The 877732-nt window shown below is 70.5% G+C and carries 922 protein-coding genes, 6 tRNA genes, 1 other RNA gene, 11 pseudogenes and 3 riboswitches (2 of these 943 cut by a window edge); of the genes and pseudogenes, 439 read left to right on the top strand and 501 right to left on the bottom strand.

Features of this window, described 5'->3' with window-relative positions:
• The 14 genes from P8627_RS07490 to P8627_RS07425 all read right to left on the bottom strand — a co-directional run.
• Window positions 1–425: the 5' portion of a hypothetical protein gene (locus P8627_RS07490; RefSeq protein ID WP_279967145.1), read on the bottom strand. 199 nt of this gene lie to the left of the window's left edge; the window shows 425 of its 624 coding nt (coding positions 1–425); it begins with the start codon at window positions 423–425; the stop codon falls past the left edge of the window.
• Between the two features lie 397 nt (window positions 426–822).
• Entirely contained in the window at window positions 823–2217 is a 1395-nt protein-coding gene (lpdA, locus tag P8627_RS07485; RefSeq protein ID WP_279967144.1) for a dihydrolipoyl dehydrogenase, read from the bottom strand.
• Window positions 2218–2287: 70 nt separating this feature from the next.
• Window positions 2288–2683: an MAPEG family protein gene (locus P8627_RS07480; protein ID WP_279967143.1), complete on the bottom strand. Its 396-nt coding sequence runs from the start codon at window positions 2681–2683 to the stop codon at window positions 2288–2290.
• Window positions 2684–2687: 4 nt separating this feature from the next.
• Window positions 2688–2864, bottom strand: coding sequence for a hypothetical protein (locus tag P8627_RS07475; RefSeq protein WP_279967142.1), 177 nt, complete (start codon window positions 2862–2864; stop codon window positions 2688–2690).
• Window positions 2861–3490, bottom strand: coding sequence for a hypothetical protein (locus P8627_RS07470; RefSeq protein WP_279967141.1), 630 nt, complete (start codon window positions 3488–3490; stop codon window positions 2861–2863). Before P8627_RS07470 ends, P8627_RS07475 begins: the two co-directional genes overlap by 4 nt.
• Window positions 3491–5062, bottom strand: a complete 1572-nt coding sequence (gene odhB, locus P8627_RS07465; protein WP_279967140.1) for a 2-oxoglutarate dehydrogenase complex dihydrolipoyllysine-residue succinyltransferase — start codon at window positions 5060–5062, stop codon at window positions 3491–3493.
• A 4-nt stretch (window positions 5063–5066) separates the two neighbouring features.
• Window positions 5067–8036, bottom strand: coding sequence for a 2-oxoglutarate dehydrogenase E1 component (locus P8627_RS07460; protein WP_279967139.1), 2970 nt, complete (start codon window positions 8034–8036; stop codon window positions 5067–5069).
• Between the two features lie 136 nt (window positions 8037–8172).
• Window positions 8173–8742, bottom strand: a complete 570-nt coding sequence (locus P8627_RS07455) for a hypothetical protein (protein WP_279967138.1) — start codon at window positions 8740–8742, stop codon at window positions 8173–8175.
• Between the two features lie 14 nt (window positions 8743–8756).
• Window positions 8757–9644 carry a succinate--CoA ligase subunit alpha gene (gene sucD / locus P8627_RS07450; RefSeq protein WP_279967136.1) on the bottom strand — a complete coding sequence of 296 codons (888 nt, stop codon included), beginning with the start codon at window positions 9642–9644 and terminating at the stop codon, window positions 8757–8759.
• A gap of 19 nt (window positions 9645–9663) precedes the next feature.
• Window positions 9664–10245, bottom strand: coding sequence for a hypothetical protein (locus tag P8627_RS07445; RefSeq protein WP_279967135.1), 582 nt, complete (start codon window positions 10243–10245; stop codon window positions 9664–9666).
• Complete coding sequence (locus P8627_RS07440; protein ID WP_279967134.1) at window positions 10242–10646, bottom strand: succinyl-CoA synthetase subunit beta; 405 nt, start codon at window positions 10644–10646, stop codon at window positions 10242–10244. Before P8627_RS07440 ends, P8627_RS07445 begins: the two co-directional genes overlap by 4 nt.
• Window positions 10647–10921: 275 nt before the next feature.
• Window positions 10922–12115, bottom strand: coding sequence for an ADP-forming succinate--CoA ligase subunit beta (gene sucC / locus P8627_RS07435; RefSeq protein WP_279967133.1), 1194 nt, complete (start codon window positions 12113–12115; stop codon window positions 10922–10924).
• Between the two features lie 234 nt (window positions 12116–12349).
• Window positions 12350–13312 carry a malate dehydrogenase gene (gene mdh, locus P8627_RS07430; RefSeq protein WP_279967132.1) on the bottom strand — a complete coding sequence of 321 codons (963 nt, stop codon included), beginning with the start codon at window positions 13310–13312 and terminating at the stop codon, window positions 12350–12352.
• Window positions 13313–13444: 132 nt separating this feature from the next.
• Window positions 13445–13774: a hypothetical protein gene (locus tag P8627_RS07425; RefSeq protein WP_279967131.1), complete on the bottom strand. Its 330-nt coding sequence runs from the start codon at window positions 13772–13774 to the stop codon at window positions 13445–13447.
• A 265-nt stretch (window positions 13775–14039) separates the two neighbouring features.
• Between P8627_RS07425 and P8627_RS07420 the strand changes: the two genes are divergently transcribed.
• The 5 genes from P8627_RS07420 to P8627_RS07400 all read left to right on the top strand — a co-directional run bounded on the left by P8627_RS07420 (window position 14040) and on the right by P8627_RS07400 (window position 17442).
• Window positions 14040–14897 carry an HpcH/HpaI aldolase/citrate lyase family protein gene (locus tag P8627_RS07420; protein WP_279967130.1) on the top strand — a complete coding sequence of 286 codons (858 nt, stop codon included), beginning with the start codon at window positions 14040–14042 and terminating at the stop codon, window positions 14895–14897.
• Window positions 14898–14900: 3 nt separating this feature from the next.
• Window positions 14901–15455, top strand: a complete 555-nt coding sequence (locus tag P8627_RS07415; protein ID WP_279967129.1) for an NnrU family protein — start codon at window positions 14901–14903, stop codon at window positions 15453–15455.
• 4 nt (window positions 15456–15459) lie between these two features.
• Complete coding sequence (locus tag P8627_RS07410; protein ID WP_279967128.1) at window positions 15460–15666, top strand: DUF1737 domain-containing protein; 207 nt, start codon at window positions 15460–15462, stop codon at window positions 15664–15666.
• A complete protein-coding gene (locus P8627_RS07405) occupies window positions 15663–16688 on the top strand; it encodes a MaoC family dehydratase (RefSeq protein ID WP_279967127.1) in 1026 nt (341 codons plus the stop codon). The genes P8627_RS07410 and P8627_RS07405 overlap by 4 nt, the downstream gene beginning before the upstream one ends.
• A gap of 139 nt (window positions 16689–16827) precedes the next feature.
• On the top strand, window positions 16828–17442 hold the full coding sequence (locus P8627_RS07400; protein WP_279967126.1) for a DUF4344 domain-containing metallopeptidase: 615 nt from the start codon (window positions 16828–16830) through the stop codon (window positions 17440–17442).
• Window positions 17443–17499: 57 nt separating this feature from the next.
• On the opposite strand, the gene P8627_RS07395 is transcribed toward P8627_RS07400, so the two are convergent.
• Window positions 17500–17844, bottom strand: a complete 345-nt coding sequence (locus tag P8627_RS07395; protein WP_279967125.1) for a DUF3140 domain-containing protein — start codon at window positions 17842–17844, stop codon at window positions 17500–17502.
• A gap of 208 nt (window positions 17845–18052) precedes the next feature.
• On the opposite strand from P8627_RS07395, the gene sdhC reads away from it, so the two are divergent.
• From sdhC to P8627_RS07355, 8 genes are read left to right on the top strand one after another with little or no spacing between them, the layout of a single operon-like run.
• A complete protein-coding gene (gene sdhC / locus P8627_RS07390; RefSeq protein WP_279967124.1) occupies window positions 18053–18436 on the top strand; it encodes a succinate dehydrogenase, cytochrome b556 subunit in 384 nt (127 codons plus the stop codon).
• A gap of 12 nt (window positions 18437–18448) precedes the next feature.
• Window positions 18449–18835, top strand: coding sequence for a succinate dehydrogenase, hydrophobic membrane anchor protein (locus P8627_RS07385; RefSeq protein WP_279967123.1), 387 nt, complete (start codon window positions 18449–18451; stop codon window positions 18833–18835).
• Window positions 18836–18851: 16 nt separating this feature from the next.
• Complete coding sequence (gene sdhA / locus P8627_RS07380; RefSeq protein WP_279967121.1) at window positions 18852–20663, top strand: succinate dehydrogenase flavoprotein subunit; 1812 nt, start codon at window positions 18852–18854, stop codon at window positions 20661–20663.
• 10 nt (window positions 20664–20673) lie between these two features.
• Entirely contained in the window at window positions 20674–20880 is a 207-nt protein-coding gene (locus tag P8627_RS07375) for a hypothetical protein (protein ID WP_279967120.1), read from the top strand.
• Window positions 20877–21098 (top strand): hypothetical protein, encoded by a 222-nt coding sequence (locus tag P8627_RS07370; protein WP_279967119.1) that lies wholly within the window; start codon window positions 20877–20879, stop codon window positions 21096–21098. Before P8627_RS07375 ends, P8627_RS07370 begins: the two co-directional genes overlap by 4 nt.
• On the top strand, window positions 21098–21895 hold the full coding sequence (locus tag P8627_RS07365; RefSeq protein ID WP_279967118.1) for a sulfotransferase family protein: 798 nt from the start codon (window positions 21098–21100) through the stop codon (window positions 21893–21895). Before P8627_RS07370 ends, P8627_RS07365 begins: the two co-directional genes overlap by 1 nt.
• A complete protein-coding gene (locus P8627_RS07360) occupies window positions 21885–22202 on the top strand; it encodes a hypothetical protein (protein ID WP_279967117.1) in 318 nt (105 codons plus the stop codon). Before P8627_RS07365 ends, P8627_RS07360 begins: the two co-directional genes overlap by 11 nt.
• Before the next feature lie 12 nt (window positions 22203–22214).
• Window positions 22215–22994, top strand: coding sequence for a succinate dehydrogenase iron-sulfur subunit (locus P8627_RS07355; protein WP_279967116.1), 780 nt, complete (start codon window positions 22215–22217; stop codon window positions 22992–22994).
• Between the two features lie 81 nt (window positions 22995–23075).
• Here the strand turns inward: P8627_RS07355 and P8627_RS07350 are convergent, their stop codons facing one another.
• Entirely contained in the window at window positions 23076–23252 is a 177-nt protein-coding gene (locus P8627_RS07350; protein WP_279967115.1) for a hypothetical protein, read from the bottom strand.
• A gap of 247 nt (window positions 23253–23499) precedes the next feature.
• On the opposite strand from P8627_RS07350, the gene P8627_RS07345 reads away from it, so the two are divergent.
• Window positions 23500–24675 carry a type III PLP-dependent enzyme gene (locus P8627_RS07345; protein WP_279967113.1) on the top strand — a complete coding sequence of 392 codons (1176 nt, stop codon included), beginning with the start codon at window positions 23500–23502 and terminating at the stop codon, window positions 24673–24675.
• Between the two features lie 62 nt (window positions 24676–24737).
• Here P8627_RS07345 and deoD read toward each other — a convergent pair whose 3' ends face one another.
• The 3 genes from deoD to P8627_RS07330 all read right to left on the bottom strand — a co-directional run bounded on the left by deoD (window position 24738) and on the right by P8627_RS07330 (window position 27880).
• Complete coding sequence (gene deoD / locus P8627_RS07340; RefSeq protein ID WP_279967112.1) at window positions 24738–25442, bottom strand: purine-nucleoside phosphorylase; 705 nt, start codon at window positions 25440–25442, stop codon at window positions 24738–24740.
• A 65-nt stretch (window positions 25443–25507) separates the two neighbouring features.
• A complete protein-coding gene (locus P8627_RS07335; RefSeq protein ID WP_279967111.1) occupies window positions 25508–25852 on the bottom strand; it encodes an H-NS histone family protein in 345 nt (114 codons plus the stop codon).
• A 66-nt stretch (window positions 25853–25918) separates the two neighbouring features.
• Window positions 25919–27880, bottom strand: coding sequence for a protein meaA (locus P8627_RS07330; protein WP_279967110.1), 1962 nt, complete (start codon window positions 27878–27880; stop codon window positions 25919–25921).
• 132 nt (window positions 27881–28012) lie between these two features.
• Here P8627_RS07330 and P8627_RS07325 point away from each other — a divergent pair, with 132 nt between their 5' ends.
• From P8627_RS07325 to P8627_RS07300, 6 genes are all read left to right on the top strand, one after another.
• Window positions 28013–29377, top strand: a complete 1365-nt coding sequence (locus tag P8627_RS07325) for a 1-acyl-sn-glycerol-3-phosphate acyltransferase (protein ID WP_279967109.1) — start codon at window positions 28013–28015, stop codon at window positions 29375–29377.
• 109 nt (window positions 29378–29486) lie between these two features.
• A complete protein-coding gene (ccrA, locus tag P8627_RS07320; RefSeq protein ID WP_279967107.1) occupies window positions 29487–30779 on the top strand; it encodes a crotonyl-CoA carboxylase/reductase in 1293 nt (430 codons plus the stop codon).
• A gap of 341 nt (window positions 30780–31120) precedes the next feature.
• Window positions 31121–31831: a helix-turn-helix transcriptional regulator gene (locus tag P8627_RS07315; RefSeq protein ID WP_279967105.1), complete on the top strand. Its 711-nt coding sequence runs from the start codon at window positions 31121–31123 to the stop codon at window positions 31829–31831.
• A 101-nt stretch (window positions 31832–31932) separates the two neighbouring features.
• Entirely contained in the window at window positions 31933–32559 is a 627-nt protein-coding gene (locus P8627_RS07310; protein ID WP_279967104.1) for an acyl-homoserine-lactone synthase, read from the top strand.
• 18 nt (window positions 32560–32577) lie between these two features.
• On the top strand, window positions 32578–34110 hold the full coding sequence (locus tag P8627_RS07305; protein WP_279967103.1) for an ATP-dependent DNA helicase: 1533 nt from the start codon (window positions 32578–32580) through the stop codon (window positions 34108–34110).
• Window positions 34107–34832: an SDR family oxidoreductase gene (locus P8627_RS07300; protein WP_279967102.1), complete on the top strand. Its 726-nt coding sequence runs from the start codon at window positions 34107–34109 to the stop codon at window positions 34830–34832. Before P8627_RS07305 ends, P8627_RS07300 begins: the two co-directional genes overlap by 4 nt.
• Before the next feature lie 35 nt (window positions 34833–34867).
• Here the strand turns inward: P8627_RS07300 and P8627_RS07295 are convergent, their stop codons facing one another.
• Both P8627_RS07295 and P8627_RS07290 read right to left on the bottom strand, forming a co-directional pair.
• On the bottom strand, window positions 34868–35626 hold the full coding sequence (locus P8627_RS07295) for a TIGR02186 family protein (RefSeq protein ID WP_279967101.1): 759 nt from the start codon (window positions 35624–35626) through the stop codon (window positions 34868–34870).
• On the bottom strand, window positions 35626–36546 hold the full coding sequence (locus P8627_RS07290; RefSeq protein WP_279967099.1) for a sulfite exporter TauE/SafE family protein: 921 nt from the start codon (window positions 36544–36546) through the stop codon (window positions 35626–35628). Before P8627_RS07290 ends, P8627_RS07295 begins: the two co-directional genes overlap by 1 nt.
• Window positions 36547–36670: 124 nt before the next feature.
• Between P8627_RS07290 and P8627_RS07285 the strand changes: the two genes are divergently transcribed.
• Window positions 36671–38236, top strand: coding sequence for a GMC family oxidoreductase (locus P8627_RS07285; RefSeq protein ID WP_279967097.1), 1566 nt, complete (start codon window positions 36671–36673; stop codon window positions 38234–38236).
• Between the two features lie 109 nt (window positions 38237–38345).
• On the opposite strand, the gene P8627_RS07280 is transcribed toward P8627_RS07285, so the two are convergent.
• From P8627_RS07280 to P8627_RS07220, 13 genes are all read right to left on the bottom strand, one after another.
• Window positions 38346–39140 carry a purine-nucleoside phosphorylase gene (locus P8627_RS07280; protein WP_279967096.1) on the bottom strand — a complete coding sequence of 265 codons (795 nt, stop codon included), beginning with the start codon at window positions 39138–39140 and terminating at the stop codon, window positions 38346–38348.
• On the bottom strand, window positions 39124–40089 hold the full coding sequence (locus tag P8627_RS07275; protein WP_279967094.1) for an ABC transporter permease: 966 nt from the start codon (window positions 40087–40089) through the stop codon (window positions 39124–39126). Before P8627_RS07275 ends, P8627_RS07280 begins: the two co-directional genes overlap by 17 nt.
• Window position 40090: 1 nt before the next feature.
• Window positions 40091–40711 carry a LysE family translocator gene (locus P8627_RS07270; RefSeq protein WP_279967093.1) on the bottom strand — a complete coding sequence of 207 codons (621 nt, stop codon included), beginning with the start codon at window positions 40709–40711 and terminating at the stop codon, window positions 40091–40093.
• 90 nt (window positions 40712–40801) lie between these two features.
• Entirely contained in the window at window positions 40802–41962 is a 1161-nt protein-coding gene (locus P8627_RS07265) for an ABC transporter permease (protein ID WP_279967092.1), read from the bottom strand.
• Window positions 41959–43509, bottom strand: coding sequence for an ABC transporter ATP-binding protein (locus P8627_RS07260; protein ID WP_279967091.1), 1551 nt, complete (start codon window positions 43507–43509; stop codon window positions 41959–41961). The genes P8627_RS07265 and P8627_RS07260 overlap by 4 nt, the downstream gene beginning before the upstream one ends.
• A 351-nt stretch (window positions 43510–43860) precedes the next feature.
• Window positions 43861–44223 (bottom strand): hypothetical protein, encoded by a 363-nt coding sequence (locus P8627_RS07255; protein ID WP_279967090.1) that lies wholly within the window; start codon window positions 44221–44223, stop codon window positions 43861–43863.
• Window positions 44224–44225: 2 nt separating this feature from the next.
• Window positions 44226–45236, bottom strand: coding sequence for a BMP family lipoprotein (locus P8627_RS07250; RefSeq protein WP_279967089.1), 1011 nt, complete (start codon window positions 45234–45236; stop codon window positions 44226–44228).
• Window positions 45237–45368: 132 nt separating this feature from the next.
• On the bottom strand, window positions 45369–45785 hold the full coding sequence (locus P8627_RS07245) for a GNAT family N-acetyltransferase (RefSeq protein WP_279967088.1): 417 nt from the start codon (window positions 45783–45785) through the stop codon (window positions 45369–45371).
• Window positions 45782–46405: a tRNA (adenosine(37)-N6)-threonylcarbamoyltransferase complex dimerization subunit type 1 TsaB gene (gene tsaB / locus P8627_RS07240; protein ID WP_279967087.1), complete on the bottom strand. Its 624-nt coding sequence runs from the start codon at window positions 46403–46405 to the stop codon at window positions 45782–45784. Before tsaB ends, P8627_RS07245 begins: the two co-directional genes overlap by 4 nt.
• Before the next feature lie 2 nt (window positions 46406–46407).
• Window positions 46408–46968, bottom strand: coding sequence for a NifU family protein (locus tag P8627_RS07235; RefSeq protein ID WP_279967086.1), 561 nt, complete (start codon window positions 46966–46968; stop codon window positions 46408–46410).
• 81 nt (window positions 46969–47049) lie between these two features.
• Window positions 47050–47505 carry a universal stress protein gene (locus P8627_RS07230; RefSeq protein WP_279967085.1) on the bottom strand — a complete coding sequence of 152 codons (456 nt, stop codon included), beginning with the start codon at window positions 47503–47505 and terminating at the stop codon, window positions 47050–47052.
• Window positions 47506–47586: 81 nt separating this feature from the next.
• Window positions 47587–48678, bottom strand: coding sequence for a hypothetical protein (locus P8627_RS07225; protein WP_279967084.1), 1092 nt, complete (start codon window positions 48676–48678; stop codon window positions 47587–47589).
• Window positions 48657–49520, bottom strand: coding sequence for a branched-chain amino acid aminotransferase (locus P8627_RS07220; protein WP_279967083.1), 864 nt, complete (start codon window positions 49518–49520; stop codon window positions 48657–48659). Before P8627_RS07220 ends, P8627_RS07225 begins: the two co-directional genes overlap by 22 nt.
• 98 nt (window positions 49521–49618) lie before the next feature.
• Between P8627_RS07220 and P8627_RS07215 the strand changes: the two genes are divergently transcribed.
• The gene (locus P8627_RS07215; protein ID WP_279967082.1) at window positions 49619–50077 is read left to right on the top strand and encodes a pyridoxamine 5'-phosphate oxidase family protein; all 459 of its coding nucleotides are present in this window, start codon (window positions 49619–49621) and stop codon (window positions 50075–50077) included.
• Window positions 50074–50565, top strand: a complete 492-nt coding sequence (locus P8627_RS07210) for a YdcF family protein (protein ID WP_279967080.1) — start codon at window positions 50074–50076, stop codon at window positions 50563–50565. Before P8627_RS07215 ends, P8627_RS07210 begins: the two co-directional genes overlap by 4 nt.
• Here P8627_RS07210 and P8627_RS07205 read toward each other — a convergent pair.
• From P8627_RS07205 to P8627_RS07195, 3 genes are all read right to left on the bottom strand, one after another.
• A complete protein-coding gene (locus P8627_RS07205) occupies window positions 50537–52834 on the bottom strand; it encodes a glycosyl hydrolase family 28-related protein (protein ID WP_279967079.1) in 2298 nt (765 codons plus the stop codon). The genes P8627_RS07210 and P8627_RS07205 overlap by 29 nt on opposite strands.
• Window positions 52835–52988: 154 nt before the next feature.
• The gene (locus tag P8627_RS07200) at window positions 52989–53381 is read right to left on the bottom strand and encodes a DUF4864 domain-containing protein (RefSeq protein WP_279967078.1); all 393 of its coding nucleotides are present in this window, start codon (window positions 53379–53381) and stop codon (window positions 52989–52991) included.
• 54 nt (window positions 53382–53435) lie between these two features.
• Complete coding sequence (locus P8627_RS07195) at window positions 53436–55010, bottom strand: lysine--tRNA ligase (RefSeq protein ID WP_279967077.1); 1575 nt, start codon at window positions 55008–55010, stop codon at window positions 53436–53438.
• An 85-nt stretch (window positions 55011–55095) separates the two neighbouring features.
• Here P8627_RS07195 and P8627_RS07190 point away from each other — a divergent pair, with 85 nt between their 5' ends.
• Window positions 55096–55512, top strand: coding sequence for a tellurite resistance TerB family protein (locus P8627_RS07190; RefSeq protein ID WP_279967076.1), 417 nt, complete (start codon window positions 55096–55098; stop codon window positions 55510–55512).
• A 13-nt stretch (window positions 55513–55525) separates the two neighbouring features.
• Here the strand turns inward: P8627_RS07190 and P8627_RS07185 are convergent, their stop codons facing one another.
• Complete coding sequence (locus P8627_RS07185; RefSeq protein ID WP_279967075.1) at window positions 55526–55687, bottom strand: hypothetical protein; 162 nt, start codon at window positions 55685–55687, stop codon at window positions 55526–55528.
• 125 nt (window positions 55688–55812) lie between these two features.
• Between P8627_RS07185 and P8627_RS07180 the strand changes: the two genes are divergently transcribed.
• On the top strand, window positions 55813–56715 hold the full coding sequence (locus P8627_RS07180) for a LysR family transcriptional regulator (RefSeq protein WP_279967074.1): 903 nt from the start codon (window positions 55813–55815) through the stop codon (window positions 56713–56715).
• Between the two features lie 4 nt (window positions 56716–56719).
• Here P8627_RS07180 and trpS read toward each other — a convergent pair whose 3' ends face one another.
• Window positions 56720–57733, bottom strand: coding sequence for a tryptophan--tRNA ligase (gene trpS / locus P8627_RS07175; RefSeq protein ID WP_279967073.1), 1014 nt, complete (start codon window positions 57731–57733; stop codon window positions 56720–56722).
• 79 nt (window positions 57734–57812) lie between these two features.
• Between trpS and P8627_RS07170 the strand changes: the two genes are divergently transcribed.
• On the top strand, window positions 57813–58508 hold the full coding sequence (locus P8627_RS07170; RefSeq protein WP_279967071.1) for a rhomboid family intramembrane serine protease: 696 nt from the start codon (window positions 57813–57815) through the stop codon (window positions 58506–58508).
• Here the strand turns inward: P8627_RS07170 and murJ are convergent.
• The 5 genes from murJ to P8627_RS07145 all read right to left on the bottom strand — a co-directional run bounded on the left by murJ (window position 58499) and on the right by P8627_RS07145 (window position 65224).
• Entirely contained in the window at window positions 58499–60076 is a 1578-nt protein-coding gene (murJ, locus tag P8627_RS07165; RefSeq protein ID WP_279967070.1) for a murein biosynthesis integral membrane protein MurJ, read from the bottom strand. The two genes, P8627_RS07170 and murJ, sit on opposite strands and share 10 nt — an antisense overlap.
• A gap of 479 nt (window positions 60077–60555) precedes the next feature.
• A complete protein-coding gene (locus P8627_RS07160) occupies window positions 60556–60816 on the bottom strand; it encodes a hypothetical protein (RefSeq protein ID WP_279967068.1) in 261 nt (86 codons plus the stop codon).
• The gene (locus P8627_RS07155) at window positions 60785–61258 is read right to left on the bottom strand and encodes a hypothetical protein (RefSeq protein WP_279967066.1); all 474 of its coding nucleotides are present in this window, start codon (window positions 61256–61258) and stop codon (window positions 60785–60787) included. The genes P8627_RS07160 and P8627_RS07155 overlap by 32 nt, the downstream gene beginning before the upstream one ends.
• Window positions 61255–63912 carry a [protein-PII] uridylyltransferase gene (locus tag P8627_RS07150; protein WP_279967065.1) on the bottom strand — a complete coding sequence of 886 codons (2658 nt, stop codon included), beginning with the start codon at window positions 63910–63912 and terminating at the stop codon, window positions 61255–61257. The genes P8627_RS07155 and P8627_RS07150 overlap by 4 nt, the downstream gene beginning before the upstream one ends.
• 112 nt (window positions 63913–64024) lie before the next feature.
• Window positions 64025–65224, bottom strand: a complete 1200-nt coding sequence (locus P8627_RS07145; protein ID WP_279967064.1) for a penicillin-binding protein activator — start codon at window positions 65222–65224, stop codon at window positions 64025–64027.
• A gap of 116 nt (window positions 65225–65340) precedes the next feature.
• Between P8627_RS07145 and rsmI the strand changes: the two genes are divergently transcribed.
• The 3 genes from rsmI (at window position 65341) to gshB (ending at window position 67646) form a co-directional block, all read left to right on the top strand.
• Window positions 65341–66195, top strand: coding sequence for a 16S rRNA (cytidine(1402)-2'-O)-methyltransferase (rsmI, locus tag P8627_RS07140; protein WP_279967062.1), 855 nt, complete (start codon window positions 65341–65343; stop codon window positions 66193–66195).
• Window positions 66192–66545, top strand: a complete 354-nt coding sequence (locus P8627_RS07135; RefSeq protein WP_279967060.1) for a YraN family protein — start codon at window positions 66192–66194, stop codon at window positions 66543–66545. Before rsmI ends, P8627_RS07135 begins: the two co-directional genes overlap by 4 nt.
• 147 nt (window positions 66546–66692) lie before the next feature.
• Window positions 66693–67646 (top strand): glutathione synthase, encoded by a 954-nt coding sequence (gshB, locus tag P8627_RS07130; RefSeq protein WP_279967058.1) that lies wholly within the window; start codon window positions 66693–66695, stop codon window positions 67644–67646.
• A 124-nt stretch (window positions 67647–67770) separates the two neighbouring features.
• Here the strand turns inward: gshB and P8627_RS07125 are convergent, their stop codons facing one another.
• The 4 genes from P8627_RS07125 to cobU are packed head-to-tail and all read right to left on the bottom strand — an operon-like array spanning window position 67771 to window position 71306.
• Window positions 67771–69279: a YifB family Mg chelatase-like AAA ATPase gene (locus P8627_RS07125; RefSeq protein ID WP_279967056.1), complete on the bottom strand. Its 1509-nt coding sequence runs from the start codon at window positions 69277–69279 to the stop codon at window positions 67771–67773.
• Between the two features lie 46 nt (window positions 69280–69325).
• The gene (locus P8627_RS07120; RefSeq protein ID WP_279967054.1) at window positions 69326–70195 is read right to left on the bottom strand and encodes a glutathione S-transferase; all 870 of its coding nucleotides are present in this window, start codon (window positions 70193–70195) and stop codon (window positions 69326–69328) included.
• A gap of 41 nt (window positions 70196–70236) precedes the next feature.
• The gene (locus tag P8627_RS07115) at window positions 70237–70794 is read right to left on the bottom strand and encodes a histidine phosphatase family protein (RefSeq protein ID WP_279967053.1); all 558 of its coding nucleotides are present in this window, start codon (window positions 70792–70794) and stop codon (window positions 70237–70239) included.
• A complete protein-coding gene (cobU, locus tag P8627_RS07110; RefSeq protein ID WP_279967051.1) occupies window positions 70791–71306 on the bottom strand; it encodes a bifunctional adenosylcobinamide kinase/adenosylcobinamide-phosphate guanylyltransferase in 516 nt (171 codons plus the stop codon). The genes P8627_RS07115 and cobU overlap by 4 nt, the downstream gene beginning before the upstream one ends.
• A 100-nt stretch (window positions 71307–71406) precedes the next feature.
• Here cobU and P8627_RS07105 point away from each other — a divergent pair, with 100 nt between their 5' ends.
• From P8627_RS07105 to P8627_RS07055, 11 genes are all read left to right on the top strand, one after another.
• Window positions 71407–72285: an RNA polymerase factor sigma-32 gene (locus P8627_RS07105; protein ID WP_279967050.1), complete on the top strand. Its 879-nt coding sequence runs from the start codon at window positions 71407–71409 to the stop codon at window positions 72283–72285.
• Window positions 72282–73022 (top strand): ChaN family lipoprotein, encoded by a 741-nt coding sequence (locus tag P8627_RS07100; protein ID WP_279967048.1) that lies wholly within the window; start codon window positions 72282–72284, stop codon window positions 73020–73022. Before P8627_RS07105 ends, P8627_RS07100 begins: the two co-directional genes overlap by 4 nt.
• 43 nt (window positions 73023–73065) lie before the next feature.
• A complete protein-coding gene (coaBC, locus tag P8627_RS07095) occupies window positions 73066–74256 on the top strand; it encodes a bifunctional phosphopantothenoylcysteine decarboxylase/phosphopantothenate--cysteine ligase CoaBC (protein WP_279967047.1) in 1191 nt (396 codons plus the stop codon).
• Window positions 74253–74720 (top strand): dUTP diphosphatase, encoded by a 468-nt coding sequence (gene dut / locus P8627_RS07090; protein WP_279967046.1) that lies wholly within the window; start codon window positions 74253–74255, stop codon window positions 74718–74720. The genes coaBC and dut overlap by 4 nt, the downstream gene beginning before the upstream one ends.
• Window positions 74717–75772: a HesA/MoeB/ThiF family protein gene (locus P8627_RS07085; protein WP_279967045.1), complete on the top strand. Its 1056-nt coding sequence runs from the start codon at window positions 74717–74719 to the stop codon at window positions 75770–75772. The genes dut and P8627_RS07085 overlap by 4 nt, the downstream gene beginning before the upstream one ends.
• Before the next feature lie 58 nt (window positions 75773–75830).
• Window positions 75831–76373, top strand: a complete 543-nt coding sequence (locus tag P8627_RS07080) for an HD domain-containing protein (protein WP_279967044.1) — start codon at window positions 75831–75833, stop codon at window positions 76371–76373.
• 58 nt (window positions 76374–76431) lie between these two features.
• Complete coding sequence (locus tag P8627_RS07075) at window positions 76432–77217, top strand: transporter substrate-binding domain-containing protein (RefSeq protein ID WP_279967040.1); 786 nt, start codon at window positions 76432–76434, stop codon at window positions 77215–77217.
• Between the two features lie 91 nt (window positions 77218–77308).
• Window positions 77309–78082 carry an amino acid ABC transporter permease gene (locus P8627_RS07070; protein ID WP_279967039.1) on the top strand — a complete coding sequence of 258 codons (774 nt, stop codon included), beginning with the start codon at window positions 77309–77311 and terminating at the stop codon, window positions 78080–78082.
• A 114-nt stretch (window positions 78083–78196) separates the two neighbouring features.
• Window positions 78197–78748 (top strand): GbsR/MarR family transcriptional regulator, encoded by a 552-nt coding sequence (locus P8627_RS07065; protein WP_279967038.1) that lies wholly within the window; start codon window positions 78197–78199, stop codon window positions 78746–78748.
• The gene (locus P8627_RS07060; RefSeq protein WP_279967037.1) at window positions 78745–80181 is read left to right on the top strand and encodes a cytochrome ubiquinol oxidase subunit I; all 1437 of its coding nucleotides are present in this window, start codon (window positions 78745–78747) and stop codon (window positions 80179–80181) included. The genes P8627_RS07065 and P8627_RS07060 overlap by 4 nt, the downstream gene beginning before the upstream one ends.
• 4 nt (window positions 80182–80185) lie before the next feature.
• Window positions 80186–81205 (top strand): cytochrome d ubiquinol oxidase subunit II, encoded by a 1020-nt coding sequence (locus P8627_RS07055; protein WP_279967036.1) that lies wholly within the window; start codon window positions 80186–80188, stop codon window positions 81203–81205.
• Window positions 81206–81238: 33 nt separating this feature from the next.
• On the opposite strand, the gene P8627_RS07050 is transcribed toward P8627_RS07055, so the two are convergent.
• The 18 genes from P8627_RS07050 to P8627_RS06965 all read right to left on the bottom strand — a co-directional run bounded on the left by P8627_RS07050 (window position 81239) and on the right by P8627_RS06965 (window position 91723).
• Window positions 81239–82048: a division plane positioning ATPase MipZ gene (locus P8627_RS07050; protein WP_279967035.1), complete on the bottom strand. Its 810-nt coding sequence runs from the start codon at window positions 82046–82048 to the stop codon at window positions 81239–81241.
• 161 nt (window positions 82049–82209) lie between these two features.
• Window positions 82210–82431 (bottom strand): 50S ribosomal protein L31, encoded by a 222-nt coding sequence (gene rpmE / locus P8627_RS07045; RefSeq protein WP_279967034.1) that lies wholly within the window; start codon window positions 82429–82431, stop codon window positions 82210–82212.
• On the bottom strand, window positions 82431–82814 hold the full coding sequence (gene rplS, locus P8627_RS07040; RefSeq protein WP_279967033.1) for a 50S ribosomal protein L19: 384 nt from the start codon (window positions 82812–82814) through the stop codon (window positions 82431–82433). The genes rpmE and rplS overlap by 1 nt, the downstream gene beginning before the upstream one ends.
• A 219-nt stretch (window positions 82815–83033) precedes the next feature.
• Window positions 83034–83810, bottom strand: coding sequence for a tRNA (guanosine(37)-N1)-methyltransferase TrmD (gene trmD, locus P8627_RS07035; RefSeq protein ID WP_279967032.1), 777 nt, complete (start codon window positions 83808–83810; stop codon window positions 83034–83036).
• A 38-nt stretch (window positions 83811–83848) separates the two neighbouring features.
• Window positions 83849–84010 carry a DUF1328 family protein gene (locus P8627_RS07030; RefSeq protein ID WP_279967031.1) on the bottom strand — a complete coding sequence of 54 codons (162 nt, stop codon included), beginning with the start codon at window positions 84008–84010 and terminating at the stop codon, window positions 83849–83851.
• A gap of 48 nt (window positions 84011–84058) precedes the next feature.
• Window positions 84059–84598, bottom strand: a complete 540-nt coding sequence (gene rimM / locus P8627_RS07025; RefSeq protein ID WP_279967030.1) for a ribosome maturation factor RimM — start codon at window positions 84596–84598, stop codon at window positions 84059–84061.
• Window positions 84595–84867 carry a hypothetical protein gene (locus tag P8627_RS07020; protein WP_279967029.1) on the bottom strand — a complete coding sequence of 91 codons (273 nt, stop codon included), beginning with the start codon at window positions 84865–84867 and terminating at the stop codon, window positions 84595–84597. The genes rimM and P8627_RS07020 overlap by 4 nt, the downstream gene beginning before the upstream one ends.
• Window positions 84868–84924: 57 nt before the next feature.
• Window positions 84925–85365 (bottom strand): 30S ribosomal protein S16, encoded by a 441-nt coding sequence (gene rpsP / locus P8627_RS07015; protein ID WP_279967028.1) that lies wholly within the window; start codon window positions 85363–85365, stop codon window positions 84925–84927.
• Between the two features lie 30 nt (window positions 85366–85395).
• Window positions 85396–85692, bottom strand: coding sequence for a chorismate mutase (locus P8627_RS07010; RefSeq protein ID WP_279967027.1), 297 nt, complete (start codon window positions 85690–85692; stop codon window positions 85396–85398).
• Window positions 85693–85779: 87 nt separating this feature from the next.
• The gene (locus P8627_RS07005; RefSeq protein WP_279967025.1) at window positions 85780–86382 is read right to left on the bottom strand and encodes a GNAT family N-acetyltransferase; all 603 of its coding nucleotides are present in this window, start codon (window positions 86380–86382) and stop codon (window positions 85780–85782) included.
• Entirely contained in the window at window positions 86379–86894 is a 516-nt protein-coding gene (locus P8627_RS07000; RefSeq protein WP_279967024.1) for a GNAT family N-acetyltransferase, read from the bottom strand. The genes P8627_RS07005 and P8627_RS07000 overlap by 4 nt, the downstream gene beginning before the upstream one ends.
• 121 nt (window positions 86895–87015) lie before the next feature.
• Window positions 87016–87531, bottom strand: a complete 516-nt coding sequence (locus P8627_RS06995; RefSeq protein ID WP_279967023.1) for a GNAT family N-acetyltransferase — start codon at window positions 87529–87531, stop codon at window positions 87016–87018.
• Window positions 87528–88088 (bottom strand): GNAT family N-acetyltransferase, encoded by a 561-nt coding sequence (locus tag P8627_RS06990; protein WP_279967022.1) that lies wholly within the window; start codon window positions 88086–88088, stop codon window positions 87528–87530. Before P8627_RS06990 ends, P8627_RS06995 begins: the two co-directional genes overlap by 4 nt.
• 49 nt (window positions 88089–88137) lie before the next feature.
• Window positions 88138–88470, bottom strand: coding sequence for an NIPSNAP family protein (locus P8627_RS06985; protein ID WP_279967020.1), 333 nt, complete (start codon window positions 88468–88470; stop codon window positions 88138–88140).
• Entirely contained in the window at window positions 88467–88862 is a 396-nt protein-coding gene (locus tag P8627_RS06980; RefSeq protein ID WP_279967019.1) for a GNAT family N-acetyltransferase, read from the bottom strand. Before P8627_RS06980 ends, P8627_RS06985 begins: the two co-directional genes overlap by 4 nt.
• On the bottom strand, window positions 88859–90343 hold the full coding sequence (gene ffh, locus P8627_RS06975) for a signal recognition particle protein (protein ID WP_279967018.1): 1485 nt from the start codon (window positions 90341–90343) through the stop codon (window positions 88859–88861). Before ffh ends, P8627_RS06980 begins: the two co-directional genes overlap by 4 nt.
• A gap of 184 nt (window positions 90344–90527) precedes the next feature.
• Window positions 90528–91019 carry a hypothetical protein gene (locus P8627_RS06970; protein ID WP_279967016.1) on the bottom strand — a complete coding sequence of 164 codons (492 nt, stop codon included), beginning with the start codon at window positions 91017–91019 and terminating at the stop codon, window positions 90528–90530.
• A gap of 122 nt (window positions 91020–91141) precedes the next feature.
• A complete protein-coding gene (locus P8627_RS06965; RefSeq protein WP_279967015.1) occupies window positions 91142–91723 on the bottom strand; it encodes an FMN-dependent NADH-azoreductase in 582 nt (193 codons plus the stop codon).
• Window positions 91724–91847: 124 nt separating this feature from the next.
• Here P8627_RS06965 and P8627_RS06960 point away from each other — a divergent pair, with 124 nt between their 5' ends.
• A complete protein-coding gene (locus tag P8627_RS06960; RefSeq protein WP_279967014.1) occupies window positions 91848–92735 on the top strand; it encodes a LysR family transcriptional regulator in 888 nt (295 codons plus the stop codon).
• Between the two features lie 182 nt (window positions 92736–92917).
• Here the strand turns inward: P8627_RS06960 and P8627_RS06955 are convergent, their stop codons facing one another.
• Window positions 92918–94078 carry an ROK family transcriptional regulator gene (locus tag P8627_RS06955; RefSeq protein WP_279967012.1) on the bottom strand — a complete coding sequence of 387 codons (1161 nt, stop codon included), beginning with the start codon at window positions 94076–94078 and terminating at the stop codon, window positions 92918–92920.
• A 124-nt stretch (window positions 94079–94202) separates the two neighbouring features.
• On the opposite strand from P8627_RS06955, the gene P8627_RS06950 reads away from it, so the two are divergent.
• The 4 genes from P8627_RS06950 (at window position 94203) to P8627_RS06935 (ending at window position 97780) form a co-directional block, all read left to right on the top strand.
• Entirely contained in the window at window positions 94203–95222 is a 1020-nt protein-coding gene (locus P8627_RS06950; protein WP_279967011.1) for a sugar ABC transporter substrate-binding protein, read from the top strand.
• A gap of 139 nt (window positions 95223–95361) precedes the next feature.
• Window positions 95362–96423, top strand: coding sequence for an ABC transporter permease (locus P8627_RS06945; RefSeq protein WP_279967010.1), 1062 nt, complete (start codon window positions 95362–95364; stop codon window positions 96421–96423).
• Window positions 96420–97193: an ATP-binding cassette domain-containing protein gene (locus P8627_RS06940; protein ID WP_279967009.1), complete on the top strand. Its 774-nt coding sequence runs from the start codon at window positions 96420–96422 to the stop codon at window positions 97191–97193. Before P8627_RS06945 ends, P8627_RS06940 begins: the two co-directional genes overlap by 4 nt.
• Window positions 97190–97780 carry an AAA family ATPase gene (locus P8627_RS06935; protein WP_279967008.1) on the top strand — a complete coding sequence of 197 codons (591 nt, stop codon included), beginning with the start codon at window positions 97190–97192 and terminating at the stop codon, window positions 97778–97780. The genes P8627_RS06940 and P8627_RS06935 overlap by 4 nt, the downstream gene beginning before the upstream one ends.
• 78 nt (window positions 97781–97858) lie before the next feature.
• Here P8627_RS06935 and P8627_RS06930 read toward each other — a convergent pair whose 3' ends face one another.
• Window positions 97859–99115, bottom strand: coding sequence for a urate hydroxylase PuuD (locus tag P8627_RS06930; protein WP_279967007.1), 1257 nt, complete (start codon window positions 99113–99115; stop codon window positions 97859–97861).
• A 95-nt stretch (window positions 99116–99210) separates the two neighbouring features.
• Between P8627_RS06930 and P8627_RS06925 the strand changes: the two genes are divergently transcribed.
• Window positions 99211–100116 (top strand): LysR family transcriptional regulator, encoded by a 906-nt coding sequence (locus tag P8627_RS06925; protein WP_279967006.1) that lies wholly within the window; start codon window positions 99211–99213, stop codon window positions 100114–100116.
• Between the two features lie 97 nt (window positions 100117–100213).
• Here P8627_RS06925 and uraH read toward each other — a convergent pair whose 3' ends face one another.
• Complete coding sequence (gene uraH / locus P8627_RS06920; protein WP_279967004.1) at window positions 100214–100567, bottom strand: hydroxyisourate hydrolase; 354 nt, start codon at window positions 100565–100567, stop codon at window positions 100214–100216.
• Between the two features lie 146 nt (window positions 100568–100713).
• On the opposite strand from uraH, the gene puuE reads away from it, so the two are divergent.
• From puuE to P8627_RS06905, 3 genes are read left to right on the top strand one after another with little or no spacing between them, the layout of a single operon-like run.
• Window positions 100714–102111 carry an allantoinase PuuE gene (gene puuE / locus P8627_RS06915; protein ID WP_279967003.1) on the top strand — a complete coding sequence of 466 codons (1398 nt, stop codon included), beginning with the start codon at window positions 100714–100716 and terminating at the stop codon, window positions 102109–102111.
• Window positions 102108–102596, top strand: coding sequence for an ureidoglycolate lyase (locus P8627_RS06910; protein ID WP_279967002.1), 489 nt, complete (start codon window positions 102108–102110; stop codon window positions 102594–102596). Before puuE ends, P8627_RS06910 begins: the two co-directional genes overlap by 4 nt.
• A gap of 54 nt (window positions 102597–102650) precedes the next feature.
• The gene (locus tag P8627_RS06905) at window positions 102651–104105 is read left to right on the top strand and encodes a uracil-xanthine permease family protein (protein WP_279967001.1); all 1455 of its coding nucleotides are present in this window, start codon (window positions 102651–102653) and stop codon (window positions 104103–104105) included.
• Between the two features lie 250 nt (window positions 104106–104355).
• Here P8627_RS06905 and P8627_RS06900 read toward each other — a convergent pair whose 3' ends face one another.
• From P8627_RS06900 to P8627_RS06835, 14 genes are all read right to left on the bottom strand, one after another.
• The gene (locus tag P8627_RS06900; RefSeq protein WP_279967000.1) at window positions 104356–105180 is read right to left on the bottom strand and encodes a bifunctional allantoicase/(S)-ureidoglycine aminohydrolase; all 825 of its coding nucleotides are present in this window, start codon (window positions 105178–105180) and stop codon (window positions 104356–104358) included.
• A gap of 100 nt (window positions 105181–105280) precedes the next feature.
• Window positions 105281–108415 (bottom strand): efflux RND transporter permease subunit, encoded by a 3135-nt coding sequence (locus P8627_RS06895; RefSeq protein ID WP_279966998.1) that lies wholly within the window; start codon window positions 108413–108415, stop codon window positions 105281–105283.
• The gene (locus P8627_RS06890) at window positions 108412–109605 is read right to left on the bottom strand and encodes an efflux RND transporter periplasmic adaptor subunit (RefSeq protein ID WP_279966997.1); all 1194 of its coding nucleotides are present in this window, start codon (window positions 109603–109605) and stop codon (window positions 108412–108414) included. The genes P8627_RS06895 and P8627_RS06890 overlap by 4 nt, the downstream gene beginning before the upstream one ends.
• Window position 109606: 1 nt before the next feature.
• Window positions 109607–110080, bottom strand: a complete 474-nt coding sequence (locus tag P8627_RS06885) for a PRC-barrel domain-containing protein (protein WP_279966995.1) — start codon at window positions 110078–110080, stop codon at window positions 109607–109609.
• 71 nt (window positions 110081–110151) lie between these two features.
• The gene (gene ureG, locus P8627_RS06880) at window positions 110152–110763 is read right to left on the bottom strand and encodes an urease accessory protein UreG (RefSeq protein ID WP_279966993.1); all 612 of its coding nucleotides are present in this window, start codon (window positions 110761–110763) and stop codon (window positions 110152–110154) included.
• A gap of 91 nt (window positions 110764–110854) precedes the next feature.
• Window positions 110855–111496, bottom strand: coding sequence for an urease accessory protein UreF (locus tag P8627_RS06875; RefSeq protein ID WP_279966992.1), 642 nt, complete (start codon window positions 111494–111496; stop codon window positions 110855–110857).
• Window positions 111486–111983, bottom strand: coding sequence for an urease accessory protein UreE (locus P8627_RS06870; RefSeq protein ID WP_279966991.1), 498 nt, complete (start codon window positions 111981–111983; stop codon window positions 111486–111488). Before P8627_RS06870 ends, P8627_RS06875 begins: the two co-directional genes overlap by 11 nt.
• A complete protein-coding gene (ureC, locus tag P8627_RS06865; RefSeq protein WP_279966989.1) occupies window positions 111980–113689 on the bottom strand; it encodes an urease subunit alpha in 1710 nt (569 codons plus the stop codon). The genes P8627_RS06870 and ureC overlap by 4 nt, the downstream gene beginning before the upstream one ends.
• Before the next feature lie 10 nt (window positions 113690–113699).
• A complete protein-coding gene (locus tag P8627_RS06860) occupies window positions 113700–114179 on the bottom strand; it encodes a GFA family protein (protein ID WP_279966987.1) in 480 nt (159 codons plus the stop codon).
• Window positions 114169–114582 (bottom strand): carboxymuconolactone decarboxylase family protein, encoded by a 414-nt coding sequence (locus tag P8627_RS06855; RefSeq protein WP_279966986.1) that lies wholly within the window; start codon window positions 114580–114582, stop codon window positions 114169–114171. The genes P8627_RS06860 and P8627_RS06855 overlap by 11 nt, the downstream gene beginning before the upstream one ends.
• Window positions 114582–115403 carry a cyclase family protein gene (locus P8627_RS06850; RefSeq protein WP_279966984.1) on the bottom strand — a complete coding sequence of 274 codons (822 nt, stop codon included), beginning with the start codon at window positions 115401–115403 and terminating at the stop codon, window positions 114582–114584. The genes P8627_RS06855 and P8627_RS06850 overlap by 1 nt, the downstream gene beginning before the upstream one ends.
• 18 nt (window positions 115404–115421) lie before the next feature.
• The gene (locus tag P8627_RS06845) at window positions 115422–115733 is read right to left on the bottom strand and encodes an urease subunit beta (RefSeq protein ID WP_279966982.1); all 312 of its coding nucleotides are present in this window, start codon (window positions 115731–115733) and stop codon (window positions 115422–115424) included.
• An 11-nt stretch (window positions 115734–115744) separates the two neighbouring features.
• Complete coding sequence (locus tag P8627_RS06840) at window positions 115745–116047, bottom strand: urease subunit gamma (RefSeq protein ID WP_279966980.1); 303 nt, start codon at window positions 116045–116047, stop codon at window positions 115745–115747.
• A 3-nt stretch (window positions 116048–116050) separates the two neighbouring features.
• Window positions 116051–116779, bottom strand: a complete 729-nt coding sequence (locus P8627_RS06835; RefSeq protein WP_279966978.1) for an urease accessory protein UreD — start codon at window positions 116777–116779, stop codon at window positions 116051–116053.
• Window positions 116780–117076: 297 nt separating this feature from the next.
• Between P8627_RS06835 and P8627_RS06830 the strand changes: the two genes are divergently transcribed.
• Window positions 117077–119545 carry a heavy metal translocating P-type ATPase gene (locus P8627_RS06830; protein ID WP_279966976.1) on the top strand — a complete coding sequence of 823 codons (2469 nt, stop codon included), beginning with the start codon at window positions 117077–117079 and terminating at the stop codon, window positions 119543–119545.
• A gap of 5 nt (window positions 119546–119550) precedes the next feature.
• Window positions 119551–119958, top strand: coding sequence for a Cu(I)-responsive transcriptional regulator (cueR, locus tag P8627_RS06825; protein WP_279966974.1), 408 nt, complete (start codon window positions 119551–119553; stop codon window positions 119956–119958).
• 87 nt (window positions 119959–120045) lie between these two features.
• Here cueR and P8627_RS06820 read toward each other — a convergent pair whose 3' ends face one another.
• Window positions 120046–122313 (bottom strand): adenosylcobalamin-dependent ribonucleoside-diphosphate reductase, encoded by a 2268-nt coding sequence (locus P8627_RS06820; protein WP_279966972.1) that lies wholly within the window; start codon window positions 122311–122313, stop codon window positions 120046–120048.
• Window positions 122314–122392: 79 nt separating this feature from the next.
• Between P8627_RS06820 and P8627_RS06815 the strand changes: the two genes are divergently transcribed.
• The 3 genes from P8627_RS06815 (at window position 122393) to P8627_RS06805 (ending at window position 126091) form a co-directional block, all read left to right on the top strand.
• Complete coding sequence (locus tag P8627_RS06815) at window positions 122393–122818, top strand: DUF1489 family protein (protein ID WP_279966970.1); 426 nt, start codon at window positions 122393–122395, stop codon at window positions 122816–122818.
• A gap of 302 nt (window positions 122819–123120) precedes the next feature.
• Window positions 123121–125619, top strand: a complete 2499-nt coding sequence (locus tag P8627_RS06810) for a GcvT family protein (RefSeq protein WP_279966968.1) — start codon at window positions 123121–123123, stop codon at window positions 125617–125619.
• A complete protein-coding gene (locus P8627_RS06805; RefSeq protein WP_279966966.1) occupies window positions 125612–126091 on the top strand; it encodes a hypothetical protein in 480 nt (159 codons plus the stop codon). The genes P8627_RS06810 and P8627_RS06805 overlap by 8 nt, the downstream gene beginning before the upstream one ends.
• On the opposite strand, the gene P8627_RS06800 is transcribed toward P8627_RS06805, so the two are convergent.
• Window positions 126088–127065, bottom strand: coding sequence for a DUF2125 domain-containing protein (locus P8627_RS06800; protein ID WP_279966965.1), 978 nt, complete (start codon window positions 127063–127065; stop codon window positions 126088–126090). The two genes, P8627_RS06805 and P8627_RS06800, sit on opposite strands and share 4 nt — an antisense overlap.
• Before the next feature lie 68 nt (window positions 127066–127133).
• On the opposite strand from P8627_RS06800, the gene P8627_RS06795 reads away from it, so the two are divergent.
• From P8627_RS06795 to P8627_RS06785, 3 genes are all read left to right on the top strand, one after another.
• Window positions 127134–127682, top strand: coding sequence for a gamma-glutamylcyclotransferase (locus tag P8627_RS06795; protein WP_279966963.1), 549 nt, complete (start codon window positions 127134–127136; stop codon window positions 127680–127682).
• Window positions 127683–127773: 91 nt separating this feature from the next.
• Window positions 127774–128973 (top strand): biopolymer transporter ExbB, encoded by a 1200-nt coding sequence (locus P8627_RS06790; protein ID WP_279966961.1) that lies wholly within the window; start codon window positions 127774–127776, stop codon window positions 128971–128973.
• Between the two features lies 1 nt (window position 128974).
• Window positions 128975–130870, top strand: coding sequence for a peptidoglycan -binding protein (locus tag P8627_RS06785; protein WP_279966959.1), 1896 nt, complete (start codon window positions 128975–128977; stop codon window positions 130868–130870).
• A 16-nt stretch (window positions 130871–130886) separates the two neighbouring features.
• Here the strand turns inward: P8627_RS06785 and P8627_RS06780 are convergent, their stop codons facing one another.
• From P8627_RS06780 to P8627_RS06760, 5 genes are all read right to left on the bottom strand, one after another.
• On the bottom strand, window positions 130887–131738 hold the full coding sequence (locus P8627_RS06780; RefSeq protein ID WP_279966958.1) for an extensin-like domain-containing protein: 852 nt from the start codon (window positions 131736–131738) through the stop codon (window positions 130887–130889).
• On the bottom strand, window positions 131735–132664 hold the full coding sequence (locus P8627_RS06775) for a prephenate/arogenate dehydrogenase family protein (RefSeq protein WP_279966957.1): 930 nt from the start codon (window positions 132662–132664) through the stop codon (window positions 131735–131737). Before P8627_RS06775 ends, P8627_RS06780 begins: the two co-directional genes overlap by 4 nt.
• Window positions 132649–133731: a histidinol-phosphate transaminase gene (gene hisC, locus P8627_RS06770; protein WP_279966955.1), complete on the bottom strand. Its 1083-nt coding sequence runs from the start codon at window positions 133729–133731 to the stop codon at window positions 132649–132651. The genes P8627_RS06775 and hisC overlap by 16 nt, the downstream gene beginning before the upstream one ends.
• Before the next feature lie 118 nt (window positions 133732–133849).
• Window positions 133850–136039, bottom strand: coding sequence for a primosomal protein N' (locus tag P8627_RS06765; protein WP_279966954.1), 2190 nt, complete (start codon window positions 136037–136039; stop codon window positions 133850–133852).
• Between the two features lie 44 nt (window positions 136040–136083).
• Window positions 136084–136707, bottom strand: a complete 624-nt coding sequence (locus P8627_RS06760; protein WP_279966953.1) for a LysE family translocator — start codon at window positions 136705–136707, stop codon at window positions 136084–136086.
• 63 nt (window positions 136708–136770) lie between these two features.
• Here P8627_RS06760 and fsa point away from each other — a divergent pair, with 63 nt between their 5' ends.
• The 3 genes from fsa to P8627_RS06745 all read left to right on the top strand — a co-directional run bounded on the left by fsa (window position 136771) and on the right by P8627_RS06745 (window position 139167).
• Entirely contained in the window at window positions 136771–137424 is a 654-nt protein-coding gene (gene fsa, locus P8627_RS06755) for a fructose-6-phosphate aldolase (RefSeq protein WP_279966951.1), read from the top strand.
• A 109-nt stretch (window positions 137425–137533) separates the two neighbouring features.
• Entirely contained in the window at window positions 137534–138232 is a 699-nt protein-coding gene (locus tag P8627_RS06750) for a DUF484 family protein (protein WP_279966949.1), read from the top strand.
• A gap of 8 nt (window positions 138233–138240) precedes the next feature.
• Entirely contained in the window at window positions 138241–139167 is a 927-nt protein-coding gene (locus tag P8627_RS06745; protein ID WP_279966947.1) for a tyrosine recombinase XerC, read from the top strand.
• Window positions 139168–139226: 59 nt separating this feature from the next.
• Here the strand turns inward: P8627_RS06745 and P8627_RS06740 are convergent, their stop codons facing one another.
• Together P8627_RS06740 and P8627_RS06735 are read right to left on the bottom strand one after the other, a co-directional pair.
• Window positions 139227–139571 (bottom strand): RidA family protein, encoded by a 345-nt coding sequence (locus P8627_RS06740; protein ID WP_279966945.1) that lies wholly within the window; start codon window positions 139569–139571, stop codon window positions 139227–139229.
• A 2-nt stretch (window positions 139572–139573) separates the two neighbouring features.
• The gene (locus P8627_RS06735) at window positions 139574–140311 is read right to left on the bottom strand and encodes an SDR family NAD(P)-dependent oxidoreductase (RefSeq protein WP_279966944.1); all 738 of its coding nucleotides are present in this window, start codon (window positions 140309–140311) and stop codon (window positions 139574–139576) included.
• 67 nt (window positions 140312–140378) lie between these two features.
• On the opposite strand from P8627_RS06735, the gene P8627_RS06730 reads away from it, so the two are divergent.
• On the top strand, window positions 140379–140762 hold the full coding sequence (locus tag P8627_RS06730; RefSeq protein WP_279966943.1) for a rhodanese-like domain-containing protein: 384 nt from the start codon (window positions 140379–140381) through the stop codon (window positions 140760–140762).
• Between the two features lie 4 nt (window positions 140763–140766).
• On the opposite strand, the gene P8627_RS06725 is transcribed toward P8627_RS06730, so the two are convergent.
• The 3 genes from P8627_RS06725 to gloB form a co-directional block, all read right to left on the bottom strand.
• Window positions 140767–141684, bottom strand: coding sequence for a M23 family metallopeptidase (locus tag P8627_RS06725; protein ID WP_279966942.1), 918 nt, complete (start codon window positions 141682–141684; stop codon window positions 140767–140769).
• Window positions 141685–142028: 344 nt separating this feature from the next.
• Entirely contained in the window at window positions 142029–144359 is a 2331-nt protein-coding gene (clpA, locus tag P8627_RS06720) for an ATP-dependent Clp protease ATP-binding subunit ClpA (RefSeq protein ID WP_279966941.1), read from the bottom strand.
• Window positions 144360–144505: 146 nt separating this feature from the next.
• Complete coding sequence (gloB, locus tag P8627_RS06715; protein WP_347882295.1) at window positions 144506–145261, bottom strand: hydroxyacylglutathione hydrolase; 756 nt, start codon at window positions 145259–145261, stop codon at window positions 144506–144508.
• Window positions 145262–145319: 58 nt separating this feature from the next.
• Between gloB and P8627_RS06710 the strand changes: the two genes are divergently transcribed.
• Entirely contained in the window at window positions 145320–146084 is a 765-nt protein-coding gene (locus P8627_RS06710) for a class I SAM-dependent methyltransferase (RefSeq protein ID WP_279966940.1), read from the top strand.
• On the opposite strand, the gene P8627_RS06705 is transcribed toward P8627_RS06710, so the two are convergent.
• On the bottom strand, window positions 146081–146503 hold the full coding sequence (locus tag P8627_RS06705; RefSeq protein WP_279966939.1) for a CBU_0592 family membrane protein: 423 nt from the start codon (window positions 146501–146503) through the stop codon (window positions 146081–146083). The genes P8627_RS06710 and P8627_RS06705 overlap by 4 nt on opposite strands.
• Window positions 146504–146813: 310 nt before the next feature.
• On the opposite strand from P8627_RS06705, the gene P8627_RS06700 reads away from it, so the two are divergent.
• The 8 genes from P8627_RS06700 (at window position 146814) to P8627_RS06665 (ending at window position 154545) form a co-directional block, all read left to right on the top strand.
• Entirely contained in the window at window positions 146814–147380 is a 567-nt protein-coding gene (locus P8627_RS06700) for a F0F1 ATP synthase subunit delta (RefSeq protein ID WP_279966938.1), read from the top strand.
• Window positions 147380–148918, top strand: coding sequence for a F0F1 ATP synthase subunit alpha (atpA, locus tag P8627_RS06695; RefSeq protein ID WP_279966937.1), 1539 nt, complete (start codon window positions 147380–147382; stop codon window positions 148916–148918). Before P8627_RS06700 ends, atpA begins: the two co-directional genes overlap by 1 nt.
• Before the next feature lie 9 nt (window positions 148919–148927).
• On the top strand, window positions 148928–149800 hold the full coding sequence (locus tag P8627_RS06690; protein ID WP_279966936.1) for a F0F1 ATP synthase subunit gamma: 873 nt from the start codon (window positions 148928–148930) through the stop codon (window positions 149798–149800).
• A gap of 20 nt (window positions 149801–149820) precedes the next feature.
• Complete coding sequence (gene atpD, locus P8627_RS06685; protein ID WP_279966935.1) at window positions 149821–151245, top strand: F0F1 ATP synthase subunit beta; 1425 nt, start codon at window positions 149821–149823, stop codon at window positions 151243–151245.
• A gap of 3 nt (window positions 151246–151248) precedes the next feature.
• A complete protein-coding gene (locus tag P8627_RS06680; protein WP_279966934.1) occupies window positions 151249–151671 on the top strand; it encodes a F0F1 ATP synthase subunit epsilon in 423 nt (140 codons plus the stop codon).
• Between the two features lie 139 nt (window positions 151672–151810).
• On the top strand, window positions 151811–152164 hold the full coding sequence (locus P8627_RS06675; protein ID WP_347882294.1) for an H-type lectin domain-containing protein: 354 nt from the start codon (window positions 151811–151813) through the stop codon (window positions 152162–152164).
• Window positions 152165–152227: 63 nt separating this feature from the next.
• The gene (locus P8627_RS06670; protein ID WP_279966933.1) at window positions 152228–153568 is read left to right on the top strand and encodes an aminotransferase class III-fold pyridoxal phosphate-dependent enzyme; all 1341 of its coding nucleotides are present in this window, start codon (window positions 152228–152230) and stop codon (window positions 153566–153568) included.
• Window positions 153565–154545: a type I glyceraldehyde-3-phosphate dehydrogenase gene (locus P8627_RS06665; protein ID WP_279966932.1), complete on the top strand. Its 981-nt coding sequence runs from the start codon at window positions 153565–153567 to the stop codon at window positions 154543–154545. The genes P8627_RS06670 and P8627_RS06665 overlap by 4 nt, the downstream gene beginning before the upstream one ends.
• Before the next feature lie 8 nt (window positions 154546–154553).
• Here P8627_RS06665 and P8627_RS06660 read toward each other — a convergent pair whose 3' ends face one another.
• The 9 genes from P8627_RS06660 to P8627_RS06620 form a co-directional block, all read right to left on the bottom strand.
• Window positions 154554–156446: a beta-galactosidase gene (locus P8627_RS06660; RefSeq protein WP_279966931.1), complete on the bottom strand. Its 1893-nt coding sequence runs from the start codon at window positions 156444–156446 to the stop codon at window positions 154554–154556.
• Window positions 156443–157309: an SMP-30/gluconolactonase/LRE family protein gene (locus tag P8627_RS06655; RefSeq protein WP_279966930.1), complete on the bottom strand. Its 867-nt coding sequence runs from the start codon at window positions 157307–157309 to the stop codon at window positions 156443–156445. The genes P8627_RS06660 and P8627_RS06655 overlap by 4 nt, the downstream gene beginning before the upstream one ends.
• Entirely contained in the window at window positions 157306–157926 is a 621-nt protein-coding gene (locus P8627_RS06650) for a 2-dehydro-3-deoxy-6-phosphogalactonate aldolase (RefSeq protein ID WP_279966929.1), read from the bottom strand. Before P8627_RS06650 ends, P8627_RS06655 begins: the two co-directional genes overlap by 4 nt.
• Window positions 157923–158804, bottom strand: coding sequence for a 2-dehydro-3-deoxygalactonokinase (locus P8627_RS06645; RefSeq protein ID WP_279966928.1), 882 nt, complete (start codon window positions 158802–158804; stop codon window positions 157923–157925). Before P8627_RS06645 ends, P8627_RS06650 begins: the two co-directional genes overlap by 4 nt.
• Window positions 158801–159571: an SDR family NAD(P)-dependent oxidoreductase gene (locus tag P8627_RS06640; protein WP_279966927.1), complete on the bottom strand. Its 771-nt coding sequence runs from the start codon at window positions 159569–159571 to the stop codon at window positions 158801–158803. Before P8627_RS06640 ends, P8627_RS06645 begins: the two co-directional genes overlap by 4 nt.
• An 88-nt stretch (window positions 159572–159659) precedes the next feature.
• The gene (locus P8627_RS06635; RefSeq protein WP_279966926.1) at window positions 159660–160508 is read right to left on the bottom strand and encodes a carbohydrate ABC transporter permease; all 849 of its coding nucleotides are present in this window, start codon (window positions 160506–160508) and stop codon (window positions 159660–159662) included.
• 4 nt (window positions 160509–160512) lie between these two features.
• On the bottom strand, window positions 160513–160851 hold the full coding sequence (locus P8627_RS06630) for an MmcQ/YjbR family DNA-binding protein (RefSeq protein ID WP_347882293.1): 339 nt from the start codon (window positions 160849–160851) through the stop codon (window positions 160513–160515).
• A gap of 52 nt (window positions 160852–160903) precedes the next feature.
• On the bottom strand, window positions 160904–161851 hold the full coding sequence (locus P8627_RS06625) for a carbohydrate ABC transporter permease (RefSeq protein WP_279966925.1): 948 nt from the start codon (window positions 161849–161851) through the stop codon (window positions 160904–160906).
• 98 nt (window positions 161852–161949) lie between these two features.
• The gene (locus P8627_RS06620) at window positions 161950–163203 is read right to left on the bottom strand and encodes an ABC transporter substrate-binding protein (RefSeq protein ID WP_279966924.1); all 1254 of its coding nucleotides are present in this window, start codon (window positions 163201–163203) and stop codon (window positions 161950–161952) included.
• A 118-nt stretch (window positions 163204–163321) separates the two neighbouring features.
• Between P8627_RS06620 and P8627_RS06615 the strand changes: the two genes are divergently transcribed.
• Together P8627_RS06615 and P8627_RS06610 are read left to right on the top strand one after the other, a co-directional pair.
• Window positions 163322–164110: an IclR family transcriptional regulator gene (locus P8627_RS06615; protein WP_279967417.1), complete on the top strand. Its 789-nt coding sequence runs from the start codon at window positions 163322–163324 to the stop codon at window positions 164108–164110.
• 2 nt (window positions 164111–164112) lie between these two features.
• On the top strand, window positions 164113–165168 hold the full coding sequence (locus P8627_RS06610) for an ABC transporter ATP-binding protein (protein ID WP_279966923.1): 1056 nt from the start codon (window positions 164113–164115) through the stop codon (window positions 165166–165168).
• A gap of 10 nt (window positions 165169–165178) precedes the next feature.
• Here the strand turns inward: P8627_RS06610 and P8627_RS06605 are convergent, their stop codons facing one another.
• On the bottom strand, window positions 165179–165838 hold the full coding sequence (locus P8627_RS06605; protein WP_279966922.1) for an outer membrane protein: 660 nt from the start codon (window positions 165836–165838) through the stop codon (window positions 165179–165181).
• Between the two features lie 214 nt (window positions 165839–166052).
• On the opposite strand from P8627_RS06605, the gene P8627_RS06600 reads away from it, so the two are divergent.
• From P8627_RS06600 to P8627_RS06590, 3 genes are read left to right on the top strand one after another with little or no spacing between them, the layout of a single operon-like run.
• On the top strand, window positions 166053–166637 hold the full coding sequence (locus P8627_RS06600; RefSeq protein ID WP_279966921.1) for a TRAP transporter small permease: 585 nt from the start codon (window positions 166053–166055) through the stop codon (window positions 166635–166637).
• Complete coding sequence (locus P8627_RS06595) at window positions 166638–167927, top strand: TRAP transporter large permease (RefSeq protein ID WP_279966920.1); 1290 nt, start codon at window positions 166638–166640, stop codon at window positions 167925–167927. It begins immediately after the preceding gene.
• A gap of 26 nt (window positions 167928–167953) precedes the next feature.
• Complete coding sequence (locus P8627_RS06590; RefSeq protein ID WP_279966919.1) at window positions 167954–169021, top strand: TRAP transporter substrate-binding protein; 1068 nt, start codon at window positions 167954–167956, stop codon at window positions 169019–169021.
• 58 nt (window positions 169022–169079) lie between these two features.
• On the opposite strand, the gene P8627_RS06585 is transcribed toward P8627_RS06590, so the two are convergent.
• Entirely contained in the window at window positions 169080–170411 is a 1332-nt protein-coding gene (locus tag P8627_RS06585; protein ID WP_279966918.1) for a potassium transporter TrkG, read from the bottom strand.
• Window positions 170412–170424: 13 nt separating this feature from the next.
• Window positions 170425–170820: a tetratricopeptide repeat protein gene (locus P8627_RS06580; RefSeq protein ID WP_407932978.1), complete on the bottom strand. Its 396-nt coding sequence runs from the start codon at window positions 170818–170820 to the stop codon at window positions 170425–170427.
• A 90-nt stretch (window positions 170821–170910) separates the two neighbouring features.
• On the opposite strand from P8627_RS06580, the gene P8627_RS06575 reads away from it, so the two are divergent.
• From P8627_RS06575 to P8627_RS06540, 8 genes are read left to right on the top strand one after another with little or no spacing between them, the layout of a single operon-like run.
• Entirely contained in the window at window positions 170911–172206 is a 1296-nt protein-coding gene (locus P8627_RS06575) for a cytochrome-c peroxidase (RefSeq protein ID WP_279966916.1), read from the top strand.
• Window positions 172203–173045 carry a PfkB family carbohydrate kinase gene (locus P8627_RS06570; protein ID WP_279966915.1) on the top strand — a complete coding sequence of 281 codons (843 nt, stop codon included), beginning with the start codon at window positions 172203–172205 and terminating at the stop codon, window positions 173043–173045. Before P8627_RS06575 ends, P8627_RS06570 begins: the two co-directional genes overlap by 4 nt.
• Complete coding sequence (locus P8627_RS06565) at window positions 173042–174073, top strand: tagatose 1,6-diphosphate aldolase (RefSeq protein WP_279966914.1); 1032 nt, start codon at window positions 173042–173044, stop codon at window positions 174071–174073. The genes P8627_RS06570 and P8627_RS06565 overlap by 4 nt, the downstream gene beginning before the upstream one ends.
• Window positions 174073–175410 (top strand): hypothetical protein, encoded by a 1338-nt coding sequence (locus P8627_RS06560; protein ID WP_279966913.1) that lies wholly within the window; start codon window positions 174073–174075, stop codon window positions 175408–175410. Before P8627_RS06565 ends, P8627_RS06560 begins: the two co-directional genes overlap by 1 nt.
• Entirely contained in the window at window positions 175407–176501 is a 1095-nt protein-coding gene (locus tag P8627_RS06555; protein ID WP_279966911.1) for a Gfo/Idh/MocA family protein, read from the top strand. The genes P8627_RS06560 and P8627_RS06555 overlap by 4 nt, the downstream gene beginning before the upstream one ends.
• 3 nt (window positions 176502–176504) lie before the next feature.
• The gene (locus P8627_RS06550; protein ID WP_279966909.1) at window positions 176505–177413 is read left to right on the top strand and encodes a hydroxyacid dehydrogenase; all 909 of its coding nucleotides are present in this window, start codon (window positions 176505–176507) and stop codon (window positions 177411–177413) included.
• Window positions 177410–178366 carry an aldose epimerase family protein gene (locus P8627_RS06545; protein WP_279966908.1) on the top strand — a complete coding sequence of 319 codons (957 nt, stop codon included), beginning with the start codon at window positions 177410–177412 and terminating at the stop codon, window positions 178364–178366. Before P8627_RS06550 ends, P8627_RS06545 begins: the two co-directional genes overlap by 4 nt.
• Before the next feature lie 4 nt (window positions 178367–178370).
• Window positions 178371–179816 carry an NAD-dependent succinate-semialdehyde dehydrogenase gene (locus tag P8627_RS06540; protein ID WP_279966907.1) on the top strand — a complete coding sequence of 482 codons (1446 nt, stop codon included), beginning with the start codon at window positions 178371–178373 and terminating at the stop codon, window positions 179814–179816.
• Window positions 179817–179874: 58 nt separating this feature from the next.
• Here the strand turns inward: P8627_RS06540 and P8627_RS06535 are convergent, their stop codons facing one another.
• The 4 genes and pseudogenes from P8627_RS06535 to P8627_RS06520 all read right to left on the bottom strand — a co-directional run bounded on the left by P8627_RS06535 (window position 179875) and on the right by P8627_RS06520 (window position 182504).
• Window positions 179875–180777 carry a 2-hydroxyacid dehydrogenase gene (locus P8627_RS06535; RefSeq protein WP_279967416.1) on the bottom strand — a complete coding sequence of 301 codons (903 nt, stop codon included), beginning with the start codon at window positions 180775–180777 and terminating at the stop codon, window positions 179875–179877.
• 55 nt (window positions 180778–180832) lie between these two features.
• Window positions 180833–181159: pseudogene (locus tag P8627_RS06530) on the bottom strand (tRNA-binding protein); the annotation flags it as partial.
• Window positions 181156–181947: a pyrroline-5-carboxylate reductase gene (gene proC / locus P8627_RS06525; protein WP_279966905.1), complete on the bottom strand. Its 792-nt coding sequence runs from the start codon at window positions 181945–181947 to the stop codon at window positions 181156–181158. The gene proC and the pseudogene P8627_RS06530, both read right to left, overlap by 4 nt.
• 50 nt (window positions 181948–181997) lie before the next feature.
• A complete protein-coding gene (locus P8627_RS06520; RefSeq protein WP_279966903.1) occupies window positions 181998–182504 on the bottom strand; it encodes a type III secretion system chaperone family protein in 507 nt (168 codons plus the stop codon).
• Window positions 182505–182715: 211 nt separating this feature from the next.
• Here P8627_RS06520 and P8627_RS06515 point away from each other — a divergent pair, with 211 nt between their 5' ends.
• The 3 genes and pseudogenes from P8627_RS06515 to P8627_RS06505 form a co-directional block, all read left to right on the top strand.
• Window positions 182716–183357, top strand: a complete 642-nt coding sequence (locus P8627_RS06515; protein WP_279966902.1) for a DUF3047 domain-containing protein — start codon at window positions 182716–182718, stop codon at window positions 183355–183357.
• Window positions 183358–183424: 67 nt separating this feature from the next.
• A complete protein-coding gene (locus P8627_RS06510) occupies window positions 183425–184186 on the top strand; it encodes an SDR family NAD(P)-dependent oxidoreductase (RefSeq protein ID WP_279966901.1) in 762 nt (253 codons plus the stop codon).
• Window positions 184183–184593, top strand: a pseudogene (locus P8627_RS06505) (GNAT family N-acetyltransferase); the annotation flags it as partial. The gene P8627_RS06510 and the pseudogene P8627_RS06505, both read left to right, overlap by 4 nt.
• Window positions 184594–184858: 265 nt before the next feature.
• Here the strand turns inward: P8627_RS06505 and P8627_RS06500 are convergent.
• Entirely contained in the window at window positions 184859–185557 is a 699-nt protein-coding gene (locus P8627_RS06500; RefSeq protein ID WP_279966900.1) for a response regulator, read from the bottom strand.
• 137 nt (window positions 185558–185694) lie between these two features.
• On the opposite strand from P8627_RS06500, the gene mce reads away from it, so the two are divergent.
• Window positions 185695–186099, top strand: coding sequence for a methylmalonyl-CoA epimerase (gene mce / locus P8627_RS06495; RefSeq protein ID WP_279966899.1), 405 nt, complete (start codon window positions 185695–185697; stop codon window positions 186097–186099).
• The gene (locus tag P8627_RS06490; protein WP_279966898.1) at window positions 186099–186374 is read left to right on the top strand and encodes a DUF1467 family protein; all 276 of its coding nucleotides are present in this window, start codon (window positions 186099–186101) and stop codon (window positions 186372–186374) included. Before mce ends, P8627_RS06490 begins: the two co-directional genes overlap by 1 nt.
• On the opposite strand, the gene P8627_RS06485 is transcribed toward P8627_RS06490, so the two are convergent.
• The 5 genes from P8627_RS06485 to tldD all read right to left on the bottom strand — a co-directional run bounded on the left by P8627_RS06485 (window position 186375) and on the right by tldD (window position 193631).
• The gene (locus P8627_RS06485) at window positions 186375–187070 is read right to left on the bottom strand and encodes an EI24 domain-containing protein (protein ID WP_279966897.1); all 696 of its coding nucleotides are present in this window, start codon (window positions 187068–187070) and stop codon (window positions 186375–186377) included.
• On the bottom strand, window positions 187067–187651 hold the full coding sequence (locus tag P8627_RS06480) for a nitroreductase family protein (protein ID WP_279966896.1): 585 nt from the start codon (window positions 187649–187651) through the stop codon (window positions 187067–187069). The genes P8627_RS06485 and P8627_RS06480 overlap by 4 nt, the downstream gene beginning before the upstream one ends.
• Window positions 187652–187740: 89 nt before the next feature.
• Window positions 187741–190380, bottom strand: a complete 2640-nt coding sequence (topA, locus tag P8627_RS06475; RefSeq protein WP_279966895.1) for a type I DNA topoisomerase — start codon at window positions 190378–190380, stop codon at window positions 187741–187743.
• A 490-nt stretch (window positions 190381–190870) separates the two neighbouring features.
• Window positions 190871–192058 (bottom strand): DNA-processing protein DprA, encoded by a 1188-nt coding sequence (gene dprA / locus P8627_RS06470; protein ID WP_279966894.1) that lies wholly within the window; start codon window positions 192056–192058, stop codon window positions 190871–190873.
• 151 nt (window positions 192059–192209) lie between these two features.
• Window positions 192210–193631: a metalloprotease TldD gene (gene tldD, locus P8627_RS06465; protein WP_279966893.1), complete on the bottom strand. Its 1422-nt coding sequence runs from the start codon at window positions 193629–193631 to the stop codon at window positions 192210–192212.
• 253 nt (window positions 193632–193884) lie between these two features.
• Here tldD and coxB point away from each other — a divergent pair, with 253 nt between their 5' ends.
• The 11 genes from coxB (at window position 193885) to P8627_RS06410 (ending at window position 203631) form a co-directional block, all read left to right on the top strand.
• Window positions 193885–194766 (top strand): cytochrome c oxidase subunit II, encoded by an 882-nt coding sequence (gene coxB / locus P8627_RS06460; RefSeq protein ID WP_279966892.1) that lies wholly within the window; start codon window positions 193885–193887, stop codon window positions 194764–194766.
• Between the two features lie 4 nt (window positions 194767–194770).
• Window positions 194771–195712 (top strand): heme o synthase, encoded by a 942-nt coding sequence (gene cyoE / locus P8627_RS06455; RefSeq protein WP_279966891.1) that lies wholly within the window; start codon window positions 194771–194773, stop codon window positions 195710–195712.
• The gene (locus P8627_RS06450; protein ID WP_347882292.1) at window positions 195712–195900 is read left to right on the top strand and encodes a hypothetical protein; all 189 of its coding nucleotides are present in this window, start codon (window positions 195712–195714) and stop codon (window positions 195898–195900) included. The genes cyoE and P8627_RS06450 overlap by 1 nt, the downstream gene beginning before the upstream one ends.
• Window positions 195897–196502, top strand: a complete 606-nt coding sequence (locus P8627_RS06445) for a cytochrome c oxidase assembly protein (RefSeq protein ID WP_279966889.1) — start codon at window positions 195897–195899, stop codon at window positions 196500–196502. The genes P8627_RS06450 and P8627_RS06445 overlap by 4 nt, the downstream gene beginning before the upstream one ends.
• A gap of 11 nt (window positions 196503–196513) precedes the next feature.
• Complete coding sequence (locus P8627_RS06440; RefSeq protein WP_279966888.1) at window positions 196514–197314, top strand: cytochrome c oxidase subunit 3; 801 nt, start codon at window positions 196514–196516, stop codon at window positions 197312–197314.
• Window positions 197315–197390: 76 nt separating this feature from the next.
• On the top strand, window positions 197391–198056 hold the full coding sequence (locus P8627_RS06435) for an SURF1 family protein (protein ID WP_279966887.1): 666 nt from the start codon (window positions 197391–197393) through the stop codon (window positions 198054–198056).
• Between the two features lie 14 nt (window positions 198057–198070).
• Entirely contained in the window at window positions 198071–199459 is a 1389-nt protein-coding gene (thrC, locus tag P8627_RS06430; RefSeq protein WP_279966886.1) for a threonine synthase, read from the top strand.
• Window positions 199456–200715: a M16 family metallopeptidase gene (locus P8627_RS06425; RefSeq protein ID WP_279966885.1), complete on the top strand. Its 1260-nt coding sequence runs from the start codon at window positions 199456–199458 to the stop codon at window positions 200713–200715. Before thrC ends, P8627_RS06425 begins: the two co-directional genes overlap by 4 nt.
• Window positions 200715–201299, top strand: a complete 585-nt coding sequence (locus P8627_RS06420; RefSeq protein ID WP_279966884.1) for a GNAT family N-acetyltransferase — start codon at window positions 200715–200717, stop codon at window positions 201297–201299. The genes P8627_RS06425 and P8627_RS06420 overlap by 1 nt, the downstream gene beginning before the upstream one ends.
• An 83-nt stretch (window positions 201300–201382) precedes the next feature.
• Complete coding sequence (locus P8627_RS06415) at window positions 201383–202207, top strand: MBL fold metallo-hydrolase (protein WP_279966883.1); 825 nt, start codon at window positions 201383–201385, stop codon at window positions 202205–202207.
• Window positions 202207–203631, top strand: a complete 1425-nt coding sequence (locus P8627_RS06410; RefSeq protein ID WP_279966882.1) for an FAD-binding oxidoreductase — start codon at window positions 202207–202209, stop codon at window positions 203629–203631. Before P8627_RS06415 ends, P8627_RS06410 begins: the two co-directional genes overlap by 1 nt.
• Before the next feature lie 342 nt (window positions 203632–203973).
• Here the strand turns inward: P8627_RS06410 and P8627_RS06405 are convergent, their stop codons facing one another.
• From P8627_RS06405 to P8627_RS06395, 3 genes are read right to left on the bottom strand one after another with little or no spacing between them, the layout of a single operon-like run.
• Window positions 203974–204510 (bottom strand): adenine phosphoribosyltransferase, encoded by a 537-nt coding sequence (locus tag P8627_RS06405; RefSeq protein ID WP_279966880.1) that lies wholly within the window; start codon window positions 204508–204510, stop codon window positions 203974–203976.
• Between the two features lie 3 nt (window positions 204511–204513).
• On the bottom strand, window positions 204514–205197 hold the full coding sequence (locus tag P8627_RS06400) for a DUF2927 domain-containing protein (protein WP_279966879.1): 684 nt from the start codon (window positions 205195–205197) through the stop codon (window positions 204514–204516).
• The gene (locus tag P8627_RS06395) at window positions 205194–206057 is read right to left on the bottom strand and encodes an S-methyl-5'-thioadenosine phosphorylase (RefSeq protein ID WP_279966878.1); all 864 of its coding nucleotides are present in this window, start codon (window positions 206055–206057) and stop codon (window positions 205194–205196) included. Before P8627_RS06395 ends, P8627_RS06400 begins: the two co-directional genes overlap by 4 nt.
• Window positions 206058–206181: 124 nt before the next feature.
• Between P8627_RS06395 and P8627_RS06390 the strand changes: the two genes are divergently transcribed.
• Together P8627_RS06390 and P8627_RS06385 are read left to right on the top strand one after the other, a co-directional pair.
• Entirely contained in the window at window positions 206182–207777 is a 1596-nt protein-coding gene (locus P8627_RS06390) for a SulP family inorganic anion transporter (protein ID WP_279966877.1), read from the top strand.
• Window positions 207778–207959: 182 nt separating this feature from the next.
• Entirely contained in the window at window positions 207960–208214 is a 255-nt protein-coding gene (locus P8627_RS06385) for a peptidase (RefSeq protein ID WP_279966876.1), read from the top strand.
• A 40-nt stretch (window positions 208215–208254) separates the two neighbouring features.
• Here P8627_RS06385 and P8627_RS06380 read toward each other — a convergent pair whose 3' ends face one another.
• A complete protein-coding gene (locus P8627_RS06380) occupies window positions 208255–208701 on the bottom strand; it encodes a cupin domain-containing protein (protein WP_279966875.1) in 447 nt (148 codons plus the stop codon).
• A gap of 55 nt (window positions 208702–208756) precedes the next feature.
• Window positions 208757–209359, bottom strand: a complete 603-nt coding sequence (locus P8627_RS06375) for a flavin reductase family protein (protein ID WP_279966874.1) — start codon at window positions 209357–209359, stop codon at window positions 208757–208759.
• Between the two features lie 82 nt (window positions 209360–209441).
• Between P8627_RS06375 and P8627_RS06370 the strand changes: the two genes are divergently transcribed.
• From P8627_RS06370 to P8627_RS06360, 3 genes are all read left to right on the top strand, one after another.
• Complete coding sequence (locus P8627_RS06370) at window positions 209442–209912, top strand: GNAT family N-acetyltransferase (protein ID WP_279966873.1); 471 nt, start codon at window positions 209442–209444, stop codon at window positions 209910–209912.
• A gap of 42 nt (window positions 209913–209954) precedes the next feature.
• Window positions 209955–210710: an EcsC family protein gene (locus P8627_RS06365; RefSeq protein WP_279966871.1), complete on the top strand. Its 756-nt coding sequence runs from the start codon at window positions 209955–209957 to the stop codon at window positions 210708–210710.
• 65 nt (window positions 210711–210775) lie between these two features.
• The gene (locus P8627_RS06360; protein ID WP_279966870.1) at window positions 210776–211456 is read left to right on the top strand and encodes an SDR family oxidoreductase; all 681 of its coding nucleotides are present in this window, start codon (window positions 210776–210778) and stop codon (window positions 211454–211456) included.
• A 6-nt stretch (window positions 211457–211462) separates the two neighbouring features.
• On the opposite strand, the pseudogene P8627_RS06355 reads toward P8627_RS06360, so the two are convergent.
• Window positions 211463–211744 (bottom strand): annotated as a pseudogene (locus tag P8627_RS06355) (DUF4440 domain-containing protein); the annotation flags it as partial.
• Between the two features lie 99 nt (window positions 211745–211843).
• Window positions 211844–212170, bottom strand: a pseudogene (locus P8627_RS06350) (ArsR/SmtB family transcription factor); the annotation flags it as partial.
• A 205-nt stretch (window positions 212171–212375) separates the two neighbouring features.
• On the opposite strand from P8627_RS06350, the gene P8627_RS06345 reads away from it, so the two are divergent.
• The 6 genes from P8627_RS06345 (at window position 212376) to P8627_RS06320 (ending at window position 215895) form a co-directional block, all read left to right on the top strand.
• Window positions 212376–212729 carry an AtpZ/AtpI family protein gene (locus tag P8627_RS06345; protein ID WP_279966868.1) on the top strand — a complete coding sequence of 118 codons (354 nt, stop codon included), beginning with the start codon at window positions 212376–212378 and terminating at the stop codon, window positions 212727–212729.
• Entirely contained in the window at window positions 212722–213477 is a 756-nt protein-coding gene (locus tag P8627_RS06340; protein WP_279966867.1) for a F0F1 ATP synthase subunit A, read from the top strand. The genes P8627_RS06345 and P8627_RS06340 overlap by 8 nt, the downstream gene beginning before the upstream one ends.
• 73 nt (window positions 213478–213550) lie before the next feature.
• Window positions 213551–213790 (top strand): F0F1 ATP synthase subunit C, encoded by a 240-nt coding sequence (locus P8627_RS06335; protein WP_279966866.1) that lies wholly within the window; start codon window positions 213551–213553, stop codon window positions 213788–213790.
• 79 nt (window positions 213791–213869) lie between these two features.
• Complete coding sequence (locus P8627_RS06330) at window positions 213870–214430, top strand: F0F1 ATP synthase subunit B' (RefSeq protein WP_279966865.1); 561 nt, start codon at window positions 213870–213872, stop codon at window positions 214428–214430.
• 3 nt (window positions 214431–214433) lie between these two features.
• A complete protein-coding gene (locus P8627_RS06325) occupies window positions 214434–214985 on the top strand; it encodes a F0F1 ATP synthase subunit B (protein WP_279966864.1) in 552 nt (183 codons plus the stop codon).
• Between the two features lie 103 nt (window positions 214986–215088).
• Complete coding sequence (locus tag P8627_RS06320) at window positions 215089–215895, top strand: alpha/beta hydrolase (protein ID WP_279966862.1); 807 nt, start codon at window positions 215089–215091, stop codon at window positions 215893–215895.
• Window positions 215896–215905: 10 nt separating this feature from the next.
• Here P8627_RS06320 and hrpB read toward each other — a convergent pair whose 3' ends face one another.
• On the bottom strand, window positions 215906–218248 hold the full coding sequence (gene hrpB / locus P8627_RS06315) for an ATP-dependent helicase HrpB (protein ID WP_279966861.1): 2343 nt from the start codon (window positions 218246–218248) through the stop codon (window positions 215906–215908).
• On the bottom strand, window positions 218245–218949 hold the full coding sequence (locus tag P8627_RS06310; RefSeq protein ID WP_279966860.1) for a DUF3108 domain-containing protein: 705 nt from the start codon (window positions 218947–218949) through the stop codon (window positions 218245–218247). Before P8627_RS06310 ends, hrpB begins: the two co-directional genes overlap by 4 nt.
• Before the next feature lie 74 nt (window positions 218950–219023).
• On the opposite strand from P8627_RS06310, the gene meaB reads away from it, so the two are divergent.
• Both meaB and rpmB read left to right on the top strand, forming a co-directional pair.
• Entirely contained in the window at window positions 219024–220004 is a 981-nt protein-coding gene (meaB, locus tag P8627_RS06305; protein WP_279966859.1) for a methylmalonyl Co-A mutase-associated GTPase MeaB, read from the top strand.
• Between the two features lie 94 nt (window positions 220005–220098).
• Window positions 220099–220401, top strand: coding sequence for a 50S ribosomal protein L28 (rpmB, locus tag P8627_RS06300; RefSeq protein ID WP_279966858.1), 303 nt, complete (start codon window positions 220099–220101; stop codon window positions 220399–220401).
• Between the two features lie 95 nt (window positions 220402–220496).
• Here the strand turns inward: rpmB and P8627_RS06295 are convergent, their stop codons facing one another.
• Window positions 220497–221174 carry an NAD-dependent deacylase gene (locus P8627_RS06295; RefSeq protein WP_279966856.1) on the bottom strand — a complete coding sequence of 226 codons (678 nt, stop codon included), beginning with the start codon at window positions 221172–221174 and terminating at the stop codon, window positions 220497–220499.
• A gap of 103 nt (window positions 221175–221277) precedes the next feature.
• Here P8627_RS06295 and P8627_RS06290 point away from each other — a divergent pair, with 103 nt between their 5' ends.
• Window positions 221278–221970, top strand: a complete 693-nt coding sequence (locus P8627_RS06290; RefSeq protein ID WP_279966855.1) for a metalloprotease — start codon at window positions 221278–221280, stop codon at window positions 221968–221970.
• A gap of 19 nt (window positions 221971–221989) precedes the next feature.
• Here the strand turns inward: P8627_RS06290 and P8627_RS06285 are convergent, their stop codons facing one another.
• From P8627_RS06285 to P8627_RS06260, 6 genes are all read right to left on the bottom strand, one after another.
• Window positions 221990–222337 (bottom strand): hypothetical protein, encoded by a 348-nt coding sequence (locus P8627_RS06285; protein ID WP_279966853.1) that lies wholly within the window; start codon window positions 222335–222337, stop codon window positions 221990–221992.
• A 106-nt stretch (window positions 222338–222443) separates the two neighbouring features.
• Window positions 222444–223730: a DEAD/DEAH box helicase gene (locus tag P8627_RS06280; protein WP_279966851.1), complete on the bottom strand. Its 1287-nt coding sequence runs from the start codon at window positions 223728–223730 to the stop codon at window positions 222444–222446.
• A gap of 245 nt (window positions 223731–223975) precedes the next feature.
• On the bottom strand, window positions 223976–225649 hold the full coding sequence (locus P8627_RS06275; protein ID WP_279966850.1) for an EamA family transporter: 1674 nt from the start codon (window positions 225647–225649) through the stop codon (window positions 223976–223978).
• Window positions 225650–225773: 124 nt separating this feature from the next.
• On the bottom strand, window positions 225774–226817 hold the full coding sequence (locus P8627_RS06270) for a succinylglutamate desuccinylase/aspartoacylase family protein (protein WP_279966849.1): 1044 nt from the start codon (window positions 226815–226817) through the stop codon (window positions 225774–225776).
• Entirely contained in the window at window positions 226817–227722 is a 906-nt protein-coding gene (rimK, locus tag P8627_RS06265) for a 30S ribosomal protein S6--L-glutamate ligase (RefSeq protein ID WP_279966848.1), read from the bottom strand. The genes P8627_RS06270 and rimK overlap by 1 nt, the downstream gene beginning before the upstream one ends.
• The gene (locus P8627_RS06260) at window positions 227719–228168 is read right to left on the bottom strand and encodes an ATP-dependent zinc protease family protein (RefSeq protein WP_279966846.1); all 450 of its coding nucleotides are present in this window, start codon (window positions 228166–228168) and stop codon (window positions 227719–227721) included. Before P8627_RS06260 ends, rimK begins: the two co-directional genes overlap by 4 nt.
• Window positions 228169–228328: 160 nt before the next feature.
• On the opposite strand from P8627_RS06260, the gene lepA reads away from it, so the two are divergent.
• Window positions 228329–230128, top strand: coding sequence for a translation elongation factor 4 (lepA, locus tag P8627_RS06255; protein ID WP_279966845.1), 1800 nt, complete (start codon window positions 228329–228331; stop codon window positions 230126–230128).
• 18 nt (window positions 230129–230146) lie between these two features.
• Here the strand turns inward: lepA and P8627_RS06250 are convergent, their stop codons facing one another.
• From P8627_RS06250 to P8627_RS06230, 5 genes are all read right to left on the bottom strand, one after another.
• Window positions 230147–231079: an RNA-binding domain-containing protein gene (locus tag P8627_RS06250; protein ID WP_279966844.1), complete on the bottom strand. Its 933-nt coding sequence runs from the start codon at window positions 231077–231079 to the stop codon at window positions 230147–230149.
• A gap of 584 nt (window positions 231080–231663) precedes the next feature.
• Window positions 231664–232353, bottom strand: a complete 690-nt coding sequence (locus P8627_RS06245) for a DUF6639 family protein (RefSeq protein WP_279966843.1) — start codon at window positions 232351–232353, stop codon at window positions 231664–231666.
• A gap of 146 nt (window positions 232354–232499) precedes the next feature.
• Entirely contained in the window at window positions 232500–232769 is a 270-nt protein-coding gene (locus P8627_RS06240) for a PepSY domain-containing protein (protein ID WP_279966842.1), read from the bottom strand.
• Window positions 232770–233049: 280 nt separating this feature from the next.
• Window positions 233050–233166 (bottom strand): EcnA/B family entericidin, encoded by a 117-nt coding sequence (locus P8627_RS06235; protein ID WP_279966840.1) that lies wholly within the window; start codon window positions 233164–233166, stop codon window positions 233050–233052.
• Window positions 233167–233188: 22 nt separating this feature from the next.
• Complete coding sequence (locus P8627_RS06230) at window positions 233189–233329, bottom strand: hypothetical protein (RefSeq protein ID WP_279966838.1); 141 nt, start codon at window positions 233327–233329, stop codon at window positions 233189–233191.
• A 135-nt stretch (window positions 233330–233464) separates the two neighbouring features.
• Here P8627_RS06230 and P8627_RS06225 point away from each other — a divergent pair, with 135 nt between their 5' ends.
• A complete protein-coding gene (locus tag P8627_RS06225) occupies window positions 233465–233779 on the top strand; it encodes a TraR/DksA family transcriptional regulator (protein WP_279966837.1) in 315 nt (104 codons plus the stop codon).
• A 13-nt stretch (window positions 233780–233792) separates the two neighbouring features.
• Here the strand turns inward: P8627_RS06225 and P8627_RS06220 are convergent, their stop codons facing one another.
• On the bottom strand, window positions 233793–234170 hold the full coding sequence (locus tag P8627_RS06220) for a hypothetical protein (RefSeq protein WP_279966836.1): 378 nt from the start codon (window positions 234168–234170) through the stop codon (window positions 233793–233795).
• Entirely contained in the window at window positions 234167–234727 is a 561-nt protein-coding gene (locus tag P8627_RS06215; protein WP_279966835.1) for a hypothetical protein, read from the bottom strand. Before P8627_RS06215 ends, P8627_RS06220 begins: the two co-directional genes overlap by 4 nt.
• Before the next feature lie 241 nt (window positions 234728–234968).
• On the opposite strand from P8627_RS06215, the gene P8627_RS06210 reads away from it, so the two are divergent.
• A complete protein-coding gene (locus P8627_RS06210) occupies window positions 234969–235451 on the top strand; it encodes a pyridoxamine 5'-phosphate oxidase family protein (protein WP_279966833.1) in 483 nt (160 codons plus the stop codon).
• A 44-nt stretch (window positions 235452–235495) separates the two neighbouring features.
• Here P8627_RS06210 and P8627_RS06205 read toward each other — a convergent pair whose 3' ends face one another.
• Entirely contained in the window at window positions 235496–235915 is a 420-nt protein-coding gene (locus P8627_RS06205) for a VOC family protein (protein WP_279966832.1), read from the bottom strand.
• A 74-nt stretch (window positions 235916–235989) separates the two neighbouring features.
• On the opposite strand from P8627_RS06205, the gene P8627_RS06200 reads away from it, so the two are divergent.
• Window positions 235990–238008, top strand: a complete 2019-nt coding sequence (locus tag P8627_RS06200) for a M3 family metallopeptidase (protein WP_279966831.1) — start codon at window positions 235990–235992, stop codon at window positions 238006–238008.
• On the top strand, window positions 238008–238733 hold the full coding sequence (locus P8627_RS06195; protein WP_279966830.1) for a sulfotransferase family 2 domain-containing protein: 726 nt from the start codon (window positions 238008–238010) through the stop codon (window positions 238731–238733). Before P8627_RS06200 ends, P8627_RS06195 begins: the two co-directional genes overlap by 1 nt.
• On the opposite strand, the gene P8627_RS06190 is transcribed toward P8627_RS06195, so the two are convergent.
• Window positions 238726–239463, bottom strand: coding sequence for a glycosyltransferase family 2 protein (locus tag P8627_RS06190; RefSeq protein WP_279966829.1), 738 nt, complete (start codon window positions 239461–239463; stop codon window positions 238726–238728). The two genes, P8627_RS06195 and P8627_RS06190, sit on opposite strands and share 8 nt — an antisense overlap.
• Window positions 239464–239534: 71 nt before the next feature.
• Window positions 239535–240026, bottom strand: coding sequence for an SH3 domain-containing protein (locus P8627_RS06185; protein WP_279966827.1), 492 nt, complete (start codon window positions 240024–240026; stop codon window positions 239535–239537).
• Window positions 240027–240129: 103 nt separating this feature from the next.
• On the opposite strand from P8627_RS06185, the gene P8627_RS06180 reads away from it, so the two are divergent.
• Window positions 240130–241116, top strand: a complete 987-nt coding sequence (locus tag P8627_RS06180) for a 2-hydroxyacid dehydrogenase (RefSeq protein WP_279966826.1) — start codon at window positions 240130–240132, stop codon at window positions 241114–241116.
• Between the two features lie 45 nt (window positions 241117–241161).
• On the opposite strand, the gene P8627_RS06175 is transcribed toward P8627_RS06180, so the two are convergent.
• Window positions 241162–241980 carry a sulfotransferase family protein gene (locus P8627_RS06175; protein WP_279966825.1) on the bottom strand — a complete coding sequence of 273 codons (819 nt, stop codon included), beginning with the start codon at window positions 241978–241980 and terminating at the stop codon, window positions 241162–241164.
• A 115-nt stretch (window positions 241981–242095) separates the two neighbouring features.
• Between P8627_RS06175 and P8627_RS06170 the strand changes: the two genes are divergently transcribed.
• The 9 genes from P8627_RS06170 to cobJ all read left to right on the top strand — a co-directional run bounded on the left by P8627_RS06170 (window position 242096) and on the right by cobJ (window position 251037).
• Window positions 242096–243673 carry a DUF5928 domain-containing protein gene (locus tag P8627_RS06170; RefSeq protein WP_279966824.1) on the top strand — a complete coding sequence of 526 codons (1578 nt, stop codon included), beginning with the start codon at window positions 242096–242098 and terminating at the stop codon, window positions 243671–243673.
• A 74-nt stretch (window positions 243674–243747) separates the two neighbouring features.
• Window positions 243748–244131, top strand: coding sequence for an HIT domain-containing protein (locus P8627_RS06165; RefSeq protein WP_279967413.1), 384 nt, complete (start codon window positions 243748–243750; stop codon window positions 244129–244131).
• 94 nt (window positions 244132–244225) lie between these two features.
• Window positions 244226–245011 carry a DUF3750 domain-containing protein gene (locus P8627_RS06160; RefSeq protein ID WP_279966823.1) on the top strand — a complete coding sequence of 262 codons (786 nt, stop codon included), beginning with the start codon at window positions 244226–244228 and terminating at the stop codon, window positions 245009–245011.
• Between the two features lie 186 nt (window positions 245012–245197).
• Window positions 245198–245413 (top strand): DUF6732 family protein, encoded by a 216-nt coding sequence (locus P8627_RS06155; RefSeq protein WP_279966821.1) that lies wholly within the window; start codon window positions 245198–245200, stop codon window positions 245411–245413.
• The gene (locus P8627_RS06150) at window positions 245410–246618 is read left to right on the top strand and encodes a sirohydrochlorin chelatase (RefSeq protein WP_279966819.1); all 1209 of its coding nucleotides are present in this window, start codon (window positions 245410–245412) and stop codon (window positions 246616–246618) included. The genes P8627_RS06155 and P8627_RS06150 overlap by 4 nt, the downstream gene beginning before the upstream one ends.
• Window positions 246619–246723: 105 nt before the next feature.
• The gene (locus P8627_RS06145; protein ID WP_279966818.1) at window positions 246724–247353 is read left to right on the top strand and encodes a precorrin-8X methylmutase; all 630 of its coding nucleotides are present in this window, start codon (window positions 246724–246726) and stop codon (window positions 247351–247353) included.
• Window positions 247350–248552, top strand: coding sequence for a precorrin-6y C5,15-methyltransferase (decarboxylating) subunit CbiE (cbiE, locus tag P8627_RS06140; RefSeq protein ID WP_279966816.1), 1203 nt, complete (start codon window positions 247350–247352; stop codon window positions 248550–248552). The genes P8627_RS06145 and cbiE overlap by 4 nt, the downstream gene beginning before the upstream one ends.
• Entirely contained in the window at window positions 248549–249250 is a 702-nt protein-coding gene (cobI, locus tag P8627_RS06135; protein WP_279966815.1) for a precorrin-2 C(20)-methyltransferase, read from the top strand. The genes cbiE and cobI overlap by 4 nt, the downstream gene beginning before the upstream one ends.
• Window positions 249241–251037, top strand: a complete 1797-nt coding sequence (gene cobJ / locus P8627_RS06130) for a precorrin-3B C(17)-methyltransferase (RefSeq protein ID WP_279966813.1) — start codon at window positions 249241–249243, stop codon at window positions 251035–251037. Before cobI ends, cobJ begins: the two co-directional genes overlap by 10 nt.
• A gap of 23 nt (window positions 251038–251060) precedes the next feature.
• On the opposite strand, the gene P8627_RS06125 is transcribed toward cobJ, so the two are convergent.
• Complete coding sequence (locus P8627_RS06125) at window positions 251061–251501, bottom strand: SgcJ/EcaC family oxidoreductase (RefSeq protein ID WP_279966812.1); 441 nt, start codon at window positions 251499–251501, stop codon at window positions 251061–251063.
• Window positions 251502–251518: 17 nt separating this feature from the next.
• On the opposite strand from P8627_RS06125, the gene cobM reads away from it, so the two are divergent.
• Both cobM and P8627_RS06115 read left to right on the top strand, forming a co-directional pair.
• Window positions 251519–252286, top strand: a complete 768-nt coding sequence (gene cobM / locus P8627_RS06120) for a precorrin-4 C(11)-methyltransferase (protein WP_279966811.1) — start codon at window positions 251519–251521, stop codon at window positions 252284–252286.
• A gap of 110 nt (window positions 252287–252396) precedes the next feature.
• Window positions 252397–252762 carry a hypothetical protein gene (locus P8627_RS06115; RefSeq protein WP_279966809.1) on the top strand — a complete coding sequence of 122 codons (366 nt, stop codon included), beginning with the start codon at window positions 252397–252399 and terminating at the stop codon, window positions 252760–252762.
• Window positions 252763–252771: 9 nt separating this feature from the next.
• Here the strand turns inward: P8627_RS06115 and P8627_RS06110 are convergent, their stop codons facing one another.
• The gene (locus tag P8627_RS06110; protein ID WP_279966808.1) at window positions 252772–253572 is read right to left on the bottom strand and encodes a M15 family metallopeptidase; all 801 of its coding nucleotides are present in this window, start codon (window positions 253570–253572) and stop codon (window positions 252772–252774) included.
• Window positions 253573–253640: 68 nt separating this feature from the next.
• Between P8627_RS06110 and P8627_RS06105 the strand changes: the two genes are divergently transcribed.
• Window positions 253641–254492: a D-amino-acid transaminase gene (locus P8627_RS06105; protein ID WP_279966807.1), complete on the top strand. Its 852-nt coding sequence runs from the start codon at window positions 253641–253643 to the stop codon at window positions 254490–254492.
• A 13-nt stretch (window positions 254493–254505) separates the two neighbouring features.
• Here P8627_RS06105 and P8627_RS06100 read toward each other — a convergent pair whose 3' ends face one another.
• The 4 genes from P8627_RS06100 to P8627_RS06085 form a co-directional block, all read right to left on the bottom strand.
• A complete protein-coding gene (locus tag P8627_RS06100; RefSeq protein WP_279966806.1) occupies window positions 254506–254781 on the bottom strand; it encodes a hypothetical protein in 276 nt (91 codons plus the stop codon).
• A complete protein-coding gene (locus P8627_RS06095) occupies window positions 254778–255053 on the bottom strand; it encodes a hypothetical protein (protein WP_279966804.1) in 276 nt (91 codons plus the stop codon). Before P8627_RS06095 ends, P8627_RS06100 begins: the two co-directional genes overlap by 4 nt.
• 83 nt (window positions 255054–255136) lie before the next feature.
• Window positions 255137–255457, bottom strand: coding sequence for a DUF1244 domain-containing protein (locus P8627_RS06090; RefSeq protein WP_279967412.1), 321 nt, complete (start codon window positions 255455–255457; stop codon window positions 255137–255139).
• Window positions 255453–256202, bottom strand: a complete 750-nt coding sequence (locus tag P8627_RS06085) for an N-formylglutamate amidohydrolase (protein WP_279966803.1) — start codon at window positions 256200–256202, stop codon at window positions 255453–255455. The genes P8627_RS06090 and P8627_RS06085 overlap by 5 nt, the downstream gene beginning before the upstream one ends.
• A gap of 218 nt (window positions 256203–256420) precedes the next feature.
• Between P8627_RS06085 and pyk the strand changes: the two genes are divergently transcribed.
• Window positions 256421–257866, top strand: coding sequence for a pyruvate kinase (pyk, locus tag P8627_RS06080; RefSeq protein ID WP_279966801.1), 1446 nt, complete (start codon window positions 256421–256423; stop codon window positions 257864–257866).
• A gap of 1 nt (window position 257867) precedes the next feature.
• Window positions 257868–258179, top strand: a complete 312-nt coding sequence (locus tag P8627_RS06075) for a hypothetical protein (protein ID WP_279966799.1) — start codon at window positions 257868–257870, stop codon at window positions 258177–258179.
• Window positions 258180–258195: 16 nt separating this feature from the next.
• Here the strand turns inward: P8627_RS06075 and P8627_RS06070 are convergent, their stop codons facing one another.
• Complete coding sequence (locus tag P8627_RS06070; protein WP_279966797.1) at window positions 258196–258807, bottom strand: peptide-methionine (R)-S-oxide reductase; 612 nt, start codon at window positions 258805–258807, stop codon at window positions 258196–258198.
• 184 nt (window positions 258808–258991) lie between these two features.
• On the opposite strand from P8627_RS06070, the gene rpmI reads away from it, so the two are divergent.
• From rpmI to P8627_RS06045, 5 genes are all read left to right on the top strand, one after another.
• Window positions 258992–259192 (top strand): 50S ribosomal protein L35, encoded by a 201-nt coding sequence (gene rpmI / locus P8627_RS06065; RefSeq protein WP_279966795.1) that lies wholly within the window; start codon window positions 258992–258994, stop codon window positions 259190–259192.
• 16 nt (window positions 259193–259208) lie between these two features.
• Complete coding sequence (gene rplT / locus P8627_RS06060) at window positions 259209–259568, top strand: 50S ribosomal protein L20 (protein ID WP_279966794.1); 360 nt, start codon at window positions 259209–259211, stop codon at window positions 259566–259568.
• Window positions 259569–259674: 106 nt separating this feature from the next.
• Entirely contained in the window at window positions 259675–260343 is a 669-nt protein-coding gene (locus tag P8627_RS06055; protein ID WP_279966792.1) for an SGNH/GDSL hydrolase family protein, read from the top strand.
• A 136-nt stretch (window positions 260344–260479) separates the two neighbouring features.
• The gene (pheS, locus tag P8627_RS06050) at window positions 260480–261544 is read left to right on the top strand and encodes a phenylalanine--tRNA ligase subunit alpha (RefSeq protein ID WP_279966790.1); all 1065 of its coding nucleotides are present in this window, start codon (window positions 260480–260482) and stop codon (window positions 261542–261544) included.
• A gap of 209 nt (window positions 261545–261753) precedes the next feature.
• Window positions 261754–262035, top strand: a complete 282-nt coding sequence (locus tag P8627_RS06045; RefSeq protein WP_279966789.1) for a hypothetical protein — start codon at window positions 261754–261756, stop codon at window positions 262033–262035.
• Here the strand turns inward: P8627_RS06045 and P8627_RS06040 are convergent.
• The 11 genes from P8627_RS06040 to P8627_RS05990 all read right to left on the bottom strand — a co-directional run bounded on the left by P8627_RS06040 (window position 261993) and on the right by P8627_RS05990 (window position 277270).
• Complete coding sequence (locus P8627_RS06040; protein ID WP_407932977.1) at window positions 261993–263267, bottom strand: lytic murein transglycosylase; 1275 nt, start codon at window positions 263265–263267, stop codon at window positions 261993–261995. The genes P8627_RS06045 and P8627_RS06040 overlap by 43 nt on opposite strands.
• An 84-nt stretch (window positions 263268–263351) precedes the next feature.
• Entirely contained in the window at window positions 263352–265613 is a 2262-nt protein-coding gene (rnr, locus tag P8627_RS06035; protein WP_279966785.1) for a ribonuclease R, read from the bottom strand.
• A gap of 191 nt (window positions 265614–265804) precedes the next feature.
• Complete coding sequence (locus P8627_RS06030; protein WP_279966783.1) at window positions 265805–266839, bottom strand: DNA recombination protein RmuC; 1035 nt, start codon at window positions 266837–266839, stop codon at window positions 265805–265807.
• Complete coding sequence (mutL, locus tag P8627_RS06025; protein WP_279966782.1) at window positions 266836–268608, bottom strand: DNA mismatch repair endonuclease MutL; 1773 nt, start codon at window positions 268606–268608, stop codon at window positions 266836–266838. Before mutL ends, P8627_RS06030 begins: the two co-directional genes overlap by 4 nt.
• A 107-nt stretch (window positions 268609–268715) precedes the next feature.
• Window positions 268716–270035 carry a M16 family metallopeptidase gene (locus tag P8627_RS06020; RefSeq protein ID WP_279966781.1) on the bottom strand — a complete coding sequence of 440 codons (1320 nt, stop codon included), beginning with the start codon at window positions 270033–270035 and terminating at the stop codon, window positions 268716–268718.
• Window positions 270032–271393, bottom strand: a complete 1362-nt coding sequence (locus tag P8627_RS06015) for a M16 family metallopeptidase (RefSeq protein WP_279966779.1) — start codon at window positions 271391–271393, stop codon at window positions 270032–270034. The genes P8627_RS06020 and P8627_RS06015 overlap by 4 nt, the downstream gene beginning before the upstream one ends.
• A gap of 148 nt (window positions 271394–271541) precedes the next feature.
• The gene (locus tag P8627_RS06010; RefSeq protein WP_279966777.1) at window positions 271542–272054 is read right to left on the bottom strand and encodes a DUF3035 domain-containing protein; all 513 of its coding nucleotides are present in this window, start codon (window positions 272052–272054) and stop codon (window positions 271542–271544) included.
• Window positions 272055–272112: 58 nt separating this feature from the next.
• Window positions 272113–272604 (bottom strand): signal peptidase II, encoded by a 492-nt coding sequence (gene lspA, locus P8627_RS06005; protein ID WP_279966776.1) that lies wholly within the window; start codon window positions 272602–272604, stop codon window positions 272113–272115.
• Entirely contained in the window at window positions 272604–274178 is a 1575-nt protein-coding gene (purH, locus tag P8627_RS06000; RefSeq protein ID WP_279966775.1) for a bifunctional phosphoribosylaminoimidazolecarboxamide formyltransferase/IMP cyclohydrolase, read from the bottom strand. The genes lspA and purH overlap by 1 nt, the downstream gene beginning before the upstream one ends.
• Before the next feature lie 33 nt (window positions 274179–274211).
• Window positions 274212–275936: a heparinase II/III family protein gene (locus tag P8627_RS05995; RefSeq protein WP_279966774.1), complete on the bottom strand. Its 1725-nt coding sequence runs from the start codon at window positions 275934–275936 to the stop codon at window positions 274212–274214.
• Between the two features lie 74 nt (window positions 275937–276010).
• Entirely contained in the window at window positions 276011–277270 is a 1260-nt protein-coding gene (locus P8627_RS05990; RefSeq protein ID WP_279966772.1) for an RsmB/NOP family class I SAM-dependent RNA methyltransferase, read from the bottom strand.
• Window positions 277271–277337: 67 nt separating this feature from the next.
• Here P8627_RS05990 and P8627_RS05985 point away from each other — a divergent pair, with 67 nt between their 5' ends.
• Entirely contained in the window at window positions 277338–277628 is a 291-nt protein-coding gene (locus tag P8627_RS05985) for a DUF1674 domain-containing protein (RefSeq protein WP_279966770.1), read from the top strand.
• A gap of 13 nt (window positions 277629–277641) precedes the next feature.
• Here P8627_RS05985 and P8627_RS05980 read toward each other — a convergent pair whose 3' ends face one another.
• Together P8627_RS05980 and dapB are read right to left on the bottom strand one after the other, a co-directional pair.
• A complete protein-coding gene (locus P8627_RS05980; RefSeq protein WP_279966768.1) occupies window positions 277642–277983 on the bottom strand; it encodes a dihydrodipicolinate reductase in 342 nt (113 codons plus the stop codon).
• Window positions 277984–278053: 70 nt separating this feature from the next.
• Window positions 278054–278872, bottom strand: coding sequence for a 4-hydroxy-tetrahydrodipicolinate reductase (dapB, locus tag P8627_RS05975; protein ID WP_279966767.1), 819 nt, complete (start codon window positions 278870–278872; stop codon window positions 278054–278056).
• Between the two features lie 140 nt (window positions 278873–279012).
• Here dapB and rbfA point away from each other — a divergent pair, with 140 nt between their 5' ends.
• The 6 genes from rbfA to P8627_RS05945 all read left to right on the top strand — a co-directional run bounded on the left by rbfA (window position 279013) and on the right by P8627_RS05945 (window position 283136).
• Window positions 279013–279426: a 30S ribosome-binding factor RbfA gene (gene rbfA / locus P8627_RS05970; RefSeq protein WP_279966765.1), complete on the top strand. Its 414-nt coding sequence runs from the start codon at window positions 279013–279015 to the stop codon at window positions 279424–279426.
• Window positions 279423–280145: a phosphodiester glycosidase family protein gene (locus tag P8627_RS05965; protein ID WP_279966763.1), complete on the top strand. Its 723-nt coding sequence runs from the start codon at window positions 279423–279425 to the stop codon at window positions 280143–280145. The genes rbfA and P8627_RS05965 overlap by 4 nt, the downstream gene beginning before the upstream one ends.
• A gap of 1 nt (window position 280146) precedes the next feature.
• Window positions 280147–281046: a tRNA pseudouridine(55) synthase TruB gene (gene truB, locus P8627_RS05960; RefSeq protein ID WP_279966761.1), complete on the top strand. Its 900-nt coding sequence runs from the start codon at window positions 280147–280149 to the stop codon at window positions 281044–281046.
• Between the two features lie 161 nt (window positions 281047–281207).
• Complete coding sequence (locus P8627_RS05955) at window positions 281208–281684, top strand: hypothetical protein (protein ID WP_279966759.1); 477 nt, start codon at window positions 281208–281210, stop codon at window positions 281682–281684.
• 52 nt (window positions 281685–281736) lie between these two features.
• The gene (locus P8627_RS05950; protein WP_279966757.1) at window positions 281737–282264 is read left to right on the top strand and encodes a DUF1643 domain-containing protein; all 528 of its coding nucleotides are present in this window, start codon (window positions 281737–281739) and stop codon (window positions 282262–282264) included.
• Window positions 282252–283136, top strand: a complete 885-nt coding sequence (locus P8627_RS05945; RefSeq protein ID WP_279966756.1) for an alpha/beta hydrolase — start codon at window positions 282252–282254, stop codon at window positions 283134–283136. Before P8627_RS05950 ends, P8627_RS05945 begins: the two co-directional genes overlap by 13 nt.
• A gap of 18 nt (window positions 283137–283154) precedes the next feature.
• Here the strand turns inward: P8627_RS05945 and P8627_RS05940 are convergent, their stop codons facing one another.
• The gene (locus P8627_RS05940; RefSeq protein ID WP_279966755.1) at window positions 283155–284135 is read right to left on the bottom strand and encodes a calcium-binding protein; all 981 of its coding nucleotides are present in this window, start codon (window positions 284133–284135) and stop codon (window positions 283155–283157) included.
• A gap of 216 nt (window positions 284136–284351) precedes the next feature.
• On the opposite strand from P8627_RS05940, the gene rpsO reads away from it, so the two are divergent.
• Window positions 284352–284621, top strand: coding sequence for a 30S ribosomal protein S15 (gene rpsO, locus P8627_RS05935; RefSeq protein ID WP_279966754.1), 270 nt, complete (start codon window positions 284352–284354; stop codon window positions 284619–284621).
• A gap of 60 nt (window positions 284622–284681) precedes the next feature.
• Here rpsO and P8627_RS05930 read toward each other — a convergent pair whose 3' ends face one another.
• Window positions 284682–285275, bottom strand: coding sequence for an NAD(P)H-dependent oxidoreductase (locus tag P8627_RS05930; protein WP_279966753.1), 594 nt, complete (start codon window positions 285273–285275; stop codon window positions 284682–284684).
• A 103-nt stretch (window positions 285276–285378) separates the two neighbouring features.
• Here P8627_RS05930 and P8627_RS05925 point away from each other — a divergent pair, with 103 nt between their 5' ends.
• From P8627_RS05925 to P8627_RS05915, 3 genes are all read left to right on the top strand, one after another.
• On the top strand, window positions 285379–285951 hold the full coding sequence (locus P8627_RS05925) for a TetR/AcrR family transcriptional regulator (protein WP_279966751.1): 573 nt from the start codon (window positions 285379–285381) through the stop codon (window positions 285949–285951).
• A gap of 166 nt (window positions 285952–286117) precedes the next feature.
• A complete protein-coding gene (gene pnp / locus P8627_RS05920) occupies window positions 286118–288250 on the top strand; it encodes a polyribonucleotide nucleotidyltransferase (RefSeq protein ID WP_279966739.1) in 2133 nt (710 codons plus the stop codon).
• 301 nt (window positions 288251–288551) lie between these two features.
• Entirely contained in the window at window positions 288552–289001 is a 450-nt protein-coding gene (locus P8627_RS05915) for a YtoQ family protein (RefSeq protein WP_279966737.1), read from the top strand.
• A gap of 2 nt (window positions 289002–289003) precedes the next feature.
• On the opposite strand, the gene P8627_RS05910 is transcribed toward P8627_RS05915, so the two are convergent.
• Window positions 289004–289129: a hypothetical protein gene (locus P8627_RS05910; protein WP_279966735.1), complete on the bottom strand. Its 126-nt coding sequence runs from the start codon at window positions 289127–289129 to the stop codon at window positions 289004–289006.
• A complete protein-coding gene (locus tag P8627_RS05905) occupies window positions 289129–289830 on the bottom strand; it encodes a glutathione S-transferase family protein (protein ID WP_279966734.1) in 702 nt (233 codons plus the stop codon). The genes P8627_RS05910 and P8627_RS05905 overlap by 1 nt, the downstream gene beginning before the upstream one ends.
• Before the next feature lie 153 nt (window positions 289831–289983).
• On the opposite strand from P8627_RS05905, the gene mscL reads away from it, so the two are divergent.
• Entirely contained in the window at window positions 289984–290421 is a 438-nt protein-coding gene (mscL, locus tag P8627_RS05900; RefSeq protein ID WP_279966733.1) for a large conductance mechanosensitive channel protein MscL, read from the top strand.
• A gap of 43 nt (window positions 290422–290464) precedes the next feature.
• Here mscL and ald read toward each other — a convergent pair whose 3' ends face one another.
• Window positions 290465–291583, bottom strand: coding sequence for an alanine dehydrogenase (gene ald, locus P8627_RS05895; RefSeq protein ID WP_279966731.1), 1119 nt, complete (start codon window positions 291581–291583; stop codon window positions 290465–290467).
• A 135-nt stretch (window positions 291584–291718) separates the two neighbouring features.
• Here ald and P8627_RS05890 point away from each other — a divergent pair.
• A pseudogene (locus P8627_RS05890) lies at window positions 291719–292190 on the top strand (Lrp/AsnC family transcriptional regulator).
• A gap of 9 nt (window positions 292191–292199) precedes the next feature.
• Here P8627_RS05890 and P8627_RS05885 read toward each other — a convergent pair.
• Complete coding sequence (locus P8627_RS05885; RefSeq protein ID WP_279966730.1) at window positions 292200–292520, bottom strand: AzlD domain-containing protein; 321 nt, start codon at window positions 292518–292520, stop codon at window positions 292200–292202.
• Complete coding sequence (locus tag P8627_RS05880; protein WP_279966728.1) at window positions 292517–293203, bottom strand: AzlC family ABC transporter permease; 687 nt, start codon at window positions 293201–293203, stop codon at window positions 292517–292519. Before P8627_RS05880 ends, P8627_RS05885 begins: the two co-directional genes overlap by 4 nt.
• 64 nt (window positions 293204–293267) lie before the next feature.
• Here P8627_RS05880 and P8627_RS05875 point away from each other — a divergent pair, with 64 nt between their 5' ends.
• The 4 genes from P8627_RS05875 to P8627_RS05860 are packed head-to-tail and all read left to right on the top strand — an operon-like array spanning window position 293268 to window position 297260.
• The gene (locus P8627_RS05875; protein WP_279966727.1) at window positions 293268–294107 is read left to right on the top strand and encodes a formate dehydrogenase accessory sulfurtransferase FdhD; all 840 of its coding nucleotides are present in this window, start codon (window positions 293268–293270) and stop codon (window positions 294105–294107) included.
• Window positions 294104–294709, top strand: coding sequence for a molybdenum cofactor guanylyltransferase MobA (mobA, locus tag P8627_RS05870; protein WP_279966726.1), 606 nt, complete (start codon window positions 294104–294106; stop codon window positions 294707–294709). Before P8627_RS05875 ends, mobA begins: the two co-directional genes overlap by 4 nt.
• Window positions 294700–295200, top strand: coding sequence for a molybdopterin-guanine dinucleotide biosynthesis protein B (gene mobB, locus P8627_RS05865; RefSeq protein ID WP_279966725.1), 501 nt, complete (start codon window positions 294700–294702; stop codon window positions 295198–295200). Before mobA ends, mobB begins: the two co-directional genes overlap by 10 nt.
• A complete protein-coding gene (locus P8627_RS05860; RefSeq protein ID WP_279966723.1) occupies window positions 295197–297260 on the top strand; it encodes a molybdopterin-binding protein in 2064 nt (687 codons plus the stop codon). Before mobB ends, P8627_RS05860 begins: the two co-directional genes overlap by 4 nt.
• Window positions 297261–297264: 4 nt before the next feature.
• Here P8627_RS05860 and P8627_RS05855 read toward each other — a convergent pair whose 3' ends face one another.
• Both P8627_RS05855 and irrA read right to left on the bottom strand, forming a co-directional pair.
• Complete coding sequence (locus P8627_RS05855; protein WP_279966721.1) at window positions 297265–298152, bottom strand: NAD(P)-dependent oxidoreductase; 888 nt, start codon at window positions 298150–298152, stop codon at window positions 297265–297267.
• Window positions 298153–298255: 103 nt separating this feature from the next.
• Window positions 298256–298675: an iron response transcriptional regulator IrrA gene (irrA, locus tag P8627_RS05850; protein WP_407932976.1), complete on the bottom strand. Its 420-nt coding sequence runs from the start codon at window positions 298673–298675 to the stop codon at window positions 298256–298258.
• A gap of 126 nt (window positions 298676–298801) precedes the next feature.
• Here irrA and fabA point away from each other — a divergent pair, with 126 nt between their 5' ends.
• From fabA to P8627_RS05815, 7 genes are all read left to right on the top strand, one after another.
• Window positions 298802–299311, top strand: coding sequence for a bifunctional 3-hydroxydecanoyl-ACP dehydratase/trans-2-decenoyl-ACP isomerase (gene fabA / locus P8627_RS05845; RefSeq protein ID WP_279966719.1), 510 nt, complete (start codon window positions 298802–298804; stop codon window positions 299309–299311).
• A 30-nt stretch (window positions 299312–299341) separates the two neighbouring features.
• Window positions 299342–300571, top strand: a complete 1230-nt coding sequence (fabB, locus tag P8627_RS05840; RefSeq protein WP_279967410.1) for a beta-ketoacyl-ACP synthase I — start codon at window positions 299342–299344, stop codon at window positions 300569–300571.
• A 9-nt stretch (window positions 300572–300580) separates the two neighbouring features.
• The gene (locus P8627_RS05835; RefSeq protein ID WP_279967409.1) at window positions 300581–301357 is read left to right on the top strand and encodes an enoyl-ACP reductase FabI; all 777 of its coding nucleotides are present in this window, start codon (window positions 300581–300583) and stop codon (window positions 301355–301357) included.
• Between the two features lie 169 nt (window positions 301358–301526).
• A complete protein-coding gene (locus tag P8627_RS05830) occupies window positions 301527–301961 on the top strand; it encodes a hypothetical protein (RefSeq protein ID WP_279966718.1) in 435 nt (144 codons plus the stop codon).
• A gap of 48 nt (window positions 301962–302009) precedes the next feature.
• A complete protein-coding gene (locus P8627_RS05825) occupies window positions 302010–302690 on the top strand; it encodes a haloacid dehalogenase type II (protein ID WP_279966717.1) in 681 nt (226 codons plus the stop codon).
• 1 nt (window position 302691) lies between these two features.
• Complete coding sequence (locus tag P8627_RS05820) at window positions 302692–303525, top strand: alpha/beta fold hydrolase (RefSeq protein WP_279966716.1); 834 nt, start codon at window positions 302692–302694, stop codon at window positions 303523–303525.
• Window positions 303507–304454, top strand: a complete 948-nt coding sequence (locus P8627_RS05815) for a threonine ammonia-lyase (protein ID WP_279966715.1) — start codon at window positions 303507–303509, stop codon at window positions 304452–304454. The genes P8627_RS05820 and P8627_RS05815 overlap by 19 nt, the downstream gene beginning before the upstream one ends.
• On the opposite strand, the gene P8627_RS05810 is transcribed toward P8627_RS05815, so the two are convergent.
• Genes P8627_RS05810 through pobA form a run of 4 tightly spaced genes read right to left on the bottom strand, consistent with a single transcriptional unit; the run spans window position 304451 to window position 308956 of the window.
• Window positions 304451–305686: a TCR/Tet family MFS transporter gene (locus P8627_RS05810; RefSeq protein ID WP_279966714.1), complete on the bottom strand. Its 1236-nt coding sequence runs from the start codon at window positions 305684–305686 to the stop codon at window positions 304451–304453. The two genes, P8627_RS05815 and P8627_RS05810, sit on opposite strands and share 4 nt — an antisense overlap.
• A gap of 47 nt (window positions 305687–305733) precedes the next feature.
• Window positions 305734–307026: a lyase family protein gene (locus tag P8627_RS05805; RefSeq protein ID WP_279966713.1), complete on the bottom strand. Its 1293-nt coding sequence runs from the start codon at window positions 307024–307026 to the stop codon at window positions 305734–305736.
• Window positions 307023–307796, bottom strand: coding sequence for a 3-oxoadipate enol-lactonase (gene pcaD, locus P8627_RS05800; RefSeq protein WP_279966712.1), 774 nt, complete (start codon window positions 307794–307796; stop codon window positions 307023–307025). Before pcaD ends, P8627_RS05805 begins: the two co-directional genes overlap by 4 nt.
• Complete coding sequence (pobA, locus tag P8627_RS05795; protein WP_279966711.1) at window positions 307793–308956, bottom strand: 4-hydroxybenzoate 3-monooxygenase; 1164 nt, start codon at window positions 308954–308956, stop codon at window positions 307793–307795. Before pobA ends, pcaD begins: the two co-directional genes overlap by 4 nt.
• Window positions 308957–309077: 121 nt before the next feature.
• Between pobA and P8627_RS05790 the strand changes: the two genes are divergently transcribed.
• Window positions 309078–310148, top strand: a complete 1071-nt coding sequence (locus tag P8627_RS05790; protein ID WP_279966710.1) for an alcohol dehydrogenase catalytic domain-containing protein — start codon at window positions 309078–309080, stop codon at window positions 310146–310148.
• Window positions 310145–311362, top strand: a complete 1218-nt coding sequence (locus tag P8627_RS05785; protein ID WP_279966709.1) for a mandelate racemase/muconate lactonizing enzyme family protein — start codon at window positions 310145–310147, stop codon at window positions 311360–311362. Before P8627_RS05790 ends, P8627_RS05785 begins: the two co-directional genes overlap by 4 nt.
• A 64-nt stretch (window positions 311363–311426) precedes the next feature.
• On the opposite strand, the gene P8627_RS05780 is transcribed toward P8627_RS05785, so the two are convergent.
• The gene (locus P8627_RS05780) at window positions 311427–312962 is read right to left on the bottom strand and encodes a DEAD/DEAH box helicase (protein ID WP_279966708.1); all 1536 of its coding nucleotides are present in this window, start codon (window positions 312960–312962) and stop codon (window positions 311427–311429) included.
• Window positions 312963–313209: 247 nt separating this feature from the next.
• On the opposite strand from P8627_RS05780, the gene P8627_RS05775 reads away from it, so the two are divergent.
• Window positions 313210–313635, top strand: coding sequence for an OsmC family protein (locus tag P8627_RS05775; RefSeq protein ID WP_279966707.1), 426 nt, complete (start codon window positions 313210–313212; stop codon window positions 313633–313635).
• 36 nt (window positions 313636–313671) lie between these two features.
• Here the strand turns inward: P8627_RS05775 and P8627_RS05770 are convergent, their stop codons facing one another.
• The 5 genes from P8627_RS05770 to P8627_RS05750 all read right to left on the bottom strand — a co-directional run bounded on the left by P8627_RS05770 (window position 313672) and on the right by P8627_RS05750 (window position 317499).
• The gene (locus tag P8627_RS05770) at window positions 313672–314265 is read right to left on the bottom strand and encodes an exopolysaccharide biosynthesis protein (RefSeq protein WP_279966706.1); all 594 of its coding nucleotides are present in this window, start codon (window positions 314263–314265) and stop codon (window positions 313672–313674) included.
• A gap of 85 nt (window positions 314266–314350) precedes the next feature.
• Entirely contained in the window at window positions 314351–314965 is a 615-nt protein-coding gene (locus P8627_RS05765) for a hypothetical protein (RefSeq protein ID WP_279966705.1), read from the bottom strand.
• Window positions 314966–314972: 7 nt separating this feature from the next.
• Entirely contained in the window at window positions 314973–315404 is a 432-nt protein-coding gene (locus tag P8627_RS05760) for a hypothetical protein (protein WP_279966704.1), read from the bottom strand.
• 110 nt (window positions 315405–315514) lie between these two features.
• A complete protein-coding gene (locus tag P8627_RS05755; RefSeq protein ID WP_279966703.1) occupies window positions 315515–315880 on the bottom strand; it encodes a hypothetical protein in 366 nt (121 codons plus the stop codon).
• On the bottom strand, window positions 315877–317499 hold the full coding sequence (locus P8627_RS05750) for a peptide chain release factor 3 (RefSeq protein ID WP_279966702.1): 1623 nt from the start codon (window positions 317497–317499) through the stop codon (window positions 315877–315879). The genes P8627_RS05755 and P8627_RS05750 overlap by 4 nt, the downstream gene beginning before the upstream one ends.
• A 125-nt stretch (window positions 317500–317624) precedes the next feature.
• On the opposite strand from P8627_RS05750, the gene aac(6') reads away from it, so the two are divergent.
• Window positions 317625–318080: an aminoglycoside 6'-N-acetyltransferase gene (aac(6'), locus tag P8627_RS05745; protein WP_279966701.1), complete on the top strand. Its 456-nt coding sequence runs from the start codon at window positions 317625–317627 to the stop codon at window positions 318078–318080.
• A 37-nt stretch (window positions 318081–318117) separates the two neighbouring features.
• On the opposite strand, the gene P8627_RS05740 is transcribed toward aac(6'), so the two are convergent.
• From P8627_RS05740 to clpS, 3 genes are read right to left on the bottom strand one after another with little or no spacing between them, the layout of a single operon-like run.
• Complete coding sequence (locus P8627_RS05740; RefSeq protein WP_279966700.1) at window positions 318118–318927, bottom strand: SDR family NAD(P)-dependent oxidoreductase; 810 nt, start codon at window positions 318925–318927, stop codon at window positions 318118–318120.
• Window positions 318924–319916 carry a class I SAM-dependent methyltransferase gene (locus tag P8627_RS05735; RefSeq protein WP_279966699.1) on the bottom strand — a complete coding sequence of 331 codons (993 nt, stop codon included), beginning with the start codon at window positions 319914–319916 and terminating at the stop codon, window positions 318924–318926. The genes P8627_RS05740 and P8627_RS05735 overlap by 4 nt, the downstream gene beginning before the upstream one ends.
• A 13-nt stretch (window positions 319917–319929) precedes the next feature.
• Window positions 319930–320274 (bottom strand): ATP-dependent Clp protease adapter ClpS, encoded by a 345-nt coding sequence (clpS, locus tag P8627_RS05730; RefSeq protein ID WP_279966698.1) that lies wholly within the window; start codon window positions 320272–320274, stop codon window positions 319930–319932.
• A gap of 75 nt (window positions 320275–320349) precedes the next feature.
• Between clpS and P8627_RS05725 the strand changes: the two genes are divergently transcribed.
• A complete protein-coding gene (locus P8627_RS05725) occupies window positions 320350–321045 on the top strand; it encodes an HAD family hydrolase (protein ID WP_279966697.1) in 696 nt (231 codons plus the stop codon).
• 70 nt (window positions 321046–321115) lie between these two features.
• Window positions 321116–321658: a hypothetical protein gene (locus P8627_RS05720; protein ID WP_279966696.1), complete on the top strand. Its 543-nt coding sequence runs from the start codon at window positions 321116–321118 to the stop codon at window positions 321656–321658.
• 4 nt (window positions 321659–321662) lie between these two features.
• Here P8627_RS05720 and serS read toward each other — a convergent pair whose 3' ends face one another.
• On the bottom strand, window positions 321663–322955 hold the full coding sequence (gene serS, locus P8627_RS05715; RefSeq protein ID WP_279966695.1) for a serine--tRNA ligase: 1293 nt from the start codon (window positions 322953–322955) through the stop codon (window positions 321663–321665).
• A 160-nt stretch (window positions 322956–323115) separates the two neighbouring features.
• On the opposite strand from serS, the gene yajC reads away from it, so the two are divergent.
• Genes yajC through P8627_RS05695 form a run of 4 tightly spaced genes read left to right on the top strand, consistent with a single transcriptional unit; the run spans window position 323116 to window position 326822 of the window.
• Window positions 323116–323436 (top strand): preprotein translocase subunit YajC, encoded by a 321-nt coding sequence (gene yajC / locus P8627_RS05710; RefSeq protein ID WP_279966694.1) that lies wholly within the window; start codon window positions 323116–323118, stop codon window positions 323434–323436.
• Window positions 323437–323439: 3 nt separating this feature from the next.
• A complete protein-coding gene (secD, locus tag P8627_RS05705) occupies window positions 323440–325104 on the top strand; it encodes a protein translocase subunit SecD (protein ID WP_279966693.1) in 1665 nt (554 codons plus the stop codon).
• A 1-nt stretch (window position 325105) separates the two neighbouring features.
• On the top strand, window positions 325106–326071 hold the full coding sequence (gene secF, locus P8627_RS05700) for a protein translocase subunit SecF (protein ID WP_279966692.1): 966 nt from the start codon (window positions 325106–325108) through the stop codon (window positions 326069–326071).
• A 4-nt stretch (window positions 326072–326075) separates the two neighbouring features.
• Complete coding sequence (locus tag P8627_RS05695; protein ID WP_279966691.1) at window positions 326076–326822, top strand: TSUP family transporter; 747 nt, start codon at window positions 326076–326078, stop codon at window positions 326820–326822.
• A 37-nt stretch (window positions 326823–326859) separates the two neighbouring features.
• Here the strand turns inward: P8627_RS05695 and P8627_RS05690 are convergent, their stop codons facing one another.
• Complete coding sequence (locus P8627_RS05690) at window positions 326860–327363, bottom strand: hypothetical protein (protein WP_279966690.1); 504 nt, start codon at window positions 327361–327363, stop codon at window positions 326860–326862.
• Window positions 327364–327537: 174 nt separating this feature from the next.
• Here P8627_RS05690 and P8627_RS05685 point away from each other — a divergent pair, with 174 nt between their 5' ends.
• A complete protein-coding gene (locus tag P8627_RS05685; protein WP_279966689.1) occupies window positions 327538–327894 on the top strand; it encodes an Mth938-like domain-containing protein in 357 nt (118 codons plus the stop codon).
• 3 nt (window positions 327895–327897) lie between these two features.
• On the opposite strand, the gene P8627_RS05680 is transcribed toward P8627_RS05685, so the two are convergent.
• The 3 genes from P8627_RS05680 to P8627_RS05670 form a co-directional block, all read right to left on the bottom strand.
• Window positions 327898–328395 (bottom strand): Flp family type IVb pilin, encoded by a 498-nt coding sequence (locus P8627_RS05680; RefSeq protein WP_279967545.1) that lies wholly within the window; start codon window positions 328393–328395, stop codon window positions 327898–327900.
• Between the two features lie 77 nt (window positions 328396–328472).
• Entirely contained in the window at window positions 328473–328946 is a 474-nt protein-coding gene (locus tag P8627_RS05675; protein ID WP_279966688.1) for a Flp family type IVb pilin, read from the bottom strand.
• Window positions 328947–329032: 86 nt separating this feature from the next.
• A complete protein-coding gene (locus tag P8627_RS05670; protein WP_279966687.1) occupies window positions 329033–329467 on the bottom strand; it encodes a VOC family protein in 435 nt (144 codons plus the stop codon).
• 142 nt (window positions 329468–329609) lie between these two features.
• On the opposite strand from P8627_RS05670, the gene thyX reads away from it, so the two are divergent.
• Together thyX and P8627_RS05660 are read left to right on the top strand one after the other, a co-directional pair.
• Window positions 329610–330512, top strand: coding sequence for an FAD-dependent thymidylate synthase (gene thyX / locus P8627_RS05665; protein WP_279966686.1), 903 nt, complete (start codon window positions 329610–329612; stop codon window positions 330510–330512).
• Window positions 330505–331104, top strand: coding sequence for a DUF6338 family protein (locus P8627_RS05660; protein ID WP_279966685.1), 600 nt, complete (start codon window positions 330505–330507; stop codon window positions 331102–331104). Before thyX ends, P8627_RS05660 begins: the two co-directional genes overlap by 8 nt.
• Window positions 331105–331872: 768 nt before the next feature.
• Here the strand turns inward: P8627_RS05660 and P8627_RS05655 are convergent.
• The 3 genes from P8627_RS05655 to P8627_RS05645 are packed head-to-tail and all read right to left on the bottom strand — an operon-like array spanning window position 331873 to window position 335202.
• A complete protein-coding gene (locus P8627_RS05655) occupies window positions 331873–333168 on the bottom strand; it encodes an NAD(P)/FAD-dependent oxidoreductase (protein ID WP_279966684.1) in 1296 nt (431 codons plus the stop codon).
• Window positions 333165–334520 carry a glutamine synthetase family protein gene (locus P8627_RS05650; RefSeq protein ID WP_279966683.1) on the bottom strand — a complete coding sequence of 452 codons (1356 nt, stop codon included), beginning with the start codon at window positions 334518–334520 and terminating at the stop codon, window positions 333165–333167. The genes P8627_RS05655 and P8627_RS05650 overlap by 4 nt, the downstream gene beginning before the upstream one ends.
• Window positions 334513–335202 carry a type 1 glutamine amidotransferase gene (locus P8627_RS05645; protein ID WP_279966682.1) on the bottom strand — a complete coding sequence of 230 codons (690 nt, stop codon included), beginning with the start codon at window positions 335200–335202 and terminating at the stop codon, window positions 334513–334515. Before P8627_RS05645 ends, P8627_RS05650 begins: the two co-directional genes overlap by 8 nt.
• An 88-nt stretch (window positions 335203–335290) precedes the next feature.
• Here P8627_RS05645 and P8627_RS05640 point away from each other — a divergent pair, with 88 nt between their 5' ends.
• Window positions 335291–335725: a CAP domain-containing protein gene (locus P8627_RS05640; protein ID WP_279966681.1), complete on the top strand. Its 435-nt coding sequence runs from the start codon at window positions 335291–335293 to the stop codon at window positions 335723–335725.
• Between the two features lie 4 nt (window positions 335726–335729).
• Here the strand turns inward: P8627_RS05640 and P8627_RS05635 are convergent, their stop codons facing one another.
• The 12 genes from P8627_RS05635 to P8627_RS05580 all read right to left on the bottom strand — a co-directional run bounded on the left by P8627_RS05635 (window position 335730) and on the right by P8627_RS05580 (window position 345169).
• On the bottom strand, window positions 335730–336566 hold the full coding sequence (locus tag P8627_RS05635) for an EamA family transporter (RefSeq protein ID WP_279966679.1): 837 nt from the start codon (window positions 336564–336566) through the stop codon (window positions 335730–335732).
• Entirely contained in the window at window positions 336563–337912 is a 1350-nt protein-coding gene (locus tag P8627_RS05630; RefSeq protein WP_279966677.1) for a glutamine synthetase family protein, read from the bottom strand. The genes P8627_RS05635 and P8627_RS05630 overlap by 4 nt, the downstream gene beginning before the upstream one ends.
• Window positions 337909–338715, bottom strand: coding sequence for an ABC transporter permease (locus tag P8627_RS05625; protein WP_279966676.1), 807 nt, complete (start codon window positions 338713–338715; stop codon window positions 337909–337911). Before P8627_RS05625 ends, P8627_RS05630 begins: the two co-directional genes overlap by 4 nt.
• Window positions 338712–339614: an ABC transporter permease gene (locus P8627_RS05620; protein ID WP_279966675.1), complete on the bottom strand. Its 903-nt coding sequence runs from the start codon at window positions 339612–339614 to the stop codon at window positions 338712–338714. The genes P8627_RS05625 and P8627_RS05620 overlap by 4 nt, the downstream gene beginning before the upstream one ends.
• Complete coding sequence (locus tag P8627_RS05615) at window positions 339614–340432, bottom strand: alpha/beta fold hydrolase (RefSeq protein WP_279966674.1); 819 nt, start codon at window positions 340430–340432, stop codon at window positions 339614–339616. Before P8627_RS05615 ends, P8627_RS05620 begins: the two co-directional genes overlap by 1 nt.
• 39 nt (window positions 340433–340471) lie before the next feature.
• Window positions 340472–341209, bottom strand: coding sequence for a transporter substrate-binding domain-containing protein (locus tag P8627_RS05610; RefSeq protein ID WP_279966673.1), 738 nt, complete (start codon window positions 341207–341209; stop codon window positions 340472–340474).
• A 56-nt stretch (window positions 341210–341265) separates the two neighbouring features.
• Entirely contained in the window at window positions 341266–342042 is a 777-nt protein-coding gene (locus P8627_RS05605; RefSeq protein WP_279966672.1) for an ABC transporter ATP-binding protein, read from the bottom strand.
• Between the two features lie 171 nt (window positions 342043–342213).
• Window positions 342214–342900: a PhnD/SsuA/transferrin family substrate-binding protein gene (locus tag P8627_RS05600; RefSeq protein WP_279966670.1), complete on the bottom strand. Its 687-nt coding sequence runs from the start codon at window positions 342898–342900 to the stop codon at window positions 342214–342216.
• Window positions 342893–343552, bottom strand: a complete 660-nt coding sequence (locus P8627_RS05595; protein ID WP_279966669.1) for an FkbM family methyltransferase — start codon at window positions 343550–343552, stop codon at window positions 342893–342895. Before P8627_RS05595 ends, P8627_RS05600 begins: the two co-directional genes overlap by 8 nt.
• Window positions 343553–343634: 82 nt before the next feature.
• Complete coding sequence (locus P8627_RS05590; RefSeq protein ID WP_279966668.1) at window positions 343635–344072, bottom strand: tellurite resistance TerB family protein; 438 nt, start codon at window positions 344070–344072, stop codon at window positions 343635–343637.
• Window positions 344073–344094: 22 nt separating this feature from the next.
• Complete coding sequence (locus P8627_RS05585; protein WP_279966667.1) at window positions 344095–344388, bottom strand: DUF1330 domain-containing protein; 294 nt, start codon at window positions 344386–344388, stop codon at window positions 344095–344097.
• Window position 344389: 1 nt separating this feature from the next.
• Complete coding sequence (locus tag P8627_RS05580) at window positions 344390–345169, bottom strand: 23S rRNA (adenine(2030)-N(6))-methyltransferase RlmJ (RefSeq protein ID WP_279966666.1); 780 nt, start codon at window positions 345167–345169, stop codon at window positions 344390–344392.
• A 151-nt stretch (window positions 345170–345320) separates the two neighbouring features.
• Between P8627_RS05580 and P8627_RS05575 the strand changes: the two genes are divergently transcribed.
• Complete coding sequence (locus P8627_RS05575; RefSeq protein ID WP_279966665.1) at window positions 345321–346118, top strand: MipA/OmpV family protein; 798 nt, start codon at window positions 345321–345323, stop codon at window positions 346116–346118.
• Between the two features lie 336 nt (window positions 346119–346454).
• Here P8627_RS05575 and P8627_RS05570 read toward each other — a convergent pair whose 3' ends face one another.
• From P8627_RS05570 to secG, 3 genes are all read right to left on the bottom strand, one after another.
• Window positions 346455–346631, bottom strand: coding sequence for a CsbD family protein (locus P8627_RS05570; RefSeq protein WP_279966664.1), 177 nt, complete (start codon window positions 346629–346631; stop codon window positions 346455–346457).
• Between the two features lie 64 nt (window positions 346632–346695).
• Window positions 346696–348339, bottom strand: coding sequence for a CTP synthase (locus P8627_RS05565; RefSeq protein ID WP_279966663.1), 1644 nt, complete (start codon window positions 348337–348339; stop codon window positions 346696–346698).
• A 160-nt stretch (window positions 348340–348499) separates the two neighbouring features.
• On the bottom strand, window positions 348500–348850 hold the full coding sequence (gene secG / locus P8627_RS05560; protein WP_279966662.1) for a preprotein translocase subunit SecG: 351 nt from the start codon (window positions 348848–348850) through the stop codon (window positions 348500–348502).
• Window positions 348851–348984: 134 nt separating this feature from the next.
• Here secG and P8627_RS05555 point away from each other — a divergent pair, with 134 nt between their 5' ends.
• From P8627_RS05555 to P8627_RS05545, 3 genes and pseudogenes are all read left to right on the top strand, one after another.
• Window positions 348985–349299, top strand: coding sequence for a hypothetical protein (locus P8627_RS05555; RefSeq protein ID WP_279966661.1), 315 nt, complete (start codon window positions 348985–348987; stop codon window positions 349297–349299).
• Between the two features lie 98 nt (window positions 349300–349397).
• Window positions 349398–350693, top strand: coding sequence for an adenylosuccinate synthase (locus tag P8627_RS05550; RefSeq protein ID WP_279966660.1), 1296 nt, complete (start codon window positions 349398–349400; stop codon window positions 350691–350693).
• Window position 350694: 1 nt separating this feature from the next.
• Window positions 350695–350931, top strand: a pseudogene (locus P8627_RS05545) (DUF2842 domain-containing protein); the annotation flags it as partial.
• 401 nt (window positions 350932–351332) lie between these two features.
• Here P8627_RS05545 and P8627_RS05540 read toward each other — a convergent pair.
• Complete coding sequence (locus P8627_RS05540; protein WP_279966659.1) at window positions 351333–353795, bottom strand: midas domain-containing protein; 2463 nt, start codon at window positions 353793–353795, stop codon at window positions 351333–351335.
• Window positions 353796–353965: 170 nt separating this feature from the next.
• Here P8627_RS05540 and P8627_RS05535 point away from each other — a divergent pair, with 170 nt between their 5' ends.
• The 6 genes from P8627_RS05535 (at window position 353966) to P8627_RS05510 (ending at window position 360922) form a co-directional block, all read left to right on the top strand.
• Window positions 353966–354607 (top strand): thiamine diphosphokinase, encoded by a 642-nt coding sequence (locus P8627_RS05535; RefSeq protein WP_279966658.1) that lies wholly within the window; start codon window positions 353966–353968, stop codon window positions 354605–354607.
• Window positions 354608–354639: 32 nt separating this feature from the next.
• The gene (gene rpiA, locus P8627_RS05530; protein ID WP_279966657.1) at window positions 354640–355428 is read left to right on the top strand and encodes a ribose-5-phosphate isomerase RpiA; all 789 of its coding nucleotides are present in this window, start codon (window positions 354640–354642) and stop codon (window positions 355426–355428) included.
• Between the two features lie 109 nt (window positions 355429–355537).
• The gene (gene gorA, locus P8627_RS05525) at window positions 355538–356896 is read left to right on the top strand and encodes a glutathione-disulfide reductase (protein ID WP_279966656.1); all 1359 of its coding nucleotides are present in this window, start codon (window positions 355538–355540) and stop codon (window positions 356894–356896) included.
• A 69-nt stretch (window positions 356897–356965) separates the two neighbouring features.
• The gene (hflK, locus tag P8627_RS05520; RefSeq protein WP_279966654.1) at window positions 356966–358141 is read left to right on the top strand and encodes an FtsH protease activity modulator HflK; all 1176 of its coding nucleotides are present in this window, start codon (window positions 356966–356968) and stop codon (window positions 358139–358141) included.
• Window positions 358141–359187 carry a protease modulator HflC gene (hflC, locus tag P8627_RS05515; RefSeq protein ID WP_279966653.1) on the top strand — a complete coding sequence of 349 codons (1047 nt, stop codon included), beginning with the start codon at window positions 358141–358143 and terminating at the stop codon, window positions 359185–359187. Before hflK ends, hflC begins: the two co-directional genes overlap by 1 nt.
• A 331-nt stretch (window positions 359188–359518) precedes the next feature.
• Complete coding sequence (locus tag P8627_RS05510; protein WP_279967407.1) at window positions 359519–360922, top strand: DegQ family serine endoprotease; 1404 nt, start codon at window positions 359519–359521, stop codon at window positions 360920–360922.
• A gap of 62 nt (window positions 360923–360984) precedes the next feature.
• Here the strand turns inward: P8627_RS05510 and P8627_RS05505 are convergent, their stop codons facing one another.
• Genes P8627_RS05505 through P8627_RS05495 form a run of 3 tightly spaced genes read right to left on the bottom strand, consistent with a single transcriptional unit; the run spans window position 360985 to window position 362726 of the window.
• Window positions 360985–361443, bottom strand: a complete 459-nt coding sequence (locus tag P8627_RS05505) for a DUF2267 domain-containing protein (RefSeq protein WP_279966652.1) — start codon at window positions 361441–361443, stop codon at window positions 360985–360987.
• A 54-nt stretch (window positions 361444–361497) separates the two neighbouring features.
• Complete coding sequence (locus tag P8627_RS05500) at window positions 361498–362232, bottom strand: heparan-alpha-glucosaminide N-acetyltransferase (protein WP_279966651.1); 735 nt, start codon at window positions 362230–362232, stop codon at window positions 361498–361500.
• Window positions 362229–362726 carry a peptidoglycan-binding domain-containing protein gene (locus P8627_RS05495; protein ID WP_279966650.1) on the bottom strand — a complete coding sequence of 166 codons (498 nt, stop codon included), beginning with the start codon at window positions 362724–362726 and terminating at the stop codon, window positions 362229–362231. Before P8627_RS05495 ends, P8627_RS05500 begins: the two co-directional genes overlap by 4 nt.
• A 187-nt stretch (window positions 362727–362913) precedes the next feature.
• Here P8627_RS05495 and P8627_RS05490 point away from each other — a divergent pair, with 187 nt between their 5' ends.
• Genes P8627_RS05490 through P8627_RS05480 form a run of 3 tightly spaced genes read left to right on the top strand, consistent with a single transcriptional unit; the run spans window position 362914 to window position 364399 of the window.
• Complete coding sequence (locus P8627_RS05490) at window positions 362914–363237, top strand: 2Fe-2S iron-sulfur cluster-binding protein (RefSeq protein ID WP_279966649.1); 324 nt, start codon at window positions 362914–362916, stop codon at window positions 363235–363237.
• On the top strand, window positions 363237–364019 hold the full coding sequence (locus P8627_RS05485) for an FG-GAP repeat domain-containing protein (protein ID WP_279966648.1): 783 nt from the start codon (window positions 363237–363239) through the stop codon (window positions 364017–364019). Before P8627_RS05490 ends, P8627_RS05485 begins: the two co-directional genes overlap by 1 nt.
• Window positions 364007–364399, top strand: a complete 393-nt coding sequence (locus P8627_RS05480) for a hypothetical protein (protein WP_279966647.1) — start codon at window positions 364007–364009, stop codon at window positions 364397–364399. The genes P8627_RS05485 and P8627_RS05480 overlap by 13 nt, the downstream gene beginning before the upstream one ends.
• Window positions 364400–364438: 39 nt before the next feature.
• Here the strand turns inward: P8627_RS05480 and purD are convergent, their stop codons facing one another.
• Complete coding sequence (gene purD, locus P8627_RS05475) at window positions 364439–365695, bottom strand: phosphoribosylamine--glycine ligase (protein WP_279966646.1); 1257 nt, start codon at window positions 365693–365695, stop codon at window positions 364439–364441.
• A 69-nt stretch (window positions 365696–365764) separates the two neighbouring features.
• On the opposite strand from purD, the gene P8627_RS05470 reads away from it, so the two are divergent.
• From P8627_RS05470 to xseA, 3 genes are all read left to right on the top strand, one after another.
• Entirely contained in the window at window positions 365765–366415 is a 651-nt protein-coding gene (locus tag P8627_RS05470) for a glycine-rich domain-containing protein (protein WP_279966645.1), read from the top strand.
• A gap of 52 nt (window positions 366416–366467) precedes the next feature.
• On the top strand, window positions 366468–366665 hold the full coding sequence (locus tag P8627_RS05465) for a hypothetical protein (RefSeq protein ID WP_279966644.1): 198 nt from the start codon (window positions 366468–366470) through the stop codon (window positions 366663–366665).
• Between the two features lie 79 nt (window positions 366666–366744).
• Window positions 366745–368307: an exodeoxyribonuclease VII large subunit gene (gene xseA, locus P8627_RS05460; RefSeq protein ID WP_279966643.1), complete on the top strand. Its 1563-nt coding sequence runs from the start codon at window positions 366745–366747 to the stop codon at window positions 368305–368307.
• A gap of 3 nt (window positions 368308–368310) precedes the next feature.
• Here xseA and P8627_RS05455 read toward each other — a convergent pair whose 3' ends face one another.
• Entirely contained in the window at window positions 368311–368709 is a 399-nt protein-coding gene (locus tag P8627_RS05455) for a hypothetical protein (RefSeq protein ID WP_279966641.1), read from the bottom strand.
• 123 nt (window positions 368710–368832) lie between these two features.
• Between P8627_RS05455 and P8627_RS05450 the strand changes: the two genes are divergently transcribed.
• A complete protein-coding gene (locus P8627_RS05450; RefSeq protein WP_279966640.1) occupies window positions 368833–369612 on the top strand; it encodes a methyltransferase domain-containing protein in 780 nt (259 codons plus the stop codon).
• A 128-nt stretch (window positions 369613–369740) separates the two neighbouring features.
• The gene (locus P8627_RS05445; protein ID WP_279966639.1) at window positions 369741–371444 is read left to right on the top strand and encodes an NAD(P)H-dependent oxidoreductase subunit E; all 1704 of its coding nucleotides are present in this window, start codon (window positions 369741–369743) and stop codon (window positions 371442–371444) included.
• Between the two features lie 16 nt (window positions 371445–371460).
• Here the strand turns inward: P8627_RS05445 and P8627_RS05440 are convergent, their stop codons facing one another.
• On the bottom strand, window positions 371461–372342 hold the full coding sequence (locus P8627_RS05440) for a lytic transglycosylase domain-containing protein (RefSeq protein WP_279966638.1): 882 nt from the start codon (window positions 372340–372342) through the stop codon (window positions 371461–371463).
• A 90-nt stretch (window positions 372343–372432) separates the two neighbouring features.
• Between P8627_RS05440 and ftsY the strand changes: the two genes are divergently transcribed.
• Both ftsY and P8627_RS05430 read left to right on the top strand, forming a co-directional pair.
• A complete protein-coding gene (gene ftsY, locus P8627_RS05435) occupies window positions 372433–373641 on the top strand; it encodes a signal recognition particle-docking protein FtsY (RefSeq protein WP_279966637.1) in 1209 nt (402 codons plus the stop codon).
• Window positions 373638–374096: a hypothetical protein gene (locus P8627_RS05430; RefSeq protein WP_279966636.1), complete on the top strand. Its 459-nt coding sequence runs from the start codon at window positions 373638–373640 to the stop codon at window positions 374094–374096. The genes ftsY and P8627_RS05430 overlap by 4 nt, the downstream gene beginning before the upstream one ends.
• Here the strand turns inward: P8627_RS05430 and P8627_RS05425 are convergent.
• Window positions 374093–374596 carry an MgtC/SapB family protein gene (locus P8627_RS05425; RefSeq protein ID WP_279966635.1) on the bottom strand — a complete coding sequence of 168 codons (504 nt, stop codon included), beginning with the start codon at window positions 374594–374596 and terminating at the stop codon, window positions 374093–374095. The genes P8627_RS05430 and P8627_RS05425 overlap by 4 nt on opposite strands.
• 66 nt (window positions 374597–374662) lie before the next feature.
• Here P8627_RS05425 and P8627_RS05420 point away from each other — a divergent pair, with 66 nt between their 5' ends.
• A complete protein-coding gene (locus P8627_RS05420; RefSeq protein ID WP_279967406.1) occupies window positions 374663–375553 on the top strand; it encodes an EamA family transporter in 891 nt (296 codons plus the stop codon).
• Between the two features lie 130 nt (window positions 375554–375683).
• On the top strand, window positions 375684–376283 hold the full coding sequence (locus P8627_RS05415; protein WP_279966634.1) for an inner membrane-spanning protein YciB: 600 nt from the start codon (window positions 375684–375686) through the stop codon (window positions 376281–376283).
• A 3-nt stretch (window positions 376284–376286) separates the two neighbouring features.
• Here P8627_RS05415 and P8627_RS05410 read toward each other — a convergent pair whose 3' ends face one another.
• The gene (locus P8627_RS05410; protein ID WP_279966633.1) at window positions 376287–377711 is read right to left on the bottom strand and encodes a pseudouridine synthase; all 1425 of its coding nucleotides are present in this window, start codon (window positions 377709–377711) and stop codon (window positions 376287–376289) included.
• Window positions 377712–377788: 77 nt separating this feature from the next.
• Between P8627_RS05410 and P8627_RS05405 the strand changes: the two genes are divergently transcribed.
• A complete protein-coding gene (locus tag P8627_RS05405) occupies window positions 377789–378232 on the top strand; it encodes a nucleoside deaminase (protein ID WP_279966632.1) in 444 nt (147 codons plus the stop codon).
• On the opposite strand, the gene P8627_RS05400 is transcribed toward P8627_RS05405, so the two are convergent.
• The 5 genes from P8627_RS05400 to P8627_RS05380 all read right to left on the bottom strand — a co-directional run bounded on the left by P8627_RS05400 (window position 378229) and on the right by P8627_RS05380 (window position 381069).
• Window positions 378229–378597: a hypothetical protein gene (locus tag P8627_RS05400; RefSeq protein WP_279966631.1), complete on the bottom strand. Its 369-nt coding sequence runs from the start codon at window positions 378595–378597 to the stop codon at window positions 378229–378231. The genes P8627_RS05405 and P8627_RS05400 overlap by 4 nt on opposite strands.
• Window positions 378598–378669: 72 nt before the next feature.
• Window positions 378670–379653, bottom strand: a complete 984-nt coding sequence (locus P8627_RS05395) for a P1 family peptidase (RefSeq protein WP_279966630.1) — start codon at window positions 379651–379653, stop codon at window positions 378670–378672.
• Window positions 379650–379973 (bottom strand): hypothetical protein, encoded by a 324-nt coding sequence (locus P8627_RS05390; protein ID WP_279966629.1) that lies wholly within the window; start codon window positions 379971–379973, stop codon window positions 379650–379652. The genes P8627_RS05395 and P8627_RS05390 overlap by 4 nt, the downstream gene beginning before the upstream one ends.
• Window positions 379970–380317: a cupin domain-containing protein gene (locus P8627_RS05385; protein ID WP_279966628.1), complete on the bottom strand. Its 348-nt coding sequence runs from the start codon at window positions 380315–380317 to the stop codon at window positions 379970–379972. The genes P8627_RS05390 and P8627_RS05385 overlap by 4 nt, the downstream gene beginning before the upstream one ends.
• A gap of 11 nt (window positions 380318–380328) precedes the next feature.
• Window positions 380329–381069: an SDR family oxidoreductase gene (locus tag P8627_RS05380; protein WP_279966627.1), complete on the bottom strand. Its 741-nt coding sequence runs from the start codon at window positions 381067–381069 to the stop codon at window positions 380329–380331.
• Between the two features lie 106 nt (window positions 381070–381175).
• On the opposite strand from P8627_RS05380, the gene P8627_RS05375 reads away from it, so the two are divergent.
• Window positions 381176–381547 carry a nuclear transport factor 2 family protein gene (locus P8627_RS05375; protein WP_279966626.1) on the top strand — a complete coding sequence of 124 codons (372 nt, stop codon included), beginning with the start codon at window positions 381176–381178 and terminating at the stop codon, window positions 381545–381547.
• Window positions 381548–381587: 40 nt separating this feature from the next.
• Here the strand turns inward: P8627_RS05375 and P8627_RS05370 are convergent, their stop codons facing one another.
• From P8627_RS05370 to P8627_RS05345, 6 genes are all read right to left on the bottom strand, one after another.
• Window positions 381588–383030: an aldehyde dehydrogenase family protein gene (locus P8627_RS05370; RefSeq protein ID WP_279966625.1), complete on the bottom strand. Its 1443-nt coding sequence runs from the start codon at window positions 383028–383030 to the stop codon at window positions 381588–381590.
• A 101-nt stretch (window positions 383031–383131) separates the two neighbouring features.
• Window positions 383132–384679, bottom strand: a complete 1548-nt coding sequence (locus P8627_RS05365) for an ABC transporter ATP-binding protein (protein ID WP_279966624.1) — start codon at window positions 384677–384679, stop codon at window positions 383132–383134.
• A 37-nt stretch (window positions 384680–384716) separates the two neighbouring features.
• Window positions 384717–385532, bottom strand: coding sequence for an ABC transporter permease (locus tag P8627_RS05360; RefSeq protein WP_279966623.1), 816 nt, complete (start codon window positions 385530–385532; stop codon window positions 384717–384719).
• Window positions 385529–386467 carry an ABC transporter permease gene (locus tag P8627_RS05355; RefSeq protein ID WP_279966622.1) on the bottom strand — a complete coding sequence of 313 codons (939 nt, stop codon included), beginning with the start codon at window positions 386465–386467 and terminating at the stop codon, window positions 385529–385531. The genes P8627_RS05360 and P8627_RS05355 overlap by 4 nt, the downstream gene beginning before the upstream one ends.
• Window positions 386468–386867: 400 nt before the next feature.
• Complete coding sequence (locus tag P8627_RS05350) at window positions 386868–389441, bottom strand: ABC transporter permease (RefSeq protein WP_407932971.1); 2574 nt, start codon at window positions 389439–389441, stop codon at window positions 386868–386870.
• A complete protein-coding gene (locus tag P8627_RS05345; protein WP_279966621.1) occupies window positions 389438–390127 on the bottom strand; it encodes an ABC transporter ATP-binding protein in 690 nt (229 codons plus the stop codon). Before P8627_RS05345 ends, P8627_RS05350 begins: the two co-directional genes overlap by 4 nt.
• Between P8627_RS05345 and P8627_RS05340 the strand changes: the two genes are divergently transcribed.
• Window positions 390126–390818 carry an arylesterase gene (locus tag P8627_RS05340; protein WP_407932970.1) on the top strand — a complete coding sequence of 231 codons (693 nt, stop codon included), beginning with the start codon at window positions 390126–390128 and terminating at the stop codon, window positions 390816–390818. The two genes, P8627_RS05345 and P8627_RS05340, sit on opposite strands and share 2 nt — an antisense overlap.
• Window positions 390819–390975: 157 nt before the next feature.
• Here P8627_RS05340 and P8627_RS05335 read toward each other — a convergent pair whose 3' ends face one another.
• Complete coding sequence (locus P8627_RS05335) at window positions 390976–391314, bottom strand: hypothetical protein (protein ID WP_279966619.1); 339 nt, start codon at window positions 391312–391314, stop codon at window positions 390976–390978.
• A gap of 314 nt (window positions 391315–391628) precedes the next feature.
• On the opposite strand from P8627_RS05335, the pseudogene glpK reads away from it, so the two are divergent.
• A pseudogene (gene glpK, locus P8627_RS05330) lies at window positions 391629–393105 on the top strand (glycerol kinase GlpK).
• Window positions 393106–393138: 33 nt separating this feature from the next.
• On the opposite strand, the gene P8627_RS05325 reads toward glpK, so the two are convergent.
• Window positions 393139–394125 (bottom strand): NAD(P)H-quinone oxidoreductase, encoded by a 987-nt coding sequence (locus tag P8627_RS05325; RefSeq protein ID WP_279966618.1) that lies wholly within the window; start codon window positions 394123–394125, stop codon window positions 393139–393141.
• A 69-nt stretch (window positions 394126–394194) separates the two neighbouring features.
• Complete coding sequence (locus tag P8627_RS05320; RefSeq protein WP_279966617.1) at window positions 394195–394890, bottom strand: COQ9 family protein; 696 nt, start codon at window positions 394888–394890, stop codon at window positions 394195–394197.
• A 110-nt stretch (window positions 394891–395000) separates the two neighbouring features.
• On the opposite strand from P8627_RS05320, the gene rpsU reads away from it, so the two are divergent.
• The gene (gene rpsU, locus P8627_RS05315; RefSeq protein WP_279966616.1) at window positions 395001–395207 is read left to right on the top strand and encodes a 30S ribosomal protein S21; all 207 of its coding nucleotides are present in this window, start codon (window positions 395001–395003) and stop codon (window positions 395205–395207) included.
• 80 nt (window positions 395208–395287) lie between these two features.
• On the opposite strand, the gene P8627_RS05310 is transcribed toward rpsU, so the two are convergent.
• The 6 genes from P8627_RS05310 to P8627_RS05285 all read right to left on the bottom strand — a co-directional run bounded on the left by P8627_RS05310 (window position 395288) and on the right by P8627_RS05285 (window position 401105).
• Window positions 395288–396745, bottom strand: a complete 1458-nt coding sequence (locus P8627_RS05310; RefSeq protein WP_279966615.1) for a hypothetical protein — start codon at window positions 396743–396745, stop codon at window positions 395288–395290.
• Window positions 396746–396866: 121 nt separating this feature from the next.
• Window positions 396867–397523, bottom strand: coding sequence for a hypothetical protein (locus P8627_RS05305; protein WP_279966614.1), 657 nt, complete (start codon window positions 397521–397523; stop codon window positions 396867–396869).
• Between the two features lie 4 nt (window positions 397524–397527).
• Window positions 397528–397665, bottom strand: coding sequence for an aa3-type cytochrome c oxidase subunit IV (locus P8627_RS05300; RefSeq protein WP_279966613.1), 138 nt, complete (start codon window positions 397663–397665; stop codon window positions 397528–397530).
• 58 nt (window positions 397666–397723) lie between these two features.
• The gene (locus P8627_RS05295) at window positions 397724–398263 is read right to left on the bottom strand and encodes a DUF6173 family protein (protein WP_279966612.1); all 540 of its coding nucleotides are present in this window, start codon (window positions 398261–398263) and stop codon (window positions 397724–397726) included.
• Window positions 398264–398306: 43 nt separating this feature from the next.
• Window positions 398307–399359 carry an MBL fold metallo-hydrolase gene (locus P8627_RS05290; RefSeq protein WP_279966611.1) on the bottom strand — a complete coding sequence of 351 codons (1053 nt, stop codon included), beginning with the start codon at window positions 399357–399359 and terminating at the stop codon, window positions 398307–398309.
• A 75-nt stretch (window positions 399360–399434) separates the two neighbouring features.
• Entirely contained in the window at window positions 399435–401105 is a 1671-nt protein-coding gene (locus tag P8627_RS05285) for an acyl-CoA dehydrogenase (RefSeq protein WP_279966610.1), read from the bottom strand.
• Window positions 401106–401181: 76 nt separating this feature from the next.
• On the opposite strand from P8627_RS05285, the gene P8627_RS05280 reads away from it, so the two are divergent.
• The 3 genes from P8627_RS05280 to P8627_RS05270 all read left to right on the top strand — a co-directional run bounded on the left by P8627_RS05280 (window position 401182) and on the right by P8627_RS05270 (window position 403259).
• Window positions 401182–402129: an L-threonylcarbamoyladenylate synthase gene (locus P8627_RS05280; protein WP_279966609.1), complete on the top strand. Its 948-nt coding sequence runs from the start codon at window positions 401182–401184 to the stop codon at window positions 402127–402129.
• Between the two features lie 73 nt (window positions 402130–402202).
• Complete coding sequence (locus P8627_RS05275; RefSeq protein ID WP_279966608.1) at window positions 402203–402997, top strand: protein-disulfide reductase DsbD domain-containing protein; 795 nt, start codon at window positions 402203–402205, stop codon at window positions 402995–402997.
• Between the two features lie 115 nt (window positions 402998–403112).
• Window positions 403113–403259 (top strand): hypothetical protein, encoded by a 147-nt coding sequence (locus tag P8627_RS05270; RefSeq protein WP_279966606.1) that lies wholly within the window; start codon window positions 403113–403115, stop codon window positions 403257–403259.
• Window positions 403260–403333: 74 nt separating this feature from the next.
• Here the strand turns inward: P8627_RS05270 and P8627_RS05265 are convergent, their stop codons facing one another.
• The 6 genes from P8627_RS05265 to P8627_RS05240 form a co-directional block, all read right to left on the bottom strand.
• The gene (locus tag P8627_RS05265) at window positions 403334–403795 is read right to left on the bottom strand and encodes an NUDIX hydrolase (RefSeq protein WP_279966605.1); all 462 of its coding nucleotides are present in this window, start codon (window positions 403793–403795) and stop codon (window positions 403334–403336) included.
• 124 nt (window positions 403796–403919) lie between these two features.
• Complete coding sequence (gene gph / locus P8627_RS05260; protein WP_279966604.1) at window positions 403920–404564, bottom strand: phosphoglycolate phosphatase; 645 nt, start codon at window positions 404562–404564, stop codon at window positions 403920–403922.
• Window positions 404565–404604: 40 nt separating this feature from the next.
• Window positions 404605–406839: a xanthine dehydrogenase family protein molybdopterin-binding subunit gene (locus P8627_RS05255; protein WP_279966603.1), complete on the bottom strand. Its 2235-nt coding sequence runs from the start codon at window positions 406837–406839 to the stop codon at window positions 404605–404607.
• Entirely contained in the window at window positions 406839–407297 is a 459-nt protein-coding gene (locus tag P8627_RS05250; protein WP_279966601.1) for a (2Fe-2S)-binding protein, read from the bottom strand. Before P8627_RS05250 ends, P8627_RS05255 begins: the two co-directional genes overlap by 1 nt.
• Before the next feature lie 85 nt (window positions 407298–407382).
• Window positions 407383–408402, bottom strand: a complete 1020-nt coding sequence (locus P8627_RS05245) for an aldo/keto reductase (protein WP_279966600.1) — start codon at window positions 408400–408402, stop codon at window positions 407383–407385.
• Window positions 408403–408495: 93 nt separating this feature from the next.
• A complete protein-coding gene (locus tag P8627_RS05240; protein WP_279966599.1) occupies window positions 408496–409791 on the bottom strand; it encodes a serine hydroxymethyltransferase in 1296 nt (431 codons plus the stop codon).
• Between the two features lie 99 nt (window positions 409792–409890).
• Here P8627_RS05240 and P8627_RS05235 point away from each other — a divergent pair, with 99 nt between their 5' ends.
• Window positions 409891–410703, top strand: a complete 813-nt coding sequence (locus tag P8627_RS05235) for a LysR family transcriptional regulator (RefSeq protein ID WP_279966598.1) — start codon at window positions 409891–409893, stop codon at window positions 410701–410703.
• On the opposite strand, the gene P8627_RS05230 is transcribed toward P8627_RS05235, so the two are convergent.
• Window positions 410700–411809: a cystathionine gamma-lyase gene (locus tag P8627_RS05230; RefSeq protein WP_279966596.1), complete on the bottom strand. Its 1110-nt coding sequence runs from the start codon at window positions 411807–411809 to the stop codon at window positions 410700–410702. The two genes, P8627_RS05235 and P8627_RS05230, sit on opposite strands and share 4 nt — an antisense overlap.
• Window positions 411810–411936: 127 nt before the next feature.
• On the opposite strand from P8627_RS05230, the gene P8627_RS05225 reads away from it, so the two are divergent.
• Window positions 411937–412569 (top strand): SGNH/GDSL hydrolase family protein, encoded by a 633-nt coding sequence (locus tag P8627_RS05225; protein WP_279966594.1) that lies wholly within the window; start codon window positions 411937–411939, stop codon window positions 412567–412569.
• Between the two features lie 17 nt (window positions 412570–412586).
• Here the strand turns inward: P8627_RS05225 and P8627_RS05220 are convergent, their stop codons facing one another.
• Window positions 412587–412979: a c-type cytochrome gene (locus tag P8627_RS05220; protein ID WP_279966592.1), complete on the bottom strand. Its 393-nt coding sequence runs from the start codon at window positions 412977–412979 to the stop codon at window positions 412587–412589.
• Window positions 412980–413121: 142 nt separating this feature from the next.
• On the opposite strand from P8627_RS05220, the gene P8627_RS05215 reads away from it, so the two are divergent.
• Together P8627_RS05215 and P8627_RS05210 are read left to right on the top strand one after the other, a co-directional pair.
• Entirely contained in the window at window positions 413122–413568 is a 447-nt protein-coding gene (locus tag P8627_RS05215) for an RbsD/FucU family protein (protein ID WP_279966590.1), read from the top strand.
• Window positions 413561–414478, top strand: coding sequence for a ribokinase (locus P8627_RS05210; RefSeq protein WP_279966588.1), 918 nt, complete (start codon window positions 413561–413563; stop codon window positions 414476–414478). The genes P8627_RS05215 and P8627_RS05210 overlap by 8 nt, the downstream gene beginning before the upstream one ends.
• Before the next feature lie 273 nt (window positions 414479–414751).
• Here the strand turns inward: P8627_RS05210 and P8627_RS05205 are convergent, their stop codons facing one another.
• The 10 genes from P8627_RS05205 to glpD all read right to left on the bottom strand — a co-directional run bounded on the left by P8627_RS05205 (window position 414752) and on the right by glpD (window position 426755).
• Entirely contained in the window at window positions 414752–416062 is a 1311-nt protein-coding gene (locus P8627_RS05205) for an HlyD family type I secretion periplasmic adaptor subunit (RefSeq protein WP_279966587.1), read from the bottom strand.
• Entirely contained in the window at window positions 416059–417789 is a 1731-nt protein-coding gene (locus P8627_RS05200) for a type I secretion system permease/ATPase (protein ID WP_279966586.1), read from the bottom strand. The genes P8627_RS05205 and P8627_RS05200 overlap by 4 nt, the downstream gene beginning before the upstream one ends.
• An 89-nt stretch (window positions 417790–417878) precedes the next feature.
• Window positions 417879–419033, bottom strand: a complete 1155-nt coding sequence (locus tag P8627_RS05195) for an iron-containing alcohol dehydrogenase (RefSeq protein ID WP_407932969.1) — start codon at window positions 419031–419033, stop codon at window positions 417879–417881.
• 55 nt (window positions 419034–419088) lie between these two features.
• Window positions 419089–420816 carry an ABC transporter substrate-binding protein gene (locus tag P8627_RS05190; RefSeq protein ID WP_279966585.1) on the bottom strand — a complete coding sequence of 576 codons (1728 nt, stop codon included), beginning with the start codon at window positions 420814–420816 and terminating at the stop codon, window positions 419089–419091.
• Between the two features lie 79 nt (window positions 420817–420895).
• The gene (locus P8627_RS05185) at window positions 420896–421171 is read right to left on the bottom strand and encodes a DUF2160 domain-containing protein (RefSeq protein ID WP_279966584.1); all 276 of its coding nucleotides are present in this window, start codon (window positions 421169–421171) and stop codon (window positions 420896–420898) included.
• Window positions 421172–421210: 39 nt separating this feature from the next.
• Window positions 421211–422104, bottom strand: coding sequence for a carbohydrate ABC transporter permease (locus P8627_RS05180; protein WP_279966583.1), 894 nt, complete (start codon window positions 422102–422104; stop codon window positions 421211–421213).
• Window positions 422101–422976 (bottom strand): carbohydrate ABC transporter permease, encoded by an 876-nt coding sequence (locus P8627_RS05175; RefSeq protein WP_279966582.1) that lies wholly within the window; start codon window positions 422974–422976, stop codon window positions 422101–422103. Before P8627_RS05175 ends, P8627_RS05180 begins: the two co-directional genes overlap by 4 nt.
• Window positions 422976–424070: an ABC transporter ATP-binding protein gene (locus P8627_RS05170; RefSeq protein ID WP_279966581.1), complete on the bottom strand. Its 1095-nt coding sequence runs from the start codon at window positions 424068–424070 to the stop codon at window positions 422976–422978. The genes P8627_RS05175 and P8627_RS05170 overlap by 1 nt, the downstream gene beginning before the upstream one ends.
• Window positions 424070–425155, bottom strand: coding sequence for an ABC transporter ATP-binding protein (locus tag P8627_RS05165; protein ID WP_279966580.1), 1086 nt, complete (start codon window positions 425153–425155; stop codon window positions 424070–424072). The genes P8627_RS05170 and P8627_RS05165 overlap by 1 nt, the downstream gene beginning before the upstream one ends.
• A gap of 13 nt (window positions 425156–425168) precedes the next feature.
• A complete protein-coding gene (gene glpD, locus P8627_RS05160; RefSeq protein ID WP_279966579.1) occupies window positions 425169–426755 on the bottom strand; it encodes a glycerol-3-phosphate dehydrogenase in 1587 nt (528 codons plus the stop codon).
• 164 nt (window positions 426756–426919) lie between these two features.
• Between glpD and P8627_RS05155 the strand changes: the two genes are divergently transcribed.
• On the top strand, window positions 426920–427705 hold the full coding sequence (locus tag P8627_RS05155) for a DeoR/GlpR family DNA-binding transcription regulator (RefSeq protein ID WP_279966578.1): 786 nt from the start codon (window positions 426920–426922) through the stop codon (window positions 427703–427705).
• Window positions 427706–427768: 63 nt separating this feature from the next.
• On the opposite strand, the gene P8627_RS05150 is transcribed toward P8627_RS05155, so the two are convergent.
• Window positions 427769–428197 carry an organic hydroperoxide resistance protein gene (locus P8627_RS05150; protein WP_279966577.1) on the bottom strand — a complete coding sequence of 143 codons (429 nt, stop codon included), beginning with the start codon at window positions 428195–428197 and terminating at the stop codon, window positions 427769–427771.
• 104 nt (window positions 428198–428301) lie between these two features.
• On the opposite strand from P8627_RS05150, the gene P8627_RS05145 reads away from it, so the two are divergent.
• The 9 genes from P8627_RS05145 to P8627_RS05105 all read left to right on the top strand — a co-directional run bounded on the left by P8627_RS05145 (window position 428302) and on the right by P8627_RS05105 (window position 435331).
• Complete coding sequence (locus P8627_RS05145; protein ID WP_279966576.1) at window positions 428302–428733, top strand: MarR family winged helix-turn-helix transcriptional regulator; 432 nt, start codon at window positions 428302–428304, stop codon at window positions 428731–428733.
• Window positions 428734–428797: 64 nt separating this feature from the next.
• Window positions 428798–429271: a hypothetical protein gene (locus P8627_RS05140; RefSeq protein WP_279966575.1), complete on the top strand. Its 474-nt coding sequence runs from the start codon at window positions 428798–428800 to the stop codon at window positions 429269–429271.
• Entirely contained in the window at window positions 429268–429933 is a 666-nt protein-coding gene (locus P8627_RS05135; protein WP_279966574.1) for a hypothetical protein, read from the top strand. The genes P8627_RS05140 and P8627_RS05135 overlap by 4 nt, the downstream gene beginning before the upstream one ends.
• Window positions 429934–430009: 76 nt before the next feature.
• Window positions 430010–430192, top strand: coding sequence for a hypothetical protein (locus P8627_RS05130; protein WP_279966573.1), 183 nt, complete (start codon window positions 430010–430012; stop codon window positions 430190–430192).
• A gap of 43 nt (window positions 430193–430235) precedes the next feature.
• On the top strand, window positions 430236–431606 hold the full coding sequence (locus P8627_RS05125) for an ABC1 kinase family protein (RefSeq protein WP_279966572.1): 1371 nt from the start codon (window positions 430236–430238) through the stop codon (window positions 431604–431606).
• A gap of 20 nt (window positions 431607–431626) precedes the next feature.
• Entirely contained in the window at window positions 431627–432457 is an 831-nt protein-coding gene (locus P8627_RS05120; RefSeq protein WP_279966571.1) for a methyltransferase family protein, read from the top strand.
• A complete protein-coding gene (ubiG, locus tag P8627_RS05115) occupies window positions 432450–433166 on the top strand; it encodes a bifunctional 2-polyprenyl-6-hydroxyphenol methylase/3-demethylubiquinol 3-O-methyltransferase UbiG (protein WP_279966569.1) in 717 nt (238 codons plus the stop codon). Before P8627_RS05120 ends, ubiG begins: the two co-directional genes overlap by 8 nt.
• Window positions 433166–433561 (top strand): DUF4149 domain-containing protein, encoded by a 396-nt coding sequence (locus P8627_RS05110; RefSeq protein WP_279966568.1) that lies wholly within the window; start codon window positions 433166–433168, stop codon window positions 433559–433561. Before ubiG ends, P8627_RS05110 begins: the two co-directional genes overlap by 1 nt.
• A gap of 174 nt (window positions 433562–433735) precedes the next feature.
• A complete protein-coding gene (locus P8627_RS05105; RefSeq protein ID WP_279966567.1) occupies window positions 433736–435331 on the top strand; it encodes an FMN-binding glutamate synthase family protein in 1596 nt (531 codons plus the stop codon).
• 30 nt (window positions 435332–435361) lie between these two features.
• Here P8627_RS05105 and P8627_RS05100 read toward each other — a convergent pair whose 3' ends face one another.
• Window positions 435362–436177 (bottom strand): sulfotransferase family protein, encoded by an 816-nt coding sequence (locus P8627_RS05100; RefSeq protein ID WP_279966566.1) that lies wholly within the window; start codon window positions 436175–436177, stop codon window positions 435362–435364.
• Window positions 436178–436299: 122 nt separating this feature from the next.
• Here P8627_RS05100 and P8627_RS05095 point away from each other — a divergent pair, with 122 nt between their 5' ends.
• Window positions 436300–437376, top strand: coding sequence for a glycosyltransferase family 4 protein (locus P8627_RS05095; RefSeq protein WP_279966565.1), 1077 nt, complete (start codon window positions 436300–436302; stop codon window positions 437374–437376).
• 354 nt (window positions 437377–437730) lie between these two features.
• Here the strand turns inward: P8627_RS05095 and P8627_RS05090 are convergent, their stop codons facing one another.
• The 5 genes from P8627_RS05090 to P8627_RS05070 all read right to left on the bottom strand — a co-directional run bounded on the left by P8627_RS05090 (window position 437731) and on the right by P8627_RS05070 (window position 443739).
• Window positions 437731–439812, bottom strand: a complete 2082-nt coding sequence (locus P8627_RS05090) for an alpha-galactosidase (protein WP_279966564.1) — start codon at window positions 439810–439812, stop codon at window positions 437731–437733.
• 130 nt (window positions 439813–439942) lie between these two features.
• On the bottom strand, window positions 439943–441676 hold the full coding sequence (locus tag P8627_RS05085; RefSeq protein WP_279966563.1) for a SulP family inorganic anion transporter: 1734 nt from the start codon (window positions 441674–441676) through the stop codon (window positions 439943–439945).
• 169 nt (window positions 441677–441845) lie between these two features.
• The gene (locus P8627_RS05080; protein WP_407932975.1) at window positions 441846–442895 is read right to left on the bottom strand and encodes a YeeE/YedE family protein; all 1050 of its coding nucleotides are present in this window, start codon (window positions 442893–442895) and stop codon (window positions 441846–441848) included.
• A gap of 30 nt (window positions 442896–442925) precedes the next feature.
• Entirely contained in the window at window positions 442926–443282 is a 357-nt protein-coding gene (locus P8627_RS05075; RefSeq protein ID WP_279966561.1) for an ArsR/SmtB family transcription factor, read from the bottom strand.
• A gap of 64 nt (window positions 443283–443346) precedes the next feature.
• Window positions 443347–443739, bottom strand: coding sequence for a hypothetical protein (locus P8627_RS05070; RefSeq protein WP_279966560.1), 393 nt, complete (start codon window positions 443737–443739; stop codon window positions 443347–443349).
• Between the two features lie 50 nt (window positions 443740–443789).
• On the opposite strand from P8627_RS05070, the gene P8627_RS05065 reads away from it, so the two are divergent.
• The 14 genes from P8627_RS05065 (at window position 443790) to hemA (ending at window position 455463) form a co-directional block, all read left to right on the top strand.
• Complete coding sequence (locus tag P8627_RS05065) at window positions 443790–444521, top strand: cytochrome c biogenesis CcdA family protein (protein ID WP_279966559.1); 732 nt, start codon at window positions 443790–443792, stop codon at window positions 444519–444521.
• A 14-nt stretch (window positions 444522–444535) separates the two neighbouring features.
• Window positions 444536–445087 carry a thioredoxin family protein gene (locus P8627_RS05060; protein WP_279966558.1) on the top strand — a complete coding sequence of 184 codons (552 nt, stop codon included), beginning with the start codon at window positions 444536–444538 and terminating at the stop codon, window positions 445085–445087.
• Between the two features lie 95 nt (window positions 445088–445182).
• On the top strand, window positions 445183–445662 hold the full coding sequence (gene soxX, locus P8627_RS05055; protein WP_279966557.1) for a sulfur oxidation c-type cytochrome SoxX: 480 nt from the start codon (window positions 445183–445185) through the stop codon (window positions 445660–445662).
• 1 nt (window position 445663) lies between these two features.
• Window positions 445664–446089: a thiosulfate oxidation carrier protein SoxY gene (gene soxY / locus P8627_RS05050; protein ID WP_279966556.1), complete on the top strand. Its 426-nt coding sequence runs from the start codon at window positions 445664–445666 to the stop codon at window positions 446087–446089.
• A 23-nt stretch (window positions 446090–446112) separates the two neighbouring features.
• Window positions 446113–446442 (top strand): thiosulfate oxidation carrier complex protein SoxZ, encoded by a 330-nt coding sequence (soxZ, locus tag P8627_RS05045; protein WP_279966555.1) that lies wholly within the window; start codon window positions 446113–446115, stop codon window positions 446440–446442.
• 66 nt (window positions 446443–446508) lie between these two features.
• Window positions 446509–447354, top strand: a complete 846-nt coding sequence (gene soxA / locus P8627_RS05040) for a sulfur oxidation c-type cytochrome SoxA (RefSeq protein WP_279966553.1) — start codon at window positions 446509–446511, stop codon at window positions 447352–447354.
• Between the two features lie 88 nt (window positions 447355–447442).
• The gene (soxB, locus tag P8627_RS05035) at window positions 447443–449137 is read left to right on the top strand and encodes a thiosulfohydrolase SoxB (protein WP_279966551.1); all 1695 of its coding nucleotides are present in this window, start codon (window positions 447443–447445) and stop codon (window positions 449135–449137) included.
• Between the two features lie 16 nt (window positions 449138–449153).
• The gene (locus P8627_RS05030; RefSeq protein WP_279966550.1) at window positions 449154–449591 is read left to right on the top strand and encodes a DsrE family protein; all 438 of its coding nucleotides are present in this window, start codon (window positions 449154–449156) and stop codon (window positions 449589–449591) included.
• Window positions 449578–450852 (top strand): sulfite dehydrogenase, encoded by a 1275-nt coding sequence (gene soxC / locus P8627_RS05025; RefSeq protein WP_279966549.1) that lies wholly within the window; start codon window positions 449578–449580, stop codon window positions 450850–450852. The genes P8627_RS05030 and soxC overlap by 14 nt, the downstream gene beginning before the upstream one ends.
• Complete coding sequence (locus tag P8627_RS05020) at window positions 450836–452140, top strand: c-type cytochrome (protein WP_279966548.1); 1305 nt, start codon at window positions 450836–450838, stop codon at window positions 452138–452140. The genes soxC and P8627_RS05020 overlap by 17 nt, the downstream gene beginning before the upstream one ends.
• Window positions 452137–452448, top strand: coding sequence for a c-type cytochrome (locus P8627_RS05015; protein ID WP_279966547.1), 312 nt, complete (start codon window positions 452137–452139; stop codon window positions 452446–452448). Before P8627_RS05020 ends, P8627_RS05015 begins: the two co-directional genes overlap by 4 nt.
• Before the next feature lie 37 nt (window positions 452449–452485).
• Window positions 452486–453751, top strand: a complete 1266-nt coding sequence (locus tag P8627_RS05010) for an FCSD flavin-binding domain-containing protein (RefSeq protein WP_407932974.1) — start codon at window positions 452486–452488, stop codon at window positions 453749–453751.
• A 57-nt stretch (window positions 453752–453808) separates the two neighbouring features.
• Window positions 453809–454243 carry a DUF302 domain-containing protein gene (locus P8627_RS05005; protein ID WP_279966544.1) on the top strand — a complete coding sequence of 145 codons (435 nt, stop codon included), beginning with the start codon at window positions 453809–453811 and terminating at the stop codon, window positions 454241–454243.
• A gap of 2 nt (window positions 454244–454245) precedes the next feature.
• Window positions 454246–455463, top strand: coding sequence for a 5-aminolevulinate synthase (hemA, locus tag P8627_RS05000; protein WP_279966543.1), 1218 nt, complete (start codon window positions 454246–454248; stop codon window positions 455461–455463).
• Between the two features lie 11 nt (window positions 455464–455474).
• On the opposite strand, the gene P8627_RS04995 is transcribed toward hemA, so the two are convergent.
• The 10 genes from P8627_RS04995 to P8627_RS04950 all read right to left on the bottom strand — a co-directional run bounded on the left by P8627_RS04995 (window position 455475) and on the right by P8627_RS04950 (window position 466870).
• Window positions 455475–456362, bottom strand: a complete 888-nt coding sequence (locus P8627_RS04995) for an MBL fold metallo-hydrolase (RefSeq protein ID WP_279966541.1) — start codon at window positions 456360–456362, stop codon at window positions 455475–455477.
• A gap of 77 nt (window positions 456363–456439) precedes the next feature.
• Window positions 456440–457168, bottom strand: coding sequence for an SDR family oxidoreductase (locus tag P8627_RS04990; protein WP_279966539.1), 729 nt, complete (start codon window positions 457166–457168; stop codon window positions 456440–456442).
• Between the two features lie 10 nt (window positions 457169–457178).
• Complete coding sequence (locus P8627_RS04985) at window positions 457179–458078, bottom strand: 2-oxo acid dehydrogenase subunit E2 (RefSeq protein ID WP_279966538.1); 900 nt, start codon at window positions 458076–458078, stop codon at window positions 457179–457181.
• Entirely contained in the window at window positions 458072–459529 is a 1458-nt protein-coding gene (locus P8627_RS04980) for an NAD-dependent succinate-semialdehyde dehydrogenase (protein ID WP_279966536.1), read from the bottom strand. The genes P8627_RS04985 and P8627_RS04980 overlap by 7 nt, the downstream gene beginning before the upstream one ends.
• 8 nt (window positions 459530–459537) lie before the next feature.
• The gene (locus tag P8627_RS04975; protein WP_279966534.1) at window positions 459538–460860 is read right to left on the bottom strand and encodes a biotin/lipoyl-containing protein; all 1323 of its coding nucleotides are present in this window, start codon (window positions 460858–460860) and stop codon (window positions 459538–459540) included.
• Window positions 460850–461845, bottom strand: a complete 996-nt coding sequence (locus P8627_RS04970) for an alpha-ketoacid dehydrogenase subunit beta (RefSeq protein WP_279966533.1) — start codon at window positions 461843–461845, stop codon at window positions 460850–460852. The genes P8627_RS04975 and P8627_RS04970 overlap by 11 nt, the downstream gene beginning before the upstream one ends.
• A 10-nt stretch (window positions 461846–461855) precedes the next feature.
• Window positions 461856–462851 (bottom strand): thiamine pyrophosphate-dependent dehydrogenase E1 component subunit alpha, encoded by a 996-nt coding sequence (locus P8627_RS04965; RefSeq protein ID WP_279966532.1) that lies wholly within the window; start codon window positions 462849–462851, stop codon window positions 461856–461858.
• A 61-nt stretch (window positions 462852–462912) separates the two neighbouring features.
• Entirely contained in the window at window positions 462913–464220 is a 1308-nt protein-coding gene (locus P8627_RS04960) for a M24 family metallopeptidase (protein WP_279966531.1), read from the bottom strand.
• Between the two features lie 51 nt (window positions 464221–464271).
• The gene (locus P8627_RS04955; RefSeq protein ID WP_279966530.1) at window positions 464272–465078 is read right to left on the bottom strand and encodes an SDR family NAD(P)-dependent oxidoreductase; all 807 of its coding nucleotides are present in this window, start codon (window positions 465076–465078) and stop codon (window positions 464272–464274) included.
• A gap of 19 nt (window positions 465079–465097) precedes the next feature.
• On the bottom strand, window positions 465098–466870 hold the full coding sequence (locus P8627_RS04950) for an ABC transporter substrate-binding protein (RefSeq protein ID WP_407932968.1): 1773 nt from the start codon (window positions 466868–466870) through the stop codon (window positions 465098–465100).
• Between the two features lie 257 nt (window positions 466871–467127).
• Between P8627_RS04950 and P8627_RS04945 the strand changes: the two genes are divergently transcribed.
• The 5 genes from P8627_RS04945 (at window position 467128) to P8627_RS04925 (ending at window position 472541) form a co-directional block, all read left to right on the top strand.
• The gene (locus tag P8627_RS04945; RefSeq protein ID WP_279966529.1) at window positions 467128–468090 is read left to right on the top strand and encodes a sugar ABC transporter substrate-binding protein; all 963 of its coding nucleotides are present in this window, start codon (window positions 467128–467130) and stop codon (window positions 468088–468090) included.
• Between the two features lie 75 nt (window positions 468091–468165).
• Window positions 468166–468963, top strand: a complete 798-nt coding sequence (locus P8627_RS04940; RefSeq protein WP_279966528.1) for an SDR family oxidoreductase — start codon at window positions 468166–468168, stop codon at window positions 468961–468963.
• 158 nt (window positions 468964–469121) lie between these two features.
• Window positions 469122–470021, top strand: coding sequence for an ABC transporter permease (locus P8627_RS04935; RefSeq protein ID WP_279967402.1), 900 nt, complete (start codon window positions 469122–469124; stop codon window positions 470019–470021).
• Window positions 470022–470037: 16 nt separating this feature from the next.
• Window positions 470038–471039 (top strand): ABC transporter permease, encoded by a 1002-nt coding sequence (locus tag P8627_RS04930; protein ID WP_279966527.1) that lies wholly within the window; start codon window positions 470038–470040, stop codon window positions 471037–471039.
• Complete coding sequence (locus P8627_RS04925) at window positions 471036–472541, top strand: sugar ABC transporter ATP-binding protein (RefSeq protein WP_279966526.1); 1506 nt, start codon at window positions 471036–471038, stop codon at window positions 472539–472541. Before P8627_RS04930 ends, P8627_RS04925 begins: the two co-directional genes overlap by 4 nt.
• A gap of 33 nt (window positions 472542–472574) precedes the next feature.
• On the opposite strand, the gene P8627_RS04920 is transcribed toward P8627_RS04925, so the two are convergent.
• The 9 genes from P8627_RS04920 to P8627_RS04880 all read right to left on the bottom strand — a co-directional run bounded on the left by P8627_RS04920 (window position 472575) and on the right by P8627_RS04880 (window position 480791).
• Window positions 472575–473576: a 2-hydroxyacid dehydrogenase gene (locus P8627_RS04920; protein WP_279966525.1), complete on the bottom strand. Its 1002-nt coding sequence runs from the start codon at window positions 473574–473576 to the stop codon at window positions 472575–472577.
• 108 nt (window positions 473577–473684) lie between these two features.
• Window positions 473685–474449, bottom strand: a complete 765-nt coding sequence (locus tag P8627_RS04915) for a glutamine amidotransferase (RefSeq protein ID WP_279966524.1) — start codon at window positions 474447–474449, stop codon at window positions 473685–473687.
• Window positions 474446–475513: a phosphotriesterase family protein gene (locus P8627_RS04910; RefSeq protein WP_279966523.1), complete on the bottom strand. Its 1068-nt coding sequence runs from the start codon at window positions 475511–475513 to the stop codon at window positions 474446–474448. Before P8627_RS04910 ends, P8627_RS04915 begins: the two co-directional genes overlap by 4 nt.
• Window positions 475506–476150 carry a TenA family protein gene (locus tag P8627_RS04905; protein ID WP_279966522.1) on the bottom strand — a complete coding sequence of 215 codons (645 nt, stop codon included), beginning with the start codon at window positions 476148–476150 and terminating at the stop codon, window positions 475506–475508. Before P8627_RS04905 ends, P8627_RS04910 begins: the two co-directional genes overlap by 8 nt.
• The gene (locus P8627_RS04900; protein WP_279966521.1) at window positions 476147–476992 is read right to left on the bottom strand and encodes a BtpA/SgcQ family protein; all 846 of its coding nucleotides are present in this window, start codon (window positions 476990–476992) and stop codon (window positions 476147–476149) included. Before P8627_RS04900 ends, P8627_RS04905 begins: the two co-directional genes overlap by 4 nt.
• Window positions 476993–476994: 2 nt before the next feature.
• Entirely contained in the window at window positions 476995–478005 is a 1011-nt protein-coding gene (locus P8627_RS04895; protein WP_279966520.1) for an ABC transporter permease, read from the bottom strand.
• Window positions 478002–478814 (bottom strand): ATP-binding cassette domain-containing protein, encoded by an 813-nt coding sequence (locus P8627_RS04890; RefSeq protein ID WP_279967400.1) that lies wholly within the window; start codon window positions 478812–478814, stop codon window positions 478002–478004. The genes P8627_RS04895 and P8627_RS04890 overlap by 4 nt, the downstream gene beginning before the upstream one ends.
• Window positions 478814–479746, bottom strand: coding sequence for a substrate-binding domain-containing protein (locus tag P8627_RS04885; RefSeq protein WP_279966519.1), 933 nt, complete (start codon window positions 479744–479746; stop codon window positions 478814–478816). Before P8627_RS04885 ends, P8627_RS04890 begins: the two co-directional genes overlap by 1 nt.
• Window positions 479747–479750: 4 nt before the next feature.
• The gene (locus tag P8627_RS04880; protein WP_279966518.1) at window positions 479751–480791 is read right to left on the bottom strand and encodes a LacI family DNA-binding transcriptional regulator; all 1041 of its coding nucleotides are present in this window, start codon (window positions 480789–480791) and stop codon (window positions 479751–479753) included.
• Between the two features lie 170 nt (window positions 480792–480961).
• Between P8627_RS04880 and P8627_RS04875 the strand changes: the two genes are divergently transcribed.
• Window positions 480962–481903, top strand: coding sequence for a ribokinase (locus P8627_RS04875; protein ID WP_279966517.1), 942 nt, complete (start codon window positions 480962–480964; stop codon window positions 481901–481903).
• Between the two features lie 148 nt (window positions 481904–482051).
• On the opposite strand, the gene P8627_RS04870 is transcribed toward P8627_RS04875, so the two are convergent.
• Entirely contained in the window at window positions 482052–482234 is a 183-nt protein-coding gene (locus P8627_RS04870) for a hypothetical protein (protein ID WP_279966515.1), read from the bottom strand.
• 47 nt (window positions 482235–482281) lie between these two features.
• On the opposite strand from P8627_RS04870, the gene P8627_RS04865 reads away from it, so the two are divergent.
• From P8627_RS04865 to P8627_RS04845, 5 genes are all read left to right on the top strand, one after another.
• Window positions 482282–483166, top strand: coding sequence for a hypothetical protein (locus P8627_RS04865; protein ID WP_279966514.1), 885 nt, complete (start codon window positions 482282–482284; stop codon window positions 483164–483166).
• A 54-nt stretch (window positions 483167–483220) separates the two neighbouring features.
• On the top strand, window positions 483221–483562 hold the full coding sequence (locus tag P8627_RS04860) for a hypothetical protein (protein ID WP_279966512.1): 342 nt from the start codon (window positions 483221–483223) through the stop codon (window positions 483560–483562).
• A gap of 103 nt (window positions 483563–483665) precedes the next feature.
• On the top strand, window positions 483666–485084 hold the full coding sequence (locus tag P8627_RS04855; RefSeq protein WP_279966510.1) for a sensor histidine kinase: 1419 nt from the start codon (window positions 483666–483668) through the stop codon (window positions 485082–485084).
• Window positions 485074–486189, top strand: coding sequence for an isopenicillin N synthase family dioxygenase (locus P8627_RS04850; protein ID WP_279966508.1), 1116 nt, complete (start codon window positions 485074–485076; stop codon window positions 486187–486189). Before P8627_RS04855 ends, P8627_RS04850 begins: the two co-directional genes overlap by 11 nt.
• A 3-nt stretch (window positions 486190–486192) precedes the next feature.
• The gene (locus P8627_RS04845; RefSeq protein ID WP_279966506.1) at window positions 486193–486831 is read left to right on the top strand and encodes a LysE family translocator; all 639 of its coding nucleotides are present in this window, start codon (window positions 486193–486195) and stop codon (window positions 486829–486831) included.
• 15 nt (window positions 486832–486846) lie between these two features.
• Here P8627_RS04845 and P8627_RS04840 read toward each other — a convergent pair whose 3' ends face one another.
• Together P8627_RS04840 and P8627_RS04835 are read right to left on the bottom strand one after the other, a co-directional pair.
• Window positions 486847–488895: a S8/S53 family peptidase gene (locus P8627_RS04840; RefSeq protein ID WP_279966504.1), complete on the bottom strand. Its 2049-nt coding sequence runs from the start codon at window positions 488893–488895 to the stop codon at window positions 486847–486849.
• 4 nt (window positions 488896–488899) lie between these two features.
• Window positions 488900–489985 carry a phosphatase PAP2 family protein gene (locus P8627_RS04835; RefSeq protein WP_279966502.1) on the bottom strand — a complete coding sequence of 362 codons (1086 nt, stop codon included), beginning with the start codon at window positions 489983–489985 and terminating at the stop codon, window positions 488900–488902.
• A gap of 172 nt (window positions 489986–490157) precedes the next feature.
• Between P8627_RS04835 and P8627_RS04830 the strand changes: the two genes are divergently transcribed.
• The gene (locus P8627_RS04830; protein ID WP_279966501.1) at window positions 490158–491774 is read left to right on the top strand and encodes a hypothetical protein; all 1617 of its coding nucleotides are present in this window, start codon (window positions 490158–490160) and stop codon (window positions 491772–491774) included.
• A 77-nt stretch (window positions 491775–491851) separates the two neighbouring features.
• Here P8627_RS04830 and P8627_RS04825 read toward each other — a convergent pair whose 3' ends face one another.
• The 6 genes from P8627_RS04825 to P8627_RS04800 form a co-directional block, all read right to left on the bottom strand.
• Window positions 491852–492190 carry a hypothetical protein gene (locus P8627_RS04825; protein ID WP_279966499.1) on the bottom strand — a complete coding sequence of 113 codons (339 nt, stop codon included), beginning with the start codon at window positions 492188–492190 and terminating at the stop codon, window positions 491852–491854.
• A 411-nt stretch (window positions 492191–492601) separates the two neighbouring features.
• A tRNA-Ser gene (locus P8627_RS04820) sits at window positions 492602–492691 on the bottom strand.
• Window positions 492692–492747: 56 nt separating this feature from the next.
• The gene (locus tag P8627_RS04815) at window positions 492748–493311 is read right to left on the bottom strand and encodes a L,D-transpeptidase (protein ID WP_279966498.1); all 564 of its coding nucleotides are present in this window, start codon (window positions 493309–493311) and stop codon (window positions 492748–492750) included.
• A 127-nt stretch (window positions 493312–493438) separates the two neighbouring features.
• Entirely contained in the window at window positions 493439–494536 is a 1098-nt protein-coding gene (ychF, locus tag P8627_RS04810; protein WP_279966497.1) for a redox-regulated ATPase YchF, read from the bottom strand.
• Between the two features lie 138 nt (window positions 494537–494674).
• Window positions 494675–495118 carry a BLUF domain-containing protein gene (locus tag P8627_RS04805; RefSeq protein WP_279966496.1) on the bottom strand — a complete coding sequence of 148 codons (444 nt, stop codon included), beginning with the start codon at window positions 495116–495118 and terminating at the stop codon, window positions 494675–494677.
• Window positions 495119–495429: 311 nt separating this feature from the next.
• Window positions 495430–495615 carry a hypothetical protein gene (locus tag P8627_RS04800; protein WP_279966495.1) on the bottom strand — a complete coding sequence of 62 codons (186 nt, stop codon included), beginning with the start codon at window positions 495613–495615 and terminating at the stop codon, window positions 495430–495432.
• A gap of 341 nt (window positions 495616–495956) precedes the next feature.
• Between P8627_RS04800 and trpA the strand changes: the two genes are divergently transcribed.
• Window positions 495957–496751, top strand: coding sequence for a tryptophan synthase subunit alpha (gene trpA / locus P8627_RS04795; RefSeq protein WP_279966494.1), 795 nt, complete (start codon window positions 495957–495959; stop codon window positions 496749–496751).
• Window positions 496752–496788: 37 nt separating this feature from the next.
• On the opposite strand, the gene P8627_RS04790 is transcribed toward trpA, so the two are convergent.
• The gene (locus tag P8627_RS04790; RefSeq protein WP_279966493.1) at window positions 496789–497133 is read right to left on the bottom strand and encodes a hypothetical protein; all 345 of its coding nucleotides are present in this window, start codon (window positions 497131–497133) and stop codon (window positions 496789–496791) included.
• A gap of 3 nt (window positions 497134–497136) precedes the next feature.
• A complete protein-coding gene (locus tag P8627_RS04785; protein ID WP_347882289.1) occupies window positions 497137–497826 on the bottom strand; it encodes a DUF599 domain-containing protein in 690 nt (229 codons plus the stop codon).
• 82 nt (window positions 497827–497908) lie between these two features.
• Here P8627_RS04785 and P8627_RS04780 point away from each other — a divergent pair, with 82 nt between their 5' ends.
• The 7 genes from P8627_RS04780 (at window position 497909) to P8627_RS04750 (ending at window position 504487) form a co-directional block, all read left to right on the top strand.
• A complete protein-coding gene (locus P8627_RS04780; protein ID WP_279966492.1) occupies window positions 497909–499339 on the top strand; it encodes an FAD-linked oxidase C-terminal domain-containing protein in 1431 nt (476 codons plus the stop codon).
• A 68-nt stretch (window positions 499340–499407) separates the two neighbouring features.
• The gene (locus P8627_RS04775; RefSeq protein ID WP_279967397.1) at window positions 499408–500523 is read left to right on the top strand and encodes an FAD-binding protein; all 1116 of its coding nucleotides are present in this window, start codon (window positions 499408–499410) and stop codon (window positions 500521–500523) included.
• A 1-nt stretch (window position 500524) separates the two neighbouring features.
• The gene (glcF, locus tag P8627_RS04770; RefSeq protein ID WP_279966491.1) at window positions 500525–501928 is read left to right on the top strand and encodes a glycolate oxidase subunit GlcF; all 1404 of its coding nucleotides are present in this window, start codon (window positions 500525–500527) and stop codon (window positions 501926–501928) included.
• A 55-nt stretch (window positions 501929–501983) separates the two neighbouring features.
• Entirely contained in the window at window positions 501984–502802 is an 819-nt protein-coding gene (locus P8627_RS04765; protein ID WP_279966489.1) for a trypsin-like serine peptidase, read from the top strand.
• Window positions 502803–502920: 118 nt separating this feature from the next.
• Window positions 502921–503742, top strand: coding sequence for a trypsin-like serine peptidase (locus P8627_RS04760; RefSeq protein WP_279966487.1), 822 nt, complete (start codon window positions 502921–502923; stop codon window positions 503740–503742).
• Between the two features lie 55 nt (window positions 503743–503797).
• The gene (locus P8627_RS04755) at window positions 503798–504358 is read left to right on the top strand and encodes a tetratricopeptide repeat protein (RefSeq protein ID WP_279966485.1); all 561 of its coding nucleotides are present in this window, start codon (window positions 503798–503800) and stop codon (window positions 504356–504358) included.
• Window positions 504359–504401: 43 nt separating this feature from the next.
• A tRNA-Leu gene (locus P8627_RS04750) sits at window positions 504402–504487 on the top strand.
• Window positions 504488–504624: 137 nt separating this feature from the next.
• Here the strand turns inward: P8627_RS04750 and P8627_RS04745 are convergent.
• The 5 genes from P8627_RS04745 to P8627_RS04725 all read right to left on the bottom strand — a co-directional run bounded on the left by P8627_RS04745 (window position 504625) and on the right by P8627_RS04725 (window position 509444).
• Entirely contained in the window at window positions 504625–505434 is an 810-nt protein-coding gene (locus tag P8627_RS04745) for a lytic murein transglycosylase (protein ID WP_279966483.1), read from the bottom strand.
• 84 nt (window positions 505435–505518) lie between these two features.
• Window positions 505519–506970, bottom strand: a complete 1452-nt coding sequence (locus P8627_RS04740) for a cobyric acid synthase (RefSeq protein ID WP_279966481.1) — start codon at window positions 506968–506970, stop codon at window positions 505519–505521.
• Between the two features lie 102 nt (window positions 506971–507072).
• Entirely contained in the window at window positions 507073–507867 is a 795-nt protein-coding gene (locus P8627_RS04735) for a lysophospholipid acyltransferase family protein (protein WP_347882288.1), read from the bottom strand.
• Between the two features lie 9 nt (window positions 507868–507876).
• Window positions 507877–508776, bottom strand: a complete 900-nt coding sequence (locus P8627_RS04730) for a cell division protein FtsX (protein WP_279966477.1) — start codon at window positions 508774–508776, stop codon at window positions 507877–507879.
• Entirely contained in the window at window positions 508773–509444 is a 672-nt protein-coding gene (locus tag P8627_RS04725; RefSeq protein WP_279966475.1) for a cell division ATP-binding protein FtsE, read from the bottom strand. The genes P8627_RS04730 and P8627_RS04725 overlap by 4 nt, the downstream gene beginning before the upstream one ends.
• A 195-nt stretch (window positions 509445–509639) precedes the next feature.
• Here P8627_RS04725 and P8627_RS04720 point away from each other — a divergent pair, with 195 nt between their 5' ends.
• Window positions 509640–510731, top strand: a complete 1092-nt coding sequence (locus P8627_RS04720) for a zinc-ribbon domain-containing protein (RefSeq protein ID WP_279966473.1) — start codon at window positions 509640–509642, stop codon at window positions 510729–510731.
• A 55-nt stretch (window positions 510732–510786) separates the two neighbouring features.
• Here the strand turns inward: P8627_RS04720 and P8627_RS04715 are convergent, their stop codons facing one another.
• The 3 genes from P8627_RS04715 to P8627_RS04705 are packed head-to-tail and all read right to left on the bottom strand — an operon-like array spanning window position 510787 to window position 515025.
• The gene (locus P8627_RS04715; protein ID WP_279966471.1) at window positions 510787–513408 is read right to left on the bottom strand and encodes a DUF4175 domain-containing protein; all 2622 of its coding nucleotides are present in this window, start codon (window positions 513406–513408) and stop codon (window positions 510787–510789) included.
• A gap of 34 nt (window positions 513409–513442) precedes the next feature.
• Window positions 513443–514717 (bottom strand): diaminopimelate decarboxylase, encoded by a 1275-nt coding sequence (lysA, locus tag P8627_RS04710; protein ID WP_279966469.1) that lies wholly within the window; start codon window positions 514715–514717, stop codon window positions 513443–513445.
• Window positions 514717–515025, bottom strand: coding sequence for a DUF2834 domain-containing protein (locus tag P8627_RS04705; RefSeq protein WP_279966467.1), 309 nt, complete (start codon window positions 515023–515025; stop codon window positions 514717–514719). Before P8627_RS04705 ends, lysA begins: the two co-directional genes overlap by 1 nt.
• Window positions 515026–515329: 304 nt before the next feature.
• Here P8627_RS04705 and P8627_RS04700 point away from each other — a divergent pair, with 304 nt between their 5' ends.
• The 3 genes from P8627_RS04700 to P8627_RS04690 all read left to right on the top strand — a co-directional run bounded on the left by P8627_RS04700 (window position 515330) and on the right by P8627_RS04690 (window position 519635).
• Complete coding sequence (locus P8627_RS04700; protein ID WP_279966465.1) at window positions 515330–516991, top strand: electron transfer flavoprotein-ubiquinone oxidoreductase; 1662 nt, start codon at window positions 515330–515332, stop codon at window positions 516989–516991.
• Between the two features lie 173 nt (window positions 516992–517164).
• Window positions 517165–518847 (top strand): tetratricopeptide repeat protein, encoded by a 1683-nt coding sequence (locus tag P8627_RS04695; protein ID WP_279966463.1) that lies wholly within the window; start codon window positions 517165–517167, stop codon window positions 518845–518847.
• Window positions 518844–519635: a 4-(cytidine 5'-diphospho)-2-C-methyl-D-erythritol kinase gene (locus P8627_RS04690; protein ID WP_279966462.1), complete on the top strand. Its 792-nt coding sequence runs from the start codon at window positions 518844–518846 to the stop codon at window positions 519633–519635. The genes P8627_RS04695 and P8627_RS04690 overlap by 4 nt, the downstream gene beginning before the upstream one ends.
• A 4-nt stretch (window positions 519636–519639) precedes the next feature.
• Here the strand turns inward: P8627_RS04690 and P8627_RS04685 are convergent, their stop codons facing one another.
• The gene (locus P8627_RS04685; RefSeq protein ID WP_279966461.1) at window positions 519640–520632 is read right to left on the bottom strand and encodes a polyprenyl synthetase family protein; all 993 of its coding nucleotides are present in this window, start codon (window positions 520630–520632) and stop codon (window positions 519640–519642) included.
• A gap of 49 nt (window positions 520633–520681) precedes the next feature.
• Here P8627_RS04685 and P8627_RS04680 point away from each other — a divergent pair, with 49 nt between their 5' ends.
• The 3 genes from P8627_RS04680 (at window position 520682) to P8627_RS04670 (ending at window position 521907) form a co-directional block, all read left to right on the top strand.
• Window positions 520682–520897, top strand: a complete 216-nt coding sequence (locus tag P8627_RS04680; RefSeq protein ID WP_279966459.1) for a putative signal transducing protein — start codon at window positions 520682–520684, stop codon at window positions 520895–520897.
• On the top strand, window positions 520894–521625 hold the full coding sequence (locus tag P8627_RS04675) for a tRNA1(Val) (adenine(37)-N6)-methyltransferase (protein ID WP_279966457.1): 732 nt from the start codon (window positions 520894–520896) through the stop codon (window positions 521623–521625). The genes P8627_RS04680 and P8627_RS04675 overlap by 4 nt, the downstream gene beginning before the upstream one ends.
• Before the next feature lie 105 nt (window positions 521626–521730).
• Window positions 521731–521907, top strand: a complete 177-nt coding sequence (locus P8627_RS04670) for a YdcH family protein (protein ID WP_279966456.1) — start codon at window positions 521731–521733, stop codon at window positions 521905–521907.
• A gap of 67 nt (window positions 521908–521974) precedes the next feature.
• Here P8627_RS04670 and gcvA read toward each other — a convergent pair whose 3' ends face one another.
• Window positions 521975–522916 carry a transcriptional regulator GcvA gene (gcvA, locus tag P8627_RS04665; protein ID WP_279966454.1) on the bottom strand — a complete coding sequence of 314 codons (942 nt, stop codon included), beginning with the start codon at window positions 522914–522916 and terminating at the stop codon, window positions 521975–521977.
• A gap of 110 nt (window positions 522917–523026) precedes the next feature.
• On the opposite strand from gcvA, the gene P8627_RS04660 reads away from it, so the two are divergent.
• Entirely contained in the window at window positions 523027–523164 is a 138-nt protein-coding gene (locus tag P8627_RS04660; RefSeq protein WP_279966452.1) for a hypothetical protein, read from the top strand.
• 125 nt (window positions 523165–523289) lie between these two features.
• Here the strand turns inward: P8627_RS04660 and phbB are convergent, their stop codons facing one another.
• From phbB to deoC, 5 genes are all read right to left on the bottom strand, one after another.
• Window positions 523290–524012 (bottom strand): acetoacetyl-CoA reductase, encoded by a 723-nt coding sequence (gene phbB, locus P8627_RS04655; RefSeq protein ID WP_279966450.1) that lies wholly within the window; start codon window positions 524010–524012, stop codon window positions 523290–523292.
• 23 nt (window positions 524013–524035) lie between these two features.
• Entirely contained in the window at window positions 524036–524896 is an 861-nt protein-coding gene (locus P8627_RS04650) for a patatin-like phospholipase family protein (RefSeq protein ID WP_279966448.1), read from the bottom strand.
• 34 nt (window positions 524897–524930) lie between these two features.
• Entirely contained in the window at window positions 524931–526106 is a 1176-nt protein-coding gene (locus tag P8627_RS04645; RefSeq protein ID WP_279966447.1) for an acetyl-CoA C-acetyltransferase, read from the bottom strand.
• 146 nt (window positions 526107–526252) lie between these two features.
• Window positions 526253–528565, bottom strand: a complete 2313-nt coding sequence (locus tag P8627_RS04640; RefSeq protein ID WP_279966446.1) for an aldehyde dehydrogenase family protein — start codon at window positions 528563–528565, stop codon at window positions 526253–526255.
• A 62-nt stretch (window positions 528566–528627) separates the two neighbouring features.
• On the bottom strand, window positions 528628–529581 hold the full coding sequence (gene deoC / locus P8627_RS04635; RefSeq protein WP_279966444.1) for a deoxyribose-phosphate aldolase: 954 nt from the start codon (window positions 529579–529581) through the stop codon (window positions 528628–528630).
• 111 nt (window positions 529582–529692) lie between these two features.
• Here deoC and P8627_RS04630 point away from each other — a divergent pair, with 111 nt between their 5' ends.
• The gene (locus tag P8627_RS04630; protein WP_279966443.1) at window positions 529693–530754 is read left to right on the top strand and encodes a protein kinase family protein; all 1062 of its coding nucleotides are present in this window, start codon (window positions 529693–529695) and stop codon (window positions 530752–530754) included.
• A gap of 46 nt (window positions 530755–530800) precedes the next feature.
• Here the strand turns inward: P8627_RS04630 and P8627_RS04625 are convergent, their stop codons facing one another.
• The gene (locus P8627_RS04625) at window positions 530801–531595 is read right to left on the bottom strand and encodes an inositol monophosphatase family protein (protein ID WP_279966441.1); all 795 of its coding nucleotides are present in this window, start codon (window positions 531593–531595) and stop codon (window positions 530801–530803) included.
• Between the two features lie 157 nt (window positions 531596–531752).
• On the opposite strand from P8627_RS04625, the gene radC reads away from it, so the two are divergent.
• Entirely contained in the window at window positions 531753–532715 is a 963-nt protein-coding gene (radC, locus tag P8627_RS04620) for a RadC family protein (protein ID WP_279966440.1), read from the top strand.
• Between the two features lie 27 nt (window positions 532716–532742).
• Here radC and P8627_RS04615 read toward each other — a convergent pair whose 3' ends face one another.
• Window positions 532743–533666: a LysR family transcriptional regulator gene (locus P8627_RS04615; RefSeq protein ID WP_279967396.1), complete on the bottom strand. Its 924-nt coding sequence runs from the start codon at window positions 533664–533666 to the stop codon at window positions 532743–532745.
• A gap of 105 nt (window positions 533667–533771) precedes the next feature.
• On the opposite strand from P8627_RS04615, the gene metF reads away from it, so the two are divergent.
• The 3 genes from metF (at window position 533772) to P8627_RS04600 (ending at window position 535589) form a co-directional block, all read left to right on the top strand.
• Window positions 533772–534635 (top strand): methylenetetrahydrofolate reductase [NAD(P)H], encoded by an 864-nt coding sequence (metF, locus tag P8627_RS04610; RefSeq protein ID WP_279966439.1) that lies wholly within the window; start codon window positions 533772–533774, stop codon window positions 534633–534635.
• 67 nt (window positions 534636–534702) lie between these two features.
• Window positions 534703–535179 (top strand): PaaI family thioesterase, encoded by a 477-nt coding sequence (locus P8627_RS04605; RefSeq protein ID WP_279966438.1) that lies wholly within the window; start codon window positions 534703–534705, stop codon window positions 535177–535179.
• Window positions 535176–535589: a PaaI family thioesterase gene (locus P8627_RS04600; protein ID WP_407932967.1), complete on the top strand. Its 414-nt coding sequence runs from the start codon at window positions 535176–535178 to the stop codon at window positions 535587–535589. The genes P8627_RS04605 and P8627_RS04600 overlap by 4 nt, the downstream gene beginning before the upstream one ends.
• 16 nt (window positions 535590–535605) lie before the next feature.
• Here P8627_RS04600 and P8627_RS04595 read toward each other — a convergent pair whose 3' ends face one another.
• Complete coding sequence (locus P8627_RS04595) at window positions 535606–536334, bottom strand: DsbA family protein (RefSeq protein ID WP_279966437.1); 729 nt, start codon at window positions 536332–536334, stop codon at window positions 535606–535608.
• Window positions 536335–536475: 141 nt separating this feature from the next.
• On the opposite strand from P8627_RS04595, the gene P8627_RS04590 reads away from it, so the two are divergent.
• On the top strand, window positions 536476–538467 hold the full coding sequence (locus P8627_RS04590; RefSeq protein WP_279966436.1) for a protein-disulfide reductase DsbD family protein: 1992 nt from the start codon (window positions 536476–536478) through the stop codon (window positions 538465–538467).
• Between the two features lie 317 nt (window positions 538468–538784).
• Here the strand turns inward: P8627_RS04590 and P8627_RS04585 are convergent, their stop codons facing one another.
• Complete coding sequence (locus P8627_RS04585; protein ID WP_279966435.1) at window positions 538785–539300, bottom strand: gamma-glutamylcyclotransferase family protein; 516 nt, start codon at window positions 539298–539300, stop codon at window positions 538785–538787.
• A gap of 56 nt (window positions 539301–539356) precedes the next feature.
• A riboswitch (glycine riboswitch) is annotated at window positions 539357–539444 on the top strand.
• A 102-nt stretch (window positions 539445–539546) separates the two neighbouring features.
• Between P8627_RS04585 and gcvT the strand changes: the two genes are divergently transcribed.
• The 3 genes from gcvT to gcvP are packed head-to-tail and all read left to right on the top strand — an operon-like array spanning window position 539547 to window position 543920.
• A complete protein-coding gene (gene gcvT, locus P8627_RS04580) occupies window positions 539547–540662 on the top strand; it encodes a glycine cleavage system aminomethyltransferase GcvT (RefSeq protein ID WP_279966434.1) in 1116 nt (371 codons plus the stop codon).
• 21 nt (window positions 540663–540683) lie between these two features.
• Complete coding sequence (gcvH, locus tag P8627_RS04575; protein WP_279966433.1) at window positions 540684–541043, top strand: glycine cleavage system protein GcvH; 360 nt, start codon at window positions 540684–540686, stop codon at window positions 541041–541043.
• 54 nt (window positions 541044–541097) lie between these two features.
• Window positions 541098–543920 (top strand): aminomethyl-transferring glycine dehydrogenase, encoded by a 2823-nt coding sequence (gene gcvP, locus P8627_RS04570; protein WP_279966432.1) that lies wholly within the window; start codon window positions 541098–541100, stop codon window positions 543918–543920.
• Between the two features lie 118 nt (window positions 543921–544038).
• On the opposite strand, the gene P8627_RS04565 is transcribed toward gcvP, so the two are convergent.
• Window positions 544039–544599 carry a VOC family protein gene (locus P8627_RS04565; protein WP_279966431.1) on the bottom strand — a complete coding sequence of 187 codons (561 nt, stop codon included), beginning with the start codon at window positions 544597–544599 and terminating at the stop codon, window positions 544039–544041.
• Between the two features lie 123 nt (window positions 544600–544722).
• On the opposite strand from P8627_RS04565, the gene P8627_RS04560 reads away from it, so the two are divergent.
• Window positions 544723–544798: transfer RNA gene (locus P8627_RS04560), tRNA-Ala, on the top strand.
• A gap of 340 nt (window positions 544799–545138) precedes the next feature.
• Here the strand turns inward: P8627_RS04560 and P8627_RS04555 are convergent.
• A complete protein-coding gene (locus tag P8627_RS04555; protein WP_279966430.1) occupies window positions 545139–547730 on the bottom strand; it encodes an HWE histidine kinase domain-containing protein in 2592 nt (863 codons plus the stop codon).
• Complete coding sequence (locus P8627_RS04550) at window positions 547699–548283, bottom strand: biliverdin-producing heme oxygenase (protein WP_279966429.1); 585 nt, start codon at window positions 548281–548283, stop codon at window positions 547699–547701. Before P8627_RS04550 ends, P8627_RS04555 begins: the two co-directional genes overlap by 32 nt.
• Before the next feature lie 195 nt (window positions 548284–548478).
• On the opposite strand from P8627_RS04550, the gene parA reads away from it, so the two are divergent.
• Complete coding sequence (gene parA / locus P8627_RS04545) at window positions 548479–549117, top strand: ParA family partition ATPase (RefSeq protein WP_279966427.1); 639 nt, start codon at window positions 548479–548481, stop codon at window positions 549115–549117.
• Here parA and P8627_RS04540 read toward each other — a convergent pair.
• The 3 genes from P8627_RS04540 to P8627_RS04530 all read right to left on the bottom strand — a co-directional run bounded on the left by P8627_RS04540 (window position 549114) and on the right by P8627_RS04530 (window position 553829).
• The gene (locus P8627_RS04540; protein ID WP_279966425.1) at window positions 549114–551114 is read right to left on the bottom strand and encodes a capsular polysaccharide biosynthesis protein; all 2001 of its coding nucleotides are present in this window, start codon (window positions 551112–551114) and stop codon (window positions 549114–549116) included. The genes parA and P8627_RS04540 overlap by 4 nt on opposite strands.
• Window positions 551115–551325: 211 nt before the next feature.
• Complete coding sequence (locus P8627_RS04535) at window positions 551326–552465, bottom strand: polysaccharide biosynthesis/export family protein (RefSeq protein WP_279966423.1); 1140 nt, start codon at window positions 552463–552465, stop codon at window positions 551326–551328.
• Window positions 552466–552545: 80 nt separating this feature from the next.
• Window positions 552546–553829, bottom strand: coding sequence for a capsule biosynthesis protein (locus tag P8627_RS04530; RefSeq protein ID WP_279966422.1), 1284 nt, complete (start codon window positions 553827–553829; stop codon window positions 552546–552548).
• Window positions 553830–554033: 204 nt separating this feature from the next.
• Between P8627_RS04530 and P8627_RS04525 the strand changes: the two genes are divergently transcribed.
• From P8627_RS04525 to P8627_RS04515, 3 genes are all read left to right on the top strand, one after another.
• Entirely contained in the window at window positions 554034–554633 is a 600-nt protein-coding gene (locus P8627_RS04525; RefSeq protein WP_279966421.1) for a riboflavin synthase, read from the top strand.
• Entirely contained in the window at window positions 554630–554845 is a 216-nt protein-coding gene (locus P8627_RS04520) for a hypothetical protein (protein WP_279966420.1), read from the top strand. The genes P8627_RS04525 and P8627_RS04520 overlap by 4 nt, the downstream gene beginning before the upstream one ends.
• A 90-nt stretch (window positions 554846–554935) precedes the next feature.
• A complete protein-coding gene (locus tag P8627_RS04515; protein WP_279966419.1) occupies window positions 554936–555181 on the top strand; it encodes a YdcH family protein in 246 nt (81 codons plus the stop codon).
• Window positions 555182–555184: 3 nt separating this feature from the next.
• Here P8627_RS04515 and P8627_RS04510 read toward each other — a convergent pair whose 3' ends face one another.
• Window positions 555185–555709 carry a GNAT family N-acetyltransferase gene (locus tag P8627_RS04510; RefSeq protein WP_279966418.1) on the bottom strand — a complete coding sequence of 175 codons (525 nt, stop codon included), beginning with the start codon at window positions 555707–555709 and terminating at the stop codon, window positions 555185–555187.
• An 87-nt stretch (window positions 555710–555796) separates the two neighbouring features.
• Here P8627_RS04510 and P8627_RS04505 point away from each other — a divergent pair, with 87 nt between their 5' ends.
• The 6 genes from P8627_RS04505 to P8627_RS04480 all read left to right on the top strand — a co-directional run bounded on the left by P8627_RS04505 (window position 555797) and on the right by P8627_RS04480 (window position 559672).
• Complete coding sequence (locus tag P8627_RS04505) at window positions 555797–556351, top strand: hypothetical protein (protein ID WP_279966417.1); 555 nt, start codon at window positions 555797–555799, stop codon at window positions 556349–556351.
• Window positions 556352–556442: 91 nt separating this feature from the next.
• Entirely contained in the window at window positions 556443–557564 is a 1122-nt protein-coding gene (gene ribB, locus P8627_RS04500; protein ID WP_279966415.1) for a 3,4-dihydroxy-2-butanone-4-phosphate synthase, read from the top strand.
• Window positions 557565–557570: 6 nt separating this feature from the next.
• Window positions 557571–558080, top strand: a complete 510-nt coding sequence (locus P8627_RS04495; protein WP_279966414.1) for a 6,7-dimethyl-8-ribityllumazine synthase — start codon at window positions 557571–557573, stop codon at window positions 558078–558080.
• A 34-nt stretch (window positions 558081–558114) separates the two neighbouring features.
• On the top strand, window positions 558115–558732 hold the full coding sequence (locus P8627_RS04490; protein WP_279966413.1) for a class I SAM-dependent methyltransferase: 618 nt from the start codon (window positions 558115–558117) through the stop codon (window positions 558730–558732).
• 72 nt (window positions 558733–558804) lie between these two features.
• On the top strand, window positions 558805–559287 hold the full coding sequence (nusB, locus tag P8627_RS04485; RefSeq protein WP_279966412.1) for a transcription antitermination factor NusB: 483 nt from the start codon (window positions 558805–558807) through the stop codon (window positions 559285–559287).
• A gap of 13 nt (window positions 559288–559300) precedes the next feature.
• A complete protein-coding gene (locus tag P8627_RS04480; RefSeq protein WP_279966411.1) occupies window positions 559301–559672 on the top strand; it encodes a cupin domain-containing protein in 372 nt (123 codons plus the stop codon).
• 9 nt (window positions 559673–559681) lie between these two features.
• Here the strand turns inward: P8627_RS04480 and P8627_RS04475 are convergent, their stop codons facing one another.
• The 5 genes from P8627_RS04475 to P8627_RS04455 all read right to left on the bottom strand — a co-directional run bounded on the left by P8627_RS04475 (window position 559682) and on the right by P8627_RS04455 (window position 566934).
• The gene (locus tag P8627_RS04475) at window positions 559682–563053 is read right to left on the bottom strand and encodes an efflux RND transporter permease subunit (RefSeq protein ID WP_279966410.1); all 3372 of its coding nucleotides are present in this window, start codon (window positions 563051–563053) and stop codon (window positions 559682–559684) included.
• A complete protein-coding gene (locus tag P8627_RS04470) occupies window positions 563053–564513 on the bottom strand; it encodes an efflux RND transporter periplasmic adaptor subunit (protein WP_279966409.1) in 1461 nt (486 codons plus the stop codon). Before P8627_RS04470 ends, P8627_RS04475 begins: the two co-directional genes overlap by 1 nt.
• Before the next feature lie 99 nt (window positions 564514–564612).
• Window positions 564613–565143, bottom strand: coding sequence for a molybdenum cofactor biosynthesis protein B (gene moaB, locus P8627_RS04465; protein WP_279966408.1), 531 nt, complete (start codon window positions 565141–565143; stop codon window positions 564613–564615).
• 77 nt (window positions 565144–565220) lie between these two features.
• Window positions 565221–566054: a glutathione-dependent disulfide-bond oxidoreductase gene (gene yghU / locus P8627_RS04460; RefSeq protein ID WP_279966407.1), complete on the bottom strand. Its 834-nt coding sequence runs from the start codon at window positions 566052–566054 to the stop codon at window positions 565221–565223.
• Between the two features lie 85 nt (window positions 566055–566139).
• Window positions 566140–566934 (bottom strand): uracil-DNA glycosylase, encoded by a 795-nt coding sequence (locus tag P8627_RS04455; protein ID WP_279966406.1) that lies wholly within the window; start codon window positions 566932–566934, stop codon window positions 566140–566142.
• Between the two features lie 211 nt (window positions 566935–567145).
• Here P8627_RS04455 and P8627_RS04450 point away from each other — a divergent pair, with 211 nt between their 5' ends.
• The gene (locus tag P8627_RS04450; RefSeq protein WP_279966405.1) at window positions 567146–568090 is read left to right on the top strand and encodes an aspartate carbamoyltransferase catalytic subunit; all 945 of its coding nucleotides are present in this window, start codon (window positions 567146–567148) and stop codon (window positions 568088–568090) included.
• A gap of 8 nt (window positions 568091–568098) precedes the next feature.
• On the opposite strand, the gene P8627_RS04445 is transcribed toward P8627_RS04450, so the two are convergent.
• Window positions 568099–568356 (bottom strand): ketopantoate reductase family protein, encoded by a 258-nt coding sequence (locus P8627_RS04445; protein ID WP_279966403.1) that lies wholly within the window; start codon window positions 568354–568356, stop codon window positions 568099–568101.
• A 271-nt stretch (window positions 568357–568627) separates the two neighbouring features.
• A pseudogene (locus P8627_RS17055) lies at window positions 568628–569002 on the bottom strand (ketopantoate reductase family protein); the annotation flags it as partial.
• 141 nt (window positions 569003–569143) lie between these two features.
• Here P8627_RS17055 and P8627_RS04435 point away from each other — a divergent pair.
• From P8627_RS04435 to P8627_RS04415, 5 genes are all read left to right on the top strand, one after another.
• The gene (locus tag P8627_RS04435) at window positions 569144–569680 is read left to right on the top strand and encodes a hypothetical protein (RefSeq protein ID WP_279966401.1); all 537 of its coding nucleotides are present in this window, start codon (window positions 569144–569146) and stop codon (window positions 569678–569680) included.
• A 61-nt stretch (window positions 569681–569741) separates the two neighbouring features.
• On the top strand, window positions 569742–571013 hold the full coding sequence (gene pyrC / locus P8627_RS04430; RefSeq protein WP_279966400.1) for a dihydroorotase: 1272 nt from the start codon (window positions 569742–569744) through the stop codon (window positions 571011–571013).
• The gene (gene plsY / locus P8627_RS04425) at window positions 571006–571614 is read left to right on the top strand and encodes a glycerol-3-phosphate 1-O-acyltransferase PlsY (protein WP_279966398.1); all 609 of its coding nucleotides are present in this window, start codon (window positions 571006–571008) and stop codon (window positions 571612–571614) included. The genes pyrC and plsY overlap by 8 nt, the downstream gene beginning before the upstream one ends.
• Window positions 571615–571628: 14 nt before the next feature.
• Entirely contained in the window at window positions 571629–572078 is a 450-nt protein-coding gene (locus tag P8627_RS04420) for a DUF805 domain-containing protein (RefSeq protein ID WP_279966396.1), read from the top strand.
• A 14-nt stretch (window positions 572079–572092) separates the two neighbouring features.
• The gene (locus P8627_RS04415; RefSeq protein ID WP_279966395.1) at window positions 572093–572353 is read left to right on the top strand and encodes a hypothetical protein; all 261 of its coding nucleotides are present in this window, start codon (window positions 572093–572095) and stop codon (window positions 572351–572353) included.
• Window positions 572354–572371: 18 nt separating this feature from the next.
• Here the strand turns inward: P8627_RS04415 and P8627_RS04410 are convergent, their stop codons facing one another.
• The 5 genes from P8627_RS04410 to P8627_RS04390 all read right to left on the bottom strand — a co-directional run bounded on the left by P8627_RS04410 (window position 572372) and on the right by P8627_RS04390 (window position 575936).
• Window positions 572372–572614, bottom strand: coding sequence for a hypothetical protein (locus tag P8627_RS04410; RefSeq protein ID WP_279966393.1), 243 nt, complete (start codon window positions 572612–572614; stop codon window positions 572372–572374).
• Window positions 572615–572712: 98 nt separating this feature from the next.
• Window positions 572713–574083: a glutamate--cysteine ligase gene (locus P8627_RS04405; protein WP_279966391.1), complete on the bottom strand. Its 1371-nt coding sequence runs from the start codon at window positions 574081–574083 to the stop codon at window positions 572713–572715.
• 52 nt (window positions 574084–574135) lie between these two features.
• Window positions 574136–574648 (bottom strand): hypothetical protein, encoded by a 513-nt coding sequence (locus P8627_RS04400; RefSeq protein WP_279966390.1) that lies wholly within the window; start codon window positions 574646–574648, stop codon window positions 574136–574138.
• A complete protein-coding gene (locus tag P8627_RS04395) occupies window positions 574645–575190 on the bottom strand; it encodes a hypothetical protein (protein ID WP_279966389.1) in 546 nt (181 codons plus the stop codon). The genes P8627_RS04400 and P8627_RS04395 overlap by 4 nt, the downstream gene beginning before the upstream one ends.
• Window positions 575187–575936 carry a 16S rRNA (uracil(1498)-N(3))-methyltransferase gene (locus P8627_RS04390; RefSeq protein WP_279966387.1) on the bottom strand — a complete coding sequence of 250 codons (750 nt, stop codon included), beginning with the start codon at window positions 575934–575936 and terminating at the stop codon, window positions 575187–575189. Before P8627_RS04390 ends, P8627_RS04395 begins: the two co-directional genes overlap by 4 nt.
• Before the next feature lie 12 nt (window positions 575937–575948).
• Between P8627_RS04390 and ubiA the strand changes: the two genes are divergently transcribed.
• Genes ubiA through P8627_RS04375 form a run of 3 tightly spaced genes read left to right on the top strand, consistent with a single transcriptional unit; the run spans window position 575949 to window position 579184 of the window.
• On the top strand, window positions 575949–576890 hold the full coding sequence (gene ubiA, locus P8627_RS04385; protein WP_279966386.1) for a 4-hydroxybenzoate octaprenyltransferase: 942 nt from the start codon (window positions 575949–575951) through the stop codon (window positions 576888–576890).
• A 51-nt stretch (window positions 576891–576941) separates the two neighbouring features.
• On the top strand, window positions 576942–578864 hold the full coding sequence (locus P8627_RS04380) for an OmpA family protein (RefSeq protein ID WP_279966385.1): 1923 nt from the start codon (window positions 576942–576944) through the stop codon (window positions 578862–578864).
• Window positions 578861–579184, top strand: a complete 324-nt coding sequence (locus P8627_RS04375) for a hypothetical protein (RefSeq protein ID WP_279966384.1) — start codon at window positions 578861–578863, stop codon at window positions 579182–579184. Before P8627_RS04380 ends, P8627_RS04375 begins: the two co-directional genes overlap by 4 nt.
• Window positions 579185–579281: 97 nt before the next feature.
• Here P8627_RS04375 and P8627_RS04370 read toward each other — a convergent pair whose 3' ends face one another.
• From P8627_RS04370 to P8627_RS04350, 5 genes are all read right to left on the bottom strand, one after another.
• A complete protein-coding gene (locus tag P8627_RS04370) occupies window positions 579282–579965 on the bottom strand; it encodes an aspartate/glutamate racemase family protein (RefSeq protein ID WP_279966383.1) in 684 nt (227 codons plus the stop codon).
• A gap of 4 nt (window positions 579966–579969) precedes the next feature.
• The gene (locus P8627_RS04365; RefSeq protein WP_279966381.1) at window positions 579970–580809 is read right to left on the bottom strand and encodes an ABC transporter permease; all 840 of its coding nucleotides are present in this window, start codon (window positions 580807–580809) and stop codon (window positions 579970–579972) included.
• The gene (locus tag P8627_RS04360) at window positions 580809–581720 is read right to left on the bottom strand and encodes an ABC transporter permease (RefSeq protein WP_279966379.1); all 912 of its coding nucleotides are present in this window, start codon (window positions 581718–581720) and stop codon (window positions 580809–580811) included. The genes P8627_RS04365 and P8627_RS04360 overlap by 1 nt, the downstream gene beginning before the upstream one ends.
• Window positions 581721–581798: 78 nt before the next feature.
• Window positions 581799–583064 carry an ABC transporter substrate-binding protein gene (locus P8627_RS04355; protein WP_279967394.1) on the bottom strand — a complete coding sequence of 422 codons (1266 nt, stop codon included), beginning with the start codon at window positions 583062–583064 and terminating at the stop codon, window positions 581799–581801.
• Window positions 583065–583110: 46 nt separating this feature from the next.
• Window positions 583111–584094, bottom strand: coding sequence for an ABC transporter ATP-binding protein (locus tag P8627_RS04350; RefSeq protein WP_279966378.1), 984 nt, complete (start codon window positions 584092–584094; stop codon window positions 583111–583113).
• A 273-nt stretch (window positions 584095–584367) separates the two neighbouring features.
• On the opposite strand from P8627_RS04350, the gene P8627_RS04345 reads away from it, so the two are divergent.
• Genes P8627_RS04345 through P8627_RS04335 form a run of 3 tightly spaced genes read left to right on the top strand, consistent with a single transcriptional unit; the run spans window position 584368 to window position 585850 of the window.
• Complete coding sequence (locus P8627_RS04345; protein WP_279966377.1) at window positions 584368–585027, top strand: GntR family transcriptional regulator; 660 nt, start codon at window positions 584368–584370, stop codon at window positions 585025–585027.
• A complete protein-coding gene (locus P8627_RS04340) occupies window positions 585024–585662 on the top strand; it encodes a GNAT family N-acetyltransferase (protein WP_279966376.1) in 639 nt (212 codons plus the stop codon). The genes P8627_RS04345 and P8627_RS04340 overlap by 4 nt, the downstream gene beginning before the upstream one ends.
• Window positions 585629–585850 carry a GNAT family N-acetyltransferase gene (locus P8627_RS04335; protein ID WP_279966375.1) on the top strand — a complete coding sequence of 74 codons (222 nt, stop codon included), beginning with the start codon at window positions 585629–585631 and terminating at the stop codon, window positions 585848–585850. Before P8627_RS04340 ends, P8627_RS04335 begins: the two co-directional genes overlap by 34 nt.
• Window positions 585851–585973: 123 nt before the next feature.
• On the opposite strand, the gene P8627_RS04330 is transcribed toward P8627_RS04335, so the two are convergent.
• Both P8627_RS04330 and P8627_RS04325 read right to left on the bottom strand, forming a co-directional pair.
• Window positions 585974–587449, bottom strand: coding sequence for an alpha/beta fold hydrolase (locus P8627_RS04330; RefSeq protein ID WP_279966374.1), 1476 nt, complete (start codon window positions 587447–587449; stop codon window positions 585974–585976).
• 213 nt (window positions 587450–587662) lie between these two features.
• On the bottom strand, window positions 587663–588466 hold the full coding sequence (locus P8627_RS04325; RefSeq protein WP_279966373.1) for a DUF1013 domain-containing protein: 804 nt from the start codon (window positions 588464–588466) through the stop codon (window positions 587663–587665).
• Between the two features lie 152 nt (window positions 588467–588618).
• Here P8627_RS04325 and P8627_RS04320 point away from each other — a divergent pair, with 152 nt between their 5' ends.
• Entirely contained in the window at window positions 588619–589254 is a 636-nt protein-coding gene (locus tag P8627_RS04320; RefSeq protein WP_279966372.1) for a ribonuclease T2, read from the top strand.
• Window positions 589255–589257: 3 nt separating this feature from the next.
• Here the strand turns inward: P8627_RS04320 and P8627_RS04315 are convergent, their stop codons facing one another.
• The 7 genes from P8627_RS04315 to P8627_RS04285 all read right to left on the bottom strand — a co-directional run bounded on the left by P8627_RS04315 (window position 589258) and on the right by P8627_RS04285 (window position 595187).
• On the bottom strand, window positions 589258–590544 hold the full coding sequence (locus P8627_RS04315) for a bifunctional diguanylate cyclase/phosphodiesterase (protein ID WP_279966371.1): 1287 nt from the start codon (window positions 590542–590544) through the stop codon (window positions 589258–589260).
• 100 nt (window positions 590545–590644) lie between these two features.
• Entirely contained in the window at window positions 590645–591202 is a 558-nt protein-coding gene (gene recR, locus P8627_RS04310) for a recombination mediator RecR (protein WP_279967393.1), read from the bottom strand.
• A 55-nt stretch (window positions 591203–591257) separates the two neighbouring features.
• Window positions 591258–591602: a YbaB/EbfC family nucleoid-associated protein gene (locus tag P8627_RS04305; protein WP_279966370.1), complete on the bottom strand. Its 345-nt coding sequence runs from the start codon at window positions 591600–591602 to the stop codon at window positions 591258–591260.
• A gap of 167 nt (window positions 591603–591769) precedes the next feature.
• Window positions 591770–592249 carry a DNA starvation/stationary phase protection protein Dps gene (gene dps, locus P8627_RS04300; RefSeq protein WP_279966368.1) on the bottom strand — a complete coding sequence of 160 codons (480 nt, stop codon included), beginning with the start codon at window positions 592247–592249 and terminating at the stop codon, window positions 591770–591772.
• 218 nt (window positions 592250–592467) lie between these two features.
• Window positions 592468–594189, bottom strand: coding sequence for a DNA polymerase III subunit gamma/tau (locus P8627_RS04295; RefSeq protein WP_279966366.1), 1722 nt, complete (start codon window positions 594187–594189; stop codon window positions 592468–592470).
• Window positions 594190–594262: 73 nt separating this feature from the next.
• Window positions 594263–594646 (bottom strand): YidH family protein, encoded by a 384-nt coding sequence (locus tag P8627_RS04290; RefSeq protein WP_279966365.1) that lies wholly within the window; start codon window positions 594644–594646, stop codon window positions 594263–594265.
• Window positions 594639–595187, bottom strand: coding sequence for a TetR/AcrR family transcriptional regulator (locus tag P8627_RS04285; protein WP_279966364.1), 549 nt, complete (start codon window positions 595185–595187; stop codon window positions 594639–594641). The genes P8627_RS04290 and P8627_RS04285 overlap by 8 nt, the downstream gene beginning before the upstream one ends.
• An 87-nt stretch (window positions 595188–595274) precedes the next feature.
• On the opposite strand from P8627_RS04285, the gene P8627_RS04280 reads away from it, so the two are divergent.
• Window positions 595275–596111 carry an alpha/beta hydrolase family protein gene (locus P8627_RS04280; RefSeq protein WP_279966363.1) on the top strand — a complete coding sequence of 279 codons (837 nt, stop codon included), beginning with the start codon at window positions 595275–595277 and terminating at the stop codon, window positions 596109–596111.
• 24 nt (window positions 596112–596135) lie between these two features.
• Here the strand turns inward: P8627_RS04280 and ffs are convergent.
• Window positions 596136–596232: signal recognition particle sRNA small type (ffs, locus tag P8627_RS04275), an RNA gene on the bottom strand.
• A 117-nt stretch (window positions 596233–596349) separates the two neighbouring features.
• Between ffs and nudC the strand changes: the two genes are divergently transcribed.
• Window positions 596350–597285, top strand: a complete 936-nt coding sequence (nudC, locus tag P8627_RS04270; RefSeq protein WP_279966362.1) for an NAD(+) diphosphatase — start codon at window positions 596350–596352, stop codon at window positions 597283–597285.
• 56 nt (window positions 597286–597341) lie between these two features.
• Window positions 597342–597803, top strand: coding sequence for an SRPBCC family protein (locus P8627_RS04265; RefSeq protein ID WP_279966361.1), 462 nt, complete (start codon window positions 597342–597344; stop codon window positions 597801–597803).
• 3 nt (window positions 597804–597806) lie between these two features.
• Here P8627_RS04265 and P8627_RS04260 read toward each other — a convergent pair whose 3' ends face one another.
• On the bottom strand, window positions 597807–598664 hold the full coding sequence (locus P8627_RS04260; RefSeq protein ID WP_279966360.1) for a prephenate dehydratase: 858 nt from the start codon (window positions 598662–598664) through the stop codon (window positions 597807–597809).
• A 102-nt stretch (window positions 598665–598766) separates the two neighbouring features.
• On the opposite strand from P8627_RS04260, the gene P8627_RS04255 reads away from it, so the two are divergent.
• The 5 genes from P8627_RS04255 to P8627_RS04235 all read left to right on the top strand — a co-directional run bounded on the left by P8627_RS04255 (window position 598767) and on the right by P8627_RS04235 (window position 605256).
• Window positions 598767–599294 (top strand): c-type cytochrome, encoded by a 528-nt coding sequence (locus P8627_RS04255; protein WP_279966359.1) that lies wholly within the window; start codon window positions 598767–598769, stop codon window positions 599292–599294.
• Window positions 599295–599529: 235 nt separating this feature from the next.
• Window positions 599530–601383 (top strand): extracellular solute-binding protein, encoded by a 1854-nt coding sequence (locus P8627_RS04250; RefSeq protein ID WP_279966358.1) that lies wholly within the window; start codon window positions 599530–599532, stop codon window positions 601381–601383.
• Window positions 601384–602466, top strand: a complete 1083-nt coding sequence (locus P8627_RS04245; RefSeq protein WP_279966357.1) for a microcin C ABC transporter permease YejB — start codon at window positions 601384–601386, stop codon at window positions 602464–602466.
• Complete coding sequence (locus P8627_RS04240; RefSeq protein WP_279967392.1) at window positions 602463–603572, top strand: ABC transporter permease; 1110 nt, start codon at window positions 602463–602465, stop codon at window positions 603570–603572. Before P8627_RS04245 ends, P8627_RS04240 begins: the two co-directional genes overlap by 4 nt.
• A gap of 76 nt (window positions 603573–603648) precedes the next feature.
• Complete coding sequence (locus tag P8627_RS04235; RefSeq protein WP_279966356.1) at window positions 603649–605256, top strand: ABC transporter ATP-binding protein; 1608 nt, start codon at window positions 603649–603651, stop codon at window positions 605254–605256.
• 92 nt (window positions 605257–605348) lie between these two features.
• Here P8627_RS04235 and P8627_RS04230 read toward each other — a convergent pair.
• Window positions 605349–606627 (bottom strand): annotated as a pseudogene (locus tag P8627_RS04230) (D-alanyl-D-alanine carboxypeptidase family protein).
• 246 nt (window positions 606628–606873) lie between these two features.
• Between P8627_RS04230 and hemF the strand changes: the two are divergent.
• Together hemF and P8627_RS04220 are read left to right on the top strand one after the other, a co-directional pair.
• Entirely contained in the window at window positions 606874–607776 is a 903-nt protein-coding gene (gene hemF, locus P8627_RS04225) for an oxygen-dependent coproporphyrinogen oxidase (protein ID WP_279966355.1), read from the top strand.
• 137 nt (window positions 607777–607913) lie between these two features.
• Window positions 607914–608435: a hypothetical protein gene (locus tag P8627_RS04220; protein ID WP_279966354.1), complete on the top strand. Its 522-nt coding sequence runs from the start codon at window positions 607914–607916 to the stop codon at window positions 608433–608435.
• Window positions 608436–608485: 50 nt separating this feature from the next.
• Here P8627_RS04220 and P8627_RS04215 read toward each other — a convergent pair whose 3' ends face one another.
• Window positions 608486–609652 (bottom strand): NAD(P)/FAD-dependent oxidoreductase, encoded by a 1167-nt coding sequence (locus P8627_RS04215; RefSeq protein WP_279966353.1) that lies wholly within the window; start codon window positions 609650–609652, stop codon window positions 608486–608488.
• A 67-nt stretch (window positions 609653–609719) separates the two neighbouring features.
• Window positions 609720–610754 (bottom strand): uroporphyrinogen decarboxylase, encoded by a 1035-nt coding sequence (hemE, locus tag P8627_RS04210; protein WP_279966352.1) that lies wholly within the window; start codon window positions 610752–610754, stop codon window positions 609720–609722.
• Between the two features lie 97 nt (window positions 610755–610851).
• Between hemE and hemC the strand changes: the two genes are divergently transcribed.
• Entirely contained in the window at window positions 610852–611796 is a 945-nt protein-coding gene (gene hemC / locus P8627_RS04205; protein WP_279966351.1) for a hydroxymethylbilane synthase, read from the top strand.
• Between the two features lie 21 nt (window positions 611797–611817).
• On the opposite strand, the gene P8627_RS04200 is transcribed toward hemC, so the two are convergent.
• Both P8627_RS04200 and gndA read right to left on the bottom strand, forming a co-directional pair.
• On the bottom strand, window positions 611818–612081 hold the full coding sequence (locus P8627_RS04200; RefSeq protein WP_279966350.1) for a hypothetical protein: 264 nt from the start codon (window positions 612079–612081) through the stop codon (window positions 611818–611820).
• A gap of 76 nt (window positions 612082–612157) precedes the next feature.
• Window positions 612158–613549, bottom strand: a complete 1392-nt coding sequence (gene gndA, locus P8627_RS04195) for an NADP-dependent phosphogluconate dehydrogenase (RefSeq protein WP_279966349.1) — start codon at window positions 613547–613549, stop codon at window positions 612158–612160.
• Window positions 613550–613694: 145 nt separating this feature from the next.
• Here gndA and P8627_RS04190 point away from each other — a divergent pair, with 145 nt between their 5' ends.
• Window positions 613695–614546 carry an SDR family oxidoreductase gene (locus tag P8627_RS04190; protein ID WP_279966348.1) on the top strand — a complete coding sequence of 284 codons (852 nt, stop codon included), beginning with the start codon at window positions 613695–613697 and terminating at the stop codon, window positions 614544–614546.
• Complete coding sequence (locus P8627_RS04185) at window positions 614536–616074, top strand: alpha-amylase family glycosyl hydrolase (protein WP_279966347.1); 1539 nt, start codon at window positions 614536–614538, stop codon at window positions 616072–616074. The genes P8627_RS04190 and P8627_RS04185 overlap by 11 nt, the downstream gene beginning before the upstream one ends.
• Window positions 616075–616105: 31 nt before the next feature.
• On the opposite strand, the gene P8627_RS04180 is transcribed toward P8627_RS04185, so the two are convergent.
• The 7 genes from P8627_RS04180 to P8627_RS04150 all read right to left on the bottom strand — a co-directional run bounded on the left by P8627_RS04180 (window position 616106) and on the right by P8627_RS04150 (window position 620647).
• Window positions 616106–616345 (bottom strand): hypothetical protein, encoded by a 240-nt coding sequence (locus tag P8627_RS04180; protein WP_279966346.1) that lies wholly within the window; start codon window positions 616343–616345, stop codon window positions 616106–616108.
• 3 nt (window positions 616346–616348) lie between these two features.
• The gene (locus P8627_RS04175) at window positions 616349–617419 is read right to left on the bottom strand and encodes an SDR family oxidoreductase (RefSeq protein WP_279966344.1); all 1071 of its coding nucleotides are present in this window, start codon (window positions 617417–617419) and stop codon (window positions 616349–616351) included.
• A 109-nt stretch (window positions 617420–617528) separates the two neighbouring features.
• Entirely contained in the window at window positions 617529–617969 is a 441-nt protein-coding gene (locus P8627_RS04170; RefSeq protein WP_279966343.1) for a ferritin-like domain-containing protein, read from the bottom strand.
• 166 nt (window positions 617970–618135) lie between these two features.
• On the bottom strand, window positions 618136–619332 hold the full coding sequence (locus tag P8627_RS04165; RefSeq protein WP_279966342.1) for a DUF3618 domain-containing protein: 1197 nt from the start codon (window positions 619330–619332) through the stop codon (window positions 618136–618138).
• The gene (locus P8627_RS04160) at window positions 619332–619724 is read right to left on the bottom strand and encodes a phage holin family protein (protein WP_279966341.1); all 393 of its coding nucleotides are present in this window, start codon (window positions 619722–619724) and stop codon (window positions 619332–619334) included. Before P8627_RS04160 ends, P8627_RS04165 begins: the two co-directional genes overlap by 1 nt.
• A gap of 3 nt (window positions 619725–619727) precedes the next feature.
• Window positions 619728–620375, bottom strand: a complete 648-nt coding sequence (locus P8627_RS04155) for a hypothetical protein (RefSeq protein ID WP_279966340.1) — start codon at window positions 620373–620375, stop codon at window positions 619728–619730.
• A gap of 53 nt (window positions 620376–620428) precedes the next feature.
• Window positions 620429–620647: a hypothetical protein gene (locus P8627_RS04150; RefSeq protein WP_279966339.1), complete on the bottom strand. Its 219-nt coding sequence runs from the start codon at window positions 620645–620647 to the stop codon at window positions 620429–620431.
• Between P8627_RS04150 and P8627_RS04145 the strand changes: the two genes are divergently transcribed.
• The 5 genes from P8627_RS04145 (at window position 620640) to P8627_RS04125 (ending at window position 626512) form a co-directional block, all read left to right on the top strand.
• Window positions 620640–621869 (top strand): putative DNA modification/repair radical SAM protein, encoded by a 1230-nt coding sequence (locus P8627_RS04145; protein ID WP_279966338.1) that lies wholly within the window; start codon window positions 620640–620642, stop codon window positions 621867–621869. The genes P8627_RS04150 and P8627_RS04145 overlap by 8 nt on opposite strands.
• A 1-nt stretch (window position 621870) precedes the next feature.
• A complete protein-coding gene (locus P8627_RS04140) occupies window positions 621871–623307 on the top strand; it encodes a UdgX family uracil-DNA binding protein (RefSeq protein ID WP_279966337.1) in 1437 nt (478 codons plus the stop codon).
• A gap of 159 nt (window positions 623308–623466) precedes the next feature.
• Window positions 623467–624312, top strand: coding sequence for a UTP--glucose-1-phosphate uridylyltransferase (locus tag P8627_RS04135; protein WP_279966336.1), 846 nt, complete (start codon window positions 623467–623469; stop codon window positions 624310–624312).
• Window positions 624313–624333: 21 nt separating this feature from the next.
• Entirely contained in the window at window positions 624334–625119 is a 786-nt protein-coding gene (gene otsB / locus P8627_RS04130) for a trehalose-phosphatase (RefSeq protein ID WP_279966335.1), read from the top strand.
• Complete coding sequence (locus tag P8627_RS04125) at window positions 625112–626512, top strand: alpha,alpha-trehalose-phosphate synthase (UDP-forming) (RefSeq protein ID WP_279966334.1); 1401 nt, start codon at window positions 625112–625114, stop codon at window positions 626510–626512. The genes otsB and P8627_RS04125 overlap by 8 nt, the downstream gene beginning before the upstream one ends.
• 43 nt (window positions 626513–626555) lie before the next feature.
• Here P8627_RS04125 and P8627_RS04120 read toward each other — a convergent pair.
• Window positions 626556–626632 (bottom strand) — tRNA-Met (locus P8627_RS04120).
• A 104-nt stretch (window positions 626633–626736) separates the two neighbouring features.
• Here P8627_RS04120 and P8627_RS04115 point away from each other — a divergent pair.
• Window positions 626737–628128 carry an FAD-binding oxidoreductase gene (locus P8627_RS04115; RefSeq protein ID WP_279966333.1) on the top strand — a complete coding sequence of 464 codons (1392 nt, stop codon included), beginning with the start codon at window positions 626737–626739 and terminating at the stop codon, window positions 628126–628128.
• A gap of 61 nt (window positions 628129–628189) precedes the next feature.
• Here the strand turns inward: P8627_RS04115 and P8627_RS04110 are convergent, their stop codons facing one another.
• The 3 genes from P8627_RS04110 to trhO all read right to left on the bottom strand — a co-directional run bounded on the left by P8627_RS04110 (window position 628190) and on the right by trhO (window position 630463).
• Window positions 628190–628633, bottom strand: coding sequence for a DMT family transporter (locus P8627_RS04110; RefSeq protein ID WP_279966332.1), 444 nt, complete (start codon window positions 628631–628633; stop codon window positions 628190–628192).
• Window positions 628630–629334 (bottom strand): alpha/beta fold hydrolase, encoded by a 705-nt coding sequence (locus P8627_RS04105; RefSeq protein WP_279966330.1) that lies wholly within the window; start codon window positions 629332–629334, stop codon window positions 628630–628632. Before P8627_RS04105 ends, P8627_RS04110 begins: the two co-directional genes overlap by 4 nt.
• 214 nt (window positions 629335–629548) lie before the next feature.
• Window positions 629549–630463: an oxygen-dependent tRNA uridine(34) hydroxylase TrhO gene (gene trhO, locus P8627_RS04100; protein ID WP_279966329.1), complete on the bottom strand. Its 915-nt coding sequence runs from the start codon at window positions 630461–630463 to the stop codon at window positions 629549–629551.
• A gap of 146 nt (window positions 630464–630609) precedes the next feature.
• Between trhO and pncA the strand changes: the two genes are divergently transcribed.
• The 3 genes from pncA to pncB all read left to right on the top strand — a co-directional run bounded on the left by pncA (window position 630610) and on the right by pncB (window position 633485).
• Complete coding sequence (gene pncA, locus P8627_RS04095; protein WP_279966327.1) at window positions 630610–631215, top strand: bifunctional nicotinamidase/pyrazinamidase; 606 nt, start codon at window positions 630610–630612, stop codon at window positions 631213–631215.
• 176 nt (window positions 631216–631391) lie between these two features.
• Window positions 631392–632147 carry a YkgJ family cysteine cluster protein gene (locus P8627_RS04090; protein ID WP_279966325.1) on the top strand — a complete coding sequence of 252 codons (756 nt, stop codon included), beginning with the start codon at window positions 631392–631394 and terminating at the stop codon, window positions 632145–632147.
• Between the two features lie 45 nt (window positions 632148–632192).
• Window positions 632193–633485 (top strand): nicotinate phosphoribosyltransferase, encoded by a 1293-nt coding sequence (pncB, locus tag P8627_RS04085; protein ID WP_279966324.1) that lies wholly within the window; start codon window positions 632193–632195, stop codon window positions 633483–633485.
• Between the two features lie 27 nt (window positions 633486–633512).
• Here the strand turns inward: pncB and P8627_RS04080 are convergent, their stop codons facing one another.
• Both P8627_RS04080 and P8627_RS04075 read right to left on the bottom strand, forming a co-directional pair.
• Entirely contained in the window at window positions 633513–634283 is a 771-nt protein-coding gene (locus P8627_RS04080; protein WP_279966322.1) for a Fic family protein, read from the bottom strand.
• Between the two features lie 3 nt (window positions 634284–634286).
• Window positions 634287–634493, bottom strand: coding sequence for a hypothetical protein (locus P8627_RS04075; protein WP_279966320.1), 207 nt, complete (start codon window positions 634491–634493; stop codon window positions 634287–634289).
• Between the two features lie 143 nt (window positions 634494–634636).
• Between P8627_RS04075 and P8627_RS04070 the strand changes: the two genes are divergently transcribed.
• Both P8627_RS04070 and P8627_RS04065 read left to right on the top strand, forming a co-directional pair.
• A complete protein-coding gene (locus P8627_RS04070; RefSeq protein ID WP_279966318.1) occupies window positions 634637–635074 on the top strand; it encodes a phosphate-starvation-inducible PsiE family protein in 438 nt (145 codons plus the stop codon).
• A 143-nt stretch (window positions 635075–635217) separates the two neighbouring features.
• Window positions 635218–635550, top strand: coding sequence for a GYD domain-containing protein (locus P8627_RS04065; RefSeq protein WP_279966316.1), 333 nt, complete (start codon window positions 635218–635220; stop codon window positions 635548–635550).
• 18 nt (window positions 635551–635568) lie between these two features.
• Here the strand turns inward: P8627_RS04065 and arfB are convergent, their stop codons facing one another.
• The 3 genes from arfB to P8627_RS04050 form a co-directional block, all read right to left on the bottom strand.
• The gene (gene arfB / locus P8627_RS04060) at window positions 635569–635991 is read right to left on the bottom strand and encodes an alternative ribosome rescue aminoacyl-tRNA hydrolase ArfB (protein WP_279966315.1); all 423 of its coding nucleotides are present in this window, start codon (window positions 635989–635991) and stop codon (window positions 635569–635571) included.
• Between the two features lie 290 nt (window positions 635992–636281).
• Window positions 636282–636878 carry a queuosine precursor transporter gene (locus P8627_RS04055; RefSeq protein ID WP_279966314.1) on the bottom strand — a complete coding sequence of 199 codons (597 nt, stop codon included), beginning with the start codon at window positions 636876–636878 and terminating at the stop codon, window positions 636282–636284.
• Window positions 636879–636948: 70 nt separating this feature from the next.
• Window positions 636949–637998 carry an NAD(P)/FAD-dependent oxidoreductase gene (locus P8627_RS04050; RefSeq protein WP_279966312.1) on the bottom strand — a complete coding sequence of 350 codons (1050 nt, stop codon included), beginning with the start codon at window positions 637996–637998 and terminating at the stop codon, window positions 636949–636951.
• A 38-nt stretch (window positions 637999–638036) separates the two neighbouring features.
• Between P8627_RS04050 and mnmD the strand changes: the two genes are divergently transcribed.
• On the top strand, window positions 638037–638687 hold the full coding sequence (gene mnmD / locus P8627_RS04045; protein WP_279966310.1) for a tRNA (5-methylaminomethyl-2-thiouridine)(34)-methyltransferase MnmD: 651 nt from the start codon (window positions 638037–638039) through the stop codon (window positions 638685–638687).
• Window positions 638684–639571 (top strand): DMT family transporter, encoded by an 888-nt coding sequence (locus P8627_RS04040; protein ID WP_279966308.1) that lies wholly within the window; start codon window positions 638684–638686, stop codon window positions 639569–639571. Before mnmD ends, P8627_RS04040 begins: the two co-directional genes overlap by 4 nt.
• Before the next feature lie 9 nt (window positions 639572–639580).
• On the opposite strand, the gene P8627_RS04035 is transcribed toward P8627_RS04040, so the two are convergent.
• Window positions 639581–641560, bottom strand: coding sequence for a lytic transglycosylase domain-containing protein (locus P8627_RS04035; protein WP_279966307.1), 1980 nt, complete (start codon window positions 641558–641560; stop codon window positions 639581–639583).
• Between the two features lie 132 nt (window positions 641561–641692).
• Here P8627_RS04035 and dapA point away from each other — a divergent pair, with 132 nt between their 5' ends.
• From dapA to P8627_RS04015, 4 genes are all read left to right on the top strand, one after another.
• Complete coding sequence (gene dapA / locus P8627_RS04030) at window positions 641693–642565, top strand: 4-hydroxy-tetrahydrodipicolinate synthase (protein WP_279966306.1); 873 nt, start codon at window positions 641693–641695, stop codon at window positions 642563–642565.
• Window positions 642566–642572: 7 nt separating this feature from the next.
• Window positions 642573–643754, top strand: coding sequence for an MFS transporter (locus tag P8627_RS04025; protein WP_279966305.1), 1182 nt, complete (start codon window positions 642573–642575; stop codon window positions 643752–643754).
• A 9-nt stretch (window positions 643755–643763) separates the two neighbouring features.
• Entirely contained in the window at window positions 643764–644240 is a 477-nt protein-coding gene (gene smpB, locus P8627_RS04020; RefSeq protein WP_279966303.1) for an SsrA-binding protein SmpB, read from the top strand.
• Window positions 644241–644337: 97 nt separating this feature from the next.
• Complete coding sequence (locus tag P8627_RS04015) at window positions 644338–645483, top strand: MFS transporter (protein WP_279966302.1); 1146 nt, start codon at window positions 644338–644340, stop codon at window positions 645481–645483.
• On the opposite strand, the gene P8627_RS04010 is transcribed toward P8627_RS04015, so the two are convergent.
• Window positions 645446–646630, bottom strand: a complete 1185-nt coding sequence (locus P8627_RS04010; RefSeq protein ID WP_279966301.1) for an alpha-hydroxy acid oxidase — start codon at window positions 646628–646630, stop codon at window positions 645446–645448. The two genes, P8627_RS04015 and P8627_RS04010, sit on opposite strands and share 38 nt — an antisense overlap.
• 126 nt (window positions 646631–646756) lie before the next feature.
• Between P8627_RS04010 and P8627_RS04005 the strand changes: the two genes are divergently transcribed.
• Window positions 646757–647866 (top strand): Acg family FMN-binding oxidoreductase, encoded by a 1110-nt coding sequence (locus tag P8627_RS04005; RefSeq protein ID WP_279966300.1) that lies wholly within the window; start codon window positions 646757–646759, stop codon window positions 647864–647866.
• Window positions 647859–648341 carry a MarR family winged helix-turn-helix transcriptional regulator gene (locus P8627_RS04000; protein WP_279966299.1) on the top strand — a complete coding sequence of 161 codons (483 nt, stop codon included), beginning with the start codon at window positions 647859–647861 and terminating at the stop codon, window positions 648339–648341. The genes P8627_RS04005 and P8627_RS04000 overlap by 8 nt, the downstream gene beginning before the upstream one ends.
• Here the strand turns inward: P8627_RS04000 and truA are convergent.
• Window positions 648317–649084 carry a tRNA pseudouridine(38-40) synthase TruA gene (gene truA / locus P8627_RS03995; RefSeq protein WP_279966298.1) on the bottom strand — a complete coding sequence of 256 codons (768 nt, stop codon included), beginning with the start codon at window positions 649082–649084 and terminating at the stop codon, window positions 648317–648319. The two genes, P8627_RS04000 and truA, sit on opposite strands and share 25 nt — an antisense overlap.
• A gap of 48 nt (window positions 649085–649132) precedes the next feature.
• Complete coding sequence (locus P8627_RS03990) at window positions 649133–650176, bottom strand: bifunctional transcriptional activator/DNA repair enzyme AdaA (protein ID WP_279966297.1); 1044 nt, start codon at window positions 650174–650176, stop codon at window positions 649133–649135.
• 109 nt (window positions 650177–650285) lie between these two features.
• On the opposite strand from P8627_RS03990, the gene P8627_RS03985 reads away from it, so the two are divergent.
• The 3 genes from P8627_RS03985 to P8627_RS03975 all read left to right on the top strand — a co-directional run bounded on the left by P8627_RS03985 (window position 650286) and on the right by P8627_RS03975 (window position 654436).
• Entirely contained in the window at window positions 650286–651683 is a 1398-nt protein-coding gene (locus tag P8627_RS03985) for a YcjX family GTP-binding protein (RefSeq protein ID WP_279966296.1), read from the top strand.
• Between the two features lie 66 nt (window positions 651684–651749).
• Window positions 651750–652775: a YcjF family protein gene (locus tag P8627_RS03980; protein WP_279966295.1), complete on the top strand. Its 1026-nt coding sequence runs from the start codon at window positions 651750–651752 to the stop codon at window positions 652773–652775.
• A gap of 2 nt (window positions 652776–652777) precedes the next feature.
• Window positions 652778–654436, top strand: a complete 1659-nt coding sequence (locus P8627_RS03975) for an FAD-dependent oxidoreductase (RefSeq protein WP_279966293.1) — start codon at window positions 652778–652780, stop codon at window positions 654434–654436.
• Between the two features lie 7 nt (window positions 654437–654443).
• Here P8627_RS03975 and P8627_RS03970 read toward each other — a convergent pair whose 3' ends face one another.
• The gene (locus P8627_RS03970) at window positions 654444–654575 is read right to left on the bottom strand and encodes a hypothetical protein (protein ID WP_279966292.1); all 132 of its coding nucleotides are present in this window, start codon (window positions 654573–654575) and stop codon (window positions 654444–654446) included.
• A gap of 230 nt (window positions 654576–654805) precedes the next feature.
• Here P8627_RS03970 and ileS point away from each other — a divergent pair, with 230 nt between their 5' ends.
• Window positions 654806–657817, top strand: a complete 3012-nt coding sequence (gene ileS, locus P8627_RS03965) for an isoleucine--tRNA ligase (protein ID WP_279966290.1) — start codon at window positions 654806–654808, stop codon at window positions 657815–657817.
• A 149-nt stretch (window positions 657818–657966) separates the two neighbouring features.
• Window positions 657967–658197 carry a DUF3253 domain-containing protein gene (locus P8627_RS03960; RefSeq protein WP_347882300.1) on the top strand — a complete coding sequence of 77 codons (231 nt, stop codon included), beginning with the start codon at window positions 657967–657969 and terminating at the stop codon, window positions 658195–658197.
• Between the two features lie 181 nt (window positions 658198–658378).
• Here P8627_RS03960 and cobO read toward each other — a convergent pair whose 3' ends face one another.
• Window positions 658379–658993 (bottom strand): cob(I)yrinic acid a,c-diamide adenosyltransferase, encoded by a 615-nt coding sequence (cobO, locus tag P8627_RS03955; RefSeq protein ID WP_279966289.1) that lies wholly within the window; start codon window positions 658991–658993, stop codon window positions 658379–658381.
• Window positions 658994–659095: 102 nt separating this feature from the next.
• Between cobO and P8627_RS03950 the strand changes: the two genes are divergently transcribed.
• Together P8627_RS03950 and P8627_RS03945 are read left to right on the top strand one after the other, a co-directional pair.
• A complete protein-coding gene (locus tag P8627_RS03950; RefSeq protein WP_279966288.1) occupies window positions 659096–659392 on the top strand; it encodes a hypothetical protein in 297 nt (98 codons plus the stop codon).
• 55 nt (window positions 659393–659447) lie between these two features.
• Window positions 659448–659627, top strand: coding sequence for a hypothetical protein (locus P8627_RS03945; protein ID WP_279966287.1), 180 nt, complete (start codon window positions 659448–659450; stop codon window positions 659625–659627).
• Between the two features lie 130 nt (window positions 659628–659757).
• Here the strand turns inward: P8627_RS03945 and P8627_RS03940 are convergent, their stop codons facing one another.
• A complete protein-coding gene (locus P8627_RS03940; protein ID WP_279966286.1) occupies window positions 659758–660024 on the bottom strand; it encodes a hypothetical protein in 267 nt (88 codons plus the stop codon).
• A 25-nt stretch (window positions 660025–660049) separates the two neighbouring features.
• Window positions 660050–663745: a cobaltochelatase subunit CobN gene (gene cobN, locus P8627_RS03935; protein ID WP_279966285.1), complete on the bottom strand. Its 3696-nt coding sequence runs from the start codon at window positions 663743–663745 to the stop codon at window positions 660050–660052.
• A gap of 71 nt (window positions 663746–663816) precedes the next feature.
• Between cobN and P8627_RS03930 the strand changes: the two genes are divergently transcribed.
• Both P8627_RS03930 and P8627_RS03925 read left to right on the top strand, forming a co-directional pair.
• Complete coding sequence (locus P8627_RS03930) at window positions 663817–664071, top strand: DUF1289 domain-containing protein (RefSeq protein ID WP_279966284.1); 255 nt, start codon at window positions 663817–663819, stop codon at window positions 664069–664071.
• Between the two features lie 17 nt (window positions 664072–664088).
• A complete protein-coding gene (locus tag P8627_RS03925) occupies window positions 664089–665003 on the top strand; it encodes a pseudouridine-5'-phosphate glycosidase (protein ID WP_279966283.1) in 915 nt (304 codons plus the stop codon).
• On the opposite strand, the gene P8627_RS03920 is transcribed toward P8627_RS03925, so the two are convergent.
• The 3 genes from P8627_RS03920 to P8627_RS03910 all read right to left on the bottom strand — a co-directional run bounded on the left by P8627_RS03920 (window position 664985) and on the right by P8627_RS03910 (window position 667310).
• Entirely contained in the window at window positions 664985–665449 is a 465-nt protein-coding gene (locus tag P8627_RS03920) for a GNAT family N-acetyltransferase (protein ID WP_279966282.1), read from the bottom strand. The two genes, P8627_RS03925 and P8627_RS03920, sit on opposite strands and share 19 nt — an antisense overlap.
• Window positions 665446–666519 (bottom strand): cobalamin biosynthesis protein CobW, encoded by a 1074-nt coding sequence (gene cobW / locus P8627_RS03915; protein WP_279966281.1) that lies wholly within the window; start codon window positions 666517–666519, stop codon window positions 665446–665448. The genes P8627_RS03920 and cobW overlap by 4 nt, the downstream gene beginning before the upstream one ends.
• 155 nt (window positions 666520–666674) lie before the next feature.
• Window positions 666675–667310, bottom strand: coding sequence for a HupE/UreJ family protein (locus P8627_RS03910; RefSeq protein ID WP_279966280.1), 636 nt, complete (start codon window positions 667308–667310; stop codon window positions 666675–666677).
• A 111-nt stretch (window positions 667311–667421) separates the two neighbouring features.
• Window positions 667422–667612, bottom strand: a riboswitch (cobalamin riboswitch).
• A gap of 223 nt (window positions 667613–667835) precedes the next feature.
• Between P8627_RS03910 and smc the strand changes: the two genes are divergently transcribed.
• A complete protein-coding gene (gene smc / locus P8627_RS03905) occupies window positions 667836–671297 on the top strand; it encodes a chromosome segregation protein SMC (protein ID WP_279966279.1) in 3462 nt (1153 codons plus the stop codon).
• 93 nt (window positions 671298–671390) lie between these two features.
• Window positions 671391–672173: a transglutaminase-like domain-containing protein gene (locus tag P8627_RS03900; protein ID WP_279966278.1), complete on the top strand. Its 783-nt coding sequence runs from the start codon at window positions 671391–671393 to the stop codon at window positions 672171–672173.
• A 3-nt stretch (window positions 672174–672176) separates the two neighbouring features.
• Here the strand turns inward: P8627_RS03900 and P8627_RS03895 are convergent, their stop codons facing one another.
• The 11 genes from P8627_RS03895 to argH all read right to left on the bottom strand — a co-directional run bounded on the left by P8627_RS03895 (window position 672177) and on the right by argH (window position 681451).
• Window positions 672177–673361 carry a lytic murein transglycosylase gene (locus P8627_RS03895; protein WP_279966277.1) on the bottom strand — a complete coding sequence of 395 codons (1185 nt, stop codon included), beginning with the start codon at window positions 673359–673361 and terminating at the stop codon, window positions 672177–672179.
• A 30-nt stretch (window positions 673362–673391) separates the two neighbouring features.
• Window positions 673392–674294 carry an adenosylcobinamide-phosphate synthase CbiB gene (gene cbiB / locus P8627_RS03890; protein WP_279966276.1) on the bottom strand — a complete coding sequence of 301 codons (903 nt, stop codon included), beginning with the start codon at window positions 674292–674294 and terminating at the stop codon, window positions 673392–673394.
• Complete coding sequence (locus P8627_RS03885; protein ID WP_407932966.1) at window positions 674291–675322, bottom strand: threonine-phosphate decarboxylase; 1032 nt, start codon at window positions 675320–675322, stop codon at window positions 674291–674293. Before P8627_RS03885 ends, cbiB begins: the two co-directional genes overlap by 4 nt.
• Window positions 675265–675630, bottom strand: coding sequence for a DUF1636 domain-containing protein (locus tag P8627_RS03880; RefSeq protein WP_279966274.1), 366 nt, complete (start codon window positions 675628–675630; stop codon window positions 675265–675267). The genes P8627_RS03885 and P8627_RS03880 overlap by 58 nt, the downstream gene beginning before the upstream one ends.
• 82 nt (window positions 675631–675712) lie before the next feature.
• On the bottom strand, window positions 675713–676684 hold the full coding sequence (locus P8627_RS03875; protein ID WP_279966273.1) for a glutathione S-transferase family protein: 972 nt from the start codon (window positions 676682–676684) through the stop codon (window positions 675713–675715).
• A 110-nt stretch (window positions 676685–676794) separates the two neighbouring features.
• Window positions 676795–677712: a hypothetical protein gene (locus P8627_RS03870; protein WP_279966272.1), complete on the bottom strand. Its 918-nt coding sequence runs from the start codon at window positions 677710–677712 to the stop codon at window positions 676795–676797.
• 123 nt (window positions 677713–677835) lie between these two features.
• Window positions 677836–678306: a transcription elongation factor GreA gene (greA, locus tag P8627_RS03865; RefSeq protein WP_279966271.1), complete on the bottom strand. Its 471-nt coding sequence runs from the start codon at window positions 678304–678306 to the stop codon at window positions 677836–677838.
• A 121-nt stretch (window positions 678307–678427) separates the two neighbouring features.
• Window positions 678428–679168 (bottom strand): TauD/TfdA dioxygenase family protein, encoded by a 741-nt coding sequence (locus P8627_RS03860; protein WP_279966270.1) that lies wholly within the window; start codon window positions 679166–679168, stop codon window positions 678428–678430.
• Window positions 679165–679821: an HAD family hydrolase gene (locus P8627_RS03855; protein WP_279966269.1), complete on the bottom strand. Its 657-nt coding sequence runs from the start codon at window positions 679819–679821 to the stop codon at window positions 679165–679167. The genes P8627_RS03860 and P8627_RS03855 overlap by 4 nt, the downstream gene beginning before the upstream one ends.
• A 77-nt stretch (window positions 679822–679898) precedes the next feature.
• The gene (locus tag P8627_RS03850) at window positions 679899–680066 is read right to left on the bottom strand and encodes a hypothetical protein (RefSeq protein ID WP_279966268.1); all 168 of its coding nucleotides are present in this window, start codon (window positions 680064–680066) and stop codon (window positions 679899–679901) included.
• Complete coding sequence (argH, locus tag P8627_RS03845; protein ID WP_279966267.1) at window positions 680063–681451, bottom strand: argininosuccinate lyase; 1389 nt, start codon at window positions 681449–681451, stop codon at window positions 680063–680065. Before argH ends, P8627_RS03850 begins: the two co-directional genes overlap by 4 nt.
• Between argH and P8627_RS03840 the strand changes: the two genes are divergently transcribed.
• The 5 genes and pseudogenes from P8627_RS03840 (at window position 681450) to P8627_RS03820 (ending at window position 686397) form a co-directional block, all read left to right on the top strand.
• On the top strand, window positions 681450–681998 hold the full coding sequence (locus P8627_RS03840; protein WP_279966266.1) for a TlpA disulfide reductase family protein: 549 nt from the start codon (window positions 681450–681452) through the stop codon (window positions 681996–681998). The two genes, argH and P8627_RS03840, sit on opposite strands and share 2 nt — an antisense overlap.
• A 166-nt stretch (window positions 681999–682164) precedes the next feature.
• Window positions 682165–683076: a calcium/sodium antiporter gene (locus P8627_RS03835; RefSeq protein WP_279967539.1), complete on the top strand. Its 912-nt coding sequence runs from the start codon at window positions 682165–682167 to the stop codon at window positions 683074–683076.
• An 86-nt stretch (window positions 683077–683162) separates the two neighbouring features.
• Window positions 683163–684126 (top strand): annotated as a pseudogene (locus P8627_RS03830) (L-malyl-CoA/beta-methylmalyl-CoA lyase).
• Between the two features lie 66 nt (window positions 684127–684192).
• A complete protein-coding gene (locus P8627_RS03825; protein WP_279966265.1) occupies window positions 684193–685356 on the top strand; it encodes a LytS/YhcK type 5TM receptor domain-containing protein in 1164 nt (387 codons plus the stop codon).
• Between the two features lie 78 nt (window positions 685357–685434).
• A complete protein-coding gene (locus tag P8627_RS03820; protein ID WP_279966264.1) occupies window positions 685435–686397 on the top strand; it encodes an acetyl-CoA carboxylase carboxyltransferase subunit alpha in 963 nt (320 codons plus the stop codon).
• A gap of 19 nt (window positions 686398–686416) precedes the next feature.
• Here the strand turns inward: P8627_RS03820 and P8627_RS03815 are convergent, their stop codons facing one another.
• Together P8627_RS03815 and P8627_RS03810 are read right to left on the bottom strand one after the other, a co-directional pair.
• Window positions 686417–686650 (bottom strand): hypothetical protein, encoded by a 234-nt coding sequence (locus P8627_RS03815; protein WP_279966263.1) that lies wholly within the window; start codon window positions 686648–686650, stop codon window positions 686417–686419.
• Entirely contained in the window at window positions 686650–687012 is a 363-nt protein-coding gene (locus P8627_RS03810; RefSeq protein ID WP_279966262.1) for a thiol-disulfide oxidoreductase DCC family protein, read from the bottom strand. The genes P8627_RS03815 and P8627_RS03810 overlap by 1 nt, the downstream gene beginning before the upstream one ends.
• Before the next feature lie 83 nt (window positions 687013–687095).
• Between P8627_RS03810 and P8627_RS03805 the strand changes: the two genes are divergently transcribed.
• The 4 genes from P8627_RS03805 to P8627_RS03790 all read left to right on the top strand — a co-directional run bounded on the left by P8627_RS03805 (window position 687096) and on the right by P8627_RS03790 (window position 689510).
• Window positions 687096–687797 (top strand): M48 family metallopeptidase, encoded by a 702-nt coding sequence (locus tag P8627_RS03805; RefSeq protein ID WP_279966261.1) that lies wholly within the window; start codon window positions 687096–687098, stop codon window positions 687795–687797.
• 57 nt (window positions 687798–687854) lie between these two features.
• Window positions 687855–688358, top strand: coding sequence for a peptide-methionine (R)-S-oxide reductase MsrB (msrB, locus tag P8627_RS03800; protein ID WP_279966260.1), 504 nt, complete (start codon window positions 687855–687857; stop codon window positions 688356–688358).
• A gap of 47 nt (window positions 688359–688405) precedes the next feature.
• The gene (locus P8627_RS03795; protein WP_279966259.1) at window positions 688406–689161 is read left to right on the top strand and encodes an alpha/beta hydrolase family esterase; all 756 of its coding nucleotides are present in this window, start codon (window positions 688406–688408) and stop codon (window positions 689159–689161) included.
• Between the two features lie 82 nt (window positions 689162–689243).
• A complete protein-coding gene (locus P8627_RS03790) occupies window positions 689244–689510 on the top strand; it encodes a DUF6455 family protein (protein WP_279966258.1) in 267 nt (88 codons plus the stop codon).
• A 165-nt stretch (window positions 689511–689675) separates the two neighbouring features.
• On the opposite strand, the gene rimO is transcribed toward P8627_RS03790, so the two are convergent.
• Window positions 689676–691046 (bottom strand): 30S ribosomal protein S12 methylthiotransferase RimO, encoded by a 1371-nt coding sequence (rimO, locus tag P8627_RS03785; protein WP_279966257.1) that lies wholly within the window; start codon window positions 691044–691046, stop codon window positions 689676–689678.
• A 91-nt stretch (window positions 691047–691137) separates the two neighbouring features.
• Here rimO and P8627_RS03780 point away from each other — a divergent pair, with 91 nt between their 5' ends.
• Genes P8627_RS03780 through pssA form a run of 3 tightly spaced genes read left to right on the top strand, consistent with a single transcriptional unit; the run spans window position 691138 to window position 694595 of the window.
• Window positions 691138–693114, top strand: coding sequence for an AsmA family protein (locus P8627_RS03780; RefSeq protein ID WP_279966256.1), 1977 nt, complete (start codon window positions 691138–691140; stop codon window positions 693112–693114).
• A gap of 54 nt (window positions 693115–693168) precedes the next feature.
• On the top strand, window positions 693169–693864 hold the full coding sequence (locus tag P8627_RS03775; RefSeq protein WP_279966255.1) for a phosphatidylserine decarboxylase: 696 nt from the start codon (window positions 693169–693171) through the stop codon (window positions 693862–693864).
• Window positions 693864–694595, top strand: coding sequence for a CDP-diacylglycerol--serine O-phosphatidyltransferase (gene pssA / locus P8627_RS03770; RefSeq protein WP_279966254.1), 732 nt, complete (start codon window positions 693864–693866; stop codon window positions 694593–694595). Before P8627_RS03775 ends, pssA begins: the two co-directional genes overlap by 1 nt.
• A gap of 61 nt (window positions 694596–694656) precedes the next feature.
• On the opposite strand, the gene P8627_RS03765 is transcribed toward pssA, so the two are convergent.
• Complete coding sequence (locus P8627_RS03765; RefSeq protein ID WP_279966253.1) at window positions 694657–695268, bottom strand: GcrA family cell cycle regulator; 612 nt, start codon at window positions 695266–695268, stop codon at window positions 694657–694659.
• Between the two features lie 132 nt (window positions 695269–695400).
• Between P8627_RS03765 and P8627_RS03760 the strand changes: the two genes are divergently transcribed.
• Complete coding sequence (locus tag P8627_RS03760) at window positions 695401–696231, top strand: ABC transporter permease (RefSeq protein WP_279966252.1); 831 nt, start codon at window positions 695401–695403, stop codon at window positions 696229–696231.
• On the opposite strand, the gene P8627_RS03755 is transcribed toward P8627_RS03760, so the two are convergent.
• The 3 genes from P8627_RS03755 to P8627_RS03745 form a co-directional block, all read right to left on the bottom strand.
• Window positions 696203–697135: a DMT family transporter gene (locus P8627_RS03755; protein WP_347882287.1), complete on the bottom strand. Its 933-nt coding sequence runs from the start codon at window positions 697133–697135 to the stop codon at window positions 696203–696205. The two genes, P8627_RS03760 and P8627_RS03755, sit on opposite strands and share 29 nt — an antisense overlap.
• On the bottom strand, window positions 697128–698054 hold the full coding sequence (argF, locus tag P8627_RS03750; protein WP_279966251.1) for an ornithine carbamoyltransferase: 927 nt from the start codon (window positions 698052–698054) through the stop codon (window positions 697128–697130). Before argF ends, P8627_RS03755 begins: the two co-directional genes overlap by 8 nt.
• A gap of 76 nt (window positions 698055–698130) precedes the next feature.
• A complete protein-coding gene (locus P8627_RS03745) occupies window positions 698131–699309 on the bottom strand; it encodes an aspartate aminotransferase family protein (RefSeq protein ID WP_279966249.1) in 1179 nt (392 codons plus the stop codon).
• Window positions 699310–699467: 158 nt separating this feature from the next.
• On the opposite strand from P8627_RS03745, the gene P8627_RS03740 reads away from it, so the two are divergent.
• Window positions 699468–700034: a recombinase gene (locus tag P8627_RS03740; RefSeq protein WP_279966247.1), complete on the top strand. Its 567-nt coding sequence runs from the start codon at window positions 699468–699470 to the stop codon at window positions 700032–700034.
• A 47-nt stretch (window positions 700035–700081) separates the two neighbouring features.
• Window positions 700082–700780 (top strand): CDP-alcohol phosphatidyltransferase family protein, encoded by a 699-nt coding sequence (locus P8627_RS03735; RefSeq protein WP_279966246.1) that lies wholly within the window; start codon window positions 700082–700084, stop codon window positions 700778–700780.
• Here P8627_RS03735 and P8627_RS03730 read toward each other — a convergent pair.
• Genes P8627_RS03730 through cobS form a run of 4 tightly spaced genes read right to left on the bottom strand, consistent with a single transcriptional unit; the run spans window position 700777 to window position 703560 of the window.
• Window positions 700777–701112: a hypothetical protein gene (locus P8627_RS03730; RefSeq protein WP_279966244.1), complete on the bottom strand. Its 336-nt coding sequence runs from the start codon at window positions 701110–701112 to the stop codon at window positions 700777–700779. The genes P8627_RS03735 and P8627_RS03730 overlap by 4 nt on opposite strands.
• Before the next feature lie 4 nt (window positions 701113–701116).
• Window positions 701117–702133 carry an endonuclease/exonuclease/phosphatase family protein gene (locus P8627_RS03725; RefSeq protein ID WP_279966243.1) on the bottom strand — a complete coding sequence of 339 codons (1017 nt, stop codon included), beginning with the start codon at window positions 702131–702133 and terminating at the stop codon, window positions 701117–701119.
• Window position 702134: 1 nt separating this feature from the next.
• A complete protein-coding gene (locus P8627_RS03720; protein ID WP_279966242.1) occupies window positions 702135–702815 on the bottom strand; it encodes a molecular chaperone DjiA in 681 nt (226 codons plus the stop codon).
• 10 nt (window positions 702816–702825) lie between these two features.
• Window positions 702826–703560: an adenosylcobinamide-GDP ribazoletransferase gene (cobS, locus tag P8627_RS03715; protein ID WP_279966241.1), complete on the bottom strand. Its 735-nt coding sequence runs from the start codon at window positions 703558–703560 to the stop codon at window positions 702826–702828.
• Window positions 703561–703647: 87 nt separating this feature from the next.
• Here cobS and cobT point away from each other — a divergent pair, with 87 nt between their 5' ends.
• Window positions 703648–704649, top strand: coding sequence for a nicotinate-nucleotide--dimethylbenzimidazole phosphoribosyltransferase (gene cobT, locus P8627_RS03710; RefSeq protein WP_279966240.1), 1002 nt, complete (start codon window positions 703648–703650; stop codon window positions 704647–704649).
• Here cobT and P8627_RS03705 read toward each other — a convergent pair.
• Entirely contained in the window at window positions 704646–705128 is a 483-nt protein-coding gene (locus P8627_RS03705) for a hypothetical protein (protein ID WP_279966239.1), read from the bottom strand. The genes cobT and P8627_RS03705 overlap by 4 nt on opposite strands.
• Window positions 705129–705225: 97 nt before the next feature.
• Between P8627_RS03705 and P8627_RS03700 the strand changes: the two genes are divergently transcribed.
• On the top strand, window positions 705226–705975 hold the full coding sequence (locus P8627_RS03700) for an alpha/beta fold hydrolase (protein ID WP_279966238.1): 750 nt from the start codon (window positions 705226–705228) through the stop codon (window positions 705973–705975).
• A gap of 28 nt (window positions 705976–706003) precedes the next feature.
• On the opposite strand, the gene folD is transcribed toward P8627_RS03700, so the two are convergent.
• Window positions 706004–706909: a bifunctional methylenetetrahydrofolate dehydrogenase/methenyltetrahydrofolate cyclohydrolase FolD gene (folD, locus tag P8627_RS03695; protein ID WP_279966237.1), complete on the bottom strand. Its 906-nt coding sequence runs from the start codon at window positions 706907–706909 to the stop codon at window positions 706004–706006.
• 145 nt (window positions 706910–707054) lie between these two features.
• Window positions 707055–708728 (bottom strand): formate--tetrahydrofolate ligase, encoded by a 1674-nt coding sequence (locus P8627_RS03690; RefSeq protein ID WP_279966236.1) that lies wholly within the window; start codon window positions 708726–708728, stop codon window positions 707055–707057.
• 160 nt (window positions 708729–708888) lie between these two features.
• Here P8627_RS03690 and P8627_RS03685 point away from each other — a divergent pair, with 160 nt between their 5' ends.
• The gene (locus tag P8627_RS03685; RefSeq protein ID WP_279966235.1) at window positions 708889–709074 is read left to right on the top strand and encodes a hypothetical protein; all 186 of its coding nucleotides are present in this window, start codon (window positions 708889–708891) and stop codon (window positions 709072–709074) included.
• Window positions 709075–709169: 95 nt separating this feature from the next.
• Here P8627_RS03685 and P8627_RS03680 read toward each other — a convergent pair whose 3' ends face one another.
• The 12 genes from P8627_RS03680 to P8627_RS03625 form a co-directional block, all read right to left on the bottom strand.
• Complete coding sequence (locus P8627_RS03680; protein ID WP_279966233.1) at window positions 709170–709754, bottom strand: MOSC domain-containing protein; 585 nt, start codon at window positions 709752–709754, stop codon at window positions 709170–709172.
• A 190-nt stretch (window positions 709755–709944) separates the two neighbouring features.
• Window positions 709945–711861, bottom strand: a complete 1917-nt coding sequence (ftsH, locus tag P8627_RS03675; RefSeq protein ID WP_279966232.1) for an ATP-dependent zinc metalloprotease FtsH — start codon at window positions 711859–711861, stop codon at window positions 709945–709947.
• Window positions 711862–711936: 75 nt separating this feature from the next.
• Window positions 711937–713133, bottom strand: coding sequence for a tRNA lysidine(34) synthetase TilS (gene tilS, locus P8627_RS03670; RefSeq protein ID WP_279966231.1), 1197 nt, complete (start codon window positions 713131–713133; stop codon window positions 711937–711939).
• Window positions 713120–713947 (bottom strand): tol-pal system protein YbgF, encoded by an 828-nt coding sequence (gene ybgF, locus P8627_RS03665; RefSeq protein WP_279966230.1) that lies wholly within the window; start codon window positions 713945–713947, stop codon window positions 713120–713122. The genes tilS and ybgF overlap by 14 nt, the downstream gene beginning before the upstream one ends.
• Complete coding sequence (gene pal, locus P8627_RS03660; RefSeq protein ID WP_279966228.1) at window positions 713947–714456, bottom strand: peptidoglycan-associated lipoprotein Pal; 510 nt, start codon at window positions 714454–714456, stop codon at window positions 713947–713949. The genes ybgF and pal overlap by 1 nt, the downstream gene beginning before the upstream one ends.
• 31 nt (window positions 714457–714487) lie before the next feature.
• On the bottom strand, window positions 714488–715849 hold the full coding sequence (gene tolB / locus P8627_RS03655) for a Tol-Pal system beta propeller repeat protein TolB (RefSeq protein WP_279966227.1): 1362 nt from the start codon (window positions 715847–715849) through the stop codon (window positions 714488–714490).
• Window positions 715850–715964: 115 nt separating this feature from the next.
• Entirely contained in the window at window positions 715965–717143 is a 1179-nt protein-coding gene (locus P8627_RS03650; RefSeq protein WP_279966226.1) for an energy transducer TonB, read from the bottom strand.
• A 3-nt stretch (window positions 717144–717146) separates the two neighbouring features.
• Window positions 717147–717644: an ExbD/TolR family protein gene (locus P8627_RS03645; RefSeq protein WP_279966225.1), complete on the bottom strand. Its 498-nt coding sequence runs from the start codon at window positions 717642–717644 to the stop codon at window positions 717147–717149.
• A 3-nt stretch (window positions 717645–717647) separates the two neighbouring features.
• Entirely contained in the window at window positions 717648–718346 is a 699-nt protein-coding gene (tolQ, locus tag P8627_RS03640; protein ID WP_279966224.1) for a protein TolQ, read from the bottom strand.
• A gap of 136 nt (window positions 718347–718482) precedes the next feature.
• Window positions 718483–719241 carry a hypothetical protein gene (locus P8627_RS03635; protein WP_279966223.1) on the bottom strand — a complete coding sequence of 253 codons (759 nt, stop codon included), beginning with the start codon at window positions 719239–719241 and terminating at the stop codon, window positions 718483–718485.
• A 25-nt stretch (window positions 719242–719266) separates the two neighbouring features.
• Entirely contained in the window at window positions 719267–719671 is a 405-nt protein-coding gene (gene ybgC, locus P8627_RS03630) for a tol-pal system-associated acyl-CoA thioesterase (protein ID WP_279966222.1), read from the bottom strand.
• Window positions 719668–720300 carry a hypothetical protein gene (locus P8627_RS03625; RefSeq protein ID WP_279966221.1) on the bottom strand — a complete coding sequence of 211 codons (633 nt, stop codon included), beginning with the start codon at window positions 720298–720300 and terminating at the stop codon, window positions 719668–719670. Before P8627_RS03625 ends, ybgC begins: the two co-directional genes overlap by 4 nt.
• Before the next feature lie 192 nt (window positions 720301–720492).
• Here P8627_RS03625 and P8627_RS03620 point away from each other — a divergent pair, with 192 nt between their 5' ends.
• The gene (locus P8627_RS03620; RefSeq protein WP_279966220.1) at window positions 720493–721380 is read left to right on the top strand and encodes a 50S ribosomal protein L11 methyltransferase; all 888 of its coding nucleotides are present in this window, start codon (window positions 720493–720495) and stop codon (window positions 721378–721380) included.
• 72 nt (window positions 721381–721452) lie between these two features.
• Here the strand turns inward: P8627_RS03620 and P8627_RS03615 are convergent, their stop codons facing one another.
• Both P8627_RS03615 and P8627_RS03610 read right to left on the bottom strand, forming a co-directional pair.
• A complete protein-coding gene (locus P8627_RS03615) occupies window positions 721453–721611 on the bottom strand; it encodes a DUF1127 domain-containing protein (RefSeq protein WP_279966218.1) in 159 nt (52 codons plus the stop codon).
• A gap of 130 nt (window positions 721612–721741) precedes the next feature.
• Window positions 721742–721939: a DUF1127 domain-containing protein gene (locus tag P8627_RS03610; protein ID WP_279966217.1), complete on the bottom strand. Its 198-nt coding sequence runs from the start codon at window positions 721937–721939 to the stop codon at window positions 721742–721744.
• Between the two features lie 280 nt (window positions 721940–722219).
• Between P8627_RS03610 and ruvC the strand changes: the two genes are divergently transcribed.
• From ruvC to P8627_RS03590, 4 genes are all read left to right on the top strand, one after another.
• Window positions 722220–722723: a crossover junction endodeoxyribonuclease RuvC gene (gene ruvC / locus P8627_RS03605; protein WP_279966215.1), complete on the top strand. Its 504-nt coding sequence runs from the start codon at window positions 722220–722222 to the stop codon at window positions 722721–722723.
• Window positions 722720–723358, top strand: a complete 639-nt coding sequence (gene ruvA, locus P8627_RS03600) for a Holliday junction branch migration protein RuvA (RefSeq protein ID WP_279966214.1) — start codon at window positions 722720–722722, stop codon at window positions 723356–723358. The genes ruvC and ruvA overlap by 4 nt, the downstream gene beginning before the upstream one ends.
• An 88-nt stretch (window positions 723359–723446) precedes the next feature.
• Window positions 723447–724466 carry a Holliday junction branch migration DNA helicase RuvB gene (ruvB, locus tag P8627_RS03595; protein ID WP_279966213.1) on the top strand — a complete coding sequence of 340 codons (1020 nt, stop codon included), beginning with the start codon at window positions 723447–723449 and terminating at the stop codon, window positions 724464–724466.
• A 56-nt stretch (window positions 724467–724522) separates the two neighbouring features.
• The gene (locus P8627_RS03590) at window positions 724523–725971 is read left to right on the top strand and encodes a class I adenylate-forming enzyme family protein (protein ID WP_279966212.1); all 1449 of its coding nucleotides are present in this window, start codon (window positions 724523–724525) and stop codon (window positions 725969–725971) included.
• A 3-nt stretch (window positions 725972–725974) separates the two neighbouring features.
• On the opposite strand, the gene P8627_RS03585 is transcribed toward P8627_RS03590, so the two are convergent.
• Window positions 725975–727057, bottom strand: a complete 1083-nt coding sequence (locus tag P8627_RS03585; RefSeq protein ID WP_279966211.1) for a sensor histidine kinase — start codon at window positions 727055–727057, stop codon at window positions 725975–725977.
• 136 nt (window positions 727058–727193) lie between these two features.
• Here P8627_RS03585 and P8627_RS03580 point away from each other — a divergent pair, with 136 nt between their 5' ends.
• Together P8627_RS03580 and P8627_RS03575 are read left to right on the top strand one after the other, a co-directional pair.
• Complete coding sequence (locus P8627_RS03580) at window positions 727194–727880, top strand: DsbA family oxidoreductase (RefSeq protein WP_279966210.1); 687 nt, start codon at window positions 727194–727196, stop codon at window positions 727878–727880.
• Between the two features lie 17 nt (window positions 727881–727897).
• A complete protein-coding gene (locus tag P8627_RS03575; protein WP_279966209.1) occupies window positions 727898–729139 on the top strand; it encodes an MFS transporter in 1242 nt (413 codons plus the stop codon).
• Window positions 729140–729150: 11 nt separating this feature from the next.
• Here P8627_RS03575 and P8627_RS03570 read toward each other — a convergent pair whose 3' ends face one another.
• The 3 genes from P8627_RS03570 to P8627_RS03560 are packed head-to-tail and all read right to left on the bottom strand — an operon-like array spanning window position 729151 to window position 734574.
• A complete protein-coding gene (locus P8627_RS03570; RefSeq protein WP_279966208.1) occupies window positions 729151–730464 on the bottom strand; it encodes a cation:proton antiporter in 1314 nt (437 codons plus the stop codon).
• Between the two features lie 26 nt (window positions 730465–730490).
• Window positions 730491–734006: a transcription-repair coupling factor gene (gene mfd / locus P8627_RS03565; protein WP_279966207.1), complete on the bottom strand. Its 3516-nt coding sequence runs from the start codon at window positions 734004–734006 to the stop codon at window positions 730491–730493.
• A 40-nt stretch (window positions 734007–734046) separates the two neighbouring features.
• Window positions 734047–734574: a component of SufBCD complex gene (locus P8627_RS03560; RefSeq protein ID WP_279966206.1), complete on the bottom strand. Its 528-nt coding sequence runs from the start codon at window positions 734572–734574 to the stop codon at window positions 734047–734049.
• Between the two features lie 124 nt (window positions 734575–734698).
• On the opposite strand from P8627_RS03560, the gene hemB reads away from it, so the two are divergent.
• Together hemB and P8627_RS03550 are read left to right on the top strand one after the other, a co-directional pair.
• A complete protein-coding gene (gene hemB / locus P8627_RS03555; RefSeq protein ID WP_279966205.1) occupies window positions 734699–735706 on the top strand; it encodes a porphobilinogen synthase in 1008 nt (335 codons plus the stop codon).
• 210 nt (window positions 735707–735916) lie between these two features.
• Window positions 735917–736123, top strand: coding sequence for a cold-shock protein (locus P8627_RS03550; RefSeq protein WP_279966204.1), 207 nt, complete (start codon window positions 735917–735919; stop codon window positions 736121–736123).
• A 76-nt stretch (window positions 736124–736199) separates the two neighbouring features.
• Here the strand turns inward: P8627_RS03550 and P8627_RS03545 are convergent, their stop codons facing one another.
• The 5 genes from P8627_RS03545 to P8627_RS03525 all read right to left on the bottom strand — a co-directional run bounded on the left by P8627_RS03545 (window position 736200) and on the right by P8627_RS03525 (window position 741530).
• On the bottom strand, window positions 736200–736943 hold the full coding sequence (locus tag P8627_RS03545) for a DUF2726 domain-containing protein (protein WP_279966203.1): 744 nt from the start codon (window positions 736941–736943) through the stop codon (window positions 736200–736202).
• A 146-nt stretch (window positions 736944–737089) separates the two neighbouring features.
• Window positions 737090–737740: a peptide-methionine (S)-S-oxide reductase MsrA gene (msrA, locus tag P8627_RS03540; RefSeq protein WP_279966202.1), complete on the bottom strand. Its 651-nt coding sequence runs from the start codon at window positions 737738–737740 to the stop codon at window positions 737090–737092.
• Between the two features lie 63 nt (window positions 737741–737803).
• Window positions 737804–739030: an MFS transporter gene (locus P8627_RS03535; RefSeq protein WP_279966201.1), complete on the bottom strand. Its 1227-nt coding sequence runs from the start codon at window positions 739028–739030 to the stop codon at window positions 737804–737806.
• A 50-nt stretch (window positions 739031–739080) separates the two neighbouring features.
• Window positions 739081–740106, bottom strand: coding sequence for an FUSC family protein (locus P8627_RS03530; RefSeq protein WP_279966200.1), 1026 nt, complete (start codon window positions 740104–740106; stop codon window positions 739081–739083).
• 5 nt (window positions 740107–740111) lie between these two features.
• Window positions 740112–741530 (bottom strand): homospermidine synthase, encoded by a 1419-nt coding sequence (locus tag P8627_RS03525; RefSeq protein WP_279966199.1) that lies wholly within the window; start codon window positions 741528–741530, stop codon window positions 740112–740114.
• Window positions 741531–741721: 191 nt separating this feature from the next.
• Here P8627_RS03525 and P8627_RS03520 point away from each other — a divergent pair, with 191 nt between their 5' ends.
• A complete protein-coding gene (locus tag P8627_RS03520) occupies window positions 741722–743047 on the top strand; it encodes an NAD(P)/FAD-dependent oxidoreductase (protein WP_279966197.1) in 1326 nt (441 codons plus the stop codon).
• A 70-nt stretch (window positions 743048–743117) separates the two neighbouring features.
• Here the strand turns inward: P8627_RS03520 and rpsD are convergent, their stop codons facing one another.
• The 20 genes from rpsD to P8627_RS03420 all read right to left on the bottom strand — a co-directional run bounded on the left by rpsD (window position 743118) and on the right by P8627_RS03420 (window position 762491).
• Complete coding sequence (gene rpsD / locus P8627_RS03515) at window positions 743118–743738, bottom strand: 30S ribosomal protein S4 (RefSeq protein WP_279966195.1); 621 nt, start codon at window positions 743736–743738, stop codon at window positions 743118–743120.
• A 118-nt stretch (window positions 743739–743856) separates the two neighbouring features.
• Window positions 743857–744900: a Hint domain-containing protein gene (locus P8627_RS03510; RefSeq protein ID WP_279966193.1), complete on the bottom strand. Its 1044-nt coding sequence runs from the start codon at window positions 744898–744900 to the stop codon at window positions 743857–743859.
• A gap of 132 nt (window positions 744901–745032) precedes the next feature.
• Window positions 745033–745593 (bottom strand): lipocalin family protein, encoded by a 561-nt coding sequence (locus P8627_RS03505; protein WP_279966192.1) that lies wholly within the window; start codon window positions 745591–745593, stop codon window positions 745033–745035.
• A gap of 28 nt (window positions 745594–745621) precedes the next feature.
• Window positions 745622–746287 (bottom strand): ligase-associated DNA damage response endonuclease PdeM, encoded by a 666-nt coding sequence (gene pdeM, locus P8627_RS03500; protein ID WP_279966191.1) that lies wholly within the window; start codon window positions 746285–746287, stop codon window positions 745622–745624.
• A gap of 56 nt (window positions 746288–746343) precedes the next feature.
• Window positions 746344–748746, bottom strand: coding sequence for a ligase-associated DNA damage response DEXH box helicase (locus tag P8627_RS03495; protein WP_407932965.1), 2403 nt, complete (start codon window positions 748744–748746; stop codon window positions 746344–746346).
• Window positions 748747–748837: 91 nt separating this feature from the next.
• Window positions 748838–749392, bottom strand: coding sequence for a hypothetical protein (locus P8627_RS03490; RefSeq protein ID WP_279967544.1), 555 nt, complete (start codon window positions 749390–749392; stop codon window positions 748838–748840).
• A gap of 239 nt (window positions 749393–749631) precedes the next feature.
• Window positions 749632–750087: a hypothetical protein gene (locus tag P8627_RS03485; RefSeq protein WP_279966189.1), complete on the bottom strand. Its 456-nt coding sequence runs from the start codon at window positions 750085–750087 to the stop codon at window positions 749632–749634.
• Between the two features lie 96 nt (window positions 750088–750183).
• Complete coding sequence (locus P8627_RS03480) at window positions 750184–751503, bottom strand: ATP-binding protein (protein ID WP_279966188.1); 1320 nt, start codon at window positions 751501–751503, stop codon at window positions 750184–750186.
• Between the two features lie 64 nt (window positions 751504–751567).
• A complete protein-coding gene (locus tag P8627_RS03475) occupies window positions 751568–752077 on the bottom strand; it encodes a prepilin peptidase (protein ID WP_279966187.1) in 510 nt (169 codons plus the stop codon).
• 3 nt (window positions 752078–752080) lie between these two features.
• On the bottom strand, window positions 752081–752923 hold the full coding sequence (locus P8627_RS03470) for a tetratricopeptide repeat protein (protein WP_279966186.1): 843 nt from the start codon (window positions 752921–752923) through the stop codon (window positions 752081–752083).
• Between the two features lie 37 nt (window positions 752924–752960).
• Entirely contained in the window at window positions 752961–753524 is a 564-nt protein-coding gene (locus P8627_RS03465; protein ID WP_279966185.1) for a tetratricopeptide repeat protein, read from the bottom strand.
• Entirely contained in the window at window positions 753524–754507 is a 984-nt protein-coding gene (locus P8627_RS03460) for a type II secretion system F family protein (RefSeq protein ID WP_279966183.1), read from the bottom strand. Before P8627_RS03460 ends, P8627_RS03465 begins: the two co-directional genes overlap by 1 nt.
• A 9-nt stretch (window positions 754508–754516) precedes the next feature.
• A complete protein-coding gene (locus P8627_RS03455; protein ID WP_279966181.1) occupies window positions 754517–755485 on the bottom strand; it encodes a type II secretion system F family protein in 969 nt (322 codons plus the stop codon).
• 3 nt (window positions 755486–755488) lie between these two features.
• A complete protein-coding gene (locus P8627_RS03450; RefSeq protein WP_279966179.1) occupies window positions 755489–756955 on the bottom strand; it encodes a CpaF family protein in 1467 nt (488 codons plus the stop codon).
• Window positions 756956–756975: 20 nt separating this feature from the next.
• A complete protein-coding gene (locus P8627_RS03445) occupies window positions 756976–758343 on the bottom strand; it encodes an AAA family ATPase (protein ID WP_279967536.1) in 1368 nt (455 codons plus the stop codon).
• A gap of 253 nt (window positions 758344–758596) precedes the next feature.
• Window positions 758597–759217, bottom strand: a complete 621-nt coding sequence (locus P8627_RS03440; protein ID WP_279966177.1) for an OmpA family protein — start codon at window positions 759215–759217, stop codon at window positions 758597–758599.
• 4 nt (window positions 759218–759221) lie between these two features.
• Window positions 759222–760598: a type II and III secretion system protein family protein gene (locus P8627_RS03435; RefSeq protein ID WP_279966176.1), complete on the bottom strand. Its 1377-nt coding sequence runs from the start codon at window positions 760596–760598 to the stop codon at window positions 759222–759224.
• Window positions 760599–760806: 208 nt separating this feature from the next.
• The gene (cpaB, locus tag P8627_RS03430) at window positions 760807–761628 is read right to left on the bottom strand and encodes a Flp pilus assembly protein CpaB (protein WP_279966175.1); all 822 of its coding nucleotides are present in this window, start codon (window positions 761626–761628) and stop codon (window positions 760807–760809) included.
• 192 nt (window positions 761629–761820) lie between these two features.
• The gene (locus P8627_RS03425) at window positions 761821–762042 is read right to left on the bottom strand and encodes a Flp family type IVb pilin (protein WP_279966173.1); all 222 of its coding nucleotides are present in this window, start codon (window positions 762040–762042) and stop codon (window positions 761821–761823) included.
• A 227-nt stretch (window positions 762043–762269) separates the two neighbouring features.
• The gene (locus tag P8627_RS03420; protein WP_279966173.1) at window positions 762270–762491 is read right to left on the bottom strand and encodes a Flp family type IVb pilin; all 222 of its coding nucleotides are present in this window, start codon (window positions 762489–762491) and stop codon (window positions 762270–762272) included.
• 625 nt (window positions 762492–763116) lie between these two features.
• Between P8627_RS03420 and P8627_RS03415 the strand changes: the two genes are divergently transcribed.
• Window positions 763117–763956 (top strand): lytic transglycosylase domain-containing protein, encoded by an 840-nt coding sequence (locus tag P8627_RS03415; RefSeq protein WP_279966171.1) that lies wholly within the window; start codon window positions 763117–763119, stop codon window positions 763954–763956.
• 124 nt (window positions 763957–764080) lie between these two features.
• Here the strand turns inward: P8627_RS03415 and P8627_RS03410 are convergent, their stop codons facing one another.
• The 5 genes from P8627_RS03410 to glyA form a co-directional block, all read right to left on the bottom strand.
• A complete protein-coding gene (locus tag P8627_RS03410; RefSeq protein WP_279966169.1) occupies window positions 764081–764710 on the bottom strand; it encodes a 3-oxoacid CoA-transferase subunit B in 630 nt (209 codons plus the stop codon).
• Between the two features lie 15 nt (window positions 764711–764725).
• Window positions 764726–765721 (bottom strand): PAS domain-containing protein, encoded by a 996-nt coding sequence (locus P8627_RS03405; protein WP_279966167.1) that lies wholly within the window; start codon window positions 765719–765721, stop codon window positions 764726–764728.
• Between the two features lie 94 nt (window positions 765722–765815).
• Window positions 765816–766553 (bottom strand): CoA transferase subunit A, encoded by a 738-nt coding sequence (locus tag P8627_RS03400; RefSeq protein ID WP_279966165.1) that lies wholly within the window; start codon window positions 766551–766553, stop codon window positions 765816–765818.
• A gap of 42 nt (window positions 766554–766595) precedes the next feature.
• Window positions 766596–767729 (bottom strand): class II histone deacetylase, encoded by a 1134-nt coding sequence (locus P8627_RS03395; RefSeq protein WP_279966163.1) that lies wholly within the window; start codon window positions 767727–767729, stop codon window positions 766596–766598.
• Window positions 767730–767810: 81 nt separating this feature from the next.
• Window positions 767811–769106: a serine hydroxymethyltransferase gene (glyA, locus tag P8627_RS03390; RefSeq protein ID WP_279966161.1), complete on the bottom strand. Its 1296-nt coding sequence runs from the start codon at window positions 769104–769106 to the stop codon at window positions 767811–767813.
• A gap of 118 nt (window positions 769107–769224) precedes the next feature.
• On the opposite strand from glyA, the gene P8627_RS03385 reads away from it, so the two are divergent.
• Entirely contained in the window at window positions 769225–769995 is a 771-nt protein-coding gene (locus tag P8627_RS03385; RefSeq protein WP_279966159.1) for an NAD kinase, read from the top strand.
• Window positions 769996–770045: 50 nt separating this feature from the next.
• Window positions 770046–770885, top strand: a complete 840-nt coding sequence (locus P8627_RS03380; protein WP_279966157.1) for a cation diffusion facilitator family transporter — start codon at window positions 770046–770048, stop codon at window positions 770883–770885.
• Between the two features lie 13 nt (window positions 770886–770898).
• Here the strand turns inward: P8627_RS03380 and P8627_RS03375 are convergent, their stop codons facing one another.
• Window positions 770899–771660, bottom strand: a complete 762-nt coding sequence (locus tag P8627_RS03375; protein ID WP_279966153.1) for a phosphatase PAP2 family protein — start codon at window positions 771658–771660, stop codon at window positions 770899–770901.
• A 95-nt stretch (window positions 771661–771755) separates the two neighbouring features.
• Here P8627_RS03375 and metG point away from each other — a divergent pair, with 95 nt between their 5' ends.
• The 5 genes from metG to P8627_RS03350 all read left to right on the top strand — a co-directional run bounded on the left by metG (window position 771756) and on the right by P8627_RS03350 (window position 776474).
• Window positions 771756–773480 carry a methionine--tRNA ligase gene (gene metG / locus P8627_RS03370; RefSeq protein ID WP_279966151.1) on the top strand — a complete coding sequence of 575 codons (1725 nt, stop codon included), beginning with the start codon at window positions 771756–771758 and terminating at the stop codon, window positions 773478–773480.
• Entirely contained in the window at window positions 773477–773845 is a 369-nt protein-coding gene (locus P8627_RS03365; RefSeq protein WP_279966149.1) for a VOC family protein, read from the top strand. The genes metG and P8627_RS03365 overlap by 4 nt, the downstream gene beginning before the upstream one ends.
• A gap of 189 nt (window positions 773846–774034) precedes the next feature.
• Window positions 774035–775477, top strand: coding sequence for a calcium-binding protein (locus P8627_RS03360; RefSeq protein ID WP_279966148.1), 1443 nt, complete (start codon window positions 774035–774037; stop codon window positions 775475–775477).
• 115 nt (window positions 775478–775592) lie between these two features.
• Entirely contained in the window at window positions 775593–775814 is a 222-nt protein-coding gene (locus P8627_RS03355; RefSeq protein WP_279966146.1) for a DUF3072 domain-containing protein, read from the top strand.
• Between the two features lie 183 nt (window positions 775815–775997).
• Entirely contained in the window at window positions 775998–776474 is a 477-nt protein-coding gene (locus P8627_RS03350) for an Hsp20 family protein (RefSeq protein ID WP_279966144.1), read from the top strand.
• 68 nt (window positions 776475–776542) lie between these two features.
• Here P8627_RS03350 and P8627_RS03345 read toward each other — a convergent pair whose 3' ends face one another.
• Window positions 776543–776911, bottom strand: coding sequence for a SpoIIAA family protein (locus tag P8627_RS03345; protein WP_279966142.1), 369 nt, complete (start codon window positions 776909–776911; stop codon window positions 776543–776545).
• Window positions 776912–776987: 76 nt separating this feature from the next.
• Window positions 776988–777854: a hypothetical protein gene (locus tag P8627_RS03340; RefSeq protein WP_279966140.1), complete on the bottom strand. Its 867-nt coding sequence runs from the start codon at window positions 777852–777854 to the stop codon at window positions 776988–776990.
• A 129-nt stretch (window positions 777855–777983) separates the two neighbouring features.
• Between P8627_RS03340 and miaB the strand changes: the two genes are divergently transcribed.
• The 10 genes from miaB (at window position 777984) to metK (ending at window position 786559) form a co-directional block, all read left to right on the top strand.
• Window positions 777984–779309 (top strand): tRNA (N6-isopentenyl adenosine(37)-C2)-methylthiotransferase MiaB, encoded by a 1326-nt coding sequence (gene miaB / locus P8627_RS03335; RefSeq protein WP_279966138.1) that lies wholly within the window; start codon window positions 777984–777986, stop codon window positions 779307–779309.
• A gap of 164 nt (window positions 779310–779473) precedes the next feature.
• Window positions 779474–779797, top strand: a complete 324-nt coding sequence (locus tag P8627_RS03330; protein ID WP_279966136.1) for a hypothetical protein — start codon at window positions 779474–779476, stop codon at window positions 779795–779797.
• A 196-nt stretch (window positions 779798–779993) separates the two neighbouring features.
• Window positions 779994–780629, top strand: coding sequence for an OmpA family protein (locus P8627_RS03325; RefSeq protein ID WP_407932964.1), 636 nt, complete (start codon window positions 779994–779996; stop codon window positions 780627–780629).
• Between the two features lie 13 nt (window positions 780630–780642).
• Window positions 780643–780948 carry a hypothetical protein gene (locus P8627_RS03320; protein ID WP_279966134.1) on the top strand — a complete coding sequence of 102 codons (306 nt, stop codon included), beginning with the start codon at window positions 780643–780645 and terminating at the stop codon, window positions 780946–780948.
• A 212-nt stretch (window positions 780949–781160) separates the two neighbouring features.
• Window positions 781161–782117: a PhoH family protein gene (locus tag P8627_RS03315; protein WP_347882306.1), complete on the top strand. Its 957-nt coding sequence runs from the start codon at window positions 781161–781163 to the stop codon at window positions 782115–782117.
• A complete protein-coding gene (locus P8627_RS03310; protein ID WP_279966132.1) occupies window positions 782114–782452 on the top strand; it encodes a ribonuclease E inhibitor RraB in 339 nt (112 codons plus the stop codon). The genes P8627_RS03315 and P8627_RS03310 overlap by 4 nt, the downstream gene beginning before the upstream one ends.
• Entirely contained in the window at window positions 782449–782931 is a 483-nt protein-coding gene (gene ybeY / locus P8627_RS03305) for an rRNA maturation RNase YbeY (protein ID WP_279966131.1), read from the top strand. Before P8627_RS03310 ends, ybeY begins: the two co-directional genes overlap by 4 nt.
• 30 nt (window positions 782932–782961) lie before the next feature.
• Window positions 782962–783840 (top strand): hemolysin family protein, encoded by an 879-nt coding sequence (locus tag P8627_RS03300; RefSeq protein WP_279966129.1) that lies wholly within the window; start codon window positions 782962–782964, stop codon window positions 783838–783840.
• A gap of 1 nt (window position 783841) precedes the next feature.
• On the top strand, window positions 783842–785314 hold the full coding sequence (gene lnt, locus P8627_RS03295; RefSeq protein ID WP_279966127.1) for an apolipoprotein N-acyltransferase: 1473 nt from the start codon (window positions 783842–783844) through the stop codon (window positions 785312–785314).
• A gap of 7 nt (window positions 785315–785321) precedes the next feature.
• A riboswitch (SAM-SAH riboswitch) is annotated at window positions 785322–785370 on the top strand.
• Window positions 785371–785377: 7 nt separating this feature from the next.
• On the top strand, window positions 785378–786559 hold the full coding sequence (gene metK, locus P8627_RS03290) for a methionine adenosyltransferase (RefSeq protein ID WP_279966125.1): 1182 nt from the start codon (window positions 785378–785380) through the stop codon (window positions 786557–786559).
• 19 nt (window positions 786560–786578) lie between these two features.
• On the opposite strand, the gene ribD is transcribed toward metK, so the two are convergent.
• The 3 genes from ribD to P8627_RS03275 all read right to left on the bottom strand — a co-directional run bounded on the left by ribD (window position 786579) and on the right by P8627_RS03275 (window position 788659).
• The gene (gene ribD / locus P8627_RS03285) at window positions 786579–787652 is read right to left on the bottom strand and encodes a bifunctional diaminohydroxyphosphoribosylaminopyrimidine deaminase/5-amino-6-(5-phosphoribosylamino)uracil reductase RibD (protein WP_279967533.1); all 1074 of its coding nucleotides are present in this window, start codon (window positions 787650–787652) and stop codon (window positions 786579–786581) included.
• Window positions 787653–787669: 17 nt separating this feature from the next.
• The gene (gene nrdR / locus P8627_RS03280; protein WP_279966124.1) at window positions 787670–788137 is read right to left on the bottom strand and encodes a transcriptional regulator NrdR; all 468 of its coding nucleotides are present in this window, start codon (window positions 788135–788137) and stop codon (window positions 787670–787672) included.
• Window positions 788138–788239: 102 nt separating this feature from the next.
• Window positions 788240–788659: a secondary thiamine-phosphate synthase enzyme YjbQ gene (locus P8627_RS03275; RefSeq protein WP_279966122.1), complete on the bottom strand. Its 420-nt coding sequence runs from the start codon at window positions 788657–788659 to the stop codon at window positions 788240–788242.
• A 168-nt stretch (window positions 788660–788827) separates the two neighbouring features.
• Between P8627_RS03275 and P8627_RS03270 the strand changes: the two genes are divergently transcribed.
• Window positions 788828–789037 (top strand): dodecin family protein, encoded by a 210-nt coding sequence (locus P8627_RS03270; RefSeq protein ID WP_279966120.1) that lies wholly within the window; start codon window positions 788828–788830, stop codon window positions 789035–789037.
• A 111-nt stretch (window positions 789038–789148) separates the two neighbouring features.
• Window positions 789149–789316, top strand: coding sequence for a hypothetical protein (locus P8627_RS03265; RefSeq protein WP_279966118.1), 168 nt, complete (start codon window positions 789149–789151; stop codon window positions 789314–789316).
• A gap of 48 nt (window positions 789317–789364) precedes the next feature.
• Here P8627_RS03265 and P8627_RS03260 read toward each other — a convergent pair whose 3' ends face one another.
• A complete protein-coding gene (locus tag P8627_RS03260) occupies window positions 789365–789631 on the bottom strand; it encodes an HlyU family transcriptional regulator (RefSeq protein ID WP_279966116.1) in 267 nt (88 codons plus the stop codon).
• 135 nt (window positions 789632–789766) lie between these two features.
• On the opposite strand from P8627_RS03260, the gene P8627_RS03255 reads away from it, so the two are divergent.
• Window positions 789767–790444 carry a DUF2270 domain-containing protein gene (locus P8627_RS03255; RefSeq protein WP_279966114.1) on the top strand — a complete coding sequence of 226 codons (678 nt, stop codon included), beginning with the start codon at window positions 789767–789769 and terminating at the stop codon, window positions 790442–790444.
• A 58-nt stretch (window positions 790445–790502) separates the two neighbouring features.
• Window positions 790503–791039, top strand: coding sequence for a hypothetical protein (locus P8627_RS03250; protein ID WP_279966112.1), 537 nt, complete (start codon window positions 790503–790505; stop codon window positions 791037–791039).
• Between the two features lie 6 nt (window positions 791040–791045).
• On the opposite strand, the gene rpoD is transcribed toward P8627_RS03250, so the two are convergent.
• Both rpoD and dnaG read right to left on the bottom strand, forming a co-directional pair.
• Window positions 791046–793040, bottom strand: a complete 1995-nt coding sequence (gene rpoD, locus P8627_RS03245) for an RNA polymerase sigma factor RpoD (RefSeq protein WP_279966110.1) — start codon at window positions 793038–793040, stop codon at window positions 791046–791048.
• An 80-nt stretch (window positions 793041–793120) separates the two neighbouring features.
• Window positions 793121–795058, bottom strand: coding sequence for a DNA primase (dnaG, locus tag P8627_RS03240; RefSeq protein WP_279966108.1), 1938 nt, complete (start codon window positions 795056–795058; stop codon window positions 793121–793123).
• Window positions 795059–795147: 89 nt separating this feature from the next.
• Between dnaG and P8627_RS03235 the strand changes: the two genes are divergently transcribed.
• Window positions 795148–795279, top strand: coding sequence for a hypothetical protein (locus tag P8627_RS03235; RefSeq protein WP_279966106.1), 132 nt, complete (start codon window positions 795148–795150; stop codon window positions 795277–795279).
• Here P8627_RS03235 and P8627_RS03230 read toward each other — a convergent pair.
• From P8627_RS03230 to P8627_RS03200, 7 genes are all read right to left on the bottom strand, one after another.
• Window positions 795276–795779, bottom strand: coding sequence for a sarcosine oxidase subunit gamma (locus tag P8627_RS03230; protein ID WP_279966105.1), 504 nt, complete (start codon window positions 795777–795779; stop codon window positions 795276–795278). The two genes, P8627_RS03235 and P8627_RS03230, sit on opposite strands and share 4 nt — an antisense overlap.
• Window positions 795772–798705 (bottom strand): sarcosine oxidase subunit alpha family protein, encoded by a 2934-nt coding sequence (locus P8627_RS03225; protein ID WP_279966104.1) that lies wholly within the window; start codon window positions 798703–798705, stop codon window positions 795772–795774. Before P8627_RS03225 ends, P8627_RS03230 begins: the two co-directional genes overlap by 8 nt.
• On the bottom strand, window positions 798702–798965 hold the full coding sequence (locus P8627_RS03220) for a sarcosine oxidase subunit delta (RefSeq protein WP_279966103.1): 264 nt from the start codon (window positions 798963–798965) through the stop codon (window positions 798702–798704). The genes P8627_RS03225 and P8627_RS03220 overlap by 4 nt, the downstream gene beginning before the upstream one ends.
• Before the next feature lie 133 nt (window positions 798966–799098).
• On the bottom strand, window positions 799099–800349 hold the full coding sequence (locus P8627_RS03215) for a sarcosine oxidase subunit beta family protein (protein WP_279966102.1): 1251 nt from the start codon (window positions 800347–800349) through the stop codon (window positions 799099–799101).
• A gap of 133 nt (window positions 800350–800482) precedes the next feature.
• The gene (locus tag P8627_RS03210) at window positions 800483–801292 is read right to left on the bottom strand and encodes a TadE/TadG family type IV pilus assembly protein (RefSeq protein WP_279966101.1); all 810 of its coding nucleotides are present in this window, start codon (window positions 801290–801292) and stop codon (window positions 800483–800485) included.
• A gap of 8 nt (window positions 801293–801300) precedes the next feature.
• Window positions 801301–801921, bottom strand: a complete 621-nt coding sequence (locus P8627_RS03205; RefSeq protein ID WP_279966099.1) for a TadE/TadG family type IV pilus assembly protein — start codon at window positions 801919–801921, stop codon at window positions 801301–801303.
• Entirely contained in the window at window positions 801918–803591 is a 1674-nt protein-coding gene (locus tag P8627_RS03200; RefSeq protein WP_279966097.1) for a VWA domain-containing protein, read from the bottom strand. The genes P8627_RS03205 and P8627_RS03200 overlap by 4 nt, the downstream gene beginning before the upstream one ends.
• A 263-nt stretch (window positions 803592–803854) precedes the next feature.
• On the opposite strand from P8627_RS03200, the gene P8627_RS03195 reads away from it, so the two are divergent.
• Together P8627_RS03195 and P8627_RS03190 are read left to right on the top strand one after the other, a co-directional pair.
• Entirely contained in the window at window positions 803855–805282 is a 1428-nt protein-coding gene (locus tag P8627_RS03195; protein ID WP_279966095.1) for a Glu/Leu/Phe/Val family dehydrogenase, read from the top strand.
• 105 nt (window positions 805283–805387) lie between these two features.
• The gene (locus P8627_RS03190; RefSeq protein WP_279966093.1) at window positions 805388–805666 is read left to right on the top strand and encodes a hypothetical protein; all 279 of its coding nucleotides are present in this window, start codon (window positions 805388–805390) and stop codon (window positions 805664–805666) included.
• A gap of 4 nt (window positions 805667–805670) precedes the next feature.
• Here P8627_RS03190 and P8627_RS03185 read toward each other — a convergent pair whose 3' ends face one another.
• The gene (locus P8627_RS03185; protein WP_279966091.1) at window positions 805671–807581 is read right to left on the bottom strand and encodes a cation:proton antiporter domain-containing protein; all 1911 of its coding nucleotides are present in this window, start codon (window positions 807579–807581) and stop codon (window positions 805671–805673) included.
• A 43-nt stretch (window positions 807582–807624) separates the two neighbouring features.
• On the bottom strand, window positions 807625–808077 hold the full coding sequence (locus P8627_RS03180) for an Lrp/AsnC family transcriptional regulator (protein WP_279966090.1): 453 nt from the start codon (window positions 808075–808077) through the stop codon (window positions 807625–807627).
• A 148-nt stretch (window positions 808078–808225) separates the two neighbouring features.
• On the opposite strand from P8627_RS03180, the gene hppD reads away from it, so the two are divergent.
• Together hppD and P8627_RS03170 are read left to right on the top strand one after the other, a co-directional pair.
• Window positions 808226–809320: a 4-hydroxyphenylpyruvate dioxygenase gene (gene hppD / locus P8627_RS03175; RefSeq protein ID WP_279966088.1), complete on the top strand. Its 1095-nt coding sequence runs from the start codon at window positions 808226–808228 to the stop codon at window positions 809318–809320.
• Window positions 809321–809574: 254 nt separating this feature from the next.
• Window positions 809575–810258, top strand: a complete 684-nt coding sequence (locus P8627_RS03170; RefSeq protein ID WP_279966086.1) for a D-lyxose/D-mannose family sugar isomerase — start codon at window positions 809575–809577, stop codon at window positions 810256–810258.
• 379 nt (window positions 810259–810637) lie between these two features.
• Here P8627_RS03170 and P8627_RS03165 read toward each other — a convergent pair whose 3' ends face one another.
• A complete protein-coding gene (locus tag P8627_RS03165; RefSeq protein ID WP_279966084.1) occupies window positions 810638–812134 on the bottom strand; it encodes an NAD(P)(+) transhydrogenase (Re/Si-specific) subunit beta in 1497 nt (498 codons plus the stop codon).
• A 13-nt stretch (window positions 812135–812147) separates the two neighbouring features.
• On the bottom strand, window positions 812148–813722 hold the full coding sequence (locus P8627_RS03160; RefSeq protein WP_279966082.1) for a Re/Si-specific NAD(P)(+) transhydrogenase subunit alpha: 1575 nt from the start codon (window positions 813720–813722) through the stop codon (window positions 812148–812150).
• A 111-nt stretch (window positions 813723–813833) separates the two neighbouring features.
• On the opposite strand from P8627_RS03160, the gene P8627_RS03155 reads away from it, so the two are divergent.
• The 3 genes from P8627_RS03155 (at window position 813834) to P8627_RS03145 (ending at window position 817132) form a co-directional block, all read left to right on the top strand.
• On the top strand, window positions 813834–814583 hold the full coding sequence (locus P8627_RS03155) for an SDR family NAD(P)-dependent oxidoreductase (protein WP_279966080.1): 750 nt from the start codon (window positions 813834–813836) through the stop codon (window positions 814581–814583).
• Entirely contained in the window at window positions 814583–815782 is a 1200-nt protein-coding gene (gene kynU, locus P8627_RS03150; RefSeq protein ID WP_279966079.1) for a kynureninase, read from the top strand. The genes P8627_RS03155 and kynU overlap by 1 nt, the downstream gene beginning before the upstream one ends.
• Before the next feature lie 69 nt (window positions 815783–815851).
• Complete coding sequence (locus P8627_RS03145) at window positions 815852–817132, top strand: DUF3422 family protein (protein WP_279966078.1); 1281 nt, start codon at window positions 815852–815854, stop codon at window positions 817130–817132.
• 55 nt (window positions 817133–817187) lie between these two features.
• Here P8627_RS03145 and argB read toward each other — a convergent pair whose 3' ends face one another.
• The 10 genes and pseudogenes from argB to rpmH all read right to left on the bottom strand — a co-directional run bounded on the left by argB (window position 817188) and on the right by rpmH (window position 825617).
• Window positions 817188–818057: an acetylglutamate kinase gene (gene argB, locus P8627_RS03140; RefSeq protein WP_279966076.1), complete on the bottom strand. Its 870-nt coding sequence runs from the start codon at window positions 818055–818057 to the stop codon at window positions 817188–817190.
• 4 nt (window positions 818058–818061) lie between these two features.
• A pseudogene (yihA, locus tag P8627_RS03135) lies at window positions 818062–818714 on the bottom strand (ribosome biogenesis GTP-binding protein YihA/YsxC).
• Complete coding sequence (locus tag P8627_RS03130) at window positions 818711–819445, bottom strand: MOSC domain-containing protein (RefSeq protein WP_279966074.1); 735 nt, start codon at window positions 819443–819445, stop codon at window positions 818711–818713. The pseudogene yihA and the gene P8627_RS03130 overlap by 4 nt, the downstream one beginning before the upstream one ends.
• Window positions 819442–821376, bottom strand: coding sequence for a membrane protein insertase YidC (gene yidC, locus P8627_RS03125; protein ID WP_279966073.1), 1935 nt, complete (start codon window positions 821374–821376; stop codon window positions 819442–819444). Before yidC ends, P8627_RS03130 begins: the two co-directional genes overlap by 4 nt.
• Window positions 821377–821758: 382 nt before the next feature.
• The gene (locus P8627_RS03120) at window positions 821759–823321 is read right to left on the bottom strand and encodes a GGDEF domain-containing phosphodiesterase (protein ID WP_279966072.1); all 1563 of its coding nucleotides are present in this window, start codon (window positions 823319–823321) and stop codon (window positions 821759–821761) included.
• A 54-nt stretch (window positions 823322–823375) separates the two neighbouring features.
• Window positions 823376–824251 carry a tRNA 2-thiocytidine(32) synthetase TtcA gene (gene ttcA, locus P8627_RS03115; RefSeq protein WP_279966071.1) on the bottom strand — a complete coding sequence of 292 codons (876 nt, stop codon included), beginning with the start codon at window positions 824249–824251 and terminating at the stop codon, window positions 823376–823378.
• Between the two features lie 76 nt (window positions 824252–824327).
• On the bottom strand, window positions 824328–824549 hold the full coding sequence (locus tag P8627_RS03110) for a hypothetical protein (protein WP_279966069.1): 222 nt from the start codon (window positions 824547–824549) through the stop codon (window positions 824328–824330).
• Between the two features lie 329 nt (window positions 824550–824878).
• A complete protein-coding gene (yidD, locus tag P8627_RS03105; protein ID WP_279966067.1) occupies window positions 824879–825100 on the bottom strand; it encodes a membrane protein insertion efficiency factor YidD in 222 nt (73 codons plus the stop codon).
• Complete coding sequence (locus P8627_RS03100) at window positions 825097–825474, bottom strand: ribonuclease P protein component (protein WP_279966066.1); 378 nt, start codon at window positions 825472–825474, stop codon at window positions 825097–825099. Before P8627_RS03100 ends, yidD begins: the two co-directional genes overlap by 4 nt.
• An 8-nt stretch (window positions 825475–825482) precedes the next feature.
• Entirely contained in the window at window positions 825483–825617 is a 135-nt protein-coding gene (gene rpmH / locus P8627_RS03095; protein WP_007796915.1) for a 50S ribosomal protein L34, read from the bottom strand.
• A gap of 293 nt (window positions 825618–825910) precedes the next feature.
• Here rpmH and P8627_RS03090 point away from each other — a divergent pair, with 293 nt between their 5' ends.
• The 4 genes from P8627_RS03090 (at window position 825911) to P8627_RS03075 (ending at window position 829666) form a co-directional block, all read left to right on the top strand.
• Window positions 825911–826645, top strand: a complete 735-nt coding sequence (locus tag P8627_RS03090) for a TVP38/TMEM64 family protein (protein WP_279966063.1) — start codon at window positions 825911–825913, stop codon at window positions 826643–826645.
• Between the two features lie 4 nt (window positions 826646–826649).
• Entirely contained in the window at window positions 826650–828062 is a 1413-nt protein-coding gene (locus P8627_RS03085; RefSeq protein WP_279966062.1) for a dihydrolipoyl dehydrogenase family protein, read from the top strand.
• Between the two features lie 78 nt (window positions 828063–828140).
• A complete protein-coding gene (locus tag P8627_RS03080; protein WP_279966061.1) occupies window positions 828141–829526 on the top strand; it encodes a sensor histidine kinase in 1386 nt (461 codons plus the stop codon).
• A gap of 63 nt (window positions 829527–829589) precedes the next feature.
• Window positions 829590–829666: transfer RNA gene (locus P8627_RS03075), tRNA-Arg, on the top strand.
• A gap of 149 nt (window positions 829667–829815) precedes the next feature.
• On the opposite strand, the gene P8627_RS03070 is transcribed toward P8627_RS03075, so the two are convergent.
• From P8627_RS03070 to P8627_RS03050, 5 genes are all read right to left on the bottom strand, one after another.
• On the bottom strand, window positions 829816–831093 hold the full coding sequence (locus P8627_RS03070; RefSeq protein WP_279966060.1) for an FGGY-family carbohydrate kinase: 1278 nt from the start codon (window positions 831091–831093) through the stop codon (window positions 829816–829818).
• On the bottom strand, window positions 831090–832046 hold the full coding sequence (locus tag P8627_RS03065) for a class II aldolase/adducin family protein (RefSeq protein WP_279966059.1): 957 nt from the start codon (window positions 832044–832046) through the stop codon (window positions 831090–831092). The genes P8627_RS03070 and P8627_RS03065 overlap by 4 nt, the downstream gene beginning before the upstream one ends.
• Complete coding sequence (locus P8627_RS03060) at window positions 832039–832896, bottom strand: TIGR01459 family HAD-type hydrolase (protein ID WP_279966058.1); 858 nt, start codon at window positions 832894–832896, stop codon at window positions 832039–832041. The genes P8627_RS03065 and P8627_RS03060 overlap by 8 nt, the downstream gene beginning before the upstream one ends.
• A 7-nt stretch (window positions 832897–832903) precedes the next feature.
• Window positions 832904–833836 carry an N-acyl homoserine lactonase family protein gene (locus P8627_RS03055; protein ID WP_279966057.1) on the bottom strand — a complete coding sequence of 311 codons (933 nt, stop codon included), beginning with the start codon at window positions 833834–833836 and terminating at the stop codon, window positions 832904–832906.
• Between the two features lie 82 nt (window positions 833837–833918).
• Window positions 833919–834590, bottom strand: a complete 672-nt coding sequence (locus P8627_RS03050; RefSeq protein WP_279966056.1) for a GntR family transcriptional regulator — start codon at window positions 834588–834590, stop codon at window positions 833919–833921.
• A gap of 113 nt (window positions 834591–834703) precedes the next feature.
• On the opposite strand from P8627_RS03050, the gene P8627_RS03045 reads away from it, so the two are divergent.
• The 6 genes from P8627_RS03045 (at window position 834704) to P8627_RS03020 (ending at window position 840941) form a co-directional block, all read left to right on the top strand.
• Window positions 834704–835789 carry an ABC transporter ATP-binding protein gene (locus P8627_RS03045; protein WP_279966055.1) on the top strand — a complete coding sequence of 362 codons (1086 nt, stop codon included), beginning with the start codon at window positions 834704–834706 and terminating at the stop codon, window positions 835787–835789.
• 33 nt (window positions 835790–835822) lie between these two features.
• The gene (locus tag P8627_RS03040; protein ID WP_279966054.1) at window positions 835823–837151 is read left to right on the top strand and encodes an ABC transporter substrate-binding protein; all 1329 of its coding nucleotides are present in this window, start codon (window positions 835823–835825) and stop codon (window positions 837149–837151) included.
• Between the two features lie 76 nt (window positions 837152–837227).
• Window positions 837228–838196: a carbohydrate ABC transporter permease gene (locus tag P8627_RS03035; RefSeq protein WP_279966053.1), complete on the top strand. Its 969-nt coding sequence runs from the start codon at window positions 837228–837230 to the stop codon at window positions 838194–838196.
• A 3-nt stretch (window positions 838197–838199) separates the two neighbouring features.
• Window positions 838200–839135, top strand: coding sequence for a carbohydrate ABC transporter permease (locus P8627_RS03030; protein ID WP_279966052.1), 936 nt, complete (start codon window positions 838200–838202; stop codon window positions 839133–839135).
• A gap of 2 nt (window positions 839136–839137) precedes the next feature.
• On the top strand, window positions 839138–840280 hold the full coding sequence (locus tag P8627_RS03025; protein WP_279966050.1) for a Tm-1-like ATP-binding domain-containing protein: 1143 nt from the start codon (window positions 839138–839140) through the stop codon (window positions 840278–840280).
• On the top strand, window positions 840273–840941 hold the full coding sequence (locus tag P8627_RS03020) for a class II aldolase/adducin family protein (protein WP_279966049.1): 669 nt from the start codon (window positions 840273–840275) through the stop codon (window positions 840939–840941). The genes P8627_RS03025 and P8627_RS03020 overlap by 8 nt, the downstream gene beginning before the upstream one ends.
• 278 nt (window positions 840942–841219) lie before the next feature.
• Here the strand turns inward: P8627_RS03020 and P8627_RS03015 are convergent, their stop codons facing one another.
• The 5 genes from P8627_RS03015 to P8627_RS02995 form a co-directional block, all read right to left on the bottom strand.
• A complete protein-coding gene (locus tag P8627_RS03015; protein ID WP_279966048.1) occupies window positions 841220–842521 on the bottom strand; it encodes a bifunctional diguanylate cyclase/phosphodiesterase in 1302 nt (433 codons plus the stop codon).
• A 99-nt stretch (window positions 842522–842620) separates the two neighbouring features.
• Window positions 842621–844324, bottom strand: coding sequence for a hydantoinase B/oxoprolinase family protein (locus P8627_RS03010; protein WP_279966047.1), 1704 nt, complete (start codon window positions 844322–844324; stop codon window positions 842621–842623).
• Window positions 844321–846408, bottom strand: a complete 2088-nt coding sequence (locus tag P8627_RS03005; RefSeq protein ID WP_279966046.1) for a hydantoinase/oxoprolinase family protein — start codon at window positions 846406–846408, stop codon at window positions 844321–844323. Before P8627_RS03005 ends, P8627_RS03010 begins: the two co-directional genes overlap by 4 nt.
• Before the next feature lie 83 nt (window positions 846409–846491).
• The gene (locus P8627_RS03000; protein WP_279966045.1) at window positions 846492–847391 is read right to left on the bottom strand and encodes a LysR family transcriptional regulator; all 900 of its coding nucleotides are present in this window, start codon (window positions 847389–847391) and stop codon (window positions 846492–846494) included.
• Window positions 847392–847395: 4 nt separating this feature from the next.
• The gene (locus P8627_RS02995) at window positions 847396–848520 is read right to left on the bottom strand and encodes a THUMP domain-containing class I SAM-dependent RNA methyltransferase (RefSeq protein WP_279966044.1); all 1125 of its coding nucleotides are present in this window, start codon (window positions 848518–848520) and stop codon (window positions 847396–847398) included.
• A gap of 100 nt (window positions 848521–848620) precedes the next feature.
• Between P8627_RS02995 and P8627_RS02990 the strand changes: the two genes are divergently transcribed.
• A complete protein-coding gene (locus P8627_RS02990) occupies window positions 848621–848863 on the top strand; it encodes a hypothetical protein (protein WP_279966042.1) in 243 nt (80 codons plus the stop codon).
• A gap of 22 nt (window positions 848864–848885) precedes the next feature.
• Here P8627_RS02990 and P8627_RS02985 read toward each other — a convergent pair whose 3' ends face one another.
• On the bottom strand, window positions 848886–849905 hold the full coding sequence (locus P8627_RS02985) for a ribose-phosphate pyrophosphokinase (protein ID WP_279966041.1): 1020 nt from the start codon (window positions 849903–849905) through the stop codon (window positions 848886–848888).
• 254 nt (window positions 849906–850159) lie between these two features.
• On the opposite strand from P8627_RS02985, the gene P8627_RS02980 reads away from it, so the two are divergent.
• From P8627_RS02980 to P8627_RS02970, 3 genes are all read left to right on the top strand, one after another.
• Window positions 850160–850756 (top strand): 2-hydroxychromene-2-carboxylate isomerase, encoded by a 597-nt coding sequence (locus P8627_RS02980; protein WP_279966040.1) that lies wholly within the window; start codon window positions 850160–850162, stop codon window positions 850754–850756.
• Window positions 850753–851469 (top strand): alpha/beta fold hydrolase, encoded by a 717-nt coding sequence (locus P8627_RS02975; protein ID WP_279966039.1) that lies wholly within the window; start codon window positions 850753–850755, stop codon window positions 851467–851469. Before P8627_RS02980 ends, P8627_RS02975 begins: the two co-directional genes overlap by 4 nt.
• 270 nt (window positions 851470–851739) lie before the next feature.
• A complete protein-coding gene (locus P8627_RS02970; RefSeq protein ID WP_279966038.1) occupies window positions 851740–852195 on the top strand; it encodes an MmcB family DNA repair protein in 456 nt (151 codons plus the stop codon).
• A gap of 245 nt (window positions 852196–852440) precedes the next feature.
• On the opposite strand, the gene P8627_RS02965 is transcribed toward P8627_RS02970, so the two are convergent.
• The 3 genes from P8627_RS02965 to P8627_RS02955 all read right to left on the bottom strand — a co-directional run bounded on the left by P8627_RS02965 (window position 852441) and on the right by P8627_RS02955 (window position 854515).
• A complete protein-coding gene (locus tag P8627_RS02965) occupies window positions 852441–853169 on the bottom strand; it encodes a hypothetical protein (protein WP_279966037.1) in 729 nt (242 codons plus the stop codon).
• A 142-nt stretch (window positions 853170–853311) separates the two neighbouring features.
• Window positions 853312–854103, bottom strand: a complete 792-nt coding sequence (locus P8627_RS02960) for a hypothetical protein (RefSeq protein ID WP_279966036.1) — start codon at window positions 854101–854103, stop codon at window positions 853312–853314.
• A 220-nt stretch (window positions 854104–854323) separates the two neighbouring features.
• A complete protein-coding gene (locus P8627_RS02955; RefSeq protein WP_279966035.1) occupies window positions 854324–854515 on the bottom strand; it encodes a DUF6324 family protein in 192 nt (63 codons plus the stop codon).
• A gap of 46 nt (window positions 854516–854561) precedes the next feature.
• Here P8627_RS02955 and P8627_RS02950 point away from each other — a divergent pair, with 46 nt between their 5' ends.
• From P8627_RS02950 to P8627_RS02940, 3 genes are all read left to right on the top strand, one after another.
• Window positions 854562–855044, top strand: coding sequence for a GNAT family N-acetyltransferase (locus P8627_RS02950; protein WP_279966033.1), 483 nt, complete (start codon window positions 854562–854564; stop codon window positions 855042–855044).
• A 50-nt stretch (window positions 855045–855094) separates the two neighbouring features.
• Window positions 855095–855171 (top strand) — tRNA-His (locus tag P8627_RS02945).
• 185 nt (window positions 855172–855356) lie between these two features.
• Window positions 855357–856928: an alpha-amylase family glycosyl hydrolase gene (locus P8627_RS02940; RefSeq protein ID WP_279966031.1), complete on the top strand. Its 1572-nt coding sequence runs from the start codon at window positions 855357–855359 to the stop codon at window positions 856926–856928.
• Window positions 856929–856940: 12 nt separating this feature from the next.
• Here the strand turns inward: P8627_RS02940 and P8627_RS02935 are convergent, their stop codons facing one another.
• Window positions 856941–858146, bottom strand: a complete 1206-nt coding sequence (locus P8627_RS02935) for a MalY/PatB family protein (RefSeq protein ID WP_279966030.1) — start codon at window positions 858144–858146, stop codon at window positions 856941–856943.
• Window positions 858147–858225: 79 nt separating this feature from the next.
• Between P8627_RS02935 and def (P8627_RS02930) the strand changes: the two genes are divergently transcribed.
• The 6 genes from def (P8627_RS02930) to P8627_RS02905 all read left to right on the top strand — a co-directional run bounded on the left by def (P8627_RS02930) (window position 858226) and on the right by P8627_RS02905 (window position 862613).
• A complete protein-coding gene (def, locus tag P8627_RS02930) occupies window positions 858226–858744 on the top strand; it encodes a peptide deformylase (RefSeq protein WP_279966029.1) in 519 nt (172 codons plus the stop codon).
• 162 nt (window positions 858745–858906) lie between these two features.
• Entirely contained in the window at window positions 858907–859353 is a 447-nt protein-coding gene (gene def, locus P8627_RS02925) for a peptide deformylase (protein ID WP_279966028.1), read from the top strand.
• Entirely contained in the window at window positions 859350–859832 is a 483-nt protein-coding gene (gene def, locus P8627_RS02920) for a peptide deformylase (RefSeq protein ID WP_279966027.1), read from the top strand. The genes def (P8627_RS02925) and def (P8627_RS02920) overlap by 4 nt, the downstream gene beginning before the upstream one ends.
• Window positions 859823–860734, top strand: coding sequence for a methionyl-tRNA formyltransferase (fmt, locus tag P8627_RS02915; protein ID WP_279966026.1), 912 nt, complete (start codon window positions 859823–859825; stop codon window positions 860732–860734). Before def (P8627_RS02920) ends, fmt begins: the two co-directional genes overlap by 10 nt.
• 3 nt (window positions 860735–860737) lie before the next feature.
• The gene (locus P8627_RS02910; RefSeq protein ID WP_279966025.1) at window positions 860738–860974 is read left to right on the top strand and encodes a hypothetical protein; all 237 of its coding nucleotides are present in this window, start codon (window positions 860738–860740) and stop codon (window positions 860972–860974) included.
• Between the two features lie 79 nt (window positions 860975–861053).
• A complete protein-coding gene (locus P8627_RS02905) occupies window positions 861054–862613 on the top strand; it encodes a GMC family oxidoreductase (RefSeq protein ID WP_279966023.1) in 1560 nt (519 codons plus the stop codon).
• On the opposite strand, the gene P8627_RS02900 is transcribed toward P8627_RS02905, so the two are convergent.
• Window positions 862610–863083 carry a c-type cytochrome gene (locus P8627_RS02900; RefSeq protein ID WP_279966022.1) on the bottom strand — a complete coding sequence of 158 codons (474 nt, stop codon included), beginning with the start codon at window positions 863081–863083 and terminating at the stop codon, window positions 862610–862612. The genes P8627_RS02905 and P8627_RS02900 overlap by 4 nt on opposite strands.
• Before the next feature lie 58 nt (window positions 863084–863141).
• Entirely contained in the window at window positions 863142–863741 is a 600-nt protein-coding gene (locus P8627_RS02895) for a hypothetical protein (protein ID WP_279966021.1), read from the bottom strand.
• Window positions 863742–863853: 112 nt separating this feature from the next.
• Between P8627_RS02895 and ispH the strand changes: the two genes are divergently transcribed.
• The 7 genes from ispH (at window position 863854) to P8627_RS02860 (ending at window position 868103) form a co-directional block, all read left to right on the top strand.
• A complete protein-coding gene (ispH, locus tag P8627_RS02890; protein ID WP_279966020.1) occupies window positions 863854–864804 on the top strand; it encodes a 4-hydroxy-3-methylbut-2-enyl diphosphate reductase in 951 nt (316 codons plus the stop codon).
• Window positions 864801–865250: a pyridoxamine 5'-phosphate oxidase family protein gene (locus P8627_RS02885; protein WP_279966018.1), complete on the top strand. Its 450-nt coding sequence runs from the start codon at window positions 864801–864803 to the stop codon at window positions 865248–865250. Before ispH ends, P8627_RS02885 begins: the two co-directional genes overlap by 4 nt.
• 81 nt (window positions 865251–865331) lie before the next feature.
• A complete protein-coding gene (locus P8627_RS02880) occupies window positions 865332–865946 on the top strand; it encodes a LysE family translocator (protein WP_279966017.1) in 615 nt (204 codons plus the stop codon).
• A 40-nt stretch (window positions 865947–865986) separates the two neighbouring features.
• Window positions 865987–866442 (top strand): DUF3429 domain-containing protein, encoded by a 456-nt coding sequence (locus P8627_RS02875; protein WP_279966016.1) that lies wholly within the window; start codon window positions 865987–865989, stop codon window positions 866440–866442.
• Complete coding sequence (locus P8627_RS02870) at window positions 866439–867026, top strand: class I SAM-dependent methyltransferase (protein ID WP_279966014.1); 588 nt, start codon at window positions 866439–866441, stop codon at window positions 867024–867026. Before P8627_RS02875 ends, P8627_RS02870 begins: the two co-directional genes overlap by 4 nt.
• Window positions 867019–867480 carry a ribonuclease HI gene (rnhA, locus tag P8627_RS02865; RefSeq protein ID WP_279966013.1) on the top strand — a complete coding sequence of 154 codons (462 nt, stop codon included), beginning with the start codon at window positions 867019–867021 and terminating at the stop codon, window positions 867478–867480. Before P8627_RS02870 ends, rnhA begins: the two co-directional genes overlap by 8 nt.
• Window positions 867477–868103 carry a trimeric intracellular cation channel family protein gene (locus P8627_RS02860; protein WP_279966011.1) on the top strand — a complete coding sequence of 209 codons (627 nt, stop codon included), beginning with the start codon at window positions 867477–867479 and terminating at the stop codon, window positions 868101–868103. Before rnhA ends, P8627_RS02860 begins: the two co-directional genes overlap by 4 nt.
• Here the strand turns inward: P8627_RS02860 and P8627_RS02855 are convergent.
• Window positions 868100–868651 carry a LabA-like NYN domain-containing protein gene (locus P8627_RS02855; RefSeq protein ID WP_279966009.1) on the bottom strand — a complete coding sequence of 184 codons (552 nt, stop codon included), beginning with the start codon at window positions 868649–868651 and terminating at the stop codon, window positions 868100–868102. The genes P8627_RS02860 and P8627_RS02855 overlap by 4 nt on opposite strands.
• Before the next feature lie 157 nt (window positions 868652–868808).
• On the opposite strand from P8627_RS02855, the gene folK reads away from it, so the two are divergent.
• From folK to recO, 12 genes are all read left to right on the top strand, one after another.
• Complete coding sequence (gene folK, locus P8627_RS02850; protein ID WP_279966007.1) at window positions 868809–869306, top strand: 2-amino-4-hydroxy-6-hydroxymethyldihydropteridine diphosphokinase; 498 nt, start codon at window positions 868809–868811, stop codon at window positions 869304–869306.
• Between the two features lie 85 nt (window positions 869307–869391).
• Complete coding sequence (rpoZ, locus tag P8627_RS02845) at window positions 869392–869745, top strand: DNA-directed RNA polymerase subunit omega (protein WP_279966005.1); 354 nt, start codon at window positions 869392–869394, stop codon at window positions 869743–869745.
• Between the two features lie 21 nt (window positions 869746–869766).
• Window positions 869767–871914, top strand: a complete 2148-nt coding sequence (locus P8627_RS02840; RefSeq protein WP_279966004.1) for a RelA/SpoT family protein — start codon at window positions 869767–869769, stop codon at window positions 871912–871914.
• A 24-nt stretch (window positions 871915–871938) separates the two neighbouring features.
• Window positions 871939–872604: a DUF2062 domain-containing protein gene (locus tag P8627_RS02835; protein ID WP_279966003.1), complete on the top strand. Its 666-nt coding sequence runs from the start codon at window positions 871939–871941 to the stop codon at window positions 872602–872604.
• Window positions 872597–873340 (top strand): pyridoxine 5'-phosphate synthase, encoded by a 744-nt coding sequence (locus P8627_RS02830; protein ID WP_279966002.1) that lies wholly within the window; start codon window positions 872597–872599, stop codon window positions 873338–873340. The genes P8627_RS02835 and P8627_RS02830 overlap by 8 nt, the downstream gene beginning before the upstream one ends.
• Window position 873341: 1 nt before the next feature.
• Window positions 873342–873965 (top strand): LysE family translocator, encoded by a 624-nt coding sequence (locus tag P8627_RS02825; protein ID WP_279966001.1) that lies wholly within the window; start codon window positions 873342–873344, stop codon window positions 873963–873965.
• Entirely contained in the window at window positions 873962–874363 is a 402-nt protein-coding gene (gene acpS, locus P8627_RS02820) for a holo-ACP synthase (RefSeq protein ID WP_279966000.1), read from the top strand. The genes P8627_RS02825 and acpS overlap by 4 nt, the downstream gene beginning before the upstream one ends.
• A gap of 79 nt (window positions 874364–874442) precedes the next feature.
• The gene (lepB, locus tag P8627_RS02815) at window positions 874443–875222 is read left to right on the top strand and encodes a signal peptidase I (protein WP_279965999.1); all 780 of its coding nucleotides are present in this window, start codon (window positions 874443–874445) and stop codon (window positions 875220–875222) included.
• Window positions 875219–875899, top strand: coding sequence for a ribonuclease III (gene rnc / locus P8627_RS02810; protein WP_279965998.1), 681 nt, complete (start codon window positions 875219–875221; stop codon window positions 875897–875899). Before lepB ends, rnc begins: the two co-directional genes overlap by 4 nt.
• A gap of 49 nt (window positions 875900–875948) precedes the next feature.
• A complete protein-coding gene (gene era, locus P8627_RS02805; protein ID WP_279965997.1) occupies window positions 875949–876869 on the top strand; it encodes a GTPase Era in 921 nt (306 codons plus the stop codon).
• A 79-nt stretch (window positions 876870–876948) separates the two neighbouring features.
• Window positions 876949–877278 (top strand): DUF1491 family protein, encoded by a 330-nt coding sequence (locus P8627_RS02800; RefSeq protein ID WP_279965996.1) that lies wholly within the window; start codon window positions 876949–876951, stop codon window positions 877276–877278.
• Window positions 877278–877732 carry the 5' portion of a DNA repair protein RecO gene (gene recO, locus P8627_RS02795; RefSeq protein WP_279965995.1) on the top strand. The gene runs 268 nt beyond the window's last position, so the window shows 455 of its 723 coding nt (coding positions 1–455); the start codon lies at window positions 877278–877280; its stop codon lies beyond the right edge, outside the window. Before P8627_RS02800 ends, recO begins: the two co-directional genes overlap by 1 nt.

The raw sequence follows: 877732 nt of genomic DNA, 5'->3' as shown, positions 1-877732 counted from the left end.
ATGATGCGGTCGGCGCGCTGCGCCGCCTCGCGCAGGTGGTCTTCGGTGAAATCCATGTCGGTCAGCGACCGCGCGATCTCGAGCGCGCGTTTCAGGCGTTTCGGATGGATCCCGCGGCCCTTCCAGACGGCGTGACACATGGCGTCGACCGCGCGGAAGCGGGGGCCGTTGCTGAGCCCCAGCACGGTCCGGCGCATGTCGCGGCGGCGAAGCCGCAGCCGGCGCGCGACGGTCAGGATCAGCGCGATGATCGAGACGCAGCCAATCGACCACGGCAGGACCCGGACGGTTTCCAGCCAGGACTGGATCGGCCCCGGAAACAGGTGCAATTCCCCCCGATCCATCAGGTCGCCGGCGCGGGCGGGGCCTGCAAGCAGCGCGAAGAAGGCGGCGGCTTGGGCGAGGGGGCGGGGCGGTCGGATCACGGGGGCACTCGTTTCGCTACGGTTGGCGTCCTAGTGCCGGAGGAAAGGGGCGGGAGTTGGAGCGACTTGGTGCGCTTCGTGTCAAATTAGCGGTGTTTCGCCTACACGCCGCGGGGGAACGTGGCGCTTCCGTGGCAGTGTCGCGCAGCAACGCCGGGTTGCACCCCCGGACGGGCGATTGTTCGCGGATTTCGCGAGAGTCGGGCCGTGCCGCATTGTGGCGGGATCATGGCGGCCATCGGCGGATCCTGGCGCAGGACAGCGGCGCGCGCCTCGGCGGATCCTTGCGCGGCGCCCCGCCGGGCGGGCGCGCGCCGGGTCCCGGGCGGGGCCGATGCGCGCCCGGTCGGGGAATCGCTGAGCCTGCTGGATGGCGGCGCGGGCCCGCCCGCCGGTCTCAGGCGTGGATCGGGCCGTCGCCGCAGGCGAGCGCCGCTTCGCGCATCGCCTCCGAATAGGTCGGGTGGGCGTGGCAGGTCCGCGCCAGATCCTCGGCCGCGGCGCCGAATTCCATCGCGACGCAGACCTCGTGGATCAGATCGCCGGCCATCGGGCCGATCACGTGACAGCCCAGGATGCGGTCGGTCGCCTTGTCGGCGAGGATCTTCACGAAGCCGTCGGCGGCGAAATTGGCCTTGGCGCGGCCATTGCCCATGAACGAAAACTTGCCGACCTTGTAGGCGCGCGCCTCCGCCTTGAGTTGCTCCTCGGTCAGCCCGACCGAGGCCACCTCCGGGTGGGTATAGATCACGCCGGGGATGACCTCGTAATTCACGTGGCCCGCCTGGCCCGCCAGGATTTCGGCCAAGGCCATGCCCTCGTCCTCGGCCTTGTGGGCCAGCATCGGCCCCTCGATCACGTCGCCGATGGCGTAGAGGCCGTCGATATTGGTGCGGAAGTCGTCATCGACGGCGACCTGGCCTCGCTTGGTTAGCTTCACGCCCAGCTTGTCGAGGCCGAGCCCCTCGGTGAAGGGCTTGCGGCCGGTTGCCACCAGGACGACATCGGCCTTCATCTCGTGCTGGCTGTCATCCTTGCGCAGCGCGTAGGTGACATGCGCCTTGCCGCCCTTGACCTCGACCTTCGAGACGGCGGCGCCGAGGGCGAATTTCAGGCCCTGCTTGCCGAGGATGCGCTGGAAGGTCTTGGCGACCTCGGCGTCCTGGCCGGGGGTGATCGCGTCGAGATACTCGATCACGGTCACCTCGGTGCCGAGGCGGGAATAAACCGAGCCGAGCTCCAGCCCGATGACGCCGCCGCCGACGACCACCATGCTCTTGGGGATGCTCGCCAGCTCCAGCGCGCCGGTGGAGGTGACGACGACCTTCTCGTCCACCTCGATCTCGGCGCCGGGGACCGAGGCCGCTTCGGAGCCGGAGGCGATGATGATGTGCTTGGCGTCATGCGTGTCGTCGCCGACGCGGACCTTGCCGGCCTCGGGGATCGAACCCCAGCCCTTCAGCCAGTCGATCTTGTTCTTCTTGAAGAGGAACTCGATGCCCTTGGTGTTCTGCTCGATCGTGTCGGACTTGTAGGCCAGCATCTGCTTCCAATCGACCGAGGGCGCCTTTCCCTTGAGGCCCATCTTGGCGAAGTTGTGCTCGGCCTCGTGGAGCTGGTGGGAGGCGTGCAGGAGCGCCTTGGACGGGATGCAGCCCACGTTCAGGCAGGTGCCGCCCAGCGTCTCGCGCCCCTCGACCACGGCGGTCTTGAGGCCCAGCTGCGCGCAACGGATGGCGCAGACATAGCCGCCGGGGCCGGAGCCGATGATGATGACGTCGTATTGGGCCATGGGGTCGTCCTTCGTTGCGGGTCGCCGGGGCTCCGCCCCGGACCCCGAGGTATCTCGGGCCGGAGGAAGATTAGATCAGGGTGGAGATAACCATAAGGAGCGTGGCGAGGAACCCCACGAACCAGATCAGGCTGCGCCACGGGCGCAGGCCCAGCGCGTAGGCCGGCACATAGAGCACGCGCGCGGCGAGATAGGTCCAGGCCATGGCGGCGGTGAACGGCGTCGCCTGGCCCGAGAGGGTGACGAGCGCGACGGCGGCGGTGAAGAGGATGAGCCCCTCGAAATGGTTGCTCAGCGCGCGCTGCAGCCGACCGCCGAGCACCGAGAGCGGGCGCGAGGGGTCCCGGTCGCGCGCCGACATCGCGTAGCCGGGGCCCACGTCGAGATTGGCGCGGATGGAATAGGCCCCGAATTGCAGCGCTTGCAGCAGGAGGGCCAGGGCGAGGGCGGTGAGTTCCGGGGTCATGCGCCTACTTGCCGCGGCGGATGAGGACGAGCGTGACGCCGAAGGACAGGACGGCATAGCCCGCCCAGAGCCACCAGAGCACGGGGTCCGGCCCGCGATAGGCCACGAGCGCGACGACGAGCAGCGCGGCGATGCCGATGCGGAGGAGCCAGAAGGCGAGGGCGCGGGTGGTGGGGGTCATGGGGTGGTGCGATCTTGACTGCGCGCGGCCAACTCTTCCGTCTCGTCCAAGATCTTGTCAATTTCTCGAAGCGTATCAGCAGATGCACTTCTCATCCAGAACCCTGCGATCCCTCCGATTGCGCCTGGAAGTGCGTTAGGCCAGGCTAATCCCTCAAAGAGGGTCATATTTTTTTCCTGTTCGGCAGGGGTGCCAGGGTCAATCACGTTAGCGACCGAAATCAGGATCAATACGACGAGAAAGAATAAGGTCAATCCAAATACCGCACCCACGACATCAGCCAGAGCGTTTGCGGAACGATAGAGATCAGAAAGATGCTCATTCTTCAAGCGACCCAGCCGATAGGCTCGTTGGGCGACGGACCTCTCGTTGAAGACATCAATCGCCAGAAGTCTGCGTCCTATTGGAACGATTAAAGAACCCAGAAAGACTGCCAGAAAAGCAAAACCAAGAAGCGCAACGATATTTTCCCCAGTGGCCCAGTTCTCGGAGGAAAAATCTTCGCCGAAAGGCAGAAATGACGCTACGTCAGTGAAGTGCAAGAGATAAAGACCGAGCCCGCCGACCGTCAGACGATTCAGCGAACTGGTCCAGGTTCCTGCAAGTGAAAATGGCGTTGCTGTCATCTACAAATCCATCAGCAGCCGCCGCGGGTCCTCCAGGGCTTCCTTCACGCGCACCAGGAACGTCACCGCGCCTTTGCCGTCCACGATCCGGTGGTCGTAGCTCAGCGCGAGATACATCATCGGGCGGGCGACGATCTCGCCGCCGACGACCATCGGGCGCTCCTGGATCTTGTGCATGCCGAGGATGCCCGATTGCGGCGGGTTAAGGATGGGCGAGCTCATCAGCGAGCCGTAGACGCCGCCATTCGAGATCGTGAAGGTGCCGCCCTGCATGTCGGCCATCGTCAGTTTGCCGTCGCGCGCGGCGCGCCCCTTTTTGGCGATGGCCTTCTCGATGGCCGCGAACGACATCGAGTCGGCGTCGCGGATCACCGGCACGACGAGGCCCGTGGGCGTGCCGGTGGCGATGCCCATGTGGACGTAGTTCTTGTAGACGATCTCGGTGCCGTCGATCTCGGCGTTGACCTCGGGCACCTCCTTCAGGGCGTGGCAGCAGGCCTTGGTGAAGAAGGACATGAAGCCCAGGCGGACGCCGTGCTTCTTCTCGAAGAGGTCCTTGTATTCGGAGCGCAGGTCCATGACCGCGCCCATGTCCACCTCGTTATAGGTGGTCAGCATCGCGGCGGTGTTCTGGGCGTCCTTCAGGCGGCGGGCGATGGTCTGGCGCAGGCGGGTCATCTTGACCCGCTCCTCGCGCCCGGCATCGTCGGCGGGGGTCGGCGCGCGCGGGGCCTGCGCCGGGGCAGGCGCCTCGGCGGCGGGGGCCCGGGCCGCGCTGGCGGCCTTCATCACGTCTTCCTTCATCACCCGGCCATCGCGGCCGGAGCCCTGCACCGCGGCGGGGTCGAGCCCCTTCTCGGCCATCAGCTTCTTGGCCGAGGGCGCGTCCTCGACATCGGCGCCGCGCTTGGTGGCGGGGGCGGAGGCGGCCTCGGCTTTCGGCGCCTCGGCCTCGGCCTGGGGCGCGGGGGCGGCGCCCTCGCCCGCGGCGATCACGGCGAGCTTGCCGCCCGCGGCGACGGTCTCGCCCTCTTGCGCGAGGATTTCGGAGAGCGTGCCGGCGGCGGGGGCGGGCACCTCGACGGAGACTTTGTCGGTCTCCAGCTCGCAGAGCATCTCGTCGGCCGCGACGGCGTCGCCGGGCTGCTTGAACCAGGTGGCGACGGTGGCCTCGGTCACGGATTCGCCCAGCGCGGGGACCATCACGTCGATGCTGTCGCCGCCGGAGGCGGGGGCGGCGGCCGGCGCCGCGGCGGCGGGTTCGGATTTCCCCTCGGCGGCCTTGCCGTCGGGCTTGGCCTCGGATTTGCCATCGGGCTTGGGCGCCGCGCCCGCGCCCTCGGAGATGGTTGCGAGCAGCGCGTCGACGCCCACCGTCTCGCCCTCGCCGGCGACGATCTCGCCCAGCGTGCCGGCGGCGGGGGCGGGCACCTCGACGGTGACCTTGTCGGTCTCCAGCTCGCAGAGCATCTCGTCGGCCGCGACCGCGTCGCCCGGCTGCTTGAACCAGGTGGCGACCGTCGCCTCGGTCACGGATTCGCCCAGCGTGGGCACCTTCACTTCGATGGACATCAATTCACTCCGTGGTCAGCGCTTCGTCGACGAGCGCGGTCTGTTGGGCCTTGTGCTGGGACGCGAGCCCGGTGGCGGGCGAGGCGCTGGCGGCGCGGCCCACGTAGCGGGGACGGGTATGCGTGGCGCCGATCCGGGTCAGGACCCATTCGATATTGGGCTCGACGAAGGACCAGCCGCCCTGGTTCTTGGGCTCTTCCTGGCACCAGACGAACTCGGCCTGCTTGAAGCGGCCCAGCTCGTTGACCATCGAAAGCGCGGGGAAGGGATAGAACTGCTCCAGGCGCAGCAGGTAGACATCGTCGATGCCGCGGGCGTCGCGCTCCTCCAGCAGGTCGTAATAGACCTTGCCGGAGCAGATCACGACGCGGCGGATCTTGTCGTCGGCCGCCAGCTTGGTCTCGGAATTCCCGTATTGCGCGTCGTCCCACAGCACGCGGTGGAAGCTGGAGCCGGTCGTGAACTCCTCCTTCCGGCTGATCGCCATCTTGTGGCGCAGCAGCGATTTCGGCGTCATCAGGATGAGCGGCTTGCGGAAATCGCGATGAAGCTGGCGACGCAGGATGTGGAAGTAGTTCGCCGGCGTCGTGCAATTGGCGACGATCCAGTTATCCGATCCGCACATGGTCAGGAAGCGTTCGAGCCGGGCCGAGGAATGCTCCGGGCCCTGGCCCTCGTAGCCATGCGGCAGCAGGCAGACGAGGCCCGACATGCGCAGCCATTTCGACTCGCCCGAGGAGATGAACTGGTCGAACATGATCTGCGCGCCGTTGGCGAAATCGCCGAACTGCGCCTCCCAGAGCACGAGCGCGTTGGGCTCGGCCAGCGAGTAGCCGTATTCGAAGCCCAGCACCGCGTATTCCGAGAGCGCGGAGTCGATCACCTCGTAATGGGCCTGCCCCTCGCGGACGTGGTTGAGCGGGTAGTAGCGCTCCTCGTTCTCCTGGTTGATCAAGGCCGAATGGCGCTGGGAGAAGGTGCCGCGGGTCGAATCCTGCCCCGCCAGCCGGACCGGGTAGCCCTCGGTCAGCAGCGAGCCGAAGGCCAGCGCCTCCGCGGTGGCCCAGTCGAAGCCCCGGCCGGTCTCGAACATCTGCCCTTTCGCGTCGAGCAGGCGGCCCACGGTCTTGTGGATCGGGAAGCCCTCGGGCGCCTGGGTCAGCGCGCGGCCGACCGCGTCGAAGGTCTCGCCGGCGATGGCGGTTTCGCCGCGGACGTAGTCGTCCTCCTTGCGGCGATCGAGATGCGACCAGCGCCCGTCCAGCCAGTCGGCCTTGTTGGGCTTGAAGTCCTTCCCGGCCTCGAACTCCTGGGCCATCCGCTCCTGGAAGGCGGATTTCATGTCCTCGATCTCGCCCTCGGGGATCAGCCCGTCCCGCACGAGCCGTTCGGTGTAGAGCGAGAGCGTCGTCTTGTGACCCTTGATGCGCTTGTACATCATCGGGTTGGTGAACATGGGCTCGTCGCCCTCGTTATGGCCGAAGCGGCGGTAGCAGAACATGTCGATCACGACGTCCTTGCCGAACTTCTGACGATACTCGATGGCGACCTTTGCGGCGTGCACCACCGCTTCCGGATCGTCGCCGTTGACGTGGAAGATTGGCGCCTCGACCACCAGCGCGTTGTCGGTCGGGTAGGGGCTGGAGCGGCTGAAATGCGGGGCCGTGGTGAAGCCGATCTGGTTGTTCACGACGATATGGATCGTGCCGCCGGTGCGGTGGCCGCGCACGTTCGACAGCGCGAAGCATTCCGCGACGACGCCCTGTCCCGCGAAGGCCGCGTCGCCATGCAACAGGATGCCGGTGACCTTCTTGCGGTCGTGGTCGTTCTTCTGGTCCTGCTTGGCGCGGACCTTGCCCGAGACGACGGGGTTCACGGCTTCCAGGTGCGAGGGGTTGGCGGTCAGCGAGAGGTGGACGGTGTTGCCGTCGAACTCGCGGTCGCTGGAGGCGCCGAGGTGGTATTTCACGTCGCCCGAGCCGTCCACATCCTCGGGCTTGAAGCTGCCGCCCTGGAACTCGTTGAAGATCGCGCGGTAGGGCTTTTCCATCACATTGGCGAGCACGCTGAGGCGGCCCCGGTGGGGCATGCCGATCACGATCTCCTCGAGACCCAGCTGGCCGCCGCGCTTGATGATCTGCTCCATCGCCGGGATCAGCGCCTCGCCGCCGTCGAGGCCGAAGCGCTTGGTGCCCATGTACTTGACGTGCAGGTATTTCTCAAAGCCCTCGGCTTCGACCAGCTTGTTGAGGATCGCGCGGCGGCCCTTCTTGGTGAACTCGATCTCCTTGCCGAGACCCTCGATCCGCTCCTTGAGCCAGGCGGATTGCTCGGGGTCGGAGATGTGCATGAATTGCAGCGCGAAGGTGCCGCAATAGGTGCGCTTCAGGATCGAGACGATCTGGTTGAGCGTCGCGACCTCCAGCCCCAGCACGTTGTCGATGAAGATCGGCCGCTCCATGTCGGCTTCGGTGAAGCCGTAGGATTTCGGGTCGAGCTCGGGATGCGGGGTCTCGGCGCGCATGCCCAGCGGATCCAGATCGGCCGCCAGATGGCCCCGGATCCGGTAGGCGCGGATCAGCATCAGCGCGCGGATCGAGTCGAGCACCGCGCGGCGCACCTGTTCGTCGGAGACCTTGGTGCCGGTCGCCTCGGCCTTGGCGCGGATCTTGTCGCCGGCGGCCTTGGCCTCCTTCGCGTCGACGGGCGGGGCCGGCCATTCGCCGGTCAGCGCGGCGGTCAGCTCGTCGGCGGGCTGGGGCGGCCAGTCGCGGCGCGCCCAGCTCGGGCCCTGCGCCTCGGCCTGCGCATTCGCGGCGTCGTCGGCGAGCGCCTCGAAGAACTGCTTCCAGGTCTCGTCCACCGCCGCGGGATCGGCGGCGTAGCGGGCGTACATCTGCTCGAGATACTCGGCATTGTGGCCCTGCATGAAGCTGGTCGAACGGAAGACGTCGTTGGGGGACTGGTCGGTCATTTGAGCACCTCCGAGGGGTGTGGTCTGGCCAAGGTTGCGCAGCGTGCGGGGGCGGGTCCCTTGCCCATCGGGCGAGTCTGCGCGGAAATGCGGTCGAGCGCTGGATCGCGCAGGGTGGCGGGCAGGTGAGGCCGGGTCACGATCCGTCCTCCGGGTCGTAGGTGAGGCGGGTCTCGACGATCTCGGCCACGGTCACGGGTGCGTCGATCACGCCCGACAGCTTCTCGGGGTTCAGGCGGGTGGTCACGATCTCGATCCCCTCGCCGCGGCGCGGGATCTCGGCCAGGAAGGTCACCGGCGCCCGGGCCCCGCCGTCCAGCGCGACGCGGCAGCGCAGCTCGACGCCGCCGGCCACGTCGCGCACGGTTACCATCATGGCGCCGTCGGAGCGGGTCAGGAGCCGGATCGCGGAGCCGGGAACGTCGCGGCGGCGGGTCAGCCCCTCGACGGTGCGGCGCTGCAATTCGTAGAGCTGCGCGATGGTCTGCCCGCCGCTGTCGGACAGCACGTAAGCGGCGACGAAGGGCCAGGCCAGCCGGTCGGCCGCCTCGGGCGGCAAGTCGCCCTGCGGCAGCGCCGTCCAGCCCTCGGCCTCCAGCGCCGCGACCAGCGCGCCGATGTCGTCGGCGGGCGACAGGCAGGCCTCGGGCGCGTCGGCGCGGGCGGGCAGGGCCAGGGCCCCCGCCAGCGCGGTCGCTGCGATCATGCCTGCAAGACGCGTCATCCCTTGTCGATCGCCTCCTTCACGGCCTCGCCCAGCGTCGCGGGGCTGTCGGCCACCACGATGCCCGCTTCGCGCATCGCCTCGATCTTCGATTCCGCGTCGCCCTTGCCGCCCGCGACGATGGCACCGGCATGGCCCATGCGGCGGCCCGGGGGCGCGGTGCGGCCGGCGATGAAGCCGGCGGTCGGCTTCCAGCGGCCCTTCTTGCGTTCATCGGCCAGGAACTGGGCGGCCTCCTCCTCGGCGGTGCCTCCGATCTCGCCGATCATGATGATCGACTGCGTCTCGTCATCGGCCAGGAACATCTCGAGCACGTCGATATGCTCGGTCCCCTTGATCGGGTCGCCGCCGATGCCAACGGCGGTGGACTGGCCCAGGCCCATGTCGGTCGTCTGCTTGACGGCCTCGTAGGTCAGCGTCCCCGAGCGCGACACCACGCCGACCGAGCCGCGCTTGTGGATGTGGCCCGGCATGATGCCGATCTTGCAGGCGTCGGGCGTGATGACGCCCGGGCAGTTCGGGCCGACCAGTCGGGTGGCCGAGCCGTCGAGCGCGCGCTTGACCTTCATCATGTCGAGCACCGGGATGCCCTCGGTGATGCAGACCACCAGCGGGATCTCGGCGTCGATCGCCTCGAGGATCGAGTCGGCGGCGAAGGGCGGCGGGACGTAGATGACGCTCGCGTTCGCGCCGGTCTTGGCGACCGCCTCGTGGCAGCTGTCGAAGACGGGCAGGTCCAGATGCGTCTGACCGCCCTTGCCGGGCGTGACCCCGCCGACCATCCGCGTGCCGTAGGCGATGGCCTGTTCCGAGTGGAACGTGCCCTGAGAGCCGGTGAAGCCCTGGCAGATGACCTTGGTGTCTTTGTCGATGAGGATGGCCATTGTGCCTCCGGCTGTGGTGTCAGTTGTGAACGATCAGGATCACCGGGTGGTCGAAGCCGGTGGCCTCGCCCGTCTCGGGATCGGTGAATGTGGTGCGCGCGAGCGGCAGGGTGACGGTCAGTCCCTCGAAGAAGAACCCGGCGCCGCCGGCGGCATTGACGCCCGCGCCCAGCGGCGCGCGCAGCGTGTCCGAGCCGTCGACTAGCCGCGGCGCGAGGATCTCGCCCGCAAGCCGGTTGGCCTGCACCTGGCCCACGGCGGGCGAGCCGACCGAGCAGCCGATGCCGGCGGGCACCTCGATCCGGCTGCCGTCCTCGATGGTGACGCCCTGCGCGGGCACGGGGCCGATGCGCATGAAGGTCAGCGTGCCGGGATTGACGTAGATCGTCGCGGCGCCGTCGCGCTCGACCACCGGGAAGGACAGCGCGCGGGCGGCGCGGTCCTGTGCCTGGCGGGTCTGGTTGTTCAGGCAGACGGCCTCGGCCACGAAGCCCATGCGCTGGCCCGCGATCTCGGACGCGCCCTGGCTGAAGCCGGTCTGCGTGGGCATGCAGCCGGCGAGGCCGAGCAGCGCGGCGAGGAGGGCGGCGGCGCGGATCATTGCAGCGCCTCGCGGCTGGCATCGGGGGTCAGGCGCTCGACATTCAGGAAAGTCTCGGTCCCGTTCGGGCCGGGCCGGGTGCCGGTATGCACGACCGCCAGCCGCCGCGGGTTCAGCGCGCGGGCGGCGAGCAGCGTGGTGCCGGGCAGGGCCGCATCGGCATGGGTGGGCGGCAGCCGGGCGTCCGCATCGATGCCCTCGGCGGACAGGCCGGCGGCGGCGGCTTGCGCCGCATCCCCGCCCCGGTCGCCGTCGAAGGCCAGCTCGCAGCGCCGGTCGGTGCCGGGGGTCACCTGCGTCGTCGCGGGCGTGGGCGCGGCGGCGAAGCCCGGGTTCAGGTCGTAGAAATCCACCCGCGCGCCGGAGGGGGCGAGCAGCGCCTCGGCCCGTTCCGCGGTCATGCGCGGGCTGAAGCAATGACTGGCGAAGGCCGCCAGCGCGGCGTCGTTGGCTTGGGCGGCCAGGGGCAGGGCGCAGGCCAGGAGCGCGAGGGCGGCCCGTGGACCGCGGCTCGTCCTGGGCTCCGCCCGTTCGCGGCTCGATCGGTCGACCGGACCGATCGCCGGACATATGTCCGGACCGCGGCCCTCCCGGCGACCGGCTTGCGCCGGCCGCGTTCGCAGCTTCGCTCGCTCCACCGGAGCGACCGATCCCGAATGGTATTCGGGACCGCCGCTCACCCCTTCACGGCCTTCACGATCTTCTGGGCGCCGTCCTTCAGGTCGTCGGCGGCGATGACGTCGAGGCCGGAATTGTTGATGATGTCCTTGCCCGCTTCGACATTCGTGCCCTCCAGCCGGACGACCAGCGGGACCTTGAGGCCCACTTCCTTGACCGCGGCGACCACGCCCTCGGCGATGACGTCGCAGCGCATGATGCCGCCGAAGATGTTGACGAGGATGCCCTTCACCTGCGGGTCCGAGGTGATGATCTTGAAGGCCTCGGTCACCTTCTCCTTCGTCGCGCCGCCGCCGACATCGAGGAAGTTTGCGGGCTCCGCGCCGTAGAGCTTGATGATGTCCATCGTCGCCATGGCGAGGCCCGCGCCATTGACCATGCAGCCGATCTCGCCGTCGAGCGCGATGTAGTTGAGGTCGTATTTGGAGGCCGCGAGCTCCTTCGGGTCCTCCTCGGTCTCGTCGCGCAGCTCGGCGATGTCCTTGTGGCGATAGATGGCGTTGCCGTCGAAGCCGACCTTGGCGTCCAGCACCTTCAGGTCGCCCGTATCGGTGACGATCAGCGGGTTGATTTCGAGCATCTCCATGTCCTTCTCGGTGAAGGCCCGGTAGAGGATGCCCATCAGGTTGACGCATTGCTTGACCTGCGCGCCTTCCAGCCCCAGCGCAAAGGCCACGCGGCGGCCGTGGAAGGGCTGGTAGCCGGTGGCCGGGTCGACCGCGAAGCTGATGATCTTCTCGGGGGTGGAGGCGGCGACCTCCTCGATATCCATCCCGCCCTCGGTCGAGCAGACGAAGCCCACGCGGCTGGTCTGGCGATCGACCAGCAGCGCGAGATAGAGCTCGCGCGCGATGTCCGAGCCGTCCTCGATATAGATCCGGTTGACCTGCTTTCCCGCGGGGCCGGTCTGATGCGTGACCAGCGTGTTGCCCAGCATGGCGCGCGCTTCTTCGGCGGCCTCCTCGACCGATTTGGCCAGCCGGACGCCGCCCTTCGCGCCGGCCTCGGCCTCCTTGAAGCTGCCCTTGCCGCGCCCGCCGGCATGGATCTGCGCCTTCACCACCCAGAGCGGCCCGTCGAGCTGGCCCGCGGCGTTCTTCGCATCCGCCGCCTTGGTCACCGCGACGCCTTCGGAGACGGGCGCGCCGTAATCGCGCAGCAGCGCCTTGGCCTGATACTCGTGGATGTTCATGGGTCGCGTCCCCCTCGGGCTTTCCTATGGCTCCGGGGCGGAATCGCACGAGCGGCGCGGCCATGGAACCGGAAAGCGCAGAGTTTGCGCGAACGGGGCGGGAAATCCACGCTATGTGATCACAGCAAAGCGAGTGTGATCACGAAGTACCACGCGACCGGCGCGCGGGCGATTCGTCCAACGAAAAAGGCCCCGCCGATGGCGAGGCCCGAGACGTCCACGATGGGCGGGCCGTCAGGTGAGGCTCGAGTCGATGCCCTTGCAGGCCTCGACCAGCCCGCGCACAGCGTCGACCGACTTGTCGAACATGGCCTGCTCGTCGCGGTTGAGCTTGATGTCCACGACCTTCTCGATGCCGCCGGCGCCGATGATCGTGGGCACGCCCACATACATGCCGTTGAGGCCCAGCGCGCCGTCGACCCAGGCGGCGGCGGGCAGCAGCCGCTTCTGGTCCTTGAGATATGCGGTGGCCATCTCGATGGCCGAGGCGGCGGGGGCGTAGAAGGCCGAGCCGGTCTTCAGCAGGCCCACGATCTCGGCGCCGCCGTCGCGGGTGCGCTGGACGATCGCGTCGAGCTTCTCCTGGCTGGTCCAGCCCATCTCGACCAGGTCGGGCAGGGGGATGCCGCCGACGGTGGAGTAGCGCGCCAGCGGCACCATCGTGTCACCATGGCCGCCCAGCACGAAGGCGGTGACGTCGCGCATTGAGACCCCGAATTCCTCGGAGAGGAAGTGGCGGAAGCGCGCGCTGTCGAGGACGCCGGCCATGCCGACGACCTTTTCGTGCGGCAGGCCCGAGAATTCGCGCAGCGCCCAGACCATCGCATCGAGCGGGTTGGTGATGCAGATGACGAAGGCGTCGGGGGCGTTGTCGCGGATGCCCTCGCCCACGGCCTTCATGACCTTGAGGTTGATGCCCAGCAGGTCGTCGCGGGACATGCCCGGCTTGCGCGGGACGCCGGCGGTGACGATGCAGACATCGGCCCCGGCGATGTCGGCGTAGTCGTTGGTGCCCTTTAGCTTGGCATCGATGCCCTCGACCGGTCCAGACTCGGCGATATCGAGCGCCTTGCCCTGCGGCACACCCTCGGTGATGTCGAAGAGGACGACGTCCCCCAGTTCCTTGACGGCGGCGAGATGCGCCAGCGTGCCGCCGATCTGTCCGGCGCCGATGAGGGCGATCTTGGGTCGGGCCATGTCTCTCTCCGATTGCGAGCTCTGTCCGAGGGCTCAGCTATCGGATGCGGCGGGGCGGGCGCAAGAGCGAGGCGCGGCGCGGCGGGGCGGGCGCCGAAGGGCGCCCGCGGGGGGGTCTTGCGGCCGGCCGCCTCAGGTCTCGGCGTCGGCGAGATGGGCGAGATCGTCCATCCGGTCCTCCCAGGCCTGGCCGGAGGCGACGAGGCAGGTGCGCCCGTCGGGCAGCGTGACGGTGATGGTCCAGGTCCCGGTCTCGGGCGAGGCGAAGATCTCGACGATGCGGCCGCGCTGGCCCAGCCCGATGCCGCGCCGCGTCTCGCCATATTGCGCCGAGAGCCGCTCCAGCAGCACGGCGCGCGGCGCGCAGGCCTGGCCCGCGGCCTGCGCCGGAAGGGCCAGCAGCACGAGCGCCAGCGCGGTCAGCATGGCGAGGAAGGCGTTGTGGGTCTGTCGTCTGGACATGGGCAGGATTCCTTTCCGGCTGCGACCCCCGGCCGACCGCGGACGAGCGACGGAAGGTCGATCTCGTCCCGAGGGCGGCCCGGGGGATCCGGGTCGGCGTCGATGGCGGGCAGAATGCGGCGCGGATGCTGAAAAACCGTTAACGACGGAGAGCGGCGCACGCCGCAGCGCGGAAGGCACAGCCGACATTTTGCTGCGTCTGCGAAGGATATTCTTGCCAATCCTTGCGTCGCATGGTCCACAGCGGCCCCAGAAGGAGATGCCGATGACCCCGACCGCCCGCCCGTTCCGCTCGGTTCTTTATATTCCCGCCTCCAAGCCGCGGGCGCTCGACAAGGCACGGGCGCTGCCGGTGGATGCGATCATCTTCGACCTGGAGGACGCCGTCGCGCCCGAGGAGAAGACCGTGTCGCGCGACGTGCTGGCCGAGGCGCTGGCCGCGGGCGGCTATGGGCCGCGCTTCCGGATCGTGCGGGTGAACGGGGCGGACACGGAGTGGGGCGCGGGCGACCTGGAGGCCGCGGCGGCGATGGCGCCGGACGCGGTTCTGCTGCCCAAGGTGGACGGGCCCGAAACCGTCGCCGCGGCCGCCGCGCGGCTGCCGGGGGGCGTCGCGATCTGGGCCATGATGGAGACGCCGGCGGGCATCCTGAACGCCGCCGCGATCGCGCGCGCGCCGCGCATGGGCGGCTTCGTGATGGGCACCAACGACCTGGCCAAGGAGCTGGGCAGCCGCGACCGCGCCGATCGGCTGCCGCTGATGAGCGCCCTGCAGACCTGCCTTCTGGCCGCGCGGGCGGCGGGCATCCCCTGCATCGACGGGGTCTACAACGCCTTCAAGGATGACGAGGGCCTGCGCGGGCAATGCGCGCAGGGGCGCGACCTCGGCATGGACGGCAAGACGCTGATCCATCCCGCGCAGGTCGGGATCGCCAACGACGTGTTCGCGCCGTCCGAGGCTGAGGCCGATCTCGCCCGCCGCCAGATCGAGGCCTGGGAGGCCGCGAAGGCGCAGGGACAGGGCGTCGCGGTGCTGGACGGCCGGATCGTCGAGAACCTGCATGTGGACACCGCCCGCCGGACGCTGGCAAAGCTGGACGCGATCGCCGCGTTGGAGGGCTGAGACATGGCATTGCTGATCGCGGGCGTCCTGCTGTGGAGCGGCGCGCATCTGTTCAAGCGGCTGGCGCCCGACACGCGGGCCCGGATGGGCGACCCGGTCCGGGGCGCGGTCGCGGTCGCGGTTCTGGCCTCGGTCGTGATGATGATCTTCGGCTATCGCGGGGCCGAGACCTCCTTCCTGTGGCTGGCGCCGGCCTGGACCGTCCATCTCAACAACCTGGTGATGGTCGTGGCCTTCTACCTCTTCGCGGTCAGCGGGCCGAAGGGCGCGAAGGTCTGGCTGGGCACCAAGCTGCGCCACCCCCAGCTGACGGCGATCATCCTGTGGGCGGTGGCGCATCTTCTGGTGAACGGCGACGGGAAGTCGGTCGTGCTGTTCGGCGGGCTGCTGATCTGGGCGGTGATCGAGATCGTGCTGATCAACCGGCAGGCGGGCGCCTGGACCCCGCCGCCGCGCGCGCCCGCAAAGAAAGAGGTCACGACCGTCGTCATCACGCTGGTGGTGCTGGTGGTGGTGATGCTGATCCACAATTGGCTGGGCGTGCGGCCCTGGGGGTGACGGGATGACGGCGCTCTACCGGCTGCTGACGGGCGAAGACAGCTCGGCCTTCTGCCACAAGGTGACCGATGCGCTCGCGAAGGGCTGGGTGCTCCACGGCTCGCCTGCCTTTGCCTGGGACGCGGGGGCCGGCGTGATGCGCTGCGCGCAGGCCGTGACCAAGGAAACCGAGGCCGATTACGATCCCGACCGAAGACTGGGCGAGCAATGAACAAGACGAATCCGGGCCGTTTCTTCGAGGATTACCGGCCGGGCGAGGTGATCCGCCACGCCGTCCCGCGCACCGTGGCCGAGGGGGAGCGCGCGCTCTACCACGCGCTCTACCCGCAGCGGTTTGCGCTGAGCTCCTCGGATGCCTTCGCGCTGGATTGCGGGCTCGACGGTGCGCCGCTCGACGACCTTCTGGTCTTTCACACGGTGTTCGGAAAGACCGTGCCCGACATCTCGCTGAACGCCGTGGCGAACCTGGGCTATGCCGAGGGGCGCTTCCTGAAGCCGGTCTTCGCGGGCGATACGCTGCACGCCGAATCCGAGGTGATCGGCGTGAAGGAAAATTCGAACCGGCGCACCGGCGTGGTCTGGGTGCGGACCACCGGCTTCGACCAGTCCGGCGCGGCGGTGCTGACCTATGTGCGCTGGGTGATGGTGCGCAAGCGCGACCCCGACACGCCTAGCCCCGAGCCGGTGCTGCCCGAGCTAGCGGATCATGTCGCCGCCGCGGATCTCGCCGTGCCCGAGGGGCTGCATTTCGACGGCTACGATTTCGATCTCGCGGGCGAGCCGCATCGCGCGGGTGATTACGAGATCGGCGAGCGGATCGACCATGTCGACGCCACCACGATCGAGGAGGCCGAGCATATGATGGCCACCCGGTTGTGGCAGAACACGGCCAAGGTGCATTTCGACGCCACCCACCGCGAGGACGGGCGGCGGCTGATCTATGGCGGCCATGTCATCAGCCTGGCGCGGGCGCTGAGCTTCAACGGGCTGGCCAACGCCCAGATCGTCGCGGGCATCAACGCGGGCGCTCATGCCAATCCCTGTTTCGCGGGCGACACGGTGCGGGCCTGGTCGGAGGTGCTGGACCGCGCCGAGGTCGGGCCGGGGGTCGGCGCGCTGCGCCTGCGGCTGGTGGCGACGCGCGGCGCGCCCTTCGTGCTGCGCGGCGCGGACGGCAAATACGACCCGGACGTGCTGCTGGATCTCGACTACTGGGCGCTCATGCCGCTGTGACGGGGCATCGCGCGCCGCGTGACGGCGTGCTAGATAAGAACTCTACACCGGGAGAGCCGCCATCGTTCTGCGCCTCGTCATTCTTCTCTGCCTGCTGGCCGCGCCGCTGCGCGCGGAGCCGGTCCTGTCGAACCTGCGCATGACGCTCTACCACGAGCTGGGCCATGCGGTGATCGACCAGCTCGAGCTACCCGTCTACGGCGTCGAGGAGACCGCGGCGGATGTCTTCGCGCTGGTGCTGGCCGAACGGCTGCATCCCGAGGACGAACTGACGGAAATCATGGGCGACATGATCGCGCTGATGCGCGTCGAGGCGGCGACCGAGCTGTTCGACCATTGGGCGCAATACATGCCCGCGGGCCAGCGGCTGGCCCGGGCGATCTGCCTGTTCTACGGGGCGGCGCCGGGGCTGCGCGGCGACCAGGCGCGGGCCTGGGGCATGCCGCCTGCCAAGGCGGAGCGCTGCCGCTCGGACGGCCGCGACATGCGCGCGGCCTGGGGCCCGGTGCTGGACGGGCTGCGGCCGCCTTCGGGGCGGCTGGCCGACAGCCTGCGGTTCGATGCGGGCGAGAAACGGTTGGGCCGGCTGCGATCGGACATGAAGCGCGTGAACCGGGCGCTGGACCTGCCGCGCCCCGTCCCGGTCGTCGTCGAGCCCTGCGGCGAACCCAATGCCTTCTATTTCGGCGATTCCGAGCGGATCGTGTTCTGCACCGAGTATCTGGACGAGCTGGCGGGCGTGCCGCTGCACTGACGGCTTGCCGTCAAAGGCCACTCGGCCCGCGGGGTCACTGGGACACGGTCGGGCCCGTCATTTCGCCATCCCGTTCTCGCCGAACGGATCGTGGCCCCAGTTCTTCATGGAATACTCCCAGTCGCTGCCCTCCGGGTCGTCGGGCACCTGCGCGCCGTGGCGTTTGATGTAGCCCACGACCTTCGCCATGTGGTCCCAGTCGTCCTCCGACAGCTCGTCCTTGTTGGTGCGCTTGATCTCGATGATGCGCTTGGCGGATTTGCGGCCCTTCGACTCGCCGTCGCCGCTGTCGCGTCCGACCGACTTGGACTCCTTGGTCTCCAGCCAGTCCTCGATCTCTTTCGGCGCCATGTTCACGAGGTCGCGCCACTCGTCCCAGACCTCTTCCTGCGATTTGCTCATCGGGATCTCCTGCGTTGCCGGGGCCAACGTCGCGCGGGAAGCGCGGTTCCGGCGGGCGGGACGTGATCACGGCGACGGGCGTCGTGATCACACGCAGCCGCGCGCGGTGCCTTTTCGGCCGCTGCGACCGTCCGACCCCGTGACACGGCCCGCAAAACCGCTAGAAAAGCGCCAAGACGACCGACAGCCCAACCGAAAGGAGCGTCGCATGGCCGACGTGAACCGCGGAAACCGTCCGCTCAGTCCGCATCTGCAGATCTACCGCCCGCAGCTGACCTCGATGACGTCGATCCTGACGCGCATCACCGGCAACGCGCTGCTGGTCGCGTCGATCCTGATCGTGTGGTGGTTCCTCGCCGCCGCCGCGGGCCCGGACGCCTTCGCCACCGCGGATGCGGTGATCCGGTCCTGGTTTGGCAAGCTGGTGATGCTCGGCTCGATCTGGGCGCTCTGGTACCACACGCTGGCGGGCATCCGGCATCTGATCTGGGATACCGGCCACGGGCTCGAGATCGAGACCGCCGAGAAGCTGGGCTGGGCCTGCATCGGCGGCTCGGTCGTGCTGACCCTTCTCACCATCGCCGTGCTGTAAGGGGACCGCGCCATGAAATCCGCCGCACAGACTTTCCTGACCGACCGCAAGCGCGTGGCCTATTACGGCTCGGCCAAGACCGGCACCGCGCAGCATTGGCAGGTGACCATCAGCTCGGTCGCGCTGGTCGTCCTGATCCCGCTCTTCATCTTCACCTTCGGCGCCGTCCTCGGGGCCCCCTGGGAGGAGGTCGTAGCCTATTACTCGCGACCCTTCCCGGCGCTCGTGGCCGTGCTGACCTTTGTCGTCAGCGGCTTCCACCTCGCCCGCGGGACGCAGGTCCTGATCGAGGACTATTCGCGCGGGATGACCCGCAAGGCGCTGATCATCGCGACCACCTGTCTCAGCTACGGCTTGGCGCTGGCCGGCGTTTACGCCTTGGCCCGCCTGGCCCTGTAATACCCGGAGAACCGACATGGCTGCCTACGAATACGAGACCCACGAATACGACGTCGTCGTGGTCGGTGCCGGCGGCGCGGGGCTTCGCGCGACGCTGGGCATGGCCGAGCAGGGGCTGCGGACGGCCTGCGTGACGAAGGTCTTCCCGACCCGGTCGCACACCGTGGCCGCGCAGGGCGGCATCGCCGCGAGCCTGGGCAACATGGGCCCCGACAGCTGGCAATGGCACATGTACGACACGGTGAAGGGGTCGGACTGGCTGGGCGACACGGACGCGATGGAATACCTCGCCCGCGAGGCGCCCAAGGCGGTCTACGAGCTGGAGCATTACGGCGTGCCCTTCTCGCGCACCGAGGAAGGCAAGATCTACCAGCGGCCCTTCGGCGGCCACACGACCGAATACGGCGAGGGCCCGCCGGTGCAGCGCACCTGCGCCGCCGCCGACCGGACCGGCCACGCGATCCTGCACACGCTCTACGGCCAGAGCCTCAAGCAGCAGGCGCAGTTCTTCATCGAGTATTTCGCCATCGACCTGATCATGTCCGAGGACGGCCAGTGCCAGGGCGTTCTGTGCTGGAAGCTGGATGACGGCACGCTGCACCTCTTCGCGGCGAAGATGACGGTGCTCGCCACGGGCGGCTACGGCCGTGCCTATTTCTCGGCCACTTCGGCCCATACCTGCACCGGCGACGGCGGCGGGATGGTCGCGCGCGCCGGCCTGCCGCTGCAGGACATGGAATTCGTGCAATTCCACCCGACTGGCATCTACGGCGCGGGTTGCCTGATCACCGAAGGCGCGCGCGGCGAGGGCGGCTATCTCACCAATTCCGAGGGCGAGCGCTTCATGGAGCGCTATGCCCCCACCTACAAGGATCTCGCCTCGCGCGACGTCGTCAGCCGCTGCATGACGATGGAGATCCGCGAGGGCCGCGGCGTCGGCAAGAACAAGGATCACATCCACCTCAACCTCAGCCACCTGCCGGCGGAGACGCTGAAGCTGCGCCTGCCCGGGATCTCCGAATCCGCGCGCATTTTCGCCGGTGCCGACGTCACGAAGGAGCCGATCCCGGTCCTGCCGACGGTGCATTACAACATGGGCGGCATCCCGACGAATTACTGGGGCGAGGTGCTGGCGCCGACAAAGTCCGACCCCGACAACGTGGCCCAGGGCCTGATGGCCGTGGGCGAGGCGGGCTGCGCCTCGGTCCATGGCGCGAACCGGCTGGGGTCGAACTCGCTGATCGACCTGGTGGTCTTTGGCCGCGCCGCCGCGATCCGCGCGGGGCAGATCGTCGATCCGTCCACCGCCGTGCCGGCGCCGAACCAGCGTTCGGTCGAGATGGCGCTGGCCCGGTTCGACGGGCTGCGCCACGCGCGCGGCCAGGTCGCGACGGCCGAGCTGCGGCTCGAGATGCAGAAGACCATGCAGGAAGACGCCGCCGTCTTCCGCACCTCCGAGACGCTCAAGCAGGGCAAGGAGAAGATGGAGGCCATCTCGGACAAGCTGGAGGACATCTCGGTCACCGACCAGACGCTGATCTGGAACTCCGACCTGATGGAGACGCTGGAGCTGGCGAACCTGATGCCCAACGCCGTGGCCACCGTGGTCGCCGCCGAGGCCCGCAAGGAAAGCCGTGGCGCGCACGCGCATGAGGACTTCCCCGATCGCGACGACGAGAACTGGCGCAAGCACAGCCTCGTCTGGTTTAAGGGCGACGAGATGAAGTCGGATATCGGCTATCGCGGCGTCCACGTGAATCCGCTGACCAGTCACAATGACGGCGGCATCGACCTCAAGAAGATCGCGCCCAAGGCGCGGGTCTACTGAGCCGGGACGATTGCCGGGCGGCGGACATATCGGGCGGGTGGCCGCGGGGCTGACGGTTCTGCTGTCGGCCTGCATGCCCACGGGCCCCGAGGCGCGGCGCGCGGCCTATCTGGACTGCGCGCGCGACCAGGGCGTGCCGGTGATCGACGGCACGATCCGCACGCGCGGGCCCGCGGATCTGCGCGCGCTCGACGCCTGCCGGGCGATCCCGCGATGAGGGCGGGATGGCTGGCGATATCCGCCCTGGCGCTGGCGGGCTGCAACACGGTCAGCGCCGTCGATTTCGTGGGCGAGGACGTGGCGGTGACGCCGGGGCTCGCCTCCTGCGCGACGGCGATCGGGCGGCCGGACCTCGCGCGGGATCCGCAGGCCGACATGAGCGCCGCCGAGATCGAGGCGCTGGTCGCCTGCACCGCGGAACGGGCCAGCCGCTGATGGAGCTGATCGCCCCCCGCGTCTTCTGCGTCGGCACGCATCACAAGACCGGCACGCTGTGGATGCGCGCCGTGTTCCGCAGGCTCGCCGCCGCGCTGGGCATCGAGAGCCACGTGACCTACCCGGCGCGCGGCGACGGGCTGGTCCCCGAGATCGACCGCGTCTTCCTGTTCTCCTGGTCCTCGCGTTTCCCCGAGGCGCTGCTCGACCGGCCCGATGCGCGGGTTCTGCACGTGATCCGCGATCCGCGCGACGTGCTGCTGTCGGGCTGCCGCTATCACCACCACGCGCCCGAGGCCGGGGAGGCTTTCCTGCACGCGCCGCGCGAGGATCTCGGCGGGCTGACCTACCAGCAGCACCTGAACGCGCTGGAGGATCCGGAGGAAAAGCTGCTCTTCGAGATGCGCGAGAAGCATGCCCAGACCCTGCAGGAGATGCTGGACTGGGATTACGACCGGCCCAACACGATCGAGGCGCGCTACGAAGACCTGATCGCCGATGAAAGCTGCGACGGCTTCCGCGAGCATCTGCGCGACCTCGGCCTGACCGAGCCGGAAGTCGCCAAGGGGGTCGAGATCTTCTGGGCCAAGTCGCTCTTCGGCGGGCTGGCCGAGGAAGCGGCGCGGGGCGAACGCATCCGGGCGCATGTCGCTTCGGGGCGGGTCGCGCAGTGGCGCGAGGCGCTGCCACGTCGCGTGGCCGAGGCCTATGCCGCCGAATACGGCGCGGGGCTGGTCAAGCTGGGCTACGAACCGCACCCGACCGCCTGGCTGGAGGAGCTGCGCGATGCGGCTTGAGCCTCTGATCGCCCTGGCCCTGCTCGCCGGCTGCAACAGCGCCGTCGGCACCGAGCTCAGCCGCTCCGCCGCGAAATCGGTGGTGAACCCGATCGTGGCCGAACGCTTCCCCGGCGTGCCGCTGGAGCCCGCGACCGACTGCATCATCGACAACGCCACGGGCAGCGAGATCGCGACGCTGGCCGCCTCCGCCGCGACCCGCGACGACGCCACCGCCAGCCGGCTGGTGCTCGACATCGCCGGCCGCCCCGAAACCATTCGCTGCATCGCCGCCGAAGGCCTGCCCGCGATCCTGAATACCCTCTAGGAGGAACGACCGATGGTTCAATTCACCCTGCCCAAGAACTCGAAGATCACCGTGGGCAAGACCTGGCCCAAGCCCGAGGGCGCGAACAACCTGCGCAAATTCCAAGTCTACCGTTGGAACCCCGAGGACGGGAACAACCCGCGGCTCGACACCTATTGGGTGGATCTGGACACCTGCGGGCCGATGGTTCTGGACGCGCTGATCAAGATCAAGAACGAGATCGATCCGACGCTGACCTTCCGCCGGTCCTGCCGCGAGGGGATCTGCGGCTCCTGTGCGATGAATATCGACGGGGTGAACACGTTGGCCTGCACCTGGGGCATCGACGAGGTGAAGGGCGACGTGAAGATCTACCCGCTGCCGCACATGCCCGTCGTGAAGGACCTGATCCCGGACCTGACGCATTTCTACGCCCAGCACGCGAGCGTCATGCCGTGGCTGGAAACCAAGACCAACACGCCCGCCAAGGAATGGCGCCAATCGATCGCGGATCGCGAGAAGCTGGACGGGCTCTACGAATGCATCATGTGCGCGTCCTGCTCGACGGCCTGCCCGTCCTACTGGTGGAACGGCGACCGCTATCTCGGGCCGGCGGCGCTGCTGCACGCGTACCGCTGGATCGTCGATAGCCGTGACGAGGCGACGGGCGAGCGGCTGGACGACCTCGAGGATCCGTTCAAGCTCTACCGCTGCCACACGATCATGAACTGCGCCAAGACCTGCCCGAAGGGTCTGAACCCGGCGAAGGCGATCGCGAACATCAAGAAGATGATGGTCGAGCGTCAGCTCTGACGGGGCGGCATCGCTGACAGCAAAAAGGCCCCCGCCAGCGGCGGGGGCCTTTTCCGTCCCAGGGGGACAAATCGGGTTGGGTCAGTCGGAGACCTGAAGCTCGGCACCGGTCGGGCCCGGAATGGTGCCGTCCCCGTCGATGTCCTGATCGAGGGTGGCTTCGAGGCCCGCCTCGGTCTCAACGCCGCCACCGGCTTGGCAGGCGGCCAGAAGGGCAATCAGGGGCAGGGCGGTCAGGGTCTTCAGCGTCGTCGACATATTCAACTCCTAGGTGATTGTCGCCCAAACAACACGCCGCATCCGCAATGGTTCCAAATCGATTTTCCGGCTGTTTTCCGTCTTGACTGGAATTGCGCCCGGCCCCAGATGGCGCCTCAAGACGCCAACGCACGCGCCTCTGGCACGGCTTCACGCACGGTTACGTAGCGACGGTAACGTCTCCCCTTGGAACTGAGCGGTCTTCGCCGGGAAATCCGGAATGGCCGGGTCTGATCGGAGATGACCCATGAACGCAGTAACCGGCTTCGGCCGTCCGTCCGCCTTCGTCGAAACCGTCCCGTCGCGCGTGGACGCCTATATCGCCGCCCATGATTTCGCGCACCCGACGCTGGTCGTCGATATCGACGCGGTCGAGCGTCAGTTCCGCGCCCTGTCGGCCGGTCTGGGCCGCGCGCATATCCACTACGCCGTGAAGGCCAACCCGCATCCCGCGATCATCGAGCGTCTGGTGCGTCTGGGGTCGGGCTTCGACGCGGCCTCGCGCGGCGAGATCGAACTGGTGCTGAGCCAGGGCGCCGATCCGGCGCATGTCTCCTTCGGCAACACGATCAAGAAAGCCTCCGACATCCGCTTCGCGCATCATGTGGGCGTCACGATCTTCGCCGCCGATGCCGAGGAGGAGCTGGAGAAGATCGCCGAGAACGCGCCCGGCGCGCAGGTCTACATCCGCGTGATCGTCGACAACCCCGAGGCCGACTGGCCGCTCAGCCGCAAGTTCGGCTGCGCCTCCGACAAGGTCATGGCGCTGCTGCAGCGGACCCGCGAGTTGGGCCTCGTGCCGCACGGCCTGTCCTTCCATGTCGGCTCGCAGACCCGCGAGGCGCGGATGTGGACCGGCACGCTGGACCAGGTCGCGGCCATCTGGCACCGCGCGCAGGACGAGGGCTTCGACCTGCAGCTTCTGAATATCGGCGGCGGCTTCCCGGCCTTCTATGGCGAGGCGATCCAGGCCCCGACCGCCTATGCGCAGGCCGTGATGGCGCTGATCGCCGATCGCTTCGGCGACGTGCCGCAGATCATGGCCGAGCCGGGCCGCGGCATGGTGGCCGAGGCCGGCGCGATCGCCGCCGAGGTGGTGCTGGTCTCGAAGAAATCCGAGGCCGACCTGCATCGCTGGGTCTATCTGGATATCGGCCGCTTCTCGGGGCTGGCCGAGACCGAGGGCGAGGCGATCCGCTACCAGTTCGCGACCGCCCATGATGGCCAGCCGACCGGCCCCTGCGTGCTGGCGGGCCCGTCCTGCGACTCGGCCGACGTGCTCTACGAGAAACGGCCGATCCAGCTGCCCGTGGGCCTGCGCGCGGGCGACCGGATCGTGATCCGCAATTGCGGCGCCTATACCTCGACCTATTCCTCGGTGGGCTTCAACGGCTTCCCGCCGCTCGAAACGATCGTCATCTGAGACGGGCGGCCGGGGCCGCGCCCCGGCCATCCGCCCCGCGCGGCGGGCCCTGCCGGGCCTGGTCAGGCGAAGGCCGCCTCCAGCGCGATCTCGACCATGTCTCCGAAGCTCGACTGACGCTCGGCCGCGGGCAGCGCCTCCTCGGTGATGAGGTGGTCCGAGACCGTCAGCACCGACAGCGCGCGGCGGCCGAAGCGCGCGGCCAGGGTGTAGAGCTCGGCGGTTTCCATCTCGACGGCCAGGATCCCGTGGCGCGTCATCTCCTGGTTCAGGTCGGGGCGTTCGTCGTAGAACGTGTCGGAGGAATAGATCCCGCCGACATGCACGGTCGTCGCGCGGTCCCGCGCCGCCGCCGCCGCCGCCTGGAGCAGGCCGAAATCGGCGCAGGGGGCGAAATTCAATTCACGGAAGATCGCGCTGGACGGGGTCGAGATGCTCGATGCGGTCTGCGCAAGGATCACGTCGCGGATCGCCACATGTTTCTGCATCGCGCCGGTCGAGCCGATCCGGATCAGCGTCCGCGCATCGTAGTTTCGGATCAGCTCGCCCGCGTAGATCGACAGCGACGGCATCCCCATGCCCGAGCCGTGGATCGTCACGCGATTGCCGCGCCATGTCCCGGTGAAGCCCAGCATCCCGCGCGTGTCGTTGACCAGCTCCGGCGCGTCGAGAAACGTCTCGGCCGCCCATTTCGCGCGCAGCGGATCGCCGGGCATCAGGACGGTCTCGGCGATCTGGCCGGGTTCGGCGCGGATATGGGGGGTCATCGGGTCCTCCGAAAGAAAAAGGGGCGCGGAATGCGCCCCTTGATGATCGCGAATGCGATGGCGGTCTAGATGGCCAGATCCTCGGGCTTCTTGCCCTGGGCCAGCGCCTCCTTGTACCAGCCGGGCTGGCGCCCGCGGCCGGACCAGGTCAGCGCGCCGTTTTCCGGATGGCGATACTTCGCGGGCGCCTTGGCCGCGCCGGCGACGGGCTTCTTGCCCTGCTTGCCGCCGAAGAGGTCGGCCAGCGTGAAGCCTTCCTTCCCGAGCATCGCCTCGATCTCGCCGCGCAATTCCTTGAGCCGGCGCCCGTCGAATTCCTCCTGCGCCTTGCGCAATTCCCGCAACCGGGCCTCGGCCTCGGCGGCTTCCTTTTCGAGCTGTTCCCTCGACATCTTCTTCACGTCAGACATTCCATTCCCTCGATTGCGTAGGTCCCCGCTCAGACTTACGCGCCGAAAGGTGAATGAATCAAGAAGTCATTCCGCGGCGATTGCACCGGGATCGGCCAATTCGACGATATTCGCCATGATCCGATTCAATTCGAAATCCTTCGGCGTATAGATCGCGGCCACGCCGGCGGCTTTCAGAATCGCGCCATCGACTTCGGGAATGATCCCGCCGACGATCACCGGGATATGATCCAGCCCCTCGGCGCGCAGGCGGGCCATCAGGTCCTCGACCAGCGGCACGTGGCTGCCCGAAAGGATCGACAGGCCGATCACATGGGCGCCCTCGTCGCGTGCGGCGGCCACGATCGCCTCGGGCGTCAGGCGGATCCCCTCGTAGCGGACGGCCATGCCGCAATCGCGGGCGCGCACGGCGATCTGCTCGGCGCCGTTGGAATGGCCGTCCAGCCCGGGCTTGCCCATCAGGAAGGTCAGGCGCTTGCCCAGTCTGTCGGACACCGCGTCGACCGCGCCGCGCAGGTCATCCAGCCCCTCGGTCCGGTTCGAGGGCGAGGCGGAGACGCCCGTGGGGCCGCGATACTCGCCATGGACCGCGCGCATGACGCCCGCCCATTCGCCGGTGGTCGCCCCGGCCTTCGCGGCCGCGATGGAGGGCGGCATGATGTTCTCGCCTGCCCGCGCCGCCGCGGAAAGCGCGTCGAGCGCGTCCTGCACGGCCACTTCGTCGCGCGCCGCGCGCCAGGCGTCGAGGCGTGCGATCTGCTCGGCCTCGACCGCGGGATCGACCGTCATGATGCCGCCATCGGAGCCCACGAGCGGCGACGCCTCGCCCTCGGTCCAGGCGTTGACGCCGACCACGGTGGTCTCGCCCCGCTCGATCCCGCCCAGGCGTTCGGAATTGGCCTCGACCAGCCTGGACTTCATATATTCGATCGCCGCGACCGCGCCGCCCATGCCGTCGATGGCGGCCAGTTCGGCGCGGGCCTCGTCCTTCAGCGCCGCGACCTTGGCGGCGACGACGGGCGAGCCGTCGAAGAGATCGCCGTATTCCAGAAGGTCGGTCTCGTAGGCCAGGACCTGCTGCATCCGCAGCGACCATTGCTGGTCCCAGGGCCGCGGCAGGCCCAGCGCCTCGTTCCAGGCCGGCAATTGCACGGCCCGCGCGCGGGCATTCTTCGACAGCGTCACCGCCAGCATTTCCAGAAGGATTCGATAGACGTTGTTTTCGGGCTGTTGTTCCGTGAGGCCTAGCGAATTGACCTGCACACCGTATCGGAAGCGACGGAATTTCGGATCCTCGACGCCGTAACGCGCGGCGCAGATCTCGTCCCAGAGTTCGACGAAGGCGCGCATCTTGCACATTTCGGTGACGAAGCGGATGCCGGCATTCACGAAGAACGAAATGCGGCCAACCAGTTGCGGGAAATCGGCCGGATCGACGCGCGGGCGCAATTCGTCGAGCACGGCCATCGCGGTGGCCAGGGCATAGGCCAGTTCCTGCTGCGGCGTCGCGCCGGCCTCCTGAAGGTGGTAGGAGCAGACATTCATCGGATTCCACTTGGGAATCTCGGACCGGCAATACTCGGCGACATCCGCGATCAGCCGCATCGAGGGCGCGGGGGGCAGCACATAGGTCCCGCGCGAGAGGTATTCCTTGATCAGGTCGTTCTGCACCGTTCCCTGCAGCTTCGCGACCTCGGCGCCCTGCTCTTCGGCCACGGCGACATAGAGCGCGAGCAGCCAGGGGGCGGTCGCGTTGATCGTCATCGAGGTGTTCATCTTCTCCAGCGGGATCTGGTCGAAGAGCGTGCGCATATCGCCCAGATGGCCCACCGGCACGCCGACCTTGCCGACCTCGCCGCGGGCGAGGATGTGGTCGCTGTCGTAGCCGGTCTGGGTCGGCAGGTCGAAGGCGACCGACAGCCCGGTCTGCCCCTTGGCGAGGTTCGCGCGATAGAGCGCGTTCGACTTCGCCGCGTCGGAATGACCGGCATAGGTGCGGAAGAGCCAGGGGCGATCCTTCTGGGTCATCGGACGAGCCTCGCAACGAAATTACGCGAAGACGGTATCACGACGCATTTCTGTTTCAAGCGGAAACGCCGCAGCGCGGCGTGATGCGCAGCGGGGATGGACGGACGGGCGGCGCGCGGTCACTCTCCGCCAATGTTTCGCACGGTCGAGCTTCCAATCTGGGCGCTGTTTCTGCTTCTCGCCTTCGCCGCCGTGACCTTCGCGTCCCATTTCCTGTTCCCGTCGGTGCGCTGGTTCTTCCGCAAGCGGGCCGAGCGGCTGGTCGCGCGGCTGAACACCCGGCTGGCGCGGCCGATCGAGCCGTTCAAGCTGGCTCGGCGCAGCGACACCATCAACCGTCTGACCCATGACCCGCAGGTCGCGCAGGCGGTGATCGACCATGCGCGCGCCGAGGGCATTCCCGACCAGGTCGCCTTCGAGACCGCCCGCCGCTACGCCCGCGAGATCGTGCCGGGCTTTTCCGCCACGCTCTATTTCACCGTCGCGATGCGGCTGGCGCGCTGGCTGTCGCGCAGCCTCTACCGCGTCCGGGTGACGGGCGAGGATGCGGCGCTGGACGGGGTCGAGCCCAGCGCGACGGTGATCTACGTCCTCAACCACCGCTCGAACATGGATTACGTGCTGGTGACCTGGCTGGCGGCGCGGCAGACGGCGCTGGCCTACGCGGTGGGCGAATGGGCGCGGCGCTGGCCGCTCGCGCCGCTGATCCGCGCGCTGGGCGGCTATTTCGTGCGGCGGCGCGACCTCAACCCGCTCTATCGCAAGGTCCTGGCGCGCTACATTCAGATCGCCACGCAGAACGGCACCACCCAGGCGGTCTTTCCCGAAGGCCGTCTGTCGCGGGACGGGGCGCTGCAGGCGCCGAAGCTCGGGATCCTGAGCTATGTGCTGGCCGATCACGACCCCGAGGACGCGCGCGACGTGGTCTTCGTGCCGGTCGCGCTGAATTACGAGCGGGTTCTGGAAGACCGCGTCCTGATGGCCGCGGGGACCGAGGGGACGGGCGTCTTCCGGCTGCGCTGGTGGGTGGTGGCGCGCTATGTCTGGCGGCATGTGCAATTGCGGCTGACGGGGCGGTTCACGCGCTTCGGCTATGCCGCGGTGGCTTTCGGGCGGCCGCTGTCGCTGCGCCGGTTCCTGTGGGAAGGGCATGCCGATCCGGCGGCCGCGCTGGGCGCGGCGCTCCTGGAGCGGATCGAGGAGGTGCTGCCGGTCCTGCCGGTGGCGCTGGTCTGCGAGGCGCTGGACGCGGGCCTCACCAGCCAGGCCGCGATCGCCGCGCATGTCGCCGATCGCTCCGCCGTGCTCGGGGCGGAGGGCCACCCGATGCATCACGAGGCGGACGATATGGCGGAGGTAACGCATGTCGCCCTGTGCATGCTGGAGGTGCGCCGCGCGCTCGAGCTCGACGGCGACCGCGTGCGCCCCGATCCCGACTGGCGCGATCTGTTCACCTTCTACGCGAACACCTTGCCGGTGCAGAAACCCAGACCGTAAGAAAGTTACGCAAAGCCCGATATCGGGGTTTGAAAGTTGCTTTCAGGCTGCTAGACGACCTCCGATAGCGGAGCGATTCCGCGTTGCGGCAAGGATTCGGAGGATGACGATGGCGCTCGACGACAAGACCCCGCCCCTGGCGACCGATGCCGGGATCAAGGACCTCTACGAGATGGGCGAGATGCCTCCGCTCGGACATGTGCCCAAGCAGATGTACGCCTGGGCCATCCGTCGGGAACGCCACGGCGAGCCCGACACCGCCATGCAGCTCGAAGTGGTCGACGTCCCGCAACTGGACAGCCACGAAGTCCTCGTTCTCGTGATGGCCGCGGGCATCAACTACAACGGAGTCTGGGCCTCGCTCGGCGTCCCGATCAGCCCGTTCGACGGCCACAAGATGCCGTATCACATCGCCGGTTCCGACGCCTCGGGCATCGTCTGGGCCGTCGGCGACAAGGTGAAGCGCTGGAAGGTCGGCGACGAGGTCGTGATCCACTGCAACCAGGACGACGGCGACGACGAGCACTGCAACGGCGGCGACCCGATGTATTCGCCCAGCCAGCGCATCTGGGGCTACGAGACGCCCGACGGCAGCTTCGCGCAATTCACCAATGTCCAGGCGCAGCAGCTGATGCCGCGCCCCAAGCACCTAACCTGGGAGGAAGCGGCCTGTTACACGCTCACGCTCGCCACCGCCTACCGGATGCTGTTCGGCCACGAGCCGCATGACCTCAAGCCCGGCCAGAACGTGCTAGTCTGGGGCGCATCGGGCGGCCTCGGCTCCTACGCGATCCAGCTTATCAACACGGCCGGCGCGAACGCGATCGGCGTCATCTCGGACGAGAGCAAGCGCGACTTCGTGATGGGGCTGGGCGCCAAGGGCGTCATCAACCGCAACGACTTCAAGTGCTGGGGCCAGCTTCCCACCGTGAACACGCCGGAATACGCGGAGTGGTTCAAGGAAGCGCGCAAGTTCGGCAAGGCGATCTGGGACATCACCGGCAAGGGCAACAATGTCGACATGGTGTTCGAGCATCCCGGCGAGGCGACCTTCCCGGTCTCGACCTTTGTCTGCAAGAAGGGCGGCATGGTCGTGATCTGCGCCGGCACCACCGGCTACAACTTGACCTTCGACGTCCGCTACATGTGGATGCACCAGAAGCGTCTGCAGGGCAGCCACTTCGCCCATCTCAAGCAGGCCAGCGCCGCCAACAACCTGATGGTCGAGCGGCGCCTCGATCCCTGCATGTCGGAATGCTTCGCCTGGAAGGACCTGCCCGCGGCGCATATGAAGATGCGCCGGAACGAGCATCTGCCGGGCAATATGTCGGTTCTCGTCCAGGCGCCGCGCACCGGGCTTCGCACCGTCGAGGATGTGCTGGAGGCCGGTCCGACCCGCTGAGACCGGAGCGATTCGCTCGGAAGGGCCGTGCCATCGGGCGCGGCCCTTTCGCGTGGCACCTTCCGACTCAAGAGCTTCCGTCCCCGCCCCTCGCCATTTCTGGGGAGCGAAAAGCGGTGAGTAACGCGGCTTTTCGCAATCCATTAGTTCTTCTTAACCCATCGTTAACCTCAGGGAGAGGAACGTCATGTCGAAGAACTGGATCATCGAGGTCCTAGGCGACCTGCACGGCTTCGCCGTGGCGAACGACCTTCCCGAACTGGCCTGCCAGCTCGAGGAGGCCCGAGCCGTGGCAGCGACCGAACTCGCGCAGCGCCCCCTGACGGAACGAACGGGGCCGAATGGCGCGGAAACTGGACGACGTATTGGAACGGATGGGGGATTGCGACAGCCTCGCCCAGCTGGAAGCTGCCGTCGTCGATCTGCGTGATCGCTACGATGTCGAGCACCTCGTCTACCACTGCGTCAAGGCGGGCGGCGAGCAATGGGCCGCGCTGACCTATTCGAAGCGCTGGGTCGATATCTATGTCGAGCGGGACTTCCAGACCATCGACCCGGTCGTGCTGTCCTGCTTCCGCCGCTTCACGCCGGTCGACTGGAAGCGGCTGAACTGGTCGGGCCGCCCGGCGCGCATGCTGCTGGCCGAAAGCATCGCGCACGGGCTGGGGAACCAGGGCTACTCGCTGCCGATCCGCGGGCCGGCGGGGCAGTTCGCGCTGTTCACGGTCAACAACAAGGCGGGCGATGACAGCTGGGCGCGCTTCACCCGGGCGCATATGGACGACCTCCTGCTGGCGGCGCATTACGTCAACGAACGCGCGCTCGCGATCGAGGGGGCGGGGGGCGAGGGGGCGCCGAGCCTCTCGCCACGCGAGCGCGATGCGCTCACGATGCTGGCCGCGGGCCGCTCGCGCGCGCAGGCGGCCGAGCGGCTGAAGATCTCCGAGCACACGCTTCGCGTCTATATCGAGAGCGCGCGTCACAAGCTGGGCGCGCTCAACACGACCCATGCGGTCGCCAACGCCCTCGCCCGTGGCCTGATCGGACTCTGAGCGCCCGCCCGTTGCGCGAAGTCTTTTCGGGCGCACGCTAGGAAACCGGTAACCCGCGCGGACCCAGCCCTGTCGGTCACAACGCCGAGAGGGCCCCCGCGATGATCCGTTACCTCTACGCTTCCGAACTGACCCATTATCCCGATCTCGCCGCCGACATGTTCCGCGACCGCGCCGTGCAATTCCGCGACAGGCTGGGCTGGGAGGTCCAGGTCGATGCGCTGGGCTGGGAGACCGATGCCTATGACGCGATGGATCCGCTCTACGTGCTGGCCGAGGACGGGGCAGGCGGTCACGCGGCCTCGATGCGCTTTCTGCCCACCACCGGGCCGCATATGCTGGCCGACGTCTTCGCGGGTCTCGCCGGCGGCCCGGTGCGCTCCGGCCGGATCTGGGAATGCACGCGGTTCTGCCTCGCCCCCGGCACGAAGACCAAGGCCGCGCGGACGCTGCTCCTGGCCGCCAGCGAGCTGGGGCTGGGGATGGGGCTGACCCACGCGGTGGGCGTATTCGACGCCGCGATGATCCGCGTCTATCGCCGGCTCGGCTGGGAGCCCGAGGTCCTGGGCCGGGAAAACGGGATCGCGGTCGGCCTGTGGACCTTCGCGCCCGCGACCCACGACGCGCTGGCCCGCCGCTGCGGCGTGACGCACGCGACCGCGCGCGCCTGGTTCGAGGCGGCCTTCGGCGATCTGCCGCGCGGTCACGCCCTTCCCACCCGCGCCTGAAGCCGCCAGAAGGGGGCGATGGCCGTCCCCGCTCCCACTCCCGAACTCTCCGCAGACCAGGCCGAAGCCTGGGACCGGATCGCCGAGATCCTGTCCGCTTCGGGCATCGACCTCGCCGACGGCTTCGCCGCCCCGCGCGAGGATGACGACAGCCGCGTGCTGGCGGTTACCGGCAAGGCGGGCTCGGGCAAGACGCTTCTGCTGGCGCAGCTGGTCACGGCGATGCGCGACGCCGGGCTGGACCTCGTCTCGGGTGACTACGAGCGCAAGCGGAAGGATCGCCGGACCCTCGCGGTACTGGCGCCGACCAACAAGGCGGCCAGCGTGCTGCGCAGCCGCGGCGTGCCCGCGACGACGATCCACCGCATCCTCTACACGCCGGTCTACGACCCGGAATACGAGAAGATCGCCGAGTGGCTGGCGGGCGAGCGCGACCGCCCCACGGTCGAGGGCCTGACCGACGAGGCGCTGGACCGCGCCAAGCGGGTCTGTGACGAGACCAATTCGGTGCCCGGTGCGCTGGCGGCGGCGGGCCTGCGCGGCTCGGATTTCATCACCGGCTGGAAGCGGCGCGACAGCCCGCTGGACGTGGGTTTCGTCGACGAATCCTCGATGCTGGACGACAAGCAATACGAGGACCTGACCGAGATCTTCCCGACCCTCGTGCTGTTCGGCGACCCCGCGCAGCTGGCCCCGGTCAACCAGTCGGGCCGCATGGTCTTCGACCGATTCGACGGCGACGATCTGATGCATCTGCACCGCGTGCACCGGCAGGCCGCCGACAGCCCGATCCTAGATCTCGCCCACGCGCTGGGCGACCCGGCGCTCGGCTTCGAGGCGTTCGAGCGGATGGTCGAGCAGGCTGCCGCGCGCGACGACCGCGTTCAGGTCGCGCAGCGGGTCGATAGCGACCTGATGGCCCGCTCGCCGGTGCTGGTCTGGCGCAACGCGACCCGGATCCGCCTGATCCGCGCCTTCCGGCAAGCCCATGGCGCCGACGACACCCAGCTTCTCCCCGGCGAGCCGCTGATCTGCGACGGGCTGGAATTGCCGCTGAAGCACCGCAAGCGGCGGATCGACCTGGAGGCGCGCGGGCTGATCAAGGGCGCGCAGGTCGTCTACCTGGGACCGGGGCGCAAGCCGGGCTTCTCGAAGCTGCATGTCGTGGGCGCGCCGGAGCCGGAGATCTCCGTCTCCTCGATCGTGAAGATCGAGCATCCCGACGAGGAGGAGCCCTTCCTGCCCTTCGCCGCCCGCATGGGCGCGGCCTTCCTGCACGGCGCCGCGGTGACGATCCACAAGGCGCAGGGCTCGCAATGGGACGCGGTGCAGGTCTTCGCGCCCGATCTCTACGCCGCCAGCCGGGCCGGCCGGGTCGAGGCGGGGCAGCAGCTCTGGAAGCGGCTGGCCTATGTGGCGATCACGCGCGCGGCGACGCGGCTGATCTGGGTGCGCCGCTACGCGCTGGCGCGGCCGACCCATCCGCTGGACACCGCGGATCTGAAGGCCGAGGCCGCGCCGCTGACATTGCAAGGGGAGAGCGAGGTATGACGAAATCCATCCTGATCACGGGGGCGTCCTCGGGCATCGGTGCGGCGACCGCGAAGCTGTTCCTGGCCGAAGGCTGGACCGTCGGCCTGATGGCGCGGCGGGCCGATGCGCTGGCACAGGTTGCCGACGGCCAGCCCGGCGCGCATATCCTGCCGGGCGACGTCACCGATCCCGGGGATGCCGAACGGGTGACCCGGAGCTTCGCGGAGACCGCCGGACGGCTGGACGTCCTGTTCAACAACGCGGGCATCTTCGTGCCCGCCGCCCCGATCGACCGGACCGATGTCGCCGATTGGGACCGCGCCGTGGCGGTCAACCTGACCGGCATGTTCCTGATGGCGCGCGCCGCCTTCGCGCAGATGCGGGAGCAGCGCGGCGGGCGGATCGTCAACAATGGCTCGATCAGCGCGCATGTGCCCCGGCCGGGCGCGGTCAGCTATACCGTCACCAAGCATGCGATCACCGGGCTGACCAAGCAGCTCGCGCTGGACGGGCGCGAGCTGGGCATCGCCTGCGGGCAGCTCGACATCGGCAACGCGCGCACGCCCATGCTGGAGGAGCTCGACGCCGCCAACCGCGCCAAGGGCGAGCCGCCGGTCGCGATGATGGAGGTCGAGGACGCGGCGCGCGCCGTGCTGCACATGGCGAGCCTGCCGCCCGAGGCGAACGTGCTGACCATGACGATCATGGCCAACGCGATGCCTTACGTGGGGCGGGGCTAGGGGCCCACCGGCTGGGCCCGGCGGGCCCGTCCGGCTCAGGTCCGGATGTAGCGGAACACGGCCGAGGCCAGCCAGCCCGCGGCGATGGCGATGACCAGCGACAGGATGCCGTAGATCAGCGGCTGTTCATGCGCGAGATTGTAGATGAACCGCTCCAGCCCGACCTTCTGCACGAAGATCGTCGTCTCGTAGCGGTCGATCACCTGGCGGTCGCGGGTCAGGAAGATGCGGGTGACGTAATCGCCCTCGGTCAGGTCCGAAGGCAGCGCGATGGTGGTCGAGAACAGCGTCTCCTGGTCCAGCACGACGGTCTCGGGCGCGCTGACATAGAGATCCTCGGCGCGGCGGACGCGGATCAGCGCGTCGAGGAAGGCGGGCACGTCGTCGGTCGCATCCGACACGCCCACCGCGCGGAGGGCGCGGGGCGTGGTGATGCGCCAGCGCTGGTCCTCGACCGCGCTGATCGCCTCGTCGAGCGGCGCCGAACTCGCCACGGCATAGAAGCTGGGGGCGGCGTCCACCTCGACGGCCTCGGTGTTCACCCAGATGCCGAAACGGCGTTCCTTGCGGCGGACGACGACGGGCTCGTCGGGACCGGCCACGGTGATGACCACGCGCAGCGGCGCCGCGTCGGGCGGCGGCGAGCTGCGTTTCACGGCGCCGAAGATCAGGATCTCGGAACCGTCGAAGCTGGTCGAGATCGACACGGTGTCCTGACTGAGCGCGGCCACGACGCGCTCCTCGGCCGCGACGGGCAGCGGCAGGAGCCACAGCAGGAGGCACAGCCAGCGCATCAATGGTCCACGTCGCCCAGCGAGAACAGCTCGGCCGGCTCGAACAACAGGTCGGTCGCCAGCTTCGCGCAGACCAAGAGGACCATGCCGGCGAGCAGGATGCGCAACTGCTCGGCCTTCAGCTTCACGCCGATCCGCGTGCCGATCTGCGCGCCGACCACCCCGCCGACCAGCAGCAGCACCGCGAGGACCATGTCCACGGTGTAGTTCGTCGTCGCGTGCATGAGCGTGGCGAAGCCGGTGACGAAGATGATCTGGAACAGCGAGGTGCCGACCACGACCTTGGTCGGCATCCCCAGCAGGTAGATCATCGCGGGCACCATGATGAAGCCGCCGCCCACGCCCATGATCGCGGCCAGGACGCCGACGAACAGGCCCACCAGAAGCGGCGGGATCACCGAGATATAGAGGCCCGAGGTGCGGAACTTGGTCTTGAAGGGAAGCGCGTGGATCCAGCCGCGCTGCCGCCGGACGGTCTTCTGCACGGGGCCCTTGGCACGCGCCCTGCGGATCGCGTTGAGGCTCTCGATGAACATCAGCCCGCCGATCACGCCCAGGAAGACGACGTAGCAAAGCTTCACCAGCAGATCGACCTGGCCCATGGCGCGCAGGATGGCGAAGACCTGCACGCCCATCGCCGCGCCGATCAGGCCGCCGATCAGCAGCACCAACCCCATCTTCAGATCGACCGTTCGCCGCTTCAGATGCGCCAGCACGCCCGAGAAGCTGGAGGCGACGATCTGGTTGGCTTCCGTCGCGACGGCCACCGCGGGCGGGATGCCGATCATGAACAGGAGCGGCGTCATCAGGAACCCGCCCCCGACCCCGAACATCCCCGACAGCACGCCGACGAGGCCGCCGAGACCGAGCAGCAGGAAAGCGTTGACGGAAACTTCCGCGATGGGGAGGTAGATCTGCACGGGCGCGCGCCTTCGGGAACCTGCCCCTCCATGCGCCCATTTGCCGCCTTCGTCAAACCGGGCTGCCGTAACGGCAGGGCCGGGCCGGCTTGTCTGCGGGTCGCGGGCGGGGAATGCTTCGGGGATGAAACGGGACGCGGATATCGTGATCGTCGGCGGCGGCTCGGCCGGCTGCGTGATGGCGGCCCGGCTGAGCGCCGATCCGCAGGTCTCGGTCCTGCTGCTCGAGGCCGGGGGCGCGGGGCGGAACCCGCTGATCCACATCCCCGCCGCCCTGCCGGAGCTTCTGGGCAACCGCTTCGCCGACTGGGATTACGCGACCGCGCCGCAGCCGGGCCTGGGCGGGCGCAGCCTGCGCTGGCCACGGGGCCGGGCGCTGGGCGGCTCCTCGGCGATCAACGCGATGTGCTACGCGCGCGGCGACCTGAGCGATTACGACGATTGGGGCCATGGCTGGTCCGGTGCCGAGGCGCTGCATCTCTTCAAGGCGTCGGAATGCCATTCCGATGGCGTCTCGCAATGGCATGGTGAGGACGGGCCGCTGCATGTCACGCGCCCCGATTGGGAGCATCCCGCGACGACCCGCTTCCTCGCCGCCGGGGCGCAAGCCGGCCACGCGCGCGTGGCCGATTTCGCCGCCCCCGATCGGGCCGGCGTGGGACGCTTCGACACCACGACGCATCGCGGGCTGCGCTGCTCGGCCGCGCGGGCCTTCCTGACCCCGCCCGTCCGCGCGCGGCCGAACCTGACGATCCGGACCGGCGCGCAGGTCGAGAAGGTGCTCTTCGACGGGACGCGCGCGGCCGGGCTGCAACTGGCCGACGGAACCGTCACAGCACGGCGCGAGGTGATCCTCTGCGCGGGCGCGGTCAACTCGCCGCAGATCCTGATGCTGTCGGGCGTGGGGCCGGCCGATCACCTGCGCGGCCACGGGCTGTCGGTTGTGCTGGACCAGCCCGAGATCGGCGCGAACCTGCAGGACCACCTCGATATCTGCCTGATGATGCGGACCCGCGGGGGCAGCGCGATCGGCTACGCGCCCGGGCTGATTCCGGCCGCGCTGCGCGCGCCCTTCGACTGGCTGCGGCGGCGCTCGGGCCTGCTGGCCTCGAACCTGGCCGAAGGCAACGGCTTCGCGCGTTCCGATCCGAACCTGCCCAAGCCCGACATCCAGTTCCATTTCCTGCCCGCGCTGGGCGAGAACCACGGATCGACCCGCAACTGGGGCCGCACCGGCGTCAGCCTGCATGCCTGCAACCTCTACCCCCGGTCGCGCGGCACGATCCGCCTCGCCTCCGCCGATCCGCGCGCGAAGCCGGTGATCGACCCGGGCTACCTGACCGACGCGCGCGACCTGGGCCCGATGATCGCGGGCGGCCGGATGGCGCTGGAGATCCTCGAGGCCCCGGCCTTCGACCCGATCCGCACCGGCTGGCACCAGCCGCGCGAGAGGCCCGAGAGCGATGCCGATTGGGAGCGGTTCATCTGCGCGCGGGCCGAGTCGATCTATCACCCCGTGGGCACGGCCGCGATCGGCCGCGTGACCGATGGCGAGGGCCGGGTGACGGGGCTGGACGGGCTGCGGGTGGTCGATGCCTCGCTGATGCCGACCATCGTCGGCGGCAATACGAACGCGCCCGTCATCATGATGGCCGAGCGCATCGCGCGCCGCATGACCGCCGGCGCCTGATCGCGTCGTTGCAATGAGTACGTGTCGACCCGTGATGAACTGGCGCGCGCGTTAAGGTTAACGCAGGCCCAGCGGCATCACGGGTCCCGAAATACTCAGGGTGCCGCGCTCAGGCCAGGAACCGCGTCAGGACCTTCTCGAGCTTCGCCGCGCCCAGCGGCGCAATGGCCTTGGTGTGCTCGTGGCTGATCGCCTCGTCGGACAGGCCCGCCGCCATGTTGGTGATGGTCGAGATCGCCGCCGCCTTCAGCCCGAGGAACCGCGCGAGGATGATCTCGGGCACGGTCGACATGCCGACCGCATCGGCGCCCAGCGTGCGGATGGCGCGGATCTCGGCCGGGGTCTCGAAGCTGGGGCCGGAATACCAGGCATAGACGCCCTCGTGCATCTCGACCGCCTCGGCCTCCGCCGCGTCGCGCAGGGCCGCGCGCAGCCCCGGGTCATGCGCGTCGCCCATCGGCACGAAGCGGCGATCCGTCGGCTCGCCGATCAGCGGGTTCAGCCCCGAGAAGTTGATATGGTCCGACAGCAGCATCAGCGACCCGGTCGGCATCTCCGCGCGCAGGCTGCCGGCGGCGTTGGTGGCGATCAGCCCCTCCGCGCCCAGCTCGGCCAGCACCTCCAGCGGCAGGCGCATCGCGGCGGGGTTGCCGCTTTCGTAGTAATGCGACCGTCCCCCGAACACCGCGACGCGGGTGTTCCCGAGCTGGCCCACGACCAGCTTCGGCGCGTGGCCCGAGACGCCGGCATGCGGGAAGCCGTCCAGCGCGTCGTAAGGGATCGCGGTCCCGTCGACGTGATCGGCCAGATGCCCCAGCCCCGATCCGAGGATCAGCCCGTAGCGGACCGGCGCCGATCCTGCGCGGTCGGCGACGAGGCGGGCGAGATCAGCGCTCCTTGACATAGGGCTGGCCTCCGGCGCGGGGCGGGATCGCGCGGCCGACGAAGCCCGCGAGGATCACCACCGTCAGGATGTAGGGCAGGGCCTGCATGAATTGCGTGGGGATCGTCACGCCGAACAGGTCGAGCGACTGGAACCGATTGCCCAGCGCCTCCAGCAGGCCGAAGAGCAGCGTGGCGCCCAGCGCGTACCAGGGCCGCCACTTGGCGAAGATCAGCGCCGCCAGCGCGATGAAGCCGCGGCCCGCCGACATCTCCTTGACGAAGCCCGCCGACAGCGCGGTGGCGAGATAGGCGCCGGCGATGCCGCAGAGCACGCCGCAGATCATCACCGCCGCATAGCGCAGGCCCACGACCGAGACGCCCGCCGTGTCCACCGCCGCCGGGTTCTCGCCCACCGCGCGCAGGCGCAGGCCGAAGCGCGTGCGGAACAGGACCCACCAGGTCAGCGGCACGCAGGCCAGCGCGACATAGACGAGGATCGAATGTCCCGAGATCAGGTCCGCGTAGATCGGCCCCAGCCCCGGCACGTCGCGCAGCGCATCCGCGAAGGGCAGCGTGATCTCGGAGAACCGGGCCCGTCCGTCCAGCTGCGGCGTGCGCCCGCCCAGGGCGAACCAGGCCTCACCGATGACAACGGTCAGGCCGGAGGCGAGGAAGTTGATCGCCACGCCCGAAATGAGCTGGTTGCCGCGGAAGGTGATCGAGGCGACGCCGTGGATGCCTGCCAGGACCAGCGAGGCGCAGATCCCCGCGAGCAGGCCGAGCCAGACGTCGCCCGTGTAGCTGGCGACCGCCGCCGACATGAAGGCGGAGGCCAGCATCTTGCCCTCCAGCCCGATGTCGAAGATGCCTGCCCGCTCGCTGAACAGCCCGGCGAGGCAGGCCAGCAGCAGCGGGGTCGCGAGCCGCAGGGACGAGTCGAGGATCTGGATAATGCCGAGGAAATCCATGTCAGCTCCGGTCCGTCGCGAGGCGGAGGGCGAAGAAGGTGAAAAGCAGGCCCAGCGTCCCCTCGACCCAGCGCCGCGCGCGGGCATAGCCGGCGCGCATGGGGCTGGAGGACAGGAAGACCGCCCAGGCCGCATGAACGCCAGCCGACATGGCGGCCGACCCGGCGACGAAGAGCGCGAGCACCGGCCAGGGCGCCCCGACGATCCCGCCGAGCGCCGCGATGGCGAGCCAGAAGGCGAGCGCCTTGGGGCTGGAGAGGCTGACGGCAAGCGCCGTGCGGTACCCGCCCCCGGCACCGGCCCGCAGGGGAGGCGCCTCGGACGCCGCCCGGCGGAACGCGTTGAACGCGAGCCAGAGGAGATAGGCCGCCCCCGCCATCCGCAGCTGCCAGAGCCCTTCGCTGAGCGCGGACGCCGCCGAAGCCATCCCCAGCGACACGAGGAGCGCGAGGATGCCGGCCGCCGTCGCGGTCCCCGCCGCCGCGCGCAACGCGCCCGACCGATCGCCTGTCGCGGCGCGCCCCAGGATCACGGCGACGACGGGACCGGGCGTCAGGCAGGAGACGAGCTGGATGCTCCAGGCCGCGAAGAGACCGGGGAGGTAAGGTGCGATGTCAGTCATGAACGGCTCCTTGCATGCCCGCGACGCATGGCCTTGCCGAAGGCCGAACGCGCTCCGACCGGCGTCTGCTAATCGGCGGTAGCGCCGCGCTCATGGCTCCACCTCGCCCTTTTGCGGCTGGCCGCCCGGCTCCAGCGGCGTGGTCGGCAGCGGTGCCGTCGCGCTGCGCCGGCGCGACACGAAGATCCGCTCGACCGGCGCGCGGACCATGTTGTCGAGCGCGCCGGTGAACAGGATGACCAGCGCCTGGATCACCAGGATGATCTCGCGCGTCATGCCGTTCATCTCGAAGGTCAGCTCGCCCCCGCCCTGGTAGAGCGCCCCGAAGAGAAGCGCGGCCAGGAACACGCCCACCGGGTGCGAGCGTCCCATCAGCGCCACGGCGATGCCCACGAAGCCCGCGCCCTGCACCGGGTCGATGACCAGCCGTTCGGCCTCGCCCATGACCGAGTTCGTCGCCATCAGCCCGATCAGCCCGCCCGAGATCAGCATGGCGATCATCGTGATCTTGATCGGCGAGATCCCCGCATAGATCGCCGCCGGCTCGGAATGGCCGAAGGCGCGGATCTCGTAGCCCAGCCGGGTGCGCCAGATCAGCGCCCAGACGAAGACGCAGGCGGCGATGGCGAGGAAGAAGGACACGTTGAGCGGGGTCGAGCGCGAGAAGCCGAGGAAGGGCATGACGTCATAGGCGTTGGGCAGGCGCATCGCCTCGGCGAAGCGCGCGGTCTCGGGCGAGCCGCCGGCGCCCGGCACCAGCAGCACGCGGCTGAGCAGGTAGACCATCAGCGCCGAGGCGATGAAGTTGAACATGATCGTCGTGATGACGATGTGGCTGCCGCGCGTGGCCTGCAGCCAGGCCGGGATCGCCGCCCAGGCCGCGCCGAAGACCGCCGCCCCCGCCGAGGCCGCGACCAGCGCCACGCTCCAATGCGGCCAGGGCACGGATAGCAGGACCAGCGCGACGCCGAGGCCGCCCAGCGCGGCCTGCCCCTCGCCGCCGATATTGAACAGCCGCGCGTGGAACGCGACGGCGACGCCCAGGCCGGTGAAGATGAAATTGGTGGTGTAGAACAGCGTGAAGCCCCAGCCATAGGCCGAGCCGACCGAGCCGTTGACGAGGATGTAGAGCGCCTCGAACGGGTCCTTGCCGATCAGCGTCACGACGATGCCGGACACGATCAGCGCGAGCAGGAGGTTGATCAGCGGGATCAGCAGGATGTCGGCCCATTTGGGCAGCACGTCGGTCATGCCGCCCTCCCCGTCATGCCCGCCATCAGCAGGCCCAGCTCGCCCTGGTCGGTCTCGGACGGAAGGCGCTCGCCCATGATCCGGCCGTCGAACATCACCGCGATGCGGTCCGACAGGGCCATGATCTCGTCCAGTTCCACCGACACGAGCAGGATCGCCTTGCCCTGGTCGCGCAGCGCGACGATCTGCTGGTGGATGAACTCGATGGCGCCGATATCGACGCCGCGGGTGGGCTGGCCGATCAGCAGAAGATCGGGATTGCGCTCGATCTCGCGGGCCAGGACGATCTTCTGCTGGTTGCCGCCCGAGAAGCTCTTGGCCGCCAGCGTCGGATCCGGCGGGCGCACGTCGAAGCGTTCCATCTTTTCCGCGCAATCGCGGCGCAGCGCGGCGTTGTCCATGAAGAGACCCGTATTGTAGCGCGGGTCGTGGTGGTAGCCGAAGCCCATGTTCTCCCAGGCGCGGTAGTCCATGATCAGGCCTTCGCGCTGCCGGTCCTCGGGGACATGCGCGATGCCGCGCGCGCGGCGCGTGCGCGCGTCGGAGGCGGCGCCCGAGATGTCGATCGTCTCGCCGTTCATGCGGATCGTGCCGGTGCCCTTCGCATAGCCGCCCAGCACCTCCAGCAATTCGGACTGGCCGTTGCCGGCGACGCCCGCGATGCCCAGGATTTCGCCGCGGCGCAGGGTCAGGTCGATGCCTTTCAGCCGCTCGACCCCCTGCGCGTCGGTCACGCGCAGGTTCTCGACTTCCAGCACCACCTCGCCGGGCCGGGCCGGGGCCTTGTCGACGCGCAGTAGGACCTTCCGGCCGACCATCAGCTCGGCCAGCTTCTCGGGGCTGGTCTCGGCGGTGCGGACGGTGGCCGTCATCTCGCCGCGGCGCATGACGCTGACCGTGTCGGTCACCTCCATGATCTCGCGCAGCTTGTGGGTGATCAGGATGATCGTCTTCCCCTCGTCGCGCAGCCCCTGGAGGATCCGGAACAGGTGGTCGGCCTCGGCGGGGGTCAGCACGCCCGTGGGCTCGTCGAGGATCAGAATGTCTGCCTCGCGGTAGAGCGCCTTGAGGATCTCGACACGCTGCTGCTGGCCCACGCCCAGATCCTCGATCACGGCATCAGGGTCGACATCCATATCGTAATCGTCGGCCAGCTGTTTCAGAAGCTTGCGCGCCTTGGCCAGCGACGGTCTCAGCAGGCGGCCTTCCTCGGCGCCCAGCACGACGTTTTCCAGCACGGTGAAGTTCTCGACCAGCTTGAAATGCTGGAACACCATGCCGATGCCCGCATCGATCGCCGCCTGGCTGTCGGGGATCTCGGTCCGCTGGCCGCCGATAAAGATCTCGCCCGCATCGGCCCTGTAGAATCCGTAGAGGATCGACATCAGCGTCGACTTGCCCGCGCCGTTCTCGCCGATGATGCCGTGGATCGAGCCGCGCTTGACCTGGATCGAGATGTCCTTGTTGGCCTGCACGGGGCCGAAGGCCTTCGAGATGCCGCGCAGCTCGATGGCGAGGCCGGGATCGGCGGCTTTATCGGCGCTCATCGCAGCGCCCTCGATTGTCGTAGATCACGGAGCCTTCGTCCGTCACTACCACGTCGGTCCAAGTTCCATTGCGAGGATCGCGTTCGATCACTTGCACAGCCAAGTATTCCCTTGCTTGGGAAGGCGTGCCGTCGATCCGAAGCCAGATTGCAGCGGTACTTTCGGCGAGGACTGTGTAAGTCGTGCTCCCATCGCTACGAAGTCCCGTCCCGTGATCTGTATCGATAGTGATCGAAACCTGATCGCCTGAAGGCACCCAAACACAGTCGAAGATAACTTGCCCTGCGGAGGCGCCTCCTAGGGTCACGAAGACCGCAATTACCGGTGCGACAAACCGGAACACGAGAGCAGTCATTCGCTTTCCACGAAGCCGGTCAGGCGGGTCAGCCCGCCTTCGTCCGCGGTGCCCACGAAGATCAGCCGGGCGAAGGGTTCGCCCGAGCGGTCGAGCCGGGCATAGGCCATCGCGGTGTCGTGGCTGACCATCGGCGCGCCGGTGACCAGCAGCACGGCGTCCGGCAGGTTCTCGCGGAAGATCGACAGGTATTGCGCCATGCCCTCGCGGCCCTCGAAGGGCGCGGGCGCGTTCGGGTCGCAATAGGTGAACGAGGCCCCGAGGGCCTCGTCCAGGATGGTGTCACGCGCCCCCGGATCGGCTTCGTTCCAGGCCTTGAGAAGCGTGACCAGGGTCTCTCCGGGGGTCGCGTCGGCCATGATCAGAAGGCCGGGCAGCTGTTGTCGGACAGGTAGTCGTGAACCTCGATCTCGCCGGCGATGATCTGCTGCTTGGCCGCGTCGACGGCGGCCTGCATCTCGGCGGTCACCAGATCGGCGTTGTTGTCATCCATCGCGTAGCCCACGCCCTCGTTCTCGAGGCCCATCACCATGATGCCGGGCTCCAGCGCGTCGTTCATCGCCTGGGTGAAGCTGTCATAGACGGCATTGTCGACGCGCTTGACCATCGAGGTCAGGACCGAGCCGGGATGCAGGTAGTTCTGGTTGCTGTCGACGCCGATCGACAGGATGCCCTCGTCTGCGGCCGCCTGCAGCACGCCGATGCCGGTGCCGCCCGCGGCCGCGAAGACCACGTCGGAGCCCTGGCTGATCTGGCTGCGCGTCAGCTCGGCGCCCTTCACCGGGTCGTTCCAGGCGGCCGGCGTCGTGCCGGTCATGTTGACGATGACGTTGATGTCCGGGTTCACCGCCTTGGCGCCCTGCGCGTAGCCGCAGGCGAACTTGGAGATCAGCGGAACGTCCATGCCGCCCACGAAGCTGACGGTGCCCGACTCCGAGGCCATCGCGGCCATCATGCCCACGAGGTAGGAGCCCTCGTGCTCGGAGAAGACGATCGACTTCACGTTGGGCTGGTCGACGACCATGTCGACGATGACGAACTCGGTCTCGGGATAATCGGGGGCGACGACCTCCAACGTGGAGGCGTTGGCGAAGCCCAGCACCACGACCGGGTTCGCGCCGCGCTCGGCCATACGGCGCATGGTCTGTTCGCGCTGCGCCTCGTTGGCCAGCTCGGTCTCGGCGTAATCGGCACCGGTTTCCTCGGCCCAGCGCTGCGCGCCGTTATAGGCGCTCTCGTTGAACGACTTGTCGAACTTGCCGCCCAGGTCGATGATCAGACCGGGGTTCGCGGCATGCGCGTCGGCCTGCGCCATGCCCGCGGTCAGGGCGATGGTCGCCGCGGCGCCCATCAGGTGCTTGGTGAATGTCATGGAGGACTCCCGTTGGTTGGGCGCGGGTTCAGCCATGGCGGCCCCCCGCGCCGCGATTGATGCCGGGAATAAGGCCCAAGGGGGCCGGGAAGATCAACCGGATTCGCCCCCTCGCTTGCGTCTGACCTGTCGTCACGGGGCGGCGTGCAGGACCTTGTGCAGCGTCAGGGCGTCGATGCCCGCGAAATAGCCCCGGCGACGGCCGGTCTCGATCCAACCCTGAGCGGCATAGAGCCCGCGGGCGGCGACGTTGTCGGCGGCCACTTCCAGGAAGGCGTCGGTGGCCGCGCGCCGCATGGCCTCGGCCTCGAAGCCCTGCAGCAGCGCGCGCCCCGTGCCCTGCCGCCGCCGCTCGGGCGCGACGGCGAGCGTCAGCAGCTCCGCCTCGCCGGCGATGACGCGGCCCAGCGCGAAGCCGGTCCCGTCGCCGCCCTCGGGGCAGAAAAAGCAGCGCGGATCGGCGAGCGCCTCGGCGAAGGCGGCCTCGGACCAGCGCGCGGCGCCGGTGAAGCAGCGCGCGTGCAGCCGGGCGAGGGCGGGCGCGCTCACAGGATCGCGGGCGGCTGGTCGGCGGGCGGCGCCGCGTCGGCCGGCCGCAGGTAGAGCGGCGCGGGCCGCGCCCCCCCGGGCGTCGCGCGCCGGGCCGCGAGCCGCGCGATGGCCGGGGCCAGCGCCGGCGTCTCGGCCAGCGGCAGGCCCAGCGCGGCGGCGAGCTCGGGGGCGGCCGGGCCCGTCAGCGGCGCGCGCCAGTCGGCGGGCCAGTCGGCGGCGGTCAGGCGGCGGATGTCGTCGCCGCGCGCCGCATGGACCGCGCCCTGCGGCGCGGGCAGGCAGACGATCACGTCACGCCCGCCGCCCAGCGCCTCGGGCCCGGTCACGCCGTGCGCGGGAATGCCGAGGCCGAGCGCCAGTCCCCGCGCGGCGGCGACGGCGATGCGGATGCCGGTGAAATTGCCCGGGCCGGTGCCCACGCCGATGCAATCGAGATCGGCCCAGCGATGCCCGGCCACCGCGAGCAGGTCTTCGAGCAACGGCATCAGCCGTTCGGCCTGCCCCTTGCGCATCGCCTCGACCCGTTCGGCCAGGATCCGGTCGCCCGAGACGAGTGCGGCCGCGCAATGCGCGGCCGACGTGTCGAAGCCAAGCGACAGGCGGTCAGATGTCGCCACGGTCAGAGACCGACGGGGCGAACCTCGACCACCTCGGGGATGTAATGCCGAAGCAGGTTCTCGATCCCCATCTTCAGCGTCATCGTCGAGGAGGGGCAGCCCGCGCAGGCACCTTTCATCTGCAGATAGACCACGCCGCGCTCGAAGCCGTGGAAGGTGATGTCGCCGCCGTCCTGCGCCACCGCCGGGCGGACGCGGGTGTCGAGAAGCTCGGTGATCTGACCGACGATGGCGCTGTCGGCCTCGTCGTGATTGGCCTCGTGCTGGGCTTGGGCCTCGCCCTCCATGACCGGCGCGCCGGACTGGAAATGCTCCATGATGCCGCCGAGGATCGCGGGCTTCACGTGATCCCACTGCGTCGCGTCGTCCTTGGTGACGGTCACGAAATCGTGCCCGAAGAAGACGCCCGTGACGCCGTCAATGGCGAAGAGCCGCTGCGCCAGCGGGGATTTACCGGCCTTGTCCGCATCGGGGAAATCCGCGGTGCCCTGCTCCAGAACGGTCTGCCCCGGCAGGAATTTCAGCGTGGCGGGGTTCGGCGTGGTCTCGGTCTGGATGAACATGGGGCACCTCCGGGAGTGAGGGCCTCTATGTGCGCTCCCGGCGGGGCAACGTCAAGAAGTTGGAACGGTTCTAAAATCGCCTCAGGCGATGCTCTCTAGCTGTTCCTTGGACAGGTTGCCCGGCACGATGGTGATCGGAACCGGCAGGCTGCCGGCCGATTTCGTCAGCTGGGTGACCAGCGGGCCCGGGCCCTTACCCTCGGCGCTGGCGCCCAGGACCAGCACGCCGATCTCCGGATCCTCGCGCACCTGCGCCAGGATCTCGTCGACGGGCTCGCCCTCGCGGATCACCAGGTGCGGCTCCAGCCGGTGCTTGTCGCGCATCCATTTCGCGAAGACCTCGAAGTGCGCGATGATGCGCTCGCGGGCCTCCTCGCGCATGATGTCGCCCACCCCGATCCAGTGGTTGAACTCGTCGGGCGGGATCACCGACAGAACCTCGACCCCGGCATGGGTATGCTCGGCGCGCAGCGAGGCGAAGCGCATCGCGTTCAGGCATTCGCGGCTGTCGTCGAGGACGACGAGGAACTTGCGCATGATAACTCCCCGGGGCGGCAAGGCAGGGCGGAGCATGGCGTTGGCTGGGCCGTCTGTCCACCGCCCTTTGCGGCCCGTCCCCTAGCGGATCGGCCGCGGTCCCGCGGGTCCGAGAGCGCGGGTCCGCGGTCGCAGCGGGGCGGCGGATTGCGGCGCGGCGGCGCGCAGCAGAAGGCCGCCCGCGCGCGTGGCGAGTACGATCCCGAGCTGCAGCAGGCTGAGCCAGATCAGCGCCAGCGCCCCGGCGGCGGCGCGGCTGAGGCGGATCGTGGCGCGAAAGGCGCGGGCCTTGCCCAGCACGGCCAGCGTGCGGCTGGTTCGGGGCCCCGCGGCCTCGGCCACCCGCGCCAGGCGCGCGGCATCGTCGGGGCCGTCGACCAGCCGCGCGAGCCGCAGCGCTTCCGCCGTCGAGGTGGCGGCCCGGACCCGGCCCATATCGGCTGCGACCGCGCCCGCGGCGGCCAGCCGGGCGGTGTCGGTCACCTCGTCGAGCGTCCGGGTGCCGGCCAGCCAGCCGGGCAGCGCCTCGGGGCGGATCGGGACGCGCAGGCTGCGGGCGAGGCCCGGGGTCAGCGTCCCCATGCGCCGCGCCGTGCGCAAGAGCCCCGCACCAGCCTTGACGCTGAGCGAGGTCCCGCCCGACGCGAGAAGAGCGCCCGTGGCGCCCAGCCCCACCAGCGCCAGCCCCGCGTCCAGCCGGTCGATCTCCGCCCCGTCGGCCCAGGCCAGCCCGGCGCGGCGCAGGGCGTTCAGATCGCCCAGCGGCGACATCTCGAAGGGGATCGCGCAGGCGGCCAGTTGGGCCAGGCCGGGGCAGGCGCCGATATCGGCCATGCAGGCGCCGCAACTGGCCGCGCTCGCCATCCAGCCCGAAGCTTCGGCCAGCAGCGCCTCGGCCTCGGCGCGGGGCACCTCGCGGCCCAGATCGTCGGCCAGCGCCAGCAGCATCGCCGCGCGGTCGGCGTCGCGCGCGGCAACCGCCTGCGCCAGCTCCGACCGCAGCCACTCCGCCGAGGCCCGCCGCGCGACCTGCCGCTCGAGCGCCAGTGACAGCTCGGCGGTGGAGCGCTCCACGAAGGGCGCGGCGAAGGGGTTCGCGGAGAGCGCCCAGCCCGTCGCCGCCAGCGTCGCCAGCAGCGGGGCGGCGCGGATCAGGCGGCCGAGAGCGCCCAATCCCAATACAGGTCCCGCACCCGGCGCGTCACCGGGCCGACCTGGTATTGCCGGTCGTCGAAGGCCGTGACCGGCGTGACCTTGGTCAGGTTGCCCGACAGGAACACCTCGTCCGCCGCGCGGAAATCGTCGAAGGACAGCACCGTCTCGTGGACCCGCATGCCGTCGGCGGCCAGGTTCGCGATATGGCGGGCGCGAGTGATGCCCGACAGGAAGGTGCCGTTGGCGATTGGCGTGAAGACCTCGCCGTCCTTGACCATGAAGACGTTCGACGTGGCCGATTCCGCAACGTTGCCCAGCGCGTCGGCCACCAGCGCGTTGCCGAAGCCCTTGGCCTGCGCCTCGGCCAGCATCCGCGCGTTGTTGGGATAGAGGCAGCCGGCCTTCGCGTCGCAGACCGCATCCTCCAGCACCGGGCGGCGGAAGCGCGTGGTGGTCAGGGTCGTGGTCTTCTCGGGGCCGTACATCGGGACCTCCTCGAGGCAGATGGCGAAGCCCGTCTCGGCCTTCGAGGGGACGAGCCCCAGCTCGCTGCCATGGATGCCCCAATACATCGGGCGGATATAGATCGGGGTCTCCTTCGGATAGCCCTCGAGCCCCTCGTGGATCAGTTCGACCATCCGCTCCGGCGTGACCGTGGGCTTCAGCATCAGCGCCTCGGCCGAGCGGTTCACCCGCGCGCAATGCCGGTCCAGATCGGGGGTCACCCGCTCGAAGCGCCGCGCGCCGTCGAACACGCTCGAGCCCTGCCACAGCCCGTGATCGGCGCCCCGCATCACGGCCGTGTCGCCGTCATGCCAGCGGCCGTCGAAATAGGTGCGGATATTCGTGCCGAACGCCATGGCCAGTCCCTTCCTCGCGTGGCCGCGACCCTAGGGGCCGGGTCCGCCGGCGTCCAGCGGGGCTTGAGCGGGGCGCGCATCGCGGCGAGACAGGGCGCATGGCCGACACCTATCTCGCCCCCGACGACGACACCCGCGCGCTGGCGCGGCGGCTGACCGGCGCGCCGGACGGGGCGCTGGCCACGGTGCTGGACGGCCGGCCGCTCGCCACGCGCGTGGGCTGCGCCTGGGGCGGGGCGGTGGGGATGACGCTTCTGGTCTCGGACCTGTCGGACCATGCCCGCGCGCTGCGCCAGATCCCGGCGGCCTCGCTGCTTCTGGGCGCGCCGGGCGGCAGGGGCGACGCGCTGACCCAGCCGCGCCTGACGCTGCGCGGGCCGGTGGTCGAACTGGACAAGGCCGCCTGGCGCGACCGCTTCCTGGCGGCGCGGCCGAAATCGACGCTCTACTACGATTTCGCGGATTTCCGGCTGATGGCATTGCAGATCGACGAGGCCCTGCTCAACGCCGGGTTCGGCCGGGCGGTGCGCCTGACTGCCGCCGATCTCGGGACGTGATCTTCGCCATCGTCCTCGGCGCCGCCGTCCGACCCGACGGCGCGCCCTCGCCCACGCTACGCCTCCGGGTCGAGCATGCGGCGGGGCTCTACCACGACGGGCGGGTGCAGGTGATCTGCACGACCGGCGGGCGGGGCCGTCACGGCCCGCCCGAGGCGCAGGTCGCCGCGCGGCTCTTGCGCGAGCGCGGCGTGCCCCTTGCGGCGATCCGGATCGAGGACCGCTCGACCGACACGCTCGGAAATATCGCCGAGGCGCTGATGCTGCGGCCCGAGGGGGCGGCGCTGCTTCTGGTCTCCAGCCGCTGGCACCTGCCGCCCGCCCGCCTCGTCGCCGCCGCGCTGGGCGTCCCCGCGCAGGCCAGCGGGCCGCGCGGCGCCGCGCCCTGGCCCGCGACGATCCGCGCCGCATCGCGCGAGCTGGCGGCCACGCCCCCCAGCCTCGCGCGGGCATGGCGCCTCAGGTGGGCGCGTCGCAGCGCGCCGTGACGAAGACCTTGCCCTTGGCCGCCTCCGACCAGGTCAGCCGCACCGCCTGCCCCGCCGTGCCGAACCCGGCGAAGGCATAGGGCATCGTCCAGAGCGTCGCGTTCGAAGCCGTCTTGATCCGCCCCTCCGCCGCCACGGCCGTCACCACCCGCGCCTGCCCGCCGAAGGGCAGGTAATCGCCCAGATCGGCCTCCCAGGTCTCCTGCGCCGTGTTCTCGACGACGGGCAGGGTGATCGGGTTCTGGAACTGCTTCGACACCGCCTGGAAGGTGTTGGAATGCACGTTCACATCCACGAACCGCGTCACGTCCAGCGGGGCGTGCGTGTCGTCGACGTAATCCACCCGCTCCAGCGCCTGGCCCTTGATCGTCTTGAAATTGTTGCCGGTGATCGTCACGCCGTTGAGGAAATGCCCCGGCCCGTGAGGCTTGATGTGGATCGGCGCGAAGCTCGACGGGACGTTGGACGAGAAGATGATGTTGCCGACGATCTGCAGCCCCCCGAAGGACAGCTCCGACTGGAAGGCCGGATCGCCGTCATGCTCGTTCGTCCACTCGATGTAGCAATTGTCGACATAGTTCGACATGAAGACCGACTTCGACTGCGCCTCGGCCAGCACCATGCCCGCCGTTCGCTGCCCGAGCGTGTTGGTGTCGCCCTGGAAGAAGTGGTTCCCGGTGATGATGTGCCCCGAACCCGAGACGACCGCGAAATGGCGGAACTTGACCGCCCGGTTGTTGCGGATCTTCGTGTCGTTCTTGTTGACGTTGAAGCCGATCGTGTGCCGGTCCTGCACATCCGCGGTGCCTTCGGTGGACAGGAACTGGCAGCGGTCGATCAGCATGCCCTGGCAGCCGGTCGCGTGGCTGGTCAGGCCGCGATCCCGCGGGCCGGTGAAGAAGCAGTCCTTCACGTGGAAGATCAGCCCGTTTGACGGCAGCAGGATGCCCGACGCCTTGTCGGCCAGCAGAAGCTCGATGTCCTGCAGCGTGAAGCGCTGCAAATTGGCGAAGCCCGAGAAATCCAGCGCGTATTTGAAGCGGCTGAACGTGTAGGTCTGCTGCCCCGGCGCGCCCCAGAGCGGCTGGCTCAGAAGCAGGGTCTGGCCGGCGATGTTGCGGCCCGAGACATAGACCTCGCGGCCCACGCCGACCGGCCCCTCCACCAAGGACCCCACGGGGATGCTGGCCACGTTCGTCACGCCGGTCAGCCGGACCGGATCGCTCGCGTCGAAATTGCAGCTCTGGGTGACGATCTCGGTGTCGAAGGCGGGGCCGTCGACGATCTGGATCTGGCCGTTCCGGATCTTGCGCTGATTGGCATAGGTCGTCTTGTCGTAGACGGCCGCCTGCACGTCGAGCGGCGCGGTCAGCTCGACCCGGCGGCCGTTCATGTCCAGCGTGTCGTGATCGGTGAAGTTGAACAGCGCCTGGATGGCCTTCTTGAACCCCTCCTCCTCGTTGCCGAAGGCCACGATATAGGTGCTCAGCTCGAAATTCTCGGTCAGGCTCAGGCGCTTCGCGACGGGCATCTCCACCGTGCCCTCGAACCGCACCGGTGCGGTGAAGGTCACGTGGTCGGTCAGGCGGTAATGCCCCTTCGAGACCAGCACCGAGCGTCCGTCGGCCGCGGCATCGGCGGCGAGGAAGGCCGCGGTGTCATCGGCCACGCCGTCGCCCCGCGCGCCGAAATCGCGCACGTCCACCCAATCCATCATGTCGCGCAGGAAGGCGCCGGTCACGTCCTCGACCGCGATATCCTCGATCCGGACGATCCCACCGGTCGCACCGCCGAGGTCGAGGCCGACATGGGCATGGCTCACGGCGTCGGACCATTGCAGGTCGACCCCACCGCGATTGCCGGTTCCGATGATCGCGGTCACCGTCTCGACCCGGCCATAGGCCGAGAGCGCGACGGCCGCGCCTTGGGTCGCCAGTCCGGGCGCCACCGTGCCATTGGGCGCGACCGGCGTCGCGGCGACGCGCACCGTGGGCAGGTTGCCCGACATGGCCTTCACCCGCACCGTCACCCGCAGGTAGCAGCCCGGCAGGATCGGCGTCTCGCCCATCCAGCGCAGAGGCTGCGTCGCCTCGGTCTTCAGCATCTCGAGGCAGCCGCCGAAATCCTGGTCCGCCGGGACGTAGACCGCCGTCCCCGCCGAGGCGTAGCTGTCCGATCCGGGCCGCCCGTCCTGCCGGGACCAGATCCCCAGATCCGCCCCGAAGGCCGGGGGGGACAGGACCAGTCCGTCGGTGATCGCCTTGTTCATGCTGTCGCCTCCGCAGGCCGTGCCAGAAACAGAAAGGACCGCCCCGGCGCCTGCGGCCGGAACGGTCCTCGAATGGGTCGCGCGGGGGCTTGGCCCGCGCCGATCTGCGAAAAAACTGGGTGTGAGCCCCTAACGGAGGGTTAAGGCCAGGGCCTCAGACCCCGACCTCCGGCGCGGTCAGAAGCTGGACGCCGGCGATCTTCCAGCCCTCGGCGGTCTCGACCATCGTGTAGAGCAGCTTGTGCAGCCGGCCCGCCGCGTCGGTCACCAGCACCTCCTGCTCCCAGCCGCGGCCCGCGGGGCCCGCCTCGAGATACTCGACCTCGGCCGGGCGCCAGACCATCGGGTAGCCCTGCATCACCATCATCCCGAAATTGTCCGGGGTGCGAAACATGCCTTGGATCGTTGGGGCGGCGAAGGTGAAGGCGGTGGCGAAGTCGTCGGCGCGGAACGCCTCCATCTGGCTGTCGATGACGCCCTGGATGGCGCCCTCGTCGGCCTGCGCGGCCCCGGCCAGAAGCGCGAATGCGACGGCGATGGCTCTCATGATCTGTCCTCCGGCGGTTTCCGCAACGATAGGCGCGCGGCACGGCGGTTCAACTCACGCTTCCGCCAGCGCGCCCTCCAGCGCCCGGTCGATCAGCTTCACCGTCTCGTCCACGCCGTAGAGCGCGATGAAGCTGCCGAAGCGCGGCCCCTGATCGGCGCCCAGCAGCACCTGGTAGAGCGCCTTGAACCAGTCGCGCATCGGATCGAACCGGTCGCGGCCCACGGCATAGACCTCCGATTGCAGCGACTCCTCGTCGGCGGGCCCGTCCCAGGCGGCCAGCCGCGCGCGCAAATCCGCGAGCGCCTCGCGCTCCAGCGCGCTGGGCGGGCGGAAGGATTTCGTGGGCTTCACGAAGTCGTTGTAGTAGCGCACCGCGCCCGCGGCCGCGCGATCGAGCTGCGGGTTCGCCTCCGGCGTGGCATCGGGCGCGTAGCGGCGGATGAAGCCCCAGAGCGTGTCCTTGTCCTCGGCCCCCGCGACGCTGGCAAGGTTCAGAAGCATCGCGAAGGACACCACCATGTCCGAGGCGGGCACGTCGCCGCCATGGATATGGAAGACGGGGTTGTTCGCCTGCTGCGCCGGGTCCTGGCCCGGGTAGGCCCTTAGCTGCTGGTGATACTCGTCCACCGCCTTCGGGATCACGTCCCACCAGAGCCGCTTCGCGGTCTTGGGCTTCTGGTACATGAAATAGCTCAGGCTCTCGGTCGCGGCATAGGTCAGCCACTCGTCGATCGACAGCCCGTTCCCCGAGGATTTCGAGATCTTGTGCCCCTCGGCATCGAGGAAGAGCTCATAGGTGAAATGCTCCGGCGGCTTGGCGCCCAGCACGCGGCAGATGCCGTCATAGATCGGCGTGTTGGTCGAATGGTCCTTGCCGTACATCTCGAAATCGACGCCGAGCGCCGCCCAGCGCGCGCCGAAATCGGGCTTCCATTGCAGCTTCACATGGCCGCCGGTCACCGGCAGCGTCCACTCGCGCCCATCCTCGTCGTCGAAGGTCACCGTGCCCTCCGCCGCGTCGACATGCTTCATCGGCACGTAGAGCACGCGCCCCGTCTCGGGATGGATCGGCAGGAAGATCGAATAGGTCTCGCGCCGCTCGTCGCGCAGCGATTTCAGCATGATCGCCATCAGGTCGTCATAGCGTTCCGCGGCCCGGCGCAGCACGTCGTCGAATTGACCCGAGCCGTAGAACTCGGTGGCCGAGACGAACTCGTACTCGAACCCGAACGTGTCGAGGAACCGGCGCAGCATGGCGTTGTTATGCGCGCCGAAGCTGTCATGCGTGCCGAACGGATCGGGCACCGAGGTCAGCGGCCTCTGCAGATGCGCGCGCAGCGCCTCCGGGTCCGGCACGTTTCCGGGCACCTTCCGCATCCCGTCCAGGTCGTCCGAGAAGCAGATCAGCCGCGTCGGCACGTCCGAGATCACCTCGAAAGCGCGGCGGATCATCGTCGTCCGCGCGACCTCGCCGAAAGTGCCGATATGCGGCAGGCCCGAGGGGCCGTAGCCGGTCTCGAACAGCACGTGATCCTTGCCCTGGGCCTCGACGCGTTTGAGCAGCCGGCGCGCCTCCTCGAACGGCCAGGCCTTCGACTGCATCGCGGCATCGCGCAGGGTGCTCATGGGGGAACCTCGGGAATTCGTGAAGGCCGCGACCTATTGCGACGGCGCGACCCTGTCAATAAATCCACGTCCAAAGGAGACGCCCATGACCGACACGTCCTTCTCCGCGCAGGACGGCCTCGTCGCGCTGATGATCACGGTTTCGGCGTCCGACGCGACGATCCGCACGTCCGAGCTGCTGACGATCCAGTCGATCGTGAACCACCTGCCGATCTTCGCGGGCTACGACGAGGACCGGATGGAGGCGGTGGCGCAGACCGTCTTCGACCTCCTGGAAGACGAGGACGGGCTCGACGCGCTCTTGGGTCTCGTGCGCGATGCGCTGCCGGAGACCCATCGCGAAACGGCATACGCGCTGGCCTGCGACGTCGCCGCCGCCGATGGCAACCTGCGCCAGACCGAACTGCGCCTGCTGCGCGAAATCCGCTACGAGTTCGATATCGACCCGCTGCACGCCGCCGCGATCGAACGCGGCGCGCGGGCGCGTCACATGACGCTCTAGGCGCCGGGCGGGTCTAGCGCCCGACCTCCGGGGTCACGTCGCGGGTGACCGGCTGGCCGGGGGCCGGCCAGTGGATCGTCGGCAGGAGCGTGTCGAAGGTTGGCCCCCCGAAGGCCAGGGCCGCGCTGCCGGGCAAGGTGGCGGCCAAAAGGGCCGCGGCAAGAAAACGTCGCATGACAATACCTCGTGACTGCGCCCCACGATAACGGGGCACGCCCAATGTCGCCGCTAGGCGGATCGTTGGGAATTTGGCATGCTGTCGAACAGACCTGCGTTTTTGCATAGCCGTGAGCGTTCCCCGTGTACGACTGGTCCGACATCCCCGCGTTTCTGGCCGTCATGCGGGATGGGTCGGCCGCGGCAGCGGCGCGGCGGCTCCACACCAACCAGACCACGATCAGCCGCCGCATCGCCCGGCTCGAGACCGCGCTCGGGCTGACCCTCTTCGAGTTCGGCGCGCGCGGCGCCAGCCCCACGGCGAATGCGCGCGCGCTCCTGCCCGATGCGGAAGCGATGGAGGCCAGCGCGACGGCCCTGTCGTCGCGCGCCGGCGAACGCCAGCGCGAGCTGACGGGCGTCATCCGGCTGACCACCGTCGCGGGCGTCCCGCGGCACCTGACCGGCCTGCTGCGCGGCTTCCAGAGGATCCATCCCGGCATCGGCTTCGACATCGACACCTCCGCGCAGCTGATGTCGCTCGAGGCGGGCGAAGCCGATATCGCGGTGCGCGTCGGCGACCGGCTGCAGGCCAGCGACCTGATCGCGCGCCGGGTCCTCACGCATCCCTGGGCCTTCTACGGCTCGGACGCGCATATCGCCGAACACGGCCTGCCCCGCAGCTTCGACGAGATGCCCGGCCATGCCGTCGTCGCCTATGCCCCGTCGGTCGAAAGCCAGATCAGCCTGGTCGCGGCGGCGCAGTCACGGCTGGATGCGCGCCGCACGGCGTTCCGCGTCACCACGATCGAAGTGATGCAGAGCCTCATCCAGGCCGGCGAGGGCTTCGGGCTGCTGCCGCGGGCGGTGGGCGATGCCTCGCCCGGCATCCGCTTCTGCTTCACCGAACCCGGCCTGACCGAGACCTTCTGGATGGTCTGGAGCCAGAGGGCCGCCGCGACGCCGCATATCGCGGCCTTCCTGCGCTACTGCTCGGACAATCTCGACCGGATGATCGCCGCGCTGCCCGCCGCCTGGAAGGCCTGAGCGCTCAGCGCACCATCCCGATGATTTCGTAGGTCCGCTCTAGGATCGGCACGGTGATCTCGCGCGCGCGCTCGGCCCCACGGGCCAGAATGCGGTCGATCTCGGCGGGGTCCTGCATCAGCCGCGCCATCTCCGACGAGATCGGCGACAGCTTCGCGACCGCGAGATCGGCGAGGTCCTGCTTGAAATGCCCGAACATCGCGCCTTCCTTCTCGACCAGCACCTCGGCGACGCTGCGCCCGTCTAGCGCGGCGTAGATGTTGACGAGGTTGCGCGCATCTGGCCGCCCCTCCAGCCCTTCCTCGGAGCCGGGCAGCGGGTCGGGATCGGTCTTGGCCTTGCGGAACTTCCTGGCGATCGTGTCGGCATCGTCGGTCAGGTTGATGCGGCTGGCATCCACGGGGTCGGACTTGGACATCTTCTTCGTGCCGTCGCGCAGGCTCATGATGCGGGTCGCGGCGCCCTCGATCACCGGCTCGGTGAGCGGGAAGAAATCCACCCCGTAATCGTGGTTGAACTTCGTGGCGATGTCGCGCGTCAGCTCGATATGCTGCTTCTGGTCCTCGCCCACGGGCACGTGGGTGCCGTGGTAAAGCAAGATATCCGCCGCCATCAGCGCCGGATAGGCGAAGAGGCCCAGCGACGCCGCCTTCTGGTTCTTGCCGGCCTTGTCCTTCCACTGCGTCATCCGCCCCATCCAGCCCATGCGCGCGACGCAGTTGAACACCCAGCCCAGCTGCGCGTGCTCGGGCACCCGGCTCTGGTTGATCAGGATCGACCGCTCCGGATCGATCCCCGAGGCGAGGAACCCCGCGCAAAGCTCGCGCGTGTTATGCGTCAGGTCCGCCGGCTTCTGCGGCACGGTGATCGCGTGCAAATCGACCATGCAGTAGATCGTCTCGTGCGTGCCGCGGTTCTGCCAGTCGACGAAGCGCGTCATCGCGCCCAGGTAATTGCCCAGCGTGAGACCGCCCGACGGCTGGATGCCCGAGAAGACGCGCGGGGTGAACTGGGACATGTGCGGCCTCCGGAGGGCTGGCATCGGGCTGGGCGATCGCTTAGCCACCGGGGCCAGCGCCGTCAACGCGAGGCCCCCAATGCAGACCGATCCGCGCAACCAGAGCCCGTTCAACACCCTGCCGCCCGTGGTCACCGCGCTGGCCGTGGTCATCGTCGGGATCGAGCTTCTGTTCTTCGCCGGCACTGCCGGCTTCGTCGGCGGGCGCGACGCGGTGGGCTGGCGGCTGAACGCGATCCGCGACTGGGCGGTGATCGACCCGGTCTGGTCGTGGATGTGGGCCAACATGGCCTTCCCCCCGGGCGAGGCCGCGCGCTGGCTGGCCTATCCGCTGATCCATAACGGCTTCACCCATGCCGCGCTGGTCGCCGTCTTCGTGCTGGCGCTGGGCAACGCCGTGGCGCCCGTCTATCGCGGCTGGCGGGTGGGGCTCTTGTTCTTCGGTCCGGCGCTGGCGGGCGGGCTGGCCTACGTGATCGTCTGGAACGCGGACGCGCCGCTTTTCGGCGGCTATCCCGGGGCCTACGGCCTGATCGGGGCCTTCACCTATCTCACCCAGCGCGGCCTGACCCGGGCCGACCCGTCCCGCGCCTTCCTCCTGATCGGGCTGCTCTTGGCGATCCAGCCGGTCTTCGGGCTGCTGACCGGTGCGGGGTTCAGCTGGCTCCCGCTCTGGACGGCGGACCTGGCGGGTGCGGCGGCGGGCTACGCGCTGGCGGGAGCGATGTTCCCCGGTGCGATGGCCCGCCTGCGCGACCGGCTGCGTCACCGCTGACGGCGCAACGCGCCGCTGAGCTCGACGAACCGGACCGCCCCGAAGAGCTGGGCCAGCGCGAAATACGACGCGATCCCCATGCCGACCAGCAGCGCCAGCGCCAGCGCCCGCCAGCCGCTTCCGAAAAGCGGCCCGAGCGCGAGGTTCGCGACCCAAAGGACCAGCCCCATCCCGACCGAGGCCCAGGCGATGCGCCAGCCCCGCGACCGCGCCCGCCGGTCCAGCGTCGCGACCGGCCCCATCTGGCGCGCGCCCAGCCACAGAAGGACCACCATCGCCCAGGCGGCCAGCGTGGTGCCCAGCGCGGCGGCGGCGAAGCCGATGATCGGGGCCAGGCCGATCGCCACGGCGGCGTTCACGATCAGCGCTGCCACCGCGTAGCGCAGTGGGCGGCGCGTGTCCTCGCGCGCGAAATAGAGCGGCTGTAGCACCTTCTGCAGCACGAAGGCCGGCAGGCCCAGCGCGTAGATCATCAGCGCGACCGCCGTCGCCGCGCTGTCGTCCGGCCCGAAGGCGCCGCGCTCGAACAAGACCGACACGACGGGCAGCGGCACCACCAGGAGCGCGACCGCGGCGGGCAGGGTCAGGAGCCAGGCGAACTCGAAGGCGCGGCTATAGGCGTAGCGCTGTCCCTCGGCATCCTCGGCGCGGACGCGGCGGCTGAGGTCCGGCAGCAGGACCACGCCGATGGCGATGCCCACGACGCCGAGCGGCAGCTGGTACAGCCGGTCGGCATAGTTGAGCCAGGCTACCGCGCTCTCGAAATAGCTGGCCACCTGCCGCCCCACCAGGAGGTTCACCTGCACCACGCCGCCCGCCAGCGCCGCCGGCGCGGCGATGACCAGCAGGCGCTTCAGATCCGGGGTCAGCCGCGGGCGCTTGCGCGGCAGCAGCCGGTGCCCGGCCCGCGCCGCCGCCCACCAGACGATGCCCAATTGCACCGCGCCGCCCAGCGGCACCGCCCAGACCAGCGCGCGGCCATAGATCAGCTCGGGCACCGGAACCGCCATCGGCATCAGCCCGGGGAAGGCCCAGACCAGCCCCATCGCGCCGATGAAGACGAGGTTCAGAAGCGCCGGTGCGAGCGCCGCGGCGAGGAAGCGGTTGTTGGAATTCAGGACCCCGGAGATCAAGGCCGCCAGGGAAATCAGCAGGATATAGGGAAAGGCGATCCGGCCATAGGTGACTGCGAGCGCGAAGCGCGCGTCGTCGACGAAGCCCGAGGCCATGGCCAGGACCAGCGCGGGCATGAAGACGATGCCCAGCACGCTGAACAGCGTCAGGATCATCACCATCCCCGCCACCGCGTCGCGCGCGAACTGATCCGCCTCCGCCCCGTCGGCCTCGAGCTTCTTGGCGTAGAGCGGCACGAAGGCCATGTTGAACGCCCCTTCCGCGAAGAAGCGGCGGAACATGTTGGGCAGGCTGAACGCCACGAAGAAGGCCTCCGCCACGGCGCCGGTGCCGAGGAAGCGCGCGATCAGGATGTCGCGGGCGAAGCCCAGGATGCGGCTGAGCAGGGTCCAGCCGCCGACGGTCAGGAAGCCTTTGACGAGACGGGGGGCCATGTCAGCTGCGGGGGCGGATCGGGGGCGTCATGCGGACCTCCTACAGAACCCGCAAGGCGGCGGGAATGGGGATCAGAACGGGTCGGATTTCATGGGTGATCCAAGGGTGATCTACGGGTGATCCGCGTCCGATGCGATTTGCGCATGGAATTTCGGTCTCCGGGCACGATCTGTGCGCGAATGCGGAGGGGGGCCGAGGGTCCGAAGCGTCCGGACCCGTGGCGCGGAGGCGCCTTGCGGCGGGAGCCCGCGATACGGCGGCAGCGGCACAGGGGGGGCGTCACGCCTTGAGCTGGGCCATCCCCTTCGGATCGACGCTGGACGCCGCGACAAGATCGCTCCAGAGCGCGCGGGGGATTTCGGCATCCGCGACGGCGCGCCGGACGCGACGGGTCGCGGCCCTGTCGGGGAGAGTCTGCGGAGAGAGCGCGGCCGGGTAATGACGGCCGTCGATCGAAGCGGATCGGCTGTGAAACGGGTCAGTGAACGGTCTTCACGACGCAACGGCGCAGGCCCCAGCCGCGGGTCAGCTTGGCGGCCTTGAGCGCCTTCGCTACCCGGTCGGACACGAACAGCGCATCATGAAATCGGTCGTCGAGCCACATCTGCGGCGCGTCGTCGCGCGGTGGTAGGACGACCAGCGCGTCGTCCATGTCGGTCGCGCTGATCATGTGGATCTCCTCGCCGTCATGGGTGTGGCCATGCAGTCTATCGCTGATCCCGTAGGACTCCTCGGCCACCACGTCGTGGCGGCAGGTCAGTACCTGCAAAACGGACAGCTCCGCTCCCGGCCCCGAGCGGCGCGGTCCGCGCGGCGTTCAGCACCTCGACGGGAAAGAAGCGCAGCGGGCCGGGGTCGAGCTTTTCGAGCAGGGCCCGGGTCTCGGCAGTGACGACATAACGGCCGAACATCTTCATGAAGGGTTGCGGCGTCTGCGGTTTATTTCGCCCCGGCCTGAGCGCGAACTGCTCACCTACCTCTGCGGCGCTCAAGTCCCGACCGGATCTGTAGGCCGCCAGAAACTGCGTGGACCGCGCAGCGTTCTCCTTCCTTTTGTCATTCGACAGGTTCGCCTTGTCCTCGTCATGCCGTCCGATCGGATAGATCGGCTTCGCCGCGCTTACGGCCACGCTCCCGCTCGCGAACCAGGTCTTTGCCGGTCTTGCCTTCTGATCGCTCACGCCCCCGCACGCTCCGCCGCGCGGGTGATGGCGGCGCGGAGCTTGCGTTCCAACGCCTCCTGCCGGGAGCGGGACCAGAGCTTCAGGCCGAACAGGTCCTTGACGTAGAACACGTCCACCACCTGCGCGCCGTAGGTGGCGATCACGGCCTGGGCGATGGTGATGTTCGACTGCGCGAGCACCTGCGTCAGGTCGTAGAGCAGGCCGGGCCGGTCGCGGGTATCGACCTCGATGATCGTGTAGATCTCGGAGCCCTCATTGTCGAAATCGATGCTGGTCTGGACCTGGAACTTGCGCTCGCGCTTCTTGATCTCGCGGCCTTCCAGCGCCGCGCGGGTGGCGACCTCGCCGCGCAGGATCTTCTCGATCATGCCGCGCAGGCGGGGCAGGCGGGTCGCCTCGTAGGGGTGGCCGTCGCCGTCCTGCAGCCAGAAGACCGAGACCGCGAAACCGTCCTTCGAGGTATAGGTGCGCGCATCCACGATATTGGCGCCCACGAGGCTGAGCGCGCCCGCCAGCCGCGAGAAGATGCCCGGATGGTCCTGGCAGGCCATCAGCACGCGGGTCGCGTCCCGCTCCTCGTCGGCCTCCAGCTCGACGCGGACCTCGCCGTCGGGCAGATCCTGCAGAAGCTCCGCGAAACGCACCTGCGCGGCGGTGGGGATGCCCTGCCAATAGGGGCCGTAATGGCGCCCGATCTCGGCGCGCAGCCGCGCCTCGGGCCAGTCGGGCAGCGCCTCGCGGAAGAGCTTCTTGGCGCGCGCCTCGCGGGTCTCGCGGTTGACGTCCTCGAGCCCGTTCTCGAGCGCCGAGGCCGTGGCGCGGTGCAGCGCGCGCAGCATCTGCGCCTTCCAGTTGTTCCAGACATAGGGCCCCACGCCGCGGATGTCGCAAACCGTCACCACGGTCAGCAGGTCCAGCCGCTCGCGGGTCTTCACCGCCTTGGCGAAGTCGCGCACGGTGCGCGGATCCGAGATGTCGCGCTTCTGGGACATGTCGGACATCAGGAGGTGATGGCGGACCAGCCATTCGACGGTTTCGACCTCCTTGGGCTTGAGCCCCAGGCGCGGCGCCACGCTGCGCGCGATGCGGGCGCCCAGCACGGAATGGTCCTCGGGCCGGCCCTTGCCGATATCGTGCAGGAGAAGCGCGACGTAGAGCACCCGCCGGTTCACCCCTTTCGACAGGATGTCGGAGCAGAGCGGCAGGCTCTCGACCAACTCGCCCCGCTCGATCTGCGCGAGGTTCGAGATCACCTGGATCGTGTGCTCGTCCACCGTGTAGCTGTGATACATGTTGAACTGCATCATCGCGACGATGGGCGCGAATTCGGGGATGAAGGCCGAGAGGATCTCGAGCTCGTTCATCCGACGCAGCGCCCGCTCGGGATTGCCGTGCTTCAAGAGCAGCCCCAGGAACAGCCGTCCCGCCTCGGGCGCCTCGCGCAGGTCGCGGTCGATCAGGTGGCGGTTGGCGGCCAGCAGGCGCATCGCGTGCGGATGCAGCAGCAGGCCGGTGCGGAGCGCCTCCTCGAAGATGCGCAAGAGGTTCAGCTTGTCGCCCAGGAAGGCGGCCTCATCGGCCACGTCGAGCCGGCCCTGCCGCTCGGCATAGGGGGCGCGGACCCGGCGGCGGCGTTTGAACAGCGCCATCAGGCCGGGTTCCTGCTTGGTGTTGTCGGCCTCCAGCGCCACCAGCACGATGCGCGTCAGCTCGCCCACACGGGTGGCGTGGCGGAAATAGGCCTGCATGAAATGCTCGACCGCGCGCCGCCCGCCATGGTCGGAATAGCCCATGCGCTCGGCCACCTCGACCTGCATGTCGAAGCTCAGCATGTCGGCGGCGCGGCCGGCGATCAGGTGCAGGTGGCAGCGCACGCACCACAGGAAGCGTTCGGCGGCTTCGAAGGCCTCGAACTCGTCGCGGGTGAAGACGCCCATTTTCACCAGCATCTCGGTCGAGCGGACGTGGTAGCGATATTTCGCGATCCAGTAGAGCGTCTGCAGGTCGCGCAGCCCGCCCTTCGCCTCCTTGACGTTCGGCTCGAGGATGTAGCGCTGGCCGCCCTGCTTGCGGTGCCGCTCGGCCCGCTCGGCGAGCTTCGCCTCGATGAACTCGCCCGCCGTGCCCTCGAAGAGATCCGCGCGCAGCCGCGTCTCCAGCGTCGCGGCGAGCTTCGCGTCGCCGCAGATCGGGCGATGTTCCAGCAAGGCGGTGCGGATGGTGATGTCCTCGGACCCGAGGCGCAGGCAGTCCTTCACCGTCCGGGTCGAATGCCCGACCTTCAGCTTCAGATCCCACAGGATGTAGAGCATCGATTCCACGACGTTCTCGACCCAGGGCGTCAGCTTCCAAGGCGTCAGGAACAGCAGGTCCACATCCGAATGCGGCGCCATCTCGCCGCGGCCGTAGCCGCCGACGCCGAGGACGGCCAGCCGCTCGCCCTCGGTCGGGACCGGGTTGGGGTGCAGCGCGGCGGTGGCGACCAGCCAGGCGCATTGCACCAGCCGGTCGGTGAGAAAAGCGTAGGACTTGGTGACCCGTCGGGCGCGCGTGGGATCGGCCTCGAAACCGGCGCGGATCGCCTCGCGGCCCCGGTCGCGCGCGGCGCCCAGGATCGCGACGGCGGCGCGCTGGGGCGCCTCGCCCGCCATCGCCGCCGCCAGCTCGGCCAGGACCGCGGCATCGTCGAAGATCGCCGCCGGCGCCGCGATCAGCGACGCCGTCGGGCCGGCGGGCAGGTTGTCGGGTGTGAGGGCGGGGCCGTTACGAACCGGCGCCGCCGAAGCTGTTCGGGGCAGGGCTGACCACCTGTAGCTGACGGTTCACGATCTGGGCGACGGCCAGCGCGCGCTGGTTGGTCCCGTCACTCCGCAGGCGGAATACCCCGTTCGTGCCGGCAAAGCCAGCGCGGCTGGTCAGGCTGGCGCGGCCCACGGTGGCGCCGCGGTTCGCGATCGCGCCGATCGCCGCCATCCCGTCATAGGCGAGGCCCGCCAGCGGGTGTGGCCCGCCGCCATAGGCAGCGCTGTAGCGGGCGTTGAACTGCCGCGACGGCGCGGGGTCGGGCAGCGCGAAATAGCCGCCCTGCAGGCCCGGCAGGGCCACGGCCTCGGCCGGGATGTCCCAGCGGGTGAGACCCAGGAAGCGGAACTCCTCGCCGCCCAGCCCGGCCTCGGACAGAAGCTGCGAGATCACCGGCAGGTCGCCGGAGGTGTTTCCGGTCAGGAAGACCGCGTTCGAATTGGTCGCCCGCGCCTGGCTGACGATGGTCGGGACCGCGGCGGAGATGCCCGCCTGGCTGAGTTCGTAGGGGACGGAGCCGGTAATCTGCGCGCCGGTGCGTCCGGCGGCGCGGGCCACGGCGGCCTGGGCGATCTGCCCGGTGGCGTCGGCCGCGTGGGTGACGAGCACGCGGTTGCGGCCCTGGCCGGCGGCGAAGCCCAGCACGCGCTCGGCGGTGTTCTCGAAGGTGGCGCCCAGCACCCAGACATTGCCGCCTGCCACCGAGGTGTTGTTGGAGAAGCTCAGCACCGGCACGCCTGACCCCGAGGCGGCCACGCCCGCCGCGGCGGCGTTGTCGGCATAGAGCGGGCCGAGGATCACCTGCGCGCCCTCGGCCACGGCCTGCGCCGCCGCGCTCGACGCGCCGGCGGCGGTGCCCTGGGTCGGGTAGACCGTCAACTCGACCACGCCGCCGCCCAGGTCGTTGGCCGCCAGCCGCGCCGCGTTCTCGAGGCTGCGGGCGACGCCCGCATCCGAGCCGCGCGCCGAGCCGTAGGGCACCAGCAGCGCGACCTGCGTCACGCCTGACCCCTGGCGCCCGTCGGCCCCGCTGCCTTCGCCCACGCCCTGCACCGAGGGGTTGCAGGCGGCCAGCGCCACGGTCGCGGTGGCCAGCGCGGCGAGCTTGCGCGCCCGGCGGGCCAGTGACACGGATAGGCGGCGGATGGGTGTGATGAGCATGGTTCGGGCTCCCGGGATGGCCCTTGGGCGGGCGTCATTGCGTGGCGATTGTTTCGCGGCGGACGCTAATCCGCCGGGCGGGGCGAGTAAACGACGGAAGGGGAGGCGCGCGGGAAATGGCGGAGGCGGAGCGGATCGAGCCGGGGCTGCACCTGGTGGCGGTGCCCATCGGGGCGGCGCGCGACATCACGCTGCGCGCGCTCGACATCCTTGCGGGCGCGGATGTGCTGGCGGCCGAGGACACGCGCTCGCTGCGCCGGCTGATGGAGATCCACGGCATCGCGCCGGGCGACCGGCCGATCCTCGCCTATCACGACCATAACGGCCCCGCGGTCCGCCCCCGGCTGCTGGCCGCGCTGCGCGAGGGCAAGTCGGTGGCCTACATGTCCGAGGCGGGCACGCCGCTGGTCGCCGATCCGGGCTTCCAGCTTGGCGTCGAGGCGCGGGCCGAGGGGCTGACGGTGCGCGCCGCACCCGGCGCCAGCGCGGTGCTCGCGGCGCTCTGCGTGGCAGGGCTGCCCACCGACCGCTTCCTCTTCGCGGGCTTCCTGCCGCCGAAATCGGCGGCGCGGCGCGCGGCGCTGGCCGAGCTCGGCGCGGCGCCCGCGACGCTGGTCCTCTATGAGAGTCCCAAGCGCCTCGCGGCGCTCCTGCGCGACGCGGCCGAGGTGCTGGGCCCGCGCGAGGCCGCGGTCTGCCGCGAGCTGACCAAGCGCTTCGAGGAGGTGCGCCGCGGCACGCTCGACGCCCTCGCCGCCGCCTATGCGGCGGAGACGCCGAAAGGCGAGATCGTCGTCGTCATCGACCGCGCCGCCCCCGCGACGCTGGACGCGGCGGCGCTGGAGGCGGCGCTGGCGGCGGCGATGGAGACGGAAAGTCTAAAATCTGCGGTAAAAACGGTTAGCGAGACGCATGGGATTGCGCGTAACCTCGTCTACGAGACGGCGCTGCGGATGAAGGATCGGACATGAGCGGGACCACCTCCTACCACGCGGGCGTCGCCGCCGAGGATTGCGTCGCGCGGCATTACGCGAAATCGGGACATGCCATCGCCGCCCGCCGCTGGCGCGGCAAGGGCGGCGAGATCGACGTGATCGCGCAGGCCGGCGGCGAAACCGTCTTCGTCGAGGTCAAGCGCAGCGACACCCACGCGGCGGCGGCGCTGCGGGTCTCGGACCGGCAGATCCGCCGGCTTTTCGATTGCGCGGGCGAATATATGGGCACGCTGCCCGACGGCCTGCTGAGCGCAGTGCGCTTCGACGTGGCCCTGGTCGACGCGCAGGGCCGGATCGAGATCCTGGAGAACACGCTGGCCGCTTGACGCGCCGGCATCCCTGCGGCTCCCGGCGTCGCGCCGCGCGGCACCGCGTTCGGGGCGAGCCCCCGCGGCATCGCCGCCGCGACATTGCCCCCCGCCATGGGTTGCGCCATCTAGGCCGGGCAGAGCCCCGCGCCGAGGATGCCGCCCATGACCCGCTCCACCCCGCTCAAGGTCGCGTTCCAGATGGATCCGATCGAGCATGTCGATATCGACGCCGACAGCAGCTTCCGCCTCGCGCTCGAGGCGCAGGCGCGCGGCCATGCGCTGTGGTACTACCAGCCCGAGCACCTGGCCTATGACGAGGGCCGGATCCTCGCGCGCGGGCAGTCGATGGCGCTGCGCCGCGAGAAGGGCAATCACGTCACGCTGGGCGCGCGCGAGGAGCTGGACCTGACCGAGATGGACGTGGTCTGGCTGCGCCAGGATCCGCCCTTCGACATGTCCTACATCACCTCGACCCACCTGCTGGACCGGGTCCATCCCGGGACGCTGGTCGTCAACGACCCGACCTGGGTGCGCGGCTGGCCCGAGAAGCTGATGGTGCTCGACTTCCCCGAGCTGACTCCGCCCACCATCGTGGCCCGCGACCTCGACACGCTGCGCGCCTTTCGCGCCCGGCACGGGGACGTGATCCTGAAGCCGCTCTACGGCAATGGCGGGGCGGGCGTGTTCCGCCTCAAGTCGGGCGATCCGAACCTCGCCTCGCTGCACGAGCTGTTCTCGACGATCAACCGCGAGCCGTTGATCATGCAAAAATACCTGCCCGCCGTCACCAAGGGCGACAAGCGCGTCATCCTGGTCGACGGCGAGCCGGTGGGCGCGATCAACCGCGTCCCGGCCGAGGGCGAGACGCGCTCGAACCTGCATGTCGGCGGGCGGCCGGAACCCATCGCGCTCACGGATCGCGACCGCGAGATCTGCGCCGCGATCGGCCCGCGGCTGCGCGAGGCGGGGCAGATCTTCGTGGGCATCGACGTGATCGGCGACTGGCTGACCGAGATCAACGTGACCTCGCCCACGGGCTTGCAGGAGCTGGAGCGCTTCGACGGCACCAATGCCGCGGGGCTGATCTGGGAGGCGATCGAGGCGCGGCTGGACTGACCGGGCGGCCTTCGCTCGACCGGATAGGGGCCAGCCCGTCGCCGGTGGTTCTCGAACCAATGGCGCCCCACCGGCGACCCCCGGGATATTTCGGGACAAAGGAGCGTCGTCCGGCCCCCGGGGGTCAGATCGCCGCGACCAGCCGGTAGCCCAGCGCCTCGGCGATATGGGGCCGCCGCACGGTCGCGTCCCCGCTCAGATCGGCGATGGTGCGCGCGACCTTCAGCACCCGGTGATAGCCGCGGGCCGACAGCCGGAAGCGGTCGGTGGCTTTCAGGAGCATGTCGCGCCCCTCGGCGTCGGGGGCGGCGACCTCCATCAGCGCGTCGCCCGCGATATCGGCATTGACCCGCACCTGGTCCGACCCGGCATAGCGCGCCGCTTGCCGCTCGCGCGCCGTGGCGACCCGGGCCGCGACCTCGGCCGAGCTGTCGCCCCCGGCCGGCAGCGACAGGTCCGAGACCTCGACGGCGGGCACTTCGAGCCGCAGGTCGAACCGGTCCATCAGCGGGCCCGAGATCTTGCCCATGTAATCCTCGCCGCAATTGGGCGCGCGCGAACAGGCGCGGCCCGCGTCGAACAGCATCCCGCAGCGGCAGGGATTTGCCGCGGCCACCAGCAGGAAGCGGCAGGGGTAGCGGACATGCGCATTGGCCCGCGCGATCACCACCTCGCCGGTCTCGATCGGCTGGCGCAGGGTTTCCAAGACGGCGCGGGGGAATTCCGGAAGCTCGTCCATGAAGAGCACGCCGTTATGCGCGAGGCTGATCTGCCCCGGTCCGGCCTTCTTGCCGCCGCCGACGATGGCCGGAACCGAGGCGGTGTGATGCGGCTCCTGGAAGGGGCGGGCCTGCAGGATGCCGCCTTCCTCCAGCGTGCCGGCCAGCGAGTGGATCATCGAGGTTTCGAGCGACTCCGCGGGCGAGAGCGGCGGCAGGAGGCCGGGCAGGCGCGCGGCCAGCATCGATTTCCCGGCGCCGGGCGGGCCGACCATGAAGAGGTGGTGCCGCCCGGCGGCGGCGATCTCGAGCGCGCGCTTGGCGCGTTCCTGCCCGCGCACGTCGCGCAGGCAGAGACCCGACGGCGCGGGCGCGACCCGGCCCGAGCGCGCCTCGGGCAGCGGTGCGTTGCCCGTCAGGTGGTCGATCAGCGCCTTGAGCGAGGCCGCGCCGTAGACCGAGGCCGCGGCGACCCAGGCCGCCTCCGGCCCGCAGCCCTCCGGGCAGAAGAGCGAAAACCCGAGCGCCCCGGCCGTGACCGCCGCGGGCAGGGCGCCCGCCACCGCGACCAGCCCGCCATCGAGCGACATCTCTCCGATGCTGACGGCCTGCGCGACCGGGTCGCCCGGCACGATTTCCAGCGCGGCGAGCAGGCAGAGCGCGATCGGCAGATCGAAATGCGCGCCTTCCTTTGGCAGGTCGGCGGGCGAGAGGTTCACGGTGACCTTCTTCGAGGGCAGCGCGATGCCGAGTTCGGACAGGGCCGTGCGGATGCGGTCGCGCGCCTCGGAGACGGCCTTGTCGGGGAGGCCGACGATCGAGAAGCCCGGCAGGCCGGGCGAGACGGCGCATTGCACCTCGACGGGGCGCGCCTCCAGCCCCTCGAAGGCGACCGTCGTGGTGCGTGCCAGCATGCGCTCGTTCCCCGTGATGCGGGGTAAGGGTTAACGCGGCGCGCCTTTACGAATCGTAAATGTCCATGAAGGCGGGCCAGGCGGCGGGGTCGGCCACGGTCTTGTCGCGGCAGAAGGCGTTGCAGAACCCCCAGACGCGGCCGCCGGCCTCCATGAAATGCGCGACCGGCTTGCCCGAATAGGGGCAGGCGGCATTCACGGAAGGGCCCTGAGGGACGGCGCGGGCCGGAATGCGGTCGGGCATTGGGAAGGCGGCGGTCGGCAGCCCCTTGTCGTAGACGTCGAGCGTGCGGTTCTGCGCCTCGCCCATCGCGCGCCAGCGGCGCAGCGGCGGGTGGGCCAGATGGGCGTCGACATAGGCGCGCGCCGCCTCCGATACCGGCAGCCCGTAGCCCGCGATACGCATGGCGACCGGCGCGTAGAAGGCATCCGCCGCCGAATAGGCGCCGAAGAGCCAGGGCCCGTCCCCGGCCATTTCGCGGGCGGCGGCCCAGACCGCCTCCAGCCGGGCGAGATCGGCGCGAACGCCGTCCTCGGCCGCGAAGCCCTTCCAGAAGACGCGCAGGTTCATCGGGCAGGCGCCGCGCAGCGCGGTGAAGCCCGAATGCATCTCGGCGGTGACCGAACGGGCCAGCGCGCGGGCGCGGGGGTCGGCGGGCCAGTGGCCGGCCCGGGGATGCGCCTCGGCCAGCCCCTCGGCGATGGCGAGGCTGTCGGACCAGATCCCGCCCTCGGGCGTGCGCACGACCGGGACGGTCCGCGCAGGCGGCCAGTCGGTGAGGGCGGCGGCAAAATCGTCGGAATACATCCGCACATGGTGCAGCCGCACCGGCAGGCCGAAGGCGTCGAAGAGGAGCCAGCCCCGCAGGCTCCAGGAGGAATAGGCGCAATCGCCGACGAGCATTTCGTATGTCATGGATCCGGCCTAGCCCGGCCCGTGTCCTTGGGGAAGTCCGATCAGGGGTGGCGGTTGGCGAAGACCGCGCGGGGGCCGTCGGGCGCGAGGTCGATCCGCGTCAGGCTGAGATTGTCGATCTTCTGCGCCAGCGCGTCATAGGGCGGCCGACCGGTCGCGGCGGCCCATTGCGTCAGGATGACGCCCATATGCGCCACGACGATCAGGTCGGGCCCGCCCGCCAGCCGCGCCAGCGCGCCCCGGACGCGGGCGGTCACGTCGTTCCAGCTTTCGCCGTTCGGGGCGCGATGGGCGCCCGGGCGCTCGAAATAGGGGCGCAGCCGGGCCTCCTCGATCTCGGACCAGTGGCGGTCTTCCCAGTCGCCGTAATGGAACTCGCGCAGGGCGGGCTGATGCGGCAGGCGCGGGCGCGCGGCCTGGATCGCGTCGGCGGTGGCGGTGGCGCGCCGCAGATCGCTGCTGACGACGGGGGCGTGGGGCAGGGCGTCCGACAACCGCGCAAGCGCGGCGCGGTCGGACAGGTCGGCGGGCAGGTCGGTCCAGCCCACCAGGTTCTTCGAATGGGTCGGCCCGTGCCGGATCAGCCAGAGCCGCGTCATTTCAGCCGCTGCGCCAGCCCGGCGGTGACGAGCACCACGCGGTCGGCCGCCCGGGCGAGCCTCTGGTTCAGCGCGCCTTGTTCGCGCTGGAACCGGCGGGCCAGCGAATTGTCGGGGGTGACCCCGCCGCCTACGTCATTTGACACGACGACGAAGCCGGCCGGGCTGTCCGCGACATGGGCGAGCCAGGCCTCGGCCGGCTCGTGCCAATCCGCATCGGCCATGATTTTGTTGGTGAGCCACATTGTCGCACAATCGATCAGCCAGACCTCGCCGTCGCGGGCCGGTTCGCAGGCCGCGGCGAGGTCCAGCGGTGCCTCGACGAGACGCCATTCGGGGCCGCGGCGCGCCGCATGGGCCTTGATCTTGTTCGACATTTCCGCGTCGAGCGCTTGCGCCGTCGCGACATAGACCGGCGCGGCGCCGGTGGCGCGGACCGCAGCTTCGGCCCAGTCGGATTTTCCGGAGGCGGCATGTCCCAGGACAAGCGTCAGACCGTCTTTCACATCCATGTGAGGGAACTTTCTTCCGTCGAGCGCAGTAGGTGCCGCGTAACGGCTGTCAAGGCTCGCCCGAGCCACCGACCAGATCACCGCGGGGAGTTTCGACCGGATGGCACTCGACTTCAATCAAGATATGTCCCTGTCCCGCCGCGCCATGAAGGCAGAGCTTCTGGACGCCGAGACGGAACTGCGTCTCGCCTATGCCTGGCGCGACGAGCGCTGCGAGGAAAGCCTGCATCGCCTGATCACCGCCTACATGCGGCTAGCTATCTCCATGGCGGCGAAGTTCAAGCGCTACGGCGCGCCGATGAACGACCTGATCCAGGAAGCCGGCCTGGGCCTGATGAAGGCCGCCGAGAAGTTCGACCCCGACCGGGGCGTGCGCTTCTCGACCTATGCCGTCTGGTGGATCAAGGCGTCGATCCAGGATTACGTGATGCGCAACTGGTCGATGGTCCGCACCGGCTCGACCAGCTCGCAAAAATCGCTCTTCTTCAACCTGCGCCGTGTGCAGGCCCGGCTGGAGCGCGAGGCGCTGGCTGAAGGCCGCATCCTCGACCGCCAGACCATGCGCGAGATGATTGCCAAGGAAGTCGGCGTGCCGCTGCACGATGTCGAGATGATGGAAGGCCGGCTTTCGGGCTCGGATTTCAGCCTCAACGCGACGCAATCCTCGGACGAGGAAGGCCGCGAGTGGATCGACACGCTGGAAGACGATGCCGAGCAGGCCGACAGCCATGTCGAGTTGAAGCACGACAACGCGATGCTGCGTGAATGGCTGCTTTCGGCGCTGTCCTCGCTCAACGACCGCGAGCGCTTCATCGTCCGCGAGCGCAAGCTGCGCGAGGATCCCCGCACGTTGGAGAGCCTTGGCAACGAGCTGTCGCTGTCGAAGGAGCGGGTGCGCCAGCTGGAGGCCGCGGCCTTCGCCAAGATGCGCAAGTCGCTGGAGAAGCAGTCCCGCGAAGTGCTGGGCTTCCTCGTGTGAGAGGCGCCTTCGGGGCGCTCGTCGCGCTGGCCCTGGCCGGCGCCGCGGGCGCCCAGACCCTGCCCGAGTTGCCGCCGGCCGAGATCTACGTGATCGGCGAGCAGCACGACAATCCGACCCACCACAAGATGCAGGCGGCGCTCGTGACCCGGATCGCGCCGACGGCGGTCGTGTTCGAGATGCTCGACGCGGACCAGGCCGCGCGGATCACGCCCGGGGTGACGCGCGACGCCGCGACGCTGGGGCCGCTTCTGGACTGGGCCGAGAGCGGCTGGCCCGACATCGCCTATTACGCCCCGATCATGGCGGCCACTGACGCCCCGATCCTCGGCGCGGCCGGGCCCGCGGACGACCTGTCCGGCTACGGTCTCGACGCCGCCCTGCCCGACGATCAGCAGGCCGCGCGCGAGGCGCTGCAGGCCGCGTCCCATTGCGGCGCCCTGCCTGAGGAGATCCTGCCCGACTTCGTCGCCCGACAGCGCGCTCTCGACGCGCAATTCGCCGACCGGACGCTCGCGGCGCTGGACCGATACGGCGCGCCGGTCGTGCTGATCACCGGGAACGGCCATGCGCGCGCCGATTGGGGCGTCCCGGCCGCCATCGCGCGGGTCCGGCCCGAGGTCGCGGTCGTCACGATCCTGCAGGGCGAGGATGGCATCGTCCCGCCGGGCGGCGGCGATCTCGTCCTCGACGCCGACGCGCCCGCGCGCGGCGATCCCTGCGACGCCTTCCGCTGACGGCCCGCCCGTCCTAGACAGGCGGTCGAGAGGGGACGGTTCCATGCTGACCGACAGACATATCCTGCTGGTGATCGGCGGCGGCATTGCCGCCTTCAAGTCGCTGGACCTGATCCGTCGCCTGCGCGAGCGCGGCGCGCGCGTCACCCCCGTGCTGACCCGCGCGGGCGAGGAATTCGTCACGCCCCTGTCGGTCTCGGCGCTGGCCGCGTCCAAGGTCTACCGCGACCTGTTCGACCTGACCGACGAGGCCGAGATGGGCCATATCGAGCTCAGCCGCGCCGCGGACCTGGTGCTGGTCTGCCCGGCCACCGCCAACCTGATGGGCCGCATGGCCGCAGGGCTGGCCGACGATCTGGCCACGACGCTGCTGATGGCCACCGACACGCCGGTGATGATCGTGCCCGCGATGAACGTGCGGATGTGGCAGCACGCGGCCACGCAGCGCAACCTCGCCACGCTGCGCGCCGACGGCATCGCGGTGGTCGGCCCGGTCGAGGGACCGATGGCCTGCGGCGAATTCGGCCCCGGCCGGCTGGCCGAGGTGGCGGACATCCTGGCCGCGGTGGAGGCGCATTTCGCAGATGGCCCGCTCGCGGGGCGCCACGTGCTGGTCACCTCGGGCCCCACGCATGAGCCGATCGACCCGGTGCGCTACATCGCCAACCGCTCCTCCGGGGCGCAGGGCACGGCCATCGCCGCGGCGCTGCGCGACCTGGGCGCGCGGGTCAGCTTCGTCACAGGCCCGGCCAGCGTCGCCCCGCCCGAGGGGGTGGAGGTGATCCGGGTCGAGACCGCGCGCCAGATGCACGAGGCCGCGATGGCCGCGCTGCCGGCCGATGCCGCGGTGATGGCCGCCGCCGTGGCCGATTGGCATGTCGCCAACGCCGCCGACCGGAAGGTGAAGAAGACGCGCGACGGCACGCCGGCGCTGGATTTCGCCGAGAACCCCGACATTCTGCACGCGATCAGCCATGCCGAGGCGCGCCCGCGCCTCGTCGTGGGTTTCGCCGCCGAGACCGACGACGTCACCGCCCATGCCACCGCCAAGCGCGACCGCAAGGGCTGCGACTGGATCGTGGCCAACGATGTCTCGCCGGCCACCGGCATCATGGGCGGGGCCGAGAATGCCGTGACCCTGATCACCGATGCGGGGGCCGAGGACTGGCCGCGCCTGTCGAAGGCCGAGACCGCGCGCCGCCTCGCCGCCCGCATCGCCGAGGCGTTGGCATGAGCGTCACGATCCGCGCCACCCGCGCCGAGGGGGCCGATCCCGGCCTGCCTCTGCCGCGCTACGAGACCGCGCAGGCCGCGGGCGCCGATCTGCGCGCCGATACCGGGGGGCGGACGATCACGCTCGCTCCCGGGGCGCGCGCGCTGGTCCCGACTGGGCTGCATGTCGCCATCCCCGAAGGGCACGAGCTGCAGCTCCGCCCGCGTTCCGGGCTGGCGCTGAAACACGGGGTGACGCTGCTCAACAGCCCCGGCACGATCGACGCCGATTACCGCGGCCCGCTGGGGGTGATCCTGATCAATCACGGCGCAGAGGCCTTCGCGGTGACCCACGGAATGCGCATCGCGCAGGCGGTGCTGGCCCCCGTCGCCCGCGCCGAATGGCAGGCGGTCGACAGGCTGGAGGAGACGGGCCGCGGGCAGGGGGGCTTCGGCTCGACCGGGACGGGGACGGGCGCGCCATGATGCTGGTTCTCATCGTCGGCGCGGCGATCTGGGGCCTGGGCATGTGGCTCAAGACGCCGGTGATCGCGCGGCTTTACATGCTGGGGCTGCTCTATGTCGCGGTGCTCTTCGTGATGTTTGCGCTGCCCCCGGGCCACCCGCTGCGCGAGCAGCTGGGCGGCGGGCCGGGCCAGTGGCTGGTGCTGGGCGGGCTGGTCGCCGCGATCCTGGTCTATCGCGCGGGGCTGGGCCGGGTGAAGGCGCGGGCCGAGGCGGTCGAGGCCGCGCGCGACATCCCCGCCGCGGGCATGACCGAGGGCCCCTTCTCGGAGGTGGAGCTGGAACGCTACGCCCGCCACATCGTCCTGCGCGAGATCGGCGGCCCGGGGCAGCGCAAGCTCAAGGACGCGCGCGTCCTGGTGGTGGGCGCGGGGGGGCTGGGCTCGCCGGTGCTGCTCTATCTGGGCGCGGCGGGTGTCGGCACGATCGGGGTGATCGACGACGACACGGTGTCGCTGTCGAACCTGCAGCGCCAGGTGATCCACCCCGATGCGCGCTCGGGCGTGGCCAAGGCCTTCTCGGCGCGCGAGACGGTGCGCGCGATCAACCCCCATGTCGAGCTGCGCCCCTACAATCGCCGCCTGACCGACGAGATCGCCGAGGAGCTGTTCGCCGATTACGACCTCGTGGTCGACGGCTCGGACAGTTTCGCCACGCGCGCGCTGGTCAACCGCGCCGCGGTGGCGACGGGCCGGCCCGTGGTCGCGGGCGCGATCACGCAATGGGAAGGCCAGGTGACGATCTGGGACCCGGCGGGCGGTGCGCCCTGCATGGCCTGCATCTTCCCCGAGGCGCCGGCCGACGGGCTCGCGCCGTCCTGCGCCGAGGCCGGGGTCGTCGGCGCGCTGCCGGGCATCATCGGCTCGATCCAGGCGCTGGAGACGATCAAGGAAATCACCGGCGCCGGCACGACGCTGCGGGGCGCGATGCTGATCTGGGACGGGCTGGATGCCGAGGCGCGGCGCATCAAGATCGCCCGCCGTCCCGACTGCCCGGTCTGCGGCGACATCTGAGCACCGCCGGTCGCCGGCACGCCCGGCCCACTGCCATTCCATTAACAGGAGGACCCGCATGGATCCCGTCCGGCTTCTCGACGCCGCGCGCTTCGCAGCGAATGCCCATCACGGCCAGACCCGGAAGGGCGGCGCAGACATTCCCTATCTCGACCATGTGCTCGACGTGGCCCAGCGCCTGGCCGAGGTGCATCCCGAGGACGAGACCCTGATCCTCGCGGCGCTGCTGCACGACACGGTCGAGGATTGCGACGTCACCGCGGCCGAGATCGCGGCCCGCTTCGGTGCGCCGGTCGCCGCGCTGGTGATGGAGGTCACCGACGACAAATCGCTGCCCAAACCCGCGCGCAAGGATGCGCAGGTGGCGCATGTCCGCCACGCCTCGGACCGGGCGAAGCGACTGAAGCTCGCCGACAAGGCGGCCAACCTCACGGCCCTCGCGCGCACGCCGCCCGACTGGCCGCGCGCGCGGAAGGCGGAATACGTGGATTGGGCGCTGCGGGTAATCGAGCCGGTGCGCGGCCTCGACCCGGTGCTCGAGGCCCGGTTCGACGAAGCGGTGGCCGCGGCCCGGGCCGCGATCGACGGCGGCGCGGCCTGAGCTTGCACCGCGCCCGCAAGGGTGCATCATCGCGGCCGATCCAACAGGAGTGCCCGCCATGAAACCCATTGCCCTTCTTGTCGCCCTGACGCTGGCCGTCCCCGCGCTGGCCGACGCGCATCTGCCCGATCTGGGCGGCCGGACCGTGACCATCGCGACCGAGGACGCCTATCCGCCGCTGCAATTCAAGGATCCGGCGACGGGCGACGCGATCGGCTGGGAATACGACGCGATGGCCGAGATCGCCGAGCGCATCAACATCAGGCCCGAATACGCCAAGATCAGCTGGGACGCGATGATCCCGGCCGTGTCCGAGGGGCAGATGGACATGGGCATGACCGGCATCACCATCCGCGAGGACCGGGCCGAGGTGGTGGATTTCTCCGATCCCTACATGCGCTCCGAGATGGTCATGCTGGTGCGGGGCGACGAGGATCGCTTCGCCGATGCGGAAGGCTTCGCCGCCGACGCGGACCTGCTGATGGCCGCGCAGCCCGGCACGACGCCGTTCTACGTGGGCGTCTACGACGTTCTGGACGGCGACGAGGCGAACCCGCGGATCAAGCTGTTCGAGACCTTCGGCGCCACCGTCCAGGCCCTGCGCGCGGGCGACGTGGACCTCGTGCTGACCGACGGCACCGCGGGGGCGGGCTATGTCGAGGCCTCGGAGGGCGGGCTCAAGATCATCGGCGAGACGCTGGGGACCGAGGATTTCGGCTTCATCTTCCCCAAGGGCTCGGATCTGGTCGGGCCGATGAACGCCGCGATCCGCGCGATGCGGGAGGACGGCACGATCGACGCGCTGAACACAAAGTGGTTCCTCGACTACAAGATGGGCCAGTGACCACGCGCCGCGCCGGACGCGCCCCGTCCCGCGACGCCGCGCCCCGGGGCGGCGCTCGGGCCATGAGCCGCGCGCCGTCCGGCCGGTCCGGATGACGCCGCCCGAGCGGGAATTCCCCTGGTGGCTTCTGGCGGTGGCCGTCCTGATCGGGGCGGCCTTCGTCGCGACGCTGGCCGATGACGGGGCGCGGCAGGTCCTGCTGACCCTGCGCCACGGTGTCTGGATCACGATCCTCGTCACCGTGACCGCCTTCGCGGCGGCGAGCGCGCTGGGCCTGGTCCTCGCGCTGATGTCGCTTTCGGGCAGCGTGATCGCCCGGCAATCGGCGCGCTTCTATGTCGAGATCATTCGCGGCATCCCGATCCTGGTGCTGCTGCTCTACGTGGCCTTCGTGCTGGCCCCCGGCCTCGTGGCCTTCTGGAACTGGCTGGGCCTGCCCGAGGCGCGGACCCGCGATTTCCCGCTGCTCTGGCGCGCGGTTCTGGCGCTGGTCATCGCCTATTCGGCCTTCATCGCCGAGGTGTTCCGCGCGGGCCTGCAATCGGTGGATGCGGGCCAGATCGAGGCGGCCAAGGCCTTGGGCCTGAAGCGCCGGCACCGCTTCCGCTTCATCATCCTGCCGCAGGCCATCCGGACGATCCTGCCGCCGCTGGGCAACGACTTCGTGGCGATGGTCAAGGACAGCTCGCTGGTGTCGGTCGTGGGGGTGCTCGACATCGCGCAGCTGGGCAAGCTGACGGCGGCCGGCAACTTCCGCTATTTCGAGACCTACAACATCGTGGCGCTGCTCTATCTGACGATGACGATCCTGCTGTCGCTGGGCCTGCGGCGGCTGGAAAAACGGCTGGAACAGAAGCGCGGCTGAGCGGCGAAAACCGCGGGTTCCGGGATCCGCGTGGACACGCTGTCGCACCCTCTATACCTGACCAAAATACTGCGTATATGGATTTCAGAAATTCCTGAAATCAGGAAAACGACAGTGACACTGACCCCGCTACAACAAGATTTCGTGCTTCATTTCGGCGAGATGGGCAGCCGCTGGGGCATCAACCGGACCGTCGGGCAGATCTATGCGCTGCTCTTCCTGTCGGAGGCCCCGCTCAATGCCGACGACATCACCTCGGCGCTGGGCATCAGCCGGTCCAACACCTCGATGGGGCTCAAGGAATTGCAGGCCTGGAACCTCGTCCGCCTGCGCCACCGCCAGGGCGACCGCCGCGACTATTTCACCACGCCCGACGACCTGTGGGAGATCGTGCGCACCCTGGTGGCCGAGCGCCGCAAGCGCGAGATCGATCCGACGCTGACCAAGCTGCGCGAGCTCGAGATGCGCGGCCCCGAGGGTGACGCCTATGCCGAGGCCCGCGTGGCCGAGCTGCGCGAGCTGATCGAGATGATGACCAAGTTCCACGACGAGATGCAGCGGCTCGAGACCGAGCGCCTCGTCCAGTTGATGACCATGGGGCGCAAACTCGGCGCGATGCTCGACCGGGCGCCCAAGCTCAAGTTCTGGGGGAAGACCGACCAATGATGGACACCCTGATCCTCAGCCGCATCCAGTTCGCGGCCAATATCTCGTTCCACATCCTGTTCCCGACGATCACCATCGCGCTGGGCTGGTTCCTTCTGTTCTTCAAGCTGCGGTTCAACTGGACCGGCGACCTGAAATGGATGGAGGCCTATCGCTTCTGGGTGAAGATCTTCGCGCTGAGCTTCGCCATGGGCGTCGTCTCGGGCATCACCATGTCCTTCCAGTTCGGCACCAACTGGCCGGGCTTCATGGAGACGGTGGGCAACATCGCCGGGCCACTTCTGGCCTATGAGGTGATGACCGCCTTCTTCCTGGAGGCCGTGTTCATCGGCATCATGCTGTTCGGCTTCAGCCGCGTGCCCGGCTGGCTGCACACGCTGGCGACGTTCCTGGTGGCCTTCGGCACCACGATGTCGACCTTCTGGATCATCGTCCTGAACTCCTGGATGCACACGCCCCAGGGCTTCGAGATGATCGACGGCGTCGCGCACGCCACCGACTGGTGGGCGATCATCTTCAACCCGTCCATGCCCTACCGGCTGGCGCATATGCTGCTGGCGAGCGGTCTGACGGTGGCCTTCCTGATCGCGGGCATCGCGGCCTTCCGCTACATCCTGGGCGACCGCAAGGAGACGGTGCGCAGCCAGATCCGCTCGGGCCTGACCTTCGCCGCCATCCTGATCCCGATCCAGATCTTCGCGGGCGACATGCACGGCCTCAACACGCTGGAATACCAGCCGGCCAAGGTCGCCGCGATGGAGGGCAACTGGGAGACCGGTCCGAACACGCCGCTGGTGCTGTTCGCCCTGCCCAACGAGGAGACGCGCTCGAACGACGTGGAGATCGCGATCCCGAACCTGGCCTCGATCATCCTCACGCACTCGCCCGACGGCGTGGTGCCCGGCCTCAACGACTTCGTGGCCGAGGACGGGACTGTGCTGCACCCGCCGGTGGACAAGGTGTTCTGGTCCTTCCGCGTGATGGTCGGCACCGGCATGGCGATGCTGCTGCTGAGCTGGGCCTCGCTCGCCTTCCTGTGGCGCCGGGCCGAGGATGGCCGCCGCTTCGCCATCCGCCGCCTGCCCAAGCCGCTGCTCTGGGCGCTGGTGCCGATGGCGGGCTCGGGCTGGGTCGCGACGCTGGCGGGCTGGTACACGACCGAGATCGGCCGCCAGCCGTGGCTGGTGCACGGGGTCATGACGACCGAGATGGCCGTGGCCGACGTGCCCGCGCCGATGGTCCTGTCGACCCTGCTGGGCTACCTCGCGATCTACGCCGCGCTGCTCTTCGCCTATATCGGCGTCGTGCTCTACCTCGCGGTCAAGGCTCGCCACGGCGAGCCGCTGACCGAGCTGACCCCGTCCTCCTCGGGCGCGATGGTGGATGCCATCACGCGCGAGGATCGCGGCGCCGCCATCCTCCCTGCGGAGTGATCCCATGATCGAATTGTTCGGATACCAGCCCGAGACCTGGCTGCCCTTCGTCTTCGCCGGCCTGATGGGCGCGTCGATCCTGCTCTATGTCATCCTCGATGGCTACGACCTGGGCGTCGGCATCCTGACCCCGCTGGCGGGCGATGACGGCGAGCGGGACATGATGGTCGCCTCGATCGGGCCCTTTTGGGACGCGAACGAGACCTGGCTTGTGCTCGCGGTGGGCCTGCTGCTGGTGGCCTTCCCGGCGGCGCACGGGCTGATCCTGACGACGCTCTATCTGCCGGTCTTCGTGATGCTGATCGGGCTGATCCTGCGGGGCGTGTCCTTCGAGTTCCGGGTGAAGGCGCGGGCCAAATACAAGGCGCTGTGGAACCGGCTGTTCTTCGCGGGCAGCCTGATGACCGCGCTCAGCCAGGGCTTCATGCTGGGCCTTTATGTCATGGGGCTGGAATTCACGCTGGGCACCTTCCTCTTCGCGGTGCTCTGCGCGCTGGCGCTGACGATGGGCTATGCCTTCATCGGCGCGACCTGGCTGATCCTGAAGGGTGAGGGCGCGCTGCAACGCCGCGCGGTGCGCTGGGCCAAGGAATGCATCTGGGGCTTGGCTGTCGGCATCGCGGCGATCTCGCTCGCCTCGCCGCTGGTCAGCCCGCGCATCTGGGAGAAGTGGTTCGCCTTTCCCGACGTGCTGTGGCTCCTGCCGCTGCCGGTGGTCTCGCTGGCGCTGCTGGCGCTTCTGTGGCGCAGCTTCGCGCATCTGCCGGCCGAGGGCGACCGCTGGGCCTGGGCGCCCTTCACCGCGGCGCTGGGGCTGTTCACGCTGGCCTTCGCGGGCCTCGCCTACAGCTTCTTCCCCTATGTGGTGCCCGAGCGGCTGACGATCTTCGAGGCGGCCTCGGCGCCCGAAAGCCTGCTGATCATCCTGGTCGGTGCCTGTTTCGTGGTGCCCTCGATCCTGGGCTACACGGCGCTGGCCTACTGGGTGTTCCGCGGCAAGGCGCGCGGGCTGCGCTACGATTGAGCCTGCGTTCGTCGGCGGCGGCGCGCGTCCGGCTCAGAAGGCGGGTTCGACCGTGGGCAGGTTCAGCGCGCGGATCAGGTCGCGCAGCTCCTGCCGGGCGGCGACGTTCGACAGGTTCAGGTTCGCGATCCCGATATCCTTGAGGTCGAGCAGCGTCATGCCGCGGGGAAACAGCTCGCGGAAGATGACGCGCTCGGTGAAGCCCGGCGCGACGCGGAAGCCGATGCGCTTCGACAGATCCTCGAGCGCCTGGCCCATCTTGCGCTTGTTGTGCATCTCCTGCGCGCCAAGCCGGTTGCGCAGCACGATCCAGTCGATCGGCTCGAGCCCGGCCTTCGCGCGCAGCTGGCGGGCGTGCCAGACCATCTCGGAATAGACCGATGGCCCGAGGATCTTGCCGGTATCCGGGTCGATCTTCGCCAGCAGGTCGAAATCCACGAAACTGTCGTTGAGCGGCGTGACCAGGGTGTCGGCCAGGCTGTGCGCGACCTGGCTCAGGCGGGTGTGCGAGCCGGGGCAGTCGATCACGATGAAGTCGCAGCTCTTCTCAAGCTCTGCCACGGCGAGGCTCAGCGACTTGTCGAAGGGGTTCTCGCCCTCGCGCAGCTCGGAGCGGTCGACCTTGGGCAGGCCCGAAACCAGGGGCATGGGCAGCTCGACCCCGTGCCGCTTGCCGTATTCGGCGCGGTTCTCGAGATAGCGGGTGAAGGTCCGCTGCCGCAGGTCGAGGTCGAGCGTGCCCACCCGCGCCCCGGACCGCGCCAGCGCGGTCGCCGTGTGCATGCAGGTCGTGGACTTGCCCGAGCCGCCCTTCTCGTTTCCGAAGACGATGATATGCGCCATTTTCCGCGACCCGACCCGTGTTCCCCGCGCGAACTATAGGAATCGTCCGCGACAGTGTTAAGCGCCTGATTCGCAGGATGTCACTTTCGCCCGGACCTGTGACGAAAAACGCCGCCCCGGGGGGCGGCGTCTGGATCGTCGGTCGGCGCGGGGCGTGGGCTTCAGAAGCCGAGGCCCGCGTACTTGTTCTTGAACTTCGACACGCGGCCGCCGGTGTCCATCAGCCGCGAGGAGCCGCCGGTCCAGGCCGGGTGCACCGAGGGGTCGATGTCGAGCGACAGCTGGTCGCCCTCCGCGCCCCAGGTCGAGCGCATCTGCACGACGGTGCCGTCGACCAGCTTGACGTCGATCATGTGGTAGTCGGGATGAAGGTCCTTTTTCATCACGCCTCTCCCTTCGTGAGTTCGCGGTAGTTGGTCTGCTCGGCGATACGGGCCGATTTGCCGCGACGCGACCGCAGGTAATACAGCTTCGAGCGGCGGACGCGGCCGCGACGGACCACCTCGATCTGCTCGATATTGGTGGAATGCAGCGGGAAGACGCGCTCGACGCCCTCGCCGAAAGAGATCTTGCGGACCGTGAAGGACCCGGCCACGCCGGCGCCGTTCTTGCGGCTGATGCAGACGCCTTCGTAGTTCTGCACGCGGGTGCGGGTGCCCTCGGTCACCTTGTAGCCGACGCGGATGGTGTCGCCGGCCTTGAAGTCGGGAATGGTCTTGCCGAGTTCGGAGACGTGCTCCGCCTCGAGCTGTGCGATCAGGTCCATCGGACCCTCCTATGTTACGACGGGGTTTGCCCCCGGATGATGTCCTGTCCGGTTGGCTCCGGACGGCTGTTCTTTGTTCTACGGGCAGCGTGGCTGTCCCGAACGCGAGGAACGTCCCGGCGGACCGGGGCGTATCGGTGCGCGCGCTCTACACCCCGGCGGTCAGCGTGGCAAGGGGCGCGCGCGCGGGGATCCCGTCCCGGGGTGGGCGGCCGGGGATCACTCGTCCCGCGCCCGCCGGGCCCAGAGATCCGGGCGCCGGGTCCGGGTCAGCGCCTCGGCCTGCTCGCGCCGCCAGCGCGCCACGCGACCGTGATCGCCGCTGGTCAGTACCTCGGGAATCGCGCGCCCGCGCCATTCGGCGGGGCGGGTATATTGCGGATGCTCCAGCAGCCCGTCCGAGAAGCTCTCCTCCTCGGTCGAGGCCTGGTTGCCGAGCACGCCGGGCAGCAGGCGGACGGTCGCGTCGAGGACGGCCTGCGCCGCGATCTCGCCGCCGGTCAGGACGAAATCCCCGAGGCTCACCTCGGCCATCTCGAAATGGTCGAGCACCCGCTGGTCGACGCCCTCGAACCGGCCGCAAAGCAGCGTGACGCCGGGGCCCGAGGCCAGGTCGCGGGCCATGGCCTGGTCGAAGGGCCGCCCGCGCGGGCTGAGATAGATCATGGGCCCGGGGGCGGGCGCGGCCTCCAGCGCGGCGGCGACCACGTCGGGGCGCAGGACCAGCCCCGCGCCGCCGCCGGCGGGCGTGTCGTCGACCTTGCGGTGCCGGCCCTCGCCGAAGGCGCGCAGGTCCGTCACGTCCAGCGACCAGAGCCCGTCCTTCAGCGCCGTGCCCGTCAGGCTGTGGCCCAGGACGCCCGGGAAGGCCTCGGGGAACAGCGTCACGACCCGCGCGGCCCAGGCGCCGGGACGCGCGGTCTCGGCCATCAGGTCGCGCGGCTGCGCGGAGAGACGGATGGACTTGATGCCCTGCGATCTGGGTGTGTCGGTCATGGCCCGGCCATAGCCGCTGGACGGGCCGCCGGAAAGCGTCAGGCGATGGCGACGATGCCCAGCGCGATCAGGATCAGGAGGACCAGCGCCACCACGATCAGGATCTTGGCCCCGGTGAGCGCGATGCCCGAGATCTTGTTCAGACCGAACAGGGCCGCGATGGCGGCGATGGCGAGAAGGGCGAGGATCCAGCCGAGCATTGCGGTCTCCGATCGGGTTACGTTCGCGTCCCAACCGCCGGCTGTCATCTATTGTTCCGGCGCGTCCTCGGCATCGGCCGTCTCGTCATCGTCGAGCAACCCGCGCGGCGGGTCGATGACGATGCGGCGCGCGGCCAGGTCGACGGTGGGCACGATGGCGCGCGTGAAGGGCACGAGGACCGGCGCGCCGCCCTTCGGCCGAAGCTCCAGCAAATCGCCCGCGCCGTGATCGTGGACGGCATGGACGCGGCCCAGATCGGCGCCGCCGGTGTCGACGGCGGCGAGGCCGATCAGGTCGGAATGGTAGAACTCGTCCTCGGCCGGCTCCGGCAGGGCGGCGCGCGGCGCCCAGAGGCGCTGGCCGCGCAGGGCATCGGCGGCCTCCTTGTGGGGCACGCCCGACAGCCGCACGGCGTAGCCACCCTTGACCGGGCGGATCACGGTGAGGCTGTAGCTGCGGCCCGTGTCGTCGGTGAGCGGCCCGTAATCGCCGATGGCGGAGGGATCGGAGCAGAAGCTCTTCACCCGGGCCTCGCCGCGCACGCCGTAGCTGCCGGTGATCGCACCCAGGCAGACATGGTCCTTCATGGCAGCCAGCGATCCACGCGGGCGCGCGCCGCGATGCAGTCGGGATGGTCGGGGCCGACATAGGCCGGATGCGCGCGGTCGGCGCAGAGATCGGCCTCGCGGTTGACCGCGTCGAAGGCGAGATAGCCCACGACCCAGGCCGCGACCCCGGCGATCATGACGCCGGCGCCGGGCCAGAACAGGCCCATCCAGCGCGTCTGCACCATCATCGCGCCGCCGATGAAGGGCACCGCGATCCAGAGCATTGCGAAGAGGGTCAATCCGGACATCGGGGCATCCTTGCCGAATGCGGGCCGGGGCGGCAAGCGCCACCCCGGCCTGCGGGGTCACTCGGACTTCGACTCGTCGTCCGGGGTGACGGCGTCGACGACGGCCTCGGCCGCGTCGGAGGCCGTCTCGGCGACCGCTTCGGCGGCGGCGCTGGCGGCGGCGGCGGCCTTCTCGGCGCGCTCCTTCAGGCGCTCGGTGGCCTTCTTGCCGGGCTCGCCCTTCTTGAGGTTGGCGCGCTCCTTCTTGGGCATCGCGTCGGCGGCTTCGAGGAAGCGCGAGACGCGGTCGGTGGGCTTGGCGCCGCGGTCGAGCCAGTGCTGGACGCGCTCCATGTCCATCTTCACGCGCTCCTCGCTGTCCTTGGGCAGGAGCGGGTTGTAGGTGCCCAGCTTCTCGATGAAGCGGCCGTCGCGCGCCATGCGGCTGTCGGCGGCGACGATGGAGTAATGCGGGCGCTTCTTGGAGCCGCCGCGGGCGAGACGAATCTTCATGGCCATGATGGTGTTCCTTTCGAGTGTATCGTCTTGTTAGGCTTGGTGTTTCCGGTGATGTCGGATGACTTCCTCGATCACGAAACCGAGGAATTTCTTGGCGAAGTCGGGGTCGAGCCCCGCCTCCGACGCCAGGCTTTCCAGCCGGGCGATCTGCTGCGCCTCCCGCTCCGGATCGGAGGGGGGCAAATCATGCGCGGCCTTGAGCTTGCCCACCGCCTGGGTGCGGGCGAAGCGCTCGGCGAGCGTGTAGACGAGGATCGCGTCGAGCCGGTCGATCGAGGCGCGGTGGTCGGCCAGCAACGCGGCGGCACGGGCGGTGGCGTCGGTCATGCGAGGCTCCGATCGGCGGGGAAAACGACGGGTGATCCGCGGGTGATCCACGGGTGATCCGCGTCGGACATGTTTTGACATAGCGGGTCAGTCAACGAGAACGCCCTCCGGGGTAAGCTTGGGATCGGCGTAATGCGCGATCTCGCGGTCGATGGCCCAGGAGAGCCGCGTATCGGCGAGCTCGGCGGGGCCGGGATGGCGGTAGACCACGTCGCTGCCGTCGATGGTCGGGGCCTCGGGGTCGCGCTTGGCGCCCAGCCGTTCGCAGAGCCGGATCGAATCAAGGTTCTTCGGGTCCACATAGCTGACCGCGCCGTCCCAGCCATTGGCGTAGAAATAGCGCCGCGCGGCATGGGTCGCCTCGAGCGCGTAGCCCCGGCCCGCGACGTCGGGCCAGATGATCCAGGCCAGTTCGCGCGCCGGCCAGCCCGCGGGCTGCCAGCCGCCCGCCATGCCCAGCGTCCGGCCCTCGGCCTTGTCGTGGATCATCCACATGCCGAAGCCGCGGATGTCCCAATGGCCGATCTCGGCGGCGTAGAGCATCCAGGCCTCGTAGGCGTTGAGCGGCCCGCCCATGAAGCGCGAGCGGTAGGAGGCGAAGGTCGCCTTGAAATCGGGATAATCCGACGGCTCGGGCGCGGTCAGGCGCAGGCGGCGGGTTTCCAGCTCGGGGATGTCGGCGCGGCTCATGGGGTGACCTCCGCCGGGGCGGGGTGGCGCCACACCTGCATCGCGCCGAAGCGGGCATGCTCCATGTCGCGCTCGAAGACGCAGCCCAGCCGCGTGGCCACGCGGGCGGAGGCGTCGTTGCCATGCGCCACGAGGCTGATCGCGGTGCGCCAGCCGGTGGAATAGGCCCAGTCGCGCGCGGCGCGCGCCGCCTCGGTGGCGTAGCCGCGACCCTCGTGCCCGTCCATCAGGTCCCAGCCGAGTTCCGGCTCGGGCCAGCCCTCGGGGTTCCAGGGGCCGACCACGCCGACGAAGGCGTCGGTCGTGGTCTCGTCCACGGCGAAGCGGCCGTAGCCGCGCAGCGTCCAGTGGCCGATTTCGCAGGCGAGGTGGCGCCAGACCTGCGCGCGGTCCATCGGCCCGCCGACGAAGCCCGAGCGCGGCGAGGCGTAGAAGGCCGCCAGCGCCTCGAAATCCCGCAGGCCCAGCGGGCGCAGAGTCAGGCGCTCGGTGCGGATCACGGGCGGGGTCATGCGCGGGCCCCCCGGCGGAACCCGGTGGCCCGGGGCATCGAGCCCCGTGCCGCCGGGCGAGAGGCGCCGCCTCTCGCGTTCTCCGAAGTGTATCCGGACCCGTGATGAAAAGTAGGTGCGGTCATCCGGCGATCTCGTAGGTCCAGATCGTGCAATTCGCGTCATGGGCCGGCGCCTCGCCCGTGTCGGTCGCTCCGATGCGCTGGGCCACCTTCTGCGAGGCGATGTTGCCGCGGTCGATATGGCTGACGATGCGGCCCCAGCGCGCGGCGTGGCCCTCGGCCCGGGCCCAGTCGAGCGCGGCCTGGGCCGCTTCGGTCGCGTAACCGCGGCCGGTGCCGGAGAAGAGCGACCAGCCCAGTTCGACATGGGGCCGGCCGGCGGGCAGGTGGAACCCGCAGGAGCCGACGCAACCGGCGCCCCCGTCCCGCGTCGCGTCGAGCGACCACCAGCCGAAACCGCGCAGCGGCCAGTGGCCGCGATCGTTGGCCAGGATCTTCCAGGCCGCGGTCTCGTCCTTCGGGCCGCCGATGATGTGGCTGCGCTCGGAGGCGTAGAAGGCGGCATAGGCCGGGTGGTCGCACGCCTCGGGGGCGCGCAGGGTCAGCCGCTGCGTGGTGAGCGTGGGGATGATCATGCGCCGGGCCTCCGGTGGCGCCAGATCGTGATCTGGCCGTCGTAGAGCGTGCCATCGGGCGTGGCGCCGAGGCGGCGCGCCACGGCTTCGGAGCGGGCGTTGCGGGGGGCGATATAGCTCACGAGGCTGGGCAGGCGCAGCGTCGTCCAGGCATGGTCGCGCGCGCGCTTCGCCGCCTCGGTGGCGAGGCCCATACCCTCGAACGCCTCGGTCATCAGCCAGCCCAGTTCGTGTTCGCGGTCGCCCGGTTCGGTGCCGATCATGACGAAGCCCGCCACGTCGCCCGCGCGGGTCTCCACGGTCCACATGCCGTGGCCGCGCAGAATCCAGATGGCGGTCATGGCGCAGAAATCGGACCAGCTTTCCTCGGGCGTGGACGGGCCGCCCTCGAACAGGTTGCGCGCGCTGCCAAGGATGGATTGAAGCGGTTCGAAATCGCCCAGGCGCGGCGCGCGCAACACGGTGCGCGGCGTGCGCAGGACGGGAACGATCTGCTGCAGCGCGGCCGCCGTCCGGGCGGCGTCGGGCGTGACCGGGATGTCGCGGGGGGCGATCATGCGGAGCCCCGTTCGCGGCGCGGCGGCCGGCCTATGGTCGCGCGCCGGATCACAGGCCCAGCTCATCTGCCGAGGCGCCGTCGAGGACGGGCCGGGTGAAGGAGCGGTCGTAGCGGCGGATGCAGCCGGTGCGGACGGCATGGGCATAGGCGCGGTCGCAGTCCGGATCGGCGCGCATCCGGTCGCGGTAGGCCTCGTAGGCGGCCAGCGACGGGAAGGAGAAGTGGCAATAGGCGATGTCGTTCGGCCCCTCATGCGGCAGGTGGTAGCCGTGATGGGTGCCGCCCATGGCGGGGATCTTTGCCAGCCAGAAGCGGGCATAGGTCTCGAAATCCGCGAGCTTGTCGGGGTCGATCTCGTATCGGACGGTGCAGGTGATCATGCGGCGCCCCAGTGGCGGTCGACATGGGTCTCGGCGGCGGTCTCGCCCGCGGGGAGGGGCGCCTCGGTCGCGTAGCGCTGACCCTCGTGGCCGTCATGCAGGGTCCAGCCCAGCTCCGGCTCGGGGAAATGCGCGGGCTGCTGGATGCCGACGATGCCGACATGGGGCCCGCCGGTGACGTCGACGGCCCATTGCCCGACGCCGCGCAGCTGCCATCCGGCCAGTTCGTTGCAGAAGACGAACCAGGCGTCGCGCCGGTCCAGCCGGTCGACATGCACCATGCGGGGCGAATCCAGCGTCGCGGCACAGGCGTCGAAATCCGCGAGCCGGTGGGCGCGCCGCGTCAGACGCTCGGTCCGGAGCGTGGGGATATGGACGGTGATCGCGGTCATTTCTTCTTCATGCCGCCGAAGCCGCCGGGCAGGGTCATGCCCTTGGGCAGGCCTTGCATGCCGCCCATCGCGCCCAGTTGCTTGGACGCGGCCTCCAGCGCGGCGGGGTCCATCTGGCCGGGGTCGGGCATGCCGCCGCCCTTGCCGGACATCATCGCCATCGCCTTCTTGAGCATGCCGCCCTTGCCCATCTTCTTCATCATGTCCGCCATCTGGCGGTGCATCTTGAGGAGCTGGTTGAGTTCGGAGACCTCGAGCCCCGCGCCCTTGGCGATGCGCTTCTTGCGGGAGGCCTGGAGGAGGGCGGGGTTGGCGCGCTCCTTCTTGGTCATCGAGTCGATCAGGGCGATCTGGCGCTTGAGGATCGAGTCGTCGAGCCCGGCCTTGTCCATTTGCTTGGCCATCTTGCCCATGCCGGGCATCATGCCCATCAGGCCTTCCATGCCGCCCATCTTCTGCATCTGCTGCAGCTGGCCCCTGAGGTCGTTCATGTTGAACAGACCCTTCTGGAAGCGCTTCATCATGCGATCCTGGGCCTCGACCTCCATGACCTCCTGGGCCTTCTCGACCAGGGCCACGATGTCGCCCATCCCGAGGATGCGGCCGGCGATGCGGTCGGGCTCGAAGCTCTCCAGCGCGTCCATCTTCTCGCCGGTGCCGACGAAGCGGATGGGCTTGCCGGTGACCGCGCGCATCGAGAGCGCCGCGCCGCCGCGGCCGTCGCCGTCCATGCGGGTCAGCACGACGCCGGTGACGCCGACCTTGGCGTCGAATTCCTCGGCCACCTCGACGGCGACCTGGCCGGTCAGGCCGTCGACCACCAAGAGCGTCTCGCGCGGCTGGACGGCGGCGTGGACCTGCGCGACCTCGTCCATCAGGACCTGGTCGATCTGCAGGCGGCCGGCGGTGTCGAGCAGGTAGACGTCATAGCCGCCGAGCCCGGCCTGCGTCTTGGCGCGCTTGGCGATGTCGACGGGCTTCTGGCCGGCGACGATGGGCAGGGTGTCGACGCCGATCTGGGTGCCGAGGATGGCGAGCTGTTCCATCGCGGCGGGGCGGTTCACGTCGAGCGAGGCCATCAGCACGCGCTTGCCGTCCCGCTCCTTCAGGCGCTTGGCGAGCTTGGCCGTCGTGGTCGTCTTGCCGCCGCCCTGCAGGCCGACCATCAGGATCGGGGCCGGCGGGTTGTCGATCTTGAGGGGCGGGATGCCCTCCTCGCCGGCGAGCACGGCCTTCAGCTCGTCATGGACGATCTTGATGACCTGCTGGCCGGGCGTGATCGACTTGGTGACGGCGGCGCCGGTGGCCTTCGCGGTGACGCGCTTGACGAAATCGCGCGCGACGGGGAGCGAGACGTCGGCTTCCAGCAGGGCGACGCGAACCTCGCGCATGGCGGTGCGGACATCGTCCTCGGACAGCGCGCCCTGCTTGGTGAGGCGGTCGAAGACGCCGCCCAGGCGGTCTGACAGGCTCTCGAACATCGCGTCTCTCCTCGGATCGGTCCGCCCCACATGTGGGAAGGCCCGGCTCAATGCACAAACGCCCCCGCGGGCGTATAACGCTGGCGGAGGGCGATCCCCGCATGGGCGGGGACCGGAAGGCCGATGCTTCCGGATCGGGCGCCCGGCTATGGCGCGTAGGGCGGAGAGTCAAGCCCGGCGGGCGTCAGCCCCCGGGGGCGGGTGCGGCTGCGGTCGCGGCGGTATAGGCCTCCGCGTAGGTCGGGCCGTGGCCGGGCTCGAGGATGATGCCCGACTGGCGGGCGGCTTCCTCGATCGCGCCGAGCTCGTCGACGACGTCGCGTGGCACGGGCTCGATCAGCGCCATCTCGGCGGCAAGTTCGGTCTGGTAGCTTTCATAGGTGCCCTGCAGCGGCACGGCGCCGTAGCTGCTGAAGACGGAGATCAGCGTCGCGATCTCGTCCGCGCCATAGGCCAGCGGCCCGTTGACCAGGATCCCCGGGCCGGACGCCTTGAGGAAGGTGGCCGAGATCATGTCGGTTTCGAGCTGGTGGCGGATATCGACCGAGACGTCCTCGGCCCCGTCGCCGATCACGCCGAGCACTCCGAGCGCGAGCCCGGTCAGCGCGCCGGTCAGCACGACCCAATCGACATTGGCCGAGCCGGCCTCGTCGCGCATGAAGTTCCACATGGTCATCGGTCTGCCCCCGATTCATCGATTGTTCACGATAACGGGATGACCCCCGAGAAGGGCGGCATCATGGGGCGGACAAGGCGAAAGGGCGGCGCTTCGGGGACAAATCGCCGCCCCTTTCCGGCTCAGGCGGCCAGTTTCTGGACCTCGGCGCGCGCCTCCGCGACGCTCTCCTCACCCTTCACGGCCTGTTCGTCGGCGGCGACGAATTGCACGTCCTCGATGCCGAGGAAGCCCAGCACGTGGCGCAGGTAGCCCGAGGCGTAATCGACATCGGAGCCCATCCGCGTGCCGCCCGAGGCCACGGCCACGATGGCGCGCTTGCCCTTGAGCAGGCCCTCGGGCCCGGTCTCGGTGTAGCGGAAGGTGATGCCGGCGCGGGCGACGAGGTCGATCCAGGCCTTGAGGCTGGCGGGCACGCCGAAATTGTAGATCGGCAGGCCGATCAGCACGGTATCGGCGGCTTCGAGCTCGGCGATGAGGTCGTCCGAGAGCGCCAGCGCGGCGGCCTGTTCGGGCGTGCGCTCGGCCGCCGGGGTGAAGTTCGAGGCGACCCAGGTGCCGGTGATCTGCGGCAACGCCTCGCCGCCGACATCGCGGCGGGTGACGGGACCATCGAGCCGGGCCTCGATGCGGTCGAGAAGGTCGCGGGTGACGGAGCCCTCGGTGCGGGCCGAGCTGTCGATGCGAAGGATGGTCATGGTCACGCCCTTTCGGTTGAATTCCTTGCGATGGAGGTCGGCCTTCGCAACCGCGAACGCAATTTGCGCGGATCGGCTATTGACTGTGCGTCTATGCGCGGGAACCTGAGGGCATTCGGGAGGATCCGGCATGGCATTCAACGACTGGGACGAGGTGCGCACTGCCTACCAGGTGGCGCGGCTGGGCACGGTGTCGGGGGCGGCGCAGATTCTGGGCGTCCACCACGCGACGGTGATCCGCCATATCGACAGCCTGGAGGGCAAGCTGGGCGCCAAGCTGTTCCAGCGCCATGCCCGCGGCTACACGCCCACCGAGGCGGGCCAGGACCTGCTGGCGGTCGCGCAATCGACCGACGATCAGCTGGCGCAGCTGGCCAACCGCATCTCGGGGCGCGGCGAGGAGATGACGGGCGAGCTGATCATCACCTCGATCGCGGTGCTGGCGGAGCTGCTCTCGCCGGCGCTGGCCGCCTTCCGCGAGGCGCATCCAGAGCTCACGATCAAGTTCCTGACCGACGAGCGGCTGTTCCGGCTGGAATATGGCGAGGCGCATGTCGCGATCCGCGCGGGCAACCCGCCGGACCAGCCCGACAACGTGGTGCAGAAATTCTACAACCAGCATTTCGGGCTCTACGCGTCGAAGGATTACGTGGCCAAGCGGGGGCGGCCCGAGAGCCTGGAGGATGTGGGCGAGCACGTCTTCATCGGCTCGGCCGACGAGGTGCCGCGCGCGCCCTTCTTCGCCTGGCTGAAGGAGAACGTGCCGGCGCGGAACATCGGCTACCAGGTCAACCAGGTGACGGCGATGCGGCCCGCGCTGCTGGCGGGGCTGGGGATCGGGTTCTCGACCTCGTGGTTCGAGGATGGCTGCGACGAGACGGTCGAGGTCTTCCCGTCGCGGCCCGAGTGGAACAGCCAGCTCTGGCTGGTGACGCATGTGGATCTGCACCGCACGGCGAAGGTGCAGACCTTCCTCGCCTTCCTGAAGGACTGGGCCAAGAGCTGGCCGGAGGGGTGAGCGCCGGTCCGACCCCGTCAGGGGGCGGCGAGCCCTCCGGTGGAGGGATCGAGGCGATCACGGGCGGAGCCCCGGAGGAGCGCGCATTTTGAAAACGCGCCAGTGGCGCGTTTCGCGCGCGAACGGGCGGAGCCCCGGGTGAGAGCCGGTCCGGACCCGCGCCTATCGGTAACTGACCCGCATCAAGCCGACAGGAAATGCCCCTGCTCAAAGGCCACGCTGGCGCCGCCCAGCGCGCGGGCGGCGGGGCCGAGCGTGCCGGCCTCGATCTGCGGCACGGCGAGGCCGCGATGGTCGAGCCCGGCGACGATCCGGCGGACGCGGGCCACGAGCCGGTCGCGGACCGGGGCGGGCATGGCGCCATCGATCACCACCGCCTGGAAGTCGAGCACCGCGCAGGTGTTGAGCGCGGCCTCGGCCAGCGCGGGCGCGGCGGTGTCCATCCAGGCGTCGAGCACCGGGCCCATGCCGTCCCAGTCGAGCCGGGGGATCGGGCGGCCCGTCGCCTGTTCCAGCAGGTAGAGCGAGGCGCGATCGATCAGCTGCACCCCGCCCGAGGTGAGCGAGCCGAAGGCGCCCGCGTTGCCCTGCCGCCCGTCGCGGACGCGGCCGTCGAGCACCACGCCGCCGCCGGCCAGCGCGCCGAGGTGGAAATAGGCCCAGTCGCGGGCGACGCGGCGGGGGCCCCAGACCAGCTCGGCCCGGGCGGCGCAGGAGATGTCGTTGCGCAGCCAGACCGGCACGCCGAGGCGGTCGCGCAGCGCGGCGGCGAGGTCGTAATGCCGCCAGGCCTCGCCCGCATCGGCGCTGTCGACGAAGGCGGCCGGGTGCCAGTCCCAGATGTGCCAGGGCATGGCGACGCCCACCCCGCAGAGCCGCGCGCGTGGCAGGCCGGCCTTCGCGGCGCCGGCGACGAGAGCGGGGAGCGCGTCCTCGAGAAAGGCGTCGATGGTCGCGGGATGCTTGGGCGGGGTGGCGGCGAATCGGGTGGCGTGGACGGTGCCGCCCAGGTCGACGGCGATGGCCTCGAGGCTGCCGCGCCCGACCTTGAAGCCGATGGCCCAGGCGCCGGCGGGCGCGATGGCGAAGGGCACGCGCGGCTTGCCGACCTGGCCACGCAGCGGGGCGCCGCGGGTGACGAGCCCGGCCTCCTCGAGCCGCCGCAGGATGCCCGAGACCGCCTGCGCCGAGAGCCCCGCGCGGCGCGCGATCTCGGCGCCCGGCAGCGGCCCCGCCTCGCGCAGAAGCGTGAGAACGAGCCGGGCGTTGTGCTCGGCCGAGGCGGCCTGGTTGGCGCCCGTGGGCGCGGTCTCGACCCCCAGCGGTGTGGATTGCGGCTCCATGCGGGCAGTCTGCGCGGGCGGGCGGCATATATCAATTGAAATTACATATTGACCCGGGACCCGGCTTTGGCGATGCTTTCTCCTGACCCGGCGTCAACGGTCCGGGCACCAACGGGAGGAAACCATGAAGAAGCTATTCGCCGGAACCGCGCTCGCCATGATGGCGTCGACCGGGATCGCCGCCGCCGACGCGCACAGCACCTCGGCCTGCCTGATCACCAAGACCGACACCAACCCGTTCTTCGTGAAGATGCGCGAAGGCGCGATGGCGAAGGCCGAGGAGCTGGGCATCACGCTCAACACCTATGCGGGCCGGGTCGATGGCGACCACGAGACCCAGGTGCAGGCCATCGAGACCTGCATTGCCGACGGCGCGTCGGGCATCCTGATCACCGCCTCGGACACCTCGTCCATCGTGCCGGCCGTCGAGCAGGCGCGCGAGGCCGGGCTGCTGGTGATCGCGCTGGACACGCCGCTCGACCCGATCGACGCCGCCGACATGACCTTCGCCACCGACAATTTCGTCGCGGGCGAGCTGATCGGCCAATGGGCCGCTGCCGCGCTGGGCGACGAGGCCGCCAATGCCCGGATCGCCATGCTGGACCTTGCCGTCAGCCAGCCTACCGTGGGCGTGCTGCGCGACCAGGGCTTCCTGCAGGGCTTCGGCATCGACCTGGCCGATCCGAACGTGAACGGGGACGAGGACGACCCGCGCATCGTCGGCAACGACGTGACCGCCGGCAACGAGGAAGGCGGCCGCCGCGCGATGGAGAACCTGCTGGCCGTCGATCCGATGGTCAACGTGGTCTACACGATCAACGAGCCCGCCGCCGCCGGCGCCTACGAGGCGCTGAAATCCATCGGCCGCGAGAACGACGTGCTGATCGTGTCGGTCGATGGCGGCTGCCCGGGGGTGCAGAACGTGGCCGACGGCGTGATCGGCGCCACCTCGCAGCAATACCCGCTGCTGATGGCGTCGCTCGGGATCGAGGCGATCGCGCAATATGCCGAGGACGGCACCGTGCCGGCCCCGACCGAGGGCAAGAACTTCTTCGACACGGGCGTCGCGCTGGTCACCGACCAGCCGGTGGACGGGGTCGAGTCGATCTCGGTCGAAGAGGGCATGGCGCTCTGCTGGGGCTGATCGCCCGGACCGGGCCGCTCCAGCGGTCCGGCACGCGGTGCGGACCGGGTTTTCCTTGATCCGTCCGCGCTTCGGGCGCTTCATCGAGTGACAGGGGCGGGGCCCGCGCGGCCCCGCCCGCCATCCGGGGAGGGATGCGATGTCCGCGACAGACGATTATGAAGGCGCCGCGAGCGGCGCGAAATCCGAGGTCGCCCAGTTCGAGGACCACGATCGCGGGTTCATCGGACGCTTCCACCACGCGCTGCACGTGACGCCCGCGCTGGTGCCGCTGATCGTGCTGGTCAGCGCCATCATCGTCTTCGGGCTGCTGCTCGGGTCGAAATTCTTCTCGCCCTTCGCGCTGACGCTGATCCTGCAGCAGGTGCAGATCGTGGGCATCGTCGCCGCCGCGCAGAGCCTCGTCATCCTGACCGCCGGCATCGACCTGAGCGTGGGCGCGATCGCCGTCATCTCGTCGGTCATCATGGGGCAATTCACCTTCCGCTACGGCCTGCCGGTCGAGATCTCGATCGTCTGCGGCCTCGCCTTCGGCACCGCCATCGGGGCGATCAACGGTTTCCTCGTCGCGGCGATGCGGCTGCCGCCCTTCATCGTGACGCTGGGCATGTGGCAGATCGTGCTGGCGGCGAACTTCCTCTATTCCGCGAACGAGACGATCCGCAGCCAGGAGATCGAGGCCGAGGCGCCGCTGCTGCAGGCGCTGGGCTGGAAGTTCAACCTCGGCGGCGCGGTCTTCACGGTGGGCGTCGTGGTCATGGTCGCGCTGGTCGTGATCCTCGCCTACATCCTGCGCCACACCGCCTGGGGGCGCCACGTCTATGCCGTGGGCGACGACCCGGAGGCGGCGGAGCTGTCGGGCGTCAACGTCAAGCGGACGCTGATTTCGGTCTACGCGACCACGGGCTTCATCTGCGCCATCGCGGGCTGGGCGCTGATCGGGAGGATCGGCTCGGTCTCACCCACCTCGGGACAGCTTCTCAACATCGAGAGCATCACCGCCGTGGTGATCGGCGGCATCAGCCTGTTCGGCGGGCGCGGCTCGATCCTGGGCACGTTCTTCGGGGCGCTGATCGTGGGGGTGTTCACGCTCGGCCTGCGCCTGATGGGCGCGGACGCGCAATGGACCTACCTGCTGATCGGCGTCCTCATCATCGCGGCGGTGGCCGTGGACCAATGGATCCGGAGGGTCTCCGCATGACGACGCCAATCCTGACGGGCCGCGACCTGGTCAAGCGCTACGGGCGGGTCACCGCGCTGGATCACTGCGATTTCGAGCTCTATCCGGGCGAGATCCTCGCGGTGATCGGCGATAACGGCGCGGGCAAGTCGACGCTGATCAAGGCGCTGTCGGGCGCGATCCAGCCCGATGGCGGCAGCGTCCACCTGGAGGGCGCGCAGGTCCATTTCCACTCGCCCAACGACGCGCGGCAGGCGGGGATCGAGACGGTCTACCAGACGCTGGCGATGTCGCCCGCCCTGTCGATCGCCGACAACATGTTCATGGGCCGCGAGCTGCGCCGGCCGGGGATCATGGGCTCGGTTTTCCGCAAGCTCGACCGCAAGCGGATGGAGGAGCTGGCCCGCGAGAAGCTGAACGAGCTGGGGCTGATGACGATCCAGAACATCAACCAGGCGGTGGAGACGCTGTCGGGCGGCCAGCGCCAGGGTGTGGCGGTGGCGCGGGCGGCGGCCTTCGGGTCGAAGGTCATCATCCTCGACGAGCCGACGGCGGCGCTGGGCGTCAAGGAAAGCCGCAAGGTGCTGGAGCTGATCCAGGACGTGCGGTCGCGCGGCATCCCGATCATCCTGATCAGCCACAACATGCCGCATGTCTTCGAGGTGGCCGACCGGATCCATATCCACCGGCTGGGCAAGCGCCTGACGGTGATCGATCCGAAGGATTACACCATGTCCGACGCGGTGGCCTTCATGACCGGCGCCAAGGAGCCGGAACCGGTCGCCGCGTGACCCCCGACGCGCTGGCCGACCGGATCCGGGCGCTGCCCGGCGACCGCGTGCTCGTGGCGCTGGTCGGGCCCCCGGGGGCGGGGAAATCGACCCTGTCGGACGCGCTGCTGGCGGCGTTGGGTGCGGATGCGGCGCTGGTGCCGATGGACGGGTTCCATCTCGACGACCGGGTGCTCGAGGCGCGCGGCCTCCTGCCGCGCAAGGGCGCGCCCGAGACATTCGATATCGGCGGGCTGCGCCGCGCGCTGCAGGGCATCCGCGCGGGCGAGGAGGTGGTGGTGCCGGTCTTCGACCGCGCGCGCGAGATCGCCATCGCCGGGGCGCGGGTGATCCCGGCGGCGGCGCGGGTGGTGCTGGTCGAGGGTAACTGGCTGCTGCTCGACCGCCCGGGCTGGCGCGACCTGGGACCCTGGGACCTGACCGTGCGGCTGGACGTGCCCGAGGCGGAGCTGCGCCGCCGGCTGGAGGAACGCTGGGCGGGGCTGGGCGCCGAGGTGGCGCGCGCGAAGATCGAGGGCAACGACCTGCCCAACGCGCGCACGGTGCGCGACGAGGGCCGGGCGGCGGATGTGGTGATCGCGGGCTAGGGGACGGATCGGCGGACGCGCCCGCCCGTGGGGCCTTCCGGATTCGCTCGGCGTTCTAACCGGCCGCGGCGCGCGCCCTCAGCCGCCGAGCCCCGCGATCCCCATCCCGCCCGCGCCGCGGAACCAGTCGCGCAGGGCGGCGCGCTCCTCCAGGGTGATGCCGGTCAGGTTGGCGGGCGGCATGGCGTGGCTGACGGCCGATTGCAGGTAGATCTGCCGCGCCTGGCCCGCGATATCGGCGCGGGTTTCGAGATGCACGCCCTTGGGCGCCCAGTGCATCCCCTCCCAGACCGGCTCGCGCGCGTGGCACATCGAGCAGCGGCCGAGCACGATGCTCTCGGCCGCCTCGAACCCCTCGGCCGAGGCGAAGCGGAGCTCGTAATCGGTCAGCGGCGCGGCCTCCAGCGCGTCGTAATCGCCGTCCCAGCCGGACGCGGTGGAAAGCCAGGCGATCAGCACGAAGATCACCGCCGTTGCGCCCCAGGTCCAGGCGGGACCCTCGCCGGTGGAGTGCATCGTGTTGAAATAGTGCCGGATCGTGACCCCCATCAGGAAGACCAGCGCGGCGATGATCCAGGCGTATTCGGTGCCGAAGGCCAGCGGGTAGTGGTTTGACAGCATCAGAAAGATGACGGGCAGGGTCAGGTAGTTGTTGTGCGTCGAGCGCAGCTTGGCGATATGGCCGTATTTCGCGTCCGGCACCCGCCCCGCCTTGAGGTCGCCCACCACGATGCGCTGGTTCGGCATGATGATGAAGAAGACGTTGGCCGTCATGATCGTCGCCGTCATCGCGCCCAGGTGCAGAAGGGCGGCGCGGCCGGTGAAGACTTGGTCGAGCGCCCAGGACACCGCGACGATGCCCGCGAAGAGCATGAGCATCACCAGCGTCGGCCGCGTGCGCAGCGGCGATTTGCAGAGCAGGTCGTAGCCGATCCAGCCCACCGCGATGAAGCCCGCCGAGAGCGCGATGGCCTGCCAGGTGGCGAGGTCGGCCTTGTCGGGGTCGATCAGGAAGAGCTCGGCCCCTGCCCAGTAGACCACCATCAGGAGCGCCGCGCCCGAGAGCCAGGTCCAGTAGCTCTGCCATTTGTGCCAGGTCAGGTGCTCGGGCAGGCGGTCGGGGGCCACGGTGTACTTGGTGGTGTGGTAGAAGCCGCCGCCATGCACCTCCCATTCTTCGCCATAGGCGCCTTTGGGCAGGTCGGGCGATTTGCGCAGGGAGAGGTCGAGCGCGATGAAATAGAAGCTCGCCCCGATCCAGGCGATGGCGGTGATGATATGCAGCCAGCGCACCGCGAAGGCGAGCCAGTCCCACATGATGGCCAGGTCGTACATGCGTCGTCCCTTCGTCCGGTCGCCCGTGGCTAGCGCCGCCGGACTTTCTTCGCCATGCTGCAAGTGCGCCAAGGCGTTTCAAAGAAAAGCTGAAGATGAGCTATCTCGACAATATCCGCACCTTCGTCCGCGTCTACGATCTCGGCAACATGTCCGCGGCGGCGCGCGACCAGCGGATCTCGCCCGCCGTCGCCTCGGCCCGCATCTCGCAGCTCGAGGGCCATCTGGGCGTCCGGCTGTTCCAGCGCACCACGCGGCGGCTGAGCCCGACCGAGCAGGGGCGCATCTTCTACGGCGGCGCCTGCGCCGTGCTGGAGGCGGTCGAGACCGCCGAGGCCGAGATCGGCAACGTGACCGAGAACCCGCGCGGGCGGCTGCATGTCGCGGCGCCGCTGGGGCTGGGCCGCCGCCTGATCGCGCCGCATGTGCCCGATTTCGCCGCCCAGTACCCGCTGGTCGACATCCGGCTGCGGCTGAGCGACCGGGTGCTGGACCTGACGGCGGAGGGGCTGGATATCGCCTTCTTCCTGGGCCAGCCCGCGGACAGCTCGCTCAAGATCCGCAAGATCGCCGATTGCCCGCGCGTGCTCTGCGCGAGCCCGGCCTACCTGGCGGCGCGCGGCCATCCGCGCAGCGGGGCCGAGATCGAGCGCGGGCAGCACAATTGCCTGAACCTGCGCTTTCCCGGCGCGACCGAGTTCCAGTGGACGCTGGTGACGCCCGAGGGCCCGCGCCGCTTCGACGTGCGCGGCCGGTTCGAGAGCGACGATGGCGACGTGCTGACCCGCTGGGCGCTGGACGGGGCGGGGATCGCGCTGAAGCCGGTCTTCGAGGTGGCCGATCACCTTGCCTCGGGCGCGCTGGTCGCGGTCTGCGCGGAGACGCCGCCGCAGCCGATCCAGATGGGCTGTCTCTACACGCATCGGCGCCACCAGGACCCGAAGGCGCGGCTGTTCATGGATTTCGCCAGCGCGCGGATCGCGGCGGTGGTGGGCGGCTGAGGCGTCGCGCGCACCGGCGGGCGGCCCGGCGATGCGCGGCCTCGGCCTTCGGCCGATGCTGTTTCGCGCAAGATGAGGGCGGACGGGACGTTGCCCCTCAACTCCCCCGATAGGTCGAATAGCCGAACGGGCTGAGCAGGAGCGGCACGTGGTAATGCGCGGGCTCGGACATGCCGAAGCGGATCGGCACCGTGTCGAGGAAGCGCGGGCTCTCGGGCGGGGTGCCCGATGCGTCGAGATAGGCTCCCGCGTGGAAGACCAGCTCGTAGGTGCCGGTCGCGAATTCGGCCTCGGGCAGGATCGGGCCGTCGGTGCGGCCGTCGGCATTGGTCTCGAGGCGGCGCAGATGGGTGCGGGTCTCGCCCGCGATCCGGTAGAGGTCGATCGCGAGCCCCGCGGCGGGGCAGCCCCGCGCGGTGTCGAGGACATGGGTGGTCAAATATCCGGCCATGCGGCGTCCTCCGGCGGTACGGGGGATCAGGATGCGCGGCGGGGGCTTCGCCGGGAAGCCGAAAAATGCCGACAGAGCTTCAAATCGTTCTTGAAAGCCGGCGCGACGCCGACGCCCTATGGTGGTGCAACCCCGAGAGGACCCGAATGGACCGCTATCCCCGCGACATGCATGGCCACGGCCCCGTCCCCCCGGATCCGAAATGGCCCGGCGGCGCGCGCATCGCCGTCCAGATCGTGCTGAACTACGAGGAGGGGGGCGAGAACAACGTCCTGCATGGCGACCCGGCCTCGGAGGCGTTCCTGTCCGAGATCACCGGCGCGCAGCCCTGGCCCGGGATGCGGCATGCCAACATGGAGTCGCTTTACGAATACGGCGCGCGGGCCGGGTTCTGGCGGCTGCACCGGATGCTGTCGGACCTGCCGGTCACGGTCTACGGCGTGGCCTCGGCGCTGGCGCGCGGCCCCGCGCAGGTCGAGGCGATGCGGGAGGCGGGCTGGGAGATCGCGAGCCACGGTCTGAAATGGATCGAGCACAAGGACATGCCGGAGGCCGAGGAGCGCGCGGCCATCGCCGAAGCGATCCGGCTGCACGCGGAGGTGACGGGCGCGCCGCCGCGGGGCTTCTATTGCGGCCGGTCGAGCCTGAACACGCTGCGGCTGGCCGCCGAGACGGGGCGCTTCGCCTATCTCGCCGACAGCTATGCGGACGAGCTGCCCTATTGGCTGGAAGTCGGCGCGCGCGACCAGCTGGTCGTGCCCTACACGCTGGACGCCAACGATATGCGCTTCGCGATCCAGGCGGGCCATCCGGACGGCGCCTCCTGGGAGACCTATCTGCGCGACAGCTTCGACTGTCTCTGGCGCGAGGGCGGGCGGATGATGTCGGTCGGCCTTCATTGCCGGCTGGCGGGGCGGCCGGGCCGCGCGGAGGCGCTGCGGCGGTTCCTCGACCACGTGCGCGGGCATGAGGGCGTGTGGTTCGCCACGCGCGCGGCGATCGCGGATCATTGGGCTGCGACCCATCCTCCCGTCCGGCGCGCGCGTCCTAGCGCCATGGACCGCGCGGATTTCGTCGCGCGGTTCGGCGGGGTGTTCGAGCATTCGCCCTGGATCGCGGAGCGGGCCCACGCGCTGGAGCTGGGGCCCGCGCATGACAGCGCGGCCGGGCTGCACAACGCGCTGGCGCGGGTGTTCCGCACGGCGGGCCGCGACGAACGGCTGGGTGTGCTGACGGCGCATCCCGACCTCGCCGGCAAGCTGGCCGCGGCGGGACGGCTGACGGCCGAGAGCAGCGCCGAGCAGGCGAGCGCCGGGCTCGACCATCTGACCGATGCGGAGCGGGCGGCCTTCGAGCGCCTGAACGCCGATTACGTCGCGCGGCACGGCTTTCCCTTCATCATCGCCGTGCGCGACCACGACAAGGCGGGGATCATGGCGGCGATGGAGCGGCGGCTGGCGCAGGACACCGAGACCGAGTTCGCCGAGGCCTGCCGCCAGGTCGAGCGCATCGCGCGGCTCCGGCTGGCGGAGATGCTGCCGTGACGCGTCGCGTGCCCGTCCAGCCGCTGACGGCGGAGGGCTTCGCCCCCTTCGGCGACGTGCTGGAAGCGGCGGGTGCGCCGGACCGGATCATCAACGCGGGGCTCTGCGGGCGCTACCACAACCGCGCGCGGCTCGATTTCGGGGACGGGCGCGCGGGACTGTCGATCTTCGACGCCGCGCCGCGCAGCCTGCCCTACCGGCTGGACCTGCTGGAGCGGCATCCCGAGGGCAGCCAGGCTTTCGTGCCGATGCACAGCGCGGAATGGCTGGTGATCGTCGCGCCCGACGCGGGCGGCGTACCGGGCGATCCGCGCGCTTTCCGCGCCGCGCCGGGACAGGCGATCAACTTCCACCGGGGCACCTGGCACGGGGTGCTGACCCCGCTGCACGCGCCCGGCCTGTTCGCCGTGATCGACCGGATCGGGTCGGGGGCGAATCTCGAGGAATACCGGCTCGACCCTCCCTGGGAGGTGACGGACGCGTGAACGCGCCCGCCGGGGAGGGCGGGCCCGGGACGAGGTCAGACAGAGGGACAAACCATGGCAGACACATCCATCGGAACGCCGGCGCAGCTGCGCGATCCGAACTACACCCCGCCGCTTCACAAGGCGATCCCGCTGGGCATCCAGCATGTGCTGGCGATGTTCGTCTCGAACGTCACGCCCGCGATCATCGTGGCGGGCGCGGCGGGCTTCGGCTTCGGCTCGAACTCGCCCGATTTCCCCGAGCTTCTGTATCTCATCCAGATGTCGATGCTCTTCGCGGGCGTCGCCACGCTGCTGCAGACGATCACGATCGGGCCGGTCGGCGCGGCGCTTCCCATCGTGCAGGGCACGAGCTTCGCCTTTCTGCCGATCATGATCCCGCTGGTGGCGGGCCGGGGCGTCGACGCGCTGGCGGCGCTCTTCGGCGGGGTGCTGATCGGCGGCCTGTTCCATGCCGCGATCGGTCTCTTCATCGGGAAGATCCGTTTCGCCCTGCCGCCGCTGGTCACAGGCCTCGTGGTGACGATGATCGGCCTGGCGCTGGTGCGGGTCGGCATCCAATACGCGGCGGGCGGGGTCCCGGCGATCGGGACGCCGGAATACGGCTCGCTCCTGAACTGGTCGGCGGCGCTGGTGGTGATCGTGGTGACGCTGGCGCTGAAGTTCTTCACGCGCGGGATGCTGGCCGTCTCGGCGGTGCTGATCGGGCTGATCGCGGGTTATGTCTACGCGATCGCGGTGGGGATGCTGCCCCTCGACGCGATCACCGGCTCCTGGGAACGCTCGGCCGCCTTCGCGCTGCCGCAGCCGTTCAAATACGGGTTCGAGTTCTCGGTCGCGGCGGTGCTGGGTTTCTGCCTGATGGCCTTCGTCTCGGCCATCGAGACGGTGGGCGACGTGTCGGGCATCGCCAAGGGTGGCGCGGGGCGCGAGGCCACCGACCGCGAGATCCAGGGCGCGACCTATGCCGACGGCCTGGGCACGGCGCTGGCGGGCGTGTTCGGCGGGCTGCCCAACACCTCCTTCAGCCAGAATGTGGGCCTGATCGCCATGACCGGCGTGATGAGCCGCCATGTCGTCACCTGCGGCGCGGTCTTCCTGATCCTCTGCGGGCTGGTCCCGAAGGTGGGCGGGGTGATCCGCACCGTGCCCATCGAGGTGCTGGGCGGCGGCGTGATCGTGATGTTCGGCATGGTGGTCGCGGCGGGCATCTCGATGCTGTCGGACGTGAACTGGAACCGCCGCAACATGGTGATCTTCGCGGTGGCGCTGTCGGTCGGGCTGGGCCTGCAGCTCGAGCCCGACGCGGTGCAGTACCTGCCCGACTCGGCGCGGGTGCTGATGGTCTCGGGCCTGCTGCCCGCGGCCTTCATCGCGATCGTGCTGAACCTGGTTCTGCCCGAAGACCTGGCCGAGGAGGCGACCGACCCGGTCGCGGGCGGCCTGTCGGGCAAGGAGAGCTGGGGCAAGTCGCCCGAGGGCGTGCCGCTGGAGACGCCGCGCCACTGAAGGCGCGGATGCGGGGAGGGGAGGGGCGGCCTGCGGGTCGCCCCTTCTTGCTTCCGAGGTGGGGGTCACCCTCAGGGGCGGCACGGAGTCGAGGGCCGTCAGGCCCGCCGTGCCAGCGCCGGTCCGGACCCGCGGACCGGCGCTCTGACTGCCGTGGCGCGCAGCGGCTGGGTTATTCGGATGTTGCCGCCATAAAGCGTACTGCTTCGTCGTTTTTGCGCCGATCCCCGGACCGGCGCTGGCCCGGACCCTAGCGCCGCAGGTTCAGCGGCGCGTGGCGGTTGACGTCCTTGTAGAGCAGGTAGCGGAACGGGCCCGGCCCGCCGGCGTAGCAGGCCTGCGGGCAGAAGGCGCGCAGCCACATGTAGTCGCCGGCTTCGACCTCGACCCAGTCGCGGTTGAGTCGGTAGACCGCCTTGCCCTCCAGCACGTAGAGCCCGTGCTCCATCACGTGCGTCTCCAGGAAGGGGATGACCGCGCCGGGCTGCAGGGTGACGATGGTGACATGCATGTCGTGACGCAGGTCGGCGGGATCGGCGAAACGCGTGGTGGCCCAGCGCCCCTCGGTGCCCGGCATGGGCATGGGCGGGGTCGCCGCGTCGGAGGTGATGATGGGGTCGGGCGGGTCGAGCCCAGGCGCGGCCTCCCACGCCTTGCGGATCCAGTGGAAGCGGGCGGGCGCGTCGCCCTCCGCGCGCAGGGTCCAGGCGGCGCCAGGCGGGACATAGGCGTAGCCACCGGGTTCCAGCGCATGCGCGGCGCCGTCGATGGTCAGCGCGACCCGGCCCTCGGTGACGAAGAGCGCGCCTTGGGCCCCGGCGTCGGGTTCGGTCGCGTCCGAGCCGCCGCCGGGCTGCACCTCCATCACGTAATGGCTGAAGGTCTCGGCGAAGCCGGTCATCGGCCGGGCGATCACCCAAAGGCGGGTGGCGTCCCAATGCGGCAAGGCCGAGGTGGTGATGTCGCGCATCGTGCCCTGCGGGATCACGGCATAGGCCTCGGTGAAGACCGCGCGGCCGGTCAGCAGGTCGGTCTGGGGCGGGTGGCCGCCGCTTGGGGCGAAATAATCGGGCATGGGGCGTCCTCGGCGGTTCGCGGCAGCATCGCGCGGCGGGATTTCCCCGGCTAGGCGCGAAAACGCTGAAGGATTTGACGGCTATGCGCGAGAATGGCCGTCAGGCCGGCTGCGCCTCGCCCCGGATGCGCCGGCGGGCACGGGCGTAGAGCGAGGCATAGGCCGGCACCAGCACCATCTGCAGCACCGAGACGAAGGCCACGCCGAAGCCCAGCGACACGGCCGTGGGGATCAGGAACTGCGCCTGCACCGAGGTCTCGAGGATCAGCGGCGTGATCCCCAGCACGGTGGTCAGCGTCGTCAGGATCACCGGGCGGAATCGCCCGAGCGTGGCATCGGCGATGGCGTCCATCGGGTCTTGGCCGTCGTCCTCGGCCTCCATGATGTAGTCGACGATCAGCAGCGCGTCGTTCACGATCACGCCGGCGAGCCCGACCACGCCGAACATCGACAGGAGCGTCAGGTTCAGGCCCAGCGCGGCATGGCCGAAGATCGCGCCGACCAGGCCGAAGGGCACGATCCCCAGCACGATCAGCGGCCGCAGGTAGCTGCCGAAGGCCAGCGATAGCGTGGCGTAGATCGCGAAGAGCGCGAGCGAGAAGTTGAAGGCGAGCGCGGGGCCGAAGCGGCCCGCCTCCTCCTGCTCGCCGCCGGTGGCGACCGAGACGCCGGGCAGGTCGCGCTCGATCTCGGGGACGACGTTCTGCAGCACCCAGGCGGTCTCGGCCCCGCCGGTGGTGACGGATTGGTCGGTATCGGCCTCGATCACGGCGATGCGGCGGCCGTCGACGCGGGTGATCTCGGTCGGGGCCGGGCGGAATTCGAGATCCGCCAGCAGCGACAGCGGCACCAGCCCGCCCGACGCGGTCGGGATGCGCAGCTCGGAGAGGTCGGCGATCGAGTCGCGCTGCTCGCCGGGCAGGCGCAGTCGGATATCGACCTCCTCGCGCGAGCGGGCGAACTGGTCGATCACCGCGCCGTAGACCGCTGCGCGCAGCTCCCGCGCCAGATCGGCCTGGCTGACGCCGTAGGCGCGGGCGGCCGGCTTCAGCGAAACGGCGACCTCGCGCGAGGACGAAAAGCGGTCGTCGCGCAGGTCGAACACGCCGTCGCGTCCCGCAAGCGCGCTGCGGATGCGCGCGACGGCCTCGTCGCGGCGGGCCTCGTCGCGGGCGGCCACCTCGAGCGAGATCGGCGCCCCGATCGAGACGGTCGATGCGGAGAAGACCACCTCGCGCGCGCCGGGCACCTCGCCCACGGCCTCGCGCCAGCGGTCGCGGAAGTCGCGCGCCGTCGTCTGCCGCGTGGCGCCGTCCTTCAGCCGCGCGGCGATGGTCGCGACGCTGCCGGGGGCCACGCCGCCGCCCCCGCCCGGCCCGCCCTGGGTGGCGAAACCGATCTGGACCGAGGTGCCGCGCAACAGCCCGTCCTCGCCGATGGCCGCGGCGGCGGCCTCGGCGGCCTCGACGAACTGGGTGGCGCGGCGCGCGGTCTCGGCGGCGGAGGTGCCTTCGGGCATCGACAGCTCGGCGGTGACGAAATTGCCGGCGATGGCCGGGAAGAAGACGAAGCGCACGGTGCCGCCCGCGATCAGCCCGATCGCCAGCGCGGCGACCGCGAGGCAGGAGGCGATGGTGAAGACCGGGTGGAAGACCGCGCCGCGCACGAGGGGCCGCACGACGCGGGCGGTGAACCAGGAGAACCCGCGATCGACCTTGCGGCGCAGCCATTCGGTCGCGCGGCGTGGCGAGTAGCGGCGCGGATCGGTCAGGCGGATATGCGACAGGTGGCGCGGCAGGATCAGGAAGCTTTCCACCATCGAGATGACGAGAAGGTAGATCACCACCGCCGCGACCGGCGCGATGAAGCTGCCCGACGAGCCGGGCAGGAACAGCAGCGGCACGAAGGCCGCGATCGAGGTGGTCACCGAGAAGAGCACCGGCCGCCAGACGCGCAGCACCGCGCGCTTGGCCGCGCCCTCGGGCGAGCCCTCGCCGTCCTCGAGCTCGGCGAAGGTGCGCTCGCCCACGACGATGGCGTCGTCGACCACGATCCCGAGCGCAAGGATGAAGCCGAAGAGCGAGAGCTGGTTGATGGTCGTGCCGAAGGCCAGCATCAGGGCGAAGGCGCCGACGAAGGTCACCGCGACGCCGGTCGCCACCCAGAAGGCCACGCGCAGGTCCAGAAACAGCGTGAGCAGGCCCAGCACAAGCGCAATGCCGATGGCGGCGTTCTTGGCCAGAAGGCTGATGCGGCCGCGCAGGCTGTCGGCCTCGTCGCGCCAGATCTCGGCGGTGACGCCGGGGGGCAGGGTCGGGCGCAGCTCCTCCTCGAGATAGACGGTGGCGGCGTCGGCCACGGTCAGGACCTGCTCGCCGCCCGCGCGGTTGATCGACAGGAAGGCCGCGGGCCGCCCGTTCACGCGGGCGACGATATCGGTCTCGGCCAGGCCTTCGGTGATCGTGGCGATGTCGCCCAGCCGGACCCGCGCGCCGGACGGGTCGGTGAAGAGCACCTTGGCGCGCAGTTCGGCCGCGGTCTGCGCCTCGCCCACGGTGCGCAGCTGGATGTCGCGCGTGCCGGTGTCGATGGTGCCCCCGGACAGGTCCTGCACCTGCGCGGAAATCAGCGCCCCGAGCTGAGTCAGGCCCAGCCCGTACTGGCGCAGCCGGTCGCGCGAGATCGCGATCTCGACGATGTCGGTGCGGGTGCCGAGGATGTCGACCTGGCTCACATCGGGCAGCGCCGTCAGCCCGTCGCGGGCGCGCTCGGCCAGCGCCTTGAGCGCCAGGTCGTCGACGGGCCCGTGCAGCGCGATCTGCACCGCGAGTTCGTTCGGCTCGACCTCGGTCACGCGGGGTTGCTCGGCGGCGGCGGGGAAGGTGGTGATGCGGGCGATTTCGGTCTCGATATCGTCCTTCACGGCACTTAGATCCGCGCCGCGCGTCAACTCGGCCGTCACGGTGCCGATATTGGACGTGGCGGTGGAGGACAGCTTGCGAACGCCTTCGAGCCCCTGCAGCCGTTCCTCGATCGGGGTGAGGATGGCGTCGGCGACCTCGGAGGGCGTGGCGCCGGGATAGGCGACGTTGACCGCGATGGCCTGGGTGGCGATCTCGGGGAAGGTGCGGACGGTCAGCGTGGCCATGGCGGCCAGCCCGCTGGCGATCAGCGCGGCCATCAGCAGGTTGGCGGCGACGGCGTTCGTCAGGAACCAGCGGATGAGGCCGGTCATCCGCCGTCGGGCAGGCGCACCGCCTGCCCCTCCGCCGCCTCGGGAAGCTCGCTCAGGAGAACGCGGTCGCCGGGTTGCAGGGGCCCGGCGCGCAGGATCACGCGCTCGCCTTCGGCCACGGTCTCGCGGCGCAGAAGCTCGGGCCGGGTCGCCTCTAGCGCGCCGTCGGCGATGCGCCAGACGATGCCGCCGGGCTTGAGCGCGCGGGCGGGCAGAGCCACGGCGCCCGCGCCCTCGATCTCGACCGGCATCTCGAGGGTCAGAAGCTCGCCCAGCCTCAGAGGCCGCGCCCCGGGCGGCGCGTCGGCGCCGGGGGCGAAGGGGTCGGGGATCGTCACGATCAGCGGCAGGGTGCGCGTGCCGTCGAGGATCTGCGGCCCGATGGCGGTGACGGTGCCTTCGGCGATGGGCCGCTCGACCCCGATGCCGGCCGGCCCGTCGGAGAGCACGCGCACCAGCGCGCCGCGCAGCGCGTCGAGTTCGGGCAGGAGGGGCAGGTCGTTGGGCACGAGCCCCAGCTCCGCCTCCGCCGCGTCCCAAGGAGCCAGGACGCCCACCGGCTGCCCGGCGGGGGCGAGGTCGCCGGGATCGGCATCGGCGGCGACCACGAGGGCCTCGAACGGGGCGCGGATCTCGGTGTCGCGAAGCCTGTCGGCGGCCAGCGCGGCATCGGCGCGCGCGGTCTCGAGCGCGGCCTCGGCGGAGGCGAGCGCGACCAGCGTGGCCTGCAGTACCGCCTCGGCGACGACGCCGCGCTCCTCGAGCTCGCGCTGGCGCTCGGCTTCGATCCGGGCCTCGGTGACGGCGGCGCGGGCCTCGGCCACGCGGGCCCGGGCGGCGGCGCGCTCGGCTTTGATCCGCGTGGGATCGAGCCGGATCAGCACCGTCCCCTCGGCCACGCGGCGGCCGGCGTCGAATTCGGGCGCGACCTCGGTGATGCGGGCGGTGATCTCGGGGGCGACGGGCACCTCGCCCTTGGGTCGCAGGAAGGCGGTCTGGCGCACGGCGAAGCGCGTCGCGTCTTCGACGGTGGCGGCCTCGATCAGCGGAGGCGGGGGCGGCTGCGTCTCCTGCGCGGGGGCGGGGCGCGACAGCCACCAGTAGCCCGCGCCGCCGAGGCCCAGCACCACCAACCCGGCCAGGAACCACAGCCAGGCGCTGCCGCCCCGGTCGTCGGTCTTGTTGGCCATGTCAGTCGTCCCCGCCATCGCGGGTCAGCACCGCGCGGCCTTCGCGGGGCGAAAAATGCAGCGCCATGAAGGGCACGCGCCGGGGTCCGTCCTCGCCCGCGCCCTCGATCAGGACGGCGCCGAGCCTGCCGGTCTCGGGGTCGGCGATGATGTCCTGCAGGGTGCCGATCCGAGTGCCGGCGGCGTCCTCGACCGGCAGGCCGAGCAGGGATGCGAGCGCGATCTCGTCTGGGCCGTCGCGATCATCGGTGCCTTCGCCGTTGCGGGGCACCGCGCGGGCGGGCCGGGGCGAGACGGTCACGATCCGCGGCGCGGGCGGGTCGGTGCGGGGCGGGGAGGCCGCCGTGTTGCCGGAAAGCGGGACGACCTGCGGCACGCCGCTCCCGTCGGTTGCGGCGATCTCCGCGGCGAGGCCGTCCTGCGCGGCGGCGGGCGCGGCGGCGAGGCCGGCGATCAGAACGAGGAGGCGCGTCATCGGGCGGTCTTTCGCGGAGCGGGTCCGCCGAAGACCTAGGCGCGGGCCGCGGGTTGTCGACCGCGGGGGCGCTAGAGCCCGCCGATCTCGCGCAGGGCGGCGACGATGGCGGCCACGCCCTCGTCCCGGCGCAGGCTGGCGAAGAGGAAGGGGCGGTCGCCGCGCATCCGCGCCGCGTCGTGCCGCATCACGTCGAGCGAGGCGCCGACATGGGGCGCGAGATCGGTCTTGTTGATGACCATCAGGTCCGAGCGGGTGATCGCCGGGCCGCCCTTGCGCGGGATCTCCTCGCCGGCGGCGACGTCGATCACGTAGATCGTCACGTCGGCCAACTCGGGCGAGAAGGTGGCCGAGAGGTTGTCGCCCCCGCTCTCGATCAGCACGAGGTCGAGATCCGGGAGCCGGTCGCGCAGCGCCGCGATGGCGGCGAGGTTGATCGAGGCGTCCTCGCGGATGGCGGTGTGCGGGCAGCCGCCGGTCTCGACCCCCATCACGCGTTCGGCGGGCAGGATCTGCATCCGCATCAGCGCCTCGGCATCCTCCTGCGTGTAAATGTCGTTGGTGATAACGGCGAGCGACAGCTCGTCCTTCAGGGCCTGCGCCAGCTTTGCGGTCAGCGTGGTCTTGCCCGCGCCGACCGGGCCGCCGATGCCGACGCGCAGGGGACCGTTCGGGTTCGTCATGGGGCGGGCCTTTCGCGTGTTTCGGACGGGGCGCCGGGGGCGCTGCCCCCTGGACCCCCGAGGTCTTTCCCGCCAGAGGACGCGGCCGTCATCATGTCTGGAAGAGCCGCGGGGCCTGGATTTCGTGGCGCATGGCGGCGATCTCCGACAGGAAGGCGGTGGTGGCGAGGTCGTCGAGCGTGGCGTCGCGGCTGGCCCCGGCGATCTCGGTGACGACGGGCGCGAGCGCGGCGAGGATGCGCTGGCCCTCGGTCTGGCCCAGCGGCAGCAGGCGCTGGGCGCAGGCGACGAGGTTCGCGGCGAAGGCCTGCAGGGAGAGCGCGCAGGCGTCGTCGGGGTCGAGCGCGGCCAGCCGGGTGGCGCGGCCCACGGCGACGGGCAGCAGCATCGGGGGCAGGTCGAAGCCCCAGATGGCGGCGGTGGTGCGCGCGAAGGCGGCGCCCTGCCGCGCGCTCTCGGCCAGCCGCTCGGCCCCGCCGGCGAAGGCCCGGGCCTCAACGTCGAGCCGGGCGAGGGCCGCGCCCTCGGCGTCATGGGCGAGGCGCAGCAGGATCGCGTCCGACCGCCCGGCCCCGTGGCGCAGCGTGTCGTCGAGCCAGCCCTGGAGCGTGTCGGCCACGACCCAGCCCTCGGCCACCGCGGCCTCTAGGCCGTGCGAGAAGGCGAAGGATCCCAGCGGGTAGGCGGGCGAGAGCCATTGCGCGAGCGTCAGCAGGCGGGGGTCAGTGGGCATGGGCGCTGTTGCCGTGCGCATGGGCATGGGTGCGGCCATGGCCATAGGCGCCGCCTTCGGGGGTGAAGGGCGCCGTGGCCTCGGTCAGGGTCGCGCCCAGATGGTCCAGCATATGCGCGATGACCGGGTCGCGGCGGATCACCAGCTGGTCCGCGCCGATCTGGCAGGGCGTGTGGCGGTTCCCGATATGCCAGGCCAGCCGCGCGAGGTCGGGGCCGGTGACGCGCAGGACCGGCTCGGGTGCCGCGCGGATCGCGATGCGGCTGCCGTCATCCAGTTCCAGCGCGTCGCCATCCTCGAGCGACGTGGTCTGGGCCAAGTCCACAACGAAGGCGGTGCCGTCTTCCGCGACCAGTCGCTTGCGGCGCAGGAAGCGCGCCTCGTAGTCGAGCGCGATGCTCCGGGCGGGACCGGTCCAGTCGCCGGCGCGCAGGAGGGTGCGGGCGACGGGCGCCGCCGGGCGCGACGGGTCGAGGGCCCCCGTCAAAACAGGAAATACCGCTGCGCCATGGGCAGCACCTCGGCGGGTTCGCAGGTCAGGAGCTCGCCATCGGCGCGGACCTCGTAGGTCTCGGGGTTCACCTCGACCTGCGGCGTGGCGTCGTTGAGCTTGAGGTCGCGCTTGCCGATATCGCGGGTGCCGCGCACGGCGAGCGTGTCCTTGGCGAGGCCCAGCGACGCGCCCAGCCCGTCGGCCTGCGCGGCCTCGGAGACGAAGATCACGGCCGAGCGTTCCACGGCCCGGCCGAGCGCCGCAAACATCGAACGGGAATGCACCGGCTGGGGCGTCGGGATCGAGGCGTTCGGGTCGCCCATCTGCGCCAGCACGATGGAGCCGCCGAGCAGCACCATCTCGGGCTTCACGCCGAAGAAGGCCGGGTCCCAGAGGCAGAGATCGGCGCGCTTGCCCGGCTCGATCGAGCCGATCTCATGCGCCATGCCATGCGCGATGGCGGGATTGATCGTGTATTTCGCGATGTAACGGCGCACCCGCATGTTGTCGTTGGCGCCCGTCTCCTCGGGCAGGCGGCCGCGCTGGCGCTTCATCTTGTCGGCGGTCTGCCAGGTGCGGATCAGCACCTCGCCCACGCGGCCCATGGCCTGGCTGTCCGAGGCGATGATCGAGAAGGCGCCCATGTCGTGCAGGATGTCCTCGGCGGCGATGGTCTCGCGCCGGATCCGGCTCTCGGCGAAGGCGATGTCCTCGGGGATCGACTTGTCGAGATGGTGGCAGACCATGAGCATGTCGAGATGTTCTTCGACCGTGTTCACGGTGAAGGGCCGGGTGGGGTTGGTCGAAGAGGGCAGCACGTGGTCCAGGCCGCAGATGCGGATGATGTCGGGCGCGTGCCCGCCGCCCGCGCCCTCGGTGTGGAAGGCGTGGATGGTGCGGCCCTTCATGGCGGCGACCGTGTCCTCGACGAAGCCGGATTCGTTGAGCGTGTCGGTGTGGATCATCACCTGCACGTCCATGTCGTCGGCCACCGAGAGGCAGCAGTCGATGGCGGCGGGGGTGGTGCCCCAGTCCTCGTGCAGTTTGAGCGCGCAGGCGCCGGCCTTCACCATCTCGACCAGCGCCTCGGGGCGCGACGCGTTGCCCTTGCCCGAGAGGCCGAAATTCATCGGCAGCCCGTCCAGCGCCTGCAGCATCCGCCCGATATGCCAAGGCCCGGGCGTGCAGGTGGTGGCGAGCGTGCCATGGGCCGGGCCGGTGCCGCCGCCCAGCATGGTGGTCACGCCGGAATGCAGCGCGTCGTCGACTTGTTGGGGGCAGATGAAGTGAATGTGGCTGTCGAAGGCACCCGCGGTCAGGATGCGCCCTTCGCCGGCGATGATCTCGGTCGCCGGGCCGATGACGATGTCGACGCCGTCCTGGGTGTCCGGGTTGCCGGCCTTGCCGATCTTCAGGATGCGCCCGTCGCGCAGGCCCACATCGGCCTTCACGATGCCGGTCCAGTCGACGATCAGCGCGTTGGTGATGACCGTGTCGGCGGTGCCCTCGGCGCGGGTGCGTTGGGACTGGCCCATGCCGTCGCGGATCACCTTGCCGCCGCCGAACTTCACCTCCTCGCCATAGGTGGTCAGGTCGCGCTCGACCTCGATGACCAGTTCGGTATCGGCCAGCCGCAGCCGGTCGCCCGTGGTGGGGCCGAACATGGCGGCGTAATCGGCGCGGGGGATGCGTGCGGGCATGGCGGTCCTCCTAGGCGACCCAGAGCGACCGGCTGCGGTGCCAGTCCTCGATCGATTGGTCGGGATAGCGGGCGAAGCTTTCGTCGCCGTCGCGGATTTCGGGCTCGACCCAGGGCGCCTTGAAGTCGAGCATCATGTGAAAGCGCGACGGCGGCACCGGCAGGTCGGTGTCGATGGCGGAGGCGAAGGGATGCGTGAGTTCGGGCCAGTCCGGGTGCCAGCCCCAGAGCGCGCTGCCGCATTCGGCGCAGAAGCGGCGGCGCATCCGGCTGGGGGCGCCGTCGACCCGGATGCGGATCTCTTTGGTGCGGTCCTCGCCCCGGATGGCCAGCGTCTCGGTCACGCCCATGATGTTGACCGCGTAGCCGCCCCCGCCCGCGAGCTTGCGGCAGATCCCGCAATAGCAGCGCATGAAGGGATGCGGCGTGTGGCTGGCGATCGTGAAGGCGACCGCGCCGCAGCGGCAGGATCCGGCGAGATCAACCGGCACCGCGCGCCTCGGCATCGAAGGCCGCGTCCACCGGCACCTGCAGCGCGGTGACGAGGCCGTTGGTCTGCATCGCCATGCCGATCACCGCCAGAAGCTCGCCATGCTGCGCGTCGGTCAGGCCCTTGGTCTTCGCCGCCGCCGTGTGGCTGTGCACGCAATAGGAGCAGCCATTGGCAGTGGAGACGGCGACATAGATCATCTCCTTGACCAGCGGGTCGAGCGCGCCCGGGGCCATGACGTCCTTCAACCGGTCCCAGGTGGCGCGCAGCAGCGTCGGGTCATGGGCCAGCGCGCGCCAGAAGTTGTTGACGTAATCCGTGCCGCGGGCGGCGCGGATCTCGTCGAAGACGGCCCGCGCATCCGCGCCGGCCGCCTCGTCGTCGAGAAGGGCGACGGTCGCCATCAGACCATCGCGAAGATGCGCGCCGGCCCGCCCGAGCCGCCGCGATGGGTGGGCGCGCCGACCACGAGCGTCGCGCCGGCGGCGGGCACCTGGTCCAGCCCGGCGATGTTCTCGATCCCGTAGCGGCCGCTGGGCAGCCAGGCGTAATGCGTGGCGAAATCGGCCGAGGGGCCGTGGTCGAGCGACAGCGTGTCGACGGCGATCGAGGTGGCGCCGGTCTCCTCCATCAGCATCTGCGCGGCCTCGATATGGAAGCCGGGGAAATGCATCGCGCCGTCCGCGTCGGCGTTGCGGAACCCGTCGGTGCCGACCTTGGCCGCCCAGCCCGAATGCATCGCGACGCAGGCGCGGTCGGGGATCTCGCCATTTGCGGCGATCCAGGCGCGCAGGTCGTCGGGCGTCACCTGCGCATCCGCGTCCTCGGCGGCGCGGGCGGCGATGTCGATCACCGCGAGCGGGCAGACGAGGTTGCCGACCGGGATCTCGTCCACCGCCTGGCCGTCGGCGGAGAAATGCAGCGGGGCGTCGATATGGGTGCCGGTATGTTCGTTGATCGCGAGGTTGAAGAGGTTGAACCCGCTCTCGGCGAAGCTCGCGCCCTGGTCGATCGCGATGCCCGGCTCGCCGAAATAGGTCGGGAAGTCGGGGCCGTAGACATGGGTCATGTCGACCACGCCGCCATGGCCCGCCGCCATCGCCGGCGTGCCCTTGAGCATCCCGCCGGTCGCGGCCACGGCGCCGGCGGCGGCGCCGGCCCGGAACAGGTCGCGGCGCGACAGCATCCGCTCTTTCACCGACTCCACCACGCAGAGATTACACATCGTCACATCCTCCCTGAATCAACGGTCCAGCTCTCCCATGACCTGGCCGTTGAACCCGTATACCACACGCGCGCCGCCCAGCGGGATCAGGGCCACGTCGCGCGACTGGCCCGGCTCGAAGCGCACGGCGCTGCCGGGCGCGATGTCGAGGCGCATGCCGCGCGCCGCATCGCGGTCGAAATCGAGCGCGGCATTGGCCTCGGCGAAATGGTAGTGGCTGCCGACTTGCACGGGGCGGTCGCCGGTATTGGCGACATGCAGCGTGATCGCGGTGCGGTCGGCGTTCAGGGTTATGTCGCCATCGGCGGGGAACAGCTCTCCGGGGATCATCGGCGCACCTTTCAGCGGATCGGGTCGTGGACGGTGACGAGCTTGGTGCCGTCGGGAAACGTGGCCTCGACCTGCACCTCGGGGATCATTTCGGGCACGCCGTCCATGCATTGCTGGCGGGTGACGACATGGGCGCCGGCCTGCATCATGTCGGCGACCGAGCGGCCGTCGCGCGCGCCCTCGACCACGGCGTCGGTGATCAGCGCGATCGCCTCGGGATGGTTCAGTTTCACGCCGCGCGCCAGCCGCTTGCGCGCGACTTCGGCGGCCATCGCGACCAGCAGCTTGTCCTTTTCGCGGGGGGTCAGGTTCATCTCTCACAGTCTCCAGCAGATGGGCAGCGTGCCGCCGGTCAGGCGGTCGAGCACCGGCAAAAGCGCGCGGCGCAGCGTCCAGCCATCGGGCGCGAGCAGCCGCAGGGCCAGCGTATCCGGCGCGGGACGCGTCGCGCCAGCCGTCGCGGGCAGCAGCGCGCGGATCGCGGCCAGATGCGCCTCGGCGTCGGGGGCGGCGTAGAACAGGCTCGCCATCGCGCCCGCGCCGCGGCCGGTGGCGGCCCGGTCCATCAGCGCGCGCAGGTCGCCCGCTACGTCCCAGCCGTCGCGCCAGAGGGGGGCGCCGTCGCGGGTCACGGCGATGCGGTCGCGGATGGTGACGTCGCGCGGCACCTCGCCCATGGCGGCGCGGCCGAAGATCACCGGCTCGACCATCAGGAGGCGCGCGTCACCTTCGAGCGCGACCGACAGCCGGCGGTCGAGCCGCGCGCCGTCGTAGAGGATCGTCTCCTGCGGCAGCCACAGCAGGCTGGCGCCCGGGGCGGCGGCGAGGCGCGTCTCGACCCGGGCGGTGCCCCCGGCGGCGCGGTAGGCGCGCTCGGCGGCCTGCGTGCTGAGCGAAAGCGCGGCACCCGCGCCGGCCCGCGCGGCGATGCGGATCCGGTCGCCGCCGGTCAGCCCGCCCGCGGTGTTCAGCAGCATCGCGTCGAGCCGCCCGCGGCTGCGCGGGAACAGCGCCTTGAGGCAGCCCGACATGCGCAGGTCGTCCACGACGCTGGCCGGCCCGCGCCGCTTGGCCGAGAGCGTCAGCTCCCCTTCGGCACGGGGGGCGCGGGGCGCGGATGTCGCGGGCGGGCGGCTCGGGGCGTTAATGGCGGATCCTCCTCGCCCGGTTTCAGCACGTTCCCCCGCCCCGCGCCATGACGCGCGGGCCGCGGGCCGTGGCTTTTCGCGCATCGCTGCCCGCGGGGCGGGCAGGTGCCGAAGGATTGGGCAGATCGGCGGCCTTGACCTTCCCGTGACTGGAACCTCTACCTATCTGTGGACCGGAAGATGAAGGTATCCGCCATGTCCCTGACCCTGCAGATCGAAGGCCTGTCCTGCGCCGGCTGCGTCGGCCGCGCGGAGCGTGCGCTGGCCGCCGTGCCGGGCGTGACCGGGGCGTCCGTCAACCTAGCCACCGGGCGCGCGCAGGTCGAGGGCGAGGCCGAGGCCGCGGCGCTGGCCGCCGCGCTCGACGGCGCGGGCTATCCGGCGCGGACGGCCGCGGCCACGCTGCGGGTCGAGGGGATGAACTGCGCCTCCTGCACGGGCCGGGTCGAGGGCGCGCTCGCGGCGCAGCCCGGCGTGCTGGAGGCGGCGGCCAATCTCGCCGCCGGCACCACGCGGGTGCGCTGGATCGCGGGCGCGACCACGCCGCAGGCGCTGGCGCAGGCGGTGACGCGGGCCGGCTACCCAGCGGAGCCGTCCGAGGCTTCCGCACCCGCCGCGCGCGCGGACCGGGCGGAGGAGACGGCGGCGCTGGGCCGCCGGGCGCTGCTGGCGCTGGCGCTGACCCTGCCGGTCTTCGTGATCGAGATGGGCGGCCATTTCATCCCCGGCGTCCATCGCTTCGTCGGCGCCACGCTGGGGCACGGCGCGTCCTGGTGGCTGCAATTCGTGCTGGTGACCGCGGTGCTGGCCGGGCCGGGCCGGGGCTTCTTCGCCAAGGGCATCCCGGCGCTGCTGCGCGGCGCGCCCGAGATGAACAGCCTCGTGGCGCTGGGCACGCTGTCGGCCTGGGGCTACTCGACGCTGGCCCTGCTGGCGCCGGGTCTGTTCCCCGAGGGCACGCGCGCGGTCTATTTCGAGGCGGCGGCGGTGATCTGCACGCTGATCCTGCTGGGCCGCTGGATGGAGGCGCGCGCCAAGGGCCGCGCCGGGGCCGCGATCGCGCGGCTGGCCGGGCTCGCGCCGCGCACAGCGCTGCGGCTGGTCGATGGCCGGCCCGAGGAGGTGCCGCTCGACGCGGTGCAGGCGGGCGACCTGCTGGAGATCCGCCCCGGCGCGCGCATCCCCGTCGACGGCGAGACGGTAGAGGGGCGGTCCCATGTCGACGAGAGCATGGTCACCGGAGAGCCGGTGCCGGTGCTGAAGACCGAAGGCGCGGGGCTGACGGGCGGCACGGTGAACGGGCCCGGCGCGCTGGTGATGCGGGCGACCGCGGTGGGCGAGGGCACGCTGCTCGCGCAGATCATCCGCATGGTCGAGGAGGCGCAGGGCGGCAAGCTGCCGATCCAGGCGCTGGTGGACCGGGTGACGGCGGTCTTCGTGCCGGTCGTGCTGGCGGTGGCGCTGGTCACGGTGGCGGTCTGGGCGTGGCTGGGGCCGAGCCTCGCGCTGGTCGCGGGGGTCTCGGTGCTGATCGTGGCCTGTCCCTGCGCGATGGGGCTGGCGACGCCGGTCTCGATCATGGTGGGCACGGGCCGCGCGGCTGAGCTGGGCGTGCTGTTCCGCCGGGGCGACGCGTTGCAGGCGCTGCAGGGCGCGCGCGTGGTGGCCTTCGACAAGACCGGCACGCTGACGCTGGGCCGGCCGGAATTGACCGCGCTCGACACCGCGCCCGGCGTCGCGCGGGAGGAGGCGCTGCGGCTGGCGGCGGCGGTCGAGGCGCGGTCGGAGCATCCCATCGCCCGCGCCATCCTGCGCGCGGCAGAGGCCGAGGGCGTGGCGGTGCCGCCGGCCGAGCGGTTCGAGACCGTCACCGGCATGGGCGCCCGCGCGATCGTCGACGGGCGCGACGTGATCGTCGGCGCCGACCGGTTCCTGGCCGCCGAGGGGGTCGATCTGGGCCCGGTGGGAGCGGCGGGCGCGCGGATCGCCGAGGCGGGGCGCACGCCGCTCTACCTCGCCGCCGACGGCGTGGCGCTGGCGGCGATCGGGGTGGACGATCCGATCAAGCCCGAGGCGCCCGCCGCGCTGGCGGCCCTGCGAGGCCTGGGGCTGCACACCGTCCTGGTCACCGGCGACAACGCCGCCTCGGCGCGCGCCGTGGCCGACCGGCTGGGGCTGGACGCGGTGGTGGCCGAGGTTCTGCCCGGCGGCAAGGTCGACGCGATCCGCGCGCTGCGCGACGCCCACGGTCCGGTGGCCTTTGTGGGCGACGGCATCAACGACGCGCCCGCGCTGGCCGAGGCGGATGTGGGCCTCGCCATCGGCACCGGCACGGATATCGCCATTGAGGCGGCCGAGGTGGTGCTGATCTCGGGCGATCCGGGCGCCGTGGTCCGCGCGCTGGAGATCAGCCGCGCCACGCTGCGCAACATCCGCCAGAACCTGTTCTGGGCCTTCGCCTACAACGCGGCGCTGATCCCGGTCGCGGCGGGGGTGCTCTATCCCGTGGCGGGGGTTCTGCTGTCGCCGATGCTGGCGGCGGGGGCGATGGCGCTGAGCTCGATCTTCGTGCTGGGCAACGCGCTGCGCCTGCGCCGCGTCGGGGCCGCGCCCGCGATGCGGCCCGCCGCGCCCGGCGCGCCGCGCGCGCAGCCGGCGGAGTGAGCGCGATGAATATCAGCCAGGTCGCCCGCCGCGCGGGCCTGCCCGCCAAGACGATCCGCTATTACGAGGAGATCGGCCTCGTCGCGCCGGCGCGCGCCGCGAACGGCTACCGCGCCTTTTCGGAGCGGGACCTGCACAAGCTGACCTTCCTGTCGCGCGCCCGGGCGCTGGGTTTCCGGGTGGAGGATTGCCGCGCGCTGCTGGGCCTCTGGGAGGACGAGAGCCGCGCCTCGGCCGAGGTGAAGGCGATCGCGCAGGCGCATCTGGACGAGATCGCGCGCAAGATCGCCGATCTGCGGGACATGCAGGCGACGCTGGCCGACCTCGTGTCGCGCTGCGCGGGCGACGACCGGCCCGACTGCCCGATCCTGCGCGCGATGGAGCCGGCGGGGCGGTCGTCGTCGCGTCAGTGAGTCCAAAGGCGCGCGGCCGCCCCTGTCCCGGGGCTCCGCCCGTGATCGCCTCGGTGGCCCCGCCGGGCCTTCAGCCCGGACCGGCGATCACCCACATTTCGAAAAGCCGCAATTGGCGCAGGTGGCGCAGCCTTCGGCCATGTGGACGTCGAAGCTGCCGCAATTGGGGCAGGTGGGGCCGGGCAGGGTGACGGCGGCGGTTGCGGAGTGGTCGCGCGGGTCGGCGGGGTCGATCTTGAGCCCGAGCCCTTCGCCGGCGAGGAAACCGGTCGCAATCATGTGCCGCTCGATCACGCCGCCGATTGCCGCGAGGATCGAGGGCACGTATTTGCCCTGCACCCAGGCGCCGCCGCGCGGGTCGAACACGGCCTTCAGTTCCTCGACGACGAAGCTCACGTCGCCGCCGCGCCGGAACACCGCCGAGATCATCCGCGTCAGCGCGACGGTCCAGGCGAAATGCTCCATGTTCTTGGAGTTCACGAAGATCTCGAAGGGCCGCCGTCGCCCGTCGATCTGGATGTCGTTGATGGTGATGTAGAGCGCGTGCTCGGATTGCGGCCACTTGATCTTGTAGGTCTCGCCGGTCAGCGCGGCGGGCCGGTCGAGCGGGGCGAACATCTGCACGACCTGCGCCTCGGACGCGGCCTCGGGCGGGGGAGCGGACGCGGTTTCCAGCACGCTGCCGGTCACCTCGTTGGGCCGGTAGGTGGTGCAGCCCTTGCAGCCGGTCTCCCACGCCTGGAGATAGACGTCCTTGAAGGCCTCGAAGCCGATCTCGGCGGGCACGTTGATCGTCTTCGAGATCGAGGAATCCACCCATTCCTGCGCCGCCGCCTGCATCGCCACGTGATCGGCGGGCGCGAGATCGGCCACCGAAACGAAGGCCTCGGGCAGGGGGGTCCGCCCGTGCAGGCGGCGCCATTCGGCGACGGCGAAGTCGCGCACCGTCTCCTCGGTGCGGGTGCCGTCGGGCTGCAGCACCTTGCGGGTGTATTCCTGCGCGAAGATCGGCTCGATCCCCGAGGACACGTTGCCCGCCAGCAGGCTGATCGTGCCGGTGGGCGCGATCGAGGTCAGGAGCGCGTTGCGCAGCCCGTGCTCGGCGATGGCCGCGCGCACCTCCGGGTCGAGCCGTTGCACCATCGGGGCGGCCAGAATCGCGTCGCGGTCGTAGAGCGGGAACGACCCCTTCTCGGCGGCGAGCCCGGCGGAGGTGCGATAGGCGGCGTTGGCGATGACGCGCAGCCAGTCGCCGGTCGCGTCCACCGCCTCGGGCGAGCCGTAGCGCAGCCCGCACATCGCCAGCGCGTCGGCGAGGCCGGTCACGCCCAGCCCGATCCGGCGCTTGGCCCGCGCCTCCGCGGCCTGCTGGGGCAGGGGGAAGCGGCTGGCATCGACGACGTTGTCCATCATCCGGATCGCGGTGGCGGTCAGGTCGGCCAGTTTGTTCGTGTCGATCCGCGCGTCACCAGTGAAGGGGTCTTCCACCAGCCGGGCGAGGTTGAGCGAGCCCAGCAGGCAGGCGCCATAGGGCGGCAGGGGCTGCTCGCCGCAAGGATTGGTGGCGGCGATGGTCTCGGCATAGGACAGGTTGTTGGCCGCGTTGATGCGGTCGATGAAGATCACGCCGGGCTCGGCGTAGTCGTAGGTGGCGCGCATGATCGCGTCCCAGAGCGCGCGGGCCCGGACGGTGCGATAGGTGCGCCCGCCGAAGACGAGCGGCCATTCGCCGTCGCCGGCGACCGCGTCCATGAATGGGTCGGTCACCAGGACCGAGAGATTGAACATGCGCAGCCGGGCGGGGTCGGCCTTGGCGGCGACGAATTCCTCGATATCGGGGTGGTCGCAGCGCAGCGTCGCCATCATCGCCCCGCGGCGCGAGCCCGCCGACATGATCGTGCGGCACATCGCGTCCCAGACATCCATGAAGCTGAGCGGGCCCGAGGCGTCGGCGGCCACGCCCTCGACCTGCGCGCCCTTCGGCCGGATCGTCGAGAAGTCGTAGCCGATGCCACCGCCCTGCTGCAGCGTCAGCGCCGCCTCGCGGAGCGCGCCGAAGATGCCGGACATCGAATCCTCGATTGTGCCCATGACGAAGCAGTTGAACAGCGTGACCGCCCGGTCCGTGCCGGCCCCCGCGACGATCCGCCCCGCCGGCAGGAAGCGGAACCCGTCCAGCGCCTCGCGGAAGCGGGGTTGCCACGCGGCGGGATCGGCCTCGGGGGCCGCCAGGGCCTTGGCCACGCGGTCCCATGTGGCCGCCATGTCGGCATCCATCGGCGTGCCGTCGGCCGATTTCAGGCGGTATTTCATGTCCCAGATCTGCTCGGCGATGGGGGCGGCGAAGGCGGACATGGGCGGGGCTTCTTCCTAGGGATGGTTGCGGCGGGACGCCGGATGGCTAGATATATACCCTGCGCGGAACGGAGTCATCATGGCGGTCAACCTGATCAAGCTGAGCGTCGGCACCGAGTCGATCGAGGGGCTCAAGCGGTGGCAATCCTCGGCCGCCGCCAAGGGGCCCTGCGGTCATCCGCGCCACGTCACCCGGATGTGGCCCAAGCGCGAGGCCGAGGTGCTGGAGGGCGGCTCGATCTACTGGGTGATCAAGGGCGTCGTGATGTGCCGCCAGCGCGTGCTGCGGCTGGAGGAGGTGCGGCGCGCCGATGGCATCCCGCGCTGCGGGATCGTGCTGTCGCCCGAGCTGGTCCCCGTCACGCCGATGCCGAAGCGGCCCTTCCAGGGCTGGCGCTATCTTGCGGCCGCGGACGCGCCCGCCGATATCGACCCGTCCCGCGCAGCGGAACAGGCCCTGCCGCCCGCGCTGAGCGTCGCGCTCGCCGAGATCGGGGTACTGTAGCGAAATCGCGTTTCGCCGGGCCGCGGCGCTGCCGCGTCGGTGCGACGCGATTCATGGCAGCAAGATCCGGACGACTTTGAGGCGGCGCGGAGCGGAAGCCGCATCGTCGGGCCATGGGGCGGCCCGGCGATGCGCGGCATCGCCCCTGCGGCCGATACTGTTTCGCGCACGCGAAGGTCAGGTGCATATCGCCCGTCCCGCCTCGCCCCGCGTCGCTTTTCCGCCGCCGCCGGTCGTGCGCGATTGCCACGCGCGACCCGGCGCGTGTCATCCCCAAGGCCAGGACGACCGGAGGGACGGCGATGAAGACGCATGTGAGGGCATTGGTCGTGGGCGGCGGGGCGGTCGGGACCGGCATCGCCTATCACCTCGCCCGCGCCGGCTGGGACACGATGCTGCTGGAGCGCGACGAGCTCACCAGCGGCTCCACCTGGCACGCGGCGGGGCTGCTCCCGCTCTTCAACATGAGCTACGCCACCAGCCATATCCACGCTTACTCGGTCGAGTTCTACAAGGGGCTGGAGGCGGAGACCGGGCTCAATCCGGGCTTCAGCGTCGTGGGCAACCTGCGCATGGCGCAGACCGACGACCGGATGGACGAATACGCGCTCTATGCCGCGACGGCCGAGACGGTGGGCATCCCGCATGAGTGGCTGACCCCCGCCCAGATCAAGGAGCGGTACCCGCTGGTGCGGACCGAGGATCTGAAGGGCGCGATCCTCCATCCCACCGATGGCTACATCAACCCCGCCGACGTCACGATGGCCATGGCCAAGGGCGCGCGCCAGCACGGCGCCGTGATCGAGCGCCGCTGGCAGGTGGACGGCTACGAATGGACGGGCTCGGACTGGCGGGTCAGCGTGACGAAGATGGCCGAAAAGGGCGGCAACCTCGTCCCCACCGAGGAGACGGCGATCATCACCGCCGAGCATGTCGTCACCGCGACCGGCAACCACGCGCCGCGCACCGCGAAGCTCCTCGGCATCAAGCACCCGGCGGTGGTGGTCGAGCACCAGTATATCGTGACCGAGCCCGACCCCGCGCTGGTCGAATGGCGAAAGGCCGGCAACCCGCAGCACCCCGTCCTGCGCGACGCCGACGCCAAGTGGTACGTCCGCGAGGAGCGCGGCGGCTGGATCCTGGGGCCTTACGAGCAGAAGGCGCCCGCGCGCTTTCCCTACGGCGTGCCCGACAGCTTCCGCGCCGATCTCTTCCCGCTCGACCTGGAGCGGATCGAGGAGGAGTACATGTCCTTCATCCACCGCATCCCCAGCTCCGAGACCTGCGGTCTGAAGGACGATTTCAACGGGCCGATCTGCTACACGCCCGACGGCAACCCGCTGGTCGGGCCCGCGCCGGGGCTGCGCAACATGTGGCTGGCGGAGGGGTTCAGCTTCGGGATCACGGCCGCCGGCGGCACGGGCCATTACCTCGCGCAGATGATGACGGAAGGCGAGGCCGAGATCGACATGGCCTCGCTCGATCCCAAGCGCTTCGGCGACTGGGTGACGACCGAATACGCGATGCGCAAGAACGAGGAGGCCTACGACCACGTCTACGTCCTCCACCATCCCGACGAGGAGCGGCCCGCCGCGCGCCCGCTCAAGACCGCGCCCTGCTACGACCGGATGAAGGATCGCGGCGCGCAGTTCGGCTGCGTGAACGGGTGGGAGCGGCCCAATTACTTCAAGCCCGGCGCCGAGGCGGATTTCGACCTGACCTCGCGCAGCTTCCGGCGCGGCAAGTGGTGGCAGCACGCGGTCGAGGAGGCGACGGCCCTGCGCGAAACCGCGGGCCTGATCGACGCCACGGCCTTCACCAAGCACATGCTGCGCGGCCCGGGGGCGGCGGCCTTCCTCGACTGGTTCACCACCAACAAATTGCCCAAGGTGGGCCGCATCAACCTGACCTATGCCCTGACCGAAGTCGGCACGACGCGCACCGAGTACACCATCGTCCGGCTGGCCGAGGACACGTTCTACCTCGTCTCCGCGGGCGCGTGGCAGGCCTATGACAGCGATTTCATCGCCAAGGCCGTCAACGACAAGGTGGCCGAGTTCGGGCCGATGTACCTGTCCGACGTCACCGGCCAGACTGGCGTCTTCGCGCTGGCCGGGCCGAACAGCCGCGCGATCCTCTCCGAGGTCGTCCGCGACGCGGAGCCGGAGACGGTGCTGTCGAACAAGCGCTTTCCGTGGCTGTCGCAACGCCGGATCGAGCTGCTCATGTGCCCCGTGAACGCGATCCGCGTGGCCTATACCGGCGAGCTGGGGTGGGAGCTGCACCACCCGATGGAGATGCAGAACTACCTCTTCGACCGGCTGATGGAGGCGGGCGAGGCGCATGGCCTGCGCCTCGTCGGCGCGCGCGCGCAGAATTGGCTCCGGCAGGAAAAGAGCTACCGCGCCTTCGGGACCGAGCTGGGCCGCGACGCGACCCCGCTCGAGGCCGGGCTCGACCGCTTCGTCGACCTGTCCAAGGAGTTCCACGGCAAAGCCGCGATGGAGAAGACGGGCATCCGCTCGAAATGCGTGACGCTTCTGGTGGACGGCCCGGACGACGCCGATCCCTGGGGGCGCGAGGCGCTCTACACGGCGGACGGTACGCGCATCGGGCGGCTGACTTCGGGCGGCTATTCGGTGGCCTTCGGCAAGTCCATCGGCATGGGCTATGTCCGCCCCGACCTCGCCGCACCGGGCACCCGGCTGAAGGTCCGGATGCAGCGCGCGCTGTGGGATGCCGAGGTGACCGAGGACAGCCCCTACGATCCCGCAAACGCGCGCATCCGCGCGGATGGCTAGGGCGATCCGGGCGGCGCTGCTCCTGGCGGCGCTGGCCCTGTTCGCGGCGCTCCTGATCCCACGCGGCGCGCGCGAGGTGACGATCCTGGGCGACGGCGCGCCGGCCGTGCGGGCGGCCTATGGCGCGGGGCCGGTCCCCGGGGGTCTGGTCACGGAGGTGCAGGTCGCGCTGCTGCGCCGCCCCGAGAACATCCGCCACCTGCCCGAGGCCGGAACGCTCTGCCGCGGGGATTGCGCGGCGGCACTGACCGCGGTGGTCGAGCCGCGCATCGGCGGCTGGCGCAAGCTGGTGGTGGTGCAGCTCGATGCGTTCGAGGGTGCGGATGCTTTGGACCGGGGCGAGGGCCTGCCCGCAGCGCTGGCGGACTGCCTGGCCCGCGCGGTCGCCGCCGAGGCCGGCGCGATCCGGGCCGCGGCGCTCGATTGCGTGCCCGCGCGGGCGGCGATCTGGCGGCTGCCCTTCGGACTCTAGCCCCGCGGGACGGCCAGCCGCGGCAGGGGGCCCAGCGGCAGCGGGCCGTAGAAGGCCATGCCGTCGCGCAGCTCCAACCGGGCGGCGATGCGACCGTCGCGCGCCATGCCGCCCAGCCCGGCGGCGATCAGCGGCTGGCGGTCGCGCGGGATGAGCCCGCCCTCGACGGCGAGCTTGAGCAGCACCTCCCAGCCGGCGAGCTCCAGCATCAGCGCGCCGCGCGGCAGGCCGTCCGCGCCGATGGCGATATCGCCCGCCAGGTCGGCCTCGACCGGGCCCCAGCGCAGCGCCGCCGCGCGCAGCTCCAGCGCCTCGATCCGCGGCTCGGCCCCGGCCTCGAGCGGCCGATCCAGCCGCGCGGTGGCGTCCACGGAAACCAGCCGGATCGCCTCGGGCAAGGTGCCGGCGGGGTCGACCAGGGACAGAAGGAATCGGTCCGGCCGCAGCGCGCCGAGGCGCAGCGACAGATCGTAGGCCGCGGGCCCGCCCGCCTGGCGGGTCGAGAGCTGCCCGTTGCCCAGTGCGATCCCGCCGTCGCGGCCCGAGACCGTGACCTCGGAGGCGACGAGCGTCGCGCGCCGCAGCGTGGGCGTCCGCGAGGCGGTCAGGACCGCCGAGGCGCGCAAATCCTCGTTCGTCACCTCCACCGGGCCGGCCGGCGTGGCGACCGTCAGCGAGGGTGGGGCGACGGCGATCACGTGATTGGGCCGGTAGCTGAGCGCGAAGACCTGCAGGAACGGCGCGGCGAGGCCCCACCCGTCGGGGCCCAGCGCATCGACATCGGTGACCGTGGTGTCGAAGCGGTTCGGAAAGCCCGCGACCGACAGGTCGTCATAGGCGATCCGCCAGCCCCCGGTCCGCGCGGCCTCGATCGCCGACAGCGCGCCGCGTTCGACGGCGGTCGCGCCGACGAACCACCAGCCGCCCCATAGCGCCCCGGCCACGCAGGCCAGCACCGTCAGCCATTTCACCATCCGCAGGTCCTTTGCGCCGCTTGCGCCTTTCGTCTATCCCCCGCCGCGGCAGGGCGAAAGGACGACAGATGACCACATCCCCCGACCTCTGGGTCTTCGGCTACGGATCGCTGGTCTGGAATCCCGGCATCGCGGTGGCCGAGACGCGCATGGCGCGGCTGCGCGACTACCGCCGCCGGTTCTGCATGTGGTCGATCCACCATCGCGGGTCGGAGGAGGAGCCGGGCCTCGTGCTGGCGCTGGAGCCGCATGCGGGCGGCCTTTGCGAAGGCCTCGCCATCCGCGCCGCCGACCCCGAGGCGGCGCTCGCGGAACTGCGCGAGCGCGAGCTGGTCTCGGCCGCCTATCACGAGCGCCGCGTCACGCTCGACAGCGACCGCGGCCCGATCGACGCGCTGGCCTATGTGATCGACCCGGCGCATGGCCAATACGCCCGCGACCTGACGCTGGACGACCAGGCCCATGTCATCGCCCATGCCATTGGCGGGCGCGGCCCCAATCACGAATACCTGTCGAAGACGGCGCAGGGGCTGCACGCGCTGGGGATCGGCGATCCGGATCTCGACTGGCTGGAGGCCCGCGTGGCCGAGCTGCGCGCCCCCCGCCGGGGCGCCTGACCCCGCGATGCTTGTCGCGCGGGGATGCGCCGCGTAACGTCCCCGCAAAACCAAGACCGGCCGGAACGCGGCCGCCGCGAACGGGACAGGCATGGCCACCAAGCTCACCGACGAGACGCATTTCTCGCAGCCCATCCGGCAGATCGTGCAGATGCTGGTGGTGCTGGGCCTGGTCGCCGCGGGCACCTTCCTGGCCTATCCGCAGGTCGCGCCGATCTTCAGCGCGAACCCCTGGCTCAACGGCACCATCATCCTGGTCTTCGTGCTGGGCGTGATCGCCTGTTTCGCGCAGGTTTTCGCGCTGTTCTCCTCGGTCTCGTGGATCGAGGGCTTCGCCGAGCGCCGCCTGGGCCACGACATGACGCGCCCGCCGGGCCTTCTGGCGCCGCTGGCGGCGCTGCTGCGCTCGCGCTCGGCCCGGTCGCAGATCTCGGCCTCCTCCTCGCGCTCGATCCTCGACTCGGTCGGCGCGCGGATGGAGGAGGCGCGCGACATCACGCGCTACATCGTCAACACGCTGATCTTCCTGGGACTTCTCGGCACGTTCTGGGGGCTCGCCACGACGGTGCCGGCGGTCGTCGACACGATCCGCAACCTCAATCCCGACAGCGGCGAGCGCGGCGTGGCGGTGTTCGGGCGGCTGATCGGCGGGCTGGAGGATCAGCTCGCGGGGATGGGCACGGCCTTCGCCTCGTCGCTTCTGGGTCTTGCCGGCTCGCTGGTGGTGGGCCTTCTGGAGCTGTTCGCGGGGCACGGGCAGAACCGCTTCTACCGCGAGATGGAGGATTGGCTTAGCTCGATCACGCGGGTCGGGCTGGTGGGCGACTCGGGCGAGGAGACGATCGACCAGTATTCGCTCGCCGCCGTGCTCGATCACATGAATTACCAGATGGAGAGCCTGCAGGAGATGTTCCAGAAGGCCGAGGCCGGGCGGCTGGCGGCGGATGCGCGTCTGGCGACCCTCGCCGAGGCGGTGACCGGCATGGCCGGGCGGATGGATGGCGGCGGGCGCACCTCGGAGGCGCTGGACCGCGTGGCCGAGGGGCAGGGGCAGATCGTCGAGGTGCTGCGCAGCACCGCCGGGGCCGAGGGCGGCGGGCTGGATGCCGAAAGCCGGATGCGCCTGCGCTCGATCGACGTCCAGCTCCTGAAGCTTTTCGAGGAGATGCAGCAGGGCCGCGAGGCCTCGGTCGACGATCTGCGCGGCGATCTGAACGCGCTGACCCGCAGCCTGCGGCAACTTAACCGCCAGCTTTCCGCGAAGGCCACGGCGCCCGAAGGGGACGGCTGACATGGCGCTGGCCCGCCGTTCGGGACAGCGTTTCACGGCGAATGTCTGGCCGGGCTTCGTCGACGCGATGACGGCGCTGCTGCTGGTGCTGATGTTTGTCCTGTCGATCTTCATGCTGGTGCAGTTCGTGCTGTCCGAGACCATCGGCGAGCAGGACACGCGCCTCGACGAGCTGGGCGCGCAGGTCGCGTCGCTGGCCGAGGCGCTGGGGCTGGAGAACCAGCGCGCCGCCGCGCTGGAGGACGAGGTGGCCGCCCTCGACGCGGAGCGCGACAGCCAGGCCCGGCTGATCGCCACGCTGAACGCGCAGCGCGACGCGCTGACCGCCCGGGTCGCGACCTTCGAGGAGCAGGTGGCGAGCCTGATCGCCGATCGCGACCGGATGGCCGGCGCGCTGGAGACGACCGAGGGCGAGCTGGCCCGCGCGATCGACGAGGGCGAGGCGCTGCAACTGGCGCTGGCTTCCGCCCGCGCGGAGATCGACGCCGAAGCGGAGGCCGCCCGGCTTGCCGCCGCGCAGCGCGACGCGGTGGAGGCGATGCTGGCCGAGATGCGCGCCGCCGCCGAGAGCCGCGAGGCCACGCTGGCCCAGACGCTCGTCGCGCTGGAGGATCGGGAGGCCGAGACGGCGGCGCTGGCCGCCCGGGCCGGAGATCTCGAGGCGAATCTGGACGCGGCGGAGGCGGCGCGATTGGCCGAGCTCGCCGCCGCCGAGGCGCTGCGCGAGCGGTTGGCCGAGGTCGAGGCGACCCTGTCGGCGGAGGAGACCGCGCGGCTGACCGAGGCGGCGGCGGCCGAAGCGTTGCGCGCGCGGCTGGAGAATGCCGATGCCGAACTGACCGCAATGACGCTGGCGCTGGAGGAGCAGCGCCGCGAGGCGGAGGAGACGCTGACCCTGCTCGCCGCGACGCAAGCCGCGCGGGAGGGGCTAAACGACCGGCTGGCGCAGGCGCTGGCCGATCTGACCGCCTCCGAGCAACGGGCGCTGAGCGCCGAGGATCGGTTGGCCGCCGCCGAAGCCGCACGCGCGGCCGCGACGCTGACCGAGGCCGAGCTGCGCGACCGCCTGGCCGCCGCCCTGGCGGCGCAGACGGCGTCGGGCGAGGCCACCGATGCCGCGCTGTCGGAGGCCGAGCGGCTGGACGCGCTGCTGGCGCAGGCGCGCATCGAACTGGCCGATGTCGATGCCGACCGGCTGGCCGCGCAGCGCGAGGCGGCGGCGCTGAACCAGCAGATCCTCGAGTTGCGCGCGCAGCTGGGCAGCCTGCAGGGCCTTCTGGAAGCGGCGGAGGCGCGGGACGCGGAGACGCGGGTGCAGCTCGACAGCCTGGGCAACCGGCTGAACGCCGCGCTGGCGCAGGTCGCCGCCGAACAGCGCGCCCGCGCCGACCTGGAGGAGGCCGAGCGACGGCGGCTGGAGGAGGAGGCCCGCCAACTGCAGCGCTACCGCTCGGAATTCTTCGGCCGGCTGCGCGACGTGCTGGGCGACCGCGAGGGGATCGAGATCGCGGGCGACCGCTTCGTCTTCTCCTCCGAGGTGCTGTTCGACGCGGGCGAGGTCGCCCTGCAGGCCGGCGGCCGCCAGCAGATCGCCGAGGTGGCGGAGGTCATCCTCGACGTGGCCGACGAGATCCCGGAGGATATCGACTGGGTGCTGCGGGTGGACGGACATACCGACGACGTGCCCCTGCGCGGCAATGGCCGCTACGCCGACAATTGGGAGCTGAGCCAGGGCCGTGCCCTGTCGGTCGTGCGCTACATGACCGACGTTCTGGGCGTGCCGCCCGAGCGGCTGGCCGCGACCGGCTTTGGCGAGTTCCGCCCCGTCGATCCGCGCCCCACGCCCGAGGCCCGCGCCCGCAACCGCCGCATCGAGCTGAAGCTGACCGAGCGCTAGGCCGGGCGCCGCGGTCTCAGCGGCAATAGCTGCCCGAGCGGTAGCGCGCGGTATCGAGGTGGATATGGTCCTGGTGGAAGCGGTCGCTTTCGGGGCCGACCACGGTACCGAAGGGTCCGCAAGCGGCGCGGTGCAGCGCGCGCAGGATGCGGCCCCGCTCGCCACCGCCCCAATCGCGCAGGACCGAGAGCTCCGAGCCGTCGGCCAGCCCGATCGCCGCGATGTCGATGGCGCGCCCCTTGGCGTGTTCGCTGACCTTCGCGCCGCGCTGGCTGTTCCGCGACCGGCAGGCATAGCCCGCCGCGACGCGCAGCCGGGTAGCGCCGCCGCCGGTCGCGCCGACCTCGGGGATCACCGCCTTGCGCACCCAGTCGTCCAGCGCCTGCGCGGTCCGGCAATCCATCCGCGCGGGCGTGCTGAGCGTGAGCCCCGCCACCTGCCGCACGCGCACCGCCTCGGGGATGCCGCAGGCGCCGGGGCCGGGAACCGGCTCGATCCGCTCGCCCCGCAGGCTGCCACGGCCGCAGAGCCCGCCGCCGCGCGAGGCGCGGGGGTTGGCGGACATGGCGCGCACCACTTCAGTGTCGCGCAGCAGGGGACGACCGGTCTTCCGCACGAGTCCGCCCGCATCGATCCGCGGCAGCGGATCGCGCAGCGCCAGCGCCACGGCGCGCGCCTCGGCGGCGGCCGGGCTGGGGCGGCGGATGGGCTGGGCCGAGCGCGCGGGCGCCTGGATCTCGGGCGCGACGGCGATCGCCCCCCGGCTGGAGAGGACGACGACCGCGGCGTCGGACCGCGGCACCGGGCGCGGCTCGGCGGCCGCGGCGGGCGCGGCCAGCAGCACCGCGAGGAGGGCGGCGCGGATCACTCCGTCACCGGCCCCGGCGCGCGGCCGAAATTGGGGGCGTCGGTGTCCTGCCCGGCCTCGATGATCCCGCGGCGGATTGCGCGGGTGCGGGTGAAATAGTCGTGCAGCATGTCGCCGTCCCCGGTGCGGATCGCGCGTTGCAGGGCGAAGAGCTCCTCGGTGAAGCGGCCCAGGATCTCGAGCGTGGCGTCCTTGTTCGAGAGGAACACGTCGCGCCACATCACCGGGTCGCTGGCCGCGATGCGCGTGAAGTCGCGGAAGCCCGCGGCCGAATATTTGATGACCTCGCTGTCGGTCACCCGGCGCAGGTCGTCGGCCACGCCGACCATCGTGTAGGCGATCAGGTGCGGCGCGTGGCTGGTCACCGCCAGCACGAGGTCGTGGTGGTCGGGCTCCATTTGATCGACATTCGAGCCCATCGCCCGCCAGAGCCGGGCCAGCCGGTCGACCGCCTCCGCCGCGGCTCCGTCAGGGGTCAGCAGGCACCAGCGGTTGTCGAAAAGCGTGGGAAAGCCCGACTCGGGGCCGGAATGCTCGGTCCCGGCCACCGGGTGGGCGGGGACGAAATGCACGCCCGCGGGCAGATGCGGGCCCACCGCCGCGATCACCGCGCGCTTGACCGACCCCACGTCGCTGACCGTCGCGCCGGGGGCGAGATGCGGGGCGATCTCGCGGGCGACGGCCGCCATCGCGCCGACCGGCACGCAGAGCACGACCAGATCGGCGCCGGCCACCGCCTCGGCGGCGGTCTCGGTCACCCGGTCGCACAGGCCCAGCCCCACCGCCATCTCGCGCGTGCGGGCGGTGCGCGCGGTGCCGACCACCTCGCCCGCCAGCCCGTCGCGCTTCATCCGCAGGCCCATCGAGCCCGCGATCAGGCCCAGCCCGATCAGCGCGACGCGCTGGTAGATCACGCCTGCGCCCATGCGGCCACACCCTCCAGCACGCGGTCCACGCCCGCCGCGTCGCCCACGGTGATCCGAAGACAGTCGGGCAGGCCGTAGCCCGCCACGTGGCGCACGATCACGCCGCGCGCCCTCAGTGCCGCATCGCAGGCGACCGCCGCCTCGGCATCGGCGAACCGCGCCAGCACGAAATTCGCAGCCGAACTGTCGCAGGCCAGCCCGAGCGCGCGCAGGCCGCGGGTCAGGCGATCGCGCTGGATGCGGTTGTCCTCGAGGCAGCGGGCGACGAAGGCGCGGTCGCGCATCGCGGCCTCGGCAGCGGCGAGCGCCACGTTCGACAGGTTGAAGGGGCCGCGGATCCGGTTGAGCACGTCGATCACCGGCTGCGGGCCGTAGCCCCAGCCGACGCGCAAGCCGCCCAGCCCGTACATCTTGGAGAAGGTGCGCGTGCAGAACACGTTCTCGCGCGCGCCGGCCAGCCCGAGGCCCCCGTCGTAATCCTCGGCGAATTCGGCGTAGGCGCCGTCGAGAACCAGAAGGCAGCCATCGGGCAGCCCGTCGGCCAGCCGCACGATGTCCTGCCCGCCGATCAGCGTGCCGGTCGGGTTCGCGGGGTTGGCGATGAAGCACAGCTTCGTGCGGTCGCCCGCCCGCTGCAGCAGGGCGTCGACATCGACATGGCGGTCCCGCTCGGGCGCGGCGACGGGGGTGGCCCCGGCGGCGCGGGCGCTGATCGGGTACATCAGGAAGCCGTGGGTGGTGTGCAGCACCTCGTCGCCCGGCCCCGCATAGGCCTGGCAGAGCCAGTGCAGCACCTCGTCCGAGCCCACCCCGCAGATGATGCGGTCGGGGTCGAGATCGTGGACCTCGGCGATGGCGGCGCGCAGGCCGGCATGGTCGGTCGGTGGGTAGAGATGCATCGCCGCGGCGGCCTCGCGGGCGGCGGCCTGCGCGCTTTCGGGCGCGCCGTGGGGGTTTTCGTTGGAGGACAGCTTGAGCACGTCCTCCACGCCCTCCACCTTCGAGGCGCCGCCTTGGTAGAGCGCGATCTCCATGATCCCCGGCTGGGGTGCGGGCGCGGATTGCATCGGTCGTCTCCGGTTTGCGGTCCGCGCCGTTCTAAGGGGAGCGGGGCGCGGGGGGCAATGGCGTCCATGGGCGATGGGCGGATGCGCCGCGCGGTCGCGCGCCGGCGGGGCCGCGGGCCTAGAGAAAGCTCTGCGGGTCGATATCCACGCTCAGCCGGCTCGACCGCGGCACCTCGACCGAGCCCACCCATTCGGCCAGCGCGGGCTGGATCGGGGCTTGCCGGGGCGCCTTGACCAGCAGGCGGACGCGGTGGCGGCCGCGGATGCGGGCGATGGGGGCGGGGGCCGGGCCGAAGACCTCGGCGCCGATCAGCGCCAGCGCGTCGGTGCGCCGCGCCAGCGCCTCGCCCAGCGCGAAGGCCGTGCGCGCGTCCGGGTCCGAAATCACGATCCCGGCCATCCGGCCGTAGGGCGGCACGCCGGCGGCGCGGCGCTGCGCGGCCTCCTCGGCCCAGAACGCCTCCTCGTCGCCCGACAGGATCGCGCGGATCACCGGATGCTCGGGCTGGTAGGTCTGAAGGAGCGCCACGCCCGGCTTCTCGGCCCGTCCCGCGCGGCCCGACACCTGGCGCATCAGCTGAAAGGTCCGTTCGGCGGCGCGCAGGTCGGAGCCCTGCAGGCCCAGGTCGGCATCGATCACGCCCACCAGCGTGAGCTGCGGGAAATTGTGGCCCTTGGCGACCAGCTGGGTTCCGACGACGATATCGGCGCCGCCCGCGGCGATCTCCTCGACGCGGGCCTTCAGCGCGCGGGCCGAGCCGAAGAGGTCCGAGGACAGGACCGCAACGCGGGCCTCGGGGAAGAGCGCCGTCACCTCCTCGGCCATGCGTTCCACGCCCGGACCGACGGCGGCCATCTTGCCCTCGACCTTGCAGGCGGGGCAGGCCACGGGCATCGGCGCCGTCTCGCCGCATTGGTGGCACATCAGCCGTTTCTGGAAGCGGTGCTCGACCATCCGGGCATCGCATTGGTGGCAGGCGACCTGCTGGCCGCAGGCGCGGCAGAGCGTCACCGGCGCGTAGCCGCGGCGGTTGAGGAAGACGAGCGACTGCTCGCCCTTCGCCAGCCGGTCTTCCATTGCGCCGCGCAGCGTGGGCGAGATCCAGCGCCCGCCGGGCAGTTCGGCGTCGCGCATGTCGACGGCGCGCAGCTCGGGCATCGTGGCGGTGCCGAAGCGCGAGGTCAGGTCGAGCCGGGCATATTTGCCCATCTCGACATTGGCCCAGCTTTCCAGGGACGGCGTGGCCGAGGCCAAGACGACCTGTGCGCCCTCGCAGGCGGCGCGCAGCACGGCCATGTCGCGCGCGGAGTAGAGGACGCCGTCCTCCTGCTTGTAGGAAGTGTCGTGCTCCTCGTCGACGATCACGAGCCCGAGATCGCGGAACGGCAGGAACAGCGCGGAGCGCGCGCCCACGACTAGCCGGGCTTGGCCCGATGCGAGCTTCTTCCAGGCGCGGCGGCGCTCGGCCTGGGTGACGCCGGAATGCCATTCCGCCGGTCTTGCGCCGAAGCGGGCCTCGACGCGGGTCAGGAACTCCGCCGTCAGCGCGATCTCGGGCAGGAGGACCAAGGCCTGCCGGCCGTGGGCCAGGCATTCGGCGACGGCCTCCAGGTAGACCTCGGTCTTGCCCGATCCGGTGACGCCCTTCAGCAGCGTCGTGCCGTAGCCGCCGCCCGCCACGGCGGCGCGCAGGATATCGGCGGCCTGCGCCTGGTCGGGGGCGAGCGGCTTGCCGGGGCGCGCGGGATCGAGCGCGGGGAAGTCGCCGTCGCGCGCCTCGGTCACGCGGCGCACCGCGCCCGAGGGCAGGAGCCCCTTGACCACGCCCGCCGAGACGCCGGTGAGCTCGGCCAGTTCCGAGGCGCCGAAGAGATCGTCCGGCCGCTCCTCCAGCACGGCCATGACCTTGCCGCGCGCCTCGGTGGCGCGGTCCGGCTCGCCCGTGCCCAGCCCGTAGAGGACGCGCTTGCCCGGGGCCTCGCCCAGCCCGGGCGTGCGCAGCGCGAGGCGCAGCATCGCGGCCAGCGGCGTCAGCGTGTAGGCGGCCGCGCGCTCGAGGAAGTCGCGCATCGCGGCGCCCATCGGCGGCACGTCCAGCACGCGGGCCACGCCGCGCAGCTTCTCGACCGGCCAGTCGCCCGCCGCCGTGCCCCAGACCACGCCGGCCACCAGCCGCGGGCCCAGCGGCACCTCGACGAAGGCGCCGTCGGCCACGCCGCCCGCGGGCGCGCGGTAGTCGAGCGCGCGGTCCAGCGGCTGCGTGGTCAGCACCGCGATCGGCGTGCCTTCGGGATGGAAGCGGTCCATGCGCCCCATATCGGCGCTGGGCCGCGGGGATGCCAGAGCCCGCGTCAGGCGCGCCGCGTCAACGCCGTGGCGAGCCCCATCGCGACCAGCGCCGCGCCGCCCGCGCGGGTGATCCGGCGCAGCACCGACGGCCGCCGCATCCCCGCGCGCATCCGGTCGGCCAGCAGCGCGTAGAGCCCCGCGTTCACCGTCGCGAGGCCCACGAAGCTGGCGGTCAGGATCGCGAATTGCGGCCCGAGCGCCGCGCCCGGATCTACGAATTGCGGCACGAAGGCGATGAAGAAGACGATGCTCTTGGGGTTGAGTGCGGTCACCAATGCGGCATGGCGGAAGACGGCGCGGGCCGGGACCGGCGCGGCCTGCGTCTCGGTCCAGCGCGCCGATCCGGCGGCCCGCCAGAGCCCGATCCCCATCCAGACCAGATAGGCCGCGCCGATCCATTTCAGCACGGTGAAGAGCGTGGCCGATGCCAGCACCAGCGCGCCGAGCCCGGCGAGCGATAGGCTCATCGCGAGCAGGTCGCCCGTGCCCACGCCCAGCGCCGAGGCCAGCGCGACGCGGCGTCCCTGGCTCAGCGCATAGGACAGGACCAACAGGACGGTCGGCCCCGGAATGGCCAGCAGGGCAGCGGAGGCGGCCATGAAGGCGGCCCATGTGGTCAGGTCCATGATGGCCTCCGGCCGGGGATTGCGCTATCAGCCGCAGCAAACGCCATCACTGGGGAGGACGCTATGAAATTCTTCGTCGACACCGCCGATATCGACGCCATCCGCGAGCTCAACGAATTGGGCATGGTGGACGGCGTCACCACCAACCCTTCGCTGATCATGAAGGCTGGGCGCGACATCAAGGAGGTCACCGCCGAGATCGCCGCGATGGTCGACGGCCCGGTCTCGGCCGAGGTGGTCGCCACCGAGCACGACCAGATGCTGAAGGAAGGCCGCCATCTCGCGAAGATCGCGCCCAATATCTGCGTCAAGGTCCCGCTGACCTGGGACGGGCTGAAGACCTGCAAGGTGCTGTCCGACGAGGGTACGCAGGTGAACGTGACCCTGTGCTTCAGCGCCAACCAGGCGCTCCTGGCGGCCAAGGCGGGCGCGACCTTCATCTCGCCCTTCATCGGCCGGCTGGACGACATCAATGTCGACGGCATGGACCTGATCCGCGACATCCGCGAGATCTACGACAATTTCGACTTCAAGACCCAGATCCTGGCGGCCTCGATCCGCAGCGCGAACCACATGAAGGAGGCCGCGCTGATCGGGGCCGACGTGGCGACCGCGCCGCCCAATGTCATCCAGGGCATGGTCAAGCACCCGCTGACCGATGCCGGGTTGACCGCCTTCCTCAAGGATTGGGAGAAGACCGGCCAGAAGATCCTCTGAAGGTCACACCTCGCAGCGAATTGCCAGGGGCGGCGCGGGTTTTGTCTCGCGCCGCCCCTTCGTCATGCTAGGGCGGGGGCAATCGGCAGCAGACCGGAGACAGAGGCAGATGAGCGAGCAGACCGCCCCGGCGGCCGCGCAGGATTGGCGCGACCGCGTTTTGACCGACCCCGACATGATCCTCGACGATCGCGACGTGATGCGCGCGCTGATCGCCGCGAACGAGCGCCAGATGGGCCAGAACATCGTCGACCTGCGCGGCATCGCGATGGACCGGCTGGAGGCGCGGCTGGACCGGCTGGAGGACACGCATCGCTCGGTCATCGCCGCCGCCTACGAGAACCTCGCCGGCACGAACCAGATCCACCGCTGCGTGCTGCGGCTTCTGGACTGCGCCGCGCTTCCCGAGCTGCTGGACCTGATGGCCGAGGACCTGGCCGACATCCTGCGCGTCGACCGCATCCGGCTGGTGCTGGAAAGCGCCGCGCCGGGCGAGGCGCCGCACGAGAGCGTGGCCCCGGTCGCTGCGGGGTTCTGCCACGACTACGTCACGCAGGGCCGGAACCTGCCCGCGCGGCAGGTCACGCTGCGCCAATGCGACGCCGCCTCGGCGGCGGTGTTCGGCGAGGCTGCGGATTTCATCCGCTCCGAGGCGCTGCTCCGGCTGGAGATGGGCGACGGCCGGATGCCGGGGCTCCTGGTCCTCGGCGCCGAGGACCCGCACCAGTTCCGCGCCAACCAGGGCACCGAGCTTCTGACCTTCTTCACCGGCGTGTTCGAGCGGGTCCTGCGCCGGCACCTGGGCTGAGCCGCGCCGTGTCGGTCGCGCTGAGCCCCGGCCTGCGCGACGCGCTGCAGGCGTGGCGCGACCACCTGCGCGCGCTCGACGGCGCGGCAGAGGCCACGGTGACGGCCTATGGCGCGGACGTGGCGGCGATCCTGTCGTTCCTGGCCGCCCATCGCGGCGGGCCGATGGGCCTCGGGCAGATCGGGCAGCTGGGGGCCGGGGACCTGCGCGCCTGGATGGCCGCCGAGCGGATGCGCGGCACCGCCGCCCGCTCGGTCGCGCGGCGGCTGTCCGCCCTCAAGAGCTTCACCCGCTGGCTGTCGGAGCGCGAGGGCTTCGACCCCACCGCGATCCTGTCGGCCCGCGCGCCCCGGTTCCGCAAGCCGCTGCCGCGCCCCCTGCCGCAGGATGCCGCGCGCGAGCTGATCGACACGGTCGGGCTACAACATGCCGAGCCGTGGATCGCCGCCCGCGACGTCGCGGTGGTGACGATCCTCTACGGCTGCGGGCTGCGCATTTCCGAAGGATTGGGCCTGACTGGCGCCGACGCGCCGCTGGCCCAGGTGCTGCGCATCCGCGGCAAGGGCGGCAAGGAGCGCCTGGTCCCGGTCCTGCCCGCGGCGCGGGCCGCGGTCGAACGCTACCGCGCGATCTGTCCGCACGACCTGTCGCGAGATGCGCCGCTGTTTCGCGGGGCGCGGGGCGGGCCGCTCTCGCCGCGCATCGTCTCAGGCGTGATGGCGCGGGCGCGGATGCAGCTGGGCCTGCCCTCGACGGCCACGCCCCACGCGCTGCGCCACAGCTTCGCGACCCACCTGCTGGAGGCGGGGGGCGACCTGCGCGCGATCCAGGAATTGCTGGGCCATGCCTCGCTCTCGACGACTCAGGCCTATACGGCGGTCGACGCGGTCCACCTCATGGAGACCTACGCCCGGGCCCATCCGCACGGGCGCTAAGGGCCGCGCCCGCGACCCGGCGTCTGGCGGGAGGTCGCGCGCACGGGTCTTTCGGCGGGTCAGCCCTTCAGCGCCGCCGTCACGATGATCTCGACCCGGAACTCCGGCCGGGCCAGCCGGGCTTCGCCGCAGGCGCGGGCGGGGGCGTGGCCCTCGGGCACCCAGGCGTCCCAGACGGCGTTCATCTCCTCGAAATCGTCCATGTCAGCCAGCCAGATCACCGCCTGCAGGATATGCTCGCGCGAGGAACCCGCCTGGGTCAGCAGACGGTCGATCCGGGCCAGCATGTCGGTCGTCTGGTCCGTCACCGAGGCACCCTCGCCCACCTGGCCGGCCAGGTAGACCGTCTGGCCGTGGATGTTGATCTGGCTCATCCGGCTTGTGGTCAGCTTGCGTTCGATCATGGTCACACCGTGTAGTTGAGGCCGAGGCGTCCGCCATCGACATAGACCGTCTCGCCGGTCACGTAACTGGCCTTGGACGAGGCGAGAAAGGCCACGACATCGCCGATCTCGCGCGCCGTGCCGGGCCGCTTAAGCGGCGTGCGCGACATGGCGCGGTCGAAGGCGGCCGGATCCGCGTTGACCGCGGCCATCATCTCGGTGTCGATCGAGCCGGGGCCCACGGCGTTCACACGGATGTTGTGCGGGGCGAGCGCCAGCGCGGCCACTTTCGTCAGCTGCATCACCCCGCCCTTCGACGCGCAATAGCCCGCGATCGCCGGGATCGCGACCTGCGCGTTGATCGAGGACATGTTTACGATGGCGCCCTCGATGCCCTTGGCGACCATGGTCTTCGCGGCCCGCTGCGTCGCCAGGAAGACACCCACGAGGTTCACGTCCAGCACCTTGCGGAAATCGGCCTCGGACATCTCGAGGAAATCGCTTCCGATCGCGATGCCGGCATTGTTGACCAGCACCGAGACTGGCCCGATCTCGGCCTCGACCGTGTCGAAGAGCGTGGCGATCTGCGCCCCGTCGCCCATGTCGCAGACATAGCCCGTCCCGCCCAGCTTCGCCGCGGCGTCGTGCACGCTGTCCTTGATATCGGCAAGCACCACGCGGCAGCCGTCTTCGGCCAGCGCCTCGGCGCAGGCATAGCCGATGCCCTGCGCGGCGCCGGTGATCAATGCGATGCGGTCCATCCCGTCCTCCCCGATTTCCGTCCGGCGAGGATTGAACCCGCCGGGCGATGGCGTCAACGTGGCCGTCATGGAGAAGAAGACCGCCGCCGAGCTCGTCGCCGCCGCGCGCGAGCGGATCGAGGAATGGGACGTCGCGCGGCTGCGCGCCGCGCCCGATGCCGTGATCGTCGACATCCGCGACGTGCGCGAGCGGGCCAAGGGCAAGATCCCGGGCTCGGTCCACGCGCCGCGCGGCATGCTGGAATTCTGGTGGGATCCCGAAAGCCCCTATCATCGCGAGGTCTTCGCGGGGCCGGGACCTTACGTGCTGCATTGCGCCAGTGGCTGGCGCTCGGCGCTGGCGGCGGCGGCGCTGCAGGACATGGGCTACGAGGTGGCGCATCTCGAAGGCGGGATGGGTGCCTGGGTCGAGGCCGGCGGCCCGGTCGAGACCCCGGAGCCGAAGGGCTGAGCCGTCACCCGACCGGGATCTCGATCTCGATCCGGTCGATCTCCGCCCCGTCGCGCAGCATCCGCACGATCCCGCGATAGGTGCCGCCGCGCCAGCGCCGGGCGCGCAGCGGCCGCCCCGCCGCGCGGAAGAGCTGGGCCTGCGCGCGGTCGAGCCGGGCCTCGTGCGCGATCACCTCGCGCCCGCCGGGGCCGAGGATTTCCAGTGCGATCACGTCGCCCGGCTGCGCGCCGAAGGCCGCGCCCCAGAGGACCAGAGCCGGCGCGTCGAGGGGCAGGGCGGCGGCATCGGCCGTGCCCGCCTTGACCGCCTCGTAATCGGGCATAGCATCCGAGAAGCCTGCCGACAGCAGCCCGCCCGGTGCATAGGGCGGCGCGTCCTGCCAGAGACCGGCGCGGAACGGGTCGACGACGGCGCCGTCGCGTTCGATCCGCATGTGAAGATGCGGAAATTCCGTCGCCCCCGAGAGGCCGACGCGACCCAGAAGGTCGCCCTGCGCCACCCGGTCGCCGGTGCGAACGGCGACGGAGCCGCGGGCCATGTGGCAAAGCTGGGTGATCCAGCCCTCCCCGAGATCGATCCGGACTCCGTTGCCGCATTCGACGCCGTCCATGCGGGCGCGCTGGGGCAGGCCGCGATCCGGCTGGCCGTCGCGCGTACCGATGACCGTGCCCGCGGCCGGGGCGCGGACGGCCACGCCGGCCTCCATCGCCGCCCGGTCCGGCAGCCGGAAATCGGTGCCGTTATGGCCGTCATAGGCCAACGTGCCGCCCGTCCAGTCGCGGACGCCCGGGCCGGGATCCAGATCGACATGATGCTGGATCATGCAATTCTCGCCCAGCTCGCAATCGATCGGCAGGACGAGGCGCGGCTCTGCCGCGGCGGGCCAGGTGAGGAGGAGGAGCGGGACGAGGAGGCGCATGGAGCGGAGCCTAGCGGGGATACGGGCGCGGGCGCACCCCTGTTCGGTCCGGGCGGGACTGGCGGGCGGTCGGGTCCCGGAACGGTAGCTCCGTTCGGCAATGTCGCGCATACCGCGCGCGTCGGTCCGTGCTTCGGGCCCGCGCGGGCGCGATGGATAGCGGGTCGCCATGTGGTAGGGCCCATCGCCGGCGGGCCGCCGCTGGGGCTTTCGGCATGAGCGGACGGAAGGGCAGCGCTGCCTCGCCGGGCGGGGCGTGGCCGGCAGCCGCGCGGGCCGCTGCCGCAGCGCGCCCAACGAAAAGGCCCCCGCGCTGCGGGGGCCCTTCCTGTCGCTCAGCCGCCTCAGTCGGCGGTCAGAAGCGGCGGCTTCTTGTTCGAGAGCTTCGACGGCCCCGGCTCCTCGATCCGCAGATCGAGCTCGCCGTTCTTCACGCCGACCTTGACCACGCCGCCCTTGGCCAGCTTGCCGAAGAGAAGCTCCTCCGCGAGCGGCTTCTTGACGTGCTCCTGGATCACGCGGGCCAGCGGCCGGGCGCCCATCTTGTCGTCGTAGCCCTTGTCGGCCAGCCATTCGGCGGCCGCGCGGGTCAGCTCGATCGTCACGCCGCGGTCCAGAAGCTGCGCTTCCAGCTGGAGCACGAACTTCTCGACCACCTGCAGGATCGTGTCCTTGGGCAGCGGGCCGAAGCTGATCACCGCGTCCAGCCGGTTGCGGAATTCCGGCGTGAAGGTCCGTTCGATCGCGGCGGTGTCCTCGCCCTCGCGGCGATCGCGGCCGAAGCCCAGCGGCGCGCGCGCGGCATCCGAGGCGCCGGCATTCGACGTCATGATCAGCACCACGTTGCGGAAATCCACCGCCCGGCCGTTATGGTCGGTCAGCTTGCCGTGATCCATCACCTGCAGCAGGATGTTGAACACGTCCGGATGCGCCTTCTCGATCTCGTCGAGCAGCAGCACGCAATGCGGATGCTGGTCGACCCCGTCGGTCAGCAGACCGCCCTGGTCGAAGCCGACATAGCCCGGGGGCGCGCCGATCAGGCGCGAGACGGCGTGCTTCTCCATGTATTCCGACATGTCGAAGCGCAGCATCTCGACCCCCAGCGTGGAGGCGAGTTGCTTGGCGACCTCGGTCTTGCCGACGCCGGTCGGGCCCGCGAACAGGTAGTTGCCGATGGGCTTCTCGGGCTCGCGCAGGCCCGCGCGGGCCAGCTTGATCGCCGAGCTGAGTGCCTCGATCGCCGCGTCCTGGCCGAAGACCACGCGCTTGAGCGAGGCTTCGAGATCGCGCAGTACCTCGGCGTCGTCCTTCGAGACGTTCTTCGGCGGGATCCGGGCGATCTTGGCCACGACGGCCTCGATCTCCTTCGTGCCGATGGTCTTGCGGCGCTTCGATTCGACCACCAGCGCCTGCGCGGCCCCGGCCTCGTCGATCACGTCGATCGCCTTGTCGGGCAGCTTGCGGTCGTTGATATAGCGCGCCGAAAGTTCCACCGCGGTCTTGATCGCGTCGGCGGTGTACTTGATCGAGTGGTGATCCTCGAAATAGGACTTCACGCCCTTGAGGATCTTCACCGTGTCCTCGACCGAGGGCTCGTTCACGTCGATCTTCTGGAAGCGCCGCGACAGCGCGCGGTCCTTCTCGAAATGCTGACGGAACTCCTTGTAGGTGGTCGAGCCCATGGTGCGCAGCTTGCCGCCGGCCAACGCCGGCTTGAGCAGGTTCGACGCGTCCATCGCGCCGCCCGAGGTGGCCCCGGCGCCGATCACGGTGTGGATCTCGTCGATGAAGAGGACGGCGTCGGGATGCTCCTCGAGCTCCGAGACGACGGCCTTCAGCCGCTCCTCGAAATCGCCGCGGTAGCGGGTGCCGGCCAGCAGCGCGCCCATGTCGAGCGAGAAGATCGTGGCGCCCGACAGCACGTCCGGCACCTCGCCCTTGACGATCTTGAGCGCGAGGCCTTCCGCGATCGCGGTCTTGCCGACGCCCGGGTCGCCCACCAGCAGCGGGTTGTTCTTGCGGCGGCGGCACAGCACCTGAATGCAGCGCTCGACCTCGAGCTCGCGCCCGATCAGCGGGTCGACATCGCCCTTGGCCGACTTCTTGTTGAGATCGACGGTGTACTTGGCCAGCGCGCTCTCGCGGTTCTCGGCCGGGTTCGGCCCGTCGGAGGCGGCGTTGAAGCTTTCCTCCTCGTCCGAGCCCTGGACGGGCCGCGTCTCGCCGTATTCGGGGTCCTTCGCCACGCCATGCGCGATGAAGTTCACCGCGTCGTAGCGGGTCATGTCCTGCTCCTGCAGGAAGTAGGCGGCGTTCGATTCACGCTCGGCGAAGATGGCGACCAGGACATTCGCTCCCGTCACCTCGGTGCGGCCCGAGGACTGCACGTGGATGGCGGCGCGCTGGATCACGCGCTGGAAGGCGGCGGTCGGGACGGCTTCGGAGCCCTCGACGTCCGTCACCAGCGTCGAGAGATCGTCTTCGATGAATTCCTCCACCGTCTGGCGCAGCTCGTCGAGATTGACGCCGCAGGCCTTCATGACGCGGGCGGCGTCCGGCTCGTCGATCAGGACCAGCAGAAGGTGTTCGAGGGTGGCGAGTTCGTGGCGACGCGCATTGGCCTGCGCCAGCGCCGCGTGGATGGCTTGCTCGAGAGTGTTCGAGAACGATGGCATGCTGTTCTCCTCAGCCGACGCGGACGACGGGACTGTGACCGCGTTTCTTTAAGTTTTGGTTGTCGCCTGCCCGGCTTCAACCTTTTTCGTGACCCCCGCGGTCATCTCTCACCCCAAGGTGATGGAAATGCCCGCTGGCCGATGCATCAGAAGGCATCCTTCGCGCGACGCGTCGCGGCAAAGGTGGCCTCGTCCGATTGTCCGCTTGTCCCCGTGGCGTCCTTGATCGCTTCGATATGGGCGCGCAGGAACGGGTTGGTGTGGCGTTCGGTCTCGAGGACCGAGGGGACGGAAGGCTCTCCCTCCGCGCGCAGCCGCTCGACCTCCGCAATGCGAGAGATAAGCTGTGCATTTGACGGTTCAAGTGTGCGCGCAAACGCGAGGTTGTTGCCAGTGTACTCGTGCCCCGAGGCAATCAGCGTCTCGCCGGGCAGGGTGTCGAACTGCCGCAGGCTCGTCAGCATCTGTGCGGGCGCGCCCTCGAACAGGCGCCCGCAACCGGCGGCCATCAGGCTGTCGCCGGTGAACGCGACCCCGTCGAAAACGAAGGCGATATGGCCGATCGTATGGCCCGAAACGTCCCAGACAGCGCCGGTCTCGGTCCCGATCTCGATGCGGTCGCCGGGTTCGAGCGCGTGGTCGAGCGGCGGCAGACGATGCGCGTCAGCGGCGGCCCCCCAGACCTTCGCGCCGGTCGCCGCGACCAGCTCGGCCACGCCCTGCACGTGATCGGGGTGGTGATGCGTCAGCAGGATGTCGGTCAGCGGCCGCCCATCCAGCGCCGCGAGGATCGGACCCGCCTCGGGCGCATCGACGAGGACGCGCCGGCCGCCGGTCTCGAACAGGAAGGCGTAATTGTCGCTCAGGCAGGGGATGGTGGTCAGGCTGTCGCGGATGGTCATGGCATTCTCCCATTCTCGCGGTAAGCATGGCCCTGAGACGACGAGGGACAACCGCGACATGCATCTCGACGTGCTGGATCTGCGACAATTCTACTACCGGACCCAGCTCGGGCGGGCAGCGCAGAAGGCGGTGCGCGACCGGCTGCTGGCGCTCTGGCCCGAGGCGAAGGGCCAGACCGTGGCCGGCTTCGGCTTCGCGGTGCCGCTCCTGCGACCCTACCTGGCGGAGGCGCGGCGGGTGATCGGGCTGATGCCCGCGCCGCAGGGGGTGATGCACTGGCCCGCCGGCATGAAGAACGTCTCGGTCCTCTGCGAGGAGACGCTCTGGCCGCTGGAGACCGGCGTGGTCGACCGGCTGGTCGCGCTGCACGGGCTCGACACCTCGGAGAACCCGACGGCCCTTCTGGACGAGGCCGCGCGCGTCCTGGGCCCCGGCGGGCGGGCGATCTTCATCGTGCCGAACCGTTCGGGCCTCTGGGCGCGGCGCGACCGCACGCCCTTCGGCTTCGGGCGGCCCTATTCGCTGGGCCAGCTCGAGGCGCAGGTGAAGCGCGCGGGTCTCGTGCCCGAACGCCATGCCGCCGCGCTGTTCCGCCCCCCGCGCGAGGGCAAGTTCTGGCAGCGCACCGGCGACATGGTCGAGGGGATGGGCCAGCGGCTGTCCTCCTCGGGCGGCGGCGGCGTCATCATGCTGGAGGTGTCCAAGCAGGTCCCCGCGCGGCCGCGCCCCGGCCTCGCCGAACGCGTGCGCCGGCCACTACGGGTCCTGGAAGGCGTGCCGGAGCCACAGGCCGCCGGGCGGGTACGCGACCGGTCGGGCTAGGCGGTTGCGCCGCCCATCGCCGGGGCCTCGGCTTCCTCCGGGTCCTCGCGCCCGGTGTTCCGAGTGGCCGGCGGATCTCGCGTTTCACGCCGCGCGCGAAGCGGATCGGTCCCGAGGGGCCGCAAGCGCGCCGCGCGGTCCCGGCGCTGCGGCGTGCGGGCCCGGCGCAGGCGCGTCAGGAGGGCCAGCAGGCTGACGGTGATGAAGAAGATCTGGATCATCATCGCGCCGACATTGAAGGCTTCGCTGAGGCTCAGCAGCACCATCGTCGCCGCGGCGAGCTGCAACAGGAAATACAGGCTGCCCGAGGTATCGACGAGGCGCATCGCCAGCGCGCAGTAATTGCAGATGTAGAGCACGGCCCCGAGCAGCCCCAGAAGCTGCATCGGAGCGGTTTCGGCAAGATCGAAGCCCGTCATCGTCCAAGTCTCCCCAACCCGGCGGGCCAGAATGCACACGACCCGCCGTCATGACTTGACGTAGCGGAAGCCGGCGCGCCTAACGAGTAAGGGTTTCCAGACTGGCGCGGGGCGATTCCCGGGGTGCCGGGGCGTTCGCGAACCCGGCCCGAGGCGTCGCGCCCCTGTGGCGAATGTGCCCGGCGGCGGGCTGTTGCAGCACCCAGACCCCTCTGCTAGAGGGAGCGCGAAATCGTGATCCGGCCCTAGCGGGTCGGGTTTTCTATGGGTGCCCACGGCGGGACGGCGGCACCCGGAAACTGTCGAAAGGGTGGACGTGTCCGAACCAGCTTCGATCTCGATGGGGATTGCCGAGCGCTACGCGCAAGCGGTCTTCGATCTCAGCCGCGACGCCGGCGACCTTGGGAAACTGGAAGCGGACGTGACCGCGCTGGACGAGGCGATGAAGGCCTCCCCGGAGCTGCGCGAGGTGCTGACCTCGCCCGTTATCTCGCGGTCCGACCAGGGCAACGCCGTGGCCGCGCTGGCCGAGACGATGGGCCTGACCACGACGATGAAGAACGTGCTGGCCCTGATGGCGACCAAGCGGCGCCTCTTCGTCGTGCCGCAGATGGTCCGCGCGCTGCGGGACATGCTGGCCGAGGAGAAGGGCGAGGTGACCGCCGAGATTCGCACCGCCAAGGCCCTGACGAAGACCCAGTCCGAGAAGCTGGCCAAGACGCTGACGGCGTCGACCGGCAAGGACGTGAACTTAGATGTGACCGTGGATGACACGCTGATCGGCGGTCTCGTGGTCAAGATCGGCTCGCAGATGATCGACACCTCGATCCGCGCGAAGCTCAACGCACTCCAGAATACGATGAAAGAGGTTCGGTAATGGCGATCCAGGCTGCGGAAATCTCCGCGATCCTCAAGGACCAGATCAAGAATTTCGGCCAGGAGGCCGAGGTGGCTGAGGTGGGTCGCGTGCTCTCCGTCGGTGACGGCATCGCCCGCGTCTACGGCCTCGACAACGTCCAGGCCGGCGAGATGGTCGAATTCCCGGGCGGCATCCAGGGCATGGCCCTGAACCTCGAAAGCGACAATGTCGGCGTCGTGATCTTCGGCTCGGACCGCGAGATCAAGGAAGGCGACACGGTCAAGCGCACCAACTCGATCGTGGACGTGCCCGCGGGCGACGCCCTTCTCGGTCGCGTGGTCGACGGTCTGGGCAACCCGCTGGACGGCAAGGGCCCGATCGACGCCAAGGAGCGCCGCGTCGCCGACGTGAAGGCGCCGGGCATCATCCCGCGCAAGTCGGTGCACGAGCCGATGGCCACCGGCCTCAAGGCCGTGGACGCCATGATCCCGATCGGCCGCGGCCAGCGCGAGCTGATCATCGGCGACCGCCAGACCGGCAAGACCGCCGTGGCGCTCGACACGATCCTGAACCAGAAGAGCTACAACGACGCCGCCGGCGACGACGAGGGCAAGAAGCTCTACTGCATCTACGTGGCGATCGGCCAGAAGCGCTCGACCGTGGCGCAGCTGGTGAAGCGCCTCGAGGAATCGGGCGCGATCGACTACTCGATCGTCGTGGCTGCCACCGCCTCGGACCCGGCGCCGATGCAGTTCCTCGCGCCCTATGCCGCCACCGCGATGGCCGAGTATTTCCGCGACAACGGCAAGCATGCGCTGATCGTCTATGACGACCTCTCCAAGCAGGCCGTGGCCTACCGCCAGATGTCGCTGCTGCTGCGCCGCCCGCCCGGGCGCGAAGCCTATCCGGGCGACGTCTTCTACCTCCACTCGCGCCTGCTCGAGCGTTCGGCCAAGCTGAACGAAGACAACGGCGCGGGCTCGCTGACGGCGCTGCCGATCATCGAGACGCAGGGCGGCGACGTGTCGGCCTTCATCCCGACCAACGTGATCTCGATCACCGACGGCCAGATCTTCCTCGAGACCGACCTGTTCTTCCAGGGCATCCGCCCGGCGGTGAACACCGGCCTCTCGGTGTCGCGCGTGGGCTCCTCGGCCCAGACCAACGCGATGAAATCCGTGGCCGGCCCCGTGAAGCTGAGCCTCGCGCAGTACCGCGAGATGGCGGCCTTCGCGCAGTTCGGCTCCGACCTCGACGCGGCGACGCAGCGCCTTCTGAACCGCGGCGCGCGCCTGACCGAGCTGATGAAGCAGCCGCAATACTCGCCGCTGACCAATGCCGAGATCGTCTGCGTCATCTATGCGGGCACCAACGGCTATCTCGACAAGCTGCCGGTCCGGGAGGTCGGAAAGTTCGAGGCCGCGCTGCTCAGCCACATGCGCGGCAAGGGCAAGGACATCCTCGATTGGCTCACCAACGAGGATCCCAAGATCAAGGGCGATGCGGAAGAGAAGCTGAAGGCCGAGATCGACGCTTTCGCCAAGACCTACGCGTAAGGCGGTCGGATGCCCAATCTCAAGGATCTCAAGAATCGGATCGCGTCGGTCAAGTCGACCCGCAAGATCACGAAGGCCATGCAGATGGTCGCGGCGGCCAAGCTTCGCCGCGCCCAGGATGCGGCCGAGGCCGCGCGGCCCTACACGGAGCGGTTTCTCACCGTTCTGGGCAGCCTCGCGGCATCGGTCGGCGACAGCGACACCGCGCCCCGGCTCCTGTCGGGGACGGGCAGCGACCAGACGCAGCTTCTGATCGTGATGACGGCGGAGCGCGGGCTCTGCGGCGGCTTCAACGCGAATATCGCGAAGCTGGCGAAATCCCACGCCGACGACCTCAAGGCCGCCGGCAAGACCGTGAAGATCCTGACCGTCGGCAAGAAGGGACGCGAGTCGCTGCGCCGCGACTACGGTCAGTACCATGTCGGCCATGTCGATCTGAGCGAGGTCAAGCGCCTCGGCTACGGCGACGCGGCGGGCATCGCGCAGAACGTGCTCAAGCGCTTCGACGAGGGCGAGTTCGACGTCGCGACGATCTTCTTCGCCCGCTTCGAGTCGGTGATCAGCCAGGTGCCGACCGCCCAGCAGATCATCCCCGCCGATTTCGAGGCGGATGCCGGCGCCGATACCGCGCTCTACGATTACGAGCCCAGCGAGGAGGCCATCCTGGCCGATCTTCTGCCGCGCGGCGTGGCGACGCAGATTTTCGCGGCGCTGCTGGAGAACGCGGCGTCCGAGCAGGGCGCGCGCATGTCCGCGATGGACAACGCGACCCGCAATGCCGGCGAGATGATCGACAAGCTGACCATCGAGTACAACCGCTCGCGTCAGGCCGTCATCACCAATGAGCTGATCGAAATCATTTCGGGCGCCGAGGCGCTCTGACGAACCCGGAGAGACACGACATGGCAAATGCAGTCGGCAAAGTAACCCAGGTCATCGGCGCCGTCGTCGACGTGCAGTTCGACGACGAGCTGCCCCAGATCCTCAACGCTCTCGAGACCGACAACCACGGCAACCGCCTGGTCCTCGAGGTCGCGCAGCACCTGGGCGAGAACACGGTCCGCACCATCGCGATGGACTCGTCCGAGGGTCTGGTCCGCGGCCAGAAGGTCACCGACACCGGCGGCCCGATCATGGTTCCCGTGGGCAACGCCACGCTGGGCCGCATCCTCAACGTCATCGGCGAGCCCGTCGACGAAGGCGCCCCGATCGAAGCCGAGGAAAAGCGCGCGATCCACCAGCCGGCGCCCGAATTCTCGGAGCAGTCGACGGAATCGGCCGTGCTCGAGACCGGCATCAAGGTCATCGACCTGCTGGCCCCATACGCCAAGGGCGGCAAGATCGGCCTCTTCGGCGGTGCCGGCGTCGGCAAGACCGTCCTGATCATGGAGCTGATCAACAACATCGCGAAAGTGCACTCGGGCTATTCCGTGTTCGCCGGCGTGGGCGAGCGGACGCGCGAGGGCAACGACCTCTATCACGAGATGATCGAGTCAAACGTCATCAAGCCCGACAACCTGCCCGAAAGCCAGGTGGCCCTGGTCTACGGCCAGATGAACGAGCCGCCGGGCGCCCGTGCCCGCGTCGCGCTGACCGGCCTGACGCTGGCCGAGCAGTTCCGCGACCAGTCGGGCACGGACGTGCTGTTCTTCGTCGACAACATCTTCCGCTTCACGCAGGCGGGCTCCGAGGTGTCGGCGCTTCTGGGCCGGATCCCCTCGGCCGTCGGCTACCAGCCGACCCTGGCCACCGACATGGGCGCCATGCAGGAGCGGATCACCTCGACCAAGTCGGGCTCGATCACCTCGATCCAGGCCGTCTACGTGCCCGCGGACGACCTGACCGATCCCGCCCCCGCCACGACCTTCGCCCACCTCGACGCCACGACGGTTCTGTCGCGCGCGATCTCCGAGCTGGGCATCTACCCGGCCGTGGACCCGCTCGACTCGACCTCGCGCCTCCTGGACCCCGCCATCATCGGCGATGAGCACTACCAGGTCGCGCGCGACGTGCAGGGGATCCTGCAGCGCTACAAGTCGCTGCAGGACATCATCGCGATCCTCGGGATGGACGAGCTCTCGGAAGAGGACAAGCTGACCGTGGCCCGCGCCCGCAAGATCCAGCGCTTCCTGTCGCAGCCCTTCGACGTGGCGAAGGTCTTCACAGGGGCCGACGGCAAGCAGGTTCCGCTGGCCGAGACGATCCAGTCGTTCAAGGCCGTCGTCGCCGGCGAGTACGACCACCTGCCCGAGGGCGCCTTCTACATGGTCGGCGGCATCGACGAGGTGAAGGCCAAGGCCGAGAAGATGGCCGCGGAGGCCGCGTAAGCCATGCAGTTCGAACTCGTCTCACCCGAGCGGCGGCTCGCGTCCACCGAGGACGCCAGGGCCGTCCGCATCCCCGGCGCGGACGGGGACATGACCGCGATGGCCGACCACGCGCCGACCATCACCACGCTGCGGCCCGGCATCCTGACCGTCGAGACGGAGTCCGGCGAGGAGAAATACGCCGTCACCGGCGGCTTCGCCGAGATCGGCGCGGGCGTCACCGTCCTGGCCGAGCGGGCCCTGCCCATCTCGGACGTCTCGCAGGAGACCTTCGACGACTGGATGACCGAGGCCCGCGCGGCGCATGACGCCGCCCGGGAGCGCGCCACCGAGGAAGGCGCGGTCGATGCCGCCGCCAAGCTGGTGGCCGACATGGTGGCGATGGGCGGCGAGATCGGGCTCGACAGCAATCAGCCCAACCTCTGAGACCCGCGCCCGAAGCGGCTCGCATCCGAAGGCCCCGCGAAAACCCGCGGGGCCTTCGCGTTTTGGGGCCTGAAATCGCCCGATTTTCCTGTAGCGTGCCGCTGGGCGCCCGGACAGTCGGGCTCAACGGCTTGGCAGGATGATGCGCAGGTTCCGCAACCACCTGATCGGGGTCCAGCAGGGCTCGCGCGTGATGTTCTCGGATTTCGAGGATGACGGCGTGATGTGGACCGGCAAGGGCCCGCGCGAGGTGCGCGTGACGCTGCAATTCGACGAGCCGTTCAAGACCGTGCCCGTCATCGTCACCGCGCTCGCCATGTTCGACATTGACGCCCACACCAATCAGCGCGCCGATCTGAGCCACGGCAACGTCACCGAGACCCAGTTCGACCTGATCTTCCGCACCTGGGGCGACACCCGTGTCGCCCGCGTCCGCGCCGACTGGACCGCCATCGGCGAGATCCGCGCCGAGGACGAGTGGGATTTGTACTGACACGCCTGTCGCTTTGACATTCCGGGCCCGTGCGCTCCAATGACGGAAGCGGAGGGCCCCGAGATGCGCGACCACAACTTTCTGACCGAGATGAACGCCCGCCACCTGTGGCACCCGATGGCCCATCCCGGCGAGATGCAGGCGACCCCGCCCAAGATCATCACCGAAGCCGCGGGCGTGCGCATCCGCGACATGGACGGGCACGAGACCATCGACGCGGTGGGGGGTCTCTGGAACGTCAATCTCGGCTACAGCTGCGAGCCTATCAAGACGGCCATCGCCGACCAATTGGCGCGGCTGCCTTACTATTCGGCCTTCAAGGGCACGACGAACGATGCCGCGATCGAGCTCTCGGTGAAGCTGGCCGAGATGTTCGGCCCCGACGGGATGAGCCGCGCCTTCTTCACCTCGGGGGGCTCGGACAGCGTCGACACCGCGCTCAAGTTCGCGCGGCAGTATCATCGGCTGCGCGGCGAGGGCACGCGCACCAAGTTCATCGCGCTGCGCAAGGGCTATCACGGGACGCATTGGGGCGGGGCCTCGGTCAACGGCAACCCGCTCTTCCGCGAGCCCTACGAGCCGCTGCTGCCCGGCTGCTTCCACGTCCCCAGCCCCTATCCCTACCGCAATCCCTTCGACGAGGCGGATCCCGAGCGGCTGGCGCATCTCTGCCTGAAGGCGCTCGAGGCCGAGATCGAAATGCAGGTCCCCTCGACCGTCGCCGCCTTCATCATGGAGCCGGTGCAGGGCGCGGGCGGCGTGATCGTCCCCCATGAAAGCTTCATGCCCGGCGTGCGCGAGATCTGCGACCGCCACGGCGTACTCCTGATCGCCGACGAGGTCATCACCGGCTTCGGACGGACCGGCCACGTCTCGGGCAGCCGCCACTGGGGCGTGCGCCCCGACCTGATGTGCCTCGCGAAGGCGATCACCTCGGGCTACTTCCCGATGGGCGCTGTGCTGGCTGGCGACCGGCTGGCCGAGGTCTTCGAGGGCGAGCGGGGCGCGATGATCGGGACCGGCTACACCTATTCCGGCCACCCGGTCGGCTGCGCCGCCGCGCTGGCCTGCCTGGAGGAGACTGAGCGTCTGGCCGTCTGGGACCGCGCCGCCGCCATCGGCGCGCGGCTCAAGGCCGGGCTGGAGGGGCTGCGCCGCCACGAAGCGGTGGGCGACGTGCGCAGCGAGGGGATGATGTGCGCGCTCGAGATCGTCTCGGACCGCGCCGCCCGGACGATGGATCCGGCCCGCGCCGGCCGGATCTACGAGGCGACCTATAAGGCGGGGGTGATGGTCCGCTGGTCGGGCAGCAACCTCGTGATGTCGCCGCCGCTGATCCTGTCCGAGGACGACGCCGACCGCATCGTCGCCGCGCTGGACGAAGGGCTGAGCGCGGCCGGATGAGGGTCTTCATCAACGGTTTCGGTCGTATCGGCCGCTCGATCCTGCGCGCGCATCTGCTGGGCGCGGGGCCGCAGCTGCGGGTCGTCGGCATCAACGACATCGCGCCGCTGGAAAGCTGCGCTTATCTCTTCCGCTACGACAGCGTCTTCGGCCCCTGGGCGGGCCGGGTCGAGACGGGCGAGGAGGAGCTTCTGGTCGAAGGCCACGCGATCCCCTTTCACCGCACCCCCGACTTGCGGACGCTGAAGTTGGGCGGCGTCGACCTGGTGATGGAGTGCACCGGCCGCGCCGACACCCGCGCCGAGGTCGAGCGCGGCCTTTTGGCCGGCGCGGGCAAGGTGCTGATGTCGGGCCCCTCTGCCGTGGCCGATGCGACCGTGGTGCTGGGCGCGAATGACGCCATGCTGCAGCCCGGTCATCGCATCGTGTCGAACGCGTCCTGCACGACCAACGCCGTGGCGCCGCTGCTGGCGCTGCTCGACCGCGCGTTCGGCCTCCGCTCGGGCTCGATGACGACGATCCATTGCTACACGGGCTCGCAGCCGACGGTGGACATGCCGCGCGGCGGGGCGGACCTGGCCCGCTCGCGGGCGGCGGCGCTGTCGATGGTGCCGACCACGACCAGCGCGGGGCGCCTGGTCGATCAGGTGCTGCCGGCGCTCGCGGGCCGGGTGACCTGCCAGTCGGTGCGGGTGCCGGTGGCCAGCGTCTCGGCGGTGGACCTGGCCTTCCTGCCGGAGCGCGCCGCGACGGTGGCGGAGGTCAACGCCGCGCTGGCGGACGCCGGTGGCGTGATCGGGTCGGAGGCCGAGCCCTTGGTCTCCTCGGACCTGCGGGGCCGGGCGGAAAGCGTCGTCATGGCCCCCGCCCAGACCCGCGCGGCCGAAGGCGGGATGATCCGCGTCTTCGGCTGGTACGACAACGAATGGGGCTTCGCGAACCGGATGCTGGACATGGCCCGGCGGATGGCCGGCTAGGGCGCGCCTCAGGGCTGCGGCAGCCGCAGCATGCCGGCGGCGGGCAGGTCGTGTTCGCCGAAGCGCCGCGCCTCCGAGGCGTAGTTGAAGACGAAGCGTTCGGTCCCGGTATCGCGGATGCGCAGCCCTTCCGGAAGGTCCAGCACGTCGAGCCCCTGGCCGCGAGCCAGCGCGCCCAGGATCCGCCGCATCCCGATCCGGTCGGCCCAGCCGCAGAGATGCGCGCGATTGCCCTGCCGGATCAGGGCGGGCGTTCCGTCCTCCACCCGCTCGACGATCTCGGCCTCGGTCTCGTGATGCTCCAGCCAGAGCGTCAGCACGCCGCCGCCCCGAAGCGGGCGCGGCCGGTCGGGCGGGAAGGTCTCGACCATGGTGCAGCGCGTCGGCAGGCCGGGCAGGTCCGGGCCCAGCCCCTCGGGCACCGACAGCTCCGGCGTCTTGAGATCCGTGCGCGGGCCCGTCACCACCAGCCCCTCGGCGCGCGTGATGGCGCCGCGCAAGGGCTCCTCCAGCGTCAGTAGGGCGGGCACGAGAACCATCGCGTAACCCGACAGGTCGCTTGTGTCCGGCGGCAGGATGTCGATCGACAGGCCCAGCTCGCGCAGCGCGCGGTAGATGGTGAAGGCCAGCCCGAAATGGTCGAAGCCCGCGCCCTGCGGCTGCACCTCCCAGGCCCATTGCGAGGCGTAGTCGAAGATCAGCGCGACCGGCGCCTTCGCCGCCACCACGTCGGGCGCCTGCGCGATCTCGGCGGCGACCTGCGCGGCCTCCGCCAGCCCCGGCGCGTCGCTGCCATCGGGGCGCAGAAGCCCCGCATGCTGCTGCTCCTGCGCCTGGCCGAATTGCCGCCATCGGAACCAGCAGACCGCCTCCGCCCCGTGGGCGAAGGCCTCCCAGGACCACAGCCGCACCATGCCGGGCAGGGGCGCGGGGTTCCACGGCGCCCAGTTCACGGGCCCGGGCTGCTGCTCCATCACCCACCAGCGCCCCTGCCCGACCGCGCGGTAGAGATCGTGGTGGAAGGCCTGGAAATCGGGGTCGCCCTGGCAGAGATAGGCGTCGCGCTCGGCTTGCGGCACGCGGTCGAGCAGGAAGCCCAGCGGATAGCTGTCCCAGGTCGCGATCTCCATGTCGCGCGCCAGCGCGAAGTGATCGAATTCCAGGACCCGGCCCATGTAATTATGCGAGATCGGCGCGTTGGAATGGCCCCGGATCGCCGCCACCTGCGCCCGGTTCCAGCGCAGCACCTGGTCGGAGGAAAAGCGCCGGAAGGCCAGTGCATGGGCCGGGTTCGGCTCGGTCACGGTCATGTTGGGCAGCTCGATCTCGTCGAAATCGCGGTAGCCCATCGACCAGAAGATATTGCCCCAGGCCGCGTTCAGCGCATCGATCCCGCCGTAGCGGGCGCGCAGCCAGTCGCGGAAGGCATCGCGCGCGGCGTCCGACCAGCTGAGTACGGTGTCGTGGCAGCCGTATTCATTGTCGGTCTGCCAGGCGGCCACGCGGTCGCCGTAGCGCCGCGCCATCAGCCCCGCCATATGCGCCGCATCCTCGCGGTAGCCGGCATGGCTGAAGCAATAATGCCGGCGCGAGCCGAACTTGCGCGGCCGGCCCCGGTCGTCCCGCGCCAGCATGTCGGGATGGCGGTCCAGCATCCAGCGCGGCGGGGTGGCCGAGGGGGTGCCCATCACGACCGACAGTCCCGCGCCCGTGAGAACGTCGACGGCCCGGTCCAGCCAGTCCCAGCGATAATCGCCGGGCGCGGGCTCCAGCAGGCCCCAGGCGAATTCGCCGATCCGTACCCAGGTCAGGCCCAGATCGCGCATCCGCGCGGCGTCCTCGGACCAGCGCGCCTCGGGCCAATGCTCGGGATAGTAGCAGACGCCGAGCGAGCGCTTCACGGGACGACGCGCCGCTCGCGAATGCCCGCGACCGGCATCCGCGCGGCCCAGGTCTTGCCGCCGCCCGGCTGGTGGTCGAGCAGCCCGTCCTCAAGCCCCTGCGTGGCCGAGGTGACGAACATGGTCCGCAGGTCCGGGCCGCCGAAGGCCGGGCAGGTCGTGTGGGCCGAGGCGACGCCGAGCGCGACCTTGAAGCGTCCGTCGGGCCCGTGGCAGGCGACGCGCCACGCGCCCCATTGCGCGATCCAGACATTGCCCTGCGCGTCGCAGACCGCCCCGTCCGGCGCCAGCCCGACGCCCGAGAAATCGACGAACACCTCGCGCCGGCCCGAGGGCCAGCCCGCGCGGTCGACGGCCTGTTTCCAGACGATCCCGGTCGCGGTGTCCGCGTAATAGGCGGTCTCGCCCCCAGGGCTGAAGCAGATCGCGTTCGGGATCGTCACATCGGGCACCACGCGCCGCACCTCGCCGCGGAAGTAGCGATAGATCGCGCCTGCGCGGGGCTCGGCCTCGCGGCCCATCGTGCCGATCCAGAACCCGCCCACCGGATCGGCGCGCCCGTCATTCGACCGGGTGTAGAGGTTCTCGGCCTCCAGAGACACGATGGGCTCGCGCGCGCCGGTCTCGATATCGAAGCACAGAAGCGCCGAGGCCGAGGCCACCATCAGCGTGTCCCGGTCGATCCAGCCCGCCGCCGAGACCGGCTCGTCGAATTGCCATTCGAGCGGGGCGTCGCCTTCGCGGCTGAGCATCTTCCCTTCGGTGATGTCGAACCAGAAGAGCTGTTCGCGCTCGGGATGCCAGAGCGGCCCTTCGCCCAGCGCGCAGACCCGGTCGTCATAGACCCGCACATCCGTCGTCACGCCAGAACCCCCTTGCCCGCGGCCGCGTCGAAGGCCGCGACCACGCGCCGGGCGCGGCGGGCGATCTCCTCTACCGCCATCCCGGGCGTGTAGAGCGCGGTGCCCAGCCCGAACCCGTCCGCGCCCGCCTCAAGCCATTCGCTGAAATTCTCCGGCCCTGCGCCGCCCACGGCATAGACCTGCGCGCCCGGCGGCAGGATCGCCCGCATCGCCTTCAGCCCGCCGGGCCCCGCCATGGACCCGGGGAAGAGCTTCAGCCCGGTGGCCCCGGCCTTCAGCGCGACGAAGGCCTCGGTCGGGGTGAAGATACCGGGCCAGCTGTCCAGCCCCAGCGCGCGGGTCCGGCCGATCACCTCCGCATCCGTGTTGGGCGAGACGATCAGCCGGCCGCCCGCCTCGGCCACCGCCTCGACCTCGGCCGCGCTCAGGACCGTGCCCGCGCCGATCGTCGCCGCGCCGCCATGCGCGTCGATCATCGCGGCGATCGAGCGCAGCGGCTCGGGCGAGTTCAGCGGCACCTCGATCGTGGTGATGCCGGCCGCGATCAGCGCGGCGCAGGCGGGGACGGCGTCGTCGGGGGTGATCCCCCGCAGGATGGCGATCAACGGACGGGTCATGAGGCCTCCTTGGCGGCGGTCAGCCCGGCGAGGGTCGTCGCCTCGGCGGGCAGGACGCGCGGTTGCAATCCCTGCGCCCGGAGCGCGGTCTCGTAGGCGCGGGCGAGGGCGTCCGCGCCGCAGATCACCACGTCGCGGCCCAGCCACCACGGCTTGGTGGCCGCCAGCTCCGCCCCGATCAAGAGCCCCGAGAGGATCGACCGCGCGGTGGCGGCCGGCTGCCCGAGGAGAAGGTCCGCGGCGCGCAACTCAAACAGACGGCCCAGCGCGCGTTCTGGCCGCGACAGCGCGTCCGAGACGGCCTCGGCGAAGGCGGCCGCGTCCCAATCCTCGCCGCCCAGCGAATGGCGCAGGACCGATTGCCGGCCCAGCAGCGCGAAGAGCTCGCCCGTCATGGCCGTGCGGAAGCTGACGATCTCGCCCGCGCTCAGATGCGCCCATTTCGTGTGCGTGCCGGGCAGGCAGGCGACGCCGTCGAATTCGGGCGACGCGCGCAGGATGCCCGCGATCTGCACCTCCTCGCCGCGCATCACGTCCGGGTGCGGCGCGGTCTGGCTGACGCCGGGCACGATCCGCAGCCGCAGCCGGGGATCCCGGGTGTCGACGGCGACGGCGCGGTCCAGCGGCGGCGCGCAGGGGACCGTGGCATAGGGCGCCTCGGCCCAGCCCTGCCGCGAGCCCACCATGCCGCAGGCCACGACCTCGGTCGGCCCGTCGAGCCAGTCCTCCACCAGCGCCATCAGCGCCGGCTCGAACCCGTCGCGGGCGAGCCCGCCCATGCCGTCGCCGCTGCGGCGCGTCTCGACGGCGCGTTCGCCGGCCATGCGCGTGGCGCGCAGCGAGGTCGTGCCCCAATCGACGGCGATCCAGTCGCTCATCCCGACACGACGACCCCGCCATCCACGGCCATCGTCTGCCCGGTCATCATCCGGCTGGCATCGGAGGCGAGAAACAGCGTCGGGTTGACGATGTCGGCGGGGGTCAGGTGCTCCTTCAGGCATTGCCGGTCGAGATGCGCCTGCAGCGCCTCGGGCGAGGCCCATTTGTCGAGCTGCTTCTCGGTCAGCACCCAGCCGGGGGCGAGCGCGTTGACGCGGATTCCGTCTGGCCCGAACTCGCGCGCGAGCGACCGGGTCAGGCCGGTGATCCCGGCATTGGCGGCGGTGTAGATCGCGTAGCCGGCATTCCCCATCATGTAGGAGATCGAGCTGAAATTGACGATATGACCGGGCAGGCCCGCGTCCCGGAGCGCGCGGATCATGTGCTGGCAGGCGAATAGATAGGCCTTGAGATTGATGTCGATGGCCCAGCGCCAGAATGCCTCGTCCACATCCAGCGTGTCGTGGCGCTGGTCGTTCGCGGCGTTGTTCACCAGCCGCGTGATCGGGCCATGCGTCTGCGCCGCTTTGTCCATCGCGGCGAAGAGCGACGCGTTATCGGTGACGTCGCCCTGCAGGAAGAGCGGGCGGTTGCCGGTGTCCTGCGCCATCCTGTCCACGAAGGCCGCGGCGTCGGAGCGGCCGATGAAGGCCACGCGCGCGCCTTGGCGCAGGAAGCCCTCGGTCAGGGCCGCCCCGATGCCGGAGCCGCCGCCGGTGATGAAGACGGAGGCGCCGTCGAGGTCGGGATAGCGGGCGGTGGTCATGGCGTGTCGTTCCGATCCTTGTGCTGGGCGGGGCGAGGGGCGCTGCCCCTCGCGCGCCCCGAGGTATTTGCGGCCGGAGGAAGCGGGGTCATTTGACGGCGCCCAGGGTCAGCCCGGCGATGAAATGGCGCTGCATCAGGAAGAACATCAGCACCGGCGGCAGCGCGGCGACGATGCTGCCCGCGCTCATCAGGTGGTAGGCCGCGCGGTATTGCGCGTTGAAGCTGGTGATGCCCGCGGTGACCGGCTGGCTGTCGGGGCCCTGCGTGAGCACGATGGCCCAGAAATAGTCGTTCCAGATGAAGGTGAAGATCAGCACCGCCAGCGCCGCGATCGCGGGCTTCATCAGCGGCAGCACGACGTACCAGAAGATACGCCATTCGGCGACGCCCTCGACCCGCGCCGCCTCGATCAGCGGGAAGGGCAGGGCGCGGATGAAGTTGCGCATGAAGAGCGTGCAGAACCCGGTCTGGAAGGCGATGTGGAACAGCACCAGCCCGGTCTTGGTGTCGTAAAGGTTCATGTCGATGGTCAGGTCGCGCACCGGCACCATCAGGATCTGGAAGGGCACGAAATTGCCCGCGATGAACATGAAGAAGATCAGCAGGTTGCCGTTGAAGCGGTAGATGCCCAGCGCGAAGCCCGTCATGCAGCTGAGCGCGATGGTGCCGATCACCGTGGGGATGGTGATCAGCAGCGAGTTGAACAGGTAGCGCGGCATGTCGCTCTCGAAGAAGACGCGGCCGTAATTCTCGAGGAACCGGATGTCGCCCGGGATGCCCCAGTAATTGCCTTGCGTGAAATCGCTGTCGGGCTTGATCGAGAACAGCATCACCGCGATCAGCGGCAGAAGCCACATGATCAGGGCCAGCGGCAGGAGCGCCTGATAGGTGATCTGCCAGCTGCGCGAAGTCTTCTGGATCGGCGTCGGGAACATGGCTCTAGCCCTCCGGTCGCGCGGATTTCGGCAGTCCGGCCACCACCGTGTCGTAGGAGACGCGCAGACGGTGGGCGGCCTCGGTCGGGTCGGTGCTGGCATAGGGCAGCCGCACCCAGGAGCGGTGGAAATACTTGGCCCGCGTGGCCGCGCCCGCCTCGATCAGCATCGACGCCGTCTCGACATCGGGCGTCTTCACCGAGACGCCGTCGCCGTCTTCCTGCTGGCCGAAACAGGCGAACATCTTGCCGCCGACCTTCCAGGAGACCAGCTCCGGCGGTTCGGCCGGCGTCGCGCCGGGCAGCGCAGCGCAGATCGCGTCCACATCCTCGCGCCGGATCATCGCGCCGTCCCTCCCTGCGCGCGGGTCATCGCCGTTCCTTCCTGCGCGCGGGTCATCGCGCGACCCGCTCGTCGCGCCACATCGACCACAGGAAATAGGCGATGAAGCACAGCATGATCAGGAACAGGACCACCGCGATCGACGCGCCGTAGCCCATGCGGAAGCCGAACTCGGCCAGCGCCTTCTCGAACATGTAAAAACTCAGCACCCGCGTCTGACCGAACGGGCCGCCATTGGTCATGATCGAGATCAGATCGAAGCTGCGCAGCGCGCCGATGATGGTGACCACGAAGGCGATGAAGGTCGCCGGGCGCAGCTGCGGGACGATCACGTACCAGAGCATCTTCCAGCCCTTCGCCCCGTCCAGCCGCGCGGCCTCCACCTGCTCGGGATCCACGGCGTTCAGGCCGGTAAGGTAGAGGATCATGCAATAGGCCGTCTGCGGCCAGAGCCCCGCGGCAATGATCCCGTAGGTCGCGAGGTCGGGATCGCCGAGGATGTTCACCGGCCCCAGCCCAAAGAGGGCGAGGCCCGCGTTCAGAAGCCCTTCCTTCGGCAGGTAGAACCAGGAAAACACCAGCCCCACGACGACCTGGCTAATGACGAAGGGAAAGAAGAACAGCGATTTGTAAAGCCGGATGCCCACCACCGTCTGGTTCAGGAACAGCGCGATCCCGAGGCCCATCGGGATGGCCAGAAGGTAGAGGAACAGCCAGCGCATGTTGTTCCACAGGCTGATCTCGAAGGCGCGGTCGGTCATCAGCTCGCGGTAATTGCCCAGCCCGATGAAGGTGCCGGTCTCGGACAGCTCGCCCAGCCCGTCCCAGCGGTAGAGGCTGACCTGGAAGGACTGGAAGATCGGCAGGATGACGTAGGTCGCGAAGAACAGCAGGCCGGGCAGCAGGAACAGCCAGGGCGTCACCTTGATCTCGTTGCGCCGGTACCAGCCCCGCGTCTCGCGCGGGGGGTGCGTATCGGGGACGACGGGGGCGACGGCCATTGAGCTCTCCTGTCGGCTGCGTCCGGCGCATGCGGATGGCGCGGGCCATTCGGATGGGTCGGGGGACCCCGCCCGGCGGGCGGGGTCCGGTTGTCGGGTCAGTTGGCGTAGATGCGCTCGCGGGCCTGCTCCAGCCGCTGGAGGATGTCCTCGAGATTGTCGGGGAACACCATGAACTCCTGCAGGCCTTCCATGCCCAGCGCCGCCATCTCGGCCGGGAAGTCCCGGTCGAAGAATTGCGCCACGCCGCCCGAGGAATTCTCCGACAGCATGGTGAAGCCCTGGTTCAGGAACTCGTCGTCATCGACCGAGGAGTTCGCGTTCACCGGAAGCTGGCCCAGCGCGTCGCCCGCGTTGATCTGGGTCTGCACATCCGCCGAGACGACGTATTTCAGGAATGCGCGCGCGGCCTCCTTGTTCTGCGCGCCGGCGGCGACGTGGAACGTGTCGGTCGGCGCATCCTCGGCCAGTTCGACATCCGGGTTGATGGCCGGGAACTGGTAGAAGTCGATCTGATCGTCCGACAGCCCGGCTTCCCGCATCGGGGCCACCGCGAAATTGCCCATCAGGTAGGCGGTGGCGTCGCCGTTGACCATGAAGGGCAGCGCCTCCTGCCAAGAGTAGTTCTGGTGGTCGTCGATATAGGCGCCCATGTCGATGAGCTCGCGCCAGTTGGCGAAGGTCTGGCGGACACGGTCGTCGGTCCAGGGCACCTCGCCCCGGGCCAGCGCCATGTGGAAGTCGAAGCCGTTGGTGCGCATGTTGAGATAGTCGAACCAGCCGCCGGCGGTCCAAAGGAACTTGGTCCCGATCGTGTAGCACTTGCGCCCGGAATCGAGGATGGCCTGGCAGTTGGCCAGCTCCTGCTCCCAGGTCGCGGGCTCCTCCAGCCCCAGCTCGTTGAAGATGTCCTCGCGGTAATACACGCCCCATTGGTAGTAGGTGTAGGGGATGCCGTATTGCTTGCCGTCGAGCGTCAGCGCGCCCTTCACCGAGTCGAGGCCCTCGATATCGGCCCAGATATCCGAGACGTCCTCCAGCAGGCCCGCGTTCACGTAGGGCATCATGCGGTTGGCGGCGTACCAGTTGATCACGTCGGGCGGGTTCGCCGACAGCACGTTGCGGATCTGGCTCTTCCAGGCCTCGCGGTCGATGATCTCCAGCTCGACCTCGAGGTTCTCGTGCATCGCGTCGAAATCGGCGGCGAGCTTCTCCATCACGGCGCGGGGGGCCGGGTTGGACATATCCGAGATGATGCGCAGCGTGCCTTCCAGCGCGGGCGCATGCGCGTCGGCCATCGCGGTTCCGGTCAGCATCGTGGTGGCGGCGAGCGCCGTCAGTATGGATCGCATGATATCCTCCCAGATTGCGTCCAAGCGGTTCCAATATTCGGAACGCGGTTTCTTATGTTGAAAACCGTGCGACGATCCGCCTAGGCTGTCAACCGGGAAGGGAGGCGCCGGCGTGAACATGCAGCGCGACGAGGCAGGGCAGGACGGCACGGTCGGCAAGGCGCTGGGCGTGCTCGACCGCGTGGCGGGTTTCGGCCGTCCGGTGCGCTTCGCCGAGCTTCTGGAAGGCTCGGACCTGCCCAAGGCCACGCTCTACCGGCTGCTGCAGACGCTGCTCCGGCAGGACATGCTGACCCTCGACCCCGAGACGGGCCGCTATGCGCCGGGCATCCGGCTGGTGCGCCTGGCCCATGCGGCCTGGTCGCAAAGCTCGCTTGCGCCCATCGCGCGGCCGCATCTCGACCGGCTGGCGCATGAGGTCGGGCAGACCGTCCACCTCGCGCAGCTCGACGGGGCGCAGGTTCTCTATGTCGACAAGCGCGGGCCGGCGGCGGCGGTGCGGATGTATTCCGAGGCCGGCAAGGTCGGGCCGGCCTATTGCACCGGCGTCGGCAAGGCGATGCTGGCCTTCCTGCCCGAGCCCGAGCTGGAGGCCGCCCTGGCCCGGCAGGCCTGGCATCGTTTCACGCCCGCCACGATCACCGATCCGGCGGCGATGCGCGACGAGCTGGCCGCGATCCGCGCCGCCGGCCACGCCTTCGACCGCGAGGAGCATGAGCCCGGCATCACCTGCCTCGCCATGCCGATCCTGGCGCCGTCGGGGCGCGTGCTGGGCGCGGTCTCGATCACAGGCGCGGGTCTGGGCGTCGAGGCTCTGATGCAGCATCGTGGGGCGCAGGCGCGGGCCGTCGCCGATATCTCGGGGGATCTGCGCGACTGGCGCTTCCCCGATCAGGGGGAGAGTTGACCATGTCAGGCGTGACCTTGCGCGAGGTGATCAAGCGCTACGGCGAGACGCAGGTGATCCACAGGGTGGACCTGGACATCTCGGAAGGCGAGTTCTGCGTCTTCGTCGGGCCCTCGGGCTGCGGCAAGTCCACGCTTCTGCGGATGATCGCGGGGCTGGAGGAGACGACGGAAGGCGCCATCCGCATCGGCGCGCGAGACGTCACCCGCGAGGATCCGGCGCAGCGCGGCGTGGCGATGGTGTTCCAGACCTACGCGCTCTACCCGCACATGACCGTCGAGGAGAACATGGGCTTCGGGCTGAAGATGACCGGCCACCCGAAAGCGCGGATCCGCGAGAAGGTCGCCGAGGCCAGCCGGGTGCTGAAGCTCGACGATTATCTCAAGCGCAAGCCCGCCGCGCTGTCGGGCGGGCAGCGCCAGCGCGTGGCGATCGGGCGCGCCATCGTGCGCGGCCCGGAGGTGTTCCTCTTCGACGAGCCGCTGTCCAACCTCGACGCCGAGCTGCGGGTCGAGATGCGGGTCGAGATCGCGCGCCTCCACAAGGAGATCGGCGCGACGATGATCTACGTCACGCACGACCAGGTCGAGGCGATGACCATGGCCGACAAGATCGTCGTGCTGCGCAGCGGCCGGGTCGAGCAGGTGGGCGCGCCGCTCGATCTCTACCGCGACCCCGACAACCGCTTCGTGGCGGGCTTCATCGGCTCGCCGGCGATGAACTTCCTGCCGGGCCGGGTGGCGGGCGGCGCCGTCGAGCTGCCCGCGCTCGGCCTGACGCTGGCCCCGCCGGTGACGCTGCCCCCCGACGGCACGGCCGTGACGGTGGGCCTGCGCCCCGAGCATCTGCAACTGGGCGCGGGCGACGCGCTGGAGGTCGACCTGACCGAGGCGCTGGGCGGGGTGAGCTATGCCTATCTGACGGCGGGCACGGGCGAGAAGCTGATCGTCGAGGAGCGCGGCGACATCCGCTCGACCGAGGGCGACCGGGTGGGCGTCACCATTGACCCCGTGCGGGTGATGGTCTTCGACGCTGAGAGCGAAGCCCGGATCCGGTAGCGGAAGCGGGTCAGAAGCGGCGGGTGAAGCCCAGGTTGACGCGAATATAGCTCAGCTCGGCGCTGACCGTCCCGGTCGGGCCCGAGCCGTCCAGCTCCTCCTCGCCGAGATTGATGTACTGAACCTGGCCGCGCAGGTTCCAGGTCTCGCGGAACGGGTATTCCACGCCGCCGCCGACGACGATGCCGACCTTGGTGCCGTCGGTGGCGCAGGGCTCCGCGTCGCAGGCAAACTCGTCGGCGCGGATCTCGACCTGCCCGACGGCGAGCCCGGCGGTGGCGAAGGGCAGCAGCCCGTTGTCGAGTGCGATGCCGATGCGCCCGCGCAGGGTCACTAGGGTCGACAGCTCGCTGCTGCAGGGACCGAGACCGCTGCAGATCGGGGCCGGCGCCGTCGCGCTGCCCTCGAAGGAGCCGACGGACAGATCGGCCTCGTATCCCCAGACGCGGTTGCCGGTCTGCCAGTTGTGCCCGTAGACCGCGCCGATCATGCCGCCGGAGGCATCGATCTCGGTCTTCGAGGTCGCGAGGAAGTCTTGCTTGTAGGCGCTGGACCCGGCCCCGAAGCTCAGCTCGCCGCCCCAGTAACGCCCCGCCCAATCCTGCGCGCTCGCCGCGCCGGCCAGAAGCAGCATGGGCAGCGCCGTGAGCGATTTCCGGAAATGGGTCATCGGGGTCTCCGCGGGGTCATCAATAACTAACGGATCGTTAACAGGCTTCGCCGTGGCGCGATACGACCGGCGGCGATGCACGCCGCGCGGGTGTTTCTTGTTGCCCCGGGGTCACGCCGCGATACCGGCCGCGCGGACCCGCACCGCGTGCCTTCGCTGTTGACGGACGGCCCCCGGCCCGCGTTCACTCCGCCCCGTGAGCCGGGGAGGGCGCATGGGAGGGATCATCGCGATCGCGCGGGGGCTCGGGGCCGTGAATGCCGGTGCGCTGGCCGTCGGCCGCTGGGTCGGCATCGCCTGCATGGCGGTGATGGTGGTGTTCATCCTGATCCAGGTCTTCTGGCGCTACGTGCTGTCGAACCCGCTGCCCTGGCCCGAGGAGGCGGCGCGCTTCCTGATGCTCTGGCTGATGGTCGTGGCCCCGACGGCCCTCCGCCGCGGCGGCTTCGTCGCGATCGACATGATCCAGCTCGCCCTGCCGCGCCTCGTGGGCGGGCTGCTGACGCTGACGCTCCTGGCGCTGTCGCTCCTGGTTCTGGTCGTGGCGGTGCAGCTCGGATGGGCCGAGGTCACGGGCTTCTCGGGCCGCTTCAAGACCTCGTCGCTCTATTACCCGACCGGCGACGGGTGGGAGAAGATGCCCCGCAGCTGGATGATGGCCTCGCTGGTCGTGGGCCTCGCGATGATGGTCTCGGTCACGGTCGAGCTCATCCTGCGGCAGGTCGCGATCCTCGGCGGCGCGGGCGAGCGGCTGCCCGCGATCCCGATGGCCGATCCGCTCTCGGCAGGAGCGGAGTAAATGCTCGTCTGGTTCCTGCCGCTCTTCCTGCTGCTGCTGATGATCGGCTTGCCGGTCTTCTTCGCGCTGCTGGCCGCGCCGGGCGTGATGCTGTGGCTGACCGGCGACGCCAAGGATCTCGTCCTGCTCTATCGCAACACCTACAACGGGATGGACAGCTTCCCGCTGATGGCGATCCCGTTCTTCATGCTCGCGGGCGAGATGATGAATCGCGGCGGCATCACCATGCGCCTGGTCGAGTTCAGCCAGGCCTGCGTCGGCCATTTCCGCGCGGGGCTCGCGCAGGTCAACATTCTCAGCTCGATGCTCTTCGCAGGGCTCTCGGGCTCGGCGGTGGCCGACACCTCGGCGCTGGGCTCGATGCTGATCCCGGCGATGGAGCGCGAGGGCTACACCCGCAAATTCGCCGCCGCCGTCACCGCGGCGAGCTCGGTGATCGGCCCGATCATCCCGCCCTCGGGCATCATGATCATCTACGCCTACGTGATGGAGGAATCGGTCGCGGCGCTGTTCCTCGCCGGCATCGTGCCGGGCGTGCTGGTGGGCATCGGCCTGATGACGGTGACCAACGTGATGGCGCGGCGGTCGGACACGTTTCCCGCGCTCAAGCGCCGCGCGACCTGGCCCGAGAAGGGGCGCGCCTCGCTCAAGGCATTCTTCCCGCTGCTGACGCCGATCATCATCCTCGGCGGTATCCTCGGCGGGGCCTTCACGCCGACCGAGGCCAGCGCCGTCGCCGTGGCCTACGCCACGGTCGTCTCGCTCTTCGTACTGCGCGAGATGACGTGGCGCGACGTGCCCGACGTGCTGCTGCGCGCGGCGCTGACCTCCTCGGTGGTGCTTCTGCTGGTGGGCGCGGCGATGGCGTTCAAGACGGTGGTCAGCCTCAGCCACGCGCCCGAGGCGCTGGCCGCGATGATCCTGTCGCTCTCGGACAATCCGCTGGTGCTCCTGCTGCTGATCAATCTGCTTCTCTTCATCGTCGGCATGTTCCTCGATGCCGGGCCCGCGATCATCATCCTGGGCCCGATCCTTGGGCCGATCTTCACCGATCTGGGCGTCGACCCGGTGCATTTCGCGATCATCATGTCGGTCAACCTGACCGTGGGGCTGGCCACGCCGCCTATGGGGCTGGTGCTCTTCGTGGCCTCGTCGGTCTCGGGCGAACGCGTCGAATCCATCGCCCGCGCAATCCTGCCGTTCCTCGCCGTCGAGGTGCTCGTGATCGGGCTGATCACCTACGTGCCGGCCATTTCGCTGGCGGTGCCACGCTTCTTCGGCTTTCTTTGACCCATAACGACACCAGGGAGGAAAACATGAAACTGACATCGATCCTGACGGGCGCCGCGCTCGCCGCGAGCCTCGTGCTGCCGCAGATCGCGGCGGCCGACGCCCACGCGATCAATCTGCGCGCCACGGCGAACTCGAACGAGAACGACGAGGATTACGACGGCCTCGTGGTGTTCAAGAACTATGTCGAGGCGGCGTCGAACGGCGCGGTCACCGTCGAGCTCTTCATCGGCACGCAGCTCTGCTCGAACGGGGCGGAGTGCCTGCAGGGCGTGGCCGACGGCTCGATCGACATCTTCGTGACGACCTCGGGCGGCGCCTCGGGCATCTTCCCCTACGTGCAGATCTTCGACCTGCCCTACCTGATGTCCGACGACCGCATCGCCGAGGAGGTGCTGACCAACACCGCGCTGGTCGGCCAGATGCGCGAGAAGGCGCTCGAGGACTCCGGCGGCGCGATCCGTATCATGACCATCGGCAACACTGGCGGATGGCGCAACTTCGCCAACACGCAGCGCCGGGTCGAGACGCCCGAGGATCTGGCCGGGCTCAAGATCCGCACCGTGGTCGCCGACCTGCCGCAGGAGCTGGTCCGCGCGCTGGGCGCCTCGCCCACGCCGATCCCGTGGCCCGAGCTGTTCACCTCGTTCCAGACCGGCGTGGTCGAAGGCTCGAAGAACGGCATCACCGATATCATGGGCATGAAGTTCCCGGATGCGGGGCTGCAATACCTGACGCTGGACGGGCATGCCTACATGGCGGCTATCTGGGTGATGAACAACGAGAAGTTCCAGGCGATGTCGCCCGAGCTGCAGCGCGTCGTGGTCGACGGCTTCGCCGCGCTCCAGCAGGCGACCTTCGCCAGCCCCAAGCGCAAGTCGATCCAGGCCTACGAGGATTTCGTGGCCGGGGGCGGCGATCTCTACGTGCCCTCGCCCGAGCAGAAGGCGATGTTCCAGGAGGCCGCGACGCCGGTCTATGACTGGTTCGGCGAGAATGTCGACGGCGGCGCCGAGATGCTGGAGAACTTCCGCGCCGCCATCGCCGAGGCCGAGGCCAACGTGAACGCCCGGCGCGAGATGGACATGCAGTAAACCGGCATCCTTTGGGACCGCCGGGGCGGCCTTCGGGCCGCCCCTTTTCCGTACGGTGTCAGCCCGACGCATCCCGCGCCAGCAGCCGGCCCAGCAGCAGCCAGGCCAGCGTCAGCGGCCCGATCCGGCCCAGGAACATCAGCACCATCAGCACCGAGCGGCCCGGCCCGGCGGCGGCGTCGGTGACCCCGGCGCTCAGCCCCACGGTGCCGAAGGCCGAGGCCGCTTCGAACAGCGTGTCGAGATAAGGCAGCCCCGTCTCGCGCTGCAGGACGAGCGCGGCGCCGGCCACCAGCCCGGTCGTCGCCAGCGCCAGGATCGCGACGCGGCGCGTCCCGCGCGGCGTCAGCCGGATCGCGGCGGCCGCATGGTCGCCCTGGCGGCGCAGCGCCGCCCAGCCGGCGGCGACCAGCAGCGCGGCGGTTGCGATCTTCAGTCCGCCGCCGGTGGAGTCGACACCCGCGCCGACCAGCATCAGAAGGATGGTCACTCCTTCGGCCCCGGGCCCGTAGCCCGACGCCCCCACCGCATCGAAGCCCGCCGTGCGCGGCGTCAGCGCCTGGAACAGCGCGAGACCCGGCCGCGCGGCGGGCGGATGGGCGCCCAGCGTGGCCGGGTTGCCCCATTCCAGCGCCGCGATGGCGGCCCAGCCCAGCAGCGCAAGCACCAGCGTCCCGGCCAGCACGACGCGGCTGTGCAGCTTGGGCGCGCGGCGTCGGCGCAGCCATTTCCAGAGGTCGTCCAGCACCAGGAATCCCAGCCCGCCCAGCACGAACAGCGCCGCCGTCACGGCCAGCACGAGCGCGGGCTGGTCGCGCATCGATCCCGCGAAGGGCGTGAATCCCGCGTTGCAGAAGGCCGAGCCCGCGAGGAACAGCGCCCGCCCGACCCCGCCTGCCAGCCCGTGCGCCGGGACCAGTTCGACCGCGGCGATGGCGGCGCCCGCCCCCTGCGCCAGCGCCGCGAAGATCATAACCCGCAGCGCCGCGCGCGCGAGATGGTCGCGCAGGCTGAATTCCAGATCCGCGCGCAGCAATTCGCCCGCCCGGTCCGGGCCGCCCCCGACCATCCGCAGCGCCAGGACGATCACCGTCATCAGGCCCAGCCCGCCCAGCTGGATCAGCCCCAGTTGCAGCGCCTGCCCGGCGGGCGTCAGCGCGCTGTGCAGCGGCACGGTCGACAGCCCCGTCACCGTCACGGCCGAAACGGCGGTGAAGGCGGCATCCGCCCAGCTCAGTCCGCCTGCCCAGCCCGACCGGAAGCCCCAGGCCCCCAGCGCCATCGCCAGGGCGTAGAGCACCGCCAGCGCCAGCGGCGGCCAAAGCGTCGTCTCGGGCCCGACCGGGCGTCCAAGCCAGCGGGCCAGCGGAATGGGTTCGGGATCGGGCAAACGGGGGCGGGCCTCAGCGGAACGGGTACATCCAGACCTTGTAATCTTCGACCAACGCCAGCGCGTGGTCGATCTGTTCCCGCGTCATCTTGCGCACGACCTCCTCCTGGCTGATCGCCGCATCCGGGTCGCCGCCGATGGCCGATAGCACGTACCACATATAGGCGCGGACGAGGTCGGGAGCGGGCATGCCGATGCCCTCCTCGTAATACCAGCCGACGCCGGACTGCGCGCCGGGATGGCCCTTCATGGCCGAACGCAGATACCATTCGAAGGCGCGCACCGGGTCGCGCTCGACGCCCAAGCCCAGCGCGTAGATCACGCCGATCAGCTCCTCCGCATCGGCATTGCCCGAGCGCGCCGCGGGCCAGAGCGCGTCATAGGCGGCCTCGAATGCGCCCGCCTCCATCAGGTCGCGGGCCGCCTCGATATCGGCGCGGGCGGGGGCGGGGCGCGCAAGCAGGGTGGACACCGCCAGCAGGACGGCCAAGATCGCGGCATGTTTCATCGCATCCTCCTCGGCGTGACACTGGCCCTCGCATCTGCGACTGCCAAGGCGGAGGAGGTCGAATTCCACCCCTTCGAGGCGGATCGCGCGGCGCTGGGGCGGCTGCTCTTCTACGACCCGATCCTGTCGGGCAACCGCAACATCGCCTGTGCCACATGCCACCACCACGACACCTTCTCGGCCGACGCGCTGAGCCTCGGGATCGGCGAGGGCGGGCGCGGCATCGGGGCGAAGAGGATGGCGGGCGAGGGGGCCGACGCGATCCGCAAGCGCGTGCCGCGCCACGCGCCCGCCTTGTGGAACGTCGGCGCGACCGCGTTCACGAGCTTCTTCCACGACGGACGGGTCGCGCGCTCCGGTGCCTATGCGAGCGGCTACGACACCCCCGCCGACGACTGGCTGCCCGAGAGGCTGCCGCATCTGCTGGCGGTGCAGGCGCTGTTTCCCATGGTCGCGCAGTTCGAGATGGCGGGAAACCCGCGCGAGAACGAGGTGGCGGGCGCGATCCATGACCGCGTCGATTACGCCTGGCCGATCATCGCCAAGCGTGTGCGCGGCATTCCCGAATACGGCGCGCTGTTCACGGCGGCCTTCGACCTGCGCGGACCCGAGGCGGTGGAGATCGCCCATATCGCCATCGCGCTGGCCGATTTCATGGGCTCTGAATGGCGCTCGCTCGATGCGCCCTGGGACGACTGGCGCGCCGGGCGTGGCGAGCTGAGCCCGGCGCAGCATCGCGGCCGGGCGCTGTTCTTCGGGCGGGCGAACTGCGCGTCCTGCCACGCGGGCCCGCTCTTCACCGATCACGATTTCCACGCGCTGGCCCTGCCGCCCTTCGGCCCCGGCCGCACCCGGCCCTTCGACCCGTTGCCGCGCGATATCGGACGGATGGCGGCGACCGACGACCTGGAAGACGCCTACCGGTTCCGCACGCCGTCCTTGCGCAACGTGACGCTGACCGCGCCCTACGGGCATAACGGCGCCTACCCGACGCTGGCTGGCATCATCCGTCACCATGCCGACCCGCTGGCCGCCTTGGACGCGTGGACCCCCGACCTCGCGAAGCTGCCCGAAGCGCCCTGGCTGACGGCGACCGATTTCGTCATCCGGCAGGACCGTCGCGAGATGGCGCGCGTGCGCGCCGCCGTCGATATCGCCCCGGTCGCGCTGAGCGAGGCCGAGATCGCGGATCTCGTGGCCTTTCTCGGCGCGCTGGAGGGGCGAGAGAGCGTCAAGGGCCGCCTCGGCAAGCCCGCGGCGGTGCCCAGCGGGTTGCCCGTGGAATGACGCGGCTTCTGGTCTGCGGAATCTCGGTCATCGACTACGTCCACCGGGTCGAGGCGCTGCCCCAGGGCGCGCTCAAGCACCGCTCGACCGATTTCCGCCAGATCGGCGGCGGCTGCGCGGCCAATGCCGCCGTGGGCGCGGCGCGGCTGGGGGGCGAGGTCACGCTGGTCAGCCGGATGGGCACCGACCCCGCCGGCGACGCGCTGGCCGCGCTGCTGGCCCAGGCGGGCGTGACGCCGCTTCTGGCCCGCGGCGGGCGGACGCCGCTCAGCTCGGTCATGGTCGATCCGGCGGGCGAGCGGATGATCGTCAACTTCCCCGGGGCCGGCCTGCCCAGCGCGCCGCCGGACCTGCCCGCCTTCGACGCGGCGCTCGCCGATTGCCGCTGGCCCGAGGCGGCCGAAGCGGTGCTGCGCGCGGCCCGCGAGGGCGGCAAGCCGGCCGTGCTGGACGGCGAGCGCTATACGCCCCAGGCGCTGGCGGAACTGGCTACCCATGTCGTCTTCTCCGCCCCCGGCCTGCAGGACTTCACCGGCGAGACCGATCTCGGCGCCGCGCTGGCGCAGGCCGCGGCCCGGCTGCCGGGGCGCGTGGCCTATACCGACGGGCCGAACGGCGTCGTCTGGGCGGGCGGGCCGCACGTCCCCGCGCCCGCGGTCGAGGCCGTCGACACGCTGGGGGCGGGCGATCTTTGGCACGGGGCCTTCGCACTGGCGCTTTCCCGGGGGGAAGGGCTGGACGCCGCCTCGCGCTTCGCCAATGTTGCGGGCGCGATCAAATGCACGCGGCCCGGCGGGTGGAAGGTCTATCCCACGGCCCGCGACCTGGAGGGACAATGACCGTCACGCTCACCCCCGGCAAACAGCTGGGGCTCCGCCGCATGTCCGACGCGGCGGGCCGCTTCAAGATGACCGCCGTGGACCAGCGCCCGCCGATCAAGGGCCCCATCGCGGAGCATCACGGCGGCGAAGCGCCCTGGGCGGACGTGGCCCGCGTCAAGACGATGCTGCTGGAGGCGCTGCAACCCGCCTCGACGGCCATGCTGCTGGACCCGCATTACGCGATCCCGCACGGCATGCGCGCCTTCGATCCGCGCAAGGGCCTGATCGTGACGCTCGAGGATTCGCGCTTCACCGAAACCGGGCAGGGGCGGCTCTCGTCCGAGATCGACGACTGGTCGGTCAGCAAGATCAAGCGGATGGGCGGCGACGCGGTGAAGGTGCTGGCCTGGTACCGGCCCGATATCTCGGAGGAGGTCGCCGCCAAGCAGCGCGATTTCGTGGCCCGCACCGGCGCGGCCTGCGCGCGCTTCGACATCCCCTTCCTCTTCGAGCTGCTGGTCCACCCGGTCGAAAGCGATGCCGAGCAGACCAGCGACTATACCGAGATGGCGAGCAAGCATTCCGATCACGTCCTCGCCTCGGTCGAGGCTTTCGCGGGGGCCGATTACGGCGTCGACGTCTTCAAGTTGGAAAGCCCGGTGCCCGCCAAGGGCATCGCGGCGGGCGATCCTGGCATTCAGACCATGTTCGACGAAATGGGGCGCCTCGCGGGGCGGCCCTGGGTGATGCTGTCCGCGGGGGCGGGCAAGCCCGACTTCCGCAGCGTGCTCGAATACGCCTACGCCGCCGGTGCCTCGGGCTACCTCGCGGGCCGGGCGATCTGGCTCGACGCCTTCGACCGCTATCCCGACTGGCAGGGCATTGAGGACGGGCTTGCCCAAGACTCGGTGCCCTACATGGACGCGCTCAACGCGTTGACGGATGCGGAGGCCGCGCCGTGGCACCTGCACCCGGCCTATGGCGGCAAGGGGCTCGCCTTCAGCGATCCCAGCGCGGACTTCCGCCACGGCTACGCGGCGATCTGATGCGCGTCGGGCTGCTTCCCCTCGGCCGTCCGACCTTCGACGTCCCCTATGCGGAGGATAAGCTCGCCGCGCTGCTGACGCAGATCGACGCCTGGGCACAGGCGGGCGGGCACGAGGTGACCGGTTCCCGCACCCTGCTGATGGGCCCGGACGATGACGCGCTGGCGGCGGTTGCCGAGACCGACGCGCTCCTGATCCTGCAGGTCACCTTCACCGACGCCGCCTTCGCCACGAGCGCCGCCATGGCGCATCCCGGCCGCGTCGCGATCTGGGCTGTGCCCGAGCCGCGCGTCGGCGGGCGGCTGCGGCTCAATGCCTTCTGCGGCCTCAATCTCCTCAGCCACGCGCTGGGCCTCAACGACCGCGCCTTCGCCTGGGCCTATGGCGACACGGCCGATCTCGACGCGCTGTTCGGCGGGCCCGAGGTCGCGCCGAAGCTGGGCCGACCGGCCGAGGCCGCCCCCGTCGCGATCCCGGAGCATCTCCGCATCGCGCGCATTGGCGCCCATCCCGAGGGCTTCGGCACCTGCGCCTACGATGCCGAGGCGCTGCGCGCGCTGACCGGCGCCACCGTCACCGAACTGGAGCTGCCCGAGCTTTTCGATCGCGCCCGCGCCCTGCCCGACGCCGCCGTCGCGCCCTACCGGGCCAAGGCCGAGACCCTGGGCCGCGTGGGACTGCTGGACCGGGGCGAGCTCGACCGCTCGCTGCGGCTGGCGGGCGCCCTCGACGCGCTGAAGGTCGAGCACGGCTTCGACGCGATGGCCATCCGCTGTTGGCCCGAGACTTTCACCGAATATGGCGGCGCGGTCTGCGGCCCGGTCTCGATGCTGGGCGAGGCCCGCACGCCCTGCGCCTGCGAGGCCGATGTCTACGGCGCGGTCACGCAATCGATCCTGCAGGCCGTGGCCGACGCGCCGGTCTTTCTCGCCGACCTCGTCGACATGGACGACGAGACCGGCGTGGTCTGGCATTGCGGGCAGGCGCCGTCGTCGATGTCCGCCTCCGCCCCGGCTGCGACGGTCCACACCAACCGCAAGCAGGCGCTGCTTCTGGAATTCGCGCTGAAGCCCGGGCGGGTGACGCTGTTCCGTCTCAGCCAGGCGCGGGGCCGGCCGCAGGTGGTGATCGCCACCGGCGAGATGCTGGACCGGCCGATGGCCTATACCGGCACCTCGGGCACGCTGGCCTTCGACCGCGGCGCGGCGGCGGTGCGCGACGACGTGATGGCCAGCGGGCTCGAGCATCACATGGCGCTGGCCTATGGCGACCATGCCGAGGCGCTGCGCGGCGTCGCCGCGGGCCTCGGCGTCCCGGTGCTGGAGCTCGGCGCATGATCCGCTACGGGCTGATCGGCGGGGGCATGATGGGGCAGGAGCATATCCGCAACATCAACCTCCTGGCCGATGCCCGCGTCACCGCCGTGGCCGACCCGGACGAGGGGATGCGCCGGCTCAGCCTCGCCACGGCGGAGGCCGCGAAGGGCTACCTGACCGCCGACGACCTGATCGCCGAGGACCCCTGCGACATCTACCTCGTCGCCGCGCCCAACGACCTGCATGCCGGGCTCCTGCAGCGGCTGATGGCGACCGACAAGCCGATCCTCGTGGAAAAGCCGCTGGCCACCACCTCGGCCGATTGCCGCGACCTTCTGAACATGGCCAAGGGCCGCCGCGCGCCGATCTGGGTGGCGATGGAATATCGCTACATGCCGCCCGTGCAGCGGCTGCTGGCCGCGCTGGAGCAGGGCGCGACCGGCACGCCGCGGATGGTCTCGATCCGCGAACACCGCTTCCCGTTCCTGCCCAAGATCGATGACTGGAACCGCTTCAACGCCCGCACCGGCGGCACGCTGGTCGAGAAATGCTGCCATTTCTGGGACCTGATGCGCCTGATCGTCCGCTCCGACCCGGTGCGCGTCTATGCCAGCGCCGGCGTCGACGTGAACCACCGCGACGAGCGCTATGCCGGCGGCATCCCGGACATCGTCGACAACGCCTTCGTGGTGGTCGATTTCGCCAATGGTACGCGCGGGATGCTGGACCTGTGCATGTTCGCCGAAGGCTCGCACTGGCAGGAGCAGATCGCGGTGACCGGGCCGAACGCCCGTTGCGAGGCCTTCATCCCCGGCCCCGCGCGCTTCGCGCCCGACGGCGCCCCGCGCGAGGCCGAGTTCGTGACCTCGGTCCGCGCGCTCAAGCGCGAGACGCGCGAAATCGTCCACACGCCCGAGGAACTGCTGATCGCGGGCGACCATCACGGCTCGACCTTCTACCAGCACGAGCGCTTCCTCGACCTCGTCCGGCGCGGCGGCGGCACGCCCGAGGTCACGCTGGAAGACGGCTACTGGTCCGTCCTCGTGGGCGAGGCGGCCGAGGAGTCCGCGCGATCGGGACAGGCGATCTCGCTCATCGGAAAGGGCCCCTGACGCATGGCGAAGATCCTGATCACCGAATTCATGGACGCGGCCTGGGTCGATTGGCTGCGCGACCGGGCGACGGTCACCTACCAGCCCGACCTGCCCGACCGGCCCGACGACCTGGCGCGGCTGGCCGACGATGCGGACGCGCTGATCGTGCGCAACCGGACGCAGGTGCGCGGCGGGCTGCTCGGGGCGGGCTTCACCTGCGTCGGGCGGCTCGGCGTGGGGCTCGACAATATCGACATCGAGGCCTGCGCCGATCGCGACATCGCCGTCTTCCCGGCCACCGGCGCCAACACGCTCTCGGTCGCGGAATACGTGGTGACGACCGCTGCGATCCTGCTGCGCGGGGCCTACATGATGCGCCCGCAGATGGAGGCGGGCGACTGGCCGCGCGCCGCCGCCGGGCAGGGCCGCGAGATCGCGGGCAAGACCATGGGTTTCGTGGGCTTCGGCGAGATCGCGCGCGAGACGGCGCGGCTGGCCGGCGCGATGGGCATGACCTGTCTCGCCTCGGATCCCTACGCCGAGGAGTTTCCCGGCGCGATGGAAGGCACCGCCGAGGAGGTGCTGCGCGAGGCGGACGTGCTGACCCTGCACGTGCCGCTGACGGGCGAGACGCGCGGCATGATGGACGCCCGCGCCATCGCCGCGATGAAGCCCGGCGCCGTCCTGGTCAATGCCGCGCGCGGCGGCATCCTCGACGAGGCGGCACTGGCCGACGCGCTGCGCTCGGGCCACCTCGCGGGGGCCGCGCTCGACACGTTCGAGACCGAGCCGCTGGGCCCGGACCACCCCTTCGCGGACGTGCCCAACCTGATCCTGACGCCGCATGTCGGCGGCGTGACGGCGGAGGCGAACGCCCGCGTCTCCGAGATGACCGCGCGCCGGGTCGCCGCCCATCTGGGGCTCGATTGACGCGGCCGCTCCATTCCATTTCGGGCCACGGCCTGACCGCGCACTTCACCGATATGGGCGCGATCCTGCACGATCTGCGCCTCGACGGCCACGCGCCGCCGCTGGTGCTGGGCCTGCAGGATCTCGACCACTATCCCGAGCATTCCAACTACATGGGCGCCACGGCCGGGCGAATGGCCAATCGGCTGGGCGATGCGCGCTTCGGGCTGGACGGCATGACCCATCGCACCGACCCGAACTTCAAGGGCCGCCACACCCTGCATGGCGGGTCCGAGGGCACGGGAAAGCGCGTTTGGACGCTGACCGAACGGGGCGAGGACTACCTGATCTTCGCGCTCCTGCTGGCCGATGGCGAGATGGGCTTCCCCGGCGCGATGCGGGTGACCGCCAGCTTCGCCTGCCGCCCCGGCGCGACGCTCCGGATCGAATACGAGGCCGTCTGCGACGCACCCACGCTGTGCAACTTCGCGCATCACTCCTATTGGAACCTCGACGGCAACCCGACGCTGGCCGATCACGTCCTGACCGTCGCCGCCGACCGCTATGTCGCCGTCGACAGCGACCTGATCCCGGTGGGCGTGGCGCCGGTCGACGGCACGGAGTTCGACTTTCGGCAGGGCCGCGCGCTGCCGCATGACGGGCTGCTCGACCACAATCTCTGCCTCTCGGACGCGCGCACCGATCTGCGCGAGTTGGGGCGGCTGCACTCCACAGCCAGCGGCGTGACGATGCGGATCGCCACGACCGAGCCCGGGCTTCAGGTCTATGACGGAGCCAAGCTGGCCACCCCGGTGCCGGGGCTCGAGGGGCGGACCTATCGCGCCCATGCCGGCTGCGCGCTCGAGCCGCAGCTCTGGCCCGACGCGCCGAACCAGCCGGGCTTTCCCTCGGCGGTGCTGCGCCCGGGCGAGACCTACCACCAGATATCGACCTTCCAATTCTCGAAAGGATGACGAGATGGCGTTCCAGGACTGGATGAAGCAGGCGAACCTGATCGACGGCGACTGGGTCGGCGCCGATGGCGGCGCGACGATCGACGTCACGAACCCGGTGGACGGGTCGGTGATCGGCACCGTCCCGAAGGCCGGCAAGGCCGAGACCGAGCGCGCCATCGCCGCCGCGCAAGCGGCCTTCGCGGGCTTTCGCGACATGGCCCTGATGGAGCGCTGCGCCCTGCTCTGGAAGCTGCACGACGCGCTGATGGACAACCAGAAGGACCTGGCCGAGCTTCTGACCGTCGAGATGGGCAAGCCCATGGCGGAGTCGGTGGGCGAGATCGCCATCGGCGCGCAATATGTCCGCTGGTTCGCCGAGGAGGCGCGCCGCGCCAAGGGCGAGATCGTGCCCGCGGGCGTGAACGGCCGCCGCATCCTGGTGACCAAGCACGCGATCGGCGTGGTCGGCATGATCACGCCCTGGAATTTCCCCAGCTCGATGCTGGCCCGCAAGGTCGCGCCCGCGCTGGCCGTGGGCTGCCCCATCGTCGCCAAGCCCGCGACCGCGACCCCCTATTCGGGCCTCGCCTGGGGCGCGCTGGCCGAGCAGGCGGGCTATCCGAAGGGCGTGGTGAATATCCTGACCGGCGGCGCGCGCGATATCGCCGGCGCGATGATGGCCGCGCCGGAGGTGCGCAAGATCACCTTCACCGGCTCGACCGAGGTCGGCAAGGAGCTGATCCGCCAGTCGGCGGACACGGTGAAGAAGGTGTCGATGGAGCTGGGCGGCAACGCGCCCTTCATCGTCTTCGACGACGCCGATCTGGAGGCCGCGGTCGAAGGGACGATGGTCTCGAAGTTCCGCAACGCCGGCCAGACCTGCGTCTGCGCCAACCGTATCTACGTGCAATCGGGCATCCACGACGCCTTCGTTGCGCGGCTGAAGGAGCGGACCGAAGCCCTGAAGGTCGGCGACGGGCGCGAGGCGGGGGTCGAGCAGGGCCCGATGATCGACCAGGCGGCGGTCGAGAAGGTCGAGGAGTTCGTCACTGATGCGCGCGAGAAGGGCGGCGAGATCGTCACCGGCGGCCGGCGCCACGCCAATGGCGGCACCTTCTTCCAGCCCACCGTCGTCACCGGCGCCACGCAGGCGATGAAATTCGCCACCGAGGAGATCTTCGGCCCGCTGGCGCCGGTCTTCCGCTTCGACACCGAGGACGAGGCGATCGAGATGGCCAACGCCACGGTCTACGGCCTGGCCTGCTATGCCTACACGAAGGATCTCGGGCGCGCCTTCCGGCTGAACGAAGGGCTGCAATACGGGATGATCGGCATCAATTCGGGCCTGATCACCACCGTCGAGGCGCCCTTCGGCGGCGTGAAGGAGAGCGGGCTGGGCAAGGAAGGCGGGAGCCAGGGGCTCGAGGATTACCTCGAGACGAAATACGTCTGCATCGACGGGATCTGACGGACCCGACCCGCGCGGGGGCGGCCGAGGTCCTTCCGGCCAGAAGAAACCGGCCGGATTAGACCGGGTTCGGCGGCGCGCGGCCCTCGGCGATGGCGATGGCGTTGTCGAGCGCCATGCGCCCCATCGCCTCGCGCACCTCCAGCGCGGCGGTGCCCAGATGCGGCAGCAGGACGGCATTCTCGCAGCCCATAAGCGCGTCGGGCACATGGGGCTCCTCTTCGTAGACGTCGAGCCCGGCGCCGCCGATCCGGCCGGCCCGCAGCGCCTCGATCAGCGCGGCCTCGTCCACCACGTCGCCGCGCGCGATGTTCACGAGCACGGCATGCGGGCGCATCGCGGCCAGCGCGGCTGCGTCCATCAGGTGACGCGTCTCGGGCGCGGCGGCGACGGCCATGACGACCACGTCCGACGCGGCGCAGAGATCGGCCAGGCTGTCGACCTGCCGCGCGTCTTCGACCGGCTTCGGCCGGCGGTTCCAGTACAGGACCTCCATCCCGAATCCGGCGCGACAGCGCCGCGCGACGGCCTGCCCGATCCGGCCCATGCCGACGATGCCCACGGTCTTGCCGGTCACGTGCAGCCCCAGCATTTGCGTCGGGTGCCAGCCGCGCCACGCGCCCGCCCGGACCAGCCGCTCGCCCTCGCCGGCGCGGCGCGCGGTCATCAGGATCAGCGTCATCGCGATATCCGCCGTCGCGTCGGTCACCGCGCCCGGCGTGTTCGCCACCGCCAGCCCCGCCGCCCGCGCGGCATCCACGTCGATATGGTTGTAGCCCACCCCGAAATTCGCCAGCCCCTTGGCGCGGATCGCGCCGGTAAAGGCCTCCGCCCCGAAGGCGTCGCCCAGCGTGGGCAGGATCACGTCGGCCCCGGCCAGCGCATCGCGGCATTCGGCCAGGTCCATCGGCTGCGTGCTGTCGCGGCAGGTGACGTCGAACCGATCGGCCGCGGCGGCCATGTTGGCCTCGGGCAGGGCCCGCGACACGAAAAGCTTCGGTTTCGTCAATGCAGCCGCCCCCTTCGGGCACGTGATGGTCGGGCGCGACCAGCACGACCTCGCCGTCCTCGTCGGGCAGGCCCAGCACCAGAACCTCGGACATGAAGCGCCCGATCTGGCGGGGCGGGAAGTTCACCACCGCCAAGACCTGGCGGCCCACCAGCCCGGCCGGATCGTAATGCGCGGTCGCCTGGGCCGAGCTCTTCCGCTCGCCGAGACCCGCGCCGAAATCGATCCAGAGCTTGATCGCGGGCTTGCGCGCCTCCGGGTAGGGTTCGGCCCGCGTGACGCGGCCGACGCGGATATCGACCTTCTGGAAATCGGCATAGTCGATCTCGCTCATCCCGCCAGCTCCCGCGAGCGGCGGGCCGCGGCGGCGACGGTGCGCGCCATCAGGTCGGGCAATTCGGCCATCAGCACCTCCAGCCCGGCCTGCGTCGTGCCGTTCGGGCTGGTCACGTTCTCGCGCAGCCGCGCCGGATCCTCGCCGGTCATCGCCAGCGCGCCCGCGCCCGCCACGGTGGCGCGCGCCAGCCGCAGCGCCAGCTCGCGGGACAGGCCCTCGGCCTCGCCCGCCGCGGCCATCGTCTCGATCATGTGGAAGACATAGGCCGGGCCCGAGCCCGAGACCCCGGTCACCGCATCCACCTGCGCCTCCGCGTCGAGGCGCACCACCTCGCCCACGGCGCCGAGGAAGCCCTCGGCCAGGTCCAAATCCGCCGCCGTCGCCGCGCCGTTGCCCACGATTGCCGTGATGCCCCGGCCCACCGCCGCCGGCGTGTTGGGCATGGCGCGGACCAGCCGGATCTCGCCCAGCGCGGCCTCGTAGGCGGCGATCGGCGTGCCGGCGGCCACGGTGACGAAGAGCGTGTCCGACAGGCCCCGCAAGGCGGGCAGCGCCTCGCCCATCATCTGCGGCTTGACGGCGATCAGCGTGACAGCCGGGGCGGCGGGCGGATCGGCGTTCAGCACGACGCCGGTGCTCCGCAGCCAGTCCGACGGGGCGGGATCGATCACCGTGACGGAAGCGGGGGCCAGCCCGCCTTCGAGCCAGCCCGCCAGCATCGCCGAGCCCATCTTGCCGCAGCCCAGGAGCACCACGCCGCGGCGGTTGATATCGGTGAAATCCATGGCAGCCCTCCGCCCGCGACCCTAAGGGCCCGGACGGCGGGCGCAAGCCGTCAGGCGTGGCCGTAGGCCTCGGCCATGGCGACCTGCATGGCGTCGTCGGGATGCCGCCCGCCCCAGCAGACCAGCTGGAACGCGGGGTAGTAGCGCTCGCCCGCCAGCACCGCCTCGGCGACCATGTGGTTGATCTGCTCGACCTGCGCGCAGGCCCCGCCGGCCAGCACCAGACCGTAGCGATAGACCATCATCTTCTGGTCGGCCCAGAAGCTGAAGGACCCCGCCCAGCACTGGTCGTTGGCGAGGTTCAGCACCTCGTAGAGGCGCGGCAGGCTGTGGGCCGGCGGCTCCATCTCGAAGCAGCAGATCAGGCGCAGCGTCTCGTCATGGTCGGACCAGGCCAAGGTGACCGAGTAGCTGCGCCACTGGCCCTCGACCACCATGGCGATCTGGTCCTCGGCCACGCGGTCGAAATCCCATTCATGGGTCTCGGCCACCGTCTCGACCAGGTCGATGGGGTGCAGGTCGCCGGTTTCGGAGAATTGGTGCCGCTGGTGGAGCATGGTCTGGACCTTCCGCTCGGATCGCTAGGGCTGGGCCCCATGACGATCCGTATGAGCGGGACCGTCGGGCCCATACTAGATATGGTGGAGGGGACCGGGGCGGCTGTAAAGTCCCGCGTTCCGCTTCTCCACAGCTTTCGGTCCCCCTCGGGCCCACGCGATCACCGCACCGTGACGGGACGCGGCCACGCGGCCCGCTAAGACCACCGCTATGTTGCATCGTATTCTCGCCGCCTGCGCCGCGGCCGCCTTCGCCCTTCCCGTCCTGGCCGAGCCGCTGCCCTTCGACGGCAATTGGCGCGAGCAGGGCTTCCTGCGCTTCAGCACCAACGATTACGGGCTGGGCGGCACGGCGCTGTCCGTTGCCTCGGACGGCACGGTCTCGCTGCTCTGGCGCGCCGTGCCGGAGCGGATGCGCGACGCCACGGCGGCCGCCTGGCGCTGGGCCGTGGACGAGGGCGTGGCCGCCACCGATCTGCGCCGGAAGGGCGGCGACGACCGCAACCTCGCGATCTATTTCGCCTGGACCGATCCGGCGACGGCGGCCACGGCCGATCCGTCCCGCGCCACCCGGCTCCTGCGCGATCCGAACACGCGGGTGCTGGTCTATGTCTGGGGCGACGACGATCCGCGCGGCACGATCCAGAACAGCCCCTACCTGCCGGGCCTTCGGACCGTGATCCTGCGCGCCGCGGGCACCGGCGCCCATGCCGAGCGCGTGGACCTGGCCGCCGATTACGCCCGCGCCTTCGGCGGCACGCCGGGCAAGCTGGTGGGCGTGGGCGTCTCCGCCGACAGCGACGATACGGACGGGCGGATCCGCGCGCGGCTTTCGGCGCTCCAGCTCGACTGAACGCTCCGCCTTCCGCCCGCCGCGGCGCCCCGGTAGGTTGCCACCTGGCAATCGAGCGGAGGGTGCGATGGAACTGGCGAAGGGCAACGCGGCGATCACCGGCGGCGCGGGCGGGCTGGGGGCGGCGGTCGCGCGCCGCGTGGCCGATGCGGGCGGCACGGCCTGGATCCTTGACCGCGACGCCGAGCGCGGCGCCGCGCTGGCCGAGGAGATCGGCGGGCGCTTCCTCGAACTCGACGTCACGGACGCGGCGGCCTGCGCGGCCGCGCTGGGGCAGGTGGGCGCGGCGGGCCGGCTGGACCTGATGGTGAACTGCGCGGGCATCGCGCCCGGCGCCAAGACCGTGGGCCGCGACGGGCCGCATGATCCCGGTCTTTTCGCCCGGACCATCGCGATCAACCTGACCGGCACCTTCAACTGCGCCAGCGCCGCCGCCGCGATCATGGCGCGGCAGGAGCCGTCGGGGCCCGACGGCGAGCGCGGCGTGATCGTCAACACCGCCTCCATCGCCGCCTATGAGGGGCAAGTCGGCCAGATCGCCTATTCCGCCTCGAAGGGCGGGGTGGCCGGGATGACGCTGCCGATGGCGCGCGACCTGGCCGGGCTGGGCATCCGCGTCATGGCCATCGCGCCGGGGCTGTTCTTGACGCCGATGCTGGAGGGGCTGCCGCAGGAGGTGCAGGACAGTCTCGGGGCGCAGGTGCCCTATCCGCCCCGGCTGGGCGACCCTGCGGAATTCGCCTCGCTCGTGGCCGAGATCGCGCGCAACCCGATGCTCAACGGCACGGTCCTGCGGCTCGACGGGGCGATCCGGCTCGCCCCGCGATGAGCCTCGCCGATTGGCGCGGGGTCGTGTTTCGCCCCGCAGCGCATCTGGACGGCCGCGCCACCCGGCTGGAGCGGCTGGACCCCGCAAGCCATGCGCCCGCCCTCTGGCAGGCCATGCGCGGTGACGACGCGCTTTGGCGCTACATGTGGGACGGGCCCTTCGCCGACGCCGCCGCGCACGGCGCCTGGGTGGCCGCCACCGCCGCGGATCCCGGCCTCGTCGCCTACGCGATCCGGGGTCCCGACGGTTGGGCCGGGACGGCCTGCTACATGCGGCTCGACGCGGCGAACGGTGTCGTCGAGATCGGATCCATCGCGCTGGGGGCCGCCTTGCGCCGGACCCGGGCGGCGACCGAAGCGATGCACCTGATGCTGGCACAGGCCTTCGACCAGGGCATGCGCCGGGTCGAGTGGAAATGCGATGCCGGCAATGCCCCCAGCCGCCGGGCCGCGCTGCGGCTGGGCTTCGGCTACGAGGGGACGTTCCGCCGGCACATGGTGGTTAAGGGCCGCAACCGGGACACGGCGTGGTTCGCCATGCTGGATACCGATTGGCCGGCCATCCGTGCCGCGCATCGCGAATGGCTGTCGGATGCGAATTTCGACACGGCCGGGCGTCAGCGCCGCCCCCTCCGGCCACCCGGCGGGCGCAAGGAGGGGCTGAGCCCGCGTCTCACATCGCCGCGCGGGCCTTCAGCCGCCGCGACAGCAGCGCCGCGAGATGGCTCCGCGCCTCGTCCCCCGCGCGGCCGCGCAGGCCCTCCGTCTCGGCGAGCAGGGCGGCGTCATGGCCCGTCTGCGCGACGCCGCGCAGGAAATCGGCGACAAAACCCGGGGCCACGTCCGGGTCGGAGATAAGCCGCGCTGCGTGGTCCAAATCCTCGCGCAGGGCCAGGCGGTCGGGCTCGACCACCTCGTTGCCCACGACGCGCAGACCCACGGGGCGCATCGCCTCGGGCAGGTGCTGCAGGACGAGGGCCTGGAAGCTCGCGAGGCTTTCGATGGGCTTCGGCAGGAAGGCATCCGCCCCCGCCGCCAGCGCGTCGGCCTCGACCTCCTCGCGCGCACGCCCCGAGGTGGCGAGGATCACGTCGGGCCGCTGCCCCGCGGCGGCCAGCCGGCCGATCAACTCCAGCCCGTCGCCATCGGGCAGGCCCAGATCGACAATGGCGATTCCCGCGCGATAGGTGTTCAGGTGCCGGTCGGCGCTGGCCACGCAATCGGCCCGTCGGATCCGCGCGCCGGAGCGCAGCGCCAGGAGGCGCACCGCCTCCGACGCGAAGCGGCTGTCCTCGACCAGAAGGACGGTCTGCCCCAGAAGCGGGCGGCTCGGGGTCGGGGCCGGGCGGGCCATCAGGGCGAGTTCGTCCATCGCGTCGTCTCCTCCGGGGGTGTGGCGTCGGAGGCAGATTGCCGCGTTTGTCCCTAATGAAAGGTGAAGGGCCGGGCGCGATCTTGCCCTTCCCGCGACCCCCACCCATAACGGCGCGACCCGGACAGGAGGCCCCTATGATCGGACGTCTGAACCACGTGGCCATCGCCGTGCCCGACCTCGACGCGGCGACCGCGCAATATCGCGACACGCTGGGCGCGAAGGTCGGCGCGCCGCAGGACGAGCCCGATCATGGCGTGACGGTCGTCTTCATCGAATTGCCCAACACCAAGATCGAGCTTCTGCACCCGTTGGGCGAGGGCTCCCCGATCGCGGGATTTCTCGAAAAGAACCCGTCGGGCGGCATCCATCACATCTGCTACGAGGTCGAGGACATCCTCGAGGCCCGCGACCGACTGACCGCCTCGGGCGCGCGCGTGCTGGGCTCGGGCGAGCCGAAGATCGGCGCGCATGGCAAGCCGGTCCTGTTCCTGCACCCGAAGGACTTCACCGGCACGCTGGTCGAGCTGGAGCAGGTCTGATGTCCATTTTCTCCGCCTTCGTCGTCTTCGCCATGGTCTGGGCCATGGTGTTCCTGCTGATGCTGCAGCTCGGGCAGGACACGCAGGGCGACCGGGGCGAGCGCGTGCCCGGCACGCATTCCTCCAGCCCCGCTGATTTCCGGCTGGGCCGGAAGCTCTTCATCGCGACGGCCATCGCGCTGGTGATCTGGGGCGTTCTGATATGGCTCATCACCTCGGGCCTGATCACCATCGACAGCCTGCGCGCGGTGACCGGGCGCGAGGTCGAGGGCTGATCACCGCGCCGCGCTGGCCTGGATGCGGTGGAAGAGGTGGGTGAAGGCCGCCGCGCCGACGACCGGGACCAGCAGGTTCAGAACCGGCACCGAGAGCGGGACCGCCATCAGCACGCCCAGGCCCCAGATCCGGCCGCGATAGCGGGTGCGGAAGCCCGCCGCCTCCGCCTGGCTCAGATGCCGCGCCGCGACCAGCTGCGCGTATTCGCGGCCCAGAAGGAAGCCGTTCACCGCCCAGAAGATGAAGAGCGCGAGCGGGGCGAGCACAAGATAGGCCACCAGCGCCAGCAGGTTCACGCCCACCACGAGCCCCAGGAAGCCCGCGCTCTCGCGCAGCATCTCGCCCCAGCCCTGCCGCCGCGCGGGCGGCAGGCCGGGATAATGCCGCGCCTCGACCGCATCGGCGATCCGGTCGAGGAAGAGCCCGGTGAAGGCCGAGGCGACCGGCACCATCAGGAAGATCGAGGCGATCAGCGTGAAGGGCACCGCCGCCCAGCCCGCCGCGTTGTCGAGCCAGGTGACCTCGCCCAGCCAGGGCAGCGTGACCGAGGGGCCGACCAGCCATTGCGCGCCCCAGATCAGGATCGCCGAGAATCCTGCGAGCAGGGCCACCGACAGCCCGACGCCCGCCAGCAGCACGCCGCGGAAGCGCGGGTCGCCCAGCTGCGACAGCGCGCGGAGGATGTCGCCGATCATTCCGACAGCCAGGCGATCTTGGCGGCGGGGTCCGGGCGCGGCCGGTCGGTCGGCACCGTGGTCTCGGAGCCGATGACCACGAAACCCGCGACGAATTCCCGCCGGGCGAGCGACAGGCCGTCCAACAGGAAGTCCCGGTCGGTGGCCATCCAGCCCGACAGCCAGTTCGCGCCCCAGCCCGCGGCCTGCGCCGCCGCCACCAGGTTGTGACAGAGCGCCCCCGCGCTCAGCACCTGCTCGACCTCCGGGATCTTTTCGGACGCCACGGGCGCGGCGACCACCGCGACCATCAGCGGCGCGTCCGCGAACATGGCGCGCTGCTTGGGCAGCTTGTCCGGGTCACGGCCCTGCCGGGCGCCCAGCCCTTCGGTCAGCGCGGCCAGCCGGTCGAGCGCCGCGCCCTCCAGCACGATCAGGCGCCAGGGTTCCAGCTTGCCGTGGTCGGGGACGCGCAGCGCGGTGCGCAGGATCGGTTCCAGCGCCGCGCGGTCGGGCGCGGGGCCGGTCAGCGTCTTCGCGGGGCGCGAGCGGCGGGTGGCGAGAAACGCCATGACATCGGGGCGGGGGGCGAGCGGTTCCATCCCGCCCATGTCGCAGCGCCGCGGCGGGCGTTCAAGCGCTGCGGCGGCGGGGCGCCGCAATTCGCGGGCGGGCCGGGCCGCCGGCGCGTTCAGCCTTCGGCCGCCTTTTTCGGGGCGGCCTTCTTCTTTTTCGCGGCGGGCGCCTTGGCCTTCGCGGTCGTCTTCTTGGCCGCCGCCTTGCGCTTGGGCGATTTCGCGGCCTTGGCGTCGATCAGCTCGACCGCCTGGGCCATCGTGACCTCCTCGGGCGCGACTTCCTTGGGCAGGGTGGCGTTCACCTTCTCCCATTTCACGTAGGGCCCGTAGCGGCCGGCCATCACGTTGATCGGCCCGCCCTTCTCGGGATGCTCGCCCAGCTCGCGCAGGGGCGCCGCCGCCGCGCCGCGCCCGCCGCGTTTGGCCAGTTTCTCGGCCAGCAGTTCGACCGCGCGGTTCATCCCGATGGTGAAGATCTCCTCCTCCTCGGGCAGGTTCGCGTAGACCTTGTTCCACTTCACGTAAGGCCCGTAGCGGCCGAGATTGGTCTCGATCTCGGCGCCGTCCTCGGGATGCTGGCCCACCAGCCGCGGCAGCGACAGAAGCTGCAGCGCCTTCTCGAGGTCCATCGCGTCGGGGGCCCAGGATTTGGGAAGGCTCGACCGCTTGGGCTTGGGGTTCTCGTCGGTCACCTCGCCCAGCTGGACGTAAGGCCCGAACCGGCCGGTCTTCAGATGCACCTCCAGCCCGCTCTCGGGCTCAACCCCCAGCATGCGGTCGGCGCCGGCCTGCTCGCCCTCCATGCCCGGCGGGCCGAACGGACGGGTGTAGCGGCACTCGGGGTAGTTCGAGCAGCCGATGAACGCCCCGCCCGAACGCGCGGTGCGCATCGACAGCCGCCCCATCCCGCAATTCGGGCAAAGCCGCGGATCGCTGCCATCGCCCTTGTCGGGAAAGAGATGCGGCTCCAGCACCTCGTTGATCTTCTCCAGCACGTCGGTGATGCGCAGCTCGGACGTCTCGTCGATGGCCGCCTTGAAGTCGCGCCAGAACCGGTCGAGCACCTGCTTGTAATCGGCCTCGCCGGCCGAGACCTCGTCGAGCTCGTTCTCCAGCCGGGCGGTGAAGTCGTAGCCCACATATTTGCGGAAATAGTTGGACAGGAAGGCCGTCACCAGCCGGCCCTGGTCCTCGGGGAAGAGGCGGTTGCCCTCCTTTCGGACATAGCCGCGATCCACGATCGTCGACAGGATCGAGGCATAGGTCGAGGGCCGGCCGATCCCCAGCTCCTCCATGCGCTTGACCAGCGTCGCCTCGGTGTAGCGCGGCGGCGGTTGGGTGAAATGCTGCTGGCCCAGCACCGCGTTCGACGGCGCGCGGAGCAATTCGTTGTCCGAGGTCTCGCCCTCGTAGGCGGCGACCTTCTTGGCCGCGTCGCCCTCGTGGATGGCCGGCAGGCGCTTGTCCTCGCCATTGGCCTCCTCGTCGTCGCGCCCCTCGGTATAGACCTTCATGAAGCCGTCGAAGGCGATGACCTGCCCGGTGGCGCGCAGTTCTACATGGGCGTCGCGGTCGGCGATGGTCACGGTGGTCCGCTCCAGCCGCGCGGCCTCCATCTGGCTGGCCAGCGTGCGCTTCCAGATGAGGTCGTAGAGCGCCTTCTGATCCTTCTCGAGGCGCAGATCGCCCGCCGCCTTGGTCATGTCGGTCGGGCGGATGCACTCATGCGCTTCCTGCGCGTTCTTGGCCTTGTTCTTGTACATGCGCGGGCTGCCGGGGACGTAGTCGCGGCCGTAGCGCTCGGCGATGGCGTCGCGGGCGGCGTGCACGGCCTCGGGGGCCATGTCGATGCCGTCGGTCCGCATGTATGTGATGTGCCCGGCTTCGTAGAGGCGCTGGGCGGTCGACATGCAGGCCTTGGCGCCCATGCCGAGCTTTCGGCTGGCCTCCTGCTGCAGGGTCGAGGTCATGAAGGGCGGCGAGGGGTTGCGCGTGCCGGGCTTGGCCTCGACCGCGACGACCGAGAGCTCGCGGCTTTCGACGGCCTGCACGGCCAGCTCCGCCTGCGTCGCGTCCGACAGGTCGAACCGGTCCAGCTTGGACCCGGCGAGGCTGACCAGTCGCGCCTCGAAGCGCTGGCCGCGCGGCGTCTCCAGCATGGCGCGGACCGACCAGTATTCCTTCGGGTCGAAGGCCTCGATCTCCATCTCGCGCTCGACGATTAGGCGCAGGCTGACCGATTGCACGCGGCCGGCCGACTTCGCGCCGGGCAGCTTGCGCCAGAGGATCGGCGAGAGGTTGAAGCCCACGAGGTAGTCGAGCGCACGGCGGGCCAGATAGGCCTGGACCAGCGGCTCGTCGATCTCGCGCGGGTTGGCGATCGCCTCCTGGACGGCGGATTTCGTGATCGCGTTGAAGGCAACGCGCCGCATCGGCATGTCCTTCTTGAGGCCCCGGCGATTGCGCAGCGCCTCCGACAGGTGCCACGAGATCGCCTCGCCCTCACGGTCGGGGTCGGTGGCGAGGATCAGGTCGGGATCCTCGGCCAGCGCATCGGCGATCTCCTTGATGCGCTTCTTGCTGTCGGCGGGGATCTCCCAGGTCATGTCGAACCCGTTATCCGTATCGACGGAGCCGTCCTTGCCGACGAGGTCACGGACATGGCCGTAGCTGGCCAGAACGGTGTAATCCTTGCCCAGGTATCCGTTGATGGTCTTGGCCTTGGCCGGGGATTCGACGACGACGACGGGCATTGGCGGAACCTCGAAAACGGATGGACGGATGGCGGGCCAATGGCTTGGGGCCTTGGGCCGGGGACCATGTGGCGAGGGTCCGGAATTTGTCAATGCCGCGACGGGGCGGCGAAATCGCGTCCCCGGCGCCGCCCCTACGGGGCGTATTTTCGCGGCGGGCGGAGCGGTCCGTGATCGCTCTCGCGGCGCGGCCGGGATCGGGGCGGGTCATCGGTCCGGGCGCGCCGAGGGGCAACGGCGCGGGCTTGCACCGGGATCCGATCGGATGCGTGGTCGCGGGCATCCGCTGGCCCGCCCGGCGCGGTGTCGCGCGCGATCCGAGGGCTCTCCATTGGGTCGTCCCATTCTGATCGCGCTCGACCTTCCAGCGCGTCCGCAAGCGGCTCGCAGGCAGTTGGAGCCGGGTCCGGGCGCGTTTCTCCGGCCCTGCGGCCATAGGCCCGGACCGGATCGCACGCGCCGCCCGGCCTAGAGCCTCCCGTCTCCGGGGTCAGACGCTGACGATGCCGCCGCCCGCGCGGCGGGACAGCCGTCCGGCCAGTTCCATCTCGGACAGCTCCGCGGCGAGCGCGGCGGCGGGCAGCGCGCCCCCGGCACTCAGGTCGCGCAGCAACTGGTCCTCCGCGACCGGGACCGGGGAGAGCAGGGCGAGGATGCGCGCCTGCAGCGCGGCGCTGTCGGGGGCCGGCGGCGCCATGACGGGCGGTTGCGCGGCGGGCGGCGGCGCTTCGTCCTGCGCCCCGGGCGTGTCGAGCCGCGCCAGCACTTCCAGGACGTCATCCACGCCGCGCAGCAGGGTCGCCCCGTCGCGCAGCAGCATCAGGCAGCCCGCGGCGCGCGTGTCGAACGGGTGGCCCGGCACGGCCAAGACCTCGCGCCCCTGGTCGGCCGCGTCGCGCGCCGTGATCATCGAGCCCGAGCGCGCCGCCGCCTCGACCACGATCACCGCCTGCGCGACGCCCGAGACGATCCGGTTGCGGCGCGGGAAGTCGCGCGCGGTCGGCCGGAGGCCCATCGGCCGTTCCGACAGCGCGCAGCCCTCGGCGGCGATCTTCGCGGCGAGCCCCGTATTCTCGGCCGGGTAGGGGCAGTCGAGCCCGCCCGCATGCACCGCCGCGGTCCCGCCCGCCAGCGCGGCGTCATGGGCGGCCGCATCGACGCCGCGGGCGAGGCCCGAGACGACCGTGACGCTGGCCGCCGCGAGGTCGCGGCCCAGCGCGCGCGCCATCCGCAGCGCCAGGCTCGAGGCGTTGCGCGTCCCGACCACGGCCACCGTTCGCCGCGCCAGCAGCTTCGGCTCGCCCTGCACCCAGAGCACGGGCGGCGCGTCCGACACCTCTTCCAGCCGCTTCGGATAGCCCGGCGCGCCCAGCGTCAAAAGCCGCGCGCCCGCCTTCTTCGCGGCGCGCACCTCGCGGCGGATCTCCTCGGGGTCGGCGGCGGCGTAGTCGCGGTCGCCGGCCTGCGCGGCGATCTCGGGCAAAGCCGCGAGCGCGGTCCTCGCATCGCCATGCGCGGCGATCAGCCGCCGGAAGGTCGCGGGACCCACGCGGCGCGATCGCGCCAGCCGCAGCCGCGCGAACAGCTCGTCCTGCGGCGGCGGCGCATCGAAGAGCGGCAGCGGCCCCTCTGCCAGGGTTTCGGGCACGCGCAGAAGCTCGGGCAGGTCGTAATCCATGCCTCACATCTGGCCGGCCTCGGGTTACGAATTGGTTAATGCGGCCCCGCGCCATCGATCCGGCCCGCGCGGGCTGTGCCGGTCTTCCTCTGGCCAGAAATACTTCGGGGTCCGGGGCAGAGCCCCGGCCCGCCCGCGCCGCCGGGCGCGGTCAGGTGGCCGAGCCGCCCACCGTGATGCCGCCGATCAGCAGGGTCGGCTGGCCCACGCCCACGGGCACCCATTGCCCGGCCTTGCCGCAATTGCCCATGCCCGGGTCCAGCGCCATGTCGTTGCCGATGGCCCGGATGCGGGTGAGCGCGGTGGCGCCGTCGCCGATCAGCGTGGCGCCCTTGACCGGCGCGCCGACGCGGCCGTTCTGCACCCGGTAGGCCTCGGTGCAGGAGAAGACGAACTTGCCGTTGGTGATATCGACCTGCCCGCCGCCGAAGCCCACGGCCCAGATCCCGTCCTTCACGTCGGCGACGATATCGGCGGAATCGGCCTCGCCGCCCAGCATGTAGGTGTTGGTCATGCGCGGCATCGGCGCGTGGGCATAGCTTTCGCGGCGCCCGTTCCCGGTGGGTTCGTTGCCGCTCAGCCGGGCGTTCTGGCGGTCCTGCATGTAGCCCACGAGGATGCCGTCCTCGATCAGCACATTCTTGCCCGAGGGCGTGCCCTCGTCATCCACGCTGATCGAGCCGCGCCGGTCGGGGATCGTGCCGTCGTCCAGCACCGTCACGCCGGGCGCGGCGACCCGGGCGCCCATCAGCCCGGCGAAGGCGGATTGGCCCTTGCGGTTGAAATCGCCCTCGAGCCCGTGGCCCACGGCCTCGTGCAGCAGGATGCCGGGCCAGCCCGGTCCCAGCGCCACGTCCATCGCGCCCGCCGGTGCGGGCACGGCGGAGAGGTTCACCACCGCGATGCGCAGCGCCTCGCGCGCAAGCCCCTCCCAATGGTCGCGGGTCATCAGCCCGTCGAGCCCGATGCGCCCGCCGCCGCCGGCGCTGCCCGATTCGCGGCGTCCGTTCTCCTCGACGATGACCGAGACGTTGAGCCGGACCATCGGCCGCACATCCGAGACCGACAGGCCCTCGGGGCGGAGGATCTCGACCTCCTGCAGCGAGGCCGACATCGAGGCCGTCACCTGCACCACCCGGCGGTCGAGGGCGCGGGCGAAGGCGTCGATTTCGCGCAAGGTATCCAGTTTCACCGCGAATCCCTGACCCGCGATCGGGTCGGCATCGCCGTAGAGCTTGCGATTCGTCTTGGCCGGCGCGTCGGCCAGCGTGCCGCCGCCATCGCCCACGGCCAGGCGCGCGGTCTCGGCCGCGCGGCGCAGCGCCGCCTCGCTCAGCTCGGTCGAATGCGCGTAGCCGGCGGTTTCGCCGCGCACGGCGCGCAGGCCGAAGCCCTCGGAGGCGTCGAAGCTCGCGGTCCGCACCCGCCCGTCATCGAACACGATGACCTCGGACCGGCGCCGCTCGAGGAAGAGCTCGCCGTCATCGGCCCCGGCGGTCGCGGCGCGCAGCAGGCCCAGCGCGGCGTCGCGGTCGAGATCGGTCTCGAAGGGGCGGAACGGGGCGTCGGTCATGGGGGCGTCTCCTGCGGGGCGGTCAGGGCAACAGATAGGATCGCAGGGCGCGGGACCATAGGGGCCGCGCGCGATTCCCGGCCACGGGCCTGCGCGGCGGGCCCGAAACGCCGTTGCGGCAACCCCCGGAACGGGCCCGAAACAGGTGCGACAGATGACCCCGGCACCCTTGCGAATACCCCCCGGATTATGATCTTTGGCCCCAAGTTTCGAATGGGAGCCCGACCGGATCCCGCCAGACAGGATGACCGGAATGAAGATGCCGAACCTCCGCGCCGCGCTGGGCGCCAGCCTGATCGCGCCCCTGACCGCACTGCCCGCCGCCGCCCAGACCACGGCGGCCGAGATCTTCGGCGAGCTGCCGATCATCGGCCAGCCCTCGACCGGGGGCATCGGCTTCCAGCCGGCGGCGACCTCGCTGGCGCGCGACATCCACTGGCTGGACGGCCTGCTGCTGGTGATGATCACGATCATCGTGCTCTTCGTGACCGGCCTGATTGCCTGGGTCATCGTCAAGTACAACCGCCGGTCCAACGACGACCCCGCGCAGTTCACCCACAACTCGCCGCTGGAGGTCACCTGGACGCTGGTGCCGATCCTGATCCTCGTGTCGATCGGCGCCTTCTCGCTGCCGGTGCTGTTCGACCAGCAGCGCATCCCCGAGGGCGACGTGGTCGTGAAGGTCTCGGGCTTCCAGTGGGCCTGGGAGTACGAGTACCCGGAGGAGGACATCTCCTTCCAGAGCTACATGATCGGGGCCGATACCGGGAACATGCTGACCGAGGACTCGCGCGCGCAGCTGATCGCCGCGGGCTATACCGAGGACCAGTTCCGCCTCGCCACCGACACCTCGGTCGTCGTGCCCGTGGGCAAGACCATCGTGATGCAGGTCACCGGGCTCGACGTGATCCATTCCTGGACCATCCCGTCCTTCGGCGTGAAGCAGGACGGCATCCCCGGCCGCCTCGCGCAGCTGTGGTTCGAGGCCGAGGAAGAGGGCATCTATTTCGGTCAGTGCTCGGAGCTCTGCGGCATCGCCCACGCTTTCATGCCGATCACCGTGAAGGTCGTCTCCGAGGAGGCCTATGCCCAGTGGCTCGAGGCCGTGAAGGCCGGCGAGCTGGAGACCTGGTGACCCCTTGACCGACGCCAGCCTGCATATCGCCACCGCGACCCGGCCCGCCTCCGACGAGGCGGGCCTGCGCGATTACTGGCAGCTGCTGAAGCCGCGGCTGATGTCGCTGTCGGTGTTCACCGCGCTGGTGGGTCTCTTGGTGGCGCCGGGGCAGATGCATCCGGTGCTGGCGGCGACCTCGATCCTGTGGATCGCGCTGGGCGCGGGCGCGTCGGCGGCGCTGAACATGTGGTTCGACGCCGATATCGACCGGGTCATGAAGCGCACCCGCAAGCGCCCGATCCCCTCGGGCCGCGTCAGCCCGGGCGACGCGCTGGCGCTGGGCCTGTTCCTGTCGGGCGTCTCGGTCGTGATGCTGGGGCTGACGGCCAATTGGGTCGCGGCCTTCTGGCTGGGCTTCACCATCTTCTTCTACGCCGTGATCTACTCGATGTGGCTCAAGCGGACGACCTCGTGGAACACGGTCATCGGCGGGCTGGCCGGCGCCTTCCCCCCGATGATCGGCTGGGCCGCGGCCACCGGCGGCACGCCGCTGGAGGCCTGGCTTCTGGTCGCGCTGATCTTCATGTGGACGCCGCCGCATTTCTGGGCGCTCGCGCTCTTCGTGAAGCTCGACTACCACGAGGCCCGCATCCCGATGCTGACCGTCACCCATGGCCGCCCCGAGACGCGCCGCCAGACCTGGCTCTATGCCGTGGGCCTGGCGGGGGTGTCGCTGGCCACGGCGCTGACCGCGATCGGCGGGCCGCTGACCCTGGCCGTGGCGCTGGTTCTGAACGCCGTCTTCCTGCGCGACGCCTTCGCGGTCTGGCGCCGGACGGATGCCGATAGCGACGCCGACAACCACGCCGCCGAGAAGCGGCTGTTCAAGTGGTCGCTGGTCTATCTTTTCGCGCATTTCTCGGTCTTCGTGATCGAGGCCGCGCTGCCCTTCGGAGGCTGGTGATGCGCGTCGAACACGAAGTCCACCAACGCCGCAAGGGCCGGAATTTCGGCATCCTCGGCGTCCTTCTGGCCTTCATCCTGATCGTCTTCGGGGTGACCGTAGCCAAGATCCAGACCGGGGGCTTCTCGGAGGGGTTCGACCATGTCGCCCGCCCGGGTATGCTGCCCGTCGAGGAGGAGAGCCAATGACCCGCTGGTCGCAGATGTCCCCGAATTCCCGTGTCGTCGCGTCGACCGTGGCGGTGGTGCTGGGCATGGGGTCGCTGGGCTGGGCGGCGGTGCCGCTCTACGACCTGTTCTGCCGCGTCACCGGCTATGGCGGGACGACCGCGCGGGCCGAGGCCGGCGCGAACGGCCCCACCGTGCTGGACCAGCAGGTGCTGGTGCGTTTCGACGCCTCGCGCGAGCGCGGCATGCCGTGGGAGTTCCGGCCCGAGCAGACCTCGATGCGGGTCAATATCGGCGCCACGAACCTCGCCTTCTACGAGGCGCACAACCCGACCGACGAGCCCATCGCCGGCACGGCCAGCTTCAACGTCGCGCCCTATCCGGCGGGCCCGCATTTCGTGAAGATCGACTGCTTCTGCTTCGAGGAGCAGGTGCTGGAGCCCGGCCAGACCATCGCGATGCCGGTCACCTTCTACGTCGATCCCGAAATCCTCGACGACCCGGAGGCGAAGGGCATCCCCGAGATCACGCTGTCCTACACCTTCCACGTGACGGACTTGCCCGCGGATTACGCCGCGCTTAACGAGGGCGCGGATGCAGACACCGCCCGAACGACCAACTGAGAGGCACGGAAATGGCCCACGCGAAGAACCACGACTACCATATCCTTCCGCCCTCGATCTGGCCCTTCATCGGTGCGGTCGCGGGCTTCTTCATGCTGATCGGCGCCGTTCTCTGGATGAAGGGCTCGGGCCCCTGGCTCTTCGCGGCGGGCTTCGTGGGCGTGCTGGGCGTGATGTTCGCATGGTGGTCGGACGTGATCCGCGAATCGAATGCGGGCGACCACACGCCCGTCGTCCGCATCGGCCTGCGCTACGGCTTCATCTTCTTCATCATGTCCGAGGTGATGTTCTTCGCGGCCTGGTTCTGGTCGTTCTTCAAGCACGCCATGTATCCGATGGGCCCCGAAAGCCCCGCCGTCGACGGCGTCTGGCCGCCCGTGGGCATCGAGACCTTCGACCCCTGGCACCTGCCGCTGATCAACACGCTTATCCTGCTGCTCTCGGGCGCCGCGGCGACCTGGGCACACCACGCGCTGGTGCATGAGAACAATCGCCAGGACATGAAGTGGGGCCTGATCCTCGCCATCGCGCTCGGCGCGCTGTTCACGGGCTTCCAGCTCTACGAATACAGCCACGCGGCCTTCGGCTTCGCGGGCAATATCTACGGTGCCAACTTCTTCATGGCGACCGGCTTCCACGGGCTGCACGTCTTCATTGGCACGATCTTCCTCGCCGTCTGCCTGTTCCGCCTGCAGGCCGGGCATTTCACGCCCGAGAAGCATATCGGCTTCGAGGCCGCCGCCTGGTACTGGCACTTCGTCGACGTGGTCTGGCTGTTCCTCTTCGCCGCCGTCTACATCTGGGGCGGCTGAGCGGGGGCGACACCCGCAACATCTTGATCGCGGCGCGGGTCTCCCGCGCCGCTTTCCGTTCCAACGGACCCGTTTCATGCGCTTCGTCATCCCGCTTCTCTTCGGCATCCTCGGCTGCGCGGTCCTGATCGGGCTGGGCGTCTGGCAGTTGCAGCGCCTCGAATGGAAGAACTCGCTCATCGCCGAGATCGCCGGGCGCGTCGCCGCCGATCCCGAACCGCTCACGGCGCTGGAGGGGCTCGATCCCGAGGAGGACCGCTTCCGCCCGGTGACGCTCTCGGGCGAGATCACGGGCGCGCCTTTGCGGGTGCTGGGCGCGTGGCGCGGCGGCGGCTCCGGCTACCGGATCGTCGTGCCCTTCGCGGCCGACGCGGGGCCGCTCCTGATCGACCTGGGCGTCGTGCCGCTGGACGCAGACGAGGTCGCGCTGCCCGCCGGACGGGTCGCCGTGACCGGCAATCTCGACTGGCCCGACGACGCCAATTCCGGCACGCCCGAACCCGACGGCACGACCTGGTTCGCCCGCGACCCCGCCGCCATGGCCGATCTGCTGGGCACCGCGCCCGTCATGGTGGTGGCCCGCGCCACCGATCCCGCGCTGGCGCCGACCCCGGTCCCCGTCGGTATCGAGGGCATCCGCAATTCGCATCTCGGCTACGCGATCCAGTGGTTCGGCCTCGGGCTGGTCTGGGCGGGGATGACAGCGTTCTTCCTCTGGCGTATCAGGCGCCGCACGACCTGAGGGGCGGTTTCTCCATGCGCTACATCTCCACCCGCGGCCAAGCGCCGGTTCTGGGCTTCGAGGACACGATGCTGACCGGGCTCGCCCGCGACGGCGGCCTCTACGTGCCCGAGGAGGTGCCGGTGCTGAGCCATGCGGAGATCGCCGCGCTCGCCGGCCTGCCCTACGAGGAGGTCGCGCTGCGCATCATGCGGCCCTTCGTGGCCGATGCCTTCGCCGAGGACGATTTTGCCGCGATGATCGACCGCGCATATGCGGGCTTCGGCCACGACGCCCGCGCGCCGCTGGTGCAGCTGGGGCCGAACCATTTCCTGCTGGAGCTGTTCCACGGGCCGACGCTGGCCTTCAAGGATTTCGCGATGCAGCTCATCGGCCAGATGTTCGAGACCTCGCTCAAGCGCCGCGGCGACCGCGTGACCATCGTCGGCGCGACCTCGGGCGACACCGGCTCGGCGGCGATCGAGGCGTTTCGCGGGCTCGACGCGGTCGACGTCTTCATCCTCTACCCACATGGCCGCGTCTCGGACGTGCAGCGCCGCCAGATGACCACCCCGTCCGAGGCCAATGTCCACGCCCTCGCCATCGCCGGGCATTTCGACGACGCGCAGGCCCGCGTGAAGGACATGTTCAACGATTTCGGCTTCCGCGACCGCGTGGGGCTCGCCGGCGTGAACTCGATCAACTTCGCCCGGGTGCTGGCGCAGGTCGTCTATTACTTCACCGCCGCCACGGCGCTGGGCGCGCCGCACCGTCCGGTCAGCTTCACCGTGCCAACGGGCAATTTCGGCGACATCTTCGCGGGCCATCTCGCGCGTCGTATGGGCCTGCCGATCGAGAAGCTGGTGGTGGCGACCAACCAGAACGACATCCTGCACCGCTGCCTGACGACGGGCGAATACCGCGTGGGCGAGGTGACGCCCTCGATCTCGCCGTCGATGGACATCCAGGTCTCCAGCAATTTCGAGCGTGCGCTGCATCTCGCCTATGACGGCGACGGCGCGGCGGTGTCCCAGTTGATGGACGAGTTGCGGCGCACCGGCGGCTTCACCGTGAGCCAGGGCGCGCTGCAGAGCCTGCGCGAGACCTATGCCTCGGGCCGCGTCTCCGAGGACGAGACCGCCGCCGCCATCGCCGGATACCGCACCCGCACCGGACAGCTTCTCTGCCCGCATGGCGCGATTGGCGTGCGGGTCGCGGAAGACCATCTCGGGGCGACGCCCATGGTGACGCTCGCCACCGCGCATCCCGCCAAGTTCCCCGACGCCGTCGAGGCGGCGACCGGCCTGCGCCCCGCGCTGCCGCCGCGCATGGGCGACCTGTTCGAGCGCGACGAGCGCATCACGAGGGTCGCCAACGACCTCGCCGCCATCGAGGCGGTGATCGACGAGACCCGCGCCGCATGACCACCCGCCTCGACCGCCTGTCCAACGGCTTCCGCGTCGTGACCGAGCACATGCCCGGCCTGCAATCGGCCGCCATCGGCATCTGGGTCGGCGCGGGCGGCCGCCATGAGATGCCCGAGCAGAACGGCATCGCCCATTTCCTCGAACACATGGCCTTCAAGGGCACGGCCCGGCGGTCCGCCCTGCAGATCGCCGAGCAGATCGAGGACGTGGGCGGCTATATCAACGCCTACACCTCGCGCGAGGTGACGGCCTATTACGCCCGCGTGCTGAAGGACGACGTGCCGCTGGCCGTGGACCTGATCTCCGACATCGTGCTCAACCCCGTTTTCGACGCGCGCGAGATCGAGACCGAGCGCGGCGTGATCCTGCAGGAGATCGGGCAGGCGCTGGACACGCCCGACGACATCATCTTCGACTGGCTGCAGGAAGCGGCCTATCCCGAGCAGCCCATCGGCCGCACCATCCTTGGACCCTCCGAGCGGGTCCAGGCCTTCGACGCGGGCGATCTGCGCCGCTTCACCGCGCAGCATTACGGCCCGAACAGCATGATCCTGTCGGCCGCCGGCGCCGTCGATCACGATGCCATCATGGCGATGGCCGAGGCCGCTTTCGGCCACCTGCCCGCGCTCGAACAACCCGCCGCCGCGCCGGGCCGCTTCCGGGGCGGCGAGGCCCGGGTGATCAAGGACCTGGAGCAGGCGCATTTGGCGCTGGGCTTCGCGCAGCCGGGCTATCGTGACGACGCGATCTACACCGCGCAGGTCTTCGCCGGCGCGATGGGCGGGGGCATGTCCTCGCGGCTCTTCCAGGAGGCGCGCGAGAAACGCGGGCTCTGCTACACGATCTTCGCCAGCGTGGGCGCCTATTCCGATACCGGCCTTCTGACGATCTACGCGGGAACCGGCGCCGATGACGTGGGCGATCTCGCGCGCCTGACGGTCGACGAGCTCAAGCGCGCCGCCGACGACATGAGCGAGGCCGAGCTGGCCCGCGCCCGGGCGCAGATGAAGTCCGGCATGCTGATGGGGCTCGAATCGCCGTCTTCGCGCGCCGAGCGCCTGGCCCGTGTCGTCGCCATCTGGGACCGCGTGCCGCCCCTGGCGGAATCCATCGCCAAGATCGACGCCGTGGACGTGGCCGCCATCCGCGACCATGCCGGCCGGCTCAGCGAAAGCGCCCCGGCGCTCGCGCTCTACGGGCCCGTGACCGGCGCGCCCGATGCGGCGGCGCTCGCCGCCCGGCTCGCCGCCTGATGTTCTCCGGCTTCCGCAAGCCCCGGATCGAGACCGACCGCCTGGTCCTGCGCCTGCCGCAGCATGGCGACTACCGCGCCTGGGTCGCGCTGCGCGACAACTCGCGGGACTTCCTGCAGCCGTGGGAGCCGGCCTGGGCCGCCGACCACCTGTCGCGCAAATCCTTCACCAACCGCGTCTACTGGGCCCAGCGCAGCCAGTCGCAGGGCAGCGCGATGGCGCTGTTCCTGACGCGCAAGACCGACGGTACGCTGCTGGGGGCGATCACCTTGGACAACATCCGGCGCGGGCCCTCGCAATCGGCGACGCTGGGCTACTGGATCGGCCAGCCGCATGCGCGGCAGGGCTATATGCGCGAGGCCATCGTGGCGCTGGCGCATCATGCCTTCCGCCGCCTCGACCTCAGCCGCCTGGAAGCCGCCTGCCTGGAAGAGAACGCCGCCTCGCGCGGCCTGTTGGAGCGGGCCGGCTTCAAATACGAGGGAGTCGCCCAGAGCTATCTCCAGATCGACGGCCGCTGGCGCAACCACGTCCTCTACGCGATGCTGCGCTCCGACCGGCGGGGCCGCGCGCCCGGCGACTGAGCGCCGCGCCCGAGGCCTGCGACGCCGACGGCGCTTTTGCCCGGCGCGCCGGCCGCGCTAACCTTCCCGGCAGGAGGACTGCCATGACCCGCTTCCTGACCCTCGCCCTCGGCATGCTGCTGGCGCTGCCGGCCGCCGCGCAGCAGGACCGCCGCCCGAGCCACTGCATCGCCATCGCACAGGCGCCTGGGCTCGAATACGTCCAGAAGGCCAGCTACGGCGCACCGCTGCCCGACGACTACACCGTGCGGCTGAACTATATCGACCACGCCATGTTCCTGCTCGAGACGCCGGGCGGGCTGCGCGCGGTGACCGATTACGTGGGCTTCATCGGCGCGGCGGCAGCACCCGACGTCGTGACGATGAACCGGGCGCATATCTCGCACTGGACGCCGGATCCCGACCCGGCCATCGACCACGTTCTGCCCGGCTGGTCGGATACGGTGGGCGAACCCGCGGGTCACCATCTCGACCTGGGCGAGATGCTGGTCCGCTCCGTCTCGACCGACATCCGCTCGCGCATGGGCGGGTTCGAGGCGAACGGCAATTCCATCTTCGTCTTCGAGGTGGGCGGGCTCTGCATCGGGCACCTGGGACATCTGCATCACGAGCCCGATGCCGAGACCTATGCCGCGCTGGGCCGGCTCGACGTGGTTATGGCGCCGGTCGATGGTGGGCTGACGCTGGACCGGCCGACCATGATCCGGGTGCTGCAGCGCCTGCGCTCCTCGATCGTTTTGCCGATGCACTGGTTCGGCGAGGCGACGCTGCAGCGCTTCCTTGAGGGCATGGCCGAGGATTTCGCCATCGAGCGCCGCGCCGAGAGCAGCCTGGAAGTCTCCTTGCGCACGCTGCCCGACCGGCCCACGATCATCGTCCTCTCGCCCTCCTTCGTGACGGACCCCTGATGACCCTTGCCCCCGCGATCGCCGCCTTCGCCGACGGCCTCCGCGCCGATCTCGCCCCCGCCGTCTTCCGCGAGCTCGAGCCGCGCTACACCGAGGAGCCGCGGGGCCGCTTCGCGGGGCAGGGCGGGCTTCTGCTGGCGCCCGGCTCGACCGAGGAGGTGGCGAGCATCGTCCGCGCGGCGGCCTCCGCGGGGCTTCCTATCGTGCCCTATGGCGGCGGGACGGGGCTGGTCGGCGGGCAGGTCTCGGACGATCTGCGCGATCCCGTCATCCTGTCGCTCGAACGCATGACCCGCATCCGCAGCATCGACGCGACCGAGAACGCGTTGGTCGCCGAGGCGGGGGTGATCCTGCAGAACGTCCACGAGGCCGCCGAGGCGGCGAACCGGCTGTTTCCCCTCACCATCGCCGCGCAGGGCTCGGCCCGGATCGGCGGCGTGCTCTCGACCAATGCGGGCGGGGTGAACGTGCTGCGCTACGGCAATGCCCGCGACCTTTGTCTCGGGCTCGAGGCTGTGCTGCCCGACGGATCGGTCCTGCAGGGCCTCAGCCCGCTGCGGAAGAACAACACCGGCTACGACCTGCGCCACCTGCTGATCGGGGCCGAAGGGACGCTGGGCATCATCACCGCGGCCACGCTCAAGCTGCTGCCGCGCCCCGCGCATGAGGGCGCGGCGATGCTGACCGTCCGGGACCCACAGGCCGCGCTCGACCTGCTGAACCTCGCGCGCGACCGGATCGGCGAAGGGATCTCGGCCTTCGAGCTGATCTCGAAGACGGGCCTCGATTTTCTGGAGGAGACGGTGCCGGAGGTGCGCCGTCCGCTATCCGCCGAGGGCAATCCCGAATGGTCGGTGCTGATCGATCTCGGTCTCGGCGCGGCGGGCGATCCGCAGGCGGCGCTGGAGGGGCTGTTCGCGGCGGCGCATGACGCGGGCCTCGTATCCGACGGCGTGATCGCGCAATCCGAGGGCCAGCGGCAGGATTTCTGGCAGCTGCGCGAGAACCTGCCCGAGGCGAATCGTCGGATCGGCGCCGTGTCCAGCCACGACATCTCGGTCCCGCTGGCCGCGATCCCGCGCTTCATCGCCGAGGCTCCGGGCGCGCTCGCGAAGATCGGCACGTTCCGGATCAACTGCTTCGGCCATGTCGGCGACGGCAATCTGCATTACAACGTCTTTCCCATGCCCGGCCGCAGCCGCGCCGATCACGCGGCGCAGCGCGACGCCATCAAGCGCTGCGTCCACGACCTCGTGCACACGCATGGCGGTTCCGTCAGCGCCGAGCACGGCGTCGGGCGTCTGAAGGTCGAGGACATGGAGCGCTATGTCGATCCGGTGAAGCTGGCGGCGATGCGCGCGATCAAGGACGCGCTGGATCCGAAGGGCATCATGAACCCCGGCGCCGTTCTGCGCCGCCGCTGAGCGCGGCAGCCCGCCGCCCGGCCGCGGCGACTTTCTTAACGAACGTTAACCTTTTCGGCCGGCCCCGACCGGGCGAGCCCGATCTGCGCACCTAGCCGCCGCGGCGGCATGGGTCGGAAGAGCGTGCGGCCCAGTCGTCCGCGGTTCGCGGGCGCAAGATACTGACATGAAACATGGAATTTCGGAGCGGACGCCCAAGCCAACCCCGGAAAAAGGTGCGCCCTGCCAAGGGGGACCGGCAGGGCGCGGGGGAATGGGTGGCTGTCTGCATCTGCCACGTCCCAGATTTGGCAGCGATAGATTACGAAAAGGTTAACGCAGCGGACGATCGGCGGCGATTGTTCACGCGCCCTCGAAACTGCACAGCGTGTGCAGCTCCATCCCCATCGCCTCCAGCGCCTTTCGTCCGCCCAGATCTGGCAGGTCGATGACGAAAGCGCAGCCCATGACCTCGCAGCCCAGCCGCTCCAAGAGGGCGATGCCCGCCCGCGCCGTGCCGCCCGTGGCGAGCAGGTCGTCGACTAGCAGGACCCGCGCGCCCGCCGGCAGCGCATCGCGATGCACCTCGACCGTCGCCTGCCCGTATTCCAGCGCGTAATCCTGCGCGAAGGTCGGGCCGGGCAGCTTGCCCTTCTTGCGGATCGGCACGAAGCCCGTGCCCAGCTGATGCGCAATCGCCCCGCCCAGGATGAAGCCCCGCGCCTCCAGCCCCGCGACGGCGTCGATGCGCTGCCCGGCATAGGGATCGAGCAGCTGGTCGACGCAGAGCCGCATGCCGCGCGCATCCGCGAACAACGTCGTCACGTCGCGGAACAGGATCCCCTCATGCGGGAAATCGGGGATGGTGCGGATGTAGTCGCGGACGGTCTTGCGGCTCATGTCTCAGCTTTCCTCGGCGCTCTCGCCGGATGGCGGGTAGTGGCGGCGCAGCGCCATGGCGTCCTGCCCGGTCAGGCGGGTGGTGGAATTGCCGTCCTCCGAGAAGACGGAGCGGGCATAGCCGGGCCCGCGGATATCGGTCATCAGGCCGAGGCCCTGCGTGATCTCTTCCAGCAGGATGGAGGCGATTTCGCGGCGCCGGGTGAAGGCGGAGACGGCGATCAGCGCCTCGCGGATATCGCCGTCGCGGGCTCGCAGCGCGACGCGGCCCAGCGGCAGCAGCGCGCCGTCGAGGCCGGGCACCCCGGTGTTCCGCATCACGTGGCCGGGCGGTGTGGCGACGACATGGATGGCGATGTCGGGGGCTGAGGCGCCGGTTTCGACGGGCGAGAGGCTCAGATCCGCGCCCAGCGCGTTGATCTCGGCGATGGCGGCGGCGAGCGCCTCCTCGTAGAGCCGCAGCCGCCAGTCCGGCAGACCCTCAGCGACCGAGGCCAGGCCCACCGTCAGCCCGTCGCGCCGTGCGGCCGGCCAGCGCAGGAACGGCTTGCCACAGGCGCCGCCGGGCGGCGCGGCGCAGGCCACGGCGCGGTAGAAGGCGTCGTCGTCCAGCGGTCCCGGCACCTCGACGAATTCCTGCGCGGCGGCCGGGCTCGCCACCAGCAGCGCCAGCGCCGCCGCCCTCACAGCACCCGCCCGGCGACGGGCCGCAGCCGGGCGACCATCTCGGGATCTCGGGCATCGGGCGCGGTCATCACCGCGTGCTCCAGCGCCCGGTCGCAGCCCGCCGGGCAGGCCGCGCCCAGCGCCTCGGGCAGGGCGGCGATCATCGCCCCGGCCCGGTCCACATTCGCCTGGAGCGTCGCGATCACGTCGGTGACCTGCACCGCCCCGTGCTCGGGATGCCAGCTATCGTAATCGGTCACCATCGCGACGGAGGCATAATGCAGCTCGGCCTCGCGGGCCAGCCGCGCCTCGGGCATCGCGGTCATGCCGATCACGTCGCAGCCCCAGCCGTCGCGCCAGATCCGCGACTCCGCTAGGGTCGAGAATTGCGGCCCCTCCATCGCCAGGTAGGTGCCGCCCTCGTGCACCGTCGCGCCCGCCGCCCGGGCCGCCCCGGCCAGCGCCGCCGACAGGGCGGGGCAGGTGGGATGCGCCAGCGAGACATGCGCCACCAGCCCCGGCCCGAAGAATGACGCGTCGCGCCCCACCGTGCGGTCGACGAACTGGTCCAGCACGACGAAATCGCCCGGCGCCATGTCCTCGCGGAATGAGCCCACGGCCGAGACCGCGACCAGATGGGTGACGCCTGCGGCCTTCAGCGCCGCGATATTGGCGCGGTAGGGCACCGAGGAGGGCATGTGCACATGGCCGCGCCCGTGCCGCGGCAGGAACACCGCGCCGAGCCCGCCCAGCCGCCCGTGGAGCAGGTCGTCCGAGGGTGCGCCCCAAGGCGTCGCGGCCGGGCGCCATTCGGCATCCGCGAACCCGGCCACCCGATAGAGGCCCGAGCCCCCGATGATCCCGATGACGATCTCGTCCATCTGCATCCCCATGCGAACGCGGCGACCCTGACCCGGCGCGCGGCAATTCGCAACGTCCCGCCCCTGTCGCTTTCGATCCCGGGCTGCTAGGGGGCGCGAAACCCCCGCTTACGAGAGTTCCGTTTTGACCAGATCCCTGCTGGCGCGCCTCGCCGACCGTTTCGATACCCCCGACTTGCGCGTCGCGCCGACCTCCGACCTGACGCCCGCCTCCTGGCGGATCGAGATCCTCGCCGGCCTGACCGTCGCCCTGGCGCTGGTGCCCGAAGCGGTGGCCTTCGCCTTCGTGGCGGGGGTGAACCCGCTGGTGGGCCTCTATGCGGCCTTCATCGTGGGCCTCATCACCGCGCTGATCGGCGGGCGGCCGGGCATGATCTCCGGCGCGACGGGGGCGCTGGCGGTGGTCATGGTCAGCCTCGTGGCGCAGCACGGGGTCGAATACCTCTTCGCGGCGGTGGTGCTGATGGGGCTGCTCCAGCTGCTCGCGGGGGTGATGCGCTGGGGCAAGTTCATCCGGCTGGTGCCGCACCCGGTCATGCTGGGCTTCGTGAACGGGCTGGCGATCGTGATCTTCCTGGCGCAGCTCACGCAGTTCCGCGACGCTTCGGGCGCGTGGCTGCCCCTGGCCGACATCGCGCTGATGCTGGGCCTCGTGGCGGTGACGATGGCGGTGATCTGGGGCCTGCCCCGGCTGACGCGGGCCATTCCCGCGCCGCTGGCGGGCATCGCGGTGACCGCGGCGGTTGTGATCGGCCTGGGGCTGAACACGCCGACCGTGGGCGACCTCGCCTCGATCTCGGGCGGGCTTCCGGAATTCCACATCCCCATGGTGCCGCTGACGCTCGAGACGCTGCAGATCGTGCTGCCCTACGCGCTGATCCTCGCGGCCATCGGCCTGATCGAGAGCCTGCTGACCCTCAACCTCGTGGGCGAGATCACCGGCCAGCGCGGCGGCGCGTCGCAGGAATGCATCGCTCAGGGCGCGGCCAACACCGTCACCGGCTTCTTCGGCGGCATGGGCGGCTGCGCGATGATCGGCCAGTCGATGATCAACGTGAAATCCGGCGGGCGGACGCGCATTTCGGGCGTCTCGGCGGCGCTGTTCCTGCTGGCCTTCATCCTCGTCGCCGCGCCGGCGATCGAGCGCATTCCCCTGGCCGCGCTGGTCGGCGTCATGTTCATGGTCGTGATCGGCACCTTCGCGTGGAACTCGATCAAGATCCTCGCCCGCGTGCCGCGCACCGATGCGGTGGTGATCGTGCTGGTGACGATCGTCACCGTGCTGACCGACCTTGCCATCGCGGTGGTCGTGGGGGTGATCGTCTCGGCGCTGGCCTATGCCTGGCAGAACGCCACGCGCATCTGGGCCGCGACCTACGAGACGCCCGAGGGCGCGCGGGTCTACCAGGTGAAGGGCCCGCTCTTCTTCGGCTCGGCCACCGGCTTCGTCGAGCTCTTCGACCCCGAGAACGACCCGTCGGTGGTGGTCGTCGATTTCGCCGAGAGCCGCGTCGCCGACCAGTCGGCCCTGCAGGCCATCGAGGCCGTGGCCGGCAAGTACGAGGCCGCGGGCAAGACGCTGCAACTGCGCCATCTCAGCCGCGACTGCCACAAGCTCCTGACCCGCGCGGGACACCTGATGGTCGATAGCGACGACGATCCCGATTACGCCATCGCCGCCAATTACGGCGTGCGCACGGGAATCCTGGGCGGGCACTGACGGCGGCGCGAACCGGCTGGGCCGCCCCGCCGCGGGGATGGTCGGGGGCCTCACAAGCCTTGCCGGAACACCGCCTTTTGGCGTAGGGTTCGCGCGACGGGCGCCCGGACGGCGCGCCGTTCTCTGACATCGTCGAACCCGCCCCAGGAGGACCCGCAGCCATGCGCCTGTTTCGATCGTCCGTGCTCCCGCTCGCGGATCGGTTGGCAGCGCGCGAGCAGCAGCTCAAATGGCTGGCCCTCGGCCTCGGGCTGGCGAGCACCATCGCCATCGTCCAGAACTGGCATCCCTGGCCGATGGTGCTGGGCCTGCCGTTCTGCGTGATCTGGATCTACTGCGCCTGGCTTCACGGCGAGCGGCAACTGAAGTGGCTCAACATCCTGTTCAGCGCGCTCTATCTCTACGGCATCGTCCGCTGGATGCTGCCCGGCGGCTAGGCGCGGCCCGGCCTCTGGCAACGCCCGCAACCGCGAGGCGTCAATCCAGCGGCGGGCCGACGAAGCGGATGTTGTGGTCGGCGGCGATCCGGATAACGGCGTCCATATCCGTGGCCGGATCGACCCCCGCCTCGGTCACGGCGGCGAAGAAGTTCGAGGCCGCCCCCGGCGTCAGCATCACCGTGGCGACCGCGTCTTCCTTGCCCTGGAAGGTGTGCGGAACGCCCGGCGGGATCATCATCACGTCCCCCGGCCCGGCATCGTGTTCGCGCCCGTCGGCGACGAAGCGCACCCGACCCGAGATCACGGTGAAGACCTCGTGCTCGCGCTCGTGGACATGCAGGGGCGGGCCGGCGCCGGCGGGGATCTCCTCCTCCCAGATCGCGAAGGCGCCCTCCGTCGCCTCGGTCGGAACCCGGGTCCGGCGCGTCAAGCCGAAGGCGCGGTTCTCCGCCCCGCTGCCCATCGCGGCGTGAATGGCTGGCATGGCTGTCCCCCCGTCCGATGTTCCGGGCGATGGGACACCGCCGCGCGGGCCCGAGTCAATCGTCGGGCCGCTGCAGCTCGAACAGGCTCTCCACCTGGCAATAGTCGCGATAGCCCAGCCGGGCGAGGGGCGAGAAGGTGGTGACGTCGAAGCGCCCGTCGCGCAGGCAATCGTCGCGCATATGCACGCCCGTCACCTCGCCGAAGACGGCGAAATTGGCCTCGCCCGGCAGCTGGACGATCTGCGTCAGCTTGCATTCCAGCGTGGCGGGCGCGCCGGCGACGCGCGGGCAGTCGATGGTTTCGCATTCGGCCTTCACCGCGCCCGAGATCTCGAACTCGTCCACGCCCGCGGGCTTCGCTGCCGAGGAGGCGTTCATCACGTCGCGCGCCGCGTATTCGACGATATTGACCGCGAAGACGCCGCTTTCACGGATCTGCGCCACGCTGTCCTTGGTCCCCTCGCGGTCGTCCTTTGCGCTGGTCGAGGCGAACATGACCTGCGGCGGCACGTAGGCCACCGCGTTGAAGAAGCTGTAGGGTGCGAGGTTGTCGCCTTGCGTGCCGCGGGTGCTGATCCAGCCGATCGGCCGGGGCGAGACGATGGCGTTGAAGGGGTTGTGGGGCAGGCCGTGGCCGTCCTCGGGGCGGTAGAACATCGCGTGGCTCCTGGGGTTGCGGCGACAGGACTAGCCGCGCCCCGCAGGAAACGCCACAACGGCGCGAGGGCACGGGGCGCGCATGGAATTGTCACGGGAAACCGATGCGGATTGGTGGGAGGTCGAGGCCCTGCTCGATCTCTGCTTCGGCCCTGCGCGCACGGCGCTGTCATCCTACCGGCTGCGCGACGAGGTTCCCCCGGCGCGCGACCTGTGCCTCGTGGCGCGCGGCCGCCACGGCGAGGTGGCCGGGGCGATCCGCTTCTGGCCGGTCCGCATCGGCGATCACGGCGCGATGCTGCTGGGGCCCGTCGCCGTGCACCCGACGCGGCAGGGCGAGGGGTTGGGCGCCTTCCTGATCCAGTCGGGGCTGGACCGGGCCCATGTCGCGGGCGTCGACCGCGTGCTGCTGGTGGGCGACGCGCCCTATTACGCGCGTTTCGGCTTTGCCCGTCTCGACGGGGTCGCGATGCCGCCTCCGACCAATCCCGACCGCGTGCTGGGGGTCTGGGACTGGGCGGGCGTGACCGGCCCGGTGACGCCCGCGACCTGAGCCATCTTGCCGCGCGGGCGGCCCGTCCCCACATTCTTCGCCATGACGCCGCTCGCCGATCCCCAGATCTTCCCGCCGCTCGACCGCGAGGCCGAGCTCGACCGCCTCGCGCTCAAGATGCGCCAGGCCTCGGGGGTGGGGCTGCAGCTTCTGTCGCTGGTGGGCACACAGGCCGAGAGCCTGATCGACATGCTGCCCGGCCCGGTGCGCGAGGGGCTCGAACGCGCCACCGCCGCCGCGCTGGAGAGCAGCTTCACCGCCGCCGCCGCCTCGCGCGGGCGGATCGCCGACACCTCGGACTGGCTGACCCGCGCGATCACCGTGGGCACCGGGGCCGCGGGCGGCTTCGGTGGCCTGCCCTCCGCGCTGGCCGAGCTTCCGGTGACCACGACGATCATCCTGCGCGCGATCCAATCGATCGCCGACCAGCACGGCTTCGACCCCGCCAAACCCGAGGTGCGCGCCGCCTGCCTGCGCGTCTTCGCCGCAGCGGGCCCTCTCGATGACGACGACGCGACCGATCTCAGCTTCCTGACCATGCGCCTGACGGTGACCGGCAGCGCGATCCACGGGCTGATCTCCAAGGTCGCGCCCCGGCTGGCCGTGCCGCTAGGCCAGAAGCTGGCCGCGCAGGCGGTGCCGGTGATCGGCGCAGCGGCGGGCGCGGCCACGAATTACGTCTTCACCTCCTACTACCAGGAGGTCGCAGGCGTGCAGTTCGGCCTGATGCGGCTGGCCGAACAGGAGGGCGAGCCGATCGAGCACCTGACCCACGATCTCAAGAAGCGGCTTCTCTAGCCGGGCGGAACCCGGCTCCGGGCGCGGCGCGTTGAGACGGCAGAGCTTCAACGCAGGAGAGCCCCATGAGCGGCAAGACCCTTTTCATCACCGGCGCGTCCTCGGGCATCGGGGCCGAAACCGCGCGGCAGGCCGTCGCGGCGGGCTGGAACGTGGGCCTCTTCGCCCGGTCCGAGGACAAGCTGGCCGATCTGGCCGCCGAGCTGGGCGACAGGGCCGTGTCCTTCGCGGGCGACGTGGCCGACCGCGAGCGGCAGGCCGAGGCGCTGGCCGAACTGGCCGACCGGTTCGGCGGTGTGGACGCGGCCTTCGCCAATGCCGGCACCGGGGTCGAGACACCCGGCACGCAGGACGGCAAGCCGTCGGAATGGCACGACATGATCCACGCGAACGTGCTGGGCGTCCTCTACACCGCCCACGCGGCACTGCCGCATCTGAAGCCGCGCAAGGGGCATTTCGTGGTCACCGGGTCGGCGGCTGGCCGGCGGCACTTAAAGGGCTCGATCTACGGCGCGACGAAATGGTTCGTGCACGGCTTCGCCGGCAACCTCGCCGAGGAAATGACCGAATGGGGCGGCCGCTGCACCGTGGTCGCGCCGGGCATGGTCGACACGCCCTTCTTCGACGAGCCGGACGACAGCCGCCTGCATCCCGAGGACGTGGCGGCGGCGGTGATGCACGCGCTCGGCGCGCCGGGCCGGGCGGATGTGCGCGAAATCTTCCTGATGCCGAACCGGAACGCCTGAGCCGCGTCAGCCGCGGGCGGGGGTGTCCTGGCTCAGGAGGTTGATCCAGCCGTCGCCGTCCCGCTGCCAGACCGAGGTGACCCACATCGCCTCCTCCACCTCCGCGCCGACCCGGCGGAAGCGGGCGTGGTAGGACAAGGCGGCGCGGTCCGGGCCGAGCGGGGTGATCCGCGCCCGGTCGAGGTGGAACTCCGCGACGGTCGGGCCGCGCGCCAATTGCCCGACATGGTCGTCGCGCCCGGCGAAGCCATCGGGATAGATGCCGAGGAAGCCGGAGGCCAGGGCCGCGCGATCCGCCGCCGCGTCGCCGCAAGCCAGCGCCTCCCAGACCGCCGTTTCGCGCGACAGAAGCGTGCCCAGCAGATCGGGCGGGTCGTCAGGTCGGGCGTCCGGCGGGCCCTCCATGTCGTCCAGCAAGGCCTCCAGCGCGTCCATGTCGACGCCGTCGAACTGTCCGAAGGCCTGCATCCAGACGCTCGCCTCGCGCAGCGCATCGGGCTCCAGCTTGCACCAGACGACGCGGCCGCGTCGCTCCTGCGTGATCAGGCCCGCGCGGGCCAGCACGCCCAGATGCTTCGACACCGCCGCCAGCGAGATCTCGAACCCATCGGCCACGTCGGTCACCGCCATGTCGTCCTCCAGTAGCAGCGCGAGGATCGCGCGCCGCGTCGGGTCGGCAAGGGCGGCGAAGGCGGCGGAGAGGGGATCGGCCATGCCTCCCCCTAGCCGCGCCCGAAGGAACGTTCAACGCAGGGGTTGAATATCGCAACAGTCCCGCGACGGCACGGAAGCCCGCTTTGGTGGGCTGACGCAGCCCCGCCAAGTCTCTGATCCTATTACCAAAAAACCGCGCTCTCGGCCGCGTTGACTCGGGTCGACCCCCGGCCTAGACAGCCAGCCGACATCCGGGGGGTGCCTCATGTCCGATGACGACCGCGCCGAACGCCTTCGCCAGCTCGAAGCGAAGCTCGCCGCCAAGCGTCCGGCGCCGAAGCACCACATGGAGGAGCACTACTCGCAGGCGCAGTTGGCCTGGCGGATGGTGATCGAGCTGGTAGCCGGTCTGGGGATCGGCTTCGGCATCGGATACGGCCTCGACGCCCTGCTGGGAACCCAGCCTTGGCTGATGGTCGTGTTCACGCTTCTCGGCTTCGCGGCCGGGGTGAAGACGATGATCGCCTCCGCGCAGGAGGCGCAGGTGCGGATCTCCGCGGAGGCCGCCTTGAAGGAACCCGGCGCCGGTGCGCCGAAGAATGAGGATGACCATGGCTGAACCCAGCGAAGGCGGCGGACTCTCGTTCCACCCGATGGACCAGTTCATCGTGAAGCCCCTCTTCGGCGAGGCGGGCGACCCGGTGGGCATGTTCACGATCACCAACGTGACGTTCTGGATGGCGCTGGCGGTGCTCTGCGTCATCGGCCTGTTCGTGCTGGGCACCCGCGGCCGGGCCATCGTGCCCTCGCGCACCCAGTCGGTGGCCGAGCTGGCCTACGGTTTCGTGCACAAGATGGTCGAGGACGTGGCGGGCAAGGACGGGCTCAAGTTCTTCCCCTACATCTTCACGCTCTTCCTCTTCATCCTCTTCGCCAACTTCCTGGCGCTGATCCCGACCTCCTTCTCGACCACCTCGCATATCGCCGTGACGGCGGTGCTGGCGCTGGCGGTCTTCATCACCGTGACCGTGGTGGGCTTCGTCAAGAACGGCTCGGCCTTCCTCGGGCTGTGCTGGGTTTCGTCGGCGCCGCTCGCGCTGCGCCCGATCCTCGCGGTGATCGAGCTGATCTCTTATTTCGTGCGCCCGGTCAGCCACTCCATTCGTCTGGCGGGCAACATCATGGCCGGCCACGCGGTCTTGAAGGTCTTCGCGGGCTTCGCCGCCATCGCGGCCATCGCGCCGCTCTCGGTGCTGGCCATCGTCGCGATCTACGGGCTGGAGGTGCTTGTTGCCTTCATCCAGGCCTACGTCTTCACGATCCTGACCTGCGTCTACCTCAAGGACGCGCTGCACCCGCATCACTGATTTCGCATCCCGGGCGGCGGCCGCACCGGCCCCGCCCCCGATCTTCCCAGCTTCCATCGTAAGGAGAGAACACATGGAACTCGAAGCAGCCCAAGCCCTCGGTCAATACGCCGGCGCCGGCCTTGCCGCCATCGGCTCCGGCCTTGCCGCCATCGGCGTGGGCAACGTCGCCGGCAACTTCCTGTCGGGTGCGCTGCGCAACCCGTCCGCCGCCGGCGCCCAGACCGCCACGCTCTTCATCGGTATCGCCTTCGCCGAAGCGCTCGGCATCTTCGCCTTCCTGGTGTCGCTGCTTCTGATGTTCGCCGTCTGAGACGAAGCTGACGATCCTTACGCTCGGCGGGTGGCCATCGGCCGCCCGCCGCAGGAAACCGACCTGACGGGACCCGATCATGGCCACCGAACCCGATCCAATCGACCTCGAGCTCGCCGGCACCTGCGTCAACAGCGTGGGCAATGCCATCGGGATGCCCCAGCTTTGCGACAGCTGGTTCACCAACCAGATCTTCTGGCTGGTCCTCACGCTGCTCGCCATCTTCCTCGTTCTGACCAAGATCGTCCTGCCGCGCATGTCCGCGGTTCTGGCCGAGCGGTCGGGCACCATTTCCAACGACCTCGCCGCCGCCGAGGATCTCAAGCGCCAGGCCAGCGAGGCCGAGGCCGCTTATGAGCAGGCGCTGGCCGATGCCCGCGCCGAGGCGCAGCGCATCTCGGGCGAGGCCCGGGCCGCGATCAAGGCCGATCTCGACGCCGCGATCGCCAAGGCCGACGCCCAGATCGCCGAGCGCACCGCCGAGAGCGAGGCCCAGATCGCCGAGATCCGCGACGGCGCCGCCGCCTCGGTGGCCGAAGTCGCCCGCGACGTCGCCGGCGAGATCGTCAAGGCGCTGGGCGGCACGCCCGACCAGGCCACGATCGACGGGGCCGTCGACGCCCGCGTGAAGGGGAACTGAACCATGCGCTTCCTGCTGCCGCTCACCCTTCTGGCCACGCCCGCCGCGGCCGCGACCGGGCCGTTCTTCAGCCTGTCGAACACCGACTTCATCGTCACCATCGGCTTCCTCGTCTTCATCGGCGTGCTGATCTACTTCAAGGTGCCCGGCCTCCTGATGGGGATGCTGGACAAGCGCGCCGACGACATCCGCAAGGATCTCGACGAGGCGCGGGCCCTGCGCGAGGAGGCGCAGTCGCTGCTGGCCTCCTACGAGCGCAAGACCCGCGAAGCCCAGACGCAAGCCGACGAGATCGTTGCCGCCGCCAAGGCGGAATCGCAATCGGCCGCCGAGCAGGCCAAGGTCGAGCTCGAGGCCAGCGTCCAGCGCCGTCTTGCCGCCGCCGATGAGCAGATCACCTCGGCCCGCAACGCCGCCGTCCGCGAGGTCCGCGACCGGGCCATCGCGGTGGCCACCGCCGTCGCCGGCGAGGTCGTCGCCAGGCAGCTTTCGGCGGATGACGCGAACAAGCTCATCGACAGCTCGATCGACACGGTTTCGGCCAAGCTGCACTAGGTCCCGCGCCGCGCGGCCACTGTCGAAGGGCGTCCCTCGGGGCGCCCTTTTCGCGTGGCCCGTCGCCGTGCTAGCCCGGCGGCGGATCGGGAAGAGGTAGGACATGGACGGCTGGCAACGAATGGACCGCGCGGCGTTGGACGACGCCTATGCCAACGCGGCCTATATCGCGGATGACGAAGGCTACCCACCCCGCTGGCAGGCCGCGGCCGCAGCCTTCCGGGCCCGCGCGAGGGGCGAATTGGACATCCCCTATGCCGACACGCCCGGCGCGGGTTTCGACCTGTTCATGCCCGACGATGCCCCGCGCGGGCTGATCGTCTTCGTGCATGGCGGCTACTGGCACAAGTTCGGCAAATCCGACTGGTCGCATCTGGCGGCGGGCGGCCTTGCCGCCGGGCATGCCGTCGCGGTCGTGGGCTACCCGCTCGCGCCGCGCGTCCGCCTCGCCGAAATCACGCGCCACGTCGCCGCCGCCATCGACGCGGCGGCCGACCGGGTCGCGGGGCCGATCCGCCTGACCGGACACAGCGCCGGCGGCCACCTGGTCGCCCGCGCGGTGATGCCCGACGCGGCGCCCGCCTGCATCGACCGGGTCGCGACTTGCGTGCCGATCAGCCCGCTGGCCGATCTCCGCCCCTTCGTGGCGCAGAGCATGAACGACGAGCTGCGCCTCGACGCCGCCGAGGCCGCGGCGGAAAGCCCCTTGCTCGCCCGGCCCTATCCCGGTCCGAGCGTCGCGATTCATGTCGGGGCGGAGGAGCGGCCCGCCTTCCTGTGGCAGGCGCAGAGGCTCGGGGCGGCCTGGGAGGCGCCGGTGAGGGTGGCGCCGGGCCGGCACCATTTCGACGTGATCGACGCCCTGACCGAGCCGGGCAGCCCGATCATGACCGATCTGCTCGCCCGCTAGCGCCGCGCCCCTAGCTCCGCCGCTTGGCCCGCGTCGTCGGCTCGGCCTGCGTCGGGTCCTCGGGCCAGGGGTGGCGCGGATACTGGCCGCGCATGTCGCGGCGTACATCGGCATAGGCCCCCGCCCAGAATCCCGGCAGGTCCTGCGTGATCGCGATCGGGCGCTGCGCGGGCGACAGCAGCTCCATCCGCAGCGGCACGCCGCCCACCACCGGGTGCCGCGTCTCGCCCAGCACCTCCTGCAGGCGCAGCGAGACGGTCGGCGTCTCGGGCGCGTAATCGATGGGCACCTTGCGGCCCAGCGGCGTGCGGTAATGGGCGGGCGCGGCCTCGTTCACGGCCCGCATCCCGTCCCAGCCGATCCAGGCCTCCAGCGCGTCGAACGGATCGAGCCGGCCCAGCCCATCGGCATCGCGGATCCCGTCCGCGAAGGGCGCGAGCCACTCCTCCAGCGCGTCCAGCAAGGCCGTGTCCGACACGTCCCGCAACCCCGAGGCGGCGATGCGCGCGCGCAGCAGGCGGGACCGTTTCGTCCAGCCCAGCGCGCCAAGCCCCAGCGCCCGCACCCCCGCCATCAGCGCGGCCGTCACCGCCGCGGCGGGCGCCTCGCGCCAGGGCCGGTCGTCCAGTGCGATGGCGCCCAGCCGCTCTTGGCGGCGGGCCTCGACGCGCCGGTGCCGGTCGGACCAGGCGACCTCCTCGACCCAGCGGATCCGTTCGCCCAGAACCGCGCGCAGCTCGGCCTCGGAAATCGACAGCGCGCGGCGCACCCGCGCCTCGGTGCGGTCGCCGTCGAGGTCGGAGGCCACGATCAGCCGCGCGGCCGCCAGCGCCTCGCCTGTCTCCATCCGCGCGCCCTTGCCGTTCGACAGAAGCCAGCGCGGCGCGTCGCCCGCGCGGCGCAGGCCGACCCGGTCGGGATAGGCCAGCGCGAGGCGCTGGGCCGCCGATCGCTCCGGCCCGGCCTCGAAGCGCCTCAGCCGCTTGGCCTCGGCGGCGGCCTCGGGCGGCGGGCGACGCAGCGCCTCCGACAGGTCCACCGGGCCGGGCGGCAGCCGCACCGACAGAAGGCCCGCCAGCCGCGCCGCCCCCGGCCCGCCGGTCAGCACCATATGCCCCAGCCGCGGATGCAGCGGCAGGCGCGCGAGCGCGCGGCCATGCGCGGTGATCGAGCCATCGTCCAGCGCGCCCAGCTCGGCCAGAAGGGCGCGCGCCTCGGCAAGAGCGGCGGCGGGCGGCGGCGTCAGAAAGGCCAGGTCGTCGGATCCCCAGGCCGCCAGTTCCAGCGCCAGCCCGGCCAGGTCGGCGTTCTCGATCTCGGGGGGCGGGAAGGCCGGCAACCCGCCCTCGGCGCCGCGCACCCAATTGGCGAAGGCCACGCCCGGCGCGACCCGGCCCGCGCGGCCCGCGCGCTGCGCGGCCTCGGCCCGCGTCACCCGCTCGGTCACCAGCCGCGACATGCCCAAGGCCGGGTCGAACCGCGCGCGTCGCGACAGCCCGCCATCGACCACCGCGCGGATCCCCTCGATGGTGAGCGAGGTCTCGGCGATCGCGGTGGCCAGCACCACGCGCCGCGCGCCGCCGGGCCGGATCGCCGCCTGCTGCTCGGCCCAGGGCAGCGCGCCGTAGAGCGGCCGCACCTCCGCGCCGCACCCCGCGAGCAGGCCCGCGCAGCGCCGGATCTCGCCCTCGCCCGGCAAGAAGGCCAGCACGTCGCCCTCCACCGCATCCAGTGCTTCCACCACCAGCCCGGCCACCTGCGCCTCGAAGCGCTGGCCCTCGGGCGGCGGGCGGTCGCGCCAGCGCCGTTCCACCGGGAAGGAGCGCCCCTCCGAGCGGATCACCGGCGCGCCCAGCAACTCCGCCACGGGCGCGGCGTCCAGCGTGGCCGACATCACCACCAGTTGCAGATCGGGCCGCAGCGCCTGCCGCACCTCCCAAGCCAGCGCGAGGCCCAGATCGGCGTTGAGGGAGCGTTCGTGGAATTCGTCGAAGATCAGCGCGCCCACGCCCGGAAGCTCCGGGTCGGACTGGATCATTCGCGTCAGGATGCCCTCGGTCACCACTTCGATCCGCGTGGCCTTCGACACCTCGGATGCGCCGCGCATCCGGAAGCCCACGCTCTGGCCCACCCGCTCGCCCAGCGTCTCGGCCATGCGCGCGGCGGCGGCGCGGGTGGCCAGCCGGCGCGGCTCCAGCATGACGATCCGGCCCGCGACCCGGTCCAGCATCGCCAGCGGCACGCGCGTCGTCTTGCCCGCGCCGGGCGGCGCCTGCAGCACGGCCAGTCCGCCATCGTCCAGCGCCGCCAGCAGTCCGGGCAGCGCGGCGTCGATGGGCAGCGCGTCGTTCACCGCCGCCGCAGGACCGCGACGCCCAGCGAGGTGCGGGCGCGCAGCTCCGCCGCTGCCAGGCGCCCGTCGCCGGTGGGCTGGTAATGGACGGTGAACCGCCCGCCGTCGCGCCGGGCCATCTCCTCGGGGGAATAGCCCGCGATCCGCGTATAGCGGGCGTCGCAGGCCGTGCCGCCCTGCGGGTCGGGGCGGGCCGGCGCCAGCACCAGCCGCGACACGCGCTGCCCGTCGAACAGGTCGTAGCTCCGGTCGCAGACCGCCGCCTGCGGGCGCAGCATGTCCCAGAGCGCGGTGAGCGGGTCGATGGCCCGCCCCGCCGCGCCCGGCGCGATCTGCCACGGTGCGGGCGGCGGCATCGGCACGATCCGCACCGCGACGGGCCGGCCCTCCGCGAAGCGCGTCCGCGTCTCCGACCGGTCGCGCCCGGCGATCTCGACCTCGGTATAGCTGTCGGGCAGAGGCCCCGCCGCCCCGAGCCGCCCTTCGGCGCGCCCCTCGTAGGCGTAGCGCACCAGCGCGCCAACGACGCCCGTGCCCGCCGCGCGCCCGGTCACGGCATAGCGCCCACCGCCCGTCTCGGCCACCAGCGCCAGCTGCCCGCCGGTGATGCCGCGCAGCGACATGTCGAAGCGCACGGCGAAGGGCTCCGCGCTTACGGGCGGAGCGGAGAGCGTCAGGAGGAGCAGAAGCCGCGCGAACATGGGCGAGCACCTAGCCCGTCCGCCCGTCGCCGTCACGCTTGCGCGCGTGCCGCCCGCGCGGCATCACCGGGCGGATGGACAGCCCCGACCCGCTTCACCAGCCGCTTCTCGACGGCGACCGCCGCGCGCTGGCCCGCGCCATCACGCTGGTTGAATCGACGCGCCCCGATCACCGCGACCGCGCGGCGGCGCTTCTGGATGGCCTGCGCGACGCGAACCGGCAGGCGCTGCGGATCGGGCTCTCGGGCACGCCCGGCGTCGGCAAATCGACCTTCATCGAGGCCTTCGGCATGATGCTGACCGGGCAGGGGCTGCGCGTCGCGGTCCTCGCCGTCGATCCCAGTTCGGCGCGCACCGGCGGCTCGATCCTGGGCGACAAGACGCGGATGGAGCGGCTCAGCCGCGACCCGAACGCCTTCATCCGGCCCTCGCCCGCCGCTAGCCAACTGGGCGGCGTCGCCCGCCGCTCGCGCGAGGCGGTTTCGCTCTGCGAGGCGGCGGGCTACGACGTGGTGCTGATCGAGACGGTGGGCGTGGGCCAGTCCGAGACGATGGTGGCGCAGATGTGCGACCTCTTCGTGCTGCTGCTCGCGCCCGCGGGCGGCGACGAGCTCCAGGGCGTCAAGCGCGGGATCATGGAGATCGCGGACCTGATCCTGGTGAACAAGGCCGATGGCGACCTGAAGGCGGCGGCCAACCGGACCGTGGCCGATTACGCCGGCGCGCTGCGGCTCCTGCGCAAGCGGCCCGCCGATCCCGAGGGCTTTCCCAAGGCGCTACCGGTCTCGGCGCTGGACGGCACCGGGCTGGAGGGCGCGTGGTCCGAGATGCAGGCGCTGGCCGCCTGGCGGCGCGAGACCGGCCATTGGGACGCGACCCGGGCCGCGCAAGCCGCCCATTGGTTCACCGAGGAGGTCCGCGCCGGTCTCCTGGCGCGGCTCGAGACGCCGCAGGCCCGCCGCCGCATGGCCGAGATGTCGGAACGGGTCGCTTCGGGCGAGCGCGCGGTGCGCGCGGCCGCCGCCGAGATGCTCGAATCCCTGCGGGGCGCTTGACGCCACCGCGCACCCCGACTATCACGCCGCGACCGCGGGGCCGTTGATCGGCCCTGCACCTGTTTCAAGAACCCTGAACCCCGGAGTGGTCCCCATGTCGCGCGTCTGCGAACTTACCGGCAAAGGCCCGATGGTCGGCAACAATGTCAGCCATGCGAACAACAAGACCAAGCGCCGTTTCCTGCCGAACCTGAACGACACCACGCTGCAATCCGAAGCCCTGGGCCGCGCCTTCCGGCTGCGCATCTCGGCGGCGGCGCTGCGCACCGTCGATCACCGCGGTGGGCTCGACGCCTTCCTGGCGAAGGCCAAGGACAGCGATCTCTCGGCCCGCGCGCTCAAGATCAAGCGCGACATCGAGAAGTCCACGGACACCGCCGCCGCGCTGGAAGCCTGAGGCCTCCGCGCCGGCGATGATCGAGGCCCCTTCGGGGGCCTTTTTCGTTTGAGGCGCTCGGCGCGGACCGCGCCGCTGGGCCCAGGGGTCGGCGGCTATCCCAGCACCTCGTCCACCCAGGCCGGCACCAGCGCGGTCGCCGGCCCCTCCCGCACCTCGTCGAACGCCCCGCCCGACGCCTCGAGGTTCAGCTCGACCGTGTGCGCGCCCGCCATCCGGGCCAGCTCGACGAAGCCCGCCGCCGGATAGACCGTCCCCGAGGTGCCGATCGAGGCGAAGAGGTCGCAGCGCGCCAGCGCGTCCTCGATCCGGTCCATGTGATAGGGCATCTCGCCGAACCAGACGACATCGGGCCGGGTCACGGGATCGGCGCATTCGGGGCAGGGGGCGCCGGGCACCATCGCCTCGGGCGCGTCCCAGCGCGCGCCGCAGGCCGCGCAGAGCGCGCGGTCCAGCCGCCCGTGCATATGCACCACGTCCCGCGCGCCCGCGCGCTCCAGCAGATCGTCGATATTCTGCGTGACCAGCGTCACGCCCGGCGCGCGCGACAGCCGCGCCAGCGCGGAATGGGCCATGTTATGGCGCGCGGCGCGCATGTTGGCCCGGCGCGCATTGTAGAAATCATGCACCAGCGCCGGGTTGCGGGCGAAGCCCCCGGGCGTCGCCACGTCGTTCAGGTCGTAGCGTGTCCAGAGGCCGTCCACATCGCGAAACGTGCCGAGCCCCGATTCGGCGCTCAGCCCCGCGCCGGACAGGATGACGATGCGTGTCATGCCCCCTGTCTGCCGGATCCGACCCGAAAGCGCCACGGCAGGGCCTGAATTCCGAACCCTTCATCGGGCGAGACTGCGCGGGCGCAACCCGGAGGACGGCCTCATGATCACACGCGACGAGCCCCCCCTGTTCGAAATCCCGGGCCCGATGGGCGTTCCGATCCAGATCGCCCCGAGCTTCCTGATCCTCGCGGTCATCCTGACCGGCTTTCACATCACGCCCCATTCGCTGGCCTTCGTCGCGATGATCGCGCTGGCCATCCTGCTGCACGAACTGGGCCATGCCTGGGGCGGCTATGCCGTCGGCAACGGCGCGCGCCGCGTCGTACTCTGGGGCGGTGGCGGGTTCTGCGAATACGATCGCGCGTCGCCCCCGCTCGCGCGCGAGTTCGAAGTGGCGATGGGCCCGCTGACGAACCTCGCGCTCTGGGCGCTGTCGTCGCTGGTCGCGTCCTGGCTGGTGGATGGTTATTTCGCGACCGGCATCGATGCGCTCTGGTACGCGGGCTGGTATGCGGGCGTCTTCGCCAAGATCAACCTGGTGCTCTTCGCGCTGAACCTGATCCCGGTGCAGCCGCTCGATGGCGGCAAGCTCCTGCATCTGGCGCTGATGCGGCGCGCCAGGCCCCGGAATGCGGCGCGGATCGCGGGCGCGATCGGCCTGTTCTTCGCCCTGCTCTGGGTGCCGATGATGATCGCGGCCTACCTGACCTGGGGCTGGCTTCTGCTGTTCCTGCCCTCGATCCCGGACCATTGGCGCCTCGCGCGGGGCGCGGGCGTCGGCGTCCGCCCCTGACGCGCGGCCCCGGCGACGGTCACGCCACCCGGCAGATCCGCTCGGCCGTCGACACGAAATCCTTGTAGCGCTTCCAGAACGCCTCGTCGCGGCGGCGGTCCGACTGGCGGACCTCCTGCGCGTGATGCGGGTCGCGGAAGAAGCGCACCGCGCGGCTCTGCTCGCCCGAGGACAGCTTGGCATCCGCCGCCGCCTGCACGCAGCCGCAGAGCTGGCGGTTCGCCGCGCTCCGGTCGGCCCGCAGGCAGGCCGTCTGGATCGGGCCCGTCGCATAGGCGCGCTGCACCGGCGCGTCACGCCCGCCGCCGCAGGCCGACAACGTCAGCGCGGCGCCGAGGGTCAGCGCGAAGAGGTTGAATCTGCTCATGTCCATGCCTCGTGAAGTCGAAATCTGGCGTCTCGATCAGGAGGCTAGGATGCCAGACCCGCGCGGCGCTGACAATCGGCGGCGCGGGTCTGGAATGTCGCGGCGCTCAGGCCGAACGGCGCGGCCGCCGACCTTTGCCGGAACCGGGCTTGCCGGCGCCCTGCGGCTTGGCGCCCTGGGGCCGGCCGCCGCCGCCCTGCGGACGCCCGCCGCCACGCCGGCCGCCGCCGCGGCTCTGCTTGGGCTTGGCCTCCTCCTGCGATGGGGTCCAGCGCCGCCCCGAGGCCACCGGGATCTCGCCGCGGATGACCTTCTCGACATCCTTCAGCTCGCCCATCTCGTCGGGCGCGCAAAGCGTGATCGCGGCCCCGTCGCGGCCGGCCCGGGCGGTGCGCCCGATCCGGTGGACATAGGTCTCGGGCACGTTGGGCAGCTCGTAATTGTAGACGTGCCGCACCGCCGGAATGTCGAGGCCGCGCGCCGCCACGTCGGTGGCGACCAGCACCGGCGCGTCGCCCGAGGCGAAGGCCTCCAGCGCGCGCATCCGCTGGTTCTGGCTCCGATTGCCGTGGATCGCCACGGCATGCACGCCCGCATTGGTCAGTTGCTTGGCCAGCCGGTCCGAGCCGTGCTTGGTGCGCGCGAAGACCAGCGCCGCCTCGTTCGGATGTGCGCGCAGCAGGTCCAGCAGGAAGCCCGGCTTCTCGGCCTTGGCGACGAAGTGGATGACCTGCGTCACCTTGTCGGCGGTCTGGCCCGAGGTGGCGACCTGCACGCGGACGGGATGGTCGAGATAGGTCGCGGCCAGCCCCTCCATCTCCTTGGGCATAGTGGCCGAGAACAGGAGCGTCTGGCGCTCGGCCGGAAGCTTCGGCGCGATCTGGCGCAGCGCGTGGATGAAGCCCATGTCGAGCATCTGGTCGGCCTCGTCCAAAACCAGGAAGCGGGTCTCGCCCAGCTTGACGGCGCCGCGCTCCATCAGGTCGATCAGCCGGCCCGGCGTCGCGACCAGCAGGTCGACGCCGCGCTCCAGCCGCTTGATCTGCGGGTTTATGCCCACGCCGCCCACGACCCGGGCGACCTTCAGATGGCTGCCCTTGGTGAAGCCTGACAGGCTCTCGGCGATCTGGTTCACCAGCTCGCGCGTCGGCGCGAGGATCAGGGCGCGCGCGGTGCGCGGGGCGGGACGGGCCTCGTCGGTCAGCAGGTGCTGCGTCAGCGGCAGGCCGAAGGCCGCGGTCTTGCCGGTGCCGGTCTGGGCGAGGCCCATGACGTCGCGGCCTTCCAGAGCGGGCGGGATCGCCTGCTTCTGGATCGGGGTGGGGTCGGTGATGTTCATCTCGCGCAGCGCGTCGATGAGGCGGGGCTTCAGCCCCAGCATGTCGAAATCCATGTGAATATATCCTGTGGCGCCCGTCACGGGCGCATCGGGCGCGCCGCTTCGGGCGCACGGTTGCGGGGTCACGGAGCGGGTCGCTCCGCGCCTCCCCGGCGTGATCCTTGGGAAAGCAACCCGCCGATCGTGGGGAACGTCCCGGATGGACGTCCAGCTCACGCGGCCCGAAGGGCGGGGTTGTGCAGGCAGATGGACCTGCGCGGCGCGCCTGTCAACCGGGGCGAGACGGCGGGTCGGGCCGATCAGGCGCCTTCCAGCAGGCTCCAGGTCGCGGCGCAGATCACCAGCGTCAGGCCGATGAACAGGATCGTGCGCATGCGTTCGTTGTTCAGATAGACGCTGCGCGGCGCCAGCATGCCGGTCACGATGGCTTCGCGGTCGGCGTGATGGGCCAGCAGGGTGCGGCGGACGACCACGCCCACAACGGGCCGCACGATGCGGAAGCTGACCTGTTCATCCACCAGCACCGGCAGGAAGCAGAACACCCCCACGAAGAAGGCCGACACGAAGGCCCCGTTGCCCGAGACCACCGCCTGGGCCAGCACCGACGGCACCGCCAGCAGGCAGACCAGATACATCAGGAACCGTTCGGGCCGCGACAGGCCCATCACCCGCAGCTTGAAATAGCGCAGGAAATCGGGCCGGACGGTTTCGTCCATCAGGACCGTCCGGGCGTGATCCGCCGCCGCGTCCGCGGGCCAGAGCAGGGCATCCGGCTCGACCACGAGGCGGTCGAACATGGCCTGCGTGGCCTGCGGATCGGCCTGCGCGCGCGGATGCGCGGCGACGCGGACGATCAGCGTCTGGAAGGCGTCGGCGCAGCGCTGGAACACCTCCAGCGCGCGGAACAGGATGAAGCCCGCGATGATCGAGACGAAGGTGATCTGGGTCTGGAAGATATCGGGGCTCAGGTGGAAGGACGCGACGATCCCGTCCGCCGGCGCCAGCCGCAGGACCACCGCCGCGCCGATCAGCCCGAACAGGAAGCTGATGAAGCTGAGGTCGTCGATGAAGCGCTGGTGCAGCAGGTAGTTCGAGACGATCACACCGCACAGGCAGAACACCACCACCACGTCCAGGTCGTCGATCCCGAGGAACGCCAGGTAGCAGGCCCCCAGCGCGGGCGAGAGGTAGAACAGGCTTTTCAGGCTGATCGCGTTGTAGATGCGCGAGGCGCGCAGCCACAGCGCCTCCGACCCCCAGTAGACGGCGACCCCGATCCAGATCATGCCCGCCAGCGTGGGCAAGGCGGCCTCCGGCGGGGCGGACAGGCGATCCCAGCCGTCGAAGAAGACGATCCAGCCCGCCGCGACCAGGACATGCAGCGCCAGGTTCCCGAAGGACAGCCAGCCCAGCACCGCCATTTCCAGCCGCCGGGGCGCGCCGATGCGGTCCGCCGTGACCTGCACCAGCACGACATAGACCGATGCCACCGCCGACAGCAGCGCCGCCCCGAAGATCCACGCGCTCAGCTCCGACAACGCGCCCAGCGGCGTCAGCAGCACGATGGACACGAAGGATAGCGTGAACAGCACCCATTCCTTCCGGCTGAGCCGCTGATAGCCCGGTCCCAGCAGCAGCCCGCCCAGCACCGCGTTGAACACCGGGTAGAGGTAGACGATGATCGTCGCCTCGATCTCCTTCGAGATGGTGACCGCGTAGTAGAAGGCGACGTCGTTGGTGACCTTCAGCGCGATCGCCAGCAGGAACCACGGCTGGCGCAGCAAAGGCCCGGCCAGCGCCCATCCGCCACTGGGCATCAGCAGGCCCAGCACCAGCGCCGTCGCGGCCGTGGCCCCAAGCGAGAAGGTCAGCGGCGACATCCCTCCGATCGCCAGGATCGCGACCGTCGCGTTCGACGACAGGATGGCGATCGAGACCAGCGCCAGAAGGAAGGCGGAATTTCTGCCCGTCATCTCAGCCCCGGCCCCCGAAACACGTCGACCCGGCCTTACCCGCGCGACGCCCGACCCCCAAGCCGTTCGCGGCGTTCGGGTTTTCACTGTCCCCCAACGGCAACGCCCGTCCCGGGCACCGCCCTCAGATGATCTCGTCCTCGTCGAACATCGGGTCGTCGGCCAGTTGCGCGCTGTGATCCTCTACCGCCGTCTCGACCCGCTCGACCGACGCGACGCGGGCAAGGTGGAACACCGCGTCCCCCTCGTTGACCACCGGCAGGACCGCGCGCCCCACGATGATGCCGTCGAACGGGGCGAGGATCTCTTCCTCCACGTCGCCGAACGGATCGGAGACGGAGCCGAGAACGTCGCGCCGCCGCACGAGGTCGCCATCGGCACGGAAGCTGCGGAACAGCCCGCCGATCGGCGCGCGCAGCCACTTGCTCGACGGGCAGAATTGCGACGGCGCCTTCGGACGCGCGATGCCACGACCCGTCACCATGCCCATCGACCGCATCACCCGCAGGATGCCCGCCAGCCCCGCCCGGACCGAGTATTCGTCGAAGCGCAGGCCCTCGCCCGCCTCGTAGACCACCATGTCCACGCCGGCGGCCTGCGCCGCCGCGCGCAGCGATCCGTCGCGCAAGGCCGACTCCATGATGATCGGCGCGCCGAAGGCCTCGGCCAATTCGCGCACGCGCGGATCGCCGGGCGAGATGCGCGTCTGCGGATAGTTCGTGCGGTGGATGGCGGCCGAATGCAGGTCGATTCCCACATCCGAGCGCATCACCACGTCGCTCAGGAACAGATGCGCCAGCCGGGACGCCATCGACCCGGTCCCGCTGCCCGGGAAGCAGCGATTCAGGTCCCGGCGGTCGGGCAGATAGCGCGACCGGTTCAGGAACCCGAAGGTGTTGACGATGGGCACGACCAGCAGCGTGCCGCGCAACCCGTTCAGATTCTGCGTCCGCAGCAGGCGGCGCACGATCTCGATCCCGATCACTTCGTCGCCATGCACGCCCGCGCTGACGAAGACCGTCGGCCCCTCGGATCGGCCGTGAACGACATGGACGGACATGGTGACGGGCGTGTGATCCGATAGCGTGCTGACGGGCAGGTCGACGGTGCGGCGCATCCCCGGGGCGATCGCCTCCGGCCCGATCTCGAACGGGGCGCGCCGTACCATCAGCCCTTGCCTCGAGTCCGTGTCGCGCCGGGCTTCGCGTGCTTCTCCAGATACTCGATGATCTGGCCCGCGATATCGAGACCGGTGGCCTTCTCCACCCCTTCCAGCCCGGGCGAGGAGTTCACCTCCATCACCACCGGCCCGTGATTGGCCCGCAGCATGTCCACGCCGCAGACGTTCAGGCCCATCGCCTTGGCCGCCCGAACGGCGGTCGAACGCTCCTCTGGCGACAGCTTGATGACATCCGCCGATCCGCCGCGATGCAGGTTCGAGCGGAATTCTCCCTCGGCGCCGGTGCGCTTCATCGCCGCGATGACGCGGCCGCCCACCACGATGGCCCGGATGTCGGTTCCGCCGGCCTCCTTGATGAATTCCTGGACCAGGATGTTGGTGTTCGTGGCGCGGAACGCCTCGATCACGGATTTCGCCGACCGGTCGGTATCGGCCAGCACGACGCCCAGGCCCTGCGTGCCCTCTAGCAGCTTGATGACCAGCGGCGCGCCGCCGGCCAGGGCCAGCACCTCCTCCGTCTGCTTGGGGTCATGCGCGAAGGTCGTCACCGGCAGGCCGATCCCGTCGCGCGCCAGAAGCTGCATCGAGCGCAGCTTGTCGCGCGACCGCCCGATCCCCACGCTTTCGTTGAGCGGATAGACTCCCATCATCTCGAACTGGCGCAGGACGGCCAGGCCGTAGAAGGTCACCGACGCGCCGATCCTCGGGATGACCGCGTCATATCCGGTCAGGCTTTCGCCGTTGTAGAAGATCTCGGGCCGGCGCGACGCGATGTTCATGTAGCAGCGCAGCGTGTTGATGATGTTCAACTCGTGACCCCGCGTCTCCGCCGCCTCCTTCAGCCGCCTGTGAGAATAGAGATCCGGGTTGCGGGCCATCATTGCGATTTTCATGAACTGTCTTTTCCCTTGGGCCGCTTGGCCGTTGCGTTGGTGGTGAGGTTCCGTTTCCCCGGATGCACGGCGATCTTGTGCCGCCGCAGCGCGGTGCGCCCCACGATCATTCGAAAGGTCATGCCACTGCGATCGGCCAGCGACAGGTCGATGCTCCACAGTCGGCCCGCGATCCGGAACTTCGTCCGGATGACGTAGCGCGTCTCGGGGATACCGCTGGTATTCGTGATCTCGCGGCGGTCGTGGACCGGCGCTTCGGCATTGGTGTCATGGGCATCGTCGTCGAACCCGGTGTGAAACCGGACCCATTGCACGCCGTCGCGCTCGAACGCCTCGATATCGGTCGCATGCAGCGCAGACGTACGTGCGCCGGTATCGATCTTCGCCTTCAGGCCGGTCACACCCAGAAGCGGCAGGTCCACCCGTTCCTGCCATCCGATCAGCATCATTGCTGCGACACCCTTCCCTTTGCGAGCCGTCCGGCGACTATGACGTTGAAAGCAGGGCACGGCTAGGCGGGACGCACCCCCCGCGACACGCCGCCCCTTTCCGCCAACCGGCGCGCGATGTATCTCCGCGCGGACTCCTCAAGGAAGGCCGATCCCGATGACCGACCTCGCCCATATCCGCAATTTCTCGATCGTGGCGCATATCGACCACGGCAAGTCCACGCTGGCCGATCGCCTGATCCAGGAGACGAACACCGTCAGCGCGCGCGAGATGAAGGAGCAGCTTCTCGACGCGATGGATATCGAGCGCGAGCGCGGCATCACCATCAAGGCCAACACCGTCCGCATCCAGTTCACCGCCGCCGATGGCGAGGAATACACGCTCAACCTGATCGACACGCCCGGCCATGTCGATTTCGCCTACGAGGTCTCGCGCTCGATGCGCGCGGTCGAGGGCTCGCTTCTGGTCGTCGACAGCACGCAAGGGGTCGAGGCGCAGACGCTCGCCAATGTCTACCAGGCCATCGATGCCGACCACGAGATCGTGCCGGTCCTCAACAAGATCGACCTGCCGGCCTCCGAGCCCGACCGCGTGCGTGAGCAGATCGAGGACGTGATCGGCATCGACGCCTCCGACGCGCTCCTCGTCTCGGCCAAGACCGGGCAGGGCATCCGCGAGACGCTGCAGGCCATCGTCGACCGCCTGCCCGCGCCCAAGGGCGAGGCTGACGCCCCGCTCAAGGCGATGCTGGTCGACAGCTGGTACGACAGCTATCTCGGCGTCATCGTCCTGGTGCGCATCATCGACGGCAAGCTGAAGAAGGGCGACCGCATCCGGATGATGCAGAACGGCTCGGTCCACCATGTCGACCGGATCGGCGTCTTCCGCCCCGCCATGGTCCAGGTGGATGAGCTCGGGCCCGGCGAGATCGGCTTCCTCACCGCCTCGATCAAGGAGGTCCGCGACACCCGCGTCGGTGACACCATCACCCACGAGAAGCACGGCGCCACCCAGGCCCTGCCGGGCTTCAAGCCCTCGCAGCCGGTGGTGTTTTGCGGCCTCTTCCCGGTCGACTCGGCCGAGTTCGAGGACCTGCGCGACGCGATCGAGAAGCTCGCGCTCAACGACGCCTCCTTCTCCTACGAGGTCGAAAGCTCAGCGGCCCTCGGCTTCGGCTTCCGCTGCGGCTTCCTCGGGCTGCTGCATCTGGAGGTCATTCGCGACCGGATCGAGCGGGAATACGATATCGACCTGATCACCACCGCGCCCAGCGTGGTCTATCATGTCCACATGCGCGACGGCGAGATGATCGAGCTGCACAACCCCGCCGACATGCCCGACCTGACCCATGTCGACCACGTGGAGGAGCCGCGCATCAAGGCGACGATCCTGGTGCCCGACGACTTCCTGGGCGACGTGCTCAAGCTCTGCCAGGACCGGCGCGGCATCCAGCTCGACCTGACCTATGCGGGCCCGCGGGCGATGGTGGTCTACGACCTGCCGCTCAACGAGGTGGTGTTCGATTTCTACGACCGGCTAAAATCGGTGACCAAGGGCTATGCCAGCTTCGACTACCAGATGATCGGCTACCGGGAGGACAACCTGGTGAAGATGCAGATCCTGGTGAATGACGAGCCGGTGGATGCGCTGTCGATCATGGTCCACCGCGACCGGGCCGAGATGCGCGGGCGCACCATGGTCGAGAAGCTGAAGGACCTGATCCCCCGCCACATGTTCAAGATCCCGATCCAGGCCGCCATCGGCGGCAAGGTCATCGCCCGCGAGACGCTGGCCGCGCTCCGCAAGGACGTGACCGCGAAATGCTACGGCGGGGATGCGACGCGGAAGCGGAAGCTGCTCGACAAGCAGAAGGCGGGCAAGAAGAAGATGCGGCAGTTCGGGAAGGTCGAGATCCCGCAATCGGCGTTCATCAATGCTTTGAAGATGGATGGGTGATTTTCGCGGGGGTGCTGCTCACTCTCCGCCCCCGTATTTCGCCTCTTTCCAATTGTTTCGGCACGATTTGAGATAGTCACTATCAGCTTCGATCCTTAAGCAAATCAGTTCCACGAAGGCCTCGCTGTATTGTGGGCTTGCTTTCGAATGCGGCTTGTGAACAAGGTCGGCGCGAGTGTCGGGCGTTATGCTCTCCTTATGTAGAATGCATTGGACGTCGTGCCCGTTGAACTTCTTTGCGCCGATTTTTTTCTTCACTTCCTTTATGACTTGGCCGCGCGTATGCGGATGAGTCTCGCTAAGACGGTTGAGTCGTACAACGGGAGCAGACGGGTCCGAAGAGAGGCGAACGGCCCCGGTTGCATGACTTCCGTCAGCTACGATGACAGTACTTCCCGGCGCGGCTTCGACAACCCGTCGAATATTTCCAAGCCACTCTTCCCGCCTGGCCGTGAGCTCCTTCTCAAAGGAAGCTATGATATCTTGCTGTTGCGCCGGCTCGCTTTTTGCTCCGTGACGATAGTAAACGGTCCCGACACTAAACGCTGTCTTTTGCTTTTCTTCGGAAACTGCGTAGGTGCCGACCTTGGTAAACACGAGCGGAAATCGTGACGACGAAATGAAGATTGCGGGGAATGTTTGGCCATTCCGATCAACAGATGCTACGTCGAAATCTGAAAATTGGACCCCTGTATATTTTGCAATTTGATCGGTAATTTTGGCGGGGTCGAAGGCAAGGAGCGACGATGCGTCATTTTCCGAAGTACTACCGTCGTCACAGATACCAAAAATAATTACACCTCCCCGGGAGTTGGTGAAAGAAACGATATCTTTTACCAGTTCCGCCCAGAACGCCGCCTTCTTTTCAGGGAAAAATCCTTCTTTGAAGTCTACCACATCGCTCTCAGTTGTTGCTGCGACGGCAATAGCTTGGAGTTCAGCGATATTCATGGTGCGTCTGTCGCGCGTTTTCCACGAGTATTCAACTGGTAAAGGGTCGAGCAAGCGTAGGGTGCGTGCTCGTCACGCACCGCCATCGCCCGCAAAATCCGCGAACGGTGCATGGCAAGCACGCACCCTACGATCGTTCGGCCTGAGCGCGGCAGTCCCGGTGGATCGATGAATACGGCCACGCCTCCTGCTCCGTCACCAGCCCGTGCTTCACCCGATTGATCCAGCAATAAATGCGACGGGCCGTGGCACTAGGCTTGCTCCTTCGCTCCATGCAGCGAAACAATTGGACACACATAAAATGAAGCGCCCTCGGCTCTCACCAGGAGCGCCTGATACGCAAATCCGCCCAACCCTCAGATCGTATCCGCGACCGCGTCGCCGAACTCTTCCGGGTCCTCGATGAAGCCGCCGACCGTGTCGTCGCAGGCGTCCAGTCCGAACAGCACGGGCAGGGCGATGATGAAGCGGGTCAAAACAGGTTCCCCCCTTCTTCCTCGACCACCCCGTCGGCGGCGAACTCGGTGCGCAGCTCGCCGTTCGGGACCGCCAGCGGCCCGCTGCGCGCGAGCAGCTGCGCCCCCTCACGGATCGAAAAACCCGTGGTCCAGGACCACCTCTCCCGCCACCAGCCGGCGGACGAAGCCGCAGGGGTCGTCCTGCTGCGTGAAATGCGTCCAGACGCGTTGCGCGAAGCGGTCGGGGGCCACGAAGAGGATCATCGGGTTGAGCTCTTCGAGCGCGACGGCCCGGTCGATGGCGGCGGCGGTCTCGAAGCCGGCCTGCGCGGCGGGGCCCAGCGATTTCACCTGCATCGCGTAGGCGACGTATTCGACGCTGGCGACGCAGCTCTCGTAGGGACAGGGCATCCCGTCGGTCGCGGCATGGGCGAGCTCGTGGACGACGACGCTTCGGAAATAGGCCTCCGGGCTCAGGTCCGAGAACGCCCCGTCGGGCAGGTCCCGGGCCGCGAGCGCCGCCGGGGACAGGACCTCGATGAGGCCGCGCCCGCAGTGATAGATGCCGGCGCAATCGGTCTCGAAGGCGTCGACGGTCTCGATGCGGACGGAGGCCGGGATGTCCGGCAGGCCGCAGGCCGCGAAGATCCCGGCCGCCTCCCGGGCGGCGTCGCAGATCAGCGCGGCCGCGTCCCCGTCGCCGACCGTGACCGACGCGTTCGGCGCGTCGCAGGTGCGCGATTGCGGCAGTGCCGGCGATGCTACGAGGATCGAGACGGTAAAAAGCGAAAGGGCGGTCCATCTGCGACGCGTCATCGATCGGCCCAAACCCTTGACTGCCCTGCGTTATCACCGGCTAGCAGTCGCGCCCGCCGCCCGCTTTGCGCTGCATCAATCGGCCCGCCGCACCGCCGCGCGACACGCGCCCCCGGCGGTCCCGGCGGGGGCGCGCCGCTCGGCCCTTAGTCGTCGGTCTTGTGGACGTTGATCGTGCGCAGCACCTTCCGCGACTCCGGGTCGACGACGATCATCACCTCGCTGCCCTCCTTGTCGAAGCCGTTGATGAGGCCGTCCTCGGCGCTGACCAGCCGCAGATCCTTGTAGCCGCTCATCAGCAGCTTCGAGGCGATCGCGTCGTAGCTCGAGTCGGGCATCACGTTCACCGCCTGCGCCGAGGCGGCGAAGGGCGTGGCGAGCGACAGGGCGAGAAGGGTCGAAAACAAGCGTGACATCGTCAATCTCCCATCCGCGGAGATGGACAGGACGCCGCGTCCCGGCGGGCCGCGGATGCCCGGGCGGGGCGTGCGACAAGGTCCGACCGGTCGCACCGATCAGGTGCGTCGCGGGCGCGTGCGTCGCGGCATGGCGTCTTGCGGGTCGCAGTCCGGGCGGGCGTGAAAGCGCTCCCGCGGGGACGATCAAGCCATACAGGAAATCACTGTTTCCAGCAACGAAACGCGCTCCCCCCCCCCGATCGCGTAGGCGGAGACGCTGCGACCGCCAGGCCGCGCCTCAGCCGCCCCGCGCCAGCGCCTGGCCCACGTTCTCGGCGTCGCGCACGAAGCCGCGCGTCGTCTCGCAGGCGGCGAGGGTCATCACAAGCGACAGGATGACGGAGATGCGGATCATGCTAGGCTCCTCTGGCGGCGGGTCAGAACAGGTTCCCGCCTTCCTCCTCGGCGATGGTGTCGGCGACGATGGCGCCGCCCGCCCCGATGGCCACGGCGGCACAGCCCGAGGCCAGTGGCGCGAAGGCGAGGAGGGCCAGGAGGGTCAGGGTCTTGCGGGTCATGGGGTCGGCTCCGGTCTGCGGGTTCGCCCCGACTATCGACAAGCCGCCCCGCGGGCGCAAGGCACCGCGTGGCTTGACGCAAATCAACGCGCGCCTTTCGAGCGCGCGCCACTCTCGCACGAAACGGAGGATCCCATGACCGATGCCCGCACCCGCCTTCTCGCCCGCCGCGCGGAACTGACCGGCGACCTCGAGCGGATCGAGGACCAGCTCGACGATCCCGCGCCGAAGGATTGGGAGGACCGCGCCTCGGAGCGACAGGGAGACGAGGTGCTGGAGTCGCTGGGCCAGCACGACCGCGACGAGATCCGCGCCATCGACGCCGCGATCGCGCGGATCGACAACGGGACCTACGGGATCTGCGGGAAATGCGGCGAGGCGATTTCGCCCGAGCGGCTGGAGGCCGTGCCCACGGCCGCGCTCTGCCGGACCTGCGCCCGCGGCGAGTGAGACCCGGGCGCGTTCAGCGCTCGATCGCCTCGATCCGCAATCCAGTGGTCTGGGCCCCGGCTTGTCCCGTGGCGGCGCGGCCGAACGCGGCGACGCCGTCGGCGGGATCCTCGAGGATCTCCAGCAGGTTGCGGCGCAGGACCGGCGCCTCGGCCCGGCCGGTCGGCACGACCAGCTCGGCCCGCGCCGACAGGGTCGGCGGCAGTTCGAGATCGCCCTCGGCATTGGTGATCGCGACCGTGGACTGCGTCCCGTCCTCGATCACCACCGGCAGGCCCTGCACCGGCACGCCGCCGCTGGTCAGAAGGCGCAGAATCGTCTCGGCCCGCGCGGCCGGGGCCAATGTCGCCACTGACCCTATGAGCGCCGCGATCCAGATCGTCCGTCTCATGGCTGGTCCTCCTCGACGGCCTCCTGCAGGGCCTTGATCAGCCGGCCCGAGAATTCGAACCGGCCGTCGCCGCGTCGCGCGGGGCCTTGCGTGAGGGTGAAGATCGGCCGCCCGTCCGGGCTGACGCCGGTCACGGTATAGGCGATCACGGTGTAGGGGCCCGGCTCGTCCACCTCGAGGATCATCTCGTGCGGCGTCTCGCCGGTGCCCACGACGGTCGCGGTGCGCAGGTATCTCTGCGGCACGGCGTTCACGAAGACGGGCGTGTTCTCGGCCAATCCCTCGAATGTGACCTGCGCCGAGAGCGGCAGAGTCGGAATCTGCGGCTCAATGACCAGGCGCGACATCGTGGCGTAGGCCAGCGCGATGCCGGCGATGATCGCCACCAGCGAGGGGTAATTCGTCGACAGCTTGCCGAAGAACGGGATCTCGATCTGGCTGACATGGCCCTTCTCGTCGACCACGACCTGCTGGCGGGCGAGGACCATCAGGCCGCCGCCGATCGCGAGGATCGCGGCCAGCATGGCCATGGACAGGATGACGGCGTTGAACAGCATGGCACGACCTCCGGGGACCGGCGCAGGCGCGCGGGAACAGGGATGCAGGGCTCGAGCGTGAACCCATCATAGCAGATCAGGGGGCCGCGCGGCAGGTCAGGAAAGCCTGACCTCGCGGGGGCTTGCGCGCCGCGAGCCGGGCCGGGCGAATCGCGTCCGGTCCGGATGCGCGCAACCTTGAGGGGTGCGGGCGCGTTGCCCTCACCGAACACGCACGAACAGTCCCGAAGGAGCGATTCACATGACCGACGCCGCCAAGATCGAAGAGAAGTTCTGGAAGCACCTGCGCTCCGACAAGACGGTGTTCCTCGGATGCGAGGGCGCCCCGCCGCGCCCGATGACCGCCATCGTCGACGGCGACCACAATTCGGGACCGCTCTGGTTCTTCGGCACGACCGACAGCGACCTGGGCCGGGTGCTCGCCGCCAACAACAAGCCCGGCATGATGACTTTCGTGAACAAGGGCTGGGACCTCTGGGCCTCGGCCTCGGGGACGCTGTCGCTCGACACCGATCCTGCCCGGGTGGAGCGGCTGTGGAACCCCGCCGTCGCCGCCTGGTATGACGGCAAGGACGATCCCAAGCTGCGCCTGATCCGCTTCGACGCCCGCGAGGCGGAGCTGTGGGAGGATGGCTCGACCCTCGCGGCGGGGATCCTGTCGCTGATGGGCCGCGACCCGAAGGACAAGGCTGAGGACAAGAAGGCGCATGTGCGCCTCGACTGATGTTGCGGGCCGGGCGGAAGCGCCCGGCCACCTTCAAACGGCGGCTATTTCACGGGGCCGTTGATCTCGATGAGATTGCCCTCCGGGTCCTCCGTATAGACGTGGCGCAGGCCCGGGATCGCGAATTCCCCGGTGACCGAATGGCGGATGCCCGCCGCGCGCAGGCGCGCGATCACCGCATCCAGATCGTCCACGCGAAACGCCACATGGCCGCCGACCGACGGGTTGAAGGCGAGGTCGTTCTTCTCCGCGAAATCGGGATCGGGCGCGATCAAGTGCAGGCCCGAATGCCCGTCGCGCCCGTCGCCCATCAGCGCCAGCTTGTCGGGATCGCCCGGCAGGTAGCCGCGCGTCTCGGGGAAGGCCCAGCGCCCCTTCCGCATGCCCAGGATCTCGGTGTAGAAGGCCGCGGCCCGCCGCACGTCGCGCGCCTGCAGGTTCACGTGGTGGATCGACCAGCTCATTTCGCTCTCCTCTTTGCCCCGACCCTAGCAACGCCCCGGTGCCCGGCCTAGCTTCTGCCGCGAAGGAGACATCCATGACCAATCCCCTGCTCGACGACTGGACCGGCCCGCACGGCCTGCCGCCCTTCGACGCCATCGCGGACGCGCAGTTCGGCCCCGCGCTCGACGCCGCGATGGAGGAGGGCCGCGCCGCTATCGCCGCCATCGCCGACAATCCCGAGCCGCCGACATTCGCCAACACGATCGACGCGCTGGAACGCGCGGACCGGACGCTCGACCGCGTGGCCGGCGTCTTCTACAACCTCGCCGGGGCCGACAGCACGCCAGCGCGCGAGGAATTGCAGCGCGAGATGGCGCCGAAACTCTCGGCCTACGGCTCCGAGATCACAAACAACCGCGCGCTGTTCGACCGGATCGAGACGCTCTGGCAGGACCGCGACGCACTCGATCTGACCGAGGAGCAGGCGCGCGTCCTGATGCTGACGCGGCGCGGCTTCGTGCGCTCGGGTGCGGCGCTCGAAGGGGCCGATAAGGCGCGCCTGACCGAGGTGAAATCGCGCCTGGCCACGCTGGGGACAAGCTTCGCCCAGAACCTGCTGGCGGACGAGCGCGACTGGTTCATGGACCTCTCCGAGGACGACCTTCGGGGCCTGCCCGATTTCGTCATCCGCACGGCCCGCGCCGCCGGCAAGGATCGCGATCGCCCGGGCGCGGTTGTCACGCTGAACCGCTCGCTGATCGTGCCCTTCCTGCAATTCTCGCCCCGCCGCGACTTACGGCAGAAGGCCTACGAGGCCTGGGTCGCACGCGGTGAAAACGGGGGCGAGACCGACAACCGCGCCATCGCCGCCGAGATCCTCAAGCTGCGCGAGGAGCGCGCGCATCTTCTGGGCTACGCGAATTTCGCCGCCTACAAGCTGGAGACCGAAATGGCCGGCACGCCCGACGCGGTGCGCGACCTGCTGATGGAGGTCTGGCGCCCCGCCCGGAAGGCCGCGCTGGGCGATGCCGAGCACCTGGCCCGAATGGCACGCGAGGACGGCATCGTCGGTCCGCTCGAGCCCTGGGACTGGCGCTACTACGCCGAGAAGCGGCGGCTCGAGTTGCACGATCTCGACGAGGCGGAGCTGAAGCCCTTCTTCCAGCTCGACCGCATGATCGAGGCGGCCTTCGCCGTCTCGAACCGGCTGTTCGGCCTGGAATTCACGCCGCTCGACCTGCCGCTCTACCACCCGGACGTGCGCGCCTGGGAGGTGACGCGGCAGGGCGCGCATGTCGCCGTCTTTCTGGGCGACTATTTCGCCCGCGCCTCCAAGCGCTCGGGCGCCTGGTGCTCGGCCATGCGCTCGCAATCGCGGCTCGACGGCGAGGTGCGGCCCATCGTCGTCAATGTGTGCAACTTCGCCAAGGGCGATCCGGCGCTGCTGTCCTATGACGACGCGCGCACGCTGTTTCACGAATTCGGCCACGCGCTGCACCAGATGCTGTCGGACGTGACCTACCAGTCGGTCTCGGGCACAAGCGTGGCGCGCGATTTCGTGGAACTGCCCAGCCAGCTCTACGAGCATTGGCTCGACGTGCCCGAGGTGCTGGGCGAATTCGCCACCCATGCGGAGACGGGCGCGGCGATGCCCGAAGACCTGCGCGACCGCCTGCTGCGGGCGGCGACCTACGACATGGGGTTCCAGACCGTGGAATACGTGGCCTCGGCGCTGGTGGACCTCGCCTTCCACGACGGGCCGGCGCCCGCGGATCCGATGCAGAAACAGGCCGAGGTGCTGGAGACGCTGGGCATGCCGCGCGCCATCCGCATGCGCCACGCCACGCCCCATTTCGCGCATGTCTTCTCGGGTGACGGCTATTCCGCGGGCTATTACAGCTACATGTGGTCCGAGGTGATGGATGCCGACGCCTTCGCCGCCTTCGAGGAGGCGGGCGACCCGTTCGACGCAGACCTCGCGCGGGCGTTGGAGGCCAACATCCTGTCGCGCGGCGGCTCGGTCGAGGCGGCCGAGCTCTACACCCGCTTCCGCGGCCGCCTGCCGGGCGTCGAGGCCCTCCTCAAGGGCCGCGGACTGGACGAGGCGGCCTGATGCCTCTCTATCGCGCCGGCGGCGAGATCCACATGTTCTGCCACGTTCCGAAATGCGGTGGCGCTTCGGTCGAAAGCCATCTCGCCGCGCGCTTCGGGGAGTTGGCCTTTCTGAATTCGTCCTTTTTCTTCGATGACGCGACGCGGCGCTGGACGAAGAGTTCGCCGCAGCATGTCGACATGGGCTCCTTGGAAAAGCTGATCCCTCCGGGATGGATCTCGTCGAGTTTCGCCGTCGTCCGGCATCCCGTCGCGCGGCTTCGCAGCGCCTACGATTACGCCTTCGGAAACGGAGACGGGATCGTGGCGGACATGGGCTTCAATGATTGGATCCGAAGCCTTCCCGATCTTCTGGCGAAGGATCCGTTCGCGCATGACAACCACGTCCGGCCCGGGGCAGACCTCGTCCGGCCCGGATCCAAGGTGTTCCGCCTCGAGGACGGCCTGGATGCGGTGGCGGACTATCTCGCCCGCCAGCATGGCGCTGGGAGCGGGTCACACGTGATCCCCCACGCCAACAAGAGCCGCGGGGGCGCCGATTACCGGTCCCGCCAGGAGCCGCTCGAACCCGATGCGAAGGACCTGATCGCCCGGCTCTACGCGAAGGATTTCGAGCTTTTCGGCTATCTCCTTGAGGAAAGCCACCCGGCCAGTCGTCCGCGGCCCTCTCCCAGGGCGCCGAGGCGTCTGCTCCGGGATCGGCTCTGGCCCCGGAAGATCAGATAGCCTTCAACCGCTGCCGAAGATATTCCCGATGCGCGACCGACCCCAACCGCGGCGGACGCTTTCGGAAGACCTCCTTCAACTCGCGCTTGCGCAGCGTCGTGTCGACCGATGCGCTGACCTGCCCGTCGTGGATCCGATTGAGGATCAGGCAGTCTGGAACGATGACAGGCGGTCCGTATTCGATCTGGGCGCGGTCATAGAAATCGACGTCCATCAACCAGACGAGACCCTCGTCGAACCGGGTCCGCACGGATTGATGCACGGCCAGAACGGACGGGCTGCTCACGGTATTGCGGCCGAAGCGCATCCTTTCGGTCAACCGCGGAACCAGGGCTCGGCCCCGCGACCCGTCCGGGCCGATCGTCGTCGAACCGCAAACCGACCACCGGCTGTCCCCGGAAGCGAAAGCCGCCTCGATCTTCTCCAGCGCGTCATCCGTGGCCACCAGATCGTCCTGGAACAGCACCTTCCGGATCTCGCCGGCCGCACCGTCCAGCGCGGTGTTCACGTTTGCGCTGGCGCAGCGCGCCCCGGCGCGATTGTCGATGACGCGGATGTCGAGGCGGCCATCGTAGGCCGCGCAGGTCTCGCGAACGCCCGCATTCTCGGATTGGTCGGACACCACGACCTCGAAATCCCGGAAGGTCTGCCGGGTGAGTCTTTCGAAAGACTCGCCCAAAAACACCGCGCCCATTCCGGCCATCTCATAGGCAGGAATGCTGATACTCATTCTCACGGTCATTCAGAATTCCATTCATTGCTGCCGGGGAACTAGGGGCTGTGCCCGCATTTGCCCAGCACTCACTCCCGCCGCTCGTCCGGCGCCACGCCCCAGAGCGCGGCGGTCTGGGCCCAGCCTTTCGCGCCCTCGACCTGCAGCTCGCACCAGCCCGCGTCGCAGGTGCCCAGCCAGGCCACGACATTGGCCTGCAGCCGCGCGCTGACCGGCGCGTCGGGGCGGGGGCGGCGGTGGAGCGCGACCTCCTCGGCCTCGACGATCACCGTGCGGTTGCCCGACAGAAGCGAGTAATGCATCCAGCCGCCCGCGCCCTCGCGGTCCTGCACGCGGCGCCAGTGGCCGTATTCGTCGACCACGCGCAGCGGCATGTGGCGGCGCTTGAACACCCAGTCGATGCGATGCGTGCTGGACGGTCCGCGGCGGGCATAGCCCTCGGACGCCTTCATCGACACGAAGCGCGGCAGGGCCATGCCCGTCACCGAGCCACGGGTCTCGGCCCAGAGCGGCCCGCCCAGAAGGGCCGCCAGAAGCGCCCCGATCGCCAATATCCGCATGACTGCCCGTCCTGCTTTTCTTCGCGGGGTCTGACCGCCCCTTGCGCGTGGGGGCAACCCTGCCATCATGGCCCGCGGTCACGGAAGGGGAGACGGCAGCACGATGCCCACGAAACGTCTGAGTGTTGTCGTCACGCGACGCCTGCCCGCGCCGGTCGAGGCGCGCCTGACCGAGCTCTTCGATGCCCGGCTCGCCGAGGCCGATGGCGCGATGCCGCGCGAGGCGCTGGCCGACGCGATGCGCGAGGCCGATATCCTGGTGACCTGCCTCTCCGACAAGATCGACGCCGCGCTGCTGGCGGGCTCGGGCGACCGGCTCAAGCTGATCGCCAATTACGGCGCGGGCGTGGACCATATCGACGTGGCCACCGCGCGGCAGCGGGGCGTTCTGGTCTCGAACACGCCCGGCGCGCTGACCGAGGACACGGCCGACATGACCCTGGCGCTGATCCTCGCCGTGATCCGCCGCATGCCCGAGGGCATGGCGCGGATGCAGGCCGACGAATGGGAGGGCTGGGCGCCCGAGGCGCTGCTCGGCGGGCGGCTGTCGGGCAAGGTTCTCGGCATCCTCGGGATGGGCCGGATCGGGCAGGCCGTGGCGCGGCGGGCGCGCGCCTTCGGGATGCGCATCCATTATCACAACCGCCGCCGCCTGCACGAAGGCCTCGAGGAGCCGCTGGAGGCGACCTTTCACGACAGTCTCGACCGGATGCTGACCATGTCGGACGTGGTCTCGGTCAATTGCCCGCACACGCCCTCGACCTTCCATCTGCTGGGCGCGCGGCGGCTGAAGCTGCTCCGGCCCGAGTCGATCGTGGTGAACACGTCGCGCGGCGAGGTGATCGACGAGAACGCGCTGACGCGGATGCTGCGCGCGGGCGAGCTGGCGGGCGCCGGGCTCGACGTCTACGAACATGGCCGCGACGTGAACCCCCGGCTGCGCGCCTTGCCCAATGTCGTGCTGCTGCCGCATATGGGCTCGGCCACGCGGGAGGCGCGGCTGGAAATGGGCGAGCGGATGCTCGTCAACATGCAGACCTTCGCCGACGGCCACCGGCCCCCGGATCTCGTCGTGCCGTCGATGCTCTGAGCGGGGGCGGCGCCCGCGCGGGAACCGCCGCCATTCGGACCTCTGTCAATCGCCGAGCTTGGCGTGCACCTCGTCGAGATCGACCTCGCCCTTCGGCATCTTGTTGTCCGGGTCCTCGAAATCGTAGCGGAACAGCTTGAAGTCGCGGTGGTAGATTTCCCAGATCAGGTGCATCGACAGATCGTCGAAATACTCCGACACCTTGTGCTGCCGCTTGGGCCCGTGGCCCTCGCTCTCGTTGAAACGCGGCACTTCGGCCAGGTCGACCTTCACCGGCGTCTCGATCGCGTCCAGCACGACCTGCATCCCGTCATTGAAGGCTTCGGTGAAGACCACGTGGTCGTAGCGCCCGCCATTGGCGATGAAGGTGCCGACATGGCCCGACATGGCCGACCAGTGGATGTCGGGATCCATCGGGCGGCGGAACCGGATCGTGTCGCGCGCGAAGAGCAGGAACCGCCGGAAGCTGGCGATCTGGTCGAACTCGAACCCGTTCTCGGGGCTGCCCACATCGACCCCGTATTTCTGCACCAGCATCGGCACGAGGTTGCCGCGATAGCGCTTTCCGTTGCGCTGGATGCCCGCGATCTTGTCGAAGAAGGACGACAGGATCCGGGTGTAGGGATTGCGCACGCAGGTGAAGGCGTAGGAGCGGTGGCCCTTGGCGTTGGCCGCGATCAGGGGCTGGCTCTCCTCCTGCGCCCATTTGTGCAGGCCGCGGGTCGAGTCGTGGATGTCGCCGTCGAAGAACCGTCCGTGATCGGAATAGTACAGGATCTGCCCGATCGACGAGCAGGCGCATTTCGGGACGACGCGATAAACCACGCTCTCGCTTTCGGTCATCCAGGTTCCGGGAAAGCCCATCGATGTCGTCTCTTGCCAGTGTCGCGGCATCAAACCCGCATTGCGCGGTTTCTTCAATCACACTCTGCGGTTATTGCGGGGCGAGTGTGACCGCCCGGAGAACCCCGCCCGCGCCATGGCCAAGATCGCCTTCATCCTGCTCTGCCACAAGGACCCCGAGGCGGTCATCCGGCTGGCCGACGGCCTGACCCGGACCGGCGATTACGTCGCGATACATTTCGACGCCCGCGCCCCGGCCACGGCCTATGCCGCGATCGAGGCGGGGCTGCGGGCCAATCCCAACGTCGCCTTCGCGCGCAAGCGCGTCAAATGCGGCTGGGGCGAGTGGAGCCTCGTGCGCGCGACGCTGGCCACGGTCGAAACCGCGATGGAGGCGTTCCCGCGGGCCACGCATTTCTACATGATTTCGGGCGATTGCCGGCCCATCAAGTCGGCCGAATTCGCGCATGACTTCCTCGATGCGCGCGACGTCGACTACATCGAGAGCGTCGATTTCCACACCTCGGGCTGGATCAAGACCGGCATGCGCGAGGAACGGCTGATCTATCGCCACCTGTTCAACGAACGCTCCAACAAGCGCGCCTTCTACGCCGCGATGCAGCTGCAGAAGATGCTGCGGCTGGAGCGGTCGGTGCCGCGCGGGATCGAGATGATGATCGGCTCGCAATGGTGGTGCCTGCGCCGCGGCACGCTCGAGAAGATCCTCGGCTTCTGCCGGTCGAACCGCGCCGTGATGCGCTTCTTCTCGACCACCTGGATCCCGGACGAGACCTTCTTCCAGACCCTCGTGCGCCACCTCGTGCCCCGCGCCGAGATCGAGAGCCGGACGCCGACCTTCCTGATGTTCACCGATTACGGGATGCCGGCGACCTTCTACGACGACCACCACGACATGCTGCTGAGCCAGGATTTCCTGTTCGCGCGCAAGATCTCGCCCGAGGCCTTCGACCTCAAGGACCGGCTGGACAGTCTCTGGGCCAGCGGGCGCACCGATTTCCCGGTGGCCGGCGACGGGCGGCGGCTGTTCCAGTTCCTGACCCAGCGCGGCCGCGTCGGCCGCCGCTTCGCCCCCCGCTTCTGGGAACGCGCCGCCACGCTGGGGCGCGAGCGCGAACTCGTCGTGCTGGTCTGCAAGAAATACCACGTGGCCAAGCGGCTGGCGCAAAGCCTGCGGGATCATCAGGTGATCCCCACGCTCGACTACCTCTTCGACGAGGAGGCAACGCCGATGCCCGCGCTGGGCGGCATCGAATCGACGCTGGGCAAGCGCCATCGGCATCGCCGCGCGCTGCTGCGGATGCTGTTCCGACAGATGGGGACGGACCGGCTGGCGATCTGCCTCGACCCGGTCAATTTCGACCTGATCGAGGATATCTATGCCGACCGCGCCACCGTCCGGACGCTGCTCATCGACTGCAATTACGACGACGCCTATCTGCGCGGCCATGCCGAGCGGATCGGCCTGATCGGGCCGCGCACGCCGGACACGACCGTGGCCCGCCTGATGCCCGCCGTGGCGCAGGATTTCGTCTCCGAAAGCACGCGCATCCGCGAGGCGGAGCTGCCCGAGATCCACCGCATCGCCGAGACGGCGGACGCGGAGGAGATCGCCCCGGTCCTCGCCGCGGTCTTCGGCACCGATGCCGACACCGGCGCCGCGCTGGCCGCGACGCCCTTTCTCTTCGCGGATTGAGCGCCGCCCGGGCCTTGAGCCCGCCGCGCCCCGATGCCAGCCTGCGCGCGAGCCCCCAGCAAGGACGCGCCCCGATGGCCTATGATTACGACGACGACAACATCTTCGCCCGCATCCTGCGCGGCGAGATCCCCAACGCGACCGTCGCCGAGACCGAACACACGCTCGCCTTCGCCGACATCACGCCGCAGGCGCCGGTGCATGTGCTGGTGATCCCGAAGGGCCGCTACGTGACCTATGATGATTTCCACGCCAATGCCTCCGATGCCGAGATCGTGGATTTCCACCGCACCGCCGCCGCGATCTGCGCCGAGCAGGGCATCGCCGCCGATACCGGCGCGGGCTTCCGCGCGATCACCAATGCGGGCCGCGACGGCGTGCAGGAGGTGCCGCATTTCCACCTGCACCTGATCGGCGGCCGCCCGCTGGGCCGGATGCTGGCCCGCGCCGAGGGCTGAGCGCGCTCGCGGGGTCGTGAGGCGGGGCCGCTTCCCCGCCCGGGCCCGCGCACCATATCGTCCCGGGCGCCCCCCTATCCGGATCCCGTCCCCCATGCTCGCCATTCTCGCCGCCACCCTGCGCTGGAGCCTTCTGGGCTTCACCCTCGCGTTTCTTTTGCCAGTGTTCGCGGCCTCGCTCTGGTGGGCGCTGCAGGACCGGCCCGACAGCTGGCGCAACGCCGATTGGGGCCCCTCGGGCGTGCTGCCGCCGGCGCAGGCGGTGCCGGGGGCGGCGATCCGCGTGATGGCAGCGCGGACCGGCGGCGCGAAGGGCGCCGTCTCGGTCCATAGCTGGATCGTCCACAAGCGCGCGGGCGCGGCCCGCTGGACGCGCCACGACGTGGTGGGCTGGGGCCGGCCGGTGCGCCGCGACGCCTATGCCGCCGACGCGCGCTGGTATTCCAACCTGCCGCAGGTGATCGGCGCCGCCGACGGGTCCGCGGCCGCGACGCTCATCCCGCGGCTCGAAGCCGCCATCGCCGCCTATCCCTTCGCCGGGTCCGACGCCTACCGCATCTTCCCGGGCCCGAATTCCAACACCTTCACCGCGCATCTTCTGCGCGAGCTGCCCGAGCTGGGCGTGACCCTGCCGCCGCACGCGGTGGGCCGCGACTTCCTGGGCGAAGGGCCGCAGCTGGTTCTGGACGAGGGCGGCGACCTGCATGCCTCGATCTCCGGGCTGGCCGGCTTCACCGTCGGGCCGCGCGCGGGGGTCGAGCTGCACCTGCTGGGCCAGGCCGTCGGCCTCGACATTATGCGCCCGGCGCTGAAGCTGCCCGCGATCGGGCGGCTGGGCCTCAGCCCCCGGGCGCAGGCCGCGGAGCTGCCCCCCGGCTGAGCCGCCCGGCCCCCGGCGATTCCGCGTTGCGCCGCCCGGTCCGCCCGGCTAGCGAGGACGGCGACGACGCCCCCGCGGGGGCCGGACAGGTGGCACGTGTCCCGACCGACCCATTCCGGGGGTCCGGGGCCGGCATCGTCGCTGACCCGGCTGCCCCGGGGGCCTCCCGTTCGTGAGAGGTCCGCCATGCTGCGCCACGCCATTCCGCTTCTGTTGCTCGCCGCGCCCGCGCAGGCCCATCCGGGGCATGTCGCCGATCTGGCCGGTCACGACCACTGGGTGCTGGGCGCTGGGCTGGGCGCGATCGCGCTGGCCGGGCTGCTGGGCTGGCTGAAGGGCGGCGAGGAGAGTGACGAGCCCGCGGACGAGGATGCCGCCGCGCCCGAGGAGGCCTCGGCATGAGTGGTCCCAAAACCGGCGTGATGATCTGCGGCCACGGCTCGCGCAGCAAATCCGCCGTGGACGAGTTCGCCGTGCTGGCCGAGAAGCTGCCCGCGCATCTGCCGCCCGAATGGGAGGTTGAATACGGCTACCTGGAATTCGCCAACCCGGTGATCCGCGACGGCCTCGACCGGCTGCGCGCCAAGGGCTGCGACCGCATCCTCGCCGTGCCCGGCATGCTCTTCGCGGCGATGCACGCCAAGAACGATATCCCCACCGTGCTCAACACCTATGCCGCGAAGCACGGGCTAGCCGTGGGCTACGGGCGCGAGCTGGGCGTCGACCCGAAGATGATCGCCGCCGCCGCCGCCCGGATCGAGGAGGCGCTCGCCGCCGCGCCCTCGGACGTGCCGCGCCACGAGACCTGCCTCGTGGTGATCGGCCGCGGCGCATCGGATCCCGACGCCAACGGCAACGTCGCCAAGATCGCGCGGATGCTGCACGAGGGGCTGGGCTTCGGCTGGCTGGAGGTGGGCTATTCCGGCGTGACCTTCCCGCTGGTCGAGCCCTGCCTGCAGCACGCCGCGAAGCTGGGCTATCGCCGGATCGTCGTGTTTCCGTATTTCCTGTTTTCCGGCATCCTCATCGACCGGATCTACGGCTTCACCGACCGCGTGGCCGCGGCGCATCCCGAGATCGAATTCATCAAGGCCGGCTATCTCGGCGACCACCCGAAGGTGCTGGCAACCTTCGCCGAGCGCGTGATGGAGCAGGTGGGCGACAACCCGCCGCCCAATTGCGGGCAATGCGGGTACCGCGCGCAGGTGCTCGCGCTGGAGGATGGCGAGACCCGGCGCATCTCGCCCGAGGAGCGCACCCATCCCGCCTTCGGCGCCGTGCCGCCGCCGCTCTGCGTGCTCTGCAAATACCGCACGCAGGTGCTGGGCTTCGAGGGCGAGGTCGGCGCGGTGCAGGAAAGCCACCACCACCATGTCGAGGGGCAGGGGGCGTCCGCGCCGGGCTCCAACGTCGCCGATTGCACGCTCTGCGACACGTTTTGCACCGGGCTCTGCCGGCTCGAGGCGCAGGCGGCGCATCACCATCACCACCACGGCGACGGGCATCACCACCATCACGATCACGACCACCATCATCACGCGCCCTATCCCCATGCCGATCACCCGCACGGCCCGGAATCGGCGCGCCGGACGGCGAAGGCGAAGTGACGGGATGATGACGCCCATCTTTACTTTAGCCGGAACTACCTCAGGGGGAATCCGGCTTCGCCGGGCGGGGGGCTGGCGCCCCGCCCCTCGCCCAGGTGCCGCGCCGTGAGACCCTATGAGCGCGACCCGCACGCGATCTACGCCGCCAGCTTCGCCACCGTCCGCGCCGAGGCCGCGCTGGACCGGTTCCCGCGCGACGTGGCCGAGATGGCGGTCCGCGTGATCCATGCCTGCGGCATGGTCGAGGTGGCCGACCGGCTGGCCTACAGCCATGACGTCGCCGCCTCCGGCATCGCCGCGATCCGGTCGGGCGGGCCGATCCTCTGCGATTGCGAGATGGTCGCCGCGGGGCTGACGCGCCGGCTCTTCCCCGACGGCGCCGACATCCGCTGCACGCTGAACGACGCCCGCGTGCCCGAGCTCGCCCGCGAGATGGGCACCACCCGCTCCGCCGCCGCGGTCGAGCTGTGGGACACCGAGGGCGCCGTCGCCGTGGTCGGCAACGCGCCCACCGCGCTGTTCCGCCTGATGGAGCGGATCGACGAGGGCGCGCCGCCCCCGGCCGCCATCCTCGCCTTCCCCGTGGGCTTCGTCGGCGCCGCCGAGTCGAAGGCCGAACTCGCCGGCCATCCCCGCGCGCCGTTCCTGACGCTGCGCGGTCGGCGCGGCGGCAGCGCCATGGCCTCCGCCGCGGCCAACGCGCTGGCGATCCTCGCGGCGGGCGGGACGCAGTGACCGCCCCCTGGCTCCACATCGTCGGCATCGGCGAGGAGGGGATGGACGGGCTGACCCCCGCCGCCCGCGCCGTGGTGGAGGCCGCCGAGGTGATCGTCGGCGGCGACCGCCACCACGTTCTGTCCGACGCCGTCACGGCGGAGCGGCTGTCCTGGCCGCATCCCTTCGACGCGCTGATCGACCAGCTGCACGGCCTGCGCGGCCGCCGCGTCGTCGTGCTGGCGACGGGCGACCCGCTCTGGTTCTCGGTCGGCGCGCGGATCGGGCGCGCGATCGACCCGGGGGACATCGCCTATCACCCGCAGCTTTCCGCCTTCCAGCTCGCCGCCGCGCGCATGGGCTGGTCGATGGCCGATCTCGAGACGCTGACCGTCCACGGCCGCCCCGTCCACCAGATGATCGCCTTCATCCAGCCCGACGCCCGGCTCCTGATCCTGACAACCGGCGCCGAGACGCCGGCCGAGATTGCGCGCTTCCTGACCGAGCGCGGCTTCGGGCAGTCGCGGATGACCGTGCTCGCCAATATGGGCGGGGCAGAGGAGGCGCGGTTCGACGGCACCGCCGCCGATTGGGCGCATGCGGTGCCGGCCTTCAACACGCTGGCCGTCGAATGCCTGGCCGCGCCCGACGCGGCGCTTCTGCCCCGCGTGCCGGGCCTCGCGGATGATCTCTTCCGCTCCGACGGGACGATGACCAAGCGCGAGGTGCGCGCGGCGACCCTGGCCAAGCTGATGCCGATGCGGGGCGCGCTGCTCTGGGATATCGGCACCGGCTCGGGCTCGGTCGCGATCGAATGGATGCGCGCCGCCCGCTCGGCCCGCGCCATCGGGATCGAGCCGCGCGCCGACCGCCGCGCGATGGCCGCCGAGAACGCGTTGGCGCTGGGCGCGCCACGGCTTGACCTGCGCGAGTGTTCGGCGCCCGCCGCGCTGGATGGGCTGCCCGCGCCCGACGCGGTCTTCATCGGCGGCGGGCTGTCCGAGGCCGCCTTCGACGCCGCCTGGGCCGCGCTGCGCCCGCTGGGCCGGCTGGTCGCCAACGCCGTGACGCTGGAATCCGAGGCCGTCCTGCTGGACCTGCACGCGCGACACGGCGGCGATCTGGTGCGGCTCTCGGTCGACCGGGCCGAGCCGGTGGGCCGCTACCACGGCTGGCGCGCCGCCATGCCGGTCACGCAATGGAGCCTGGTGAAGCGATGAGCGGCACGCTCTACGGCGTGGGTCTCGGACCCGGCGATCCCGAGCTCATCACCCGCCGCGCCGCGCGGCTAATCGAGGCCGCGCGCGTCGTGGCCTACCCCAGCCTCGCCGGGGGCGAGAGCTTCGCACGCGCCATCGCCGCCGATCTGATCGCGCCCGACGCGCGCGAGATCCGCATGGACGTGCCGATGACCCGCGACCGCGCCCCGGCGCAGGCGGCCTATGATGCGGGCGCGGCCGAGATCGCCGCGGCGCTGGAGGGCGGCGACGACGTCGTCTGCCTCTGCGAGGGCGATCCCTTCTTCTACGGTAGCTTCATGTATCTGCACGCCCGGCTCGCCCCCCGCTTCACGGTCCGAACGGTGCCGGGCGTGACCTCGCTCACCGCCTGCGCCGCCGCGGCCGCGATGCCGCTGGCCGCGCGCAACGAGGTGATGACCGTGCTGCCCGGCCCGCTGCCCGACGCGGCGCTGCGCGACCACCTGCGCGCGGCGGACACGGTGATCTGCATGAAGGTCGGCCGCCACCTGCCGCGCCTGCGCGCCCTGCTGACGGCCGAAGGGCTGCTCGATGCGGCCACCTATGTCGAACGCGCGACGCTGGGCGCCGAGCGGGTGATGCCCTTGGCCGAGGCGTCGGACGATGCGCCCTATTTCTCGATGATCCTCGTGGCGAAGGGGACCGACCCATGGCTGTGACGCCGATCGTGCTGGCCCTGAACGCCGCGGGGGAGGCGACGGCGGCCCGCGTGGCGGAGGCGCTCGACTGTCCGCTGCATGGCCGCGAGGGCCGCACCGGGGCCGCGATCACCTTCGCGAACGCGCTGGACCACGCGCGCGATCTCTTCGCCGCGGGACACCCGGTGATCGGCGTCTGCGCCTCCGGCATCCTGATCCGCGCGGTCGCGCCGCTCCTGGCGCACAAGACCGCCGAGCCGCCGGTGATCTCTGTCTCTGATGACGGGCGCGTGGTCGTGCCGCTCCTGGGCGGCCATCGCGGCGCCAACCGCCTCGCGCGGCAGGTGGCGGAGGCACTGGGCGGCACTGCGGCGGTGACGACGGCGGGCGATGTCGCGCTGGGCGTCGCGCTGGACGAGCCGCCGGCGGGCTACCGCCTCGCCAATCCCGAGGACGCGAAGCCGGTCATGGCCGCGCTTCTATCCGGCGCGGGCGCGCGGATGACCGGCGAGCCGCTCTTCGACCTGCCCCGGGGCGAGGGCCCCGAGATCGCCGTGACCGAGGCGCCCGTCCCCGGCGGGCCCGACCGGCTGGTCTATCATCCGCAGCGCCACGTCCTCGGCGCGGGCTGCGCGCGCGATGCCGACCCCGAGGAGCTGTGGCAGAACGCCGTGGCGCTGCTCGAAGGCGCGGGCGTCGCCCCCGGCGCCGTGGCCGCCGTCGCCACGCTGGATCTCAAGCTCGACGAGCCCGCGATGCACGCCCTGGCCGCGCGGCTGGGCTGCAAGCTCCGCGCCTTCACCGCGGCCGAGCTCGCGGCCATCGCCGTGCCCAACCCCTCCGAGGTGGTGCGCGCCGAGGTCGGCACGCCGTCGGTCTCCGAGGCGGCGGCCATCGCCTGTTCGGGCGGCCAGATCGTGGCCGCCAAGCGCAAGACCGCCATGACGACCGCAGCCCTGGCGCGCGCCGCCGCGCCCATCACCGCGCCGGCGGGCCAGGCGCGCGGCCGGCTTTCCATCGTCTCGATCGGCCCGGGGCAAGCCGCGTGGCGCACGCCCGAGGCCAGCCGGCTGATCGCCGAGGCCGAGGAGCTGGTGGGCTACGGTCTCTATATCGACCTGCTGGGCCCGCTGGCCGCCGGCAAGCCGCGCAGCGATTTCCCGCTGGGCGGCGAGGAGGCGCGCTGTCGCCACGCGCTGGAGCGCGCGGGCGAGGGGCGCGACGTCGCGCTGATCTGTTCGGGCGATGCGGGGATCTACGCGATGGGCGCGCTCGTCTTCGAGCTGCTGGCGCGGACCGACGACAGTGCTGTCTCGGACGCCGCGCGCCGGGTCGAGGTGGTCTGCACGCCGGGCGTCAGCGCCCTGCAGGCCGCGGCCGCCCGCGCCGGCGCGCCGTTGGGCCACGATTTCTGCGCCATCTCGCTCTCGGACCTGCTGACGCCCCGCGCCGACATCGTCCGCCGCCTGCAGGCCGCCGCCGCGGGCGATTTCGTCATCGCCTTCTACAACTCCGTCTCCAAGCGCCGCCGCACCCTTCTGGCCGAGGCGCGCGACATCCTGCTGGCGCACCGCCCGCCCGACACGCCGGTCCTCCTGGCGTCCTCGCTAGGGCGACCGGAAGAGCATCTGCGCTACCGCCGCCTCGACGCGCTGGAGGTGGACGAGGTGGACATGCTGACGGTCGTGCTCGTCGGCTCGTCCAACACGCGCCTGGTGAAGACGGGCGACGGCATGCGGATGTTCACGCCGCGCGGCTATGCGCGGAAGATGGCGGGCGGGGATTTGGCAGGCGGGGGCGGGATTTGAGTATTTCCGGACCCGTGATGCCCCTAGCGGTAGTCCGTCGGGGTGAGGGTGCCGCCGTGTGCCAGATGCGTCTCGGCGCCGGGCACGACATCGGTGTTCTGGGCGCTGACGCAGGTCCAGCCGTCGTCCCGCCGGTGCAGCACGAAGCTGAAGATCGTCCTGCGCGCCCCGGCCTCCGTCCCATCCGGCGCGGTCTGCCCCTGCAGCGCCATGCGCGCGTGGATCACGGCCACGTCGCCCAGGTCGCGGATCGTCACGGTCCCGGCGCTCAGCCGCGTGTTCGCGAAGAAGCTGCGCAGAGCGTAGCCATGCGCCTTCGCGATGGCCGCCCGGTCGCGCCACCAGATGCCGGTGACGTTCACGAAATCCGCGTCCTCGGCGAAGAGCGCGCCCAGCGCGTCGCCGTCGCGCGCCATCCAGGCGGCGATGAAGGCGGGCACGAAATCGGACGGCGCGGGAACCATGGGAAGGGACATAGCACATGACGGTGCATTTCATTGGCGCGGGCCCCGGCGATCCGGAGCTTCTGACCCTCAAGGCGCAGCGCCTGATCCGGTCCTGCCCGGTCTGCCTCTATGCCGGCTCGCTGGTGCCCGAGGCTGTCGTGGCCGAGGCGCCCGCGTCCGCGCGCGTCCGCGACACCGCGTCCATGACGCTCGAGGAGACCCATGCCGAGATCGTCGCGGCCCATGGCCGGGGCGAGGATGTCGCGCGCGTCCATTCCGGCGATCCCAGCCTCTACGGCGCCATCGCCGAGCAGATCCGCTTGCTTCGGCGCGACGCCATCCCCTACGAGATCTGCCCTGGCGTCCCCGCCTATGCCGCCGCGGCCGCGCGGCTGGGGCAGGAGCTGACCGTCCCCGAGATCGCCCAGAGCATCGTGCTGACCCGCGTCAGCATGAAATCGACCTCCATGCCGCCGCGCGAGACGCTGGAGAATTTCGCCCTGAGCGGCGCCACGCTCGCCATCCATCTCGGCATCCGCAACCTGCGCGAGATCGAGCGCGTGCTGACCCCGCATTACGGCGCCGATTGCCCGGTCGTCGTGGCCTACCGCGTGGGCTGGCCGGACGAGACCTTCCTGCGCGGCACGCTCTCGGACATCCACGCCAAGGTCCGCGCGGCCAAGATCACGCGGACCGCGCTGATCCTCGTCGGGCCGGTGCTGGGCGAGGTGGCCGACTTCCGGGACTCGGCGCTCTACGACCCCGCGATGCCGCATGTGCTGCGGCCGCGTGCGAAGGCGTGATTGCGCGGATCTGGAACCGTTCATTGACTCGTTACGTTCGGCGCGCAGACTGAAGACGTTACGTGCCGCGGGGAATCGCTTCCCCCGGCGCCTGACGGGGGGACGCTGCCATGATCGATTCCGACCTGTTCGCCCTGCCGCGCGATGTCCGCGAAGGCCTGATCGCCGCCCGCGCCCGCGACCGCCGCCGCAGCGGCGGCAAGCTGCGGGTCCAGGTCGGCGCCGATTGGTATCCGATCCTGTCTTATGACGACGCGGGGTTCGAGGTCGCGCCCGACGTCGCGCCCAAGCTGCGCGGCCTGGTCGAGATCCACGAGGGCCCGAGCTGCCTGCGCACCGCGCTCATCGTCGCGGGCGAGCCGGGGCGTCGCGCCGTCCGCTACGAGTTCAAGCGCTCCACCCCGGTGCGCGACACCGCCCCCGTCGATTACGAGCGGGCGACGGAGGCTCCCGCGGGCTATCTCGGCGCGACCTGATCCGCGGCTTCAGCCGGCCGGCGCGTCGGGCGGCACGGAATAGAATGCCGCCGCCGCACCCGTCAGCCGCGCCCACATCTGGTCCCCGCGCGAGAAATGCCACCACTCGGTCGGGTTGTTGGCGAAGCCGGCCTCGGCCATCAGCCAGTAGAGCAGCCTTCGATTGGCCCGCGCCTCGCGGGCCGAGACGGCCAGCCCCGCGGGCTCCGGCTCGAAATGGTCGGTGTTCGACGCCTCCGACACGTCGTCGAAGATCGTGCCCATGAAGAGCTCCGCCCCGCCGCGCGCCCGGATCGTCAGGTCCACCGCCGCGCCCGTCGCGTGCGGCGGCGGCGAGGCGGGGACGATCGGCCCCGCTGCGCCGCGCGCCCAGTAGCGTTCCGTCTCGGCGGCCACGCGCGCCGCGTCCCAGTCGGGATGCAGCGCGCGCAGCCGGTCGGGCATCCAGTGGTCGTGGAAATGATTCTGAACCGCGATCGGCCGCCACGCGTCGAACACCCACAACTCCAGCCCGTAGGGCGCCAGCCGCGCGTTCACCCCGGCGAGCCGCGCGGCCAGCGGCGCGCGCAGCAGAAGGTCCGGCACCGATCCGGCGATGCGCGCGTGATAGGGCGCGCTTCCGGCGTGATAGGCGTTGGCGCCCGCGATCCCGTGGTCACGCAGCTCGACCATCGGCGCGGCCCCGCGCGGATCGTCCAGCGCGACGGGGTGATCGCGGTAGCCGGGCCGCAGCGTGGCGGCGCGCGCCACCTCGGCCGCGAGCGGGCGGTCGCGCAGCGCGGCGAGCGGGCCTTCGGTCAGGTGCATCATGGGGCGCAGGCTTGACCGGCCCCGGCGCGCGCCGCAAGAGGGGCCGACCCGCGAGAAAGGAGCCGCCCATGCGCACCGTCTATGTCAACGGCGCCTACGTCCCCGAGGACGAGGCCAAGATCAGCGTCTTCGACCGCGGCTTTCTCTTCGCCGACGGCGTCTACGAGGTGACGAGCGTGCTTGACGGCAAGCTGATCGACTTCGCGGGCCACGCCGCGCGGCTCAAGCGCAGCCTGTCGGAGCTGGAGATGGAGAGCCCGGTCTCCGAGGATGACCTGCTGGAGATCCACCGCCACCTCGTCCGCGTGAACGAAATCGACGAGGGGCTGGTCTATCTGCAGGTCACCCGCGGCGCCGCCGACCGCGACTTCGCCTACCCGGCCGAGGCGCGGCCGTCGCTCGTGCTTTTCACGCAAGCGAAGCCGGGCCTCGCCGACGCGCCCGCCGCGAAAAAGGGCATGCGCGTGATCTCGATCCCCGACCGGCGCTGGGGGCGGCGTGACATCAAGACGGTGCAGCTGCTCTACCCGTCGATGGGCAAGATGATGGCCCGCGCCGCGGGCGCCGACGACGCCTGGATGGTCGAGGAGGGCGCGGTGACCGAGGGGACCTCGAACAACGCCTATATCGTCAAGGGCAACACCATCGTGACCCGCCACCTGGGCGAGGAGATCCTGCACGGCATCACCCGCGCCGCCGTGCTGCGCATGGCCGCCGAGGCGCAGATGAAGGTGGAGGAGCGGTCCTTCACCATCGCCGAGGCGCAAGACGCCGACGAGGCTTTTGTCACCTCCGCCTCGACCTTCGTGATGCCGGTGGTGGAGATCGACGGCGAACCGGTCGGCGCGGGCGCGCCCGGCCCCGTCGCGGCCCGCCTGCGCGAGATCTATCTCGACGAAAGCCGCAAGAAGGCGGTCTGACGGGCCGCCGGGCTCAGCGCCGGACGTAGGTCTCGAACCCGTCCCAGCCCAGGATCACGCGCACCCGCTCGCGCGTCCGCAGCGCCGGGATGCCCGGGATCAGCCGCTTGCCCTGCAGCTCCAGGTGCAGCGCGGCCAGCTGGCGGGTCGTCAAGCTGCCGGCATCGACGGCGGAGAAGCCCAGCCGGTCCAGCCGCTGCTGCACGCCCCGCTCCAGCTGCGTTTCGGGCGCGGCGGCCGCCGGGCCGGCCAAGAGCGCCGCGGCGAGGATCAGCGCCGCGCCCCTCATCGCCGCTCTCCGAAGATCAGCCGCTGCAAGAGCCCGCCCTCGATGACGGTGGCGATGCGCGAGCGGATGTTGCTGTCCTCGCGCCCGGAATGGATGATCTGCTCGATCTGCAGAACCTGGCTGGAGCTCAGCCGGGACACGTCCACGTCGCGAAAGCCGTAGATCGGCAGCTCCTGCGCGAGATGGACGCGGATGTTCGCGACGCCGCCGGTCTGCGCGGAGGCGGGCGCGGTCGCGGCCAGCAGGGTCAGGGCGGTCAGGATACGGAGCATGGCGGGCCCTCCGGGGCTTGGGCTGCGTGATCTCAGGATGCCCCATGCGCCCGGCTTCGCCAAGGCGCGCGGGGCCGGGCGCGTCAGCCGTCGCCCGCTTCGCCGACATTCGCGGCGAAGCTCGTCTCGAAGGCGGCCGTCTGTTCGGGCGTGGCCTCGGCCTGGTGGCGGGCCTTCCACTCGGAATAGGGCATGCCGTAGAAGATCTCGCGCGCCTCCTCCTTCGACATCTCGATGCCACGCTCGGCGGCGGCCTCGCCATACCAGCGCGACAGGCAGTTGCGGCAGAACCCGGCCAGGTTCATCAGGTCGATATTCTGCGCGTCCGGCCGGTCCTCCATCAGGTGCCGGCGCAGGCGCCGAAAGGCGGCGGCTTCCAGTTCGATCCGGGTCTGCGGGTCAATCTCGGGCATTCTCGAAATCCTCCAGGGCGCCGGCCAGATGCGGGACGAGACGCTCGGCCCAGTATTGCTGCCCCGCCTCATCCGAGATGAGGTCGTTGCGCAGCTCGATCAAGACATGCAGCCGGCCCCGGCTCAGCGCGTGGCGGTCCATCGCATCGCCGGGCAGGGCGCCGGAATAGGGCTCGTTCACGCCCACGCAGAGATCCGGCTCGCTCTGCAGGCGGGCCACCAGCGGGTCCGACAGCCGCCGATCCTCGGCGAAGAGGACGCCGACCTGCCACGGCCGGTAGGGCCGCCCCCGCAATTGCGGCGTGAAGGAATGGACCGCGCAGATCACCGGGTCCCGCCGCGCCGAAAGCAGCGCTTCCAGCGCCTCGTGGTAGGGGCGGTGAAAGGCGGCGAGGCGGCGTTCGCGCTCCGCCGGGTCGGCATGGCGGTTCGCGGGGATGATCGTGCCGTCGTAGAGCCGCATCAGCAGGGTCGGGTCGTCCTCGCCCCGGTTCGGGTCGATCACCAGCCGCGAGAAATCGGTCAGGATCGCCGTGCCGTCCAGCAGGCGCGCGAGGTGCCGCGTGACGCCGCCGGCGCCCACGTCCCAGGCGATGTGCCGCGCCATGTCCGCCTCGGACAGGCCCAGCGTCCCGCCGCCGACCGAGGGCGGCACCCGGTTGGTGGCGTGATCGCAGGTCACCACCCAGCGCGACGGCGCGTCCGCGGCGACGATGTGGAAGGAGGGGCCGTCCATGGCGCCGCCCTAGCGCGCGCAGGGGGCGAAGGGAAGCGCCCGGCGCTTGGCCCGGCGCCCATCGACGCGGCATTTGCGCCCAGGAAAGCCGCGTCCCCGGAGCGCCCTGCGGAGCCCGTGTCACGGCGGCTCAAACTTCGCCTCCGGGGTGTTGCGGGCCGCCGCGTGACAGGGCAAGGGTGCGAGCGCTAACGCCATCCTTCCGCAGGAGCGCTTCCATGAGACGCCATCGCAACGTCAAGATCGTCGCCACGCTCGGTCCCGCTTCCGACGACTACGACACGATCCGCGCGCTGTTCGAGGCCGGGGCGGACGTGTTCCGCCTCAACATGAGCCATGGCGGCCACGAGGATATCCGCGCCCGTCACAACACCATCCGCGACATCGAACGCGACACCGGCCGGCCGATCTGCATCCTGGCCGACCTGCAGGGCCCCAAGCTGCGCTGCGGCGTCTTCAAGGACGACGAGGCCGAGATCCTGGAAGGCCAGCCGTTCCGCTTCGATCTGGATGACGCGCCCGGCGACGCCACCCGCGTGCAGCTGCCCCATCGGGAGATCTTCGAGGCGCTCAAGCCCGGCGGCCACCTGCTGGTTAATGACGGCAAGCTGCGCCTGAAGGTCGATAGCTGCGGGCCCGATTTCGCCGATTGCACCGTGATCACCGGCGGCACGATCTCGAATCGCAAGGGCGTGAACGTGCCCGACGTGGTGCTGCCGCTCGCGGCGCTGTCGGCCAAGGACCGCAAGGACCTGGAATTCGTCTGCGAGCTGGGCGTCGACTGGCTGGCGCTCAGCTTCGTGCAGCGCGCCGCCGACGTGGCCGAGGCGCGGGCGCTGGCCAAGGGCCGCGCAGCGATCCTGTCGAAGATCGAAAAGCCCGCCGCGGTCGAGGCGTTCGACGAGATTCTCGCGGCCTCCGACGGCATCATGGTGGCGCGCGGTGACCTGGGCGTCGAATGCCCCGTCCAGGCGGTGCCGCCGATCCAGAAGCGTCTGATCCGCAAATGCCGCGCCGCCGCCAAGCCGGTGATCGTCGCCACGCAGATGCTCGAGTCGATGATCGACAGCCCGGTGCCGACCCGCGCCGAGGTCTCCGACGTGGCGCAGGCGATCTACGAGGGCACCGACGCGATCATGCTCTCGGCCGAATCCGCCGCCGGGTCCTATCCGGTGGAGGCGGTGACCACGATGAACGCCGTCGCCGAGGAGGTCGAGCGCGACCCCACCTATCGCGAGATCATCGAGGCCAGCCGCTCCTCCAAGCTCTCCTCCACCGCCGACGGCATCGTCGCTGCCGCCCGCGAGATCGCCGAGACGACCGACATCGCCGCGATCTGCGTCTTCTCGCATTCCGGCTCGACCGCGCTGAAGGTCAGCCGCGAGCGGCCGCGCGTCCCGATCGTCGCGCTCACGCCGATCACCGAGACGGCCCGGCGGATGGTCCTGTCCTGGGGCACCTATTGCGTGCTGACCCAGCCGGTCGAGCGCTTCAAGTTCGCCGTCGTCTCGGGGGTGCGCGCTGCCAAGGCCGGCGGCTTCGCCGAGCCCTCGGACCAGGTCGTCGTCATGGCGGGCATCCCTTTCGGCAAGTCGGGCACCACCAACATCCTGCGGGTCGCACCCTGCGACGAGCAGCTGATCTTCGGGCCCGAGGTCGACTGAGATGGAAGCGGCGGAGCGGCTCTTCTCCAGCCTCGCCGCATGGTGGGCGGAGGTCCCGCCGATCCCCGACCTGCCGCTGCCCCATCCGGGCGATGTCGACGTGCTGATCGTCGTCGCGACGGTCGTGCTCCTGCTGGGCGCGGCGGGGCTGGTCTCCGCCTGGGCCGATGGCCGCCGGTCGGCGATTTCGCTGGGGGCGGTGCTGGTGGGGGCGGCGCTGTTCTTCTGGGCCTGGGAGGTCGAGCGCACCGGCTTCGATCTCGCCCGGGTGCCGAATGCCTTCGTCGAGATGGTCGCCCGCGCGATCCGCTAGACGCGCGCGTGGGCCGTCAGGCCGCGTCGGTCGCGAAATTCAGGCTGATGCCGTTGATGCAATAGAGCATCTTGCGTTCGATCAGCAGGTGGTGGCCCAGGTGGGACGCGCAGCGGCGGCAATGCACCTCGATCGCCAGAAGGCTGTCGAGCAGGGCCTGCTCCTCCTCGGACAGCGTCTCGGCCCCGGGCATCTCGGGCGCGCGCATCGGCGTGCTGTCGCCGCCGCCCCGGCGGGCGAACTGATCGTAGACCGTCCGGTCGATGGAGGTCAGGACCGCATCCGTCTCGGCCAGGCGGAAGAACAGCCAGCCCTTGTCCAGCACGACCTTGTGGCGCGCGTCGAAGGCCGGAAGGTCGCAGCCCTTGCAGCAATAGATCCCGGCCTCGAGGCTGTCCCATCGGGGATCGGATCGGGGCGCCTCGGTCCCGCCCTCGCGCAGGACGAGGTATTCGTCCGCCGTGAGCATCGCGCGCCATTCGGCCTCGCTGCGCTGGATTTCGGGCGTGAACCGCGGGCCCGCCGCATCGCCCGTTGCGGCCTGCGCGCCGGTGCCGATCGCGGCAAGCGAGGCGGAGGCGGAGAGCGAGCCGAGGACGGATCGGCGGCTGAGGGAGAGATCGCGCATGGGGCACCTCCGGGTTGCCCCGTTTATCGCCGCTCCGGCGGTCGAAGACGAATGACATCTGCGCGACGGCGCCGTGTGGTCCGGCCCTTGCCATCCGCCCCCGCCGCCGCTAGACCGCGCGCTCGAAATACCCGCACGTCCGGCGATTGGGATGCCGAGTCGCGCGCGAAGAAGGAGACATGAAATGCCCAAGATGAAGACCAAGTCGAGCGCCAAGAAGCGCTTCAAGGTGTCGGCGACCGGAAAGGTCATCGGCGGTCAGGCTGGCAAGCGCCACGGCATGATCAAGCGCCACAAGAAGTTCATCCGCGACGCCCGCGGCACCACCGTCCTGTCCGCCCCTGACGCCAAGATCGTCAAGGGCTTCATGCCCTACGATCGCTGAGAAGGAGGCCTGAGAAATGTCCCGAGTCACTTCCGGCAAGGTCACGCACGCCCGCCACAAGAAGGTCCTGAAGGCCGCGAAAGGCTATTACGGCCGCCGCTCCAAGACCTTCCGCACCGCCACGCAGGCCGTCGACAAGGCCAACCAGTACGCCACGCGCGACCGCAAGAACCGCAAGCGCAGCTTCCGCGCGCTGTGGATCCAGCGGATCAACGCCGCCGTCCGCGCGCATGACGCCGAGATGACCTATTCGCGCTTCATCAACGCGCTGTCCAAGGCCGGGATCGAGGTCGACCGCAAGGTCCTCGCCGATCTCGCCGTGCACGAGCCCGAGGCCTTCGCCGCCATCGTCGAGCAGGCCAAGGCCGCCGCCTGAGCCGCGCACACGGAATGTTGAAAGGGCCGTCCCGCCGGGGCGGCCCTTTTTCGTGGGCGGCGGGCCGTGGGCGTTTAGGTCTGCGGGATTATCAAGGATAGGTCCCATGCGCATCGCCCTGCTTCTGCCCCTCCTCCTTTCCGCCTGCGTCGCCGCCAGCCCGCGCGAGGGCGCGATCCTCGCCATCGGCGACAGCGTCATGGCGTGGAACGGCTGGCAGGGCATTCCCGAGGTCACCGCCGCCGCGCTGGGGCGGCCGGTGACGGACCGGTCGCAATCGCTGGCCCGCATCTCGAACGGCAGCGGCGTGGCGGCGGCGCTGGGCTTCGACATCTCGCGGCAGTTCCGGGGCGGGGACTGGGACTGGGTCATCCTGACGGGCGGCGGCAACGATATCCGCGACGTCTGCGCCACGCCCGAAATCGGCGCGGCGCGGGACGCGCTGGTTGGTCCCGACCTGACGGGCGAGATCCCGCGGCTGATCGCCCGGATCCGCGCGACCGGCGCGAAGGTCGGCATCGTCGGCTATTACGACGGGGCCGAGGCCAGCCCGACCGGCTTCACCCCCTGCCAGCCGGAATTCACGATCATGAACGAGCGCTTCGCCCGGCTCGCGGCGGGCGATCCGGGGCTCGTGTTCCTCGACGCGGGCGAGGTGATCGATCCGGGCGACCGGACGCTCTACGCGCCGGATCTGGTGCATCCGAGCCCCTCGGGCTCCGCGCGGATCGGCCGGGCGCTCGCGGCGCGGATGCAGGCCGCCGAGGCGCGATAGGGCCGGCAAGATGATCGTCATCTCGCTTGTCGCAGCGCCCGCCGAGGGTCTGACACCGCCAACGCGCCCCCCTCACCGGCGGTTGCAGCAGCAGGCGGCGCAAGCTAGCTAGCCCCCGGACATTCCGGGGGCATCGATGGACGATCTGCGCGAGAAATATCTGGGCCGCATCCTGCAGGCCTCCGACGAGGCCGCGCTGGAAGCGGTGCGCCTGGAAGCGGTCGGCAAGAAGGGCGAGGTCGCGCTCAAGATGCGCGAGCTGGGCCGCATGACCCCCGAGGAGCGCCAGGCTGCCGGCCCCGCGCTCAATGCGCTCAAGGACGAGATCAATTCCGCCATCGCCGCGCGCCGCGCCTCGCTCGAGGATAGCGCGCTCGAGGCGCGGCTGGCCGCCGAATGGCTCGACGTGACGCTGCCGGTGCGCCCCCGCCGGCAGGGCACGATCCACCCCGTCAGCCAGGTCACCGAGGAGGTCACCGCGATCTTCGCCGATATGGGTTTCGCCGTGGCCGAGGGCCCGCAGATCGAGACCGACTGGTACAATTTCGACGCGCTCAACATCCCCGGCCACCACCCCGCCCGGGCCGAGATGGACACGTTCTACATGGCGCGGGCCGAGGGCGACAATCGCCCGCCCCACGTGCTGCGAACGCACACCTCGCCGGTGCAGATCCGCGCGATGGAGGCGCAGAACGCGCCCCTGCGCATCATCTGCCCGGGGCGCGTCTACCGCGCCGATTACGACCAGACCCACACGCCGATGTTCCACCAGGTCGAGGGGCTGGCGGTCGAGAAGGACATCTCGATGGCCAACCTGAAATGGTGCCTCGAGGAATTCTGCCGTGCTTTCTTCGAGGTGGACGGCATCGAGCTGCGCTTCCGCGCCTCGCATTTCCCCTTCACCGAACCCTCGGCCGAGGTCGATATCCGCTGTTCCTGGGAAGGCGGCACGCTGAAGCTCGGGGAAGGCGACGATTGGATGGAGATCCTCGGCTCCGGCATGGTGCATCCCAAGGTGCTGCGCGCCGGCGGGATCGACCCGGATCAGTGGCAGGGCTTTGCCTTCGGCATGGGCATCGACCGGATCGCGATGCTGAAATATGGCATCCCCGACCTGCGCGCCTTCTTCGACAGCGATCTGCGCTGGCTGAAGCATTACGGCTTCGGCGCGCTGCAGGCCCCCACGCGCCACGCGGGGTGAGGACCGGTCCGGCCCACGGGGCCGGCAAGCGCCCTTGTGGGGCGATTGAGGTCCGAACGGGCAGAGCCCCGGAGGAGGCGAGCCCGGAGATCGGTCCAGTGGACCGATCTCAGCGCCGAACGGGCGGAGCCCCGGCAGAGGCGCGCCCCGGCAGAGGCGCGTCATCCTGACCGATTGATGGCGCGGACGGACAGGCCACCTGATTGGTCATGTCGCGGACGCAATCGATCCTCATCTGGGCCATCCTGATCGCCATCGTCCTGGCCCATGTCGCGCTGTGGCGCTCGTCCATGCCGGCGGGCGCGAAACTGTCCTTCACGGTGCTCAATGCCGTGGGCTGGGCCATCGTCCTCGGGCCGATCTGGATCATTCCGCGCTGGCTCGACGCCATCCGCGCACGGAACGCCGAAGCCGATACCGGTCCGGCTGCCGAACCATCAGACCCCGATCAGCCGCCCAGCAACCGCGACAACAATTCCACATCGACATAGCCGTCGGGCACCAGCCCCTCGCGCGTCTGCCAGCGCTGGATGGCGTCCAGCGTGTCGGGGCCGATCTTCGCGTCGATCTTCAGCGGGTCGAACCCGGCGGCGCGCAGCCCCTCCTGCATCGCGATCCGCTCGTCGAAGCTCAGCGCTCGATCCTGCCGCGGCCACCCCCCGACAAGCGGCGGCCCGCCCGCCAGTCGGTCGGCCAGATGGCCCACGCCGATGACATAGGCATCGGCGGTGTTGTAGCTCTCCAGCGCGCGGAAATTGCCATAGGTCGCAAAGGCGGCGCCCTCGTGCCCCGCGGGCACCCGGATCGAGATCGGCCCCGCATCGGGCAGCGCCCCGCCGCCCGGGCGCGTCACGCCGAGCGCGGCCCATTCGGCGGCCGTCTTCTCGACGCGCTCGCCGGTCAGGCGATACTCGAACCCGTCCGGCAGGATCACCTCGACCCCCCAGGGCTGGCCCGGCGTCCAGCCATTGGCGCGCAGATAGGCCGCCGTCGATTCCAGCGCGTCGCGCGGGTCCGTCCCCCAGAGATTGCGCCGCCCGTCGCCGTCGAAATCCTGCGCGTGGTCGCGCCAGGATGTCGGCAGGAACTGCGTATGGCCCATCGCTCCCGCCCAGGATCCCAGCATCGCCGCCGGCGCGACCTCGCGCAGCTGCACGATGCGCAGCGCCTCGGTCAGCTGTTCCTCGAAAAAGGCGCCGCGGCGCGAGTCGGCGGCCAGCGTCGCCAGCGCCGCGAGGGTGGGAACGTTGCCGCGATAGGCGCCGTAGCTGCTCTCGACGCCCCAGATCGCGGTGACGATCTCGGCGGGGACGCCGTGCCGGTCCTCGATCCGCGCCAGCGCCTCGGCGTATCGCGCCATCGCGGCCCGCCCGTTGCGCACCCGCAGGTCGCTCACCGCGGTATCGAGGTAATCCCAGATCGTCTTGGTGAATTCCGACTGGTTGCGGTCCAGCCGGATGACCTCCGGCAGGTAGCGCAAGCCGGGCAGCGTCGCGTTGAGCGTGGCCGCGTCGATGCCCGCGTCCCGCGCCCGGGCGCGGTAGCCGTCGAGCCAGCGGTCGAGCCGCGCCTGGTCGGTGATCGCGGCGGCCGGGGTCGGGGCCAGTGGACGGTCCGCCGGGATCTCGGCGCGCGGCGCCGGGCGCGGCGAAAGGGGCGGGGCCTCGGCCCAAGCGGGCGTGGCGAGAAGGACGAGGATCAGGGCAAAACGCATGGACCGCAGCCTAGCGGCGCCGGGCCGGGGATCGCCAGTGCGCGCGGCGCCGCCTGAGGGATTTCCGCCAGCCGTGCGCATTCCGCCCGAATCCTACCGCTTCTTTCGCAACTTCCGCTTGCCCGCCTTCTTCGGCGCGCCCTTGCCCCGGCCCGGGCCGCGCGCGCCAGGCCGGCCGCCGCGTCCGCGGTTGGGCAGCGCCGCGCCATCCACCGACAAAAGCTCCAGCACCAGCCCGCCCGTCACCGGCGCCGCCTCGGCCAGCCGCACCGTCACCCGGGCGCCCAGCCCGATCTCGGTCCGCGTCTCGGTCCCGGTCAGCGTCTGCGCGTCGCGGTCGTAGCGGAAATATTCCGCCCCGAGCGAGCGCACCGGAATCAGCCCGTCCGCGCCGGTCTTGTCGAGGCGCACGAAGACCCCGAAGCTCTGCACCCCCGAAACGTGGCCGGCGAATTCCGCCCCCACCTTGTCGGCCAGGAAGGCCGCCAGGTAGCGGTCGTTCGTGTCCCGCTCGGCCACCATCGACCGCCGTTCCGCCTCGGAGATGACCTGACCCGTCGCCTCCAGGTTCTCGATATCCCAGGCGCTCAGCCCGTCGCTGCGCGGGTCCGGGCCCCAGTCATGCGCGGCGATCAGCGCGCGGTGGACGATTAGGTCGGAATAGCGCCGGATCGGCGAGGTGAAATGCGCATAGCTGCGCAGCGCCAGCCCGAAATGCCCGAAATTATGCGGCGCGTAATAGGCCTGCGTCATCGCGCGCAGCGTCGACATCGAGATCAGCTCCGACAGCTCGGTCTGCGCCGCCTCGTGCAGCAGCCGGTTCAGAGTCGCGGTCTTCAGGACCTGCCCCTTGGGCAGCGAAAACCCCGAGGCCTTGGCCGTCTCGCGCAAGCTCTCCAGCTTCTCCGCCGGCGGCTCCTCGTGGACGCGGTAGAGCAGCGGGCTCTTCTTCGCCTCCAGCGTCTCGGCGGCGGCGACATTGGCGGCGATCATGAACTCCTCGATCAGCCGGTGCGCATCCAGCCGCTCGCGGAAGGCGACCGAGGTGACGGTGCCGTCCTCGTCGATCTCGATCCGCCGCTCCGGCAGGTCCAGATCTAGCGGCTGGCGCCGTTCGCGCGCGTCCTTCAGCGCGCCGTAGGCGGCGTAGAGCGGCTTGATCACCTCCTCCAGCAGCGGTTCGGTCCGGTCGCTCGGCGCGCCGTCCATGGCGGCCTGCACCTCCTGGTAGGCGAGGCTCGCGCGCGAATGCATCAGCCCGCGGTGGAAGCGGTGGCCGCGCGCGTTGCCCTGCGCGTCGAAGACCATGCGCACCGCGACGCAGGCGCGCTCCACCCCTTCGTGCAGTGAGCACAGATCGCCCGACAGCGCCTCGGGCAGCATCGGCACGACGCGGTCGGGGAAATAGGTCGAGTTCCCGCGCAGCCGCGCCTCGCGGTCGAGCGCCGAGCCGGGCGTGACATAGGCCGCGACATCGGCAATCGCGACCCAGACCACGTGGCCGCCGGGGTTCTTCGGGTCGTCATCGGCCTGCGCGAAACAGGCGTCGTCGCGGTCGCGCGCATCCGACGGGTCGATGGTGATCAGCGGCAGCTCGCGCAGGTCGGTGCGCCCGCCCAGCTTGGGCGGCTGGGCCGCCTCGGCCTCGGCCACGGCCTCGTCGGGGAATTCGTCGCGCAGCCCGTGCTGGTGGATGGCGATCAGGCTGACCGCCTTCGCCGCGCCCGGATCGCCCAGCCGGGTGACGATCTTGGCCTTGGGCAGCCCCATGCGCCCGCGCCCGCCGGTCTGCTCGGCCTCGACCAGCTCGCCGTCGCGCGCCTCGCCCGTGTCCGCGGCCGAGACGCGCCATTCGCGGTCGGCGCCCTTGTCGATGGGCAGGATGCGCCCGCCCTCCGAGCCCACGCGGTAGATCCCCAGAAGCTTGCGCGGCCCGGTCCCGATGCGGCGGATCAGCCGGCCCTCGAACTCGTGGTCCTCGCCCGATACCTCGGTCAGCCGCGCCAGCACCCGGTCGCCCTCGGCCAGCGCGGGATCGCCCTCCTTGGGCATGAACAGGATGCGGGGCGCGTCGCCGTCGCCGCGCCACTCCGCGGGGGCGAGGAACAGGTCGCCGTCCCGGTCGGTCCCGGTGACCGTCAGCACCGAGACCGGCGGCAGGCGGTTCGGGTCATCATAGCTGCGCTTTCGCTTGGAAAGATGGCCCTCCTCCTCCAGCTCGCGCAGCACGCGCTTGAGGTCGATCCGCGCCGCGCCCTTGATCCCGAAGGCCTTGGCGATGTCGCGCTTGGAGGTGAGGGCGGGGTTGTCGACGATCCATTGCAGGATCTGCCCCTTGGTCGGAAGCTGGCTCATGGCGGGGCAGCTAGCACGCGTCGGGGGTGGGGTCGAACGCCGTTTGAGGGGTTATCCATGGATCGAGGTCACGCCCGGCGGCACGCCGGGCAGCCCCCGACCGCCCCCACGGGCGGGGGCTCTGCCCCCACCCTCGGCCGGGGGCTCATTTCATGTCGACAATCGACCCTTTGGCAGATGTCGCCGGCCCGTCACCCCCGCCGGATCACCGGCGCGAGCTTCGGGCGCTCCGCCACCTGGCCTTCGGCGAAATCGAAGGCGTCCAGCCGCTCGGCGCGCTTGCCCGCGCGTTCGGCGGCCACGGTCAGCCCTTCCACGTCGCGGCGGGCCTGGTCGAAATGCGTCTCCAGCTTGCCCGCCCGCTCGACGATCAGCTCCACGTCGCGATGCAGCGCGGCCAGCGCGCGGCGGATCTCGCCCGCCTGTTCGCGCATCCGGTGGTCCTTGAGGATCGCGCGCAGCGTGTTCAGCGTCGCCATGCATGTGGTGGGCGAGACGATCCAGACCCGCGCCGCGAAGGCCTCGCGCACGGCCTCGGGGTGGTTGGCGTGCAGCTCGGCATAGATCGCCTCCGACGGCAGGAACAGGCAGGCGCCCTCCGCCGTCTCGCCGGGCAGGATGTATTTCTCCGCGATGGCGCGCACATGGCTGCGGATCGCGGCGCGGAAGGCGGTGACGGCGCGCGGGTCCTTCGGGTCGGCCACCAGCGCCTCATAGCTTTCCAGCGGGAACTTCGCGTCGATGACCAGCGGCCCCGGCGGGTCGGGCATGTGGACCAGGCAATCGGCGCGCCGCCCGTTCGACAATTGCGCCTGCCAGGTGAAGCCGTCGGGCGGCAGGGCGCGGCCCACGATGTCGCGCAGCTGGATCTCGCCGAAGGCGCCGCGGGTCTGCTTGTTCGACAGGATGTCCTGCAGGCCCAGCACGTCGCCCGACAGCGCCTCGATCTTGGCCTGCGCCGCGTCGATCGTGGCCAGTCGGCGCTGCAGGTCGCCCAGCGCCGTCGCGGTCCGCGTCGCGCTGTCCTCCAGCCGCGCGCCGACCTGGGCCTCGCCCGCGCGCTGGGCCTCGCGCAGCGCGCCCAGCGCACCCGCCAGCTGCGCCTGGCCCGATCCCATGTCGCGCAGCCGCGCGGCCAGCAGCGCCAGCACGACCGCCAGCAGCAGGACGGCCGCCAGCCCCGCCGCGCCCGCGAGCACGAGCGGGTCGGACAGGTCCAGCGTCATGTTCGCCCGAACAGCCGTTCGATATCGGCGAGCTTGAGTTCGACGTAAGTGGGCCGGCCGTGGTTGCACTGGCCCGAATGCGGCGTCGCCTCCATCTCGCGCAGCAGCGCGTCCATCTCGGGCCCGGTCATGCGCCGCCCCGTGCGGACCGAGCCGTGGCAGGCCATCCGGCTCAGCACCGCGTCGAGCCGCGCCTGCAAGGCCAGCGGATCGGCGTCCTCGTTCTCCTCCAGCTCGTCCAGCAGCTCGCGCACCAGCGCCGCGGCCGAGCACTGGCCCAGAACCGCCGGCGTCTCGCGCACCGCGACGCAGCCCGGCCCGAAGGGCTCCAGCGCCAGCCCCAGTCGCGCGGTGTCGAGCGCCAGCAGCCGTTCGACCGCCTCCGCGCCGACCTCGACCACTTCGGGGATCAGCAGGGCCTGTGCGCGCACGCCGCCTCCGGCCGCCTGGCGCTTGAGCTTCTCGTAGACCAGCCGTTCATGCGCGGCATGGGCGTCGACCAGCACCATGCCGGTGGCGGTCTGCGCGACGATCCAGTTCTCGTGAAGCTGCGCGCGGGCGGCGCCCAGCGGCGCATCCGTGCGCGCCTCGACCGGCGGTTCAATCCGGGCCGAGGGCGCCTCGGCGAAGCCCGGCATCTGCGCGGCGTAGCCCGCCGCGCGCGCGGCCGGTCCAGGACGGTCCATTTGGTAGACGCGCGGCGCCGGGTCGGCCCCGTCCGGCCGCATCGCGCCGAGCGCGGCCCCCGCGACCGTGGTCGAGGCGCGGTGCCCCGCCTCGGCCAGCGCGTGGCGGAGGCCCGACACGATCAGCCCGCGCACCGCGCCCGCGTCGCGGAACCGCACCTCGGTCTTGGCGGGATGCACGTTCACATCCACCAGCACCGGGTCGCAGTCCAGAAACAGCGCCGCCACCGCGTGGCGGTCCTTCGACAGCACGTCCATATAGGCGCCGCGCAGCGCGCCGGTCAGCATCCGGTCGCGGACCGGGCGGCCGTTAACGAACAGATATTGATGCACCGCCGTGCCGCGCGAATAGGTCGGCAGCGCCGCCAGCCCGCCCAGCCGGACGCCCGCGCGCTCGGCGGCGATCTCCAGCGCGTTCTCGGGAAAGTCGCGGCCCAGCACTGCGGCCAGCCGCGCGGCCCGGTCGGCCGCGTCGGCGCGGAACAGCACCCGCTCGCCGCCATCCGAGACGTCGCGCAGCGTGACGGCCACCCCCGGCTCGGCCATCGCCAGCCGCCGGATCGCGTCGGTCACGGCCATCGTCTCGGCGCGTTCGGATCTGAGGAATTTCAGCCGCGCCGGCGTGGCGTGGAACAGGTCGCGCAGCTCGACCACGGTGCCCGCGCGCAAGGCGGCGGGGCGGGGCGGGTCGATGCGCCCGCCCGAGACATGGATCGAGGCCGCCTCGGCCGACCCCGCCGCACGGCTGGTGATCGTCAGCCGCCCCACCGCGCCGAGGCTGGGCAGCGCCTCGCCGCGAAAGCCGAAGCTGCGGATGTTCAGAAGATCGCTGCCGTCGATCTTGGAGGTGGCGTGCCGCGATAGCGCCAGCGGCAGGTCGGCGGCGGCGATTCCGTGCCCGTCATCGGTGACCCGGATCAGCGTGCGCCCGCCATCGGCAATCTCGATCGCGATCCGCCGCGCGCCGGCATCCAGCGCATTCTCGACCAGTTCCTTGACCGCCGAGGCCGGGCGCTCGACCACCTCGCCCGCGGCGATGCGGTTCACCGCACCCTCGTCCAGCTGACGGATACGCGGGATCATCTTGTGGTCGGCGGCGCCCATGCCGCAAGGGCTAGCATGGGGGCATGCGATTCGGAAACGGGGATCGGTGCGCGGGGCGCGCCCGGCGGGCGCGCGCCCCGCCGGGCTCAGAACCCGGTCGTCTCCAACCCCTCGGGCCGGCCCACCACCACGAAATGCAGCGCATCCGGCTGCAAGATCCGCGCCGCGACGCGGGCGATCTCGTCCTGCGTGACCGCCTCGATGCGATCGTTGCGTGTGGCGATGTAATCGATGGGCAGGCCCAGCGACTGCATCCCCACCAGGATGCCCGCGATCCGCGAATTGCCGTCGAAGCGCAGCGGATAGGCGCCCGTCAGATAGGTCTTGGCCTCGGCGAGCTCGGTCTCGGTCACACCCTCTGCGGCCATCCGCGCCCATTCCGCGCGCACGATCTCGACCGCCTGCGCGGCCTTGTCGTTGGAGGACGAGAACTGCCCCAGAAGCTGCGCCGCGTGGTCGCGCGCCGCCAGGTAGGTGCCGATGCCGTAGGTCAGCCCGCGCTTCTCACGGACTTCCTCCATCAGTCGGGCCTCGAAGCCCGCGCCGCCCAGGATGTGGTTCAGGATATAGGCCGCGAAGTAATCGGGATCGTCGAAGCCGATCCCCTCATGCCCGAAGATGACCGAACTCTGCGGCACCGGGAAATCGACCACGGTCACGCCGCCCTCGGCCATGTTCTCCGCCGGCCCCAACTCCGGTCCGCCGGTCTCGGGCAGGCCCGCCAGCAGATCGTCCAGCAGCGGCCCCAGCTCGGCGGCGGTGATGTCGCCGGTCACGCCCACGAAGAGCCGGTCGCGGGTCAGCGCGTTGCGATGCGCCGCGCGCAGGTCGTCGGGCGTCAGCGACGACACCGTCTCGACCGTGCCGTCCATGGGCGAGCCGTAGGGATGCTCGGGGAAGGACAGCGCGGCCAACGTCCGCGAGGCGATGGCGTCGGGATCGTTCGCATCCGCAGCAATATTGGCCAGAACCTGCTCGCGCACGCGGTCCACGTCGGCCTCGGCGAAGAGCGGCCGGGTCAACGCATCGCGCAGCAGCGACACCGCATCGGCGCGCGTCTCGGTCAGGAACTCCGCCCCGATCGACACCGCGTCGGCGCTGGCGTCAAAGCTGAACCGCGCGGCGATATCCTCGACCGCCTCGGCGAACTGACGGGCGTCGCGGTCGCCCGCGCCTTCTTCCAGCGTGGCGGTCATCAGGTTGGTCGCGCCGCGCTTGCCGGGCAGGTCGAGGCTGGCGCCGCCCTCGAAGCGCAGGTCGATGGCGACGAAGGGGATCGACGGCTCCTCAACCAGCCAGGCGGTGATGCCGCCGGGCGAGGTGACCTCCTGGATCTCGACGGCGGCCAGCGCCGGCAGGGGGGCCGCCAGGAAGGCGGCCAGGGTCAGCGGGCGAAGACAGCTCATTGCGTCACCTCGGTCTCTCCGGTCTCCGGTTCGGGCTGCTTGAGATAGCCGGTGACCGAAGTCTCGGGCACCAGCACCTCACGCGCCACGCGCAGCATGTCGGCCTCGGTCACGGCGGCCAGCGCATCGGGCCAGGCGGCAACGTCCTCGACCGTCAACCCGCTGGTCACCGCCACGCCGTATTCGCGCGCGCGGCCCTGCAGGCTGTCGCGGCCGTAGATTTCGGCGGCGCGGGCGGCGGTCTTGATCCGCTCCAGCTGCGCGTCGTCCACGCCCTGCTCCAGCAGGCGCGCGATCATGCGGTCCATGTCGGCCTCGGCCTCTTCCAGCGACCGGCCGGGCCGGGGCATGACCACCAGCCCGAAGGTCGTGTCGTCGAGCGAGGTGCCCGAGTAAAAGGCCGAGGTGTAGAGCGCCGTCCCCTCCTCCTGCTCCAGCACGCGGCCCAAGAGCGAGGTCTGCGACGACCCGCCCAGATATTGCGCCAGGATCGCCAGCGCGGCCGCGTCGCCCTGGTCGCCCGCGTCTCGCTCGGGCGCGAGATAGGTGCGGATCACGTAAGGATTGGCGACGCGCGCGTCCTCGAAGGTCAGGCGGCGGGGCGTCAGCTGCGGGGGCTCGGCGGGCCGTTCGCGCGGGGCCAGGTCCGGGGTGGGCGCCAGCGGCCCGTAATGCGCCTCGGCCAGGCGGCGCACCTCCTCGGCCTCGACATCGCCCGCCACGATCAGCGTGGCGTTGTTGGGCGCGTAGTAGCGGCGGTAGAAGTCCAGCGCGTCCTCGAGCGTCAGCTCTTCGACCTCGTGCTTCCAGCCGATGATCGGGCGGCCATAGGGGTGGTTGAGATATTGCGCGGCGTTGCGCATCTCGGAAAACAGCGCGCCGGGATTGCTGTCGGTGCGCTGCGCGCGCTCCTCCAGCACCACGTCGCGCTCGGTCAGCATATCCGCGCTGTCGAGCACGAGGTCGCGCATCCGGTCGGCCTCCATCTCCATCATCAGGCCCAGCCGGTCGGCGGCGACGCGCTGGAAATAGCCGGTGTAATCCGACGAGGTGAAGGCGTTGTCGGTGCCGCCCTGCGCGGCGACCACGCGGCTGAACTCGCCCGGCTCCAGCTCGTCGGTGCCCTTGAACATCAGGTGTTCGAGGAAATGCGCGATGCCCGACTTGCCCGGCGGCTCGTCCGCCGAGCCCACGTCGTACCAGACCATGTGCACGACGACCGGGGCGCGGTGATCCTCGATCACGATGGCGTCCATGCCATTGTCGAGCGTGAAGGTCGTGACGCCCGGCTCGGCGGCCCGCGCGGCGGCGGGCAGGGCGAGCGTCACGGCGAGGGCTGCGGACAGCAGATGTCTCAAGCGGAGTCCTCCGGGAAGAAAGCGGCTCGTCACAAGATGTGTCACCGGGCGCCCGCGTCCAAGCCGGGCGCGGCGATCCGTCACGAGATTGTCAGCGACCGCGCCCCGCGCGGGGCGCGCGCGCGGCGATCCGCCGACCGGCGGGCCGCTATTGCAGCAGCTCCGGATCAGGCGGCGCGGCAACGGTGCGCACGCCCGCGCGGCGCAACCGCTCCAGCTCCAGATACTGGTCCAGCGACTGCCGCTCATAGGCGTCGTAATAGACGTTCACGTTGAACAGCCGCTCCAGCAGGCGGCCGTCATTGGCGCGCCGGTATTCCAGGTCCTCGGCCGCCAGAACGCCGCGGATATTGCCTTGGACGCCGTAGCGCGTGGCGGTGGCGATCATCGCGCCGTCGACGCCCGATCCGCCGGCCGGGTTCCCGCCCAGCGCGGTGATGGCCTCGGCCTGCGGCTGGCGGTCGGTGCGGTTGGTGCCGCCCGGCGTGGGCGGCGGCAGCGCGGCGAAGCTCTCGGGCTGCTGCAGCGGGCGCGTCGGCAGGATCGAGAACTCGTCGGGCGTGCGGTCCGTCTTCCGAAGGTTGAACAGGGTCGGGTTGCGCTCCGCGCAGCCCGCCAGCGTCGCCGCCAGAACCGCCATCATGGCAAGCCGTCCGATCATGCGCGGGGTCCCCCCTTCGTCGCGTCCGCCCCGTTCCTAGCCCGTCCGGCGCGCCGGGTCACGGGGTCTTTCCATCCGCCTTGCCGGCCTGTTGTTTCTTCGGATCGTCGGCCCAGACGATCAGTCCGAAGGCCCCCGCGAAGATGAACACGTCGGCGATGTTGAACGCATAGGGGTTGCGGATGCCGCAGCAGGACATGTTCAGGAAATCCGCCACCGCGCCGTAGATCACCCGGTCCAGCGCGTTGGCCAGCGCCCCGCCGATCACCAGCCCCGCCGCGATCTGCCCCACCGGCCGTGCGAAGCCCCGCGCCCAGCGCAGAAGCAGGCCCGAGACTCCGATCGCGACCGCCACCAAGAGCCAGCGCGCCCCCGCCCCGGACATAAGGCCGAAATTCACGCCCTCGTTCCAGCCCATGCGGAAGGTCAGCAGGGGCGGCAGCACCTCGATCACGCCCACCGTCTTCAGGTTCATGGCGTGGACCACGATCACCTTGGACAGCTGGTCGATGGCGAAGGCCAGCGCGGCCCATGTCAGGATCCGGCGCATCAGTGACGGAAGTGCCGCATGCCAGTGAAGACCATCGCGAGCCCCGCCGCGTCGGCGGCGGCGATGACCTCTTCGTCGCGCATCGAGCCGCCGGGCTGGATCACCGCCCGCGCGCCGGCCTCGGCGGCGGCCAGCAACCCGTCGGCGAAGGGGAAGAACGCGTCCGAGGCCACGACCGAGCCCTGGGCCGTGCTTTCGGTCAGCTCCAGCGCCTCGGCCATGTCCTGCGCCTTGCGCGCCGCGATGCGCGAACTGTCGAGCCGGCTCATCTGCCCCGCGCCGATGCCCACCGTCGCGCCGTCCTTGGCATAGACGATTGCGTTCGACTTCACGTGTTTGGCGACCCGCCAGGCAAAGAGCAGGTCGCGGATCTGGTCCTCGGTCGGCGCCAGCTTGGTGACCACCTTCAGGTCCGCCGCCCCGATCCGGCCGGTGTCGTGATCCTGCGCGAGCCAGCCGCCCGCCACCTGCCGCATCATCCGGCGGTCGCGCTTCGGGTCGGGCAGGCTGCCGGTGGTCAGGAGCCGCAGGTTCTTCTTGGCGGCGAAGACCTCGCGCGCGGCCGCGTCGACGCCCGGCGCGATGACGACCTCGGTGAAGATCGCGGCAATGGCCTCCGCGGTCGCGGCGTCGAGCGGGCGGTTCACCGCGACGATGCCCCCGAAGGCCGAAGTGCGGTCGCAGTCGAAGGCGCGCCCATGCGCCTCGGCGAGGCTATCGCCGGTGGCCACGCCGCAGGGATTGGCATGCTTGATGATGGCGACGGCGGGGTCGTCGAACTCGGCCACCAGCTCCATCGCGGCATCGGTGTCGGCGATGTTGTTGTAGCTCAGCGCCTTGCCCTGGTGCTGCTCCGCGGTGGCGACGCCGGCCCGGCCGCTGCCATCGATGTAGAAGGCGGCCTTCTGATGCGGGTTCTCGCCGTAGCGCATGGGCTGCGCGAGCGTCCCCGCAGCGGCGACGCGGCGCGGCGTCTCCTCGTAGCGGGCCATCCAGGTCGCGACGGCCGCGTCATAGGCTGCGGTGCGGCCATAGGCGATCGCGGCCTGGCGCTGGCGGAAGGGCAGGGTGGTCGCGCCCTTGTGGGCGTCCAGCTCGGCCAGCAGGGGCGCGTAATCCTCCGGATCGACGATCACGGTGGTGAAGGCGTGGTTCTTCGCGCCCGCGCGGATCATGGCGGGGCCGCCGATATCGATATTCTCGATGGCCTCCTCCTCGCCCGCGCCGCGCGCGATAGTGGCCTCGAACGGGTAGAGGTTCACCACAAGCAGGTCGATCGGCTCGATACCCATCGCCTCCATCGCGCTCAGGTGCCGCGGCTCGTCGCGCCGCGCCAGCAGCCCGCCATGGATGTTGGGATGCAGCGTCTTGACCCGGCCATCCATCATCTCGGGAAAGTTGGTCACGTCCGAGACGTCGCGCACCGCGACCCCGGCGGCGCGCAGTGCGTCGGCCGAGCCCCCGGTGGACAGGATCTCGACCCCCCGGTCGGCCAGCGCCCGGCCCAGCTCGTCCAGCCCGCTCTTGTCGGAGACCGAGATCAGCGCGCGGGTGACCTTCACATGGTCGAACATGGCATATCCTTCGCTCGGGGACCGCTCGCGCGATCAGAAGAGGCCTTCGGCGGGGGTGGGCGGCAGATCGGTCGCCTCCTGCGCGCGCGTCAGGCTCCAGTCGATGGTGGCGGCATATTTCACAACGCGGTCGGATAAAACCACCTGTTGCGCCGCGCGCGGCTTCAGGCGCCCGGGCTCCAGATGGACCGACGGCTCCAGGCTCAGCCGGCCCGCGCCGCCGGGCCGGAACACCCAGACCTCGCCCGATCCCAGCGTCAGCGACACGGCGCGCCCGCCCATGTCGATCTCGGCCAGCGTGTCGGGATGCAAATGGAAGCGCAGTTGGAACGGGATGCCCTGCAGCTTGGCCTCGCTCTGCGCGTCCTCGAAGCGTTCCTTGTCGCGGGCCGACACGGCGCGCAGCGCGTCCTCGCCCTCCAGCTTGCGCCCGTCCGCCGACAGCACCAGCCGGCGCAGATGGGTCAGCCCGTGGCTGCCCACATAGCCGTCCTGCGACAGCACCACCGTCGTCGCCGAGCGCGAGCCGCTGCGCTGCCACTGCACGCGGGCGGGGGTCTGCACCAGCGGCGCGATCCGCCGGCCGTCATGGATCAGGATCGGCCCGATCCGCGAGGACGACCAGCCCTCGATCGCCAGCGTGGAATGGCTGGCCGTGGCACGCCCGGCGCGGTGCCAGTCGGGGCCGAACGCCCCGCCCGGCCCGCAATTGACGATCACCGGGCCCGCGCCCGAGGTCATCTCGAAGGCCAGCGTCGAGGCATGGGCCGAGCCGCTGACCAGCCCCGCGGGCGGCGGGGTCGCGTCGATCACCACCGTCGTGCGCCCGTGACTCACCGGGACGTAGCCCATGGCCAGCCCGCTTTCGTTGCGCCCGCGCACGCCCGATTCGACCAGCACCCGGTCCAGCCGCCCCGGCAGGCCGCGCCCGCCGCCATGAAACCGCGCCAGCCCGCCATCGGCATGGCGCAGCGCGCGCAGCGTCGGCACGATCCGCGCCTGGGCCGCGCCCAGCGCCTCGGGTGCTTCGCCCGTCGCCGCCAGCGCCCCGATCGCCCAGCCCAGGAGCGTCGCCACCTCCAGCAGCGCCTCGGGATTGCGCGAAGCGATGCCGCCATCCGCGCTCACATCCTCGGCCATCGCCGCGGCCAGCGCCGCCGTCGCGCGCGGGCCCAGATCGCCCAGACCCTCCAGCGTCAGCCCGGCATAGAGCAGCCCGATCAGCGCCTCCATCCGCGGCAGGCCCGCGGGCGCGGTTCCCCAGTCGCGGCGCAGCAGCACCGCGTGGCGATACATCGCGTCGAACAGCGCCGCCTGGTCGCGCGCCGGCATCCCCTGCAGCAGGAGCGGCGCGTGGCTGATCCAGCGCAGCAGCCGCCGGCCGGCCAGCGCGGGCGTCCAGCCCGGCCCCCGGCCCGCGCCGTAGCGGCGCACCCAGTCCAGCACCCAGGCCCGCACCGCGCCCGTCGCGTCGGCGGTGCCCAGCGCCATCACGTCGTCCAGCCAGCCCTGGCCGTGCAGCTGCATCTCGAAGGGGGTCGACGGCGCGTCCAGCGCCCAAGGCGAGGCGTCCCGCGCCTCGACCAGCTGCCCCGCCAGGTGCCAGGTGCCCGACAGGATCTGCTGACCGCGCCGGGCCGATCCCGCGCCGCGCGGCTCGGGCTGCCAGACCAGCGCGCGCTGGCCGCGGGGCGGACGGGCGCGGGCCACGCGCAGGCGCGTCTTCCAGCGGTCGCGGAGGCGGTCCTGCGATCCCATTGCCCGGCCCTCGATCGGCGGCGCCTGTCCCGGCGCCTTGCCCGCGGGGACGATACGCGCGCCCGGCGCGGCTGTCACGCGCCCGCTTCGGGAACCGTCAGAACCGCCATGTAGAAGCCGTCCATCCCGCCCCGCTCGGGCCAGAGATCGGGCAGGAGCCGCAGCCCGTGATCCGACGCGGCCTCCGCCGGCAGGCCCAGCGCCACCGGGTCGGGTGCGTGCGCCACCAGCCCCGGATGGCGCTTCAGCGCGGCGCTCACCTGGTGCTCGCCCTCCACCGGCAGCAGCGAGCAGGTGCAGAAGACCAGCCGCCCGCCGGGGCGCACGAAGCCCAGCGCCCGGTCGATCAGCTTGTATTGCAGCCGGGTCAGCGTCTCGACGTCGCGCGCCGCGCGCAGATGCGGCAGGTCGGGATGGCGGCGGATCGTGCCCGTCGCGGTGCAGGGCGCGTCGAGCAGCACCGCGTCGAAGGGCTCCTCGGGCGTCCAGTCCAGCGCGTCCGCCACGACGATCTCAGCCGCGAGCCCGGTGCGCTCCAGGTTGGCGCGCAACCGGCGCAATCGCCCCTCCGACAGGTCCAGCGCCGTCACCTGCGCGCCCGCGGCGGCCAGCTGCATCGTCTTGCCCCCCGGCGCCGCGCAGAGGTCCAGCACCCGCAGCCCCGCCACGTCGCCCAGCAGGCGCACGGGGATCGCGGCGGCCGCGTCCTGCACCCACCAGTCGCCCTCGGCATAGCCCGGCAGGGCCGAGACCTGCCCGCCCGGCAGCCGCAGCGAGCCGGTCGGCAGAACCTCCGCACCCTCCACCGTCACGCCCGGCTTCGGGGTCAGGTCCAGCGGCGCGCCCGCGACATGCGCGGCTTCGATCGCGGCCAGCCGGGCCCCGCCCCAGGCCTTGTGAAGCGGCGCGCGCAGCCAGGGCGGCAGGCTCGGCGGCGGCAGCGCCTCCCAGCCGGCGCGGTCCTCGGCCAGCTTGCGCAGCACGGCATTGACCAGCCCGGCCTGTTTGGCGGTCTTGGGCGACATCCGGGCCAGCGCAACGGCGTCGTTGACCACGCCGTGCGGCGCGGCGCCGTCGGCGTGGATCTCGGCCAGGGCCAGCCGCAGGATGTCGCGGATGCGCGCGGCGGGCTGACGGTCCATCGCCGCCTTCAGCATCGCGTCGGCGCGGCCCATATGCCGCAGCGCCAGCCCCGCCAGCCGCAGCGCCCGCGCCGCGTCGGGCCCGTCCAGCCCCGAGGCGCCGTCGCCCAGCATGCGCCCGTCGCGCAGCACATGCGCCATCAGGCGGAGCGCGCCCTTTCGGGCGGACAGGCTGTCGCGGGTCTCGGCCATGGGGCCTCCTTGAGAGATGGGTGCCGCGACGTATATGAAAGGCTCATTCCCGGCAAGGAGGCGCCCCATGGCAGACCGCATGACCGTCGATCCCGATGCGATCCCGCAGCCGGATCCCGACGCGCCCGCCTGCCCGACCGGCAACCGCACCCGCGGCCCCGAGATCGTGCCGCTCGACCCGGCGGCCGAAGCCGCGCGCCGCGCCGCCCTGCCCGAGATCGCGCGCCGCGCGCTGGAGGAGGCCGATGCCCGCAAGCGCGAGGTGCTCGACCTGCCGCCCGAGCTGGGCGGTCGCGACGGGCCCGAGCCGGTGCGCTACGGCGATTGGGAAAACAAGGGCATCGCGATCGACTTCTGACCGCCGGGCCGCGTCACCGGATCCGCAGATCCGCCACGTCGCCCGCGCCGCGGTCGGCGACGAAGCGCACCGTGTCGCCGCGCACGGCCACCAGCTGGCAATTCAGCGGGAAGTCCCGGATCACCGTGTCGAGCGTCCGGCAGAAATAGCCCTCGCGCCAGTCCCATCCGCCCGAGACCCGGAACCCGAAGCCCCGGCCGGCAATCGAGCCGTCGCGCCCGACCTGCAGCGAAACGCCGTCGCCGGTCAGCCGCTTGCCCTCGACGAGGCTCAGGAAGGCCGCGCGGTCGGTCACGCGTTCGAAGGCCAGCGCGGGCGCCGGCAGCAGGAGGAGGAGGGCGAGGATCAGCCGCATGCAGGAAAAGATGGGCCATTGCGGTCCGGCTTCAATCCCGGCCAGGCGTCGAACCGCCGCTGGCCGTCCCTCAGCGCAGGTCGAGCACGTCCAGCATGTCGTAGCTGCCCGGCGCGCGCCCCTGGCCCCAGAGCGCCGCCTTGATCGCGCCGCGGGCGAAGACCGAGCGGTCCGAGGCCACGTGGCGCAGCACGATGCGTTCGCCCTCGGCGGCGAAGATCACGTCATGCTCGCCCACGATGTCGCCGCCGCGGATCGCGTGGAAGCCGATGCGGCCCCGCTCCCGTGCGCCGGTGATCCCGTCGCGGCCGCGCTCGGCCACCGCGTCCAGCGCCACGCCGCGTCCCGCCGCCGCCGCCTCGCCCAGCATCAGCGCCGTGCCCGAGGGGGCGTCGACCTTGTGGCGGTGATGCGCCTCGACGATCTCGATGTCGTAATCGGCGTCGAGCGCGGCGGCGACCCGGGTCACCAGTTGCGTGAGCAGGTTCACGCCCAGCGACATGTTTCCCGCGCGGATCACCGTCGCGTGGCGGGCCGCGCGCTCCAGCGCGGCGATGTCGGCGGTCTCGAGCCCGGTCGTGCCGACGACGTGGACAGCGCGGGCCTGCGCGGCCAGCTCCGACATCGCGACCGTCGCGGCGGGGGTGGTGAAATCGATCACCGTCTGCGCGCGCGCGACCACCTCGATCGGATCGTCGGTCACCGGCACGCCGCTCGGCGCGCCGCCCATTGCCTCGCCCAGGTCGTGGCCCGCCCAGCGATGCCCCGGCGCCACCGTCACGCCCACCAGCCGGCAGGCGTCGGAGGCGCCGATCAGCTCGATCAGCATCCGGCCCATGCGGCCCGAGCCGCCCGCGACCACGATCCCCGGCAGCGCAACGTCCGACATAGATCACCCCCAGATCACCCGTGGATCACCCACGAAATTCCCCGCCTCTCTTGGGGCACACCGCCGTCTCATGCAACATGGGCGCGGGTTGCGTCCGTCCCGCCGCCCCCATATCTGCGGCCCCCTCAGGAGGGTTTCCCATGGCACGTTCCCGGTTCGACCAAGGCGCAGGCCCGTCGCAGCGCCAGCTCCGCGTGGGCGAGCTCATCCGGCGCACCCTCTCCGACGTCCTGGCCCGCGGCGAGATCCACGACCCCGACCTGCAATCCATGTCGATCACCGTGGGCGAGGTCACCGTCTCGCCCGATCTCAAGATCGCCACCGCCTGGGTCCTGCCGCTTGGCGGTAAAGGCCGCGAGAAGGCCATCGCCGCGCTCAAGCGCAACAAGGGCGAGCTGCGCCGGGCCTTCTCGAAGGAGATGACGCTGAAATACACGCCCGACCTGCGCTTCCGCATCGACGAGACCTTCGACCGCATGGACGAGACGCGGCGGCTGTTCTCCGAGGAGACGGTGCGCCGCGACGTCGAAGGGGGCGGGGAGGGGTCGGAATGATCCGCGCGCTGGCCGTCGCGGCGCTGGGCTGGCTGGCCGCCGCCACGGCGGGCGCGGCCTGCGAAGCCGTCATCCACCGGGACCGCGCCTTCACCGTCTGCACCGCCGATCGGGATCGCCATGCCATCGACCTGCGGCTCAACGGCGCCGACGGCACGCCGCTGGGCAGCTTCGTCGAGCTGCAGCGCCAGACCGAAGCGCCGATCGCCTTCGCCATGAACGGCGGCATGTACCATCCCGACCGGCGTCCCGTGGGCCTTTACGTCGAGGACGGGGTGCAGCTTTCCGGGATCGTGACCCGCGAGGGCCCGGGCAATTTCGGCATGCTGCCCAACGGCGTCTTCTGCATCGCGGCCGACGGCGCGCGGGTGATCGAAAGCCGCGCCTACGCCGCCGCGCCCCCGGACTGCGAGGACGCCACGCAATCGGGCCCGATGCTGGTCATCGACGGCGCGCTGCACCCGCGCTTCCTGCCCGACAGCGAATTCCTGAACCTGCGCAACGGCGTGGGCGCCGCGCCGGACGGGCGGGCGGTGCATTTCGTCATCTCGGACGAGCCGGTCAGCTTTTACGAGATGGCGACCCTGTTCCGTGATGTGCTGGGCGTGCGTGACGCGCTCTACCTCGATGGCCGCGTCTCGCGGCTTTACGCGCCCGCGCTGGGCCGCGCCGATCCGGGGCGGCAGATGGGTCCGATCCTCGTGGTGACGGAGCGCTAGGATGGCGCGCCGCAAGAAGGGGCGGGACGTCCATGGCTGGCTGGTCGTGGACAAGCCCGCGGGCGTAACCTCGACCGCGGTGGTGGGCCGCGTGCGCTGGGCGCTCGACGCGAAGAAGGCGGGCCATGCGGGCACGCTTGACCCCGATGCGACCGGCGTTCTGGCCGTCGCGCTGGGCGAGGCGACCAAGACCGTCCCCTTCGTGACCGACGCGGAAAAATGCTACCGCTTCCGGGTGACCTGGGGGGCCGAGACGGCGAGTGACGACGCTTCGGGCGCGGTGCTCGAGCGCCGCGAGGCGCGTCCGGATGCGGCGGCGATCGAAGCCGCGCTTCCGGCCTTCCGCGGCTGGATCGAACAGGTCCCGCCGCAGGTCTCGGCCGTGAAGGTCGCGGGCGAGCGCGCCTACGACCTCGCCCGCGAGGGCATCGAGATGGAGCTGGCCGCCCGCCCGCTGCATGTCGCGCGGTTGGAGCTCGTCGCGGCCGACGCGGAGGGCGCCGAGCTGGAGATGGTCTGCGGCAAAGGCGGATATGTGCGCGCCATCGCCCGCGACCTGGGCCGCGCGCTGGGTTGCCTCGGCCATGTCGCCTGGCTGCGCCGGACCTGGTCCGGCCCGTTCCGCGCCGAGGACGGCATCGCCTTCGCCGAGATCGAGGCGCTGGCCCGCACGCCGGACCTGGAGGCGCGGCTGCTGCCGCTGGAGGCCGGGCTGGAGGGCCTGCCGATGCTGCCGGTGACCGAGGCGGCCGCGACCCGGCTGCGCCACGGCAATCCCGCCGAGGTCCTGACCGGCGCGGAGCATGGCGCGACCTGCTGGGCGGCGCTTCACGGCCAGGCCGTCGCGGTCGGCACCTATCGCGCGGGGCTGCTGCATCCGACCAAGGTCTTCGTGCGCTGAAACATGGCGCCGCCGCGCGGGCCGGGTTTGTTACAGTGGATCACGCGATCCGGCCCGCGGCGCTCGCGGCGATCAACCTGTGCGTGAGGGGGGCTGCCCCGATGCGCCCGCGCCGGGCTAGTCCGAGGCAACGCCATTTCGGATGCCAAGGAGGCCCGACCATGACCGCCCTGACCCTCGACCGCCCCACCGCCGCCGCGACCGCCGGCACGATCCTCACCGCCGGCGCCTTCGCCAGCATCGCCTTTGACCTGTTCGGTCAGGGCCTCGCGCCGCTTCTGGGCTTCGCCAAGCTCGCCCCGGTGGGGCTGGCGCAACAGACGCTGCAGACCATCTTCGGCGCCGTGCCCAAGGGGCTGGCCGATATCCTCCACCTGTTGACCGGCCTGATCGCCTATCCGCTGGGCTACGTCCTGATCGCGCGGCCCGTCGCCGCGCGGCTCCTGCCGCGCCTGCCTTGGAGCGCGGTCGCCGCCGCCTACGGGGTCGGGCTGTGGGTCTTCGCGCTTTATGTCATGGCCCATCTGGTGGCCGGCCTGCCCGCCTTCCTGGGCTTCACCGGGATCACCTGGGTCGCGCTCTGGGGGCATGTCCTGTTTGCGCTGGTCGCCGCCTTCGTGGTCGAGCGCCGCGCCTGAGGCCGCGCGCCGCCCCTTGCCGGCAGGCCGGGGCGGCGCCTATTCCGGGGGCATGATCACCCGCGAATTCACCAAGGGCGACGCCCCGTCGACCGCCACCTATTCGGCGGATGAACGCTACCGCTACGACCTGATCCGCACCTGGGACGGCGCGGGCGAGCGGATCAACTTCGTGATGCTGAACCCCTCCACCGCGACGGAACTCGCCAACGACCCCACGGTCGAGCGCTGCGAGCGGCGCGCCCGCGCGCTGGGCTACGGCGCGTTCCGCGTGACCAATATCTTCGCCTACCGCGCCACCGATCCTCGCGACATGCGCGCCTGCCCGGACCCGGTGGGCGGGTCGGCCAACGACGCGGCGATCCGCGCGGCGGCGCATTGGGCGGATGCGGTGGTCTGCGCCTGGGGCGTACACGGCGCGCATCTGGACCGCGGCCCGGCGGTTGAGCGGTTGCTGCGCGCGACGGGGCGGCCGCTGAGCATGCTGGGCCTGTCGAAGGACGGGCATCCGAAGCATCCTCTCTATATCGGATACGCCGTCCGACCGCAGCCCTGGGAGGCCGTCCGATGCCCGACCTGACCCGCCAGATGATCGAGGCCGATGACGGCACCCATATCGCGGTGCGCACTGCCGGATCGGGGCCGCCGCTTCTGTTGCTGCACGGCTTTCCGCAGAACCATCGCTGCTGGCTGAAGGTGCTGCCCCGGCTGGCCGAGCGCTTCACCTGCATCCTGCCGGACCTGCGCGGCTATGGCGACAGCGCCGCGCCCGCCGACGACGCGACGAATTCGGTCTATTCCAAGCGCCGGATGGCGCAGGATATGGTGGCCGTGCTGGATGCGCTGGGTCACGACCGCGCCCATGTGGCGGGGCACGACCGGGGCGCGCGCGTGGCCTATCGATTCGCGCTCGACCATCCCGAGCGGGTCGACCTGCTGGCCATCCTGGAGGTGATCCCGACCGTCGAATGGTGGGACCGCTGGAACGCCGAGACCGCCTACAGCGCCTATCACTGGACCTTCCTCGCCCAGCCCGCGCCGCTGCCCGAGCGGATGATCGGGGCGGATCCCGCCGCCTGGATCGACTGGACGCTGTCGTCCTGGACCAAGCCCAAGACGCTCGATCCGTTCGAGGCCGGGGCGCTCGCCAGCTACCGCGCGCAAGCGGCGAGCCCCGACCACCTGGCGGCGATGTGCGGCGATTACCGCGCGGGGTATTTCACCGACCGCCGGATCGACGCGGCCGATCGCGCGGCCGGCCGAAGGATCGCCGCGCCGCTGCATTTCATCTGGGGGCAGCACGGCTTTCCGGCCGCCACAGGCGACCCCGCCGCGATCTGGCGGAACTGGGCCGACACCGTCACCGACAGTTCGGTCGACGCCGGGCATTTCGCGATGGAGGAGGCGCCCGAGGAGGTCGCCGCCGCCCTGCTGGCCTTCTTCGCGGGCTGATCGGGCGGGCCGCGGCGCTCAGGCCAGCGCGACCAGCGAGACATGGCCCGCCTCGACGACCGCCGGGCCCGCCACGAAGGCCACCAGTTCGCCGTCGAGGCGCAGCTCGCTGCCTTCGGCCGTCCGGCTGATCGACAGGTCGGGCGGGGTGCCCGCGGCTTCGTACTCGATCTCGATGAGATCGGCCTCCGGGTCGAAATCCTCGATCCGGGGCGCGGCATAGGCATCGGAGGCGGCGGGATCCAGCGTCACGGGCGCCGCGCGGAACAGGTAGTGATCCGCGCCGGCCCCGCCGATCAGCACGTCGCCCGCGTCGCCGGCCAGCGTATCGTCTCCATCCCCGCCCGACAGCGTGTCGCCCGTGTCGACGTCGAACCCGTTCTCCATCACGGTACCGTCCAGTAGGTCGTCGCCCAGGCCGCCCGCCAGCTCGTCCGCGCCCAGCCCGCCGAACAGGCGGTCGTCGCCCGCCCCGCCGCCGAGCCGGTCCGCGCCCTCGCCGCCCGAGAGCAGGTCCGCGCCATTGCCGCCGCCCAGAAGGTCGTCGCCTTCCTCGCCCAGAAGGACGTCGTCGCCGCCGCCGCCGAACAGCGTGTCGTCGCCGCCGCCGCCCTGGATCTCGTCGCGGCCGGCGCCGCCGGATGCCAGATCGTCGCCATCCCCGCCGAGCATCAGGTCGTTGCGGTCGCCGCCCTGCATCGCGTCGTCGCCGGACCCGCCGAAGATCGCGTCGGAATCGAAGGCGATCGGGTCGACCGCAGATCCGCCCAGGCGGTCGCTCAGGTGATCGCCGGCCAGCATGTCCTGCGCGTCGGCCGTGGCCCCCGGCCCGGACGCGCCTTCCAGCGCGACGCTCAGCGGCGAGGACGCGCCCTCGCCGACCGGATCGCCCTCGACCGGGTCGGGTGCGGGATCCTCGGCATCGGCGTCGAAGCTCAACGGGGCGATCATCATCACGCCCGAAAGGGCCATCCCCAGAAGACCGGCGATCAGGAACATGGGCGGGACCCTTCGTTTCGAGCCCGCCTGCTATCACAACGGCCTGAAACGAAGCTAGAACATCCCGCTCTCGTGTTTAACGCCCGGTGAATCGCCCGCCGCGCGACGGCGGCCCTTTCCATCGCGGCGGAACTGGTGTACGCGGCGCGCTCACTCCAAGGGCCTGCGCTGGACGACATCCCGGCCTGTGCCATTCCTCGAACCAAGGAGACCCCGATGTCGATCACTGTCGAAGAGAAGACCCGTCTGATCAAGGAATTCGCCACCAAGGACGGCGATACCGGCTCGCCCGAAGTGCAGATCGCGATCCTGACCTCGCGCATCGCCACGCTGACCGAGCATTTCAAGACGCACAAGAAGGACAACCACTCGCGCCGTGGCCTTCTGATGATGGTGGCCCAGCGCCGCAAGCTGCTGGATTACACCCGCGGCAAGGACGAGGCGCGCTACCAGGAGATCATCAAGCGCCTCGGCATCCGCCGCTGAGCGCCGACCCGTTCGATCGAGGGGCCGCACCGCCGGGTGCGGCCCTTTTCGTTTCGGGGGTCAGGCCGCCGCCTGTCCCAACCGGCGCACGTCCCGCAGCCAGCGGGTGATGCGCTCGGGCGCGGCGTCGGTCGCGCCGGCGAAATGGGTGATGCGGGCCGGTCGGATGCCGACGAAGCCCAGCACCTGTCCGGTCAGCTGGCGCATCAGCGCGCTGCCGTAGAACAACCGATAGATCCAGTTCGGCGTGTCCGATGTCAGGAACACGCGGCCCGTGCGCCCGGTCAGAAGCGGCGCGGGCAGGCCCATGGCCGTGGTGTTTCGCGTGTCGAAAGTCCGCCCCGGCAGGAAGGCGCGGTCGATCAGCCCCTTCAGCCGCGCGGGCAGGCCGCCCCACCAGACCGGCGCGGCGAGCACGACATGCTCGGCCCATTCGATATCGCCGAGCAGCGCCTCGAGCTCCGGCTCCAGCGGCTTGGCGTTGCCGTAGCCGCCGCCGCCGAAATCGGGATCGAAGCGCATCTCGCTGAGATGGTGCAGCCGGACGACATGGCCTCGGCCGCGGGCCGCCTCGGCATAGGCCATCGCGAAGGCGCGGGAGAGGGAGGTCTCGGCGGGGTGGCCGTCGAGGATGACGATGCGTTTGGGGGACATGGGAAAGCTCCTGAATTTGACCATGGTCATATTCAATGATCCAAAACATGACCGCGGTCAAGTTATAATTTGACCACGGTCGGAAACTTGCTAGGATGCCGCCATGAAACAGCCCGTCCAGAAGCGCGCGCAGCGCACCCGCGAGGCCCTGATCGCCGCGGCGCAAGAGCTCTCCGCCGGCGGCTACGAGGCGCTTCGGGTCGAGGAGATCGTGCTGCGGGCCGGCGTCGCGAAGGGCACGTTCTTCGCGCATTTCCCGGACAAGGACGCGCTGATGGATCAGCTTCTGGGCGCGCGGATCGACGGGCATCTGGACGCGATCGCCGCCCGCCCGGCGCCGCGCTCGGTCGACGAGATGCTCGACGCGCTGATGCCGCTCCTCGGGTTCATGACGTCGGAGCGCTACGTCTTCGACCTGATCCTGCGCTATTCCGGGGCCGCCGCCGTCGAGGAGATCGGGCCGATCGCCCGGACCTTCCAGCGCCAGATCGAGATCGTCGCAGACTGGGTGCGGGACGCGCCGTTCCGGCGCGACATCTCGCCCGAGCTGATCGCCGAAGGCGTGCAGGCCTTCGCGGTCCAGGCCATGGCGCTGCGCTTCTGCGCGCTCAATGGCGGGCCGGTCCGCGACCGGCTGGAGGTCTACCTCCGGGCTTGGTTGCTGCCGGGCGGCTGAGCGGCATGTACGCCTTTCATTCCGCGCCGGAATCCCTTATGTGCCCCCCATCTGAGACGTGACGCCACGACCCCGGCGCATGGGATGATGAGAGGGGTCGGCGGCAATGGGGCCGCCAAGCAACGACGCACTGGCAGGGGCCAGAGAGCGTCAGACAGGATGACACATGTTCAACATCGTTAAGAAAGAGATGGAGTGGGGACACGACACCCTCACCCTGGAGACGGGCAAGATCGCCCGTCAGGCCGACGGCTGCGTGATCGCCACTTATGGCGAGACCTCCGTGATGGCCGCCGTCACCTATGCCAAGCAGCCGAAGCCCGGTCAGGACTTCTTCCCGCTGACGGTCCACTACAACGAGAAATACTACGCCGCGGGCAAGGTTCCCGGCGGCTTCTTCAAGCGCGAGGCGCGGCCCACCGAGAAAGAGACGCTGACCTCGCGTCTGATCGACCGGCCGATCCGCCCGCTCTTCGTCGAGGGCTTCAAGAACGAGGTGCTGGTGATCTGCACCGTTCTGTCCCACGACCTCGAGAACGATCCCGATATCGTCGCCATGATCGCGGCCTCCGCCGCGCTGACGATCTCGGGCGCGCCCTTCATGGGCCCGATCGCGGGCGCCCGCGTGGGCTTCGTGGACGGCGAATACGTGCTGAACCCCTCGGTCGACGACATGCAGGGCCTGCGCGCCAATCCCGAGCAGCGCCTCGATCTGGTCGTCGCCGGCACCAAGGACGCCGTTATGATGGTCGAGTCGGAGGCCTATGAGCTGTCCGAGGCCGAGATGCTGGGCGCGGTGAAGTTCGGCCACGAGCAGATGCAGCCCGTGATCGACCTGATCGTCGACCTGGCCGAGGACGCCGCGAAGGAGCCCTTCGACTACCAGGCGCCCGACTATTCGGCGATCCTGGCCCGCGTGACCGAGCTGGGCGAGCAGAAGATGCGCGACGCCTACGCGATCACCGACAAGCAGGAGCGCACCGCCGCCGTCTCCGCCGCCAAGGAGGCCATCAAGGCCGAGCTGTCGGAGGAGGAGCTAGAGGATCCGAACCTGGGCACCGCGCTCAAGAAGCTCGAATCCAAGGTTCTGCGCGGCGACGTGGTGAAGAACGGCAAGCGGATCGACGGGCGCGCCCTCGACACCGTGCGGCCGATCGACTGCCAGGTCGGCATCCTGCCCCGCACGCATGGCTCGGCGCTGTTCACCCGCGGCGAGACCCAGGGCCTGATCGTTACCACGCTGGGCACCGGCGACGACGAGCAGATCATCGACGCGCTGCACGGCAATTTCCGCTCGAACTTCCTGCTGCACTACAACTTCCCGCCCTATTCGGTCGGCGAAGTGGGGCGCTTCGGACCTCCGGGCCGGCGCGAGATCGGCCACGGCAAGCTGGCCTGGCGCGCGCTCCAGGCGGTGCTGCCCACGGCGACGGATTTCCCCTACACGATCCGTCTCGTCTCCGAGATCACCGAGTCCAACGGCTCCTCCTCGATGGCCACCGTTTGCGGTGCGTCGCTGTCGATGATGGATGCGGCCGTGCCGCTGAAGGCCCCCGTGGCCGGCGTGGCGATGGGCCTCGTGCTGGAGGAGGACGGCGACTACGCGGTGCTGACCGACATCCTGGGCGACGAGGATCATCTCGGCGACATGGACTTCAAGGTGGCGGGCACCGAGGACGGCATCACGTCGCTGCAGATGGACATCAAGGTTGCGGGCATCACGCCCGAGATCATGGAGACCGCCCTGGCGCAGGCCAAGGACGGCCGGATCCACATCCTCGGCGAGATGTCCAAGGCGCTGTCGGCCGGCCGGTCCGAGTTCTCGGCCCACGCCCCGCGCATCGAGACGATGCAGATCCCCACGGACAAGATCCGGGAGGTCATCGGCTCGGGCGGCAAGGTCATCCGCGAGATCGTGGAAACCTCGGGCGCCAAGGTCGACATCAACGATGACGGCATCATCAAGATTGCCTCGCCCAACGGCGATGCCATCCAGAAGGCCTACGACATGATCCACTCGATCGTGGCGGAGCCGGAAGAGGGCAAGGTCTACAAGGGCAAGGTCGTGAAGATCGTCGATTTCGGCGCCTTCGTGAACTTCTTCGGCAAGCGCGACGGCCTGGTCCACGTGTCCCAGATCGAGAACCGCCGCCTGAACCATCCTTCGGACGTTCTGAAGGAGGGCCAGGAGGTCTGGGTCAAGCTTCTGGGCTTCGACGATCGCGGCAAGGTCCGGCTGGCCATGAAGATGGTCAACCAGGAGACCGGCGAGGAAATGGCGAAGGAAGACGCCGAGTAAGGCGTCCGTCCTTCGGGCCACAGGGGGCCCCGGCAGCAATGCCGGGGCCCTTTTTCGTGGACCCGTGCGCCTCGGGCCGGGCCGTCACGGAACCGATACAGGGCCGGGCTAGCGTCCGGCCAAGGCCGATTCCCCGTCGGCCCCCCTCCGGTGCGGCGGTCTTCCCCGCTTGTACGCCGCGCCCGGTCCGGACCCGTGTCGTTCGCCCGGACCGCCGGGGCCCTGCCGCGCGGCGGGGCCCCGCTCTTTCCCTCCGCCCCGCGAGGCGCTACCTCCGCCCTCATCCGAGGGAGGGAGAGCCATGGAACTCAACGTCTATCTGGCCGGCGAAATCCACACCGACTGGCGCGAGACGATCCGCGCCGGGGCCGCGCATCTGCCGGTGACCTTCACCGCCCCGGTAACCGATCACGCCGCCTCCGACGATTGCGGCGTGGCGATCCTGGGCGCCGAGGACGACAAGGTCTGGCACGACCGCAAGGGCGCGCAGGTCAACGCGATCCGCACCCGGAAGGCCATCGCCGACGCGGATGTCGTGGTCGTGCGCTTCGGCGACAAGTACAAGCAATGGAACGCGGCCTTCGACGCGGGGCAGGCGGCGGCGCTGGGCAAGGCGCTCATCGTGCAGCACGCGCCGGAGCACGCGCATCCCCTGAAGGAAATCGACGCCGCCGCGCTGGCCGTCTGCGAGACGCCCGAGCAGGTGGTGCAGGTTCTGGACTACGTCCTGACGGGCGCGCTGCCGCGTTAAGTTCACGTAAAGTTCTGCCCGGCTAGCGTCCCCTTCATGATGAACCGATTCGAGATCGCCGTGCTGGTCGCCGCACTGACCTTCTTCGCCGCCGCCGCAAGCTGGGCGACGGCGATGGGCTGACGCATCAGCCTTCGCGCGGGGGTGTCTTCATGCCGATCTTCACCGCCGGGCGGCCCATGAATCGGTCGAGGTAATCCTGCAATCCGGGGTAGTCGGCCCAGCCGACGATCTCCCGCGCCTCGTAGAAATTCAGCGCGTTCAGCCAAGGCGCGATCGCGATATCGGCGGCGCTGAACTCGTCCGCGATCCAGTCGCGATCCGCCAGCTCGCCCGCCACGACCGACAGCAGCCGCTTCGCCTCGTCCACGTAACGCTGGCGCGGGCGCGGATCCTCGATCGCCTTGCCGCCCATCTTCACGAAGTAGCCCAGCTGGCCCAGCATCGGGCCCAGCCCGCCCATCTGCCACATGATCCATTGCGTGACATGCGCCTTCGCCGCGGCGTCCCGGCCCATCAGCCGGCCGGTCTTCTCGCCCAGATAGAGCAGGATCGCCCCGCTCTCGAAGAGGCCGATGGGCCGCCCGCCCGGCCCGTCCGGGTCGATGATCGCAGGGATCTTGTTGTTGGGGTTGAGCGACAGGAAGGCGTCGGATTTCACGTCGTCATCCGACAGCGTGACGCGATGCACCTCGTAGGGCAGGCCGGTCTCCTCCAGCATGATCGAGGCCTTCACCCCGTTCGGTGTCGGGAAGCTGAAGAGCTGGAGCTTGGACGGGTCCTGCGGCACCCAGCGGCGGGTGATCGGAAAGGCGGAAAGATCGGCCATGCGGGGCCTCCTGTCATTAACATCGGGACCAGAGGTAATCCGAGGGGCGCCGAACAAAACGGGTGACTTCCGTGCGCCGATCGCCAATCAAGCCTGCGGGGCATGACGCAGGGTCAGCCGCGCTGCTCCGTCGAGCCATTCAAGAGGGACGAAATGATAAACGAGTTCAAGGACTTCATCGCCAAGGGCAATGTCATGGACATGGCCGTCGGCATCATCATCGGCGCCGCTTTCACCGCCATCGTCACGTCGCTTGTGGGCGACATCATCAACCCGGTCATCGCGCTTTTCACCGGCGGGATCGACTTCTCGGGCTGGTTCTACGTGCTGGGCGACGGCGAGTTCGCCTCGATCGAGGCCGCGACCGAGGCCGGCGTGCCGGTCTTCGCCGTGGGCCAGTTCATCATGGCGGTCATCAATTTCCTGATCATCGCCTTCGTGGTCTTCATGCTGGTCAAGATGGTCAACCGCATCAAGGCCGCTGCCGAGACCCCCGACGACGTCGCGCCCGAGGTGCCCACCGGCCCGTCGGAGCTGGACGTCCTGCTGGAGATCCGCGACAGCCTCAAGCGCGCCACCCCGGCGGAGTGACGCGCGGCGCCCGCCGCGACGCAGGCGGCGGGCGACCCCGCGCTCAGGCGGCCAGCACGTCCTCGGCCGGGACCGAGGGCAGGCCCAGCGCCTCGCCCACGGCGGCATAGGTCAGCTGCCCCGCATGCACGTTCAGCCCGGCCCGCAGATGCGGATCGGCCAGGCAGGCCGCGCGCCAGCCCTTGTCGGCCAGCGCCAGGAGGAAGGGCAGCGTCGCGTTGCCCAGCGCGATGGTCGAGGTGCGGGCCACCGCGCCCGGCATGTTGGCAACGCAGTAATGCATGATGCCATCGACCTCGTAGATCGGATCCTCGTGAGTGGTCGCCTTCGAGGTCTCGAAGCAGCCGCCCTGGTCGATCGCCACGTCGACGATCGCCGCGCCGGTCTTCATGCCTGAAAGCTGGTCGCGCTTGACCAGCTTCGGCGCGGCGGCGCCGGGCACCAGCACCGCGCCGATCACCATGTCGGCCTGGGCCACCAGCTCGGCGGTGTTGGTCGCGCTGGCATAGCGGGTGCGGAACACGCCGCCGAAGGTCTCGTCCAGGTGGCGCAGGCGCGGCAGCGAGCGGTCCAGCACGACCACGTCGGCCCCCATCCCCGCGGCCACGCGCGCGGCATGGGTGCCCACGACGCCGCCGCCGATGACCGCGACCTGCGCCGGGCCCACGCCCGGCACGCCGCCCATCAGCACGCCGCGCCCGCCATTGGCCTTCTGCAGGGTCCAGGCGCCCATCTGCGGGGCCAGCTTGCCCGCCACTTCGGACATCGGCGCCAAGAGCGGCAGCCCGCCCATCCGGTCGGTTACCGTCTCGTAGGCGATGCAGGTCGCCCCGCTCGCGATCAGGTCATGCGTCTGCGCCGGATCGGGCGCGAGATGCAGGTAGGTGAACAGGACCTGGCCGTCGCGCAGCATCTTGCGCTCGACGGCCTGCGGCTCCTTCACCTTCACGATCATGTCGGCCTGGGCGAAAACCGTGGCGGCGTCGGGCAGGATCGTCGCGCCGGTCGCGGCGTATTCGGCGTCCTCGAAGCCCGAACCGACGCCGGCGCCCGTCTCGACCACGACCTCGTGGCCATGGGCGATGGCCTCCGCCGCCGCGGCGGGGGTCAGCCCGACGCGAAATTCCTGGGGTTTGATTTCCTTGGGGCAACCGATGCGCATGAGACCCTCCCGTGTCCGCGTTTCCACAATCATAGCGCTGGCGCGGCGCATTTGCTTCGCTAAGATGGGCGCAGATCGGTCGCCTCACGCACATTTCGTGCGTTAGAACGGCAAAATTCGGGACGAGACAGCGCCATGACCCAGATCGACGCCACGGATGCCCGCCTCCTCGACCTCGTCCAGCGGGATTCGGAGCTGACGGCGGCGCAGCTCTCGGAGCGGCTGAACCTGTCGCCCTCGGCCTGTCACCGGAGGTTGCAGCGGCTCGAGCGGGCGGGCGTGATCCGCGGCCGCGTCGCGCTGCTGGACGCGCGGGCCATCGGGCGGCGCACCACCGCCTTCGTCGAGATCAGCCTGTCGAGCCAGGCCGACGAGATCCTCGACGCCTTCGAAGCCGCCGTCGCCGCGATCCCGGATGTGCTGGAATGCCACCTGATGACCGGCGCCTATGATTACCTGCTGAAGGTCGTGGCCCGTGACAGCGAGGATTTCGCCCGAGATCCATCGCGCCCATCTGGCCAGCCTGCCGGGCGTCGCGAAACTCCAGAGCAGCTTCGCGCTCAAGACCGTCAGCGCGACGACGGCGCTGCCGGTCGATATCGGCTGACCCCCGGGGCTAGAGCGCCCAGCCCAGCCCCGCGAAGACGAGGCCTCCGACGATCACGGCCTGGATCACATCCTTGCGCCAGACGCCCACGGCCAGCGTCACCGCCGCCGCGATCAGATGGGCCGCGTCGGGCTGCCCGCCCGTGGCGTCGGGCCAGACGACCAGCGGCGCGACCAGGCCCGGCAGCACCGCCACACCCGCATAGCGCAGATGCCGCAGCAGCCAGTCGGGCAGGGGCCGGTCGCCAACGAGGCCCAGGAAGACGAAACGCGTCAGATAGGTGCCGGCGCCCAGCCCGGCGATGATCAGCCAGACGGTCGCCTCGCTCATGACCGGCGCTCCACCTCGGCCCCGGCCATCATGGCCAGCGCGGCCGCGATCATCAGCCCCAGGTTCCACGGCACCCAGGCGAAGGCCAGCGCGGCCGCGACCGAGACCAGCGCCGCCGTCACATGCGCGGGCGTCTTCAGCATCGGTCCGACGAGCGCGAGGAAGGCCAGCGGCAGCGCGAAATCCAGCGACCAGCTTTCGGGGATGCGGCCTCCCAGCGCCGCGCCGATCCAGCTGGCGCCCACCCAGGCGGGAAAGACCGGCAGCGCCGTGCCCGCGAAAAACATCAGCTTGTCGCGCAGCGTCCAGGCCGGGCTGTCCTCGTAGGCGCTGACCGCCAGCGCATAGGTCTGGTCGACCAAGAGATAGCTCACCGCCGCCCGCTGCCAGAGCGCGGCCGATCCCAGATGCGGCACCATGGCCGCCGAATACATCACCATCCGCAGGTTCACCGCCAACGCGGCCAGCACGACGACCGCGGCCGGCACCCCCTCGGCGATCAGCTGGACCGCGGTGAATTGCGACGCGCCTGCGATGACGAGGACCGAGAAGCCCATGGCCTGCGCGACGGGCAGCCCGATCTCGGTCGCCAGCACGCCGAACAGCATGCCGAATGGCAGCATGATGACGATGAAGGGCAGGCCGCGCGCGACCCCGAGCCCGAAGGGCGAACGGCCTGACATCTCCTTGCATCCCTCCCGGCGGCGCGACAGGCTGCGGATTGCCCTGCAATGGAAGGTTCCGCAAGTGTCCCTCCGCACGCCCCCCACGCTGCGCATCGCGCCCGCGCCCGACGACCCGCGTCTGACCCGCGCGGTCACCGCGCGCGACGCGTCGGGCGCCGAGGTGGCGCTGCGCGTGGTCGAGGAGCGGCCGCTGACCATCTGGCTCAATTCCCGCGAGATCGTGACCGCCATGACCATCGGCGACCATCCCGAATGGTTGGCCCTGGGGTTTTTGTCGAACCAGGGGATGCTGAAGCCGTCGGAGGAGGTGACGGGCGTCGATTTCGACGCCGAGACCGAGACCGTCGTCGTGCGCACCGCCGTCGAGACCGATCACGAGGCGAAGCTCGCCCGCGCGACGCGGACCTCCGGCTGCGCGGTGGGCACGGTCTTCGGCGACATGATGGAGGGGTTGGGCGACCTGACGCTGCCGCCGCTGGCCTTGCGCGTCTCGGAACTGCGCGCGCTCAGCCAGGCGATCAACCGCACGCCGTCGCTCTATCTCGAGGCCGGCGCGATCCACGGCACCTGCCTGTGCCGCGGCGCCGAGCCGCTGGCCTATTTCGAGGATGTCGGCCGCCACAACGCGGTCGATAAGCTGGCGGGCTGGATGCGCGTCACCGGGACCGCGGCGGCGGACAAGACGCTCTACACCACGGGGCGGCTGACCTCGGAGATGGTCATCAAATGCGCGCTGATGGGCATCCCGGCGCTGGTCTCGCGCTCGGGCTTCACCGCCTGGGGCGTCGAGATCGCCGAGCGGGTCGGCCTGACCGTGATCGGCCGGCTGAAGGGCGAGCGTTTTCTCTGCGTGGCCGGGGCCGAGCGGCTGGTTTGGGACCTGCCGGACGGCGCGCCGTGATCCAGCCCGATGGCGTCATCCTCGCCGGCGGGCGGGCAACCCGGATGGGCGGCGGCGACAAGGGGCGGCTGGCGGTCGGCGGCACCGCGTTGATCGAGCGGGTGATCGCGCGGCTCGCGCCGCAGGTCGACCGCCTCGCGCTCAACGCCAATGGCGACCCGGCGCGCTGGGCGGATCTGGGCCTTCCGGTCCTGCCGGACGCGACCGAGGACCGGCCCGGCCCGCTGGCCGGCGTGCTCGCCGGGCTCGACTGGGCGGCGGCCGGGGGCTGTCCGCATATCGTGACCGCCGCCGCCGACACGCCCTTCCTGCCGCCTGACCTTGTGCCGCGGCTCTTGGCGGCCGCCTCGCCCGCGGGGCTCGCGCTCGCCGCCACGCGCGACGGCGACCGAACCTGGCCGCAGCCGGTCTTCGGCCTCTGGCCCACGGCGCTGCGCGACGATTTGTGCGCCGCGCTGGAGGACGGCACGCGCAAGGTGCTGCACTGGACCGACCGGCACGGCGCGGGGCTCGCGGTTTTCGAGACCGACCCGATCGACCCCTTCTTCAACGTGAACACGCCCGAGGACCTGGCGCGGGCGGAGGCGCTGGCATGCGGCTGATCGGGATCGTCGGGCACAAGAACGGCGGCAAGACCACCCTGACCGAGCGGCTGGTGGCCGAGATGACGTCGCGCGGGCTGACCGTCTCGACGCTCAAGCGCAGCCATCACGCGCTGGACCTGGACAGCCCCGGCACCGACAGCTTCCGTCACCGCGCGGCGGGCGCGCATCAGGTCGCGCTGGTCTCGGATGCGCGGCTGACGTTGATGGAGGAGCGCGCGGGGCTGAGCCTCGAGGACGCGCTGGCCCGGCTCGCGCCCTGCGACGTGGCCCTGGCCGAGGGCTGGAAGCGCGGCACGCATTTCCGCATCGAGGCCTGGCGTCCCGAGACCGGGGCGCAGCCCCTGGCTCAGACCGACGCGGGCATCGCCGCCGTCGCGGCCGGCGCGACCTCGATCCGCGCGATGGCGGCCTCGGGGCCCTGCGACGTCACCTGCCCGGTCTTCGACCTGAACGATGTCGCGGCGATCGCGGATTTCGTGTTGCGATGAGTTTCGAGTTGGTCATCGCCGCCGATTGGTCCGCCGCCGCCACGCCCACGGGTCGCCGGCCCCGCAAGGACGCGATCTGGGTCTGCGCCGATCGCGCCGGGTCGCGGGAGCTGCGGTACTTCCCGACCCGCGCCGCGGCGCTGGACTGGATCGGCGCGCTGTTGGCGGAGGGGCAGCGCACGCTGCTGGGCTTCGATTTCGCCATGGGCTTCCCGCCCGGCTTCGCGGCGGCCCTGACCGGCGAGGCGCGGGCGCTGGCGGTCTGGGACTGGCTGGCCGTGCATGTGACCGACGCGGCGGACAACGCGAACAACCGCTTCGAGCTGGCGCAGGTGATCAACCGGCGTTTCCCGGGGACCGGGCCATTCTGGGGCCGGCCGGCGGCGCTGGATCTGCCGGACCTGCCGGCGACCGACCGCGCGCGGGCGGCCCACGGCATGGCCGAGCGCCGCCAGGTCGAGGCGCGCGCACGGAACGCCAAGCCAGTTTGGCAGCTGGCCTATGCCGGCGCGGTCGGCTCGCAGACGCTGCTGGGGATGGCCGCCCTGTCGCGCTTGCGCCGCGCGCATCCCGACCTCGCCGTCTGGCCGCAGGAAACCGGCTTCGCCCGGCCCGAGGCCCGGATCGTGCTGGCCGAGATCTATCCGAGCCTCTTCGACGACAATGCACAGGACCACGCGATCAAGGACGCGCGCCAGGTGATGGCCGCGAGCGCCGCGCTCCGCGCCGCGCCCGGGGAGTGGTGGACCGCCCCCGCCGCGTTGCCCGACGCCGCGCGCATCGCGTCCGAGGAAGGCTGGATCCTGGGCGTCGGTCCGGACGGCCCCCTGCCGGTCGGCCGCGCGCCCGACGACTGCTTCGCCCTGCCGCCGGGGATCGACTGGACGCCGGTGGACGCGGCGCTGGCGACGCTACGCGAGGGCACCGCGCCGGTTACGGGTGTGGAGGTGGTGCCGGTCGAACGGGCCGCCGGCCGCATCCTCGCGGCCGACGCCGTGGCCCGCCGCGCCAACCCGCCCGCCGCCAACGCCGCCGTGGATGGCTGGGGCTTCTCCCATGCCACGCTCGGGCCCGGCCCGATCCCCGTCGCGCCGGGCCGGGCCGCCGCGGGGCAGCCGCATGTGGACCCGGTCCCGCCGGGCCGGGCTCTGCGCATCCTGACCGGCGCGGCGCTGCCGCCGGGCGTGGACACCGTCGCGCTGCAGGAGGACGCGGTGGAGGCGGCGGGGGCCGTGACGCTTCGCGCCATTCCGAAACCCGGGGCCAATACCCGCCGCGCGGGCGAGGATTTGGCGTCGGGGGACGTGCTGCTGCGGCAGGGCGCGGTCCTGCGCCCCTCGGATCTCGCGCTCGCCATCGCCGGCGGGCTGGCCGCGCTCGAGCTGCGCGCGCTGCTGCGCGTCGGCGTGCTGTCCACCGGCGACGAGATCGTCGCGCCGGGCGGCGAGGGGATCGCGGATGTGAACCGGCCGATGCTGCTGGCGATGCTGGCGGGCTGGGGCCTCGCCCCGGTCGATCTTGGCCGGGTCCGCGACGACCCCGCGGCGCTGGCCGCGCGGCTGGATGCGGCGGATGTCGACGCGCTCCTGACCTCGGGCGGCGCCAGCGCGGGGGCGGAGGATCACCTGTCCCGACTGATGCGCGCGCGCGGCACGGTGCAGCACTGGCGCATCGCGGTGAAGCCGGGGCGGCCCCTGATGCTGGGGCGCTGGAACGGCGTGCCGCTCTTCGGGCTGCCGGGCAACCCGGTCGCCGCCTTCACCTGCGCGGCGCTTTTCGCGCGGCCGGCGCTGCTGCGCCTCGCGGGGGCAGATTGGTCCGATCCGCCGCGCCGGCGGGTCCCGGCGGGCTTCGCCAAGCGCAAGAAGGCAGGGCGGCGCGAATACCTCCGCGCTCGCATCCGAGACGGTCGGGCCGAGATCTTCGCCTCCGAAGGCTCGGGCCGCGTGTCGGGCCTGTCCTGGGCGGAGGGCTTCGTGGAGCTGCCCGACGCCGCGCTCGAGATCGCCGAGGGCGATGCGGTCGACTACATCGCCTTCGCCGATCTGGGGATCGGCTGAGGGCCTAGCCCCGCGCTACCCCGTTCGCGCGGGCCACGAAATCGACCAGATGCGGGACATAATCCTCGGCCCCGCCGCCGCCCGTGTTCACCGCCAGCGCATAGCTGTTGCGCACCGCCGCCCCCACCGGGTTCGCCACCTGCACGCCGCCGGCCATCGCCGCCAGATAGGTCATGTCCTTGAGCGCGTTCGTCAGCGTGAACTTATGCGCCTCGCGATTGCCGTCCACCGCGTAGCCCCGGAAGGTCTGGTAGAACCCGCAATCGAGGCGGCTGCCCGAGATCACGCGGTCGAAGGTCTCGGTGCCGAGCCCCGTCCGCTCGGCCAGCGCCAGCGCCTCGGCGTAGATCGCGCCGTAGCCCATGGCGAGGAAGTTGTTGAGCAGCTTCATCTTGTGCCCCGCGCCGGTGGGCCCGACCCGCGCGATCGGCCCTGCCCAGGTCGCGATCACCGGCTCGATCCGCGCGAAGAGCGCGTCCGAGGCGCCGACCATCGCGGCCAGTTCCCCCGCCGCGGCCTGCACGGGCGTGCCGCCCAGCGGCGCGTCGGCCATGGCCATGCCCCGCGCCTCGAGCCGCGCGGCCAGCGCCTCGGTCGAGACCGGGTTCGAGGTCGAGCAGTCGATGACCACCGCGCCCGCGGGCAGATGGTCGATCAGGGCGTCGACGATCGCCTCGACCTGCGGCGAGCCCGGGGCGCAGATATGGACGATGTCGGAGGCGGCGGCGAGCTCGGCCAGGTCGGCGGCCTCGGTCGCGCCCTTCGCGACCAGATCCTCGACCGGGGCGCGGTTGCGATGGGCGATGACGGTGAGCGGATAGCCCGCGGCCAGGATATTGGCGGCCATGCCGTGACCCATCAGGCCGGTGCCGACGAAACCGATGCGTTCCATGTGGTGTCCTCCCTTTGCGGGCAGGGTTCCACAGCGCTGGGGGACTGGCCATCCCAAACCGCGGCCGGGTCGCAGGTGCTCGGAGTGAGCGCGAGCGCGCCGGTCAGCGCTTCGGGCGCAGCCGGATCACCACGTCGACCTTCGCGACCTCCATCCCCTCGGGGGCGGCGGGCAGGTCGACGATATGCAGCGCCTCGTGACCGGCATCGGAGAGCCGGCCCTCGTCCTCCCAGTAGAAATGCGGGTGGTCGTCGAGGCGGGTGTCGAAATAACTGCCGGTGCCGTCGACCGTGATCTCCTGCACAAGGCCGGCTTCGGTGAAGGCGCGCAGCGTGTTGTAGACCGTGGCCAGCGACACCTTCTCGCCCGCGCGGCGCACCGCGTCGTGCAGCGTCTCGGCGGTGACGTGACGGTTGCGCCCGTCTCCGACCAGCAGCGACGCCAGCAGGACGCGCTGGCGCGTCGGGCGCAGGTCGGCACGGGCCAGCCAGGCCTCGCCGCGCGCGCGTATCGTGTCGGGCATCTCGGTCATCTGGGGCAATATAGGTGGGCCGGTACCGGATTTTCAAACGGATTCGCCCCCTCGCGCAGGGTTGCAGGCTTGAAATATGCGGTGATAGACCGGCCCGGACCGGACCTTGGGGGCGTCATGAGCGAATTTCCGACCAGCTTCGACCGCGAAGATCTGTTGCGCTGCGCGCGGGGCGAGCTGTTCGGGCCGGGCAACGCCCAGCTGCCCGAGCCGCCGATGCTGATGATGGATCGGATCACCGATATCTCGGGCGATGGCGGGCTGCACGGCAAGGGCCACGTGGTCGCCGAGTTCGACATCACCCCCGACCTGTGGTTCTTCGACTGCCACTTCCCCGGCAACCCGATCATGCCCGGCTGCCTGGGCCTCGACGGGCTCTGGCAGCTCACGGGCTTCAACCTCGGCTGGCGCGGCTGGCAGGGGCGGGGCTACGCGCTCGGCGTTGGCGAGGTGAAGCTGACGGGCATGGTGCGGCCCGACCGCAAGATGCTGCGCTATTTCGTCGATTTCACCAAGGCGCTGCAGACCCGCCGCCTGACGATGGGCGTGGCCGACGGCCGGGTCGAGGCGGACGGCGAGGAGATCTACGTCGTCAAGGACATGAAGGTCGCGCTCAGCGAAAGCTGAGCCCGCCGCAAGGACATGGAGAGAGACATGATGCGTCGCGTCGTCATCACCGGGATCGGGATCGTCTCGCCCATCGGCAATACGCCCGACGAGGTCGAGGCGTCGCTGCGCGCGGGCCGCTCGGGCATCACCTTCTCGGAGAGCTATGCCGAGCACGGCTTCCGCAGCCAGATCCACGGCGTGCCCGACATCGTGCTCGAGGATCATATCGACAAGCGGCAGCTCCGTTTCATGGGGCCGGGCGCGGCCTATAACTACATCGCGATGGAACGCGCCATCGCCGATAGCGGACTGGAGCAGACCGACGTCTCGAACGAACGCACGGGCCTCGTGATGGGCTCGGGCGGGCCGTCCACCTCGAACTTCTTCACCGCCTTCGACACGGTCATCAACAAGGGCTCGCCCAAGCGCATGGGCCCGTTCATGGTGACGCGCTGCATGTCCTCGACCAACTCCGCCTGCCTGGCGACACCCTTCGGCATCAAGGGCGTGAACTACTCGATCACCTCGGCCTGCACGACCTCGCTGCACTGCATGGGCAACGGGGTCGAGCAGATCCAGTTCGGCAAGCAGGACATCGTCTTCGCCGGCGGCGGCGAGGAGGTGGACTGGACCCTGTCCTGCTTGTTCGACGCGATGGGCGCGATGTCGTCCAAGTACAACGACACGCCCGAGACGGCGAGCCGCCCCTACGACAAGACGCGCGACGGTTTCGTCATTGCCGGCGGCGCCGGTGTGGTCGTGCTGGAGGAGCGCGAGCGCGCGCTGGCCCGCGGCGCCAAGATCTACGGCGAGGTGACGGGCTACGGCGCGACCTCGGACGGCGCCGACATGGTCGCGCCCTCGGGCGAGGGCGGCGAGCGAGCGATGCGCCTCGCGCTGAGCCAGCTGCCAGAGGACCGCAAGATCGACTACGTGAACGCGCATGGCACCTCGACGCCGGTGGGCGACATCAAGGAGATCGTGGCGCTTCGCAACATCTTCGGCGCAGGCTCGACGCCGCCGGTGACCTCGACCAAGTCGATGACCGGGCACAGCCTCGGCGCGACCGGCGTGCAGGAGGCGATCTACTCGATGCTGATGATGAACAAGGGCTTCATCGCGCCCTCGATCAATGTCACCGAGCTGGACCCCGAGCTGGACTCGGCCGAGATCAACACCGAGCTGCGCGAGGGGGTCGAGATCGACTCGATCCTGTCGAATTCCTTCGGCTTCGGCGGCACGAACGGCACGGTCATCATTTCGAAACACAGGGATTGATCCATGGACATGCAGGGCAAGCGCGGACTGGTGATGGGCGTCGCCAACGACCGGTCCATCGCCTGGGGCATCGCGCGCGCCCTGCATGAGGCCGGCGCGCAGATCGCGCTCAGCTATCAGGGCGAGGCCTTCGGGAAGCGCGTCCTGCCCCTGGCCGAAAGCATCGGCGCCGAGGTGGTCGGCGATGTCGACGTGACCGATGACGCCTCGCTCGACGCTGCCTTCGCCAAGCTGGCCGAAGGCGGCCGGCTCGATTTCCTGATCCACGCGATCGCCTTTTCCGACAAGTCCGAGCTGACGGGGCGGTTCACGAATACGACGCGGGCCAATTTCCGGAATTCGCTCGATATTTCCTGCTACTCGCTGATCGAGGTCGCGCGGCGGGTCGCGCCGATGATGGCGGGCGACGGCACCATCCTGACCCTGACCTTCGAGGGCGCGCGCCGGGTCATGCCGCATTACAACGTGATGGGCGTGGCGAAGGCCGCGCTGGAGGCGTCGGTGCGCTATCTCGCCGCCGATCTGGGCCGCGACGGCATCCGGGTGAACGCCATCTCGCCCGGCCCGATGAAGACGCTCGCCGGCTCGGCCATCGGCGGCGCCCGGCGCACCTTCCGCCACGCCGAGGCGAATGCGCCGCTGGGCGCCAATGCCAATCTCGAGGCGATCGGCGGCACGGCGCTCTGGCTCTGCTCGCCCGCGGGCGCCTGCACGACGGGCGAGATCGTCCATGTCGATGGCGGCTTCCACGTGATGGGGATGCCGCGGCCCGACAATCTCGGCTGACCGGGCGGACGTTTCCGGGGCTGCCACAAAGCGGCCTTAAAACCCGTTCTTGTGACCTTTCAGGCGCGGACCGTGAAAAAAATGTCGCATCATCGTCACCGGGATTAAGGCGGACGCGGGATTTCGGGGTTAATTTAGGGTCAGACTTTCGTGTGCGGGGTGAAACGTGATGCGGACGCGGTTGCGCCGGTTCCTTTCCGAGGAGTTCGGCACGATAACAACGGATTGGGTGGTTCTGACCGCTGCGCTCCTGGGAACGGGTTGGGCCGTTCTCAGCACGGTGCAGGACGGCGTCGAGCATGCCTCGGTCCAGACCGCGGGCCAACTGCGCGGCTCCATTGTCAGCGCCTCATTTGGCTCCGAGCTCTGCCGCGGAGGGGTCGACGCCCTGCAGGAGCGCGAGGATTTCCGCGCGGAACATGGCGGCGGTGACCGGATCGATGTCGGCCGCTGGCTGGACGCGAACGGCGCCGAGCTGACCGACGGTGCGCTAATGGCCGAGCATGCCCGCCTCAGCGCCGACCTGCCCGACCTGGGCTGGACGCGGGCCTCGACGCTCGTCGCCACGATGGAATGCGCCATGGTGATCCGCGGTCTCGACTAGCCCCTGTGGCCATGCGACGGTGCCCGCGCTTTCCAACCGGGGACCTCCATGGCCATCGATACCTGCATCTTCGACGCCTACGGCACGCTGTTCGACGTCAACGCCGCCGCGCGCCAGGCCGCCGAGGATACGCCCGACCTGGCCGAGATCTGGCAGAAGCTTTCAGCCGACTGGCGCGACAAGCAGCTGCAATACACCTGGCTGCGGGCGATCACCGGCGACCATGTCGATTTCTGGCAGGTGACCGGCGACGGGCTCGACTGGGCGATGGAGGCGGCGGGGCTCGACGATCCGAAGCTGCGCGAACGCCTGATGCAGCTCTACTGGGAACTGGCCGCCTATCCCGAGGTGCCCGACATGCTCGGCGCGCTGAAGGATCAGGGCCGGGCCACGGGCATCCTGTCGAACGGCTCGCCCGAGATGCTGCAGGGCGCGGTCAGGTCCGCCGGGATCGGTCGGCTGCTCGACCACGTGCTGTCGGTCGAAAGCGTCGGCGTCTTCAAGCCCTCCTCCAAGGTCTACGACATGGTCGGCCGCGCCTTCGGCTGCGCGGCGGGCGACGTGCTGTTCGTCTCGGCCAATGGCTGGGACGCGGCCTCGGCCAAGTCCTATGGCTTCCGCGCCGTCTGGGTGAACCGCGCCGGCGCGCCGGTGGACCGCCTGCCCGGCCGGCCCGACCACGTGCTCTCCGATCTCTCGGGCCTGCCCGAACTGGTCGCCGGGCTCTGACATGCCGGAATTCAAGACCAGCGACGGGCTGCGGCTCTACTACGAGGACGAGGGCGAAAGCGACGGCAGCGCGCCGATCCTCTGCCTGTCCGGCCTGACCCGCAACGGGACCGATTTCGACTACGTGCTGCCCTACCTTCTGGGCGAGAACCGGGTGATCCGGCTGGACTATCGCGGCCGCGGCAGGTCGCAGCGCGCGCCCGACTGGCGCAGCTATACCATCCCGACCGAAGCGCGCGACGTGCTGGAGCTGCTGGCGCATCTGGGGCTCGACCGCGTGGCGATCCTCGGCACTTCGCGCGGCGGGCTGATCGCCATGGCGCTGTCGCTGATGGCGAAGGACAAGCTGGCGGGGGTGGCGCTCAACGATATCGGACCCGAGATCGCGCCCGAAGGGCTGGAGGTCATCAAGGATTTCATCGGCAAGAACCCTGAGGCGGCGACCTACGAGGCGGCCACCGCCCAGCGCGCCAGCCTGATGGCCGGGTTCGAGGGCGTCCCCGAAAGCCGCTGGCGCGAAGAGGTCGAGAAGCATTACCGCGAGACACCCGACGGGCTGGTGATCAATTACGACGCAAAGCTGCGCGACGCGGTGCTGGAGGCCGGCGCCCAGCCGGCGCCCGATCTCTGGCCGCTGTTCGACGGGTTGCAGGGGCTGCCGCTGGCCTGCATCCGCGGGGCGAACTCCGACCTTCTGAGCCGCGAGACGCTGGCCGAGATGCGCCGCCGCCGCCCCGACATGATCGTGGCCGAGGTGCCCGGCCGGGGCCACGTGCCCTTCCTCGACGAACCCGAGGCGCTGGAGGCGCTGAACGAATGGACGATGCTGCTCTAGAGGCGGTGACGCGCGCCGATATCGAGGCCGCCGCCGCGCGGCTCGCGGGCCATGCGGTCCGCACGCCGCTCATCTGGGCGCCGTCGCTCGACGCGGCCTTCGGGCGGCGGATCCGGGTCAAGGCGGAATGCCTGCAACTGACTGGCAGCTTCAAGTTCCGCGGGGCCTTCAACGCGGTCGCCCAGGCGACGGGCGACGTTGTAGCGCTGAGTTCGGGAAACCATGCGCAGGGCGTCGCGCTGGCCGCGCAGATGCTGGGGCGCCATGCGGTGATCGTCATGCCCGCCGACGCGCCGCGGGTGAAGATCGAGAACACGCGCGGCTATGGCGCGGAGGTGATGCTCTACGACCGCGCTACCGAAGACCGCGACGCGATCGGCGCGCGCCTCGCGACCGAGCGCGGGCTGGACCTGATCAGCCCCTTCGACGACCCCCGCGTGATCGCGGGGCAGGGCACCTGCGGGCTGGAAGTGGCGGAGGACCTGCCCGAAGGCATCGCCGAATTGCTGGTCTGTTGCGGCGGCGGCGGGCTGTCGGCGGGCTGCGCGCTGGCGCTCGAGGGCCGCGCCACGGTGCGTACGGTCGAGCCGGCGGGCTTCGACGACTACGTCCGCTCGCTCGCCGCCGGTCGCCGGGTCGAGAACGCGGCGCGCACCGGCTCGATCTGCGACGCGATCCTTTCGCCGCGGCCGGGCGCGCTGACCTTCCCGATCCTGCAACGGCTGGCCGGGCCGGGCATGGTCGTGACCGACGCGGAGGCGCTGCGCGCGATGCGGCTCGCGTTCGAGCATCTGCGCATCGTGCTGGAACCCGGCGGCGCCGTGGCGCTGGCCGCGGCGCTCTTCCACCACGAGGGCGACGTGGCGGTGACGGCCTCGGGCGGCAATGTCGACGCGGCGATGTTCGCCCGGGCGCTGAAGGCGGACTAATCCCGGGCGGCCGGCGCGTCGCCCGGGTCGGGCGTGCGCCGCATGAACAGAAGAAAGCTCACCACCATCAGCGCGAAGGCCACGAGGAAGGGCGCGCCGGGGAAATGCCGCTCGCCCTCGGTCGCGAGGCTGAAGACCCGCGTCATCAGGATCGGCGAGACGATCGCCGCCACCGCCGTGATCGAGGCCAGCACGCCCTGCAATTCGCCCTGCTGGTCCTCGTCGGCCACGCGCGAGGCGAGGCCCTGCAGGGCCGGGGCCACGATCGCGCCCAGCGCCGAAAGCGGCGTCAGCAGGAGCATTGTCAGGCCGTTGGGCACGAAGGCCACCGCCATCAGGATCGCGGCGTTGTAGGGCAGGAACCAGCGCAGCGTTCGCCCCTCGCCCAGCCGCGGCACGATCAGGCGGATCAGCCCGCCCTGCACCACCACCATCGAGATCCCGTAGGCGGCCAGCGACAGCCCCACCATCCGCGCGTCCCAGCCGAAGGCCGACTGCGTGAAATAGGCCCAGACCGCCGGATAGACCCAGTTGGCGATCTGGTAGAAGAACCAGACGACCATCAGCGCGCCGAGGCCGGGCAATTGGCCGATGGCCCTGAGGCCCCCCAGCGGGTTGGCGCGCCGCCAATCGAAGGCGCGCGGGCGGCGCATCGTCTCGGGGAGCACCACCAGCCCCAGCGCGAGGTTCGCCCCCGACAGGATCGCCGCCGCCCAGAAAGGCGCGCGCGGGCCCCATTCGGAGAGCAGCCCGCCGATCACCGGGCCCAGCACGAAGCCCGCCCCGAACCCCGCCGAGATCAGGCCGAAATTCTGCGCTTTCTTCTTGGGGTCCGAGATGTCGGCCATGAAGGCGTTGGCGGTGGCCATGGTCGCCGCCGCGATCCCGGCGATGATCCGCCCCAGAAGCAGCAGCCAGATCGAGCCGGCCAGCGCCATGATGATGTAGTCGACGAACAGCACCGCCATCGAGGCCAGCAGCACCGGGCGCCGTCCGAACCGATCCGACACGTTGCCGATCGTGGGCGAGAACAGGAACTGCATCAGCGCGTAGACCGAGCTGAGCACCCCGCCCCAGAGCGCCGCCTGCGCGAGGTCGGCGCCCTGTATCTCGCGCAGCAGGTCCGGCATCACGGGCAGGATCAGGCCGATCCCCATCGCTTCGATCACGATGGTCGCGACGATGAAGATCACGGGGAAGGTGCGGGCGCGGGGCGCCGGGATGTCGGTCATCGCGCCAGCCTCTCCGCCCCGGCGGGCCGGGGCGAGAATGGAAAACCTCACCTTTCGGCGCCGCGTGCGGCGCGGGCGAAGCGGCGCGCCAGGGCCGGGGCTTCACCCCATTGCCGCTCGGGCGCGAAGGCGTCGGAGTCGAGGCCCGCCATCTCGATCAGCGACCCGCCCCTCTCGCGGATCTCCGTCACCCAGGCCTTGACCCGGGCTTGCGCCTCCGGGCGGGGCAGGTCGAGCGCGAAGGACACGGCCTCGGCATGGATCAGGCCCGAGGGGTCGTCGAGCGGCGCGCGCAGCCGCGCCGCGTCGGGCGCGATCCGCATGCCGCCCAGCAGCGTCAGCGCCCGCGCCGCGCCGGTGACCAGCGGCGGCAGGGACAGCCATTCCGCGAACCACGCGCCGCCGTCGCGCTGGTCCCAATGCGCCGCGTCGAAGCCATGGGCCAGCGCCGCGCCATGGATCGCCAGCGCCCGGATCTGGCTGGGCGCCACCGGGTTGCGCTTTTGCGGCATGGTCGAGCTGGCGCCGCCCGCGGCCAAGGTGACGGAGCCGTCGCGCGCGAGCAGGAGCAGGTCCGTCGCGGGCTTGTCACAGGCCCGCAGCACCGCGTTCAGCCATTGGGCCAGCGCGCGGACATGGCTGCGCCCCGCATGCGGGCTGCGGCCCGGATCGCGCAGGCCCAGCGCGCCCGCCAGCGCGCCCCGGATGCGCGGCCCGGCCTCGCCCATCGCCGACAGCGTGCCCGACGCGCCATTAAGCGTGACGATCTCGACCGCCTCGCGCAGGGCGGGCAGCGCGTCGCGGGCTGCGAGCAGACCCTCGCCCCAGACCGCCACCGCCGCCCCGAAGCTGCTCGGCGTCGCGACCTGGCCATAGGTCCGCGCGGCCATCGGCGTCTCGGCATGCGCCTCGGCCAGATCCGCGAGCGTGGCCAAAGCTGCGTCCAGCCGTTCCGCCATCAGGGCCAGCGCCTGCCGCAGCCGCAGCGCCGCTCCGGTGTCGATCAGGTCCTGGCTGGTCGCGCCGTGATGCACCCAGCGCGCGTGTTCCGGCGCGTTCATCGCCGCGCGGAAGGCGCGCAGCAGGCCCGGCACGCTGACCCCGTCGGCCGCCGTCTCGGCGGCCAGCCCGGCGGGGTCGATGGCCACCTCCATCGCCGCGCGGTGGATCGCCTGGGCCGAGACCTCCGGCACCAGCCCCTCCGCCGCCTGCGCGCTGGCCAGCGCGCCCCAGACGATCAGCATCGCGCGGATCTCGGCCCCGTCCGAGAACAGCCGCGCCACGTCGCGATCCGCCCAGCTTTCGCCATGCAGCGCGCTGTCGAAGGGCGAAACGCTCACGGCAGGAAGCCGTTGAGCAATTCGGCATAGGCGCGGGGGGCCTCGACGCAGGGCAGGTGCCCCGTGCGGGCGATCAGCTCGAAGCGCGAACCGGGGATCAGATCGGCGGTCTCGCGCACGAGATCGGGCGGCGTCGCGCCGTCTTCAGACCCCGCGATGGCCAGCACCGGCAGGCGCAGCCCGCTGGTCGGCGTGTAGAGATCGGTGCCCTTGATCGCCGCCGAGCAGCCCGCATAGCCCTTGGGCGGCGTCTCGCAGAACCGCGCGCGCCAGAGCGCGAGCCCCGGTCCCGCGCGGAAGTCGCGACCGAACCAGCGCTCCATCACGCCGTCGGCCAGCGCCTCCATGCCGTCGCGCAGCACCGTCTCGATCCGCATGTCCCAGAGCTTGTCGTCGCCGATCTTCGCCGCCGTGTTCGACAACACCATCCGCGCCACGAGGTCGGGCCGCTTCACCGTCAGGCCCTGCGCGATCAGCCCGCCGATCGACAGGCCGACGAAGCTGCACTGGGTGATGCCCAGCGCCTCGATCACCGCCTCGGCGTCCGAGATCAGCGTGCCCATCGCGTAGGGCGGCTCGGGCACGTCCGACCGGCCGTGGCCCCGCTTGTCCCAGCGCACGATGCGCAGGCCGGGCTTCAGATGCGGCAGGATATCGTCCCAGAGCCGCAGGTCCGTGCCCAGCGAATTGGCGAAGACCACCGGATGGCCCGCCGGGTCGCCCTCGTCCTGAACGTGAAGCCCGATCCCGTCCCTCGCTTCGATCCTCATAGCGGCAACCCCACGTAGTTTTCGGCCATCACGGTCTGCGCGGCCTCGGAATGCTCCAGGTAGTCGATCTCGGCCTGTTTCATGCGCCGCTCGAAGGCGCCGTCCTCCGGAAAGCGGTGCATCAGCGTGGTGAACCACCACGAGAAGCGCGTGGCCTTCCAGACCCGCGCCAGCGCGCGGTCGGAATAGGTCGCGATGCCGTCATCCTCGCCGCCGTAATGGCGGATCAGCGCGTCCGAGAGATAGGCCACGTCCGATATGGCGAGATTCAGCCCCTTGGCGCCCGTGGGTGGTACGATATGCGCCGCGTCGCCCACCAGGAACAGGCGGTTCCAGCGCATCGGCTCGGCCACGAAGCTGCGCAGGGGCGCGATGGATTTCTCGATGCTGGGCCCGATCTCCATCGCCTCGGCCACCTCCGAGGGCAGGCGGCGGCGCAGCGCGTCCCAGAAGGCTGCGTCGGTCCATTTCTCCAGCGGATCGTCGGTCGGGGCCTGGATATAGTAGCGGCTGAGCGTGTCGCTGCGCATCGAGGCCAGCGCGAAGCCGTCGGCATGGCTGGCATAGATCAGCTCGGGGGCGGCGGGCTTCGTGCGGCTCAGCACGCCCAGCCAGCCGAAGGGATAGACGCGCTCGACCGTGCGCAGGACGGTCGCGGGGATGGTCCGGCGGCTGACGCCGTGGAACCCGTCGCATCCGGCGATCCAGTCGCAATCGACGCGGTGCTCGGCCCCGTCCTTGCGGTAGGTGACATGCGGTGTGCCGCCTGCGTCGTGGATCGCGACCTCCTCGGCCTCGTGGACGATGCGGCCGCCCGCCGCGTCCCGCGCGGCATAGAGATCGGCCGTCACCTCGGTCTGGCCCCAGACCATGACCTGCGCGCCGGTCAGCGCCTCGAAATCGACGCGGAAGCCGCGGTTGCGCACCGCGAGGCAGGTTCCGGAATGCGGCTGGCCCTGCGCATCCATGCGCGCCGAGAGGCCGGCATCGCGCAGCATCGCGACGGTGCCGCGTTCCAGCACGCCCGCGCGGATGCGGCCCAGGACGTGCTCCCGCGACCGCCGTTCCAGCACGATGCTGTCGATGCCCGCCCGGTGGAGCAGATGCGACAGCATCAGCCCCGAGGGGCCGCCGCCGATGATGCAGACCTGCGTTCGCATTCGTCCTCCCGCCCGCTTTTGTGGACGGGGGGCGGGGCTGCGGCAAGGGCCCTGCGCGGATCGGGCTTGCACCGCGCCGGCGCCTGTTCTTTCGTCGCCCCGACGGCGAGGGAGGCGAGCGATGCGACAGGTCAGGGCGGCGGTGAGCCGCGCATTCGGGGCGCCCATGGCGATCGAGACGGTGACCCTGACCGATCCCGGCCCCGGCGAGGTCGAGGTCGAGATCGAGGCCTGCGCGATCTGCCATTCGGACATTACCTTCCTCGACGGCGGCTGGGGCGGTGATCTGCCCGCGATCTACGGTCACGAGGCGGTGGGCCGCGTGGCGCGGCTGGGCGCGGGCGTCACCGGGCTGGCCGAGGGGATGCGCGTGCTCGTCACGCTGATCCGCGCCTGCGGCGCCTGCCCGTCCTGCGCCGGCGGACGGCCCACGCAATGCGCGACGCCCGGCGCGGGCGCGGGGCCGCGCGCGGGGGACGCGCCGGTGGTCGCGGCGATGAATTGCGGCGCCTTCGCCGAGGCGGTGGTCGTCGATCAGAGCCAGCTCGCCCAGATCCCCGACACGATCCCGGCCGAGGCGGCCTGCATCCTGTCCTGCGGCGTCGTGACCGGGCTGGGGGCGGTGGTGAACACCGCGCGGGTCCGGCCCGGCGACTGGGTGGTGGTGATCGGCGCGGGGGGCGTGGGGCTGAACGCCGTGCAGGCGGCGCGGCTGTCGGGGGCGGCGCGGATCGTCGCCGTCGACGTGACCGAGGAGAAGCTCGACACCGCGCGCGAATTCGGCGCGACCGACGGCGTGCTGGCCGGCGCGGACGGGCGCGCCGCGATGCTGGGGCTCGGGCGGCTGGCCGATCATGTCTTCGTCACCGTGGGCGCGGGGCCGGTGATCGACGGCGCGCTCGACTGGTGCGCGCCGCATGGCACCGCCTACCTTGTGGGCATGCCGCATTCCGGCACGGTCGGGCATTTCAATCCCGTCTCGGCGGCCTATTACGGCCAGGGCCTGCGCGGCACGCGGATGGGCGACGTGGTGCTGCGCCGCGACATCCCCTGGCTTCTGGACCTTCATGCGCAGGGGCGGCTGAAACTCGAGGAGCTGGTCTCCGACACGTTCCCGCTGGAGCGGATCAACGACGCCGTGGCCGCGACGCGCGCGGGGCAGGGGCGGCGCAACGTGGTGGTGATGCGATGAAGCTGGCCGATCTGGAGATCTTCGTCGTCGCCCCGCCCGCGCCGGGCTGGGGCGGGCGCTACTGGATCGTGCCCAAGCTGACCACGGCCTGCGGCATCAGCGGCTACGGCGAGGTCTACGCCTCGGCCATAGGCCCCGAGGCCATGCGCGCGGTCATCGCCGACGTGTTCGAACGGAACATGGCGGGCACCGACCCCGCCGAGATCGAGCTCATGTCCCGCCGGGTCTGGGGCTCGGGCTTCACCGGGCGGCCCGATCCGACCGTCTGGGGCGCCTTCGCCGGGCTGGAGATCGCCTGCTGGGACATTCTCGGCAAGGCGCTCGACAAGCCGGTCTGGGCGATCACAGGCGGGCGGCTGAACGACCGGCTGCGGGCCTATACCTATCTCTACCCCGATGACGGCATGGGCGACGGGTTCTGGACCTCGCCCGACCTCCAGGCGCAGGTCGCAGCCGACCGCGTGGCCGAAGGCTGGACCGCGCTGAAATTTGATCCCGCCGGGCCCTACACGATCTTCGGTGGGCATCAGCCCGCGCGCTCCGATATCGCGCTCTCCGCCGAGATGTGCCGCGCCATCCGCGCCGCGGTGGGCGACCGGGCGGATCTCCTGTTCGGGACGCATGGCCAGTTCACCGCAGCGGGCGCGATCCGGCTCGCGCGGGCCATCGCCCCGCATGATCCGCTCTGGTTCGAGGAGCCGGTGCCGCCGGGCGACCCCCACGCGCTGGCCGAGGTGGCGCGGGCCACGCATATCCCCGTCGCCGCGGGCGAGCGGCTTTGCGGGCTGTCGGAATTCGCGACGCTTCTGCGGCTGGGCGGCGCGTCGATCCTGCAACCGGCGCTGGGCCGGCTGGGCGGTCTGTCGGAGGGGCGCAAGCTCGCCGCGCTGGCGCAGGGCTTCGGCGCGCAGATCGCGCCGCATCTCTATTGCGGCCCGGTCGAATTCGCGGCCTCAGTGCAGCTCGGGACGACGATCCCGAACCTCTTGATGGTCGAAGCGATCGAGTCCCCCTTCCATCACGCGCTGGGCGGCGGGCCGCGGGTCGAGGCGGGCTTCGTCCGCGCCCCGGACGCGCCGGGTCTGGGCATTGCCTTCGAGGAGGACCTCGCCCGCGCGCATCCCTATGCGGGCGACGGCCTGCATCTGGAGATGTCGGAGGCGCCCTGCGACTATGCCGAGGGCAACGCCTTCACCGGGGGCGTGCGCGACTGAGGGCCTGATACGAAAAACGCCCGCCGGTTGGGCGGGCGTCGATCGGGTTCGGGCGAAGGCCGGGTCAGACCGTCTCGGCGCGCCGCTCCTCGAAGCTCATCTCGATGAAGCTGGGGACATGGTCGCCCAGTCCGACCACCCTGCCGCCGCGGTCGTCGCCGCCGCTGCGGCCGCGGCCGCCGCGCGACCGGCCGCTCCGGACGTCACCGCCGCGATTGTCGCCGCGGCTCTCGTCCCGGCCGGCATCGCGCTCGGGCCGGGGACGGGGCGCGGGCGCCTCGCGGCGCGCGGCCTGGCCGTCATCGCCGTCGCGGTCGTCCTGCACCGGGGCGGCATCCGACTCGGGTGCGACCTCGACCTTCCGCGACCGGGACCGGCTGCGCGAACTGGTGCGACGCGGGGTCTCCTCCTCCTCGGCGGCCGCCGACTCGGTGGGGCGCTGGCCCGGCGGGCTCCAGGGATTCTCGCCGCGCGGGATCTCCCGCTCGACCAGCCGCTCGATCGCGGCGAGGTATTTCTCGTCCGAGGGCAGGGCGATCGTGTAGGCCATCCCGGTCTTGCCGGCGCGGCCCGTGCGTCCGATGCGGTGGACGTAATCCTCGGCATGGCTGGGCACGTCGAAGTTGAACACGTGGCTCACATTCGGGATGTCGAGGCCGCGCGCGGCCACGTCGGAGGCCACGAGGAACCGGACCGAGCCGTCGCGGAAGCCATCCAGGGTGCGCGTGCGCTGCGACTGGTCGAGGTCGCCATGGATCGGCTCGGCATTGTAGCCGTGCTTCTTGAGCGATTTCGCGACCACGTCGACCTCGGTCTTGCGGTTGCAGAAGATAATCGCGTTGCGGCAATCCGCGCCGTCGCGGTCGATCACCGCGCGCAGGATCTCGCGCTTGTCCTTGGAGCCCATGTCGCGACGCTTGGGCTGATGCTCGATCAGAACCTGGGTGATCTGCTCGGAGGTCGAGTTCTGCCGCGCCACCTCGATCTTCTCGGGGTTCGATAGGAACTTGTTGGTGATGCGCTCGATCTCGGGGGCCATGGTGGCCGAGAAGAACAGCGTCTGACGGGTGAAGGGCGTCATCTCGAAGATGCGCTCGATATCGGGGATGAACCCCATGTCGAGCATCCGGTCGGCCTCGTCCACGACCATGATCTCGACGCCGGTCAGCAGAAGCTTGCCGCGCTCGAAATGGTCGATCAGACGGCCGGGCGTGGCGATCAGCACGTCGACGCCGCGGTCGATCAGCTGGTCCTGCTCCTTGAAGCTCACCCCGCCGATCAGCAGGGCCTTCTTCAGGCGCGAGCCCTTGGCGTAATTGTCGAAATTCTCGGCCACCTGCGCGGCCAGTTCGCGCGTCGGGCACAGCACCAGGCTGCGCGGCATCCGCGCGCGGGCGCGGCCCTTGCCCAGCATCGTGATCATCGGCAGCGTGAAGGCCGCCGTCTTGCCGGTGCCCGTCTGGGCAATGCCCAGAACGTCGCGACCCTGCAGGGCGGGAACGATCGCGCCCTCCTGGATCGGCGTCGGCGTGGTGTAACCCGTGGCCTCGATGGCCTTGAGAACCTTCGGGTCGAGGTTCAGGTCGGAAAAGCTCGTCATGTGCGTCCTGGTTGGAGCGGGGCCGCATTGCCCTTGGCTCGGGGGTGGCGGGACGCCTGCTTTCGCGCCCCTCGGAAATCGTCGGCCGGTGCGTGGCACGGGCGTCGCCCGCCTAGCAAAGCGGGGACCGGCGGTCAACGCGCCGTCGGTGTTACGGATTTGGGGGCGTATCGCCGCCTTTCAAGGGAACGGCCTGCCGGGGGCGCGGGTTTGCCCCCCGCATGACCGGAACAAACAGGAGGACGACATGCCCGACAAACGCGGAAGCGCCCATTGGGAAGGCAGCCTGAAAGACGGCCGCGGGACGATCTCGACCGAAAGCGGCGCGCTCGACGCCCATCCCTACGGCTTCAAGGAGCGCTTCGAGGGCGTGAAGGGCTCGAACCCCGAGGAGCTGATCGGCGCGGCGCACGCGTCCTGCTTCTCGATGGCGCTGTCGATGATCCTGGGCCAGTCCGACATGACGCCCGCGTCCATCGACACCCAGGCCACGGTCACCCTGTCCGAGGTCGATGGCGGCTTCGCCGTCACCAAGTCGCATCTCGACGTGACGATCTCGGTCCCCGGCGCGTCCGAAGCGGACGTGATGGAGGCCGCCAACGCCGCCAAGGAAGGCTGCCCGATCTCGAAGCTTCTGGACTGCGAGATCACGATGGACGCCAAGGTCGCCTGACGGAACCGACCTTCGGCCAACGACGATGCGGGGCGGTCAGCGCAGAAGCCAGGCCGCCCCGATCAGTTCCGGCACCAGCACGACCAGCCCCAGAAGGGCCAGCAGCCCGTTTCGGATCGTCAGGCCCAGCCCGAACAGCGCGACCGGCAGCGCCAGCGCGGCGGGCAGGCCCGGCACGAAACCCAGAGCGATCATCAATGCGCCCGAACCCATCACCGCGATCGCGCCGGGGATCAGGATCACGCGCCGCTCGGTCAGCCGCGGCGAGCGGGCGCGCAGGCGGTGACGGTGCCGCTCAAGCCAGGGCCGCATCCGATGGACGCCGTCCTGGATCTGGCGCGCCGGCAATTCGCGCCGCGCCAGCCAGCGCGGCAGGCGCAGCCCGTCGCGGCCGCGCAGCATCTGCCAGCCGGCCACGAGGAGCAGGCATCCCACCGCCAGCGGCACGCCCGGCAGCATCCCGACGGGCAGCATCATCCCGACCGCGCCCAGCAACAGGACCGGCCCGAAGCCGCGCTCGCCCAGCGCGGCCAGAAGGTCGCCCAGGGTGATCGTCGCGCAATCCTCCGTCGCCGCATCGACGCGGTCGACGAGGTCGCGCAATCCGCTGGGGGTCTCCGGGCCGGTCATCTGTCTCCCTCGGGATGTCCGGTCCAACGGGTACCGGCGAGGCGGCGTTCCCGCGCATCGCGGGCCCCCTGGCCGGGGGGCCCGCTCAGGTCCCGGCGCTGGGATGCAGCCGCGGCGCGTAGCCGGCCTGCAGGATCCGGCGGGTGACGGCATTGGTCAGCGCGCGGACCGTCCCGCCGGGCAGCGGCTCGGGCGCGCCCCATCCCTCGGGCGCGTAGGGCAGGGCGCGGCCTCCGAGCCTGAGCCACGCGCGGGCCGCAACCGCGAAGACCGCGCCATCGGGCAGGTCGCCCGCCTTCGCCGTCTCGTGGCGAAGGCCCCGTGCCCCGGGTTCGGCGCGGGCGGCGTGCAGCCGCGCGTCCATCTCGGGCGCGGGCGGGCTGTCGCCGAAGGCGCGCGCCCAGGCCGCCTGCCAGCGCCGATAATCCGCCCGGCGGCATTCGGCGCAGGGGCGGTGCCCGGCGGCGAGCGCGACCGCCTCGTCGAGAAAGAAGAGCTCGGTGTAATGCCCGGGCGCCAGCAGGCGCCGGTGGCGGCCCCGAAACGACAGCAGGCAACAGACCCAGTTGCGATGTCGCCAGCGCGCGGGGCCGATCCGGCCCTCGGCATCATGCAGGATCCCGCGATTGCCCATCAGCGTGCCGCGCGCCGGCGTGGTCAGAAAGCTGCCGTCCGGATGCACGCGGTTGGGACGGGGCACGCCGCCGTCAGGACCCCACGAGGACCGCGTCGGTCATCACCACCGCTTGCATCGTGTCGGCGTCCCGCACCGGATGCAGCGCCCCGCGCAGGGTCGCGCGCCGCCCCTCCTCGGCTGCGGGCAGCGGGTCGGCGAGGCGCACCTCGATGGCCGTGCCATGATCGCCGGATCCGCAGAACGGGCATTGGCCCAGGTCGGACACGAGCATGAAGTCCCGCGTCTCGGCCTCCCATCCGACGGGCACCAGGTAGCCGGTGATCTCGAAATCCGGCGCGCCGCCCGCGATCTCGGGCGGGTAGCTCTTGACCACGGACCAGCTGTCCGCGGTCTCGACCTCGGTGACCTCGATCTGGTCCAGGATATGCCAGGCGGCGGTGTCGGCCTGGGCGGTGGCGGCGAGCGGCAGGGCGGTCAGCGAAAGAGCGGTGCTGCGGCGCATGGGGTTCCCCGTTGTGGTGTTCGATGCAGCGCGCAGAGTGCTGATTCCTCCGGGTTGGGCAAGCGGGTGGGCCGGCCGCGCGTCCCCATCGGTGGGAGCCTGCCGCCGGGTCAGTCGGCGGCGTTCGCCCGATCGATCAGCGCGGCCAGCGCCGGGTCGCCCTCGGCCGCACGCGCGATGCGGTCCGCCATGCCGGGGCGTTCGGCCAAGTCGGCCAGCGCATCGGCCAGCCGCTCGTGCTCGTCGAGCGGCAGCCCCGCGCGGATCGCGTCGAGGGCGAGCTCGGGATGCTCGGCGATAAGGTGATCCATCACCGCCCCCGTCCACGCATCCGGCGCATCCTGCGCCAGGTCCTCGGACGCGAGATACGCCACCAGCCGCGCCGCGAAGCGGTCCAGCGGCAAATCATCCGGCGGCAGCGCGTCAGTCGTCGAGGGCAATCCCAGGGCGGTGGCGACCACCGCGCGGGGGATCACCGCAACATCTCCTTCGTCGCCGACAGGGTCACTTCGGGGTGGTCGCGCTCGATCCGGTCGATGTCCCATTGCAGGCGGGTCAGGAAGACCGGGTCGCCGTCATTGTCATGGGCGATGTGCTGCTTGTTGCGGTTCACCACCTCCTCGACCGCCGCCTTCGGGCCCGACAGCCAGCGGGCCGAGGTGAATTGTGACGCCTCGAAGCGGACGGGCAGGCCGTATTCCAGCTCGATCCGGCTCGCCAGCACCTCGAATTGCAGCGCGCCCACGACGCCGACGATGAAGCCCGACCCGATGGCCGGTTTGAAGACCTTCGCCGCGCCCTCCTCGGCGAATTGCATCAGCGCCTTCTCCAAGTGCTTGGCCTTCATCGGGTCGCCCGCGCGCACGCCCTGCAAGAGTTCGGGCGCGAAGCTTGGGATGCCGGTGAAGCGCAGATCCTCGCCCTCGGTCAGCGCGTCGCCGATGCGCAGCTGGCCGTGGTTCGGGATGCCGATGATGTCGCCGGCCCAGGCTTCCTCGGCCAGTTCGCGGTCGGAGGCGAGAAACATCACCGGGTTGGAGATCGCCATCGGCTTCTTCGAGCGGACATGCGTCAGCTTCATGCCGCGCTCGAAATGCCCCGAGGCCAGTCGCAGGAAGGCGACGCGGTCGCGGTGCTTCGGGTCCATGTTGGCCTGCACCTTGAAGACGAAGCCCGTGACCTTGCCCTCATCCGCGCCGACCTGGCGCGGCTCGGCGCGCTGCGGCTGGGGCGCGGGGCCGAACTCGGCGATGCCGGCCATCAGCTCCTGGACGCCGAAGGAATTGATCGCCGAGCCGAACCAGATCGGCGTCAGCGAGCCCTCGAGGAACGCGTCGCGGTCGAAGGCGGGCAGCAGCTCGCGCGCCATCTCCAGCTCCTCGCGCAGCGTCTCCAGCAGTGCGGCGGGGACGTGCTCGGCCAGCTTCGGGTCGTCGAGCCCGCTGATCTTCACCGTCTCCGCCACCTTGTTGCGATCGGCGCGGTCCATGAGTTCCAGCCGGTCGCGCAGCACGTCGTAGCAGCCGATGAATTCGCGCCCCTGGCCGATGGGCCAGGAGGCGGGGGTGACGTCGATGGCGAGGTTTTCCTGGATCTCGTCGATGATCTCGAAGGTGTCCCGGCTCTCGCGGTCCATCTTGTTGCAGAAGGTCAGGATCGGCAGGTCGCGCATCCGGCAGACCTCGAACAGCTTCTGCGTCTGGCTCTCGACGCCCTTGGCGCCGTCGATCACCATCACCGCCGCGTCGACGGCGGTCAGCGTGCGGTAGGTGTCTTCCGAGAAATCCGAGTGGCCGGGCGTGTCCACGAGGTTGAAGCGATATTCCATCGCGCCGCGATGGAAGTCGAAGGACATGGCCGAGGCCGAGACCGAAATGCCGCGATCCTTCTCCATCTGCATGAAGTCCGACCGCGTGCGTCGCGCCTCGCCCTTGGCGCGCACCTGGCCCGCCATCTGGATCGCGCCGCCGTAGAGAAGGAACTTCTCGGTCAGCGTCGTCTTGCCCGCATCCGGGTGCGAGATGATCGCGAAGGTGCGGCGGCGGCCGATCTCGGGCGGAAGGGCGGGGCGGTTGGAGAGCGCGGTGTCTGGCATGGCGGGCATATAGAGGCGGGCGGGGGCCCCCGCAATCAGCGTCGCGCCCGCGATCCCCGCGCGGCTTGCGATCCGCTCCGCCCCCGATCACCATCCGGGTCGCCGCGATTTCGGGAGGGAGGGCCATGCCGATACGGGTCGCGTCCAGCACCGACATCCCGGACTGGATCGCGCTGCGGGCGCGCCTGTGGCCCGGCACGTCGCGCGCCGAACACCGGGCCGAGGTCGAGGAATGGCTCGCCGGGACGCCGGACCGGTGCATCGTGTTCGTCGCCGTCGGGGCGGAGCGCGGGCTTCTCGGCTTCGCGGAGGCGGCCCTGCGCCACGACCACGTGAACGGCTGCGAGACGACGCCGGTCGCCTTTCTCGAAGGCATCTTCGTGCGCTCCGAGATGCGGGGCACCGGGATCGGCGCCGCGCTGGTCCGGTCGGTTCAGGCCTGGGCGATCGAACGCGGTTGCACGGAGCTGGCCTCCGACGCGGCCCTCGCCAACCGCGACAGCCATGCCTTCCACGCGGCGATGGGCTTCGCGGAAACGGAGCGCGTCGTGTTTTTTCGCAAGAGGCTTGGGGAGACCTGATCGGCGCCCGGCTCAAGGCCACCACCGGCCGCCCCGGTCAGTGCGCGGGGCCGACCACCGGGTCGATCAGCGTGCGCCCGCCATCGACGGTCAGCACCTGCCCGATCATGAACCCCGCCGCGTCGGAGGCGAGGAACTGCACCGTCTCGCCCAACTCCGACGGCGGCGCGATGCGGTGCAGCGGCGTGGCGTCGATGATCTGCTGGCGCAACTCGCCTTCCTCGCGGATGCGGGCCTGCAGGTTGGCCGACATGACCGAGCCGACGGCCAGCCCGTTCACCCGGATCCGCTTGGACGCGAGGCTGACCGCGAGGCTGCGCGTCGCCTGGTCCAGCGCGGCGGCGCTGATCGAATAGGCCAGAAGCTCGGGCTGCGTGCGGCGCCCGGCGATCGAGCCCACATTGATGATCGAGCCGATCATCCCCTCGCCCTCCTCGCCCTCGGCCTGCGCGATCATGCGCTTCGCCACCGCCTGGCTGAGGCGCAGGGCCGTCATCAGGTTCTGCTCCAGCAGCATCATCACCGAGTTGTCGTCGGCATCGAGCGGATCGGTCACCATGATCTGGCGCGAGGCGTTCACGAGGATATCGACCCGCTCGAACGCGTCGATCGTGGCCGACAGCAGGTTCGCCACCGTCAGACGCTCGCGCAGATCGCCCGCGAAGTAGCGCAGGTTCGGCGTCTCCTCGCCCTGGCTGTCGCCGATCTCGGCCTCCAGCCGCTCCTCGTCGCGATCGGCGAACATGACCTTCGCGCCCGCCTCGACGAAATGCCGCGCGATGGCGAGGCCCACGCCATTGGCGGCCCCGGTGACGATGGCGGTCTTGCCTTCGATGGAAAGGCTCATCTCGCGCTCCTTGCCGGTCTGCGGGGCTTGCGGGCCTGAAGGACCTTGTAGCCGTCCCGATCCTCCAGGGCCACGGTTTCGGCGAAGGCCTCGGACAGGGCGGCCTCGTAGGGCAAGTGCCGGTTCGCGACCAGCAGGAAGCGGCCCCGTGGCGACAGCAGGCGCGCGGCGGCACGGATGAAGCCGCGGCCGATCTCGGGCTCGGCCTTGCGGACGGCATGGAAGGGCGGGTTGCTGATGACGGTGTCGAAGGGCCCGCCCGCGAAGCGCGTGGCGTCGGCCCAGTGGAAGCTGGCGCGCGGGTCGGGCAGGTTGATCCGCGCGCAATCGAGCGCGGCGCGCTCGGCCTCGACGAGGTGGATCTCGGTCACCTCGGGTGAGGCGGCGGCCATCACCGAGAGGTATCCCCAGCCCGCCCCCAGGTCGCAGACCCGGCCCGACAGGCCGGCCAGATGCGGCGCGAGCAGGGCCGAGCCCGGGTCGATCCCGTCCGCCGAGAAGACCCCCGGCGCGGTGACGAAGCCATCGGCCGCGCCGGGCGTCGCGGCCCAGCCCTTCGGCACCGCCCCCGGGGCGGAAAAGGCGAAGCACTTGCCATGCGCCTTGGCGAAGACCTCGCCCGTCTCGGCCACCGCGCGCACCGCCTTCAGCGCGGGCTCGACCCCGTCGGTCTTTGCGCCGTCCACGATCACCGGCGCACCTTCGGGCAGGGCGGCGACGGCCTGCGCCAGCAGGTCGAAGGACAGGGCGCGGGCGCGGGTCAGGAAGACGATGGCGGCGGCGAACTCGCCTGTGACGGCCTCGGCCACCGGCACGCCGCGCGCGGCAAAGGCGTCATGGTCGGGGCGAAAGCCCGTCACCGCAACGCAGCGATCGAGCGGCAGCCCCTCGGTCATGAGCGTCGCGGGCGGGCGCAACAGCAGCACGCGGCCCGCCTCGGGCAACGAAACGGCACCCTTGGCGAGGGCGAGGCTCAGGCGATCCGACATGGGAAAGGGAGGACTACTCCTCCTTCTCCATCGTGCATTGCAGCGGGTGCTGGTGGCGGCGGGCGAAATCCATCACCTGCGCGACCTTGGTCTCGGCGATCTCGTGGCTGAAGACGCCGACCACGGCGAGCCCCTTCTTGTGCACGGTCAGCATGATCTCGACGGCATGGCTGTGGCCGATGCCGAAGAAGCGTTCCAGCACCATCACGACGAATTCCATCGGCGTGTAGTCGTCGTTGAGCAGCAGCACCTTGTAGAGCGGCGGTCTCGCCGTCTTGGGCTTGGTCTTGGTGACGACCGAGACATCGCCGTCATCCTCGGGCGTGTCGGCCATCGCTGTCACATCCAGGCGTTGCATCGCGTCGGGGTCCTCTGGCGAATGGCTGATGGCTTCATATAGGCAGGGGCGCGGTCAGGGAAAGAGGGTCAAGTCATGAGCGTTACCACTATCGGCTTCGACGCGGACGACACGCTCTGGCACAACGAGCGGCATTTCCAGCTCACGCAGGCCCATTTCGCCGCGCTGCTGGCCGATCACGCCGATCCCGAGCACCTGATGGACCGCCTGCTGGAGGCCGAGCGGCGCAACATCGGGCATTACGGATTCGGCATCAAGGGCTTCACCCTGTCGATGATCGAGACCGCGATCCAGGTGACCGAGGGGCGCGTGCCCGCCGGCGTGATCGCAGAAATCCTCGATGCGGGCCGCGACATGCTGCGCCACCCGGTCGAGCTGCTGCCCGGCGCCGAGGCGGCTATCGCGGCGCTGGAGGCCACGCACCGTCTGGTGCTGATCACCAAGGGCGATCTCCTGGACCAGGAGCGCAAGCTGGCCGAGAGCGGGCTGGGCGAGCGCTTCCACGCGGTCGAGATCGTCAGCGAGAAGACGCCCGAAACCTACGCCCGCGCCTTCGCCACCCATGGCCACGGCCCCGAGCGGGCGCTGATGGTCGGCAATTCGATGAAATCCGACGTCGTGCCCGCCATCGCGGCCGGGGCCTGGGGCGTGTTCTGCCCCTCGGAGGTCGAATGGGCGTTGGAAGCGGCACCGGCGCCGGAAGGCGCAGCGCGCTTCCGCACCATCGCGACGCTGGACGAATTGCCGCGACTCGTGAAAGACTTGGGCTGAGCCGGGGTGGACCCTGGGGCCGCCCGGCGCGTTTGGCTTTTGCCGCCGCCCCCGGATCCGGAGGTCGCCGATGACCGAGCCCGTACGTCTCGCCATGTTCCGTGTCCTGACCGGGGCCGCGCTCGTCGCGGTCGGCTCGGCCTTCGCCTTCCTCGCCCCGCCCTCGGTCACCGCCGTCGCGCTTCTGCTTGCGCTGCTGCGGGTCTGCTGGCTGGAGGACAACATCAAGTCGGACCTTCTGGGCCGCGAGGATCTGCCGCCCAATCACGTCAATGCCGCCCGCCGCCGCCGCGCGGCGCTGCGGGCGCTGACCGGCCGGGCGGGCGCGCGCATGCGCGGGGCGGCGCTCGTCGCCACGGCGATGCGCGGGCAGGTGCAGGCGCTCAGCGCCGCAGCACTCGCCGCGCTGGCGGTGATCGTCGCGCGCGGCGCGGCCGAGCACCCGGTTATCGCGCTGCTTCTGCTGGGGGGCCTGCTCTGGGCCGCGCTGCGGCGGGCGGACGGGCTGACGGCCACGCTGGCGCATCTGGACGCGGGCCGGGCCCTGCCCGAGCACGTCCTGTCGCAGGTGCCCGACTGGGCGCATTCCTACCGCGTCGACCGCGAGGACTGACGCCTCAGACCAAGACGCCCTCGGCCGTGAGCGTGGTCTTGCCGCCGAGAAACGGCACCAGCGCCGCGGGCATCGCGACCGAGCCATCCGCCTGCTGGCCGTTTTCCAGCACCGCGATCAGGCAGCGCCCGACGGCGAGGCCCGAGCCGTTGAGCGTGTGGACGAATTCCGGCTTGCCGCCGCCCGCGGGCCGGAAGCGGGCATTCATCCGCCGCGCCTGGAAATCGCCCGTGGTCGAGCAGGACGAGATCTCGCGGTAGGTGCCCTGGCCGGGAAGCCAGACCTCGATGTCATGCGTGCGCCGCGCGCCGAAGCCCATGTCGCCGGTGCAGAGCACGACCGTGCGGTAGGGCAGGTCCAGCCGTTCCAGGATGCCCTGCGCCAGCCCGGTCATCCGGTCGAGTTCGGCCCGGCTGTGATCGGGATGGGTGATCGACACCATCTCGACCTTTTCGAACTGGTGCTGGCGCAGCATTCCGGCCGTGTCGCGCCCCGCGCTGCCCGCCTCGGACCGGAAGCAGAGCGTGTGCGCGACCATCCGGCGGGGAAGCTGCGCCGCCTCCAGCACCTCGCCCGCCACCGAATAGGTCAGCGTGACCTCGGAGGTGGGGATCAGCCAGTAGCCCTCGCGCGTCCGGAAGCTGTCATCGCCGAACTTGGGCAGCTTGTCGGTGCCCAGCATCGCGTCGTCGCGCACCATGACCGGCGTCATATGCTCGGTCAGGCCGTTCTCCTCGGTGTGGATCTCCAGCATGAACTGCGCCAGCGCGCGGTGGATGCGCGCGACCGCGCCGCGCAAGAGGACGAAGCGCGCGCCCGAGAGCTTGGCGGCGGTCTCGAAATCCATGCCCGGTTTCACGCCCGCGATCTCGAAATGCTCCTTCGGCACAAAACCCATCTCCCGCGGCGCGCCCCAGCGGGCGATCTCCACGTTGTCCTCCTCGTCCGCGCCGTCTGGCACGTCCGCATCGGGCAGGTTCGGAATCTCCAGCAGCGCGTCGCGCAGGGCGGCGTCGCGGGCGCGGGCCTCTTCCTCCAGGCTCGCGATCTCGGCCTTCTTCTCGGCCACCAGCCCGCGCAGACGCTCGAACTCCGCCTCGTCGCCCTTCGCCTTGGCGGCGCCCACCAGCTTGGAGGCGGCGTTGCGATCGGCCAGCGCGGCCTCGGAGGCGGTGATCGTGGCCCGCCGCGCCTCGTCCAGCGCCAGCAGATCGGCCGCCATCGGCGCCAGCCCCCGCCGCGCCAGCGCGGCATCGAACCCCTCCGGGTCGTCGCGGATCAGCTTGATGTCGTGCATGGGGCCCTCCGACGGTCTCTTGCGCTGCCAGATGCCACAGCGCCGCGGGTGGGACCAGTGCTTGCGCGGCCCGCTTGCGCCCCCCAGATGCCGTCAGTAGGTTGCCGCGACTTTTGCAGACGGGGCGACACGACCCCGGTCCACACCCAAGGGAGCAGACATGTTCGCAACCCCCGCCTATGCCCAATCCGCCGGCGGTGCCGCCGCGGGTCTCGGTTCCTTCATTCCGCTGATCCTGATCTTCGCGATCATGTATTTCCTCCTGATCCGTCCGCAGCAGAAGAAGCTGAAGGAACACAAGGCCATGGTCGAGGCGCTGCGCCGCGGCGACCGGGTGATCACGCAGGGCGGGATCGTCGGCAAGGTCACCAAGCTTCTGGAAGAGGGCGAGGTCGAGGTGGAGATCGCCGAGGGCGTGAAGGTCCGCGTCGTGAAGTCCACCATCGCCACGGTGCTGTCGAAGACCGAACCGGCGGCCTGAGCCATGCTGCAGATCGCGCTCTGGAAGCGGCTGGGCATCGCGCTGGTCTGCCTGGCGGGCCTGTCGCTGGCGCTGCCGAACCTGTTCTACAACCGCGTCGAGCGCCACAACGACGCCGCCACCGCGATCGAGCGCGGCGCGATGCCGACCGATGCGCTGGAGGCCGATCTCGCGCTCTGGCCCGACATCCTGCCCTCGGGCCTCGTCAATCTGGGCCTCGACCTGCGGGGCGGGGCGCATCTGCTGGCCGAGGTGCAGCTGGGCGACGTCTACGAGGCGCGGCTCGACGGCTACTGGCCCGAGGTGCGCGACGCGCTGCGCGAGGTGCGCGCCGAGGTCGGCACCATCCGCCGCCAGGACGCGCCGCCGGGTGAGCTCCGGGTGCGCATCTCGCGCCCCGAAGGCCTCCAGACCGCCATCGCCGCCGTGCGCGACCTGGCGCAGCCCATCGTCTCGATCTCGGGCGTCGGCCAATCCGATATCGACGTGCGCGGCGCGGGCGACACCGTCACCGTCACCCTGTCGGAAGGCGAGCGGGCGGCGACCGACGACCGCACCATGCAGCAGAGCCTCGAGATCATCCGCCGCCGCGTCGACGAGGCCGGCACGCGCGAACCCACGATCCAGCGCCAGGGCTCCGACCGCATCCTGATCCAGGTGCCGGGCATCGGCTCGGCGCAGGAACTCAAGGAGCTGATCGGCACCACCGCGCGGCTGACCTTCCACCCGGTCGTCACCCGCGCGGCAAGCGCCGATGCGGATGTCGATCCCGACCAGCTTCTGCACCCCTCGATGGACGAGGACGGGACCTTCTACCTGCTGGAGCGCACGCCCGTCGTGACCGGCGACGACCTCGTCGACAGCCAGCCGGCCTTCGACCAGAACGGGCTGCCCGCGGTCACCTTCCGCTTCAACCCGGCGGGCGCGCGGGCCTTCGGCGAATACACCTCGCAGAACGTCGGCGCCCCCTTCGCCATCGTGCTGGACGAGGAGGTCGTGACCGCCCCTGTGATCCGCCAGGCGATCACCGGCGGCTCGGGCCAGATCACCGGCAATTTCGACGTGGAGGAGGCCAATCGCCTGTCGATCCTGCTGCGCGCGGGCGCGTTGCCGGCCGAGATGACCTTCCTCGAGGAGCGCACCATCGGCCCCGAGCTGGGACAAGACAGCATCGACGCGGGCCAGGTCGCCTCGCTGGTCGCGATGGCGGCCGTCGTGGTCTTCATGGTCGCCGCCTACGGGCTGTTCGGCATCTTCGCCACCATCGCGCTGGGCATGAATGTCGCGCTGATCTTCGGCGTGCTCAGCCTGATCGGCGGCACGCTGACCCTTCCGGGCATCGCCGGCATCGTGCTGACCATCGGCATGGCCGTCGACGCCAACGTGCTGGTCTTCGAGCGCATCCGCGAGGAGTTGAAGACCGCGCGCGGCCCGGCCCGCGCCATCGAGCTGGGCTACGAGCGCGCGCTCTCGGCCATCGTCGACGCCAACATCACCACCTTCATCATCGCGGTGATCCTGTTCACGCTCGGCTCGGGCCCGGTGCGGGGCTTCGCGGTCACGCTGGGCATCGGCATCCTCACCTCGGTCTTCACCGCGATCTTCGTGACGCGGCTGTTGATCGTTTTGTGGTTCGAACGCCGCCGCCCCAAGACGATCGAGGTCTGACATGCGCCTTAAACTGGTTCCCGACGAGACCAACTGGGACTTCATGCAATGGCGCCGCTACACCTTTGGCGCCTCGGTCGTGGCCATGCTGGCCTCCATCGCGATCTGGCTTATCGTCGGGCTGAATTTCGGCATCGACTTTCTCGGCGGCACGACGATCCGGACCGAGAGCACGCAATCGGTGGATGTGGGCGCCTATCGCGACGCCATCGCGCCGCTGGGCCTGGGCGACGTGACCATCACCGAGGTCTTCGACCCGACCTTCGAGGAAGGCCGCAACGTCGCTCAGGTCCGCATCCAGGCGCAGGACGGCGCCGAGGCCGTCACCCCCGAGACCATCGCCGCCGTCGAGGCCGCGCTGCAGACGGTCGATCCCTCGATCACCTTCCCGTCGGTCGAATCCGTCGGGCCCAAGGTCTCGGGCGAGCTGATCACCACGGCGCTGCTGGCCGTCTCGGCCTCGCTGGTGGCGATCCTGTTCTACATCTGGCTGCGCTTCGAATGGCAGTTCTCGGTGGGCGCCATCGCCGCGCTGATCCACGACGTGGTGCTGACCGTCGGGGTATTCTCGGCGCTCCAGATCCGCTTCGACCTGGCGACGATCGCGGCGATCCTGACGATCATCGGCTACTCGATCAACGACACGGTCGTGATCTTCGACCGGCTGCGCGAGAACCTGATCAAGTTCAAGAAGACGCCGCTGATCGACGTGATGAACCGCTCGGTCAACGAGACGCTCAGCCGGACGCTGATGACCTCCGGCACGACGCTGCTGGCGCTGCTGGCACTGATGATCCTGGGCGGCGACGTGATCCGGGGCTTCGTCTTCGCGATCTTCTGGGGCGTTCTGGTGGGCACCTATTCCTCGGTCTATGTGGCCAAGAACGTCGTGCTGATGCTGGGCGTGGACCGCGACCCGAAGAAGCCGGGCGCCGCGGGCACCCAATTCGCCGACGTGGACGCCTGAGGCCATGTGGGACGGGCTGGCCGCCGCGCTGGCCCTGCCCGGTTTCGCGGGGCTCCTGGCCTGCGGCGCGGCCGCGGGGCTGGTCTACGGCTTCGCGGGCTTCGGCGCGGCGCTGATCTTCATCCCCGTCGCCGCCGCGCTGACGGATCCCGGCGTGGCGCTGGCCAGCTTCGCGGTGATGGCCTCGGGCTCGGTCGTGACGATCCTGCCGCGCGTCTGGCCGGTGGCGGATCGTGCGGCCACGGGCTTCATGATCCTGGCCGCGACGCTGACCATGCCGCTGGGTGTGGCGCTGCTGACCCGCCTGCCCGAGGCGCCGCTGCGCTGGGCGATCTGCGGCATCGTGGCGGCCACGCTGGCCGCCGTGATGGCGGGCTGGCGCATCACCCTTTCGGACCGCGCGCTGCCGCGGCTGGGCCTCGGCGCGACGGCGGGGCTGATGGGCGGGGCGACGGGGTTGCTCGGGCCGGTCGTCATCCTGGTGACGCTGGCGGGCGGCGCCGCGGCCGCGCGGATGCGCGCCAACATGGCGCTGTTCCTGACGACCGTGACGCTCCTGATCCTGCCCACCCTCTGGTGGCAGGGCGTGCTGACGTTGCCGGTCTTCTGGATCGGCCTGATCCTGCTGCCGGTCTATGCCGGGGCGACGCTGGTCGGGCAGGCCCTGTTCCGCCCGGGGGCGGAGCGCGTCTACCGCGGGCTCGCCTACGCGGTGGTGGCGGGAGCGGTCGTGCTGGGGCTGCCGGTGTGACCCGGCGAGTATTGCAACGACCGCGCCGTTCGGGCCGTCAATTGAGCGTAAGGGTCTGTCCAAAGAGGCTCGGATCGACGTAATGTCCCCCGCCAAGCGCGTCGCTCGCGCCGCTTACGACAGCGGCATCGTAGCTCTGATCCTCGGCGTCGCGAACGCGGCCACGCTCGTGGTAGATGGTGTCCAGCGACCCAAACAGATCTTCGGAAGGCTGCAGATCCGATTCATCAAGGACAAGACCTCTTTCTTCGGCGTCGCGGAGGGCGTCGCTAAACAGCCAGTTCTGATAAGCATTCATCTGATCCAGCTCTTCGTCCGACAAGGTCGACAGGTCGGAATGGAACATGTCGAACAGCGCCTGATCGTGCGGCGTGTAGGAGAAGGGCCGCATCAGCGCGAACTCGGCGAAGGTCGTCGGGATGCCCTGCGACGTGATCTGCGTCTCGACGGCCTGTGCCTGACTCTGCACGCCTTTCGATACAACGCCCATCACGGCCAGCCCCAGCCCGACCAGCGCCGCCGTCAGGACGACCCAGTCCACGGTGACGGCGCCGTCCTCGGCGCCGATGAAGTCATGTCGTATCGCTGGTGAACCCCGTCCTCGAACCTGCGAACAATCGCAACATGGCTTTCGGGCATTTTTTTGGCACCCGCCCCCTGCAAACCGGCCTTCCGACCCCTAGTCTGGGAACGATCCCTGCACAGGAGGCGGATCATGGATATCTCCGAAACCAATTTCGACGACGCCCGGCCCTTCGACGGCTACGGGCCCGGCTTCTTCCGTGTGGGCGGCGAGGTGGTCGAGGGCGCGCTGGTCCTGCATGCCGGCGGGATCGCGGGCTGGGACGGCTATCGCGACGCGGAGGCGCTCACGCGGCTCGCCGGGCGAGTGGATTTCGTGCTGGTCGGCACCGGCGCCGAGATCGCCCACGTGCCGGGCGACCTGCGCGCCGCGGTCGAGGAAGCGGGCCTCGGGCTGGAGGTGATGAACACCCCCGCCGCTTGCCGGACGTATAACGTGCTGGTGGGCGAGGGCCGCCGCGTCGCCGCCGCGGTCCTGCCGGTGGGCTAGACCTCAGTCGGCCGAGGCGATCTGTACCACCCCGCCCTGGTCGTAGCCCATCTCGGTGGAGATGCGCGCCAGTTCGGCCTCGTCATATTGCGTCTCGGTCGGCCGCGTGCGTCCGCCATCCACATAAGCCATGTCGATCGCCGCGTTGAAATCGGCGAGCTGGCCCAGGGTGTCGTCATCGGCGCCGCTCAGATCGGCCTCGGCCACGGCGTTGAAATAGGCGGCCACCTGGTCGAGATCGTCATCGGGCATGCCGGCCATGTCCGTCAGAAGCCCGTTGAAGACCCGCTGATTGTGCGCCGCGTAGCCGAAGCCATGGTTCATCCGGGTGATGACCGAGGGGGCGTTCATGTTGGCGTCGATATCGGTGACCGTCGCCTGCACGCCGCGCGAGACGGTCGCCATGACGGCCAGCCCTAGCGCGACCATCGCGGCGGTCAGGACCACCCAGTCGACAGTGACCGCGCCTTGCTCGTCGCGAAGGAATTTGGCGGAAAACATGGCGGGCCTCATTCTCAAAATCGTTAGGAGTGGTCTACCGGGTCAAGGGGGCGGAATTGAGGCGTGGCCGGCGGCCGTCAGTAGGTCAGGAAATCGGTCCCGCCGGGCAGCGCGTTCAACTGCTCCTGCGTCCAGGTCGCGTCGGTCGGGCGGTCGAGATTCATGTCGCTCCAGCTCAGGTCCAGCGCGGTGTTGACGTCGTGCATGGCCTGGATCGTCTCGGTGCCGTAGGCGCCCGGATCTGCCGCGACCGTGGTCGTCAGGTCGTCGAACCAGGCCGTCAGCACGGCGAGCTCCTCCTCGCTGAGCACGCCCATCGCGTCATAGGCGCCCGACATGAACCCCTGGTCGTAGATGGTCCGCACCGGGGGCTGCACGATCTGGGCGGAGTATTTCGAGTTGGCCGCGATATCCGAGCCCGCATCCGCCGTGCCGGCCTTGAGCCCGGCCATCATCGCGACGCCCAGCCCCGCCGTCAGCGCGCAGAGCACGGCGTATTCGACGGATATCGCGCCGGTTTCGTCTTCGAGGAAACGGGTGAGGGGGGGCATGGCGGGGGGCCTTCGATGGGTCATCGGAGGCAGGATCGCCCGCCATGCCGGCGCCATGATGATGGGAATGCGGCGGAATCGGGGCCTTACCAGTGGCCGGTATTCTCCATCGAGGCCCAGGGCTCCTGCGGGGGCTTGGCGTCGCCCTTCTGCAGAAGCTCGACCGAGATGTTGTCGGGCGAGCGCACGAAGGCCATGTGCCCGTCGCGCGGCGGGCGGTTGATCGTGACCCCGGCATCCTGCAGCTTGGCGCAGATTTCGTAAATGTCATCAACACGATAGGCCAGGTGGCCGAAATGGCGGCTGTCGTCGGGCAGGGCGTCGTCGCCGTCCCAATTGTAGGTCAGTTCGACATCGGCGCGGCCGTCGGCCTGGTCGGGGGGGCACATGAAGACGAGGGTGAAACGGCCCTTCTCGTTCTCCGAGCGGCGGCGTTCGACGAGGCCCAGCATCTCGTAGAAGGCCTTGGATTTCTCGAGGTCCTTCACGCGGACCATGGTGTGGAGATATTCGATGCCCATGCGGTTTTCCTTCGAAATTCGACGTATGATCTGCGGGTGATCCACGGGTGATCCGTGTCCGACATGTTTTGACATAGCGTGTCCGGTTGCGTCCGCCACGGGGACCGCTAGCCTGCCCGCAGAATCGACGGAAGGGGCGGGCATGACACCGGAACAGAAGGCCGAGATCGAGGCGGCGCGGGCCGATCCGCAGCCGACGCTGCGCGCGGTGTCCGAGGGGATGGAGGCGCATCTCTACCGCGCCCACGAGGTGCTGGATCACGGCTTCGTCCGGGTCATCGACTACATGGGCGACGACGCCGCGATCACGCAGGCCGCGCGGGTGAGCTACGGACGCGGCACCAAGGCCGTGTCGAACGACGAGGGGCTGATCCGCTACCTGATGCGGCACTGGCACTCGACGCCCTTCGAGATGTGCGAGATCAAGCTGCACGTGAAGCTGCCGGTCTTCGTGGCGCGGCAATGGATCCGCCACCGGACGGCGAATGTGAACGAGTATTCGGCCCGCTACTCGATCCTCGACCGGGAGTTCTACATCCCCGCCGAAGACGACCTCGCCGCGCAATCGGTGACGAACAACCAGGGCCGGGGCGAGGCGCTGACGGGCGAGGAGGCGGCGCGCGTGCTGGACTGGCTGCGCGAGGATTCGACCCGCGCCTACGACCATTACGAGGCGATGATTTCGCAGGAGGGCCAGCAGGGCTTGGCGCGCGAGCTGGCGCGGATGAACCTGCCCGCCAATATCTACACGCAATGGTACTGGAAGGTGGACCTGCACAACCTGTTCCACTTCCTGCGGCTCCGGGCCGACGCCCACGCCCAGATGGAGATCCGCGTCTATGCGGAGGCGATGTGCAAGATCGTCGCCGACTGGGTGCCGCTCGCCTACCAGGCCTTCGAGGATTACCGGCTGGGCGGGGCGCAGCTCTCGGCGAAGGGGGTCGAGTGCGTCCGCCGGATGCTCAAGGGCGAGGAGGTGACGCAGGAGACGTCGGGCATGAGCAAGGGGGAGTGGCGGGAGTTTATGGGGGTGGTGGATGCTTGAACTCGCAAGTCTAGAGCATGCGATACTGGCAGTCGCGCTGTTAAGTCCAGGATTTCTGCTACTCTTCGGGCGGAGCCAATTCTTGACAGGCCGGATTAAGGGGGTCGCGTCCGGCTCGTTGGAATATCTGATGGTTTCGTCAATTTACTATGCGCTGGCTTTTCCGATATACAAGAGCAGCGGCGGCGAAGGTTACTTCTCGCTATTGATTTTTCTACTCATTGGGCCGCTGGGTCTTGGCTTGCTTCTTGGCTTTATGTCACAAAAGAACTGGCTTAGGTCAGCGCTTGGGTGGTTTGGATTAAATCTTGTTCACCATACACCTACTGGTTGGGATCACGCTTTCGGAGGACGGGTCGGCGAATACTGGGTTGTCGTAAATCTACACTCTGGGGGCGTCTTTTACGGCGTCTGGGGTGGCGATTCACTGGCGTCCTCTGATCTTTCGCGGCGAGATATCTTCATTGAAGATGTTCGAACAAGGGACTTTCAGCCAGTAGAAAAGGATGGTAGGAAAAGATCAGTGTGGATATCGGAGGTCGATATTCGCTCTATTGAAATAATCAAGGATAATCAGGATGTCAAAGGATAATCCGAAGAAATCCACCTTCCTCCCCGAGGGCTACAAGCCATCTATTTCGACCGAAAAAGGTTATCAGGCGACCGGCATCGCGCAAAACGGATATAAGCCCCCAGCATCTGCGGAAACAGCCCAAGGACCTTCCAACCCGCCAAAACCTGGAAGTGCGGAATCTTCAAAGTCGAAAGGATAAAGCCTGAGGCCGCCGAAGATATATTGCCCAGATCCAAACGCGGCTAGTAAATCCGCCGCGTTCAGCGGGGCTGGCTCAGCTTGCTGGCATCTTTTTCATTCGGTTCCATTTCAAACGGGCCCGCACCCGCGCGTCTCGCCTTAAGGGAGTGGCCCGCCAAAGCCGCAGGATCCGTGTCGAAATGGCTGAGAGCTCGAGTTAATTAGCAAGACGTAGGGACGCTTTGCGCCCATCGCCTCTCCACCGGGCCCGATGCGCGGGGCGCAGCCCCGCCGGGCCAGCGCCGGTCCGGCCCTCGGGCCGGCGCTCTTGCGACGGTGGCATAACGCGGCGCGGTCGTGCGGGGGTGCGGGGATAAAGCGCGCAACGGCGGTGGTGTGGCGCCGACCCCCGGACCGGCGCTGGCCCGGCCTCGGCGGGTCGGCTGAACGCGATATGGCCGCTGGCCCGGCGGGCCCTCGGGCCGACATTCCTGCGACTATCGCATCCTGCGGCGCGGTCCTGCGGGAGTGCGGGGATAAAGCGCGCCGCGGTCATGGTGCGGTGCCGGTCCCCGGACCGTCGCGGGCCCGGCCTCGGCGGGCGGCTCACCCCAATCGGTCCTTCAGCGCGCCGAAGACCATCCCCGCCTGCGCCATGAGGCCTCCGAAGAGCCGCCCGCCTGGCAGCGCGGGGACCGGCAGGGCGGCCAGCTTGTCGAAGCGGGCGCGCTCGCCCCGCATCGCCTCGACCACCAGCTGGCCCGCGAGCCCCGCCAGCGCCAGCCCGTGGCCCGAATAGCCCCCCGCGGCGAAGCGGCCCGGCGCGGTCTCGGCCAGCCAGGGCAGGCGCGTCGCCGTCACCGCCAGCGTGCCGCCCCAAGCATGGGTGAAGCGGACGTCGGCGAGCTCCGGGTAGGTGCGGGCGAGGTTGGCGCGGACGCGGGCGGCGATGTCGGCGGGGAAGCGGCGGCCGTAGCTCTCGCCCCCGCCATAGAGCAGGCGGCCGTCCGGGGTCTGGCGGAAATAGTTCACCACGAAGCGGTCGTCGGCCACGGCGACGGGGTCGGCCATGGGCGGGCGGGCGAGCGGCTCGGTCACGGCGATGTAGTTGTTGATGGGCAGCACGCGGGCGGCGGCCTTCGTGCCCAGATGCGTGCCGTAGCCGTTGGTGGCGTGGAGCACGAAGCGCGCGGTGACGCGGCCCCGGGCGGTGGCGACGGGGGGGCCGACGCGGTGGACCTCGGCGCCCTCGTGGATGCGGACGCCGGCGGCCAAGCAGGCGCGGGCGAGGCCGAGCGTATAGGCCAGCGGGTTGATCCAGCCGGCCGCGGGGTCGAGCACGCCGCCGGCATAGGCGCTTGTGCCGATCCGGGCCTGGAGGTCGGCGCGGTCCAGCGTCTCGGTCGCGGTGCCATAGTCGCGCGCCATCCGCGCGGCGGTGCGGGTGGCGGCGTCGAGGGCGGTCTGGCTGCGGCAGGCGTGGAGGATGCCGGGGTGCCATTCGGTGCCGGCCTGTCCGGCCAGCTCCCGGGTGAGGCGGCGGGCGGCCTCGGTCAGGTCCCAGACGGCGCGAGCGCGGGCGGGACCGAGCTTGGCCTCCAGCCGCGGCTGGTCCCAGTTGAGCCCGGTGCCGACCTGGCCGCCATTGCGCCCCGAGGCGCCCCAGCCCACGCGCTGCGCCTCGAGCAGGATGACCGACATCCCCGCCCGCGCCGCGTGCAGCGCCGCCGAGAGCCCGGTGATGCCGCCGCCCACGACGCAGAGATCGGCCTGCGCGGCGCCGTCGAGCGGCGGGAGCGGCGCGGGCAGGTCCAGCCCCTCGGCCCACCAGGTGGCGGGCCAGGTGCCGCGGTCGCCATTGGCATGGAGCCAGGACGTGCCGAAGGCGCGCAAATCCGTCACACGTTCAGGAGGAGATGCTCGCGCTCCCAGGGCGAGATGACCTGCAGGAAGGCGCCGTATTCCAGCCGCTTCACCGCGGTGTAGACGGTCGCGAAATGCGGATGCAGCACCTCGTGCATCTCGGTCGCGGCCTCGAAGAGGTCGAGCGCGGTGGACAGGTCGCGGGGGATGCCCTCGGCGCTGTCATAGGCGTCGCCGGTGAATTGCGGCGCGGGGTCGATGCGGTTCACGAGGCCCAGATAGCCGCAGGCCAGCGAGGCGGCGATGCCCAGATAGGGGTTGCAATCCATGCCCGCGATCCGGTTCTCGATGCGCTTGGCGTCGGGGTCCGAGACCGGGACGCGCAGCCCCGTGGTGCGGTTGTCGCGGCCCCATTCGAGGTTGATGGGCGCCGCGAAGTCGCGGACGTAGCGCCGGTAGGAGTTCACGTAGGGCGCGAGCAGCGCGATGACCGAGGGCAGATGCGTCTGCATGCCGCCCACGAAATGCAGGAATTCCGGTGTCTCGGTCCCGTCGCCGCCGTCGAAGATGTTGCGCCCCGTCTGCAGGTCGACGACCGAGTGGTGGATATGCATGGCCGAGCCCGGCTCGTCCTGGATGGGCTTCGCCATGAAGGTGGCGTAGCAATCCGAGCGCAGCGCCGCCTCGCGGATCATGCGCTTGAAGTAGAAGATCTCGTCGGCGAGCTTGACCGGGTCGCCGTGGCGCAGGTTCATCTCGACCTGGCCCGAGCCGCCCTCTTGCAGGATGCCGTCGATCTCGAGCCCCATGGCCTCGGCGAAATCGTAGATGTCGTCGATGACCTTGCCGTATTCGTCGACCGCGCTCATCGAATAGGCCTGCCGCGCCGCCGCGCGCCGCCCCGAGCGGCCCATCGGCGGCTGCACCGGCTGAGCGGGATCGACGTTGCGCGCCACGAGGTAGAATTCCATTTCGGGCGCGACAACCGGCTTCCAGCCCCGCGCCTCGTAGAGCGCGACCACGCGCTTGAGCACGTTGCGCGGCGCGGTGGGCACCGGGTCGCCGGACTGGTCGAACATGTCGTGGATCACCTGCATCGTCCAATCGGCCGTCCAGGGCGCGGCGCAGGCGGTCGCGAAATCGGGCCGCAGGATCATGTCCGGCTCGAGGAAGGCGGCATCGCCATCCTCGGCCCAGTCACCGGTGATGGTCTGCTGGAAGATCGAGCTGGGCAGGTAGAAATGCCGCTGCTTGGCGAATTTCGCCGCCGGCATCGCCTTGCCGCGGGCGATGCCCGACAGGTCGGCGATGATGCATTCCACCTCGTCCAGGCGGCGGCCTTCGAGGAAGGCGCGGGCGTGGTCGGAGGTCTGTGCGAGCCAGTCAGACATGGGGCACCCCGGTCTTGAAGAAATCCGCGATCGCCCGGCCCAGGCGGGCGTCGTCGATCGGGCGGCTGGTATCGGCGGCGGCGTCCATCCGGTCCTCGGGATAGCTGCCGGTGCCGCGCCGCGTGCGGACGTAATCGTCGAGCACGGCATTGGAGAATTCGGGATGCGCCTGCACGGTCAGCACGTGGTCGCCCACGGCCATGGCGGCGACCGGGCAGAAGGCGTTCGACGCCAGCACCCGCGCGCCGGGCGGCAGCGCCACGACCTGGTCCTGGTGCCAGGCGTTGAGCGCGATCTCTTCGCCGCCGGGCAGGGCGTAGCGGCTGTGGCCCAGCGCCCAGCCGTCCGGATGCTTGACCACCGCCCCGCCCAGCGCCTGCGCGACGATCTGGTGGCCGAAGCAGATGCCGGCCAGCGGCACCCGGGCGGCATGGACGTCGCGGATGAAGGCTTCGAGCGGCGGGATGAAGGCGTGATCCTCGTAGGCGCCGTGCTTCGAGCCGCTCACCAGCCAGCCATCCGCCGCCGACGGCGCGTCGGGGAAATCCATCCCCTCGACATCCCATGTCTCGAAGGTGAAGCCATGACCGTCGAGGAGGCGACGGAACATGGCGTCGAAATCGCCGTGCCGCGCCGCGATCTCGGCGCTGGTATGCCCGGCCATGAGGATGCCGATTTTCATGGGGTGCCTTCAGGTGGCTTCGTGGCGGCGACGCTAGGCCCGGGGCGAGCGGCCCGCAAGCGGGTCCGCGGCGGCAGGAGGAGAGACGATGCGACGGATGCGGGTGCTGGCGGCGATGTTGGCTGCGGGGCTGGCGGGGCCGGCCGGGGCGGGGGTCCTGGACGCGGTGAACGCGCAGCGCGGCGCGGCGGGCCTGCCGGCGCTGGCCGAGGACGCGGCGCTGACCCGCGCGGCCGAGACGCAGGCGGTGCATATGGCGCAGACCGGGCAGCTCAGCCATGCGGGCCCGCGCGGGCGGGGCGTGCTGCCGCGCATCCGGGGCGCGGGGTTCGGCGCCTGTTTCGCCGCCGAGAACGTGGCCTGGGGCCAGCGCGACCTGGCCGAGGTGACGGCGGGCTGGATGCGCTCGCCGGGGCATCGCCGCAACATCCTGGACCGGCGGGCGACGCATGGCGGGCTGGCGCTGGCGAAGACGGCCGATGGGCGGCCCTATTGGGCGCTGGTTCTGGCGGCGCGCTGTTGAGGGGTCAGAGCCGGGTCAGCGCCACGCCGGCGACGATCAGGACGGCCGCGATGGCCTTCCAGCGGTCGACGCGTTCGCCAAGCAGGAGCCAGCCCAGAAGCACCGCGAAGAGGATCGAGGTCTCGCGCAGCGCGCCCACCAGCGCGATGGGCGCCTCGGTCATCGCCCAGACGGCGACGGCGTAGGCGAGGTAGGACAGCAGCGCCGCCAGCGCGCCGGGCGCCCAGGCGCGCAGCGTGCCGGGGAAGATCGCACGGCCGCGCAGCGCGACCATCAGCGGCGTGAAGATCAGCATGTCGAGGAAGAACAGCCAGCCGACATATTGCGCCGCCGAGGCCGCGACCCGCGCGCCCGAGCCGTCGACGATGGTGTAGCCCGCGGTCATCGCCGCCGAGCCCAGCGCGTAGGGAATGAGCCGCCGCGCTTCGCGGGCGCGGAGCGCGCCGGCGGCCATGGTGGCGATGCCGCAGCCCAGCACGACGATGCCCAGCACCTCCTGCGGGCTGAGCGCGTCGGTCAGGATCAGCGGCCCGACGAGGAGCACGATCATCGGGGCCGCGCCCCGCGCGATCGGGTAGACGCGGCTGAGATCACCGTGCTCGTAGGCGAAGGCGAGGAACAGCTTGTAGCCCGCGTGGAAGACGCCCGAGGCGACGAGCCAGGGCCAGACGGCGGCGGCGGGCCAGGGCGAGGCGAGGATCACCACGCCCCCCGCGATCCCCTGCACTACGGTCATCATCGCGATGCCGCCGACCTTCGAGACGCCGGCCTTCACCACGACGTTCCAGCTGGCATGCAGCAGCGCCGCGCCGAGCACGGCCAGCAGGACGGTCGTGCTCATACCGTGTCCAGGTAGAGATCCATGCGCTCGTCGGCGGTCAGCTCCTCGATGTCGCGGATCTCCTGGCGCTTGGTCAGGACCAGGTTCTCGATCAGCGGGCGGGGCAGCAGGCGCGGGGTCCAGTGGTCGGTGGCGAAGCGGTCGACAGCTTCGGGCCAGGTGGCGGGGATCTGCGGCAGGTCCATCGCGTAGGCATTGCCGGCGATCGGGGCGGGCGGCTCGGCCCCGTCCTCGATCCCCTGCAGCGCGGCGGCGAGGATGGTGGCGAGCAGCAGGTAGGGATTGGCGTCGCCGCCCGAGATGCGGTGCTCGATCCGGCGGGCGGCATGCGGGCCCGAGGGGATGCGGATAGCGGCGGTGCGGTTCTCATAGGCCCAGGCCAGGCCGGTGGGCGCGTGGGCGCCGGGCACCAGCCGGTCATAGCTGTTGAGATGCGGCGCGAAGACCAGCGTCGCGGCGGGCGCCGCGGCCAGCAGCCCGGCCACGGCGTGGCGCAGCGCCGGCGCGCCCTCGCGGGTGCCGTCGTCGAAGATGTTGGCGCCGTCCTCGTCCAGCACCGAGAAATGCACATGCATCCCGTTACCCGCGTAATCGGGATAGGGCTTGGCCATGAAGCTGGCCGCGAAGCCGTGCTTGCGGGCCAGACCGCGCAGGAGCAGTTTGAAGAGCCAGGCATCGTCGGCGGCCTTCAGCGCGTCGGGCTGGTGGCTGAGGTCGATCTCGAACTGGCCGATGCCCGCCTCGCTGATCGCGGTGTTGGCGGGAATGTCCATCGCCTCGGCGGCGTCGTAGAGCTCGGTGAAGAAGATGTCGAAGGCGTCGAGCGCGCGCATCGACAGCGTCTCGGCCCCCGGCCGGCGCTTGCCCGAGCGCGGCGAGGCCGGAACGCGCAGCTGCCGGGTGCTGTCGTCGACGAGGTAGAACTCCATCTCGGTGGCGACGACCGGGGTCAGCCCGTGGCGGCGGAAGCGGGCGAGCACCGCGGCCAGCGCGTGGCGCGGGTCGCCGGCGAAGGGGCGGCCGTCCTCGTGATACATCCAGACCGGCAGGAGCGCGGTGGGTGTCGAGAGCCAGGGCATCGGCACGAAGCCCCGCTCGGTCGGTTTCAGGATGCCGTCGGCATCGCCGCTGTCGAAGACCAGCGGGCTGTCCTCGATATCCTCGCCCCAGATGTCGAGATTGAGGATCGAGAAGGGAAAGCGCGTCCCCTCGGCCTCCAGCTTGTGGGCGAAGCGGCGCGGATAGCGCTTGCCCCGCGCCTGGCCGTTCAGGTCGCAGGCGGCGACGCGCACCGACCCGACCTCGGGATGGCCGTGCAGCCAGCCGGACTCGCTGTCGTCGCTCATCGCATGACCTGCCCGAGGAAGCGCGGTCGCCGCGCCACGTCGCCCGGCAGGTGGCGGTTCAGGCGCCGCCCGATCAGCCCCATCGCCCCGATGATGGCCAGTGTCAGCAGGATGAAATAGCCCGCGAGGATCGGGTAGGGGACGAAGGGGTTGAAGGTCTTGTCGGCGAAGTAGTTGGCGTAATAGAGCGCGTCGCCCTGCTGCTGGCGCGCGGGAAAGCCGGTGAAGAACACGAGCGTCGTGGCGTGGAACAGGAAGATCGCCTCGTTGGTGTAGGCGGGCCAGGCCAGCCGCAGCATGGTGGGCCAGTCGATGCGCCGGAACTTGGTCCAGCCGGTGATGCCATAGGCCTCCGCCGCCTCCTGGTCGCCCTTGGGCACCGAGCGCAGCGCGCCGTAGAAGATCTCGCCCGAATAGGCGGCGGTGTTGAGAAACAGCACCACCAGCGCGCCCGCCCAGGCCGAGGACAGCGCCTCGGTCCAGGGGGCCACCTGCTTGAGCGCGAGGAAGGCGAAATAGGCGAAGAAGAACTGGATGAAGAGCGGCGAGCCGCGGAAGACGAAGACGAACCATTCCGCGGGCTTGCGCGCCAGCCGCCGGTCCGAGGCCTTGCCGATGGCCACGAGGGTCGCCAGCGCGAAGCCCGTGAGCAGCGCGACGATCCCGAAATAGACATTCCAGATCAGCCCCGAACCGATCAGCGTGAATTGCTGGCAGAGCGTGAAGTCCGAGCGCGGCAGGAGCCGCTCGCCGATGCCCACCGCGCGCAGCGCGTAATCGGCGATGGTCGCGGCGCAGCTCATGCGGCGGGCCCGCCCGGCATCTCGGCGCGGCGCATGGATTCGCCCGCGGCGGTGGCTTGGCCGCGGTTGAGCCGGCGGGTCAGCCGCTCGATCGCGATCTCGGAGACGCGGGTGAAGCCGAGGTAGAAGACCAGGAGCGCGAGGAAGTACCAGATCCGCCAGTCGCCATGCGGGTAGTCCGAAAAGCGCGGCGTCTTGGCCGCGCCCAGCTCGCGCGCCCAGTAGACGATATCCTCGACCCCCAGCAGGAACAGAAGCGGCGTGGCCTTGATGAGCACCATCCAGAGATTGCCGAGACCGGGCAGCGCGTAGCTCCACATCTGCGGCAGGACCACGCGGCGGAAGGCCTGGCGGCGGCTCATGCCATAGGCCTCGGCCGTCTCGACCTGGGCGCGAGGGACGGCGCGCATCGCCCCGTAGAGGACGCTGGCCGCGAAGGCGCCGAAGACGATCGCGAAGGTCAGCACGGCCAGCGCGAAGCCGTAAATCTCGTGCACCCATTGCGGGCTGTTGCCCAGGGGCAGCTTGGCCGCGTCGCAGACCAGGAAGTCGGTGCCCTGCCGGACCGGGTCGGGCCAGTCGGGGCATTTCACCTGGTGGCGCAGCCATTCGAAGCCCTGGTCGAGCGCGATCACGAAAAACAGGAAGAAGGCGATGTCGGGGACGCCGCGGACCACGGCGATGTAGCCCTTGCCCAGCCAGCGCAGCGGCGGGACGGCCGAGCGCGCGGCCATCGCGCCGCCCAGCCCGAAGGCCAGCGCGGCGGGCGCGGTGACCGCGAGCAGCACCAGCACGGTCGCGAAGGCGCCGTAGAAGGCCATGTGCTTGCCCGTGGTCAGGTAGCAGGCCAGCCAGGCGAGCCCGTCGAGGGCCTCGGGGTCGGTGCAGAAGGTGAACATCAGGCCGCGGCCTCGAGCGCGTCGAGCAGGGCCTCGGAAACCCGGCCCGGATCTTCGAGCTGCGGCAAGTGGCCCAGCCCCTCAAGCCGGCGGAGGGGGACGCCCATCCGGTCCGCCAGCGCCGCGCCCCGATCGATCGGGATCCAGGGGTCTTCCGAGCCCCAGAGGACCGCCGACGAACAGCGCAGCTTGTCGAAGTCGGGTTCGATCTCGGCCGTGAACCGCTCGTCGGCCAGGGCGAACTGCGCGTAGAAGGCGGCCTTGCCGCGCTCGTCCAGCCAGGGCCGCACGAGCCCCGCGCGGTCGTCCTCCAAGAGGTCGCGAACGAGGGCGCCGCCGATATAGGCGTCCACCACCGCCGCGTGGATATGCGCAGGCAGGCCTGCGAAGGCCGCGACGTGCCGGCCGACATGGTCGAAGAATTCCGATCCCCACGGCCGCATCGCCACCACGTTCATCAGCACGAGCCGGGCGTAGTCGCGGCCATGCAGCAGGTGGGCGCGCAGGGCGACCGCGCCGCCGAAATCATGTGCGACGATGCGCGGCGCGGCCAGGCCGAGATGGTCGAGCATCTCGCCCAGGATTTCGCCCTGCACGTCCAGCGCCGCGGGCCGCGGCCCGTCCATCTGGGACCCGCCGAAGCCGGGCATGTCGTACCAATGCACCCGGTGCCGTGCGGCCAGTGCGGGGATCACGCGGTGCCACGCGAAGGACGACCACGGCCAGCCATGGGCCAGAAGCAGCGGCGAACCCTCGCCCGCGCGACCCGCGCGGACGGTCCCGGCGGAGGTCTCGTATGTCTCGTCGAGGGTCCACATGGCGGATGGGGGCGGCCCTGGCGGGCCACCCCGGCGCGCTTATTCGTAGACCTTGGCGTCGTCGCCGAACCACTTGACGATCAGCGCGTTGAGCGAGCCGTCTGCCTTCATCTCGGTGATGATGGCGTCGAAGGTTTCCTTGAGCTCGGTGTCGCTCTCGCGCAGGCCCATGCCGACGCCGCCGCCCAGCGGCACGTCATCGCCCACGACCATCAGCTCGCCTGCCGACTCCTCGACCGTGGGCAGCAGCGCGTCCTTGTCGGCGAAGACCGCGTCGGCCTCGCCGTTGCGGACCGCGGCGATGGTCTCGTCATAGGTGGCAAATTCCAGCAGCGTCGCGCCCGACTCGGCCACGAAGCCGGCCTGGATCGTGTTGGTCTGCGCGGCGATCACGCCGCCCTCGAGGTCGGCATCCTCGGACATGGCGACATAGGCGGAGGCGGCGGGCGGGAAGTAGTTCTGGGTGAAGTCGATCACCTCGTCGCGCTCGTCGGTGATCGACATGCCGGCCATGATGGTGTCGTAGTTGCCCGAGGTCAGGTTCGGGATGATCGAGTCCCATTCGTTGGTGACCCATTCGCAGGTCAGCTCGGCCCGGGCGCAGAGCTCGTTGCCCAGCTCGATCTCGAAGCCGTCGACCTCGCCCGCGTCGTTGAGGAAGTTGTAGGGGGCGTAGGCGCCCTCGGTGCCCATGCGGATGGTCTGGGCATGGGCGTCGGCCAGCGCGGCGGTGCCGGTCAGGGCGAGCGCGGCGGCGGCGGTCAGGATCAGTTTCATTTCTGGTCTCTCCGTGTTGTGGGCCGCGCTGTGATCGCGCGGTCCCGGTTGATCTCTCAGGCCGGAACGGTGGCGGAGAGGAAGCCGCGCAGCCGTTCGGATTTGGGTTGACCGAACAGGATGTCGGGCGCGCCCTCTTCCTCGACCAGGCCCTTGTGCAGGAAGATGACGTGATCCGAGACATCGGCGGCCAGCCGCATGTCATGGGTCACGATCACCATCGTCCGGCCTTCCTCGGCCAGCGATTTGATGACGCGCACCACCTCCTGCTCGAGCTCGGGATCGAGCGCGGAAGTCGGTTCGTCGAAGAGCAGCGCCTTCGGCTCCATGCAGAGCGCGCGGGCGATGGCCGCGCGCTGCTGCTGGCCGCCGGACAGCTGGGCGGGCCAGGCGTCGCATTTGTCGCCGATGCCCACCTTGGCGAGATAGCCGCGCGCGGCCTCCTCGACCTGGGCGGGGTCGCGCCCCAGCACATGCACCGGCGCCTCCATCACGTTCTGCAGGATCGTCATGTGCGACCACAGGTTGAACGACTGGAACACCATCGAAAGGTTGGTGCGGATGCGGGTGATCTGGGCCGGGTCGGCGGGGCGGCGGTTGTGCCCGGCGCCGCGCCATTTCACGGCCTCGCCCTCGAAGAGGATTTCGCCCTGCTGGCTGTCCTCGAGCAGGTTGGCGCAGCGCAGAAGCGTGGATTTGCCCGAGCCCGAGGAGCCGATCAGCGACACGACGCGGCCGCGTTCGGCCACGAGGTCGACGCCCTTCAGCACCTCCAGCTGGCCATAGGCCTTGTGCAGGTCGCGGATCTCGAGGACGGGGGCTTGATCGGGCAAGGGGGCCTCGGGTTGCGGGCGGTCCGCGCGTTTACGCCGCAATCGGGGCCGGAATGCAATGGGGCGGGGCCCGTGCCCTTGCGGCGCGCGCCCCCGCTGCCCCTAACCGAGGCGCGGCTGGGCGGGTGTCGGGCAGGGAACAGGCAGGCGGCGGACGGGCGCGCGGGGGCGTCAGGCGGCGGCGTAGGCCGCGGGGGCCAGATCGGTGACCCCGATCAGCCGGGTGGCCGCGCGGTCGGCGGGCGGCATCGCGGCGATGGCCGCGGTCAGGGCGGTGCGCACCGGCGCGCGCCATTCGGGGCGGGCGGTGATGAAGGGCGTCGCCGGCGTGGGCGGGGTCGTCGCGCGGATGGCGAGCGCGGAATGCGGCGCCATCCGCCAGGTCACGACGTCGATCGCGGCCAGATGCGCGCGCCCCGCCGCCACCGCCAGCATCGCGGCGGCGTGGCTGCCGGTATAGGCGATCGGGCCTTCGAGGCCGGCCGCGTCCAGCACGCCGCGCCCCGACTGGCTGTCGGGCGCGTTGGCGGCGATGCCGGCGGCGGCGGCCGTGGCGGGATCGCGCGGATCATCCGCGCGCATCACGATATGCGAGGCGTAATGACCCGGCGGCAGGCCCGGCAGGTCCCAGACCGGGCTGCCTACGACCACCGCCTGCCGGGCGAGGCCCAGCCGCATCGGCATGGCGCAGGTCATCGACAGCACCAGCCCCGGATCGCGCCAATGGGCGCCCGCCTCCTCGGGCCAGGACAGCGCCTCGGGGCCCCAGCCGAGCCGCGCGCGGACGCCCTGCCAGAGCCGCTCCCAGGCCGGGCGGGTCGCGGGATACCAGCACAGGCTGGCCACGGTGTCAGGCATCGCGGCGGCTCCACTGCTCCCAGACGAAGGGATAGGACCAGTCGGACGCATGCGTCCGCTCGATCGCCGCGACGAGCCGTGCGCGGCGGTCGAGATCGGCGCGCGTGTAGAGGTGGAACTGAACCTGAAGCCGGTCGATGCGGTCGAGGATGCCGGCCTCGATCAGGGCGGGTAGCAGGTCGTATTCGCCGCCCTCGATATTGATCTTCGCCACGGCGAAGCGGTCTTCGGGCAGGTCTGCGAAGACGCGGGCGGCGGCGCGGATCTCGCCCTTGACCGCGGCGCCCTTGCCCGACAGCGCGGACGAGGCGTCGCCGTCATCCGAGAGCGGCAGGACGCCATCCGCGCGGCCCACGGCGAAGGGATGGACCATCACCGCGGCATTGCCGGCGAAGCGGTGGCGCAGGCGTTCGATGAAGGCGGGATGCGGCTCGAACACGTGGACGCGGCAGCCATGGGCGTCGTGCAAGCGCGCGGCCCAGGCGCCCTCGAACCCGCCGAAATCGAGAACGGTGTCGGCGGGGCCGAGCCCGGGAAAGCGCATCCGCAGCGCCTCGCCCCCGTCGCGCGACCAGTCCTGCAGCGCGCGGGCGGCGGGGGCGCGCCAGGTGTTGAAGGTGCGGGCGATCCATCGCTTGAAGGCGCGGCGCATGGGGGGTCTCCGGCTGGGTGAGACGGCCCTAGCGCCGCGGGCGCACGGCGTCCAGACGGCGCCGGGGCCCGCGGCTTCGGGCTCAGCCCGCCTCGACGCGCTGGCGGGCGAGATTGCTGTCGCGGTCGGAGATGCCCAGCAGGTTGGCCAGAAGACGCAGGAGCCCGTCCTCGTCCTCATCGCGGATGCCGTCGGCCAGCACGACCGACCAGAGCGCCTCGATCACCGAGACCCGGTCCTCCAGCGAGACGGCGTCCTTGATGGCGCGGGTGAAGCGGACGGTGTCCGGCGCCTCGGCCTCCAGCGCCTCGGCCTCGTGGCGCAGCTGCACCGCGCCGGTCTCGCTCAGCAGGTGGCGCTTCATCAGGATGCGGTCGATGCGAGCGACCTCCTCGGGGGCGTAGTCGCCGTCGCTGCGCGCCACGCGGACGAGCAGCGCGGCCAGCGCCAGGCGGGCGTCGGGTTCGGGAAGCGTATCGGGTTCGGGGGCCGTCAGGCGGCGGAGGAGATCTGCGAACATGGGCCCGATATAGGGCCGCGGATCAGCCGTCCCACCCCTCGGCGATCACGAGATCGCTTTCGCTGATCCCCTGCCGCAGCTGCATCGCCGCCTGGTAGCCGTCGCTGCGGTAGCAATCGAGCGCCGCCTGGTAGCTGGGAAACTCGATCACGACGGTGCGGGGCTTGGCGGCGCCCTCCATCGTCTCGCGCGCGCCGCCGCGCACCAGGAAGCGGCCGCCATATTCGGCGAGCGGCGCGGCATTGGCCGCGCGGTAGAGATCGTAGGCCGCCGGGTCGTCCACCCGGCCATGCGCGATCCAGTAGCCTTTCGCCATCTCAGCCTCCCGCGAAGATCCGGTCCAGCCGCGCGGCCTCGGCGTCGAGGCCCCAGGGCGGGTTGACGACGACCATGCCCGAGCCCTGCATCCCGTGTCCATCGCGGGCGGGCGGGAAGGCGATCTCGTGGACAAGCGCGTCCGGCAGGGCCGCGCGCAGGGCGCGCAGCATGGGCGCGTGGCGGCGGTCGGGCAGGATCGGATACCAGAGCATCAGCACGCCCACGTTCCACTTGGCGTGAAGCGCGGGCAGCAGTTTGGCCATGCGGGTGTAGTCGTCGCGGATCTCCCAGGACGGGTCGATCAGTATCAGGCCGCGGCGCGGATCGGGCGGCGTCAGCGCCTTGGCCATTTCCAGCCCGTCGCGCTTGTGGATGCGGATATTGGGGTGGCGGGGCAGCGCCTCGATCAGCGCGGCGTGCTCCGCGGGATGCAGCTCGGCCAGGTCCAGGCGGTCGAAGGCGCGGGTCAGATGCGCGGCGATCAGCGGCGAGCCGGGATAGGCGTCGGGGCCGTGTTCGGCGCGGGTGGCGGCGACGGCGCGGCGCCAGGGGTGATCGGGGGCGACCCGGTCCAGCAGCCGCGCGACGCCCTGCGCCGCCTCGCCGGTCTTCCGCGCCATCGCGTCCGACAGGTCGTAGAGCCCGCGCCCGGCATGGGTTTCGAGATAGCTGAGCGCCTTGTCCTTCTGCGTCATATAGGCGAGCGCCCAGGCCAGCAGGGCGTGCTTGTGCACGTCGGCGGCGTTGCCCGCGTGGTAGCCATGTTGGTAGGACAGCATGGTCCCCGGGCTAGCTGCCGCGCCGGATCCCCGCAAGCTGCGCGGCAGCGCGGCAACATCGCGGCCTGTTGATCGGCGGGATGCGAATTGGGGGTGTTCGCGCCCCGCGGCGTGCTAGATATCAGGACGACTGCCAATTCTGGATCGCATGATGCCCCGACTCACCGCCCTGATCGCCGCAATGGCGCTCGCCATCCCCGCCGCCGCTTCGGCGCAGTCGGCCGATGGCACGACGATCCTGTCCACGCAGGGCACGGGGCCCGCGCTGGGCTTCACGCTGCGCGGTGGCGTGGCGTCGACGCCGGAATATTTCGGTGCGCCCAGCAACGAGCTGGGGCCGGATATCGGCTTCGAGCTGAACTACCTGCGCTTCGGCAATTTCACGATTGGCAATCCCGATCCGCTGTTCCGCCCGCAGGGCTTCGGCGTCACCGGCTCTTTCCGCTATATCGGCGAGCGCGACGATGCCGACAGCCCGGAACTGGCGGGGCTGAACGATATCGACGCTGCGCTGGAGCTGGGGCTGGGCCTGCAATACGCCGCCGACAACTACCAGGTCTTCGGCGCGGTGCGCCGCGGCGTGACCGGGCATGACGGGCTGGTGGGCGAGCTGGGGGCTGATCTGCTTCTCTATCCGACGGACCGGCTGACCGTCACTTTCGGGCCGCGCGCGCTCTGGGGGGACGACGAATACGCCTCGACCTATTTCGGCGTGACAGCGGCGGAGGCTGGGGCGTCGGCCTTCACCGCGTTCGCCCCCTCGGGCGGGCTGATGTCGGTGGGCGTCGAGCTGGGCGCGGGCTACCGGCTGAACGACCGCTGGGGCATCGAGGGCGCGATCAGCTACGACAAGCTGCAGAACGACGCGGCGGCCAGCCCGATCACTGCCGACGACGAATCGCTCTCGGCCCGGATCGGCGTGACCCGCCGCTTCACGCTGGGCTTCTGATCCGGCCATTCGCCTGAGCGGGGTTCAACCGTCGGTTTCGTGACAATCTGCGGATCCCGCCGGGCGGACCCGTTTTTCCGCATGAGACTTCCCGACCTTTTCGTGCCCGACAATGGCGTCGGTTGTGGAGCGCTTCTGCGTCGACGGATGATTTGCAAATTTGTCTCGGTCGGCTCTGCCGTGGAACAGCTGCGTCTGCGCGGCGGGGTGACGAACCTGGCGGGACCGGCGTCGGGCCCTTGAGGCGGCCCCCGGTCCCGGCATCGCGCCGCCCTTTCGAAATAGCCGCTACGTGCAGCCAGGCCGGAGGGGCGACGCCATTTTCACGGGCGGGTGTCAGTTGCCTTTCAGCTTGTCCTTCACGTCGCCGATGAACTTCTGAAGCTTGCCCTCGGCCTGGTCGGCCTGGCCTTCGTGCTTCATCTCGTCATTGCCGGTCGCGTCGCCGACTTCTTCCTTCACCTTGCCGGCGATGTCTTTGCCCTTGCCTTCGGCTTGGTCTTCGTTGGCCATGTCGTCCTCCGTGTTGCAGGTGACAGGTCAACCCCCGCCTTGCCGGGGATGTTCCGGCCCGCGGTCAGACGAGGCGCGACTGCTCCTTCGCGGCGCGGATGAAATCGGCGAAGAGCGGATGCGGCGCGAAGGGCTTGGACTTCAGCTCGGGGTGGAACTGCACGCCGATGAACCACGGGTGGTCGGACCATTCGACGATCTCGGGCAGGCGGCCGTCGGGCGACAGCCCCGAGAAGCACAGGCCCTTGTCCTCGAGCTGTTCGCGGAACTTGATGTCGACCTCGTAGCGGTGGCGATGCCGCTCCTCGATGGCGGTGCCGCCATAGACCCCGGCCACGCGCGAGCCTTCGGTCAGGGTCGCGTCATAGGCTCCCAGCCGCATCGTCCCGCCCTTGTCGTCGGTCTTCTTGCGCGTGACCTTGGCGTTGCCCTGCACCCATTCCTTCAGGTGATAGACGACGGGGGTGAACTTGCGCGGGTCCACGCCCTCCCGGAATTCCTCGGAGGCGGCGTTCTCCAGCGCGGCGGTGTTCCGCGCCGCCTCGATCACCGCCATCTGCATGCCGAGGCAGATGCCCAGATAGGGCACCTTCTTCTCGCGCGCGAATTGCGCGGCGCGGATCTTGCCCTCGGTGCCGCGCTCGCCGAAGCCGCCGGGCACCAGGATCGCGTTGAAGCGCTCCAGGTGAACGGCCGGGTCCTCGCGCTCGAACACCTCGCTGTCGATCCATTCGGCGCGCACCTTCACGCGGTTGGCCATGCCGCCATGGGTCAGCGCCTCGGCGATGGATTTGTAGGCGTCTTCAAGCTGCGTGTACTTGCCGACGATGGCGACGTTCACCTCGCCATCGGTATTGTGGATGCGGTCGACCACGTCCTCCCAGCGGCTGAGATTGGGCTTGGGCGCCGGCGAGATGCCGAAGGCGTCCAGCACCGCCTGGTCCAGCCCCTCTCGATGATAGGCCAGCGGCGCCTCGTAGATCGATTTGAGGTCCTGCGCGGCGATGACGCTGTCGGGGCGCACGTTGCAGAACAGCGCCAGCTTCTCGCGCTCCTTCTGCGGGATCGGTCCCTCGGAGCGGCAGACGAGGATGTCGGGGGCGAGCCCGATCGAGCGCAGCTCCTTGACCGAGTGCTGGGTGGGCTTGGTCTTGAGCTCGCCCGCGGCCTTCATCCAGGGCAGCAGCGTCAGGTGCATGAAGATGCACTGGCCGCGTTCCTTCTCCTGGCTGAACTGGCGGATCGCCTCGAAGAAGGGCAGCCCCTCGATATCGCCGACCGTGCCGCCGATCTCACAGAGCATGAAATCGACCTCGTCCTCGCCGATATGGATGAAGTCCTTGATCTCGTTGGTGACGTGCGGAATGACCTGGATCGTCTTGCCCAGATAGTCGCCGCGCCGCTCCTTCTCGAGCACGTTGGAATAGACCCGGCCCGAGCTGATCGAATCGGTGCCGCGCGCGGCGACGCCGGTGAAGCGTTCGTAATGGCCGAGGTCGAGATCGGTCTCGGCCCCGTCATCGGTGACGAAGACCTCGCCATGCTCGAAGGGCGACATCGTTCCGGGATCGACGTTCAGGTAAGGGTCGAGCTTGCGCAGCCGCACGGTATAGCCGCGCGCCTGCAGAAGCGCGCCCAGCGCTGCCGAAGCCAGCCCCTTGCCGAGGCTGGAGACCACGCCGCCGGTGATGAAAATGAACCGTGCCATGTCAGGGCGTCTCCCGTGTCGTCGTCCGGGTCCGGGGCCCCGGAGAATCGGGGGCCGGACGCATCAATCACGGGATTTGAGCGTAACAGGATCGCGGGCAGGACCGCAACCGCGCCCGCTACATCCTGAGACCCGAAGTCCCGGCTTCGCTAGATATGGCTCACTCCGACCGGGGCGGAGTGAGGGGCGCGTCGCCCGTCGTGGGCGGCAGCAGCGCGTCGCCGGCGGGCAGCGCGGGCGCCGTCTCCTCGACCGCATCGGGCACCCGGTCGACGACCGAGCTGCCCGCGCCGTTCGAGGCCGCGAGGATCGTCAGCGTGATCGAGGTGGCGAGGAAGGCGATCGCGAAGGCCCAGGTCAGCTTGGTCATCGCCGTCGCCGCCTGGCGGCCTGTCATCGCGCCGCCGCCGCCGCCCATGCCCAGCCCGCCCCCTTCGGAGCGCTGCAGGAGCACGATCCCGATCAGGCAGATCGCGAGGATCAGGTGAATGACGAGGACGACGTTTTCCATGGACGGACGGCTCCGGTGCGTTCGCGCGCTACCTAGAGACGCGGGGTCGGGGCCGCAAGCCCGCCGGCACGCCACCGTTACGAAACGGCGCGCCCGTGCTAGGCTGCGGCCGACGCGAGACCGGGGAGGACGCGATGACGGAACAGACGCTCGACGCCTGCGCGCAGGCCTGCGCCAGTTGCATGACCGCCTGCGCCCGGTGCCTGGAGGACTGCATCGGCCTGCCCGGCATGGAGGCCTGCATCCGCACCTGCCGCGACTGCAAGATCCTCTGTGCGGCCTGCGCGCCGCTCTGCGCCGCGAACTCGCCGCGCGCGCCCGCCGTCTGCCGCGCCTGCATGGACGCCTGCGAGGCCTGTGTCGCGGCCTGCGAGGGCCACCCGGAATGCGAAGCCTGCGCCGCGGCCTGCCGCGCCTGCGCCACCGCCTGCCGCGCCATCGCCGCCTGAGCCCCCGCGCGGTCGCCGCGATCGCCGCGAGGCGGGTTTCGTCCGGCCGCCCGCCGCGCTAGAGGGGGCGCGATTTCGCAAGTTTCGGGAGGCCGGGAATGGCCAATGTCGTGGTGGTCGGCGCCCAGTGGGGCGACGAGGGCAAGGGCAAGATCGTCGACTGGCTGAGCGAGCGCGCCGACGTGATCGCCCGATTCCAGGGCGGCCATAACGCGGGCCACACGCTGGTCATCGACGGCACCGTCTTCAAGCTGTCGCTGCTGCCCTCGGGCATCGTGCGCGGTGGCAAGCTCTCGGTGATCGGCAACGGCGTCGTGCTGGACCCCTGGCACCTGGTCGACGAGATCGCCGCCCTCCGCGCGCAAGGCGTCGCGATCACGCCCGAGACGCTGATGATCGCGCAGAACACGCCCCTGATCCTGCCGATCCACGGCGAGCTGGACCGCGCCCGCGAGGAGGCCTCGTCGAAGGGCACCAAGATCGGCACCACCGGGCGCGGCATCGGGCCGGCCTACGAGGACAAGGTGGGCCGCCGCGCGATCCGCGTGGCCGACCTGGCCGATCCCGCGACGCTGGAGGCGCGGGTCGACCGCGCGCTGGCCCATCACGACGCGCTGCGCCGGGGTCTGGGCATGGCGCCGGTGGACCGCGACGGGCTTCTGGCCCGATTGCGCGAGGTGGCGCCGGCGGTGCTGGAATACGCCGCGCCGGTCTGGAAGGTGCTGGACCAGAGCCGCCGCGCGGGCAAGCGCATCCTCTTCGAGGGCGCGCAGGGCGCGCTGCTCGACATCGATTTCGGGACCTATCCCTTCGTGACCTCGTCCAACGTGATCGCCGGGCAGGCGGCGACCGGCACCGGCATGGGGCCGGGCGCGATCGATTTCGTGCTGGGCATCGTCAAGGCCTACACCACCCGCGTGGGCGAGGGGCCCTTCCCGGCCGAGCTGGAGGATGCCGACGGCCAGCGGCTGGGCGAGCGCGGGCGCGAGTTCGGCACCGTTACCGGGCGCAAACGCCGCTGCGGCTGGTTCGACGCGGTGCTGGTGCGCCAGACCTGCGCGACCTCCGGGGTGAACGGCATCGCGCTGACCAAGCTCGACGTGCTGGACGGGTTCGAGACGCTGAAGATCTGCGTGGGCTACGAGCTCGACGGCGAGCGGCTGGACCATCTGCCCTTCGCCGCCGACGCGCAGGCGCGCTGTCGCCCCGTCTGGGAGGAAATGCCCGGCTGGTCGGAGTCGACCGAGGGCGCGCGCAGCTGGGCCGAGCTGCCGGCCAACGCGATCAAATACGTCCGCCGGGTCGAGGAACTGATTTCCTGCCCGGTCGCGCTACTCTCTACCTCCCCGGAGCGCGAGGACACCATCCTCGTCACCGATCCGTTCGAGGACTGACATGGCCCTGAAATACAAGACACGCCGCCGCCTGGCCTTCCTGATCCTGATGGTGGGCCTGCCGCTCTACGTGGTGGTCGCGGTGTCGCTGGTGGGGCTGTTCGACCGGCCGCCGATTTGGCTGGAATTCGGCATCTACGCGCTTCTGGGCGTGCTCTGGGTGTTCCCGCTCAAGTCGATCTTCCGCGGCGTGGCGCAGCCCGACCCGGCCGCACCGCCCCCGCCCGCGCCCGCGCCGGGCGAGGCGGCACCGGGCGATGCGGCGGCCGAGACCGCGGCGACCGAGATCGGCGCGTCTGAAACCGCGGCGGCCGAGCCGTCCCCGACCGAGCCGCGCAGGGACTGACGCGGCGGGCGCGCGGGAGCTAGCGCGCCGAGCAGGGTCGCTCCGCGCGCGCTGGGACCAAGCCGCGCCGCCCGCAGCGGGCGCGGTCGCGCCGCAATCGCAGGTACAAGGGCGCCGCTTGGGCAGGGACTGAGCCGCCGCACGCGGCAGGACTGGGGCGCCGTTTGCCGCAAGGCTAGGGCGCTGTCCGCGGCGGGCGCGGTCGCGCCGCCGTCTTCATGACGCGAAACGGCCCGCCGGATTTCCGGCGGGCCGTCGCGTCTCGATGGGGCCCGGGCGCGGCGGGACAGCGGTCAGCCGGTGCGGCGGGCGGCATCCTCGGGCAGGCGCGGGGCGTCGCCCAGGGCGAATTCGCCGCGGCTGACCTTGCGGATCGTGCCGTCGCGCAGCAGCTGGCCGAAGCCGCGCAGCCCGTCTTCGCGGCTTAGATCGTCCACCGCCTCGGCGGCGAGATGCAGCAGGCGCGGGCGCGAGAAGCTCTCCTGGCCCATCACTTCGGCGGCGTAGACCGCGGCGGCCTGCAGGATGTCGGGCAGGTCGACCGCGCCGCGGGCGGCGGCGAATTCCTCGAAATCCTGCGCGTCGGCGGCGCGCGGCGACGGGCCGCGGGATCCGGACTCGCGCAGCATGTTCTCCTCGCGGGTCTCGGCCTCCGACAGGCGCGCGGCGCGGCGCGGCTGCACCGGCGCGACCGGCGCCTCCGCGTCGCCCACGCGCTGTTCGGAAACCAGCATCAACGGCGCGGGACGCTCGGTGCGCTCTGGGCGCGGCGTGCGCGCCTCGGCGGGCGGGGCGGCGCGGCGCGGGCGCACCGTGTTGGCGAGATCCTCGCGATAGGCGCCGCTCTCGTCGGAGCGGCGCGGCTCCATCGTGCTGTCGGCGCGGCGCGCGGCCACGGCGGCCTTCAGATGCGAGATATTGGCATGGCGGCGCGAGGTGTCCTCGCCCGACAGGCGGCTGTCGGTCGCGGCGAAGAGACGCTCCATGTCCTGGTCGGCGGGCGCAGCGCGCTTGGGCTCCTCCGCGGCGGTGTCGGCCGCGACCGGCGCCTCGGCGGCCGGCGTGTCGGCGAAGGTGTCGACCGGGGCTTCGGCATCGTCTTCGGCGGCATCGATTTCAGCGGTCGCGAAGGGCGCCTCTTCCGCCTCGGTGGCCGGCTCTTCGGCGTCCACGACCTCGGGGGTGGCGGCGTCCTCGGGCTCGGCCGGGGTCTCGGCCTCGGTCTCCGTTTCGGCCACGTCCTGCGCGCGCAGCGGCTCGGGCGCGGCCTCCTCCTCGGTCTCGAGCGCGGTGTCGGCGACCTCGAAGGCTTCGGGCGCGTCCGTCGCGGCCTCGGCCGTGATCTCCGCATCGGCGCCGTCGGTCGCTTCCGCCCGGATCGCGGCGAGTTCGGCCATCAGGTCGTCATCCTCGTCGGCGCTCGCCTCGGGCAATTCGGGTTCGGGGGTGGCGGGGGCGGCCTGGCCCAGGCCGGCCTCGATCGCGGCCAGTTCGGACATCAGCGCCGCCTCGTCGTCCTCGAGCAGGCTGTCGGACGCGGCTTCGGTCGCCTCCGCCTCGGCCGCGGTGCCCAGCGCGGCGCGGCGCATGCGGCGCACGCGGATGCGGCGCTGGCGCCGCGGCTCGGGGCGCTCCGCCTCGGCCTCATCGGCCGCAACTTCGACCGTCTCGGCCTCATCCGAGGCGTCGTCGGCGATGCTGGCCTCCGCTTCGTCGACCTCGTCCGAGGCGTCGTCGGCCGCGATGGGCTCGGCCTCGTCGGGCTCCTGCACATCGATGTCCGACGACGTGGCTTCGGCCGCGATCTCCTCGGGCGCGGTGTCTTCGGCCACGGCCTCCGTCTCGAGCGTCGCCGGGGGCACGGCCGTCGGTCCGTCGATCGGCGCGTCGAGGGCGCCGCCGCCCATCATCGCGGCGATGTCGCTGTCGATCGTGTCCTCGGCGAGATGCGTCTCGGCGACGGGTTCGTCTTCCAGCGCGTCCTGCGCGAAGGCGGCGACCAGCGTGTCGTCGGCCATCGGCGGCTCGGCGTCGAAGGCGTCCTCCTCCAGGCTGTCGGTTTCGTCGACGGTCTCGTCGATGGACACGTCGGCGGCGCGGCGGTCGGCTTCGACAACGCCGCGGATGCGGGCGAGCTTGGCGGCGACGCTGCCGTCATCCGCCTCGCCGCTGGTGTCGTCCTCGACGGGCAGCTCTGCCTCGTCCTCCAGAGGAAGCTCGTCCTCGACAGAAATCTCCGCCTCGGCGGCCAGCTCGGTCTCGGCGGTGGCGACGTCCTCGTCCGCATCGGCCGTCTCCGGCTGCGCGGCGATCTCGGGCGTGGCCTCGGCCTCCGGCTCGGATGCGATGGCGGGCGTCTCGGCGATCGCGGCGGCCTCCTGCGGGGCGTCCGCGGCGGAGGGTTCGGCGATGGTGATCTCCTCCTCCGGCTGGGACGCGGCGGCGGCCACGGCGTCGACCTGCGGCGACTCCTCCGCAGCGGTCTCTTCCGGCATCGCGGCGGCGCTGGGGCGCAGGACAACGCCGCCATCCTCGGGCTGGGCGACCACGGCGCGATTGGCGCGGGCCTCGGCGATCAGGCGCAGGGTGGCCATGTCGGGGGTCGGCGGTTCGGCCCCGAAGAACCGGTCCTCGGCGGCGAGGTCACGGAAATACTCCGCGATGTCGGTCATCGTCGAGAAGGGATCGTCGAACCCCTCCAGCGTGCAGGAGAAGGTGCCGTAGGCAACCGTCAGAATCTTGTTGGCAGGGACCATCGCAGCACCATCGCTTTCTTCCCTTGCGGGAAACCTGTTTCACTACACCATGCACAAAACAGGATGATTCCAGTCAAATCGTGCCCGTCCCGGGACCTTTTGACGAATTCGAGGGCGGATTTTTGCCAAATTCAGACGCAATCCGCACCCGCTTCGCCGGCCAGACACTGGTGGGTGGGGCGCCGGCTAGCACGCGGGTTCTTGAGACGGCCTTAACATACGCCCCCCGGCTGGTGGCTGTCGACAGCGGTGCGGACGCGATCCTGCGGGCCGGGCTCTGGCCCGAACGGGTCGTGGGCGACATGGACTCGATCTCGGAGGCGGCGCGCGCGGCCTTCGCCGACCGGCTGGAGCCCATCGCCGAGCAGGACAGCACCGATTTCGCCAAGGCGCTGCGCACCGGATCGGCCGATTTCACCCTCGGCGTGGGCTTCGTTGGCGCGCGGGCCGACCATTTCCTCGCCTGCCTGTCCGAGATGGGCCGCCGACGCGAGCCGATCCTTCTGCTCAGCGATGCGGAGGCGATCTGCGTGGCGCCCGACCGGATGGCGCTGGCGCCCGCGCCCGGCACGCGGCTGTCGCTCTGGCCGATGGGGGCGGGGCGGGGGCGGTCGGAGGGGCTGCGCTGGCCGCTCGACGGAATCGCCTTCGACCCGGCGGGCCGCGTCGGCACCTCGAACCAGGTGACAGGCCCGGTGCGGCTGGCGCTCGAGGGCGGGCCCTGGGTCCTGACGGTGCCGCTGGACGCCCTGGCGGTGCTGCTGGAGGCGCTGGAAATCGCCCCTCGCCGCGCCGCGCCGCCACCGCTATAAGCCCCCACGACCCCTTGCGAGAGGACCCCTGGATGGCCGCCCGACCCAACCCGATCGACATGGCGAAATACGTCTCGGCCCGTCGCGCGCTCGATTACGTGCAGGACGGGATGCGGATCGGGCTGGGCACCGGATCGACCGCCGCCTGGATGGTGCGCGCGCTGGGCGAGATGGTGCGCCAGGACGGGCTGAAGGTGACCGGCGTGCCGACCTCGTCGCGCACCGCCGAGCTGGCGCGGCAATGCGGCGTGCCGGTGGCGACGCTGGAAGACGCCAAATGGCTGGACCTGACCATCGACGGCGCGGACGAGTTCGACACCGACCTGAGCCTGGTCAAGGGCGGCGGCGGGGCGCTTCTGCAGGAAAAGATCGTGGCCACCGCGTCGGACATGATGGTGGTGATCACGGACGCCTCGAAGCAGGTCGATCACCTGGGCGCCTTCCCCCTGCCGGTCGAGGTGATCCCCTTCGGCTGGCAGACCACCAAGGCGCTGATCGAGGAGAGCCTGATCGGCATGGATGTGGCGGGGCGCTCGGTCACGCTGCGGCTCAACCGCGATGCGCCCTTCCGCACCGACGAGGGCAATCTGATCCTCGATCTGCACCTGCGCCGCATCGGCAACCCGCGCCAGCTGTCGCTGGTGCTCAACCAGATCCCCGGCGTGGTCGAGAACGGCCTGTTCCTCGACATCTGCGACGTGGTCGTGGTGGGCGCGTCCGACGGCACGGTCGAGGTGCGCGACATCAACACCGGCACCGTCACCCACGAGACGGTCGACATCCGCGAGGACGACAACCTGTTCGTGGATATCGCGGACTGACGAAACCCGCGCCGTCCTGCCGCGTTGCGCCCGGCGCCCCCGCGCCGCATCCGGCGACCGCGGCGGGAGCGAGAAGACCAAGCGGCCCGCGGGCCGGAAAGGACGATCCATGACATTCGACTACGACCTTTTCGTCATCGGCGGCGGCTCCGGCGGGGTGCGGGCGGCCCGGCTGACGGCGCAGGACGGGCACAAGGTCGCGCTGGCCGAGGAGAGCCGGATGGGCGGCACCTGCGTGATCCGCGGCTGCGTGCCCAAGAAGCTGATGGTCTTCGCCAGCGAGTTCACCCCCGATTTCCAGATGGCGCGCAATTTCGGCTGGGACGTGGAAAGCGGCGGCTTCCACTGGGAGCGGTTCCGCGACCACATGCACGCGGAGCTGTCGCGGCTGGAGGGGCTCTACGAGAAGAATGCGGAGGCCGCGGGGGTCGAGATCCTCAAGACCCGCGCCGTGCTGAAGGACGCGCATACGGTCGAGCTGGCCGACGGCAGCACGAAGACCGCCAAGCACATCCTGATCGCCGCGGGCGGCCACCCGGTCACGCCGCCGATCGAGAATGCCGAGCTGGGCATCGTCTCGGACGATATCTTCGACCTGGACAAGCTGCCCGAGAAGATGCTGATCGTGGGCGGCGGCTATATCGGCTGCGAATTCGCCGGGGTGATGAACGGGCTGGGCGTCGACGTCACGATGTTCATCCGCAAGGCGCAGATCCTGCGCGGCTTCGACGACGAGGCGCGCGGCCATGTCGCGGATTGCATGCAGGCCCGCGGCATCAAGATTCACACCGGCTGCGCCCCGACCGCCATGGAAGCGCGTGACGGCAAGATCTGGGTGAAGGGCTCGAACGGGCACGAGGACACGTTCGACTGCCTGCTCTGGGCGACGGGCCGCAAGCCCAACACGCGGGGCCTGGGGCTGGAGGAGATCGGGGTCGAGCTCAACCGGCAGGGGGCGATCGTGGTCGATGAATACGGCCAGAGCTCGGTGCCCTCGATCTTCGCCATCGGCGACGTGATCGGGAAGGCCGAACTGACGCCCGTCGCGATCCGCGAGGGCGTGGCCTTTCACCGCACGGTGTTCGGCGGCGAGAAGACGGCGATGGATTACGACCTGATCGCGACGGCCACCTTCACGCAGCCCGAGATGGGCACGGTGGGCCTGACCGAGGAGGAGGCCGAGGAGCAGGAACCGACGCTGGTCTACGCCACGGCCTTCCGCCCGATGCGCCAGGCCTTCGCCGGCGAGGACGAGCGGGTGCTGTTCAAGATGCTGGTCTCGAAGGAAACCAACAAGGTGCTGGGGGTCCACATCGTGGGGCCGGGCGCGGGCGAGATGATCCAATTCGTCGCAGTCGCCTTGAAGATGGGCGCGACAAAGGATGACTTCGACCGTACATGCGCTGTGCACCCGACAATGGCCGAGGAACTGGTCACGCTCAAGGAACCGGTCCGCGAGCTCGCTTGATATGCGGGTCGCGAGGGCCAATCTGGAATACCAACGCACACCGAAGATTTCGAAAGAGAGGGAATCCTGATGGCAGGATCTGGCGGCCCCTGGGGGGGCGGAGGAAGTTCAGGCGGCGATGACCGCGGCGGCGGCGACCGGCCGAACGGCGGGCGCCGGCCCCCGGAGCGTGGTGGACAAGGGGGCGGCAACATCCCCGAGATCGACCAGCTGATGAAGAAGGGGCAGGACCAGCTCCGCGTCCTGATGGGCGGTCGGGGCGGCGGCAATCGCGGCCCGGGCGGCGGCGGCGGCGGCAACGGGTTCGAGTTCAACCGCGTCACCGTGGGCATCGCAGCCCTCGTCGCGCTGGGCTTGTGGCTCTTCTCCTCGTTCTACACGGTGCGTCCGGACGAGCGCTCGGTCGAGCTGTTCTTCGGCGATTTCACCGGCGAGGTGGGCCAGCCCGGCCTGAACTTCGCGCCCTGGCCCGTCGTCACCGCCGAGGTGATCCCGGTCACCGCGGAACGCACGGTCGCAATCGGCGTCAATCGCGGCAGCCGCGACGAGCAGGGCCTGATGCTGACCGGCGACGAGAACGTGGTCGATATCGACTTCCAGGTCGTCTGGAACGTGGCCGACCCGGCCGCCTTCATCTTCAACATCCGCGACCCGGAATCGACGATCCGCGCCGTGGCCGAATCGGCGATGCGCGAGATCGTGGCCCAGTCGCAGCTGGCCCCGATCCTCAACCGTGACCGCGGGATCATCGCCGAGCGCCTGCGCGAGCTGATCCAGTCGACGCTCGACAGCTACGAATCCGGCGTGAGCATCCTGCGCGTGAACTTCGACCGCGCCGACCCGCCGCAGCAGGTGATCGACGCCTTCCGCGAGGTGCAGGCCGCCGAGCAGCAGCGCGACCGTCTGCAATCGGAAGCCGACGCCTATGCCAACCGCGTCCTCGCCGGCGCGCGTGGTGAGGCGGCCCAGCTTCTGGAGGAGGCCGAGGCCTACCGTGCCCAGGTCGTGAACGAAGCCGAGGGTGAGGCCAGCCGCTTCACCGCGGTTCTGGGCGAATATGCCAACGCGCCCGATGTCACGCGCAAGCGGCTCTATCTGGAGACGATGGAGCAGGTGCTGGGCGACGTCGACAAGATCATCGTCGACAGCGCCGTCACCGGCGGCGCCGGGGGCCAGGGTATCGTCCCGTATCTTCCGCTCAACGAACTGCGGGGCGGCCGCGCCACGCAGGGGGGAACCAACTGATGAAACGATCCGCTTTCCTTTTGCCCATCGTGGCCATCGTGCTGGTCGGCGTCTTCTCGTCCATCTTCGTGGTGGACGAGCGCCAGAAGGCGCTGGTGCTGCAGTTCGGCCGCGTCGTGTCGGTCAAGGAGGATCCGGGCCTCGCCTTCAAGCTGCCCCTGATTCAGGACGTCGCCTATTACGACGACCGCATCCTGTCGCGCGACATCGACCCGATCGAAGTCACGCCCGCCGATGACCGCCGCCTGGTGGTCGACGCCTTCGCGCGCTACCGCATCGCCGACGTGCTGCGCTTCCGCGAAGCCGTCAGCGGCGGCGGCATCATCGCCGCCGAGCAGCGTCTCGACGACATCCTGCGCTCGCAGATGCGCGAGGTGCTGGGTTCGGTCTCCTCCAACGAGATCCTGTCCGAGGACCGCGCCACCCTGATGCTGCGGATCGCGGCCGGCGCCCGGTCGCGGGCCGAGAACCTGGGCCTCGCGATCATCGACGTGCGCCTCAAGCGCACCGACCTGCCGCCGCAGAACCTCGACGCGACCTTCGCGCGGATGCGGGCCGAGCGTGAACGCGAGGCCGCCGACGAGATCGCCCGGGGCGAGGAAGCCGCGCAGCGGATCCGCGCCCAGGCCGACCGGACGGTGGTCGAGCTGACCTCGGAAGCGCAGCGCGAGGCGGAGATCACGCGAGGCGAGGCCGATGCCCGCCGCAACAACATCTTCGCCGAGGCCTTCAGCGCGGACCCGGAATTCTTCGAGTTCTACCGTTCGCTCACGGCCTATACGCGCGCGCTTCAGGGCAGCAACTCGACGATGGTGCTGTCGCCCGATTCGGAGTTCTTCGACTACCTGAAGTCCGATCGCGGCGGCCCCGCCCCCGAGCGGGTCCCGTCCGCAGGCGAGGCGCTGGGGAATGTGACCGAGGGCACCGCGCCCGACATCACGCCCGAGGCGATCACCGATGACGAGGCCGTCGAGGCCGAGACCGACGATCCCGCGGCGCCGGCAACGGACGACACTGTGGCCGTCGCGCCCGGCTCGGGCAACTGACGCCACCGGTCCACGGACCGGGCATCGGACAGGCGGGGCCGCCCTTTCGCCGGGGCGGCCCCGTCGCATTTCCGCCGCGGGGCGCGGCGGTCCCCGACCGCCCTTGGCGCGCCGGGGAATCGGGCCTAGCCTTACGCGCGGAACGGTCGTCACACCCATGTGAAGGCCGACGCGTTGATCTTCGACGGACTGATGCGGATATGCCACGCACACCGCCCGCCAAACGGGCGCGGCAGGTATCTCAGGAGGGAACGACTTGTTTACAGACACTCATCCGCAGCGGGCATCCGGTCTCACCGGGACGCTGACGGCGCTGGTGCTGGGCCTTGCGATGACGCTGGCCACGGCGCTGGGCGCCGCCGCCCAGCAGCGGCCCGACACCTTCGCCGACCTGGTCGACCAGGTCGCCGATTCGGTGGTCAACATCACCACCAACACCAGCGTGGCCACCGCCTCGGCCGGTCCGAACCGCGGCAATCCGCTGGAGGATTTCTTCGAGGAATTCCGCCGCCGCAACAGCCCCGACGGCGCCCCGCAGGAGCGTCCGCGCCGCCGCGGCTCGGCGCTGGGATCCGGCTTCGTGATCTCCGAGGACGGCTATATCGTCACCAACAACCACGTCATCGAGAATGCCGACGAGATCCTGATCGAGTTCTACTCGGGCGGGGAGCTTCCGGCCGAGGTCGTGGGCACCGATCCCAATACCGACATCGCCCTTCTGAAGGTCGAGCCCGAGGAGCCGCTGCCCTTCGTGCCCTTCGGCGATTCGGACGTGATGCGCACCGGCGACTGGGTCATGGCCATGGGCAACCCGCTGGGCCAGGGCTTCTCGGTCTCGGCGGGCATCGTCTCGGCGCGCGAGCGCGAGCTTTCCGGGGCCTATGACGATTACATCCAGACCGACGCTGCCATCAATCGCGGCAATTCGGGCGGTCCGCTGTTCAACATGGATGGCGAGGTGATCGGCGTGAACACCGCGATCCTGTCGCCCACCGGCGGCTCGATCGGCATCGGCTTCGCGATGTCCTCGAACGTGGTCACGCAGGTCGTGGGCCAGCTTCGCGAATACGGCGAGACCCGCCGCGGCTGGCTGGGCGTCCGCATCCAGGACGTCGATCCGGAACTGGCCGAGGCGCTGGGGCTCGAGACCGCCCGTGGCGCGCTGATCACCGACGTGCCGGAGGGACCCGCCAAGGAGGCGGGGATCGAGCCGCGCGACGTGATCCTGTCCTTCGACGGCATCGAGATCGAGGACACGCGCGAACTGGTCCGCACCGTCGGCAACGCCCCGGTGGGCGAGGCCGTCCGCGTGACCGTCTTCCGCGACGGCGAGACGCAGACCCTTCGGGTGACGCTGGGCCGCCGCGAGGATGCCGAGCGCGCCGTTCCCGCCTCGATGGATGGTGAAGGCGACGAGCCCTCCGAGCAGGAACTGCTGGGCATGACCGTCTCCACCCTGACCGACGAGCTGCGCGAGCAGCTGGGTCTGGACGCGGACGCTTCGGGCCTGGTGGTGTCGGATATCGACCCCGACAGCTCGGCCTACGAGAAGGGCCTGCGGGCGGGCGATCTGATCGAGGAGGCGGGCCAGGTCCGCGTCTCGACGATCACCGAGCTCACCGAGCGGGTGGAGGAAGCCCGGGAAGCCGGGCAGAAATCCTTCCTGCTGCTGATCCGACGCGCGGGCGATGCGCGTTTCGTCGCCCTGTCGCTGGAGGATGCGGAAACCGAGTGATCGGGCAAACCGATCCGGGACCTCGGGGCGCCTTCGGGCGCCCCTTTTTCGTGGCGGCGGTGTCAGATAATCCGGCGCGCCAGATCGGTCGGGTCCGCGCCCTCGACCCGCCAGAACTCCGCCGCCCCCGCGGGCAGCTCCGCGAGGACGCGGTCCAGCGCGGCCTGGTCCACGGATCGGCGCAGGGCCCGCGCCGTGGCCGCGATCGCATTGTCGGGCGTCAGGTTGTGATGCCGCCGCAGGGCCTGCGCTTCGCGGGTGAGCGCGGCGCGGTCAGGGAAGGGCGGCGGCGGATCTTCGGGGACCCAGCCGGCCACGAAGATCGCGCGCGGCACCGCCGGCAGGACCGTGGCGAAGGCCAGCCCCTGCGCGGCCGTGAGCCGCCGGCGGAAGGCGCGGAAGACGCCGTCGATGGCGGTATAGGCCATGTTGTCCGAGACGAGCCCCATGCCGTCCTTCGCGTCGTCGAGAAAGGCCGCGAATTCGCGGCTGGCATGGCGATAGGTCCATGGCATCGGCATAGCCCGGAGCTTCGCGCCGCGGGGCCTTTCTGTCCAGACGCCCGCCCCGTCGGCTCAGCCCGTGAGGCGGGACCAGCCCAGGATCGCGCCGATCAGGATCGGCTGGTGCAGCAGGTACACCGTCAGCGCGTGCCGCCCCGGCCAGGCCAGCGCCGCGGCCAGCCGGCCGGGCGCCGCGGGTCCCCAGCGGAGCAGCGCCGCGCCGCCGGCCTGCCCGAAGGCCAGTCCCAAAAGGAACGGCCCGAACCAGGGCACCATGGGTTCGTAATCGATCATCGGCGGCCGTGCGGTGCCCAGCCCCGACCAGAGCCACCACAGGCCGTCGAAGGCCGGGTCGCGCAGCGCCGGGAGCGCGAAGAGCACCGCCAGTCCCGCCGCCGCCGTCGCCCAGGCCGGCGCGCGCAGGAAGGCGAGGCCCAGAAGGCTCGACAGCGCGATGGAATGCAGGATGCCGAAGCGCACCCAGGCCCCCGGCACCGCGATCCGCGTCGCGACGCTGACCGCCAGTGCCGCGAGAACGAGCATCCCCAGCCGCCTGAGATAGCCGCGGGCGCGGAAGCCCCGGCCATGCGCCAGCCAGAGCGATAGCCCCGCGAGGAAGATGAAGCTGCCGGCGATGCTGGCGGCCCAGGCCTGAAACGGCGCGCCGTAGCGCATCCAGTCCGGGGCGAGGCCGTAGAGCCGCAAATCGTAGAGGAAGTGGAACGCCACCATATGCGCCAGCGCGAAACCCCGCAGCCAGTCGACCGCGATGAGCCGTGCGCCGCTTGCCGCCGGAACGAAACTCACACCCCGTCGCGCCCCAGCGCCACCAGCCCCAGCGATTTGGCCGCCTCCAGCGACAGCGTGCCGCTGTCGAGCCCGCGCGGCGTCTGATAGGCGCGCACCGCCCGCCGCGTGGCCGCGTCGTAGACGCCGGTGATCGCGCCGCCATAGAGCGCGCGCGCGGCCAGGGCGCGCTGCACCTGGGCGATGAAATCCGCCGATCCGGCCCGCAGGGCGCAGGGCGTCTCGAACCAGTTCTCGCCGCGGGCGCGGAGGATGCGGGTCGAGGTCTGGGTGACGAAGCGCGCGGGCGCGACGACCCGGCCCGCGGCGTCGCGCCGCTCGGGGGCTTCCTGCACCTGCTCGGTCACCGTCTCGATCACCGCGGGCGTCAGGCCGCGCGCATAGCAGGCGCCGGGCCGCGCGTCGGGCGGGCCCAGGCCGCGCGCCACCGGCACGGGCGGCGCGGGCGCGCAGGCGGCGGCCAGCAGCAGGACGAGGGGGAGGGGTCTGATCATGCGCCTCGGGTGGTCAGGCGGCGGTCTTTCGTGCCGCCGCTTCCATCGCCGGGACCCTAGCCCATCACCGCCTGCGGCCCAATGGCACAGGGCCCGGCGGCCCCGATCGGTCCCGATCCGCCGGGGGAATGTTGCGCCTGCGCCACCGCGCCGCTAGGTCAGGGCCGACCGAGCAAGAGGAGCCGAAATGGCGAAGATCACCTATATCGAACATGGCGGGAAAGAGCATGTCGTCGACGTGTCGAACGGCATGACCGTGATGGAGGGCGCGCGCGACAATGGCATCCCCGGCATCGAGGCCGATTGCGGTGGCGCCTGCGCTTGTTCGACCTGCCATGTCTACGTGGCCGAGGGCTGGGTCGAGAAGCTGCCCGCCAAGGACGCGATGGAGGAGGACATGCTCGATTTCGCCTACGAGCCCGATCCCGTCCGGTCGCGCCTGACCTGCCAGCTGAAGGTGACCGACGATCTGGACGGGCTCGTCGTGCAGATGCCGGAGAAGCAGATCTGATGCGCCGGGCGGCCGCCGCTGCCGCCCTCTGTGCCACCCTGACCGTCTTCGCGGCGGCCCCGGCCGCCGCCTGCCTGCCCGCGGCGATGGATGCCGCCTTGCCGGGCAGCCACACGCTCGACGCGACCGGGGCCAGCGCCGCCTGGTACGAGGACCCGACCGCGATCCTGGGCCACGGCATCATGGGCGAGGTCGCGGATGCCGCGACGCTGGCCGCCATCCTCTATCCCGACACCGTGCCCTGCGCCGTCCGCCGCCTCGCGGCCGGACCGGGCCACGTGTTCGAGGATATCGCGCCGCGGCTCCACGATCTCGACGGCGACCATCGGCCCGAGGTGATCGCCGTCCGATCCTCGCTGACCGAGGGCGCGCAGCTCGCAATCTACGCCGCGCGGGGCGACGGGCTGGCGCTGATCGCGGCCACGCCGCCGATCGGGCGCCGCCACCGCTGGCTGGCCCCCGCCGCCATCGCCGATCTGGACGGCGACGGCGCGGTCGAGATCGCCTATGTCGACCGCCCGCATCTGGCCCGCGTGCTGCGCATCTGGCGCTTCGCGGACGGCGCGCTGACCGAGCTGGCCCGCTTCGACGGCGTCACCAATCACCGCATCGGCGAGCCGGTGATCCGCGGCGGTCTTCTGGATTGCGGCACGGGGCCCGAGATCGTGCTGGCCTCGGCCGACTGGACGCGGACCCTCGCGCTGCGCTTCGACGGGCGGGCCATTGCCCCCCGCGACATCGGGCCCTGGCGGGACGGGGCGGCGCTGCGATGCGGTGGCTGATCCTCGCCGCGCTCGCAGGCCTCGCCGCGCCCGCCGCGGCGCAGGAGCCGATGAGCCCCGCGGCCTTCCTCGACGCGCTGGAGGGCCGCACCGCCACCTTCGTGATGCGCGACGGGGGCGACTTGGTGGGGATCGAGCGGTTCCTCGATCGCGCGCGCACCGTCTGGGCCCATGCCGACGGCAGCTGCGCCTATGGCACGATTATGCTGCGCGGGCCGCAGGTCTGTTTCACCTATGATGACGACCCGGGGGTCAGCCATTGCTGGCTGCCCTTTCGCGACGGGGAGACTCATGTCCGTTCGCTGAGCTCGGGCGAGGTGCAGCGGATCTCGCGGATCGACGACAGCTATGTCGGCTGCGACGGCGAGCCCCTGTCCTGAGCGACGGATGGTGCCGCGTCGGGTTCGGGCCGTGTCCGCTCAGAGCGCGCGCCAGCCGATATCGCGGCGGCAGAACCCCTCCGGCCAGTCGATCGCCTCGACCAGATCGTAGGCCGCGTCCCGCGCCTCCCGCAGCGAGCCGCCGCGCGCGCACAGGCCCAGCACGCGGCCGCCCGCGGCGACGTAGCGGCCCGCCTCGCGCGCCGTGCCGGCATGGAAGGCCATGCGGCGGCTGTCCTGCGGCAGCGCGTCGAGCCCGCCGATGACCGCGCCCTTGGCATAGGCGCCGGGATAGCCACGGGCGGCCATCACCACGCACATCGCGTGATCGTCGGCCCAGTTGACGCGCGCCTCCGCCAGCCGGCCCTCGGCACAGGCCTGCATCAGGTCCAGCGCCTGCCCGCCCAGCCGCATCATCAGGCATTGGCATTCCGGGTCGCCGAAGCGGGTGTTGTATTCTACGAGGCTGGGCGCGCCGTCCGCGATCATCAGCCCCACGAAGAGCACGCCGCGGAACGGCGTCCCGCGGCGAACCATCTCGGCCATGGTGGGGCGCACGATCTGCTCCAGGGCGCGGGCCTCGACCTCGGGGGTCATCACCGGGGCGGGCGAATAGGCGCCCATGCCGCCGGTATTCGGGCCGGTGTCGCCCTCGCCCACGCGCTTGTGGTCCTGCGCGGTGCCGATGGGCAGGACGGTCTCGCCGTCGACGAGGCAGAAGAAGCTCGCCTCCTCGCCGGGCAGGAACTCCTCGATCACGACCTCGGCCCGGCCATGGGCGCCGTCGAAGATATCCGCGAGCGCCGCCTCGGCCGCCGCGCGGGTCTCGGCCACGGTCACGCCCTTGCCGGCGGCCAGCCCGTCGGCCTTCACGACCACGGGCAGCGGGTGGCGGGCGACATGGGCGCGCGCGGCGTCCAGCGCGTCGAAACGGGCGTAGCGCGCGGTGGGCGCGCCGACGGCCGCGCAGATCTCCTTGGTGAAGGCCTTCGAGCCCTCGAGCCGCGCCGCCGCGGCCGAGGGGCCGAGCACGGCGAGCCCCGCCTCCGCCAGTACGTCGGCCACGCCCGCCACCAGCGGCGCCTCGGGGCCGATGATGACGAGGTCGATGCTCTCCTCGCAGGCCCATTCGGCCAGCGCCCCGCCGTCGAGGATGTCGAGCGCCGCGCATTCCGCGATCTCGGCGATGCCGGCATTCCCGGGCGCCACCACCAGCCGGTCGCATTTGGGGTTCTGCAGCACCGCCCAGGCCAGCGCGTGCTCCCGCCCGCCGGAGCCGAGGATCAGGATGTTCATGGTGCCCCCACATTTCTGCCGCACGGGCCGTCTAGGATGCGCCCGACAACCACGCAAGCGGAGCGCACCATGCCGCTGACCGACCCGGCCCTCTGGGCCCGCATCGAGGCCTATCCCCTGCCGGATGACAGCGCTGGCCGGTCCTTCAAAGACCAGCTTCGCGCCGAGCACGGCATCTCGGGCCTGACGGCGGAGCGCGCGATCATGGATTACCGCCGGTTTCTCTATCTCTGCGCGCTGGACCAGGGGCGCTGCGTGCCCACGCAGGCGGTGGATGCCGTGTGGCATCTGCACCTGAGCCATACGCGCGATTATTGGCAGGGCCTCGTGCCCCTCGCCCTGAAGGGCCGCGCCATCCATCACGAACCGGGCGCGCCCGACGGCCACCGCGCCGATTTCGCCGCCACGCGCGCGCGCTACGAGGCCGAGTTCGGGGCGCCGCCGCCCAAGGGCATGTGGAAGCGCCGCAGCCTCATCGGCGAGATCGTCCCGCTGGTCTTCGTGGCCCTGTTCGTCTCCGCCTGGATGTCCATCGTGCTTCTGGGCGACGCGCCTCGCGAGTTGATCGTGGTGAGCTTCGCGATCGGGGTCATGGCGCTGGCCGCGGTGTCCCGTCCGATCCTTGACCGCGCCGGGTTCGAAGTCGGTTACGAGTTCGATATCTGGGCGGATAGCGAGGGCGGCGATTGCGGCGATTGCGGCGGCGGCTGCGGCGACTGAGGCGGGAACCTCCGGCGCGCCTCCCGGTTGGGAGGCGGCGAAGGAGACCGAGATGAAATACTACGTCAAGACCGAGGCCAACGACCGCGGCGACCATGTCGTCCACCGCGAGGATTGCCAATTCCTGCCCAACGAGGACGGCCGCAAGGCGCTGGGCGACGCGGCGAAATGCGAGACCGCCATCGGCCGCGCCAAGGACGAGTTCGACAGCGTGAAGGGCTGCCAGACCTGCTGTCCCGACTGCGCCTGAGCGACGCGGCGCCGGGGCGGGCGGTGCGAGGCGGCCCCCGCATCTGGCCCCCGCATCCGCCGCACGCTAGACGGGGCGCATGGACGACCTGATCGACGATGCGAGCCCGCGCGGGCGCAACGAGGGCGAGTACACCGTCTCCGAGATCTCGGGCGCGGTGAAGCGCGCGCTGGAGGACGCCTTCGGGCGGATCCGCGTGAAGGGCGAGATCGGGCGCATCTTCCGGGCCCGCTCGGGGCATCTCTATTACGACATCAAGGACGACCGGAACGTGCTGGCCTGCACCACCTGGAAGGGGCAGGTCGCGCAGCTCTCGGTCGCGCCCGAGGAGGGGATGGAAGTCGTCGTCACCGGGCGCCTGTCGGCCTTCGGGGCGCAGTCGAAATACAACCTCAATGTCGACGCGATGGAGGTGGCGGGCGCGGGCGCGCTGATGGCCATGCTGGAGAAGCGCCGCGCGGCGCTGGCCGCCGAGGGGCTGTTCGAGGCCGCGCGCAAGCGCAAGCTTCCCTTCCTGCCGGAGGTGATCGGCGTGGTGACCAGCCCGCAGGGCGCGGTGATCCGCGACATACTGCACCGGCTGGCCGACCGCTTCCCACGCCACGTTCTGGTCTGGCCGGTCGCCGTGCAGGGCCGCGCCTGCGCGCCCGAGGTCGCCAACGCAATCCGCGGCTTCAACGCGCTGGCGCCCGGTGGTCAGATCCCGCGGCCCGACCTGCTGATCGTGGCGCGCGGCGGCGGCTCGATCGAGGATCTGTGGGGCTTCAACGAGGAAATCGTCGTTCGCGCCGCCGCCGATAGCGACATCCCGCTGATCTCGGCCGTGGGCCACGAGACGGACACGACGCTGATCGACCATGCCGCCGACCGGCGCGCGCCCACGCCCACCGCGGCGGCCGAGATGGCGGTGCCGGTGCGGCTGGACCTGCTGGCGCATGTCGCGCAGCTGGGCGCGCGCCAGACCCGCGCGGCGCGCGCCCAGGTCGCGGCGCGGCGGCAGCGGCTGGCCGACCTGTCGCGCGGGCTGCCGCGGCCCGATGCGCTGCTGGCGGGGCCGCGCCAGCGTCTGGATAGCTTGTCGGGCCGCCTGCCGGCGGCGCTGCGCGCCCGGGCGGGCGGGGCGCGGGTCGCCTTCTCGCGGCTGGACGGGCGGATCACGCCGCGCCTTCTGTCGGCGCGCATCGCGGGCGAGCGGCGGCGGTTGGACCAGCTCTCGGGCCGGCTCGACGCGGCGCTGCCGCGCCGGATAGCGCGCGCGCGCGAGCGGCTGGACCCGCTGGCGGCGCGGCTGCGACCCGCCGCGCTGGGCCGCCGGGCCGCGCAGGATCGCGACCGGCTGTCGGCGCTTCTCGGCCGGCTCGCCCGCGCCGCGCGCGGCGCCCAGGCGGATCGGACCGCACGGCTGGCCGCGCTGGAGCGGCTGCGCCAGTCGCTGGGCTACGAGCGCACGCTGGAGCGCGGCTTCGCGGTCATCCGCGCGGGCGACGCGATCCTGTCGGAGGCCGAGGCCGCGCGCGCCGCGGGCCGGATCGAGATCCAGTTCCGCGACGGACGCGTCGCCGCCGTCACCGATGGCAGCCCCGCCCCGAAGGTCCGTGCGAAGCCCAAGCCGCCGCCCAAGGACCAGGGCAGCCTGTTCTGACCCTCAGACGCCCAGATCGGGCAGCGGGCAATCCAGCGGATCGCGGCTGACATCGCGCGTCACCAGGTCCTCGGCCGGGTCGGCGCCGACGCTGCGGGCGTGGAAGGCGCCGTCGGGCATCTGCAAGAACTGCCAGCATTGCGGCACGGCTTCGCTTTCGTAGACGAAGCAGATCTGGCCCGCCGCGTTCTCGAACCAGATGCCGCGCTGGCACTGGCCGCTCTCGAAGGCCCAGATCACGCGGCTGTCCTCGAAATACTGCTCGGCCCCGAAGGCCTGGCCGAAGCGGTCGAAATAGAGCGTCCGGCCGGTCACCATCTCGGCGAATTCCGCGGCCGAGACGGCGCGCTCGGCGAGGGCGGGGGTCGCGGTGGCGAGGATCAGCAAGGCAGTCAGGCGCATGTGGGGTCTCCTTCGTCGCCAGCGTCGCGCGCCGGGGCGGCGGCGTCCAGCCCCCCGGGGCGCGCGCCGCGGCGGTTGGAGGCCGGATGTGCTATGGTTCCTCCGAACCCACGGGAGCTTGCGATGCTGGCCTTCGACGCCGAGACGGCCCGACAGCTGGAGATCGGCTACATGGGCGCGGACGTGGTGCGCCGCCGCCGCGCCTCCTTCGACGCGCTGGATCCGCGGCCGGGCGAGACGCTCGTGGATATCGGCTGCGGCAACGGGCTGCTCACCGCCGAGCTGGCCCGGGCGGTGGGGCCGGCGGGGCAGGTGATCGGCCTCGATCCCAGCGCGGACATGCGCGCGGTCGCCGTCGCGCGCTGCCGCGACGTGCCGGCGGCCGTGCTGCGCCACGGGCTGGCCGACGCGATCCCGCTGGAGGACGGCGCCGCCGACGGGGCGGTCGCGATGCAGGTCTTCGAATACCTGCCCGACCTGGCCCCGGCGCTGGCCGAGGCGTTCCGCGCGCTGCGGCCCGGCGGGCGGCTCGTGGTGTCGGACATCCATTTCGACAGCCTGATCTGGGCCACCGACGCGCCCGGGCGCATGGCCCGGATGCTGCGCGCCTGGGACGCGCATCTGGCGCTACGCGACGCGCCCGCGCGGCTGCCCGGCGAAATGGCGCGGGCCGGCTTCGTGCCGCGCGACGTGACGCCGGTGACGATCTGCGACCCCGTCCTGCGGCCCGACGGTCTGGCGCAGATCATGATCCGGCTGATCGTGCCCTTCGCCGTCAACGAGGGCCTGGTCGAGGAAGCGGAGGCGCGCGCCTGGGCCGCCGAGCAGGAGGCGCTGGCCCGCGCGGGGCGGTTCTTCTTCTCGCTGACGCAATTCGTCACACGCGCCACCAAGCCGGGCTGAGCGCGCCCCGCCCGGCTTGCGATCGCCCGCGGGCTATCCCACTGTCCGCGAACGGGCCGTCACAAGTCGCGCATGGGCCATCGCCGCCCGCCGGGCGCGGCTAGGGCAGGTCCGACGGAGGGACGATCATGCTGGATTACGGCAAGGACGGGCCGAAGGGCATCTGGAAATCCGGCCGCGGCAAGGGCCGGACCACGCCCAAGGGCCGGCAATATGACGACGCGGCCCTGGCCGAGGTGCAGCGCCTGCTGGGCGACCGGCCGCGCCGCCGCGACCTGCTGATCGAGCATCTGCACCTGATCCAAGATGCGCATGGCTACCTCTCGGCCCCGCATCTGCGCGCGCTGGCCGAGGAGATGCGCCTGTCGATGGCCGAGATCTGGGAGGTGGCGACCTTCTATGCGCATTTCGACCCCCGCCGCGAGGACGAGGCGCCGCCGCCCGCGCTGACGATCCGGGTCTGCGACTCGCTGTCCTGCGAACTGTCGGGGTCGGAGGCGCTGATCGACGCGCTGGAGGCCGGGCACGACCCGGCGCGCGTCCGCGTTCTGCGCGCGCCCTGCATGGGCCGCTGCGACACCGCGCCCACGCTGGAGATCGGGCATCGCCACGTCGACCGTGCCACGCCCGAGGCGGTGGCCGCCACGATCGAAGCGGGCGATTTCCACGCCGAGATTCCGGCCTACGAAACCCTCGAAGCCTATCGCGCCGGCGGCGGCTACGCCCGGCTGGCCGAGCTGCGCGCGGGCGGCGACTGGGAAGCGGTGCAGGAGGCGGTCGCGGCGAGCGGTCTGCGGGGGCTGGGCGGCGCGGGCTTCCCGTCGGGAAAGAAGTGGGGCTTCGTGCGCGCCAATCCGGGCCCGCGGCTGATGGCCGTCAATGGCGACGAGGGCGAGCCGGGCACCTTCAAGGACCGCCATTACCTCGAACGGGTGCCGCACCTGTTCCTCGAAGGCACGCTGATCGCCGCCTGGGCGGTCGAGGCGGAGCGGGTCTACATCTACATGCGCGACGAGTATCCGGCGGTTCTGGAGATCCTCGCCACCGAGATCGCCGCGCTGGAGGCGGCGGGGATCGCCGCGCCCGGCTTCCTGGAGCTGCGCCGCGGCGCGGGCGCCTATATCTGCGGCGAAGAGAGCGCGATGATCGAGTCGATCGAGGGCAAGCGCGGTCTGCCGCGCCACCGCCCGCCCTATGTCGCGCAGGTCGGGCTCTGGGGGCGGCCGACGCTGGTCCACAATGTCGAGACGCTGCATTGGGTCGCGCGGGTCGTGCGCGAGGGCCCCGAGGTGCTGTCGGCGCATGAGCGCAACGGGCGCACCGGCCTGCGCAGCTATTCGGTCTCGGGCCGGGTGGCGGCGCCGGGGATCTACCTTTTGCACTGTGGCTCGACCATCACCGACATCATCGCGGCGGCCGGCGGCATGGCCGAGGGGCATGCCTTCAAGGCCTACCAGCCGGGCGGGCCGTCCTCGGGGCTGCTGCCCGCGTCGCTCGACGACGTCCCGCTCGATTTCGGCACGCTGCAGCCGCATGGCAGCTTCATCGGCTCGGCCGCGGTGGTGGTCCTGTCGGATCGCGACAGCGCGCGGGACGCGGCGCTCAACATGCTGCGCTTCTTCGAGAGCGAGAGCTGCGGGCAGTGCACGCCCTGCCGGGTCGGCTGCGAGAAGGCGGTCAAGCTGATGCAGGCGCCCGCCTGGGATACCGGGCTGCTGGAGGAGGTGAGCCAGGCCATGGTCGACGCCTCGATCTGCGGGCTGGGCCAGGCCGCGCCGAACCCGATCCGGCTGGTGATGAAGCATTTCCCCGAGGAGATCGGCGGCGGCTAGCGCGACGGCGCCCCCGTCAGTTCCGGAAGACCCGGCAGGGACAGCCGGCATTCGCCACGCGGCGGCAGATCTCGGCCGCGGCGAGCTGCGTCCCCGCGCCCAGGCGCACGGCGACGATGTCGGGCCGCCCCGGGCCGCGCCCGGCGACCGGGACCAGCTCAACGCGCCGCTCGGGGACGATGCTGCGGCAGGAGCGGCGCAGGCGGTCATGGGCGGCGCGGGCCGCGCCGTCCGAGCGGCCCCAGGCCACCTGCACGCCCCAGGGCGAGATGCGGGGCGGCGGCGGGGTCATCGGCGTGACCCGGCGGTTGGCGGCCATGGCGCGGCAGGCGGGCTGGAATTCCGCCCGGCCGTTCAGCGCGAAATCGGGCGTCTGGGGCGGGGCGTCGCGCCAATCCTCGGCGCGGTGGCCGGTGATGATGGCGACGTAGTCGATGGTCTCGCGCGCCAGCCCGCCGGTGCCGCGGATGAAGCCCTCCACCCGCCGCTCGCCGCCATTGTAGCCGATGGCGGCGAGCCCGACATTGCCGTAGCGGCGCGTCATCTCGCCCAGGTAGTCGGCGGATTTCTCGATCGCCTCGGCCGGGTTGAACGGGTTTTCGAGCCCCCGCAGCCGCGCGGTCGAGGCGATGAACTGCGCGATCCCCATGGCGCGCTTGGGGCTGACGGCGCGCGGATCGAAGCGGCTTTCCTGCCAGAGCAGCCGCGCGAGGAAGGCGGGCGGCAGGCGGTTGCGCTTGGCCTCGGCCTCGATTTGGCGGCAGAGATCGGCGGCGAAGCGGTCGGCGCGGATGCAGTGGCGCGGGCCGTCGCGCCCCTCGGAGCAATGGATCGCCGGGGGCGGGTCGGCGCGCAGCGGCGCGGCCAGCAGGATCAGGATCAGCACGAGGCGCAGCATCCCCCTAGGGTCGGCCCCGCGGCGCACGAGTCAACCGCCCTTTATTCGGGCCCCGCGACGCAATAGGTGGAGGGCCCAGAGAGGTGGCCCATGTCGTTCTTCCGCAAGCTCAAGGATCGTCTGACCCGTTCGTCCTCGAAACTGGAGGACGGGCTGGACGCCATCGTGGAGGAGGGCGCCGAGGCGGAGGCCCCGCCCGCGCCGGAGCCCGCGCCCCAGCCCGCCCCCGCGACTGCGCGCGCACCGGAGGCCCCGGCCACGCCCGTGCCCCGCGTCCCGCCGCTCGACAGCCCGGCCGCGCCCGTGCCGCCCGCCCGGCCCGAGACCGCGCCGGAGCCCGAACGCGCCGCGCCCGCCCCGGCGGCCCCCGCCGCGCCCGAACCTGAACCCGAACCCGAGACCCGGACCGAGACGCCCGGCCTGCTCGGCCGTCTGCTGGGCCGCGCGGTCCCCGCCGCCGCACCGCGCCGCGTGCTCGACGACGAGATGCTTGAGCAGCTCGAGGAGCTGCTGATCGCCTCGGATATGGGGGTCGACACCGCGCTGCGCGTCACCGCGAACCTGGCCGAGGGCCGGATGGGCCGCCGCCTCTCGGTGCCCGAGATCAAGGGCCTGCTCGCCGCCGAGATCGCGCGCATCATGGAGCCGGTGGCCCGCCCCATGCCGCTGATGCCCAAGCGCCCGCAGGTGGTGCTGGTCGTGGGCGTCAACGGCTCGGGCAAGACCACGACGATCGGCAAGCTCGCCAGCCAGTTCAAGGCGGCGGGCAAGACCGTGGTGATCGCCGCCGGCGACACGTTCCGCGCCGCCGCCGTGGAGCAATTGCAGGTCTGGGGCGACCGCGCGGGCGTGCCGGTGATGACCGCCCCCGAGGGCTCGGACCCCGCGAGCCTCGCCTTCGACGCGATGGGCCGGGCCGAGGCCGAGGGGGCGGACCTTCTGATGATCGACACCGCCGGGCGGCTGCAGAACCGCGCCGATCTGATGGAGGAGCTGTCGAAGATCGTCCGGGTGATCCGCAAGAAGGACCCCTCCGCGCCGCACAACACGCTCTTGGTGCTGGACGCCACCACCGGACAGAACGCGCTGAGCCAGGTCGAGATCTTCCAGAAGCTCGCCGACGTCTCGGGGCTGGTGATGACCAAGCTCGACGGCACGGCGCGGGGCGGGGTGCTGGTGGCGCTGGCCGACCGCTTCGGCCTGCCCATCCACGCCATCGGGGTGGGCGAGCAGATCGACGACCTCGCCGCCTTCGACCCCGAGGAATTCGCCGCCGCGCTGGTGGGCCTCGACACGTGACCCCCGACAGCGGCGCCGACGGCATCCATCTCAGCCAGGTCCCGCCCAGCGACGCGGCCCGCGACGCGCTCCTGCGCGCCGCCGCCCATCCCGGCAAGGACGCCGCGCCCGACGGGTTCCGCGGCGTGGCCGCGCTCTGGGCGCGGGACCGGGACATGCTGGTCGGGCAGGGCGTGGTGCTGGAGCTGAAGCGCAACGCGCCCGCCCGAGAGACGCTGGTCCCCGTCGGCTGGGATCCGTCCCATCCCGTCGGGCTGGTCGAGCTGCTCTGCGTGAGGCCGGAATATCGCTGGATCGGTCTGGAGGAGCGGATCCTGCGCGGGTTGGGCCACCTGTTTCACGCCCGCGTGCCCGCCCGCGACGCGTTGATCTACGTGGGCGAAGCCCATGCGCCGGTGATGCTGTCGACGCTGCTGGCGCTGTCGCCCAGGACGCTGGACCCGCTGCTGCGCTAGGTGGGCTCGTCCTCGCCGTCGTGCCAGCCCATCCGCCGCTCGATCGCGCGGATGATGACCAGCACCGCGACGACGATCAGCGTCGCCATCGCCGCCAGCGGCACCTGCCCCGCGCCGCAGCCCAGCCCGACCGCGCCGGCCAGCCACATCGACGCGCCGGTGGTCACGTGCCGCACCCGACCGCGCGCGGTGAAGATGATCCCCGCCGCCAGGAAGGCCACGCCCTGCGTCACCGCCTCGATCAGGCGCAGCGGGTCCACGCGCTTCTCGACATCGGAGCCGAATCCCACCTCGCCCAGTTGCTGGCCCACGACGATGAAAAGGCAGGCCGCCATCGCGACCAGCATATGGGTGCGCAGACCGGCGGGCTTGCGCTTGCGTTCGCGCTCGAAACCGATGATGCCGCCCAGGAACAGGGCCGCGGAAAGCCGCGTGCCCGCCACGAGGGGCGAGACCACGGTGAAGGAGCCGTTCAGCTCGTCCCAGATGATCTGCAACATGGGGCTCTCCCTGCCGCTTCACCGTTCGAAATGTCCCGCGCCGCGCGCGGTCCCGGTTCCGCCATGCTGACCGAATGGGTGCTGTCCGTCGAGGGCACCGCCGCGGGCACACGCGCGGCGATGATCCTCGCGCTGTCGGCGGCGCTGCTGCACGCGCTGTTCGGCGCGATGCAGAAGGGCCGCTTCGACCCCTGGACCTCGCGCACCGCGATCGACGCGGCGCTGGTCGTGATCTCGGCCCCGGTGGCGCTCTTCGTCGTGCCCTGGCCGCCGCTGGAGCTGTGGTGGGTGCTGGCGGGGATGGTGGCGATCCATTTCGCCTACAAGGTGCTGATGGCGCTGACCTACGACCGGGGGGCCTATACGGTGGTCTACCCGGTGGTGCGCGGCACCGCGCCGCTCTTCACCGTGCTGGGCGCGATGGCCATCTTCGGCGAGACCTTCTCGTCCGTGCAATGGGTCGGCGTGGGGCTGCTGCTCGCAGGGCTCTTCGGGCTGTCGGCCTATAACATGGCCAAGGTGACGCTGAACCGCGCGACGCTGGTGCCGGCGCTGGGCCTCGCGGTGGCGACCGGGCTGATGGTGGCCGTCTACACGACCTGGGACGCCTACGGTATCCGCGCCACCCCCGATCCCTTCACCTTCCTCGCCTGGTTCTTCTTTTTGACGGGGTTCGACTTTCCGCTGATCGCGCTGGCGCGGGGCAAATGGCGCCGCCCGTCGCCCGCGCTCCTGCGGCTGGCGGTGATCGGCGCCTTCGTGGCCTTCGGCTCCTTCGGCTGCGTGATGCTGGCCACGCGGCTCGACAGCGTGGGCGAGGCGGCGATCCTGCGCGAGACCTCGACCGTCTTCGCCGCGGTGATCGGCTGGGTCTGGCTGAAGGAGCCGGTGGGCCCGCGCCGCCTGGCGCTGATGAGCCTGATCGCGCTGGGCGCGGCGGTGGTGGAGTTCGGCTGAGCGGCGCGACGGAGTCCGCCGACCGCGCCTTTCGGACTCGTCGGAGGTGTTTCGGGCGAAGACACGACCGGGCAGGGCTGGCCCCGCGGCGCGCGACGTCCTATCTGAGGCGGACTGGCAGGAGGAGCCGATGGCCGAACGCAGCATTCCCGGATGGCTGAAGACCACGCTCGAGCTGGGCCCGGTGGCTCTGTTCTTCCTCGCCTATCTCTGGCTCAAGGACGGGCGCTACGCCGTCTTCGGCACCGAATATGGCGGCTTCATCATCGTCACGGCGCTGTTCGTGCCGCTGATCCTGGCCTCGACCGCGACGCTTTGGGCGCTGACGGGCAAGCTGAGCGTGATGCAGGTGATGACCGCGGTGCTGGTCACGGTGTTCGGCGGGCTGTCGGTCTGGCTCAACGACGAGCGCTTCTTCAAGATGAAGCCCACGCTGATCTACGCGCTCTTCGCGGGCGTGATGTTCGTGGGGCTGTGGCGGGGCCGCAGCCTCTTGTCGATGGTGCTGTCCGAAGCGCTGCCGCTCGATGACGCGGGCTGGCTGATCCTGACGCGCCGCATGGCCTGGTTCTTCGTCGCGCTCGCCGTGGCGAACGAGGGCATCTGGCGGCTGATGTCCACCGACGCCTGGGTCAATTTCAAAACCTTCGGCCTGCCGGTGGCGATGATCGGCTTCTTCATCGCCCAAGCCGGGCTATTCAAGGAACACGAGCGCAAGGATGAGGCCTGAGCCTCACTCCTCGGGCGCGTCGGGCTTCTTCATCCGCTTGGTGCTGGCCGGCTTCTTCGGCTTGGCGATGCCGCGGCCGCGCTGGCCGCCCTTGCGCAGGCTGATCGCGCTGTCCTGGCGCAGCCGCGTCGTGCGCTCGGCCTTCGTCTCTTTCTCGGGCTGCGCCGGGCGCGCGCCGCCGCCGGGCTTGCCGCCCGAGCCCGGGCCGCCGCGGGTCGGGCGGCTGCCATCCTTGCGGAAGGCCGCGCGTTCCGGGCGGTCGGTGCCGGGCGCGTCGCGGCGGGGGCCTCGGTCGGGCCGGTCGCCCGCCTTGCGGAACGGCTTGCCCCCGGGCTTGCCGCCGCGGCCGCGCTCAGGGCGCTCGCCGTCGCGGCCCAGCGCGGGGCCATCGTTGCGGGTCACGGGCGGCTTGCCCGTCCGGGGCCGGTCGGGCCGCGCGGCCCGGTCCGCGCGGTCCGCGCCGGGCTTGGCGTCGCGGCGGGGCCCGCCCGGCTTGCCGCCGGCACGCGGCCGGTCGGCGCCGGGCTTGCCGTGGCCCTTATCGACCAGGCGGTCGCCCGCCGGGCGCGGCTTGCGGCCCCGGGTCTCGCCCTCGCCGCCCTGTCCGGCGCGGCGGTCCTTGCGCTGGCCCTTGCCGGCCGGTGTCTCGTCGTCCATCGGCAGCTCCTTGCGGCCCTCGGCCAATTCGCCGGCGAAGATCCCGCCCAGCTGGTCCTTGAGGACGCGCGGCCGCACCTCCTCGACCGCGCCGGGGGCGAGGTTGCCCAGCTGGAACGGCCCGTAGCTGACCCGGATCAACCGGTTCACATGCAGGTCCACGGCGCTCATCGCGCGGCGGATCTCGCGGTTGCGGCCCTCGCGCAGGCCCACGGTCAGCCAGGCATTCGCCCCTTGCTGGCGGTCGAGCGTGACCTGCATCGCGCCGAATTGCTCGCCCTCGACCTCGATCCCGGCGCGCAGCCGGTCCAGCACCGCCTCGTCGGGGGTGCCGTTGACGCGCACGCGGTAGCGGCGCAGCCAGCCGGTCGCCGGCAGTTCGAGCTGGCGCTTGAGCTCGCCGTCATTGGTCAGGAGCAGGAGTCCCTCGGAATTGAGGTCCAGCCGCCCGACCGACAGCACGCGGCCCAGCTCATCGGGCAGCGCGTCGAACACCGTCTGGCGCCCCTTCTCGTCGCGTTCGGTCGTCACCAGCCCCTCGGGCTTGTGATAGAGCCACAGCCGCGCGCCTTCGGGGCGGGGCAGGGGCTTGCCGTCGATGGTGACGCGGTCGCCGGGCAGCACGTTATGGGCGACGTTCGAGACGGTCCGGCCGTTCACCTTGACGCGCAGGTCGGCGACCATGCCTTCCGCGTCGCGCCGCGAGGCCAGCCCCGCGCGCGCGATCACCTTGGCGATCCGGTCGCCGTCCCTGCCTTCGCTCTCGCTCATGGCCCGGCCCTTACGCCCATCCCCGGGCCATGGGAAGCGGCTTGCGCGGCGCGCCCGGGCCGGGCAGTTGGTCCGGCATGTTCCGCTCGTTCATGCCCGAGGCCCTTGGCGAGGCCCGCGCCGCCGCGCTCCGCGGCGAGGTGCCGGTGGGGGCCGTCATCACCCAAGGGTCGCAGATCCTCGCCGCCGCCGGCAACCGCACGCGCGAGCTGCGCGACCCCACCGCCCATGCCGAGATGCTGGCCATCCGCGCGGCCTGCGCCGCGCTGGGCCAGGAGCGGCTGGAGGGCTGCGCGATCTGGGTCACGCTGGAGCCCTGCGCGATGTGCGCCCAGGCCATCGCGCATGCGCGGCTGGCGCGGCTGCATTTCGGTGCGGAGGACCCGAAATCGGGCGGCACGATCCACGGCGCGCGGGTCTTCGCGCATCCGCAGACGCATCACGTGCCCGAGATCCACGAGGGGCTGGAGGCCGCGGCCAGCGCAGCGCTTCTGCGCGAATTCTTCTCGGGGCGGCGCTAGTTCGTCACCCGGCAAGCGCCCGCCGGCGTGATTGTGCGGCCCGCGGGGCAGCGGCCCGTATTGGCCCCGCCGCGGAACCCGGGAAAGACCGGTTCGGTGTCGCCGGTGTAGTGTTCGACCACGGGCGAACCCTCCTCGCCGGTCCCGTCATAGCCAGTGCCGTAGGGGCTGTCGGTTTCGCCGTCATGGATCGGGGTGCCCCGGTTGGTCTTCGGGATCACGACCAGCGGGCGGCGCGGCGGGGCGCCGGGAATATCGAGCTGGCGGATCGTCGAGAGATCGGTCCCGGGCACGCCCGCGCGGATCGACTGCGCCCCGGCGGGGGCGGCGGCGATCATAAGGGCGAGGGTCACGAAACGGATCATCGGGCGGCCTTTCCGCTTCGAGTATAGACGAGAACGCCGCGGGCTGCGCGCCCGTTCCGGGGCGGGCCCGGCTCAGCCGCTGCCGAAGCGCTCGGCCCAGGCGGGCGGCGGGCCGCCGGGCGCCGCGGCATGGACGCCGCGCGCGATGGCGCGGGCGAGGCAGGCGGCGGCGGCATGGCCCAGCCGCAGCGCGTCCCAGACCGGGTCGGCGAGCGGCCGCGCGCCGGTCGCGGCGGCGAAGACCAGGTCGCCGTCGAGCGGCGTGTGGCTGGGCTGGATCGCGCGGGCCATGCCGTCATGCGCGGCCACGGCGAGCCGCGTGGCCTGCGCCTGCGTCAGCGCGGCGTCGGTGGCGATGATGGCGATGGTCGTGGCGCTGCCGGGCGGGCGGTCGCCATAGGGCTCCCAATCCGGGGCGAAATCGGGCGCGCCCCGGGCGCCGAATTCATCCGCCAGCTCCCACGGCGCGGCGTGGAAGCGCCCCGCATCGTCGCAGACCCGGCCCAGCGCGTTCACCGCGACCAGCGCGCCGACGGTCACCCCGCTTTCGAGCACGGCCGAGGCGCTGCCCAGCCCGCCGCGCAGGTCCATCGTGGTCGCGCCGAAGCCCGCGCCCTGGCTGCCCAGTTCGAAATCCGCGTCCGCGGCGTCCAAGGCCGCGCGGCCGAGCGGGCCGTAGGGATTGGCCGCCCAGCCCTTGTCGCCGCCGTTGAGCAGGTCGAACAGGATCGCGCCGGGCACGATCGGGACGCGGACATCGCCCACGGCGAAGCCGCGGCCCATCGCCCGCAGCCCTTCGGCCACGCCCGAGGCCGCGTCGAGCCCGAAGGCCGAGCCGCCCGAGAGCACGAGCGCGTCGACCTCCTGCACCAGCTTGTCGGGCGCCAGCAGATCCGTCTCGCGCGTGCCGGGCGCGCCGCCCATCACATGGACCCCGGCGGTGAAGGGCGCGTCCCCCACCAAGACCGTCGCGCCCGACCGCAGGCCCGCGTCATGGGCGTTGCCCACGCGCAGGCCGGCCACGTCGGTGATCAGGTTGCGGGGCCCGGGCCTCATGCCAGCGGGGCCCGCGTGACGGTGCCCGGATGCCGGCCGAGATCGCGCAGAAGCGCGCTCTCCGCGAAGGCGCCGGTGATCAGCGCGCCGGGCAGGACCAGCACCAGCGTGTCGCCGCGCGCGGCGCGGGCGAGCTCGGCGGCCAGGGGCGCGGCGAAGTAGTGGGCCAGCCTGCGGCCCGGGTCGCCGGTCAGCACCTCGACATGGTCGAAATCGGGCGACAGCCCACGGGCCTGCGCCTCGTCGAGCAGATGCGCATAGGCCAGCTGCTGCGAGGCGAATGCCCCGGCCAGGACGTGGATCTGCGCCTCGAGCTTCACCGCGCGCCGATCTCGCGCCGCTGGGGCTCGTTCGTGGCCACCAGCCCGGCGGGCTCGATCAGCAGGATTTCGGCCTCCTCGGGCGCGCGGGGCCGGTGGGTGACGCCCGCGGGCACCACGAAGAGATCACCGGCGCGCAGCGTCTCGGTCGGGCCGTCCTCGATATCCATCAGGATCTCGCCCTTCAGAACCAGGAAGAAATCGTCGCTATCCTCGTGCAGGTGAAAGGGAAACGCGCCCTTCACCTTCACCACCATCACGTCATTGCCATTGTAGCCGGCGACGCGCAGCGGGCGCCAATGGGCCGTGACATCCGCCAAAGCGGCGTTCAGATCGACCTTCATCTTGCCCCCTCTCAGATGCAGCGCCCGCCATCGACTTCCATCGCGACGCCGGTGATCATCGATGCTTCGTCGGAGCAGAGGAAACAGGCCGCGTTGCCCATGTCCTCGGGCGTCGAGAAGCGGCCCAGCGGGATGGTGGCGAGGAACTTGGCGCGCATCTCGGGCGTGTCCTCGCCCATGAAGCTGGCCAGGAGCGGGGTGTCGCCCGCGACCGGGTTCAGCGCGTTGACGCGGATGCCGTCGGGCGCCAGCTCGACCGCCATCGCCTTGGTGGCGGTGATCATCCAGCCCTTCGAGGCGTTGTACCAGTTGAGCCGGGGCCGGGGCGACACGCCCGCCGTCGAGGCCACGTTCAGGATCGCACCCGCGGCCCGGGCCTTCATCATCGGCACGATATGGCAGGCCGAGAGATAGACCGACTTGGCGTTGACGGCGAGGACGCGGTCGAACTCGGCTTCCTCCACGGCCTCCATCGGCTGAGGCAGGTGGGTGATGCCCGCATTGTTCACGAGGATGTCGACGCGGCCCCATTCGTCGCGGGCCTGATGGGCCAGCGCCGCCCAGTCGTCGCCCTTCGACACGTCCATGGCCACGGCCAGCCCCAGCACCGATTTCGCGACCCGCTCCGCCCCCTCGGCATCGCGGTCGGCGACGATGACGCGCGCGCCCTCGGCCGCGAATTTCTCGACGATGCCCTTGCCGAAGCCCGACGCGCCCCCGGTGACGATCGCGCATTTCCCGTCCAGTCTCATGGCCCGAGCCCTCCCTCGGATCCGTCGATGCCACGCGCGGGGGCGTCTGGCCAGAGGCGGCGGAGGCGCATCCGTGTTATGGTGAGGTTTTGCAGGAGGATGGGATATGGACATGCGAGAGATCGCCCGCGAATTGGTCGCGGGCTGCCGCGAGGGGCGCGAGACGGCGAACCTGGAGAAGCTCTATGCGCCCGACGCGGTCAGCGTCGAGGCGGTGGATATGGGCGAGCAGGGGCGCGAGACGCGGGGCCTCGAGGGCATCCGGGGCAAGCACCAGTGGTGGGAGAGCAATTTCGAGGTGCTGAAGAACGACGTCTCCGACCCGATGCCGCATGGCGACGACCGCTTCGCCGTCATCTTCGAGGTCAAGACGAAGAACCGCGAGAGCGGCGATGTCGACGACATGAAGGAGGTCGGCGTCTACCACGTGGCCGACGGCAAGATCGTGCGCGAAGAATTCTTCTACCCGACGGGCTGAGGGCGCGCGGGGCGCTAGCCGGCCACCGCCGCCCTGCGCGTCAGCCGTGCCGCGCGGCGACGGTCTTGAGTTGGCTGAAGCCGTAGAGCGCCTCGAACCCCTTTTCGCGGCCGTGGCCGGACTTGCCGACGCCGCCGAAGGGCAGCTCGACCCCGCCGCCCGCGCCGTAATTGTTGAGAAAGACCTGACCCGCGCGCAAATCGCGGGCCATGCGCATCTGTCTGGCGCCGTCGCGCGTCCAGACCCCGGCGACGAGGCCGTAATCGGTGCCGTTGGCAATGCGCAGCGCCTCGGCCTCGGTCTCGAAGGGGATGACGACCTGCACGGGGCCGAAGATCTCGGCCTGTGCCAGCGGGTGGTCGCCGGTCGCGCCGGTCAGCAGGTGCGGGGCGACGAAATGGCCGCCCGACGCGGCGGCGGCGGCCTCAAGCTGGCCCGTGGCGGCGATCTCCAGCCCGTCGGCGCGCCCGAGGAAGCCTTCGACGATCTCCTTCTGGCGGGCCGAGATCAGCGGCCCGACCTCGAGGTCGTCGAGCGCGTCGCCCACGCGCAGCGCCCGGTAGCGGGCGGTCATCTGCGCGACCACCTCGTCGTGGCGCGACGCATGCACGAGGATGCGCGAGGCGGCGGAGCAGGTCTGGCCGGCGTTCTGGACGCCCGCGCCCACGAGGAAGGGCAGCGCGGCGTCGAGATCGGCATCCTCGAAGACGAGCTGGGGCGACTTGCCACCGAGTTCCAGCGTGACCGGGATCACGTTCGCGCCCGCCGCCTGCTGGACCTTGGCGCCCGTCGCGACCGAGCCGGTGAAGCTGATATGATGGATGCCCGGATGGGCCGACAGCGCGGCGCCCGCCTCCTCGCCCAGGCCCGGCACGACGTTGAGCGCGCCGGGCGGCAGCCCCGCATCCTCGGCCAGCCGCGCGAAGGCCAGCGCAGTGAGGCACGCCTCCTCGGCGGGTTTCAACACGCAGGCATTGCCCATCGCCAGCGCCGCCCCGACCGAGCGGCCGATGATCTGCATCGGGTAATTCCAGGGCACGATGTGGCCGGTGACGCCATGCGGCTGGCGCAGTGTGTAGACGGTGTAGCCGTCGAGATAGGGGATGGTCTGCCCGTGCACCTTGTCGGCCGCGCCGCCGTAGAATTCGCAGTAGCGCGCCAGCGCCAGCGCGTCGGCCCGCGCCTGGCCGAGTGGTTTGCCCACGTCCATCGCCTCGATCCGGGCGAGGTCGTCGACGCGTTCGGCGACGAGCCGGCCGATGCGGGTCAGGATGCGGCCGCGTTCGACGGCGGGCATCCGGCCCCATTCGCCGGCTAGCGCGTCATGGGCGGCGGCGACGGCATCGTCGATCTCGCGCGATTGGCCGCGGGCGATGGCGGCCATGGTCTCGCCGGTCGAGGGGTTCTCGACCGCCAGCGTCTCGGCCCCGCGGATCCAGCGGCCCCCGATCAGCATCTCTTCGGTGTCGAACCAGATATCCATGGCGCTGCCCTCCCTGCCGGCCGCGGAATTGGTGGCACGCGGCGGGGCGGGGGGCCAGCCCGTTTCGCCGGGGGGTGGGCGGTCCGGCCGGGGCCGTGCGGTCAGGCGGCGAGCCAGCCTTCGGGGATGGTCGGCGCGGCCGCGATCAGGCTGCGCGTATAATCCGAGCGCGGCGCGTGGAAGACGCGGTCGATGGGCCCGTCCTCGACGATGCGGCCGGCCTGCATGACCAGCACGCGGTCGCAGATCGCGCGCACCACGGTCAGGTCGTGGCTGATAAACAGATAGGCGAGGCCCAGCCGCGCCTGCAGGTCGTCGAGAAGCGCCAGAACCTGCGCGCGGACGCGGACATCGAGCGCCGAGACCGCCTCGTCCAGCACCAGCACGTCCGGCCGGGTGATGAGCGCGCGGGCGATGGCGATGCGCTGCCGCTGGCCGCCCGAGAACTCATGCGGGTATTTCTCCAGATCGGCGGCGCCGAGCCCGACCTGCTCCAGCGCCTCGGCGGCGCGCGTGGCGGCGTCCCTGGGGCGGCCGGTCAGGTGGAAGGGCTCGGTCACGAGGCGGCGGACCGGCCAGCGGGGATCGAAGCTGCCATAGGGATCCTGGAAGACGACGCTGATGCGCGCGCGGTCGGCGAAGCTCATGGCCGTGCCACCCGGCTGGCCGTGCAGGCGGATCGTGCCGCCCTGCACCGGCTCGAGCCCGAGAAGCGCGCGGGTCAGGGTGGATTTCCCGCAGCCGGACTCGCCCACCAGGCCGAGGCTTTCGCCGCGGTTGAGGCGCAGCGACACGTCGTCCACGGCGCGGTGGCCGCCATAGGCGCGGATGACGCCCTCGGCCTCCAGCACCGGGGCCGCGGCGACCTCGCGGGCCGTGCGCGCGGCCGGGCGCGAGGCGCGCAAAAGCTCGGTCGTATAGGGATGCGCGTGGGCCCGGAACAGCGGCTCGGTCGCGCCCTGCTCGACGATTTCGCCCCGCTTCATGACCGCGACGTGATCGGCGGTGCGGGCGACGACGCCCAAGTCGTGGGTGATGAGCAGAAGGCCCATTCCCTCGTCGGCCACCAGACCGCCCAGCAGGTCGAGGATCTGCGCCTGCGTCGTGACGTCGAGCGCGGTCGTCGGCTCGTCGGCGATCAGCAGGCGCGGACGGCGCGCGATGGCCATGGCGATGCAGACGCGCTGGCGCTGGCCGCCGGACAATTCGTGCGGGTAGCGCCCGAGCGGGATCCGCTCGAGCCCGACGCGATCCAGCCGGTCGCGGGCGATCCGCGCGGCCTCGCCGCGGGACATGCCGCGCAGGCGCAGCGCCTCGGCGATTTGCGCGCCGATCGTATGGACGGGGTTCAGGGCGGTCATCGGCTCCTGGAAGATCATCGCGATGTCGTCGCCGCGGATCTTCAGCCAGTCCCGCTCGCGCCCGGCCAGCAGGTTGCGGCCGTCCATCGCGATTTCGCCCGCGGTGGTGCTGCCGCGGGGCAGAAGGCCCATCAGCGCCAGCGCGGTCATCGACTTGCCCGAGCCGCTTTCGCCCACCAGGCCGGTGACCGCGCCTTCGGCCACGTCGAGCGACAGGTCGCGCAGGATCGGCGTGCCGTGGATCGCGAGCGACAGGTCGCGGATCCGGATGAGGGGGCTGCCGCTCATGCCGGCCCCCGCGCCCGTCGCGCCGTCCGCACCGCGCTCATATCCGCATCCGCCGCAACCGGGGATCGAGCAGGTCGCGCAGCCCGTCGCCCAGCAGGTTCAGCCCGAGCACCAGCGCCACGATGGCGAGGCCGGGCAGCACGGCGAGCTGCGGCTCGGTGTAGATCATGGTCTGGGCATCGGCGAGCATCCGGCCCCAGCTGGCCACCGGGGGCTGCGCGCCGAGGCCGACATAGGCCAGCGCGGCCTCGGCCAAGATGCCGAGGCTGAACTGGATCGTCGCCTGCACGATCAGCAGGTTCGCGATGTTGGGCAGCACGTGCTGCGCCGAGATCAGCCAGCGCCCCTTGCCCGCCACCCGCGCCGCCATGACGTAGTCCAGCGTCCAGATCGGCAGCGCCCCGCCGCGGGCCACGCGGGCGAAGACGGGGATGTTGAAGATGCCGATGGCGAGGATCGCGTTGACGGCCGAGGGGCCGAAGACGGCGGTGATGAGGATGGCGATGACCAGCGAGGGGAAGGCGAAGACGAGGTCGTTGCCGCGCATGATCAGCTCGTCGGCCAGCCCGCCGCGCATCGCCGCCGCCGCCAGCCCCAGGGGCACGCCCGCCGCGATGCCGATGCCCACCGCCACCAGCGCGACGGCGATGGAGGTGCGCGCGCCCTCCATCAGCATCGACAGCACGTCGCGGCCGAAATGGTCGGTGCCCAGCGGGTGGAGGGGCGAGGGGCCCTGCAGCCGGCCCGCGATGTCGAGCGCGGAGACGTCATGCGGCACCCAGAGGAGGCTGACCGCCGCCATCAGCGCGAAGAGGGCGGTGATCGCGCCGCCGACCCAGAGCGCGCCCCTCATCGGCGCAGCCTCGGGTCGGCCAGCGTGTAGGCGAGCTCGACCAGGAAGGTGACCAGGATCACGGCGGCGACCAGCAGCATGGTCACCGATTGCACCACGATCAGGTCGCGCTGGGTGATGCCCTGGAAGATGAGCCGGCCCAGCCCGGGCAGGAAGAACACGTTCTCGATGATGATGGCGCCGGCCAGCAGGAAGCTGAATTGCAGCCCCAGGATCGTCAGCACCGGGATCAGCGCGTTGCGCAGCGCGTGGCGGATCACCGTCGCGCGGCGGCTGAGCCCCTTGGCGCGGGCGGTGCGGATGTAATCCTGGTCCAGCACGTCGAGCAGCGCCGAGCGCAGGACCCGCGCCAGGATCGAGGCCTGCGGCAGCGCCAGCGCGATGGCGGGCAGGGTCAGCGCGCCGAGGGCCGCCAGCGGGTCGTCCCAGCCCGGAAAGCCACCCGCACCCACCCAGCGCAGCGTGACCGCGAAGACGAAGACCAGCAGCATCGCGAACCAGAAATTCGGGATCGCGATGCCGAGCTGGGTCGCGCCCATGATCCCCCAATCCGCGGGCCCGCCGCGCTTCGCCGCCGCGATCAGGCCCACCGGCAGGGCGATCAGCACCGTCAGCGCCAGCGCGTAGGCCGCCAGCGGGGCCGAGACGCCGATCCGGTCGGCGACCAGCCGGGCGACGGGCACGCGGTAGGTGTAGCTCTGGCCGAAATCGCCGGTCAGCATGCCCCCGACCCAGTCGAGGTAGCGGGCGGGCAGCGGCCCTTCGAGGCCCAGCTCGGCGCGCAGCGCGGCGACGGTTTCGGGCTGCGCGTTCAGCCCCAGCATGAAGGCCGCCGGGTCGCCGGGCACGGCCTGCAACATCACGAAGATGACGAGGCTGGCCACGGCCAGCGAGAGGATCAGGGAGAGGGCTCTCCGCCCCAGCGCGCGCAACATGGTCGCGACGCTAGCGGCTGGGCCCGGGCGGGGGAAGGCTGCGCGAGGCGGCGCGCCACGGCGAACGGCGCGGTCCGGTCGTCCGGGCCACGGGGCGGCGGGCTCACTGGGGGAAAGGGGTGCCGTCGCGCGGGGGGCGGGACGGAACCGGGGTCCGGCTTGTCGGGCCGGAGGCGGATCGGGCCCGATCCGGCCGCCCCTTGGGGCCCCCGGATCGCGTCGGGTGGACCGGGGTGTCAGACCCGGCCCGGTTGCTGCAGCGGGACCGGTTCTGGACCCGCGCGGTGAACGGATCGTTAAAGCGCCCGCAGAAGGGCCGCTTCCTCTGGCCGGAAATACTTCGGGGGCGCCGCAGGCGCGGGGGCAGCGCCCCCGCCGCCTACCGAGCCGCAGCCATCGGTCAGTCTTGCGCGCGCAGCACGCTTGCCGGGCGCGTGCTCAGCGGGCGCCAGGCGAAGGCCAGCCCCGCCAGCAGCGTGGCGAGCGCGCCGCCCAGCACGATGGCCGTGGCCGAGACCGGCTCGAAGGCATAGGGCGCCTCCATCACGAAGCGCATGATGCCCCAGCCCGCGATCGCGCCGCCGAGGATCGCGACCGCCCCGGCTGCCGCACCCAGCAGGGCCGAGCGCAGCGCGAAGCTGGCGAGGATCGTGGCCCGCGTGGCGCCCACGGTCTTCAGCACCGCCGCCTCGAAAACGCGCGCCCGCTCGCCCGCCGCGGCCGCGCCGATCAGCACGACGAACCCGGTGAGCAGCGTCGCGCCCGCCCCCCAGGAGGTCGCGGCGGCCAGGGCCGACAGCGCCTCGGTGACGAGGCCGATGGCGTCGCGCACCCGGATGGCGGTGATGTTGGGCGCGTCGCCCGCCACGTCGCGCAGGATCGCGGCCTCGGCGGCCTCCTCGGCATAGACGGTCGAGAGCCAGGTATGCGGCGCGCCTTCCAGCGCGGCGGTGTTGAAGACCAGCACGAAGCCGATCCCGCCCGAGGAGAAATCGACCTCGCGGAAATTGGTCACCGTCGCGGTCAGGCTGCGGCCCAGCACTTTCATGGTGATCTCGTCGCCCAAGGACACGCCGATCTCCTCGGCCTCCTCGCGCGCCATCGAGACCTGCGGCGCCCCGGCGTATTCCGCGGGCCACCATTCGCCGGCGACGACGCGCGTGCCCTCGCCGGGCGTGTCGGCGAAGCTGATGCGCCGGTCGCCCCGGGTCACCCAATGGTCGATCTCGGAGGCGTCGCGCCCGCCGATGGACTGCACCACGCCGCCCAGCATTGGCGCGTAGTCGACGCGGCTGACGGCGGGGTCGTTCTGCACCCGGTCGAGGAAGGGCTGCAACTGGGCGGGCTGGATGTCGATGAAGAAATAGCTGGGCGCGACCTCGGGCAGGTCGCGGTCGATGGCGGCGCGCATGTTTGCGTCGATCTGGCCCACGGCGGCCAGCACCGTCAGGCCGAGCCCGAGGCTGAGCACCACGGCCGTCGCCTCGCCGCCCGGCCCGCCGACCGAGCCCAGCGCCAGCCGCAGCGCCGGGCGGCCGCGCACGAAGCGCGTCCGCGCCAGGCGGCGCGACAGGCGGCGCACGCCCCAGGCGGCGGCGACCAGCACGGCCAGCGCGACGGCGATGCCGCCCGCCGAGTAGAGCGCAAGCGTCGGGATGCCCGACAGCCAGGCCGAAATGCCGACGAGAAGCAGCGCCGAGACGGCCAGCGCCGCGAGGTAGCGCTTGCGCGGCCAGGCCCGGACCGGGCCCGAGCCGTCGCGGAAGAGCGAGGCCGCGCGCACCTGCTCGGTTCGTGCCAGCGGCCAGAGCGTGAAGATCAGCGCTGTCAGCGCGCCGTAGAGCGCGGCCTCGGCCAGCGGGCCGGGATGCACGCCGAGGGCCACCGGCACCGGCAGCTGCGCCTGGATGAAGGGACCCGCGGCCAGCGGGATCAGCGCGCCGAGGACGAGGCCCAGTGCGATGCCCACGGCGGCCAGCGCGGCAATCTGGATCAGGTAGGCCGCGAAGATCACGCGGCCTTCCGCGCCCAGCGTCTTGAGCGTCGCGATCACGCCGGTCTTGCGGTCGAGATAGGCGCGGACCGCCGCCGAGACGCCGACGCCGCCCACGGCCAGCCCGGCCAGGCCCACGAGCACAAGGAAGCTGCCGATGCGGTCGACGAACCGCTCGATCTGCGGGGCGGCGTTGCGCCGGTCGCGCCAGCGCGCGCCGCTATCGGCGAAATAGGCCTCGGTCTCGGCCTCCAGCGCGTCGAGCCGGGCATCGTCGGTCTCGGGCGGCAGGACGATTCGGTATTCGCTGTCGAAGAGGCTGCCTTCGGTCAGCAGGCCCGACCCCTCCAGCGCCGCACTGCGCACCAGCGTGCGGGGGCCGAGGCCGAAGCCGTCCGCCCCGGCATCGGGTTCGCGCAGGAGCCGCGCGGTCACCGTCAGCTCGGCGGTGCCGAGAAACAGCGGATCGCCGATCTCCAGCCCCAGCCGGTCGGCCAGCACCGGGTGGACGACGACGCCGTTGCCGGCCAGCGCCACGGAGAGCGGGATCGCGGGCTCCAGCTCGACCTCGCCCACCAGCGGGTAGGCGCCGTCGACGGCCTTCACCTGGGTGAGCGCGCGGTCGGCCTCGAGCCCGTCGCCCGTGGCGGCCATGGAGCGGAAATCGACGATCTCGGACACCTGGCCCAGCGCGTCGAGCCAGGCGCGTTCCTCGGGTGTGGCGAAGCGGAAGGCGATATCGACCTCGGCGTCGCCGCCCAGGATGTTGCGGCCCTCGCGCTCGAGCCCTTCGGTGATCGAGACGCGGACCGAGCCCACGGCGGCGATGGCCGCGACGCCCAGCGCGAGGCAGGCGAGGAAGATGCGAAAGCCGCGAATGCCGCCGCGCAGCTCGCGCCGGGCGATGCGGGCGGCCTGTCCCAGCCATCCCCGGCCGCCGGAGGACCCGCGCGCGGGCGTCACGTCGGAGGCGGCGCTCATTCCGCGGCGTCCCGGCGGCGCGTCTCGGATTCGAGCCGGCCATCCACCAGCCGGATCGTGCGGTCGCAGCGCGCGGCGAGATCCGTGGAATGCGTCACCAGCACCAGCGTCGCGCCGTGGCGGTCGCGCAGCCCGAAGAGCAGCTCCATGATCGCGGCGCCGGTCGACTGGTCGAGATTGCCCGTCGGCTCGTCCGCCAGAAGGATGTCGGGCCGCGGCGCGGCGGCGCGGGCCAGCGCGACGCGCTGCTGCTCGCCGCCGGACATCTGCGACGGGTAATGGCCGGTGCGATGGCCGAGCCCGACGGCCTCGAGCTCCTCGGCGGCGCGGTCGAAGGCGTCGGCCACCCCGGCCAGTTCCAGCGGCGTGGCGACGTTTTCCAGCGCCGTCATCGTCGGGATCAGGTGGAAGGACTGGAAAACCACCCCCATATGCTGCCTGCGGAAGCGGGCCAGCGCGTCCTCGTCCATCGCCGTCAGGTCATGGCCCAGCGCCTCAACCTGCCCGGAGGAGGCGCGTTCGAGCCCGCCCATGAGCATCAGGAGAGACGATTTGCCCGAACCCGACGGACCCACCAGCCCCACGCTGTCCTTCGCGCCCACGTCCAGCGTGATGTCGTGCAGGATGTCGACGATGCCCGCATTACCGGGCAGCGACAGCGAGACGTCGCGCAAAGACAGGACCATGGGGAACCTCGTGGGGTGGATGCGTGGCTTTGGATATGGGGCTTGGGCGCGGGTGAACAAGGCGGTTCAGGTGGGGCTCGTCGCCGCGCTGGCGGCCGGGCCGGCCGGGGCCGAGACGGTGACGGTGGCGGCGCTGGGCGACAGCCTGACCGCGGGCTACGGCCTGCCCGACGGGCAGGGCTTCGTGCCGCAACTGCAGGCCTGGCTGGACGCCAACGGCGTCGATGCCGAGGTGCTGAACGCCGGTGTGTCGGGCGACACGACGGCGGGCGGGCTGGCCCGGCTGGACTGGACGCTGACGCCCGAGGTGGACGCGCTGATGGTCGCGCTGGGCGGCAACGACCTTCTGCGCGGCATCGATCCGGCCACCAGCCGCGCGAACCTGGCCGCGATCCTGGAAGGGGCGGGCGAGCGGCCGGTGCTCCTCGTGGGGCTGCCCGCGCCCGCCAATTACGGCCCCGCCTTCCAGCAGGCCTTCGACGCGATGTATCCCGAACTCGCGGCCAAATACGACGCGCTTCTGGAGGAGAGCTTCCTCGGCCCGCTGACGGCCGAGCTGGATGCGCGCACCGCCCGGGGCCGCTACATGCAGGGCGACGGCATCCACCCCAACCGCGAGGGCGTGAAGGTCATCGTCGAGACGCTGGGGCCGCGGGTGGCCGAGCTTGTGGCGCGCGTCGCGGCGGAGTGACGGGCGCCCGGTCGCGGGGAGCGCACAAGGGCCGCATAGCTTGATCGTGAACGAAAAGCGGCCCCGCCGGGACAATTCCGGACGGGGCCGAGAGGCCGGGACGCGCGCCTTGGGGGGCAGATGGGAGAGACAGGCGCGCGCCCGGGACGGGTCTGATTTACTGGTCTTCCTGACGCTCCGCCGCGATGCGGGCGAGGATATCGGCGCCGTAGGCCGGGCTGCCCGAGGCCACGGTCAGGTTCGCGCCCTGGCCGATCAGGTCGCCGCGGTTCTCGGCGCTGCGGTTGAAGTGATCGTAGATCGCCGCGTAGCGGGCCGAGCGGGTCGAGACGGTGACGTAGTCGTTATCCGCGGCGGGCAGCACCGTCCGATCGCCGACTTCGCGGGACTGGTTGAAATGGGCGAGGGCGGCGGCGGCGCCCGGCGCGACCTGCGCGGCGGCGGGGGCGGCGAGGCCGGCGGTGGCGATCAGGGCAGTGGCGATGAGCGTTTTCATGGCAATGGTCCTTTCAAGAATGGCCCCGGGGCGTTGGATCCGGGTTTGGTTTCGCCGTGGCACTGCGCCCGGCGTCTGGGGATCAATCTGGCGGTCGCGGCGCTCGCTCGCAATGCACAGCGGCGTGAGAATTGCGAGATGTCGGCTCGTGTGCGCACATATCCGGATGCCTTCCTGCACCGACCTCACGGACGGGCCCGCGCCGCGCACGGGCGCGTGACGAAAGCCGCCCGATCTGAAACGGAATCGCCCCCTTGCCCCCCGCCGGCCGCTCGGGCGACACCTGCGGCGCCGATACGAAAAGGGAGGCCGCCATGACCCATATCCTCGCCATCGACCAGGGGACGACCTCCAGCCGCGCGATCCTGTTCGACGCGACGCTGAAGATCGTGGCCACCGCCCAGCGGGAATTCGGCCAGCACTTCCCCGATAGCGGTTGGGTCGAGCACGATCTCGACGAGATCTGGACGAGCGTGGTCGAGACCTGTCGCGCCGTCGTCGAGAAGGCGGGCATCGCCGCCTCCGACATCGCGGCGATCGGCATCACCAACCAGCGCGAGACCACCGCCGTCTGGGATGCCGAGACCGGCGCGCCTGCGCATCGCGCGATCGTCTGGCAGGACCGGCGCACCGCCGCCTTCTGCCGCGAGATGGCGGAGCACGAGGCCGAGGTGACGCGGCGCACGGGCCTGCTGATGGATCCGTATTTTTCGGGCACCAAGCTGCGCTGGCTTCTGGAGAACGTGGACGGGCTGCGCGCCCGGGCCGAGGCGGGGCGCGCGCTGTTCGGCACGATCGACAGCTTCCTGATCTGGAAGCTGACCGGCGGGGCGACCCATGCGACCGATGCCACCAATGCCTGCCGCACGATGCTCTACAACATCCACGAGCGGCGCTGGGACGACCATGTCTGCGGCCTCCTGGACATCCCGATGACCATGCTGCCCGAGATCCGGGACTGCGCCGCCGATTACGGCACGACCGACATCCTGGGGCCGGCGATCCCTGTGCTGGGCGTGGCGGGCGATCAGCAGGCGGCGACGATCGGGCAGGCCTGCTTCGGCGAGGGCATGATGAAATCGACCTACGGCACGGGCTGCTTCGCGCTGCTCAACACCGGGGACACGCCCGTGGCCTCGAGCCACCGGCTCCTGACCACGGTGGCCTATCAGCTCGACGGCAAGGCCACCTACGCGCTGGAGGGGTCGATCTTCATCGCGGGCGCGGTGGTGCAATGGCTGCGCGACGGGCTGGGGATCATCGGCAAGGCCTCGGACACGCAGCCGCTGGCCGAGAAGGCCGACCCGCAGCAGCGCCTCTACCTCGTTCCGGCCTTCACCGGGCTGGGCGCGCCGCATTGGGACCCGGACGCGCGCGGCGCGATCTTCGGGCTGACCCGCGGGTCGGGCCCGGCGGAATTCGCCCGCGCGGCGCTGGAATCGGTGGGCTACCAGACGCGCGACCTGCTGGAGGCGATGTCGGCCGACATGGGCGGGCTTGGCGAGACGGTGCTGCGCGTCGATGGCGGCATGAGCGCGTCGGACTGGGCGATGCAGTTCCTGTCGGACATCATCGGCGCGCCGGTGGACCGCCCCGAGGTGCTGGAAACCACGGCGCTGGGCGCGGCCTGGCTGGCGGGGATGAAGGCCGGGGTCTGCCTGCCCGGGGATTGAGGAGTTCAGCCGCAGCTGGGCGCTGGACCGCCGCTTCGAGCCGCAGATGGACGCGGCGCAGCGCGAGACGCGCTATGGCGGTTGGCAGGACGCGGTGCGGCGGACGCTGACGCGGTAGCCGGGCACGATCTTTCGGACGAAAGATCGCCGCCTAGCGGACCTTCAGGACGATCTTCCCGATATGGTCGCCCGCTTCCATCCGGGCATGGGCCTTGGCCGCGTCCTCCAGCGCGAAGACCTCGTCCATGACGGGCGCGATGGTCCCGGCGTCGAGCAGCGGCCAGACCTCGGCGCGCAGGGCCTCGGCGATGCGCGCCTTGGCGAGGTCGCTTTGCGGCCGCAGGGTCGAGCCGGTGATCGTCAGCCGCCGCACCATGACCTGCGCGAAGTTCAGTTCGACCTTCGGGCCCTGCAGGAAGGCGATCTGGACCAGCCGTCCGTCATCGGCCAGCGCGCGGATGTTGCGGGGCAGATAGTCGCCGCCCACCATGTCGAGGATCAGGTCCGCGCCGCCCGCGGCCTTCACCACCTCGACGAAATCCGCCTCGCGATAGTTGATCGCCTCGGCCCCGAGTTCCGCGCAGGTCGCGACCTTTTCCGCCGACCCGGCGGTCGCGAAGACCCGCGCGCCGCGGGCCCGGGCGAGCTGGATCGCGGTGGTCCCGATGCCCGACGAGCCGCCATGGACGAGGAAGCGCTCGCCGCCGCGCAGCCGGCCCCGGTCGAAGACGTTGGTCCAGACGGTGAAATGGGTCTCGGGCAGGGCGGCCGCCTGCGCCATCGACAGCCCCTCGGGGATGCGCAGCGCGTGATCGGCGGGCGTCGTGACGTATTCGGCATAGCCGCCGCCGGGCAGGAGCGCGCAGACATGGTCGCCGACGCTCCAGCGGGTGACGCCCGGGGCGGTCGCGGCGACGGTGCCCGCGCATTCAAGGCCGGGCAGGTCCGAGGCCCCCTTGGGCGGGTCGTAGGCGCCCGCGCGCTGCAAAGCGTCCGGACGGTTCACCCCGGCATGGTCGACGGCGATCAGGATCTGGCCCGCGCCGGGCTGCGGCACCGGCCGCTCGACCGCGCGCAGCACCTCGGGCCCGCCGGGCTGGGCGATCTCGACGGCGCGCATCGTCTGGGGAAGGGGCATGGGGCGGCTCCGTGGCTCGGGTCGACCCGTCTTAGCGGCGCGGGCGGGGCGATCCAAGCGGCGCGGGGCTCACTCGCCGCGCGGCGGCTCGGCCCAGTAGCCCGGCAGGTCGCCGCGCGGCATCTTCGCGGGCGCCCGGATGCGCGAGAGCAGCCGGTTCGGTCCCTCCATCAGCCGCGAGATCACCGGCGACTGGCGCGCGCGCCCCTTCACCTTCTCGATCTGCATGACGTCGTCGATGCGGCGGTCGAGGAAGTCCCAGGTTTCGCGGTAGCCCTCGGACTGGTCGCCCAGCCAGTAGAGCACGGTGGCCGAGTAGACGCCCGAGAGCGTGGCGCGCTTGGTGTACCAGTTCACGTCGGTGCTGGTGTCGCCCAGCGCGTCCCAGATCGCGTCGACGGTCCCCCACATCGCCTTCAGCCCGTCGGCGGCATGGATCGGGAGCGCGAAGAGCGTCATGCCGCGACGCACGGCCTCGCGGTTCTCGTCGGCGATCTCGATCCGGGTGCGGACGGCATGGGCCACCCGGTCGCGGTAGCGCATCTCGTCTGTGTCGGCCGCGTTCAGCGCCGCGATCATCCGGTCGTCGCCGCGCGCGTGGAAGGCCAGCGCGAGGTCCACCGCGCCGCGCGGAAAGGCCGCGCGGCCCTGCGCGGGGGTGACGCCCGCATCGCGGATCGCGGCGCGGAACGTCTCGGACGACCAGCCGTCGAAGGGGACGTGCATCAGGGCGGCGTCGAGGATCCTGTCCTTCAGGGGGGTCATGGCGGCCTCCGGGTTGCGGTTGCTGGACAAGATAGGCGGGCCCGCCTATATCGCCACTTCCTGCACCGATTGATCGGACAACTTGAACCTAGAAAGGTGGTGACAACCACATGCAGGTCAGCGTTCGCGACAACAATGTCGATCAGGCCCTCCGGGCCCTGAAAAAGAAGCTGCAGCGCGAGGGCGTGTTTCGCGAGATGAAGCTCAAGCAGCATTTCGAGAAGCCCTCCGAGAAGAAGGCGCGGCAGAAGGCCGAAGCGATCCGGCGTGCCCGCAAGCTCGCTCGGAAGAAGGCCCAGCGCGAAGGGATGCTCTGAGAGCACCCGTTCGGCGAAAGCCGCCAGATCGAACCCCCCGGTGCCCCGCGCGGCGCCGGGGGGTTCTTCGTTTCGGGGGGTCAGCGGGCCGAATGCAGTAGATGTGCCGCCCGGATCAACTCGTAGCTCCTGTCGAGGTCGAGCGCCGCCTCGGCGAGATCTTGAAAGAGCCAGGGCGGGACGTTGTCCGGATCGAGCCGGAGCAGAGCTTGCGCGGAAGCCCAGGCACGGGCCCATCGCGCCTCCGGCGTGAGCTCGGGCAGGGGCTGATTGTAGGCATCGGCGACCAGCTCTTCGATCCAGACGCTCTGGGATCGCATCTGCAGGCTGCGGCTCAGGCGCTCCGCCAAGTTCGCCTTGAGGCGAGCCAATGTCGCAGCCGCCAACCGGTTCGAGGCGCGGCCCATCCACGAGCGCAATTCATCCGGCGGCAGGTCTGCGGATAGAATGGCTTCCCAGGTTTCGAAGGGCGTCTGTGTCATGTCGAGAAGCGCGAGCGTCCCTTCCACGTCGTCGGACGTCGCGCGCAGTCCCGTCAGTTCGTCCCGCCAATCCTTTGCGAAGTCGGTTCCACGTATCGGGCCGACATGCATTGACACGCCGATCACCCGGTCGTCGAGCTTCGCGAGCTTGGCCGCCGCCTTGTCCAGCATATCGACCACCTCGGATCGTGGCCGCCCGGCGGCATGAAGAGCCCGTGCGATCTCCAGCAAGGTTCGGACGGGGAAGACACCCGGGTTAGCCTCTCCTGCCTCGCGTGTCCGAAGAACAAGATCACCGGCAAGATCCCCGAAGCCAGCTTCGACCGCCCGCCGGACCAGCAGGACCATGCTCGTGATATCGGGGATACCGACGGCCTTTATTTCCGCCTCGAAGGCGTCGACCAATACGGCCCGAATGATCTCGGGGTGTTCGGCATAGACGGCGCGAAGCCAGGGACGGTGGGGCAGAAGCTTCGGAACTTCGTGGGACTGTTCCAAGACCGTATGAGCCTCGGTCAGATCGCCTGCCAGAAACAACAGATGGGCCGCATTTTGCGTATCGCCATCGAAGATGCGTTTCTCGCGATCGGTCTGCGGCGAAGCCCTGCGCCCGTCCAGGATGCGCCCGGCCATGTCGCGCAGCAGGCTTTCTGCGCGCGGATGGCGCGCGGGCGGCGCGGGGTGGTTGGCGAGCCAAACCGACAGGCCAGCCACTTCAAGTCCCGGAATGTAAAGAAAACTCGGCTCGAAATTGCGGACCGCGGCAATCGCCTCGTCGAGGGTCCGGCCCTGCCGAAGATCGTAGGCGATAGAGCCCTGTGCAATCAATTTGGACCGCCACTCGGTATCGATGGCCGGGCCGAACTTCCGACGCAGGCGCATCTCGGGCCGATCAAGGGCGTAGAGATCGCCGATTAGAGCAAAGGCACGATCACGGTCCACCACCTCGACAGCTCGATCCGACAGACAGGCTGCCGAAGGCGTCTCGCGGCAGATGGCATTCGGATCGTGCAGCCAGACGCCGATGAGCCCCGCGACAAGCAGGAAAGCCGGCAATCCGACCCGCCATATCATTGGCGCCATCAAACCATCCCGCTGGCAACTTCGTCGACGTCTGTCGATGCGCTGCCCTCAAAGATCTGGATCGGCAGCCTGCTGACGCCGCATGGTGGCCGCACTAGCGCTCGAATCCGGTATCGGTGATCCGTGTCGCGCCCGGCTGGATGACGTTGCCGTCGGCGTCGAACTCGACCGCGCGCCGCTCGGGCGAGTGCGGATCGACCGTGTCGTCGAAGAGCTTGTGCTGGATCACCCCGGGGACGGTGGCGAAGTCCTTCATGATCCGGTCCGGATACCAGCTGCGCCCGACGGTGGAGAAGCCCAGCTCGCGCAGGATCCCCGACACGCTCTGGCCGCAGGTGGCCTTGCCCGCGGGCCCGTGGCTCTGGACCATCTGTAGCGCGCGCTCGGCGGTGGCGGCGTCCACCGGGATCTCCTGGATCACCATGTGGTAGGTGGGGCGCGCGTGGTAATCGAGGTAGAATTCCAGCATCGTCGGATCGATGCCGTAGAGCACGTCGCCGCGCTCGGGCGCGTTCGGATGCCACCAGGTGCCGGCGGGATCGAAGATCACCCGCTGCGAGCCCGAGACCATCAGCGCCGAATGACCGCCCGCGCCGGAGCGGTTGTTGATCGCCGTCAGCAGCGTCAGCTTGGCGGGTCCCGGCGCGACATAGGCGTGGCGCGAGACCTCCTCCATCGGGGCGTAGATGTCGTCGGCGCCGCAGGCGGCCAGCAGCGGCAGCGTCAGCGCAAGCAGGGCGGCCCTCAGCAAGGGATCAGGCCCGGAAGATCGCCAGCAGGATGAGAAGAACGATGATCGCGATGACCGTCCACTTGGTGAAGGTCATGAAGCCCGCGAAGGTCTTCTCCTGCTCGGTGATGTCCATCTCTCCGCGCTTGTGGTCGTCGGCCATCGGGTCGCTCCGGTCGTGCTTCGTCTCGACGCCCCTCTAGCGGGTCGCGCGGGCGGTGTCACGCGCCTGTTGCGCGATCCGGGGCTTCGGCGGGATCGACCGGCGCGTCCTGTTGCGCAGGCTCCCCGTCGGCCGGATCGTCGGGATCGGTTTCGGTTTCCAAAGCGCGCGCGAGGCGGAAGCCGATGCGCAGCGGCTCGGGGCGGTCGGGCGGCTTGCGCACGGCGCGCAGCAGCACGTTGAGCTGGCTCACATGCTGGATCAGCTGGCAGCGGTCGCCCTCGTCGTCGACGCCGCTGAAGGTCAGCATGTCGGGGGCGGAGAAGCCGATGCCCTGGATGCGCAGGATGCCCGCCGCGCCGCCGGTGAAGCCCATCGCCGCCTCGTGATCGTCGTCGAGCGATTCCTCGAAGGCCTTCAGGTAGAGGATCACCCGCTGGTAGCCCCATTCCGCTGGGCTGCGCGCGCCGGCCCCGCGCGCGACGCCCGCGGGCAGGGCGGGCGCGTGGTCGGTGCCGTCGGCATGGGTCTCGACGCAGCGCGGCAGGGCGTGCGCCTCCATGGCCTCGGCGGAGGTGGCGATGTCGGTGTCCTGCATCGCCGCCAGCATGACGCGCCCGCAGCGGGGGTCAAGCCGCGGCTCAGGCCGCGCGGAAGGTCCAGACCCCGTCGGCGCGCGTCTCGCGGATGGCGCGGCCCTGCAGATGCAGGTGGCGCAGGTGGGCGATGGCCTCGAAGAAGGCCAGCCCGTACATCCCGTCATCCACCCGGCGCTTGAAGAGCGGCGCGAAGCATTCGCCCCCGGTGCGCGGCGTGGCGAGGTGGTCCTCCAGCCGGTTGAGCGCGGTGACGTGGTTGTCGCGGAGCGAGGCCAGCCGGGTCGGCAGGCCGCGATAGGGCGTCTTGTGGCCCGGCAGCACCAGCTGATCGGCGCGCGCCAGCGGCGCCAGGCGCGCGCAGGCCGCCAGCCAGTCGCCCACCGGATCGCCATTCGCCTCGGTCGGGTAGAGCCCGAGATTGGGCGAGATGCCGGGCAGGAGCTGGTCGCCCCCCAGCACCAGGTCGCCCTCCGTCTCGAAGAGGACCGCGTGTTCCGGCGCGTGCCCGTCGCCGCGCGCCACGCGCCAGCAGCGGCCGCCCAGCTCCAGCGTTTCGTCCTCCGCGATCCGGGTGAAGCCCACGGGCAGCGGCGCCACGACATCGGCGAAGTTGAAGGGCCGCTCGGCCGCGCGGCGGGCCAGGACCTCCGGGTCCATCCCCCAGCGGCGGCAGTAATCCAGCGTCTCGGACGTCGGCAGGGGCTGTTCGTCCAGCACCAGCATCCGCGCCATCAGCCAGGCGGTGCGCGTGGCCAGAAGCTCGGCCCCGCGCGCCTGCAGCAAGCCGGCGAGGCCGATATGGTCGGGGTGGTGATGCGTGACCAGCACGCGCTGGATGGGCAAGCCGCCCAGCGGCCCGGCTTCCAGCGCCCCGACGATGGCCCGCGTCCGCCTCGTGTCGAAGCCGGTATCGACCATCGTCCAGCCGCCCGGCTCGCGCAGGAAGTAGATATTGACGTGATCCAGTGCCATCGGCAGCGGCAGGCGCGCCCAGAGCACGCCCTCGGCCACCTCGATCGCTTCGCCCTCGGGCGGCGGCGCTTCCCAGGGGAAGTCCAGCCCGGCATAGCCGTCGGGGATCTCGACATCCTTCACGGGGGGCGATCCTTCCTCTGGCCGGAAATACCTCGGGGGACGAGAGGGGCGGAGCCCCCCGCCCGGTCGCGGCCGTCAGGCCGCGATGGTCTCGGTCGACACCGCGTAGAGCTCTTCCGCGCCGGTCCGCGCCTTGGCCATCTCGGCCAGCGCCTCGGGCAGCATCCGGCCGCCGGCGAAGCGCGCGAGGCCTGCCCGGTCGGGATCGGCCCCGGCCGCGCGCAGGTGATAGGCCGCGCCCAGCACGCGGGCGAAGGCGTTCAGATAGGCCACCGCGCCGGCGAAGCGGTCCTGCATGTCCTGCTCCAGCATCCATTCGGTCAGCATGCGCAGATCGGCCACCGCGGCCTTCAGTCCCGCGTGGTCGATTTCGGCCAGCTCGTCGAGCAGCGCGAAGGCCGCGGCGCCGCCATCCATCAGCTTGCGGCCCACGAGGTCCATCGCCTGGATGCCGTTGGTGCCCTCGTAGATCGCGGTGACGCGCACATCGCGCAGGTATTGCGCGGCGCCCGTCTCCTCGACGAAGCCCATGCCGCCATGGACCTGGATGCCCTCGCCGGCCACGCGGATGCCGATATCGGTGCCGAAAGCCTTGGCGATCGGCGTCAGGAACGCGCCCCGCGCGCGCCAGCCCGCATCGCCGGTGGCCTTGGCCATGTCGAGCGCGACCGCGCAATCCATCGCCAGCGCCCGCACCGCGAAGGTATCGGCCTTCATCGACAGCACCATGCGCCGCACGTCGGCATGGTCGAGGATCGAGCCGTCGCCCTTGGGCGTCCGGCCCTGCTTGCGGTCGAGCGCGTAGCCGATGGCGTGCTGCATCGCCGCCTCGGCCACCGACAGGCCCTGCACGCCGACGCCGAGGCGAGCATTGTTCATCATGGTGAACATCGCGGCCATGCCCTTGTGCGGCTCGCCGATCAGCCAGCCGGTCGCGCCGTCATATTGCATCACCGCGGTGGGCGAACCGTGCAGGCCCAGCTTGTGCTCCAGCGAGACGACCTTCAGGTCGTTGGCCCGCCCCAGGCTGCCGTCTTCGTTCGGAATCCGCTTCGGCACCATGAAGAGGCTGATGCCCTTCGTGCCCTCGACCCCGTCGGGCAGCCGCGCCAGCACGAGGTGGCAGACATTCTCGGAAAAGTCGTTGTCGCCCCAGGAGATGTAGATCTTCTGACCCGTCACCGCGTAGCTGCCGTCGCCATTGGGCACGGCCTTCGATTTCAGCGCACCCACGTCGGAGCCCGCCTGCGGCTCGGTCAGGTTCATCGTGCCGCACCATTCGCCCGAGACGAGCTTGGGGATGTAGAGCTCGCGGATCTCGTCGGAGGCATGCGCCTCCAGCGCCTCGATCTGGCCCTGCGTCATCAGCGGGTTGAGCTGCAGCGACAGGCAGGCCGAGCCCATCATCTCGTTGACCGCCATGGTCAGCGCGATGGGCAGGCCCATGCCGCCATATTCGGGATCGGCCGACATGCCGAGCCAGCCGCCTTCAGCGATGGCGCGGAAGCCGTCGCCGAACCCGGGCGAGGTGCGCACGACGCCGTTCTCCAGGCGTGCGGGATGCAGGTCGCCCTGGCGGTTGAGGGGCGCGAGCACCTCCTCGCACATGCGGCCGGCCTCGGTGAGGATGGCGTCGACGGTCTCGGGCGTGGCCTCGGCGAAGGTTTCGGTCGCGGCGACGCGGTCGAAGCCGACCACATGGTCGAGGACGAAGCGCAATTCGGAAACGGGGGCGCGGTAGGGCATCGGAGGACCTCCCAATCAGGATCTCGGGCCGCTATAGGCCCGCTTGACTTGCACGTAACCTAAGGCGCGTCCCGCCATGGCGACAACCGGAACACAACGTCACGGTGACGCGAACGTCACGAAGGCCGCCGCGCTCCTGCGGCGGGGCGGGCTGGTCGCCTTTCCAACCGAGACGGTCTACGGGCTCGGCGCGCTTGCCACGGACGGGAGGGCGGTGGCGCGGATCTTCGCGGCCAAGGGCCGGCCCAGCTTCAATCCGCTGATCGTCCATGTCCCCGACCTCGCCGCCGCCGAGCGACTGGCCGTCTTCGACCCGCTGGCCCGGCGGCTGGCCGCGGCGTTCTGGCCCGGCCCGCTGACGCTGGTCCTGCCCCTGAAGGAGGGGCATGGCCTGTCGCCGCTGGTGACCGCGGGGCTCGACACGGTGGCGCTGCGGGTGCCGGCCGCGCCGCTGGCGCGCGCGCTTCTGGCGGAGGTGGGCGGCCCGCTGGCCGCCCCTTCGGCCAACCCGTCGGGGCGGATCAGCGCGACCCGGGCCGCGCATGTCCGCGCGGGCCTGGGGGACGCGGTGGACATGGTGCTCGATGGCGGGCCCTGCCCGGTCGGGCTGGAATCGACGATCCTGCGCAGCGCGCCGCTGGCGCTCTTGCGCGAGGGCGGGCTGGCGGCCGAAACGATCGAGGCGGTGACGGGCCCGCTGCCGCGCGACGTGACGCCGGGCCGGGTGCAGGCCCCGGGGCAGATGTCGTCGCATTATGCGCCCTCGCTCCCCATGCGGCTGGACGTGACCGCGCCGGATCCCGAGGCGCTGCTGATCGGCTTCGGGCCGGTGGCGGGCGATCTGAGCCTCTCGCCCGAGGGCGACCTGGTCGCCGCCGCCGCCGCGCTCTTCGACACGCTGCACCGCGCCGATGCCGAGGCGCGCGCCCGCGGCGCGTCGCGGATCGACGTCGCCCCGATCCCCGAGACGGGGCTCGGCCGCGCGATCAACGACCGGTTGCGCCGCGCCGCCGCGCCGCGGTGACGCCCGTCTCTCGACAGGGCGATGCCGCAGCCGTGAATTCCCTTGACCGACGGGCATGCTTAGATCGCTGGATATGCTGATCCGTCTCCTCACGCTCCTCGCGCTCGCCCTCGCGCCGGCGCTCCCCGCCCGCGCGCAGATGCAGGACGACATCGCGCAGGTGCTGCGCGTCAGCCTGATCCCCGGCTGGCGTCAGCAGGATGGCAGCCATGTCGCCGGCCTGCGCTTCGACCTCGCGCCGGGCTGGCGGACCTATTGGCGCAGCGCGGGGGCGGCCGGCATCTCGCCGCAGATGGACTGGCGCGGCTCGCGCGGGCTTGGTTCGGTCACGCCGCAATGGCCGACGCCCACGGTGTTCCGCCAGGGGCGCGCGCTTTCGATCGGCTATGACGACGATTTCGTCCTGCCGCTCCTCATCCAGGGGGCCGGCGGGGGCGCGGCGCATCTCGACGGCGTGCTGGATCTCGGTGTCTGCGCGGAGATTTGCCTGCCCGCGCGCATCCGGGTCAGCGGAGACCTGCCGGCGGGCGGCGCGCCCGATCCGGCGATCCGCGCGGCGCTGGCCGACCGCCCCGGACGCATCCGCGCCGACGCCCGCTGCAGCCTGCGGCCCACGCGGGACGGGATGGCCCTGACCGGACGCATCCCGCTGCCGCCGCAGGGCCGGTCCGAGGCGGTGGTCTTCGAGGTGCCGGACCCCTCGCTCTGGGTGACGGACGCGGTCGTGTCGCGGCAGGGTGGAACGCTGACGGCCACTTCTGAGTTGATGGCCGGAGGCGGACGGGGCGTGGCCCTGGATCGCTCGCGCGTCCGGATCACCGTCATCGGCGATCGCGGCGCGGTCGAGATCGACGGCTGCCGCAGCTAGGCCGGGCAGGGCCTGCGCGACGAATTGACCGGGCGGAAAAACGCGCAGGTTCGAAAATGCGCTTGAAGCGCCGCCGGAGGAGCCCCATTTTCAGGGCACGTGTAAGGAGACGAACATGGCTCGCAATCGCGGAATGATCGAGACGCTGGTGGACGGCATCAAGGACGCCCTCTCGGGTGCGATGGGTACCCTGGCTCCGCAGCCCGATGTCGTGCCGGTCCCCGTCCGGGACGATCCGAGGCACGACCCGCGCCGGCGCTGAAGACCGCCGCCGACCACATCCAGAAGGTTCGATAGGGGCCGCGTCACCTGGACGCCGGCCCTTTTTTCTTGAGATCAGGACGCCGCGCGCTTGAGCAGGGGGCCAGCCACCGGCGCCTTCGTCGGCTTCGAGCCGAGCATGTCGAGCAGATCGGCCAGCTCCGCCTCGTCGACGCGCTTGGCGGCCTCGCGTGGGGCGAACCAGCGGCGTTTGCGCGCGTCCTCTTCCTTCCAGCTCTTCTTCAGGTCCTCGACGATCATCGGATAGACCCGCACCCGGCAGCGCTGGGTCGAGCCGTCATCCATCACCTTGTCGTAGTGGAAGACCCCGAAGACCTCGCGCGCGATGTCGCCCTTGGCGCCCGCCTCCTCCAGCGCCTCCTGCGCGGCGGCGGTCCAGGGCTTCACGCCCTTCATGGTCCAGCCCTTCGGCACGACCCAGCGTCCCGTATCCCGCGAGGTGACCATCAGGACCTCGACCTTGTCGCCCCGCCACCGCATCGGCAGGGCCGCGATCTGTTGCGCTTCCTTGGGCACGTTCGTCACACCTTCTTGGTCCGGGCACGGCAGCGGCCCGGCTGGTTGTCCAGTTGCTCCCCAGATTATCCGCGGACCATGACATATCAGCGATTCGGTTGCAATCTCCGACCGTTACGTCGTGTCAATCCGTTTCGAGCAATTCGCGCAGATCGGCCAGCCACCGCGTCGGGCCGTCCGCCGGGATCGGCCCGTTCTGGTAGCCGCCGCGCAGGTGGGCATAGGGGATCGCGGCGGCCGCGGCGGTCTGCCAGTCGACCTCGGAATCGCCCACATAGAGGGCGCGGCCCGACGCGGCGCCCAGCGCCTCCGCGACATGGCGCAGGGGGGCGGGGTCCGGCTTGCGCCGGTCGAGCGTGTCGCCGCCGACGACCGCCTCGAAGGGGCCAAGCTCCAGCGCGTCGAGGATCGCGCGGGTCGGGCCCTCGGGCTTGTTGGTGCAGAGGCCCAGCCGCGCGCCGCGCGCCGCCAGCCCCGACAGCAGCTCGCGCGCACCGGGCAGGACCGTGGTGCCGCCGGTCGGGTCGGCCGCATAGGCCGCGTTCATCGCCGCCAGCGCCGACGGCTGCCGCGACGGGTCGGCGCCGGCCCAGTCCAGCACGCGCTCGACCAGCCGGGGCACGCCGTTGCCGATGAAACCCTTCACGGTGGCCAGGTCCGGCACGGGCAGGGCCTCGGCGTCGCACATCGTGGCGACGGCGGCGTGGATCCCCGGCGCGCTGTCGATCAGCGTGCCGTCCAGGTCGAAGATATAGGCGTCCCAGCGCATGCCGTTCCCTGACCTGCCGGCGCGGCGCTGTCCAGCCGGATCAGGCGAAGCGGATCTCGCGCGCGAAGGGCATGCGCCGGATGCGCTGGCCGGTGGCGGCGAAGATCGCGTTGCCTAGGGCCGGGGCCGCGGGCGGCAGGCCCGGCTCGCCCGCGCCGCGGATCGCGCCCGTCGTGCCCAGCGCGCGGACATGGACGCGGGGCACCTGCCACATGCGCAGGCTTTCGTAGAGGTCGAAATTGCGCGGCACGGGCAGCCCGTCCTCGAAGGGGATCTCGGCCTGCATGGCGTGGCCCAGCCCGAAGAGCGCGCCGCCCGAGAGCTGCGCCTCGAGATTGACCGGGTCCAGCACCCGGCCGACCTCGGCCGCGACCCACAGGTCGGTGATGCGCAGCCCGTCCGGGCCGTCCACGACATCGACGATCTGCGCGCAGGGCACGCCGAAAGCGAAGGTGAAGGCCACGCCGCGGCCGCGTCCCGGCCCGGGCCGCGGGCCGTCCCAGGCCGCCATCTCGGCCACCGTCTCCAGCACGGCGCGCGAGGGCGCGTGGTGAATGAGCCGCAGCCGCTCGGCCACGGGGTCGGCCCCGGCCTGATGGATCAGCTCGTCCATCAGCGTCTCGACGAAGAAGCCGTTATGCGACGCGCCGACCGAGCGCCAAGACGAGACCGGCACCGTGGCGGGCACCCGGTGCCCCGTGACCCGGCGGTCGGCCAGCGCGTAGGGCGCGTCCCAGGCGGCGGCGACGATCGCGGTGTCGGGGCCGATGGGCGGGAAGCCCAGCCGCGACATCTGGCTTTCGGTCACCGATTGCGCCGCGATGGCGAGGTCGAGGCTGCGGACCCGGCCTTCGCCCGTCGTGCCGCGCCCGCGGGCGACGGCCATCGGGCGCAGGAAGCCCGAGGCCATGTCCTCCTCGCGCGACCAGGTCATCTTGACCGGCCGGCCGGGGTGATGGCGCGCGATTTCGGCGGCCTGCTGGATCCACAGAAGCTCCAGCCGGTGGCCGAAGCTGCCGCCGGAGGTCTGGTTGTGCAGCCGCACCCGGTCCGCGTCCTGCTCCAGCACGCGCGCGACCGCGTCGACCGCGAAGGGCGGCACCTGCGTGGCGGTCCAGATATCGGTGCGCTCGGGCGTGTAGCGGATGGTCGCGTTGGCGGGTTCGAGGGGCGCGTGATGCAGGAAGGGCGCGCCGTAATCGGCCTGGAACGCGTCGCCCGTCGCCGCCTCGACATCGCCGTCATCGGCGAAGCGGCTGTCGCGCGTGTCCTCGGTCAGGGCCGCCGCGTGCAGCGCCCAGAAGGCGTCGGTGTCGTGGGTCGTCGCCGGCGGCTCCCATTCGAAGCGGATCGCGTTGGCGGCCCGGATCGCGCGCCAGGTGTTGTCGGCGACGACGGCGGCGCCGCCGGTGATCAGATGCACGGCCAGCACGCCGCGCATCGCTTCGGCCTCCGAGGCATCCATCGCGGTGACCCCCTTGCCGTGGGCCGGGTTCGTCACCGCGGTCGCGTGCAGCATGTCGGGCAGGTCGAGGTCGATGCCGTAACGCTCGGTCCCGGTGGCCTTGGCGACGATGTCGATGCGGCGATGCGGCTTGCCCAGCCAGCGCCAGTCGGCGGGGTCGCGCGTCTCGGCCTCGACCGGGTCCAGCGCGGCGGCGTCAGCGGCGAGCGCGGTATAGGGGATCGGGTCGCCCTCGGGCGGGATCACGGCGCCGTTCTCGGTGCGCAGATCGGCGCGGGACAGGCCCAGCCGGTCGGCGGCCGCCTGCTTCAGCGTCTCGCGCGCCGAGGCGCCGGCGGCGCGTAGCTTGTCATAGGCATCGGGCACGGTGGTCGAGCCGCCGGTGACGTTCAGCCCGACCAGCTTGCCCGCGACGCCGCCGGCCGCGCGGCTGGTGCGCGCGACGAAGCCGTCATCCCAGGCGGCGAAGGGAAAGCCCTCGGCGGCGACCTCGCCGTTCCAATAAGCGGCGGAGGCGGGTCCGGGCGCGGTGCGCACGCTTAGCGGATCGACGTCCAGTTCCTCGGCCAGGAGATAGGCCTGGATCGAGGTCGCGCCCTGGCCCACCTCGGCGCGCGGCGTGATCAGGGTCACGCCCTCGGCATCGATTAGCACGTAGGGTGTCAGGGCGGAGGCGCCGTCGGGCAGGTCGGCCAGAAGCGGGTTCTCGCCCTCGCGCTTGTAGGCCCAGACGCCGAAGGCGACCCCGCCCGCGATGGCGGCGGAGCCGATCAGGAAGGTCCGGCGGGCGAGCGTCGCGGCGCGGCCCATCACGCGCCCTCCGACCCGGCGGCGCGGCGGATCGCGGCGCGGATGCGCGGATAGGTGGCGCAGCGGCAGAGATTGCCCGACATGGCGTCCGCGATCTCCTCATCCGTGGGCTCGGGGCTGTAGGACAGAAGATCGGCCGCCTGCATGATCTGGCCCGACTGGCAGTAGCCGCATTGCGCGACCTGCTCGTCGATCCAGGCCTGCTGGACGGGATGCGGCGCCTCGGGCGTGCCGAGCCCCTCGATCGTCGTGATCTCCGCCCCCTCCAAGTCGCCGACGGGAAGCTGGCATGAGCGGGCGGCGACGCCGTCCAGATGTACGGTGCAAGCGCCGCAAGCGGCGATGCCGCAGCCGTATTTCGTACCCTTGAGCCCGAGCTCGTCGCGCAGGACCCAGAGAAGCGGCATGTCCGGCTCGACGTCGAGCTCGTGCGAGATGCCGTTGACGGTCAGTTTCATCGCGGTCTCCGGACGTGGTGCGCGGGGCAGAGTCTAGGCAGCGGCCCGAGCGCTGTCGAGCGGGCCCGGGGGCCGCGCCGCCGCGTCACGTCGGCGCGTCGGCCCGCATCAGGCCCTCGGATTTCAGATCAGACCAGAGCGCGTCGGGGATCGTCGCTTTCGCGGCGTCGATATTGCCCGCCATCTCGTCCCGGCCCTGCCCGCCGGGCACGTTGGCGACGACGGCCGGGTGCAGCAGCGGGAAGCGGAAGGCGGCGTCGAGCAGCTTCACGCCATGCGCCTCGCAGACGCGCTGGATTGCGGCGACGCGGTCGAGGATGTCCTGCGGCGCTTCCTCGTAATTGTAGTAGGCGCCGGGTTTGGGCCCGGTCGCCAGGATGCCGGAATTGTAGGCCCCGCCGATGACGATGCCGATGCCCCGCGCCTCGCAGAGCGGCAGGAAGCTGTCGAGTGCCCCCTGCTCCAGCAGGGTGTAGCGGCCTGCGAGCAGGAAGATGTCGTAATCGCCGCGCTCGGCCAGTTGCTGGCAGACCTCCCACTCGTTCACGCCGGCGCCGAAGGCCTTGATGACGCCTTCCTTCCGCATCTTCTCGAGCGCGTGGTAGCCGCCCGCCATCAGCTGATCGACCTTGGCGTTAACATTCGCGCGGCTGCCCTGGTTGGGCACGTCGATGTCATGCGCGAAGAGGATGTCGATCCGGTCCACGCCCAGCCGTTCGAAACTGGCGTCCAGCGAGCGCATCACGCCATCGTAGCTGTAATCGTAGACTTCGCGCCGGTGGGGCACCTCGAACCACTTCCCGATGCCGTCACGCGTCTCGGACGTGGCGGGCACCAGATAGCGGCCGACCTTCGAGGACAGGACGTATTCGTCGCGGGGCTTGGTTCGCAGGAAGCGGTTGAGCTGCGTCTCGGAAAGGCCGAAACCATAGAGCGGTGCGGTGTCGTAATAGCGCACGCCCGCGTCCCAGGCGGCCTCCAGGATCGCGTCCGCCTCGGCATCGGAGATCGCGCGGTAGAGGTTGCCCAGCGGCGCGCCGCCCATGCCCAGTTCGGTGAAGGTCAGCCCGCCATTGCCGATCCGGTCCCAGTGTCGCGTCTGCATGTCGTGCCCTCCCGCTGCGGTGTTCGTGCCTGGATGATAGGGCGGGACGGGGGCTCTGCCCCCGACCCCGAGGTATTTTCGGCCAGAGGACGGTCAGTCGGCATAGCGCAGATCGGTGAAGCGGGCGCGCAGGGCCGCGGTTTCGGCGGCGACCGTCGCGGGATCCTCGCGCAGCGCGCGGCCGAACAAGGCCATGAGCTGCGGCGCGTCGGCCAGGGCGACGCCGCGGCGGGCCAGTTCCGGCGTGCCGATGCGCAACCCGTTCATGTCGCCCGGGATCTCGGGCAGCGGCAGGCCGATCCCGCAGGCGAGGAAGCCCGCCTGCGCCAGCCGCTTCGCCATGGCCTGCCCGCCGCCGAAGGGCCGCGCGTCGAGCGCGAATTGATGGCTTTCCGTCAGGCGCGGAGCGGAGAAGACCGGCAGCCCTTCGGCCTCTGCGGCCTGGGCCAGGGCGCGGGCCAGTTCGCCCATGTGGCGTGCATAGGCCGGACCGTGCGCCGTCCAGTTCTGCAGCGTGACCGCCAGCGCCGCGGTCTTGCCGGCGTCGAAATTCGCCGTCAGGCCGGGGAAGGCGATGGCGTCGAGGCGCTGCGCGATGCGGGCCTCGTTCGTCACGATCAGGCCGCCCGGCGGCCCGCCGAGGCTCTTGTATGTGCTCATGGTCATGACATGCGCGCCCTCGGCCAGCGGGTTCGGCCAGGCGCCACCGGCGATCATCCCGCACAGATGCGCCGCATCGAACATCAGATGGGCCCCGACTTCGTCGGCCAGCTCGCGCAGGGCGGCGACTGGATGCGGGAAGAGATTGAGCGACGCGCCGATGGTGATGATCTTCGGCCGCACCGCGCGGGCGAGGTCGCGCAGCGCATCGACATCCACGCTGTAGCCCGCCGCATCCACCGGCGCGGGATGCGTCACCAGCCCGTAGAGCCCCGCGCAGCCCGCCGCGTGATGCGTGACATGGCCGCCGATGGCGGGCGGGGGCGCGATGATCGCGTCGCCGGGCTTCGCCAGCGCCATGAACGCCATCAGGTTCGCGATCGCGCCCGAGGGCACGCGGCATTCCACGAAACCCGCCCCGAAGACGCGCGCGGCGAGGCGGGCGGCGATGACCTCGATCTGCTCGATCGCCTCCAGCCCGGTTTCGTATTTGTCGCCGGGCTGGCCCAGCGAGGGGCGGCTGCCCAGCCCGGCGGCCATCAGCGCCTCGGCGCGGGGGTTCATCACGTTGGTCGCAGGGTTGAGGTTGAAGGCGCGGTCGTCGTGGATCGCGCGCGTCTCGGCGGCGAGCCGCTCGACCGCGGCGGTCGGATCGGCGGGCAGGGGAAGCGCGTCGATACGGTCGCGCGCGGCGGGGGCGAGCCAGGGGCGGGGGGCGAGGTCGGTCATGGGCGGATCTCCTGTCGCGGGCCATCTCGGGGGCGGCGGGGCTTGCGGTCAACGCAGATCGGGTGATTGTGAGGGTCAGAGAAGCTGAGCCTCGGACCCATGCCCGTCGACCCGCCGCGCCCGCCCGAATTTCCGCTCAACGCGCTGCGCGCCTTCGAGGCCGCGGCGCGGCTGGGCGGCTTCGCGGCGGCGGCCGCCGAGCTGGGCGTCAGCCCCGGCGCGATCACCGCGCATGTGAAGGGTCTGGAGGCCCGGCTGGGCGCGCCGCTCTTCGAGCGCCGGGCCCGCGGCGTGGCCCTGACCGCGCTGGGGCGCAGCGTGCTGCCGGGCCTGACCGGGGCTTTCGACCAGCTTGGCACCGTGCAGACCCTGCTGCGTGTCGCCGCCCAGCCCGATCGGTTGAGCATCGCGACCCTGCCCGCCATCGCGCAGCTCTGGCTGCAGCCGCGGCTGGCGGCGCTAGAGGCGACGATGCCCGGGCTGCGCGTGTCGATCGACGCGCGCGAGGGCCCGCCGCCGCACAAGCGCGCGGCGCATGACCTGTGGCTGTTCTTCGGCCCGGGCGGGCGCGATGCCCTGGTCCCGGTGCGCAAGCCCGGCGCCGAGGGCCCGCGCTTGACCGACAGCGCCTGGGCCGCGGATTGGGACCTTTGGGAGGCCGCGACGGGCGCGGACGGGGCGGAGGGGCCGGTCTTCTCGCTCTATGCGGTCGCGATCGAGGAGGCGTTGCGCGGCGCGGGCACCGCCATGGGCCGCCTGTCGCTCGTCGCGCCGCTGATCGCGACGGGCCGGTTGGAGGAGGCCGGTCCGCGCGTCGCGTTGCCCGAGGGGCTGGAAATCACGGTCGCGCATCCGGGCCGGATCGCGCGGCTGGCGGCCAATTGGCTGCGGGCGCAGATCGCCGGCGGCTAGACCGCCGCCAGGCCGGCCGCCATTGCGTCCAGAAGCGGGCCTTCCGGCTCGATCCCGATCGACAGGCGCAGGAAGCCCTCGGGCACCGCGTCGCCCCAGCGGGCTCGGCGGTCGGCGCTGGTATGGGTCGAGCCGAAGCTGGTCGCGGGCAGGATGCAGCCCGCGCCGTCGATGAAGCGCTCGGCCGCCGCGCGGTCGGGGAAGGTCGCGCCGATGACGAAGCCGGGCGCGTGCATCTGGGCCTGCGCCAGCGCGTGATCGGGATGGTCGGGCAGGCCGGGATAGCGGATCACGAGGCGGTCATCGGCGGCCAGCAGCGCCGCCACCGCCTGCGCGCTGCGGCACATCCGGTCGAGCCGGAGCTCCAGCGTCTCGAGCGAGCGCGACAGCATCCAGGCCTCGAACGGACCGGGGATCGCGCCGGCGAATTTGCGGGTCGCGGCGAGCTTCTCCATCAGCCCGGCGTCGCGCGTGGCGACATGGCCCAGGATCAGGTCGCTATGCCCGCCCGCGGCCTTGGTGTCCGAGGCGAGCGTGATGTCGGCGCCCATCGCGAGCGGCCGCTGCAGAAGCCCCGTGCAGAAGGTGTTGTCGACCGCCAGAAGCGCCCCCGCCGCCTTGCAGCGCGCGGAGAGCGCCGCGAGGTCGATGAGGTCGAGCGCCGGGTTCGACGGCGTCTCGACCAGGACCAGCGCCACGCCGTCGAGCGGCGCCTCGGCCAGCTCGCGCGTGGGCGCGGTCACCATCTCGATCCCCAGGGGGGCCAGCACGTCGCCGGCCAGGACGCGGGTGTGGAAATAGCCGTCCGCGGGCAGCAGCACGCGGTCGCCCGCCTTCAGCACGCTCAGCATCACCGCCGCGATCGCCGCCATGCCGCTGGCGAAGAGCAGGGAGGGCGCCCCCTCGACCCGCTCCAGCCGCGCCTCGCAGCCCTGCACCGTCGGCGTGGCGTAGCGGCCGTAGATCGCGTCGGGCGCGGGCTGGTCGCCCAGCCGGAAGGTCGAGGTGCTCAGCAGCGGCTCGGCCACCGGGTCGCCATCCGCGAGGCCGGCTGTGCGCGCGTGCAGAAGCGACAGGACGTCGGAGAGGATGGCGTCGGGCAGCATCGGATACCTTTCGACTGGAGCGCGCGGGCGCAGGTGGCCCGGCGCGCCGGGGCCTGTCAATGCGGGCGGGTGACAGCGCGGGGGCCAACGGCTAGCGTCGCGGCGTCAACCCGCGGGGGAGGGGCCCATGTCGATACTCGTCTTCGGCGACAGCAACAGTCACGGGACCATGCCGCTGGCACGGCTGGGCGGGCTGGACCGCCATCCGCCCGATGCGCGCTGGCCCGTGGTGATGGGCCGGGCGCTGGGGCGCGAGGTCGTCTGCGAGGGCCATCCGGGGCGCACGACGCTGCATGACGACCCGATCGAGGGCACGCACAAGAACGGGCTGCGCGTGTTGCCCGCGATCCTCGAAAGCCACCGGCCGCTCGACTTGGTGGTGATCATGCTGGGCACCAATGATTGCAAGGCCCGGTTCGGCCTGCGCGGCTGGGACATCGCGGCGGCGCTGGGCAAGCTCGCGCTGGCGGTGCAGGGCTCGACCGCCGGGCCCGCCGGCGCGGCGCCCGACGTGATGCTGGTCGCGCCCGTCCCGGTCGAGGAAGCCGGGGTGCTGGCCGAGATGTTCCAGGGCGGCCGCGCCCGGTCGCGCGCCATCGCGCCCGCGCTGCGCGAGGAGGCGGAGCGGCTGGGCTGCGGCTTCTTCGACGCGGGCCGCGTGGCGGAGGTGGACGCGCTGGACGGCGTGCATCTGGGCGCGGCCGCGCAGACGGCGCTGGGCGTGGCGTTGGCCGAGGCGGTGGGCGCGCGGCTGGGCTAAGTCTGTCCGGCGCCGCGTCAGCCGTCGCTCTGGATGCTTTCGAGATAGCGCGCCAGCGCCAGAAGATCGGCAGGCACGGGCGTGCCGATGCCCTCCTCGAACTCGACCACGACGGTGGGGCCCATCCCTGCGGCGCCGAATTCGGGCATCACCGCCTCCGGATCGCCGTGCCGGCCCAGCCCGTCGATCTGCCCCAGCACGCGGGTCATCGGGAAGGTGCCGCCGTTCCGGCTCGAGATGCTGGTCAGGTCCGGGCCGGTTCCGCCCATCGCATCGGTGCCGTGGCAGGCGGTGCAATCCTGCGCGAAGAGCGCCATGCCATGCGCCGCGTCGACGCGCGGCTCGGACGTGTCCGCCTGGCACGCGGCGAGGGCGGGCAGAAGAAGAAGGGCGGCAAAGCGGTGGGTCATGTCGGTCTGTCCTGCTCGGGTGGTCTTGTTTTGCCGCCGAGCCTAGCGCGCCCGGCCCGCCCGCGCCATGACCTCGATCAGGCGCGCGGCTTGCGCGCCGATGCCCGCCGCGCCTAGCGTGCCGGACGAGGGAGGACCGCGGATGCTCAAGGGGCTGGACCCGATACTGGATGCCGACACGCTGCACACGCTGCGCGCGATGGGGCATGGCGACATGCTGATCCTGGCGGATACGAATTTTCCGGCCGACGCGCTGTCGCGCGCGACGGTTCGCGGCCGGCTCCTGCGGATCGAGCAGCCGCTCGCCCGCGTGGCACGGGCGGTGCTTTCGGTGCTGCCGCTCGACGATTTCGTCGCGGATTTCGCCGCGCGGATGCAGGTCGTGGACGACCCCGATACCGTGCCGGAGGTGCAGGCCGAGGTGCAGGCGGCCATCGCCGCGACCGGCGAGACGCGGGACATGGTGGGCGTCGAGCGCTTCGCCTTCTACGAGCTCGCCCGGCAGGCCTATGCCGTGATCCAGACCGGCGAGCGGCGCTTCTACGGCTGCGTGATGCTGCGCAAGGGCGTGGTGGGTCCCGATGAATGATATCGTGGTCCTCGGCATCTTCGTCGCCGACACGGCCTTCCGGGCGGACAGGCAGCCCCGGATGGGCGAGACGATCCTCGGGAAGGGCTTCGCGCTGGGGCCGGGGGGCAAGGGCTCGAACCAGGCGGTGGCGGCGGGGCGCGCGGGCGGCGACGTGGCCATGATGACGCGGCTGGGCCGCGACACCTTCGGCGAGATGGCCCGGCAGGTCTGGGCCGATGCCGGCGTGACGCCGCTGGTCGAGGCGGGCGACACCGCGACGGGCGCGGCCTTCATCTTCCTCGACGCGAAGACCGGCGATAACGCGATCATCGTCTATCCCGGCGCGGCGGGCGAGATCGACGCGGGCTTCGTCGAGGCGCGCGCTGCGGCGATCCGCGACGCCAAGGTGTTCGTCACCCAGTTGGAGCAGCCGATGGCCGCGGCCGAGCGGGCGCTGGAAATCGCGCGCGACGGCGGGACGGTGACGATCCTGAACCCCGCGCCGGCGGCGAAGCTGCCCGCGGGGATGCTCGCGCTTTGCGACTATGTCACGCCCAACGAGACCGAGGCCGAGGCGCTGACCGGGATTGCCGTCGCCGATTTGGACGGCGCGCGGCGCGCGGGCGACGCGCTGCTCGCGGCGGGGGTGGCCCGCGCGGCGGTGCTGACGCTCGGGCCGCAGGGCGCCCTTTACCATTCGGCCGAGCGGTCGCAGTTGGTGCCCGCCTTCGACGCGGGTCCGGTGGTCGAGACGACGGGGGCCGGCGATGCGTTCAACGGCAGTTTCGCGGCCGCGCTGGCCGCCGGCCGCGACCCGCTCGATGCCGTGCGCTTCGGCTGTGCCACCGCGTCGCTGAGCGTCACGCGCCCGGGGGCGGCCGCGTCGATGCCCGCGCGCGCGGAGATCGACGCGCTTCTCGCGCGCTGAGGGCTGAGGGCGGCGGAGGCGCCGCGGCTTCGGCGCCCGCTAAGGACGCGCCGGGCCCCTCGGATGTCCGATCCGGCGGTCTCCCGCGCCGGGCCTGAGCGTGTCGGGACAAGCTTCGCGTCTCGCCTCATCCGGCGTTTAGAGCGGTCCGGCCCGTGACGGTTCATCATTGGCACACCGCCGTTCGCGCGGCTTGGCGGGGCCGCGATCGGGAAGTCGGGACCCATGGGGCCCAGACGGATCGGGGCCGCGAGTCTCCGGCCTGCGCGCCGATCACTCCTCCCGGAAGGCGCGGCCGAAATAGGCGGTGAGGGGGCCGGCGAGGTAGCTTAGCGCGCTGCGGTCGCCCGTGCGCAGATAGGCCTCGACCGGCATCCCGGGAAGCAGCGTCCGGTCGGTGCCGAGGCGTTCGACCTCCCTTGGATCGGGCCGCAGCTCGGCCTCGTAGAAGCGCGCGCCGGTCGCCGGGTCGGTCAGCGCATCGGGCGACAGACGCCACAGCCTGCCCGCCAGCTCCGGGTCGCGGCGCGGATCGAGGCCCGGGAAGCGCAGCGTGACGGGTTGGCCCGGGAAGACCTGCTCGACATGGAGCGGATCGACGCGCGCGACGATGACCAGCGGGCGATCCTGCGGCACGATGTGCAGGATCGGCTCGGCCGGGCGGATCACGGCGCGGTCGGCGAAGACCTGCATCCGGTGGACGATGCCGGCGACGGGCGCCGTGACCTCGGTCCGCGCCAGCCGCTGGTGCAGGGCGCGCAGCCGCTCGGCCGCCTCCAGCTCGCGCAGGCGCAGGTCGCGCAGCTCCGCGATCGCGGCTTCCCGGCTGCGGGTCGCGAGCGTCAGGATCTGAAGGTCGATCTCGGTGGCCCGGCCGGCGAGCTCGGCCCGGGCGGCGTCGAGTTCGCCCGCGCGCCCCTCGAGCGCGGAGGCCTCGCGGCGCAGCGCCAGCACCCGGGCGGCCTGCGTGAGTCCGCGGTCGAGCAGCCGGGTCTGGTTCGCGAGCTCGGCCCGGATCAGGCGCAGCTGGTCGTCCAGCGCGGCGGCCTGCACGGCGACGCCTTGCGCCTGGCTCGCGAGCTGGTCCTTGCGCCGCGCCAACTGCGCGGTCTCGCGCTGGCGCGCCTCGTGCCGCGCGGCGAAGAGCGCGGCCTGCCCGGCGATGACCTCCGCCACCCGTTCGTCGCCCCGGGCCGCCGCGCGGAGCGGCGCCGGGATGGCGAGCGCGTCCGCGCCGTCGCGCTCCGCCACGAGCCGGGCGGTCCGGGCCGCGAGTTCCCGCAGGCGCCCTTCCAGGATGCGGGCCTCGCCGCGCATCAGCTCGGGGTCGAGGCGGAGCAGCACCGCGCCCGCGGCCACCGCGTCGCCGTCGCGGGCCAGGATCTCGGTCACCACGCCGCCATCGGGATGCTGCACGACCTGGAGGTTGCGCTCCACCGCGACATGCCCGCCGGCGATGATCGCGCCGGAGATGTCGGCCATGACCGCCCAGGACCCCGCGCCGCCCAGCAGCACCGCCAGCGTGGCGAGGCCCAGGCGGACCGGCCGGCGGGCGTCCCAGCCGCGCGTGTCGGGGCCGGTCACGGCCCCTCCTCGGCGACGGCGGTCAGCAGCGCGTGGTTGCGGACGGTCTGGCGCAGCACGTCGTCGCGCGGCCCGAAGGCGAGCTTCACGCCGCGTTCCAGCCGCAGGAGCAGGTCGCAGTCGCGGATCGCGGCGGGGCGATGCGCGATAACGATGACGGTGCAGCCCGCGGCCTTCATCTCGCGGATCGCGTGGTTCAGCGCCTGCCCGCCCGCGTGGTCGAGGTTGGAATTGGGCTCGTCCAGCACGAGGATGCGGGGAGCGCCGAACAGCGCACGGGCCAGCCCGATGCGCTGGATCTGGCCGCCCGAGAGGCCGCCGCCCTCGGCGCCGATCCGGGTGTCGTAGCCTTCGGGCAAGGCGGTGATCATATCATGCGCGGCGGCGCGGCGGGCGGCGGCGTGGATCGCCGCCGGATCGGCATCGGAGCGCAGGCGCGCGATATTCTGGGCGATGGTGCCGTCGATCAGCGTCACGACCTGCGGCAGGTAGCCGATATGGGCGCCGAGATCCTCGGGCGCGTATTGGTCCAGCGTCGCGCCATCCAGCCGGACCTGCCCCGCGGCCGGCGGCCAGATCCCGCACAAGGCCCGGGCGAGGCTGGTCTTGCCGGCGCCCGAAGCGCCGATCACCCCGAGCGCCTGCCCGGGCCGGAGCGCGAAGGACAGGCCGCGCAGGACGGGCGGCCCGCCGCCCGGGGGGATGAGGGTCAGATCCGCGACCGAGAGATGCCCGCGCGGCACGGGCAGCGACAGGCGGGGCGCGGGCGGCGGCAGCGCGCGCAGCATGTCGCGGATCGCCCGCTGCCCGCGCCGGGCCGCGCCGACCAGCTGCCACTGGCCGACCAGCGTCTCGATCGGGGCGAGCGCGCGGCCCAAGAGGATCGAGCCCGCGATCATCGCCCCGGCCGTCAGCGCGCCCTGCAGGACCAGCCAGGCCCCGAGGCCCAGCATCGCCGATTGCAGGAACAGCCGCGCCGTCTTGGTCGCGGTGGTGAAGCCGCCCGCGCGGTCCGATTGCGTGACCGCCTGCACCAGCGCGGCGCCGCGCGGATCGGCCCAGCGGTGCCGCGCGGCCGGTGCCATGCCCAGCGCGCGGGTCACCTCCGCCTGGGCGGCGACCTGCCGGGCGATCGCCTCGGCCTCGGCCTCCGCGGCCTGCGCCCGCAGCGCCGGGCCCGCGGTCGCGGCGCGATTGGCGAGCGCCAGCGCCACCAGCGCCGCGCCGCCCGCCATGGCGAGCCAGCCCAGCGCCGGGTGGAACAGGAAGATCGCCGCCAGAAAGAGCGGCGTCCAGGGCAGGTCGAATAGCGCCAGGAACACGGGCGATGCCAGGAGGCGCCGGATGGCGTCGATATGGGTCATCGGGCTGGCCGGCGGCGGCGGGCCGGGGCGCGCGGCTTCGGCACGCAGGGTCGCGTCGAAGACCGTGCCGTCCAGCGCCGCCTGCAGCCGCGCGCCGACCCGCGCCATCACCCGGCCGCGCGCGTGGTCCAGCACGCCCATCGTCACGAAGAGGAAGGTGGCGAGGATCGAGAGCGCGACCAGCGTCTCCTCCGAGCGGGAGCCGAGGACGCGGTCATAGACCTGCAGCATGTAGAGCGGACCCGTCAGCATCAGGAGGTTGACGAAGACCGAGAAGAGAAACGCCATCGCGAGCAGCCCGCGCGACGGTGCCAGCGCGCGCGCGACGGGATCGTCCGGACCGAAAGCGGGGCGGGGTGGCATCGGCTCTCCTGCGGAGCGGGTCCGGATGGCCCGGATCACGCCCGGCACCATCCCCGCATCGCGTTAAGAAAGCTTGGACGTCCGGCCGATCAGGCGGCGCCCAGCACCTCTTCGAGCGTCGCGCGCGACAAGGCGACGGGGTTGCCCTTCATCGATGAGGAGGCGCCCGCCTCCTCGGCCACCGCGCCGTGATCGCCGGCGGCGAGGCCCATCTCGGCCAGCCGCGGCAAGCCCTGGGCGTCGATCCAGGCCTCCAGCGCGTCGAGCGCCCCGGCGCGGTCGGCGTCGAAGGCCCGGGCGATCCAGCCCAGGACGCGCTCGGGGCGGGGGCCGTCCATCGCGGCGAAATTGGCGCGCAGGACCGGCACCAGGAGCCGTCCGCAGAGCGCGCCATGCGCCGCGCCGATGCGCCCGCCCAGGACACCCGCGAGCCCGTGGACCGCACCGAGGCCGGCATTGGCCAGCGCGATCCCGCCGGTCAGCGAGACCAGCGCCATGTCGTCGAAGGCCCGCGCGTCCGGGGCCTCCATCACCCGCCGGATGGCCGTCAGACCGCGCGGGATCGCATCTGCGCAGAGCGCGTCGGTCAGCGGGTTCGCCTTCGCGGAGATGTAGGGTTCGATCACCTGCACCACCGCGTCGAGCCCGGAGGCCAGCTGCACCGGGGCGGGCACGGCCTCGGTCAGGGCGGGATCGACGACGGCAAGGCGCGCGATCATCCGGTCGTCGCGCAGCGAGACCTTGCGCGCCGCCTCGGGCACGCCGATCACGGCGTTCTTGGTGGCCTCGGACCCGGTGCCCGAGGTGGTGGGGATCGCGGCGAAGGGCAGGGGGGCGGCGTCGAGCGGGCGGCCCTCGCCCACCACTTCGAGATGGCGCAGCGGATCGCCGGACCCGGGGATCAGCGCCGCCAGCGCCTTGCCCATGTCGAGCGCGGCCCCGCCGCCCATCGCGATCACGGCGTCGGGGCGGAGCGCGCGGGCGGCGGCCAGCAATTCGGTCAGCGCGGGAAGGTCGGGCTCGCCCCGGGTGGTCCGCGTCTCGACCGCGGCGCCCGCGGCGCGCAGGTCGGCGGCGAGGGTCGCGGCCTCGGCGGCGGAGGGGGAATGGATCAGGAGCGGCCGGTCGCCCAGCGCGCGCAGATGCGGCAGCGCCTCGGCCAGGGCGCCGCGTCCGAACAGGATGCGGCCGGGGGTGAGAAGCTGGAAGGTCATGGCGGCGCCATCCTTGTCGCGGGCGGACATGAAAAGGCCGGGGCGCGCATGCTGCACGCCCCGGCCGGTGTCGCTCAGTGACGGATCACTGCTGCCAGGACTTTACGAGCTCGTCATAGGAGACCGTCATCGGCTCCTCGTCCTCGTTCTCGATCTTGGCATAGGGCGCGCCCGGCTGCTCGAACCAGTAGGAGGCGTCCTGCTCCTCGTTCATGACCGGGCCGATATCGCCCTGCACGCCGGCGCGCTCGATGCGCTCCATCACGCTTTCCTGCGCCTCGCAAAGCGCATCCAGCGCTTCCTGCGCGGTCTTGGCGCCGGACATGGCGTCACCGATGTTCTGCCACCAGAGCTGCGCGAGCTTGGGGTAGTCGGGGACGTTGGTGCCGGTCGGCGACCAGGCCACGCGGGCCGGCGAGCGGTAGAACTCGACCAGGCCGCCCAGACGCTCCGCCCGCTCCGAGAAGTGGTCGGAGTTGATGGTCGACTCGCGGATGAAGGTCAGGCCCACATCGGACTTCTTCAGGTCCACCGTCTTGGAGGTGACGAACTGCGCGTAGAGCCAGGCGGCCTGCGCGCGGTCGACCGGCGTGGACTGCATCAGCGTCCAGGAGCCCACGTCCTGGTAGCCGACCTTCTGGCCGTCCTTCCAGTAGACGCCGTGCGGCGAGGGGGCCATGCGCCACTTGGGCGTGCCATCCTCGTTGAGCACGGCCGCGGCCCCGTCACCGACCATGTCGGCGGTGAAGGCGGTGTACCAGAACATCTGCTGAGCGATCTGGCCCTGCGCCGGGATCGGACCGGCCTCCGAGAAGGTCATGCCGGCGGCCGAGGGCGGCGAGTAGTTCTGTAGCCATTCGATCGCCTTGTTCACGGCATAGACCGCCGCGGGCGAGTTCGTCGCACCGCCGCGCGCCACGCAGGAACCGACGGGCTGCGAGTTCTCGTTCACCCGGATGCCCCATTCGTCGACCGGAAGGCCGTTGGGCTCGCCCACGTCTCCCATGCCGGCCATGGACATCCACGCGTCGGTGTAGCGCCAGCCGAGCGACGGGTCCTTCTTGCCGTAGTCCATGTTGCCGAAGATCTCGCCCTCGACGCCCATGTGGCTGAGGTCGCGGCCGGTGAAGAACGCGGCGATGTCCTCATAGGCAGACCAGTTCACCGGAACGCCCAGCTCGTAGCCGTACTCGTTCTGGAAGTCCTCCTTGTTCTTGGCGTCGTTGAACCAGTCGTAACGGAACCAGTAGAGGTTCGCGAACTGCTGGTCGGGCAGCTGGTAGAGCTTGCCGTCGGGCGCGGTGACGAATTGCAGCCCGATGAAATCGTCCAGATCGAGCGTGGGCGAGGTCACGTCCGCGCCTTCGCCGGCCATCCAGTCGGTCAGGTTGCGCACCTGCTGGTAGCGCCAGTGGGTGCCGATCAGGTCGCTGTCGTTGACATAGGCGTCGTAGACGTTCTGGCCCGACTGCATCTGAGTCTGCAGCTTCTCGACCACATCGCCCTCGCCGATCAGGTCGTGGGTGACGTTGATGCCGGTGATCGCGGTGAAGGCCGGGGCGAGGACCTGGCTTTCGTATTCATGCGTGGTGATCGTCTCGGAGACGACGGTGATGTCCATGCCCTGATAGGGCTGGGCCGCGTCCACGAACCACTGCATCTCGGCTTCCTGCTCCTCGCGGGTCAGGACCGAAAGGCCGTTGATCTCGTTGTCGAGGAACTCCATCGCGGCTTCCATGTCCGCGAAGGCCGGACCGGTCAGCAGCCCGAGGGCCACCCCCAGCGCGGTCGAAGATCGTATGAGCTTGTTCATCCCTTACCTCCCATTGGTCTTTGGATGTTTTTCGTTGGGTATCCGCCGCCCCGCGAAGGGCGCGCGAATGGTGTGGCGCCTACACGTAGCGGAAGACCGCGGCGGCGTAGACGAGGCAGACGGCGAGGGCCCAGTATTGCGGGCCCAGTCCCAGCCCCAGCCAGATCAGGTTGATGAAGGCCGAGCCGAGAAGCGTGATGAAGAGACGGTCGCCGCGCGTCGTCTCGATGCGCAGCACGCCGATGCGCGGCGTCTCGGGGAAGCGGATCGCCAGCACGGTGAAGGTCACCAGCAGCGCCGCGATCACCCCGAAGAAGGCCGCCGTGGGCCAGGTCCAGGCCATCCAGTCAAGCATGGGGCATCTCCGCGAAGGATTGGAAACGGGCCGCGCGCATCACACCCGCCCCAGGGCGAAGCCCTTCGCGATGTAGTTGCGCACGAAATAGATGACGAGCGCGCCCGGCACGATGGTCAGCACGCCCGCCGCGGCCAGCACGCCCCAGTCGATGCCGCTGGCCCCTTGGGTCCGGGTCATCGTGGCGGCGATGGGCTTGGCGTCGACCGTGGTCAGCGTCCGGCTGAGCAGCAGCTCGACCCAGGAGAACATGAAGCAGAAGAAGGCCGCGACGCCGATGCCGCTGGCGATGAGCGGGGTGAAGATCTTGGTGAAGAAGGCGCCGAAGCTGTAGCCGTCGATATAGGCGGTCTCGTCGATCTCCTTCGGGACGCCGCGCATGAAGCCCTCGAGGATCCAGACCGCCAGCGGCACGTTGAACAGGCAATGCGCCAGCGCGACTGCGATATGCGTGTCGAACAGCCCGACCGAAGAATAGAGCTGGAAGAAGGGCAGCGCGAAGACCGCGGGCGGCGCCATGCGGTTGGTCAGCAGCCAGAAGAACAGGTGCTTGTCGCCCATGAAGCTGTAGCGCGAGAAGGCATAGGCCGCCGGGAGCGCCACGGCGAGCGAGATCACCGTGTTCATCACCACGTAGATCAGCGAGTTGACGTAGCCCATGTACCAGGCCGGATCGGTGAGGATCGTGCCGTAATTCTCGAAGGTCAGGTTGCGCGGCCAGAGCGAGAAGGCCCCGAGGATCTCGGAATTGGTCTTCAGGCTCATGTTGAGCAGCCAGTAGATCGGCACCAGCAGGAACAGCAGGTAGAGCGTCATCACCACCGCGCTGCCCGAGGGGCGGAAGCGGTTGCGCGTGGCCACGTTGGGCCGCGCGGCGGTGACGTCGCCGGGGATCGTGGCGGCGCCGGGGGCGGAGGCGGTGCTGTCGGTCATCGCTTGGCATCCCTCGCGTCGAGATTGGTCATCACGGTGTAGAACACCCAGGAAATCAGCAGGATGACGAGGAAGTACATCAGGCTGAACGCCGCCGCGGGTCCGAGGTCGAACTGCCCCAGCGCCATCTTCACGAGGTCGATGGACAGGAAGGTCGTGGCGTTGCCCGGACCGCCGCCGGTGACGACGAAGGGCTCGGTGTAGATCATGAAGCTGTCCATGAAGCGCAGCAGGATCGCGATCATCAGCACGCCCGCCATCTTCGGCAGCTCGATATAGCGGAACACGGCCCAGCGGCTCGCCTGGTCGATCTTGGCGGCCTGGTAATAGGCGTCGGGGATCGAGCGCAGGCCCGCGAAGGCCAGGAGCGCCACCAACGAGGTCCAGTGCCAGACATCCATCACGATGACCGTCACCCAGGCGTCCACGGTGTCCTGCGTGTAGTTGTAATCGATCCCGAGATTGTCGAGCACGTAGCCCAGCAGGCCGATATCGACGCGGCCGAAGATCTGCCAGATCGTGCCGACCACGTTCCACGGGATCAGCAGCGGCAGCGACATCGCCACCAGGCAGAAGGACGACCAGAAGCCGGATTTCGGCATGTTGAGCGCGACGAAGATGCCCAGCGGCACCTCGATGGCGAGGATGATGGCCGAGAAGGTCAGCTGCCGGCCGAGCGCGTTCCACATGCGCTCGCTCTCCAGCATCTCCTCGAACCAGCTCAGTCCGGCCCAGAAGAACTGGTTGTTCCCGAAGGTGTCCTGGACCGAGTAGTTGACCACCGTCATCAGCGGGATCACGGCCGAGAAGGCCACCAGCACGAGGACGGGCAGGACCAGGAACCAGGCCTTCTGATTGACTGTCTTGTTCATCACGCGGCCTTCCCTGCCGTGGCGCCGGACGGCGCGACGCGCCAGTCATCGGCATAGACGTTGATGCCCTCGGGCGCGAAGCCGATGCGGTCGATATCCGCGGGGATGGCATCGCCTTCGCCCGCGATGGCGCTGATCTCGGTGCCCATCACGTCGAGGCGGACGATCTTGTGGCGGCCCACATCCTCGACGCGGGTGACGCGCGCGGGCAGGCCGTCGCCGCCCGATTGCAGGCGGATAAATTCGGGGCGCACGCCGATCTGCGTCCGGCCTGGCGCCTCGTAATGCCCGCCCAGATCGATCACCGCCTCGCCCACGCGCCCAACGCGCCCGTCGAGCGTCGCGTCGAACAGGTTCATGCCCGGCGATCCGATGAAATAGCCCACGAAGGTATGGGCCGGCCGCTCGAACAGTTCCTGCGGCGTGCCGATCTGCACGACGCGGCCGTCATACATCACGACCACCTTGTCGGCGAAGGTCAGCGCCTCGGTCTGGTCGTGGGTGACGTAGATCATCGTGTGCCCGAAATCGTGGTGCAGCTTCTTGAGCTGGGTGCGCAGCTCCCACTTCATATGCGGGTCGATCACGGTCAGCGGCTCGTCGAAGAGCAGCGCGTTCACGTCCTCGCGGACCATGCCGCGCCCCAGCGAGATCTTCTGCTTTGCATCCGCAGTCAGCCCGCGCGCCTTGCGGTCGAGCTCGGCCTCCATGTCGATCATGGCGCCGACCTTCTGGACCCGCCGGGCGATCTCGGCGGCGTCGTGGCCCCGGTTCTTAAGCGGAAAGGCCAGGTTCTCGCGCACCGTCATCGTGTCGTAGACGACCGGGAACTGGAAGACCTGCGCGATGTTGCGCTCCGCCGTGGGGGCGTCGGTGATGTCGTGGCCGTCGAAGAGCACGCGGCCGTGGCTCGGGCGCAGAAGCCCCGAGATGATGTTGAGCAGGGTCGACTTCCCGCAGCCCGACGCGCCGAGCAGGGCATAGGCCTCGCCGTCGGTCCAGTCGTGGTTGAGCTCCTTGAGCGCGTAGTCGTCCGGGCCCGTGGGGTTCGGCAGGTAGCTATGCGCCAGGTTGTCTAGGGTGATCTTGGCCATCACGCGGCCTCCGCATAGGGGGCGCCGGCGACCAGCGCGCCGCCTTTGTCGAACAGGTAGACGCGGGACGGATCGAGATAGACGTCCAGCGCCTGGCCCGGCTGCAGATCGCGGATGCCGTGGACCAGACCGACCCAGCGTTCGCCGTGATGGTCGAGATGGACGAAGGTCTCGGAGCCGGTGATCTCGGTCACGCTGAGCGTGGTGTCGAAGCGGATCGCGCCCTCGGCGGGTTCGAGCGAGAGGTGATTGGGCCGGAAGCCCGCCATGTATTCGCCGTCGCCCAGGCCCGCGCCCAGCGCCGCGCCGGGCAGCGTGTCGCCCTTGCCGTAGCGGATCGTGTCGCCCTGCTTGGTCAGCGGCAGGAAGTTCATCGGCGGGTCCGAGAAGACGCGCGCCGTGGTGGCGTCGGCGGGCTGGCGGTAGACCTGCGCGGTGGGGCCGAACTGCGTCACCCGGCCTTCCCAGAGCGTCGCGCAATTGCCGCCCAGAAGCAGCGCCTCCTCCGGCTCGGTGGTGGCGTAGACGAAGATCGCGCCCGACTCCTCGAAGATGCGCGGGATCTCGGCGCGCAGCTCCTCGCGCAGCTTGTAGTCGAGATTGGCCAGCGGCTCGTCCAGCAGCACGAGGCCTGCGTTCTTCACCAGCGCCCGGGCCAGCGCGCAGCGTTGCTGCTGGCCGCCCGACAGCTCCAGCGGCTTGCGATCGAGCATGGGCGAGAGCTTCATCATCTCGGCCGTCTCGTTGACGCGGCGGTCGATTTCGGCGCGGTCCACGCCCATCAGCTTCATCGGCGAGGCGATGTTCTCGCGGACGGTCATCGACGGGTAGTTGATGAATTGCTGGTAGACCATCGCCACCTTGCGGTCCTGCACCCGCATACCGGTGACGTCCGCGCCCTGCCACAGGATCCGCCCGCGCGTCGGCTGGTCCAGCCCCGCCATCAGACGCATCAACGTGGTCTTGCCCGACAGCGTCGGCCCGAGCAGCACGTTCATCGTGCCGTTCTCCAGCGTCAGCGTGGTCTCGTGGATATGCGTCTGGCCGCCGACCTCGTGGGTCACGCCCTCCAGCGTCAGGCTCATGCCGTGTTCCCCATCATTCCGCCGCCAGCGTCGCGGCGCGACGCTCGGTCATGTACTTGTCCAAAGCCGCCACCTGCCCGTCCTCCAGCCGCAGCCCCAGCTTGGAGCGGCGCCAGATCACGTCCTCGGCCCGGCGGGCGTATTCGCGGTCCATCAGCCAGTCGACCTCGGCCGCGGTCAAGCTTGCCCCGAAGTCGTGGCCCATGTCTGCAGCCGTCTTCGCGTCGCCGGTGATGTCCTTCGCCTCCGTCCCGTAGGCGCGCACCAGCCGCAGCGCCCAGCGCTCGGACAGGAAGGGATGCGCCGCGCGGAGCCGTTCGACCAGCCGCGGCACGCCGTCGACCGGGAAGTCCCCGCCCGGCAGCGGCTTGCCCTCGGTCCAGCCGCCCGGCAGCCCGTCAAACACCTCGCCCAGCTTGTCGAGCGCATGCTCGGCGAGCCGGCGGTAGGTTGTGATCTTGCCGCCGAAGACGTTGAGCACGGGAGCACCCGCGCTGCGGTCGATCTTGAGCACGTAGTCGCGCGTCGCCGCCGTGGCCGAGCTGGCGCCGTCGTCATAGAGCGGGCGCACCCCGGAATAGGACCAGACGACGTCCTCGGGACCGATCGGCTCCATGAGATACTGGTTCACGAAATCGATCATGTAATCCCGTTCCTCGGGCGTGCAGACCGGCTTCGTCGACGGGTCTTCGTGCTCCTGGTCGGTGGTGCCGATCAGGGTGAAATCCGTCTCGTAGGGGATGGCGAACATGATCCGCCCGTCCATGCCCTGGAAGAAATAGCACTTGTCATGATCGAAGAGGCGGCGGGTGACGATGTGGCTGCCGCGGACCAGGCGGACGCCCTCGCGGCTGTTCGAGCGCACCGTGTTGCGCAGGATGTCGCCCACCCAGGGGCCGCCGGCATTGACCAAGGCGCGGGCGCGGACCGTCTCGGTGCGGCCGTCCTCATGCCCCAGCCGCGCGTCCCAGATGCCGTCCTTCTGCTCGGCGCTCAGCACCTTGGTGCGGGTCAGCACGCGGGCGCCGCGCGCCTCGGCGTCGCGGGCGTTCAGCGCAACGAGGCGCGAATCCTCGACCCAGCAGTCGGAATATTCGAAGGCGGTGTCGAACTTGTCCTGGAGCGGCGCGCCCTCGGGCGTGCCGTGCAGGCTGATCGTGGTGGTGCCGGGCAGGATCTTCCGGCCGCCCAGGTGGTCGTACATGAAGAGGCCCGTCCGCAGAAGCCAGCCCGGGCGGCGGCCCTTCATCCAGGGCATGAAGGTGTTGAGAAGCTTCGAGGTCGGCGTCTCGCTCTCGAAGCGCATGTCGCGGTGATAGGGCAGCACGAAGCGCATCGGCCAGGAAATGTGCGGCATCGCGCGCAGCAGCGCCTCGCGCTCGATCAGGCTCTCGCGGACCAGCCGGAACTCGAAATACTCGAGATAGCGCAGCCCGCCATGGAAAAGCTTGGTCGAGGCCGAGGAGGTGGCGGAGGCGAGGTCGTTCATCTCGGCCAGGGTGACCGACAGGCCGCGGCCCGCGGCGTCGCGCGCGATGCCGCATCCGTTGATGCCGCCGCCGATCACCAGAAGGTCGCGAATGTCCCCACCATCGTCCAAGCCGGATCCTCCCAAATCCTCGTTTGACGCGGCCTGTCTTTCGCACAATTGCGCGTTTCCGGCAAGATGATTTTCGCTTTTGTTCGTTTTGCCGAGTCGTGGTACATGCCGACGGAGGGCGCGCCCGCATCCGCGGTCGTGCCCCGCAGGGAGGGAGCCGCAGAATGTCGCAGACCATCCGCCATCCCGAGATCCTCGAGATCGCGCGCCGGGACGGCAAGGTGACGGTCGAATGGCTGGCCGAGCATTTCGGCGTCACGCTGCAGACCATCCGCCGCGACCTGTCGGACCTGGCCGAGGCCGGGCGGCTGGAGCGGGTGCATGGCGGCGCGGTGCTGCCCTCGGGCACCGTCAACATCGCCTACGAGGAGCGCCGCCGCCTCGCCGCGGCCAGCAAGCAGGCCATCGCGCGCGCCTGCGCAGCCCAGATCCCCGAGGATTGCTCGATCTTCCTCAACATCGGCACGTCGACCGAGGCCGTGGCGGCCGAGCTGATCCACCACCGCAACCTTCTGGTCGTGACGAACAACATGAACGTCGCGAACATCCTGTCGAACAAGGCCGATTGCGACGTCATCGTCACCGGCGGGCGGATGCGCCATTCCGATGGCGGGCTGGTGGGCGACCTGACCAGCGCGGCGATCCGCGAGTTCAAGTTCGATATCGGCGTGATCGGCTGTTCGGCGCTGGATGCCGATGGCGACATCCTCGACTTCGACGTGCAGGAGGTGGGCGTCAGCCGCACGATCCTGAACCGCTCCCGGCGCAGCCTGCTGGTGGCCGACCACACCAAGTTCAACCGCAGCGCGCCGGCGCGGATCGGCTCGCTCGCGGATCTCGACATGTTTCTGACGGATGCGCCGCTCCCCGGCGACCTGGCGCGGCGCTGCGCCGACTGGGGCACCGAAGTCGAACTCGCGCCGCCCCCCGATCCGGACGCCACCGGCTGAAACGCCGGCGCGCCGCCCCGGCGGAGGCGACGCGCGGCCGGTCGTCTTTTGCCCGGGCGGGGCTCAGGCGATTTCGGTCTCGACCTCGATATTGCCCTGCGTGGCGTTCGAATACGGGCAGATATGGTGCCCGCGGTCGGCGATGGTCTGCGCGAGGGTGCGGTCCAGGCCGGGCATGCGCACGATCAGCTTCACCTTCAGCCCAAACCCGCCGTCGTCGCGCGGCCCAATGCCGACATGGGCATCGACCGTCGCATCCTCCGGCACGCTGCCCAGCTTCTCGCTCGCGGCGGCGAAGCGCATCGCGCCGAGGTAGCAGGCGGCGTAGCCCAGCGCGAAGAGTTCCTCGGGATTGTGCCCCGCGCCCGAGCCGCCCAGCTCCTTCGGGCTGGTCATGGTCACGGTCAGCATGCCGGATTTCAGGGCGGCGGCGCCGTTGCGCCCACCGCCGGTCGCGCGGGCTTCGGTCCAGTATTTCGTGTCGACGGCCATCGGTCATTCCTTGTTGTGCGATTCAATCGTGCGCAATTGATATGTGCTGGTGCGGGCGATGTCAATCGCTTGCCATTGGATCGCGCGCGATATAAAGCCGTGGCATGAGCCTCCCGCCCGAAGACATGATCTGTTTCGCGCTTTATTCCGCGAGCCAAGCCATGCAGCAGGCCTACCGCCCGCTGCTGGACATGATGGGGCTGACCTATCCGCAATACCTGGTGATGAGCGCGCTCTGGACCGGGCCGGAGACGCCGACGGTCGGCGCGCTCGGACGGCAGCTTGGGCTCGACTCCAGCACGCTGACGCCGCTTCTGAAGCGGCTCGAAGCCGGCGGCCTCGTGACCCGGCGCCGCGATCCGAAGGACGAGCGGCTGGTCCGGATCGCGATGACCGATGCCGGGCGCGCCCTGCAGGCCAGCGCCGCCGACATCCCGCGCTGCATCGCCGAGAAGACGGGCCTGACCTCCGAGGAGATCGCCCGCCTTCACGGCGAGCTTCAAGCGCTGGCCGCGCGCTTGCGCGCGCCCGACTGACCACACCACCGGCACCGCTTCGCGCCCGACCCGGCCCGTGCTAGGGTGATCATGGGGAAACGCCATGCCGCCTGTTCTATACGCCACTGTCGTCGCCATCTTCGCCCTCGGAGCCGGGGCCGCCACGGTTTCGTCCCTGAAGGACGACATCGCCGATCTGGCCGTGCCCGACGCGCCCTGGCAGCCGGGCGGACTGGACGGGCGGGTCTTCGCCACGTCGGACGTGATCCATGAGACCGACACCGTGATGGAGGATGAGCTGCATTTCCGGAACGGGCGGTTCCAGTCCGCGCGCTGCCAGGAATATTGCGACTTCGGCTGGTCCGAATACCGGACCTGGCAGCAGGACGACGTGATCCATTTCACCGCGACCACGCGCTGTCCCGACGCGCCGCATACCGTGGTGTGGCTGGGCACCGTCACCGGCGACGCCATCGCCTTCAAGGGCACCTGGACCACCCGGCGCTGGTACTGGACGCGGCAGCTCAACGCGACGGGGGCGGGACGCGAGGCATCGGTGCCCGTCGCGGCGGGGTGAGCGCGCCCAGCCCGACCGCCCCAGGCCCGGGTCCGATCGGCATACTGCTGCGCCTCGCCGCGCTGCTGGCCGTCATCGTCGCGGCGACCTGGGCCTCGCATCTGCTCCGCGAGGCGCTGGATCTGCAGATCACGCCCGAGACCGAGCAGCAGGTGCACCGGATGATCATGCTCGGAACGCTGGCCTATATCCTGCTTCTGGCGATCCCATTCGTGCCGGGCGCCGAGATCGGCATCGCGATGATCACAGCCTTCGGGGCGGCGATCGCGCCGCTCGTCTGGCTGGCGACGGTCCTGGCGCTGCTTCTGTCCTTCGGCATCGGGTACATGCTGCCCGTCACCATGCTGGCCCGGCTGTTTCGCGTGCTGCACCTGCGCCGTGCGGCCGCGATCGTCGAGCGGGCCGCGCCGCTGTCGCGCCCCGCGCGGCTCGAGATGCTGCTGGCCGACATGCCGCCCCGCTTCGTGGCGCTGGCGCTCCGGCACCGCTACGTCGCGCTGGCGCTGGCGGTGAACACGCCGGGCAACGCGCTGATCGGCGGCGGCGGCGGCATCGCGCTGATGGCCGGGTTGAGCGGGCTGTTCGCGCCGCTGCCCACCGCAATCGCCATCGCGCTGGCGGTTTCTCCGGTGCCGCTGGCCGTGATGCTTCTGGGCGTCTGACGCGGCGTGCGCGGCCCCGGCCGTGGCATCGCGTCGCAGCCCGCGTCGCATCACTTCGCGCGCGCGTTGGACGGTCATGACAGACAGACCGACACACCCCCGCCCCACCCGCTTCGACCGACCCAGCGAGTCGCTCGCCACGATCGACCGGGCCACGAACCCCAAAATCGTCGCGCTGGAAGAGAACGGCGTGGCGCGCGGCCGCGACCGCTCGCAGCATCGCCGCTACGTCTGGTTGTTCGAGGATCTGATGAACTGATCGCGATGCGACCGGCCTTCGCCTCCACGGGATCGTCGCAGAGATGACCGACCGTCCGTCTTCCGCCGGGCGCGCGCTGCGCGTGCCCTCGGGCCGTTTCGCGCGGCTCGCGCATGTCGGCTCGATGGCCGGGGGCATCGCGGGCAACATGGCGTTCGGCGCGGCCGGCGCGCTCGGCCGCGGGGCGCGGCCGGACATGCGCAGCTTGCTGCTCACCCCGGGCAACATGCGTCGCATGGCCGACGGTCTGGCCCGCATGCGCGGCGCGGCGATGAAGGTGGGGCAGCTCATTTCGATGGATGCGGGCGAGATCCTGCCCCCGGAGCTCGCGCAGATCATGGCCCGGCTGCGCGATGACGCGCATGTCATGCCGCCACGGCAGCTCAAGCAGGTGCTGATCGCCAATTGGGGTCCCGACTGGCTGCGCGCCTTCGAGCGGTTCGACGTCCAGCCGATTGCCGCCGCCTCGATCGGGCAGGTGCATCGTGCCCGCCTGCGCGACGGGCGCGACGTGGCGGTGAAGGTGCAATATCCCGGCGTCGCGCGCAGCATCGACAGCGACGTCGCCAATGTCGGCGCACTGGTCCGGATGTCGGGCCTGCTGCCCAAGGGCTTCGACCTCGCCCCCTATCTCGACGAGGCGAGGCTCCAGCTCCACGAGGAGACGGATTACGCGTCCGAGGGGCGCCACCTGTCGCGCTTCGGCGCGCGGCTGGCCGACATGGACCGCTTCACCGTGCCGGACTTCCACCCCGATTGGTCGACGCGCGACGTGCTGACCATGTCCTTCGTCGCGGGCCATCCGATCGAGGCGGCGGCCGATCTGGAGCCGGGCGAGCGCAACGCCATCGCCCGCGACCTGATCGACCTGTTCCTGCGCGAGCTTTTCGACTGGGGCGAGATGCAGAGCGATCCGAACTTCGCCAATTACCGCTACGACCCCGGGACGCGGCGCATCGCGCTTCTGGATTTCGGCGCGACCCGTAAGGTCCATCCGGATGTCGTCTCCGGATATCGCCGGTTCCTTTCGGCGGGCCTCGCGGGCGACGCGGCGGCGCTGGAAGAGGCTGCGACCGGGTTGGGGTTCCTCGACCAAGCGGGCGACCCGGACCACCGCGCGCGCATCCTCGCCATGATCGAGACGGTCTTCGCGGCGCTGCGCGCGACGGAAGAGTACGACTTCACCGGGACCGACCTGACGCGCGAGATGCAGGCCCAGGGGATCGCCCTGGCCGAGGCCGGCTATGTCCCGCCACCCTTGCCGATGGATATCCTCTACGTGCAGCGGAAGGTTGGCGGGCTGTTCCTGTTGGCCAGCCGTCTGGGCGCGCGCCTGCCCGTTCGCGCGACGCTGGAGGCGGTTTTGGCCGCGCCGCCCTGCGACCCGTTGCCCGCCGCCGTGGACCCGGGCTGAGCGACGCTATCTTGGCCAGCATGTCCGACCAGACCTCCCCCATGCGCCGGCTGATCCGGCTGGTGACCGGCGCGCTCTTCCCCCCGCCGGGCGCGCGCCGCATCCTGCTCGCCTATCTCTACGGCGCGATCTGCCACGCGATCTTCGCGCTGGCCGTGATCGCCATGATCGTCGCGATGTTCTTCGGCATGTCCGAAAGCTCCGGGCGGGTCCCATACCCTTGGGCGATCCTGGCGAATGCCGCGCTGATCCTGCAATTCCCCATCGTCCATTCGCTTCTGCTGACGAAACGGGGCGGCAAGGTGCTGACGGCGCTGGCGCCCGCGCGCCATGCGGGCACGCTGGCCACGACCAGCTTCGCCATCGTCGCCGCGATCCAGCTTCTGGCGTTGTTCGCGCTCTGGACGCCCAGCGGCATCGTCTGGTGGCGCGCCGAGGGCTGGGCCTTCTGGGCGATCTGCGCCGCCTATGCGGGATCCTGGCTTCTGCTGATGCGCTCGAACTACGCCGCGGGGGTCGAGGTGCAGTCGGGCGCGCTGGGCTGGATGTCGCTGGCCGCCGACCGCAAGCCCGAATTCCCCGCGATGCCCGACACCGGCCCCTTCCGGGTGATCCGGCAACCGATCTACGTGGCTTTCGCACTGACGACCTGGACCGTCCCGGTCTGGACGCCCGATCAACTGGCCCTCGCCGTCACGCTGACCGCCTATTGCCTGCTGGCCCCGCGTCTGAAGGAGAAGCGCTACGCCCGCCGCTACGGCGACCGGTTCCGCGCCTATCAGCAGCGGGTGCCCTACGCGATTCCCGACCTGACCCGACCGCCCCTGCCGAAGGAGGGCCTCGATGGCTGACGCCAAGCGAAACGACCTCGACATCTATGACGACGTGGCCGCGCAGTGGTGGTCCGACGACATTCGATGGGTGCGGACGCTGAAGAACCTCGTCCCGGGCCGCCTGAAATGGTTCGACCGCCAGATCGAATGGCCGGGCAAGGACGTCCTCGACCTGGGCTGCGCCGGCGGCTTCATGGCCGAGGCGCTGGCCGAGAAGGGCGCGCGGGTCACCGGCATCGACCCGGCCGCCAAGGCGATCGAGGCCGCGCGCGCCCACGCCGCCGAGCAGGGCCACGACATCCGCTACGACACCGGCGTGGGCGAAGAGCTGCCCTATGACGACGCGGCCTTCGACGCGGTCGTCTGCGTCGACGTGCTGGAGCATGTGCAGGATCTCGACCGCGTTCTGGCCGAGGTCGCCCGCGTGCTGCGCCCCGGCGGGCTGTTCCTGTTCGACACGATCAACCGCAACCCGATCTCGCGGCTGGCCGCGATCACGATGGCGGAGGACGTTCTGCGCATTCTGCCCAAGGGGACGCATGACCCCGAGATGTTCATCAAGCCCGCCGAGCTGAATGCGGCGCTGCAGGGCGCGGGGCTGGTCCCCGGGCCGACCACGGGCTTGGGCCCGCGGGGCGTGAACCGGCGGGGCGACATGGTGTTCGGGCCGCTGCCGATGAAGGCGGTGATCTACATGGGTCTCGCCCGCAAGCGTCGGGTCGCGTGATGGCCGAGATCGCGCTTCTGGGCACGGCGCTCCTGTTCGGCGGGATGGTGCTCTACGCTTTCGGCTTCGCGGCCTTCATCTTCAGCGCGCTGCCGGCCGACGCCGCGGGGCCGGTGATCCGCCGGGCCTTCCCGCATTTCTACCTTTTCGTTCTGGCCGCCGCGGTGCTGGCGGGCGTCTTCGCCACGCCGGTCGATCGGCCCTCGGCGCTCGTCCTCGCGGCGGTCGCCGCCTCGACTGTGCTGGCGCGTCAGGTGCTGATGCCCGCCGTCAACGCCGCGACGGATGCCGGCAACGCTCGGCGCTTCAAGGCGCTGCACGGCCTGTCCGTCCTGCTGACCCTGGCCCATATCGGCGCCGCGGGCGTCGTGATCCTGCGGCTCGCCGGCGCCTGACTGCGCCCGGCCGCCCGCCGCGGCGACATGGCCCGCGTCCGGGACGTGACCGATCGGAACCAAATCGACCAAAAATGCGGACCCCGCACGCCCACCGCGCGGCGCGCCGGGCTGGCCTAGTCCGAAGCGGGCGGGCTAGGGTCGGCGGCGCGCGGTATTCGTCCGGGAGGGGATATGCGGTTCTTCGTCTTGATCGCGGTGGTAGTCCTGACCGCCCTGTCGCTTCTCGGCCTGATCTGGAGCGGCTGGTTCCTGCTCGCCGTTGCGGCCTTCGGCAGCCTCGCGGCGCTGGGCCTCTACGACGTGCTGCAGACCCGGCACTCGATCCTTCGCAACTACCCGGTGATCGGGCATATGCGCTTTCTCTTCGAGGGCATCCGCCCCGAGATCCGCCAATACCTGATCGAGAGCGATCAGGACGAGGAGCCGTTCTCGCGCGACGAGCGCTCCATGGTCTATCAGCGCGCCAAGGGGGTGGAGGACAAGCGCCCCTTCGGCACGCGGAAGCGCGTCTACGATGCCGGCTACGAATGGATCACCCATTCCGCCGCGCCCAAGCATATCGAGGACAGCGACCTGCGCGTCCGGATCGGCGGGCCCGATTGCACCCGGCCCTACGACGCCTCGATCTACAATATCTCGGCCATGTCCTTCGGGGCGCTTTCGGGCAACGCGATCCTCGCGCTCAACACCGGCGCGCGGATGGGCGGCTTCGCGCATGACACGGGCGAGGGCAGCATCAGCCGCTACCACCGCCAGGGCGGCGGCGATCTGATCTACGAGATCGGGTCGGGCTATTTCGGCTGCCGTACCCCCGAGGGCCGCTTCGATGTCGAGAAGTTCCGCGACCAGGCCGCCGACCCGCAGGTGAAGCTGGTCGAGCTCAAGCTGAGCCAGGGCGCGAAGCCCGGCCATGGCGGCGTGCTGCCCGCCTCCAAGATCTCGCCCGAGATCGCCGAGGCGCGCGGCGTGCCGATGGGCGAGGATTGCGTCTCGCCGCCCTCGCATCCCGAATTCTCCACCCCGCTCGAGCTGGTGCGCTTCATCGGGGTGCTGCGCCAGAATGCGGGCGGCAAGCCCGTCGGGTTCAAGCTGTGCATCGGCCACCGGCGGGAGTTCATGTGCATCGTCAAGGCGATGCTGGAGACAGATATCGTCCCCGATTTCATCGTCATCGACGGCAAGGAGGGCGGGACCGGCGCCGCCCCGCTGGAATTCTCCGACCATATCGGGATGCCGTTGGTCGAGGGGCTGACCTTCGCACATAACACGCTGCGCGGCGCGGGCCTGCGCGACCGGCTGAAGCTGGGCGCGTCGGGCAAGCTGGTCACGTCCTTCGATATCGCCAAGGCGCTGGCGCTGGGCGCCGATTGGGCCAATTCGGCGCGCGGCTTCATGTTCGCGGTGGGCTGCATCCAGGCCCAGGCCTGCCACACGAACCGCTGCCCCGTCGGCGTCGCGACCCAGGATCCGCTGCGCCAGCGCGCCCTCGATCCGGCCGAGAAATCCGAGCGGGTGCATCGCTTCCATCGCAACACGGTGAAGGCGCTGGCCGACATGACGGGCGCCGCCGGGCTGGACCATCCGGGCAAGTTCCGGCCCCATCACCTCCTGATGCGCGAGGGTGACCGGGGCATGGTGACCGGCGAGGAGGTCTATCCCTACCTGCCCGAGGGTTTCCTGCTGCGCGAGGAGCCCGACGCTTTCGGCTACCTCATGCGCTGGAAACGCGCGCGGCCCGAGAGCTTCGAGCCCTTCGACGTGGAGTGAGGCGGGCCGTCCCGAACCGCCGCGCCGCGGTCAGTCCGTATAGCCCAGCGCGTCCATCAGCGGGCCGGCCTTGCGCCGGAACAGCGCGACTTCCGCATCGCTTAGCGCCGTCTTCCACTTGCCGCGATTGTCGTAGATCGGCTTCGCGGTCTGCTTGGCGCGCACGCCCATCGTCTTGCGCTCGGTGATCCAGGCATATCCGCTGCCGGAGCCGTGGATCATGTCGTCGTGATATTCGACCCCCAGCGCCTCGCAGATCCGCCGCAGCTCCGCCTCGGGGGCGCCGACGATGTCCTCGTACCGCGTGACGAGGACGTCCGCCGCCCCCCGTTCGCGCAGGATCGCCTCGTTGTCGACGCACCAGCGGCGGATCGCGAATTCGGTCGTGAGACCCCGCGCCTTGAAGGACGCGACCACGTCGCGGCCATCCCGGACTACGGCTACGAAGCGGGCCTTCGGGATGATGCGGCGGATCCGGTTCAGGCAATGGACATGCTTCGGCGTCTTCTCGATAAAGCCGCGGCATCCGGTCTGCTGGGTGATGGCCAGCCAGGCCTGCGCCACCTCGCGGCCCGTGCCGAGGCCCTTCTCGGGGAAGAAGGCGCCGCTTTCGTAGCCCATGAGCATCAGCTCTTCGGCCCGCCCGAGCGCGGCGGCCAGGAGCGACGTGCCGCTATTGCCGCAGCCGACGACGAAGATCGGCAAAACGTCGCCCGTCTCGAGCGGCGGAGTGAACAGGACCTGCGGCCACGCATAAGCGCGTCGGATCGCGCGCTTAAGCCGGTCGCCGGCCGAGCGGGGGCCGTGGATGTCGAACCGGCTGTCGATCGGACCCAGGTGCATCATCGCCACCCCTCCGTCATGCCTTGCGCCCCGCGCGGACTGGGACGCGCGCAAGCTGGTTCACGGGCGGGCCCGCTTCCGCTAGCGTCGCCGGCGGGGGCTGGTTCCGCGACCGAGGGGGCGCAATGCGCATCGTGTTCTTCCAATCCGGGCTCGGCGCCGGCGGCGCCGAGAAGAACATCGCGGCCATCGCGACCCACCGGGCGGCGCTGGGCGACGATGTGCATATCGTGTCGATGACCGCGCCCCGGGGCGGCGCCTATTTCGACGTGCCGGACACCGTCACGACGCATGTCATGCCGGCCCGGGGTCGCGTGCCCCTGCAGCTGCGCCGCCTGCGCTACGTGCGCCGGATGATGCGGACGCTCGCACCCGACCTCGTGATCTCGTTCCTGACCAAGATCAACGTCCTGACCCTTCTCGCCATGCCGGAGCGGCGCTTCCCGATCATCGCGTCCGAGCGCAACAACCCCCGCGCGCAGCGCAACAACCGCCTGTGGAAGCATCTCAATCTCTTCGCGCTGGGCCGTGCCGATCGCATCGTCATGCTGACCGAGGCGGCCCTGGCGGAGCTGCCGCGCACGCTGCGCGACCGGGCCGAGGTGATCTATGTCCCCTGTCCGCCCGCCGCGGGGGCTCGCTACGCGAATACGGGCGGCAAGCGCGTCGTGGCCGTCGGCCGGCTCGACGGCCAGAAGGGGTTCGATCTTCTGATCGCGGCCTTCGCCGCCGTGCATCGCGACCACCCGGATGCCAGTCTCACGATCTTCGGCGAGGGGCAGGAGCGGGCCCGGCTGGAGCGCATGGTCGCGGAGGCGGGGCTGGGCGCGGCGGTGACCCTGCCCGGCGTGACCGCGGCGCGCGGCGCCTGGATCGGCGAAGGCGATATCTTCGTCTTCTCCTCGCGGCACGAGGGTTTCGGCAACGCGCTGGCCGAGGCCACGGCGGCGGGGATGCCCTCGATCTCCTTCGATTGCGAATTCGGCCCGGCCGAAATCATCACCCATGGCGAGACCGGCCTGCTGGTCCCGCCGGAGGACACGGATGCCCTGGCGCGGGCGATCTCCGGCCTGCTCGCCGACCCCGCGCAGCAGGCGCGGCTCTCGGCGGCCGCGCGCGAGCGCAACGCCAAGCGCTTCGACCCCGAGACGATCCTCGGCCAATGGGACGCGGTCATCGCGTCCACGACCCGGCGCCGGTGACGCGCTCCGTCCGGTCGAGGGCAGGCGACTCATCGCGATCATCCGCACACTCCGTTGCCATGCCGCTTCCCCGCGCCTTCGTCGCGCGGCGTCACGGCCCTTTCCGCCCGCCGTCGCGGACGCACGCTTCGCTGTCGATGCCTTCGAGCGAAACGCGGCCGGCCCGGGACCCGGGCGTCGGAGGCGATGACGGTCGCGCGGCTCGCGCTGCGAATCCCAAGCTACGCCGGGCAGTTAGCGGCGAAAAGCCGGAACCGGGGGACTGTTTGTTTCCGGATCGGCGGCATTCCGGGTCGGAACGGGCGGATTTCGGCGCAGGCGCTCTACAGTCACGGGCGCAAAGCCGCGCCCGGCTCAGATCCGCCGCCCTTCCAGGATCCAGAGCGTGTGGGGCCAGGCCAGCGGCAGCGTCACGCCCTGGGTCATCAGGAACCGCCCCGAGAGGCGCAACGGCCCGTCGGAAAGCGCCGCGCGGCCGCGGCTGAGCCCCGCGGCATCCTGCGGGTTGCGCAAGGCGATCTTGTAGCGGGCCTCGGGCTCGAGCCCGGTCAGGCGCAGCGGGCGCGGCAGGGACTGGCGGCCGGTCGCGGCCTGCCCCGCGAAGACGGCGAAACGGTCGCCCTCCGGCGCGATCTGCAATTCGGCCACACGCGCAGGATCGTCGGCCTCCAGCCGGTGGATCGCGGCGCGCATCAGCCAGGCGCGCTGCGCCTTCCACCAGGTCGTGACCTCGGTCAGCACCGTCTCCTCCTCGGCGGAGAGCTCGCGCAGGTCCATCTCGAACCCGATGTGCCGCATCGCCGCGACCCCCGCGCGGAAGGCAATGGGCAGGACACGGCCCGAGGAATGGCAGTGGCGCGGGCCGACATGCGCGCCGGTCACCGCCCCGGGCAGGAACAGCGCCGCATCGTGCTGGATCCGCAGCCGTTCCAAGGCGTCGTTGCTGTCGGACAGCCAGACCCGGTGCGTGCGCGACAGGATGCCGAAATCGATCCGCCCGCCGCCCGAGGCGCAGCTCTCGATCTCTACCCCCGGATGCGCCGCGCGCAGCCGGTCGAGCAGGTCGTAGACGCCGCGCGCTTGCGCGGCATCGGGGAAGGGCAGGCCGCGATTGTGGTCCCATTTGAGGTAATCGATCGGATGCGCGCTCAGCAGCGCGTCGAGCCGGTCGAACAGGTGATCGCGCACCTCCGCGCGGCTCAGATCGAGCACCAGTTGCGAGCGGCCCAGCGGCTGCGCGGCGGGGCCCAGGATCCAGTCGGGATGCGCGCGGTAGAGGTCGCTGTCGGGGTTCACCATCTCGGGCTCGACCCAGAGGCCGAACCGCATGCCGAGGCCCGCGACCGTCTCGATGAGCGGCCCCAGCCCGTCGGGCCATTTGCGCCGGTCGACCGTCCAGTCGCCGAGCGACGAGGTGTCGTCGTCGCGCCGCCCGAACCAGCCGTCGTCGAGCACGAACCGCTCCGCCCCGATCCGGGCGGCGCGGGTCGCGATCTCGGACAGGGTGGCGAGGTCATGGTCGAAATAGACCGCCTCCCAGCAATTGTAATGCACCGGGCGCGGCCGGTCCGGATCGGGCCAGGGTACGAGGTGGTCGCGGGCATGGGCCTGGAAGCGCGTGGCGACGGAGTTGAGCCCCGCGGCCCCCTGCGCGGCGTAGAGCGTGGCCGTCTCGAACCGCGTGCCGGCCGCGCGCTCGGATCCGGCGGCATGGCCCCATTGCACCTGGCGGCGGCCGTCCACCATCTCTTCGGCGATCATCCGGTGCCCGCCGGACCAGCCGTAGTGGAACCCGTAGGCTGCGCCTCGCGTCTCCGTCGCGCCCTGCGCCAGCAGGAAAGCGCCGGGAAACTGCTCATGTCCCGACCGCCCGTTCAGCGCCTCGCGCAGGATCACGCCCTGCCGCCACGGGTCGCGGTCGGTCTGCATCTCGGACAGCCAGCGGCCCGAAAGCGTCAGGATCTCGGCCGTGCCCGGCGGTCCCGGCAGGACCGGCGCGGCGAGCCAGTGCAGGCGGATCGGCGCCTCGGAGTCGAGCCGCGCCGACAGCGCCAGAAGCCCCGAGGGCGTGGTCGCGATCGTCGCCGTGTAGCGCAGGCCCAGCGCCGCATCGCGCGCCACGGCCTCGAAGCGCGCGCCGTCGCAGCGGACCGTCTCGCAGCGCAGATGCGGCGCGAGCGGGATGCCGTCGGCGGCGGCCGTGACGAGGCCGGGCTGCCCCCCGAAGCCGGTGGACGGCAAGGGGCAGATCGACAGGGGCGCAAGCGCGTCGAGCATGCCGCCGGTGAGGTCCGAGATGGTGGCCGCGGCCAGTTGCGCGGCGTCCTCGCCCGGCGGCAGCGTCGGGCCCCAGTAAAGGACGGATGGCAAAGCCTCGCCGTCCGCGCCCAGGATCAGCGTCTGGTGATCGTCGTCGAGGCGCCAGGTCTGTTGCATGGGCGAGGTCTGTTGCATGGGGTCGTCCGCTCGTCGCTACGCGCCGACCGTCCTAGAGCCCGCCATCGCCGCGCGCTAGGCCGGACGGCCCGGGCGCCCTCGACACCGGGGCGGCGTCCTGGCCGGCCCGTCACTCGGCGGCGTCGCGGCGGGGGCCGCCGGTCAGCGCGGCCCAGGCGTCGTGTTGGCTGAGGAAGACCCGCCCGCCCAGACCCTCGATCAGGTGCGACCGCGCCAGGCGGTCCATCACCGGGCCCTTCACCTCCGACAGGTGCAGCCGGACGCCCATGTCGCGCAGCCGGGAGTTGATCTCCTCCAGCGTCTCCAGCGCCGAGAAATCGACCTCGTTGACGGCGGAGAACATCAGGATCACGTCCGTGATGCCCGAGCCCGCCGCGACGCGCGCCTGCACCAGGTCCTCGAGAAAGCGCGCATTCGCGAAATAGAGGCTCTCGTCGACGCGCAGCGTCAGGACGCGGGGATCGGTCTCGACCTCGTGGCGCAGGACGTTGCGGAAATGCTGCGTCCCCGGCACGCGGCCCACCTCGGCGACATGCGGGCGCGAGGTCTTCCAGAGGTGCAGCAGCACCGAGAGGATCACGCCCGAGGCGACGCCGGCCTCGACCCCGAGGCCCAGCGTCAGGAAGATGGTCGCGGCGACGGCGGCGAAATCGGCCCGCGCATAGGTCCAGGTGCGGCGCAGGATCGACAGGTCCACCAGGCTCAGAACCGCGACGACGATGGTCGCGGCGAGCGTGGCCGTGGGGAGGTAGTAGATGAGGGGCGTCAGGAAGAGAGCGGCCAGCGCCAGCCCCACCGCAGTATAGGCCCCCGCCGCGGGCGTTTCGGCGCCCGCGTCGAAATTGACCACCGAGCGCGAGAAGCCGCCGGTGACGGGAAAGCCCCCGGTGAAGGCCGCGCCCAGATTGGCGGCGCCGAGGCCGATCAGCTCCTGGTTCGGATCGATCCGCTGACGGCGCTTGGCCGCCAGCGTCTGCGCAACCGAGATCGACTCGACGAAGCCGATGATCGAGATCAGCGCCGCGGGTAGCGCCAGTTGCCGCAGCAGGTCGGGCGCGACGGAGGGCAGTGTGAAGGGCGGCAGGCCCTGCGGCACCGCGCCCACGATCACGACGCCCCGCGCGTCGAGCTCCAGCCCCCAGGCCGCCAGCGTCGTCGCGACCACGGCAAGGACCGGTCCGGCCTTCGCGACCATCTGCGCGGCGAGCGGCGGCAGGCCCAGCCGCGTCAGAAGCGGAGTCAGGCCCTTGCGGACCCAGAACAGGAAACCCGCCGCCGCCCCGCCGAGAACCAGCGTGATCCAGTTCGTGCCGCCCAGATGCGCGAGCAACGAGCCGGTGATCTCGACCAGCGTGTGGCCATGCGCCTCGATCCCCAGAAGGTGCCGAAGCTGGCTCGCCGCGATCAGGATGCCGGAGGCGGTGATGAAGCCCGCGATGACCGGATGGCTGAGGAAATTGGCGATCCAGCCCATCCGCAGGAGCCCCAGAAGCAACAGGAACGCTCCCGACATCGCGGCGAGCGTCAGCGCGGCGACGGCGAAGCCCGCGGTGCCCTGCGCCGCGACCTGTCCCACGGCCGAGACGGTCAGGAGCGACACGACCGCGACCGGCCCGACCGCCAGCGCGCCCGAGGTGCCGAACAGCGTGTAGAGCAGGATGGGCGCGATGGAGGCGTAGATCCCGGCTTCGGGCGGCAGGCCGGCCAGCATCGCGTAGGCCAAGCTTTGCGGGATCAGCATGATCGTCACGATCACCGCGGCCAGCAGGTCCGCGCCGAGCGTCCGGCGGGAATAGCGCCGACCCCAGTCGAGGATCGGCAGGAGGCGGGCGATCCGTGTCATGCCCGGTCCCGGACGGGTCGGGGGGTGATGGTGTTGTGCGGGGCGCGGGGCGATCTGGCGGTCATGTCGGCCTACGGGGTCTTAGGGAAGCGAGAGTGAGTCCCGCCCTTCTTACCGACCCCGCGCCGAAGCCACGGTGATCTAGTCACCGAGCCGCGAAGCTCCGCCGTCAGCCCGCCGCGAAGCCCGTGATCAACTGGCGCAGTCCGAAGGCCGCGCCGAGGATGATCGAAGCGGCGGCCAGCGGCGCCGAGAAGGCGAGGACCGAGAAAGCGGACAAGCCCTGGCCCACCGTGCAGCCCAGCGCCAGCACCGCGCCCAGCCCCATCAGCGCCGCGCCCCCGATCTGGCGGCGCAGTTCGCGCGGATCCTCGCAGGCTTCCCAGCGGAAATGCCCCTTGACCAGGCTGCCCAGGAAGGCGCCGGTCAGCACGCCCGCGACCGAGCCCACGCCGAAATTGAGCGCCGTGCCGCTCGCCGTCATCAGCCACAGCATCGAGCCGCCCAGCGGCGCGGCGAAGGTGTGCGACGTGATCGGGGACGCCGCGAAGCCGGTCGCCGCGACCCAGCTCGTGCCCACCCAGGCGCTGGTGATGGCGACCGCGATGACGACGCCCCAGAAGATGCTGCGCCCGTTGCGAAGATAGCTCCGGCTCGACAGGGCCACGGCCAGGAGAAGCAGGCCGATCGCGATGCCCGGGATGGCGGGGGAGAGGCCGACCAAGTCGCCCAGTTCATGTGCGATGCCCTGGCTTCGCGGGGCGGGCGGCGTGGGAAACAGCGTCAGGCGGAGCCGCGCCAGGGGGCCCGACAGGATCGCCAGCGCCGACAATCCCATCACCAGCACGATCACGAAGGAGCGCAGGTCGCCGCCGCCCAGCCGCGCCAGCGCGCCGAAGCCGCAATTGCCCGCCATCGCCATGCCGTAGCCGAAGAGAAGGCCGCCGGTGACGACGGCCAGCGGCGAGAAGGCGGTGGAAAGGTAGATCGAGCTCTCGATCCCGGCCCAGCCCAGCGCCTGCGCCGCAAAGGTCAGGACGATCGCGCCGCCCAGTGCCACGCCCCACATCCGCGCCCGGTCCCAGGACCCGCCGTAGAGCGCGTCCTCGATCGCGCCGAGGCTGCAGAACCTGCCCATCCGCGCGGCGAGGCCCAGGAGAAGCCCGCCGAGGCATCCGATGAGCGCCATGGCCTGGCTCTCACCCATCCATTCCAAGATCATGGCCCATCCTCCCTCGGAGCGTCGGGCTCAGGGTCGTCCCCCCTCCGTGCCGTTCCGCCTGCAGAACAGGTCGTAGACGACATCCATGATCCGGGTCGCCCGGTCATCGGTCAAGGAGTAGAAGATCGTCTTGCCCTCGCGCCGCGGCTGGACCAGGCCTTCGAGCCGCAGGCGCCCGAGCTGCTGCGACACGGCGGCCTGCCGGGCCGAGAGCAGCTCTTCGAGTTCGGTGACCGATTTCTCGCCCGAGGCGAGGTGGCACAGGATCATCAACCGGCCCTCATGGCTGATCGCCTTGAGGAAGTTCGACGCGGCGGTGGCGTTCTCGACCATGCGGTCGAGATCGTCCTCGGTGGTTTCGGGGCCGAACACCGGCAGGGCCATGGAACGCGTCTCCTGCGTCGTGTGGGGCGGCGCGGGGTGCGGCGCCGCGGCGGCGGGGGCAGGCCTAACGTTCATCGCGCCATCCGTCCAGTTGGGGGGTCGTCTCGACCGCCTCATCTAGCATCCGGCCCAGAAGCGGCCAGAAGAAATCCTCGCCAGGATAGCCCTCGAGCCGGGCGAGCTCGCGGCCGTTCTCGACCAGCACGAAGGTCGGCGTGAAGGTCAGGCGTCCGTCCAGCGCCAGCCCCTCCGGAAGCGGGGCGTGGATATCGACGCGCCGTAGCGGCGCGGCGCGGCCCTCGGCGGTCTTGGGATATTCCGGCGCGACCTCCGCATTCCAGCGGGCGCACCAGATGCAGCCCTCCTCCTCGCCCATGATCAACTCGACCTGCGCCAGCGAGGGCAGGGGAAGAAGCCCGAAACAGGCCAGGCATGCGGCGCGGATCAGCGGTTGCATTTCATAATACATAAATTGAATATGTTTCGCGGGCAAGGGAAGGCTAACAGATGTTCGATGTCACCATTGCGGGGGCGGCCCTGGCGGGACTTCTGTCGTTCCTGTCGCCCTGCATCCTGCCGATGGTGCCTTTCTACCTGTCCTATCTCGCCGGCGGCTCGGTCCAGGCGCTGGAGGAGGGCGCGCTGCCCGCGGGCACGCGGCGCCGCGCGGTCCTGTCGGCGGTGGCCTTCGCGGCCGGGGTGGCCACGATCTTCATCGGGCTGGGCGCGACGGCCACGGCCTTCGGCCAGGTGGTGCGCGACTGGTTCGACGTGCTGCGCTGGATCGCGGTGGGGATCATCCTGCTGATGGGGCTGCATTTCCTGGGCGTGCTGCGGATCGGGCTGCTCTACCGCTCCTTCGGGCAAGGGGCGGCCGGCACCCCGTCGCAGGGCGGGATCGCGGCCGGCTACCTGATCGGGCTGGCCTTCGCCTTCGGCTGGACGCCCTGCGTCGGGCCGGTCCTGGCCGCGATCCTGTTCATGGCCGGCGCGCAGGAGAGCGTGACGCAGGGCATGACGCTGCTGGCGGCCTACGCGGTCGGCATGACGGCGCCCTTCGTGCTGGCGGCGGCCTTCGTGGGCCCGTTCATGCGCTGGATGCGCCGCTTCCGGCGGCACCTGCCCAAGATCGAGAAGATCATGGGCGGCGCATTGGTGGTCTTCGCGCTGCTGATCGCGACGAACTCGATGAACGTCATCGCCAACTGGATGCTGCAATTCTGGCCGGCCATCGGCTGACAAGGGAGGACGACATGAAACACTGGATCGCAACCATCGCGGCCTGTCTCGCCATTCCGGCGGGCGCGGCCGAACTGGGGGATGACGGCCTGCACAAGGCGCCCTGGATGGTCGAGACCTTCAAGGACCTACGCGAGGATCTCGGGGAGGCCGGGGCCGAGGGCAAGCGCCTCGTCGTCATCGTCGAGCAGCGCGGCTGCATCTACTGCACCCAGATGCACGAAGAGGTCTTCGTCGAGCCCGATATCGCGCGGATGCTGGGCGAGGATTTCTTCGTCGTGCAGATGAACATGTTCGGCGATGTCGAGGTGACCGACTTCGACGGCGAGACGCTGGCCGAGAAGGACGCGTCCCGGAAGTGGCGCCTGAACTTCACGCCGACGCTGCTCTTCTTTCCCGAGGACGTGCCCGAGGGCCTGACCGCCGAAGAGGCCGCGGTCGTGGCGGTTCCGGGCGCCTTCAGCGCCGGGATGACGCGCAACATGCTGAACTGGGTGCTGGAGAAGGGCTACGAGGGCGAGGAGCCCTTTCAAGCCTACCACGCCCGGAAGCTCGGCGGCGGGTGATTACATTTATGTATTCACAAGTATGCATTTGATCTTGCGCGGGCCGGGTCGGGTGTCCTAGCCTCGGAGTCGGAGGACGACCAATGGGAGGTTTCATGAGACGCTTTGCGTTGAGCATTGCGGCGTCGATGACGGCCGCGACGATGGCAATGGCCGAGGGCGTCGTGGCCCCCGCCGAAGTCGAATTCGACGAATACGGGGCGGTCACCGTCTCGCTGTCGGGTGCGCCGGGCGATGCGGAGAACGGCCGGCTGCTGATGAACAAGGGCTCGGGCAACTGCATTGCCTGCCATGCCGTGACCGACCTCGAGGAACTGGGCTTCCACGGCGAAATCGGCCCGCCGCTGGACGGCGTGGCCGATCGCTGGACCGAGGCCGACCTGCGCGGGATCGTGGCCAATGCCAAGGTGATGTTCGAGGGGACGATGATGCCGTCCTTCTACAAGACCACCGGCTATGTCCGCCCCGGCGACGCCTATACCGGCAAGGCCGCGGAAGGCGAACTCGCGCCGCTTCTGACGGCGCAGGAGGTCGAGGACGTGGTCGCCTATCTGATGACATTGAAGGAGAGCTGAGATGCAACTCACGCGACGTGACGCGCTGCTGCTGGGGGGCTCCGCCCTCGCGCTGACGGCGCTGCCGATGCCCGCCCTCGCCGCCACCGAAGGCGTCGATGCGGCGATCAACGCCTTCACCGGCGGGGCCGAAGTCGGCTCGGGCGGGATTTCCCTGACCGCGCCGGAAATCGCCGAGAACGGCAACACCGTCCCGATCGAGGTCTCCGCCCCGGGTGCCGCGTCGATCATGCTGCTCGCCGCCGGCAACCCGAACCCGGACGTGGGCACGTTCCATTTCGGCCCGCTGGCGGCCAGCCAGTTCGCGTCGACCCGCATTCGTCTGGCCGGCACGCAGGACGTCATCGCCATCGCCAAGATGGCGGATGGCAGCTTCGTGCAGGCGTCCCAGGAAGTGAAAGTCACCATCGGCGGCTGCGGCGGCTGAGGCTCAGGACAAAGGAGAAGACCATGGCAGAAGGCGTCAAACCCCGCGTCCGCGTCCCCAAGGAGGCGTCGGCCGGTGAAGCCATCCAGATCAAGACCCTGATCTCGCACCAGATGGAATCGGGTCAGCGCAAGGACAGCGACGGGAACGTCATCCCGCGGTCGATCATCAACCGGTTCACCGTCGATTTCGAGGGTGAGAACGTGATCGACGTGACGCTGGAACCCGCGATCTCGACCAACCCGTATTTCGAGTTCGAGGCCATCGTCCCCGCGTCGGGCACCTTCGTGTTCACGTGGTACGACGACGACGGCAGCGTCTACACCGAAGAAAAAGCCATCACGGTCTCCTGACCAGGGGCTCTGGGCCTTCCCGGGAGGAGGGGAGGCCGCGATCCCGGAAGGGGAGGGAGGAACGACATGAAGAAGATGATGCTATCCGCCGCGATGCTCGCCATGGGCGCGGGCGCCGGCTGGGCCGATCCCGACGAGGACACGCTCGTCATCAACGGCGAGATCGAGATCGTGACCGAGGTCGCGGCCCCGGCCCATCTCGAAGGCGTGATCGACACGATCTATTCCGGCTGGCGCTTCCGCTCGGACGAGACGCAGGCCGTTCAGATGGACGATTTCGACAATCCCGGCATGCTGGGCGTCGAGGCCGCGCTGGACGAGTGGAACGAGGTCGCGGGCACCGAGGGCGAGAGCTGCGCCTCCTGCCACGGCGACCCCGAGGAGATGGCGGGCGTCAGCGCGACCTATCCCAAGTGGGACGAGGCCGCGGGCGAGGTCCAGACGCTGACCATGCAGATGAACGAGTGCCGCACCGAGCGCATGGGCGCCGAGCCCTATGCCTACGACAAGGGCACGGCGGTGAACATGACGGCGCTGCTGACCTCGGTCAGCCGCGGCATGCCCATGAGCGTGGCGATCGACGGCCCGGCCGCCGAGACCTGGGAGCAGGGCAAGGACATCTACTACACCCGTTACGGCCAGCTGGAGCTGTCCTGTGCCAATTGCCACGAGGACAATTACGGCATGATGATCCGGGCCGACCATCTGAGTCAGGGCCAGATCAACGGCTTCCCGACCTACCGGCTGAAGAACACCAAGCTCAACGGCGTCCATTCTCGCTTCAAGGGCTGCATCCGCGATACCCGCGCCGCGACCTTCGATCCGGGCTCGCCCGAGCTGGTCGCGCTGGAACTCTACGTGGCGTCGCGCGCCAACGGCCTGTCGGTCGAAGGCCCCAGCGTCCGCAACTGACCGCGATGGGCCCGCCCGCCGGAAACGGCAGGCGGGCCTTTCTCTCCTCGCAGATATGCAAGACTGCGAATATGATTGGAGCCAGCCCATGATTTCACGGCGCGATTTCCTGCAGGCGGCGATGGCGGCATCGGCGATCTACGGCGGCAGCGCCTTCGGCAACTGGTCCCGGCTCGCCGCGCAGCAGGCGATGACGCAGGACGACCTGCTGTCCTTCGACAGCTCGGGCAACGTCACCCTGATCCACATCACCGACATCCACGCCCAGCTCGTGCCGGTCTGGTTCCGCGAGCCCGAGATCAACCTGGGCGTCGGCGCCGTGCAGGGCGAGCCGCCGCACCTGACCGGCCAGGATTTTCTGCGCCGCTATGGGATCGAGGCGAACTCGCCGCTGCAATACGCGCTGTCCTATCCCGATTTCGCGGCGCTCGCGCGCAGCTACGGCCGCATGGGCGGCGCCGACCGGATCGCCACCGTGGTCAAGGCCATCCGCGCCGAGCGCCCCGACGCGCTGCTGCTCGACGGCGGCGACACCTGGCAGGGCAGCCTGACCGCCCTACGCACCGAGGGCCGCGACATGGTCGACGTGTTCAACGCGCTGGGCACCGACGCGATGACCTCGCATTGGGAATTCACCCTCGGGATCGACCGCGTGACCGAGATCGTCGAGAACGAGCTGGGCCACCCCTTCCTCGGCGCCAATATCTTCGACGCCGAATGGGACGAGCCCGCCTACGAACCCTACAAGATGTTCGAGCGCGGCGGCGCGCAGATCGCCGTGATCGGCCAGGCCTTCCCCTACATGCCGATCGCCAATCCCGGCTACATGTTCCCGGGCCTCAGCTTCGGCGTCCGCGAGGAGCGGATGGCCGAGGTCGTGACCGAGGCCCGCGCCGCCGGCGCCGAGGCGGTGGTCGTGCTGTCGCATAACGGCTTCGACGTGGACCGGAAGATGGCCGCCAACGTGCCGGGCATCGACGTGATCCTGACTGGCCACACGCATGACGCGCTGCCCGAGCCGGTGTTGGTGGGCCGGACGCATCTGATCGCCAGCGGCAGCCACGGCAAGTTCGTCAGCCGCCTCGATCTCGACGTGCAGGGCGGCGAGGTGAAATCCGTCGCCCACAAGCTGATCCCGATCTTCGCGGACGTGATCGCGCCCGATCCGGAAATGACGGCGCTGGTCGAAGGCCACCGCGCGCCCTTCCAGGCCGAGCTTTCCGAGGTGCTGGGCCAGACCGAGTCGCTTCTCTACCGGCGGGGGAATTTCAACGGCACCTGGGACGACCTGATCTGCCAGGCGCTCCTGGAGGAGCGCGAGGCCGATATCGCGCTGTCGCCGGGCTTCCGCTGGGGCGCCTCGGTGCTGCCGGGGCAGGACATCACCCGCGAGGACCTGATGAACGCCACCGCCATGTCCTATCCCGAGGCCTACCGCACCGAGATGACGGGCGAGATGCTGCACACGATCATGGAGGACGTGGCCGACAACCTGTTCCACCCCGATCCCTACTACCAGCAGGGCGGCGACATGGTCCGCGTGGGCGGCATGGGCTACCGCATCGACATCACCCGGCCGCAGGGCAGCCGCATCACCGAGATGACGCTGCTCAAGACCGGCGAGGCCATCGACCCGGCGCGAACCTACGTCGTCGCCGGCTGGGCCAGCGTGAATCCCGAGGTCGAGGGCCCGCCCATCTGGGACGTGGTCGAAAGTCACATCAAGCGACAGGGCACCGTGTCCGTTTCCCCGAACGACAGCGTGCGCGTCGTCACCGGCTGACATCAGGAGGACGATCATGATCAGATCCATCGCAACCGCCGCCGCCCTGGCCGCCGGCCTCGCCACCTCCGCCCTGGCCGAGGGCGAGGTCCACCGCGTCGCCATCCATGTCGACGAGAACGACCCACAGGTCATGAACATGGCGCTGAACAACGTCGCCAACGTGCAGGCCCATTACGAGAGCATCGGCGACGAGGTCATCGTCGAGGTCGTCGCCTACGGCCCCGGTCTCAACATGTTCGTCGCGGGCAAGAGCCCGGTCGAGGACCGGATTTCGGCCATGGCGCTCGAGATGGACAATCTCAGCTTCGCCGCCTGCGGCAACACCCACCGCAACATGAGCGCCAAGGCCGGGGCCGAGGTGCCGCTGATCTCCGAAGCCGGCATCGTGCCCTCCGGCGTGGTGCGGCTGATCGAACTGCAGGAAGAGGGATACGCCTATGTCCGCCCGTGACAGCAAGACCCGCGCCGCGGGTCCCACCCGCCGTGCGCTTCTGGGCGCGATGGCCGCCGGGGGCGCCGCCGCCGCGGCGGGCGTCGCCCGCGCCGCCGGCGATCCCGCGATCACCGAGATCCAGCCCTGGATGCAGCAGCTGGGCGAGGGCGTCGACGCGCGTCCCTACGGCATGCCCTCGCCCTTCGAGGCGCATGTCAAACGCCGCAACGTCGAGTGGCTGACCGCCGATCCGGTCTCCTCGGTCAACTTCACGCCGCTGCACGAGCTGGACGGCATCATCACGCCCAATGGGCTCTGCTTCGAGCGCCACCATGCCGGCATCGCCGAGGTGGATCCCGCGCAGCACCGCCTGATGATCAACGGGCTGGTGGATCGCGAGCTGGTCTTCACCATGGAGGATCTCAAGCGCTTCCCGCGGCACAACAAGGTCTATTTCCTCGAATGCGCGGCCAATTCCGGGATGGAATGGCGCGGCGCACAGCTCAATGGCTGCCAGTTCACCCACGGCATGATCCACAACGTCATGTATACCGGCGTGATGCTACGCGACGTGCTGGCCTCGGCCGGGGTAAGGCCCACGGGCAAATGGATCCTGCCCGAGGGCGCCGACGCCTCCGGCATGACCCGCTCGATCCCGATCGAGAAGGCGCTCGACGATTGCATGATCGCCTTCAAGATGAACGGCGAGGCGCTGCGACCCGAGCAGGGCTATCCCGTCCGCCTGGTCGTGCCCGGCTGGGAAGGCAACATGTGGGTCAAGTGGCTGCGCCGGATCGAGGTCGGCGACCAGCCCTGGCATCACCGCGAGGAGACGTCGAAATACACCGACCTCCTGGCGGACGGCCAGGCCCGCCGCTTCACCTGGGCGATGGACGCCAAGTCGGTCATCACCAACCCGTCGCCGCAGGCACCGCTGACCCACGGGCCCGGCCCGACGGTCCTGACCGGCGTTGCCTGGTCGGGCCGCGGCACGATCCCGCGCGTGGACGTGACGCTCGATGGCGGCAAGAACTGGCACATGGCGCGGATGGATGGGCCCAGCCTCGAAAAGTCCATGCACCGCTTCTATTTCGAGTTCGACTGGGACGGGACGCCGCTCCTGCTGCAGAGCCGCGCGCACGACTCGACCGGCTACGTCCAGCCCACCAAGAACCAGCTGCGCGCGGTTCGGGGCGAGAATTCCATCTACCACAACAACGGCATCCAGACCTGGCATGTCGACGAGCGCGGGGAGGCCGAGAATGTCGAAATTGGCTAAGATGCTGGTGCCCGCCCTGGCCGGCACCGCCGCGCTGGTCGGCGTCGCCTATGTCGGTGCCAACAGGATCGCGCCGCCGCTCGTGCCCTATCAGGCGCCGGTGCCGGTCGCCGAGACCCAGCCCGAGGCGTCCGACGCGGCGGTCGAGGCGATGGTGGCCGAGGTCAAGGCCCCGCCCGTGCCCGCCGACGGCACCGCCCGGATCGTCCAGGCTGCGGCCCCCGCACCCGAGGCCGCGCCCGAACCCGTGGTCCTGGACCTCGGCCGGCCCGCGCTCCCCGAGGAGGTCGCCGCCTGGGACATCGACATCCGCCCCGACGGCGCGGGTCTGCCCGAGGGCTCTGGCGACGTCTGGACCGGCGAGGAGCTCTATGTCGACAATTGCGCCGTCTGCCACGGCGATTTCGGCGAGGCGATCGGCCGCTGGCCGGTGCTGGCGGGTGGGCAGGGCACGCTGACCCGCGACCGCCCGGTCAAGACGATCGGCAGCTACTGGCCCTATCTCTCGACCGTCTACGACTACGTCCACCGCGCCATGCCCTTCGGCAACGCCCAGTCGCTCAGCGATGACGAGGTCTACGCGATCACGGCCTACCTGCTCTATCTCAACGACCTCGTGGACGATGACTTCGTCCTCGACCGCGAGACCCTGGCGGGCTTCGAGATGCCCAACCAGGACGCCTTCTACATGGATGACCGGGCCGAGACGGAATATCTCGAATTCATCGGCGAGCCCTGCATGGAGAATTGCCGCGAGACGGTCGAGATCACGGCGCGCGCCGCCGTCGTCGACGTCACTCCCGAGGACGAGGCCGCGCGCATCGCCCGCGAAGCCGCGGCCACCGGCACCGATAGCGGCGTGACCGAGGCCGATGCCGCGGTCGAGGTCGCCGCCGCCGCGGCCGAGGCGGTCACCGAAGACGGCGCCACGCCGCTTGCCGCCACCGCCACCGAGGACGGGCCGGACCCCGAGCTCGTCGCGGCGGGCGAGGCCGTGTTCAAGAAATGCGCCTCCTGTCACCAAGTCGGCGAGGGCGCGCGCAACCGCACCGGCCCGGCGCTCAACGGCATCGTCGGCCATCCGGTCGGCGCGATCGAGGGCTTCCGCTACTCGAACGCGCTCAAGACGCTGGCCGATGCCGGCACCGTCTGGGACGCGAACGAGCTCGCCGCCTTCCTCGCCGCACCCCGCGACTACGCGCCCGGCACCAAGATGTCCTTCCGGGGCCTGACCTCGCAGGAGGATCTGGACGCGGTGATCGCCTATCTGGGGACCTTCGAGGAATGATCCGCGCCGCGCCCCCGATCCTGGCCGTCCTCGCGGCGGCGGGCGCCGCCCCGATCGCGGCGGCCGACGGGGACGTGGCATATGGCGAATACCTCGCCGCGGAATGCACCACTTGCCACCTTCTCGGCGCGGAGGCCGCGGAGGGCGGCGTGCCGCTGATCACCGGGTGGGACGAGGAGGCGTTCATCCTGACGCTTCGGGAGTTCAAGACCGGCTCGCGCCTGCACGGACCGATGCAGATGATCGCCGCCCGCCTGGGCGACGAGGAGATGGCGGCGCTGGCCGCCTATTTCGCGGCGCAGGAGTGAGGCGTCGCGCGGACATGTCTCGGGAGGGAAGATCATGATGAAGAGAAGATCGGTACTCGGCGGGCTGGCCGCGACCGGCGGCCTGCTCAGCGCGCCCGCGGTCATGGCCGAAGGCCACGGCAAGCCCCGCGTCGTCGTCATCGGCGGCGGCTCCGGCGGCGCCACGGCCGCGCGCTACATCGCCAAGGATTCGGACGGCGCCATCGACGTCACGCTGGTCGAGCCCTCGCGCACCTATTTCACCTGCTATTTCTCGAATCTCTATCTCGGCGGCTTCCAGGAGATGGGCGACCTCGGCCACACCTACGGCACGCTGGCCGCCGCCCATGGCATCAACGTCATCCACGACTGGGCCATCGACGTGGACCGCGACGCGAAGACCGTCACGCTGGCCGGGGGCACGGCGCTGCCCTACGACAAGCTGATCCTGTCGCCCGGCATCGACTTCGTCGCGGACGCGGTGCCCGGCTGGGACGTGTCGCAGCAGAACATGATGCCCCATGCCTACAAGGCCGGCAGCCAGACCGAGCTTCTGAAGGCGCAGCTCGGGCGGATGCGCGAAGGCGGCACCTTCGCCATGGTCGCCCCGCCCAACCCCTATCGCTGCCCGCCCGGACCTTACGAGCGCGTGTCGATGGTGGCCCACATGCTGAAGGCGCAGAACCCCACGGCCAAGATTCTGATCGCCGACCCGAAGGAGAGCTTCTCCAAGCAGGCCCTCTTCGAGGAGGGGTGGCAGACCCATTATCCCGGCATGATCGAGCGGATCGGCCCCGATTTCGGCGGCGAGAACGTGTCGGTCGATCCGGCGGCGATGACCGTCGATATCGACGGCTCCGTCGAGCAGGTCGATGTCTGCAACGTCATCCCCGCGATGAAGGCCGGGCGCATCGCCGATCTGGCCGGCGTGACTGACGGGCGCTGGGCCCCGGTCAACGCGGCCGACATGTCGTCGAAGACGGATCCGGATGTGCACGTGCTGGGCGACGCCGCGCAGCAGGGCGACATGCCGAAATCCGGCTTCTCGGCCAACAGCCAGGCCAAGGTCTGCGCCAATGCCGTGCGCGGCGCGCTGACCGGAAGCCGGGTCTTCCCGGCGCGGTTCGCCAACACGTGCTGGTCTTTGATCTCGGACAATGACGGCGTGAAGGTCGGTGCGACATATGAAGCGACGCCCGAGAAGATCGCCAAGGTCGACGGCTTCGTCAGCCAGACCGGCGAGGACTCGGCCATCCGCAAGGCGACCTACGAGGAATCGCTGGGTTGGTACGCGGGCATCGTCGCCGACATGTTCGGCGCCTGATCCGAGATCGCGGTTCCCGCTCTGCGGGGGCCGCCCAACGAGACGAGGAGGACGACCATGATCCGCCATCTGCTGACAGCCGGCGCCATCACCCTGACCGCCGCCGCCGCGACCGCCCAGGAGGCGGCCACCGTCCCCTTCGACGGCGAAGTCGAGGACGCCGCCTTCGCGGTCGAGACTGCCATCGTGAACCAGGGCCTCGTCATCGATTTCACCAGCCATGTGGGCGAAATGATGGCCCGGACCGGTGCCGATCTGGGCCTCGGGCCTTCGCCCGTGGGCGACGACGCGCAGGTCTTCGTCTTCTGCTCGGCCACCGTCAGCCGCGAGGTGATGGAGGCCGACCCGATGAACGTCTCGCACTGTCCCTACGGCATCTTCGTAGCCCGGATCGACGGCGAGACGCTGGTCGGCCGGCGGGTCTATGCGGATCCGAGCATGGCGCCGGTGAACGCGCTTCTGGAAGGCATCATCGCCGAGGCCGTGGAGTAGCCATGAATTTCGAACGACACTTCGCCGACGCTCTGGACCGCCTGAAGGCCGAGGGCGACTACCGCATCTTCGCGGATCTCGAACGGCACCGCGGCGCCTTCCCGCGCGCGACCGACCACGGAACCGGGCGGGACGTCACCGTCTGGTGCTCGAACGACTACCTGGGGATGGGCCAACACCCGGCGGTGCTGGCGGCGATGCACGACGCCATCGACCGGGTGGGCGCGGGCGCGGGCGGCACGCGCAACATCTCCGGCACCACTCACGCCCATGTCGCGCTCGAGGCAGAGCTCGCCGATCTGCACGGCAAGGAAGCGGCGCTGCTCTTCACCAGCGGATATGTCTCGAACTGGGCCGCGCTCGGCACGCTGGCTGCGCGCATCCCCGGCTGCGTCGTGCTGTCGGACGCGAAGAACCACGCCAGCATGATCGAGGGCATCCGCCACAGCCGCGCGCAGAAGGTCATCTGGGCGCATAACGACCTCGCCGACCTCGAGGCCAAGCTCGCCGCGCTGCCCGCCGACGCGCCCAAGCTGATCGCCTTCGAGAGCGTCTATTCGATGGATGGTGACATCGCGCCCATCGAGGGCATCTGCGACCTGGCCGAACGCTACGGCGCGTTGACCTATCTCGACGAGGTCCATGCCGTCGGCCTCTACGGCCCGCGCGGCGGCGGCGTGGCCGAGGCGCGGGGGCTGATGAACCGGATCGACGTCATCGAGGGGACGCTGGGCAAGGCCTTCGGCGTGATGGGCGGCTATATCGCCGCCTCCGCCGCGCTGTGCGATTTCGTGCGCAGCTTCGCCTCGGGCTTCATCTTCACCACCGCGCTGCCGCCCGCCGTGGCCGCGGGCGCCTGCGCCAGCGTGCGCCACCTGAAGACCAGCGGGGCGGAGCGCGCCGCCCACAAGGCCCGCGTGGCCGAGGTTCGCGCCCGGCTCGACGCCGCCGGCATCCCCCATGTCCCGAACCCCAGCCACATCATCCCGGTGATGGTCGGCGACACGGTGAAATGCCGCTACATCTCGGACGTGCTGATGCGGGAATACGGGATCTACATCCAGCCCATCAACTATCCGACGGTGCCCAAGGGGACCGAGCGGTTGCGGATCACGCCGTCGCCCGTGCATGCGCCGGGCGATGTCGACCGGCTGGTCGGCGCGCTGTCCGAGCTCTGGACCCAGTGCCAGCTGGCCCGGCGGCCGATGGCGGCGCAGTAGCGCCGCCGCCTTCAGCTCTGCAGGAAGCGGAAGCCGTCACCGGCCCGCTCGAGCCGGCCCATGCCGCCATTGGGCAGGTGGAAGCCCACGATCTGCAGGTCGTCGGCCAGGACCTGGTCGATCAGCCGCAGCCGGGTTTCGGCGGCCAGCGCCTGGTCCTGGTCGCTGCCCGACGGCCATTCCGGACGGGCCAGCGCGACATGCGCGTTGGTGATCGCGTCGCCCAGGATCAGCACGCCCTCGGTGCGGAAGGCCATGTGCCCGGGCGTATGGCCCGGCGACAGCACCGCCTCGACGCCCGGCACGATCTCGGCCCCGTCCGCGAAGGTCTGAATGCGGTCGCCCAGCTCGTCGATGCGCCGTGCCGCGCCCACCGCAAAGGTCGCGCGGGCCGCGCCGATCGTGTCCACGGTCGCCGGATCGGCCCAGTAGTCGCGCTCGGCCGCGCCCATGTGATGGGCGGCTTCGGGGAACATCGGGTCGCCGAAATCGTCGAGAACGCCCCAGAGGTGGTCGGGATGCGCATGGGTGAAGACGACATCGGTGACCGCCTCGGGGGCGATGCCCGCGGCGTCCAACGCGTCGGGCAGCGTTCCGGCGGTCGGCATGAAATCGGGGCCCGCGCCGGCGTCGAACAGGACGGTCCGGTCGCCGCGCTGCAGCAGCGCCAGGTTGCATTCGGGCGTCAGCCGGTCCCGCGACACGCCCAGCTCGGCCAGAAGCGGGCCGAGCTCGGCCTCGGGCATCGGCGCGAAGATGAAATCGCCCGGCAGAACCAGCGAGCCGTCGCTGACCGTGGTCAGCACCGCGCCGTCGGGCAGCGTCGTGCGGGCGACGGCGTAGCGGGGCAGGGCGAGACCGGCCGCCGCGGCGGCGAGAAAGTGACGGCGTGAGATCATCTGCGCGCTCCTTGTATTCGAAATATTGAATACGATGCGCGTCCTCCCGAGGCAAGCGGGACGGGCCGACGCCCGCCTCAGCGCGCCAGCCAGCCCCCGTCGGCGGCGACGATGCTGCCATGCATGAACCCGGCCAGCGGGCTGCACAGGAAGGCTACGACGCCGGCGATTTCCTCGGGGCGTCCCCAGCGGCCCGCCGGGACCCGCGCCATCAGCGCGGCCGTCCGCTCCGCGTCCTCCTGCAATGCGGCCGTGTTGTCGGTCGCGACATAGCCCGGGGCCACGGCGTTCACGTTGACCCCCGCCGCCGCCCATTCGTTGGCGAAGCTGCGCGTGAGCTGCGCGACCGCGCCTTTGGCGGCGGCATAGCCGGGCACCAGGATTCCGCCCTGGAAGGACAGGACCGAGGCCACGTTGACGATCTTGCCGGACCCGCGTGCCACCATCGCGCGGCCCAGGTCCCGGCTGAGCAGGAAGGCCGCGTCGAGGTTCACGGCCATCACCGCGTCCCAATCCTCGATCGCGTGCTCGGCGATGGGGCCGCGCCGGATGATGCCTGCGTTGTTGACCAGGATGTCGATTTCGCGCGGCGCGAGCTTGGCCAGCAGCGCGGCGATCTGGTCTCGGTCCGACAGGTCGCAATTGAGCGGTTCGATCCCCTCGGGCGGGTTTTCGGAGATGCGCGTGCCGACGCCCAGGACCTCGGCGCCGGCCCCGCGCAGCGTCTGCGCGATGGCGAGGCCGATGCCGCGGCTCGCGCCGGTGACCAGCGCGGTCCGTCCCGACAGGTCGATGCTCAGCGCCATGGCGCGGCCCTCACAGAAGCAGCCGCCGCGGCTCGCCGATCAGCCCGGCGAAATGCGACAGGAAGCGCGCCGCATCGGCGCCGTTGATGACCCGGTGATCGTAGGTCAGGTCAAGCGGCACCATCGGCACGGGCCGGAACGCCTCGCCGTCCCAGACGGGCACGGTCTCGGTCCGGGTCAGGCCGAGGATCGCGACCTCCGGCGGGTTCACGATCGGGGTGAAGGCGGTGCCGCCGATCCCGCCCAAGTTCGAGATGGTCATCGACGCGCCGCCCATTTCCTCGGCGCCGATCTTGCGGGCCTGCGCCCGGCCGGCGAGGTCGGCGATATCCGCCGCGATCTGCCACAAGCCCTTTCGGTCGGCGTCGCGGATCACGGGCACCATCAGCCCGTGCTCGGTATCCACCGCGATGCCCACGTGGACGTAATCCTTCAGGATCAGCGTCTCGCCATCGGCCGAGAGCGAGGCATTGAACTTCGGGAATTTGCGCAGGCAGCGCGCCAGCGCCTTCACGTGGAAGGCCAGGGCGGTCAGCCGGACGCCGCGCGCGGCGGCCTCGGATTTCCAGCTCGTTCGCAAGGCCTCGACCGCGCCGATATCGGCCCGGTCGTGATGCGTGACCGACGGGATCACCGCCTGCGCCGCGCCGAGGTTCTTGGCCGCGATCTTGTCGAAGCGGCTGGTCGGCTGCGCGGTCACCGGCCCGTAGGCGGCGTGATCGACCTCCCAGAAGGCGGTGTCGGCGGCCGGCGCGGCCGCGGCCGGCGCGGATTTCGCCGTCTCGAGATCCTCGCGCCCGATCGTCGTGCGCCCCAGTTCCGCGGCCAGCTTGTCGATGTCGATGCCCCGGTCGGCGGCGGCCTTGCGGACCGAGGGGGCTGCCTTCACCTCGCCCATCGCCGTCACCATGCCGCCGAGATGTACTGGGTCTCCATGAACTCCAGCATCCCCTCATGGCCGCCCTCGCGCCCGAGGCCGGATTGCTTGGTGCCGCCGAACGGCGCCGCCGGGTCCGAGACGAGGCCGCGGTTCAGGCCCACCATCCCGTAATCCAGCCGCTCGCAGACCTGCAGCGCGCGCTTGAAATCCTCCGAGAAGACATAGGCCACCAGGCCGTATTCGGTGTCGTTGGCGCGCGCGATCACGTCTTCCTGGTCGGTGAAGGACTGGATCGCAGCGACGGGGCCGAAGATCTCGTCGCCGACGCAATCGGCATTCTCGGGCACGTTCTTCAGGACCGTGGGCGGATAGTAGTAGCCCCTGCCCTCCGGTGCGCGCCCGCCGGTGACGAGTTCGGCGCCCTTCGCCACCGCGTCGGCTACGAATTCGGCCACCTTGTCGCGCGTCTCGGCATTGACCAGCGGGCCCACATCCACCCCGTCCTCCAGCCCGTTGCCCACGGTCAGCGCGGCCATGCGGCCGGCCAGCTTCTCGGTAAAGGCGTCGAGCACGTCGGCATGGACGTAGAAGCGGTTCGCGGCGGTGCAGGCCTCGCCCAGGTTGCGCATCTTGGCCAGCATCGCGCCTTCGACGGCGACGTCGAGATCGGCATCCTCGAAGACGATCAGGGGCGCGTTGCCGCCCAGCTCCATCGCGGGCTTCAGCACCTGGTCGGCGGCGCCGTGCAGAAGCTTGCGGCCCACCTCGGTCGAGCCGGTGAAGCTGACGACGCGCACCCGCGGATCGTGCAGCATGTGATCGACCAGCGCGCCGGTCCGGCGCGAGGGCAGGACGTTGACCAGCCCGGCGGGGACGCCCGCCTCCTCCAGCAGCGGCATCAGCGCCAGCATCGTCAGAGGCGTCTCGGAGGCGGGCTTGATGATGACGCCGCAGCCGGCGGCCAGCGCGGGCGCGATCTTCCGGGTGCCCATCGCGGCGGGGTAGTTCCAAGGCGTCACCAGCACGGCCAGCCCGGCGGGCTTGTGCTGCACGATGATGCGCGCGCCCGAGGCGGGGGCGCGGGTGATCATCCCGTCGGCGCGCACCGCCTCCTCGGCGAACCAGCGGAAGAACTCCGCCGCGTAGGTCGCCTCGCCCATCGCATCGGCGCGGGCCTTGCCGTTCTCCAGCGTGATCAGCCGGGCGAAATCGTCGAGCCGCGCGGTCATCAGCTCCCAGGCGCGGCGCAGCACTTCCGAGCGTTCGCGCGGGCTCCGCGCCGCCCAGTCGGCCATCGCCCGCTCCGCCGCGTCGAGCGCGGCCTCGGCATCGGCGATCTCGGCGGAGGCGACGGAGGCCAGCACGGTCTCGTCGGCGGGGTTGAGCACATCGAACCGCGCGGCCTCGGCCCCCGGCCGCCACCGGCCGTCGATCCAGAGGTCGGTGTGCAGCGCGTCGAAACGGATATCGGCTTTGGTCATGTCGGTCCTCAGAGCAGGTGGCGGAGCGGCTCGTCCAGCCGCGCGGAAAGGCCGGTCAGAAACGCGATCGCGGCGTCGGGCGTCATCTGGTCGGCGGAACATTCGAAGCTGAGCGCGAGGCGCGGGCCGGCGCGGGTCAGCGTGACGGTGGGCGCGGCCTCGGGCCCCAGCGCGACGCCGGTCAAGGGGGTGCCCCGCAGATCCCGCAGTACCAGGCCCGGCGCGTCCTCGGTCTCGGTCACGTCGCCCAGCCGGTCGGTCGGGACGGCGAAGCGCATTGTGCCGGCTGGGCGGGCCACGGCGACGGTGGCGGGCAGGCCGAGGGCTGCGCCCGCGAACCCGGCCAGCGCCGCGGTCTCGGACACCTCCCCGGTTTCCGCCAGCCAGTCGGCCAGTTCGGCGAAGCCCGTGCCGTCGATCTCGGCGGTCAGGCGGCGCGCGGCCCCGGCGGTGGGGGCGGCGGCGGCGGTGGCCTCCGCCGACAGCCGCTCCAGCTCGCCCAGGTCCTTGACGTGATAGGGCTGCGGCAGGCCGGCCTCGGCCAGTCGGGCGAGATCGAGGCCCCGTTCCAGCGCCAGGCGGCGCAACTTGGGCGAGGCGAGGATGCGGCCGTCGACGGATTTCGGCGCGGCCGCCTTCGGCTTTTGCAATGGCGCGGGCTTCGGTGCCGCGGCCTTGCCCGCCGGGGCGGGTGCCGGGTGGGGGGCCTGCGCAGTCGGGGCCGGGGCAGCGCCCGCGCGGCGGCGGACGGGGTTCGCGGGCGGCGTATCGCTCAGGATGGCGATGGTCTGGCCCGTGGGCACGTCCTCGCCCGCCTCGGCCAGCAGCGCCGCGACATAGCCCGCGCGGTCGGCCTCAACCTCCTGCGTCGCCTTGTCGGTCTCGACCTCGAAGAGCAGATCGCCCTCGGCCACCGCGTCGCCCGGCGCGACATGCCAGCCGACCAGCCGCCCGGAATCCTGCGCCATGCCCAGCGCCGGCATGATGACGTGATGGCCCTCGGGCAACGCGTCGTCCCCCGCGTCGGCGCGATTTTCGGCATCCGGCGCGGCACCGGGCGTAGCATCCGGCGCGGGCGCGCCGCTGCCCTCCGCCGTCTCCGAGATGCGCGCGATCACGTCGCCCACCGGCACATCCGCGCCCGCCCCGGCGGTCACGTCGGTCAGGAAGCCCGCGCTCGCGGCCTCGACCTCCATCGTGGCCTTGTCGGTCTCGACCTCGAAGAGCACATCTCCCTCGGCCACCGCGTCGCCGGCCTTCTTGTGCCAGGCGACGATGTGGCCGGTATCCTGCGCCATGCCGAGCGCGGGCATGATCACGTCACGCGGCATGGATCATCTCTCCGGCGCAGAGCTGGCGCGCCTTCTTGACCACGGCCTCGGGCGTGGGCACGGTCAGATCCTCGAGCGCGGGGCTGAAGGGGATGGGCACGTCCATCGCCCCGATCCGCACGACCGGCGCGTCGAGATGGTAGAACGCCTTCTCGTTCAGGCGGCTGGCGATCTCGGAGGTGACGCCGAAGCTCTGATGCCCCTCGTCGACCACGATGGCGCGGCTGGTCTTCCTGACGCTCTCGATCAGCGTGGCCTCGTCCAGCGGAACGATGGTGCGCGGGTCGATCACCTCCGCCGAGATGCCCTCGCCGGCCAGGATCTCAGCGGCCTTCTCGCAGACCTGCACCATCGAGGAGGTGCCGATCAGCGTGATGTCGGAGCCCTCGCGCTTCACATTGGCCTCGCCGAAGGGGATCAGGAACTCCTCCTCCGGGACCGGGGCCTTGTCCTGGTACATCAGCTTGTCCTCGAAGATGACGACCGGGTTGTCGTCCCGGATCGCCGTCTTCAGAAGGCCCTTCGCCTCGTAGGCCGAGGAGGGCAGCGCGACCTTCAACCCCGGGATATGCGCGACCAGCGCGTGCAGCGACTGGCTGTGCTGCGCCGCCGACCGGCGCGTGGCGCCCAGGTTCGTGCGCAGGACCAGCGGCACCTTGAGCTTGCCGCCCGACATGTAATGCGTCTTCGCGGCCTGGTTGCAGAGCTGGTCCATGATCAGGAACAGGAAGTCTCCGAACATCAGGTCGACCACGGGCCTTGTTCCGGTCATGGCGGCGCCGACGGCGATCCCCATGAAGCCCGGCTCGGCGATGGGTGTGTCGATGACGCGGTCCGTCCCGAATTCCTCGACCAGGCCGGACAGCACCTTGAAGGGCGTGCCCGCCTCGGCCACGTCCTCGCCGATGATGAAGACGGTCTCGTCGCGCCGCATCTCCTCGGCCAGGGCCTCGTTGACGGCCTTCGAAAGCGTAATCTCTCGCATCGTTTCCTCCTCAGGCCAGCGCGTGTTCGATGTCGGAATAGACGTGCATGTCGACCTCGGCGCCGTCGGGATAGGGCGCGTCCAGCGCGTATTGCACCGCGTCCTCGGCATCCTTGACGATTTCGGCCTGCAGCGCCTCCAGCTCCGCCTCGGTGGCGATGCCTTCCTTCGTCAGCCAGGCGCGGAACAGCAGGATCGGGTCCTTCTCCGTCTTCCAGAGCGCCTCCTCGTCCTTCGCGCGGTAGTAGTCGCGGTTGATGTCGCCCACGTGGTGGCCGTGGTAGCGATAGGTCATCAGCTCCAGGAAGAACGGACCCTCGCCCTTGCGCGCCCGCGCGACGAGGTCGCGGGTGATCTTGTTGACCGCCAGCACGTCCTGCCCGTCGACCTGATGCGCCTCGATACCGAAGGCCTTGGCGCGGTCGACGATCTCGCCCGCGGCGATCTCCTCGGTCTTGGTGTATTCCGAATAGCCGTTGTTCTCGCAGGCGTAGATCACCGGCAGCTTCCAGAGCGCCGCCATGTTCATCACCTCGTAGAGCAGGCCCTGCGCCGTCGCGCCGTCGCCGAAGAAGCAGACGGTGACGTCGTCGCGGCCCAGCATCTTCGCGGTCAGCGCCGCGCCGGTAGCGATGCCCATGGACCCGCCCACGATGGCGTTCGCGCCGAGATTGCCGTTCGACTGGTCAGCGATATGCATCGAGCCGCCCTTGCCGCGGCAATAGCCCTCTTCCTTGCCCAGAAGCTCGCAGAACATCTCCCTGAAGGCCGCGCCCTTGGCCACGCAATGGCCGTGGCCGCGATGGGTCGAGGTGATCTTGTCGTCGCTGGTCAGCGCCTCGCAGATGCCCACGGCGACGGCTTCCTCGCCGGAATACATATGCGTCAGCCCGGGCATCTTGGCGGACAGGTAAAGCTGGTTGGCATTGTCCTCGAAGGTGCGGATCCGCACCATCTGGCGGTACATGCGCAGGTAGTCGTCGGTGTTCGATTTCGGATCGGCCATGTCGTGCCCTCGAAGAAAAGGCCCGGCCCCCAAAGACGGGGCCGGGCAAGTCGGGGAGAATTCAGTACCGGTTCGCGATCGGCAGCTCTTCGGCGGGGAACAGGCTGATGACCTCGACCCCGGTATCGGTGACCACGACCTCCTCCTCGATCCGCGCGGCGGAATAGCCGTCGGCGGCCGGGCAGTAGGTCTCCAGCGCGAAGACCATGCCGGTCTTGATCTCCATCGGATGCTCCAGGCTGACGGCGCGGCTGATGATCGGCCGCTCGTGCAGCGCAAGGCCCAGGCCGTGACCGAATTGCAGACCGAAGGCGCTGTCCTCGTCCGGGAAGCCGAACTCCTCGGCCTTGGGCCAGGCCTGCGCGACCACGTCGGTGCTGACGCCGGGCCGGATCAGGTCAATCGACGCGTCGATCCATTCGCGCGCCTTCACATAGGCGTCGTGCTGCGCCGAGGTGGCGCGCCCGATGTTGAAGGTCCGGTAGTAGCAGGTCCGGTAGCCCTGGTAGGACTGCAGGATGTCGAAGAACGCCTGGTCGCCAGGCCGGAAATAGCGGTCGGTGAAATTGTGCGGATGCGGGTTACACCGCTCGCCCGAGATCGCGTTGATCGCCTCGACATCGTCGGAGCCCATCTCGTAGAGCATCTTGTTGCTGAGCGCGACGATGTCATTCTCGCGTATGCCCGGCTTCAGCTCCTCGTAGATCATGTGATAGACGCCATCGACCATGCTGGCCGCCTGGGTCAGCAGCTGGATCTCGTCCCAGTTCTTGATCTCGCGCGCCGCCAGCATGATCTGCTGGCCGTCGACGATGTTGAGCCCTTCCTCTTTCAGCGCGTGGAACATCGCCGTCTCGGCATAGTCGACGCCCACCGGCATGTCGGCCATGCCCGCGTCGCGAATGAGGCCCGCGATTTCGTGGGCGTATTTCCGCATCAGCCCGAACTCGGGCGGGATCGTCCCGCGCATCCCCACCACGCCCGCGCGGCAATGGTCGGGCTCCAGCCAGTCCGAGAACTTCTTGTGGTGCATCGCGGCGGAACCGAAATCCCAGACATAGGGGCTGTCATCGCCGGTCAGCAGGCAGAAGCGGCACATCTTGTCCCGCTCCCATTCGCCGATCTTCGTCGACGAGACGTAGCGGATGTTGTTCACGTCAAAGAGCAGCAGCGTGCCCGCGTCCGAGTTCTTCAGCGCCTGGCGCGTGCGGCTCAGCCGGTAGCGGCGCAGCCGGTCATGGTCGATGCGGCGCTCGAAATCGACGGAGGTGTGTCCCCAGGCCGGGATCCGGTTTTCCCAGCGCCAGCCGGGATCCAGGTCGATCGGTTGCAGGACATTGGGGGTCAGCGCCGGATTGTGCTTGTTCATGGGGTCCTCCCGAGGATGGATGGCCCGGACGGATCCCCGCCCGGAGGAGCGTCACTGGATGCACCAGCCGCCGTCGATGTGGATCATCTGGCCGGTCATGTAGTCGCTGTCGCCGGAGGCCAGGAACGCCGCGGTCCCCTTCACGTCGTCGGGGTAGGAGACGCGCTTGATCTGCAGCGCGTCGCGGACGATGTCGTCATAGGCCTGGCCCTCGCGCTCCTTGAAGCCGATATCGACGAGGTCCTTGTCGAGCTGCTCCCAGAGCGGCGTGACGACGACGCCCGGCGCGTAGCCGTTCACGGTGATGCCGTGCTCCGACAGCGCGATGGCGCCGCAATGGGTGAGCGCGAGGACGCCATATTTCGAGGTGCAGTAGACGGTCACGTCGACCAGCGGCTTGCGCGACGCGATCGAGCCCACGTTGATCAGCTTGTAGGGATAGTCGCGTTTGCCCTGCGCGATCATCTGGCGCGCGGCCTCCTGCATGCCGAGCCACATCGCCTTGGTGTTCACGTTCATGATGAGGTCCCAATTGTCCTCGTCGATGTCCATGAAGAAACGCGGCTTGTTCAGGCCCGCGTTGAACAGCGCGACGTTCAGCTCGCCGAACTCGTCCACCACCGCCTGCACGGCGGCGGCGTTGTCCTCGCGCTTGGTGACGTCCAGCTTGACCGCGATGGCCTTGCCGCCGCCGGCCGCGTTGATGCGCTCCGCGGTCGCCTCCGCCTCCTCGAGGTTGATGTCGCCGAGGCAGACATTCGCACCCTGTTCGGCGAAATGGATCCCGTTCTCGGCGCCCATGCCGCGGGCGCCTCCGGTGATCAGGATGTTCTTACCCTTCAGGCGGTTGGGGTCCATGGTGTCCTCCCTCGTGTCGTCATGGATCGCGATTGGTGATCAAGGCGTCGGCGCGGGCCTGCGTGCGGGCCAGCGCCTCGCGCGGGGTGACGAGCCCGCGCAGCATGTCGTGGAATTCCTCGCCGCAGATCTGGAACAGGTCGCAGATCTCGGGGATCGGCGGGCGCGGCCAGAATTGCAGCTCGTCGCGCCAGCTCATGCCGTCCACGGCCTCGAAGATGGGCGACAGGCGGCGCACCTCCGGGTCCGCCCCGACCGAGTAGCGGGGGTTCGTGCGGCTGCCGTTCTGGACGTACATCTTCTGCGCCTCCGGCGAGGTGAAGACGATCAGCGCCTCGACCGCCGCGCGCACGCGCTCGGGCGGCAGGTTGGCGGGAATGCCCATGACGTAGCCGCCCACCGGTGCGACGGGGCTCGCCCCCTGGCCCGCGGGATGCGGCAGGTAGCCCGTGGTCCCCGCCGCGGGCGAGGAGCCGTCGAGCTCGAAATACGGCGCCAGCAGCGTGTAGCCATAGGCCATCGGGACCGCGCCGGAGGCGTAGGGCCGGACGCGCTCGTACCAGGACATCGACAGGATGTCGGGCGGCGAGCAGCTCAGCAGCTCCAGCAGGTAGTCGCAGGCGGCAAGGCCCGCTTCGGTGTCGAAGGTCGGGCGGTAGCTGTCATCGGCCAGTACGCCCAAGTCGTAGCCGCCGGCGATCTCCGGCAGGTCGAGGACCGGCTGACCGAAATCGGCCATCGTCATCATCACCGTGTGGCCTAGCGCCGTGCCGCGCGCCGCGTTCCAGGCGATGCCGTACTGGCCGCGGTTCGGCTTGTGGAAATGGCGCGCCGCGTCCAGCACGCGCGCGGTCGTCGTCGGCGGCTCCAGCCCCGCCTCGGCGAACATGTCGCGGCGATAGAAGAAGAGTTCGGGCGTCATCTGCGCGGGCACGCCGTAGGGGCGGCCGCCCCAATGCACCGCGCTCCAGCCCGCGGCGTGAAAATCCGGCGGATCGAGCCGGGCGATCTCCATCACCTCGTCCAGCGGCATCAGCACGCCCTTCTGGGCGAATTCCCCGATCCAGGGCAGGTCGACGGCGATGATGTCGTAAAGGCTGGCCCGGCGCTCGGCGTTGCGCAGCCCTTCCTCGCGCAGCCGGTCGATCGAGAAGGCGCGCTGGTGGATGGCGCATCCGACCACCTGCTCGAACTGCCGCTTGAGATTGTCCATCACCATGAAGGTCGGGTCGCCATGGACCAGCACGCGCAGCCCGCCCTGCGGCTTCAGCGGTTCGCCCAGCACCTGCAGCGGCGGGATCGACCGCGTCTCCATGTAGGAGCCGCCGAAATAGTAATCCTTCGTCCCCGAGGTCTTCACCGCGCCGCCGAAGCGGGTCTCGGCGAGCCGGCGGATCCGGCCGGACAGCGCGCGCCACTGCTCCAGGAGCGTCTCGCTGGGATGCAGCGACACGCTCTTGCCGGTGACGGTGCGCGGGCGCTGCTCGATCAGGCCGGCCGCGACCATGTCCTTCAGGCGCCGGTTCGCGGTGGCATAGGGCACGCGGCTCGCGCCGATCAGCGCGGTGGGCGTGACGATCTTGCCCTCGAAATGCGCGCGCATCAGGTGCAGCGCCATCCGGTAGAACGGGTTGGGGACGAACAGCTCGGTCGAGGCTTCCAGCTCGTCGCCGAAATCCTCCAGGAAGGTGACCATGTCGAGAAGGTCGTCCCGCGCGGCGCCGCCGGCGGGTCCCGTCTCGATATCATGTCCACTCTGGATGTTCATGTCGCTTTCCGGGCTCGCGGTCATTCCGCGTGTCCTGTCCGATCTGGTGATTTTCGTCATGCCACCGATGACCTCCGCCAGCCTGTTGGAGTTGAAGCCCCCAGCGTATCCGGAAAATATCCAATCTGGACCAAATAATATCCGATCCGGATATATCTCCTGCGCTAGGATCGGGCCGGGAGGTGCAGGTTTTCGGCAGTCCGCGAAGTCGGACAGCGATTCCCTCAGGACGACCGAGGGGGCTCTGCATCGATCAGGGAAATCCAGGGAGGAGACCCAAAATGAACATCCGTATCGCTCTCACGGCGACCGTCGCCGCAGCCGCGCTCACCGGCGCCGCCACTGCCGCGGAGCACGGCGCCATGAAGATCGGCATCACCCAGAACAACGTGGGCGTCGACAGCTACCAAACCACCTACGAGCAGGCCTTCATCGAGGCCGCCAACGCCAATGACAGCGTCGAGACCGTCGTGCTGGACGCCGGCGGCGACGTGGCCCGCCAGATCGCGCAGGTGGAAGACCTGATCCAGCAGGAAGTCGACGCGATCATCATCTGGCCGACCAATGGCGAGGCGGTGATCCCGGCGGTCCGCAAGGCCAGCCAGGCGGGCATCCCGGTGATCGTCACCAATTCCAACATCGCCGAGGAAGGCTTCGACTTCGTCGCCTCCTTCTCGGGACCGGACAACATCACCCAGGGCTCGCGCTCGGCCGAGATCATGTGCGACCGCTTCAAGGCGCTGGGCATCGAGAACGAGGCGCAGATCGTGCAGATCTCGGGCCAGCCCGGCTACACGACCGCGATCGAGCGCGCCAAGGGCTTCGAGGATCGCTTGCCCGAGGTCTGCCCGAACGTCACCCTGCTCGAGACGCAGCCGGGCGACTGGAACCGCGAGAAGTCGCAGCAGACGATGGAGGCCTTCCTCGTCAAGTATGACGACATCGACGGCGTCTATGCGGGCGACGACAACATGGGCGTCGGCGCCCTGAACGCCGCCAAGGCCGCGGGCCGCGCCGGCGACATCACCTTCGTAGGCGCGACGAACTTCGCCGTCGGCTACGAGGCGATGGAGGCGGGCGATTACTGGGGTTCGATCTACCAGTCGCCGGTCGACGACGCCCAAGCCGCACTGCAGACCGCGATTGACGTGCTCAACGGCGAGGAGGTTCCGTTCCTGAACTACTTCGACACGCCGAAGATCACGCAGGACAACATGTCGGAGTTCACCAAGCCGGTCTTCTGATCGGACGCGCATTAGATCGGGCGAGGCCGCAGCCGCGGCCTCGCCTCGCGACCCCACACGCCAAGGGAGGATGGCATGGGCCGGGTATCGGGACGATCCTGCATCGTGACGGGCGCCGCGCGCGGCATCGGCCGCGCCATCGGCGAGGCCCTTCTCGACGAAGGCGCCGAGGTCTGCTTCGCCGACATCAACGCCGACCACGTGGCCGAGGTGGCCGAGGCCAACCGCGCCCGGCTCAACGGCGACGGGCCCCGCGTGACCCACGCCACCGTCGACGTCACCGACCGCGAGCAGGTCCGCGCCATGATCGCCCACGCGGTCGAGACCTTCGGCAAGCTCGACGTCAAGTTCAACAATGCCGGCGTCAACAAGCCCATGAACTTCATGGACGTGACCGAGGCGAACTGGAACTTCATCATGGGCGTCAACGGCCTGGGCTGCCTGATCGGCATGCAGGAGGCCGCCCGCCAGATGATCGCGCAGGGCGGTGGCGGCAAGATCGTCAACACCGCCTCGATCGCCAGCCGGCAGGGCTTCGACAACGTGGCGCCCTATTGCGCCTCGAAATTCGCCGTCGTCAGCCTGACGCAATCCGCCGCCCGCGACCTCGCGCGCCACGATATCACCGTGACCGGCTTCGCGCCGGGCGTCGTGGCCACCGAGATGTGGGAGCAGGTCGACCAGGACCTGATGGAGATCGGCGCCGCCGAGCGGCCCGGCCAGGCGATGGAGGAATTCTCCGCCGAGATCCTGCGGGGCCGCGTCGCCCGGCCCGACGACATCACCGGGACCACGACCTTCCTCGCGTCCCGCGACAGCGACTACATGACCGGCCAGATCGTGATGATCGACGGCGGCATGACCTTGGTCTGACGGACCGGAAGAGAGGGGAGACCTCCATGACCGACACGCCGAAAGCCCGCGTTGCCAAGACCGCCGGCGCGAACGAGGGCGCCGCGTCCGGCTTTGACCGGACCGCGCTGGCGCAGTTCCTCGCCCGCAACGGGATCCTGGTGGCCTTCGTGGTCTTCATGGTCGGCTTCACGCTGGCCGAGCCGCGCTTCATCGGCATCGACAACGTCATGGGCGTGGTCCGCTCCTCCGCCATCCTCGGCGTGATGGCGCTGGGCGTGACCTTCGTGGTCATCTCGGGCCATCTCGACCTCTCCGTCGGCTCGATGATGAGCTTCTCGACCATCGTCGTGCTCGACATGCACGACCGGATCGGCCCGGTGCTGGGCATCCCCGCCATGTTCGCGATGACGCTCTGCCTCGGGGCCTTCATCGGCTTCCTCGTGGGCTATCTGCGGCTCAACTCGCTGATCGTGACGCTCGGCATGCTCAGCGCGATCCACGGCCTGACCCTGACCTATTCGGGCGGCCAGAACATGGACATCGCCGACAAGTCCGGCACCTGGTTCAGCGTCTTCGGGCAGGGCAGCCTGATGGGCGTGCCGGTCCCGATCCTGATCTTCGGGCTGCTCGCCATCGTCCTCGGCCTCGTGCTGGCCAAGACGCCCTTCGGCCGCAAGGTCTATGCCGTCGGCGGCAACGGCACGGCGGCGACCTTCTCGGGGATCCGGCGGGCGCGGACGGTCTTCCAGTGCTACCTGATCTCGGCCTTCTGCGTGGCCACGGCGGGCCTGTTGCAGGCCTCGCGCTCGCTCGGAAGTCAGAACACGGTGGGGCAGGGGCTCGAGCTCGAGGTCCTGGCCGCGATCATCCTCGGCGGCGCCTCGCTCCTGGGCGGGTCGGGCACGGTCTTCAAGACGGTCATCGGCGTGCTGATCCTCGGCTTCATCCAGAACGGCCTGCTGCTGATGGGGCTGCAATTCTACGCCCAGTTCGTCGTGACCTGGATCATCATCATCCTGGCGGTCTGGCTCGACATCGCGGCCAAGCGCGGCCGACTGCTCTCGCCCATCGCCTGAGGAAAGGACGCCTGCCATGAAATCCGGAGCTCTCTCCACCTTCCTGCGAAGCGGCGCGATCTGGGCCTTCGTCGTCCTCGAGCTGGTGTTCTTCTCGGTCGCGGGACAGTTCCTCGCGATCTCGGACACAGCCTTCCTCGATCCCGGCAACATGCTGCTGCTGCTCAAGCAATCGGCGCCGATCGGGATCATCGCGATGGGCATGACCATCGTCATGATCAACGGCAATATCGACCTCAGCGTCGGCGCGACATTCGCGCTCTCGGCGATCATCCTGCTGATGGTGATGGGCGCGCCGGGGCTCGAGGGCCTGGGCGACTGGGTCATCCCGGTCGCCTGGGCGGCGGCGCTGCTGACGGGCCTGGCGCTGGGCGCGCTCAATGGCTTCATCGTCTGGAAGACCGGCGTCGACAGCTTCATCGTCACGCTGGGCGCGCTGCTGGGCTATCGCGGCCTGGTCTTCATGATGAACGGCGAACAGCCGACCTCGCATCTCAACTGGACGCTCGTGGATTTCGCCGAGGCGCAGTTCCTGGGCCTGCACACCGCGACCTGGTTCCTTCTGGCGGTGACCGCCATCGCCTGGTTCATCATGAAGCGCACCGTCCACGGCCGGAACGCCTATGCCATCGGCGACAACCGCGAGGCGGCGGTGAACGCGGGCATCCGCGTCGGGCCGCATATGATGATCAACTTCATGATCATCGGCTTTCTCGCCGCGCTCTCCGCAGTGGTGTTCTACTCGGAATCGGGCTCGGTGAACCCAAATGACGGCCAGCTCTACGAGCTTTGGATCATCACCGCGGTCGTCCTCGGCGGCACCAAGCTCACGGGCGGCTCGGGCTCGATCATCTCGACGCTGGGCGGGGTCATCGCGATTCAGCTTCTGCGCAAGGGGCTGGGCTATATCGGTGCCGACACCGAGACGGTGAACCTGGTGATCGGCCTGATCCTGATCGCGGTCCTGTTCCTCGACCGGCAGCTCAACATCCGCGGCAAGGAGGCGCTTCGCACATGACCACCCCGGCGCTGAGACTCGAGAACATCACCAAGACCTTCCCGGGCGTGAAGGCGCTGGACGGCGTCAGCTTCGAGGTGATGCCCGGTGAGGTGCACGCCCTGATGGGCGAGAACGGCGCGGGCAAGTCCACGCTGATGAAGGTGCTGGGCGGCATCTACCAGCCCGATGGCGGCCGCATCCTGATCGGCGAGAAGGAGGCCGTGATGGCCACCCCGCTCGAGGCCAAGGAGAAGGGCATCATCTTCATCCATCAGGAGCTTTCGCTCGCCACCGAGCTGACGGTGGCCGAGAACATCTATCTCGGCGAACTGCCCCGCAAGCGCTTCGGCATGGTCGATTGGACGACCCTCTTCGACCGCACCGACGCGATCCTGAAGAAGCTGAACGTCAGCTTCGACGCCCGGACCCGGGTCGGTTCGCTGTCGATCGCCAACCAGCAGATGGTCGAGATCGCGCGCGCCCTGACCCATGACGCCAAGGCCGTCATCTTCGACGAGCCCACCGCCTCGCTGACCGATGCCGAGAAGGTCGTGCTCTTCGACGTGATCGAGGATCTCAAGCGCGGCGGCGTGGGCATCATCTACATCTCCCACCGGATGGAGGAGATCTTCCGGATCACCGACCGCATCAGCGTGCTGCGCGACGGCGAATATCGCGGCACGGTTCTGACCTCCGAGACCGACGAGGAGGCGGTGACCCAGATGATGATCGGCCGCGCCCTCGACCTCAGCCGCAACGCCAGCCACCACGCGCTGGGCGAGGTCGCGCTGGAGGTGCGGGGCCTGTCCTGCGGCCACCTGTTCCAGGATGTCAGCTTCCAGGTCCGCAAGGGCGAGGTGGTGGGCTTCTACGGCCTCGTCGGCGCCGGCCGGACCGAGATCGCCGAGACGATCTTCGGCCTGCGCGAGCCGTCGGCGGGCACGATCCACGTCCACGGTCAGGAGACGCGCATCGACTCCCCGGCCGAGGCCATCGCCCACGGCATCAGCCTCGTGCCCGAGGACCGCAAGGGCCAGGGCCTGATCCTCGGCATGAACTGCCGCGAGAACATCACCCTGCCGCAGGTGGGCGAGCTCGCCCACGGACCCTTTGTGGCCGAGGGCGAGGAGACCAAGATCTTCGACAAGTACCGCGACCGCCTCGACATCCGCACGCCGGGCTGGAAGCAGACCGTCGGCAACCTGTCGGGCGGCAACCAGCAGAAGATCGTGATCGGCAAATGGCTGTCGATGCATCCCGAGGTGCTGATCGTGGACGAGCCCACGCGCGGCATCGATGTCGGCTCAAAATCCGAGATCCACAACCTGATCCGCGATCTCGCCGCGCAGGGCTACGCGGTGATCGTGATCTCCTCCGAGATGCCCGAGGTCCTGCACGTCTCGGACCGGATCATCGCGATGTATTCGGGCCGCATCGTCGAGACCTTCACCTCCGAGGAGGTGACCGAGGACAAGCTGATCCAGGCCATCTCCGGCATCGGGGCCGACCGGGCCGCCTGACGGGGCCGGGGCCGCGCGGCGTCCGCCGCGGGGTCAGTCCCCGGCGGGCCGCGCGACCGGATGGACCGGCGCGCCGTCCCGCGCGAAGGCCGTGATGTTCGCGATCGTCGTCTCGGCGATAGCCGTCATCGCCTCATGCGTGAAGAACGCCTGGTGTCCGGTGATCACCACGTTGGGAAAGGTCAGAAGCCGCGCGAAGACGTCGTCCTCGATGAAGGTCTGCGACAGGTCCTGGAAGAAGAGATCCCCCTCCTCCTCGTAGACGTCCAGCCCGACGCTGCCGATCACGCCGCTCTTGAGCCCGCGGATCAGCGCCGTGCTGTCCACCACCGCGCCCCGGCTCGTGTTGATCAGCATCACGCCCCGTTTCATCGTCGCGATGGCGCCCGCGTCGATCAGGTGATGCGTCTGCGGCGTCAGCGGGCATTGCAGCGTGATGACGTCGCTGCGCTCGAACAGGTCGTCCAGCGCGACGTAGCGCACCCCCAGCGCCAGGCAGTCGGCGTTTTCGTTCGGGTCATGGGCCAGCAGGTCGCAGCCGAACCCGTGCAGGATGCGGGCGACGATCGCGCCGATCTGGCCGGTGCCGACGATGCCGACGGTCTTGCCGTGCAGGTCGAAGCCCAGAAGCCCGTCCAGCGCGAAATTGCCCTCGCGCACGCGGTTATAGGCGCGGTGCATCTTGCGGTTCAGCGTCAGCATCAGCGCGACCGAATGCTCGGCCACCGCATGCGGCGAATAGGCCGGCACGCGCGCGACCGCGATCTCCGCCTCGGCCGCCGCGGCGAGGTCGACATGGTTGAATCCCGCCGAGCGCAGCGCGATCAGCCGCACGCCCGCGTCCGAAAGCGCGGCGATCACGTCGGGCCCGAGCTGGTCGTTCACGAAGGCGCAGACCACCTCGAAGCCCTGCGCAAGCGTCGCCGTCTCAAGCGACAGGCGCGGCTCGAAGAAGGCCAGCTCATGCGCGTTGCCATTGGCCTCGCGCAGGTAGCGGGAATCATAGGGCTTGGTGCTGAATACCGCGACTTTCACGACCGCTCGGACCTCCGGCCTCAGGGGATCCGCGCTGCGGTCCCGTCCGCCGAAGCGATGCACGCCCCGGCGCACCCGTCAACCGCACGGCGCGCGTCCAGCCGGGCGTCAGAGGCTGCGGGCCGCCCATTTCACCATGTTGCCGAACAGCGCGTCATAGCCCGGCCAGTCGAGGAACGGCTTCGGCAGCCAGTGCTCGCTCATGTCCGAGGCCCAGGCCAGCGTGCGGCCCTCGCCATGCGCGCCCGTCACCAGAAGCGGCAGGCCGCCCTGCGCCTCGGGCAGGCGCAGCACCACATCGGTGTCCTCGGCTTTCGGCGTCAGCTCGTTCACGCCCAGCAGGTAGGGCCAGTCCGACGGCACGCCCGCGAGGATCGGATGGCGCGCATCCACCACCTCGGGGACGGCGCCCTCGGGGATCTCGACCCGGTCGTCATGGGGCAGGCAGGTCACGGGCAGGGCCCGCTCGACCGGCGTCCGGTGCCAGCGGCCGCGTCCGTCGATACCCTGGAAGGTCATGTATCCGCCGATCATGATCAGCCCGCCACCGCCCTTCACCCAAGCCTCGATCATTGTCAGGCGGTTGGGCACGCGCTCGCCCCGCAGCCAGACATCAGGCGGCAGCAGAAGCGTGTTGGCGCCGATATCCGACAACATCAGCACGTCGTAGGCGTCCAGATCCTCCTGCCGGTAGGGGAACCCCTCGGCGGCCTCGTGCGCCTTCATGTAGGTCACCTCGATACCCGCGCGCCCCATGCCGTCCACGAACCGGTCGGCGCCGGTGTGGAAGGTCACGCTGCCGAACTGGTCGAAGCCCTTGAAATGGCTGGCCGAGCTGACCCAGCTTTCGCCGACGAGAAGGAGCTTGGTCATCGCGGAACCTCCGAAGTGATGTAGGCGCAGAGCGCGGCGGCGGGGTTGGCGACCATCAGCGCATCGAGGTCGCCTTGGGTCAGCCCCAGCCGCTCCAGCCGCGGCAGGAAATGCCGCTGCACATGGGCGTAGCCGTTCCCGCCGAAGGGCGTCAGCATCATCTTGACGAACACGTCCTGCGACAAAAGCAGCCGGTCGCGGTAGCCGTCGCGAACCAGCGCGGCGATGGCGCCGGCGCAATCCGCGTCCGAGGGGCATTGGACCTGCTGGTCGTCATACCAGAAATCCATCCCGATCATGTCGTATTCGAGAAACGCGCCCCGGTCCGCCAGCGCGCGCTGGTAGTCGGTATCGTCCCAGGACGGGTTCATGTGGCACAGGATCACCCGGTCGAGCGGCTGCCCCTCGGCGGCCACCAGGTCGAGCACCTCGTGGGCCAGCCGCTCCCATCCCGGCAGGTGGATCATCAGCGGCAGGCCGGTCTCGACCGCCGCCATCGCGGCGCCGCGCAGGCTCTTGCGCTCGTCGGGCGTGAAGTCGGCGCTGACCCCGATCTCGCCGATCAGGCCGATGGGCACGCGGTCGGGCCCGACCCCATCGCGATGCTCGCCGATCAGCTCCGCCGCGATATCTTCGGCGCGCATCCGGGCGAGCCCCGGCGGGTGCGAGGATTGCAGGTAATAGCCCGAACCCATCACGATGTTCAGCCCCGTCGCCCGCGCGATGCGCACCAGGGCTTCGGGCGCGCGGCCGATGCCGCGGCAGGTGGGGTCGACCACCGTCGCGCCGCCTTCGTCCGCGAATTGCGCGAGCTCGGCGATGGCCATCGCCTCGTCGTCCAGCGCGCAGTTGTCGCGGCAGGCGAAGGGGTCGTGCTTCAGCCGCGACAGGATCGCGGCGCTGACCGGCAGGTCGCGGATCGGCGAGGCGAACTCCGGGTCCCGGCCCCGCCACCAGCAGGTGCAGTCGTTGAGGATATGCTCGTGCATCAGCGTGACGCCCAGATCCGCGCGCGGGACGGGCCCGGTCACGGTCGCCACGGTGGGGGAGGGCGTCCTATGCATCCTGCGTCTCCGGCGCCAGCGGCGCGTCGTGGAAGGCGATCTCGAGCGCGGTGACATGGCCGAACACCGCGCTCAGCCGCGCGCGATCCGCGGGTATCGCGCGATCGTCGATCGCCGCTTTCAGCCAGCGCGCCTGCGCTTCGAAATCCGCGCCGGCATGCAGCTCCACCCAGCGGCGGATATGCGGATCCGCGATTGGGCGGGATGCGGCGCGGCTGCACCATGTCCAGTACATCCATTCGGCGGCGAACATGGCGGTGACGATCTCGGCGAAGTCGCCGTCGCGCGCGATCCGCAGCATGCCGTCGTCGAAGGCGCGGACGGCGTCGGGGATCGAGATCCCGGTATCAACGCCCAGCGCGGCGAAGATCTCCTCGAAATAGGGCATCTGCTCGCGCGCCAGCGCGTCCTGCACGCCGATGAGCCAGCGCTTCGCGGCCAGGTCGGGCGCCTTGGCCGTGGCATAGGCGAAGATCGCGATGGCCGTCTCGACGAAGGCGCCCTCGTAGACGAGGTAGCGGTGGTAGGCGCCGGCCGGCAGCGTGCCGTCTTCGATGCCCCGCACGAAGGGATGGTCCAGCATCCGGTCCAGACCTTCGACATTGTCGGCCAGGATCAGGTCCGAAAGCGCGGTCATCCCCCCTCCAGCACCGTGCGCGCGGCGTCGACGAAGGCCCGGACCCGTCGGGCCTCGACCGGGTTCCACCAGACGCCGTCCTCCTTCAGCGACGAGGCGACGATCACCGCGTCGACCCGCTCCAGAATCGGGACGACGTTGTCCGGGGTCACGCCCGAGCCGACGAGGACGGGCAGATGCGTCGCGTCGCGCACCGTCTCGATCTCGTCCAGCGCGGCGCTGTCGCCGGTGCGCTGGCCCGTGGCGATCACCGCGTCGGCGTCGAAGAAGGCCAGGTCGCGCGTCAACTCGGTCACGCTGCGGTCGGCGGTGATGGCATGGCTGCCGTGCTTGACGTGGCTGTCGGCGAAGACGCGAATGCCCTCCGCCCGCAGCTTGGAGCGGTAGCGCAGCGCCTCCGCCGCGCGGCCCTCCATGAAGCCCTCGTTGGCGACATAGGCGTTGGCCCACTGGTTGACGCGGATGAAGGACGCGCCCGCGGCCGCGGCGATCGCGAAGGCCGGGATCGGCGCGTTGGCCAGCACGTTGACGCCCAGCGGCAGGTCGAATTCCCGCCCGATCCGGTCGGCCACCACGGCCATGAAGGCCGCCGTCTCGTGGCCGATATCCTCGGGCTTCGAGAAGGGGATGTCGCCGTGGTTCTCGATCAGAAGCCCGTGCATCCCGCCCGCGACCAGCCTCTCGGCATCGCGCAGGCAGAAGGACAGGATCTCCTCGCGCGGCGCGCCGCGGTAGCGGGGGGCGCCGGGGAAGGCCGGGCAGTGGATCATGCTGATCAGGGCCTTCTTGCGGCCGAAGATCTCCTGGATGGCGTTTTCCGGCCTGTCGGATATCTGCGCCATGATCAGCCTTTCTTCCGCCCGCCGAACCGGAAATTCGCGGTGAAGATGCGGGTGTTGAGCCAGATCGCCACCAGGATGATCGTCCCGGTAACGATCTGGGTGAAGAACGGCGAGATATGCATGAGGATCAGCCCGTTGCCGATCACCGCGATGGTCATCGCGCCGAGCAGCGTCCCGAGGATCGAGCCGCGCCCACCGAAGAGCGAGGTGCCGCCGAGGACCACCGCCGCGATGACTTGGAGCTCGAAGCCCACGGCCGCGTTGGACGACCCCGAGCCCAGCCGCGCGGCGATCAGCAGCCCGGCGACGGCGCTGGCGACCCCGGTCAGCACGTAGACCGACGCGACGGTTCCGCGGGCGGGCATCCCGGCCCGGCGCGCGGCCTCGGTGTTCGACCCCACGGCCACGACGCGGCGGCCATAGACCGTGCGCGCCAGGACCGTGGTCCCGATCACGGCGATGCCGACCGCGACGATCACCGGGACGGGGATGCCCATGATCTGCCCGCGCCCCAGCGCGAGGAAGCCCGGCAGGTCGGGGATCGGGATCGAGTAGCCCTGCGTGAGGTAGAGCGCGAGCCCGCGCAGGATCGACAGGCCCGCCAGCGTCACGATGAAGGCCGGGATGCCCTGATAGGCCACGAACCAGCCCTGCACGAGGCCGATCACCGCGCCCAGCATCAGCATGCCGACGATGACCAGCGGCCAGGGGACCGCGCCGGTCGACAGGATGATGGCCGCCACCGCATTGATCAGCGCGACCTGCGAGCCCACCGACAGGTCGATCCCCGCGGTGATGATGACGAAGGTCATGGCCACCGCGACGACGAGGATCGGCGCCGCCTGCCGCAGGATGTTGAGCAGGTTGACCGGCGTCAGGAAGGCGTCGGTCATGGCCGAGAAGAACACCACGCAGATCAGGAAGAAGCCTGCGATGGACAGGACCTGCGCATGTTCGGACAGGAAATCGGCGACGGCGGAGCCCTGGCCGCGCTCGGTGTACTGGACGCTCATATCGCCTCCCCCTTGCCGACGATCAGCTTGACCAAGTCTTCGAGGCTGGTGTCGCCGATGCCGCGCTCGGCCACCTTGATGCCCTCGTACATCACCGCGATGCGGTCGCAGACCTCGAACAGGTCCTGCAAGCGGTGGGTGATCAGGATCACGGCGACGCCGCGGGATTTCACCTCGTTGATCAGGCGCAGGACGGCCTCGACCTCGGCCACCGCCAGCGCCGAGGTGGGCTCGTCCATGATCAGGACCCGCGGCTGGAAGGACGCCGCGCGGGCGATCGCGATCGCCTGGCGCTGGCCGCCCGAGAGCTGCTCCACCTTCGCGTTAAGGCGGGGGATGCGGATATCCAGGTCGTCGAGCATTTCGCGGGCGCGCTCGCGCATGGTGCGGCGATCGAGGAACGACCAGCGCGACACCTCGCGGCCCAGAAAGAGGTTCCCCATCACGTCGATATGGTCGCAGAGGCTCAGATCCTGGAACACCATCTCGATATTGCGCGCGCGGGCGTCGGAGGGGTTCGCGAACCGCACCTCCTCGCCGTCGACCGCGATGGTGCCGGCATCGGGGACATAGGTGCCCGAGATGATCTTGGTCAGCGTGGACTTGCCGGCGGCGTTGTCGCCGATCAGTCCGACGCATTCGCCCGGATAGATATCGAGATCGACGCCGCGCAGCGCCTCGATCGATCCGAAATTCTTGCGGATGCCGCGCAGCGAGATGCGCGGCACGCCGGTGGCGTCGGAGGCGGAACCGGAGGGCGTGGTGCCCTCCGGCCCGGCAATCGCCATGTCTCGCGATTGCGCGACCATCACTCGAAGATGCTCCGGAAGTCGTCCACGTTCGCATCGGTGACGATGGTGACTGGGACGGACACGACCGCCTCGGTGCTGCCGCCCCCGGCCAGATCGCCGAGGATGCGGACCGCCGTAGCGCCCATCTCGGCCGGATCCTGCTGGATCACCGCTTCGACATAGCCCTGGTCGATGCCGCGGATCGCCTGGGCCGTCAGGTCCCAGCCGAAGACTCGGATGTCGTCCTGCCGCCCCTGGCTCTCGACGGCCGCGATCGCGCCCAGGAGCGCCGGCTCGCCGGTGGCGTAGATGGCGTCGAGATTCGGGTTCGCCGTGATCAGGTTCTCGGCCGCGGACAGCGCGATGTCCTGCACGTTCTGCCCGTCGACGACGCCCGCGACAGTGATCCCGTCCACGCCCTCGATGCTGGCCTCGAAGCCGTCCTGGCGGATGTTCTGGATCGCCGAATTCAGCGCGCCGACGATGCCGACCGTGGCGGTGCCGTCCATCTCGGCCCCCACGTATTCGACGAAATAGTCGCCGATCATGCCGCCGGCTTCCATGTTGTCGACGCCGACCTGCGCGGCCTGCGGGCCTTCGGGCAGGACGGCATCCACGGCGACCACGGGAATGCCCGCATCCACCGCCTGCTGCACGGCCGGCATGATGCCGTTCACGTCGATCGCGACGACGACGATGCCGTCGACGCCCTGGGCGATATAGGTCTCCACCGCGCTGTTCTGCGCCGCGGGATCGTTGTTCGCGTTGAAGATCACCAGCTCGTCGCCCTGCGCCTCGGCGGCGGCGGTCGCGCCTTCGTTCATCTGGTTGAAGAACAGCGCCTGCTGGTTGATCTGCACGAGCGCGAAGGTTTCGGCGCTCGCGGACCCGGCCATGAGCCCCGTGGTAGCGGCGGCGGCCAGAAGCGCGCCTTTCATGCGATTGGTCATGTCGTCAATCTCCTCTGTCGGTTTGGTTGGCGTGGTCTGCTCTTGCTCTTCTTGCGAGGTTCGGCGCCGCAACCGACGCCCTCTCGATCAACTCCACCGGCAGGTACTCCACCCGGTCCGGCAGGGCAGGGTCGTCCCAGTCGCCGTCGAGCAGAAGCTCGACCGCCCGCTCGCCGAGCTGGCGGGCCGGCTGGCGCACCGCCGTGATCGGCGGGTCGTAGAGATGCAGCGCCCGTGCGCCGTCGAAACTGACGAGCGACATGTCCTGCGGGATCCGGACGCCGCGCGCGCGCAGGGTCTCAATGACGCCGATGGCCAGCTCATCCGAGCCCACGAAGATCGCGGTCTCCTCGCCGCCCGCATCGAGCAGCTCGGCCGCCAGTGCGCGGCCCGAGGCGACGTCGTGGCGGCCCGAGAGGATGCGCACGCCGACCTCGGCGCCGCCGCTTTCCTCGCGCAGGCCGCGTTCCAAGCCCTCGGCGCGCAGCCGCGTGGACATCAGCGCCGGATCGCCGCCCAGATAGGCGATCTTGCGATGCTGCCAGCGCGCCAGGTGGCGCCCGGCCAGATAGCCGCCCTGCGCATTGTCGGCGAAGACCTGGGGCGCGCGGGCGCCCGGGACGCCCTCGTCCACGATGACCGCCCGTGGCAGGGCGGCGATCGCCTCGGCGACATCGGGCCCGGGCTTGCGATTGGTGCAGAAAACCACTCCGTCCGAGCGGTGATCCGCCGCGAGTTGCAGCACCGCGAGCTCGCGCGCCTCGACATTCGACGTGGCGTGAAGCTGGACGATCATGCCCCGCTCGAAGGCGGCGCGCTCGACCGTGGCGGCGAGCGTCGCGAAGAACGGGTTGGCGATGTCGGGCACGATAAGCGTGATGGTGTCCGACCGGCCGAGGCTCAGGCGGCGGGCATGCGGGTTCGGCCGGTAGGCCAGGCGCCGCACCGCCGCCTCGATGCGCTTCCGCGTCGGCTCGGGCAGCTCCAGCGTGCCGTTGAGATGCCGCGACACGGCGGCGGGGGAGAGCCCCGCTTCCCTGGCCACATCTTTCAAACTCGCCGGCATTCTGCCCCTTCCCAATCGAAACCCACTACGGTAAATCAGTTTACTAAACGCATTTAGTAAACCGCGATACCAGCCCGGTCAAGCGAGGTCTCACATGCCGCCCGAGCCAGCCGCCGTTTGTCCGGAAATTCAGCAGGTCCGATGACCGAATGACCGAAACGCCGCAAACCGACGCCCGCCCGCGCCGCGCACTCGTCTTCGGGAACGCCGCCATCGACGAGGTCTTCCAGGTCCGCGACCTGCCCGCGGCGGGGGAATCGGTGCTGGGCCGCGCCGGGCATACCGGCCTCGGCGGCAAGGGCACGAACCAGGCGATCGCGCTGGCCCGGACGGGCGTGCCCACCCGCCTCGTCGCCGCCGTCGGCACCGATTGGCACGGGCGCGCCATCCGCGACGCGCTCGGCCATGAACCGGTCGAGCCGGCCCTCGTCGACCGCCCCGACATCCCGAGCGACCGTTCGATCATCTTCGCGCAGGAAGACGGCGACAACGTCATCGTCACCACCAATGCCTGCGCCCGCAGCCTGACCTTTGCCGATTGCCGGGCCGAACTGGCCGGCGCCCGGCCCGGCGACGCGATGCTGCTGCAGGGCAATCTTGACCGCGACGTGACCGCCGCGCTCTGCCGCGCGGGCCGGGATCGCGGGCTCTTCACGGTGCTGAACCCCTCGCCCTTCGATGCCGGGCTCCGCGATCTCCTGCCGCTGACCGACGCCCTGTTCGTCAACGCCAACGAGGCGCGGGCGCTGACCGGCTGCGCGGGGCGGGACGCGGTGGCGGCGCTCCGGCGGGCGGGGGTCGCCCAGGTCGTCCTGACCCTCGGGGCCGAGGGCGCGCTGCTGGGGTCGGGGGCGGACATCCTGCACGTTCCCGCCCGGCCCGCCGAGGTGGTCGACGTCACCGGCGCGGGGGATTGCTTCGAAGGCGTGGCCATCGGCTCGGCCCTGCGGCGGCGCACCCGCCTCGACGAGATCGCCATCCGCCATGCCGGCCGCGCCGCCGCGCACACCATCGGCAGCCTCGGCACCGCCCGCGCCTTCCCGAGCCCCCGGCGCATGTCGGAAATCCTGGACGACCTCCTCGATCGCTGAATGCCCCGCCCGACGCCCGTCCGGCGCCCCTGTTTCCACCGGGATCGTCGGTGACGCCCGGGCCGATCTCACGGGCTCTGGGGGGAACCCCGCGCAGGAGATGCCCCCGGCCACGCGCATCCCGCTCCGCGCCCTGTCGCATAACCTGCTATCCCTCCGCTCCTGCCTGTCGCGCGGCCTCCTCGCGCGGGTCCATGCGGAATTCGCCCTCGCCCGGCGAACCGACCGCGCGCCCGCTCCGACCGCCGGTGCCGACGACATCCGCCGCGCGGCCGAGCATGTCGTCACGGATGCGGAACGCCGGCTCGCGGGCGGCCAGCTCCGGTTCCACGGCGCGCTCGCGGCGCAGCAGAGCCCGAGGGGATCCCTCACGCGGCGATGCGTCTGGCCGGCGATATCGAGCGCCGCCTCCCGATCCACGCCCGAAGCCAGCGCGCGATCCGCCAGAAGATGCTGTCGCTCCGCGAGGTCGGCCGCGGCACGGCGTCCGAGCGCGTCGGACGGCTCGCGGCGCGGGCGGGGATGCTGACCCGCGAGGCGCTCGCCAGCCAGTGCGCCGCCTATCGCCTGGCGCTGGGCGCGCTCGGCCTCGATCCGCCCGAGGACGTCCGGGCGGTGATGCGCAAGGCGAACAGCACGGCCTTCGCCACCCCGCTGTCCGACGGCACGGACGTGGCCCTGAGCGATCTCGAGGCGTCCGCCGACGGCGCCTTCGTCGAGATCGAGGGCTTCGTCACCGCGATCGAGGCGCTGCGACTGGCCGACGGCAAGCTCGTCAGCCGACTGGTCCTCCGCGATCCGTCGAGCGACGCGACCGCGAACGCCAAGGCGGTCATCGCGCATCTGCCCCATGCGGGGGTCACCTTCGACGCCTTCCTGCGCGCCAACGGATCGTTCAACGCCGCGTCGGCCCTGTTCGACGGCCAGCCCGCCGTCGAGATCGATGCGCTTTCGCTCGAAGCGCTCGGCCGGGCGAGCTGGCGCATCGCCTTCCTGCGGCTGGCGGACCGATGGTTCGGCCCGCAACCGGCCGAGATCACGCCCGGCATGGAGCCCGAGCCCGTGCACGAGCTAAAGCGGCAATTGGAGGACGACCGCGAGCGGCTCCGGGATTGCCGCGACGCAGCCGATATCGAGGACAGTTGGAACGACTACGACAACCTCAGGACCGCGTGGGAAATCGCCATGGAGGAGGCCGACGCCCTGAGGGGCGAACTGGAAGCCTGCCTCCACGCGCTGAACGAAAGCATCCCGTTCGCCTGAACCCGAAGCCCCGCCTGCCGGGCGCGGGGCCATCAAAAGGAGTGACATGGCCAGATGCGCTTCGTGGCGAGCCTGCGGGATGAGACGATCGATGCCTTCGCGGCGGAGGACATCCAGCCCCGCGCCTATCTGCTGTCCTCCCATCGGGTCACGCCGGCCATGCTGGAGGCGGCGGCGCGGGTGCGCGGCCTAGGCCTGCCGCTCTTCGCCTATAATGGATTGAAGAAGCTCATCGACGGGGTGATCGACACCTTCGCCGCCGATGCGGCGGTGATCCGCGACGCGGTCCACCAGATCCGCCGCGAGATCGGGCGCGTGCCCCGCGGCAGCGACATCCCGCGATTTCCCCACCCCGCCCCGGGCCATCCTCCGCGCCCCGTGCCGCCAACCCCTTGACGCGAGCCGGCTCCGGGGGCCCTACTGCACGGCGAAGGGGGCCGTCGGCCCCGTCCCGGAAAGGACGCCCCGCGCGTCCGGCCGGGGACGGGGTCACAACACGATGACGAAGGCCGCGGCCGAGGAGTTTCGACTGAACCTGCCCAAGACAATGCGCCCGGCGCCCCCGCCCGCGGGGCGGCCCGACGACACGACCTCCCTGCGCACCCTCAACGCCTTCGCCGTGGATGTCATGACGATCCGCAGCGCCGAGGACCTGTTCTGGTACGTCGCGCGGAACGTCGTCGGCCGCCTGAATTTCGTCGACTGCGTGATCTATCAGGCCGATGGCCGCGAACTCGTCCAGGTCGCCGCGCTGGGCGAGAAGAACCCCTATGACCGCGCGATCGTCAATCCGCTGCGGATCCCGTTCGGACACGGCATCACCGGGCAGGTCGCGGAAACCCGCGAACCGATCATCATCGACGATCTCCTCAAGGACCGGAACTACATCCCCGACGCGCAGCCGGCGCGCTCGGAAATCTGCGTTCCGCTGATCTCGCAGGGGCAGGTCGTCGGCGTGATCGACAGCGAGCATCCGGAGGTGGCGGCCTTCGGCGAGGCCGAGCTCGAGATCCTGACCACCATCGCGGCGATGACCAGCGCCAAGCTCGACCTCCTGGCCGAGGCGGAGCGGTCGAACCAGCGCTACCGCGACCTGATGCGCTCGCATGCGCAGCTCACCGAGGAGACGAGCCACCGCAAGGCGCTGGAGGCCGAGCTCTTCGAGGCGCGCAAGCTCGAGGCGATCGGCCGGCTGACCGGCGGCTTCGCGCATGAGTTCAACAACCTGCTCACCGCCATTTCCGGCAATCTCGAGCTTCTCGAACTCGATCCCACCGGCCCCGATGCCCAGCGCAGCCTCGACGACGCGCAGGCCGCGGCGGGCCGGGGCGCACGGCTGATCCAGGACATGCTCGCCTTCGCGCAGCGCCGGCATCTCGAACCCGAGATCACCGATCTTAACGAACTCGTCCGGTCGACGATCCGCACCGACCGGGCCGGGGCGGGCGACACGATCGATTTCGATCCCGCGGGCCAGGCCTGGCCCGTGCGGATCGATCGCATCGCGGCCGAGATCGCGCTGATCAACCTGATCCTGAACGCCCGCGACGCGATGCCGGAGGATGGCCGGTTGCGGATCGAGACCGAGAACACCCGCCACGACCTCGCCGGGGCAAGGGCCCTCGGCGGCGCGGCGGCCGGCCGCTACGTCCGGCTCGGCGTCATCGACGAGGGGACCGGGATCCCGCCTGAGGCGCTGCCGCGCATCTTCGACCCGTTCTTCACCACCAAGCCCGTGGGCGAGGGCAAGGGGCTCGGCCTGTCGATGGTCATGGGCTTCATGAAACAGTCGGGCGGCTGGGTTCGCGCCCGTCCGGGCCCGACGCGCGGGACGACGATCGACCTGTTCTTCCCGGCCGCCGACGATCCGCAACACGAGGCCGGGCAACAGGAGGCCGGGCAGCGCGATGCGGGTTAATCGTCTGCCCGGACAGGGCCAGCCCGGCGACGGCGCGACCCTCGGGGCCGCATGCCGCGACCTGACGCCGCCGCTCATCAGCGTCGCGGGCCTTCTGACCGGCGACCGCGACGCGGCCCGGGCCGTCGCCGACCAGATCGGGCGCGCGGCGCGCGATGTCGGCTTCTTCCGCATCTGCGATCACGGCATCGAACCCGCCCGGGTCGAGCGCACCTATGCCGTCGCCCGGCGCTTCTTCGCGCTGCCCGACACGGTCAAGCGCCGCTATTATATCGGCCACCAGCCGAACCATCGCGGCTATGTCCCGTTCTCCGAAAAGGGCGACTACCCCGACGAGAAGGACCGCTCCTACGAGGCCTTCGACCTCGGGCTCGACCTGCCCGCGGACGATCCGGACTTCCTGGCCGGAATTCGGCTGCTCGGACCCAATGTCTGGCCCGAGCTGGCCGGGTTCCGCGACGCGGTCGCCGCCTATTACGACGCGGTCTCGCAACTCGGCCGCCGTATCTGCGCGGCGCTCGAGATCCATCTGGGCCTCCCCGAGGGCGCGATGACCTCGCGGATGCGCAAGCCGATCTCGCAGCTTCGCCTGCTGCATTACGTGCGCGATGCGGGCACCACCGACCACCAGTCGGTCAACATGGGCGCCCATACCGATTACGAATGCCTGACCTTACTGCACACACGCAACGCGGGGCTCCAGGTGATGACCCGCGACGACGAATGGATCGACGTGCCCGTCGATCCGGCCGTCCTGGTCGTCAATATCGGCGATATGCTCGAGGCCTGGACCAACGGGATGCTCCGCTCCACCCCGCACCGCGTCCTCAACCTGAGCCCGGAGCGCTTCTCGCTGCCCTATTTCGTCGCCGCCGATTACGGCACCGTGATCGAGCCCTTCCCCGAACTGATCGCCCCAGGCGAGGGTCCGCGCTACGCGCCGTTCTCGGCCGGCGCCCATCTGGAGCGGATGCTGGTCCGCGACTTCCCCTATCTCCGCGCCGCGAAGGCGGGCGGGGCGGGGGCTGATCCGGACGCACCTCCGGAGGAGTCGTTCCGCAATCCCTTCGAGACCCGGCTGAACGGAACGGGCACGGAACTCTGACCCATGCCCGAATTCGACACGATCCTCGCCGTCGCCCTGGCGGGCCTCGCGCTGAGCGCGACGCCCGGCCCCTCGATGCTCTACGTGCTGTCGCGCAGCGTGGGCCAGAGCCGGTCCGCCGGCCTCGCCTCGGCCCTGGGGCTGGGGCTCGGGGGCATGGTCCTCGCGGTCGCCACCGCGCTGGGCCTCGCCGCGCTCTTCGCCGCCTTCGACTGGATCGTGCCCGCCCTTCGCATCGTCGGATCGCTCTACCTGGTCTGGCTGGGCATCGACATGATCCGGGATGCGCGGGCCAGCGCGCGGACCGACCTCCGCGCCTACGGGGTCAAGCAACGCTCCTTCCTCGAGATCGTCCGCCAGGGCATCCTGGTGGAAGTGCTCAACCCCAAGACGGTGCTCTTCTTCGCGCTCTTCCTGCCGCCCTTCGTCGACCGCTCGCTCGGCAATATCGAGATCCAGCTCCTCGTGCTCGGGATCATCGTCCCGCTCACGGCGATCCCCTCCGACCTCCTCGTGGCCTGGCTCGGAGGGTCGCTGTCGCAATCGCTCAACGCCCGCCGTGGCCTCCGCGTCGCGCTCGCCTGGACCGGCGGCCTGATGCTGATCGCGATCGCGGCGAATATCCATCTCGGCCTGATCTGACCGGGCCGCGCCGGCCTAGGGCCGGGCGATGCGCCGCGCGCGAAGCCGATCGGGCGGCGCGGCCCGGCCAGCACCGGCCTTGAACGCAGGCACCGGCCGCCATTGGGCCGGTACCTGCGCCTCGTCCATCGCTGCCCCCGCCGCGATGGCATCCGCATCGAAGAGCCCCGCATCCGACCAGCCGCCCCCCCAATTCAGCATCCCGAGCGCGACCTCCCGCGTCGCGAGCGCCGTCGCCATGCTCGTGCCGCTGAACGAGACGACCGACCCGGCCGCCGACCCCGCCGCCAGCAGCCCCGGATGGGCGGCGCCGTCCTCGGAGGGATAGGCGGCCGTGATCTGGGAGGGCGGACCGTCCGACCAGCCCGAGCTCGAATAGAGGGCCGGCCGCCCGTCCGTGAGGCGGTAGCCGGCGATCGTCGCGATTTCCGGGCCGGCCCCGAGCGCGTTATGCGTACCGCGCCGCGAGACCGGCCCGCCCCCCGGCTCCGGCGTCCCGTCCGCGTAGCCGAAGCTGTCGGCGAGCCGCCCCGTCTCGAGATGGGTGCGATAGGCCGGATCGTCGAAATAGGATCGACGCCCGATCGGGCTCTGCAGCACGAAGGACTGGTCGGACTGCACGAAGAGATCGACCTCGAGGCCCGCGGGCCCCGTCATCAGGATCCGCCAGAGCCCCGCCGGGGCCAGCGCGCCCGCGGCGGGATCGACGGCGAAGGTCTGCGCCACGCGGATCAGGAAGACGAGGCGGCGCGTGGGACCACCGGGGACGACCTCGTGCTCGACGCAGGCGAACTCCGAATAGGGCCCGAAGGACACGCTCTGGCCGGGGACGGGCGCAGCCGCCCATTGCGGCGCCGCGCCCGGTTCGGCCAGCGCGATTGCGAAATCGGCCGGATCGAGCCGGTCGGAGCTGTCATAAGGTGGCGTCCAGATCTCGACATGGTTTGAGGTCTGATCGGCGGGCTGGATGCGCCAGTTCAAGGACCTGGGGTCGTCGGGGTGCAAGGCCAGCCGCGCGGCACAGCGATAGAGGTTCGAATTGCCCGCGGGCATCTGGATGCGGATCGGCGGCTTGCGCTGCTCCGCCGGGTCGCCCTGGGCGGGCTCGCGCAGCGCGGTCAGCGCGCGGATCAGGATCTCCAGCGGCATCGAGCCGTCCTTTGGACCGGCCTGCATCCCGTAGGACATGTTCAGCGCGACCGGGAAGGCGCCGGGCGCCGCATCCTCGTGGTCGCGCCGCCACAGCGCATCGGCCAGCCCCTGGATCCGCCGCATCCCCCAGGCGGCGTAGAACTGGAGGTAGTCGCCCGCCGGGCCGTGCAGAAATTGCGGGGGAAGGTTGACCGCGATGATTCGCAGTCGGCGCGCCCATTCGGGTTCGGCGGCGGCGTCGATGCCCCCGGCGAGGTCCAGCACATGGGCCCCGTGGGAGGCGCGGCGGTCGAGGTCGCGATGCCCGGTCGGCAGATGCGGCTCCACCAGGCCGGCGGCGCGGTTGAAGCCATCCTCGTCGAGGCGGCCGTCGCGCGTGGCGGCGGCCAGGAGCCCGTCGATCTCGGCGGAGGCGAGTTCGCGGCCGAAGGGCAGAAAGGGCTGGCCGGGCGACCCCGGGCCGGATTGCCAGGTGGCGCTCTGCTGCCAGGACGCGAGAACGCGGGTCCCGCCATCGGCGAGCCGGAACCGGCGGTGGCCCAGCGGGATGCCGGTGTCGATGATGCCGAGGATCACCGTATCGGCGTCGAGCGGGGGGATGGCCTCCATCGCCAGCGTGAGCCAGTCCGTGCCGCTTTCCCAGTCCGTGTTCAGCGCGTGGCCCGGAATCGGGACCTGGACGTCCAACTCGGAATAGATGCGCGGCTGCGATCCGTCCCTGTCCGCGAGGTACCGCGACAGGCCCCGAAAGGTCGCGTCCCGGAACAGGTAGGGGCCGTAGTCGCCGCGCAGGTCATCGGGCTGGACGAAGGCGTTCGCGTTTCTCGGAAGCCGGCCCTCGCGATCGGCCCACCAGGCGGCATAGAGACTGCGCCGGCCCGGGATCGAGGTGGAGTCGCCCCACTGCGCCATGGCGTCACTCCCGCTCGTCTTGGGCGCGCTGATAGAGCGAGCGCAGGATCGGGTCCGGGTCCACGGTGACGGTGTCGCCGCCGCCGCCCAGCTGGAACTCCGAGAGAAGGAAGTCGTCGTTCATGTCGAGGGCGACCCAGTCGCGGGTCTCGACCGAGGTGCCGAGGGCGAGGCGGTGGAAGATCTCGCCGATCTGGCAGCCCAGCAGCGCGCCGGCATGGGAATCGGCGGGGAAATGCACGCCGGCCACCGTCCGGTTGGTCGCGATCCGATAGGCCGCGAGGAACGGCATGGCCAGCCGGTCGATCCCCTCCTGCGGATCGCCCGTCAGATCGGCGCCGCCCTCCTCCCCCGGAGCCATCAGGCGGTAGAGCACCGTCGCCATGGCGAAGGCCTCGGTCGCGTGCCCGGACGGGAAGGAGGAATGGTCCGGCGTCTGGATCATCGGCTGAACCCGGATGGTGTAGTCGATCGGCCGCTTCTGCCGGCAGAAGAACTTCATCGGTGTCTCGACCTTGATGGCGAGCGTCCGCACCGCGCGCAGCATCATCAGCGTGTATTTGCGCCGGCCCATGTCGAGATGGGTGAGCGCACCAAAGAAGGCCATCGTATCGCGGACCTGCTCGTAGATTTCGGGCATCCGGTCGCCGCGCAGATCCGCATAGGCGCGCAGCCAGGCGAGCTGCGTCTCGAAGTAATCCTCGGCGTCTGGCCGCGTGATGGTCGTCACTGGCTCGCCACGGACCCGCAGCGTCGCCTCGCCGTCCGAGCCGACAACGTCGACCGCGCCGCTCAATTGGCAATCGAGCAGCAACTCCTGGCTCGGATAGCGCAGGTCCTCCAAGTAGGTATTATCGGTCGGATAATGCCCCGGAACCATGTCCGGCTCGCCGTTCCACTGATTGGCCAGCGCGTCATGCGCCGCGATCAGCGCGGTGCTGAGCAGCGGCGAGCGGTACCCATCCGCATGCGCGCGCAGGAAGACCCCGCCCCCGTTCGCGCCCCCATCGGCACCCCCATTCGCGCCCCCGTTCGCGCCGCCATTGGCGCCCCCGTTCGCCCCCCCGTTCGCACCGCCCAACATCACCATCGGTTCTCTCCCTTCCGGCTCGTTTCCCGAAGCGTGCCGGGGGCAGGGCGGTTGCCGCAAGGGAAACCGCGCCACCCGATGCCGGATTCACGGACGGCTCACGCTCCGGGCGGCCCTGTCGTGCGCGAAAAAACTGACGTAAGGTAAAGAAACCCGGAAAAGGTCGTGCCCCATGACCGATGCCCCGCGACTCCGCCTGCACCTCACGGGCCCGTTTCGGGTCGAGACGTCTGATGGCGAGCTGCGCACCCCTGTCGCCGCGAAGGCGCAGGGCCTCCTGCTCCTGCTCGCGCTCAGCCCGCATGGCGAGCACACGCGCCGCTGGCTGCAGGACAAGCTGTGGAGCGATCGCGCCCCCGAGCAGGGCGCGGGCAGCCTGCGCCAGGTGCTGCGCCAGACCCGGATCGCCTTCGGGCCCGAGGCGTCCATCCTTCAGGCTGACCGGCAGCGCGTGGCCATCGACCTGGCCGCGATCGAGATCGTTTCGGAGGGCCATGGCGAGCTGGCCGAGGGGCTCGACGCGCGCGATCCGGAATTCGAGGATTGGCTGGCGATGGAGCGCGCCGCCCGGGCCGAGGCGGAGCCGGTCCCGCCCGCCCGTCTGGCGCTCCGGACGGGGCTTGCCGCGACGGGCCCACCCGCCGCGCGCCGGATCCGCGTGCAGGCCGCGCCCAGCGACGAGGTCGCCGTCCACTGGCTGAGCCAGCTCGTCGCCGACGGGCTGGCCCGGCACCTCCGGGAACGCCTGTCCCACGAGATCCTGCGTCGCGATACCGGCCCGTCCGACGGCGATCTGGCGATCCGCATCGACGGCTTCCGCGAGACGGGCGCCCGCGTGGGGCTTCGCGTCACGCTGCTGTCGGGCGCCGAGGGCCAGCAGGCCTGGTCCGGGTTCCGCTTCGTCGAGCAGCGCGGAACCCCCGCGATCGACGACCCCCAGGTCCAGCAATTGATGGTCGAGGCGGCGTCCTCCGTCGAGACGGCCATCCAGGCACGCTTCGGGCAGGGCGACCCGCGCGCGGTCGACACGGATCCCGACCTGCTCTGCCGGGCGGCGGTCCGGGCGATCTTCTCCATGGCGCCCGAGCAGCTTCTCTCGGCCGATGACATGCTGCGCCGCGCCTCCGCGATCCGGCCCCACGCGGTCTACGATGCCTGGCGCGCGCAGATCCGCGTCATCCAGAGCGTCGAGCGCCATAGCGGCGACCCGCGGCGATTCCGCGCCGAGGGCGAGCGGTTCGGCCGGATCGCGTTGGAGGCCGACCCGCAAAACGCCACCGCCGCGGCCATCCTTGCGAATGTCCATCACTTCCTGCTCGCCGACAGCGCCGGCAGTCTCGAATTCGCCGAACGCAGCGTGCGCCTCAATCCCGGGAACCCGATGGCGCTCTGGGCGCGCAGCACAGCCCGTCTCTACACGGGCGACACGAAGCTCGCGGATCAGGACGCGCTGCGCGGCCGCTTTCTCATGCGGACCTCGGAGTTCCGGTTCTTCTGGGACCTGCAGCAATTCGCGACCTCGATGGTGCTCGGACGCGCCGACGACGCCCTGCGCCTCGCCCAGCGCGCCAGTGCGCAATGCCCCATCTTCCGGCCGCCCCATCGCTACCTGACCGCGTTACACGCCCATTTCGGGAATGAGGCGGGCGCGGTCGCCCAAGCCGAACGACTGCGCCGGCTCGAGCCCGATTTCTCGATCGACCGGCTGCTTCACGACGGCGCCTACCCGGCCTCGCTGATCCACAGGGCGCCGAACCTCCGGATCGCCAGTCTGGCCAGCCTGGTCTAGCGCGGCGCTGGGCGCTGCCGCGCATACGCAAGGCGGCCGGGTCGCCCCGGCCGCCCCGCTCGACGGCAATTGCCGCATCAGTTGCCGCGGGTCTCCTCCGCGATCCGCGCGAAGATCTCCGCCGCCCGCACCGGCCCGCGGGGTGCGGCGGTCAGGTTCGTCGCGCCGATGGCGTCGCCGGCCTTGTCGGCGCTTTCGTTGTGGTTGCGCACCGCCAGCTCGATGGCGGACCGCCCCCGCGAGGAGACGTTGACCCCAAGCGTGGGCGCCTCCGGCACGCGCTGGACATCGCCCATATGCTCGGCGCTGGCGTTCACGTGCCGGAACGCGAAGTCCCGCGCGCTGTCGGCCGAGACGGGCGACGCGGCGGCCATGGCGATGGCGGCGGCGATGATAGATTTCTGGACATTCAGCATCTTCTTTCCTCCAGGTTTGAGTTCGCCGGGTCCGGATCGATCCGGTCCCGATAAACCCAGCATGGCCCTTCCACCCGTATCGCCCCGTCATCGCGCCGTGACTCGACCGCGAAAACGTAGAAGCGGCTTGGGGAGGGACAGACGTCCCGACGCCCGGACGGCCGCGCATCCCCACCGGCCCAGCGGCGCGCCACCGCCCCGCCGCGCGTCGGTCGCTGCCGCGCAGCCTTCGCCCCGCCGAACCCCCGCAGCCGCAGGACGTGGGCTCGCATCCAGAACCCCAGCGCGAGCCCAACCAGCGCCACCCTCCGCCGCTGACCGGCACCCCGCGAGCAACCGATCCAGCCCGCTGATCCGCAACGAAAAAAGGCCGCCTGAGGCGACCTTGCACGACGTGTAGCGGCGGTATGGTGGCGGAGACGAAGGGATTCGAACCCTCGAGACGGTTTCCCGCCTACTCCCTTAGCAGGGGAGCGCCTTCGACCACTCGGCCACGTCTCCGCCGACCGCTCTAGCAGCGGCGGCGGAGGGGGAACAAGGGCAAAAGCCGCGCCGGTTCAGACCGTCTTGGGGTGCAGCACCACGCGCGAGCGCATCGGCACGCGGTTGTAGAGATCGATCACGTGATCGTTCAGCAGGCCGGCGCAGCCATTGGACACCGCGCTGCCGATCGTGCTGGGCGCGTTGGTGCCGTGAATGCGCAGGAAGGTGTCGCCGCGCCCCGGCTGGAACAGGTACAGCGCGCGCGCGCCCAGCGGGTTTTCGGGACCGCCCGGCTGGCCGTCCTCCCATTCCGCATAGGCCGGGTTGCGCTCGATCATGGCCTGGGTCGGGGTCCAGCTCGGCCATTCCTTCTTCGCGCCGACGAAATACTCGCCCGGCTCGTAGAGATCGTCGCGGCCCACCCGCACCATGTAGCGGATCGCCTGCGCGCCCGGCATGGTCCAGTAGAGCATGAAGGCGTCGGGGATCACGTGGACTTCGCCCGGCGCGATATCGGGGCGGATGCGCACCCGGACGGGCTGCAGCTCGGGGCCCGAGATCCGAGCCAGCGCCGACTGCGGCAGGCCTGCGAGCAGGCCCGAGGCCGCGGCACCGGCGATGAGGTCGCGTCGTTGCATCGTCATAGCTCCTTGGTCGCTCCGCCGGCGGCAGCCCGCGCGGTTCGACGCTATTTCCCAAACGCCGCGCCCGGGGGCAAGCGGTCCCCCCTCACGATGACGCGACGGCGTGACCTTGCGGCAACCCTCAGGTGTTGAACAGGAAATGCAAAACGTCGCCATCCTTGACGACATAGCCCTTGCCCTCGGCGCGCATCTTGCCGGCTTCCTTGGCCGCCTGCTCGCCGCCGAGCCCCACGAAATCGTCATAGGCGATGGTCTCGGCGCGGATGAAGCCCTTCTCGAAATCGCCGTGGATCACGCCCGCGGCCCGCGGCGCCGAGGTGCCGGCCCGGATCGTCCAGGCGCGCGCCTCCTTGGGGCCCACGGTGAAATAGGTCTCCAGATGCAGCAGCGCGTAGCCCGCGCGGATCAGCCGGTCGAGCCCCGGCTCCTCCAGCCCCATCTCGGCCAGGAACTCCGCCGCCTCCTCGGGCGAGAGCTGCGCGATCTCCTCCTCGATCGCGGCCGAGATCACGACATGCGCCGCGCCCTGCGCCGCGGCCATCGCGGCCACCGCCTCGGAATGGGCGTTGCCGGTCGCGGCCGAGGCCTCGTCGACATTGCAGACATAGAGGATCGGCTTGGTGGTCAGAAGCTGCAGCCCCGCCCAGGCCTTCGCGTCCTCCTCCGACACCGCGACCGTGCGCGCCGGGCGGCCCGCCTCCAGCGCCTCCAACGCGGCCTTCAGCAGCCGCTCCTGCTGGACGGCCTCCTTGTCGCCGCCGCGCACCTTCCGGCTCAGGCCCTGCAGCCGCTTCTCGATCGATTCCATGTCGGCGATCATCAGCTCGGTCTCGATGACCTCGGCGTCCTCGACCGGGTTCACCCGGCCCTCGACATGGGTGACGTCGCCATCCTCGAAACAGCGCAGCACATGGGCGATGGCGTCGGTCTCGCGGATATTGTGCAGGAACTGGTTGCCCAGCCCCTCGCCCTTGGACGCGCCCTTCACCAGCCCGGCGATGTCGACGAAGGTCATGCGCGTGGGGATCACCTGCTTCGACTTGGCGATCCCGGCCAGCCGCTCCAGCCGCGCGTCGGGCACGGCCACGTCGCCCACATTGGGTTCGATGGTGCAGAAGGGGAAGTTCGCCGCCTGCGCCGCGGCGGTCCGCGTCAGCGCGTTGAACAGGGTCGACTTGCCGACATTCGGCAGACCCACGATGCCCATCTTGAAACCCATGCTCGCCCTCCACGTCGCGCGTCGCCGGGGCACTTACGCGCGGGGCCGCCCGGAAACAAGGCGGGCTGGCTGGAGGGGAGGGCAGGGCGGGAGCGCCGTCGCCGCGGAAGGCCCGGCGCGGGGCCCGGCCGCGCGGCGCTACAGGTCGGGCGCGACGAGCGGCGCCTCGACGATGCCGATATCGATCCGCGCGCAGGCCACCTTCAGGAAATAGATCGCCTCGTCCCGGGGCGCGTCCGCGGCCGGCCCGGGGACCGAGACCTGCGCCTTGAAATCGGCGAACGACAGCACCTGCTCGTCCGAGTAGCCCATGCGCCAGTCCACGAACCGGCGCCGGTCCAGATGGCCCCGGCCGAGCAGCCGCAGATCCCTGTGGCGGGGGTCGAGGTGCAGCCGCTCGTAGAGCGCCCAGAGCGGTTTCGCCGGGCCCTCCAGGTACTGGATGAACAGCCCCGGCTCGGCATGCAGGAATCCCGTCAGCCCGAAGCCTGCGTTGTTCCGCTGCGACACGGTGACGATATCGCGACACGCCGCCGAGTCGGGCGCCACCAGGGCCGTGCTTTTGTAGATGAGATAGTCCATCCGGCTGTCGTCTCTCGATCCGTCTCCATGTCGTGGCCGGGCCGCTTGCCTCCGGCCGGCATCGTGCGGGCGCGCCCCGCGTCCCCTGACGGGACGGGCGGGCGGCGCGTGATCTGCTGACATGCCTGGGGGGCGTCCGCATGCGGACGGGCCTCTTGCGGCGCGGCCTCCCCAAGCGCCTCATCTCCCTGGTCCCATAGTCGGGCCGTTGCCGCTCCGAGGCAAGGATCCGGTTGGCCCGGGCCTCCGGCGCGGCGCGTTGCGGCAAGATCCGGCCGACCAAGATCCGGCCAGCCCGGAGCCGCGCCGCGTCAGGCGCGCTTGTTGCGGCCCTCGAAGATGATGAACCACGCGAGCAGGATGAACATCGGGTGGGTCAGCCCGCCCGAGAAGATCAGCGCGGGGATCCAGATCAGGAAGGTCACGATAGCGAGGATCGGACGGCCGGCCAGCAGGATCGAGAGCGGCGGCAGCAGGATGGCGAAGAGATAATTCATGGCGTCCTACATGGGTGCGGCGGCCTGCCGCGTCCAGTCCCGAGGCGGTCTATCACGTCGTCCGGGCGGCGCACCGGCCGTCCCGCCGGTCGGACCGGGACAAGCGGCGCCGGCCCCGACGGTCGGAAACCTGACCAACGCCCCGGATCATCGCCGCGAAGAAATCCACGTCCGACACAGATCACCCGTAGATCACCCGCAGATCACCCATCGCGCGCCGCGCCGGATTGGTCCGCAAACCGGACCGATCCGCCTGAACGGCCCGTTAACGCCCCGCGCGCGCATTGACCTCGCCCGCGCCCTCGGGCACCCCTCCGCCCACGTCCAAGGAAAGGCCCCGCATGACCCGCATCGACGACACCTTCGCCCGGCTCCGGGCCGAGAACCGCAAGGCCTTCGTCGCCTATGTCATGTCCGGCGATCCCGATGCCGAAACGGCGGCGCAGATCGTCCGTGGCCTGCCCGGCGCGGGGGTGGACATCATCGAGCTGGGCCTGCCCTTCACCGACCCGATGGCCGACGGCGCGACGATCCAGCTTGCCGGCCAGCGCGCGCTCGAAGGGGGCATGACGCTCGACGGCACGCTCGACATCGTCCGCCAGCTCCGGGCCGAGGACGACACCACTCCGGTGGTGATGATGGGCTATTACAACCCGATCTATTCGCGCGGCGTGGACCGGTTTCTCGAACAGGCGCGCGAGGCCGGGGTGGACGGGCTCATCATCGTCGACCTGCCGCCCGAGGAGGATGCCGAGCTCTGCCTGCCGGCGCAGGCCGCGGGCCTGAACTTCATCCGCCTCGCCACGCCCACGACCGACGACAAGCGCCTGCCCAAGGTGCTGCAGAACACCTCGGGCTTCGTCTATTACGTCTCGATCACCGGTATCACCGGCGCGGGGTCGGCCAGCGCCGAGGCCGTCGGCCCCGAGGTCGCGCGGATCAAGCGCTCGACCGACCTGCCGGTCATCGTGGGCTTCGGCATCAAGACCCCCGACGCCGCCGAGGAGATCGCGGCCGTGGCCGATGGCTGCGTCGTCGGCTCCGCCATCGTCGAGCGCATCGGCCGCGGCGACAGCGTGACGGACGTTCTGGCCTATGTGAAATCGCTCGCGGACGGCGCGCATCGCGCGGGCTAAGCCCCGATTTTTCGGTCGAAAAGTCGCCCTTCCGCGGTCAGGGAAGCGGTAGGACGAAATCCGCGCCGGGCCCGTGCACGCTGTCATGCGGACGGATCAGGACCTCGGTCACGCCCGCCGGGATCGCCACGCCCGAAAGCGAGCGCGTGAAGGGCTGCTCCGCGACATGCGGGTGCAGAAGCTCGCGATGGCCCAGCTCCGTCCCGTCGGGCGCCAGCACCGTCCAGCCATCGGCATAATGGTCCCAGCCGGTATCGGCATGGCGGATCGTGACGTCGAAGCGCCAGCTCTCGCCGCTGCGGCTGGCGCGGGCATCCTCGACCACGGGCGGCCCGGCGAGGGCCGGGGCGGCGAGGCAGATCAGGGCAAGCGACAGGCGCATCTTTCAATCCTCCATCAGCAGGCCGCGCGACTGCGAGGTGAACTCGCGCGCGATCAGCACCCAGGCCGTCCCGGCGGTGCCGATCATCAGCGCCCAGGGCCCGATCAGCCAGGTCAGCGCCGCGAAGGCGAAATAGAGCGTCCGCAGCCCGCGGTTAAAATTGATCGCCGCACGGATGTTGATCTCGGCCGCCTGCGCGGCACGCGGGACCGCGTGGCGGTCCTGGGGGTCGTTGGGAACGGCGGCCATGACCACGGCACAATAGCCGAAGAGCCGGTTGGACCAGATGAACTTGAAGAGAGCGACCGTGAGCAGCAGCGCGACGAGCGCGAGCTTGCCCTGCCAGAACGCCGCCGGCTGCCCCGCGACGCCGATCCCCATCACCGCGTCGTCCAGCCGCTCGACATTGCCCGCCAGCGCCAGCACCCCGCCCACCGCGATCATCGCGCCCGAGGCCAGGAAGGTCGTGCCCTGCCGCAGCGTGGCCAGGATCGAGGCGTCGAAGATCCGCGGCTGGCGGGTGATCATCTCCGACATCCAGTCGCGCCGGTAGCGATGCATCAGCGTCGAGACCGAGGGCCGCCCCGCGGGCGGGTTCTCGATCGCCCATCCGACCCCGCCCCAGGCCCCGAGCAGGAGCAGGACGGCGAGGGTGTCGAGGGCGGAAAAGGCGGACAGGACGGAGGGCATCATGTCGCGTCTCTAGCAAAGCCCTGCGCGCTTTACTTTCGCAGAATTGGTCAATATATTTTACCAATCCTCGGAGGTGCCGCCCATGGAAATGCCCAAAGCCAATCCGTTCGTCCTCGACCGGAAAGCCGAACTCGTCTCCCGCCTGCTCACCGTCCTGCCGGAAGACGCGGTGATCCATGCCGAGGCGGAAACGCGCGCCTATGAATGCGATGCGCTGACCGCCTATCGCTGTCCGCCGCTGGCGGCCGTTCTGCCGCGGAGCACCGAGGAAGTCAGCAAGGTTCTGGCGATCTGCCACGACATGGGCGTGCCGGTCGTGCCACGCGGCTCGGGCACGTCGCTTGCGGGCGGGGCGCTTCCGACGGCCGACTCGGTGATCCTCGGCGTGGCGCGCCTGACCGACGTGCTCGAGGTCGATTACGACGATCGCATCATCCGGGTGCAGACCGGGCGGACCAACCTGTCGGTGACCGGCGCGGTCGAGGCCGACGGCTTCTTCTACGCGCCCGACCCCTCCAGCCAGCTGGCCTGCGCCATCGCCGGCAATATCGCGATGAATTCGGGCGGGGCGCATTGCCTGAAATACGGCGTCACCACCAACAACCTGCTGGGCGTCACGCTGGTGCAGATGGACGGCACCGTGGTCGAGATCGGCGGCGCGCATATGGATTCGGGCGGGCTCGACCTGCTGGGCGTCATCTGCGGCTCGGAAGGGCAGCTCGGCGTCGTGACCGAGGCGACGCTGCGCATCCTGCCGAAGCCCGAGGGCGCGCGCCCGGTCCTGATGGGCTTCGATTCGAACGAGGTCGCGGGCGCCTGCGTGGCCGACATCATCAAGGCGGGCGTGCTGCCCGTGGCGATCGAGTTCATGGACCGCCCGATCATCCGCATCACCGAGGATTACGCCAAGGCGGGCTATCCCGATTGCGAGGCGCTGCTGATCGTTGAGGTCGAGGGCTCGGAGGACGAGATCGAGGAGCAGCTCAGCCTGATCGAAGCCATCGCCCGCAAGCACGACCCGGTCGAGTTGCGCCGCTCGGGCTCGGAGGAGGAGAGCGCGAAGATCTGGCTGGGCCGGAAATCGGCCTTCGGGGCGACGGGGCAGGTGGCCGATTACATGTGCCTCGACGGCACGATCCCGGTTTCGGAGCTGCCGCGCGTCCTGAAGGGCATTGCCGACCTGACCAAGCAATACGGGCTGCGCGTCGGCAACGTGTTCCACGCCGGCGACGGCAACATGCACCCGCTGATCATGTATGACGCCAACAAGCCCGGCGACCTGGAACTGGTTGAGCAGATGGGCGCCGACATCCTGCGGCTCTGCGTCGAGGTGGGCGGCTGCCTGACCGGCGAGCATGGCGTGGGCATCGAGAAGCGCGACCTGATGCACGACCAGTTCACGGGCGCCGACATGGAGGCGCAGATGCGCGTGAAGGACGCCTTCGACCCGAAATGGCTGCTCAACCCGGCCAAGGTCTTCCCGCTGGACGTCACCGAGGCGCGCCGGGGCTGAGGCCCCCGCCAGACCGGATCGCGCCCCGGGCTGGGCGCAACGAGGCCGACAGGAAGGGCAGGGACGTGCTGACACCCCAGACCGAGGACCACCTCGCCGAGATCATCCGCGGCGCGAACGCGCCCGTGGCCGTGCGGGGCGGCGCGACGCGCCACCACCCCGGCGACGGCGAGGCGCTGAGCACCGCGGGCCTGTCCGGCATCACGCTCTACGAGCCGGGCGCGCTGACGCTGGTGGCCCGCGCGGGCACGCCCATGGCCGAGATCGAGGCCGCGCTCGCCGCCGAGAACCAGCGCCTGCCCTTCGAGCCGATGGATTACCGCACGCTTCTGGGTACCGAGGGCGCGCCGACGATCGGCGGCGCGGTGGCGATGAACGTCTCGGGCCCGCGCCGGGTGCAGGCCGGGGCCTGCCGCGACAGCCTGATCGGCGTGCGCTTCGTCGACGGCACGGGAACGGTCGTCAAGAACGGCGGCCGGGTGATGAAGAACGTCACCGGGTACGATCTCGTGAAGCTGCTGGCGGGCTCGCGCGGCAGTCTTGGCGTGCTGACCGAGGTGGCCTTCAAGGTGCTGCCCGCCGCGGAGGATGCGGCCTGCGTGCTGGTCGCGGGGCTGGACCTGCCGCAGGCCGTCGCCGCCATGTCGCGGGCGCTGGGCTCGCCCTACGAGGTCAGCGGCGCGGCGCATGTGCCGGTGGGCCTCGACGGCGCGCCGGTCACCATGCTGCGGGTCGAGGGTCTGGCCGCGTCGGTCGCCTACCGCGCCGGGGCGCTGCGCGACCTGATGGCCCCGTTCGGCCCGGCCGAGATCGAGACGCGCAGCGGCGCCGAAGGCGGGCCAGGGGTGCAGACCGGCTGGGCCTGGATCCGCGACGCCGCGATGTTCGCGGGCACCGACGAGGATGTCTGGCGCATCCATTGCCGCCCGAGCCACGCCGCCGAGCTGGCCGCCCGGACCGGCAGCGACCGCCTGCTTCTGGACTGGGGCGGCGGGCTGATCTGGGTCGGCCTGCCCGCCGGCACCGACCTGCGCGCTCGGCTGGCGGATTTCGCGGGCCACGCCACGCGGATGCGCGGCGAAGGCCCCGGCGCCCGGCCGCAGCAGCCCGCGCCCGTCGCCGCGCTGGAGGGTGCGATCCGCGAGAAATTCGACCCCAAAGGCCTGTTCCGGGGGACCGCCTGACATGCAGACCAACTTCACCGCCGAACAGCTGGCCGATCCGGCCATCGCGCGCAGCAACGAGATCCTGCGAAGCTGCGTGCATTGCGGCTTCTGCACCGCGACCTGCCCGACCTACCAGGTGCTGGGCGACGAGCTTGACAGTCCGCGGGGCCGCATCTACCTGATCAAGGACATGTTGGAGAACGACCGTCCGGCGGATGCCAAGACGGTCAAGCATATCGACCGCTGCCTGTCCTGCCTGGCCTGCATGACGACCTGCCCCTCGGGCGTGCATTACATGCATCTCGTCGATCACGCGCGCGAGCATATCGAGAAGACCTACAAGCGCCCCGTTTTCGAGCGGCTGCTGCGCTGGACGCTGGCGCGGATCCTGCCCTATCCCGGCCGCTTCCGGCTGGCGCTGCTGGGCGCCAAGATCGGGCGGCCCTTCGCCTTCCTGATGCCCGACGCGCGGCTGAAGGCGATGCTCGAGATGGCGCCGAAGCGGGTCCCGCCGGTCAGCCGCAACGACGACCCGCAGGTCTTTCCCGCGACCGAGCGGAAGATGCGCGTCGCGCTGATGACGGGCTGCGCGCAGAAGGCGCTGAACACCGATATCAACGACGCCACGATCCGGCTGCTGACCCGGCTTGGCGCGGAGGTCGTGGTGGCCAAGGGCGCGGGCTGCTGCGGCGCGCTGACCCATCACATGGGCAAGACCGCCGAAAGCCACGATTTCGCCGCCCGCAACATCCGCGCCTGGATGCGCGAGGCCGAGGGCGAGGGGCTGGACGCCATCGTGATCAACACCTCCGGCTGCGGCACGACGGTCAAGGATTACGGCCACATGTTCCGGACCGACCCGCTGGCCGAAGAGGCCGCGAAGGTGAGCGCGCTGGCGAAGGACGTCTCGGAGGTGCTGCTGGAGCTTCTGCCCAAGGACCACCCGTTCGAGACGCCGCCGCGGCCCGCGAAGGACGGGGTGGGCGGCATCCCCACCGCGCGCCTGCCCGAGGCCAAGGGCCCCGGCCCGATGCAGGTCGCCTATCACGCGGCCTGCTCGCTGCAGCACGGCCAGCAGATCAAGGCCGCGCCGAAGGACCTTCTGAAGCGCGCGGGCTTCACCGTGCTCGAGCCGCGCGACGCGCATCTGTGCTGCGGCTCGGCGGGGACCTACAACCTGATGCAGCCCGCGATCTCCAAGGAGCTTAAGGCCCGCAAGGTCGCCACGCTCGAGGAACGCGCGCCCGACGTGATCGCGGCGGGCAATATCGGCTGCATGATGCAGATCGGCTCCGCGGCCTCTGTGCCCGTGGTGCACACGGTCGAGCTTCTGGACTGGGCGACCGGCGGGCCGATCCCGCCCGCCATCGCCGATTTCGAGCCGGGCCGCGCCCGTGCCCCAGAGGTGCCGCGTTTGCGCTGACAAATCGCCCCGTTGCGGCGCGACACCGGGGGGAGCCTCTCCCGGAGTTCCGCCCATGCTGCGCCTCGCGATCCTCCTCGCCCTCGCCGCCGTCCTCTGCGGCCCTCAGGCCCGGGCGCAGTCGGAGGCGTCCCAGTCGCGCGTGCTGGCCACCTCCGCCGATCTCCGCGGGCTCGAGGCAGTCGGACGGCTCGACCTCGGACGGACGGGGTTCTGCACCGGCGCGCTGGTCTCGCCCACGCTGGTCCTGACGGCGGCGCATTGCGTCTTCGATGCGCGCAGCGGCCATCCCCACCCGATCGACACGATGACCTTTCGCGCCGGGCTGGCCTACGGCGCCTCCTTCGCGAGCCGCGGCGTGCGGCGGATGGTGATCGACCCCGCCTATCGCAACGTCGCGACGGTGGATCTCGAGAATGTCGCCCGCGACCTCGCGCTTCTGGAACTGGACCAGAGCCTCGACCTGCCGGGCATCCGGCCCTTCCCCGCCGCCGGACGGCTGTCGCGCGGCGACCGCGTCACGCTGGCCAGCTACGGCCGCGACCGGGCCGAGGCGCCGACGCTCGAAAGCGGCTGCCGCGTCCTCGACCGCGACAGCAAGGTGATGCTTCTCGATTGCGACGTCGATTTCGGCTCCTCCGGCGCGCCGGTCCTGATCGCGACGCCCGCGGGGCCGCAGATCGTCAGCGTCATCTCGGCGATGAGCGAGGGAACCGACGGGCGCCGGATCGCGCTGGCCGTCGCGGTCGAGCAGGGATTGGCCCGGCTGGTCGGGGAATTCGCCCGCAGCCCGGTCCTGCGCCCCGACGCCAAGCGGCTCAGCGGGACTGGCGAGGATCGCGGCACGATCCGATTCATTCGGCCCGGCGACTGACACAATCGGGCCGTTCGGCCCCAACCTTACCCGGAACAGGCGACAATCCGGTCCTCAAGGCGCCCGCTTCTCCCGGCAGGTTCGACCGAAGGATGCCACCTCCGGAGGACTCGCGCCCGTGCCGTTCAGCTTCGCCCCCGCCCGCCTGGGCCTCGCCCGTCTCGGCCTTGCCCTCGCCACGGCCGTCGCCCTGGCGCTTCCGGCCGCCGCCGATGACGCCCGCCTCCGCACCCTCGGCACGGCCGACGAGACGCGCGGCTGGGAAGCAGTCGGGCGGCTCAATTTCGGCGAAAGCGGGTTCTGCACCGCCGCGCTGGTGACATCGGATGTCGTCATCACCGCCGCGCATTGCCTCTTCGACAAGGAAAGCGGCGAGAGGATCCCCGCCGAGGAGATCGAGTTCCAGGCCGGGCTGCGCTTCGGCCGCGCCGAGGCCTATCGCGGCGTCCGGCGCATCGTCATCCATCCCGGCTACGACTTCTCCGAGGCCAACCGGCTGGGCCGTGTCAGCGTCGATCTGGCGCTGCTCGAACTAGATCGCCCGATCCGCAACGGCCATGTCCGCCCCTTCCGCACGCAGCTTCGGGTGCGTACCGGGCAGACCGTGCAGGTCGTCAGCTACGCCCGCGAGCGGGCCGACGCCCCCTCGCGCGAGGAGGCCTGTACGATCCTGACCCGCGACCATGAGATCCTAGTGCTGAGCTGCTCGGTCGATTTCGGTGCATCCGGCGCACCGGTCTTCGCGACCTTCGAGGACGAGGTGCGGCTGGTGTCGGTCATCTCGGCCAAGGCGGAATGGGAAGGCCGGCAGGTCGCGCTCGCCGCCGTGATGGAGGAGGAGCTCGACGTGCTGATCGGCGAATTCGCCCGCACGCCGGCGGCCGCAACCGTGGGCAAGCGCATCGTGGTCGACCCGGTGGAGACCGCCGCGCGCGACTGACCGGGCGCGGCCCCGGCCCTTGACGGGCGGCCCGCGCGCCTCACCCTTCCCGGGTATGATCCGTCCCCTGCTCGTCACTGCCCTGATCGTCCTCGCCGCGCCCGCGCGGGCGGCCTGTCCGCCCGCCCCCGAGATCGCGCCGCGCATGGACGCGCTGCTGGCCGAAGTGCAGGCCGCGCCGGACGAGGGCGCCGCCCGCGCCGTTTCGGCGCGCATGTGGGCCGTCTGGACCGATGCGCCGGACAGCCGCGCGCAGGAGCTTCTGGACGAGGGGATGCAGCGCCGCGCGGCCTTCGACCTGGCCGGCGCCCGCACCGCCTTCGACGCGCTGGTCGCCTACTGCCCGGACTATGCCGAGGGCTACAACCAGCGGGCCTTCGTGAACTTCATCCTGGGCGAACACGCCGCCGCGCTGCCGGACCTGGACCGCGCCATCGCGCTGTCGCCGCGCCATGTCGCGGCCATCGCCGGCAAGGGGCTCACGCTGATCTCGATGGGGCGCGTGAGCGAGGGGCAGGACGTCATCCGCGAGGCGCTTGCGCTCAACCCCTGGCTGTCCGAGCGCCGCTTCCTAGATATCGCGCCCGGGCCCGCCGGCGACGAGATCGAGCTCTAGCGCGCTTGCCAAGCCGCCCCCCGGACCGCTACGCCACGATCATGCGGGCGTGGTGGAACCGGTAGACACACCAGACTTAAAATCTGAGGGGCCTTGCCCGTGCGGGTTCGAGTCCCGCCGCCCGCACCAGTTTCTTTTTTGGCCTACCGCCCTTCGGGCTACTTGAGGCCGGTCGGCTTGGCCTATCGCCCTTTGGGCGCTTTGGGCGGGTCGGACCCCTCCCGCCGCCTGCGGCGGCGTCGGATCGGGGGCGGCGTGCCGGGCGCTCAGCGCACCCGTTCGGCCGAATAGGCGATGGCGCGCTGGTAGTTGCCGCTGTCGTTCCAGGCGCTCAGCACCCCGAAATTCGCCGTGCCCGGCCCGAAGGGTTGCCCCGCCTGCCAGCCATTCGCGCGCAGCATGTTCGCCGCCGAGGCCAGCGCGTCCACGGCGTTATAGGGATCGGCCCGCCCGTCGCCCGAGGCGTCGACGCCGAAGCGCGCCCAATTGCCCGCGAGGAACTGCATATGGCCCAGCTCGCCCGACGGGCCGCCGCGGGTGCCGGCGCTGATCACGCCGCGATCGGCCAGTTGCAGCGCCGCGATCGCGTGGCTTTCGAAGCGCGGATGCCGGCGGCAATAGGAGGCCAGCGTCACCGCGCCGTCGACGATCGGCGTGCCGCCAAGATAACCGCCCCAGGAGGTCTCGAGTCCCCAGATCGTCGCAAGGATCGCGCCCGGCACGCCATAGGCGCGCTCCAGCGCGGCAAAGGTGTTGGAATTGGCGTTTACCTTCTGGCGCACGCTCCTGATGAAGGCGTCGGCTGAACTGCCGGAACGCTTGGCGAGAAAGGCCGCGGGGTCGCCGCTCGACACGCCGGTCTGGCTGGAGGGCTGCGACTCGAAGCGCCAGGTGATGCCCGAGAGCCGCGCGTTCTGCAGCGCCTGCAGGCCGCGCTGTCCGACGCCCGAGTCCGCGGCCTGCTGCGCGAGCCCGGCCTTGTAGCTGGGAAACTGGCCCTGGCTGGTGATGCATTGCGCGGCGAAGGCCGGTGCGGCGGCGAGCGAAAGGACGACGGCGGCGAGAAGGGCGCGCATGGCGGGGCTCCGGTCAGGGCGAGAGTTCGGGTCGGATCGGAGCGTAACACGCGCCCGGCGTCTGGCAAGACGCTTGCCCCGGCGTCACACCGGTTCGGCGAGGGACAGGAGCCGGTCCAGATCCAGCGCCGCCGCGAGGTGGTCGGCCAGCGCGTCGAGCGTCGCCTCGACGGTCTCGGCATGCGGCCCGCCTTGCGGCGCGGCCCCGAGGTCCCGCAGGAAGGCGTCGCGGAAGGCGTCGCCGGCGAAGAGCCCGTGCAGGTAGCAGCCCTTGACCCGTCCATCCGGGCTGGCCGCCCCGAGCGGCGCGCCGTCCCGGACCAGCCAACCGCGCGCGGTGTCGGGCCCGGTGGTGACGCCCAGGTGGATCTCGTAGCCCGCGACAGGCGCGCCGGAGGCGGGATCGGTCGCGGTGACGCGCGCGAGGTGCTTGCGCGGCTGCAGCACCGTCTCGACGTCCAGAAGCCCGAGCCCCGGCACGCGGCCCGGCGGGCCTTCCAGGCCCGCGGGATCGTCCAGCCAGCGGCCCAGCATCTGGTAGCCGCCGCAGATCCCCAGCACGTGCCCGCCCCGCCTGTGATGCGCGGCGAGGTCGATATCCCAGCCCTCGGCGCGGAAGGCGGCGAGATCGGAGATGGTCGATTTCGAGCCCGGGATCAGCACCAGGTCGCAGACGGGCAGGGGCCGGCCCGGCTCGACCAGCTCGACCGAGACGCCGGGATCGGCGGAGAGCGGATCGAGATCGTCGAAATTGGCAATGCGCCCCAGCCGCGGGACCGCGATGCGGAAGCCGCCGTCGCGCGGCGCGGCGCGGATGTCGAGGATGTCCTCGGCGGGCAGGCGCCACGCATCGGCGAACCACGGCACGGTCCCGAGCGGCGCCCAGCCGGTGCGCGCCGCGATCTGGCGCGTGCCCTCGTCGAAGAGCGTGACGTCGCCGCGGAACTTGTTGACGAGGAACCCCCGGATCCGCGCCGCGTCCGCCGCGTCGAGCACCGCCTTGGTGCCCACCAGCTGCGCGATCACGCCGCCCCTGTCGATATCGCCGGCCAGGATCACCGGAAGGCCGGCCGCCTCGGCGAAGCCCATATTGGCGATGTCGCCCGCGCGCAGGTTGATCTCGGCCGGGCTGCCCGCGCCTTCGACGACGACGAGGTCGGCCTGCGCGGCCAGTCGCCGGAAGCTGTCGAGGCAGGTGTCGAGCAGCCGCGGCTTCAGCGCCGCGTAGTCGCGGGCGCGCACCGTCGCGATGCGCCGGCCCTGAACGACGATCTGGCTGCCGGTCTCGGTCTCGGGCTTCAGCAGGACCGGGTTCATGTCGGTCAGCGGCTCGACCCCGCAGGCCAGCGCCTGCAGTGCCTGCGCCCGGCCGATCTCGCCCCCGTCGGCGGTGACGGCGGCGTTGTTGGACATGTTCTGCGGCTTGAAGGGCAGCACGCGCAGGCCGGCCCGCGCGAAATGCCGGCAGAGCCCCGCGACCAGCATCGACTTGCCCACGTTGGAGCCCGCCCCCTGCACCATGATCGCCCGTGTCATCGCCCTGCGGCTCCCCGTCCGGTCGCGCGACCCCGCGCGCGCCGCACTCATCCCCGCTCCGCGCGGGGACGGCAAGCCCGCCCACGCGCCGGCGGGACCCGATCAGGTCTTCTCGACCGCCTCCGACGCCGCCTGCGACGCCGCCGCCGCTACGGGATCGCCATGCAGCGGCGGGTGCGGCGGGACCGGGAAGCCCGCCTCTTCCATCAGCTTGTTCGAGGCGGTCTCGATCCGCTTCTCCAGCAGCGCCATGAAGGTCGGGCGGTCGAGGCCGGGCGGGATCGGCTCGAGGAACTCCATCACCGCGGTGCCGCGCTTCCGCAGCAGGCCGCGCTTGGGCCAGAACACCCCGACATTCGTCGCCACCGGCACGCAGGGCTGGCCGAGCTGTTCGTAGAGCGCGAAGGTCCCGACCTTGTAGGGCTTCCGCGCGCCCGGCGCGACGCGGGTGCCCTGCGGATAGATCAGCAACTGGCCGTCCTTGCGCTCGCCCGCGCGCACGTCGGCCAGAAGCTTCTTGATCGCCTCGGCCCGCTTGCCGCGCTCGACCGGGATGCAGCCCAGCCGCATCGCATAGGCCCCGAGGATCGGCGCGTATTTCAGGATCGACTTCATGATGAAGAAGGGCCGGGGCATCGTGCCCCAGAGGATCAGGATATCGAGGAAGGACTGGTGCTTGGCCGCGACCAGCACCCCGCCCGTCGGCGGCGTGCCCCGGACTTCGGAGCGCAGACCGCAGATCGCCTCGAGCATCGTCACCGTGGTCCGCGCGTAGAAGTTGCAGCCGGCCCGCGCGCCCACCCGGCTGGCGATGGCGCGGGGGGCGAAGGCGAGGCCCACCACCGCCATCCACAGATACATGGCGATGTTGAAGACGAGCGAGCGGAGATATTGCATCCCGGACATCTACTCGAAAGAGGCCAGCGCGCGAAAGGCCGCGCGTCGCGTCGCCACGAAGGCGACCAGCCCGGCGAGCGGCGGGATCAGCGCGGGCAGAAGCCAGCCGGCCCCGCTGAACCCCAGGCCCGTCAGGAAGCCGCCGGCCGCATCCGCGCGCGGCAGCGCGGCGATCGCGGCCACGCCGAGCGCGGCGCCCAGGGCCGCACCGGCGATCGCGCGCAGCGTGAAGCGGCGCGTGAAGGCGCGGGCGACATAGGCGTCGCGCGCGCCCACCAGCCGCAGCACGCGGATCACCGGGCGGTTCGCAGCCAGCGCGGCCTGCGCGGCCAGCGTCACCAGCGCGGCCATCGTGCCCGCGATCAGGCCCAGCGCCGTCCAGCCCAGCGCGCGCAGCCGCCCGGCCGCGGTCACCAGGGGCCGCCGCCAGCGCGTGTGATCGTCCCAGACCGCGCCGGGCACTTCGGCGGCCAGCCGCAGGCGCAGCCCCTCGGCGTCGAGATCGGTGCTCTGCACGACCTCGATCAGCCGGGGCAGGGGCAGGCGATCGAGCGGCAGGTCGGGCCCGAGCCAGGGCTCCAGCAGCGCGGCCTGCTCGGCGCGCTCCAGCTCGCGGGCCGCGGCGATGCCGGGCGTCCCCGCAAGGATCTGCAGCACCGCGTCGACCTGCGCGTCGGCCTGCGCGTCGGGCGCCGAGATGCGGATCGTCGTGGCCTGCGCCAGGCTCTCGGACCAGCGCTCGGCCAGGCGGCCGGTGGCCAGCGACAGCGCCAGCGCGAAGACCGCGAGGAAGGCCATCGCCGCGGCGACCAGCACGGTCAGCCAGACGGTGTGCCCGGTGGGCGGCACCACGCGGTCGGCCGCCCGGTCGCCGATCGCCACGTCGATCACCGCGCGCAGCCGTCTCACAGCCCGGCTCCCGCCGCGGCCAGCGTCCCGCCCGCCAGCCGCAGCACCCGGGCCGAGACCATCGGCTTCGCGGCGCGGATCAGCGCGAGGTCATGGGTCGCGATCAGCACCGTCTTTCCCATCCGGTTCAGCTCCGCCATCAGCGTCAGGATCCGCTGCGACATCTCCCAGTCGATATTTCCGGTGGGCTCGTCCGCGATCAGGATGTCGGGGTCCATGATGACCGCGCGGGCCAGCGCCGCACGCTGGCGTTCCCCGCCCGAGAGCTGCTGCGGCAGGGCGTCGGCGCGGTGGCCCAGCCCGACCCAGCCCAGAAGCTGGTCGAGATGGTCGCGCCCGATCTCCTGCCCGCTGACCTGCAGCGGCAGCAGCACGTTCTCGGCGATGGGAAGGTGGTCGAGAAACTGGCAGTCCTGGTGGACCACGCCCACCCGCCGGCGCATCCGCGCGAGCCCGTCCCGGCCCAGCTTGCGCGTGTCGCTGCCGAAGGCGTTGACCTGGCCCTCGGTGGGCTTCAGCTCGCCGTAGCAGAGCTTCAGGAGCGTGGTCTTCCCGGCGCCCGACGGTCCCGTCAGGAAATGGAAGGAGCCCGGCGCGAGCGTCAGGTCCAGGCCGCTCAGCAATCCGCTGCGCCCGTAGGAATATGCCGCCCCGCTCAGCTCGATCACCGGTCCGCCCCCTGCCTCGGGCCGCTTCTGCCCCAGCCATGTTTTCGACGCAATCGCCGCGCTTTGTCCCCCGGGGGTCACAGGCAACCCGCCGCGCGGCGGACGTCCCGGACGGCGGGGTTGACAGCAAGGGGTCAATGGGGCGCGGTGACGGCGATTGTCGAATTTCAAGGCGAAGGACGCGCCCGCGGGCCCATGCGTATCACCTGTCCCAACTGCAACGCCCAATACGAGGTGGCCGATGACCTGATCCCGGCCGCCGGGCGGGATGTGCAATGCTCGAACTGCTCCTCGACCTGGTTCCAGGACGGCCGCCCGCGCCAGACCACCGCGGTCGAGGAGCGGGCTATCCGGCGTCCGGGCCGCCCCGCGCCGCCGCCAGAACCCGAACCCGAGGCCGAGCCCGAGGATGCGGTCGATGCGGCCGATGCGGCCGATGCCGCCGATGCGGATGACGTATCCGAGGCCGAAGCCTTTACCCAGCCCGCCCCCGGCCGCCGCCCGATGGCCGATGACGATACCCGCGACATCCTCCGCGCCGAGCGGGAACGCGAGGAGCGTCTGCGCGCCCGCGCCCGCGCCCGGACGGAAGCGGAGGATGCGGATGCCGACATGGACATGTCCGCCGACACGGGCGCCGAGACCGGCGACACGTCGGATGATGATGATCTGCGCTCGCATGCCGCCGCCGAGCGGGCGCGCATGGCCGCAGCCGCCTCCGTGGCCCGCTCGCGCGACGAGCAGGCCGAGGCCACCGCCGAGGAAGACGACAGCGAAACGCCGGAGGAGGCCGACGCCAAAGCTGGGGCCGAGGACGAGACCCAGGACGCCATCGCCCGCGCGTTGCGCGATGCGGCCTCGGACGAGGCGGTCTACGACGATCCGGCCGCCGCCGGCTCCGAAGCCTATCGCGCGGAGGCGGACGAGATGGAGGAGGACGAGGAGCCTTCCCCCCGCGCCACGCGGCGCGAGCTTCTGCCCGATATCGAAGAGATCAACTCCTCGCTGCGCCCCGACGAACGCGCCCTCGAAGCCGCCGCCGCGCGCGGGGACTCCGAGGCCGACGATCCCGTGATCCGGCGGTCCGGCTTCCGCGCCGGGTTCCTGGGCATGGGCGCGCTGATCCTGTTGGCCGTGGGCGGTTACGTCTTCTCGGACATGCTGGCCCGCGCGGTCCCGGCGCTGTCGCCGCAGATCGAGGCCTATGTCGGCTTCGTCGACACGCAGCGCAGCGCGCTGGAAGCCGGTGCCGAGGCCCTGGTGGAGCGTCTGACGCCCGACGCCTGAACCGGCCCCGCCCGGCAGGTCCCCGAAATCGAAAAGAGGGCGCGCGGTGCGCGCGTCAGAAGCGTTCCAGCAGGCGGCGGAGGTAGTCGAGCTCCAGCTGCGGCCGGTCGCGCTCGCCCGAGCGGCGACGGATCTCGTCCATCAGGTCGCGGGCCCGGCGCGCCGCATCGGGCCCGTCGAGGAAGTTCTCGTCGGTGCCGAGCTTGCCGCCCTCGCCCGAACGGCGGCCCAGCGGGTCGCGGTCGAACCCGCCGCCCTCGCGGGTCGCGGCGCGGCCCTCGCCCTGGCCGGGATTGCCCTGCTGGCGGTTCTCGGCCAGCGCGCGGCCCAGTTCCTGCATGCCGTCGCGCAGCGCGTCCATGGCCTGCGCCTGGTCGTCCAGCGCCTCGCCCAGATTGCCGTCCTGAAGGTCGCCCTCGGCCTGGCGCATCGCCTCCTCGGCGCGGCGCAGCGCGTCGCGCGCGGCCTCGCCCGCCTCGCTGCCCGCGCCGGGCAGACCGTCGCGCATCGCCTCAAGCCCGCGCCGCAATTCCTCCTGCCGGCGCGCCAGCTCGCCCGGGCTCGTGCCGCCGGGCTGCTCCGATTGCTGCTGGCCCGGTCCCTGACCCGGCTGGCCATCGGCGCGGTCGCTCGGCTGCTGGCCCTGCCCGGGTTGCTGGCCAGGCTGGCCCTGCCCGGGTTGCTGGCCAGGCTGGCCCTGCCCCTGCTGCTGCCCGGGTTGCTGGCCCGGCTGTTGCCCTGGCTGCTGACCGGGCTGTCCGGGTTGGAATTGCTCCTGCAGCTCGCGGAAGGCGTCATCGGAGAGTTCCTGCTGGTCGCGCAGGCTCTCGCGCAGGTCCTGCATGGCCTGCTCGCCCTCGCCGGGCTGACCCCGGCCGCCCTGGCCCTGGGTCACCTGCATGTTCTCCATCATCTCCTGCAGCTGGCGCAGAAGCTCCTGCGCCTCGGCGGTGCGCCCCTGCTGCATCAGCTCCTCGATACGCTGCATCATCTGGTCCAGCATGTCGGGCGTGACCTGCTGCATCTCGCCCTGCGCCTGCTGCTGGCCCTGCTGCTCCTGACCGCCCTGCTGCGCGAGCTGGCGGGTATATTCGTCCATCGCCTGCCGCATCTCCTGCATCAGGCGGGCGATCTCCTCGGGCGAGGCGCCCTGCCGGATGGCTTCCGACAGCCGCTCCTGCGCCTGGCGCAGCCGTTCGAGCGCGGAATCGAGGCTGTTATCCTCCAGCCGGATCGCGGCCTCCCAGAGCATCGCCGCGATCTCGTCGCGCGCCTCGGGGGTCAGCGCCTCGGCCTCGGCCAGGCGCCGGATTGCCATCCGGGTGATCAGGAAGGCGGGCGGGTTGTCGAAGGTCTCGTCGGCCTTCCAGGTGATGGCGCGCAGGAGCCGGGTGACGCGGGCGCGGTTGTCGCGCGACCAGAACAGGTCGCGGCGCTGTTCGATCAGTGCTGCGGCGACGGGATCGTAGAAGGGCCGGCCGGGCAGGATGAAGGCATCCGTCGCCGTGCCGGACTGGCCCGCCGCGTCCTCGGCCTGCAGCGTCACGGTGACGGGCATGCCGGCCAGCGGATGCTCGGTCAGGTCGGCGCGGAAGGTCCCCGCGACCGCGTCGCGCCCGCCCGCGATCGGCAGCGCCATGTCCAGTTCGAGCGGGTCGCGCGGCTCGGGCGCGACGGCGAGGCCGTGGCGGCGGTCGGTGGCGCCGGGATCCAGCGCGATGACGATATCCGCGGCCATGACGCCGTAATCGTCCGTCGCTTCCCAGGGCAGGGTGGTCTGGTCGGGTTGCTCGAAGCCCGGGGCGCCGGTCACCGCGATCTCGGGGGGCGCGTCGGGCGAGGCGGTCAGGGTCCAGACCGGCTCGGCCACGCCGCCCGCGATGGCCAGCGTGCCCGATTGCGTGACGGTGAATTCCTGCATCGCCTCGGTCGGGTCGGTGACCTCGCGGCCCGAAACGGTCTCGGATACCGAAAGCGCGCCGGCCTCGCCATAGAGGCGCAGGGTCACGCGCGTGCCTTCGGGCACCTCGACCTCGCCGGGGTCGATATCGGCCAGGTAGAGCGTCGGCAGCCCGGTATGGCGCGGCGGCTCGAGCCAGCCTTCCCAGGCCGGGCCCTCCGCCAGCGCCTGCCCCGCGCCCGGCAGCTCGACCGGCGCGGGCACGCGCAGGAGCGTGCCGAAGAGAAGCCCGACAGCGGCCAGCAGCACCGCCATGTAGCGCAGCGCGTACGGATCCCGCCGCGCGATGCGGAGATCGGGGGCCACCGCGCGGGCGGCGGCGGCGCGGGCGGCCATGCGGTCGCGATGCGCCTGCCAGACAGCCTCGGTCTGCGCATCGCCGCCGCCCACCGCCTGCTCGTCGGCCAGGGCGGCCAGGGGCCGGCCGGGCAGCGTCGCGTCGAGGCGCGCGCGCGCCTCGGCGCGGGTCGGGGCGTGGAAGCCGCGCAGGCCAAGCCCGGCCAGCACCGCGACCAGCAGGCCGAAGGCGGCGATCAGGCTCCATTCCCACAGGGGCGGCACGAGGTCGGAGGCGTAGGCGGCGAGGCCGACGAAGCCGGCGGTCCAGGCGGGCCAGAAGGCGCGGGTGATCCGTTCCGCCCACAACCCCGCCCGCGTCAGGCGAAGCTGGCGCGCGAGATGCGTGTCATGGCGTTCGGATCGTCCGGTCTCGGCCACTCCGGCTCCCTCCGCGGTGGTCGTCACCCCTGACTTAAGCGTCGTGGAGCCATTGCGGAATGGTATCGCGGGAAATCATCTCGTCAAAGGTCGGGCGCGGGCGGATCACCGCGTATTGATCGCCCTGCACGAGGACCTCCGGCACCAGCGGACGGGAATTGTACTCGCTGGCCATGACCGCGCCATAGGCGCCGGCGCTGCGGAAGGCGATCAGCTCGCCTTCGGACAGCGGCACCATGTCGCGGCCCTTGGCGAAGGTGTCGCCGCTCTCGCAGACCGGGCCGACGATGTCGAAGGGCCGCATCTCGGCGCCCGGCGCGGCCTCGCGGACCGGGACGATGTCGTGATGCGCGCCGTACATGGCGGGGCGGATCAGGTCGTTCATCGCCGCGTCCACGATCAGGAAATCGCGGCCCTCGCCTTCCTTCACGAACACCGTCGAGGCCATCAGGATGCCCGCGTTGCCCGCGATCAGGCGGCCGGGTTCGATCTCGATCTCGCAGCCGAGGTGGCCCACCTCCTCGGCGATGAGCGCGCCGTAATCGGACGGCAGCGGCGGCGCAAGGTTCGAGCGGGCATAGGGAATGCCCAGGCCCCCGCCGAGGTCCAGCCGCTCGATGGTGTGGCCGTCGGCGCGTAAGGTTTCGGTCAGGTCCGCGACCTTGCGATAGGCCAGGCGGAAGGGTTCCAGGTCGGTGAGCTGGCTGCCGATATGCACGTCGATGCCCACGACGCGCAGGCCGGGCAGGGCCGCGATCTCGGCATAGACGGCGCGGGCCTTGGAGATCGGGATGCCGAACTTGTTGTCGGATCGGCCGGTGGCGATCTTCTCGTGGGTCCGGGCGTCCACATCCGGGTTGACGCGCACCGTCACCGGCACCTCGACGCCGAGCGAGGTCGCGACCTCCGACAGAAGCCGCATCTCGGGCTCGCTCTCGAGATTGATCTGGCGCACGCCGCCTTCCAGCACGTGGCGCATCTCGGCGCGGGTCTTGCCCACGCCCGAGAAGACGATCCGATCGCCCGGCACGCCCGCGGCGCGCGCGCGGCGATATTCGCCCTCGCTCACCACGTCCATGCCCGCGCCGGCATCGCCCAGCAGCTTCAGGATCGCGACGTTGCTGGCGGCCTTCACCGCGTAGCAGACGAGATGCGGCAGGGGCGCCAGCGCCTCGTCGAAGAGGCGGTAATGCCGCAGAAGCGTGGCCGCCGAGTAGACATAGGCGGGCGTGCCGACCGCGGCCGCGATCTCGGGCAGGGGGACGTCCTCGGCATGCAGGATGCCGCCCTTATAGAGGAAGTGATCCATCAGCGGCCCCTGAGCAGCAGGTAGAGCGGCAGACCCAGCGAGACGCCCACGCCGTAGGTCGCGGGGATCGCCAGAAGGCCCCACCAGCGTCGGGTGCGGATGCTGTCCCAGACCACCCAGACGGTCAGCGTGACGGCCGCGACCGTCAGGTCCCAGACGAGCCCCGAGGACGCGTCGTTGACGTGCCAGGCGTCGACCATCGCGCCCAGATCCCAGTCATTGGCCGACAGCCATGGCAGGAAATAGCGCATGGGCAGGATCACGCCGGCCACGCAGAGCAGGATCATCACGATGCGGAACGGGGTCATGGGCAGCTCCTTCGAGGTCGCGCCCCCTTAGCCGAGGGCCGCGCGGGCGGAAAGGGCGCAGCGGGGGCCAGCCCCCGCACCCCCGGGATATTTCGGGGCCAAAGACGGGCGGCGGCCGGGTGGGGAGTCGGACCGGAGGGGCAGGGCGGATCGCCTTCGCATGATAGGGTTGCAGGATCGATCGGGATCGCGCGGCCGCACCCGCCGCGGCCGCGACAAACCGCAGCGTCACGATTGACGCTCGCGTCACCCATCCCCATACCCCTTTGCGACAACGATTTTGCGGGAACGGAGCGACCATCCGATGAGCGATCAGATCGAACGCGAAGCCATGGAATACGACGTCGTGATCGTCGGCGCAGGCCCCGCGGGCCTATCGGCGGCGATCCGGCTCAAGCAGCTCGATGCCGATCTCTCGGTGGTCGTGCTCGAGAAGGGTTCCGAGGTGGGCGCGCATATCCTGTCGGGGGCCGTGCTGGACCCGGTCGGGCTGAACGCGCTGATCCCCGACTGGAAGGAGAAGGGCGCGCCGCTCGACGTGCCGGTCACCTCCGACAGCTTCTACCTGCTGGGCGAGGAGGGGCGCGTCCGCGTCCCTAATCTGGCGATGCCGCCGCTGATGTCGAACCACGGCAATTACATCGTCTCGATGGGCAATGTCTGCCGCTGGATGGCCGAGCAGGCCGAGGCGCTGGGCGTCGAGATCTTCCCGGGCATGGCCTGCTCCGAGCTGGTCTGGGAGACCGCCGAAGACGGCGGGAAGCGCGTCAAGGGCGTGGTCGCGGGCGAGTTCGGCCGGCAGCCCGATGGCTCGATCGGCGAGGGCTACGAGCCGGGGATGGAGCTGCACGGCAAATACGTGATGCTGGGCGAGGGCGTGCGCGGTTCGCTTTCGAAGCAGGTCATCGCGGAGTTCGGGCTCGACAGCGAGAGCGAGCCGCAGAAATACGGCCTGGGCATGAAGGAAATCTGGGAGATCGACCCGGAGAAGCACAAGCCCGGCACCGTGGTGCACACGATGGGCTGGCCGCTGGGCAAGAATGCCGGCGGCGGCTCCTTCATCTATCACCTTGACAACAATCAGGTCTATGTCGGCTTCGTCGTCCACCTGAACTACAAGAACCCCTATGTGAACCCCTATCTCAGCTTCCAGCAGTTCAAGCATCACCCGATGGTTGCCGAGCTTCTGGAGGGCGGAAAGCGCGTGGCCTACGGCGCCCGGGCGATCAGCGAGGGCGGCTGGCAGTCGCTGCCGAAGACCGCCTTCCCGGGCGGCGCGCTCTTGGGTTGTGCCGCGGGCATGGTCAACGTGCCGCGCATCAAGGGCAATCACAACGCCATGCTCTCGGGCAAGGCGGCCGCCGAGGCGGCGCATCGCGCCATCGAGGAGGGCCGCGCCGGGGACACGCTGCAGAGCTACCACGCCGAAATCCGCAACGGCGAGATCGGCCGCGACCTCAAGTGTGTGCGCAACGTCAAGCCGCTCTGGTCGAATTACGGCCTCGCCGCCTCGCTGACGGTGGGCGGCGCCTCGATGTGGATGAACAATCTCGTCGGTTGGTCGCCCTTCACCGCCAAGCACGGCAAATCCGACGCGGCCGCGACCGAGCCGGCCGCGAAGCATAAGCCGATCGACTATCCCAAGCCCGACGGTAAGCTCAGCTTCGACCGGCTGACCAACGTGGCCTTCTCCTTCACCAATCACGAGGAGAGCCAGCCGGCTCATCTCAAGCTGAAGGATCCGGCCGTGCCGGTGGCGGTCGATCTGAAGAAATATGCGGGCCCCTCGACGCGTTATTGCCCGGCGGGCGTCTACGAATTCGTGGGCGAGGGCGAGGATGCGCGCTTCGTGATCAACTTTCAGAACTGCGTCCACTGCAAGACCTGCGACATCAAGGACCCGGCGCAGAACATCGTCTGGACCACGCCGCAGGGCGGGGACGGGCCGAATTATCCCAACATGTAGGGCGCCTTGCGCCGCACGGGATCGTGAAGCAGGGCCCCGCCGAGGCGGGCCCCTTCGCATTGCGCCCGCCCGCCGCGGGGCCTAGCGTGGATGCGACTTGCGCGCAGGCCCCGGGGCCGCGCGCGCCACGCGTTTTATCGGGGGCGGGCGGACCGCCCCGGGGGACACCGATCATGATCCGACCGCTTCTGCTGGCCGCCACCCTGCTCGCCGCGCCCATGGCGCAGGCGCAGGGCACCGCCGGCCCCTACCTGGCCGCGCGAATCGCGGGGTTCTCCAACGACTACGCCGCCGCCGGGCGCTATTACGACCGGCTGATCCGGGCCGAGGCCGCGGGGCCGCAGGTGCTGGAGAACGCGATCGTCATCAATTCGGTGCTAGGCCGGTTCGACCGCGCCGCCGAGGCCGCGCAAATGCTCGAAGAGGCTGGCGGATCCAGCCAGTTCGGCGACAACGCCCGGCTGGTCGTCGCGCTGCAGGAGGGCGATTTCGCCCGCGCGTCGGAGCTGATGACCGACGCCACCATCGGCGGCACGCTGCTCGACGGCCTGCTGCGCGGCTGGATCGCCGCGGCGGGCGGCGAGACGGCGCGCGCGCTCGAGGCTTTCGACGCGGTCGCCGAGACCCAGAGCTTTGCGGCCATCGCCCATCTCCACAAGGCTTTCGTTCTGTCGATGGCGGGTGATTTCGAAAGCGCCGAGGAGATCTATTCCGGCGAGAAGCACGGGCCGATGAACCTGACCGCCCGCGGCGTCGAGGCCCATGCCCAGGCGCTGGTTCAGCTCGACCGGCGCGACGACGCGCTGGAACTGCTGGAGGCCGCGCTGGGCCTGACGAACAGCCCCGTCCTCGAGGATCTGCAGGCGCGGATCGCGGCGGGCGAGACGGTCCTCTGGGACGTGATCCGCGATCCGAAGGACGGCATGGCCGAGGCCTATTTCACGCTGGCCGCGATCCTCGCGGGCGAGACATCGGCCACCTATGCGCTGCTCAACGCGCGCGCCGCCACGGTGCTCCGGCCCGACCATGTCGACGGCGCCGTGCTGGTGGGCGAGCTGATGGAGGAGCAGGGCCAATACGCGCTGGCAGACGAGGCGCTGACGGCCGTGCCGCGCGACCATCCCAGCTATTTCGCCGCCGAGATCACCCGCGCCGAGATCCTGCTCGCCGCCGAGCGCGAGGAGGCCGCGCTGGAGGTGCTGAGCGCGCTGACCCGGTCCAACCCCGACCGCCGGCTGGTCTGGACGGCCTATGCCGACGCGCTGCGCCGGCTGGAGCGCTTCGAGCGCGCCGCCGACGCCTATGACCGGGCCCTCGCGCTGGTCGACGAGGTGACGGCGCGGGACTGGTTCCTGTTCTACGCCCGCGGCATCGCCCGCGAGCGCGAGGACCGCTGGGAGGAGGCCGAGGGCGATTTCCGCCGCGCACTGGAATTGAACCCCGACCAGCCGCAGGTGCTGAACTACCTGGGCTACGGCCTGGTCGAGAAGCGCGTGAAACTGGACGAGGCGCTCGACATGATCGAGCGCGCCGTCGCGGCCCGGCCCGATGACGGCTACATCACCGACTCGCTGGGCTGGGTGCTCTACCGCTTGGGTCGTTACGACGAAGCGGTCGAGCCGATGGAGCGCGCGGTGCAGTTGCGCCCGATGGATCCGATCATCAACGACCATCTGGGCGACGTGCTCTGGATGGTCGACCGCAAGCGCGAGGCGCGCTTCCAATGGCGCCGCGCGCTCAGCCTCGATCCCGAGGAGGCCGAGGCCGAGCGGATCCGCCGCAAGCTCGAGGTCGGGCTGGAGATCGTGCTGGAAGAGGAAGAGGCCGCGGCGCCGATCGCCGCCGCGCAGGAGTGACCGGCTCGGTCCTCGCGCCCGCCAAGGTCAACCTCACGCTGCACGTCACCGGGCGGCGGGCGGATGGCTACCACCTGCTCGACAGCATCGTGGCCTTCGCCGATCTGGGCGACCGGCTGACCGTGGGCCCGGGCGACGGGCTGATCGTGACCGGGCCTTTCGCGGCCGGCGTGCCGACAGATGACGGCAACCTGATCCGCCGCGCGCTGGCGCTGGCGGGCACCCCGCGCGCCGTCGCCCTCGACAAGCGCCTGCCGCATCCCGCGGGGCTGGGCGGCGGTTCGTCGGACGCCGCGGCCGTGCTGCGGGCGGTGGGGGCGGATCTGTCGCCGGAATATCTTCTGACGCTGGGCGCCGACCTGCCGGTCTGCATGGGCGCGCGCGCCGCGCGGATGCGCGGCATCGGCGAGGTCGTGGTGCCCGTCCCCTTGCCGCCACTCGCCGCCGTCCTTGTCAACCCGGGCCTCGCGGTGCCGACCGGGCGGGTCTTCGCAGGGCTGCGGACGGCCGACAATCCCGGCCATGATGCGCTTCCCGAGGGCGACGCCGCGGCGTGGATGGATTGGCTCGCCGCCCAGCGTAACGATCTCGAAGAACCGGCTCTCGCGCTCGCCCCCGAAATTGCCGAAATGCTGGCGGCCCTCCGGGCCGAGGGCGCGGCGGTCGCGCGGATGTCGGGCTCGGGCGCGACCTGCTTCGGGCTCTGGCCCGACCGCGGGCAGGCCGAGGCGGCGGCCGGGCGACTTGTGCGTTCCGGCTGGTGGGGGCGCGCCTGCACCCTGTCCTGAGCCGCTATTCGGCGCGGGCCACCACGTAATCGGCCAGGTCGCCCAGCATCTCGCGCAGGTCGTTCGGGGGCAGCTCGGCCAGCGCCGCGCGGGCGCGATCGCGCCAGGCCAACGCTTCCTGCCGCGTCTCCTCCAGCGTGCCGTGCCGGGCGAGGATCGCGCGGGCGCGGTCCAGATCCTCGGATTTCCCCTTCTCCAGCGCGTCGCGCCAGAAGGCCCGCTCGGTCGCGTCGCCGCGCGCCAGCGCGCGGATCACCGGCAGGGTCAGCTTCCCTTCGCGGAAATCGTCGCCCAGGTTCTTGCCGATCCCGTCGCCCGCACCGCCGTAATCGAGCCAGTCATCCACGATCTGGAAGCTGACGCCCAGCGCGTCCCCGAAGCGCGTCAGCGCATCCTCCTGCGCGGCATCGACGCCCGCGACCACCCCGCCCACGCGGGCGGCGGCCTCGAACAGCGCAGCGGTCTTGCCGCGCACGACGCGCAGATAGGTGTCCTCGGTGGTGGCGAGGTTGCGGGCGGCGGTCAGTTGCAGCACCTCGCCCTCGGCAATGGTGGCGGCCGCGCCCGACAGGATGTCGAGCACCCGCAGCGAACCGGTCTCAACCATCAGCTGGAAGCTGCGCGCGAAGAGGTAATCCCCCACCAGCACGCTCGACTGGTTGTCCCAGAGCAGGTTCGCCGTGGGCCGGCCGCGCCGCTGGCGGCTCTCGTCGACCACGTCGTCATGCAGCAGGGTCGCGGTGTGAATGAACTCGACCGTGGCGGCGAGCTTGACGTGATCGGCCCCCGCGTAGCCGCACATCCGCGCGCAGGCGACGGTCAGAAGCGGGCGCACCCGCTTGCCGCCCGCCTCGACCAGATGGGCCGTCACCTCCGGGATGCGGGGGGCGTGCTCCGAGGCCATGCGCGTCCGGATCAGCGCGTTCACGGCGTCCATGTCGTCGCGCAGCGCGGCGGCCAGCCGTTCGTGCGGCTTGAGGGGCGTGGCGTCGGTCATGATGCTCCCGTCTCGACAAGGGCGGGGGGTGCCCATAGCTGTCTCCAACATGAAGGAACTGCTGCGCACGAACGACCCCACGGTCATCGCCTTCGCCTCGGCCCTCCTCGACGGGGAGGCTATAGACTGGTTCGTTCTGGACGCAAACATCTCCGTCCTCGAAGGCTCGATCGGGATCCTGCCGCGGCGGATGATGGTGGCCGATCGCGACCTCTTCCTGGCCCGCGCGACGCTGCGCGACAACGGCATCGACGTCTCGGAATGACTGTCACGCGCGACGGGTTCCTGGGCGGCCGCGTCACCTTGGCGCAGCCGGCGCGGGGGTTCCGCGCCGGCTCGGACGCGGTGCTTCTGGCGGCCGCCTGCCCGGCGCGCCCGGGCGAGACGGTGCTGGATCTGGGCTGCGGGGTCGGCGCGGCGATGTACTGTCTCGGGGCGCGGGTCCAAGGGCTGCGGCTGACCGGGGTCGAGCGCGACGCCGAGGCCGCGCGCCTGGCGCGCGCGAACGGCCCGGCGGAGGTGATCGAAGGCTCGGTGCTGGACCTGCCGCCCGCGCTGCGCCTCGGCTTCGACCACGTGATCTGCAACCCGCCCTATTTCGGCGCGACCACCGCGCCCGCCGCCGATCCGGCGCGCGCCGCCGCCCTGCGCGAAGCGGCGCCGGGCGACTTGGCGCGCTGGATCGACGTGGCCTGCCGCCGCGCCGGGCCGAAGGGCAGCGTCACCTTCGTCGCCCGCGCCGACCGGCTGGCCGACCTTCTGGGCGCGATGGCGCCCCGGCTGGGCGGGCTGCGCGTGCTGCCCGTCGCGGGGCGCGCGGGGGTCGAGGCGGGGCGCGTGATTGTCCGGGGCCAGAAGGGCGCGCGCGCGCCGCTGAGCCTGCTTGCGCCTTTCGTAATGCACGCCGGGGCGGCCCACGAAAGCGACCGCGACAGCCATACGCCGCAAGCTCAAGCAGTCTTGCGCGACGGGCAGGCGCTGGACCTCGGATAGCTCAAATCGAGCGCGAGTTTTTGCCTGCCGCTGCGGAAACTGGGTGACAGGCGGGGCCCGCGCGTGCTGTCATGGCCGGGTCACAAACATCGGAAGGAGACGCCCATGTCGCTGAATTCGCACCTTCAGGAGCTGCGCAAGAAGCATGCCGACCTTTCCCGACAGGTGGAGACCGAGGCGCGCAGTCCCGGCGCGGACAGCATCGCGCTGACCGAGCTGAAGAAGCGAAAACTGGCCATCAAGCAGCAGATCGAGCGGCTGGACGGCGCCACGGCGAACTGACACCGACGACCAGGCGGGCGCGGCCGCGCCCCTTCGGAAGGCCCGCGAGTCGCGGGCCTTTTTCGTGTCAGGCGACCTCGACCAGGCGGCGGCCGGCCCCGTGATCGGCCATGCCGGCGGTCTGTTCGGCCAGCCAGTCGAGAAAGGCGCGGGTCGCCGGCCGCGTCTCGGCGCCCTTGGGGCAGAGCACCCGGAAATCGGCGGGCGGGACCAGCGCGACCTCGAAGGGCGCGACCAGCTGGCCCTGCGCCAGCGCGGCCTCCGCCAGCGAGACACGGCCCAGAACCACCCCTGCTCCGGCCTGCGCGGCATCGATGGCGTGGTCGGCCTGGCTGAAGCGGGGGCCGTGCAGATCCGGGGCCTCGATGCCATTGGCGGCGAACCAGTCGCGCCAGGAGACCGAGGAGCGCAGGAAGGCGATCGAATCGTCGAAGATGATCGTCGCGTCGCGCAGGCTCTCGGGCGTGGGGAACCGGGCGGCCAGCTCGGGGCTCATCATCGGCGTGACCCATTCGCCGATCCGGAGCGCCTCGTGCAGGGTCGGATCGGGCGGCTGGTCCTTCAGGCCGAAACGGATGGCGATGTCGATATCGTCCTTGGCGAAATCCAGCATCCGCAGGGTCGCGGCGAAGCGGAGTTCGATCTCGGGATGGTCCTGCGCGAAATGGAACAGCCGCGGCGCGAGCCACTTGGCGGTGAAGGCCGGCCCCGCCGTCACCGTCAGGATGCCGCTGTCCAGCACCCGCCGCGCCGCGCGCCAGCCTTGCAGCAGGGTGCCGAACCCCTCGCTGGCCAGGGGCGCCAGGGCGCTCCCGGCCTCGGTCAGCTCGACGCGGCGGTTCATGCGATGGAAAAGCGGCGCGCCGAGATGGGCCTCCAGCGATTTGATCTGGAAGGACAGCGCGGCGGGCGTGACGCCGAGCTCGGACGCCGCATCCTGAAAGGACAGATGGCGGGCGGCGGCCTCGAAGGCGCGGAGCGCGGTGAGCGGGGGGAGACGATCGGACATTTCACTTAAGTATATCTTTATCGAAGCCTTGGAAAGTCTCGTTTGTAAGCGACGGGGCGCAGCGCCATATTCAATTCAACGAAACGAATTGAATCGAAGGAATAGCAGCCATGTTCGAGACGCATACCACCCGCACCTATGAAGAAGCCTTCGCCCGCGCCCGTGCCGAGCGCGCCGCCGCCTTCCGCAGCCTGTTCAGCTTCCGCCGCCCGGGTTTCGCGCTGATGAGCCGCGCGCGGACCGCCTGACGCGGTCTCGCCGAGGCGCCTAAGCGTGCTTGCGGCGTCACCGAAAAGGCCCGGCCCCCCTGCGGGGACCGGGCCTTCTTCGTGAGGCGGGACGGGGTCGCACCCCGCCGCCCGCCCGGCCGGTCTCAGGCCATGTACTGGCCGCCATTGGCCGAGATGGTCGAGCCGGTGATGAAGCCCGCATCGTCGGAACACAGGAACGCCACGCAGCGCGCGATCTCCTCGGCCTCGCCCAGGCGGCCGACCGGGATGGCGCCGACGATCTGCTCCATGACCTTCTCGGGGATGGTGCTCATCATGTCGGTGTTGATGTAGCCGGGCGCGACGATGTTCGCGGTGATGCCCGCGCGCGCGCCTTCCTGCGCCAGCGACTTGGTGAAGCCGATATCGCCCGCCTTGGTCGCGGCGTAGTTGGCCTGCGCGAACTGGCCCTTCTGGCCGTTGATCGAGCTGATCGTGACGATGCGCCCGAACTTGCGCTCGCGCATGCCGCCCCAGACGTTGTGCGTCATGTTGAAGACGCCGTTCAGGTTGGTGTCGATCACCTGCTTCCAGTGGTCGGGCGTCATCTTGTGGAACGGCGCGTCGCGGGTGATGCCCGCGTTGTTCACCAGGATGTCGACCGGGCCGAGATCGGCCTCGACCTGCGCGATGCCGGCCTTGCAGGCCTCGTAATCGGCCACGTCCCACTTGTAGGTCTTGATGCCGGTCTCGTCGGTGAACTGCTTCGCCCGCTCTTCATTGCCGGCATAGGTCGCGGCGACCTCGCAGCCCATGTCCTTGAGGGCCTTCGAGATGGCGGCGCCGATCCCGCGGCTGCCTCCGGTGACCAATGCGATCCGTGCCATGTGTGTCTCCTCCTTGAATGGCGTCAGTCTTGCGTCTCGAGCCAGGCCTGTCCATCGCGGCGGCCCTGCGCCCAGGCTTCGTGCAGAAGCTCCGGGTCGGTGAAATCCAGCTTCGAGCCCGACAGCACGTCGGCGCTGGGCTGGATGTAGATGATGCGGCCGCCATCGTCGGGCGGCAGCGTGTGGAAGCGTTTCGTCAGAAGGACCAGCGTGCGGCCCGTGTCGGGCTCGGGCAGCGGGGCCTTGTCGACCATGCCGCCGTCATAGAGCGGCTCGGGCGTGCCGGTCTCGGCATTGGGCCACTCGTCGGGGCGGAAGGCCGGGGGAACGGTGGCGGCCATGCGGATCAGCTCGGGCAAGGCGCCGTCGCGCGCGGCCTGCCGGGCGTCGATCAGCCGCTGCTCCAGCCCGACCACGGACGACAGGCGCGGCCGCGGCGTCGGCGCGACGGCCTGTTCGGCCTGGTAGATCGTGCCGCCGACCAGCGCGCGCAGGGTCGGGTGGCTGGCCTCGCCCGGGGTGGCAACGTTGATCTGGAAGGCGGGACCGTCGGCGATGCGGGCCAGCGCCGCGTCGTCGAGCGCGTCCTCGACGATGGCCTCGTAGACGCGCTGATGCGGCGAGCGGCCGTCATCCGCGTCCATGTCGTCCAGCGTGACGTTGAAATCGGTGCGCTTGAGCGCGCGGGCGAAGCGGTCGAAGAGGAACTCCTCGCGCCCCGCGATCCAGGCCGCGGCGGACAGCGCGCCGCCCGAGGACCCGGTCACCCGCGCCGGGTCCGGCGCGCGGGGGCCGAGCGCCTCCATCAGCCCGCCATGCCAGAAGCAACGCAGGCCGCCGCCCGAGAAGACGAGCTGTTCGAAGGGAAGGCGGGTCTCCGTCATGGTCGCGGGGGCGGTCGCCCGCCCCCGGTTCCGTTCAGGGGCGCTCGACGCACATGGCGACGCCCATGCCGCCGCCGATGCAGAGCGTGGCGAGGCCCTTCTTGGCGCCGCGGCGCTTCATCTCGAAGAGCAGCGTGTTGAGCACCCGCGCGCCCGAGGCGCCGATCGGGTGCCCGATGGCGATGGCGCCGCCGTTCACGTTCACGATGGCCGGATCCCAGCCCATGTCCTTGTTCACGGCGCAGGCCTGCGCGGCGAAGGCCTCGTTGGCCTCGACCAGGTCAAGATCGTCGACGCTCCAGCCCGCCTTTTCCAGCGCCTTGCGCGAGGCGTAGATCGGGCCCACGCCCATGATGGTCGGGTCGAGCCCGGCGGTGGCGTAGCTGGCGATGCGGGCCAGCGGCTCGATGCCGCGCTTCTCGGCCTCCTCGGCGCTCATCAGCAGGGTCGCCGCGGCCCCGTCATTGAGGCCGGAGGCGTTGGCCGCGGTCACGGTGCCGTCCTTGGCGAAGGCCGGGCGCAGCTTGCCCATCGCGTCCATCGTCGCGCCGTGGCGGATGTATTCGTCGTCTTCCACGACGGTGTCGCCCTTGCGGGTCTTGACGGTGAAGGGGACGATCTCGTCGCGGAACTTGCCCTCCTTCTGCGCGGCCTCGGCCTTGTTCTGGGAGCCTACGGCGAACTCGTCCTGCTGGTCGCGGGTGATCTGCCACTGCTCGGCCACGTTCTCGGCGGTCTGGCCCATGTGATAGCCGTTGAACGCATCCCAGAGGCCGTCGCGGATCATTGTGTCCACGAGCTTCATGTCGCCCATCTTCTGGCCCGCGCGCATCGCCTGGGCATGGGGGGCGAGCGACATGCTCTCCTGCCCGCCGGCCACGACGATGGCGGCGTCGCCCAGCTGGATGTGCTGCGCGCCCAGCGCCACGGCGCGCAATCCGCTACCGCAGACCTGGTTGATGCCCCAGGCGGAGGCTTCCTTCGGCAGGCCCGCGTTGATGGCGGCCTGGCGCGCGGGGTTCTGACCCTGCGCGGCGGTCAGGACCTGGCCCAGGATGGTCTCGGAGACCTCGGACTTGTCGACGCCGGCGCGGGCGACGACCTCCTCGATCACGGCGCGGCCCAGCTCGTGGGCGGGCGTGTTGGCGAAGCTGCCCAGGAACGAGCCCACGGGCGTGCGTGCGGCGGAGGCGATCACGACATTGGTCATAGCAGATCCTTTCCTAGCGGCCGGGTGCCGGGCGACGGCCCGGCCAGCGTCCCCCCGGGGCGCGAATGACGCCATCGGCCTAGCTTGTTCGCGACGCCGGGGCAAACGGGATGCGCGCCGGGCGGCGCGTGCGGGCCCTTCGGCGGTCAGACGCCGAAGGGCACCCAGATCGTCTGAACCTCGGTCCCCGCGTCGAGGAAGGGCTGCGGATCGGCGGCGTCCCAGTCGCGGCCGTGGCCGTGATTGACCCATGTGCGCTTGAGATCGGCGGCGGCCTCGGTCTCGATCACGGTCGAGATGTCGGCCTCCGAGAAGGACCAGACCGCGTCCACGCCCAGATGGCCGGCCATGTGGGGGGCGAGCTCGGCATGGTCGCCGGTCAGGATGTTGACGACCCCGCCCGGCACGTCGGACGTGTCGAGCACCTGGTAGAGATCCGTGGCCGAGAGCGGCGCGGTCTCGGGCGCGACGAGCACCAGCCGGTTGCCGGTGGCGAGCGCCGCGCCGATGACCTGCGCCAGCGCGATCAGCGGCGTCTGTTCGGGGGCGAAGGCGCCGATCACGCCGACCGGGCGGTTCAGCGCCAGCGCCAGCCCGCCCATCGGCACGCCCAGCGTGCGCCCGTCATGCTTGTCGGCCCAGGCGGCCCAGCGGAACAGGTGGCGCACGGCCTGCGCGGCCTCCGGGCCGCTGCCGGTCTGCGCGGCGAGGCGGGCGTCGAACTCCTCCGCCCGCGCCGACAGGTTCTCGGCCAGGTAATAGAGGATCTGCGCGCGCAGATGCCCGGACGAGCCCGACCAGCCCTTCGCGCCGCGCGCCGCCTCGACCGCGTTGCGCAGGTCCTTGCGATTGGCGATGCCGACCTCTCCCACGGCGCCCTTGGGGCCGTAGACCATGCGCGAATAGCCGCCATCGGGCCGGGCCTGCTTGCCGCCGACATACATCTTCGCGGTGCGGTCCACGCCCGCGGCGGGTGCGGTGTCGCCGGTATGGCGCTTCGCGGGCTTGGTCGCCGGGCCCGTGGCGGGGCGCAGATAGGCGCGCAGCCCGGCGATGCCGCCTTCGCGGCCGAAGCCGCTTTCCTTCATGCCGCCGAAGGGCGCGGCGGCGTCGAGCCTGTTGGCGCCATTGACCCAGACCACGCCCGCGTCGATTTTCGGCGCGGTGTCGAGCGCCACGTCGATATCCTGCGACCAGACCGAACCGGCCAGCCCATAGGTCGTGTCATTGGCCAGCATGACCGCCTCGGCGGGGGTGCGGAAGGTGGTCGCCGCGAGCACCGGGCCGAACACCTCCTCCTGCATCAGCGGATCGGCGGGGGCGAGGTCGGTGACCAGCGTGGGCGGCAGGAAGCAACCCTCGGGCGCGCTGCCCTGATGGATGGTGCCGGAGGTGCGGGCCAGCATCGCCTCGACCCGCGCCTTCTGCTCGGGATGGACCAGCGCGCCCATGTCGACGGCCTTGTCCAGCGGGTCGCCCACGCGCAGCTTGGCCATGCGCGCCTTCAGCCGGGCGTAGAAATCCTCGGCCACGCCCTCCTGCACCAGGAGCCGCGCGCCCGCGCAGCAGACCTGGCCGCCGTTGAACCAGATCGCGTCGACCAGCCCCTCGACCGCGCCGTCGATATCGGCGTCCTCGAAGACGAGATAGGGCGACTTGCCCCCCAGCTCGAGCGTCAGGCCGAGGCCGCGCCCGGCGGTCTCGCGGCGCAGGATGCGGCCCACCTCGGTGCTGCCGGTGAAGGCCAGCTTGTCGATCTCCGCCGCCGCGAGCGCCGCCCCGGTCGCACCGTCGCCGGTGACGATGTTGACGATTCCGGGCGGCACGCCGGCGGCCGCGCAGATATCGGCGAAGGCCAGGGCCGTGAGCGGGGTCCATTCGGCGGGTTTCAGGACCACGGCATTGCCCATCGCCAGCGCGGGCGCGACCTTCCAGGCCAGCATCAGCAGCGGGAAATTCCACGGGACGATCTGCCCGCAGACGCCCCAGGGCTCGGCCCCGGGCAGGATCTCGTCCCGCAGCTCGGCATGGCCGGCATGGTGGTAGAAATGCCGCGCCGCCAGCGCCACGTCGATGTCGCGGCTCTCGCGGATGGGCTTCCCGGTGTCGAGCGTCTCCAGCACCGCGAAGAGCCGCGCATGCTTCTGCAGCCCGCGCGCGATCGCATAGAGGACGCGCGCCCGGTCGTGACACGTCGCCTTGGCCCAGGCCTTCTGCGCGCGGCGCGCGGATTTGACGGCCTTCCCGACATCCGCCGCGGTGCCCTGCGTGACCTGCGCCAGCTCGGCCCCGTCGGCGGGGTTCAGCGTGGCGAAGGCCTGACCGGGCTTCAGCCGCTTGCCGTCGATGTAATGCCCGAAGGCGCGGCCCTGCGCGTCCAGCCAGGCATCCGCCTCGGCACGGCTTTCGGGGGCGGGGCCCCAATCCATGCTTTCGAAGATCTCTGCCACCTTGGTCATCTGCCCTGTTCCTTTGGCCGGAAACATATCGGGGGTCCGGGGGACTGGCCCCCGGCCTGCCCTCAGCCCACCGCGTGCCTATGTCCGACCGAGTAGCGCCCGGTCACGTGATGCTCCAGCTGGCGCTCGATATCGCCCAAGAGCGAAGAGGCGCCGAAGCGGAAGAGGTCGGGGCGCAGCCAGCGGTCGCCCAGCTCTTCCTTGACGAGCGCGAGATAGCTGATCGCGTCCTTCGCCTTCGAGACACCGCCGGCGGGCTTGTAGCCCACCTTGAAGCCCGACAGCCGTTCGTAGTCGCGGATCGCGCGCATCATGATCAGGCTGACGGGCAGGGTGGCGTTGACGCTTTCCTTGCCGGTCGAGGTCTTGATGAAATCGGCGCCCGCCAGCATGCAGACCATCGAGGCCTTGGCCACGTTGCGCAGCGTGCCGAGCTCGCCCGTGGCGAGGATCGCCTTCACATGCGCCGCGCCGCAGGCCGCGCGCATCTGCGCCATCTCGTCGTAGAGCGCCTGCCAATTGCCGGTCAGCACATGGCGGCGCGAGATCACGATGTCGATCTCGGATGCGCCGGCCGCGACGCTCGCTTCGATCTCCTTGAGGCGCAGGTGGAAGGGCGACAGCCCCGCCGGAAAGCCGGTCGAGACGGCGGCCACCGGCAGCCGGCCCTGCAGGGCGGCGACGGCCGCGGGCACCATCTCGTGATAGACGCAGACCGCGCCCACGGTCAGGTCGGGCAGGCCGATCGCGTCGAGGATATCGGCGCGCACCGGGTGCAGCGCCTTGGCGCAGAGCCGGCGCACCCGGCCCTCGGTATCGTCGCCCGCGAGCGTCGTCAGGTCGATCACGCTGATCGCGCGCGCCAGCCAGGCGGCCTGCCAGTCCCTCTTGAGCGAGCGGCGGGCGGGCAGGGTCGCGGCACGGCGCAGCGTGGCCGGCGTGTTGACGCGGATGGACGCGACCAGGGACGGGTCGAAGGGCAGCCCCGCGTTGCGTTGCAGGTCGGTCTTTGTCATGGCGGCGCGGTCCGGCTGAATGCGGCGAAAGACGTTGCATGGGGTCGGGGTGGATGCAACCATGACGGCGCGGCGCTCGGGGGCCCTTCCGCGTTCCGGGGGATGAGAGACTTGACCACCGACACCCCGACCAGCGCAGAGCTCGACCAGCATCCGAGGGGATCGCTCGGCTGGTTGCGCGCCGCGACCCGCGACATCACCGGACAAGCCGTGGCCGAGGTGACGGCCCCCGGCGGCAAGGGGCGCGACTCGGTCCGCGTGCGCCTCGAAGACGGGCGCAGCGTCATCGCCACGCTGCGGTCGAGCGCCGGGCGCGCCTCGGTCGAGGCGCTGCTGCTCGGGGTCCTGTCCGCCGAGGGCGCGCCGGTGCCGAAACCGCTGGGGTTCAAGCACGGGCTGCTGCTGCAGCAGGATCTGGGCCAGGCCCGCGTGAGCCGCGCCATGCACGCGGCCCCCGATGCCGAGACCCGGGCCCGGCTGGCGCGGGCGGCGATGGACGCGCTGAAGGCCTGCCGCGCGGCGATCGCGCGGCGGCCTAAGGTGCTGGGCAGCCTGCCGGCCGTGGGCACGCTGCCCGGCTGGACCGAGGAATTCGTGTCGCGCAGCTTCTTTCTGTCGGGCGACCTGGGCATCGCGCCGCCCGCCATGGATGCCGAGGCGGTGGAGCAGGCGATCACCGTGCCGCCTGAGGGTTTCACCCGCTGGGACGCGCGGCTGGCCAACGCGGCGCTGACGCCCGAGGGCCGGGTGGTCTGGTTCGACTGGGACATGTTCGGCCGCCGCGGCGGGGTCGAGGATCTGGGTTGGCTGCTGGCCGATGACTGGTGGATGCCGGATGCTGCGGCCTCGGACGCGCTGCTGGAGGCGGCGCTGCCCGATCCCGCACCGCGGCTCCTGGCGCGGCGGATGGCGCTGCTGATCGCGGCGGACCGGCTGCACCGCATCCGCCGGCGGGTGCAGAAGCGCGGCTGGGCCGCGGCCGAGGACGCGCTGCGGCTCGACCGGATGGGCAACGTCCCCGAGGTGGTCGAGCGGACCGCGGCGCGAATGGCCGAGATGGCGGCCGCGGACCCGCTGCTGGGCGGGCTGTCGGACTGGTTCGCGGCGGCGGGCGCGGCGATCCTGGCGCTGGAGGGCGGGACCGACCGCCCGGGCGCGGAGGGATCGGGCTAGCGCGGCCCGCGCGCGCGCCCGACGCGGATCGGGGCGCTCGAAGGGGTCAGTCGGCGCTGCGGATGACCGCTGCGAACTTGTCGAAGATCGCGGCCGATCCGGCGATCACATGCCCGTCGGCGAGGATGTTCTGGCCGTCGCGGATCGGCTCGCAGAGCGCGCCCGCCTCGCGCACGATCAGAATGCCCGCGGCCAGGTCCCAGGGCTGCAGCCCGCGCTCCCAATAGCCGTCGTAGCGGCCGGCGGCGACATAGGCGAGATCGAGCGAGGCCGCGCCCCAGCGGCGCACGCCGGCGCAGGCGGGCAGGAGCTTGCCCAGGTCCTTCAGCGAGGCCGGCAGGTACTTGTTGGCCGCGAAGGGCAGGCCCGTGGCGTAGATCGTCTCGATCATCGCGGTCCGCCCCGAGGCGCGCAGCCGCTGCTTGCCGTCGAGCCAGGCGCCGGCGCCCTTCTCGGCCCAGAAGAGCTCGTCCTTGGCGGGATCGTAGATAACGCCCGAGACCACCTCGCCCTTGTGTTCGAGCGCGATCGAGACCGCCCAATGCGGCATGCCGTGCAGGTAGTTCGTGGTGCCGTCGAGCGGATCGACGATCCAGCGGCGGGTCGGGTCCTTGCCCTCTACGGGCTCGGATTCCTCGCCCAGCCAGCCGTAATTGGGCCGCGCGCCCATCAGTTCGTCGCGGATGATCTGCTCGGCGGCGTGATCGGCGCGGCTGACGAAATCGCCCGGGCCCTTGCGGCCGACTTGCAGGTTCTCGACCTCGCGGAAATCCTTGACGAGGCTGCGGCCCGCCTTGCGCGCGGCCTTGATCATCACGTTGAGGTTGGCGCTGCCTTGCATCACGGGGCTCCGGGTTCGGTCAGGCGGCGCGTCTAGCCGAAGGCGTGCCGGGGGACCAGCCCCCCGGGCGCTCCGGCGGGGCGGTTCATCGTTAACGCCGCGTTTACCCTTCGCGCCCTAGCGTCCCCGGGGAACGTCGCGATGGGGGGCGCCCGGCATGAAGCTGACCAACCTGACGCGCTGGCTGCCCGACCGCGTGCGCGACCTGCGCGGCGAGCCCGAGATCCCGGTCTACGCCCCGCCCGCGCCCGCCGCCCCCGCGGGGTTCGGTGAGGCGGCCGCCGCGGGCCTGTCGGATCTGGAGGCGCGCCTGCCGCCCCCCGGCACCCCCACGGTTCCCGCCGCGCAGCCGCGCGGCCGGGCCACCGGGCGGCTCCACCCCTCGCAGGCCGCGGGCGGCGGCATGGTGCGGCAGGCCGACGGCACGGTGCGGCCGCATTACTGGGGCCACCGCGAGCGGCTGCGGGAGCGTTTCCTGCAGGGCGGGCACGCGCCGATGCCGGAATACGAGCTGCTGGAGCTCTTGCTCTTCAACGCCATCCCGCGGATCGACGTGAAGCCTCTGGCCAAGCGGCTGCTGGCCCGGTTCGGAGACCTGAACGGCGTCGTCGCCGCCTCGGAGGCGAACCTGCTGCGGGTCGAGGGCGCGACGCCCCGGGTGTTCCTGCAACTGCGCATCGCCGAAGCCTTCGCCCATCGCATGGGCCAGGCGCGAGTTCTGGACCGCTGCGTGATGTCGTCCTGGCAGGATGTCGTCACCTATTGCCGCACAACGATGGCCCATCGCGAGACCGAGCAGTTCCGCGTGCTATTTCTCGACCGCAAGAACGTCGTGATCGCCGACGAGGCGCAGGGTGAGGGGACGATCGATCACGTCCCGGTCTACCCGCGCGAGATCGCGCGCCGGGCGCTGGAACTGTCCGCCAGCGCGCTGCTCTTGATCCACAACCACCCCTCGGGCGATCCCACCCCGTCGGAGGCCGATATCGAGATGACCGCCCGGGTCGCCATGGCCTGTGGCGCGCTCGACATCGTGATTCACGATCACATGATCATCGGCAAGACCAGCGAAGCCTCGTTCCGAGCGCTGGGCCTGATGGACGCGCCGCCGGGGTTCTGAGCCGGGGGCGCAGGCGCGCGCCGCGGCTCAGGCCGGGGCCGCCGCGCCCGCGCGTTGCAGCTTCAGCGGCTCGGTCCGCATCAGCCGCAGGACATGGGCCATGTAGGGCTTGGTCGCATCCGTCTCGCGCACGGCGGCATAGAGACGGCGGGTCAGGCCGGTCTCGGTCAGCGGCCGGGTCACGTAATCGGAATTGTAGCGCACCTCGCGCACCACCCAGTCGGGCAGGACCGCGACCCCGCGATTGGAGGCGACCAGCAGCAGGATCACCGCCGTCAGCTCGACCTGCCGGATCGCGGCCGGCTCGACCCCCGCGGGCATGAGAAGCTGGCTGAACACGTCGAGCCGCGCGCGCTCGACCGGGTAGGTGATGAGCGTCTCGTCGGCGAAATCGCCCGCCTCGACGAAGGGCTTGGCGGCCAGCGGATGCGCGGCGGAGGCGAGGAAGACCGGCTCGTAATCGAAGAGCGGCGCGAATTCGACGCCCGGGATCGTCTCGGGATCGGAGGAGACGACGAGGTCGACCTCCTCGCGCTCCAGCGCGGGCAAGGCCTGGAATTGCAGGCCGGGGCGGATGTCGACATCGACCTCGGGCCAGGTGCGGCGAAATTGCTCGAGCACCGGGAACAGCCATTCGAAACAGGCATGGCATTCGATGGCGATATGCAGCCGCCCGGCCTTGCCGGATTTCAGCCCCGCGAAATCCTGCTCGACCGCCTCGATCTGCGGCAGGACCTGCTCGGCCAGGCGCAGGAGCCGCTGGCCCGCCGCCGACAGCGTCATCGGCTTGGAGCGGCGCACGAAGAGCTCGACCCCGATCTGCGCCTCGAGGTTCTTCACCTGGTGGCTGAGCGCCGATTGCGTGATGTTCAGACGCTCCGCCGCGCGGGCCAGGCCGCCGCATTCGTGGATCGCCCGGATCGTGCGCAGGTGACGGAATTCGAGATGCAGCTTCATGGTGGGCCCTGTGGTGGAACTCATATCGAACTTGAGGATTATGAGCCTGTCTCACAAGTCCGGTTCGCGGCACAAGGGCCCCAGCCAGAGGATCCCGCCATGACCACGCCCGCCGTTTCGTTCGAGTTCTTCCCGCCCAAGTCGCTTCAGGGCAGCTTCCGCCTGTGGGAGACCGTCCGCGTGCTGGAGCCCCTGCGCCCCGAATGGGTCAGCGTGACCTACGGCGCCGGCGGCACCACGCGCGAGCTGACGCGCGAGGCGGTGGCGACCATCGGCAAGGAGTTCGACCTGCGCGTGGCCGGCCACCTGACCTGCGTCGATGCCAGCCGCGCCGAAACGCTGGAGGTCGCGCGCGGCTTCCGCAAGGCGGGGGTGTCGGACATCGTCGCGCTGCGGGGCGACCCGCCCAACGGCGCCGACGGCTTCCGCGCGCATCCCGAAGGCTTCGCCAACTCGGTCGAGCTGGTCGGCGCGCTGGCCGACGAGGGCTTCACCATCCGCGTCGGCGCCTATCCGGAGGCGCATCCCGAGGCGGTGTCGCCCGATGCCGATATCGACTGGCTGCGCGCCAAGTTCGAGGCCGGCGCCTCCGAGGCGATCACCCAATTCTTCTTCGACCCCGAGGTGTTCCTGCGCTTCCGCGACCGCTGTGCCGCCGCGGGCATCACGCAGCCGATCCTGCCGGGCATCCTGCCGATCGAGGATTTCCCCAAGGCCGCGAAATTCGCCGCTGCCTGTGGCGCGACGATCCCGGCCGAGCTGGCGCAGGCCTTCGAGACCGCGATCCGCGACGACCGCGCCGAACTTCTGGCCATCGCGCAGGCCGCCGAGCTCTGCGACACGCTGGTCTGCGAAGGCTGCGAGCATCTGCATTTCTATACGCTCAACCGCCCTGACCTGACGCGCGACGTCTGCGCCGCGCTGGGCCGCGTCGCGCGCCCGGCGCTGAGCCAGGTCGCCTGACGGCTCTGGCCCGCCGGCGGGCGGGCCGCTAGGGTCCGACGCGACCGCCAACCGTCCCGGACCGTCCATGCGCGCCCAACATCCCGACGACCGCGCCCCGCGCGAGACGATGCTGTCGATGTCGGGCCTCGCCTTCATGCGCGCCATGCTGGAGGGCCGCGTGCCGCCGCCGCCCATCGCGCGCGTCATAGGCTATCGCCTCGCCGAGGTCGCCGAGGGCCGCGTCGTCTTCGCCGGCGCGCCCGGGCCCGATCACACGAACCCCGCGGGGACGGTGCATGGCGGCTGGTACGGCACGCTTCTCGACTCGGCCATGGCCTGCGCGGTGATGACCCGGGTGCCGAAGGGCAGTCTCTACACGACGCTGGAATACAAGGTGAATATCGTCCGCCCGATCCCGCCCGGGACCGAAATCGCGGCGGTGGGCACGGTGTCCCATGCCGGCCGCTCGACCGGCGTGGCCGAGGGCGTGATCCGGGGGGTCGCGGATGGCAAGCTCTACGCCACGGGCTCGACCACCTGCCTGATCATGGAAGCGTCGTGAGCGACGCCGCGCGCGACCGCATCGCCGAGAGCTTCGCGCGGCAGGGGCTGATGCGCACGCTGGACGCGCGGCTGGAGCATGTGGGCGCGGGGGTCGTCCGCATCGCCGCCGCGGTGACCGAGGCCAGCAGCCAGCAGCACGGCGCGGGCCATGCCGGGCTGACCTTCGCGCTGGCCGACTCGGCGGCGGGCTACGCCGCGCTGTCGGTGTTGGAGGACGGGTTCGAGGTCGTGACCTCGGAATTCCGCATCTCGCTGCTGGCGCCGGCGCGGGGGCTCCTGGTGGCCGAGGGCCGGGTGATCCGGCCGGGCCGCCGCCTGATCGCGGTGGCCGCCGACGTGCACGGGGCGGACGGGGCGCATGTCGCCACGGCGCTGGGCACGATGGTGCCGGTGAGCCTTCCGGACTGAACGGCCGGCGCTGGCCTCAGCCGCCCTCGCGCGCGGCCTCGACCATTTCCTGCATCTGCTCGGCCTCGACGAGGCCCGGCGCCGTCATGTCGCCGATCACGAAGCTGGGCGTGCCCGAAAAGCCCAACGATTGCGCGAGCTCCATCGAGTCGTCGATATGGGCCTGCACCTCGGGCGCGTCCATGTCGGCGCGCAGCCGGTCGGTGTCGAGGCCGAGCTCGGCGGCCAGAGCCATCACCGAGGTCTCGTCGAGCCGGCCCTCCGCAGCCATCATCGCCTCGTGCATCGCGGCATAGGCGTCCTGCTGGCGCGCGGCGAGCGCGGCGCGCGCCGCAAAGACCGAGCCGTCGCCCAGGATCGGCCATTCGCGCATCACCACGCGGACCTTGCCGTCGCCTTCGATGAGCTGCGCCAGCTCGTCGCCCGCGCGACGGCAATAGGGGCAGTTGTAGTCGAAGAACTCGACCACGGTGACGTCGCCCTCGGGATTGCCCAGGACAGGCGCGTTGGGATCGTCCTCCAGCGCGGGGCGCCCGGCATCGAGCGCGGCCTGCGCCTCGGCGCGGGCGGCCGCTTCGTCGCGCGCCTGCAGAATGCCGACAGCCTCCATCACGATCTCGGGATTTTCGCGGATCGCTTCCAGAACCAGCGCCTTGATCTCCGCGTCGCTGCGCTCCTGCGCGGTGGCGGGCAGGGCGAGCGTCAGGCCGAGGGCAGTGGCCGCGAGGAAGGCGGTGGGGCGCATGGGCATTCTCCGGGGGGTCGTTTGGTTCCGCAGCGTGACGCGCGGGGGCGCGGCGTGCAAGTGCGGCGCCGGGTCACGTTCCCGTCATCGGCGGGCCGCTTCCTGTCGCACCCGCCCCCGGGCTGGCCTATGTCGAAGGGGATGATACGCCTCGCTCTTCTCCTGCTCGCGCTCCTGGGCACGCCCGCCATGGCCGCCGTCTCGCCGCCCGCCGAGGGCAACGCGGTGACGGGCCGGCTGGTGACGGCCTCGGACGGGGTGTCGGGACGGCTCCTGTCGGCCGGGCTGGCGCTCGATCTGGCGGAGGGCTGGAAGACCTATTGGCGCAGCCCCGGCGAGGTCGGGCTGCCGCCGGACCTGGATTGGTCGGCCTCCGAGAACGTGGCGGGGGTCGAGCTGGCCTATCCCGCGCCCGAGCGCTTCGTGGCTTTCGAGATCCAGAATTTCGGCTATGGCGAGGAGGTCGTCTTCCCGCTGACGATCCGGGTGAGCGATCCGGACGCGCCCGTGCGGCTGGACCTGACGGCGAACCTGCTGCTCTGCGCCGAGATCTGCGTCCCCGAGACGCTGGCCCTGTCGCTCGACCTGCCGCCGGGCGGGGGCGTGGACGCGACCTCGGCCGCGCTGCTGTCGGACTGGGTGGCGCGGGTGCCGGGCGGGGCGGAGACCGGCATCGCGCTGCAATCGGTCCATCTCGACGAGGATGCGCTGACCGTCGCGGCCCGCTCGGACACGCCCTTCACCGATCCCGACATCTTCCCCGAGCACGGGCCCTATGCCAGCTTCGGCGCGCCCGAGACGCGGCTGTCGGATGGCGGCCGCTCGCTCTGGGCGCGGCTGCCGGTGCAGGGCGCGGGCGAGGGACCGCTCAGTCTGACGGTGACCGACGGCGACCGCGCCGCGACCCTGCCCGCGGAGTTCGCCGCCACGCCGCCCGCGCCGCCGCAGCCGGCGGCGGGTCTTCTGTGGATGATGCTGATCGCGGTGCTGGGCGGGCTCATCCTGAACGTCATGCCCTGCGTTCTGCCGGTCCTGTCGATCAAGCTGGCCTCGGCGCTGCAGGCGCGCGATCGTGGATTGGCGCGGGTGCGGGCGGGCTTCCTCGCCTCGGCGGCGGGGGTGCTGGCCTTCTTCCTCGCGCTGGCGGGCGTGGTGATCGGGCTGCAGGCGGCGGGCGTCGCGGTGGGCTGGGGCATTCAGTTCCAGCAGCCCGCCTTCCTGGCCGTGGTGATCGGCCTGATGGTGCTCTTCGCGGCCTCGATGTTCGGCTTCTTCGAGCTGCGGCTGGGTCAGGCCACGCTGACCGAGATGGGCCGGGTCGAGTCCCGCGGCGGCTGGGGCGGCGATTTTGCGACGGGGGCCTTCGCGGCGCTGATGGCGACGCCTTGCTCGGCGCCCTTCATCGGCACGGCGATCACCTACGCGCTGACCTCTGGGCCCGCGCAGGTGGTGGCGATCTTCGCGGCGATGGGGGCGGGGCTGGCCCTGCCGTTCCTGGCCGTCGCGGCGCGGCCGGGCCTGGTGCGCCGGCTGCCGCGTCCGGGGGCCTGGATGGGCACGGTGCGGGCGGTTCTGGGCGGGCTTCTGCTGTTGACGGTCCTGTGGCTCCTGTCGGTGCTGGCGGGGGCGGCCGGGCTGCGCGTGGCGGCGATCGTCGGCGGGCTGGCCCTGCTGCTCTTGGCCGCGCTGGCGCTGCGGCAGCGGGCGCTGCCGGTCGGGCTGACGGGCATCGCGGCGCTGGTTTCGGCGGCGGTGCTGGTGCCGCCCGCACCGCTCGCGCCGGTGGATCTGGGCCAGTGGCAGGTTTTCGACCGCGCCCGCATCGCGTCGGAAGTCGCGGCGGGCGAGGTGGTGTTCGTCAACGTGACCGCCGATTGGTGCCTGACCTGCGAGGCCAACAAGCGGCTGGTTCTGGACGATCCGGACGTGGCCGCGGCGCTCGACCGGACGGTGGCGATGCGCGCCGACTGGACGCGGCCCGACCCGGTGATCTCGGACTACCTGCGCGACCACGACCGCTTCGGCATCCCCTTCAATGCGGTCTACGGGCCGGGCGCGCCGCAGGGCATCGCGCTGCCGGAACTGCTGACCGACCGGCTGGTGCTCGACGCCCTGACGCGCGCGGGAAATTGAGGATCGGTCCGGGCCGCCAGGCCCGATGATCGTTCCGGTAGGGCGATCGAGCTCCGAACGGGCGGAGCCTCGGGGCATGGCCCAATCTGCAAGCCGCGACGGTCTTCCTGTCGGTCTGGCCCGGACGGCGCGCGTCCGACCGAGGGTGGGTGCGGACGCGCCCGCCCGTGGGGGCGGTCGGACGCGTGCCGGGCCGCTGGCGCGACCCGGTGGGAGCGATCAGCGGTATCGCCTGAGTTCGATCCGGCGGGACATGTGGCGGGCTGTTCGCGTCGGACGCGTGCCGGGCGGCTGGCGCGATCCGCGCGCCGCGCCCCTCAGCCCTTCCGCACCCGCGCCAGCTCCGCGTCGACGATCGCCGTCTCCTCCGCCGTGACCTGCTGGGCGCGCGAGTAGAGCGGCCGGGCCCGGTCGTCGCGGATTGGGGCGTCCCACCCAGCCGTGCTGTCGAAGAACCGGGCGACGCCTTCGCGCCCGAACTCGCTCAGATAGCCCTGCACCACCACGTCGAGATAGCTGCGCAGGATCGGATGCGCCTCGGTCGCCGGGCCGTGATGGCCTTCGGGGATGTGATAGATCGCGGGCCCCTCGGGCAGGGGCGCCCGCAGATAGGCGGCCTCGCGCGCGTCGAGCGCGGTCCAATCGCCGCCGGGCACCTCGGCCGCCAGCCCGTCGATCACCGCCTCCGGGTCGGGCATCGCGGTCAGGAAGGCCACGGGCCGCAACGGCGTGTGCCGCCAGACCCGGCGCCAGCCGCGCACCGTCAGCGCGTCGCCGCCATAGACATGCGTGCGGCGGTTCACGAGGCTTCCGTAGCCGAAGAAGCGATTCATCCCGTCCCCCCTTTGCGGCCTCTTGCCGGGCGCACCCGGCCTCTGGTAGCAAAACCGCGCACGGCCCGGGAGACTCTGTCGCAAGGCAGGGCCGAAGGAGCAACCGCCCCGGTAAACTCTCAGGCGAACGGACCGGCCGTGCGAACGAACTCTGGAGAGAGGCCCGGCCGGGTCCGCCGAAGGGATAGCGATCTCAGGCGCAAGGGACAGAGGGGGCGAGACAACCGCATCGCGGAAGGCACGCCCATGACCCAGACCGATCCGACGCCGCTGCCGCTGGATGCGCTCCACCGCGAATTGGGCGGCCGCATGGTGCCCTTCGCGGGCTATGCCATGCCTGTGCAATATCCCGCCGGCGTGATGGCCGAGCATCTGCATACGCGCGAGAAGGCGGGCCTCTTCGATGTCAGCCACATGGGCCAGGTCACGATCCGCGGCGACGGCGCGGCCGCGGCGCTGGAGCGGCTTCTGCCGCAGAACGTCATCGGTCTGGCCGAGGGGCGGCAGCGCTACGGCCTGCTGATGCTGCCCGATGGCGGGGTGGCCGACGACCTGATGGTGGCCAATCGTGGCGATCACCTGTTCCTGGTCGTCAACGGCGCGATGAAGCATCTCGACCTGGAGATCCTGACCAAGGGCCTGCCCGATCACGAGGTCACGCTGCTGGATGACCGCGCGCTTTTCGCGCTGCAGGGCCCGACGGCGGTGACGGTGCTGGACGCGCTGGTGCCGGGCACGGGCGAGATGCGCTTCATGGATGTCGCGACGCACCACTGGGACGGGGCCGCGCTCTGGATCAGCCGCTCGGGCTATACTGGCGAGGACGGGTTCGAGATCAGCGTGCCGGTCGCGCAGGCCGAGGCCTTCGCCCGCGCGCTTCTGGCGCATGAGGACGTGATGCCGATCGGCTTGGGCGCGCGCGACTCGCTTCGGCTGGAGGCGGGGATGCCGCTCTACGGGCAGGACCTGACCGCCGAGACCTCGCCCGTCGAGGCCGACCTCGCCTGGGCCATCCAGAAGGTGCGGCTTGCGGGCGGCGACCGCGCGGGCGGCTTTCCCGGCGCCGACCGCGTGCTGCGCGAACTGGCCGAGGGCCCGTCCCGCCGCCGCGTCGGCCTGCGCCCCGAGGGCCGGGCGCCGATGCGCCAGGGCGTGCCGCTCTACGCCGCGCTTGAGGGCGGCGCGCCGGTGGGCGAGATCACCTCGGGCGGGTTCGGTCCGACCGTGGGCGCGCCCGTCGCCATGGGCTATGTCCCCGCGGGAACCGAACCCGGCGCCACGCTTTACGGAGAGGTCCGCGGCAAGCGCCTTCCGGTCACCGTCACCCCGCTTCCCTTCCACACCCCGCGCTACGTGCGCTGATCCAGCGAGGCCCTTGCCCCCATGAAATACACCGAAGAGCACGAATGGCTGGATGCCAAGGACGAGATCATCACCGTCGGCATCACCGAACACGCCGCCACCCAGTTGGGCGACGTCGTCTTCATCGAACTGCCCGAGGTCGGGCGCGAGATCACCAAGGGCGAGGAGATCGTCGTGATCGAGAGCGTCAAGGCCGCCTCGGATATCGCCGCGCCGCTGGATGGCGAGATCACCGAAGTGAACGAGGCGCTGGCCGAGAACCCGGGCCTCGTGAACGAGGATGCCGAGGCCGCCTGGTTCTTCCGCATGACAACCACCACCCCCGAGGAGATGGACGCCATGATGGACGAGGACGCCTACAAGGATTTCATCGGGGACTGACCGCGCGGGCGGGGCCCGGGCCCCGCCGCCGATCGCAACAGGGGACGACCGGACATGCTGACCGATTATGATACCTACGACTTCGCCCACCGCCGCCATATCGGCCCGAGCCCCGCCGAGATGGCCGAGATGCTGGAGACCGTCGGCGCCGACAGCCTCGATGCGCTGATCGACGAGACCGTGCCGAAATCGATCCGGCAGGCCGCCGCGCTCGACTGGCCGCAGATGACCGAGCATGCAATCCTGGCCCGGATGCGCGAGCTGGCGGACCGCAACCGCGTCACCGTCTCGATGATCGGGCAGGGCTATCACGACACGGTCACGCCCCCCGCGATCCAGCGCAACATCCTGGAAAACCCGGCCTGGTATACGGCCTACACGCCCTACCAGCCCGAGATCGCGCAGGGCCGGCTCGAGGCGCTTCTGAACTTCCAGACCATGATCTCGGACCTGACCGGCCTGCCGATCGCCAATGCCTCGCTGCTCGACGAGGCCACGGCCTGCGCCGAGGCGATGGTGATGGCCAAGCGCGTCGCCAAGTCGAAATCCGCGGCTTTCTTCGTCGATGCCGGCTGCCATCCGCAAAACATCGCCGTCATGCGCACCCGGGCCGAGCCCTTGGGCATCGAGTTGATCGTGGACCGGCCCGAGGCGCTGGATCCGGAGGCCGTCTTCGGTGCGATCTTCCAGTATCCGGGCACGCATGGGCACCTGAACGATTTCACCGACCAGATCGCCGCACTGCACGACGCCCAGGCGCTCGGCATCGTCGCCTGCGACCTGCTGGCGCTATGCCTCCTGAAGGAGCCCGGCGCGATGGGCGCCGATATCGCCGTGGGCAGCGCACAGCGTTTCGGCGTGCCGCTGGGCTATGGCGGCCCGCACGCGGCCTTCTTCGCCTGCGCCGACGCCTATAAGCGCCACATGCCGGGCCGGCTGGTTGGCGTCTCGGTCGACAGCCATGGCAACAAGGCCTTCCGCCTGTCGCTGCAGACCCGCGAGCAGCATATCCGGCGCGAGAAGGCGACTTCGAACGTCTGCACCGCGCAGGCGCTGCTGGCGGTGATGGCCAGCTTCTACGCCGTGTTCCACGGGCCGAAGGGGCTCCATCACATCGCCACCCATGTCCACGCCCATGCCGTCGCCCTGCGCGACGCGCTGACGGGGGCCGGTTTCACCGTCGCGCCCGAGGCCGTGTTCGACACGCTGACCGTCGATGTGGGCGCGATGCAGGGCGTGATCTGGCGCGCGGCCCGGGCCGAGGGGATCACCCTCCGCAAGGTCGGCGCCGACCGGATCGGCATCGCCTGCGACGAGCTGACCGATGCCGAGGTGCTGACCCGCCTGCTGCGCGCTTTCGGCATCGAGGGGCAGATCGCCGCGACCCGCAGCGACATCCCCGCCGGGCTGCAGCGGCAATCCGACTATCTCACCCACCCGATCTTCCACATGAACCGGGCCGAGGCCGAGATGATGCGCTACATGCGCCGCCTCGCCGACCGCGACCTGGCGCTGGACCGCGCGATGATCCCGCTGGGCTCCTGCACGATGAAGCTGAATGCGGCGGTCGAGATGATGCCCGTCTCCTTCCCCGAGTTCAGCCGGCTGCACCCCTTCGCGCCCGCCGAGGATGCGGAGGGCTACAAGGAGATGATCGACGAGCTGGCCGAGCGGCTTTGCGTCATCACCGGCTACGACGCCATGTCGATGCAGCCCAATTCGGGCGCGCAGGGCGAATATGCGGGCCTCCTGACCATCGCCCGCTACCACGCCGCCCGCGGCGAGACCCGGCGGATCTGCCTGATCCCGACATCGGCGCACGGCACCAACCCGGCCTCCGCCCAGATGGCCGGGATGAAGGTCGTGGTCGTGAAGGCCGCCGAGAACGGCGATATCGACGTCGAGGATTTCCGCCAGAAGGCCGAGGCGGCGGGCGACGACCTGGCCGCCTGCATGATCACCTATCCGTCCACCCATGGCGTGTTCGAGGACACGGTGCGCGAGGTCTGCGAGATCACGCACAAGCACGGCGGGCAGGTCTATCTGGACGGCGCGAACCTGAACGCGCTGGTGGGCCTCGCCAAACCGGGCGAGTTCGGCGCCGACGTGAGCCATCTGAACCTGCATAAGACCTTCTGCATCCCGCATGGCGGCGGCGGCCCCGGCATGGGTCCGATCGGCGTGAAGGCGCATCTGGCGCCGCACCTGCCGGGCGACCCGCTGACGGGCGAGGGCGCGGTCTCGGCGGCGCCCTACGGCTCGGCCTCGATCCTGCCGATCAGTTATGCCTATGTGATGATGATGGGCGGCGCCGGCCTGACGCAGGCCACCAAGGTCGCGATCCTGTCGGCCAATTACATCGCCGCGCGGCTGAAGGGCGCCTTCGACGTGCTGTTCTCGGGGCGCAACGGGCGCATCGCGCATGAATGCATCATCGACACGCGCCCCTTCGCCGACAGCGCGCATGTGACCGTGGACGACGTGGCAAAGCGGCTGATCGACAACGGTTTCCACCCGCCCACCATGTCCTGGCCGGTGGCCGGAACGCTGATGATCGAGCCCACCGAGTCCGAGCCCAAGCCCGAGCTCGACCGGTTCTGCGACGCGATGCTGGCCATCCGCGCCGAGATCGCGGCCATCGAGGCGGGCGAGATCGACGCCGAGAACAACCCGGTCAAGAACGCGCCCCACACGATGGAGGACCTCGTCCGCGACTGGGACCGCCCCTATTCGCGCGAAGCGGGCTGCTTCCCGCCGGGTGCCTTCCGGGTCGACAAGTACTGGCCGCCGGTGAACCGCGTCGACAACGCGGCGGGCGACCGCAACCTCGTCTGCACCTGCCCGCCGGTGGAGGAGTATCTGGAGGCTGCCGAGTAGCGGCCTTCGCGGCGACGGACCGCCCGGCGACGCGGCCGGGCGGCGCCGGGCCCGACCTCCGCGTAGTGAGGCCCGGATGCGCGTCGGCGGTTGGCGGACCGGCGATCCGCCGTGGGGACTACTCGTCCGACAGGCTGCGCTGATTGCGCTTGGCCAGCCGCTCGATGGCCACGGCGAGGTGCTTGTCCTCGATATGGTCGTCGCCCGCGTCGGTCCGGATCAGGTGCGCCTCGAACAGCACGTCGGTATGCGTCGCCCCGATCGGCGGCTCGAAGCGGTAGGAGGCCAGCTCGATCAGCAGGCCCAGCGGATCCTTGAAATAGATCGAGTTCATGAAGCCGCGGTCCTTCTCGCCGGAATGCGCGATCCCGCGCGCGTCGAGCCGGGCTGCGAGCTGGCTGTACATCGACTGGCTGACGGCGAAGGCGATATGGTGGACGCAGCCCGCATCGGTGGGCGTGCGCGTGCCGTCTACCTTGCGGTTCTCGTCGGTGAAGATGGTGATCAGCCGCCCGTCGCCCGGGTCGAAATAGAGATGCCCCTGGCTGGGATCGTCGAGATTGGGCTGCTCGAAGACGAAGGGCATGCCCAGCACGCCCTCCCAGAAATCGATCGAGGTCTGGCGGTCGGCGCCCATGATCGTGATGTGATGGACGCCCTGCGATTGCAGCTTGGACATGGCGCGGCTCCTCCCCCCGTGATGGTTCGCGCGCGATCATCGGACGGGGCGCGGCGATTGTCGATGACCCGCCGCGCAGCCCGCTTGACGCCGCCCCGCCCGCTCGCCATATGAAGCGCCGTTGGGGTCGTAGCTCAGTTGGTAGAGCGCGTCGTTCGCAATGACGAGGTCAGGGGTTCGATTCCCCTCGGCTCCACCACCAGACTTCCGAGACGACGTCGCCCGGTCCTCGATCCGGGGGGCGATGGCGCGACGGCGGTGACGCGGCATCCGCGAAGGCGGGTTCGGACCAGGAAGCATTTCCGAACCTTCGCATCCCTTTCCCTACGATCCGGCCCCGAGTGGGCCGAACGGGACCTGCGTCCGGATGCCAATCGTCGCGTACGCGTAGATGGTCGGCTGACCGGTCCCCGCGTCGCGCTGGTTCCCGCGTCGACCTGACCGAGGGCGCGCCGCCAGAAGGCCGCGCGTTCCCGGGTGTGGTCGGGATAGGCTGTGCAGCGATTGGCGCGGCGGCTTGGTCCCTTCTCGCCGAGGCGTCAGGCGCGTTTCGCGTCGCCCGGGGTCCGCTCCAGAAGGTCGGCGATAGCGCTTCGCAGCCCGCCCAGCACATAGGGTTTCTGCAGGATCGGCGAGGGGGGATAGGTCTTCCGGATCTGGCCTTGCTCGCCATAGCCCGTCACCAGGACGAAGGGGATGCCGCGCGCGGCCAGCGCGTGGGCCACCGGCTCCGACGTCTCGGTGCCCAGATTGACGTCGAGCACGGCGAAGTCGATGCCCCCCGCGCCGAGCTTCTCCATCGCCCCGGCGACCGAGTTGGTGACGTGGATCGTCTCGGCCCCCAGCTTCTTGAGCTTGTCGCAGGCATCCATCGCGATCACGAGATTGTCCTCCACCAGGAGGACCTTGCCGGCGAGCGGCTGCGCGTCGGGCGCGGTGGTCGTCGTCGCGGCCGGTTCGGAACCGCTCGGGCGCGGCGCCTCGCGCCAGAAGCGGCCCGGGATGTGGAAGCTGGCTTCGACCCCGGTCACGGCGTAATCCAGCTGCGCCCGGCCCTGCAGCTCGAAGGGGATGGACCGCTCGATGATCGTGGTGCCGAACCCCTGCCGGTCGGGGGCGCGCACCGCCGGGCCGCCGCGTTCGCGCCAGTCGAGCCGCAGCGCGCCATCGGCCTCGCGCGCGAAGCGGACGGCGACTTGGCCGTCGCCATTCGAAAGCGCGCCGTATTTGACCGAATTGGTGACCAGTTCGTGCAGGACCAGCGCCAAGGTCGTGAAGGCTTCGGGCATCAGCAGCACGTCCTCGCCGCCGATCGCGATGCGGGCCCGGCCGTCGCCCGGGCAGGCCGCGGCCTCCACCTCGATCAGGCGGCGCAGGGGCGCGGGAGCCCAGTCCTCCTTGGTCAGCTGGTCATGCGCGCGCGCCAGCGACTGGATGCGGCCGTCCAGCTCGGCGGTGAATTCCGACAGCGAGATGCCCTCGCGATGCCCCTGCGAGACGATGCCGCTGATGAGGTTGAGGATGTTGCGGACCCGGTGGTTGAGTTCGGCCACCAAAAGCTCCTGCTTCTGCTGGGCACGGGCCTGCGCGCGGCCGGCCTCGTCGGTGACCTTCAGCACCACTTCGAGGAGCGTCAGGCGCAGCGCGCCGGCGGCGTTCAGCTCGGACCGGGTCCAGGGCGCAGACCGGCCCTTCACCACCTCGCGCCAGGCCTCGAAGCTCTTGCGCGGGGACAGGATGCGGCTGCCATCCGCGCAGGTCTCCACCGGCTTCTCGGGGTTGCCGGCCCAGCGCACGATCTGCGCCAGTTCGGGGCGGAACAGCACGATGTAGTCGCGCGGATGGCGCGAGATCGGCAGGGCCAGGATGCCGGCGACGCGGTCGGCGATCATCTCGGCCTGGGGGTAGCGGGCCGACAGGTTGTCGGTGGCATAGACGCTGTTCACCGCCGCGGTGTTGAGAAACCGCACCAGCGGCTGGAACTCGGTCTCGTTCGGGGCGGCGCCCAGGGTCACGAAGCGGCCGTCGGACCAGATCACCATGCCGTCGAAGGGGATCACGTCCCAGATCTCGTCGGCGAGGCCCTGGACGTCCTCCATCAGGCTGCAGCCGTCGGAGATGCGCGACATGACGCGGTCGTGCAGCGAGCGGGCCGCCGTTTCCTCGGCGCGGTCGTTGCGGTGAAGCCGTTCGGACAGCTCGTAGGTGAAGAGCTGGGCGAAGAGCTCGACCGCCGAGCGGGTCTCGTAGTCGACGTAATGCGGCGTCCGGTGGTGGCAGGCGAACAGGCCCCAGAGCTCGCCGCCGCGCAGGATCGAGACCGACATCGAGGCCGCGACGCCCATGTTGCGCAGGTATTGCAGATGCGTGGGCGACACCGCCCGGCAGATCGACAGCGACAGGTCCAGCGGCTCGCCTTCCGGGCTGAGCCCGGGTAGGACCGGCGCCTCGGGCCCGTCGACATCGGCGATCAGGCGCAGCCGGCTGTGCTCGTAGAGCTTGCGGGCCTGGCGCGGGATGTCGCTGGCCGGATAGCGCAGGCCGAGATAGCGCTCCCCCTCGCCGTCGCAGGCCTCCGAGACGACGGTGCCGGTGCCGTCGGGCGCGAACTGGTAGATCATCACCCGGTCGAAGCCCGTGAGCGCGCGCATGGCGCGCGCGGCCTCGTCGCAGAGCGGTCCGATCTCGGCATGGTCGCGCAGCCGCGCGACAAGGGGCTGGACCAGCTGCATGTCGCCATGGCCGTGCCCGTCGGCCGTGCGCTCGAATTCGTAGGTGAAGCCGCGCGCGGTCTGGTGGACGGCGATGTCGAAGCGCCGCTCGTTGTCAAAGAGCCGGTATCCGAACACGCGCGCGACCGACGTGCCGCCGCCCAGCGTCTGCGTCTTGCCGCGCAACATATGCGCCACACCCGCGCTGAAGAGCTCGGAAAACCGCGTGCCGATCACCGCCTCGGCCTCCTTGCCCAGGAAGTCCTCGAGATTGGCGGAGGCATGGTTCACCAGCCAGTCGGCGGTCACCGACAGCAGGCAGCCGAAGGCCTGCACCCGCCCGATCACGTGGATCGGTTCGCGGTCGCAGGTGGTCAGGTCGACCCCGTCAGTGCTGGGCTGGTGCGAGGCGCTGGGCATCGGGGCATCCTTTCAGCGGGCGCGCCTGGCTCAGCGCGCTGTGTTCGTAGATGGCGAAGACGGTGCCGGCCTCGGCGATCACCCGGTCGGCGGTGGGCCCGTCGGGCGACATGCGCGACAGGCCCGCGCAGATCGCGCCCCAGCGGGCGGGTGCGGGCGGCGTGGACAGGAAGGCTCCCGCGCGCCGCAGCCGGGCATCGCCCGCGGCGCGCCAGCGGCGGTGCAGCACCGCCATGCCCATGCGCGAGCCGTGCAGCACGTAGCCCAGGGCCCGCGGATCGAGGCAGCGGCGCCCGGGCAGGGGCGGCATCGACCCGTTCGCGCCCAGCTGCTGCAGATCGGCGCGCAGCCGGCTGCGAAGATCCGCCATCTCGGCGGCGAGGGCGGCATCGCCGGGGCCCGGCGCGGGCCGCAGCGCCGAGAGCGCCACCAGATGGGCGGCGAGAAAGGCGCGGTAGCCACGCCTCTCGGTCACGCCGAGGCCGGAGAAGGCGGCATCGACGCGGTCGTGGGCGGGGCGCGTGTCGGCGCGAAGGCGGTCTCGAAGGGTCATTGCAGGTCGGCCGCCCGGTTCGCGGCATCGTGGTTTCGCACGCCCTGCTCTGAACCGCGGGGGCTTAACGCCGGCCTAACCGGCCGGTCGGGGATGCGCGGCGAATGGATCGGATTCGCCCGATCCGCGCCGCCCATTGACCCGGCGCGCCCGCTGACGCAGGGTTCGCCGCATCGCAGCATTCCGGGGGCCGAAATGGCGACGATTCTGACGTTCGCGCAGCAAAAGGGCGGGTCGGGCAAGACCACGCTCTGCGCCAACCTGGCCGTCGAGCTGGCCGCGCGCGGGCGCGAGGTGGCGGTGCTAGACAGCGATCCGCAGGGCTCGCTCGGGCGCTGGTTCATGACCCGCTACGAGCGCGAGGGCGGGCTGCAGGGCGACCTGACCTTCTCGACCGCCAGCGCCTGGGGCGTCAGCTACGAGGCCGGCAAGTATCGCGACAGCCACGATTTCGTGCTGATCGACACGCCGCCCAAGATCGACAGCGACCTGCGGCCGGCGCTGAAGGTCTCGGACATGGTGGTGGTGCCGGTGACGGCCAGCCAGGTGGATCTCTGGGCGACCGAGGGCGTGCTGGAAATGGCCGCGCGCGAGGGCAAGCGCCCGCTGGCGGTGCTCAACCGTGCGCGGGCGGGGACGCGGCTGACGGCGTCGATCCGCGCGGCGCTGGGCGGGCTGGAGGCCGATGCGGCCGAAGCGGTCATCGCCAATCGCGTGGCCTATGCCGAGGCGATGGGCACGGGGCAGGGCGTGCGCGAATATCCGGGCGCGAAGATGGCCGCGGCCGAGATCGCCGCGCTGGCCCACGAGATGCTGAAGCGGCTGGACGGCTAGCGCCAGAGCGCGGCCCGGCCGGCCAGGGCGCCCTGCGCCTTGGCGAGCAGGCGGTTGCCCGGGCCGCGGGCCGGAAGCGGGCCGTGGGCGAGGCGGTGGATGGCCGTCTCAGGCGGGCAGGCGGCGCCGGTGACCGGGTCGAAATAGCGTGGATAATCAATGAGAACGGCCTGGACCAGCGCGTCGAGGGAGGGCCGCGCGGCGCGGCGGCGGGCGGGGATAGATCCGCGATCCTCGGTCAGGCCCCAGCCCGCGTAGAAGGGCGCGCCCAGCGTGGTGACGGGCACGCCGCGGATCAGCGCCTCGAAGCCCAGAAGCGAGGTCAGGGTCCAGACCGCATCGGCCCGCGCGATCAGCGCCAGCGGGTCGGCGCGGGTGGCGACGAGATCGGCCTCGGCGGCGTCGATCGCGCCCTCGCGCAGGCCCGCCTCGACATCCGGATGCGGCTTGTAGACGATCACCGCATCGGGATTGGCGGCGCGGGCCGCGCGCAGAAGTCCCGCGTTGTCAGAAGGTTCCGAGGTGCCCAGCCGGATCGAGGCGTCGTCGGCAACCTGGCCCGGCACCAGGACCATACGGCCCGGCGGCAGGTCGGGCACGGCCCCGCCGAGGTTGTATTTCGTCACCCCCGCGGCGGTCACGGCGGCGCGCAGCGCGCGGGCGCGGGCCAGCGCCTCGGGGGGCAGGGCCGCGGCGAGGATGATAGCGTCTTCGAGGTCGGAGCGGCGGGTCGGGTCGTAGTAGAGGCCCTGGCGGTCGAGCACGAGCGACAGCGGCGGGACGAGCTCGGCACCGAGGCCGCGCGAGCGCAGGAAGCCGTCTTCCATGCGGCAAATTTTACGGGTGATCTGCGGGTGATCTGCGGGTGATCCCTGTCCGACATGAAATGACGTATCGCCCGCCCCCCAGACCAGGCGCCGCCGCGCCGGGTCGTCGCGGAAGGTGACCCGGCCCGACAGGAAGCGGCGCAGCGGCGCACGCTTCCAGAGCCGCATGCCCGGCGCGGCCCAGCCCTCGCGATCCTCGCGCCAGGCGCGGGCGCGGGCCTCGAGCATCCGCACCACATCGACCGCCTCGCAGAGCCGGTCGCGATGGGGATCGTACCATTTCGGATAGAGCAGCATCGCGCCCGCGAAGAGCTGCACGCGGGTCAGCTTGCGCCGGCGGCGGTCGAGCGGGGCGCGGTCGTCGTCGAGGCCCCAGCCCGCGTAGAAGGGCTGGCCGTAGGTCACGGGCTGGTGGCCGTGCAGTATCGCCTCGAAGCCCAGCTGGCTGGAGACGGTGTAGACCTTCGTCGCGCCCGCAAGCAGAGTCGCGGGCGGCAGGGGGCGGGGCTCCAGCGTGGCGCCGTGGACGGCGTCGGCCTCGGTGTAGTGGCCCGTGCGGTGGCCTGCCGCCGTCTCGGGGTGGGTCTTGATGAGGAGGCGCGCGCCCGGGTTCTCCTCGCGCGCGATGAGCAGCATCTCGCGAAAGGTGGCCTCGGAAGCGCCGCCCAGCCGGATCGAGGCGTCGCCCCGGGTCTGGTCGATCACCAGCACGTAGCCCGGCGCGGGCGGATCGAGATCGGGGCGGGTGGCGGCGTATTTGGTGACGCCGGAGCGGGCCATCTCGGCCATGGTCTGGCGCGTGCGGGCGATCAGGTCGCCATCGTCGAAGGGATGGGTGGCGAGCAGGGTTTCCAGCTCGGACGGCTGGCGGGCGTCGAAATGCGCGCCCGCGGCGTCGATCAGCAGGCCCAGCGGCGGCTCGCCCGCGCGGCCGGGATGGAGCGAGCGCAGGAAGGCGTCCTCGAAGCGCAGGATCGGGGCGCCGGTGCGGGCCGACAGGGCGGCGGCGCGGCGCGCGGAAGGACCGTCATGGCCCCAGGCGGCGATCCAGTCGCCGGGCTTCGGCCAGCCGGGGCGCAGGTCGACGCCCGCAAGCTGCGCGATGCGGCGGATGCGGCGCGACAGGAAGCCGCCGGAGACGTAGCGGGCGGTGCGGCGGGGGGCGGTCATGGCCGGTGCGGCGGCGGAAGCGAGGCGAGGGGCCTGGCGCCCGGGGGACGGACGGGGCCCGCAGGCCTGCGGGCCTGCGCCGCCCTTTGCGGCGGGCGGGAGCGGGGCGCGGGTCCGCCACGCGCCGATCCGTTGCCCGAGGCGATGCGTGGCCCCGGCCGGGGGGACCGGGCGTGGCCGGGATGCCGCGCGCCGGCGCGCCGGGGGCGGATCACTCCACGCCGACGGCGGTTCCCGCCGAGGTGATCTGGCCCAGCGAGCCGAAGACCGCCGCGACCGAGCGGTTCCAGGCGACGATGGCCGCCTCGGTGACATAGACCGTATCGCCGTTGCGGATGACGAAGTCGCGGGCGTTGAACATGCCGTTGGGCTCGGTCAGGTCGAGCACGTAGACCAGCCGCTGCGCGCCGATCAGGTCGTCGCGGCCCAGCACGGCCTTGGCGATGGATTCGGGCTCGTTGCGGAAGACGAAGACGCCGGTGGGGTTGGCGAGGAACGGGTTGAGCCCGCCGACCTGCGCCAGCGCCTCGATGGCGGTGATCACCTCGGTCTCGAATTCCAGCCGGTTCTGCGTTCCAGTCGCGCCCAGCACGGTGAAGGCGCGGGTGTCTTCCTTGATGTAGATCGTGTCGCCGTTGCGCAGCGCGATATCGAGCTGCGGGTTGGTGTAGAGATCGGAGAGGTAGGCGGTCTCGGAATGCGCGCCGCGGGTGACGGTGACGAGCGCGATCTCGGGCGGGATGGCGACGCCGCCGGCGGCGGCGATCATCGCGGTCAGGGTGCGGGTGGGCCGCTCGATCGGGTAGACGCCCTGCGCCCCCGCGCCGCCGACGACGCTGACCGTCGCGCCGTCGCCCGCCAATCGGCGGACCACGACCTGCGGGTCGGGGGTCTGTTCGTCGAGCCGCTGGGTGATGATGCGGCGTAGCGCCTCGGGCGTGTTGCCGGCGGCGCGGATGCGGCCGGCATAGGGGATAAAGATCATGCCCGAGCTGTCGACCTGCACCTCGTCGATCAGCGAGGCCGAGGCGCCGGTATTGGTCAGCAGCCCGTCCTCGACGTTTTCGTAGATGATGAGCCCCAGCGTGTCGCCCGGCCGGATCGTGTCGGCGCCGATTTGCGCGGCGCCCCGGAAGGCGTCCGAGAAGCCGAGCGCGGGCAGCACGGCCGTGGCGCGGGCCACGCGGTCGTTGACGGCGACGACGAAGGCGTCGCCCTCGTTGAGGACGGAGCCCGCGAAGATCTCGCGCTTGCTGGGCCCCGACCGGGGCAGGGTGCCGCAAGCGGCGACGAGGGCCGCGATGAGGGTGAGGGCGATGATCTTCGCCCCCCGGGATGCCTGTCTGCTCACTGCTCGGGCCTTTCGCTCTGCCTCGGTCGCCGTCTTGCGGGGGTTGTCCCCCGTCCGGGCGCATCCTTCGGGACGGTATCCTAGCCGGATACCAGTTTCAAATTCTGTCGCGGTGCGGGGCGGCCCGCATCGAGCCGGTCATAGGGGTCCTGGTCGGCCAGCATCATGTCGACGACCTGGCGCAGAAGCTGCCGGCGGCCGCGCGCGGAGTAGAAGCCGCCGGCCACCTGGCTCGTCTCGAGCAGGTAGTGGCGGTAGTCGCGATAGGCGCGGCTGTCGGGGCGCTGCGGGTCGGCGAAGAAATCGGCGATCGTCTGGTCGGAGACGAATTCGGGCTTGGAATAGACCGAGCGGCCCAGCGCCTTGACGGGCAACCCGCGCCAGAGCGCCTGCTGGGCGGCGGTGGAGTTCACGGTGATCGCGCTGCGCGCCTCGTTCATCAGATGCGCGAGCTTGCCGCCGCGCAGGTAGTGGACGCGGCCCTGCAGCCCGTATTGGGCGGTCAGCCGGGCCAGCGTGGCGCGGACCGGGGCGCGGCCGTCCTCGAGCGGGTGGGCCTTGAGCACCAGGTGATGATGGCGGGGCGCGCCCTCGGCGAAGCCCGCGACGACCTCCTCAAGGAACTCGGCCATTGCGCCATAGGGGGAATGCGCCCGGAAGCTCGCGTCATGTTCGAGCTGCATCAGGCAGAGATGGTAGGGAAAGCCGCCCTGGGTGATGCGGCGGGTGGCGATGGCGCGCCGGAGCGCGGTGAAGGGCATGGTCAGCAGGCGGCGCAGGTAAAGGCGGAACTCGGCCATCACGGTGATGTCGCGATGCGGGCGCCAGCGGCGGTAGCGGCCGGGCCGGGCCAGCACCAGGAAATGGTAGAGCGCGCCGTAGAAGACATGGTGGCGCATGTCGCCCCAATGGGCGGGCGCGTCGGGCAGGTCGAGATCGAGCGCGGCGAGCGCGGCCTGCATCTGCGGCACGGTCTTGTCCATCAGCCGCGAATGCGCGTTCGAGCCGCCGCGTTCGTAGCTGACCCACCAGGGCCGCAGGTAGCCTTCCTCGAAGACATGCACGGTCAGGCCGCTTGCATGGGCAGCGGCGACGGCCTGGGCGTGGATGGCGCGGATGTCGCCGTAGATCACGAGGTCGGTGATGCCGCGATCCGTCACCGTCTTCTCGAAGGTCGCGGGCCAGTCGGCCGGGTCGCCGTCGAAGGCGATGTAGCTGTCGGGATGGCGCCAGAAGGCCTCGTCTCCGCGGTTGAAGCCCACGCGCCACGCCTCGCAGCCCGCCGCCCGGAGCAGCCGCCCCAGATGGTGGAAGAAGGGCCCGTGGGGCCCCTGCAGGAAGAGGAATCGACGTGTTGGACGCATTTCGCCTCCGGGTACCGCGCCCTTACTGCCTGCGGGCAGCGGCGTGGGGAAGGCGCGATTGTGGCGCGAATGCGGCGAGTGTGGCGCGGGGGACTCGGTGGTGTCGGGCGCGGCCCGGTAAGCCACGGCAGGCGCGGGGGCGAAGGGGGCTTCGATTGGCGGGCATTTCCCCCTATCTGGGACCCGGAGCCGAGGAGGACGCCGATGTTCACGGGAATCGTCACCGATATGGGCCGCGTGCGCGCGATGGAGGAGCGGGGGGATCTGCGGGTGCGGATCGGCACCGGCTACGATGCCGACGGCATCGACCTGGGCGCGTCGATCGCCTGCGACGGCTGCTGCCTGACGGTGGTGGATCGCGGGCGCGACGCCGAGGGCGACTGGTTCGACGTCGATGTCAGCGCCGAGAGCCTGTCGAAGACCGCGCTGGGCGCCTGGGAGGTCGACCGCCCGGTGAACCTGGAGCGCGCGCTGAAGGTCGGCGACGAACTGGGCGGGCACATCGTCTCGGGGCATGTGGACGGCACCGCCGAGATCCTGTCGATCACGCCGGAGGGCGACTCGATGCGCTTCGTCTTCGAGGCGCCGGCCGCGCTCGCGCGGTTCATCGCGCCCAAGGGGTCGGTCGCGCTCAACGGCACGTCGCTGACGGTGAACGGGGTCGAGGGCACGCAGTTCGGGGTCAACATGATCCCGCATACGCAGGCCGTCACGACCTGGGGCATCGCCGCGCCGGGCGACCGCGTGAACCTCGAGATCGACACGCTGGCCCGCTATGTCGCGCGGCTGGCCGAGGCTGGGTGAAACCGGTCGTCCACCACTCGCTGGAGGACGCGACCGGCGATCGCTGCGTCGATCTGATCCGCACCGGCGCGCGCTGGGCCTGGGTCGAATGCCGCCGCGATCCCGAGGATGCGCATGGCTGGCGGCGGCTGCATCCGCCGCGGGGCGATTTCGCCGATGCCGCGGCGGCACGGGCCGATGCGGCGGGGCAGGTGGCCTGGCTGGAGGCGTGACGCGGCCGCCCCTTGATTTCGGTCAAGGCGCGGCACGGGCGGGCAGGCGCAGATTGACGGCGACCGAAGCAACCTGCGGAGTGAAGCCCCATGTCCCACGTCCCCCACGAACTGGCCGAGGAATTCCCCGATGCCACGCGCCAGATCGCGACCCTGAAGGCCGACTCCCCGTATTTCGTCGGGCTGGCGGATCGCTATCACGAGGTGAATCGTGCGATCCACCGCGCCGAGACCGATATCGAGCCGACCTCGGATCAGCACATGCAGGAGATGCGCCGCGAGCGCCTGGTGCTGAAGGACAAGATCGCCGCCGCGCTGCGCAGCGTCGACGCCTAACGCTCAGCCCCGGGACCTGCGCGTCGCGGGGCGCCGCATCTCGAAGACCTGCTCGACCGCCGGCCCGTCGCGCAGCGTCCCGGCCGGGTCGAGGCCCAGCCGCGCGATCAGCGCCAGCGCCGGGGCGTTGCGTGCGTCGGTGTTGACGACGATGCGCTGCGCCTCGGTGCCGTCCCAGACCATGCGGGTGGCCAGGTGCACCGCCTCCTCGGCCAGGCCCGCGCCCTGCGCGGCCCGCGCCAGGGTGATGCCCAGCTCGATCTCGCACCCATCCGCGGACAGGCACAGCCCCAGATCGCCGATCAGCTCGTCCTCGGGCATCCGCGCGATGCCGATCTGCCACCAGCCGGTCGGGAAGGGCGGGGTTTCGGCGTTCCAGGCGATGAACTCGGCGGCGCGCGCGTCGTCCATCGCCTCCCAGCCCTGGTAGCGCGCGACCTGCGGGTCGGCGCGGTAGGCCTGGAAGGCGCGCAGGTCGCCCGCGCGCAGGCGGCGCAGGCGGATGCGGTCGGGACGCGCGTCGGTCATGGCGCAGGCTGGGGCCGGGGGCGCCGGGCGGTCAAGACTTGCCATTTTCCGCGCGCCGGGGCCCGATGGGCGGCAGGAGGACCCGCCATGAGCCAACCCCCCGGCATCGGCCACAATTCCGGCGCGGATCTGCGCGGCTATACCGGGCGGCTGCACCAATGGCGGCGGGCGCGGCGGGCCCTGCTGGGCGCGGCGCTGCCCATCGAGGTGGTGCGCCTGCGCGTGGCGCGCGCGGCGGCGCTGGGGCTGGATTACCGCACCTATGCCGGGATCCGCGCGACCACCGGGCGGGACGTCACGGCGCTTCTCTTCTCGTCAAACGCGCTGGGCATGATTCGACGGGCCGAGCTCGACGCGGCGCGGGCCGCGAAACTGGCCGCCGTCGCCGCCGAGCGCGGCGTGCTGGTCCATCCGCCGCTGCCCGTCACCGCCCCGGACCCGCTCGATTTCACCGCCCGCGCGCCGGGCTTCGCCGAGCCTTGGTCGGCGCTGCGCGACCGGCTGCGCGCGGTGCTGGCCGGGCGGGGCCTGCCGGCCGATGCCGTGGTGATGGTGGGCGACACCGCCTTCGAGCGCGAATGGTGCGCGGCGATCCGCGCGGCGGGCTACGTGCCGGCGTCGCGGTATTTCGCAGGGATCTGACGCATCGTCGGCGGGCGGGCGGGGCGAAGGGGCGCACTGGCCCCGGCGCGGCCGGGCCGCTATGACGCCCCCGAGACACGCGAGGACCCCCATGGCCGACCCCATCCCCTTCGAGCAGCCCGGACCCGTCGAGCGCGAGAATTCCGACGTCATCTCGAACATCGAGGACATCATCGAGGACGCCCGCAACGGGCGCATGTTCATCCTCGTCGATCACGAGGACCGCGAGAACGAGGGCGATCTCGTCATCCCGGCGCAGATGGCCACGCCCGATGCGATCAACTTCATGGCCACCCATGGCCGCGGGCTGATCTGCCTGACCCTGCCGGGCGAGCGCATCGACGCGCTGGGGCTGCCCCTGATGGCCTCGCACAATTCCTCGCGCCACGAGACCGCCTTCACCGTCTCGATCGAGGCGCGCGAGGGCGTGTCGACGGGCATCAGCGCCCATGACCGGGCGCGCACCGTCTCGGTCGCCATCGATGCGAGCAAGGGCGCGGCCGACATCGCCACGCCGGGCCATGTCTTCCCGCTGCGCGCCCGCGACGGCGGCGTGCTGGTCCGCGCGGGACATACCGAGGCCGCGACCGACATCGCGCGGCTGGCCGGGCTGAACCCCTCGGGCGTGATCTGCGAGATCATGAAGGAGGACGGGTCGATGGCCCGGCTGCCCGACCTGATCGCCTTCGCGCAGCGCCACGGGCTGAAGATCGGGACGATCAGCGATCTGATCTCCTACCGGCGGCGGCACGACAACCTTGTGAACCAGACGGCCTCGAAGCTCGTCACCTCGAAGATCGGGGGCGAGTGGCTGATGCGGGTCTTCACCGACGAGACGCAGGGCGCCGAGCATATCGTGCTGACCAAGGGCGATATCTCGGAGGGGCCGGTGCTGGTGCGGATGCACGCGCTGCACCCGATGGAGGACGCGCTGGGCATCGGCCAGAGCGACCTGGCCGGCGCGATGCGGGTCATCGCCGCGGAGGGGCGGGGCGTGGTCGTGCTGCTGCGCGACACCGAGATGAAGATCGACACCGCCGCCGAGGGCGTGAGCCCGCAGAAGCTGCGCCAATACGGGCTGGGGGCGCAGATCCTGGCGGCGCTGGGCATCCACGAGATGGAGCTGGTGACCAATTCCGGCCGCCCTCGCGTCGTGGGCCTGGAGGCCTATGGCCTGACCATCACCGGCACCCGCCCCATCCCGAAGGACTGAACGCAAATGGCCGGACATTCCGACAACGTGCTGCCGCTGCCTGAATTCGAGGGCGAGGCGCCGAAGATCCTGATCGTGATCGCGCCCTATTACGGCGATATCAGCCGCGCGCAGCTGGCCTCGGCCCGGGGGGTGATCGAGGCGGCGGGCGCTAGCCACGAGACGGTCGAGGTGCCCGGCTCGCTGGAGATCCCGACGGCGATCGGCATCGCCCACCGCCAGTCCGATTTCGACGGCTACGTGGCGCTGGGCTGCGTGATCCGGGGGCGGACCTCGCATTACGACGTGGTGGTCAACGAAAGCGCGCGGGCGATCGCGACGCTGGGGCTGGGCGGGGCCTGCATCGGCAACGGGATCATCACCGTCGAGACCCGCGAGCAGGCGGAGGAGCGCGCCGATGCCGAGCGGCTGGACACCGCGGGCGGCGCGGCGCAGGCGGCCTTGCATCTGGTCTCGCTGCAGCGGACCCTGAAGCGGCAGCCGAAGGGGATCGGCTTCAAGCCCGCCGCGACCTGAGGGCCGGCGGCGGGCCCGCGCGGGAGGGCGCGGCATGGCGCAAGACCGGAAGAGCCATTGGGACGCGATCTACGCCGAGATGCCGGAGGACCGGCTGAGCTGGCACGAGGACGACCCTGCCGTCTCGCTGGCCTTGGCGGAGCGGGCCGGCATCTCGGCCGAGAGCGCGGTGATCGATCTGGGCGGCGGGCGGTCGCGGCTGGCGGGCTGCCTGCTGGACCGGGGGCTGCGCGACGTCACGGTGCTGGACCTGTCGGAGGCCGCGCTGGCGGCCGCGCGCGAGCGGCTGGGGCCGCGGCGCGACTCTGTGACCTGGATCGCGGCGGATGTGGCCGACTGGCGGCCGGCGCGGCGCTGGGACCTGTGGCACGACCGCGCGGTCTTCCATTTCCTGACCGAGGCGGCCGACCGCGCCGCCTATCGGGACGCGCTGTCCCGCGCTTTGGCTCCGGGCGGCCACGCGATCATCGCGACCTTCGCAAGTGACGGGCCGGCGCGGTGCAGCGGCCTGCCGGTCCGGCGCTACGACCCGGAGGACCTGGCGGCCGAGCTGGGACCGGGCTTCGTCCCCGTGACGGCGCGGCGGCACCTGCACCACACGCCCTGGGGCGCGGCGCAGTCCTTCCAGTTCAGCCTGTTCCGGAAGACCTGAGGAGCCGCGTCCGCGCGCCGCCCCCGACGATCGCAGTTGCGCCGCCCGGCTTCCTGCCCTACGTGCCCGGCCATGCCGAGCCCGACCGCCGAAGAGAAGCGCGCCCTGAAGCGCCGGATGAAATCCGCGGCGCGGCTTTATGCCGTGCAGGCGCTGTTCCAGATGGAGGCGATGGGCCAGACGCTGGACCGCGTGCGCGCCGAATTCGAGGATCATCGCTTCGGCATGGTCACCGAGGAGGGCGAATTCTCGGAAGGCGATGTCGACCTGTTCCGCGCGATCCTCGAGGCGGCGGTGAACGCGCAGGCGAAGATCGACCAGCTGACCCACAAGGCGCTGGTCGCGAAATGGCCGATCGACCGCATCGACCCGACGCTGCGCGCGCTGTTTCGCGCCGCGGGCGCGGAGCTGACGGGTCAGGCGACGCCGCCCAAGGTGGTGATCGTCGAATACCTGGAGATCGCGCGGGCCTTCTTCCCGGAGGGCAAGGAGGCGGGGTTCGTGAACGCCGTCCTCGATCACATGGCCCGTGCGGCGAAGCCGGACGCGTTCTGAGGCGGGCCGCGGCTTGGTCGAGAAACGCGCCCCGAAGGATCCGGTCCACATCCCCGCCGCCGCGGGCGCCTTCGCAAAGGGCAACTGGTCGGGGTCGATCGCGGGCGGGGCGCTCGACACCGAGGCGCTGATCCTGTTCTTCGCGAGCGACGACATCGGGGCCGGGCCGGGGCTGCACCTGCATCCCTATGACGAGATCTTCATCGTCAAGATGGGCCGGGCGCGCTTCACCGTGGGCGAGCGGGTCTTCGAGGCGGGCGCGGGGGACGTGGTGATGGGGCCCGCCACGGTGCCGCATCGCTACGAGAATATCGGGCCGGGGCGGCTGGAGACCATCGACATCCATCTGAGCCGGGAGTGGATCCAGACGGATCTGGAGGGCTAGGGCCGCGCGTCAGGCTCGTGCGCGCCCCCGGCGGGCGACGGCGAGCCCAGCCAGCAGCCAGACCGCCAGCAGCGCCGCCGCGGTGCCGGCGAGGAAGACCGCGAAGGCGGAGGGCACGCCCGCGATGGGCAGAAGCCCCGCCAGCGGCGGCCAGACGGCGCCGGTGACCAGCGTCCAGCCCAGCGTGACCAGCCCCCAGAGCGCCACCGCCGTCCCGAGCGCGAGCCCCGCGACGCCCACGCCGCGGCCGCGGCCGCGCAGGGGCAGGCGCAGCAGGCGGCGCAGCGCGGTGCCCATGCGCGACAGGTCGTGGCCCATGGCGAGGACCGCAGGCACGAGGAGCAGCACCAGGAGCATCCCGAAGCCCAGCCCATAGGCCAGCGTGATAACGGTGGGGCGCAGGAACTGCGCCTGGCTGGAGGTCTCGTAGAGCAAGGGCGCGAGGCCCAGAACGGTGGTCAGCGTGGTCAGCAGCACCGGGCGCAGGCGGTCGCAGACCGCGTCGACGATGGCGGGCTTGAGCGCGCGATCCTGCGCGTATTCGTCGACCGTCGTCACCAGCACGATCGAGTCGTTGATGATGATGCCGGTCATGCCGATCAGCCCGACGATGGAGAACATCGACAGCGGTACGTCCCACCACCAATGGCCCCAGATCGCGCCGATCAGGCCGAAGGGGATGACCGCCATGATCACCGCGGGCCGCGACCAGGAGGAGAAGATCCAGGCCAGCACGAGGTAGATGCCCAGAAGGCAGGAGACGAGGCCCAGCGTCGCGTCGGTGAGGAATTCGCGCTCCTGCTCGGCCAGGCCCGCGGCGGTGAACTCGACGCGGTGGACGGAGGCAATCTCGGGCAGGATGTCCTCGTTCATGACGCGGCGGATCTCGGCGGCGCGGGCGGCGTCGTCCTGGTCGAGATCGCCCGCCACGCCCACCACCTGCACGCCGTTCTGGCGGCGCACCGAGGCGAAGCCCGAGCGGGTCTCGACGGTGACGATATCGGCCAGCGCGACCGCGCCGTCGCCCGCGGGGGTCGCGAGGCGCAGCTCGTCGAGGAAATCGGCGCGGATCTCGCCCTCGGGCAGCTCGACCCGGATCTCGCCGGTGCGCGGCCCGTCCGGGAAGGTCGCGGCCTCGATCCCGCCCAGCCGGTCGCGCAGGATGCGGCCCAGCGCGCCCTCCTCGAAGCCCAGTGCCTCGCCTTGCGGGGTGAGCCGCAGGATCAGTTCGTCCTTGTCGTAGGGCAGCGTGTCCTCAAGCCCCGAGACCTCGGGGAAGCGGGCCATGGCGGCCTTGAAGGCCTCGGCAGCCGCCTTGAGCGTGGTGGAATCGGCGCCGTAGAACTCCACCCCCAGCGCGTCGCCGCCGGGGCCCGAGCGCCAGCCGCGGAAGCTGATCTCCTCGGTCAGCGGCAGCTGGCGGGCGGTGTCCTGCAGCTCGCCCACGAACTGGAAGCTGGAATAGGGGCGCAGGTCGGCATCGATCAACTCGATCGAGATCGCGCCCAGCAGCTCGGGGTCCTTCTCGTCGGCGGAGGCGAGCGGGCGGCCGGTGTTGCCGCCGATCTCGGCGATCACGTAGTCGAGCGGATTGGTGCCGTATTCGGCCTCGTATTTCGCGCCGAGCGCGACCGTGGCGCGCTGCAATTCGCGCATCTGCGCCAGCGTGTCGGCGCGCGTCGCGCTGTCGGCCATCGCGAAATTGCCGGTGACCGAGCCGCGTTCGGGCGCGTTGAAGAAGCGCCACTGCACGTCGCCGCGCAGGAAGAGCGCGGCCTGCGTCGCCAGCAGCAGGACCGCGGCGGCGGCGACCGGGTAGCGCGCCCGGATCGCCAGCCGGATCAGCGGGCGGAACAGCGTCTCGCGGAACCAGCCCAGGCCGCGGTTCACCACGCGCGAGGGCCAGTCGTACCAATGCACCTTGGCGGTGTGGCGCAGTGCGCCGGCCATGTGATGCGGCAGGATCAGGAAGCATTCCACCAGCGAGGCGATCAGCACCGCGATCACGGTGAAGGGGATGTCGGCGATGAGCGAGCCGAAGCGCCCGCCGATGGCCACAAGCCCGAAGAAGGCGATGACCGTGGTGAGCGTCGCCGAGAAGACCGGCGTGAACATGCGCCGCGCCGCCGTCTCGGCCGCGTCCTCGGGCGAGAGCCCCTTGCGGGCGCGGAAATCGGCATGCTCGCCCACCACGATGGCGTCGTCCACGACGATGCCCAGCGTGATGATCAGCGCGAAGAGCGAGACCATGTTGATCGTCAGCCCGGCCAGCCACATCAGCGCGATGGCCGAGAACATCGCCACCGGGATGCCCGCGGCCACCCAGAAGGCGGTGCGCGCGTTGAGGAACAGGAAGAGCAGCAGCACCACCAGCCCGAGGCCCAGCAGCGCGTTGTCGACCAGGATGTCGATGCGGCCGGTGATGGCCTCGGTCCGGGTGCGGATCAGCTCGATCCTCACGCCTTCGGGCGCGGTCTGCAGCAGGCGCTCGGCCACCTCCTCGACCTGGGCCTGCAGCGCGATGGCGTCGCCCGCGGCGGAGCGGTCGACGCGCAGGCTGATGGCGGGGTCGTCGCCCACGAAATAGGCCCGCTCGCGGTCGACCCCCTCGGAATAAACGCGGCCCACATCGCCCACGGTCAGGGCCGTGCCGTCGGCCCCGCGCCGGATCACGATACGCTCGATCTGGGCCGGGTCGCGGCGGTCGGCGCCGGTGCGCACGCGGGTGTTCGCGCCCGAGACGTCGCCCGCCGGGTCGGCGGCGGCCTGCTGGCGGATGGCGTCGGCGATCTCGCGCAGGCTGACATCGTTGCGCAGAAGCGAGACGGTGGGCACCTCGACCACGATCTCGGGGGCGGCGACCCCGCGGATGGTGGTCTGGGTCACGCCGGCCGCGAAGAGCCGGGTGACGAATTCGTCGGAGATGCGCGCGAGCTGATCGACGCCCACGGGGCCGGTGACGATCACGTCGGTGACGCGGTCGGTCCAGCCGCCCTGGCGGACCTCGGGATCCTCGATCCCCTCGGGCAGGCCGGTCACCGCGTCGATGGCCGCCTGCACATCGGTGGCGGCGTCGGCCATGTCGCGGTCGGGGAGGAATTCCAATTCGATCGAGGCGCGGCCCTCGCGGCTGGTCGCGGTGCTCTCGGTGACGCCCTCGACCGCGAGGAGCGCGGGTTCCAGCACCTGCACGATGCCGCGGTCCACATCCTCGGCGCCCGCGCCCTCCCAGACCACCGAGACGTCGACATCCTCGACGATCACGTCGGGGAAGAACTGCGCGCGCATGTTGGGCAGCGCGAAGAGGCCGGCGGCCAGCATCAGCACCAGCAGCAGGTTGGCGGCGGTGCGGTGCCGGGTGAAATAGCCCAGGATGCCCATCAGCCGCCCGAACGCGCTTCGAGGCGGGCGATCATCTCGGCGGGGACCTCGTCCTCGTCGAGCCGGGCCAGCATCCGCGCCTTCACGTCGCCGGGCAGGCGGGAATTGCCCTCGACCACGGCCTTGAGGCGGGCGCGCGTGGCGGGGTCGATGGTGATCATGCGGGGCGCTTCGGCGGCGCTGTCGGCATCGGCCCCGGGGCGCAGGGGGCGGATGCGGATGCCCTCGCCCAGCGCGGGGCCGCGTTCGGCCACCACCTCGCGGCCGTCGAGCGGGCCCGCGACCAGAACGTCGTCGCCCTGCCGGCGCAGCACCGTGACGGGGACCTCCTCCAGCCGCTCCTCTTCGCCAAGGACGAGCACGGTCATCTGCGGCGAGAGCGCGGTTGAGGGCAGGCGGATTGCGGCGGCGAGCGGCGGCTCCTCGACGGCGACGCGGACGAAATCGCCGGGACGGAAGCCCTGCGGGTCAGCCAGCTGCGCGAAGACCAGCCGCCCGGTCTGGCCCGTGCCCACGGCGGGCGATTCGCGGGTCACCGTGCCCGCGGCCTCGAGCGTCAGGCCCTGCACGTCGAGGATGGCGCGGATGGGCGCGCCGATCAGCGCGCCGCGCTCGTCGAGGAGGCGGGCGTGCTGGGCGGCGGACAGGCGGAAGGCTACCTCGAGCGCGGTCGGGTCGATCAGCGTGGCGACCTGCTCGTTGGCCGAGACGAGCCCGCCGCGCAGCACCGAGACGTCGGAGAGCTGGCCCGCGAAGGCGGCGCGCAGGCTGCGGTCGGCGACGTCGCGCTCGGCCTCGCGCAGGGCGATGCGGGCGCGGTCGAGGGCGAGTGCTGCGCTGTCGATCCGGGTCTGGGCGGCGGCGACGGCGCCGCGGCGCGTGAGGATGGTCTGCTCGGCCGCCGAGAGCGCGAGCTCGGCCGCTTCCACGGCCGCCGAGGCGCCGACGCCGCGCTCGAGCAGGTCCTGCTGGCGTTGCAGGGCGGTGCGCTGCAGGTCGCGCTGCGCCTCGGCCCCGGCCAGCTCGGCCTGCGCAAGGTCGAGCCCGCGCGCGGCGTCGCGGATCTCGGCCTCGGCCCCGGACAGATCGGCGCGCGTCACGGCCAGCGCGGCCTCGGCGGCGGAGGGATCGACCTGCAGCAGGACCTGGTCGGCCGCGACGGTACCGCCTTCCTCGAAGCCGGGCGCGAGTTCGACCACGCGGCCGGCGACGGGGGCGCGCAGTTCCAGGACGCGGCGGGCGCGCACCTCGCCGAAGGCTGTGAGCACGGGCACGATCTCGCGCGCCTCGGCGGCGATGACATTGGCCGCGAGGACGCGCTCGCGCGCGGGCGGGCCGCCGCCGTCGCGGGAGCGGCGATCCTCCAGCGCGGCCAGCGTGATCTGCCCGGCCCAGGCCAGAAGGCCCGCCGTCAGGGCGAGCAGGAAGAGGGCGGCGAGGCTGCGTCCGAGGAATCGCATGGGGTCTCCGAGCGGTGTGCGAGGCTCAAGATAGGCCTTTCGCGCCGTCATCCCATAGCACGGCGTCGATCCGGGCCCTTCGCCGCGGCGACGGCGGGGTCACTTGCGGCGCAGATGTTCGTCGAGCCGGGGCATGATCTCGACGAAGTTGCAGGGTTTGTGGCGGTAATCGAGCTGCGGGCCCAGGATCTCGTCCCAGGCGTCGCGGCAGGCCGAGGGCGAGCCGGGCAGCGCGAAGAGATAGGTGCCGCCCGCCACGCCCGCGCAGGCGCGCGACTGCACGGCGGAGGTGCCGATCTTCTGCATCGAGACGAGGGTGAACATGGTGGCGAAGGCGTCGATCTCCTTCTCGTAGACGTCGCGATGCGCCTCGACCGTCACGTCACGCCCGGTCAGCCCGGTGCCGCCGGTGCTCAGGATCACGTCGATTTCCGGCGTGGCGATCCAGCGGGTCAGGTGTTCGCCGATGCCGGCGCGATCGTCGGGGGTGATGGCGCGGTCGGCGAGGATGTGGCCCGCAGCTTCGAGCCGCGCGACCAGCATGTCGCCCGAGCGGTCCTGGGCCAGGCTGCGCGTGTCGGACACGGTCAGCACGGCGATGCGGCAGGGCATGAATTGGCGTTCGGCCATCGGCGTTCCCTCGTTCCTCTGGCCGCAAATACCTTGGGGGGATGCGGGGGGCAAAGCCCCCCGCGGCGCGGCGGGCGTCAGCCCGCCGCCGCCATGTCGAAATCGGCCGCCGAATGGCGCTCGGGCAGCTTCAGGCTCTCGTCCTCGCCGAAGGTGCGGTTGACCATGCGGCCGCGGCGCACGGCGGGGCGGGCGTCGATGCGCTCGGCCCATTCCATGACGTGCTCGTATTCGTGCACCGACAGGAATTCCGCCGCATCATAGAGCCGCCCGAGGCAGAGCTGCCCGTACCAGGCCCAGATCGCCATGTCGGCGATGGAGTAGCTGCCCGCCATCCATTCGTGCTGCGCCAGGTGACGGTTCAGCACGTCGAGCTGGCGCTTCGATTCCATCGCGTAGCGGTTGATCGGGTATTCGTATTTCTCGGGCGCGTAGGCGTAGAAATGCCCGAAGCCGCCGCCGAGAAACGGGGCGGAGCCCATCTGCCAGAAGAGCCAGGACAGCATCTCGGGGCGCGCGTCGCCCAGGAAGGCGCCGTGGCGTTCGGCGAGGTGCAGCATGATGGCCGCGCTCTCGAAGACGCGCGTCTCGGTGCCGCCCGTGCGGTCCAGGAGGGCGGGGATCTTCGAGTTCGGATTGATCTCGACGAAGCCCGAGCCGAACTGGTCGCCTTCCGAGATGTCGATCAGCCAGGCGTCGTATTCGCAGTCGTGCCCGGCCTCCAGCAGCTCCTCGAGCAGGACGGTGACCTTCACGCCGTTGGGCGTCGCGAGGCTGTAGAGCTGCAGGGGGTGCTGGCCCACGGGCAGCGCCTTCTCGAACTGCGCTCCGGCGGTGGGCTTGTTGATCGAGGCGAACTTGCCGCCCGACTCGGTGTCGGGGGTCCAGACCTTGGGGGGCGTGTAGCTCATGCGGTGTCTCCGGTGCTTCGGCTGCTGGCCCCGGATGGTAGCGCGGGGGGCGGGCGGTCAACCGGGCGCGCGCCGGCGGGCGGGCTCAGCGCTCCAGCCGCGCGGCGAGCGACAGCAGGTCCGCCCAGGTCTCGCGCTTGGCGGCGGGCTGGCGCAGCAGGTAGGCGGGGTGCAGCATCGGCAGGGCGGGGCGGCCGAAGCCCTCGGCCCATTTGCCGCGCAGCCGGGTGATGCCGCGCGCGCCGATCACCGCGCCGCAGGCATGGTTGCCCATCAGCACCAGCACCTCCGGGTCGGCCAGCTCCACATGGCGGCGCAGGAAGGGCAGCATCATCGCGACCTCGGCGGGTTCGGGGTCACGGTTCGAGGGCGGCCGCCAGGGCAGCACATTGGTGATGTAGACGGCGCCGTTGGCGTGTTCGGCGCTGCGCGACAGGCCGATGGCGGCCAGCATCCGGTCGAGAAGCTGCCCCGCCTGGCCCACGAAGGGGCGGCCCTGGCGGTCCTCCTCGCGGCCCGGTGCCTCGCCCACGATCATCACGCGCGCGGCCGGGTCGCCGTCGGAGAAGACGAGGTTGCGTGCGCCCAGCCGCAGGTCGCACCAGGGATAGGCCGCGAGCGCCTCGCGCAGGCCTTCGAGATCGGGTGCGGCGGCGGCGAGGCGCTCGGCCTCGGCCACCGGATCGGGCGCGCCCCCGGGCTCTGTCGGCGGCGCGGCGGACCGGGGGGCGGCGTCCGCGGTCGCCTGCGCCGGGGCGGGCATGCGCTCGGGCAGGGCGTAGCGGTTGAGGGGGGCCTCGGCGATGGCCTCGTCGCAGCCCATTTCGAGCTGCCATTCGAGCAGCGCGCGGGCGGTGTGGGGATCGAGATCGTCGAGCATGTCCCAGCCCTAGCGCGGCGCGCGGGCCGGCGGAAGTGGCCGCCGGGCGGACGGAGTGGGCGGGTCGCTTCGGGAGAGCCCGGCGTGGATTTGGGCAGAGGGCCGGAAGACGCCGCGATCCGCGACCCCGAGGGGCCCGGCGCGGGGGTTGATCCCGGCCGCGCCAGCCCCGACAAGCGGGGCGCAACCCACCGAGGACTTCGCGCGCGCTATGTTCACGCAACGCCACCTGCTGGGCATCGAGCCCCTGCACCCGGTCGAGATCACCACGCTCCTCGACCGTGCCGAGCATTACGCCGAGGCCCAGCGCCGCGGCGACAAGCATGGCGACGCGCTGGAGGGGCTGACGCAGATCAACATGTTCTTCGAGGCCTCGACCCGGACCCAGGCCAGCTTCGAGATCGCGGGCAAGCGGCTGGGCGCGGACGTGATGAACATGGCGATGGAGGCTTCGAGCCTGAAGAAGGGCGAGACGCTGATCGACACCGCGCTGACGCTCAACGCGATGCGCCCCGACCTTCTGGTGGTGCGCCATCCGCATTCGGGGGCGGTCAATCTGCTGGCCGAGAAGGTGAATTGCGCCGTGCTGAACGCGGGCGACGGGCGCCACGAGCACCCGACGCAGGGCCTTCTGGATGCGCTGACGATCCGGCGAGCCAAGGGACGCCTCCACCGCCTGACCGTCGCGATCTGCGGCGACATCGCGCACAGCCGGGTCGCCCGCTCGAACATCATCCTGCTGGGCAAGATGGAGAACCGCGTGCGCCTGGTCGGGCCGCCGACGCTGATGCCGGCGGAGGTGGAGGAGCTGGGCGTCGAGGTGACCGACGACATGGCGGCGGGCCTGAAGGGCGCGGATGTCGTGATGATGTTGCGCCTCCAGAAGGAGCGGATGGATGGCGGCTTCATCCCGTCGGAGCGCGAGTATTACCACCGCTTCGGGCTGGATGCCGAGAAGCTTGCCCATGCCAAGCCCGATGCCATCGTGATGCATCCGGGGCCGATGAACCGCGGGGTGGAAATCGACGGCACGCTGGCCGACGACATCAACCGCTCGGTCATCCAGGAGCAGGTGGAGATGGGGGTCGCCGTGCGCATGGCGGCGATGGACCTGCTGGCGCAGAACCTGCGGGCGGCGGCCGACGCGGGCCGCTGAGGCCCGGATCAGCGCCCCGCCTTGTGCGGCAGCAGGAGCGCGTAGAGCGCCGCGTTCATCGGGGCGGGCACGCCGGCTTCGCGCGCCAGGCGACAGGCGGCGCCGGAGATCCAGTCGATTTCCAGACGGCGGCCCTGTTCGAGGTCGATGGCGGTCGAGGCGCGCATGTCGTCGGGCAGCGTCTGGAGCATCTCCCAGTTCGCGGCCTCCAGATCGGCGCGGATCGCGATCCCGCGCGCCCGGGCGAGCGCCGCCGTCTCGGCCATGACCTGCCGGAACAGCGCCGCCAGCTCCGGATGGGCGCGAGATCGTGCCGATGGTGCAGCGCGCCGCCGCCGTCACCCCGGATATCGCGGAGAACAGCACGAATTTCGACCAGAGGTCGCGCGTGATATCGTCGGTCGGGGGCGCGGCGACGCCGGCCTCCGTCAGGGCGGCCCGCAGGGCGTCGATCCGCGCCGAGGGGCGGCTGTCGCGCTCGGCGAAGACGAATCGGTCCAAGCGGCCGGTCTGGCGGATCACGCCCGGCTCGGCGATCGTCGTCGAGACCTGCGCCATGCCGTTGGCGATATTGCCGGGCGGCAGGATCCCGGCCAACCGGTCGGCGGCTTCCACGCCGTTGAGGAAGGGCACGACCACGGTGTCGGGGCCCAGCATCGGCCGGCAGGCCCGCGCGGCGTCCGGGAGATCGTCGCCCTTGACCCCGAAGATGACGACATCGACCGGCCCGACCGCGGCCGGGTCGTCGGTCGCGATGGCGGGGCGGATCGACTCGCGCCCGTCGGGCCCGTCGAGGATGAGGCCGTCTTGCCGGATGGCTTCGAGATGCCGGCCGCGCGCGATGGCGGCGATCTCGTGCCCGGCGCGGCCGAGCTTGACGGCGAGGTAGCCGCCGATGCCGCCGGTGGCCATGGTCGCGATCTTCATGGGACGAGCCCTCCGCTCCGGCCGGAATGGCGGCAGCCTAGCGCAGGCGGGGCGCGGGGCGAAGCGAAAGCGGCCTTTCGCGCGGCTTCGGTTGACCGCCGGCCAATTCGGCGCGACGCTTGGGGCATGGCCATCGAACTCACCCCGCGCGATCCGCGCATCCACGTCTTCTCGGTCTCGGACGGCACGCTGAAGCTGGCCCATCAGACCTTCCTGTCGCGCCTGACCGAGCCCGCCGACGCCACGCCGCTGACCGAGGCGGTGGGCGCACCGATCGACACGACCTATGCCGAGGTCTTCGCCGTGGCCGACGTGCAGCCGATGGGCCTGCGCGACTATCTGGGTCAGGCGCATGACATCCCCGAGGCGGAGCTCGCCCGCGACGCGGGGAAGCTCGACGCGCTGCGCGGCGACGTGGTGGTGCTAGCGCCGCGCGCGCTCGAGGGCATCGAGCGGCTGGAGCCGGTGCCCGAGCTGACGCCCATCGGCGCCTATGCGCCAGCCGAGGCCGACGACACGCCGCGCGACCTGCCGCCCGCGGCGCGCGAGCCGCGCATCGCGACGCCGGGGGTGGCGACCGGCTCGAAGATGCAGCGCAAGACGATCGTCTGGATCGTGCTGGGCGCGCTGCTCTTGGCGGGGCTGCTCACCGCGCTGGTCTGAGCCGGCCCGTCCGCCGCGACGCACCGATTGCCAGCCCGCGCGCCGGCGGCTAGTCGGGGGCATGGCCGCGACCCTGTTCACCGATGCGAGACTGATCGACCCCGTCGCCGGGACCGAGACGCGGGGCGAATTGCGCGTGGAGGACGGGCGGATCACCGGGCCGGGACCCGCGGGCGAGGTGATCGACTGCCGCGGGCGCTGTCTCGCGCCGGGGATCGTGGATCTGGGCGTCAAGGTCGGCGAGCCGGGCGAGCGCCACAAGGAAAGCTTCCGCACCGCCACGGCCGCGGCGGCCGCGGGGGGCGTCACCACGATCGTCTGCCGCCCCGACACCACCCCCGCCATCGACAGCCCCGAGATGCTGGACCAGGCGCAGGCGCGCGCCGCGGGCATGCCCGTCCGCGTCCATCACATCGCGGCGCTGACGAAGGGCCGCGCGGGCCGCGAGATGGTCGAGATCGGCTTCCTGAAGGATGGCGGCGCGCTGGGCTTCAGCGATTGCGACAGCGTGGTCACCGACACGAAGGTGCTGTCGCGCTGCATGGTTTATGCCCGTTCGCTGGGCGCGCTGGTGATCGGGCACCCGCAGGATCCGGGCCTGAGCGCGGGGGCCTGCGTGACGAGCGGGAAGTTCGCGTCGCTCAAGGCGCTGCCCGGCGTCTCGCCGCTGGCCGAGCGCATGGGGCTGGAGCGCGACCTCGCGCTGGTCGAGGCGACGGGCGTGCGCTGGCATGCCGACCAGATCACCACCGCGGCCGCGCTGCCCGCGCTGGCCCGCGCGCGGGCGGCGGGGCTGGATGTCACGGCGGGCACGTCGATCCACCACCTGACGCTGAACGTGCTGGACGTGGCCGACTACCGCACCTTCTTCAAGGTGAAGCCGCCCCTGCGCACCGAGGACGACCGGCTGGCCGTCGTCGAGGCGTTGGCGGCGGGGGCGATCGACGTGATCTCCTCCATGCACACGCCGCAGGACGAGGAATCGAAGCGCCTGCCCTTCGAGGAGGCCGCCTCGGGCGCGGTGGCGCTGGAGACGCTGCTTCCGGCGGCGATGCGGCTGGTCCATGCGGGCCACCTGGCGCTGCCGGCGCTCTGGCGCGCGCTGTCGCTGAACCCGGCGCGGCGGCTGGGCCTGCCGGGCGGCACGCTGGAGGCAGGCGCGCCTGCGGATCTCGTGCTGTTCGACCCCGACGCGCCCTTCGTCATGGACCGCTTCACGCTGCGCTCGAAATCCAAGAACACGCCCTTCGACGGCGCCCGGATGGAGGGCCGCGTGATCGGCACCTGGGTCGGCGGCACGCGGGTCTTCGACCGGGAAGGCGCGGATGCCTGAGATCACGACCCCCGCGCTCTGGCTGATCGTGACGGCGGTGCTGGCCTACGGGCTGGGATCGGTGTCTTTCGGCCTGCTGATGGCGCGGGTCTTCGGGCTGGGCGACCTGCGCAAGATCGGCTCGGGCAATATCGGCGCGACCAACGTGCTACGCACCGGCAACAAGCTCGCCGCCCTGCTGACGCTGGTGGGCGACGCGGGCAAGGCGGGGGCGGCGGTGCTGATCGCGCGCGCGGCGCTGGGGCCCGATGCCGGGCAACTCGCCGGCTTCGCGGCCTTCGCGGGCCATGCCTATCCGGTCTGGCTGGGCTTCCGGGGCGGCAAGGGCGTGGCGACCTTCCTCGGCGCGGTGCTGGCGCTGGCCTGGCCGCTGGGCCTCGCGGCCTGCGCGTCCTGGCTGGCCTGCGCGGCGCTGAGCCGCATCTCGTCGGTCGGCGCGCTGGGCGCGGCGGTGCTGGTGCCGATCTGGGCGATCTGGCTGGCGCCCGAGGCGATCGCGGTCTGCGTGGCCTTCGGGCTGTTGATCTGGTGGTTCCACCGGACCAACATCGCCCGCATCCTGCGCGGCGAGGAGCCGCGGATCGGCCGCAAGGCGGCCTGAGCCAAGGGGGCCCCATGGGTTTCAGCGAATCGGTCCGGCACGTCCTGGGCAATTACGTCACCTTCGCGGGCCGTGCGCCGCGGTCGGAATTCTGGTGGTTTCAGCTGTTCTATTTCATGGCCGGGTTCGTCGCGGGCGCGCTGGACGCGGTGGTGTTCGGCCTGGGCCCGGAGTCGGCGGCGGTCTTCGCGCCGCTCCTGTCGCTGGGGCTGCTGCTGCCGTCGCTGGCGGTCCTGGCGCGGCGGCTGCACGATATCGACCGGACGGCCTGGTGGATCCTCCTGTTTTTCGTGCCGGTGGTCGGGGCCGTGGTGATTTTGATCTTCGCGGTGCTGCGCGGGACCGAGGGGCCGAACCGCTTCGGCCCGGATCCGTTGGGCGGGCCGGGCGCGGGGACGGGCGGCGGCGGGGCGGCCTATGCCGACGATGTGCGGTCCTCCTCGGTCCCGACGGTGGGCCGCTGAGCGCGCCGCGGGCCGTGGCGGTGGCGGAGCGGCTGCTGACGCTGCCGCTGGGCACCTTCCGGGGCCGCGCGCTGGGCCGCGACTGGCTGGTCACCCGCGCGCTGCATGCCGGCGGCGCATCCGAGAAGCTGGTCGCCCGCGCGCTGGACGGGTCGGATTACGTGTCGATGAACCTCTACCGCCTGGCCGCCGGCCCGCGGCTCAAGCCCTGCGAGATGCCGGCGGCGAAGGTGGCGGATTTCGTGGCCGCGCTGGAGGTGGTGGCGGAGGAATGACGGCGCGGGTCGGGTCGCTCAGCGCCGCTCCAGCGCCTCGGCCGTGCGGCGCGTGTTCTCGTGGATGCCGAGAAACAGGTAGAGCAGCCCGCCCGCCACCAGGAGGTAGAAGCTGCCGCCCACGAGGATGAGCAGCGCCGGGAAGAGCCCGCCCTCGGCCGAGACGAGCGTGGCGGCGGCCCCGCCGAGGACGGCGACGGCGCCGAGGATCACGACGAGCCCCACGATCCTGTCGAGGGCCCGGATGAAGAAATCGCGCATGAGGGATCTCCCGTTGTCGAACAGGGCGACAGCCTAGCAGGCGATCCCGGGTCGCCGCGAGGGAGTCCCGGCGCGGCAGCCGGCCGGTGCCCCGCGGCTCAGTAGCTGCGTTCGGCGTAGATCCGGCTCAGGTCGCCCTGCCAGGGGCCGTGATAGTCGTCCAGGAGCTCGTCGGCCGGGACGCGCCCCGTCTCGACCGAGTCCTTGAGCGCGTTGAGGAAATGCGTCTCGTCGGGCACCAGCCCGCCCGACCCGGCGCGGGCGCGGGCCTTCAGCCCGGCTTCGGCGATGGCCACGCATTCGCGGGCCAGATCGTGCATCTTCACGCCGCCCGCCTCGGCTTGCAGCCCCGCCTCGGAGGCCGCGACGCGCAGGCCCAGCCGCGTCTCCTGGTCCCAGCCCTTCGCGAGGTCCCAGGCGGCGTCGAGCGAGGCCTGGTCGTACATAAGCCCGACCCAGAAGGCCGGCAGGGCACAGAGCCGGCGCCACGGGCCGCCATCGGCGCCTCGCATCTCCATGTATTTCTTGATCCGTGCCTCGGGGAACAGCGTCGTCAGGTGGTCGGCCCAATCCGAGAGCGTGGGCTTCTCGCCGGGCAGGGCGGGCAGCTCGCCCTTCAGGAAGTCGCGGAAGGACTGGCCCAGCGCATCGACATATTCGCCGTCGCGGTAGACGAAATACATCGGCACATCGAGCGCGTAATCGACCCAGCGCTCGAAGCCCATGCCGTCCTCGAAGACGAACTCGGGGATGCCGGTGCGTGCCGCGTCGAGGTCGCGCCAGACCCGCGCGCGCCAGCTCTTGTGACCGTTGGGACGGCCGTCGAGGAAGGGCGAATTGGCGAAAAGCGCGGTGGCCACCGATTGCAGCGCCATGGCGACGCGCAGCTTCTGGACCATGTCCGCCTCGGAGGCGAAGTCGAGATTGACCTGCACGGTGCAGGTGCGCCGCATCATGGTCTTTCCCATGCTGCCCACCTTGTCCATGTAGGCGTCCATCAGCTTGTAGCGGCCCTTCGGCATCAGCGGCATGTCCTCGTGCCGCCAGACCGGCGCGGCGCCCAGCCCGATGAAGCGCGCGCCGATCGTGTCGGCGACCTCGTGCACCTCGCGCAGGTGGTCGTTCACCTCGTCGCAGGTCTGGTGGATCGTCTCGAGCGGCGCGCCCGACAGTTCGAGCTGGCCGCCCGGTTCGAGCGAGATGTTGGCGCCGGCCTTTTCCAGCCCGATCAGGTGGGCGCCCTCGGTGACGGGCGACCAGGCGAAGCGGTCGCGCAGCCCTTCCAGCATCGCGCGGATCGAGCAGGGGCCCTCATAGGGCAGGGGGGCGAGCGTCTCCGCGTTGTAGCCGAACTTCTCGTGCTCGGTGCCGATACGCCAGTCGGCCTTGGGCTTGCAGCCCGATTCCAGGTAGCCCGCCAGCTGCGCATGATCGGTGATGGGCCCGCCGCCGGACTGGGGGATGGACATGGGGCTGGGCCTTTCCTTCGTGTCGAAGCCGAGGACTGAGCGCGGGGGGCGGTCAAGTCAAGGCGCGCAGGGGCGTGCGGCGCCAGACCACGCGGAGGCCAGGTGTGCGGTCCTGCACGGCGCGCACCATCGCGCCCGCGTCGAGCCCGGGCAGCGGCGCCAGCGCGTCGAGAAGCGTCTCGGCCCCGCGCGCGCCCTCGGGGATCCAGACCGGCGGGCCCGCGGCGGGGGCGAGACGCCAGAACGCCTCGCCGGTCGCGGCGCGGCGGAAGGCCAGCTCGTCGAGTTCGTCGAGCGCGATGCTGCCGCCCAGGACCGGGCCGAGATAGGTGATGCGGCCCTCGTCGACCTCGACGATGCCCGGCGCCTCGGCCTCGCTGCGAAACCGCGCGTGGCGGATGCCCGAGAGCGCGAGGACCGCGCCCAGGGGCAGCAGGGCCAGCCCGAAGAGGAAGGGCAGCCCGCCCGAGGTCAGCAGAAGCCAGAGGCCCGCCGCCAGCGCGACCGCGCCGGCGATGGCCTCGCGCCAACGGCGCAGGCGGGCGGCGGCCTCGGGTCGGATCAAGCCCGCGCCCGAATGCCCAGGCGTGCGAGGGCCGAGGCCGCCTCGGGCTTCATCGTGACGGTCGCATCCTCGGGGCCGAAATCGCACATGAGCGCCGCCCAGGACGGGCTGTCGCCCTCCGCGTCGGATGCCGGCGGCGCGCCGAGCCATTCCTTGCGGCGCTCGCACATCGTCTCGAATCGCGTGCGCCAGGCCTGGTCCTTCGCGCCGATCGCCGCGCTCAGGTCGCGCGGGCTCTCGCCCGGACGGTTCAGCACGGCCCGCAGGATCAGCGACTCGCCATCGGTCGGCGGCAGCGTGCCGAAGGCCACCGCGACGCGGGGTTCCAGCCCGGTCTCGGCCAGGCGGTCGAGGCGCGAGCTTTCCGCCTCGGTCGCGTCGACCGTGTGGGAATCGATGGCCTCCCCGACGGCGCGCCCCGCTTCTTGGCGGTCGGGATCGTCCGAGTCCGCCCATTCCTCCGCCCGGGCCCGCAGCCGCGCGATGCGGTCTGCGTCCATCTGCGGAATGGCCGCCAGCGTCTTTTCGATATCCGGTCTCATTCGGTTTTTCCTTTCCAATCGCCGCGCGCTGCCTGCCAGAGGGTCAGCGCGGACACTGCAGCCGTGTCGGCGCGCAGGATCCGCGGGCCTAGCGCCACTGGCACGGCGAAGTCGAGCCCCCGCAGCCGCGCACGCTCGGCCGGAGAGAAGCCGCCTTCGGGTCCGATCAGCACCGCGGCGGGCGCGGCGGGCCAGGCGCCGGGGGTGCCGTCCTCGGCCCAGAGCGGGTCGTCGGACAGGGTTTCGTCGCAGAAAACCAGCGCCCGGTCTTCGGGCCAGCGGTCCAGAAGGCGGGCGAGCGGCGCGATCTCGGCCACCTCGGGGACGAAGGTGCCGCCGCATTGCTCGGCCGCCTCGACGGCATGGGCTTGCAGGCGGTCGCGGCGGATGCGCTCGGAATTGGTGTATTCGGTCGCGACCGGCAGGATCTGGGCCGCGCCCAGCTCGGTCGCCTTCTCGACGATGAAATCGGTGCGCGCCTTCTTGATCGGCGCGAAGAGGAGCCAGAGATCCGGCGGATCGCGCTGCGGCGCGACCTGCGCCTCGAGAACCAGCGTACCGCCGCGCTTGCCCGCCGCCTCGATCCGCGCGCGCCACGCCCCGGAGCGGCCGTCGAAGACGGTCAGCGTGTCGCCCGGGCCCAGCCGCATCACGCCCGAGAGGTAATGCGCCTGGTCCCGCGACAGGGGGGCGGATTGCCCCGCCCCGAGCGGACCGGCTATGTGCAGCCTGACCTTGCTGTCCACCTGAGGACCTCCATGAGCGACACGACCGATCAAGGGCAGGTGGCCGATGCCGTCAAGGGCAACTGGGTCGACCGGCTGGCGCCAACGCCCGCGCGGCCCTTCCTGCGGCTGAGCCGGGCGGATCGGCCGATCGGGACCTGGCTGTTGCTGCTCCCCTGCTGGTGGGGGCTGCTGCTGGCGGTGGCGGCGACGGGCTTCCGGCCCGCGGATATCTGGATCGCGGCGGGCTGCGCGATCGGCGCCTTCCTGATGCGCGGCGCGGGCTGCACCTGGAACGACGTGAGCGACCGCGACATCGACGGCGCGGTCGCGCGCACCCGGTCGCGGCCGATCCCGTCGGGGCAGGTGTCGGTGCGCGGCGCGCTGGTCTGGATGGTGGCGCAGGCGCTCGTCAGCTTCGTGATCCTTTTGACCTTCCACCCGACGGCCATCGCGCTGGGGGTTCTGTCGCTGCTGCCGGTCGCGGTCTATCCCTTCGCCAAGCGCTTCACCTGGTGGCCGCAGGTCTTCCTGGGGCTCGCCTTCAACTGGGGCGCGCTGCTGGCCTGGGCGGCGCATACCGGCAGCCTCGGCTGGCCGCCGGTCCTTCTGTATCTGGGCGGGATCGCCTGGACGCTGTTCTACGACACGATCTACGCCTACCAGGATGTCGAGGACGACGCGCTGATCGGGGTGAAATCCACCGCCCGGCGCTTCGGCGACCGCCCGCGCCCCTGGCTGCGCGGCTTCGCGGCGGCGACGGTGGCGCTGGCGGCGGCGGCGGTGCTGACGGCGCTGCCGCCTTTGCCCGCGATGGTGGCGCTTCTCGGGGTCTGGGCGATGGGCTGGCACATGGCCTGGCAGCTGTCGCGGCTCGAGATCGACGATCCGGCGACCTGCCTGCGTCTGTTTCGCGCCAATCGCGAGACCGGCCTGATCCTCCTGCCGTTTCTTGCCGTTGCCGCGGCGCTTTGATTGCCCCTCGCCCGCCGCGGGTCTAATCAGGCGCGACAGAACGGGGCACGCATGAGCCGCAAGAAGACAATCGCAACCCTCGCCGCCTTCGCGCTGGCCGCCGCCGGGGCCGCCGGAGCGGCCTGGTTCGGGGCGGCCCATATCGAGGCCAGCTCGCGGGCCGCGGTGACCGAGATCCTGACCGAGAATCAGCTGGACTGGGCCGGGGTCGAGACCGACGGGCTGCAGCTGATCCTGACCGGGACGGCGCCCAGCGAGCCGGCGCGGCTGCGCGCGGTGACGCGGGCGGGCGACGTGGTCGACCCGCGCCGCATCATCGACGCGATGGAGGTCGAGGCCTCGGCCCCCGTCCGCGCCGCGCGCTTCTCGCTGGAGGTGCTGCGCAACGAGGCGGGCGTCTCGGCGATCGGCCTGGTGCCCGGCGCCGGGGGTGCCGAAATGCTGGCGGGTCTTCTGGACGGGCTCTCCGAGGAGGCCGCGCTGCCGGTCACCAACATGGTCGAGAGCGCCGACTACCCGGTGCCGCCCGCCTGGGAGGCGTCGCTGCGCTTCGCCGTCTCGGCGCTGGAACGGCTGCCGCGGTCGAAGATCACCGTCGAGCCGGGGCGCGTCACGGTGACCGCCGTGGCCGACAGCGCCGAGCAGAAGGCACAGCTGGAAACCGAACTGGCGCGGCGGCGGCCGCGGGACGTGGCGCTGGCGCTCGACATCGCGGCGCCGCGCCCGGTCATCACGCCCTTCACGCTGCGCTTCATCCTGCCCGCCGACGGCGCCCCGCGATTCGAGGCCTGCGCCGTCGACAGCGAGGCCGCGCGCGCCCGGGTGCTGACCGCCGCCTCGGCCGCGGGCTTCACCGGCAAGGCCGATTGCGAGATCGGGCTGGGCGTGCCCTCCGCCTCCTGGGGCGCGGCCGTAGCCGAGGGCATCGCCGCGCTGGACGCGCTGGGCGGCGGCACGCTGACGCTGTCTGATGCCGATGTCTCGCTGATCGCGCTTGAGGGCACCTCGCCCGAGCTGTTCGAGCGGGTGACCGCCGAGCTGGACACCGCGCTGCCCGAGATCTTCGCGTTAAGCGCCGTGCTGCCCGCCGGGGCCGAGCCCGACGCCGCTTCGCAGGGGGCGACCCCGGAATTCACCGCCACGCTTTCGCCCGAGGGGCAGGTGCAGCTGCGCGGCCGGCTCTATGACGCGGCCCAGCAGCAGGCGGTGCTGAGCTATGGCCGCGCGCTGTTCGGCGTGCAGGAGACCTATATCGCCACGCGCGAGGATCCGAACGTGCCGCAGGGCTGGCCCACCCGGGTGCTGGCCGCGCTGGAGGCGCTGTCGCGGCTGGAGAGCGGCGTGGCCGTTGTGCGCCCCGACATCCTGACCGTGCGCGGCCTGACCGGCAGCACCCGCGCCGAGGCGACGCTGTCGGGCCTCCTGTCCGACAAGCTGGGCGCGGAGGCCGAGTACCGCATCGAGGTCGAGTATCGCGAGGAACTGGACCCGCTTCTGAACATCCCCACGCCGGAGGAATGCGAGACCCGGCTCAACGCCATCCTCGTCGAGCAGAAGCTGACCTTCGCGCCGGGCGAGGCGGTGATCGAGGCGGCGGGCGAGGGGCAGCTGGGCCGCCTGACCGAGACGCTTAAGGACTGCGAGCGCGCGGCCTTCGAGATCGGCGGGCATACCGACAGCCAGGGCCGCGAGGAGATGAACGAGGCGCTGAGTCAGGAGCGCGCGGAGGCGGTGCGCGCCGCGCTTCTGGTGCGCGGCGCCTCGCCCTCGCAGCTGATCGCGGTTGGCTACGGCGAGACGCAGCCCATCGCCGATAACGACACCGAGGAAGGCCGCGAGGCCAACCGCCGGATCACCTTCACCCTGCTCGGGTCGGATGGCGGCGAGGCAAGTGCGCAACCGGCCGTCCCCGCGGGCGGCGACAGCGAGCCCGGCGACGACGCCGCCGCCGAAAGCGAAGAGGCCACCGAATGAACCGCACCGAATTCGTCATCGCCATCGCGGTCATCCTGTTCGTGGCCTTCGCGCTGGGCTGGTTCGCCTCCTGGCTGGTCTATCGCTTCAGCCGGGTGACCACCTCGGACATGGCCGAGCTGGAGGACATGGCCCAGTCGCTGCATGATGCCGAGGAGGCCCGCGACGAGGCGATCACCTATCTGCAATATCGCGAGCAGGAGCTGTCGACCAAGCTGCACCAGGCCGAGGCCGAGCTGAAGGCCACGATGGACGGCCTGCGCGAGGCCCGGCAGGAAGCCAGCGAGCTGCGCGGCTATATCGAGAGCCTGAACGCCTGAGGCGGGCGCGTGACCCCGACGGCCGTCCCGTCGGATCGCGCGCGACCGGCCAGCGTCACTCCGTGAAGTTGTCACCGGGCCCGAGGCTGCGGCCCGATCAGCCGATCGAGGCGGGGCCTGTCGCGCGGATTGCGGCCCCGGCGGTGAGCCAGAATGCACAGCCCGCCGCCGCCTCGACCGCGTCGATGACGGGCACCTCCAGCGACCGACGCAGCTCGGCGGTGATGCGCGCCATGCCCGCGCAGCCGAGGACGATCGTCTCCGCGCCATCCTCCGCCACGGCCGCCCGCGCCTCGGCGCGGATCGCGACCAGCGCGGCGTCGGGATCCTCTTCGAGCGCGAGGACGGGCACGTCCGAGGCCCGCACCCGCGCCAGGGCGGCGGAGAGGCCGTAGGCGGCGATGTTGGCCTCGATGATCGGCACGGCGACGGGCAGGCTGGTGACCACGCTGAAGCGCCGGCCACGCAGCGCGGCGTAATGGAACGCCGCCTGCCCGATGCCGATCACGGGGCAGGACGCCCGGGCCCGGGCCTCGGGCAGGGCGGTGTCGTCGAAACAGCCGATCACGATGGCCTCCGCGCCCTGCCGGTCCGCGCGCTCCACCAGATCGAGGAGCGGGCCGGCGGCGACGGCACCGTCGGCCTCGCCCTGGATCGCGGGCGGGCCGTCCCGCGAGGTCCAGCCCTCGATCGGAAGACCGGGCGCGGCGGCCCGGGCGGCGGCCAGCATGGTGGCGGTCATCGCCGCGGTGCTGTTGGGGTTGATCAGGATGACGGGCACGGGGTCAGACCATCCCCTTCCCGGCATCCGAGCCCGCCCGCGCCCGGCGGCGCCCCATGGTCCAGACGATCAGCAGGAAGATCCCGATCACCAGGAACGAGAAGACGGTCGTGAGCGTGCCGAGCGCGAAGATGACGGGGGTCGTCACGTTGGTCGTCATGCCGAAGATCTCGAGCGGCAGGGTGTTGTAGCTGCCGGCGGTCAGCAGGGTGCGGGCGAATTCGTCGTAGCTGAGCGTGAAGCCGAACAGCGCGACGCCGATCAGAGAGGGCGCGATGATCGGCAGGACGACATGGCGGATCGTCTGCCAGCCGCTCGCGCCCAGGTCGCGGGCGGCTTCCTCGTAGGCGGGGTCGAAGCGGTTGAAGACAGCGAACATGATCAGAAGGCCGAAGGGCAGCGTCCAGGTCAGCTGCGCGCCGAAGCCGGAGGTCGACCAGTGGACCGGCAGACCCGCCTGCCCGAAGATCAGCCCGACACCGAGCGAGACCAGGATCGACGGGATCACCAGCGCCGTCACGATCAGGTAGAAGAGCACCCCCGAGCCCGCAAAGCGCTTGCGGAAGGCGAGCCCGCCCATCACCGAGACGACGATGGTGGTGACCATCACCATCAGCCCCAGCACCAGCGAGCGGCGGAAGCTGCCCCAGATATCGCCGACGGCCTGCTGCTCGAAGAGCTCGCGGAACCAGTGCAGGGAGGTGCCGCGCATCGGGAAGGTCAGGCCGCCCTGCGGGCCCTGGAAGGACAGGATCGCGATGGTGAAGGTCGGCCCGTAGAGGAACACGAGAAACAGCCCGAAAAAGGCGGCGAGGACGTAGAAGCTGCGGGGGCGGCGGTCCATCAGAGTTCCTTCCGGATGTCGACGAAGCGCAAGAGGATGCCGATCACCATCAGCACCGTGACGAGCAGGATCACCGCCGTGGCCGAGGCCGAGGGGTATTGCAGCAGCGCGATGTCGTTGGAGATCAGCCGTCCGACATTGGCGGCCTGCGAGCCCGACATGAAGCGCACGGTGATGAAGTCGCCCATCACCAGCGTCACCACGAAGATCGTGCCGATCATGATGCCGGGCTTCGTCAGCGGCACGATCACGTGCCAGACCACCTGCCAGCCCGTCGCGCCCGCATCCACCGCCGCCTCGATCAGCGACCGGTCGATCCGCATCATCGTGTTGAAGATCGGGACGACCATGAAAAGCGTGTAGAGATGGACGAAGGCCAGGATCACGCTGAAATCCGAAAACAGGAGCCAGTCGAGCGGCCGGTCGATCACCCCCCAGGACAGGAGCGCCGAATTGGCCAGCCCCTCGCGCCCGAGAAACGGGATCCACGAGATCATGCGGATGATGTTCGAGGTCCAGAACGGGATCGTGCAGAGCAGGAACAGCGCGATCTGCCAGGTGAGGCTGCGCACGTGGAAGGCCAGGAAATAGGCCACGGTGAAGCCGATCAGCAGGGTGAAGGCCCAGGTGATCAGCGCGTATTTGATGGTGTTGCCAAAGACGCGATAGGTCACGTCCGAGCCGATGAGGAAGGCGTAATTGTCGAACTCGAAGGCCGGGTAGATCGAGAACTCGGTCGCGCCCCAGAAGCTGACGATCACGATCATGATGATGGGCAGCACGAGGAATAGCCCCAGCACCGTCGCGAGCGGCAGGGCCAGAAGCCAGCCCGCCAGGTGGCGGCCCGGCGCGCGGCGGCGGGGCGCGGCGGCGGGGGCCGGCTCGGCGGCGGTGAGGGTCTGGTCGGTCATCGGGTCCCCGGATCAAGGCGATGACGCGCGCGGCCCGTGTCCCCGGGCCGCGCGCGCGGATGTCAGGACGTCAGGGCGTCAGGCGGCGATGAACTCGTTCCACTTGCGGACCATGTACTGGTTCTCGTCCATCACGGCGTTCCAGCAGGCGACTGCGCCCATCCGCTCCTCGAAGGAGCCGCCGTCGCGGGTCTCGCCCGCTTGGGCCAGCACGTCGCCGGTGGGCGAGGTGATGACGTCGGTGGCGGGCTTGCCCTCGAACCAGTAGCCCCACTCGTTCTCGGTCATGAAGGCCTTCGACGTCTCGGGCACCGCCGAGTAGTAGCCCTGCCGCATCAGGTAGCCGCCGACCCAGCCGGCGAGATACCAGTTGATGTAGTCGTAGGCCGCGTCGAGCTCCATGCCCGAGAGGTTCGAGGACAGGCCGAGGCCGCCGCCCCAGGAGCGGTAGCCCTCCTCCAGCGGCTGGTAGACGCAGGGGATGCCGCGCGACTTCACCGCGGTGATCGCGGGCGACCACATGGACTGGATCACGACCTCGCCGGAGGCCATCAGGTTCACGCTCTCGTCGAAGGTCTTCCAGAAGGCGCGGAACTGGCCGTTGCGCTTGGCCTCGGTGAAGATCGCGATGGTCCGGTCGATCTCGTCGCGGGTCATGTTGCCCTTGTCGGCATAGGTGATCTCGCCCATCGACTCGCAGACCATGGCCATGTCCATGATCCCGATCGAGGAGATGTCGAGGATCGAGGCCTTGCCCTGGAACTCGGGGTTCAGGAGCTCGGACCAGTTGTTGATCGGCCGGCCGATCAGGTCGGGGCGGATGCCCAGTGTGTCGGCGTTGTAGATCGTCGGGATCAGCGTCATCCAGCCGGACTCGTTGTCCACGAACTCGGTCCCGCCGGGGCCTTCGACGAAGCCCACGGTGTGCGGGGCGGTGCCCTGCGCGATGGTCGAGGTCGGGTTCAGCTTGCCGGTACGGAAGATGCCGACGATCTTGTCGTAGTTGAGGATCCGCGAGGTATCCATCGCCTGCAGGTTGCCGGTGGGCCAGACCTTCTTGCAGATCCAGTACTCGATATCGGCGATGTCGAAGCTGTCGGGCTGGGTCGCGGCGCGCTGTGTGACGCTGTCGCTGTCGAGCGCGGTCATCTCGAGCGTGAAGCCGAGGTCTTCCTTCACCTTGTTGGCCACGTCGTTGAGATTGGACACGCCGGTGCCGAACTGGCGCAGCACGATGTCCTTCGTCTCCTGGCCCCAGACCATCGGGGCGGGCAGCGCGGTGGCCGCCATCGCGGCGGCGCCGGTCTTGAGCATGGATCGCCGCGAGTAGCGGACCTTCGAGATGGTGGTCATGGCAGGATCCCCCTGTGTGGTTGTTGTCGGTCTTTCGTCAGGCGCGCAGCAGATGCGCCGCGCGGTCGTCCCAGCCGAGGCCGATGGCCTGCCCGGGTTCCTTCGGCGCGCCGAAGAAGTCTTGGTCGGTGAGCAGGGCCGTCACCTCCTGGTCGCCGTCGGTCGCGGCGGTCAGGGCGACATGGGTGCCCTGGTACTCGACGCCGGTGACGCGGCCCTGCAGTCGGGCGGCGCCGGGCTCGGTCACGCGCAGCGCGTCGGAGCGGATGGCGAATTGCCCGTCCGGCAGGGCGATGACGTTATGCGAGCCGAGGAACCGCGCGACGAAGGCGGTGGCGGGCGCGTCGAAGACCGCGCGGGTGGGGCCGGCCTGTTCGATCACCGCGTTGTTCATCACGACGATCTCGTCGGCGAGCGCCAGCGCCTCGTCCTGGCCGTGGGTGACGTGGACGAAGGTGATGCCCAGCTCGCGCTGCAGGCGGCGCAGCTCGCCGCGCATCCGCACCCGCAGGAACGGGTCGAGCGCCGAGAGCGGCTCGTCGAGCAGCAGGACCTGCGGCTCGGTCACCAGCGCGCGGGCCAGCGCGACGCGCTGCTGCTGGCCGCCGGAGAGCTGCGCGGGCAGCCGGTCGGCATGGGCGGTCATGTCCACCAGATCGAGCATCTCCAGCGCGCGCGCCTTGCGGGCGGCGGCGTCGACGCCTTTCATGCGTAGGCTGAAGGCCACGTTGTCGGCCACCGAGAGATGCGGGAAGAGCGCGTAGGACTGGAACATCATCGCCGTTCCGCGTTTGGCGGGCGGCAGCTGAGAGACATCGCGCCCGCCCAGGACCACGCTGCCCGCGCTGACCCCCTCGTGGCCGGCGATCATCCGCAGGGTCGAGGACTTGCCGCAGCCGGAGGGCCCGAGAAGGCAGGCATAGGTGCCCGCGTGGAAAAGGTGGTCGATCCCGTCCACCGCGACCGTATCGCCGTAGCGCTTGGTCAGCTTGACCAGTTCCAGATCGAGATCGGACCGCATGGCGCCTCCGGGTGCTGTCGAACCAGCCTTGGCCCCCGCCCGGGGCTACAGGCGAGACTCTCGCGCGTCGCCGCCGGGCGCCGGCGCGGGAGTGATGAATCTTTCCGCGAAACGGGGCACCGATGTCGCGAATCCCGGCAGAGATTGTATACGATCCAGCGGCGTGTCCCGCGGCATGTCGCGGCCCTGTTGTCGCGCATCCCGCGCTCTGGCAAAGCGGGCGCGAGGAGTACCGCCTTGACCGACCTGACCGCGCCCCCATCGCCCCCGGCCATGACCGACCCGATCGCCGTCCAGCTGATCGAGGCGATCCACGAGCATCGCGTCCGGCCGGGCATGAAGCTCTCCGAGGAGGAGGTGGCCGAGGTCTTCGGCGTCGGGCGCACCGTGGCGCGGCAGGCGCTGCGCAGCCTCGCCGATTACGGGCTCGTCCGGATCGAGCGCAACCGCGGTGCTTTCGTCGCCAAGCCCTCCGTGCGCGAGGCGCGCGAGGTCTTCGAGGCGCGCGCCCTGCTGGAGCCCTCGACCGCGCGGGCCGCCGCCGAACGGGCGACGGCGGCCGACATCGCCCGGCTGGAGGCGCATCTGGCCGACGAGCATGCCGCGCTGGACGCGGGGCAGGCGGGCCGCGCGCTGATGCTGTCTGGACGCTTCCACATAGAGATCGCGCGGATCGCGGACCAGACGACGATCGAGGCCTTCATCCGGCAGCTCGTCTCGCGCTCCTCGCTGATCATCGCGCTCTACTGGCGGCGCCAGAGCGCCATGTGCGAGAGCCACGCGCATCACGCCCTCCTGGACGCCATGGAGCGCAACGACGCCGCCACGGCGGAGGAGCTCATGAAGGGTCACCTGCTGGACCTGCTGTCGCTTCTGGACCTGCGCGAGCCCGCCGAGGAGACGGTCTCGCTGCGCGAGGCCTTCGCCCCGTGATCCGGCATCGCCGCGCGGGCCGGGCGGATCTGGAGCGCGTCCTGGACTGGGCCGCGGCGGAGGGCTGGAACCCCGGCCTGACCGATGCCGCCGCGTTCCAGGCCGCCGATCCCGAGGGGTTCTTCCTGACCGAGGCGGAGGGCGAACCCGTGGCCGCCATTTCCGTCGTCAATCACGGCCCGGCCTACGCGTTTCTCGGGCTCTACCTCGTCCGCCCCGAATTCCGCGGCCGCGGAATCGGCCACGCGCTCTGGCGTCACGCGATCCGCCACGCGGGGGACCGGACGATCGGACTCGATGCCGTGCCCGCGCAGCAGGCGAACTATGCGGCCTCGGGCTTCGTGGCCTCGACGGGCACGACGCGCTGGGTCGGCCGGATTGCCTCCACGCGGGCCGCGGGGGTCCGGCCGGTCGAGGCGGTGGAGATCCCCGCGCTCGTCGCCTGGGAGGGCCGGGCATCGGGCTGCGCGAAACCCGCCTACATGGCGCCGTGGCTTCGGGGCGACGCCGCGCGGCGGACCAGCGTCGTGGATCGCGACGGGGCCATCGCAGGCTTCGCGACGATCCGGCGCTGTCGGACGGGCGCAAGATCGGGCCGCTGGTGGCGGCCGATATCGAGGCGGCGGCGATCCTGATCGGCGCGGTCGTGCCCGAGACGCGCGAAGAGGTCGCGATCGACGTGCCGGATTTCGCGCCCGAGCTCTCGGCGCATTGCGCCGCGCTGGGCCTGGCGCCGAGCTTCGAGACCACCCGCATGTACCGGGGGGCTCCCCTCGAAGTGGGCGAAAGTATCTATGCGGTGGGGACGCTGGAGCTGGGCTGACCGTGGGTGGCTCGATCTCGGGCGCGATCTTGGCTCGGGCGTGACCGCCATCACGGGCACCGATGCCGACCGCGCCTGGAAGTTCGTGCTGTCGCTCCCCCGACCCGCCCGGCCCCGACGATCTCAGGCGGCGACGAGCGGGGTGCTGGCAGCGATGGCCCAGGCGAGGATGAGCCCGAGCCCGAGCCCGGTCGCCCAAATCCCGCGCCCGGCGACGAGCCAGCGGGCCGCGAGCCCGTAGACGGCCCAGAACAGGATCATGACCGGCAGCACGGTGAAGGCGATGCCGAGGCGCGGCGACAGGAGCATGGCGACGAGCAGGACCGCGAGGGGCAGCAGCCGCACTGCCAGCCGGGGCAGCCAGCCCAGCCCGCGGGTCAAAAGCGCGTCGCCCAGGCAGAAGGGTACGGTCCCGAGGAACAGGAGGCCCATGACCTCCAGCCGGGGGCCCCTGGGCAGGAAGGCCGCGCCGTAGCGGTCGAGCGCGGGCGCGAAGAGGACGAGGCCCCAGAGGAGGAGAAGCGCCAGCCCCGCGGCCCCCGCCACGGGTCCCGGCCGCCGCCCGGCGCGCCAGAGCGTGGCGAGCTGCACCCCGCCCCAGACGCCGAAGAAGGCTGTGAGCGCGCCGAAGGCGCCGAGGCCGAGCAGGCTCGGGGGAAACAGCGCGGCCGCCGCCAGCGCCGGGAGCACCGGGGCGGCGAGCGGGACGAGCGCGGTGGTCCAGGGCCGCGGCGTCGGTGGGGGCGTCCGGCCCAGCAGCCCCGAGAGCGGCCAGGCCAGGAGGACGAGCGCGCCGAGCAGGACCGCGATCCAGGGCCCGGGATTTGGCAGCGGCCCGAACGCCGGGCGCCCCATCGCGCCCGCGATCCAGTCGCGCGTCTCGGACAGCGTGGTCGCGCTGTAGAGCACGCCCACATGGCCGACCAGAGGGGCGGCCACGGCGCGCCGTTCGACCGCGCCGGCCCGGATGGTCTCGCCTTCCGCAGCATCTGGGTCGAGCTGCTGCAGCCGGTCGAGCGCCACCTCGCGCAGGCGGCCCTCCCGCGCGCCCGACAGGATCAGGAGCCGTTCGGGAAAGCCCGGCTCGACCGCGTCCGAATACATCGAGATCGCGACGACCGCGGCGGTGTCCTCGATCTGGGCACTGGCGCGGATCACGATGTCGGTGGCCATCGAATGCCCGACCAGCGCCACCGGCCCCGCCACGCCGGGCAAGGCCCGCGCCGCGCGCGTCACCGATACCGTCTGCGCGACCAGCTGTGCCGTCGCGCCGTCGAGCGAGGTGACGTCGCCATTCATCGGGTCGGGGTGGCGGCCATGGCCTTGGAAGTCGAAGGTCACCGCGACGAAGCCCGACCGCGCGAGGGTGATCGCCAGCGCCTGCATCATCTGGCGCGATCCGGCGTAGCCGTGGGCGATCACCACGAGCGGCGCCGCGTCGGTATCGGGCGTCCGCCAGATGGTGGCCGGGGATTCGGCCAGCGAGCGGGTCTCGACGACGAGGTCGGCGCGCTGCCGTTCGAGGGTCAGCACGGCCAGTGCCGCGACCAGACCGGCCGCGACCGCGACGAGGAGCATGATGGCGCGACGGCGGATCATTGCGGCGGACATAGCCGAGGACCGTGCGGGGCGGAGGCGACCATGCGCCGCGGCCCGTCAGGCGCGCAGGCGTTCACGAGGTGGAGCGGCAAGGCGGGCAGGCATCGGGCGGCGGGCGACGGGTCGCCCGGCGGATCACCGACCGGCAGGGGGCCCGCGGCCCGGTGGGGCGCACGGATCCTTCGCCCCACCCGAGACCGCCCGTGCCAAGGATCAGCGGTCGCTGTCGTCTTCGCTCTCGTCGTCGCTATCGTCGCTGTTGTCTTCGCTCTCTTCGTCCCCGCCCTCGGGCAGGTTGAAGAAGCTCTCGGCATCGCGGGGATCGCGCGTGTCCTTGACCTCTTCGTCATCGGCGTCGTTGCCCGAGAGCGAGAAGGTCTCCAGCCCCGAGATCGCGGAGGGCATCCGCGGCTCGTCGGGATCAGCGCCCAGGCTCTGCTCGGTCGAGACCAGCTTGCGGCGTTCGTCGTCTGACATGACTGCGCCCTCGGCGGCCTTCTTGGCGGCGGCCTTCTGAACGGCGGCATCCAGCTCGGACTGCTTGCACAGGCCCAGCGCCACCGGGTCGATGGGCTGGATGTTCTGGATGTTCCAATGCGTGCGCTCGCGAATCGACTGGATCGTGGGCTTGGTCGTGCCGATCAGCTTGGAGATCTGCGCATCCGTCAGCTCGGGGTGGAACTTCACCAGCCACAGGATCGAGGCGGGGCGGTCCTGGCGCTTCGACAGCGGCGTGTAGCGGGGCCCGCGACGCTTTTCCTCGCCGATGGCGGCCTGGTAGTGCTTGAGCTTGAGCTTGTGCGTCGGGTCCATCTCGGCCGCGTCGATCTCTTCCTGCGTCAGCTGGTTGTTGGCGATCGGGTCGAAGCCCTTCACGCCGACCGCGACGTCGCCATCGGCGATGCCCTGGACCTCCAGCTCGTGCAGGTCGCAGAAATCGCCGATCTGCTTGAAGCTGATCGTCGTGTTATCCACCAGCCAGACGGCGGTGGCCTTGGCCATGATCGGTTTGTTCATCGCGTCGCTCCTTCGCGGACCTGTCCATCTCCCCTACGGACGGACCTTCCCCGTCGCCCGGGTCAGGGGCTGCGGCGGGGGCGCCGTGTTCTCGCTTTCGGGGAACTTGGCGGGCTATATAGGCAATGCCGACCCTCGGGGAAAGACCTCAAATGATCCGCCTGATCTGCCTTCTGACGCTGCTCCTGACCCATCCGTTGCGGGCCGAGGGCGAGCGCGCGGGCGATTTCGACTATTACGTGCTGAGCCTGAGCTGGTCGCCCACCTGGTGCGCGTTGGAAGGCGATGCGCGCGGCGCGCCGGAATGCGCCGCGGGCGCGGCTCGCGGCTTCACGCTGCATGGGCTCTGGCCGCAATACGAGACCGGCTGGCCCAGCTATTGCAGCACCCCCCGACGGGAGGCCACGCGCGCCCAGACCGCGGCGATGGCCGACCTGATGGGCAGCGCGGGTCTCGCCTGGCATCAGTGGAAGAAGCACGGGCGCTGCTCGGGGCTCTCGGCGGATGATTACTTCGCGCTGTCGCGCCGCGCCTACGGCCAGGTCGCGCGGCCGGAACCGCTGCGCGCCCTGGGCCGCGAGGTGACGCTTCCGGCCCGGGTGATCGAGGAGGCCTTCCTGGAGTTGAACCCGGCGCTCGGGCCCGACATGCTGACGGTGACCTGCCGCGCGGGCCGGGTGCAGGAGGTGCGCATCTGCCTCGACAGGACGCTCGCGCCGCGCGATTGCGGCGCCGATGTCGTCCGCGACTGCCGGCTGCCGGATGCGCGGCTCGCGCCCTTGCGCTGAGGCTCAGTCGGGCGCGGCGAGGCGGGCCGCCCAGTCGGGGCCGGGCGCAGGGCGGCCCAGGTGATAGCCCTGCCCGAAATGGATGCCCAGCGCGCTGAGCAGATCGGTCTGCGCGTCGGTTTCGATCCCTTCGCAGATCACGTCGAAATCCAGCGTCCGGGCCAGCTCGCCGATGCAATGCAGGATCGCCTCCTCGCGGCCGTCGTGGCCCACGCCATCGACGAAGCTGCGGTCGATCTTGACGATGTCGACGGGGTATTGCCGCAGCCGTTCGAGATTGGACAGGCCGGTACCGAAATCATCGAGCGCCACGCGCACGCCGCGCGCGCGAAGCCGCTCGATCAGCTCGGCGGCGCGGTCGGGCTTCACGATCACGGCGCTTTCCACGATTTCGACCACCAGCCGGTCGGGGGGCAGGTGCTCCAGCAGCATCGACAGCCAGCGGCAGCCGGGCGAGCCACGCCCGTCGAGCACGGCGCCGCTGATGTTGAAGGCGCAGTAGCAGGGCGTCGGTGCGGTCACGAAGGGCAGCGCGGCCTGCAGGGCCAGCTCCGCGAAGCGGTCGGAGCCGGATTCGGGAATGCGGCTCAGCGTGTCGATGAACTGGCCGGGGGCGAGCGCGACGCCGTCGCCGCGGGTCCAGCGCAGCAGCGCCTCGACGCCGACCGTGCGGCGGTCGCGCAGATCGACGATCGGCTGGACGTGGTATTCCATCTCGCGCCGGGCCACGGCGGCCTCGACCGCCTCGCGCGCGGGCACGAGCGATGGCGCGGCGGGCACGCGCCCGGTCTCGGTCCGGTCGCCGCCCAGCGCCTTGGCGCGGGCCAGCACCATGTCGGCATGCAGCAGCGCGCGCGAGCGGGTCTCCTCGGGCAGGCTGCCGATGACGCCCGCCGAGAGGGTGCGCGCCACCGGGCCGCGCCGCCCGTCGACGATGGCCGCCCCGGCGTGGCGGCGCAGCCGGTCGGCCAGCGCGGAGGCATCGGCGAGGGCCATCTCGGGCAGCCAGAGCAGAAAGCGCCCGCTTTCCAGCCGCTCCATCCCCGCGCCCTTCGGCAGGGCGCGGCGCAGCACGTCGCCCATCGCGTTGAGCAGACGGTCGCCGGTGTCGAAATCCTCGTCGTCGTTGACGGTCTTCAGCGCGTCGACATCGAGAAGCGCGATCGCCCCGCCGGCCCCGGAGGGCGGGTCCGCGCGGCTGCGCCGCCGGGCGCCGGCCGCGGCTGCGGGGCCGTCGGCCGCGGCGCTGGGCCCCGTCCGGCCCGTCAGTCTTTCGATCCATCCGGGCATTCGGATCCTGCGATCCTCCGTCCTCGGGCGGCGGCCCGTCGCGGGCGCCCCTGGCCCTTGTGATGCGACAGAACCTCGCCCCCGCAAAGGAGAATCGGCGTCAGAACGCCTTTCGCGAGGACAGCGCGGCGCGCAGGGTGCCGCCGTCGAGATAGTCGAGCTCGCCGCCGACGGGCACGCCCTGCGCCAGCCCGCTGACGATGACGCCGGTGCCTTCCAGCTCGCGCGCGACGTAATGGGCGGTAGTCTGGCCGTCCACGGTGGCGTTGAGCGCGAGGATGACCTCGGTCACCTCCTCCGCCGAAATACGGTCGCGCAGCTTCGGGATATGCAGATCCTCGGGCCCGATATCGTCGAGCGGCGAGAGCGTGCCGCCCAGCACGTGGTAGCGGCCCTCGAAGACCTGCGCACGCTCCATCGCCCAGAGATCGGCCACGTCCTCGACCACGCAGATCTGGCCGTTCTGCCGCTTGGCCGAGGCGCAGATGGCGCAGACATCGCCCGTGGAGAGGTTGCCGCAATTCAGGCAGGAGCGGACGGTGCGGCCCACCTCCTCCATCAGGCGCGCCAGCGGGCGCAGCTGGGTGTCGCGCTTCTTGACGAGGTGCAGCACCGCGCGGCGGGCCGAGCGGGGGCCCAGACCCGGCAGGCGCGCCATCAGGTCGATTAGCGCCTCGATGTCGCGATGCCCCTCCACGTGTCGGTCCGCGCCCTCAGAAGGGCAGCTTCATGCCCGGCGGCAGGCCCAGGCTTTCGGCCATCTTGCCCATCTCCTCGCGCGACCGTTCGGCGGCGCGGGCCTGGGCGTCCTTGATCGCGGCGAGGATCAGGTCCTCGACCATCTCCTTCTCGTCGGGCTTGAAGATCGACGGGTCGATATCCAGCGCCACGAGATCGCCCTTGGCGGTCGCGGTGGCCTTGACGAGGCCCGCGCCGCTTTCGCCCTGGACCTGGATCTCGGAGAGGCCGTCCTGCATCTCGCCCACCTTGGCCTGCATCTCCTGCGCCTTCTTCATCATCCCGGCCATGTCGCCGAGGCCGCCCAGTCCCTTGAACATCTCTCTCTCGCTCCGATCGCGTTGCGTCGTCCCAGAGGTAGCGACGCGGGCGGCGGGTTGAAAGGTCCGGCCCGGCGGCCGGCCACGAAAAAGGGCCGCCCGGCGGGGCGGCCCTGGGATGCGGGGGCGAGCGGCGGTGGGTGCGGTGCGCCCGTCCGCGCGGTGGATCAGCGATTCTTGTTGGCGCCGATGAACCAGGCGTCCTTGTCGACCTCGCGGCTGAGCTCGGTGAACAGGTCCTCGACATCGTCGTCGCCGGCATCGCCCGCGGCCGCGATCGCCTCGCGGAGCTGTTTACCGTGATGCTTGAAGCGCTTCACGAGCTCGTCGATATGCTCCTGCAGATCGGTCAGCTCGACCGGGTAGGGCGGGAGCGTCGTGCTTTTCGCGGCTTCCTGCGTCGTGCCCTTGGCATGGCCGCCCATGACGGCGATGCGCTCGGCCATGGTGTCGGAATGCTCGCGCAGGCGGTCGGCCACGTCATCCAGCATCTCGTGGACGCCGATGAAGCCCTGGCCGCGCATGTTCCAGTGGGCCTGCTTGACCGCGAGCGTCAGGTCGACCGAGTCGGCCAGGCGGGCGTTGAGCAGGTCGATGACCTGCGATTGGGTTTGGCTCTCGAGGCCGTCGACGAAACTCTCGGGCATGGGAAATCCTCCTGTAGTTGTGCGTGTTCGGAGTGTGAACACGCCGACCCCCCGATTCGGTTCCAGCGCGGGCGCGCCGCGACGAACCGCCCCGGGGCGATCTTGCGGGGGACAACGCCGCATGGCTTCGAAAGGGTCCAAGGGCGAGGGAAATTCCGGCGCGGTTCGCGCTGGGCGTGTGTCGGGGCGGGCGGCTCTCTTGCGTCAGGGGCGCGCGCTCACTCCTCCTCGAACGGGTCCCATTCCTCCTCGACCTCGGCCAGCGCCTCCTCGGCGGCGGCCTCGGCAATCGCGGCGCGCGAGCGAACCTCGACCAGTTCGGCCCCGGGGAAGGCCTGCAGGATGGCCTGGGTCATCGGATGGGCCAGCGCGGCGGCCTCGGCCTCGCGCGCGGCGCCGTCGCGGGTCTCGGCGATGGTGGGTGCGCCGTCCTTGCCGATGGTCACCGCCCAGGGCGCGCCGGTCCAGCCCTGCAGCCGCCCCTTGAGGCGCGGCGCGAGATCGGGGGCCGCGTCCTCGGCGGGCTCGAACTCGATCCGGCCGGGGGCGTAGCGGACGAGCCGCAGGCCCGTCTCGACCTCGACCAGCAGCTTCACGTCGCGATTGGCGCGGATCAGCTCGACCACCTGCTCAAACGTCTGGAAGCGGGCCAGCGCCTGCTCGGCGCCGGGCTGCAGCGCGGGCTGCGCGCCGCCGCGCACGGCGCGCGCGGTCACGCCGCCGCCGCCCTTGGGCGCGGGCCGCGGCGCGGGTGCGCTGCCACCCGCGGGCGCAGGCGCGTCGCGCAACTTGCGCACGAGCTCGTCGGGCGAGGGCAGGTCGGCGACATGGGTCAGCCGGATCACCGCCATCTCGGCGGCCATCATCGCGTTGGGCGCATGGCTGACTTCCTCCAGCGCCTTGAGCAGCATCTGCCAGATCCGCGTCAGGCTGCGCATCGGCAGCCCTTGCGCGAAGGCCTGGCCGCGGGCCCGCTCGTCGGGGCTGACGGTCGGGTCCTCGGCGGCGGAGGGGGTGATCTGGATGACGCTGACCCAATGCGTGATCTCGGCCAGGTCGCGCAGGATCGCCATCGGGTCGGCGCCATCGGAATATTGCGCGCCCAGCTCCTCCAGCGCGGCAGCGGCCTCGCCTTTCATGATCAGGTCGAACAGATCCAGCACCCGGCCGCGATCGGCAAGGCCCAGCATGGCGCGCACCTCGTCTGCCCCGGTCTCGCCCGCGCCGTGGCTGATGGCCTGGTCGAGAAGGCTCATCGCGTCGCGGACCGAGCCCTCGGCCGCCCGCGCGATCAGCGCCAGCGCGTCGTCGGCGATCGCCGCGCCTTCCTTGCCGGCCACGCCGCGCAAATGGTCGATCATCACCTCGGGCTCGATCCGGCGCAGGTCGAAGCGCTGGCAGCGCGACAGGACGGTGACCGGCACCTTGCGGATCTCGGTCGTGGCGAAGATGAACTTCACATGGGCGGGCGGCTCCTCCAGCGTCTTCAGAAGCGCGTTGAAGGCGCTGGTCGACAGCATGTGCACCTCGTCGACGATGTAGATCTTGTAGCGCGCCGAGGCGGCCCTGTAGGCCACGCCGTCGATGATCTCGCGGATGTCGTTGACGGAGGTGTTGGAGGCCGCGTCCATCTCGAGCACATCGACATGGCGGCCCTCGGCGATCGCGCGGCAGGGCTCGCAGATGCCGCAGGGCTCGGTCGTGGGGCCGCCCTCGCCATCGGGTCCGACGCAATTCAGGCCTTTGGCGACGATGCGCGCGGTCGTCGTCTTGCCGGTGCCGCGGATGCCGGTGAGGATGAAGGCCTGCGCGATGCGGTCGGCGGCGAAGGCGTTCTTCAGCGTGCGGACCATCGCGTCCTGGCCGATCAGGTCGGCGAAGGTCGCCGGGCGGTACTTGCGCGCCAGCACCTGATAGGCCGGTTTGGTCTCGTCGCTCATCCGCGTCCCCCCCGAGTCCCCTCGTCGTCCGAGGGGTCATATACGCATCGGCGGGCGGTGGAATCCAGCCGGGTCAGAGCGTCCAGAGGATCGCGCCGGTGACCAGCGCGCCAAGCGAGAAGATAGCCGCCAGCAGCCCGAAGGTCGCGGTGGACTGCTCGTTTGCATCATGGGTGTCGAGGCGACGCTGCGCCTTGCCGGAATTGCGCCAGGCGGCGAAGAAGATGATCAGCGCCGCGAGGATGAAGACCGAGGCCACGGTCTTGGGCACCCAGGTCGGCTCGGCCGCGCCGAAGACGGCGCGCAGGCCCACGGCGATGGCGATGGCGGCCATGCCGGTCCGCATCCAGCCCGCGAAGGTGCGCTCGTTGGCGAGGACGGTGCGGTCCTCGGCCCAATCGGTGCGGTTCTCCGCCCAGTCGGTCTTGCGGTCCTGGTCGTCGGTGCCGTTATGCATCGGCGCTCTCCATCATCGCGGGCACGGCGCGCAGCGCGCCGGGGTCGTCGGCCGCCCGCGCCATCGTCCATGCCCCGATCAACAGGGTCCAGAGCCGTCTCGCGCGGGCGTCGGGCGCGGGGTCGCCCAGCCGGTCCAGATGGGCCGCTGTGGCGGCAAGCCAAGCCTGCAGATGCGCCTCGGCCGACATCCGGTCCAGCGGCCCGTCCAGCAGCGCCTGGACCGGGCAGGCGCGCCAATGCGGCTGGCGCTCGAAGAGCCGGGCGAATTTCTCGCAGAGCCGCGCGACGCCGTGGCCGGGGCTTTCGGCGGGCTCGAATGCCGCGCCGACGATGTCGCGCATCATGTCCGAGGCCAGCGCGGCGGCGGCGCGCGCCAGATCCGCCTTGCCCTGCGGGAAATGGTGGTAGAGCGACCCCTTGGGCAGGCCCGCCTCCGCCAGCACCTCGGCCACGGAGGTGCCGTGATAGCCCTTGACCTGGAACAGGCGGGCCGCGGCTTCGGTCAGCCGCGCGCGGCTGGTCGGGGCGTGGGCGTCCATCCGCGATCTGTGGCACGGCTTGACCGGGCGGTCCAGTTCGCGGCAATGGACCCGGTGGTCTAGACCGAACGGTCCAGAGGAGGGCGAATGGCGCAGACGGAGCGGATCGAGATCGCCGCCGCGGACGCGCGGCTGGCCGGGCGGCTTGTCCGGCCCGCGGGGTCGCCCCTGGCCGCGGCCGTGATCCACGCCGCGACCGGCGTGCCCGCGCGTTTCTACTGTGGCTTCGCCGATTGGCTGGCCGAGACGCGTGGCGTGGCCTGCCTGACCTATGACTACCGCGATTTCGGGCAGTCCGGATCCGCGCGCGGCAGCCGGGCCACGATGGCCGATTGGGGCATTCGCGACCAGCAGGCCGCGCGCGCGACGCTGGCCGCGGCGCTGCCGGACGTGCCGCTCTGGGTGATCGGGCATTCGCTTGGCGGCATGATGCTGCCCTTCCAGTCGGAGCTCGGGCGGATCGACCGCGTCGTCACGGTGGCCGCGGGGGCGGTGCACGTGACCGACCACCCCTGGCCCGCGCGAGCCGCGATCCGCGCCTTCTGGTCGCGCCCGGTCCTGGGCCTGACACGCGCGCTGGGCCATCTGCCCGCCGCGCGGTTCGGAATTGGGCACGACCTGCCGGCGGGGGTCTATGCGCAGTGGCGGCTCTGGTGCACCTCGCGCGGCTTCCACGCCGCAGACCCGACGCTGCCCGCGCCGGATGCCGCGGCCCTGACCTGTCCCGTCCGGATGGTGGCGGTGGCCGACGACGCCTATTGCCCGCCGGTTTCCGTCGAGCGGCTGGCGGCGGCCTATCCGGCGGCGCGGATGACGCGCGTGCTGCTGCGCCCTGGAGAGGTGGGGATGCGCCGGATCGGGCATCTCGACGTCTTGGGCGCGCGGGGTCGGGCCTGCTGGGACGCGGTCACGGGACCGGCTTGAGCGGCTTGCGATGGCGGGGGGAGGGGTGAGAGACCGGACAGCGACCCAGGCGGATATCGTTGTGGCTGCTTCCTTCCGGACCTGACCAGGTTGGCGAAGCGCCTGCCCGCGCCGGCCTCTCGACATCCAGATAATCGTCGGGCGCAGCGGGCGCAAGGGATCGACCCTTGCCGGTCGCCGGGGCCTTGCCCCGGCCGCAGAGATATTTAAGGCCGAAGGAGGACCGGGGAGGAACGCGATGCGACATGCGGAAGAGGTCACCTTCGGGGGTGGCGGGCTGGACCGTGCCGAGGACCTGCGCCGCCATCCGGAGCAGCTGGCCGAACTGCCGGTCACGACGCTGCTTCTGTGGCGCGGCAAGCCGCTGATGCGGGACGGCGCGCTGCATGTGGTCGAGGGGCCGGGCTTTCCCGATCTGGGCCATCCCGTGCTGATCGGGCGGCGAGGCGAGGCGGCGCTGTTTGCGCGCGATGTCTCGGCGCTGGCGGTCGAGGGCGCGGACGACGCCGTCGGCGCCTTCCGCGACCCGTCGCGCCAGCACCACCCGGACCTGCCCGAGGGCTGCGAATTCGTCGAGCTGCGCCAGGCCATGGTGGCGCTGAGCCCGCTGGAGGCCGAGATCGCGGCCACCGCAAAGGGCGTGCTGGAATGGCACCGCACGCATGGCTATTGCACCAATTGCGGCGCGGCCACGCAGCCCGGAAAGGCCGGCTGGATGCGCGGCTGCGCGGGCTGCGGGCGGATGCATTTCCCGCGGACCGACCCGGTCGTCATCATGCTGATCACCCGCGGCAACCGCGTCCTTCTGGGCCGCTCGCCCGCCTGGCCGGAGGGGTTCTTCTCCTGCCTCGCGGGCTTCATGGAGCCCGGCGAGACGCTGGAGGCCGCGGTCCGCCGCGAGACCTGGGAAGAGACGGGCATCCGCGTCGGTCCGGTGCGCTATCTCGCCAGCCAGCCCTGGCCCTTCCCGGGCAGCCTGATGCTGGGCGCGCAGGGCGAGGCGGTCACCGACGATATCGAGATCGACCCCGAGGAGATCGCCGAGGCGATCTGGCTGGAGCGCGAGGAGTTGCTCGACGTCTTCGCGGGAACGCATTCCTGGATCACGCCGGCCCGCGAGGGCGCGATCGCGCATTTCCTTCTGCAGAACTGGCTGGCCGACCGGCTGGATTGACGGCGGGGCCGGATGCGGGCGATCAGGGCCCGGTTCACCCCGCCGCCGGAGCGCCCATGAAATTCGTCGCCGTCGAAGACATCGCCGCGCCCATCGACCATGTCTGGATGCGGGTGGCCGATATCGACCGGTTCGAGGGGCGGCTGAAGCGCCGCGTCGGCCGGATCGAACGCCGCCCGCCCGGGCCCGCCCATCCCGGCACCACCTGGCAGGCGCGCGCCGCCGTCGCGGGCAAGGTGCGCGACGTGGCGATGACGCTGGAGGCGATGGAGGTGCCGAAGCTCCTGTCGCTCTCGGGCGGGACGGACGGGATGGAGGTCACGATCGCGGTCGAGCTCGAGCTCCTGAACCTGCGACTCACGCGGCTCACCGTGACCTCGGAGGCGCGGGCCCGCTCGCTCGCCGCGCGTCTGATGCTGCAATCGGCGAAGCTGGCGCGCCAGACGCTGGCCAAGCGCTACAAGCAGCGCGTGGCCGATTTCGCGAGCGAAGTCGAAGCCGGGTTCGCGCGCGGCTGACGCTCAGGCCGCGCCGCCGCCCTCGAAATGGTCGGGATCGGCGGGATAGACGCCGAGGATGTCGAGCGACGAGGTGAAGAAGCGCAGCTCGTCGAGCGCGCGCGCCACCGGCGCGTCGCCCGGATGGCCCTCGATATCGGCGTAGAACTGCGTGGCCGAGAAACTGCCGTCGACCATGTAGCTTTCGAGCTTGGTCATGTTGACGCCGTTCGTCGCGAAGCCGCCCATCGCCTTGTAGAGCGCGGCCGGGATATTTCGGACGCGGAAGACGAAGCTGGTCTTGATCGGGCCCGATCCGGGCTCGGGCCAGCTGGGATCGCGCGACATGATGAGAAAGCGCGTCGTGTTGCGGTCGTGATCCTCGATATGGCGGGCCAGAACCTCCAGCCCGTAGATCTTGCCCGCCATCTCGGAGGCCAGCGCCGCCTCGGCCGGGTCGCCGGCTTCCGCGATCTGCTTGGCCGATCCGGCCGTGTCGGCGCCCACGCGCGGGCGGATCCCGTGCTGGCCCAGGAACTCGCGGCACTGGCCCAGCAGAACGGTATGCGACTGCGCGACCCGCACCTGGTCGAGCGTCGTGCCGGGCAGGGCCAGCAGGTTGATATGGACGCGGACGAAGGCCTCCTCGACGATATGCAGTCCGGAATGCGGCAGCAGCGAGTGGATGTCGGCCACCCGGCCATAGGTCGAATTCTCCACCGGCAGCATGGCGAGATCGGCCTCGCCCGCGCGGACGGCCTCGATCGCGTCCTCGAAGGTGGGGCAGGGCAGGGGCGCGTGATCGGGGCGGGCCTCGTGACAGGCCTGGTGGGAATAGGCGCCCAGTTCTCCCTGGAAGGCGATCGTCGGCATTTTGTTCATTCCCGTGGGTCTCTGGTGCGTTTCGTCGCGGGTGCAACACTTGCCCTCCCGGCACGTTGTCACATACATACCCGCCGACGCAGACGCGAGAGAGTGCAGCACATGGATACGATGACCTTCACCAAGGCCGGCGGCGCCTTCTGCGGCGCGCTCCTGATCTTCCTTCTGGGCGCCTGGGGGGCGGAGAGCCTCTACCATGTCGGCTCGGACGGGCATGGTGAGGATCACGCCATGGGCTACGAGATCGAGGTCGCGTCCGCCGAGGATGATGCCGCGCCCGCCGAAGCCGAGCCCGAGATCCCCTTCGAGGAGGTCTTCGTGAACGCCTCCGCCGCCGATGGCGAGGGCCTGTGGCGCCAATGCGCCGCCTGCCACAAGCTGGAGCAGGGCGAGAACGGCACCGGCCCCTATCTCTACGGCGTCGTCGGCCGCGAGATCGGCGCGGCCGAGGGCTATTCGTACTCCGACGCGCTGGCCGGCAAGGGCGAGGCCTGGACGCCCGAGAACCTCAACGGCTTCCTGCTCAACCCCAAGGAATGGGCGCCGGGCACCAAGATGGCCTATCGCGGCATGTCCGATATCGAGGATCGCGCGAACCTGATCGCCTATCTCGAGACGATCGGCGGCTGATCCAGCCCTCCGCGAACCTAATTACGGGCCGTCCCGCAGGGGCGGCCCTTTTCACGTCCGGCCCGGATGGGAACAAGGCGGGCCGTATGCGGGCCGGCTGGCCCCTTTTCCCGCGCCGACCCCGCGTTACGTCACCGGGATGTGAGGCGGTTTCAACACGGTGGCGCCTGGGCCCCCTTGCGCTCCGCGCGCCCCGCTCATTAGCTGTCCGCCAACCCTTGAGGGAGGTCCGAGAATGCTCATCCGCACCGCCGTGATCGCCGCCGCCGCGGTTCTGGCCGCCGCCCCCGTCCTCGCGCAGGAGGAGGAGGTCACCGTCAGCCACGGCTATTCCAATTTTGGCGAGCTGAAATACGGACCGGACGAGCCCTTCTCTTACGTCAATCTGGACGCGCCCAAGGGCGGCGAGATCAGCCTGTCGGCGCTGGGCAATTTCGACAGCTTCAACAACTACACCCGCAAGGGCAACGTCGCGGCGAATACCGACCTGCTTTACGAGGACCTGATGATCGCCGCCGCGGACGATCCCTATGGCAGCTATTGCTACCTCTGCACGACGGTCGAATATCCCGAGAGCCTGGACTGGGTGGTGATGAACCTGCGCGAGGACGTCACCTTCGCCGACGGCACGCCGATGACCGCCGAGGACGTGGTCTTCACGGTGAACATCTTCCTCGAGCAGGGCCTGCCCGAGTTCAAGAACATCATCGACGGCTTCTTCGCGAGCGTCGAGGCGACGGGCCCCTACCAGGTCCGGTTCGAATTCAACCCCGAGGCGCCCAAGCGCGACCGCATGGGGCTGGTCGGCCTCTGGAACCCCTTCTCGAAGGCCTGGTTCGAGGAAACCGGCGCCCGCATCGACGAAAGCACGACCGTGCCCTTCATGGGGACCGGGCCCTACGTGCTGGGCGACGTCGATATCGGCCGCTCGATCGTCTACACGCGGAACCCGAACTGGTGGGGCGCGGAGCATCATTTCAACCGCGGCCGCTGGAATTTCGACGACATCCGGCTGGAGTATTTCGCCGATAGCTCAGCCGCGATGCAGGCTTTCGCGGCGGGCGAATACACCTTCCGGGCGGAGAGCTCGTCCAAGGAATGGGCGACCTCCTACGACTTCCCCGCCGTCGACCGCGGCTGGGTCGTGCTGGAGACGCTGCCCGACGGTAACATCTCGGCCGCGCAGGGCTTCGTCTTCAACCTGCGCCGCGACAAGTGGCAGGACCCGCGCGTGCGCGACGCGGTGCGGATGCTGTTTAACTTCGAATGGTCCAACGAGACGCTGTTCTACGGCCTCTACCAGCGGCCCTACAGCTTCTGGGGCGGATCCGACCTGGCGGCCGAGGGCCTGCCTTCGGATGGCGAGGCGGACCTTTTGCAGCCGCTTGTCGACCAGGGCCTGCTCGACCCGGCGATCCTGACCGAGGAGGCGGCGATGCCGCCCGTGAACGACGCTGGGCAGAACCTTCCCGACCGCCGCACCCGGCGCCAAGCGCTGCGCCTGCTGACCGAGGCGGGCTGGGCCACCGGCGATGACGGCATCCTGCGCAACGCGGCGGGCGAGACGCTGGAGCTGGTGATCATCCAGTTCAACCCGACCTTCGACCGCATCGTGAACCCCTATATCGAGAACCTGCGTTCGGTCGGCATCGACGCCCGGCTGGAGCGGATCGACCGCTCGCAATATATCGAGCGCCGGCGCACCGGCGAATGGGACCTGACCAACCAGTCGCCGGGCCAAGGCTTCGAGCCGAGCCTCGGGCTCAAGCAGTGGTTCGGCTCCGAGACGGCCGAGGACAGCTCGCGCAACATCATGGCGTTGGCCGATCCGGCGGTGGACGCGCTCATCGATACGGTGATCGCCGCCGACGACCTCGACGCGCTGCGGACCTCGACCCGGGCCCTCGACCGCGTGCTGCGCGCCCAGGGCTTCTGGATCCCGCAATGGGGCAACCAGGAGCACTGGGTCGCCTATTGGGACCAATACGCCTATCCCGCGGAATTGCCGCCGCTGGCGCTGGGCGCGCTGGATTTCTGGTGGTTCGACGCCGAGGGCGCGGCCGCCCTTCGCGAGGCCGGGGCTCTCTGAATGGGCGCCTATATCCTGAGGCGCCTGCTGCTCATGATCCCCACGCTCCTGGGGATCATGATCATCAACTTCACGCTGGTGCAATTCGTGCCCGGCGGTCCGGTCGAGCAGGTCCTGGCCCAGCTCGAAGGCGGCGGGGACGTGTTCTCGGGCATCTCGGGCGGGGCGCAGGAATTGCAGGGCACGCCCGGCAATGACAGCGGCTACGTCGGCGCCCGCGGGTTGCCGCAGGAATTCATCGACGAGCTGGAGCGCCAGTTCGGCTTCGACAAGCCGCCGCTTGAGCGCTTCCTCAACATGATGTGGGACTACATGCGCTTCGATTTCGGGGAGAGCTATTTCCGCTCGATCTCCGTGGTCGACCTGGTGCTGGAGAAGATGCCCGTCTCGATCACGCTGGGCCTGTGGTCGACGCTAATCGCATACCTGATCTCGATCCCGCTGGGCATCCGCAAGGCGGTGCGCGACGGCTCGGTCTTCGACACCTGGACCTCCGGCGTCGTCATCGTGGCCTACGCGATCCCCGGGTTCCTCTTCGCGATCCTGCTGCTCGTGCTTTTCGCGGGCGGATCCTATTTCCGGCTCTTCCCGCTGCGGGGACTGACCTCCGACGACTGGGAAACCCTTAGCCTCGTCGGCAAGGCGCTGGACTATCTCTGGCACATCGCGCTGCCGGTCGCCGCCTCGACGATCTCGGCCTTCGCGGGGCTGACGCTTCTGACGAAGAACTCCTTCCTCGACGAGATCCGCAAGCAATACGTCATCACCGCCAAGGCCAAGGGCCTGACAGAGAGCGCGGTCCTCTACGGCCATGTCTTCCGCAACGCGATGCTGATCGTGATCTCGGGCTTCCCCGCGCTCTTCGTCGCGGTGTTCTTCGGCGGCTCGCTCATCATCGAGACAATCTTCTCGCTCGACGGGCTGGGCCGGCTGGGCTTCGAGGCGGCGGTCTCGCGGGACTACCCGGTGATGTTCGGCACGCTCTTCACCTTCTCGCTGATCGGGCTGGTGATGGGGCTGATCACCGACCTGACCTATATCTGGATCGATCCGCGGATCGACTTCGAGAGCCGGGAAGCCTGATGCTGTCGCCGCTCAACCAACGCCGCCTGCGCAACTTCCGCAAGAACCGCCGCGCCGTCTGGTCGCTGTGGATCTTCGCGGTGCTCTTCGGGCTGAGCCTGGTGGCCGAGCTGATCGCCAACGACAAGCCGCTGCTGGTCAGCTACCAGGGCGACCTGCACGTGCCGATCTTCCGCTTCTATCCCGAGACGGCCTTCGGCGGCGATTTCCAGACCGAGGCCGCCTATCGCGACGAGGAGGTGCGCTGCCTCATCATCTCGGGCGGGCAGGAGGATTGCTTCGATTTCCCCGAGGAGGTCATCGCGCAGGTCGAGGCGACCGGCACCTGGAACGGCGAGGACGTGGCGCAAGGCTGGCTGCTCTGGCCGCCCATCCCCTACAGCTACAACACCGTCAACGACATCCAGGGCGCCGCGCCCTCCGCGCCCGATTCCGAACACTGGCTGGGCACCGACGACACCGCGCGCGACGTGCTGGCCCGCGTGATCTACGGCTTCCGGCTGTCGGTGCTCTTCGCGCTGATCGTGACGCTGCTGACCAGCGTGATCGGGATCGCGGCGGGGGCGGTGCAGGGCTTCTTCGGCGGCTGGCTGGACCTGATCTTCCAGCGCATCATCGAGATCTGGGGCTCCACGCCCTCGCTCTACATCATCATCATCGTCGCCGCGATCATCCCGATGAATTTCTGGCTGCTGGTCGGGCTCAGCACGCTGTTCGGTTGGACGGCGCTCGTGGGCGTGGTGCGCGCCGAGTTCCTGCGTGCGCGCAATTTCGAGTATGTCCGCGCCGCCCGCGCGCTGGGCGTGGGCAACGGCACGATCATGTTCCGCCATGTGCTGCCCAACGCGATGGTCGCCACGGTCACCTTCCTGCCCTTCATCGTCACCGGCTCGATCGCGGGCTTGGCCTCGCTCGACTTCCTGGGTTTCGGGCTGCCCTCCTCGGCGCCGTCGCTGGGCGAGCTCACGCTGCAGGCCAAGCAGAACCTGCAGGCGCCGTGGCTGGGCTTTACCGCCTTCACCACCTTCGCGATCATGCTGTCGCTTCTGGTGTTCATTTTCGAGGGCATCCGCGACGCCTTCGACCCGCGGAAGACCTTCGCGTGATCCGCCCGGCCCCGATCCTCTCGCCCGGTGCGCGCTCCGGGCCGGGCGCCGCCCTTCACGCATGGGACCCCGCCGCATGAGCCTTCTCGACGTCCGCGACCTCCGCATCGCCTTCCGCCAGGACGGCCAGCTGACCGAGGCCGTGCGCGGCGTGTCCTTCACCGTCGAGAAGGGCGAGACCGTGGCGCTGGTGGGCGAGAGCGGGTCGGGCAAATCGATCACCGCGCTCTCGACCGTGTCGCTCCTGCCCGACAGCGCGGAGGTCTCGGGCTCGGTCACCTATGACGGCGCGCAGATGATCGGCGCCGACGAGCGTGAATTGCGCCGCGTGCGCGGCAACGACATCAGCTTCATCTTCCAGGAGCCGATGACCTCGCTCAACCCGCTGCACACGATCGAGAAGCAGCTGGCCGAGTCGATCCGCCTGCACCAGGGCCTGACCGGCACGGCGGTGCGCACGCGCATCCTCGACCTGCTGGAAAAGGTCGGCATCCAGGACGCCGAAAGCCGCATCGGCTCCTTCCCGCATCAATTGTCGGGCGGCCAGCGCCAGCGCGTGATGATCGCCATGGCGCTGGCCAACGGGCCCGAGCTCCTGATTGCCGACGAGCCCACGACCGCGCTCGATGTCACGATCCAGGCGCAGATCCTAGAACTGCTGGCTGATCTGAAGCGCGACGAGGGCATGAGCATGCTGTTCATCACCCACGACCTGGGCATCGTGCGCCGCTTCGCCGACCGCGTCTGCGTCATGCAGCAGGGCGAGATCGTCGAGACCGGTCCCGTGGCCGAGATTTTCGACCGCCCCCAGCACCCCTATACGAAGATGCTGCTCGCCGCCGAATCGACCGGCCTGCCCGACCCGGTGGCGCAGGACGCGCCCGAGATCGTCTCGACCGAGCATCTGAAGGTCTGGTTTCCGATCCAGCGCGGTATCCTCAAGCGCACGGTGGGCCACGTGAAGGCCGTCAACGACGCGACGATCTCGGTGCGGGCGGGCGAAACGCTGGGCATCGTGGGCGAAAGCGGCTCGGGCAAGACCACGCTGGCGCTGGCGATCATGCGGCTGATCTCGTCCGAGGGGCAGATCGCGCTGGAGGGGCGCCGCATCGACGGGGTGAAGTCCAAGGGCATGCGCCCGCTGCGGCAGAGCATGCAGATCGTGTTCCAGGACCCCTACGGCTCGCTGAGCCCGCGCATGACCGTGGCCGAGATCGTGGCCGAGGGGCTGAAGCTGCACGACACCGGCGACGACCGCCCGCATCGCGAGCAGGTGGCCGATATCCTGCGCGAGGTGGGCATCGACCCGGGCGCGATGGACCGCTACCCGCACGAATTCTCCGGCGGCCAGCGCCAGCGCATCGCCATCGCCCGCGCGATGATCTTGCGGCCCAAGCTCGTGGTCCTCGACGAGCCGACCTCGGCGCTGGACCAGACCGTGCAGGTCCAGATCGTCGAACTCCTGCGCGACCTGCAGCGCCGGTACGGGCTGGCCTATCTGTTCATCAGCCACGACCTGAAGGTCGTCCGCGCGCTCAGCCATAAGGTGCTGGTGATGAAGCGCGGCGACGTGGTCGAGGCCGGCGCCGCTGCCCAGGTCTTCGACGCCCCCGCCGACGCCTACACCCGCGCGCTGATGGCCGCGGCCTTCGACCTGAAGGCGGCCGAAGCGATCCCGGCCTAGGGGGCCGCGTCAGCCGACCGCCGGTCTTCTCAAAAGCCCACGAAAAAGGGGCGGCCCGCGGGCCGCCCCTCGATCGTCGGATCTCCGTCCGGTCAGCCGCTGCCGCCCACCACGTCGCAATCCACCTCGCGGGCGCGCAGGCGGATGCACGCGCGGTTGGCCTCGCGTTCGCTCAGGCCCACGAAGCTGGGCGCGTAGCCGCCCGAGACCGGATCGACCTGCCGCAGCGCGTCGTCCAGCGTGTCGAGCTCCTGCAGCGCGGTCCGCAGCAGGAGCTTGTCCGCCGCCGAGCGCGAGGGCTGGCGGTTGAGCGCGATGGCAAAGGTGCGCCCGCCCGAGGTCGAGGCGCGGGTGACGATGCGGGGCTCCGTCCCGGCCTCGGCTGTCACGACGGGACGCGGCGCCGGCGTGACCTCGCCGGTGGGGACCGGGGCCGCCGCGAAGAGCGCCGCGGCCGGCACGCCGCGCATGATCGGGCGCAGCGACACCGCCGGCGCCGACGGGCCGGGCCGCGTGGCACCGTTATAGGTGGGCAGGGCAGGGCGCCGCTCGGTCACGCGGGCGGGGGCGCGGGCGAACCCCATGTCCAGAAGCTCGGCGATCTCGCTTGTTGCGCGTGGCTGTCGAGCGGCCGCCGAACACGGTCGCGATCACGCGCACGCCGTTGCGCTCGGCCGAGGAGACGAGGTTGAAGCCCGCCGCGCGCGTGTAGCCCGTCTTGATGCCGTCCGCGCCCGGATAGGCGTCCAGCAGGCGGCGGTTGGTGTTGCGCACCTGCGTGATCTGCGCGTCCGTCGTGCGCCGCGAGAACAGGTTGTAGTACTGCGGATAGTCGTAGAACAGCCGCCGCCCCATCGTGGTCATGTCGCGCGCGGTGCTCAGATGCCCCGACTGCGTCAGCCCGTGGGCGTTGCGGAAGCTGGTCGATGTCATGCCCAGCGCGCGGGCGGTGCGGTTCATCCGCTCCGCGAAGGCCGATTCCGAGCCCGAGATCGCCTCGCCGATGGCGGTGGCCGCGTCATTGGCCGATTTCACCGCTGCCGCGCGGATCAGGTAGCGGAAGGCGATCCGCTGCCCCGCGCGCAGGCCCAGCTTGGAGGGCGGCTCGTTGGCGGCGTTGCGGCTGATGCGCACCTCGGTGTCGAGCGTGATCTCGCCCAGACGCACCGCCTCGAAGGCGATGTAGAGCGTCATCATCTTGGTCAGCGAGGCCGGGTGCAGACGGGCATCGGCGTTGCGCGATCGCAGCACCTCGCCCGTGCGGGCATCGATGACCATCTCGGCATAGGGGGCCGCCTGTCCGGGCAGGGCCAGGAACAGGGCGACGACAATGGGTAGCAGGGCGTGGACCGCCCTTGTCACTTGTTTCATCGGTAGACTGCTCTGCCTATGTCGCGCCGACTTTTGCCGGTCGCTTGTTATGGCCATGACGGTACAGGCATTCTCAGCGAAAATCCATCGGCGCATGTGCCGCAATCCAAAAAACCGCTCTTGCGGGAATGAGGAGGGTCAGATCGGCGCCCGCGGGGCCTACACCCCGGGGCCGGTTTCGTGCCAGAACGGCGCGACGAGGGCGCCCCGACCGGGCGCTGCGACCAACGGATGTTCGGGGGCGAGATGAAGGACCAGACCGAGGCGAGTGACCACAAGACCCGGGCCGCCGCCTGGTTCCGCGAACTGCGCGACCGGATCGTCGCCGCCTTCGAGGGGCTGGAGGACCGGCCCGCCGCGCATTGGGACGGCCCGGCCGGCCGCTTCGAGGTCACGCCCACGCGGCGCGCCTCCGAGGACGGCTCGGACGCGGGCGGCGGCATCATGTCGGTGATGCGCGGCGGCCGCCATTTCGAGAAGGTGGGCGTCAACTGGTCCGAGGTTCACGGCACGCTCGCGCCGCGCGCGCAGGCGGCGATGGCCGCGCGGGGCGTGCCGGGCATGGCCGAGGATCCGCGCTTCTGGGCCTCGGGCATCAGCCTCGTCGCCCATATGCGGAACCCGCACGCGCCGGCCGTGCACATGAACACCCGGATGTTCTGGACACCCAACGCCTGGTGGTTCGGCGGCGGCGCCGACCTGAATCCCTGTCTCGAATATCCCGAGGACACCGCGCATTTCCACGCCGAGATGAAGGCCGCCTGCGACCCGCACGGCCCGCTCGATGGCGCGGACCGCTATACGAAGCTGAAGGCCTGGGCGGACGAGTATTTCTTCATCCCGCACCGCAAGCGGGCCCGGGGCGTGGGCGGCATCTTCTACGACGACCTCAACACCGGCGACTGGGAGGCCGATTTCGCCTTCACCCGCGATGTCGGCGCGCATTTCCTGCCCGCCTTCCTGCCCCTGGCCGAAAAGCGCCGCGACCAGCCCTGGACCGAGGCCGACCGCGAGGCGCAACTCGTCCATCGCGGCCTCTATGCCGAGTACAACCTCGTCTACGACCGCGGCACGAAGTTCGGGCTCGAGACCGGGCATGACGCCAATGCCGTGCTGATGAGCCTGCCGCCGCTCGCCAAGTGGGTCTGACCCTTCGCGACCCGCGCCACGGGTCTTGACGGCCGTCAATGCCGCCCCCGGGCGAATCCGCCATCGTCCTCTGCAAGGTCGGCGGAACAGGGGAGGTCTCGTCTCCGCCGTCCAAGTCAGGACAGGAGATCAGAACAATGATTGCACGTATGGTATCGATCGCGGCGCTCGTGGCTCTCGCCGGACCCGCCTTCTCGGAAGACCTGTCGCCCGCGGCGCAGGCGACGAAAGCGCAGTTGGCGCAGCACCTGGGCGTCGATGCCGGCGATCATACGCTGGCCGAACTCTCGGATCTGAACTGCCGGATCGAAGCGACCGACAGCGAGACCGAGAAGGCCCGTCTCCTCGCCGATTTCCAGCAGGCCTCCGCGCCGCGCGCCCCCGCTCCGATGTCGAGCCGCGAACAGCTCGCTCGCTCGCTGGGTGTCGACCCCGCCGAATACACGACCGGCCAGCTCACGCTGCTTAAAGCGCTGGTCGAGAGCGAGGAATGCTACGTGCCGAACCCGGCGCAATTCGCCAGCCCGGGCGAGCGGCTGACCCCGGTCTCCGCCGGCGCCAAGGCCCAGCTCGCCGGCACGCTCGGCCTCGATCCGAATGAGTTCACCCTGGTCGAACTGGTGAAGATGCACTTCGAGAGCGAGCAGGACGAGAACTGACCCCAACCGGCCGGCCCGTCCCCGCGGGCCGGTCGGCACTTCGCGGCGGCTCAGTCCCAGGCCGCCGCGAACCCTTCCGGATAGCCCTCGCCCGACGGATCGCCGCCCGTGGCCGCGACCGCGCCGAGGCGGCCCCATTCATCCCCGCATTTCGCCGAAGCCCCGTTGCCGCCGCAGAGCACGGTGACGTGCTCGTCCAGCCGCTCGATGTAGGGATAGCCCGTCCGTGACCAGACGACGGCGCAGGGCCCGAGCCTCTCCGCCTCCACATCCAGCCCCGGCAGCACGCGTCGCATCTCGGCGAGAAGCCGCGCGCCGACCTGCGGATCGCCCGTCCCGTGGAACCAGTCGCGCATCGCCCCGCCCGAGCCGATCGTCGGCCCATCCTTCTGCCCGCCGATCTTGAGATAGAGCCGCCCGTCGGGATAGCGCACCGGCGGCAGCATGTAGAGGTCGTGGTCCCAGCCCTCCGGCACCCAGATCAGCGAGGGCAGTGCGGCCAGGCGCGCGCCCTCCGCCTCCGACAGCCGCGCGAAGGCCACGGTCCGCGCCCAGACCGTCATCGCGGGCCGCGCGGGCAGCAACCCGTCCGAGCCGGCATGCGGCCCGGTCGCCACGACCACGTGGCCGCCGGCGAGCCGCGACCCGTCGGCCAGGGTCACCGTGCCGCCCGCCCGCGCCGTCGCCGCCTGCGGGATCAGCGTCGCGCCGGCCGCCTGCGCCAATTCCGTCTGCGCGGCCCGCATCGCCCGCGGGTCCATCCAGCCGCCGCCCGTCGCCTCGAAACTCGACACCGCGCCCACGGGCAGTGCGATGCCCAGCCGGTCCCGCACCTCGGCCGCGTCCAGCCGCGCGGCCCCTTCGACCCCGTCCGCGACCCGCAGGAAGCCCGCGGTCCAATCGGCGAGCGGCCCGTCGCGCAGCCCGGCCATCAGCGCGCCGGTCTCGTGGTAGATGCGCCGCCCGGACCGGGCCTCCAGATCGCTGTAGCGCGCGATCGACCGGGCCGAGGCCCGCGCCCAGACCGGGTCGGAGGCGACGTGCCGCGTGATCCGCGCGGCGTCCCAATGGCTTGCGAAGGGGCCGGCGCTGTCGGCGTAGCGCGCGGGCTCGGGCGGGCAGACCAGCGCCACGCGATGCCCGGCCTCGGCCAGGTAGCGGGCGCAGGGCGCCCCCATCATCCCGCCGCCGATGACGATGAAATCGAAGCTCTCCACCGTCCTGTCTTCCTCTGGCCGGAAATACCTCGGGGAGCGCGAGGGGCGGCGCCCCTCGCCTCGCCGCTCACTCCTCGCGCAGCGTATCGATCATCAGCGCGACATTGTCGGGATCGGCATCCGGGGTGATCCCGTGGCCCAGGTTGAAGATATGCGGGCCCTTCGACAGGGCCGCGCGAATGCGGCGCACCTCCGAGACCAGCGCGTCGCCGCCGGTCACCATGTGGCGCGAGGCGAGGTTGCCCTGCACGCAGCCCGTGGGCTGGACATGTTCGGCCACCCATTCCGCGTCGACCGAGTCGTCGACGGCCACGCAATCCGCGCCGGTGGCGGCGTGGAAGCCGATATAGCCCTCGCCCGCCTCGCGCGGGAAAGCGATGATCGGCAGGTGCGGATGCCGGCGCTTGAGCTCGGCGATGATGCGGCGCGCGGGCTCGACCGCGTAGCGCTGGAAATCCGCGCCCTTGAGCGATCCCGCCCAGCTGTCGAACAGCTTCACCGTCTCCGCGCCCGCCTGCACCTGCGCGTCCAGATACTCGATCGTGGCCGCGATCAGCAGCTCCATCAGCGCGTCGAACGTCGCGCGATCGCTGTCCTTGAGCGCATGGGCCGGGCCCTGGTCGGGCGTGCCGCGCCCGGCGATCATGTAGGTGGCGACCGTCCAGGGCGCGCCGGCGAAACCGATCAGCGCGACCTCGGGCGGCAGCGCGCCGGCGAGGTTGCGCACCGTCTGGTAGACCGGCGCGAGATGGTCGTGGATGTCGTCCGGCCCCTTCAGCTTCGCGAGGCCCTCGGGGCCGGTCACCGTCGACAGGCGCGGGCCCTCGCCCGTGACGAACCACAGATCCGCGCCCAGCGCGTCGGGCACCAGCAGGATGTCGGCGAACAGGATTGCCGCGTCGAAGCCAAAGCGGCGGATCGGCTGCAGCGTGACCTCGGTGGCGAGGTCGGGATTGTAGCACAGCGACAGGAAATCGCCGGCCTCGGCCCGGGTCGCCTTGTATTCGGGAAGGTAGCGCCCGGCCTGCCGCATCATCCAGATCGGCGGCACCGGCAGGGTCTCGCCCGCCAGGGCCCGCAACAGCGGCTTGGTATTCGTCATCTCTCTCTCCCGCGGGTCTGGACACCGCCTGCCGCCTTGTTGTCAGAGTGTCAATCGACGCGCGACTGTCAACCGCGCCTGACAGATTGGACGACCCATGCCCGAGGCCTTCTCTCCCGCCCACCCGCTGCGCATCGGCACGCGGGGCTCGCCGCTCGCGCTCGCGCAGGCGCATGAGACGCGGGACCGGCTGGCGGCGGCGCATGGGCTGGACCCGGCGGCCTTCGAGATCATCGTCATTAAGACCACGGGCGACCGCGTGCTGGACCGTCCGCTCAAGGAGATCGGCGGTAAGGGCCTCTTCACTCGCGAGATCGAGGAAGACCTGCTGGCGGGCCGCATCCACATCGCCGTCCACTCGATGAAGGACATGCCGACCCTGCAGCCCGAGGGCCTGGTCCTCGACACCTACCTGCCGCGCGAGGACGTGCGCGACGCCTTCGTCACGCTGGACGGTCGCGCGCTGTCGGACCTGCCCGAAGGCGCCGTGGTCGGGACGTCATCGCTCCGCCGCCGGGCGCAGCTGTCGCACCGGCGCCCCGACCTGGAGGTGGTGGAGTTCCGCGGCAACGTGCAGACCCGCATGAAGAAGCTCGCGGGCGGCGTGGCCGAGGCGACCTTCCTCGCGATGGCCGGGCTGAACCGCCTGGGCCTTTCGGACGTGCCCCGCACGGCGATCGGCACGGACGACATGCTGCCCGCCGTGGCGCAGGGCGCCATCGGGATCGAGCGGCGCGCGGATGACACGACCATCGCGGCCCTTCTGGAAGCGATCCATGACGGCCCCACGGGCCAGCGCCTTGCCGCCGAGCGGCGGTTCCTGCTTACGCTCGACGGGTCTTGCGAGACGCCCATCGCCGGGCTGGCGGAGCTCGACGGCGGCACGCTGCGTTTCCGGGGCGAGATCCTGCGCCCCGACGGGTCGGACGTGCTGGCCGAGGCGGGTGACGCCCCTGTCGAGGATGCCGCGGCGCTGGGCGAGACATTGGCGCGAAACCTGCTGGACCGCGCGCCGGACGGGTTCTTCGACTGGAGGGGATGACGGCCACGCCCCCGGGGCGTGTCAGTCGAGCCCCATCCCGCCATCCGGAGATCCGTCCCCGAAGGCCAGGCACAGAAGCCCGATGACCAGACCCGACAGGGTCGCGCCGAGTCCGGTGAGGAGGAAGCCGTGTTCCGCGGCGGCCATGGCCGTCAGGCGGGCGATCCGGTGAAAGGTGCCGACGTCCGAGTCCAGGCCGGGGATGTGGCCGAACATCACGGAGACGCCGAACCAGATCGACGCGATCCAGATGCCGATCGCCCAGCAAAGGTTGGTCCTGGTCATGGAAGCGCGGCTCTCGACAGACGTGACGTGCCCCTCGGATAGCCGAGGGTCGTGACCGCAATGGGGCGCGCGGGCGTCAGCCCGCCCAAGGCCCGTGCTGGCCGGTCTTGCCGTTCACATGCTCGAACCCGTGCAGCCCGAAGAAATCGCGCTGGCCCTGGATCATATTCGCCGTTCCGCGCGCCGTGCGCATCGCGTCGAAATAGGCGAGGCCCGAGGCCAGCGCCGGGACCGGGTGGCCGTGGAGCGCCGCCTGCGCCACCACCTGCCGCAGCGCGCCGTGATGCCGCTTCAGGAGATCCGCGAAATGCGGCGTGCGCATCAGGTTCTCGCCCGGGGCGTCGCCCAGCGCCTGCGCCATGTCGTCGAGCATGGCCGAGCGGATGATGCAGCCCTCGCGCCAGATCCGCGCCACGGTGGGCAGATCCACGTCCCAGCCATGCGCCTCGCAGGTCGCGGCGATCATCACGAAGCCCTGCGCATAGGCCAGCACCTTGCCGGCGATCAGCGCGCCTTCCAGCGTGGCATGGTCGATCTCGACGGGCTGCGGCGCGGGGCCGAACAGCGCCTCGCCCGCCGCCCGCTCCGCGCGCCGACCCGACACGTTGCGCGCCACCACCGCCGCCTCGATGGCGGGGATCGGCGTCAGCAGGTGCTGGCTCTCGATCGCGGTCCAGCGCCCGGTGCCTTTCTGGCCCGCCGCGTCCACGATCACCTCGAGCAGCGGCTTGTCCGTGGCCGGATCGGTGGCGCGGGCGACCTTGGCCGTGATCTCGATCAGGTAGCTGTCGAGCGGCCCGCGATCCCAGGCTTCGAAGAGATCGGCCACCGCGCCCGTGTCCAGCCTCATGCCGTCGCGCAGCAACCCGTAGATCTCGGCGATCATCTGCATGTCGGCATATTCGATGCCGTTATGGACCATCTTCACGAAATGCCCCGCCCCCTCGGGCCCCAGCAGCGCGGCGCAGGGGGCGCCCTCGTGCTTGGCGGCGATGGCCTCCATGATGTCGGCGACGCGGTCCCAATGCGCGGGCGCGCCCCCGGCCATGATCGACGGTCCGTGCCGCGCGCCTGCCTCCCCGCCCGAGACGCCGACGCCGAGGAAGGGGCCGTCGCCTGCGGCCATCCGCCGGTTCGTGTCGTGGAAATTGGCGTTGCCGCAATCGATGATCAGATCGTCTTCGTCCAGAAGCGGGCGCAGCGCGGCGATCTGGTCGTCGACCGGATCGCCCGCGGGCACCATTAGGATGATCGCCCGGGGCGGGGCGAGCGCGGCGACGAGCTCTTCCAGCGTCTCGCAGGGCGTGATCCGCGGGGCCAGATCGCCCGCGGCCTTCGCGAAGTCGCGCGTCTTCTGCGTCGTGCGGTTGAAGACGGCGATGTCGAAGCCCTTCTCGGCGATGTTCGCGGCCAGCGCCGCCCCCATCGTCCCCAGCCCGATCAGCCCGATCCGTGATGTGTCGGCCATGCGCCGCGTCCTCCCCCGTGTTCCTTCGGCGACGGTAGTGCCCGGGGCGGCCGGGCGAAACCCGCGCCGTCGCCGCGCCGGGCCGGAACGCCACCGCGGCGGGGCACGTTGTTCCGGGAACGCCCACAATCCGGAGCCAATCGCCATGACCGCCCCCGACATCCCCGCCCAGTCGCAAGACGCGATGCCCGCCGCCGAGCACAAGATGGACCCGGCCCCCGATTACGCCCCGCGCCATCCCGGTGTCGGCAAGCTGAAGGGCAAGGTCGCCCTGATCACCGGCGGCGACAGCGGCATCGGCCGCGCGGTCGCGGTGCTCTTCGCGCGCGAAGGCGCCAAGGTCGCCATCGCCTATCTCGAGGAGGATCGCGACGCCGAGGAGACCAAGTCCCTGGTCGAGGACGAGGGCGCGGAATGCCTGCTCATCCCCGGCGATCTGGGCATCAAGGCCAATGCGACGGCGGCGGTCGAGAAGACGGTCGAGCGCTTCGGCGGGCTCGACATCCTGATCAATAACGGCGCCCAGCAATGGCTGGACGAGGATTTCGCCGCGCTGTCGGAGGACCTGATCCGGCAGATGATCGGCTCGAACATCATGGCCTACATGTTCACCACCCAGGCCGCGCTCGAGCATCTGCCCGACGGGGCGGCAATCGTGAACACCTCCTCTGTGAACGCCTTCGCGGGCATGGGCTCGCTCGTGACCTACTCGATGACGCGCGGCGCGTCGCTCGCGTTCACCCGGTCGATGGCCTCGAACCTGATGGACCGCAAGATCCGCGTGAACGCGGTCGCGCCCGGCCCGATCTGGACGCCCTTCATCCCCGGCACCATGCCCGCCGAGGCGGTCGAGGATTTCGGCTCCGGCGCGCCGATGGGCCGCGCGGGGCAACCCTGGGAGGTCGCGACCGCCTTCCTTTTCCTCGCGTCTTCGGATGGCAGCTACTATACGGGCCAGACGCTGCACCCGAACGGAGGCATGGTGGTTGGCGCCTGACACGACCTGGCCATCGGCCCCCGCGATCTATCAGATCTATCCCCGCTCGTTCCGCGACACCCGCGGAACGGGTGTCGGCACGCTCGACGGCATCACGCAGAAGCTGGACCACGTGGCCAAGCTCGGCGTCGATGCGATCTGGCTGTCGCCCTTCTACCCGTCGCCTATGTCCGACGGCGGCTATGACGTCGCGGATCACTGCAACGTGCACCCGATGCTGGGCACGCTCGACGATTTCGACAAGCTGGTGCGCCGGGCCCATGACCTGGGCTTGCGCGTCGTCATCGACCAGGTGTTCAACCACACCTCGAAGGAGGCGCCCTGGTTTGCCCGCTCGGTCGCGCGCGATCCCTATTACGACGAGTTCTACGTCTGGTGCGATCCCAAGCCCGACGGCACCGCGCCCAACAACTGGCTGTCGCAATTCGGACCGCCGGCCTGGACCTGGAACCACATCCGCCGGCAGTACTATTTCCACAACTTCACCGCCGAGCAGCCCAGCCTGAACCTGCGCTGCGAGAACGTGAAGGCGGAGATGCGCAAGATCATGCGCTTCTGGCGCGACCGCGGCGTGGACGGCTTCCGGATCGACGCGATCACCTCCTTCGTCTTCAACACCGAGATGGCCGACAACCCGCCCGCGACGCCCGAGGTGCAGGATCGCGTCTCGGGCGAGAATTTCGTGCCCTACACCTACCAGGATCACGTCCACGACATCCTGCCCGGCGACGGGCTCGACTATGTCGAGAACATTCGCGACTGGGCGGGGTCCGATGCTTTCCTGCTGGGCGAGGTCACCTCCGGCAACCAGTCGGTGGAACTCGCCTGCGGGCTGACGCAGCCGGGCCGGCTCGACGCGGCCTACACGACCGACCTGCCCGAGCGGGCGGGAACGGCCGCGGCCTATGCCGACATCATGTCGCGCGCCGAAGATCCGCAGGCGCTGGGCTGGTGGCTGTCGAGCCACGACCAGCCGCGCCATGCCGGCAAATCGGGCGACGGTTCGGACCGCGACGTGCGCTTCCTCTCGCTGATGCTGGCCGTCTCGCCCGGCACGGTGCTGGTCTACCAGGGCGAGGAGCTGGGGCTCTGCCAGCCGCAGCTGCCCAAGGCGGCGGTGACGGATCCGCTGGACCTGCTCTACTGGCCCGACGGGCCGGGCCGCGAGGGCGCGCGCGTACCGCTGCCCTGGGCCGAGGGCGCCGATCGCGGATTTTCCACCGGGCGGCCCTGGCTGCCGATGGACTGGGCCTCGGGCCTGTCGGTCGCGGTGCAGGAGATCGCGCATGACAGCAACCTGCGCTTCTACCGCGAGATCCACGCCTTCCGGCGCGACAAGCTGCGTGGCCGCAAGCTGCAGGGCTGGCGCCACGAGGGCGAGGTGATCGGGCTCGATTACGACTGCGCCGAGGTGGTGCTGAATTTCGGCACGGACCCGGTCGAGGCCCGGCCCGATCCCGACATCGCCTCGGGCGAGATGGAGGGCGGCACCCTGCCCGGGCGCACCGGCGCGATCTGGCTGCGCTAAGCGCCGGCCCCGTCCCGGTCCGGGCGGGGCCTCAGCCCCGTCCCCACCAGCGCCACAGCCCCCAGACATTCACCGCCAGCAGCACGCCGTTCTGGATCAGGAGCGCCGGCTTGTCCTGCGCCAGCGACGCGCCGATCCAGCAGAGCGACGCCACCACGAACAGCGCGAAGCCCCAGGCCACCAGCCGCGGCGGCTCGCCCCAGGCGACCATCAGCGCGGCCGCGATCGTCGCGACGGCCGCCGCCCAGCGCGTCAATTCGAGGACGTCCAAGCCTCAGCGCCGATCCGCGATCGCCCGCGAATAGTCGGGCGTGTCGAGGCCCCAGGGCAGGTCCGTGCGGTCCGGGTCGTGCAGCTCGGGCTCGGCGGGGCCCGCCTTCGACGCGCGTCCCAGCATCGCGCCGATCCCCAGAAGCGCCGCCGCCGCGCCGAAGACCAGCGCCTTCCGCGCGCGGTCGCCGTCGACGATGATGCCCCGATCGGCGGCCCGGTCGTCGAAGGAGCCATGCGCCTTCGACGGATAATCGGCCAGCGGCCCGTCCAGGTTGTCGTCCCGCCCGAAATCGGGCTGCGGCGATTCCTGCGCCTCCACGCCCATCTTCTCGAGCTGGCTTTCGACCACGTCCGGAAACAGCATGTTGGCGAAGACGAGCTTCAGGACCGAGCGCCCGACGAGCACCTCGCGCGCGCCCGTCTCGACGGCGCGCAGGATAGCCTCGGCGGCGACTTCGGGCTGGAAGATCGGCGGGGCGGGCTGCGGCTTCGCATCCAGCCGGTTGCGCGCCCAGTCGAATTGCGGCGTGTTCACCGCCGGCAGCTGCACCATGCCCAGCGTGATGTCGCGGCGCCCGCGCGCGATCTCGATCCGCAGGGCCTGGGTGAAGCCCTCTATGGCGTGCTTGGCCCCGCAATAGGCGGCCTGCATCGGCACCGACGTATAGGCCAGCCCCGAGCCCACGTTGACGATCCGCCCGGTCTCCATCACGCGCAGCGCCGCGCGGCAGCCATTCACCGTGCCCAGATAGGTCGTGTCCGTGATCTTGCGGAACTCCGCGTCGTCGACCTCCGCGAAGGACGAGAAACTGGTGAGCATGGCGTTGTTGATCCAGACCTCCGGCGCGCCCCAATCGGCGACGATCGCGTCGGCGGCGGCCTCGACCTGCGCGGCGTCCGACACGTCGGCGGAGCGGGTCCAGAGATCCGCGCCCAGCTCGGCCCGCATCTGGTCCAGCCGGTCCTGGCCGCGCGCCAGCACGGCGACGCGGTAGCCGCGGGCCAAAAGCGCCTCGACCGTGGCGCGCCCGATGCCGGCGGAGCCTCCGGCGACGACTGCGATGGGTTTCATGTGATCTCTCCTCGCGGGTGATGGGGCGTGTCTGGCAGGTCAACGTGAAACGGGCGCCCCCGGTTGCGGGGACGCCCGTCGAAATCGTCGCGCGTGGCGCGGCCTGGGGTCAGGCGGCGAGGTCTTCGCGCGTCTCCAACTGCTGGATCGCGGATTTCAGCGCGGCATGCTGCTCGCGCAGGAACAGCGTTTCGGGCGCCTCGGCGCCGGCGGCGTCCTGCGCGTCCTCGTAGGTCTGCAGCAGGTGGCTCTCGCCCCGGATGACCTCCTGCAGCACGGCGGCGTCGCGGCCGCCCGTGGCCTTCTCCTTCAGGTCGAGGAAGACGCGATGCGCCGCGGCCAGAAGCGAGCCGTCATCGGCGATCGTCTGGCCTTCCTTCACGAGATAGGCGCGCACCTCGGCGGCATCGCGGTCGCGGCGCGAGATGAAGCTCTCGAAGATCTCCGTCAGGCGCGGCGAATCCACGTGGTCCACCGCTTCGCGATAACCCTCGCGCGAGTCGATCAGGCGGGTCAGAAGGGTCTTCAGGGTGTCGATACGGTCGGCCATTTTGGCTCTCCCTTTCGTTTGCAGGTTACAGTAGTTCAACGCGGGCCAGCGGGGGGTATGTTCCTGCTTTCGCAAGGGAAACCCCGCGACAAAACGACAGGGGAAAATAGAACGGGGCGCGGCATCGCATCGACGCCGCGCCCCGTCTGGGCTCCACACGAGCCGGTCAGTTCAGGCTGCTGCCCAGCTTCTGCTTCTCGGCCTCGTCCTCGGCCGCCGACTTGATGCGCTCGGCCGCCGCTTCGGCGGTTTCCTCGACGCGATCCACGGCTTCCCGGCCGGTCGGCGTCTGGCGCTTGGCGTCGCGCATGGCCTCATCGGCCACGTCGCGCGCCTCGTTCAGCGCGGCCTCGGCCACGGCCTGCAGCTTGGCGGCCTCGGTGCGGAAGATGCGGTCGGCCTCCTCGAAGGCGCGGTCGCGATACTCGCCCAGCATCTCGTCCTCGCGGCGGGTGCGGGGCAGGGCGGCGCCGATCGCGGCCCCCAGCCCGAAGGCCAGAAGGCCGCCGATCAAGGGTTGCGCGTCGTAGCCGCGGCGGCCGCGCGCGGCGTAGTCGCCCAACCGCTCCTCCACCGCCGCCTGCGCGTCATGCGCCTTCTGCCTGGCGCGGATCACTCGGTCACGGGCATCGTCTGACATGTCTTCGGTTCCTTCGGTAATGCGGTTGCGGAGCTCGGCCGACGCTCGGTAGCGGCCGCGGCTCGGGATGTCGGGGGCCTTCAGCCGCGCTTCGCGGGCCGAGGCGGCGGCATAGCCTTCGCGCGCGCCGCGCAGGAAGGCGTCGCGCGACCGGCCGGGGTCTTCCGAGCCGCGGACTTTTTCTTCCAGCCCGTGCAGCGCGGCGGCGGCCTTGTCGCGGAGCGCGCGAGCCTGTGCGGCCGCCGCGTCCCAGCGCGAGGGCTCCTCCGCGTCGCCTTCGGCCCGGGCCAAGCGCGCGTCGAAGCCCGCCATTGGCGGCGCCTCCTGGCGCAGGCCCGGCGCGGCGGGCTTGGCGCTGCGGTCCCAGGCGGGTTGCGGAGGCGTCCCGGCGGCATCCGCCGCGCCGCGCTTGCGGCCCCAGTCGGGCGCGTGTTCGTCATGGGTCGCGGCCCAGCGGTCATAGCCCGGCTTCTTGCGCGACCGGCCTGCGATCATCATCGCCACGCCGACCCCCGTCAGGATCGCGCCGACCGGGTTCTCCTTCAGCGTGTTCCCCGCCTTCGCGGCGATCTGGCCGCCATTCTCGCGCAGGTAGTCCTTGGCCGTATCCGCGATCTGCTCGGGCGCGAAGCGCGCCTGCAGATCCTCCAGCGAGCGGGCCAGCGCGCCGCGCTCGGCCTCGATCTCGCGTTCGATATCGGCGACACTCTTGGTCTCGGCCATCACATGCTCTCCTTCACCGCCTCGGCGTCGCGGCGGACGTTTTTCGCGGTGCGGGTGGGCGCCAGGCTGGTCGCCTTCAGGTCGTTCAGCCCCTTGGCCACCATCAGGTAGGCGATCAGCGCCAGCACGCCGCCGACGATCAGCGCGGCCCAGCCGGTCTCGAGCCCCAGTTCGGCGATGGCGGCGACCAGCGCGCCGGCCAGCACGTTGAGCGCGACCAGCGCGATCACCATCGCGCCCACCAGAAGACCCACGGCCACGCCCGCGCGCTGCAGGTTCTCGCCCATCTCGGCGCGGGCGAGGTCCATCTCCTTGCGGACGAGGTTCGAGACATGCGTCAGCACGTCGGCGAACAGGCCCGCGGTTCCCTTGCGGCGATCCTCGTCCTTCATGGCTCAGACATCCCCGCGGCGGCGGTCATGCGGCATGTGGGCGACGCCCGCGGGCGGATCGTCGAAGCGGTCGACATCGGGGCCGGCCGTGACGTAGCCGCCGCGCGACACCCGGCCACCATGGCCGCCATGCCCGTCCGAGCTCGCCTTCATCAGGCGCGCCACGCCGAAGCCTAGCAGCGCCGCGCCGCCCAGGAACAGCGCCGGGTTGCGGCGCGCGAAGCGGCTGACATCGTCCACCACGTCGCCGAGATCCTTGTCACGGATGTGGTCGGCGGCCTGGCTGAGGTTCTGAGCCACGTAATCGGCGGCCTGCGATTGGTAGCTTTCGGCCCCGAACTGGCGGCCGGCCTCGCGGATCTGCTCGGCGGTGCGGTCGATCTCGCCGGTGGCGTAGGACTTGGCCTCCTCTGCCTTCGCGTCGGCCATGCCGCGCGCCTTCTCGGCGGCCTTTGCCGCCTGCGCCTTGGCCTTGTCGCTCAGCTGGCCGGCGCGATCCTTGGCGGCTGCGCCGGTTTCCTCCGCGATCTCGGCGGCGGATTTCTGGGTATCAGGCGTGTCCTGCGCCGCCATGGCGGCGCTGTTCTTCTCGATATCGGCCGGGCTGCCGGTTTTGGCGGCGGCCGGTTTCGCGGTGGTCTTGTGGGCCATGATGTCCTCGGTCTGTCGGGGCAGGGGGCGGTGATGCGCTGGATCGGGCCGGATCAGAGGACGAACTGGATGATGGCCAGGACGACGACGACGACACCAATGATGTAGAAGATATTGCGCATTGAAGGCCCCTTTCCGGGTGCTGCGGCGGCCGGCGGGCCACCAGGGATCGATGCGGTTCCAACGCGGGCCTGCGGCGAAGCGTTCCAAATCGTCGCAGGGGAGGCGCTTGCCGTGGCCGCGATGAGAACGTAAACGGAACGTATGGCCAAGATGACGATTCAGGATAAGCTGGCGCTGCTGTCAGACGCGGCCAAGTACGACGCGTCCTGCGCGTCCTCGGGCACGTCGAAGCGCGGATCGCGCGACGGCACGGGGCTCGGATCGACGACCGGATCGGGGATCTGCCACGCCTACGCCCCCGATGGGCGCTGCATCTCGCTCCTGAAGATCCTGATGACGAATTACTGCGTCTACGACTGCGCCTATTGCGTGAACCGCGCCAGCTCGAACGTTCTCCGCGCCCGGTTCACGGTCGACGAGGTCGTGTGGCTGACCACCGAGTTCTACCGCCGCAATTACATCGAGGGGCTGTTCCTCTCATCGGGCATCATCAAGTCCTCGGACTACACGATGGAGGAGATGGTCCGCATCGCCGAGAAGCTGCGCGCCGGTGGCTTCCGCGGCTATGTCCATCTCAAGACCATCCCCGAGGCCAGCCCCGAGCTGATCGAACGCGCGGGCCTCGTCGCCGACCGCCTGTCGATCAATGTGGAGCTTCCGACCGATGCTTCGGTCCGGTCGCTCGCCCCCGAGAAGGATCCCGTCGGCATCCGCAAGGCGATGGGCAAGGTCCGCCTGACGAAGGAGGATTATGCCGAGCGCAGCTTCACCGGCCGCCGCCGCGCGAAATTCGCGCCCGCCGGGCAGTCCACGCAGATGATCGTCGGCGCGGATGCCGCCGACGACGCGACGATCCTCGGCAATGCCAGCCGCCTCTACGGCGCCTACGGGCTCAAGCGCGTCTACTACTCCGCCTTCTCGCCGATCCCGGACTCGAGCGCCGTCCTGCCACTGATCGACCCGCCGCTGATGCGCGAGCACCGGCTCTATCAGGCCGACTGGCTGCTGCGCTTCTACGATTTCGAACTCGGCGAGATCGTCACCCGCGACGCGGGCGGCATGCTCGATCTCGATGTCGACCCAAAGCTCGCATGGGCGCTGGCCAATCGCGACCGCTTCCCCGTCGACGTGAACCGCGCCGAGAAGGCGATGCTGCTGCGCGTGCCGGGCTTCGGCACCAAGATCGTCGACCGCATCCTGAAGGCCCGCCGGCAGGGCGCGCTGGGGCTCGAGGATATCCGCCGCATGGGCGGCCGCGTGAAGGCCGCCCGCGCCTTCGTCACCGCCAAGGGCCACCATCCTTCCGGCGCGCTGGACGCCGCCGATCTGCGGGCCCGCTTCGTCAAGCCGAAGCAGATGGAGCTGTTCTGAGATGTACGCCCCCCGCCTTCCGCGGCTGGGGACCGAACCCGCCTGGCGCGATGCCGCGCGGCGCCTGGCGGCCGTGCGCCCCGCCGATATCGACTGGGGCTGGGAGGACGCGGACGCGGCCTTCTTCGCCGACCCGCTGCCCGAGGCGCCCACCGACCTGACGGTGCCCAAGGCCTTCCCCGGCCTCGTCCGCCCGCTCTTGTCCGAGCGTTCGGGCCGCGGCTTCGCACTCGCCCACGCGCTTCTCCACCGCCTTCAGGCGCAGCGCGGCCTGTTGTCGAGCCGCGCCGATTCGGACGTGGCCGAGGCGCAGCGCATCGCCAAGGAGATCCGGCGCGACATCCACAAGATGCACGCCTTCCTGCGCTTCCGCGAGGTCGACGCCCCGGGCCCCCGCCGCGCCTTCGCCGCCTGGTTCGAACCCGATCACCGCATCGAGGAGGCGACCGCCGATTTCTTCGTCAACCGCTTCGGCGACATGGATTGGCGCATCGTCACGCCCGAGGTGACGGTCACCTATCGCGACGGCGCGCTCGACCTCGTCGCGACCGATAGCCTGCGCCCCGAGGCGGAGGACCCGCTGGAACAGCTCTGGACGACCTATTATTCCAACATCTTCAACCCCGCCAGGCTGAAGGTCGACGCAATGCGGGCCGAGATGCCCAAGAAATACTGGCGGAACCTTCCCGAGGCCCGGGCCATTCCCGATCTGATCGCCGGAGCGCGCGCCGCCACGCTGAAGATGCAGCAGGCCGGGCCGACCCAGCCGGCGCCGCAATCGCTGCGCCGGCCCGCGCGGCCCGAACCGGAGCCCGCCATGCCCGATACCAGCCCCGACCTCTTCGGCGCCCCCGACCTGCCCACGCTCGCGCGCGAGGTCGAGGGCTGCACCCGCTGCCCGCTCCATGCGCCCGCCACGCAGGTCGTCTTCGGCGAGGGTCCGGCCGCGGCCCGCGTGATGATCGTCGGCGAGCAGCCCGGCGACCGCGAGGACATTGCCGGCCGCCCCTTCGTGGGCCCCGCGGGCCAGCTCTTCGACGAGGTGGCGCAAGCGGCCGGGCTGGATCGCGGCGATTGCTACGTCACCAACGCGGTGAAGCACTTCAAGTTCGTCCAGAAGGGCAAGCGCCGCATCCACCAGAAGCCCGCGACCTCCGAGGTGAACGCCTGCAACTGGTGGCTGGGGCAGGAGTTGCGCGCCGTCGATCCCGCGCTGGTCGTCGCCATGGGCGCCACGGCGCTGCACGCGCTGACCGGCAAGGGCGCGGGCCTGCTCAAGCGCCGCGGCGGGGTCGAGCGCACGAAGGACGGCCGCCCGGTCCTCGTCACGGTGCACCCGTCCTACCTTCTGCGCCTGCCCGATCCCGAGGCGCGCGCCCGCGAAACCGAGGCCTTCCGGCGCGATCTCGCCCGCATCCCGGACCTGCTCGCCGCCTAGTTGGGCCGTGTAAAGCTTGGTAAGTGCCTGATGCCGGACGTGCATTCTCGGCGGCGCGCCGCTCATGGATTCGGCAAGATGGGAACCGAGAGGCTATACTGAGCGTCTAGTCGGGGGGTGCCGACCGCCCCGAATGATCGCATGAGGGAGGAGCCGAGGATGCAGCGTCTGGACACAGTTATATTTCCCGTCGCCGGGATGGGGACGCGGATGCTGCCGGCCACCAAGGTCACCCCGAAGGAGCTTCTGCCGGTCTACGACACGCCGCTGCTGCAATTCGCCGTGGATGAGGCGCTGGCCGCGGGGGCGAAGCGCCTCGTGATGGTCTCGCATCCCGCCAAGCCCGCCATCGCCGAGTATTTCGAGCCCCAGCCCGACCTGACCGAGGCGCTGGCCGAGAAGGGCAAGGACGAGTTGCTGCAGACCATCCGCGCGACCGCGCTGCCCGACGATGTCGAGCTGCGGATCGTCATGCAGCCCGAGCCGCTGGGCCTCGGTCATGCCGTCCTCTGCGGCGCGGAAGCCGCGCTCGACGGCCCGGTCGGGGTGATCCTGCCCGACGACCTGATCCTCGGCACGCCCTGCCTGTCCGAGATGGCGCAGGCCTTCGATCCGGAGGTGATGAACAGCCTCGTCGCCGCGCAATCCGTGCCGCGCGATCGGGTTTCGAGCTACGGCATCTTCGATCTCGACGACGCCACCGGCCAGACCGTCCCGGCCCGCGGCTTCGTCGAGAAGCCCGATCCTGCCGACGCGCCCTCGACCCTCGCCGCGGTCGGGCGCTACGTCCTTAGCCCCGCGATCTTCGACGTGCTGCGGGGCACCGGCGAAGGCGCTGGCGGCGAGATCCAGTTGACCGACGCGATCGCCGCGCTCGGGCGCATCGCCGCCTTCCGCTTCTCCGGGACGCGCTACGATTGCGGCGACAAGGACGGGATCGTCGCGGCGACCCTTGCGGTGCAGCGGTCGAAGGGGGACGATAGAGTAAGACTTGCCGCCGAGTGACGGCTTCCTGGGAGGGGACCTATGCAATACTATGAAATGATGGGCTTCGCGCAGGGGTCCGACCCCTGTCTCGAGGAGGACACGTCCATCGACCTGCCCAGCCCCGCCAGCGCCGCGCTGTTTCTCGACTTCGACGGCACGCTGGTCGATATCGCCGACCGTCCCGATGGCATCACTGTCACCGACGCGGCCCGCGACGTGCTGGCCCGGGCCTTCGACAAGCTCGACGGCCGCGTGGCGCTGGTCTCCGGCCGCGCCATCGACGACCTGGAGCGCTGGGTCCCCGAATTCACCGGCCCGCTGATCGGCGCGCATGGCTCCGAGTTCCGCCTCGATGGCGAGCGCGTGCAGGCCGCCGATTACGACATGGAGATGGTGAGCCGCCTGCAGCGCCTGGTCGAGGATTTCGGCAAGCTGCGCCCCGAATTCCTGGTCGAGAACAAGCCGACCGGCGTCGTGCTGCATTACCGCGAGGCCGAGCATCTCGCCGCCACGGCCTTCCACTTCATGGAAAGCCTCGCCCAGGCCGCCGACGGATTCAAATTGCAGCCCGCGCTCATGGCCTACGAGCTCAAGCCCGAATGCGTCGGCAAGGACGTTGCCCTGCGCCGCCTGATCGAGCGCGAGGACTTCGTGGGCCACGTGCCGATCTATGCCGGCGACGACCTGACCGACGAGCCGGCGCTGCAACTGGTGCAGGACCGCGGCGGCATCGCCATCAAGGTGGGCCCCGCCGACACCTGCGCCGGCCACCGCCTCCACGACCCCGCCGCGCTGCTCAAGCAGCTGGGGGGATGGCTTGCCTGACGACGAGCCACATCAGGGACGGCTCATCGTCGTCTCGAACCGCATCCCCAAGGGCGACGTGCCGGCGGGCGGACTGGTCTTCGCGATCCACGAGGCCCTGACCGGCGCCGGCGGCATCTGGATCGGCGCGGCCGACCCGACCGACCAGGCCGAGGACGGGCTGACCAAGATCGGCTCGGGCGATTACGAACGCTTCACCTTCTCGATCAACCACGAGGAGCATCGCGGCTACTACCTGGGCTATGCCAACTCGGTGCTCTGGCCGCTCTTCCATCACCGGCCCGACCTCCTGGAATTTCACCAGGGCGATTTCGACGCCTATGTCGCGGTCAACCGCCGGGTCGCCCGGGCCATCGCCGAGATCGCCGAACCGGACGACCTGATCTGGGTCCAGGATTACCATTTCCTGATGGTCGCGCACGAGCTGCGCAGCCTCGGGGTGACCAACCGGATCGGGCTGTTCCTGCACATCCCCTTCCCCAACCCCAACGACGTGATGGCGCTGCCGCAGGTCGCGATGATGCCCGCCTGGATGGCCGCGCATGACGTGGTCGGGCTGCAGACCCGCCGCGACGTGATTTCCATGGTCGAGGCGATGCGCCACGACACCAAGACCCAAGTCCTCAACGACGGCACCTGGATCCGCGAGGGCCGCGTCTTCTCGATCCTGAACTTCCCGATCGGCATCGACGCCGAGAGCTTCGCCGAGGCCGCCCGCGCCGCCCCCGAGGTCGAGCTGCAGCTCGCGCCCAAGGCGCCGCTCCTGCTGGGCGTGGACCGGCTGGATTACTCCAAGGGCCTCGTGCACCGGTTTGAGGCCTTCGACGCCTATCTCGACATGCGCGAACAGGGCTCGCCCCGGCCCACCTTCATCCAGATCGCCCCCGGCTCGCGCGAGGACGTGGAGGCCTATCGCGACATCCGCGAGAAGCTGGAACGCACAGCCGGCTCGATCAACGGCGCCCATGCCGATCTCGACTGGACGCCGATCCGCTACATCCGCCGCCATGTCGACCGCGAGGTGGTGGCGGGGCTTCTGCGCCGCGCCGACGTGGCGCTGGTCACGCCGCTCGCCGACGGCATGAACCTCGTGGCAAAGGAATTCATCGCCGCGCAGGATCCCGAGGATCCCGGCGTACTGATCCTGTCGCATTTCGCCGGCGCGGCCGAGCAGATGGAAAGCGGCGCGCTGCTGGTCAATCCCTTCGACCGCACCAGCTTCGCCCGCGCCATCTCGGACGCGATCCACATGCCGCTGGAGGAGCGCAAGGAGCGACATGCCATCCTGCGCGAAGGCGTGTTCCGCGAGGATATCAAGTGGTGGACCGACAGCTATCTCGACCGGCTGCGTCGCGCGCCGCGCAGCTTCGACAGCCAGCTTCGCGCCATCTAGGCGGGCCGCGTCGCCACCTGGATCGTCGTCCGGATCGGGAGGATGGTGGCGGTGCAGGGACTTGAACCCCGGACACGCGGATTATGATTCCGCTGCTCTAACCAACTGAGCTACACCGCCACTGGCGCGCCAGATACGGCTCCGCCCCGGGGCCGTCAAGTCCGCCGGGCGCGCTTTTCATCCCGCCCGCCGCGTGGCACGACGCCACCCCGGAGGAGCCCGCCATGAAAGACCATTCCGCCGACCCGCTGGACGCCTTCCGCGATCTCCTGGGCGCCGCGCATGTGCAGACCGGGGAGGCTGCGGCCCGCTTCGCGACCGACTGGACCGGCAAGTGGCACGCCGCGCCGCTGGCGGTGCTGCGCCCGGCGAACACCGGGGAGGTCGCTGCCTGCGTCCGCCTCGCCGCCGAACACGCGCTCGCCATCGTGCCGGTGGGCGGCAATACCGGGCTCGTCGGCGGCACCGCCAATCGCGGCGCGCTGATGATCTCGCTGGAGCGGATGGCCGCGATCCGCGCGATCCGCCCCGAGGCGGGCATCGCCGTGGTCGAGGCGGGGGCGATCCTGTCGGACATCCACGCCGCCGCCTCCGAGCACGACCTGATCTTCCCGCTGACCTTCGGCGCGCGCGGCTCGGCGCGCGTGGGCGGCTTCCTGTCGACCAATGCGGGCGGCTCGAACGTGGTGCGCTACGGCTCGACCCGCGGGCTCTGCCTCGGGCTCGAGGTGGTGCTGGCCGATGGCTGCGTGCTCGACCTGATGAGCGAGCTGCGCAAGGACAATTCCGGCTACGACCTGCGCGATCTCTTCATCGGGGCGGAAGGCACGCTGGGCATCATCACCGCCGCCGTCCTGCGCCTGTCGCCCCGACCCCGCCACCACGCCGCCGCGCTGGCCGCGGTGGAAAGCCTGCCTGCCGCGCTGCGGCTCCTGCGCCGCCTGCAGGCCGCCAGCGAGGGCGCGGTCGAGGCCTTCGAGTACATGCCGCGCAGCTACATGGCCGCGCTGGCCCGTCACCGGCCCGACCTGCGCCAGCCCTTCGCGCTCCACGACCATGCCGTGATGATCGACCTGGGCGGGCTCTCGCGCCCCCTCGACGACGTGCTGGAGGCCGCGCTGGCCGAGGCGGCGGAAGCGGGCGAGGTGCTGGACGCGATGGTCGCGCAGAACGAGGCCCAGCGCGCCCATATCTGGGAGATGCGCGAGGCCGCCGCCGAGATCACCTTCACCCGCCTGCCCATCGTCGACAGCGACGTGGCCCTGCCGCTCGACGGGGTCGCGGGGTTCATCGCCGAGATGGAGACCCGCCTCGCCGACCTGGATCCGGGGGCCGAGACGCTGATCGTGGCGCATCTGGGCGACGGCAACATCCACCTGACCGTCTATCCGACGCGCGACGCGGCCGATCACCTCGACGCGATCCGCGAAATGGTCGAGGCGGTCTGCGTCGCCCGCGGCGGCTCGATCAGCGCCGAGCACGGCATCGGCCTGTCGAAGCTCGCCACGATGAGCCGCCGCAAGGATCCCGTCGCGCTCGACGTGATGCGCGCGATCAAGGCGGCGCTGGATCCGGAGAACCGGATGAACCCGGGCAAGGTCATCCCGGAGGGATAGGGGGGCGCCGGGGGCTCGGCCCCCTGGACCCCCGGAGTATTTCCAGACCCGTGATGCGGGGTCAGGGGCGGCCCACGACCTGCGTCAGCGCCAGGCCCGCCGCCATCAGCCCCAGCCCGGCCGCCCGCAGCACCGTCAGCGGCACCTGCCGCGCGCCGAACAGGCCGAAATGGTCGATCGCCGCCGCCGAGAGCACCTGCCCCAGCAGCACGAAGAACACCGCGTTGCCGACCCCGAAGACCGGCGCGATCCAGGTGATCGACAGCACGTAGAACGCGACCAGCAACCCAGCGGCGAAGAGATGCGGCGGCTGTCCCGCGAGCCGCCCCAGCGCGGCCGGCCCGGTCAGAACCGTCACCACGCCCGCCGCCGTCAGCGCCACCGCGAAGAGCACCACGCCCGCCGCGGCTGGCCCGCCGATATTGGCGCCCAGCCGCGCGTTCAGCGCCGCCAGCACCGGGATGCCGATGCCCGCGGCCAGCATGATCGCCGCATGGCCCATCATGCCGCGTCCACCTGCCGAAGCCAGGCGGCCAGCGCGTCGCTCACCGCCTCGGGGCGCTCCAGCGTGGGCAGGTGTCCCGCGCCGTCGATCACCACGAGCCGCGCGCCGGGGATCAGTTCGGCCATCATCTCGTGGCGGTGCAGCGGGCAGAGCGCGTCCTCCCGCCCGCAGAGCACCAGCGACGGCACCGCGACGCCTCGCAGCGTCTCGCGCCGATCCGCCCGCCCGGCCAGCGCCTTTGACTGGCGCAGGAAGATTTCCGCCCCCAGCGCCTCCGCCATCTCCATGCAGAGCGCCAGCACCGCCTCCCGCCCCGGCCCGTCGGCCAGGTAGCCGGGCTTCGTCTCGTCGCGCATCACCCTGCGGAGGCCCCCCGCCGCGACGCGCTCCATCTGCGGCACCCGCGCCTCGGCCACCGCGGGGTGCTCGGCCTTCGGATTGGTGTCCATCAGGCACAGCCCCGCCACCCGTTCCGGCGCCTGCGCCACGATCTCCATCGCCACGATCCCGCCCATGCTGAGCCCGGCCAGCGCGAAGCGCGGCGGCGCGACGTCGAGCACCGCGCGGGCCAGCTCCGCCGTGGTCTCGGCGCCCGAAATCGGCGCCACCATCACCGCGCGGTCGCGGATCGCGGCGATCTGCGGCGCGAAGAGCCGCGCGTCGCACATCATGCCGGGCAGGAGCAGAAGGGGGGTCCTCATGGCGATCATCTGCGCGTCCCGCACGGGCCCGGTCAACGGCCTTTGACGTCGATCGACGGCATGCTAGGGCATACGGACACGGTTTTCGTTCGTGGGAGGCTCGAATGACCGATTTCTTCATCCTCGCCGTCGCGGTCTTCGCCGCGGTCGTCCTGGCCCGCGTGCTGACACGCGGCTGGCGTCCGCTGGACGACAGCGAAGAGGCCGAACCCCGCTAAGCCCCCAGGTGCCGCGCGCCCCGCGCGCGGGCCAGCCGGATCTGGCGCATCCGCTCGCGGAACCGTTCGCGGTCGGTTGGGCCGTACTCCCCGACGCAGAGATGGCACTGCACGCCCGGCTCGTATTCGGGCCGCGCCGCGTCTGCACGCGACAGCGGCCGCCGGCAGGCATGGCAGAGCAGGTGATCGCCGGGCGCCAGCCTGTGCCCGACGCTGACGCGATCGTCGAAGACGAAACACGCGCCGCGCCAGAGGCTTTCGCCCTCCGGCACTGTCTCCAGATAGCCTAGGATGCCGCCCTTAAGGTGCACCACCTCCGCATGGCCCTCGGCCCGCAGGAGCGCCGTCGATTTCTCGCAGCGGATGCCGCCCGTGCAGAACATCGCCACCCGCTTTCCCGCCAGCCGGGCGCGATTCGCTGCCCACCAGGCGGGGAAATCGCCGAAGCTGGCGGTGCCCGGGTCCTCCGCCCCCGCGAAGCTGCCGATCGCGACCTCGTAGGCGTTGCGCGTGTCCACCACCACCGTGTCCGGGTCGTGCAGCACCGCGTTCCAATCGCTGGGCGCGACATAGGCTCCGGTGCCGTTCGCCGGCGCGATATCGGGCCGGCCCATCGTCACGATCTCGCGCTTGAGCCGGATCTTGAGCTTGCCGAAGGGCATCGCCGGGGCCGGGCTCAGCCGCGGGCGCAGGTCGGCGCAGCCGGGCAGGGTGCGCAGTCTTTCGATCAGGGCGTCGATCGCCTCCGGCGCGCCCGCCACGGTCCCGTTCACCCCTTCCGGCGCGAGCAGGATCGAGCCGCGGATCCCGCGCGCCGCGCAAAACGCCCGCAGCGGCGCGCGCAGCCCGCCCGGGTCGCGCAGCGTCGCGAAGCGGTAGAAGGCGGCGACGGTGACGAGGCTCTCTGACATGGGACCGGGCCGTAGCCTGTCGGCGCGGGCCGCTCAAGCTCCGGTCCGAGGGCCGCAAGCGCGCCGCACGTAGCCCGACCGCCCGATGACCGCCATTGCACCCCGCCCGCCAGGCCCTAACCTGCCCGACGACTGGAGGATCCGACATGCCCGACCCCACCCGCGCCCTCATCGTGATCGACGTGCAGACAGGCTTCTGCCCGGGCGGCAACCTCGCCGTGCCCGGCGGGGATGCGATCGTGCCCGGAGTCAACGCGCTGATGGACGCGTTCGACCACGTGATCCTAACGCAGGACTGGCACCCGGCGGGCCATTCCAGCTTCGCCTCGAGCCATCCGGGCCGCGCGCCCTACGAGGTGATCGAGATGGATTATGGCCCGCAGGTGCTCTGGCCCGATCACTGCATCCAGGGCACGGCGGACGCGGGCTTCCATCCCGACCTCGCCACAGGCCGCGCCCGCGCGATCATCCGCAAGGGCATGAATCCGGCGGTCGACAGCTATTCGGCCTTCTTCGAGAACGACCACGCCACGCCCACCGGGCTCGACGGTTACCTGCGGACGCTCGGGGTGCGCGAGCTGGTGATGGTCGGCCTCGCCACCGATTTCTGCGTCAACTTCTCGGCGGTGGACGCCGCGAAGCTGGGCTATGCGGTGGAGGTGCGCGAAGAGCTCTGCCGCGCCATCGACCTCGACGGCTCGCTCGCCGCGGCGCGCGAGGGGATGCGGTCGACGGGGGTGGTGCTGGGCTGAGGGGGCCTTCCGCCCCGCCGGGCCGGGCAGGGCCCTCGGGACGCGCTCGGGCGCCCCTCGCCACGGAAACGCTCCTCACCGCATGCATCGCCCCTACCGGCATCCTGCGCGATAGGCCGGCCTTTGCCATCCGGCACCCGCTCTGCTCTAACCCCCTCGTCCCGACCGGAGGCCAGATGCCTGCCACACCCCGTGCCACCCGCCGCGCCGCCCGCGCCGGCCCGCCCCGCGACGCTGCCTCGCTGCGCGCGGCGCTTGTCGCCGCCCGCGCGCCGGGCAGCCCCGCGGAGGTGACCGAGCGCGCCCGCGCGGGCCTTCTGGCCTGGCTCGACGCCTCCACGGCGCAACCCTTTGAGACGCTCGTTCGCGCGCTCGCCACCGGGGCGGTCGCAACCCAGATCGGCCGCGCCATGCTCGCCCAGACGCCCGAGCCGCCGGGCCTCGCCTGCGCGGCGGGCTGCGCCTTCTGCTGCATCCTGCCCGGCGCGGACGGCGCGACTATCACCGGGGCCGAGGCCCGCGCGCTGCATGCCGCGCTGGCGCCCCAGAGCGGGCCCGGCGGCACCGACTGGCACCCCGAGGCCTGCCCCGCGCTCGACCCCGACACCCGCATGTGCCGCGCCTATGACGCGCGCCCGATGATCTGTCGCAGCTATGTCAGCCGCGACGCCGCCGCCTGCGCCGCCATCGCCGAGGGCAGGCCGATGCCCGGCCCCGCCACGCACCCCGCGCAGATCACCTATCTCACTGCCCATGCCCTGGCCCGCGCCGCGCTCGCCGGGGTGGCCCCGACCCCGACCTACGCGCTCAAGACCGTGGCCGCGCGGGCCGGCGCGTCGCTGGCCGAGGCGCTCAAAACCGCCCGCCACGCGCCGAAATCGCTCGACGCCGAACGCCGCCGGCTCGTCCGCGGGATGGGCCCGGCGCGCTAGACATCGCCCCCGCGCGCGTGGCTTAACCCCAGCAAAGGGGACCCCATGATCGACATCGCCACCCGCGTCTGGAACCACAAGTGGAAGATCGACCCGATCGTCCGCTCGCTGATCGACACGGATTTCTACAAGTTGCTGATGTGCCAGTCGGTCTTCCGCAACCGGCCCGACACCCGCGTCACCTTCTCGCTGATCAACCGCTCCGCCCATGTCCCGCTCGCGCGCCTCATCGACGAGGGCGAGCTGCGCGAACAGCTCGACCACATCCGGACCCTGTCGCTGGCCCGCGGCGAGTCCACCTGGCTGCGGGGCAACACCTTCTACGGCCAGCGCCAGATGTTCCGCCCCGATTTCATGGAATGGTTCGAGGCCCTGACGCTGCCACCCTACCACCTGGAGCGGCGCGGCGATCAGTACGAGCTGGCCTTCGAGGGCGCCTGGCCCGAGGTCATGCTCTGGGAGATACCGGCGCTGGCCGTTCTGATGGAACTCCGCTCCCGCGCCGTGCTGCGCGATCTGGGCCGGTTCGAGCTGCAGGTGCTCTACGCCCAGGCCATGTCCCGCGTCTGGGGCAAGGTGCAGCGCCTGCGCGACCTGCCCGACCTGCGGCTCGCGGATTTCGGCACGCGGCGGCGGCATTCCTTCCTCTGGCAGGACTGGTGCGTGCAGGCCCTGCGCGAGGGGCTGGGCGACAGCTTCACCGGCACCTCGAACTGCCTGATCGCCAAGAACCGCGACCTTGAGGCGATCGGCACCAATGCCCACGAACTCCCCATGGTCTATTCCGCGCTGGCCGAGGGCGACGCGGCGCTGGCCCGCGCGCCCTACGACGTGCTGGCCGACTGGCAGGAGGAGCATTCCGGCAACCTGCGCATCATCCTGCCCGACACCTACGGCACCGCGGGCTTCCTGGAGCGCGCGCCCGACTGGCTGGCGGGCTGGACCGGCATCCGCGTGGATTCCGGCGATCCGGCCGAGGGCGCCGAGACCGCGATCCGCTGGTGGCAGTCGCGCGGCGAGGATCCGCGCGAGAAGCTCGTGATCTTCTCCGACGGGCTGGATGTCGACAAGATCGAGCAGCTCCACCAGCAATTCTCCGGCCGCGTCCGCGTCAGCTTCGGCTGGGGCACGCTGCTCACGAACGACTTCCGCGGCCTCGTCGAAGGCGACCGCCTGGCGCCGTTCTCGCTGGTCTGCAAGGCGGTGGCGGCCGACGGCAAACCCACCGTCAAGCTGAGCGACAACCCCCGCAAGGCGATGGGCCCCGAGGCGGAGGTTGAGCGCTACAAGCGGGTCTTCGGGGTGGGGGCGCAGGAGGAGATGGAGGTGGTGGTTTAGAAGAGATCACCGTTATGGATTTTGCCGTCAAGAAGCCAACAGCCCCAGAATTGTTGCGAGCAGAAGAAACAGGCCGCCTGCTATAACTGGATGACTTTCTATCTTCGATACAATCCCATTTTTCGGATCCTCATCTTCCCCTTCAGTATAAATCTTGCCGCCAGTCGCTTGATTGTGGACTTCCAGAAGCTGATTTGCTAGATATCCCTCGAGAAGCCCCTCCATTTCACCCAAGTCTGTCTTCCCACGCTTCCATGCTTCATCAGCCGCTTCAAGCGCGTTATAGTATGGGCTTTTATTTTCTGCTATTTGCTCTGGGATCGTGTTCGTGCCCGGCAGAACCTTCTCAAGTTTTCCGCAGAGGACCATGTATGATAAAATTCTAGATGTCCTGCCATTTCCATCCGAAAACGGATGTATCCAGTTCAGACGCCACATGACGTATGAACTAAGATGGGTGGCCGTATGTGAGGACCAGTTTGCCTTTAAATACTCCAGCATCTCCTCGACGTGCCTCGCAACGTCTTCACCTGAAATTGGTTCGTGACTGCTTCCCTTGATAGCTACGCCTGCGGGTCTGAAATTCCCGGCGTACGGATCAATCCCGTCCATTGCCTTTCGGTGAAGGGTAAGGACCATTGAAATGTTCAGCGATGGCCGCTTTGCCTTTATCCACCGCTCTACCTCGTCCATTCCCCAGTCGAATTGATCTAGGGCGTTTGCCGCCTCCTTCTCCGCCAGCTCAATAGGATCAGAGATCAGTACAGGAACCTCAGCCTCGCTTTTTCGGTCGGCCATCTATCAGCTGTTCTCTTCATTTCGTGATTTCCGAGCTGCCTTTTCGACCATCTTGCGCGTCACTTTTTCATTTTCGATATGCGCTGTTCCATATGCAAAGCTTACGCGCTGTTTAAAGGTTTCCGGTTCGCTCATTTGAACTCTTTTTGCCACTCTGAGTAGTTCATTTAGAGATTTTTTCATTGTGCCCGCTCCCAAATGTGGTGTCACTTACACTCCCATGTAGCTCTTCTTGTAGCAAGAGCGAAGGCTGGTCCCTGCGTCATTTCGGGGCAAGAAGGAACGCACCCTACCTCTCCCCAAGCAGCGCGCCCAACCCTACCCCCAACCCCCCCGCGCCCTACCTACCCGCGATGATCCGCTTCATCGACATCGCCTATGAGCGCTTCGCCGCGGCCATCTCCACCCTGCTTCTCGCAGGGATGGCGATCGTCATCCTGGTCGCGACCTTCTCCTTCCTGCGGCTGACCGGCGAGGTGCTAACCGGGGCCTTTGCGGGCACCAGCTACGCCACGCTTCAGCGGCTCTTCGACGGGTTGCTCGGCGCGATCATCGCGCTGGAGCTCGCCCATTCCGTCCACCTGATGGTCACCGGCCAGCGCGGCTTCGGGCAGGTGCGGATCGTGCTGGTTATCGGCATCCTCGCCGTCGTCCGAAAGCTCATCGTGGTCGAGCTCGAGGCCGTGTCGGGCCTCCTCCTCCTCGGTCTCGCCGCCGCCGTGATCGCGCTGGGCGGGATCTACGCGCTCCTCATCTGGATGGATCGCGACGGGAAGATGCCCAAGGACTGACGCCGCCCCCGACCGGCGCCGACCCGCCGGCGCGCGGCACAACCCCGGACGGAACGGCGCCCCCGTGATACACTTCATGCGGGAGGCGGCGGCCGGCAGCCGCGCCTCCCGTGGTTCCGCGTATCAGTGAGGGAGGATTTTCCATGCCGTTCTACATGCTTCAGGGGCAATACACCGCCAAGGCCATCAAGGCGCTGGTCGACAAGCCGCAGGACCGCACCGGCCCCGCGAAGAAGCTCTTCGACGCGACCGGCGTCACCATGCACCACCTGTTCTTCTGCTTCGGGCGCGACGACGTGATGGTCATCGTCGAGGCGCCGAACGACGAGGCCGTCGCCGCCTCGGTCCTGGCGCTGGGCGCGTCGGGCGCCTTCGGGGGGATGATGACGACCAAGCTGCTGACCTCGGCCGAGGCGCAGGCCGCGATGACCAAGGCGCATGACGCCGCCAAGGCCTACGTGCCCGTCACCGCCTGAGAGGGCCGCGGGGGCCGGTCAGACGCCGTCCGGCCCCTGCCGCAGCGCCTTGATCTCGCCGCGGCGCTTCTTCGCCTCGACGCGCTTGCGCTTCTGGTTGCGCGACACCTGCGTCTTCACGCGTTTCTTCGGCTTCACCGCCGCCGCGCGGATCAGCTCCGCCAGCCGGGCGCGCGCGATCTCGCGGTTGCGCGCCTGGCTGCGCTCCTCGGACGCCTGGATGACCACGGCCCCGTCCTTGGTCCAGCGCCGCCCCGCCAGCCGCCGCAGCCGCGCCTTGACCGGGCCGGGCAGGGCGGGCGAGCGGTCCGCCTCGAAGCGCAGCTCGACCGCGGAGGAGACCTTGTTGACGTTCTGCCCGCCCGGGCCGCCCGCGCGGACGAATTGCTCGGTCAGCTCCCAATCCTGGATCTCGATCTCGTCGGTCACGCGGAGCGGCATGGCGGTCTCGGGCGTCGCGGGGAAGATGGGGCGGGCCGGCGCGTCGCCGGACCCCTTACATGAAAGAAGGCCGCCCCTCGACAACGGGACGGCCTTCCGAAAGTCTCAGGAGGCGGGGTCGGTTAGAGGAACTCCGCCTCGAAGGGTGTACCCTTGGGCTGCCTCAGGTACGGACCTCCGAAGTTGTCCCGACCGCTTTCTCCAATCCCTTTCTAGACACTGGATCACCTCCTTTCGCTGGTTGCCGATGCCTCGGAGGTTGGCACGTATCTGGTATGGGTCAAGCCCTTTCACGCAACCTTTTGTGTCATTTTCCCGGTGATGAGCCGGAACGGCACCAGCGCGAGCAGCGCCACGCCGATCTTCACCGACCAGTCGGCTAGCGCCAGCCCGACCCAGAGCGGCCCGACGGCCGTCGCCTCCTGCGCCCAGGACACGTCGCCCCAGGCGGCGGGGAAGGCCAGGAAGCCCGCGAAGGCGATGGTGAAGAAGATCGCCGTGTCCACAACCGAGCCCACCACCGACGAGGTCAGCGGCGCGACGTACCAAACCCGGTCCCGCAGCGCGGAAAACACCCCGAGGTCAATCAGTTGCGCGACGAGGAACGCGGTGCCGGAGGCCAGCGCGATGCGCCAGGTCACGAGCGGCCCGAACTCGCCCTGGATCTGCGTGCCGATCAGCGAGCAGACGAGGCCCACGGCGAAGCCCCACAGCACGACGCGGCGCGCGCGGTCGGGCCCGTGCAGGCGGTTGGTGACGTCGGTCACGAGGAAGGCCAGCGGATAGCTGAACGCCCCCCAGGTGAGCCAGCCATCGGCGATGAGGAACTGCACGCCGATATTGGACGCGACGACGATCGCCGCCATGGCGAGGATTGGAAGAAGCATAGGGTAACCCGTTTTGACATGGTGGTCGGAGACATGGCCCGGGGGACGTCCCGTCGGGCAAGGCCGCCCTCTAGGCCCCTTCGGTCCCGGGTGCAAGATCGTCGGCGCGGAAGGGCTCGGGGATCGCGTCCCGTCCGTCGAGGATCAGGTCGGCCAGGATCTCGGCCAGTTTCGGTGCCATGCCGAAGCCGATCTTGAACCCGCCATTGGCGACGAACTGCCCCGGCCGCCCCGGCCAGGCGCCGGCCAGCGGCGCGCGGGACCGGGCGCGCGGGCGGATGCCGGCCCAGCGGCGCAGCACGGGCGCGTCGCGCAGACCGGGCAGGACGGCGCGGGCGCGCTCCAGCAGCGCCTCGGCCTGACCGTCCGGCTCGGCATGGTCGAAATCGCGCTCGGAGGTCGAGCCGATCGCGGTCGTGCCGTCGGCATGGGGCACGACATGCAGCCCGTCGACGTAAAGCTGCGGCCGGTCGCGCCGGTCCAGCTCCAGCAGCACCGCCTGGCCCTTCACACCGGTCCCCGCCGCGCGGCCCCGGCCGTCGCGCATCTCGGCCAGTCCTTCCCAGCCGGTGGCGTGCAGCACCGCGCCCTCGGGCGCGGCCGCCGCCACGATCTCGCCCCCCGCGGCGCGGATCGCGCGGGCCAGCGCGTCGCAGGCGCGCGCGGGGTGCAGGCGGGCCGAGAGCGTGTCGCGGATGACTTCGGCCGTGCCGGGCGACCAGCCGTCGGGCGCCGGCACGACTTCCCAGACCGCCGCGCCGCGCCAGAGCCGCCGCGCCCCCTCGGCGCGCTCCAGCGCGCGGGCGCGGGCCTCGGCATCCGCGATCGGCTGCAGCCGGCCGGTCCGCGCATAGCCCGGATCGCCGCCCCCGGCCTGCGCCACCTCGGCCCACCAGGCCTCGGACATCAGCAGGCTGTCGAGCTGGAAGGCCTTCTTCGGGTTCCACTGCTCGGGCACATGCGGGGCCAGCGCGCCGACGATCCCTCCCGAGGCCCCGGCGCCGACGCCGCCGGGATCGACCACGCGCACCCGCGCGCCGCGCCGGGCCAGCGCCCAGCCGCAGGACAGGCCGGATACGCCCGCGCCCAGGATGGTGACGTCGATTGCCAAGACCCGCATCCTTCCGCATGAGAACGGGGCGAGGCATAGGGCAGGCGATGGGCGACGGAAATCCCCCCGAACTGGACTGGCGCGACGGTGTCCCCGTCGCGCGCGCCTTCGGTGACCCGTATTTCTCGCTGGCCGACGGGGCGGCCGAGACGCGGCACGTCTTCCTCGGCGGCAACGATCTGCCCGCGCGCCTGCGCGACGGCTTCCACGTGGCCGAGCTAGGCTTCGGCACCGGGCTGAACGCGCTGGTGCTGGCCGCCGCCTGGACCGGGCCGGGCCGCATCGCGATGACCAGCTTCGAAGCCTTCCCAATGGCGAAGGACGACATGGCCCGCGCGCTGTCGGGCTTCCCGGGCCTCGGCGCTGAGGCCCTGCTCGACCAGTGGCCGGGCGAGCGGATCGCGCTGGGCGGGCTCGACCTGACGCTGATCCCGGGCGACGCGCGCGACACCCTGCCGCGCTGGGCCGGGCGCGCTGACGCTTGGTTCCTCGACGGCTTCGCCCCAGCCCGCAATCCCGAGCTCTGGGAGCCGGATCTGATGGCTCAGGTCGCGCGCCACACCGCGCCCGGCGGCAGCTTCGCCACCTACACGGCGGCGGGCCATGTCCGGCAGGCGCTGGCCGCGGCGGGTTTCGCGGTCGAGCGCGTGCCGGGCTTCGGCCGCAAGCGTCACATGACGCGCGGGCGGCTGCCATGACCGACGCGGGCCGCGGCATCGCGTTGATGTGCCTGACCATGCTGGCGCTCGCGGTGCAGGACGGCTTCTCGCGGCACCTGGCGGGCGAATACAACGTCTGGATGGTGGTGATGATCCGCTACTGGTTCTTCGCCGCGCTGGCCTGCGGGCTGGCGGCGAGCCGGGGCCGGCTCCGCGCGGCCTTCGCCACGCCCCGGCCGTTCCTGCAGGCCGGGCGCGGGCTGCTCTTCACCGCCGAGATCGTGATCCTCGTCTGGGCCTTCACCGAGCTGGGGCTTGCGCGCAGCCACGCGATCTTCGCGCTTTGCCCGCTGATCACCGCGGCCATCGCCGTCTGGGTGCTGGGTGAGCGCATCGGCGCGCGCCGTTGGCTTGCCATCGCCGCGGGCTTCGCCGGCGTCCTTGTGATCCTGCGGCCCGGTGCCGCCGGCTGGGACGCGACGGCGCTCGCACCGCTTCTGGCGGCGGCGATGTTCGGGCTCTACGCCGTGCTGACCCGACTGGCCGCGCGCACCGACACGGCGCTGACCAGCTTCGTCTGGACCGGCGTGACCGGCGCCGTCGCCATGACCCTGCCGGGGCTGTGGTTCTGGCAGCCGATGGCGCCGGCCGACTGGGGCTGGATGGCGGGGCTCTGCGGGGTGGCGGCGCTGGGCCAGTGGCTCTTCATCAAGACCTACGAGGCGGCCGAGGCCGGGCTGGTCCAGCCCTTCGCCTATCTGCAGCTCGTCTTCGCGAGCCTGATCGGGGTCACCGTCTTCGGCGAGACGCTGGCGGCCAATGTCGTGATCGGCGCGGGGATCGTCATCGCGGCGGGGCTCTTCACGATCCTGCGGGCGCGCCCTGCGCCGGGCGAGGGGCCGCTCGACCGCGGCGCGGGATAGCCGGGCGCGTCAGTCGCCCCGGGTCGCCTTGATCGCGGGGTCCGCCAACTCGTCATAACCCTCGCGCAGCCAGCGCGACAGCCGGACCTCCGCGGGCGCGCCGTTCAGCCGCGCGTGATAAGGCAGCAGGCTTTCCGAGACCCGCATGATGTAGTTGCGTGTCTCCGAGAAGGGCACGTCCTCGATCCAGTCGACCACGTCCACGCCGGGGGCGCCCGGATGGCCCTTCTGCCGGCTCCAGCGCCGCGCGCGCGAGGGCCCGGCATTGTAGGCGGCGGGCACCAGCACCGGCGACAGGCCGAATTCGGCCTCCAGCTCGCCCAGATAGGCGGTGCCCAGCCGCGCGTTGTAATCGGGGTCGCTGGTCAGCGCGCCCTGCCGGTATTCCGCGCCGATCAGCTCGGCCATCTCGCGGGCGGTGCCGGGCATGACCTGCATCAGACCGCGCGCGCCGGCGGGGCTGACGACCGAGGGGTCGAATTCCGACTCGCGCCGCGCGATCGACAGGACCAGCTCGGGGGCGACCGGGCCCGGCTCGGCGGCCAGGTCGGTCACCGGGAAGTACCCGGCATGCAGCTCGTGCCCGGCCTGCGCGGCCCGCTTGGCGACGATCAGCGCGATATGCGGCTCGTCGAGGTCGAGCGCGAGGTCGATCAGGCTGCCGATCTCGGCGCGGGGCAGGCTCTCGGCCAGATGCGCCATGAAGCGCTCGGCGAGGCCCATCTCGCCCACCGCGCGCAGCTCCAGCGCGGCGGCCAGGACGGAGCTGTCGAAGAAGGACGTCTCGGCCACCGGCGGAAAGGTCTCGGTTCCGGCCAGGCGCGGGTCGGCGGGCAGGCCCGCGCGTTCGGCGGCGAGCTGTCCGTAGAAGCTGGTCTGGTAGCGGGCGCCCGCGGCATAAGCCTCCGCCGCGCCCTCGGAATCGCCCGTCTCCTCCAGCGCGCGGCCCAGCCAGTAGCCCGCCCGGCCCTTCGAGATGGGCGAGGCGACGGCCGCGTCGAAGCGGCGGAAATGCGCGGCCGCCGCGGCGGCGTCGTCGCGGAAGCGCAGCGCGACATAGCCGGCCAGCCACTCATTGCCCGCGACGGCGCGATGGCCCTCGGGCAGGTGGTGGCGGGCGGCGACGCGGTAGGCCTCCTCGGGGAAGCCGTCCTGCTTGAGCCCGCGGGCCAGCCGCTCGCGATGCTGGCCCCAGGCCTCGGGCCGGCCGAGGCTGTCGGCGCTTTCGTCGAAGGCGAAGAGGAGCTCCAGCGCGTCCTCGCGGCGGTCCTTCTCCAGCCGCCAGCGGAACCGCTCATAGGCGAGGCCGGGATGGTCGCGCAGCACCTCCGGCACCGCTTCGATCAGATCGTCCACGCCGGGCCGCCCGTCGCGCAGCGCGATCCGCGCGCGCGCCAGCGCAGCCTCGGGCCCGGCGACCAGCGGCAGCACGCGCTCGGCGCTCTGCAGGTCGCCCGACCAGGCCATGGCGTCCAGGCGGGCGGCGTGAAACGGCTCCAGCACCTCGCCGAAGAGCTGCAGGAACCCCGCCTGGCTGGAGCTGGGCATCGGCATGGCGAGCCACGTCTCGATGGCCAGCGTTTCGGCCTCGGCCGCGCGGCCCTTGGCGCGCAGCGCCGTGGCCAGCATCAGCGCGCCCTTCGAGGTGCGCGGCGGCCGCCCGTCGAAGAATTCGAGGATCGCGTCGGGCGCGGCGGTGGCGGGGATCGTGGGCTCGACCCGCGCCTGCAACAGGTCCAGCCCCGGCCAGTCGGGATTGCGGCGCAGGAACTCGCGGCCCTCCGCGAAGGTGCCCTTGCGGGCGCGCAGCAGCGTCCACATCACGACGTCGCGCGCCGGCTGCGTGTCGATCCGCGCCATCGCCGCCAGCGCCGCGTCGCGGTCGCCCGCGCGCGCCTGCGCGAGCCCCGCGGCGAGATTGCCATCCGCGCGCGCCGCGCCCGCCAGAACCAGCGCCGCGACCGCGATCGTCGCGATCCTGAGAAACATCCTGTCCCGCACTCCCCAACGCAGTTGACGGTCGACCTAGCACGAATCCGGCATCCGCCAGAAGCATCGCCTTGTGGCCGTTTCGACCCTTGGCTAGTTTCCGCTCGATTTTGTGACCTTAAGGAGGCGACGATGTTCAAAGGCTCCATGCCCGCGCTGGTGACGCCCCTGAAGGACGGCGCGGTGGATTTCGCGGCGCTCGACGCCCTTGTCGACTGGCAGATCGCGGAAGGCTCCCACGGGCTGGTGCCGGTCGGTACGACCGGCGAAAGCCCCACGCTCACCCATGCCGAGCACGAGGCCGTGGTCGAGGCTGTGGTCAAGCGTGCCGCGGGCCGCGTGCCGGTGATCGCGGGCGCGGGGTCGAACAACACCGCCGAGGCGCGCCGCTTCGTCCAGCACGCCAAGGCCGTCGGCGCCGATGCCGCGCTGGTGGTCACGCCTTATTACAACAAGCCCACCCAGGCCGGGCTGATCGCGCATTTCAGCGCGCTGAACGAGGTCGGCCTGCCGATCGTCATCTACAACATCCCCGGCCGCTCGGTCGTGGACATGACGCCCGAGACCATGGGCAAGCTGGCCAAATTGCCCAACATCGTGGGCGTGAAGGATTCGACCGGCGATCTGTCCCGCGTCAGCGCGCAGCGCATCACCTGCGGGCCGGATTTCATCCAGCTCTCGGGCGAGGACGCGATCGCGCATGGCTTCAACGCGCAGGGCGGCACGGGCTGCATCTCGGTCACCTGCAACGTCGCGCCGCGGCTTCTGTCCGAGATGCAGGAAGCGACGCTCGCCGGCGATTTCGCCACTGCGCTCGAGATCCAGGACCGGCTCATGCCGCTGCATCAGGCGATCTTCGCCGAGCCGGGGCTGGTCGGCGCCAAGACCGCGCTCGCCATGCTGGGCCGCTGTTCGGAGGAGGTGCGCCTGCCGCTGGTCGGCGCGACCGAACCCACGCGCGCCCGGATCGCCGACGCCATGCGCCATGCGGGGCTCTTGAACTGAGACGTCCGTGACCGCGCCGGGCCTGCCGCGCGGGCTGGTCCCGCTTCTCTCGGCGGCCAATTTCGTGATCGGCATGGGCGCCTTCCTCGTGATCGGCGCGCTGGGGCCCCTGGGCCGCGACCTGTCGATGTCGCCCGCCCAGGCGGGCTGGGTGCTCACCTCCTATGCGCTGGGCTACGCGCTGCTATCGCCGCTTCTGGTCTCGCTGACCGGCGGGCTGGGACGGCGGCGGGTGCTGGCGCTCGGCATGGGGCTCTTCGCGCTGGCGGCGATGGGCTCGGCGCTGGCGCCCTCGGCCGGCTGGCTCTTCGCGGCGCGGGTGCTGGCGGCGGCGGGGGCGGGGATGTGCACGCCCGTCACGGCGGCCGTCGCGGGCGCGCTGGCCCCGCCCGACCGGCGCGCGCATGTGCTCGCGATGACGCTGTTCGGGCTGACGCTGGCGCAGGTGCTGGGCGTGCCGGCGGGCAGCTGGATCGCCTATCAGGCGGGCTGGCGCGCCGCCTTCTGGGTGGTCGCGGTCCTCGCGGTGCTGGCGACCGTCGCGCTGTGGCTGCGGGTGCCGGCGGGGCTCTCCTTCCAGCCGGTCCGGCTGGCCGATCTGGCCCGGGTCCTCGCCGCACCGCGCATGATGCTGGCCATCGGCTTTACCGCCACCTTCCTCGGCGCGATCTATGTGCCCTACACCTATCTCGCCCCGCTGCTCGAACAGGCGATGGGCCTCGGCCGCGACGGCGTGACGGCCGCGCTGGCGGTCTACGGGGCGGGGGCGGTGGTGGGCAACCTGCTGGGCGGACGGCTGGCAGACCGGCTGGGCGCGGTGCGCACGCTGGTCCTTCTGTCGCTGGGGCAGGTGGCGCTGATGCCGCTGATCTCGACCCTGCCCTGGGGGCTGATGCCGGCGCTCGCCTTCTTCTTCCTCTGGGCGGTGTCGGGCTGGTCCTTCATGGCAGGCCAGCAGGCCCGGCTGGTCACGCTGGCGGGCGCGCGCGCGCCGGTCGTGCTGTCGCTCAACGCCGCGGCGATCTATCTGGGCGCGGCCTTCGGGGCGGCGCTCGGCGGCTGGGTGGTCTCGGGCGCGGGCCTGATGGCCGTGGGCTGGGCCGGCGGCCTCCTGGCGCTGGGCGCGGTCGCGCACATCCTCGCCTCCGCCCGGCTCGCCCCGGTGGACAGCGCGCCCCTGCGCCCCTAGGTGACGGCCATGGCGAAGAAGGACGAAAACAAGAACTACAAGGTCATCGCCGAGAACCGGCGGGCGCGCTTCGACTACGCGATCGAGGACGATATCGAATGCGGCATCATTCTCGAGGGCTCGGAGGTCAAGTCGCTGCGCCAGGGCGGGGCCAATGTCGCCGAGAGCTATGCCGAGGTGAAGGATGGCGAGCTCTGGCTCGTCAATTGCTACATCGCCCCCTACGCCCAGGCCGCGCCCTTCGGCCATGACGAGCGCCGCCGCCGCAAGCTCCTGGTGTCCAAGCGCGAGCTGTCGAAGTTGTGGAACGCCTCGGCGCGCGAGGGCTACACGCTCGTGCCGCTGGTGCTCTATTTCAACCATCGCGGGATGGCGAAGCTGAAGATCGGCATCGCCAAGGGCAAGAAGACCTCCGACAAGCGCGACACGATGGCCAAGCGCGACTGGCAGCGCCAGAAGGCGCGCCTCTTGAAGGAACACGGCTGACGAGCCTCGGGGCGATCCCCGCGCAGGCCCCGAGGTATTTGATGCCGGAGTAAGAAGGGTCTTGCCATCGCGCCGGGCCCGTCGTCCCTAGCGGGCCATGACCGTCCTGTCCGCCCTGCGCCTCAGCCGCGCGCCCGTCGCCGCCTTCGCGGCCGTGGGCGTCACCTGGGGCTGTTTCGCCGCCATGGCGCCGGTGCTGAAGGCGCGGGCGGGGGTGGACGATGCGACCTTCGGGCTGATGCTGCTCGGGACGGCGCTGGGGCTTGCGACGACGCTCTATGTCGCGCCGCGCTGGGACCGGGGCCTCGGGCGCTGGGCCATGCCGCTGGGCACCGTCCTCGTGGCGTTCGCCGCGCTGGGTCCCGGCTGGGCGGCCACGCCGCTGGCGCTGTTTCTCGCGCTGACGCTGATGGGCGCGACCAGCGGGCTCACCGACGTGGTGATGAATGCCCGCGTCTCCGAGATCGAGGCCCGCGCCGCGCGCAGCCTGATGAACGCCAACCACGCCATGTTCTCGGTCGCCTATGCCGCCTCGGCGCTGGCCACCGGCGCGATGCGCGAGGCCGGCTGGACCCCCGAGCAGATCTTCCCGGCGATCTCGGCCGCGCTCCTGCTGCTTGCGCCCTTCCAGTTCATGGAGACCGCGCGCCCCGAGCCGCCCGACCCCGACGCGCCGACGCGCCTGCCGGTCGCGCTGATCGCGGTCTGCTCGGGCATCGTGCTCATCGCCTTCATGGCCGAATCGACGGTCGAGAGCTGGTCGGCCCTGCATATCGAGCGGACGCTGAACGGCGGCGCGGCCGAGGGCGCCTTCGGCCCGGCCATGCTGGGGATCACCATGGCGCTGGGACGCTTCTCGGGACAGGTCGTCGCGGCGCGCTTCTCGGAGGTGGGGGTGATCCGCATCGCCTCCGCGCTGGCCGTGGCGGGCGTGCTGGTCGCCGCCAGCGCGCCCTCACCGGGCGTGGCCTATCTGGGGTTCGGGCTCCTCGGCCTCGGTATCTCGGTGATCGGTCCGATGGGCCTCGCGCTCGCCGGCCGGCTCGCGACCCCGCGCCAGCGCACGGCGGTGATCGCGCGGGTCGCGGTGATCGGGTTTCTGGGCTTCTTCCTTGCGCCCGCGCTGATGGGGCTCGGCTCCGAGGCCTTCGGGCTACGCTGGGCCTTCGCCGGCGTGGCGGTGCTGCTGGCGGTGGTCTGGCCGCTCAGCCGTTCCGCCCATGCGGCTCCCATTCGCCCCTGAAGCCCTTGGGCACCAAAAGGTTGTGCGGCCCCAGGTCGTGGACGTCCTTCTCGCCGCAGAGCGCCATGGTCGTGTCCAGCTCCTTGCGGATGACCTCCAGCGTCTGGGCCACGCCCTTCTGGCCCATCGCGCCCAGCCCGTAGATGAAGGCGCGGCCAATATAGGTGCCGCGCGCGCCCAGCGCGACGGCCTTCAGCACGTCCTGCCCCGAGCGGACGCCGCCATCCATGTGGACCTCGATCTTGTCGCCCACCGCGTCCACGATCTCGGGCAGCATCCGGATCGAGCTCAGCGCCCCGTCCAGCTGCCGGCCGCCATGGTTCGACACGATGATCGCGTCGGCCCCGACCTGCAGCGCCATCCGCGCATCCTCCGCATCGAGGATGCCCTTCAGGATCAGCTTGCCGCCCCATTTCTCCTTGATACGGCGCACCTTCTCCCAGTCGAGCCGCGGATCGAACTGCTCGTTCGTCCAGGAGGCGAGGCTCGCGGCATTCTCCACGCCCTTGGCATGGCCCACGATATTGCCGAAGAACCGCCGCTTGGTCTGCAGCATGTTCAGGCCCCAGCCGATCTTGGTCATCATGTTGGCGACCGAGGCGGGGGTCAGCTTGGGCGGGGCGCTCAGCCCGTTCTTCAGGTCCTTGTGCCGCTGGCCCAGGATCTGCAGGTCCAGCGTCAGCACCAGCGCGTCGCAGCCCGCCGCACGGGCGCGCTCGATCAGGCGGTCGACGAAATCCTCGTCGCGCATCACGTAGAGCTGGAACCAGAAGGGCTTGGTCGTGTGCTCGGCCACGTCCTCGATCGAGCAGATCGACATGGTCGACAGCGTGAACGGCACGCCCGCGGCCTCCGCCGCCTTGGCGGCCAGGATCTCGCCATCGGCATGCTGCATCCCCGTCAGCCCCACCGGCGCCAGCGCCACCGGCATCGCCACCTCGCGCCCGATCATCGTCGTGGCGGTCGAGCGCCCCTCCATGTCCACCGCCACGCGCTGGCGCAGGCGGATCAGGTCGAAATCGCTCTCGTTCTCGCGATAGGTCTGCTCGGTCCAGCTGCCCGACTGGCAATAATCGTAGAACATCTTCGGCACGCGGCGGCGGTAGATGGCGTGCAGATCGTCGACATTGGTGATAACGGGGGGCATCGGCGGACCTCCTGGATTGGTCAGAAGTCCTAACCAATTCGCGGGGAACGGGCAATCCGGAATCCCGCGTTGCAATTGATACGACATCGTACTATGTAGTACAACATCGTATCAAAGGAGGCTGTCATGCCCGACCTCTCCCGCAGAAAGACCCTGGCCCTGATCGGCGGCGGAACCGTCCTCGCCGCGGGCGCCGGGATTGGCGCCTTCGCCGCCACCCGCACACCCCATGCCGCGCTCGCCCCCTGGGACGCGGCGGGGGCCTATGCCGATCCGCGGATGCGCGCGCTCAGCTACGCGCTGCTCGCGCCCAATCCGCACAACCGCCAGCCTTGGGAGGCGGAGCTGATCGGCACGGACGGCATCACCATCTGGCGCGACCCGGCGCGCGACCTGCTGGTGACCGACCCCTTCGCCCGCCAGCTCACCATCGGGATGGGCTGTTTCCTCGAACTCGCCCGCATGGCCGCCGACGCGGAGGGTCTCGCCACCGAAACCACGCTCTTCCCGGCGGGCGAGGCCGGCCCCGTCGCGCGGCTGCGCCTCGTGCCGGGCGGCACGCCCGATCCGCTCTTCGCGCATGTGATGGAACGCCGATCCCACAAGGCGGCCTTCGAACTCCGCCCCGTCACCGCGGATGCCGCCGCGCCGCTGGCCCGCCACGCCACGCTGCATCTGGACGGACGCCTGCGCGACGACCTCCGCCAACTCGCCCAGGACGCCTGGCGGACCGAGATGGCGACCCCCGCCGCGTTGAAGGAAAGCATCGACCTGCTGCGCATCGGCCGCAACGAGATCGAGGCCAATCCCGACGGCATCGACCTGGGCGGCCCGCTGATGGAGGGGCTGGCGCGGGCCGGCCTCCTGACCCGCGCGGCGGCGATGGATCCCGACAACCCGGGCACGCGCCGCCAGATCGAGGGCGAGGCCGCGATCATCATGGGCGCGCCCGCGATGCTGACCCTGGTGACGCCCGGCAATACGCGCCGCGACCAGATCGCGGCCGGGCGCCGCTGGCTGCGCCTTAACCTCGCCGCCACCGGCGCGGGGCTGGCGATCCGCCCCGTCAGCCAGGCGCTGCAGGAATATCCGGAGATGGCCGCCCATCTGGCGCGCGCGCATGCCCTCGCCGCGCCGGATGGCGGGACGGTTCAGATGCTCGGCCTTCTGGGCTATGCAGCTCGCACGGCCCGCACCCCGCGCTGGCCGCTCGAAACCCGGATGCGCGATGCCTGACTCCGAACACGATCCCGACGCGCTGCGCCGCGTCTTCGCGATCTTCAACGAGGTCGGGATCGTCGCCCAGCTCAGCCGCGCGCTCTTCGAGGCGCGGCTGCCGCCGGGCGTGCTGGTGCCGCATTTCTCGATCCTCAACCATCTCGTGCGGGTCGCGGACGGGCAGACGCCCCTGACCCTCGCCCGCGCCTTCCAGGTCCCCAAGACCACCATGAGCCACATGGTCGCCACAGTCGAAAAGCGCGGCTGGGTCGAACTCCGGCCCAACGCCGCCGACGGGCGCTCCAAGCGGGTCTGGCTGACCCCGGCGGGCCGCGCCTTCCGCGAAGACGCCATCGCCGCGCTGACCCCCGACCTCGCGACCGCCGCGACGGCGCTCGACCCGGCCGCGCAGGATCAGCTCCTGGCCCATCTCGAAACCCTGCGGCGCTTCCTCGACGCCGCCCGCGATCAGCCGAACGGATCCGCCGGGTAGCCCACGCCGGTCAGGCACAGCCCGTCCGGCGGCGCCACCGGCCCGCAGGCGGCGCGGTCCCGCGCGGCCAGCACCTCGGCCACGCGCCCGGGCGGCCAGGCGCCCGCGCCCACCCGCTCCAGCGTGCCCGCGATCGAGCGCACCTGGTTGTGCAGGAAGGACCGCGCCCGCAGATGCAGGCGGATCTCCTGCCCGCCCGGATGCGGCAGCGCCTCAACCGCGATCTCGTCGAGTGACTTCACCGGTGAGGCCGCCTGGCAGATCGACGCCCGGAAGGTCGTGAAATCGTGCCGCCCCACCAGATGCGCCGCGCCCGCGCGCATCGCGTCGGCGTCCAGCGGCCCGGGCACGCGCCAGGCCTGCCCGCGATCCAGCACCAGGGGCGCCCGGCGGGCGACGATGCGGTAGGTATAGCGCCGCTCGACGGCCGAGAACCGCGCGTGCCAGCCATCCGCCACCCGCGCGCCGGCGGTGATCGCGACCGGCGCGGGCCTCAGGTGGTGATTGACCGCTTCCGACAGCCGGAACGGGTCCCAGTCGCGCGCCAGCTCGGCATGGGCGACCTGCCCCGTTGCGTGCACGCCCGCATCCGTGCGCCCCGCCGCGGCGATCGCGGGCATCGCGGGCTCCAGCACCCGCAGCGCCTCCTCCAGCGTCTGCTGTACCGAGGCCGGCCCGTCCTGGCGCTGCCAGCCCGCGAAGGGGCCGCCGTCATATTCGATGCGGAAGGCGTAGCGTGGCATGCCGCGCGCCATGCCACGCCGCGCGCCAAGGGTGAAGGGGGCAGGGGCCTAGCGATAGGCGCGCTCGGCCTCGATCAGCCGCCGCTTGCGCCACAGCCCGCCGCCATAGCCGGTCAGCGACCCGTCCGCCCCGATGACCCGGTGACAGGGGATGACCACCGCGATCCGGTTGGCCCCGTTGGCCCGCGCAACGGCGCGCGTCGCCGCCGGCCGGCCGATGGCGGCGGCGATCTCGGAATAGCTGCGGGTGTGCCCCGGCGGAATCGCCCGCAGCGCCGCCCAGACCTGCCGCTGGAAGGGCGTGCCCGCGGGCTCCAGCGGCGTGGCGAAGCCCGCGCCGCGCCCGGCCAGGAAGGCGTCCAATTCCGCAGCCACCGCGTCCACCGGCGGCAGCCGACCGAGCCCGAGCGACCCCTTCGCCTCCGCCCGGAGGCGCCGCAATTCGTTCGGCAGGGCGGGGCGGTCGGCGAATTCCAGAAGGTGCAGATGCGTCCGGCTCGCCACCGCGACCATCGCGCCCAGCGCGGTCTCGATCCAGTCGGCCTGCAAGAGCCCGTCGCGCGCCAGCGTGCCGGGCGCCACGCCCAGATACCGCGCGAAGGCGCAGCGAAAGCCCGACGCGCTCTCGAAGCCCGCGGCCTGTTGCGCGGCGATCACCGCGCCGCCCTCGGCCAGCTCCGCCGCGCCCCGGCCCAGCCGCCGCAGCCGCGCCATGGTCAGGAAGGTCATGCCGAATTGCCGCCGGAAGGCCCGGCGGATGGTCGATGGGTCCCAGCCCCGCGCGGCCACGCAGGCTTCGGTCCAGCGCCGCCCCGGATCGGCCTCCAGCGCCGCCAGCAGGTCGGCGGTGGCCGGATCGGTCCCGCCGGCCAGCGGATGGCATCGCTTGCAGGGCCGGAACCCCGCCTCCAGGCAGGCGGCGATCGAAGCGTGGAAGGTGCAATTCTCGCGCCGGGGCTTTCGCGCCGGGCAGGTCAGGCGGCAGAACACCCCCGTCGAGCCCACCGCCACCCAGGCGCGGCCGTCCCAGGCCGGATCGCGCGCCAGCAGCGCATCGTAGAGCGTGTCGTCGGAGGGCAGGGCGAAGAGCATGACCCGAGCCTAGCCCCGCCCCGCGGCCGGCGCAGCCGCATTTCGGGCGCCGCTTTCCCTTTTGCCCCCGCCCGGCCTATCTGTGGGCGGAATTCGGATGGGGACGGGCATGATCGGACGGTTCACGGATGCGGTGACGCGCGGGGTGGGGGACGTCGCGGCCTCGGTCACCGACGTGTTCGATCCGACCATCCGGCTGGGCGTCACCGGGCTCAGCCGCGCCGGCAAGACCGTCTTCATCACCTCGCTCGTCGCCAACCTGATCGACCGGGGCCGGATGCCCGGCTTCTCCGCCGGCGCGCGGATTGAGACCGCCTTCCTGCAGCCCCAACCCGACGACACCGTGCCGCGCTTCGACTACGAGGCGCATTTGGCCGACCTGACCGCCCGCCAGCCGCACTGGCCCGACGGCACCCGCGCCGTCTCCGAGCTGCGGCTGTCGCTCAAGGTCCGGCCCGCGGGGATGCTCGCGGGACTCCGCGGCGCGCGGACGGTGCATCTCGATATCGTCGACTATCCCGGCGAATGGCTGCTCGATCTCGGGCTGATGGAGAAGGAATTCGACGACTGGTCCGCCCGCGCGCTGCGCCGCCTGAAGGACTGGGGCGCCACCGGCTACGCCGCCGCGCTGGCCGCCGTGGACCCGGCCGCCAAGCTGGACGAGCCGACCGCCCAGGCGCTCGCCCGCGCCTACACCGCCGATCTGCGCGACTTGCGCGCCGCCGGCGCCTACGACCTGACCCCGGGCCGCTTCCTGTTGCCCGGCGAGCTCGAGGGCTCGCCCGCGCTGACCTTCGCGCCGATGCCCCCGGGCGAGGGCCCGCGCGGCAGCCTGCGCCGCGAGATGGCGCGCCGCTTCGAGGCCTACAAGCGGCAGGTCGTGCAGCCCTTCTTCCGCGATCATTTCGCCCGGCTCGACCGCCAGATCGTGCTACTCGACGTGCTGGGCGCGATCCGCCGCGGCCCCCGCGCGGTCGAGGAGATGCGCGCCGCGATGGCCGACCTGCTGACCGCCTTCAAGCCCGGCGCGCTGGGCTGGCTGATGGCGCTTCTGGGCGCGCGGCGGGTGGACCGCGTGCTGTTTGCCGCGACCAAGGCCGACCACCTGCACCACGAACAGCACGCGCGCCTGACCGCCATCCTCGAGGCGATGGTGCGCGACGCCCGCGCCCGTGCCGATTTCGCCGGCGCGCAGACCCGCGCCATGGCGATCGCGGCCCTGCGCGCCACGGTCGAGGAGACGCGCGAACATGGCGGCGGCAGCCTCGGGGTCGTGCGCGGTCGCCTGCTCGACACCGGGCGCGAGGCCGCGCTCTATCCCGGCGCGCTGCCCGACGATCCCGCGCATCTGCTGGGCCCCGCCCGCGAAGGCGCCGAGGCCTGGCTCGACGCCGATTACGACGTGATGGAGTTCGCCCCCGCGCCCCTGACCCTGCGCCCCGGCGAGGGCCCGCCGCATATCCGCCTCGACCGCGCGGCGGATTTCCTGCTGGCCGACCGGCTCTGAGGCGGCTCCATTGAACCCGGCGGCCCGAAGCGCCACCTTCCCCGAAGGCAGCAAAGGACCGGCCCGATGACCGACGCCCGCCGCGGCAAGCACAGGCCCGTCCTCTTCGAGATCGAGGCCGACCCCTCCGAGGGCGCGCCCGCCGCCGACCCCGCGGCCGCGCCGCCGGTTCCGGACGACGATGTCGCGCCCTCGCCCTCGGGGCGCGCGATGCAGACCGTGGCGCTCTTGGCCGCGCGGCGCGAACGCTCGCTCGCGGGCTGGTTCTGGGCCACGCTGGGCGCACTTCTGACCTTCGCGCTGGGCGTCGCCGCCTGGGAATTCGTGACCGGGCTCCTGGCCGCCAACGCGGTGCTGGGCTGGGTCGCCACGGCGCTGGTCGCGGCCTTCCTGCTGGCCTGCCTCGCCGTCGCCATGCGCGAGATCGTGGCCCTGTCGCGGCTGGGCCGGATCGACACGCTGCGCCGCCAGGCCGCCGCCGTCACCGACCTGACAGGGGCGCGCGCGCTCTCGGACCGGCTGGTCGCCTTCTATGCCGGGCGCGCCGACACGCGCTGGGGCCGCGAGGCGCTGGCCGCGCGGCGCGACGACCTGTTCGACGCCGACGCCGTGATCGCCCATGCCGAGACCGACCTTCTGGCCCCGCTCGACGCCGCCGCCACCCGCGAGGTCGAGGCCGCCGCCCGCCAGGTCGCGCTGGTCACCGCGGTGGTGCCACTGGCGCTGGCCGATGTGGCCGCGGCGCTCACCGCCAACCTGCGGATGATCCGCCGCATCGCGCTGGTCTATGGCGGGCGCGGCGGCACGCTGGGCTCCTGGCGGCTGGCGCGCACGGTGCTGACCCATCTGGCCGCCACCGGCGCGGTCGCGGTGGGCGACGACCTGATCCACTCGGTCGCCGGCGGCGGCGTGCTGGCCAAGCTCTCGCGCCGCTTCGGCGAGGGCGTGGTCAACGGCGCGCTCACCGCGCGGGTGGGCCTCGCCGCGATGGAGGTCTGCCGCCCGCTGCCCTTCACCCACACCCGTCCGCCGCGGATCACCGATGTCGTGGGCCGCGCGCTGGCCGGGCTCTTCGGCCAGAAGGGAGCCTGAGCATGGAAAGCCTCGCCGCCGATCTGCGCACCATGACGCGCACGCCGCTGCATGACGACCACGTCGCCCGGCTGCGCGAGATCGCCGAGGAGATCACGGTCCCCGCGGGCACCATGCTGGTCGCGCTCGGCGCCCCGGTCGACACCTTCCACTATGTGCTCGAGGGCGAGCTCGAGGCCGTCGATCCCGTCACCGGCGGCCGCTACGGCGACGGCGCCACGCTGGGCCCGACCCAGTTCACGGGCGAGATCGGGCTCCTGACCGGCGCGCGGGCGATGCTGGGCCTGCGCGCGGTCGCCGACAGCCGCCTGCTGGCCGCGCCCCGCGACGCCCTGCTCGAGCTGATGGCCCATATCCCCGAGATGTCGGACATCATCGTCACCGTCCTGGCCGGCCGCCGCCGCCGCCTGCTGGAAAGCGGCCAGGCCAGCCTGACGCTGATCGGCATGGACCGCGACCGCCATATCCGCGCCATCGGCGCCTTCGCCGCGCGCAACCGCATCCCCTTCCGCACGCTCGACCTGGGCTGCGGCGAGGCGGCGGCGGTCGCGGAAAGCTGTTCGATCACGCCCAGCGAGCCGGCCGTGGTCTTCGGCCGCGACACCGTGATCGCCGATCCCACCCCGCGCCGCATCGCCCGGCTCTACGGGCTGGATCTCGATCTGGGCGACGATCGCATCTACGACGTGCTGATCGTGGGCGGCGGCCCGGGCGGCATCGCCGCGGGCGTCTATGCCGGGGCCGAGGGGCTGTCGGCGCTGGTGGTCGAGGACGCGACCATCGGCGGGCAGGCCGGCACCTCCAGCCGGATCGAGAACTACATGGGCTTTCCCACCGGCATCTCGGGCGCGGATCTGTGCTTCCGCGGCGAGGTGCAGGCGATGAAGTTCGGCACCCGCTTCGCCGTGCCCCGCCGTGCCGCCGGGCTGGAGCGGCAGGCGGACGGGCTCTTCCGCGTCACGCTCGACGACGGCGCGGTCGCGCGCGCGCGGTCGATCGTGGTGGCCTGCGGCGTGCAATACCGCCGCCTGCCGCTCGAGCGGTTGGAGGCGTTCGAGAGCGCGGGCGTCTATTACGCCGCCACCGATGTCGAGGCGCGCTACTGCCGCGACACCGAGGTCGCCATCATCGGCGGCGGCAACTCGGCCGGGCAGGCCGCGATGTTCCTGTCGCGCTATGCTCGCTGCGTGCATCTCCTGGTGCGCGGCGACGGGCTGGCCGACAGCATGTCCGCCTATCTCTCGGGCCGGCTGGAGGCCGATCCCCGGATCCGGATCCGCACCCGCACCGAGGTCGCGGCGCTGGAAGGCGGCGACGCGCTGACCGGGATCCGGCTCGAGGGCGCGGGCGTCGCGCCGGGCGACGACCGCATCGACAGCCGCGCGCTCTTCGTGATGGTGGGCGCCGCGCCCAACACGGAATGGCTGAACCGGCAGGTCGATTGTGACGCCAAGGGCTTCCTTCTGACCGGCGAGGCCGTCGGCCGCGACAGCCCCTTCGCCACCTCGCTCGACGGCGTCTTCGCCGTGGGCGACGTGCGCGCGGGCTCGGTCAAGCGGGTGGCGAGCTCGGTGGGCGAGGGCTCGGTCGTGATCTCGAAGGTCTGGGAGCACGTCGCCGCGCAGCGCGACCGCGAGGCCGGGCGCGCGGCGGCGCAATGATCGCGGCTCAGCGCTCCGCGCGCCGGGTGGGTCGCGCGGGCGCCCCGCGGCGCTTCGGCGGCGGCAGGCAGAGCGGCATCAGGACGATGGCGGCGGTGCCCAGCAGGGCGAGGATCGCGGGCAGGTCGGGCAGGGGCATGGGCGTCTCCTTCCGGGGCCAGCCTGCCGCCCACGGATGAAGGCGAGGTTAACGCCGCATCGGCTTGCCGTTCCGCGCGGGCAGCGCCTATAAGGCGCGCGATGACGGGACCCGCGCGACACCAGCCGCGAATTACGCCCCCGGAGCCCTGATTCCCGGGGCGGCCGGGCCAAGGCGTGCGACGCGACGCCGAACCTCTCCCAGACAATCCGACCCGAAGGACGCCCGCGATGAGCGCCGAAACGCCCGACTACAAAGCCACGCTGAACCTGCCGCAGACCGACTTCCCGATGCGCGCGGGCCTGCCCAAGCGCGAGCCCGAATGGCTGGACCGCTGGGCGCGGATCGGCATCTACGACCGCCTGCGCGAGAAGGCCGGTCACGCCGCGGCGAGCCCTGAAGAAAAGGCCCGCGCGCCCTTCACCCTGCATGACGGCCCGCCCTACGCCAACGGGCACCTCCATATCGGCCACGCGCTCAACAAGACGCTCAAGGACATGGTGGTCCGTTCGCGCCAGATGATGGGCTTCGACGCGCGCTACGTGCCCGGCTGGGACTGCCACGGCCTGCCCATCGAGTGGAAGATCGAGGAGGCCTACCGCGCCAAGGGCCGCGACAAGGACGCCGTGGACGTGGTCGAATTCCGCCGCGAATGCCGCGACTTCGCCGCCGGCTGGGTCGACGTGCAGCGCAAGGAATTCAAGCGCCTCGGCATCACCGGCAACTGGGCCGACCCCTACCTGACGATGGATTACCACGCCGAGGCGGTGATCGCAGCCGAGTTCCAGACCTTCCTGATGAACGGGCTGGTCTACCAGGGCTCCAAGCCCGTGATGTGGTCCCCGGTCGAGAAGACCGCGCTGGCCGAGGCCGAGGTTGAATACCACGACCGGCAGACCGACGCGATCTGGGTGGGCTTCCCGGTCGTCTCGGCGCAGTCCGACCTCTACGACGCCGAGACCGCCGTCCCGCAGGAGGAAGCCCCGCAAGCCGACCGCGTGGACGCCACCGAGGCCGCAGCCGCGCGCGAGGCGCAACTCGAAGCCGCCCGCGTCCTGATCTGGACGACTACCCCCTGGACCATCCCCCAGAACCGCGCGATCTGCTTCGGCCCGGACATCGCCTATGGCCTCTACGAGGTGACCGGCCGGCCCGAGGAATGCTGGGCGAAGATCGGCCAGACCTACCTGATCGCCGACGCGCTGGCCCCTCAGGCCTTCGCCGCCGCCCGTCTCGACGACACGATGTATCGCCGCCTGCGCGACGTGCAGCCCGAGGAGCTGGCCGCCCTGACCTGCGCCCACCCGCTCCGCGGCGCTGAGGGCGCGCAGGGCGAGTGGGATTACGACGTCCCCGTCTTCCCCGGCGACCACGTCACCGACGACGCGGGCACGGGCTTCGTCCACACCGCCCCCAGCCACGGCGACGACGACTACCAGATCGGTCAGAAGCACGGCCTACCGATGACCTACAATATCGAGGCCGACGGCTCCTTCCGCGCGGACCTGCCGCTCTTCGGCGGCGAGGCGATTCTCAGCGCCAACGGCAAGAAGCCCGGCGGCGCCAACAAGGCCGTCATCGCCGCGCTGGTCGACGCCGGCGCGCTAATCGCCCGCGCGCGCATCACCATCTCCGACGCGCATAGCTGGCGCTCCAAGGCACCGGTCATCCGCCTCAACCGCCCGCAATGGTTCGCCGCCATCGACAAGCCCGTGGGCGACGGCAAGGACGCTTACGGGGAAACCGTGCGCCAGCGGGCCCTCACCTCGATCGACCAGCTGGTCGAGTGGACCCCCCGCACGGGCCGCAACCGCCTGCATGCCATGATCGAGAACCGCCCCGACTGGGTGCTGTCGCGCCAGCGTGCCTGGGGCGTGCCCTTGACCGCCTTCACCAAGGTGGGCGCCAAGACCGATGCCCCGGACTTCCTGCTGCGCGACCCGGCCGTCAACGCCCGCATCATCGAGGCCTTCGAGACCGAGGGCGCCGACGCCTGGTACAAGCCCGACGCCAAGGCCCGCTTCCTCGGCAATGATTACGACCCCGCGGACTGGAACAAGGTCGACGACATCCTCGACGTCTGGTTCGACTCGGGGAGTACCCATGCCTTCGTGCTGCGCGACCGCCCCGACGGGACCGAGGACGGCATCGCCGATGTCTATCTCGAAGGCACCGACCAGCATCGTGGCTGGTTCCATTCCTCGCTCTTGCAGGGCGCGGTGACGCTGGGCCGCGCGCCCTACCGCGCCGTCGTCACCCATGGCTTCACGATGGACGAGAAGGGCATGAAGATGTCCAAATCCATCGGCAACACCATCGCGCCGCAGGACATCGTCGACCAGTATGGCGCCGACATCCTGCGCCTCTGGGTGGCCACCGTCGACTTTACCTCAGACCACCGGATCGGGCCCGAGATCCTAAAGGGCGTGGCCGATGGCTACCGGCGGCTGCGCAACACGCTACGCTTCATGCTGGGTTCGATCACCGAGGGCGAGCCCGCAGACCCGCTCGAGATGCCCGAGCTCGAGCGCTGGGTGCTGCACCGCCTGAGCCAGCTCGACGACCAGGTCCGCGACGCCTACACGCGCTACGATTTTGCCGAGGTCTACGGCGCGATCTTCCAGTTCGCGACCGTCGACCTGTCGGCCTTCTATTTCGACATCCGCAAGGACGCGCTCTATTGCGACGGCGACACGCTGCGCCGCCGCTCGGCGCGCACCGTCCTGCGGCTCCTGCACGAGCGGCTGACGACCTGGCTCGCCCCGATCCTGCCCTTCACGATGGAGGAGGTCTGGCTCGAGGTGCATCCCGGCGAGGAGAGCTCCGTCCACCTGCAGGACTTCCCCGCCCCGCGCCCCGGCTGGCGCGACGACGACCTGGCCGCCAAATGGGCGCGGATCCGGTCCGTGCGCCGCGCGGTCACCGGCGCGCTCGAGGTGCAGCGCCGCGACAAGGTCATCGGCTCCTCGCTCGAGGCCGCGCCCATCGTGCATGTCGATGCCGAGACGGCGGCGCTTCTGGACGGCGTGGCCTTCGACGATCTCTGCATCACCTCCGGCATCACCGTCACCACCGACCCCGCGCCCGAGACCGCCTTCCGCTCCGAGGAGGACGCGACCGTCGCGGTGGTCTTCGCCCATGCCGAGGGCGGCAAGTGCCAGCGCTGCTGGAAGATCCTGCCCGATGTCGGCCATCACGGCCACGACGCCGTCTGCGGCCGCTGCGACCAGGCGCTGGGCTGACGGGGCCGCCCGCCGGACCGGGGGCGGCGCCGCGCCGCCCCCGCGACCCGGCCGTGGCGCGGAGCGTCTCCGCTCCGCCGTCCCGGCCTAGGCCGGTCGCGATGGCTGCGTTAGCATCCCGCCGATGCCCGTGACCGACCGACCACTAGATCGCCAAGACGCTCGCCCGCCTCGCGACCGACCGCGCGCCCGGCACCTTCTGCCCGTCCGAGATCGCGCGCGCGCTTTCTGACGACTGGCGGCCGCTGATGCCGCGGGTGCGGACGGTGGCCGCCACGATGCCCGACATCACCGCCACCCAGCAGGGGCGGCCCGTCGATCCCGTCACGGCCCGCGGCCCAATTCGGCTGGCCCGCCGCGACGCGCCGGAGGCCGGCTAGCCCCGCCGGCACGTCAAGAAACCAGTAAGGTTAACGCCCGCCTGCCATCCACCTGCGCGACCCGGCATCACGGGTCCGGAAATACTCATCGCGCCGGGGTGGCCACCGCGCGCCACGGGGCCCATTCACGTCCGACACGGATCACCCGCAGATCACCCGTGGATCACCCACGAAATCCGCCTCAGAATTCCACCCCGGCCTGAGCCTTAACGCCCGACCGGAACGGGTGCTTCACCAGCTCCATCTCGGTGACCAGATCGGCCAGTTCGATCACCTCCTCGGCGGCGTTCCGACCGGTCAGGACGACATGCGTCATCGGCGGCTTGTTGGCCGCCAGCCAGTCCACGACCTCGCGCGCATCGACATAGTCGTAGCGGATCGCGATATTGATTTCGTCGAGCAAAACCATGCGGTTGCGCTCGTCCGCGATCAGCTCCTTGGCCTTGGCCCAGGCCGCCTGCGCCATCTCGATATCGCGCGACTTGTCCTGCGTCTCCCAGGTGAAGCCCTCGCCCATCGTGTGAAACTGGCACAGCTCGCCGAAATGCGCCGCGATCAAATCGCGCTCGCCGGTGCCCATGCCGCCCTTGATGAACTGCACCACCGCGCAGGGCATCCCATGCGCGATGCAGCGGAAGATCATCCCGAAGGCACTGGAACTCTTGCCTTTTCCCTTGCCGGTATGGACGATGACCAGGCCCTTTTCCTCGGTCTTGGTGGCCATGATCTTGTCCCGCGCGGCCTTCTTCTTGGCCATCTTGGCGTTGTGGCGATCGGTCTCGGCATCTGCGCTCATCGGGCGTCCCTTTTCGCTGCTCCCCGCAGCCTAGCGCGCGGCCGCGCGAAGGGCCACGGGCGCCGTTAACCGCCGCTTAACCGCGTCGGGACAGGGTGACCCATGCGCGCCGTCCTTTCCGCCCTCCTCCTGCTCGCCGCCTGCGGCAGCCCGCATCCGCTCGACGGGCTCACGCGCAGCGCGACGGCCAGCGCGGGCGGGCATGACTTCCGGGTGAACTGGAACCTCGAGACCGCACAGGCGACGCGGATGAACCGCGTCTTCCGGCCCCGGCTGGACGACGTCCTGCCCGCCGCCATCGCCGCGACCGAGCAGGTCACCGGCTGCGCCGTGCGCCCCGCCACCGCGATCGGGGATGTGGCGCTGGTGAACATGACGCTGGATTGCGCGGGAAGGTGAGCCCCGCGCAGACGCCGCGTGACAAGCGGGCGTTCCGCTCTGTAGGTCTGGGGGCATGAAGAAAGTTCCCAAGCCGACCACCGACGACGCGCTGATCCGGGCATTCCTCGAGAAGGGCGGCCAGGTGAAGGTCGGCAAGACGAAACCGCCGAAGCCGGAACTGGGACTGAGCAACAATCAGTGGAACAACCCGCTCACCCGCGACGAAAAGGCCGCGCGGAGCAAGAAGGACTAAGCTAGCGGGCTGGAACGAAGGTGTTGCGCCGATAGAGAATGCGCTTCCTGCGCCAGAATGGGCAGAGGATCATCCCGGTCGTGGAGTCATCGCCCCAGTCCCCATCCAGTTCGGCCTGTGGGGTCCATGATCATTCCGTCGTTCCTCGGACGATCACCTTGATGCGGCATTCACCCGAGAGGCCGAACGCGAAGCAGTTCAGCGCATCCTCGACCGCGCCGAAATGCTCGTGCCAACCGTCGAACGATACCGTGAAGTCGCTATCCGATTGATAGATCGAGACGTCGAAGCTGTCTTCGTTGTCGCACCTGACACGAATTCCATCGCCTTCATACGTCGCGGCGTAGCCGGTATATCGTCTGAGACGGTAGGCAATCTCGTCCTTCCAGCCAATCATCCCCTCACGTGTCCTTTGGCCGCGATCATCCCCGCCCGAATTGCGCGACCAGGCCCCGGATCGAGTTCGAGCGCGGTCGCCAGAGCCCCCGGTCGATCGCCTCGGCCAGGCGGTCCGCGATATCGGCCAGGGCAGGGGCGTTCGCGCCTTCGATGAAGTCGCGCGTGTCCGCGTCCTCCAGCACCGCCGCCGCCACGAGGTCGAAATGGTGGTCGCGCACCGCGCCCGTCGTGGCCGCGAAGGCGAAGAGGTAGTCCACTGTCGCCGCGATTTCGAAGGCGCCCTTGTAGCCGTGCCGCTTCACCCCGGCGATCCATTTCGGGTTCACCACGCGCGAGCGGACGACCCGCCCGATCTCGTCCTCCAGCGTGCGGATCACGGGGCGTTCGGGGCGCGAATGGTCGTTGTGATAGACCGGCGGGCGCGTGCCGCGCAGCATCTCGACCGCCGCCGCCGCGCCGCCTTCGAACTGGTAGTAATCGTCTGAATCGAGCAGGTCGTGCTCGCGGTTGTCCTGGTTCTGCACCACCGCCTCGACCTGTCCCAGCCGTTGGCGCAGCCCGTCATGGTCGGCCGCGCCCTCGCCGGTGCCATAGGCATAGCCGCCCCATTCGACATAGGCCGCGCCCAGATCGGCGGTCTCGGTCCAGAGCCGCTCGTCGATCAGCGCTTGCAGCCCCGCGCCATAGGCCCCGGGCTTCGAGCCGTAGACCCGCGCCTGCCCCTCGCCCGACCGCGCGCGGGCGGCGGCGGGGTTGTCCTCGGCGGTCTCGTCCAGCGCCTGAACCGCCCGCGCGGCGGCGTCGAACAGCGCCATCTGCGCCGGGAAGGCGTCGCGGAAGAAGCCCGAGACGCGTAGGGTCACGTCCACGCGCGGCCGACCCAGCGCGGTGGCAGGGATGATCTCAAAGCCGGTCACGCGGCGGTTGGCGGCGTCCCAGCGCGGCCGCACGCCCATCAGCGCCAATCCTTGGGCGATGTCGTCGCCGCCGGTGCGCATGTTGGCCGTACCCCAAGCGGTGACCAGCATCGCGCGCGGCCAGTCGCCGTGATCCTGCAGATGCCGCTCGACCAGAAGCGAGGCGGATTTCCAGCCGAGCTTCCACGCGGTCGGCGTGGGGACGGCGCGGCTGTCGACCGAGAAGAAGTTGCGCCCCGTGGGCAGCACGTCCGGCCGCCCGCGCGTCGGCGCGCCGGAAGGGGCGGGCGGGATGAAGCGTCCGGCCAGCCCGTCGAGCAGGGCCTGCCCTTCCGCGGGCCCGCAGGCGGCGACGGTGGCGCGCAGGGTCTCGGCCGTCCCGAGCACGGCGGCGGTCGCGGGGCCGGGCGCCTCTGCGGTGCCATCGAGAAGCGCGGCGGAGAGCCATTCGATCCGCTCGACCGTGTCGCCGTTGGAGCGCCAGGCGGGATCTTCCGCCCCCGCAACGGGCAGGGGGCCGCCTTCGTCGCTTTCCCCGGCCGGCGCGACCGAAGCGGCCAGGACCGCCGGTCGCGGCCCGTCCCACGGCGCGGCCATGTCGCAATCGAGCGGGTCGAAGCCCAGGTCCAGATCGGCGGCGATGGCGCGCGGCAGGCTCGCGGCGCCAGGGCCCTCGCCGCGCGGCAGCCGCAAGAGCGCCTGCAGCAGGTCGCCGGCCCGCCGTCCCTCCGGCGATTGCCCGAAGACATGCAGCCCGTCGCGGATCTGCGCCTCCTTCAGCTCGCAGAGATAGGCGTCGAGCTTCGCCAGGTCGTCGCCCCCATCCATCCCCGCATCGATATCCAGCCCGGTGGCCCGCGCGAGGCTCAGGATCTCGTCCCGCAGCGTGTCGATGCGGCGCGGATCGACGCCCGCCGCCTCGTAATACTCGTCCACCAGCGCCTCGAGATCGCGCAGCGGCCCGTAGCTCTCGGCTCGGGTCAGCGGCGGCGTCAGGTGGTCGACGATCACCGCCTGAGCGCGCCGCTTGGCTTGCGTGCCCTCGCCCGGATCGTTGACGATGAACGGGTAGAGATGCGGCATCGGGCCCAGCGCGATCTCGGGCCAGTCATCCTCGGCCAGTGCGACCGCGCGGCCGGGCAGCCACTCGAGGTTGCCGTGCTTGCCCATGTGCACGACCGCGTCCGAATGGGCGCGCAGCCAGGCGTAGAAGGCCAGGTAATTGTGCGGCGGGACGAGGTCGGGGGAGTGGTAGCTGTCGGTCGGATCGACATTGTAGCCGCGCGCTGGCTGCAGCGCGACGACGGCGTTCCCGAAGCGATGGATCGACAGGGCGAAGGCGCCGTCCTCGAGGAAGGGATCGGCCTCCGGCGCGCCCCAGCGCGCCTCGATCCGCTCGCGCGCCGCGAGGGGCAGCTCGGCGTACACAGCGCGATAGGCGTCGAGCGAAAGGCGCGCGCCCCCCGTGCGATCCGCCCGGTCGGTCAGCCAGTTGGTCGGCCCGGCCAAGAGCGTCGCCATCAGCGCGGCGGCGTCCTTGGGCGGCACCGTGTCGTAGCCCGCCTCGGCCAGAAGCCGCAGGACGTGGACCGTGGCGGCGGGGGTGTCGAGCCCAACGCCATTGGCCAGCCGTCCGTCGCGGTTGGGATAGTTCGCCAGCACCAGCGCCACGCGCCTGCGGTCGGCGGGCAGGCGGCGCAAACGGCACCAGGCGGCCAGCAGCTGTGCCACGAAGCCGATGCGCCCGCCCTCGGCCTTCCAGGTGGCGATCGGGCATTGCGTGGCCGCGTCGAAGAAGGCCTCGCCCTTGAAGCCCAGCGCCCGGGTCAGGACGCGGCCGTCCAGTTCCGGCAGGGCCACGTTCATCGCGATGTCGCGCGCGCCGAGGCCGGTCAGACCCGCGCGCCAGTCGGCCTCGGTTCTCGCAGACAGCACACCCTGGAAGACCGGGGCGCGGTTCGCGAAATCCGCCGCCAGCGGGTTCGCGCGCGCGTCGCCGACCGCGAAGCTCGTGAGGTTCAGGATCGCGTCGGGCGGCGCGTCGGTGAAGAGCGCCTGGATCGTGGCGGCCGAGACCGGGTCCTTCAGCGAGGCCACGAAGACCGGCATCGGGTTCAGCCCCACGCGCAGGAGGGCCTTCACCATGCGGTTGACCGGGTTCAGCCCCGCGCCCTGCAGCAGCGCGCGGTAGAAGATCACCGGCACGACCGGCGCGCCTTCGGTCCAATTCGCGCGCAGCTCCGCCAGCGACGCGTCCCGCGCGCCCGGCCAGTAGAGGCCCGCGCGCAGCAAGGGCCGGGCGGGGCCGGGCCGCGCCTCGCCGCGGATCATCGCCCGGGCATGGGTCAGAAAAATTGAGGCATTGGCGGGGCCGCCCTCGACCAGCGCCGACCAGAGCGCGTCGTAATCCGCGGCCGCGACGGTCGACAGTTCGCGCAGCTCCGCGTCGGGCTTGTCGTCGCCGGGCAGGGCCGCGAAGGGTACGCCCGCCTCGTGCAGCCGCGCGGCGTATTGCTCGAGCCCGTAGGTCCAGTAGCCGCGCCCGCCCAGCACGCGGGCGACCACCAGCTTCGCGTGCGTGGCGCAAGCGTCGAGATGCAGATCAACGCTCATCGGGTGGCGCAGATGCATCAGGCTCGCCAGCCGCGTCTCGGGCGGATCGGCCATCGCGGCCCGCGCCTGGCTCAGCGCGGCGAGCTCGGTATCGGCGGCCGAGATCACGACCAGTTCGGCCGGGTCCTGGCCCAGATCGACGGGCTCGCCATCGTCGATGGCGCCGGGTTGTGCGGCCAGCAGGTGCATGCGCCCGGGTCTGCGGCAGCGGGCCGCGCGGTGCAAGTCGAACCGGCGGGCCGCGCGGGCGTTGGGATGGCATGAGCAAGATCCCGTCCCCCTGCATCGATGTCTGCAAGTACCGCCGCGCCGGCCCCGAGGGGGCCCGGCACTGTATCGCCTGTTCCCTGACGAAGCCGCAGAAGAAGGCCTTCAAGCCGGTGAAGGCGCCCGCCGCGCGCGCCGCGCTGGTGCGCCTGATCGCGCGCCAGCAGGCGGCGATGGGGGGCTTCGGCCACTGGCGCGCGGCCTATCTGAAGCGCTGCGCGAAGAAGGGCGTGACGCCACCGGTCTGACCGGGCATGAGGCGGCCATGACCGAGATCCGCTTGTCCGACGAGGTCGCCGCCGCGCTGGCCGAGGCCCGCCCGGTGGTGGCGCTGGAATCCACCATCATCAGCCACGGCATGCCCTGGCCGCGAAACGCCGAGGTCGCGGCCGAGGTCGAAGCAGCCGTGCGCGCCGAGGGCGCTGTGCCGGCGACGGTCGCGGTGATCGACGGCACGCCCTGCGCGGGGCTCGACGCGGCGCAGATCGCGCGGCTGGGGCAGGGGGGCGCCGTCGTGAAGGCGGCCTCGCGCGATCTCGGGCTCTGCGCGGTGCGCGGGCTGACCGCCGGAACCACGGTCAGCGCCACGATGCGGATCGCGCATCTGGCCGGGATCGGCACTTTTGCGACCGGCGGGATCGGCGGCGTGCATCGCGGCGACGGGCTCGACGTCAGCGCTGATCTGACCGAACTCGCCGTCACGGATGTCTGCGTGGTCTGCGCGGGGGTGAAATCGATCCTCGACATCCCCCGCACGATCGAGACGCTCGAGACGCTGCGCGTGCCGGTGCTGGTCTTCGGCGCCGACGAGTTCCCGGCCTTCTACACCCGCCGGTCCGGCGTCGCCGCGGGCGAGCGGGTGGACGACGCGGCCGAAATCGCCGCGATCCGGTCCGCCCATGCCGCGATGAGCCTGGGCACCGGCCTGCTGGTCGCCAACCCCATCCCCGAGGCCGATGCGCTGGACCCGGACGCGATTGGCGGGACGATCGAGGCCGCGCTGGCCGAGGCGGCGGCGCGGGGCATCAACGGCAAGGAGGTCACGCCCTTCCTGCTCGGCCGGTTGAACGCCGAGACGGACGGCACGGCGCTCGCCGCCAATATCGCGCTGGTGCTGAACAACGCGCGGCTCGCCGCGCGCATCGCGGTGGCGGGGACGGCTCAGACCGCGCGTTCGTAGAACAGGCTCTCGGGCTGCGCCCTGTAGGTGCCGAAGGGCCCGCGGGGCCGGAAGCCGTGGCGGGCATAGAGCCGATGCGCCGCATCCAGCCCCACCCCCGTTTCCAGCCGCAGCACGCCGCAGCCCTCGGCCCGGGCCAACCCGATGAGGTGCCGCAGGACCGCGTCGGCGACGCCGCGCCCGCGCGCCTCGGGGGCGGTGAACATCGATTTGACCTCGCTATACCCGTCCCGCAGGGCGAGCGCGCCCGTCCCGAGGACCGCGCCGTCGGCCGAGGCCGCGACGAAGCGGATATCGGGGCCGGCCAGCGCCGCGAGGTCGAGGAAATGGCAGGCATCGGTCGGGAACATCGCCCGCATCAGCGCATGGCTCTGCGCCAGCAGCGCGGCGGGACCGGGATCGCGCGGATCCGCCGCCGCGACGGTGATGCCGGGGCCGGGCGTCACGCCGGAATGGGGCTGGCCTGCAGGTCCGCCGCGATCGCGGCGCGGTCCAGCCCGGCCTGCCCGATCACCACCAGCCGCACCCCGCGCGCGTCGCCGTTCAGCGGCCGGTCGAAATAGTGATCGACCCGCGGGCCCACCGCTTGCACCGTCAGCCGCATCGGCTTGCCCGCGACGCTGGCGAAGCCCTTGAGCCGCAAAATGCCGTGGCGCCGGACCACGTCCGAGATCCGGGCGGCGAAGGCGGCCGGGTCGGCGATCTCGGCCGTCTCGACCACGAAGCTCTCGAAGGCGTCGTGGCCGTGCTCGTGATGGTGGTCGTGATCGTGGTCATCGTCGTCGTCATCGTGGTGGTGATGGTGGTGATGGATCTCGTGCCGCGCGGCGAGGTCGTCCTCGGCCCCCTGGCCACGGCCCAGCAGCACCTCGGCGGGCAGCGCGCCCATCTCGGCGGGCACGACCTGCACGCCCGCGCGCGCCTCGCCGCGCAAGCGGGCGATCAGCGGGGCGGGATCGCCCATCAGGTCGATCTTGTTGACCACGATCATGTCGGCGCAGGCCACCTGGTCGGCATAGAGCTCTGACAGCGGCGTCTCGTGGTCGAGCCCGTCATCCGCCGCCCGCTGTCGGTCCACGGCGGCGATATCGGCGGCGAAGGTCCCCGCCGCCACGGCGGGCCCGTCGAGCACGGTGACGACTCCATCGACGGTGACGCGGGTCTTGAGGTCGGGCCAGGCGAAGGCGCGCACCAGCGGCTGGGGCAGGGCCAGGCCCGAGGTTTCGATCACGATATGGTCGGGTGGCGTCTCGCGCGCCAGGAGCGCCTGCATGGTCGGCACGAAATCATCGGCCACGGTGCAGCAGATGCAGCCGTTCGACAGCTCGACCACGTCGTCGTCCGAACAGCTCTCGATGCCGCAGCCCTTCAGGATGCCACCATCGACGCCCAGGTCGCCGAACTCGTTGATGATGAGCGCGATGCGCCGGTCGCCCGCGTTCTGCAGCAGGTGGCGGATCAGCGTGGTCTTCCCGGCGCCGAGGAAGCCGGTGACGATGGTGGCGGGGATCTTCATGAAGCGGACCTTCTTCTGCGGCGCCGCGCGTTCGGCGGGCGGACGTTCCTGAGTATTTCGAGACCCGTGATGGGCAGGGCGGTCGCCTCACATCACGGGTCCGGAAATTCTCACGGGCGCGCCGGCCGCAACCGGCGCGCGCTGCGGGTGGCGTGTCAGCCCGCGATGGCGGCCAGCAACGGGCCCTCGACCATCTCGAGCGCGAGGAACAGGCCCACGCCCGCGCCCATCGCTCCGGCGAGGCGGGCGTTGACGGGGCCCGCGGCGGCCAGGCGTCGCGCGGCGGTCCCGGCGGCGAAGGTCAGGGCGTATTGCACCGCGAAGAGCCCCAGCAGGTAGCCCGCGAAGACCGGGGCGGCGAGCCCGCCCTCCTGGCCCGCGACCGCGGCGCCGAAGGCCGCGCCGTGGAACAGGCCGAACCCCGCGAAGACCGCCAGAAGCGGTGCCGTCGCCAGCGCCCGGCCCGAGGCCAGCCAGCCGCCCAGCACGATCAGCGACAGAACGATCATCGCCTCCTGCGCGGGCAGGGCGACGCCCAGCGTCGTCAGCGCCGTGCCGCCCAGCATCGCCGCGAGATAGGCCAGCGGCGCGCGGGCCAGCAGGCCGCAGAGCGCGGCCGCGACGCCCATCAGCGCCACGAAGAACAGGTGGTCGAAGCCCAGCACGGGATGGCCCGCGCCCGAGAGCAGGCCGTGGGCGACGCTCTCCATCGGCATGCCGTCGAGCGGATGGTGCGCCAGCGCGGGCGTGGCGAGCGCGGTGAGCGCGGCGGCGGTGAGAATGCGATTCATGTCGTCCCCTTCGGGTCTCTGCTGAAGGGGGGTCGTGGCGGGAGGGGCACAGCGCCCGGCCCGGTCACGGAACACCCCGTCCGTTACGTCCAAGCCGCCCCGGGGGGCGGTGCAGGGCTGGTCTCCTGGCTCGCGGGTCGCGGCGGGGCGTCGCCTTCCCGGGCCGGTGGCCCAGTGGCATCGTGACGTCCCGCTCGCCGCTCACAGTCGCGGGGGCGGCTGCGGATTCGGGTCCCGGATTGGGTCCCCCTCACCGCATTCCCATTTCATCCTCCGATGCGCTTCGCGCGAAGGAACCTTGCCCGGGGTTGATGCGCCTCGCGTCCGGGCTGCGTCAAGCGCGATTGCGACCGGCGCCGCGGCGGAAGCGGCGCGGGCGGCCCGGCGCGTCGCGCGACCGGGCCCGGCGGGGATGCGGGGCCGTTTCGCGCGCCGTCCTGCGATATCTTGTGGAAAAGCCGCTCATCACCCCCAGATGCGGCGCTCCGCGCTTGACGGGCGGGGCGGCGGCGGCAGGATGGCGACATGCAATTCTCCCGCCTCAGGCTGAACGGCTTCAAGTCCTTCGTCGATCCCACCGACCTGGTGATCGCCGACGGGCTGACCGGTGTCGTGGGCCCCAATGGCTGCGGCAAGTCGAACCTGCTCGAGGCGCTGCGCTGGGTAATGGGCGAAAACCGCCCGACCGCGATGCGCGGCGGCGGGATGGAGGACGTGATCTTCGCCGGCGCCGCCTCGCGGCCGGCGCGCAACTTCGCCGAGGTGACGCTGGCGCTCGACAATACCGACCGCACCGCGCCCGCCGCCTTCAACGACGCGGACGCGCTGGACGTCGTGCGACGGATCACGCGGGATGCGGGGAGCGCCTACAAACTCAACGGGCGCGACGTGCGGGCGCGGGACGTGCAGATGCTCTTCGCCGACGCCTCGACCGGCGCGCACAGCCCGGCGCTGGTGCGGCAGGGCCAGATCGCCGAGCTGATCAACGCCAAGCCGCAGCGCCGCCGCCGCATCCTGGAGGAGGCGGCGGGGATTTCCGGCCTCTACCAGCGGCGCCACGAGGCGGAGCTGAAGCTGAACGCGACGGAAGCCAACCTGGCCCGGGTCGACGACGTGATCGAGCAGCTCGCCGCGCAGCTGGCCAGCCTGGCCCGGCAGGCGCGGCAGGCGGCCCGCTACCGCGAGATCGGCGCGGCGCTGCGCCGGGCCGAGGGCATGCTGCTCTACCGCCGCTGGCGCGAGGCCGAGGCGGCGCATGCCGCGGCCGATGCCACCCTGCGCGAACGCCAGACCGCCGCGGCCACCGCCGATCGCGGCGCCCGCGCGGCCGAGACCGCGCGCGCCGAGGCCGAGGCCGCGCTGCCCCCGCTGCGCGAGGAGGAGGCCGTCGCCGGCGCCGTGCTGCAGCGCCTGACGGTGCAGCGCGACACGCTGGCCGAACGCGAGGCGGCGGCGCGCGCCCGGATCGAAGGACTGGAGGCGCGGATCGCGCAGCTGGGCTCGGACGCCGAGCGCGAGGGAGTGCTGAACCGCGATGCGGGCGAGACCATTGCGCGCCTTGAGGAGGAGGCCGCTGCGCTGGAGGCCGCGCGGGCCGGGCAGGGCGACGCGCTGGCCGCGGCGCAGGCGGCGGCCACCGAGGCGGCGGCCGTCCTGTCCGAGCGCGAGGCCGAGCTGTCGACGCTGACGGAGGACCTGGCCCGGCTCTCGGCGCGCCACCAATCGGTCGCCCGCATGGCCGAGGATGCCGAGACGCGCACGGCCCGCATCGCCGCCGAGGCCGAGCGCGCCCGCGCGGCGGCCGGGGCCGCCCGGGCGACGCTCGACGGTGCCGATGCCGCGCAGGCCGAGGCGGGCGGGGCCCAGGTCCGGGCGCAGGACGCGGCGGCCGCGGCCGAGACGCGGCTGGCCGAGGCCGAGGCCGCGCGCGAGGCCGCGCAGGATGCCGAGGGTCGCGCCCGAACCGAGCGCGCCGAGGCCGAGGGCGTGGTCAACACGTTGGGGGCCGAGGTCTCGGCGCTCTCGAAGCTTCTGTCCCGCGACACGGGCGAGGGCGCGCCGCTTCTCGACCGGGTGACGGTCGCGCCGGGCTTCGAGGCGGCGCTGGGCGCGGCCTGCGGCGAGGATCTGCGCGCGACCGAGCTGGGCACGGGCGACGAGGGCGAGACCGGCTGGGCCGCCCTGCCGCCCTATGACCGGCCCGCGAACCTGCCCGACGGGATCGCGCCGCTGGCCGCCCATGTCGAGGCGCCGGCGCTGCTCGACCGGCGGCTGGGCCAGGTCGGGCTGGTCGATCCCGACGAGGCCGCGCAGATGCAGCCGCGCCTGTCGCCGGGCCAGGTTCTGGTCTCGGAGCGCGGCGATCTGTGGCGCTGGGACGGGTATCGCGCCTCGGCCGATGCGGCGCCCTCGGCGGCAGCGCTGCGGCTGCAGCAGGTGAACCGGCTGGCGAGCCTGCGGCAGGATCTCGATGAGGCGCAGGCCCGGGCCGACGGGACGACCGCGGCGCATGAGGCGCTGGCGCGGACGCTGGAGCGGCGCAAGGCCGAGGAGGCGGAGGCCCGCGAGACCCGCCGCGCCGCCGACCGCGCGCTGACCGAGGCGGGCCGCGCGCTGGCGCAGGCCGAGGGCGCTAAGGGCATGGCCGCCTCGCGGCTGGAGAGCGCGCAGATGGCCGTCGCCCGCCACGAGGCCGAGGCGCTGGAGGCCGCCGAGGCGAAGCGCGAGGCGGAGGCGGCGCGGCGCGAGCTTGCGCCGCTAGACGACACCCGCGCCGCGCTCGAAACCTTGCGCGGCACGGTCGAGGCGGCGCGGATCGCGATGATGGCCCGCCGCGCGCAGGCCGAGGAGGTCAAGCGCGAGGCCGAGGGCCGCGCGGCGCGGCTGGCGCAGGTCGGCCGGGAGCTGGCGAGCTGGCGCGACCGCCTGTCCAGCGCGCAGATCCGCGCGGGCGAGTTGGAGCAGCGCCGCACGCGGGCCGAGGCGGAGCTGGCGGAGGCCGCGGGCCTGCCCGCGGGGCTGGCTGCCGAGCGCGAGACGCTGGGCGTCGAGATCGACCGCGCCGAGACGCGCCGCAAGGCCGCCGCCGACGCGCTGGCCCTGGGCGAGACCGCGCTGCGCGAAGCCGCGCAGGGCGCCCGCGACGCCGAGCGGCAGGCGGGCGAGGCGCGCGAGGCTCGCGCCCGGGCCGAGGCCCGGCTGGACGCCGCCCGCGAGGCGCTGGGCTATGCCGAGGAGCGGATCGCCGAGGCGCAGGACTGCACCCCGGCCGAATTGCTGGCGCGGCTCGACGCCGATCCCGAAACGTTGCCCGCCGCCGAGGCGATCGAGACCGAGGTCAACCGCCTCAAGCGCCAGCGCGACGCGCTGGGCGCCGTCAACCTGCGCGCCGAGGAGGATGCCCGCGAGGTGCAGGAGGAGCACGACCAGCTCGCCGCCGAGAAGGTCGACCTGGATCAGGCGGTGAGCGAATTGCGCGCCGGGATCGCGCAGCTCAACCGCGAGGGACGGCAGCGGCTGCTTGATGCGTTCGACACGGTGAACGTCAATTTCGCCCAGCTCTTCAAGCATCTCTTCCAGGGGGGCGAGGCGCGGCTGGAACTGGTCGAGAGCGACGATCCGCTGGAGGCCGGGCTCGAGATCATGTGCCAGCCGCCCGGGAAGAAGCTGTCGACGCTGTCGCTTCTGTCGGGGGGCGAGCAGACGCTGACCGCGCTGGCGCTGATCTTCGCGGTGTTCCTGGCCAATCCCGCGCCGATCTGCGTGCTCGACGAGGTGGACGCGCCGCTCGACGACGCGAATGTCACCCGGTTCTGCGACATGCTGGACGAGATGACCCGCCGCACGGCGACCCGCTTCCTGATCATCACCCACCACGCCGTCACCATGAGCCGCATGGACCGCCTCTTCGGCGTCACCATGGTCGAGCAGGGCGTGAGCCAGCTTGTCTCGGTCGATCTGAAGAAGGCGGAGTCGCTGGTCGCCTGACGGGTTGCGGCGGGGACGGAAAGGGCGCATCCGGCCCGGACCGGCCGCGATCCCGCGCGCCCCGGCCCCAGCTTTGCGGAAGGCGGACCCGGCATGGCGACCATTCTCACGATCGAAGCGAAGATGGCCTACGATTTCGAGGCCGCCGCGGACTTGCTGCTGCAGGTCGAGCTGGCCCGCGTGGCGGGGCAGGACGTGCGCGAGGACCGGCTGTTCACGACGCCGGTCAACGATTTCACGCGCGTGCCCGCCGAGCAGGCCTTCGGCACCCGCGCCTGGATGCAGGCCGAGGGGCGGTTCGAGGCGACCTACCGGGCCACGGTGGCGATCGACCGGCCCGATCCGGGTTTCGAGAGCCTGACGGCGGATCCGCCGCGGGCCCTGACGGGCGAGGCGACGGGCTTTCTCATGCCCTCGCGCTATTGCCCCTCGGACGAGTTCGAGGCCTTCGTCTCCGCCGAATTCGCGGGCCTGTCCGGCGGGCCGCTGATCCTCGCGATCCGGGACTGGATCGGGACGCATTTCACCTATGTGGCGGGCGTCTCGACCGCCGCGACGACCGCACGGGAAAGCTTCGTCCAGCGGCGCGGGGTCTGCCGCGACTATGCGCATGTCATGGTCGCGCTGGCGCGGGCGGCGGGAATCCCTGCGCGCGTTGCCTCGGGCTACGCGCCGCGGGTCGATCCGCCCGATTTCCACCTCGTGGCCGAGGTCTGGCTGGAGGACGCCTGGCACCTGGTCGATCCGACCGGCATGGCGAGCGCTTCCGAACTGGCGCTGGTCGGCGTCGGCCGGGACGCTGCGGACGTGTCCTTTCTGACGAGCTACGGGCTGGCGACGCTGGTGTCGCAGACCGTGGCGGTCGCCGCGGGCTGAGCGTCAGAGCCGGGCCAGCAATTCCCCGGTTGGCCAGGCATCGGCCGGAAGGCCCAGCCGCGCCTGCTCTGCGCGCACCGCGCGGCGGGTGAGCCGCCCGAGGATGCCGTCGACCGCGCCCACGTCGTGGCCGCGCGCCACGAGCGCGGTCTGCAGGGCCCTCATCTCGGCCTCCGACAGGCCCGCGGGCGGATCGCCCGGATCGAAGACCGGTGCGCCCGACAGGCGCGTGGCGAAATAGGCGGCGGTGGTGACGTAGACGAAGCTCTCGTTCCACTCGAACAGCGTCTCGTAGTTCGCGAAGGCGAGAAAGGCCGTGCCCCGCCGGCCCTGCGGCAGGATCAGCGCGGCCGGCATCTCGGCGGTCATGCCGAAATCCGGGCCCCGCGGGGCGACGCCGCGGGCCAACCATTCGGCGACGGGACGCGTGTGATCGAGCCCGGTCCGTGCCCAGTCCAGATCCTCCGGCACCGACACCTCGACCAGCCAGGGCTCGCCCGGCCGCCAGCCGAGACCGCGGAGAAGGTTGGCCCCGGAAAGCAGCGCGTCGGGGACCGAGCTCTTGAGCGTCACGCGCCCGTCGCCATCGCCATCGACGCCGCGTTCGAGGATGTCGCTCGGCAGCATCTGCACCTGCCCGATCTCGCCCGCCCAGGCCCCCGTCGTGCCCAGCTCGAACTCGCCCCGGGCGTAGAGCTCCAGCGCCGCGAAGACCTGCGGGCGGAAGAGCTCCGGGCGGCGGCAGTCATGCGCCAGGGTCACCAGCGAGTCGCGCGTGACGAAGTCGCCCTGCACCTGGCCGTAATCGGTCTCCAGCGCCCAGAACGCGAGGAGGATGCCGCGCGGGATGCCGTAATCCCGCTCCGCCCGGTCGAAGATCGCGTCATGGGCCGCTTCATTGGCCGCCCCGCGTCGCATCCGGTCGGCGGAGATCAGGCGGCGGGCGAAATCCACGAAATCGAGGTTGAAGACCCCCTGCGCGCGATCGGCGCGCAGCGTGCGCTCGTCCTGCCGGACGCCCGCGAAGAAGGCTTCGACGGTGGCGGGGGCGTGACCGCGGGCGACGGATTCGGATCGGAGCGCCTCTACGAAGCCCGCGAAGGACCCGCCGCATTGCTGCGCGGCGGCGGGCTGCGGAAGGGCGAGCAGCAAGGCGAGGGGCAGGGCGGCGAAGGGGGCGCGGCGCATGGCGGTCTCCGGGTCGGGGTCCGACGCCTCCTAGGCCAGCGCCGTCAGGGATGCGAGGGCCAGCGCGAGCGCCCAGGCCCGCCACAGGATCACACATGCGCGATCCACGTCGCGCGGGCGCGGCGCGCGGTCGCCCGTCGGGTTCACCCAGGGGAAATCCTGCATGCGCCCCTCGTAGCTGCGCGGCCCGGCCAGCGCGACGCCCAGAACCGGCGCGATCGCGGCCTCGGGCCAGCCCGCGTTGGGCGAGCGGTGCAGCCGCGCGTCGTTCGGGACGCGCGACCAGTGCCGCCAGGCGCCGCCCGCGACGAGGATCAGGATGGCGGTCAACCGCGCGGGGATCCAGTTGAGAAGGTCGTCCAGCCGGGCGGCGGCCCAGCCGAACGCCTCGTGCCGAGGGGTGCGGTAGCCGATCATCGAATCGGCGGTGTTGACCATCTTGTAGACGAGCATCGCGGGCAGCCCGCCGATGGCGAACCAGAAGGCGGGCGCGACGACGCCGTCCGAGAAGTTCTCCGCCGCGCTCTCGATCGCGGCACGGGCGACGGCGGGGCCGTCCATCGCCGCGGTGTCGCGGCCCACGATCATGGCGACCGCGGCGCGGCCCTCGGGCAGCGATCGGCGCAGCGCCTCGGCCACGGCGCGCACATGCTCGATCAGGCTGCGCTGCGCGAGCAGAATGGCGGCGGCGATCAATTCCAGAAGCCCCGCGTCGGGCGGCACCGCGATCAGCCAGCCGGCGGCCCAGGCCCCGGCCACCAGCACCACCACCGCCGCCACGCCACGGGCGCGCCGCCGCGCGCCGCGGTTCCAGCGCGCGTCGAGCCGGTCGACCGCGCGACCCATCAGCACCGCCGGGTGCGGCGCGCGGGACCAGAGCCAGTCGGGCTCCCCCAGCCAGGCATCGAGGGCCATGGCGAGCGCGAGGATCATGCGAGCGCGGCCTCGAGCCTGTCCCAGCCCCGGGCGGGCGGCAGGCCTAGGCGCAGCCAGCTGTCGGAATAGGGAAAGATCCGCGACCAGATCGCGTGGCGCGCCAGCCGGTCCTGCAGCGCGCGGGCGTCGCCCACGTCGTAGAGGCGGAAGAGGTCCGTCCCGCCGACCGGCCTGCCGTGCAGCGCCATCAGCGCGTCCAGCCGCGCTGCGTCCGAGCGAAGCCGGGCGCGCGTGCGGGCCGCCCAGTCCGGGTCCGACAGCGCCGCCGCGCCGATGGCCAGCGCCGGGCCCGAGACCGGCCAGGGTCCCAGCGCCTCGGCCAGCGGTGCCAGCGTCTCGGGATGGCCGATGGCGAAGCCCAGCCGCAGCCCCGCGAGGCCCCAGAACTTGCCGAAGCTCTTTAGGACGATCACGCCCGGCCGCGCCGCCTCCGCCACCAGCGAGGCGTCGGGCGTCACGTCGCAGAAGCTCTCGTCGACGACGGTGAAGGGGGTGAGATCGGCCGCGGACCAGAGCCGGCCATCGGGGTTGTTGGGATGGACCAGCACCCGCGCCTCCGCCGTCCCGGCCAGGGCGAAGCCATGCGCGCGGAAGGCCGCGGCGTGCTCGTTATAGGTCGGGCCGGGGATCGCCACGCGCCCGCCGGGCGCCAGCGCGGGCAGCTTCGCGATCAGGGCCGAGGCGCCGGGCGCGGCGAGGATCGCGGCCGCTGGGGGCACCCGCCAGAATACGCGCGCCGCGTGCTCCAGCGCGGCCTCTGCGTCGCGGTCGGGCAGGGCGGTCCAGGCGCGGTCGGGCAGGTCGGGCCGGGGGTAGGGGTCGGGGTTGATGCCGGTCGACAGGTCGATCCAGTCCGTGCCGCCCCAGCGGGCCCGCGCCGCGTCGAGCCCGCCGCCATGATCGCGCGCGGCGGGCGCGGGCTTCAGGTCGCGCGTAGCGGACGCGCGGGCGGAATCCTGCCCAGCGCTCACTCCGGCAGGGGCGGGTGGCGGGTGACGAAATGGCCCTTGATCGCCTGCGGCCATTCGCGGAACGGCACCACGCCTGTCTCGGCGGCGGCGTGCTTGGCGGCGTAATCCACGATGCCCTGCGCGGCCTCGATCTCGGGATCGAAGCGGCCGAGCGTATAGGCCATCTTGCCGCGCGCCTGCAGGGTCACGTTGCAGGCGCCCTTGCAGCCCATCAGGCAGGAATGCCGCCGCGTCGCGACGCCGGGGATGCCCGCGGCCGCGCGCTCGACCAGGTCGGCCAGGCGCTCGCCGTCGCTGGCGCCCTGGCCCGCGTCCCAGTCGTCGCGCTTGCAGGTGTCGCAGATCGTGATCGTGGTGGTCATGGCGGCTCCCGTGGCGTTCGGCGCGTTTGCTAGACCGGGCGCTGGCCCGAGGCAATGCGGCGGATGTCGCCGCGCGCGCGCCTCACCGCCCGTGGGGGCTGGTCCAGTCGATGACCGGGTTGATCGGGATGATCCGGTGCGGGTTAATCGACTCGTGGCTGTAGTGGTAATGCCGCACGATATGGTCGAAATTCACCGTCCCGGCCACGCCCGGCACCTGGTAGAGCTCGCGCGCATAGGCCCAGAGCCTCGGGTAGTCGATCAGGCGCCGCCGGTTGCACTTGAAATGCAGGTGATAGACCGCGTCGAAGCGCACGAGCGTGGTGAAGAGCCGCCAATCGGCCTCGGTGATCCGGTCCCCGGCGAGGTAGCGGCGCTCGCCCAACAGGCCTTCGACCCAGTCCAGCGCGTCGAACAGCGCGGTGACCGCCTCGTCATAGGCGTCCTGCGTTGTGGCGAAGCCCGATTTGTAGACGCCGTTGTTGATGTCGGAATAGACGCGCGGGTTGATGCGATCGATCTCGGCGCGCAGGTCCTCGGGGTAGAAATCCTGCTCGTCCCCGGTCAGCTCGTCGAAGGCCGTGTTGAACATGCGGATGATCTCGGCGCTCTCGTTCGACACGATGGTCTCGCGCTCGCGATCCCATAGCACCGGCACGGTCACCCGCCCCGAGACCTTCGGATCCGCGCGGATGTATATGTCGCGCATGAAGGGCAGGCCGTGGAGCGTGTCGCCCTTGGCCCCTTTGTCGTCGGTGTCGAAGGTCCAGCCATCGCCCAGCATGTCGGGATGCACCGCCGAGACGCCGATCATCTGGTCGAGCCCCTTCAGCTGGCGGAAGATCAGCGCGCGATGGGCCCAGGGGCAGGCATAGCTGACATAGAGATGGTAGCGGCCGGGCGCGGCGGGGAAGCCGCCCTCGCCCGAGGGCCCGGGCGCGCCGTCGCGGGTGACCCAGTTGCGGAACCCAGCGGTCGAGCGGACGAATTTCCCGCCGGTCTTCTCGGTGTCGTACCAGTCGTCCTTCCAGACGCCCTCGATCAGCTGTCCCATGATGCCTCCGCTCAAGTCCGGGAGGGACAGCTAGCGCCCGGCGAGTGCCGCGCCCAGACCGGCCCGCGCGCAGGGCCTGCGCGCCGGCGAACCGAGGGGTGGAAAGCTGGTCAGCCGAAGATCCCGGCGACGCGTCCCGTCAGCATGAAGGCGCGGCCCGACCGGCTGTCGGCCAGCAGCATCAGCTCGTGATCCGTCGCCCGCGGCGCGAAGCCCGCCAGCGCCGCGTCGAAGCTGCGCAGGAAGTGGTGGACCGTGTCGCGGAAGACGGTGTCGTCGCGCATCCGCCCCGCCGTCAGCGCGAGGCTCGAGCGGTCGCGAATGCCGGAGAGCGCCGCGATCTCGGCCCCGCGCGCGCCTTCGGCGAAGCGGCGCCAGGTGGCCACGTCGGCGTGGTCGGGCACGAGGTCGTCCATGTAGATGCCGTCCTGGCTGAGCAGGGTCAGCACGTCCTGCGCCGCGGTGACGACGCGGGCGGTCGGGTGATGCTCCAGCGCGCGGCGCAGCACGGCGAAGCCTTCGCGATCGCGATCGGTGCGGGGGAAGTCGAGCGCGCGGACGAAATCCTCCGGCGGCAGCGGGTCGGGCGCCTCCTCGCCGTCGAGGGCCAGCGCGGGCTGCGGCTCGGGCGGCTGGGGGCGGGCGGGCGCGTCGAGCAGGGCCTCGGGCTGCGCCTGGAGCGAGGCCAGCTCGGCGCGCAGCACGGCCTGGGCCCGGCCCATCTGCTCGATCCGCTCCTCCATGTCGCGCTTGAGCGACAGCCCCGCCATCTGCTGCTGGTCGAGATAGCTCAGCCGCATCGCGTCGATCGCGGCCTGCAGGCGGCCGCTCTCCTCGCGCATGATGCGGGCGGTGCGCGCGGCGGCGGCGGCCACCCAGATCAGCGCGACGGGCAGGAAGACGCCGAGGATCGTCATCATGAAGCCCAGGGGGTCCGCACGGCTGAGGCGGGCCTGCTCGGGCTCCATCGTCAGGAAGAACCAGCCGACGAGCCCCAGCCAGCCGAGGCTCAGCGCCAGCGCCGCCACCTCGATGGTCGAGACGCCGTTCGCGCGGCTCGGCTGCGAACCGAGAAGGCCGGGCCGGGGGGCACGCTCGGGGCCGACCGGGCTTCGCTGGCCTTCGGGCCGGTCTCCCCCATCGTGGCCATCCTAGCGATAGAGAACCGTCGTGATCTCGTAGTCGCGGGTGCCGCCCGGCGTGCGCACCTCGACGCTGTCGCCTTCCTCCTTGCCGATCAGCGCGCGGGCCAGCGGCGAGCGGATGTTGAGCAGCCCGTTCTCGATATCGGCCTCCTGCTCGCCGACGATCTGGTAGGTCTTCTCCTCCTCCGTGTCCTCGTCGATCAGGGTCACGGTGGCGCCGAACTTGATCGCGCCCGACATCTTGGCCGGGTCGATAACCTCGGCCAGCGAGATCAGGCCCTCGAGCTCCTTGATGCGGCCCTCGATGAAGGACTGCTTCTCACGGGCGGAGTGGTATTCGGCGTTCTCCGACAGGTCGCCATGCTCGCGCGCCTCGGCGATCGCGCGGATGATCGCCGGGCGTTCCACGGATTTCAGGTTCTTCAGCTCGGCCTGCAGCGCGGCCATGCCGCGCGGCGTCATCGGGACCTTGTCCATGTCTCTACTCCTGCGGGCCCCGGGGCCCCGTCCTGCCTTTGAGCGGAGACTATCAGCCGCATAGTCAGGCGCAACGGGAGAGACGGTGCGGCGCGCAGGCCGGGCGCCGCGCCGCGTGGGGTCAGGCGGCGACCGGTTCCTCGCCGCCGACCATGCCCCGATGCAGGACGCGGTCGCCGACCACGGCGGAATGGTCCGCCTTGTGCAGCGTGCAGCGGTTGTCCCAGATCACGATGTCGCCCGCCTTCCAGCGGTGCCGCCAGTGATGCGCGGGGTCGGTCGAATGTGCGTAAAGCTCGGCCACCATCTGCGGCACGCGGCTGCCGTCGGCGAGTTCGAGGTCCACGCAACGCTCCGGCGTCGACAGCCAGAGCGCGACCCGCCCCGACACCGGGTGGCGGCGCAGCAGCGGATGCCAGGTCTCGGTCTCCGCGCCGTCGCCCGGATTGACGCCGGTGACCCGGTGCAGGACCCGCGCCCCCTTCAGCCGTGCCTGCGTCTCGGCATCGAGCCGCTCCAGCGCGTCGAATTGGTTGGTGAACACGGTCTCGCCGCCCGCCTCGGGGATGCGCTCGGCCTTGAGCGCGGTGAAGGCGGGCGGTCGCGAGACGTAGCTGGTATCGGTGTGAAAGACCGAGCGGGGCTTGGTCTTGCGGCCCATGTTCGACACCACGTTCAGCTTCGGCTGTCCGGGATGCGACGCCTCGCCCTCGGTGAAGGTCAGCGGGCCGAGGCGCTCGAGGAAGGCCACGAATTCGGCGTCGCTGACATCCGTGCCCTCGATCACCGCGACCCCGGCATCGCCCAGCGCCGCCCGTACCGCCTCGGGGTCCAGCGCGCAGCGCGCGGCTTCCCAGCTCATGCCGCGCGTGCCCCGAAGATGGTCCGGCAGATGTCGCGCCCGGCCATGGTCGCGCCGGAGAAGTCGTGATCGGTCGTGTTCTCGTTGGGCCAGGCATAGCAGGTCGTGCCCGCCGCCAGTGCCGCACGCACGCCGTCGGCATTGTCCTCGATCGCGATGCAGGCCTTCGTCTCGGCCCCGAGCGCGCCGGCGGCATGGGCATAGCATTCCGGATCGGGCTTGGGCTCGGTGACGTTGTCCCGCGTCACGACGACGTCGAAGCTGTCGGGCGAGAGGTCGAGCCCGCCCAGCAGAGCGTTGACGTTGCCCTTTGAGGTGGTCGTGACCAGCCCCAGCAGCATGCCGTCGTCGCGCGCCGTCTCGATCAGCTCGCGGATCCCGGGGCGGGCCTCGGCGCGGCCGGCATCCAGCATCTCCTGGAAGAGCCGCGACTTGGTGGCGTGCACCGCGGTGGCGTCGACCTCGACGCCCTCGGCCTCGGCCTGCGCCTCGATCCGGCGGCGCCCGCCGGCCACGCGCAGCATGTCCCGGTAGGCGTCGCGGTCCCAGTGCCAGTCCAGCCCGTGCTCGCGGAACGCGGCGTTGAAGGCCTCGCGCTGCAGCTCGGACGTGTCGGAGAGGGTCCCGATGGACCCGAGGAAGAGCGCTTTCATCTGGCAGACCTCGTGCGGTGACGTTTCAGGGCGTTGCTGCCCAAACGTCGCCGCATGCGATCTGGTTCACGCTGGCGTCAGAAACTGCCGGTCACGCCGATCTCCGCGCTGCCCGAGACGGTGATACCGCCCCGCGCGTCGCGCTCCGCCGCCTCCGCGCGGGCCTGCGCCGGGGTGAGCGGCGGGCCATCGGCGCCGCAGGCCGCGAGCGCGGCGGCGAGAACGAGGGGTGCCAGCCGGATCATGCGAGCGTCTCCTTCCAACGCGCCACCTGGGCGCGGACATTGTCGGGCGCGGTGCCGCCATAGGAGGTGCGGGACGCGACCGAATTGTGAACCCCGAGCACGTCGAACACGGCCGGCGTGATACCGGGATGGACCATATGCATCTGCTCGATGGTCAGTTCCGGCAGGTCGCAGCCCGCATCCTCGGCCATCTTGACCAGCGCCCCGGTGACGTGATGCGCCTCGCGAAAAGGCAGGCCCAATTCGCGCACCAACCAGTCGGCCAGGTCCGTCGCGGTCGAGAAGCCGGCGCTCGCCGCCGCTTCCAGCGCGTCCTTCTGGCCTTCCATGTCGCCCACCATCCCCGTCATGGCTGCCAGCGCCAGCATCAGGCTGTCGGCGGCGTCGAAGACCTGTTCCTTGTCCTCCTGCATGTCCTTTGAATAGGTCAGCGGCAGCCCCTTCATCACCATCAGGAGCGCCGCCTGCGCGCCGAAGATGCGGCCGATCTTGGCACGCAGGAGCTCGGCCGCGTCCGGGTTGCGCTTCTGCGGCATGATCGAGGAGCCGGTCGACCAGCGATCTGAGAGCCGCACGAAGCGGAACTGCGCGGAGGACCAGATCACCAGCTCCTCGGCGAGCCGCGACAGGTGCATCGCGCAGATCGAGGCTGCCGACAGGAACTCTAGCGCGAAATCCCGGTCCGACACGGCGTCGAGCGAGTTGGCCGCCGGGCGGTCGAAGCCCAGAGCCTCGGCCGTCATGGCGCGGTCGATCGGGAAGGACGTCCCGGCCAGCGCGGCGCAGCCCAGGGGCGATTCGTTCATCCGGGCGCGCGCGTCGCGAAACCGCGACAGGTCGCGGGCGAACATCTCGACATAGGCCAGCATGTGATGGCCCCAGGTGACGGGCTGCGCGGTCTGCAGATGGGTGAAGCCGGGCATGACCCAATCCGCCCCCGTCTCGGCCTGCGCCACCAGCGCCGCCATCAGCCGCGGCAGCGCGTCGATGGCGGCATCGCACTGGTCGCGCACCCACATCCGGAAATCGAGCGCCACCTGGTCGTTCCGCGAGCGCGCGGTGTGCAGCCGTCCGGCGGCCGGGCCGACGATCTCGGTCAGGCGGGCCTCGACATTCATGTGGATATCTTCCAGCGCGGTCGAGAAGGCGAACTCGCCCGCCTCGATCTCTGACAAGACCGTGAGAAGCCCTTCCCGAATGGCCTCTGCATCCGTAGCGTCTACGATGCCCGTGGCGGCCAGCATGGCGGCGTGGGCCCGCGACCCCTCGATGTCCTGACGGGCGAGGCGGCGGTCGAAGCCGATGGAGGCGTTGATCGCTTCCATGATGGCGTCCGGGCCTTCCGCGAAGCGACCGCCCCACATCTTGTTGGATCCCTCTGCCATGCCCGACCTCCTGCGTCTTCTCGCCCCCGCCTACATCGCCGTAGCCTTGCTCGCCACCCCCGCCGCGGCGCTGGACGAGAGCCTGCTGACCGGCACCATGGCGAAGCTGGAGCCCGCCGTGCCGGCCCCGCCCGCGGCGAGCGGCTTTCTCAACTTCGACGGAAGCGCGGGCGATCTGGCCGACTACGCGGGGCAGGTGATGGTCCTGAACTTCTGGGCCACCTGGTGCGCGCCCTGCCGCGCCGAGATGCCGTCGTTGCAGGCGCTGGACGATGCGCTGGGCGATGACGGGCTGGAGGTCGTGACCATGGCCTTCGGCCGCCACAACCCCGAGGCGATGGAGCGGTTCTGGGAGGAGGCGGGGATCGAGACGCTGCCGCTGCACCGCGATCCGGCGACCGACCTGGCGCGCGCGCTGGGGGTGCAGGGCTTGCCGCATACCGTGATCCTCGACCGCGCGGGCCGGGTGGTGGCGAACTTGCGCGGCGAGGCGGACTGGGCCGCGCCCGAAAGCCTCGCCGTGATGCGCGCGCTGCTGCAGGAATGACGGGCTGACGCCCGGTGCCTCGTCTTCTGGCGCCTCCGGAGAGGATATTTTTCGCCAGAGGATGGCCCCGGGCCTTGCGGGGCGTCGCGCATTCCCCATCTGCGCGAGGCCCCCGGATCCGTCCCCGCCGAAGGTCGACCGCGCCGGGGGCGCCAAGGGTTAAGTGATGATCGATATTGCGATGATGCTGGGCGGGCTCGTCCTGCTGCTTCTGGGCGGCGGCTGGCTGGTGACCGGCGCGGTCGGCCTGGCGCTGCGCTGGGGGCTGTCGCCGCTGGTGATCGGCGTGACGCTGGTCGGGATGGGCACGTCGCTGCCGGAGCTTCTGACCAGCCTGCGGGCCGCGCAGCAGGGCGCGGCGGGGCTGGCGCTGGGCAATGTCGTCGGCTCGAACACGGCGAACATCCTGCTGATCCTGGGCCTCTCGGCGCTGCTTGCCGCCGTGCCGTTCCCGCGCGCGACGATGCGGTCCGACGGCTGGCCGCTTCTGGCGATCTCCGCCGCGGGCGCGCTCTGGATCGGGCTTGCCGGCGGGCTGGACCGGCTGAGCGGCGCGGTTTTCCTCGCCGTCTTCGCGCTCTGGCTCTGGCAGCAGATCCGCAGCGGCGGGGTGGAGATGGTGGTGGGCGAGGCCCCCGCGCCGCTGGGACGCGGACTGGCGCTGGCGGGACTGGGCTTCGCGGGCGTCCTGCTGGGGGCGGAGCTTCTGGTGCGCGGCGCGATCGCCACGGCGCGCGATTTCGGCGTGTCCGAGGCGGTGATCGGGCTGACCATCGTGGCCGTGGGCACCTCGCTGCCGGAGCTCGCGACCTCGGTCATGGCGGTGCGCAAGGGCCGCGGCGATCTCGCGCTCGGCAACGTGCTGGGCTCGAACGTGTTCAACCTCCTGGGCATCCTGGGCGTGACCGCGCTGGTCGTGCCCTTCGCCGCGCCGCCGCGCTTTGCCGCGCTCGACCTGCCGGTGATGGTCGCGACCGTGGCGCTGATGCTGGCGCTGGCCTGGCGCGGCTCGCTGGGGCGGCTGGCAGGATGCGCGATGCTGGCGGCGTACGGCCTGTACCTATGGCAGATGGCGTGATGCCGCAGCGCGGCGCTTGCGTCCCGGCGCGACAGGATATAGCGCCGGGGTGAGTGTCCGCGCAACAATCTGACCCGGAGATCCCGATGAGCTTCCGCCTCCAGCCCGCCCCCGCCGCCCGTCCCAATCGCTGCCAGCTCTTCGGGCCGGGCTCGAATCCGAAGCTCTTCCCGAAGATGGCGGCCTCCGAGGCGGATGTGGTGAACCTCGACCTCGAGGATTCGGTGGCCCCCTCGGACAAGGACGCCGCGCGCGCCAACGTGATCGAGGCGATCGGCGCCGTGGACTGGGGCCGCAAGGTCCTGTCGGTGCGCATCAACGCGCTGGACACTCCCTATTGGTACCGCGACGTGGTCGACCTTCTGGAACAGGCGGACGAACGGCTGGACCAGATCATGATCCCCAAGGTGGGCTGCGCCGAGGACATCTATGCCGTCGACGCGCTGGTCACCGCGGTCGAACGCGCCACGCGCCGCGACAAGCGAGATCGGGCTGGAGGTGATCATCGAGAGCGCGGCCGGCATCGCCCATGTCGAGGCAATTGCGGCGGCGTCGCCCCGCCTCGTCGCCATGTCGCTCGGCGCGGCGGATTTCGCGGCCTCGATGGGGATGCAGACCACCGGGATCGGGGGCACGCAGGACGACTACTACATGCTCAAGGACGGCGCGCGGCACTGGTCCGATCCCTGGCACTGGGCGCAGGCGGCCATCGTCGCGGCCTGCCGGACGCATGGCGTCCTGCCGGTGGACGGGCCCTTCGGCGACTTCTCCGATGCCGAGGGCTTCCGCGCGCAGGCGCGCCGCTCGGCGGTGCTGGGCATGGTCGGGAAATGGGCAATCCACCCCAGCCAGATCGCGCTGGCCAACGAGGTCTTCACCCCCTCCGACGCCGCCGTGTCCGAGGCGCGCGAGATCCTCGCCGCGATGGAGGCGGCCAAGGCCGCAGGCAGCGGCGCGACGGTCTACAAAGGACGGCTGGTCGACATCGCCTCGATCAAGCAGGCCGAGGTGATCGTGCGGCAATCCGAAATGATCGACTCGAATCGTTGATATCATTCGCTGGCCCGAACGGGGCGGCGCGGGCATCCTAGGGCGGTTTTTCGGACCGGAGCCGTCATGACCTGGACCCTCGCCACCCTCGCGGACTTCATCGGCTCGCTCGCCCTGTTGGGTCTTCTGTCGCTCGCTTTCGGCCATTTGCGGCGCCACGTGCCCGGGCCGCGGCTTGCGCAGACCCTGCTGGGCCTCACCTTCGGCGCGGTCGCCGTCCTGCAGATGCATTCCCCGCTCAGCCCCGTCGACGGGTTGATCGTCGACATGCGCAACGTGCCCGTCGCGCTGGCCGGCGCGTTTCTCGGCGGGCGCGGCCTGGCCATCTGCCTGCTGATCGCCGCCGGCGCGCGGTTCGGAATCGGCGGGGTCGGCATGTGGTCGGGGATCGCCGCGATGATGATCGCGGGGCTCGCCGGGGCGGTCTGGACGCAATGGACCTCGGGGACCGCGCGCCGCGGCGGCTGGGCGATGGTGGCGCTGGCCGCCGGGATGAGCCTGCATATCGTCGCCGTCCTGCTGCTCCCGAGCGAGGTCGCGCTGTGGTTCCTGACCGAGGCGGCGCCGGTGGTGCTGGCGCTCAACTTCGCGTCGGTCCCGATCATCGCGACGCTTCTGGAGCGGGAGCGCTTGCGGGCCGGCCGCCCGGACGAGAACGGGGGCGACCGCGACTCGCTGGCGGTCGATCCGCTGGCGCTCGATCGCGCCCTGGCCGGGGCGACGCGCTCGCGGCGGTTCGACAGCGGGGCCGTGGTCGTCGTCCTGCGCCTGCGCCGGCGCTGGCTGCGCGCGTTGGCCTGGGGGGCCGAGACCGAGGCCCTGACCGTCGCCCGGCTCCAGCGCCGCCTGCGCGCCGCGCTTCCCGAGGGCAGCCTGTTCGGCATGACCGACCCGTCCCGCATCGTGGTCGTCGCGCCGGGCACCGCCGGACGCAGCGCGCGCCCGCTTCTGCATCTCCTCTCGGGATTGGCGGAACAGCCGCTTCGGATCGGTCCGTCCTCCGCGGTGCGGCTGCCGCTGCATCTGGGCGCGCGGCATTACGGGCGGGTCCCGGCCCTCGACCGGATCGAGGCCGACCTGGCCCGCCGCACCGCCTGGCCGGGCGCAAAGGCCCGCCCGGCGCGCGAGGACCACGATCTGGCGCCCGGGGCCGAAGCGCTCTTCGCCGTGGCCGACCGGCTGCTGGCCGGCGGGCCGCAGCGCCCGGGACACGCCGCGCGCCGCGGCTGACCGCGCTCCTGTTGCATCGTCCCGCGCCCGTGGGCATATCGGGTCGCACCGCGGACGACGCGGGGCAGGAGGACGCCGATGGTGCAGTATCTCGACTTCGAGAAGCCGCTTTCCGAGATCGAGGGCAAGGCCGAGGAACTGCGCGCGATGGGCCGCTCGGATTCCAAGGTCGACGTCGCCAAGGAAGCGACGGCCCTGGACCGCAAGGCGCGCGACATGATGGCGAACCTCTACAAGGGCCTGACGCCCTGGCAAAAGGCGCAGGTCGCGCGCCATGCCGAACGGCCGCATTGTCGCGACTATATCGACGCGCTCTTCACCGAATGGACGCCGCTCGCCGGCGATCGCAATTTCGCCGACGATCACGCCGTGATGGGCGGGCTCGCACGGCTGAACGACCGGCCCGTGATGGTGATCGGCCACGAAAAGGGCCACGACACCCGCACCCGGATCGAGCGCAATTTCGGCATGGCCCGGCCCGAGGGCTACCGGAAGGCCATCCGCCTGATGCAGATGGCCGACCGGTTCGGCCTGCCCGTGGTGACGCTGATCGACACGCCCGGCGCCTATCCCGGCAAGGGCGCCGAGGAGCGCGGCCAGTCCGAGGCCATCGCCCGCTCGACGCAGGCCTGCCTGCGCCTCGGGGTGCCGCTGGTCTCGGTCGTGATCGGCGAGGGCGGATCGGGCGGCGCGGTGGCCTTCGCGACCGCCAACCGGGTCGCGATGCTGGAGCATTCGATCTATTCGGTCATCTCGCCCGAGGGCTGCGCCTCGATCCTGTGGAAGGATGCCGAGAAGATGCGTGAGGCCGCCGAGGCCCTGCGCCTGACCGCGCAGGACCTGCTGAAGCTGGGCGTCATCGACCGCATCGTGAAGGAGCCGCTGGGCGGCGCGCATCGCGACCGCGATGCTGCCATCGCGGCCGTGGGCGAGGCGATCGCCGCGATGCTGGGCGAATTCGACGGCCGCGAGCCGGAGGCGATCCGCCAGGGCCGCCGCCGCAAGTTCCTCGAGATGGGATCGAAGGGCCTCGCAGCCTGAACGGCCCCCGGCGCGGCGATCACTCCCGCCGGTAGGCGCCTTCCGGAAGGTCCAGCGCGACCGCCAGGTCGCGGACCTGCCCCATCGTCAGGGTGATCCGCACCGGCTCGCCCGTGCGCGGGTCAGGCTGGGTGAGGGTGATGCACTCCTCGAAGGCCGAGACCACGACGTCCTCGGCGGGCTCGCGCCCCGGCTCGCCCTCGTCCACCAGGGTGATGACTGTCGCGTCGAATTCGTGCTCGATGGTGAACATCAGCCCGCCTTTTGCTGCCGCCGCTTGTGCATCCGGTAAAGCATGGGGGCGGCCAGCTTGTCATAGGTGAATCCGATCACCGTCCGCAGGCCCGGCAGGCGCGCGACCCGGGCGAGCGGGCGCATGTGGGGCATCGCCTCCCAGAGCGCGAGGAAGGCCGGAAAGCCCGACAGCACCTCGTCGCCGCGCCGCACATGCAGCCGGCGCGCCGCCGAATCCGCGTCGATCCGCCAGCCCGCGCGCGCCGGCCCATTCAGGTCGTCGAAGACCACGGGCAGGGCGTCGCGCTCGGCCCGGCGGCGGTAATGGTCGATCTCGAAGGAACAGATCGGGCAGTCGGCATTGTACAGCACCCGTGTCACTTCTGGTTCGGCTTGCCCTGTCATCGCATATCCTCGGCCTATAACGTTTGTGACCAAGACTAGTTGAGCTTCCGGAGATTGCCATGAAGGCTGGAATGATCGCACTGGCGCTGGCCGCCGCATTGGCGGGCTGCGTCGCCGTCGAGACGAGCGCACCCGTCGAGCCCGTGGCGCGCGGACCCGACCGCGTGACGCAGTCGACCGCCGTGCGCAATTTCCAGACCGCCGTCGCCCGGGTGGAGCCCGCGGCAGAACGGATCTGCCGCGGCCGAACGCGCGGTTTGAATTGCGATTTCCTCATCCGGGTCGATCCCAACCGCAACGCCCCGCCCAACGCGTTCCAGTCGCTGGGCCAGGGCGGCCGTCCGATCCTGACCTTCACCCAGGCCCTGATCACCGAGGCGCGAAACCAGGACGAGATCGCCTTCGTGATCGGGCATGAAAGCGCCCATCACATCGAGCAGCACATCGCCCGGCAGCGGCAATCGGCCGCGACCGGCGCCATCGTCGGCGGGCTGATCGCCACCGTGGCGGGAGCCGACGCGACGACGGTGGACCAGCTCAGCCGCGCGGGCGCGACGGTGGGCGCGCGCCGCTTCTCGAAGGAGCACGAGCTGGAGGCCGACGCGCTGGGCACGATCATCACCGCGCGGGCCGGCTACGACCCGGTGAACGGCGCGGCCTTCTTCACGCGCATCCCCGACCCGGGCGACCGCTTCCTCGGGACCCACCCGCCCAACGCCGCCCGGATCGACACCGTGCGTCGCGTGGCCGCGGGGCTCTGACGCGGAATTGAAGGAATGTGCGGGGCACGGGCTTCGTTTTCGCGATAAGGAGGAGCCATGCCCACACGCCGCGCCATCTTGATCGGAGGGGCCGCCACCGCGCTTGTCGCGGGCGGCGGCTACCTCGTCGTGAACCGCCGGACCCCGGCCGGGGGCGGGACCTATCCCGTCACCCTGACGCCCGAGGAATGGCGTGATCGCCTGACGGCGGAGGAATTCGCCATTCTGCGCGAGGCCAAGACCGAGCGGCCCTATTCCAGCCCCCTCGATGATTTCTGGGAGGCCGGGACCTACAATTGCGCGGGCTGCGCGAACCCGGTCTATCCCTCGGACACCAAGTTCGACAGCGGCACGGGCTGGCCCAGCTTCTGGGCGCCGCTCTCGGAGGAGGCGATCGGGACCTCGATGGACTACAAGCTGGTCTATCCGCGCGTCGAAGTGCATTGCGCCAATTGCGGCGGCCATCTGGGCCATGTCTTCGATGACGGCCCGTCGCCCACCGGCAAGCGGCACTGCCTCAACGGCGTCGCGCTCGACTTCGTCGCCGCGGAAACCTCCTGACGCAGCCGTGACTGGCCCGCGCTGCCCCGCCCGGTAGGTTGCCGCGCATGCGCGTACTTCTGCTTCTTCTGATCCTCTTCGCCACGCCGCTCTCCGCCTGCCCCGAGGGCGGCTGCGCGTTGGGCGAGCGCAGCTATCACGTGCGCCTGCCCGCGGGCTGGGACGGCGTCACGCCGCTGCCCATCATGCTGCATTTTCATGGCTGGGGCCGGCAGGGCCCGGTGCCGCTGGGCAGTCCGCGCACCGGGGCTGCGGCGGATGCAGCGGGGGTGCTTTTCGTTGCGCCCGATGGGCTGGGGCGCAGCTGGGATTTCCGCCGCCCGGGCAGTCGCGACACGCCCTTCGCCCGCGCCGTGCTGGCGGATGTGGCCAAGCGCTGGCCGGTGGACGGCCGGCTCTACGTCTCGGGTTACAGCTGGGGCGCGCTGATGGCGGCGCGCTTCGCCTGCGAGGGCGGTGTGGTCGTCGATGCGCTCTTGCTGATCGCCGGCGCCTTCGGCCCGGGGCTCGACTGCGCGGGGCGGCCCGCGCGCGTGGCGCATACGCATGGCAAGACGGATACGGTCCTCGACTTTCCGCTGGGCCCCGATGGCAGCGACGAATGGGCGGTGGCGCTCTGGCGCGATCGGCTGGGCTGCGGCGCGCGCACCCGGCGCTTCGACTGGAATGCCGTGTCGTGGCTGACGCATGACCGGCGCGAATGGGACTGCGCGGCGGGGCGCGTGACGCTCGACGTCCATTCGGCCAGCCACCTGATCCCGCGCGGCTGGGTGGCGCGGATCTTGGACGAATTGGGCCACTGACGCGCCGGGCCCGGCTTGCGATGGATCAAGGCGTGCCTGGCGGGGTGGGCGCAATCTGGGCGCAGGCAATCCGGAGGACGCCATGCCCAGAACCATCCCGCTCGGCCCCGTGGCCCCCCATCTGGCCCGCATCCGCGACATGGCCCGCGCGACCGGCGTGGACCTGGCGGAGGCGCAACGCGAAGGGCGGCTGCAGCAGCCCGAATGGTCCGAGGCCGTGACGCGCTGCCGCGGCTGCCAGATCGTCCCCGATTGCGACCGCTTCCGCGCCGAGCCCGTCGATGCGCCCCGCCGCGCGCCGCGCGGCTGCCGCAACGTGCATATGATGGAGCGTCTGGCGTGGGATTGATTCGCCATCGGGCCAGCCCGGGCCGCATCCCGAACGCGACCGATCGGAGTGGGCACGGGCGCTGACCGGAGGAGGCCCCGGCGGGGCCTGTCCCGGTGGCCCGGGTCGGACGGTCCCCGGGGGCCGTCCGACCGCATCTTCGGGGGTCCGGGCCGTCGGCGCGCTTCAGCGCGCGACCGGCCGGCCCCAGAGGTCGTATTCGCTGGCCTCGTCCACCTCGACCGTCAGGATGTTGCCGAGCGCCAGATCCTCGAAGCCCGCGTCGATGAACAGGTTGCCATCGATCTCGGGCGCGTCGGCCTTGCTGCGGCAGGTCGCGCCCTCGGCATCGACCGCGTCCACGATCACCTCCAGCCGCGTGCCGACCTTCGCCGCCAGCTTCGCGGCCGAGATGGCCTGCGCCTTCTCCATGAAGCGTTCGTAGCGCTCGGCCTTCAGCGCGTCGGGCACGTGATCGGGCAGGGCGTTCGACCGCGCGCCGGCGACGTTTTCGTATTGGAAGGCCCCCACGCGGTCGAGCTGCGCCTCGTCCAGCCAGTCGAGCAGCGTCTCGAACTCGGCTTCCGTCTCGCCGGGATAGCCCACGATGAAGGTCGAGCGGATCGCGATCTCGGGGCAGATCGCGCGCCATTCGGCGATCCGGTCGAGCGTGCGCTCGGCATGGGCGGGGCGGGCCATGCGGCGCAGCGTGTCGGGATGGGCGTGCTGGAAGGGCACGTCGAGATAGGGGAGCACCAGGCCATCGGCCATCAGCGGGATCAGGTTGGCGACATGCGGATAGGGATAGACGTAATGCAGCCGGATCCAGGCGCCGAGGCTGCCCAGATCGCGGGCCAGCGCCTCGATATGCGCGCCGGCGCCGGCGCGGTCCTTCCAGTCCGTCCCGTAGGCAGACGTATCCTGGCTGATCACCAGAAGCTCGCGCACCCCGGCCTCGACCAGCTTCTCGGCCTCGCGCATCACCGCCTTGTGCGGACGCGACGCCAGCCGCCCGCGCATGTCGGGGATGATGCAGAACTTGCACTTGTGATTGCAGCCCTCGGAAATCTTCAGGTAGCTGAAATGCCGCGGCGTCAGCGACACGCCCGCGGCCGGCAGCAAATCCACGAACGGGTCCGGCGCGGGCGGCACGGCCGCATGGACCGCGTCCAGCACCTGCTCGTATTGATGCGGGCCCGTGACGGCCAGCACCTTGGGATGCGCGCCGGTGATGTAGTCGGGCTCAGCCCCCAGGCAGCCGGTAACGATGACGCGCCCATTTTCGCGCAGCGCCTCGCCGATGGCGTCCAGGCTCTCGGCCTTGGCGCTGTCGAGAAACCCGCAGGTATTGACGATCACCGCCTCCGCGCCCGCGTAATCGGGGCTGATCGCGTAACCCTCCGCGCGCAGCCGGGTCAGGATGCGCTCGCTGTCGACCAGCGCTTTCGGACAGCCCAGGCTGACCATGCCGATCTTCGGCTGGCCGGGCCGCGCGTCGCTGGGCAGGGTGGCGCGGGGCGCGAGATCGGGGCGCAGGTCGGGGGGGTTCTGGCTCATCGCCGCCAGATAGTCGCTGCGCGCGGGCTTGGCAAAGGGGGCGGTGCGATCGCGGTTGCAACGGGCGGCGAAGCGCGGTGGTGTGGGGGCCATGAAATGGCTCTTCCGCATCGCCGGCACGCTCCTGCTGCTCGTCTTCCTCGCCGTCGCGGCGCTGCTTCTCGTCCCGACCGAGCGCATCGCGCGGCTGGCCGCCGACCGCTTCGAGGCCACGACCGGCCGCGCGCTCGCCATCGAGGGCGAAGTCCGCGCCACGCTCTGGCCGCGGCTGGGCATCCGGGCCGAGGGGGTGCGCGTCGCGAACGCTTCCTGGGCCGAGGATGCCCCGATGCTGGAGGCCGCGCGGCTCGAGGTGGGCGTGCCGCTCTCGGTGCTGACGGGCGGGGAACTCCGGCTCGAGACGATCGAGCTGGACGAGGCGCGGCTGCGGCTGGAAATCGGGCCCGACGGGCAGCGCAACTGGGATTTCGGCAGCGCGGAGGCCGGGCCGAGCCACCCCGCCGCGGCGCGCAGGGATGGCGGCGGCTTCGCCATCGACCGCGCGGTGTTGTCCGGCGCGGAGGTCAGCTTCCGCGACCAGCGCAGCGGGGCCTCGCATCTGCTGCGCGCGCTCGATGCCGAACTGACCCTGCCGGATGCCGCCGGACCGCTCAGCCTCTCGGCCTCCGCGCTCTATGGCGGGCAGGCCATGGAGCTGGAGCTCGAAGCGCCGCAAGGCGCGGCGCTGATCGCCGGCGCGCTGTCGCCGGTGACGATCGACCTGCGGGCCGGCGCGACCGAGCTGACGCTGGACGGGCAGGCCGATCTCGACGCGCTGGCCTTCGAGGGGCGCGCGCGGGCGGGCTCGACCGACGGGCTCGCGCCGCTGACCGCGCTGGGCGTCGCCCCGCCGGACCTGCCGCGCGGCCTCGGCGGTGGGCGGATCGCGCTGGACGCAGCGCTGACGCTCGCGCCCGAGGGCAGCCTGCACCTGCGCGATATGGTCCTCGACCTCGACGACAACCGCGTCTCGGGCGCGCTGGATCTCTGGCCGGGCGAGGCGCGGCCCCGCTTCGCCGCGACGCTCTCGGCCCCGGCGCTGGACCTCACCGCCGTCGCGGGCGGCAGGGGCGGCGGTGGCGGCGGGCCGATCGGCGCCGCCGGTTGGGGCCGCGACCCGATCGACGTCTCGGGCCTCTTCGCGGCGGACGGCGTGCTCTCGCTGGCACTGGGCCCGGTGGACTTGGGCGATGCCCGCCTCGACGAGCTGCGCGCCCGCGTGACGCTGAAGAACGGCCGGGCCGTCGCCACGCTCCAGCCGCTGCGCGCCTATGACGGCCGCGTCACCGGAGAGCTGGTCGCCAACGGGCGCGGCGGGCTGTCCGCCCGCGCCGATCTCGCGGTGGAGGGGCTGGCCCTGCAGGCCCTGCTGCGCGACCTGGCCGGTTTCGACCGCCTGGTGGGGCAGGCCGCCGCGCGGATCGACCTGCTGGGCGCGGGCGCGACCGGGCAGGCCCTGGTCGAAAGCCTGGACGGCCGCGTCACGGTTGATATCGGGCGCGGCGAGATGCTGGGGCTCGACGTGGCCGGCATGATCCGGAACCTCGATCCGGCCTATGTGGGCGAGGGGCAGAAGACGGTCTTCGACGGGCTGCGGCTGGGCTTCGACGTGACCGATGGCGTGGCCACCGATGACGGCTTCGCGCTGGACGCGCCCTTGCTGACGGCGTCGGCGGCGGGTTCGATCGATCTGGGCGCGCGGACGCTCAGCTACCGGCTGTTGCCGCAACTGCGCGCCGGCGGGCCGGTCGTTCCCGTGCTGATCGAGGGCCCCTGGGCCGATCCGCGTATCCGGCTGGACCTCGAATACCTCGCCCGCCAGCGCATGGAGATCGAGCGCGAGGAGGTGGAGGCGCGCGCCCGCGCCGAGGCCGAGGCGGCCCGGCAGCGTGCGGAAGCGCAGGCCCGCGAGAAGCTGGCCTCCGAGCTGGAGGTTGCGCCCGAGATCCTGACCGACACGGAGGCGCTGCAGGACGCGATCCGCGACCGCGTCGAGGACCAGCTTCGGGGCCTGCTTCTCGGACGGTAGCTGGACCCCGCGCGCCCGCCGCGCTATCTGGCTGCGTTCCTGCAGGAGAACCCCATGAGCGTCAGCCTTCTCGGCACCTTCGTGAAGCCCGTCCACCGCGAGGGGCCCAAGTTCATCGCCGTGTTCGGCGTGGTCACGGTGCTTCTCTACCTGCTCTGGTCGCCGCTGGGCTGGCTGGGCCTCGGTGCGACGATCTGGTGCTACTACTTCTTCCGCGACCCGGTCCGGGTGACGCCCATGGACGAGGGGCTGGTCGTCAGTCCCGCCGACGGGGTCGTCTCGCTGATCGAGCCGGCCGTTCCGCCGGCCGAGCTGGGCCTCGGCGATGCGCCGCGCACCCGGGTCTCGGTCTTCATGTCGGTCTTCGATTGCCACGTGAACCGCGCGCCCGTCGCGGGCGAGGTCACCGCGCTGGCCTACCGGCCGGGCAAGTTCCTGTCGGCCGAGCTCGACAAGGCCTCCGAGGAGAACGAGCGCAACGGCATGGTCCTGACCATGGAGGACGGCACGACGCTGGGCGTGGTGCAGATCGCGGGCCTCGTGGCGCGGCGGATCCTCTGCGAGGTCGACCAGGGCGCGCGGCTGGAACGCGGCGGCCGCTTCGGCCTGATCCGCTTCGGCTCGCGGCTCGACATCTACCTGCCCGACGGCACCGCGCCGCGCGTGTCCATCGGCCAGACGATGACCTCGGGCGAGACGATCATCGCGAAGCTGGGCGATGACAGCCCGGCCGCGGCGCGGACGGACTGATGCCGCGGGTGCGCGATCGCGGCGACGGGCCGATGCCGGTCGTGATGCTGCTGCCGAACCTGGTGACGATTCTCGGGCTCTGCTTCGGGCTGACCTCGATCCGCTTCACCTTCGCCGACCAGTTCAACCTCGCCGCGGGGCTTCTGATCTTCGCGGCGCTCCTCGACGGGATGGACGGGCTGCTGGCCCGGCGGCTGAACGCGGCCTCGCCCTTCGGGGCCGAGCTCGATTCGCTCTCGGATTTCGTCTGCTTCGGCGTGGCTCCCGCGATGCTCGTCTACCATTTCGGGCTGGAGGGCATGGCCGGGATGGGCTGGATCGCGGCGCTGGCCTTCGCGATCTGCTGCTGCCTGCGGCTGGCGCGCTTCAACGTGGCCGCAAAGGCCGAGACCAACACCAAGGGCAGCTTCTCGGGCGTGCCCGCGCCGGCCGGCGCGATGCTGGGGATCTTTCCGGTGACGCTCTACCTGTCGGGCTTCGCCGACCTGCGCGAGGTGCAGGCGGTGATCGCCCTATGGGTGCTGGGGGTGGGCGCGCTGATGATCGCGCGATTCGACACGATCTCGCTCAAGTCGATGAAGATCAGCCGCGACAACGCGGTCTACGTGCTGCTGGCCGCGGCGCTGGTGATCGGGCTGATGCTGACGCGGATCTGGGTGTTCCATGTCGGCGCGACCTTCATCTACGTCGCGCTCCTGGCCTGGGGGCCGCTGAAGAAGCGGCTGGGCTGAGGCCCGCGCGCGCGTCGCGTCCCGGGCGCCGGACACCCGGCGCCCGTGGCGACGCGGTGGGTCAGCGGCGCCGGTCGCGGCGCGAGGACATGGGCTGGAACGCCACCGAGACATGCGCCTCGCAATAGGGCTTGCCCGCCTGCACGGGCAGGCCGCAGAACCAGAATTTCGGCGTGGCCGGGTCGCCGATCGGCCATTTGCAGGTCCGCTCGGTCAGCTCCATCAAGCTGATCTTCTTCGCCGTCTTCTCGACCGCGTTCACCTTGGCCAGCGCCTCGGGGCTGATCTCGTTGGCCGAGGGCTGCGGGGGCAGGGGCTGGCCCGCCATCAAGGGCTTGCGCAACGGCGTCACGTTCGCGCCCTGCGGCACGGCGGCCATGGTGCGCGGCTCGTCGTCGTCATCCTCGTCATCCGCGGCCGGGGCTTCGGGCGCGGGCTTCTTGGGCTCGGGCGTCTTGGCGGCCTCGGGCTTCGCGGCCTTGGGTTTCTCGGGCTTCGCGGGCTCGGGCTTCGCATCGGCATCGGCGTTGCGGTTCGACAGGCCGAGGCGGTGAACCTTGCCGATCACCGCGTTGCGCGTCACGCCGCCCAGTTCCTTGGCGATCTGGGACGCACTGGCCCCTTCGCTCCACATGCGCTTGAGCGTCTCGACGCGATCGTCGGTCCAGGCCATCGGTGTCTCCTAGTCTCTGCTCGGTCCCGCGCGGCGACCTCTGATACGGGTGGCGATCGCGGGGAAAGCTCTATTGTAAGCATCGCCCGGGCGGGTCACAAGCGCCCGGCTCCCGCGATCGAGAGGCTCCCGATGACCGACACCGCCGCACGCCGCCCCGAGCGTCCCCGATCCGAACAGGGCGTGCGCCGCTTCGGGCGCGTCAACTGGCTGGGCCTGCGCACGCTGGCCGAGCGCGAGGTGCGCCGCTTCATGGCCGTCTGGACCCAGACCCTGCTGGCGCCGCTGGTCACGGCGGGGCTGTTCCTGCTGATCTTCACGCTGGCCGTCGGCACGCGGCGCGGCGAGGTGATGGGGGTCAGCTTCCTGCATTTCCTGGCGCCCGGCATCCTGATGATGACCGTCATCCAGAATAGCTTCGCCAACGTCTCCTCCTCGATCGTGATCTCGAAGGTGCAGGGCAATATCGTCGACACGCTGATGCCGCCGCTTTCGGCCGCCGAGCTGGTGGCGGGCTATCTCGCGGGCGGGATCGCGCGGGGGATCTTCGTGGCCATCGCGATCATGCTGATCCTGTTTCCCTTCATCGGGCTCGGCGTGGCGAACCCGGTGATGGCGCTGGTCTGGGTGGCGCTGGGCGGGGCGTTCCTGGGCTCGCTCGCGCTGGTGGCGGGGGTCTTCGCCAACAAGTTCGACCAGATCGCGGCGATCACCAATTTCATCGTCACCCCGCTCAGCTTCCTGTCGGGGACGTTCTATTCGCTCGAAACCCTTCCGCCCTTCATGCGCGCGCTCAGCCACGCGAACCCCGTCTTCTACCTGATCGACGGGCTGCGGCACGCGGTGCTGGGCGTCTCGGACAGCTCGCCGTGGCTGGGCTTCGGCGTGGTCGTCGCGGCGACGATCCTCATGGCGGGCGTCGCGTGGTGGATGTTCAGGACCGGCTACCGCCTGAAGGCGTGAGCGGCAGCGCCGGGCGCGCGCGGCCCTCGCGCCAGGCCAGAAGCCCCGCGCCCAGCACGATCAGCGCCGCGCCCGCCCAGCCCACCGCGTCGGGCAGGACGCCGAAGATCACCAGGTCGTAGAGCCCCGCGAAGACCAGCGTCAGGTAGCTGAAGGGCGTCACCAGCGAGGTCTCGGCCCGGCGCAGGGAATTGACGAAGCAGCCCTGCGCGCAGGCCATCAAGACGCCCAACGCGACCATCGCGGCCCATTGCGGGTGCGTGGGCGGCTGCCAGACGGGCAGGGCGGTCAGCGTCGCCAGCACCAGCCCGATCCCGTTCGAGAAGGCCAGGATCGCCAGCGGCCCTTCGGTTCGCGTCAGCCGCTTGATGAACAGAACCTCCGCCCCGAGCGCCAAAGCCGCGCCTAGCGCCAGGAGCGCGCCCGGGGCCACGACGCCCATCCCCGGGCGCAGCAGGAGGATTGCGCCCGCCACCGCGATCGCGGCGGCCGACCAGCGCACCGGGCCCGCGCTCTCGCCCATCAGGATCACGGCCAGCACCATCGCGACGATGGGGTTGAGAAAGCTGATCGCCGTCGCCTCGGCCAGCGGGATGGTCGCGACGGCGGCGAACATCAGCGTCACGCCGCCCCAGCCGCAGATCACGCGGCCGAGATGCCAGCGCCACTGCGCGGTGCCGATCGTGGGGCGCAGGGCCGCCACCGTCGCGAAGACCGCGATGGCGGCGAAGAGGAAGCGTCCGAAGGTGATCTGGAACGGATGCAGGGGCGCGCCCAGCGCCGCGGTGCCCAGCGCCTTGGCCAGAAGCGTCGTGGCCGCGATGAAGACGGTCGCGGCGACCATGAAGGCGATGGCGATCAGGGGACCGGCCGTCCGCGCGGACGGCCCGGCGGCGTCAGACACCCAGGCACCAGCGCATGATCGCCTTTTGCGCGTGCAGCCGGTTCTCGGCCTCGTCGAACACGACCGAGCGCGGCCCGTCGAGCACGCCGTCGGTGATCTCCTCGCCGCGATGGGCGGGCAGGCAATGCATCACCAGCGCGTGCTCGGGTGCGGCGGCCATCAGGCGTTCGTTGACCTGGTAGGGGCGCAGCAGGTTGTGGCGGCGCTGCCGCGAGCTCTCGGCGTCGCCCATGCTGACCCAGGTGTCGGTCACCACGAGATCCGCATCGGCCACGGCTCGCGCCGGATCGCGCTCGATCCGCACGTCGCGGCCCGCCCGGCGCAGGCCGCCGACAAGCGCCTCGGGCGGGTCGAGCTGCTGCGGCCCCGAGAAGGTGAAATCGAAGCCGAAGCGCTCGGCGGCGTGCAGGAAGCTCTGAGCGACGTTGTTGCCGTCGCCCATCCAGGCCACGCGCTTGCCGGCGATGGGCCCGCGATGCTCCTCGAAGGTCATCACGTCGGCCATGATCTGGCAGGGATGCGAATTGTCGGTCAGCCCGTTGATGACGGGCACGCTCGCGTGCTCGGCCATCTCGTGGAGGATGTCCTCGCCGAAGGTGCGGATCATGATCAGGTCGACATAGCGCGACAGCACGCGGGCCGTGTCGGCGATGGTCTCGCCATGGCCCAGCTGCATCTCGGCGCCCGACAGCACCATCGACGTGCCGCCCAGCTGGCGCACGCCCACGTCGAAGCTGACGCGGGTCCGGGTCGAGGGCTTTTCGAAGATCAGCGCCACGACGCGGCCCTGCAGCGGCAGCTCGTCGTCGGGGGTGCCCTTGGGGCGGTCGCCGCGGGCGGCCTTCATCGCCTCCGCCTGGTCGAGGATGGCGCGCAGGGCCGCGCGGTCGGTGGTGTGGATGTCGAGGAAATGGGTCATGTCGGGTCTCCGAACGGAGAGGCCGGGGGGCTGTCTGCCCCCCGGACCCCCCGAAGGTATGTTCGGCCAGAGGAAGTCAGGCGGGGACGAGGCTCGCCGCCGCGCGGTCGAGCCGGTCGAGCGCCTGGGCAAGGTCGTCATCGGTGATGTTGAGCGCGGGCAGGATGCGGACCACGTTGTCGCCGGCGGGCACCACGCAGATCTCCTGCGCGTAAGCCGCCTGGAGGACGTCGGTGTTGGGCACCTTGCATTTCAGCCCCAGCATCAGCCCCGAGCCGCGCACCGCTTCGAAGATGTCGGGATGCGTGGCGACCAGCGCCTCAAGCCCCTGGCGGAAGCGGGCCGACTTGCGGCGGACCTCGGCCAGGAAGGCCTCGTCGGCGACGATGTCCATCACGGCGTTGCCCACCGCGCAGGCCAGCGGGTTGCCGCCATAGGTCGAGCCATGCGTGCCCGCGCCCATGCCGGCGGCCGCCCGCTCGGTGGCCAGCAGCGCGCCCAGCGGGAAGCCCCCGCCGATGCCCTTTGCGACCATCATGATGTCGGGAGACACGCCCGCCCATTCATGCGCGAAGAGCTTGCCGGTCCGGCCCATGCCGCATTGCACCTCGTCGAGGATCATCAGCGCGCCGGTCTCGTCGCAGAGATCGCGCAGCCCCTTGAGGCAGACATCGGGGACCGGGACGATCCCGCCCTCGCCCTGCACGGGCTCGAGGATCACGGCGGCGACATCGGGCTCGGCCATGGCGGCGCGCAGCGCGTCGTGATCGCCGAAGGACAGGTGGCGGAAGCCCGGCAGCAGGGGGCCGAACCCCTTGGTCATCTTCTCGGACCCCGCCGCGGCGATGCCCGCGGCCGAGCGGCCGTGGAAGCTGCCGGTGAAGGCCAGGATCACGTGACGCTCGGGCTGGCCCTTCTCGGACCAGTATTTGCGCGCCATCTTCACCGCCAGTTCGCAGGCCTCGGTGCCGGAATTGGTGAAGAAGCAGGTATCGGCGAAGGTCGCCGCGACCAGCTTCTCGGCCAGCGCCTCCTGCTGGGGGATGTGGTAGAGATTCGAGGTGTGCCACAGCGCGCCGGCCTGCTCGGTCAGCGCCCGGGTCAGCCCCGGATGCGCGTGGCCCAGCACGTTCACCGCGATGCCCGCGCCCAGATCAAGGAAACGTCGGCCATCCTTCTCCACCAGCCAGGACCCCTCGCCCGAGACGAAGCTCAGGGGGGCGCGGTTGTAGGTGGGCAGGACAGGGGGGATCATCGCCGTGGCCTTTCTGTCTGGGGATGAGCGTTCGGGGTGGCGGAAATCGCATGCCAAGTCAATCGAGGCGCGGTGCACACGCGGGCGTCACGCGAACGTGGAATGACCGTGATGGCGCGCGCGGCCTAGCCTTCTGCGCACAACTGGAGGAGGACCACATGTTCCGCATCACCACCGCCGCGGCGTTCGCAGCGCTCACCCTGCCCACGGCCGCAGCCGAGCACGCCTGTACCGTCGAGGGCGATCACTGGGATCTCGACGAGGCGGGGATCGCCGCGCTCTACGATTGCATGTCCGAGCGGATGCTCGCGGGCTACAGCTCAGGCGACGACCCGCTTGCCGGCGAATATCGCGGCTGGGTCCAGGCCGGGACGCGTCCTGCCGTGGCCGGCCCGCATGGCGAGCGCTTCCTTCTGACCTTCGCCAACGAGATCGCGGCCGAGCAATACCTGGCCTACGAGGAGGGGGACTTCGAAATGCCCGTCGGCTCCGTCCTGGCCAAGGAGAGCATCGCCATCCGCGACGGCACCGCCCGGGTCGGGCCGCTCTTCTACATGACGAAGGTCGATGACGCGCCCGAGTTCGACAACTGGTTCTATTCGGGCGTGATGCCCAACGGGAAGCCGCTCAATGCCAGCCAGGCCTTCTGCCACGACTGCCATCGGAACTTCGACGCCAGCGACAGCATGGGCTATCCGGTCCCCGAAGTGCGCGTCGGCGGCTGAGGCCCGCCACCCTCGACAAGGCTGACGGCGCGGTCCAGATGTGGGTCATGTGGCCCCGGACCCGCGCCCTTTCCGTGCACCTGTTGACCGCGACCGGTGCGGTCTTCGCGATGTTCTCGCTCTTGGCCGCGGTCGAGGGCAACTGGTCGTGGATGTTCCTGTGGCTGCTCGCGGCGCTGGCCGTCGACGGGATCGACGGGCCGTTGGCGCGGCGCTGGGACGTGACGCTGCACGCGGCGCGCTTCGACGGGGTCATGCTGGACCTGATCATCGACTACCTCACCTATGTCTTCATCCCGGTCTACGCGCTCTACGCCTCGGGCCTGGTGCCGGGCTGGGCGGGCTGGGGCATCCTGACGGTCGTGCCCTTCGCCGGCGCGCTCTATTTCGCGGATGTGCGGATGAAGACCGAGGATGCCAGCTTCGAGGGCTTCCCCGGCTGCTGGAACATGGTGGCACTCGTCGTCTTCGTGCTGGAGCCGAACCCCTGGCTGACGCTGGTCGTGTCGATCCTGCTCTCGGTGGCGATGTTCCTGCCGCTGCGCTTCGTGCACCCGGTGCGAACCGACCGCTGGCGGCCGCTGACCCTGGCGGTCACGCTGGCCTGGCTGGGCCTCGCCTTCGCCGCTGCCTGGGGCGAATTCGGCCTGGGGCGGGTCGCGGGCTGGGCCTTCGCGGCGGCCAGCGCCTACCTGCTCCTGGCGGGGATCGCGCAGCAGGCGCTTGGGCGCCGCCGCCTCGCCTAGAGGTCGATGGAGCCGTCCGCGTTGGGCTCCGGCATCGGCAGATCGGGATCCAGCGGCTCCTTGCGGCGGATCAGGATGTCGCCATTGGGCAGGAATTCGGGCGGGTGATAGGCGTCGAGCTCCGACAGCGTCTCGCCCAGTTCCTTCTGCAACTCCTCCAGAAGCGGCGCGGCGTTGCGCGCGATGCCTTCGAGGTCGCGCAAGGCGGGCTCCATCTCCTGCATCAGCCCGTCCATGAACAGCCGCAAGCCGCGCTCCATCAGGCTGTCGCCCTCTTGCTGCGCGGCGGCGGGCGTGGCGCTCAGGGCCAGGATCAGGACGAGGCGTCGCATGCGCTCAAGGTTGGGGCGGGGCCGGGGGCAGGTCAAGCACGACCGGGAAATGATCCGACGCGTCGAGCAGGGCCTCGCGCAGCAGGTCGTCTTTCGCCGCCGCCGGGTCGTCGAACGGATGCAGGATCCGCCAGGTCGCGCCCGGCACGAGATCGGCCGAGACCATGACGAAATCGAGAAGCGCGTTCATGTAGCGCTTGCGGCTATTGTCCCAAAACCGGGCGGTCGAGGGCATCGCCGCGCCGACCCGCGCATGGACCGCGCTGGGATCGTGCAGCGCGCGCGACCCGTCGCCCAGCACGATCTCGACGCCCGAGCGGCCGAAGAGCGACTCGTAGCCGTCGAGCCCCGGGCCGTCGTTGAAATCGCCCGCCACGATCAGCCGTTCGCCCTCGGCCAGGCGATGCTCGATGCGGCGGCGCAGCCACACGCATTGCGCGAGTTGCTTGCGGCGATTCTGGATCGCGGTGCGCAACCGTTCCTCCGGGTCGCGGATGCCATGCGCGGCCTTCGACTTGGCATGCACGCCGATCAGGTGGATCGGGCCGATATCGGTGCCGAGATCCAGCTCCAGCGGCGGCTTCGACCAGACCAGACGCTCGGCCTGCAAGTCGCTGTCGAGATCGACGCCCAGTTCGCGGTCGAATCGCGGCGCGCCGTCATGGTCGCCGGGCCGGTGGCGCGGCGTGACCGCGTTTGGATCGTAGAGCAGCGCGATCTCCTGCCGGGTCTCGTTCTCGAAGCCCAGCATCGCGCGCGAGGTCCGCAGCCCGGCGCCTTCGGCGAAGATCTCGAGCGCGGCGCGCGAGGAGCGGCGGGTCGAGGCGTCGGGCGCCTCGATCACGAGGATCGCGTCGGCATCCATCTGCCGGAACACGGTCGCGATGGCGTCGAGCTGGCGGGCCTTCGTCACTTCGTAGCGCGCCGACCAGCCGCGGCTGTGGTCGGGCGTGCCGTCGTCGCGGAACAGCCGGTCGAACCATTCGACGTTCCAGGTCGCGAAGCGGAAGCCCGGTCGCATTTCAGGCGGTACCCGCCTGGATCCGCTCCCAGGCGCGATTGATGGCGACCATGCGCTTCTCGGCCAGCTTGATCGCCTCCTCCGGCAGGCCGCGGGCGATCATCCGGTCGGGATGCGTGTCGCGCACGAGGCGGCGCCACGCCGCCCGGATCTCGGGCATCGGGGTGTCCGGGGTGACACCTAGAACCGCGTAGCAATCCGGTTCGGCGCCGGGCACGAAGCGGGTGCGGAGCGAGCGGAAGGTCCGGTCGTCGAGCCGGAAGATGCGCGCCACGCGGGCCAGGAAATCGTCCTCGGCCGGATGGTAGTCGCCATCGGCCATCGCGATGTGGAACAGCCCCTCCATCAGGTCGCGCAGCGTGTCGGGATCGTCCTCGAACATCGACGCGATGCGGCGGGCGTAATCCTCGAACCCCGCGACATCGGTCCGGGCCAGATCGAAGACGCGGGCGGCGTTGGCCTCCTCCTCGGGGGGGATGGTGAAGACCTCGCGGAAGGCCGCGACCTCGGCGCGGGTCACGGTGCCGTCGGCCTTGGCCATCTTCGCGCCCAGCGCGATCACCGCGATGGTGAAGGCGACGGAGCGTTCCGGCGGCGCGCGCAGCCGGTCGAACAGCGCCGAGAGCCGCTCCCCCGGGGCGAGCGCCGACAGCGCGTCGAGAATGCGGGTCCAGAGCGACATGGGCCGGACCCTAACCCGCCGTCAGCGCCGCGAGAACGGCGATTTCCGCGACCTGCTGCCCCGCCCCCAGCACATCGCCGGTCTGCCCGCCGATCTTGGCGCGCGCGATCAGCCCGAGCCCCAGCACCGCCGCGCCCGCGAGCGCCGCGGCCAGAAGGGCGGCGGCCGGGCCGTGCAGCAGCAACGCGAGCGCGCCCAGACCCAGCGCGATCCCCGTCCCGCGGGCCCCGGGGACGCCCGCGCCCTGCGAAAGCCCGTCCGCGCGCGCCGGCGGCAGCCAGCGCATCAGCACCGGCATCGCCGCGCGGCCGGCCATCGCGGCCGCCACCGCGAGCCCGAGGATCGCACCCTGCGCCGCCGCCTCCGCCAGCAGCAGCCAGCGCAGCCCCAGCGACAGGATCAGCGCGATCACGCCATAGGCGCCGATCCTGCTGTCGCGCATGATCTCCAGCCGCCGGGCGCGGTCGAACCCGCCCCAGAAGCCGTCGGCGACATCGGCCAACCCGTCCTCGTGCAGCGCGCCGGTGGCCAGGATCATCGCGATCAGCGCGGCCCCGCCCGCGACCCCGGGCGCGAAGCCGAGGCTGCCCACGATCAGCCCGGCCAGTCCCGCGATCAGCCCCACGGCCAGCCCCGCCAAGGGCCAGGCCCAGGCCGCGCGCGCGGCCGGGTCGGTGGGGGTGCCCCGGACCGGCAGCCGGGTCAGCAGCATGCCGGCCGAGACGAGGTCGGATTTCAATGACATGTCGCACCTTGACGGCAGGGGGCCGTTTCGTCGCATAGCCCCCGTGCCGCCGCCGGTAAACCCGGGCGGACCAGACAGGAGTGCCCCTTGCCCGAGCTTCACGACTTCGCCGCCATCCGCACCGCCCTTGCCGATCTGCCCGGCCCCGACACCGCCGCCGGGCGGGACGCGGCGGCGCGCAACGGCCAGCTGACCAAGCCGCCCGGCGCCCTGGGCCGGCTGGAGGAGCTGGCGCAGTGGTACGCGGGCTGGCGCGGCGATCCGCGGCCCGAGATCGCGGCGCCGCAGGTCCTGGTCTTTGCGGGCAATCACGGCGTCGCCGCGCAGGGCGTCAGCGCCTTCCCGGCCGAGGTCACCATCCAGATGGTCGCCAATTTCCGCGCCGGCGGGGCCGCGATCAACCAGTTGGCTCGGCTCGCCGGCGCCCGGATGGACGTCCACGAGCTGGAGCTCGACCGCCCGACGGCCGATTTCACCCGTGGCCCCGCGATGACCGAGGCCGAGGCCTGCCTCGCCTTCGCGACCGGCTGGACGGCCGTCGCCCCGGATGCCGATCTCGTGGTGGCCGGCGAGATGGGCATCGCCAACACCACCTCCGCCGCGGCCATCGCCACGGCGATTCTGGGCGGCGAGAATTGGGCGGGGCGCGGCACCGGCGTCGACGACGTGGGGCTCGCGCGCAAGGAGGCCGCCATCGCGGCCGGGCTCGCCGCCAATCCGGGGCGCACGGGGCTCGAGGTGCTGGCCGCGCTCGGCGGGCGCGAGATCGCCGCCATGGCGGGCGCCGTCGCGGGCGCGCGGGCGCATCGCATTCCGGTCATCCTCGACGGCTTCATCGGCTCCGCCGCCGCGCTGACGCTCTGGGCCGAGAGTCCGGCCACGCTCGACCATTGCCTCGCCGGCCATCTCTCGGCCGAGGGCGCGCATGACCGGATGCTCGCGGCGATGGGCAAGACGCCGCTCCTGTCGCTGGGCCTGCGCCTGGGCGAGGGGTCGGGCGCGGCACTCGCGATCCAGGTCCTGAAGGGCGCGCTGGCCTGCCATTCCGGCATGGCCACCTTCGCCGAGGCCGGCGTCAGCGACGGCTAGACGCCGCGTGCGTCGCGTTCGGCCACCATCATCGACAGGGCGTCGGCCATGATCTTGGTCTCGGCCCCGCCCGTCACGCCGCCCACGCCCAGCCGCCGGCCGACGCGCCACCACATGCCGGGCACCCAGGCCCGGCCCAGCGGCTGGCGCAGCCGCACGATGAAGCCGTTCGACGGCTTGAAGCTGAAGAGCGCGCGGTCCACCGACGCGATCTCGTCCAGCGGCGCGATCACCCGCCCGTCGGCCTGGAACAGCCCGTCCTCGCGCAGCTCGATGGCGACGGAGGAGCCGCGCCAGCCGGCCTGCGCCAGCACCAGCGCGCCGATCCCCAGGGCCAGCAGCATGAGCTGCCAGCCCAGGGCCGCGGGCGGATGCGCGATCGCAAGCCACAGAAGCAGGATGCCCAGCACAAGCTGGATGACGAAGCCCACCGCGCGGCGCGGGGCGGAAGGGCGCAGGATATGCAAGGGCTCGGACATGGGCCACGCCCTAGCCGCCGCGCCGGCCCCGCGCAATGCGTGGCGCGCTTAAGCCGGCGGGCTGGCCTTCGAAGCGGGGCGGCGGTAATCGGGCGCCATGCTGAACACGATCCGCCACGGCACGCCGACCGACCGCCCTCCGCTGATGATCGCGCATGGCCTCTTCGGCTCGGCGCGCAACTGGGGCGTGATCGCCAAGCGGCTCTCCTCCGATCGCGAGGTTGTGGCCGTCGACATGCGCAATCACGGCGACAGCGCGTGGCGCGACAGCCATTCCTATCCCGACCTCGCCGCCGATCTCGCGCAGGCGGCGGGCGACCGGCCGCATGACCTGCTGGGCCATTCCATGGGCGGCAAGGCCGCGATGACGCTGGCGCTGACCCAGCCCGAGCGCCTGCGCCGCCTCGTCGTCGCCGATATCGCCCCGGTGGCCTACGACCACAGCCAGGCGCATCTGATCGAGGCGATGCGCGCGGTCGACCTGTCGCGCGTGGCGCGTCGCTCGGAGGCCGCCGAACAACTCGCGCGGGTGCCCGATGACGGCACGCGCGCCTTCCTGCTGCAATCGCTGGACGCCGCGGCGGGGCGCTGGACGCTGAACCTCGACGCGCTGGAAGCCGAGATGCCGAAGATCGTGGGCTTTCCGGAGATCGAGGGCCGCTTCGACGGCCCCGCGCTGTTCCTGTCGGGCGGCGAGAGCGACTATGTCCGCCCCGAGCATCGCGACCGCATCAAGGCGCTGTTTCCGCAGGCCCGCTTCGCCCGGATCCCCGGCGCGCGCCACTGGCTGCATGCCGAGAAGCCGCGCGAGTTCGAGGCCGCGCTGCGCGCCTTCCTCGACGCCTGACCGCGGTCGGGCGCGCGATCTCCGCGCCTCAGGCCGTCAGCCCCTCCGGTTCGGCCAGCCCGTGCGCCCGGCAGCAGGCCGTCAGTGTGTTGGCCAGCAGGCAGGCGATGGTCATCGGGCCCACGCCGCCCGGCACCGGCGTGATCGCGCCCGCCACCGCGGCGCAGCTGTCGAAATCGCAATCGCCCACCAGCCGCGTGCGGAGCGTGCCGTCGTCCTTCACCCCCGCCGGCATCCGATTGATGCCCACGTCGATCACCGTCGCGCCCGGCTTGATCCAGTCGCCGGTCACCATTCCGGGCCGTCCCACGGCGGCCACGACGATATCAGCGCGGCGCACGACCGCCGGGAGATCGCGGGTGCGCGAATGCGCGATGGTCACCGTGGCGCTGTCGCGCAGCAGAAGCTGCGCCATCGGCTTGCCCACGATGTTCGACCGCCCGATCACCACGGCCTCCCGGCCCGACAGGGAGCCCAGGTGCTCGCGCAGCATCATCAGGCAGCCGAGCGGCGTGCAGGGCACCATCGCCTTCTGCCCGCTGCCCAAGAGCCCGACATTGGAGATATGGAATCCGTCCACGTCCTTGGCGGGGTCGATGGCGTTGATGACGGCATCGGCATCCAGATGCGTGGGCAGGGGCAGCTGCACCAGGATACCGTGAATGGCCGGGTCGGCGTTGAGCCGCGCGACCGTCTCCATCAGCGCCGTCTGCGAGGCATCGGCGGGCAGGCGATGCTCCTCGGAATGCATGCCGGCCTCGTGGGTCCGCTTGCCCTTGCTGCGCACATAGACCGCGCTGGCGGGATCCTCGCCGACCAGCACCACCGCCAGCCCCGGCGTCACGCCCGCGCGCTTCACCCGCGCGACCTCCTCGGCGACGCGGGCATGGATGCGGGCGGCGAAGGCGCGGCCGTCGATCAGGGTGGCGGTCATGGGCGGCTCCTCGTGACTGTCGGCGCGGGGATGGCACGGGCCCCGGCCCGGCGTCCAGCGTCCGCGGGCGTCATCCGGCCGGAAATACCTCCGCCGGAGGCCCGGCCCGGCAAGCGCCCCGCGCCGGGCGCGGGACGGCGCAGGTTCAGAACAGCCCTTCGACCTCGCCCGCGTCGTTGAGGCGGATATTCTCCGCGCTCGGCACGCGGGGCAGGCCGGGCATGGTCATGATCTCGCCGCAGATCACCACGACGAAGCCCGCCCCGGCCGAGAGCCGCACCTCGCGGACGGGGACCGAATGCCCCACCGGCGCGCCGCGCAGGTTCGGATCGGTCGAGAAGGAATACTGCGTCTTCGCCATGCAGACCGGCAGGTCGCCGTAGCCCTGCTCCTCCCAGGCGCGCAGCTGGTCGCGGATCTTCTTGTCGGCCAGCACCTCGTCGGCGTGGTAGATGCGTTTGGCGATGGTCTCGATCTTCTGAAACAGGCCCATCTCGTCGGGATAGAGCGGCGCGAAATTGGCGGCGCCCGCATCGGCGATCTCGGCCACCCGCCGGGCCAGCGCCTCGGTCCCCTTCGAGCCCTCGGCCCAATGCTTGCAGACGATCGCCTCCGAGCCCTGGCTCTCGACATAGTCGCGCACGGCCTGCATCTCGGCCTCGCTGTCGCCGGTGAAATGGTTGATCGCGACGACCACCGGAACGCCGAAGCTTTTGACGTTGCCGATATGGCGGCCGAGATTGGCGCAGCCGGCCTTCACGGCCTCGACGTTTTCGGCGCCCAGATCGGCCTTGGCCACGCCGCCATTCATCTTCATCGCGCGGATCGTCGCCACGAGCACCACGCAATCGGGGGCCAGCCCGGCCTTGCGGCACTTGATGTTCATGAACTTCTCGGCGCCCAAGTCCGCGCCGAAGCCCGCCTCGGTCACCACGTAATCGGCCAGCTTCAGCGCGGTGGTGGTCGCGATGACAGAATTGCAGCCATGCGCGATGTTGGCGAAGGGCCCGCCATGGACGAAGGCGGGGTTGTTCTCCAGCGTCTGGACGAGATTGGGCTGCATCGCGTCCTTCAGGAGCACCGTCATCGCGCCATCGGCCTTCAGGTCGCGGCAGAAGACGGGCGTCCGGTCGCGCCGATAGGCCACGATCATGTCGCCCAGCCGGCGCTGCAGGTCCTTGAGATCGGTGGCAAGGCACAGGCAGGCCATCACCTCGGAGGCGACGGTGATGTCGAAGCCGGCCTCGCGCGGGAAGCCGTTCGACACGCCCCCGAGCGACGCCGTGATCTGGCGCAGGGCGCGGTCATTCATGTCGACGACGCGCCGCCAGACGACGCGGCGGATGTCGATCTCCAGCGCATTGCCCCAATAGACATGGTTGTCGATCATCGCGCTCAGCAGGGAATGGGCGCTGGTGATGGCGTGGAAGTCGCCGGTGAAGTGGAGGTTCATCTCCTCCATCGGCACGATCTGCGCATAGCCGCCGCCCGCGGCCCCGCCCTTCATGCCGAAATTGGGCCCCAGCGAAGCTTCGCGGATGCAGATCATCGCCTTCTTGCCGATCGCGTTCAGCCCGTCGCCCAGACCCACGGTGGTGGTCGTCTTGCCCTCGCCCGCCGGGGTCGGGTTGATCGCGGTCACCAGGATCAGCTTGCCGTTCGGCCGCTCGCGGACCGCCTCGATGAAGTCCTGGCTCACCTTCGCCTTGTCGTGGCCGTAGGGCAGCAGGTCGTCGGACCCGATGCCGATCCCCGCGCCGATCTCCTGGATGGGCTTCTTCTTCGCGGCGCGGGCGATCTCGATATCGGTCAGCGGCATGGCGGGGTCCTTCGGGGTCGGAGGGCTGGGATGAGGTCTCGCGCCCTGCCTAGGGCCAGCGGGGCCTGCCTGTTGCGCCGGAATGCGACATTCTTCCCGCGGGCGGCGTCAGGGGGATGGAACGGAGTGTTCACGCATTTGCCTTGAATGGCCGCGAAACGTGATTTGCAGCGAATCGCTGGAACCGACAGTCTGGGTCGGCGTTCAATGGGCATCCTGCCTGCCAACATTGACCGGCGAGTATTTGCCGAAGGAGCTTGTCATGACTGCCACGAGTATTGCCATCCACGCCGGATTCATTGCCGGACTGATCCTTGCCACCGTTCTGGGCCTCGCGCTCGTCTGACCGGTTTGCGGATCGCTTCGACGGCCGGGCCAGCGGCCTCCGATCCGTAACAGACGCCCCGGGAAGCTGCCACTTCCCGGGGCGTTTTCATGTCTTCACGCAGCGCCCTGCCACGCTCTCTGCTCGGGCACGTGCAGGCGCAGACGCTCCCCCAGACGCAGGACGCCCTCGCGCTCGACCCAGGCGGTCACGCCGCGGCGGCCCTTCGCGGCGGTCTTGAAGCCCTTCCCGCGCCCGGGCCGCGCCGCCTCGATCACGGGGACGGGCAGGTGGCAGGGGCGGTTCTGCATGTCGACCACCAGCGTCACACCATCCTCGCCCTGCAGCCGGGCCGAGGGGGGCAGATGCGAGAAATCGGGAATGCCCGACACCACCAGCGTCGCGCCGATCCAGGCGGGATCGAAGCTGTCGAGCTCCAACGCGGCACCGATCGCGTCCAGCTCCTCGCGGCTGACGACCGAGAGCTGGCGGACGTTGCGGATCTCGGTGCCCCGGGGATGCTGCGAGGTGACGCGTGAACAGGACGGCCGCGTCAGCCCACCATGCGCCTCCCCCTCGGGCCCCGCGAAGCCCAGCCGCAGCATGTCGCGCGGTGTCGCAGTCAGCGCGGCGTCGCGGTCGGGGACGAGGCCGAGCCATTCGATGCGGCCGTAGATATCGGTTGGGACGAGTGCGGGCATGGGACGGCTCCGATGGGGACGGACGGCGCGGCCCTGATACAGGGCATCCCCGCCCGCGTCAGCCCATCCCGTCGGCCCGCATCTCGGGGGCCCTGATCGCGGGCGCGATGCGTCGTCCCAGACGCCCCGCCGGGGTCAGAACGCAAAACGGCCCCGGTGGGGACCGGGGCCGTTTGCAATGTTCGCGGGATCAGGCCGAGGGTTCGGGCTCGGGCGCGATATCGGGGCCCTTCCGCTTTGGCTTGGTCTTGGGGATGGCGGTCAGGCTGCTGCCGCCCGAGGTGTCCGCGCCGCTGTCATCGTCGTCGTGGCCGAGCGCCTCGCCGTTGATCACCTTCATGATCTCCGGCCCGGTCAGCGTCTCGTACTCCAGCAGACCATTCGCCAGCCGCTCCAGATCCTCGCGCTTCTCGGTGAGGATGCGCTTGGCGGTCTCGTAGCCTTCGTTGACCAGCTCCTTGACCTTCTCGTCGATCTTGCGCTGCGTGTCCGGCGATACGTTGCCGCCGCCCTGATAGGCGCCCAGGTAGCTCTGCTGCTCATTGGCGTAATCGACCATGCCCAGCTCGTCGGAATAGCCGAACTGCGTGACCATCGCGCGGGCGATCTTGGTCACCTGCTGGATGTCGGAGGCCGCGCCGGAGGTGACGTTCTCCTTGCCGAAGACCAACTCCTCGGCCACGCGCCCGCCCATCGCCATGGCGATCTTGGAGGTGTACTTCGTCCAACTCACCGACAGCTGGTCCCGTTCGGGCAGCGACAGCACCAGGCCCAGCGCGCGCCCGCGCGGGATGATGGTCGCCTTGTGGATCGGGTCGTGCTGCGGGACGTTCAGGCCGACGACGGCGTGGCCGGCCTCGTGATAGGCGGTCAGCTTCTTCTCGTCCTCGGTCATGACCATCGAGCGGCGCTCGGCGCCCATCATCACCTTGTCCTTGGCGGACTCGAAATCCATCATCGTGACCACGCGGCGCCCGATCCGGGCGGCCATCAGCGCCGCTTCGTTCACGAGGTTGGCGAGGTCCGCGCCCGAGAAGCCGGGCGTGCCGCGCGCGATAATGCGCAGGTCCACATCGGCGCCCAGCGGCACCTTGCGGGCATGGACGCCGAGGATCTTCTCGCGGCCCTTGATGTCGGGGTTCGGCACCTGAATCTGGCGGTCGAAACGGCCCGGGCGCAGCAGCGCGGGGTCCAGCACGTCGGGCCGGTTGGTGGCCGCGATGATGATGATGCCCTCGTTGGCCTCAAAGCCGTCCATCTCGACCAGAAGCTGGTTCAGCGTCTGCTCGCGCTCGTCATTGCCGCCGCCGTAGCCCACGCCACGGGACCGGCCCACGGCGTCGATCTCGTCGATGAAGACGATGCAGGGCGAATTCTTCTTGGCCTGCTCGAACATGTCGCGGACGCGCGACGCGCCCACGCCCACGAACATCTCGACGAAGTCCGACCCCGAGATGGTGAAGAAGGGCACGCCCGCCTCGCCCGCGACCGCGCGTGCCAGCAGCGTCTTACCGGTGCCCGGAGGGCCGACCAGAAGCGCACCCTTGGGGATCTTGCCGCCCAGGCGCGAGAATTTCTGCGGGTTGCGCAGGAACTCGACGATCTCCTCGAGATCCTCCTTCGCCTCGTCGATGCCGGCCACGTCGTCGAAGGTCACGCGGCCATGCTTCTCGGTCAGCAGCTTCGCCTTGGACTTGCCGAAGCCCATCGCGCCGCCTTTGCCGCCGCCCTGCATCCGGTTCATGAAGAAGATCCAGATGCCGATCAGCACCAGGAACGGCAGCCACAGGCCCAGCGCGGACATGAAGCCCGACTGCTCCTGGCTTTCGGCGATGATGCGGACGTCGTTGTTGAGAAGCGTCTCGGTCACGTCGACGTCCGAGGGTTTGATCGTGAACTGTTCGCCCCCGCCGGATCCGTTGAAGATGATCCGTTCGCCGTCCAGCGTCACCGAGGAGACGGAGCCTCCTTCGACCTGGCTGACGAAGTCGGAATAGGGCACCTCGCGGGCCGACATCGACGACCCGCCGCCCGAGAAGAGCTGGAAGAGCGCCATGACGAGCACGAAGAGGACGACCCAGAAGGCGATGTTGCGCGCGTTACCCAAGGAATTCCCTCCTGATCGCGCGGGATCGGCCCCGCGCCTGTGGTTGTCGCAAATGTAAGCATATGGGCCCCGGGTTCAACGTCTGTCGTCCCTTCCGGTGAACGGTTCGCGACAACGCACGGACCAGCCGGGCACGGGCGCGACCAACGGGGCCGCCACCAGCGCGCCGTCGCGGAACGCCGCGGGGGCGGCCATCAGCGACCGGCGCGGCAGCCCGGAGGCGCGCCAGTCGGTCTGCGACACCGCCGCGCCCAGCGCATGGATGCGGGCCTTGTCATCAGGCCCTTCGACGGTCCAGCGGCCGTCCCAGACCGTTCCGGGCGCGGCGTCGGGGACGGCCGCGGCGGCGGCGGGTTCGCGGGCCAGGCGCAGCGTTTCGCCCTCCGGCGTCAGCAGGCAGCCGGCCAGCGTCGCGGGCGCGCCGGCGGCGATCCGCTCCATCAATTCCAGCTGCTCGGCATGGCGCGGCGGATGGTCGCCCCCGCCGATCCAGCGTAGCCCGGCCAGCAGAACGCGGCGCGCCAAGTCGCGGGGCAGGGCGGCAAGCCCGGCGCGATCGATCAGCCAGTCGCCCCGGTCCGCGGTGCAGATCGCGCGCGCCGCCGCGCGGGTCCGGTCCTCCAGCGCATCGGCCGCGTCCCGCAGCGCCGCGGCCGAGCGTGCCAGATGCGCGGGTTCCAGATCGAGCGCCGCCATCGCCCGGCGGACGCGCACGCGCTCGAAACCCGTGTCGGTGTTCGACGGGTCCTCGATCGGCGTCAGGCCGGCCGCCTCGACCACGGCGCGCAGCTCGGCGCGCGATGCGTCCAGCAGCGGGCGCAGGAAGCGCGTGCCGCCGCGCGTGAAATCCGCCCGCATGCGCGCCAGCCCATCCAGCCCCGCCCCGTCCGCCAGGCGCATCAGCAGCGTCTCGGCCACGTCATCCGCGCTATGCCCCAGCAGGACGGCGGCCAGGTCTTGCGCCCGCGCCCAGTCTGCCAGCGCGGCGTAGCGCGCGTCGCGCGCGCGGGCCTGAAGCGCCGGACCGGGATTCAGCGACAGGATCAGGATGTCATTCGGGATGCCACGCGCGTCGCAGAGCCCGGCCACCGCCCGCGCCTCGGCGGCGGAGCTGTCGCGCAGCCCGTGATCCACTGTCGCCGCGCGCAAAGGGTGCCCCGCTTCCTGCGCCAGGAGCAGGAGTGCGGTGGAATCGCCCCCGCCCGAGATCGCGATCCCCGCGGGGCCCTCCAGCCCGGACAGGGCGCGGGCGACGGCGTCAGAGGCAGCCAAGCTCCGCCCGGGCGGATTGCGCCTCGCCGGCGGCGGGGGCCTGCGGGAAGCGCGTGCCGACCTCGGCGAGGGTCAGGCAAGCCTCGTCGGTCTGGCCCAGCTCGCCCAGCGCGCGGCCCAGCCCCAGAAGGGCGGCGGGCGCGCGGGTGCCTTCGGGGTTGCCCGAGAAGGCTTCGAGATAGGCGCGGGCGGCCGGGGCGGCCTGCCCATCGGCGGCCAGCGCCTGGCCCCGGAAGAACTGCGCGTCGCCCGAGAGCGGACCGGTCGGATAGGCGGTCAGGAAGCGCTCGAAGGCCTGCGCGGCCTCCGCGTTGCGGCCCTCCTCCAGCGCGGCCTGCGCCGCGTCGAACTCGGCCTGTTCGCCCACGGCCATCTGCGCGCCGCCCCCCGCAGGGGCCTCGGGGGCCGGGGCGATGCTGCCGCCGGCGGCCGCACCGGTCTCCGCCGCGCCGCCCAACGGCGTCGGCGCGGGCAGGGCCGACAGCTCGCAATCCGGCGTCAGCTCGCAAAGCTGGAAGCGCAGGTCCTCGATCCGCCGCCCGCCGTCCTGCGCTACGCTCTCGATGCGGAAGGACATCCGCTCCGTCGCCTGCGTCAGGCGGCGCAGCTCGGCCTCGATGCTGTCGATCCGCTCCAGCACCGACGACCCGCCCACCGACACGGCGGGCGCGCCCGTGGTGCTCAGCTCCCGCGTCAGGCCCTGCAATTCGACCTGCAGCACGGACAATTGCTGACGGATATCGGCCAGCGTCTGGTCCTGCTGCGCCTGGGCGGGCAGGGCCAGAAGCGCGGCGAAGACGAGCGCAAGCCGCATCAGACCCCCGCGCCCGCCGAGAGCACGGTCACCGCGCGGCGGTTCTGGCTGTAGCAGGCCTCGGTCGAGCAGACCTGGATCGGCCGCTCCTTGCCGTAGCTGATCGTGCGCAGCCGCGTCGTCGGGACGCCCTGGCTGACCAGGTAGTCGCGCGCGGCATTGGCGCGGCGGCCGCCCAGCGCGAGGTTGTATTCCCGGGTGCCCTGCTCGTCGGCATGGCCTTCGATCAGCGCGGTGTAGGCCGGGTTCGCCAGCAGCCAGCGCGCCTGCGCCGACAGCGTGTTCTGCGCCTCGGGCGACAGGGTCGACTGGTCGACCGCGAACAGCACGCGGTCGCCCACGCTCTGCTGGAAATAGGCCACCGAGGCCGGGTCGCTGGCGCTGCCCGGCACGAAGCCGCCCGCGCCGGAGCCGCCGGCATTCAGGTCCACGGCATTGCCGCCGCCCAGCCGGTCGCCGCAGGCGGCCAGGGCGAAGGTGGCGGCGATCAGGATTGCGAAGGGTTTCATGTGCTCGATCCTCGTCTTCGTGAGGGGGCCTCTAGTTGAGAAGCGGGCCCCAGGATGGGTCGGACGCGGCCGCCGGGGTCGGCGCACGTTGCAGATTTCGTCCGGTGATGTCCACGGTATAGAGCGCAGGCGCCCCCAACGCGCCTGGGCTTTCGCGCGTGAACATCACGACGCGGCCATTGGGCGCCCAGGTCGGGCCCTCGTCGAGGAAGGCGCCTGTCAGCAGCCGCTCCTCCGAGCCGTCCTCGCGCATCACGCCGATATGGAAGCGCCCGGCATTCTGCTTGGTGAAGGCGATGTAGTCGCCCTTTGGCGACCAGACCGGCGTGCCGTAGCGCCCCTCGCCGAAGCTGATCCGGCGCGCCTCGCCGCCGCCAGCGGGCATGATGTAGAGCTGCGGCTGCCCCGAGCGGTCGCTTTCGAAGACGATCCGGCTGCCGTCGGGCGAGAAGCTGGGCGCCGTCTCGATCGAAGGCGCGTTGGTCAGCCGGGCCTGCGCCCCGGTCGCGATGTCCAGCAGGTACAGATCGGTATTGCCCGCGTTCTCGGCTGAATAGACCACGCGCTGCCCGTCGGGCGAGAAGCGGGGCGCGAAGCTCATGTTCTGGTCCAGCCCGCCCACGGTGCGCTTCTGCAGCGTCGCCACGTCAATCAGCGTGACCCGGGGAAAGCCGCTCTCGTAGCCGGTATAGATGATGCTGCGCCCGTCGGGCGAGAAGCGCGGCGCCAGCACGATCGCATCCGACGAGGTCAGGTAGCTGACATTGGCGCCGTCGTAATCCATCACCGCCAGCCGCTTCTGGCGGGCGTCCTTCGGTCCGGTCTCCGAGACGAAGACCACGCGGCTGTCGAAATAGGGCCCCTCGCCGGTGATCCGGCTATAGGCGGCATCGGCCACCTTGTGGGCCATGCGCCGCCAGCCCTCGACGGTGCCGACGAATTGCAGCCCGTCGCCCAGCGGCTGTTCGCTGAACACGTCGAACAGGCGGAACTGCACCACGATGCGGCCGTCGCCTTCCACCAGGACCGAGCCGGTGATCAGCGCCTCGGCGTTGATCGCCTTCCAGTCGGACCATTGCACGGGCGAGTCGAAATTGGAGACGCGCGCGATATGGGCGTCCTGCGGGATCTCGCGGAACAGGCCGGTATTGGACAGGTCGGCGGCGATCACGCGGGTGATGTCCTGCGCCAGCTGCCCGGCCTCGGCGTTGCGCGCCACGAAGTTGGGCACCGCGAAGGGCAGCGGCTCGATCACGCCGTCGGTGATGGTGATGCGAAGGGGGCCGTCGCTGTTCTGCGCGACGGCGGGAAGGGTCGGCGCGGCCAATAGGAGGGCGGTCAGCGCGATCAGGAATCGTCTCACGGGGCGAGCCTCGCGGGGGTTGGGACGCATGGCCGCGATAATGCGGGAACGTCCGGGTTTCTCAATGGGTCGCCCGCGGCTGACGGATTCGGGCGAAGCTTCGCCCGGCCCTGCCGCGGGGGACCCGCGATATGCGATAGCAGCGTCATCTCAGCCGCATGCTCGTGGGATCGAAGGTGATCTCGACCTCGCGCCACTGTTCGTATTTCTCGGCCGGCAGCTTGAAGCCGCGCTCGCGGCGGGCGCATTCGAGTATCGCGTTGCGCGCCTTCTCCAGCGCGACCTGCGTCGAGGTGGGCGAGCCGCCCGAGGACGACACGACGCGGATCGTGTTCGAGCGCGGAAAGCCGTCGCGCGTCATCTCGAAGCCCACAGTCACGATGGTGTTGAGCACTTCGGTCGAGACCGCGCCGAGATTCCAGCAGGCCTGCACGGCGAGGCGGAAGCCATCGCGCTCGCCCTCGCTGAGCGGCGGGCCGGCGGGGGCCGAAGGCGCCGGGGCGGGGGTCGCGATGGCATCGGCCACCGCGCCGGCGATGGCGGCGGCGAGCGGGTCTTCGGCGGGGGCCTCGGCGGGCGTCTCCGCGGGCTGGGCGGCGGGCTCTGTGGCCGGGGCCGGTGTCTCGGGTTCCGCCGTCTCGGCGCTGGCCACGACGACTGGCTCGGGCCGCGCGGGGCGGCGGTTCGGGCGAAGCGACCGCTCGGGCGCGGCCGAGGGCGTGTCGGCCTCGGTGACGATCACCGGCGCGGCCTCCTCGGGGGCGGCAGGGGTCTCGGCGGGCTGCACGGGCTCGGCACTCTCGGCCGGGGCGGGCTGCGCCTCGACCACCGGCGCGGTCTCGGTCAGGGGCGGCGGCGCGGGGGCGGGCGTGGCCGCCACGCGCGGCGCGGCGCGCGGCGCGGGGCTGTCGCTGACCGGCGCGTCGGGCGCCTCGGCGGGGGCGGCGGGCGCATCGGGCGTCTCGGGCGCGACCTCGGTCGGCGGCGGCGGGGTCAGGGCGCTGACATCGGGATTGGCGTCGGGCGGCGCGGCCTGCGGGGCCTCGGGCTGCGCGGTCTGCGGCGCGGTCTCGGGCGCGGGGGCGGGCGCCAGCGCCTCGGGCGCCGGGTCGGCGGGGGCGACGAGCGCTGTGGGCACCGGCGTCTCGGCCTCGGGCACGGCCGAGATCAGCGCGTCGAACTCCGCCGCAGAAATCACCGACACCTCGGCCACGGCGATCGTGTCCTCGTCCCGCACCGGGTCGAACAGGCCGCCGATCAGCGCCCAGACGATCAGCCCCGCATGCGCGGTGCCTGAGACGGCCAGGGCCGTGCGCCGCTCCACGGCTCAGTTCCCGTCCGGCGCGTCCGGTGCGGTGCCATCCAGCGCCGGCCCGCCCGGATCGGTGACCAGCCCGATATTGCGAAAGCCGCCGGCGTTCAGCGCGCCCATGACGACCATGACCTCGCCATAGGGGACGCCGCCGTCGGCGCGCAGGAAGACCTTGTCGCCCTGCCGCTCGCCCGCGATCGCCCGCAGGCGGGGCAGCAGCTCGTCGCGGGCCACCTCGGTGGCGCCGATCAGTACGCGGCCATCGGCGGCGACGGTCAGCGCGAGCGGCTCCTCCTGCTCTTGCGGCAGGGGGGCGGCGGCGGTCTCGGGCAGCTCGATCGGCACGCCCGCTGTCAGGAGCGGGGCGGCCACCATGAAGATGATCAGAAGCACCAGCATCACGTCGACGAAGGGCGTGACGTTGATCTCGGACATCGGCGCGGCGCGGCGGGCACCGCGCCGCCTGCGGCCGGTATTGCCGCCGCCGCCGGGCTGAACCGTGCCCGCGCCCATCGCTCAGGCCGCGTCCAGCTGGCGCGACAGGATGGTGGCGAACTCGTCGGCGAAGGCTTCGTAGTTGCCGGTGATGCGGTCGGCGTCGCGGCTGAGCTTGTTGTAGAACACCACCGCCGGGATCGCGGCCAGAAGGCCCAGGCCCGTCGCCAGCAGCGCTTCGGCGATGCCCGGCGCCACGACGGCGAGGTTGGTGTTCTGGCTGATGGCGATCTGCTCGAAGGCGTGCTTGATGCCCCAGACCGTGCCGAACAGGCCTACGAAGGGCCCGGTCGAGCCCACGGTGGCCAGGAAGGTCAGGCCGCTGGTCAGGCGGTCGCGCTCCTTGGCGATGGCCACGTCCATTGTGCGGTCGATCCGCGCCTGCGCGCCCGCGATCAGCCCGCCATCGTCGCGGTGGCTGCGGTTCCATTCCGACATCGCCGCCGCGAAGATCCGTTCCGAGGCCGAGGAGGGCCGGTCGCCGATCTGGTCGTAGAGCTCGTCCAGCGGCTCGCCCGACCAGAAGGCGCGGTCGAAGGCGGCGGCGCGCGACTTGGCGCGGCGGAACTGCACGATCTTCTGCAAGAGCACCGCCCAGACCCAGATCGAGGCCGCGAACAGCATCACCATCACCACCTTCACGATGAAGGTCGCGCGCCAGAACAGCGCCCATAGCGAGAAATCGATCTCGCTGGCGGCTGCCAGAACTTCCGTCTCCATGTGGACTGCCCGTCCTTTCGTATCGCGGCGTTTCGCGCCGCCGTCATTGCGAAGCAAGCTAGCAGATGGGAAGTCGGATGGCGAGGGCGATCAGGGGTTCGGCGGAATGTCGCGCGGGCTGATCGCGGCCTTGTGATCAGGGGCCGGGACGCGGATCGGCGGCCGCCTGGGGGCCGCCCGGCGCGTCCGATGCGGCCGCCCAGGGCGGCACCTCGGACCAATGGCAGGCGGCGGCCAGGCGGGCCAGCGGGGCCGCAAGATCGGCGACGGGAAAGGTGACGCGCTCGGTCGTGCCCGACCCGTCGGTGAAGCGCAGATGCAGCCGCTCGGCCCCCAGAAGGCTCTCGATGAATTCGCGCGCGCCGCGATAGTCCCAATGGCCGAAGGCCTCGCCCCGCCGGTCGACATCCAGCATCGCCACGCGCGGCTCTCCCGCGTCGAGGCGCAGGCCGACGGGCCAGCCCTCCGCGCCGCCGGGCGTCTGGCAGTCATGCGCGACATAGGCCGCGGTCCGGTCCTCGAGGCAGCGCAGGAACAGCGTCGCACGCCGGCGCGGCCCGCAGGTCAGCGGTGCGCCGCTCGGCACCGACAGGAACACGTTGCACAGCCCCGAGAAGGCGGCCGCCTCCTCCAGCACGCGCCACCCGGGCGGGCGCAGCGCGACCGGATTGGGCACAGGTGCGGGCGCGGGCGGCGGCTGGCGCAGAGCGGGACGCGGTGCGGATATGGGCGAGGGCGGGCGGGGCGTCGCCGGGGGCGCCTGCGGAGCCGGGACGGGCTGCGCAGCGCGGGCGGCCGAGAGCGCGAAATGATGCGCCAGCAGCCAGCCCGAGCAGAGCGCCACCACGAGCGCGAGGCCCCGGACCAGAAGAAGTTTGGGAAATCGGCGTTTCATCGCGGGCAACCTGCCCGCCCGTGGGTTAAGGCACCGTATCCGCCAACGGCATTTCCGCGACCGCGCGGGGCAACCGGCAGGGGCGGCCGTCGAGGCTCATGCTTACGATGGTGACCTCCGCGGCGAAGAGCGTCTCCTCGCCCCGCAACACGCGCTGGGCCATGACGAACCGCGCCGCCGTGCGCGACACCAGCCGGGTCTCGACCAGCAGGTGGTCGTCGTAGCGGGCGGGCCTGCGGTAATCCGCCTCGACGCGGCTGACGGCGAAGACCACGCCCGCGGCGCGCATCGCCGCCTGGTCGATCCCCGCCTCGCGCACCATCTCGGAGCGGGCGCGCTCGATGAAGCGCAGGTAGTTGGCGTAATAGACGATGCCCGCCAGGTCGACATCCTCGTAATAGACGCGCAGCGGCCAGCGATGGACGCTCATTGCGCGCGCCCCAGCCGGGCGGCCAGGCGCAGCGCATGGGCCGGGTCCTGCGCCATCGCGGGAAGCACCGGGTCATAGGCCGCGCGCATCAGGTCGGCGATGTCGGGACGCAGCACCGCGTGGCCTTCGACCATCGCCAGCGGCGAAGCGTCGGTAAAGGCCGTGTCGGACCACAGAAGATGCGCCTGCACCATCTGGTTCAGCGCCAGCGTATCGGCGGGGACCTGGCCGAGATGCTCGTCCATCCGGATGAACGAGAAACAGGCCTTGATCGCCCCCGCGTCGTCGAAGCGGAAGATGCGATACTGGTTGGCCTCGGCCGCCTTCAAGCGCGCGACCAGCGGGCCCAGCCCGGGTACCAGCCGGTCGAGATTGGGCGTCGCCGGCAGCTCGTCCCAGTCGCGCAGGAAAAACACCATGAGGTTGGCGCCCAGCTCGGGATCGGTCTCGGCCATCTTGTGGCCGGTCAGCACGCAGAGCGCCTCGATCGCGCCCTTGAGCACGGCGACCGTCTCGTCGGTCACGCCGAAGACGACGGGCGCGATGGGGCGCCCCCAGCGGGCGAAGAGGAACGCGCCGTCGGCGCGGGTGAAGAGCGCCGAGACGGCTTGCGGGTCGAGCGGTGTCATGGGGCGGGGATGCCATGCCCGGATGGCGGAGGCCAGACCGGCGCCCCGGCGGTCTCGTGCAAGACGGGGCGGCACTGGCGCGCGGTGTTTCACGCGATGGGACGGGACGCCCGGCTGCCGCCCGCGGCCTTGACCCGACCGGCGCCGCGGCTCATGGGCAGGCCGATCCCGCCCGCAGCCCGGAGCCCCCGCATGTCCGACGACCACGTCACCCCCGCCAGCTGGACCGCGCTGACGACGCTGCCCGACCGCGACCGCGCCGAGCGTCTTGGCGCCGCGATGGAGGAGATGGATCCCGCCCCCGACGGCGTGGGCGTCTTCGAGATTGAGGACGGCTCGGGCCTCTGGGAAGTCGGCGGCTATTTCGCCGCGGCGCCCGACGACACGGCGCTGGCGCTGCTGGCCGCGGCCTTCGGCGCGAGGCCTTTCGCCGTCTCGGAACTGCCGCCCACCGACTGGGTCGCCCATGTGCGCCGCGAGCTGCAGCCCGTCGAGGCTGGGCGCTTCTTCGTCTATGGCAGCCACGATGCCGACCGGGTGCCCGATGACCGCGTCGCGCTGCTGATCGAGGCGGCGATGGCCTTCGGTACCGGCCATCACGGCACCACGCAGGGCTGCCTTCTGGCCTTAGAGGCGCTGCTGCAGGACGGGCTGGCCCCCGGCCCCGTGGCCGATATCGGGGCGGGGACGGCGGTTCTGGCGATGGCGGCGGCGCGGGTCTGGCCCGATGCGCCCGTCGTCGCCTCCGATATCGACGCGGTGGCCGTCGAGGTGGCCGAGGCCAACCTGCGGGTCAACGGCATGGCGGGCCGCGTCACCTGCGTCGAGGCGGCGGGCTTCGACCATCCGGATCTCGCCGGGCCGTTCGACCTGATCTTCGCGAATATCCTGAAGGGCCCCTTGATCGAGCTCGCGCCCGCCATGGCGCGTGCCGCGGCGTCGGGCGGCCACGCGATCCTGTCGGGCATCCTCAATCCTCAGGCCGAGGACGTGATCGCCGCCTATGACGCGGCGGGCTTCGCGCTGGCGGCCCGGCGCGAGCTGGGCGACTGGACTACTCTGACGCTGCGCCGCGGCTGAGGCCCCGAACGAAAGCGCGCCCGCCTCGGGAGGAGGACGGGCGCGCAAGGCATTGTTGGATTGGGGGCCGCGTCAGCCGAAGCGGATGTCGACATCGGCGCGATTGAAGCCGATATCCTCCAGCGATCTCTCGTCCAGCCGGTAGAGGTCGCGGCGCACGGCGCGGCGGCGGCTCCAATCGGCCAGCTTGCCCGAGAGGGCGGCGGCGAGGGCGTTCCTGATCTCGGTCATGTCGTATCTCCTTGGATGCGAGCGTTGCGCTCGCTTCAGGAGATGGCCCCGGCCGGGGGTGCCGACAATTGCCGGATCTGCAAGGCACCGCTGCGGATGCTGCATAGCAGCATCCACGATGCGGCGGGGTTCAGCCGCGGGCGGCGAAGGCGTCGATATCGCCGCGCTCCAGGCCGATGTCGCGCAGCTCGCGGTCGGTCAGCTTGGAGAGCATCTTGACCGTCACGCGGCGGTCGTTCCACGCCACGACGCGGCCGAGAAGGGCCGAGAACAGGCCGGTGGTCGGCAGGGCGGGGCGGGCGGTGTTGAAGGTGTCGAAGCTGGCCATGGCGGATATCCTGTGTCGAAGCGGGTGGGGCGCTGGACGGCCATCGGGCCGCCCTTGGATGGACTGCAGGTAGGGCCGGTTTTCATACTGCACAATTGGTAAGCAGACATGCCCGTCATGCGCTTTCTGCATAGCAGCATGCGAACCCGGCGGGGTGCGGTATCGCCCGGTCCCAAGGTGGCTATCGCGCCGCTGCCGGGGGCGGTGGCTGACAGCGCGCTGGCCCTGTCGGATTCGGCATGCTAGCCTGATACAAACGAGGAACATCGGGGCAGGGCAGATGCGCGTGATGGGGATCGATCCGGGGCTTCGGGCCTGCGGCTGGGGCGTGATCGAAACCGACGGCGCGCGCCTGCGCCACGTCGCCAACGGCACCTGCCGCCCCGAGGGCGAGGGGATGGGCGCGCGGCTCCTGTCGCTGCACGGCCTGCTCTCGGCGGTTCTGGCCACCCACCGCCCCGACGCGGCGGCGGTCGAACAGACCTTCGTCAATGCCGGCGGGCAGAGCACGCTCAAGCTGGGCCAGGCGCGCGGCATCGCCATGCTGGTGCCCGCGCAAGCGGGGCTGGCGGTCGGCGAATACGCCCCCAACGCCGTCAAGAAGGCGGTAGTCGGCGTGGGCCACGCGGGCAAGGACCAGATCGCGCATATGGTGAAGATGCAGCTGCCCGGCTGCGCCCCCGACAGCGCCGATGCGGCCGACGCGCTGGCCATCGCGCTGTGCCACGCTTTCCACCTGCAAAGCGCGGGCCGGCTGGCGGCCGCCATCGGAGCGCGCGCGTGATCGGACGGCTGACCGGACGGCTGGACCACAAGGGCGCCGATCACATCCTGCTGGATGTGGGCGGCGTGGGCTATGTCGTGCATGTCTCCGACCGCACGCTGGCCGCGTTGCCGCCCTTGAAATCGCCCTGCGCCCTCTGGACCGAGCTTCTGGTGCGCGAGGACCTGCTGCAGCTTTTCGGCTTCCTGACGGTGCAGGAGCGGGAATGGCACCGGCTCCTGACCTCGGTGCAGGGGATCGGGGCGAAGGGGTCGCTTGCGATCCTCGGAACGCTGGGCGCGGACGGCGTGTCGCGCGCCATCGCGCTGGGCGATGCGGCGGCGGTGAAGGCCGCGCCCGGCGTCGGCCCGAAGATCGCGCAGCGTGTGGTCCTCGAGCTGAAGGGCAAGGCGCCGGCCCTGATGGCGATGGGCGCCGCCGAGGATCCGCTGGTCGAGACCGCCCCCGGTGACGCGCCCGCCGCCCCCACACCGCCGAAACACGCTGGCGCGCAAGCGGAAGCGCTCTCCGCGCTGGCCAATCTCGGCTACGCCCCGGTGGACGCCGCCCGCGCCGTGGCCGAATCCGCCGATGAAGCGGGCGACACCGCCACGCTGATCCGCGCCGCGCTGAAGCGCCTGGCGCCGGGGGAGTGATGCGGATGGGCCTGACCCGAGGCCGCGCCGTGCCGACGGGGGCGAGGGGCTGGTCTCCGACCGCGCCCCGTGCCACAGCCGCGCCGTGATGGACCGCGACCCCCTTCTCGACCCCGCCGCGCCGGATGCCGTGCCCGATGACCGGGCGCTGCGGCCGCAGGTGCTGGACGAGTTCATCGGCCAGGCGGAGGCGCGGGCCAATCTGCGCGTCTTCATCGAGAGCGCGCGGCGGCGCGGCGAGGCGATGGATCACGTGCTGTTCCACGGACCGCCGGGCCTAGGCAAGACGACGCTGGCGCAGATCATGGCGCGCGAGCTGGGCGTGGGATTCCGGATGACCTCGGGCCCGGTGCTTGCCAAGGCGGGCGACCTCGCCGCGATCCTGACCAATCTCGAGGCGCGGGACGTGCTCTTCATCGACGAGATCCACCGCCTGAACCCGGCGGTGGAGGAGGTGCTCTATCCCGCGCTCGAGGATTTCGCGCTGGACCTCGTCATCGGCGAAGGTCCGGCGGCGAGGACGGTGCGCATCGACCTGCAGCCCTTCACGCTGGTCGGCGCGACAACCCGGCTGGGCCTGCTGACCACGCCCCTGCGCGACCGGTTCGGCATCCCGACGCGGCTGCAATTCTACACCGTGCCGGAGCTGCACCAGATCGTGACCCGCGGCGCGCGGCTGATGGGGGCGCCCGCATCGGAGGAAGGCGCGCAGGAGATCGCGCGCCGCGCCCGCGGCACGCCGCGCATCGCCGGGCGGCTGCTGCGCCGGGTGGTCGATTTCGCCGTGGTCGAGGGCGACGGGCAGGTCACCCGCGCGATTGCCGACAACGCGCTGACGCGGCTGGGCGTGGATCACCTCGGGCTCGACGGCGCCGACCGCCGCTATCTGGGTCTGATGGCCGAGAATTACGGCGGCGGGCCCGTGGGGATCGAGACGCTGGCCGCCGCCCTGTCGGAAAGCCGCGACGCGCTGGAGGAGGTGATCGAGCCGTTCCTGCTGCAACAGGGCCTGATCGCGCGCACCCCGCGCGGGCGGATGCTCGCGCAGAAGGGCTGGGCGCATCTGGGGCTGGACGCGCCGCGCCGCGAGGGCGATCTGTTCGAGTGAGGGCTGGGGCCGCCTGCCGCTTTTTGGAACCCCTCGGAGGGATTCCCGGCCAGAGGATGACAGGCCTTGAGGACATTGGCTTCGTGACAGCGGATGACGAGATGAACCCCGACCGGTTCAACCTGGCCGCCTATGTCCTGGCGGCGGGGCGGGCGCGGCCGGAGCATCCGGCGCTGATCGTGCCCGGGCAGGTGGCGTGGTCCCATGCCGACCTGGCCCGCGCGGTGGCGCGGCGCGCGGGCGGCCTGGCAGCGCTGGGGCTCGCGCAGGGCGCCCGGGTCCTGCTGCGGCTGGGCAATTCGCCCGATTTCCCCGTCACCTATCTCGCCGCCATCGCCGCGGGGCTGGTGCCCGTGCCCACGGCGGCCGGGCTGACGGCGGGCGAGGTGACGGGGCTGGCGGCGCGCGTCGAGGCGGCGCTGGTCGTGGCCGAGCCCGGGATCGCCCTGCCCGAGGGGCCGGATGCCGTCATGGCCACCGATCTGGACGCCGCGGCGCTGCCCGTGGCGGATTGGGTGCGGGGGCCGGCGGACCGGCTGGGCTATATCGTCTTCACGTCCGGATCGGGCGGGGCGCCCAAGGCGGTGGCCCATGCCCATCGCGCGGTGCTGGCGCGGCGGATGATGTGGGAGGGCTGGTACGGGCTGCGCGAAGACGACCGGATGCTGCATGCCGGGGCCTTCAACTGGACCTTCACGCTGGGCACCGGGCTGATGGATCCCTGGGCCATCGGCGCGACGGCGATCGTGCCGCCGCCGGGCGCGTCGCCGGCCGATCTCGGCCGGATGATCGCGGCGGAGCGCGCGACGATCTTCGCCGCGGCGCCGGGGATCTATCGTCGGCTGCTGCGCGAGGACCTGCCCGCGATGCCGGCGCTGCGCCACGGCCTGTCAGCGGGCGAGGCGCTTCCGCCCGCGCTGCGCGCCGAATGGCGGGCGCGGACGGGGACCGACATCCACGAGGCGCTGGGGATGTCGGAATGCTCGACCTATCTCTCCGGCTCGCCCGCCCGGCCCGCGCCCGAAGGCACGGCGGGTTATCCGCAGCCCGGTCGCCGGCTGCGGGTCGTGGACGGGCACCTGCAGGTCCATGCCTCCGATCCGGGGCTGATGCTGGGCTATTGGCAGGGCGGCGCGCCCGAGCCCCTGGCGGGAGAGTGGTTCGACACCGGCGACCGGGTCCGGGTGCGGCCCGATGGCGCGATGGTGCATGAGGGGCGGACGGATGATCTCCTGAACCCCGGCGGCTTCCGCATCAGCCCGCAGGAGGTGGAGGCGGCGCTCGCGGGCCTGCCGGTGCGCGACCTTGCCGTGGGAGAGATCACGGTCGCGAGCGGGGCGCGCGTCCTCGCCGCCTATTACGTGGGCGCGGCCCTCGACGAGGACGCGGCCCGCGCCCATGCCGCCGCCCATCTCGCTGAGTACAAGCGCCCGCGTATCTGGCTGCGCCGCGACGCCCTGCCGCGCAACGCCAACGGCAAGCTGATCCGCTCGAAGCTGGCCTGAGCCTCAGCCCGCGTCGCGAGGGCGGGCGGCGTCGACGGCCTGCTCGACCACGCGGTCGGCATAGCGGCCGCCCTTCTTCCAGGCCATCTCCTCGGAGGACCAGGTGCATTGGAACCGCAGGCCGGTCGGCGTCCAGTCGAATTCCGGATCACCGTCGAACGTGGCCTTGGTCATCTGCCGCAGCACGCGCATGCCGAAGCCCGAGGGCTTTTCGGGCGCGGTCACCGCGAAGGGCGCGTGCTCGTGCCAGGACAGGACGAAATCGCGCGGATCGACCTTGATCGCCAGATCGACCGTCCCGCCCTCGGCGGAGAGCGCGCCATGCTTGACGGCGTTGGTCATCAGCTCGTTCAGCGCCAGGACGACGGTCTGCGCCGCCGTGGCGTTGAGCGCAAAATCCTCGGTCAGGTCGGTCCGGATCTGGCCGCCCTGGACCATCGGGCCGAGCGTCATGGAGACCATGTCGCCCAGATCCACCCGCCGGTCCTCGCCCGAGAAGGTCAGCGTGTTCACGTCGGCCAGGGCGCGCAGCCGGCCGGAATAGGCCTCGATCAGCCCGTCGCGCGTGTCCGAGCTACGCGCGGCCATGAAGAACATGCCCTGGACCAGCGAGAAGATGTTCTTGATGCGGTGGCCCATTTCGCCGGCCAGAAGCTCGGCGCGTTCCTGCGCCACGCGGCTGGCGGTGATGTCGTAGACCACGCCGACCAGCATCGTGCGCCCGTCGCTACCCTGCACCGGGCGGCCATGGCCCGACAGCCAGACCATCTCGCCGTCGGGACGCTCGAAGCGGTAGGGCACGTCATAGCGCGCGCCGGTCTCGCGCGACCGCTCGATCGCCTCGGCGACGACGACGCGATCCTCCTCGACGATCCGTTCGAGGAAATCGGCGACCGGGAAGCTCATCGGCAGCGTGGACAGGCCGGTCATGCGGCGCCCGACCAGATCCATTTCGGCTATGCCGCTGTCGAGGTCGAGCACGTAGCGGCCGACGCCGCCGGCTTCGGGGGCCAGGGCGAACCAGTCGGTTTCGGCGACGGGCCCGGAGGAGAACAGGCTTCCCGTTTCGGGCGTGGCGATGCGCATGGCAGATCATCCGTGCGGAAATAATGGCAGGGCCGGTCAATCTCATGCTGCCAAGGGTTTGGCAAGCGCGAGGAATTGGCGTAACCGGGGCCTGCGACGCGCGGCCCGTGCCGTCGCGACCTGCGCGGAGGCCTCCATGGTCAAGCTCGACATCCTGTCGGACCCGATTTGTCCATGGTGCCATATCGGCCGCGCCAACCTGTTTCGCGCGCTGGAGGCCCGGCCCGACCACGGGCTGGCGCTGGAATGGCATCCCTTCCAGCTCAATCCCGACATGCCGCCCGAGGGCATGGACCGGCGCGAATATCTCGAGGCCAAGTTCGGCGGGCAGGCGGGCGCCGTGCGCGCCTATGCGCCGGTGGTCGAAGCCGCCGAGGCGGCCGGGCTGCAGATCGATTTCGGCGCCATCGCGCGCACGCCCAACACGCTCGACGCCCACCGGCTGATCCATTGGGCGGGGCTCGAGGGGCGCCAGACCCCGGTCGCCACCGCCCTTTTCCAGGCCTATTTCGAGAAGGGACGCGATATCGGCGACCGCGCCGTGCTGACCGAGATCGGGGCCGAGCGCGGCATGGACGCCGCGATGTTGGAGCGGCTCTTTGCGACCGATGCCGATGCCGATGACATCCGCGCCCGCGACGCGCATGCCCGCGAACGCGGCGTGACCGGCGTGCCGACCTTCGTGCTGGCGGGCCAGCACGTGTTGCGCGGCGCGCAGCCGCCGGAATTGTGGATGCAGGTGATCGACGAGATCGCGGCCCAGCGGGCGGCCGCGGCGGCGGAGCCTTCCGCGGATGACGACGCCCGGACCGGGCCCGGGTGACGACCACGGAGCCCGGAATGGCGACGGCCCGGCGCCTGCCGCTGGTCGAGTTCGTCGCGCTGATGGCGATGCTGTCGGCCACGATCGCCTTCTCGATCGATGCCATGCTGCCCGGCCTGCCGCAGATCGGCGCGGCGCTGTCGCCCGACAACCCGAACGCGGCGCAGCTCGTGATCGTGGCCTTCGTCTTCGGGATGGGGTTCGGCACACTTTTCGCGGGGCCGATGTCGGACGCGCTGGGCCGCAAGCGGGTGATGCTGGCGGGTGCAGCACTCTATTGCGCGGGGGCCGCGGCGGCGGGGCTGGCGCAATCGCTGGAGGCGATCCTCCTGGCGCGCGTGGTGCAGGGGCTGGGCGCGGCCGGGCCGCGGGTGGCGGCGCAGGCGATGATCCGCGATCTCTATGCCGGAAGGGGCATGGCGCGGGTCGCGAGTTTCGTGATGATGACCTTCACGCTGGTGCCCGCCATCGCGCCGCTGATCGGCTCGCTCATCATCGCGGGCTACGGCTGGCGCGGGGTCTTCGCGGCCTTCGTGGTCTTCTCGCTGATCTCGGGCGGCTGGCTGGCGATCCGCCAGCCCGAGACGCTGGCGCCCGAGCGGCGGCGCCCGCTGCGGCTGGGCCCGCTGCGCGCGGCCTTCGGCGAGGTCTTCGCCCATCGCAACGTCCGGCTGGCGATCCTGGTGCAGACGCTGGTCTTCGGCCTGCTCTTCGCGACCATCACCAGCGTGCAGCCGATCTACGACATCGTCTTCGGCAAGAACGAGAGCTTCCCGCTCTGGTTCGGCCTCGTCGCGCTCCTGTCGGGCAGCGCCAGCTTCCTGAACGCACGGATCGTGGGGCGGCTGGGGATGCTCGTCATCCTGCGCTCGGCCCTTGGGGCGCATTTCGCGCTCTCGGCGCTCTTCGTCCTCGGCTGGGCGACCGGGGCCCTGCCGGACGTGCTGCGCTTCCCGGCCTTCTTCGTCTTCCAGTTCGCGAGCTTCGCGCTGGCGGGGCTGACGGTGGGCAACCTGAACGCCATCGCGATGCAGCCGATGGGGCATATCGCGGGCATGGCCGCCTCGGTCATCTCGGCGGTGTCGACGATCCTCGCCGTGGCGGTGGCGGTGCCCATCGGGCTGGCCTTCGACGGCACGCCCGTGCCGCTGGTCGGCGGGGCGGGCCTGGCGGCGGGGGTGGGCCTGTGGCTGGCGACGGCGCTGCGCGAGGAGGAGCCCGACCTCGTCGAACCCCATGCGGGCCAGAAGCTGCGCTAGGGGCCGGGGGCTCAGTCGCCTTCGCGGGCCGGGGTGCCGCCTTGCTTGTGGGGGTGGGTCTCGGTGAATTCCGCCTCCTCCAGGAGCAGGTTCGCGGCATAGCCGTGGATCACGATCGAGACCAGGATTGTCAGCGTCGCGATGCGCCAGACCGCGTCGATATCGGCGAAATCCGCGTGAGTCTGGGCATAGGCGATATAGAAGACCGATCCCATGCCGCGGATCCCGAAGAAGGCGACCTTGCGCCGCTCGATCCCCTTGCAGTCGATCCCGGCCAGCGCCAGCAGCCCCGCCAGCGGGCGGACCACCAGGATCAGCGCCAGCGCGAAGCCGATCTCGGCCAGCGTCACGCCGGCCAGCGCGCCCGAACCGATGAAGACGCCCAGCCACAGCAGAAGCAGCGCGAGCAGGATCGCCTCGAGCTGTTCGGCGCCGTGATGGACGTATTTCTCGTAGCCTTCCTCGTCGGTGCCGCGGGTCCGCGAGCGGCCGGCGCGCGTGGCGAGGAAGACGGCGAGGAAGCCGTAGCCGTCCACCGCCTCGGCCACGCCATAAGAGATCAGCGTCGCCGAGAGGATTACCACCACCGCGTTCCACGCTCCGCGAGAGCCGTCGCCCCAGCGCGAGAAGGTGATCCGGCTGAGCGCCCATCCGGTGCCCAGCCCCACGAGCACGCCCGCGGCCACGCGGTAGAGCACGTCGAAGCCCAGCCAGCCCCAGATCCAGGCCTCGCCCGCGAACATCTGCGCCGCGCCCAGCGTCGCGGCATGGATCGCCAGCCAGACGAAGGGAAAGGCCAGCCCGTCGTTCAGTCCCGCCTCGGCGGTCAGGGCCAGCTCCATCACGCCCTCGTCCTGCCCCGGCGGCGCGACCTGGACCGAGCGGGCGAGCACCGGGTCGGTCGGGGCCAACGCCGCCGCCAGAAGCAGGGCGCCGGGAATGCCGAGGCCCAGCCAGCCATGGCCCATCAGGGCCACCGCCGCGATGGTCAACGGCATCGCCACGATCAACAGCCGCCATGTCGGGTTCCAGCTGCGCCAGGTGGCGGGCGTGTCGATGGCAAGCCCGGCGCCCGCGAGCGCGATAATCACGATCAGTTCGGCCGCGTGCTCGACCACCTTGGTCTCGACCGACGTGCCCAGCGGATCGAGCAGCGCGGTGCCGAACAGGCCGAAGCCCAGCCCGATCAGCACGTAGAGAAGCGGCAGGTTGAAGATCTTGTAGCGCGCGAGCGCGGGCTGCAGCGTCAGGCCGAACAGCGCGAAGCCGGTCACCATGTAGATGATGTCGCGCGCGTCGAGCGGCCCGATTTCCAGCGCCTCCACCGTTCAGTCTCCGCGGGCGCGGGCGGTCATCCGCCTTCGCCCTTCACCTTCACGGCGCCCGCATGGACGGCCAGATCGCGGGCGATCGAGAAGGCGCCCTTGATCCGTTCGCCCTCGTCCGCGAAGGGCTGCTGGATCGCCAGCTTGTCGCCCTTGATCTTGGCGGCGCCGTTCTTCGACTTGATGAAATCCACCAGCCCCTCGGGCCGGGCGAAGCGGTTGCCGTGGAATTCCACGGTCGCGCCCTTGTCGCCCAGGTTCAGCTTCGCGATCCCCGCGGCCTTGCACAGCGCCTTGATCCGCACGACCCGGATCAGGATGTTCACCTCGCGCGGCAGCGGCCCGAAGCGATCGATCAGCTCGGCGGCGAAGCCCTCCAGCTCGACCTTGCGCTCGAGCGAGGACAGCCGCCGGTAGAGACCCAGCCGCGTGTCGAGATCGGGGACGTAGTCCTCGGGGATGAGGACCGGGACGCCCAGCGCGATCTGCGGCGACCAGTCGTCGGACAGCGCGTCGGGCAGGTCGGCGGTACCCGATTTCAGCTTGTCGATCGTTTCCTGCAGCATGGTCTGGTACAGCTCGAACCCGACCTCCTTGATGTGGCCCGACTGCTCCTCGCCCACGATATTGCCGCCGCCGCGCAGGTCGAGATCCTGGCTGGCGATGTTGAACCCCGCGCCCAGCGCGTCGATCGAGCCCAGCGCCTTCAGCCGCCGCTCGGCCGCGGGGGTCAGCTTGGCCTTGGGCTTGGTCGTCAGATAGGCATAGGCCCGCGTCTTCGAGCGGCCGACCCGGCCGCGGATCTGGTAGAGTTGGCTGAGACCGAACATGTCGGCGCGCCAGATGACCATCGTGTTGGCGGTGGGGATGTCGATGCCCGACTCGATGATCGTGGTGGACAGCAGCACGTCATACTTGCCGTCGTAGAAGGCGTTCATCCGCTCGTCGAGATCGCCCGCGGCGAGTTGGCCGTGGGCGATGACATAGCTGAGCTCGGGGAGCTGTTCGCGCAGGAACGCCTCCATCTCGCTCAGATCCGCGATGCGGGGCACGACGACGAAGCTCTGCCCGCCGCGGTAGTGTTCGCGCAACAGCGCCTCGCGCACCGTGACTGCGTCGAATTCGGAGACGTAGGTGCGGATGGCGAGGCGGTCGACGGGCGGCGTGCCGATGATGCTGAGGTCGCGCACGCCGGTGAGCGACATCTGCAGCGTGCGCGGGATCGGCGTGGCCGAGAGGGTCAGCACGTGGACATCGGTGCGCATCTCCTTGAGGCGCTCCTTGTGGGTCACGCCAAAATGTTGCTCCTCGTCGATGATCAGGAGGCCGAGCTCCTTGAACTTCACCTGCTTGGCCAGGAGCGCGTGGGTGCCGATGGCAATGTCGACCGTGCCATCTGCGATGCCCGCGCGCGTCTCGGCGGCCTGCTTCGACGACACGAAGCGCGACAGCTGCCGCACCTTGACGGGAAAGCCGCGGAAGCGTTCCTCGAAGCTTTTCGCGTGCTGCCGGGCCAGAAGCGTCGTGGGGGCGATGACGGCGACTTGCATCCCCGCGGTCGCGGCGATGAAGGCCGCGCGCATCGCCACCTCGGTCTTGCCGAAGCCCACGTCGCCCACGACCAGCCGGTCCATCGGGTTGCCCGAGCTGAGGTCGGCGGCGACGTCCTCGATGGCCTGCATCTGGTCGTCCGTCTCCTCGTAGGGGAAGCGGGCGGCGAAGCTGTGCGCCATGTCGCGCGGCGGCTCGAGCACCGGGGCCTTGCGCATGGCGCGTTCGGCCGCGATGCGCATCAGCCGCTCGGCGATCTGGCGGATGCGTTCCTTCAGGCGGGCCTTGCGGGCCTGCCAGGCGCCGCTGCCCAGCTTGTCGAGCATCGCCTCCTCGGCGCCGAAGCGGCTGAGCAGCTCGATATTCTCGACCGGCAGGAACAGCCGGTCCCCGCCCGCATATTCCAGCGCCAGGCATTCATGCGGCGCGCCCGCCGCCGTCACTGTCTCGAAGCCGGTGAAGCGGCCCACGCCGTGATCGACATGTACCACGAGGTCGCCCAGCGACAGCGTCTGCGCCTCGGTGATGTAATTCTCGGCCCGACGTTTCTTCTTCTTGCCGCGGATCAGCCGCTCGCCCAGCACGTCCTGTTCCGAGATCACCGTCAGGCGGCGCTTGTCGTAGGGCCCCGCGAAGCCGCGATCGAGGGCCCAGATCATCAGGCCCACCTCGCCGCGGGCGACCTCCTCCAGCCGACGCACGGCCTTCAGCCCGGTCACGCCCTGATCCTGCAGCAGCCCCTCGAGCCGTTCGCGCGCGCCGCCGGAATAGCTGGCGACGACCACGCCGCCCTCCTCGCGCTTCTCCGCAATGTAATCGGCCAGCGCCTGAAAGAGGTTCAGATCCTCGATCTGCCGCTCGGTCGCGAAATTGCGGCCGACCCGGCCCTGCATGTCGATCACGCCGGGCCCCGGCGCGGCGGGGAAGGAGGACAGGTGCAGCACGCGCCGGCCTTCCATCACCTCCTCCAGCGCGTCGGGCGAGAGGTAGAGCCCGTCGGGCGGCGCGGGCTTGTAGACGCTGTCGACCCGGCTGCGGGCCTTCATCGCGTCGAGCCGCGCGTCGTACATGTCGGTGATCTGCACCCAGCGGTCGGCATGGTGGGCGGGGCTTGCCTCGTCGAGGACGAAGCTCGCCTCCGGCAGATAATCGGCCAGCGTCTCCAGCCTCTCGTGGAAGAAGCTGAGCCAATGCTCCATTCCTTGCGCCTTGCGGCCCGCGGTGACCGCCTCGTAGAGCGGATCGTCGGTGCCCGCCGCGCCGAAGGCGATGCGGTAGTTCTGGCGGAAGCGGGTGATCGAGGGGCCGTCGAGGATCACCTCGGACACCGGTGCCAGTTCGATTGCCTTCAGCTTGTCGGTGGTGCGCTGGCTGAGCGGGTCGAAGCGGCGCAGCCCGTCCAGCGTGTCGCCGAAGAGATCGAGACGCACCGGCGCGGGCTGGCCCGGGGGCCAGATGTCGATGATGCCGCCGCGGGGCGACCAGTCGCCCGGCTCCATCACCGTGGGGGTCTGGCTGAAGCCCATGCGGACGAGGAAGTCGCGCAGCGCCGCCTCGTCGATGCGCTGGTCGAGCCGGGCGGCGAAGCCCGCGCCTTTGAGCGTCGCGCGCGCCGGGATGCGTTGGGTCAGGGCCGAGAGCGTGGTCAGCAGGACGAACTGGCCCGAAAGCCCATGCGCCAGCGCGGTCAGCGTGGCCATGCGCGTGGCGCTGATCTCGGCGGCCGGCGAGACGCGGTCGTAGGGCAGCACGTCCCAGGCCGGCAGGCGCAGCACCTGCACGCCCGCGCGATGCGCGCGCAGTGCTGCGGCCATGGCCTCGGCGCGCTTATCGTCGCGGGCGACGTGGACGACCGGGCCGCCGCGATCCAGCTCGCGCAGGACGACCTGCGCGTCGTAGCCCTCGGGCGCGCCGCCCGCGCGTAGATGTCCCTCGGGAAGGGGGCGGAGCGGCTCAGGGGCGCGGGGCAGGGCTTCGACGCTGTCGGGCATCGCGCTCAGGTAACGGCGCGGGGCCCGGAGTCAACCGGTCTCAGCCCCCCAGGACGGACTGGTTGAGGTTCGTCCACATGCCCCACATCGAGGTCACGAAGATCGACAGGATGCCGACGAGCTGCACCTTTCGACGATGCGCGGCGAGTAGGTTGCCCAGGTCCGGCGGCGCCAGTCCCTCGACCCGCCGCGCGGTCTGCAGCGACAGCAAGGCCACCACCATCATCGGCAGGAACAGCAAGAGCAGCGCCTGCGCGAACTCGACCCGGTAGAGGAAGCCCAGGATCGCGAGCGACGAGATCGCGAAGAAGGTGAACCCCGTCGAGATCAGCCCGGTCGCGTCGGCGATGAACAGAAGCCGCCGCGACTGGATATTGGCCAGCGCGTGCATGTCGCGCAGCGACGGCTCGTGCCCCTTCGCGGCGCGGCGGACCATGTCGAAGGGAACGCCCACAACCCAATGCGACGCCGTCGACCACAGCACCGCGAGCATGATCCAGAACCACAGGTTCGAGAAGGAGCGGAAGTCGATGACCTCGAGCGCCGTCTGTAGAAAATAGAAGTCCAACCCGCGTCCTTTCCGCCCCCGGGCGCATGTCGCCCGGGGGCGGGTCGGATTGCAAGGCCGCGCGGACGGTTGTGCGGCAGGCGTTGTCCTGCCAACCATGCGCGGGACAATCGAAGGTGCCCGCATGACCCGCCGTTTCGCCGAATTTCCCGCCACCCGGACCCGCCGCCTGCGCCGCACGCCCGCGCTCCGGGCGCTGGTGCGCGAGGCGCGGCTGTCGGGGGACGACCTGATCTGGCCGGTCTTCGTCTGCGACGGCGCGGGCGTGACCCAGGAGGTGGCCTCGATGCCCGGCGTGATCCGCCGCTCGGTCGACCTGACGGCGGCGGCGGCGGCAGAAGCCTTCGCCGCGGGCATCCGCACGATCTGCCTGTTTCCCTATACCGACCCCGCGCTGAAGACCGACCTCTGCGAGGAGGCCTGGAACCCCGACAACCTGTCGAACCGCGCGATCCGCGCGATCAAGGCCGAGGTGCCAGGGATCTCGGTGATGACCGATGTGGCGCTCGACCCCTACAACGCGCAGGGCCATGACGGCATCGTGCGCGACGGCGAGATCCTCAACGACGAGAGCGTCGCCGCGCTGGTGAAGATGGCGCTCGCCCAGGCCGATGCGGGAGCCGATATCCTCGGGCCGTCGGACATGATGGACGGGCGCATCGGCGCGATGCGCACCGCGCTGGAGGCCGCGGGCCACCAGGGCGTGACGATCATGTCCTACGCGGCGAAATACGCCTCCGCCTTCTACGGGCCCTTCCGGGACGCGGTCGGGGCGTCGGGCGCGCTGAAGGGCGACAAGAAGACCTACCAGCTCGACCCCGCCAATGCCGAGGAGGGGCTGCGCTGCGTCGAGCGCGACCTGGCCGAGGGCGCGGACATGGTCATGGTCAAGCCCGGCATGCCCTATCTCGACATCTGCCGCCGCGTGAAGGATCGCTTCGGCTGCCCGACCTTCGCCTACCAGGTGTCGGGCGAATACGCGATGATCCGCGCGGCCGCGGGCAATGGCTGGATCGACGGCGAACGCGCGATGATGGAAAGCCTGATGGCCTTCCGCCGCGCCGGTTGCGACGGCGTTCTGACCTATTTCGCCCCCGAGGCGGCCGGGCTGATCGCCAAGGGCTGGGAATAGACCGCCCGCGCCGGCGGAAGCCGGCCTGAACCGGTCCATTTCGCCGCAGCCGCGCGGTTCCCTCTTGCAAGAGATGCCGCGAACGGCCATCTGGGAGTGGCGACGTTATCTCTATCGACCATTCTGCTCCTCACGGTTCAGTCAAACGATCTTGCCCTGACCGAGCCGAGCTGCCGCCTTCTGCGGGCAGCACAATGAAGGAGAACGACGATGGCTACTGGCACCGTCAAATGGTTCAACACCACCAAAGGCTTCGGCTTCATCGCCCCCGACGGCGGCAGCAAGGACGTGTTCGTGCACATCTCTGCCGTCGAGCGCGCGGGTCTGACCGGCCTCGCAGACAACCAGAAAGTGAAGTTCGACATCGAGCCCGGACGTGACGGCCGCGAAAGCGCCTCCAATCTCGAGCTGATGTGATCATCCCCGCGGGCCCTTCGGGGCTCCGCGGAGAGTTCAGGGGCGCACCGGCGACGGTGCGCCCTTTTTGTTTGGGCTAGGCGGGGGCCGCCGTCTGAAACTCCGGCTCTCGCGAAATTTCGTCGGACGTTCGGCCCGGCGCGGTTGCTCCCGGTCGAATGGCTTGAAGAACTCTTTCGCGGACCGTCTCAGGATTGTCCTGCGGACTGAACTCGACGAACCGGATACCGGCGATCCGGAAAACCTCGCGCTTGATGTGGTCGCGCCAGGCGGCGTTGCCCTGCAGATGTCCGTGTCCTTGGTATTCCAGCCCCGCGACGATCAGGCCACGCTTGTCCGTGATTGCGAAATCCAGCCGCTTTTGCTGAATCAGCCTGTTCACGCAGCGCCTCTCCGCCTCGGTACCCGCCGAAGGGACCAAACGCAGGACCTCGCCCAGTGGAACTTGCGGCCAGATCAGGAGGCCCGCCTCTTCGACAAGCGGCTTGAGTTGACGATACAGCCCTACCTCCCCCCGGTTCATGAGCTTGCATCGCTCGATCTCGACCTTTGCAAGGGACTCGAAGGGTTTCGGCCCGTCGTTCTGGTTCTTGATCTGGGCCTGAAGAAGATCGACCTCGGATGCGTGGGCCGCGCGCTCGGGCGCGTGGTCGGCGGCGTGTGCGCGTTTCTGGCGCCGGATTTCACCAATCGAGCGTCGGGTCTTGGTCTTGCGGATCAATTCAATGACCACGAAGCCCATCGTCAGGAACCCCGCCATGAAGATCATTACGAGGAAGCCGGCCTCTTCGATCAATTGCAGGTAAGCGTCTTGGATCACGGTGAAATCTCCTCAGGTCACCGAGATCCAAGCGGTCTGTCATGGTCGAAATGGGACGTCCTTGTGAAAAACGGTGGGCGCCCGACGGAAATCGGGCGCACCGGTGAGGGTGCGCCCGTAGCAATCGGGTCGAATGGAGGCGGGTGTCAGGCCCCCGTGCCCACCGGGCAGGTCAGGCCGGTGCCGCCAATGCCGCAATAGCCGCCGGGGTTCTTCGACAGGTATTGCTGGTGGTAATCCTCGGCGTGGTAGAAGGGCGGGGCGTCGACGATCTCGGTGGTGATGGCGCCGTAGCCCGCCTCGCGCAGCCGCGGGGCCATCGCGGCCTCGGCGGCGGCGGCGGCCTGCGCCTGGGCGGCCGTGTAAGTATAGATGCCCGAGCGGTACTGCGTGCCGACATCGTTGCCCTGGCGCATGCCCTGCGTCGGGTCGTGGCCTTCCCAGAAGACCTTGAGCAGATCCTCGTAGCTGATTTTCGCGGGGTCGTAGATCACGCGGACGACCTCGTTATGGCCGGTGCGGCCCGAGCAGACCTCTTGATAGGTCGGGTTCGGCGTGTAGCCGCCCGCGTAGCCCACCAGCGTCATGTGGACGCCAGGCAGCTTCCAGAACATCCGCTCGACGCCCCAGAAGCAGCCCATGCCGAACATGGCCTCTTCCATGCCGTCGGGGACCTCATTCGACAGCGGCGTGCCGAAGACGTGGTGCGTTTGCGCGGTGGCGATGGGCGTGTCGCGGCCGGGCAGGGCGTCGTCCTTCGCCACCATCTCGGCCTTCTTGCGTTGGAACAGCATCATTGGCGGGTCTCCTTTGCCGAAGAATATGGGGTGGCGGGCCCGGCTTGACGAGGGGGTGCGACGCTACTCCGCCACGGCCAGCGGCGGCGCGAGGATCGTCTCGTGTCCCGGCACCGGGTGGCGCGGCACCAGCGTCGAGAGCAGGAGCGAGATGCCCGCCATGCCGGCGGCCAGCAGGTAGACCGAGACGGGCGAGGTCAGCCACAAATAGCCCAGGCTCGCCGGCAGGAAGACCGCGGCGATGTGGTTGATCGTAAAGGCCACGGCGGCAGTGGGCGCGATGTCGCCCGGATCGGCGATCTTCTGGAAGTAGGTTTTGATCGCCAGCGCGAGGCTGAAGAAGATGTGGTTCACCACGTAGAGCAGCCCCGCCACCCAGACGCCCCAGTCAAACCAGTAGAGCCCAGCATAGAGCAGAAAGACCCCGGTCAGCCCGCCATATTCGATGATCAGCGCGGCGCGTTCGCCGAAGAAGCCCACCGCGCGGCCGACCAGCGGGGCCGAGACCATGTTGATCGCGAGCGTCGCCATGAAGAGTGCAGTGACCTGATGCACGTCGAGGCCGTAGCGCTCGACCATCATGAAACCCGCGAAGACCACGAAAATCTGCCGCCGCGCGCCGGACATGAACTGCAGCGCGTAGTAGAGCCAGTAGCGCCGCCGAAGGACCATGCGCTTGGTCTGGGGATGCGGACTCTCGAATTGCGGAAACAGCAGGAAGGCGGCCAGCGCCATGCAGGCGGTGAAGCCGCCCGCCACCCAGTAGACGAGGTCGTAGCTCAGATCGAAGGCCCGCCAGGTCAGCACGATCAGCCCGTAGGCCAGCAGCGTCGCTCCTGAACCGACCGAGAGCAGGATCCCCAGCATCCGCGGCGCGCGGTCCTTGGGGAGCCATTGCAGCTGAAGGCTCTGGTTCACGGTCTCGTAGTAGTGAAACCCGATCGAGCTGAGCAGCGTGATCGTCAAGAGGCCCGCGAGCGATGGGAACTGCGCCGTCAGCGCGGTGGCCACGCCCAGAACGCCAAGCGAAATCAGCGCCAGCACCTGTTCGCGCACGAAGAGGATGATCGCGATCACACCGATTGCGAGGAAGCCGGGGATTTCGCGCACGGTGTGCAGCCAGCCGATATCGGCGCCGTCGAAGCCCGCGACCTCGATGGTGAAATTGTTGAGAAGCGCCGACCAGGTCGCAAAGGCTACCGGCATCGCGAAGGCCATCAGCATCAGAAGGGCCGGAGGCCGCCGCCAGGCGGGAAGGCTGCGGGCCTCGGACAAGGGGAGCGTGCGCATTCCCGGCAATTAGGCCCTGCGGGCGGGGCTGTCCATCGCGGCGGCGGCGCCTAGCCCGGCGACCAGGCGCGGTAGAGCGCGATCAGCGCGCGGTCGACCTCGTCCATCGCGAAGGCCAGCGTGGTGGCGCTGCGCGGGTCCGAGACCTCGCGGGCCTCGACGCGGGCGCTGACGTCGCGCTGGGCCTGGGTGACGGGCCCCTCGGTCGGATCGCTGTCGGATCCGCCGATGGTCGCGGGGTCGCGCAGGTCTTCGGCCACGGCCTGGCGGAAGCGGTCCAGCGCGTCGCCGAGCTCGGGGTCGCCCGACAGGTCTGCGGGGGTCGCGGCGGCGCGGTTCAGGAATTCGATCGCGCCCATCAGCTCGGCCGCCGCATCGGCCCGCGCGCGCAGCCCGTCGCTTTCGTCGAGCGCCATCACGTCCAGCGCCTCGCGCGCCAGGCGCAGCCGCTGGTGGAAGCGCGGCGCGGCCGACAGGTTCGTGTCGGGCTCGGCGCGGGTCGACTTGGCGGTGGCCTCGCAGGCATTGTCGGCCAAGGCCTCGAGTGCGGCGCGCATGTGCCGGTCGAAGCGGGCCCGCGCCCGGTCGCGCCACAGAAGCGAGGCGACCGCGATGCCGATCGCCGCGCCGACGGCGATGGACAGCACCCGGTCCAGCGCCTGCGCCCAGAGATCCGCGCCCTGCGCCGTGGCCAGCGCCACCGCGGCGACGATGCCGTAGGTCCAGTCGGGCCGAAAGGTCGCGGTCACGTTCAGGATCAGCATCGCGACCGCCAGCCCGGTGATCGCCCCCCAGCCGGGCGGCAGGATCAGCAAACAGGCCAGCCCGACGGCGCAGCCCACCACCGTGGCCATGACCCGCGCCTTGGCCGAATGCAGTGTCCCATCTGCGGAGGGCTGGACGATCAGAACGGCGGCGAGGATGCCGACGAAATAGCCTTCGAGCGGCAGGAGGCGCAGCACCGTCCAGGCCAGCACGGCCCCAGTCGTCGCCTGCACCGCGCGCCGGATCGCGTCGCGCGCCTTGACCCTGTCGACGCCGCGACGTTCCAGCCGGTCGAGAACGGGGCCGAGCATCGCCCTCAGCTGGCCAGCACGTTCCGGAAGAGCCAGGGGTCGCTTTCGTCGATATCTTCCGGGAAATGCTGCCAACGGTCCTGCAGGGGGGTCCAATCGGTGTAATGCGCTTCGACCGGGCCCAGATAGGGCGTCTGGATCTCGAGACAGCGGGCGTGGTCCATCTCGTCGGTTTCGACGATGCCCGCACTGGGGTTCTCCAGCGCCCAGACCATCCCGGCCAGCACGGCCGAGGTCACCTGCAGGCCGGTCGCGTTCTGGTCGGGGGCGAGGCGCTTCGTCTCCGCATTGGACAGGCGCGAGCCGTACCAGAGCGCGTTCTTCTCATGGCCGAACAGGAGCACGCCCAGCTCGTCGATGCCGGTGACGATCTCGTCCTCGCCGAGGATGTGATGCACGGTCTGCTGGCGGCCCGCGCCGAACATCTCGTGCAGGCTCAGCACCGCGTCGTCGCAGGGATGGTAGGCATAGTGGCAGGTCGGCCGATAATCCGGCTCCGCGCCGTCGCCCACGGTGTAGTAGTCCGAGATCGAGATCGCCTCGTTATGGGTGACGAGGAAGCCGAATTGCGGGCCCGGGGTGGGGCACCAGGTGTGGACGCGGGTGATTGCGCCGGGACGGTTCAGCCAGATCGCGGATTGGCAGCCGGAAGCGTGGCGGTGGCCGTTCTCAGGAAACCACGTCTCATGCGTGCCCCAGCCCAGCTCGGCCGGCTGGAAGCCCTCGGCGATGAAGCCCTCGACCGACCAGGTGTTGACGAAGACGTCGCGGGGGCGCGGCTCGGCCCGGGCCTGGGTGTCGCGCTCGGCGATATGCACGCCCTTGACGCCCAGGTCGCGCATCAGCGCGGCCCAGCCGGCGCGGTCCGCGGGCGCGGCGGCGTCGCGGCCGGTGTCTTGCGCCAATTGCAGGAGCCCCGCCTTGACGAACCACGACACCATCCCCGGATTGGCCCCGCAGCAGGACACGGCGGTGGTGCCGCCCGGGTTCGCGGCCTTCTCGTCGCGAACGGCCTGGCGCAGCGCGTAATTCGTGCGCTGGGCGTTGTCCTCGGTGTCGAAGTAGAAGCCGGCCCACGGCTCCACCACGGTGTCGATATAGGGCACCCCGATCTCGCGGCAGAAGCGCATCAGGTCGAGGCTGGAGGTGTCCACCGACAGGTTCACGCAGAAGCCTGCGCCCGGCGTCAGCACCTCGCCCAGAACCTCGCGGTAATTCTCGGGCGTCAGCGCGACCTGCCGATGCGCGATGCCGCGTTCGCGCAGCTCGGCGCAGCCCTTCTCGGCGGGTTCGATGACCAGGAATTTCTCGCGGTCGTAGTCGAAATGGCGCTCGATCAGCGGCAGCGTCCCGCGCCCGATCGATCCGAAGCCGATCATCACGACGGCGCCGTCGATGCGGGCGTGGATGGGGTGGTCGGACATCGCTTGTTTCTCCGGCACACTTCGATTGGGCCGCCGTTTCCCATGGCGCTTCCATGGCGTCAACGCGGCCCGTCCCGCGCGATGGCCGGACGGATGGACGCGCCATGCGGGGGCGCTATGCTCGGACCCATGTCGGGGCGTTGCATCGTTCGCCCTCCGATATTGGACCGTTTCATATCGGGGGGACCCAGATGCCGGATGCCGGATCGCAGCGAAAGACCCAGATCGTCATCGTCGGGGGCGGGGCCGGAGGGCTGGAACTCGCCCGGAAGCTGGGCGCGCGCTACGGCCGCAAGAACCACGACATCATCCTCGTCGATCGCAACCGGACCCATATCTGGAAGCCGCTCCTGCACGAGGTCGCGGCCGGCTCGCTCGACGCGAACCTGGACGAGGTCGGGTATGGCGGGCACGCGGCGCGCTGGGGCTACCGCTTCTTCTACGGCGCGCTGGAAAGCATCGACCGGGAGGCGCGGGTCATCACCACCGCGCCCCTGATGGACGCCGACGGCGAGGAGGTGCTGGACCGCCATCGCATTCGCTACGATTACCTGGTGCTGGCCATCGGCGGCGTGTCGAACGATTTCGGCATCCCCGGCGTCCGGGAGCACGCGATGTTCCTGGAGCATCGGACGCAGGCGGACACGTTCCGCCACAAGCTGTTGAACGCCTGCTTCCGGGCCAACCTGCACCGTGCCGAAGGCGGCGCGGCGTCGAAGGTTCGCATCTGCATCGTCGGCGGCGGGGCCACGGGGGTCGAGCTTTCGGCGGAGCTGTTCAACGCCGCCAAGGGGCTGCAGAACTACGGGCTGGAAGTCTTCGACGAGAGCGCGCTGCAGGTCACGCTGCTGGAAGCCGGGCCGCGCATCCTGCCCGCGCTGGACGAGGACCTTGCCGCGACGGCGCAAGCCGAGCTGGAGGCGCTGGGCGCCGAGGTGCGGCCCTCGACGCAAGTGGTGAAGGTGACGCCCAAGGCCGTGCACACCAAGGATGGCGGCACGGTCGAGGCCGACCTGATCCTCTGGGCGGCGGGGGTGCGCGGGGCGCATGGCGTCGAGGCGATGAGCGATCTGGAGCTCAGCCGGCTGGGGCAGTTCGTCGTGCGCCCGACGCTTCAGACCACAATGGACGACCGTATCTTCAGCCTGGGCGACTGCGCCTCGTGCCTTCTGCCGGGCGAGGAGCGGCCGATCCCGCCCCGCGCCCAGTCCGCGCACCAGATGGCCGCCCGGGTCTTCCGCAACCTCAATCGGATGATGGCCGGGCAGGCGCCGGAGGCCTTCCGCTACAACGATCACGGCTCGCTCGTCTCGCTCAGCCGCTTCGCCGCCGTCGGCAGCCTGATGGGCAATCTCGTCGGCGGCCGGATGGCGGTCGAGGGGCGGCTCGCGCGCATGGCCTACCGGTCACTCTACCGGATGCACATCCTCGCGATCCACGGCTGGCTGAAGGGGTCGGTCCTGATCGTCATGGGACATGTGAACCAGATCGTCCGGCCCCGGCTCAAGCTGCACTGATCCGTCGCTCCTGCCGAACGAAAAGGGCCGCCCCGAAGGACGGCCCCTGCTTCACGTCGCGGATCCGCGATCAGTTCTGCGCGTAGTATTCGATGACCAAGTTCGGCTCCATCATCACCGCGTAGGGGACGTCCGACAGGCCGGGCACGCGGACATAGGTCGCGGTCATCTTGCCGTGGTCGACATCCAGGTAGTCGGGCACGTCGCGCTCGGCCAGTTGCGAGGCTTCCAGCACGCTGGCCAGCTGCTTGGACTTGTCGCGCACCGCGATCACGTCGCCTTCCTTCACCTTGTAGGAGGGAATGTTGACGCGCTGGCCGTTCACCGTGACGTGGCCGTGGTTTACGAACTGGCGGGCGGCGAAGATGGTGGCGACGAACTTCGCGCGGTAGACGACCGCGTCGAGACGGCGCTCCAGCAGGCCGATCAGGTTCTCGCCGGTGTCGCCGCGCTGGCGCTCGGCCTCGGCGAAGATGCGGCGGAACTGCTTCTCGGTCAGATCGCCGTAATAGCCCTTCAGCTTCTGCTTGGCCCGCAGCTGCAGGCCGAAATCGGACATCTTGCCCTTGCGGCGCTGGCCGTGCTGGCCGGGGCCGTATTCGCGGCGGTTCACGGGGCTCTTGGCGCGGCCCCAGATGTTCTCGCCCATGCGGCGGTCGATCTTGTACTTGGCAGAGGTGCGTTTGGTCACCGTCTGATCTCCTCTGAATATGAGGGCGTTGTCCTTTGGCCGAAGCCCGACAGGCATCCCCTTGCGGGGGCCGCCAACACCAATGGAAGCCGCCCTCTAAGACGGGTCCGGGCGGGTGTCAACTCAGGTAGCGGGGGGCGCCCTCGTGCCGCAGGATGGCCAGCTCGGCCGGGCTGAGGCAGCGGCGGGCATGCGGGCCGTAGCCGCCCGGCGGGGCGATCTCGTGCAGCTCCTCCACGTCCACCGGGTTGAGGTGGTCGAGATCGGCATCGGCGGGATGGAAGCTCTCGCAGGGCAGGCCGTTGGCCCAGATCACCTGGTGGCGGCGGAACAGCAGGTGGATGTAGATCACCTCGCCCAGCCCATGCTCCTCGGTCACCCAGCGGTCGTCGCGCAGGTCACGGGCACGGACCAGCACCTCGTCGGTCCCGAAAAGCGCCCGCGGCTTCGCGCCCGACAGCAGCACCTGGTGTCCCGGCGACAACAGAATGTCGCGCGTCTGCCCGGAGCCCACCGCCCCGACCCGCAGCCGCACCGGCCGCAGCCCGGGCATCGCGTAGAGCCGCGCGCCCGAGATCCGGCGCATGCCCATCCATTCGATCGGCTGCAGCCCGTCGTCGCGGGTCAGGACCCGGTCGCCGGGATCGAGATCCTCGATCGCGCGGGGGCCGTTCTCGGTCTCGATCTGCGTGCCCTGCACGAAGCAGATCGTCTCGCGCAGCGGCGGCGGCACGCGCAGCACGGGCGATTGCGCGATGCGCAGCGTGGCGTTGGCGGGCGGCAGGCCCGCGTCGAACAGAAGGAGGGTCTCGCCGGTTGCGGTCTCGATCATCCGGGCCGACCAGCGGGCCGCGCCATCGGTCAAGATCAGCGCGTCGGGATCGTCTTGCGCGTCCGGGATGGGGCGGGCTTCGGCCGCCGGCAGAGCGCCGCGCGAACGGCCGAGCTTGGCGATGGCGGCGGGCAGGTGGCCGCGCAGTTCGGCCTGTCCCAGCGGCTCGGGCAGCAGCATCGCCGCCCGCGCCCCGTCGAGGCGCAGCGGCTCTCCGAACCAGCGAAACCGGGCCCCTTTCGGAAACGGCGTGCGGGTGGACGGAAACGATCCGTCCACCCGCGCCTGTACGGTGGATATGACCTGCGCGCCCGCGCATGCCGACATCATGAGAACTGCCCCAAAGGCTTGTTTTTATTTGATCTTTCCGGCCACTGCCCGGCCGATGACTGACACTAACCCGGTTGCGAATCGGGGGTCAATTTCTGATTCGCCTTTGCAAGAAAGTTTTTTCGAATCGATTCATTCGAGCGGCTTTTGGACCGCAGGCGCGTAGATCAGCGCCCCCGTATCGTAGCCGTTGAAGTCCAGAACGGTCAGCGCGGCGGCCAGCCGGTCGGGGGGGATTTCGGGGTCGCGGTTCAGGATCCAGCCGGCCCGGCCATCGGGCTGGCCCAGCACCGCCGTCCGGTAATCGGCATCGGTCCACAGCACCCAGAGCGGGGCGGCGAAGGGCACGCCCGACAAACTGACCCGCAGCCGGCCCGGTCCGATGGTCTCGGCCCGGCCGGTGATCGCGCGCAGGGCCGCGCCGTCGGCGTCGCGGCAGGTGTTGCGCAGCCGGATCTCGCCCGCCGCGTCGGGGGCTGTGTATTCGGCGGTGGCGCGGGGACAGCCGGATTGGAACGGCACCGGGAAGCGCGCGACCTCGTGCCAGAGCCCGGCATAGCGCGCGGGGTCGAAATCGGCCTTCGAGGCGATGGTGACGGAGGTGTCGCGATAGGCGGGCAGCAGCGGCGCGACCACGGCGGCGCAGCCGGACAGGACAAGGATCGGGACGAGGATTAGGGCGAGGGCGCGCATCGGGGTCTCCGGCTCCGGTCGGCGGAGCCTAGCGCGGCATCGGGATCTCCACCATCGGCAATCCGGCGAGGATGGCTCGGGCCTGCGCGCCCATCAGCCCGGCCAGGGCCGCGTCGCGCGACCGCAGCCCGCCGGTATAGGTGCCGTAGGCCGGCAGGATCAGCCGGTTGCCGTCATGCAGGAAACAGGGCCGCGACACGCGCCGCCCGCGCACCGACAGCGCGGCCTTCGGATGGTAATGCCCCGACACCTCATGGCGCCCCGCCTCGGTCGCGATATGGCGGAAGGTCAGCGGCTCGCAGGTGACGCCCTCGGCGGCGTGACCCCCCAGGCCCAGCGGCGCCGGATCGTGGTTGCCCGTCACCCAGGTCCAGTCGCGCCCGGCCATCAGCCGCCGCAGCCAGGCGTGGAAATCGGGATCGAGCGCCTGCACCGCCGCCATGTCGTCGAAGCTGTCGCCGAGGCTGATGACGGCGGCCGGGTCGGTGTCAGTGATGTCCTCGTCCAGCCGGGTCAGCGTGTCCAGCACCTCGTAGGGCGGCAGCAGGGGCCCGCTGCGCCGCGCGATGCGCTCGGACTTGCCCAGGTGCAGGTCGCTGACGACCAGAAGCCGCGCCGACGGCCAGTAGAGCGCGCCGGAGGGCCGGGCGACCAGGTGCTGGCCTGCGAAGGTGAAGGCATGCGCGTTCCGCATTTGTCCGGGTGAATCACGGCGCGTGGCGGGACGCAAGACTGCCGTGGGAAGACGCTTCATTCGAGGCTCAGTCCGGCCTCCGCCATCAGCGCGGCGGCCTCCTCCTCCATCAGCCGCGCCTCGGCCCGGCCCTTGATCGGCACGATCCCGTGTTCGAGGAACAGGGGCGCTGAAAGCGGGCTGACGCGGTCCAGCCGCACCTGGTCGATCCGGTCGCCCACCGTCTCCAGCAGCAGCTCGACCCGGCCGAAATCGATATGGCCGCGCATCGCCTCCTCCTCGGTGATGCGCAGCATCAGGTGGTCGGGATCGTAGCGGTGCAGCGTGTCGTAGAGGATGTCCGACGAGAACGCCGCCTGCCGCCCGGTCGAGCGCTTGCCCGGGTAGTTGCGGTCGATCAGCCCGGCGATGATTGCGGCGTTGCGGAAGGTGCGCTTCATCACCGCGTTGCCCTGAAGCCAGCTCTCCAGCGCGGCATGGACGCCGTCGTTCTGCAGGAAGGGTCGGATGTCGGGCACTGGGCGTAGGCCCCAGATCATCGTGGCGTAATCCGTGGCGACGAAGCCCAGCGGGTCGAGCCCGGCCTCCTCCATCCCCTTGGTAACCAGAAGCGCCAGCGTCTGATGCGCGTTGACGCCCGCGAAGCCGTAGAGCGTCACGTGATGGCGGCCGTCGCGGGGGAAGGTCTCGACCAGAAGGCGGCCCGGCTCGGGCATGCGGGAATTGCGGTCCTGCAGCTCCAGCCATTCGCGGGTGTGGCCGGGCAGGGCGTCGAAGCGCCGCTCGTGCAGCATGTCCTGGATGCGGTGGGCCAGCTTCACCGAGGTCGTCCACTTGTAGCCCACATAGGTCGCGATCCGCGGCTCCTTGTTCGGGCGGGGCGAGACCTCGACGGTCAATTCGCGCATGTTCTCGTAGCGCACGACCTGTCCGCCCATCAGGAAGGTGTCGCCGGGCGACAGCGTCGCGGCGAAGCCCTCCTCGATCTCGCCCAGCGGCTGGCCGCCCCGGCCCTTGAAGCGGACCTTCAGCTTATCGGTGTCGACGATCGTGCCGAGGTTCATGCGGATCTGTCGCGCCGCGCGCGGATCGCGCAGGCCCCAGATGCCGGGTGCCCGTTCCTTCAGCCGCTGGTAGCGGTCATAGGCGCGCAGCGCGTAGCCGCCGGTCGCCACGAAATCGAGGCAGTCGTCGAAATCGGCCCGCGACAGCGCCGAATAGGGCCCGACCGAGGTCACCTCGGCGAACAGTTCGTCGGCCGCGAAATCGCCGGCGCAGGCCACGCAGGCGATATGCTGGCACAGCACGTCGCGCGGCCCGTCGAGGCGCAGATCGCCGTCGAGCTGGCCCGCGCGCACCGCCTCGAGCGCGGCGTGGCACTCGATCACCTCGAAGCGGTTGGCGGGGACTAGCCGGGCCTTCGAGGGCGCGTTGTAGCGGTGATTGGCGCGGCCGATCCGCTGGACCAGGTTCTTGACCTTCTTCGGTGCGCCGATCTGGATCACCAGGTCGACATCGCCCCAGTCGATCCCGAGATCGAGGCTGCCGGTGGCGACGATCGCCTTCAGCTCGCCTGCGACCATCGCCTGCTCCACGCGCAGCCGCGCCTCCTTCGACAGCGCGCCGTGATGGATGCCGATGGGCAGCCCCTCCTCGTTGGCGAGCCAGAGGTTGTGGAAGAAGATCTCGGCCTGGGCGCGGGTGTTGTGGAAGATCAGCGTGGTGTTGTGCTGCCGCACCTGCTCGAGGACCGCAGGGATGGCATAGCGCCCGCCAGCGCCGGCCCAGGGCGGGGCCTCCTCCGTCTCCAGCACGTCGATATCGGGCGGCGGGCCGGGATCGGCATGCAGGATCGGGCAAGGATCGGGGTGGCGCGCCAGGTAATGGGCGATCACGCCGGGGTCGTCGACGGTGGCGGACAGCCCGACGCGGCGCAGCCCGGGCGCAAGCGTCTGCAGGCGCGACAGGCACAGCATCAGCTGGTCGCCGCGCTTGTTGTCGGCCAGCGCGTGGATCTCGTCGACGATCACGCGCTTGAGCCCGGCGAAGGTGCGCGCCGCGTCCGGGTAGGAGATCATCAGCGCGAGGCTTTCCGGCGTCGTCAGCAGGATATGCGGCGGGTCCGCGCGCTGGCGCTTGCGCTGGGTCTGGCTGGTGTCGCCGGTGCGGTCCTCGACACGGATCGGCAGGCTAGCCTCCGCGATCGGGGTCGAGAGGTTGCGTCGGATGTCGTTGGCCAGCGCCTTGAGCGGCGAGACGTAGAGCGTGTGGAGCCCCGTGTGCTCGCCATCCGCCAGCTCGGCCAGCGTCGGCAGGAAGCCCGCGAGCGTCTTGCCCCCGCCGGTCGGCGCGATCAGCAGCAGTGCCGGGGCATCGGCGCGCGCCAGCATTTCGCGCTGGTGCGGGTGGAGCGTCCAGTGACGGCTGGTGAAGAACTCCGAAAGGGCAGGGGGCAGCATGGCGTCCATCTCGCCCGACGTAGCATCGCCCCGCGCAAAAAGAAGGGCGGGCCGCGATGGCCCGCCCTTCCGTGCTCGATATGCGGATGCGTCAGCCGCCCGTGGCGACCTGCTGCGTCGGCGCTTGGAACTCGTAGCCCCGCTCAGTGCCCTCGTTCTGGTGCATGCCGTAGCGCTGCGTCGCCTGGTCGCTGATCGTCTGGTAGCTGGAGACGGCGCTGTTGTACTCGCTCTCCGAGGCGTAATCGACGCCGGCGTAGCTGACGGTGGTCGCCGGGTCGTTCCAGTCGGCGGAGGATCCGGCCGTGACGATGCCGTCGAGCGCGGTGGCGGCCTCGACATACTCCTGCGCGGCGCCTTCCCAGGCGGACTGCAGCTGCTCGTTCGACATGTTGGCGAAGGCCGCCGTCAGGCCGCTGACTTCGCTGCTGGTCAGCGCGTCGGTCACGTCCGTGGTGAAGGCCACGCGCATGATCGCGTCCGACTCCAGCTGGCCTTGGATATCGCCCGAGACGTCCTGCACGCCGGTCGACACGACGCCCATCACGGCGAGGCCCAGGCCCACCAGCGCGGCCGTCAGCACGACCCAGTCGACGGTGACCGCACCGGATTCTTCGGAAATGAATTGCTCGGTGTTGAAGTTCATGAATCCACTCTCGTTTCGGTTCCAGGGGGGACGAAAGTCCTTGCTTTGACTTTTACCGATAAATTGGGCGGCTTCGTGGCCGAGCACGGGCGTATTGGGTCCCATTCGGGGGAATGGTGAAGACGATCCGCGCGTTGTCGCCGAATAGGCCGGCCCGGCGCGGACGATCCCCAAAAGCGGATCGGCCCCGCCCGGGACGCGGGCGGGGCCGGTGCGGCGGGTTGCGGTGCGGGGAGGGATCAGCGGCGGGCGCGCAGCTCGTGGCGGTAAAGATCGACGATCTGCAGGAGCGCGGCGTTCTCGGCCTTGAGCATCGCGGCCTGGTCGCCGGTCGCGGCGTCCAGCGCACCGAAATTGGCCGACAGCGTGCGGGCCTGGTCGCGCAGCGCGGCGGAAAGCTCGTCGCCGGTCATTGCGGCCGCCTCGGCGCGCAGGACGCGCGTAATCTCCGCGCCGGCGCAGCCCGTCAGCGCGCAGGCGGCATCGACGGCATCCAGCTCGACGCCGGATTGCGACAGGAATTCGATCTCGGCGATCTGCTCGGGCTGGATCGCGTCATAGGCGGTCTCGGGGCCGGTGATCGCGGTGCCGATCGTGACGGCGACGGCCGCCAGGATGCCGGCGAGACCCGCGGCGGGAACGACAACATAGCCCAGACGGACCGTGCGCTTCAGCGAGCGGGTCATGTCGGTCATGGCGTGATCCTTTCTTGCGGATGCGTCGTCGTGGTTAATGCCTGTCTCGCCGGTCTTCTTGGCGGGAATCGGGCGGCGCCGGGCCCTTTCGCGGGCTCAGTGGACGATCTCGGTCTCCTCGACGAAGAGGTTGGCCCAGGCGCGGTCGACCAGCTCGGGGGTCATGCGGTATTCCATGCCCTCGAAATTGCAGGTCGCGATCATCTGATCGATCAGGAAGTTCGCGTGGTAATTCGCGTAGACGTTGTCGATCTCTGGATATTTCGACTTCAGAAGGTGGACGAGCGACGGCTCGTCCAGCGCGAATTTCTTCTTCTTGGCGACCATGGCGAAGATCTTGAGGAACTCGGCCTGGGTCGGCCCGTCGATCAGGACCTTGAAGAAGATCCGGCGCAGGGCCGCGACGTCGAAGATCTTGTTGGGGTGGAAGTTGGTCGAGAAGACCACGAGCGTGTCGAAGGGCACCTCGAACTTCTCGCCCGATTGCAGCGCCAGGATGTCGTAGCCCATCTCCATCGGGACGATCCAGCGGTTGACGATCTTCTGCGGCGGCTCCTCCTGGCGACCGAGGTCGTCGACGATGAACACCCCGCCCGAGGATTTGAGCTGCAGCGACGCCTGATAGGTGCGCGCCACCGCGTTGTAGTTGAGATCCAGCATGTCGAGCGCCAGCTCGCCGCCCGTCATCACGGTGGGCCGGGTGCAGAGCAGGTAGCGCGTATCGACCCGCAGGTTCGTCTTGCGCAGGCTGTTCTCGTGATCGGGCTGTTCGACCTTCGTGTGCACGATCGGGTCGTAGAGCGTGATGACCTGGCCCGCGTATTCGATCGCGTGCGGGATCCAGATATTGTCGCCCAGCGAGGCGCGGATGCCCTCGGCGATGGAAGACTTACCGTTGCCGGGCGGGCCGTACATCAGCACCGACCGGCCCGAGCCCACCGCGGGGCCCAGCTGGTCGATCAAGTCCTTCGGCAGGATCAGGTGGCCCATCGAGTCGAGCAGGCGCTGGCGCGTGATCTTGATGTTCTTGATCGACTGCGCCTTGACCTGCTCCTTGTAGCGATCGAGCGGGACGGGCATCGGCCCGTAATACTCGGACTGCGCCAGCGCGTCGGTCGCGCGGCCCTTGCCGGCATCGGTCAGCTGATAGCCCATCTCGCCGGAGGAGCCGGCATGCATTGTGCCGGTCGCCTGCATGAGCCCGGCCTCGCGCGCCTGATCGATCAGTTGCTGCGTCAGCCCCGTCGTCAGGCAGATCGCGGCCGAGATCTCGCGCGTCGTTTCGACCGACTTGCGGTAGACGGTCTTGAGCATGACGTCGCGCAGCATCACCCCGGTCAGGCCGGTTTCTTGCAGCGTGCGGGGCTGCGTCGGCGCGGGCACGCCCAGCTGGGCGGGATCGGTATGCATATTCATCGGCGCATCCTCCAAATACGGTCCCGGTCCGGCGGCCGGGTGTGGGAATTTCCTTCGCCCTCGCTCAGCCCTGCGTGGCCGCGAGGCCCAGGTAAGTCAGGTGCGTGGCGGCGAGCGTGATGCCCATCGGGAAGTCCTTGGCCTCGGTCCAGCTTTTCCAGTCGGGCGCGAGGTTGCGCACCGGGGCCATCGACCGGGCCACGCGGTGCAGAAGCCAGGTGGCGATCAGCAGGACCGAGAACAGGATCAGCACCTCGCCGATATCGGCCAGCGCGACGAAGGGGGCCATCGCGGCCGCGAATTTCGCGTCGCCCGCGCCCACCGCGCGCGCCGTCGACAGAAGGAAGCCCGCGGCCAGGATCACGGCCAGGTTGACGAAGCGCCACAGGTACTCGGTCAGCGGCGCCACGACGAAGATGCCGGCCAGCACGTAGACGAGGAACAGCGCCAGAACCGCCTGATTGCGGATCCGCATCTGCGACAGGTCGGTATAGGCGACCCAGAGGCAGATCGGCAGCGAGAGCAGGCCGAAGACCCAGCCCTGCATCGGCGTGGCGGCCAGCGCGACCTCCATGGCTCAGGCGTCCAGCGCCTCGAGCGCGCGGACCGCGGGCTCGAAATAGCGGGGATGGGTGGCGATCGCGTCCTCGAGCAGGCTGCGGCCGATATCGACATCGCCCTGCTTGATCGCCGCGAGGCCCGCGGTGTGCATCAGCTGCGCGCGCTCCTCCTGCGACATCCGCAGCGAGGGCAGGGTGTAGGTGCGGCGCGCCGCGCGGGCGAGGACGAGGTTGTTCTTCGCGGTGAAGAGCTTGTCGTCATAGGTGATCGCCTCGGTGAAGAGCCGCTCGGCGGCCTCGCTGTCGCCACGGGTCAGCTTGGAGAAGCCCCAGTTGTTCAGCGTGCCCGCGGGCGTCGTGGTCAGGCCCACGGCGGTCTCGTAGAAGCTGTCGGCGCGCTCCCACTGGCGGTTGCTGTCGGCGACCATCGCCTCGAGGCGGTAGCGCTTGTAGGTCTCGTGGGTCGGCGGGATGGCGTCCAGCGTGGCCTCGGCCGCCTTCCAGTCCGAGACTCGGATCAGCGCGTCGGCCAGCTCGACGCTGTCGTCATGGGCGGCGTCGGGCATCTGCGTGACCTCGCGCCAGGCGAGCACGGCCTCGGTGCCGCGGCCGGCGCGGACCAGGCTGCGGGCCAGGCCACGGTGATGCGCGATCACGTCGGGCTCGGCATCGGTCTTGCGTTTGAAATAGGCGACCGCCTCGGCCGGCTCGGCGACCGTCAGCATGATGTCGCGGATGCCGCCCTCCTCGGTCTCCATCGCGTCGATGGCGCGCGCCACCTCCGCATCGCGCGAGGCATTGCAGGCGGACAGGACCAGCACGCTTCCCAGGAGAAGCGGCAACAGGGTGGGGTGGCGCATTTTTGCGTCCTCTTCTGCTCGTGCCTTCCTGTTCTTCTCAACCATCGGGCGAATTCAGGGCATAGACCCCGTCGTCGCGCCGCGTCAGCGTGAAGGCGTCATTATTGCCGTCATCGTAGCGAACGGTCTGCATCTTGGAAGCGGCGACGCGCAGGTTGCCGCGGATTTCCGGCGAGGGTTGCAAGGCGAACGCAGTCTTGAGAACGCCGAACGCCTCGCCATGCCGTCCGGTCTCGAGCAGGACGACGCCGAGATTGTTGAGCGCGCGGGCGTTGCGCGGCTCGGCGGCGGTCAGCTTGCGGAGCTGGTCCTCGGCCTGGTTCAGGCGCCCCAGCCGGATATTGGCGACCGCCATGGCGAGGGCGACCTCGCTTTCGGGCGCGGTGCCGTCGATGCCCGCGCGGATATAGGTGTCGAGCGCCAGCTCGGGCTCGCCCGCGGCCAGCAGCCGGTCGCCGACGATCATCGGGTCCACGATCGCCGCGCCCTCGGCCGCGCCGGGCGGCAGCAGCGGATCGTCGGGCAGGGCGCCGCGACCCGAGATGTCGGGGGCGCAGGCGGCCAAGGCGAGCGCGGCGAGGAGGGGGAGCGCGGCGCGCATCAGAAGCCGCCCGCCCCGCCGCCCAGCGTCTCGGCGATGCCGTGGATCGAGGGGCCGATCAGGATGATTAGAAGCGGCGGCACGCAGAACATCATCGTGCCGACGGTCAGCTTGGTCGGCAGCACGTTGGCCTTTTCCTCGGCGCGCATCACGCGCTTGTCGCGCATCTCCGAGGCGTAGACCCGCAGCGCGTCGGCGATCGAGGTGCCGAAGGTCTGCGACTGGATCAGCACGGTGACGAAGCTGGTGATGTCGTTGATGTCGCAGCGCTCGGCCATGGCGCGCAGCACGTCGGGCTTGTCCTTGCCGGCCTTCATCTCCTGCGCGACCATCAGGAATTCGCCGGCCAGCGCGGGATAGGACGGCTCGATCTCGGTGGCCATTCGGATGATGGACTGGTCCAGCGACTGGCCCGCCTCGACGCAGACCAGAAGCAGGTCGAGCGCGTCGGGGAAGCCCTGCTGGATCTCCTCCTGGCGCTTGGCGATGCGCTTCTGGACCCAGTATTTCGGCGCGTAATAGCCGACCGCGCCGGGCACCAGCGTGTAGCTGACCTGCTGCACGGTCGACATGTCGCCCGCCAGAAGGAAGCTGTAGAGCAGGCCCAGCACCAGAAGACCCAGGCCCAGCAGAAGCTGCGCCGCGGTCAGGGTGCGCACCGCGTCCTTGTGGGTATAGCCCGCCTGGATCAGCATCTTGCGGGCCTTCGACATCTCCTCCTCGTCCTGCGGATCGAGGAGCTGGGCGTATTTCGCGAGCGTCTCGTTGCGGTTGCCGTGGCGCGAGAGCTTGGCCTCGGAGGCCTCGATCGCGGCCGCCGCGCGCTCGGCGCGCAGCCGGTCCAGCGGATCGGTCTTGCGCGTCAGCAGCATCGGCAGGGTCAGGAGCACCAGGAGAAGCCCCGCGCCGCCGGCGATGTAGATCATGCCGTCGGGCCCAAGCACGCCCTCGGTCACGGATCGCAGTATCTCCATGATGTCCATTTGCGGGCCTCAGACCTTGATGTTGACCATCATCCGCATGAACACGATGTTCACGAGGAGGAAGACGCAGACCACCGCGGCGGCCGGGATGAAATAGGGGGTGTCCTTGACGCCCTCGTAGTAGTCGGGCTTGCCCACGTTGATCCCCACAAGCGCGAGGATCGGGAAGGCCGACAGGAAGACGCCGGACCAGCGGGCCTCGGCGGTGATCGCCTTCACCTTGCGGAACAGCTTGAAGCGGGCACGGACCACCTTGGCGAGGCCCTCGAGGATCTCGGCCAGGTTGCCGCCCGATTTCTGCTGGATGGCCACCGCAACGGCGAGAAAGCGCAGATCCTGCAGCTCGACGCGTTCGGCCAGCGCGCGCAGCGCCTCGGGGATGTCGCGGCCATAGGCGGCCTCGTCGGCGATGAAGCCCATCTCGGAGCCCAGCGGGTCCGCGATCTCCTTGGCGACGATGCCGATGGCCGAGTTCAGCGGGTGGCCGACGCGCAGCGAGCGCACGATCAGCTCGACCGCGTCGGGCAGCTGCTCCTCCATCAGGGCGAGGCGCTTCTTCGCCTTGCCGTTGACCCAGACATAGACGGCGCCCACGCCGAACACGATCGACAGGAGCCCCCGGATCGGCAGCGCGGCGGAGGTGAAGAGGGTCATCATCGCAAACGACATGAAGACCAGCAGCACCATGACCCCGATCAGCATTCCCGGCGTGAAGGCCAGGTTCGCCTTCTGCGCCTTCTCGGCGATCAGCGAGTAGAGCGGGATCTGCTTGGCGCTGTCGTGCTGGCTCATCTCCTTGCGGAGTTGGGCCATCACCTCGTCGCGTGTGGCGCCCTTCTCCATCAGGGCGAGGCGGCGGTTGACCCGGTTGTTGAGCTTGATGCTCTCGCCGAAGACCAGAAGGTAGATGCCGCCGATGACCAGCAGCATGGATCCGAAGATCGCGATGTAGATCAGCGGCTCGATGGAAAGTTGCATGGCTCAGCGCCCCCCTGCGGGTTCATAGATCGAGGCGGGCAGGTCGTAGCCCCAGGCCTTGAAGCGGTCGGCGTAATGGCTGCGGATGCCGGTGGCCGTGAAGCGGCCGATGATGGTGCCGTCCGGCTCCAGCCCCAGGCGCTCGTAGCGGAAGATCTCCTGCAGGGTGATGACCTCGCCCTCCATGCCCGTGACCTCGGTGATCGAGACCATCCGGCGCGAGCCGTCCTGCAGGCGCGAGGCCTGCACGATCAGGTTCACGGCGCTGGCGATCTGGGCGCGCACGGCCTTGAGCGGCATCTCGATGCCGGCCATGGCGATCATGTTCTCGAGGCGCGAAATCGCGTCGCGGGCGTTGTTGGCGTGGATCGTCGTCATCGAGCCGTCATGGCCCGTGTTCATGGCCTGCAGCATGTCGATGACCTCCTCGCCGCGGGTCTCACCCACGATGATACGGTCGGGACGCATCCGCAGCGCGTTGCGCAGACAGTCGCGCTGCGTCACCGCGCCCTTGCCCTCGACGTTGGGCGGGCGGCTTTCCATCCGGCCCACATGGTCCTGCTGAAGCTGCAGTTCCGCCGTGTCCTCGATCGTCAGCACGCGCTCGGCATGGCCGATGAAGGAGCTCAGGGCATTGAGCGTGGTCGTCTTGCCCGAACCCGTTCCGCCCGAGACGATGACGTTGAGCCGGCAGGCGCAGGCCGCCTGCAGGTACATCGCCATTTCTTCGGTGAAGGCGCCGAACTTGACGAGGTCGTCGACGCCCAGCTTTTCCTTCTTGAACTTACGGATCGAGACCAGCGAGCCGTCCACCGCGACCGGCGGGACCATCGCGTTGAAGCGCGAGCCGTCCTTGAGGCGGGCGTCGACATAAGGGTTGGACTCGTCGACGCGGCGGCCCACGGCGGAGACGATCTTGTCGATGATCCGCAGCAGGTGCTTCTCGTCCTTGAAGCGGATCGGCGACTTGGACAGCTTGCCCGCGCGCTCGACATAAATGTTGTGCGGACCGTTCACGAGGATGTCGTTGACGTCCGGATCGCGCAGCAGCGGCTCGAGCGGGCCCAGGCCCGTGACCTCGTCGAAAAGCTCGGTGTTGAGGATGTCGCGGTCGTCGCGGCCCAGCACGACGCCCATGTCGGCCAGTTCCTCGGTCGTGATCGAGACGATCTCGGCGCGCAGCGCCGACAGGTCGGCCTTGTCCAGCGCCGAGAGGTTCAGGTTGTCGAGCAACCTGTGATGCATCTCGGTCTTCAGCTCCTCCAGCCGGACGCGGCGCTTCAGGTCCTTGTCCTCGGGCACCGGCGCGGCGGGGGCCTTCGCCTTCGGAACGGATGCGGGCTTCGGCGCCGGCGCGACTTCGGACGCCCCGAGGGCGGGCGCATCGGGCGCGGCCTTTTCGTCGGGCGCGCCGGGCGCCCCGATCGGCTTGGCGCTTTCGATCTGCGGTTTTTTGTAGCGTGAGAACATCTGTCAGCCCCTTGCGGCGATCATCCGAAGGACAGTCCGAGGAAGGACCTCTTCTTGCCCTTCGCGCCCGCGCCCACATCCTCGCCCGCGGCGATCCGCTGGCGGGCATCGTTGAGCTCGGTCGCGACGGCGCGGATTTCCTTGGTCAATGCGTTGCGCGGCGCCAGGTCGCGCAGCGGCGCGGCCTGATCGTTCACCTCGGTCACCTGCTTGCCGCCATCGGGCAGCACGTGATGGAACTTGACGCCCAGGCTCTCGGCCATCTTCTCGATCCGCGAGCGTCCGCCCAGATCCATCTTCCCCGGCGCGCGGTTGAGCAGATAGCTCACCCGCTCGGTCGGCACGCCCTCGGCCTGCAGAAGACGCTGGAAACGCAGCGCATTCTGGGCGGAGCGGACCTCCATCTGGCAGACGACGAAGAACAGCTCCGCCGTCGAGATCACGGTATCCGTCCAGCCGGTCACGGAGCCGGGCATATCGACGATGACGATGTCGAAGCATTCGCGCGCAAATTTCAGCAGCGCCGTCACCTCTTCGGGCCCGACGAGGTCGTAGGGCAGAACGTCCGAGGGGGCGGTGAAGACGGCGAGCTTGTCCTTGTAGACGCTCAGCGCCTGGCGGAAGGCCTGCTCGTCCATGCTCGCGATATCCGAGAGCACCTCGTAGATCATCGGCTTGCGCGGCAGGTCGAGATAGGTCGCGACCGAGCCGAATTGCAGCCCCAGGTCGATGACGCAGACCTTCAGCGGGTCGGCCGCGTTCAGGTTGGCGAATTCCCAGGCCAGGTTGACGGCCAGCGTCGTGGCGCCGTCCCCGCCCGAGGCGGATTGCAGCGCGAAGACCGCGCCTTCCTGGCCGCTGCCGCCGCTGCGCATGGGCATGGCGGGCAGGTTCGGCGTCTCGGCATCGTCACCCACCGCAGCGGCGTCGACGATATCGGCGCCCGCGCGGCGCATGATGCCCTCGCTGTCGGGCTGGCCGGGAATGCGGATGCGGCTGACCGCTTCGGAGAGCGCGTCCTGCGGGAGCGGGTATGGGGCGAAATCGTCGGCGCCGGCGCGCAGCAATTCGTGCAGCGCCATGGGCCCAAGCCCCTCGGCGACCAGGATGACCTTCAGCCCGGCGGCCTTGGCCTGGCCCACAAGCTCATGGGCCCGCGGCAGCGCCGCCTCGTCCTGCTGGTCCAGGGCCAGGACGATGAATTCCAGTTTCTTGGCCTCGTCCTGCGCTAGGAAGGCCCCGGCCTCGGCGAAGGTCAGGTCGCCCCAGGCCTCGCCCAGCTCGGCCTCCATGTCCTCGATGAGAAGGTCGAATTCCTGCACATCGCGGGACACGGTCACCGCGCGAAGCGGTTCGGGCTCGGGAAGGATGGCCAGGTTGCTCGACATCGTGTTCACCGTGCTACGCGCACGCCGTTTCGGGCGCGCCTCAAGGACACCGGGTCGAAACCCGGACCGGGGCGTACTGCGCCCGGCCCGTTCGGGATGACCGGGAATTCGGGCAACAATTGGACCGAAGTTCTGAAATTATCGGAAACTTCGGGAACAGCCGTGGCGAGGCGGCCGGACCGATCCGGGACGAAAAACGCCCGGACAGCCATGCCATCCGGGCGTTTCGCGAATTGTGGAGGCATCGTGGCTCTCAGCCTTCGGCGGAGGCCCCGGCGCCCGCGACATAGCGGCGATACACGATCTGGGCGTATTTGCCGTCGAGCACCAGCGGGTGGCCCGACACGAAGCCCGCGACCTCGGTCACCGTGCGGCGGTTGGCCGGCTCGCGCGTTTCGGTGGGGACGAGGGGGCGCTCCTCGCCGAAGGAGACCAGCGCCTCCAGCCGGCTGAGCGAGACGCCCTTCGCGGCCAGGTAGTTGACCGCGGCCTGCGCGCGCCGGCGGCCCAGCCGCTCATTATAGGCGCGCGAGCCCACCAGGTCGGTATGGCCGTAGACCGAGAAGCGGACCTCGGGGAACTGCAGGATGAAATCGGCCTGCTGGTCGAGGACCGCCCGGGCGGTCGGGCTGAGCTGCGCCGAGTTGAAGGCGAAATTGATCGTCGTCGGCACCGAGTCCGCGAAGTTGGCGCCGATCCGGCTGGCCGCGGGGACCGAGCCGTTCATCACCAGCATGTTCTGCATCGTCGGGTTGCCGAAGGCGCCCTCGTCGACCTCGCTGCCCGCGGTGACGGCGAGGAAATCGCAGCCCGCGAGCCCGGTGAGACCCAGGCCGGCAAGGAAGGAGCGGCGGGAAAGAGGTAGCGTTTTCATGATCTTATTCCATCACGTAGCCGTAGTTCCCGGAAAAGTCCTGCGCCGCTGCCTCGCCACCGCGGGTCGAGCGCCGCGTGGCGTTCTGCGCCCCGCCCGAAATCCGGCCGAAGAGGAACAGCTCGTTCTCGGTGGGCGGGCGGATCCGGTCAGTCGGCAGGGCCAGCGCCTCGCCGGAGACCGGCGTGACGAGGTTCGCCGTGATGATGATCACGAGCTCGGTCTGCGAGCGCCGATAGTCGGCCGACCGGAACAGCGCGCCGAGGATCGGCACGTCGCCCAGCCAGGGCACCGAGGAGGTCCCGTCGCGGAACTCGTCCTGCAGGATCCCCGCGATGGCGATGGACTGGCCGTCGCGCATCTCGATCGTGGTCGATGTCTGGCGCTGCGTGAAGCCGTCGACAGCCGTGTCGCCGATCGTCGCGCCAATCGTCGTGTCGATCGCCGAGACGGAGGCGTCCAGCACGAGGTTGATGATGTCCTGGTCCACGACCGTGGGCGTGAACTGCAGCTCGACGCCGAAGGGGCGGTACTCGACCGAAACCTGGCCTTCCGCGCCCTGCACCGGGATCGGGTATTCGCCGCCGGCGAGGAAGCGCGCCGCCTGGCCCGAAAGGGCGGTCAGGTTCGGCTCGGCCAGCGTGCGGACGAGGCCTTTGCTTTCAAGGGCTTGCAGCGCCAACGTCACGCCGTAGCTTCCGCCGCCGAAGCTGAAGGTCGCCGTCCCGGTCGAGGACGCGAGCCCCGTGGAGGTGCTGCCCGTGAAGATTTCGTCCCCGCTCGATGCGTTGAGCGAGAGGTTGGAGCCCAGCTCCTTGGTGACCGAACGCGACATCTCCGCGAAGCGCACCTTGAGCTGGACCTGCTGCACGCCGCCGACCGACATCAGGTTCAGCACGGCGTCAGGGGCGTAGCGCTGGGCCACTTCCAGCGCCTGGTCGAGCTTTTGCGAGGACGACACCGTGCCCGACAGGACGATCCCGTCATTGGCGGTGCGCACCTCGATCTGCTCGCCGGGCAAGAGCTCCCGCAGGCGCTCCTTGAACTCGGCGATGTCGGGGATGACCTGCACCTCGACATTGGTGATCAGCCGGCCGTCAGGGCCCAGAAGGGTCAGCGTCGTGCGGCCGGGCGCCTTGCCCAGCACGTAGACGGTGCGCTCCGACAGGGTGGCGATATCCGCGATCAGCGGGTTCGCGACGGACAACTCGGCGAAGGGGAGCTCGGATTCGAGCACCAGCGCGCGGTTCAGCGGAACCCGCAGCGCGCCCTGGGTCTGGCCCTCGGCCAGCCTGAGCGTCTGCGCATGTGCGCCTGCGATGGATGTGCCCGAAAGCATCAGCGCGAGCATGGATGCCCGCAGGATCGTACGGATCTTCATTGTGACCTGCCTCTCTGATCACTCTGCTCGGCGCGGATCTGACGTCCGCGTTTCGGCCAAAATGGCAGATGCTGTGGATAAAGCAATGTTTTCGCCATTTCCGACGCAATCGCAGTGCGTGGAGGCCACACCGCGCCAAGGTTTCGACACAAATCCGCCCGCGGCGCGGGGTGCGACGCGGGCGGGACGGCCATTATGGTGGGAGGGGTCAGCCTTCCTCGGGGCAGGGCACCGGGATCAGCACGACTTCCGAGCCCTTGCGTGTCCGCACGGTGCAGACATCCTGGCGCTGCGCGGTTTCCTGCGGCCCGAGGATCTGGTCCAGGGTCGCTTCGACCGAAGCGCTCTCGGATTCGTCGCTCACCCCGACCAACGCCAGCGACAGCCGGCCGGTGGCCTGCGCCTGCGCCAGCTTGGCCACCACGTCGGGGCTGGCCTCGACGGTGATGTTGCGCGCGATGGTGGGCGCGTTGCGCTCTTCGTCGGTGATCTGGTCGATCGCGATCAGCGGCAGGTTGGCGTGGATGAGGCGGGTGACACCGCCCTGCGCGCCCGAGCCGGTCCAGTAGACATCGACGCGGTCGCCGGGGCGCAGGAAGCCGGACACGCCGCTGTTGACGTCGGTCTGCAGGGTGAAGGCGCGCATGCCGGCGGTCAGGCTGGCGGCGACGCCGGCCTCTTCGCCCGGGCGGGTGACCTTGACGGCCAGGAGCGGCTCGTCGCGTTCCATCACCCGCAGCACGGTGCGGATGGCATCCTCGCCCTCGGGGAAGATGTCCTCGAGCTTGGTGAAGGCGCCCAAAGGCACCGCATCGGCGGGCCAGGCGACCGGGCGCACGTCGTTCTGGCGCAGCGGATCGCCGTAGCGCAGCTGGCGGCGCACGACGAAGACATCCGTCGTCGTGATGATCTGCTGCTGGGTCGAGGCCAGCGCATTCTTGTATTGCGAGAAGCGCTCCTGCGCGGTGTGGATGGCGAAGCCGGCGAGGCCGAGCCCGGCGAGCAGGACGAGTCCGAAGATCAGGCGCATGGGGCGGGTTCCTTGAATGCTGATCGGCCGATCGGCGGCCGTTGTTTCCCGTATGACGTCCGAATGCGGCCAATTCGTGAAACGGACGGGGAACCTCTGGGTCGGGCCGAGGCGCGCCGCTGAAACGGAAAACGCCCCGGACCTGGGGTCCGGGGCGCTGCGCCGCTCCGCGAAGGAGGGGCGTGGGAAGTCTTACTTCGACAGGTCGAGGCCGGTGCCGGCGGCGCCGAAGCCCGCGCCGATCATGTCGGTCTTCAGCTGGCCTTCGATGTCGCCCGACAGGTCCTGCACGCCCTTCGAGACGACGCCCATGACGGCGAGGCCCAGGCCCACGAGGGCGGCGGTCAGGACAACCCAGTCGACGGTGACGGCGCCGGATTCGTCGTTCTTGAAGGTGTTGATCGCGTTCAGCATTGGTTCATTCCTTGAGAGTCAGATGTAGGTTCAGGTCAGTCGTCGGCGGGCGTTCCCGCCCTTGCGATGGCACTCTTTTCACCGAGATTCGGGGCCATAATGCGGCGTCGGAAGGGTAAGTTCGCGGTGATCCCGGGAACCGCGCGGGACGGTCGGGCCAACGAAAAACGCCCCGGACCTGGGGTCCGGGGCGCTGCACCTCTCCACGGGGAGAAGCATCGGAGATCTTACTTCGACAGGTCGAGACCGGTGCCGGCGGCGCCGAAGCCCGCGCCAATCATGTCGGTCTTCAGCTGGCCTTCGATGTCGCCCGACAGGTCCTGCACGCCCTTCGAGACGACGCCCATGACGGCGAGGCCCAGGCCCACGAGGGCGGCGGTCAGAACAACCCAGTCGACGGTGACGGCGCCGGATTCGTCGTTCTTGAAGGTGTTGATCGCGTTCAGCATTGATTCATTCCCTTTTGGGTTCAGGTCTTGGTCGGATCGTCGGGCGTGCCCTTTCGATGAACCTGATTTGCCCGGCAAAGGGGGCGGGAATGCGACGGCCTTAAGAAGAGTTTGCGGAAATGCCGCGGTCGTTTCGCGTCAATCTAACCGAAGCGGGGGCCGTGCCTGCCAGCACGGCCCCCTGTCCCTCGGTTCTCGTACCGACGGAAGTGTGACGTGTCCCTCTTGTCTCCGGTTCTGCCTGCCAACAGCTCCGGTGGGGCCTGCTCGATCGCCACGTTCCTCGCCCGAGTTTCTCGGTGCCTCTTGTTGATCGGTTGGCGCGGGGGCGGTCTGCCATCGCCGGTTGCGCTTCCGATATGAGGGGTATGTCGGCCAATTGGGGCGGAAACATGTCCGGTTCGGCTCAATTTGAGGACAATCGCGATTTCCCGAGGAATTGACCGTGTTCCGGGAACGATAACGGGGCGGCGGGCCGGCGCCGCGGGGGCGAGGCGCGTCCAGCCGAGGCGAAAGCGCGGCGAATGTCACAGCACGGGCACGGATCGCCGCGTCCGGGCTGCCGCGGGGTGCGATTCTGTGGCAGGGTCGGCGCAATCAAAAACGAGACCGAGCAGTCTTGCACATGAACACGATCCTCTCCGGCGCCGCGCTTGCGGCCCTTTTGCTGACCTGTGTGCCCGTCCCGGGCCTGGCCGCGGATTTCACCTTCAAGCGTGTCCGCCCGCCGGCGGCGGATGCCGTGAAGCGCATCAACATCCAGATCGAGCCGCGCGCCCCGCGCCCGGCCGCGCCCCGGCCGACCCTGCCGGATCTGCCGCAGATCGCCGCGCCGGGCACCGCTCCGGCCGAGCCCCTGGCGCGCCAGCCGCAGCAGGCGTGGTTCTGGTCCGCCGTCTCGCCCGCCATCGCCCGCCAGGCCGGCCGCTTCCGCAAGGCCGCGCAGGTCGCGGCCCGCCCGCCCGCCGGCAGCGGCATCGCCCCGCCGCCGCTGGCGCATCTGCAGGCCATCGCCAAGCGGCACGGCCCCGACATCCTGCGCCATTCGGTCGGCACCCGCGTCTCGCCCGCGCTGATCCTCGCCCTCATCTCGGTCGAATCGTCGGGCCGGACCGACGCCGTCAGCCATGCCGGGGCCAGCGGGCTGATGCAGCTCATCCCCGAGACGGCGGCCCGCTTCGGCGTGCGCGACACGCGCAACCCCTCCGACAACATCCGCGGCGGGGTCGCCTATCTCGACTGGCTGATGCGGGAATTTGGGGACGACCCGGTCCTTGCGCTCGCGGGCTACAACGCGGGCGAGGGCGCCGTGCGCCGCCATTCCGGCGTGCCGCCCTATGCCGAGACGCGGGCCTATGTCCCCAAGGTCATGGCCGCGTGGAACGTGGCCCGGCTGATCTGCACCACCCCGCCCGTGATGCCGGGCGACGGCTGCGTCTTCGATGCGTCGCTGATGGGCGGCTGAGCTTCCGGCCGGTCACGCCGGCCCGGTGGGATGCCCGCGCGCCTGCGCCGTTACACGGAGCAGGGCGCGATGACGCCTGGCCGGCTCGCCATTATCGCCCTCTGGCGGGGCGCCCTCCGGCAGGTCAGTCGACAAGCGTCGCTTCGGTGACGTCGCGCAGCGCCTGTTCGGTGACGCCCTCGGCCAGCTCGACGATCTTCAACCCGCCCTCGACCACGTCCAGCACGCCCAGATTGGTGATGATGCGGTCCACGACGCCGGTGCCGGTCAGCGGCAGGGTGCATTCGCGCAGGACCTTCGACTGGCCATGCTTGTTGGCGTGGTCCATCACCACGACCACCCGGCCCACGCCCGCGACCAGGTCCATGGCGCCGCCCATACCCTTCACCAGCTTTCCCGGGATCATCCAGTTGGCGAGGTCGCCGTTCTCGGCCACCTCCATCGCGCCCAGGATCGCCATCGCGATCTTGCCGCCGCGGATCATGCCGAAGCTGGTCGCCGAATCGAAATAGGACGAGTGCGGCAGCTCGGTGATCGTCTGCTTGCCGGCGTTGATCAGGTCCGCATCCTCTTCGCCCTCATAGGGGAAGGGGCCCATGCCCAGCATGCCGTTCTCGGATTGCAGCGTCACCTCGATCCCGTCGGGGATGTAGTTCGACACGAGCGTGGGGATCCCGATCCCGAGATTGACGTACCAGCCGTCCTGCAGTTCCTGCGCCGCACGCGCGGCCATCTGGTTGCGGTCCCAGGGCATGGGTTCTCGTTCTCCTTAGATTTCGAGCATGTCGACGGGAACGTCGATCATCACCACCGTGCCCGCCGCGCCGCGCACGGGCGTCAGTGTGGCGTCGAGCCCGCCCACGAGCGTATTGACCAGCCGTCCGCCGACGGTGTTCGGGTCGGGGAAGGGGGCGTTGGCCGGCAGGCCCAGCCCATCATCGCTGACCGACAGGCGCAGCCCGCCCGCGGCGAGCCGCTTGAGGCGCAACTCGACGAAGCCGTCATCCATCCGGTCGAAGGCGTGGTGGAAGGCATTCGCCAGGACTTCCGACATCAGGAGCGTCACGCGCACGGCGGCGTCCAGATTCACGTCCATCGGGTCGATGCTCTGGACGTAGCGCACGCCCGGGCGGCCCTCGTGATGGGCCACGGCGGCCGCGGCCCGGCTGACCAGCGCCCCGAGATCGATGCCCGGATGCAGCGCTCCCTGCCGGTCCGAGAGGCGGACCGACTCGTAGGCGAGCTGCAGGCACTCGATCCGGCGGTTCATTTCCTCGAAGGCGGAGGGCGCGCGGTCCTCGCCGACCTCGGAGACCTGCTGCAGCAGGAGCGACAGATCCTCCTGCACCCGGCCCCGCAGGGCCATCAGGATATCGCTACCGGGGCCGCTCTCTTCCTTCTCGGAGGCGTAGACCTCCTTCTGGATGCCCAGGAAGTAGATCGGATTGCTCTCGGCGTCGCAGATCGGAGCAATGATCACGCGGTTGGTGAACGGCTCGCCATCGGCGCGATAGTTCAGGATGTCGAGCGTGACGTCCCGCCCTTCGCTCAGCGCGGACCGCAACCGGTCGACATCGGCCTTGTCGGTCTTCTCGCCCTGTAGGAAGCGGCAATTGCGCCCGACCACGGCGGAGCGGGAATAGCCGGTCATCTGCTCGAAGGCGGAATTGACGTAGACGATCGGATTGTCCTCGGCCCGGGCGTCGGTCAGCACGACGGCGACGCGCACGCGGCTAAAGCCGTCCAGCGCGCCCCCCTCGTCCATGACCGAGGCGAGCTTGCGGCGCGCGGACGGATCGAGCGCGCGAAGCCCCTCGACCTCGCGGGCCCGGGCGGGGCCGCCGCCGGGGGGAGTGCGCTCAGGCGCCAGGGCTCACGCCCTCCGGGCGGGGGCGGGTCGTGACCTTCTCGATCCGCTTCTCGTGATCGCCCTGAATCAGGCGGTGGACATAGATGCCGGGCAGGTGGATGTGGTCGGGGTTGAGCTCGCCCGGCTGCACGATCTCCTCGACCTCGGCCACGCAGACCTTGCCGCACATCGCGGCCGGCGGGTTGAAGTTGCGCGCGGTCTTGCGGAACACGAGGTTGCCAGTCGTGTCCGCCTTCCACGCCTTCACGATGGCCAGGTCGGCGACGATGCCGCGCTCCATGATGTAGGTTTCGGGCGCGCCGTCCGGGCCGGTGGGGAACTCTTTGTGCTCCTTGCCCTCGGCGATCTGCGTGCCCACGCCGGTCCTTGTATAGAAGCCCGGGATGCCGCAGCCGCCGGCGCGCATCCGCTCGGCCAGGGTACCCTGCGGATTGAACTCGAGCTCCAGCTCGCCCGAGAGGTACTGGCGCATGAACTCCGCGTTTTCGCCCACATAGGAGGAGATCATCTTCTTCACCTGGCGGGTCTGCAGCAGGATGCCGATCCCGAAATCGTCCACGCCGGCGTTGTTGGACGCGAAGGTCAGGTCCTTCGTGCCCGCCGCGCGGATCGCTTCGAGCAGATGCTCGGGGATGCCGGACAGGCCGAAGCCGCCCGCGGCGATGAACATGCCATCGAAGAGGAGCCCGTCCAGCGCATCCGCTGCCGAGCCGTAGACCTTCCTCATCCCTGTCTCCTCAGTCGCGGTCGTGACGAAATCGATAGCCGGTCAATCGCGCGCTTTCAATGCATGCCGCGGTGTGCGGGACGACAGGCCGCGGGCCGCCGCCATCGCGCCGATCCGGTCCGAGACGAAGGCGCGGAAATCGGCCTCCGGCTGTCGCTGCGCCAGCGTGGCGGCGAAGGGATCCTCGGCCCGGACCGCGCTGCCCGACATCTCTTCCAGGATCGCGTGGGTGCAGAACGGCACGTAGACCTCGGAATAGCCGCCCTCATGCGCCATCACGACGCGGCCGTCACAGGTCTCGGCGGCCAGCGCCATCACCTGCCGGGTCATCGCGCGGAAGGTTCCGGCATGGGCCAGCATCCGGCCCAGCGGATCGAAGGCCCCGGCATCCAGCCCGCAGGCGATGACGATCACCTCCGGTTCGTGCGCGCGGATCGCGGGCAGGGCGAGCCGCTCCATCGCCTCCAGATAGCTGTCATGGCCACAGCCCGGGGGCAGCGGGACGTTCAGGTTGGCCTGCGCCCGCGTCTCGAACCCGCCGGTGTCGAGCGGGTAGTTATTCGCCTGGTGGATCGAGACGGTCAGCACCTCCGGATCGTCGGCGAAGATCGCCTCGGTCCCGTTGCCGTGATGCACGTCCCAGTCCAGCACCGCGACGCGGCGGCAGAGCCCCAGCGCCTGCGCGCGGCGCACCGCCAGCGCGATATTGGCGAGAAGGCAGAAGCCGTTCGGCCAGTCGGCGGTGCAGTGATGCCCCGGCGGGCGCGACAAGGCGTAGGCATTGCCGAGCGCCCCCTGCAGCACCGCCTCCAGCGCGCCGCTCACCAGCCCCGCCGACAGTCGCGCGATGTCGTAGCCGCCCGGCCCGAAGGGCGCGCGCAGCCCCAGCTCGCCGCCGCCGGCGTCAGAGGCCGCCTCGAACGCGTCGAGATACGCGGCCGGATGGACCTGCAGCAGGTCCTCGCGGTCCAGCATCGGGGCACTGCGCTCCGACAGATCGCTCATCAGGCCGGTCACCCGCATCAGGTTCACCAGCCGCCGCTTGGTCTCGGGATCCTCGGGCAGCCCGCCGCCGCCGGCGATGGGCTGAACCAGCCCGCCCACCGGGGCCATCTGCGCGTAGTTGCCGCCGCCATGCCAGAGGCAGCGTTCGTCGTGGAAGAATCCGGTCGTCATCGAGGGCCTCGGGCGGTCGGGGCGGGTTGCCCCAACTTGTGGAACACGCCGCCCGAAGTCACCCCGACTTGTGCGGGACGCTCAGAGATCGGGGTAGATCGGGAACCGGTCGCACAGCGCCTTGACCTTCCCGCGCACCGCCGCCTCGACCTCGGAATTGCCGTCGGCGCCATGCGCCGCCAGCCCGTCCACCACCTCGACGATCAGGTCGGCGATCTGGCGGAACTCCGGCTCGGCGAAGCCGCGGGTGGTGCCCGCGGGCGTGCCCAGGCGGATGCCCGAGGTGATCATCGGCTTCTCGTCGTCGAAGGGGATGCCGTTCTTGTTGCAGGTGATATGCGCGCGGCCCAGCGCGTCCTCGGTCGCGTTGCCCTTCACGCCCTTGGGCCGCAGATCGACCAGCATCAGATGCGTGTCCGTCCCGCCCGTGACGATGTCGAGCCCGCCCTTCTGCAGCTGGTCGGCCAGCGCGCGGGCGTTCGAGATCACCTGCGTCTGGTAATCCTTGAAGCCCGGCCGCAGCGCCTCGCCGAAGGCCACGGCCTTGGCGGCGATGACATGCATCAGCGGCCCGCCCTGGATGCCCGGGAAGATGGCCGAGTTGAACTTCTTCGCCAGCTCCGCATCGTCCGTCAGGATCATCCCGCCGCGCGGGCCCCGCAGTGTCTTGTGCGTCGTCGTGGTCGCGACATGGGCGTGCGGGAAGGGCGAGGGGTAGTGGCCCGAGGCGACGAGCCCCGCGAAATGCGCCATGTCGACCAGAAGGTACGCGCCCACGCTGTCGGCGATCTCGCGCATGCGGGCGAAGTCGATGATCCGCGGGATGGCCGAGCCGCCGGCGATGATCATCTTGGGCCGGTGCTCGGTCGCCAATTCCTGCACCTGGTCGTAGTCGAGCAGCAGGTCCTGCTGGCGCACGCCGTATTGCACGGCGTTGAACCACTTGCCCGACTGGTTGGGCTTGGCGCCATGCGTCAGATGCCCGCCCGCGTCGAGCGACATGCCGAGGATCGTGTCGCCGGGCTGCAGCAGCGCGGTGAACACGCCCTGGTTGGCTTGGCTGCCCGAATTGGGCTGCACGTTTGCGAAGCCGCAGCCAAACAGCTGCTTGGCGCGGTCGCGGGCCAGCGTTTCGGCCACGTCGACGAACTGGCAGCCGCCGTAATAGCGCCGGCCCGGGTAACCCTCGGCGTATTTGTTGGTCATCACGCCGCCCTGCGCTTCCATCACGGCGCGCGAGACGATGTTCTCGGAGGCGATCAGCTCGATCTCGTCGCGCTGGCGGCCCAGCTCTTGGCGGGTGGCCTCGGCGATCTCGGGGTCGGTCTCGGACAGGCTGCGGGTGAAGAAGCCGTCATCGCGGAAGGGGGCGGTCATGGGCGCTCTCCTGGGCTGGTGTCGCGGGCCTTCTACGCAAACCGGCGCCGCCTGGAAAGCGGGCAAAGCTTGCCTTTCCGTCGCAGGGGCCGCAACGCTGCGCACCCGGGGGGACACCATGCCGAACACCGCACGAAAGATCGCCTTCGTCGCCTCGGACACGCCCGAGGCGCAGGAGGCGCTTGTCGCGCTGACCGAGCGCTACGGCCAGTGCGCGCTGGAGGAGGCGGACGTGGTGGTCGCGCTGGGCGGCGACGGGTTCATGCTCCAGACCCTGCACGCCACCATGCATATCGAGGCGCCGACCTACGGCATGAATCGCGGCACGGTCGGCTTCCTGATGAACGAATATGCCGAGACCGGCCTGACCGCGCGGCTGGAGGCGGCCGAGATCGCGGTGACCAATCCGCTGAAGATGATCGCCACGCGCAGCAATGGCGAGGTGGTCGAGGCCTTGGCGATCAACGAGGTGTCGATGCTGCGCGCGGGTCCGCAGGCGGCGCGGCTGCGGATCTCGGTCGACGGCCGCATCCGCATGGAGGAGCTGGTCTGCGACGGCGCGCTGGTGGCGACGCCCGCGGGCTCTACGGCCTACAACTACTCGGCCCACGGGCCGATCCTCCCCATCGGCTCGGACGTTCTGGCGCTGACGGCGATGTCGGCCTTCCGGCCCCGCCGCTGGCGCGGTGCGCTCCTGCCGCGCACGGCCAAGGTGCGCTTCGACGTGCTCAACCCCGAAAAGCGCCCGATGATGGCCGAGGCCGATTCGCGCTCGGTGCGCGACGTGGTCCGCGTCGAGGTCGAGAGCGATCCCTCGGTCTGCCACCGCCTGCTCTTCGATCCCGGTCACGGGCTGGAGGAGCGGCTCCTTCGCGAGCAGTTCACCTGAGCGCCCGCCCGGGCCGGATCGCCGCGCTCAGCGTCGGCGTCGCCTGCGCGGTGCTCGCGCTCAAGGCGCTGGCCTGGCGATTGACCGGCTCGGTCGCCTTCCTGTCGGACGCGCTGGAAAGCCTCGTGAACGTCGCGACGGCGGGGGTCACGCTGCTCGCGCTGCGCGTCGCGGCCCGCCCGGCGGATGCGCGCCACAACTGGGGCCACCACAAGGCCGAGATGCTGGCCGCGGTCGGCGTGGGCGTGCTGATCGTGCTCTCGGCGCTGGCCATCCTGCGCGAGGCGGCGCTGGCGCTGCGCGACCCCGCGCCGTTGGTCGCGCCCTGGGCCGGCATCATGGTCAACCTGGGCGCCGGGGTGCTGAACGCGATCTGGTGCGCGGTGCTGTTCCGGACGGCGAAGGCGGCGCGGTCGCGGGCGCTGGCCGCCGATGCCCGTCACCTTCTCTCCGATGTCATGTCGTCCGCCGGTGTCGCCGTCGGCGTCGTGCTAGTGGCGCTGACGGGATTCGCCGTGCTCGACCCGATCCTCGGCACCTGCGTGGCACTGGTGATCCTCTGGTCCGGCTGGGGCGTGGTGCAGGCGTCGCTGGGCGGGCTGATGGACGAGGCGGTCAGCCCCGCGGCCCAGACTCGGCTGCGCGCCGTCATCGCCGAGACCGGGGCGGAGGCGGTGCAGGCCCACGACATCCGCACCCGCCATGCCGGGGCGGTCAGCTTCATGGAGTTCCACCTCGTCGTGCCCGGCGACTGGAGCGTGGCGCGCGCCCATGCCCTCTGCGACCGGATCGAGGCGGCGCTTCACGCGGCCGAGCCAGGCGTGCAGGTCACCATCCATGTCGAACCCGAGGAGAAGGCGAAGACGCAGCCCGGCGCGATCGACCTCTGAGCGGCTGCGCGGCTCAGCGGCCCTCGGGGACGGGTGCGGGGTCCGGCTGGTCGCCCTCGTCGCGGTCGGGTTCGACATGGCCGCGCCGCGCGAGCAGGCGCGCGACGATCAGGCAGATCCCGGCCCAGCCCGCCCCCGCCATCCAGCCCGCCGCCACGTCGGTCGGCCAATGCACGCCCATATAGACGCGGCTGATGCCCACCAGGAGCGTCAGCCCGACCGCGACGGCGAGCACATAGGCCTTGAGGCGCCGCCGCTCCAGCACCCGGGCGATCAGCACGCCCAGCGTCAGGTAGGCGACGGCGGCCATCATCGAATGCCCCGAGGGGAAGCTGGCCGTGTGCACGATCGAGCCGTGCGGCACGAGCTCGGGCCGGGGCCGGTCGAAGAGCTCCTTCGCGACGCTCGAGATCAGGATGCCGCCGCCGACCGCCGCCCAGAGATAGAGCATCGAGCCCCATTGCCGCCGCATCAGGAAGAAGCCGCCCGTCAGCAGCGTCGCCAGCGACAGGACGATCACCCCGCCCAGCGCGGTCAGGTCGCGGCCCATCTCCTCGAGCCAGGGCGGGCCCAGCGGGTCCGCCAGGTCGCCCGCGCTGCGCAGCAGAAGCAGCAGGTCGCGATCGAGGTCCCGCGTGCTGCCCTCGATCACCTCGTCGGCCAATTCGGCGAAGCCCCAGACGGCCATCACCGCCAGCACGAGCGCGGCGAGTATGCCGATCTCGACATTGCGGCGCAGCCAGACGAGCCGGGGGGAGAGGGTCAGCCGGGACATGCCGACCAACGGGCCGCCGCGCCCGGCGGTTCCCGGCGCGGCTTGCGGCGCGGACCGCGCGCGTCCTAGAAGCGCGCGACCACGGAGACGCCAGCATGCCCCGCACCCTCATCACCTCGGCCATCCCCTATATCAACGGCATCAAGCATCTGGGGAACCTCGTGGGCTCGCAGCTGCCCGCCGATCTCTATGCCCGCTACCGCCGCGCGCGGGGCGATGAGGTGATGTTCATCTGCGCCACCGACGAGCACGGCACCCCGGCCGAGCTGGCTGCGAAGAAGGCCGGCAAGCCGGTCGCGGAATACTGCGCCGAGATGTGGCAGGTGCAGAAGGACTTGGCCGACGGGTTCCGGCTGTCCTTCGACCATTTCGGCCGCTCGTCGAGCCCGCAGAACCACCGCCTGACTCAGCATTTCGCCGCCCGGCTCGACGATGCCGGCCTGATCGAGGAGCGGTCCTCGCGGCAGGTTTATTCCCATGCCGACGGCCGCTTCCTGCCCGACCGCTACGTTGAGGGGACCTGCCCCAATTGCGGCTACGAGCGCGCGCGCGGCGACCAGTGCGAGAACTGCACCAAGCAGCTGGACCCGACCGACCTCATCGAGCCGCGCTCGGCCATCTCGGGCTCCACCGATCTGGAGGTGCGCGAGACCAAGCACCTGTTCCTGTTGCAATCGAAGCTGCGCGACCGGCTGGACCAGTGGATCGACGGGCAGGAGGGCTGGCCCAACCTCACCGTCTCGATCGCCAAGAAATGGCTGCATGACGGCGACGGGCTGCAGGATCGCGGCATCACCCGCGACCTCGACTGGGGCATCCCGGTGCAGAAGGGCGACGACCCCTGGCCCGGGATGGAGGGCAAGGTGTTCTACGTCTGGTTCGACGCCCCGATCGAATACATCGCCGGCACCGCCGAATGGGCCGACGCCCATGGCGGCGACTGGGAGCGCTGGTGGCGCACCGACAAGGGCGCGGGCGACGTCCGCTACGTCCAGTTCATGGGCAAGGACAACGTGCCCTTCCACACGCTCAGCTTCCCGGCCACGCTCTTGGGCTCGGGCGAGCCGTGGAAGACGGTCGATTACCTCAAGGCGTTCAACTACCTCAATTACGACGGCGGCCAGTTCTCCACCAGCCAGGGACGCGGTGTGTTCATGGACCAGGCGCTGTCGATCCTGCCGGCCGATTACTGGCGCTGGTGGCTGCTGAGCCACATCCCGGAGAACCAGGACACCGAGTTCACCTGGGAGAATTTCCAGACCAGCGTGAACAAGGACCTGGCCGACGTGCTGGGCAATTTCGTTAGCCGGGTCACCAAGTTCTGTCGCTCGAAATTCGGCGAGACGGTGCCGGAGCATGTCTTCTCACCAGACACGAACGAAGAGCATCTAGTTCAGAGTCTCGGAGACCTTCACCAAACATATCAGACCCATATGGACAACATCGAAATCCGAAAGGCGGCGGCTGCTCTCCGCGCGATGTGGGTTCTCGGAAACGAATATCTACAAGCTTCGGCGCCCTGGTCGACAATTAAGACAGACCCAGACGCCGCCGCCATGCAGGTTGCGTTTGCTCTAAACTTGATCCGTTTCTACGGGATCGTGTCCGCTCCGTTCATTCCGGATGCTGCTTCGACGATGTTGCGCGCCATGCGTGCTGAGGGGGCTGAATGGCCGGACGCTGAACGACCCGATACTGTCCAGGACGCCCTGACCGCGCTGCCCGCCGGCCACGCCTTCACCGTTCCCGAGGTGATGTTCGCTAAGATCACGGACGACCAGCGCGAGGATTGGGCCGCGCGCTTCGCGGGCAACCGGTGAGGCTGGGCGCGGTCGCGCTGATCGTTCCGGATTACGACCCGGCCATCGCCTTCTTCACCGCCATCGGCTTCACGCTGACCGCCGACGAGGACCAGGGCCGCAAGCGCTGGGTCACCGTCGCCGCGGGCGCGACGCGGCTGGTGCTGGCGCGGGCCGACGGCGCCGCGCAGCGCGCCGTCATCGGCCAGCAATTCGCCGGGCGTGTGGGCCTGTTCCTGGAGACCGGGGATTTCGACGGCGATGCGGCGCGGATTGTCGCGGCCGGGGGCCGGTTCGAAGAGGTGCCGCGCCGCGAATCATACGGGCGCGTCGCCGTCTGGCGCGACCCCTGGGGAAACCGCTGGGACCTGATCCAGCCCGCCTGACGCGCCCCTCACTCATGGCCGGGGAAACGATGTCCCGCCGCCGGTCCGGATTGTCCGTCCCGGGGCGGCTTTTCGCGGTTGATCGTTGCAATCGTGGCGAAAACCGGGCGGAAATGCGGCTGTCTGCTTACGGGGGTTTGGGGCATGGGGATTTTTGCGGCGCTTGCGATTTTGCTGTTCGGGGGATTGGTGCTCGGGCTCGACGATGACGACGATCCGGTCGCGTCCGACGAGGATGAGGGCGGGGGCCCGCCGCCGGTGCTGCAGCCGGGGCCGGTCTCCTCGATCCTCGGCGGGCCCGAGGATGACGCGCTCGAGGGCACCGACGCGGATGATTTCATGCGCGGCTTCGCGGGCCGGGACGTGATGTCCGGCCGGGCGGGCGACGATTTCATGAAGGGCGATATCGGGGCCGACGACATGTCCGGCGGCGTGGGCGACGACACGATGGATGGCGGCTTCGGCGCCGATCGCATGTCGGGCGGCTTCGGCGACGACGAGATGACGGGCGGCTTCCAGGACGATTTCCTCAACGGCCAGCGCGGCGACGACATGCTCGCGGGCGAGGCGGGCGAGGACACACTCCTGGGCGGGATCGGCGCCGACAGCCTGAACGGGATCGAGCGGCCCGACGGGCCGGGCGCCTTCGGCAATATCGACGGCAACGCACCCGGCGACAGCATCGACGGCGGCGCGGGCGATGACGACATCCTGTTCGGCGATCTCGACACCGTGACGGGCGGCTCGGGCGCGGACCTGTTCCGGACCGGCGATTACGTCGAATCCGACCGCCTCGCCACGATCACCGATTTCGACCCCGCCGAGGATCGGCTCGAGCTGAGCCATGCACCGCTCGACGCGGGCGAGGCCGCGCCCGAAGTCACCGCGACCGAAGCGGACGGCAACACGATCCTTGCGCTCGGCGGCCAGAATGTCGTCACGCTGCTGGGCGTGACCGGCTTCGACGCGACCACCGTTTCGGTCGTCGAAGGCCCCGATCCCGACGCGGCCGGACCGATGCCGCCGCCGCTGGTGGCGAGCGACTCGATCGTCGGCACCGACGAGGACGATTTCCTGCCGGGCACGGAAGGCGATGACGTGGTCTTCGGCGAGGCGGGCAACGACCGCATCTCGGCCGGGCTGGGCGAGGACGAGATCGCCGGCGGCGCGGGGCTCGACACGTTGGTCGGCGGGGTCGGCGCGGATATCCTGAACGGGCTGGAGACAGCGACCGCCGCACGCTTCGCGGCCGGCGGCGAACTGTCCGACAGCGATTTCGACGAGACGGGCGACGCGACCGGGGACCGGATGCTGGGCTTCGCGGGCGATGACGTCTTCCTGCTGGGCGATGACGACATCGCCACCGGCGGCCCCGGCGCCGACGGGTTCATCGCGGGCGACTGGATCGAGACCGAGAACGCCGCCACGATCACCGATTTCGAGCCCGATCTCGACGTGATCCGGCTGGCCAGCCGCAGCGGCGAGGCGCCGGGGCTGACCGTCTTGGGGGCCGAGGGCGAGGTGCGGGTCGTGCTGGACGGCGAGACGGTGCTGATCGTCGAGGGCACCGAGGACGCCACCGCCGTCCGGAATGCGATCGAGATCGTCGGGCTCGACAGGGCCGCCGCCTGATCGCGCCGGTTTCGGACTTGCGCGCCCCCGGATCCCGGCGATCCGGGGGCGCGTCGCGTCATGGAACCTCCCAGCCGGGTGAACGTTAAGCGAACATCACCGCAGGAGGACCGACATGGACAAGATCACCGACACCCCGAAGCAGGACGCGCCCGGCAATGCCGACAAAGACCCGGAAAACTGGACGACCGGCGACGAGCCGATGACCGGCGCGCAGGCCAGCTATCTCAAGACGCTCAGCGAGGAGGCGGGCGAGGAATTCGATCCGGGCCTGACCAAGGCCGATGCCTCGAAGCGCATCGACGCGCTCCAGCAAAAGACCGGCCGCGGCGCCTGAACGGGTCGCAACGCCTTGGCCGCGCAGCCGAAACAAGCTGCGCGGCCCCCTCTTGAAAGCAGGATTTCGCCTTCCCAGATCGGGTGTGCCGGATGCCGAAACAGGGTCCGGCGCGAACCTGTCCCCGTCCGGCACGAACGGAGGGGCGACCCGATCTGTATCGCTTCGAGAAGGATGCAAACCATGCGTAACTACGATTTCACCCCCCTCTACCGCGCGACCGTCGGCTTCGACCGGATGGCCAGCCTGCTGGACCGCGCGATGGCCGCCGACACGGCGACGACCTATCCGCCCTACAACATCGAGAAGCTGGGCGAGAACGAGTACCGCATCTCGATCGCCGTCGCGGGCTTCACCGCCGACGAGCTCGCCATCGAGGCGCGCGAGAACGCCCTGACCGTGACCGCCCGCAAGGCCGAGACGAACGACGAGCGGACCTATCTGCATCGCGGCATCGCGACCCGAGCCTTCGAGAAGACCTTCCAGCTGGCCGACCACGTCCAGGTGACGGGCGCGACCCATGCCGACGGCATGCTGCATATCGAGCTGGAGCGTCAGGTGCCCGAGGCGCTGAAGCCCCGCCGCATCGAGATCGCTCCGGCCGCCAAGGCCGATCGCACGGCGATCGAGGGCAAGGCCGGCGAGACCGTCGAAGTCTGATCGCCCCGGTCTCTGACCGCCACGACACGCGCGGCGCGTCCCCGAAGCGGGGGCGCGCCGTTTTCACGTCAGACGTCGTCGAGCCAAGCTTCGGCCTCGCGCCGCTGCGCCGTCTTGTAGGTGCGGACCTGGACGCCGGGCAGCAGGTCGCCCTCGAAATCCGCGGCGCTGCGGATCCAGTCCGTGTCGCAGAGGACCGCGCATTTGTGGAAGCGGCGCAGCAGGCCGAACAGCTCGGGCAGGCGCGACAGCTCCACCACCAGCGCTCCGAGCGTCGGCAACTTGAAATCCGCGATCTCGTAGATCATCCGGCCCTTTTCGACCCCTTCGCAGGCGGCGACGAAATCATCGAGCGCGGCGCGCATCGTCTCGCTGTTGAGCGCACCTCTCAGGTGCAGGTCGACCCGGTTCGGGGACGGTTTCTCGACGGTCAGCATGGCACGATCCTCCTGGCCCTCTGCTAGGCGCCGAACCTCCGCCCGGCCTTGATCCGCGTCAAGCGGCGTGTCGGCGTCAGAACCATTGCCCCGGCTCCATCAGCCCGAGGTCCATCAGTTGCTGCGCGCGCCATTCGAACGGGATCGAGCCGTCCCAGCGGAACGAGCCGATCACCGCCCGGCTGCCCGGGTTGGTGGCGAGCGCCTTGGCGGCGCGGAACGACGCGATGCAAGCCGTCATGGAATGGTGCCAGGGGCAGGCATAGGTGTTCATCTCGGCGATGGTGAGCGTGTGATCGGGATTGAGCCGCAGGCCCGGGCGCGTGCGGAAGAGCGCCGTCCGGTCGATGCGCCGCCGCTCCCACGGGACATGCTCCTCGAAGCGCCAGCGCAAGCCGCCGAAGAAATCCATCTGCCGCTCGCGCGGGCCTTCGCCGTCGCCCGGGTCGCGGGCCAGCGCGAAATAGCCGGTCTCGTCCATCCAGGCATCGTCGCGGTCGACCCCGTCGGTGCCCGCGACCAGCGCGCCGGCATAGAGATCGATCACGAAGCACAGGATCGCGTCGCGCCGCTCCTCGGAGCAGAAGGTCATCGCCTCGCCGACGCGGCGCGTTTCGGCGAAGGGGTGGAACAGGTATTCCGCATTGTAGCAGTAGCCCGTCCAGGCGCCCGCCGGACGCCCGGCGATCAACGCGTTGACGCAGGTCGCGGCCATGGCGTCGGGGCGGCGGTCCAGCGCCAGGCGGTGCACGCCCTCCGGCAGGGCGGGGGGCAGGGTCACGCCGGGCGGGACCGCGGCGACGATGGTGCGGAAGCCCGCCTCGGAATGGTGGCGCAGGGTGCTTTCGATCTCGCTCTGGTCCTCGCAGAGCAGCATCAGGACCGGACCCTCGCCCAGCCGATCCGCCCGCGCGGTCAGATCCTCCAGTGAGGTGAAGTCCATGCCTGATCGCCTGCCGCGTCCGTCTGCCCGGTGCCAACCATCGGCCAAGCGCCCGCGCGGTGCAACGCCGCGCGTTGCGGGCCGCCGCCGCCTGCGCTATTGCCGCCACGCCCCCCGGAGGACGAGCCCATGACCGCGCCCAAGAAGCTGCACGTCAAGACCTATGGCTGCCAGATGAATGTCTATGACAGCGAACGCATGACCGAGGCGCTGGCGGGTACGGGCTACGAGGCGACGGACCGGCCCGAGGAGGCCGACCTCATCCTGCTCAACACCTGCCACATCCGCGAGAAGGCCGCCGAGAAGGTCTATTCCGACCTCGGGCGCCTGCGCCCATTGCGCGAAGCCAATCCGGATCTGAAGATCGGCGTGGCCGGCTGCGTGGCGCAGGCCGAAGGGGCCGAGATCGTCGCGCGCCAGCCGCTGGTCGACCTGGTCGTCGGCCCGCAGACCTATCACCGCCTACCCGACATGGTCGCGCGCATCGAGCGCGGCGAGGCGGGCCTCGTCGATACCGAGATGCCCGAGGAGGATAAGTTCGACCACCTGCCGACGCTGCGGACGCCCGCCGCGAAACCGGCAGCCTTCCTGACCGTGCAGGAAGGCTGCGACAAGTTCTGCGCCTTCTGCGTCGTGCCCTATACCCGCGGCGCGGAGGTCAGCCGCCCCGTCGCCCGCCTGCTGGGCGAGGCGCGCGCGCTCGTGGATCGCGGGGTGCGCGAGATCACGCTGCTGGGCCAGAACGTCAACGGCTACCACGGCGACGGCCCGGACGGGCGAACCTGGTCGCTGGCCGACCTGATCTGGGCGCTGGACGACATCGCGGGGCTGGAGCGCATCCGCTTCACCACCTCGCACCCGAACGACATGACCGACGACCTGATCGCGGCCCATGGCGAATGCGCCAAGCTGATGCCCTATCTGCACCTGCCGGTGCAGTCCGGCAGCGACCGGATCCTGAAGGCGATGAACCGCAAGCACACGGCGGCCAGCTATCTCGACATCATCGCGCGGCTGCGCGCGGCCCGGCCCGACCTGGCGCTTTCGGGCGATTTCATCGTTGGCTTCCCGGGCGAGACCGAGGCCGATTTCGAGGACACGATGGCGCTGGTCCGCCAGGTCGGCTACGCCGCGGCCTATTCCTTCCGCTATTCCGCCCGCCCCGGCACGCCCGCGGCCGAGAAGCCCGACGTGCCCGTGGAAGCGGCGACCGAGCGGCTGCACCGGCTGCAGGCGCTGATCACCGAGCAGCAGCAGGCTGCGCAGCGCGCTATGGTCGGGCGCGAGACCAACGTGCTCTTCGAGAAGCCGGGCCGCCTGCCGGGGCAGCTCGTGGGCAAGTCCGACTACCTGCAGGCCGTTCACGCCGAGGCGCCGGAGACGCTCCTGGGCCGCGTGGCGCGGGTGCGCGTGACCGAATCGAAGACCAACTCGCTGGCCGCCACGCTGATCTGACGGCGCGCGCGGGGCCGCGATTGGCCGACCCGGCGAAACGGTAAGACCCAGCGCACCGAGACCGTTGCCCGGGCCCGTGAAATGCGCCCAAATCCTTCCCCCATTGCCCCGATCGGCGCATATTCGCCGACATGCGCGGCCGTCGCCGCGTCAGGAGGAATGGAATGTCTGCCAAGTACCTGGGGGCCTGTTGCGCCCTCTCTTTCATGATGTCGGCCGGCCCGGGGATCGCCGTCGCCGAGCATCACGCGAGGACCGAGCCGCTGCGGATCACGGTCAGCTGCGCGCGCTACGCCTGGGAAGGCGTGATTTGGGACCGCCCGATGGGCGTGTTCCTCGACGACCTCGCCGCCGCCGGCTACTCGACCGAGCGCGCTTATGCGATCGGCCAGCGGGTCTGCCGGGACGAGCGCTATGTGGGCGACCCGGAGGCGATGGGCGAGGCGATGCGCGCGATCCTCGTCTCGGAGCCGCCGCCTCGACGCTGACCCCAGATTTGCGCCAACGGCCCGGAAAAATCTCCATATCTGGGATTTGGGCTTTGCAGGCGCGCCTCGTTTGCTAGGCTTCCGAAAGGGCCGCGCCCGCCCCGTGTCCGGCACGGGCGGGCGGGTCCGCGAACAGCTTGGAACGAGGGGGACGCGGATGCTGTCTCGATTGGGTGCGCGCGCGGTGAGGACGGGCTTGGCCGCGGCGCTGGGGGCGCTGCTGGCGCTGACCGGACCGGCCGCGGCGCAAAGCGCGGGCGACTTGGGCCAGGACGCCGCCGGCAATGTCTATACCTGGACGCTGGGGGCCGACGGGCAGGGCCGCTGGACGCCCGGTCGCGCGTCCGGCGCAGTGCGCGAGCGGACCATCATTGCCGAACGCTACACGCCCACGATCTGGACCGATCCGGATGGCTGCGAGCATTGGGTGATGGATGACGGCGTCGAAGGCTACATGACCCCGCATGTCACCCGCGACGGTCGCCCGGTCTGCAACCGCGGCCAGGCCTGCGGCACGATGCAGGCCGACCAGTTCTTCGCCAGCGACAGCGCCCGCATCCATCCCGCCGGGCGGACCGAGCTGCAGCGCTTCTTCCAGTCGGCGCAGGCCCAGGCCTACGGGATCATCGGCCATACCGACAGCCGCGCCTCCGACGCCTATAACCGCCGCCTCAGCCAGCGCCGCGCCAATGCCGTCGCTCGGGTCGCGCAGGCCAGCGGTGCCCGCGTGATCGAGGTCTCGGGCGCGGGCGAGAGCCGGCCGCAGGCCAGCAATGCCACCGCCGCGGGCCGCGCGCAGAATCGCCGCGTCGAAATCATCTGCTATCGTTGAGGGACGGGACCCCATGACCATCACACGGACCATCGTCCTTCTGGGCTGCGCCGCCGCCCTCGCGGGCTGCGAGAGCAACAGCGGCGGCGACAAGACGCGCGACCGCCAGTTCATCGGCCAGTCCTCGCTTCAGGACCTGTCGCCCGGCATCTGGGTCGATCCCCGCGGCTGCGACCACTGGCTGATCGACGACGGCGTCGAGGGCTACCTGTCGCAGCGCCTGTCGCCGGACGGCAAGCCCGTCTGCTCGGGCACGGCCCCACCGGAATACGTCACCGGCCCGTTCCGGGGCGGCCAAGACGTCTCCGACCCGCTCTGATCGGTGGGGCGCGCGCATGCGATAACGGGGCCGCGGCGGAAACGTCGCGGCCCTTTGACGTTGTATCCCCGCGGCGGGCTGTCATAGGCCCTCCGCGTCCCCATCTGATCGGCACGTGACCCGCGTCATCCAAGAAGGATCCAGACTTGGCCCCGACCGCTTCTCCCGACACCGCGCTGGCGATCCAGCTCGACTATCCCGACAATCGGCTGATGATCGACCTCGTGGGCCCGCATGGCGCCCACCTGGCGCAGATCGAGCAGCTGCTGGGCGTGCAGATCGTCAACCGGGGCAACACGCTGGTCGCCCATGGCGAGGCCGCCCCCGAGGCGGAACGGGTGCTCAACGCGCTCTATGCGCGGCTCGAGGCGGGCAAGCAGGTCGATATGGGCGCGATCGACGGGCTGATCCGGCTGCGCGATGACGACGCCGAGGCGCGCGACGGCGACCAGACCGAGATGTTCCCGGGCCCCGCGCTCGAGATCCGCACCCGCAAGAAGACGATGGAGCCGCGCACCGAGGCGCAGAAGGCCTATACCCAGGCGCTGCTCGACAACGAGCTGACCTTCGGCATCGGGCCCGCGGGCACCGGCAAGACCTATATCGCCGTGGCCGTCGCCGTGTCGAAATTCATCACCGGCGAGGTGGACCGCATCATCCTGACCCGCCCCGCCGTCGAGGCGGGCGAGAAGCTGGGCTTCCTGCCGGGCACGCAGGACGAGAAGGTCGATCCCTACATGCAGCCGCTCTACGACGCGCTGAACGACTTCCTGCCCGGCAAGCAGCTGGCCAAGCTGCGCGAGGAGAAGCGGGTCGAGATCGCGCCGCTGGCCTTCATGCGGGGCCGGACGCTGTCCAACGCCTTCGTGATCCTGGACGAGGCGCAGAACGCGACGACGATGCAGATGAAGATGTTCCTGACCCGGCTGGGGCAGGGGTCGCGCATGGCCATCACCGGCGACCGCAGCCAGGTCGACCTTCCGCGCGGCGTCCAGTCGGGGCTGCGCGACGCCGAGTCGATCCTGACGGGCACCGAGGGGATCAGCTTCAACTACTTCACCGCCACCGATGTCGTCCGGCACCCGCTGGTCGCGAAGATCATCACCGCCTACGACGCCGAAGACACTCGGCGCGAGGCCGCGCGGGCGGCGCGCGAGGACCGGGGATGAGCTTCGACTACGACGCGCAGAAGGCCGAGACCGAGCGCATCTGGGCCGAATGGTCCGCCGCCCACGACCTGCCTGAGGCGGCGCGGGTCGATCTGCATTTCAAACCCGGCCCGGAAGCCGAAGCGACCGAGTTCATCGGCTGGCTCGAAGATCGCGGCTTCGAGGTGGAGCATTTTACCGACGATGACGGAGATCCCGACGGCGAGGTGATCGAGGCGCAGACGCCGACCATGACCCTCTCGGCCGCCGCGATCCACGCCGAGGAGCGCCGCACCACCGAGGCGGCGCTGCGTTATGGCTGGGTGCCCGACGGCTGGGGGTTCATGGTCGAATGACCGTCGAGACCATCATCGAGGACGAGCGCTGGAGCGATCTGGATCGACTGGCGGGCATCGCCATCCCCGCGGCGCTGCGCGGCGCGGGGCTCGACGGCGCGTTCGAGGTCGCGGTGCTGGGCTGCGACGACGCGCGCATCGCCGCGCTGAACGCCGAGTTCCGCGGCAAAGCCGCGCCCACCAACGTCCTCTCCTGGCCGTCGGAGGCGCGGGTGCCCGGCACCGCGCCGCGCGATCCCGAGCTGGGCGATATCGCCATCGCCATCGAGACCTGCCGCCGCGAAGCCGCCGCGCAGGGCAAGCCCTTCGAGGCCCATGTCATCCACCTGCTGGTCCACGCGACGCTGCATCTTCTGGGCCACGACCACGCCAATCCCGAGGAGGCCGAGGCGATGGAGGCGGCGGAGACTCGCATCCTACGGGAATTGGACCTTCCCGATCCCTATGCGGACGGTATATTGAAATCCGCCGGCCTCTGAGCCGGCCTGACAGGAGGGCCGACGGGTCCAATGGACAACGACGGATCGTCTAGGGCCGCGCAGAGCGCGCCACCCGATGACAGCCAGCCCGAGGACGGACAGCAGGCCATCGGCCCACGCCCCGGATTTCTCTCCCGCGTTTTCGGCGGTCTCATGACCGAGGCCGAACCCGAGACGCAGGACACCGAGCCCGCGAAGATGCCGGGCCTTCTCAACCTGCGGCTGAAGCGGCTGGACGACGTGCTGATCCCGCGCGCCGAGGTGGTGGCCGTGCCGGTCGACATCTCGCTGCCCGAACTGGTCGCGAAGTTCCGCGAAAGCGGCATGACCCGGATCCCGGTCTTCGAGAACACGCTCGACGAGCCGCTGGGCATGATCCACCTGAAGGATCTCGCGCTGAACCACGGCTTCAACGGCGACCGCGAGAAGCCGTTCGAGATGAAGCCGCTCCTGCGCTCGCTCATCTACGCGCCGCCCTCGATGCCGATCGGGGTGCTTCTGACGAAGATGCAGACCCAGCGGATCCACATGGCGCTGGTGATCGACGAATATGGCGGCGTGGATGGTCTGGTGACGCTCGAGGACCTGATCGAGCAGGTCATCGGCGAGATCGAGGACGAGCACGACCAGGAGGAAGGCAAGTTCTGGCGGCAGGAGAAATCCGGCTGCTACCTGGCCCTGGCGCGCACGCCGATCGAGGACTTCCAGGAGGAGGTCGGCTTCCGCCTCGTCGAGGAGGAAGACGAGGAGGAGATCGACACGCTGGGCGGGCTGGTCTTCATGCTGGCCGGCCGCGTGCCCGCGCGCGGCGAGGTCATCCCGCACCCCTCCGGCGCCGAGATCGAGGTCGTGGACGCCGATCCCCGCCGCATCAAGCGGCTGCGCGTGCGGATGCCGCAAGCCGTCTGACATGCATCGCCTGCGTGCCCTGATCCCGCCGCTGACCGGGCTGGCCGCGGCCTTGGGGCAGGCGCCCTGGTCGCTGTGGTGGCTGGCGCTGCCGGCCTATGCGCTGGGGATCGCGGCGATCGCCGGGGCCCGCCGGCCCTTCTGGGCGGCGCTGGCCTTCGGCGCGGCGCATTTCGCGCTGGCGCTGATCTGGATCACCGAGCCGTTCCGCGTCGATCCCGAACTGACGGCCTGGCTCGCGCCCATCGCGCTGGGCGGCGTGTCGCTGGGCTTCGGGCTGTTCTGGGCCGTGGCGGGCTGGGCGGGCGCGCGCCTTCTGGGCGGGCCGCTGGGCGTGGCCGTCGCGCTGGGACTGGTCGAGCTTCTGCGCTCCTACCTGCTGACGGGCTTTCCCTGGGCCCTGCCGGGGCACGTGCTGATCGAGTCGGCGGCGCTGCCCGCCGCCAGTGTCGCCGGGGCGCACGGGCTGGGGCTCGCGGTGCTTCTGGGGGCGGGGCTGATCGCGTCGCGGAGGGCCGTGGCGGGCGCGGCGGGGCTGGCGCTGTGGCTTCTGCCCTTCGCGCTGGGCGCGGCCCTGCCGTCTGCGCCGCAGGCCGCGGCCGATGCGCCGGTGGTGCGCCTGATCCAGCCCAACGCGCCGCAGCACCTGAAATGGGATCCCGACTGGATTGGCGTCTTCTTCGTCCGCGGGCTGGAGCTGGCCGCCGCCGCGCCGCGCGGGCCGGAGCCGGTGGCCACGATCTGGCCCGAGACCGCGCTGCCCGAGCTTCTGTCCTACAGCGCCGAGGTCCGCCCCATGGTCGCCCGCGCCGCCGGAACGCCGGTCGTGATCGGCGCGCAGCGCTACGATGCCGACCGCCGGCCCCGCAACACGATGGTCCTGCTGGACCGGGAGGGCGAGATCGACCTCGTCCACGACAAGTTCCGGCTGGTCCCCTTCGGAGAGTTCCTGCCGATGCAGGGGGTCTTCGAGGCGATCGGGATCGGACCGCTGGCCACCCGGCTGGCGGGCCGGTTCGCGCCGGGCGCGGGGCCGATCACCTTCGACCTGCCGGGCGTGGGGCCGGTCATGCCGCTCATCTGCTACGAGGCGATCTTCCCGCAGGACATCCCCCGCGTGGACCGTCCCGCCGCGATCCTGCACCTGACCAACGATGCCTGGTTCGGCACGCGGTTCGGCCCGCAGCAGCACCTGGCCCTGACGCGGCTGCGCGCCGCCGAGAGCGGGCTGCCGGTGCTGCGCGCAGCCAATACCGGCGTCTCGGCCGTCATTGACGCGCGGGGCCGGATGCTGGACGCGCTGCCGCTCGGCACGGCGGGATTCCTCGACGCCGCGCTGCCGCCGGCGCTGCCGCCCACGCCCTACATGGCCATCCGCGACTGGGGCGCGCTTGTGTTGCTCGCCGCCCTCGCGCTGGCCCTCTTCGTGGCGGATCGTCGGAAAGCGGTTGCCCGCAGGGCGAAACCTGCCTAGCCCGGCGCTGCCGCCCCAACGGCTTCCTGACGGGGCGCGCCATTCATATCGGAGCACCACCCCATGTCACCGCGAAGCAAGTACTCGTTCACCTCGGAATCCGTCTCCGAGGGGCATCCCGACAAGGTCTGCGACCGCATCTCGGACGCCGTCCTTGACGCGCTCCTGGCCGAAGAGCCCGAGGCCCGCGTGGCCTGCGAGACCTTCGCAACCACCGACCGCGTCGTGATCGGGGGCGAGATCGGCCTCTCCGACCAGGACAAGCTGGGCGACTACATGGGGCGGATCGACGGCATCGCCCGCGAGTGCATCCGCGACATCGGCTACGAGCAGGACAAATTCCACTGGAAGACCTGCGAGATCACCAACCTGCTGCACCGCCAGTCGGCCCATATCGCGCAGGGAGTCGACGCCTCGAACGAGAAGGAAGAGGGCGCGGGCGACCAGGGCATCATGTTCGGCTTCGCCTGCAACGAGACCGACGCGCTGATGCCCGCGCCGATCCTCTACGCCCACGCGATCCTGCGGCGTCTGGCCGAGGTCCGCAAGAACGGCACTGAACCCACGCTCGGGCCCGACGCCAAGTCGCAGCTCACCGTGGATTACCGTAACGGCAAGCCGGTCGGCGTCTCGTCGATCGTGCTCTCGACGCAGCATCTGGACCCGGAGATGACCAGCGCCGACGTGCGCGACGTGGTCGAACCTTATATCCGCGAGACCCTGCCCGAGGGCTGGATCGGCCCCGACACGGTCTGGCACGTGAACCCCACCGGCAAGTTCGTCATCGGCGGGCCGGATGGCGATGCGGGCCTGACCGGGCGCAAGATCATCGTGGACACCTATGGCGGCGCCGCGCCGCATGGCGGCGGGGCCTTCTCGGGCAAGGATCCGACCAAGGTGGACCGTTCGGCGGCCTATGTTGCGCGCTACCTCGCCAAGAACATCGTCGCCGCCGGGCTGGCCGAGCGCTGCACGCTGCAGCTCAGCTATGCGATCGGCGTGTCGCATCCGCTCTCGGTCTATGTCGACACCGATGACACCGGCGCCGATCCCGAGGCGATCGAGCGCGCGGTGCGCCGCGCGATGGACCTGACCCCGCGCGGCATCCGCACGCATCTGGGGCTGAATCGCCCGATCTACCAGCGCACGGCGGCCTATGGCCATTTCGGCCGCGCGCCGGACGCGGATGGCGGCTTCTCCTGGGAGCGGACGGACCTGGTCGAGGCGCTGAAGGCCGAGATGTAAGCCGCGCGGCGGGTCCCCGTCAGGCCCGCCAGCGATGCAGTACATCGCCGCCGATGGCCCGCGTCTCGACGAGGCGCAGGCGCGGCGCGTCCGCAAGCCGCGCGAGGCCCAGCGCGGCCAGCGCCGGGCGCCCCTCTGCCCCGATCGCGGCCCCGGCCGTGTAGCAGTCGAGCCGGTCCACCAGACCCGCCGACAGCATCTCGGCGGCCAGCGTGCCGCCGCCTTCGCAATAGACCCGCGTAAGCCCCGCGCCCCCGAGCGCCGCCAGCGCGGCGGTGATATCCAGCCCGCCGCCGGGCGCGGTGCCAACCCTGACGGTTTCCGCGCCCTTGGCCGCGAAGGCGTCGACCGTCGCGGGGGGCGCGTCGGCATGGACCAGCCAGACCGGCGGCCCGCCGTCGAACAGCGCGCCGTCGCGCGGCAGGTCCAGCTTGCGCGACAGCACCACGCGCACCGGCTGCGGGCCCGCGGCATGGGCGGGGCCGAAGCCCCGGACGGTCAGGCGCGGGTCGTCCTGCCGCGCGGTCCCGGCGCCGACCATCACCGCGTCGTGGCGCGCCCGCTGGGCATGAACATGGGCCCGGGCCTCGGGCCCGGTGATCCAGCGGCTCTCGCCCGCGGCGGTGGCGATCCGGCCGTCCAGCGTGCAGGCGAGCTTGAGCGTCACCATGGGCCGCCCGGCCGCGACGCGGGTCAGAAACCCCTGCTGCAACTCGCGCCCCGCCGCTTCGCGCACGCCCGCGGTCACCGCGATCCCCGCCGCGCGCAGCCGCGACAGGCCCGTGCCGTCCACGCGGATATCGGGATCGCGCATCGCCACAACGACGCGCGCGACGCCCGCAGCGATCAGCGTGTCGGCGCAGGGCGGGGTCTGGCCGTGATGGGAACAGGGCTCCAGCGTGACATAGGCGGTGGCGCCGCGCGCGGCGGCGCCGGCCTGGCCCAGGGCCACGACCTCGGCATGGGGGCGGCCGCCATCGGCGGTGCGCCCGCGCCCGATCACCCGGCCGTCCCGCACGATCACGCAGCCGACGGCCGGATTGGGCCAGACACGACCAAGCCCGCGCGCGGCCAGCGCCAGCGCGGCATCCATCCAGCGTTCGTCTTCGGTCACTGCTCGGACGGGCTGGGGGGACGAAGCTCGTGGACGAAGCTCTCGAAATCGTCCGCCGCTTGGAAATTCTTGTAGACGCTGGCGAAGCGCACATAGGCGACGGTGTCGATCCGGGCGAGGCTTTCCATCACGATCTCGCCGATGGATTTCGACGGGATATCCGTCTCGCCCATCGATTCCAGCCGTCGCACGATCCCCGAGATCATCTGGTCGATGCGCTCCGGCTCCACCGGGCGCTTCTGCATCGAGATGCGGATCGAACGCTCCAGCTTGTCGCGGTCGAATTCCTCGCGCTTGCCGTTCGTCTTGATGACGACGAGGTCGCGCAGCTGCACCCGCTCATAGGTGGTGAAGCGGCCCGCGCAGGCGGGGCAGAAGCGGCGGCGGCGAATGGCGACGTGATCTTCGGCGGGGCGGGAATCCTTCACCTGGGTATCCACGTTTCCGCAGAAGGGGCAGCGCATGGGCATCCTCCGGGTGGCGCCCCCAGCCGTGGCGGGCAGGGGCCATGTCTTGATGCAGGGCCACTGTGACGCCCCAAGGGTTGTGTGACAAGGCCCCGCCGCTCAAGCGTCGGGCGCGAAATGCGCCGCAACCTCGCGGGACTGCGGCCGGTCGCGATGCTCGAAGAGATAGAGGCCCTGCCAGCGGCCCAGCCGCATCCGCCCCTCCGCCACCGGCACCTGCAGCGAGCTGGGCAGCAGCATCGCCTTGATATGGCCCGGCATGTCGTCGGGCCCCTCGTAGGTATGCGTCAGATAGGCGAGCGACGGGTCCGTGCTGGGCGGCACGAGGCGCGATAGCCAGGCCTGCAAGTCGGTCTGCACCTCCGGATCGGCATTCTCCTGGATCAGGATCGAGCAGGAAGTGTGGCGGCAGAACAGCGTGAGCAGGCCGTCGGCGCGGGGCAGCCAGTCGGCGACCTGGCCCGTGAACTCGGTCAGGCCGGGGCCGCGGGTCGGGATGGTGAAGGTGGTCTGCGGCACGGGTCCTCCGCGGGTGGTGCGTCTCCCCTATAGCCGATGCGGGAGGCCGCGACAGGCGGCACCGCTCGCATCGGCGGGGCCCGGCGTGTCCGCGCGGTCCTGGTAACGCATCGTTGACGTAGCGGAAACGAAGGCGCAGGCTCGAAAGCCCATTCAGGAGGATTTTCCATGTCAGTCGCGCGCGTTACCGAGATTTCCGCCACCTCCACCAGCAGCTTCGACGATGCGGTGGCCCAGGGCATCGCCCGGGCCAACGAGACCCTGCGCAACGTCCAGAGCGCCTGGGTCAAGGAACAACAGGTGCGCGTCTCGAACGGAAAGATCGACCATTACCAGGTCAACATGATGGTGACCTTCGTCCTCGAAGACGGGGCCTGAGGCCCGGACAGCATAGCGGGACAGGTCGTCGCGGCGGCGGAACGGGCGGCGCGGGCCGACGTTCCCTTGGTGATCCGGCCGTCTCGGCCGCACCAACCCGAAGGAGGTCCCATGACCGACCGCACCGACCGCGAAGACCTGACCGACCATGGCGTGCGCCGCGCGCCCGATCCCGCCGCCGGGACGACGCATGACCCGAACTCCGTCACCACCGGAACCGAGGTCGAGCCGACCCGCGACGTCTTCCCGCCCAAGGGCGAGACCGCGACCGACAGCTGACGATAAGGGCCCCGGAGATCTCCGGGGCCTTTCTTTTTGGGCAGGCGGCTAGCGGAAGATGCTCTCGCCCTGCTCGTCGATGACCTGCCGGGCCTTCCCGAGCGACGCGGCCACCGCCGCCTCGCGGTCGCGCAGCGTATCCGCCCGGATCAGTTCGTGCCGGCGCCCGTCCTTCTCGATCACGGCGGCGATCCGAAATTCGCCGCCCGCCGCGATGGGATCCGGGGTGATCGTATAGCCCTGATAGCTCTCGCTCGGTGCCGCGGTCGGCTCGGCCTCGCGGCGGCCGCCGAAGAGGCGGGACAGAAGGGACATGCGTGTCTCCCCGGGTTGGCTGGATCCGACACGATGCTAGCCGCGACGCGATCGGGCCGGAAGACCGGGATGTGCTAGACTGCTCCTGTCACGACCCGCCCCCGATGGGCGCGGCGACGTGACGGAGGGCGTGGCATGGCCGACACGATCCAGTCCGAACGGCAGGGGTTCAGCGCCGCCGAGCTCGGCGCGATCGCGCATCTCTATCGCGGCGAGGTCTATCGCTCGACGATCTGGCGCCAGCGGCTGGACACGACGACGAACTGGGCGGTGGTCACGCTCGGCATCGCGCTCTCCATCGCCTTCGCCTCGCCCGACGCCTCGCCCCTGCCTCTGGTCCTGGTGGGGGTGCTGATCGTGTTCTTCCTCGCGCTCGAGGCGCGGCGCTACCGGTATTTCAACGTCTGGCGCGCGCGCTGCCGCTGGATGGAGACGCATATCTACGCGCCGATGCTCCATGACGGCGACCTGCATCTGGGCGAAGGCTGGCAGGAAACGCTGGCCGAGGATTACTGGCACCCGCGCTACCATGTCTCGCTCTGGGTGGCGGTGGGCCGTCGCATCCGGCGCAACTATTTCTGGATCCTGCTGATCCAGTCGCTCGCCTATCTCGGCAAGCTCTTCGTGCATCCGACCGCCGTCGAAAGCCCGGCGGAATTCCTGGCCCGCGCCGCGGTCGGGCCGGTGCCGGGGCAGGTCATGCTGGCGCTGGGCGGGCTCTACATCGTGACCTGGGGAACGGCGGCCGCCTTCAGCCTGCGCGACGACCGCCAACGCGCGGCGCGGCGGCGCGATCATTCGAGCATGGGATAGGGGCACCGCCAGGGGGCGCAGACGACCGCGATGATTAGTCCATGAAGGAGGATGACCGATGCACCTGTTCGACTTTGCCGATGACTGGAGGAGCTGGGAGGACCAGACCATCCTGCTTCACTTCTGGGAGGCGGCCGTGAATTTCGTCCTGACGGCCGTGGAGATGCCGCATCTTCTGGGGCTGGAATACGTGCTCGGGAACCAGGAGGAGATCATGGAGGCGTTCAACTCCGAGACGCGGGCGCAGGCCAACGGCGTCCGGACCGTGCTTCAGGAAGACTGGACCGGACTCGAGCCGCAATTGGCCCGCGTCGGTCTAACCCGCATGTCGCTGCGCGCCAAGATCGGCGGGCTCACGCGCCTGACGGCGGAGTGGGACCGGCTGACGGAACGGGCCGGCGGAACCGCGGCCTTTGCGACCGTCACCGGCCCGCTGCGCCGCCTGCTGAAGCGGACGCTCGCCTACCTGTTCGGCCTCGTGAACAAGATCATCGGCTCGCTCAGCCAGGTCATTCCCGGCGCCCATGCCCTCGGCGAGATCAAGGATCTCGTCGAGAACACGACCGATTTCGTGGGCGACATGCAGGACGCCTGACCGGCATCACTGGTCGAGGAAGCTCCGCAGCTTGCGGCTGCGCGAGGGGTGCTTGAGCTTGCGCAGCGCCTTGGCCTCGATCTGGCGGATGCGCTCGCGGGTGACCGAGAATTGCTGGCCGACCTCTTCGAGCGTGTGGTCGGTGTTCATCCCGATGCCGAAGCGCATGCGCAGCACCCGCTCCTCGCGCGGCGTCAGCGAGGCGAGGACCCGGGTCGTCGTCTCCTTCAGGTTCTCCTGAATGGCCGAGTCGAGCGGCAGGACGGCGTTCTTGTCCTCGATGAAATCGCCGAGCTGGCTGTCCTCCTCGTCGCCGATGGGCGTCTCGAGGCTGATCGGCTCCTTGGCGATCTTCATCACCTTGCGGACCTTCTCCAGCGGCATCTGCAGCTTGGCGGCCAGCTCCTCGGGCGTCGGTTCGCGGCCGATCTCGTGCAGCATCTGGCGGCCGGTGCGGACCAGTTTGTTGATCGTCTCGATCATGTGGACCGGGATGCGGATCGTGCGCGCCTGGTCGGCGATGGACCGGGTGATCGCCTGCCGGATCCACCAGGTCGCATAGGTCGAGAACTTATAGCCGCGGCGATACTCGAATTTGTCGACGGCCTTCATCAGGCCGATATTGCCCTCCTGGATCAGGTCCAGGAATTGCAGCCCGCGATTGGTGTATTTCTTCGCGATCGAGATCACGAGGCGCAGGTTGGCCTCGACCATCTCCTTCTTGGCCTGGCGGGCTTCTTTCTCGCCCTTCTGGACCTGATTCACGATGCGGCGGAATTCGTTGATATCGACGCCGACATACTGGCCGACCTGCGCCATGTCCGAGCGCAGCTCCTCGACCTTCTCGCGTGAGCGCTCGAACAGCGCCTGCCAGCCGCGGCCCGACTTCTCGGTCATGCGATCGACCCAGCCGGGATCGAGCTCGTGGCCGCGATATTCCTCGATGAACTCGCGGCGGTTGATGCGGGCCTGGTCGGCCAGCTTCACCATGCCCGAGTCGATCGACATGATCCGGCGGTTGATGCCGTAGAGCTGGTCGATCAGCGCCTCGATGCGGTTGTTGTGCAGATGCAGGCCGTTGACCAGTTCGACGATCTCGGAGCGCAGCTCCTGGTACTCGTCCTCCTCCGTGGCGGAGAAGCTGTCATCCTCGTTCAGCGTGGCCGAGATCCGCAGGTCCTGCATCTCGGCGAGGCGGGTGTAGTCGTCGGCGATGCGGTCCAGCGTCTCGAGCACGCGGGGCTTGAGCGCGGCCTCCATCGCGGCGAGCGACATGTTGGCGCCCTCGTCCTCGTCCTCGTCATCGTCGTCGGCGATCGGGTTGCCGTCGGCGTCGAGCTCGGTCTTGGCGCTATCGGTCTTGGAGTTGTCGTTGGCCGGCGCGGCGGTGCCGACGACGGGCGTGTCGCCCTCCTCCTCCATCTGGTTGCCGAAAGTCGTCTCGAGGTCGATCACGTCGCGCAGTAGGATGTCCTCGGACAGAAGCTCGTCGCGCCAGATCGTGATGGCCTGGAAGGTGAGGGGGCTTTCGCACAGCCCCAGGATCATCGTGTTGCGGCCGGCCTCGATGCGCTTGGCGATGGCGATCTCGCCCTCGCGGGACAGAAGCTCGACCGAGCCCATCTCGCGCAAATACATCCGGACCGGATCGTCCGTCCGGTCCAACTTCTCGGAGCTGCCATCGGTCGTGGCGACGTCGCCACCCTTCTTCGACGCGTCGACGACGGCGGTCGAGCCGGCGGATTTCTGATCGTCTTCCTCGTCTTCTTCGGCCTCCTCGGCCTCGACGATGTTGATGCCCATCTCCGAGAGCATCGACATGACGTCTTCGATCTGCTCGGACGACACCTGTTCCGGCGGCAGGACCTGGTTGAGCTGGTCGTAGGTGATGTAGCCCCGGGCGCGCGCCTCGGTGATCATCCTCTTGACGGCGGCCTGGCTCATGTCGAGCGAGATGTCGCCCTCGTTGTCCTGCTTCTGGTCGTCGGTGTCTTTGGCCATCCTACGCTCCTTGAGGCGTGGTCCTTCGAGAGGCTTCCCGCGAATCACTAACCCGATCTCGCCATTATCCGCATCCCGAATCACTTCTTACGCGGCTTCTTCCAGACCTCTGTGTCCAGAAGGCCCTGCAAGTATTCGGACATTCCCGCCGAGTCCTCGCTCGAATCATCATCTGTCCGCCGCGTCCGCTGAACCGCCTCCAGGCGGCGCGCGGCCTCGGCCAGACGCCAGGTCAGCGCCTCGTCGGCGCCGTCTTCGAAATCCTCCATCGCCTCGCGCCGTTCGCGGTCGGCGCCACGTCTGGACCTAAGTCGCGCCAGCGCGTCGTCGATGCAAAGCCGCGCATCCTCGACACTTCGCAGAACCGGAGAGATGCGGACATGGCGCTGAGCGAGAAGCGATTCAAGGGCATCCGGTCCCAGCATCGCGGCGGGATCGGCCGCCAGGTCCGCCGGGTCTGCGCGCAGGAGCGTCTCGACCAGCGCGGCGGTTCCGGGATTGGCCCAGGGGTCGCCCTCGATCCGGTCGGCGAATTCCTCGAGCAGGGCGGGCCAGCGGATGAGCCCGGCCAGGACCACCTGTTCCAGCAGGATCTCGGGCGCCATCGCACCCGACGCCAGGGCCGAAGCCCGCGTCGACGCGGTGGCCTGCGGCGGCGGCTGCCATCGCTTGCCGGGGGTCCAGGGCCGGAAGCCGCGGCCCTGCGGCCCGCGCGACGCGGCCGCGGGCTGGGGCGCAAGGCCGAAGAGCTCGGCCCGCAGCCGCGCGATTTCCTCGCCGTAGTGACGGCGCAGCCCCGGATCCTTGATCTGGCGGACGAGGGTGCGAAGCTCCTGGTCCAGCATGGCGCGGCGCTCCGGGCTGTCGAATACGCGGCCCTCGGTCGCCCGCTGCCACAGCAGCGCCAGCATCGGCTTGGCCGCGTCGATCACCGTCTGCATCGCCTCGGGGCCCTCGGCGCGGATTAGGTCGTCTGGGTCCTGTCCGGCGGGCAGGATGGCGAAGCGCAGCGCGTGGCCCGCCTCGACCAGCGGCAGCGCCAGATCGGCCACGCGCAGCCCGGCCTTCTGGCCCGCCGCGTCGCCGTCGAGCGCGACCACCGGCTCGGGCGAGGCGCGCCAGAGCATCTGCAGCTGCCGTTCGGTCACCGCGGTCCCAAGGGGCGCGACCGCCGCCTCGAACCCGGCCTGCGCCAGCGCGATCACGTCCATGTAGCCCTCGGCCACCAGCAGGGTCTGCCCCTTGCCGGCCGCGGCCCGCGCGGGCCCGATATTGTAGAGATTGGAGCCCTTGTCGAAGAGCTCGGTCTCGGGCGAATTGAGGTATTTCGCGCGGTCCTCGGGATCCATCGCGCGCCCGCCGAACCCGATGCAGCGGCCCCGCGCATCGCGGATCGGGAAGATGATCCGGTTGCGGAACTTGTCGAAGCGTTTGCCGCGATCGTTCTCGCCCGCCAGTCCCGCCGCCTCGATCAGCTCGAAGGCGATGCCCTTGGCGGTGAGCGCATCCGTCAGGCCAGTCCAGCCCGGGGGCGCGAAGCCGATCTCGAAGGTTTCGAGGGTAGCCTGCGTCAGGCCGCGCTGGTCGAGATAGGCGCGTGCCTCCGCCGCAGCCCCGGTGGCCAGCTGCAGCCGGAACCATTTGGCCGCGGCCTCGGTGACGCGGGCCAGTTCGGTCCGGCGGTCGGCCTTCTCGGCGGCTTTCGGATCGCGGGCGGGCATCTCCATCCCGGCCTCGGCGGCCAGCATCTCGACCGCCTCCATGAAAGAGACGTTCTCGCTCTCCTGCACAAAGCCGAAGAGGTTGCCCTTCGCCTGGCAGCCGAAGCAGTAATAGAACCCCTTCCGGTCATCGACATGGAAGCTCGCGGATTTTTCCTGGTGGAAGGGGCAGGGCGCCCACCAGTCGCCCTTCGCCTGGTTCGTTTTCTTCATGTCCCAGACGACCTTGCGCCCGACGACCGCGCTGAGGCTCAGCCGGTTGCGGAGGTCGTCGAGAAAGCTGTCTGGCAGGCGCATCTGTGACATATCGGACCGCCTCCGGGCAAAGTCCAGAAGCCGGGCGTCGGATGATGGAACCGATGACCCGGCGCCACGTTGGCCCTGCGATGAACGCCCGCCTCCTCATATCCCGCCTCCGGCGCTTCGGCCGCGGCCGCGCCGGCTCGATCGCGGTCGAGTGGGTCGTCCTGTCGGCCGCGATGGTCGGGCTGGGCGTGGCTATGCTCGCGGGGCTCTAGCCTCGGCGCGCGGCGACGCCGCGCATCGCGCGTGTCAATTCATGCACCGCGCTGCCCGCCATCGAGCGGAAGACGAGGATCCGGAAACTTCGCTCGTCGATCCGGTGGAACAGCGCGTTCATATGCCCCAGCAGCGAGCGGGCGCTGCGGCCCGGCTTGAAGATCGCGGGGTTCAGGTCGAGCGGTGTCAGCCGGGCCAGCACCTCCGCCGCGTCTTCGCCCGACAGAACCATCACGCACCAGCCATCCGTCTGATCGGCCTGCGCCGCCCCGGGCTGCGGCGGGGGCGGGGGCCCGATATGCAGCGCCTGGCGGCGGCCCGACCAAAGGGTCAGACCGGTCTCGGTCGCCACGCTCTCGCCCGGCCCGGGCAGTGCCGCCGACCCGTCCCAGGCGGTGAGCGCCGTGATCGCGTCGGGCCATTCTTCGGACAGGCTGCAGCGGCCGTGGGTCGCGGGCAGCAGGTCGGCGGCGGGGGCGCGCGCGGTCAGGTCAGTCACGGGCGCGTCCTCCCTCGGGGTCGAACTGGACCGGGTCGCAGATTTCCGCCTCGCAGCGATGCCCGCGCAGATGGTCGATCAGCAGCACCCGCTCGCCATGCCGCGCGCGGCCGTTCAGAAGGAAACCCAGCGCGATGTAACGGCCCAGCGCGGGCGAGAAGCACGGCGAGGTCACGTAGCCCTGGTCGTTGGCCCGGGTCGGCGCGTCGCCCTGGCGGAAGAGGTGCGCGCCGGCGGTGATCTTCGTGGTCGCATCCAGCGCGCGCAGGCCCACCATCTCCTCGCGGTCGGTCCGCAGGGCGGGCCGGCGGCTCGCGGCTTTGCCGATGCAATCCTTCTTGGCCGAGATCATGCGGTCCATCCCGATATCGAAGGCGCTGACCCGGCCGGTGATCTCGGAATGGGTCACGAAGCCCTTCTCGATGCGCAGGACGTTCAGCGCCTCCATCCCGTAGGGCCCGCCGCCCAGCGCCTCGGCCCGCGCCACCAGCTCGTCCCAGAGCGCGGCGCCGTAGCGGGACGGCACGGCGATCTCGTAGGCATGCTCGCCGGAGAAGGAGATGCGGAACAGCCGGCCCGGCACGCCCCGCACGGTGACGGGGCCGCAGCCCATGAAGGGGAATGTCTCGGCCGTGACGGGCTCGGCCACGACCGCCTGCACCAGCTCGCGGGCCCGGGGCCCCGCGACCGAGAACTGCGCCCAGGCCTCGGTGGTCGAGACCAGCGCGACGCGCCAGTCGGGGCGCAGGCATTGCGCGACGAATTCCAGATGCCGCATCACCGGCCCCGCCGCCGCGGTGGTGGTCGTCATCACGAAATGCTCGGGGCCCAGCCGCGCGGTGGTGCCGTCATCCATCACCAGCCCATCCTCGCGCAGCATCAGCCCATAGCGCACGCGCCCCGGCTTCAGCGTCGAGAAGCCGTTGGCGTAGACGAGGTCGAGAAGGGCGGCGGCGTCCGGTCCCTGGATGTCGATCTTGCCCAGCGTCGACACGTCGGCCACGCCCACGCTCTCGCGCACCATCGCGGCCTCGCGGGTGCAGGCGGCCAGCCAGTCCTCGCCGGCCTTGGGGAACCAGCCGGGCCGATACCAGAGCCCGGTCTCGATCATCGGCGCGCCGCGGTCGCGCATCGCCGGGTCCGAGGTCGTGCGTCGCGCGGGCGCGAAGCCCGCGCCTTGCGCGCCCGCGCCCATCGCGCTGATCGGCACCGGCACGAAGGGCGGGCGGAAGGTGGTGGTCCCGGTCTCGGGAATGCCGCGCCCGGTCGCGTCGGCCAGGATCGCCAGCGCCGCCACGTTCGAGCTCTTGCCCTGGTCGGTCGCCATGCCCTGCGTGGTGTAGCGCTTCATGTGCTCGACCGAGCGGAAGTTCTCCGTCGCGGCCTGGTGGATATCCTTGACGGTCACGTCGTTCTGGAAGTCGAGCCAGGCGCGGTGGCGCGCATCCCGCGGCGCCTCCACGGCCCAGAGCGGCGCGATGGCGCCGGCGTCTCGCCGCGCCTCGGGGATCGCGACAGTGCAGGGCCGCGCGTCCCACCCGCGCAGGCACGCGACGGCGGCGTCGCGGCCGCTTTCCAGCGCGGCATGGGTGTCGAACCGGCCCGCCGCGGCGCCCGCGACCTGCAGGCCGGGCACCGCGCCGTCCCGGGGCAGGAACGCGGCGAGGGGCGCATGCCATTCGGGCCGTGCGCCGGTGTGGCAGGTCAGGTGGATCGTCGGGTTCCAGCCGCCCGAGACGCCCAGCGCGTCGCAGGCGAGCTTGCGGGTCCCGGAGGCGGTGCGGATCTCGACGCCGGTCAGGCCGAGGCGGCCGGTGCTGTTCGTGACCTCGCCCCGGATCAGCGGGTAATCGCCCTGCGCCGCGACGCCTTCGCGCGGGTCGATGACGGCGGCGATCTCGACCCCCGCCTCCATCAGGTCCAGCGCCGTGCGATGCGCGTCGTCATTGTTGGCGAAGACCGCGACGCGTTCGCCCGCCGCGACGGCCCAGCGGTTCGCATAGGCGCGCAGGCTGCCCGCCAGCATGATGCCGGGGCGGTCGTTCACGGGAAACGCGACGGGCCGTTCCAGCGCGCCGGCCGCCAGCACCGCGCGGCGTGCGGCGATGCGCCAGAAGCAGTCGCGCGGCAGGTCGGGATGCGGATCGGGCAGGTGGTGCGAGACCCGCTCCAGCGCGCCGTAGGTGCCGCCGTCATAGGCGCCGGTGACGGTGGTGCGGGTCATGATGCGGACGCCTGCCGCGCGCAGCCGCGCCTCCATGGCCGCGACCCACTCCGTGCCGGGTCGGCCGTCCACGGTCTCGCGCTCGGCCAGCAGTCGGCCGCCCGGGCGGTCGGCCTCCTCGCAGAGGATCACGTCCGCCCCGGCCTCGGCCCCCGCCAGCGCCGCCATCAGCCCCGCCGGTCCGCCGCCGATCACCAGCAGGTCGCAATGGGCGAAGGCCTTCTCCTGGCGCCACGGGTCCGGCTGGCCCGACAGGGCGCCCAGCCCGGCCGCGCGGCGGATGATCGGCTCGTAAAGCTTCTCCCAGGCCGCCTTCGGCCACATGAAGGTCTTGTAGTAGAACCCCGCCCCGAGGAACGGCGCGGCGAAATCGTTCACCGCCATCGCGTCGCGGGCGAGCGAGGGCCACGCGTTCTGGCTGCGCGTCTCGAGCCCGGCGAAGACCTCCTGCACGGTGGCGCGGGTGTTGGGCACGGCGCGGGCGCCGGAATGCGTGGTGATGAGCGCATTGGGCTCGGCGCTGTCATGGGTGAGCGGCCCGCGCGGGCGGTGGTACTTGAAGCTGCGCCCCATCAGCTTCGTGCCCGCCGCCAGCAGGGCCGAGGCCACGGTGTCGCCGGGATGCGCGTCGTAGCGGCGCCCGTCGAAGGTGAAGCGCAGGGTCGTGTCGCGGTCGATCAGCCCGCCGGTCTTCAGCCTCACGCCGTGCCCTCCCGCGCGAGGCGCACCGAAAGCACGTCATGGGTGACGGTGTCGCGCTCGACCAGGAGCCAGGCGCCGCAGCCGGCCTCGTGCTGCCAGAGGTCGCGGGTCGGCCCGGCGGGATTGTCGCGCAGGTGCAGATAGGCGTCCCAGGCCTCGGACCAGTCGGGATCGGCGGGGCGGTCGAGATAGGTCTCGTGGCCCATGTAGTAGAACTCCCGCCGGTCGCGGTCGCCGCAGAGGGGGCATTTCAGGCGCATGACGCCCCCTTCCGGTCTGGCCCTGCGTCCGGAACCGAGACGAGACCCGCGACGGATTGGCGACGGCGATGCGATCGCCCCGCGGCCGGAGCCCCGGCGGGTCGGCGCTGCGCTATGCGGATCGCGGCCCCCATCAATGCAGGTTGTGCTGCGACCCGGTCGCTTCCTCATCGATCAGGTCGCCGCGGGCGAAGCGATCGAGACGGAAGCGCGCGGCGGGCGCGTGATGGGTGTCGGTGGCGATCAGGTGGGCGAAGCTGAAGCCCGAGCCGGGCACCGCCTTGAAGCCGCCATAGCACCAGCCCGCATCGAGATAGAGACCATCGACCGGCGTGCGGTCGATGATCGGCGAGCCGTCGGGCGTCATGTCCATGATCCCGCCCCAGGAGCGCAGCATCTTCGCCTGTCCGATCATCGGCATCAGCGCCATGCCGGCCTCCATCACGTGCTCGGCCATGGGCAGGTTCCCGCGCTGCGCGTAGCTGGCGTAGAAGTCGAGGTCGCCGCCGAAGACGAGCCCGCCCTTGTCGGACTGGCTAATGTAGAAATGGCCCATGCCGAAGGTCACCACCGTGTCGATCAGCGGCTTGAGCCCTTCGGTCACGAAGGCCTGCAGGACATGGCTCTCGATCGGCAGGCGCAGCCCGGCCATCGCCGCGACCTGGGACGAGCGCCCGGCGACGACGATGCCCACCTTTTTCGCGCGGATCGCGCCGCGCGTGGTCTGCACGCCGCGCACGCGACCGGCCTCGATATCGATGCCGGTCACCTCGCAATTCTGGATGATGTCGACGCCCCGCATATCCGCCCCGCGGGCATAGCCCCAGGCCACGGCGTCGTGCCGGGCCGTGCCGCCGCGGCCGTGATAGAGCGCGCCCAGCACCGGGAAGCGCGCGTTGTCGTGGTCGAGGAAGGGCAGGCGGACGCGCACCGCGGCGCGGTCCAGAAGGTGCGCGTCGTCGCCCTGGTTGATCATGGTGTTGCCGCGGCGCGCATAGGCGTCGCGCTGGCCGTCGGAATGGAACAGGTTGTAGACGCCGCGCTGCGACATCATCGCGTTGTAATTCAGCTCCTGCTCCATCACCTCCCAGAGCTTGAGGGAGTGGGAGTAGAATTCCGAATTGCCGGGCATCCCGTAATTGGCGCGCACGATGGTGGTGTTGCGGCCCACGTTGCCGCCGCCGATCCAGCCCTTTTCCAGCACGGCGACATTGGTCAGCCCGTGCTCCTTGGCCAGGTAGAAGGCGGTGGCGAGGCCGTGGCCGCCGCCGCCGATGATGACGATGTCGTATTCGGATTTCGGCTCGGGCGAGCGCCAATGCGGCGTCCAGCCCGTGTTGCCGGTCAGCCCTTCCCAGAAAACCCGCGCGGCGCTGAAGCGCATGCCAACCCCCGTCCTGCCGGGTCCACCCTAAGCGGCGCACCGCCCCGTGCAATCGCGTTTCGGCGACACGAGGCGGTTCATCCGCGACGGCGGCTGCGGGCGGCGGGCGGGCGTCCCGCGATCAGTCGTCGGCCTACTGGCCCGGAGGCGGATCGCGGTCGGAGTTCTCGGCGTTGTTGTTGTCGAGGGAGTTGCCCGGCGCGTCCTGATCGCCGTTGCCGAAGCCGTTGTCGCCGTTGCTGGCGCTGACCGGCGTCGGATCGATCCCGCACATGAGCTGGCCTTCCCAGGTCATCGCGATCCCGGACGAGGTGTAGGTCCCCGCCGCGTCCTCGGGCTCGGGGCAGTTGCCCTGGGCGAGGACGATGTTGTCGGGCAGGCCCGTCGGGTCCATCGCAAGCTGCGGCCACCAACGCTGGCGCGTGGCCACGAAGGTGTCGAAGACGCGCTCCTGCACGCCCAGGGTCACGAAGGGCGTGTAGTGGGTGAAGGTCTCGACGGCCACGATGCGCTCGTTGTTGTCCAGCGTCGGGATGCGATGCAGCTTCGACTGGAGGCGGGCATTCGTCAGCGACGGATTGCCCGAGGAGGCGTAGGACCACACGACCTCGACCGTGTCGCCCTTCCGCTGAAGCTCGCTCACCCGCATCCAGGACTCGCCTTCCGAGAAGGTCAGCAGCTCGAAGAGCCGCTCCATCCCCTGAAGCTGCTTAGGCGTGATCGCGCTGTCTTCCTTGCGGGAGAGCAGGTCGCCCACGGTGTAGCTGGCGCGCGAGACCGCGGCCTCGCGGCGGTAGCCGTCGAAATAGGAGAACCCGCCGACATAGAGGAACATCAGGCATGGCATGATGATCGCCGCTTCGACGGACATGGCGCCATCGTCGCGAAGGAACGCCTTCCAGGGGTCGAGACGGGTCGACATGCTGCGGAGGGGGGTGGGCATTTTGAACATCACGCGGGCTCCACGATGAAGGCAGTTGCAGTGACCATGCGGATCGTCCCGTCGATATCGTTGACGAGATCGGCGCCCAACCCAACGCCGGGCATGATCGGATTGACCGAGAAACAGGCGCGCATCAGGATCATCTTGTCCGCGCGCGAGCCGATCCAGTTCGCCGTCTCGTCATCCGCATCGGAGCGGTCGACGCAAGGCGTGTCGGTGGTCGGCAGGTCGTAGGTATCCTGATCGATCTCGGTCAGTTCGATCAGGAGGTTGTTGGCGCAATCGGGAAGGATCCGCGCACGGGCGCAGATCTCGTCGCGCATCTCGATCTGGCTCAGACCGCTGGCGCCGTCGAGCCGGATGTCGCGGGTGGCCATGTCGACGCCGCGCTCCAGCATGACTTGCCGGGTCAGCAGCATCGACGCCTCGAAGGAGGCCATGAAGATCGCCAGGAAGACCGGCAGCAGGATCGTGAACTCGACGGTGATGCCGCCGCTCTCGCGGTCGGGCGCACCCGCCTCGTCGGCCTCGAAGCCGAGCAGCCGGTCGACCAGGTCCATGACCCGGGTCGAGAGGCGGGCCGCATGGAGCGCGGCGCCACCGATATGCGCGTGCGCGACGCCCGTCATTGGACGAGCCTCAGGCGGTTCATCGAGGCCAGGATCCCGTCGAACGCGCTCGCGATATCGAGGCCTTGGACGTCGAAGTAATTGCCTTTGTATTCTTCGCCGGCGCAGTCCTCCATCGCCTTCTTTCCGTCGGCGGGCGCCTGGAAGGCGATCGTGTAGATGATGATGCCCCGCGAGCGCGCCACAGCGCAGGCGTTCTTCAGATTGGTGTCGGCGCTGGTCTGGTTGTGGGTCTGCTCCCAGGCTCTGCGCATCCGGTTGCGGTCGCTGCGCGGCATGTCCCGCATGAGCGCATCTGCCAAGTAGTCGGTCGAGACGTTGGCCCAGAGATCGGCATAGTCGATCCGCACCGCGTCGTCGCCGCCGAAGGGCTCGTAGCTGTAGAAGCCGCTGCCGCCGTAGTTGATGTAATAGGCCTGATACCGCTCCGACCAGATCGAGTAGATGAAGTCGGTCGCGGGCGCCTCGTCCCAGCCGACGATCGGATAGCCGTCGCGCACCCAGTTGCCACGCCCCTGGATCGGCTCGGTCGGCACGACGTCGGTGCCGGCCGCGATCGCCGCGGCGGTGCCTGCCCAGCTCGGGTCGAAGACCAGGACGCCGGAGGGGCCGGACTTGTACTGGTCCTTGATGTCCCACTGGTAGGTGTTCGCGCCGTCGGTCATCACGACCAGCACCTTGCGCGCGCCGGGGGCGCCGAAGGCAGCCGGCTGGCTCTGGAAGTCGTAGGAGACGCTGCCGGCGGTGACGAGGCCGGTCAGTGCGGGCCGCGTCACCGGGTCGAGCAGCAGCATGCCCGTGCGCACGCCCAGATCCATCGCCGTCCAGGCGCCGGCATTCAGGCCGTTGATATGGGTCTGGAGCGTGGTGACGTTGTTTGCCCAGGGCAGGACCGCGCTGGAGGTGTCGCTGGCCGAGCAATGGGGATCGGCCACCAAGCCGGGCGCGTTGCCTTCCCAGGAATTGGTGTCTTTGTCGAAATGCGCCATCCGGCTCAGCACGGTGCCCGCCCCGATGCCGGTCGTGGTGAAATCGGCGTCTTCGAAGACGATGCAGTAGTTGTGCGAATGGGTGGCGTCCATCGGCAGCTGCCCCGCCAGGGCGGCGCCGAGGTTGACGCGGTCATTGTAGGGAACGACCGAGATATTCGTGATCGTTTCGCGATCCTTCAGCAGCTCCGCCACGAATTCATTCGCCGCGGTGCGCATGTTCGAAATCTTCGAGCCGCCCATCGAGCCTGAGATGTCGAGGACCAGCGCCACTTCCAGCGTGGTCATCGCTTCGGTCGCGGAGGTCGAGACCGGGGTGACCATCTGGTCGATCCCGAAGACGTTCATGAAGAGGCTGGGGGTTTCGACATTGGCTTCCAGCGTCACCTGCTTGGAGACGCCGTCGCTCTGCTCGCGCACGTAGATCGCGTCCTCGTCGAGGCCGGCGGCGCGCAGATAGTCGCGCACCACGTCGCGGGCGTTGCGCGGCTGGGTGGCCGAGGCCGCCGCCAGCACGGCGCGGTCCGCGGTGTTCTGCAACGCGGTGCGGTTGACCTCGGAGCGCATCAGGTCGAGCGCGATCCCGCCCGCCACCATCATCAGGATGAAGATGAACAGGCCGAAGATCGTCAGCGCGCCGTCCTCGTCGGAACGGAAGGACCGGAAGGGGACATGGGCCATCAGCTACCTTGCCTTTCACGCTGCCGGCGGGACGGGACCCGCCGGCGAACTGGTTAAGGATGCGACTCACCAGCGAGCCGCGTTGAGCAGATGTGTCCGGCAAGCAGGGTGTTTGACGGGCCGAAAAAAGGAGATTCCATGTCTCTATCGCGCAAGTCGCGACAGTTATTCGGACTTTCGCGGTGTCGTTTCGCGTATGTACCGCTACGCTGTGCGGAGCCATTAACCATCTCGTAACGAAGACGGCGGAACGGAGGCCAAAAATGAAGGCTCAACACGGGGGGTTCAGCGCCTCGGTCAACGCGATGTACGACAAGGCGGTCGCGCTCATGGACCTCAGCCCCGGCCTGGTCGAGAAGATCCGCGTCTGCAACGCGACCTACACGGTGCGCTTCGGCGTGCGCCTGCGCGGCGCGATCCACACCTTCACCGGCTACCGCTCGGTCCATTCCGAGCACATGGAGCCGGTCAAGGGCGGCATCCGCTTCGCCATGGCCGTGGACCAGGACGAGGTCGAGGCGCTGGCGGCGCTGATGACGTACAAATGCGCGCTGGTGGAGACGCCCTTCGGCGGCTCGAAGGGCGGGCTCTGCATCGATCCGCGCGACTGGGAACCCCACGAGATGGAGCAGATCACCCGGCGCTTCGCCTATGAGTTGATCAAGCGCGACCTGATCAACCCGGCCCAGAACGTCCCCGCCCCCGACATGGGCACCGGCGAGCGCGAGATGGCGTGGATCTCGGACCAGTACCAGCGGATGAACACCACCGACATCAACGGCCGCGCCTGCGTCACCGGCAAGCCGCTCAATGCCGGGGGCATCGCCGGCCGGGTCGAGGCCACGGGCCGGGGCGTGCAATACGGGCTGCGCGAGTTCTTCCGCCATCCCGACGACATGGCCGCCGCGGGCCTGACCGGCACGCTGGAGGGCAAGCGCGTGATCGTGCAGGGCCTGGGCAATGTGGGCTACCACGCGGCCAGCTTCCTGCGCGCCGAGGACGGCGCGAAGATCACCGCCGTGATCGAGCGCGACGGCGCGGTCCATGCCGAGGGCGGTCTCGACGTCGAGGCGCTGCGCGAGCATATCGGCCGGACCGGCGGGGTGAAGGACTTCCCCGGCGGGACCTATGAGGCCGACGGCACCCGGCTCCTGGAAGCCGAATGCGACATCCTGATCCCCGCCGCGCTGGAAGGCGTGATCCACGAGGGCAATGCCGACCGGGTGAAGGCGCCGCTGATCATCGAGGCCGCCAACGGCCCGGTGACCGCCGAAGCCGACGAGATCCTGCGCAAGAAGGGCTGCGTCATCATCCCGGACATGTACGCCAATGCCGGCGGCGTGACGGTCAGCTATTTCGAATGGGTCAAGAACCTCAGCCATATCCGCTTCGGCCGGATGCAGCGCCGCGCCGAGGAGGCGCGCCACCAGCTTCTGGTCGACGAGCTGGAGCGGCTGTCGCGGAACCGCGACACGGCCTGGACGCTGTCGGACGATTTCAAGAAGAACTACCTGCGGGGCGCGGGCGAGCTGGAGCTGGTGCGCTCGGGCCTCGACGACACGATGCGGGCGGCCTACGGCGCGATGCGCGAGACCTGGCACGCGCGCGACGACGTGCCCGACATGCGCACGGCGGCCTTCATCGTCGCCATCGGCCGGATCGCCGCCAGCTACCAGGCCAAGGGGCTCTGACCGCCGGGGCGCGGCGCGGGCCGGGGCGCGACACTCCGCGCCCGCCGCCGCGTCACCGGGCCGACTCATCTTGCCGCGGGCGGATGTTCATGTCTTGTTCCGGCCATGAGCTACAAGCGCCCGCATCGCCACGAGGTCGTCGACCGCGCCTTCCCGGTGCGCGTCACGATCGAGGTCGCGCCCGAGCAGAACCATCTCGTCAACCAGGCGCTGGTGCGCACCGTGGGCGCGCAGGGCTATGGCGTCACCCCCGCGAAGATGTGGAGCGGGAAGGTCCGCGCCTATCACCTGCACCTGCGCACGGTGCATGACGCGCTGATGTTTCTCGCCGCCTGTCCGCAGGCCCGGCTGGTCTGGGAGCGCTACGAGGGCAACTGGCGCTGAGCCGTCACTCGGCGGGCTTGGCCGCCGGTTCCTCGGCGCTCGCCTCCGCGGCCTCGTCGTCCTCGCCGAAGCGGGTCAGCAGCGCGTTCTCCAGCCCGCGGGAATGCTCGCGCGCGCGGGCAGTGTATTCGGGGTTCTCGCGGATCGGGACGCCCGGCTTCCACAGCTTGGCGAGGTCCAGGAGCGTCTCGCGGTCGTGGCGGTAGAAGGCCTCGCGCGCCCGGTGGGCGTCGGTCTCGGACCAGCCCAGCTTCTCCAGCGCGTAGCGCCCGGCGCGCAGGCTGCTGTCGAACATCTCGCGGACGATGTCGCGCGCGCCCGCGCGATAGAGCTCGTAGACATGGACCCGGTCATAGGCGCGGGCGACGATCTCGATATCGGGGTTCATCGCCTTGGCCATGCGGGTCAGCTTGACCGCGTCCGCCCGGTTGTCGAGCGCGACGACCAGGACCTTGGCCTCGGACAGGCCCGCCGCCTCGAGCAGTTCGGGCCGGGTCGGGTCGCCCATATAGGTCTTGATCCCGAACTCGCGCAGCAGCCGGATCGTCTCGACATCGCGGTCGAGGACCACCGTCTTGATCCCCGCGCCCTGCAGCATCCGGTGCACGACCTGCCCGAAGCGGCCGACACCCGCGATGATGACCTCGGCGCGCTGGTCGATCTCGTCGTCGGGCATCGCCTCGCCCTCGTGGGCATGCAGCGCAAGGCGTTCGTAGAGGACGAAGAGAAGCGGCGTGAGCAGCATCGAAAAGGCGATGGCGAGAAGCAGGATCCCCGAGACCTCGCGCCCGAAGACACCGTCGGCCAGCGCGACGGAGGTCAGCACGAAGCCGAATTCGCCCGCCTGCGCGAGGCTGAGCGTGAAGAGGATCCGGTCGCGCCCCTTGAGCCGCGCGAGCAGCGCCAGCAGGTAGAGGATCACGCCCTTGATCGCCATCAGGCCGATCACCGTGCCGAGCACGAGGAAGGGCGCGCCGAGGAAGGTGGCGAAGTCGATCCCGGCGCCCACCGTGATAAAGAACAGGCCCAGCAGGATGCCCTTGAAGGGCGCGATATCGGCCTCGAGCTCGTGCCGGAACTCCGAATTTGCCAGCACCACGCCCGCGAGGAAGGTGCCCAGCGCGGGCGACAGTCCCACCATCATCATCAGAACCGCCACGCCGATCACGAAGAGCAGCGAGACGATGGTGTTCATCTCGGACAGGCCGGCGCGGCCGGCGAAGTTGAAGACCGGGCGCGTCAGGAACATGCCGCCCAGGATCACGACCGCGACGGCGGCCACGGTCAGCGCGGTCAGGCCCCAGCCGGGCAGGGTTTCGACCCAGTGGCTGACCTCGGCCTGCATGGTCGCGCCGCCGCCGTCGCCCAGCGGCTCCTCGCCGTGGTCGCCGGAGCCGACGCGCCCCGAGCCGAGAAGCGGCATCAGCGCCAGCATCGGGATCACCACGATGTCCTGCGCCAGCAGCACCGAGAAGGCCGAGCGCCCGCCGCGGGTGGGCGTCAGCTCCTTCTCGTCGAGGGTCTGCATGACGATGGCGGTCGAGGAGAGTGCGAAGATCATGCCGATGGCCAGCGCGATCTGCCAGGTGAGGCCGAGAAGGATCGCGATGCCCGTGACCGCGCCCATTGTCAGCAGGATCTGTCCCATCCCCAGCCCCAGCAGGCGCATCCGCATGTCCCAGAGCGCGCGGGGATCGAGTTCGAGGCCGATCACGAAAAGCAGCATGACGACGCCGAATTCGGCGAAGTGCTGCAGGCTCTCGGCCTCCGATCCGACAAGGCCGGTGACCGGGCCGATCAGGATGCCCGCGACGAGGTAGCCCAGCACCGAGCCGAAGCCGAAGCGGACCGCCAGCGGAACGCAGAGCGTGGCCGCCGCGAGATAGATCGCCGCCTGGAAGAGGAAGGACTCCATGGCGCCACGCTAGGCCCGCGCGGGGGCGGGCGCAATCGGGGCTCTAGACGGGCAGGGGGCCGTCGCGCTTGGGCTGATCCATGACGATCTGACTCTGGACCCGGGCCACGGCCTCGTGCGGCAGCAGCACGCGGTGGATCAGGTCGTTCAGGCTGGCGAGGTCGCGGCACCAGACGCGCAGCAGGTAGTCGGCCTCGCCGGTCAGGGTCCAGACCGAGGCGACGCGGGGCTCGGCCTCCAGCAGGCGCAGGAAGGCGCGGGCGCGCTCGGGCGTCTGGCTGGCCATCTGGACCTGGACGAAGGCCTGGACGTCGAGGCCCAGCGCCGCCGGATCGAGCCGGGCCTGGGTGGCGCGGATCGCGCCCGCCGCCTCGAGCCGGGCGCGGCGGCGGCCGGCCTGGCTGGCCGAGAGGTTCAGCGCCCGGCCCAGCGCTTCGGCGGTCAGCGTGGCGTCCTTCTGGATCAGGCGAAGGAGGTGGCGGTCGGTGGCGTCCATGGGTTCCTGCGGGTTTTGCGCATGTTCATCCTATCATCTGCGCGAAACGAGCGAAATGCTTCGCGCGCGCGCCGCAGGTCGCGCGAACCTGGCGGGGCGAGCGGCGTATTGGGGGCGTGAGCATTCCCGCACGCAAGAGGAGACCGCCATGGGCCCCTTCCCGCATGACGCCCCGTATTCCGAGATCAGCGACCGCAACCCCGCCGGCACCGACGGGTTCGAGTTCGTCGAATTCGCCCATGAGGACCCGCAGGCGCTGCGCGACATCTTCACCGCGCAGGGCTACACCCATGTCGCGACGCACAAGACCAAGGCCGTCGAGGTCTGGCAGCAGGGCGACATCACCTATCTGGTCAATGCCGAGCCGGGCAGCCACGCGATGGGCTTCGTGGCCGAGCACGGGCCCTGCGCGCCCTCGATGGGCTGGCGCGTGGCGGATGCGGACCATGCCTTCGCCCATGCCGTGTCGAAGGGCGCCGAGCCCTATGACGGGCCGGGCCGAGTGATGGACGTGCCGGCGATCCGCGGGATCGGCGGCAGCCTGATCTATTTCATCGAGAATTACCGCGACGCCTCGCCCTACAATGCCGAGTTCGACTGGGTGGCGAAGGCGAACCCGGAGGGCGTGGGCTTCCACTATCTCGACCACCTCACGCATAACGTCCACAAGGGCAATATGGACGTGTGGTTCCGGTTCTACGGCGATCTGTTCAACTTCCGCGAGATCCGCTTCTTCGACATCCAGGGCAAGCATTCGGGCCTGCTCAGCCGGGCGCTGACCTCGCCCTGCGGGCGCATCCGGATCCCGATCAACGAGGACCGGGGCGAGACCGGGCAGATCGTGGAATATCTCAAGCGCTACAAGGGCGAGGGCATCCAGCATATCGCGGTGGGCGCGAAGGATATCTACGACGCGGTGGACGCCATCGCCGCCAATGGCGTGACCTTCATGCCGAAGCCGCCGCACAGCTATTACGAGCTGAGCCGCGAGCGGGTGGCGGGCCACACGGAGCCGCTGGACCGGATGGAGGCGCATGGCATCCTGATCGACGGCGAAGGCGTTGTGGGCGGCGGCGAGACGCGGATCCTGCTGCAGATCTTCTCGAAGACCTGCATCGGGCCGATCTTCTTCGAATTCATCCAGCGCAAGGGCGACGAGGGCTTCGGCGAGGGCAACTTCAAGGCGCTGTTCGAGGCGATCGAGCAGGACCAGATCGACCGCGGCGTGCTGAAGGCGGGCTGAGTCCCGGCCCAGCACCCCCGACGTCTCTCCGGCCAGCGAAACGGCGGGCGTTAAGGATTGCGGGCTCTGCGCGCCGAACGCGCCCAGGGCGCGGGGCGGCGGCGGGCGGATCGTGGGTGATCCACGGGTGATCCGCGGGGGATGCCTGTCGGACGGCGGTTTTCTTCACCTCCCGGCAAGGGAGGTGAACGGGGGCGCGGCCCCTCGACAGGCCCCCGCCGCCGGGCGAGGATGCCCGGGGGGAGGGGCCGGCCATGAAGCGATCCGAGGTCAATTCGATCATCCGCTGGGCGGACGAGTTCATGCGCGCGCATGGCGTGCACCTGCCGCCCTTCGCCTATTGGTCGCCCGAAGAGCTGGGCGACCGGCGCGCCGCGGCTGCGGGCGTGATCGAGGGGCGGCTGGGCTGGGACATCACCGATTACGGGCTGGGGCGTTGGGCCGAGCAGGGCCTGTTCCTCTTCACCGCGCGCAACGGCCGGCAGGCCGATCTGAAGCGCGGCGGCGGCATGTGCTACGCCGAGAAGATCATGATCTCGCGCGAGGGCCAGCTGAGCCCGATGCACCGCCACTGGCTGAAGGCCGAGGACATCATCAACCGTGGGGGCGCGACGCTGGCGATCGAGCTGAACGGCTCGGCCCCCGATGGCAGCTTCGACGCGGACGCGGGCGGGACGGTGTTCTGCGACGGGCTGCGCCGCGATTTCGCGCCGGGCGAGGTGCTGCGGCTGGCGCCGGGCGAGAGCGTGACGCTGATGCCGGGCGACTGGCACGCCTTCTGGGGCGAGGGCGGCGACGTGCTGATCGGCGAGGTGTCGACCGTCAACGACGACGCGACCGACAACTGGTTCCGCGAGCCCATCGGCCGCTTCGCGGAGATCGAGGAGGACGAGCCGCCGCTGCACCTGTTGGTGAGCGATTACGACCGGCTGATCTGAGCCGCGTCGGGGCAAAAGAAATCCGCTGCGCGCGGAACCATCGGAAGGGCCGTCCCGTTGGACAGATGAACCACCGAACGGAGACCGCGATGCCCCCCTCTCCCGCGTGGCCTGCACCCCGAGACTGAGGTCAGGTCCGCCCGCCGGCACCGCGCTGCGCACACCGCGCCGGACGTCGAGAGGACCCCCATCGTGATCGAACGCCGTTCGGGCGTTCGCAGTGATCGGCCGCCGCCCCCCGCGCCCTGCGCGGGTGCGCGCGGCCCGATGGCTCCGGATGCTTCCCGGTGGTTGTGCGGTGCGGGGAGTATCCGTTTGAGCGGCGCCCCGGTCTGTCTTCAGGCCGGGGCGTTTGTTCGTTTGGGGCGGGCGAGTCGCCTCAGTCGATCTTGGGCATCAGCGCATCGAGCGAGGCCTTGGCGTCGCCGTAGAACATGCGCGTGTTGTCCTTGAAGAAGAGCGGGTTCTCGATGCCGGAATAGCCGGTGCCCTGGCCGCGCTTGGAGACAAAGACCTGCTTGGACCGCCAGACTTCGAGCACCGGCATCCCGGCGATGGGCGAATTCGGATCGTCCTGCGCGGCCGGGTTCACGATGTCGTTCGAGCCGATGACGATGGCCACGTCGGTGTCGGGGAAGTCCTCGTTGATCTCGTCCATTTCCAGCACGATGTCGTAGGGCACCTTCGCCTCGGCCAGAAGAACGTTCATGTGGCCGGGCAGGCGGCCCGCGACGGGGTGGATGGCGAAGCGCACGACCTTGCCCTTGGCGCGCAGCTTGCGCGTGAGCTCGGCCACGGCGGTCTGCGCCTGGGCCACGGCCATGCCGTAGCCGGGGACGATGATGACGCTGTCGGCCTCGTTCAGGGCGTTGGCCACGCCGTCGGCATCGATCGCCACCTGCTCGCCCTCGACCGCCATCTGCGCGCCCGCCGGGCCGCCGAAGCCGCCCAGGATGACCGAGACGAAGCTGCGGTTCATCGCCTTGCACATGATGTAGGAGAGGATCGCGCCCGAGGAGCCGACCAGCGCGCCCACGACGATCAGGAGATCGTTGCCGAGGCTGAAGCCGATCGCGGCGGCCGCCCAGCCGGAATAGCTGTTGAGCATCGAGACGACGACCGGCATGTCCGCGCCGCCGATGCCCATGATCAGGTGATAGCCGATGAAGAGCGCGGCGAGCGTCATCAGCAGGAGCGGGATGGCCCCGCCCGAGGAGACGTACCAGAACAGGCACAGCACCGAGATCGCCGCGGCGGCGGCGTTCAGCATATGCCCGCCCGGCAGCTTGGCGGCGGCGGTGTTCACGCGGCCGGCGAGCTTGCCATAGGCGATGACCGAGCCGGTGAAGGTGACCGCGCCGATGAAGACGCCGAGGAAGAGCTCGATCTGCAGGATCGTGATCTCGACCGGGATCTTCTTGGCGACCACGGCGCCGAAGCCGCGGAACTGCTCGGCGACCACGGCGGAGGCGGCGACCTGTTCGGGCGCGGCGTCATAGGGGCGCGGGAAGGGCAGGCCGGCCTCGGTGAAGGCGGCGGCGACGCGGCCGATCTCGATATGGGCGTTGAGGCCCACGAAGACCGCGGCGAGGCCCACGAGGCTGTGCATCGCGGCCACGAGTTCGGGCATCTGGGTCATCTGGACCCGGGTGGCCAGCACGTAGCCGATGGCGCCGCCCAGCCCGATCAGGATGATCGAGACCGGCCAGAGCCCGGCGCCCGGCCCGAAGAGCGTGGCCAGCACGGCGAGTGCCATGCCGACGATGCCGTACCAGACGGCGCGCTTGGCCGACTCCTGGCCCGAGAGCCCGCCCAGCGACAGGATGAAGAGGACGCCCGCGACCACGTAGGCCGCATTGGTGAAACCGATTTCCATTGAAGGTGCCCCCTTACGACTTCTGGAACATGGCGAGCATGCGCCGTGTCACGAGGAAGCCGCCGAAAATGTTGATCCCAGCCATGAAGACCGAGAGCGCGGCGAGGAAGATGACGAGGAAGCTGCCCGATCCGATCTGCAGCAGCGCGCCGAGGATGATGATCGAAGAGATCGCGTTGGTCACCGCCATCAGCGGCGTGTGCAGGCTGTGCGCGACGCCCCAGATCACCTGGAAGCCCACGAAGCAGGCCAGGGTGAAGACGATGAAATGCTGCATGAAGCTGGCCGGCGTGAAGAGGCCGGCGAGCAGCAGGAGAATGCCGCCGGTGGCGATCAGCCCGACCTGGAACTTGGTCTCGGACTGGAAGGCCGCGACCTCTTGGGCGCGCTTTTCCTCGGCCGTCAGCTCCTTGGGCTTTTCCTTCTTCTGGACGGCGATGGCCGCCACCTTCGGGGGCGGGGGCGGCCAGGTGATCTCGCCGGCATGGGCGATGGTCGCGCCGCGGATCACGTCGTCCTCCATGTCGTGGACGATCTGGCCGTCCTTGCCGGGGGTCAGGTCGGCGATCATGTGGCGGATGTTGTTGCCGTAGAGGACCGAGGATTGCGTGGCCATGCGGCTGGCGAAATCGGTGTAGCCGACGATGGTCACGCCGTTTTCGGTGACGATCTTGGCGTCCTTCTCGGTCAGCTCGCAATTGCCGCCGCGCTCGGCGGCGAGGTCGATGATCACCGAGCCGGGCTTCATCGCCTCGACCATGTCCTTGGTCCAGAGCACCGGGGCGGGCCGGTTGGGGATCAGCGCGGTGGTGATGACGATGTCGATCTCGGGCGCCATCTCGCGGAACTTGGCGAGCTGCTTTTCCTGGAATTCGGGGGAGGAGGGGGGCGCGTAGCCGCCCGTCTCGGCGCCGTCGGGCAGCTCGTCGTCGGAGAATTCGAGGAACACGAACTGCGCGCCCATCGACTCGATCTGTTCGGCCACCTCGGGGCGGACGTCGAAGGCGTAGGTGATCGCGCCCAGCGAGGTCGAGGTGCCGATGGCGGCGAGGCCCGCGACGCCCGCGCCGACGACCAGCACTTTGGCCGGCGGCACCTTGCCCGCGGCCGTCACCTGGCCGGTGAAGAAGCGGCCGAAATTGTTGCCCGCCTCGATCACGGCGCGGTAGCCGGCGATATTGGCCATGGAAGACAGTGCGTCCATCTTCTGCGCGCGGCTGATGCGGGGGACCATGTCCATCGCGATGACCGAAGCGCCCTTGTCCTTGGCCATCTCCATCAGCGCCTCGTTCGAGCCGGGATAGAAGAAGGAAATCAGCGTCTTGCCATGGGTGAGGCGCTTGACCTCGGTCTCGGTCGGGGGGCGGACCTTGACGATCACGTCGGCCAGCTTGAAGAGCTGGGCCGCGGATTTCACCACCTCAACGCCCGCATCGCGATAGGCGGCGTCGGTGAAGCCCGCCTTCTCGCCCGCACCCGCCTCGATGGCGACCTCGTGGCCCAGCTTCTGCAAATGGCCGGCGCTTTCGGGGGTGATGGCGACGCGGGCTTCGTCGTCCTGGACCTCTTTCGGTGCGCCGATCTTCATTGCATTGTCTCCCCGGGACGGTGGCATGAGGCTGCTCCTTACCTGCGGCGTTTCGGTTGCTCAAGACAACCCGGGCCGTTGCGACACTTTATTGCGCGAAGGAGAATTCCCTTGGGGAACGAATTGGACGGCCGCCACGCGCTGGTCACGGGCGGCGGGACCGGGATCGGCCGCGCCATCGCGGAGGCCCTGCGCGACGCGGGCGCGGCGGTCACGATCACCGGGCGCCGGATCGAGGCGCTGCGCGCCGTCCCGGGCGTCACGCCGATCGCGATGGACGTGGCCGAGGAGGCCTCGGTCGTGGCGGGCGTGGCCGAGGCGCGGCGCGCGAACGGGCCGGTCCATATCTGCGTCGCCAATGCGGGCATCGCCGAGGGCCGCAACCTGGCCGAGACCGACGCCGAATTCTGGCGGCAGATGATGGCGATCAATCTCGACGGCTGCTTCCATAGCTTCCGCGCGACCATCCCCGACATGCTGGAGGAAGGCTGGGGCCGGGTCATCGCGATCAGCTCGATCGCCGGGCTGAAGGGGCTGCGCGGGGCGGCCTGCTACACGGCGTCGAAACATGGGATGATCGGGCTGGTGCGCGGGCTGGCCGCGGATTTCGTGAAGAAGCCGCTGACGATCAACGCGATCTGCCCGGCCTATGTGGATACCGACATCGTCTCGACCAACCTGGAGCGGCTGCGCGGCCGGGGGCTGAGCGAAGAGGCGGCCCAGGCCGCGATCCTGGATGCGAACCCGCATGGCCGCCTGATCGGCGCCGACGAGGTGGCGGCGATGGCGCTCTATCTGTGTTCCGACGCGGCGCGCAGCGTGAACGGCCAGGCGCTGCAGATCTCAGGCGGGGAATTCTAATGGCAGCCACGATGGACTGGGCCGCCACGCGCCGCCGCTTCCACCTGCCCGACGGGGTGATCTATCTCGACGGCAATTCGCTGGGTCCGCTGCCGGTCGCCGCCGCCGAGCGGGTGCGCCGCACGGTGCAGGACGAATGGGGCGAGATGCTGATCCGTGGCTGGAACGAGGCCGGCTGGATGGACTGGCCCGCGCGGCTGGGCGACCGGATCGGGCGGCTGATCGGCGCGGCCCCGGGATCGGTGGTCGTGGGCGACACGCTGTCGATCAAGGTCTACCAGGCGCTGGCCTCGGCGCTGGAGATGCGGCCCGACCGGCGCGTGATCCTGTCGGACAGCGGCAATTTTCCGACCGATCTCTATATGGCGGAGGGGCTGATCGCCTCGCTGGGGCGGGGCCACGAATTGCGCGTGGTCGCGCCCGGCGATGTGGCCGAGGCGATCGACGCGGACGTGGCCGTCCTGATGCTGACGACGGTCGATTACCGCACCGGGCGGATGCACGACATGGCCGCGCTGAGCGAGGCCGCGCGCGCCGCGGGGGCGGTGACGATCTGGGATCTGGCGCATTCGGCGGGGGCGCATGAGGTGGATCTCGCGGGCGTGGGCGCGGATTTCGCGGTGGGCTGCACCTACAAGTATTTCAACGCGGGCCCCGGCGCGCCCGCCTTCATCTATGTCCGCCCCGACCTGCAGGAGGAGGTGCGCCCCGCGCTGGCGGGCTGGCTGGGCCACGAGGCGCCCTTCGCTTTCGACCCGTCCTATCGGCCCGGGCGGGGGATCGAGCGGATGCGCGTCGGCACGCCGCCGGTGCTGCAACTGGCCGCGCTGGAGGCGGCGCTGGATGTCTGGGACGACGTGGACATGGCCGCGCTGCGCGCCCGGTCGCTGGAGCTCTCCGAGCGCTTCGCCGCGGGCGTCGCCGCGCGCTGTCCCGAGCTGGTCCCGGCGCTGCCGCCCGAGGTGGCGCGGGGCAGCCAGGTCAGCTTCCGCCATCCGGAGGGCTACGCGATCATGCAGGCGCTGATCGCCGATGGCGTGATCGGCGACTTCCGCGCGCCCGACATCCTGCGCTTCGGCTTCACCCCGCTCTACCTGTCGGAGGCGGATGTGGATGCCGCGCTGGACCGGCTGGAGCGCATCGTGACCGGCGCGACCTGGGACCGGCCCGAGTTCCGGGCGCGGAAGGCCGTGACGTGAATGTCGCCATGCGCTCGCATACCGCGAAATCCCGTTGCGCCATGCCCGCGCTGCGCTAGCTGACGGCCCATGTTGAAGGATCATCCCCGCCGCTACGAGCTGGCCAACGAGCTTCACGCGCGGCCGTTTCCCGCGCTGAAGGCGCCCTGCCGCGCCGCCTTCCTTGCCATCAAGCGCGAGGAGGACGCGGCAAATCGCGACCGCAGCATCGACCGGGCGCATCTGGAGGCGCTGCTCGACCGGTTCGGCGCGACCCATCCCGCGCCGGGGGCCACGCATTTCTTCGGCCAGCTGGGCAAGCACCGGCTGAAATGGGAGAGCCATACCGAATTCGTGACCTACACGCTGTTCTCGGACGGGGTGGCCGAGCGGCCCTTCGACGGCACGAGCTTCGAGGTTTTCCCGAAGGACTGGCTGGCCGATGCGCCGGGCGTGCGGCTGACCTCGGCGCTGATCCGGGTCGAGAGCGAGACCCATGGCGACGGCATCGAGGACAAGCTCAACGAATGGTTCGTCCCCGAGAGCCTGGCCTCGAGCCGGGTGTTGGACGACAGCGCGGTGATTGCCAGCGATTTCCGCATCGACACGCATGGCCATATCCGCTTCGCCGTCTTCGCCGCCGCCGATTGCGGCGAGCGGCGGATCGGGCGGATCGTGCAGCGGCTGACCGAGATCGAGACCTACAAGACCATGTCGATGCTGGCGCTGCCGCGCGCGCGGGCGCTGTCGGGCGAGCTGGGCGTGATGGACGGCCAGCTCTCGGCGCTGGTCGGCTCGCTGCGCGCGGGCAAGGCGGGCACCGAGGAGACGCTGGACGGGCTCTTGGCCATCGGCTCGGACCTGGAGACGATGCTGGCGCGCTCGGCCTTCCGCTTCGGCGCGATGGAGGCCTACGAGGCGCTGGTCCAGCAGCGCATCGTGGTCCTGCGCGAGGAACGCTTCGGCGGGCGGCAGACCTTTGCGGAGTTCATGATGCGCCGCTTCGATCCGGCGATGCGGACCTGCCGGTCGGTGCAGGGCCGGATGGAGGCGCTGGCCGAGCGCGCCAAGCGGGCGGGCGACCTGCTGTCGACGCGGGTCAATGTCGACCGGTCCGAGCAGAACGCGGCGCTGCTGCGCTCGATGGACGAACGGGCGGGGATGCAGCTGCGCCTTCAGCGCACGGTCGAGGGGCTGTCGGTCGTCGCGATCAGCTATTACGCGCTGGGGCTGGTCTCGGCGCTGCTCTTCCCGGCGGCGGCGCGGGCGGGGCTGTCGAAGGACATGGTCGCCGCGCTGGTCGTCATCCCGGTGGTGGGCGCCGTCTGGTGGGTCGTGCGGCGCATCCGGAAGGGCATGGAGAAGAGCTGAGCGGGGCCGGGGGGCGGTCGCCCCCGCCGCGCGCGCGTCCGCCGCCTGTCAGCCGTCAGGCGTCGAGCCGGATCAGGCTGCCCGCGCCGTGCGAGGTGAAGAGCTCGAGCAGCACGGCGTTGGGCACGCGGCCGTCGAGGATGACCACGGCGCGCACCCCGCCTTCGAGCGCGGCGAGCGCGGTCTCGGTCTTGGGGATCATGCCGCCCGCGATCGTGCCGTCCGCCGTCATCGCCCGGACCTGCGCCGCCGTCAGCTGGGTCACGACCTCGCCCGTGCCGTCCTTGACCCCCGCCACGTCGGTCAGCAGCAGAAGCCGGTCGGCCCGGAGCGCGGCCGCGATCGCGCCCGCCGCGGTGTCGCCGTTGATGTTGAAGGTCTCGTCGTTCTCGCCCGTGCCGATGGGCGCGATGACGGGGATCATCTCGTCGCGGAAGAGGCTGTTGAGCAGGCGGGGATCGACCTCGGTGGGCGTGCCGACGAAGCCCAGTTCGGGGTCGTCCTGCGCGCAGGTGATCATGTCGGCATCCTTGCCGGTCAGCCCAACGGCGCGGCCGCCGGCGGTGTTGATCGCCTGGACGATGCGCTTGTTGACCTCGCCGGCCAGCACCATCTCGACCACGCGCATCGTCTCGGCATCGGTGACGCGCTTGCCGCGCACGAAATCGGATTTGACGCCCAGCCGTTCGAGCAGCTGGTTGATCATCGGGCCGCCGCCATGGACGATCACCGGGTTGATCCCGACGGTGCGCATCAGCACCACGTCGCGCGCGAAGCTGGCCATCCCCTCGTCCGAGCCCATGGCGTGGCCGCCCAGCTTGATGACGACGATCGCGTCGTCGTAGCGCGTCAGGTAGGGCAGCGCCTCGTTCAGGGTGCGGGCGATGGCGGCGTTGTCGCGGGTCATGGCGTCCTGTTTCTTCATGGTCTCAGTCCATCGCGGCGATGGTGGCACGCAGGGTCGGAATGCCCCAGCCCTTCTCGCTGGACGTGACGATCAGCTCGGGGAAGGCGGCCGGGTGGCGGGCCAGCACGGCGCGGGTGCGGTCGAGCGCGGCCGCGCGTTCGGCCTCCTTCACTTTGTCGGCCTTGGTCAGCACCGCCTGGAAGGTGACGGCGGAGGCGTCGAGCAGGCTCATCACCTCCTCGTCGACCGCCTTGGCGCCGTGGCGGGCGTCGATCAGCACGAAGGCGCGGCGCAGATTGGCGCGGCCCGAGAGATACTGCTTCATCAGCGCCTGCCACTTGGCGACCTCGGCCAGCGGGGCCTTGGCGAAGCCGTAGCCCGGCAGGTCCACGAGGTAGTGGCTCTCGCCCAGGGTGAAGAAGTTCACCTCCTGCGTGCGGCCGGGGGTGTTGGAGGCGCGGGCCAGCGCCCGGCGCCCAGTCAGCGCGTTGATCAGCGTCGACTTGCCCACGTTGGAGCGCCCGGCGAAGCAGACCTCGGGGCGGTCGGGGGGGGCAGGCCCGACATGGCGACGACGCCCTTGAGGAACTCGGCGCCGCCCGCGAAGAGCCGGCGGCCCGCCTCCTCGGCATCCGCGTCGGGCTCCGGGGCCTCGGGGAAGGGCAGGGCGGTCACGCCGCGACCTCGGCGCCCGGGGCGATCTCGCCGCCTTCGATCACGGCGGCGTAGACGCCGAAATCCTGGTGATCCCAACTGCGCAGGGCGGCCAGCGTGTCGGCGTCGCGGCGGCCGGTCTCGGGATTGGCCATGGTGGCCTTGCAGCGGGTGATCGGCTCGCGGATCTCCAACACGGAATCCCCGATGCGGATGCGGCGGCCGACCAGGTCGAATTCGTGCCAGAGCGGCCAGCCCTCGACCCAGAGATTGCCGCGCCAGCGATGGATCGACAGCTCGCCGCCCAGCCGCTGCGCGACCGCGCGATGCGAGGCGGCGTTCTGGATCGAGACCCAGGACTCGGGGATGTCGGTGAAGCCGGTGGCGCATTCGACCACCGCCGCGGGGCGGGGCAGGTCGCCCGGCCAGAGCGGCGCGAGCCAGTCGCAGAGCGCCTGCGCCTCGGCTGCGGGGGCCACGGTCAGGTCGGGGCAGCGCGGGTGGCGCAGCGTGACGCGCCCGGCCTCGGGGTCGAGCGCGGCGGTGACGGCCATCAGCTCCGGCCCGGAGACGCCGCGCAGGAAATTGGCCTTCTGCGCCCAGCCGTCGATCGGCTTCGCGCGGGCATGGGTCACCGCCCAGCGGCGGTCATGGGGCAGCCCGCGCCCCGCCCGGAGCCGGGTCCGCTGCAACCCCTCGCGCCCGATCGCCTTGACGGGATGCCGCCAGATCGAGGCGAGGCGCGCGGTCACGGCTTGTCCTTGCCCTTCGGCGCGCCGCCCTTGTTCCCCGGCGTCTTCGTCGCGGGGGCGGCCTTGACCGGGCCCTTGTTCGGGCCGACGCCCGGCTCGGTCGCGGGCTTCTTCTGGAAGCTGGACCGGATGTTGCCGAACAGGTCGGGCTTGGAGCCGTGGCTGCGCATGATGGTGTATTGCTGGATGAAGGTGATCGTGTTGTTGGCGATCCAGTAGACCACCAACCCGCTGGCGAAGCTGCCCAGCATGAACATGAAGACCCAGGGCAGCCAGGCGAAGATCATCGCCTGGGTGGGGTCGGTCGGCGCGGGGTTGAGCTTCTGCTGCAGCCACATCGAGATGCCGAGCAGGATCGGCAGGATGCCGATGAAGACGAGCGCGAGGATCGAGCCCGGCTCGGGCGCGCCGTAGGGCAAGAGCCCGAACAGGTTCATGATCGAGGTCGGGTCGGGCGCCGACAGGTCCTGGAAAGGGCCGAAGAAGGGCGCGTGGCGCAGCTCGATGGTGACGAAGATCACCTTGTAGAGGCTGAAGAAGATCGGGATCTGCAAGAGGATCGGCAGGCAGCCCGCGGCGGGGTTCACCTTGTTGGTCTTGTAGAGCTCCATCATCCCCTGCTGGAGCTTCTGGCGGTCGTCGCCGGCGCGCTCCTTGAGCTTCTCCATCTCGGGCTGAAGCTCCTTCATGCGGGCCATCGAGACGTAGGACTTGTAGGCCAGCGGGAAGAGGATCGCCTTGATGCAGAGCGTCAGCACGATGATCGCGATGCCCATGTTGCCGATCAGGCCGTTGAACCAGTGCAGCCCCTGGAAGATCGGCTTGGTCAGGAAATAGAACCAGCCCCAGTCGATGCTGTCGATGAAGCCGGCGATGCCGCCCTCGTTCTGGTACTCGCGGATCGTCTCCCATTCCTTGGCGCCGGCGAAGAGGCGGCTCTCGGAGGTGACGGTGGCGCCGGGGGCGACCTCGAGGGCGGCCATCCGCGTCTCGGTCTGGTAGATGTCGGCGCTGTCGACATATTTGACGACCTCGGCGAAGGGCGTGGCCGCGGGCGGGACCAGCGTGGTCATCCAGTATTTGTCGGTGAAGCCGATCCAGCCGTCCTGGGTGCCCTCGGTGATGCGTACGCGGCCGCCTTCGGCGGCGACGAAATCGAGCTCGGTCACGTCGTCGTAATCGAGCTCGGCCAGCTCGCCATCGGCGCGGGCGACGACGCCTTCGTGCAGGATGAAGAAATTGACCGTGTCGGGCTCGCCATGGCGGGCGACGAGGCCGTAGGGCGCGAGGCGGACCGGCGCGCCGGTGGTGTTCTCGACGGCCTGGGTGACCGTGAACATGTAGTCGCCGTCGATCGCGATGGTGCGGCGGAAGACAAGGCCCGCGCCGTTGTCCCAGGTCAGCGTGAGTGGGGTCTCGGGGGTCAGCGTTGCGCCCGCCGGGGCGGACCACTGGGTCGAGGCGCCGGGCACGGCCTCGAAGGGCAGGTCGCCCGCGGGCACCCAGCCGTGCAGCGCATAATAGGCGCCGGGCGCGCCGGCAGGGGACAGAAGCGTGACGATGGGCGAGTCGTCGTCCAGCGTCTCGCGGTAATCCTTGAGCGACAGGTCGTCGATGCGCCCGCCCGCCAGCGAGATCGACCCCGTCAGGCGCGGCGTCTCGACGGCCACGCGCGGCGCGGCGGCGACGGCGGCGGCGCGGGTCTCGCCCGGAGCGGGCGCCACCGTGCCCGGCACCGCGGTCACGCCGGGGATGGCGGCGCCTTCGGGCGGGGTGAGCGCGCCCGGGGCGGGCTGGGCGATGCCGTCAGAGGTGTCGCCCGTCGCGAGGTCGGGGCTTTGCTGTTCGGGCGGGAAGAGCAGGAACCACACCAGAAGGACCAACGCGGAAAGCGCGGTGGCGAGGATGAGATTTCTGTTCTGTTCGTCCATGAAACGACCTGTCGCCCGCGGGTGTCCGGAATTGCGCGCCGTTCAATCGGGCCGGGGCGGGACAGTCAAGGCGAAACGCCTCGCGGTCCCGTGACGGCGGCGATGCGGCGCGGGGGCGGCGCGCGGCCGGCTCGGGTGCCGCGACCGGCCGGGCGGGCGCCGGGGGGAGGCCGGGCAGGGCGGATGGCGGCGGGGGCCTGCGGCCGGGCGGGTCGCCCGGGGCCTGGCATCCCTTCGGTTCGCTCGGACCGTGCCGGTATCCCAGGCGGTCCGGCCGTCCCGGTCGCGCGGGGCGGCTTGGCGGAACGGGCCCGGTTTCGCGGGGCGGCCCGGCGTGGCGGGCCCGGTCTTGCGGGGCGGCCCGGCGTGGCGGGCCCGGCCGTCAGGCCGTGCCGCGGGGGGGCATGGCGCGGAGCGTGCTTTGCGCCTCGCGTCCGTGGGAGAGCGCCCAGGGGATCGTGTCCTCGAAGGGCATCGGGCGGGCGATGGCGAAGCCTTGGACCTGTGCGCAGCCCATGTGGGCCAAGGCGATCTCCTCCTCAGGGGTCTCGACGCCCTCGGCCAGCGTCTCGATGTCGAGCTGCGCGGCCAGGCCGAGGATCGCGCTGACGATCCGGTGGCGCGCGGGGTCGGAATCGACGCCGGAGACGAAGCTGCGGTCGATCTTGATGCGGTGCACGCCGAAGCGGGCGATATGCGCGATCGAGGCGGCGCTGGTGCCGAAATCGTCCAGGTCCAGCCGGAAGCCCGCGTCGCGCAGCGCGTGGATGTTGCGGACCACCGTCTCGTCGCCTTCGCGCAGGGTGACCGTCTCGAGGATCTCGAAGACGACGCGGCGGGGATCCTGCTCGAACCGGTCGACCTGCCAGATGATGCGTTCGGCGAGGCGCGGATCGGCCAGCTCCTCCAGCGCGACATTGATGCCGATGCAGGGCACGTCGAGCCCCGCCGCGTCCCATTCGCGCAACGCCTCGAGCCCGGCGCGCAGCATCTGCTCGCCCAGCTCGCCCGCGCGGCCGGCGGCGGTGATCGCGGGCAGGAAGCGGTCGGGGGTCAGCACGCCGAGCTCGGGATGGTGCCAGCGGGCCAGCGCCTCGAACCCGGCGAGCCGGCCGCTGCGGGCATCGACCTGCGGCTGGAACCAGGGCCGGATCTGTCCGCTCTCTAGCGCGTCCTCGATCTGCAGGGACAGGCGGTGATCGCTTTCGATGCGGTCGCGGATATCGCTGGTGAAGGCGCGCACCGCGTCGGGCCCGGCCTGCCGGGCGAGGCGCAGCGCGCATTCGGCGGCCGCGTGCAGTGCGGCGCCCGTCCGCTCGGGGGCCATCGCCTCGGTGCAGATGCCGATGGCGCTGGTGACCCGGACTGAGCGGCCGTCGAGCGAGATCGGCTCGGCCAGCGCGGCCTGCAGCCGGTCGACGATGGTCATCGTCACGTCGAGATCGGCGCGGCGGGTGGGTGCGAGAACCACGGCGAGCGCGTCCTCGCCCGCCCGCATCACGATGTCCTGGCCGCGCAGGGTCGCGGCGACGCGGTGGATCAGCCGGTCCATCACCGCCTGCCCCGCTTCGCTCCCCCAGCCGTCATCGGCGAGATGGAGGTCGCCGATCTGCAGGCAGAGCGCCGCGGTGGTGCGCCCGCGCTGGGCGCAATCGTGCAGCACGTCGTCCATGACGCGGTGCAGCGTGGCGCGGTTGACCGGATGGGGCCCAAGCGGCACCGCGCCCGGCGCCGCTCGGTCGCCGCGCATGTGCAGATCGAAGAGCGCGCCGTCGAAGGCCATCAGGACCGGCAGGACGCAGACGAGCACGAGCGCCAGCGCGTCGAGTCCCGAGAACCATGCCATCGCCGCGAAGACGGGGAAGAGATAGGCCCAGTTGACCCGGCCGGCCCAGCCGCCCAGGCGGCGGAGCGGATGCGGTCTGGCGTCCGGTGCGTCGGGCATTGCGCTCTCCCAATGGCTCGCAGCCCTCGTAGCGCGCCGATCGTGACCACGACCTTAACGCAGGGACGGAATTTCCGGCGGCCCGTCCGGCGCCGCGGCCGCGGGCCAGAGCCCGGCGAAGTCGAAGAGCGCGGGATCGGGCAGGTGCGAGGGGCGCACCTGGGCCAGCGCCGAGAAGATCTTGGCGCGACGACCGGGCGCGCGCGTTTCCCACTCGTCCAGCATCCGCTTGATCGCCTGGCGCTGCAGCCCGTCCTGGCTGCCGCAAAGGTCGCAGGGGATGATCGGGTAGTTCATGGCCCGTGCGAAGCGGTCGCAATCGGCCTCGGCCACATGCGCCAGCGGGCGCAGCACCATCAGGTCGCCCTCGTCATTGACGAGCTTGGGCGGCATGGTCGCGACCTTGCCGCCGTGGAAGAGGTTGAGGAAGAAGGTCTCGATCAGGTCGTCGCGGTGGTGGCCGAGCACGACGGCGCAGCAGCCCTCCTCGCGCGCGATGCGGTAGAGATTGCCGCGCCGCAGCCGCGAGCAGAGCGCGCAATAGGTGCGGCCGGCGGGGACCTTATCCTTCACGATCGAATAGGTGTCGGCATATTCGATGCGGTGCGGCACGCCCATCCGCTTCAGGAACTCGGGCAGGACCGTCGCGGGGAAGTTCGGCTGCCCCTGGTCGAGATTGCAGGCCAGGATCTCGACCGGCAGCAGGCCACGCCATTTCAGCTCGATCAGGGCGGCGAGCAGGGTGTAGCTGTCCTTGCCGCCCGACAGGCAGACCAGCCATTTCTGCGGGCTGCCGTCGCGGCGGACCATGGCGTAGCGGTCGATCGCCTCGCGCGTCTCGCGGATCAGGCGCTTGCGCAGCTTGCGGAACTCGGTCGTGGCGGGCGCGCCGTGGAAGAGCGGGTGGATGTCGTCGGGCTGGTCGAGCATCGCGAGCCTCCGGGGAGATGGGTCGGGGCGTTATGCGCCGCGGGGACGGGGCGCACAACGCCCCGGGGAGGGCGCGTCAGTAGGGCAGCCGCGCCGAGGGCGGCGCGGGCGGCAGCGGGTCGAGCCCGATGTCGCGCCTCAGGTGATCGGGCAGGGTGCTCGCATCGGGCGGCCGCGGCCGCGGCCGCAGCAGCGCGGCGGCTGCGGCGAGCAGGACGCGGCGCGCCCCGTGGACGGCGATGGCACTGTCGATCAGGTCGCGCGGCGGCCGCGCGCGGGTCAGGCGAAGGGCATTCATGGCATCCTCCCCGGTCCCGGGACCGGGGCCTTTCTGGTTGGGGAACGAGGACCGGGCCGTCAGGCGCGCGCAGGCACGCATGGCGACGGTCGGGGCGACGTTCGGGTCAGGCGGGGGAAGGTGCCGTCACGCGGGACGGCGGGGCCGGATCAGCGTCGGAGCGCACCGAGGACGGCGGCGCCGGGCCACGGAAGCGGGCGGAGCGCTCGGCAAAATCGCTGCATGGTCGCCCTCCCTGTTTCGCGTGGCATCCGCGGTCCGGGTAGCGCAGGTCCGGGCGCGGCCAAAGCGAAAATGTGACGCCGGGGCAGAGTCGGCGGAGGACCGTGTCAGTCCGGCACGTTGTCGATGCCCGAGCCGCCCCAGGGATGGCAGCGCGCGATGCGGCGCAGGGCCAGCCAGCCGCCCCGGAGCGCGCCGTGCTTCTCGAGCGCCTCGAGCGCGTAGGCCGAGCAGGTGGGCTGGTAGCGGCAGTTGTGGCCGACCCAGGGCGAGGCGACCGCGCGATAGGCCCGGACGGGCAGGGCGAGGAGGCGGGCGGCGGGGCTCATGCGTGGGCCTTTGCGAGCGCGCGGCGCAGGTCGTCCAGCAGCTCCGCGAAGGGCCGGTCGGCGGTCGCGTCGCGGCGGCCGATCAGCGCGTAGTCCCAGCCGGGGCGGCCCGCGGCGGGGAGGACGAGGCGCGCGGCCTCGCGCAGGCGGCGCTTGGCCCGGTTGCGCGCCACGGCGTTGCCCACTTTCTTCGAGCAGGTGAAGCCCACGCCGATGGCCGGGTCGCCGTCGCCCCGGTTGCGGGCCTGCAGCAGGAAGGACCCGGCCGGCACCCGGCGGCCGCGGTTGAGCGCCAGGAATTGCGGCCGCACCCTGAGCACACGAAGAGACGCCGGAGGAGCGGTCCCCCCCGGCGTCCCGTCGATCTGCGTCATCGCGTGGTTTACGCCGACAGCTTCTTGCGGCCGCGCGCGCGGCGGGCGTTGAGGATCTGGCGGCCGGCTTTCGTGGCCATGCGGGCGCGGAACCCGTGGCGGCGCTTGCGGACGAGGTTCGAGGGCTGGAAGGTGCGCTTCATGGCCGTCTCTCCGAAATCTGGGGGCCGGGATTCGCGGTCGAACCCTCCGGCCGTGGCAACTGGAAGCCGCCGTCTAGGCCGCGTCGCGCGGGGTGTCAACGCCGCCCGGCTGTAACAGGGCGGCGCGGGCGGGGTGCCGCGGCTGAAACATTCCGCAATCCGATGCGCCCGCGCGTCACAGGCCGTCAAGCGCGCGTGATCGCGGCTATCGCGGCGGCGCGCGATCCGGTCTGACAGGGCGCAACCGCGTGGCCGTGCCGCCGCGCCGACCCATGTTGCAAGGAACCCGAGCCATGACCGAGACCGCGATGACAACCGAGACCGAGAAGCGCGGCTGGACGCGCTACCTTCCGATCGCCCTGATCGCGGCCGTCGCCGTGACCGGCGCCGTGCTGCTGCGCGACCAGCTGAGCTTTGCCGCGCTGGCCGAGAACCGCGAGGCGCTGCTGGCCTTCCGCGACGCGAATTACCTGCTGACGGCGCTGGGCTTCATCGCGGCCTATATCGTGATCGTCGCCTTCAGTCTGCCCGGCGCGGCCATCGCCACGCTGACCGGCGGGTTCCTCTTCGGGCTGTTCCCGGGCGTCCTGTTCAACGCGGGCGCGGCCACGATCGGCGCGCTGGCGATCTTCCTGGCGGCGCGCCATGGCTTCGGCGACCGGCTGGCCGCAAGGATGGAGGCCTCGGGCGGCGCGGTGGCGCGCATCAAGGAGGGCATCCGCGAGGACGAGACCAGCTATCTCTTCGTGATGCGGCTGATCCCGGCGGTGCCGTTCTTCGTAGCCAACCTCATCCCGGCCTTCCTTGGGGTGTCGACCTGGAAATACGCAGTCACGACCTTCTTCGGCATCCTTCCGGGCGGGCTGGTCTATACCTGGGTGGGCGCCGGGCTGGGCGAGGTCTTCGCCCGCGGCGAGACGCCGGATCTGGGCATCATCTTCGAGCCGCAGATCCTGGGGCCGATCCTGGGGCTGATCGCGCTGGCGCTCTTGCCGGTGATCGTCAAGAAATTCCGCCGGAAGGGCTGAGCAGATGCAAGAGATCAAGACGGACGTGCTGGTGATCGGCGCCGGCTCCGGCGGGCTGTCGGTCGCGGCGGGCGCGGTGCAGATGGGCGCCGACGTGACACTGCTGGAAGGCGGCGAGATGGGCGGCGACTGCCTGAATTACGGTTGCGTGCCCTCGAAGGCGCTGATCGCTGCGGGCAAGCACGCCCATGCGATGGGCGCGGGCGCCCCCTTCGGCGTGACGCCGGTCGCGGCCGAGGTCGATTACGCGGCCGCCAAGCGTCACGTGCAGGCCACGATCGCCACCATCGCGCCGGTGGACAGCCAGGAGCGGTTCGAGGGGCTGGGCGTGCGCGTGATCCGCGAATTCGGCCGCTTCGTCGATGCCGACACGGTCGAGGCGGGTGACACCCGCATCAAGGCGCGGCGCATCGTGCTGGCCACCGGCTCGCGCCCCTTCGTGCCGCCCATCAAGGGGCTGGACGGCGTGCGCCATTACACCAACGAGGACATCTTCGAGCTGATGGAGAAGCCCGACCACCTGCTGGTGATCGGCGGCGGGCCCATCGGGATGGAGATGGCGCAGGCGCATGTCCGGCTGGGCTGCAAGGTCACGGTGATCGAGGGCGAGCGGGCCTTCGGCAAGGACGACCCCGAGATGGCCGCCGTCGTGCTGGAGCGCTTGCGCGCCGAGGGCGTCGAGATCGTCGAGGGCGCGCAGGCCGAGCGGGTGACGGAGACGGGCGGGCGCATCACCGTCGAGACGGGCAAGGGCGCGTTCACCGGCAGCCACATCCTGGTGGCCGTGGGCCGGAAGGCCAATGTCGAGAAGCTGAACCTGGAGGCGGCGGGGATCGAATACGACCGCGCGGTCAAGGTGGGCGACGACCTGCGGACGACCAACCGCCGGGTCTATGCGGTGGGCGACGTGGCCGGGCGGCTGCAATTCACCCATGTCGCGGGCTATCACGGCGCCACGGTGATCCGCCCCATCCTGTTCGGCCTGCCCGCGAAGGCCCGGCAAGACCATATCCCCTGGGTCACCTATACCGCGCCCGAGCTGGCGCAGGTCGGGCTGACCGAGGCCGAGGCGCGCGACCGGCATGGCGACAAGCTGGAGGTGCTTCGCTTCCCCTATCACGAGAACGACCGCGCCATCGCCGAGCGCAAGACCGAGGGGCTGATCAAGGTGATGGTCGTGAAGGGCAAGCCCGTGGGCGCCTCAATCGCCGGGGCGCAGGCGGGCGAGCTGATCGGGCTCTGGGCGCTGGTCATCGCCAACGGGCTGAAGATCGGGGCGGTGGCGAACATGGTCGCGCCCTATCCGACGCTGGGCGAGATCTCGAAGCGCGCGGCGGGGCAGTATTACGTCCCGCGCCTGTTCGACAGCCCGCTGGTCAAGCGCGTCGTCGGGCTGGTGCAGCGCTGGGGGCCCTGAGCGGGCGGGGCGCAGGATAACCTGTCCCCAAATGGCAGCGGGGAGGTATAAGGCCGCGATGCTGACGCAAGGCGAGACATGCTGACCACCCTGTCCGGCCGCTTCCTGATCCTCACGGTGTTGTTCGTGATGCTGGCCGAGGTCCTGATCTTCGTGCCGTCGATCGCGCGTTTCCGGCAGGATTACCTCGCCGAGCGGATGGAGCGGGCGCAGATCGCGTCGCTGGCCCTCCTGGGCGCGGAGGGGATGATCGACGACGATGTCGAGCGCGAGCTTCTGGACAATGCCGGCGTGCTGAACGTGGTGCTGCGGCGCGACGAGATGCGCCAGCTGGTGCTGTCGACGGACCTGCCGGGGCCGGTGGCGCGCACCGTGGACCTGCGCGACCCCTCGCCCCTTCTGCTGATGCGCGACGCGATCGCGCGGTACTTCCGGCCCGAGGCCGAGGTGATCCGGGTCATCGCCGAACCCGCGCGCGGCGGCGGGATGCAGATCGAGGCGGCGCTCGACACCGCCGATCTGCGCGCGGCGATGCTGGAATACGGGCTCAACATCCTGATCCTGTCGCTGGTGATCTCGGTGATGACGGCGGTCTGCCTGTTCCTGGCGGTGCGGCGCCTGATGGTGCTGCCGATCCGGGCGCTGGTGGCCCAGATGAAGCGCTACGCCGCCGCGCCCGAGGATGCGCGCCGGGTGATCGAGCCGCGCTCGCGCATCCGCGAGCTGCGCGAGGCCGAGACCACGCTGCGCGACCTCGAGACCCAGCTCACCGGCAACCTGCGGCAGAAGGAGCGCCTCGCGCAGCTGGGCCGCGCGGTGGCCAAGATCAGCCATGACCTTCGCAACATCCTGACCACAGCGACGCTCTTGGCCGACAGAATGGAGCGGGTCGACGACCCGACCGTCAAGCGCGTCGCGCCGAAGATCGTGAGCTCGCTGACGCGGGCCGTGAACCTGACCGAGGGCACCCTCGCCTTCGGCCGCGCCGAGGAGGCGCCGCCGGCCCTGCAGCGCATCGAGGCCGCGCAGCTCTTCGAGGAGGTCTGCGAGGCCGAGGCGCTGGCCGCGGGCGACGTGCCGATCCGCTGGGAGGCCGCGCCCGGCCAGTGGTTCCGCGCTGATCCCGAGCAGATGTTCCGCGTGCTCTCGAACCTGGTGCGCAACGCGCGCCAGGCGATTCAAGCAAGCGGGCAGGGCGGCGAGATCGAGGTCAGCCTGACCGAGGACCCAGAGGCCTGGCAGATCCGCGTCACCGATACCGGGCCGGGCCTGCCGCCGCGCGCGCAGGAGAACCTGTTCCAGGCCTTCCAGGGCAATGCGCGCAAGGGCGGCACGGGGCTGGGCCTCGTTATCGCGAGCGAGCTGGTGCGCGGCCATGGCGGCACGCTGTCGCTGCAGGAGACGGGCCCCGGCGGCACGGTGTTCCGCATCCACCTGCCGCGCGAACTGGCCGAGCGGCAATGATCGAAATGGCCCGGAAGGGGGCTTGCGCCCCGGCACCGCGGGGGCTATCTGCCGGCCCGTAGTGCGCTGGTAGCTCAGTTGGATAGAGTACTTGACTACGAATCAAGGGGTCGGGGGTTCGAATCCTCCCCAGCGCGCCACTTTCTCCAAATCGATAGTCTCCTGATATCACGGCGTCTTTCTAGGTCATCCGGCGCGTCTTGAGTGATGGCGATCCGTTCGGCGGAGGGTCGGCGTCCGGACGCGGCCGTGTCCGCGGTGCGGACGCGGACGTGTTCTCAGGCCGACCTCATGCCTTGAGCCGCGCGAGCAGGGCCGCGCCGACGGCTGCCTCGGTCTGTCGCGCGGTCTCGACCGGGCGGCCAAGGATGCGCTGCCGGATTTCGCGCCACGTGGCGTTGGCCGCGCCGCCGCCCGCCGTCCGGATCCGCTCGGGGTCCGGCCCGCCCAGATCTGCCACCGCGGCGTAGCAGGCGGCCTCGATCCGGGCGATGCCCTCGAGGAGGCCGTGCAGGAAATCAGCGTCGCTGGCGGGGCGCGGATGGATGCGGGGGCGCATGTCGGGGTCGTTGACAGGGAAGCGCTCGCCCGGCGCGGGGAGCGGGTAGTAGTCGAGCCCGCTGAGCCGTCCCGGGTCGATCTCGGCTGACAGCCGCGCGATTTCCTCGGGCGAGAAATGCTGGAGAAGCACGCCGCCGCCGGTATTGGACGCGCCGCCGATCAGCCAGCCTGGGCCGAGGCGGTGGGCGTAGAGGCCGATCTCGGGTCGGTCGATGCGGCGGTCGGCCAGCACCTTGATCGCGAGCGTGGTGCCGAGCGAGGTCACAGCCGCGCCGAGCGTCAGGGGCGTGGCCGCGATGAAGGCGGCGATGCTGTCGGTCGTGCCAGCATGGACTACCGCCCCGGGCGACAGGCCGAACCGCGCGGCGATGGCCGGGGCGACGGGCCCGAGCGCGGCGCCCGGCACCGCCACGTCGGGAAGCAGATGCGCGGGCAGGCCGGTGTCGCTGATCCAGTCGGGCCAGGCGGCCGCTTCGGGATCGTAGCCCGTCTTGAGCGCATTGTTGGCGTCGGACGATCCGCCCCGCCCCATCAGGTGGGCCGTGACGAAATCCGCCTGGTGCAGAAGATGCGCGGCCCGGCCGTCCGGGTCCTCCGCGACGAGTTGCAGCGCCCGCGCGAGCGCCGATGCGGGGGCGCGCGCGACATGGGGGTCGGGGGCGACCTCGGCGATGCGGCGCGCGGCCTCGTGGAATCCGCCCGCATTGTAGAGCAGCCCGCGGGTGACGGGGGCCAGCCACGCGTCGACCAGGACGAGGCTGCCCGACGTGCCGTCCACGGCGATATGCCCGATCTCGTCCGGCGCCCGCCCGACAGCGGTGAGCGCCGCCATCTGCGCGTCGAGGCAGGCGGCCGCGCCCTCCCACCAGGCCATCGCGTCGATCCGGTCGGGATCGATGGCCGGGTAGGGGGCCCTCGCGCGCGCCACGACCGCGCCGGTGCCGTCGATCACCGCCGAGCGGATGCCCGAGGTGCCGAGGTCGATCCCGAGCGCGAGGCGGCTCACGACCGGGCCGCCATCGCCTGGCGGTATTTCTCGGCGTCCCAGTCGAGCAGCGCCGCCTCGGCCTCGGGCCCGATGGGCAGGGGCTCCCAACCGGGCGGCAGGCGGCGCAGCACGTCCGACAGGCAGCGCAGCATTGCGCGCTGGGACGGCGTTGCGTCGCGCCGCACGGCCACCCCCGCGCCTTCGACGATATAGGCCGGCGCATCCGCGCGGCTGGCGGGCAGGGCGGGCCCGAGGAAGACCACGTGATCGGGCCAGTAGCTGCCGGCACGGGCCAGGGCGGCGGCGCGGGGATCGGTGACGATCCAGCTTTCCGCAGCCCAGTCGAAACCTTCGGGCGCGGGCCCGGTGGGGGGCGGGGCCGTCTCGGCCGCGGGCAGGTCGAGCCGGGCCTCGACCTCGGCCAGAAGATCGGAGACCGTTTCGACGGCGCCGCCCGCGCAGACCAACCCGTGGTTCTCCAGCACGATGACGCGGGTCGCGGAGGTGGCGCGCGCGGCGATCTCGCGGGTCAGGGGCAAGCCCGGCTTCGCGTAGGGCACGAAGGCCACCGGCATGTCCGCCAGCTTCTCCCGCGCCGCCGCGCGCCCGGCCGCGGATATGGCGTGGGTCAGCGTGGCGACGGAATGGGTATGCGCCACGACGCGCGCGCCGAGGATCGCGTGAAACGTGGTCTCGATCGAGGGGCGCAGCGTGCCGTCCGCGTCCTTGAGCGCCGCGCGGCAGGTGCCGTCGCCCGCGCCGTCGGCCTCGGCCCGCGCGCGGGGCAGGTCGACCGCGACGAAGATGTCCCGCGACTGCGCCTCGGCCAGCTCGGTGCCGGACGCCTTGATCCACATCGTGTCGCCATCCTTGATCGACGTGTTGCCGCCCGGTCCCTGAACCTGCAGCGGGTCCGCCCCAAGCCGGGCCGAGAGCGCGCGGAAGGCGGCGAATTCGGCAGTGTCACGCATGGTGGCCTCCGATGGTGTCGAGGGTGAAGTCGGGCGGCGGCGCGCCTTCCGCGTCAAGCAGGCGGTCGAGGACCGCCTCGACCGCCCCGCCGTCGAAGGCCGCGCGATGCAGTCCGCCGCGCACGAAGGCCGTCGCCCAGCCGGCGGCATGGCCGCCCGCGATGTCGTGCTCGAGGCTGTCACCGACCATGAGCAGCCGGGCGGGCGGCACGCCGAGCGCCGTGGCGAGCGCGTCGAAGACCGGTTCATGGGGCTTGCCGTAGAAGCGCACCGTGCCGCCGCGCCGCGCGAAATCATGGGCCAGCGCACCGGGCGAGGCGACGGTGATCCCGCCGGCCCAAGGCGAGGCGCGGTCCGGGTTGGTGCAGATGACCGGAACGCCGCGGGCCAGCGCCGCGTCGAACAGGGCCGCGAAGCGGTCCGGGGCCGCATCGTCCGGCAGCCCCATCAGGAGCACCGCCTCCGCCTCCGCCAGCTCGGCAGAGAGCGTCACCGCGAGACCCGCGCAGAAGGCTTCCGCGTCGCCCGCCGCGCGTTCAATGGGCAACAATCGCCGCATCTCGACGCGACCCGCCGCGAGATCCCGCCACAGCGCCTCGCCCGAGGTCATCACCGTCTCGAAGAGCCCGGGTTGAAAGCCGATCCCGGCGATCCGCTGCGCGTTGACAGCCGCGCGCTTTCCGGAGTTCGACAGCACCGCGAGCCGCGTTCCCGCCTCCGCCAACGTACGCACCCCCGCGACCGCGCCGGGATAGGGCGCATCGCCGTCGTGCAGCACGCCCCATTGGTCGAGGACGACGGCGTCGTACGCGCCCGCGATCTGCGACAAATCCGAGATCCGGCGGGTCACGGGCGGCTCAGGCGGAATCCGGCCTGGGCGGCACCAGCGCGGCGATATGGGCCTCGGCCTCGGCCCGGGTCATCGCCGGAGCCGCCTTCGCGACCGCGCCGGGCGGCATGTCTCCGAAATAGAACTGGTAGCCGGGGATCGGCTGCCGCCGGGCGCGGATCGGCATGCCGTCATAGGGGAACACCTCCGAGCGTTGGTTGGCGACCGCGTCGTGGCAGGCCAGGACGTAATCGGCGCGCTTGTCGAGCTCCTCCACGGATTTCCAGCCCTCGTAGCTGTTCACGAAACGCGCGGGCACCCAGTAGCGCCAGCCTTCGGCGGCATTGGGTTCGAGATTGCGCTCCTGAAAGATCGCGTCGCCCGCGACGACGATGTCGCCCGCGCTGGTCGCGACCGTCACGGCCATGTGCCCGACCGAATGCCCGGGCGTGGGGAACATCGTGATGCCGGGCAGGACCTCGCACTCGCCTTCGACCGCCTCGAAGACGCAGCCCGCATAGGCCGGCTCGATCCCGAGAAAGCCGCTCTCGTAGGTGCGGTAGTAGAGCGGCAGCGGATTGTAGGCCATTTCGATCTCGGCCTTGGGCGCGATGTAGCGGGCGTTCCGGAATTGCTTCATGTTCTGCACGTGGTCCCAGTGCAGATGGGTGAAGACGATGGCGTCGATCTCGTCGGGATGCACGCCCAGCTTCTGCTCGAGATGCTCGTGCACCTGCAGGCAGCCGCGCTTGTCGCATTTGTGGTGGTATTTCGTCGCCCGTTCCTCGTCGCAGAGGCCGGTATCGATCAGGATCTTGTGAGTGCCGGTGTCGACATAGTGGCAATAGACCGGGTTCCAGATCTTCTCGCCGGCCGGGCCCTTCCAGAAGATGTAGGTTCCGAGATCCGCCTCGAGCCAGCCGGTGTTGATCGGATAGATCCGGGTTTCTGCGACACCCATGGCGCCCTCCGCGACGTGATTCCTGTTTGCATACAAAGTCACGGCCCTGCATGCGGAGGCAAGCGCAAATGCGGCGAGGCGCTCAGTTGGCGGCGAGGGTCTGCAGGAAGGAGGCCGTCATATGGGCCCGCATCCCGTCGGATGCGGCCTTGGAATCCTCGGAGAAGATGCTGGTGATGAGCGCCTCGTGGCTCCGCGCGGAGGCGATCAGGTCGGCTTTCTCGGCGAATTTCTTGGCGCGGAACGGGCCGGTGCGGTGGCGGAACTCGGCGGCGATCTCGGCGAGATAGGGGTTTCCCGTGGCCCTGTAGATCGCCTCGTGGAACGCCTCGTTGGCGCGCAGGTAGAGTTGCAGATCGCCGGTTTCGGCCGCCGCCTCGCAGCCGCGCTGCGCGGCCTCGATCTCCGCCCGGCTCAACAGGGACAGGCGCTGCGCGGCGACGCGCGCACAGGCCGCCTCGATCTCGTGCATCGCTTCGAAGATCTGCGCGAGCTCGGCGCGCGTGTATTGCGCGACCCGGACGCCGCGCTTTTCGCCCGGCACGAGGATGCCCTGCGCGGTCAGCCGCGACAGGGCTTCGCGGACCGGTGTGCGCGACACGCCGAAGCGTTCGGTCAGCTTGACCTCGTCGAGCCGCTCGCCGGGCTCCAGCACGCCGGCCGCGATGTCGTCGCGCAGCTCCGTCTCGATCCGCGCGACCGCCGATCCGCGGGAGCTTTCGCTCCTCGAAGTCCTGTCCCGGGCCATATCCATCTCTCTCGACGCCGTCAGGGCGGCATAGCAGGCATTTCGCCGCGGCGCAATTTTGGATATTTACATATGTTTTTGTATGCAGAATTCTGGCCGCACCCATGGGAGGGGATTCGATGCCGGCGATCCAGCTGCAAGGTCTCGTGAAGCGTTACAGCGGCGTCGAGGTGCTTCACGGGATCGATCTCGACATGGCCGAGGACGAATTCACCGTGCTCGTCGGGCCGTCGGGCTGCGGCAAGTCCACGACGCTGCGGATGCTGGCCGGGCTGGAACCGGTATCGGATGGCGATATCGCGGTGAACGGGCGCTCGATCGCGCATCTCGATCCCAAGGATCGCGACATCGCGATGGTGTTCCAGGATTACGCGCTCTACCCGCATATGAACGTGGCGCGGAACATGTCCTTCAGCCTGCGTCTGCAGAAGCGCCCGAAGGACGAGATCGAGCGCAAGGTCCGCGAGACGGCCGAGATGCTCGGCCTGTCCGCGTTTCTCGACCGCAAGCCGGGCGAGCTCTCCGGGGGGCAGCGCCAGCGGGTCGCGATGGGCCGCGCGCTGTGCCGCGACGCGGGCATCTTCCTGTTCGACGAACCGCTCTCGAATCTCGACGCCAAGCTGCGCGGCCAGATGCGCGCCGAGCTCGCGATGATGCGCCAGACTGTGAAGAAGAACATGGTCTATGTCACCCATGACCAGATCGAGGCGATGACTCTGGCCGACCGGATCGTCGTGATGAACGGCGGCCATATCCAGCAGCAGGGTCCGCCCGCCGAGCTGTTCAAGCGGCCGGTCAACCGGTTCGTCGCGGGCTTCCTGGGCTCGCCGCCGATGAACTTTCTCGAAGCCACGCTGGTCGATGCGGACGGGCTGCATGCGCTCGGGCAGGGGTTCTCGCTGCGGCTGCCGCCGGATGTCGCCGCCCGCGCGACGGGCGTTGCCGGTGGCGGCGTGATCCTCGGCATCCGCCCGTCCGACCTGGAATACGCCCCGGACGCCCCGGATGACGCCGCGATCGATCTGCGGGTGGTCGTGTCGGAATATATCGGCGCGCAATCGGTCCTGATCTGCGACTGCGGGGGCGCCAAGGTCACGGTCGAGATCAAGTCCGAAACGCCCATCGCCCTCGGCGAGACGCTGCGCTTCGCGGCGCGGCCCGAGGGCATCCACCTGTTCGATCCCGATACCGAAAGGGCGCTCTGAGCGCTCGAAACGCGCAGCAACTGGGAGGTTACCATGCTGAAACTCTTGTCGACGACCACGATGGTCGCGACCTTGGCCGTCGCCGGGGCCGCGTCCGCGCAGGACGGGCCCTATGCCCCCTACGAGGGCACCACGCTCGTTGTGAACTTCCCCTCGCATCCGCACTACAACGCGGTGATGGAGGTGCTGCCGCAATTCACCGAGCAGACCGGCATCGAGGTCGAAGTGGACATGCTGCCCTATCTCGACATGCGCGAGCGCCAGACGCTGGAGCTGTCGCTGGACGAGGGCGCCTATGACCTTATCTCCTACGTCGTGTTCTCGAAGGCGGATTACGTCTATGCCGACCAGATCGAGAACCTCGCGCGGTTCTTCATGAACCCCGCGCTGTCGGATCCCGACTACAATCCCGAGGGGCTGATCGACGGCTACGTGCAGAATATCGGCGTGGCCGGCGGCGAGAAGGGCTATCTGCCCGGGCCGACCGGGTCGCTCTTCGGGCTGCCCTTCGGGTCGGAGACCTCAGTGCTCTATTACCGCAAGGACATCTTCGAGAAGCACGGGCTCGAGGTGCCGAGCGACTATGACAGCCTGCTGGAACTCGCCTGCCAGATCCCCGACCTGGAGCCCGGCATGGGCGGCGTCGCCAGCCGCGCGGCCTCGGGGCACCAGGCCAGCCATGCGTTCCTGCTGCATCTCGCGCCGCTGGGCGGCCGCGTCTTCAACGAGAGCTGGGAGCCGCGGATCAACGACGCGGCGGGCGTCGCGGCGGCGAATGCGCTGAAGACGATCGTCGATTGCGGCCCCGAGGGCTCGTCGGCCTTCGGCCCGTCCGAGGCGGCCAATGCCTTCGCCCAGGGCCAGGCGGCGATGTTCATCGACTCGATCGCCTTCGCCTCGACCTTCGAGGATGAGAGCCGCAGCCAGGTCGTGGGCAATGTGGGCTATGCCGCGCATCCGGGCGGCGTCATCAACGCCAGCCAGACCGGCGGCTTCGGCCTCGCCATTCCGCGCAACGCGGAGAACCCCGAGGCGGCGTTCCTGCTGATGCAGTGGCTCACCTCCGAGGAGGGCGACCTCGCGGTGGCGATGGCGGGCGGCAACCCGTCGCGCTTCTCGACCTACGAGAACGCGGAGCTGAACGCGAAATATCCCTGGTCGGCGACCTTCGGCGAGGCGCTGCAATATGCCGATCCCGACTGGCGCCCGATCATCCCCGCCTGGGGCCGGATCAACGCCGATATCGGCACGACCATGAGCCAGGTCCTGACCGAGGATCTCGACGTGCAGGAAGCGCTCGACGGGATCGCGGAGCGCACCCGCGCGCTGATGGAGGAGGAAGGCTACTACCTCTGGCAGTGAGCCGATCCCGGGCCCGCCCCCGCAAGAAGGCGGGCCCGTCTTCCCTCTCTCCCGGCGATGAAACGAGTGTCCCGCGATGGCGCATCCGACCAGCCCCCGCCTGACGGCCGACGCCGCCGCCCCCCTGCGGCGGCGCGCGGCGATGCTGAACCGGATGACGCCCTACCTGTTCGTCGCGCCGGCGGCGGTCGTGATGATCCTCGCGCTGTTCTACCCGATCGGCTACATGATCTGGGGCAGCTTCCGCGACTGGGACCCGTCGCAGGCGCTCTCTGAGACCGAGTTCGTGGGCCTCGCCAACTACGCCAAGCTTCTGGTCGACCCGGCCTTCCACGAAAGCTTCTGGGTCACGATCATCTTCGCCTTCAGCGTGGTTTCGGTCGAGATGGTGCTGGGCGTCGGGCTCGCGCTGATGCTCGACCGGGAGCTGCGCGGCATGTCGGTCCTGCGCACGCTGTTCATCCTGCCGATGATGATCGCGCCCGTCGTGGTCGGTCTGGTCTGGCGTTACATGTTCCACCAGACCTACGGCACCTTCAATCGCGCGCTGGAGGCGATGGGCCTGCCGGACGTGAACTGGCTGGGGCAGCACCCGCTCCTGTCGGTCATCCTAGCCGATATCTGGCAGTGGACGCCGTTCATCTTCATCCTGTCGCTGGCCGCGCTGCAATCGCTGCCCCGCTCGGCGCTGGAGGCGGCGCGTATCGACGGCGCGACCGGCTGGCAGCAGATCATCCACATCAAGCTGCCGCTGATGGCGCCGGTGCTGATCGTGACGATGCTCCTGCGCCTGATCGACGCCTTCAAGGTGCTCGAGGTGATCCTCGTGCTGACCGGGGGCGGGCCCGGCCTCTCGACCGAGATCCTGGCGCTGCGCATCGCCCGCACCGCGCGCGAGTTCCGCGAGCTGGGCGAGGCCGCGGCCATGTCGAACTACCTGCTCATGCTCCTCATGGTGCTGACGCTGGGCATGTTCGCCTTCACCCGGTGGCAGGACGCGCGCGCGCGACGCCTGCGCTTCGCCGCCGAGCAGGAGGAGGGCTGAGCCATGGCCGCGTCCCGCACCGCCCGCGCCAACCCCGCCTTCTATGGGGTGATCGCGCTTCTTATCTTCATGTCCGTCGGGCCGGTGCTCCTGCTGCTGGTGAATTCGCTGAAACTCGACGTGGACATCACCTCGGGCGCGGGCGGGCTGCTGTTCATGCCCACGATCCGCAATTACGAGACCGCGCTCTGCGACATCCTCTGGTACGAGCCCGAGCATCTGCGCTTCTGCCAGATCCGCTTCGGCGGCGCCTTCATCAACTCGATCATCATTGCGCTGGTCTCGACGGTGCTCACGCTCGTGTTCGGCTGCATGGCGGCCTACGCGCTGGTGCGGTTCCGTTTCATGGGCCGCGACAGCCTTTCGCTCTCGACGCTGGCGGTGCGGATGATCCCGCCCGCGGTGCTGCTGGTCCCGGTCTTCGGGCTCTGGAACAACAGCTTCTGCCTCGACAACGATTACGGGCTCGGCGCGTGGTGGCGCGAGATGTTCGGCGGCCGCGGCGATGTCTGCCTCGCGGGGACGCATGGCGGCATCATCCTGATCTACGTCGCGATGAACCTGCCTTTCGTGATCTGGATCCTGCAGAGCTTCATCGTGCAGGTCCCCCGCAGCCTGGAGGAGGCCGCGCGGGTGGACGGCGCGGGCCCGTTCCAGACCTTCTTCATCGTGGTCCTGCCACTCATCAAGCCGGGCCTCGCCGCCGCCTCGATCTTCACCTTCCGCATCGCGTGGAACGAATACCTCCTGGCCTCGGCGCTGGCGGACCGGGACACGATGACGGTGCCGATCCTGATCGTGAACAACGCCAGCGAGTTCGACGGGCTCGGCACGATCTTCGCGACCGGGATGCTGCTGGCGGTTCCGCCGATCCTCTTCACCCTCTTCGCCTCGCGCCAGATCATCACCGGGATGACCGCCGGGGCCGTGAAGGGGTGAGCATGGCCAAGGTCCTGCTGATCGGCACCTTCGAGACGAAGGCGCAGGAGCTGACCTACCTCGCCGCCGCGCTGCGCTTCCACGGGCTGAGCGTCGAGCTGATGGACGTCTCGCTGGAGTCGCGCGGCGCGGTCTGGTCCGGGGCCGAGAAGCTCGCCCGCATGGCCGCCCGCTCCGAGGCCGCTGCGCGCGAGGTCTCGGATCACTGCACGCAATGCCAGGCCGCCATCGGCGTCGGCGGCGGCACGGGCGGTGAGATCGTCCTGGCGGCGATGCGCGGCCTGCCGTCGACCTATCCCAAGATCCTGATCACGACGCTGGCCTTCGACCCGCGTCCGGCCCTGTCCGACAGATCGATCACGATCATCCCAACGCTTTGCGATATCGAGGGGCTGAACACGCAGCTGCGGCAGGTCTTCGAGAACGCGGCGGCCGCCGTCGCGGGCCTGACCAATGCCCGCCCGGCCGAGCCGAACCGCAAGCGCAGCATCGCCGTCACCACGCTCGGGGCGACCGGCCATGCCAGCGCGGCGCTGGCGCGCGGTCTGACCGACCGGGGCTTCGAGGCGACGATGTTCCATGCCAACGGCTATGGCGGCGCGGCCTATATCCGCTTCGTCGAAGAGGGACATGCGGACGCGGTGATCGACCTCAACGTGCACGAGCTGGGCCGCATGCGCCTGGCCGGCGCGCATGTGCCGATGCCGACGCGGTTCACCGTCGCCGCGCATCTGCCGCGCGTCGTGCTGCCCGGGGCGCTGAATTTCATCGGTCTCGGCGCGATCGAGACGGTGCGCTCGCGCTACCTGGCCCGGCCGCATTACCGCCACACGATGCAGTTCACCCACGTGAAGCTCACCGAGGACGAGATGCGCGCGCAGGCCCGGCGGCTCGCCGACGCCCTCAACCACGCCACGGCGCCCTGCCACGTGATCCTCCCGATGGGCGGCTTCAGCCACCAGGACAGGCCGGGCGGCGCCATCGAGGATCCGCGGCTGCGCGAGATCGCGGCGGACATCCTCGAGGCCCGCGCACGCCGCTACGTGACCGAGCGGGTGCCGCATCACATCAACGACGCCGAAACCGCGACCGCCGTGATGGCGAGGCTCGAAGAGGCCATGACCGAAAGGATGCGCAATGACTGACCATTCCGACCTGCACGACAAGATGGACGCGCTGATCGCGATCGCGCGGCGCTGCTTCGACAGGGGCCTGCAGACCAATGCGGGCGGCAACCTGTCGGTCCGGCTCGACGCGCGCGATGCCATCGTGATCAAGCCATCGGGCGTCGGCTTCGCCGAATGCACGCGCGAAAACCTGCAGGTCGTCGGCCTGGACGGAACCATCGCGACCACGGGCGGCGGGCTGAAGCCGTCGAAGGATCTCGACTTCCATCTCGACCTCTACCGCATCCGGGATGACATCAACGCCATCGTGCATTGCCACAGCCCCTGGGCCACGGGCTATGCGAGCGCGGGCGTCGAGATCCCGTGCCTGACCGTCCAGACAATCGAGAAGATCGGGCGGATGCCGCTGATCCCGCTCTCGCCCAATGGCGGACCCCAGACCGAGGTGGAGATCAGTCCCGTGTTCCGCGATCCGTCCATCCGGGCGGCGGTTCTGGCCAATCACGGCACGATCGGCGTCGGCCCGACCCTGATGGCGGCGCAATACCTCGCCGAGATCATCGAGGAGACGGCGCAGATCGCCTATGTGCGCGACACGCTGATCGCCGCGCGGGGCCGGTCCGCAGCGGAGCTTCCGCGCTTCGGCACCGCCGCGGGGGCCCGGGCCGCAGCCGGCTGACTGCCTCCGGGCGCCGCGGCCGGGTCCGCGGGGCTAAAGGAGGGCCGGCGCGCCCGCCCCTCAAAAGCCCCTCGTCCCCCTCCGGCCAAAACGCGTCCGGCAACTCAAACCAACCCGGCCAGCTTCGCGAACGGGTCATGCTCGGCATCGGTGTTCCAGGCGTCTTCCGACCCCCGGGCCGTCTCCGCGGCTTTGTCCGGTTCGATTGACCGTGGCTAACCTTCGGCGGCCTCGCGGCGCCTCCCGGTCCAGGGTCGCATCGCAGGGCCGCCCCGCCGTCAGATCGCGCGCGGGCGGCCGAGGTGGAAGCCCTGCGCGTGAGTCGCGCCGAGTTCGCGGGCGAGGGCGAAATGGCTCTCGTTCTCGACGCCCTCGACCACCGTGGCCGCGCCCAACTTGTGCGAGATCTCGATCATGCCGCGCAGCAATTCGCGGTCGCGGTCGGACTGCGCCGCGCCGTGCAGGAACCGGCGGTCGATCTTGACGAAATCGACACGGATCGATTGCAGCCGTTCCAGCGAGGAGAAGCCGGTGCCGAAGTCGTCGAGCGCGACGCGGATGCCGAGCTCCTGCAGACGCGCGACGACCTTGGCGACCTGGTCGAAGCGTTCGGTCAGGATGTCCTCGACCAGCTCGAAGACGATGCGCGGGCGGGGGGCGTCGCCGATCAGCTCGCCCACCCAGTCGAGCCCCTCGCGCGCGGCGCGGTCGAGGAAGGCCTCGGAGACGTTGAAGGCGATGAAGCCGCCGCGCTGGCGGACGGCCCAGTCGGCGGCGCGCCGCGCGGCTTCCAGCGGCGGGCGCGTGCGCGCGTCATAGGCGGCGGTCATGGTCTGCAGAAAGCCCGCGGGCCCCAGCACCTCGCCCGAGGGGCGCTCCCAGCGCAGCAGCGCCTCGTGGCCCGCGACGGCGCGGTCGCCGCAGCGCAGGATCGGTTGCAGGTGATAGCCGATCTCGCCGCGCTGGAGCCCGAGGCGCACCTCCTCGAGGCTGGGGTTGCGGGCGCTGCCGGGCCGTGCCGTGCGGCTGCAGCGGTTCTTGCCCGCCGCCTTTGCGTCCATCAGCGCGCTGTCGGCGAGGCTCATGGCCTCGGCGCGGGTCATGCCGGGGCGCAGGGTGATCCTGCCCATCGAGACCGTGCGCGTCACCACCAGGTCGCCCAGCCGGACGGTCGCGCGCGCGGCGGCGGCGTGCAGCGCCGTCTCGACCCCGTCGGCGGTCTCGGGACCAGGTTGTTCGAGCAGGACGAGGAACTCGTCGCCCGAAAGCCGCGTGACGAAGCCCGCGGGCCCCACCGCCGCCTTCAGCGCCTGGCCGATCTCGTGCAGGAGGCGGTCGCCCACCAGGTGGCCGTGATGGTCGTTGACGCCCTTGAAATCGTCGATGTCGAGGAAGAACAGCTCGTCGCCCGCCCGCGCCCGGCCTTCGAAGCGGCCCACGAAATATTGGCGGGTGAAGCATCCGGTCTGGGTGTCGACGTTGAGCCGGGTCTCGAGCTCGGCGATGCGGGCCAGGAGCGCGGCCTCGCGCGGCCCGGCGATGTCGCCGGGGGCGAGGCTGTCGGAAGTGCTGTCGGTCACGTCGGGCGCATCCCGGTCGGTCCTGTCAGGAATTTCCTGACAGCCTAGGCGCGAAACCAACCGGCGAACAAGCCGTGCCGGAGCGCGCGCGCGGGACTGTCACTCGGGAAGCGCGCCGCGGCGGGCGGCGGCGAGGATGCGGTCGATCTCCGCGGTCTCCAGCCCGTGATGGCTCCGCGCGTAATCGGCGGTGATGTAGCCCAGCGCGAGGTCGCGGCGGATGGCGGCGGGGTCGCGCTGCGCCGGGTCGCCGTAGCCCGCGCCGCCGGGAAAGGCCATGCGCACGATCCGCCCCTCGGGCACGTGCTGGCGGCCCTTGCCGCGCATCGGCACGCCGTCGTCGCGGGCGATGGTCGTGGGCGCGCCGTCGCCGCCGCCGCGGCGCCCACGGGGCGGGTGTTCGACCCTGTCCAGCATGGCGGAGATGTCGAATTCGTGGCCCGCGCGCGCGCCCACATCCATGAATTGGCCCAGCCCGCCGCGCTGCCGGCCCGCGCCGCCGGAATCGGGGCGCAGCTCCTTGCGCCAGACGATGACGGGGCCGACCTGCTCGGTCGCCTCGACCGGCATGGTCATCACGCCGGAGGGGAAGGCCGTGGCGTTCATCCCGTCGAGGCCGGGCCGCGCGCCCGATCCGCCGGAATTGAATGTCAGCACCTCGGCGCGCACCGCGTCCGCCGGCGCGCCCGGGGCGGGGCGCAGCGAGAGCTGGAAGTTGCACAGGCAGCCCGCGCCCTCGGCCGGGGCGAGATCGGGCACGAGTCGGTCCAGCGCGGCGAAGACCGTGTCGGGGACCATGTGGCCGATCACGTGGCGCAGCGCGACGGGCGCGGGGGGCAGCGCGTTGACGATAGAGTTCTCGGGCGCGGTGATCGCGAAGGGCGCGAGCGAGCCCGCATTGTTCGGGATCTCGGGCGCGATGGCGCATTTCAGCGCGTAGCAGGCATAGGCCTTGGTATAGACCAGCGGCACGTTGATGCCCTTGGGGTCGACGCCCGACGTGCCCGCCCAATCGGTCAAGATGCGGTCGGCTTCGATGGTGACGCGCACGCGCAGGTCGACGGGCGCGGAATAGCCGTCGATGCGCATATGACCCTCGGCGCTGCCGGGGGTTAGGGCGGCGATCCGCGCCAGCGTGGCGGCGCGGGAGTTGGACAGGATGAATTCGGCGACGCCCGACAGGTCGGCCAGTCTGAACTCCGTCATCATCTCGGTCAGTCGCCGCTGACCGATGCCGTTGCAATTGGCCAGCGCGTGGATGTCGCCCACCAGCTGGTCGGGCTCGCGGACATTGGCGCGGATCAGCGCGAGCAGCGTGGCGTCGACCCGGCCCCGGTCGGCGAAACGCATGATGGGCAGGGCGAGACCCTCCTCGAAGACCGAGTCCGCATCCGCGCCGAAGCCGCGCCCGCCGATATCGGTCACATGGGCGGTGCAGGCGAAGAAGCCGACATGCCGGCCCGCGTGGAAGCTGGGGCTGACGACGGTGATGTCGTGGCGGTGGCCGGTGCCCTCCCACGGGTCGTTGGTCAGGTAGACGTCGCCCTCGCGCATCGTGTCGGTGCCGATGCGGCGCATGAAATGGCCCACCGCGTCGGCCATCGCGTTGACATGGCCCGGCGTGCCGGTGACGGCCTGCGCCAGCATCCGGCCATCGGCGTCGTAGGCCCCCGCCGAAAGGTCCCCCGCCTCGCGCACCGAGGTCGAGAAGGCCGTGCGCACCAGCGCCTGGGCCTGTTCCTCGACGACCGAGATCAGGCGGTTCCACATCACCTGGTAGGCGACCTTGGAGGGTTCGGTCATCGCTGCGGCTCCTTGGGATGGATGTCGAGCGTGCCGTCGGCCCGGGCGCGGACGGCGCGGCTGGCGGGGACGATCACGCTGGTCTCGGCCTCGGTCACGATGGCGGGGCCCGGGGCGTGCCGGCCGGGCGTCATGGCGGCGCGCGCGATCACGGCGGCGTCGCGGCGGCGCCCCTCGGCCGGGTCGAAGAGCGCGCGCGTGCCGGTGGGCTCGGCCCGTCCGGCATCGGGGCAGGCGGGCAGCGCCGCGGGCGGCGCAGCCTCGGTCCGGGCGTTGACCGACCAGACGGTGATCTCGACCTCCAGCCCTTCGACGGTGCGGCCGAACAGGGCGGTGTAATCGGCCTCGAAGCGCGCGAGGAAACGCGCGGCGTCGGGCGCGGCGGCTTCGTCGGGTGTCAGGTCGACCGGGATCTCCCAGCCTTGGCCGGCATAGCGCATGTAGACGCGGTGCTCCGACAGGACCGCCGCGCCCGGCGCGCAGCCGCGCACGAAACCGGCGGCCTCGGCCTCGAGCTCGGCGAAGAGTGCTGCGACGGCGCCCGCGTCGAAATCCGACAGGCGGGTGAAGACCGAGCGGTTGGCCTCGAAGCTGAAGGGCGCGCGCAGGAAGCCGATGGCCGAGCCCACGCCCGCGCCCTGCGGGATCAGGCAGCGCGCGACGCCCAGCTTTTCACACAGCCGGGCGGCATGCAGCGGGGCCGCGCCGCCGAAGGCGATCATCGTGTAATCCGACAGGTCTTCGCCGTTCTCGACGGCATGGACGCGCGCGGCATTGGCCATGTTCTCGTCCACCACCTCCGAGAGACCCCAGGCGGCTTCGGTCGCGTCCATGTCGAGCGGGCCGCCCAGCGTCGCGGCCAGTGCCGCCTCGGCGCGATCGGGATGGAGCGGGATCGAGCCGCCGGCGAAATTCGCGGGGTCCAGCCGGCCCAGCACGAGGTCGGCATCGGTCACCGCGGGCGCGTCGCCGCCGCGGCCGTAGCAGGCGGGGCCGGGTTCGGAGCCCGCGCTTTCGGGCCCGACGCGGATCTGGCCCATCGCGTCGACATGGGCGAGCGAGCCGCCGCCCGCCCCGATCTCGACCATGTCGATGACCGGGATCGAGATCGGCATGCCCGAGCCCTTCTTGAAGCGGTAGCTGCGCGCCACCTCGAAGACCCGGGCGGTCTTGGGCTGGCCGTCGCGGATCAGGCAGATCTTGGCCGTGGTCCCGCCCATGTCGAAGCTGAGCACGCGCGAGAGCCCGTGCCGCGCGGCGAGGTCGGCGGCGAAGATCGCGCCGCCCGCGGGGCCGCTCTCGACTAGGCGGACGGGGAATTCGGCCGCCGTCTCCAGCGCCATGATCCCGCCGCCGGAATGCATCAGAAAGACCGGGCAGTCCGCGCCCTCGGCCGCGAGCCGGGCCTTCAGCCGGCCCAGATAGGATTTCATCAGCGGCTTGATATAGGCGTTGGCGACGGTGGTGTTGAAGCGCTCGTATTCGCGCATCTGCGGGCTGACCTCGGAGGAGAGCGACACCATCGCGCCGGGCAGGCGTTCGGCCAGCACCTCGGCCACCAGCCGTTCATGCGCGTCGTTGGCATAGGCGTGCAGGAAGCCCACCGCGATGCTGTCGTAGCCGGCCTCGGCCAATTCGTCGGCCAGCGCCTCGACCGCCCCGCGTTCGAGCGCGATCAGCACCTCGCCGCGCGCGTCCATGCGCTCGGGCAGGGTGTAGCGGCGATTGCGGGGCAGGAGCGGCTCGGGCAGGCGGAGGTTCAGGTCGTATTGCTCGAAGCGGCTTTCGGTCCGCATCTCGATCACGTCGCGGAAGCCTTCGGTGGTGATGAGCGCGGTCCGCGCGCCGCGCCGCTCGATCAGCGCGTTGGTGGCGAGCGTGGTGCCGTGGATTACCTGGGCGATCCGCCCCGGCGCCACGTCCGCCTGCGCGCAGACGCGGTGCAGGCCGTCGACAATGGCGTCCTCCGGCGCCCCATAGGTCGTCAGCACCTTGGTCGAGGCGCGGCCGCCCGGATGCTCCAGCACCACATCGGTGAAGGTGCCGCCGATATCGACGCCGAGGCGAATGGGGGTGTCGGGCACGGGCGCGCTCCTCCGGGGGATTGTCGCCCCCTCGATACGCCCGGCGCAGCATCAGGTCCAATCGCTAGACCGGATGCGGAGGATCAGATTTCGTGATCGTCGCTCGCCGCGACCCGGCCCGCCATCTGCGCGGCCCGGGCCACGTGATGGGGTGCGGTGGCCGCGTCGTAGCGGGCCTCGAAGCGCAGGGGGTCGGGCGTCCAGGAATAGTCCAGCCGCTCCAGCGCGCCCTCGGCGACCGAGCCTGCGATCATCGCGTCGGGCAGGCAGGCGACGCCCAGCCCGGTGCCCGTCATCTGCAGGCAGGCGGCCATGTTCGAGCTGGCGACCAGCCGGACCCGCGGGCCGGGCCCGGCCAGATGCTCGGCGATCTGCGCATGGGGCAGGGTGCGGGCGGCATGGGTGAGGACCGGCTGGCGCGCGAGGTCGGCGCGGTCCAGCCGCTGGCCCCCGAGGCCCAGCGCGGGCGCGGCGACCCAGGCGAAGGGGAAGTCGCCCAAGGGGACGCGCCCCGAGATCTGCCGGTCGAAGGGCCCGGACATGAGCGCGAGGTCGAGGCCGCGATCGTGCAGCGCCGCGGCCAGATCGGCGGCGAAATCGACGCGCAGGTCGATCTCGACATTCGGGAAGCGGGCGCGCAGCGCGGCGAGATAGGGGCCGAGGAAGCCGTGCACGATCATCTCGGTCACGCCGAGCCGCAGCACGCCGTCGAAGAGCCGGTCGTCCCCCGCCGCCGCCGTCAGCGCGTCGAGGGCGCGCAGCACCGTGCGGGCGCGATCGAGCAGGGTCTCGCCCGCGGGCGTCAGGCGGACGGAGCCCGCGTCGCGCTGCATCAGCCGGCGGCCGAGCTGCGCTTCGAGCTGGCCGATCCGGGCCGAGATATTGGGCTGCGAGGTGCTCAGCCGCTCGGCGGCACGGCGGAAGGTGCCGGTATCGGCGACGGCGGCGAAGGCCTCGATCTGCTTGATCGTGATCCGCGGCACGGGCTCAGCCCAGCGGGTCGCAGCGGTAGAGCTTCACCCGCAGCCCGCCATGCGGCACCGGCGGGCCCACCTCGGACCAGTCGAGCCCGGTGGCCTTGGCCAGCGCGGGCTCGGAGGTGACGAGGCCCACGCGCCAGCCCGCGAAGCGTTCGCGCAGCACGGCGCCCAGCGCGCCGTGCAGGCCGAAGAGCGGCTTCCGGTCGCCCACGCGGGTCCCGTAGGGCGGGTTGACCATCACGAGGCCGGGCGGCCCCTCGGGCGGCGCGATCTCGGAAACGGTGGCGCGCCGGAAGTCGCAGATCGCGGCCACGCCCGCGCGCTCGGCATTGGCGCGCGCGGCGGCGAAGGCGCCCGCGTCGCGGTCGGAGCCGGTGAAGCGCAGCTCGGGCAGGGGAGGTGCGGGCCGGTCGCGCTCGGCCGCCCAGGCGGCGGCGTCATGGCCCGCGAGATCCTCGAAGGCGAAGCGGCGGGCGCGGCCGGGATCGAGGCCCGCGGCGATGCAGGCGGCCTCGATCACGAAGGTGCCCGAGCCGCACATCGGGTCGAGCACCGGCATCCGCCCGTCGAACCCGGCCGCCCGCAGGAAGAGCGCGGCCATCGTCTCGCGCATCGGGGCCTTGCCGATGGCGGCCTTGTAGCCCCGCTTGTGGAGGGGCGCGCCGGAGGTGTCGATCGACAGGATCACGAGGTTGTCGTCGATCCGCGCGCGGATCGTCACCGTGCCCCGATCCGTCCCCGTATCCGTGCCCGCATCCGCGACCGGCGCGCCCAGCGTCTCGGCGATGGCGGTCTCGATGCGCTGCTTGGCGGCGCCTGCGTGGTAGATCTTGGAACGGCGGTCGGTATGGACCTCGACCCGGACCGCGATGTCGGGGCGCAGCCAGTCGGCCCAGGGAAACTTCCGCGCTCGCTTGTCGAGCTGCGCGAGATGGAAGGCGCGGAACTCGCCAATCTGCGCCTGCACCCGCCCCGCGCCGCGCAAGGTCAGATTGGCGCGCCGCACATCCGCCCAATCGCCCTGCAGCGTGACGCCGCCGGGCGCCGCCTCCACGCCGTCGAAACCCGCCTCCCGCGCCTCGGCGGCGAGCTGCGGCTCGAGCCCCGGGGGCGCGACGAGGAAGATTTTCATGGTTTTCCGCACGCGCGCTTTACCTTTCCATCCCATCACCGGATCCACGCCGACCCTCGGCGCCCGATATCCGGCCGGACAAGACAGACAGGAGACCCCGATGCGCGCCCATGACATGACCGAGTTCCACCGCCGCGATCTGCACGAGCGCAATCGCGAAGCGCGCGCGGAGCTGGAGGCCCGGACGGCCGAGGCCCGCGCCTTCGGGGAGCAGGCGCCGCAGGGCTACGACGAGAAGTCGGGACTGAAGCTTTACCATTTCGGCGGCCACTGGGCGATGCTGTTCAGCCTGTGGTTCGCCTTCGTCACGCCGATCGTGCTGATCCTGATCTACTGGGATTGAGCGCGGCCGCCGGCGCACCGCGTCAGACGTCCAGCCCGGGATAGAGCGGCTCGTAGATCGGCTCCAGCGTGGAGGTGTCGAACAGGCTCGACACGCTGGTGCCGTTCCAGATGTTCAGGATCGCCTGGGTGAACATCGGCGCGGTCGGCACCACGCGGATATTGGCGCAGTCGCGGACCGGCTGGGGCTGCGCGATCGAGTCGGTCACCACCAGGCTCTTCAGGCTCGACTTGGTGATCCGCTCCACCGCGGGGCCGGACAGAACGCCGTGGGTGATATAGGCGTGGACCTCGGTCGCGCCGGCATCCAGCAGCACGTCGGCCGCCTTGCACAGCGTTCCGGCCGTGTCGCAGATGTCGTCGACGATGATGCAGCGCTGGCCCGTCACGTCCCCGATCACGGTCATCTCGCTGACCTCGCCCGCCTTCTCGCGGCGCTTGTCCACGATCGAGAGCGGGGCGTTGATGCGCTGCGCCAGTTCGCGCGCGCGGGCCACGCCGCCCACGTCGGGGCTGACCACCATCACGTCCTCGGTGGTCTTGAAATGGTGCATAATGTCGAGCGCGAAGATCGGGCTCGCGTAGAGGTTGTCGACCGGAATGTCGAAGAAGCCCTGGATCTGTGCGGCGTGCAGATCCATCGTCAGCACCCGCTCGACCCCCGACCCGGCGATCAGGTTGGCCACCAGCTTGGCCGAGATCGGCGTGCGCGCCTTCGAGCGACGGTCCTGCCGGGCGTAGCCGAAGTAGGGGATCACCGCGGTGATGCGGCTGGCCGAGGAGCGGCGCAGCGCATCGGTGATGATTAGCAGCTCCATCAGGTTGTCATTGGCGGGGTTCGAGGTCGATTGGACGATGAACATGTCCTCGCCGCGGACGTTCTCGAACACCTCGACGAAGATTTCCTGGTCGTTGAACCGTTCGACCCGGGCGTCGACCAGCCCGACCTGGACCCCGCGATGCATCGACATCCGCCGGGCGATGGCCTTGGCGAGCGGACGGTTGGCGTTGCCGGAGATGATCTTCGGGTCGGGGCTGGGCATGGGCGGGTTCCGAATCGAGGGCTGTACGGGTGCGGCCCGCCTAGCATCCGCCGGGGCCCCGGCAAACCCGCGTGGCCCCGCGCCCGGCTGCGCCGTTGCCCCGCAGTCGCCCCGGGGACGCGGGCTGGCCCCGGGGCGGCGCGCCCCGGGGCGGGACCGAATGCGTCGGGCGGCGATATCGGTCCGCGGGCGATTGCGCTCGCGGGCCCGTGGGCTAGCCTCTGCCGGGACCGCCGCACCCGAAAGGCCACCCCATGCAGATCGACTACTATTTCTCGACCATCTCGCCCTACACCTATCTCGCCGGCACCGCGCTCGAGGAGATTGCCGCGCGCCGCGGCGCCACGATCGCCTACAAGCCGCTCGACGTGGTCGGACTGTTTGCGCGCACCGGGGGCACGCCGCCGGCCGAGCGGCATCCGAACCGGCAAGCCTACCGGCTGCAGGATCTCGCCCGCCGGGCGGAGCGGCTGGGCCTGCCGATCAACGTGAAGCCCGCGCATTGGCCGACCAACCCCGCGCCATCGAGCTATGCGATCATCGCGGCCGCCGCCGACGGCGCGGGCGACATGGGCGCGCTGGTGTCCGGGCTGACCCGCGCCTGCTGGGCCGAGGAGCGCGACATCGCCGAGGACGCGGTGATCGGCGACTGCCTCGAGGCCGCGGGCTTCGCGCGCGGCCTCGTCAACAGCGGCATGATGGCCGGCGCAGAGACCTATGCCCGCAATCTCGAGCAGGCCGTCGCCGCCGGGGTCTTCGGCGCGCCCTTCTACATCACCGCCGACGACCAGCGCTTCTGGGGGCAGGACCGGCTGGAGGACCTCGACTGGTGGCTGGGCCGCCGCGGGTGAGGGACGTTCTCGCGCTGCATTGCATGCTGGCCGCCGGAGCGGCCTGGCGCGGGGTCCAAGCCGCGCTGCCCGAGGCGCGGCTGGTCTGTCCCGACCTGCCGGGCCACGGCCGCGCGCCCGACTGGGACGGCGGCCACTTCATGGACCAGGCGCTGGAGCTTGCCTTGGCGGCCGCGCCGCCGGGCGCGCTCGACATCCTGGGGCACAGCTACGGCGGCTGCCTCGCGCTGCGGATCCTGGTGGAACGCCCCGAGCGCGTGCGCAGCCTCGTGCTGGTCGAGCCGGTGATGTTCGCCGCCGCCCCGCCCGACCTGCGCCAAGCCCAACGCGCGGCGAACGCGCCCTACGCGGCGGCTATGGCGGCGGGCGACTGCGACGGCGCGGCGCGCGCCTTCACCGGCATGTGGGGCGGCGGCCCGGATTGGGACGCGATGCCCGAGCGGCAGCGCGGCTATATCCGCGACCGCATCGACCTGATCGCGGCCTCCGGCCCCGGCATCGTCGAGGACGCGCACGACCTGCTGGCGCGGCTGCCCGCCGGTCCGCCGCCCGTGACGCTCGTCACCCGAACCGACCCGCCCGCGATCGTCGCGGGCATCGCCGAGGGCCTCGCCACGCGGCTGCCCGGCGCCCGCACCGCCCGGCTGGGCCGGGGCCACATGATCCCGATGGAGGCGCCCGAGGCGCTGGCCGGGCTGATCCGGTCGGCCTGAGATGTCGAGATGGGGGAAAGGTGGCGGTGAACCGCGGCAACCGTCGGGCAAAACGTTCCCGAGGACCTGTATATACAGGTGGGCGCCAGGTACCATGACCAGGGCCATGACAGAGCCAGCTCCCTCGGAATTGCTTAAGGCCACCGGAACTTTGCCGTTGTGACGCGAAGCGCAGAAGCACCGCCGGTTGCAGACCTAGGGTCGCGCGGGGCCTGCGGCAAGGATCGATCGGGGCTGGACACCGATTCACCCTTCGTTCACTTATCGGGCATGCAACCCGAGACGACCCGAATGCTGATGCCCGGCCAGCTTCTGGCGCGCGGCGTGGCGCGGCATCTGCGTGCGCATGACTTCATGTGCATGGAGGAGTTCACGCCTGAGCGCGGCAAGCGGCTCGACGTGATGGCGCTGGGGCCGAAGGGCGAGATCTGGGTGGTCGAGTGCAAGTCCAGCCGCGCCGACTTCACCTCGGACCTGAAATGGGAAGGCTACCTGGAATGGTCGGAGCGTTTCTTCTGGGCCGTCGATGCCGATTTCCCGGTGGACCTGCTGCCCGAGGGCAGCGGCCTGATCCTCGCCGACGGCTTCGGAGCCGAGATCCTGCGCATGCCCGAGATGCGCCCGATGGCCGCGGCGCGGCGCAAGGCCCTGACCCTGCGCTTCGCGCGCTGCGCGGCGGGCCGGCTGCACGGGCTTCGCGACCCGATGTGCGGGGACGAGGGCTGAGCCGCCACGCGCGGCCGTGATCTGCAAGCCGATCCGGATTGCCGTGATGGATGCGGCCGTGGGCGAAATTCGCTGCGCGGCGGGTCGGCTGCTCGGGCCGCGCGACCCGATATGCGGGGACTAGGACTGGTGCATACGTGTCACCCGCTTTGGCAAGAGGTTGGTATGCTCCGAGCAAATCCAGTGATAAAGACGTGCGGTGGCCGTCGCTAGTGTTGTCGCAAGAATTGTGACTGATAGATCGCTTAGTCTAGGTCGATAATCGGATCTTCGTGTGAGGAGAAATCCGGGAAATCTCGCGCTTGGCCTGATATGTCAGAATACCGGCTCTGAATCATCCGCACAAACGTTTCCGCGTCCTGGACAACTTCGTGGATCGATTGCTGCGGGATTGGCGAGGCGAGGATCTTATGGGTACCCGATTCGTCGGAGAACCACGCGGTACAGTATTGCCCCGCCGGGAATTCAGAACAATAGGTGATGCCGATAATTCCAACGTCGCTTGCGATTGCCGAATAGTCACCCGAACCGCTGATCCCAGACTCAATGACGCTCAAGCAGCCTTGGTATTCTCGAGGGACAGGCTCGATCAAGCGCGTTGACGGAAGGGTCTTTTCAACGATGTTCACGACCCAATCCAGAAAACCCCTGCGCATATCGGTCGAACAGATGACGGGCTTGTACTTTCCGGCAAACAAAATGACGCTCGTTACGTACTGCGGAAGCGATACGCCAAGATCATTTTGTCCGATATCGAGGACCGGAAGCGGTCCAGAAAGAACGAAATGAATAGTCTCTGGGCAATCAGAGCATGAAGAAAGAGTGGAAGCGTTCACTATAATTCCAATCGACTTTCCCTCCATTTCAGAAGTATCAGCGCTCAAGCGGTCGTCAGCAAAAAGAATGTGGGGATAAAGAACTACAAGTGCCGCGAGTTTGAAAAGCGTCGGAAAACTAGCCATGTCGCCGGTCATTCTTCGGTATCCTGTTCAGCATCATTTGGGTGAGTGAAATATGTCAATTTGGTCTTCTCGCTTCTCTACGCATCGATAGCGGCATAGCAAATGTTTCCATGCCGAAGCCTGAGATGAACGCTGCCTCGCTTGTCCTTTCAGCTCATGGTTCAGTTGCATCTTCGGTTGCCCCCTGTTCCGGATATGTCACCGACCATTCCGCGATCTTTTCGCGGATCATTCCGATCGGCCCGCGCCAGTATTCCGCCGTGCCGAGCTGGCCGAGTTCGAATGGGATGACGACGAAGGCGACGAGCCCCGTCTCGCGATCATGGAACCAGCCTCGGCAATACGCGCCGGGCCGGCCCTGTTCGATGCGCCGATGGAAGCAGTGGAAGAAGGTGATCACCGTGCCGTCGTCATCGAAAATCGCGTAGTCATCCGTCCCGCTCACCGGCTCGATCCAGGCGCTTTCCCGGAAACTCGCGTCTTCCCCGGGCTGCGGCTCGCCCCGACGGGCGCGGTCCGCCCAATCCAACAGCATTCTGAGGCTTGACCGTGGCGTCGGATCGGGGCCGGGCAAGGGCCCCCATTCCGTACTTATAAAGACCGAGAAGCGGTCCTCCGGGTCGGTGGGATCACAATCGCCGTCCGGGCAGTCCGTCACCGCGGCCGGGCCTCCGAGGTCGAAGGGAATGTAGTCGCCGCTCGGGTACCAGAAGGCGAAGGGCCGCCCCGGATTGTAGTCCGGCAATCCGCTGGGGTCGAAACAACCGGTCTCGGCCACGTAGCCGGTCCGGGCGGCATTGGCCGCGAGCAGTTCCGCGAAGCGGTTCGGGTCGGTCAGGATCGGGATCATCTCGGCCGGGCCCTGCGGGTTCAGATAGCCGAGCGGCATCCGGAACCATGTCCCATGCGACCAGTGATAGGCGGGGAGGTCCTTCACGTCGTCCACGGGCGGCGCTTCCACCGCGGGCGGCACGGGACACGTCGGTTCGGCCCAGGCGGGGGAGCCGAGACACAGGGTCAATCCGGCAAGAAAGGCTGAATGGACGCTTCGCATGCGGGGCATGAGTGGCATGCCCGCGATCCTAGTCAAGCCATTGACTTCCCTGCTGCGGACGGGTCGCCTGCGCGCCGCAGCGCAGTCATCGGCCCGATCCGGGCGAGGGCTCCTATCCGCGCGCCATCTTCGCGGCCATGGCGGCGGCGGCGCGGATCTCTTCGGCGATCTCGAGCGCCTCGTCGGGCTCGAAATCCATCGGGATCTCGGCGCCACGGCTTTCCACGTAGATGCGGGCCATTCCCTGGTCGGTGGGGCCGATCTGCAGGTTCGCTTCGGCGTCGGATTCGCTGTTGATACCCATGGCGTGGCTCTAGACGAGCGTCCCGGCCTCGCGCAAGGCTGAGGTCATGGAGGGCATCACGCTCAGAGATCTCGAACCGGGCGACGCGGGCTGGGTCGCCCAGCGCCATGCCGAGCTCTACTGGCGCGACGAGGGCTACGACATCGCCTTCGAGGCGCTGGTGCTGGGCCTTCTCGCGCGGTTCATCGAGACGCGCGGCCCGCAGGATCGCGCCTGGATCGCGGTGGATGCCGGGGGTTCGCGGCAGGGCTGCGTCTTCACTGCGCGGGAGGCGCCCGGCGACGCGCGGCTGCGCATGTTCCTGGTGGAGCCCGCCTGGCGCGGTACGGGGCTCGCGCAGCATCTTCTGGACAGTCTGATCGCCCATGCCCGGGCGACGGGGGCGGAACGCGTGGTCCTCTGGACCCACGAGTCGCATCGCGCGGCGGGGCGGGTCTATGCGCGGAACGGCTTCGCGCTTCTGGACGAGACGCCGGTGGAGGCTTTCGGCCGGCCCACGCGCGAGCAGAACTGGGCGCTGATCTTGTGAGCCGCGGCCCCCTTGCGCCCTTCGCGACCGGGCGCTAAATGCGGCCCCGTGCCGGCGTAGCTCAGTTGGTTAGAGCGCCTGATTGTGGATCAGGAGGTCCCCCGTTCGAGCCGGGGCGCTGGTACCATAGAAATCAATGCGTTGCGGGCCGATCTTCATGTGATCCGGCCCGTTTTTTCGTGGCGGCCCGCCCCGCCATCGCCCCGCCCGTTCCATAGCGAAACCGGTTTGGTGGCGCTTCGCCCTGCGCATTGAAACCGCTTTGACCTTCGCGGCCTGCATGTCAGATCCTGCAGCGAGGAGGGCCAGCCGATGACCGACCGCGGGCGCGAATGGTGGAAGACGGGTGTGATCTACCAGATCTACCCGCGCAGCTTTCAGGACAGCGACGGCGACGGCGTGGGCGACCTGGCGGGGATCGAGTCGCGGCTCGACCATCTCGTCGATCTGGGCGTGGACGCGGTCTGGATCTCGCCCTTCTACCCCTCGCCGATGGCCGATTTCGGCTACGACGTCTCGGACTACACGGGCGTCGATCCGCTCTTCGGCACGCTGGAGGATTTCGAGCGGCTGATCGCGGCGATCCACGCCCGCGGGCTGAAGCTGCTTCTGGATTTCGTGCCGAGCCACAGCTCGGACCAGCACCCGTGGTTCCAGGCCAGCCGGTCCGCGCGCGACGACCCCAAGCGCGACTGGTATGTCTGGCGCGACCCCGCCCCGGATGGCGGGCCGCCGACCAACTGGATTGCCGAGTTCGGCGGCTCGACCTGGGATTGGGACGACGCAACCGAGCAGTATTACCTACATTCCTTCCTGCCCGAGCAGCCCACCATCAACTGGCGCAACCCCGCGGCCCGCGCCGCGATGCTGGACGCGATACGCACCTGGTTCGATCGCGGCGTGGACGGCTTCCGCGTCGACGCGATCGAACATGCCGCGCCCGATCCCGAGAAGGGCGACAACCCGGTCGATCCCGACTGGGACGGCGGCGGCGGGCCCGCCCGGGCGCATCTGGGCGCGGCCTCGAAGCACCAGCCCGAGGTGTTCCGCGTCGTCGACGAGATGCGCCGCCTTGCCGAGCGCTACGACCCGCCCCGCCTGCTGGTGGGCGAGGCCTATGGCCGGCTGGAGGAGGTCGTGCGCTATTACGGTGCCGAGGGGCTGCACGGCTTCCAGCTGCCCTTCAACTTCCTGCTGATCGGCGCCGAATGGGATCCGCGCGTGATCGCCGGGCTGGTCGAGGCCTACGAGGCCGCGCTGCCCGAGGGCGCTTGGCCCAACTGGGTGCTGGGCAATCACGACCGCCACCGCATCGCCAGCCGCGCGGGGCGGGCGCAGGCGGGCGTCGCGGCGACGCTGCTGCTGACCTTGCGCGGCACGCCCACGATCTACCAGGGCGACGAGCTGGGCATGGAGAATGTCGAGATCCCGCCCGACCGCGTGCAGGACCCGTGGGAGAAGCGCGTGCCGGGGCAGGGGCTCAACCGCGACCAGGTCCGCACGCCGCTGGCCTGGGACGGCACGGCGCATGGCGGGTTCACGACGGGTGCGCCCTGGCTGCCGATGGACCTGCGGCCCGCGGTGACGGTGGAAGCGCAGCGCGGGGACCCGGCCTCGATGCTGAACCTGCACCGGCGCCTGCTGCGCCTGCGCCGCGCCGAGCCCGCGCTGACACTGGGCGATTACCGGACGATCTCGGTCGATGACGCGAGTTTCCGCTTCGCGCGGAGCCATGGCTCGCGGCGGATCGGCGTGGCGCTTAACCTCTCGGATCGGCCGCGGCCCGTGGACCTGAACGGCGCGACGCTCCTCTCGACCACGGGCGACGATGCGTTGACCGGTGATCTGGCCCCGAACGAGGGCCGCGTGGTGGCGCTGGACTAGCGGCGGCGGCGCCTATTGCAGGTCGCCGAAGGCGCGCTGCAGGCGCGCGACCGCTTCCTCGATGCGGACGCGCGGCATCCCGAGGTTGAAGCGCAGGAAGCTCTCGCCGCCCTTGCCGAAGCTGGGCCCGTGATTGGCCGCGATCTTCGCCTCGCGCTCGACCCGGGCGGTGAACTCCGCCCGGTCCATCCCTGAGCCCGAGAAATCGACCCAGCTCAGGAAGGTGGCTTCCAGCGGAACGCTGGTCACGCCCGGGATCCCGGCGATGCCCTCGTCGAAAAGCCGGCGGTTGCCGTCGATATAGCGCACCAGCCCGTCCACCCATTCCGCGCCCTCGGGGGAATAGGCGGCGGTCACCATGGCGAGCCCGAAGCTGTTGGGCGAGATGCCGAGGCCCGCCATTCGCGCGGCGAAGGCCGATCGCAGCGTCTCGTCCTCGATCACCACGTTGCCGATATGGCTTCCGGGGATGTTGAAGGTCTTGTTGGTGGAGGTCATCGTGACCAGCCGGTCGGCCACGCCCTCGACCGAGGACATGGGCAGGAAGCGGTTGCCGGGGAAGACGATGTCGCGATGGATCTCGTCGGAGACGAGGATCAGGTCGTGGCGCCGGGCGAAGGCCGCGAAGCCCGCCAGCTCGTCGGCGGTCCAGACCCGGCCGTTCGGGTTATGCGGCGAGCAGAGGATCATCATCTTCGCGCCGCTGCCCTCGACCTGCGCATCCCAGGCGTCGAAATCGCAGCCGTAGCGCGTGCCGTCGAAGAGCATCTCGCATTCCACCACGACGCGGTTCGCCGCGCGGATCACCCGGGCGAAGGCGTGGTAGACGGGCGTGAAGAGGACGACACCGTCGCCCGGGTCGGTCCAGGTGTCGACGCAGATGCCGGTGCCGTTGACCAGGCCGTGGGTCGAGAAGATCGCCTCGCGGCTGATCGTCTCGCCATGCCGTTCGCGCCCCCACCAGCGGATCGCGTCGCGATAGGCGGTGTCGTCCCCCGCATAGCCGAAGACGCCGTGGTCGAGCATCTCGCGCAGGGCATCGGTGACGCAGGCGGGGGGGCGGAAATCCATGTCGGCCACCCACATGGCGAGGCCGTCATCGGCGGGGACGCCGTAGACCTTCTCCATCATGTCCCATTTGGAACTGCCGGTGCCGCGCCGATCGATGATCTCGTCGAACCGCGGATCGGGGGACAGGGGGCGGGCGTCTGCGTTCATGGGCATCTCCTTCAGGAGCTGGAAATTAGCGGGCGCGGGCCCGGTTGCAAGCAGATCGGCCGGTCTCTAGATCGGAGCCGTGAAACGCCAGATCCTCATCCACCCCGATCCGCGGCTCAAGCAGGTCGCCCGTCCCGTGGCCGACCTGAACGACGAGCTGCGCGCGCTGGCCGACGATATGCTGGAGACGATGTATGACGCGCCGGGCATCGGCCTGGCTGCGCCGCAGGTGGCGCAGGGCGTGCGCCTGATCGCGCTGGATTGCGTCAAGGAGGAGGGCGAGGCCCCGCGCCCGCTGATCATGTTCAACCCCGAGATCACGGCGGCGAGCGACGAGCTGAGCACCTACGAGGAGGGCTGCCTCTCGATCCCGGACCAGTATGGCGAGGTCACGCGCCCGGCCGAGGTCACGGTCCGCTGGATCGACCGCGACGGGCGCGAGCGCTCCGAGGACATGGCCGGGCTCTGGGCGACCTGCGTGCAGCACGAGATCGACCATCTCGACGGCAAGCTCTTCATCGACCACCTGAAGCCGCTGCGCCGGCAGATGATCACCCGCAAGATGCAGAAGCTGAAGCGCGAGCTGGCGCGTGGCTGAGGCCCTTGCGCCCCGGACCTGCGGCCGACCGGGCGCGGGCGAGATCCGGGGCGCGCCGGTCGCGACGTGTTGGATCTTGGCGGAGCGGCACGCCGTCCGCGCGCGGCACCGGACCGCGCCCATGATGCGCCCCGATCTCACCCGCGCGGGCCGGCTGGCCGCATGATCCTGCCGATCCTCCTCCATCCCGACCCGGTCCTGCGCGTGCCCTGCACGCCGGTCACCGGCGACGCGACGGCGCTCGCGCGCGACATGCTCGACACGATGTATGCCGCCCCGGGCCGGGGGCTGGCGGGGCCGCAGGTCGGGGTGACCGAGCGGATTTTCGTGATGGACGCGTCCTGGAAAGAGGGGCTGCCGGACCCGCGGGTCTTCCTGAACCCCGCGATCCTGCGGCGGTCGCGCGACCGGCAGGTGAACGAGGAAGGCTGCCTGTCGATCCCGGGCGTGCCTCGCCGCGTGGCGCGCCCCGCCGAGATCACGCTCGAATTCGACGCGCCCGGCGGCCGTCGCCACGAGGCCTTCGCGGGCTTCGCCGCCGCATGCATCTGCCACGAGATGGACCATCTCGATGGCGTGCTGATCCTCGACCACCCGGAGGCCGCGTGACCGCGCCCTTCCTGCCCTGGCCCGACAAGCGGCTGCGAACGTCCGCCGCGCCGGTGGGCCAAGTCGATGACGCGGTGCGCGCGATCTGGCAGCAAATGCTCGACGCGATGTACGCGATGCCCGGCGTGGGCCTTGCCGCGCCGCAGATCGGGGTGATGAAGCGGCTGGCGGTGGTCGATGCGGGCGAGGGGCCGATCCGGCTGGCCGACCCGATCCTGCTGCACGCCTCGACCGAGTTCCGCGAGACCGAGGAGGCCTCGCCCAACCTGCCCGGCGTCTCTGCCAAGATCCGGCGGCCCAGGGCGGTGACGGTTACGTTTCTCGACGAAACCGGCATCCGGGTCCGCCGCGATTTCGCGAAACTGGAGGCGGTGAGCGTCCAGCACCAGCTCGACCACCTGGAGGGGCGGATGTATTTCGACCGGCTGTCGAAGCTGAAGCGCGACATGCTGCTCCGGAAGGCCGCGAAATGCGCGTGATCTTCATGGGCACGCCCGACTTCGCGGTCCCCATCCTCGACGCGCTGGCCGAGGCGCATGAGGTCGTCGCGGTCTACACCCAACCGCCCCGCCCCGCGGGCCGCGGCAAGAAGGACCGGCCGAGCCCCGTGCAGGCCCGCGCCGAGGCGCTGGGGCTGGAGGTGCGGCACCCGAAATCGCTGAAGGACGCGGCCCGGCAGGCCGAATTCGCCGCGCTGGAGGCGGACGTGGCCGTGGTCGCCGCCTACGGGCTGCTCCTGCCGCAGGCCGTGCTCGACGCGCCGCGGCTGGGCTGCATCAACGTCCATGCCTCGCTGCTGCCGCGCTGGCGCGGCGCCGCGCCGATCCACCGGGCGGTGATGGCGGGGGACGCGCGCACCGGCATCTGCATCATGCAGATGGAGGCCGGGCTCGACACCGGCCCGGTCCTTTTGCGCGAGGCGACCGATATCGCGCCCACCGACACCACGGGGGACCTGCATGACCGTCTGTCGCAGATGGGCGCGCGGCTGACGCTGGACGCGCTGCGCGGCCTCGAAAGCCTGTCGCCCGTGCCGCAGCCCGCCGATGGCGTGACCTATGCCGCCAAGATCGACAAGTCCGAGGCCGCGATCGACTGGGGCTGGGAGGCGGGCACGTTGCTGCGCCAGATCAACGGGCTGTCGCCCTTTCCCGGCGCTTTCGTGACCCGCGACGGTCAGCGGCTGAAGCTGCTGCGCGCCGGACCCTCCGATGCGGATGCGGAGCCCGGCCGCCTGGCCGATGCGCCGGGGCTCGTCGTCGGCGCGCGCGGCGGCGCCATCGCGCTTCTCGAGTTGCAACCGGCCGGCAAGGCGCCGATGTCCGGCGAGGCCTTCCGCAACGGCGCGCGCCTCGCCCCCGGCGATCCATTGGGAGATTGAGCCATGTTTCCGACCATTATGGGCACCGTCGTGATCGCTGGCATCATCGGATACCTCTCCGAAAAGACCGGCTGGACGCATAACGGCATCCTGCAGAGCATCATCATCTGCATCGGCGGCGCCTTCCTGATGTATTTCGTGACGCTGATGTTCGGGATCGGCTTCCGCTCGCCCGGGATCAACGCCATCGCGGCCTCGGTCGGCGCGCTGATCATCGTCCCCTTCCACTGGCGGCGCTGAGCGGCCCGCGCGGCGGGCCCGTCCGGTCGGGGCAGAGAGGGGCTGGCCGTCCCGCCTGCGGCATGGTCGGATGCGCGCGATGGAATACGACATCGTCATCGTCGGCGCGGGGACCGCGGGCTGCCTGCTCGCCAACCGGCTGAGCGCCGACCCGGCCACGCGCGTCCTGCTACTCGAGGCGGGCGGGCGCGACAGCTATCCCTGGATCCACGTCCCCGCGGGGTATCTCTACACGATGGGCAACCCGCGCACCGACTGGTGCCTGCGGACCGAGCCGATCCCCGGCCTTGCGGGCCGCGCGCTGAATTATCCGCGCGGCCGCGTGCTGGGCGGCTGCAGCAGCATCAACGGCATGATCTACATGCGCGGGCAGGCCGCCGATTGGGACGGCTGGGCACAGATGGGCCATCGTGGCTGGGGCTGGGCGGACATGCTGCCGCATTTCAAGCGCCACGAGGCCCATGTCGACGGCGGCGACGACCTGCATGGCGCGACGGGCGAATTGCGGGTGGACCGCCAGCGGCTGCACTGGCCGATCCTCGACGCGGTGCGCGACGCGATGGTGGCCCAAGGCGTGCCCGAGACGCGCGACTTCAACCGCGGCGACAACGAGGGCGTGGGTTACTACCAGGTGACGCAGCGCGGCGGGCGGCGTCTGTCGGCGGCCGGCGCGTTCCTGAGGCCCGCGCGGCGGCGGCCGAACCTGACCGTCTCGGTGGGCGCGCAGGTGGCGCGGATCGTGATCGAGGGCGGCGCGGCGCGGGGCGTGGACCTGGTGGACGGCACGCGGATCGCGGCGCGCCGCGTGATCCTGTCGGCCGGCGCCATCGGCTCGCCGCATCTGCTGGAGTTGTCTGGCGTCGGAGACGGCGCGCGGCTGCAGCGCCTCGGGATCCCGGTGGTGCACGACCTGCCGGATGTCGGCGATCACATGCAGGATCACCTGCAGATGCGGCCCGTCTTCCGCGTCCGGAACGCGGTGACGCTGAACGACCGGGCGGCGACGCTCTGGGGCAAGGTCCGGATCGGGCTGGAATACGCGCTGCGGCGGACCGGGCCGCTATCGATGGCGCCGAGCCAGCTGGGCGCGTTCATCCGGTCGGGCGAGCATGTCGCGACGCCGGATCTGCAGTACCATTTCCAACCGCTCAGCCTCGAGCAATTCGGCGGCGATCTGGACCCGTTCCCGGCGGTGACGGCCAGCGTCTGCAACCTGCGGCCCGCCTCGCGCGGGGCGGTCCATGCGGTCAGCCCGGACCCCGGCGTCCCGCCCGCGATCCAGCCGAATTACCTCTCCGAGGAATCCGACCGCATCACCGCGATGCGTGCGATGGAAAAGACCCGCGCGTTGTTCCGCGCCGCGCCGCTGGCCCCCCACGCGCCCGAGGAAGTGCGGCCGGGCGAGGCGCATACCCAGCGCGAGGCGCTCATCGCCGAGGTGGCGCGCAACGCGTCCAGCATCTTCCACCCGGTCGGCACCTGCGGGATGGGCCGGGTGGTGGACGACCGCCTGCAGGTGAAGGGCGTCGCGGGGCTGCACGTGGTCGATGCGAGCGTGATGCCGACGATCGTGTCCGGCAACACCAACGCGCCCGTCCTGGCCATCGCCGAGAAGGCCGCGGGGCTGATCGCGCCCTAGGGCCGGCCGGCCGCGTGCCGCGCGTCGATCTCGTCATGGGCGGCGACGATCTCGGGCGGCCAGGTCGATTTGATATAGGCCAACGCGGCGGCGATCTCGGCATCGCTCAGCACCTCGCCGAAGCCCGGCATCGCGCTCTCGTAGCCGCCGCCGACCATCGCGGCGGGCCCCGCCTTCGTCAGCGCGATCAGCATCTCGGACGGGTGGTGCCAGGTATGGCCCGACGCGTCATGCGGCGGGGCGGGCAGGAGGCCGTCCGGCCCGCGCTGCCGCCAGTCGGGCTGGCCCGCCAGATCGGCCCCGTGGCAGGCCGCGCATTGCGCGTCATAGACCGCCCGGCCCAGCGCAACGGTCCGCGGGTCCTCGTGGCGCAGCAGCGGCGCCGCGCCATCCCCGGCGGCGACCGGCCAGACCAGCCAGCCGAGGAGGGCTGTCGCGAGGAGCAGGCTGGTCAGCAGAAGGCGGCGCATGGGGTCTCCGGGGTCGTTCGGGAATGCGGATGTCAGCCTTCCCGCGGGGGAAGGGAAGTCACGAGACCGTCAGCGCCCGGTCGCTCTGGAACCGGTCGACCCGCCGCCGCAGCGCACCCAGGAGCGACCGGTGCTCCGCTAGGTGAAAGCCGTGCAGCGGCAGCGCGACGCCGTGGTCGATCCGCGCCGCGCGGGTCGCGTGGCGGGCGACGGTCTTCGCCATCACGAAGAGTCGGGCCGAGCTTTGCTGGCCGGATGCTTCGGGCAGGTAGACCCCGACGGTCGCGCCGCCCGGATCCCGAAGGCGATGCACCTCGCCGATGCGGGCCCAGGGCAGGTGCAGATCCTCCGTCCCGTCGGACCAGTGCAGGCCCGTATCGACGATCCGCAGCTCAGCCCCCGCGCCATCGGCGGGCAGGCGCCGCCAGGCGACGCGGATCTTGTAGACCGCCAGCAGGACCAGGGTCAGGAGCGGCGTCGCAATCACGGCCCATAGGAAGGGATCGCCGGTCACCCAAGGCCGCTCCTCCGGCGCGAGCCAGCTCAGCGCCCAGACCGGCACGATCAGCGAGGCGAAGGCGCCATAAGCGGCGCGGCGCCGCCGGCGCAGGTCCCGGGCGGATATCGCGAAGACCTCGATGTAGGCGGCGTCGGTCATGGCCGGCGGCCTAGCGGCCGTCTTCGGCGGTATCATGACGCGATCGGGGCGCGCCTTTACCCGCCTGCGCGCGGCCCTTAGATCGGAGCTGGACCTGCCGAGGATCGCCGCCATGACCAAGCCGCCCCTGACCCTCCACCTCGCCGCGCCGCGCGGCTTCTGCGCGGGCGTGGACCGGGCGATCAAGATCGTCGAGATGGCGCTGCAGAAATGGGGCGCCCCGGTCTATGTGCGCCACGAAATCGTGCACAACGCCTTCGTCGTCGACGGGCTGCGCGCCAAGGGGGCCGTCTTCGTCGAGGAACTGGACGAATGCCCGCCCGACCGCCCGGTGATCTTCAGCGCGCATGGCGTGCCGAAATCGGTGCCGGCTGAGGCGCGGGCGCGCGAGATGGTCTTCGTCGACGCGACCTGTCCGCTGGTCTCCAAGGTCCATATCGAGGCCGCGCGCCACCACGAGGCGGGGCTGCAGGTGGTCATGATTGGCCATGAAGGCCACCCGGAGACGGTGGGAACGATGGGCCAGTTGCCCGAAGGCGAGGTCCTGCTGGCCGAGACCGTGGCCGATGTCGCGGCGCTCAGGCCCCGCGATCCCGACCGGCTGGCCTTCATCACGCAGACGACGCTCTCGGTGGACGACACCGCCGATATCGTCGCCGCGCTGATGGCGCGCTTCCCGGCGATCGTCGGACCGCACAAGGAAGACATTTGCTACGCCACCACCAACCGGCAGGAGGCGGTGAGGGCGATGGCGCCGGATTGCGACGCGATCCTGGTGGTGGGCGCGCCCAATTCGTCCAATTCCCGGCGGCTGGTCGAGGTCGGGATGAAGGCCGGCTGCCCCTATGCCCAGCTCGTGCAGCGCGCCTCCGAGATCGACTGGCGTGCGCTCGACGGCGCGGGATCGGTCGGGATCACCGCCGGGGCCTCGGCCCCCGAGGTGCTGATCGAGGAGGTGATCGACGCCTTCCGCGACCGCTTCGAGATCACGGTGAAACCGGTCGTCACCGCCGAGGAGAACGTGGAGTTCAAGGTCCCCCGCGTGTTGCGCGAGCCGGCGTGACGCCCTTCGATCCGGACCGCGTTCTGGCGCTGCCGCTGGTGGCGAACCTGGCGACGGTCACCGCGGATGGCGCGCCGCGCAACGCGCCCGTCTGGTTCGCCTGGGAGGCGGGGGTGATGTGGATGCTGGGCGCGGAAGACGGCGCCTCGGTCCGGCGCCTGGCGCGCGATCCGCGCTGCGCGGTCGAGGTTGTGGAATATGACAACGAAGCGGGCGTCATGCGCCATGTCGGGCTGCGCGGCACGGCCACGGTCGAGCCCATGGACCCGGCCCTCTTCCGCCGCCTGCTGGCCCGCTATCTCGGACCGGAGGCCGGCTGGAACCCCTGGTTCATCACCGAGGTCGCGCGGATCGAGGATCCGGCCGGCTGCCTGATCCGCCTCGCGCCCGAGAGCGTCTTCACCAACGACGTTTCCTTCTTCCGGACCGGGCCCGCGCTGGCCTGACGCCGGGGGGATTCGCGACGATGCGGGGCGGCGCGGGCGCGACGCTTGCCTCGTGGGCGCGATGCGGGCAGGGTCCGATTCATGATCTCCGCCCAGTTCCTCCTCACCGCCTTCGTCGTCTGCGCCGCTCCCGGCACGGGCGTGGTCTACACGCTTGCGATGGGGCTGGGCCGGGGCAGGCGGGCCGCGCTGGCCGCGGCGCTGGGCTGCACCTTCGGCATCGTGCCCGCGCTGCTTGCGGCGATGCTGGGTCTGGCGGCGGTGCTGCACGCCTCGGCGCTTCTGTTCAACATCGTGAAGCTCGCGGGCGTGGCCTATCTTCTGTGGATGGCCTGGGGTGCGCTGCAGCAAACCGGCGCGCTGGCGGTCCGGGCGGATCGCGGCACCGGCTCGCTGACGCGGGTCGCCTGGCGCGGCACGGTCATCAACGTGCTCAACCCGAAGCTGTCGATCTTCTTCCTGGCGCTGCTGCCGCCCTTCCTGTCGGGCAATCCGGCCAGTGCGACCTTCGAGATGGCGGCGCTGGGCGCGGTGTTCATGGCGATCACCTTCGGGCTCTTCGCGCTCTACGGGCTGTTCGCGGGCGCGCTGCGCGACCGGGTGCTGGGCTCCGAGCGGGCGGTGGCCTGGCTCAACCGCGCCTTCGCCGCGGTCTTCGCCGCGCTGGCCGGTCGGCTGGCGCTGGAACGCGCCTGAGGGGTTTCGCGCGGCCGCCGCCCGTGGCAATTGCCGGCCCATGCTAGACGCGCGCATCCCCCGTTCCGCCCTGATCCTCGGCCTCGCCGGCCTGCTGCCCTTTGCCTGGGGCGTCGCCACACTGTGGTTCCCGCAGCTGGCGCTGCAGACCGTCGCGCTGATCGGGCCGCGCTTCATCGGGCCCTATGTGGGGCTGTTCTACGGCGCGGTGATCCTGAGCTTCATGTCCGGCGTCCTGTGGGGATTCGCAACCAAGGCCGAGGGGCAGGTGGCGGCCACGGGCTACGCGCTGTCGGTCCTGCCGGCGCTTTGGGTCTTCTTCACCACCGGGGGCGGGGACCAGGCGGCGGCGATCGCGCTGATGGCGGGGTTCGTGGGCTTGCTGGGGCTGGACTGGCTGTTCTGGAACCAGGGGCTGGCGCCCGCGTGGTGGATGAAGCTGCGCCTGATCCTGACGGCGGGCGTCGTGGCCTGCTTGCTGCCGGTGGCGCTGTGACCGACGACCGCACGCGCGCCGTCTACGACTCGAAGGCCGCCGACTACGCCGCGCGGTTCGACTCCGAGATCCCGCAGGACCTGCGTGACTTCGCCGCCCGCCTCCCCGCGGGGGGCAAGGTTCTCGACCTGGGCAGCGGACCCGGCGGCATGGCCGGCTGGCTGGCCGGGCAGGGCTTTGTGGTCGAAGCCTGGGACGCCTCGACCGAGATGGTGGCGCTGGCCGCGCGCCATCCGGGCGTCACGGCGCGGCAGGCGGTGTTCTCCGACCTGGAGGCCCGCAGGGTCTATGATGGAATCTGGGCCAGCTTCTCGCTTCTGCACGCCCCGCGCGCCGATCTGCCCGGCCTGATCGACCGCATCGCCCGCGCGCTGCGGCCGGGCGGGACGGCCTATGTCGCGATGAAGCTCGGCACCGGCGAGACGCGTGACGCGCTGGGCCGCTTCTACAGCTACGTGAGCGAGGCGGAGCTTCGCGACTGGCTGGAACAGGCGGGGCTGACGGTGGACGCGACGCGCACCGGCCACGCGAAGGGCCTGGCCGGGACCGACGATCCTTTCGTCACGGTCTTCGCGCATGGCTGAACTCTTCGCCTATACGGACGGGGCCTGCTCGGGCAATCCGGGGCCGGGCGGCTGGGGCGTGCTGCTGATCGCGCGCGAGGGCGACGCCGTCGTCAAGGAGCGCGCGCTCAAGGGCGGCGAGGCCGAGACCACCAACAACCGGATGGAGCTTCTGGCCGCGATCCACGCGCTCGAGGCGCTGGGCCGATCCTCCAAGCTGACCGTCGTGACCGACAGCGCCTATGTGAAGGGCGGCATCACCGGCTGGCTGCACGGCTGGAAGCGAAACGGCTGGAAGACCTCGACCCGCAAGCCGGTGAAGAACGAGGATCTCTGGCGCCGGCTGGACGAGGCCGCGGCGCGTCACGACGTGACCTGGGAATGGGTCAAGGGCCATGCCGGCCACCCTGAGAACGAGCGCGCCGACGAGCTGGCGCGGGCGGGCATGGCGCCCTTCAAGGACAAGCGCGCGTGACCCTGCTGCTGGCTCTCGATCTGGCGGCGGCGCTGGTCTTCGCGGTCACGGGCGCGCTGGTGGCGGCGCGCGCGCAGCTCGACCCGATCGGCTTCATCTTCGTGGCCTGCCTGACCGCGGTGGGCGGCGGCACGGTGCGCGACCTGCTCCTGGGGCGCGAGCCGGTCTTCTGGATCGCCGATCCCGCGCCCGTCGCGGTGGCCGGAACGGCGGCGATCGCCGTCTTCTTCACCCATCATCTGGTGGCGTCGCGGCTGGCGGTGATCGTCTGGCTGGATGCGGTGGCGCTGTCGGTCGCGGTGGCGGCGGGCGTCGGGGTGGCCTACGGGCTGGACCTGCCGGTCTGGACGCAGCTGGTGATGGGGATCGTGACGGGATGCTTCGGCGGGCTGATGCGCGACGTGGTCTGCAACGAGGTGCCGCTGGTGCTGAAGGCGGGCGAACTCTACGTGACCGCGGCCCTGGCCGGGGGCGCGGCGGCGGTCCTGGCGCGCGAACTGGTCGGGCCAGGGGCCCTGGCGCTGGGTGCCTGCATGCTGGTGACCTTCGCGCTGCGCGCGGGCTCGGTCCGCTTCGGCTGGCGGCTGCCGGGCTGGCGCGAACGACCGCCCAAGCCGCGCTAGTCGGCCTCGGGCCGCGGCTCGCGCGGGGGGCGGCCGATGACCTCGCGTAGGTCGTCGAGCTCGATGAAATTGTCGGCCTGTCGTCGCAGCTCGTCGGCGATCATCGGCGGCTGGCTGCGCAGGGTCGAGCAGATCGAGACGCGCACGCCCTTGCGTTGCAGGGCCTCGACCAGCGGGCGGAAATCCCCGTCGCCCGAGAAGAGCACGATATGGTCGACATGCTCGGCGGTTTCGAGCGCGTCGACCGTCAGCTCGATATCCATGTTGCCCTTCACCTTGCGGCGGCCCTGCGCGTCGGTGAACTCCTTGGCGGGCTTCGTGACGAGCATGAAGCCGTTATATTGCAGCCAGTCCACCAGCGGGCGGATGGGCGAGTATTCCTCGTTCTCCAGCAGGGCCGTGTAGTAGAAGGCGCGCAGCAGCTTGCCGCGGCGGACGAACTCCTGCCGCAGGAGCCGGTAGTCGATGTCGAAGGAGAGCGCGCGCGCCGCGGCGTAGAGGTTGGAGCCGTCAATGAAGAGCGCCAGGCGCTCATCCTTATAAAACATGGTTTTGCCTTCTGGACCTTCGACCTCGGAAAGGCGGTCGAGGCGGTAGTGTGCGACCCAGGATTGTAATCCCCGCCTGAAATACACGGAATGGTCGTATACAATGATACATCTTATTGCTCTGGGAGCCAATAATCGCGAAAGCGCATCTGCAAATATGCAGAGCCTCGCGCGGGCGCTCGCGCGGCTGGGCGGCGTCCGGCGGCTGTCGCGGCCCTGGCGCAGCCCGGCCTGGCCGCCCGGATCGGGGCCGGATTTCGTCAACGCCGCGGCATTGGTCGCCGGGCCGGCCGATCCGCAGGCGATGCTGGCGCGGCTGCATGGCGTGGAGGCCCGCGCCGGGCGGGTGCGCGACCGGCGTTGGGGGCCGCGCGTGCTGGATCTGGACCTGCTGGCGAGCGGCGGCCTCGTGCGGCCCGACCCTTGGGCGCAGCGGGCCTGGGCGGAGCTCGCGCCCGCCGCACAGGCGCGCGTCGCGCCGGACCGGCTGATCCTGCCGCATCCCCGGCTGGCCGATCGCGGCTTCGTGCTGGCGCCCCTGGCCGAGATCGCGCCCCGCTGGCGCCACCCGGTGACGGGCCGCAGCGTCGCCGCGATGTGGGCCGCGCTGCCGCTGGAGCGGCGGGCGGGGCTCCGCCCGATGGTCTGGAGATGACCGCGATTTGACGCGCCCGGCCCTTGCCAACCCGCGGCGATCCCAATAAGTCAAGCTTTTCCTGCCCCCGACTGAGGTGTCCCGCATGGCCCGCGTTACCGTCGAAGACTGCGTCGACAAGGTTCCGAACCGTTTCGAGCTGGTGATGCTCGCCGCGCACCGCGCGCGCGAAATCGCCACCGGCAGCCCCGTGACCGTCGACCGCGACAACGACAAGAACCCCGTCGTTGCCCTGCGCGAGATCGCCGACGAGACGCAGCAGGCCGATGACCTGCGCGAGCGCCTGATCGAGTCGAACCAGACCCAGATCGAGGTCGACGAGCCGGAAGAGGAATCCATGTCGCTCCTGATGGGCGTCGAGAAGGATGCCCCCGCCCAGGACGACATGTCCGAGGAGAAGCTGCTGCGCGCGCTGATGGAGGCGCAAGGCCAGCAATAACCACGGGAGGCGCGCGCGGAGATGATCGAGGTCGAGGACCTGATCGCGCTCGTGCGCGCCTACAATCCCAGGACCGATGCGGCACTGATCCGCAAGGCCTACGATTACGGCCGCGAGATGCATGCGGGCCAGACCCGCCGCTCCGGCGAGCCGTATTTCTCCCATCCCGTCGAGGTCGCCAGCCTGCTGACCGAGCAGCGGCTCGACGACGCCACGATCATCACCGCGCTTCTGCACGACGTGATCGAGGACACGCGCTCGACCTATGGCGATATCGAGGCCCAGTTCGGCACCGAGATCGCCGAGCTGGTCGATGGCGTCACCAAGCTGACCAATCTCGAGCTGAACTCGTCGGAGACCAAGCAGGCGGAGAATTTCCGCAAGCTCTTCATGGCGATGTCCAAGGACCTGAGGGTCATCCTCGTCAAGCTGACCGACCGGCTGCACAACATGCGCACCATTCGCCACATGGCGCCGGTGAAGCAGGCCCAGAAGGCGCATGAGACGATGGAGATCTATGCACCGCTGGCCGGGCGCATGGGCATGCAATGGATGCGCGAGGAGCTCGAGGACCTGGCCTTCTCGGTGCTCAACCCCGAGGCCCGCAACTCGATCCTGCGTCGCTTCGTGACCCTGCAGCGCGAGAGCGGCGACGTCATCCGGCGCATCACCTCCGATATCGAGAGCGAGCTGGAGCGCGCCGAGATCGAGGCCACCGTGATCGGACGCGCCAAGCGGCCCTTCTCGATCTGGCGGAAGATGGAGGAGAAGCAGATCGGCTTCTCGCGCCTGTCGGATATCTACGGCTTCCGCATCGTCACCGGGACCGAGGCCGACTGCTACCGCGCGCTGGGCGTGATTCACCAGCGCTGGCGCTCGGTCCCCGGGCGCTTCAAGGACTACATCAGCCAGCCCAAGTCGAACGGCTACCGCTCGATCCACACCACGGTGTCGGGGCGCGACGGCAAGCGCGTCGAGGTGCAGATCCGTACCCGCGAGATGCACGAGGTGGCCGAGCGGGGCGTCGCCGCGCACTGGTCCTACCGCGACGGGGTGCGCGCCGAGAATCCCTTCGCCGTCGACCCGGCCGAATGGCTGCGCTCGATGACCGAACGGTTCGAGGAAGCCGCCGACCATGCCGAGTTCATGGAGGCGGTGAAGCTGGAGATGTACACCGACCAGGTGTTCTGCTTCACGCCCAAGGGCGACGTGATCAAGCTGCCCAAGGGCGCGACGCCCATCGATTTCGCCTACGCGATCCACACCCGGATCGGGCACCGGACGGTGGCCGCCAAGGTCGACGGGATGCGCGTGCCGCTCTGGACGCGGCTCCGCAACGGGCAGTCGGTCGAGGTCGTCACCGCCGAGGCGGCGACCCCGCAGGCCACCTGGATCGACATCGCCTCGACCGGCCGGGCCAAGTCCGCGATCCGCCGCGCGCTCAAGGCCGAGCGCAAGCAGGGCCATGTCCGGCTCGGGCGCGAACTGGCCCGCGCGGCCTTCGCCCATGTCGGCAAGCGCGCGACCGAGAAGGCGCTCGACACCGCCGCCGACGAGCTGGGCTACGAGGGGGGCGAGGACCTGCTGGCGGCCATCGGCGCCTCGCAGGTCAGCGCGCGCGAGGTGACGCAGACGCTCTATCCCGAGCTCGCGCAGGCCCGGCCCGCCCCCGATGTGCGCCCCGAGGAGGCGATCGTGGGTCTCGACCCGAAGGCCCATTTCGACCGCGGCGCCTGCTGCCAGCCGGTCCCGGGCGAGCGGATCGTGGGCATCACCAACAAGGGCCGCGGTGTCACCGTCCACGCCATCGACTGCCCTGTCCTGGCCGAGCTGGAGGACCAGCTCGAACGCTGGATCGACCTGCGCTGGCATCCCGGCCACCACGCCGCGACCTGGGCGGTGACGCTCGACATGACGATCTCGAACGATCCCGGGGTGCTGGGCCGGATTTGCACGTTGATCGCCGAGCAGAACGCCAATATCTCCGACCTGCGCTTCGTCGACCGGAAACCCGATTTCTTCCGTCTTCTCATCGACGTCGAGGTCCGGGACGGCGAGCATCTGCACGCGGTCGTCTTGGCCTGCGAGACCGACAGCGACGTGGCGCAGATCGAACGCCATCGCGCCGAGACCACCCGGAAGGAGCCGCGGGACGCGGTTCCGGCCTGAGCCGAAGGAGGCCCGCGCCAGCCCGTGTTCAAGCGTCGCGACAGGTTGCCCGTCTGGCAGACGGTGGCTCATGCGCTCTGGCCGCGGGGCGGCTGGAAGCGGGCGGCCGTCTACGTCAAGCACCGCGTGCGCCGGCTGCCCGACACGCCGCGCAAGATCAGCCGTGGCATCATGGTCGGCGTCTTCACCACCTTCACGCCGCTCTACGGGCTGCATTTCGTGCTGGCCGCGCTCCTGGCCTGGATCGTGCGCGGCAATGTCATGGCCGCGTTGCTGGGCACCTTCTTTGGCAACCCGCTGACCTATGTGCCGATCGCGGTCGTCTCGCTGAATCTCGGCCACTGGATGCTGGGGACGCGGGCGCGCGGCGAGATCGACGAGAACATCTTCGGCAAGTTCTACGGCGCGGGCCAGGACCTGTTCTGGAACGGCTGGTACTGGCTGCGCGGCGTGCCCGTCGACTGGACCGCGACCCGCGTCTTCTACGAGACGGTGTTCCTGCCCTGGACCGTCGGCGGGCTGATCCCCGGCCTGTTCACCGGCATCGCCGCCTACACAATCAGCCTTCCGCTGATCGAGGCCTACCAGCGCCGCCGCCGCGGGCTATTGAAGAAGAAGCTGGACGAAATCCGGCGCAAGGCCGCGCAGCGCGCCGCCGAGAAGAAATCGAAAGGGGGAGCCAATGGATAGGCTCAGGCTTGGCGTGAACATCGACCACGTCGCGACGATCCGCAACGCGCGGGGCGGCGACAATCCCGACCCGGTGCGCGCCGCGCTTCTCGCGCAGTCCGCCGGGGCCGACGGCATCACCGCGCATCTGCGCGAGGACCGCCGCCACGTGCGCGACGCCGACATGAAGGCCATCGCCGAAGCCATCGACATCCCGCTCAATTTCGAGATGGCCGCCACCGAGGAGATGCAGCGGATCGCGCTCGCGACGAAGCCGCATGCCGTCTGCCTGGTCCCCGAGCGGCGCGAGGAGCGCACGACCGAGGGCGGGTTGGAGGTCGCGGGCGACGCCGACCGCCTGACCGCCTACATCGCGCCCTTCACCGAGGCCGGCGCGCGCGTCTCGCTCTTCGTCGCGCCGGATCCGCGCCAGATCGAGGCGTCGGCCCGCGTCGGGGCCGCGGTGATCGAGCTGCATACCGGCGCCTATTGCGACGCCGTGGCCGAGGGTCGGACCGAGGAGGCCGCGGCCGAGCTGGAGCGCCTGACCGCCGCCGCGGCGCAGGCGCATGATCTGGGGCTGGAGGTCCATGCCGGGCACGGTCTGGCCTATGACAACGTGACGCCTATCGCCGCGATCCCGCAGGTCGTCGAGCTGAATATCGGCCATTTCCTGATCGGCGAGGCGGTGTTCCGCGGCCTGCCCGCCGCGCTGGCCGAGATGCGCCGCCTGATGGATCTCGCGCGGGGGGCCTAGGATGACGGCGGTCGATAGTCTTCTGCTGGGTCTCGCCACCTTCGCGGTGGTCTGCGCCTCGCCCGGCCCCGCGATCCTGACCGTCGTCCAGACGGCGATGGCCCGCGGGCTGCGCCCCGCGCTGATGCTGGCGCTCGGCCTGTCGCTGGCGCTGGGGGTCTGGGGGCTGCTCGCCGCGGCGGGCTTCGGCGTGGTGCTGGCCGCCGCGCCTTCGGCCCTTCTCCTGCTCAAGATCCTCGGCGGCGGCTATCTGCTGTGGCTCGCCTTCGCCTCCGGCCGCGCCGCCGCGTCCGACGAACCGGTCCGGGCGCGGGCCGCGGCGGGCTTCCGGGCGGGGCTCGTCCTCAACCTGTCGAACCCGAAGGCGGTCTTCGCATGGACGGCCACGATCGCGGTCGGCACGCCGGCCGCCGCGCCGGGCCTGGCCTGGCTGCTGGTGCCCCTCGCCACGATCCTGGCCGTGGCCATCAACGGAGGGTACGCGCTGGTCTTCTCGCGCCGGGCGATGCGCCGCGCCTATGACCGCACCCGCCGCTGGATCGACGGAATGGCCGCGGCCCTGTTCGGCCTCGCGGGTCTCGCGCTGATCCGGGACGGCCTGATCGGGGCGGTCCGGCGCGCATGATCATCGGCATCGGCACCGACCTCGCCAATATCGACCGGATCCAGGGCGTCCTCGACCGGTTCGGCGACCGATTCCGCAACCGCGTCTTCACCGAGGCCGAGCAGCGCAAGGCCGAGCGGCGCCGCGACGTCGCGGGCACCTATGCCAAGCGCTGGGCCGCGAAGGAGGCTTGCTCGAAGGCGCTGGGCACCGGGCTGCGCATGGGCATCGCCTGGAAGGACATGCACGTCACGAACCTTCGGACCGGCCAGCCGATCATGCATGTCACCGGCTGGGCGGCCGAGCGGCTGGAGCGGATGACCCCCGACGGCCACGAGGCGCTGATCCATGTCTCGCTCACCGACGATCACCCCTGGGCACAGGCCTATGTCGTGATCGAGGCGCGGCCCCGCGCCTGACGCGCCGCACGCCGCGGCGGCCCCGGTTGACAGCATCCGGGGGCCGGGGCAGGGGAGGCGAGCTATCCAGGGAGCGGTCATGGCGGAGAAGAAGGAAGGCATCCTCGAGACGGTGAAGACCATCGTCTGGGCGCTGGTCATCGCGGGTCTGTTCCGCACGCTGTTCTTCCAGCCGTTCTGGATCCCCTCGGGCTCGATGAAGGACACGCTGCTGATCGGCGACTTCCTCTTCGTCAACAAGATGGCCTACGGCTATTCGCGCCATTCCTGCCCGTTCTCGATCTGCCCGATCTCGGGCCGCATCTTCGGCTCCGAGCCGCAGCGCGGCGACGTGATCGTGTTCCGCCATCCGGTCAACGGCACCGATTTCATCAAGCGGCTGGTCGCGCTGCCCGGCGACACGGTGCAGATGAAGGCGGGCATCCTGCATCTCAACGGCGCGCCCGTGCCGACCGAACCCATGCCGCCCTTCATCGAGATCAAGGAGCCGCAGGGCCCGCAGCGCCTGACGCCGCGCTGCTCCAACGAGCCGGTGGGCCTTGGCGGCGAATGCATCAAGGAGCGGTTTCTCGAGACGCTGCCCGGCTCGGACGGGCCGCACCACGTGCTCGACATCGCCCGCACCCAGACCGACGACACGCCGCTCTTCACCGTGCCCGAGGGCGAGTATTTCTTCATGGGCGACAACCGCGACAATTCCCGCGACAGCCGCGTGCCGCGCTCGGTCGGCGGCGTGGGCTTCGTGCCCTATGAGAACCTCATCGGCCGCGCGGACCGCGTCATCTTCTCCTCCGCCGGGTCGCGGATGCTGTTCTTCTGGACCTGGCGCCTCGACCGCTTCTTCGAGGAGATCGTTTGAAGCTGTCGCGCGAACTCGACGCCTTCCAGGACCGGATCGGGCATCGCTTCGCCCGCCCGGACCTGCTGGTCCGCGCCATGACCCACGCCTCGATCGCCTCGGACACCCGGCCCGACAACCAGCGGCTGGAATTCCTGGGCGACCGCGTTCTGGGCCTCGTCATGGCCGAGGCGCTGATGGGCTCGGACAAGGAAGCCGCCGAGGGCCAGCTCGCCCCGCGCTTCAACGCGCTCGTCCGCAAGGAGACCTGCGCCGAGGTCGCGCGCGAGATCGACCTCGGGGCGGTGCTCAAGCTGGGCAAGTCCGAGCAGGTGACCGGCGGCCGCCGCAAGATGGCGCTTCTGGGCGACGCGATGGAGGCGCTGATCGCCGCCGTCTACCGCGATGCCGGCCTCGACGCGGCGCGCGCCATGGTGCTGCGGCTCTGGGGCGACCGGGTCGCGCGGGTCGAGAGCGATGCCCGCGACCCCAAGACCGCGCTCCAGGAATGGGCGCAGGCGCGCGGCATGAAGCCGCCGGTCTACGCCGTGGCCGATCGCTCCGGCCCTGACCACGCCCCGGTCTTCCGGATCCGGGCGGAACTGGCCGACGGGCGGGGCGCGGAGGGCGAGGCGCCCTCCAAGCGCGCCGCCGAACAGGCCGCCGCGAGCGCGCTGCTGGCGGAACTGGACGGCTGAGGCGCGCTTGCCCGTTCCCATTCGGGCCGACAGCGCCTAGATGCCCCTCATGAATGATCAGACCACCCGCGCGGGCTTCGTGGCCCTGATCGGCGAGCCCAACGCGGGCAAGTCGACCCTTCTCAATCGCATGGTCGGGGCCAAGGTCTCGATCGTGACCCACAAGGTGCAGACAACGCGCGCCCGGATCCGCGGCGTCGCGATGGAGGGCGCGTCGCAGCTCGTCTTCGTCGACACGCCCGGCCTGTTCCGCCCGCGCCGCAAGCTCGACCGCGCCATGGTCGCCGCCGCCTGGACCGGCGCGGCGGATGCCGATGTCATCGTCCTGCTGATCGAGGCGCATCGCGGCCTGACCGAAGGCGTCGAGGCGATCCTCGCCGGGCTGGAGGAGCGCGGCACGGCCGGCCGGCCGGTCCTGCTCGCCATCAACAAGATCGACCGCGTCGAGGCGCCCAAGCTGCTGGCGCTGACCCAGAAGATGAACGAGCGCTATGCCTTCGACGGCACCTTCCTGATCTCGGCCGAGAAGGGGCATGGCGTGCAGGACCTGCGCGCCGATCTCGCCGGGCGGATGCCCGAGGGCCCCTGGCTCTATCCCGAGGACCAGATCGCCGACCTGCCGCTGCGGATGATCGCTGCCGAGATCACGCGCGAGAAGCTGACGCTGCGCCTGCATCAGGAGCTGCCTTACCAGCTCACCGTCGAGACCGAGGGCTGGGAGGAGCGGCCCGACGGCTCGGTGCGCATCGACCAGGTGATCTACGTCATCCGCGACGGCCACAAGGGCATCGTGCTGGGCAAGAAGGGCGAGACCACAAAGGCGGTGGGGCAGGCGGCCCGTGCCGAGCTCGAGGAATTCCTCGGCCACCGCGTCCATCTCTTCCTGCAGGTCCGCGTCCGCCCCGGCTGGCTGGAGGAGCGCGAGCGCTTCGACGCGATGGGGCTCGACTTCTCGGACGGCGCGGGATGATCGGGACGTCCTCCGGCCGGGCGTATCGCCGAGGTACGCGCGCACGGCGCGGCGGGGGGGCGGCCCTCCGACCCGGCCCGTGACGCGCCTGACCGCGTCCTTCTGGGTGGCCGCCTATCGCAAGCGGCTCGAGATGCAGGGCATCCCCTGCTTCGTCGTGCGCCACGGCGATGACGGCTCGGGCGCGGTGCTGGTCAAGCTCAACACGCTCGACGGGCAGGCGACGGTCTTCCAACGCAGCTTCGACCTGATGACCGGCGAGCGCGCCTGGATCGTGCTGGTCGAGGGACCGGAGGGCGAGTGCGACGCGGCCTGCGCGCGGCAGTCGGGCTTCGATCCCGATATCTGGGTGCTGGAGGTCGAGGATCGCGCCGGGCGCCACCTGCTCGACGGGGACGGGCTGGGCTGATGGAGTGGCGCGATCAGGGCATCGTCCTGGCCGCCCGCCCGCATGGCGAGACCGCCGTGATCCTCGAGCTGTTCACCCGCGAACACGGCCGCCACCTGGGCGTCGTCCATGGTGGCGTCTCGCGCAAGAAGGCCCCCGCGCTGCAGCCCGGCAACCAGCTCGACGCGGTCTGGCGCGCGCGGCTGGAAAGCCACATGGGCACCTGGACGGTCGAGCCGCTGGTCAGCCGGGCCGCGACGATCCTCTCCGACCCGCTGCGGCTCGCGGCGCTCAGCGCCACCTGCGCGCTCTGCGCCTTCATCCTGCCCGAACGCGAGGCGCTGCCCGATTTCCAGGAACGCACCGAGTCGCTTTGCGACGCGATCGCCTCGGGCGAGGGCTGGCTGCGCGACTACGTCTTCTGGGAGATGTCGCTTCTGGAGATCGGCGGCTTCCGCCTCGATCTCTCGGTCTG

Origin of the sequence: Jannaschia sp. GRR-S6-38, from assembly GCF_029853695.1 — a bacterium.
Classification (GTDB): domain Bacteria; phylum Pseudomonadota; class Alphaproteobacteria; order Rhodobacterales; family Rhodobacteraceae; genus Jannaschia; species Jannaschia ovalis.
The sequence above is the reverse complement of the archived record's forward strand: the minus strand, read 5'-3'. Positions and strand labels throughout refer to the sequence as shown.

Excerpts from the sequence above, each read along its gene's own strand:
- P8627_RS06845 (WP_279966982.1), bottom strand. The coding sequence starts at position 115,733 with ATGATCCCCGGAGAGCTGTTCCCCGCCGATGGCGACATAACCCTGAAC.
- P8627_RS03855 (WP_279966269.1), bottom strand. The coding sequence starts at position 679,821 with ATGAAAGCGCTCTTCCTCGGGTCCATCGGGACCCTCTCCGACACGTCC.
- P8627_RS05490 (WP_279966649.1), top strand. The coding sequence starts at position 362,914 with ATGGCGAAGATCACCTATATCGAACATGGCGGGAAAGAGCATGTCGTC.
- P8627_RS04890 (WP_279967400.1), bottom strand. The coding sequence starts at position 478,814 with ATGGTCGCGCAATCGCGAGACATGGCGATTGCCGGGCCGGAGGGCACC.
- P8627_RS04995 (WP_279966541.1), bottom strand. The coding sequence starts at position 456,362 with ATGATCTCACGCCGTCACTTTCTCGCCGCCGCGGCGGCCGGTCTCGCC.
- P8627_RS03645 (WP_279966225.1), bottom strand. The coding sequence starts at position 717,644 with ATGGGCGCGGGCACGGTTCAGCCCGGCGGCGGCGGCAATACCGGCCGC.
- P8627_RS04555 (WP_279966430.1), bottom strand. The coding sequence starts at position 547,730 with ATGCCCAGCGCCTCGCACCAGCCCAGCACTGACGGGGTCGACCTGACC.
- P8627_RS04105 (WP_279966330.1), bottom strand. The coding sequence starts at position 629,334 with ATGAGGACCCCCCTTCTGCTCCTGCCCGGCATGATGTGCGACGCGCGG.
- P8627_RS04280 (WP_279966363.1), top strand. The coding sequence starts at position 595,275 with ATGGCGCAGACGGAGCGGATCGAGATCGCCGCCGCGGACGCGCGGCTG.
- dapA (WP_279966306.1), top strand. The coding sequence starts at position 641,693 with ATGTTCAAAGGCTCCATGCCCGCGCTGGTGACGCCCCTGAAGGACGGC.
- P8627_RS04945 (WP_279966529.1), top strand. The coding sequence starts at position 467,128 with ATGAACATCCGTATCGCTCTCACGGCGACCGTCGCCGCAGCCGCGCTC.
- gorA (WP_279966656.1), top strand. The coding sequence starts at position 355,538 with ATGACATTCGACTACGACCTTTTCGTCATCGGCGGCGGCTCCGGCGGG.
- P8627_RS06670 (WP_279966933.1), top strand. The coding sequence starts at position 152,228 with ATGCGCGACCACAACTTTCTGACCGAGATGAACGCCCGCCACCTGTGG.
- P8627_RS05240 (WP_279966599.1), bottom strand. The coding sequence starts at position 409,791 with ATGACCGACCTCGCCCCCCGCCCCTGGCTCGCCCCCGCCGCGCGCGAC.
- P8627_RS07010 (WP_279967027.1), bottom strand. The coding sequence starts at position 85,692 with ATGACCGACGCCACCGCCCGTGCCGCCGCGTTGCTGGCCGACCACCGC.
- P8627_RS03745 (WP_279966249.1), bottom strand. The coding sequence starts at position 699,309 with ATGATCCCCCCTGTCCTGCCCACCTACAACCGCGCCCCCCTGAGCTTC.
- P8627_RS06610 (WP_279966923.1), top strand. The coding sequence starts at position 164,113 with ATGTCAGGCGTGACCTTGCGCGAGGTGATCAAGCGCTACGGCGAGACG.
- P8627_RS05620 (WP_279966675.1), bottom strand. The coding sequence starts at position 339,614 with ATGTTCACCTTCTGCACCGACCCCGAGGCCCTCGACGGGCTCGCCTGG.
- P8627_RS04255 (WP_279966359.1), top strand. The coding sequence starts at position 598,767 with ATGGATACGATGACCTTCACCAAGGCCGGCGGCGCCTTCTGCGGCGCG.
- P8627_RS05735 (WP_279966699.1), bottom strand. The coding sequence starts at position 319,916 with ATGTCGGATCGCCTGAGCCTCGCCCTCGCCAAGGGTGCCGTTTCGTTG.
- soxZ (WP_279966555.1), top strand. The coding sequence starts at position 446,113 with ATGGCAGAAGGCGTCAAACCCCGCGTCCGCGTCCCCAAGGAGGCGTCG.
- P8627_RS03860 (WP_279966270.1), bottom strand. The coding sequence starts at position 679,168 with ATGAGCTGGGAAGCCGCGCGCTGCGCGCTGGACCCCGAGGCGGTACGG.
- P8627_RS05505 (WP_279966652.1), bottom strand. The coding sequence starts at position 361,443 with ATGCCGATGCCATGGACCTATCGCCATGCCAGCCGCGAATTCGCGGCC.
- rbfA (WP_279966765.1), top strand. The coding sequence starts at position 279,013 with ATGGCACGTTCCCGGTTCGACCAAGGCGCAGGCCCGTCGCAGCGCCAG.
- P8627_RS05640 (WP_279966681.1), top strand. The coding sequence starts at position 335,291 with ATGCGACGGATGCGGGTGCTGGCGGCGATGTTGGCTGCGGGGCTGGCG.
- P8627_RS05675 (WP_279966688.1), bottom strand. The coding sequence starts at position 328,946 with ATGCCCCCCCTCACCCGTTTCCTCGAAGACGAAACCGGCGCGATATCC.
- P8627_RS06045 (WP_279966789.1), top strand. The coding sequence starts at position 261,754 with ATGTCGCGGACGCAATCGATCCTCATCTGGGCCATCCTGATCGCCATC.
- P8627_RS03735 (WP_279966246.1), top strand. The coding sequence starts at position 700,082 with ATGTGGCCCCGGACCCGCGCCCTTTCCGTGCACCTGTTGACCGCGACC.
- P8627_RS05925 (WP_279966751.1), top strand. The coding sequence starts at position 285,379 with ATGAAACAGCCCGTCCAGAAGCGCGCGCAGCGCACCCGCGAGGCCCTG.
- ruvC (WP_279966215.1), top strand. The coding sequence starts at position 722,220 with ATGCGCGTGATGGGGATCGATCCGGGGCTTCGGGCCTGCGGCTGGGGC.
- atpA (WP_279966937.1), top strand. The coding sequence starts at position 147,380 with ATGGCGATCCAGGCTGCGGAAATCTCCGCGATCCTCAAGGACCAGATC.
- cobM (WP_279966811.1), top strand. The coding sequence starts at position 251,519 with ATGACGGTGCATTTCATTGGCGCGGGCCCCGGCGATCCGGAGCTTCTG.
- P8627_RS05245 (WP_279966600.1), bottom strand. The coding sequence starts at position 408,402 with ATGCAGACGCGACACTGGGACCGGATCGGCAATGGCGGGCTGACCTTC.
- P8627_RS04050 (WP_279966312.1), bottom strand. The coding sequence starts at position 637,998 with ATGCGGGTCTTGGCAATCGACGTCACCATCCTGGGCGCGGGCGTATCC.
- rplS (WP_279967033.1), bottom strand. The coding sequence starts at position 82,814 with ATGGACCTGATCGCACAGCTCGAGGCGGAGCACGTCTCCGAACTCGGC.
- soxX (WP_279966557.1), top strand. The coding sequence starts at position 445,183 with ATGAGACGCTTTGCGTTGAGCATTGCGGCGTCGATGACGGCCGCGACG.
- P8627_RS02905 (WP_279966023.1), top strand. The coding sequence starts at position 861,054 with ATGGAATACGACATCGTCATCGTCGGCGCGGGGACCGCGGGCTGCCTG.
- gph (WP_279966604.1), bottom strand. The coding sequence starts at position 404,564 with ATGCGCTGGGACGCCTATATCTTCGACCTGGACGGCACGCTGATCGAC.
- ispH (WP_279966020.1), top strand. The coding sequence starts at position 863,854 with ATGACCAAGCCGCCCCTGACCCTCCACCTCGCCGCGCCGCGCGGCTTC.
- P8627_RS06260 (WP_279966846.1), bottom strand. The coding sequence starts at position 228,168 with ATGCTGATCGGATGGCAGGAACGGGTGGACCTGCCGCTTCTGGGTGTG.
- P8627_RS03435 (WP_279966176.1), bottom strand. The coding sequence starts at position 760,598 with ATGAAGATCCGTACGATCCTGCGGGCATCCATGCTCGCGCTGATGCTT.
- P8627_RS07475 (WP_279967142.1), bottom strand. The coding sequence starts at position 2,864 with ATGACCCCCACCACCCGCGCCCTCGCCTTCTGGCTCCTCCGCATCGGC.
- trmD (WP_279967032.1), bottom strand. The coding sequence starts at position 83,810 with ATGACCGACACACCCAGATCGCAGGGCATCAAGTCCATCCGTCTCTCC.
- P8627_RS04915 (WP_279966524.1), bottom strand. The coding sequence starts at position 474,449 with ATGACCAAGCTCCTTCTCGTCGGCGAAAGCTGGGTCAGCTCGGCCAGC.
- P8627_RS04325 (WP_279966373.1), bottom strand. The coding sequence starts at position 588,466 with ATGAACAAACCGATCATGGCCAAGGCCACCGCCGTCTGGCTGGTGGAT.
- P8627_RS03530 (WP_279966200.1), bottom strand. The coding sequence starts at position 740,106 with ATGCTCGGCCCCGTTCTCGACCGGCTGGAACGTCGCGGCGTCGACAGG.
- P8627_RS02910 (WP_279966025.1), top strand. The coding sequence starts at position 860,738 with ATGTTTCCGACCATTATGGGCACCGTCGTGATCGCTGGCATCATCGGA.
- P8627_RS04055 (WP_279966314.1), bottom strand. The coding sequence starts at position 636,878 with ATGCTTCTTCCAATCCTCGCCATGGCGGCGATCGTCGTCGCGTCCAAT.
- P8627_RS07385 (WP_279967123.1), top strand. The coding sequence starts at position 18,449 with ATGAAATCCGCCGCACAGACTTTCCTGACCGACCGCAAGCGCGTGGCC.
- P8627_RS07455 (WP_279967138.1), bottom strand. The coding sequence starts at position 8,742 with ATGATCGCAGCGACCGCGCTGGCGGGGGCCCTGGCCCTGCCCGCCCGC.
- P8627_RS03350 (WP_279966144.1), top strand. The coding sequence starts at position 775,998 with ATGCGTAACTACGATTTCACCCCCCTCTACCGCGCGACCGTCGGCTTC.
- hflC (WP_279966653.1), top strand. The coding sequence starts at position 358,141 with ATGAAACGATCCGCTTTCCTTTTGCCCATCGTGGCCATCGTGCTGGTC.
- ileS (WP_279966290.1), top strand. The coding sequence starts at position 654,806 with ATGAGCGCCGAAACGCCCGACTACAAAGCCACGCTGAACCTGCCGCAG.
- P8627_RS05495 (WP_279966650.1), bottom strand. The coding sequence starts at position 362,726 with ATGATCAGACCCCTCCCCCTCGTCCTGCTGCTGGCCGCCGCCTGCGCG.
- P8627_RS07310 (WP_279967104.1), top strand. The coding sequence starts at position 31,933 with ATGATCCGTTACCTCTACGCTTCCGAACTGACCCATTATCCCGATCTC.
- P8627_RS03520 (WP_279966197.1), top strand. The coding sequence starts at position 741,722 with ATGCCGGATGCCGGATCGCAGCGAAAGACCCAGATCGTCATCGTCGGG.
- P8627_RS03465 (WP_279966185.1), bottom strand. The coding sequence starts at position 753,524 with ATGCGCGCCGCGCTCCCCCTCCTCGCCGCGCTCGCCTTGGCCGCCTGC.
- P8627_RS06900 (WP_279967000.1), bottom strand. The coding sequence starts at position 105,180 with ATGCCCGATTATTTCGCCCCAAGCGGCGGCCACCCGCCCCAGACCGAC.
- folD (WP_279966237.1), bottom strand. The coding sequence starts at position 706,909 with ATGACCGCCACCCTGATCGACGGCCGCGCCTTCGCCGCCCGCATCCAT.
- P8627_RS05360 (WP_279966623.1), bottom strand. The coding sequence starts at position 385,532 with ATGAGGGGCGCGCTCTGGGTCGGCGGCGCGATCACCGCCCTCTTCGCG.
- P8627_RS05480 (WP_279966647.1), top strand. The coding sequence starts at position 364,007 with ATGCGGTGGCTGATCCTCGCCGCGCTCGCAGGCCTCGCCGCGCCCGCC.
- P8627_RS06625 (WP_279966925.1), bottom strand. The coding sequence starts at position 161,851 with ATGGCCGTCGCCCCCGTCGTCCCCGATACGCACCCCCCGCGCGAGACG.
- P8627_RS06280 (WP_279966851.1), bottom strand. The coding sequence starts at position 223,730 with ATGGATTTCGACATGCTGGGGCTGAAGCCCCGCCTCATCGACGCGCTG.
- P8627_RS05785 (WP_279966709.1), top strand. The coding sequence starts at position 310,145 with ATGAAGCTGGCCGATCTGGAGATCTTCGTCGTCGCCCCGCCCGCGCCG.
- P8627_RS04115 (WP_279966333.1), top strand. The coding sequence starts at position 626,737 with ATGAAAGACCATTCCGCCGACCCGCTGGACGCCTTCCGCGATCTCCTG.
- P8627_RS06240 (WP_279966842.1), bottom strand. The coding sequence starts at position 232,769 with ATGTCACGCTTGTTTTCGACCCTTCTCGCCCTGTCGCTCGCCACGCCC.
- P8627_RS03610 (WP_279966217.1), bottom strand. The coding sequence starts at position 721,939 with ATGGCCAGCTTCGACACCTTCAACACCGCCCGCCCCGCCCTGCCGACC.
- P8627_RS04165 (WP_279966342.1), bottom strand. The coding sequence starts at position 619,332 with ATGGCCGAGACCAAGAGTGTCGCCGATATCGAACGCGAGATCGAGGCC.
- murJ (WP_279967070.1), bottom strand. The coding sequence starts at position 60,076 with ATGGCCCCCCGTCTCGTCAAAGGCTTCCTGACCGTCGGCGGCTGGACC.
- pheS (WP_279966790.1), top strand. The coding sequence starts at position 260,480 with ATGGACGATCTGCGCGAGAAATATCTGGGCCGCATCCTGCAGGCCTCC.
- P8627_RS04470 (WP_279966409.1), bottom strand. The coding sequence starts at position 564,513 with ATGCGATTCCTCGGACGCAGCCTCGCCGCCCTCTTCCTGCTCGCCCTG.
- P8627_RS03210 (WP_279966101.1), bottom strand. The coding sequence starts at position 801,292 with ATGCCCACCCCCCTCCGCAGCATGTCGACCCGTCTCGACCCCTGGAAG.
- P8627_RS03385 (WP_279966159.1), top strand. The coding sequence starts at position 769,225 with ATGCCGAACACCGCACGAAAGATCGCCTTCGTCGCCTCGGACACGCCC.
- P8627_RS04805 (WP_279966496.1), bottom strand. The coding sequence starts at position 495,118 with ATGGACTATCTCATCTACAAAAGCACGGCCCTGGTGGCGCCCGACTCG.
- P8627_RS04510 (WP_279966418.1), bottom strand. The coding sequence starts at position 555,709 with ATGACCGACGCGCGTCCCGACCGCATCCGCCTGCGCCGCCTGCGCGCG.
- P8627_RS06705 (WP_279966939.1), bottom strand. The coding sequence starts at position 146,503 with ATGACGGGCTTCGATCTTGCCGAAACCGCTCCGATGCAGCTTCTGGGG.
- P8627_RS05150 (WP_279966577.1), bottom strand. The coding sequence starts at position 428,197 with ATGGCCGTCGACACGAAATACTGGACCGAAGCCCGCGCGACCGGCGGT.
- P8627_RS05365 (WP_279966624.1), bottom strand. The coding sequence starts at position 384,679 with ATGAGCGGCAGCCCCCTCATCCGGATCCGCGACCTGTCGCTCGCGATC.
- cobI (WP_279966815.1), top strand. The coding sequence starts at position 248,549 with ATGAGCGGCACGCTCTACGGCGTGGGTCTCGGACCCGGCGATCCCGAG.
- P8627_RS02880 (WP_279966017.1), top strand. The coding sequence starts at position 865,332 with ATGATCTCCGCCCAGTTCCTCCTCACCGCCTTCGTCGTCTGCGCCGCT.
- P8627_RS06250 (WP_279966844.1), bottom strand. The coding sequence starts at position 231,079 with ATGAATATCGCTGAACTCCAAGCTATTGCCGTCGCAGCAACAACTGAG.
- P8627_RS03680 (WP_279966233.1), bottom strand. The coding sequence starts at position 709,754 with ATGCCCGCACTCGTCCCAACCGATATCTACGGCCGCATCGAATGGCTC.
- P8627_RS06180 (WP_279966826.1), top strand. The coding sequence starts at position 240,130 with ATGCCCACGAAACGTCTGAGTGTTGTCGTCACGCGACGCCTGCCCGCG.
- glcF (WP_279966491.1), top strand. The coding sequence starts at position 500,525 with ATGCAGACCAACTTCACCGCCGAACAGCTGGCCGATCCGGCCATCGCG.
- P8627_RS06100 (WP_279966806.1), bottom strand. The coding sequence starts at position 254,781 with ATGAGGGGCGCGGCGCTGATCCTCGCCGCGGCGCTCTTGGCCGGCCCG.
- ribB (WP_279966415.1), top strand. The coding sequence starts at position 556,443 with ATGGCCGACCCCATCCCCTTCGAGCAGCCCGGACCCGTCGAGCGCGAG.
- P8627_RS03475 (WP_279966187.1), bottom strand. The coding sequence starts at position 752,077 with ATGGAGGTCGCGCTGGCCGCCACGCCGATGCAGGGCTGGGTCTTCGGC.
- P8627_RS04315 (WP_279966371.1), bottom strand. The coding sequence starts at position 590,544 with ATGCCCGGATGGATCGAAAGACTGACGGGCCGGACGGGGCCCAGCGCC.
- P8627_RS06735 (WP_279966944.1), bottom strand. The coding sequence starts at position 140,311 with ATGGACCGCATCGCATTGATCACCGGCGCCGCGCAGGGCATCGGCTAT.
- P8627_RS06235 (WP_279966840.1), bottom strand. The coding sequence starts at position 233,166 with ATGATCCGCATCTCCGTCATCCTGTCGCTTGTGATGACCCTCGCCGCC.
- P8627_RS04910 (WP_279966523.1), bottom strand. The coding sequence starts at position 475,513 with ATGCATAGGACGCCCTCCCCCACCGTGGCGACCGTGACCGGGCCCGTC.
- P8627_RS02950 (WP_279966033.1), top strand. The coding sequence starts at position 854,562 with ATGGAGGGCATCACGCTCAGAGATCTCGAACCGGGCGACGCGGGCTGG.
- purH (WP_279966775.1), bottom strand. The coding sequence starts at position 274,178 with ATGTTCGACCATGTGAAGGTCACCCGCGCGCTGATCTCGGTCTCCGAC.
- P8627_RS05860 (WP_279966723.1), top strand. The coding sequence starts at position 295,197 with ATGAGTTTCGAGTTGGTCATCGCCGCCGATTGGTCCGCCGCCGCCACG.
- P8627_RS04740 (WP_279966481.1), bottom strand. The coding sequence starts at position 506,970 with ATGACACGGGCGATCATGGTGCAGGGGGCGGGCTCCAACGTGGGCAAG.
- argH (WP_279966267.1), bottom strand. The coding sequence starts at position 681,451 with ATGGCAGAGGGATCCAACAAGATGTGGGGCGGTCGCTTCGCGGAAGGC.
- P8627_RS07440 (WP_279967134.1), bottom strand. The coding sequence starts at position 10,646 with ATGACCGCGGAACGGGCCGAGGCGCTGCTCGCCCCCTCCGGCGCGCGG.
- P8627_RS04005 (WP_279966300.1), top strand. The coding sequence starts at position 646,757 with ATGCCCGACCTCTCCCGCAGAAAGACCCTGGCCCTGATCGGCGGCGGA.
- P8627_RS07235 (WP_279967086.1), bottom strand. The coding sequence starts at position 46,968 with ATGTTCATCCAGACCGAGACCACGCCGAACCCCGCCACGCTGAAATTC.
- P8627_RS03700 (WP_279966238.1), top strand. The coding sequence starts at position 705,226 with ATGCTGAACACGATCCGCCACGGCACGCCGACCGACCGCCCTCCGCTG.
- P8627_RS03895 (WP_279966277.1), bottom strand. The coding sequence starts at position 673,361 with ATGCGCCGCGCCCCCTTCGCCGCCCTGCCCCTCGCCTTGCTGCTCGCC.
- P8627_RS03550 (WP_279966204.1), top strand. The coding sequence starts at position 735,917 with ATGGCTACTGGCACCGTCAAATGGTTCAACACCACCAAAGGCTTCGGC.
- P8627_RS04365 (WP_279966381.1), bottom strand. The coding sequence starts at position 580,809 with ATGGACCGCCGCCCCCGCAGCTTCTACGTCCTCGCCGCCTTTTTCGGG.
- P8627_RS03010 (WP_279966047.1), bottom strand. The coding sequence starts at position 844,324 with ATGACCGAACCCTCCAAGGTCGCCTACCAGGTGATGTGGAACCGCCTG.
- P8627_RS03990 (WP_279966297.1), bottom strand. The coding sequence starts at position 650,176 with ATGCTCTTCGCCCTGCCCTCCGACGACACGCTCTACGATGCGCTGCTG.
- cobN (WP_279966285.1), bottom strand. The coding sequence starts at position 663,745 with ATGCACCTGCTGGCCGCACAACCCGGCGCCATCGACGATGGCGAGCCC.
- deoD (WP_279967112.1), bottom strand. The coding sequence starts at position 25,442 with ATGACCCCCCATATCCGCGCCGAACCCGGCCAGATCGCCGAGACCGTC.
- P8627_RS06855 (WP_279966986.1), bottom strand. The coding sequence starts at position 114,582 with ATGGCGACCGTCGCCCTTCTCGACGACGAGGCGGCCGGCGCGGATGCG.
- P8627_RS06925 (WP_279967006.1), top strand. The coding sequence starts at position 99,211 with ATGAGCTATCTCGACAATATCCGCACCTTCGTCCGCGTCTACGATCTC.
- P8627_RS03025 (WP_279966050.1), top strand. The coding sequence starts at position 839,138 with ATGGCCAAGGTCCTGCTGATCGGCACCTTCGAGACGAAGGCGCAGGAG.
- P8627_RS05555 (WP_279966661.1), top strand. The coding sequence starts at position 348,985 with ATGACGGAACAGACGCTCGACGCCTGCGCGCAGGCCTGCGCCAGTTGC.
- P8627_RS05235 (WP_279966598.1), top strand. The coding sequence starts at position 409,891 with ATGCCCGTCGACCCGCCGCGCCCGCCCGAATTTCCGCTCAACGCGCTG.
- P8627_RS03815 (WP_279966263.1), bottom strand. The coding sequence starts at position 686,650 with ATGTTCACCATCGAGCACGAATTCGACGCGACAGTCATCACCCTGGTG.
- tolB (WP_279966227.1), bottom strand. The coding sequence starts at position 715,849 with ATGCGTCCCAACCCCCGCGAGGCTCGCCCCGTGAGACGATTCCTGATC.
- P8627_RS05070 (WP_279966560.1), bottom strand. The coding sequence starts at position 443,739 with ATGCAACCGCTGATCCGCGCCGCATGCCTGGCCTGTTTCGGGCTTCTT.
- P8627_RS04380 (WP_279966385.1), top strand. The coding sequence starts at position 576,942 with ATGAGCCGCAAGAAGACAATCGCAACCCTCGCCGCCTTCGCGCTGGCC.
- P8627_RS04170 (WP_279966343.1), bottom strand. The coding sequence starts at position 617,969 with ATGGCCGACCGTATCGACACCCTGAAGACCCTTCTGACCCGCCTGATC.
- ychF (WP_279966497.1), bottom strand. The coding sequence starts at position 494,536 with ATGGGTTTCAAGATGGGCATCGTGGGTCTGCCGAATGTCGGCAAGTCG.
- thyX (WP_279966686.1), top strand. The coding sequence starts at position 329,610 with ATGACACCGGAACAGAAGGCCGAGATCGAGGCGGCGCGGGCCGATCCG.
- metG (WP_279966151.1), top strand. The coding sequence starts at position 771,756 with ATGCCCCGCACCCTCATCACCTCGGCCATCCCCTATATCAACGGCATC.
- tolQ (WP_279966224.1), bottom strand. The coding sequence starts at position 718,346 with ATGGAGACGGAAGTTCTGGCAGCCGCCAGCGAGATCGATTTCTCGCTA.
- P8627_RS07255 (WP_279967090.1), bottom strand. The coding sequence starts at position 44,223 with ATGGCCGACGCGACCCCCGGAGAGACCCTGGTCACGCTTCTCAAGGCC.
- P8627_RS03485 (WP_279966189.1), bottom strand. The coding sequence starts at position 750,087 with ATGACCGACATGACCCGCTCGCTGAAGCGCACGGTCCGTCTGGGCTAT.
- P8627_RS04565 (WP_279966431.1), bottom strand. The coding sequence starts at position 544,599 with ATGTCCAAGCTGCAATCGCAGGGCGTCCATCACATCACGATCATGGGC.
- P8627_RS05220 (WP_279966592.1), bottom strand. The coding sequence starts at position 412,979 with ATGACCCACCGCTTTGCCGCCCTTCTTCTTCTGCCCGCCCTCGCCGCG.
- P8627_RS03255 (WP_279966114.1), top strand. The coding sequence starts at position 789,767 with ATGGCCGACACGATCCAGTCCGAACGGCAGGGGTTCAGCGCCGCCGAG.
- P8627_RS04000 (WP_279966299.1), top strand. The coding sequence starts at position 647,859 with ATGCCTGACTCCGAACACGATCCCGACGCGCTGCGCCGCGTCTTCGCG.
- P8627_RS05885 (WP_279966730.1), bottom strand. The coding sequence starts at position 292,520 with ATGAGCGAGGCGACCGTCTGGCTGATCATCGCCGGGCTGGGCGCCGGC.
- rimK (WP_279966848.1), bottom strand. The coding sequence starts at position 227,722 with ATGAAAATCGCAATGATGGCCCGCAACCCGGATCTCTATTCTCACAGG.
- rpmB (WP_279966858.1), top strand. The coding sequence starts at position 220,099 with ATGTCGCGCGTCTGCGAACTTACCGGCAAAGGCCCGATGGTCGGCAAC.
- P8627_RS03805 (WP_279966261.1), top strand. The coding sequence starts at position 687,096 with ATGAAGGCTGGAATGATCGCACTGGCGCTGGCCGCCGCATTGGCGGGC.
- P8627_RS06360 (WP_279966870.1), top strand. The coding sequence starts at position 210,776 with ATGAGCGGCAAGACCCTTTTCATCACCGGCGCGTCCTCGGGCATCGGG.
- P8627_RS06410 (WP_279966882.1), top strand. The coding sequence starts at position 202,207 with ATGACCCTTGCCCCCGCGATCGCCGCCTTCGCCGACGGCCTCCGCGCC.
- P8627_RS07185 (WP_279967075.1), bottom strand. The coding sequence starts at position 55,687 with ATGCGACGTTTTCTTGCCGCGGCCCTTTTGGCCGCCACCTTGCCCGGC.
- kynU (WP_279966079.1), top strand. The coding sequence starts at position 814,583 with ATGGCAGCCACGATGGACTGGGCCGCCACGCGCCGCCGCTTCCACCTG.
- P8627_RS06110 (WP_279966808.1), bottom strand. The coding sequence starts at position 253,572 with ATGATGCACCTGACCGAAGGCCCGCTCGCCGCGCTGCGCGACCGCCCG.
- yajC (WP_279966694.1), top strand. The coding sequence starts at position 323,116 with ATGTTCGCAACCCCCGCCTATGCCCAATCCGCCGGCGGTGCCGCCGCG.
- cobJ (WP_279966813.1), top strand. The coding sequence starts at position 249,241 with ATGGCTGTGACGCCGATCGTGCTGGCCCTGAACGCCGCGGGGGAGGCG.
- P8627_RS05760 (WP_279966704.1), bottom strand. The coding sequence starts at position 315,404 with ATGCGCCGCAGCACCGCTCTTTCGCTGACCGCCCTGCCGCTCGCCGCC.
- rpsP (WP_279967028.1), bottom strand. The coding sequence starts at position 85,365 with ATGGCCATGAAGATTCGTCTCGCCCGCGGCGGCTCCAAGAAGCGCCCG.
- P8627_RS04645 (WP_279966447.1), bottom strand. The coding sequence starts at position 526,106 with ATGACCAATGTCGTGATCGCCTCCGCCGCACGCACGCCCGTGGGCTCG.
- P8627_RS03945 (WP_279966287.1), top strand. The coding sequence starts at position 659,448 with ATGAAGAAAGTTCCCAAGCCGACCACCGACGACGCGCTGATCCGGGCA.
- P8627_RS05835 (WP_279967409.1), top strand. The coding sequence starts at position 300,581 with ATGCAGGGCAAGCGCGGACTGGTGATGGGCGTCGCCAACGACCGGTCC.
- P8627_RS05060 (WP_279966558.1), top strand. The coding sequence starts at position 444,536 with ATGAAACACTGGATCGCAACCATCGCGGCCTGTCTCGCCATTCCGGCG.
- smpB (WP_279966303.1), top strand. The coding sequence starts at position 643,764 with ATGGCGAAGAAGGACGAAAACAAGAACTACAAGGTCATCGCCGAGAAC.
- P8627_RS06245 (WP_279966843.1), bottom strand. The coding sequence starts at position 232,353 with ATGACGCGTCGCAGATGGACCGCCCTTTCGCTTTTTACCGTCTCGATC.
- P8627_RS04410 (WP_279966393.1), bottom strand. The coding sequence starts at position 572,614 with ATGCGCGATTTCTTCATCCGGGCCCTCGACAGGATCGTGGGGCTCGTC.
- P8627_RS05175 (WP_279966582.1), bottom strand. The coding sequence starts at position 422,976 with ATGAACAAGACAGTCAATCAGAAGGCCTGGTTCCTGGTCCTGCCCGTC.
- radC (WP_279966440.1), top strand. The coding sequence starts at position 531,753 with ATGAAGCTGACCAACCTGACGCGCTGGCTGCCCGACCGCGTGCGCGAC.
- P8627_RS06375 (WP_279966874.1), bottom strand. The coding sequence starts at position 209,359 with ATGTTCTACCGCCCCGAGGACGGCCACGGCCTGCCCCACAACCCCTTC.
- P8627_RS05345 (WP_279966621.1), bottom strand. The coding sequence starts at position 390,127 with ATGGTCCTGTCTTTGCGCGACGTCTCGCTGTCGCTGCCCGGTAATGCG.
- P8627_RS06985 (WP_279967020.1), bottom strand. The coding sequence starts at position 88,470 with ATGATCACCTGCACCGTCCGATACGAGATCGACCCCGACAAGCTCGCG.
- P8627_RS03110 (WP_279966069.1), bottom strand. The coding sequence starts at position 824,549 with ATGAATGCCCTTCGCCTGACCCGCGCGCGGCCGCCGCGCGACCTGATC.
- P8627_RS06450 (WP_347882292.1), top strand. The coding sequence starts at position 195,712 with ATGCGCGTCGAACACGAAGTCCACCAACGCCGCAAGGGCCGGAATTTC.
- P8627_RS03420 (WP_279966173.1), bottom strand. The coding sequence starts at position 762,491 with ATGCTGAACGCGATCAACACCTTCAAGAACGACGAATCCGGCGCCGTC.
- lnt (WP_279966127.1), top strand. The coding sequence starts at position 783,842 with ATGCATCGCCTGCGTGCCCTGATCCCGCCGCTGACCGGGCTGGCCGCG.
- P8627_RS03930 (WP_279966284.1), top strand. The coding sequence starts at position 663,817 with ATGAGCAAGATCCCGTCCCCCTGCATCGATGTCTGCAAGTACCGCCGC.
- P8627_RS07205 (WP_279967079.1), bottom strand. The coding sequence starts at position 52,834 with ATGAACAAGGCGATCACCGACGGACTGGTCCTGTCCCCCCCGGCCTTC.
- P8627_RS02970 (WP_279966038.1), top strand. The coding sequence starts at position 851,740 with ATGCAACCCGAGACGACCCGAATGCTGATGCCCGGCCAGCTTCTGGCG.
- P8627_RS05395 (WP_279966630.1), bottom strand. The coding sequence starts at position 379,653 with ATGAGGCCCGGGCCCCGCAACCTGATCACCGACGTGGCCGGCCTGCGC.
- P8627_RS04735 (WP_347882288.1), bottom strand. The coding sequence starts at position 507,867 with ATGCAATATCTCCGCTCGCTCGTCTTCAACATCGCCATGTATCTGTGG.
- P8627_RS03795 (WP_279966259.1), top strand. The coding sequence starts at position 688,406 with ATGCGCGTACTTCTGCTTCTTCTGATCCTCTTCGCCACGCCGCTCTCC.
- P8627_RS03020 (WP_279966049.1), top strand. The coding sequence starts at position 840,273 with ATGACTGACCATTCCGACCTGCACGACAAGATGGACGCGCTGATCGCG.
- dapB (WP_279966767.1), bottom strand. The coding sequence starts at position 278,872 with ATGTCGGACGTTGCGCTGCCGGGGATCGTGGTCGCGGGCGGCTCGGGC.
- P8627_RS07330 (WP_279967110.1), bottom strand. The coding sequence starts at position 27,880 with ATGACCCAGAAGGATCGCCCCTGGCTCTTCCGCACCTATGCCGGTCAT.
- P8627_RS07400 (WP_279967126.1), top strand. The coding sequence starts at position 16,828 with ATGACGCTCTACCACGAGCTGGGCCATGCGGTGATCGACCAGCTCGAG.
- P8627_RS06515 (WP_279966902.1), top strand. The coding sequence starts at position 182,716 with ATGTTGCATCGTATTCTCGCCGCCTGCGCCGCGGCCGCCTTCGCCCTT.
- P8627_RS07170 (WP_279967071.1), top strand. The coding sequence starts at position 57,813 with ATGCAGACCGATCCGCGCAACCAGAGCCCGTTCAACACCCTGCCGCCC.
- purD (WP_279966646.1), bottom strand. The coding sequence starts at position 365,695 with ATGAACATCCTGATCCTCGGCTCCGGCGGGCGGGAGCACGCGCTGGCC.
- P8627_RS04720 (WP_279966473.1), top strand. The coding sequence starts at position 509,640 with ATGCGTATCACCTGTCCCAACTGCAACGCCCAATACGAGGTGGCCGAT.
- P8627_RS05725 (WP_279966697.1), top strand. The coding sequence starts at position 320,350 with ATGAGCGTTACCACTATCGGCTTCGACGCGGACGACACGCTCTGGCAC.
- arfB (WP_279966315.1), bottom strand. The coding sequence starts at position 635,991 with ATGCCGCTCCGCGTGACCGACGAGATCGAGATCCAGGATTGGGAGCTG.
- greA (WP_279966271.1), bottom strand. The coding sequence starts at position 678,306 with ATGGACAAGGTCCCGATGACGCCGCGCGGCATGGCCGCGCTGCAGGCC.
- P8627_RS06215 (WP_279966835.1), bottom strand. The coding sequence starts at position 234,727 with ATGCTGTTCAACGCCGTCATCCTGTCCATGGCCATGCTGGCCGCGATC.
- P8627_RS03415 (WP_279966171.1), top strand. The coding sequence starts at position 763,117 with ATGAACACGATCCTCTCCGGCGCCGCGCTTGCGGCCCTTTTGCTGACC.
- P8627_RS04930 (WP_279966527.1), top strand. The coding sequence starts at position 470,038 with ATGAAATCCGGAGCTCTCTCCACCTTCCTGCGAAGCGGCGCGATCTGG.
- P8627_RS06340 (WP_279966867.1), top strand. The coding sequence starts at position 212,722 with ATGGCTGAACCCAGCGAAGGCGGCGGACTCTCGTTCCACCCGATGGAC.
- P8627_RS04450 (WP_279966405.1), top strand. The coding sequence starts at position 567,146 with ATGTTCACGCAACGCCACCTGCTGGGCATCGAGCCCCTGCACCCGGTC.
- P8627_RS04830 (WP_279966501.1), top strand. The coding sequence starts at position 490,158 with ATGACCGATGCCCCGCGACTCCGCCTGCACCTCACGGGCCCGTTTCGG.
- P8627_RS05855 (WP_279966721.1), bottom strand. The coding sequence starts at position 298,152 with ATGGAACGCATCGGTTTCGTCGGCACCGGCCTGATGGGTCACGGCATG.
- P8627_RS06220 (WP_279966836.1), bottom strand. The coding sequence starts at position 234,170 with ATGAGACGGACGATCTGGATCGCGGCGCTCATAGGGTCAGTGGCGACA.
- P8627_RS06665 (WP_279966932.1), top strand. The coding sequence starts at position 153,565 with ATGAGGGTCTTCATCAACGGTTTCGGTCGTATCGGCCGCTCGATCCTG.
- acpS (WP_279966000.1), top strand. The coding sequence starts at position 873,962 with ATGATCATCGGCATCGGCACCGACCTCGCCAATATCGACCGGATCCAG.
- lepB (WP_279965999.1), top strand. The coding sequence starts at position 874,443 with ATGGCGGAGAAGAAGGAAGGCATCCTCGAGACGGTGAAGACCATCGTC.
- def (WP_279966028.1), top strand. The coding sequence starts at position 858,907 with ATGATCCTGCCGATCCTCCTCCATCCCGACCCGGTCCTGCGCGTGCCC.
- P8627_RS02935 (WP_279966030.1), bottom strand. The coding sequence starts at position 858,146 with ATGAACGCAGACGCCCGCCCCCTGTCCCCCGATCCGCGGTTCGACGAG.
- P8627_RS06580 (WP_407932978.1), bottom strand. The coding sequence starts at position 170,820 with ATGGAGGCGGGCGCATTCGAGGCCGCCTATGACGCGCTCTGGCCCGCG.
- P8627_RS03345 (WP_279966142.1), bottom strand. The coding sequence starts at position 776,911 with ATGCTGACCGTCGAGAAACCGTCCCCGAACCGGGTCGACCTGCACCTG.
- msrB (WP_279966260.1), top strand. The coding sequence starts at position 687,855 with ATGCCCACACGCCGCGCCATCTTGATCGGAGGGGCCGCCACCGCGCTT.
- P8627_RS06775 (WP_279966957.1), bottom strand. The coding sequence starts at position 132,664 with ATGGGCGCAGGCGTGATCTACCAGCGCGTCGCGCTGATCGGGCTGGGC.
- P8627_RS06645 (WP_279966928.1), bottom strand. The coding sequence starts at position 158,804 with ATGAGCGACTGGATCGCCGTCGATTGGGGCACGACCTCGCTGCGCGCC.
- P8627_RS06820 (WP_279966972.1), bottom strand. The coding sequence starts at position 122,313 with ATGTCCGCCTTCGCCGCCCCCATCGCCGAGCAGATCTGGGACATGAAA.
- P8627_RS04295 (WP_279966366.1), bottom strand. The coding sequence starts at position 594,189 with ATGAGCGACGAGACCAAACCGGCCTATCAGGTGCTGGCGCGCAAGTAC.
- P8627_RS05815 (WP_279966715.1), top strand. The coding sequence starts at position 303,507 with ATGGACGATGCTGCTCTAGAGGCGGTGACGCGCGCCGATATCGAGGCC.
- P8627_RS03030 (WP_279966052.1), top strand. The coding sequence starts at position 838,200 with ATGGCCGCGTCCCGCACCGCCCGCGCCAACCCCGCCTTCTATGGGGTG.
- P8627_RS04090 (WP_279966325.1), top strand. The coding sequence starts at position 631,392 with ATGCCTGCCACACCCCGTGCCACCCGCCGCGCCGCCCGCGCCGGCCCG.
- P8627_RS03505 (WP_279966192.1), bottom strand. The coding sequence starts at position 745,593 with ATGCGCGCCCTCGCCCTAATCCTCGTCCCGATCCTTGTCCTGTCCGGC.
- P8627_RS04905 (WP_279966522.1), bottom strand. The coding sequence starts at position 476,150 with ATGACCGCGCTTTCGGACCTGATCCTGGCCGACAATGTCGAAGGTCTG.
- P8627_RS06560 (WP_279966913.1), top strand. The coding sequence starts at position 174,073 with ATGCGCGTCGGGCTGCTTCCCCTCGGCCGTCCGACCTTCGACGTCCCC.
- P8627_RS04825 (WP_279966499.1), bottom strand. The coding sequence starts at position 492,190 with ATGCTGAATGTCCAGAAATCTATCATCGCCGCCGCCATCGCCATGGCC.
- P8627_RS03460 (WP_279966183.1), bottom strand. The coding sequence starts at position 754,507 with ATGGACATCATGGAGATACTGCGATCCGTGACCGAGGGCGTGCTTGGG.
- P8627_RS03720 (WP_279966242.1), bottom strand. The coding sequence starts at position 702,815 with ATGTCGCTCTGGACCCGCATTCTCGACGCGCTGTCGGCGCTCGCCCCG.
- P8627_RS04940 (WP_279966528.1), top strand. The coding sequence starts at position 468,166 with ATGGGCCGGGTATCGGGACGATCCTGCATCGTGACGGGCGCCGCGCGC.
- rpoD (WP_279966110.1), bottom strand. The coding sequence starts at position 793,040 with ATGGCCAAAGACACCGACGACCAGAAGCAGGACAACGAGGGCGACATC.
- meaB (WP_279966859.1), top strand. The coding sequence starts at position 219,024 with ATGGACAGCCCCGACCCGCTTCACCAGCCGCTTCTCGACGGCGACCGC.
- P8627_RS05405 (WP_279966632.1), top strand. The coding sequence starts at position 377,789 with ATGTTCCGCTCGTTCATGCCCGAGGCCCTTGGCGAGGCCCGCGCCGCC.
- P8627_RS03355 (WP_279966146.1), top strand. The coding sequence starts at position 775,593 with ATGGACAAGATCACCGACACCCCGAAGCAGGACGCGCCCGGCAATGCC.
- P8627_RS06345 (WP_279966868.1), top strand. The coding sequence starts at position 212,376 with ATGTCCGATGACGACCGCGCCGAACGCCTTCGCCAGCTCGAAGCGAAG.
- P8627_RS03875 (WP_279966273.1), bottom strand. The coding sequence starts at position 676,684 with ATGGGACAGCTGATCGAGGGCGTCTGGAAGGACGACTGGTACGACACC.
- P8627_RS03410 (WP_279966169.1), bottom strand. The coding sequence starts at position 764,710 with ATGCCCTGGGACCGCAACCAGATGGCCGCGCGTGCGGCGCAGGAACTG.
- P8627_RS03270 (WP_279966120.1), top strand. The coding sequence starts at position 788,828 with ATGTCAGTCGCGCGCGTTACCGAGATTTCCGCCACCTCCACCAGCAGC.
- P8627_RS03980 (WP_279966295.1), top strand. The coding sequence starts at position 651,750 with ATGACCGACGCCCGCCGCGGCAAGCACAGGCCCGTCCTCTTCGAGATC.
- P8627_RS07050 (WP_279967035.1), bottom strand. The coding sequence starts at position 82,048 with ATGGCGCATATCATCGTCTTCGGAAACGAGAAGGGCGGCTCGGGCAAG.
- P8627_RS04070 (WP_279966318.1), top strand. The coding sequence starts at position 634,637 with ATGATCCGCTTCATCGACATCGCCTATGAGCGCTTCGCCGCGGCCATC.
- P8627_RS04585 (WP_279966435.1), bottom strand. The coding sequence starts at position 539,300 with ATGAATCGCTTCTTCGGCTACGGAAGCCTCGTGAACCGCCGCACGCAT.
- P8627_RS03400 (WP_279966165.1), bottom strand. The coding sequence starts at position 766,553 with ATGAGGAAGGTCTACGGCTCGGCAGCGGATGCGCTGGACGGGCTCCTC.
- P8627_RS03250 (WP_279966112.1), top strand. The coding sequence starts at position 790,503 with ATGCACCTGTTCGACTTTGCCGATGACTGGAGGAGCTGGGAGGACCAG.
- P8627_RS06320 (WP_279966862.1), top strand. The coding sequence starts at position 215,089 with ATGGACGGCTGGCAACGAATGGACCGCGCGGCGTTGGACGACGCCTAT.
- P8627_RS05170 (WP_279966581.1), bottom strand. The coding sequence starts at position 424,070 with ATGGCCAAGATCACCCTAGACAACCTGGCGCATAGCTACCTGCCGAAC.
- P8627_RS02995 (WP_279966044.1), bottom strand. The coding sequence starts at position 848,520 with ATGAAAATCTTCCTCGTCGCGCCCCCGGGGCTCGAGCCGCAGCTCGCC.
- P8627_RS05370 (WP_279966625.1), bottom strand. The coding sequence starts at position 383,030 with ATGGATATCTGGTTCGACACCGAAGAGATGCTGATCGGGGGCCGCTGG.
- P8627_RS05140 (WP_279966575.1), top strand. The coding sequence starts at position 428,798 with ATGCCGCCTGTTCTATACGCCACTGTCGTCGCCATCTTCGCCCTCGGA.
- P8627_RS06555 (WP_279966911.1), top strand. The coding sequence starts at position 175,407 with ATGATCCGCTACGGGCTGATCGGCGGGGGCATGATGGGGCAGGAGCAT.
- P8627_RS05810 (WP_279966714.1), bottom strand. The coding sequence starts at position 305,686 with ATGACCGACATCCCGGCGCCCCGCGCCCGCACCTTCCCCGTGATCTTC.
- P8627_RS03065 (WP_279966059.1), bottom strand. The coding sequence starts at position 832,046 with ATGCGTGACACTGCCGAATTCGCCGCCTTCCGCGCGCTCTCGGCCCGG.
- P8627_RS06395 (WP_279966878.1), bottom strand. The coding sequence starts at position 206,057 with ATGGACGAGATCGTCATCGGGATCATCGGGGGCTCGGGCCTCTATCGG.
- P8627_RS06750 (WP_279966949.1), top strand. The coding sequence starts at position 137,534 with ATGAGCGAGCAGACCGCCCCGGCGGCCGCGCAGGATTGGCGCGACCGC.
- P8627_RS03975 (WP_279966293.1), top strand. The coding sequence starts at position 652,778 with ATGGAAAGCCTCGCCGCCGATCTGCGCACCATGACGCGCACGCCGCTG.
- P8627_RS05685 (WP_279966689.1), top strand. The coding sequence starts at position 327,538 with ATGGATATCTCCGAAACCAATTTCGACGACGCCCGGCCCTTCGACGGC.
- P8627_RS03120 (WP_279966072.1), bottom strand. The coding sequence starts at position 823,321 with ATGCCCGACGCACCGGACGCCAGACCGCATCCGCTCCGCCGCCTGGGC.
- P8627_RS05295 (WP_279966612.1), bottom strand. The coding sequence starts at position 398,263 with ATGCAGGACACCGACATCGCCACCTCCGCCGAGGCCATGGAGGCGCAC.
- P8627_RS03375 (WP_279966153.1), bottom strand. The coding sequence starts at position 771,660 with ATGTCCCGGCTGACCCTCTCCCCCCGGCTCGTCTGGCTGCGCCGCAAT.
- P8627_RS06285 (WP_279966853.1), bottom strand. The coding sequence starts at position 222,337 with ATGAGCAGATTCAACCTCTTCGCGCTGACCCTCGGCGCCGCGCTGACG.
- P8627_RS06435 (WP_279966887.1), top strand. The coding sequence starts at position 197,391 with ATGCGCTTCGTCATCCCGCTTCTCTTCGGCATCCTCGGCTGCGCGGTC.
- odhB (WP_279967140.1), bottom strand. The coding sequence starts at position 5,062 with ATGTCCATCGAAGTGAAGGTGCCCACGCTGGGCGAATCCGTGACCGAG.
- P8627_RS03925 (WP_279966283.1), top strand. The coding sequence starts at position 664,089 with ATGACCGAGATCCGCTTGTCCGACGAGGTCGCCGCCGCGCTGGCCGAG.
- P8627_RS06875 (WP_279966992.1), bottom strand. The coding sequence starts at position 111,496 with ATGCCCACTGACCCCCGCCTGCTGACGCTCGCGCAATGGCTCTCGCCC.
- P8627_RS05955 (WP_279966759.1), top strand. The coding sequence starts at position 281,208 with ATGACCGCCCTGACCCTCGACCGCCCCACCGCCGCCGCGACCGCCGGC.
- P8627_RS03900 (WP_279966278.1), top strand. The coding sequence starts at position 671,391 with ATGGCGACCATTCTCACGATCGAAGCGAAGATGGCCTACGATTTCGAG.
- P8627_RS04980 (WP_279966536.1), bottom strand. The coding sequence starts at position 459,529 with ATGACCAAAGCCGATATCCGTTTCGACGCGCTGCACACCGACCTCTGG.
- P8627_RS02980 (WP_279966040.1), top strand. The coding sequence starts at position 850,160 with ATGCAGATCGACTACTATTTCTCGACCATCTCGCCCTACACCTATCTC.
- P8627_RS06010 (WP_279966777.1), bottom strand. The coding sequence starts at position 272,054 with ATGATCGGACGGCTTGCCATGATGGCGGTTCTGGCGGCGACGCTGGCG.
- P8627_RS04525 (WP_279966421.1), top strand. The coding sequence starts at position 554,034 with ATGTTCACGGGAATCGTCACCGATATGGGCCGCGTGCGCGCGATGGAG.
- P8627_RS04405 (WP_279966391.1), bottom strand. The coding sequence starts at position 574,083 with ATGTCCATCCCCCAGTCCGGCGGCGGGCCCATCACCGATCATGCGCAG.
- P8627_RS07075 (WP_279967040.1), top strand. The coding sequence starts at position 76,432 with ATGAAACCCATTGCCCTTCTTGTCGCCCTGACGCTGGCCGTCCCCGCG.
- coaBC (WP_279967047.1), top strand. The coding sequence starts at position 73,066 with ATGCTGACCGACAGACATATCCTGCTGGTGATCGGCGGCGGCATTGCC.
- mfd (WP_279966207.1), bottom strand. The coding sequence starts at position 734,006 with ATGCCCGACAGCGTCGAAGCCCTGCCCCGCGCCCCTGAGCCGCTCCGC.
- P8627_RS03340 (WP_279966140.1), bottom strand. The coding sequence starts at position 777,854 with ATGGACTTCACCTCACTGGAGGATCTGACCGCGCGGGCGGATCGGCTG.
- P8627_RS03090 (WP_279966063.1), top strand. The coding sequence starts at position 825,911 with ATGACCGAGACCGCGATGACAACCGAGACCGAGAAGCGCGGCTGGACG.
- P8627_RS06160 (WP_279966823.1), top strand. The coding sequence starts at position 244,226 with ATGCTCGCCATTCTCGCCGCCACCCTGCGCTGGAGCCTTCTGGGCTTC.
- P8627_RS04330 (WP_279966374.1), bottom strand. The coding sequence starts at position 587,449 with ATGATCCGCCGTCGCGCCATCATGCTCCTCGTCGCGGTCGCGGCCGGT.
- clpS (WP_279966698.1), bottom strand. The coding sequence starts at position 320,274 with ATGCAACGCCTGGATGTGACAGCGATGGCCGACACGCCCGAGGATGAC.
- P8627_RS06415 (WP_279966883.1), top strand. The coding sequence starts at position 201,383 with ATGACCCGCTTCCTGACCCTCGCCCTCGGCATGCTGCTGGCGCTGCCG.
- P8627_RS02985 (WP_279966041.1), bottom strand. The coding sequence starts at position 849,905 with ATGCCCAGCCCCGACCCGAAGATCATCTCCGGCAACGCCAACCGTCCG.
- argB (WP_279966076.1), bottom strand. The coding sequence starts at position 818,057 with ATGAAGAAACAGGACGCCATGACCCGCGACAACGCCGCCATCGCCCGC.
- era (WP_279965997.1), top strand. The coding sequence starts at position 875,949 with ATGAATGATCAGACCACCCGCGCGGGCTTCGTGGCCCTGATCGGCGAG.
- P8627_RS04865 (WP_279966514.1), top strand. The coding sequence starts at position 482,282 with ATGCGTCTGGCCGGCGATATCGAGCGCCGCCTCCCGATCCACGCCCGA.
- P8627_RS07120 (WP_279967054.1), bottom strand. The coding sequence starts at position 70,195 with ATGACATACGAAATGCTCGTCGGCGATTGCGCCTATTCCTCCTGGAGC.
- P8627_RS03495 (WP_407932965.1), bottom strand. The coding sequence starts at position 748,746 with ATGCTGCCCCCTGCCCTTTCGGAGTTCTTCACCAGCCGTCACTGGACG.
- P8627_RS07070 (WP_279967039.1), top strand. The coding sequence starts at position 77,309 with ATGACGCCGCCCGAGCGGGAATTCCCCTGGTGGCTTCTGGCGGTGGCC.
- P8627_RS03310 (WP_279966132.1), top strand. The coding sequence starts at position 782,114 with ATGAGCTTCGACTACGACGCGCAGAAGGCCGAGACCGAGCGCATCTGG.
- P8627_RS03790 (WP_279966258.1), top strand. The coding sequence starts at position 689,244 with ATGCCCAGAACCATCCCGCTCGGCCCCGTGGCCCCCCATCTGGCCCGC.
- P8627_RS05280 (WP_279966609.1), top strand. The coding sequence starts at position 401,182 with ATGGCGACAACCGGAACACAACGTCACGGTGACGCGAACGTCACGAAG.
- P8627_RS06230 (WP_279966838.1), bottom strand. The coding sequence starts at position 233,329 with ATGACCCGCAAGACCCTGACCCTCCTGGCCCTCCTCGCCTTCGCGCCA.
- dnaG (WP_279966108.1), bottom strand. The coding sequence starts at position 795,058 with ATGCGCCTGCCAGACAGCTTTCTCGACGACCTCCGCAACCGGCTGAGC.
- P8627_RS05995 (WP_279966774.1), bottom strand. The coding sequence starts at position 275,936 with ATGGGATCGCAGGACCGCCTCCGCGACCGCTGGAAGACGCGCCTGCGC.
- ftsY (WP_279966637.1), top strand. The coding sequence starts at position 372,433 with ATGTCGTTCTTCCGCAAGCTCAAGGATCGTCTGACCCGTTCGTCCTCG.
- P8627_RS03440 (WP_279966177.1), bottom strand. The coding sequence starts at position 759,217 with ATGAAAACGCTACCTCTTTCCCGCCGCTCCTTCCTTGCCGGCCTGGGT.
- P8627_RS07200 (WP_279967078.1), bottom strand. The coding sequence starts at position 53,381 with ATGAGAGCCATCGCCGTCGCATTCGCGCTTCTGGCCGGGGCCGCGCAG.
- P8627_RS05385 (WP_279966628.1), bottom strand. The coding sequence starts at position 380,317 with ATGAAGGTCGATCTGAACGCCGCTTTGGCGGATGTCACGGCCCATTGG.
- P8627_RS06800 (WP_279966965.1), bottom strand. The coding sequence starts at position 127,065 with ATGGTGAAATGGCTGACGGTGCTGGCCTGCGTGGCCGGGGCGCTATGG.
- P8627_RS05065 (WP_279966559.1), top strand. The coding sequence starts at position 443,790 with ATGTTCGATGTCACCATTGCGGGGGCGGCCCTGGCGGGACTTCTGTCG.
- P8627_RS03300 (WP_279966129.1), top strand. The coding sequence starts at position 782,962 with ATGGACAACGACGGATCGTCTAGGGCCGCGCAGAGCGCGCCACCCGAT.
- P8627_RS04455 (WP_279966406.1), bottom strand. The coding sequence starts at position 566,934 with ATGCTCGACGATCTCGATCCCCACACCGCCCGCGCGCTGCTCGAATGG.
- P8627_RS04475 (WP_279966410.1), bottom strand. The coding sequence starts at position 563,053 with ATGGGCATCCTGGGCTATTTCACCCGGCACCGCACCGCCGCCAACCTG.
- P8627_RS05335 (WP_279966619.1), bottom strand. The coding sequence starts at position 391,314 with ATGAAAACGCTCATCGCCACTGCCCTGATCGCCACCGCCGGCCTCGCC.
- P8627_RS06945 (WP_279967010.1), top strand. The coding sequence starts at position 95,362 with ATGTCCGCGACAGACGATTATGAAGGCGCCGCGAGCGGCGCGAAATCC.
- P8627_RS03160 (WP_279966082.1), bottom strand. The coding sequence starts at position 813,722 with ATGAAGATCGGCGCACCGAAAGAGGTCCAGGACGACGAAGCCCGCGTC.
- P8627_RS06500 (WP_279966900.1), bottom strand. The coding sequence starts at position 185,557 with ATGGACGAACTCGCCCTGATGGCCCGCCCGGCCCCGACCCCGAGCCGC.
- cueR (WP_279966974.1), top strand. The coding sequence starts at position 119,551 with ATGAATATCAGCCAGGTCGCCCGCCGCGCGGGCCTGCCCGCCAAGACG.
- hemF (WP_279966355.1), top strand. The coding sequence starts at position 606,874 with ATGAAGGACCAGACCGAGGCGAGTGACCACAAGACCCGGGCCGCCGCC.
- P8627_RS03265 (WP_279966118.1), top strand. The coding sequence starts at position 789,149 with ATGACCGACCGCACCGACCGCGAAGACCTGACCGACCATGGCGTGCGC.
- P8627_RS06510 (WP_279966901.1), top strand. The coding sequence starts at position 183,425 with ATGGAACTGGCGAAGGGCAACGCGGCGATCACCGGCGGCGCGGGCGGG.
- P8627_RS05005 (WP_279966544.1), top strand. The coding sequence starts at position 453,809 with ATGATCCGCCATCTGCTGACAGCCGGCGCCATCACCCTGACCGCCGCC.
- P8627_RS07415 (WP_279967129.1), top strand. The coding sequence starts at position 14,901 with ATGGCATTGCTGATCGCGGGCGTCCTGCTGTGGAGCGGCGCGCATCTG.
- P8627_RS04685 (WP_279966461.1), bottom strand. The coding sequence starts at position 520,632 with ATGACCGACGCCACGCCCCTCAAGCCGCACGAACGGCTGGCCGCCGCG.
- pobA (WP_279966711.1), bottom strand. The coding sequence starts at position 308,956 with ATGCGAACGCAGGTCTGCATCATCGGCGGCGGCCCCTCGGGGCTGATG.
- P8627_RS06170 (WP_279966824.1), top strand. The coding sequence starts at position 242,096 with ATGGCCAAGATCGCCTTCATCCTGCTCTGCCACAAGGACCCCGAGGCG.
- P8627_RS04790 (WP_279966493.1), bottom strand. The coding sequence starts at position 497,133 with ATGCGCCTGTCGCTTGCCCTGATCTGCCTCGCCGCCCCGGCCCTCGCC.
- pncA (WP_279966327.1), top strand. The coding sequence starts at position 630,610 with ATGCCCGACCCCACCCGCGCCCTCATCGTGATCGACGTGCAGACAGGC.
- P8627_RS03145 (WP_279966078.1), top strand. The coding sequence starts at position 815,852 with ATGTTGAAGGATCATCCCCGCCGCTACGAGCTGGCCAACGAGCTTCAC.
- P8627_RS04220 (WP_279966354.1), top strand. The coding sequence starts at position 607,914 with ATGATTGCACGTATGGTATCGATCGCGGCGCTCGTGGCTCTCGCCGGA.
- P8627_RS03480 (WP_279966188.1), bottom strand. The coding sequence starts at position 751,503 with ATGAATATGCATACCGATCCCGCCCAGCTGGGCGTGCCCGCGCCGACG.
- P8627_RS06830 (WP_279966976.1), top strand. The coding sequence starts at position 117,077 with ATGTCCCTGACCCTGCAGATCGAAGGCCTGTCCTGCGCCGGCTGCGTC.
- P8627_RS05015 (WP_279966547.1), top strand. The coding sequence starts at position 452,137 with ATGATCCGCGCCGCGCCCCCGATCCTGGCCGTCCTCGCGGCGGCGGGC.
- lspA (WP_279966776.1), bottom strand. The coding sequence starts at position 272,604 with ATGCGCCGGATCCTGACATGGGCCGCGCTGGCCTTCGCCATCGACCAG.
- P8627_RS04395 (WP_279966389.1), bottom strand. The coding sequence starts at position 575,190 with ATGAGACCGGATATCGAAAAGACGCTGGCGGCCATTCCGCAGATGGAC.
- P8627_RS06165 (WP_279967413.1), top strand. The coding sequence starts at position 243,748 with ATGGCCTATGATTACGACGACGACAACATCTTCGCCCGCATCCTGCGC.
- P8627_RS03775 (WP_279966255.1), top strand. The coding sequence starts at position 693,169 with ATGAGCGTCAGCCTTCTCGGCACCTTCGTGAAGCCCGTCCACCGCGAG.
- P8627_RS06195 (WP_279966830.1), top strand. The coding sequence starts at position 238,008 with ATGCCTCTCTATCGCGCCGGCGGCGAGATCCACATGTTCTGCCACGTT.
- rimO (WP_279966257.1), bottom strand. The coding sequence starts at position 691,046 with ATGAGCCAGAACCCCCCCGACCTGCGCCCCGATCTCGCGCCCCGCGCC.
- P8627_RS04640 (WP_279966446.1), bottom strand. The coding sequence starts at position 528,565 with ATGACCAAGGTGGCAGAGATCTTCGAAAGCATGGATTGGGGCCCCGCC.
- P8627_RS06190 (WP_279966829.1), bottom strand. The coding sequence starts at position 239,463 with ATGAGTATCAGCATTCCTGCCTATGAGATGGCCGGAATGGGCGCGGTG.
- P8627_RS06640 (WP_279966927.1), bottom strand. The coding sequence starts at position 159,571 with ATGACCACCGCCCGCTATCCCGACCTCGACGGCGCCTCCGTCTTCATC.
- pal (WP_279966228.1), bottom strand. The coding sequence starts at position 714,456 with ATGAAACCCTTCGCAATCCTGATCGCCGCCACCTTCGCCCTGGCCGCC.
- P8627_RS03165 (WP_279966084.1), bottom strand. The coding sequence starts at position 812,134 with ATGGAAATCGGTTTCACCAATGCGGCCTACGTGGTCGCGGGCGTCCTC.
- P8627_RS06420 (WP_279966884.1), top strand. The coding sequence starts at position 200,715 with ATGTTCTCCGGCTTCCGCAAGCCCCGGATCGAGACCGACCGCCTGGTC.
- gshB (WP_279967058.1), top strand. The coding sequence starts at position 66,693 with ATGACCCGCTCCACCCCGCTCAAGGTCGCGTTCCAGATGGATCCGATC.
- P8627_RS05155 (WP_279966578.1), top strand. The coding sequence starts at position 426,920 with ATGTCGCAGACCATCCGCCATCCCGAGATCCTCGAGATCGCGCGCCGG.
- P8627_RS06970 (WP_279967016.1), bottom strand. The coding sequence starts at position 91,019 with ATGACCATGTGGAACTTCATGCGCGACGAGGCCGGCTCGGCCAATGTC.
- P8627_RS03200 (WP_279966097.1), bottom strand. The coding sequence starts at position 803,591 with ATGGCCCATGTCCCCTTCCGGTCCTTCCGTTCCGACGAGGACGGCGCG.
- P8627_RS05445 (WP_279966639.1), top strand. The coding sequence starts at position 369,741 with ATGCTGGATTACGGCAAGGACGGGCCGAAGGGCATCTGGAAATCCGGC.
- trpA (WP_279966494.1), top strand. The coding sequence starts at position 495,957 with ATGACCCGCATCGACGACACCTTCGCCCGGCTCCGGGCCGAGAACCGC.
- P8627_RS06030 (WP_279966783.1), bottom strand. The coding sequence starts at position 266,839 with ATGACGCTGGACCTGTCCGACCCGCTCGTGCTCGCGGGCGCGGCGGGG.
- P8627_RS06425 (WP_279966885.1), top strand. The coding sequence starts at position 199,456 with ATGACCACCCGCCTCGACCGCCTGTCCAACGGCTTCCGCGTCGTGACC.
- P8627_RS06115 (WP_279966809.1), top strand. The coding sequence starts at position 252,397 with ATGATCGATTCCGACCTGTTCGCCCTGCCGCGCGATGTCCGCGAAGGC.
- P8627_RS05510 (WP_279967407.1), top strand. The coding sequence starts at position 359,519 with ATGACGCTGGCCACGGCGCTGGGCGCCGCCGCCCAGCAGCGGCCCGAC.
- P8627_RS05635 (WP_279966679.1), bottom strand. The coding sequence starts at position 336,566 with ATGAGCACGACCGTCCTGCTGGCCGTGCTCGGCGCGGCGCTGCTGCAT.
- P8627_RS04190 (WP_279966348.1), top strand. The coding sequence starts at position 613,695 with ATGACCGCCCCCGACATCCCCGCCCAGTCGCAAGACGCGATGCCCGCC.
- P8627_RS06370 (WP_279966873.1), top strand. The coding sequence starts at position 209,442 with ATGGAATTGTCACGGGAAACCGATGCGGATTGGTGGGAGGTCGAGGCC.
- P8627_RS05125 (WP_279966572.1), top strand. The coding sequence starts at position 430,236 with ATGACCGACCGTCCGTCTTCCGCCGGGCGCGCGCTGCGCGTGCCCTCG.
- P8627_RS04420 (WP_279966396.1), top strand. The coding sequence starts at position 571,629 with ATGGGTTTCAGCGAATCGGTCCGGCACGTCCTGGGCAATTACGTCACC.
- P8627_RS03450 (WP_279966179.1), bottom strand. The coding sequence starts at position 756,955 with ATGTTCTCACGCTACAAAAAACCGCAGATCGAAAGCGCCAAGCCGATC.
- P8627_RS05965 (WP_279966763.1), top strand. The coding sequence starts at position 279,423 with ATGATCCGCGCGCTGGCCGTCGCGGCGCTGGGCTGGCTGGCCGCCGCC.
- P8627_RS03525 (WP_279966199.1), bottom strand. The coding sequence starts at position 741,530 with ATGTCCGACCACCCCATCCACGCCCGCATCGACGGCGCCGTCGTGATG.
- P8627_RS03690 (WP_279966236.1), bottom strand. The coding sequence starts at position 708,728 with ATGCCGCTGACCGATATCGAGATCGCCCGCGCCGCGAAGAAGAAGCCC.
- P8627_RS05320 (WP_279966617.1), bottom strand. The coding sequence starts at position 394,890 with ATGACCCCCCTGAAGGACAGGATCCTCGACGCCGCCCTGATGCACGTC.
- clpA (WP_279966941.1), bottom strand. The coding sequence starts at position 144,359 with ATGCCATCGTTCTCGAACACTCTCGAGCAAGCCATCCACGCGGCGCTG.
- P8627_RS06270 (WP_279966849.1), bottom strand. The coding sequence starts at position 226,817 with ATGGTACGGCGCGCCCCGTTCGAGATCGGGCCGGAGGCGATCGCCCCG.
- P8627_RS04875 (WP_279966517.1), top strand. The coding sequence starts at position 480,962 with ATGACCGAAACGCCGCAAACCGACGCCCGCCCGCGCCGCGCACTCGTC.
- P8627_RS03615 (WP_279966218.1), bottom strand. The coding sequence starts at position 721,611 with ATGACCGAGATCAGGAACGCCCTCGCCGCCGCCCTCTCGGGCAAGCTG.
- P8627_RS02940 (WP_279966031.1), top strand. The coding sequence starts at position 855,357 with ATGACCGACCGCGGGCGCGAATGGTGGAAGACGGGTGTGATCTACCAG.
- atpD (WP_279966935.1), top strand. The coding sequence starts at position 149,821 with ATGGCAAATGCAGTCGGCAAAGTAACCCAGGTCATCGGCGCCGTCGTC.
- P8627_RS07295 (WP_279967101.1), bottom strand. The coding sequence starts at position 35,626 with ATGCGCTGGCTGTGCCTCCTGCTGTGGCTCCTGCCGCTGCCCGTCGCG.
- rnr (WP_279966785.1), bottom strand. The coding sequence starts at position 265,613 with ATGAGCCAGCTTCCGACCAAGGGGCAGATCCTGCAATGGATCGTCGAC.
- soxY (WP_279966556.1), top strand. The coding sequence starts at position 445,664 with ATGCAACTCACGCGACGTGACGCGCTGCTGCTGGGGGGCTCCGCCCTC.
- P8627_RS07445 (WP_279967135.1), bottom strand. The coding sequence starts at position 10,245 with ATGATCCGCGCCGCCGCCCTCCTCGCCGCGCTGCTCGGCCTCGCCGGC.
- P8627_RS04490 (WP_279966413.1), top strand. The coding sequence starts at position 558,115 with ATGGCGCAAGACCGGAAGAGCCATTGGGACGCGATCTACGCCGAGATG.
- P8627_RS03740 (WP_279966247.1), top strand. The coding sequence starts at position 699,468 with ATGTTCCGCATCACCACCGCCGCGGCGTTCGCAGCGCTCACCCTGCCC.
- rimM (WP_279967030.1), bottom strand. The coding sequence starts at position 84,598 with ATGAAGGACCATGTCTGCCTGGGTGCGATCACCGGCAGCTACGGCGTG.
- P8627_RS06150 (WP_279966819.1), top strand. The coding sequence starts at position 245,410 with ATGAGTGGTCCCAAAACCGGCGTGATGATCTGCGGCCACGGCTCGCGC.
- P8627_RS06940 (WP_279967009.1), top strand. The coding sequence starts at position 96,420 with ATGACGACGCCAATCCTGACGGGCCGCGACCTGGTCAAGCGCTACGGG.
- trpS (WP_279967073.1), bottom strand. The coding sequence starts at position 57,733 with ATGTCCCAGTTCACCCCGCGCGTCTTCTCGGGCATCCAGCCGTCGGGC.
- P8627_RS07270 (WP_279967093.1), bottom strand. The coding sequence starts at position 40,711 with ATGACTGACATCGCACCTTACCTCCCCGGTCTCTTCGCGGCCTGGAGC.
- gcvT (WP_279966434.1), top strand. The coding sequence starts at position 539,547 with ATGACCCAGACCGATCCGACGCCGCTGCCGCTGGATGCGCTCCACCGC.
- P8627_RS07105 (WP_279967050.1), top strand. The coding sequence starts at position 71,407 with ATGGCACTCGACTTCAATCAAGATATGTCCCTGTCCCGCCGCGCCATG.
- P8627_RS05630 (WP_279966677.1), bottom strand. The coding sequence starts at position 337,912 with ATGAGCGACGACAGCGAGTCCGGCTGGCTGCACGGCCATCCCGAGGTC.
- pncB (WP_279966324.1), top strand. The coding sequence starts at position 632,193 with ATGATCGACATCGCCACCCGCGTCTGGAACCACAAGTGGAAGATCGAC.
- P8627_RS04755 (WP_279966485.1), top strand. The coding sequence starts at position 503,798 with ATGATCCGTCCCCTGCTCGTCACTGCCCTGATCGTCCTCGCCGCGCCC.
- P8627_RS05270 (WP_279966606.1), top strand. The coding sequence starts at position 403,113 with ATGGCTCGCAATCGCGGAATGATCGAGACGCTGGTGGACGGCATCAAG.
- P8627_RS05190 (WP_279966585.1), bottom strand. The coding sequence starts at position 420,816 with ATGAACAAGCTCATACGATCTTCGACCGCGCTGGGGGTGGCCCTCGGG.
- cobU (WP_279967051.1), bottom strand. The coding sequence starts at position 71,306 with ATGGATGTGAAAGACGGTCTGACGCTTGTCCTGGGACATGCCGCCTCC.
- P8627_RS04650 (WP_279966448.1), bottom strand. The coding sequence starts at position 524,896 with ATGACGGAGACCCGCCTTCCCTTCGAACAGCTCGTCTTCTCGGGCGGC.
- P8627_RS06850 (WP_279966984.1), bottom strand. The coding sequence starts at position 115,403 with ATGTGTAATCTCTGCGTGGTGGAGTCGGTGAAAGAGCGGATGCTGTCG.
- P8627_RS04970 (WP_279966533.1), bottom strand. The coding sequence starts at position 461,845 with ATGCGAGAGATTACGCTTTCGAAGGCCGTCAACGAGGCCCTGGCCGAG.
- P8627_RS03825 (WP_279966265.1), top strand. The coding sequence starts at position 684,193 with ATGACCTGGACCCTCGCCACCCTCGCGGACTTCATCGGCTCGCTCGCC.
- P8627_RS04040 (WP_279966308.1), top strand. The coding sequence starts at position 638,684 with ATGACCGACGCGGGCCGCGGCATCGCGTTGATGTGCCTGACCATGCTG.
- P8627_RS05110 (WP_279966568.1), top strand. The coding sequence starts at position 433,166 with ATGGCCGAGATCGCGCTTCTGGGCACGGCGCTCCTGTTCGGCGGGATG.
- P8627_RS07285 (WP_279967097.1), top strand. The coding sequence starts at position 36,671 with ATGAAACGGGACGCGGATATCGTGATCGTCGGCGGCGGCTCGGCCGGC.
- P8627_RS03760 (WP_279966252.1), top strand. The coding sequence starts at position 695,401 with ATGACCGACACCGCCGCACGCCGCCCCGAGCGTCCCCGATCCGAACAG.
- P8627_RS04705 (WP_279966467.1), bottom strand. The coding sequence starts at position 515,025 with ATGACCCCGTTCCGCATCGTGATGATCCTGCTCTGCGTGGCCGGCGTG.
- P8627_RS05415 (WP_279966634.1), top strand. The coding sequence starts at position 375,684 with ATGGCCGAACGCAGCATTCCCGGATGGCTGAAGACCACGCTCGAGCTG.
- P8627_RS07370 (WP_279967119.1), top strand. The coding sequence starts at position 20,877 with ATGAGGGCGGGATGGCTGGCGATATCCGCCCTGGCGCTGGCGGGCTGC.
- mnmD (WP_279966310.1), top strand. The coding sequence starts at position 638,037 with ATGGGCGACGGAAATCCCCCCGAACTGGACTGGCGCGACGGTGTCCCC.
- P8627_RS06075 (WP_279966799.1), top strand. The coding sequence starts at position 257,868 with ATGGAAGCGGCGGAGCGGCTCTTCTCCAGCCTCGCCGCATGGTGGGCG.
- P8627_RS04445 (WP_279966403.1), bottom strand. The coding sequence starts at position 568,356 with ATGGCCGAGACGGCGGCGCTCGCCCGGGCGCGCGGGATCGCGATCCGC.
- P8627_RS05210 (WP_279966588.1), top strand. The coding sequence starts at position 413,561 with ATGAATGATATCGTGGTCCTCGGCATCTTCGTCGCCGACACGGCCTTC.
- cobO (WP_279966289.1), bottom strand. The coding sequence starts at position 658,993 with ATGAGCGCAGATGCCGAGACCGATCGCCACAACGCCAAGATGGCCAAG.
- P8627_RS04540 (WP_279966425.1), bottom strand. The coding sequence starts at position 551,114 with ATGACCGCCCCCCGCCGCACCGCCCGCTACGTCTCCGGCGGCTTCCTG.
- P8627_RS05300 (WP_279966613.1), bottom strand. The coding sequence starts at position 397,665 with ATGGCCGACGACCACAAGCGCGGAGAGATGGACATCACCGAGCAGGAG.
- ubiG (WP_279966569.1), top strand. The coding sequence starts at position 432,450 with ATGGCTGACGCCAAGCGAAACGACCTCGACATCTATGACGACGTGGCC.
- yidD (WP_279966067.1), bottom strand. The coding sequence starts at position 825,100 with ATGAGCCCCGCCGCCCGCCTCCTCGCCCTGCCCGTCCGGGCCTATCGC.
- trhO (WP_279966329.1), bottom strand. The coding sequence starts at position 630,463 with ATGTCAGAGAGCCTCGTCACCGTCGCCGCCTTCTACCGCTTCGCGACG.
- nrdR (WP_279966124.1), bottom strand. The coding sequence starts at position 788,137 with ATGCGCTGCCCCTTCTGCGGAAACGTGGATACCCAGGTGAAGGATTCC.
- P8627_RS03620 (WP_279966220.1), top strand. The coding sequence starts at position 720,493 with ATGTCCGACGACCACGTCACCCCCGCCAGCTGGACCGCGCTGACGACG.
- sucD (WP_279967136.1), bottom strand. The coding sequence starts at position 9,644 with ATGGCCATCCTCATCGACAAAGACACCAAGGTCATCTGCCAGGGCTTC.
- P8627_RS06710 (WP_279966940.1), top strand. The coding sequence starts at position 145,320 with ATGCATCTCGACGTGCTGGATCTGCGACAATTCTACTACCGGACCCAG.
- cpaB (WP_279966175.1), bottom strand. The coding sequence starts at position 761,628 with ATGCGCCTGATCTTCGGACTCGTCCTGCTCGCCGGGCTCGGCCTCGCC.
- pdeM (WP_279966191.1), bottom strand. The coding sequence starts at position 746,287 with ATGCGGAACGCGCATGCCTTCACCTTCGCAGGCCAGCACCTGGTCGCC.
- P8627_RS04080 (WP_279966322.1), bottom strand. The coding sequence starts at position 634,283 with ATGGCCGACCGAAAAAGCGAGGCTGAGGTTCCTGTACTGATCTCTGAT.
- P8627_RS02955 (WP_279966035.1), bottom strand. The coding sequence starts at position 854,515 with ATGGGTATCAACAGCGAATCCGACGCCGAAGCGAACCTGCAGATCGGC.
- P8627_RS07300 (WP_279967102.1), top strand. The coding sequence starts at position 34,107 with ATGACGAAATCCATCCTGATCACGGGGGCGTCCTCGGGCATCGGTGCG.
- P8627_RS07135 (WP_279967060.1), top strand. The coding sequence starts at position 66,192 with ATGAGCGGGACCACCTCCTACCACGCGGGCGTCGCCGCCGAGGATTGC.
- P8627_RS05225 (WP_279966594.1), top strand. The coding sequence starts at position 411,937 with ATGTCGATACTCGTCTTCGGCGACAGCAACAGTCACGGGACCATGCCG.
- P8627_RS07405 (WP_279967127.1), top strand. The coding sequence starts at position 15,663 with ATGAACAAGACGAATCCGGGCCGTTTCTTCGAGGATTACCGGCCGGGC.
- P8627_RS04285 (WP_279966364.1), bottom strand. The coding sequence starts at position 595,187 with ATGGACGCCCACGCCCCGACCAGCCGCGCGCGGCTGACCGAAGCCGCG.
- P8627_RS06680 (WP_279966934.1), top strand. The coding sequence starts at position 151,249 with ATGCAGTTCGAACTCGTCTCACCCGAGCGGCGGCTCGCGTCCACCGAG.
- P8627_RS06520 (WP_279966903.1), bottom strand. The coding sequence starts at position 182,504 with ATGCTCCACCAGCGGCACCAATTCTCCGAAACCGGCGACCTGCACCCC.
- P8627_RS04965 (WP_279966532.1), bottom strand. The coding sequence starts at position 462,851 with ATGGCCGATCCGAAATCGAACACCGACGACTACCTGCGCATGTACCGC.
- P8627_RS04950 (WP_407932968.1), bottom strand. The coding sequence starts at position 466,870 with ATGACCGCGAGCCCGGAAAGCGACATGAACATCCAGAGTGGACATGAT.
- P8627_RS05775 (WP_279966707.1), top strand. The coding sequence starts at position 313,210 with ATGCCCGACAAACGCGGAAGCGCCCATTGGGAAGGCAGCCTGAAAGAC.
- P8627_RS06085 (WP_279966803.1), bottom strand. The coding sequence starts at position 256,202 with ATGGACGGCCCCTCCTTCCACATCGTCGCCGCGGACGCGCCGTCGCGC.
- P8627_RS03725 (WP_279966243.1), bottom strand. The coding sequence starts at position 702,133 with ATGCGACCGGGCTTCCGCTTCGCGACCTGGAACGTCGAATGGTTCGAC.
- P8627_RS04670 (WP_279966456.1), top strand. The coding sequence starts at position 521,731 with ATGTCGCTGAATTCGCACCTTCAGGAGCTGCGCAAGAAGCATGCCGAC.
- P8627_RS02990 (WP_279966042.1), top strand. The coding sequence starts at position 848,621 with ATGCGCGCCCATGACATGACCGAGTTCCACCGCCGCGATCTGCACGAG.
- hemC (WP_279966351.1), top strand. The coding sequence starts at position 610,852 with ATGCCCGAGGCCTTCTCTCCCGCCCACCCGCTGCGCATCGGCACGCGG.
- P8627_RS04765 (WP_279966489.1), top strand. The coding sequence starts at position 501,984 with ATGCTGCGCCTCGCGATCCTCCTCGCCCTCGCCGCCGTCCTCTGCGGC.
- P8627_RS06570 (WP_279966915.1), top strand. The coding sequence starts at position 172,203 with ATGACGCGGCTTCTGGTCTGCGGAATCTCGGTCATCGACTACGTCCAC.
- truA (WP_279966298.1), bottom strand. The coding sequence starts at position 649,084 with ATGCCACGCTACGCCTTCCGCATCGAATATGACGGCGGCCCCTTCGCG.
- P8627_RS03195 (WP_279966095.1), top strand. The coding sequence starts at position 803,855 with ATGAAGGCTCAACACGGGGGGTTCAGCGCCTCGGTCAACGCGATGTAC.
- P8627_RS05285 (WP_279966610.1), bottom strand. The coding sequence starts at position 401,105 with ATGCCCTACCGCGCCCCCGTTTCCGAATTGCGCTTCGTCCTCGACCAT.
- P8627_RS07470 (WP_279967141.1), bottom strand. The coding sequence starts at position 3,490 with ATGACAGCAACGCCATTTTCACTTGCAGGAACCTGGACCAGTTCGCTG.
- P8627_RS02900 (WP_279966022.1), bottom strand. The coding sequence starts at position 863,083 with ATGCGCCGCCTTCTGCTGACCAGCCTGCTCCTCGCGACAGCCCTCCTC.
- P8627_RS04660 (WP_279966452.1), top strand. The coding sequence starts at position 523,027 with ATGTTCGAGACGCATACCACCCGCACCTATGAAGAAGCCTTCGCCCGC.
- mobB (WP_279966725.1), top strand. The coding sequence starts at position 294,700 with ATGCGGCTGATCGGGATCGTCGGGCACAAGAACGGCGGCAAGACCACC.
- P8627_RS07280 (WP_279967096.1), bottom strand. The coding sequence starts at position 39,140 with ATGTCAAGGAGCGCTGATCTCGCCCGCCTCGTCGCCGACCGCGCAGGA.
- P8627_RS04360 (WP_279966379.1), bottom strand. The coding sequence starts at position 581,720 with ATGACCGACCAGACCCTCACCGCCGCCGAGCCGGCCCCCGCCGCCGCG.
- P8627_RS04290 (WP_279966365.1), bottom strand. The coding sequence starts at position 594,646 with ATGCATAACGGCACCGACGACCAGGACCGCAAGACCGACTGGGCGGAG.
- P8627_RS06740 (WP_279966945.1), bottom strand. The coding sequence starts at position 139,571 with ATGATCGAACGCAAGCTGACCACAAGCCGGATGAGCCAGATCAACATC.
- P8627_RS03100 (WP_279966066.1), bottom strand. The coding sequence starts at position 825,474 with ATGACGCAGATCGACGGGACGCCGGGGGGGACCGCTCCTCCGGCGTCT.
- mce (WP_279966899.1), top strand. The coding sequence starts at position 185,695 with ATGATCGGACGTCTGAACCACGTGGCCATCGCCGTGCCCGACCTCGAC.
- P8627_RS03585 (WP_279966211.1), bottom strand. The coding sequence starts at position 727,057 with ATGCGCATCGCCACGCCCGAAACGGGAAGCCTGTTCTCCTCCGGGCCC.
- hisC (WP_279966955.1), bottom strand. The coding sequence starts at position 133,731 with ATGCAATCCGCGCCCGCACCCCAGCCGGGGATCATGGAGATCGCGCTC.
- P8627_RS05255 (WP_279966603.1), bottom strand. The coding sequence starts at position 406,839 with ATGGGCCGCGCCGCGACGCTCGCCCGCCGGACCTTCCTGATCGGCTCC.
- ybgC (WP_279966222.1), bottom strand. The coding sequence starts at position 719,671 with ATGAGCGTCCATCGCTGGCCGCTGCGCGTCTATTACGAGGATGTCGAC.
- P8627_RS03850 (WP_279966268.1), bottom strand. The coding sequence starts at position 680,066 with ATGATCCGGCTGGCACCCCTCGTTCTCGCCGCCGCGCTCGCGGCCTGC.
- cbiB (WP_279966276.1), bottom strand. The coding sequence starts at position 674,294 with ATGATCCTCGCGCTCGCCATGGCCCTCGATGCCTGGCTGGGGGAGCCC.
- P8627_RS04515 (WP_279966419.1), top strand. The coding sequence starts at position 554,936 with ATGTCCCACGTCCCCCACGAACTGGCCGAGGAATTCCCCGATGCCACG.
- P8627_RS06760 (WP_279966953.1), bottom strand. The coding sequence starts at position 136,707 with ATGGACCTGACCACATGGGCCGCCTTCATGGCCGCCTCCGCTGCCCTG.
- hflK (WP_279966654.1), top strand. The coding sequence starts at position 356,966 with ATGGCAGGATCTGGCGGCCCCTGGGGGGGCGGAGGAAGTTCAGGCGGC.
- P8627_RS03470 (WP_279966186.1), bottom strand. The coding sequence starts at position 752,923 with ATGCGCCACCCCACCCTGTTGCCGCTTCTCCTGGGAAGCGTGCTGGTC.
- P8627_RS05085 (WP_279966563.1), bottom strand. The coding sequence starts at position 441,676 with ATGACACGGATCGCCCGCCTCCTGCCGATCCTCGACTGGGGTCGGCGC.
- yghU (WP_279966407.1), bottom strand. The coding sequence starts at position 566,054 with ATGAGCTACACGCCCCCCAAGGTCTGGACCCCCGACACCGAGTCGGGC.
- lepA (WP_279966845.1), top strand. The coding sequence starts at position 228,329 with ATGACCGACCTCGCCCATATCCGCAATTTCTCGATCGTGGCGCATATC.
- P8627_RS03190 (WP_279966093.1), top strand. The coding sequence starts at position 805,388 with ATGAGCTACAAGCGCCCGCATCGCCACGAGGTCGTCGACCGCGCCTTC.
- proC (WP_279966905.1), bottom strand. The coding sequence starts at position 181,947 with ATGGATTTCACCGATATCAACCGCCGCGGCGTGGTGCTCCTGGGCTGC.
- P8627_RS05230 (WP_279966596.1), bottom strand. The coding sequence starts at position 411,809 with ATGCTGCCCGACGCCATCCTCTCCGACGTCCTGTCGCTTCTGCACGCG.
- P8627_RS07410 (WP_279967128.1), top strand. The coding sequence starts at position 15,460 with ATGACGGCGCTCTACCGGCTGCTGACGGGCGAAGACAGCTCGGCCTTC.
- P8627_RS05980 (WP_279966768.1), bottom strand. The coding sequence starts at position 277,983 with ATGCGGCTGATCCTCGCCCTCCTCCTCCTGCTGCCGGCGCCCGCGCTG.
- P8627_RS05945 (WP_279966756.1), top strand. The coding sequence starts at position 282,252 with ATGCCCGACCTGACCCGCCAGATGATCGAGGCCGATGACGGCACCCAT.
- P8627_RS06960 (WP_279967014.1), top strand. The coding sequence starts at position 91,848 with ATGGCATTCAACGACTGGGACGAGGTGCGCACTGCCTACCAGGTGGCG.
- P8627_RS02895 (WP_279966021.1), bottom strand. The coding sequence starts at position 863,741 with ATGACCGACGCCGCCTACATCGAGGTCTTCGCGATATCCGCCCGGGAC.
- P8627_RS06805 (WP_279966966.1), top strand. The coding sequence starts at position 125,612 with ATGGCTAGGGCGATCCGGGCGGCGCTGCTCCTGGCGGCGCTGGCCCTG.
- P8627_RS05550 (WP_279966660.1), top strand. The coding sequence starts at position 349,398 with ATGGCCAATGTCGTGGTGGTCGGCGCCCAGTGGGGCGACGAGGGCAAG.
- P8627_RS05075 (WP_279966561.1), bottom strand. The coding sequence starts at position 443,282 with ATGGCCCTGCCGGTGTTCGGCCCCGAAACCACCGAGGACGATCTCGAC.
- P8627_RS07360 (WP_279967117.1), top strand. The coding sequence starts at position 21,885 with ATGCGGCTTGAGCCTCTGATCGCCCTGGCCCTGCTCGCCGGCTGCAAC.
- gndA (WP_279966349.1), bottom strand. The coding sequence starts at position 613,549 with ATGGCCGACACATCACGGATCGGGCTGATCGGGCTGGGGACGATGGGG.
- rpsO (WP_279966754.1), top strand. The coding sequence starts at position 284,352 with ATGTCGATCACTGTCGAAGAGAAGACCCGTCTGATCAAGGAATTCGCC.
- P8627_RS04160 (WP_279966341.1), bottom strand. The coding sequence starts at position 619,724 with ATGAAGGACGAGGATCGCCGCAAGGGAACCGCGGGCCTGTTCGCCGAC.
- secD (WP_279966693.1), top strand. The coding sequence starts at position 323,440 with ATGCTGCAGATCGCGCTCTGGAAGCGGCTGGGCATCGCGCTGGTCTGC.
- P8627_RS03940 (WP_279966286.1), bottom strand. The coding sequence starts at position 660,024 with ATGATTGGCTGGAAGGACGAGATTGCCTACCGTCTCAGACGATATACC.
- P8627_RS05615 (WP_279966674.1), bottom strand. The coding sequence starts at position 340,432 with ATGTGGACCCTCGACGAGACATACGAGACCTCCGCCGGGACCGTCCGC.
- mutL (WP_279966782.1), bottom strand. The coding sequence starts at position 268,608 with ATGATCCCGCGTATCCGTCAGCTGGACGAGGGTGCGGTGAACCGCATC.
- P8627_RS04885 (WP_279966519.1), bottom strand. The coding sequence starts at position 479,746 with ATGACCAATCGCATGAAAGGCGCGCTTCTGGCCGCCGCCGCTACCACG.
- P8627_RS04245 (WP_279966357.1), top strand. The coding sequence starts at position 601,384 with ATGGGCGCCTATATCCTGAGGCGCCTGCTGCTCATGATCCCCACGCTC.
- P8627_RS04015 (WP_279966302.1), top strand. The coding sequence starts at position 644,338 with ATGACCGTCCTGTCCGCCCTGCGCCTCAGCCGCGCGCCCGTCGCCGCC.
- P8627_RS04990 (WP_279966539.1), bottom strand. The coding sequence starts at position 457,168 with ATGGCGCTGAGCATCGACCTGTCGGGACGGACCGCGCTGGTCACCGGC.
- P8627_RS07085 (WP_279967045.1), top strand. The coding sequence starts at position 74,717 with ATGATGCTGGTTCTCATCGTCGGCGCGGCGATCTGGGGCCTGGGCATG.
- P8627_RS05380 (WP_279966627.1), bottom strand. The coding sequence starts at position 381,069 with ATGAGACTGGACGGGAAATGCGCGATCGTCACCGGGGGCGCGTCGGGC.
- P8627_RS07215 (WP_279967082.1), top strand. The coding sequence starts at position 49,619 with ATGGCCGACACCTATCTCGCCCCCGACGACGACACCCGCGCGCTGGCG.
- P8627_RS06565 (WP_279966914.1), top strand. The coding sequence starts at position 173,042 with ATGACCGTCACGCTCACCCCCGGCAAACAGCTGGGGCTCCGCCGCATG.
- P8627_RS03320 (WP_279966134.1), top strand. The coding sequence starts at position 780,643 with ATGACCATCACACGGACCATCGTCCTTCTGGGCTGCGCCGCCGCCCTC.
- P8627_RS03170 (WP_279966086.1), top strand. The coding sequence starts at position 809,575 with ATGAAGCGATCCGAGGTCAATTCGATCATCCGCTGGGCGGACGAGTTC.
- ybgF (WP_279966230.1), bottom strand. The coding sequence starts at position 713,947 with ATGCGGCTTGCGCTCGTCTTCGCCGCGCTTCTGGCCCTGCCCGCCCAG.
- P8627_RS06890 (WP_279966997.1), bottom strand. The coding sequence starts at position 109,605 with ATGGCCAACAAGACCGACGACCGGGGCGGCAGCGCCTGGCTGTGGTTC.
- P8627_RS05540 (WP_279966659.1), bottom strand. The coding sequence starts at position 353,795 with ATGGTCCCTGCCAACAAGATTCTGACGGTTGCCTACGGCACCTTCTCC.
- pcaD (WP_279966712.1), bottom strand. The coding sequence starts at position 307,796 with ATGAGGATCGAAGCGAGGGACGGGATCGGGCTTCACGTTCAGGACGAG.
- sdhC (WP_279967124.1), top strand. The coding sequence starts at position 18,053 with ATGGCCGACGTGAACCGCGGAAACCGTCCGCTCAGTCCGCATCTGCAG.
- P8627_RS04675 (WP_279966457.1), top strand. The coding sequence starts at position 520,894 with ATGACTGTCACGCGCGACGGGTTCCTGGGCGGCCGCGTCACCTTGGCG.
- P8627_RS05645 (WP_279966682.1), bottom strand. The coding sequence starts at position 335,202 with ATGAAAATCGGCATCCTCATGGCCGGGCATACCAGCGCCGAGATCGCG.
- P8627_RS05740 (WP_279966700.1), bottom strand. The coding sequence starts at position 318,927 with ATGAGCCTTTCCATCGAAGGCAAGACCGCCATCGTCACCGGGGCCGCC.
- P8627_RS06070 (WP_279966797.1), bottom strand. The coding sequence starts at position 258,807 with ATGCGCGATCTCTCCCTCAGCCGCCGATCCGTCCTCGGCTCGCTCTCC.
- P8627_RS05120 (WP_279966571.1), top strand. The coding sequence starts at position 431,627 with ATGTCCGACCAGACCTCCCCCATGCGCCGGCTGATCCGGCTGGTGACC.
- P8627_RS06535 (WP_279967416.1), bottom strand. The coding sequence starts at position 180,777 with ATGGCCGCCGCGGCCGATCGGTTCGACGTCACCTGCCGCGACAGCACG.
- P8627_RS05450 (WP_279966640.1), top strand. The coding sequence starts at position 368,833 with ATGCTGGCCTTCGACGCCGAGACGGCCCGACAGCTGGAGATCGGCTAC.
- P8627_RS06615 (WP_279967417.1), top strand. The coding sequence starts at position 163,322 with ATGCAGCGCGACGAGGCAGGGCAGGACGGCACGGTCGGCAAGGCGCTG.
- P8627_RS06200 (WP_279966831.1), top strand. The coding sequence starts at position 235,990 with ATGACCAATCCCCTGCTCGACGACTGGACCGGCCCGCACGGCCTGCCG.
- rpmH (WP_007796915.1), bottom strand. The coding sequence starts at position 825,617 with ATGAAGCGCACCTTCCAGCCCTCGAACCTCGTCCGCAAGCGCCGCCAC.
- P8627_RS03885 (WP_407932966.1), bottom strand. The coding sequence starts at position 675,322 with ATGGCCGCAGGCGATCAAGGGCCATTTCGTCACCCGCCACCCGCCCCT.
- gcvH (WP_279966433.1), top strand. The coding sequence starts at position 540,684 with ATGAAATACACCGAAGAGCACGAATGGCTGGATGCCAAGGACGAGATC.
- ruvB (WP_279966213.1), top strand. The coding sequence starts at position 723,447 with ATGGACCGCGACCCCCTTCTCGACCCCGCCGCGCCGGATGCCGTGCCC.
- metK (WP_279966125.1), top strand. The coding sequence starts at position 785,378 with ATGTCACCGCGAAGCAAGTACTCGTTCACCTCGGAATCCGTCTCCGAG.
- rsmI (WP_279967062.1), top strand. The coding sequence starts at position 65,341 with ATGGCGGAGGCGGAGCGGATCGAGCCGGGGCTGCACCTGGTGGCGGTG.
- P8627_RS03820 (WP_279966264.1), top strand. The coding sequence starts at position 685,435 with ATGGTGCAGTATCTCGACTTCGAGAAGCCGCTTTCCGAGATCGAGGGC.
- P8627_RS04960 (WP_279966531.1), bottom strand. The coding sequence starts at position 464,220 with ATGAACAAGCACAATCCGGCGCTGACCCCCAATGTCCTGCAACCGATC.
- P8627_RS06185 (WP_279966827.1), bottom strand. The coding sequence starts at position 240,026 with ATGCGGATATTGGCGATCGGGGCGCTTCTGGCGGCCCTTCTGGGCGGG.
- P8627_RS06635 (WP_279966926.1), bottom strand. The coding sequence starts at position 160,508 with ATGTTCCCGACGCCGATCCAGAAGACTTCGCGCAGCTGGCAGATCACC.
- P8627_RS06225 (WP_279966837.1), top strand. The coding sequence starts at position 233,465 with ATGACCGATGCCCGCACCCGCCTTCTCGCCCGCCGCGCGGAACTGACC.
- P8627_RS05600 (WP_279966670.1), bottom strand. The coding sequence starts at position 342,900 with ATGCCTGACACCGTGGCCAGCCTGTGCTGGTATCCCGCGACCCGCCCG.
- P8627_RS05340 (WP_407932970.1), top strand. The coding sequence starts at position 390,126 with ATGGGGAACCTCGTGGGGTGGATGCGTGGCTTTGGATATGGGGCTTGG.
- P8627_RS03220 (WP_279966103.1), bottom strand. The coding sequence starts at position 798,965 with ATGCGCCTGAAATGCCCCCTCTGCGGCGACCGCGACCGGCGGGAGTTC.
- P8627_RS06930 (WP_279967007.1), bottom strand. The coding sequence starts at position 99,115 with ATGTACGACCTGGCCATCATGTGGGACTGGCTCGCCTTCGCGGTGCGC.
- P8627_RS04250 (WP_279966358.1), top strand. The coding sequence starts at position 599,530 with ATGCTCATCCGCACCGCCGTGATCGCCGCCGCCGCGGTTCTGGCCGCC.
- P8627_RS06955 (WP_279967012.1), bottom strand. The coding sequence starts at position 94,078 with ATGGAGCCGCAATCCACACCGCTGGGGGTCGAGACCGCGCCCACGGGC.
- P8627_RS07060 (WP_279967037.1), top strand. The coding sequence starts at position 78,745 with ATGATGGACACCCTGATCCTCAGCCGCATCCAGTTCGCGGCCAATATC.
- P8627_RS05465 (WP_279966644.1), top strand. The coding sequence starts at position 366,468 with ATGAAATACTACGTCAAGACCGAGGCCAACGACCGCGGCGACCATGTC.
- P8627_RS05990 (WP_279966772.1), bottom strand. The coding sequence starts at position 277,270 with ATGGCCGAGACCCGCGACAGCCTGTCCGCCCGAAAGGGCGCGCTCCGC.
- hemE (WP_279966352.1), bottom strand. The coding sequence starts at position 610,754 with ATGACGAATACCAAGCCGCTGTTGCGGGCCCTGGCGGGCGAGACCCTG.
- P8627_RS07020 (WP_279967029.1), bottom strand. The coding sequence starts at position 84,867 with ATGTCCGGATTGACCCTCTTCGCAATGCTCTGGATCGCGGTGCCCTTC.
- P8627_RS03575 (WP_279966209.1), top strand. The coding sequence starts at position 727,898 with ATGGCGACGGCCCGGCGCCTGCCGCTGGTCGAGTTCGTCGCGCTGATG.
- P8627_RS05275 (WP_279966608.1), top strand. The coding sequence starts at position 402,203 with ATGCTGATCCGTCTCCTCACGCTCCTCGCGCTCGCCCTCGCGCCGGCG.
- otsB (WP_279966335.1), top strand. The coding sequence starts at position 624,334 with ATGCAATACTATGAAATGATGGGCTTCGCGCAGGGGTCCGACCCCTGT.
- P8627_RS05915 (WP_279966737.1), top strand. The coding sequence starts at position 288,552 with ATGGAACTCAACGTCTATCTGGCCGGCGAAATCCACACCGACTGGCGC.
- folK (WP_279966007.1), top strand. The coding sequence starts at position 868,809 with ATGCAGAGCCTCGCGCGGGCGCTCGCGCGGCTGGGCGGCGTCCGGCGG.
- P8627_RS06405 (WP_279966880.1), bottom strand. The coding sequence starts at position 204,510 with ATGAGCCGCAAGACCGTCCGCGACTACATCCGCACCATCCCCGATTTC.
- P8627_RS03910 (WP_279966280.1), bottom strand. The coding sequence starts at position 667,310 with ATGAATCGCATTCTCACCGCCGCCGCGCTCACCGCGCTCGCCACGCCC.
- P8627_RS04955 (WP_279966530.1), bottom strand. The coding sequence starts at position 465,078 with ATGGACCCCAACCGCCTGAAGGGTAAGAACATCCTGATCACCGGAGGC.
- puuE (WP_279967003.1), top strand. The coding sequence starts at position 100,714 with ATGGACCGCTATCCCCGCGACATGCATGGCCACGGCCCCGTCCCCCCG.
- P8627_RS07145 (WP_279967064.1), bottom strand. The coding sequence starts at position 65,224 with ATGCTCATCACACCCATCCGCCGCCTATCCGTGTCACTGGCCCGCCGG.
- P8627_RS03315 (WP_347882306.1), top strand. The coding sequence starts at position 781,161 with ATGATCGACCTCGTGGGCCCGCATGGCGCCCACCTGGCGCAGATCGAG.
- P8627_RS06630 (WP_347882293.1), bottom strand. The coding sequence starts at position 160,851 with ATGATCCGGCGCGAGGATGTGGACGCGATCTGCGCTGCGCTGCCCGGC.
- dps (WP_279966368.1), bottom strand. The coding sequence starts at position 592,249 with ATGCCCGAGAGTTTCGTCGACGGCCTCGAGAGCCAAACCCAATCGCAG.
- ybeY (WP_279966131.1), top strand. The coding sequence starts at position 782,449 with ATGACCGTCGAGACCATCATCGAGGACGAGCGCTGGAGCGATCTGGAT.
- P8627_RS05820 (WP_279966716.1), top strand. The coding sequence starts at position 302,692 with ATGCCGGAATTCAAGACCAGCGACGGGCTGCGGCTCTACTACGAGGAC.
- P8627_RS06175 (WP_279966825.1), bottom strand. The coding sequence starts at position 241,980 with ATGGGCTTTCCCGGAACCTGGATGACCGAAAGCGAGAGCGTGGTTTAT.
- miaB (WP_279966138.1), top strand. The coding sequence starts at position 777,984 with ATGACCGCGCCCAAGAAGCTGCACGTCAAGACCTATGGCTGCCAGATG.
- P8627_RS05825 (WP_279966717.1), top strand. The coding sequence starts at position 302,010 with ATGGCCATCGATACCTGCATCTTCGACGCCTACGGCACGCTGTTCGAC.
- secF (WP_279966692.1), top strand. The coding sequence starts at position 325,106 with ATGCGCCTTAAACTGGTTCCCGACGAGACCAACTGGGACTTCATGCAA.
- P8627_RS06990 (WP_279967022.1), bottom strand. The coding sequence starts at position 88,088 with ATGATCGCCCCCCGCGACATCCCGGTCACGCCCGACGCCGCCCGGACG.
- soxA (WP_279966553.1), top strand. The coding sequence starts at position 446,509 with ATGAAGAAGATGATGCTATCCGCCGCGATGCTCGCCATGGGCGCGGGC.
- P8627_RS04850 (WP_279966508.1), top strand. The coding sequence starts at position 485,074 with ATGCGGGTTAATCGTCTGCCCGGACAGGGCCAGCCCGGCGACGGCGCG.
- uraH (WP_279967004.1), bottom strand. The coding sequence starts at position 100,567 with ATGGCCGGATATTTGACCACCCATGTCCTCGACACCGCGCGGGGCTGC.
- P8627_RS05625 (WP_279966676.1), bottom strand. The coding sequence starts at position 338,715 with ATGAGCTGCGCCGCGACCATCGCCGATTACGCGCTGCGCGCGGTGGGC.
- P8627_RS05250 (WP_279966601.1), bottom strand. The coding sequence starts at position 407,297 with ATGAAACTGACCGTCAACGGCATCTCGCACGAGCTCGACGTCGAGCCG.
- P8627_RS06380 (WP_279966875.1), bottom strand. The coding sequence starts at position 208,701 with ATGCCAGCCATTCACGCCGCGATGGGCAGCGGGGCGGAGAACCGCGCC.
- mscL (WP_279966733.1), top strand. The coding sequence starts at position 289,984 with ATGATAAACGAGTTCAAGGACTTCATCGCCAAGGGCAATGTCATGGAC.
- P8627_RS05930 (WP_279966753.1), bottom strand. The coding sequence starts at position 285,275 with ATGTCCCCCAAACGCATCGTCATCCTCGACGGCCACCCCGCCGAGACC.
- P8627_RS05185 (WP_279966584.1), bottom strand. The coding sequence starts at position 421,171 with ATGCTTGACTGGATGGCCTGGACCTGGCCCACGGCGGCCTTCTTCGGG.
- P8627_RS02965 (WP_279966037.1), bottom strand. The coding sequence starts at position 853,169 with ATGACCGGCGACATGGCTAGTTTTCCGACGCTTTTCAAACTCGCGGCA.
- metF (WP_279966439.1), top strand. The coding sequence starts at position 533,772 with ATGACCACGCCCGCCGTTTCGTTCGAGTTCTTCCCGCCCAAGTCGCTT.
- P8627_RS04590 (WP_279966436.1), top strand. The coding sequence starts at position 536,476 with ATGATACGCCTCGCTCTTCTCCTGCTCGCGCTCCTGGGCACGCCCGCC.
- P8627_RS03835 (WP_279967539.1), top strand. The coding sequence starts at position 682,165 with ATGATCGATATTGCGATGATGCTGGGCGGGCTCGTCCTGCTGCTTCTG.
- ribD (WP_279967533.1), bottom strand. The coding sequence starts at position 787,652 with ATGGATGCCGCGCTGGCGCTGGCCGCGCGCGGGCTTGGTCGTGTCTGG.
- P8627_RS05440 (WP_279966638.1), bottom strand. The coding sequence starts at position 372,342 with ATGCTGCGCCTCGTGCTGATCCTGATCCTGCTGGCCGCGCCGCTGCGC.
- smc (WP_279966279.1), top strand. The coding sequence starts at position 667,836 with ATGCAATTCTCCCGCCTCAGGCTGAACGGCTTCAAGTCCTTCGTCGAT.
- P8627_RS05455 (WP_279966641.1), bottom strand. The coding sequence starts at position 368,709 with ATGCGCCTGACTGCCTTGCTGATCCTCGCCACCGCGACCCCCGCCCTC.
- P8627_RS05180 (WP_279966583.1), bottom strand. The coding sequence starts at position 422,104 with ATGACCGACAGCACCGCCTCCGCCCCCGGCGCCGCCACGATCCCCGGC.
- P8627_RS05100 (WP_279966566.1), bottom strand. The coding sequence starts at position 436,177 with ATGATGCACCTGGGTCCGATCGACAGCCGGTTCGACATCCACGGCCCC.
- P8627_RS05350 (WP_407932971.1), bottom strand. The coding sequence starts at position 389,441 with ATGAGCGCCGCCTCCGACGTGACGCCCGCGCGCGGGTCCTCCGGCGGC.
- deoC (WP_279966444.1), bottom strand. The coding sequence starts at position 529,581 with ATGACAAAGACCGACCTGCAACGCAACGCGGGGCTGCCCTTCGACCCG.
- P8627_RS06895 (WP_279966998.1), bottom strand. The coding sequence starts at position 108,415 with ATGACCGGCCTCATCCGCTGGTTCCTGACGAACGCCGTCGCCGCCAAC.
- P8627_RS07220 (WP_279967083.1), bottom strand. The coding sequence starts at position 49,520 with ATGGCGTTCGGCACGAATATCCGCACCTATTTCGACGGCCGCTGGCAT.
- P8627_RS04350 (WP_279966378.1), bottom strand. The coding sequence starts at position 584,094 with ATGCGGTCCGATCTCGATCTGGAACTGGTCAAGCTGACCAAGCGCTAC.
- P8627_RS06440 (WP_279966888.1), top strand. The coding sequence starts at position 196,514 with ATGGCCCACGCGAAGAACCACGACTACCATATCCTTCCGCCCTCGATC.
- P8627_RS03260 (WP_279966116.1), bottom strand. The coding sequence starts at position 789,631 with ATGTCCCTTCTGTCCCGCCTCTTCGGCGGCCGCCGCGAGGCCGAGCCG.
- P8627_RS03535 (WP_279966201.1), bottom strand. The coding sequence starts at position 739,030 with ATGCGCACGCTCCCCTTGTCCGAGGCCCGCAGCCTTCCCGCCTGGCGG.
- P8627_RS06595 (WP_279966920.1), top strand. The coding sequence starts at position 166,638 with ATGCTCGTCTGGTTCCTGCCGCTCTTCCTGCTGCTGCTGATGATCGGC.
- P8627_RS05195 (WP_407932969.1), bottom strand. The coding sequence starts at position 419,033 with ATGTCCGCCCGCGACAAGGATGGCGCCGCCATGACCTTCCAGCTTCTC.
- P8627_RS07080 (WP_279967044.1), top strand. The coding sequence starts at position 75,831 with ATGGATCCCGTCCGGCTTCTCGACGCCGCGCGCTTCGCAGCGAATGCC.
- P8627_RS07000 (WP_279967024.1), bottom strand. The coding sequence starts at position 86,894 with ATGACCCCGCCCGTGATCCGCACCGAGCGCCTGACTCTGCGCCCGCTG.
- P8627_RS05590 (WP_279966668.1), bottom strand. The coding sequence starts at position 344,072 with ATGTTCGCAGATCTCCTCCGCCGCCTGACGGCCCCCGAACCCGATACG.
- P8627_RS03235 (WP_279966106.1), top strand. The coding sequence starts at position 795,148 with ATGAACGCCCGCCTCCTCATATCCCGCCTCCGGCGCTTCGGCCGCGGC.
- P8627_RS04925 (WP_279966526.1), top strand. The coding sequence starts at position 471,036 with ATGACCACCCCGGCGCTGAGACTCGAGAACATCACCAAGACCTTCCCG.
- P8627_RS07315 (WP_279967105.1), top strand. The coding sequence starts at position 31,121 with ATGGCGCGGAAACTGGACGACGTATTGGAACGGATGGGGGATTGCGAC.
- truB (WP_279966761.1), top strand. The coding sequence starts at position 280,147 with ATGGCGCGCCGCAAGAAGGGGCGGGACGTCCATGGCTGGCTGGTCGTG.
- plsY (WP_279966398.1), top strand. The coding sequence starts at position 571,006 with ATGCCTGAGATCACGACCCCCGCGCTCTGGCTGATCGTGACGGCGGTG.
- P8627_RS05485 (WP_279966648.1), top strand. The coding sequence starts at position 363,237 with ATGCGCCGGGCGGCCGCCGCTGCCGCCCTCTGTGCCACCCTGACCGTC.
- P8627_RS04800 (WP_279966495.1), bottom strand. The coding sequence starts at position 495,615 with ATGAATTATCTCTTCGCCATCCTGCTGCCGCCGCTCTCGATCCTGCTG.
- ubiA (WP_279966386.1), top strand. The coding sequence starts at position 575,949 with ATGAGCGACACGACCGATCAAGGGCAGGTGGCCGATGCCGTCAAGGGC.
- P8627_RS04155 (WP_279966340.1), bottom strand. The coding sequence starts at position 620,375 with ATGGCCCACAAGACCACCGCGAAACCGGCCGCCGCCAAAACCGGCAGC.
- rpmI (WP_279966795.1), top strand. The coding sequence starts at position 258,992 with ATGCCCAAGATGAAGACCAAGTCGAGCGCCAAGAAGCGCTTCAAGGTG.
- P8627_RS07395 (WP_279967125.1), bottom strand. The coding sequence starts at position 17,844 with ATGAGCAAATCGCAGGAAGAGGTCTGGGACGAGTGGCGCGACCTCGTG.
- ureC (WP_279966989.1), bottom strand. The coding sequence starts at position 113,689 with ATGCCCGCACGCATCCCCCGCGCCGATTACGCCGCCATGTTCGGCCCC.
- cobW (WP_279966281.1), bottom strand. The coding sequence starts at position 666,519 with ATGAAGATCCCCGCCACCATCGTCACCGGCTTCCTCGGCGCCGGGAAG.
- P8627_RS07345 (WP_279967113.1), top strand. The coding sequence starts at position 23,500 with ATGAACGCAGTAACCGGCTTCGGCCGTCCGTCCGCCTTCGTCGAAACC.
- P8627_RS07190 (WP_279967076.1), top strand. The coding sequence starts at position 55,096 with ATGACCGACACGTCCTTCTCCGCGCAGGACGGCCTCGTCGCGCTGATG.
- P8627_RS06730 (WP_279966943.1), top strand. The coding sequence starts at position 140,379 with ATGGAGAAGAAGACCGCCGCCGAGCTCGTCGCCGCCGCGCGCGAGCGG.
- P8627_RS02830 (WP_279966002.1), top strand. The coding sequence starts at position 872,597 with ATGGATAGGCTCAGGCTTGGCGTGAACATCGACCACGTCGCGACGATC.
- soxB (WP_279966551.1), top strand. The coding sequence starts at position 447,443 with ATGATTTCACGGCGCGATTTCCTGCAGGCGGCGATGGCGGCATCGGCG.
- P8627_RS04605 (WP_279966438.1), top strand. The coding sequence starts at position 534,703 with ATGCGCGCCCAACATCCCGACGACCGCGCCCCGCGCGAGACGATGCTG.
- P8627_RS07305 (WP_279967103.1), top strand. The coding sequence starts at position 32,578 with ATGGCCGTCCCCGCTCCCACTCCCGAACTCTCCGCAGACCAGGCCGAA.
- P8627_RS06490 (WP_279966898.1), top strand. The coding sequence starts at position 186,099 with ATGTCCATTTTCTCCGCCTTCGTCGTCTTCGCCATGGTCTGGGCCATG.
- P8627_RS04985 (WP_279966538.1), bottom strand. The coding sequence starts at position 458,078 with ATGGTGACGGCGATGGGCGAGGTGAAGGCAGCCCCCTCGGTCCGCAAG.
- fmt (WP_279966026.1), top strand. The coding sequence starts at position 859,823 with ATGCGCGTGATCTTCATGGGCACGCCCGACTTCGCGGTCCCCATCCTC.
- P8627_RS07230 (WP_279967085.1), bottom strand. The coding sequence starts at position 47,505 with ATGCGCAAGTTCCTCGTCGTCCTCGACGACAGCCGCGAATGCCTGAAC.
- P8627_RS05200 (WP_279966586.1), bottom strand. The coding sequence starts at position 417,789 with ATGCCACCCCGCCCCGCTTTCGGTCCGGACGATCCCGTCGCGCGCGCG.
- P8627_RS06995 (WP_279967023.1), bottom strand. The coding sequence starts at position 87,531 with ATGATCATCCCCACGCTCACCACGCAGCGGCTGACCCTGCGCGCCCCC.
- P8627_RS04110 (WP_279966332.1), bottom strand. The coding sequence starts at position 628,633 with ATGATGGGCCATGCGGCGATCATGCTGGCCGCGGGCATCGGCATCCCG.
- irrA (WP_407932976.1), bottom strand. The coding sequence starts at position 298,675 with ATGCCCGACACGATACGCGCGCGCGGCGAGGCCTGGCTGGCCCGTGCC.
- P8627_RS07195 (WP_279967077.1), bottom strand. The coding sequence starts at position 55,010 with ATGAGCACCCTGCGCGATGCCGCGATGCAGTCGAAGGCCTGGCCGTTC.
- P8627_RS04035 (WP_279966307.1), bottom strand. The coding sequence starts at position 641,560 with ATGTTTCTCAGGATCGCGACGATCGCGGTCGCGGCGCTGGTTCTGGCG.
- rplT (WP_279966794.1), top strand. The coding sequence starts at position 259,209 with ATGTCCCGAGTCACTTCCGGCAAGGTCACGCACGCCCGCCACAAGAAG.
- P8627_RS05610 (WP_279966673.1), bottom strand. The coding sequence starts at position 341,209 with ATGAAACTGATCCTGACCGCCGCCGCCGCGCTCGCCCTGACCGGCACC.
- P8627_RS03405 (WP_279966167.1), bottom strand. The coding sequence starts at position 765,721 with ATGGACGAGGGGGGCGCGCTGGACGGCTTTAGCCGCGTGCGCGTCGCC.
- P8627_RS07325 (WP_279967109.1), top strand. The coding sequence starts at position 28,013 with ATGTTTCGCACGGTCGAGCTTCCAATCTGGGCGCTGTTTCTGCTTCTC.
- P8627_RS05400 (WP_279966631.1), bottom strand. The coding sequence starts at position 378,597 with ATGATCCGTTTCGTGACCCTCGCCCTTATGATCGCCGCCGCCCCCGCC.
- P8627_RS02855 (WP_279966009.1), bottom strand. The coding sequence starts at position 868,651 with ATGTTTTATAAGGATGAGCGCCTGGCGCTCTTCATTGACGGCTCCAAC.
- P8627_RS06790 (WP_279966961.1), top strand. The coding sequence starts at position 127,774 with ATGGCCACCAAGCTCACCGACGAGACGCATTTCTCGCAGCCCATCCGG.
- P8627_RS06605 (WP_279966922.1), bottom strand. The coding sequence starts at position 165,838 with ATGACCCATTTCCGGAAATCGCTCACGGCGCTGCCCATGCTGCTTCTG.
- xseA (WP_279966643.1), top strand. The coding sequence starts at position 366,745 with ATGGACGACCTGATCGACGATGCGAGCCCGCGCGGGCGCAACGAGGGC.
- P8627_RS06105 (WP_279966807.1), top strand. The coding sequence starts at position 253,641 with ATGCGCACCGTCTATGTCAACGGCGCCTACGTCCCCGAGGACGAGGCC.
- P8627_RS07005 (WP_279967025.1), bottom strand. The coding sequence starts at position 86,382 with ATGAGCCGCGCCGACATCCCCGAGCTGGAAACCCGCCGCCTGCGCCTG.
- fabA (WP_279966719.1), top strand. The coding sequence starts at position 298,802 with ATGAGCGAATTTCCGACCAGCTTCGACCGCGAAGATCTGTTGCGCTGC.
- P8627_RS06055 (WP_279966792.1), top strand. The coding sequence starts at position 259,675 with ATGCGCATCGCCCTGCTTCTGCCCCTCCTCCTTTCCGCCTGCGTCGCC.
- P8627_RS04320 (WP_279966372.1), top strand. The coding sequence starts at position 588,619 with ATGATCCGCCTGATCTGCCTTCTGACGCTGCTCCTGACCCATCCGTTG.
- P8627_RS04495 (WP_279966414.1), top strand. The coding sequence starts at position 557,571 with ATGGCCGGACATTCCGACAACGTGCTGCCGCTGCCTGAATTCGAGGGC.
- P8627_RS04375 (WP_279966384.1), top strand. The coding sequence starts at position 578,861 with ATGAACCGCACCGAATTCGTCATCGCCATCGCGGTCATCCTGTTCGTG.
- rpmE (WP_279967034.1), bottom strand. The coding sequence starts at position 82,431 with ATGAAAAAGGACCTTCATCCCGACTACCACATGATCGACGTCAAGCTG.
- P8627_RS05410 (WP_279966633.1), bottom strand. The coding sequence starts at position 377,711 with ATGAGCGAGAGCGAAGGCAGGGACGGCGACCGGATCGCCAAGGTGATC.
- P8627_RS06295 (WP_279966856.1), bottom strand. The coding sequence starts at position 221,174 with ATGACACGCATCGTCATCCTGTCCGGCGCGGGGCTGAGCGCCGAATCG.
- rpiA (WP_279966657.1), top strand. The coding sequence starts at position 354,640 with ATGGCCGCCCGACCCAACCCGATCGACATGGCGAAATACGTCTCGGCC.
- nudC (WP_279966362.1), top strand. The coding sequence starts at position 596,350 with ATGCGACATGCGGAAGAGGTCACCTTCGGGGGTGGCGGGCTGGACCGT.
- P8627_RS04680 (WP_279966459.1), top strand. The coding sequence starts at position 520,682 with ATGAAGGAACTGCTGCGCACGAACGACCCCACGGTCATCGCCTTCGCC.
- P8627_RS06365 (WP_279966871.1), top strand. The coding sequence starts at position 209,955 with ATGACGCCGCTCGCCGATCCCCAGATCTTCCCGCCGCTCGACCGCGAG.
- P8627_RS04435 (WP_279966401.1), top strand. The coding sequence starts at position 569,144 with ATGGCCATCGAACTCACCCCGCGCGATCCGCGCATCCACGTCTTCTCG.
- P8627_RS05570 (WP_279966664.1), bottom strand. The coding sequence starts at position 346,631 with ATGGCCAACGAAGACCAAGCCGAAGGCAAGGGCAAAGACATCGCCGGC.
- sucC (WP_279967133.1), bottom strand. The coding sequence starts at position 12,115 with ATGAACATCCACGAGTATCAGGCCAAGGCGCTGCTGCGCGATTACGGC.
- P8627_RS06550 (WP_279966909.1), top strand. The coding sequence starts at position 176,505 with ATGGCGAAGATCCTGATCACCGAATTCATGGACGCGGCCTGGGTCGAT.
- P8627_RS05950 (WP_279966757.1), top strand. The coding sequence starts at position 281,737 with ATGATCACCCGCGAATTCACCAAGGGCGACGCCCCGTCGACCGCCACC.
- P8627_RS05750 (WP_279966702.1), bottom strand. The coding sequence starts at position 317,499 with ATGCCAGACACCGCGCTCTCCAACCGCCCCGCCCTTCCGCCCGAGATC.
- lpdA (WP_279967144.1), bottom strand. The coding sequence starts at position 2,217 with ATGGCCCAATACGACGTCATCATCATCGGCTCCGGCCCCGGCGGCTAT.
- nusB (WP_279966412.1), top strand. The coding sequence starts at position 558,805 with ATGCCGAGCCCGACCGCCGAAGAGAAGCGCGCCCTGAAGCGCCGGATG.
- P8627_RS04695 (WP_279966463.1), top strand. The coding sequence starts at position 517,165 with ATGATCCGACCGCTTCTGCTGGCCGCCACCCTGCTCGCCGCGCCCATG.
- P8627_RS03455 (WP_279966181.1), bottom strand. The coding sequence starts at position 755,485 with ATGCAACTTTCCATCGAGCCGCTGATCTACATCGCGATCTTCGGATCC.
- P8627_RS05575 (WP_279966665.1), top strand. The coding sequence starts at position 345,321 with ATGCCCCGACTCACCGCCCTGATCGCCGCAATGGCGCTCGCCATCCCC.
- P8627_RS05470 (WP_279966645.1), top strand. The coding sequence starts at position 365,765 with ATGCCGCTGACCGACCCGGCCCTCTGGGCCCGCATCGAGGCCTATCCC.
- P8627_RS05090 (WP_279966564.1), bottom strand. The coding sequence starts at position 439,812 with ATGCAACAGACCTGGCGCCTCGACGACGATCACCAGACGCTGATCCTG.
- P8627_RS07365 (WP_279967118.1), top strand. The coding sequence starts at position 21,098 with ATGGAGCTGATCGCCCCCCGCGTCTTCTGCGTCGGCACGCATCACAAG.
- topA (WP_279966895.1), bottom strand. The coding sequence starts at position 190,380 with ATGCCCGTCGTCGTCGTCGAATCCCCGGCCAAGGCCAAGACCATCAAC.
- P8627_RS05940 (WP_279966755.1), bottom strand. The coding sequence starts at position 284,135 with ATGTTCCTGATCGCCGGTCTTCTGGGGATGGCCCTTTCGGGCGTGATG.
- P8627_RS03950 (WP_279966288.1), top strand. The coding sequence starts at position 659,096 with ATGCGCGCCGTCCTTTCCGCCCTCCTCCTGCTCGCCGCCTGCGGCAGC.
- P8627_RS07335 (WP_279967111.1), bottom strand. The coding sequence starts at position 25,852 with ATGTCTGACGTGAAGAAGATGTCGAGGGAACAGCTCGAAAAGGAAGCC.
- P8627_RS06210 (WP_279966833.1), top strand. The coding sequence starts at position 234,969 with ATGACCGACGCCGCCAAGATCGAAGAGAAGTTCTGGAAGCACCTGCGC.
- P8627_RS05095 (WP_279966565.1), top strand. The coding sequence starts at position 436,300 with ATGCGCATCGTGTTCTTCCAATCCGGGCTCGGCGCCGGCGGCGCCGAG.
- P8627_RS05565 (WP_279966663.1), bottom strand. The coding sequence starts at position 348,339 with ATGGCACGGTTCATTTTCATCACCGGCGGCGTGGTCTCCAGCCTCGGC.
- P8627_RS06205 (WP_279966832.1), bottom strand. The coding sequence starts at position 235,915 with ATGAGCTGGTCGATCCACCACGTGAACCTGCAGGCGCGCGACGTGCGG.
- P8627_RS06810 (WP_279966968.1), top strand. The coding sequence starts at position 123,121 with ATGAAGACGCATGTGAGGGCATTGGTCGTGGGCGGCGGGGCGGTCGGG.
- tldD (WP_279966893.1), bottom strand. The coding sequence starts at position 193,631 with ATGACCGACGCCCCGTTCCGCCCCTTCGAGACCGATCTCGACCGCGAC.
- P8627_RS05770 (WP_279966706.1), bottom strand. The coding sequence starts at position 314,265 with ATGACCGGCCCGGAGACCCCCAGCGGATTGCGCGACCTCGTCGACCGC.
- P8627_RS03050 (WP_279966056.1), bottom strand. The coding sequence starts at position 834,590 with ATGGATATGGCCCGGGACAGGACTTCGAGGAGCGAAAGCTCCCGCGGA.
- P8627_RS04780 (WP_279966492.1), top strand. The coding sequence starts at position 497,909 with ATGGAAATGCCCAAAGCCAATCCGTTCGTCCTCGACCGGAAAGCCGAA.
- P8627_RS07355 (WP_279967116.1), top strand. The coding sequence starts at position 22,215 with ATGGTTCAATTCACCCTGCCCAAGAACTCGAAGATCACCGTGGGCAAG.
- P8627_RS06785 (WP_279966959.1), top strand. The coding sequence starts at position 128,975 with ATGGCGCTGGCCCGCCGTTCGGGACAGCGTTTCACGGCGAATGTCTGG.
- lysA (WP_279966469.1), bottom strand. The coding sequence starts at position 514,717 with ATGGATCACTTCCTCTATAAGGGCGGCATCCTGCATGCCGAGGACGTC.
- P8627_RS06020 (WP_279966781.1), bottom strand. The coding sequence starts at position 270,035 with ATGAGCTGTCTTCGCCCGCTGACCCTGGCCGCCTTCCTGGCGGCCCCC.
- P8627_RS03635 (WP_279966223.1), bottom strand. The coding sequence starts at position 719,241 with ATGAAACGCCGATTTCCCAAACTTCTTCTGGTCCGGGGCCTCGCGCTC.
- P8627_RS03765 (WP_279966253.1), bottom strand. The coding sequence starts at position 695,268 with ATGGCCTGGACCGACGATCGCGTCGAGACGCTCAAGCGCATGTGGAGC.
- P8627_RS07420 (WP_279967130.1), top strand. The coding sequence starts at position 14,040 with ATGACCCCGACCGCCCGCCCGTTCCGCTCGGTTCTTTATATTCCCGCC.
- P8627_RS03590 (WP_279966212.1), top strand. The coding sequence starts at position 724,523 with ATGACAGGCCTTGAGGACATTGGCTTCGTGACAGCGGATGACGAGATG.
- thrC (WP_279966886.1), top strand. The coding sequence starts at position 198,071 with ATGCGCTACATCTCCACCCGCGGCCAAGCGCCGGTTCTGGGCTTCGAG.
- hemB (WP_279966205.1), top strand. The coding sequence starts at position 734,699 with ATGACCCGCCGTTTCGCCGAATTTCCCGCCACCCGGACCCGCCGCCTG.
- P8627_RS04265 (WP_279966361.1), top strand. The coding sequence starts at position 597,342 with ATGAAATTCGTCGCCGTCGAAGACATCGCCGCGCCCATCGACCATGTC.
- P8627_RS06485 (WP_279966897.1), bottom strand. The coding sequence starts at position 187,070 with ATGATCGGCGACATCCTCCGCGCGCTGTCGCAGCTGGGCGACCCGCGC.
- P8627_RS04700 (WP_279966465.1), top strand. The coding sequence starts at position 515,330 with ATGAGCGATCAGATCGAACGCGAAGCCATGGAATACGACGTCGTGATC.
- P8627_RS06675 (WP_347882294.1), top strand. The coding sequence starts at position 151,811 with ATGATGCGCAGGTTCCGCAACCACCTGATCGGGGTCCAGCAGGGCTCG.
- P8627_RS06330 (WP_279966865.1), top strand. The coding sequence starts at position 213,870 with ATGGCCACCGAACCCGATCCAATCGACCTCGAGCTCGCCGGCACCTGC.
- gloB (WP_347882295.1), bottom strand. The coding sequence starts at position 145,261 with ATGACCATCCGCGACAGCCTGACCACCATCCCCTGCCTGAGCGACAAT.
- P8627_RS06885 (WP_279966995.1), bottom strand. The coding sequence starts at position 110,080 with ATGACGCGCCTCCTCGTTCTGATCGCCGGCCTCGCCGCCGCGCCCGCC.
- P8627_RS05695 (WP_279966691.1), top strand. The coding sequence starts at position 326,076 with ATGTGGGACGGGCTGGCCGCCGCGCTGGCCCTGCCCGGTTTCGCGGGG.
- P8627_RS05580 (WP_279966666.1), bottom strand. The coding sequence starts at position 345,169 with ATGCTGTCCTACCAACATGGCTACCACGCGGGCAACGCCGCCGACGTG.
- P8627_RS07055 (WP_279967036.1), top strand. The coding sequence starts at position 80,186 with ATGATCGAATTGTTCGGATACCAGCCCGAGACCTGGCTGCCCTTCGTC.
- gcvA (WP_279966454.1), bottom strand. The coding sequence starts at position 522,916 with ATGTCCGATCGTCTCCCCCCGCTCACCGCGCTCCGCGCCTTCGAGGCC.
- P8627_RS05650 (WP_279966683.1), bottom strand. The coding sequence starts at position 334,520 with ATGTCTGACTGGCTCGCACAGACCTCCGACCACGCCCGCGCCTTCCTC.
- pssA (WP_279966254.1), top strand. The coding sequence starts at position 693,864 with ATGCCGCGGGTGCGCGATCGCGGCGACGGGCCGATGCCGGTCGTGATG.
- P8627_RS03080 (WP_279966061.1), top strand. The coding sequence starts at position 828,141 with ATGCTGACCACCCTGTCCGGCCGCTTCCTGATCCTCACGGTGTTGTTC.
- P8627_RS05670 (WP_279966687.1), bottom strand. The coding sequence starts at position 329,467 with ATGGGCATCGAATATCTCCACACCATGGTCCGCGTGAAGGACCTCGAG.
- fsa (WP_279966951.1), top strand. The coding sequence starts at position 136,771 with ATGAAATTCTTCGTCGACACCGCCGATATCGACGCCATCCGCGAGCTC.
- secG (WP_279966662.1), bottom strand. The coding sequence starts at position 348,850 with ATGGAAAACGTCGTCCTCGTCATTCACCTGATCCTCGCGATCTGCCTG.
- P8627_RS04625 (WP_279966441.1), bottom strand. The coding sequence starts at position 531,595 with ATGCAAGGCAGCGCCAACCTCAACGTGATGATCAAGGCCGCGCGCAAG.
- P8627_RS03205 (WP_279966099.1), bottom strand. The coding sequence starts at position 801,921 with ATGACGGGCGTCGCGCACGCGCATATCGGTGGCGCCGCGCTCCATGCG.
- P8627_RS07150 (WP_279967065.1), bottom strand. The coding sequence starts at position 63,912 with ATGGCGGGCGAGGCGCCCCAGCGCGCCGCCGTCGCGATCCTGGGCGCC.
- P8627_RS03985 (WP_279966296.1), top strand. The coding sequence starts at position 650,286 with ATGATCGGACGGTTCACGGATGCGGTGACGCGCGGGGTGGGGGACGTC.
- glyA (WP_279966161.1), bottom strand. The coding sequence starts at position 769,106 with ATGACCGCCCCCTTCCGCGATGACGGCTTCTTCACCCGCAGCCTGTCC.
- P8627_RS06125 (WP_279966812.1), bottom strand. The coding sequence starts at position 251,501 with ATGGTTCCCGCGCCGTCCGATTTCGTGCCCGCCTTCATCGCCGCCTGG.
- P8627_RS04895 (WP_279966520.1), bottom strand. The coding sequence starts at position 478,005 with ATGAGCGTCCAGTACACCGAGCGCGGCCAGGGCTCCGCCGTCGCCGAT.
- P8627_RS06290 (WP_279966855.1), top strand. The coding sequence starts at position 221,278 with ATGATCACACGCGACGAGCCCCCCCTGTTCGAAATCCCGGGCCCGATG.
- P8627_RS05425 (WP_279966635.1), bottom strand. The coding sequence starts at position 374,596 with ATGTTGCAGATCATCTGGGACGAGCTGAACGGCTCCTTCACCGTGGTC.
- P8627_RS04935 (WP_279967402.1), top strand. The coding sequence starts at position 469,122 with ATGGTCGGCTTCACGCTGGCCGAGCCGCGCTTCATCGGCATCGACAAC.
- rpoZ (WP_279966005.1), top strand. The coding sequence starts at position 869,392 with ATGGCCCGCGTTACCGTCGAAGACTGCGTCGACAAGGTTCCGAACCGT.
- ureG (WP_279966993.1), bottom strand. The coding sequence starts at position 110,763 with ATGACGAACCCGAACGGTCCCCTGCGCGTCGGCATCGGCGGCCCGGTC.
- P8627_RS06905 (WP_279967001.1), top strand. The coding sequence starts at position 102,651 with ATGGCAGACACATCCATCGGAACGCCGGCGCAGCTGCGCGATCCGAAC.
- ttcA (WP_279966071.1), bottom strand. The coding sequence starts at position 824,251 with ATGCTCGACCAGCCCGACGACATCCACCCGCTCTTCCACGGCGCGCCC.
- P8627_RS04345 (WP_279966377.1), top strand. The coding sequence starts at position 584,368 with ATGACCGACCCGATCGCCGTCCAGCTGATCGAGGCGATCCACGAGCAT.
- hppD (WP_279966088.1), top strand. The coding sequence starts at position 808,226 with ATGGGCCCCTTCCCGCATGACGCCCCGTATTCCGAGATCAGCGACCGC.
- P8627_RS03780 (WP_279966256.1), top strand. The coding sequence starts at position 691,138 with ATGAAATGGCTCTTCCGCATCGCCGGCACGCTCCTGCTGCTCGTCTTC.
- P8627_RS04815 (WP_279966498.1), bottom strand. The coding sequence starts at position 493,311 with ATGCAACGACGCGACCTCATCGCCGGTGCCGCGGCCTCGGGCCTGCTC.
- P8627_RS06980 (WP_279967019.1), bottom strand. The coding sequence starts at position 88,862 with ATGACCGCGATCACCGTCCATATCCCCACGCTCCGGACCGAGCGTCTG.
- P8627_RS06815 (WP_279966970.1), top strand. The coding sequence starts at position 122,393 with ATGGCGGTCAACCTGATCAAGCTGAGCGTCGGCACCGAGTCGATCGAG.
- P8627_RS03730 (WP_279966244.1), bottom strand. The coding sequence starts at position 701,112 with ATGCGACGCCTCGTCCTGATCCTGGCCCTGAGCGCCACGCCCGCCGCC.
- P8627_RS03490 (WP_279967544.1), bottom strand. The coding sequence starts at position 749,392 with ATGAACTTCAACACCGAGCAATTCATTTCCGAAGAATCCGGTGCGGTC.
- P8627_RS04530 (WP_279966422.1), bottom strand. The coding sequence starts at position 553,829 with ATGCGTCCAACACGTCGATTCCTCTTCCTGCAGGGGCCCCACGGGCCC.
- P8627_RS03840 (WP_279966266.1), top strand. The coding sequence starts at position 681,450 with ATGCCCGACCTCCTGCGTCTTCTCGCCCCCGCCTACATCGCCGTAGCC.
- P8627_RS03085 (WP_279966062.1), top strand. The coding sequence starts at position 826,650 with ATGCAAGAGATCAAGACGGACGTGCTGGTGATCGGCGCCGGCTCCGGC.
- dprA (WP_279966894.1), bottom strand. The coding sequence starts at position 192,058 with ATGGATTACGACCTGCCCGAGCTTCTGCGCGTGCCCGAAACCCTGGCA.
- P8627_RS04845 (WP_279966506.1), top strand. The coding sequence starts at position 486,193 with ATGCCCGAATTCGACACGATCCTCGCCGTCGCCCTGGCGGGCCTCGCG.
- ffh (WP_279967018.1), bottom strand. The coding sequence starts at position 90,343 with ATGTTCGAGAGCCTGTCAGACCGCCTGGGCGGCGTCTTCGACCGCCTC.
- P8627_RS06765 (WP_279966954.1), bottom strand. The coding sequence starts at position 136,039 with ATGGACCGCTTCCATCCCGAAGGCACGCCGATCGCGGTGCTGACCACG.
- P8627_RS05790 (WP_279966710.1), top strand. The coding sequence starts at position 309,078 with ATGCGACAGGTCAGGGCGGCGGTGAGCCGCGCATTCGGGGCGCCCATG.
- P8627_RS03445 (WP_279967536.1), bottom strand. The coding sequence starts at position 758,343 with ATGTCGAGCAACCTGGCCATCCTTCCCGAGCCCGAACCGCTTCGCGCG.
- P8627_RS07115 (WP_279967053.1), bottom strand. The coding sequence starts at position 70,794 with ATGACGCGGCTCTGGCTGATCCGGCACGGGCCGACCCATTCGAAGAAC.
- P8627_RS04135 (WP_279966336.1), top strand. The coding sequence starts at position 623,467 with ATGCAGCGTCTGGACACAGTTATATTTCCCGTCGCCGGGATGGGGACG.
- coxB (WP_279966892.1), top strand. The coding sequence starts at position 193,885 with ATGAAGATGCCGAACCTCCGCGCCGCGCTGGGCGCCAGCCTGATCGCG.
- P8627_RS07350 (WP_279967115.1), bottom strand. The coding sequence starts at position 23,252 with ATGTCGACGACGCTGAAGACCCTGACCGCCCTGCCCCTGATTGCCCTT.
- P8627_RS05105 (WP_279966567.1), top strand. The coding sequence starts at position 433,736 with ATGCGGTTCTTCGTCTTGATCGCGGTGGTAGTCCTGACCGCCCTGTCG.
- P8627_RS03185 (WP_279966091.1), bottom strand. The coding sequence starts at position 807,581 with ATGGAGTCCTTCCTCTTCCAGGCGGCGATCTATCTCGCGGCGGCCACG.
- P8627_RS03425 (WP_279966173.1), bottom strand. The coding sequence starts at position 762,042 with ATGCTGAACGCGATCAACACCTTCAAGAACGACGAATCCGGCGCCGTC.
- P8627_RS06575 (WP_279966916.1), top strand. The coding sequence starts at position 170,911 with ATGTTTCATCGCATCCTCCTCGGCGTGACACTGGCCCTCGCATCTGCG.
- pyk (WP_279966801.1), top strand. The coding sequence starts at position 256,421 with ATGAGACGCCATCGCAACGTCAAGATCGTCGCCACGCTCGGTCCCGCT.
- P8627_RS03055 (WP_279966057.1), bottom strand. The coding sequence starts at position 833,836 with ATGGGTGTCGCAGAAACCCGGATCTATCCGATCAACACCGGCTGGCTC.
- P8627_RS04305 (WP_279966370.1), bottom strand. The coding sequence starts at position 591,602 with ATGTTCAAGGGACTGGGCGGCCTCGGCGACATGGCCGGGATGATGAAG.
- P8627_RS03705 (WP_279966239.1), bottom strand. The coding sequence starts at position 705,128 with ATGTCCGAGCCCTTGCATATCCTGCGCCCTTCCGCCCCGCGCCGCGCG.
- P8627_RS03580 (WP_279966210.1), top strand. The coding sequence starts at position 727,194 with ATGGTCAAGCTCGACATCCTGTCGGACCCGATTTGTCCATGGTGCCAT.
- P8627_RS05355 (WP_279966622.1), bottom strand. The coding sequence starts at position 386,467 with ATGTTGCGCGCGCTGGGGCGGAGAGCCCTCTCCCTGATCCTCTCGCTG.
- P8627_RS06540 (WP_279966907.1), top strand. The coding sequence starts at position 178,371 with ATGGCGTTCCAGGACTGGATGAAGCAGGCGAACCTGATCGACGGCGAC.
- fabB (WP_279967410.1), top strand. The coding sequence starts at position 299,342 with ATGCGTCGCGTCGTCATCACCGGGATCGGGATCGTCTCGCCCATCGGC.
- P8627_RS06795 (WP_279966963.1), top strand. The coding sequence starts at position 127,134 with ATGACCACATCCCCCGACCTCTGGGTCTTCGGCTACGGATCGCTGGTC.
- P8627_RS04175 (WP_279966344.1), bottom strand. The coding sequence starts at position 617,419 with ATGAAACCCATCGCAGTCGTCGCCGGAGGCTCCGCCGGCATCGGGCGC.
- P8627_RS03035 (WP_279966053.1), top strand. The coding sequence starts at position 837,228 with ATGGCGCATCCGACCAGCCCCCGCCTGACGGCCGACGCCGCCGCCCCC.
- P8627_RS05165 (WP_279966580.1), bottom strand. The coding sequence starts at position 425,155 with ATGAGCCTGACGCTGGAGGGCGTGACCCACGAGGTCGGCGGCCAGACG.
- P8627_RS05595 (WP_279966669.1), bottom strand. The coding sequence starts at position 343,552 with ATGCGCCGCGCCTTCAAGCGATGGATCGCCCGCACCTTCAACACCTGG.
- P8627_RS03180 (WP_279966090.1), bottom strand. The coding sequence starts at position 808,077 with ATGGACGCCACCGACCGCCACCTCCTTCGCCTGATCCAGAAGGACGCC.
- P8627_RS04840 (WP_279966504.1), bottom strand. The coding sequence starts at position 488,895 with ATGGCGCAGTGGGGCGACTCCACCTCGATCCCGGGCCGGCGCAGTCTC.
- P8627_RS04065 (WP_279966316.1), top strand. The coding sequence starts at position 635,218 with ATGCCGTTCTACATGCTTCAGGGGCAATACACCGCCAAGGCCATCAAG.
- P8627_RS05720 (WP_279966696.1), top strand. The coding sequence starts at position 321,116 with ATGACCGAGCCCGTACGTCTCGCCATGTTCCGTGTCCTGACCGGGGCC.
- P8627_RS06155 (WP_279966821.1), top strand. The coding sequence starts at position 245,198 with ATGCTGCGCCACGCCATTCCGCTTCTGTTGCTCGCCGCGCCCGCGCAG.
- pnp (WP_279966739.1), top strand. The coding sequence starts at position 286,118 with ATGTTCAACATCGTTAAGAAAGAGATGGAGTGGGGACACGACACCCTC.
- P8627_RS05375 (WP_279966626.1), top strand. The coding sequence starts at position 381,176 with ATGGACATGCGAGAGATCGCCCGCGAATTGGTCGCGGGCTGCCGCGAG.
- P8627_RS03970 (WP_279966292.1), bottom strand. The coding sequence starts at position 654,575 with ATGCCCCTGCCCGACCTGCCCGCGATCCTCGCCCTGCTGGGCACCGCC.
- ald (WP_279966731.1), bottom strand. The coding sequence starts at position 291,583 with ATGCGCATCGGTTGCCCCAAGGAAATCAAACCCCAGGAATTTCGCGTC.
- P8627_RS04900 (WP_279966521.1), bottom strand. The coding sequence starts at position 476,992 with ATGGCGCAGATATCCGACAGGCCGGAAAACGCCATCCAGGAGATCTTC.
- P8627_RS06840 (WP_279966980.1), bottom strand. The coding sequence starts at position 116,047 with ATGAACCTGACCCCCCGCGAAAAGGACAAGCTGCTGGTCGCGATGGCC.
- P8627_RS06310 (WP_279966860.1), bottom strand. The coding sequence starts at position 218,949 with ATGTTCGCGCGGCTTCTGCTCCTCCTGACGCTCTCCGCTCCGCCCGTA.
- P8627_RS04145 (WP_279966338.1), top strand. The coding sequence starts at position 620,640 with ATGGCCAAGATGACGATTCAGGATAAGCTGGCGCTGCTGTCAGACGCG.
- P8627_RS05585 (WP_279966667.1), bottom strand. The coding sequence starts at position 344,388 with ATGGCGAAAGGCTACTGGATCGCGCATGGCCGGGTGGACGACCCGGCG.
- dut (WP_279967046.1), top strand. The coding sequence starts at position 74,253 with ATGAGCGTCACGATCCGCGCCACCCGCGCCGAGGGGGCCGATCCCGGC.
- P8627_RS03395 (WP_279966163.1), bottom strand. The coding sequence starts at position 767,729 with ATGACGACCGGATTCTTCCACGACGAACGCTGCCTCTGGCATGGCGGC.
- P8627_RS03215 (WP_279966102.1), bottom strand. The coding sequence starts at position 800,349 with ATGCGCTTCAGCGCCGCGCGGGTTTTCTGGGAAGGGCTGACCGGCAAC.
- P8627_RS05215 (WP_279966590.1), top strand. The coding sequence starts at position 413,122 with ATGCTCAAGGGGCTGGACCCGATACTGGATGCCGACACGCTGCACACG.
- P8627_RS04260 (WP_279966360.1), bottom strand. The coding sequence starts at position 598,664 with ATGAACAAAATGCCGACGATCGCCTTCCAGGGAGAACTGGGCGCCTAT.
- P8627_RS04200 (WP_279966350.1), bottom strand. The coding sequence starts at position 612,081 with ATGACCAGGACCAACCTTTGCTGGGCGATCGGCATCTGGATCGCGTCG.
- P8627_RS07260 (WP_279967091.1), bottom strand. The coding sequence starts at position 43,509 with ATGAGCGCCGATAAAGCCGCCGATCCCGGCCTCGCCATCGAGCTGCGC.
- P8627_RS07425 (WP_279967131.1), bottom strand. The coding sequence starts at position 13,774 with ATGTCCAGACGACAGACCCACAACGCCTTCCTCGCCATGCTGACCGCG.
- P8627_RS03040 (WP_279966054.1), top strand. The coding sequence starts at position 835,823 with ATGCTGAAACTCTTGTCGACGACCACGATGGTCGCGACCTTGGCCGTC.
- P8627_RS05780 (WP_279966708.1), bottom strand. The coding sequence starts at position 312,962 with ATGACGAGCTTTTCCGACCTGAACCTCGACCCGAAGGTTCTCAAGGCC.
- P8627_RS04745 (WP_279966483.1), bottom strand. The coding sequence starts at position 505,434 with ATGCGCGCCCTTCTCGCCGCCGTCGTCCTTTCGCTCGCCGCCGCACCG.
- P8627_RS05985 (WP_279966770.1), top strand. The coding sequence starts at position 277,338 with ATGGCAGACCGCATGACCGTCGATCCCGATGCGATCCCGCAGCCGGAT.
- serS (WP_279966695.1), bottom strand. The coding sequence starts at position 322,955 with ATGCACGACATCAAGCTGATCCGCGACGACCCGGAGGGGTTCGATGCC.
- P8627_RS05325 (WP_279966618.1), bottom strand. The coding sequence starts at position 394,125 with ATGCCCCTTCCCCAGACGATGCGCGCCGTCGAGATCGCCCAGCCCGGC.
- P8627_RS06590 (WP_279966919.1), top strand. The coding sequence starts at position 167,954 with ATGAAACTGACATCGATCCTGACGGGCGCCGCGCTCGCCGCGAGCCTC.
- P8627_RS06480 (WP_279966896.1), bottom strand. The coding sequence starts at position 187,651 with ATGGAACCGCTCGCCCCCCGCCCCGATGTCATGGCGTTTCTCGCCACC.
- msrA (WP_279966202.1), bottom strand. The coding sequence starts at position 737,740 with ATGATGCTGTTCCAACGCAAGAAGGCCGAGATGGTGGCGAAGGACGAC.
- P8627_RS05680 (WP_279967545.1), bottom strand. The coding sequence starts at position 328,395 with ATGTTTTCCGCCAAATTCCTTCGCGACGAGCAAGGCGCGGTCACTGTC.
- P8627_RS03330 (WP_279966136.1), top strand. The coding sequence starts at position 779,474 with ATGTCTGCCAAGTACCTGGGGGCCTGTTGCGCCCTCTCTTTCATGATG.
- P8627_RS04975 (WP_279966534.1), bottom strand. The coding sequence starts at position 460,860 with ATGCCGCGTGACGTGATCATGCCCGCGCTCGGCATGGCGCAGGATACC.
- yidC (WP_279966073.1), bottom strand. The coding sequence starts at position 821,376 with ATGGACGAACAGAACAGAAATCTCATCCTCGCCACCGCGCTTTCCGCG.
- pyrC (WP_279966400.1), top strand. The coding sequence starts at position 569,742 with ATGGCCGCGACCCTGTTCACCGATGCGAGACTGATCGACCCCGTCGCC.
- P8627_RS04235 (WP_279966356.1), top strand. The coding sequence starts at position 603,649 with ATGAGCCTTCTCGACGTCCGCGACCTCCGCATCGCCTTCCGCCAGGAC.
- P8627_RS04140 (WP_279966337.1), top strand. The coding sequence starts at position 621,871 with ATGTACGCCCCCCGCCTTCCGCGGCTGGGGACCGAACCCGCCTGGCGC.
- P8627_RS04835 (WP_279966502.1), bottom strand. The coding sequence starts at position 489,985 with ATGGTGATGTTGGGCGGTGCGAACGGGGGGGCGAACGGGGGCGCCAAT.
- P8627_RS07030 (WP_279967031.1), bottom strand. The coding sequence starts at position 84,010 with ATGCTCGGCTGGATCCTCGCCCTTCTCGCCATCGCCGCCATCGCGGCC.
- P8627_RS05010 (WP_407932974.1), top strand. The coding sequence starts at position 452,486 with ATGAAGAGAAGATCGGTACTCGGCGGGCTGGCCGCGACCGGCGGCCTG.
- rpsU (WP_279966616.1), top strand. The coding sequence starts at position 395,001 with ATGCAGGTCAGCGTTCGCGACAACAATGTCGATCAGGCCCTCCGGGCC.
- ccrA (WP_279967107.1), top strand. The coding sequence starts at position 29,487 with ATGGCGCTCGACGACAAGACCCCGCCCCTGGCGACCGATGCCGGGATC.
- P8627_RS02875 (WP_279966016.1), top strand. The coding sequence starts at position 865,987 with ATGCTAGACGCGCGCATCCCCCGTTCCGCCCTGATCCTCGGCCTCGCC.
- P8627_RS04855 (WP_279966510.1), top strand. The coding sequence starts at position 483,666 with ATGACGAAGGCCGCGGCCGAGGAGTTTCGACTGAACCTGCCCAAGACA.
- gcvP (WP_279966432.1), top strand. The coding sequence starts at position 541,098 with ATGCTGACCGATTATGATACCTACGACTTCGCCCACCGCCGCCATATC.
- P8627_RS06620 (WP_279966924.1), bottom strand. The coding sequence starts at position 163,203 with ATGCGATCCATACTGACGGCGCTCGCCGCCACCACGATGCTGACCGGA.
- P8627_RS04010 (WP_279966301.1), bottom strand. The coding sequence starts at position 646,630 with ATGCCCCCCGTTATCACCAATGTCGACGATCTGCACGCCATCTACCGC.
- hemA (WP_279966543.1), top strand. The coding sequence starts at position 454,246 with ATGAATTTCGAACGACACTTCGCCGACGCTCTGGACCGCCTGAAGGCC.
- P8627_RS07480 (WP_279967143.1), bottom strand. The coding sequence starts at position 2,683 with ATGACCCCGGAACTCACCGCCCTCGCCCTGGCCCTCCTGCTGCAAGCG.
- P8627_RS06335 (WP_279966866.1), top strand. The coding sequence starts at position 213,551 with ATGGAACTCGAAGCAGCCCAAGCCCTCGGTCAATACGCCGGCGCCGGC.
- P8627_RS06690 (WP_279966936.1), top strand. The coding sequence starts at position 148,928 with ATGCCCAATCTCAAGGATCTCAAGAATCGGATCGCGTCGGTCAAGTCG.
- P8627_RS06650 (WP_279966929.1), bottom strand. The coding sequence starts at position 157,926 with ATGACCCGTCCGTTGATCGCCATCCTGCGGGGGATCACCCCCGACGAC.
- P8627_RS05130 (WP_279966573.1), top strand. The coding sequence starts at position 430,010 with ATGACAGACAGACCGACACACCCCCGCCCCACCCGCTTCGACCGACCC.
- P8627_RS05145 (WP_279966576.1), top strand. The coding sequence starts at position 428,302 with ATGAGCCTCCCGCCCGAAGACATGATCTGTTTCGCGCTTTATTCCGCG.
- P8627_RS06325 (WP_279966864.1), top strand. The coding sequence starts at position 214,434 with ATGCGCTTCCTGCTGCCGCTCACCCTTCTGGCCACGCCCGCCGCGGCC.
- cobS (WP_279966241.1), bottom strand. The coding sequence starts at position 703,560 with ATGTCATTGAAATCCGACCTCGTCTCGGCCGGCATGCTGCTGACCCGG.
- P8627_RS07250 (WP_279967089.1), bottom strand. The coding sequence starts at position 45,236 with ATGACATTCACCAAGCACCTGATGGGCGCCGCGGCGACCATCGCCCTG.
- sdhA (WP_279967121.1), top strand. The coding sequence starts at position 18,852 with ATGGCTGCCTACGAATACGAGACCCACGAATACGACGTCGTCGTGGTC.
- P8627_RS07460 (WP_279967139.1), bottom strand. The coding sequence starts at position 8,036 with ATGACCGACCAGTCCCCCAACGACGTCTTCCGTTCGACCAGCTTCATG.
- P8627_RS02840 (WP_279966004.1), top strand. The coding sequence starts at position 869,767 with ATGATCGAGGTCGAGGACCTGATCGCGCTCGTGCGCGCCTACAATCCC.
- P8627_RS06950 (WP_279967011.1), top strand. The coding sequence starts at position 94,203 with ATGAAGAAGCTATTCGCCGGAACCGCGCTCGCCATGATGGCGTCGACC.
- phbB (WP_279966450.1), bottom strand. The coding sequence starts at position 524,012 with ATGGCACGGATCGCATTGGTCACCGGAGGCAGCCGCGGGATCGGCGCC.
- P8627_RS05880 (WP_279966728.1), bottom strand. The coding sequence starts at position 293,203 with ATGTCAGGCCGTTCGCCCTTCGGGCTCGGGGTCGCGCGCGGCCTGCCC.
- P8627_RS05020 (WP_279966548.1), top strand. The coding sequence starts at position 450,836 with ATGTCGAAATTGGCTAAGATGCTGGTGCCCGCCCTGGCCGGCACCGCC.
- P8627_RS04785 (WP_347882289.1), bottom strand. The coding sequence starts at position 497,826 with ATGATGCCCTCCGTCCTGTCCGCCTTTTCCGCCCTCGACACCCTCGCC.
- mdh (WP_279967132.1), bottom strand. The coding sequence starts at position 13,312 with ATGGCCCGACCCAAGATCGCCCTCATCGGCGCCGGACAGATCGGCGGC.
- P8627_RS03510 (WP_279966193.1), bottom strand. The coding sequence starts at position 744,900 with ATGATGTCGGCATGCGCGGGCGCGCAGGTCATATCCACCGTACAGGCG.
- P8627_RS05660 (WP_279966685.1), top strand. The coding sequence starts at position 330,505 with ATGCTTGAACTCGCAAGTCTAGAGCATGCGATACTGGCAGTCGCGCTG.
- P8627_RS05905 (WP_279966734.1), bottom strand. The coding sequence starts at position 289,830 with ATGGCCGATCTTTCCGCCTTTCCGATCACCCGCCGCTGGGTGCCGCAG.
- P8627_RS07265 (WP_279967092.1), bottom strand. The coding sequence starts at position 41,962 with ATGACCGACGTGCTGCCCAAATGGGCCGACATCCTGCTGATCCCGCTG.
- P8627_RS07125 (WP_279967056.1), bottom strand. The coding sequence starts at position 69,279 with ATGCTGGCACGCACCACGACGGTCGCCTTCGAGGGGCTGGAGGCGCGC.
- moaB (WP_279966408.1), bottom strand. The coding sequence starts at position 565,143 with ATGGCCGAACGCCAATTCATGCCCTGCCGCATCGCCGTGCTGACCGTG.
- P8627_RS03625 (WP_279966221.1), bottom strand. The coding sequence starts at position 720,300 with ATGACACCGCTCGACCCGCAAGCCGTCTCGGCGCTCTTCACCCGCGCC.
- rnhA (WP_279966013.1), top strand. The coding sequence starts at position 867,019 with ATGGCTGAACTCTTCGCCTATACGGACGGGGCCTGCTCGGGCAATCCG.
- P8627_RS04860 (WP_279966512.1), top strand. The coding sequence starts at position 483,221 with ATGCGCTTCGTGGCGAGCCTGCGGGATGAGACGATCGATGCCTTCGCG.
- argF (WP_279966251.1), bottom strand. The coding sequence starts at position 698,054 with ATGACCCATTTCCTCGACATCCACACCACCGACCGCGCGGCCCTGCGC.
- P8627_RS06445 (WP_279966889.1), top strand. The coding sequence starts at position 195,897 with ATGACCCGCTGGTCGCAGATGTCCCCGAATTCCCGTGTCGTCGCGTCG.
- P8627_RS03045 (WP_279966055.1), top strand. The coding sequence starts at position 834,704 with ATGCCGGCGATCCAGCTGCAAGGTCTCGTGAAGCGTTACAGCGGCGTC.
- recR (WP_279967393.1), bottom strand. The coding sequence starts at position 591,202 with ATGGCGCGCCTGCCGGGTCTGGGCCCCCGCTCGGCCCGCCGCGCGGTG.
- P8627_RS02825 (WP_279966001.1), top strand. The coding sequence starts at position 873,342 with ATGACGGCGGTCGATAGTCTTCTGCTGGGTCTCGCCACCTTCGCGGTG.
- P8627_RS03880 (WP_279966274.1), bottom strand. The coding sequence starts at position 675,630 with ATGACCACCACGATCACGATCTGCGACACCTGCAAGCGCGACGACTGG.
- P8627_RS04505 (WP_279966417.1), top strand. The coding sequence starts at position 555,797 with ATGAGCCAACCCCCCGGCATCGGCCACAATTCCGGCGCGGATCTGCGC.
- parA (WP_279966427.1), top strand. The coding sequence starts at position 548,479 with ATGGCGACGATTCTGACGTTCGCGCAGCAAAAGGGCGGGTCGGGCAAG.
- P8627_RS05830 (WP_279966718.1), top strand. The coding sequence starts at position 301,527 with ATGCGGACGCGGTTGCGCCGGTTCCTTTCCGAGGAGTTCGGCACGATA.
- P8627_RS04595 (WP_279966437.1), bottom strand. The coding sequence starts at position 536,334 with ATGCGCCCCACCGCCTTCCTCGCGGCCACTGCCCTCGGCCTGACGCTC.
- P8627_RS06600 (WP_279966921.1), top strand. The coding sequence starts at position 166,053 with ATGGGAGGGATCATCGCGATCGCGCGGGGGCTCGGGGCCGTGAATGCC.
- P8627_RS04550 (WP_279966429.1), bottom strand. The coding sequence starts at position 548,283 with ATGACCCTTCGAGACCGCCTTCGCGCCGACACGCGCCCCGCCCACGAC.
- P8627_RS05030 (WP_279966550.1), top strand. The coding sequence starts at position 449,154 with ATGATCAGATCCATCGCAACCGCCGCCGCCCTGGCCGCCGGCCTCGCC.
- P8627_RS07275 (WP_279967094.1), bottom strand. The coding sequence starts at position 40,089 with ATGGATTTCCTCGGCATTATCCAGATCCTCGACTCGTCCCTGCGGCTC.
- P8627_RS06725 (WP_279966942.1), bottom strand. The coding sequence starts at position 141,684 with ATGCGCCTCCTCGTCCCGCTCCTCCTCCTCACCTGGCCCGCCGCGGCA.
- soxC (WP_279966549.1), top strand. The coding sequence starts at position 449,578 with ATGTCCGCCCGTGACAGCAAGACCCGCGCCGCGGGTCCCACCCGCCGT.
- P8627_RS05910 (WP_279966735.1), bottom strand. The coding sequence starts at position 289,129 with ATGCGTCAGCCCATCGCCGTCGCCCAGCTTGCGGCGGCGGCGAAGAAG.
- P8627_RS06095 (WP_279966804.1), bottom strand. The coding sequence starts at position 255,053 with ATGCTCCGTATCCTGACCGCCCTGACCCTGCTGGCCGCGACCGCGCCC.
- P8627_RS06275 (WP_279966850.1), bottom strand. The coding sequence starts at position 225,649 with ATGACGGGCAGAAATTCCGCCTTCCTTCTGGCGCTGGTCTCGATCGCC.